Here is a 796,221-nt window from a genome sequence, read left to right on the forward strand (position 1 = left end):
CAAAGCATGAGTTGCGGGGCGGCATCGTCGAGCACCTGGTTGAGCCGTGCGCAGGGATAGGCCGGGTCGAGCGGCACATAGGCGCCGCCCGCTTTCAGGATCGCCAGCAGCCCCACCACCATCGCCGGGCTGCGCTCGACGCAGATCGCCACCGGCTGGTCGGGCTTCACCCCAAGCCCGATCAGATGATGGGCCAGACGGTTGGCCCGGGCGTTGAGCTCGCCATAGCTCAGCTCTTCATCCTCGAAGACCACCGCCACCGCGTCCGGCGCCCGGCGCACCTGCGCCTCGAACAGCTCGTGCACGCACAGGCCCGACGGATAGTCCGCTTCCGTCCGGTTCAGCTCCTCCAGCAGATAGCGGCGCTCGTCGGCCGGCAGGATGTCGATGCGGCCGACCGGCTGCCCGGCATCGGCAACCATCGCCCGCAGCAGGGCGAGCAGATAGCCGCGCTGCCGCTCGATCGTCGCCCGGTCGAACAGCGCCGTCGCATAGCCCAGAGTCCCGGCGATGACCTCGCCATCGTCGCGAAGGTCAAGCTCCAGATCGAACTTGACCTGATCGAGCCCCTCGCCTGCAGCCTCCACCCGCAGCTCCGGCAGGTCCAATGATCCGACGCTGTTGTTCTGCCAGGCCAACATCACCTGGAACAACGGCGTGTGATCGAGGGCGCGGGGCGGCCGGACGATCTCCACCACCTGCTCGAACGGCAGGTCCTGATGCTCCTGCGCGGCGAGTGCCGTGCGCCGCGTCCGCTCCAGAAGCTCCGACACGCTCGGCTCGCCGGACAGATCGATTCGAACCGCCAGGGTGTTGACGAAGAAGCCGATCAGCTCTTCGACCTCGCGGCGGCCGCGATTGGCGCTCGGCACGCCGATGACAAGGTCGTCCTGCCCCGACAGGCGCGACAGCACCGCCGCCCAGGCCGCCAGCACCGTCATGAACATGGTCGTGCCATGCTGGTGGCTCAGCCGCTTCAGCCCGCGCGTCAGATCCTGATCGATGACGACAGGCACGCTGGCTCCGGCAAACGACTGCTGCGCCGGCCGTGGCCGGTCGGTCGGCAGCGCCAGACGGGCCGGCGCACCAGACAGGCTGTCGCGCCAATACTGCGCCTGGGCCTGCAGCCGCTCGCCCGACAACCATTGCCGTTGCCAGGCGGCGTAGTCCGGATACTGGATGGTCAGCGGCGCCAGCGGGTTCTGCTGGCCAGAGGCAAACGCCCGGTAAAGCTGACTAAGCTCGCGCATCAGCACGCCCATCGACCAGCCGTCCGCGACGATGTGATGCTGCGTCAGCAGGAAGACGTGATCGTCATCCGCCAGCCGGATCAGGCGGCCGCGGATCAGCGGCCCGCGCGCCAGATCGAACGGTGTCCTTGCTTCTTCTGCGCACAGAGCCGAAAGCAAAACCTCGGCATCCGGCAGCCCTTGCAGATCGTGCTCTGTCACCGGCAGGCCGGCATCGGCCGGCAGCAGCTCGACCCGGGGCCGGCCCTCAGGGGCGACAAAGACACTGCGCAGCGCCTCGTGACGGGCAAACAGCTGATCAAGGCTGCGCCGCCATGCGACATGATCGAGCCTGCCCCGCAATCGCCAGCCCAGGGGAATGTTATAGTTCGTGCTGTCTTCGTCCAACTGCGACAAGAACCAGAGACGCTGCTGCGAATAGGACAGCGCAAGCGCACCATCACGGCTGATGTTCGGTATCAGTGTAGCTTTTAGGTCCCGGGCTCGATTTCGCTCTCTGGCCAGGGAAAGGAGCTTAGCTAAGCCGCCTGAATCCAGTTCTTCTAATTGGTCGATGACAAAATCGGTCATTTCAGAGTCCTAGGAAGAAAGCAGCTTCTGAAGTTCGTCGCGATCAAATTCTTGAGTGATCAAGCTGATGGAAGATTCCCGGGCTAGCTCAGCCAATGTCGGCGTGGCGAACAGGGTCGCCAGTGGCAGCTCCACTGCCAAGGCCTCTGTCAGCCTGGCAAGCAGGCGCACCGCCAGCAGCGAATGGCCGCCGAGCTCGAAGAAGTTGTCGTGGCGGCCGACCCGCTCGATGCCGAGCAGCTCTTCCCAGATCGCCGCCAGCAGCGTCTCGATCTCGCCGCGCGGCGCCTCATAGGCCCGGCGCGCATAGGCATCGTCAGCCGGCAAGGGCAGCGCCTTGCGGTCGAGCTTGCCGTTCGGCGTCAGCGGCAGTGCGTCCAGCCGCACGAAGGCCGACGGCACCATGTAGTCCGGCAGCAGGCCACCGAGATGGGCCCGCAACGACGCGGCAAGCTCGGCGCCACCGGCCTCGTCCGACCCGTCCGTCCTCTTTGCAACCACATAGGCGACGAGCCGCTTGTCGCCGGCGCGATCCTCCCGCGCCACCACCACCGCCTCGCCGACAAGCGCGTGCTCGCAGAGCCGGGCAGCGATCTCGCCCGGCTCGATGCGGAAGCCGCGGATCTTCACCTGCTCGTCGTTGCGGCCCAGGAACTCGAGATTGCCATCCGGCAGGTAGCGGGCCAGGTCGCCGGTCCGGTACATGCGTGCATCCGCCTTGCCGATGAACGGATCGGCCAGGAACCGCTCCGCCGTCAGCTCCGGGCGATTGAGGTAGCCGCGCGCTACCCCTGCCCCGCCGATATAGAGCTCGCCAACGGCCCCGAACGGCACAGGCTGACCATGGTCGTCAAGCAGATAGAGCCGCGTGTTCGCGATTGGGCGGCCGATCGGCACATTTGTCGATGCGGAAAGGTCTGCNGGGATGTCATGGAAAGCACAACCGACAACCGCTTCCGTCGGACCATACTCGTTGACCATTCTGGCAGCCGGCTGGATCTGACGCCATAGCTCGACCGTCGACGACGACAATGCCTCGCCGCCAATGACGAACAGCTCCACCTGACTGGCATCTCCAGCCGACTGCAGCTGCTGCCCCAGAACATCCAGATGACTGGGAGTGATTTTGACCAGCCTGCGGCCTAAGCCAAGCTCTGCCTTAAGGTTCTCGGTTTCATTTCCCTTGGATACGAGATGTTCATGCCCACCACAGATAAGAGGCGTAAACAGACTGGTAATCGTAGCATCGAAGGCGAGCGAAGAGGAGACGACGGAGGAGGATATGGGAGCGTAGATCTCACGAGCCCAGCTTAGATAATTGGTCATCCCGCGATGCTCGACCATGACGCCCTTGGGCGTTCCGGTGGAGGCGGAGGTGTAGATGACGTAGGCGAGATGGCTGGGGGTGAGGCCGAGCGCACGCGGGTCCGGCTCCGACGCCGGCAGTTCCGCCCAGGCCGGGGTGGCCGCATCCAGATCAATCACGCTGAGATCGGCGAGTGCCTCGGCGCCCAGCGCTTCGCGGCCGGCGGCATCGCAAAGCATGAGTTGCGGGGCGGCATCGTCGAGCACCTGGTTGAGCCGCGCGCAGGGATAGGCCGGGTCGAGCGGCACATAGGCGCCGCCGGCCTTGAGGATCGCCAGCAGCCCCACCACCATCGCCGGGCTGCGCTCGACGCAGATCGCAATGCGCGCGTCCGGTTTCACCCCAAGCCCGATCAGATGATGGGCGAGCCGGTTGGCCCGGACATTGAGGGCACCATAGGAGATCGACTGCCCTTCGAAGACCACCGCCACGGCGTCCGGCGCCCGGCGCACCTGGGCCTCGAACAGTTCGTGGACGCACAGCTCCGACGGATAATCCGCTTCCGTGCGGTTCAGTTCCTCCAGCAGATAGCGGCGCTCGTCGGCCGGCAGGATGTCGATGCGGCCGACCGGCTGCGCGGCATCGGCAACCATCGCCCGCAGCAGCGCCAGCAGGTAGCCGCGCTGCCGCTCGATCGTCGCCCGGTCGAACAGCGCCGTCGCATAACCCAGAGTCCCGGCGATGACCTCGCCCTGATCCCCCAGGTTCAGTTCCAGATCGAACTTCACCTGATCGAGCCCCTCCCCCGCGGCCTCCACCCGCAGCCCCGGCAGGTCCAATGACCCGCCGCTGTTGTTCTTCCAGGCCAACATCACCTGGAACAACGGCGTGTGATCAAGGGCCCGGGGCGGCTGGACGATCTCGACCACCTGCTCGAATGGCAGGTCCTGATGCTCCTGCGCGGCGAGCGCCGTGCGCCGCGTCTGCTCCAGCAGCTCCGACACGCTCGGTTCGCCGGACAGATCGATGCGAACNGCCAGGGTGTTGACGAAGAAGCCGATCAGCTCCTCGACCTCGCGCCGGCCGCGATTGGCGCTCGGCACGCCGATGACAAGGTCGTCCTGCCCGGACAGGCGCGACAGCACCGCCGCCCAGGCCGCCAATATCGTCATGAACAAGGTCGTGCCATGCTGCCGGCTCAGCCGCTTCAGCTGCCGCGTCAGATCCTGGTCGATGACGACAGGCACGCTGGCTCCGGCAAACGACTGCTGCTCCGGCCGCGGCCGGTCCGTCGGCAGCGCCAGACGTGCAGGAGCACCAGACAGGCTGTCGCGCCAATACTGCGCCTGGGCCTGCAGCCGTTCCCCCGACAGCCATTGCCGTTGCCAGGCGGCATAATCCGGATACTGGATCGCCAGCGGCGGCAAAGGATCGGCGCGCCCGGCCGCAAACGCCCGGTAAAGCTGACTGAGCTCACGCACCAGCACGCCCATCGACCAGCCATCCGAGACGATGTGATGCTGTGTCAGCAGGAAGACGTGGTCGTCATCGGCCAGCCGGATCAGCCGGCCGCGGATCAGCGGCCCGCGCGCCAGATCGAACGGCGTGCGCGCCTCATCATGGTAGAGATCCGCAAGCACGGCATCCGCATCCGGCAGCCCCTGCAGATCATGCTCCGTCACCGGCAGGCCGGCATCGGCCGGCAGCAGCTCGACCCGGGGCCGGCCCTCAGGGGCGACAAAGACACTGCGCGGCGCCTCGTGACGGGCAAACAGACGGTCAAGGCTGCGCCGCCAGGCGACGCGGTCGAGCGCTCCGCGCAGCCGCAAGCCCAACGGGATGTGATAGTTGGTGCTGCCCTCGTCGAGCTGCGCCAAAAACCACAGCCGCTGCTGCGCAAACGACAGCACCAGCGGCTCGTCGCGCGAGACGGCGTCAATCGCCGGCAGGTCTTGCGGACCGGCGCGGCGCAACTGTTCGGCGATGCTTTCCGCCAGATCGGCAAGCACCGGCCTGGCGAACAGGGTCGCCAGCGGCACCTCGACACCGACAGCCTGCGGCAACCGGCTCGAGAGCTGCACCGCCAGCAGCGAGTGGCCGCCGAGCTCGAAGAAGTTGTCGTGGCGGCCGATCCGCTCGATGCCGAGACGCTCTTGCCACATCGCCGCCAGTGCCGTCTCGATCTCGCCGCGCGGCGCCTCGAAAACCCGGCGCGCATAGGCATCGTCGGCAGGTGCCGGCAGCGCCTTGCGGTCGAGCTTGCCGTTGGCCGTCAGCGGCAGCACATCCAGCCGCACGAAGGCCGACGGCACCATGTAGGCCGGCAGCAGGCTACCGAGATGGGCCCGCAACGCCGCAGCAAGCTCGGCGCCATCCGCTTCATCCGACCCGTCTGCCGTCTTCGCAACCACATAGGCGACAAGCCGCTTGTCGCCGGTCGCATCCTGGCGCGCCACGACGGCCGCATCGCCGACAAGCTCATGCTCCAGCAGCCGGGCGGCGATCTCGCCCGGCTCGATGCGCAAGCCGCGGATCTTCACCTGCTCGTCGTTGCGGCCCAGAAACTCGATATTGCCATCCGGCAGATAGCGCGCCAGGTCGCCGGTCCGATAGAGACGATCGCCTTCGACAAAGACACTGGCGATGAACCGCTCCGCCGTCAGATCGGGCCGGTTGAGGTAGCCGCGCGCAACCACTGCCCCGCCGATATAGAGCTCGCCCACTGCCCCGAACGGAACAGGCTGACCATGATCGTCCAGCAGGTACACCCGCGCGTTCGCGATCGGACGGCCGATCGGGACGTTCGCGGATACAGCTGGCGCTGCCGGAACCTCATAAAAGAGACAGCCGACGATCGTTTCGGTGGGGCCGTACTCATTCACCATTCTGGCCGCAGGCTGGACCCTGCGCCACAATTCGACTGTCGAACCGAACAGCGCTTCACCGCCAATGATAAACAGGTCAACCTGGCTGGCGGCAGAGTCCGCCAGCATCTGTTGCCCAAGAGCGTCCAGATGGCTCGGGGTGATGTCGATGATCCCGCAATGCGAGCGGATCCTTTCCTTTACCCCCTCGACCTCGTCTCGCCTGACAAGCTGTGCATGGCCACCACACATCAAGGGCGCAAACAGGCTGGTAATAATGGCATCGAAGGCCAAGGACGAGGAGACCACCGAGGAAGACCTGGGCACGTAGGCCCCACAGGCAAAGTGCAAATAGTTCACCAATCCCCGATGCTCGACCATGACGCCCTTGGGCGTGCCGGTAGAGCCTGATGTGTAGATGATGTAGGCGAGGTGGCTGGAGCTCAGGCCGAGCGCATGCGGGTCGGGATCGTCAGCGGGCTGGTCGGCCCAGGGAAGCTCGCCGTCCGAAAAGTCGACCACGCTCAGGCTTGCAATCGCCTCGACGCCCAGCGCTTCGCGGCCGGCGGCATCGCAAAGCATGAGTTGCGGGGCGGCATCGTCGAGCACCTGCCGCAGCCGCGCGCTCGGATAGGCCGGGTCGAGCGGCAGATAGGCGCCGCCGGCTTTGAGGATCGCCAAGACCCCCACCACCATCGCCGGGCTGCGCTCGAGGCAGATCGCCACCGGCTGGTCGGGCTTCACCCCAAGCCCGATCAGATGATGGGCCAGCCGGTTGGCCTCGGCGTTGAGTTCGCCATAGGAGATCGACCGCCGTTCGAAGACCAGCGCCACCGCGTCGGGCGCCCGGCGCACCTGCGCCTCGAACAGCTCGTGGGCGCACAGATCCGACGGATAGTCCGCGTCCGTCAGGTTAAGCTCCTCCAGCAGATAGCGGCGCTCAGCGGCCGGCAGGATGTCGAGCTCGCGCACTGGTCTGTCGGGAGCCTGCTCCAATGCTTCCGCCAGCTGCTCGAGCGCCCGCTGCATGTAGCCGCAGATGCGATCGGGGGAGATCGGCTCGACCGCGTCCGCCGTGAGCCCCAGTGCCTCGCCAAAATCATCCACCGACAGGGTCACGGGATAATTGGTGCGTTCCTCGCTCCCCAGCCATTCCATGCCGGACAGCACGTCGCTTGTTCCCACGTCGGACATGGCCGGCGTGCTTTGGGCCGGCGTGTTGTGGGCCGGCGTGGCGTGGCGATAGTTCAGCAGCGCACTGAACAATGGCACTGGTGCGACAACGCCGCTGCAGCGTTGCGCCAATGCCAGCGGGGCATGCTCGTGTGAGAGCAGCTCGGCCAGACGGGCGTGGGCGATACGCACACTTTGCTCAACCCCGGTGCCATCCAGATCCAGTCGCAACGGCAGGGTATTCATAAACAGGCCCATGGCACGGTCGGCGCCGGCACCGGCATGCATGCGGCCGAACAGCATCGTGCCGAACACCACTTGCTCGCGGCCGCTGCTCCGCGCCACCACCTGGCCCCAGGCCAGATGGCAAAGGCTCGCCAGGCTGACCCCCAGCCGCCGCGCCTGGGCCCGCAGCCGATCGTTGAGCGCCGGCGGCAGCATCCGCTGCGCCTCGCGGGATCCGCGGCCATCGCCGCGAACCTCGCTCAGCCCGAACGGTGTGGTCGGCTCGTCGATGTCGGCGAGCATCTCCCGGAAGAACGCTTCATGCTCTTCGGACGAAACGCCGAGACGGGCCTGCGCCACCAGATTGCGGAACGGCTGCGGCGGCGCCAGCTCATGCGCGCGCCCCTCGAGCACGGCCCGGACCTCGGCATGCATCACTTCGGCCGTCGTGTGATCGCCGATCAGATGATGCCGCAACGCCAAAAGCAGCCAGCGCTCGCTGCCTGGCTCGCGCGCAATCACGAACCGCATCAGCGGCGCCTGGCCAAGGGCGAGACGGTAGTGGCGCGGATCGAACCGGCGCTTCAGCCGTTCGTGGCCGGGACCGCCATTCTCGTCCAGCTCGACCTCGCTCACCGCCAGCGGCGCCTTGCGCCACACAACCTGCGCCGGGCTCGACAGTCCCTGCCAGACAAAGGCGGTGCGCAGGATGTCATGGCGGTCGACCACCTGTTGAACCGCAGCCAGATAGCGGTCCAACAGGCCCCGATCGGCAAAGGCCATCTGCGAGACCAGCAGATAGGGATCGCCCTCGGTTGCCAGCAGATGGTGGAACAGAATGCCGTCCTGCAGCGGCGACAGGCCATAGATATCCTGGATGTTGCCGACGCCGTCGGGCACCGTCGACACGATCCAGTCGATCTCTTTCTGGGTCAGATCGATCAGCGGCAGCATCTCTGGCGTGATCGCCTCACTCTCTTCGGTGATCCGGTTGGCCGGCACCGCCACCTCGTGGTGGCTGCCAAGGCTTGCGGCGAGATCACAAAGCACCGGCTTGGCGAAGAGGGTGCGCACCTCCACCCCGAGCGACTGCCGCCGCAGCCGCTCCATCATTTGCACCGCCAGCAGCGAATGGCCGCCGAGCTCGAAGAAGTTATCGTGGCGGCCGACCCGCTCGATGCCGAGCAGCTCTTCCCAGATCCCGGCCAGCGCCGTTTCGACCGCGCCCTGCGGCGCTTCATAGGCTCGCCGCGCATAGGCCTCGTCGTCAGGAACCGGCAGTGCCTTGCGGTCGAGCTTGCCGTTCGGCGTCAGCGGCAGTGCGTCCAGCCGCACGAAGGCTGACGGCACCATGTAGTCCGGCAGCAGGTCGCCAAGATGGGCCCGCAACGCCGCCGCAAGCTCCGCGCCATCGGCCTCGTCCGACCCGTCCGCCGGCTTCGCAACCACATAGGCGACGAGCCGCTTGTCGCCGGTACGATCCTCGCGCGCCACGACGGACGCATCGGCGACAAGCTCATGCTCGCAGAGCCGGGCGGCGATCTCGCCCGGCTCGATGCGGAAGCCGCGGATCTTCACCTGGTCGTCGTTGCGGCCCAGAAACTCGAGATTGCCGTCCGGCAGATAGCGCGCCAGGTCGCCGGTCCGGTACATGCGGGCATCCGCCTCGCCGCTGAACGGATCGGTCAGGAACCGCTCCGCCGTCAGCTCCGGGCGATTGAGGTAGCCGCGCGCAACCCCTGCCCCGCCGATATAAAGCTCGCCCACAGCCCCGAACGGAACGGGCTGGCCATGGTCGTCAAGCACATAAAGCCGCGTGTTCGATATCGGACGCCCGATCGGGATTGACGTGAGGCCTTCGAGATCGCCCGTTATTTCGAATGAGGCACATCCAACGGTGGCCTCTGTCGGACCAAAATGGTTAATCAGGCGCACATTTGGAAAACGCCGCTGCCAAAATCGCATGTCGGCTGGAACTAGGGCTTCGCCGCCAACCATAAGTGCTTTTGTTGGAGCTTCTTCCTTCCCATCATGCATCGTTTTGTTAAGCATGCTCAGATGCGAGGGAGTAACCTTGACCAAATCGAAGGTTTGTCCATCCGTCGATTCAGCAAGAGAGTTAATTTGGACAGCCGGATCTAGAAGATGAAGTTTCGTTCCCGCCAGCAGCGGCCCGAATAGGGTCGTAACGATGCCATCAAAACTCATCGAATGCGTTACAGGCGAGCCATTCGAAGTTCTCTGGTAAAAGCTTCGATTTGACCACTGCAAATAGTTCGACAACTGTTGATGCTCGACCATGACGCCTTTTGGCGTTCCGCTAGAGCCTGATGTGTAGATGACATAGGCGAGATGGCGCGCTGTCAGGCCGAGGGCGTGCGGGTCGGGATCGTCAGCGGGCTGGTCGGCCCAGGAAAGCTCGCCGTCCGAGAAGTCGATCACGCTCAGATCGGCGAGTGCCTCGGCGCCCAGCGCTTCGCGGCCGGCGGCATCGCAAAGCATGAGCCGCGGGGCGGCATCGTCGAGCACCTGCCGCAGCCGCGCGGAGGGATAGGCCGGGTCGAGCGGCACATAGGCACCGCCCGCCTTGAGGATCGCCAGCAACCCCACCACCATCGCCGGGCTGCGCTCCAGGCAGATGGCCACCGGCTGGTCCGGCTTGACCCCAAGGTCGATCAGATGATGGGCCAGCCGGTTGGCCTGAGCATTCAGTTCGCCATAGGAGATCGACTGCGCTTCGAAGACCACCGCCACGGTGTCGGGCGCCCGGCGCACCTGCGCCTCGAACAGTTCATGGACGCAAAGCTCCGACGGATAGTCCACTTCCGTCCGGTTCAGATCTTCAAGAAGATAGCCCCGCTCCTCAGCTGAAAGCAGCTCGATCCGGCCGACCGGTTGCTGTGGATTGAGTGTAGCGACGCTTAGAAGATTCTCTAGATGCTGCGTAACATTGCCGATTTTCTCGGGCGCCCAGCGATTTTCATCAATGTGCCACCTAAAGCTCCCGTCGACCGCGTTGATTTCAAGCGTCAGTAAGCTGCCTGGCAGGATCATTTCCGACTCGGGATTGGACCCAAGTTCGTCAACTGAACGGCCGTGGCTCATCGTCGTCATCATAACGCCAATTGGCCACGGTTGACGCAATTGCAGCCCTTTGTCGCCCGACAGTGCCGGGCTACGTGCTATGAGATCGCGGGCAAAGCTAGTGTGTCTACGCAATAGAACACATTCAGCCGCGACCGTCGCGCGTAGCTCAGAAAAACCGTGATTGACGTCGATGGTAATTTCCATCGGCACGATAGACGCTATAAGCTTCTGCGCCAGACGCCCATCAATCTGCGTTTCATCGAGTGCTGGACGCCAACCTAGCTGAAGCTCTGCTTCACCTGCCGTGCGGACCAAATAAATCAACCAAGCACTCAACAAGCATTCCACGCGATCCGTCGGCGAGAGTTCTGCCAAGGCATCTATATTGCGCCAGGAACTCGTGTGCCATTTGGGCGGTTGTTCGCCCAGAAGAGACGAAACATAAGGTAGCTGCGATGGTTTGAATGTCTCAAGTCGCCGCAGCCAAAATCTCTCCCGTGGAGCCAACGCTTCACAGATAGTAGTTATGGACAATGCCTGGTCATCGCTCAAAATCGCGAGACGGTCACCTACATTCAGACAAGAGCGTTCTGCGAGTGCTATCGCATCGACGAACGGGCCATTGGGAGCACCAAACCAAAGATCAACGTCTTCTGTTTCCGTCGCGACACGCCAGTGGTCTGGATGTATTTCGAGCAGGGAGCCTGGCTGATAATCAGAAGACCGAGTGGATACCTCCAAGCGCCGAACCGGGATAGCATCTTCTCCGACGACAACCTTAGGCAAGCACAACGGATTCGGATGATAAGGGCCGAAGTCCAAACCACGAGCAATCGCTGATAATTCCTGCGCGGACTGGTTCCATCTTAGACAACCAGCGGCAATAGGCCGTTGCTTCCTCGGAAAATAGGTCCTGTTTGCCAGCTGCTGCGGGCGGCCCTGGAGATCGGCCCGCGCTATTTTCGCTAAAAGAGCGCGAAACCCTTCTATCGCGGCATCATAGCATTTAAGGTTGAGGGTCAATGCCGTATCGGTTGATGCAATGGGCACCGGGCACTGCACAACTACGTTGCCCGTGTCAATACCAGGATCCATGTGATGCCACGAAATGGCGTATTGGCTCTCTTGCGCCAGAATTGCCCAGCTTGTCGCGTGGGTCCCTGCGTAACGCGGCAGTGGGCTGTCGTGATAATTGAACGCACCTACACGTGCTTGCTCCAATAAATGAGCTGGCAAGATAACGGGATTAACGACGGAAAATATCAAATCGACATTCACATCGCATAGAAATTCATAGGTCTGGTCGACGTTATCGAAGCAATGGATGCCTAAATGAGTAGCCCAGGTACGGAACACATCATCTGTAGGTAGAACGGCGGGTACGGAACAGCCCATTTCCTTTGCCATCTGTGCACATCTAATACTAAGCGTGCCACCACCGACAAAGATAACTGATAGGGTTGATGTAGTGCTGGGGTCTCCCAGATCTTGGCCGCAGCCCTCATGGCTATTCGAGCTTTCCGGACGCGACAAATCGATCATTTTTGGTCCTCTTCAGCGATCTCGTGCTCACGCGTTATCAATAGTCCATCCAGCCGTTGCCAGCGGGCGCTATGAGAACATCGTCACCATCGCTGCCGAGGAGGCTGTTGTAACTTGGGCCACCATGGATTAGCACGGCAGCTAATCATGGTTTAACGCCTCAACATCATCTCCTTTACCGTTACCCCACATCGGCCCGTTGGCCTAATCGATTGATTTGATGGGAGCTATTCAAATATCGGCTTCATCGGCGCGCTTTACTTCACAGCTTCCAATGTATGGACCGACGCACCCCGTTCTGACTGTCCATCCGATTGGCGTTGGTGCGCGAGCTCTGCCGTCCACCAAAGACGGTCCCGGTTCTCGCCCAGTCTCTCGCTGTGGAACGGCTAGTTTCATCGGCGCCCGCGGTCTTCTGGCGACCACCGCATCCCAGGCGAGCCGCGTTGAGCGTGTCTACGGGAGGGGCAAATTTTGCAGAACAATGGGATGGCGCTCACGGGACCATTACGGTGTCCGACATTGGCGGCGAAGTTCTAACAACGCGCGTAACCCGTAGAGCCCGCCGCCGTTTACGCACTCTGCGCCTGCATATCCGCGATCGTGATGATGCGCACGCATCGGTTCGACGTGCGCCTTTCAAGAGCGCACTTCGAACTGTAGATTTGGAGGGTCGAACTCGGGAAAAGTAACGATTTACGAGCGCGCCCCTCGGCGCTGACCTTCCCTGCGTATGCTGGACTTAAGACCTGGCCGGAACGCGGGTGGATTTCCGCAGCAGGGGTGCTCCGCGGCTGCGGCCTTGCTTTAATTGGCAGATGCGGCTTCGTGGCGCCGACTGATCGGCATCTACGCGCCTGACGACGTGACGGGCGCGTAGCGAAGTTTGCCTGGTCCGGGCGCATCCAGATAGTTCCGCCGCACCGTGAGCTACAGCGCCCTGCGCCCAATCAGACGCGCAAAGGACGCTGCAGCACTTTGAATTGCTGCATGTATTTATCCTTAAATCGGGTACGTAAGGAAACATGCAGGAGTACGCTGCCGAATTTCGAGTCATTTTGATCTCAGCGTGCCCGCCAACGGCGGCAGACGCTATTTGTTCAAGGCGTCCTTGAGAGCTTTTGCCGGCGTGAAGGTCAGCTTCTTCGCAGCAGCAACCTTGATGGTGGCACCGGTTGCCGGATTACGCGCTTCCCGCTCCGGCGTGTCCTTTACCTTGAACTTGCCAAAGCCGGGGATCGACGTTTCGGAGCCAGCAGTTGCCGCGGCAGTGATCGCGCCGAAGACTGCTTCGACGATCGCCTTCCCTTGGGCCTTGGTGAGTTGATGGTCAGCGGCGATCTTGTCGGCAATTTCATTGGTGGTAGTCATGCATTCCCCTTCCTCAAAGAAGAAGAGCATTCACCGCAGAGCCAGCCCTGTCACGCGATTGTTTGCCATGTTGCCACGTGACTGGTGCATTTCCACAACTTCCGCACTCCCTATGCCCGTCTCTCTCTCTCTCTCTCTCTGACGCAGGCGGTTAAGGCGGCGGCTGACCGGCGGTCCAGTTGGCGATGCGAGGGCCGCGTCAATATGTCGGTTCCGCTACGGATGTCGGAGACGGGACATACATGGAGCGGTCTCCCCACGTTGTATTTGAAACTGTTTTCCTTTGGCACGATTACTGCATCGGACGGTTGGCAACCGTCGCGGTATGCAATCCCATATAAGGAGAGGTGAGCGCAATGCAGATGCGCGCGTTAACAGTCCACTGTGCCGTCACGGAGTGGCAGCCGCGAAGACGATCGAGCAGGGCCACCCCAGGTCCGACGGCGATGTTCAAGGAATACAGATCTGGCAGGCAGAACCCGAGCATATTGCATCGCTCTCCCGCGATCAGCTCGACGGGTGAACAGCGTCTCGCGCTGGTCATCGATACAGCCCACGAAATAAATCAGCCACCAGGACGGGAGCTACATCAACATGAACTCAAATATGAAATGTTTGGCCCAAGCAAGTACCATCGCCTTGCTCTGGACCGCTAGCGCTGCGTCGGCGCATGAAGGTATGTGGATGCCCGACCAGACTGCAGAAATCGGCGCGGCCATGCGCGCGGATGGGCTCAAGATTGATCCCGCCCAATTGAGCCGTCTCGACGCTGCCCCGCTCAACGCGATCGTCTCACTCGGCGGATGCTCCGCCTCATTCGTCAGTCCCGAAGGGCTGGTCGCGACCAATCACCACTGCGTAGTGGGATCCCTCCAGAACATCAGCAAGGAGGGCGAGGACCATCTCACAGACGGCTTTCTGGCGAGAAGCCTGAGTGAAGAATTGCCTGCGGCTCGCGGCAGCCGCATCTATGTTATCGAAGATCAACGGGAAGTGACCGCCGACATGCTCAAGGGGATCTCGGCCGACCTGACCGGTTTTGCCCGCCATGAGCAGCTCGACGCTAACCGCAAGGCCCTGATCGCCGCGTGTGAAGAACAGCCCAACCGCCGCTGCGACGTGCGGGCCTATTATGGCGGCGCCTCCTACTACCTTCATGAGAAGCTCGAAATTCAGGACGTGCGCCTCGTCTATGCGCCCGCACGTGGCATCGGCGAATTCGGCGGCGAAAAGGACAATTGGATGTGGCCACGCCACACAGGCGACTTCGGCTTTTATCGCGCCTATGTCGCTCCTGATGGGTCCTCCCGGCCTTATGCGCCTGACAATGTGCCGTACCGGCCGAAGAACTGGCTGCGCATCGCCCGCGAAGGCCTCAAAGAGGGCGATTTTGTGATGGTCGCTGGCTTTCCCGGTACTACCGATCGGTTTCGCACCGCTGGGGAAGTCCGGTTCAACTTTGCGAAGTACGAACCGCTATGGCAGCGTTGGCTCTCGAATTTTGCCGCCCAGATAAAGCAGGCCACGCTAGGCAACCGCACTGCGCAGATCCGCTACGCCTCCATCCTGCAAGGCGTGGAAAACTACGCGAAGAAGCTGGCGGGCGATCTCGCCGGCGCTGACGCGGTTGGGCTCAACGCTCGCAAGGTCACCGAGGAGACAGCTTATCGCAACTGGGTCGCTAGCGATCCCGCGCGGCAGGCGCGCTATGGCGCGGCGATCCTCGAGCTGGATGCCATAGTGGAGGAGAGCAGCCGGGCCTCGCTCCAGGGGCTGGGGGCGGCGCTGCTCGGCCAATCGCGGATCCTCTCATCCGCGCGCACGCTCTATCGTTGGGCGAAGGAGCACGAGAAACCAGATGCCATCCGCGAAAGCGGCTTTCAGGATCGCGACCGCAGCGAGACCATCGATCGACTGACGCAGGTCGAACGCGAGTATCTGCCCAACATCGATCGCAAGCTGTTCGAGGCCGCACTCGAGGAATATCACCGGCTGGACGCGAAGGACCGCGACACTGCGTTCGAGACCGCTCTGGGCCAAATCGGCCTTGATCGACTCTATGCAGAAACCAAACTCGCCGACACGGCTACGCGGCTCGGCTGGCTCGATAAACCGGCTGCTGCTTTCGAGGCATCGGACGATCCTTTCATCAAGCTGGCGGTTGCACTTTATCCCGGCGAGATAGCCGCGGAGCGCACGAACAAGGATCTCGCCGGCCGCACGCAGGCGGCGCGCGCGACTTATATGCAGGCTCTGCTTGCCTATAGGAAGGCGATCGGCCGGCCCGTGTATCCCGACGCAAATGGATCGCTGCGCCTCACCTGGGGCAAGGTGGCGAGGCGAACGCAAGACGGGCAGATCTGGACGCCCTTCACCACGGCCGAGGGACTGCTGGCCAAGCATACCGGAAAGGGTGAGTTCGACGCGCCCGAAGCCGCCATTGCCGCGATTCGCGCTAAGGACTATGGCCCCTATGTCGCGCCAGCGCTGGGCACGTTACCGGTCGACTTCCTGTCCACGGTCGACATTACCAGTGGCAATAGCGGCTCGGCGACGTTGAATGGGCGCGGCGAGCTCGTTGGTCTCGCCTTCGACGGCACGCTAGAGGGCGTGATTGGGGACTGGGCCTTTCCCGGAGATCGCAATCGCAGCATCCACGTCGACAGTCGTTTCATGCTCTGGACCATGGACAAGATCGACGCCGCGGACCGGTTGCTCAAGGAAATGGGAGTGCCGCCAGCGTCGGCTAGAAAACGGTTGTAATGATGATACTGCGCTCGATCGGCTCGTCAGAAACAGCACTAAGGCTTGCCCGCAGGTTGGTGGACCGTCACCTCCAACCAGCTGGCCGCGGTCTCCTTCTGCTGCTCCAAGGTGAATGAGGAAAAGCCCGCGGGGGCCTGGACACGCGCCTTGCAGTTACATTCAGATTATGTGCGCAGGACCTGCCGCGCCGCTATCCCGCGTGCTGCTCCTCAGCGGAGTCAGGTGCACAACCTGTTGTGAGTGCCCGTTCCGCACCCTAAAGCTGGCACTCATGCTCTTGCGACTATCGATCTTTCACCCCCCTCTCCTGCCTCGCCAACCGAAGGGAGACCAGCCGTGGACTACATTGAGAAATCAAGCGAGCGACAATACACAATAGTGGGGTGGAGCATCCCGGGGTTGCTCGTGAGGGGATCGGGTGACGTTCAACACCACCAGCCTGCCATGGCGCCGCCCCTCTCGGAGAATTAGCAGAATATTCAAGATACTATGGGTTCTTCTTTGCAAAGTGCTTTCGCAGTTGGAGCGCCGGGGCGCTGGCCCACGGATATTGGTTCGCACCACTCACTCAGTCGATCCATCACCTTGTCACGGCTCACCATTGAGCGCTCCATCAGGCGCCGATCGCGCGTAACTGGAGAACGCGAGGCTTTGAGCCGGGGCTAACGCTACCCCGCGATGAATACTGCAGTTAGTACTAGTCCATTTGCAATGCTGAAGCGGCCGCGGAGTTCCCAAGCACAATTGCGGGTCGGCATGAGCGTGTTCGGAAGCCGAGCAACAAACGTCCCGTCCGGAATGAAAGTGATCACCGCGTCCTCGAATCCCAACCATTCACGTGTGAGCGGAAACCACGCTTTGAAGATGCTCTCCTTGGCACTGAAGAGCAATCGGCCCCAATTGAGGCGCCTTGGTGCGTTGGCCAGCCACTCTCGCTCCTCGTTAACCGAGATGAGCTCCAACACGCCCGACGGCAGCTCCTCATCGACTTCTGCATCGATTCCGAGCGCAACGTAGTCCTCCTGCAGGGCCACAGCGGCGGCACAGAATCCAGCACAATGTGTTATGCTGCCGACTATGCCGGCTGGCCAAACTGGTGCCCGGTCAGGTCCACTTGGGATGGCGCACGGAGGAAAGCCAAGCTTGGCTAATGCCGATCTGGCACAGGCTCGTCCGACGGAGAATTCACGCCTCCTGCTTTCGATCGCCCCAGCCACGGCACTCGCTTCTTCGGGCATCACTTCTGGGCCTCTACTTGCCCGAGAGGTTTGCACGGCTATATTGGATGGAAGCAGCGTCTCTATCACTTGAGATTTCCTTTCGCTCGAGCACAATTGAGTACCGCATGGAACGTTGCGCTTACGGCTGGCTACGGTCGCCGGACGGTTTTTTCGAGCGGCTTAAGCACTACAGCGCCGCGCGTCTTATCAGACGCGCAAAGGTCGCTGTAGCACTTTGAATTGCTGCATGTTTTTGTCCTTAAAGTGGATACGATTTAAGGAAACATGCAGTAGCAGCCAAGGGTGCATGACCTCGGATTAGCGGTGCAGGAGCATTCCTTTGAGGTTGTTGAACTGCTTGACCGCTACAAAGATGGCAAGCAGTCCTGCCAGTAGCTCAGCAGCTGCCTGGCTGATCAATAATCCCGTGAATCCCCAAATACGAGGAAATAGTAGTATGGCTGGTACGAAGAGATATCCTTGCCTTGCGAAGGAAACGACGGCACTCAGGCGTGCTCTCCCGAACGACTGAAGCATGGTTATTACCACGTATTGGACGCCAAACAGCCCGAAAAAGAGATGGAACATAATACAGGTGGAGACAGCGATTTCAGTCACATCCTCGCTGTCGCTGAAAAGGCTGACGATTGGCCGGGCGAAAATCACAACCACAGCAGAAAAGCTGACTGAAAAGGCGCAGACTGTGGAAAGCATGAACGTCGCGGCCTTCTGCACCCGTGCAAAATCCTGTGCTCCCCAACTGAAACCAAGGACCGCCTGTGAGCCGATGCAAAAGCCAACGATCGGGAATGTCCCGATCGTTAGCAATCGTGCGGCTATACCCACAGCGGCAATTGAATTGTCGCCGAATGTGGCAGCAGCCCTGTACAAGAACATAAATGAAGCCGCTGTCAAAATACCGGTGATCGTCGCTGGGGCTCCAACGGCGGCTATCTGCTTTAATCGGTCGCCCCTCAAAGTGATGTAGGAAGCTCGGAAACGGACAATCCCGCGTTGCTTGGCGAAATATACGATGTACATGCTGGTGGCGACGATCTGGGACAACAGTGTTGCCAGCGCCGCGCCGCGAACTCCGAGATCCAGAGTGAAAATCAGAAGCGGATCGAGCAGGGCGTTCAACGTGAAAGCCGTAATCATCGTCCACATGCTGAACCGGGTGTTACCCTCAGCCCGTACGATGAACCCACTGACCATGTTCAACAGGATAAGAGTATAACCAACCAGGAGCGTCGAGGCATATTCGAGCGCGGCTGGCATTATCGTTGGACTGGCGCCGAGCAAAGTGAGTGCGTCGCGCAAGCCGAAAAGGATGGTGACAGTAAGCGTCGTTCCGATCGGAACTACGAGACCGAGTGCCAAGCTCGCACCACGACTCGCTTCCAATGAATTGCCAGCTCCAAGATTGCGGGACACGAATGATGCTGTACCGGCCCCGATCCCCTGCCCTACCGCAGACAGCAGCACCACCAACGGCAAAGCAATGCTCACGGCCGCGATGGCCTGGGGGCCAAGCGTACCGACAAAGATTGCATTCACCGCTTGCTGAATTCCATTGATCGACAAACCGATAATCGACGGAATGGAAAGGCGCATGATGAGGTGGGAAACCTTGCCGTCCAACAAACTAATGTGGTCTGCCGGCGATGCCATGCGTTCGTCTTTGCCTTTGATATGTAGCTCCAACGGCCTCATCTGTTGGCCTCTGCAAACGCATCGACAGTCCGTTGCAGCTCTTCGCGCAAACTTGTGCAGAGGCTGCGGGTGGATTCGTAGCCCACTTGTCTTGGATCGTATCTCACTTCAATTTGTAGTTTGCCCGACTGGTATCCGACACGAAACCAAAAGAGATAGTTCATAAGTGACTGATTCATATCTTCGCCGATCCACAGCGGGTGTGGATCTGTGGATAGCAGGCGGCGCGGATAATGACGTTGGAGTCTCGCTCGATAGTTCACTCCGATCCGGGGTAACGGCAGACGATCGATCCGCTCCCGCACATCGGGATGCCGATTCAAGAACTTCAAAGCCCGGAAACCTATGCCCTTGCGCGGCAGCGCGCTGCGTTGCTGATATATAGAGCGAGCCCGGTCTTGACGAGACTCCGTTCCGGCAACGTATAACGGCAGGGGTACCAGTTCACCGATGTAGCCAATCGTTTGCGACGGATCGATGTCGTCGAATAGACCTCCCCGGGTCGAAGTGAGACTGTCAATCCAGAGCGAGTAATTTCCGAAAGCGCGGCCAAATGCCCCCGAGATAGCCGCAAGCAATACATCAAAATCTTCGCAATGCGCAGACGTCGGCACAATCTTGAGAAGGCGCGTCGTCGTCTCCTCATCGAGCCTTAGACGGTATGTGGCCTGATCCTTCCATAGCGGCCTGCAGAATTTCTCATCGATTGGCCCATCGAAGCCTTCATAGTGGAGCCACCTCGCAGTTTCAGCCGAAAATCTTGCCGCACGTGACCCGGCGTCACTTACACGGATATCAAACAACTCATACCGCAGACTCTCCCAATGTTGGAGCTCGGCTGGTGCTTCGCCATTCGCGTAATCATTCAATCGGGCGAGCCATTGAGAAAGGGGCGTGGTCCCTGGATCTGCAGCGATTCGGCCTGCAGCAAGCGAGCTATAAGCTTTATCGAGCGCATTCAGGAACAGCCTGTATCCAACCCCGTCTGCTACAAAGTGATGCAGCAGAACAAGCAAATAGTAATCGCCGCTTTCTGATGTCCGGAAGGCTGAGACTTTGACAAGAGGCGTCCGGCCGTCAAATCGAAAACTGTGCTGACGCTCAGCACAGGCGCGCTCAATGACCGTGAGCTGTTCTGATGTGGCTACTCCGACAAGGTCTACTTCCTCTACAGGGCAATCTGCTATTGATCCGATTACCTGAGATAGACCCCTGTCCGTTTGGTTAATACGGAGCCTCAGTCCTTCCTCCCGCCCGATGACATGCACAAGGGCACGTTCAAGAATGGAAATATTCAACAGGCCGGCGGGCATGAAGAAAAGATCGCCAATGTTGTAGTGCTCGCCCAGTCCAACAATACTATTCCAATGTGTGACTGCAGGGGTTACCGGCAGCGATCCCTTGAGGGTCACACCTGTCGCCGCCGGCGCTTGGTGCGTTGCCAGTTGCCGGATCGTCGGTGTCCGGTGCAACTGACCGACCGTCAAGTTTACTCCCGCGTTACGCGCCAGTGTGACGCACCGCACACTCAGAAGCGAATTTCCGCCGACGTCAAAGAAGCTGTCATCAATGCCGATAGCTTTGGTGCCCAACAGCTCTTGCCAAATCGCGGCGAGGAGTTGCTCCCTTTCCGTGCGCGGTTCAGCCGATCTCGCTTTTCGGATCGGGCGGGATGAAATGGAAGACAGACGAGCCCGATCTATTTTCCCGCTGGGTGTGAGCGGCATACGTTCCACCATCCGAAAATCCGACGGCAGCATGTAAGACGGAAGTGCCTGCCGCAGATGAGTTAGAATGTCTCCTGAAGTCAGATTTTCGTGAGTTGGGGCCAGAAGGGAAACGAGCCGCCGATCGTCATCCGCGCCTTCTACCAGAACCGCGGCTCGCGCAACGCCAGGATAAGATTCAAGCGCCGCTTCAATTTCCTCCAGCTCAATTCTGAAACCCCGAAGCTGAATTTGGTTGTCCGCTCGACCGCAAATCTCCAGAAGGCCTTTGGGTGAAATGCGGGCGATATCGCCACTGCGATAAAGGACGCTGTACTGGCCTCCATCGTATGGGTTTGGCACGAAAGAGTGCTCAGTTCGCTCGGGGTCCTGCCAGTATCCTGCGCTCACACAGCGTCCTGCGAAGCAAAGTTCACCTGAGACTCCGACGGGAACCCGCTTCAACTCTGCATCAAGGACATAAACTTTCACATTATCGATCGGGCGCCCAACCGGAATAACTAACGAGCCATCGTCGGCATCCGATGTTCGGTACACCGCCGCATTAGATGCGCACTCCGTTGTGCCATAAAAATTCCATAGCGGCACATCTGGAAAGCACTCTCGCCAACGAATAGGAAGCGATGGCGGCATCGGTTCAGCACTGCTTGTAACCAGGCGCAAGCTGGTCGTTTTCGGCTGTCGCTTTTGAGAGGCGATTAACCCGGTCAAAATGGCCGGAGAGGCAAACAACCGCGTCACGTGATGCCTTGCTAATGCGCTCAACAAGAGGTCGGGGTCGAGCAACTGCTCATGCGTAAGGATCAGCGTCGGTACCCCCTTCAGGAGCCCTCCAAAATACTCCCACACCGCAGCAACAAGTACCGCTGACTTCTGAACAACCATCACGTCGGTACCATCGAAAGGAAAGCATCGCCACATCCAATTCAATCGATTGAGAATTGCATATTCCGGAATAAGAACGCCCTTCGCCTTACCGGTCGAGGATGAAGTATATATTAGGCTGGCTGCACCCTCCTCGAGTGGCTCGACAGCGCGCCGCGAGACCCGGCCAGGGTCGTATCGAGCCTGCAGCGTAGACAGATTAACGCACGGCACACCGAAAGTGGCCTCTTCATCCGCGACGGCGTGAACAAGGAGGTTTGCCCCACTGTCCCTTATAATGTGGCCGATCCGTTCCTTCGGGAAACTTGGCGATATAGGCACGACGATCGCCTGCAAGTTCCGGATCGCCAAAGTAGTGGCCGCTACATCTGGAGACTGGTCGACCAGTATGGCGACGCTGTCACCCGCGCCCACCCCGCAAGCTTGCAGAACGGACTGGATCGTAGCCACGCGTTTGCGCAACTGACCAAACGTGATTGTGCCGAACTCGCCGAAAAAAGCCACTTGATCGACAGTTGAAGCGCTCACTTGATTAAATGCTTCCACAAGCGAAGGCTCACCCTCACCTAACGGCTCATCGCCCTGTAGCGCGTCTAAAAAAGCGACTTCCGACGGACTGAGGCCGCTCAGCGCCACAATCGGCTCGTGTGGCCTCTCGACACAGGCAGCAATGAGATAGCGAAGATTGTCGGCCATGCGAGCGATCACATCGCTCGAAAAACTGTCTTTGGCATAGGCCAGTTGCAACGCAATTGCGTCGCCTTCGTCTTGCGCGTAAAGGGTGAGATCGAATTTCACATAGCCTGTGTCATATTCGCGAAATGTCAGCTCCAAATCACGTTTTGCTGGGGGCTCCGGAGGCTCGGAGTACATGTTAAACATGACTTGGAAAATAGGCGATTGACCAGGTTCGCGGTGGAATCGAGTATCCTGAACCATCCAGCTAAATGGATACGCCGAGTTCGCGATAGCATCGCTTATGAGGCTCTGCACGTTGGTCGCGTGCGTCACAAAGGATTTATTAACATCGATCGTAGTTCGGATTGGCAGCATGTTGAGGAAGAATCCCACGATCTTCTCGGTGCCTGGTTGACCACGCACCACATGCGGTATGCCAACGACGACATCGTCTTGCCCGCTATACATTCGCAACAACAGCTTGAAACAAGCCAAGAGGATCGTAGAAGTCGTGCATCTGTGCCGGCGTGCAAAGTCTCGCACGTGATCGGACAGTTCGCGCTCAAGGAAAAACGCATGCGAGCTCCCACGCCACGAGTTCTCTTCCGGCCGCGGTCGCCTGCTCCCCAGCGAAAGTACCGGAGGATTGTCGCCTATCTGCCGACGCCAATACCGCCGCTGATCATCGAGCGAGTTCGGTGTAATGTGTACACTTTCCCAATGAGCATAGGTCGAGAGGGATGTGCGTTCCGCTGGAGAGAACGCAGCGGCATTGGAGTATCTTGTCTGCAAGTCTCTGAGGAAGACAGAGATCGACCACGCATCGATGATGATTTCGTGCGCGCTTATCAATATGAGATGGTCATCCTCGCCGAGGCGGATCATCCGCGCACGAAACAAACGTCCTTGACTGAGGTCAAAGGTGTTGTTGAGCTCCGTGCGCCGCAGCTCCGCCACTAGTTCATCGGCCTCCGTTTGAGTCAGGTGAGTGGCGTCCACCAACTCTAGGTCGGAGCGCTGCGGATCATCAAAAATCTGAACCGGCCCGTCTTCGTCGCTGAAACGTGCTGAGAGCGCGTCATGCGCCTGAACAACATCGAACCAGGCTTCATTGAATGCGGCGAGATCGATGGCGCCTCGTATACGCAGCCCGCCCTGAATAATATAGTTCTTCGCAGCCGGATTGAGCTGCCAGAGAAACCAGAGGTGTTCTTGCACTTGCGTCAGGGGTGACCGTTTTAGCTTCCCGCTCGCAGGAAGCAAGTTCTGGGTTGTCTTGGATTGGCTTGATATCGCCGCCCCTAGAGATCTGATGGTCCCATTCAGAACAAGCCTGAAATCCACCTTTGCCGCGAGCTGCCTCTGTATCTGAGCCAATATAAGCATCGCCCGGAGCGAGTCGCCGCCAAGATCCAAGAATTGGTCGTTGGCGCCGATAACTTCGATCCCAAGAACGTTGGACCAAATCTCTCGCAGTGTGCTTTCGAGCTCCGTCTTTGGCTCCTCGAACGGGCTCAGCAGTTCGGGGCGAACGGTCGTCGGGTCCGGCAATGACGCGAGATCCACCTTGCCGTTTGAGGTGATCGGGAATCGGTCGACACGAATGATTCGTTCTGGAATCATGTATCGGGGAAGCACTTCGGCGACAAAGCTTCGGAGTTCCCTCTCTGTTAGTTCGGCAGGAGCCGACACATAGGCCACTATTCGTCTTCGTCTGGATTCGCGATTGGTACAGGTTATGTCGCGTGCGGTTAGTTTCACGCTCTCGTGGACGGGTGCGGTAGCCACTGCGGCAGTTACCAGAGGATGAGCGCATAGGTGAGACTCGATCTCTCCAAGTTCGATCCGGTGCCCCCGCAGCTTGATCTGACGATCTCGTCTACCTAGACATTCCAGAAGGCCGTCTGCCCTGATGCGTCCGAGATCGCCGGTCCTGTAGAGGTGTCGATAGGATGGGTCGTCGGAGAAAGGGTTTGGCACAAAGGCATCTCTGGTACGGTCGCTATCGTTGATGTATCCATCAGCGACACCGACTCCGCTGACATGGATCTCGCCGACTTCCCCCGCCTTGCACAGGCGCAAACCATTGGCGACATAAACCTCAAGATTGGAAATCGGCCTGCCGATGGGCACATAGGTGTCCGCTGCGCTGGGTGGGACCGATATCAAATGGTGCGTCACCCCGTCCGCACATTCTGTCGGGCCGTAGTGATTGAGAATGGGGACTTGAGGATAGAGCGTCAGCCAACTGCGCGCCAAGGCAGGTGTCAGCGGTTCGCCGACCGTAGATACCATGCGTAAGGCACCGAGGAGCCGCTCCGTGGCTGAGAGCGTCTGCAGGTGTTCAACGAATATGGCGAGCACCGATGGAACGAATTGGACGACTGCGACCCGATGTGCCTGCAGTGCTTTAAGAAGCGCCAAGGGAGATCTCAGCGTCGCATCATCTATGATCGCGACGCAACTGCCGACACACAATCCTGCCAAAAGCTGCCATAGGGAGATGTCAAAGCCATGAGAGGCAGTCTGTGCGACACAGTCCTGCTCACTTATTTCGAGCGCATTTATCTTGGCCATCAAATGGTTGTTTAGGCCCGCGCGCTGAACCATCACGCCCTTGGGCCGTCCCGTCGAACCGGACGTAAACAGAATGTAAGCGAGACGGGGTTCAGCCGAAGATGGCATTGCAGGAGAGAAACGGCTACCGAGTAGCGCCGTCTCCACCGTCATGAATTGTCTGGCGCCGTCGCAGTCTTTCTCAAAGAGACCAAGCGCCTCCGGTTTTTCTGGCCCGATAATCAGTGTGCATCCACTTTGCTTAATCATGAAGGAAATTCGGGAGGCTGGTAAGGATGGATCGAGCGGCAAATATGTTGAGCCGCTTTTCAGAATGGCGATTACTGTGGCTGCCCAATTAGAGTTCCGTTCGCCGCAATAGGCCACGACCGCGCCATCCGCGCAGCGCTCCCGTAGGGTGTTTGCGATGGTACCTGACAGCACCCGCAGCTCACCATATGTGAGCTCCTCCGAGCCATGCTGGATTGCAATCCTGTCGGGGGATGATGCCGCAATCTTGTCGATAGCCGCGACTACATCGATGAACTGGCTTCCGACAAATTCGGGCTTCGCAGGTCGAACTTCGTTAAGCATAAATCTCCTCTCAGGGCGCGATCACTAGGTCACGGTCGGGAGGCGTGACGCGTCGCGACGAGAGGTTTCAAAACTCGTGCCAATTACGCGAAGAGGCGCTCAGGCAAGAATGAAGCGCAATATCAACCGTTTAAATGAGGAGCAGGAAACCCGGTCGAACTATAGTTGTCACGGACGCTACAAACAGACGGCGGTGCCGGTTACGCACGTTTCTGAGGAATAGCGGTCAGGAGAGTGTGAACCCGGCAACATTTGGAGCAATTTTCGCTGTCTCGGATCCTGACGCGCCCAAGACCCAGCGCGGGCAAACGAGGTTACCGGCCCTTTGCACCATCGGTATCGATGCACTACCAGCACTCTGCCGCAGGACGCAAGGGAAGGAAGCAAGGGACGGAAGCAATGGCGGGATGGCAGGTCCGAGAGGCGAGCTTACAAGCAAGACTCACACGTGCGAGTCGGCTTGTTCTTGCTCGCCGCCATGCACTGGGTCGGTAGCTTCTATAGCGCGCCGCGTTACCTTTGCAGGGGTAATCTCCGAGCAAAAAGTGTTCAGTATATAGATAACATAAATGCGTTCTATCCAAACAATCTATTTTCCAAATCTTAGTCGATGGTGCATATAAAATGTACTTAACATACAAGTGATTTTCTATGAATTTTGCTCTCTATACCAGAATCCATGCATGTTCATTCCAGTTCAATCGTAATCCACTTAGCTCGCCATGCGAGATTCGAGAGGCGCAGCATTCGAAGTATGCCGACCAGTATTAACACGGCCTCGAGATCGAAACGTATAATGGAAGGAACCGGTGTGTCCGATCAACTCGTTGAAGACGTTATAGCTACAATCAGGAAGCGCGCCGGGGCAGCTACATCGGCGGATTGCGAAGAAATAACAGTCGCTACGGAACTAACCTCGCTCGGCCTTGATTCACTCGACCTGGCGGATCTTCTCTGGGACCTCGAGGAAGCCAATAACGTTGAGATCCACATGAACATAGCGGATGCCTGGTCAAATCTTCATACCGTCGGCGATTTGGTGGAAGCCCTGCGTACCTTAATGGCAAAGGTGTCTTGAATGGATAAACGCGTCGTCATTACCGGGGTCGGCGGGCTATGCGCCCTCGGCAGCAATGCGGCCTCCATTTGGCGAGGCATGTGTGCTGGCATTTCCGCCATCGGGCCGATCTCCAATGCCGAGCTTTATGAGCTAGACGGCATTATCGGTGCCGAGATCAAAGTACTGCCGGAGCACGACATCTGCAAAAAGCAACTCGCCTCCATGGATCGTTTCAGCCTACTTGCTGTGCTTGCTGCCCGTGAGGCGGTAGAGCAGGCGGGGCTTTCCTGTGACGAATGGAATGCCGATCGCTATGGTGCAACTGTTGGCGTCGGCATTTGTGGCTCCGAGGCAGTTGAGGAAAATTACCGCGCCCTGCTTTTGGACGGCGCCAAGCGGACCGGGATCCTCACTGTTCCGAGAGTGATGCCTGGTGCCGCTGCGGGCCAAGTTAGCATCCATCTGGGCTTGCGCGGGCCAGTTTTCGGCGTCACTGCCGCGTGCGCCTCCGCCAACAATGCAATCGCCTCGGCGGTGGACCTGATCAGGCTCGGCCGAGCCGACGTCATGATTGCCGGCGGTAGCGATGCACCGCTCGTATGGGGTGTACTAAAATCATGGGAAGCGTTGCGCGTTCTTGCACCGGACACTTGCCGCCCCTTCTCTGCAGACAGAAAGGGCGTGGTACTCGGAGAGGGTGCTGGTATGGCTGTGCTGGAAAGCTATCAACATGCAAAAGCGCGCGGTGCAACGATCCTGGCTGAGATCGCCGGCATTGGCCTTTCGGCGGACGCCTTCCATATTGTTGCACCGATTGCCGAAGGGCCAGAGGCTGCGATGCGTCAGTGCCTTCAAGACGCCGGGCTGAATGCCGATGATGTCGACTATCTCAACGCACACGGCACCGGCACCAAAGCGAATGATGAGGTTGAGACGGCGGCGATCAAGCGGGTTTTTGGGGATCATACTCGCTCGATGTCGGTCTCGTCCACCAAATCTATGCATGGACATTGTCTCGGTGCAGCAAGCGCGCTCGAAATGATTGCCTGTGTGATGGCTATCCGCGATGGGATTGTCCCGCCCACGGCAAACTACAACGAGCATGATCCAAAATGCGATCTCGACGTCACGCCAAATGTGCCCCGCGAACGAGAGGTACGAGTAGCGTTGAGCAACGCGTTCGCCATGGGAGGCACAAACGCGGTTCTGGCATTCAGACAGGTGTAGCAGCGGCGCGTCATGCCGTGTCCAGTTAACGGCTCCTGTTCTGCCTCGATCGTTAAAACGCGCTCCGGTCCGGTCCCATGACTCGACGCTTCAAAGCAACGCCGGCTGATCTCTGAACACAGCGGTGGGGTGAAGCTGACGCCCCGTGAGCTCTGGAGACCTGAATGTCTTTGCCGACCGTGCTACAAACGCAAAGAGGCTACCCATGGGCGACGGGACTCTCGCGACGCTGATCATGAGCGCCAAGCTTAACGACGTCGATCCGCAGGCATGGCTTGCCGACGTGCTCGCTCACACCGCCGACACCCCGATCACCAGGCTCGGGCAATTGCTCCCGTGGAATTGACAGGCAACAAAGTTCCTACAGCATCAGGCTGCCTAACCTGCGGCCCTGGCGACGTGGCTTGCGTGCATAGTATCCATGGAGGGGTGCGCGGGGGCGCGTTATTGGCGCGCTGTTGGCGAACGGCGGGATTTGTCGGCGCATCTGGTGCAGATTTTTTGGTTCCACCCGTCGTGCGCGCCCCAAGTCTCCGCCCTCGCCGCCGGCTTCATCTTGCTCAAATCGGCCCGCACGGCCTAAGGCTTATGGATTCATGTGTTGTCCATGAGCTTTTGAGACAGGTAGGTGTATTCGAGCGCGTAGCGGCGGGCTTGTTCCTGCAGGTTGGCGGCGCCGGCGTGACCGCCCTCAATATTTTCATAATAGTAGAAGGGCAGCCCCATATCTTCAAACAAGGCGGCCATCTTGCGCGCGTGCACCGGACCGACGCGGTCATCCTTTGTCGATGTCTCGAAGAACGGTTCGGGATAGGCCACGCCCGCCCTGACATTATGATAAGGCGAGATCGAGCGCAGGAAGGCGCCTTCGACTGGGTCGTCTGGATTGCCATATTCGCCCTGCCAGGAGGCTCCTGCCGACATGTGGGTGAAATTGACCATGTCGAGAAGCGGCACCTGGATCACGACCGCGTTCCATAGATCGGGGCGCTCGGTCAATTGCACGCCCATGAGCAGGCCGCCGTTCGAGCCGCCCATGATCCCGAGATGCGGTGTCGAGGTGACCTTCCTTGCGATCAGATCCTGCGCCACGGCCTGGAAGTCGTCAAAAGCGCGCCGACGATCGGTCTTCAAAGCAGCTTCGTGCCATTTCGGTCCGAATTCGCCGCCGCCGCGAATATTGGCCAGCGCGAAGGCACCGCCCTTTTCCAGCCATAGCTTGCCCAGCGCCGGCGAATAGTTGGGCAACACTGGAATTCCGAAACCGCCATAGGCGTAGAGGATGGTCGGGTTCGTGCCGTCCAGCTTGACATCCCTGCGCGCCACGAGGAAATACGGAACCTTCGTGGCATCCTTCGAGGTCGCAAAGAACTGCTGGACTTGCAGGCCTTCGGCATCGAAGCGTTCCGGGGCCGACCTGATCTTCTCGACTGTGCCGCTTGCAGCATCGGCGCGAAACAGGGTCGAAGGTTCGAGGAACCCTGTTGAGAAGACGAACAGCTGATCACTCTCATTGTCGCTGGACGTCACCGACAGGGTCGAATTTTCCGGCAGGGCCACCTTGAAGGACGACCAGCCGCCCTTACCGAAATCGAAGCTGCGCACCTCGCTGCTGACATTCGACAGGATCGACAGCACGAGACGGTTCTTGGTTTGAGTAATACTTTTGACAGACTGATGCTCGTTTGGCATGAACAGCACAAGCGGTTCGACGTGCGCTGGATCGGCGAGCGCCGCCTTGAGATCGAAAGCGATAATCGCGCCATTGTGGAAAACGGTGCCCTTGGCCGAGGTCCAGTCCGACTTCAACCGATAGATTGCCTGGCCCTTGTAGTAGCCGTCAAAAGTGGCCCTGGTCGGGAGGGGCAGGACCACCTTTTGGGTGTCGGTGTGGCCGTTCGGGTAGAACGCTCGCTCGGTATTGAAGAAGTCGAGGCCGCGATAGGAGGTGTCCATCACATAATTGCCGTCGAAGTCGCGCAGCACGCCGCGCCGAGCCGAGACGTCCTTCTTGTCGCCGCGGAAGATCTCGACCGCCTGATCCAGGCTCTGCCCTCGCTTCAGCACCTTGGTGACGTAGGCGTAGCCGGAAGCGGTCACTTCCCCCGGCGTCCATTCCCGGGTCACATAGATGGTGTTCTCGTCCACCCAGGTCACCCACTGCTTGCATTCGGGCAGGACGAAGCCGTCCTTAATGAATTCACCCTTGGCAACGTCGAATTCGCGCACCACATCCGCATCCTTGCCGCCATCGGACAGGCGGATCAGGCAGAGATTGTTGGCGGGGGGCAGGCAGTCCCCGCCTTTGAACACCCAGGTCTTTCCCTCGGCCTTGGACAGCGCATCGATATCGAGAATGGTGCGCCATTGCGGGTCGCCGGACCTGTAGGATTCCCAGGTCGTACGTCGCCACAGGCCCTGCACGTGCGTGCCGTCCCGCCAGAAGTTATCGATCATTCCGCCGTGCGCGAACCGGGGCGAAGCAATCCGATCGGTGGCCTGTAGGATGTTCAGAATGTCGGCCAGGTATTCGCTGTACCGAGGATCTTTCGACAGCTTGTCGACGGTTGACAGGTTACGCGTTTTGACCCAGGTCATCGCCCTGTCGCCGTCGATCTCGTTCAGATAGGCGCGAGGATCGGCGGCATGCTCGGGAGCCTGATTGGGGTTGGAATCGATCGCCTTGGCGACCGTGGTCATCTGGCCAGAAGCCCCCATGGTGGTCACCGTAGCAGGGTCATTGCCATCATCAAGCTGGTTCACAAATGTGGCTCGCATGTTTCGCCTTTCGAAAAGCCTCACGTGTCGAAGCGGTTAAAACCGGCTTCGCCCCTCTTCTCAGCAACAGGTGTGCCAGTCACATACGTTTAAAGGGAACATTGAATTTCAACGGCTTGTACGAGCCAGTGGGAAGTCGTGTAGGACAAGCCCCCTTGATGTCAGACAATGTCAGACATGCGACAGAGCGGTATTGAAGCCAAACACGCTAGTTTCAACTGGCACGGTATTTGTCTCGTTCTCCTTAAAAGTGTCATTGAAGGCTTTGCCGCATGTTGATCGGCAACGTCAGTATTGTGCGCCATCGCTTTTGCGGAACTCGTAGTCGCACTTGCGAACTTGGCGCTGCGGCGATGGCAGCTCACTAAGAGGAATATGATGGCCAGCCGCTCCTTCGCTCCTTCTCCTCACGAGACCAGAGCCGGCGACGCTCGACCGACGTAATCACCTCAACAAGCTGCTCTGTCATGGGAATATCCCAGATGTATTCGGCTTGCGCTGCAGCTGTGGAGGCTGAAGAGGCGCTACCGCTTCGAGCTGATGATAGAACGGGGTCTGCGAGAACAGCCACAAGCATCAGGAAAGGAAGCGCAGCATGAGCAGAAAATCGTGGCTCCTTGCCGGCTCTGATCGTGGTGCCGATCGTGCCGTCTTCATGGCGACGCTGATCATGAGCGCCAAGCTTAACGACGTCGATCCGCAGGCATGGCTTGCCGACGTGCTCGCTCGTATCGCCGACACCCAGATCACCAGGCTCGAGCAATTGCTCTGGAATTTGCAGCCAACGAAGTCCCTACAACATCAGGCTGCCTAACCTGCGGCCCTGGCCGGATGGTTTACGAGAGAACCTGGTTGACTGCTGTTGCAACTGCGGTCATCTCGCATGGTCTGTGATCCTCTTCCGACATCGTCAAGCATGCTGGCTCCGGAAGGCCTCCAGTCTGGCTTTCAAAGATGCGCTTCAGGATTCGATCGGAATAGTATCGCACCTTTTGTAGTTTTAGTGGTGGCTTTCCCTTGATAAGGACTATCTGGCATTCGTCATCCAGCAGGCGCACCTGTTCGGGTCGCAATAGCGGTGCCCCTTGACCTGAAATCTGAATATTGCGATCGAGGCCTCGACCGTGGGAAATTGAGCGTGCTTGAAACGTATAGTCACCGATAGCTTCCGAAATATAAGCCGGCGTCTCGTCATCGGCCGTGGCCATGAAGACCTGCACACCAGTATTGCTGAGGAAGTTTTGCTTGCCGGCCTCGTCGTATGTGCCCGTCAGTGCCGAAAGGCTCTGGATGATGAACATAAAGCGGCCCTTGTAGCCCGCGATGGTCGTAATGGCTGTCTCAATCGTCTCCAGCTTGCCCAAGTGCTTGAATTCATCGAGCAGGAATAGCACCTCGTGCTTCTCATCCTTGCCAGGCAGCGAGCGCTGTAAAACAGATACGATCTGCTGAAACAGTAGGCGCATCAGTGGCGCGAGCACCTCGAGATCGTTTGGACTGACGCAAAGATAAATGCAAGTTCTTCGACGGCGCAGATCATAGATTGAGAAGTCTGATCGGCTTGTCGCCGCTTTAACCAGCGGATCTGCCCACAGGTTGAGCCCTCCGTCGCCTAGCACTGAAGTGTAAGAGGTCAGGATTTTCGTGTCGTTGCCCGCCATGTTATCGAAGATTTGCTGAGCCTCTTTGTTCTGGGTTTCCGCCGCGAGCCGCGCGAAAAGCTTATATTTCTCCCCCGGCTGAGCATAAAGGTCGTAAACGGCTCCGATTGTTGGCGTGCCACGTTCAATGCAGGCCAGTACACCGGCGACAAAAAGATCTCGTGCGCCGTTGATGAAACCTTCCGCGCCCTCCCCCTTGGCCGTAATGAGGTTCGCCGCCAAGCGACGCGCCTCTATGAACTGCCGCTCTGGAGACAGGGTCATGATATCCAGGAGAGGATTGTAGCAGTTCGTCCGGCGCTCCGGGTCCAGCGGTGTGAATTTGAACACATGATCGCCACCGGCTTTACGTGCTCTGGAGGTGAGCTCAAATAGCTCCCCCTTAACATCCAGTGCGATCACCGATCCTCTGAACGTAAGTAGCGTTGGAATGACGACGCCCACGCCTTTGCCAGCGCGGGTCGGTGCAACAACGAGGCTGTGAGGCTGCTCCCCGTTGGTCAGGTAATATCCAGGCCAAGAAGGGCGGCTTGTCTTCCCAAATACCGGGCCGCTGATGCGACTGTATCGTTGGAGATAGCCCGCGCGCCGCATTTCGTCCAATCCAGCCCAGCGCGCCGTGCCGTAATGTTCGCGATCGGCCGGGCATACGGTTCGCTGGATTAGCAGAACGAGGCCAGACGTAACGACGACAACAGCCAAGCCTCGATAGAAGGCGGGGGTTGTGTAACCCAAATAGAAAGGCGTCTCGTACCAAAAGGCGAGAATGTCGAATGTCATCATCGCTTCACTGCTGAATCCGTGGCGAAATGTTGCGTACAGACTCGCCGTACAAAAACCTGCAGCCAGTGAACACATGATGCTTAGAATTATGCTTGAAGCCGCATTCTTGCCTGAAGTCATTGATCCACCGTATGGGTCGAGCGATTGCATGACGGGCCCCAATCCCAATCACGGCGCCTTTGTGAAGAGCAGAAGATTACGCTTAATGCAGGCTACCGCGTTTAAGGAAATATAATCAAGAACATATGTAAATAATTTTGTTACAAATGTAATTTTGTAGAGCAAGCTCGTAATTTAAAACTCATGTTTGCTCATCTGCTGTACTCGAGATAAACGCAAATAGAAAAGCGAGTTTGTTTTGTCTTAACTTCTGCGGAATGGAGGAAAATAAATTCATTGACCTGTTGTTCTATCCAGTGAGGAACAGGCAAGACGACATGCCACGGCGACGGCCCGCCATGAAATGTGAGCCTCTCACCGCGAAAGAGAACGCCGATCCGACATGTCTCCGGCGCGAATGGACCATCGACCTTCAGTATGGTTTGCAGTCGATCCCGGAGGCCGAAATCTGACTGCGCGTTCCCTACTCATGACCTCTTATCGCAGCACGTACTCAGTGATAGAAAATTTCGAAAGGACCCGAATTCTCTGGCCCGCGCATCGACGGAGAATCCAATAACCTGGAAGTTCCGGCTCGGGAGCCAACGCAATTTCAATTAAGGAAGTCGGTGCTTCGGCAGGCTCGTAGGTTTGGATTTGACGCCTCACGGAGAACTACAACTGTAACGCAATATCCGTTTAGCGGGTCACTCTTCGATGTTAGCCTTGGAGCTGTAGAAACAACGTCGGAGTGTGACCAATGGAACGCGAAAGACAGCGGAGACGTGTCGAGGGCAATTCAGTCCGAGATGGCGGCGGTGCCGAACGGAACACTCATTTTCCAAACGACCTGGTGGCCGAGGTAGCAAGCCGTCTACCTACCCACGATACAGCTGAAACGGCAAATAACCTAACGAACTTCGAGCTAACGAGCCGCTCAACAAGAGAGGCGGTTCAGGCAAGCCCAGTGGGACAGTTTCACGGGCGGATCAACCAGCTCGGCAGCGCAGCCAGGGCGTTGCACGACAGGGCCGTGGCCGATGTCGCGCTGGACGAAGGCCCGGCAGACCGTGTGTTCGCACAGGCTGTAGCTCCCGTAATTGCGCCAACATTCAAATTTCAGACTCCTGAGAGAAAAACAGCCGCCGTCGATCGCATTCTGGACATTGATCCCCCGAGAGTTCAAGCAATGGCGCTCTCCAAGGTAGGAGACTACCTAGGTGACCTGGACAGTGGAAATAGAGATCGTCTTGTTAATCGGGCAGTTCAGTTGGTCACAGATCCGCCAGACCTACCCACCCAGCACAATGCTGCCCGTGCCCTTTTAAAAGGGTACCACCACCTGAACGCAGAGCAACAGGCGCAACTGCCAGTCGACCACTTGCAGAGCGTCAGTGCGCTTCCCGGTGTAGAGCCGCTTGCACCGTCTGCAGCTCGACACGCGGCAGAGCCGTCGCTTTCAAATTTGGACCGTAGGATCGAGGAGGCTCGCGCTCAAGCTCTTGGGCACGCAGGAGGTCAGGGACCCATTTCTCGAGCGGAACTCAGCGAGATGCGTCCGACCGCAGAGCGCCTCAACAGGGCCGACAATGACGCACGTGCGGATCTAGCATCTTCGTCGAGAAGCAGAGAACGCTCAAACTGGGGGCGATGAGCTTTATAGCGGGTCACGTTCACCGTGTAGGCGCTATTTACGCGTAAAGCTCGTTCTTGCATGTCAAGCACCTCTGGCTGAAACAGAGCGAGAGGTGCCCAGATATTCAGCACCACAGAGGTGCAGATTCCCGTGGCGCCGAACGTCCGCTCGAATGTCCAAGGGAAATAGAGTGTCATTCGTCGCCAGATGCAATTCCTTCGAGCCCCAGTAAGGCGGGCAACTTTCCGTGGCCCCACCCGAACGTGCGGCGTTCGATGCCGCAAGGCTATGGCGTATCGTCGCGGGCACGCGATGTCTGCTGAATGGAGGCCACAGTGGCTTTCCTAACGCAGCAGTGGCCGTTCACCCACCAGATTGAAACTGAGCTGATCTTCGAGGCCCGGTGTTCGGAGAGGGGGAAAAACGCGGATGGTTATTCGCCGTCCCCAAGGGAGAAAAGACTCAGTGCCATCCTTGTCCTAATGTTGGTGCTTGTGACTTTGTTGTTTGCGGTGCTGGGGATAACACGCTGGCAGGACGAACAGACCAGCCAGACTATCCTAAGTGAGCTCGAGAAAATTCAGGTCAATTGTGCATTACTGCAACGTGACGTCCTCCGCGCCCGTGCCGGCACCCCGGGGGATTACCAACTTCTTCCCGCCACCATAGGGGCCCTGCGGAAGAGCGTGACAAAGCTAGAACCATTATTTGAAAGGGCGGCTCTTGAGAACGCCGGTGACCTCTCTCACCTGCTTAGTCAGGTAAAGTCTTCAGTCGAAAGGACTGATGCGGCCGTGGAAGCTATGGGCGCGCAAGACGTGATCTTGCAAGCTTCTCTCAGTAGCTTCGTCCAGTCGCTGAGCTTGCTTGCGAAATTGCCGTCGGAAACCGACGTTTCTGGTACTACACTGCCTTTCGAACTGGGCAACCTGATCCTGGGGTTTTCGCTGAGGCCGAGCTCGAGCCTTGCGTCACGGATCGATCAATATCTCGACCGGCTTCAGGCGACGACAGGCGAGGACGAAGCCATTAAACATTCGCTTGCTCGCCATGGGCGAGTTATCCTTTCCTTGCTGCCGCAGGTGAAGGACGCTGTAAACGCGATCGCGTCATCCGACACTATCGACAAAGCTGCAGAACTGGAGCGCGAATATCTGAAAGGCTACAGCTTGCTCAATGTGAGTGAGCAGCGGGCACATGTTTTCCTAGTGGCGATTTCTATAGGCCTTTGCTTCTGTATAATCGCGCTATTCTCCAGGCTGCGTCTGCAGACGGATCGATTGGCAAGGCGCTTGGAATTTCAAGCAGCAACCAGGGAGATTGGGGCTTGCTTCGAAGGTCGTGCGGCAACAGAGGCTTCGCTAACCGCCTCCACCCAAGGGGCACTGCAAGTTGTCCAGCGCTTTTTCAATGCTGATCAGTGCGCGCTCGCACTGGTGGACGTGAGTGCGGGGTGTGTTGCCGAGTGTTTTGCCGCCAATACTCCTGCGCCTACCTGGAATGATGCTTGGCTTCTTGAAGTCGCGCCTCTTGCCCAAGCGGAGGAGCGCAAGCCCGTGTTTCGCCTGTTTCCAGCGCAAAACGGTGGCTGCTTTGCTGAATGTACACCGGGGCTTTGTCAGTTGCTTGTCTTCAAGGTCTCAGATCCACTCATCGCGGTTTGTTGCCTTCTCTACGAGGGAGGCGGTTTCCAGCCCTCTTCTAGTGAGATCCAACTTCTTGAGTGCGCGACTGCCCGTGTCTGCAACTACCTGGATCTTCAACGTAGGCAGACCGAATGCAGCCTGCTGGAGAAGCGGTTGGAGCATGCGGAACGGCTGAAAGCCGTCGGCACACTTGCAGGTGGTATCGCGCATGAATTCAACAACATACTAGGGGCTATCCTCGGCTACGCCGAGATGGCCCACAGTCTTCTGCGTCGCCCCTCAAGAACTCGAGGTTACATCGACCAAATCATCTCGGCAGGCGACAGAGCGAGGCTGATTATCGACCAGATTTTGGCGCTGAGCCGAAACCGGGAACGTGTGATCAAGCCCTTCGACGTGTCCGAGGTAGTGATGGATCTAGCTCCGTTGCTGCGCGTAGCGCTTCGAGCGGATGTAAAGCTGAATTTCAAAATTGACGAGAAGCGAACAGTCATCGAAGGGAGCCCACTCGAGATACAGCAGATCCTGATGAATCTCTGCAAAAACGGCTCGGAGGCGTTCACCGATGAAGGCTGCATTGAGGTCAGCGTTTCTCGCGCTGTTGTCCGTCAATCGAAGATACTTGCTTATGGCGATCTGCCATCTGGGGACTATGTCCTCCTGTCCGTCGCAGACACAGGCGAAGGCATTGCTGAAGCCGTACTGCCACATATTTTTGAGCCCTTTTTCACCACGCGCTCTCGCATCGGCGGAACGGGACTCGGTCTCGCTGCGGTGCACGGTCATGTGAGCGCACTTGCGGGGTACATTGACGTTAGCTCAACTATTGGGCGCGGTACGCGCTTCGACATCTATCTACCAGCCTCCCCGAACGAGCCAGTCAGTCCTGCTAGTTTTTTTGGTGCTTCTAATACACCCCTTGGCAACGGAGAGATCATCGCCATAGTAGAGCCCGATCCAGCGGCGCTGGAGTTGTATGAGGACAGGATTGCCGCCTTGGGCTTTGAGCCAGTCGGGTTCAAGACATTTGAGAGTCTTTGCGACTGGATTTTGAGGGGGAAAATAGCCGATCTCATTGTGGCGGACCGTTCGTCTTTTCTTCTGCATCAATGCGTGGACGCCGTTCAAGCGGCTCTCAAGACAGTGCCCCTCATCCTGGTCGGAGGAGCTGACCTTAACATGCCACTCACGGGCGGCGATCAAGCCTGCGCTCTTGCGCTGCATAAGCCGGTGTCATCCAGGACCTTGGCGTATGCAATTCGCACGAGGATTAGAACGTGTTGTGGTTAGATGTGCACACCGGCTGCGGAGTAAGGATGGTGACGCACCTGGCCAAGGTCATGCGGGGGAGATGTGGGCTGGACCCAGCAGCGCCAGCTAGTGTCACTGGCCGCACCAGCGCTGGCGCGTGGAGCGGCAGCAAGTTCCCGAACGAAACGTGCGCGTCGCCGACGCTTGCTCAGAGTGCCGAACGGCGCAGGTGTCGACCAACCGGCCGTGCGACGGCGCGCCGGGATCGGTGGCTTCGCCCGGTGCTCTTCATGTGGCGGCACGTGCATCACGGATCGCCTCAGGTAGGACTTTGGCGATGATCGGCAACGCCGGCCGAGCCCACCCGCATCCATCGTCCTTGGCCTGCCGACCATAGTCCGGAGATCCTTCCATGCCCTTACTGAATATCGCCGCGCTGGCGGCCTTCACCATCAACGCTCAAACGGTCTTTGCCGGAGACCCGCTGCTGCTACCGCCCGACCCGGCGGCTCTATCGGTCGAGACCAAATCGGGCAAGCAACGCTTCTCGATAGAAGTGGCGGACGAGCCTGCAGAATGGCGGCGCGGATTGATGTTCCGCACGACGATGGCCGACGATCATGGCATGCTGTTCGTTTTTGAGGACAGCCAGCCACGCTGTTTCACGATGCAGAACACGGCCATTCCGCTCGATCTCATGTTTGTCGGCGAAGATGGAAAGATACGTGCGATCGAAAAGGGTCGACCCTTCTCTACGATGCCCATCTGCCCGCGGGTTGGCGCGCATTTTGTACTGGAGCTGAAAGCCGGAACCGCGCAGATCGCCGGGATCCAGATCGGCGAGCGGCTCCGCCACCCGCTCATTGACAGAGTCGCCAACCACAGCCGCCGAGGTTTTTAGCGGTTGGGACCACCGGCGCTTGCGATTGAAACCGCGGCAGTGAGCGGTGTCCGCTACGGGCATCTACGGGGTGAAGCCGCTGGGTTGCCGAGAGGAGCTACGTGAGGTCTGTCGAGCCAACCGGTGAAACGCGGGCACGTTGGAAAACCAGGGCGTCTGGCGCGAAACTGTCCGCAAGAATACGGGCGCGATCTTCAAAGTCCGTTCGCCGACGCCGCTCCGGTCCGGTCAGCAAAACTGCATCTTCCATTAACGCTGCTCTCGCGCTCTTATGTTCGATCTTGCGAGCGTGGATTCTCGGCAGCCTCACCTGAGCGGTTGAGGACTGGAGGGTATTCGCGCTGAGTGAGTGATCAAGTTCATCTCGTAAGCGAGCGCTCAACCAAAAAATTAAGCGCCAACCCATAAACGTTTGTTTTCGCAAGGTGTCTGGCGACCGGGCGACCGAGGCGGTTCACGGGCGCTCACATGGCGCGCGTCCCGGGTTTCGAGCGGCGAGGCAAGAGAAGCCAGCGCAAGTAGTGATGCGGCCTTTGAGGGAGCGGCGGGTGTCGGGCTGATCCGAGGAGCGCGAAGGCGGTCGTATGCGACCACGCGGACAAGACATAGCCTTGAAGAGCCCGCGCCAGGTGAAGGGAGCCAAGACAGCGGCGCGATTCAGGCAGGAGATCCCCCGCCTCGGATCGCGGCGCTGTTGGTCGTGAGCTTATGAGCTTACGATAAACACCCAGAGCGATCGCCTATCGCCCGCGCGCCAAAGCTGCCGATGACGTGTGCATCTATCGAACCGGTGCCGACGTTAGCCTGACGAGACAAATGGTCAAGGGCGACAAAAGCTTCATCAAATTGCTCAAAATCGAGACGATGGCATGGAAGGTCGCAGTCCCTGCAATGACGACAACGTGTGTTGGCCTACATTAATCACGCCACTTGAGTTGATTACAGCCGAATAACTTTGAAGCAAGCTGCCTGGCTTGGTCCGACTTGAGTTCCAGGACAGCCGCAGCAGGTCACTTTGGTGATGCTCCTGGATCGGGTACTCGCCTGACGCCCTGAACGGCATTTGCTTCAGATGAAACAGAAAGGAGCGACTCGAAAATCCAAGAGTAACAGACCCTTCCCATAATCGCGAACAACAGATGCCAATCACGGCCGACGGGTTGCGATAGAGGGGACAGGGGGAAATGTTGAATGTAGTTTGGCCAGTCTCGCTGGTCCTTTTGACGTCCATGTATCTCTCAAGCGAAGCAGCACCACTGTCCTTACGTGAGTTCGGCCAGCTCGCCCGCGAATGCTCGCCGTGGGTTTCTCCATCAACGCTTGCAGCGATTGCCAAAGTTGAAAGTGATTTTGAACCGCTTTCGGCACATGACAATACCACCGGTGAAACCCTTCACTGGAAAGATCCGATGGAAGCAACGCAGAGCGTCAAGGAGCGCCTCAAAGCGGGACATTCGATCGACGTCGGACTTATGCAGATCAATTCAACGAACTTTTCTGCGCTTGGTCTCACGCCCGAAAATGCATTTCAGCCCTGCATCTCACTCTCGGCTGCAGGGACCTTGCTTGAGAGCCGCTACGCGGGCGGCAAGACTGCCGCGGCAGAACAACGCGCGCTTCGTCGGGCAATCTCCGCCTACAATACTGGGGATCTGACGCGCGGGTTTGCGAACGGTTATGTGCGGAAGGTTGAGTTAGCCGCGCGAAAGATCGTGCCTCCGCTACTCCTCCCGCCGGAGAAAGGCAGCGAAAAGGCGAAGCCTGAAGAAACGTGGGATGTCTGGGGTCCCCATGGGCACCGTTCCGGCGGCGATTCATCAAATCCTCCAGAGATGCCGAATGACGGCAAATCAATGGAAGACAATCAACTCATATTCGATTGAACCACACAAAGGTGAAGTAATGACATTCCTCAAAAGGTGCCACGAGCATTTGAAGCGTTTTAGCCTTCTGGACACGGCGTTGCGCATGGCCGTTACCTATGCGCCCGCCGCTGGTGGGGCGGCCGGGTGGAGCTTTGTCTCCTCCGGGCCCGCTGCGGCCCAGGTGGGCTCAAGCGCCGACCCTGCCACAATGCTAAACAACATATGCACGTTTATCCTTGGTCCGTTCGGACAGTCACTGGCAGTTCTCGGCATCGTCGCCATCGGTCTATCCTGGATGTTCGGTCGTGCTTCACTCGGTCTAGTTGCCGGCGTTGTTGGGGGGATCGTCATCATGTTCGGAGCCAGCTTTCTCGGTAAAACGCTTATTGGGGCCGGCGGATGAATGCGCGTCTGGAAGAAAGCACCCTTTATGTGGCGGCCACCCGACCGGCATTGTTTCTGGGAGTGCCGCTGACCTTGGCCGGGTTGTTCATGATGTCAGCCGGGTTTCTGATCGTCATCTTCCAGAACCCCCTTTACGAACTTGTTCTCGTGCCACTCTGGTTCGGAGCGCGCGTTATCGTCGAGCGTGACTATAACGCCGTGAGCGTAGTGCTGCTTTTTCTGCAGAGTGCCGGCAGAAGCATTGACGGTCAGGTTTGGGGTGGGGCAAGTGTCAGCCCCAATCCAATAAAGGTGCCGCAGCGCGGAAGAGGAATGGTGTGATGCTCGGCACAAGCGGCACGACCGAGAGGTCTGGGGAAATTTATCTTCCCTATATCGGGCACCTTAGCGATCACGTGGTCCTTTTGGAAGACGGTTCGATCATGACTATGGCACATGTCAGAGGTTTGCCCTTTGAACTGGAAGATATTGAAATCCGCAATGCACGCTGCCGCGCGTTCAATACGCTCTTGCGCAACATCGCCGATGATAATGTGTCAATAAACGCTCATCTCGTGCGCCATAACCATGTGCCGTCGCCGCCAGCTCGGCAGTTCCGCAGCGTTTTTGCAAGTCGTCTGAGCGACGCTTTTGAGCAGCGTGTGCTCTCCGGCAAACTTTTTCGCAACGATCACTTCCTGACCTTGATTGTGTTTCCCCGCGCGCCCCTTGCGAAAATAAGCGGCCGGTTCACTAAGTTCCACAAAAGGAAAGAGAACGATCTTGCAAGCCAGATGCGCAATCTGGAAGATCTCTGGCACGTGCTTGCTGGCGGACTCGACGCGTATGGCCTGCGCCGGCTCGGTGTTCGCGAGAAAGATGACGTGCTTTTCTCGGAGATCGGCGAAGCCCTCCGCCTTATCATGACTTGCCGTTGGTCACCGGTTCCAGTCGTCAGCGGCTCACTTGGCGCTTCGATCTATACCGACCGAGTCATCTGCGGCAAGCGGGCGCTAGAGATTCGAACGCCGCAAGACAGTTACGTAGGCTCCATCTTTTCGTTCCGTGAATATCCGGCAAAGACGCGGCCGGGCATGCTCAACACGCTGTTGTCCACAGACTTCCCGCTTGTTTTAAGCCAAAGTTTCTCGTTCCTCACTCGTGCACAGGCTCATGCCAAGCTCAGCCTCAAGTCCAGTCAAATGATGAGTTCCGGTGACAAGGCCATCACCCAGATCGATGAACTCGCCCAGGCAGAGGACGCATTGGCAAGCAACGAATTCGTTATGGGTTCGCATCATTTAAGTCTTTGCGTCTATGCCGATAATCTTAACCACCTCGCCGATCGCGCTGCGCACGCCCGCACTCGGTTGACGGATGCAGGCGCAGTCATCGTCCAAGAAACTATCGGTATGGAGGCCGCTTACTGGTCGCAGCTTCCGGGGAACTTCAAGTGGCGCACGCGCCCCGGGGCGGTCACGTCGCGAAATTTTGCCGGCCTGGTTTCATTTGAGAATTTTCCTGGCGGCAATGTTGGAGGGCACTGGGGCAACGCAGTTGCGCGCTTTCGCACCAATGGTGGGACCCCTTTCGATTATGTCCCCCATGAGAACGACGTGGGCATGACCGCAATATTCGGCCCTATCGGTACGGGCAAAACGACGCTCATGACCTTTATCCTGGCCATGCTCGAGCAGAGCATGGCTCACCGCAATGGCGCGATCGTCTTTTTCGACAAGGACCGTGGTGGTGAGCTGTTGGTACGTGCAACGGGAGGAACATACCTGGCTTTACGCAGAGGAGTGCCGAGCGGCTTGGCGCCTCTGCGGGGCCTGCCCAATACATCGGCTTCGCGGGACTTTCTGCGCGAATGGATCGTGGCGCTGATCGAGAGCGACGGACGCGGCGGCATCACTCCAGAGGAGAATCGTCGCCTGGAGCGAGGTATTGTTCGGCAGCTTTCGTTTGAGCCGGGTATGCGCTCACTCGCAGGCCTTCGCGAATTCTTGTTGCACGGTCCATCCGAGGGCGCGGGTGCGCGACTACAGCGGTGGTGCAGAGGAAACGCGCTCGGTTGGGCTTTCGACGGCGAGGTCGATGAAGTAAGGCTGGATGCCTCGGTCACGGGCTTCGATATGACGCAACTCCTGGAGTATGAGGAGGTGTGTGCACCGGCCGCTGCATATCTTTTGCATCGAGTGGGCTCTGTCGTGGATGGCCGCCGATTTGTCATGAGCTGCGACGAGTTTCGTTTCTATCTGTTGAACCCGCAATTCTCCGCCGTTGTGGACAAATTCCTGCTCACCGTGCGCAAGAACAACGGCATGCTTATACTTGCAACACAGCAACCTGAGCACGTCTTGGAGTCGCGTCTAGGAGCCAGCCTCGTCGCGCAATGCATGACAAAAATCCTTTACCCATCACCTACGGCGGACCGATCTGCCTATATCGGCGGACTGAAATGTACCGAACGAGAATTTCAGGCGATCCGTGAGGATATGACAGTCGGGAGCCGCAAGTTTTTGCTTAAGCGCGAGAGCGGAAGCGTTGTCTGCGAATTCGATCTTCGGCAGATGCGCGAATATGTCGCCGTACTCTCGGGACGGGCGAATACCGTGCGCTTTGCCGATCAGCTGCGTCAGACATATGGCGAGGACCCTTCTGAGTGGCTCGACGAGTTCATAGCGCGTTACGACGAAGTACAAGACTGACGGAGGCAATGTTCATGAAAATAGCACAACTCACGGCAACGGCGCTTGCGGTTTGCGTCCTTCTGCAGGGCCCCGCCCGAGCGCAGTTTGTCGTCAGCGATCCTGCAACGGAATTCCAGTCGGGTCTAACTGCGGCAAACACTGCGCAAAACCTTGTTCACACAATCGCATTGCTCGAACAGACAGTACAAATGGTGCAGATGTTCACGACGTCCTTTGCGGTCACCGGGGTTTTAAGCTCACTCAACCAGCCGAACCGCTATCCGTCTACGGATCACCTTGAAAAGCAGATGTTTGCTGCTCGGGCGCCGGCATCGGCGACAGCGCGCGCGATCGCATCGGATGCCGAAAATGATGTGAAGTGGGGTAACGACGCGGAAGGGTCTCTCTTACGCGAGCAGATTGTAGGTTCTTCCAATGCAGCCGGGGCCGCAGCCAACAATCTGGATGCCATGGATCATCGCTTGAAGGAAAACGCCAGCACGCTGAATCAGCTTTCGCGTTCGCGGAACATTATGCAGGCGACCGTCACGAACGGTCTAATTCTCAAACAGATCCACGACGCGATTATTCAGAACACTCAGGCTACCAGCCTATTGACGATGACCACTGCACAGGCACGCCTTCAAGCAGCAGAGGAGGCAACGACACAGCGGCGTGAGCGCCAGGAAACTGCGACAATGTTCGGCCCGGCGCCGTAATTTTGTAGTTGGCTTTATCGCTCGGGTGGACGGGCATCCCGTCCCCCCGAAGGTGGAGAGAAGCATGTCAGGTTGGAGCGATGACTTTCAGAATTGCCGCGCCGTTTACGGCTATTCACATGATCTTCGATACGGCCTTTAACATCAAGCTGAACATGATACTGGAGAAGATCCAGAGCGCGGTCAGCGCGCCGCTGGTGGCGTGCGTCACACTTTGGATAATAGTTCAAGGCATTTTGGTCATGCGCGGTGAAATCGACACGCGTCGTGGCATTACGAAGGTCATCACGGTGTCCCTTGTTGTCGCCCTCGTGGTGGGGCAGGCGAACTACCATGATTACGTCGTGTCAGTCTTTGAGGACACGATTCCAAACTTCGTGGACCGGGTCAGTGGCAGTCACATTCCATTCGTTGAGATCCCAGTAAAGCTCGACATCATATTCGCTCAAAGCCAATTCCACTTTCAAAGGATAGCATCCGAAATCGGCCCAATGAACGGCCAAGATATTCTCGCCTTTGAAGGCGCGCAGTGGGTTTTTTACGGCGCGCTTTGGACTGCATTCGCAATCTACGATTCCGCTGGAATTCTCACGAAGGTGCTGGTGGCAATTGGACCGCTGATCCTTGTAGGCTACCTCTTTGATCGCACTCGAGACATGGCTGCGAAATGGGTAGGTCAACTCCTCTCCTACGGGATACTTTTGCTCCTGCTGAACATCGTGGCAACCATCGTTATCGCGATCGAAGCGGCCTCGCTTGCGATAATGCTGCGCGTGATCTCTTTATCGGGCACGACCGCAGCTAAGATCATCGGCCTTTACGAACTCGACATGTTCTTTCTCGCCGGCGACGCTCTGATCGTCGCGCTCCCGGTGATCGCCGGCAACATTGGAGGCGGGTTTTTGGGCGGAACACACCAGATTGGCAGCAGCCTTAATCGCCACCTCGCTCAATTGACGCGGGCCTAGCATTCAACTCACTCAACTTGGAAGATGGAATGAAGTATTGCCTGTTGCTTCTTACCCTTACTCTAGCCGCGTGCCAGACGACCGACAAGCTTGCGACCTGCAAGGGTCCAGTTTTCCCGCTGAACGTTGGACGGTGGCAACCGACTCCATCGGACCTTCAGGTCGCGGGAGAGCTTAATGAAGGGCCCTGAACACGCTCTGCTGGTGGAGAGAGAAGCATTGGCTGCCCACTATAAGGAAGTGGAAGCCTTTCAAACTGCACGTGCGAAGTCGGCACGGCGTCTCTCGAAGGCGCTGGTCGTCACCGCGGCGGTCGCTGTTCTTGGAAATGTCGCACAGGCTTTTACTATCGCCACCCTGGTTCCGCTAAATAAGCTTGTGCCTGTTTATCTTTGGGTACGCCCCGATGGTACAGTTGACAGTGAAGTGTCCGTCTCACGCCTGCCGGCGACGCAAGAGGAGGCAGTTGTGAATGCCTCACTCTGGCAATATGTGCGCCTGCGCGAGAGCTATACAGCGGACACGGCTCAGTATGCCTATGACCTCGTATCAAGTTTCAGCGCTCCGGCCGTGCGACAGGAATATCAAGAGTTCTTCAACTACCCCAATCCAGAATCGCCGCAAGTCGTAATTGGCAAGCGCGGCAGGCTGGAGGTCGAGCACATCGCCTCGAATGATATCACGCCGGGCGTGCAACAAATTCGCTACAAGCGTACGCTCGTCCTGGAGGGGCAGATGCCGGTGGTGAGTACTTGGACGGCAACAGTTCGCTACGAAAAAGTGACAAGCCTGCCCGGCCGATCGAGGCTGACCAATCCGGGGGGCTTACTTGTTACCTCCTATGAAACCTCGGAGGATTCCGTTTCGAACCTGGGGGGCAATCAACCATGAGGAAAGAAGCGTTTTTCACGCTGGCTTGTTTGCTTTTCATCACGGTGGGCGCGCGTGCGGAAGACACTCCTACGGCAGGCAAACTGGATCCCCGCATGCGCTATCTAGCCTACAACCCGGACGAGGTGGTGCGCCTGTCAACCGCTGTCGGGGCAACTATGGTTGTCACATTTGGGGCGAACGAGACCGTCACAGCCGTCGCCGTTTCCAACAGCAACGACCTCGCAGCCCTTCCGCGCGGCAACTATCTCTTCTTCAAGGCAAGTCGTGTCCTCCCCTCGCAGCCGGTCATCGTGCTGACAGCGAGCGACGCGGGTATGCGGCGCTATGTTTTCAGCATCTCTGCCAAGACCATGTCCGGGCTCGACAAAGAGCAGCCTGAACTCTACTACAGCGTACAATTCGCCTACCCTGTCGATGAAGCTGCGGCTCGGCGGAAGCAAGCGGAGCAGACGTCTGCCGCCTATCGCCTCCGAGCGGAAGCACTGTATCAACGCAGGGCTCAGGACTTATTAGATAAGCCGGCGAGCGACAGTCCGAGCGCCAACAATTGGCGTTATGTCGCCCAGGGGGATCGCTCGCTGATGCCCCTGGAAGTTTTTGACAACGGCATCACCACTGTATTCCGCTTTCCTGGCAATGTGCGCATACCGTCGATTTACACGATCAATCCAGACGGCAAGGAAGCCACAGCCAACTATTCGGTCAAAGGCGATTATGTCGAGATTCCCTCGGTCGCTCGTGGTTGGCGACTGAGAGATGGAGACACAGTGTTATGCATCTGGAATAGCGCGTACGATCCCATTGGCCGAGACCCGGGCACCGGCACGGTCAGGCCCGATGTTTGGCGCGTTCTAAAGGAGCCAAGGCGATGAACGACGCCAATCCGCAATCTGTGCACGATGTGGATGCGTCCGGATCCGTGGTTTATGACTCACCTCGCCGGCGACTTTCGGGATTGCAGAAGCTGATGGTCGCAGGTTTGATTCTGGCGTTATCCTTATGTCTCATCTGGCTGGGTGGACGCTCAAAGGCAGAAAACGACACTTCCCTGCCTCAAACAACGGTTCTCACCCACACCGAGCCCTTTCGACCGTCGCCGATCGATATTGCTCCCGATCCCCCAGCAACCCAGCAGCCTGCGCAGCCGCCAGCTCCTGCGGCAGAGATGAGCCAGCCTGAACGCGATGCCGAACAGCCTGAGAAAACGCCGATTTTTGCCTATAGCAGCGGTGATCAAGGCAACAGCAAGCCGGCCCAACGAGTGGACATTGGCCACGAACACGAAGACAAGGAGCAAGACTCCTCCTCACTTACGGGCGAAGCTCCTGTCGAGAATGATCTTTCAACGCGGATGAAGCCGACTGTGCTGCAGCCTAGCCGGGCAACACTCTTACCGCACCCTGACTTCATGATTACGCAAGGAACGACTATTCCCTGCATTCTGCAAACAGCGATCGATACCAACTTGGCCGGTTACGTGAAATGCGTACTACCCCAGGACGTCCGCGGAGCAACTGGCAACGTTGTCCTCCTGGATCGCGGCACAACCGTCGTTGGCGAAATCCAGCGTGGCCTACAGCAAGGGGATTCACGCGTGTTCGTGATCTGGAATCGCGCCGTTACACCCAATCATGCCGTAGTGTCGCTCGCGTCACCAGGCGCTGACGAACTCGGTCGCTCGGGCCTGCCTGGCACGGTCGACAATCACTTCTGGCAACGCGTTGGCGGGGCAATGCTCTTGAGCGCCGTCCAGGGTGCTTTCCAGGCGGCCAGTAGTTACGCTGGCAGCTCAGGTGCCGGCACCAGCATTAACGGTTTGCAGGGGAATGGAGAACAGACCGCCAACACGATGCTAAGAGCGTCGATCAACATTCCACCCACTCTGAAAAAAAATCAGGGGGATGCGGTATCCATTTTTGTCGCGCGGGACATCGACTTCTCGGATGTATACGAGCTTCGGACAGCCACTGGGGCGTCGAGAGCGCGAAATCGGCAACCCTCGTCCAGATAGTAAATCGGAGGCCTGAATGCAGACGGAGGCAGCTCCACAATTGCGTTTTCTCCTTGAACCAGTTTTGGGATGGCTTGAGGAGCCAAGGACCGAAGAAGTCGCGATTAATAGACCTGGAGAGGCTTTCGTTCGTCAGGCCGGCGGCTTCGCAAAATATCCGTTACCGCTCACCTACGATGATCTTGAAGACATCGCGATCTTGGCAGGAGCGTTAAGAAAGCAGGATGTCGGACCGCGAAGTCCTCTGTGCGCCACCGAACTGCCAAATGGAGAGCGGCTTCAAATCTGTTTACCGCCCGCTGTGCCATCGGGCACCGTCAGCCTGACAATTCGGCGCCCCGGGTCCCGTGTTCCGGAGCTCAAGGAAGTCGCGTCCCGGTATGATGCTTCGCGATGGAATCAATGGCGCTCGCGCAAGCAGCGCCAAGCTGAACAGGACGAACGGATTCTTGAGCACTACGACCGAGGTGATCTGGAGGGATTCCTGCATGCATGCGTGACTGCTCGGCTGACGATGCTGCTCTGCGGGCACACGGGTAGCGGCAAGACGACCATGAGCAAGACTTTGATCGGCGCCATCCCGCCGCAGGAGAGACTCATCACAATCGAAGACACGCTCGAGCTCGTAATTCCGCATGAGAACCATGTAAGGCTACTCTATTCGAAGGATGGAACAGGTTTAGGCGCGGTCACGGCAGAACAGCTGCTGCAGGCCAGCCTGCGCATGCGACCGGATCGAATTCTGCTCGGCGAGCTGCGCGACGATGCCGCTTGGGCTTATCTCAGCGAAGTCGTTTCTGGCCATCCAGGATCAATCTCCACCATACATGGGGCCGATCCTGTTCAGGCGTTCAAAAAGCTCTTTTCGCTCGTCAAGAGCAGCTCGCAGGGGGCTGCTCTTGAAGACCGCACGCTGATTGATATGCTTTCCGCCGCCATCGATGTCATTGTTCCGTTCCGTACCTACGGTGAGATCTATGAGGTCGGCGAGATTTGGCTTGCGGCCGACGCCCGCCGACGCGGAGAGACCGTGGCTGACCTTCTCAACCAGCATTAGGTTCATCATTGTTGGAGCTGCCGCTCAGCGGCTACGCGACCAGCCCCTCAAGTCCTCCAGTCGGTATTTGTACGAACCATATTCTCGTCGTAGGGGACCCAAACTGTTGGACCTGTCGCCACGCGGCAGCGCCGTCATCTCGTGCCCGCATGCTGACATTCGCCTAGCGGATTGGCAGTGGGGTAACTGTTGCGTGTACAGGTCCTGATAAAGCTGCGTGACAGTGGGTCTCGGCAGCCTGATCCGAGATTGAGAGGTGAGACGTTGAAACATGTTCTTGTCATCGATGACGATGTCGCCATGCGGCACCTCATTACCGAGTATCTCACAATGCACGCCTATAAGGTAACCGCAGTGACGGATAGTTGGCAGTTCAATCGCGTGCTCACATGCGATGCGGTCGATCTTGCTGTTGTTGATCTTAATCTAGGTCGTGAGGATGGGCTCGACATCGTCCGCAATTTGGCAACTAAATCCGATGTTCCCATAATTACCATCAGCGGCGATCGTGTCGAGGAGGCTGAGAAAGTTGTTGCACTGGAGCTTGGAGCAACTGATTTCGTAGCTAAGCCTTTTGGAATGCGAGAATTCTTAGCGCGCATCCGAGTAGCGTTGCGCGAGCGCCCGATCAGTCGCAGGACAAAGGATCGACGCTCGTTTCATTTCGCCGGTTGGACGCTCAATCTCAAGCAACGCCGGATGATCTCCGAACACAGCGGCGAGGTCAAGCTGACGTCTGGTGAGTTCAATCTCCTAATCGCCTTCCTGGAAAAACCACGCGACGTTTTATCCAGAGAACAGCTTCTGTTTGCGAGCCGGGTGCGTGGAGAAGAGGTATATGACCGAAGCGTTGATGTCTTTATCTTGCGGTTGCGCCGAAAACTGGAGGCTGATCCGGCTAACCCTCTTCTGATTAAAACATGCCGGGGTGCGGGTTATTTCTTCGACGCTGACGTGGAAATCAGCTACGGGGGCAACTGGACCCCCTGCTCCCTGGCCGCTGACGTTGCAAGCTCCGCGGCCATGACCCGGCAACCGGAGAAGCGAACCGGCCGGAGCATCCACTCGTTCCCAGACAGGTCGTAAGCCAGCCTTAAGTTCGCAATGCTCGCTTCACCATCCACCGCGACCGCCAGAGTGCAAGGCGCTCCTGGCGACGGCGCCGGAGATTCGCATCTAATGAGTGCGTGGCGCCGCGCAGCATTATGAGCTCTGCTCATCGGTCCATGAGAAAATACCATTTTCGATTCACCGGCCTCCATGTTAGTGGCGCCGCGATTTAAATATCGGACCGGTAGACCGGCCGGCGGTGAACTCAGCGAGCCATTTGCCGCTCAAACCAAGTCTAGGCGCGTGCCTGCTTCTGAACGACGGAGCGCTGAAAAGAGATAATTATGGACGCACAGGTTGAATTATCAGCAGCGCTTGGCCCCCGCGCCTGTCGCACTGGACGGGGATCGATTTCCTGTTGTCGAAGCTAGAGCAAACCCCGGCAGTCCGGATGATGAGACGGGCGCGCCCCGACGCGTATGAGTTCGGCCAGGGCCCATTACTCCCAATTGCGCCATCTATGGACTAGAAAATGCGTTTTAAGGGCCTGGATCTCAATCTCCTCGTAGCGCTCGACGCTCTGATGACCGAACGCAAGCTCACGGCCGCGGCGCGCCGGATCAACCTCAGTCAGCCGGCTATGAGCGCGGCCATCGGCCGCCTACGTACCTATTTCGGCGACGAGCTGTTTATAATGCAGGGCCGCGAGCTTATCCCAACACCACGTGCCGAAGCCCTTGCTCCGGCAATCCGCGACACCCTGCTGCACATCCAGGTTTCCATCATTTCCTGGGACGTGTTCAACCCGGCGACGTCGCAGCGCCGCTTCAGGATCATCCTGTCCGATTTCATGCTGCTTGTGTTCTTTGAGAAGGTTGTCGAGCGTGTGGCGCGGGACGCTCCCGGCGTCGGCTTCGAGCTGCTGGCTCTCGATGATGATCCCAATGACCTGCTGCGACGCGGTGAACTCGATTTTCTGATCATGCCGGAACTGTATATGTCGAACGAGCATCCCAAAGCGGATCTGTTCGAGGAGAGATTCGTATGCGTCGGCTGCCCTACGAACCAGCATCTAACCCGGCCGCTTTCCTTCGAAAAGTATATGTCGATGGGGCATGTTTCAGGCACGTTCGGGTGGACGCTGAAGCCCTCTCTCGAGGAATGGCTATTGCTTGAGCATCGTCTCAAGAGACGCGTCGAGGTCTCCGCGCCCGGCTTTAGCTTGCTACCGTCGTTGCTGACAGGCACGGAGCGTATAGCGACGATACCCTTGCGGCTCGCCCGTCATTTTGCAAAGACAATGCCGCTAATGATCGTCGAGCTTCCGCTACCACTTCCAGCATTCACTGAGGCGGTCCAGTGGCCCGGCCTCCACAACAGGGATCAGGCAAGCATGTGGATGCGGGAGATCATGCTACAGGAGGCTGCCCGGATCGAATCTCCATCCGAGACTTGCTAGCGCAGAAAATAGATCACCCGCCGCTTCTGGCGAACACTTCGATCTGCGGCACTGGTCGCCTCCTCAACGCAGGATTGGATTTGGCTCCCCTGCCGAGCGGACACTTCGGCCGAGCAGTTGCCGTGAGTGGTCGCTAAACGCCGCACGCAAGTTGCGGCGGTGCGCCTTGAGGTCCAGGGTGCCGCTTGGGTCGACCGGCGACTTGAATCGGACTCCGGCGCGGTGCGTGAGGATGGTGGATTTGAAGCGGCGTTTGGGCCTTGTCGCGCCATCCCTCCCTCGACGAGCTCATATTGGCAGCAAAAGATCAACCATACGTGAAGTCGGAGTTTCACACTCGCGTTGACTCTTTAGCTCTTTCAGTCCAAATCATAGGTGGTTAAGGGAGGAATCTACAGTGGCTGACGAGAGTAACACAGGACTAGTTGCCGCGTCTGAAGCGGCCGCCGAAACGAAAGCACCGACTGCTAAAAAACAGAGGTCGCCACGGCGTCAAAAAGCTACCGAACAGGTTAAGGATTCAAAGGCAACGGCTACGGCTGCTAAGGCTAAGAAGTACAGCGAGCAAGAAAGGTCCGATAAGCTCAAGCTCATCGAGACGGAAGTCGCCCAACGCGATAGCACGCTGAAGGACGCAATCAAGCGCGCCGGGATATCCGAGCAAACCTACTATCAGTGGAAACGAGCTGCAAAGCCTGTTGAGCAAAAGGCCGCGACGCCGGTGCCGGCTGGCGATGAGTTGGCAGACCTCGTTCAACTCGAAAAGGAAAACCAGAGGCTTCGCAACCTTCTGGCGGAGAAACTGCGTACGGAAAACGCCGAACTGCGCAAGAGACTTGGGCTGGATTAATCAAGATCGGAACTCCGCACAGGGCGTAATAGGCGCTCTGCCGGCTTGTGGAAAGTCACGCCACTGTCGGATTGCTGCTGTGAGCATCACCTTGCGTGGCGATCACTTGAAAAGAGCAGGAAGGGGCTGTATTTGTCCGCCCGACAGGAATCCGCCATCGGCACTGTGCGGTTGAGACTATGAAAGCACCACCACGCAAATTCATCGTAGAGTTCAAGTCGCCGCGGCGGCAGCAAAAGGGGCGCACGAACTCAATGTGGGGGGAAACCGACTTCAAGGCCTTGACCCGGGAAGTGGAAGAGATTGCGCCGCATCTGTTTAATTCAACAGAAGCAACCGCAACGCCTAAAGCAGATCACCACCCGCCAGTCGAGCCGAATGGAGGTATTGCCGTCGAAAACCTGGGAAGCGCAGAGGTTGGACGAGCGGCGACAAATTCGGCCGAAACTGTGGAGGTCGAAGTGTCGGAGCTGCAAGAGCGCCGTCGTCTGGCAGCCGACGCTGTTGTGCGATCGGAAGACGCCCCGCCAGTATCGCAGCCTCGAAGAAGCTCCAAAGGCGGCGTTTCACGAAAGCGCCCTGAACGTATTTCAGTGGACGTGCGTGAGGATGAGACAGGCCAAGCCAAGGCCGCAGAAGGCCCAATTTCCTTCGACGAACTGGCTGCCCTTGACTTAGAAAATCAGCGGCTCAAGGGGCTGCTCGCTCGACGGATTCATGCAGAGAACTTGCAGCTCAAGAAGATGCTTGAGCGGTTTAAAGTCACCTGAGGCGCGTCTGAAATGCCGCCAGCAGCGTTACGGGAGTTCAATTGCGCTCGCGCTGATCGCGGTCCAACATGGCCTCAATCCGGAGGTCTATCTGACAGACGTCCCAACCCGGATCCAACATCATTCCCACGAATCGCCTTGAATAACTGCTGCCGTGGCAGTGGACGCCGGCAAAAGACCTGCACGAGGCTGTCTGATGGCCCGCTCGAAGATTATCTACACGCTTAGACAGGTCGCTGACATGATCGGCGAGAACCTCGAACTGATCGAGGAAGTCACCAGCAACTCGGACAATATCGCCGAGGGCGAAATGGTCCACGTCCGTGACGGAAGCGAATACGGTACAAGAGGCTTGACTGGCGATGGCGTAGAGGGCCTCCAGGAGCTTCTCGCGGACATACGGACGTGGGACGGCGGGATCCGCCAGTTTCTCATTGACGAGCAATGCGATCCCGAAATGATCGAGCGCATTATGGCCGACGAGGTAAAGCGCAACCGCTAGCTAAACACCTACGCCTTGATCAAAAAATGCGCTCGCCGGACGCCCACACTGAAACGCGCGCCTTCATCCTAAAGAACTAAAGAACACGATGGCGGGTGCTCTAAGCTGCCGGTCTCTTCTTCGTCCACTGAAGGAAATCATCTCTATTCTGAGTGTCGTGCTTGCTCCTTCGCGTAGGCAGGGCGCTAATGTGCTGCAGGCCGAAGCGAGGATGCGGAAAAGCAATCCTAAGGTCCGGATCATCGGTCACATTAAACTTCCAGCATGATCTGAATCGAGGGCTCCGTTGTCGGCGTCTCGAAGACGGCCATGATTGATGCCAGCAACTTTCAGGCGTGCTCGCCCTCGACCGCGGCCAACTATCGGCTGCGTACTTCCAGAGCGTGGATGGGTTCCATCCACAAAAACGATTTTACGAATTTGTGGAGGCGCTGCATTAGTAAAGTGTGACTATTGACCAACGTCAAGTGGACCGACGGTGACCGCATTGAGGCACGCGTCGCAAGAAACAGAAAGAAATAGGAGGTCTTGCGTGCGCTCTCAGGTGCAATGGACGCTGCGCTGGGAAAGTGAATTGCAACTCGACGACCATGTCGAACTCGCAAGCTTCTTTCGCAACACTTATGGTCCGACTGGTGCTTTTAACGCAAAGCCATTCGAAGGCAGTAGGAGTTGGGCCGGAGCCAGACCTGAGCTTAGAGCAATCGGCCACGACTCAAACGGTATAGCGGCGCACATGGGCTTGCTTCGTCGGTTCATTAAGGTTGGTGAGGTCGATCTTCTGGTGGCTGAGTTGGGTCTATATGGAGTACGACCGGACCTTGAGGGCCTTGGAATCAGCCACTCACTTCGCGTCATGTATCCAGTATTGCAGCAACTTGGTGTCCCATTCGGTTTCGGTGCGGTTCGGCACGCGTTGCAAAGACACGTGGAAAGATTCGGCCGACACTTCCCGGCGGCCGTTCTGTCGGGGATTCGCGTGCGGTCTACGCTCCCAGACGCGCGTCTCGACCTGCCCCCCACGCGCATGGAAGACGTACTCGTGGTTGTTTTGCCGGTCGGATCGGCCATGTCTGATTGGCCGACCGCCACGCTTATTGATCGGAACGGGCCAGAGCTGTGACGCACTTTGACTATTTATCAAGAGTGCGCAGCACGTGCAGCGGCAGCACGGGTGGTCGCAACGTCTATCTGACCTTTGACGATGGTCCTAATCCACTTTTCACACCGGAAATCCTGGACGTGCTGGAAAAACACGGTGTGCCGGCGACCTTTTTCGTTATCGGCGCCTACGCGGCAGAACAGCCGCAACTGATCCGGCGAATGATTGCAGAAGGGCACGAAGTCGCTAACCACACGATGACTCATCCGGATCTGTCCAGATGCGGACCGAGCGATGTGCACCATGAAATACTTGAGGCGAATAAGGCCATCAGGACGGCCTGCCCCCAGGCATCCGTCCGGCACGTGCGCGCGCCCTATGGCATCTGGACCGAAGAGGTGCTTGCTACCTCAGCGGGCGCTGGACTGGCGCCCCTCCACTGGTCGGTAGATCCGCGGGACTGGTCTCGGCCCGGTGCCGACGCGATTGTCGATGCAGTGCTTGCCTCTGTCCAGCCGGGCGCAGTCGTGCTTTTGCACGATGGATGCCCCCCCGACGAGATCAGGCCGGGTGCTGAAGAGGGTCTGCGCGATCAAACCGTCATTGCGCTGGCCCGCCTTATTCCAGCGTTACGCGAGCGCGGATTTGGAATCTGCGCGCTTCCTCAACATCCCTGAACAAAGTGACATCCCATGGACCTGCTTAATACAATTGGCATTGGCGCTGTCTCCTGTTATGCGCTGCTCTCGACCGCTTATAAAAGCATGCAGACATTGTATGCTCGGCCGACAGACCTCTCATCGGCCTCGGAGGACTTCGTGTTCCACGCCCCTCTGCCGAGCGTGGATGTCATTGTCCCCTGCTACAACGAGGACCCGGGCACGTTCTCCGAGTGTCTGGCTTCCATTGCAAATCAGGATTACGCCGGAAAACTGCGTGTCTACGTGGTTGATGATGGTTCTGCTAATCGCGAGAAATTGGCACCTGTACACGACGCCTATGCGCGGGATCCGAGATTCAACTTCATTCTGCTTCGCGAGAATGTCGGAAAACGCAAGGCGCAGATCGCTGCGATACGCCGGTCATCTGGAGATTTGGTGCTCAACGTCGACTCGGATTCGACACTAGCGTCCGACGTCGTCACGAAGCTCGCGCTCAAGATGCAAAATCCAGAGATCGGCGCGGCCATGGGTCAATTGACCGCCAGCAATCGAAACGACACTTGGTTGACCCGGTTGATTGATATGGAGTACTGGCTCGCTTGCAATGAGGAGCGTGCGGCACAGGCTCGCTTCGGTGCCGTCATGTGCTGCTGCGGTCCATGTGCCATGTACCGCCGGTCTGCTCTCCTTTTGCTACTTGACCAGTACGAGTCGCAGTTTTTTTGGGGCAAGCCAAGCGACTTCGGTGAGGATCGCCACCTCACCATTCTGATGCTGAAAGCAGGTTTTCGAACCGAGTACGTTCCGGATGCGATAGCGGCAACCGTTGTCCCGGACAGGATGGGCCCGTATCTGCGCCAACAACTTCGCTGGGCACGGAGCACTTTCCGCGACACCTTCCTGGCGCTGCGATTACTGCCGGGGCTTGATCGCTACATCACGCTGGACGTGGTCGGACAAAATCTCGGACCGTTACTTCTCGCGTTCGCGGTCTTGGCAGGGGTCGCGCAAGTCGCGCTGACAGCTACAGTGCCTTTGTGGACAATCATGATGATTGCCGCCATGACCATGATCCGCTGCAGCGTGGCTGCCTTCCGTGCTCGCCAGCTTCGTTTTCTGGCGTTTTCTTTGCACACCCCCATCAACCTGTTTTTCTTACTCCCATTGAAGGCCTACGCTCTGTGCACTTTGACCAATAGCGATTGGCTGTCGCGCAGCGCCCCTCAAAACGTGACAGGCGCAGGTGGAGAAGGGGTTTTCGTTCCATGCCCGACGTGCGGATCCAGCGCTACAGGGGCGTCGGGAAATGCAACGACGCTTCGAAGGCTCAGTCTTGCGAGGGACTCTGCAACCGTGGCACCCGCCGGTGTCTGCAGCGACGACTGATCGTGCACGTTGTCTCGGAGGGCGAATTTTGACGCAGGTCGACAACTATCAGTTATTGCACCATGAGCTGGCGGCGGAGGATCCCTGGCGGCTCGACGGCAACAAGTTCGAGCAGGAGCGGCATGCGCACATGCTTCGGCTGTTGCTTTCCCAAGGTCCCATCACGAACGCACTCGAAGTCGGGTGCGCGGCCGGCGCATTCACGGAGAAACTTGCGCCTCATTGCAAGCAGCTCACAGTGATTGATGTTGTGCCGCAAGCCCTTGCTCGAACGCGGCAACGGCTGAAGGAGCCGTCGCACATCAGTTGGATAGTCGCTGACGTTCAACAGTTCTCGACTAGGAAGCTCTTCGATCTGATCGTCGTGGCCGAGGTTCTCTACTACCTTGAGGATATAGCCGCGATGCGCGGTGCCGTTTGTAACCTGGTGAACATGCTTGCGCCGGGTGGGCAGCTGGTTTTTGGATCGGCGCGCGACGCAAATTGCCGACGTTGGGGCCATGTTGCTGGTGCTGAGACCGTCATGGCGATCCTGAGCGAAACGCTGATTGAGGCGGAGCGGCTTGATTGCCGGGGTGAGTCGGCCAACGAAGACTGCTTGCTCGCCCGTTTTCAGAAACCCGGTTTCTAATAGATCCAACTTACATGGAGACACTATGCGCGTCTGTGGCATCAAGCTGACCCATGACGGGGCTATCGCTCTTGTTGAGAATGGAAAGCTCGTCTTCTGCATTGAGCAGGAGAAGCGGGATAACAATACGCGATATCAAACAATCGATAATCTCGATGCAGTTGTCGCCGTTTTGGCGGACCACGGTCTGAATGTGCGGGATATTGATCAGTTTGTCATCGATGGCTGGGACGGTGAGGTCGAGTCCCAGTTCCAGGTCCTCAGTGGGGTGACGCCTCTTACCCTCAGAGGGGCGCCTTACGTTGAACGCCATGCCGAGGGACTTCTCGACTGGCTCGACGGCTCCGACCTGACACTTGATGGGCGGGTTTTTAGCTATAGAAGCTATCCGCATGTGACGGGCCATGTGGCCTCTGCATACTGCACCAGCCCCTTTGCAAAGTCCGGACAACCTGCGTTTTGCTTAGTGTGGGACGGCTGTATATTTCCGCGCCTCTATTATGTGGAAGGCAAGACAGTCCGCTTCTTCAAAGCTCTGTTCCCGATGATAGGCCAGACCTACGCTGCCGCGGGCCATTACTTCGGGCCCTATAAGCAGGCGAGCCGAGGGGGGTGGGACCTGGGCGTGGCTGGCAAGCTGATGGCCTATATCGCGCTCGGCTCGGTTGATGAACGCATCGTCGCGGTGTTTCAGAAGCTCTACGAGGAGCACTTTGCCGGCGATACGGACCTTGCCCGTACCTATCGCGCCAACATCAACAACGCTGATGCCTCGCTTCAGGCCGTGCATGAATTTTTCGCAGCCAGCGCGCTCCTGTTGACGGCCGCGTCACCGGAAGATGTGCTCGCATCCTTTCATCTTTTCATCGAGCGCCTCGTTGTTAATGAGATGGCGATTGCCTTGCAGCACCATTCGTTTCCAGGGCCGCGCAACTTGTGCATAGCCGGCGGCTGCGGGCTCAATATCAAATGGAACAGTGCACTGCGTGAGGCGGGCCTGTTCGATGCAGTCTGGGTGCCGCCCTTTCCGAATGACAGCGGCTCTGCAATTGGTGCAGCTTGCGCCGAAATAGTGGCACAGCAAGGTTTCGTCCCGCTGGAATGGTCAGTCTACAGTGGCCCGAGCCTGCAAGCGGGCAATGTGCCGGCCGGATGGGACGCTACGCCGTGCAGCATCCCGGAACTTGCGGCCATCCTCGCCAGCAACAAACCCGTGGTTTTCCTGTCCGGGCGCGCCGAACTTGGACCGCGGGCATTGGGGGGAAGAAGCATTCTGGCAGCCGCCACCTCGCCGGAAATGAAAGACTATCTCAACGACATCAAATTTCGCGAACACTTCCGGCCAGTGGCGCCGATATGCCTCGAAGACCGAGCGCCGGATATATTCAGCCCCGGAACGCCGGATCCATACATGTTATTCGATCACCAGACGAGGCCGGAGTGGCGGGAGAAAGTTCCTGCTGTTGTGCACCTTGACGGATCTGCGCGGCTGCAAACGATTTCCAGGAGTTCTCACCACAAGGTTGCCGAGGTACTCGTCGAATACGAAAAGCTCACGGGCATCCCGCTGCTTTGCAACACGAGTGCTAATTACCACGGGCGTGGCTTCTTCCCAAGTGCAGCTGCAGCCTGCGAGTGGGGACGCGTTGAACACATATGGTGCGACGGCATGCTGTTCAGGCAAACGCATTCAACCGAGCAATCGCTGGTCGACACGACCTTCACGGCAAGCTGAACGTATGTCCAATATAGCAATCGATCTTACCGGCGTAAGCAAGAGTTATGACGACAAGGTCGTTGTTGACGGGCTGTCGTTCACTGTTGCGGCGGGGGAGTGTTTCGGCCTGCTGGGACCGAACGGTGCAGGCAAAAGCACGATTACGCGTATGCTTCTCGGCATGGCACCACCTGACGCCGGTAAGATCACCGTACTCGGCATGCCCGTACCAGCACGCGCTCGGTTAGCGCGCGGGCGCATCGGGGTGGTCCCGCAGTTCGACAATTTGGAGCACACATTCACGGTGCGCGAGAACCTGTTGGTGTTCGGGCGCTACTTCGGCATGAGCCGAAGCGAGATCGAAGTTGCTATCCCGCCGCTGCTTGAGTTCGCCCGACTTGAGAGCAAGGCGGATGCGCGCGTCAATACACTGTCGGGCGGGATGAAGCGGCGCCTGACGCTTGCGCGTGCGCTGATCAACGACCCGCAGCTGCTTGTATTGGACGAGCCGACCACCGGCCTCGATCCGCATGCGCGCCATCTGATCTGGGAGCGATTGCGCCTACTGCTCGCGCGCGGCAAGACAATAATTTTGACGACCCACTTTATGGAAGAGGCTGAACGGCTATGTGACCGCCTGTGCGTGCTCGATGGAGGGCGCATCATTGCCGAGGGCCGCCCACACGCGCTGATCGAGGAGCAGATCGGATGCCCCGTGCTTGAGATCTACGGCGGCAATCCGCGAGAGCTGCGCGCGCTCATTAATCCTTACGCGGAGCGTATCGAAGTGAGCGGCGAGACTGTCTTTTGCTATGCGAGCGATCCCGAACAGGTGCGCGTGCAACTGCGCGGGCGCGCGGATCTGCGCGTTTTGCAGCGTCCTCCGAATCTGGAGGATGTGTTCTTGCGGCTGACCGGGCGCGACATGGAGAATTGAGCAATGGTTGAAGGCTGGGCGGCGGCCATGCCCGCCAACGCGTGGAATTGGATCGCCGTATGGCGACGCAACTATCTCGCATGGAAAAAAATTGCGATTGCGGCAATACTCGGAAATCTCGCCGATCCTTTGATCTATCTGTTCGCCCTCGGCTTTGGCCTTGGAATAATGGTAGGTCCAGTCGACGGCGCTTCCTATATCGCTTTTCTAGCGGCCGGCATGGTTGCCGCAAGCGCGATGACCTCGGCGACTTTCGAAACCATTTATGCGGCATTCGGTCGAATGCATTCTCAACGGAGCTGGGAAGCAATTCTGTGCACGCAACTCACGCTCGGCGACATCATTCTCGGGGAACTGGCGTGGGCCGCCACGAAGGCTTTTCTAGCAGGCACGGCTATCATGATTGTTGCCAGCATCTTGGGCTATACAGCATGGCCATCCGCTCTCTATGCGCTGCCAGTCGTCGTTCTCACTGGCTTCGCCTTCGCGAGCCTGGCGATGGTCGTTATGGCCCTTGCGCCCAGTTACGACTATTTCATCTTTTACCAGACACTCGTCCTCACACCCATGTTGTTCCTGGGCGGCGCGGTCTTTCCAGTCTCGCACCTGCCTAGCGCTTTTCAACAGGTGGGGCGCTTCCTGCCGCTTGCGCATGCAGTGGATCTTCTTCGCCCGGCATTGCTTGGCCGACCGGGCGAGAGTGTCGGCCTGCATATCGGTGCACTGTGCATCTATACAGTATTGCCGTTCTTCCTGTCGGCGGCACTGTTACGTCGACGCCTCATGCCTTGAGGCCACTTACCACCATTTGAGGAGATACGTGATGCAGTATCTGTTCGATCCAGTAGAGAGCAGGCCCTTCTTATGACCTATCCCGCAGCGCCACCGGAGCCATTTGTAATACTTGGGATGCCAAGGACCGGCACGCATTACCTGGAAGCATTGTTAAACAAGCATCCGAGCGTCTTGAGCAACGGTGAGTTGCTCAATCAATACGATCCGAATTGGCCCGACAAGGATCGCCTTTTGCGCAGCGATCGCGAACTGCTCGAGCTTGCCTATCTGCGCCGTCCTGCACGCGAGGAGAAGGTGACGCACGTTGGCTGCAAAATCAACGAACCTCAATTCGAGGAGCGTCCAGGCTTTTTGCCCGAGCTTGCCCGTTGGCCGGGTCTCAAGGTCATCCTCTTGACTCGCAAAAACACATTGGAATCGCTGCGCTCGTTGATACAGGCGAGACGGTCTGGGCACTGGCTGAAGTTCAGCTCCGACAAAGATGTGGCTCCGCCACCACGCGTGAAACTGTCGATCGGTGAATGCGAGACTTACTTTAAGACTACCGAAGATTTCCACGCTCGGGTCAAGCGCTCCTTTGCGTCGAGCAACACGCTCACGATCGAGTACGAGGGTCTTCTTGGCGATCCGGCCGGATGCCTGGCAAGGATTTGTGATTTCCTAGGCGTTGCTCCGCTTCGACTTTCAGGTGACGTCGTACTCGAGCGACAGGAACAACGGCCACTGAATGAAACAGTCGAGAATTTCCATGAGTTGCGGGCTCATTTTGCCGGGGGGCCCTACGCGAGATTCTTTGAGGTCGCCGAGGTTCTCGAACAACAGCGGTAACTGATTATCTCATTGATCTTCGACGGCGGAATGCAGGATTCGTGCAACAGCACGAACGTCCTGCACGCCCGCTATGGTCTGTTTCACTGGAAAAGATCCCATTCGCTCGTCGCCTTGCAAGGCGTTTCGTTCTTTTCCTCCGACGGCAGCACAACGGTGTGGAGATGGAGCAAGATAGCGACGAACTCGTCCTGATGGACCCGACAGTCGGCGCCGACATGAACGCTTCCCAGCGACGCCGTCCCAAAAACGTCCGTTGGCATGGTTTTGACGTGAATAAAGCGGCCCGTAGTGCGATCAAGCATCAACGCCCCGCCATTCTTTGGTTCACCGGTTTATCCGGATCAGGCAAGTCAACGATCGCCAATGCGCTCGAGAGATCGCTGCATGCACGTGGCAAGCACACTTATGTGCTAGACGGCGACAATGTGCGTCACGGCCTCAATCGCGATCTTGGTTTTTCCGATGCAGATCGGGTTGAGAATATCCGCCGCGTCGCCGAGATGGCAAAGCTGATGGCCGATGCAGGATTGATCGTAATCGTATCCTTCATTTCGCCCTTCCGGGAAGAGAGGCGTATGGCGCGCGAGATGATGGACCAGGGTGAGTTCATTGAAATATTCGTGGACACGCCACTGGAGGAATGCGCGCGGCGCGATCCAAAGGGCCTTTATGAGAAGGCGCTCGCCGGAAAGATCGCCAATTTCACCGGCATCACATCTCCGTACGAGATGCCCCAAAGTCCTGAACTGCATCTCAAAACGGTTGGCTACCAGCCGGCCCAGCTGGCGCTGATAGTGGAGGAGTTTCTCGAGAGGCGAATAGCGGAGAAATGATGACGATTGCAGGAGACGAAATTCAGGGTAGAGCCGAAGACATGCCTACCCTCCCATACGTCGGTCAGCATTGATGCAGGTCGACCGAGCTCTTAAACTCCAACAGCGCCCACAGCCAGAGTCAACCGCCACGTCAGAATCGTTCGAGCGCGTGCCGATCGTGGATCTCGATCAATCGACCTCTTACCGTCACTCCCGACTGGCGTAGCGTCGAAAAGGCGCGCGAGAGGGCTTCCGGAGCGAGGCCGAGCTTGCCCGCGAGGATATTCTTCTGAAACGGCAGGCGGAAACTAGTCGAGTCCTTGGGACAATGACTGAGAATGAAGTTCGCGACGCGTTGCGTCGCGGTGAGCAAGCGATCTTCTGCGAGTAAATCCTCCGTCATCTTTCCGCGGTAGCAAAGGTGCTCGATCAATGCTTGCGCAACCTCGTGATCCGTCGCGGCGAGGTGTTGAAGCTTGCCGCCGTTCAGGCGCGCGATGACCGATCTTTTGGCAGCAACCGCGCTCGCCGTCGCCCGTTGCCTTAGAAGCATTGCAGTCTCTGCGAGCATCTCACCTTCCGAGAATAACGCTACATCCGCTTCGCGTCCGTCCTTTCCCATGCGACAAAGCCGAACCAGCCCGGAAAGCACGAAGAAGACATCGTCGATATCCTCGTCCTGCCGGAACAGGACGTCACGCTCTTCGCATGCAGATGCCGACGCACTGTTGAGAACGTCCTCGAAAGTAGACTGTGGCAGCCGCGCGAAGAAGCGGGAACGCATGAGGGTGGCCCTATCCGTCGACGTCAATTGCAGCGTGTTCATGTGCACAAGCCTCGACAAAAGTCACATCAGTCTAGCCGTTCGGAGGACAACGCTTGTTGACGCCGGTCAAACAAGTGAAGAGCCGTTAGGCGTGCGGCCTGCCATCACCGTCGTCGAGGACGCGCCAGGAAGCACCGTCCAGATCTTCATATTGCCCGCTCTTCAGTGCCCAGAGGAACGCGGCGAGCCCGAGGCCGCCGAGAACTAATGCGATCGGAATGAGATAGACAAGCGTGTTCATCGTCCGATCCCCAAGGGCCGCGGGCAGGCAACGGGCTCCATTCGATCAAATGCATTCGTCGATGCAGTGCTCGCCAGACGCAACGCGTTGGTGACAACGATCAGCGAGGAGGTGGACATCGCGACCGCTGCTACGAGCGGGGTGGCGTAGCCGAGGATGGCAATCGGCACGGCGATCAGGTTGTAGCCGATGGCCAGCGCGAAATTCTGGCGGATCAATCGACCCGCCCGGCGCGACGTCTCGATGGCGAAGGGAACCGCCGTCAATGGTTGATGCATGAAGACGAAATCCGCCGCCTGTCGTCCGACATCGGCAGCCGTAGCCGGCGCCATCGAGACATGCGCGGCGCGGAGAGCCGGCGCGTCGTTGATGCCGTCGCCGACCATCAGAGCCCTGTGGCTGCCGGCGGCGGCGGTGCAGGCCTCGACCTTGCCCCGCGGCGATAGCTCGGCCCGCCATGTTCCGATGCCGAGCCGGCGACCGATCTCCGCCACCACCGGGTGGCGATCACCGGAGAGGATGGCGGTCTCGAGCCCTCGGCTGTGCAGGGCCTTGATGCTCTCGCGGGCGGCAGGGCGGAGGCGGTCCTCGAAGCGCAGGCACGCAAGCTCCCGGCCGTCGAGCGACAGGATCGCCTCCGACTGGCCGTTCGTCGCCCCGTCGGCACCGCAGGCGAAGACTCGGCTGCCGAGCCGGTAGACACCATCCTTCGTTCGCGCCTCGATGCCGGCGCCCGGTATTTCGCGAATGTCGCCGGCGAGCGGCGGCGCGGCGGCGCTCGCCTTTTGCAGCGCCAACGCGATCGGATGGCGCGAATGGGCGGCAAGGGCGGCGGCGATCGCCAATGCCCTGGGCGCGATCTCGTGCGCATTGACGAGCCTTGGCTCGCCAACCGTCAGTGTGCCGGTCTTGTCGAAGAGCACCATGTCGATCTCCGCCAGGCGCTCCATCGCCGAGCCGTCCTTCACCATGACGCCGCCCTGGAAGAGCCGTCCGGCGGCAACGACCTGCACGACCGGCACGGCGAGGCCGAGCGCGCAGGGGCAGGTGATGATGAGGACGGCGACCGCGATCAGCATGGCATGGCGAACGTCGCCCTCCACAAGCATCCAGCCGATGAAAGTCAGAAGCGCGAGCAGATGGACGGCGGGCGAGTAATAGCTGGCGGCGCGGTCGGCGATGCGGCGGTAGCGCGCCCTGCCCCCTTCAGCCGCTTCCATCAATCCCATGATCTCCGCCAGGAAAGAATGGCGCGCGCTCGCCGTCGCCTCCAGGAGAAGCGGGCCGGTGAGATTCAAGGTGCCGGCCTGCACGCCGTCACCCGCCGCAACCGGCGCCGGCGCGCTCTCGCCATTGACGACGGAACGGTCGAGATCGCTGGCGCCCGAGAGCACGCGCCCGTCGACGGGGATGCGTTCGCCGGCGGCGATCATCAGCTGCTCACCGGCCTTGATCTCCTCGATCGCGCGGTACTCGCGCGAGCCGTCGGGATGGACGACGGTCGCGCCGCGTGGCGACAGACGCGCAAGACCGCTGATCGCCGAACGTGCGCGTCCCCGCATCATATGATCGAGTGTCCGGCCGGTAAGCAGGAAGAATAGCAAGGTCACCGACGCGTCGAACCAGGCATGCTCGCCATGGCCGATCGTCTCGTAGAGCGACATGCCGTAGGAGAGCGTGACCGCAAGCGCGATCGGCACATCCATGTTTGTTCGACCGTGACGAAGCGCGTTCCAGGCGGATTGGTAGAAGAAGCGGCCTGCATAGATCAGCGCCGGGCCCGCGATCAGGGCTGAAATCCAGTGGAAGAGATCGCGCGTCGCCGCATCCGCCCCCGACCAGACGGAGGCGGAGAGCAGCATGATATTCGCGGCGGCAAAGCCGGAAACGGCACAGGCGCGGATCAATTGCTTGAGCACCGCATCGCCCTCTTCCTCGCCGGGCGTGAAGAGATGCGTCTCGTAGCCCCGCTCGCCGATCGCGCGCACGAATGCGCCGGGATCGCTGCGCCTGCCGTCAACCTCTTCTTTCCAGACGATCGAAACGCGGCGCGAGGAGAGATTGACGCGCGCCCGCTCGATCTCCGGCCGCACGCGCAGCGCGCTTTCGATGGTGGTTATGCAGGCACCGCAGTGAACGCCCGGCACGCTGAGATCCGTCTGGCGCAACCCGTTCCCAAGCACTCGGCTTGCGAGCCACAGCTCTTCGGACGCAGTCTGCCGCTGCCCTGCACCGTCTTCTACCGAGGCGATTCCGATTGTTGCAGCACAGCAGCTCATTGGTCCTCTCCCTGCACGATGAAACGAATGGCCTGTCGGTAGACGAGCGCTCCGCCCGCCTTGGACGTCACGTCGGCGATCCACTGCCCCGGTTTGAGCCTCTGCGTCGAAACGAACACACCCTCACCGTCACGAACGAGCTCGATGCGAACGTCCTCATGAGCCTCGACGGGCCGTTTGAGCACGGCGATGACCTGATCGACCGCCCGCTCAGGCTCGCCTTTGCGGGTCAGCACGTAGCGGATGGTAGCCAGCTCGGACGTGAGTTCTCCCTTAATGCCGCTTGCCGCAAAGGCGCGGGTCGTAGCGAGCTTGACATTGAACTTTTGGCTGGCGACGAAGGCGTTCTCGACGACAAGGCCGCTCCAGCTCCGGCTGGCATTCCAGGCCATGAGGAGATTGACGGAGATGATGGTCCCGAAGAACAGCCCCATCACCGCCAGCATGTGCCATCCGGTAAATCGGGGCGGTTTACTGCCTTGCCTGATCATAAGCCGCTCACTTTGCTGTTCCGGGTTGAATAAAGTTGGTGCGGTAGACATCGCGTTCGTGGCTGGAAGGGTCTTCGGCTCTGAACGAGAAGCCTGATTGGGCCTCCACGAGGCTCTCTTTTGGCAGGGTCACGAAGATTTTGAAGGACGTGACTTTGTCCGGATCGACGGCAACTGAGAAGCTTTGACCGTCGCCCGGAGCCTGGCCGGCGATCCGCACCCGGGCGGATGGCATGCCATCCAGGCTTAGAGTGATCCGCCGCGGCTCCGGGATCATGTTCAGGAGTTTGATCACGTAGCCGTTGCGCACTGAGCCGTCGGACTCGACGACATATTGCGGGTTGCGATCGTGCAGCACGTTGAGTTCGAGCCTATCGCGGGAAACAAGCGCATAAAGCATGCCGAGACCGACGAGTGCCCAGATCCCGAAATAGAGAATCACGCGCCGCCGGAAGATTATCCGCCAATCGAAAACCCTGATACCTTGAACGAAGACGCCATTCCCGTCGCGTACTCGCCTCGGGTTGATCGGGATTGCGCCATTGTTGGTGGCGAGCGCCATGTTGGCGGAATAGTCTCTGAGCGTCGCATAGGAGATCAAACCGCGCTCGCGACCGAGCTTGTCCATGACGCCATCGCAGGCATCGATGCAGAGCGCGCAGGTGATGCATTCAAGCTGCTGACCGTCGCGGATGTCGATCCCCATGGGGCAGACCGCGACGCAGGCATTGCAGTCGACGCAATCGCCGACCACCTCGCCGAGAGCTGCCGCCCTCTTCGCGTGGCGTGCGCGTTGCTCGCCCCGCCAGTCGTTATAAGTAACGACCAAGGAATTCTCATCCAACATCGCGGCCTGGATGCGCGGCCAGGGACACATATAAGTGCAGACCTGCTCTCGCATGTGGCCACCGAAAATGTAGGTCGTGGCGGTGAGCGTCGCGACCGTCATGTAGGCGACCGGTTCAGCTTCGAGTGCGACGAAGCTCTTCATCAGCGTGGGAGCGTCGGCGAAGTAAAAGATCCAGGCGCCGCCGGTCGCAACACCGATCACCAACCAGATCGCATGCTTGGCAACGCGCTTGCAGACCTTGTCGAACGTCCATGAGCCGGCATCGAGGCGCATTCGGGCAAGGCGGTCGCCCTCAATAAAGCGCTCGACCACAAGGAAGAGATCGACCCAGACGGTTTGCGGACAGGCATAGCCGCACCAGGCGCGGCCGACCGCCGAGGTCACCAGGAAGAGCCCAAAGCCAGCCATAACGAGGAGCCCCGCCACGAAGAAGAATTCCTGCGGCCAGATCTCGATGAAGAAGAAATAAAACCGCCGTGCCGCCAAATCGACGAGGACGGCCTGGTCCGGCGCATGCGTGCTGCGATCCCAGCGAATCCAGGGGGTCAAGTAGTAAATGCTCAAGGTAACAAGCATCACCAGCCACTTGAACCGCCGGAAGCGGCCTTCCGCCCGTTTGGGAAAAATCTTCCGCCGCTTCTCGTAAAGCGGTCGGCCTACACGCGCGGCACTGATGGGCCTGGCTTCGAGCCTTTCCATGGAGCCAGCTTTTTGGGCGGGCTGATAATGCATATGGGCAGTCCCCACTAGAACTCTATGTAAGATGAGCCTTTGCGGCGCCAGAACGGCATCATGCTTCTTACTCGCCGCCGCCGAGCGAATGGACGAAGATCGCAAGGTCCTTGACCACGGGGTCACCTACGCGCTTCACCCAGCCTGGCATAACGCCATGTTTCGGCGACCTCATCTGGTCGGTGATCGCCTGCTCGCCCTCGCCCTTCAGCCAGATGGCGTCGGCGAGGTTGGGCGCGCCGAGTTCGCGGCTGCCCTTCGCATCCGCTCCATGGCAGGAGGCGCAATTATCGGCAAAGAGCTGCTTCCCGGGTTCCACAAGTGCCGGATTCGAAGGCATCGCGGTCAGACTCAGCACATAGGCTGCAGTCGCTCGCATTTCGTCGGGCGTCAGCATGTCGGCAAATACAGGCATTTCTGAAACACGTGTCTCCTCGTCTCCATCGTAACGGATGCCATGCGCGATCGTCTGGTAGATCTCCTTGGGATTTCCGCCCCAAAGCCAGTCGTTATCATTCAGGTTCGGGAAGCCCTTGCCTCCGGCCGCGCCCGACCCGTGACATGGCGCGCAATTCACCTTGAAGGCGGATGCTCCGGCCGAGATTGCGAACTGCTTCAGCTCCGGATCGGCCATGATGTCCTCGATTGGGCTTGAGGCGATGCGCTCAGCGTTGCCGGCCTGCACCGCCTTTGCATCAGCAAGCTCCGCACTGACCTCGGCTCGGCTGGAATAGCCGAGCACGCCCTTGGTCGCCTCCGTCAGCATCGGCCATGAAGGATAGGCGATTGCATATCCAACCGCCCAGATAATGGTCGCATAGAAGGTGTAGACCCACCAGCGCGGCATGGGATTGTTGAGTTCCCGAATCCCGTCCCATTCGTGCCCGGTGGTCTCCACCCCGCTGATATCGTCAACGTGCTTATGCTTGTCCGCCATGGATCAATCCTCCTTCAGCGGGATGGCAGAGGCCTCAACGGCGGCGTTCGTGGCGCCCGGCCGGAAAATGAAAACTACGACGCCGAGAAAGTAGAGGGTCATGGCAAGCAGTCCCCAACTGTCGGCGAAATGACGCATGGCCGTGTAGGTTTCCATGTGCGTTCCTCTCAGCGATATCCGGTTGTGTCGTCGTAGGTGGAGAAGTCGACGAGCGTGCCCAGCATCTGGAGGTAGGCGATGAGCGCGTCCATCTCCGTGAGCCTCTGCGGATCACCGTCGAAGTCGCCGAGCTTGGCCTTGGGATAGCGGGCCTCAACGCCGGACGTATCGGCATTCGGGTCGGCCTGGGCCTTCAGGTCCGCGGCCGCGTTGTCGATCATCTCGTCCGTATAGGGCACGCCGACCGACCTGTTGGCCTTGAGGTTCATGGCGACATTCTTCACCTCGAGCGGCGTCTCCTTGAGGAAGGCATAGCTCGGCATTACCGATTCCGGCACGACCGAGCGCGGTTCAGTCATGTGCTGGACATGCCATTCGTTCGAGTAGCGGTCGCCGACGCGGGCAAGGTCCGGCCCCGTCCGCTTCGACCCCCATTGGAACGGGTGATCGTACATCGACTCCGCCGCCAGCGAGTAGTGGCCGTATCGTTCGACCTCGTCGCGGAAGGGCCGGATCATCTGGCTGTGGCAAACGTAACAGCCTTCACGGATGTAGATGCCGCGGCCGGCAAGCTCCAGCGGCGAATAGGGCCGCATCCCCTCGACCTTCTCGATAGTGTTTTCCAGATAGAAGAGCGGAGCGATCTCCACGATACCGCCGATCGAAACGACGAGCAGCGAACCGACAAGGAGCAGCGTGGCATTGCGTTCAAGTAGTGCGTGTTTATCGAGAATGGACATGATCTGGCCTCCTATTCCGCGGCTGACAGCGGTTGAGCATCGAAAGCTGCCGCTTCCTTGCGCACGCGCCCCAGGATGGTCATTGTCACGTTGAAGGCCATGATGAGTGCTCCGGTGAGGAATAGGCCGCCGCCAGCGGCACGCATGACGTAGTAGGGGAACATCGCCGCGACCGACTCCGCGAAGGAGTAGACGAGGAATCCCTGGTCGTCGTATTCGCGCCACATCAGTCCCTGCTGGATGCCGGCCACCCACATGGCTGCGGCGTAGACGACGATCCCGAGGGTCGCGAGCCAGAAGTGCCAGTTGACCAGCTGCAAGCTGTATAGCCGGTTGCGGTGCCAGAGTTTGGGCACCAGATAATAGATGGCGCCGAAGGTGATGAGGCCGTTCCAGCCGAGCGCGCCGGAGTGCACATGACCGATCGTCCAGTCGGTGTAGTGGCTGAGCGAATTGACGGTCTTGATCGACATCATCGGCCCTTCGAAGGTCGCCATGCCGTAGAAGGCGACGGCCATGACCATCATGCGGACGACCGGGTCCGTGCGGATCTTGTCCCAGGCGCCCGACAGCGTCATCAAACCGTTGATCATGCCGCCCCACGAAGGCATCCAGAGCATGACGGAGAAGACCATGCCGAGCGTCTGCGCCCAGTCGGGAAGCGCCGTATAGTGCAGGTGGTGAGGACCCGCCCAGATATACATGAAGATCAGCGCCCAGAAGTGGATGATCGACAGGCGGTAGGAATAGACGGGGCGGTTCACCTGCTTGGGGATGAAGTAATACATCATTGCCAGGAAGCCGGCGGTGAGGAAGAAGCCGACGGCGTTGTGGCCGTACCACCACTGCGTCAGCGCATCCTGCACGCCTGAGAAGGCCGAATAGCTCTTCGAGCCGAGGAACGACACCGGCACCGCCAGGTTGTTGACGATGTGCAGCATGGCGATCGTGACAATGAATGCGACATAGAACCAGTTGGCCACATAGATATGCGGTTCCTTGCGCTTCAGGATCGTCCCGAGGAACGTCAATAGATAGGCGACCCATACGATCGTCAGCCAAAGGTCGACGTACCACTCCGGTTCCGCGTATTCACGCGCCTGCGTAATGCCGAGCAGGTACCCGGTCGCTGCAAGGACGATGAAGAGCTGATAGCCCCAGAAAACGAACCAGCCGAGATCGCCGCCGAAAAGACGCGCGCGGCTGGTGCGCTGGACCACATAGAAGGATGTCGCGATCAGTGCGTTGCCGCCGAATGCAAAGATGACGGCGGATGTGTGGAGTGGACGCATGCGGCCGAAGTTGAACCAGGGCTGGACATTTAGATCGGGAAAGGCGAGTTGCAGGGCGACGATGACGCCGACGAGAAAGCCGACCACGCCCCAGAACACAGTCGCGATGACGCCGTATTTCACGACCTCGTCGAAATATTCGGTCTGACGGCTCGGATGACCCGCGACAGCCGGACGGAAATCAACGCGGCGCATGAGCATCAAGGTGCCGGTGAGCAGAACGAAGAACAGCACCCACATATGCGCGCCGAACAGGCGGTCCTGGGCAAAGCCGGCTCCGGCCAGCGCCAGGAAGGCGCCGATCGCAAGCACGACGATCTCGACTGTATGTTTCATGGCTAGGCCTCACTCTTCTCTGATCGCTGACTGGCACACGCCTTCGCACGTATGCCACGGAGGTCTCCCCGAGAATTGTCAGAGTCGAGTGCTGGGCACTTTGATTCAAATCAAGTGCTCGCCATGCATATCTCGGGAGCTGACAACGTAGGCGGGCAGCAAGGCGTCAAGGCATGATGGCGGCAGCCTCACCTTTTACCCTGGTCACAGCGCGGTTACGGGAAATTCAGGCATCAAGAAGTTGCGAAGACGCGTGGCAGCGTCAGCCGGCCACCCTTCGTCTGCCCCTGCAAGCTCCCAGCCGATGAAATGGTGCAATCCCGGGGGCGGAGAGCATTGTATAGTTTTCCTTGGGATTGCCTGAACCCGGGCTTCTTGGGCGGAGACTAAACTCACCCTCGGCGGCTGCCCGGCCCGTCATCTCGTCTATCTCGCCGCAGAAGAAGGTGCGCAGACGCTCCTGAGATCTCTGGCGGTACAGTGGCCCCCCTGGTTCCCACCAGCTGGGTTCAAGCAGGACCAGGCGTGAATGCGTTCTTCGTGACGGCCGTCCGCCGCGGGCAGTTGGCGACATCGTCGGGTCGCAACCACGCTCTTCCATTGGCGATTGCCGGCAAATTCATCGATCTGGAGCGACATCTTGGGGTTGCTGCCATCCAATCGATCTTTAGCTGGGCGTGGAAAAACACGAAAGGCTATTGCCGAGTGCACGGTAGGTGATTGGAACAATTTAGAGGCTGGCCGTCCCTGCTAACCGCGCGAGATCGCCGGTAGCGACTTCCCTTGGTATTCCTCTCGAGACTTCCCCTCACAAACATGGCTCTTCCCTCCTCCCGTTGAACCACGCACCGTTGGACGCGGCAGAGAACCAGAGGGGCCTGCTGCGCGGCCCCGGCCAGCTCAGTTGCAAAGCGAACGGAGTGCGTCGGGTTTCACGATGTCGATCGTCCTTGCGTCCCTGAGCGCGATGACGCTGCGACCCTTCAGTTTGGTCACCACGCGCGACACGGTTTCGGTCGTGAGGCCGAGATAGTCGGCAATATCCTGCCGCGACATGGGCAAGCGCAGCTGCCTGCCTCCTCCCTGTCGTTCGCAAAGATCCATCAGGAATGCGGCAACCCGCTCCACGGCACATTGCCTGCCGATCACCAGAAGATGCTGCTGAGCCCGCGCCATCCCGGTCAGGGCCAGGGCGAGAAGCTCCCGCGAACGCTCCTGCATATGCCGGCGGCCGAAGACGGCCAGTTTCGTTTCCGTGATGGCTTCGGCAAAGAAAGAATGGTTGGACCCTGCTTCGAAACCGAACATTTCCCCCGGCAGATGAAAGGACACGACCTGTCGCCGTCCGTCCGGGAGCAGGTGGTAGACACTCACAGCTCCAGTTGAAACCTGATAGCACTTGTCGATCAAATCGCCCTCGGCATAAATCTCGCGACCAGCGTTGTAGGGAGCGACAAGATACGGCCCAGAAATTTGGGTCCGTTCTACGTGTTCGGCCTGTTGGAAGGAGGCTTGTGCAGCGGCGTACATGTCTTATCCCCTGTTCGGTTGGGGGTAAATTGGCAATTCACGTCGCTGCGAGAAATTCGGTTAGATCACTAAGGGAAACTACTTAGCCGCTTCGATCAGGTTGTTAATCGCGCCGAGCAGGTCGGGACCGGTGAACGGCTTCGTCAATACTGTGTTGTCGACGTACGCCTGGAGCGCCGACAAGCCGTCGGCCAGCAGGATGGCTCTTGCTCCAAGACTCTTGAGGAATTGCGTGGCGGCCTGCGGCTCAGATCTTAGTATCTCATCATCGAGGATCGCGCACAGAGCGCCACGGGAAGATTCTTCGGCCTTCTTCACGGTGTCGTAGGACTCGGTCGAGTATCCTTCGACTTCCAGCGCGAATGCCACGGACCGCCGGAGGCCTTGATCCGCTGCAACGACGACTATGCTTCTTCCAGCCAACAATTTGGATCCCGCTCATCTGACGTGCGTCTGCCCGCGGTGAGCCGGCATTAGACCGCTTGCGGCAATGCGACGCATTGCGCGAGATCAATTCGGCAAAATCAGGAGGGACCGAAACCTGAGGCGAGAGCCATTCGAACGAGATGGGGAAGGCTCTTCGCCCTCATCTTGGCCATCACGTTGGCGCGGTGCACCTCGACGGTGCGCGGGCTGATGTCCAGGTCGTAGGCGATCGACTTGTTGGGAAGGCCTGCTACCACCGCCGAGAGCACCTGGCGTTCTCTCTCGCTCAGCGTCTCGAGCCTCGCCTGGATGTCGCTGAGCGCGTCCGCATCCTGCGAAGCCATCAAATGTTCCGATGCCCTCTCGATCGCCTCGATGATCACGGAGTCCTCGAAAGGCTTCTCGATGAAATCCACGGCCCCCGCTTTCATGGCATCTACCGCCATGGGAACGTCGCCGTGACCGGTTATCACGATTGAAGGTATCTTGATCTTGCGCTCGCCGAGATTGCGGAGCAGGTCCACTCCGGACATCTCCGGCATTCTCAGATCCGTCACGAGAACCCCGTCTCTCACGTCCGGTGCGAAGGCGAGGAAGGCCTCGGCCGATGGATGCATTTTAACCGCAAAGCCACTCATCGTCAGCATGAAGGCCAGCGACTTCCTTACCGCCTCTTCGTCATCGACAATGTGCACCGTATAGTCAGTCATTGGCATGGATCCGTTCATCTACATAGGCGGGCAGCGTGAATCGGAAAGTAGCTCCACCGGCCGCATTTTTTGAGACAGTCATTTCACCGTCATGCGCTTCGACGATCCGCTTCGAAATGGAAAGTCCGATACCCATTCCGCTTGCCTTGGTAGTGACGAATGGCTTGAAGAGCTGACCGGCGATTTCCTCGGGAATTCCTCCGCCGGTGTCCTCAATGACAACGGATATCTCGCCCGGATCGGCCGGCATCGTGCGGATCGTCAGCTCTCGGCGCTCCACGTAGCGCATCGCCTCGATCGCGTTGCGCATGAGATTGATGAGGATCTGTTGGATCTGGATCCGGTCGACCATTACCATCTCGGCACCGGGCAAATACTCAAATACGGTCCGAACCCCTTGCTCCCGCGACCCGACCAACGCAAGCGCCGCGGCCTCCTCCACCAGTTTGCGAATGTCTTCAGGGGCCTTTTCCGTCTCGCCCTTCGTTACGAATTCCCTGAGATGTTTGATGATCTGGCCGGCCCGCAGTGACTGGCTCGCCACCTCCTCGAGCGCTTCGCGCATTCGTGTTGCGACGGTATCGTCTATGTCACGCAGCAGCCGCGTACAGCCATGCGAGTAGTTGGCGATCGCTGATAACGGCTGGTTCAGTTCGTGCGCAAGTGTCGAGGCCATCTCGCCCATCTCGTTGAGACGGGCAAGCCGCGCCAGTTCAGCCTGGATTTGCTCGAGCCTGGCGGCGGACTCCTCCCGCTCCGTCAGGTCTCGGATGAAGCCCGTGAAAAATCGCTCACCACCAGACTGCATCTCCCCGACTGCGAGCTTCATCGGAAACGTCGAGCCGTCTTTACGCCGCCCGGACACGACGCGATCAATACCGATGATGCGCTTTTCGCCGGTTCTGAGGTAACGCCGCATGTACCCATCATGGTCGTGTCGATAGGGTTCAGGCATCAATATGCGCAGGTTCTCGCCAATGACCTCTTCCTCCGCATAGCCAAACTGTCGGACCGCCGCGGCGTTGAAGGAGACGATAGTGCCATCGGTGGCACTCACCACTGTGGCGTCCGGCACTGTATCCAATATGGATCTTAGATGCGCATCGCGGGCCTTTACGACGTCCTCCGTGCTGTCCAGCGCCCGCCTCACTGCCGCAAGCAGTTCCGCTAATGCGATGATCAGAAGCGTCGCTACAGCGAAGAAGACCAACTCGACCGCGCTCATACCGGGGGCGTTCTCAAACTGCCGAAGAGTGATTGCTGCGGCAAGCGACAGCCCGGCTGCGAAGGTGACCGGGCCCGGCCCACCTCCTATGGCGACGAGGAGAATCGGCGGGGTGAAGGATAGGAGCATGGCGGTCCCACCCAAGAACTCCCACGACGCCACTCTCAACGCAACAACACTCAACACCGCCGCAGTCGCGAGAATGTAGGCGGAAGCGCGCTCGAATTGCCATCTGATGAGCGACCGCGCCAGCCGCGTCCCTTCGACGATGCCCTTTGATTGCATTCCCTAATCCACTGCAGGAACGAATAGCCGTCGTGCGCCAATCGCAAATTGTCGCTCCCTCTATAACCCAGGTTGGTGCCGGTCAGCCATCCGGCCAGACTGGAACAAATCGTCCCATGATCTCGTGGCCTCCGACGGCGTGATCTGAGGACTAAATCGAGCCAAGCGACGATCCCCTCCTCGATGCCTCTCGAAGAGGCGCTCGGGACAGAGTCTTCAAGCTGCACCCGGCCGTTGGAGAAGTCGTGCGTGGGGGGCGCAGGAGAAATGGATATGGTCTGCCTATTCCGCTCTCCATGCGCAAGGAGACGGACAGTCGAGGATGAGCTGGCAGGTCCGGACGAGAACAAGCCCTAGACAACAACGCTCCCTCCGGCAAGATCGGCCACGTGCCGAATGCCCCTTCTTTAAAAGTCGAGCGCAGCTCGAACACCAAAAAGCGAGACGCCAAGCAAACCAGCGGGACCGACCCGTCATCTGCCAGTTTCCCAATTATTCCTGGATGGCAGCCGCGATAGCGGCATGAAGGCGCTCCACTGCCTTTTTCGGCAGCTTGCCGGCCTTCACCTTTTCGACATTGGCAGGTGCATCGCCCACAATCACAACGCCGACCATGCCCATGCCCACATGCGGCGCGCATTTGACGGCGTAAAGGCCGGGGACATCGAACGTGACCTTATAAGTCTCGTTCGGCTTGCTTTTGAAAGGGCTGGCGCCGTCTGGGATCATGCCCTTGATCGTCTCGACGTTATGCCCCTTGTCATTTGGGATAAAGGTAACGCTGTCGCCGGGCTTCACCTTGACGAATGCCGGCTCAAACACCATCGGGCCCTCGATGCCCTTGTTGAGCATGTGAACCTCGAACTCGGCTGCGTTTGCGGTGCTGGCAAAAACGGCAAGGGTGGCGGCAGCGACAGCGGCTTTCGCAAATGTGCCCACGGAAATTCTCCTTTGGTTTCAGAGCCGGCTTGGCTCGCGATGCAAGGAGGTACAGTAGAGACGACGCGGTCACTTTGATCCTTATCAAACAATCGGGTGAAGCCCGCGTTTTTGAATGCGGTATTTGGAGGATGGTCGTCCCCACCTAGCCAACTGTCATTGAACTAACTCGCGCAGATCGCAGACGTGAGGTTTTGTCACAGGCCCTCAGTTCCAGCTCGTCGATTCGCCAATAGTCGTTGCTAGCCACCGTGAAGAATGGCGGCTCGCCCGCGACGAAACGGGAGCAGCCTTTCTGCGTGTCTTTGACATTGCTCAAAGAGTGGCGGCCGATGCCTCTCTAGGATGGCAGCCGAACGGTGCCTTCCTGGAACCACAAGGACGCCCATGCAACCAGATCTTCTCGCAAAATACCGCGAGGCAATGCTGCCCCGCTATACAAGCTATCCGACGGCTCCCCACTTTTCGTCCGCGATCAGTGCCGACACCTACGGCGACTGGCTCGAATCCCTTTCTGCGGAGAAGCCAGTATCGCTCTATCTGCATATCCCGTTCTGCAGATCGATGTGCTGGTATTGCGGCTGTCATACAACGATAACCAAGCGCGACGAACCGATCCTCGACTACTTGGCAGCGCTGCGTGAGGAGGTGTGCCTGGTCTCTGCGGCGGCGAAGAAACGGCTCAGCGTCGATCACGTGCATTTTGGAGGGGGGACGCCGACAATCATCCGGCCACGGAAATTTCTGGAGCTCTTCCAACTTCTACGTGACCGTTTCGACTTCGCGATTGCCGCGGAGATCGCCGTGGAAATCGACCCGCGTACGCTCCAAGAGGAGATGGTGATAGCTCTTGGCGAAGCAGGCGTGAACCGCGCCAGCCTCGGCGTTCAGAGCCTCGATCCGCTCGTGCAGAAGGCCATCAATCGGATCCAAACTGAGGAACGGACGGCGGAGGCCGTTGCAAAGCTGCGGGCGGCGGGCGTCGGCAGCATCAACTTGGATCTCATCTACGGCCTGCCGCACCAGACGGTACAATCTTGTGTCGAGACGGCCGAAGCGGCTATCACCATGGGCCCCAACCGCTTCGCCGTCTTTGGCTACGGACATGTCCCATTCTTTAAGAAACACCAGAAGCTGATTGACGAGGCCGCACTTGCCGATGCGGAAGGCCGTATCGCGCAGGCGGAGGCAATCGCCGAAACCCTAATGGCGGCAGGCTACCGCCGCATCGGCTTCGATCACTTCGCCAAAGCGGATGACAGCCTCGCCGTCGCTCAGGCCACAGGGAAATTGCATCGCAGTTTCCAGGGCTACACGACCGATGCCTGTGAAGCTCTGATAGGCTTTGGTGCATCGGCGATCGGCCGGACGTCGGAGGGCTATGTTCAAAACGAGGTGGCGCCCCGCCTCTATGCACAAACGGTTGCACGCGGCCATCTCGCCACAGTGAAAGGTTATCGTTTGACGGAGGAGGACCGGCTGCGGGCAGCCATCATTGAGCGGCTGATGTGCGACTTTTCCGCCGACGTTTCGGCTATTGCCGCCGCGCACGGTTTCGAATCCGGCATTGTGCTTGATGACAATGAGAGCCTCGCCATGCTCGAGAGGGATGGCGTCCTACAACGCGAGGGCGGCGTGATCCGCCTTCGTGAGGAACGACATTTCCTGATCCGCGCCGTGGCGGCAGCCTTCGACGCCTATCTGGAGCAGACGCGTCGCGTGCATAGCAGGGTGGCGTGAGGCCGCCTCTCGCCTCTGGGGGTCTCGCTTCCGCGGAGCGCTCCAGTGCGGGTCGATGCCGACCCCGTTCGCTCGGCCAAACACGGGCGGAATGCGGTCGAGGCAGCGCTTTGGCGCCCGTGTGGGCAGCGTGTACCTGAAGTCAGGGCCTTGCGCATCAAAGGTTCCGCTCTCGCTTCCCTGGTTGTGCTAGCCAAGGCGAGCGGCGAGATAAGCATCAAATGCGGCAGCAACAGCGCGGAGTATGAAGCGGTGCTCTTGCCTCACGCGAACAATACCTTTTTCGATGTCTACTATCTCGTCACTGGCCAGTATCGCCAAGCGTTCAGCTGAATCGAGGATCGGAATAGGGTCAAATCCGTGGGCGGCGCAGATTGCCGGCACGTCCGCCTCCAAATCGCACATGAGCCGCTCGATGACCGCGGCTCGTACGCGGTCTTCGTCGGTGAGACGATGGCCCTTTGACGTCGCGAGGTGGCCAACTCCGATCTGTCGAGTGTAGGAGCCGGTTGCAACCTCGTTCTGGACGTAGCCGTCGCCGAGACGGCCGATGGCGGAGGCGCCGAAGCCGATCAGCGTTTTACAGGTGTCGGCCGAGTAACCCAAGGAGTTACGCCGCAGGCGCCCGGCTTTCTGCGCCACCGCGAGTTCGTCGTCCGGTAGGGCGAAATGGTCGAGCCCGATCTCTCGGTAGCCGGCGGCAACCAGCGTCTTGGCCACGGCCGCAGCCTGTTCGGCACGAGCAGCGATGTCCGGCAGTGCTGGCTCTTCGATACGGCGCTGATTTCTTTTGAACGAAGGAATGTGCGCGTAACCAAAAACCGCAAGCCGATCAGGGCGCATGGCCACCGCCGTCGACGCGGTCTCAACGCACGACTCCACCGTCTGATGAGTGAGACCGTACATGAGGTCGAAGTTGACGCGACTTGTTCCATGCTGGCGCAGATTTTCGAGGGCAGCCGCGATCTGCGCCTCAGTCTGAACCCGGTTGACCGCTACTTGAACAACAGGATCGAAGCTCTGCACGCCAAGACTCGCGCGGGTCACACCGGCTTTTCCCAAGGCTTCGGCCATCTCCATCGTGAATGTGCGCGGGTCGATCTCAACCGCTACCGTAGCGGTTTTCGTGAATGCGAAGCGGCGACGCAGGACTTCTATCAGCGCGAGGAACTCCGCTGGCCCGATAAGGTTCGGCGTTCCGCCGCCAAAATGCACGTCACTCACGAGCAACGCTTGGGGAGCTTGCTCTGCGACCAAACGGATCTCCTCACGCAGCACCGCTAAGTAATTGAGGACCGGCGCCTCCCGGCGAGTGCTGGTGGTAGGGAAGCCGCAGTACCAACAGATCGAGCGGCAGAACGGCACGTGGAGATAGAGCGACACCGACTCGTTGGTCGGCAAGCTCCTCAGCCAGTTCTCACAAGCCTTGACGCCCACCGATGCGGAGAATTCCGGTACCGTCGGGTAAATGGTGTACCAAGGCAGGCGGGCGTCGCAATACTTTTCCAGGATTGGAGTCTGCAAAGGCTGGTGTCCCATGCTCACATCAGCATCACACTAGCGGGCGCGCTTTCCTCTTGTCTTTGCGCTATGTCAATCGGTCCGGTATTAGTCGCAAATCCAGGCGCTTGTGCGGAAATCAAAGTGCGATTTCTGCGTTACGCTAGTGCGGACATTCTAATATTGCCGCAACCGTCTCATACTCCTGCAGACAAGAAATCCAAAAGAAAACAAGTGCAGTGCGGGGGGTGGGCTTTGCCTATGACCCTACTCGGCAAATGCAAAATACCGGCCGCCACGATAAACCAATGAACCTCCGTTCCCGATGCAAATGCCGACCACGCGGCCGAGCACAATCACATGGCTGTGCCTTTCTATAGCCTCCTCAAGCTCGCAGTCGATGGCCGCCGCCGCATCCTGAAGGACGGGCGCCCCGCTGATGAGTTGAGTCCACTTGGCACCGCGGTAACGTTCCGCGCCCGTCAACCCGCCTAGGCCGGCGAATTGGCTCGCGAGTAACTCGTGAGCATGGCCCAGGATGTTCACGCAAAAATGGCCGAATCGCGCAACGGCAGGCCACGTTGAGGAAGTCCGATTGAGAGAAACGAGCATGCACGGAGGCTCGATAGAGAGGGCCGTCGCCGACGTAACGGTTGCTCCGGTACGTTCCTCGCCCTGCCCTGTGGTGATGACGCTGACGCCACCGCTCATTCTGCGCAAAGCACATTTCAGGCCGTCCGCGTTCACCGGAAGGTCTGCGCCATCGCTGTTCATTACGTCTGTGTGCACGTAAGGCTGGTCCGGCATCCGATCACTCCCTTCGTTTAGGAACTTCCCCATACTCGCATCATCCAACAGCTCAAGCAGCACAGGCGCGTTCGCACTTATCGCCGGCTGCCCCATGTCGTCGTCGAGCCGCCTCATCAACCAGCTGAACGAAACAGCCGCACACGAAAGCTGCTGTTGGCGTTTATGCAGCATTCGGCGACATTCGAGAAATCGGTTGTTTGTATGGCAACCATCGGCGCTGTGGATGCACCAAGCCCTGCGCCAGGTTGTCGTAACCATAGCAGATCTTGATGACGCCATCGCCAAGAGGGCCTTTGTGAAACCGCGTTTGGATCTTGTGCGAGATCGCGAGACCGGCAGCGGCCCTTGCAATTGCATAACAGCGTCGGCGTGCCGACTCGTGCAACTTCGGCTTTAAGTCCCTAGGGTGTTGGCGTGACTGGCTATGAGTCCCGGTCTGCGTGGGCTGGCGGCGGCAATGGATGGGGTACTCTTCCAGGGAAATCGCACCCGAGGCAGTTGCATCAGTTCTAAGGTGTGCTTCAGTCGCCTCATCATATTCATTGGCAGTCCATCATCGATTAATTGCACCAGTCTCAGTGCCATCTGACACCTCAAGCACACGGAAGCGCGCCCCGTTGAAGAACGCGCGAGAGTTTCAGATGGACCGGCCGATTAATTTCCTTGCTGCGGCGGTGCCGGTCTGACGTTAGAGAGCACCTTGCCTCCACACCGAGGAGGGCGATTATATATCACCACTCGTGCTCGCCAGAGACTTTAGCAGCATTACGATTCGGCAGCGTACATCATGGTCGCCCACGCGTGAAAAGGCTCTGATGAGATCGATCCCTTCCTCACTTGCAGCGAATTCAATCACTTCGGGCGGGATATTAACCTGGATCTCGGCGGACTGCCCGACCGATTGGACTTCGTCAGGATTACCTTCAAAGAAGTAGGAAGGCTGCACTTTCAGAGCCTTCGAAATCTGCTGGAGCCGGCCAGCGCCGACGCGGTTCACGCCCTTTTCATATTTTTGGACCTGTTGAAACGTCACCCCGATGGCTTCGCCGAGAGTCGCCTGCGACATGTTCTGCCATACACGCCGCTGGCGAATTCGCCGGCCGACATGGGCATCCACAGAGTTTGGCTTACCTCTATTTCTTTTAGAGTTAACACTCAACACAATCGTCTCCTCAGTCCGGGATCTTATTTGCTCTTCGGAAGCCATGATATGAGTCCCACATCTGTTGACACACTCCTTTGACATAGCTCAACTGAAAGTCAGCAACTCAATTGAGGCATCTGTGCGTCCGCGACGGCTACCCTAAGCACATTTGTATGACGCCTCAACCGGGCACGCGTTAGCGGGTTAGGTCCGTGAGTAACTCGTAGACCACTGCTAGGTCAAACACTGTCTTTGGCAGCATGTGTCCAGCGTCGCAGGAGCGGCCGCGCTCGAGTGCATCGCGCCGGTGGCGCCGGCACACTTGAGGCGCAGGCCCGTACCGCCGTTCCACAGGCAATTATCGTGAGTTAGGTCCTGATTGTGATCTTGACGTTACCCCAACGAAGAGCGTGAACGAACCCCTCCCGTGCGTGCGTGCATAGTCGCGTTATGCCAGAGAGAAATGAGTATCCCTCCGGTGGTGAGCACTGCTGAGATAGCGGCAAGTGCTGGAGACGACAAAGCCGTTGCTGAGTGAGCGGCTCGATGTCCACGCACTACGGCTAACGCGGGAACATGGGTGCGGACGCTGGCGCCGAGTGTGGACCGGGGTCGCCACGTGAAAACGATCCGGGCGAATCGGGGTGCCGAATTAATATCCGCCACTTTGGTAACGGCGCGTAAGTCGACCGAGCTTGCATACAGATCAAACGAGAGCATCAGACCTGCTATTCATCGCGGCTTGCATGGAGGCCGCCGGTGTCTGAGAGTTCAACGTATTGGCCAGGACGATAAGGAGCGGCAGTACCGGGAAAACCATAAAGCCGAGATTGGTCAGCGAAGGCGGTCCGCGTCGAGGAAACCTGCCGCACCCTTCGCGCTCACTCAGTCCACAATGACTAAGAAGCCCCAGATTGTCCCTCGGCGTCGGCCGCAAGGATAGCGCTGGTCGCAGCACGGCACGGAACATACGTGGGAAATGGCCCGCTTTGCCGGCAGCTGTCTGGGAATGTGAAGTGAACGGATCAGCGTCTCAAAAGGACGGTAGAGCAAATCTAAGACCGATATGGCGGTGTGCTCGCTGCTTTCATCGTTAACGTGACGACCCTCAATCCAAGGGTCGAATGGTCATGTCGGCTGGATAAGCTGGCGGGCCCCGTCGGCGGCGGTGGAAAGGTCGGCCCAGCCGCTACCAGCCGGGCCTCCACTAGAAGGTCAGCCTTTCGTTTCCTTGAGCGGCGGTCCGACGATCATGACCGTGGGGTCGGCGGAGAGCAGCCGTTTCGCGACTGCCCGGACGTCCTCCACAGTGACTGCCTGGATCAGTTGTTTGCGACGTTCGACATAGTTGATGCCACGGTCTTCCAGTTGGATGTCGACCAAAGTGGCGGCGATCGCACTAGATGAGTTCAGATTGTCGATCGCATAGCCGCCGATGAGCTTTTTCTTCGCCGCCTTGAGCTCGTCTTCGCTGACGCCCTCCTCCGACATTCGCCTGACCTCGGTGCGGATGAGGGAGAGCGTCTCTGCGGCCCGATCTGGCCGGGTCCCCGTATTGATGACGAGCGCCGAAGCATGATCGTTGTTCACGAGGGTGGTGTGGATGCCGTAAGCGAGGCCTCGCTTCTCGCGCACCTCATTCCAAAGCCTGGACGTGAACGAGTCTCCGCCGAGGATTTGGTTCATGAGATAGGCTGCGAAGAATTGCGGGTCTTTGCGGCTGATTCCCGGGTAAGCCAGGCTCAATTGCTCCTGAGGTAAGTCATACGGGACTCGAATTGCCCGCCCTAGCTTAGGCACCATGTCCGCAACCGGCGTCAGGGAGGAGGTAGCAGGCAGTCCGCCGAATATATGATCCAGATCGCGCTTGAGGGTGCCGGGATCGATCGCTCCCACCGCGGCAATGGTCAGATTGCTGCGCGCCAAAATCCGCTTATGAAGCGCCTTCAGATCGGAGGTCTTGACGGCGGCGAGTGTTTGCTCGGTACCCTCGGGCCGCCGCGAATACGGATGATCGCCATAGATCGCCTTCATCCATGCGACGTGTGCCGCCATTTCGGGATCATTGGCTTCCGCAATGATGCCGGAGACGATTTGGGCGCGAATGCGGTCCACTGGCGCCTGGTCGAAGCGCGGCTGTTCGATTGCTAACCGAAGAAGTTCGAACGCATCGTCCTTGCGGTCGGCAAGCACTCGAATATAGCCATGGACGGCATCGCGCCCGGCCTTGAAGAACATCTCGGCGCCAGCATCGTCCAGCCGCTCCTGGAAGGCATCGCTGTCAAGGTCACCGGCCCCTTCCTCGAACAACCCAGTCATCAGATTCACAAGGCCTTCCTTACCGGACGGATCCTGCGCGCTGCCGCCCCGGAATGCAAAACGAATGGTGATGATCGGTAGCGAATAATCCGGCACCAACCACGCCTTTATCCCGCTCGATGTCTTGACCTCCTCAATGGCCATGCCCGCGAGAGCTGGCATCGCGGCAAGGCCCACCATTAGGTATGCCATGACCACTATTAGTATGGCGCCGATTGGCTGTCGGTTGAACATGATCATCGGCTTTTATCTCCTGCGGCAGCGCTTTTCCGGGGCAGCAGATATGCCGCGACCGACCGGTCCGGGTTAAGGTATTTCCTGGCAACCGCCTGAACCTCTGCCGCCGCTACGGCGCGGATTCTTAACGGCCATTCGTCCACGTCGTACGCGGTATTACCGGTTGCAAGCGCCGCCCCGTAAATATTGGCCATTCCCAACTGGCTGTCGCGTGCGAAGACCATGGAGCGCACCAAGCGGTTTTTGGCCTTCTCGAGCTCGACATCGGTAACGCCGTACTCGATGATTTTCCGAACTTCAGCGTCGATCGCGTCCTCCACCGCCTCGATCTTCGCTTCGCCCCGCGGCGAGCCATAAAGCGTGAAGCTCGACGGATCGAGCGACCTTCCGTTGAAATAGGCGCCGCCCGAGGAGGCTATTCCCTGTTTAACCACCAATTGCTGATAGATCCGGCTGCGGTTTCCTCCGCCGAGAATCTCCGACAGGATATCGAGCGCTTCCGCTTCGCCCGGCTCGGCCGTTCCATAGGACGTCGTCACCCATGACTTTTCGTAGGTCGGCACGGTCACGCGCCGATCAGTGAGTACCACGGTCCGTTTAGTGTTCTGCTCCGGCTCCCGTGGCCTTACCCGCTCCGGAAGGTCTTGACCGCGCGGCAGGGCGCCGAAAGTCTTGTCAGCTAGCCGCCACACCGTCCCGGCGTCCACGTCGCCAGCCACGACCAAGACGGCGTTGTTCGGGGCATAGTAGCGATCGTAGAACGCCAGGGCGTCCCCGCAATTAAGCTGTTCCATTTCGTGCATCCAGCCGAGCGTCGGGATGCGGTAAGGATGGTTCTGATACAGGGTTGCCTGCATCTCCTCCTCCAGAAGCTGCTCCGGATTGTTCTCGACGCGCCAGCGCCGCTCCTCAAGAATGACATCGCGCTCGGGCAAGATCACTGCGTCGGTGAGTGCGAGATGGCGCATCCGGTCAGCTTCAAATTCCATCATTGTTCCGAGCGCTTCCGGCGTGACGGTCTGATAGTAGGCGGTGTAGTCGGATGACGTGAAGGCGTTCTCCTCACCGCCGATCTCCGCGACCTTTGCGCCAAACTCGCCTGGCGGATGCTTCTTCGTGCCCTTGAACATCAGATGCTCCAGGAAATGAGCGATGCCGGATTTGCCGGGTGGCTCATCGGCGCTGCCGACCTTGTACCAGACCATCTGCGTGACGATGGGCGCCCGGTGATCGGGTATGACGACCACCTCCATGCCGTTGGTCAGCATGAAATTTGCAATCTCGGCTTCGGGACGCGGGACCTCGACCGCCGCCACTTCCGAGGTCATCAGAGGTTGCAACGCGACCATACTCAGGGCAAATGCACGTATGCGCGAAACCAGTCGCGCATGGTTCATCCGCCACCAGGGCAAAAGCGCCTGTGCAGTCTTGGCTCGAACGTTGCTTCGCGAGTACCGCCTCTTCCTTCGTCTGCACCTGGAACGTGCTGCGGTAAGGTGGCCGGGCGCAGGCCTCTGCATAAAGCATTGTGCTGACATCTAGACATTCTCCGCACGATTATCGTCGTTGATAACGCGTCTGCAGAGCAACGTGCGTGCCGAACGAAAAACGGTTTAAATACAGGCTTATCGATCGAACCGGCCATGTAAGCATCCCGACATTGTCGTAGGTCGGACAATGGCAGCCAGTTTGAGCTGTTTCACACCTGGTTGCCAAAAGTGGGCCTAGCAGCGACGGGCTCGGCACCTAGACTCTCGAGTCAGCTTTCTGGATTGTAGCCGCCATGGCTGCGCTTCCTTTAGAACGGCCAGAAGTCACCCTGGCGGTGGGAGTTTTGACCGCCGCGGCCTCGGGACTAGTTGAGCATGACCACTAAACGCTTGAGAACCTACTATGCCTCCTGAGGCGAGTGGTACCGCACGCTGGTTTTTCTGCTGCAAAGCTGAGTCTGCGGGTTTTGCTGACATGTTCATAGTGGAGGTGGAAGACAAGCGCGTCCATGCGTTTTGAAGGCCTGAGTCCTGGCGAGCATTGAGTCATCGCCGATCCCACGTGACGCAGCGCGAGACTTCCCTGAGAGGTGCCTTTTTTCTGTTCAAATGATCTGGATCAAAGACGCGTGCGTATGGATGCGAAATCGTTGTCGTGTCAACTCCTTATCGCAGTTGCTGAGATCATGCCCGCGCCACATTCCCGTGAATCTGTTAGAATCGTCGTGAAGTGATGCCGCCTGTCGCCCTTACGCTCATCATCGTGCAGGACGCCTGGTGAGACGCTCAAAGACATAAACGATCTCAACTGAAACGGACGACCTGGAGACGACTGCAGCGCCCTGCGACGAATGCAGGAGATGGTGTCACCTAAGGAGCTTCTTGATGGATGCGAGCATTGATCGGGCACCACCGTTTCCGGTGACGAAGCACTCGACCGCCAAGGCATTCCTGGCCATGATCAAGAATCCGCTGGACGCACTGCCTCCGGCCGTGTTCAAGGAGCCCATTGTCTTTACCGGGCGGTTGGGCAATCTGCAGGTGTATCTGACCGACCCGGTCCTTATCCACGAGACGCTTGTGGAGAATGCGGACCGCCTTAGCAAGGGCGAGCATATTAGGCGCACGCTGGGGCCTGCGTTAGGCCGAGGTTTGCTAACTGGCGACGGTGCGCACTGGAAATGGCAGCGACAGTCGGTGGCCGCCGCTTTCCGGCACGAAAGGCTTCTTGAACTCCAGCCTGCGATGATCGCCGCCGCTGAAGAAACCAAAGCCCGCTGGCTTCGGCGGCGCGGCGAAGTTCTGGACGTGGGCCATGAGATGATGCGCACGACCTTCGGCATCATTGTCGATACGATGATGTCGGGCGGGCACGGCATCGATGTCGCTCGCGTCGAGCGGAGCGTAACGGATTTTCTTGAACCGAGTGGTTGGACATTCGCTTTTGGGATGATTGGCGCACCCGAGTGGCTGCCGTATCCAGGCCGCACGAAAGCACGCTCTGCCGTCGCTTTTCTCCGGGCGAGCCTAGCGGCGGTGATCGCGAAGCGCCGACAGCAACCGAATGAAAGGCATGACCTCGTCTCCATGATGTTGATGGCGTCTGACCCGGAATCCGGCCGTAGAATGAGCGACGAGGAGATCGTTGATAACCTGATGACCTTCATCACTGCGGGTCATGAGACGACAGCGCTCGGTCTGGCTTGGACACTTCACCTTCTCGGCCGGCATCCGGAAGATGAGGCGAAGGTCGTGAGGGAGATTACGCACGTTACTGGAGGCGGGCCAGTCCTCCCCGAACATCTGGCGCACCTCGTCTATACGAAGCAGGTGTTTTCGGAGGCCATGCGCCTCTTTCCGCCAGCGCCGATCATCACGCGGACGGCAATCGAAGATTTTCGGCTTGACCGGTACCTGATCCCCGAGGGTACGGTCTTTTTCATCCCCATCTATGCAGTGCACCGTAAACCTGACCTGTGGCGGGATCCAGAAAGCTTCGATCCTACGCGGTTCGAGCCGGAAAACGCCCGCACCCGCCACCGATATGCATATATGCCCTTTGGTGCGGGGCCACGCGTTTGCATTGGCAACGCCTTCGCTCTTATGGAAGCCGTTGCCGTGCTTGCTGTCCTGCTTCAGTCCTTCAAGTTGAATAACTGTACCGACACCCCGCCGCGGCGCGTGATGAAGGTCACGCTGCGGCCTCATCCAAACATCTTGATGTCGGTTCACCGGCGAAGGGAGTGATAAAGACGCATATGTCAGTAAGGATTGGATTTGTCGTCCCGATGAATGCCCCGGTCTTTGAAGGCTGGGGAGGATGATCAGGCTGCCGATTCGTGAGCCACGAACTGTTAAGGCTCAGGTAGCCGAGCGCCTGAATGAAGCCGTCATTTGTGTAGGCCTCCTAAAGGAAGTGGGGAAGGTGCTCCGTGATCTCTTCGAAGGTTTCGAAGGCTATCGGATAGGCTCCCTCGACCTTCTTCGTTCTCATGAAGCTTTTCGGCATTGGCGCAAGGATTGCCGCGGCGGATGTTCCTGTTCTTTGATAATCGTATCGAACGCCGCGGCGATCACGTCCCAACGCGGCGTCAGCCTTCGCGAAACGTATAGCTGTAGCCATTGATAGCTGGCGCACCACCGAGATGTGCGTAGAGAACCCGCGATCCTTCTGGGAAGAAGCCTTTCTTGATGAGATCGACCATTCCCTGCATCGATTTACCCTCGTAGACCGGATCAGTAATGATGCCCTCAAGCCGTGCACACAGGCGAATAGCCTCCTTCGTTTCCTCGGACGGAATGCCATAACACGGGTGTGCATACTCCTCGAGCAAGACCACATCGTCCTCAACGATTTCCATTCCTAGGTCGACCAGATTTGCTGTATGCCGGGCAATGCTTAGTACTTGCGCCTTGGTTTGGGCGGGAGTAGCCGAGGCATCGATACCAATCACGTTGCGCTGTCGGCCGTCTTTGGCGAATCCGACGAGCATGCCGGCATGGGTCGACCCGGTGACGGTGCATAATACAACGTAGTCGAAGGCAAACCCAAGTTGCTTCTCCTGAGCGCGCACCTCCTCCGCGAACCCTACGTAGCCGAGGCCGCCATAATTGTGAACGGAAGCCCCAGCAGGGATTGCATAAGGCGTGCCACCTCTTGATTTAACGTCCGCTAGCGCCTGTTCCCAACTGTGTCGGATACCAATGTCAAAGCCCCCGTCGACAAGGCGCACCTCTGCGCCCATGAGGCGGCTCAACAAAATGTTGCCGACCCGATCATAGACGGCGTCCTCATGCGGCACCCAGCTCTCCTGCACCAGGAGGCATTTCATGCCGATCTTGGCGGCGACGGCGGCAACCATCCGCGTGTGGTTCGACTGTACGCCGCCGATAGAAACGAGGGTGTCTGCCTTGGAGGCGATCGCCTCCGGAATGATATATTCGAGCTTGCGGAGCTTGTTTCCACCAAATGCAAGACCTGAGTTGCAGTCCTCGCGCTTGGCGTAGATCTCGACTTTATCTCCAAGGTGTTTACCGAGGCGATCAAGCTTTTCAATAGGCGTCGGTCCAAAGGTGAGCGGGTAGCGCTCAAATTTTTCTAGCATGTTCTCTCCAATCGAACCTAGTTTTGCGGCCCCTGCCCGTCGCGGCGATTCACCTTAGCGTCTTTCGTTGCTATGGCTCAAACCGCTTTCTTGTCGCAGCGGCGCGGTTCAGGATCAGCTTGCCAAATTAGATGTAGATGAAGTCCGAGGCGCTCAGCTGGGCCAGATCGGCTGCGCTGTGAAAGCTGGACACTTCCGCGAACTCGCTTAAGCTGTTCTCATCCGTGACGTAGGCCAGCTTGGCGCTTTCCGTCTCGCTTGTAATAGGCAATAATATCGCCGGTTGCCTCGCCCGAGATCGCAGTCGCAGCGTGAAGGCCAGAATCGAAACCGCGGTCGGTGATCACCATAACGTGCTCGCCTTTAGCACCCGCTGCCGGGCCGCTATAGAAGGTATCTACGACTGTGGCGCCGGGCTTGTTGTGAGCGATAAAGTTGCCTCCCTGGTGCGTCCCTGTAATGAAGGCGAAAGCATCTTCTGCCGGGTCGAAATCCACGACAGTGGCTTGGCCCGGCCCCCTGTCCCCTTTGGACTTCGGGTCATGCCATTGGAACTGGAACATATCGTCATCTCTGCCGCCGATCAGTCTATCCTTGCCGTCGCCGGCGACGAGGGTGTCGGTGCCGTCACCTCCATCGAGGAGGTCGTCGTCACCGGCCAAACGGATCGGACCCTGGCCCGTGTTGGACACCTGATCGATCTCTTGGTATCCAGAAAGGTAATCGTTCCCGACTCCGCCAAAAATTTTATCGTTGCCTTTGCCACGGTAAGCTTGATCATTGCCTTCGCGGCCACGAATGGTATCGAAGCCGCCTAAGCCGTAGATCCTTTCATTTTTCGTGGTGCCCGCGAGAAAGTTGTCGGCTGACGTACCGAAAACGGTCGTAGGAGACGCAGGAGGCGGAGGCGCGATGCCGGTCAATGGGCTGGGATCCCGCAGTGTCAAACCATCGTTAACGGGACGTGGTTCAAAAGTCGAAGTTTTGTTGAAGGCCATCTCTATCACGGATGGTGCTCTCCTTGTGCTATGGTCTCCCGATGCCACCCGGGCCTTTCTTTCATAGCCTCAGCCGGCGTAATCAGCGAAACGGTTTGTTTTGATGGAAGGCATCCATATGACGGATGCACTCACAATGTACGTCGCCCGTTGGTTCGGCGGTCTGATTGGATTGCCGCATCTGCGATGGAGGCGGGCAGGCATGTCGAATAGCTTTATCGATTGATTTTGGGGAGCTCGTCCTCACGGCGGTAGCTGCGGCAGCGAGATGTCGCGAAGCGGCATGCTTCGGTGTCAGTGCAGTCAGCGTGAGCCGCTGGCCAACACCCGAGTGTGGTGACGCCAGAGCTAAGGCGCTAGGGAGAGCCGGGCGGATGAGACCAGAGCCTACCGGATATCCTGAGGAACGTCAGGCCTGGTTGGATGTCCAGCCAGATCACCCCGCCTGATGGTCTTCATCGATGAAAATGTGCTGGAGAGGAATGGAGGAGTTCGTGGGAAGTAAGCTCTTTCTCAAGTGAGCGATCCTGTCCCGTGAAATGGTGTAGCAGCCGACATTGGTCGCCGTGCTCTCCGGCATGAGCCGGGATGATCAGCACTACGGCGGCAGGCGGATGTGCGGATCATCGCTTATTCGAATGACCGTGTGGCAGAAGAAGACATTCTCGCTGACCATTCCACTCGACACGGGGGTCGCGACCTCGCCACTCGCGGCCGTTCCTGGTTCTACAAGAGAGGATGGGTTAACCGCGAGAGAGCACAGAATCCGACCACACCGCGAGCGAAGCGGGCGAAGTGTGGACGAGCGCTCGGCTGGATTAAAGGTGCGATCCCGTCAATGAATGGCTCAGCCCTACGTCCAGGCAGAGACGTCTCGGGCACTCAGATCCTAACCACTAGCAACGGGTGCGCCCGCGGCCGAGGCACGCCCTCCTCACTCAGTCTCGGCCGCGTTTGATTTCGTGTTCGGCCGCTCCGGCCGGGCCCTTGCTGCCGCAGCTATTTCGTGGCGGAGCCAACGATGTTCCAGGTCGCGATGTGAACGCTCGTGCCAGATCAATGCAACGTCGTAGGGCGCCAGCTCCACGGGGGGATCGATAACCGTGAGCGGCAGCATGGCGGCGATCCGGCTTGCAACGCGATGCGGTACGACTAGCACTAAGTCGGTTGCCGCGATCACCACAGCCGCTGTCAGCAAATTGGAGACCACTATTGGATGGCGATCCGATAGTCCCAGCTTGATCAGCCCGTCATAGACCTGACCAAATCGGTCATTGGAGTCGGAGACGATGGAGGCGTGGCGCAACGCAGCAAAGGTCCCGATACTCCATTCTTGCTCCAGAGCTGGGTGGTCATGGCGAAGCAGGCAAGCAAAGCGGTCGGCGTAGAGCTTTCGCCGCAAGAAGCCGGGAGGTGCCGTACCGATCTGCCCGACAGCCAAATCGATGTCACCTTGCTCAAGTCGGCGCAGTGCACCCTCCAAGAGCGGATCGGTAACAATGTCTAGATGAGGCGCGCACTCGTGCAGACGCGGCAAAAGACGCGGCAGCACTATCAGCGCTTGATGATCGGGCATCGCGATTGTTGCCTTCCAGCGCGTGTCGCTCCGGGCAAAGCTGCGGGTTAGCATGTCGCGGATCGCCTTCAACACCGAGGGCAGCATTTTGGCCAAGCGTTCGGCCTGCGGCGTCCGAACCAAGCCGCTCGAGCCGCGAACCAAAAGATCGTCACCGAACATGCCACGCAGCCTTGACAACGCTCGGCTCATTGCCGGTTGACTTCGGCCGACATGTTGGGCCGCATGCGTGACGTTGCGGTACTGCAGTAGCGCTTCAAGCTCCACCAGCAGGTTTAGGTCGATTGATGCCAGGTTCGGCATCTGCCGTTGCTGCGCGGCATCATCTTCACCGATGATCGCAAGTGATCCCTTCCAAGCAGGTTGATCCATGATTTATTCTCCTCGGAGACTGATGTTCTAGGGCCAAATCCTAGGGCCCTCTGAGAGGGATGAAAGAACTTCCTTTGTCTCGTGTAGAATCACGAATTGCGAGTTGGATGGACGCGCTTTGGCCACTATGAGTGTTCAAGGGCGCCAGCGCGGCCCCGCCATTGCGCGGGCGTTCATCACAACCGTTCCTCCTGGAGCTGGCGTGTCTGAACTTCCACTTACGCCTGCGTATCACCAGTCCTTCTCTATCGAATTCCCCAAGAGTGGGAAAATTGACTTTTCGCATGGCTAGCATTCACGCCATGGATAGTACGCGTATCAATGCTCTAGTGATCAAATCTGCTCGTTTGCTCAACGGCAGGTGAGCAGCGCGTAAATAGCGCCTCACCTCTGATGTTGATAAACCTACATTGCCGTCATCCGGCTCGTGGCAGTCCGCAATTCGGCTTTGGTGACCACAGAGCGGGCGCCGCTTCGTTGCACTCCCTCGGAACGAGTTCCTCAACGATATCCGAAGCGCATGATGAGATACTCAGTTTGCATGGCGAGGAAAGGGCGGCGGGCAGTATTAGTTCCAATTCCTTCAACTATCGGAGAGATGCCATTGATGTCCGCGGCACGTCCAACCAAGATGATCCGACCCAGGCAGCACACTGCCGACGCGAAGGTGGCGGCGGCGCCACCGCGCTCTGCCGGCGAAGTGTGGATGCTTAGTGCGTTGTGCCCTCATCGCAGTTTGAACGGTGAAATGGTCGACGACAGGCGGCTGCTGCACGCAAAGTGGCGCGGTCACGTTGCGATCGATGCTCCCTGGTGCGCGCGGAAGCCGACCCGATGTCAAAGTCTGCGCGTCTCGGCATTTCGCAGTGTAGAGATCAGCTCAGTCGCGCATTGATGTCTACCGTTGTACATCATCTTGCCTGCCTCAGGCAGGGCAAGCGACCCATGGCCTGCTCTCTTTTGTCGTTGCATGGAGATCCGTGGCGGGCCCCGAGAACCCCAGCCGACGATGCCGATTCGGCAATGGAGTTTACTATTTGGATGTCAAACATCCGTACTGCGGATACATCGAAGCATGCGTTTTAAGGGCCTTGATCTCAATCTCCTTGTTGCGTTCGATGCTCTGACGACTAAACGAAGCGTCACCGAAGCGGCACGCAGCATCACTCTCAGTCAACCGGCCATGAGTTCCGCCCTCGCCCGGCTACGCGCCTTTTTCGGCGATGAGCTGTTTACAATGCGGGGCCGCGAACTTATCCCAACACCGCGTGCGGAAGCGCTTGCCCCTGCAGTTCGCGACGCACTCTCGCATATTCAGTTTTCCATCATTTCCTGGGACATCTTCAACCCGGCCATATCGCAGCGGCGTTTTAGGATCATTCTGTCCGATTTCATGACGCATATCTTCTTCGAGAAGGTTGTAGAGCGTGTGGCGCGGGAGGCTCCCGCCGTTGGCTTCGAATTGCTGTCTCCCGATGATGATCCCGATGAATTACTCCGACGTGGTGAAATCGATTTCCTCATCGTCCCGGAACTGTTTATGTCGAACGTGTATCCCCAAGCGACACTCTTCGACGAGACACTCGTCTGCGTGGGGTGCCCCACGAACCAGCAACTCTCGCAGCAACTTTCCTTCGAAAGATACATGTCGATGGGGCATGTTGTAGCCAAGTTCGGGAGCGCGCTGGCGCCCTCCATCGAAGAATCGTTATTGCTCAGGCACGTTATCGAGAAACGCATCGAGGTCGTCGCGCCAGCTTTTAGCTTGATCCCGCCGCTGCTATCGGGCACCAACCGAATAGCGACCATACCCTTGCGGCTCGCTCGCCATTTCGCAAAGACAATGCCCTTACGGATTGTGGAGCTTCCGCTGCCAGTTTCAGCATTCACCATGGCTGTCCAGTGGCCCGCCCTCCACGACAGGGATCAGGCAAGCATCTGGATGCGGGAAATCCTGCTACAGGAGGCTGCCCGCATAGCTGCTTCGAATAAGCCCGTCGGGACGCCCTGAATCCAAACGCATTCGAGGGTGCATTTTATCGATCGTGCCATGGGGCTGCGCGCTGTAAGGTGAATTACGCTACGGAAGGACACTCCTCGCCCGCCATCACACTAAATGGGTTCTTCGATTGATTCAGACTTGAACGATTGCACAGTACGCTGGTGCTAGGTCACCGCCGCTGGCGAGTTTCACTTCAATTGCGTTTAATGCAGGCAGTCACTACGCGGCGGAATGTCGACGTCGTCCCTTCACTAGGTCGAGGTAGGCCTGCGCGTCACTTTTCAATCCGACGCGGGACCTGGCGTAACTCGGCGCGCGCCAGCGTCAATCGACGTGATGTTCGATCTCCGGAATGCCTGGTCCGCGGAACAGGCTCGTAGTAGCGATCCGGAACTCCTCCTCCAGTCCAATACTCATGGTGCACACCGTATGGAACCGGCTTCACCGATAAAAACGTCCAAGTCGAGATCATTACGACACAGCGTGTCAATCAGATTGAGCACCCCCCCGGGCCAAGTGGAAATAACGCCGCAGTCTCTATGACCGTTGGTCGATGGCATTCATTAGAGTCCGATGAGTTGCTCGCTGATGCAGGCGCTCCGACGCGCCAGATGCCCTTTTCCATCCCCTTCTCCGTCGACTTTGGCCCATGCGGGCCGGGCTTGGGGGGTGACAATCCGCCAGGCCTTGCCTTTCTCTTTGCAGTCTTCAAATCAAGCATTCCAGTTCCCGCAGCAATCTGCGATTAACTGCTGCCGAGGTCGGGATGGCGCGTCGTTAAAAAGACCGAAAACGCTTAGTGCTTTGGACATCTCTGCGAGCGCAGATAAACAGACCAGAAAGAAGACGCTTCCGATATAAGCTATTTGCAGAAGCAGCGAATGAGCGAGCGTCACGACAAACAAGCTGCGAACAGGATGTGAGACCACATAGATAGCGAGAGCATTCGTGCACAGGAGCAAGCAAAAGATGTGAGGAAAGTTCCTGAACGGCACTGCGGTTCTCCTGGTTTTCTGCTGAATGGTCAGGTCGACAGGCCTAACTGACCGGACGTTTTTCTCGGCCGATGGCTATGATCTCGCTCTGGCCGGTCGGGAAAGGCATGGTTCGTGCGATTCCATCTTTGCGGTTCCAGCGTGCGACTGCAGCTTCGAACCGCATTCTTGAGGGTTTCATACTCTGCCGTGAACATAGGCTCCATTTACGCCCGTGCCACGTCCGGATAAGCTTCGATGACACGGGCCGCATCGTTGACCAGCTTCGCGCCCGTCTTAGCGAGTTTGCGAAGAGTACTGAAGCCAAATCGGTGAATGTCACGCAGGGTTTTCGACAGAACGACGAGCCGTCTGGTCGTAAAAAGCACGCGGCCGAAGCCGCCATGATTGATTTCCATGGTTCTCAATACCAGCAAGCCGGAGCGCTCTTCGATCGCGATACCGACGGCCCGGTAAAAGACATCGAGCCTCCACAGAACGCCCGGATCAGGATCGCCTATGATTGGAATGGTACAGCGCTTTTCCTCAGGGACGGTAAAGTAGGCGAGCAGGTCAGTGTCGCACTTTTCCTTCCATGACCCGTAGGAATCCTGAGCGCGAATTAACCGCACCAGGCATTTGATGAAAGGAGTGGCAACGGCCTTGTTGTCGCCCAGAACCGAAGTAACCGTGGGATCCGATAGTGTCGCCATCGTTCAGTCCTCATTCTTAAGGTACCTTTGCTCGCCTATCCATGTGTCCTTCGGGTGCCGTCCAATGCTAATGCGAGCTAACCGCCCCCAATCATGCAAAATGCGTTCCCAGCCATGCGCATCAGGAATGGTCAGAGTCACACCTTCTTTGCCTGGTCCTTTCGACAGCTCTCCGATTGCACCTAGCCCGCCAAACCAGAAAAAGTACGCTTCCGAAGTAGGCAACTTGAAGAAACAGCGAAGTACCGAATGTTGTAATGATTACTCTGCGCATCGAATGCGAGACGAAGTAGACCATTAGAGCGTTGGCGCACAGGACCAATCGCAGGACTCGAGAAAAGATTCTGAAGGGCAACGCCGTTCTCCCGGTTGGTCCGTCAGCTCAAGCAACAGTCTTGTCAGCCGCGACGTGGGTCTGGCAGTTTTTCGGGCAAACGCGGGCGCATGCTCCGCAGCCGATGCACCGTCCGGGCTGGTCGACGACCATGATCATACGACTGAGTTCGCCATCGAAGTCGTCGTCCTCTCCATCGCAGACACCGAGGATTTCACCGGATTCGTCGATGCCGTGCAAGTGCATGACCTGGCGCGAGCAGACCTTGAAGCAGCGGCCGCAACCAATGCAGGTCATGCCATCGATAGCCGTCAGATATTCCGGCATCCATGTGGAGCCGTCGCGGGTAAAGAAATGACTTGTCATCGTTAGTTCTCCAACGCAGGCGCTCTCTCTCCACACCGGTCACCCGCGAAAATCCTGGTATGTCTTCGAAGATCTGACATGACATCATCCGTCGAAACCGGTCTCGTCCGCCTGCCCCAGCTTATCGGGGGCGGTTGCTGATCATCGGTGGCCAATTGCAATAGCTTGCCGAGGTATTTTTCGAGCCTCGCCCTTTGGAACGGTCGCGGCAGCGGGACCGGTGGGGGCATGGGGGAGGAGTGGCCCCGCTGCCTGACGTCGGCCCCCGGGGACGGGGGGCCGGCGGTTCATCATAGGCTAGGTCGACCGTCACTCGCGCCACTTCGGGATACGCACGGATGGCGGTGATCGCATTGTCGACCAGTTTCGCACCGGTCTCCGGCGAGCTTCCGAGGCTTATGGAAGCCCAACCGGTGGACTCGCGCAGTATTTTCATGAATACGATCGGGTCCGGTCGTGAGAAGCGCGCACCCCGGATTCCGCGTGGGCCATAGGCGAAGCCACCAACCGGCGCGCGCTTCGATTGCCAGCGCGACAGCGGTGTAGCAGGTATTGAGCTTCCGCAGCACGTCCGGATCGGAATCGCCGGTGATCGGGATTGTCCAGCGCTGCCGCGCGGTCCTGCGCCTTTGGGTTCAGGATCAGGCGGCGGGGCTCGGCTCTCGCGTTGATCCCGAAGATATGGACCTTCGATCCGAGGCCGACGACGGCGACGAGCGTATGTTGGCTGTTGGTGCATGCGCCGATGCCCTCCTACCAGCAGAATGCGATCTGACAGAGATCTGCCATGGTACTTTCCTTCATTGGCACCCTACCGATCGGCAGCTTTCGCCGCCTCAGTGGAATGCCTTCAAGACTCGTGCCAGTTGGCTGCTCGAGCTAAAAAGGAAATTTGTTACCTACTGTCAGACATTTAGCCAGGGGCAAAAAGGGCTGGTCAACAAGCCTGTGTCGCTTGCCCGACAAAGGTGTCGAAGCGACTGTTTGAAACCCTACACATTGCTCTCGCGGCGGCTGCCGAGCTAGAGGCGCTGACGCCTATCAGTGGAGGGCGAAGGATCGTATCCCAGCGGCCCAAACTCAGTCAGGCGTTCCAATTGCCACCTCCGTGCCGTCTGGCAGCGAGGCATGTTCACATGCCACCTGCCGGAGAAGGCCTCAGGACACCAGTTTCCAGTCTTATTCCGGCATGTAAGCAGCAGCAGGGGGTCGAACACCGCCATGTTGCCAACTCGACACAGCCGACAGCGCCGCGTCCTGCCGTATCGAATAGGGTAGTCTCGAGTGGAATTTGTCGGCGCGCCGGGCAAATGTGCCTGGCAGCCGGAAGACGGCCAAGGAGATGGTCGGGCGACCCTTCACTATCCGAGGCTGGCACAGTGCTTGCTGGTGATCCTGGGCAGGCAAGCGGCAGGGCCTCAGTCAGGCTGCTCGCCCGACAACCGACATCTACAGATTCGGATGGAGCCCAGATGAGGAGCAGCAAGGAATGACGTGCATTGTCGGTCTAATCAGCAACGGGTCAGTGCACATCGGGGGCGATAGCGCTGGTGTGGACGGCCTCTCACTTACGGTCCGTGCCGATCGCAAAGTCTTCCGTAACCAAGACTTCATCTTCGGATTTACGACTTCATTTAGAGTGGGCCAACTGTTGGCGCACTCCTTCAAGCCGCCAAAGAGGCATCCGGAAAAGGATGTCTACGCTTTTATGGTGACAGAGTTCATCGATGCGCTCCGCCAGTGCCTGAAGGCTGGTGGCTGCGCACAGCGCTACTACGAAGTCGAACGTGGCGGCACCTTCCTCGTCGGCTACGCGGGACGCCTCTTCCAGATCCGCGGGGACTACCAGGTCGCGGAGCCGGTCGATGGTTTCGACGCCTGTGGATGCGGGAGCCAGATAGCACTGGGTGCGCTCTTCGCATCCTCAGATGCTCCGCCTCGCGAAAGGTTGGAGATAGCTCTCAATGCGGCTGAGCGTTTCTGTGCCGGCGTACGCGGCCCCTTTCATTTCGAGTCCCTTGCATCGCCCGAGTGAAGAAGGTCAATTTCTGCGATCCCTTGCGGCTGTCTGTTAAGGCAAATTCTAATGGTCTTCGTTAATGGCCCAGAGCCTTAGCGAGCGCTGTCGGCCGGCGTGATTGTGAGGCCGGGAGCTGCCGGAAAGAGAATTTGCCACCAACATGCAGGAGCCAGGGCGATCCTAAAACATGTCAAATTCAATTGAGCTCATGCGATTTGTTTAGAAGGAAAGCCCTCCGCCGGGGCGGCGGAACGCAGTTCCATACGTGTTTTGCGGATCAAACGAAGGTGAAGTCCCACGCGCTCAGGCCGAGCGCGGCAAGATCGGCCTGGCTATGGATACCGCCGATATGAGCGAAATCTTCCGCATGGTTTTCGGAGGTGACATACGCCAGATGCGCCGATTGGGTGCCCGGATTATAGTACACCATAATGTCGCCGGCGTGCTCACCGGAGATATCTCGCGCGACATCGGAGCCATTGAGGTAAGATTCGGTGATCACCACCACGTGCTCGCCGTTCGCACCTGAGGCCGCGCCGCTGTAGAACGTGTCCACGCCAGACCGCGAACTAGCGTGGCTGACGAAGTTCGCGCTGGAACCGTCGCTATAATAGCCCGCCGCATCGAAGGCGAAAGTATCCTGCGTCGGGTCGAAATCCACGATGGTGGTGTTGTCCGGGTTCGGACCGTACGATGGGTCAACCCCGGGGACCGGGTCGTGGAATTGAAACACAAAGGTGTCTTGGCCGTCGCCGCCGGTCAGCTGATCCCTGCCGTCACTGGCAAAGAGGACATCGTCGCCGGGACCGCCGTAGAGCTTGTCGTTGTCCTGACCGCCCACGCGCGGTCTGTCGCGGCCATTGTCTCCGTAAAGATAGTCGTTGCCCGCGTCGCCGAAGACATGGTCATTGCCTTCGCCACCAAAGACTCGGTCATTGCCTTCGCCCGCCGAGATGGAGTCGTTTCCGCGAGCACCGTCAATCCAGTCATTGCCGGAGGGCTCGATGAGCAGATCGTCACCATTGCTGCCGAGAAGGCTGTTGTCATGTGGACCACCTTGGATTAGCACTGCTGATACTCCTTGTGGGTTAACACCTCAACACCATCTCCTTTACCCCTTATCAGACCATTGGAGTAATCGATTGATTTGATCGGACCCATCCACATTTCGGATGTCTCAGTGCGTTTCACTCGCAGCTTCGAGGGATCGACGCGGCGCGACACGGGATCATGCATGCGGTGCCGCGAGCCGGTGGTGGTGGCGCAATAAACAGATGGGCAGGCGAGATCCTGCTTCCTCGATGAAAATTGCCGTATCATCCTTCATGGTTCGCCCTCGCTAAGCTCGGGGCCCGGCTCCGGGCCCGATCCAGAGGAAGCCCCGCGCGCAGCTTATTCCGGGGGCGAGCCACCTTCACGAGACGAACACACGGTCTAGTGTTTGCACTAGGACTTGCAGCCCTCAGCCTAACTCCGCAAGGCGGCCATTACCGGAGGGGCACGCCAGGCCCGCCTTTGGGCGACATGCATCAGCGAGTTCTTTGGCCGAAGACGAAGCCAAGCTTGCGAGTGGTGCTGGAGCACGCAGCGTCGCCACCTGCGGTTTTCTCAACAAGGCCAACCACGGCGGCGACAGGCGCCTGCCGTAGCGTACATACGACCGAAAGGTGGCGCTCACCAAGTCACTCGCGGCGGATCGAGATCGGGCTGACGATAGAGGTCGATTGCAGCAATTCAATCAGCACACGTTCGGCCTCTCCCTGTTCGGGCACAGCCTAGTCCGGAATGGCAAGTGCGCATCTGGAGGCGGCGATTGTGAGCCGCGTCGCTGCCGTCTCTCGCGCATGCATTAGTGCATCCCCAGTGGCCGTCCGCAAAGCATTGAATGATATGATCGCATCCGTAAAAAGCCGGTGCCGTTCGCCTCCAGCCCTCATGGTTGTTATCCAGCTTATCCGGGGCGATCTGCTAACCATCGGTGGCGCATCGCAGCATCTTACCGAGGCATGTCCGCCTCAGGTTTCGGGCGTGACGGCAGCGGGACCGGGGAGTGGATGGAGAGATCAGCCCCGCTGCCCACGTCGACCCTCAAGCGCAGAGAGGGCCGGCGATTCATCATTGCCGGATCGATCGTCAGGCCCGCGCCACTTCGGGATAGGCTTCGATCGCGGCGATCGCATCGTCCACTAGCTTTGCACCGGCCTCGGCGAGCTTCCGAAGCGTCGCGAAGCCGAATCGGTGGACGTCGCGCACTGTTTTTGAAAATACGACCAGCCGCCCGGTCGTGAGAAGCACTCGTCCGAAGCCTTCATGGCTGATCATCATGGTCGGAGACGCCACCAATCCGGTGCGCGCTTCGATTGTAAGCCCGACGGCGGTGTAAAAGATATTGAGCCTCAACATCACGTCCGGATCGGGATCGCCGATGATCGGGATTTCACGACGCTGCTGCTCGGTGACGATGAAGTGGGCCAACAGCTGCGCGTCCGATACGCCGTCCTGCGACCCATAGGTATCCTGAGCGCGGATCAGCCGCGCAAGGCATCTGACAAAGGGGGTCGCAAGGGCCGCCTCGTCCTCGCTGACAGCAGGCGTGCCCGCGGTGATCGACATTTTTCTCATGGTTCAGTCCTCGTCCTCGAACGGCTTTTTCTCGCCGACGCCTGCTTGCGCCAACACCTTTCGCAACCACGGCGGAGGAGTTGTCCTGAGCATTTGCTGGGTCCGCGAAAGTACGTCTTGAATGGGTTCGGCTTGCCCCACTTTTATCGGATGAATTTTCGCCGATATGACCTTGGCTGCGGAAGGTCCGCCGATAGCCCGACAAAAGAGGAGGTGACAGCCTCTCAACGCGTTCACCTTCGGGGTGATGCGGTCATCGCCCTCGGTCCGATGCTTCCCGGTCTCGCTGGAGACGTCATCGAAGCTCACCGCTTCCACGAAATCCCAACCGTCGGGAGTCACGTCGTAGACTGCAAAGTGCTTGGCCGATCCGAAATGGGCGTTAAGCGCTTTCATGTCCTGCGTCGCGATAGCTATGCGCAATGCGCCGGGACGCCGGGGGTGAATCTCGTCAGTGACGAGTGAGAGGCGACGAAGGGAAGTCATCCGGCATTTCTCCGCTTCCGCAATCCGTCGAGTATTTCAGGCGACGGCATGCGCTGGTTGGCCTGGAAGACATTGGCCGCCTCGAAGATCAGGTCGCGCGTTCCCTGATAGAGAACTGTAAGCTTGTGCTGACTGCCGAGACGGTCAAATACCGGGAAGCCGACGCGCAGGAGAGGAATGCCGAGGCGCTCCGCCACCTGGCGCCCGTGCGAATGGGTAACGACAAGGTCAGCGTCACTGGCTAGATCTTCGAAATCGCCAAGATCGCCGATCTGGATCGACGCGGCCGGCACTTTCTCGAGAATTTTTGACGCACCGGTAGTGGTAACGGCCGAAATGATCTCGGCGCCAAGCCCAATGAAGAAGGTGGCGAGCTGGTACAACTGGTCCGGCTCGGCGGCGATCGCAATCTTCTTGCCGGCGAAATGGAAATGTCCGTCGAGCAGTGCGTCCTGCAGCTGTGCGCGGCAACGGTGGATTTTCGGCGGTGCCACCACGCCGGAGATCTCGGAAAGAAGCGAGACGAACCGGTCGACGTTCTTCAATCCGGTTAGCGACTGGAATACGGCGTAAGGCACACCCGTTAACTTCTGCAGCAGTTCCGCAGGGCGCCGCATATGCTCGCCGACTCCGATGCACTGCACTGCCGTTCCCAACTCATGGATGTCCTCAACACTGGTGCCGCCATAGGTGGTAGGCATCCAGCGATCGGGTACCGTGCCGTCGAGCGAGCCGGAAACGTCCGGAAGGATCACCGGCTTGAGCCCGAAACTTTCCACCAACTCGCGCAAGTGCTCGATATCAGCGACCGTGAGATGCCAGCCGGGGAGAATTGCGACCTTCTTCCGCTTCCGCGGTTGCTCGCCAGGCTTTGTAATCCTCTCGATGATTGTTGCCTTTCTCGAGGGACGCGCCTGCTGGCCCCGCCGTGTAATGCGTTGGATCATCGCGGTGACAGCCTTGGCCCAGCCCTCCTCCAGGGCGCCATCGAAATCCGGCGTGTTTGCCAGTACGATCTCCGTGCCTGCAAGTTCCTCCGCGCGCATCATTTTGATGTTGGCGATTTGCCTTTCGAAATCTTCAGAACGGGTTTCCGCCAGTGCTGTCGTGCAGATGCCGATCAGCTTCGGGTTCGCGCGTTTCTTCAAGTTGAGGATCGCCTCTTCCAGGTGGCCTTCCCCCCCCATGACTGTTGCCAATTCGTCCATCGCCGTAGTCTGCAGAGGGACCGTTTCCTTGAAGTGGCGTACGCACAGCACTAGCGCGAAGCTGGTGCAGCCTTGGCTGCCGTGGAATAGCGGTACCGCACCATCCACCCCAAGAAAGGCTAACGCGGCACCCAGCGGCTGGGACGACTTGAGCGGATTGACCGCCGCTGATTTCGTTTGGGGATGGATGTGCACCATTGGCTTTCCTCAACATTCGGCGAAGTCGCCGGCGTCGAGCCGGCGAGTTTTTAAGGGCGCGACACTCACAGTCTCGGTGTGCGCGTGCGGACTGGACAGTTGTTCCTCCACAGCAGGATCATCTTCCCATGGTGCCGGCTCTCGCACGTCGGACCAGACAGGGTTGTGAATGGCGAGGTCGATCTGGCGCACGAGTTCCACCATGCCATCATAGCCGGCATAGGGATGGTGGCGCTCCTGGTTGATATCAAGCCAAGGTGTCTTGGCCTTCAACGCGATGAACTGGGTGCGCCCGCCCGATAGCATGATATCGGCCTTTTGTTCCGAGAGCATGGCGTACAGCTCTCGAGGCGCTATCGACTCGAACATATGGTGCTCTTCCTTCAGCACCTGCTTGATGCGCTCCTTGTCTTCGACTGTCGATTTCTTGACTGAGGTGCCAACGACCTCCATGCCGATCTCTATCAGCGCATGAACAAGCGACCAGGACTTCACGCCGCCGCTGTTGATGAGAACCCGCTTGCCTTTGAGCCGCGGGCGGTATGCTTCAAGCCTTTTCCACGCAATCGCCTCCTCCTCTGCGATGAGTTTATCGGTGCGGTCGAGGATCTCTGTGTTGGCACCTTTCTTTACGAGCAGCTCAGCAATCCGCCGGAGTGCTTCCGAGGTGGCGGTGATGCCGTAGAAGGACCCCTCGAAAAAGGGGATTTGCCAGCGCTCTTCCATTTTGCGGGCAAGCTTGATGAGTGCCGTCGAGCACACCAACATGGCTGCCCGTGCGCGGTGTGAGGAGGCAACATCCCGGTAGCGGGCGTCGCCCGGAATGCAGGCGCGAACACGGATGCCAAGCCTGTCCAAGAGTGGCTTTACCAACCAGAACTCGCCAGACAGGTTGAACTCTCCAAGGATATTGATGTCGTAAGGGCCGGCGTCATCAGGCTCCACCGTGCCGATGACATGATCCAGCAAAGCCTCGCCGGCGAGCTTGTTGCCAAGGTTCTTTGAACCGACGAAGCCCGGCGCATTGATCGGCACCACCGGTAAGCCGAATTTTTCCGCCGCGCGCTTGCAGACGGCCTGGATGTCGTCGCCGATGAGCGCCGTCACGCAAGTCGCATAGACAAAGATCGCCGGCGGCGCGTACGCTTCCTTGATCTGGCGGAGGGCGTGGAAGAGCCTCCGCTCGCTCTGCCCCATCATGATGTCGAGCTCGGTGAGATCTGTGGTGAAGCTGGTGCGCCACAGCATGGGACCGGACGACGCCGTACCTCGGTTGTCCCAGGAATTGCCTTCGCAGGCGAGTGGTGCGTGAACCAGATGTGCGACGTCGGTGATCGGCTGCAGCACGACCTTGGCACCATCGAAAGCGCAGCCGCCGGCTGCCGCACCTGGCGTCGGAGGTTTCGAACAGCCCTTTTTGCGGGTGCTGGCGTCCTTCCTGCGATTTCTCTCGCAGGCGGGTTCGACAAAGGCATCCTGGATTTTGGCAGCGAGCGAGGACACTTCCTTGACCTCCAACTTCTATAGGCAGGCCGGTCTTTGCCGGCAGTGGCATTTAACGCGTGAGGTCATATGAATAATCCGTCACACCAAGCTGCATCGACTCGCGATCGAGTTTGTCGAAGATCTTGTCGAGGATCGTTGTCAGGACACGCAGTCCGCCCTGGTAGCCCATGAGCGGAAAACGATGGTGATGGTGTCTGTCGAAGATCGGAAACATCAGCCGGACGAGTGGCGTGCCGGTATCGCGCTCGAGATACTTGCCGTAGGAATTGCCGATCAGCAGGTCCACCGGCTCGGTGAAGAGCAGCGAACGCATCGCCCACAGATCCTTTCCAGGCCAGACTTGGGCATCCTTGCCGAAGGGAGAAGCTGCAAGCAGTTCCTTCATCTCCGCTTCCCAGGCCGGCGTGCCGTTGGTGGCGAGGCAGTGGATCGGCTCGCCGCCGGTTTCCATGACAAAGCGGGCTACGGCGTAGACGAAGTCAGGATCGCCGTAAATCGCGTATTTCTTGCCGTGCAGCCAGGATTGGCTGTCGGCCATGGCGTCAATCAGCCGGCCGCGTTCCAGGCGGATTGTTTCGGGGATTTCTTTGCCGGATACCTCCGACACCTTCATCAGGAACTCGTCGGTTGCCTTGACCCCGAGCGGGTAGTGGAAGGAGGTGGTAGCCTGTTCGAACTCCCGGCAATACTCGAGCGTCTTGCGGGTATTGTAGTGCTGCAGCGACAGCGTCGCCTCCGCATTGAGTGCCGCTCTCACGTCTTTGATCTTCGTGCCTCCGTCGTACATGCGGAATTCGCCGTCGGACGGCGTATCGAACTGGTCGGAGGCATCCTGGATGAAGGTGTAGGACACGCCCATAAGGTTGAGCAGGCGCTTGAGCTCGCGATTGTTCCCGACGCAGAAGCCATCGAAGCCCGGGATGATGTTAATCGTGCCAGCCGCTTTCGTACGCTCCTTGCCTTTCCAGAAATGCTCCAGGATGCCTTTGACCATGGAGTCATAGCCGTCGACGTGGCTGCCGACGAAGGCGGGCGTGTGAGCAAATGGCACGTCAAATTCGGGAGGGACCGAGCCTTCGGTCCTGGCGTTCTCAATGAAACCATGCAGATCGTCACCGATGACCTCCGCCATACAGGTGGTAGAGACGGCAATCATCTTCGGATCGTAGAGCGCGTAAGTATTGGCGAGCCCGTCGACCATGTTCTTCAGACCGCCGAACACCGCCGCATCCTCCGTCATTGAGGACGAAACGGCCGATGACGGCTCTTTGAAATGCCGCGATAGGTGTGAACGGTAATATGCAACGCAGCCCTGGCTGCCATGGACGAAGGACATGGTCCGCTCGAATCCCGCCGCCGCGAACACGGCGCCGAGCGGCTGGCAGGCTTTGGCGGGGTTCACCACGAGCGCTTCGCGGGCAAGGTTCTTCTCGCGATATTCCCAGGTTTTGGTGTGTTCACTTTGCTCAGTGACGATCTGTTCGGCGTGGGGGCATTCGAAATTAAGCTTCTTCTCTGCGAGCATCTGCCTGTATTCCGGCTCGCGGAACAGGGGAGCATGGTCAAGAATTTTTTCGGCCGATTGCGGCATATTGGTCACCCTTTTTCATCTGGCCTCGTCGAACGGCGGCACAGAACACGTTCGAGACGTCTAGTCTCCCGCGGGTTCCTGCCCGCGGAAGACCAAGCTTTTATTCGGCTGCTAGCCGTTCCGCAGGCACTGTCGTTTTCTTCCAGGGCGCGTCGTAGAGGTCCCAGACCGGATTGTTGATGGCCAGATCCATGTCGCGGGCGAAGATGGCGAAGCCGTCATAGCCGTGGTATGGGCCGGAATAATCCCATGAGTGCATCTGGCGGAATGGTATGCCCATCTTCTGCACCGGGTACTTCTCCTTGATGCCGGAGCCGACAAGATCGGGACGAATCCTCTCGATGAACTTATCCAGTTCGTAACTGGTGGCGTCGTCATAGATCAGGGTGCCTTTCTTTGCGTAGTGGCCGGTGCGCTGATAGTCGTCGTTGTGGCCGAATTCGTAGCCGGTGCCCACGATCTGCATGCCGAGGTCTTCATAGGCGGTGATGACGTGACGGGGGCGCAAACCACCCACATAAAGCATCACTCTCTTGCCCTGGAGGCGCGGCCAATACTTCTCAACCACAGCATCGACCAATGGCTGGTACTTGGCGATGACCCTCTCGGCCCTTTCTTCAATTGTTGGGCCGAAATGCTTGGCTATCTTGCGCAGGGAATCTTCGATCTGGGATGGGCCGAAGAAATTATATTCCATCCAGGGGATGCCGTATTTTTCCTCCATGTGCCGGCAGATGTAGTTCATCGATCGGTAGCAATGGATGAGGTTGAGCTTGGCTTTCGGGGCACGTTCCATTTCCGCAAGCGTGGCATCTCCCGACCAGTTGCCGACGACGCGCAGCCCAATCTCCTCGAGCAGGATGCGCGAGGCCCAGGCGTCGCCGCCGATGTTATAGTCCCCGACGACGTTAACGTCGTAAGCGCCAGTTTCGAACTCGACTTCGTCCTTGTCGAAGACCCAGTCACGTATGGCATCATTGGCGATGTGGTGGCCGAGCGACTGCGAGACGCCACGGAAGCCTTCGCAGCGCACCGGCACGATTGTTTTTTTGTGCTCCTTGGCCTTCTTGCGAGACACCGCCTCGATGTCGTCACCAATGAGGCCGATCGGACATTCAGACTGAACGGTGATGCCCTTGCTCAGGGGAAACAGATCCTCGATCTCATCGATGATCTTTTCCAGCTTACCGTCGCCACCGAAGACGATGTCCTTCTCCTGAAAGTCGGAGGTGAACTGCATCGTCACGAATGTATCGACGCCTGTCGTGCCGACATAGTAGTTGCGCCGCTGCGACCAGGAATATTGACCGCAACCGACCGGTCCGTGCGAGACATGGACCATGTCCTTGACCGGGCCCCAGACCACGCCTTTCGAGCCGGCATAGGCGCAGCCGCGGATTGTCATCACGCCTGGAATGGACTTGATGTTCGACTTTACGTCGCATTCGGAGATCTGGCCTTCCTCGCCGACCTCCTCGCTGTCCGTTGCGACACTGAGGTGCTTCTGGCGACGCTTCGCCGCTTTGTTTGGGTACTGCGACAGCACTTGCGTGATAAGCTCCTCATGGAAAGCACTGTCATTCTCGTAATCGAGGCTCATTGGGCCTGCCCCCTTGTCGAGATTTGGGTGATGCCTCCAGGAAGAGGCACCGTTGGTGGAATATTGCGCCGGTTCAGTTCCGGACACTTCTGTGGCTGCAGTCACTGGGCAGCTGCTACCGCCGCTTCCTTGGCCTGGAGTTCTGCAAGCATCTGCTCGTCGGTCTTCATGATGCCGAAGTCGAGCAGCATGTCTTCCAATTCCTCCATGGTGATTGGGGTCGGGATGGTGCCTTGACCCGAATTGGCATGGATCTTCTCAGCTAGCGCGCGATACTCCGCCGCCTGTTTGGACTCCGGCGCATACTGGATAACCGTCATCTTCCTGAGCTCGGCATGCTGGACGATGTTGTCTCGTGGCACGAAGTGGATGAGCTTGGAATTGAGCTTGGCCGCCAGTGCCTCGGCGAGATCGAGTTCGCGGTCGGTCTGGCGCTCATTGCAAATCAGACCGCCGAGCCGCACGCCGCCCGAGTGGGCATATTTCAGGATCCCCTTGGCGATGTTGTTGGCGGCGTACAGTGCCATCATCTCACCGGACATTACGATGTAGATTTCCTGGGCCTTGTTTTCGCGGATCGGCATTGCGAAGCCGCCGCACACCACGTCGCCGAGCACGTCGTAGGAGACGTAGTCGACATCATCGTAGGCGCCGTTTTCTTCCAGGAAGTTGATCGACGTGATCACGCCGCGTCCGGCGCAACCGACGCCTGGCTCGGGGCCGCCGGACTCCACGCATTTGATGCCTTTGTATCCGACCTTCAGCACGTCCTCGACCTCGAGGTCTTCCACCGAACCTTCCTTTGCCGCGAGATGCAGTACCGTGTCCTGCGCCTTGGAGTTCAGGATGAGGCGGGTGGAGTCGGCCTTGGGGTCGCAGCCCACGATGAGGATCTTCTGCCCGAGGTCGACAAGAGCGGCGAGCGTATTTTGTGAGGTGGTGGACTTACCGATACCACCCTTCCCGTAAAATGCGATTTGACGCAGACCTGCCATGTTGCTTTCCTTCGCTGGTTCGAACCATTGCGGTTGCCCGCAACGTGATGCCGCCGGCAGCTTCCGCCGCCTGCGGAAGAATGGTTACAAAACCCGTGCCAACTCGGCGCAGTGGACAGAACAGAGGCTGGTTGTCCTTAGTTCTCAGCTGCTTAGATCGAAACGAGATCACCCTCATCACAAAGCAGATCTTGTCGCGGAACCGACAATTGTAGCCACAAATTGTCGTATAGCGTTGCCTCTCACACGTTGCGAACCCGACAAGATCATCCTGCCGACGGCTCTTCTCGGAGGCATTGTCAGCTCGAAGTGCCAGCCATCCGACAAGTCTGGTTCAGAGGGCTTTTTTTCGCCTGCACCAGATCAAGTATCGCGACTGATTTGGGCTGGCATCGGAGCTCACATGAGTATTGCCGCCTGAAGCCTGCTTGTCCGTCGTATTAATGTTATGCGAACTATGATGATCCACGAGCCAGCGCTTCACGAAGAGTTCAGCTGTAATGTGTGCCGACATCTGCGCCGCTGGCTTGAACTTGCCGGCACTCGGCGCCAGAGGGGAAGTGAGCTGACCTGAAAGTCAGGCACCATACACTTTCAAGCGTCCGCCTGCCCAAGAGACTTCTGGACTGCTGGGATGATCCTGTCTCCCCAGAGCTCTATCTGGCGCAGCATCGTCTTCTGGTCCAGATCCCCCAACTGGGTCTGAATTGCAATCTGGTCCGGCTTCAAGACGTCGATCTCCTCCAGAAGGCGATCAATCACGCGATTTATGCTGCCGATCGGCAGGTTCTTGCGCATGGTATCGAACGACAGATCCTGATGCGTCGGCGTCTCCTCCAACAGGTAGCCGTCCTGACTCTGTTGCCGACGCTGATGCAGTGCCTCGGACAGCCGGCGCTGGAAGCGGGCGTTATCGAGGTAGCTGTTGATTTCCGCGCTATCATCGCTGGCATAGCAGCAGCGCAGCAGCGATATCTTGGCGTCGCGGACCTTCTTGCCCTCGGATGCGGCAGCGGTCTCAATGATGCCGCGCAGCATGCCTAGAGTTTCCAAGCCGTCATGGAAGGCTGTGACGAAAAGGTTGTGTCCCTCACGATAGGCTCGGACGGCAGTTTTAGGGGACGCGGTAGCAATCCAGATCGGCGGCGTCGGCTTTTGCAGGGTGCGCACCGAAATCGCCGTTGGGGGTATCTGCATGTAGTGACCGCTGTGGGAGAATATCTTTTGCTTTAGACCCTTGAGCAAGATGTCGAGGTATTCTGAAAAGACGGCCGGCGCCTCATCTATATCGACGCCGAAGCGGTCGAATTCGAACTGCTGATATCCGGAACCAACGCCGAGTTCGAGTCGGCCGTTGGCAACGATGTCTGCAAAGCCGATTTCTGCTAGCAGGCGCTGCGGTTGATAGAGCGGCAGCACGCAGACTGCGGTGCCGAGGCGAATGGAACTCGTCAATCCGGCACAGTGGGCTACCATCAGCAAGGGCGACGGGACGAGGCTGTAGTTGTTGAAGTGGTGCTCGGCGAACCAAGCTGTGCTGAAACCAGCCTGCTCCGAAAGAGTGGTCTGCTCTATTGAGTTGCGGATGACGCTATCGGGAGATTGGTGATAGCCGCGCTGGGCGGCCAGAATAAAGGTTGCGAACTCCATGGTGTCTCCTTGTTTGCGGATAGGGACGTGCAGCTCGTGATTGGCCCGGGCGGTCAGTCCGCGCATCTAGTGCTTGGAACGGCCTCGATTCACGAGCATGCTCCCATCATCGACGAAACGACTGGTCGCCGGGTCTGATTGCGCCAGAGCGCCACAGCTGAAACGTGGAAATCCTCAGCTTCGAGTCGCCAAACCCAGTCGCCTCGCCGCTCGCCGACGCCACTTATTCTCCGCGGAAATCGTCCCATCGAGTTCGCTGGGGAACCCTGCGTCTCTGGACGCGGTCCAGCCTCCGTCCACGTGCAGGACCGAGCCGCTGATGTAGGAGGCATCAGACGAGGCCAGGAAGTAGGCAGCTTCGGCGACTTCTTCCGGGTCCCCGGCCCTACCCAAGGGGATCCCCTGTCCGAGCGATGTCTGGTCCATGCCGGTTGTCGTTTCCGACTGGATGCCGCCAGACGCGCGGATGTGGCCTGGAGCGACCGTGGCTGTCCGGATCCCAAGAGGCCCGAATTCGGCCGCCATGCACCGGGTAAGCATGTCTATGCCAGCATTGTATGCGCCGCGGGCATGACTCGTCGCGACAGGTAAGGGGCTGCAACTTGACCCGAGATTCAGGATTACGCTGCCAGGTCGCATCGATACCGCGGCCTCGCGCACGCAGGTGAAGGCACCAGTAAGATTGACATCGAGAATGTCTTTGAGGTCTCCCGGCGCCTCATCAATATCGGAGACGAGTGTGTCATTCATGCCAGCACCGTTGACGAAGACGTCGATGTGGCCGAAGCGCTCCCGCAATTCTTGGAAGAGCGCGACGACCTCGCTCTCGACTGTCCTGTCCACCCGTCTTGACAGGTGCCTGTCACCGAGCAAGTCAGCGAGCTTTGCCGCTGCACCACCGTCTCCATCAGCGATCACGACCGTGTCGCCGTTCGCGGCAAAGCGGTGAGCGATGGCCGCGCCTATGCCTTTAGCGCCGCCCATGACGACTACCGTTCGCGCATCGGTGCCTTCGATCGGGCGTGAGAGCTCTGCTCCGGGCGCCCCACCCCGCGCCGGGTACGCACCCCCCGGCTGGTTGAATGACATCCAGCCACCATCGACCACAAGCGTCGTTCCGGTGATGTAACCTGCCTGTTCGCTGGCCAGAAAACGCACAGCCCGCGCGATCTCGTCGGGACGAGCCAGTCGGCCTATTGGTACGCGGCGCCTTATTGCGCCGACGTCGACCTTGCCAGTTCGCTCTAGTTCCGCGACCATTGGCGTGCGAACGTAACCTGGCGCTACCGCTGTCACGCGGATGCCGCGCGAAGCCCATGCGCACGCCAGCGATTTCGTGATTGAGATCAGAGCCGCTTTCGAAGCGGCGTAGCCATTGCGCTTCGGGTTGCCAAGGAGGCCAGCCATCGAAGCAACATTGACGATGGCGGCGCCAGGTTTCATCAGCTTCGCGGCTTGGCACGCCATCGAATACGGCCCGATGAGGTTTACTGCTAGAGCGCGTTGAAAATCTTCGACACGAGTATCGGCGGTCGCAGCCATGGTAGGCCCTATCCCTGCATTATTGACAAGCACTCCAATGTGCGAGAATCGTTCTGCGAGAAGGGTATGGAATGCGACGACATCGTCCTCTCGCGACACGTCCAGCTCAAGGCCGAGGTGGGGCTGACCGAGATCACGGCCTAGTTCAATGACGCCGCTGCGCGGGAGGTCCACCGCGACGACAGTGTCTCCATTCGTAGCGAAAGTATCGACCAGCGCACGGCCGATACCCCCTGCGGCACCTGTGACGATGATGACCCGTCCCGACTGAACCGAGCAATCGTCAAGGCGCGTCCTCTCCGCACAAGCGCTGGCAGCAGGAAACGGAGCGTAGCGTCGTATCATGGTTCTTCTTCTCCACTGGCAATCGGGTTCTTTGGATGATTTTTCGGGGGAGTGCGCCGCTTCGAAAGTTCGTAGACGGGATCATTCGGATACGGTGCCCCAATCGGCTGGCGAAGACCGAACCGCTCTGTTTCCGAAGACGTCGGAGGCCTCTGTTCTTCGACCCAATCATAGACCACAGCGCGTTCGGCGATGCGCCACTCCCCTTCCCGTTTCTGAAACAGATCACAGTAGCGTCCGCACAGGAGCACCTGCTTCATCTCGCCTGACTCGTGGGGACCGCGCTGCAGCGCGGTGAAGTAGCTCTCGACGACGGCCTCTGCCGGGCCCAGGAACTCGATCATTATGTTTGCAAGCTGGTGGATGTTGCGCGGCTGGGTCTTGAAGTGGCTAAGCGCAAACTGAATGAACCCACCGGCAGAGCCGGAGTAACTCCCGTGATTGTCACGGGCATCGGGCCAATAGCAGCTGCGCAAAGCAGCCTCATCTGCCCGGTCGATTCCTCGACAGTAACGATAGAGACAGTCGCGGATTGCTTCTCGGTCGAAGAGTTGAGTTATGCTTGTTTGATTCATGGGCTCTATAGAGGTTCTGAACATCTATGAAGCGTGTCCACGGAGCAGGCTTTATCGGCAAGGATTCGCGCATCCGCCGCGCCATGCTCGCGCTCGGCCCGCAAGGATCGGAACACGGAGTCTTCGAGATTTCCCCAAAAGGGCTCTTCTACGGTCTTTCTCACCTTGTTCTTCCTTTCGTTTACGACGGTCCACTTTGAAGTGGCACTCGAACACTCGAGGCTGCAGGCGTGTGCTCACTGGCAACCTGCCGCCGCCGCCCAATGGGGCTAGTTCAAAGTTCATGCCAATTTGGCCGACAGGCCAGAACTGAACTTTATAGTTTCCTGTTCAGCTACTTAGCGCAAGGGCCCTAAACAAGCCTGTGTCGTAAGACCGACAAAGGCGACAGTCATCGTAAGGCCTTTCAAGCCGCTGTTAAGGGCACCGAGCGATGAGGCGTTCTGCGTGCTGGCCGGGGCCCGATCAGGCCCAAGTCAGAACGAGATCCTTGATCCCGAAGACATGACCGCCATGGGTAATCGGCGCAGTGCCTTCCTTGATGCGGAAAGCTGGGATGCGCGCCAACCATTCACGTAGGCCGATGACAATTTCTCGCCGTGCAAGGTGCGCTCCGAGGCAAAGGTGTGGACCATAGCCAAAGGCGGTGTGGTGGTTATCGTGTCGGGCCAGATCGATAGTGTTGGGGCACTCGAATTCATCGGGATCGCGATTACCAATCATCGTGGCGCAAGAAACATAATCACCCTTGCGGATCGGCACGCCTTCGAACTCGATGTCCTTCGTGGCCACGCGGATCATCTGAACGGTTGAATAGGCGCGCAGCAACTCTTCAGCGGCGAGCGCGACCCGATCCGGTTCATTCCGCAACAACTCCTGGTCCTTTGGATTGCGTGCAAGATAGGCCAAGTCAAAGGCTATGGCGGCTGCGACCGTGTCGAGTCCCGCGACCAAGAAAAGCACACCGATGCCACGGACTTCCTCTTCTGTTAAGGAGCGGCCCTCAATTTCCGCCTGCACGACGAAGGTCATGAAATCGACAGCTGGGGCCTTGCGGCGCCTCGCTGCAACTTCGTCAATGAAGGCAACGATCGATCGGGCTGCTGCCGTTCGCTTGTCCGCGTTGCCGTGGAGCAAATCGCTTACCCAGCCGACAAAGACTTCGGAGCGCCTCTGCGAAAGCCCCAGAAAGCTAAGGAAGACGCTGACCGTGAAGGGCACGGCAAAATCCTTCATGACGTCACAGCTGGTTTTCTCTGTCGCTATGCCGTCGATCAGCGCGCCTGCTCTGTCGCGGATAGTCGGCTCCAGTGCCACCACCCGCTTGGACGAGAACAGAGGTTCTAGCAGTGCACGAAACACGCCATGAGCCGGTGGATCCAGTTCGAGCGGGATGACCGGCCAGTGTTCGCCCAGTGCGGAGGCGAAGATGCTGCGATGGCTGGAAAAGGTCCCTGTATCCCGCAGCACCCGGCGCTGGTCTCTCGCGCGTGTGATGACCCAGGTGCCTCGTCCGTCGCGCGTGTTGTCAGGAGAGTAAAAGATAGGTGGGCCGTCATGAGCGCAAGCCACGGCAGCATGCGGATCCCCGTTAGGCGTCGGCGCCATGCCTGGCGAGGTGAAAAGACTGAAGTCCCGCACCAGTCCGGGCGGAACATGATCTGGAATGGGATTGGTCTTCACTCGCGTTCTCCTTCTGTCAAACACTCATCAACTGCGCCCGGACGCCGGCACGGTCTGGATCGTCGCCTTGCCTGCAAGGGCAGTTGCAAGCTGCGCTGGGGCAAGCTCGTTTTCCCATTTGGCCACCACAACCGTTGCAACCGCATTACCGATTAAGTTGGTGAGCGCCCGGCATTCGGACATGAAGCGGTCGATGCCGAGGATCAGCGCCATGCCGGCGACCGGTACCGACGGAACGACCGAGAGAGTGGCAGCCAGCGTGATGAAGCCGGCGCCGGTGATGCCGGCCGCACCCTTGGAGCTCAGCATGGCGACAAGCAAGAGCAGGATCTGGTCGCCGTAGGAGAGCGACGTATCGGTCGCTTGCGCGATGAAGAGCGCCGCAAGCGTCATGTAGATGTTGGTGCCGTCGAGGTTGAAGGAATAGCCGGTCGGGATGACGAGGCCGACCACCGAACGCTTGCAACCCGCCTTCTCCATCTTGTTCATGAGACCCGGCAGCGCGGCTTCGGAGGACGAGGTGCCGAGCACGAGCAGCAACTCCTCCTTGATGTAGCGGATGAGCGAGATGATCGAGAAGCCATTGTAGCGCGCCACCGCGCCGAGCACGACGAAGACGAACAGGAACGAGGTCAGGTAGAAGGTGCCGATCAGCATGGCCAGGTTGGCGATCGAGGCGATGCCGTACTTGCCGATGGTGAAAGCCATGGCGCCGAAGGCGCCGATCGGAGCGGCCTTCATGAGGATCGCGACGAGGCGGAAGATCGGCAGCGTCAGCGCCTGCAGGAAGTCGACGACGGGCTCGGCCTTCTTGCCGGCCGTGGCGAGCGAAATGCCGAAGAGCACTGAGATGAACAGCACCTGGAGGATGTCGCCTTCGGCGAAAGCACCGGCCAGCGTCGTCGGGATGACGTTTATCAAGAAGCCCGTAACCGACTGCTCATGGGCCTTCTCGGCATAGCTCGTGACCGCCTTCGCATCGAGCGAAGCCGGGTCGATATGCATGCCGGCGCCTGGCTGCACCACATTCGCGATCATCAGGCCGACGACGAGCGCCAGCGTCGAGAAGGTCAGAAAGTAGATCATCGCCTTGCCGGCGACGCGGCCGACCTTGGCGAGGTCGGTCATGCCGGCAATGCCGGTCGCGACCGTCAGGAAGATGACTGGCGCGATGATCATCTTGACGAGCTTGATGAAGGCGTCGCCGAGTGGCTTCAATTGGGTGCCGAGCTCGGGATAGAAATGCCCGAGCAGGATGCCCGCGGCGATCGCGGCCAGGACCTGGACATAGAGATGGCGATAAAAAGGTGTCTTGGCGCTGACCTCCGCGGAATGTTCTGCGATCAACATGATATCCTCCACATGGTGAATGCGTGTGTTGTCAACCGAGCATGATGAATTGGCGAAAAGGCCTCGCAGCGGTTACAGCCGGCGTAGGCGGCCCTATTTGACCTCCACGCGAACACTTTCGCCTTCCTCGGGGCAAAAGCAGCTCTCCAAGTCCTTGCATTCCCGGCAAGTGGGCGCCGTGCACAGCGAAAAGCCCTCAGCCTCACAGAGCTTGCGGTAAAGGTATCGCTTCCATCGCATGTTGTCGGTATTGCCGGCCGCAAGCGTTGGGAAATGTGTGGCGAGCAATCGGCTGAGTTCGACCCGATCGAAAAGACCAAGCTCCCTCCAGAGATGGTCGTGCCGCAGGGCACGGCGGGCTATGATCTTGGCGAAACGTACGCTTGCCGAATCGCCCGCTCGAGCATGCGCAAGCAGCAGATCCCGCAGAAGTTCCTCCTCCAGGCCGGGCTCCACATCGCTTACCTCTACCAAGCGAAATGCGTGAATAGTTGGGGCGGGGAAACTGCCGTTCAGAATGTCCCGCAGCTCGGCTTGCGTGAGGCCCGTTGCCTCTGTGGCAGTTGCCTCGCCGGCATCGATTTCCTCGAGTGCGCGCGAGAGGACACACGCAAGCACGTACTGATCGAAATCCATTTCGAGGTCTACAGGCGGCCAAGGCCCGAGGCCAAGCAGTTCAGATAATTGTCGCCAACCGGGCCGGTCGGACATTCTGACTCCGAGTGTTGCTCTGCCTTTCGGCAAAGTGCGGACTTCAGCTAGATTTGACATGTTCCGTTCCTTCCCTTTTCGTTCCACACACCGGAGCGCCCGCGAGGTGCTTGCCGCACGACAATTCTTGCCGCGTCGTGCCGGGGAAGTTTCAAAACTCGTGCCAATCGAGTCTGTTGAGGCAAAGAGTAACTTTGTGGTTGCCATTCAAGGACTAAATGAAGGTCTGCTAGGAGGCGCAGTTGAATGCGGCCGTGTCGGAAAGACGACAAGGACGATATGAGATGTCGGTTCCCTGCCAAAAGCAGCGGCCGGATTCTTTAACCGGACATCCTGAACCGTCGATCGGCAGTCTCCGGAAATTTCGGCTTTGCAGGCGGTAGCGTTGGTAGGTGCGAACGGCCGCGAGGCGATGGCGCGGCGGGTTGACGCCCTAGAAGGTGCGTATGCTGGGAGCTAATGCCAATGGCCGATACGCGCACACCAACATGGCGCGCGACAAAGCAGTCCTGTTGCAGCTTGGATGTCAAGTGGCACGGCGCTTGCTGTCCGCTCGTTGGCAGCCGACAAGCTGCCAATCAAGTAACGGTGTTTCGCAAGAGGATCCAGAGCCGGCGAATGCACCATTCTTGTGTAAGGAGCAATGCTGATGCCCATGGAAGAAGGAGCAATGCTGATGCACGTGAAAAAAAGAATCCCCTTCGTTGCCTTTCGCACGCGCGTTCGCGACGAGACAGTGGAGGGGCCAAATCCATACCGGTGGGAAGTCAAAACAACCGACGATTACTTCAGTGGCAAGCGCGTCGTTCTGTTTTCGCTTCCAGGTGCGTTCACCCCGACCTGCTCAACTCACCAATTGCCCGATTTTGAGAAGCTTTATGACGAATTCCGGAAGGCCGGAATCGAGTCGGTCTACTGCCTGTCAGTCAATGATGCCTTCGCGATGAATGCGTGGGGCAAGGCGTTGGGCGTAGAGAAGGTCAAGCTTATACCGGATGGTTCCGGCGAATTCACTCGCAAGATGGGCATGCTGGTCGCAAAGGACAATCTTGGCTTCGGGATGCGCTCTTGGCGCTACGCTGCCGTGATCAATGATGGCGTGGTGGAGCAATGGTTCGAAGAGGAGGGCTTCTCGGACAACTGCGAGTCTGATCCCTATGCGGTCTCTTCTCCGCAGAACATTCTTGAAACTCTGAGGACTCGCAATACCGCATCCGCCTCAAGCGGTCCTCGACAGGATTTTGATACTTCGGTGTGAACTTTCCAGCCCAACGTTCTGGAGCCCGGGCGCTGAGTTTGAGCCCCGCAGCTGGCGGGTCGCCACTAAACGGCCCTCGTCCATCGCACTCTCACTGATCCCCGCGTCGCGGGAAATCGGAGTTCTAGGGCCTCTGCAACCCGTCCCGGTTCGCCGCTCCTGGATACCTGCAACGGCACCCCGTCATCGTGTGGAGCTGCCCTGCCTCGCGGGGGCGGGAGACGCTCAACGCTCCCGCACGCCGTCATTTGAGAGACCATACCCAGACTACGGTAGTCGATAAACAAAAGTAGAGGTCAACAACCATGTACAAGATCGCCGCTTTAACGCTTGCGCTATGCATTCAAGGGGGAGCGGCACTCGCCCAGGCGCCGGTGAGCGAATCTGGCGCGGTGAATTCTCCGCTAGAGCCGGCCGATTTCGAGCGGGCGCTCACGATCGGCGATCGCTACGGCCGGCTCGCTGTCAATGTTCCCGATGGCCTTTTCTGGACAAACGAGGGCGAAGAGTTCATCTATCGCCGAACCACCCACGGCCGGCACGAGTTCATACTGGTCAATGCCGCCACGGGAGAGAAGCGGCCGGCCTTCGATCAGGTCCGCCTCGCGGCGGCGCTGAACAAGGCGAGCGGCCAGAGCTATGAGCCCGGCGATCTCCCGTTCACCCGTTTCGCCCTGACGGACGATGGTCGCAGGCTCGACTTCCTGATTAAACAGGGCCGTTGGAGCTGCAGCCTTGCGAGCTATGCCTGCACGTACACCAGCTTGGACCCAGCCGCTTCGCACTTTCGGCAGCTCAGGTACAACTACACGCCACCGGCACAGAATAATCCCGAGGAGAGGAGCCCGTCGCCCGACGGCAAATGGATCGCCTATATCAAGAACTACAATGTCTTCCTGCGCAGCAAGGATGGAACGCAGGATGTCCCGCTTAGCTGGGACGGGTCGGAGGGCGATTACTACGTCTTTTCGACGCTGAGCTGGTCTCCGGACTCTCGCCACATCGCGGCTTACCGCATTCGCCCGGGCTACAAGCGGGAGGTCAGCTATGTCAATTCGTCTACGACGAACCAACTCCAACCCGAGTATTCGTCAACAGTCTATCCCAAGGCAGGTGATGTCCTGCCGCTTCCGCAGCCGGTACTGTTCGACATTGCCAGCCGACGTCAGATCACGATCGACAATGCGTTATTTCCGAACCCTTTCCAGCTTTCCCCTCTCCGTTGGTGGGAGGATAGCCGCGGCTTCACCTTCGAATATAACCAGCGCGGCCATCAGCTCTATCGTCTGGTCGAGGTCGACGGCGCCACCGGTCGCGCGCGCTCCCTAATCGATGAGTCCAGCAAGACCTTCGTCGATTACCGGCCGCTGGTGAGGAACGAGCAGGATACCGGGAAGACCTTTCGTTACGATATCGGTGATGGGAAGGAGATCATCTGGGCGTCCGAGCGCGACGGTTACGAACATCTATACCTGTTCGACGGCCGGACGGGCGCGCTCGAGAATCAGATCACCCGCGGTGATTGGGTGGTCCGAGCAGTCGACTATGTCGATCCGATCAAGCGCGAGATCTGGTTCGAGGCGAGCGGGATGAACCCGGGGGAGGACCCCTATTTCGTCCACGCCTACCGAATCGGTTTTGACGGCAAGGGGTTGACCGAGGTGACACCTGAGCGCGGCAACCACAACATCGAGATGTCTCCCGACGGCCGCTATTATGTCGATCTCTGGTCACGCACCGATGTGCCTCCGCACATGGTGCTGTACCGCGCCAGCGACAATGCCAAACTGATGCAGGTCGAGACCGCCGATATTTCCGAGCTCCTTGCCGCTGGCTGGCATCCACCGGTCAGTTTCCATTCCAAGGGCCGGGACGACAAGACCGACATCTGGGGCGTCATTCACCTGCCAGCCGACTTCGATCCGAAGAAGAGGTACCCGGTGGTGGAGCACATCTATGCGGGGCCGACCGGCTCCTCCGTCCCCAAATCCTTCTCCACGTCGGTGGAGCCACTCACGCAACTAGGCTTCATAGTCGTTGAGATCGATGGCATGGGCACCAACAACCGCTCGCGCGCCTTCCACGATGTCACCTGGAAAAACCTGAAGGATGCGGGCTTTCCCGATCGCATCCTGTGGCACAAGGCGGCGGCGGCGAAGTTTCCGTGGTACGATATCTCCAATGTCGGAATTTTCGGCGCGTCCGCTGGGGGTCAAAATGCAGTTGGCGCGCTGCTTTTCCACCCCGAGTTCTACAAGGTCGCGGTCGCCAACAGCGGTTGCTACGACAACCGGATGAATCAAATGTGGTGGAACGAACTGTGGATGGGCTGGCCGGTCGGGATTGAATATCAGCAATCCTCCGACGTCGACAACGCCTACAGACTTCAAGGCAAGCTGATGCTTGTTGTCGGCGAAATGGACCAAAATGTCGATCCGTCCTCCACCTTTCAGCTTGCCGATCGACTCATCAAAGCGGGGAAAGATTTCGAAATGGTCTATGTGCCAGGTGCCGACCACGATGCTCCTGGCGCCTACAGCGAGCGAAAACTCCTGGACTTCTTCGTTCGCAACATTCTCGGGCAGAACCCACCCAACTGGAACGCTATACCGCTCGAACTGCCGAAGAACGAACCATGGCGACGCTGACAGCGACAGCTTCTGAGCGGAATGATCGGCAGAGCATGGGGCTTCTACTCACGCTGAAGCAAAACCGCCATGAAGCGTCTTAGAGGGTGCCGCTGGACAGCGCGAACGTCTCGTTCGCCACGCCAGCGGCACCATCCGTGCGCGTTGGTCGCAACTCCGCCCGAAAACGTGCGCCTTCCCCGGTTCACACACATCTGCGCTGTGACCGAACAAATCCGCGCCTCACAATCCGGCGCGGGATAATCGCCTCCCCATGCCGGCGACCACTGAGGGCCATACCCATCCGAATTTTCGCGATCACTCGCATACTGTCGGCTTTATCACTGGACCGAATAGCTTGACGCAGGGGATTGTCTCGGGGCGTATTGAGGTGGGACAATTTAGTCGATAGCGACCGGTAGCAGAACCCCGCTTCTCCCAACGTTCATCACGGGATCGAAGCTTGCGCGCGACTGAAAACCGGCTAGGCGGCCACCGAATACATAGCAGTCAATGCCATACGCCATTTTCTCGATCGACCGGCTTGGCGCGTGCAAAGCCGTAACGTCCCCCGGTCTGATGTACTCTTGAACAACGTACGGGTTGCGGGCGGCCCGGTCAATGTGTTCCTCCCATACATCGGAAGATGTGAAACGGCCAACCAAGACATCCTCGCCACGGCTCGCGTTAGAGGGCTTCAGAACAAGATTAGCCTTGTTCTGCCGGATGTAGCCGATGAGCTCGATCCTATCCCGTTCTGGGTCAGTCGTTGCTCCCGGTCTAACAACACGAGTCCATGGAACGTGTCGTGCAATCAGTTCGATCTGCTCGGCCGTAAAGTTCGAGCTGTAACGATCGTCGCTGAGTACAGCGAGGATCGCCTTGTCGGCTAACACCCACTGGGAGATCCAGGGGTTTATCGAAACCACATCTTGAGCCGCGCAGGCGTGTAGGTAATCGTCATGTTCCCTGGCTTCAATGAAGTCCCTGGCATCGAGTTTACTGTATATAAGCTCAATCACTTCGCCGTCCGGCCCGACAAGCCCACGAGGTGTTCGCTTGATCGCGCTAACATCCACCAACGCTGCTCTGGCGCCCGCGTGTCTTAGACCTCTCACAATCCAATCCACTTCATTTGCATATCGCCCGCGATAGTTGACTACGGCGGCAGTTCTGAGTTCGGTGCCGGTCACGGCTCGATAGGCAGACACCAACTCCTGGACAAAGCAGTTCGGATCCTTCGCGAAGGGCTGCTTGCTCACGTCCAGCGACAGACCACGTGTCAATGGATTGGGTATACGGCTCCAGATTTTTGCGGCCAGGCCGTTCTGAATAACGCCGCCAGGCGTCGTGGCATTCGTTTCAAGTATTTTATAGTAGCCGTCGCTGCCGAACAGGCCATCAAGTCGGCATATTGTTACAATGGGCCGATATTCCGGGAGACGAGTGATCCATTGCCGCAAATGTCTGTAGGCTGGGAATAGATCTTGAATGTCTTCATCACAGCAATAGAGCTCAGCGGCGACGTCGAGAAGCTTGACCAAGGCTTCAGCGGTAGCGCTGAGGTGATTTGCCAGATCGGAGGCTATCGCAAGCGGCCGGAGACATACGGGATACGCTCGGCCCTCAAGGTGGATGCCCGCCTCTGCAATAGCGTCGGAAAATTCATCCTGACCCCACCAGATCGAGCCTGGATCCGAAGTTGCGAGTTCGCAAACTCGGCGCTCTATTTGTGCATCCGCCTCGCTGATCGAGGGCAGTGTCGCAATTGTCATGATCAGCTCCTATGTGGTGGTCCGATCGGTATTTGAGTTTGCACGACCAGACAGATTGTTGGGCCAGCGCGAGTCTAGCTCTGCTAGCTATGCCGTCAGCCACTCAGCGAGCGGCCGCCGGCCGCCGACGAATCCATGTTCGTAGAGCGCCGCTGGTCGCGGCAGTTTCTGCCGTTTGTTGCTGACAGGACTTCCCTTGGCTTTGCACGCAGAAAATTGAAATCGCAGCCGTCTTCAGCTTGAAGCACTTCATCGAAATACAGCTTAGCGTATCCGCGCTCGACATGGGTGTGCGAAGGAGGCGTCCATTCGCAGCGGCGTCGCACGAGTTCGCTTTCATCGATCAACAATTCCAGCAGCCCCTCCTCTACATCAAGACGGATCAGGTCACCATTGCGAACAAGCGATAAGGGTCCACCCACGGCAGCTTCCGGAGACACGTGAAGAACAACTGTTCCAAAAGCTGTACCGCTCATGCGACCGTCCGAAATTCGCACCATGTCTTTGACGCCGGCGACGGCAAGTTTTCGAGGAATCGGCATACAGCCGACCTCAGGCATGCCGGGCCCGCCCTTTGGACCTGCATTTTGCAAAACGAGAATGTCGTCAGCGTTCACATCGAAGTCGGGTGCATCAATGCGGTCCGCCATGTCTTCAAGGGACGTGAAAACAACCGCGCGGCCGGTGTGCTTCAACAAGCCTGGAGTGGCTGCTGCCTGCTTGATGATCGCTCCTTTGGGGGCGAGGTTACCGCGCAGAACACGGATTCCGCCTCCGCGGTGAACCGGGTCTTCAATCGGGCGCACAACATCGTTCGGCCAGGAGGCAGGCTGCATTGCGATGTTTTCTCCGAGCGTTTTCCCGGTAACGGTTATGCATTCTTTATCGATGAGGTGATTGATTTCGCGCAATACGGCGGTCAGGCCGCCCGCCTTGAACAGATCCTCCATGTAGTGCTGACCTGAAGGTTTCAGGTCCACCAGTACTGGTATCTCTGCTCCGATTTGATCGAGTTCTTCGAGATTGAGATCGAAACCAAGACGTCCCGCAATAGCCGCGAGATGGATGACGCCATTCGTCGATCCGCCCAACGCCTGCAAAACCCGTAGAGCGTTTTCAAGGGAGTTTCTCGTCATGATCTGAGACGGCCGCAGTTTTGCCGATGCCAGCATGACGGCACGTTCTCCCGTTACCTCGGCATGGCGAAGACGATCGGCATGGACAGCGGGAATGGCCGCACCGCCGGGCAACATCATGCCCATGGCCTCGCTGACAAGGGCCATCGTGCTTGCGGTCCCCATAACCATGCACGTGCCGGGCCCAGGAGCAAGTTTGTTTCCGATCTCCTCTATCTCCAGCTCGTCGAAAACACCGGCACGATGTTGGCCCCAGAAGCGCCGACAATCCGTGCAGGCGCCGAGGCGCTCGCCCTTATGGCTTCCCGTGATCATTGGCCCCGCCACGGTAAGGATCGCGGGCAGGTCCACGCTGGCTGCCCCCATGAGCAAGGCGGGAACTGTCTTGTCGCACCCGCCGATCAGAACGACTGCGTCCATCGGTTGAGCGCGCACCAATTCTTCAACATCCATCGCCATGAGGTTGCGGAGATACATACTGGTGGGATGCGAGAAGGCCTCATGCACCGAAACAACGGGAAATTCGATCGGCAATCCGCCCGCCAGCATCACGCCACGTTTGACCGCCTCTATGATGGCGGGCACAGAGCGGTTGCACGCGTTATATCCGGAAAATGTGTTGGTGATGCCAATGACCGGCCGCTCAAGCGCTTTATCCGAATAGCCCATCGCCTTGATGAAAGCTTTTCGCAGGAACAGCGAGAAGCCGGCATCACCGTAATGTGTCAGTCCTTGCTTTAGGCCGTTGAGCGCGTCGGCCATCAGGTGAACCTTTCAGGTCTTGGTTCTTGTCGTGGCTCAGCCTCACGATTTGGCATCGTTGCCAAATGGCTTCTTCGCACTGCCAAACGGTATTCTCGCCAAACTGTAAACAGACCAGCTCCGACTACGATGGCTGCGCCGGCCGCCATGTTCCACGACACAGTTTCACCAAAAAAGACGGACGCCACAATCACGCTCAAGACGAGTTGGAGGTACGTGAGGGGCTGGACCTCGCCTGCGTTGAGAAGCCCGTAAGCCCTGATGAGAAAAAAGTGGCTGAGAGCACCGTAAACGCTCAATGCCGTCATTGCAGGCCAGTCCGCCATATGTATAGGCGTCCAATAGAACAGTCCCACAGATGTTGCCGCCAGAGCTCCTCCGATACCGGCATATAAGACACTTGTCACGGCGGAGTCATAGTGACTGACCGCACGCGTGGCGATCCCATAGAGCGCGTACAAAAGACTAGCAGCCAGGGGAAGCATGAACTGGGTACCGAAATGAGCGTTCACCGGGTTTAGAAGCACCAGAACTCCAGCCAAGCCGACAACGACAGCGACACCGCGACGCCAACCGACTTTTTCCCCGAGTAACGGCACCGACAGAACGGTGACTATCAGTGGTGTCGCTTGGTATATCGCCTGGCTCATCGCTAGCCCAGCAATCGTGTAAGCGTAGACGATGACAACGATGTTGCTTGCTAGAAGAACACCGCGGAGCAACTGCAGAATTGGTCGCGGCGTGAATAAGGCGCCTCGCAGGCCCCCCGGAGAGAATGCAGCAAGAACCGTCACAAACGCCGCAAACGCCCAAAAGCGGATCATTGTCACTATAATTGCCGGATACTTCTCAACGAGCAGCCTGGAAAAGCCGTCCTGACCGGCAAATAGTATCACCGCCAAAAGGACATAAAGGTAGCCTGGCCTTTTGTCTTGCATGATTGGACTCACTCGTAGGCAACCCGTCGACACCCGAACCTGTCACTTCGAAGGGACAACGGCCACGGTCGATGTCCTGCCTGCCGCGATCTGCGCGACCCAGAAGCATCGATGGACTGGCGGCACTGCGTCCAACGGAAGTTTCAAAGTTCATGCCACTTTCAGTGGCGGCAGCAGCAATTCAATTCGCGCGAATTTTCAGCTACTTAGGCATAAACATAAAAAAATTGGGTGAAGTAGCGCTGTGTCACCAAATCGGCAAAGCCGACATGAGTGTCGGATGGCATCGATGGTGCCGACCATGGACGGACCCACCTGCCCTTGACGATCGCGCGCCTGATTTGCTGCCGGAGAGAACGCACGGCCGGCTGATTTTGGCCGTGACTACTAGGTGACATGACCGCATTATATCTGGTCGCCCGCAGGTTCGGCTGTTCTCTTCCTATCAGTGCCGAGGTGCACCTTACCTCGACGACAGTGCGATCTGCCCCGAGAGGATGGAGAAGCGCAGGAGTTGTTCCACTAGGGATGGAGCAGAGCCGACTGGTGCCGCGTCGCTGTTTAAGCGAAGACCGGGAATAGACCTCGATGCGCGCGCATTCGGAGAGCCTCAAACGAACTCGGCTAGATCAACTTGCCAATGTCGCAACTGCGACTGTGTCGTACATACGACATAGCCGTTTTGAGCAAGTCATTGATACGGCGCGGTTTTCTCCTTGGCACACTAGGTGCATCGTCCGCAAGCAACTCGGAACCAGGAGAAACGAACCTATGATAACGCTCACCGACAGTGCCATTGCCGCAGTAAAGTTTGCGCTTTCCCAGGCTTCCGAGCCGGCGAATGGGTTGCGCATCAAAGTGCAAGCGGGCGGCTGCTCGGGTTTCAAATACCACCTAGGTTTGGAAAACGAATCACGCGACGGTGATGCTGTCATTGAGGCGGGTGGGGTTAAAGTATTCCTGGACCCAGACTCTCAACCTCATGTCGGCGGCATGACTGTGGATTTCACCACGGCTGTCAATTCCCCCGGATTCATCTTCGACAATCCCAACGCACGTGAGAACTGCGCCTGCGGGAAGTCTTTCGGCTGATCGCCGAAAACAGAGGGAACCAGAATGCGAGGTCATCACGAGAAGAATCAAGCAAGACGCTGCAATGCTCAGGTCTCAGCGGGGTTGCTGCGTAATTTCTTAGGCGGAGGGCGGCATCCTTGAAGCGCGTCTATCTCGACAACAACGCAACGACACGCGTCGATTCCGAAGTCCTCCAGGCGATGCTGCCGTTCTTTACGGATCACTTCGGCAATCCTTCGTCGATGCACGACCTTGGCGACGTTGCTAGCGCAGCGATGAAGACAGCCCGCCAGCAACTGCAAGCTCTGATCGGTGCCAAGTTCGACCATGAGATCATTTTCACGTCGGGCGGGACCGAAAGCAACAATACGGCGATTCTTTCGGCTCTGGGCGTGATGCCTGGGCGGACAGAGATCATCACGTCAGCGGTCGAACATCCGGCGGTGCTGACGCTCTGCGCGCACCTTGAGAAAACAAGTGGAATCAAGGTGCACAGGATTCCGGTGGATCAACATGGCCGGCTTGACCTTGACGCCTATCGGATAGCCCTCACCCACCGTGTGGCAATCGTCTCAGTTATGTGGGCGAACAACGAGACGGGAACGATCTTCCCTGTGGCTCACCTTGCTGAGGGGGCCAAGGAAGTGGGCGCAATTTTCCACACCGACGCAGTGCAGGCGGTCGGCAAGCTACCGATGGACCTGAAATCGACTGCGATCGACATGCTGTCGGTCTCCGGCCACAAGTTCCATGGGCCCAAAGGTGTCGGTGCCCTCTACATAAAAAGCGGCGTACCTTTTGACGCACTCCTCAAGGGGGGACACCAGGAGCGCGACCGACGGGCGGGCACAGAGAACACTCCCGGGATAGTAGGTTTAGGCAAGGCGGCTGAACTTGCTTTGGAGTGTATGGATGAAGAAAACACACGGGTAAAATCGCTTCGCGATCGATTGGAGAAAGGACTTCTCGAGCGTATCCCCAAAACCTCCGTCAATGGCGATCCGCTGGCGCGGTTACCAAATACCACAAGCGTCACCTTCGGTGGGACTGTCGGCGAAGCTATACAGTTGCTGCTCAACCGCATCGGCGTGGCTTGCTCCTCCGGCTCCGCCTGCAACTCCGGTTTCCAGATGCAGAGCCATGTTCTAGAGGCCATGAACATACCTCTCACTGCAGCACTCGGAGCAGTGCGCTTCTCCTTTTCACGATTCAACTGCGAGGAGGATGTTGATCAGGTACTTAAGGTTATACCCGGAATCGTGAAGAAATTGCAGGGCTCGTATCCGGCTCCTGTCTGGTGGGCGAAAAGCTGAGGATGAACAATCAGCGAGCCCGTCCGTCTATCTTTTCATAGACACAAATGGAGAAGGCCTGCCGGAACCACGGTCCAGCAAAAGCCGGGGCCAACTCGTAGTTTGGGATTATAGGAGAATGCAATGACTTGTGATCGCGAGGCCCTCTCCGGTGATGTCACCGACATTGTCGCACGGCTAAAGAGCTTGTCGGCTGCCGAGGATTTCTTCGAGACCCTTGGCGTTTCCTATGAGCCGAAGGTGCTCGATGTCTCAAGGCTCCACATCATGAAGCGCATGGGACAGTATCTGGCGGAGGAGGACATTTCCGGTCATAGCGCCCGTGCGGCCGTCGCCCGTGCGCGCGATGCGCTCGAGCGCGCCTACGCCGATTTTGCGACCTCTTCGCCGCTTTCACGTCGGGTGTTCAGGGTCCTTCAGCAACACGACCCCACTAGAACTGCCGCGCCAGGCCAGACCTTTGTGCCGTTGGATACCGTCCTGAAGTCATGAAAAAGCGACACGCTTGGCTGGGTTACGACACGATCGTGTCCCTTGTCCGACAAGATTGTCAGAGGTCCGATTATTCGGAAAACGAACAACCCTCAGAAATCCAGTGGTTACCAAAAATCATGAGGTTGGCATGGTTGGTGCTTTGAAGAGACAAAACCGCCATGCACAACATGCGATCGGAGCTAAAGAGACCCATGCACATCGTAGTTTGTATTAAGCAGGTACCGGACTCAGCGCAGATACGCGTCCATCCGGTGACGAACACGATCATGCGCCAGGGCGTGCCGACCATCATCAACCCTTACGACCTGTTTGCTCTCGAAGAGGCTCTCAAAGTGCGTGACTACCATGGCGGTGACGTCACGGTGCTCACCATGGGTCCGCCAATGGCAGAGGACGCACTGCGCAAGGCGCTCACTTATGGCGCAGACCGAGCGGTACTCCTGACTGACCGTCACTTTGCCGGCTCCGACACTTTGGCGACTTCGTTCGCTCTTTCGCAGGCAATAGCGCAGATCGGCAACAGCTTTGGCACGCCCGATATCGTCTTCACGGGCAAGCAGACGATCGACGGCGACACAGCCCAGGTCGGCCCTGGAATAGCCAAGCGCCTGAACTTGGTGCAACTGACCTATGTCGCAAAAATCGCTTCCATTGATCTCAGCGCGCGCACAATCACGGTCGAGCGTCGCTCGGAAGGCGGCACGCAGGTCCTGAAGAGCGAGTTGCCTTGCCTCATCACGATGCTAGAAGGCACCGCTGCCATCCGCCGCGGCTCACTTGAAGACGCCTTGCGCGCCGCGCGCAGCGAGATCGTCAAGTGGAATGCGGCGGAAGCCGGTATCGAAGACATCACCAAATGCGGGCTGCGTGGTTCACCGACAGTGGTTAAGCGGGTCTTCGCCCCTACTCCGCGAGCGGAAAAGGCGACGCAAATCGACACCGCCGAAAAGACGGTGCGCGACGTAGCTGATGAACTGGTCACTTCCATTTTCACCCACCAGCCGGCGCTGGAACACGAGCTCTCCTCTACTGGTAGCGCGTGAGCAGATAGGAGCAGATTATGGGAACTCAAAAAAGTAAGGCATCGCCTCCCGCCGGCGGCCGCGCCGATACGAAGAAAAAGCTGCCTGAGCGTTTCCGGGACTACCGGCACGTCTGGGTTTTTCTGGAGCTAGAGCGCGGTCAGGTCCATCCCGTCTCATTCGAGCTTCTTGGCGAAGGCCGCAGACTAGCTGACCAACTGGGCGTTCAGCTTGCAGGCGTTATTCTCGGGCCGCCGGGAGACTCTACCCAGCATGCCGTTTCTGAGGCCTTCGCCTATGATGCGGACCTGGTCTATCTCGTCGAGAAGCCGCTTCTCACCGATTATAGAAACGAGCCTTTCACCAAAGCACTGACAGATCTCGTCAATAAATATAAACCCGAGATTCTGCTTCTGGGGGCGACGACACTGGGAAGAGACCTCGCCGGTTCCGTCGCGACGACACTGCTGACGGGGCTCACAGCCGACTGCACTGGGCTTGATGTGGATGCGGACGGTTCGCTCGCAGCCACCCGGCCGACATTCGGCGGCTCGTTGCTCTGCACGATCTATACGCTCAACTGCCGTCCCCAGATGGCAACTGTGCGACCAAGGGTCATGCGCATGCCGCAGCGGTCAAACAAGCCGATCGGACGGGTAATCCGGCATGACTTGCGGATGTTGGAGGATGAGATCGTCACGAAAGTGATCGATTTCCTATCCGACGGCCAGTCGGAGAACGCCAACCTCGCCTATGCGGATGTGGTAGTTGCAGGGGGGCTTGGACTCGGCGCTCTTGAGAACCTGCAGCTGCTGAAGAACCTCGCGCAAACGATCGGAGGTGACTATGGCTGTTCTCGACCGCTAGTGCAAAAAGGATGGCTGGCGGCCGATCGGCAGATCGGCCAAACCGGCAAGACGATCAGGCCGCGGCTCTATATAGCGGCTGGAATATCAGGTGCAGTGCAACATCGCGTTGGCGTCGAAGGAGCTGATCTCATAGTCGCTATCAACACCGATCCGAACGCGCCGATCTTCGACTTCGCCAATGTCGGTGTTGTCGCCGATGCGATCAGTTTTCTGCCAGCGTTGACGGAAGTTTTCATCAAACGGTTGGCACCGCGCAATCCTATGAGACTCGTGAACTGAGGTAAGGCTATGACTGTGGAAAAGTTCGACGCCATTGTCGTCGGTGCCGGTATGTCTGGAAACGCAGCCGCTTACACGATGGCAAGCCGCGGCCTAAAGGTGTTGCAGTTGGAGCGCGGAGAGTACCCTGGCTCCAAGAACGTCCAAGGCGCCATCCTCTACGCCAATATGCTGGAGACAATCATTCCAGATTTCCGCGATGACGCACCTCTTGAGCGGCACCTGGTCGAGCAGCGATTTTGGGTAATGGACGACACGTCACACACCGGAATGCACTATCGGTCTGACGACTTCAATGAGCCGGCGCCAAACCGTTACACGATTATCCGAGCCCAGTTCGACAAGTGGTTTTCACGGAAAGTGCGCGCGGCTGGCGCGATAGTTTTGTGCGAGACGACGGCGACGGAGCTGGCTCTCGATGCTGACGGCAAGGTGATAGGCGTCCACACCGATCGAGAGGGCGGTATCATCCATGCGGAAGTGGTTGTTCTCGCCGAAGGCGTGAACGGCCTGCTCGGCACGAGAGCAGGATTTCGTAAGGTACCGAAACCCGAAGCCGTGGCACTCGCTGTCAAGGAAATGCATTTCCTGCCGGAAGAGGTCATCGCTGAGCGCTTCGGCCTTAGCGGCGATCAAGGCTGCGTTATTGAAGCGGCGGGGACAATCTCGCGCGGAATGGCCGGATTGGGATTCCTCTATACCAACAAGGAATCTATCTCGCTCGGGATCGGCTGTCTTGTATCCGATTTCGCAGCGACTATGGAAAGACCATACGCTCTTCTTGAGGCCTTCAAGGGCCATCCCTCAATCAGGCCGCTACTTGCAGGCTCGGAGATTAAGGAATATGCGGCGCACCTCATTCCGGAGGGTGGATTCAAGGCAATTCCGCAGCTCTTTGGGAACGGCTGGGTTGTGGTCGGCGACGCGGCGCAGCTCAACAACGCCGTGCATCGAGAGGGCTCGAACCTCGCGATGACGTCGGGTCGCATTGCCGGCGAAGCGATCGCCATGGTCAAAAGCCGAGGGCGCCCGATGACCAGCGAGAACCTCTCCCTTTACAAGGCCATGCTTGACAAATCCTTCGTCGTGAAAGACCTTAGAAAATACAAGGATATGCCCGCCCTAATCCATACGAATTCACGGAATTTTTTCATGACCTACCCTCAGCTGCTGTCGCAGGCGGCGCAAAATTTCGTTCGCGTCGACGGTACACCCAAGATCGAGAAGGAAAGAGCGACCACGGCCGCTTTTGTTAAGGCGCGTTCGCGATGGGGACTGGTCAGCGACGCGGTCCGCTTGGCACTGGCCTGGCGCTAAAGGGAGAAGTGGTATGACAACTTCACTCGTTCGCATCGAGGACAAGCTTTACCAGAACCGCTACCTGGTGGACACAGGGCGTCCGCACATCAAGGTGCGGCAGCATCAGTCTCCGAGCTCAAACCTGCTCGCGCTGACCCTTGTCTGCCCAGCGAATTGCTATGAGGTGAATGAAGACGGCGAAGTAGAGATTACTGCTGACGGATGCATGGAGTGCGGTACATGTAGAGTCCTGTGCGAAGAGAGCGGTGACATTGATTGGAGCTATCCGCGAGGTGGATTTGGTGTGCTCTTCAAATTTGGCTGAATGCCATCTTCTGTCTAACAAGACGGGTAGGTTCATGGAGTTCTCAAGTGCAAACGTAAGCACTTTATCATATTAGCATGGCGGCATTTTCTCGTTGGGAACCATAAGCCGTCCCGTATGACGCTTAGGGTGTTTCCCCGCAAGAATGGGCTCGATGAGTTATGCCTGAACCATCCGCTACAACCATGGACAAACGGGATTTGGGGACCAGCGGTCTCTACCGGATCTCGAAGGCCTTGATCACTTCAGCCAGCCTTGAGATCAAGCTTGCCAATGTGATGAACACCCTCCCCGCACTTCTGCCAATGCGGCGCGGAGCAATTGTCGCTCTGAACGCTGATGGAGAGCTCGAAACAACTGCAACGTTTGGGTTTGAGCAGGCATCATCAGGGGCTCGCTACCTTCCGGCGAAGGCTGCAATAGACAGAATCGTCGCAAAAGGTTCGCCGCTAGCCTTCCCGGACGCTTGCAAGTCGGACCTGTTCCAGGATGAGCTTCAAAGCCTGTTGAGCGGCACTGGCCAAGTCACCTTCATTGGTGTCCCGATGAAGGTTAATCAAGAAACGCTCGGAACGTTATGGATCGACCGCGCCAACGATGGCGGGACTCTTGAAAAAGAGGTGCGTTTCCTGTCCCTGGTCGCCAACCTTGTCGCGCAGGCGATTCAACTGGATCGCCACCAGAGCCGCGATGATCAGCCCATCATGGACGAGGAAGGAGCACGCAAGAAGAATTCAGGCGACAGGGAACTTCCCGAACCTGCGCGACAGCGGCCAGCAAAAATCGATTGGATTGTCGGGGAAAGCCCTGCGCTAAAGGAGGTGGTTGAAATTGTCGGAGTCGTTGCAAGAACCAATTCTGCGGTGCTTCTCAGGGGCGAAAGCGGCACTGGCAAGGAATTCTTTGCAAGAGCGATCCATGAGCTTTCACCTCGCAGAAAGAAGCCCTTCGTGAAGTTGAACTGCGCTGCACTGTCTGGAAGCGTCCTGGAATCGGAACTGTTTGGACATGAAAAGGGCTCCTTTACAGGAGCCATCTCTCAGCGCGCAGGCCGTTTCGAACTGGCGGATGGCGGAACGTTGCTGCTTGATGAGATCGGCGAGATTTCGCCGGCCTTTCAAGCGAAACTGTTGCGCGTCTTGCAGGAAGGTGAGCTCGAGCGGGTCGGCGGCACAAAAACGCTCAAAGTGGATGTTCGACTCATATGCGCCACCAACAAAAACCTGGAGACGGCAGTCGCGGATGGGGAATTCAGGGCCGACCTTTATTACCGAATCAATGTGGTGCCCATATTTTTGCCGCCTCTCCGGGAGCGAAAGGGGGATATTCCACGCCTTGCTAGGGTTTTCCTCGACCAATTCAACAAGGAAAACAATCGCGATCTCACTTTCTCGCCGGCTGCACTCGATCTTTTGTCAAAGTGCTACTTTCCCGGGAACGTCCGAGAGCTCGAAAACTGCGTCCGCAGGACCGCCACTCTCGCGCGCTCGAGGACAATCGAGCCATCAGATTTCTCCTGCCAGAATGGTCAGTGCGTATCTTCAATGCTCTGGACGGGCGCCAACCGTCCGCATGACGGGCATACGTTCAATGGGCTGGCCATGAGTAGAAGTTTGTCGGTCGAATCGCCGGTCAGCCTCGGTTACTCCAACGGTCCTGACGGCTTAGCGGCGACACCACACATAACGGACCGCGAGCTGCTAATCAGTGCGATGGAGAAGGCCGGCTGGGTTCAGGCGAAGGCAGCTCGGATCCTCGGCCTCACACCGCGGCAAGTCGGCTATGCTTTGCGCCGGCATCGTATACCGGTGAAGAAAATCTAAGGTCGGTGAGCCCACTTAACGTGGGCGTGGCGAACCCTCTTCCTCAGGGCACGCGGGTCTATTGTCCAATTTGGCCGCTTCCTGTCGCGACTTCGACAAAACTGCGTCGGAGCATTGGCCTAAATCGAACACGCAACGCCAACCCCTTGAAATTCCCCATTTTATTGAGTTGGCACAGCGCTTGCACTTCCGACAACGACCTTACTCACCAGTGGAGCTGTTCGATGAGTGCACCGATAATTTCGCTTGAAAGCCTGACCAACACGACATCCTCTGGGCAGTTGCTGACAACCGCGAAATCCGGTGGCTGCGCATCCTCCTCCTGCGGTTTGCCCTCGAGGCCAGCCGAGATGGATTCGGCCACCTGGGAGAAGATCAAGGATCACCCTTGCTTTTCGGAGGAGGCGCACCACTATTTCGCGCGTATGCACGTCGCAGTAGCGCCAGCGTGCAACATCCAATGCAATTACTGCAATCGCAAATATGACTGCGCCAACGAAAGTCGGCCTGGCGTCGTGTCGGAAAAGCTGACACCGGACCAGGCGCTGCGCAAGGTGATTGCGGTCGCCAACGAAGTGCCGCAGCTTTCCGTTCTCGGCATCGCAGGTCCGGGCGATGCTTGTTACGACTGGAAGAAGACAAGGGCGACTTTCGAACGTGTCGCTCGGGAGATCCCCGATATCAAGCTATGCATTTCCACCAATGGACTCGCCCTGCCGGAGCATGTCGACGAGTTGGCGGAAATGAACGTCAGCCACGTGACAATCACCATTAACATGGTCGACCCCGCAGTCGGCGAGAAGATCTATCCCTGGATCTTTTATGGTCATCGCCGCTACACCGGCATGGATGCTGCCAAAATCCTGCATGAGCAGCAGATGTTGGGACTTGAGATGCTGACCGAACGCGGCATCCTCACGAAGATCAATTCGGTGATGATCCCCGGCGTTAATGACCAGCACCTGATCGAAGTCAACAAATGGGTCACCGAGCGCGGCGCGTTTCTGCACAACGTCATGCCGCTGATTTCAGACCCAGCACACGGGACCTGGTTTGGCCTGACCGGACAGCGCGGCCCAAACGCGTTCGAACTGAAGGAGCTTCAGGATCGCCTCGAAGGCGGGGCTAAGCTGATGCGCCACTGTCGACAGTGCCGCGCAGATGCAGTCGGCCTGCTCGGCACTGATCGTGGCCAGGAGTTCACGCTTGACGAGATCCCGCTCGAAATTGCCTACAACGGTGGCAAGCGTCATGCCTATCGGGAGGTGGTCGCACGCATACGCGATGACCATGTAGCGGCCAAGAACCAGGCGATCACAACTCTTGGGTCAGTGAGCGCGCGCGGGACGCTTCAAGTGGCTGTTGCGACCAAGGGTGGCGGACGCATCAACGAACACTTCGGTCATGCGAAGGAGTTCCAGATTTATGAGGCATCGCAAGCAGGGATTAAGTTCGTGGGACACCGCAAAGTCGAGCCGTATTGCCATGGCGGCTGGGGCGAGGATGCGAACCTCGTTGGCATCATCGCTGCACTCGAAGGCATAGACATCGTGCTGTGCGCTAGGATCGGAGATTGCCCCAAGAATAAACTCATAGAAGCCGGGATCCGGGCAACGGAGGCCTTTGGCTATGATTACATCGAAACCGCGATCAGCGCTCTTTACGCCACTGAGTATGGCGACGACCTATCGCAGGCAACGGCTTGAGCTCGCCTATCCAGCCCCAATCAGGAGTTAATTAATGGCCTTCAAAATCATCGCATCTCAATGCACCCAATGCGGCGCCTGCGAGTTCGAATGCCCTTCCGGCGCCATCGAGTTCAAGGGCGAGAACTACGTGATCAACCCTGACAAGTGCACCGAATGCGAGGGAGTTTACGAGTTACAGCAATGCGCCTCTGTATGTCCGATGCCGAAGACCTGCGTACCGGCTTGAGTCCGGTTCGAAACCGGTCGCGTGCGCGGCCGGCATCGGTTTTCCCTGGTAACTCTAACAGTGGAGGGAATGGCGATGGGTGCTCGACGCGAAGAGGAGGTCGAAATCCACAATCCCCCACGATTTGTGCCGGGTGAGAGAGTTTATGCCACACGCCACATAAAAAATGACGGCACCTATCCGGGGAAGGAAATCGGAGAACGCCTCGTCAGGAAAGGCGACACGGGCTTTGTGCGCGATGTAGGCACGTTTCTCCAGCAGTTCTACATCTATGCCGTCGAATGGATTGATCGCGGCATCGTTGTTGGAATGCGTGAGCGTGAACTGAGGAGCCTCGATGAGGCCTCAACCTGGAAAACTAATGAATGCGCCACTGGCGTCAACGAAGGAAAAGCCAGATGAAAGTAACGATCCGCAGAAGCGGCAGCGGCTTGTCAGCGTATGTTCCCAAGAAAGATCTCGAAGAGCCGATCGTCAAGGTTGAGAACGAAGGCCTCTGGGGCGGTTTTGTGGTGCTCAGAAATGGCTGGCGGCTCTCACTGCCCGACCTTCCGGAAGACACCCGCCTACCCGTAACCGTCGAGGCAAGGAAGATCGTGAATGATGCCGCGCAAGAGGAAACATCATGAATACAACACTGGCTTGCGCGCGTGTTATCGTTCGGAACAGCCATGACGAACACGACTTGACCCGGCGCGGATGAACCTGTGGCCTTGAACGGTTCGACAGCACTGTTGACTCCGATCTCCTTGGCGCCTTGTTACCATCTTGCCTTGGAGCATCCGTTCCCCTTCGCCGCCGGTGCGCCATTCGCAAGCATAACGACCCGCCGCAGCGCGTCTGCCGGTCGAAGGGCCGCCAAAATCACCTCGGCGCAATCGGCCCCGCGGGAGCCTGCGCGACGCCCGAGCCCGCCAAGGAAGGAGCCCACCATGACTGCTGCAAAGGCAGGTATCCTGCGCACTGGGGAACTGAAGTCTGCGATCGGCGCGCCGATTGGCACACGCGAAGGTTCGACCAGCATGATCAAGGGCATCACCGTTTTCGGCCTTGGCGCTCCAATCGGGCTGCACAAGCGTAATTGCGACGATAACGTGATGGTTGCCGACGCCAAGCGATCGCAAACATCGGGGCCTTCTGGTTTGTTCCAAACGATGCGGCGGCGTCACTGCTCATCAAGCCGCTCGGCAATGCAATGGATGCGTTTTGGTCGCGCACCAAACGACAAACAATCCGAGGCCGTGACGACTATGGCCGATGATGCTTAAGAAGGGTGCGCCAGTTGCCAAATTTGCCGGGACACTCGCGCTGGGCGCGCTTGGCGGCTGGTTGATGCGGCATTTAGATATGCCGCTCGCCTGGCTCAACGGCGCGATCATCGCGACAGGCTTGGGTGCGCTGTTCAGGTTGCCGGTGGCGATTCCACCCTTCGCTCGAGCGCCAGTGACCGCTGCGATCGGTGCCATGCTCGGCACGTCGTTCTCGCCTGCGATGTTCGAGCATGCCGGTTCATGGCTGTTGTCGCTCAGTGGTCTGGCGGTGTTCATCGCGGCCGAGGGCGCACTGGTCTACATCTACTTCCGGCGCATCGCCGGGTTCGACCACCCCACGGCCTACTTTGCGGCAATGCCCGGAGGTCTCGTCGGCATGGCGACACTCGGCCTGGAACGTGGCGGCGACGAGAAGATGATCGCGCTCGCCCAGGCCGCCCGGATCATCTTAGTGACACTTGCCTTGCCGTTCCTGATTCGGAGCGTCACCGGAGTTGCGCCGGATCTTTCCGGGGCGGCCGCTTTCATTCCGCTCTCAAGCGTCCACACTAATGACGTTCTGTGGTTCTCCGTGGCTGTTTTGTTTGGCGTGGCTGCCGGGATATTGCTGCGCCTGCCAGCGCGCTACCTGCTCGGTCCCATGTCGGCAAGTGCCATCTTGCATCTCATGGGAATGACGCAATTCGTGCCGCCGACTGCCGCACGCGCCGTGGCGCAGGTCGTCATCGGAGCGACCATCGGCTGCCGTTTCGCAATGGCGCCGCCGAGAAAGATCGTGGAAGTGATCGGCCTGTCGTTCGGGTCTACAATCCTGCTTCTGTCGGTGACGCTAGCCTTCGCGGGCGCTATCTCCTTCCTCACAGGAGACCGGTTCACCGCTCTCATACTCGCCTACTCGCCGGGAAGTGTCGCAGAAATGAGCCTCATTGCTTTGTCGCTCGGGGTCGAGATCCCGTTCGTCGTAGTCCATCAGATCGTTCGTCTCTTTCTTGTCGTAGGAGGAGCGGCGGCCGTGTTTCGTTGGATGAAGCGCTAAAGACTTCGGCATTGCCTTGGTATCGCTATGTAGTTTCACGTGGTAGCTCAAATGGGCGGGCCGTGCGGATGGTGGATGGGTGACACCTTCGCCCGCGCCCTCCCCAATCCTGACGCGCGAGCAGACTTGGAGCGCTCACGGGCATAGCTCGGGGCGGCCGTCGGGTAATGGGCCATCACATCCGCGCTGTTTTCGTTCAGATAAGCCTCTCCTTGGGACACCCCTCGTGTCGTCAATTCGCTGCTTTAATGCGGCGTTCCGGCGGATCAGTTTTGATCTCATCCGTTCAAACAAGGATGCGAGAGTTGCGGTTGCCTTGGTCCAATCCAGCTCACTGCCGCAGCACGAGGCGGGTAGCGAAATACTTGATTTCGTCGGGCACCATGGCACTCAGCCAACCATTAATTCAGATTGAATGGTCATTGCGGTGTAGAGCGAAGCATCCAAAGGCAAATCCCCGAAGGCGACCTGACATAGGAGATAGTTGGCGCCCGCCTCTTCCAGCTGATCAAGCAGAGCTCGTCGCACAAAAGCCGCCGTTCCAACCACACACAATTCACTTTCGATTGCTGCATCGAAGGTCGGGGGCAGATTTGGTGGAACTGGAACCGCGTTGAGGTCGTACAGGAATTTGAAACTTTTAAGCCATCGTTCATATGCAGGAGCCGCAAGCGAGTAGGCATGAGTTGCAGACTGCCCGACCACAATCATGCGAAGCAAGCCGAGAAATGACGCTTGGTTGTTCGCGTCAGTGTTGTGTCCTTCCTCGGAGCGGAAAGCATCAGTAATCTTGCGAACAATCGAAGCGGGTCCCACACACGCGATATTTGCGCCGTTTGCAGCGGCCCAGCGCGCGGACTCGGATCGGCTGGTGGCGACCCAGATCGGCGGGTGCGGACGTTGATGAGGGCCCAAGGTCAAAGGGACATCGTTTAACTCAAAATGGTGGCCACTGTAGGAAAGAGTGCCGCCTCTCATCGCCTCCAGTAGGATTTCACTGGCTTCGAGATAACGTCCTTGCACCGCGTCCGCATCAACTCCGAAGTAACTTAGCTCGACCGGAAGAGAGCCGCGCCCTATGCCTAACTCGGCCCTGCCGCCGCTCAAATGGTCAAGCATGCAGATCTCCTCAAACGCACGCAGCGGATGACAAAGGCTAAGCAGCATGACAAGGGGACCAAGACGAAGTTGGCAGGTGCGCTGTGCGACGCTCGACAAGAACAGATTCGGCGATGGGCCTCTCCCATGCGGCGAACAATGGTGCTCCGCTAGGTGGTAAGCATAAAAGCCGAGCCGATCACACGCTTCCGCTAGGCTGAGGCGGTCTGCGTATTGCCGTGCAATGGCGCTACCGTCCTCGTCCAAATGGTCGAATATGCCGAAAGCTAGATTTGAAGGAAGGGCTTTTCTCATTCTACCGTCTCCGACTTTGTCCCGGGAGCCCGGACCTTGATCCAAGCGAAATAGGACTTGGGGCCTTTCTTGGCCGAACATCACGCCCCGCTGCCTTTGGGTGCCGCCGTCGAAAGCTTCAAGCTGACGACATTACGGGCACACTTCCTTGCATGATCGGCTATTGCTCAACACCTCTTCAGTACTCCTGCCGACGAAGACCTCCTGGCTCCAGCGGTCTTGGTCAGGTTGTGCAGTTTGAATGGAGGGACGCCTTGACCTCCGACTCGTGCAAGCGCCGGCTATGCAGCTTGGCTTGCTCCTCGAGGGAGTGGGTGGGCTGGTCAACGCTGTGAGGAGATTATTCTTGTAGTCGTTGCTCTCTGTCCTGTTGCCGCCGTCTTTTCGCACGCGCAAAAGAGCAAAGCCTGAAGCTGCTATACGGCCGATCTTCGAGACATCTCAGCTCCCGAAATGTCATCGACCGCCGCAAGGAACGCATCCATTTGTGATTTTGTCCCGATGCTAACGCGAATGCAATTTTCCAAACCTTTGTCAGGAAGGACAGCGACGAGTATCTTTTTCCGTCTCAGGCAAGTCTGCCACCAAGTGCCGTCTCGTCCTGCTGGCACACGCGCCAGTAAGAAGTTCGCATGAGAGGGAGTTACAGAGAACCCAAGCTGCGACAGCGCGAGGCGCACGCGCTCTCGCTCGTACTTGATATGTCTGTGGTTCTCATCGTAGGCAGCGCGGTTGGCAAGGATACTGACGCCGACCGCATGGCCGATCACATTCATGTTGAACAGGTTCTGCATATTGCGCAGCCTCCCTATAACCTCAGGATGACCGAAGCCGAAGCCAACGCGAATGCCGGCTGCCGCATAGCTCTTCGAAAGCGTTCTTAAGACCAGAAGGTTCGAATAGCGGTTAATCAGACGCAGAGCGCTGTCGGGCGCAAAGTCCACATAGGCTTCATCCAGTACGATCAACCGATCAGATTGTGCGACGAGGCCTTCAATATCCGCAACGGGGACAAATGTTCCGGTGGGGTTGTTCGGATTAGCCAGCAGAATGAACTTGGCCTCCTTTACAGGACCGAAAAGCAATTTGTTTATCGGCAACAAGCAGGATTCGCCCCATTTGATTTCTATCAATCGAGCGCCTTGCAGCAGAGCGAGCTTGCAGTTGTATGCAAAGCCAGGGGACAACATGGCGACGCTGTCACCCGGATCAAGGAATGCCTTATATATGAGCGAAAGAAGTTCGGACGATCCGTTACCGGCGATCACCTGATCCGTGGAAAGATTATATGACGCCGCAGCGGCTTCCCTCAAGCTGGTGTTGTCATCCTCTGGGTACAGATACTGTCGCTCGAGAGCCGCAAGAGCGCTCTGCATTACCGCTGCTGGCAATGCAAATGGATTCTCATTTGTGTTTAGCTTGACACACCCGGCATCTGGTGCCGGACTGGAGGGAAGCGAATTCAGCTGTCTGTGCACTGCCGAAAGTGAAGAAAGTACGCTTTGCAATTTTGCATCAGACATATTTTCTACCTTTCAGTCGCAGAGGGCAGTCGTGCTTTTCCTGGCGTAAACTTGATGGCGTTTCCTCTATTACAGTCCTATAGCTTAGTAAAATCGTTTGTTTGCATCGCAGCTATTGATGTCACGGATACGGAGATGAACGATTGGGACTACGATTACTCATATGGTGAGCTCGAAGCCGGCCGGGGGCTCTTCATGAGCGCGCCTGGGCCGAGCGCCCTAGTCTCGGAGTTATGGTCTCAAACGCCGACACCTAGGCTTTGGGTGGCGTGACTGGCTGACTTGTGGTGCACCCACGGGGAAACGATCTCATGGTAGTGCTTCTGGCCCCCTGCAGCGACGTGGCGCGCGGCCCCGACGTTCGCCATTGCCTTGCGGTCGCTACGCCGCTTTGCGGCGGCTTGTGATCACAAAATCGCGAAAGCCGCGTGGACGAATTGAATCAGGGTTTCGGCTTTTGGATCTTATTGAGCTTTGCCACGAACCAGAATGATCGGGTCGTTTTCATGATGCGCTGGTAGAGCGGCCGGCCGATGCGTTTCGGCGTTTTTAGATTAGCAAGAAGGACAGCGTATGGAGGCGCTTCGGCTGCCGGAGCAAGGCGGAGGTTTCTGAGGCCTGCTTCTAATCGCGCGTCGCTTTCCGGCTGGGCAATGTTCGTCCGGCGTCGGGTATCCACTTCTCCGTGAAGTTTTTTAGCCGGGTCGTTCAACCGCTGTCAGCAAGGACGGGATAATCGCCTTATGGAAGGGAATGGCAGCGGCAAGATAGAGCCAGCCCATGAAACTCCTGCAGCGCACCAGCGTGGTCATGCCGACAATCTGGCCATCAGCCGGCCCTTCACCGACCTCCACGACCAGGCGAAAAAGCAGGTGGCGGTCATCATAGCCGAATACTGTCTGGCGGTCGTCGCTGTGCATGAGCGGGAGGCTGGCGACCAGGTCGGAATGCCTCGTATCCGCGGTTGCGCTCAGGCCGAACAAAGGCACGAGGCGGTTTCGAAATCTCAGAAGGCTTCGCACCCAGCGGGGTGCACTTCCAAGCACTCGCCACGCCGCCTCAGCCGCTGTTATCCGTTCAGCCAAGACTAGGACTTCGTAGCGATCAGCCCAATCTGCTCCTGGGAGCCAAGAATTCGGCAGTCTTACGGCGGCCCTTCGTGGTCTCATGAGCGCTCACCTTTCGCCCTTCCGGTTCCGCCGATCAGGGCCGCTACTGTGCGTTTGACCTACCACATTTTTGCGCAGGAAGGCGGTGCGAGATAGCGGACCGCTCGCCGCAGTTCAGGGCCATTTGTCGCACAGGTGTGATGCGGACGGAAACAGCGACAGCAATCGTGGTCTGTACGTCCGGCGGCGGCTTCAAGGTGCTGAGCCGTGAAATGCAGTACGCAGGCTTAGTAGCGGCTGCGGTACAACTGAGACATGACGAGCGGGCACCTATCTGGGGCACCGGGGGCTCAAGTCCACTTTTGCTGAGCCGCGAGGAACTCGTGGCTCATCCACAGCGCGAATGCATGCCATTAAAACAATCGATTTTGCTTATCTCGCGGAATGGGATAGCCAAGCACCTGACTTGCACCAATCGCAGCTCGATCGGGTTGACCCGCGTGAGAGCGCTTCCACCGCGGGACGGAGTAAGATGGAGAATGTAGTTTACCTATTGGATCCGGAAACGGCGCTCTTTCGAGCTGTTGAGCTTGTCGGCGCCATCAGCGTTAAGCCGATCGGTGACTTGCTCGGTTGCAAGCTCACTCAAATGGTCCGCTTTGATGAGTCGCATTGGCTATTTGTAGATGCGGAAGGACTGCGGGAAGGGCTAACAGCCTTCACCATGTTTGGCCGATACCCACAGCCTCTTGGTGGGAAAATCGCTCTTGCCGGAACTGACGGAAGCGAGTCATATCATTCTCCATCGATAGATATTGGCGACGCTGCTGCACATTTCCAGTGCTGCCGACCGGTCATCGATCCGGTTTTTGTCACAGATGATAATGTGCAGTCGAAGGGCCTTATCCCTGCAGGCGCCTTGGAGGATTTAAAAGTACGAATTGAGAGGCGCCGCCCTATGCCCGTACATGGAAGCGCCTGAGATACGCGATCCCGGAGAATAGCACTCCAGCATCATCCCAGAGACGTTCGCCGCGAAGCTCGCGGCGAAGCAATCAGTATGAATTTCCAGGAAACGATTCATCTTAGAGGCGACAAGCTCCACCTCTTTTTGAGTTCCCGCGGCGTGCAGGAGCAGGATCGACACTGCCTTTACTTTAGTATCATCCGCAGTGCCCGGCACAGCGAGCCCGCGGATGACATGGACTGCAAACGAATTCACTGCTTCATCGAAACCCAAGACCCACCGGATTCGTGGCTGTCGGCACAAGCGTCGATGAACAGCATGCCTTTAAGCCCATCTTCCACTCCGGAAAGCTCCACGCAATCTTTCGGGAGAGCGTATCCTGCGCGGCGGGCGGCGATTGCAAGGCCAGCTTCTGCATAGAGGTTTGCCCATGCATCCACGGCCGCTTCGCCGTGCCCCCGCGGAAGATGTATCAGCCGTTCCGCCTCAGGCAGGATTCCATTGCCATGGCCGCGGAGGAAAATCTGCTCCTGCTCCCCTAAGGGCACATAACGCAACACCTCGGGCTTTTCCTGATCCCAATCTAGCCCACCCATGTCGCCCCACACACGAATGCGGAGCCCGCAATATTGGCCCGGCGCTGCCTGCGTCACCCAAAGAATGCCAGGCGCACCATTCTCCAGACGGAAATTGACATAGGCTGTGTCTTCCATCCGCTTTGGAGCTCCACAGTTGTGGAACTCAGCCCTGACGCTCGCTATACCCTGCCCGGTAATTGTATGCAGGAGATGATAGGCATGCGTACCGATGTCCCCAATCGTTGACGTGCGGCCGACCTTCTCGGGATCGTGTCGCCAAATCGCACCCTTGCCACGATCGGGAACTGGACTTGTTGCCCACTCTTGAACATACTCCACGTGTGCCTGCCGGATGGATCCAACGGCCCCATTTCGAATCATGTGCTTGGCCTGACGAACCATCGCGTGATGCGCATATGGGTAAGTCATGACCAGCACTCGACCAGTAGCTCTTTGAAGCTCCACGAGTTCTCGAGCATCGGAAACCGTCGTGGTCATGGGCTTGTCCAGTATTACGTCGATACCAGCCTTGAGGAATGCCGCCGCGATCCGATGGTGGGTCCAGTTTGGCGTGACGATGGAAACTGCTTCTATACCGTCGTCGCGCCCGGCTTCTGCTTCTGCCATTTCCTTCCAGTCGCCATACGAGCGGTCGGGTGCAATCATCCATTCTGCGGCTGAGTTGTGTGCGTTATCCGGATCTGATGATAGAGCTCCAGCAACGACTTGCCAGTGATTCGACAGCCTCGCCCCAGCGAAATGCCATTGCCCGACAAGTCCGCCTCTTCCGCCCCCGACGAATCCCAGTCGCAATCGCCGACCGAGAAGTGGATTTCGCAAACCGCATTTCCCGACAGAGGTCATCTAGTTTCTCCATAGTGATTCATTCTTCTACGAAATCAGCAGCGGCATGCGTCCTGCGCCACACAGGAAGCCCTCGCCACTCCCCTCCACAAGAATGCCGCTCTAGTTACTGGTTGCTTCCTTGATGCTGGCCTGGTGCCGCGTAGATCACCTCGGCGGTCCGTTTCGTGTCGTGTTCGCCTCAGGAGGGCGCTCCTTGGGTTGGCCGGTTTGATCTTCATTCGCTCCTGCTCAAATGCCTGCTAGTTTGCAGACTTGGAAGCACGCACCGTGCCAAAGGAGAAGATCCTTTCTAAACAATGAGCTAGCTCATTCCCGCCATGTCGCATGTCCGACATCGCCGGAGATCCGACATAACGCATGTCGAACGCAATCAAGCTGGCGCGGCTGAAGGTTATTCGTGGCGAGGGCGATCGAAAGGTTTCGGGGACGAGGTTCGGAAGGCATTACACCGCGCGGCGTGTGGCGAAACAAGGGCATGGAATTGGACGGGGAACATGCCGTTGCCGGCACTTCTATGTGGGCCCCTCTCCCGCTGGTATGGTCACAGGTGGGCCCGCGCTGACTATTCAAAGGCGCCGGTCTGCTGCAGTCGTGCGCCCTATCATGCTCGCGCAGGCATATGGCAATTGCGACAGGCGCCGAAGTATCGCATTGGATCGTCGGGCACTGCTTTTCTTACCTGTATTCAGGCCTTGCAGGGAGAAAGCAGACTGGCCACCGCTGGGGGACCATCGCCATGGTTGTCTTCATTGTGACGTACTCATGCCCATTTGTCGGATGACGGATATTCCGATACCTCAACACCTTCCCGGTAAGGCCGGGTCGACGCGCTTGAAACACATGGCATAATTTATGCAAATCGCGGATCGTTCCATGCGGATAGCCAATTTGACCACTCGTCCGTGATGTTAAAAAACTACAGCTGGCGTTTAGCGGGAGGAGCCTTCCGCGATGCGCCAGGACGTGCCTGGGCTGAAGTTGCTACCAGACAGTCATTGTTCAAGAATAAGCCTGCAGGATCGGACCATGAGCTCAACGACGGATTTTATTGCAGAGCTGATCAGGGCAGCAAACGGGATAGAGAAACTCACGCACTATGAGGTAAGCCGTCTATTAGACCTCTCAATTGATGCCATCCGCGACATGTGGAGGCAGACTGGCGTCGCAGGAATACACAGTGCCCGGGACGTTCTTATTGATCTCAGGTTATCGTCGGAGCGCGCCCGAGATCTGCCTCCGGAACAAGTAAGGGACGCTCTCATCGACGCAGCCGACGTCCTCAGATCATTAAAAATTGTACTGGATCGCAATGAGTGAGTTGGGTTTATGGCGGTTGCCCCTGAAGCCGATCGTGACGGCTGTATTTCGGTGCTTCAAGGCGGCAACAAGATCAGTCATGGCGCGGATCGCCAAGTGGTCTCTTGGCTCGGGGGCAAAATCGCTGGGAATTGAAAGTTCGTGCCGACCGGGTGATGGCAGCTCTAGTCTTGCTCGGAACACTCGAAACTCGTGCGAAACCTCCGGCTTAGAGAGAATCGTGCAGCGGCTGCCTAAAGAGCCCTTCGGTCCGGTGCCAAACTGGTTGTGGCGATGGTGCCAGACAGCAATCCCGGGAGCGGTGCGCATATCAACAGCAATCGCCGTCGCCTACGGCGATAAAGGCGACGCAGCGGAACAGCGACCACTGCTCAGCCAGCAATGTATAGACGCGGCCTCAAACTATCATGATCGGGAGATCCCTTTATGCTTTCCGGTCCAGTGTTGAAGGAGCATCGCTAACCCAGCGTGCTTTTCTTGCCAAATGGTGGACGTTTCGAGGGTCGCGCAGCCGTAATTTGCTCGACCTAGCGGCGGTGGGCGTCGTCCAGGCCACCCGAGGAGACGCGAGGCGAGGCGGAGGATCTAGCTTGCCGCGCGGCGCCACGGCTCGCCGGCTCGCGGCAACGCATGCATGATCCCGTGTCGGCGCCGCGTGGGTCTAAAAATTCAAAACTGCTTTGAAGTCAAGCGCACCGGATGCATCCGGAATGTGGATGTATCCCATCGAATCAATCGATTACTACAATGGTCTGATAAAGAGTAAAGGAGGTGGTGTTGAGGCGTTAAATCATAAGGAGGATGTGCAATGCTAATCCGTGGTGGTCCGAGTGACAACAGCCTCCTCGGCAGCGATGGTGACGATCTGCTTATCGATCCCACCGGCAATGACTGGATCGACGGCGCTTTCGGGAACGACTCCATCTCGTCCGGCGAAGGCAATGACCGAGTGTTCGGTGACGAAGGCAATGACCATATCTTCGGCGAAGAGGGCAACGACTATCTTTACGGCGACAGTGGCCGCGACAGACCACCCGTGGCCGGTCAGGACAATGACAAGCTCTACGGCGGTCCCGGCGACGATGTTCTCTTCGCCAGTGACGGCAGAGATCAGCTGACCGGCGGCGACGGCCAAGACACCTTTGTGTTCCAATCCCACAACCCGGTCCGCGACCCGGCGGGCTGGCCGGACCCGGGCTATTCGGTCATCTTGGATTTCGACCCGACCGAGGATAATTTCGCCTTCGACGCGGTGGGCTATTACAGCGACGGTACTAGCGCGAACTTCGTCAACCACGCCAGTTCGCGGCCTGGCCACCCGGTGGATACCTTCCACAGCGGTGCGGCTTCGGATGCGAACGGCGAGGACGTCGTGGTTGTCACCGACAAGAGTTTTTACTCCGGCGATGGCGCCGCGAATGCGATCGCCGGCGAGACCACCGGCGACATCATTGTCTACCATGACGACCTGACCAAAAGCGCAGTCCTGGCCTATGTCACCTCCGAAAACCATGCGGATGAGTTCGCTCGCCTAGGCAGTGTGCATAGTTTGGCCGATCTTGCCGGCCTGGGCCTGAGTGCGTGGGACTTCACCTTCGTCTGATCCGCAAAGGCCGTATGGAAAGCGCCCCCGCCGCCGCCCAGCGGGGCGCTCTCCTCGCAGCTACTTGCCGTGGCCACACGAGCGGACGGTGCTGAGCACGATCGATCAGCGCCTGCGACTAGAACCATCATCGCGTCATCGCCGGATGGTAAGGATGCGCCACGGTCGGACCGAATAGCTCCCGGTACACATTAGCGGCTCCGCCCTCTTGTAGCCCATGAGGCCCCACGCGCGGCAACCCGGCGGCAGACAACCGGGCCAGTGTGCGCGAAGGCGCGCCTCTGAGCGTCCCGCTTCTCTTGTCGCAGACGAGCGCGCCGTCGGCCCACCCCGTCCACAAGTCAAGACACACTTTCAGAACCTCCTCGGCGGGGTCGTAGCGTTCACTGCGCGGCAGGACCGCATCCTTGCCGAAATACTGCGCGTCCCGGTCGATTGCGGAAGTCACGATGTTCCAGGCGATGCCGCCTCCGGCTCAGCGCATCGAGCGAGGAAACAGTGTGGCGACGCCGCTCCTCGGGTGCCTTGTTGCGTTCATGGATGATCGATTTCGACGGTTTCGGCGCCGGTCAAGCGTCAAGAGGCGCTCCGCTTGCGTTTTCGCATGCTCTCGCCGCGGAGTTCGGTGCGATAGGCAATGTGTTCGAGCTGCTCAAGGATGCATGACCGACGGTTACCAGCGAGTTGCGTCCCCTATCTGTCGGCCACCGGCTACGGCGGTCTCTACGAGCGGAGGGCCATCTCCTTTCGCGGCTGCTGTCAGCGGCGATGCTTCAACCACAACCGTTACGCGCTTTAGCACTACTAGCTTTGGTAGCTTGCCCAAACCGGGTAGCGGGTGTTTGAGTTGGGTTGCACTAGGGCACCGATCGAGCGGCCCTCTGGAGGCGATTACAGGCTCAATATGGAGATCGACACATGAAACTTGCTTCTGGTTATAAGGCTTTTTGCGAGGCTGCTCAAAAAAACTACCCAGATCAAACAAAGCCAGGTGGAAATCTTGACTGGGCGATCGCACTAAGCAGCGTTGTGACTTCTGAGTCTTCTGACCGTTTTGCAAAGCCATCGGCACGAGGATGGGAGTCGTCTTTTCACGCAAAGCTTTTTCCCAGTTACTCCACTAAGGTCGGGGCCTTGGCGATGACGTACAAAGGGTTAATGAACGTCAAGACTCCTTTTGATCTGGCTCTGTATACGAGGCTTATTTGGGAACTTCAGCCGGGGACAATTCTAGAGCTCGGTTCGCTTCAGGGTGGCAGCGGACTGTGGTTTGCTGATCAAATGTCGGCACTTTGTGAGAATCCAGGTGAAGTTCACTCATTTGATTTGAATATCAAATGTATCCACGCAAGTGCAAAGCATCCCCTTCTGACTTTTCATCAGGTCGACCTTTCGGACGTTGCCACTTTCGATGAAAGTCTGCTAATGAGGCTCCCTCATCCTTGGCTTGTGATTGACGACGCGCACGTACAAATATTCTCGATATTTTCTTACCTGCGACGCTTTCTTGTATCAGGAGATTACTATGTGTTCGAAGACGATCCTTTGCGTGCAGATAAAGAGATTAATGACGGCTTGCAGTTGGTCGAGCAATCAGGATTTTTAGTTGACACTTATTACACCGACGCGTTTGGAACCAATTTAACTTGTGCTCCAAATGCATGGCTTCGAAAGTCGTAAGTTGGATCGGCGGGTTTCTTGGAGCACCGTCCTCTTCATATTTAGTCGGTAAGTGTGGCGTGGGCTGGGGCAGCATCTTGGGAAGTCGTGCAAGCCCGTAATGGTCAGTCTTGAATCGCAGGCGCGCTGTCAACCGCAGCTAGATGAACATAATTCGCTGCCGGGGTTCATGGTTTCTTTCCGCCGTGGTCTCTATTGGAACGCCGCATGAGGGCGTTCAACAGCGGTGCGCAGAGTTCGCAGGGACGACTTCGAGATTGCGAACACCTTCGTCCCGGTTGTAACGCTTATCCTGCTGAAAGCGGATCTGGACTAAAGCTGAATCTTGCGGTGCGCACCTCTGCCTGGAACTCGGTGCCCCCGGGCCAGATCCGTGTAGGATGACAGCCATTTGCGAGCGACGGCAACCTTGGCCTTCTTGGCGCGCCCAGCCCGGACGGTCACCATAAGAGCGCCCTGGACCGAAGGCGTCGTCCGCAGTCGCTGAATCTATTGCAAGCTGACAAACTTCTACGCCGGTATCGAGGTTGGCAGCAGACGTGTTATCGCTTGGCCCCGCCCCTCGACCGCTTCAAGGCCTATGTCCGGTTCAATAGTGATTTTGGATATGTCAATGTGGATCCCAGACCTGTCTAATTCGGTTGGCCCGCGATACAAGGCAATCATCGACGCGCTTGAGCAAGCCATTGCTTCGAAAAGCCTATGTCCGGGCGATCGTTTGCCGACACACCGCGAACTTGCAGAAAGGCTCGGCGTCAGCGTACAGACCGTAGCTCGCGCTTACGCCGAGGCGGAACGGAAAGGACTACTCTCGGGCGAAGTTGGTCGAGGAACGTTTGTTCAGTATTTCAAGCCGGAACAGTGTGCGCCGTATTTCCCTTATGGCAACGTGCCAAACGCACGGGACTTCTCAAACATCATGCCGGTGCTCTCTGAAATCCATATTGAGGCACTCGGGGAGGCGCTCGTCGAGTCAGCCAAGGACGGCACCATCCAGCGCATGCTCGAGTGTCGGCAAACCCAAGGCATAGTGCAGCATCGCGAGGCTGGCCTCCACTGGCTTGAGCGCAATGGGGTGAAGGCGAGTGCCGACAGCTTGATAGTAACGAACGGTGTCGCTCACGGGATCTGGACAGCAATGGCTAGCATAACCGAGCCTGGTGATGTGGTCGCCACCGAGGCACTTGTGGCAACGCCCATTACCGTTAATGCCTCAATCCTCAAGATCAGGCTCCGCGGCCTAGCTATCGATCAGAACGGTATTATTCCCGAATCCTTTGAAGAGGCCTGTGCGTACGAAAACATCAAGGCATTGTGCATAACGCCCTGCTACAGTGCTCCCACGGTGTCCCTCATGGATGAGGGGCGTCGCGAACGGATTGCCGAAATTGCGCGGCGGCATGACGTAGCGATCATCGAGGACGATGTATTCGGTCCTCTAATACCCAAGCGACCGAAGCCCATCTGGTGCTTCGCTCCCGAACGCACATACTACGCGACGAGCTTTACAAAGTGCGTGATGTCTTCTTTACGGACAGGATTTCTTGCAGGCCCGATCCCAGCAATACCTCGTCTAATTTCCCGCGTTCGCGCCACCGGATGGAGTGCAAACATTTGGACAGCTGACGTTGCTGCTCGGTGGCTGCAGGACGGGACGATTGATCGGCTGATCGAATGGCAACGACAGAAACTCAAGACAAGATATGAGATCTTGAACCACATCCTCGGGCCATTTAGCTATGAAGCGGAGCCATACGGGATGCATGCGTGGCTGAATCTGCCTGAACACTGGCGGTCGCGCCATTTTGTGGATCATGCGCGATCTCTGGGACTCCTTGTCAGTCCCCCGGATCCATTCATCATCGGACGAGCAGTCGAACCCCATGCAGTACTGTTGGCACTTGGCGACACCAATAGAAATGACCAGGATTTCAAAGAGGGTCTTGAGCGAATTGCGACCGTCCTGCGAGAGCATCCCGATCCAAGTACTTGTTACTGATCCAGACTGCTCTATTGGGGAAGGCAATCGTGGGTACACTGGAGAAGGCGTCGTTGAAAGATCGAGGCGCTAAGCTGGACAACCGAAAGACCAGTCAAGATACGGTACAAGGCAATGAGGAAATGGCCCGGGGGGCCTTCCTCGCTGCTTGGCGATGAGCAGGATCGATCCGGTATCGCCGGCGTCCTTCGAGTACGATATAGCTGGCGACCAGGGGCCCCTCGTCCAAGATGTGGATCTGATCGGCAAGCTGGTCAACGTCGACAACCCGTCGGGTGCGAATGGGAATGATGTAATGATTGCTGCCGATCGAGACGAGACCGTCATGGTTAATGCAGCGCTCCAACTTGACAAGCGGCTAAAGCTTCGAATGTCAGCAGCCGCCAAACCTGGATCCACGTCGTTCACCCGCAAGCAATCCCCCCATGATACCGGCTCTCGCTAACTATCTTATTGCAATGTTCAAGGAGACGCCTCCGCTTTCCGCAATTACGGTCCTTGAGCTGACGAGCCAAGCAAAAAGCGTTGCGAATAGCAGTTATCGCTACATCGACCCAATGACAACTGTCGGAATCTTTTTCCTCGTTATGAGTCTGATCTCTGTACTGCTTCTGCGATGGTTGGAAGAACGCCATGCGCAAGTGGAGGAACGATGAAAGCTTCTGAGATAAAACTCGCGTCGCGTGCGGCACGGCTGGATAAACGCCCCCTTCTCAAGCGCGTGGGTCTCATTATCCTCGCTACGGATCACACCACAGAAGTAGATTTTCAGCGCATTGTGGCCAGCGACACGATCGGCGTGTACAGTACGCGCATTCCTTACGCGAACCCAACGACACCTGATAATCTCCGGGCAATGCAGCCGTCGCTGACCGCGGCCGCTGCGCTCATCCTGCCTGACGAAGAGCTAGATGTTGTTATGTACTCATGCACCTCTGCTTCCGTTGTCATTGGCGATGATCAAGTGAAAGCAGCGATAAAGTTGGCGAAACCTTCTGCGGCTGTCGTAACGCCAACGGCCGCGTCCGCTGCTGCGCTAAAAGCGGTTCAGGCTAAACGCATATCCATTCTGACGCCTTACACGGTCGAGATCAGCCGGCCAATGGCAACCTACTTTCTCGATATCGGGTTTGACATAGATCGATTTACATGCATCGGGCTAAGTGACGACCGAGAAATGGCACGCATTTCGCCGGCTGACATTGTAGCGTTTGCTCGTGAAGCAATGGGTCCCGAAAGTGATGCGCTATTCATTTCTTGCACCGCTGTACGAGCGGCGTGCGTGGCCGCTGACATTGAACAAGCCATAGGCAAGCCAGTCGTAACGAGCAATCTTGCCACGGCTTGGGCATGCCTTCGCCTGTGCAACGTGGAACTTTCGCCGCCGCGTGGCCACCTTTTCACCCCGTCGTACCGATTACCTTCAAAAGCGTGAGGGGACGGGCGCGAAACTTGCCTGATCGGGAAACTTAAAGTCTAGCTTCAGTTCAACAAATCAAAGGCAGCGTGTCGCAGGCAATGCTAAGCGTCAGCGCCGTTGCCCAATGGGAAGGAAGAAAATGTCAGACTCAGCGTTGAAGTTCACGCCAGAAGAATAGACCCAACGACTAGAGTAGACCCGGGCAGCTATGGAGACGAAAGGGATCGATCTTCTTATTGTCTGCGATCCTTCGAACATGAATTGGCGCACCGGGTATGATGTAAATGCCGTTCGGCAGCTGCAGGACGGTGTCGTTGGGCCGGAACGCACGCCGCAATTGCCGTCGACACCCGCCTTTTCGAGACCATTGCGCATCATCTCGACATCCGCGGCGGCATAGCGGTGGGTGGTGGCGACCTGTGCGTGCCCGAGCCAGGCTTGAATCGTCAAGAGGTCCACGCCCGACTGGAGAAGCTTCATGGCAAGGGAGTGCCGGAAGATGTGCGACGATATGGGCTTGTCGGCCAAGGCCGGGCGATCCGTGGTCACGGTCGCGGGAGTGGCGTTGTGTTGTCTGGTCAAGCGTCGGCGAAAGTAGGATTCCAGGAGCGGCGCCAGCAGCAAGTGTTTGCTCATTCTGCACCTCCATCGAGAAAGGCGCGCTCGGCTGCAATGGAGAGAAGATTCGCTGATCCGGTGAGATAATAGGCTGTATCGCAGTAGTTGGCGTGGCCGAGGTATGTGGCGAGCGATGGGAGCAGCGCCTGAACGTCTGGGCACTGTTGATAGTGTTGAAAAAGTCCCGCTTGAAACAGTCCTGAAGCACTGATTCAGTCTTCTTATCGGAAGGAGATTGAGTCGATGATGGGCGAGCAAAGTGTGATGCAGGAGGAGCTGTTCTATGGCTTCAGTCTGGAACGGCATGTGCCGGCGGATCACCTTCTCAGGGCCATCGACCGCTTCGTTGACCTTTCCGGTGTCCGCCAGCACCTCGCGCCGTACTACAGCCCGATCGGCCGTCCCTCGATCGACCCCGAACTGCTGATCCGCATGCTGATTGTCGGCTACTGCTTCGGCATCCGCTCGGAGCGGCGGCTGTGCGAGGAAGTCCACCTGATCCTGGCCTATCGGTGGTTCTGCCGGCTTGGCCTCGAGGGCGATGTGCCGGACCATTCGACATTCTCAAAGACACGCCATGGCCGCTTCCGCGAAGTCGCGAATGTCGATCGGCATCGTTGCGCTGATCGCATCGATTGCGCGCCGGACGTCATCCCATGCAAGGCACGGCGGCAAATGCGCCAAACGCCAGTCCCGGCAAACTGGCTAAAGCGCGCGATCCGGCTCAGATAAATCTTGGCTAACGCTCGCTTGTAACCGAGCGTGAAGAAATGCTCCGCGAGACGATTCATCTCGTCACCTAGGGCGCCGCTACGCAGGCGCTTGAGCACCCCGGCATACGAAAAGTAGAACTCGAGCATATCGCCCCCTCCGAGATAGCGGCGCAGGGGGATCCCGCACTCACCCCAGAGGAACCAAAGATTTATGTGGCGCAGAATTCCAGCCTCGGCAGGCCCGGCTGGCGCCAGGACGGCTCCGTCACGTAATCTCTCCCGACACATAAAAACGGATCACTGCCCGAATCCCGCACCAGCGACAGCAGGCTGTCCGGCCCCTTGCGGAAGTCGACAATGGCTGGGCAGGAACACCTGGACGGGATCATGTCGACTGCACCGCCCGGACCATCCGCTGCAAGTGCGCCTCGTCTACGTCCGCACCGGCACGCACAACAACGTCGCCAATAACAACCTCGATCACGGCGCCTGCCGCCTGCGCCACGGCAACTTCGGCAGCGTGGTCGGACGCATTCAAGGCGCAGGTCGTGGCAGAGGCGCTGGAGCCCCGCGCAAGCATCTCGGCGATCGCCCATCGAGTTGGCATTCACCCGTCGCAGCTCTTCGCCTGGCGTCGTGACGCTCGGACCAATCTGCGCAGTACGTCACATCTGCCTCCATCGGAAGCCATTCACACCAACGCTATCGCCTCTGACCCTGCCGTGTGCATCAATGTCGCGAGTACACATCCATTGACATGCATCAAATTGAAGATTGCACTAGTGCATCTGCCGTTATATGAATTCGTTGCTTTGTTTGAAATTCTGTCTGATGGAGGGACACATGAAAGTATTGATTGGTTGGCATGCGACAGAGGAGGAAATGGCTCGCTTTCGGAAAGCTCTTCCCAACGCGAACATCGTCGGCCCGCGGCCCGCGCCCTATCTCTCCCGCTTTGATCTCACTCTCAAGTCCATAGCGGATTCTATTGTCGACGCTGACGCTATCGTCGGATGGGTAATGCCAGACGGCGCATTGGATTTGGCCAAGAAATTGAAGCTCATTTGCTGGATGCATGCCGGCTGTGACGAACTCGATTTGCCGCGGCTTAAGTCACTCGGCGTCCAAGTCACAAACTTACGTGGAGCGAACAGCATTGCCGTTGCAGAGCACGCAATGGCGATAATCTTGGGGCTTGCGAAACGATTGGTGGCAAAACATCAGGCCGTTGTATCCGCGCAGCCGTCACCGCTCTATGAGGATGGCTCGCGATCGGCGATGCTTCATGGACGGACACTAGGTATTATCGGCTTGGGACAGATTGGTTCCAATATCGCCCAGCGCGCCAAGGCTTTTGACATGAAAGTGCTGGGGGTACGGCTACACCCCGAACGTGGTGCTGGAGCCGCGGATGAAGTCTATGGCATCGACGGCATGCACGACGTTCTCAGCAAGAGCGACTATGTCGTGCTCTCAACGCCAATCACCCGCCAAACCGACTCATTCTTCGGGGCACGCGAGATTGACTCGATGAAGAGCGGGGCATACCTGTTAAATATTGCACGCGGTAACCTCATCCAAGAACACCCGCTTTATGATGCGCTCACATCTGGGAAGATTGCTGGTTACGGCGCGGATGTTTGGTGGACTTATAACAACGCTTTTCCTGCGACCTACCACTTCCCAGTGCCGTCTCGGACGGGCATCCAGCGCATGGCTAACGTGATCGCCACAGGCGACCAAGGAGCCAACGCAGATGATGTTGTCGACAGGAACATTAGCCGGTCGATCTTGGGCTTGCAAGAGTTCTCTGAAAGCAAGCCACTAACCTGGAAGATTGACCTCGATCTCGGGTACTGAGATCACTTCTTATCGAGTGCTTTGCTAGGGCGGCTACACATGCCGCCCAGCATTAGGACTGTCGATGGCCATAGCTTCTCGCCTGCGCGCTTTGCGTACGCGCCTCGCCGAAGGTCCTCGGTTAGACCACGTTGCTATTGAGGTCAATAAAAGCTAGTAATCCGCAATGTCGTTTTGGCTTCCAAGTATCCCTAAGTCATCGTTCCCCCGATACGCCGCAATCGCAGACGCGATTGAAGAAGCTATCAACCAAAAGCGCTTGCATCCCGGTCAACAGCTGCCCACCCATCGCGAGCTTGCACAGAAGTTGGGGTTCAGTGTTCAGACCGTAGCGCGGGCATACGCCGAAGCAGAGCGCCGAGGCCTGACTGCGGGAGAGGTCGGCCGCGGGACGTTTGTCCAATATGTCACGCCTGATGTTGGGCAAGGCTTTGTCGCCGAAACAAAGCAGTCGGGTGTTACAGACTTCTCCAACATTACGCCGCTTCGCGATGATATCCATGTCCAAGCATTCAAGAATGCGTTAGCGAACATGATGACAGGTGCGCCGCTGCAGCGCGCAATGGAATATCGGCCAAGCCAAGGGCTTGTTCAGCACCGTTTAGCCGCCGTCGGATGGTTACAGCGACACGGGATCTCCGTCGATGTTGAGAATGTTGTCATCACCAACGGGGCTACGCACGGAATATGGACCGCTATGGCCACTTTGTTGGAACCTGGCGACGTCATCGGTACTGAGGCTCTCACACAGACCGCAAATCTCATAAATGCTTCTGTGATGAAGTTGCGGCTTCGTGGCATCCCAGTCGACGCTCAAGGAATTATTCCGGAGGCCGTTGAAGAGGCATACAAGCGACAGCCCATCAAAGTATTGTCGCTGACGCCTTGTTACAACAATCCAACGGGCTCTCTAATGGGCGATAAAAGGCGTGTCGAAATTGCGGAGATCGCCAGAAAATATGATATTGCTATCATCGAGAATGATGTCTTCGGCCCTTTGATCCCGAATAGGCCGAAGCCGCTTTGGACCTATGCACCGGAACGCACGTACTATGTAACCAGCTTCTCCAAGGCCGTGATGCCTACTTTACGAACAGGATTTCTGTGTGGCCCCCCGGGCATGACTTCTCGGCTGATATCAAGGTTGCGCGGGACAGGCTACATGTCTAACACCTGGACTGCCGAGATCTTGGCGGCATGGATCTTCGATGGAACAGTCGAGCGACTTATCGAATGGCAACGCGATCAATTGAGCGAACGCTGCAGGCTGCTGAAAAAGACGTTAAGCGCCTACAAAGTTGTCGCCCATCCCTACGCACTCCATGCTTGGCTAACTTTACCGGAACCATGGAGGTCTCAGACATTCTTTGATCAAGCCCGTTCTCGTCGGCTGTTAGTTACTCCTCCTGATCCCTTTATCGTGGGACGTGGGGAGGATCCGCACGCAGTCCGTTTGGCCGTGGGAGATACAGTTCGTGACAAGCAGGATTTTGTAGGCGGCCTTAAACGTGTTGCGGCTCTACTAGCCGAAAGCCCGGAACCTCCTCCGCAAGCGTTTCAGGAGCTTGCGTAGGTGGCTTCCCGACTTCAACCAAGCTGCGCCCAATGGCGCGGCCGCTTATTACTAATATCCTAGATCGAGACTGACTTCATTTTCGACCGGTTGACCGGACATAAACTCAATCACATTTTTGGTACCGTAAGCGAGATTCCGCTCGCGCACGTCATCTGCGTTTGAAGCTTGGTCCCCCGAGCAAAGTACATTTGGTAGCTTATGTACTCCCAACCGGGACATCGTACCATTGTAGCATGTAGCTGGCATTGCATTCTCATACCACCACCAAACATCAGCGGCGAACCCGCGCAAGCGGCCGGAAATTAGGGCTTCATAAAGTGGCTTCTCAGAAACCAGCGTCCCACGGGCGATGTTGATAAGAAACGCAGATGGTTTCATCGCGTCGATTTCAGCCTTGCCGAAGAATTTTTCAGTGTCGCTGGTGAGTGGCATAGCCAGCACTACGTAATCACATTGAGCAAGCACCGAATGAAGCTCCTCAACGCCGTACATCGAATCGACATGGTCGACCGTGACATTCTTGTTTCGCCTGACACCCAATACCTGCATATTAAATGCCTTGGCACGTTTGGCAACGCGTGCCCCGATGTTTCCTACACCAATAATCCCGAGAGTCCGCCCGTCCAGCATGGCGGCTCGCGTACCGTCTTCCCACCAGGGAAACACCTGTTGTCCGCTTGTCGCAAGATTGTGCTTTAGAACGGTCATCTTCGCCAGCGAAAGCATGAACATCATAGCCTGCTCTGCAACCGCGACGGCATTGGATCCCCGAATGTTGGCGACTTTGATTTCCCGCGACTTTAGAAGGGCAAGATCCATCTCGTTGATGCCTGCATGAAGCCAACTGATGAACTTCAGTTTCTCCGCGATCTCAACGGTCCCTCTCGGTAGGGTGTAGCAAATGATAATATCAGCATCGACCACCAGGTCCTTAACCTCGTCGAAGTTCGTTTCAAACCGAGAAAAATAGTCGCCCCGTGGAGCAACAACGGATGTGCCCGGCGGCAACGCCCCCTTTACATACTCAAGTTCTTCGTCGGTAGCATGCCACAAGCAGGCAACTTTCATCTCTCAATCCCTCCTGATGAATCTTGGATTTCTGCCCGGCAACGGTCAGACCTCAGTTCATTGCAGGATACGACGTACAAAGAATTGATTCAATCTATACATTCAATCAGTTCAATTTTTTTCAAGGGAGCACGTCGAGCTCACATCATTCGATATTGCGGTGGCCCGAAAGTAAGCGTCTACTGGCGAAGCGGTGATCGAGGTTGTTATTTATTGGCGACGTGATCGTGCGTGCTCGCGCAGACGTCAGCGAGGCGCACTTGCAACGGGTGATCCGGGCGGTGCGGTCGGCATGATCCCCTCCGGCGTGAAGGATTTCCTCGCCAGTCAGGTCGACTTCCGCAAGGGCCCGGACAGCTTGCTGTCGCTGGTGCGGGATGCCGGCAGTGATCCGTTCAACGGTGCGCTTTACGTCTTCCGGGCCAAACGAGCGGATCGAGTGAAGATCGTCTGGTGGGACGGCTCCGGCGTCTGCCTTTACGCCAAGCGGTTGGAGAAATCGCAATTCTGCTGGCCCCGGATCGGTCATAATCGGGTCCAACTCAACCATGCTCAGCTTCTGGCGCTGATCGATGGCATGGATTGGAAGCGGGTTCGAGCCGTGCCGGTCAAGCCGCCGGAAATTGTTGGGTAAAGCCCTGCGGCGAAGTGAATCAGCGGCCTGAAAGGGCAGGAAAACCGAAGCAAAATGTGCTCTGGTCGAACCGATGACGCCGCCTGATCTCAAACTCCCGGATGACGTCGAAGCGCTGAAAGCCATGGTGCTTGCCATGCCGAAAAGGCGGCGCGCGCCGATGCCCTGGAGAGCGAGGTCGCCGATCTCAAGGCACGCAACGCCCCCGATGAGCGCATCGAGCGGCTGACGCAGATCCTGAAGGCTTCGATCGCGCCCGCTTCGGCCGGCGATCGGAGAAGCTCGGCTCTCCCACCGTGGACGACGAGCAGCAGGCCTTTGTCTTCGAGGAAATCGAGACTGGCATCGCTGCGATCAGGGCACAGGTCAGCAAGGGCCGCGAGCGTCCGGATGGCAAACGTCCGCTGCGTCCGCGCAAGGGCTTTGCGCCCCATCGTGAGCGGGTCGAAGTGGTGATAGAGCCGGAGGAGCTGCCGGAGCATGCCGGCAAGCAGAAGGTGCTGATCGGCGAGGACGTCTCGGAGCGACTTGATGTGGTGCCGGGCGCGGCCCACATCATCGAGAGCGGCATTCCGACGGAAGCGCTTCTGGCGCAGATCGCCGTCTCCAAATATGCCGATGGCCTGCCGCCGCTCTGCCGACAGGAGGCGATCTACGCCCGCGACAAGGTCGAGCTCGACCGCAAGCTGATGGCGCAATGGATCGGCAAGCTCGGCTTTGAGCTGGAGATCCTTGCCGACTACCTCTTTGAAGGGGGAGCGGATCTTCGCCGACGAAACCACCTTGCCGACGCTCGCTCCCAGCTCCGGATCGACGAAGACAGCCTTCTATGGGCCTATGCCAAGGATGACCGACCATTTGGCGGCAGCGGTCCGCCCATGGTCGTCTACCGCTTTGAGGACGGTCGGGGCCGGCGAGTGCGTCGCGGCATCTCAAGGGCTGCCGCGGCATCCGGCAAGTCGACGGCTATGCCGCCTATAACACGCTGATCCGCTCCGATGGCGGCAATGACGGCGTCACATTGGCGGGCTGCTGGTCACACAGTCGGCGCAAGTTCTACGAGCTGCATGTCGGCAAAAGGTCCGAGGTTGCAACGGCGACGGTCGAGCGGATGGCGAAACTGGCAGGTTGAGGAGACCATGCGCGGCAAAAGCCCTGAGGCCCGTGCGCGGCGCGTCAGCAAACCTCCGCCGCGATCGTCACCGAGCTCTTCGCCCTCTGGCAGAAGACCCTGCCACGGATCTCCGGCAAATCGAAGCTCGCCGAGGCGATCCGCTACGCCACCTCGCGTCGCGCCATCTTTGAGCGCTTCCTGACCGACGGTCGCATCGAGCTCGACTCCCACATCGTCGAGCGAGCAATCCGGCCCCAGGCCATTACAAGAAAGAACTCACTCTTCGCTGGCAGCGACAGCGGGGGACGGACTTGGGCAATCATCGCGACGCTGCTGCAGACAGCGACGATGAACGATCTCGATCCGCTTGCCTGGCTCAGCCAGACCCTCGAGCGCATCGCCAGCGGCTGGCCCAGCAGCGAAATCGACGCGCTGATGCCGTGGAACTACGCCCGCTGAACGGCCTCAGCTTGCCGCTCACGCCAGAAATCAACGATTAATATTTCTTTATCCGTAGCATTAGGTCGTGTGGACAATTATCTGATCCATAGCACGATAGCTGCGATGGTGACGACGGCGAGATAGTTTCTGGCAGTTTTCTCGAAGCGGGTGGCGACGCGCCGGAACTGCTTGAGCTTGGAGAAGCAGCATTCGATCGGATGCCGCTGGGCGTAGAGGTGCTTATCCAGCGGGTATTTTCGCGCCCTCGAGGGATTGTTGGGGATCACTGCCACGGCGCCCTTGTCGGCGATGGCGAGGCGCAGGCGATCGCTGTCATAGGCAGCGTCGGCCATGACGATGTCGGCGGGCAGGCCCTCGATCAGAGCGTCGGCTTGCGGTGCATCGCCCTTCTGGCCTGCAGTGAGCGTGAAGCGGACCGGGCAGCCGAGACCGCGCACGGCCATGTGGATCTTGGTGCTTAAGCCGCCGCGTGAGCGGCCAAGGGCCTGATCTTCAGCCCCTTTTTTGCGCCGGCGGCGTGCTGATGGGCGCGGACGATGGTGGAATCGACGATCAGGTATTCGAAGTCGGGGTCGTCCGACATCGTCGCGAAGATGCGCCACCAGATGCCCTTCTGGCTCCAGCGGCTGAAGCGACGGAATACGCTATTCCACTCGCCGAACACCTCCGGCAGATCGCGCCAGGGCGAACCGGTCCGCACGATCCACAGCACCGCTTCGACGAACATGCGGTTGTCGCGGCCAGACGAACCGCGCGTCCGCTCGTCGCCAATAACCTGCGGTGCTATCCGCTCCCACTGATCCGAAGCAGATGCTGCCCTTCTTCTCGAAGCTGCCACCCTGCCTCATCGGGGTGGAAGCGTGCGGAACGGCGCACTACTGGGCTCGCACGCTCGCCGCGATGGGGCACGAAATCAGGCTCATCCCCCCGTCCTATGTGAAGGCCTATGTCAAACGCGGTAAGAGCGATGCGCTGGATGCTGAAGCAATCTGCGAAGCCGTTCAGCGCCCGACGATGCGATTCGTGCCCATGAAGACGGTGGAACAGCAAGGCATTCTCATGACCCACCGCGCCCGAGCGCTGCTCGTTCGCCAGCGCACGATGATCGCCAATGCGTTGCGGGCGCATCTGGCAGAGTTCGGTCTTGTCGCCAATCCCGGTGTCGCCAATCTGGCGAAGCTGGCGCAGCAGGTCCTGTCTGACGGGGATGGCTTGCCGTCTTATGCCCGCACCGCGCTGGATATTCTGATCCGGCAGATCATGACGCTTAGCGATGAGATCACAGCGCTGGATCAGCAACTTCTCGCTTGGCATGCCGACAGCGAGGCCAGTCGCAGGCTTACCGCTATCCCCGGTCTCGGTGTGATCACGGCCACAGCTGTCGCCGCCACCGTCACCGATCCCGATCAATTCCGCTCGGGCAGGCAATTTGCCGCCTGGCTCGGCCTGACGCCGCAACAGCATTCGACCGGAGGCAAAACGCAGCTCGGCGGCATCTCCAAGCAAGGAGACCGATACTTGCGCAGATTGCTCGTTGTCGGCGCTACCGCCGTCATCCGGCACACGAAGGACAAGGCAACGCCCATGGCGAATTGGATCAGAAAGCTCTTGGAGAAAAAGCCGTTCAGGCTGGTCTCCGTCGCGCTCGCCAATAAGCTCGCGCGGATCGCATGGGCCGTTCTGACGCGGAAGGAAGCTTATAGGGCCCACGAGATGATCGCCTGAGTTCAATCCCAGACAACCCGAATTGGTAACGGCAGTCGATGATGTGTAACGATCGAGCCAATGGTAAGGCCAACCCGTCTGATTCAATGCGCTTCAATCGCGCGCCATCTTGATCAGGGACCTCACCGGCGGATTTCCATCAGGGCCAGCGGTCGAACTTCACACCGCACAAACAGGCCGGACATATGAAAGCAACCGATCAAACAATCCCGACAAAGGGCCCTTGCCATAGGGGGTGTCCACATATGAATCTGATTTGCTCAGCCTTGGGAATCCCAAGAGTCCACACGACCTAGAGCGATGCGTTCAGTTGACTTGAAAACAGGGAGTTGCGCGGGACGAACCGGTATGACAAGTGGCTCCTCCGCACCCATACGGAAGCTCGAAAAACAACCGGGTGCCCTGACATGGTAGGAGGCCAAAGCCCTACCTGTGGTTCACATATGTTCGCTTAGGACATCTCTGCGAAAACCAATGTAGGACCTGATTACTCAAGAGGTCGGCGGCAACAAGAATGCCACCGCCGAACTCCATCTTGCGTCCAACGCCATTCTCCTTCAAAAACAGCACAGAACGGCCTCTCCCTTCGGGGAAGGTTTTAGTTGGCGGCGCACAGCTTTTCGCGGCTTGTCGACATAGCCACATCCGCTGAGAAGCCGTAAGGTTCAATGATTTTCGCAAATTCGCCGGACTTCTTCATTTTCGCAAGTTCGACATCGTATGCGTCTCTCAAGGCCGTATCTGCCTTATTGAATGCAGTGCCATCGCAGCCGACAGGGGCGTCTGCAACGGGAGCTACCACTTCGATCGTTTCGTCTGCCGCCTTCTTTTTAAGATCGTTGAGTGAAAGCATCGGCAAAGCATAGAGATCAATGCGGCCATCCTGCAGCATTTTGAGACCACCTTGAGCGTCCGGTGCAACGATCACTCGGTCGCGAGGCACACCCGCGGCTAGAGCCATTTTTTCCTGTAATCCTCCGCCAGGGACGCCAACTGTGGCAGAGGAATCCTTCGCGATATCTTTGTAGGCCTTGAAGCCTTTAGGATTCCCCTTCTTCACCAGAAAGCCCTCCGCATCGCAGAGAATTGGTTCCGAATAAGCTACAGCGCCGCATCGCTCTGGCTTCATGAATAGGCCGGCTGTCACCGCATCAAAACGACGAGCTTGGATCCCTGGGATCATCGCACCATACTCCGACACCGAGGCAACGATGTCTGGCACACCAAGCTTTTTAAAGATTGCGCGCGCCACATCTGGCCCGGCCCCCGAAACTTTTCCGTCGGCCGAGACTGCGGTGTACGGTGGTTCATTTGCAATTGCCACTCGAGCAAATCCCTGGGACTTCAGTTGTTCAAGCTTGTCATCGTCGGCCAGCGCGGCGCTTGTAAAGCTCAGCGTGGAGACAAAAGCGAGGCCGGCGACGCCAGCCAGTATTTGATTTTTTTTCATCGTGCCCAACTCCTCCTATTTTCTCTTCTATTGCTTTCGCGGCTACATCGTTTCATCGCACCTTCAGCAATGATCTCCTACTTTTGCTTTTGGCTAAGGTTGCGGGGGTCTCTTCGCTCTCTCAATTCCTCGTGGAGAACGATGGCGTTCGATCGCTTGTGGGTTCGACGGAAGCGATTTAACCACCAAACAAACTTGCGATCTTAATCTAGAGATAATTTTTAGCTCGGTATTTGACCTGATACAAGAGGGATAATGGATCATCTCAATTCCAGCACTTTATAAGGCTTGATCCAGCGCAGCACCTGGAGAGATCCAAGATCTTTCCAGTATTGCTCAGGCCGAGCTTATCTGTTCCGCCTAACGCCGAGTTGCGCTAACATCCTTTGTTCTGGCGATTGGCAATCAGATCGTCGACGACAGCGGGATCGGCAAGCGTCGAGGTATCGCCGAGTGACTTCGCCGAGGCGACGATTGGAAAGGCGCCCACCCGGCTGACCTTAGCCGACCTTAATGCGCAGTTGATCCTGAGCTTCCTCGAGCACTTGGAGAAGGAGCGGAGCAACGGCGCCCGTACTCGCAACGCCCGCCTGGCGGCGCTTCGTTCTTTCCTTAAGAATGCCGCCCAATACGAACTGACCGCGCTCCCCGTCATCGATGGGTGCTGGCAATTCCGATGAAACGGTTCGACCGGCCGGTCCTGGGATTTTTGTCACGCTAGGAGATGCAGGCGATTCTTGAGGCGCCGGGTGCGCGGACATGGCAGGTGAGCGGGATCGCGCACTGTTCAGCCTCATGTACAACACCGGCGCCCGCCTGTCTGAAGCCATCGGCCTGCGCGTCGGCGAGGTCGCGTCGATGGCTCGGCGTTCGCGCACCTGCATGGAAAGGGGCGCCAAGACCGCAGCGCGCCACTCTGGCGTACGACCCGCCAACCTGATCCGCAACTGAAAGGGCCGGTTGGACCGCCCAGGCGAGGAGAACGTCCTGTTCCCGAACCGGAGCGGAGGATGCATGGCGCGTTCGGACGTCACCCAGCGCCTTGAACTTGCGGTCTCGGCCGCCGCGGAACGTCACCCGCAACTCGCACGTCGCTCGATTTCGCCTCACACCATCCGCCACACTACGGCGATGCATCTCCTGCAGTCCGGCGTCGACATCAGCGTCAGCGCCTATGACTGGGTCATGAGAGCCCCGCCACGACGCACATGTACCTTCCGGCGGATCTCGCCATGAAGGAGCGTACGCTCAACCGGCTGCAGCCCATGACGGCCAGTCAAGGTCGGTTTCGACCGCCGGACCAGCTCATGCAGTTCCTGTTGAGCCTTTAAAGATTATGCGCAGTTCACCAGCAGGAAATCGCTCGGGAAACCGATGGTTATTCGCTTCTATCCCCGTGAGCTGCGCATAATCATCGGGTGCGCATAATCGCGGACGTAGGTCCCGAGCCTGGCCTGCCTCGTTGCGCCCCGAGCCAGAAGCGGCACGGTGGTGTCATCCCATGAAGTCGTTCGGCTGCCAGAATATGGTTCGGATCAGATCATGGATTGGCTGTAGGGCGATCGCGCAAGCGCCGACCTGATGGGCCAGCGTGGAGAGGCTGAGATCGACGCCTTCCCTTGGCATAGCGCTCGGCCTGGCGATTCAGGGCGCTGGCCGAACTTCTCGCAGAGGATCGTGGGGAGCAGGTTCGGTCCTGCCCTTCGCGCGGTGTGGCGTCGTATGGTGCTGGTGCTGATGGCTGCGAAATCTTCCCGCGCACCGTCTGGATCACTTTCCACTGGCGAGGATCACCTCCAGCGTCTCCGTGATGTCTTCGCCCATCTTCACGATCCGGGCCGAACGCTGGCGCGCGCTTTCTTAAGGAAAGTCTGCGGCGACCGACGCGGCGCAGGCAAGCACTCCGCGTCAAGTTTAGCATCTTTGATTCCTTTTTCTTTTTGCTGAGATGTTCAAGCCTAAGCTCCGTAGTGCAGGTGCGAATGGCGGTGACTAGCTCTCCACATGCCAAAAAGCAGCTCCAACACCACACTTGTCCAGCAAGCCATTGCTTTACACCATGTCACGAGATGTTCTGAATCATATCAAATGCGTTCTCATCAAGCACATCTACCAGGAAGCTTGACGGCGCAGGGAATCCTGAAACCGAAGATTTTCAAGTGCTTGACGTATCCCGCAATGAACTCTTTGCGCGGACAATGCAGCGTGTTAAAACATTGACGGCGTTCCTGTTGCTTTTGCAGAAACGGCAACCGGTTCAATTACTGCGCTTTACCCTACGGTAGATATATCGATTAGTATTGTAAGCATAGGAGGAAGCGCATGGATCATTCAGGGCAATGGTAGGGAAATGAATTCGATCACGCGCGATATCAATCCGTGGCTTCCAGAACCAGGTTCACTAGAGCGTCCTGTTTACCTGTCTCTCGTTGAGCGAATAATCAGCGCCGTTGATAGTGGAGAATTGGTTGAACGCTCGCGACTTCCAACTCACCGTGAGTTGTCGGCTCACTTAGGCATCTCGGCGCAAACGGTCAGCCGGGCTTATGAGGAATTGGCCAGGCGGGGCATGATATCAAGTTCGGTGGGTCGCGGTACGTTTGTTGCTAAGTCCGGCTTGGACAAACCCGCTTACCCTCATATACCAGAACGATCAAAGGAAACCATTGATCTGTCGATCTTGAAACCGGCAAGCGATAGCCTCCATCTTGAGAAACTTCGCTCAGCGCTGATTAACTTAGCCGAAGATCTTCCCCTAACCTCTGCGTTCTCCTTTCGTCCAAACGTTGCTCTAGCGCAAAATCGGAGCGCCGGCGTTCGATGGCTCCGTTCCTACGGCGTCGAGGTCGAAGAGCATAACCTTCTGGTGACGAATGGTGCAACCCCGGGAATGACGTTAGCGCTTATGTCTGCTTTAACTCCTGGGTCGACGCTGCTCTCGGAGGCAATCGGACACCATACATTAAAGCCCCTCACCGCCTACTTAGGGGCCAACCTTAAGGCATTGAAAATCGACGCTGAAGGACTATGTCCGGATGCGTTGGAGCAAGCTTGTTCAGACGAAGGTGTTAAGGCTCTTTTCATCATGCCTGGGCCAATCAGTCCGACCGTGGCTGTTATGCAAAACGAGCGCAGATTGCGAATTGCAGAGATAGCGCGTCGAAAAGGAATATTTATCATAGAAAACGATCCTCTCGGAGCTCTAGTAGAGGGGGATCTGGTTCCTTTTGTTAACCTTGCTCCGGAGCGAACCTTCTACGTGACGTCATTTACCAAATCCATTATGCCCGGCCTGAGAATAGGTTACGTAGTCGCTCCGAGCAGTTTGCTTCCCGCGGCAACGAACCGCTCACTTGTCACCACGTGGATGGCGACGCCGTTGATGGCGGAAATTGCTTCACGTTGGATCTTCGACGGTACCGCGAAAATGTTTTTGGATTGGCAGAGGAAAGAACTGAACAAGCGTCATCAAATAGCGTCTGAGTGTCTGCAAGGAATACGATATTCGAGCCATCCACAGGGCCTTCATTTGTGGGTTCCATTGGAAGCCGGCCACACTGAAGATGCTTTCGTCTCAAACGTGCGCCTTCGGAACGTGGGTATCGCACGAGGAAGCGCGTTTATGTTGTCGGCTCAGCCCTGTCCTCCAGCGGTCCGAATTTCAGTCGGCGCAACGTCCCCTGATGACTTGCGCCTCGGGTTAGAGATTGTTGCTTCAGTATTAAAGGAAGTTCCAGAGCCGGTGCTACCTACCCTTTAGAGATTCTGCAAGTCTTATCGTGAGTTAGACCCTCGCTAGGAACTTGCGTGTCGTGACGTGCCCCTGGCCAAGCGCCGCGTACGCGAACTCGCAATTGCCGGGCTTTTGGCTTCACTGGTCGCGGTAGGGACACTGGTGTAACCGTCCGGTAAGCACCGCAGTCGCCGATCGTCATTCATCTCAGCGAACGGTCAGGCTCCGTTGCCGACAATGAGAGCACCGCTGCTGTCCTCCAAAGGAAACTCTCCGGACCTGCGCCATACCTTCATTTGCCGCCGTATCCAGCTCTGGCACAAGCATTGCGCCGATATCGACAACGCCATGGCGGCGCTCTCGACCACGGCAAGATCTCCGATACCTATTGATATCTGACCGGCGTCCCGGAACTCATGGCGGTCGCTGGCAAACGGTTCGAGCTGTTCGCGTCTACGGATGGAGGGGATCATCATGACTGATCCCAAGCTGACACCGTCCTTTCCCATCCTGCTTCAACGCTTTCGTCGAGCATCTGGGCAATCAGCGAGCCGTCAGTTCGCGCACCATCGCCGCCTGCCGCGATACATTGCGGATGCGCATCGCGCACCGCAAGCACCTCGGCCTCTACCGCCTCGTTACAACGCCTCGGGCTTATATGCGGACGGCGTGAGCGATCCGCCAACTCCCGGTCGCCGGCTCCCCAGCGCGCCAGCCATTTATAGCCGACATCCGGGCTGATCTGGAACCGCCGGCATAATTCCCGCCGGTTCACTCCCTCCTCAAGCGCAAATCGCATAAACTCCCGCCGCTCTCCCATAGTCGATACCACTCGCCACGGCGTGGGTCGGCGAGGATCATCACGTGCACGCTGGCAAGTTCGTCGGGGAACTGATCGGCCGCATCGTTCATGGCGGGATGGAATCATATTCGATCCCAGCGGTTTTGCTCATCCCGCCGACGTCGGACGCCAGGTGTTTTGCGGCATTCGCCAGTCTATGCTTTCGAGCAAATAGCCGAGCTGCGCGGGCGTGATAGCCACCGTGCCGTCGGCCGCCGCTGGCCAGATGAAGCGGCCGCGTTCGAGCTTCTTCGTGATGCTGCGGGCTTTGCACTACGAAACAGCCAGGTGCTTTTGAAGCGCGTGATAGTCTGACTCTGACCATCCGGGCAATGCCACGAGCATCGTTCCGGTCGGACTTGTTCACCTGCGCCTTCAGGAAAGCTTGGGCGTGCTGGGTCTCAACGCAGATCGCCGGCAGGCCGGCACGCCAAGGTCCATCGAACAGCCATTGCGACAACGGTCCTTCTTCAAGGCCCGACACGGGCCAGTTGCCAGACCGGGTCCATCAAGGCGCGCGCCAAATCCTCCGGATGGCTGGTGACCTTCAATTCCCGGCAGATATTGCCCGTCTCATCGACAATGCAGATCGAGCTCTCTTTTAGACGCGGGTCAATTCTCGGCGCAAATACCGGTCACTTCTCAGTCCAAATCAACAATCTGAGCGTGAAGCGGACCCGTTTGCGAGATTTGCGTCATAATGGCTGCCATAATTCAACCGAACGATCTCTCTGCAAACTGGAAATGTCGAACCCTCGGGAGCTTATGGTTGTGGACCTACTCGTCGGCCTTATGCTCTGCAAATCATCTTGGGCGTTTCCCGTTCCAATCGTGCCGAACGACTGAAGGCCGACGAAGACTCGCGGTCCTTGTCGCAAGGCCGAGGGTGCGGTACTGCTGGCAGCCATCCGCAGGCTGGTCGATACGCGGCCGACCTATGACCATCGGCGGATCGCCTCCCTCTGAATCGGGAAAGGCGAGTTGCCAAGAGAGTTCGCCTGCTGGAACAGTGAGATCAACCGGCTCGCCTTCATCATCGATGCCTTCGATCGTGGGATCATCGCCTGGGCGGTTGTCACCAAGGCCGAATATTCGAATCCGACATCCGTGACATGATCCTGCCGTCGAGAAACGCTTCAATGTGATCCGAGGGCCGCGTGCCATCGAGCATCTGTTTGATAATGGTTTGGCTTACACAGCGGGGCCGAGCTTGTTCGTCCAGGCTGTTAGTATGCGCCATGCTCCACACCCGTCACCAGCCGCAGTCGAACGGCATGTCCGAAGCCTTCGTCAAAACGCTGAAGCGGGTGTACGTCCGCATCTCAACACTTCCGGACGCCGAAACCGCGCTCCGGCAGATCTCACAGCGCCAATCCGAAAGTCGCCATAGTTCGCCAATACCGCCACAGCACGGAGACTCAAACGCCTACGAATTATTCGGGACGGACTGCCTATCAGGCCTAGTAGGTTTCATCATTGTCGGTTCTCAGGTTAGGTGAGTTGAGCCTTTCGGGACGCAGGCGCCGCAAACAGATGCATCGGCGTCCTGGTGACGAGGCGTTAGCTGCACTTAGTGCGTGAGGATAGTCCAATCGAACGGAGCTGCTGCATGCAACGCAATGAAGAAATGAAGCTCGGGCTATATCTCGTTCGGGCGGGATATCACGAAGGTGCATGGCGTGATCCGAGCGCGCCAGCTGATGGGCGAGCTGATATCGACCAATATGCCCGTCTGGCAGCACTCGCCGAAGATGCGGCGTTTCACTTCGTATTTCTCGCCGATCACCAAGGCGTTATAGCTGATCGCACAGCCATAGCTCGTGTAAATAGTATCGATGGGTTAGAGCCTATAACTCTCCTGTCGGCTCTTTCATCGAGAACACAGCACATTGGCCTTGTCGCTACAGCGACGACCACCTATTATGAGCCCTATCATCTTGCACGCATGTTAGCATCACTTGATCACTTGTCGCAGGGACGCGCAGCGTGGAACATAGTCACGTCGGCAAGTGACTTCGAAGCCCAAAATTTTGGTGAAAACGAACTTCCCGATCATGACACGCGCTACGCTCGAGCGAGGGAATTCGTAGAAGTTGTCAAGGGTCTCTGGGACTCGTGGCAGGACGACGCTTTCATTCGCGACAAGCAAAGTGGTATCTACACTGATACGACGAAGCTGCATTTACTTAACCATCAAGGGCACCACTTTTCAGTCAGAGGTCCACTGAATATCGCGAGGCCGCCGCAAGGTTACCCCGTGCTGGTTCAGGCTGGCGCATCCGACGTCGGAATCGCGTTCGCTGGAGAAGTAGGCGAGGTCGTGTTCACGGCCGAACCATCGTTACAGAACGGTCAGCGATACTACGCAACTCTCAAAGAGCAAGCGCGCGCACTTGGACGGGAGGACGATCAGGTGCTAGTGATGCCCGGCATTGTCCCAATCGTTGGGAGAACCAAGCAAGAAGCGTCAGAGAAACTCCAAAGATTGCAATCGTATACCCACATCGACGTTCTGATTGGGGCGGCCAATCTCTGGTTGGGGTCTGTCACCGATCTGAGTTCGATTAATCTTGACTCGTTGGTCCCCGAGGCTTTACCGCAGACAAATTTCATCCAGAGCCGTCAGAAATTGCTTCTTGACTTGGCTGCGCGCCAGAACTTCACCTGGAGACAACTAATCCGCTTCGTATCGGACAGCCGTGGCCATCTAATGGTTGTTGGCACGCCAGACGAAATTGCCGAAACTATGGTTGATGTATTTGATAAACGTGCGGCTGACGGATTCAATATACTGCCGGCGACCGTGCCTGGCGGACTCAGAGACTTTATTGATCTCGTTGTTCCCGAACTGCGCCGGCGCGGTAAATTCAGGTCCAGGTACTTCGGACAAACCCTCCGAGAGAATCTCGGCCTCAGGCGGCCACCCAACCGCTCACGCGGAAACGTGTAGGCCTTCGTCCGTGAAACCTGCTGAAGCCGTTCAATGGATATGATTCTCGATGATTGGGGGCCTAACTCTCAGGTTGTCGTCGGAGCGCGCTTGCGATCTGCCTCCGGAACAAGTCCGGGACGCTCTCATCGACACAGCCACCTTGGGGCCATGGTGCCAGCAGCAGTCCGGTGCCGGGACCGGTGCACCTATCCAGCAGCAAAAGCCGTCGCCAAGGGCGACTGAGGCGGTGCAGCGGTCCTATGATCAGCCACCAGCAATCCATGGAAGTCGGCCGGGAACTATCCATTATAGCAGACTTGCTCTGTGATTTTCGGGTGCCAGAGCGTACAGCATTGTAGCAACATCGCTCGGTCATCCCGCTTTTCATGCAAATTGCTGCCGCCGTGATTCGTTCGGCTGCGGCGACCCGAGGGGCGGGGATATTGAGGCGATGCGAGCGGCGGGACACCCGAGAGCAAGATCTGCTCCGGGAGGAGCTCCCCTGTTTAGTCTAGCGCCACCGCGCCGGTTCACGGGATCGCGCGCATGATCCCATGTACAGCGGGCGGCAAAAACAAAATCCAAGCAGTGAGGCGAAGTCAGCCTTGGTACATCCGCACGGCAAACCGGCGGCAGACAGCCGGGCCAGTGTGCGCGAAGGCGCGCCTCTGAGCTTTTTCGGAAGCTCGCAGAAAGACATCGGGCGGTGCCCACCCTCGACGGTCTTTGTGCGGGCCGCTTGGTAGAGAAGGTGCGGCGGAGTAACCAGATCATCCAGCTTCAACGCGTATGCGCTTGAAGATCGGATATGAAGAGAGGTGCAGCCGTTCCAACTGGTCTCCGGCTGCACCGATATCGCCTCCTTTCAGAGTCGCGCTGCCGATTTGCGTGCTAAAGCCGCTCCAACACCCGGCGAAGAAAAAAACGGAGATCTCATCACGAATGCGATGGGGCAAGGCGATTATTTTTTCGCCAAAGACTTCCTCATGCAGTTAGGTCTTATTGCCGAGCACTGGAGCCAAAACTGCAACCAGCACCGCGAACAGTCCGACCAAAAAAAAGCAGACGCGCATTGTGGTTGCTTCGGCGAGAATTCCAATTACAAAGGGGCCCAACGTCATAGCGCCATACGCGAAGATTGCGACCGATGCGATGCCTTTCCCGGCCGGCACCACACGATCGGCTGCTGCTCGACTGAAAGCTAAGGGTAGGACGGCTGCGTAGCCGACTCCCATCAGCACGAAGCCCACCACGACTAACGGCAAGGTGTCACCGCTAACAATTAGTAAGATGCCGAAGACGGCCGACAACCCGCTCAGCCGTGTAACAGTCGCTGATCCCAATCGCGTGACCAGAGAATCCGCATTGAGTCTCGCGATCACCATGGCGGCAGAAAAGCCAGTGTAGCCCAGGGTAGCATCCGACTGTGCGGTTCCGACTACATCATGCAAATATACCGCGCTCCAGTCGAGAGCTGTACCCTCGCCCAATCCCGATGCGAGAGCAATGATGCCCACAAGCAAAAGAGCGCTGTTAGGCACCGCCGATCGTGCTGCACCCCTCACATGCGTCCGGATAGTTGATTGCCAGTTGAGCAGAAGGAAAGGGGTAATGGTCCCGCCGGTCACCGCGGCAGTAACAAGGAAATGAATGTATACTGGGACCTGAAAGGCTGTGGCAACATAACCGCTTGCTGCGCCCAGAACAGCCCCCACACTCCACATGGCGTGAAACGACGACATCACAGACCGCCTCATGTGTTTCTCCACCTCGCTCGCCCAGCTGTTCATAGCTACGTCCATCGAGCCATGACACATGCCAAAGAGAAAAAGCGCGATCGCCAGCAGCGGTGTCGTCGGCGCAAGCCCTAAAAAGGCAATCGAAAGCAGGAACGGGATAGCGATCATTCGGGCGACCCGCACGGCACCCAAGCTATCGGACAAGCGGCCGGCAATCGGGAACGAAAACAATGCGCCGAGCCCTAGAAGCAGCAGCACCCCCCCGAAGCTCGCCTTGTCAAAAAGAAAGTGAGCCATTACGGCGGGAACGCGAGAGGCCCAAGTCCCCAACAGGACCCCGTTCAGCAGAAAGCCGGCGGCGACACTGCGCCAGGGAGTAAGCAACGCGCGCATTTTTTCTTCCAACGTCCCATGGGTTCCTGACGCCGGTTGATTTTAGGTCAGGTCGTATCCGGCCCCCTTGTGCAGATCCCGCGCAGCCGACTCCGATATCTACTATTGTCCGCCATCAGCGCCCTCTTGTTTCGGAGAAGGCGACAACTGGATTGTTTGCCGGCCGTCCTAGTCCTGTCTGCATGGAAGGGACTTAGCGCAGGAAGTGCTACCGCCAAGTGCGATCAAAATGTGAGGACTCGACGCGGTCCGATATATTCGGTTTTCAACCCGTTGGTTCTCGCATCATGAACGAGAATATTAACGCCGGTCCGGTTGGTTCTGATACGATTGCCATCGTTGTCGAAGAGGAATGAATCGGCATGCCTCTGGGCCCAATTATAGGCATGTTGTGAGAGGACTTCGATCTGCCATCCTGAACTCTTTGAATAGGTCACTCGGAGATCCGGCCTCAGTCCCGACTTGTCGTGCCGCCCTGTAAGGTGAAGACGATGCACTGCGTCAGCGACCATCACTCTCTCCCAATTCCAATTGTAGTGGGGTGGCTAAAGTCGCATGCAATCTAGCAAAAACGACATGCAGGTGAATTGATTCAGATCATGGACAGACTCGCGGAACTCGGGTCGGAAGAGTTATGTGGAACAGGCACGTATCACGTATGTGGGATGGCGTTCGAGCGGATCAGGGGTCGACTCCACATATGCGGACATTTGCGAAGCATACCAAGGAGCGGCATCGCCGAGAGATTACCGGAAAACACGGCGCCCGAAGTGACCCCGCAACGCTATTGAGCCACCACGGTGGACACTCTTGCGCTCCGCAGAACCCAACCATTTCAATCTAAACTGACCCCGAAGCCGTAATGGGCGGGGAACGCTTCGCCCTCGCTATGGAGTCCTCGTGTTGGCACTGCTCGCGCTTGCCAGTTCGCCAGGAGCGGAGTCGCTCGATGTCGCACCATATTTTCCCCAGGAAAGCCTGACACGGCATCTTCGTGAATTCCTTGCACAGGTCGAATCATGGGGAGTTCTATCGGGGAGAATGCAAAGGCCTCGCCACTGCTCCAATTTCCCTCCTCATCAATTGAGTACCTTGCGCTCCTCGTATCTTGACGGCAAAGTCGCACCCCTGGCCGGTCCGTGATTGAATGCGGCAGAAGTACGGTGCGTTTACCTTTTTAACTTTCTAACAGCAGTAGATTTCTTTATTGGGCTGACGCGAGCCAGTACGCGCAAAGCGCCGCTCGTTAGTGTCACCGCGCTCCGCAGTAAGCCAAAGGAGGCTGGTCGACTGGACGAGACGTGGCCCAAGCCGCGATGCTGCGAGTTTAACGCGCAGGACGCGCAGCGAAACAAAGGGGGGAAGATGAACTTCGACGAAGTGGACAATATCGTTCGCACTGCCCTCCAAGCAATGCGACAGGGCCGGATCGGCTTTTCTGTGCAGCAAGTGAATTATGTCGATGACCATCACGAGGTGTTATATTCTGAATGTCTGGCGGGACTCCTAAAACTCGATGGTTCCGTGATCACCGCCGGTGAATTTTTGCCCGCGCTAGAGGCATCGGCCTATGCGCCCGAATTGGATCGCTGCATTTTGGGCTTGGCCTTCGAATGGTTGTCCAATAGTGCGTGCGGATCGCTCGGATGCAACGTCTCCTCCTTGAACTTCTCCAGCGGAGAGCAACGGGCGATGCTCTACGACCAGCTCCATCGAAATCGGTCGCTTGCACCGCGACTGGTCTTGGAGATTACTGAGAGCGCGCCCATGATTGAGAAGTTCGGTGCTGCGGAATTGATTCAAGATTTTCGGAAGCTCGGCTATAGAGTTGCTATTGACGATTTCGGGACTGGTTTCTGGACCCCCGAAGCTATTTTTTCGGTGGCCGTAGACATCATCAAGATTGACGCGTTCTTCGTTCAGTTGGACGGTCGTCTGAACGCTGACCGCTTGTTGCACCACATGGTGGGGTTGGCTTCGTGCGTGGCACCGACCATCGTCGTCGAAGGGATCGAGACTTACGAGCAGCTTACCCTGGCAAGAGCGGCTGGCGCTACCCATGTCCAGGGATATCTCCTGTCAGAGCCTCCGCTGTTTCCGGTCTTTCGGGGATTGGCACATCACGCCGTTATGGGTAGCACAACCGCGAGTGTGTTGGAGGCTCCCGGCCTCACGAGGCTGTCGGCCTGAGAACCCTCGTGCTGACTTACTTCGGAGGTTGCTATTCAGCCCGCTCGCCATTGATGCGTCATGCGGCCTCTGAAGCACAGAACGTAATCCACATTAGACTCTCGCTGAAATGGCGCTTGAGTCTAATGCGAGAATCGGTAGATTCTCGTCTCTTCTTCGCTATTTGATGCAACTTCCGGCCTGGCCCATTTCGCTTCTAGGCCGCAAGGAGAGAACCTGGGGCTTTCTTGACCTGCATCGGGATTTCGGTGCGCTCGTCCGGGACGGTGGTCAGGTTGGCCCCTGCGGAGTGTTCGCAGGGGCCTGTTCACTCATTAGGCATATCTTATGAGTTTCCAGGTAACACCCTTATTGCCGAAGGGCGGCATACGGTTACCTTTCGCGATTGGGGCGGTGGTTGTCGGCGAGCCGACGACCTCCCAATTTCCACTCTCGGGGCAAATTTCGCCTGTTCGAGCCGTCGTTCCAATGGGCTTTTTCATTGCACTTACTCCCGCGACTGGTTGATGAAGCTGCCTTTAGGACAAAGATCCAACGCTCTGTTGACTCGGTAAAACTCCGCAAGGCCGACAAGTCTGAGGCGTCGCGAGCCAAACAGACCTATTGAGAGGCGGGGCCGTCGGCGCGGTCTCGCCCTTTTCTTTTGTGAGACAAAGTCCCGCTGTCAGAAAGGCCGCCGTTCTAAGGCGAGCAGTTTTCTGCCGCGGTCAGGATTCGATCGCCCGGGCTCACCGTTCGAAAGCGCTCCGACGGAAGGGGCAACGGTCACAATTCGGTGTAACGGTATCCAGAACCCCGAACAGTTTGAATGCAGTCCCCACTTTCCTCGCTTAGGTGCTTTAGTTTCTTTCGCAACCGGCTGACATAAACATCAAGAGTCTTGTCATGGGGATCGAATTCGCGAAAGAAGACGTTCTTGTACAGGAAAGACTTCGAGCAAATTCGGTTTCTGTTTTTGTAAAGCGCTTCAATAACACGCGCTTCCGCATCCGTTAGCCGCAGTTCACGCCCACTACATGCCAACACTCTTCTTTGGAGATCGCAGATTACGTGACCCAAAGACAGCAAGTCCCTTCGTTGCTGTACCGGCTGTTCAGACCTTTGCGTCACGAGCCTCCTCATTCGGGCGTGCAATTCCCGAACATGTAACGGCTTCATGACGTAATCGTCTGCTCCGAGGTCAATTGCATCGGCACGACTGTCACCGGTCCCCGCCCCGGAAATTAGAATAAGCGGGACATTCGTGTTACAACGAATTGCTTGCAATATCTCGATCCCGTTACCATCTGGCAGATTTACGTCGATGACTATCCCGTCAAAGTAGTCGATCTCAGAGCTGTGTACGATGTGTGCAGCCTGCTTGTAGGTCGACAGAAACCGAAGGCGATCGGAGGCTACCGGCCATGTTAGGCGTATCGTTTCGGCCATCAACGGGTCGTGTTGAATGACTAGTATATCCATTGGGCCTAGGTTACGTGCGATGGATACTAACTTGTGTGGGACAGGAGCCGGCATATTGACGCCCGGCCCGATCAGGCCGCGCTTGTTCAGCTCCTGCGTAAAGCGGCGGGTGGTGCGCTCGAGTTCCTGCGGGCTCCACTCTCGCGGATCAATCTTCAGCGCTCCCTTTGAGCCGTCAAAGGGGTCGTCGACTTGCGAGCATTTGAGCGTCATCAGTGCGGCAAGCGCTTCCACCTCTTCGGCATCGGCATTCAACGCGTAGCGGATTCCGCCCTTCACCGGTTCGCGGTGCTCGCTGTGGACCGACCGCCAGCCGATAAAGCTGTACATGCGGCCACGCAGTCGTACACCGAATCGAACCGTATAGGTCGAATTGCACTGGATGTTTGTCTCTGCCAATCCCCCTGGCAGATCAAGAAACGCCATGGCATAACAGAAATTCTGCTCGACATTTTCCGGAAGGCCAGCTGAGTTGGGCTGCATCATTGATCTCATGTCGCTCTCGCTGAACCGCGTAAATTGTCCGCAAGACGAACGCTGCGTATTAGAGGCATTCCGTCAGGCAATTCAGACTCTCCTTTACCGAAGGGGCAGTAATTGAACCATGCCAAGCGCTCATTTGAGGTGCGTCAAGGACCGCGTGCGCTCGAATTCTCGTCCAGCCGCTTCGGTCATAGGGACCCACACCCTCATGACACCGATAAGGAGCAGAAGATGGCGGCAATCGTGAACTCCGCTGGTCCACCGTGGGCACGACAATCGCCGACTCATGAGAGATCGCCAGTTTCTCCGACGCGGCGGCTGCCGATCGCTAGGACGGAAGATACTCTCCACCGTTGACGTCAATGATTGCGCCATTGATGAATTCTGCCTGGTCGGAGGCGAGGAACGCGACCAAAGCGGCGATATCCTCGGGCCGCCCCATTCGCCCTGAGGGAATCCTGGCAAGTGCGGCTTGTCCAGCTGAACTGTCCGGCGGGGCCATCATCTCCGTCAGTACATTCCCCGGCGCCACCGTATTGGTCGTGACGCCGTGAGAGGAATATTCGCTCACCAAGGACTTCGCCATTCCTGCCAAGGCTGCCTTGGAGGCCACATAACTTGCCCCCGCAATCCGCGGTATTGCCCGGCCAGCGATCGACCCGATGAAGATTATGCGCCCGAACCCTTTGGCGGCCATACCGGGTGCCACCAACTGGCAGCACAGCATGGCGCCGGTCAGGTTAATGGCGAGGACGTTATTCCACTCACTGAGTGGAATGGCATCAAATGCCAAGCGGTGATGGTTATGTTTTGGAGAGAACCCCGCGTTACACACCAGCACTCCAGGAGAGCTCCATGTCTTTTCGACTTGCTCGAAGAACGCCTTCAGCGCGTCGGGTTCTCGTAAATCTACCACTTCGGCGATGACCTTTTCCGCGCCAAATCTGCGTGAGAGGTCCTCGCGCGCTTTTTCGACACGGGCAGGCTGTGTGCTGAAGATCGCGACGCGGTGACCGATGGCAAGAAGATGTTCGGCACAAGCGAGGCCAATGCCAGCCGTGCCACCGGTGACGACCGCGACGCGGGCAGGTGATGCCGTATTCACGCTTCCTCCCCCAGCTTCTCAAACAACGAGATCGGCGGAAACGCGCCAGGATCCGTGATCATGTCGATCAAAAGCGGGCCCTGTCCGGAAAGTCCGCGGTCAAGTGCTGCCCCAAGCTCGTCTGCCCGAGCGATGCGTAGTGCCGGGCACCCGCAAGCTTCTGCAACTTTCGTGTGGTCGACTGCTCTGAAGTGGCAGGCGCTCGTGTAACCCTTAAACTTCACCGTCTCGGCGTGCTTCTGAAATCCGAGGATGCCATTGTTGAGGACAACCACGGTCAGCGCGATGTCCAACCGCACTAGTGTCTCCAGTTCGGCCCAGCTATGAGCGAATCCGCCGTCCCCCACAATGGCGACGACGGGATGATCCGGACGGGCAATTTTCGCCCCTATCGCAAGAGGAAGTCCCCATCCAAGTCCAGCAAGGCCGCGCGGCGTGATGAAGCGCATGCCCGCTTGAAGGCTGCGGAGCTGTCCGGTTACCCAGAATGACGAGTAACTGGCGTCGGTGACCATGGTCGTTTCGGGGGTTAGACGCGCCTGGAGTTCGCGCATGAGAAACTCAGGCCGGATTGGGCCTTCGTTACGATGCGCCACGGCGTGGCGGTCTTCTTCGAACGCCCGCCAAGCCGCTGCGATTCTCGCCTCGACGCTTGCTCTCGCTCGCTGGCGAACAGCCAAAGACTGCGACGCGATCGCTTCACGGAGCGCACGCAGTGTTTCAGCGGCCGTACCCACGAGCCGCAGAGCTTCATAGGTGCGCCCGATCTCACCTGGATCGATGTCGATATGCACGATCTTGGCTCCCTGTGGAACCAAGCGCCAGTTATCCGTTCCGTTCTGGTTGGTACGCGTTCCGACGAGCAAAACGAGGTCGGCCTCGTCGAGAAGGAGCCGACTGTGGCGACCAAGGGATCGGGGACCAACAAGAGATCCCAAGACACCCGCGGACAAAGGATGATGTTCGTCCACTGCGCCCTTGCCCATATTCGTCGTGAACACCGGTAGCGACGCCATTTCCTGCAACTGGGCGAGCTCCGCCGCGCCGCCGCCGGCGTGAACGCCGCCGCCTGCCAGAACCACGGGTGCGCGGGCCTCAGCTATGGCGCGCGCCGCTTCCGCGATCGTCGCGGCGTCCGGCTGCGAGCAATCTAGCGGCCAATGACCGAGGCTAGCGCGACGTTCGAATGTTGGAACGGATGCCTTTTCGCGCAAGAGGTCAGCGGGAAGCAGCAGCACCGCCGGCCCGGGCCGGCCGGAAGCGGCGGCTGTGAAGGCCGCGTCAATGTAATCATCAATGCGCTCAGCAACCACCACTCGACGGATCCATTTGGCGCAGGCCTGGAACAACGCAATGTGATCGAGTTCCTGAAACGCATTGCGGTCGGCCTGATCGCGTTCAACCTCCTGCACCAGAGCCACGACCGGCACACTGGCCTTGAACGCTTCAGCCAATGGCGGGACGAGCAAAGTTGCTGCCGGACCATTTTGAGCCGCGGCCACGGCAACTTTGCCAGAGCGACGCGCATAGCCGTCAGCCATAGCCCCGCCCATGTTTTCCTGCCGATAGGAGACTTGCCGAATACCGATCTTCTCGGCGGCCAGAATCACGGCCGACGGAAGGCTCTGGGCAAAGATGGCCTCCACGCCATGACGTTGAAGGGCATGAGCAACGCGCTCCGCCACGGTTACCTCAGCAGTGGCGATCATTTCTTTCAATTGGTCCGAAATGTTCATTTGCGTGCCTCCCCATTCGAAGACGGCGTGGTCGCTAGAAACCGCTCAAAAACATCGGCAATCTTGTCAATGTCGGCGTCGGTCATGGCCGTCGACAAGCAGGCCGCGGCGCCGGCGGGCAGAATAATACCTTCGTTGATAAAGAACCGGCTCATCGCTTTCACTGCGGCGGCTTCCTGCGGAGAAGGGTAGGATGCGCGGTAGTCGCGCGGCAGTGTCTGTTTTGGATGAATGCGAAAGAGCGAAGCCGCGCCGCTGATGACAAAATGCGCCTGGTGCCGGGCGATCGCAGCAGTAAGGGCGGCGCGCAACCGGTCCCCCATTGCCTCTAGGCGATCAAATGCCGCCTCAGTCATGGCCTCCATGCTGACCCGACCGGCCACCATGGACACCGGATTTGCGGAGAAGGTGCCGCCCTGGGCCACCTTGGCTCGGTCAGTGGATCCATCGAACACACTCATCACCCGGCGCGATCCGCCGATGGCGCCGACGGGGAATCCACCACCGATGATTTTCCCAGCGGCAATCAGATCCGGTTCAATGCCATAGCGTGCGGAAGATCCCCGATAGCTTTGGCGGAGATTAAGGACTTCATCGCACACGACAAGAATGCCATGCTGACGCGCCGTTTCTATAACAGCCGTGATAAACTCCGGATCCGGCGGAATAAGGCCACCGCGGCTTGGCATCGGGTCAAGCAAGATGCAGGCTAACCGATCAGCAGCAGCGGCAATCCGGCGGCGGGCGCCCTCAGCATCGTTGAAACGGAGAATGACGACCTCGTCAGCAACAGTTGGCGGTGTACCTACGTAGGACGGAACCGCGATGGGAGCTTCGGGCGAGCCCCAAGTGAATGGCGTACTTCCCTGCCCTGCTTCCGCCCAATCATACGAACCGTGATAAGCCCCTTCAATTTTGGCGATGCAAGAACGCCCGGTGAAGGCACGTGCCGCCTTCATGGCGAACATTACGGCTTCGGTACCGGTGTTGACGAAGCGGATCTGGTCGATCGCGGGAATGCGATCGATCAGGAGCTCCGCAAGATCGATCTCGTGAGCGGTCGGGTTGGAAAAGCAGGTGCCATCACGAAGGAGACGAGACACCGCATCCATCGCCGGCGCAAACCCGTGCCCGTGGATCAGGGTGGTGAAGTTGTTGTTGAGATCGAGAAAGCGCTGCCCGTCCACGTCAATCAAATACGCCCCCTCGCCTTTCATCACGTATCGCGGCGTCGGGTCACGCTCAACCGTGGCACGGGTCGTGCCGTCTGGGAAAACGCTCCGGCCGCGGGCGAATAGCAGCTCTGATTGGGCGTTAGGCAAGGCATTGCTGCGTGACGCCTTGATTTCGTGCAACATAAAAGGGATCTCCTTAAGATTAAAGACGGGATAGAGCCCGCCACGGGTCATTTGTTGCAACAAAAATAGCGAAAGCCGGCGTCAACGCAAGGGATTTTTTGAGCTCACGCTCCGAACTGCTCCTCGCGAGCACGGATTGCCTGCCTCAAGCGGCGATAACCGTCGCGAATGTCATTCTCAAAAGCCGCTCGGACGGCCTCATCGTCACCCTCCCGGAGGCCTTCGATAACGACCTCATGGTTGTGCACGCCGTATTTCTGAATAGCGAACTCCGGATAGAGATCGTGAAAGGATGGGCCGATTCGCAGCCACAGGGTTTCAATCGTCGACAACAGATGCGGCATGCCGCAGCACCGGTAGACAGCGAAGTGAAACTCCTTGTTTGTTCCGAGTACATCGGCGTATTGCCGTTTTTCGAGACCCTCGTTTATCTTCGCCTGCATCTCTTCAAGTGAGTCAGCCAATCCCGTAGGAGCCCGCGCGGCGCCGCGTTCTGCCGCCAATCCTTCCAAGACCAACCGCATAGCCGTAACTTCCTGAAGCGCTTCCATCGTTAGATGGGGCACAATGACCGTTTTCGGGCCCGAATACACCAGTGCACCTTCTGCGGCGAGACGGTTCAAGGCGTCGCGCGCCGGCGTGGAACTCACACCCAGCGCATCCGCCACCGCACGCACTGTCAGCTTGCGCCCGGGCTCGAAGACGCCGCGCACTAGCCGCTCTTTCATGGCCTCATAGGCCATGTCGCCTAGGCGAGCGTGCTTTTTTAGCGGCACAAGATTCATTCCTGGGGCCTCGTGCACCGCGCGACGGTCCTGCTCGGATCCAAAGATTTCGTCAGAATTTTGCATTTCAGTAATATTCCCCATTGACAGGTGTATTTTGTTGCATCAAATTACACATAAGCAGTGTATAGGAAAATCTCACTGTCCAAAAGAAAAAATGGGGAACGCTTGGAGGCCAAGTTTCACGGCCACTTAGGCACGAGATATTGAGGCGCCAACCCAATTGCGCGCCCATTTGCGCGCCCGCAACAGGGGTCGCAAATCCGCCCGCTCTCCATCGACAAAGCTGTGCCGACGGCACAATGGCTGTTCGTCGTCACTTGGCGACTGAGCGGCCCCACCAGACGTGAACGAGAGGATTAGTGATTTGAAAGGGCAGACTGTTGTCATTCGGGACGTTGTAAAACGCTACGGCAACTTCGAAGCGGTATCAAACGTATCGTTTGATATCCACGCTGGGGAGTTCGTATCGATCTTGGGATCGTCCGGCTCCGGCAAGACAACGTTATTGATGATGGTCGCGGGCTTCGAGACGCCCTCGGCAGGACGCATTCTCATTGGCGACCGCGACATCACCCATCTCAGCCCCAACCGCCGCGATGTCGGCATGGTATTCCAGAAGTACGCGCTGTTCCCGCATATGACCGTGGCGCAGAATGTCGCTTTCCCGCTGAAGATGCGGGGCCTGTCGAGCAGTGAGATTGCACCTCGGGTAGCCAACATGCTGGCGCTGGTCCAGCTTTCCGGATTTGAAAAGCGCTTACCCGGCCAGCTCTCCGGCGGGCAACAGCAACGCGTCGCCGTGGCGCGGGCGCTGATTTTCGAGCCACCGGTGCTTCTGATGGACGAACCCTTGGGTGCACTCGACAAGAAGCTTCGCGAGAGCATGCAGCTCGAAATAAAGCGCCTGCAGAACCGGCTGGGCGTGACCGTTATTTATGTGACTCATGATCAGGAAGAAGCCCTGACCATGTCGGACAGGGTCGCGGTCATGGAGGGGGGGCGCTTGGCACAGGTTGGCGCCCCGTCCGAACTCTATCTGTCCCCGAAAACGGCATTTGTGGCCGACTTCGTCGGCAAGATGAACTTTCTCGACGGGGATTATTTGGGAACGGGTCCGGAAGGTGCGGTCATCGCGCTGTCCGACAGCAGCCGCATCATCGCCCCATCGTGTCTCAACGGTTCCTCCGGCCTGATTTCCCAGGGAGATCGGGTACGGATCGCAGTACGTCCGGAACGTCTGCGGCTTACGCCAAAAGGACAAGGCGGCCCTCGGGCGTTGCCCGCCAAGGTGGAAGCAGCGATTTTTGTAGGGTCCTTCCACGTTTTCCTTGTCGGCCTGGAAGGGCATGGCGGCGCATGCGTGCAGGTGCAATTGCCAGCCAGTGGCGCGACGCTGCCGTTCCAGAACGGCGATGCCGTGGATTTGGTCATGGACCAAGAAGCCCTAAAACTATTTCCCGCAATGGAGGCATACCATGGCCATTAGCGGCTTGGAACAGTCATTCCAGCGTCCGAGATGGGCGAGGCTTACAGTATCGAGCTCCGCCCGCACGTATTCACCGCTCCTTTCGCTGACGCTGATCGCTCCATTGGTGCTTCTTCTTGTGTTCAGCTTTCTTTATCCCGTCGGGCGTTTGCTGGCCGGAAGCATGTTTCTGCCGGAGTTTAGTGTCCAACATTACGCCCGGTTGTTTGCCGAGCCGCTTTACCTACGCGTGCTGGGGCGAACCTTTCAGATCGCCTTCGTCGTGATGCTCGCAAGCATCGTGCTCGGCTATCCGGTCGCTTTTGCGATGGCCAAACTCAAAGGAAGAAGTGCGGCAATCGTGGCTGCATGCGTGCTCATTCCGCTTTGGACGTCCGCGCTGGTGCGCTCCTATGCCTGGATTGTGCTGTTGCAGAGAAATGGACTGGTCAACACCGCATTGCAGGAGACCGGGCTCATCACGGCGCCGCTTCGGCTGATCTACACCGAAGGGGCGGTCATCATGGCAATGACGCATGTGCTACTGCCCTACATGATCCTGCCGATTTTTACCGCCCTACGGACAATTCCCGACGACTTGGGGCGAGCGGCAAGGAACCTCGGTGCGGGCGGCTGGACCGTGTTCTTGCGCATAACGCTGCCGCTCAGCCTACCTGGCGTGTTCGCCGGTGCTTTGATGACCTTCATTATGTCGCTCGGCTTCTATGTCACGCCCGCTCTAATCGGTGGCCCGAGTACCCTGATGATGTCCACGCTCATCGGTCAGCAGGCAACGGAACTGCTCGACTGGCCTTTCGCCGGCGCTTTGTCTGCAATTCTCTTGGCGGCGACGCTCCTGCTCGTCGCTGTGTTCCGCAAGGCCCTCGCCTTCAACAAGGGAGTTTCCGTTGTTTGATTCATCGCTCGCGGAACGCGCCGCAAGAGAGCCGCGAACCGGCAACATCAACGACAATGGTCCTTGGACTTCCTATGATCGGCCGCTGCGCGTCGTCGGACTGATCTGCGGCATAGGCATCGTTGGCTTGCTGCTCTTCTTCCTCATCTTGCCCACGCTGCTCGTTATCCCGATGTCTTTGGGCACGGCCGATTATCTCGAATTTCCGCCCAAGGGCCTCACACTCAAGTGGTACGTAGCTCTCTTTAGCGATGCCGACTGGCTGGGCGCGACCTGGTTTTCTCTTCGAATTGCCGTGGCGACAACGCTTGGCGCAACCGTTGTCGGCACCCTGGCCGCGATCGCTCTCGTGCGCGGCGATCTGCCCGGCAAGGCTTGGCTGCAGGCGTTGACCCTAAGCCCGCTCATTGTGCCTCATATCATCATCGCCGTGGCAACCTACCTGCTGTTTGCACCTCTCAATCTTACCGGCAATTTCTTCGGTTTCGTCATCGCGCACACTATGCTGGCGGTACCCTATGTCGTGATTACGGTGACGGCGGCATTGCAACGGTTCGATGCCACGCTGGAACTTGCCGCACTAAATTGCGGCGCCAGCCGCGCGAGAGCGTTCTTCGCAGTGGTGCTGCCGGGTATCGCTCCGGGCGTGGCGGCCGGGGCAGTATTCGCCTTCATGGCATCATTCGATGAAGCGACGGTCGCCTTCTTCATCTCCGGCATCGAGGGCAAGACCCTGACGCGCAAGATGTTCGAGGACATCGATTTCAATCTCACGCCCGTTATCGCGGCCGTTTCCACCGTATTGGTTGTCGTCTCGCTCGCAGTGATGGGTGGCCTGCATCTACTGCAAAGCCGTGGAAAAAAAACATCATCAACGCAAGCCTAAGGAGATCATCCATGTGGTTCGAAATATCGTGCCAATTTACGAAACGTCTGCGAATGTTGGCTTTGGTTGCCGTAGCCGTCAGCTTTCTAGCGACCGGACAGTCTGTCCAAGCTGCCGAACAACTGGTCATTGCGACGACCGGCGGGACCTTTGAAAAGGAATTGCGCAAGTACTTCTTTGATCCATTTACCGCCGCGACCGGCATCGAAGTCAAGACGGTGTCTGCTTCCGGTGCTGATACGATAACCCGCGTCAAAGCGATGGTAGCAAGCGGCAATGTAGAGTGGGACCTCTATTTGGCCGGCGAAATCCAGTCTGCATCAGAGCTCCACAAAACTCTTAACGAGGATTTGACGGAGTTTTGCCGCCTCTATCAGAGTGACGCGGACCTTGTCCCGAATACATGCAACCATGCTGGTGTTCTGGCCGGATACGGGACAACCCTGCTTGTATACAATACAGAAGCATTTCCCGGCCGAGCGCTTCGCACTTGGGCCGACTTCTGGGATACCAAAACCTTCCCTGGTCCCCGCGCTTTGCCGAACTTCAGTGATCCGTGGCGCGTACTCGCTGCTGCACTTTTGGCGGACGGTGTTCCTCAGGATAAGTTGTTTCCGCTCGACGTCGAGCGGGCGCTTAGGAAGCTTGATGAACTCAAACCGAACATCGCTCTTTGGTGGAAATCTGGCGATCAAAGCACGCAAGGGTTCCGCAACGGTGAGTTTGTGGTCGGCCAAATGTGGCAGACCCGCGCAACAACACTAAAGCAGGAAGGCCAACCGATTGATTGGAGCCTAGAACAGGCGTTCCTAGTGGGTGACCGTTGGGCGTTGATAAAGGGTGCGCCGCATCGCGAAAATGCACTGAAATTCCTTAAGGCCTTCATTGATAACAAGGAGGGGCAAGCACGTTATTCCGAAGTTCAGATCGCCACTCCTGTTCGTTACTCCGCTATGGCGATGATGAGTCCAGCGGCAAGAAAGACAATCCCGACTACGCCGGAAGTGATGGCAAAACTCGTCGTCCCCGACGCCAAGTGGATCAACGCAAATAGCGCCGATCTGTTGGTGCGTTGGAACACCTGGATTCAACAACCTTAGTTGGATGGACCGCATTACCGACAAGAACTGCAAACTGGTGGTGAGTCGCGTTCGTGAGTCCAACAGGCTCAGCCCGTGCCTCACCACCCAAGATGTGGTCCAATTATGAGCGATGTAGCTGTTTCAAATCCAGTCGCATCGTGAACGGGATCAGCGGGCATCAAATTCTTCTCGATCCGTGTGCAAATTGTGCCGTGACCAAGGTCATTGGCGCGTGCCCATGATCGTTCGACCTTTCCTATATCTACCAAGGAGCAAGTTAAATGAATGGTCGCAAGATCCGGCTGCTGATTGGCCGAATGTCTCATGAGTCCAACTCCCTGCCGGATTTCAGGACGGATGGTTCGTGGTTTACTGAATATCGCGGCGAAGCGGTCATCGAACAAGCGAAGGGCACCGGAAGCACGCTTGGCGGCATCGTTAAGCGGGCTCAAGCAATGGGCTTCGAAACGATCGGTTCTATCGATGTTGTCGCTCCAGCCAGTGCTCTTGTAGACGATGGCTATTATGCACGAATCCGCGCGGAATTCGCTGAACGGGCCAAACGCCGTGATTTCGATGCCATCGCGCTCGATCTCCATGGGGCGATGGGGACCGACTCCATTCCCGATGCTGAAGGCGACCTGCTCGCGGCGCTTCGCGATGCCGTCGGACCCGGTATCCCGATCGGCGTAGGGTTGGATCTCCATGCGCACTTGACCCCCAAGATGTTGGAGAAAGCGGAGATCGTCATTGCCTGCAAGGAGAACCCGCATACCGATACAGTCGAATGCGGCGAAAAGGTCGTCGAACTCCTGGCTCAGATTCTTGCAGGCAGACTGGCACCGGTCAGTACGGTTGCGCGTGTGCCGATGATCCTGATGGGCAACGGCGACACTTTTGCTGGTCCCCTTCAACAGATTCATTCTCTTGCCCGTTCACTGGCAGAGGCCCATTGCGAGATCCACGACATTTCCATATACAATGTCAATCGCTTTACCGACGACTTCGACATGGGACAATGTGTAGTCGTTCTCAGCAATGGTCCCCTTCATCAGGCGGCTGAGATCGCAGAGAACATTGCCGCCGAGTTCTGGCATAGGCGGGAGGAATTCCGTGACCTGCTCATCACGGTCGATCAGGCCCTTGACCTCGCAGCAAACCCGCGGAAGGCCATCCCTGTAGCGTTGGCTGACATGGGTGATCGGGTAGCGGCGGGTGCGCCAGGCGATAGCCCCATAATTCTAAAAGCCGCGCTTGCACGGCCCGGGCTTCGTGGCGCCATACCGATTACCGACCCTGCGGCGGTTGCCAAAGCCAGGGCGGCTGGCGTGAGTGCCGACATCGTGGTGGATGTCGGGGGAACCATGACGCCGATATTCGATTCGGTCACGGTCCGCGGCAAAGTTCGAAATCTCTCCGATGGCGTTTTTATAGCGGCTGGTCCAATAGAAGGCGGCATTCGGAACGAGATGGGCGATACCGCTGTTCTCGATCTTGAGAATGGACTGCTGCTACTCCTGACGAGCAGACCGAATTACGCGATGGATCCTCAGACCTTTGAGAGCCAAGGTATATCGATCGCCGCACAAGATTTTCTGGTTGTGAAGAGTGGATATCATTTCAAGGTAAATTTCGACGGACTGGCAGAGCCACTTACCGTAGCGACACCGGGACTAGGATATCCATTTCCCGGCTACCATCCCGGAAAACGCGCCCGTTTTTATCCCGAACATGATGTGAGTGAACCCAATATCAAGGCCATCACCTTTACGCACCGGGAGCCGCAGTGAACTCGCCCTGCGCCACCGTGCAAGTGGGCGACAAGGATCTTGCCACGCCTCCGCTCGTCGGGATGTGCTGCAACGGCACCAATATGCACCAAATATCAACCGAGTGTCAGTAATGTCAGAGCCATACCGTGTTCTAGTTGCCCGTTTATACCACGAATCCAACAGGTTAAACCCTGAGTCGACCGGCGAAGCACGCTTTTTAATTCAGCGTGGTCAGAATATTCTTCGATCTCCGTCGGGGGTCCTCAAAGGGTTGACCGAAACGCTTGCTGCAGCGGGTCTAATGATTGAACCTATTTTCTCCGCCGGGGCCCCACCAAGCGGGCTTGTCGATCAAGATTTCTATCTCAGTTTACGCGAGGAGCTTTTGCAAGCGGTTCGCCGCGTCAACCCGGATGCCATCGGGCTAGAACTACATGGCGCGATGGGCACTGTAGATACCCCGGATGCAGAAGGCGATCTCCTCCAGGCTCTCCGTCACCTTGTCGGCCCGCTTGTACCGATTGGTATCGGTCTTGATCTCCATGCCCATGTCACGCGGCGCATGCTCGATAACACGGATATTTGCATCGCCTGCAAGAAAAACCCTCATTCGGACACCGTGGAATGCGGCCAGCGCGTTGCCGAACTTCTGATCCAACAGCTCGAAGGGCGACTCAGACCTGTTACCGTTTCAGCGTTTGTGCCCATGACCTTGCCGGGCGCGCAAGAAACCGCCTCCGGTCCGCTTGCCGAAATTCATCGAGTGGCTCGTGAGTATGCCGCGTTGCATCCCAACATCCAGGATATCTCCATCTTTAACGCGTTCCGCTTTGTTGACGACGAGGAAATGGGCCAGGTTGTGACCATACTAAGCAACGGTCCCGATAGTGACACGCCAGCTCTCGCGGTCGATCTTGCCAAACGCTTCTGGGCTGAACGCGAACGCTTTCACGATGACTTTCTGACAGTTGATGAGTTGTTCGCGCTCATCCGGAATTCACCGGAAAAGAGGCCGTTCGTCATCGCTGACATGGGAGACCGGGTTCTTGCCGGTGCGCCGGGCGATAGCACGATACTACTCTCTGCGGTCCTCGATCATTATCCCGGCCTTCGTGGAGCGTTGACTATAACTGATCCAGCCGCGACCGCTCGGGCAGCGGAGGCCGGTCTTGGAGCGACGATTAGGCTCCCCGTTGGCGCAGGGTTCACTCCTGGCTTCAAACCCAAGTTGATCACCGGACGCGTTGAGCACATAAGCGACGGGGACTTCGTGTTAGATGGTCCCTTCCATGAGGGCGAGCACAGCACTATGGGCCGGACAGTTGTTCTGCAAGTGGATGATCGCATCCATGTGCTGTTGACCAGCAAGCCAGCCTATAGCCATGACCCCGCCGCCTTCACGAGCCAAGGCATCAGACTTGAGAATCTCGACTTTGTGGTCGCGAAATCAGGCTATCACTTCACCTTAAACTTTGCCGGCCGCGCCACCCCTGTGCACGTCAACACTCCGGGCATTGGTTACTATCGCAAGGGCCAATTCAAGTACGAGAAATCGTGCTTCTGGCCCGAACATGTAATCCCTGCTCCGGTGATCTACGCACGTCAACATTCTGTCAACGCTCCACCATACCGGTAGCGAAAGTGTCGGAAATAAGAATCTACACGCTGCCCCCTTGGTGTGTTACCCTTCTTCGAAGGCGTCGACGAGTTTCACGCTGCGCCCCCTTGATGCTTGAGGCTGTTGAGAGACCTCGTTTTACCATCAGCCAGAAGCGTACCACAATCCACATCGGTTAACGATGAGGCGCAAAGCCGAAAACCCATTTAATCGCAGTCGTGGAGTCAACTATGTTATATGAGACGCGTGTGCCGGGGTTACAGGGTTGTCTTCGCCTCGGCAAGGCCGCCGCTTCATGGGCTTCGTTGGAAGAGCCTTCAATGTGGGCGACGCACTCAGCTTGGTCAGCGATGCAGCCCCATCAACGGAAAGGCTCAGCCTACGTCCCGGGAGTGACGTCTCAGGCGCTCAGATACTGAACGCGTCGATCAGCTTTCATGCCGCGATTTCTGCATTCGGATCGAAGAACTCGCCGGTCGTGAGCATTGCATGCATGATCACGGCCAGTTTGCGCGCGACAGCCACGGCGGTTCGTTTGAAGCCGAGCCTCTCCCGGAGTTGGAGACCCACGTTCGTAATGCGCTCTCTTTCTTGCTGCGGGCCACGATGACGGACGCAGCCTCACAGAGAAGTTCTCGCCAAGGATAGACATGAAAAGGCAGCAGGCCCCGCTCTCCTGTGCATCTCTGATAGACTTCCGAGGTAAGCGCACGGAGATGGTTATCACAATTCCGCTCTTTGCGACCTCGGCGGACGCCAGCATCGAAGTCGGCACAGGCCAAAACAAGTCAGGCTCGTGTGGGTGCCACCCAAGGAGTTAGTCGACCGGCATTGATTCTGATGGCCGATCGCAAAGGGGAACTATTTTCGACCGGACGTGGACCTCGCTCCAGGTCAGATCGCCATCGACTTGGTTTGCTGCGGGTGGTCCTCGATTGGTAGCCGCTTTCAACTTCTCTGAACGCGACTACTCAGAAAGTCCATAACCGACGGACCTCACGGTCCGTATAAGGTCCTGCCCGCCGGCCTTATTAAGTGCTGCGCGCAAGCGGCCGATGTGAACATCGATGGTGCGCGGGCCGACGTGAACAGCGCGCGGCCAAGCTGCATTCTGCAGTTCATCCCTAGAGTATACCCTATGTGGATGCTGCATGAACTGGTGCAGTAAGCGGAACTCGGTGGGACCGAGATGGATAGTGCGGCCGTTTCGCCGTACGCGATATCTGGCCATATCTAGTTCGAGGTCGCGAAAGGTCAGCAGCTCTAGTTGGAGCGCCGGGAGCCGGTTCGAAGAGCGCCAAATTGTATCGATGCTCCTCATCAGTGTCTCGGGTGAATACGGTCTGCTGAGATACTGGTCCGCACCGGATGAGAGAAACTCTTGCTGATTTGTCGAGTCATCTTCGGCCGCAAGGACGATGATCGACATGCCCCGCGTGCGACGATTAAGACGCAGGTGTGCACAGAGTGACTGCGTTTCAATGTTAGGGAGCAGCGATTCGAGGAGCAGTAGATCGGGAGTAAGTTCGTGAAGGCGATCGGTCAACCCTTTTCCGTCGCCAACCCCGGTGACAACAAGGTGCTTTCTCCTGACGGTGTATTCCAGAAAAGAGCGAAAGCTATCGTCTGCGGCAGCGATAAGGACGTTCGGCGGCGGCAGCGAAACTGGACCACTAGCGTCACTAATCATCATGCCAGACCTTCCTACTGGGACCGTCCTGCCGCGAAACTAAGTTTCGGACGTGGCGAGTGGTGCGGGAAGCTCTTCATGGCGTCGTTCAGATTTACTCGGCAATGGACAATCTTAAGGCGGATGACCGGCATACATGGAACGCTGGCGATCGGTCCCAATTTTCTGAGTTGTTGGCCTTGATTGCTGCAGATTGTCTTCAGCCGTGATGCTCGATCGCTCAACAACCTTTCGGCGCCACCTGCAAGAACGGCTTTCCGATTGGTCCGGATGACGCTAGCGGCGATGCGATACCGCCCGTTCGAGACGAAGTGGTAGAGATCGTGCGGCAGAGGCGCGCCCGACATCTGTCCGCCGGCGAGGGACGAAGTGGTCTTGCCAGTGCCGGCATTGTCGGAGAGGACGTTCATAGGCTGATTCCCGAGTCCAGGACGCATGCGCATTGGGCCTGCATAAGTCGTGCCAAAAGAGACTGCTTTTTAAACAATATCATAGGCCTGATATTCTGGGTCGGATGTCTAACCTTTGTTGCACATCCGGCAATGCGGGATGGTTGAAGGGGCATTAATTCGCCTTTCGCGCCGTTTCCTGCCAATGCCCTCGGATCGTCGTGCTGTGGATTGCTGCCAAGCGTCGGTCAGGGCCAGTTCCACGATCGTTTCCAGGAGAGCATCCCACACGCCTTGTTAGGCCAACGCCGGAACGTACATAGACGGAACTCCATTTACCCTAACGTTGATGCATATCACGCCACCGGCAGCCAACGCGCAGGACATGAGGCATGCCGTTCATGTATGGATGCCCACGTTCGTGCAAGGTTTTTTGCGATCGGCTGGATCGTGTGATCAGGTGCGGTCATGTATCAAACCTTTTAGATGCAGTCTGATATGTCCGCCTGGCCGGTATCGAGATGCGCGGACCTGGCGCAGAACAAGAAGGAAAAACTCGCGCTAGTTCCACGACAAGAAGCGGAAGCGACGTAGCGTGATCTTCAATCGCATCTGCAAGGTCCTTCACTAGGCCCACATAGGAACCACGCAGCGTGGCTGCTGTGCAAAGAAGCCTAAAACCTTTTCTCGTGCGAGGCTTTTGCAGAATGCCACACCGCCATTGGCTAAACCGCCGTGCGCCTAGAACGGCCGCTTTGCCAGATCGAGACCAATAATGCTAACTTCACCCATGGATGCTCCGTTTGTGGGACGCGAAAACATCGCCGCCTTGGCACATTGCCGTCGGTAGAGGGCATCCACTCCATCAAGAAAGTTCGACTATGAAAGGACGGGCGTGACTTGCGCCCGCGTGCTATCGCCATTAGCGGCCCGACAACGCGCCATTGTTCCTCGCTTAAATCGCCTCGTGCCAAAGTCGCCTCCTAAAAGGCAGCCAAGCTACCAACTCTTGAACATTGCAGAACACCTATTACCGTTCGGCGCGGGGACTCGCGTTGTCGCGGGCCAGCGTCAACGACACCAGCGTCTGGCGTAAGCGACAAGGTGGGGCCGTTCAGCCGGCGTAGTTCCACGGCATGAGTGCGTCCGAGTTCGATGCGGCCGTCGGTCAGGAAGCGCTCGAAGATGGCGCGACGCGAGATGGCATAGCGAAGCGCCTCAGCCAGTTTCGATTTGCCGGAGACCCGCGGCAGGGTCTTCTGCCAGAGAGCGAAGAGGTCGGCGACAACCACCGCAGAGATTTGCTGACGCGCCGCGACACGGGCGTCAGGGCTTTGTTGCGGATGGTCTCCTCAACCTGCCAGAGCTTGGCCATCCGCTCGACTGTCTCCGTTGCGACCTTCGAGCTTTCCGAGACATGCAGCTCATAGAACTTGCGCCGACTATGTGACCAGCAGCCAGCCAATGTGACGCCGTCATTGCCGCCATCGGAGCGGACCAGCCTGTTATAGGCGGCATAGCCGTCGACTTGCAGGATGCCACTGTAGCCCTTGAGATGCCGGGCGACGCACTCGCCGGCTCGACTGTCCTCGAAGCGGTAGGCCACCATCGGCGGACCGCTGCCCCCGAAGGTTCGGTCATCCCTGGCATAGGCCCAAAGCCATGCTGTCTTCGTCGATCCGGAGCCGGGAGCGAGGGTCGGCAAGGTGGTTTCGTCGGCGAAGATCCGCTCCCCCTTCTTGATCTCATCAAAGAGGTAGTCGGCGAGGATCTCCAGCTCGAACCCGAGCCTGCCCATCCATTGCGCATCAGCTTGCGGTCGAGCTCGACCTTGTCGCGGGCGTAGATCGCCTCCTGCCGGTAGAGCGGCAGTCCATCGGCATATTTGGAGACGGCGACCTGCGCCAGAAGTGCTTCCGTCGGAATGCCGCCTTCAATGATGCGTGCCGGCGCCGGCAAGCGGCGGATCGCGATGGGGGCAATCAAGAGCGGCGTGAAAGTGTGATCGGCAACAAGATTATCGCGTCACCGGTAGGCCATCGTAGCCGATCGAATAAACATTTGCGGTTGCTTATTCCTTCTTACAACACTCCGGCAGCGCCCGCCAGGAGAAATGGGTATCGCCTCCAGAAGGCGCAACCTTGTCGCCGCCGCGTCACAATAAGGCTCGAAACACCTCCAGCGGCGCCATTTGTTCCGTGATCTTCGCGGACATCGCCGACTTCCAAATCAGTAGACACTCCAGCCGATCAGACAATGGTGTTCGAGGAAACCCACAATGTAACGTGCGGCGATCCGTCCACACTCCCTAGTACTTGCGCTGTGTCGGTCATTCGTGTTCGCCAAGGATCGGAAATGGAGTAATCGACCAATCGATTAAGTCGACGGCCTGCTGAAGTATTGCCGCTGTCCTAGCGAGACTGGGTGAGGCGGCGATGACATGTCCGAGCCAGTCTCGGGAATCGCCCTTCCTGATGATCGGCGTTTTCGGCTGAAGGTACCATTTAACCTCGGCGACACCTGATACAGCAACTGCCCGAGCATCGTGATCGACCCTATCGAGGATGCCGTCACGGTCAGGGATTAGGAACCGCGCGGCCGCAGTTTGCGAATGTCTTCGGCGCAAGTCCCATTCGGTACCGATGACAAGCTTGATGTGCTCGGTGATGAGGTCAATACCGTAGGAGAGCTGAACCAGTTGAGGATCGGGCGTGCCAGCCAGACGCGGGTTCACTTCAATGACTACTGGGCCAAGCTTCGTCCACCGAAGTTCAATATTCGCAGGCCCCCAGCCGAGGCCGAGCGCTCGCAAACAGCCCAGCGAAACATCTGCAATACGCTCGTACTCGGCATCCGTCATCAGCGCCGGAAGGGTGAATTCACGAAAGACGAAATGCGGTGGGCGGTCGAAGTCAGCGGCGGCAATCCCAATGATCTCATTTCCCATTATGTTAACGGAATAATGAGGGCCCTGTGCGAATTCTTCGAGCAGGATACCCGGCGAAGAAACCCATATGTGCTTCCCGCCCAGCAGATAGTTCGTATGCTCGGCCAACTCACCCTCGTTTCTGCACAATCGGACACCACGGCTGCCACTGCCTATGACTGGCTTAACAATCACCGGCAGGCCGATTTCCGTGGCAGAGTTTTCTACGTCCGCTGGATTGGTTGCTACGCGATAGGCAGGTATTGGGATGCCGGCCTCCTCAAGGAGCTGACGCTGGGTGAACTTATCGCAGCACCGTTCGATCGATACCGGGTCGGGCCCCGGGAGCTCGAAATGGCGGCAGAGCTTGCCAACTGTTGCATAGAACTTGTCCCCAGCGCACGTAATGCCAGCAATGTCATAGGTCGTACCTAGACGAGCACACTCGCGGATCAGCGCATCAAGATTGTTTGTATCGACACGGACTGCCTCAATTCCTTCCGTGGCAAGATACTCATACTGAGCTGGATCAGCCGACAGGGTAATTGGATAAAGACCAAGACGCTGTGCCTTTTGGACGTATAGCGGACTATTAGCCCTTGTACCTTCAACAAGGATGAGCGCTCTTCTTGCCATTGACTGTTGACTCCCACGTTGCGTGCTATGTGGCCGGGCCGAGCGTAAAGCACGTCAGCTCTTTTGGTCTGCCAGCCCGTTGTTGCCGTTAGAAATTGACGGGAGCTTACCATCGCCCGTGCTTCTTTGTTGTAAAGATTATGTAAAGTTCATTTTAAGACGTTTGCTGACGGGTGTCTGAGCCCAGCATTGGATGGTGCGTTGTTTTCCCGGAATTGGAAGGGGTGGACTAAGGGGCTGGTCCTTCACGGCAGCGCCACGATCCAGGGCTTCGGTATCCCTGCGTACATCTGCAGATGCTGGAGTTCAGCGCGGATCGATTCAGCTCTTTATAACCATGACTATGCAACCACAGTTCGCGCCTTACCATTCGCAAATTCATCTTCCAAGCCCAAAAGTGACACCGAAGTATTGGAAAAGCTTGTCCCCTCACAGTCGCAAATGGTTAGGAGGCGCGTCTTGATAAGCGCGTCCTCCCGGTTTCGTTGCGGTTAGTGCCGCCGTCGTTTGATATCGACAATCAGGAGCGAAACCGGCGTGCCCGACCAGCCTGACCCTGAGACCATGCAGCCGCGAGCATGTATAGCTCCTATCGTTCCGAACGCGTTGGGTCAGACCTTGCTGCGGCCCAGATACAATTCACCAAAAGAGAAAAGTGCAATTGCCAGCAGAGTGAGAAACGCCGCATACAGAGCCGCGATCTTGTAGTCCCCTCCAAGAAAATCAACGAGAATGATAGCCGATGGAGTACCAAGAAGCGCGCCCGCGCGGGCCGTGTTCATGTAGAGCCCGGTTGCGAGGCCGACTCTCTTTTGCAGGGATGCCTGGAACCAGGCCATACCAACGGGCATTGTCGACGCGATAAAGACCGCGTTCAACAACTGCGCGGAGAGTAGTATAGGGAATGAACTGAACGTATACATCGAACAGTAGTAGAGAAAAGCGCACGCTGATCCGATTATTACGATCACTCTCGGTGCTCTCATTTGTCTGACACGCTCGAGAAGCAGCAGAAGAGGAATCTCCATCGCTGCAGTGCAAGAGAATAAGAGCCCCGCATACGTCACAGGTAACTTCAATGTCTTAGTCACGATAAGTGGGGTTGCCATGACCACCACCGAGTTGGCGGCTTGCAAAAGAAAGAAACCAATCACTAGGATTCCTAAGTTCAATGCATTTTGGGGCGCAGCCTTCGAGGGAGGAGAGGTCGAGATCGATATAGTTGGCGGCAGCATTGGCGCCAAGATAAGAACTGGCAAGCCACAAAACGCAATAGCCATTAACAGCCCGCCGAATCCTGCCGAAGCGATAAGGAATGAAGCTCCCGCTGAACCAGCGACGCATGCCGCGGAAAAAACCGCCCGCATGGAAACGACGCGGCCGCGCCCATGCTCGGTTGACAGCAAATATGAGAAATAGAGTCCAATCGAGCTGGCTGCGGGACCGAGCAAACCGGTCGCAACAATCAATGCTCCTGGAAACCCGTCTACAAAGTCCAACATCAAGGCCCCAGTCGAAGTCAGGCAGACCGAGCAGACCACTGGGGCCTTGCGCCAGCCCAATACGTCTGTGAAGTGGGGTATCGCCAAGTTGCAAAAGAGCGCACTAAGGTGAAAGGCGCCGAGAAAAGCCGCCGTCTGGCAATGGGTCATGCCAATTCGCATATTGGCAAAGAGGGCGAGATTTGGCGTAATAGCCGCATTTTGCAGACCTATAACGAGTGCGACCGCACCCATCAGCAACAGTAGCCTCGCAGGGCTCGAATTGGGTCCGGCCCCAGTTAGGCAGGATGTCTCCCCCTCCAAGCGTTGGTCATGTAGATCGTAGCCTTGCTGGTTCATCTTCATGCTCGGACCTCTGGAATGACGAGCCGCCGCAGTCGCTAAGTCAGGTCGGCTGCATCACTCGTCGATCAACTTCTCCAGGCTAGCAACCATCATCGACGGCACGCAGGTTCGTACTAATGCCCACGCATCGGACGCGTCATTGGAGCCTCTGCCAAATGCAGAGTCGTAGGACCATCAGCGGATGAGGGTTGCAAATGAGTTTTCAAGAAAGCCGTCCCTCTCGATCTGTGACGCGTTTACGGATAAACATGCATGTGCCGTGCCAACCGAGAAATCGTGAAAACAATCCATAGCTCGTATGCCGCTCTGTCGCATATTCGACATCATCGGACACTGAAAATCGGGAACGCAGGTTGGATGACGCGTGAATTCCGCCGCCCGCCTGTCCAATCTCCACATAGACGCGGTGAGGTGGGGGGATGTTAAGTTGCGTGCGGAGATCCTCAGACCGGGTTAAGGGACCGAGAATCAAGAACCAAGTAGGAGCTACCATGTACCCGAGTTCTAGGGGGAATCGACATTCATCCGAGCCAGATCATTGCGGCGGCGAGTAAGGCAAAGCCGTTGAAGTGGATTGTCCGCCGATCATAGCGGGTGGCAAAGCGGCGAAAATGTTTGAGGCGGTTGAAGCAGCGTTCGATCCGGTTGCGGTGCCGATACGCTTCGGCGTCATGCGGGATGGTGGCCTTGCGCGAGCGGTTTGAGGGGATGACCGCCTCGGCCCTCATGACGGCGATCGTCTCGCGCAGGGCATTGCTGTCATAGGCTTTGTCGGCGAGGACGGCGGCACCGGACCACCCCTTCAGCAAGGCTTCTGCCTGGGTGACGTCACCGACCTGACCGGCGGTGACGATCAGGCGCAGCGGGCGTCCGAGGGCATCGGCCAGCATGTGGATCTTGGTGGTCAGTCCCCCCTCGGGAACGCCCCAGCGCCTGATCCTTGGCCCCCCTTTTCCGCTCGCCGCCTGTTGATGGGCGCGCACAATGGTGCTGTCGAGCATCAGGTACTGGTTGTCGTGGTCGGCGGTCAGCACCGCGAATACCCGCTCCCACACGCCGGCATGGCACCAACGGCTGAAACGGCGATGCACGGTCTTCCACTTGCCATAGCGTTCCGGCAGGTCGCGCCAGTGCGCCCCGGAACGCAGCACCCATAAGCAGCCATTGACGAACAGCCGGTTATCGACGCCCCTCCGGCCAGGGTCACCGGCCTTGCCCGGCAACAACGCCGCTATCCGTGCCCACTGCGCCTCGCTCGTTCGTATCGCTTGATCGCCATCGCCCCGCTCCGCTTGGAAAATGCGGAACCCTATGAATCACAGCAAACGACCGATGGGAATCCTGAATGTCGATTGCACCTAGTCCCCGTTTAGGCATTTGCAATCAGCTTCGGAGCCGCTGCCTGATGTAATTGCGAACATTCCGGAAGCCGTGGAAGTCGGCGGCCGGATAAGTCGCTGATTGGATCACGGCTACTCGGCGTTGACACGCAGGCGCTCTCCACCGCGTCGCCGGACTGGTCAATGCCAAATATCGCGCTGCAGCCCAAAGGACGAAAGCAAGTCGACCAGCCGACCACGAGAGGTGCTGACCTCTCTAATGTCGAACTGGATGTGACGAGCGATCGCGAACGACAAAACTGCCGCGTGATCCATCTCGCTCCAACTCAGTTCGGCGTGTTGCACCATGTCATGAGGAAGCCGGCAAAGAGTACTCCAGAAGTGGACTGCTAAATGCAGCTTGGTCGTGGCAAAGAGGGCTCTCTTGGCGAAACTGCCGTTATCCTCGTCCAGGCCCGACTCTTAGTTGTCCTCACCAGCAAACCCGCCTTCAGTAACGATCCCGCAGTTCTTTCCAGTCAAGGCCTAGATATCTCCAGCTTGACTTTGTGGTCGTTAAATCAGGCGATCACTTTACTGAACCGCGGAGATCTTGGTGCGCCTCTCCTCGTGCCTACCCGGGAGTCGGCAACTATCGAAAAGGCATCCTCCGATATGAAAGAGGTCGCTTTTGGCCTGAACATACTATTGAACTTGGGGAGGTCATTACGACGACATTTGGTGTGGATGCCTAACGGACCAACTTTGGGCGCCAAAGCAGCAGCTTTGTTGAGCATCACTGAGCCGGACGTCGCAACTCGAAGAACTGGTAATTCGTTCCATCAACGAGAACCGGCCCAACGCAGGAAAAGCCCAGACCAGTTATCATCCTAAGAGACCGAGTATTCGTCGGGCGTATAAGAGAGACCAACCGGTCGACACGTTGGGTTGCAAAGGCGAACTCGATCACAGGCTTCTGGCTTTCCGGCCCGATCCTTTTACCGCAGTGGGCTCCAAACAAGAAGCATCCGATCTCAATGTCGTTTGCATCGAAGCGGCGCAGCCCGCACCGCCCCACGAAACGCAGGTCACCATTATTCTCTCGTTCATAGACCACCCAGAATCCAAACCCGCAGGTTTCCCACTCATGAAGATAGAGGGCCAGCCGTGCATCAGACAATTCCCGTGTTGGCGGAATCCCCTGCATAGTCAATTCGACTACCAGCGGATCACAGTGTAGGCGATGGAGGGCATCCGCGTCCCACGGACGCAACGGGCGCATGAATAGACGTTCTGTTTCCAAGTTCATATCAAACTCCATTCAATTGTAGAGATACGCGAGCAACAATCGCCGAACCTCCCTTGAAAATTGCACGATCCGGGTGTCGCATGCGCGAGCATCGCTTCGAAGCCTTCTTTGGCAGCAGATAACATTTCTCGACTTTTTTAGGCCCCGTTTGGCAAATTCGATTTGTCCCCGGAGCGGCCCAGGTGATTGGCCCCAGCATGTTCGGCAGGACTCACAACTGAGCAGGAACGCCTTTTGTAAGTGCCTCTCAGTGCGAAACAGCCCAACCCCTGCTCTCGCAAGTCGCGAAAAAATCTACAGTCCGCCTCAACCGGTGGAGATTCATTGCGTAGCCACTCGTCGGCCGCGGTGTCTCGATACGGCGCTCCGATCGGCGGCAACCTGGGGATCGGCCGTCATAATGTGCGATGACCATTGTATCAGGGTCGTAAAGTTGTTCTGTGCATCGAGACAATGGATGCCAATGGACGTCGGTGACATGAGCATCCTTCCCGCTCGCTACGCAGCTGGGCTTCGAAGGTATAACCTGGCGGGGCTCTGGCGAAGGCTTCGGCGGGTTGTCTCTCAGGTATCACGTAATGCTCCTCCCAGCGCTTAGGTTCGGTTCAGGATCTCCAACACGGCGCGTGCGACCCGGCCCACTTCGTCGTCCGAGTGGCTGGCGGTGAGGCAGATGCGCAAGCCTGCCTTTCCACGCGCAACCGTCGGAAAGAAGATTACCGACACATAATGGCCTGCCTCCAGGAGAATGCGCCCTGCGGAAATGGCCTGCTGCTCATCACCGATCTCGACCACGCGGATCGGCAGTTTCGTACCTTTATGAGCGGTGGGCAGGATAGAGTCGAACAACCGCACATTGTCCCAGAGCTTGCGTCGACGAGCGTCGGGTTCCGAGGTGCGGTGGAGTCGACTGGATCCTAAGGCGGCGCCTACAGCGGCTAGGTTGGGCGATGCTGAGAACGCATGCGCTACGGCAAAGCTTCGAAAAAGGGCTTCCTGATGCTCCGTGCCCAACATAATCAGTCCACCAGACGCCCCAAATCCTTTTCCAAGCGAGGCGGCAATTATCGTCCGGTCGCCGACCGCGCCGGCCAATTGAGATCGGGCATATCCCTCACCTTGGTGCCCAAAGAGCGAAATTCCATGAGCGTCATCGATGTAGAGGAACAGTCCATAGCGCGCTTGAAGTGTGCGTAGCGCATCAACTGGAGCCGCGCCCCCCATGGAGTAGACGCCATCGCAGATATAGGCGACGACATCGTTTTGCTGGCACAGCCGCTCCAGCGTGTCCAAGCCGTTGTGGGGGATCGTGACGACCCGAGTCTCTTCCGCGATCACCGGCTTGTGAAAGGCGAGAGTTGCGTGAGCGAGCCGATCGAAGACCATCAGCGGCTTTCGCTCTCCGGTGAGATGACCTGAGGCGATTAGGGGCAAAGCACCCATATTTGCCGCCAGTACTGAGGAGTAGGTGATAACCCTGGCGGCGAAGAGGTCGGACAAATCTTCTTCCAGATTACCGATTAGACCGAAGTTCAGCCTGGTTCGGGCACAGGACCAATGAAGCGAGCCGTATTGCTCGACGGCGGTAATCGCGCCTGCGATCACGTCAGGATGGTTGTCCAGACCAAGATATGAACACCTGACGAAATCAACGACAGCCTGACCGGCATAGTCGCCCTTTTCCAGAAGGATGGTCCTACCGTTCGTCGAACGACCGTAAACATCGATTAACCCTTGATCGCGTGCTTGTCGGAAATGCGGTTCCGCATACCCAATCACGGCCGGGGTATTGCGCACTGCACGGGTTAACGGCCCCGTCGTGCCAAGACGAGAAGCAGTACTCGGATCGGACCGAAGCTCCGAATCAGATTGAGACATAACCTTTTTCCTCTGCGACAGGGCTTGGAGAAGACCAAGCATGCACCGTGCCAACGGAGAAATCCTTTTCAAAACAATGTTATGGTTGCAAACAACTTTCTTGCGTGTTCGACAATTTGGAACGTTAACGACAAAAACGTAGAACACTGAGCGCACCCAGCGCTCAGCCTATCGAAGTTCTTACGCCCGTGCGGGAAGCTTGCGTTTGTTCGCCATCACCTCACTTTGCCTGACCATTTCGAGAGCCTGTTGGCTGTCTGCGGCTAGTAGCGCGATCCGTCCCTTAGGAAGATCGCTGCGCGCCCTGATGAATATCCGCTTGGAGAACAGGTCCTACTCAATCGAGCGCGCTCGAGGCGCTTCGGATTGATCGGGGTGTCCTGCTTCTTCGTCTTCCTGTGTGCTCGGATTGCGTTACCGATGTGCGTGCGTTGGCGAACCAGAAAATCCGAGTGCGGTGAAGAACCAGAACCGATGAGCAGGCTTCGCTCTTGATGGCGACAACCCGCATGGAGGGGCGCGTCACGGCTTCACAGATGGCGGCTGCGTCCGCACTATTCGTCTTCCCGCGCTTCACGTAAGGCTACACATAGGATGGCGGCATCAGCCGTACGTCATGCCCCATCTCCTGAAGCCTGCGTCCCAGTCGTGAGAACCGACGCAAACCTCATGCCGATCAGGCATGGCGGACCCTTTTGGAAAAATGCGAGCAATTGGCTGCGGCGAAGCTGGCGGCGGACGATAGGCATGAAATTCTTGCCTGCCGTGCCGGCATTGTTCCACATTCGCAGGATAGTTCGAGTATGCGTTACGCTGCATATCGGTGTGCCACCATGTTGTTTCGGAACCGATCCTCCGGTTTAGCACGATACAGACGGCCTCAGGGAAAGCCGCCATACGCCCATCGTTGATAACGGCGCCTGACTCGGTCGTGTAGCGCAGTGTGGGTGAACCCAAGAAAGTCGACCGTTTCAGGGCGGCGTTGCCTCCGGCGTGCACGGCGCTCGGCCGCTATGGTCCAAATTCCAGAATACGCCTCTTCTCCTCATACAGCGAGAGGCCGAACTTCACCATCCGCTCATGCAGTGCATTGAGAAAGCGCGAGCCCACGACGCTGTCGGCCGCTTAACAGACGACGATGACATCCCCATTGATCTGCTTCGCCACTGATGGGATCCAGAGAGCAAAGACGTAGTGCAGATAAGATTGGCGCGGAGCGGCGAGATCACCGCGGCTTGCGGCGTACCTAGCCCGCGCTACGCACTTCGATCCACTTTTGACAACGGCAGCTGTCAGCCACTAGCGTATCAAATCGCAAGATCGGTCTGCAATCCTGTGCTCGAGAAACCGCATCATGCTTATGGTGACGACGCGGCCGCGGTAGAAGGTGAGCGTCTCCTCGTTCGCCTCTCCGACCGTTGTATGCATGGCTCTCGCGCGTCAAGGTGTCGGATCGGGTTGGTGAACAGGTCGGTTGCGGCCATGTATACGGCGTCTGAATGTGCAACAACGCCGAGAGCAGGAGCCATCCACACCATCAATCGAGATGATGTTCGCCAAACTCCCTGCTGCGGAAGGCCGACGAGCGTAGCGTCGACACATGTAGGCGCCTCGGCGAAGTTCTCAAAGCGTTCAGCCCGCACGAATGCGGAACGCGTCGGGTTCTCGTAAATCTACCACTTCGGCGATGACCTTTTCCGCGCCAAATCTGCGTGAGAGGTCCTCGCGCGCTTTTTCGACACGGGCAGGCTGTGTGCTGAAGATCGCGACGCGGTGACCGATGGCAAGAAGATGTTCGGCACAAGCGAGGCCAATGCCAGCCGTGCCACCGGTGACGACCGCGACGCGGGCAGGTGATGCCGTATTCACGCTTCCTCCCCCAGCTTCTCAAACAACGAGATCGGCGGAAACGCGCCAGGATCCGTGATCATGTCGATCAAAAGCGGGCCCTGTCCGGAAAGTCCGCGGTCAAGTGCTGCCCCAAGCTCGTCTGCCCGAGCGATGCGTAGTGCCGGGCACCCGCAAGCTTCTGCAACTTTCGTGTGGTCGACTGCTCTGAAGTGGCAGGCGCTCGTGTAACCCTTAAACTTCACCGTCTCGGCGTGCTTCTGAAATCCGAGGATGCCATTGTTGAGGACAACCACGGTCAGCGCGATGTCCAACCGCACTAGTGTCTCCAGTTCGGCCCAGCTATGAGCGAATCCGCCGTCCCCCACAATGGCGACGACGGGATGATCCGGACGGGCAATTTTCGCCCCTATCGCAAGAGGAAGTCCCCATCCAAGTCCAGCAAGGCCGCGCGGCGTGATGAAGCGCATGCCCGCTTGAAGGCTGCGGAGCTGTCCGGTTACCCAGAATGACGAGTAACTGGCGTCGGTGACCATGGTCGTTTCGGGGGTTAGACGCGCCTGGAGTTCGCGCATGAGAAACTCAGGCCGGATTGGGCCTTCGTTACGATGCGCCACGGCGTGGCGGTCTTCTTCGAACGCCCGCCAAGCCGCTGCGATTCTCGCCTCGACGCTTGCTCTCGCTCGCTGGCGAACAGCCAAAGACTGCGACGCGATCGCTTCACGGAGCGCACGCAGTGTTTCAGCGGCCGTACCCACGAGCCGCAGAGCTTCATAGGTGCGCCCGATCTCACCTGGATCGATGTCGATATGCACGATCTTGGCTCCCTGTGGAACCAAGCGCCAGTTATCCGTTCCGTTCTGGTTGGTACGCGTTCCGACGAGCAAAACGAGGTCGGCCTCGTCGAGAAGGAGCCGACTGTGGCGACCAAGGGATCGGGGACCAACAAGAGATCCCAAGACACCCGCGGACAAAGGATGATGTTCGTCCACTGCGCCCTTGCCCATATTCGTCGTGAACACCGGTAGCGACGCCATTTCCTGCAACTGGGCGAGCTCCGCCGCGCCGCCGCCGGCGTGAACGCCGCCGCCTGCCAGAACCACGGGTGCGCGGGCCTCAGCTATGGCGCGCGCCGCTTCCGCGATCGTCGCGGCGTCCGGCTGCGAGCAATCTAGCGGCCAATGACCGAGGCTAGCGCGACGTTCGAATGTTGGAACGGATGCCTTTTCGCGCAAGAGGTCAGCGGGAAGCAGCAGCACCGCCGGCCCGGGCCGGCCGGAAGCGGCGGCTGTGAAGGCCGCGTCAATGTAATCATCAATGCGCTCAGCAACCACCACTCGACGGATCCATTTGGCGCAGGCCTGGAACAACGCAATGTGATCGAGTTCCTGAAACGCATTGCGGTCGGCCTGATCGCGTTCAACCTCCTGCACCAGAGCCACGACCGGCACACTGGCCTTGAACGCTTCAGCCAATGGCGGGACGAGCAAAGTTGCTGCCGGACCATTTTGAGCCGCGGCCACGGCAACTTTGCCAGAGCGACGCGCATAGCCGTCAGCCATAGCCCCGCCCATGTTTTCCTGCCGATAGGAGACCTGCCTGATACCAATCCTTTCCGCTGCAAGAATCACGGCCGAGGGAAGGCTCTGAGCAAAGATGGCCTCCACGCCATGGCGTTGGAGAACGCGAGCTACGCGTTCTGCTACGGTCATTTCAGAAGCGCCTATCGATTCGTTCCGTTGAGTAGAAGAATTCAATTTACCGAGCCCCCTCGTTCGTAGACGGCGTGGTCGCTAGGAACCGCTCAAAAACGTTTGCAATCTTATCAATCTCGGCATCAGACATTGCCGTCGACAAGCAAGCCGCAGCGCCGACAGGAAGGATGATGCCTTCATTGCTGAAGAAGCGGCTCATTGCCTTTATGGTGGCAGCTTCGTCCGGCGAAGGATAAGTTTCGCGGTAGTCGCGCGGCAGTGTCTGTTTTGGATGAATGCGAAAGAGCGAAGCCGCGCCGCTGATGACAAAATGCGCCTGGTGGCGGGCGATCGCAGCAGTAAGGGCGGCGCGCAACCGGTCCCCCATTGCCTCTAGGCGATCAAATGCTGCCTCAGTCATGGCCTCCATGCTGACCCGACCGGCCACCATGGACACCGGATTTGCGGAGAAGGTGCCGCCCTGGGCCACCTTGGCTCGGTCAGTGGATCCATCGAACACACTCATCACCCGGCGCGATCCGCCGATGGCGCCGACGGGGAATCCACCACCGATGATTTTCCCAGCGGCAATCAGATCCGGTTCAATGCCATAGCGTGCGGAAGATCCCCGATAGCTTTGGCGGAGATTAAGGACTTCATCGCACACGACAAGAATGCCATGCTGACGCGCCGTTTCTATAACAGCCGTGATAAACTCCGGATCCGGCGGAATAAGGCCACCGCGGCTTGGCATCGGGTCAAGCAAGATGCAGGCTAACCGATCAGCAGCAGCGGCAATCCGGCGGCGGGCGCCCTCAGCATCATTGCAGCGAAGAATGACGACCTCATCGGCGACCGATACTGGCGTGCCGACGTAGGCCGATACGGCAGCCGGCGCGCCCGGCGATCCCCATGTTGACGGCGTCCCACCTTGCCCTGCTTCCGCCCAATCATACGAACCGTGATAAGCCCCCTCAACCTTAGCAATGCAAGAACGCCCGGTGAAGGCACGCGCCGCCTTGATGGCGAACATTACGGCCTCGGTACCGGTATTGACGAAGCGGATCTGGTCGATCGCCGGAATACGATCAATCAGCACTTCGGCAAGATCGATCTCGTGCACAGTTGGATTGGAAAAACAGGTGCCATCACGGAGAAGACGAGACACCGCATCCATCACCGGCGCAAAACCGTGCCCGTGGATCAGGGTGGTGAAGTTGTTGTTGAGATCGAGAAAGCGCTGCCCGTCCACGTCAATCAGATACGCCCCCTCGCCTTTCAGCACGTATCGCGGCGTCGGATCACGCTCAACCGTGGCACGGGTCGTGCCGTCTGGGAAAACGCTCCGGCCGCGGGCGAATAATCGCTCTGATTGGGCGTTCGGCAAGGCATTGTCGGGTGACGTCGGATTCTCATGCAACATAAAAGGGATCTCCACCGGTGAATGTGCGAAACGTTGTCCGTTTCCGTCGCGTTGGTGCACCATAACTATCGAAGCGGGACAAAAGACCGGCGGCCCCTCGTAGTGCAGACGATGCGCATGCCAAATTCTTCGGGAACCTCCTTCATCACGTTGTGTCGCGGCCGAGTTCGGTCGGGCAAGAGTCGACGAAGGTGCGCACGCCATACGTTAGTGCGCAGTTGCACCTGCCGCCGGACTGCCCCGCCGATGAAATCCGCACATCAAATTTCGCAAGCGGATCGCGCCGGGAAAGGCAACGAACAGATGCCGCTACATCAGTGTGCGACGCGGGTGCTTGACAGGGATCGGTCGTGTCACCGTTTGCATCATCATGCGTCGAAACTCCACTTGTTGTTGCATGCTGCATTGAAGAGGGCCATGCAATTGCTGGATTGGCAACCCACTAAGTCTGGTAGTGCAATAATCACCAGCGGGACACCGCCGAACGATTACACCCAGCCGCTGATAAATAACTTATGTAGGACGCGATCCTAATGCGCTTTACCGACAGGACGTCGCAGAACTGTGGTTCGTTCGAGTCTCGATCGTAGGAGGCAACCGCTTTGCGGCGGCAGCTGCCGGCCTTGTGACGATCAGTCGCGCGGTTTACCGGGGCGCTCCGGCAGATTGCGTCTTCGTCTTTGGCCCCTTACCTTGCCGAGAGATAACCCCTTCGGGATCGAAGCCGGCAAAGGTAGTCAGCGTGGACTCGAGGAACAACAACATCTGCACGATCCGGGGGAAATTCCTGAAGTCGTCGACGATGAAGCCGAGGATGCCGATATAGCGGGTCTTCATAACGGGGGCCCTGGATGACGACGTCCCCATCCACAGCTCAGCCCCAGAGAGACCGGCAAGCATGACATTCATCGCGATCATTGTTGAGGAGAGAAGCGCGGCTCGATTGCAATATATCGAAGCCTCGATGTTCGCCTCGGCTCCGATGGGGAGCCGGCGAAGGGTGGCCATTGCTTGTTTGATCGAATACCCGCCTCGCAATGACGTTGAGTTGCTTGCCGTCTCGGCGGATGCAGCAAAAAAGGTGGTCGGCCGGTCAACTACAAAAGATGATAGTTGTCCTCTGCTGCCACAGGCTTGTACGTACCGTGAGGCTGAAACTAAGGCAGGCACTAAGCAATGGACAACTGCGTGACAAACCTCGAAGTATCGAATTACATCTGTTCGTTTTATGAAACAGCTCGCAAGGCGGGAATGCGTTTCAAGATGGGAGAAAACTTCGAAGAATATATTGCGATTACCAAAAACATAGTTGGGAAATCGCCCACTTTTCCGAACTTCCGGCCGGATTGTTCACAGCTTGAGCCTGGCCGTGCATTTTGGATTATCGGAGAAGATCAATCCGGCGAAGTAGCGCATGTTCAGGCACTTCGTGTAGACGACCTATCGGCGATCAGCTTGACTGAACACCTCGAATCGTTGAAAGCCTCCTACGCGGATCCAAAGAGCCAAGCCGGATCAGGCTCCTCATGTGTTTGCCGTGCACCGACCGCTCGGAACATAACCGGTATGGTAGCTTACCATGGCGACGTGTGGCTACGAGAGGATTTTAGGAAACAGGGGTTACCTCGAATCTTTGCGAGCGTTGCATTTGGGCTGGCGTGGGCGAAATGGTCGCCCGATTTCATTTATGCCCTTGTCCCTACTTGGTCAATCGAAAAGGGAGTCGCCGATCAGTATGGTTATCTGCATAAAGAAGCACACGGGTCGGTTTTAAGTTTACCTGATTTAGGTATCGAAGATGACGATTGGCTGGTTTGGTTAACGAGACGCGAATTGTCCCAGCTCATTAAACAGATGGTGGCTGAGATGCTGGAGCCGGGCCTATCTTGATCGCCGTTTCGCTTTCAGTTGGACCTGGGTAGAACGTGATCCCAGATTCACATGACGATACTGAGGTCAAGGGTTTCCCTAGGCATTGGCCGAAGCCAAGCCGGTCCACATACCAGGTTCTGGAAGCGGCGGAATTACTGTCTCACCATCTCCTGGATTTTGCTGCAATTGCCGGGGTGAGACCTCCTGCTGTTTGCTATTACTCAGTTTGCCGCTTCGCCTCAAGCTGCTTTCGCTGGCGATTCGGGCTCGTAGAAGGTGCTGTCCGAGAGGATAGCTCGCACGACCCAGGCATTCTTGTCGGCGATCGCGACAGCCGCGATATGTGGGATGCCGTCTTTGCCGCAGCTCACTGAGCCGTGGATTCGTGGATCGTGCTTGCCGGCTGGTTTGCCAAGTGCAGCGCGAGCGCCATGGATCATCAGTGTGCGCAGATAGCGATCGCCGCGTTTGCTGATGCCGAACAGGCGGGCTCGCCCTCCACTTGTTTCGGGACGAGGCCGAGCCAAGCTGCAAACTGACGTCCGTTAGCAGGTTCTATAGCCGACTGCGGCGATCAAGGCTGTTGCCGTCACGGAGCGGACGCTCTCGATCTTCCTAAGCCGCTGGCACTGCTCGCTTGTGCAGAAGATCTCCAGTATCCGCCGATCATGGATCGCAATGCCATCGTCGAGTTTGGCCATTGCCTCCTTCAATTACTTGGACTATTTCGCTGAGGCCGTCAGCGTCGTTCCCAAGCCAAAACTGCGGGATCGCAGATGGCCGTCGGCCCGAACGACGTCTGGGCCCCGGACTTAGTTCACGTCCGACTCGCCACCGGCAAGAAACTGCGGGTGCTCACGGTGGTGGACACCTGACCTCGTTACGTGCCGGTGCTCGATCCGTGCTACAGCTATCGCGGCGAGCATGTGGTGCAGACGCTGGAACGGGTGTGTCGGGAAGTTGGCTATCCGGAGACCATCCGCGTCCACCAAGGCAGGGAATTCGTCTCCCGCGACTCGATCTATGCGCCTACGCCAAAGGCGTCACCTTGGACTTCTCACGCCGGGGCAAGCCCACGGATAACGCCTTCATCGGTGCATTCAATGACCGCTTCCGAGCAGAATGCCTGAACCAGCACTGGTTCCTGACCATTGCGGATGCCCACGAAAAGAAGAAGGATTGGCGTAAATAATTAGATTCGGCCACGTGGTGCGACGGGAAAAACGTGCCGATTTCGCTGATCAATCTGGAAGCGCAATCAGCCCGCTGGGGCAGGGCTCATCCTCGTTAGCTTACATAGCTCAGGTACGGCCGGTACAAAGGAAACGTGATCGCTTCCGGTATGTTGCCGATAACCGCCAGCGCAGTGATGGCATTGTAAAAAAGAACCTCTTTTGGCATGGCCTTGTCTGACTGTGCTAGCGCATCTAACACGCTTCGGCTCGTATGAAAATCGATGTTGAAGGAAATCGAGGCCGATAAGCTGCGAACGTGGTGGAGCGTCCCCGGCGGCATATACAGGATGTCGCCAGCATTCACCGTGATTACGACGGGTGTCGCTCGCTTGTACTGCGGAAAGCGCGCATAGTCCGGTTGCTCGGGGTCCACATCGAACCAGCGCCAACCGCGGCGTCCGCAGTAGGTGGCTTGGCTAGGGGGGAGAATAGTGAACCGCTTCGTACCGAAAATCTGGAAGAACACGTTGTGGCTAAGTAGCGTGTCGAAGTGGAGGGGCGTAACGGTTCCCTTTGGCCCCATAAAAAACTGCGAGTAGCGCCACCAATACCGACGATAGGATGGACTAATAAAGTTAACCGGGAAGGGCTGACAGTCCTCTGCCAAACTCTCCACTAAGCCCAGTAGGGGAATGTCATGGCAGTATGGAGCCACTCTCGCGTTCGATGAAGAGACTTCATCCTCGCAACGTGGTGAGTCCATCACGAACCGGGCGTATTTTGCAAGCTCCCAAGGGGAGACTCTGATCTCGCTGCCGTCAAGCGTTTTGATGGGCACAGTAAGTGATCCGGCGACTTTTTCAAAGTACTCCGGCGACCAGCGCTGACACGCGCTCCAGGCGGCACAGCCGCCACGTAGAAGGACCGGCCGCATGGGATCTCGATAATTGGTCGCAAATTCCCAGTCAGATAGGTCTGTTACGGTAGGAACCGATGACCAGCCCGAGTCTTGTAGCGGCGACGATGAGCGATCATCTAAGGATTGCGAGGATGTTACTGCTTCGAGTTCAACCATTTTCGAACCTCCTTTCTTGCGTACTACCATGAGCGACTCCCCACCGCGAGCGTAGCAAACAGACTAGCCGGCAGCAGCAGCGGCGCATTCGCTTCTAGAGCGTCGCGCCCAGTTTACTTGTGGAGCGGCGAGCTAAAGTTGGACTTGGCACTAGCGGTCCCAACCACGTCCCATCCGCATGGCTTCCTCGGCTCGCGGCAGCCGCAGCGGATGGTATCGAGTGCATCGAACTCTGAGGAGCTGGTAAATCGCACGACATCACAAATCTAGCGTGCACATCCAGTTTCCCTTTAGTTTCGACGGGCAGGATATTCCGGCATTACCAGCCTCTCAACTATGAGCTTTGGTAGTTGTCGAAGTTCCGTCCGCCGGAGTAGTCTGCACCAAGTCAAGTTTAGAGAGTGATGGCGTCTGTGCTATCTCCTCTCAACCCAGCGGCAGCACGGTCAGCCTGCGACAACGGCTCTTGAGCGCACTGATGCTTTCGGCCCACAGCTCAAGCCCGCACCCGCGCCCACGGAGGAATTGAAAATCGATTCCGCGAGCTAGTAACCATTGCGCACATCAATTTGAACAGAATCATCACAGATCTGGGCTACGCGACAGTCGCATGCGCGCGCTTTAGGAGCTTCCATGCGGTCCTTCCTTGGAACGACGATGCGGAGTTGCGAGAGCGTCTCCCCAGGCTTACCATCAATGAACATCGAAGACCGCATGTCCTCCGCGGCGAGAGGTACTCGGCGCGCAACAAGAAGACGCGGCGCCCTATCGTACGCAAGGTTTTTCATTTGCCCGCGAAAGGGACGAAAGGAAGCAACGGGCACCCGTACACCGATGCTGACGATCGTGTCGCCGATGCGCTGGTCAATCGATTTTGTCCACCACCATTTTGCTCACGGCCGCCGGTTCCGCATCTTCAACGTGATTGCCGGTATTACCAGGAAATGCTGCTGCGGTCGCAAAATACCTAGCCGCGGCACACGCCGAATCTGTCGGCGAACCCCGACACATGATGGTCGATGCGTTCGCCGGATCACGCTTGGCCGCCATGCACCGAGCCAACGGTTGCTTTAGACACTTTCGTGTACAGACTTTTGCAGAATGTCTAGACCACGTTGAAGCGTTCGCCCGTCAATCGTCAAAGGAGGAAGAAGCTTGATAACTTGGTCTTCTGCGCCACATCGCTCCACCAGAAGGCCATCTTCAAAGGCCTTACGGATGATCATCTCGGCGAGCTTACTTGTGCCACAATCGAGCCCCAGCATCATGCCCCTTCCGCGGACAGAGAGCCTAAAAGCTCGGTTGGCTTGAGTCACCTGCCGAAGGCGCTCGCTCATGATGCGTCCTGTTTCCATGACACCCAGAGACAGCGCATCATTCATCCAATATTTCCGCAAAGCAGCGGCCCCCGTCACGAACGCAAGATTGTTGCCCCTGAAAGTCCCATTGTGTTCGCCCGGCCGCCAAACGTCTAGTTCGGGCTTCAGCAACAAAAGGGACAACGGCAGTCCACAGCCGCTTAAAGACTTCGATAAAAGAACAACGTCTGGCGACAAACCCGCAAACTCGAAACTGAAGAAATTGCCCGTTCGTCCGCAACCTGCCTGAATATCGTCAACAATCAGGAGGATGCCGTACTCTCTGCAAAGCCGCTCAATTGACTGCAGCCAGTCTTTTCGGGCGGGGTTGATGCCCCCTTCAGCTTGCACGGTTTCCAGAATGATTGCTGCCGGCAGATCGACACCACTGCTTGCATCAGCGAGCACCTTGTCCAGATACTCCGAAGAATCCTTATCGCCTCCCCAGTACCTATCGTAGGGCATGAACACCACGCCGGCCGGAGGAAGGCCTGCCGCGTCCCGGTAGTATCGGTTACCGGTCACTGCAAGCGCGCCCAAGCTCACCCCATGAAAGCCGTTTGTGAATGAAATTATACCGTGCCGTCCGGTGGCCTTGCGTGCGAGTTTCAAAGCAGCTTCGACGGCGTTGGCGCCTGTGGGGCCCGGGAACTGAAATCTGTATTTCAGACCGCGTGGATGCAGTATTATTGACTCAAAGCATTCCATAAAGTCCCTTTTGGCCGGCGTAGCCATGTCCAAGCCGTGTATTATTCCATTTGATCTCAGGTACTGCGTTGCTTCGTCGATGAAATGCGGATCGTTGTGGCCGTAGTTGAGGACGCCCGAGCCAGAGAGAAAATCGATAAACTCGCAGCCGTTCTCGTCGTGCAGAATGGCTCCTGCGGCTTTCGCGAACACAACGGGGAATGATCGCGAATAAAACCGCACGTTCGATTCAAGGCTCTCGAAGGCAGATAGTGAATTGGACTTACTCTCGTTTGACATGATTTCCTCAACCAGACGGTGGCCTCACGGGAGTGAGCCCATACACTCTTGAACCCGGTGCCACGAAAATCCCCGGATTGGCGCCACGCCAATGTCGAATCGGAACTCTCCGTGGCTCCGCGGTTTTACACGGCGACGTAGACCCACGCGCCTACCCAGGCTGGCAGTATCGTCGCTGGCACTTCTTCAGTATTCGCTGTTTGGCCCTCGTGCCTTTCGACATCCGATTTCAAACAATCTGAGTCGCACCACTTATTGCACACGCGAGACGGCATGTAGCCGCCATGCAGCCCAGATGCGGCTGCCACAATAAGACTTTGCGCCCCTTCAAGATCGGGTCCGAGCCGAGTTTGACGGTTTGCCACGACGCACGACCACGGTGCAGAGGCCGCGAACTCTGAATGCAGGTTCGACAAGAGTAGCAGCGTAGCCGATGTTCGAATAACCCGTACTCTCCTTTGAGAGTGCGCGAGCCTGCCCAACTGAACAGGACCGAGGCTAAGCCCGACATTATTTGGTCGCTTCTTACAATTCAATGATTCCGAGGCTTATTGCTTTAATGGCTGCGACGGTTCTGCTCGAAGTACCTAACTTTCGCATGACGTTCTTAATGTGGAAGTTAACAGTATTTTCGGAAATCCGCATAATGATCCCTATATCCCACGACGATTTCCCTCTTGCCACCCACGATAAACATTCCTTTTCTCTTGAAGAAAGGGCAGGAATATCTTGGACGACGTTCAAATTCGCGACTTTCGCGACTCTCAGATGGAAGTGGGTCGCGGCAAGTAGTAAGTAGGTGATTGTTCTGTCTTGGAATTCACGCTCGCAATGCCGAGCAAAGCTCATGATCGCGCAGCTGCCGCTAGGACCACGCAATGGAACAGTAATGCCGGACCTCAAGCCAAACATTGCTGCCTCGTCAAACATGCGCCGCTCGTGTTCAGTGGTGCTTGCGTCACTGTACATGTCGCTCCATCGAATTGGGCCAGCCCCCATTCGACTCTCCCTGATGATGGGGGCTATCCTGTCATAACCCATTTCGAGGCATCGCTCCTGCCAACCATCAGGATAATTCAGAATTTCCTCCGAGCCGCATCTCATTGGATTCAAAGCCTTCTGGTCGGTTGTAAGAGGACCATAGGCCATCCACGTGCAGCCAAATTTAAACGCAAAAGCCGACAAAAGGTCGAACAATTTTTTGGATTGGGCGACACCATCTGTCAGGTCGAGAAACCGGCCCAGCTCGACCGCAAATTTGTCCCTATCTGTGTTTGAAAAATGGATCGGTGTTCCCAAGGATATCTGATCGGATTCTCCGGTCGCCGGCCCGCGAACTCGAGGGAAATCGCAGTCATCGGCGAGCCTTCCACAGTCTCCGTTGAGTGACAAATCGCCCGCCATGTAGTCACCGGTGCACGACGCGGTGACCGATGAGGCACTGCGGCTATGCGCCGTCGACGGCCGGTATTGCAGGGCTCTCAATGCAGGTCGACGGAGATCTGACATCATGCTCTCCTCCTTCGTCCGTTAAGTATGCACATCGTCGACAACTCCTGCCCCCGTAGCTAATGAGGATTCAAAAGTCGTGCCAACTTCGAAGAATGGGGCGTCGACGAGATCTATTTTGTTTGTCAGTTATTTGACACGATGCAGCCAGCACTCAGCCAGATACCGCTACGTCGTGGTTCGACAAACGCGACAGTAGTGTCCGTTGGGCGGTTGCCTGTGAGGCCATGCCTTTACGCATCGGTCAATTCCGTACCGAGGAAAGCCGTTCGGCAATCCCAATGCGGGAGCCGCAGCGTGTTTGCCTCGTCTGCAAATTAACGAGTGCTATTGGGCCGGTCATCTGCGCGATTGAGCGGCAAGCTTGCAGAACGGCCGGCCTGCCTGTCGTTGGCGCTAATCGCGCCCGTTCGTTATGCAGCATCACTTGGAACCTGCCGCCACGTACCAGGAGTCTCCACAAGGCGCCATCTTCACAAGAAGGCGCCTCGGCAGGTTTTTCTACTGGTTTTCAGTGCCATGCGGTGCGTTCAGCCGTAGTGGCTGATCGGAACTGGTCCTGAACGCGAAATTGGCCGCCGCGAGGTCAACGGCATCGTTCACCATTCTAACACGTTGAGGTTCGGCACACATGATGTGGATCGAGTGTGCATGAATACTCAATGCGGTTTCAAAGAATTCGAGATCGTCATGTGTGCGATGCCGGCGGTTTCGAGCAATGGTCCGAACGAAAGCAGGGTCAAATTTATAAACGCCAACTAGATTCGAATCTGCAGAGGCGTGATTCTGACTTGGAGGGCGGTCCGGTAGGATTGCTGTAAGGCGCAGGCTATCGTTCGCTAGTACGCGCAGGGATCGTCTGCCTTGTGTTTTGCTGACTACGGCAATGTTGCGGTCTTGCGACCGCAATAGGCGCGCGACCAGCTCGAAGTCAATGACCACATTTTCGGTAAACAACAGAAACTCCCCTTTCATGTCGGCGATTTCCCTCGTCGTTGCTGCGTCCACGAGACGTCCGGCGTTCGGGCTGGGCAGAGCGCGCAGGCAGAGCTCCATTCCATCCAGCTCGTCACCGAAGTCGATGGCGATGTCGCCCAAAGTCCCCCGGGCCACGACTATCGTCCTCTGTACCCCAGCGTGTGCCAATTGAGATAATAGTCGTCGCAGAACCGACGTACCGCCAACCACACCGAGGGCTGCTGAAAAGTGCCTTGTCAAAGTCGAGATCCTCTGCCGCGGGTCGGTGACAACAATCGCCAACCGCTGAACTTCGCGCATCTTGTGGATCCTCGAACTGACAACGTTCTCAAGTTTAAACTGAGAGTCGGGCGCTTGATCCACTACTAGGTCAGACAGTTGATTGGTGGTAAGCGGCAAGCTGAGGCCGTTCAGCGGGCGTAATTCCATGGCAAGAGCGCGTCGATTTCGCTGTTTGGCCACCCATTGGCGATGCGCTCGAGGGTCTGGCTGAGCCAGGCAAGCGGATCGATATCGTTCATCTTCGCTGTCTGCAGCAGCGTCGCGATGGTTGCCCAGCCGCTGCCAGCGAACAGTGAGTTCTTTCTCCTACGATCGGTCGAAGTCGAAATGACGTTGGCAGCGTAAGCGCTCGTGAGTGAAGCAGCGCGGTGCGGCATGCGCGACCCCTCCGGGATCAAGGCAAGGTTATTCAGCGGTTTCAACTGCGGCCGGCTGCACCTCGACGGCAGCTTCCTCCTTCTTCCGCTTCTTCTCTCGGCCCTGTGTGGCCACGACCTGATCTGCAATGAAAATCACGTTCCCTGAACATCCATGGCGCTTGGCTGCACGGGGTATCGGTGCTTTTGAGCTTGTTTGGATCGAGGCTGTTCGAATGTCATGCTCATAGCTTGAATCAATCAGATTATGAGCAACATGGCCGAAAGACAGGGCGAAGTGCCTATCTCCGACCGGCAGGAAAACGAGGGCGCCTTTGTTTACTTGAGTAAGATTTTTCTCAATGCCGAATAGAGTCTCCACCAGGGCGGTCGCGGTTCGCTATCGAGCACGAACAGTGTTGCACCTTCAGGCAGGGCGGGTGCGCCGACATTGTCGGCGAGCACATGATCCTCGCGCAGGGCATTCGTTGCGTCGTATCCCTCCTTGAGAAGGTAAATTGAAAAGACCGGATCTTTGCCATGCTGCCCCCGACGTGAAGTATACTGAAACACTGGCGCGCCAGCGCTAAGCTTTTAGTAGTGACGACGATGCTTTGACCACCACTCTTGCAGGGATGGTTACTTGCGGATCGGCAATCTATGGTAACGCGAGTCGCGTAACGGCTCAGGCCCGAGTTCGCGGGACTCGGCCCGCCTGCAGCGAACTCAATTATGCCTTTAGTGCCGCATTTGATCTCTTGTTCCAAGACGTTGCTTATCACATGGAGCTTTCATGAAGCCGATCCCCTTCTCGTCGGCTCCAAGCAAAAACACCTGCTTGTCCGCAGAGCGCTGATACTGGTTCAGCTGCCGCGCATAAACGCGGCGAAATAGAAATATCCGAAGCACAATCATGAAAACAAAACACTGTTTCGCAGGATACCGCTGAATTTAGCGGATCAAGACACAGCCCTCTGGCGGCGCCTATCAAGCCAAGGCCACCCAGCCCGTTAGCGACAAGCGCCCCGGCGCAGCTCGAACCATGCACCATGCAGTTTGGCTCTACTTGCATAATATACTCGTCGGGCTGTGCGCCCGTTGTCGGCGCGACACCGGATGATACCTGCTCATCGGCCCCCGAGCAGCTGGCGATCTTGCTCAGTCCAGCGGTCGGCCTTCGTCTAACATTCAAGCGAGCGGCTGATATCGAGAACGCTGCGACTCCCAAGTTCCGGGACGAGGTCCTGCGCCCGGTCGCGGAGACCGGATCGATATAGCCGCGGTCGAGACTAGGTCCTGACCCTCGTCGGTGCGCCCACGCAGGATGACGTGGACACGCGGATCGTCCGTGTTCCAGTGATCGACAGCGATCCAGTCGAGCTTGGCGCCGGAATCCTATTCAGCTTTTTAGATGAGCTCGCGGGTGAAGAGTTCCAGCTTCCGGCGAATGGCGTCCTACAGCAAGCTCCCTCCGGCGTCGTTGACGCCGGCTCACGAAACGTCGAAACGCTCAAGCATTTATAGAATGGCTCGCCCACTCAGGCTCCTGCACAATGGCGCAGGTTCAATCGAGAAAGGGACGGGTCATGCAGATCGCATTATTGGGAATTGATCTCGGCAAGAATAGCTGCAGCGTCGCAGGCATCGATGCCAGCGGCGAAGTTCTTCTGCGCCGACGACTGCACCGCAACAGCATTCCCAAATTGGCTGCGCGGATTCCTGGATGCATCATTGCGATGGAAGCGTGCTGCGGCGCTCATCATCTCGGCCGGGTGTTGCGAAAGCAGGGTCACGTAGTTCGTCTCATGTCGCCGGAATACGTCCGCCCCTATGTGAAGGCGCAGAAGAATGACGATCGCGACGCTGAGGCAATTGCTGAAGCCGCGACCCGACCAACGATGCGGTTCGTCGCCCTCAAGAGCGAGGAGCAACTCGACCTGCAGAGCCTCCATCGCGCCAGAGATCGTTTGGTCGGTGAACGGACAGCCCTGATCAATCAACTGCGTGCAATTCTTCTGGAGCGCGGCATCACAATTCCGCAGGGCCGTCAGAAGCTCGAGAGCATGCTTCCGCAACTGATCGAAAACAGCGGCGATCTGTTGAGTGATCGGATCCGCCGTTTGCTCGAAGAGATGTGGCAAGAGCTTCGGGATCTCACCCGACGCATCAGATCGTTTGATGATGAGTTCACTGCCTTTGCCCGCAATGATGCCTCCTGTCAGCGACTGGAATCGATTCCCGGCATAGGATCATTGAACGCCACCGCCTTTGTCGCGGCGATCGACAAGGCGCAGGCCTTTGCTCGCGGCCGAGATCTTGCGGCCTGGCTGGGGCTGGTGCCGCGGCAGATGACCACCGGCGGAAAGCCTCGGCTGTTGGGCATCAGCAAACGGGGGAACGCATATCTGCGCCGCATGCTGATCCATGGTGCAAGGGCAGCCATGCCGCATCTGGCGCGAACCCAGACCGCAACCGGCTCGTGGCTGCGCCGACTGATCGCGCGCGCCCATCCGAATGTCGTCGTGGTCGCGTTGGCGGCAAAGATGGCCCGAATCATTTGGGCAGTTTTGCAGAAACGTGTTGCGTTCGAACACGCAGCCGCCGCTCTGTAATCGCGGCGTTGCGGCCTCGCGAATATCTGCGGGTGGAATGAAAAAGATGGCCTGACAGTTAGACGACGCCTTGAAAACCCGATCAAAAAGATGGCGGACCTCGCCGGAGCGTTTATGTGGATCAGGGCGTGCGGAGCTCCATCTTGGCCAAGGCGTGCCTTGAGACCGGATACGTTGGTGCAGATTGATCAGCCTCCTTCAGACCGCTTGCGGACGGGCGAGCCATACGTTTTTGAGCTGGACGTTCTGCAGATAAAGTTTTTGAGCCAGCCGTCGTCGCAGCTGTTTGGTTTCCTCGTCGAGGGTCGCCACTTCGTTGAAGAAAGGATCCCCGGAAGACGGGGGTTGAACGGTCTCAGCTGAATTTGTGGCGACAGCGCTCCGCGCAAGCAGCTGGGTGCGCGCTCTCTTCGGACGTTCTCGACGCTCGATTCGCGGTTTTCCTTGGGGCTTTTTGCTTTTCTCGCTTTTCGGCCCCAATGCGCCTCCCTCGGCCCCGACGGAGGTGCCAACTTGTTTTCCGCTTTGCTTTCGGGACGCTCGGGATCGGCGTCATGCGCGATCGAATTCTTTGCGCTTTCGCCGGCCGTCGCCGCGACGACAGTTCAGCAAGCATTTCCACGGTGATTTCATAGTGTTCCTACCTCGAAAACGTGGGCTGCGATCCCGCTGCAGCCGCGTACCTTCACACGTGGTTCGGCCAGGTACCTTGACGTCCGGTCGGCGAATCTCTCCCTTCTCAACATGGACTGAGAGTCATTATCTCTACAAGCGCCTTTCGATGATCGCGTGACGGTGTCCACGACCGGCTCTGCGGTATCGAAGGGCCGGCACCATCCTGGCGTCGAGAGCTTAGCGCCGGACCGCCGCAGGGAGCGCCTGAGGGGCGGTGCATTCTGCCGCTCGTTCGGAAGAGGCAAAACGCTAGTCCCTGTTTTACATTTAATTGGAATGGTTCACTTTTATCTAACGAAACGGAAATCCCCAGAAGGCCGGAACCGCAGCGAGCACCCGCAAGGGCCGGATTTCCGCCCTGCCGGTGGCGCGGTGGTTCTGCGCCGTCGTCTTCGTCGCGATGGCGTTCTGGGCTTTGTCGGCAAAATGGAACCGTGCATTGTGGCGATGGAAGCCGCTGCGGCGCGCATCACCTTGGGCGGGTACTTGGTGCCAGGGGTCACACGGTCCGGCTGATGTCGCCGGAATATGTGCGCCCTATGTGAAGGCGAACAAGAACGACGACCACGATGCCGAGGCGATCGGGGAAGCAGCAACGCGGCCGACGATGCGGTTTGTACCGGTGAAGAGTGAAGCGCAATCGGACATCCAGGCGCTGCATCGGGCGCGCTCGCGCCTGGTGACGGAGCGCACGGCGCTGATCAATCACCTGCGCGCATTGTTGCTGGAGCGCGGCATCGTCGTTGCTCAGGGCCGACGCAAGCTGAAAGATGCGCTTGGGGTTTTCGCCGATGAGGACGATTCCCGGCTGTCGTCTCGCATGCGCCTTCTGTTCGAGGACCTGCGCGCCGAATGGCGCAGTCTTGATGAACGGATTGCCGCCTTCGATGCTGAGTTCGTGCGCATGGCGCGTGACGACGACACGGCCCGTCGCCTTTCGACGATCCCCGGCATCGGGGTCGTCAACGCCACCGCGCTTGTTGCCGCAGTCGGCGATGCAGCAAGCTTCGGGAGCGGTCGTGACCTTGCCGCCTGGCTGGGCCTCACACCGCGGCAGGCGACCACCGGAGGCAAGCCCAGACTGCTGGGCATATCCAAGCGCGGCAACCGCTACCTGCGAGCAAACCTGATCCATGGCGCTCGCGCAGTCCTGCCGCGCATCATGGCTCAGGATACGCCGCTGGGCCGATGGGCCCGTAGTCTGTTGGGACGGGCGCACAAGAACATCGTCGTCGTCGCGCTGGCTGCCAAACTCGCGCGTATCGTCTGGGCAGTGCTGCGCAAGGAGGATAGCTTCGATCCGGCGATCGCGGCGGCGTAGAAATAGGAGATCATCGGATGCTGATCTGATGGTCGCGCGAATCTGCGGGTGGTGAAAGAAGATGGCCTGACAGTCGACCGGTAGCCTGGAAACCTGAACCATTGAACGGCCGATCGAGGCCGGTGTGATTTTGAGGACCAGACTGCGCGAATCTCCATCCTGGCCAGGGATATGATCCCGAGACCGGATACGTTGACGCAGACTGAGCAGAGCGATCTTGCAAATCACTCTCGCAGACGGGCGGGCCATACGTTCATAGGGTTCCGCATTTTCCAAGCGGAGCGGGGCGATGGGGATCAAGCGATACGAACGAGCGAGGCGCAGTGGGCACGGATAGCGGCGTTGTTGCCGGGCAAGGCCGGTGACCCTGGCCGGACGGGCGTCGACAACCGGCTGTTCGTCAACGGCTGCTTGTGGGTGCTGCGCTCCGGGGCGCACTGGCGCGACCTGCCGGAACGTTATGGCAAGTGGAAGACCGTGCATCGCCGTTTCAGCCGTTGGTGCCATGCCGGCGTGTGGGAGCGGGTGTTCGCGGTGCTGACCGCCGACCACGACAACCAATATCTGATGCTCGACAGCACCATCGTGCGCGCCCATCAACAGGCGGCGAGCGGAAAAGGGGAGCCAAGGATCAGGCGCTGGGACGTTCCCGAGGTGGACTGACCACCAAGATCCACATGCTGGCCGACGCCCTCGGACGCCCGCTGCGCCTGATCGTCACCGCCGGTCAGGTCGGTGACGTCACCCAGGCAGAAGCCTTGCTGAAGGGGTGGTCCGGTGCCGCCGTCGTCGCCGACAAGGCGTATGATAGCAATGCCCTGCGCGAGACGATCGCCGTCATGAGGGCCGAGGCGGTCATCCCCTCAAACCGCTCGCGCAAGGCCATTGTTCGTCATGATGCCGAAGCGTATCGGCACCGCAACCGGATCGAACGCTGCTTCAACCGCCTCAAACACTTTCGCCGCTTTGCCACCCGCTATGACCGGCGGACAATCCACTTCAACGGCTTTGCCTTACTCGCCGCCGCAATGATCTGGCTCCGATGAATGTCGATTCACCCTAGGCCCATCTCAGTCCGAATGTGAAAACTAGCTGGAATTAGCTTAACTCAGCGTCCGAAAAACCGGCAGCAGACCAGCTTACGGCTATTGAATATTGCCCAGCAGGGTCGCCATGGCAGCAGTCATGGCGCTAGGGTAATTTTCTAGATCCTTGACCTCGAACAGGAAGCGATTTGAGTCTGCACCGGCGCTCGACCACGTCGTCACCCCATTCGGATTGCACTTGATGTCGACGGGGCGGAAGCCAAAAATCGCATCATCTGCGTCGGACCCAGCAATGATCTTGCCCGCCTTGTCCACGGCTTGGGACACCATGTGGAAAAAGCCGGCGGTGCACCACATGAAGCGATCGGCATGGACGGTATACCAGCTCGATGTATCGCTCTGCGGTGCCAGCAGCGGCTGTAGGTAGCGCGCATCGGTTCGCGCCTCGAGGGAATAGGTGAAGTAGCTTTGCAGGACGGGCGACAATTTTGGCAGAACGTCGCTCTGGTTGAAACGGTAGAAAGTACCGAACCGCTCGACCTTTGGGTTGAAATCGCCGTCATCGGTCTCGAAGCATGGCATCCAGAAAATTGGGCACGGGATATCGAACGTGGCGGCGTAAGCGGCTGCATTGAGCATAACATTGTACTCTAGCTGCCCCTGCTTCGCGACATCGGGATGGCCCGCGCCCGCATTGAGGTAGATCCCCGCACATTTGTTACGGAAAAGATCTGGTTCAAGCTTGGCCGCGACGGCGAGATCGCGGCAGGAGCCGACGATGCTGATGTAGGCCGGCCCTGCGCTGTCGCGGAGATAGTCGAGGATGAACTCCGCGCCGGCGCGGTCGCGCCTAGGAAGGGCAGCAAGCGACGCCGGGTCATGCGTGTAGGGAACGGATGAGCCGACCGCCATGTGCGTTGGCAATCCCGTGAGGTAGCTTAGCTGCGCAATGCCGGTGACATCGGGACTGCGGCCTGGACGACTATCGGGCGGGAAGTCGACCAGTATGCCGCCGAGCTCAAGTTGGCCCGATGCGGCAAGAGCATAGACGCAAGCAAGATCCCAGTGATCGTCCGGATCGGCATAGGGACGAAACAGGTCGGTCTGATGAAGCAGTCTTATAACCATCGAATCCTCCTCATTATTCTTTCTCCCGACATCGCGACCGAGTCGGTGACCAAAACAAGCGTACGCTATGGGTATTATTGCAAGATTGCAATAACCTAATATTGCCAAACGTGAATACGCTGTGGTAGAAATGAAATCGGCTAGAGGAGGCCGCATGGTTAAGGTCCCCTTCATATTCAGCTCGCCTTGATGCGGACAAAGCGATGGCTCGAGAAGCGCGCGTTGAACATGTGCTCCGAAGTGCGCATGTTTGGCCACGGCGCGTAGCCATGCTCTCTCCAGGTGACATAGATGTGAAGCCAGTAATAACGTGCACGCTTGAATTCGAAGGCAGTGTCGAGAATTGAAATCGCCGCATCTCCACAATGGCGAAGTGGAGATGCAAATTGCTTTGCCGAAGGAGAGGAGATGCCAGTTGGCCCAGGTCACCGTTAGGAACATCGTCAAGCGCTACGGACGCGCCCAAGTCATCCATGGCGTGAATGTCGACATTGCAGATGGCGAGTTCGTCATCCTAGTCGGCCCATCCGGGTGTGGCAAATCCACCCTGTTACGCATGATTGCCGGTCTCGAATCGATATCGGGCGGTGAGATCCGCATCGGCGGCCGGGTGGTGAACGATCTTCTGCCAAACGACCGCGACATAGCGATGGTGTTCCAGAACTATGCCCTCTATCCGCACAAGAACGTCGCCGATAACATGGGCTTTTCGCTCAAAATCAAGGGCAGGCCGAAAGCCGAGATTGATGCCAAGGTGAAGAAGGCGGCTGAAATCCTGGATCTAGGTAAGCTGCTAGGCCGATTTCCGAAACAACTTTCGGGCGGACAGCGCCAGCGTGTGGCTATGGGACGCGCCATTGTGCGCGATCCGCAAGTCTTCCTGTTCGATGAGCCCCTTTCGAATCTCGACGCCAAACTTCGTGTCGCGATGCGCGTTGAAATCAAGGAATTGCATCAACGCCTCGGCACAACGATCGTCTATGTTACTCATGATCAGATCGAGGCGATGACTATGGCCGATAAGATCGTTGTGATGAGGGACGGCAAGGTGGAGCAGGTCGGCCCACCACTCGATCTTTACGACAATCCGGGGAATGTCTTCGTCGCTGGCTTCATCGGCTCTCCAGCCATGAACTTCATCAACGGCAGGATCGACTCAAAAGACGGCGAACAGATTTTCGTTTCCGATACCGGATCCGTGCTGCCCACTCGTGGGGTTAAGGCGCAGGCTGGTCAGCCGGTCGTCTATGGCATACGTCCCGAGCATATCGACATCGCGCCTGGCGGCTTGGTGGCAACGGTTTCTCTGTTGGAGCCGACCGGCTCTGAGACCCAGATTTTCGCAAGGGTCGGCAGAGACGCTGTTGACGCCATCGTCAAGGACAGGCTTACGGCCCGGCCTGGTGAAGAGGTGAGACTGAGGATCGATCCGCGCCGGGTCCACATCTTTGACAGGCAAAGCGGCGCACGCCTGTGAGCCTTCGCTATTGCGATTGTCATCTGCAGGTAAAGCGCGCAGGTGAAGTGACGTCATGACGTGGCAGGAGTTTCCGGAGGGTCGGCGCCGGCAAAGGCATTGGTCGCGCGGTCGCGCTGAGACTCACGTCGCGCGGCGCCGAGGCGGTGACACTCACCTCGATCTGAGGCGGATCTGAGAGTGCTCTACGCCGAGATCGGCAGCCACTGCATAATCCACAGGCCGGCGCGAGCGATCACTAGGGCCTCCAGCCCATCATCATTGGAGCGGTTGAAGAGCTTGTACCCGTTTTGCGCGAAAGGTAAATCGTCGGAATCCGGAGGGCTATTTGCGGTCGCTTCTGACGGTTCCACGCATTCACGCGACCTCACATAAGCCAGATTGAACTAAGGGAATTCCCTGCAGAGACCGATACGATCCCGTCGGTGGCTATCGGCGAGAAAGCGGAAGTGGCGCATGCGGTGGAAGCTCATCGGGGACACGTGCAGAAGAAAGCGCCAGATGAACTCGTGCGGGTCAAGGCGCATGATCTTCTCGCGATCGCGACCAATTGCGGCGATAATCCTTCCATCCGAAGGCAACGTGACCGTCATCGAACCTCGACGATGCGGCTGTTGGCGACGGCAAGAGCACCTGGTCCGGATCGCCGGACGGTGGCTTCGAATAAACCATCGATTCGACGCGGCGAGCACGTGCGAGATGGCGGGTGAAATACGATGGGTGTACCGGCAGAGATAGGATGGCGCGCAACGCTTATGATTCCGGCGGCGTCACCGCCAGTCGTAACCGATCGAGCGGACTGGTGCTTCGATGGCCTTTTCAGTTGGCAAGCCTTCCGAAGCCTCTTGCTCCGAATAAGTTCCATGCGCCGCCCTTTATGCGGGTGCGGCACCTTTCGTGGGGTGTTGGCGTCATTGTCTGTAGCCAGGGCGGGTCTGACACGTCTTTTACCCGAGGGCGTCCGTGAAGTACAAACGCCGGCACGTGCGCCGTCGACGAAGCGCTGTCCGCCAGATGTCGGTAGTATGGCTAGAAGTGACCAAACATCGTTTGAGCTGCATCTAGCGACGAGCGCTGGTTGATCGCTGGACATCGACGTCCCCTGTTGACAAGTGCCTCGTTCGACGACCGTTATCACGTAGCGAAAGTTCGAAGATCTATCGACAGATCTGGCAATTTCCGTTTTTAATGAATCGCCTCGAAGCGCTCGTGATTGAATTGGAGATTGACCTATCGGTTCCCTATTGGCGCCGGAAGGCACCGCCGAATCATCGCTTCAATGGAGGAGGCGTCGTCGCGACGCACCGCGCATCTCTAGACTTGCGCGCCAAAAGGCCAGTGGGCACTGGGGACGTTCGCTGCCTCCAACTACCTGGCTGCGCCGCAAACGCAGCCAGGATAACACGTGGGGATAGAGCTGATCGTTAGCTTCGCGGCAACGGCCGCCGCTACTGCTCCAAAAACCCGACCACTCACGGCGACAGTCAGAGCGGTGGAAAGGCTTCGAGTTGTGCAATGGGCAACCACTGGTTCGGCTTACGGCTATTGAATATTCCCCAGCAGGGTCGTCATGGCAACAGTCATGGCGCTAGCATAGCTGTCGAGATCCTTCACCTCAAACAGGAAACGATTTGAATCCACACCGGCGTTCGTCCACGTCGTCACCCCATTCGGATCGCACTTGACGTCGACGGGGCGGAAGCCGAAAACCGCATCGTCTGCGTTGGACCCAGCAATGATCTTGCCCACCTTGCCCACGGCTTGGGATACCATATGGAAAAAGCCGGCGGTACACCACATGCTGCGGTATTCCTGCATGGTGCGCCAGCTCGATGTATCGCTCCGCGGCGCCAGCAGCGGCTGTAGGTAGCGCGCATCCGTTCTGCACTCGAGGGAATAGGTGAAGTAGCTTTGCAGGACGGGCGACAACTTTGTCAGAACGTCGCCCTGCTTGAAGCGATAGAAGGTCCCGAACTGTTTGACCTTCCTGTCCAGGTACTCCTCAATTACCGTCTCGAAGCAGGGCATCCAGTAAATCGGGCACGGTATGTCGAACGTGGCGGCGTAAGCGGCCGCATTGAGCACAACATTGTATTCTGTCCCTCCCTGCTGCGCGACATCGGGATGGCCCGCGCCCGCGTTGAGGTAGATCCCCGCACATTTGTTACGGAACAGATCCGGATCAAGCTTGGCCGCGATTGCGAGATCGCGGCAGGAGCCGACGATGCTGATGTAGGCCGGCCCTGCGCTGTCGCGGAGATAGTCGAGGATGAACTCCGCGCCGGCGCGGTCGCGCCTAGGAAGGGCAGCAAGCGACGCCGGGTCATGCGTGTAGGGAACGGATGAGCCGACCGCCATGTGCATTGGCAATCCCGTGAGGTAGCTTAGCTGCGCAATGCCGGTGACATCGGGACTGCGGCCTGGAGCGTCATCGGGCGGGAAGTCGACCAGTACGCCGCCGAGCTCAAGTTGGCCCGATGCGGCAAGAGCGTAGACGCAAGCAAGGTCCCAGTGATCGTCCGGATCGAGACTGGGACGAAACAGGTCGGTCTGATGAAGCAGTCTTATAACCATGCGAATCCTCCCCATTATTCTTTCTCCCGACATCGCGACCGAGTCGGTGACCAAAACAAGCGTACGCTATGGGTATTATTGCAAGATTGCAATAACCTAATATTGCCAAACGTGAATACGCTGTGGTAGAAATGAAATCGGCTAGAGGAGGCCGCATGGTTAAGGTCCCCTTCATATTCAGCCCGCCTTGATGCGGACAAAGCGATGGCTCGAGAAGCGCGCGTTGAACATGTGCTCCGAAATGCGCATGTTTGGCCACGGCGCGTAGCCATGCTCTCTCCAGGTGACATAGATGTGAAGCCAGTAATAACGTGCACGCTTGAATTCGAAGGCAGTGTCGAGAATTGAAATCGCCGCATCTCCACAATGGCGAAGTGGAGATGCAAATTGCTTTGCCCAGGAGAGGAGATGCCAGTTGGCTCAGGTCACCGTTAGAGTTTGTCAGATTTAGGTTGAAGCATATCCTGCATGCCTCAGATAGGCGGCGCATTCGTGCGGGCTGAAGGCTTTGAGGACTTCGCCGACGCGCCTCCATGTCGCGTCGACGCTACGCTCGTCGGCCTTGCGCAGCAGGGTCTTGAGTTTGGCGAACATCATCTCGATCGGATTGAGGTCGGGGCTGTAGGGCGGCAGGAAGAACAGATGGGCGCCGGCGTCGCGGATGGCGTTGCGCGCCGGCTTGCCCTTGTGGCTGCCGAGATTGTCGAGGATGACGATATCGCCGGGACTGAGAGTTGGTGCCCAGGCATTGCTCGACCCAAGCGGTGAAGGCAACCCGTTGATCGGGCCATCGAGCACGAAGGGTGCGACGATGCGGTCGTGACGCAGCCCGGCGAGGAAGGTCAGCGTCTTCCAATGGCCATGCGGTATTCTGGCGAAAAGCGGCTGGCCGCGCTGACACCAGCCGCGGGTGCGCGTCATGTTGGTTTTGACCCAGGTTTCGTCGACGAACACCAGGCGGCGCGGATCAAGTCGATGTTGATGGTTCTTCCAACGGCTTCGGAAGCGCGCCACCTTCGGCCTGTCCTGCTCGCTGGCGATCAGCGTTTTTTTTAAATGTCTTGCCTTCGCGGCGCAGGAAACGCCAAACGGTGTCATGAGAGACATCGATCCCGGCCGCCTTAAGATCGGCGGCAAGCGCCCGCACCGTCCAATCGGTCTTGACCGCCAGCCGGCGGTGAACCGCATCGGCCGCCGCGCCCCGCAGCATCGGTTTGACATGGCCACCCATCTTGGCCGGCGCCAAACCGCGGCCGGACCGGTCGAGCTGGCCGATCCGCACCGCCGTCGCCGCCGATATCCCGAAGCGCAAGGCGGCCGCCCGCACCGTCATGCCTCCGGCCAGAGCGGCGGCGACGCGCTGGCGTAAATCCAGAGAAAGAGGTCGCGCCATCATTGCTGGCCTCCTCACCAGCAATGATCTTCATGATGTGGACGCCCCCGCACCGACCGTCTGCAGCTATGATTGCTGACGGGGCCTGCGCAGCGATAAGAGGAGCATTTACAGTGAAGATCACAACCATTGGACTCGACCTGGCCAAGAGCGTGTTTCAGGCGCATGGCATCGATGAGACAGGCAAAACCGTGCTGGTGAAACGGCTGCACCGGAAGCAGATGCTGCCCTTCTTCTCGAAGCTGCCACCCTGCCTCATCGGGGTGGAAGCGTGCGGAACGGCGCACTACTGGGCTCGCACGCTCGCCGCGATGGGGCACGAAATCAGGCTCATCCCCCGTCCTATGTGAAGGCCTATGTCAAACGCGGTAAGAGCGATGCGCTGGATGCTGAAGCAATCTGCGAAGCCGTTCAGCGCCCGACGATGCGATTCGTGCCCATGAAGACGGTGGAACAGCAAGGCATTCTCATGACCCACCGCGCCCGAGCGCTGCTCGTTCGCCAGCGCACGATGATCGCCAATGCGTTGCGGGCGCATCTGGCAGAGTTCGGTCTTGTCGCCAATCCCGGTGTCGCCAATCTGGCGAAGCTGGCGCAGCAGGTCCTGTCTGACGGGGATGGCTTGCCGTCTTATGCCCGCACCGCGCTGGATATTCTGATCCGGCAGATCATGACGCTTAGCGATGAGATCACAGCGCTGGATCAGCAACTTCTCGCTTGGCATGCCGACAGCGAGGCCAGTCGCAGGCTTACCGCTATCCCCGGTCTCGGTGTGATCACGGCCACAGCTGTCGCCGCCACCGTCACCGATCCCGATCAATTCCGCTCGGGCAGGCAATTTGCCGCCTGGCTCGGCCTGACGCCGCAACAGCATTCGACCGGAGGCAAAACGCAGCTCGGCGGCATCTCCAAGCAAGGAGACCGATACTTGCGCAGATTGCTCGTTGTCGGCGCTACCGCCGTCATCCGGCACACGAAGGACAAGGCAACGCCCATGGCGAATTGGATCAGAAAGCTCTTGGAGAAAAAGCCGTTCAGGCTGGTCTCCGTCGCGCTCGCCAATAAGCTCGCGCGGATCGCATGGGCCGTTCTGACGCGGAAGGAAGCTTATAGGGCCCACGAGATGATCGCCTGAGTTCAATCCCAGACAACCCGAATTGGTAACGGCAGTCGATGATGTGTAACGATCGAGCCAATGGTAAGGCCAACCCGTCTGATTCAATGCGCTTCAATCGCGCGCCATCTTGATCAGGGACCTCACCGGCGGATTTCCATCAGGGCCAGCGGTCGAACTTCACACCGCACAAACAGGCCGGACATATGAAAGCAACCGATCAAACAATCCCGACAAAGGGCCCTTGCCATAGGGGGTGTCCACATATGAACGTATGGCCCGCCCCATCCGCAAGGGTTTTTGAAAGTAGCTCTGTTCAGTCTGCGTCAACGTATCCGGTCTCGGGATCTTGTCCCGGCCAAGATGGAGATCCGCGCAGCCTGGTCCTCATAATCACACCGGCCTCGATCGGCCGTTCAATGGTTCAGGTTTCCAGGCTACCGTTCGACTGTCAGGCCATCTTCTTCTCACCACCCGCAGATTATCGCGACCATCAGATCAGCATCCGATGATCTCCTATTTCTACGCCGCAGCGATCGCCGGATCGAAGCTACGCTCCTTGCGCAGCATCGCCCAGACGATACGTGCGAGTTTGGCCGCCAGCGCGACGACGACGATGTTCTTGTGCGCCCGTTCCAGCAGACCACGGGCCCATCGGCCCAGCGGCGTATCCTGAGCCATGATGCGCGGCAGGACTGCGCGAGCACCATGGATCAGGTTTGCTCGCAGGTAGCGGTTGCCGCGCTTGGATATGCCGAGCAGCCGGGGCTTGCCTCCAGTGGTCGCCTGCCGGGGTGTGAGGCCGAGCCAGGCGGCAAGATCACGACCGCGCCCGAAGCTTGCCGCGTCGCCGACCGCGGCAACAAGTGCGGTGGCATTGATGACCCCGATACCGGGGATCGTCGAAAGGCGACGGGCCGCTTCGTCGTCACGCGCCATCCGCACGAACTCAGCATCGAAGGCGGCAATCCGTTCATCAAGGCTGCGCCACTCGGCGCGCAGGTCCTCGACCAGCAGCCGCATGCGCGACGACAGCCGGGAATCGTCCTCATCGGCGAAAAGCCCAAGCACATCTTCCAGCTTGCGCCGGCCCTGGGCAACGACGATGCCGCGCTCCAGCAACAATGCGCGTAGGTGGTTGATCAGCGCCGTGCGCTCCGCCACCAGGCGCGAGCGCGCCCGATGCAGCGCCTGGATGTCCGATTGCGCCTCGCTCTTCACCGGCACAAACCGCATCGTCGGCCGCGTTGCGGCTTCCGCGATCGCCTCGGCATCGTGGTCGTCGTTCTTGTTCGCCTTTACATAGGGCCGCACATATTCCGGCGCCATCAGCCGGATCGTGTGACCCCTGGCACCAAGTACCCGCCCAAGGTGATGTGCACCGCAGCAGGCTTCCATCGCCACAATGCAGGGCTCCATCTTGCCGACGAAGTCCGCAACACCATCACGCCGAAGGCGACGGCGCAGAACCACGGCGCCGGTCGCGTCGAGCCCGACGAGGCTGCAGACGTTCTTGCCAAGATCAATTCCGAGCACAAATATCGACATCGGTCCGTTCCTCTCTCGTTCCAAACAGAGCAATCCTAACGGATCGCGCTCCAGAGAGGGGCGGGCCATCCCATAATCACAATCGCTGCAAAAAGGGAATCCCGGTGCGATTCAGCTTAAAGCTGACCGACTCTAGGAACATCGTCAAGCGCTACGGAAGCGCCCAAGTCATCCATGGCGTGAATGTCGACATTGCAGATGGCGAGTTCGTCATCCTAGTCGGCCCATCCGGGTGTGGCAAATCCACCTTGTTACGCATGATTGCCGGTCTCGAATCGATATCGGGCGGTGAGATCCGCATCGGCGGCCGGTCGCGCCTGGGAAGGGCAGAAAGCGCCGCTCGGTCATGCGTGTAGGGGACGGAGGAACCGACCGCCATGTGGGTCGGCAACCCCGTGAGATAGCTTAGCTGCGCAATGCCGCTGGCGTCCGGACTACGACCTGGAGGGATCATCGGTCGGGAAGTCGACCAGTACGCCGCCGAGCTCGGGTTGACCCGATGCCGCAAGAGCATAGACGCAAGCAAGGTCCCAGTGATCGTCCGGATCGCTATAGGGACGGAACAGGTCGGTCTGGTGAACCAACCTTATGGTCATGCAAATCCTCCTCGTTATTCTTTGACGCCCGACATAGCGACCGAGTCGGTGAAGGAGCGTTGGAAGCCCAGCAGGATGACTGCAGGGATGAGGCTCAGAATGGTCGACGCCGCGAAGATCTGGCCATAGTCGCTGCTGTACTGCCCCACCATCAGACCGAGGGTAATCGGGGCGAGGAACATGTCTTCGCGCGTTGTGACCAGAAGCGGCCAGAGATAGGCCTGCCATTGCCCATTGAAGAGGATGAGCCCGGCGCCGATGAGAGCCGGCCGTGAAAGCGGCAGGAAAATCTGAAAGAAAATTCTTAGCCAGCCGGCGCCGTCGACTTGAGCCGCTTCAATCAACGAACGCGGTATGGCAAGGAAGAACTGCCGCAGTAGGAAGATGACTATGCCGTTTCCCACGAAGGGCACAATCAATGCTACGTAGGTGTTTTGCAGCCCGCCGCGCGCGAAGATGGCCGACAACGGGACAGCCACAACCTCCTCGGGAACTAAAAAACTGAAGACGATGAGTGCGAAGACGACTTCGCGACCGCGCCACTGCATTGCACTCAACGCGAAGGCTGCGGCTGCGCACACCAGCAATCCCACGACCACCGTACATGCCGCCACGATGATAGAGTTGATCAATCCAGTCCGGAACGTTCCGCCGAGCGCGCTCCCAAAATTTTCCAACGTTGGCCGTGGCGGGATAAAGGAGCCAATGGAAAGCGGATCGAGCGAGGTGAATATCTGACTACCGGGCCGGAGGCTACCTGCCACCAGCCAAGCGATCGGCAGCATAAAACCGGCGGCGACGGCGATACCGAACAGCAGCTGAACGATGCGCCTCGCTCGGGTCGAGTTTGTTTCTACGGCGCTCATTGTTGCTTCTCCCGCGATAGCAACCGAAACTGGATGAGGATGACGCCCATCATCACGACCATCAAGGTCAACCCCTCTGCAGCAGCCAGCGACAAATCATTAAAAAAGTAGGCCTGCTGATACACGTCGTACATGATGAGCTGTGTGCTGCCGTTAGGCCCCCCTCGGGTAAGTAGTGCTATCGGAGCGAACAGCAAAAATGCAGCCACCGTATCCGCGACGATTACGAAGGCCAACGGCCTCCGCATTAGCGGGACAGTGATGTGCCAAAGCGAAGAAAGCTTCCCAGCTCCGTCGATCGAAGCTGCCTCATGGAGGTCGCGAGGAATATCTTTTAGGCCACCGATGAGGAATATCATCCAGAAGCCGCAGCCGATCCAAGAGCTCATGACGGTGATCGACATTAGTGCCTGGTCTGGCGATGCGAGAAACGGTTGGGCACTCACCCCGACAGACCTCAAGAGCGCGTTTGCCAATCCTTGGGGGCGGTAGGCAGCGCCCCACAGTATGGCGGCGACGCTCGATGGGATCAAAACCGGCAGAAACACCAAGACTCGCAGGAGCGAGATAACCCGCGAGTTTTCGACAAACAGCAAGGCGAGGCCGAAAGCGACTACCGTCTGCAGTGGCACGGTCACTACGACAAAAGTCAGGGTGGCCTGCATGGTCTTGGCAAAGTTCGGCGACGCGAAGAGAAACTCGAAATTATCGAGCCCCGCGAATTCCCCGTCGGGGCCGGAGAAGCTTTGCTGAACGAGCCAGCCCGCTGGCAACAAGCGAAACGCGATGAGACCCACTAGAGCCGGCGCGAGGAAGAGGAGCGGCGCTATCGCCGCTCTCCATTTTGAAAGTCGACGAATTATGGGTGCAGCCCTCACAATCCGTTTCTCATAAGCCGTCACCATGGCCATCGCTGTTAGCGCCCGATCCGCTTGAAACTACGCTCTAGTTCGCTTTGAAGCTGCGTAAACGTCTGAACGGCATCACTTCCGTTGCGAATATCACTCCACGCACGCGTGACCAGCTCTTCCAACTGGAGATATCCCAAGGACCGGGGTCGACGGATAGCGGTGTTATTGGTTTCGTATTGGATCAAAGTATCGATGCCCTGAAGATTGGGATGTTGCTGGGCGACGCCTTTCAAGAACTCGGCCTCAGCGGCCATGTTCGCGCTGAGATTGCCTTCTCCCCTGGCGGAAGCTCGCGCACCTTCAGTGTTCAAGCAGGTGTATTCCAAAAACCTCAGAGCCAGGTCGGTATTGGCGCTGCCCGCCGCCACGCCCAGATGCCAACTCTCGGATGGCGTCACGGCTTTGCCACCGGCAAAGTACGGATGAGGCGCCACTCCATACTCAAGACCCTCGGCTGTGTCGAAATCGGCGATCAGCCAGGGACCTCCGACAAGGAAGGCAAGCCGGCCAGCTTTGAACAGGTCGGCCATCTCATTTCCTGTCGCAGCGCGCGAAGCCACTCCATCGGCATAGAGGCTTCCGTACCATTTTCCCGCCTGCAGCCAAGCATCGTTAGCCACGTCTACGGTCAGCAGGTCGTCACCCTTGACACCTGGCCCACCGCCAAGCGACTCCGGAAGGATCTGTAGCTGGTAGTAGCGATCGACTTGCTCGAAGGCGAAGCCCGTCTCGGCTCCCGCCGCCTGCGCCTTTTTAGCAAGGTCGATGACCTTGTCCCAGGTCATGCGTGCGTCAGGTGAGGAACCCGGCGCTTCAACACCCGATTTAGCCAAAAGCTGTTTGTTGAAGAACAGGAGCTGCGTCGACTCCCACATCGGCAATGAAAGCATCTTTCTGTTGTAGGTCGCACCCTCCACATCGCTGGGGAACAGCACGCCCTTGCTCTTTTCGGCGAAGGCACTCGTTAGGTCCTTCAAGATGCCTAGCTTGGCGAACGTCGGCACATAAGTCGGGTCTACCTGGAAGACATCGATCCCGGAGTTCCCCGTCCGAAAGCGTTGAACGACAGTGTTCTGATAATCGGGGAACGGAATGCCTTCGAATGAAGGCCTGACGCCGGATACCTTCTCGAAGGCTGCGAAGAGAAGCTGATAGCGTTTCCCATCTCCGGTCCCTAAGAATCTCAGCGGTTGGCCCTGCGCCACAGCCGGCAACGGCCCAAGCAGCGGCAGCGACGACACCCCCAACAAACCGGTCATGAAGCCGCGCCGACCCAAGCGATGTTCCATTATAGTCATTGTGTTTCCTCCCCTTTCGGCGCCCCTAACAATGGAGCCGCTAACGCACACGCTAGATGTTTTCTTGCAAGAATGCAATAAAGTAATATTGCCAAACGCGAAGACGGTGTAGTAACAATGACTAGGTTAAGGAGGCCGCATGATTCAGCCCGGTAGAACTCCACTTCATATTCAGCTCGCCGACATTATTCGGTCTCAGATCGAGAGCGGCGTCTTCAATCCTGGCGATCAACTCCCCACCGAGATGGAGTTGATGAAGCAGCACGAGCTCAGCAGCAGCACTGTGCGACAGGCGGTGCTCACCCTTGTCGGTGAAGGCTTGCTGTATCGACGCGCTGGCAAAGGGACTTTCGTTGCGAAGCGTCACATCGGTCGGGACCTGCTTACTTTTTCAGGATTTTCGGAAGAAGCGATAGCGCGGGGATTTCGGCCGGGTACCAGGCATATGACGGTCCACTGGCGTCCAGCTGATGCCGTGGCAGCCGCACTCAACGTGCCGGCCAACGAGAGCATCTTGACCATCGAGCGCGTGCGAACGATCGACGACGAGGTCGTGGCGGTTGAGACCGTTTCGTTCGTAGCAGCAATCGGTCGCCTCATCGAAAAGCTCGACCTTGCCGACACTTCTTTCACCGAGATTCTCGAAAAGCAACTTGGAGTGCCGCTTGCACGAGCCAAGCAGGAGATACGGGCCGGCATCGCGCGTGCAAAACTGGCAAAAGCACTCGACGTGTCCAGCGGCACCGCTGTGCTGCAAATCGACCGTACTGCCTTCGACGCGGGCGATCGAGTTATTTACTTCTCGTCTTCGTCCTATCGGGCGGACCGCTACATTTACAGCTGCTGGATCGAGCGAAACAGCAGCTCGATCGCTCAACCTCGTCGATTGATCGACCGGAGTAGATGAAATGCTTGGCTCTGAAGAAGTTTATGTAGTCGGCTCTTACGGAGTCGCGTTTTGGATTGTGGGCGAGGTGCCGGCGCCGGGTGAAACCTTGCTGGGGTCGGGGTTCGCCTTCGGAAATGGCGGCAAGGGCTCCAATCAGGCTATCGGAGCTGCGCGACTTGGCGCCAGATGCAGCCTGCTGGCAGGCGTTGGTGCCGACAAATTTGGTTTAGAAGCTCTGGAACTTTGGCGAGCCGAAGGCGTCAACTGCTCTGCAGTTAGGCAAATGGCCGAGACGCCCACAATGGCGGGAATCATCATTCTCGATGCCGTAGGCGAGAACCGCATCATCACAGATCCTGGCGCCAACGCGCGGCTCACGGCCAGCGATGTCGAAGGCTTCGCAGACACTTGGAAGAGCCCGGGCATCCTACTTACGCAGCTTGAGATCCCCATCGAGGCCGCAGCCCGCGCCCTAGCCATCGGCAAGGCGCGGGGGCTTACCACCATTCTTAATCCGGCACCTGCCCGCGCCCTGCCGAAGGAGATCCTTGCCGATGTTGACATCCTAACCCCGAACCAGTCCGAAGCGCGCATCCTGCTGGGGCTTGAGGCGGACGATCGGCAGGCGGACGCCGAAGTAGCGGCAAGACTACGCGGCCTGGGCGTTAGACACGTCGTAATGACCCTGGGAGCGGATGGTGCCCTGATTGCCGGGCCCGACGAAATGACCAAAATCGCAAGCTACCCGGTCGACGTCGTCGATACCACCGGGGCCGGAGATGCATTCAACGGGGCACTCGCTGCAGGACTGGCTAGCGGATTGACGCTCGCTGAGGCCGTTCGCCGCGGCACCGCAGCCGGCGCCATCGCAGTCACGAAAAAGCTCGTGGTTCCGGCATTGCCCGATGAGAGACAGATCTCAGAGTTAATGAAAACAGGAACCGCTCTCCGATGAAGATAAAGGTCGCTTTCCTTCCCACCAGCCCCCTGGCTATCGCCGGCGACGTATGTATCGTCGTCGATGTGATCCGCGCCACGACAGCTATTGTTACTCTTTTCGACGCCGGCAGCGATCGTGTGTTTGTGGGAGGATTTGGCTCGGACGTCACCAAAGCGCGCGCCGCGGTGGGCGAGACTGGAGTTATTTGCGCGGAGCGGGATGATGGATCACCGCCCCTCGGCTTCGATCATGAGCCCTCGCCGTCATTGCTGTCCGGACTCGATCTATCGGGCCGCTTTTCGATGCTGGCAACCGCCAATGGCACGCCAGCAATTCTCGCAGCAGTTCGAGAAGGTGCATCCTTGATACTGCTTGGTTCATTGCGAAACCTGGATGCGGTTGCCTGGCGCGCGCTCGCGGAAGCATCATCGCGCAATGCAGACATAACGATTATCTGCTCCGGCCAACTGCGCAATGCACGTATCGCGATTGAAGATAGCTATTGCGCCGGAATGATCGTTTCACAGTTTTGTGAATTTGCGAATGATGACGCTGTCGAACTCGACGACTCTGCGTCGCTCGCTCGCGGTTTCTCAATTTCACAAAATGGCGCCGTGCCGGTGTTGCTGAGTTCGATGACCGGGCGACGCTTCATTGGCAATTATCGACAGCACGATGTGGAGTTCTGTGCGCGCATCAACGAATCGACAATCGTTCCTGTCGTCACCGCGCAGCACGAAATTTACGATCATCCGGTATATGTCCTCGATGCACAGTAGCACAGCCGCAATAAAATTGGTTCATCGCCGACCTCGCGTCCTGGCCACAGCAGACCTCAGCCCAGAGGGTATTGCCTGCCTCCGCGAAATGAGCGAGCTTAAGTTGGTCGGCTGGGCAGCCGGCGATTGGTTCTGCGATCGCAAGCAACTGATGGACGCAATAGCTGATGCAGAGGTTGTATTAGCGGGATACGAGTGCTTTGACGAGGAACTGCTGGCTGCCGCACCTCATCTTCGCGCCATCCTGTCAGTGCGCTCGGCTCCGCAAGCGAACATCGATGTAGCGGCCGCCACGGCGCGAGGCATCGCCGTTTTTCACACTGTGGGAAGAACGGATCACGGCGTCGCAGAGTTCACGGTTGCGCTCGCGCTGGCGCTTATTCGACACCTTGTCCCTGCCAGTGCATGGATAAGGTCCCGGTCTCCTAACTTCGACCCCGGGGAGGATTTTTATCGTGGCACGGTATGGGGGCGCGGCGCGGATTCTCCCCAACTCGCATTCACGGGCATCGAGCTGCATGGTCGCACTCTCGGTATCATCGGCTTCGGGGCAATCGGACGTATCGTCGCCGAAAAGTTTTCCGGCTTTGGCATGAGAATTGTCGTCCACGATCCTTATGTCGATAGCGGCGAGTTGAAAACGCTCGGAGTCGAACCTGTCTCACTCGACGAACTTCTGGCACGCTCGGCAATCGTAACATTGCACGCGCGGCTCAGCACGCAAACACGCGGCATGATCGGTGCGAACGAGCTCGATCGGATGGGGCACGGAGCATATCTCATCAACACCGGTCGGGCAGGCCTGATAGACACTGACGCGCTGCTACGAGCTTTGGATCGCGGACAAATCGCTGGCGCCGCGCTAGACGTGTTTGACACGGAGCCGCCTTCGGCGACGGATCCGCTTGTTGCTCATCAGCGCGTCCTCGCGACCCCTCACCTGGCGGCGTGGACCGAAGAAATGCGCGTACGTCATACCCGCAGCATTGTGCAAAATCTGCAGCGGCTCTTGGGTGGCAAGGCCGAGCATCTATCGAACCCCGAAGTTCTCACTATGGCTGAGAGGACCTTGCCTTGAAAATCATCGATGTCGCCTCACGTCTCTATCACATCCCGCCGACGGTCTCCTGGGAGGATGCCACACACCGCGTGGCGAGCCTGGAATTCATCATCACCCGCGTGACCACAGACGCTGGGGTCGCAGGCGAGGGCTTTGCCTATACGACAGGGATCGGCGGAAGTGCCATCCTCTCCCTGATCGATGATTATTGCCGAACGATGCTTGTCGGACAAGATCCGCGACAGATCGAACGACTTTGGTCGTTCCTCTATGGCCAATTGCATCGCAGCGGCACCGGGGGCATCAACACCCTCGCATTGGGCGCGATCGACATCGCGCTTTGGGATATTTCGGCCAAGTGGTATAACGTTCCATTATACCGTCTGCTCGGCGCGCGGCGCGAAAGCATCCCCACCTATGGCAGTGGAATCGACCTCTTCCTCGCGAGCGACGCTCTACTCGATCAGGTAGATAAGTTCCTGACGCAGGGACACAGGGCGGTGAAGATAAAAATCGGTCGGGACAACGCGGAAGAAGATCTCGACCGTATCGTAGCCGTGAAGAAACTGATCGGCCCCACGCGACGACTGTTCGTCGATGCCAATCAGCGCTGGAATGTCGCTGACTGCATGTCCCGACTGCAGAAACTAGCCGCCTTCGACCTTGGCTGGATCGAAGAGCCTCTCCATGCGGAGGATATCCGTGGGCACGCCGACCTGCGCCGCTTTGTGTCGCAGCCCATTGCGGTCGGCGAGAGCCTATATACGCGGCATCAGTTTGCCGATTATCTACAGGCCAACGCCGTCGATGTCGTCCAAGCGGACGTGTGCCGCGTCGGAGGTATCAGCGAGTGGCTGAAGATCGCCAATCTGTCAGCGTCCTTCCACCGCACCATGGCGCCCCACTACATGTCCGAACTGTCCGTCGCGGTAATGTGTGCGATCGACAACGCGGACATCCTCGAATGCGTGCACGGCGGAAGCTTCTCCGAAATGGGTGTGCTTCAGACGGAACTTCGCCTTGAGAACGGAGTGGCCCTTCCATTTGAAACTCCCGGACATGGCGTGATGTTCAACGACGAAAAGCTCGAACCCTTCGCTGTCGATCCTGTTGAACTTCGGACCCGGAATATGCAGAGCGCAAAGTAATGCGGGTTTATCATGCGTACACAGCGTTCGATTGCCAAAACTTGCTAGGCGAAGGATGCAACTGGAATGCATTGGACCACAGCCTCTGGTGGACTGACATTGAAGCGAAGATCGTGTTCCGCTGGGACGACAACGGGAAAGTTGGGACTGTGCGGCAACTTCCCAATCGTGCGGCGTTCGTCTTTCCACGCGCGGGCGGTGGCTTCGTGCTCGGCTTGCCAAAGTCTATAGTCATTACGGACCCAACCTTCACACACTTCACACAAGTGGCCGAAATCGAGCCGCATCTTCCGCAAACCCGCGTCAACGACGCCGCGATCGATCCCTACGGTGGGATCGTCTTGGGCACATACAATGAACAAAGCCGTGAGCCAGTCGGGGGCGTCTATCGCATTGCGCCCAATGGCGAGGTCGTTAGGCTCTTCGGTGGCGTAGCGGCCGCCAACGGACTGGAATTTTCGCCCGACGGCCGGATCATGTACTTCACCGACACAACGGAAGGCACCATCCGGCGTTTCGCCCTGGCTCCGCAATTCGCGGGTCTTGCCGAGATAGGCCCTCTGGCAGGCCCGAACGTCGCCCCGGGATCGCCTGATGGCGCTACCATGGACATTGATGGGGGCTACTGGAGCGCTAGGCTACGAGGCGGCTGTGTCGTTCGCATCGACCGAAACGGTCACCTCACGGATCGCGTGGATATGCCGAGTATGGCGCCGACCTGTGTGGCACTTGGCGGCGAAGATCTGAGAACGCTGTTCATAACCTCACGGCGAACCAGGCAACCGTCTGATGAACTTCTTCGATTTCCCGAGTCCGGCAACCTCTTCCGCATTGAGGTCACTCAGGCTGGACGACCGCCGTTGAGTTGCAGAGTCTAGCTCTGGGCTGTTGAGCAGTCGAGTGTTCGACTGCCGCGAGGGATGCGACGTCACGTCGGCGTTGCGCAGATGAAGGTCATCGAGGTCGCTCGATTGAAGAAGTCCTGCCGGTGCTGCGAAAAGATGGTGCAGTTGCCGGCACCAAGCCGTCCGATACCGGCCAGCATGGCAGGTGGTGGCCTTCTAGCTTACATCCTCGTCTCGAAGTTGGACGACCACCTGCCACTGTAACGAGATCTTCGCCCGCATCGGCGCCGACATTCCCGACAGCACGCTGGTCGATTGGTGCGGTCGCGCCATGCAGGTGCTTCAGCCTTTGATCGAGCGGATCGAGAGTGCGATCATGGGACGCGACCTTCTCCATGCGACGACACCCCGAACCGGGTGCTCGATCGCTCTCTCCGAGACAAGGGGCTGGGCAAAGGCGTGAAGTAGGGCAGGATCTGGACGTATGTCCGCGATCAACGTCCCTGGGCGGGCGCGGCTCCACCGGGTGCGGTCTATTACTTCGCCCCGGACTGGAAGGAAGACCACGTCCATCATCACCTCAGACCGCGCGAGCGGCATCCTTCAAGCTGATGGCTACAAAGGCTACGGGAAGCTATGACCTTGGGGCGGATGGGACATCTCGCTTCCGAGAGGCGGCATGCTGAGCGCATTGGCGAGGCGACTTCCATGATATCTGGACCTCGAATAAAACCGAGATCGCACGCGAGGCTCTCGATGGTATCGGTGCGCTTTACGACATCGAGCGAGACATTACCGGTCAGCCTGCCAATGTCCGTTTTGCCACGCGTCAAAAGCACAGCAAGCCAAAAGTCGAAACATTCCGTGTCTGGGCCGAAGCGCAACTGACCCGCATTCCGGGTAAAGGCGATTTGGCGCAAGCCTGCCGTTATGGCCTGAGCCGCTGGCCCTCATTCTGCTTGTTCCTGGGAGATAGTAGTGTCGCCATCGACAACAATGCCGCCGAGCGAGCCCTGCCCCCAATTGGAATAGGGCGCAAGAACTGACTATTTGCTGGCGCTGACACCGGCGCGGAGACCCTGGCACGCGCCATGACGATCATCGAGACGGCCAAGATGAACGGCCTCGATCCACAGGCCTACCTGGCCGACGTGCTCGATCGCATTCACGATCACAAGATCAATGGGCTCGACGAATTGCTCCCTTGGAATTGGGAGCCTGTTCCCATGAGCTGCGCAGAGGCCGCCTGATGGCAACCGTGACCCATGTGTTCAGCATCGACTACGTCGCCAACTTGCTCAACGAAGATTCCGAGCTCCTTTAGGCGATTGTCAGCAACGAGGACAACCTGAGCTACGGGGCTACGGCAGCATCATCAGCGTCTGCACCGGGCCGGACGACGCAATAACTTCGCTTACCCGCGGCGGAATTGAAGAACTGGAGCAAATGCTTGCCCATGCTCGCCGCACCGCTGACGAATGGACCGACTTCCTCGAAGACTTCGTCGATGACCAGGAACTCAGGCTCGCATCAAAGCGAAATCTGCGCGGTAACAACCGGGCGGTTAGTATCTAATACCAATACGAATAATCTGTTTCACGGGCGGCCTCCCCCGATTGAGTACTCCAACGAACTCATTCTGGCACACTTGATGCCGTAGGGAGCCGTCCACACCAACAGACCTAGGCGCAGACATAGAAGCTCACATCGGCTCACAACGCGCGCTACGATATCCGGCCGCCACCCCTTCCGCCAGACGGGGTTCCCTTGCCGCTTACCGGTACAACAAAGGGGTATGCCCCCGGCCTCCGCTCATGACCTTTTTGCTGAAGTTGACGCACGCAACTAACTGGCTTGGCGAGAGCGCCCGCATATAAGGATATGAATAGTTCGCCAGTCGATCGTCGCCGCCGCGCACTCGCTATCCTTCAAATCCTTCGGAGCCAGTGAATCACCGCTGCGCAGGAGGCATGAATCTTCCTCCTTTATTGCGAGGCGGCCTCCGCAGTGGATCAGATGCCCTCGAAACCAATGGGCGGAAGATCACATGATAGTAATGAGGCATTTTGACCAGCTCCAAATCAACGGGACGTATTGTCGCGACACTTGCCTGTGAAAGGCACCGGTAAATCTCTCCCTCCCGGTTGATTTCTTCCAGATCGAGAGAGCTCGACACATTCCTACACACGTTTCTTGCATTATCCAACAGTTGTATATCTGCGATTTGCAGCCATTCATAATGCTCCCCCAGGAGCATTTTCACACTGGTGCCGCTTACATATGGAAGAATAATGGAGAAATATCCGTCATGCAGATGGTGTGCTCTAAGCAACACGACCTTGGACTCGTGTGTGCTCTCTATCGAGACTTTCAGAGGTGAAAAACGCACATTCATATCTTCTGGACCTAAATCAAGTTGAAATCTTCTTTGGACCAGGCCGCTGAATGTGAAGTCAAGCCCCAAGCTGCGCGTTTCATATGCACCCAGCCGATAAGGTGAGGGCAGGCACCTCACATTCTTCGAAGCACTTTCTAAGTGATAGATCGTCTTCTTGCGGTCTGGTCCCATAAACTTGTCGTGCTGGAAGTCCTTGAAATATTCCAACTCCGCTTCAATAGGCATGTAGGCATGGCGGAATAGAGCTGCATGGGCGGCCTGCTGCAAAATAGAATACTCGTGCGTCACACCAGCCTTGGTAAAAAACGTCCTCGCATCATTGATGAACCGCAAGCATTCAGCTTGAACATTGGCAACCTTCTCGTACTGCTTCTCACTAAGTTTGATCTCCCCCAGAACTGGCTCGCCGTGCAAATCATAGTCCACAACAGCTCCTTCCTTGAAAGTGCAGCATTGCTCAAATAAAGTGTGATTCCACCAGGGCGACCTAATGAGTGCTTTGCTGTTCGCCGCACGGCAAGGTTCGTCGGAGGCGACCAGATAGCGGCCCAGTATGTCGACTTTCAATTCTTCTTTGAAGGTGCGAACCAAACATTCCTGCGTTTTGCCGTTCCAGCTTGTGTCTGCCAAGATGATGGTATCGCCTTCCTCCAACTCCAATTCCTTCGACATATAGCGCATCAGGCGGGCACGCAAAGCAAAGGAGTTCTTGAATATCAGCTCCAACACATCGTCGTCATGCAGCAACTGATGGAACGCCGTTTTCGGATCGTCAGATTGATGGGCGATCCGTATGAGCAATTCCGTCACTTCAGGCGGAAGCAAAAGCTGTTTTGCAGTGGCATGAAAGTTGTCAAATTCGGGTTCGATTCCGCTGATGTAATAATCGACGTCGGCGCGGGTTTTGAAGGAGGCCGCAGTAGCAATGAAGTTGCGGATTCGTACCAGCTTGCCGACGGGCTTGCGCGCATAGGCTTCACACGCAGCTGAAAGAAGATAAGCATCACGCAACAGAAAGAAGACCCTTACTCGCTTGCCCTGCTGTTCAAGTGCCTCCACTTCGTCCATAAGAAAACGAGCATAGGCGTATAGCACCGGGCCAAACGACATGTAGCCGATCACTGTCTCAGGGGCGTACGGCTGCAGGTTTGCTACAGAAAAAACCGGCCGAAATGGACTATAGCGGGGCAGAATAACTGTTTCTGGTGCTGCCTGTTCGAGTACAATCAACGAAGATGCCGCGTTCTGTAGGCGCAAAAAGTCTGCGGCCTCGGGATCAAACGGCAGGAAATGCAGCGCACGTACGCCCAATTTCCGCGGCACTTGGGCATCGGATACGTCATTATCCCCGATGTGAAGTATTTGCGACGCAGGCACGCCACACTCTTTGATTACAACCTGAAAAAGGGCATGGCTCTTCGACGTCCCATAATCGACAGAGCAGTAAATCTTACTGATTGCCTGCATAACGTTTGCAGGCAAATGCCGAGCCAACAGGCGCCTTAACTCGTCTTCGCGCAAATACGTATCGCTCACGACGATAATTTTGATACCACGGGTGTGCGCCAGCCTGATCAGTTCTACGTACGGTGAGAATGCGAAGCAAACATTCACTTCGGTCTGGATTTCCGTCTCGGCCAAAAGCTCCCGTTCCTCACCAGAAAGCGAAGTAAAAGACCGATAAATATCACCGAGATCGATTTCCCCGGATCCGTTCTCTAAAGGCTTCGCTCGATAGGCACGCGCAGCAGCGCTAATGCGTTGGTAAGGAGTTATCCCCAATCTTTGCGCAACGGGATTATCGGCCAGAACGGCGAAAACGTCTTTAGGTGTCGCTGTCTTGCGCCATAGCAACGTATCGAAACAGTCAAGTGAGAGTACCTTTACGGAATTCCCAAACTTATCCAGAATATTTGGGATATCGTGGACCGTTATTTGTGCTTGACGGTTGGTATCACTCATGTCGTTCCAAAGCAGGCGATCCTCCGGTTTTTGCCGCTTGGTGATCCTTTCTGTTAGACCGCCCCCATCTGGAAACATTGCATCACCGTGACCGATAAATTGGTAGACGTCGTCCCTGGGAAGACGCGGCACGGTCTCGCCATAAAAGTCAGGGTCAGACATATGTTCATTAGGGAACCGTCCGAAAGACTGCTGACCAATATCGGCTTGCTTTATCTTGGCGGCCAAGCGCTCTAGAATAAGCTGCATATCTATTCTCCTTCACGCAAGCGCAATCTTTCTGGCTGAGAACTTCTCACTTCTCGTCCACTCTTGGGTCTAGGCCCTCGTCTTCGCCACCCGAACGACCACGTTCTGTATCAAGTCCTTAAGGAACGCCGTCAAATGGCGCTGACGTAGTCGGCAACATGTCCTTGCTGGAACCGGCGTTGCTCGTCATATCCACCTGCAACGCTGCGATCACACGCAAGCCTTGCTCACGATAGGTTCGGGGATATCATTGGATCCGCGAAGCCAACCTCCTCCGCGACCTATGCGACGAATTGCAGCGTCCTTTTTGGCCGGAAGCTGCTAACGAGGATGACGCGCAGCATTTCCGAAACAGCGGCAACGCCAGACGCATCATCGTCGGCACCGGGTGCCGCAGTCCCGTTCGCGGTGCTGACCGAGTAAGGTGGCCTCCGACCACGACGAGCCACTGCATTAGGTCAATCGCTCGAAGATAACGTTGATGTCAGTCATCGCAGCAAGCCGGTATGATCTGCATTCCATCAGATTGATGATCCGAGCCCTGTTGCCCTTTAGACGATGCTCACCTGGCTCGCATTGGATGACAGCAGGTCTGATGCGCTCGTAGTCAATGGCCTTAACGAGATCGTGATCCAGTCCTTCGCAATCAATCGATAAGAAATCGACCTTATTGGTATATGGGGTCAATAGTTCATTGATACCGATCGCGCTCACCTCAATATGTTCTCGGATACCTCCTATACCGTTGAAGTCGCCGAAACTTTCCACATGTGCTTTATCCACAGAGGAAAGCTCATGGGCGTTTCCGATGAAGAGCGTGGCAGTCGCTTGCGGAGCGGGCAAGACAACGGATTGCACGAGAACGTCTTCCGGGCGCGCAGTGCGGATCAGCGGTTCCAATTCAGGATTGGGTTCAACCAGAACACCTCGCGCGCCTCTTTGGTACATAAGATAGGTACTCGAGGTAGAGATGGGGTGATTAGCGCCGATCTCCACATAGAATACACTGGCCCAAGTTCTTTGGCTCCTGCAGAGTTTTGCTGCCAAGATTCCCTCTACAATAACGTCTTCTCCGGCTTGTGCATAACTGGCCGGCGCGAAGTGCTTGATTCGAGAGTTCGGCAGATGCAGCCTAGCGACCTCCTGGTTTATGGACTGGTTTTCAAACTGGGACAACATAGCTCGCTCTCCAATGTAATCTGCGATCTTGGGACGGGGCCGTTACGACCGGTTTGTCGCGGCGGCTCTCGCTCATCATCCCCTGCAATCGGCGTGCCACGTGCGGAATGCGGTGCTTCGCCTATATCTTTGCCGAAAGCCGCAGCGCTCGCGCGGTCGAGGGGCAATTGTCGTCGTTCGGTGGTGGTGCTTCAGGTCGACGTATATCGTGCCTATGAAACCATGGCCAAGCGCCGGGGGCAAAGTAATGCAGCACCGCTGCGGTTGGCTTTCTGCCTTGCCCACACGCGGCGCACGTTCGTCGATGTCGTCAAGCTGACCGGCTCCTCGAAAGCTCTGTCGATCCTTGCCAGGATTGCCGAGATCTATCGTATCGAAGCGAAACTGCGCGGCGAAACTGCCGCTATCTGCCGCATGTCGACAGTGAAGAGTATGCGAAGAAGAAGTTCAAGAGCTACCCGATCTATTGCTACAGAAGGCCAGCCTGCTCAGCCTCGCGGCGGAGATTTTGCCGCGGGCGCGCACCGATCTGTTGAATGACGAGCCCTGCCGCCAACGATCCCAAATCGCCGCAATCCTTGAGGCTGCGTCCGCTTGTGTAACCGTAGAGGAAGCCGGCAGCATAGAGGTCGCCGGCCCCCGTCGTGTCGACCAGTTCCTCGATGTTCGTCGCTCTTACGACTACGGTCTCGTTGCCGCACACGATCACGGATCCTCTGCCAGAGCGTGTGACCACGCCTATGTTGCAGTCCTTGCGAAAGGCGTCGAGCGCTTCCTCGAAGGAAACGGTCTGATAAAGTGATTTGATTTCGCCGCTGTTAGCAAAAACGAGGCTGACGGTGCCGGATCGCAGCAGCGTGAGAAACTCTTCGCGGTAGCGGTCGACGCATAAAGAATCCGAAAGTGTCATCGACACCTCCCGTCCGGCCGCGTGCGCCAGCATGGCAGTTCGCCGGATCGCCTCCTTCCCGCGCGTTGCATCCCACAGATAACCCTCGAAATAGGTGACCTTGGCCTCGTAAGCCTTGTCGGCCTCGACATCCTCTGGCCCGAGTTCGACACAGGCACCAAGATACGTGTTCATTGAGCGCTCGCCGTCAGGCGTGACGAAGATCATCGATCGTGCCGTCCGCGGCTCGTTCTTGAGCGGCTTTGTGTCGAACGCAACGCCCTGTTCACGCATGTCATGCGTGTAGATTTCGCCGAGCCGATCGCTGGACACCTTGCCGACGAAAGCGGCGCGTCCGCCGAAGCTCGCCACGCCCGCGGCCGTATTGCCGGCACTGCCGCCCGAGACTTCAATTGCTGGGCTCATGCGGCTGTAGAGCAGGTCGGCGCGCCTGGCGTCAATCAGGTCCATGGCGCCCTTAATAAGGCCGTTGGTCTCAAGGAATGCCTCGTCACACGGGGCGACAATGTCCACAATGGCATTGCCGATGCAAAGCACGTCGTAATAGGGCATCCATCTCTCCACCAAAATCAGTCAGCCATTGCCCGCGGTAGTTAGCAAGAGCTGTGCCAACTTGAGTGGCCCATTTCATTCCTATGCTGGTATCGGGCCGCTGATTGCTTGCAAACGATTATTGTCACGCTTCCGACAGCAACCCGGCGGGAAAGTTGTGCCTGAATTCAGTTGCTGCCGCTCATTTTGGCGCAAGCTTCGACAGACGAGGGAAAGCTGTTCAGTGAGGCGATGCTTGAGCGCGTGTGGGCTGAAGCCCAGATCGTCGACGTTCAAGGAGCAGCGAGCGGCATTCCGGAGAACGACTCGTCCTCTTCGTGCGGCACGAGCGTTTCCTGCTACTCCGTCCAGGTGTGCGCCAGTTGGCGCTGTTGCGTGAATTTGGAGCTGTCCCTGAGTTTGCTCTGAGTACATATATGTCCCGGCTGAACTTAACGTCTGACGCAGTCTCCGCGACGTCTCTTGCTCGCACTGCTCCAAAACGCAAGGGAGCCGTCTCAGCGCGAACAACAGAAGGAAGGCCCCGAAGCCAGGCTCGCGCTTCAATGTCTGAGGAGTCCGCCCAATCGAGAACGGCTGCGCGAAAAAATCCGAAAGAATAATTGACTGCACTTACGCCGCCGAAGCGCCGCGGAATCACCGCAGAAGTAGAATCTTCGGCCGCAGATCGTGTTCACGCATGACGCGGCGAATCTTTCTTGTTCACGATAAGGCCCTGCTGCCGCAGGCACCCGGCAGTAGCCGTAGAACTCGAACTCGTCGCAGATCGCGAACATGACTTCGACGATCGCGGTATCGTCGGTCGATCTCTCCGGGCGTCATAATAGGTGAAGAGCGCCACTCCCATCAGCCGGCATGCCGCGGTACGTTTTTGAGAGCCCCTTTAAACTCCAAGTCCAGCGCCTGCTTGCCGATCACTGCTCCAGCGCCGCGATCCGGGTCGTGCTCCTGGATGAGGTCGGCGGCCTACGCATCGTCGTCAAGAGCGCCTTGCTCGTACTTCTGAACCGCCAGATGCGGATAAGGTTGGGCAACACGTCGTGGCGCTTTGCCAGACAATGCGTTTCGCCGCCAAGGAATTCCTGCGCGACCTGACGTTTGAATTCGACGCTGTGACTGCGGTGTTTTGCCATGGCGTCTTCTTTCCGAAACCACGGTAGGCCGGTCTGTCCACCCCAGGGGGGCGCACTCCACGGGCGAGGCCAACATCGCGACGAGCGTAGCCAAAACGAACTGAACATTGTGGTTCTGGCGGATCGTTTCACGCGGAAGCTCGCAGCCTCTTGCCGGGATGGCGCCTTGCTGAGACCATGATTGAGCTCGACGACCAGCTACTCGTCGGTACTCTCATGACCAACATCGATCAGGATATGCTCATCGCGAGACTCGACCGGTTGAAGCTAACGGCAACCCGCGATCAGTTCGACTACTTTTGAACGAGGCGGCAAGGTTGAAGATGGATTTACGTGAGGCATTGAGTTGCTGCTGGCAAGCGCGGCCGCTCCAATGAAGGCACACTTCCGCGCACGCCTCAGACCGGCCGCCCTCTGCGATCGCCACCGCGTGCTTCTTCTGGCCACGTCAAACGCGACAAATGCTTCGTTATACTCCCCCATGGCTCGCCCTCCGTGCGTGAGGACCGGCCCGGCCCATCCGAGCAACCCTCGTCTTTCAATCGCACGAAAGGGCGGGCCACCGATCCGCCCCGGAACATGACGTCTAGTGGCGATCCTGATGGAGGTCGCGTCGATCGGCGCTTTGGTGCCACGGCCCCACACGATCGGCAAATACGAGGTCGTGCAGGGATGCACCCAGGCCCGATCGAATTCGTCCTGCCCGACAATATGCTCGTCGACACGCAGCACCTTCGACCCCACATCAGCCGGCTCAGAAAGAGCCTGAAGGCGGTCTCGCCCCAAAAAACGTAAAACCGAACCAGAACGCTCGGTCATATACCTTGAAGTGCATGGGCTTTGACGCCCGCCACCAGAAGCACTCGACAAAAGCCGGTGCGTCGTGGCGCGGTGGACGCTTAGATCGAGATGGTGCTCGAAATCTGTTGATCGATCGTGCGGCCGTTGTGAATCGGGTCGATCTCGTTGGGCAGCCCTTTTCTCACTGTGCTGGCACTCCTACCATCTAAAGTGCGAAGCAGCGAACGACGTGTTCGCCCGAAAGCAACTGTTTAAGTTTCTCCACCTGCGCCGAGGTCAGCCGCATCGAAACGTGGATGCCGCTCGCAATGAAGACCAGATGTCGAGCACCTGACACGTCCTTTCGCAAGTGAAGCGCCGCTGCGAGCACTTCATGTCTTTTGTGACCGAGAACGGGCGCACGCCGGTAAGCGGCGTAACAATAGGCCCATAGGTCAAGACGGAGCGACGCAGCATCTCTTCGGTACAGCCTCGGTCGACGCCGAGCTCACGAAACGTTGAAACGCTCAAGCATATTTTTGAGTTGGGCGTTCTGCAGATAAAGTTTTTGAGCCAGCAGTCGTCGCAGCTCTTTGATTTCCTCGTCGAGGATTGCCACTTCATTGAAGAAAGTATCCCCGGAATACGAGGGCTGTACGGTCTCAGCCTCATTTGTAGCGAAAGCGCTTCGCGCAACCACCTGGGACCGGGCTCTCTTCGGACGTTCTCGGCGCGCGATTCGCGGTTTTCCTTCGGGCTTTTTGCTCTTCTCGCTTTTCGGCCCCGGTGCCTTCCCCTCGGCACCCGAATGATTGGTTTCACTGGGCGCAGGGGTCTTAGCCTCTTGAATGTCAATCGGCTGGCTGATTGCATGCGTGAGATTGGGATCGCTTGTCGGGTTATCCGACAACATCGACACTTGATCAATCGGACCGCCCGCATCGTGATCAGGTGTGCCGGAAGCTTCTGTTGGCTTATCGGACGGAAGTGCCAACTTGTTTTCCGCTTCGCTTTCGAGACCCTCGGGATCGGCGCCATGCGCCATCGAATTCTCTTGCACTTTCGCTGGTCGTCGCCGCGACGACAATTGAACAAGAAATTTCCACGGTGATTTCATAGTGTTCCTACCTCAAAAAACGTGGGCTGCGATCCCGCTGCAGCCCTATACCTTCAAACGCCGTTCGGCCGGGCACCGTGACGTGCGGCCAGCGAATTTCTCCCTACCCAACATGAACTGAGGGTCACTGTCTCCACAAGAGCCTTTTCGACCCGAAGCGCTTGGTGACGTAGTCGCGGGCGCCGGCTTTGACTCGGGGCCCTGGTCAGCCTCATCAAGGTCGTCACCCCTGATGATGATGATCGGAAGATTTACCTTGGCGGCAAAATCCCTCACGAGCCGAAGACCATCTTCTCGGCCAAGGCTCAAATCATTTCTAGATCGATCGCTTCGGAAGCCATTTTTACCGACAGCCTGCTGGGCGTTTTCCACCGCTGGAAGCCCGCGCCCGCGCCTTGGATGCGATCGAGCCGTCCGGCACGCCTTTGCGAACTGCCGTTGCGCATCCTTCAGCACACGGTTTGGCGCATGTTGAATGGCAGTCCACTGGCAACCGGAAAGGAAACCCAGTTCGCTTGTCGCCCCGATCATCAGTTGCTGCCTTCTTGCTCGCTCGACCGCGCTTCAAGCTCTTTCAAAATCGAGTGCTGAATTTTGCCCAACGCTGTTCTCGGCAATTCGCTCGTGAAGATGAACTCCCTCGGAACCTTGAACCGCGCAACCTGCGACTGCACATGCACGGCCAGTGCTTCCGCTTCGATCCGTGCCCCTGCCCGCCTGACCACATAGGCAACCGGCACCTCGCCCCAGCGCGAATCCGGCCGTCCGACAACGGCGCATTGCTCGACATCGGGGTGCTCCCCGAGTACACGCTCGACTTCGGCTGGATAGATGTTTTCTCCCCCGGAAATGATGAGGTTCTTTTTGCGATCGCGGACCCAAAAATAGCCGTCGGCATCGCGGTGCCCGATGTCGCCAGTGCGATACCAGCCGTCACGCAATGCCTCGCGGGTCGCTTGTTGATCGCCCCAGTATTCACAGAAGACATTCGGGCCGCGCACTGCGATTTCGCCGAGGGCACCCGCCGGCAACTCGTTGCCAGCGTCATCGATGATCATCGCCTCGCAGCATAGGCCCGGCAGGCCAGTGGACTCGCCGCGCGAGAGATCACCCCCAAGTCTCGTATAGATGGCGATCGGACAAGTTTCTGTGGAGCCATAGACCTGCAGGACCGGTACCCCACGCGCGGAAACGCGTTCGATCAGGGCCAGAGACACGATCGTCGAGCCGGTTGAAACAGCTTTCAAGGAGGACAGGTCGGCCGTCGACCATCCGGCGAGGTCGGTCAAGGCTTGGATGGCTGTCGGTACCAATGCCGTCAGCGTTGGCCGATCGCGCTCGAATGCAGCAAGTGTCGCTCCTGCTGCAAATCGGGAATGGATAGTGACGGTCGCACCATGGTGCAAAGCCGGAGTGGTCTGAATGTTGAGCCCGCCCACGTGAAAGAAGGGCAATACCGACAACACATGATCTTCCGAGGTCAGAGCATGCATGTGCTGACTCATCACTCCGTTCCAGAGCAATGCTTCCTGGGTGAGGACCGCGCCTTTCGGTCGCCCGGTAGTGCCGGAAGTGTAGATGATCAAGAGCGGGCAGCTCAAGTCAGCATGTGAGTTGCGGCTATCGCCGCTGCCTTGGTCCAACAGGTTACCCCATTTGTTCCCGCGAGGGGGCGTGAAATCCAGACCGACGACTGAGGTGTCAGGCAGTGTGTGTGCCAGATGCGGCAGAAGGCTGTTAAACGCCTGCTCGATGACCAATACCTTTGCTTCGGCATTGGACAAAATGAAGATCTGCTCAGCCGCCGCGAGGCGCCAATTCAAAGGCAGCATAATCGCGCCAAGACGCGCACAGGCATAGAGAAGAACTAGATACTCGGGCCGGTTCAGGCTGAGGATGGCGACGCGGTCGCCTTTAGTGACTCCGAGCTTTTTGTTCAGGGCGCGCGCGGCTTGCTCGATGCGTCCGCGCAAAGCGGCGTAGCTCAAGGTCTCGCCCTCGAAATGAATTGCAGGCTTGTTTGGAGCAAACGCCGCATTGCGGTCAATCAGTGTGCACAGATCCATTGTCACCTATCCTTCTGTCTGGAGCCGCATGCGACTTTCCCGACGCGGTTAAGGCCACACAACCCTTGCGAGCCATTGAGGCACGGGTGGTTCTTCAGCTCGGCGAGGTTATCTTCAACTCCCGCAAAGCAAGCTGTTGGTACGCTCAATTGACATGCCAGATTCGAACACAAGACGTTTGTGGCCAGCCAGGCAATCGGGAGAGAAACAAAAGGAGGCTTAAGCATGCAAACGCCCTTTTTGTTCGGACCCACTTTAAGCATTCATGTTGTCCCCGAGGTCTTTTGCCGTCGCCTTCGTCCCCTGCCCCAGTTGAACTTGAAGGGTGGCAATCTCCCTTAATGCTGCGCTAAGTTCGAGGCGGCTGGGCCCACCCAGGCAAAGGCGAATGCCGCTTTGATCATTTCCGGCTGACAGAGAGACCGCGGGATCGGTGACCATTATCCCGCGTTCGCGGGCTGCGCTGGCGAGTGCGACTGCCGCAGAGTGGCGCATCGACAGAAACATGTGGAACCCGCTGCCGATCCACGCATCGCTTATTGAGGAGAAGATTGAAGCTGCTACCTTGTTGCGAACAGCCGCTTCCGCGCTTGTGGTTCTCGAGATATGTGATGCCACCCCATCCGCTATCCATTTGTGTACGATAAGCCTGGATATTGGAGAGTCAGTTGCACCTTGGGCGCGGAGCACGCGCACTAAGTTGTCCAGGTGATGAGACGGAGCAATCAGAACACCAAGGCGCAGCCCCGGTGTGAACAGCGTCGCGAAGCTGTTTATGTAGTAGGTTCGTTCAGGCGCTAGATCGAGAAAGCAAATGCGATCATGCGCAGCGAAGGATGCGTACACGTCGTCTTCGATTATCAATATGTCTCGGCGCTGGCAAATGACGGCAATGTCCTTGATCCGTGACCGCGACATCGTCCTGCCGGTTGGATTCTGCGCGGTTGGGTTAGTGAACAGCACGAGGCGCTTCTTCCTCGAAGCGACCTCGCATGCGATCCGCTCGAGGGCTTCTGGGAGAAGGCCTTCTGGATCAGTGTCAATTCCGACCAGCTCAATGCCGAGCAAATGTGAAATCCTCACGAGCCCGGGAAATGGCAACTCGTCAGTTGCTAAGCAAATGTCCGGAGCGACAAGTGCGGTCAGCACCGTCGAAAGAGCATGTTGACCGCCATTGCAAAAGATCATGCGTTCGGCGTCGGCCGAGGCGCAATAGTGCTGAAGCCATCCCGCAACCGCCATACGTTGATCGAGGGTTCCCTTTGGGAAGGTGCACGCTCCGTAGGTGTCAGCGTCAATGGTTGTGGCAAGCGAGGCCAACGTCCCGCTCAGCAGTTTCTCCGAGATGACGTTCGGAGGCACATTTAAGCTCAGATCGACCATTTTTCTGGTGGTCAGGATTTTGTTCGTCACGAACATTCCGCGTCCGTGGAACGATGAGGCAAGGCCTTGGCGCGCCAAGAGCCCGTAGGCCTTTGTCACGGTGCCCAGCCCCACTCCCAGTCGGTAGCTCAGGTCCCTCTGCGCCGGCAGGCGGGATCCGGGAGCGATTTTGCCATTGACCAGATCCTCCGCGATTGCGGCCGCCAGGCGCTGGTACACGGGCTCATCGCCGGGTGCGATCCAAGGCTCCCAAGGTGATTTCATCAGCATGCAGATACCCAAAAAAGTGTCACGCGACACAATAAGTGTGGCCTTACAGTGCCTTCCAGTGTAGCTTCCGCAGTTGGTTTACAAGTATAGGAGAGTATCATTGAGCTTATACACCGATAAATCAGACAGTCGTTTGTTGCAGATGGCAGAAAACGACTCAATTTCAGACGACACTACTAAGACATTGGTGTAAAGTGCAACCTATTTTCGGCTATTAGTCCACGCACGACTTTCTTCACGACGCGGATGCCGGAATTCGCTGAGGTTATACTAAATGGCTCAATGTCCCGAAGTGGTGATGGTGGAGTGAAATCAGGGGTGGGATCGGTATTCGACTCGTTCGATATGTCTCGGGTGCCAGCCCGATGGAGAGAAGGTTCATGCCAACAGGCGCAAGTGAAATACGCATGCGAAATGGCGCCCATGGAACAGGCGCGCTCCGTCTCTGCCGTCCACCTGCCCGCCAGAGAGGGCATTACACGAACCGCAAGTGTCGCGCCCAAGTGGGCTCGTTGCTTACGCTATTGAGGGATTGCCGCTGCTCAGCAATGGGCCGGCCGGCTTCGGTATGCTGCGGATTAGGCTACCCCTGCCATCAAAGGATCGACCACAAGGAGATTGTGACAACGCGGGATGAATTTCGAACCCGATCCATGGGAGATCTGCAGGCCATTATACGGAGATTGAGAGCACTACAACGGGCCCGGAAATCTAATCTCAGCCCTAAGCTAGACAAATAGGCGAATGCGAAAATTACCCTTCGATACAGTACTGATCGCCAATAGAGGCGAGATAGCCGTACGCATCATCAAGACCCTGCGCGAGCTGGGACTGCGCTCCGCAATTGTCTACCACGATCTCGATGCGGGAGCGCCGGCCGTCTCAATGGCCGATATGGCGATTGCCGTAAGCGGTCGCACGCCGGTCGCGGCCTATCTTGATACCGCACAAATCATCGCTGCCGCCCGCGAGGCGAACGTCGGGGCGATTCACCCGGGCTATGGATTCCTTGCAGAGAATGCGGAGTTCGCGCGGGCGGTGGTCGAGTCTGGGTTCGCCTTCGTCGGGCCCACTCCTGAGAGCATCCAATTGATGGGTGACAAAATCCGGGCCCGCAACTTCGTTGAGCGGAACGGATTTCCGGTCGTGCCTTCAGCGATCGAAGAAGATGACCCTGCCTCGTTCATTTTGAGGGCGCGATCCATTGGAGCGCCCCTGCTGGTAAAAGCATCAGCCGGCGGCGGCGGCAAGGGCATGCGGATCGTCCGCGACCTCGACAGTTTGGAAGACGCCATTGCGCAGGCACGCAGTGAGGCGCAGCGCTACTTCGGGGATGGCCGGCTCTACATCGAAAGATATATCGAAAAGCCACGGCATATCGAAGTGCAGGTGCTCGGCGACTCCTTCGGAAACGTCGTTCATTTGTTCGAGCGGGAATGCTCGGTCCAGCGCAGATTTCAAAAGGTCATAGAGGAGGCGCCCGCGTCGACGCTTTCCCCGGGGTTGCGCGAGAGAATCTGCGAAACTGCCGTGGGCATCGCTCGCGCCGCTAACTATCGAAATGCTGGCACTGTGGAATTCATCGTTCACGGAGGAGAGTTCTATTTCCTCGAGATGAATACACGCCTGCAGGTGGAGCATCCCGTCACCGAAATGATCACTGGCATCGATATTGTTGCCGAACAGCTCTATGTCGCCGGAGGCTACGAGCTTACATTTTCGCAGCCAGATATCGTGTCGACAGGACACGCAATCGAAGCGAGGGTGTGTGCTGAAGCTCCTGAACGCGGCTTTTCGCCCACGACGGGGAAGGTACTGGTGCTCGACTATCCCAGCGGTCCAGGCTTACGGATCGACGGTGGCGTCTCGCAAGGTCAGCAGATAACGACATCCTTCGATTCACTGCTGGCAAAGGTGATCGTACATTCACCGACGCGTAATAAGGCTGCGCTGACGGCCGAACGCGCGATGCGGGAGCTGGTGCTCCTCGGCTGCGAAACAAACGCGAGCCTTCTCGCGCGCGTCCTTGCCGATGAGCAATTTCTAAGGGGACAGGTTCATACTGGATATCTCGACGAAAATCCGCAGCTGACCGCTGGCGGCTCCGCGTCCAACTTGTCGACGTTCCTGGCAGCCGCCGCTCTCCTGACGAGACCGGTCCGAGATTCGGCAGATGCCGTACCTGAGCTTCACGCCTCCCTCGGCGGCTGGAGAAACGCGTGAACCACGTTTTCGAGCTTGAAGGTGTAGATTATCAATTGTGGCTTTCACGCTGGCAGCAGGGATATCGCCTCCATTTCGGCGATGAAGTACTTGCATCACTCGACCTCTCCCTTCACGGCGACGGCTGCGGCCTTCTTACCATAGCCGGCGCGAGCGAGCCGGTCAGGTTCGCCATCGATGGTGACACAATTCATCTGCATATTCGCGGCACAACGCGCATTCTGCGCTACCGAGACCCATTGTCCGCCCATGGCCTCGTGAACAAGGATGCGGGTCATCTCGTGGCGCGCGCGCCGATGCCAGGCGTCGTCGTTAAAACGTGCGTTTTGCCCGGCGACCAGATTTCCGCAGGTAGCGAGCTGATGGTGATCGAGAGCATGAAGCTGGAAAGCGTCATACGCTCCCCACAGGACGGGGTGGTCGACCGAATTCACTTCAACGAAGGCGAGAGCTTTGAGCATGGCGCGGCACTAATTACGATCACAGAGGAAGGGCATTGAGATGCAGCGCCTCGCTTCTTTCATTGACGTGAACTCGCAAGAATTTCGCCTCAACGAGCTCCACAACAGAAAGCTTGCGGCCGAATTAAAGGAGCGCCAGCGTGCGGTCCGTTTAGAGCGTCCCGAGCGCGATCGCGAGCGCCTGCGGCGACAAAACAAGCTTTTTGTTCGTGATCGGGTCGAGGCTCTGCTCGATCCAGAAACTCCTTTCCTCGAACTTTCGACACTGGCTGCGAACGAGGCTTACGACGGAGAGGTGCCATGCGCAGCGCAAGTCGTCGGCATCGGCATCGTCGCGGGACGCGAGGTGATTGTTCACGCTGATGACCCGAGCGTGAAGGCCGGAGCATGGTATCCGTTGTCGGTCAAGAAAATCGTCCGGTCGTTGGATATAGCAATCGAAAATCGTCTGCCCGTCGTTCATCTTTGCGATTGCGGCGGTGGATTTCTGCCTCTGCAGGCGGAGTTCTTCGCGGATCGCCACCACGCAGGCAGAATTTTCCGCAACCAATCCATTCTCTCGAAGATGGGCGTGCCGCAAATCGCCGTTGTGATGGGCCATTGCGTTGCGGGAGGGGCTTACGTTCCTGCGCTCAGCGAGTACAACGTTATCGTCCAGGGAAGCGGAGCGATATTTCTGGGCGGTCCATCGGTCGTGCAAGTTGCGACTGGCCAGCACGTGTCTGTCGACGAGCTCGGCGGTGCTGACATGCAAACCAGTATATCGGGAACGGCAGACTATCTCGCGGACTCGGAGATGCACGCGATCGCGATTGCCCGCGACATAGTTGCCCGTTTCAAACGTCCCGAGAAGGCCTCGATCGATCGAGTCGCTCCGGAGCCGCCCGCCTATGATGCGTCGGAACTATACGGCATCATTCCAAGAGACCCTCGAGTGCACTTCGATATGCGGGAGATTCTCGCGCGCCTGGTCGATGGCAGCAGGTTCCATGAATACCAGCCGCGCTACGGCCGATCTCTGGTGTGCGGATTCGCGCGCCTTCATGGATACCAAATCGGTGTTCTGGCGAACAATGGCGTGCTGTTCGACGACAGTGCGCTGAAGGGCGCTCATTTCATCCAGTTATGCGATATGAACCGGACGCCCCTCTTATTCCTGCAGAACATCACGGGGTTCATGGTCGGCAGCGAATACGAGCGGCGTGGCATTACCAAAAACGGCGCCAAGCTACTCATGGCCGTGTCTGGAGCAGCGGTGCCCAAATTCACCGTCATCTGTAACCATTCTCACGGTGCGGGAACGTTCGCTATGGCAGGGCGCGCGTTCGATCCGCGTTTTCTGTTCACATGGCCGCAGGCTCAGATTTCAGCCATGGGTGCCGATCAAGCGACGCGAGTGCTGACAGATGTCAAGGCAAAGCAACTGGCGGTCGATGATAGGCGCTTTTCGGCGGAGGATTACGAAGCCACCAGACAGTCGATTTTGGAAGAATATAGGGAGCGATCGAGCGCATACTACGCAACGTCTGAAATCTGGGACGACGGGATTCTTGATCCTGTCGACACCAGAACCGCGCTCGCAATCGCCGTGAGTGCTTCGCTCAATGCCCCCATCGAGACGCCACATTATGGGGTCTTTAGAATGTAGTGGTTACAATTGGTGAGCGTAGGCTGCGCCGATGGTACCAACAGGATGGGATCAAGCGCGATTATGCAACGAGAATGAAACTCGGCGGAACCAGCACGTCAAAAAAACACCGGAAATCTATCGGGAAGCATACGGCAACACGCATTTCGAGAATAGCAAAATCACTCGCGAGATGGTGAACCGTATCGCTGACGAAATGCCCCTCTCCGCTGGCATAGTTCCACGGCGTCAGCCGAAATGAGCGAGGAAGAAAGTCGTCATAGTGTGGCGAGTGACGCCTAAGACGATCCGCAGGCGACCGATCTCATCGAGGACTACGAGGCGCGGATCGCGGCGCTAGAGCGCCTCGTCGGCAAGCAGGCGCTGGAACTGGAGTTCCTCAAGGGGCGCTGAAAAACGTACCGCGGCCGGAAAACGAGACTACATCCGTGACCGGCCCTGCCGCATCTTATGTCTCCTTGCCGACCGCTTCTACGTCGCCATCATCCTGGATGCCTGGTCGCCGGTTGATCGTCGTACGCCATCGATCGATCGACGCACGGCTGACAGTGGCAGCTTTGAAGACCGGCCATTAAGAGCGCATTCGAGTAGTTACAAATCCGCGTTTAGGATGCAACCACGATTTATCAATCGCTCTAAAATATATCCCAAGATATATTCTATGTTTATACTTGATCTTTTGCTTATATCATTGGATTTTAGATTTGTAAGGGAGCGTGATAATGAACAAGGCAATATCATTTCCCACGGACGCCGAGGCATTCTCGGTGGGACATCAGCGGCAACCATTCGCGAACTCATTCTTTCCAATGACGCGCTTTGGCCGTGAGCGCCGAGCGTACGGACCTCAAAGGCCATGGATTCCAAGGGCATCGATCTCGTCGGCGATCGGTTATCGCGATGACAAGTGGTCGGCAGCAATATTCAGTGACGGCGACAACGGTTTCGACGAAGTTCGGTCGAGCACACGGGCGGCCGACCTTCTTCCCAAGGGTTCCACCGTTGTTAAGGTTGACGTGCTGTCCCACTTTACCTGAGTAGCGTGACTGTTCCAGCTCCTGACGACCGGATCGGATTGGGCACGACCATGATTTATACGGAAGAGCCCCTTAGTACATCTCGTCATAGCGCGTAGTCTCAAGTTTGGCCGCCGCCCCGTTTCGACGATGTCAACGGTACTGAATTGACAGCAGGGGGACTTGAAATCCGCAGAACGCATTTCCGTCGCCATCCCAATGCTGCCGCCGCTGAATGAGGAAGGAATGCCGATGCTTCGACTATTAGTAGATGTGCCGAATGCCATTACGGGACTTGGCCTTGTTCTCGCGTCTTCTAGCCTCTTCCTCACATTGTGGGGGAAGCTGGAGCTTGGAACTGCACTGATACTGTGGACCTGGATCGCAGATCATCTCGACGGCATACAAGCCCGGCGGCTGGCACATGTTCGTTCACGTGAGATGGCGGATTTTGGCAAGAGCTTTGACGGGTTCGTGGACATTATCCACGGCGTCATCTTTCCGGCAGTATTTCTTTCAACCGTAGGAGCAGGTCGCGCAAGCAGCTTTGTCGGCGTCTTCCTGCTCCTGGTGCTTGGCACGTATCGGCTTAGTTACTTTGCAGCCGTGGGACTCGTTGGCGGTAAATTTCGCGGCCTGCCGGTCTCATACAATGTACCTGCCGTCGCGGCGCTTTTGATTTGCCGCCCGTACGTCCCGGACCTCTATTTCCCGCCGATGGCCAACGCGGTTTTCGCGCTCATAGCTTTGCTTCACATCTCGCCGCTCACAGTTCCGCCGATCCGCGAACGGGCATTTCCTTACGTTAGCCTGCTAGCGGGCCTCGCTTCCTTCTGGTTCTTGGTGCGCGCCATGAACATAGGTTGAGGACTGTTTGGGATGACGGCGATCATAGGCAGGTACGAGCGCGGCGACTTCTCCATGGCCGGCGAATTAGACGGTGAACGTCATTACGACGCTAACAGTCTGCCAAATGACCTTTCGCTGTTCCGCCGTGGTGGTGTTAGTCTGTTGTTCGATGAAGTGGCTTATATTGCTGCGAAAACGCGTCAGCGCAGCGCATTTGATCCTGTTCGTTTCGTGGAGGATTATCGTTCACGCGGAGAAGATGCATTCGACGACCTTGATGGTCAATTTGCCATAGCCCTGCACGATGCCGCGAATGGCAAATTGTACCTCGCGCGGGACGCCTTTGGCACCCGTCCGCTATTCATCGCACAGCTTCCATATGGCTTTGCATTTTCAACGACCTACGGACCACTGTCCAAGCTTCCGGAACTTCACCCCGCCTTTAATGTCGCCGCCGTCCGCTCATTTATTGAGAGCGGATGGGTACCGGCTGGATTTACCTTCCATCGCGATATACGGACTGCGCGAGCCGGCTTTCTCGAAATATTCGACCGTCACTCGCACTGGATTCGTCGCCTGCCGCCTCGGCCAAATGAATATACTCCGCCCACAGATGCACTCTCCTCCGAAGAATTGCTGTCGCTTCTTCGTCGGACGGTGGCGGAATCACTTGAACGTTCGCACGGCGAGATTGGCGTTTCGCTCAGCGGCGGTATCGACTCCGCCGCGATCGCGGCGCTGCTGAAGAAAGCCGATCCGCGCCGCATCTTACGAAGCTTCACTGTTGGTTACGGCGAGGAGGACCCAGAGATCCAAGGTGGTCGAGCGACGGCTTCCCATCTTGGCTTGGAACATCACGAAATTATCATCGGCGCGCAAGACTTGGCTTCCCTCATGCAGGAAACCGTACAAGCCCTTGGCAATCCAGGCGGCTATGATGAGTTTGCCTGTCTTTTCGCTTTGTGGCGGGACGCGTCAAGGTCTGTGCAAACGCTTTTTTCAGGCAATCTCAGCGACACGCTTTTTGGCGGCATGCCCTATCACAGGGATCTTTGGCTAAGAATGCACGATGTCGATTCGCGCAAGGACCGGTCAGGATCGGCAGATGTCAGGCAAGCTGATCAGAAGGCTCCCAGAGACCTCCTTTTCGAAGATCTTCGCCAATCGCTCACCGACTGGGATGAACGTATCGGTGCACAGACCTTGCTCGCCTCCCGCGCGAACGTCGAGCTGATCATGCCGCTCTCGAGACGATCCTTGCTCGATTTGTCCCTGCGCCTCCCCGCTCGACAAAAGGTGACGGAGTGTCATGTCAAGTCTTTCTTCCGGGAAAGCATCGGCAATCTGTTTCCCCCTGAGATTGTCGAGCGCCCGAAGGGGATTCAACAACTGCGCTATGATGCCGATATGCGCGACGCCTTATTGGAGCTCTCGCGAATGTACCTGACGAAGGACCGCGTTGAACGACACGCAATCGTTTCACCTGCCGATGTGCAGGCCTGTGTATCCGCAAGCAAAGACCACTTCACGAGGGCGCAGTTCCAAACCCTTTGGAACATGCTCATATTCGAAATTTGGACCGACGCCTTTGCGAATGCACCGCCGCAGACAGCGCGTATCCGAGGAACGCATCGGAGATGATCCGGCTCAGATTTTCGGACATTTTGCACAGATCAGAAATGAAAAGGTCAATCGTGGTGTCACTTCGGCATCGCCAACGCGGAAACCGCCCTTCATCTTCTATGCGCTCGCCGATTTCGGTTTCCTCCGGGCACATGTTTGTGACAGCTATTTCATCCCGTTACGCCCGCATTCGCTAGGGCTTTGTAAATGAGCCGCTCAAGCATTCGGTAATCGTCCTGATCGTTGTACGCGTGACTTGATATCCGCACCCACAAGGCTTTCCCGTGCTGGAAAACTGGAGCGTCCGTCCCGAGACCAAGCAACCGAGAGCGCAAGTCGGCTGCCGTGAGTTGGTTTGACGACAGGGGAAGCCGAATCGTCGCCATTGCGCAAGCATGTTCTTTGTTTACACCGACTTCAGTGTCGAAAGACTGGGCCATCAAGGTCGCTGCCTGCCATGCGAGCGCCTTGTTCCGGTCTCGAAGGCGCTTGCCTCCCAGTTCAAGGTGAAAATCAATGGCAGCGGGAACACACAAAAATGGTGTAGGGTCTCGCGTGCCAGTCCAAGCAAATTCTGCAAGATATCCCCCAGGATACCCGTGAGATATCGTCGTAGGGTGCGTTACCGCCTGCTTCGAAGGATGCGTCCACAGAAAGGCGGATCCCTTGGGAGCCATCAGCCATTTGTGACAATTGCCGACATACCAGTCGGCCCCAAGCGACTCCAGGTCCAGATCAATGTGAGCCGGAGCATGTGCGCCGTCGACTAGAACGGGTATGCCGCGATCCCTGCAACTACGCATGATCTTCGCAATGGGCAAGTCCAAAGCTGTCGGCGAGGTAATATGATCGACAATCAGTAGACGTGTGCCCACTGGCAAGCACGCAATGATGCTTTCCCCGATGTTGACACCCGCCTCTAGCGGAAACGGGGTCTCGACCAATTGGACAGACGCACCTGACCGTGACGCATGAAAGTCAAGCGCCTTGCGCACCGCGCCATATGCATATTGCGTGGTCGCTATTACATCGGTCGGCTGCAGCGACAGAGAGTTGAGCACAGCGTTGATCCCTGTCGTCGCGTTGTCGATGAACACCAGATTCGCGTCATCGCCCCCGACAAAGGCTGCAAGACGCGTGCGACTTTTTTCAAGTGCATCTGGTAGAATGCATTGCATGAAATAGGTCGGTTGCTTCTCAAGGAGCCCACGCCACCGATCCTGCTCCGCAAGCACGGCATTCGGTACCGCTCCATAGGCGCCATGATTTACCGTGAGAAATCCTTCGGCCAGCGGCCACATCTTTCGAACGTGGGCCCCATAGTTGTCGATCTCCGTGTCAGCCATTTTTCGCTCAGCAATTCCCGCGCGTCGGAAACGCGGCTGTATTTTGAGAAGGCAGCCTTCATCTCGCGCTCTGGCGACTCAAATTTTGCGGTAGACTGAAACGTAGCGCCACGACGAACCGTCGAAGGGCTCGCGACGCCAGCCACCGAAGCGTTCCACCAAAGAAAATCCAGCGATGCGACACAGCAAATCCAGTTCCGCCGGGTAAACGTAGCGCAGGCGTGTCGGCAGCGTTTTCATCTTTCCTTCGGCGAGCCAGATATCCTGCGAGGTCGTGATCTGCTCGTTGCGCTCATGCCGCGTGAAGCGAACGACTATGTTGCCGTCATCGACGTGCATGACGGTCGTCTTCTGGTTGCCATATATTCCGGAACCGGAGAAATCGTTCGTCTGAGGATAATTGAGGTGAACGATGAATAGGCCGCCGCTTCGTAGGGCACGGGAAACTGCGGCGAGACATGTCAACTGATCTTCCTGTGACAGCATGAAGGAGAAAGACTGGTTGATGCAGTAGACGAGATCTGGCTCCACGGGCAATGTAAAGTCCCGCATATCGGCGACCGCGGCGTCAACACGGTCCGTCTTTTCTTTTAGGGAGGCGATCATCCGCGTGGAGTTATCAATCCCGAATACCTTCACCCCTCGCGCCGACAAGGGTATGGCAATATGCCCATTGCCAACGCCAAGCTCACAGGCAATGCCGCCAGGGGCATAGCTCCTAATAAATTCAACGACGAACGGGAGTTCGGCGGCTTTGTTCAGCAAAATCGCAAATTCGTCGTAAACGCTACTCCAGACATTGCCATAGTCACTGTTCGACGGATCCGTACCACGTTGGATTGCCATCTGATTTCTCCCTTTGTAGAAGATTGCGCTTTGAGAAACTTAAAGCTCTTGAACGCCGATGGTTTCGCTCAAGAAGCTTTGTCCGGAACTGGACGGACAGCCTCGCAGCTCATCCTTTGAACCTCCCAAAATATTGGCAAGTTTGTCAGTCGCAAGCAGGCTAAAAGCTTAGGAGGTGTTTCGACTGCAACGAGACACGTGATGAACCTGTACCGCGAACTATTCTGTTTGCAACGACGAAAAGCAGCGCGGAAGTCTGTAGGGTAGGATTCACGTCGACCGTCCCTCAGTGATGGAGTAACCCATCGCTCCGCTCCCCTGCACTAAAGTGGATGTTCGGTGGACGTGAAAAGCCGAGATTTTCGCGAAGGGTTTTTCCACAGTACTGCGTTCTGAAGAGGTCCCTGCGTCGTAGCTCAGGGATGACAAGATGGACAAAATCTTCGAGCCCAGAGGGGAACATTGCCGGCATTACGACAAATCCATCGGCCGCCTTTTGCTCGAAATACTCCTGCATCTGATCCACGACTCGGGCAGGTGATCCCACTGCAACGAGGTGACCGCGACCGACGCTGAGAAGTGCTGCAAGTTGCCTTATCGTGTAGTTTCTCGCCCTCGCCGTGTCCATTAGCAACTTCTGCCGACTCTTCATGTTGTTGGTTTCTATCAGGTCATCGGGGATACGCTCATCCAATCCGTGTTTGTCCAGATCGATCACATATCCGAGCAGTCTTCGTGCAAGCTCAAGTGCGAGATCTTCGTGAATAAGACTTTGAAGCTGCGCGAGTTTAGCCTCTGCTGCTTCATCCGTTTTTGCGACGATCGGCACGATACCGGGGAGGATGGCCAAAGCGTCGCGCGATCGGCCGAACTCAACCGCTTGACCCTTCACGAGATCGTAGAAGCGCTTGGCATCTTCGATAGTCTGCTGAGCAGTGAACACCAGTTCACCATGTCGTGCGGCGAGCCGCGCGCCAGGCTGGGAACTGCCCGCTTGTGCGAGCACAGGATATCCCTGTGGACAGCGAGAGATATTCAAAGGCCCGCGTACCTTAAAGTACTCACCCCTGTGGTCCAAAACGTTAATCCTTGCCGGATCCAAATACAGACCACGGTCGCGATTACGAATGAAGGCGTCGTCAGCAAAGCTATCCCATAGCCCCTTAGCAGTGGACACAAATTCCTCAGCCCGTGCATAACGCTCTTCATGCAGCGGCAGTTCTTGCAGGTTGAAATTCTCTGCCTCGAACGGGTTTGTCGATGTCACGATGTTCCAACCCGCGCGACCCCCGCTCAGGTGGTCAATTGACGCGAATTTCCTCGCAATGTGATAGGGCTCATTGAAGGTCGTCGAGGCGGTCGCAACCAGTCCGATACGATCTGTCGTCACAGAGAGCGCTGCCATCAATGTCAGGGGTTCGAAGCCATCGACCCTTGCTGAGCGAGACATTGAGGCCAAGGTCGATTCACGCACCCCGGCACTATCTGCAACGAACACGAAATGGATAGCGGCAGCCTCGGCCATCGCCGCATAGGATCTGTAGCGATCCAAAGTGAAGCCGGCGTCGGAATGGGAAGTTGGGTGCCTCCATCCGCCTTCATGGTGCCCCCCTTGGCGCATAAAGAGACCAAGAATCATCTTTTGCCTCTCTGCCACGATTGACCTCCTTCGCAAATACATCAAGACGATGGTCGAGATATTTCTTGCTTAGCATATTTCTTTCGGCGATTAATTGTCTCGCCATAAACTATATGGTCATGCTGTTTTCGACATCAAGACGTTTGTTTATTATATTTCTAAATATATTCCGGAACACATTTCAGTCTGCGCGAAGCTATACAGCCGACCTGATTCCTTTACTAAATTAAACGTCATGGATTGATACGTAGCTATCCTTCTTGGGCGGCGACGAACTCCGCGAGCGACGCTGTCTGGTGATGCCAGGACATTGATGATTTTCAGCTTGGAAATCGGCCAGCACGGTGCGTGATCCGTTGGCCACGACGACATCTCCCTTCGCCAGCCATTCATCAACGATGATCGGCAATCCGTAGGAGAGCCCATGCGCCTGCCAATGCAGAGAAAGAAGGCCTTCCGTGACTAGCCGCTGGAATATTTCCGCTGTTGCAAATCCGCTGTTCTCGCCACCTCCGGCTGGCCGGGTGATGATCCGCTGCACGAACCTGAAGCGTTCGTCGCCGGCGAGTTTTTCTTTTGCGAGATTCAACAGTGTCTCCTTGCCGGCGCCACTGGGGCCGACCACAAGGACCAATGTTCCTTCCCGACAAGAGCTATCGGTCATTCAGCATCGGCCTCCAATTGCATCTGAGCGAAACTCGAACCGGTAGGTAGCGATGAGATCGGCGTCGGGCCTTTCTTGTTCGAACAGAGTGATGGCATCGACGCGGAAGTCTTCATCGAGTAACGGTTCGAAACGGGCCTTCAGATGCTTCTCGACGGTCTCCCGCTTTTCCTGCTGAGATAGAGCGTCGTTTCGAGCGGCGCGAGCGCGAAGAACCGGCCCAGCTTTGTGACCTGCAAGGCGATCGGACAGGGCGGCCGACTTTGGACGTAACTTTGGATGGCGCTCCTCAATTCCTCGCAGCTTGTCCGCGGCGCCAGGCGGAACGGCGCCTTCAATGTCGCATGGAACCCATAGCGCCGCGGTTCGGCCCTCAGAGGAACATCGGCATTTGGTCGATCCACACGAGTGGCCCGTCTGGTTCGAAGGGATCCCGCCCCAACCAAAATGCCGCCGCCCGACTCAAGGGATGCGCCGGAGCCGGGGCATAGTAGAGCGCGTATCGCCGCTCACTGCTTTGCCTAGTCATTCCACGAGAACTCCGAGGGGCGCTTGGTTGGCGACTTTGGACGGAGACACGGCAGTTGGTTCGACGGCCCTTCCAACATTGAACAAACGGTCGGCGACGGCGCTGCGCGCCTCTTCGTCGTGGAAAATGCCGACGACGGCTGCGCCGCGTGCCTTGGCTTCGCGGATCAGTTCAACCACGCTCTGGCGGTTGGCTGCATCGAGGGCTGCAGTCGGTTCATCGAGAAGCAGGATCGGATAGTCGACGATGAAGCCGCGGGCGAGGTTGACACGCTGCTGTTCGCCGCCGGAGAAGGTGGCGGGCGCCAGCGACCAGAGGCGCTCTGGGATGCGCAGCCGTGTGAGCAGTTTTTTGGCGCGCGCCTTCGCTCTGTCAGTGGGCATTCCATTGGCGATCGCTGGTTCGGCAACAACGTCAAGAGCAGTGACGCGCGGTATGACACGAAGGAACTGGCTGACATAGCCGATCGTGGTACGGCGGATCTCAACGACCTCCCAGGGCTCGGCCGCCAGCAGATCGACTGTTTCGCCAAGGTGCTCGAGGAGGATCCGCCCGGCATCTGGCTTGTAGTTGGCGTAGAGCGAGCGCAGCAGCGTCGATTTGCCGGCGCCGGACGGCCCGTGCAGGCAAACGCATTCGCCAGCCCTTACCGTCAGTTCGATGTCGTCGAAGACGGGCAGGACGATGCCGCCCTGCGTATGGAGCGTGAAGGTCTTGGTGAGGCCTTTGGCATGAAGAGTCGGCTGATTGGATACGGGTTTCATTGCTTGTCCTCTTGAGCGAGAAGGAGACGCGAATTTCGATTTAGGTCAGAAGACTTGCCGGCCGTTGTTCCAATCTCTTCGAACGATAGGAATGTCCGTAATCTCCATCACCTAGCAGCGGTCGGCCCCTGCCCGATTCCAGTTCCAGGTGATACCAGGGCGGGACAGCGCGTGCTTTTCAAGATTGCCGGCATGAAGATAGACAAGTCCGGGCGTCAAATATCTGCCTTCCAGGTCAATCGCTGAGACGCTTTTTCCCGGACTGATGCCGTCGATGCTGACGTCCATGACGTGTATCGTGTCGTCATAGGTTTCACCGGGTAGAACGAGTCTTGCGCCGGTCAATGTCAACTCATTCATGGTGTGTTTCTGCGCTTCACCGTTAGAAGCGATCTTGCTGTCGACCAACATCAGAGCACCGAAGAGACGAGAAGTTGCGTGTAGGGATGGTGGGGATCGTCGAGAACCTGGTCTGTAAGCCCAGTCTCCACGATGTTTCCCCGCCGCATTACGATGATGCGGTGCGCCAACAGACGGGCGACGGAGAGGTCATGGGTGACCAACACCACTGCGACACCGATGTTCATAACGAGACCTCGCAGGAGGTCCAACAGGCGCGCCTGTACAGAAACGTCGAGACCACCCGTCGGCTCGTCCATGAAGACGAGCCGCGGCTTGGTCACCAGAATCCGCGCGATCTGCAGGCGTTGCTGCATTCCGCCGGAAAAGGTTTTGGGACGATGATCTGTCCTTGACAGATCGATTTCGACCTTGGTCAGCCACTCCTGCGCTTCTTTGCGTATGTGGCCATAGTGCCTTGCACCGATCCCCATCGGCCGCTCGCCGATGTTGCCGCCGGCGCTGACCTCCATTCTGAGACCGTCTCGAGGGCTTTGATGGACAAGTCCCCAGTCCGTCCGCATCAACTTCCGTCGTTCTGGCTCCGCCAGGGTCAGAACATCCGTGGGTCCCTTCTGATCCATGTCGTAAACGACCGAGCCGGTATCCGGCACCATCCGTCCGGACAGGCAGTTGAGCAACGTTGACTTCCCTGATCCCGATTCCCCAACAATGGCGATGATTTCGCCGGAAAATAGATCGAAGGAAATATTCTCGCAACCCAATGTCTTGCCATAGGATTTGGAAAGACGGCGGATGGACAACAGCGGTCGACGCCTAGCTCCTTGCATCCGTATTTCCTGTCTCATGGTTGCTGCCTACTCAAACAGCGATTTAGCAGCGAACGTGTCTTCGAGACCGAGCAGTCGGCCGAGAGTTGGTGCGAAGCGCTCCGCTTCGGCCGAGTTCAGGCCCACTTTCGGAACCGTATTTCCGGCAAAGATGCAGATGCGATCGTCGAGCGGCGAGCCAGGCCGGAAACCATGGGTCGAACGAAACTTTGGTTTGCCAGTGAGCTGATCCGCAGACGCGCCCTGCGGTGCTTCTTCGAAGTCATGGCCGGGAGGTGCGATGAAGGTGCAGATCTGATCCCGAACCGCATTGGGCACGTGGTCGGAGTTCCAGGGCTCGGCTCCGAATTCCGCAAGTCGTGCCGTGACGGCGGCTCGGTCGGCTTCGTTGGACACCACGATATGAAGTACAGCTCCTTCTGATGCCAATGTGTGCGCCGGAAAGACGCGATTGGCATAGATTGCCGTATGGATAGGGCCATGGCCGTGGTCGCTCGTGATGGCGATCACGTAGTCGGACAGGCGTCCTGCTTGGGAAAGTCTCGAGATGACCTGACCAACCAGAAGATCGGCGAAGGTCATGGAAGCATGTGCCTCTCGACTTTCATAACCGAAGTCATGTTGGTACGTGTCCGTCATGTTGACTTCAGTCAGGATGAGATCGGGAGGGCTGTCGGAGCAGGCCAATGCCGTCGCGGCCGAAACCATTAACTGATCACCCACAAAGAAGGTCGTAGCCCGGAACGCTGCACCCGTCGTAACAGCACCAGGTTCTTCCACGGCCAGCGGAAGACCTTCCAGCCTGCTTTTGGGATCCTTCACATTCAATAGGTAGGTGCTCAGGTCGGACTTCTTCAAGAATCCGGAACCCCTCAGCCAGCAGGGTGGAACGTATACAGAAGTGTGCTCGGGTCGGATGAGAGCGTGACCGACACATGCCACGTCGAGACCTGCCTCGGATGCACGCTGCGCGATTGTTCGGGTCATTACGTCCTGAGCCTGTGGCGGTTCGAACCGGCCGTCCACCAGAATTCGGTTGCCGAAAATGCCATGCGCCTCTGTGCAGTCACCGGTGACGATGGATGCTCGACCTGGCATCGACATCGCGGGCATAGGGGAGCTCAGGCGCTCCACCAGAAAACCTCTATCGGCCAGTGCCGACAGGTTTGGCAAGCTCTTGCGGTTACTTGCAAAGTAATCTGAGCTGATGCCATCGATCATGATCATAAAGACTTTTTTGCGCTGCATGTTCTTCTCCACTCCAACAATCGGCCGCGGTGAATTGGTTCGTCGTGCCGGGTTCAACTTTGCTAGGATCGTTCCGGGAGGTCAGTAAACCTGGCGTCCCTGGCACCAGACTCCGCGAACAATCGGTTTGCCGTCGGCGATAGCCACTCGGATCAGATCGCCCCGACGGCCAGCCTCGATTGCACCGCGATCATGCAGCCCAAGTGCGGTAGCGGGGTTCGTCGAGATGATGCGAACGGCAGCCGGGAGATCGAGTCCAATGGTGTCGACGAGCTGGAACGCTGCGGACAACAAGCTGCCCGGGACGTAATCCGAAGCGAGAATGTCCAGTAGGCCCTCGCGAGCAAGCTCTACTGCAGAGACATTCCCGGAGTGCGATCCGCCTCGAACGACGTTCGGACCGCCCATCAGGATCGACATGCCAGCCGCCCTTGCGGCTTGCGCGGCTCGTAAGGTCGTCGGGAACTCTGAGATCGAGACTCCGAGGGTTTTTGCCTCAGCGACATGCTCGACCGTTTCGTCGTCATGGCTTGCTGTGACGAGCTGGCGACGCAGTGCGTGTTCTGCGATGAACCTTCGGTGCCGTGGCCCAAGCTCTTCCGAGGCGGCGCGCCATTCGTCGATCTGCCGATCGAGATTTTCGGCGGTAAGGCCATAGTCGGCGAATTGCTCTCGACGGAACTTTACCAGATCCGCCGCCTGACGATGACCTGGCGCGTGATCCATGATCGAGATGAGCTTGACAAGCGGACTGTCGATCGAACCAGAGAAGTACTGCAGAACATCCCGGTCGGTCGTTTCGCAGCGCAGGTGCAGAAAGTGGTCTGCGCGAAGCAGGCCGTTGTTCTTGGCGGCGGATATGCCGGTGACACTCGGTTCGAGGAGCTTGTTCCTCTCCGGCTTTCGTACGGTCGAGCCGACGCAGAGCGCGTCGAGCACGGTCGTGATGCCACCCGCTACGACCAAGGCGTCGTGAGCGAGTAGGGCGAGTTGCACGTCCCACCTGACGCCCGGTCGTGGTGAAAGATGGCGCTCAAGGTTGTCGGTATGCAGATCCACGATCCCCGGTACCAAGTAATCGCCTTCCACGTCGATTGCATCACTGGCCAAACTCGGACCAGCGGAGACGTCGGAAATGAGCCCATGTGTTAAACTGACACTGCCGCTCACCATTTCGCCAGGAAGAACGATCCTGGCGTTCTTGAAAGAGATCTTGTCACTCATGTTGCCTCGGTATGTTTGAGCTCGCTGAAAGCGAGCTGCGTTCGGATGTAGAATCTTGCTGGCGGGAAGCTCCTTTGGAGGGCTTCGTTTTCTGCACCGTCGCTTATGAAGCTGGTCTTTCGTGCTGTCGGCTTGCGCAGTAGTCGGTGTCGGAGCAGACGAACATCCGCTGCCCCTTGTCATCCATGACGATCTCGTCGAGGTAGCTTTCAGTCGCCCCGCAAATTGAGCAGGATTGCGTCCATCGCTGCACACGGAAGGGGTGGTCCTTGAAATCGAGGCTGCGGACATCCGTATAGGGCGGAACGGCGTATATCCGCTTTTCGCGGCCGGCGCCGTAAAGCTGGATTGCAGGGCTGTTCGAGATCTTTGGATTGTCGAACTTCGGAATGGGCGATGGCGACATGAGATGCCGCCTATTCGTCATCACCGGGTAGCTGTTGGTCGTGGCGATATGGCCAAAACGGGCGATGTCCTCGTAAAGCTGAACGCTCATCAGACCGTATTCCGCGTAAGCATGCATTTTTCGTGTTTCGGATTCCCTCGGCTCCAATCGTCGCAACGCCTCGGGCGACGGCACCTGATAGACAAGGATCTGCCCTTCTTTCAGCGAGGTTTCGGGCACACGGTGGCGGGTCTGGATGATGGTGGCCGCACCGGTCTGTTCGGTCGTTGCGACGCCAGCAACGCGCTTGAAGAAGCGACGGATGGATACGGCGTTCGTCGCATCGTCCGCACCCTGGTCGATCACTTTAAGCGTGTCGTCGGGTCCGATGACACTTGCCGTCACCTGGATGCCTCCGGTACCCCACCCATAGGCCAGAGGCATCTCGCGGCTGCCAAACGGAACTTGGAGGCCAGGAACAGCGATCGCTTTCAGGATGCATCGACGGATCATCCGTTTGGACTGCTCGTCGAGATAGGCGAAATTATAGGCCTGTCGGCGGCCGGTCACGCTGTCACGACTTTCCGTCATTCTGCAGCCTCCTTTTTGCGGCCGCCGCTTTGCTCCTCACGCAACTGCCGTATGAATTGCAGGTCGCCTTGAAAATCGACGTAGTGCGGTAGCGTGAGATGTGAGACGAAGCCGCCGGCCTCCAGATTGTCGGTATGCGTTAGAACGAACTCTTCATGCTGGACGGGATAGCGTGCTTCCTCGCCATATTCGCGACAACGCAATGCTCGATCGACGATCGCCATCCCCATCGCCTTGCGCTCACTCTTCCCGAACGAAAGGCCATAACCACGGGTGAAGCGCGCAGGCTCGTCTTCCGAGCCTCCGAAGAGGTCCAGCATCTGGCATTCCGTGACCATGATGTCTCCGATGGAAACCGCAAAGCCGAGTTCCTCGGGGACTATTTCAACGGTGACTTCACCAACCCGGGTCTCCCCGACATAGGGATGCGCTGCGCCGTAACCCCGCAGGGCGGAATAGGCCAAACCGACCACGAAGCCCTCGTCGCCGCGGGCCAGGTTCTGTAAGCGCTGATCACGCCCGGCGGGCAGCGATTGAGGTTCTCGTGTGAGATCGAAAACCGGTGAGGATAGTTCTGGCTCGGGCAACTCCGCCTCGATCAGGCCCTCTTCGGAGATGCTGTCGAAGGCTCGAGGAACATCGCGGTCGAGAGGTTGCGCTGCGACGTTAGCTTTCAGTCCCGCGTCGTCAGCATTGTCGAGAAGGTCAAAATCAAGAAGCCGGTGGGTGTACTCGTAGGTTGAACCAAGCACCTGACCTGCGGGAATGTCCTTGAAAGTGGCAGAGATGCGCCGCTCGATCGCCATTTGCGCGGTGTCGAGCGGATTTGACACCGCAAAGCGCGCCAAGGTCGTGCGGTAGGCCCGGAGAAGAAAAATCGCCTCAACGGCGTCTCCTTGCGCCTGCTTCAAGGCAAGGGCTGCAAGCTCCCTGTCGTAGACGGAGCCCTCGCACATCACCCGGTCCACTGCCAGACCAAATTGCTCCGAGATTTGCCGAACCGTTAACTCGGGAACCGAAGGGTCTCCGCGCCGATCTTCGGCGATCAAACGATGCGAAGCTTCGATCGCTTGTTCGCCTCCCTTCACAGCAACGTATGCCATCTAACACTCCACTGAAATGCTGCGGGGCAGAGCCACCACCGCTCTGTCGGATGTGAACAAGACATCGACGCCGAGTGGATAGAGTTCGTGATTGCCCTGCCATTCCTCCCAGAACCAAGCCGGAAGGCCGTCGATCGTCATCGCGATGTCGTGCTGGATGCCTGGACCCGACCAGCGAACGGCAGGCCCGCCCGTGAACGACGGCACCTGGATGAGAACTGTTGTTGATCGCTGCGGCTCGAGTTCCGTTCCAACCCTGAAATGCGTCAAGCGTGGCATCCGCGCTGGATCGGTGACGACGGCGAACGCCGACGCCTCGACCGCTCCGGTAAATGGAACGCCACAGTGGAACCCGAGAAAGTCGCGAACGGACTTCTGGTCGGACGCGGGGTCGAGCCAGATCGGGGTGTCGAAATCTGCCAGCGTAAGGCAAACCGATATGGCGGCCGGTCCGAGCGGACCTATTGCCGGTGCTTCACAGGACAGCTGCTGGATCCGTCCGACATAGGCACAAGCATCCAGGATGCGCCGAAACGTATCCTGGCTGTCGAAAACGGGATTTGCAAAACCGGGCTCGATCCCGGCCTTGTCCATAACCTCGATCATTCCGGACTCATGCCTCGCGTCATTGCAAAGAAATTGACTTTTGTGGAAGCCGCCTTGCGGCTCTTGAGCTCACGTCGAGCCGCTTGCGCCTGTCCCATCTTGACGACGAACTGGAGAGCACTGGCGGCTTTCTCATCTGCCCTTCGCAGCACGGCATCGAAGATTGCGGCCAGTTCCGCACGACGCCGGTCACGACCAAGGATGAAAGCGAATCCGGTCGTTCCATCCGACATCTTGAGTGCGCATCGCGTCATCGTGACCTCGCCCAGATTGAACAGCGAGCCTGTTCCGCCAGCACGCCCGCGCACGAGAGCCAGACCGCTTTCCGGCATCCGCAACCATCTGAAATCCAAATCTACTGCGAGGTCGGCGTAAGCCAGCTCAAGTTCCTCGCGGCTCGCTCGTGCAAGAATGGCCATCCATCGCTGCCGTTGTTCAATTTCATGTCGCACTGTCGTTCACTGCCTCGATTTTCCGAAGTGAGTCACCTAGACATCTAGGTAACTCGGGCGTCATAAACTTCTATCGCAACAGTTTCATGACGATCTGCGGCTTTTGGGGGCGGGTTTCCCCCAAAAAGCTCGCGGCTAGCCTTCAGCTTCGATGAGATATTCGTATCTGTCGCTTCGGATGACGCTGAGCGCGTATTTTATCGGCAGGCCGTCTGGATTGACGTCGACATTTGTCTCAAAAAGGACTGGGCTGGACGACGATATCCGCAGCAGTTGAGCCTCCTGCGGCGTGGGCCTGCGCGCGGTTATCCGGGTCCATTTTCTTCTGTATTCGGTGACACCGCAGCGCTTTAGCGCGGCGGTGAAGGAGTTCAGCCCTTCGAACGCAGTCGCGAGACCCGGAACCCGATCGAGAGGGAAATACGAAGATCCTGTGGCCAAAGGCCAGTCATTGATAAACGAAATCGACCTGACTTCGGTGACCAGCGCGGAGGGCGCAACGCCCAAGTGCTTCGCAATATCCGCTTCGACGGAGCCATGGTTGATTGACAGGATTTCTCGCTTTACCGCCTTGTTCTGGCCGAGGAGTTTGTAAGTGAACCTCGGATCCTTATCCAACCGGTGAGAGATGAAATCCTCGGCAACGAAGGTCCCTACCCCATGCTGAACCCGAAGAGCCCCTTCGGATTCGAGCGCTTTGATCGCATTGCGCACTGTATGGCGGTTGACGCCAAAGCGCTCCGCCAGGACGAGATCGCCCGGCAGCCGCCCGTCCTCGAAGGCACCGGCATCGATGTCGCTGAGGATAGAAGAGCGAACCATTTCCCAACGCTTCATTGCTCACCACGTATCTGCTGGAATTCACTCACAAACTTTGTCCCGCTAATGACAGATAAATCATATGCAGGGATACCGAAAAGCGGCCGATCGGGAAATGGAGTACATGGATATTATCTCGACGAGAGTGAGTCTAACGGTGTATGCATGCGGTCCAGTGCCCTGGACCGACTTGCCGAAGGCTTGGCGCGATTTGTGAACATTCCGGGCTGGCGAGAGAGCATCGCGTTCTGAAGACGCAGCCGGAGGGAGGTGTAACAGCGCTTGGAATTTCGCCTTTAAGGACTGCCCGTGGTTTGCGAAGGCTTGGATGGCCGACGGGTAGCGCCGAAACAAGGGCTTCGGTGTAAGGATGAGCGGGCGCACTCCGAAACGTCGCGGGCGGAGCAACCTCAACGATCTTCCCGAGATACATGACGATTACGCGATCAGCGATATGGCTGATAACCCGCAGATCATGCGAGATGAACAGGATCGTAAGCGCTAGTTTATCCTTGAGATTAAGAAGCAGATTTACGATCTGAGCTTGCACCGACACGTCAAGAGCCGACACTGGTTCATCGGCGACGATGAAGTCTGGATCAGTGGCTAACGCTCTAGCGATGGCAATCCTCTGACGTTGCCCGCCACTGAATGCGTGCGGATGACGGAAGGCGTGTGCGCGAGATAGTCCGACTTGCTCCAAGAGTTCGCCGACCCGATCAGTCCGCGCCTGCTTTGTCAGATGACCATGATGGATGGACAGAGGTTCACCGACGGCTTCCCCGACAGTCATTCGGGGATTGAGGCTGCTAAAGGGATCCTGAAATATCATCTGCATGTGCCGCCGGAAGGAGCGCATTTCGGGCGGCGACAATGTAGCGAGGTCGACCCCGTTAAATCGTGTCTGGCCCGAACTCGGCTCCACAAGCCGCAGCAAGCTTCGACCCAAAGTCGTCTTGCCTGATCCGGACTCGCCCACCAGGCCGACGATTTCGCCGGCGGCGATCGAAAGTGATATCCCGTCAACGGCCTTTATGGTCCGTCTTGGACTGAACGGCGAGAAGGAGCGCAGCGGTAGATGCACGCGAAGATCTTTCACCTCGAGCAAAGAGGTTTCTGGAGCACGGCTCGACATTTCGTCGATTTCCCGGGTGCTAAGAAGGCTAACATGAGCATTCATACGAGAACCTCCGGCTTTGCAGTGGCAGCTTCGATCTGGCGCCATTGGAGACAACGAATCCTGTGTCCGCCAACGTCTTCAAGTTCCGGCATCCTGTTGAAGCAATCGCGGGCGGCATACCTGCATCGCGGATGAAATGAGCATCCACTGGCGAGGTTTGCGAGATCCGGAGGGCTGCCGGCTACGGCAGATAGCCGGCGCGACGATCCGGCGTCGGAATTCAGGCCGGGGCGCGCGCTCAGCAAGGCTCGCGTATAGGGCATGCGGGGGTTGTCGAATATCTCGGTCACTCCGCCTTCCTCGACGACCCTGCCGGCGTACATAACCAAAACCCGGTCAGCGATTTCTGCGACAACGCTGAGGTCGTGCGTGATGAACAGCAGCGCCATTCCTGTTTCCCTCTGCAGATCGTGAAGGAGACCGAGAATTTGTGATTGGACGGTTGCATCAAGCGCTGTGGTCGGTTCATCGGCAATGAGCAAACTGGGACGACAAGAAAGCGCGATCGCAATCATTGCTCTTTGCCGCATGCCGCCGGAGAGCTGATGCGGATAATCGTCGAGCCGCCGTTCGGCATCGGCAATGCCCACGCGATCAAGCAAGGCTTTCGCCTGCCGACGGGCTTCATGTGAACCGCATTTGGCATGGGCTCGCAGCACTTCTGCGATTTGCTCGCCAATCGTGTAGACCGGATTGAGCGCCGCCGCGGGTTCCTGGAATATCATGGCAATATCATAGCCCAGGATATTCCTTTGCCGTCGCGGCGGAGCCTGGAGAAGGTCCTCTCCCTTGAAGAGGACCTTCCCCGAGATCACGCGCCCGAGCGCCTTCGGAATGAGATTCAGGATGGAGAAGGCAGTCGCTGATTTGCCCGACCCGGACTCTCCGACAAGACAAACTGTGCTTCCTTGTTGAACCGAGAACGAAACATCCTCGACTGCCCTGACAGTGCGACCTTGCGCGTGGAAGTGGGTGCGCAGTTTTTCGACGCGGAGGAGTTCGCTCTCGTTCATCCTGGTCTCACCTGGTTGCCGGGGCTTCTGACGGTTCACTGCGCCAAGTGAACGTTGTCGGGACGGAAATCCATCGTGTACTCCGTGTTCGGGAGCCACTGGACACCGGACCTCACGCCGTAGAAATCCGGCGCACGGTAGAGATAGGTTCCCGGCGCGTCCTCCTCGAAGAGGTCGACCATCTTCTGGTAGACATCGTAACGGTTCTTTGCATCGAGACTCGTCTCACCCTGTTCGGCGAGTTCGTCGAAACGCGCCTCGTCCTTCCAGAGACGTTTTGACCAGGTCATAAAGAGGGTCACCGCGGGATCGGTCGGTACCACCCAGTCCGAGCCGTTCTTCACGGTGAGAACCGGATCCTCCTTCTTGAGTTTGCTCCACCCTTCATCAACTCTTACGCTGGCATTGACACCGATGGCCTTCCACATTTCTACGACTGCCTCGGCGACCGGGACACCGTTGGTGTAGTAGACGGGGTGTGTCACGTAGTTGATCGGTTCGCCATTGTATGACGACTCCTTCAGCAACTGACGAGCACGGTCGGGGTCGTAAGCTAGGGTCGGGCGATCGGGATTGTAAAGCTCGCGTCCCCATGCCTCATACTGCGCCGAATGCGGAATGGTGGCCTTGCCATCCCACAGGGCGTTCGCGAGCAATTGGCGATCGATTGCAAGATTGAGGGCCTGACGCAGTTTCTTGTCGGCCATCACCGGGTTGTAGGTGTTGTACTGGATGAAGTGATGGTTCGCCATGGTGCTGCGGATCTCGCAGCAACCAAGATTTTGGATAGCCGCAAGTTGGTCCGGCGGCAGGCTATTGATGATGTCCACTTCGCCATTCGCGAGAGCCGTTATTCGCGCCGAAACCTCGGGAATGGCCTTGAAGGTCAGTGTGGAGATGGTCGGGCGGCCGCGGAAATAGGCATCATTGGCCTTAAGCTCCATACTTTCGTCTGGCTGGAGTTTGACGAAAGCAAATGGACCCGTTCCGATCGGCTTCTGTCCGAAGCCCGCCTTGCCGACGGACTCGAAATAGGCCTTCGGCACGATATCGCTGGTGTGGTACGCCAGGAGATGAAGCAGGATGGGACTGGGGGCTTTCGTCATGATCCTCACGGTCAGGTCGTCGACAACGTCAACCCGTTCGATGACCTTGAGAAGATTCTTGGCGCTGACGTAGTCCGAAGCGGGATCGAGGATTCGGTCGAAAGTATATTTGACGTCGGCACTCGTAAAAGGCTGTCCGTTGTGAAATTGCACGCCCGGCCGAAGGGAGAACTCCATCGTCCGGTCATCGATCCGTTTCCAGCTCTGGGCGAGGCCGGGCACGAGCTCATATGCCGTGCGGTCCTCGCTTTTTGAAAAATCCCTCGCGACCAGCGTGTCGAACACGTTGTAGGTGATCGGAATGTCGACGTTTCCGAGCGCCAGGCCGGGATCGAAGTTAGCACGGACTGTGTTGACGCCGACGGTGAGTGGCGGCCTCGCATCTTCCTGGGCGGCCGCGAAAGTCGGCAGCAGAATAGCGATGGCTAAGAGCAGTTTTCGCATCTGTGTCTCCAAGAATGGTGAAGTTCAGAATTTCCTGCAGGAAGGTTTTTCAGCAGCGCGATCATGCACGGCTTCGGGGATCGAGGCTGTCGCGCAGCCAATCGCCAATCAGGGATGCTGCAAGTGTAATCGCGACGATGACAACACAGGGAAGGATCGCCAGCCATGGTGTGGTGATCAGATAGTTTCGCGCCTCGCCGAGCAGCGATCCAAGGGAAACGTTCGGGGGCTGAACACCAACGCCAAGAAACGATAGTGAAGATTCCAGAACGACGATCTCAGCGAAGCTCAAACTGGCCAGAACGATGACAGGAGAGAGCGTATTGGGAAGAATGTGACGTAGCGCGATGCGCCAGGGTGACGCTCCTGAGCATCGAGCGGCTTCGATGAAGCTTCGACTTTTCAGGGCGATCACCTGACCGCGGACGACGCGAGCATATTTGTAGTAATCGGCCAGACCGACGATCAGAATCAAAATCAGTGGCTGGGTCCCGACGAGAGCAACCGCAGTCAGAGCCACCAAGGTGACTGGCACAGCGGCCTGCGCGTCGACCACGGCCATGAAGGATTGATCGATCCATCCTCCAAGGGTTCCGGAGATCAATCCACTTATGGTCCCCGTAACGACACCGACTAGGACTCCGGCGCCAGCGATAAGCAGTGTGGTGCGCGTCGCAAAAAGTAGACGAGAAAGCACATCTCGCCCGAGGTGATCAGTGCCCAGGAGGTATTCGGTCGTGCCGCCAGAAAACACTGGTGCTCGCAATCGGCTTAAAAGGCTCTGGTCGGCGATACCGTATGGAGCAATCGCGGGAGCGGCAACTGCCAGGACCGCCACGACCCCCAGGAGAAAACAGGAGACGATTGCCGCCGAGTGCAGGCGGCCGTTCCGGACCAAAGCCGCAGGGCCTTCCATGGCTTCTTCGGCCATCGGCTGCGGCGCACGCACGTCGATACTCATCATTACCTCCCACGCACCCGCGGATCCAGCAAGCCGTAGGCCACATCTACGAGAAGATTGGCGACGATGATTGCTGCGGAGAAAACCAGGATTCCGAACTGAAGCATCGCGAAATCACGCTTCATGACAGCCTCGATCACGAGGCGCCCAGCGCCAGGCCAGGCGAACACAGATTCAGTAACGACGCCGCCCGCGACCAGACCGCCGATTTGGAGACCGAGAATAGTGAGCACGGGCAGGATCGCGTTCCTGAGGCCGTGCTTCAGCACGATGAGGGCTGGGCTTAGCCCTTTGCTTTGCGCATAACGCATATAATCCTGCGACAGGACCTCAAGCATGCTGCTGCGAACGAGGCGCGATATGTTTGCGCACGTGGCAACGGCAAGGGTGATTACCGGCAGAACAAGGTGTTTCCAAGTGCCCATTCCGCCGCTCGGCAGAAGCTTAAGGGAAAGGCTGAAGACCAGGATGGCGACGATGCCGACCACGAAATTTGGAATGGCCTGCAACACCACTGTCGCAGTTGTGAGCGAACGATCAAAAAATGCATTGTGATGCAGGGCGGCCCCAAGACCGGCGGCCAAACCGATCGTCACGGACAAAAGGAAAGCTGGCACGGTGAGAAGGAGGGTGTTGGGAACCCGTTCCATGAAAAGTTCGACGACGGGTCTATTGGAGAAAAAGCTCTGCCCGAAGTCTCCGCGGATAATGGCTTCGCCATACCGCAGATACTGCGTGGGAATCCCATCGTCCAAGCCGAGCTTCGCCCGAAGCTCAACGCGTTGCTCTTCGGGCATTTCCGGAGGAATGAGAAATGATGTGGGATCGCCTGTGATCCGGGTCGCAACAAAGACGACGGTCAGGATTGCCCATAAGGTAAAGGCGCTACGGAAGGCTCTTGATAAGAAAAACATCAAAATTCTCTCGCAGCAACAGGAGCGGGACAGAAACTATACTAAATAACCAGATGTCTAGGTCTCTCTTTAGGGCTCCTTTGTTACGCTTTCATGACAGGCTCCCACATTCAGCGCATTCCCTCGCTTTGCGCGGAAGGGGCAAATCACATCCACTTGTTTTGCGCAGTCGTGTCATTGCGTTTGTTGAGGAGGCATACCCACCCGCCGCGTCATCGCCGCGTTTCTCTCGTGAAGCTCAAACGCGCGACCGGGTCGCTGGCACCGCTGCGGCAGGGCAATGTATGACGGCAAGCTGAACACCATGGGAATTAGGATCCGCCAGCGCCTGGCGCACAACGGCGACTTGCCGATGGGCGAACTGTGCATGGAACTCGCCGGGCGCGCGGTCGCCGTGCATCGCTCCAATGTCTGCCGTCTTATCCACCGGCTCGGCTGAGCTGCAAAACAGTCTGCAGGCAAGCGATCTCTGAATCAGACGGCTCCGGCGCTTGGTCAACCAGCCATTGGCGCGACTGATCTTTGTTGACGAGACTTCGACCAATACGAGTGATCAAGCTCTCCGTCTGGTCACCAAGTGAGCGGCACTATGCGCCTACGCCCGATCGAAGCGCAACTCGCACCGAGCTGTCGCCCCCGGGCGTCGTCATTCTCGACGATGTCCGTTTCCACAAGAGCGAGCGAGCCGACAGCTTACAGATCTTCGGCGGGAGTGGAGGACGTTTAAGCTGCCACTTTGGACGTCGCTTGCCTATCGGCAGCAGGGGCGAAAAGCATTACCCCTTCTGCCAACACGTGCAACGCTCAGGATGCTTTCCGGAACACCGACATGTAACGCCAAGATGCGTTGTCAAACGGACGCCTCTGCCAATCTCCATAGCGTTCGAGGAGTTCGAGTCCGCTAATCCTTGCGAGTAAATCGAGCTCCGTTGGATAAAAATATCGCACCTTGATAGGCATAGTTCGGCTTTCGGTCGGTGTAATCCAAAGGTCTTGAGAGATAACAAGCTGCTGATTGCGGTCATGCCTGGCAAAGCGGACCATGGCGCGCCGCTCATCGATGTGGATGACTGTGGTTCGCTGGTCGCCATAGATGCCAGCACCTGAGAAATCAGCGGTGTATGGGTAGTTTAAATGTATGACGAACCGTCCGTTTGGCCGCAGAGACTTTACGATAGACGCCAAGCAACCGAGTTGTTGTTCCACAGTCACCATATGTGAAAAGGTGTTGTTGATGCAGTACACAAGGTCAAATTGCGTACCTAGATCGAACTGGGCCATGTCACCAAGGTGCGATGTGATTGCATCTCCACCGCTACTCGCGCGGAGTGAGGCGAGCATCTTCTCCGAATTATCGAGCCCGTGAACTGAAGCTCCTGTTTTGGAAAGCGGCAAGGCAATGTGACCATGTCCGACGCCAAGATCGAGCGCGGTTCCGCCCTTTGCTAACGGCGCAAGAAAACTCACTGCACGGTCCGTTTCGACGGACTTTTTGAGCGCCTCCGCATATTCGTCATATATGTCGCTCCATATTTCGCCATACGCACGATAGGCGTCATTCACGTGCCCATGATCATTCATTACGTTCTCCTCATTGTCCAAATCGTAAAGGGCACCTCGGTTCGTCCGGCTTACTCGCACCTATCGCCTGCGTACTGCCTCAGAGCATGCTACTCAGAGCTCGACCGAACCAACGTTCTCGATGTGCTATCGGGCGCTCGCTTGCGCTGTTCTCGTCCAAGGATATATGTGACTCCAGGTTTTGAATGGCGCTCCACGCATAGTGGAAGGGCCTCTTTTGTGAAATCTCGCTCGACATTTTCGAGCGAAGGCATCTGTCGTCCCGAGAAGCTGTTGCGCGCGTCAGCTTGACTTGTAACGGGCTGGGTCAACAACGAAAGGACGGAATCCCACATTAAGGTATCATATCGCACCTGGATCCTATCTTTGACTGTTGCGAGTCGCCGGGGATAAGCGGCTTCGCTGCGTCAGGGCCTACAATTTTGCCTCGGGTATGGGTGAGCCGTGGCAACAATGTATCCCAGCACGCATAGTCTGGTGATAATCCGCGCGCGCTCCAACTGCCTTCGTCAGTCCCGCCTCATTTACGCAGGCTGAACGCACATTGAAAGAAAAGCAATAGACGAACGACGTATATTTTTCGATATAATCACCTCTATTTTCGTATAAGCGATAAGTTTTTTCACAATGGCGCATCACGTTGCGCGGACACTATACAATACATTTGTAAATATATCGCACTTCATCTAGAATCATTTATGGTCATCGAGGCTCTGGCCGATCGCTTCTGGAAGGGCGGTGGTATTGCGCCACCACTGGTTGCTGCTTCTCGACTGCGATTTCGCGAGCCTGGTCTGGGCCGAATAGCCATCGACGGGCTGGTGCCGCCGAACGGACGATCTTGCGGCGGATACGTCCATTGCCAGACTTTCAATTTTTTGCCGGAACCGGGAACACACGGGTGCGGTACGTCGCATCTACCCGATACATACTGTCGGGTTTGTCGGGTCCGCGACACAGGCTGGCTTAGCCAATCGATCGGGTTTAGTGGCTGAAAAGCGGTCACAAGAATTATGTTAGGCTCAATCAGCCAGATTGGCACGATTGTTGAAGTTCTCCATAGCACAGCGGGAGCTGTGATCGGCATTCATGTGACAGGTATAGCGCCTGTGGCAGAAAATGGAGCAATTTCCTTGATCAATCTGTGGGAGCCTCAATGAGTTCATCGAGAACGCCGCGAGCAGCCAGTATTCTGAAGCCATTCGCATCATGATGGTCAATGCTCAACTTAGTAGAATGCTCGTTCAAGTGTCCGCCGGAGCACACGACAAAACTGCACACAACGGTCCACATGCCGTGCTCTTGCTTTACTCTATTATGAACATCAGTCGCAGAGCAGTAGACGTATACTGCCCGGTCAGGTCATCGCGCTTGTTCCTGCGCCTTTCTGTCAGCAAAAAGTTAAAGACGCGAGTCGAAGAAAGTGGACGGCAATGAAGCGTTGGGAAGTGGTTCGCTCGACGATCCTGAATGATATCGTTGCGGGCGCGTTCGAGGACGGGCGTCTGCCTGGTGATCTGGTCTTGGCAGAACGATTTGGCGTCAATCGCCACACGGTGCGCAATGCGATCAAGGTGCTGGAATCCGAGGGTGCATTGCGCGTCGAACATGGTGTGGGAACGTTTGTTGCTGATGATTTCGTTGCAGACAGATCGAGCAACGAGCGCAGGTTCACTTATAAACTGCTTGGTCAGAACAAATCCCTGAAGACGGAAATACTGTCGATCAACGAAGCACCTGTCGAGGCTGCTATCGCGAAGCATTTGAACATCGCCCCAACGGTACCGGTAACTGAGCTCAGATCGGTCTCGTTCATCAACGACTCGCCCTTAGCGACCGGAATGAGTTACTTCCCAATCGACCGAGCTCCGGGCCTTGCCGCTGCGTTCGAAGAGGTAGACTCCTTCACTGCAGCCCTAAAGCGCTGCGGAATCGCCGAGTACAAGCGAAAATGGACCCGGATAACTGCGCGCAGACCCACCCCACAGGAAGCACAGCGGCTGCGAATATCTTCGTCCAGCCCGGTACTATTTGAAACCAACGTCGATGTAATCCCGGATGGGTCACCGATCAAATGTTCTTTCAGCGTCATACGAAGCGATCGGTTCGAGTACCTTGTTGACGGCAATGAGGATGATGTCGGTGTCAGTTTACCACGGCGGGCAATCTGACTTGCCGGTGGTCATAGCTTGTCGCTTTCAGCATGCTACGCTTTGGAAGCAGCATTCGATCCCCACAATCGGTTAAGGACTTCGGGAAGGAAGAGCTTGGAGATGTGGCTCTGTGAAAAATTGCCCCAATGTCGTGGAATAGAAATGCCGAGCTTGGCTTGTGGGCCCACGACGAGCGGAAAAGCCGATGAAGCCTACGATGCACTCCTGCAGTTGCTCTACAGCTGCACTCACATGCCAGGGCAGCATCTTAATGAAAAGGAGCTAGCTTCCAAACTCAACATCGGTCGAACTCCAGTGCGCGAAGCACTGATCCGGCTCACTGCGGAGGGAAAGATCGTATCCGTTCCTCGAGAAGGCTACTTCACGCGGCCGTTGCTCGAGTGGGCTCTGCTGGATTCCTACGTTATAGCCCGCGAAATTCTCACCTTTGCACTAACACGTGTACAGCCCCAAGCATCGCACCATTCTTCGTCCTCCGACGGGTCATCTCCGTCGGGACTCGCTCGCCAGGCGGAAACGATATTCGCGGTGATAGCGCAAGGGTCGTCAAGCTGCGAGCTCTGCCAAATCATCGAGAAATTTTGTTTTGGCTCCCACCCTCTGCGGATGGCAATAGCCGCGTCTGAGCTCTCTCCTCGTTTCGAGGGGAGTCTCGCAAGGCTCACAGATGTCATGTCTCAGTTTGGCAAGACGCCGGACTTGGTGAAATCCGCATTGATAAACCACCTAGACTTTGAGCAAAGAGCAATACCCGCGGTTCTACAAGAGCTCAGCAGACGACGGCTGGCAAGCTTCCCGCTAATTGCATAGATCCTGGGAGCGAGGGCTGCGACGACGTAGTCCCCGTTCCACGCACCTTTGTTGATGCCATGGTTGATGGGCGGTATTGGACAGTCTAAACCAATCCGCAGGTATGGCAGTGAAGTGCGTCCGACGTGACGATTTGGCTTTCAGGCGAGCATTCCACCACCTTCACCGATCATCGTGTTCGGAATTCAAAAGCACCTGCACGTCGGCATAGAGACCATGATCGGCCGCCGCCGCGTGCTCCGTCTGGTGTAACAGCGGCGGTAATTCGGACGCTTGGATTACTCGGCAAAGCCTCTTGGAAATTGACGACACCAAATGGATACTTGGGCTGGCACAAGGTGCCTTCGCCATGCGCGTCGTTGAAATTACTTTTCCATGTGACAAATATATCTGCTAGTATATTTCTTAGTATAATGAATGCTTACTTGCCTTTTTCTGAGATGGGGCCCACTCTCCAGTCTCAGGAAGGAAGCATAACAATGAACAGGACAACTTCATCTCTGACCAGTGACGAAGGATTGTCAGCGACCATCTCATCGACAATTCTTCGTCAACTCGTTCTCTCGAGTGACCTTACATTTCTGATGGAAGCGCACGACGGGCTGTCGGCAGCTATCGCTGAACGCGCGGGGTTCAAGGGCCTGTGGGCTTCTGGCCTTTCGATCTCCTCGGTCCTTGGATATAGGGATGCCAGCGAAGCAAGTTGGACGCAGATCGTCGATATGGTCGAACGCATCGTCGATGCAACCGATATTCCGGTTCTCGTCGACGGCGACAGCGGTTTTGGTAACTTCAACAACGCTCGCATTGTCGCACGCAAGCTTGAACAACGCGGTGCCGCCGGGCTGTGCCTTGAAGACAAGCAGTTCCCAAAAGCGAACTCCTTCGTCGGCGACAGACATGCGCTAGCCGATGTCGACGAATTTTGCGGACGCCTCACGGCTATAAAGGACACGACCGGGCCTGAATTCGTCCTCGTCGCCCGCACCGAGGCGATGATCGCCGGTCACAGTCTCGACGAGGCAATCGTTCGAGCCGACGCTTATGCGGAAGCGGGTGCCGACGCCATCCTCATCCATTCCCGCAAGACCGTTGCTGACGAGATCCTGACCTTTGCCGAGGAATGGGACAACAAGTTGCCAGTCGTAATCGTGCCGACGAAATACTACAAGACGCCGGTTTCCGCCTATCGCGATGCCGGAATTTCGACCGTCATCTGGGCTAACCACACGATGCGAGCGGCCATTGCCGGCATGCGCCACATCTGCGGCCGAATTCACGCGGAACAAAGCGTGGCAGCTGTTGAGGACGAAATTGCCGGCCTTGATGAGCTGTTCAGGCTGATGGCCTATGACGAGCTGGCTGAGGCGGAAGAGCAGTATCTGCCGAAACACCGCGCGTAGCGCACCGAACGGGCGTGAACCCGTAGAAACGGTAGTGGTGGAGGGTGCACATGCTTGCGCAACGGGCAAACCTGATCCGTTCATCGGGAACGGCCACGGCGCGCGCGGCAGCAAAAGCAGCCGCCGAGGCCGGCAAGGAAGTCATCGATCTCACCGCCGGAGAAATATGGAGCAATCTCGCGCCTGGCATCCGTGATGGCGCGATCGAGGCCATCAATAGGGGCATCAACCGCTACACCGATACGATCGGCGTTATGGAGCTGCGGGAGGCGCTGGCAAGGAAGATTTCGCTCGATACCGGCCAAACGTGGAAGGCCGAAGAGGTGGCTGTGACGTCCGGCGCCAAGCAGGCTTTGTTCAACGCTGCGATGGTGCTCCTAAACCCTGGCGACGAGGTGATCATCCCGGCGCCCTACTGGACGACGTTTCCGGCGCAGGTGCTGATTGCCGGCGGGACTCCGGTCTTCGTCGATACGCGCCACAACGGCTATGTGCCTCGTGTTGCGGACATCAAAGCAGCGGTAACCGATCGGACGCGGGCTATTGTCATCAACACTCCAAACAATCCCACGGGTGCCGTTTATGACGTCCCGACGCTGCTCGGCGTCGCCGATTTCGCCGTCAACCGGAACCTCTGGATCATTTTCGATGAGTGCTACGGCGACTTCGTGCATGGACACCACACGCATCATCCGATCACCTCAATAATTCCGGAAGTGCGCTCGCGTACCCTCATCGTCAACGGGTTCAGCAAATCGCTCGCGCTGACCGGGTGGCGGATCGGCTACATTGCGGGTCTGAAAGAGGTGATCAATGCCGTTAATGCCTTTCAGTCGCACACTACGTCCAACCCCAATGTGATTGCGCAGCACGCCGTGCTCGCCCACTTGCAATGCGGGGATGGGGGCTATCAAAGCAGATTGCGATCGCAGCTCGCCAGTGCCAGGCAGATCGGCCTTAACGTCCTTTCCTCGCTAAAGCGCGTCCGTGTGCCGAAAGCTGCAGGCGGCTTCTATTTCTATCTCGATCTTTCCCATCTGCTGCAGCCGGCAACCGGAATCGGCGGCCTGACAACAACCGATGATATAGTCGATTCATTGCTCTCGGACGCCGGCGTCGCAGCCGTATCGGGTACTACATTCGGTGATCCTACCGGCCTTCGTCTCTCGTACGGGATTCCACCCGAAAAGCTTCGGATTGGCTTAAGCCGGCTCGTCGAGGTCCTCAACGGCTGGGAATGACACCGTCACTCGTACAACGAAGAAAGGGAATGCGATGCCCATCACTGGACCGAAAAAGGCCGTCATTCTCGCCGCCGGTTTGGGCTCACGTCTGCGTCCGTTGACCGATCTGCAACCGAAACCGCTCGTGGAGGTCAGCGGCACGCCGATTCTACATAATGCCTTGCGCAACCTCGAGGCGGTTGGCGTCCAAGAAGTGACGATCGTCGTCGGCTATCGCAAGGATGCCATTCAATACGCCTGCGGCAGGCGCTTCGGCGGACTTGAGATCAACTATGTTGAGTCATCCGTCTTCGATCGTACGGGCAGCGCCTATTCCCTTTGGCTGGCGCGGGACGCGTTGCTGTCCGACGACTGCTATCTTCTCGAAGGCGACGTTTTTTTCGAAGAGGATGCGCTGCGCTGCCTAATGACGGCCGATGCGCTGAATGCCGCGGCTGTCGCACCGTTCGATTCCTCGATGGAAGGCTCAGCCGTTTTGGTGTCTAAGGACGGCCTAATATCCGAAGTCCGGTTGAACCAAACGGCGGCCAACCTCCTAGCGAACGGCCCTTCGCTATTCAAGACGATGAATCTCATCCGCTTTTCCAGCATTGCGCTGAGGATGACGATCGTTCCCGCCCTGGATGAGCTCATCGGCTCCGGTGCGTCGACAGCCTACACGGAGGAAGTGCTTGCGTATCTCATCGAGAAGCGCGGGCTGCAACTCGCCGCCGCACGCTGCGACGACCAAAGGTGGTACGAGATCGACAGTGTAAGTGACTTGCGAGTCGCCGAACGCATCTTCGGCACGCAAGCACTTGCATAGAGGGCGTCGTTGCGGCCCGCGGCCGACATCAGGTCCCGCCAGCTCTCGACCGCGCCGACTGATGCACGCAAGCGGGGAAAAAAGCGCACAACGTGAAGCCTCGGTCGTGCAAATGGAGGTCCCTGCGCGACAAACGCAGTCACGCGAGAATGTCGCATCGGAACTACAATATCGCTTTTCATCAAGCGCCTTTCTACCCACCGGCGCCGGATTCTATGGGGTGCTCGCGAGCGCGCTTGTTTCAAGCCGGGACTCATGCGAGCCGATCAACATTCTATTGCCTCGCCAATGTGTGCTGCCCGCAAGCCAACTGCGAACCCATATTATCGGGAGCAACGTATCGCGCGTAACCATGGCGAGGAGCGACCATCGGGAAACGTACCAGTTCTTCCGATACACGAGAGCGAGTTCCGGCAAGTACGCAGCGCTTGCTACAAAACCGGACATGGCCAGCACACTGTGACCTGCAACAACAGCGGCGATCACCGACAGCAGAAGTGGCGGCATTAAGCCAGCCAGGATTTCCGGGAAGAAGAAGTGAGGAAAGGTCACGCGCCGCAACCTCGCCCAACGGCACTGTCGAGCCCAAATCTCCCGAAACGACCTGGTGCCAAGTGGCTGTTCGAACGGCGAGGCAACGAGGTGGACTTTCAAGCCGAGGCTTCTCACGAGTTTCGTTGCGGCCGCATCCTCGGCAATTTCCGACGCGAGTGCCTGAATGCCGCCGTGGGCATCCAGCATGCTCTTACGCCAGAGCATGCTTTTGCCCTGGGCAAACCCGAAACCAAGGGCTTCGACGGCATACTGCCAGCGCGCCTGGTGAGCATTGAGGAACGCACATTCAACCTCCGCCCAAAACCCAGATGGGCGTGAACCGAGTGGCGTCGAGCATACTAGCCCTGTCGACGGCTGCCACGCTGCCATCAGGCGGACGAGATAATCGGTTGGCATAAGAACGTTAGAGTCGGCGAGAACCACCCAACCATGCGAAGCTGCATTCCAGCCTTTCACGCAGTTGTTCAGCTTGGGATTGGCGCTGATCAGGTCGTCACCGACAAGAATTGTTGCCGGGATCGCTGGGTGGCGCTGACGCACTTCCCCGATTAACGGGATCACCGGATCCTTGGCGTCAGCCACGCAGAAGATGATCTCGTAGTCGGGCCAATCCAGGCGGAACGCGCTGTCGAGCGTTTCTTGGGAAAACTCCTCGATGCCGCAGAGCGGAACCACGACTGAGACAGGAGGCCGCTGCAGGGTCTGAGGCTGAGGGCCTATACGAGGCCGGATACGGCAGCCCGCAATAACCAGGCTCAGGGCATTGATGGCGAGGAAGAGACCGACGGAGACGAACAAAATCAGCATCGTTTACCCAGGCACGAGCCGCGCCACGATTGTGACGAACTTAGGCCCAGGATAAACATCACTGGAAGATGACATGCCTATGACACCTAGCACCTGAGACCCAAGCCAGGCGAAGTTACCAAATACTAGATGAAGGGCATTCACCGCAGGCCTTGTGGCTCGTCTTTTGTCGAGGTGGCTCCTTTGGTTTTAGCGCCTGTTCTGATGCCCTCGCCTCGAGGGCACTCCAGCTGTAGAGCCTCCACATGCCGTCCCGTTGAAACAGCTAGTCATGCACTTTGCGACGATCAAATGCACGGCAGCGTTTGATCGGTGGATCGCCTTCATCCCAGAGATAGATTGGGACACCACGTCGAACGTCGTGAGTGGGGCCGATTGCAGACTGTCTGGTCCGAGGCCGCAACTGAAAAATGCTGCCGTCAGAACTAAGCCACTTTCTGTCTTTGAATGGCTTGTACGTGGACCACGATTACGGATAAATCTACCGTTCAGAGGCCCTCCATACGACAGTTCCTGGCCGCCGCCGGAACGACCTGATCGTGCGGACCGCCTTTGTGACGTCGACAACTCCTGCGTCGCTTACAGTTGGATGACAGAATGCAGTCATTCCGGTGAATCGAAGCAGCAGCGTTTCGCCAGGGACGCATTTCTCACAACTTCCGTGGAGAAAGAGCAAACATGACGCCGCCGGCTCGGAAGGGGGGCCAAATCGTGGTGCTGGCCGAATCACTTTTCGCGCATTCCTCGCTCGCAAAGATTTACCGTTCCGGCGAGGGTCGAGTCAGCCACCGTGCCAAGAGCCTTAGACAAGTTCTCGTTTTGCTCCGAGATGATCTTGCCCGCCATGAAGGATGCAATCTCTGTTTGCTTTTCGTAGCCTTTCGGCGTGGACATGTCCTCGATATCGGACAGCCATGGCAACACAACCTTGATCGCGGCGACATGTGGTGCCGCGGTGTGCCAGGCTACACAGCACTGAAGCGCTGCGTTCCCCTCCACAGCGTTGTCCCACATCACCGTCTGTTTGTCCTTCGAGCAGAACTTCCAAATCTTGGAAAATCCGAACATGATCTGGAAGCCTTCGACAGCGCCCTGTCCCTTATCGAGCAGTCCCTGCACCTGATCCTCGCGGCCGATGATCTTCATAAGATCATCGCGACTCGTCGCCGAAGCGGGGTCTATGTTCGAGACCATCCCTACAATCACTGACGCTGCAATCAACGCGTGGTACTTTGGACGGTTCATTATTGCTCCTTGTACGGCAGCCCGACTGCAATCCATAAGTTTAGGTCGCAGCCCTGATGGTACGCCTAGAGCGCGATTGGAAGGGTAACTCGACGTGAGAAGAACACATTTTGGTTCACAGGGTTAAGGCTTTCACAGCGCAAGCTTGAGTTGATTTTTAAATCCCCCTCAGACAGGCTTTGTGCGTCGATTCCATACTGAGGAAAGCCGTGCATATCGAAACCGTCACCCTGCAGAACTTCCGCTGCTTCGGCGCAACGCCGGTCACGATCACCCTGAAGCCCGGCACGAGTGCTTTCGTAGGTGACAATGGATCGGGCAAGACCGCGGCGCTGGAAGGACTGAAGCGGCTCTTTTCGCCTGTCGCCGCAGAGAGGCAGATCCGTCTATCGGACGTTCATTTCGGTCCGAATGAGGACGTGCAGACCCTGAGGGGAATTGAGCGAGAGATCGTGATCGATGCCGTGTTCGGCTTTGCCACGGAGACCGAACCGATGGTCTTTAACGATCTCTTCTTCTCCGCCTCAGACAACACACTGAAGGTCAGGATCCGGCTCGAATGCAAGTTCTCGAGCAGCGACAGCGCAACCGATGACCTCGAGACCAAGATCTATTCTGTCAAGACGCTGGACCCCGTGCCATTCGGTCCTGACGATGAACGGAAGAGCCCGCTCCGCGGGCGGCCGACCCAGTATGCCGAAGTGATCTATATTCCCGCCCACAGGGACTCCCGTGGCGTCAGCCAGACTGCGTTGAGAAACCTGCTACATCGATTGGAATCGTCGGCCGATTGGAGCGACGATACGCGATTGAAATCGAAGGGATTTGCCGACGATTTGGAGGATAACCTCAATGCCACGGAGGCGATCAAGTATGTAAGCAAGACCCTCGATGGCTTCTGGAAGTCGCTGCACGACGGGCACTACAACGGCACGCCGCGCCTCGGCGTGGTGGCAACCGAATTTCAGAAGCTGATCCGCGATCTCACAATACGGTTCAGCAAGTCACCGGGCGGTGGCCAGAGGTATCTCGAAGAGCTTAGCGAAGGACAAACATCGCTTCTTTACTTCGCCTTGGCTGCCACCTATCAGACCCTGATTTGGGAAATGCAGAAGTCCTTGCCAAACGGCCTCAGCGGATTTCATCCTTCCGATTCCACATTCCCGGCGCTCACGATCTTCGCTCTCGAGGAACCGGAGAACCATCTCTCTCCGTTCTATCTTCCGCGGCGCGTCGCCCTCCTAGACAAGCTGAACGAAACTGGATCCGCACAGGCGATCGTGACCAGCCACGCGACCAGTATCCTGAGCCGGATCCCGCCTCGGAACGTTCGCTACTTCCGCAACTCTCCAGAAACCCTCACGAGCTCCGCGCTCGAGCTGCCGTTGCCCCAGGAAAGCAGCGAGGAAGACAAATTCATCCAACAGGTCATCCTAGCGAACCCCGAGGTCTACTTTGCGCGCCTGGTGATCATTGGCGAAGGCGATACCGAACGTGTCGTAATACCAAAGGTCGCGGAAGCATTCGAAGCCAGCCTCGACCCCTCCTTCACCGCGTACGTATCCATTGGGGGGCGACACGCGCAGCATCTATGGAAACTGTTGAACGGTCTAAAGGTCCCCCATTTGACCCTTCTTGATTTCGATCTCGGTCGCCATGGCGGCGGTACCGGGCGCCTGAAAAATGCCGTTGACTGGCGCACCGAGCTTGGGCCTGAATTCACTCCTACGTACGCTTCGGCCGCTAACAGCGACGTTCAAGTTCCCGCAACGGTCATTCCTGGCAATGAGGTCCTAGCAGGACAAGGATATCTGCCTGGGTGAATTGGCTCCGTAGGTGGGACATCTTCTACTCCGCCCCCGTTGATCTCGACATGATGATGATTCAAGCTTTTCTAAGCGCCTACAAGGCGAAGACGGCCTATGTCGCTGAAGATTACGATGAGAAAACGCGGAAGAAGCTGATGGAAGCCGTCTTCGGCGAAAGTGGCAAGGGTCTCCCAGAGATTGCTCCGACAGGGATCGAAATCTCGGAAGAACAAGTCCACATCTACCGGGCCCTGTTCAAGTCGTCCTCCAAACCCGGATCGCATCTGATGGCGTTCTCAAAGCTGACAAAAGAAGAGATACGGTCCGGTTGCCCTGAGCCGCTTCGAGCCCTCATTGAGAGAGCGAAGGAACTCGTGGCCAAAGCCAGTGCACACGTGGATATAATGTCATGAGCTACATCCTCCCCGAGGACTGGAAGCCATCGGATGGTGTCCTTCTCGACGAGCACTCCTTGAACATCGCTCGCGACGCCAACTCCCGATCCATCCTCGCAGGCCCTGGCGCGGGAAAGACCGAACTGCTTGCGCAGAGAGCAAACTTTCTTCTAACGACAGGAACTTGTCCGCATCCCAGGCGGATCCTCGCCTTGGCGTTCAAGGTCGACGCCGCGAGAAACCTTCAGGAACGCGTCGCAGCAAGATGCGCCCCCGCCCTTGCGTCAAGGTTCGAGTCCTTGACACTCCATGGATTTGCCAAGCGTGTCCTCGACCAGTTTCTTGAGGCCTTGCCACCTGAGATTCGCCCCACCCCCGACTATCGGATATTCTCGCCTAACAGGGACACCTGGAATGCGTTCCGGGCAGCCGTCTCAGACGAAATCCCGAGCGTAGGCAACTTCAACGATTCCCAGCTTTACAAGCTCGTGCACTCGACGCCGTCGGGCGATCTATTCGGGAATGTGACTGACGAGATCAGAACGCGGTGGTGGAAATACTGTGTGCGGGATAACCGCCGGTCTACGATAACGTTCGAGATGGTGATGCTGCTTGCGTTGAAGATCATCGAAACGCGAAAAATCATTGTGTCGGCACTACGGCAGACATACTCGCACGTATTCCTTGACGAGTTTCAGGATGTCACCGATCTGCAGTACAGGCTTTTCAAGGCGACCTTCCATGGCAGCGGTGCCGTCATCACGGCAGTGGGCGACACCAACCAGGCAATAATGGCGTGGGCAGGCGCGCTCCCCGATGTGTTCGAGAAGTTTAACTCCGACTTCTACGCGACGGGATCGAAGCTTCTATTGAACTTCCGCTCCAACCGCGCAGTCGTTCATCTCATCAATGCCGTTGCTTCAATGTTCGAAGCGAACCCCGTACTGACTCATTCAGCTCGGGAAAACGATCCCGTTCCTCCAGACGCTGTAGAGGGATGGGTGTTCAACAGCCGGGACGCCGAGGCCGACTTCCTGGCAAAGTTCATCAAGTCAGAGCTCGACAATGGGCGCACGCCGGAGGACTTCGTCATTTTGGCCAGGTTGCGTGTCGACCGCATCGAAGACCGATTGAGAGAACATTTCGCCAATGCAAATGTACCTCTGCGAAATGACTCCCGGAAGATTGGAAGTCTCGAAATCCAGGATCTGGGGAAAGAGCGAGCCTTTCAATTTATCATGTCGGCACTGAAAATGGCCGCGAACGTTCGCGTCGGCGATCCCTTTCAGGTGTGCAGGGACACTATTGCCGACCTTGAGGGGCTCGATATCGCGAGCGAACGAGGAAGCGCACAGAGCCTCAGGGCCGTGCAATCGCTGACGAGTGATCTTGGAGAGCTACTGCGCCAGCGGGATACATCAGCGGTCGGCGGTAAGGAGATCTTGCAAGTTGTGATGCCCGCCTCGAGACAGGAACAGTTCGGTAGAGCCTTCCCTGAGTACAAGGGCAACAGCCATCTGTCGGAGGTCTTGGTCGCATTCTCGGGTTTCTTTGACGAATGCGCACGTCAGAAGCCCGACTGGAAAGGATGCATCGATCTGATCGAAGGCCGCCGTGTTGTGAAACTCATGACCATCCACAAGTCCAAGGGCCTTGAATTCCAAACTGTGATCTTCGTTGAACTGAACGATGACGCGTTCTGGAAAAGCGCCGATGACGCCAACATTTTTCTGGTTGCTCTTTCGAGAGCAAGGGAGCGCATCAAGTTTTCGTTCGCGAAAGACAGCAAGGGTTTTACCAACGTGCGGGACTTTGTCGATCACCTGGAAAAGGCCGGAGTGCGGTTCGTCTCCAAACCGTAAGGGTTGACTGCGTCTTGGGCAGCGGCCCTCCACGGCATCACAGACGCGCGCGACTAAAATCGCCGGCGTTTGTCTTGCCCGCAGCGCTACTCCCTTCAGAGATTGCCGCTGCGACAATGTCCTATACAAGCTTAGTTCGATGTACCATAAGTCCTGGCGGTAGCCCTCTTCGAAGTACCGACCTTTCAACGAAAACAACGGAAATACTTCGCACACCAATCTGGCCGACCTTGCCATGCATTAAGGTTATAAATATACGTCAGGTTGAGTGGAATACTACGATGAGGCGAACCGAATGAGACGCATATACAGACGGGGGCCACCCGCTTTTCTCTCCTCTGAGGTAGTGCTCGCCGAAAAACAGCGCCTACTTGAATATCTGCGGCGCGATCCCGTTGAGAGGCGGTCGCGGCGCGATAACCTCAATGAGTCACTTTTCTTCGATCCTTCACTTACACGGGAGTTGTATGAGGCTTTCGACGGGACTTGTGCATTCTGCGAGAGAGCGGTTGAGGAATTCAAAGACGACGAAAGCATTCTTCGGGTAGCACACTTCAGACCGCTTCGGTTCGTGAGGGACAGTTTCGAAGTCGACGAGGATTATTACCTTTGGCTCGCTTTCGAATGGCCGAACCTGCATGCCGTGTGCGCCTATTGTGATAAGGCGAAAGGCAATAGGTTTCCTGTGGAGGGCAAGCGCGCCGACTTTCTGTCCACTTATGATTCTATCAATCGAAGAGAGCGACGTCTCTTGCTGGACCCCTGTGAGGACAATCCCAGCAAGCATTTGCTGTTCCGTTGTACCGGACTTGTCGAGCCGATCACTGCTCAGGGCAGCGCGACCATCGACATATTCGACCTCAATCGAGATCAACTCGTCCAAAGCCGTCGAACGGCCGTCAATACGATGTTCGATGAATTGGAGATTGCCTCGTCATCACCTGACGTTGAGTTTGCGCATCTAAAACCAGGATCGTCCCACGCGGGCGCATTGGGACAGATTTGGAGGCGCCTGGGGAGCGAAAGGCTTGCTCTGCCGCCGACACTGATTCGCTCAAAGCCCTCTCAATTTCCGTACAAGCTGCAATCATATATCCGAAGACTAAGCGCAATTGACAGGAAGCACCTTCTGGATGGATTGCGATCACTATCCGATAGCGACCAGGCAACGACTCCGCGAGCGATTGAATGGCATGCCTCGTCATACGACGACAGTTCGCTTGCCCGACCGAACCTGTTCTTCGCATCAAACCAGGAAATCCGTCAAATCACGGTGCTGGACTTCAAGATAATCGACGCGCTGAGACTGACGCTTCCTGCAAGCCGAGCGTACCGCGCTGGCGCACCCTGTCTGATGATACTCGGAGAAAACTCTACTGGAAAATCGAGCATTCTTTCAGCGATCGCACTCGCATTGATCGGGAGGAAGGAGAGCCGAAAGCTCGCAAAGTTCTTCCCAGCAGCCGTGAGGAGTGAGGAACGCGATCGCCTCGACCAGCTCGACCAGAAACCCATGGGCGTTCATGTTAGTTTCCACCACACACGTCAAACCTCCGGTTTCACATTCGACCCAAGCACGAATTTTGTCGGTGGGCAGGATCAAGCGACCATCGTTCTTGGTTACGGTCCAAGAAGATACTTTGATCCCAAAAAACGCGACTACCGAGGCGGCGCCGCAGCCCGCGTGAGAACGCTCTTCGATCCCTTGGCCACGATCCCATATCCAGACGAGTGGCTCAATTCCAGAACTCATGCCGAGTTTGAAAAGATCGCTGCGGCACTGCGCGTAGTTCTTGCGATGGACGATGACGACGAGCTTCTCAGGGAGGGCCAGACGATAAAGGTCAACGCGAATGGGCGTTCGACCTCTATCGAGGCTCTAAGCGAGGGCTATCGGTCCGTCTTCACGATGACAGTCGATATGCTTCGGGAATTTTCACAGTACTTCAACAACCTCGAGGAAGCGCAGGGAGTGGTACTGATCGATGAGATCGAAACGCACCTGCATCCGCGCTGGAAAATGCAGGTGATGACCTCGCTGCGACGCGTGCTGCCGAAGGTCCAGTTCATCGCTACGACCCATGACCCTCTATGTCTGCGAGGCATGGACGATGGAGAAGTTGTAGTGCTGCAGCGCAGTGGAGGCCGCGAGGTTAGACAACTTCGAGACCTTCCGAGCATTCGCGGCATGACAGCCGAGCAATTGCTGACTTCAGATTATTTCGGTCTCGCAAGCACGGCAGATCCGGGCCTAGAACTCCGACTTCTGAAGGAAGCCAACGATTATGCTCGTCGACGTCCGACAGGCGAGTTTAGCATCCAGGTCTCAGAGCAGACGAAGGCAATGCTAAAGCGCCTGTCATTGGGTGATACGCCTTCTGAGCAAATCATGCAGGCAGCGCTCGAACGCTATCTCGCCGAGCGAGAGAGTCCGGAGGGCAGATCTCGAACCGACTTACGAGCCGAGGCCGTCGAGGAAGTCGTCGCAGCGCTCAGGAAAATTCCCTGATGCGGCGCGTCAACCGTAATGCAGTTGCTGCGCCGGCATCTCTAACCAATCCTTCAGCAGCCGTTTCCACGGAGCGGAGTGAGGCCGTGGCGCACTACGCTGCCACCACATCGGCATCCTATGAATTCTCGAAATACAAAGAATTCGATGTGAAGTTTTCGCTCGACAAACTCTTTGACAACAAGTGCGCCTACTGCGAACACCAGCTTGGCGACGGTATGGAAGTCGAACACTTCCGGCCGAAAGGACGGGTCGATGGCGAACCCACACACCGTGGCTACTGGTGGCTTGCGCTGCAATGGGAGAATTTGCTGCCATCGTGTGCAGGGTGCAACCAGCGCCGCTGCCAGCATCTCGTCACCGTAACCACGACCGAAGCCGAGTATGCAGCCTTACAGGGAAAGAAGCCGCGAAAGACCGCTGGAAAAGGCAATCATTTTCCTATCTCAGGCGTCAGAGCTTTCGCACCTACCGACAGCCTGCCTGACGAAGATCACGATATTCTCGACCCGACAGTCGACGATCCCGGCCAGTACTTGACGTGGTCGACCAGCACGACGTTCTCGATCGCGCTTCCCTTAACGACGGATCCTGCTTTTGCGAAACGCGCGCTCGCGACGATCAATGTTTTCGCACTGAACCGTACAAAACTCGTCCAGTTGCGGACAGGCTTGCTTCGTGAGCTGCGCCTGAGGGCGGTCGAAATCGAGAATGACCTCGCCGAGGACGCCGCCAATGGCGGATCCCAGTTCGCTGTTCGAAACGCACTCAGGGGTGTCGATGCACTGAGGCGCTACTGCGAGCCTGACAAGCCGTTTTCGGCGATGGCCCGTGTATTCGTTGAGAACTTTGCGAACCGACTATCGGCTCGCGTGGCAGGCATGCAGGGCACTGAGGCCAACGAGTCAGCCGCCCGGCTCGCAGATCCATAAAGCGATTGGCTCACCTCAAGCCCATTGCGGCAATGTAATTGAGGAAACACTGTTCGTTGAGATTGCGCGTCCGCTAGAATCATTTCAGGTTGCAGACAGGCTTTGTGAGCATCTGGGGGAACGGGTCGATGGGAAGCTCCGGTTCGGGCAGTTTTACGGATTATAGTGGATCGAAGAGACCGGATGGTACAGGCGGCTCCAGTGGCAAGGATCCTTGTCGAACGGCTTTCTCGGCAAAGTTGGAGGAAGTGGGGCAATGCGATTTCTTCGTTACCAACAACACCGTCCCTGCCGCTGACACAGTCCTCTCAATCGTGTTTGAAGGCCGGATCTTCGCTGTGACAGAGAATGGCAAGAAGGTCGGAGCCTTGCCGACCAAGTTCAATTATCTGGCTGGCTGCCTCAAGGAGGGCATCACCTATGCCGGCATCGTGACGGATTCCGGCTTGCAGCCGTTCCCCTTCGTCGCAGCCGACTTCACGCCCCAATGACCGCGGCTGACGATCTGCCGCTCCTGGTGGTCGGCGAGATCGTCGTCGACTTTACGAGCGCCCGGACGGATGTCGCATGCAAACTTCGCCTTGGAGGCATCGTGCATGCCGCGCGCGGGCTCTGGGCCTGCGACTTACCGTATTCGGTAGCGGCCATATGCCCGAGTTATCTCGTCAGCCAGGCCCGAGCATATCTGGCGGCGCATGGATGTAATGACTTCGTCTGGCTGGGAGAAGTTTCGGGCGCGCCGAATGTCATGGTCATTGGTGACGCAACGGAAGTCTCCGATCAGGGATACGAGGATCTTCTGAGGACTGAGAAATCCGTTAGGATCCTCGATGTAGGCACGTCACTTTCAGGCTACCGGGATGTTCTCGTCTTTCCCGGCAGTTATGATCTTTCCGCGGTGCGCCCGTTCCTAGGTGATAATGCCCGCCTAAGCTTCGACATCGCCTACGACGCGGACGATTTCTCGATCTTGAATGACTTCTCAGGACACCTGGGCGCAATTATCATATCGACGTCGTCGCCACTTTTTGTGCGAACAGGATCCCTGTCGGTGGAGCCCATGCTCGACAGCGCAAGGAAACTCGGCGCCGAGGTATTCCTACTCAAGGAGAACCGCGGCGGAAGCCGTCTGTTCGATTTGCGTACGCATGCGGTCGAAGAAATCCCAGCAACGCTGTCCAATACGGTCAACTCCGTCGGTGTCGGCGATGTCTATTCCGCGGTTATGATCGGCTTTCACGCCCGTGGATGGGTAGAGGCAGGATGGCGCGGTGCGAAAGCCGCCACGGTCTACTCGCAGACCACCTTCCCCGACGATTTCCGGCGAGACACGAAGCGAGAACTCGCGCTTTCGCTCAAGGAGCTGCGCGATCTCGGCGGAACGATCCTGCCGTGGCATGATCGCCCGCAGTTTCAGATCTATCTTGCAGCCCCCGACTTCTCCTACCTTCACAAGCCTGAGATCGAGCGCGCGGTCGCGGCCCTCAGCTACCACAACTTCTCGGTCCGGCGCCCGGTCGTCGAGAACGGCGAGCTGCCGCTGGGAAGCTCGGAGGCCGTCCTCCTTAGGACCTATGCGGCTGATGTAGCGTTGCTTGAGGAATGCCAAGTCGTGTTCGCGATCCCGCTGGAACGCGACCCCGGCACTCTGATCGAAATGGGAATGGCGATGGCCGTGGAGAAGGCTGTCGTAACATTCGACCCCCGTCGACAGAATGAAAATACGATGGTCATCGGGGGAAGCGCTAGCTACTCAGATGATCTCGACACGAGTTTGAACGCTTTATTCATGGCGCTGTCGGATCTGCGGAAGAGGAAGTCATGAAAAAGGTCATTCTACTTGCGTCAGGTGGTCTGGATTCGACGACCGTTGCCTATTCGCTCGTCGCCGAGGGAGCGGACGTTTTCCCCATATTCTTCGACTACGGACAGCATTGCGTCGAGATGGAGTGGAACCGGGCGAACGAAGTTCTGCCCGCGGAGATGCGCAGGCCAGAACGCTGCGACGTTTCCGATCTCTTCCGTGGGTCGTCATCCCGTCTGATCAAGGAAGCGGATTTGTGGACCGAGGAAGTCGCAGACGATGACCTTTATGTACCCTACCGGACTATGCTGTTCTTTGCGGCCGCCGCAGCCCGTGCCCAAACGCTTGGAATCCTTGAAGTATACACGGGCTTCATCAACAGCAACCACGCCAAGGAAATCGACTGCACGGCCGAATTCATGAACAAGCTGGACGGCCTCGTCGAGAACGTCGGCCCGGTCCGTTTCCATTCGCCATTTCGGTACTCATCAAAGACGGAAGTAGCGCAGGCTGCAATCCGCCTGGGCGTGCCAATAGGACGGACCTATTCGTGCCAGGCGGCCAGTGATTTCCCCTGTGGCGCTTGTCCCAATTGTGTTGAGCGCATCCGTGCGCTAGAGGAGGCCGGTCTTGCGTATCGCAAAGCAAAGGTCGGGTAGCCATGCAATCGTCGGCAGTTCAAATGCTCGTCGCGGCTCGGCGCGTTGCCGACTACGCGAAGGAATTGGGAGCTGATTTACAGCGCTTCGAAATCCGGCCCGCTTACGACCACATGGGGGCGCTGCTCGCTGACTCGGTTCTGCAAGCCGGACTGAACTACAACTCCGTGGTTCGGCCGCGTATCCTGGCAATCCTGGCAGACTATCCTGAATTGAACCGCACGTCCGGCCTGCGTAGCTTGGTTGAGCGCGGGGAGACGCCTGCATTTCTCAATTGGACCCACCAGGAAAAGGTTGGCCGTTTCGACGCCCTTGTTCTGTTCCTCGACGACGCGGCCATTGAAAGCGTGGATGACCTAAAGGAGCGCCTGCAGGACAGCGACAGGTTCGCGACAGCTCTTCGAGGCGTAAGGGGCGTTGGCCCCAAGACCGTGGACTACATAGGCTGCCTGGTCGGGATCGACTCTGTCGCCGTAGACCGTCACGTCCGAACCTTTGCGAAGCGGGTCGGTGTCATGGAAGATGACTACGATTTCCTGAAGGCGGTTTTCTGCTACGCGGCCGATCTCTTGTCTGTCTCAAGAAGGGAGTTCGACGCATGGGTTTGGCAGCGCGAGTCGTCGTTGACTGCGCGGCAAATGGCGTTCGCGTTTTAGGCCAAACAGTATCGGCTTTTGGGCATCGAGAACAGAGACTTAGCGACCGGAACGGGGGCGCGAAGCGGTCGTTCGTGAACCGTGGCTGGAAAGTCGTTTTGGGGCCGACTGCGGACGACGATGTCATCTCGTCCCGGCTAGGGAAAAGCGCGAAAGGCGCTTGACCTCGACACGCCGATTAGAGAAGCGCCGCCCGAAGGGCGGAAACGGGGACCGACTGCCCCGGTAAGCGGTTCCGTTCCTCCTTATCTGACTTGACGTGCGGTCTGTTATTGCGGTTTATCGCAGCGCGCGAGGGTAGGCACTGAGACAAACACTAGCGATAGGCGGGGGCTCTATCGCTGAAAGTACATGGAGAAGTGCATGCTGAATCCTAGCCCCGACAGATCGAAGGGAAAGCCTGAACCGGTCGATATTCATGTCGGCCGTCGAATTCGGATGCGCCGAGTGTGGATGCACGTCACACAGATGGCTCTTGCGGAGGCTATCGGAGTGACGTTTCAGCAGGTACAAAAATACGAGAAAGGCACCAACCGCGTAGGTGCAAGCCGACTTCAGCAGATCGCACACGCGCTGGATGCGCCAGTTTCTTATTTCTTCGAGGATATGCCCGACGCAGCGGCAGTCGACGGCGGCGACCGCAGCGGCCAAAAGAGGCTGCAAACAGAAATCATGGAGTTCGCGTCAAGCCATGAAGGTCTTGCGCTCATTCGCGCCTTCTCCCGGATCACCGACCAAAAGGTGCGGAGCCGGACCCTCGGCCTCGTGAAAGCGCTCGCCGAACAGAATCCGGCATGAGTCTCGCGACCGATTTCATTTCTGAGTTAATACGCGCCGCAAACGAGCCCGAGAAGCCGTCGCTTATGAAGTCAGCGGTCTTTTCGATCGCTCGATCGATACGACACGCGACATGCGCGAGCAGACAGGAACCGCCCGCAGCCACGGCGCCAAGGACGTGCTGATAGAACCTTTGAGTAGCGTCTGAGCGCGCCCGCGACCTTTCCGCCACAGATATCAGAGATGCCCTGGTCGATGCCGCTGACGTTATCAAAGCATTGAAGATTGCGCTTGAAGGGAAGACCGAGCTCTAGTGCGGATGACCGTGGCTGCAATTGCGAGTGCCCGCGCGTGCGCGGCGCGGGCACCATAAAACAGGTTGGACCTGACGCCGCTTGAGGGACGGCGCAACGTGATAATTCGTCACGTATGTCTTTCTTCCGACTTTTCTGATGTGTACCTGCAAATCCTGCAACCATGGTCATCCGAACAGTCAATGCGACGTTTTCTGGGACTTGTGCGTTAATCCCCGCATGGCCAGGACATCTTCGAAGAAGCCGCCGGCTGAGCCGCCAGGCCCCGAAGCCCCCTCCGCGTCCATCCACGCCTGTCGATAAGGCGCTAGGGTGTGGCGCGACCCCTACCCGTACCAGCCGTACGATGCAAAAGACCCCGGGCCGGGAGGAGGCGCCGGGGTCCTTGAATTTTGATCGGCTCCTTGGGAGGAGGAGTGGAACCGATCGACGTCCTGCGCAATGGGAGGAGGTACTGCGCTGACAATCGCGAAGATAAACCATCCGCCATCATTGAATAGTACCTTAGGTTACAGGGCAGCATTGCTGAGAATGCATGGCACAGGCGCCTCATTCATGCGCGAGACGGGACCCGTAGACCGGCATCACACGGAAGCGATAATTGTGAGCTCTCTCTAATCAAGCTTATTGTGATACTTCTGTGACAGCCGTGTCGCCATATGCTGGGGTGACACGACCACCGAGCACCAACGTGCCCGCGGATGTCTGATAATGACCTGCACCAGTCTCGCTACGATGTTGATGACGTCAGCAAGGTCGCGGCGAGAACGCGCGAGCGGCGACCGCTGGTCGTTTCTCGGCCCTCCACCAGCGCGCGACGCCCCTTTTTGAAGCGGCCCTACCGCGCGTGGGACCTTGCGTTCCCCTTTCGAAAAACGATTGTCGTAGGGCTGCCGGTCGGGATGACTTGGCCTGTCGGAACAAGATTGCCGGGGTCACATTGTCTGAATTCGACAATGGTGTCGCTGTCTTCGTTAGCGACATAGAGGTGCTTTTCATCTGGCTCGAAAGCGAAAAACCTGGGCGTGGTGCCTTGGCTCGGCAGCCAGTATGGACTTGCCGGCTTTCCATTACTGCCTAGGCGGAAAACTGCGATCGAGTCGTGGCCTCGGTTCGAGGCATACAGGTAGTCGCCACCTTTTGATAATGCTATCTCCGATGCGCGGTTGTCGCCTGAATAGTCCCTGGGGAGGGACGATACGGTATCGATCGGGTGTAAGCTGCCGTTGTCATCGTCGAAGTCGTATGTGGTGACGGTCGAATCCAGTTCGTTCAGAACATAGGCCAGCGCCCTCACGGGGTGAAAGGCGAGGTGCCGTGGACCGCTTGCCTCCCGGCAGCGGCATCGCGCCGCTTCCTCCAACATTCCGTTTCCAGGATCGAGCTTGAAGGACACGATCTGGTCGAAACCTTTCTCCGGCACAAGGATCCACTTTCCCGACGGGCTAAAGGGGACTTGATGTGGTCTGCCGTAGTTCTGTTCATCGCGGTGAGGACCCAGCTTGCCGGCCATTGCCGCAAGATGGCTCACAGGCCCGAGATTACCGGTGGATGAGACTGGCAGGCTGACGATGCTGTCGGTGCGATAGTTCGCAATGATAAGCCATCCGTGCGTTGGATCGAGCGCAAGGTGAACCGGGTTCCGGCCGCGAGTACGTTGGCGGTCGATATTCCGCAGAAGACCGGTTTCAGGATTGATCGAGTAGGACGTCACGAGATCAAGATCGCCGTGGACGGAATAGAGAATGTCCAGCATCGGGTGCAGGGCGAGGAAAGACGGATTAGGTTCGGTTTCGAGGAGTTGCAGCAAGCTCCATTGCGAGCTCTGCCCGTCGATCCTGTAGACGCTGATGCCTCGGCCTCTTGCATTGCGTTCTTCGGTCGTGCGGCATCCGACATATGCGAACAAACTCACTTTTGCCTCCATTCGAGAGGTCTTCCGCCAGTAGGGCTTGCCGAGCCAACTGGCCGGACACTAAACCAGGGTACTGAGAGACCGTGACACTCGTGGACTTGATGAGGTCCGCCGAGCGCTGCTTCTCTAAGGCGATCAGATCGCCGACGTTACCCCGCCGCGCTCATCTGGGCTTTGGAACGTCCGCACCGAGACCATCCAAGGCCTTGCGAAACTCCGGGTCATACAGTGAGATAAGCGCGCACCGGGTCGGTGTGGATGAACTGGAAATCACCCGTCGTCTCGGCAAACTGTCGATCGTCTTCTGCGTCACGGTAATCAACTCGAAGACGCCGAGTTCCTTGCCGATCAGATCCTTAATATCGGAAAGTGAATTTCTTGCGACATGTACGTCCTGAAGAGGGACCCTCGGGCCGCTCGGGCAGGCTCTAGAAAGTGGGACGATTGACGTTAACCAACAGCTGTTCAATCGTGAGCTAACCACGGATCGACGGGAATGCGCCCACGCCATGAGCCATCGAGGGCTTGCCGGCAAGTGGAAGGAAGGCGGTGCGTAGCTGCGATTGATCACGGCGGTAAGCGCCTTCTCGATTTCATCGCGTCCTCCGGTCGCTCGGCTGTAGCGCTGGGCCCGTCATGAGTTGCTGGAAACGTGTTGCCTGCCAAAACGTCTAGCTCTCAAGAAATCAACTTTGGACGGACGGGAATGCTGCGCGTTGCGGCATCTTCCGGCACGAAGCTGGCGCGGCTCCACGAGACGCTAAGCTGGACCAAGAACCTTGCCCCCAATCTGACGGCGCACCGAAAAAACTCCTCTCTCCTACTACCTCATCTTTTTCTAATGCATGCCGTGACATTGAGAAAATTGATTTCTTGGATGACTCCCATTCGCAGTGTAGATGAACGAAGGTACGCCTTAGGGGCCGTGATCTCATCTCTTCGTTGCGCGCGACGCGCTGATGCCGGACGGAATCTCACGGCTGCTTCACGCCAGCATCAATCTCAGTCAGAGAGCCATGAGTACGGCCGTCGCCAGACTTTGCAACTTTCGCACCTATTTCCGACACGAGCTGTTATGATGCAGGGCCGCGAACTTCTGCCAACGCCGCGTGCTAAAGCACTCGCCTGCAGTTCGCGAGGCGCTGCTGCCGGACACGCGTTGCTCATTGTTCCTTTCGGGACCGGACTGTTTCGTTCAACTAAATCAGTCACCGCGACCGCACCGGCAGATTTTGCATGATGCATAAACCGGTGAATGATGCGGCCGGCCATACTCCAGATCATCATTACAATTTCGCCGGCATATTCCATTTTCTCGGCAAATCGTTGGAGAGCATCGACGGTCCTTGTGACCCACGACTTTTGATGAGTAGATGCAACAATTATCTTCCGAAGGCGAAAGGCCGCACCGATGAGAAGTCGACCTCGATCGCCTGTAAGCAATCGAGTTCGGACGGTCCGCGGTTAGCCGGCGGCCATCAAGTTCCGCGCGATCTTTGCCATATCCGCCAAGGCCTCTGATGGCCCTTTTTTGAGAGTGACGGCCGCAACGGCGTCGTCGTTGTGAGTACCGGATCAATACTCCCAAGTGGTGTCGTTTGAATGTTCCCAGGTTGAGCCGTAGCCGTTTCTCCGGGACGCGCCCCGGAGGACCGGCGGCGCGTCATCACCGATACTCTTTCCGATAGTCGGAGGGGGGACTTGGATGATTCAGCGGTTCCCCGAATGTGACCTTTGACAGCCACAGTATGGTCCAGCGATGCCGGATGCGGAGGCCAACCACCTCATCACGTCACATCCGGGTTACGACCCCTGGGGGCACCGTTCTTATTCTGCTTGTATCCAAACATTCCTTCGCGGGAGAAGCTTCGTTCAAGATATCGCTCATGCCGATATCCTAACAACCGCTTCGCCCGACAACGGCAGGCATCGGGCCTCTGGCCCGCGAGAACCGCGCAGCACGTGGAGGTAAGTCATGGGCAATAGATTCCCACTGTCCCAGCCTTCGAGTCGTGACTAGGTGTTGATGAGTGAAGAATGGTTCAATCCGCCTTCGCCGAGGATGAATCAGGCTTGGTGCGGTGTATCTGATCACCCTTTGGGAGGGCCATCATAAATATACCAAGTGGCATCAGCAGGTACCACATTCCTTGCCGTGCCCGTGGCGAGCCCTATACTCAGCGCCTTCTCGACGTCGGCAACAAGGTGAGTGTCTTCACTATAGGTAATCTTGTCTATCCTCTCATCGGAAAGGTTCGTGCAGCTACGGTATATTGTTTTCAACTCGGTGCGATACCTCACGGATATCTCTTGGTGATTAACTATGCGGTTCTCCGCTACTTCCCCTTCGATCCAGCTAGTTGGAGCATGCAGAAGAAATGACGTGTCGTCCAAGACAAGCCGTTTTTGACCAGCGCAGTAGAGCATGGTGGCCGCAGAAATAACCTCTGATAGATTTATGGTCGTCACGGGCACGACGGAGCTCCTGATGGCTTGATAGCCTACATTGCCGCTATCCACCTCCCCGCCCGGACTGCTGATATATAGATAAATGTCGTGCGCGAATTTGTACTTCAGATTAATTTCGTCGAGAGCGGATGCAAGGGCGGCGATCTTCTCTTGGTTCACTTCACCCGTGTAAACGATTTTGACCGTGCTCACTGACGGCGGAGAGGACGCGTCGTTCATCACCCGAAGTGTGGCAGCCTGAAGCGGCGTGCTGAAAGCCGACAGGGCAACGGTAGCGAGCAAGCATATTGACGTTCGTCTCATAGAGCATTCCTCTTGGTGTAGATTGGAGAATGGCATTCTTGGTATACAACCTCCTTGAATACGACTTTATACCACGAGTTTCTTTGCGGATTCTTGGCGATCAATCGTGTCTCGGATCACACCTATGTTGGTCTTATACTTTTGAATTCTGTAATATCCCTCGTGCAGACAGTTAAAATAAAGGCTCTTAAGGTATCTGGCGCTTCTGAACCTTAAAAAGTCGTGATATAGCTCGCTTGGATCTGCGGTGAGAATATATTTGATTTGGCGAGCGGTCATGTGATGACTTGGCTCCGCCACGATCTGATTCAGGTCCCTGATTGACTTAACTGCAGCAAAATTTATCTCGGACTCTATGTCGGGCCGATCGCCCGTGTATCGAGCAAAATATAGGAAGAATGTTTTATTCTTGAGCTGTTGCTCGTGCATGAGCTCGACTAACCTGTTTTCGTGAGTGCCAGTGATCTTCACGTCGTCGACAAACAGAAGACAACGACCTTCGAAATGTTGCGCGTTGAAGTAGAACCTGTCGCCCGCGATCAATGACTTACGATGTTCCCGTGACAGGAGTCCGTAGTCGTTCACGTAACTGATCTTTCGTGGAACAGTCGCATATTCCACGTGATTGCCTTTAGCATCAACAATGTAGCTGTTGAGGCGATTGAGCAAATGCATCGTCATTATAGTCGCTGCGTTCGGAACAAAGTTGTATGGAGACGAAACCATCAGGCAGCGACTGTCCAGTAGCGCGGGTGCGTTTTGTTCGAAGAACGCATCTGCAACCTCGTATCCCATCTTGCGCGCCGCTTCGTCGCAGCCGAATTTCAAACGTGAATATTGTTCCGGTCGAAAGGGTGCATCCTCGATCGACTGAAATTCATGGAGCGCAAACTCCTGAAATTGCTTCATGCACAACCTCTCGAATGTCTTCAGGCCTTCCCAGCAGAGCACCATGCATTCCAGCGCTCTGCGCACCTTGCAGATCGCAGATCGCGTGGTCACCCACGTGCAGGATGTTATTGGCCGCAACGTCACACGACTTGATGATTTTCTTAAAGAAGGCTTTCTTCGGTTTTGCATATCCAAGCAAATCAGAATAGATTCCGAACCGAAACACGGATCCAAACGAGCTCTCAAGAAAATCGTGCACCAATCGGCCGCTAATAAAGCTCGAGTTGCTGCCAAGTGACAGCGCATATCCGTCTTCGACCAACGCCTGGATTAGTCTTACGGTAGTATCCAATACAATTGGTTTGCAGTTCTCAAAAATGTTCTCGAACGCTTTTGCGATGAGGCTCGGATCTTTGTGAACATTGCAATGCATCATAAGCAGACGGATATTTTCGAACAGAGATGGAGCGTACCCAGTTTCGATCGCGTGTTGATTCACCCACCTCTTGACCTCGGCGTATGCATTCCTGACAGTTGCTTCTTCTGTATGAAAACAAGCCGCGAGAAACTTCGTCCTCGTCAGCGCATGGCGTGGGTTTGGCAGTACGAGAGTGTTCCAGACGTCGAAAGAAATGTGACTTATCAACTTGCCTTTCTGCCCGCCTTTAAAGCGCTCGGAGGGCAAGCATCTGCGGTTTGTCCGCAGCCGTCTCGGCGTCACGCGCATATGCGGCGCGGGTCCGAAACGGATCGGAGTACCCGCATCAACCACGGCGGTGTGCGTGCATCGGGAGAGATTGCCCTGCCGGTGCCGCTCTTCTCTGAAAGTGGGTTGTGGCGAACTAACATATTCCCTTTGCCTTTCATTAATTGTTCCTGACAGCGCTCGACACCTGAATGTCCCGGCGATATCCATCTGTTTATGGCTGAGAATGAGCAAACGTCGTGCCAACCGCGCTCGGGCGTCTCGGCGGTGGATTTTTGCTAGTTATGACAAAGGGTTCCCATGATGATTGGGATAGCGATGCCGCCGAACAAGGCTGCGTCGATAACCGCACAATTCGACAGGTGGTGTCGAATTTCGGACATGCCCCAAATGGGATACGACCTGCGGTGCGCATGAAACAAGCTCGTCGTCAGCCAAGGAAAATCATCTCCAGGTGCGCAGGATGCCAAGCAGCTGCCGGTCCAGCGTCACGCCGTAAAAGAACCGCAGCGCGCAAACCGTCTGGTTGAGCGCCGGCCAGGAGATGCCCTGCGACACCAGGTACACCCGGAAGGCGCGCACATCCTCCAGCCCCAGCCGCTCCGGCGAGCGGCCGAAATAACGGCTTTGTCACGGCATGCAGGTAGGATCGTTGCGTGGCCGGCGACAGGTTGCGGGAGCGTCATGTCGTCGATCATGCGGCGGCGCAGCGGGCTCACCGCTACCGGAGCGTCGGTCATCGGTCGGTCTCCTGGTCAGGGGTTGGTTCTCAACACCCCAACTCCCCATCAGGAGACCGCGCCTCCAAACACTCACCTCTCCCGCGTCAGCGGGTTAGTTCAATCCTGAATCCGAAAAATCGCGACGCGCTTCAGAGGCGGTAGGTGAGCATTTTTATGCCGAAGCCGATTAGCAACATTCCAGCAATTCGGTCAATCCAAGCTCCGGACTTCTTGTAAGCTGCTTGCGCAGGCGGAGACGACATGAGCATGGCCACAGATCCGTACCACACCATTTCCAACATAAAGCCGCCCAACAACACGATGAGCTTTACGGACATATCTGCATCGACCGGAATTGTAGCGGCATACAATCCCAGGAAAAACGTGATGCCTTTTGGATTGGTTAATTCAACCAAAGTTCCCAAGCGGAAACCGGACCACGACGTGCCGGTGGGTGGAGGCGGGGTGTTGTCTCCAGAAGAAGAGACAAGCCAACCGGAAAGGCCAAGATAGACGAGGTAAAGACCCCCAACGATCTGGATAGCGGTAGCAAACCAGTCCACACGTACAATCAGCACTGCGAGGCCAGTCATTGAAAGAACGGCATAGAACGTGGCGGCTAAAGACAGTCCAAGAGTTGCCCCCAAAGCTGATGGCAGAGCGCCCGATATCGCTAGTCGCGAAACCAAGGCAAAGTTTGGACCTGGGCTTATGATCACGATCGCATAGAGACCCAATGTCGTCAGAATGGTCCAAATATTGTCTTGCATCGGCGCCTATCCGGTCGACCTTCGACCGACTCCTTGTTAAACATGGGATCTCTGCGGCTTTCCAGCGAGCGCAGAATTCTTGAGAATGGCTGACAGCTTTTCTAAAGCTGTCTTGAGATCGGAAAGCTCGGGACCTCCCACACAGAGCCTGACGCCTCCGTCGTTGGCATCGGGATCGACCGCCGTAGCCGCGGGCGGGGTCACATGTATGCCGATGGCGCGGCTTGCCGCGGCGAAATTGTCGGCTTCACGACGTGCCATCGGCAGCCAGATATGAAAGCCTTCATGGTCAGGAAAAACTGCCACGTCGCCAAGCTGGGATCTCGCCAGATCTAATCTTCTTGAAGATTCAACCTTAATTGATTTGCGAAGGGTTTGGGCTATTCCGCTTGAAAGCCATTCGGCCATGACCGCACAGGAAAAAGGCGATACCATCGATGACGTTGCGGACAGCGCGACCTCGGCCTTATCGACATAATGATGTGGTGCAACCAGAGAACCAATACGCAAACCTGGACTGACTGTTTTGGATAGGCTGTTGACATAGAAGGTCCGCTCGGGCGCCAACATTGCGATTGGCGGAAAACCTGACGAACCGAGGGAATACACATCGTCCTCAATGATCAGGGCATCATGCTTTCGGCAGACATCCGCAATTTCATGCCGACGGCGTTCTCCCATGGTTGCCGTTGTCGGATTTTGCATTGTGGGCGTCACATAGACAACACCGCCGCTCGTCCGTCCCAAAGCCTCGTCGAGCGCTTCAGATTGCATACCTTCCCTATCTGTTTCCACGCCGACTAAGCGGTGAGAGGTATGACGCGTCAGCGAGATTACTCCGGGATAAGTTTGCGACTCTGTGATGATCGTTCCGCCCGGTTTACTTGCGACAGCGAGAGCGACCGACAACGCCTGTTGTGCTCCATTGCATAGAAGGAGTTGTTCCACCTTCATCTGCATACCGAGCCAGGCGAGCCATTGTGCCATCTGCCTGCGGTGCTCAAAGTACCCTCCGTCGGGCGGATACCGAGCAAACAGATCCGCATCGATGTTCCGTGAGATGTTCAAAAGCGTCCTTGCGAGCATTTGCTGGCCTACTATTCGCGGCGGCGCGTTCACACTGAGGTCAATGACAGCTTCTCTTGATCCCGGAAGTGCGGCCACAAACGTGCCTCGTCCTTTTTCGCTCCGTACCAATCCGCGGCGCTCGAGGATGGCATAAGCCTTTGTCGCCGTTCCGATTCCGATGCCCAAGCGATAGGCAACCTCACGGTGGGGCGGCAGGCGATCGTTTGCCGCGAGCCTTCCTTCGAGAATATCGTCTGCCAAGGCTCTCACGAGCCGTTCACTTGGTGGGGCGTTCATAACAACGAGATACGGCTCCCATGGGGATTTGAGAAGCATATCAACTCCAAAAATAGTGTCCCATGACACTTTTATCGTGGCGGGCGAAGTGTCTCATGCATTACTCATTTCGGCAACGAACTATCCCACAGTCGAGGAGATCGAATCTGAACTGCTGAACCTCTCGCGCCGAAAGACAGGAGATAAGGGATCTCCGATCGCATGTTGCTGGAAACACTGTCGTGTTTAACAGGAGTAATTCTATGCAGGAAACGTGTCTTTTCACTCCCGGGCCACTGAGCCTTTCCTCCGATGTGAAGGACGCCATGAGGGTGGATTTGGGGTCGAGAGATGAGACCTTTAAGCAAGTCACGCAACGGGTAAGAGACCGCCTGCTATACATTTCCGGCACTGATAAGTCTCACTCTGCCGTTCTGATGCAGGGTAGTGGTACTTTCGCGCTGGAGGCAGCGCTGGCCACCTTTCTCGGAGCCACAGACAAAGCCCTTGTCTGTATCAACGGGCTTTATGGCGAACGCATCGCAAGAATTCTTGAAAAGAGCGGCAAGAATTTTGAGACACTTCTGTGTTCCGCTGCGTTGCCGATAGATGTGGCTGCCGTGGAGCGCATCATTTGCCGCGATAAAGAGTTTACTCACCTCTGTTTCGTCCATTGCGAAACCACAACCGGACTCATCAACCCGGTAAAGAGCCTCTTGGAGATCGGTCGACGCAACGGTCTCGTCACGGTGGTGGATGCAATGAGTTCCTTCGGCGGGCTCCGACTTGATGACGACATCGACATTCTGGTTTCCTCGGGAAACAAATGCATAGAAGCGCCCGCTGGTGTTGCTTTCGCAATCGTCTCCAACCGGCTACTCGCCTCTGGGAAATCCAGTGCGCGATCGTTTTGCTTCGACATGATGGATCAGTGGCAGCACTTTGAACAGCACCGCGAGTGGCGCACGACTCCCCCGACCCATATCGTACAAGCTTTTGATAAAGCTCTCGAAAGGCTGATCGAGGAAGGCATCCCCGCGAGGAATGCGCGATATTCGAGAGTTCAGGAAAAACTCCTCAGGGGCATGACGGCGCTCGGGTTTAAAACCATCATCCCCCAGGAACATCAATCACCGATCTGCTTGGCTTTTTGCTCAACTGAACTGGTACCCGACGAGGCTGCATTCGGGGCCTACTATGGAGCACTCGCTCAGCAGGGCATCTACATCTACGCAAAGTTTCATGAGCCGACAACCACGTTCCGCATAGGATGCATCGGCCAAATTCAAGACTTTTGGATTGAGAAATTACTGGCGGTAACGGCCGCACATTTTCGTATTTCGCCTTCGATATTGGCCGCTTAGGTCAACTGCAGGAGAACCGCAATGCTCAAGAAGAACGACGCGCAAGGACACTCGGTCCACCCGGCGACCGCATCACTGCATGCAGGTTTCAGAAGTGACCCTACGACCAAGGCTGTCTGCGTGCCAATCTATCAGAACACAGCATACGAGCTTGACGGCGATCTCTCGAAAATTGCTGACATCTACAACGTAAAAGAAGACGGATACACTTACACCCGCATTATCAATCCGACGACGAGGGCACTCGAGACCCGGTTTGCTGCCGTAGACAACGCTGCCGACTGCTTGGCTGTCGCATCCGGTCAGGCCGCTACATTTATTGCCCTTGCCAACCTTTGCAGTGGTCAGCCAGGCGATAATATCGTCGCGGCTCCCTTCCTCTACGGAAACACATGGAATCTGCTTCATAACACTTTTCGCAGGTTCGGCATCGAGACCCGAACCGCCGCGAACTCCGAACCGGCCGAGTTCGAAAAGCACGTTGACGACCGCACTATTTGTCTTTTCGGCGAATGTGTTTCCAATCCGATCCTTGATCCGTTGCCAGTGCGTAGCTTGGCAGAGATCGGCCGGAAAAGAGGAATTCCGGTCGTCGTGGATAACACCACCACGCCGTTGGTCTGCCGACCTTCGAATCTTGGCGCAGCCATGGCGACCTACTCGGCAACGAAGTATATTTGCGGGCATGGCACCACTCTCGGTGGTTTGATTTCGGACTACGGAAGTTTTCCTTTCCAGCAATATCCCGATAGGTTTCCCTTGTTTTCGGCTCCCGATGAGGCGCATGGCGGAATCCTTTGGCACCAGGCCGTGCAGGAAGTCAACGATCTGGGAAAGAGCGCGGCGCTATTGAAGGCGCGAATGACTTGGCTTCGTGATACTGGGCCATGCGCCAGCCCGTTCAACAGCTTCCAGCTCTTGCAAGGACTTGAGACATTACACCTGCGCATGCGTCAGCATTGCGAGAATGCCGAAATTGTGGCCGACATGCTCAACAATCACCCAAAGGTTGTGCGCGTGACCCATCCGTCGCACTTTACGGGGAGGAAAAGGGAACTCGCGGACGATCTGTTCGACAAGCGTTATGGCTACGGCGCCATGCTCATGTTCGAAGTTAAAGATGCAGCAAGCGGGCGCGCGCTCATTGAGAACGTTGAGATGATCTATCACGTTTCGAATGTCGGCGACGCTCGCACTCTCATTACCCATCCCGTTTCGACAACCCATACGACGGTTCCCCGGGAAAAAAGAATGGCCGCTGGCATCAATGACGGAACGATACGTCTTTGTGTTGGCCTTGAGCATGCGGATGACATCATCCGCGATCTGGAACGAGCCCTTTCGGCTGTGAACTGATTCCCAAACGAACTCCGGAGTGAATCATGACTGATCGAGATGTTTGGCCTCTGAAGGATGGTCGATACGAAAGCGTACGCTTTCCTTCTGACGTGAAAAAGTCACTGGCAGCATTGCGCACGAACAACTTCACCGGCGCACTCTATATTGCGAAGGACTATGTAGTCATCAGCGCTTTCTCCATTCTAGCGTCGCAGGTTTCCTGGTGGTTCTATCCACTGGCCCTATTGTTTATAGGGGCGCACCAACGTGGTTTAACCACCATCGCGCACGATGCGGCGCACAAGACCCTCGCAAGGAACGCTAAACTAAATTATTTCCTCGGCATCGTGTTCGCGGCCTATCCGCTCTTCCAGCGGCATTGGGCCTACCGCGTCTCGCACGTTCATCTACACCATCCGCATTTGGGTGACCCGGAGAAAGATCCAGATCTGAAATTTTTTGTGGAGAATGGAATTTACGACGTGCGTCATCCCAACAAGTATCTCTGGGATATCGTTATTTTCCCGCTGATTGGGGGGGCGACGCTCGCCTACCTGAAATACATTTTTACCTACAGATTCAAGGTTGTAGCGACTGATGGCGATGAAGTCGACAAAACTGGCGTCCTTGTCGACCGGTGGGGTTTTGCAGCTTTTTGGCTGGCAGTAGTCAGTGGGTCAATCGCGTTCGGGTTTTTCGACGAACTAATATTGTTCTGGCTCATTCCCTATTTGACGACGTTTCAGATCATAGGATGGTTTACTGAGATCGCTGAGCATTCTCCCATGTGCGAAGTGGAAGATACGAACCTCTACCTAACAAGAAATAGGAAAGGCAATTTCATAGAGCGCATACTCTTCGGGGTAAATCTGGATGAGTATCACCTGGAACATCACCTCTCGCCGGGTATTCCTTTCTGGTTGCTCAAGAGGGCGCAAGAAATTCGGATGGCGGATCCCGAATATCGGAGGGTGGCAGCAACTTGGGGCGGTCTATTCTGCCGGGGGCCAGAGGGGCAGCCCAGCGTCATTTCGCAGCTGATCGCGCGTAATCGGCAGCTATATGAGACCGGGCGGCTGAGAGACGGTGCCGTTGCTGGAATCGTATAGAGGAGGAAATGATGCCTCTAGTTGGAGTTGCCGCAAATCGTCTCATCGACGATGGGGTCCATAGAGAATGGGTTCGTCGGCGATATATTGATGCACTTGAAGCATATGCAAACGTTGAGATCGTCATACTACCGACTCGCTCCACTGACGACATCGAGGGGAGCCGGCGAGTTGTTGCTCGCTTGGACGGACTTGTCCTAACCGGAGACGAATCGAACGTCAGCCCAGAGTACTTTCTTCACGCTAACACGCCGCGTCCGTCGCCGACTGAAAGCACCTACTATCGAGCGGAAACTGACCCCTACAGGGACATGATGGCGAGTTTGGTTCTGTCGGCCGCTCTAGAGAGAGGATTACCAATCCTCGGCATTTGCAGGGGGTTGCAGGAACTGAACGTCTTCTTCGGAGGCTCGCTCTATGAAGACATTTCCCTAGAGACGAACATGCTTACTCATAAAGAGGACATCTCTCTACCGCGCGATCGACAATACGACCCTGTCCATGAGGTCACCGTTCAAGACGGAGGGAAGCTGGCGCGGATTCTTGGCGGCAATGTACCGATAATCGTGAACTCCCTTCATAATCAGGGGATACGGATCTTAGCGCCTGGACTTCAGTGCGAAGCAGTTGCTGCCGATGGTTTGATAGAAGCTGCGAGCGTCTCTAGTACGGGAATCTTCCAGATGGGCGTCCAATGGCACCCGGAGTGGCATGCTGCCGATGACGTTGTCTCACGAAAGCTATTTGCAGCCTTTGGAAATGCATGTGCTGCTTTCGAAGGTAAGCGACAAGGAGACCCGTCTAGCAGCATAGGGGTTGGGTAAGGTATGGCGGACGGACGATTTCACAGAGTGTGAGCATCTATGTCTGCGCCTATAGCGAGCCCTAAAGCGCGTCGCGATTAAACTCATTCGTGCGCGATGCACTTTAGGTCCTTGTTTTTATGCATGTCGTTGCCCCAAAACCGCTGCACACTTTTGGGCGACATGCACTAATTTGTCGACCGTGAACAATGACTGTTGCTAAGCGGCGCGCGGGTTCGCTCCGGCGAGCAGCCAGGCGAGCAGCAGCCACAAAAGCTGCCTGAACCAGTTGAGGAGGAGCGAGAAGTTGTAGCCGGCGGCGGTCAGGGCGGCGTTGATGGCATCACCGTTTTTGCCGGCGAGATAGTTGCGGCCCACGCGGTGCTCGGCCTTGAGATGGCCGATGACCGGCTCGATCGCCGAGCGCCACCGCATCTCGCGCTTGATCGCCGGAAACACGGCCCGCAGCGTCTCGTCATCGCCGATCTGCCTGCGAATATCGCGGACGGTGCGGCCGAGATATGTCTTGAGGTTGCGCGGCGCCTTGCGCGCCCGCTTAAACTGCTTGGCGTGGGCATAACGCTGATGTTCGATCAGCGCCTGCTTGCCGACCCGCATATAGGATTGCCGCAGTTTCAGTCCGGTCTTCCTTGCCAGGTTCACCAGCCGCTCCCGCGCCCGATGGATCCTTCGCATCGGTCGGGAACATCACATTCTTCGGCTGCACGGTGGTGTTGGTCCTCGGACTTGATCCGGGGATCACCCCGCGCGTATCGGCGGGATGCATCGCCCCGGTCTTGATCGCGATGGCCAGGCTTTCCTGCAGCAGCGCGGTCAGCCGCGCCTCGCCCATGCGGCCCCGCCAGCGCGTCATCGACGAGCGGTCGAACGGCAGGTCGTGCGGAAAAATTCTTCGCCGCAGAGATATTGGAAATAGGGGTTTTCCACCCAGCGGGCGCACAGCTCCTCGTCCGAAAATCAAATTGCAAGAAAAGCGCACTCAATGAGCGCTTTTCTTGCAGCACTGCACCGCGGAAAAGCGGAAATTACACAGCGCTATTAAAGACGTGTGGATAGTTCACTGGCGACTATTTTAGTGATCCGAATGAACATCCATAAGATTGCGCGGCTCACGCCGCGCAGTAGAGCCATGATCGCGAACCCTTCGTTTTCGAGGGAACAGAGGCCGACGGCCGTAGCCGCCGCCTTCGGTGTCTGCATGAAGCCGTTTACAAATGGGTGAGGCGCTGTCGACGGGAGGGCGAGGCCTCTCTCCCTCTCCTGCCTACATTACGAAATCGTCCATTTAGAAACGGTAGGTCACGCCCGCGCCGATCAACAGTGGATCGATTTTTGCCTTGCCGCTCAGCGGGCCGAGATCGTCATGGTCAGCCTTCCAGTTGGTTTCGAGGAAGATCTTCTTCACATCGAAGTTCACGCCCCAATGGTCGTCGACCATGTAGTCGAAACCGACCTGCAGCGCGGCCCCCACATGATTATCGACGTGGAGGTTATGGAAACCGGGCTTTTCGCTCTGGTTGTAGAACAGCGAGTAGTTGATGCCCGCACCTACATAGGGCTTGAAAGCGCCGAAGTCGGTGAAATGGTACTGCAGCGTAAGCGTCGGCGGCAGCAACCAGGCCTTCCCGACCGGCACGCCGACCGCTCCATCTTCGTTGATGTTGGCGTAGGTCGTGCCAAGGATGAGTTCAGCGGCGATGTTGTCGGTGAAGAAGTAACTGATGTCGAGTTCCGGGATCAGCGAGTCCGAATAGGAAAGATCCGAGCCGGTCACGCCGTTGATCGAGCCACTGTCCTCAGTGATGACGCCCAAAGCGCGCACGCGGATCTGCCAGGGGCTTAGCCCACTCGTCACATCCTCTGCCACCGGGGCAACAGGCGGTGATGTCAGCTCCGCGGCGGCTGCCCCGCACGCAAAAAAAGCCGCACCCATGCCCGCGATCCATCTCAGATGCCGTGCGTCATTCATGTTCATTTGACGTCTCCTTGAACGTGCAATCATTGAATCAGCAATAACCGTTGCAAGGGAGACCGGTAGGCCGCGCGTGGCGGCGGCATGTTGATCGAGATCAACCGTGATTTGGAAAAACCGGTATATCGGACGGAGAAGTCAATTTGTCACATGAAGGCCATTCGACTCGAAGCTGCGATTTGGCCACGTCGAAGTACAGATAGGCTGGGCGAGGCGGCCTCGATGACCGATGTTGTCGGCCCCACCGCCCTCGCCCGTCGACGCCGCAGCATACCGCCAGGAGGCGTTGCGCGCGCCTGCATGTGACGGCCCGGCAATTCGCCCCGGAGACCAGTGTCTCGCCCGCCACGGTCAGGCCGCGTCCTTAAGCGTCCTGGCGTGGACAAACTCAAGGCCCTGGCGCCGGGGGTGCGCCGCTACGCACACGACAGGCCGGGCGAGCTCGTCTATATCGACATCAGTAACCCGGCAAGTTCAACCGAACCGGCCACCGCATCAACGGCCATCGCGCCAGGCAACGCAACGGCCACGGCGTCGGTTGGGAATACGTGCATCTGGCGATCGCCGACCACTCACGCCTGACCTATTGGGAAATTTTCCCGACGAGGCGTCGGTGCTCCTGATTGCGGTTTCTCGTCAACGCCTTGCGTCAAGGTCCATCGCGTACCGACAACGGCGCCAGTTTCCGCTCCCCATCCTTACGCCTGGGCGCTGCGGCGGCTCAGCATCAAGCACATCCGCACAAAGTCCTATACACCCAAGAACAATGGGAAGGCCGAGCGCCTCGTCCAGATCGCCCGTGCGAATGGGCCTATGCCAAGGCCTACGAAACATGGGATCAGAGGGGGCCACGACCTATCGATCTGGTCCCCTCGCTACAATTAGCGTCGCCCGCATGGCAGCCTAAAAAGCCACCCATCAGCCGACTCGGCCTAACCGAGGATAACCTGTTGAGGCTCCACTACTGGGCAGTCGTCGAAGCGAGTCTTGCTCGCATTCCTGTGCGGCAAGAGCCAGATTGCCCTTGAACTCACTCTTGTGCGTCCTGAAGCGATTGAGCATCTCGGAGAGATTAGACGATTCTTGAGCAAGCCCCGCCGACGCCGCATTCATCTCCTCGACCATCGCAGCGTTCTGCTGGGTCGCCTGATCCATATGATTGACCGCGGAGTTGACCTCCCCAAGGCCGACGGACTGCTGTTGAGCCGCAGATGCAATTGCGTCCATGTGCTGGTTGATCGTCTGCACCAAGACAGCAATCGAATGCAGCCCTTGGTCGGTATCGTTGACGAGTTTGACGCCTTCGCTTACCGCGACTTCCGAATTGCCAATCAAAGCCTTGATCTCCTTGGCAGCATTGGCGGAGCGCTGCGCCAACTCGCGTACCTCTTGGGCAACAACGGCAAAGCCCTTGCCGGCTTCCCCGGCGCGTGCTGCCTCGACGCCAGCGTTAAGTGCCAGGAGATTGGTCTGGAAGGCGATCTCGTCGATCACGCCGATGATTTGGCTGATCTGCTGGGATGCCGTCTCGATCCGCCCCATTGCCGCGACTGCATTGCCAACGACCACCCTCGCCCCCTCAGCGTGATCCTTGGCATTCCGGACCAGGTTTTGCGCTTCGCCCGTTCGCTTCGAGGTTGCCTGGACATTCGACGTGATTTCTTCGAGTGCAGCCGCTGTTTCTTCCAGCGAAGCGGCTTGCTTTTCGGTACGGTCGGCAAGGTTGCTGGAGGCACTGGAAATTTCACTTGATCCGCCTCTCACTGCACCAGCAGATTTTCCGACGGCCAGGAGAACTTGACGCAGCTGGGCGACCGACGCGTTAAAGTCATGGCGCAATGCTTCGAACTGAGGCGCAAACTGCTCTTCAATTTCGCAGAGCATGTCGCCAGCAGCAAGCTCGCGCAGGGCCGAGGCGAGCGAGCCCGTCGCTCTGTTGAGACGGTCTTCCGCCTCAGCTTCCGCGAGCCGCTGCACCTCCACACGCTCACGTTCGGCTCTCTGGCGATTTTCTTCCGCCTCCGTCTCAAGCTGGGCATTGCGAATAGCGGCCTGGCGAAACACTTCCACCGAATGCGCCATATCCCCAATCGCATCCTTGCGATCCACAAAGGGGATGGGGCTTTGTGTATCACCATCGGCCAGTTGCTGCATGCGACGTTCAATCGCGCGGATCATTCGGGAAACTTGGCGCAACACGAAAATGCAGATGCCGAAGACGACCAGCGACACCAGAACCGCTGTGATCGCGCCCCTGATGAATAGGCCGCGCAGTTCGGCGAGCGCGCCCTGAGCTTTAGCATTCAGCATGTTGCCCGCCTTCTCGAGCAGGTCGGCCATGATGCGGTTTTGGTTGCCCGTCTGGGATGACCAGCCCTCAAGGGCAGCCTTGTCCTCTCCCTTCGGCTCATTTTGGTACATGACAGCTCGAACTTCTGCCAGGAACTTGCCCTCTGCGCTGTCGGCAAAGTGATCGAACTCTTCGATCAACTCCTCGGGCAGATGTTCGCGCAACACCGGCGTGGAGTGATCGCGCAGTCCTTTGGCATATAGGAGAAAAGCATATTCAGGTGTCACCAGTTGACGACCGGCCAGAAATTTCTCGCCCAAGCGAATTTCGATTAGACCCGCATCGTTAACCTGCATCAGAGCATGATAGCCATCGATAAAGCGCGCCAGGTCTAGATCGGCAATCGTTGACGCGGAACGGCGCACCAACTCCAGGCCCGCAGCGGATGCGGGTTGCAGAACCAGAAGCGCCTCATTGCTATCGGCGGTTCCGGCGTCCACGTTTCTGCGATAATTGGGCAAAAGCTTCAGCTTGTCCTGGATTATGCGGTAGGCTCCGTCGATCGCCTGATCCGAATTACCCTGCCCCTTCCAGTCGCGATAAGCCTTGTCCAGAGCCGCGAAGGCGCGATCCACAGCGTCGCGCCGTTCGGCGAGATCGCTGCGCTTGGCAAAGGCTTCTGCCGGCAACACCTGCGCTATTTCTCCTCCCGCATGCGCGAGGCGTTGCACGATGAGCTGTTCTTCCAAGGCCCCATAGCGAATGTAACCGTCTAAAACAGCCGATCCACTCAGCCACAGAAAGGCCGATAACGGAGCCGCAGCAATCAAATAAAGCAGGCTTCGCAGAGAAAACATGAAGCGCTCCTTCCAGCGCAAATTCTACCGAATTCAGTTAATCACAGTCTATACGGATAACAGATTGATATTATCTTAATGTAGAAAACGTATAAAAGCGGGAATTGTGCTATTATCCCGGAACTGATCCCAGGCCTCTTCTTTTCGCATCTGCAAGTTGTCAGCCTCTATGCTCACACCATCGATCTGCGAGACATGACCTATTCTATTATGCGGCGACAGGACGCAGAACTTCGCTTGGTCCCGAAATCGCGCTCGGATCTCGCCTGCCGGTTCTCAGACATCCGCGGCCGGCCCTTCGGGTGAACTGGGTGACGGTCTGCCCAATACCGGTAAGGGCCGGCCTCCCCTCACTTCACTCTTCACCGTCGCGTCACAGGTAATCATCATCATGCCCGCACCGCGGAAGCAGCATAGCCAATGCTAAAGCGGCGGCGCACGCGTGCGCCGCTTTGACCGGCGCCATGAAGCGCCCGTTACCGAAGCGGTAATGATGCATCACGTCCTCGGCCACCAAAGCGTCAATTTCCCCATGTTGCTCCGGCATCACAAGACGATTGACCCGGCATCAGATACATTCGCTCTTGTCGTTCAATTGAAATCAATTTTCTCTAACGGCGTTCGGAAGATTGCCAAAATTCTTTGTTTGGATGGCATCAATCCACACCGTAGATGCATGCGTTCCAAGTCGGCTAGCGTTGATGACGTCGAGTTCCAGCGAAACGGCGTCTGAGAGACGAAGGGCGCGGAAGATGTCGAAATGGTCGCAGGGTTTTCCATACCTGTCGTCACCATTGGTCTTGATCTCGCAAAGGCAGTTTTTCAAGCTCGCCGCGTCGATGATGCCGGTCAAACCGTTCTTCGCCGATGCCTTGGATGAAGTGAGTTGCTGGCGTGCCAAGCTTCCGCCTTGTAAGGTCGCGATAGAGGCATGCTCGAGTACCCATCATTGGCTCGGGAACTGGTGAAGATTGTGTCCCGGTCGCCGATCGCATCCAACATGATGATTGCCGGAACCCGCTCACGAGCTTCGGCGAGGCCGCTCGCATCCAACTCGCCGATAGGCCCCTCGCCCGGCATTAGGCAACCGACGTGGCAAGATGGCAGCCGCTCGTAACGGCAATAATCGAGCAGACTGTGTGCTCCCCACTACCGGAGGGGTGTCGGTCTGAGCTTACCGTCCCGCCAATCACCGAGCTCGTTGGCGAGCTCTAAAATCCAGGCTTTCGCGGATGAATGTCTATTCGTCCTAGACCAGTGTGCTCCTCAGGCTTCGGGTGTTACGAACTGGGTGTTAATTATGGCTTCGACCAGCGTTATCCCGTTGGGAGTGAGGGTGACCACATCCCCGTCGGCAGTGACCAGCGCTTTATCGACCAGTGTCATGAGCGTGCGGCCGATAATCGGGTTGTCGAAAAAGCTTCTGCCTTCAAAACGTTGTCTGAACACGTTGTCATTCACCGGAATCAGTGTGGAAAGCGCCATTTTGAAGGCGTTGACTTCGCGTTGGAGCGAGGACACTCCCCGGCTTTCCTCAATGGGCAGACGGTTTTGATCGAGAGCTTCCTTGTACCTTTTGTAGCCAGTGATGTTGATAGCTTCGGCCCGGGTGCATTTCGAGCTACCACCGAGGCCAATTGCCACTTCCGGGTACTGCATATCAAGGTCGGTGATTAACCCTTTCCATTTTTCCGGACGCTGATTATTCCGGTGGAAATACATCGTCGGGTGTTCCAGATAACCCGGCAAGAGATACTGTTCGACCAACTCGCGCATCTGGTACTGCTTGCCCAGCCCCGGGAAGTTCATGTTGTTAAGACTAGTAAGCCCCTTTTTCTGCCACAGGCTTTCTCGCTCCCCGGAAACGCCGGTACGCTTTGTCATGAACTCTTCCATGTGCAACTTGGTGCAGACTACGTGAGAAAGTTCCAGCTCAAGGGTTTTCTCCATATCATATTTCACGTCATCCACGCTTTGGCCTAACATGCCGTAGATGAGGTCAACGCTGATCCACTCGAACCCGATTTCGCGCGCGTTATGCACGGTTTTCACACACTCTTCGGCAGAATGCATACGTCCGCAGGCGGTGATAATGCGGTCGTTGAAGGCCTGGGCACCGAAGCTGATTTTGGTAAAACCCAACTCTTTTAGCAGCCGCAGATAGTCTTTGGTCAGGGTTCCCGGCTCGCCTTCAAAGCGCATGGTGGCAGCAGAAAAGTTAAAATGGCTCTGGTAAAAATCCATCAGGCGCCGCAGCTCAGGTTCAGGAAGCAGTGATGGCGTGCCACCGAAGATGTTAAATTCGCCGACCACGGCCTGTGCAAGGCAGGGAACCACGTGAAGCCACATGGTGGCCTCTTTGATGTTGTAATCAACCAAATCCCGGAACACAGCCAGCGACGAAGTGGCCTCTGGGTTCAGAACAACCGTTGGGTATTGGCAGAAATGGCAACGGTAGCGGCAGGAGGGGATATACGACCACAGATGGATCTGTTTCGCCTGTTTGATTTCGCGGTCCATGTCATCGAAAAAAGCCTCGAGTGGATAACCGGAGATATCACCGGGGAAAACGTGGCAACCGAACGGATCTTTGAACACATACTCCAGAAATGCGCTGTTGTCCGGGCACGAGAGAAAATCGTATACGCGCGGCACCGGATAGTTCGTGTCGATATCGTTCAGTGAGCTCAGAGCTTCGCTGTTCATCAGAATACTCCGCCGTTTGCGAAGTAGTTATGAGCCTCACCGGACTCACGATCTTCACAGAAGTAGTAGACGAAGCGCTCGAAATCCTCCGGTTTGACCGCATCGAAGCACGCCGGTAACGGCGGCGGAAAACCGATATCTTCACCAACGGCGCGCCGCAGGGCACTGAAAATTTCGTTACGGAACTCAAAATAAAGGCGATATGCCGGGGTCTTGTAAGCATGGATCGCTTTGAAGTCGATAATGCGGGATTCGTGCTTAATTTCATGGATTCGCTGGTACAAACGGTCAGCCACCGGTTCGGTAAAGAATTCACGCACAGCGGGGTTTTCCAGCAAAATCTGCGGGTTGAGCAATGCAGGCAGCACGATATTTTTGGGAACGTAGTCCTTGATCGAGTAGAACCAGGCCTGCTGCGACTGCGCGGGATTGGTGTCGCACAGCGTTGGCTTTTGCCCTTCCACATCCGGGCGCACGTCTTTCATGGTGATGATACCGTCCTGTCCGTAGGCGATACCGGCGATCACCCCCTCGAGGAGGGCATCCACGCGCCGGCTGTTGATTTCCACTCGGGAATCCCGGGCGTAAACCGGCTTGCCGCCCCAGGCGATTACGCGGATCCCAAAGTCCCAGTCATCGGAGAGGTGTTCTACAAAGCGGCCATTGTTCAGCTGGTAGAAAATTTCGATACCGCCCACTTTGTCATAGAACGTGCGCTCAACGGCAAAACCTTTGCCGTCCGGAAAGCCGCCAAACAACGAAAACGACATGTCACGACAGCGCAGGGTCTTTTGAATTTCCTTGAAAAGGTTGGGACGATGGCGGAAGGATTCTTCGTTGTAATAGTAATTGCACGTGCCCAGATCACCATCTTCCTCCACCATTGTTTCAATCAACGCGTGCAACCAGTAAGGATCTACCGTGCAGTCCGCATCGGCGGAGACAATGTAATGTTTTTTTTGAACGCCCAGGCGGCTGTCACGGGCTTTTGAGCGTAAAGACGCGAAATCCATGCCACGTTTTCTGGCGGACGAGACGCCCTGAATGGTTTCTTTGACAATATGAATGTCCATGATTGGATTTTGAGCACTGAAGGCTTTAATTTTCTCAACGGAATCGTCTGTTGAATTATTATCCACAATGATCAACTCATAAGTTTCATGCGTAATCATACCGCAATGTGTTTTTTGATTAAACAGGGAGAGCAGTACTTCATTGATACGATCGCCTTCGTTATAAACCGGCAGCACAACCGATACGAAGACATTGTCTCTCATCTGTCTTTTAGAATAATCGAATTCCAGAATGTCAATTACATTATCAGAAAGTACCTGTTTTCCAATGTAGAAGTTCCTTTGGGCGACTTCGGTCATCAGTCGCTTATTCTTGAGAAACCGGTACACATCATTGATAAATGCTTCATCAGGCAAGCCGTCCCTCTCCTCCGAGATCGCCATAACGGGCGCCTCAAATCCATACTGACCATAGACTTCCCAGTAGTATTCGTAGCTGGTAGTGATGTAGCAGCGCTTGAAGCTAATCGCTTCGCCAATGGGATTCCCGTAACTGTCGTAGTCCCAAGAGGTAAGAAACGAGACCAGATCGCAAGAGTAATATAAATCCCAAATCGTCTTGGTATTCTTATGTGTTGCGCTACATTCGTGCTGAAGTGGACCAATAAACTTTACAAACGATCCGATGTTTAAATTTTTGGCCGAGGCTTTCAGCTCCTGGTAGAAAGCGTAATCTTCATGAGGATCGCCCGCCACGACCAGGAAAACTTTCCTGTCGACACTGTTCTGAAGAAAAAGCTGGTTGAGCCGCCGAACGAGATAAATATCTCTGTCGAGACGTTTTTGAGGAATAATTCGTGTTGTACGGGCAATCAGAATATCGTCGTCGCGGACGGACAGATTCTCTCTGATGTTTGTATAATTGCCCTGCCTGGTGAAATCATAGGTATTCTTCTTAACCTTGATTTCCACTTCGTGGCGGCACCACGCTTCAAGCTTCTTTTTTAAGTGATTATTGAGCGTGACGTATGTAATGTAGCTGGACTTGATAGGCTTGACAGCGTGAGGATACGGTGACGGCCCATATTTCATCACCGTTTTTTCACTATTCCACATTAAATCGTGATCGCGCCAGATAACGAAATTGCCCAGTCCATGATGTTTCCCGTAGGCGTCAATCGCCAGATACAGCGCTTTGGTGTAAATTATATTTTCTGGTAGTGTTCCATTCTCAACGATCACATAACTGATATTCAGCTTCTCCCATAGCTGAACAATTCTGCGGGCTAGATCTCGAGATGACTCGCTAACTGCAAGAATGATTTCTTCCTGTTCTTTGGAAGAAACCGTCGTTTTTCGACTTATCAGAATATTGTGCGCGCGCTCGATAAAATCGATATTGTAGTAGGGAACGGAGTCAATATCATCTACACGAACCAATTCAAATACATCTTTATAAATCTCTTGCTCATGATTGTAAGGTTTGTTAAATTTCCCTTTATCTATTTTTATGTCATAACCAAGGTCCAGATAGGATTTAATAGCATTTCTTGCTAGAAATTTAGCTACCTTTGATGCTTCAACAATAATTCCTGATACAGCAACAGCGTCAAATGATATAAACATAGCTCCAGGACGCATATTCATTCACATATCTCGTTTTCTTGTCCCACGCCGATTCCAACCGGAGGGCGGCTGCGCTTGCAGAGGTTACGCAGAGATCTCACGGTGACGCCTGCATGAGGTCGGCTGTTCATGGAGGTATCCTGCTCAATCAATGCCGTGCGGAGTTGTCCTGAGCGAAGCAAGTGCTGTGCCGACCCAGAAAAGCCGTTTAAAAACAGTGGGACCGCTCTGATAGCCAGTGCTTTGTGTCCGACGTAGTCAGAAAGCCGACAACGAGTGCATCGACGCGAGCTTCGCAACCGAGCCCAAGCCACCCCTCGTGCGCGGCGCCTGACCCCGAGAAGTTACCGGTGTCATAGTCATGCCGCGGATGGTGCGTGACGTTTCCCGGCGTCAGTCATTCATCTCGAACAGGTGGCGATACTGCCGCGGCTGGCATCGCAAATATTGATCGGGTGCCCGCACCCGTTCTCCGAAATGGGCAGCCGCATGCCACGGCCAGCGCGGATCGTAAAGTATGGCACGAGCAATCGCGATCAGATCCGCGTCACCCATGGTCAGTATAGCCTCTGCCTGCTCGAAATCCGTGATTAGTCCGACCGCGATGACGGGAACCCGCACCGCTTGCTTTACCGCTCGCGCGAAAGGCACTTGATAACTGGGACCGAGGGCTATCTGCTGGTGATTGGATAAGCCTCCGGACGAAACGTGGATGGCGGAGCAACCCCGCGCTTCAATTTCCTTGCAGAACTCGACCGTCTGATCGACGTCCCAGCCGCCCTCAGCCCAATCGGTTGCTGAAACCCGTACAGTGACGGGCTTTTCTGGAGAAAATGCATCACGGACTGCTTCGAAAACCTCCAAAGGGAAGCGCATCCTGTTTTCAAGGCTTCCACCGTACTCATCAGTGCGTAGATTGGATAGCGGTGAAAGAAACTGATGCAGAAGATAGCCATGAGCAGCATGGATCTGTATTGCATCCAAACCGATGGACGCGGCGCGTCGAGTGGCATCGGCGAAAGCGGCTCGGACCCTAACGAGTCCCGCACGGTCAAGGGCGTGCGGTGGATCGTAGGACTCTCGGAAAGGAACGGCACTCGGAGCTACGGTTTTCCATCCATTCGCCTGGTGAGGAGCGATTTGAAGGCGGCCTTTCCACGGCGCGTCTGTAGATGCTTTCCGCCCGGCATGCCCGAGTTGTATCGCAATCGGCGTGTCCGACCACCGCCGTAGGCTGGCAAGCACTCGCCCCATCGCAACTTGGCATGCGTCGGAATAGAGACCGAGATCGCGATAAGAGATACGACCTTCGGGCGATACGGCAGTGGCCTCGATTGTCACTACCGCGACACCTGATAATGCCAGGTTCCCGAGGTGGATTAGGTGCCAATCGTTCATCTCACCGTCTACCGCGGAAAACTGGCACATCGGTGCGGCTACGACCCGGTTCCTGAGTTCTAGGGATCCGATTTTGAACGGAGAGAACAGCTTAGTTCCACTCATTCTGCTTCTCCAACGTGTGGCTCTTCCCGTGACAATCGGGTCGCGTGCTCTGCGGTCGTTCACTCGGTGAAGCGTTCGGCTCGGCCATCTGTGTTGCTGGCCGGTGTTATCGAACTCCATCTTGCCAATGACGTTCGCCTTCGTGTTCACGCCTTCGTCAATCAAAACGAGCCCTTGAGCCCGAAGGAGATCGACATCGACTCGAAGTTTGCCCCGGCCTCATCCTTTGTCCGGGCGTAGCGTATGCCCTCCGCGGTGTCGTCTATTTGCATGTCACCGCGTTTGTGAAACACCCGCTCGAACGAACCGGACAGATAGAGCGAAGCACCTGGAGTCAACGCGTAGTTGACCGCAACGGTAGCGCCGATAGTCGGCGACGGATCCATGTCGTTATGGTAACGCAGATCGCGCAACCAGTGATCGTCGATCTCCTTGATACCGAAGCTCAAGCCGCCCTGAATGCCGCCGCTGATCGTAAGATCGCCCAGGACACGTTCGCCGCTCAGGCTGACGAAGCCAACCGGAATTTTTTGTCGGAAGCTGATGCCGCGTTCCCCGTCTGCCCATGCCACAGGTAAATTGCGGAAACCATCCTCGTTCGAATAGAGGCCCGACCCGCCGTAGGCCGTCCACTGGACGTCGGTGTAGCGGAAACCGGCGCCGACCGCGAAACTGCTGGTCTCATTGCCGTAAATGATCCGGTCCAATTCGATCGCTCCGTCGACATAGTGGTCAAGTTCGGTATCGGGAGAGATAGAGCGGTGGCTCCAGTCATCGTGCCCACGGCTCAGCCAATCGAAGTCAACCATGTGACCGTTGCCGTCGGTGCCGAAGTTGACGCTGCCCTTCAAGCTCCAGTCGTCGTCGATCTGCGCGTCAAAACCGAGGGTGAAAAGGGTCACCCCCTTGCTCTCCCAGTTCAGCTGGCTGCACTTGTGGCCCTTGCTGACCCAACCCGACTCTGTGCACGCGCTGGCGCCGGGATAGACAAATTCCTGGGCCTTGATGTTGGCAAGGCCAATTCCGCCAAAAACGATGAGATTGCCATCGTCCGAGGAAAACAGAACGTCGTCTGCGGCGGCGAATGACGGGGTGGCCATCAGAAAACAGGAAGTGACTACGGATCCGACAATGACGCACTTTGTAAGCTGACCGCGTAGTTCGTCCAGCGCCTCCGTGTTGGGCCTGAGCTTCCTCGCCTCAGCCGATTGTGGGGCATCTGACTTGCGCTCTGCCTGCGCCACCGGTGTTGATGGACCGGCTTCGCGCTGCTGTCGGGCGGCAGCGCGCGCCAGACCGTTCGGCGACTGCACATATGTTTGGAGCATGTTGTTGTCCTTTGCTGGGAAGCCCGAAGTTTCAGGACCGGGCAGGAGCGCGGCGTGGAGACGCTCGACGATCCGCTGAGCCGGTGGAAACTTCCAGGCGAGCGGTGAAAACGTCGGCCTACCGCCCGCACCTCAACGATTTCGCACCGCCAGTCGGTGTCAGAGGGCGGGGCGACCGGGCGGCTTGTTGCCAGCCCTCGGCCGCCGGAAGTTTTTGGCACGCCGCACATCAGGCAGTGTTTACCGCTACAAACTTAGCCATTCCGAGTCCAAGCGGAGGCGGGCTTTGCTTGACACTGATCTCCGGGCGGTGGCTGGCATGGCTGCATGGAGGAACTCCTGCTAAGTCGTGAGGTAGGGTTGTTGCCCATTGCCGAAGCAACTGCCGCGCCAACCAGAAAACCATTTCCAAACAACGGGATCACTCTTATAGCGCGGTGTCTCATGTCGGACATATTGTCAAAACGCCGACAAATGTGTGCAACTGCTGTCATGTCCCTGGCACCTTATCAGATCGTCCGATTTATCTGCCGGTAGCGATTTTTGCTCTCAGGAGCCTGAATGCGAAGCGGCGGCGCAGAATCCCATCCAGATTGCCGCCCTGGATCGGCGCGATACAGCTGATAGATGCGGTTTACGCGGACGGCTCTCCCTCCCGCCTGAGCAGCACGAATAGTCGCCCGTAGCCGATGCCCCGTCGCTCGTTGGCGAGATCGCGCAGCTTCTCTCGCAGTTCGGGCTCCGATGGTCGGCGTGACCGATAGCGCACCATCTTCCGGTCAGCGGATATAATCTGGCAGGCCCGCCGCTCCGAGAGATCCATGACGGACTTCAGATGCACGACGGCTTCACGCTTGGCGGCAGGCCCTACCATTAATGGGATGGTCCGCCCTCCGCCTCGCTCATCATGAGGCGGTCAATTCAATGGAGGAAGCAAATGGCTCATCGCAATCTGCCGCGGCCGGCGGCGGTCTATGGGATGTTGGGAACGGCGTGCGCCGATCATCATGGCTTGGCTGCAACCGCAGTTCACTCGCGAGAGGCCGGATACATTTACGCAACTGGAATCGTCATTACCGCGTCACGACCCCTTGCACGGACTCTCGATAACCGTCGGGCTTATCTCTTCCGGCTAATCATCCGTTGAGAGACACCGTTTCGCCGGAACCTGACGTCAGTCAACTTTACCGGACTTGAAAAGCATTTATCTACGCAGTGGATCATTGCCATCCAAACAAACCGTTTTGGCAATCTTCCGAACGCCGATAGAGAGAGAGTTGACTTCAACTGGAAGGCAATAGGGCGAACGTCGTTTGCGAGCGCTGTTAGAGGTGGTCTGAAGCCGGGAACGACCTTCGGTCTATCGGCTTATGACGCTCCCGGCGAAACACTGGGAATTTGTGCTTTGGCGGCCAAGGACGTGATTGCGCGGGAATTCCAATCATCGAAACCGACCCGCGGCGCGCGGCGGCAGAGACACTGCCGGAGCGATCGCGCATGGTTTCCTGTCGCTGCTTCCGCGACGAACGCCTGGCTTGCCTGCAAAAGTTCACAAAAGATCACGCCACGAGGTCCACAAGTCTGCAGTAAAGGATTTCATATCAATGGCCTTTTCATTCTCCACATTAATTCGAATCATCACCTTCACCGTCATAACCGCCATCGTGAGCGTGCAGCCTTCGACAGCGGATGATCTGTCCGCCCCGCAGCAGTGGCCGAGAACCCCCTTATCACGAGTAGAAGCCCTTGCGGTTCTTCAGACTCTGAACGCGAATCTCCTCAGCAATGCCAGTGCGACGCTGACGCTCGATCGCTGGTGTGCCGCGCATAAGCTTGCACCACCGGGCTCCAAGATCGTAGCAAAACGTGTACAGGGACACGACAAGCCAGCCAACGTTCATATTCGTGAATTGCTGCACGTCGGGCCGAACGAGCCGATCGTCTATCGCCATGTCCGCCTAGCATGCGGTGATCGCATCCTTTCGGAAGCAGAGAACTGGTATGTGCCTGCAAGACTGACAGCCGAAATGAACGAGGCGCTGAATACGACTGATATCTCGTTTGGTCGAGCCGTTCGGTCCTTGAACTTCACCCGAACCAACTTAACGGCCAAACTGCTTTGGTCCCCTCTCCCCGAAGGCTGGGACATGTCAGCCGAATTACCACTGCCGAGCTTAGGGTCTTTGACCCCACCGCCATTCCTTCTCGAGCATCATGCAGTGCTGAAGTTGCAAGATGGCACGCCTTTTGCTGCGTTGGTCGAAAGCTATAGGAAAGATGTGCTCGAATTTCCGGCTCCCCAGCTATTGCCGCAATAAACCTGATGGATTGGCTGCCGACTCGCCGTTAGCCCGGAGGTGAAAAGCCGGACGCCATTCGAAAAACACCGGACAGCTACTGTCATGTCCTTGGCACTTTATCGCAATGACCTCGTCGCAGAAGGCGTTCACGAGCTTTGCTCGGACGCAGAAATCAGGAAGAGACGATCGCATCGGGCGAAACTAGGGCTTCCATGAAACCGATCGAGTTGTCTATTTCCGCAAACCACTGGCCTGATTTCGTCCCACCACGCTTAGAGTGTCATTTCGACCTCAGCCGGAACCGACCCCTTTTAAGGAGTTGTTGGCATGCGCGTAGAAAACCATAATCGCGATGTGATCGGTGTGTCGGTCGCTCCCACGCACCTTGATAATCTGTCTTCTGCGATTCTGCAGCAGGGGGGGATGGCGCGAGTGTCGCTGCCAGGCGATGTGGTGACCTGGGCGGCAGGCGGTCACCAGACGCTCAGGCGGATACTTTCCGACCAGCGTTTCAACAGGGACTGGCGACAGTGGCGGGCGCTGCAGGACGGCGAGATTCCCGAGGATCATCCGCTAATCGGGATGTGCAAAGTGGACAACATGGTCACGGCGCATGGCGCCGATCACCGGCGCTTGCGCGGCCTGCTGTCCAGGAGCTTCCCGCCCAGTCGTATCGCCTTGCTGGCGCCACGGATCGAACAATGGGTCGATCGACTCCTGGCCGAGATGGCGCAGCGCGGCGGCAGTGCCGATCTGATGTGCGAGTTCGCCGTTCCGTTGCCCACCAACGTGATCGCCGAACTGTTCGGTTTGCCGGACGAACAGCGCGAGGAGATCGTCGCGCTCACCTACAGCCTGGCCAACACCTCCGCCACAGCCGCAGAGGTGCGACAGACGCGGCAGCGCATCCCGGAGTTCTTCCGTCGCCTCATCGCGCTCAAGCGGGGCCAGCTCGGCGACGATCTGGCTTCGGCCCTGATCGTCGCGCGCGACAACGGCGAGCTCGTTTCCGACACCGAGCTCATCGACATGCTGTTCATGGTGCTCTCTGCGGGCTTCGTGACCACCACCGGCGTCATCGGCAATGGCGTGCTGGCATTGTTGACGCATCCGCAGCAACTGCACCTGGTGCGCGCCGGCCAAGTTCCGTGGTCACAGGCGATCGAGGAGATCCTGCGCTGGGGCAGCTCAGTGGCCAATCTGCCGTTCCGCTATGCCACCGAGGACGTGGAGATCGACGGATGCATGGTCCGCCGCGGCGACGCCGTCCTGATGGCGTTCCATGCGGCGAACCGGGACGAAAAGGCCTTCGGTCCCGGCGCCGACAGGTTCGATGTCACCCGGCGGCACAACCCGCACCTGTCGTTCGGCGAGGGGCCGCATTTCTGCCTGGGGGCTGCGCTGGCGCGCCTGGAATTGCGCTGCGCCTTCCCCGCGCTGTTCGCGCGGCTGGAGGATCTGGCGCTGACCATCGCCGCGGAGGACGTCGTCTACATGCCGTCTTACGTCATTCGCTGCCCGCAGCGCCTGCCGGTCACCTTCCGCCCTTCCATCGCTTAGAGAGTGCGGCATTCACTCCGGATTCGGTGATGCTCGGTTCGCCGGGGTGGCTGGTCTCGCACGAGCGGGGCATGCCCGGTTACGCACGATCGTGGCGCCGGCCTTCAGCAACCGCAGGGTGAAGCTGCTCGCGCAGCAAGTCGAGGCGATCGCCGCGCAGTTGTTCGAGACGCTGGCGGCCCAGCCCCAGCCCGCCGACCTGCGGCGCCACCTCTCCTTTCCGCTTCCGGCCATGGTCATCAGCGCGCTGATGGGCGAATGCGCAAAGCACCGAGCTGCTGAGCGAAGCCGAGCGGGAACGACTACTGGGATTCCCGGCGGACCGTAACGACTTGGCCCGACTTTACACCTTTGAGCCCGGCGACCTCGATCTGATCTGGCGTCGCCAAGAGGACCGCAATCGCCTCGACGTAGCCCTTCAGCTTGCGCTGTTTCGCCACCCATGAAGCCGATCGAGTTGTCTATTTCCGCACCCCACTGGCCTGATTTCGTCCCACCACGCTTAGAGTGTCATTTCGCCCTCAGCCAGAACCGACCAAACCTACTGTCGAGTTTGTCGCGTCCGCGACATGGTGATGTTCGGCCCGGGCGTGCCCGCGCTCGGTTAAGACATTGAAGGATGTGCAGAGCAGCTTATCTGAGGCGCTCCCTGCGTAGTTGGTATGATCCTTGCTGCCCTAGTTGTACGGCGGCACACGCCGGCATGCCCTTCCATCGCTTAGAGAGTGGAATGCCACCATGTCCGAACAACCCTTGCCGACGCTGCCGATGTGGCGCGTCGATCACATGGAGCCCTCGCCCGAGATGTTGGCGCTACGCGCCAACGGTCCGATCCACCGCGTGCGCTTCCCGTCCGGGCACGAAGGCTGGTGGGTGACAGGCTATGACGAGGCCAAGGCGGTGCTGTCCGACGCGGCGTTCCGACCCGCGGGAATGCCGCCGGCGGCATTCACCCCTGATTGTGTGATTCTCGGTTCGCCGGGGTGGCTGGTCTCGCACGAGGGGGACGAGCATGCCCGGTTACGTACGATCGTGGCGCCGGCCTTCAGCGACCGCAGGGTGAAGCTGCTCGCGCAGCAAGTCGAGACGATCGCCGCGCAGTTGTTCGAGACGCTGGCGGCCCAGCCCCAGCCCGCCGACCTGCGGCGCCACCTCTCCTTTCCGCTTCCGGCCATGGTCATCAGCGCGCTGATGGGCGTGCTCTACGAGGATCACGCCTTTTTCGCCAGGCTCTCCGACGAGGTGATGACGCACCAGCATGAGAGCGGCCCGCGCAGCGCGTCCCGTCTGGCCTGGGAACAACTGCGCGCCTACATTCGCGGCAAGATGCGGGAAAAGCGCCAGGATCCGGGTGACAACCTGCTGACGGATCTGCTCGCGGCGGTCGACCGGGGCAAGGCGACCGAGGAAGAGGCGATCGGCCTGGCGGCGGGCATGCTGGTGGCGGGGCACGAGAGCACCGTCGCGCAGATCGAATTCGGCCTGCTGGCCATGTTCCGCCATCCGCAACAGCGCGAACGCCTGGTCGGCGATCCATCCCTGGTGGACAAGGCGGTGGAGGAAATCCTGCGCATGTACCCGCCGGGCGCTGGCTGGGACGGCATCATGCGTTATCCGAGGACCGACGTGACCATCGCGGGCGTGCATATTCCCGCGGAGAGCAAGGTGCTGGTCGGCCTGCCGGCGACGTCGTTCGATCCGCGCCATTTCGACGACCCGGAAATCTTCGACATCGGACGCGAAGAAAAGCCGCACCTGGCGTTCTCCTACGGGCCGCACTACTGCATCGGCATGGCGCTGGCCAGACTGGAACTCAAGGTGGTGTTCGGTTCGATCTTCCAGCGCTTTCCCGCGCTGCGCCTGGCCGTGGCGCCCGAAGAACTGAAGTTGCGCAAGGAGATCATCACTGGCGGGTTCGAGGAGTTGCCGGTGCTCTGGTGATGCGCGGACGCCGCCGGGAATCGCGATCTTCTCGGCAATTTGCCGGCGCGCCTGGCGCGTGCCGGTCAGATCAGCCAGCCAACAGGTAACCAAGATGGACGTCCAAGAAACCACGGCAGCATGCCGGGACGCCTTCGCCGAACTGGCGTCGCCAGCGTGCATCCACGACCCGTATCCGTTCATGCGGTGGTTGCGCGAGCACGATCCGGTGCATCGCGCGGCGTCGGGCCTCTTTCTGTTGAGCCGCCACGCCGACATCTACTGGGCGCTCCAGGCCACGGGCGATACGTTTCGGGGACCGGCGCCGGGCGAACTGGCGCGCTATTTCCCGCGTGCGGCGACCAGCCTGTCGCTCAATCTGCTGGCGTCCACGCTAGCGATGAAGGACCCACCGACGCATACGCGTCTGCGCCGGCTGATCTCGCGCGATTTCACCATGTGCCAGATCGACAACCTGCGGCCTAGCATCGCGCGCATCGTCGCAGCGCGCCTGGACGGCATGGCGCCCGCGCTGGAGCGCGGGGAGGCAGTGGACCTGCATCGGGAATTCGCGCTGGCCTTGCCCATGCTGGTCTTCGCCGAACTGTTCGGCATGCCCCAGGACGACATGTTCGGGCTCGCCGCCGGGATCGGCGCCATTATGGAAGGCCTGGGCCCGCACGCCAGCGATCCCCAGCTCGCAGCGGCGGACGCGGCCAGCGCCAGGGTGCAGGCCTACTTTGGCGACCTCATACAGCGCAAGCGCACCGATCCCCGCCAGGACATCGTGTCGATGCTGGTCGGCGCACACGACGACGATGCTGACACGCTGTCGGATGCGGAGTTGATCAGCATGCTGTGGGGCATGCTGCTGGGCGGCTTCGCCACCACTGCTGCGACCATCGACCATGCGGTCCTGACGATGCTGGCGTATCCCGAACAGCGGCACTGGCTGCAGGGAGACGCCGTGGGGGTGAAGGCATTCGTCGAAGAAGTCCTGCGCTGCGACGCGCCCGCCATGTTCAGCTCCATTCCGCGTATCGCCCAGCGCGACATCGAACTGGGCGGCGTGGTGATCCCGAAGAACGCGGACGTGCGCGTGCTGATCGCGGCCGGCAATCGCGACCCGGACGCCTTCGCCGATCCCGACCGCTTCGATCCCGCGCGGTTCTATGGCACCAGTCCTGGCATGTCGACCGACGGGAAGATCATGCTGAGCTTCGGCCACGGCATCCATTTCTGCCTAGGCGCGCAACTGGCCCGGGTGCAGTTGGCCGAGAGCCTGCCTCGGATCCAGGCGCGCTTCCCCACGCTGACATTGGCCGAGCAGCCGACCCGGGAGCCTTCCGCGTTCCTTAGGACGTTCCGCGCGCTGCCGGTGCGGCTGCATGCGCAGGGGGAGCTGAGATGCGCGTCGTGATCGACCAGGATCTGTGCGGAACCACCGGGCAGTGCGTGCTGACGCTGCCGGGCACCTTTCGCCAGCGCGAACCGGACGGCGTGGCCGAAGTGTGCGTGGCGACGGTCCCGCAGGCGCTGCACGCCGTCGTGCGGCTCGCGGCGAGCCAGTGCCCGGTCGCCGCCATTCGGGTCATCGAAAGCGACGCTGGCGATGACGCGCGCGCCAGCGCCGACCCTGCGCGTTGTCCGGCGGAGGCCGAGCGGCATGCCGCGAAAGACCAAAGCAATCCAGGAGGACACGATGGGACGGTTTGAAGGCAAGGTGGCCGTGGTGACCGGCGCCGGCGCCGGCATCGGCAAGGCATGCGCCCTCGCCATCGCGCGCGAGGGCGGCAGAGTGGTGGTGGCCGACATTGATGGCTCGGCGGCCATCGCCTGCACGGAGCAGATCGCGGCCGAAGCGGGCCACGCGCTGGCCCTGGCCATGGACATCGCCGATGCGCAGGCGGTGGCAGCGCTGTTCGAGACGGCGGAGCGGCACTTCGGTGGGCTGGACCTGCTGGTGAACAACGCGAGCGCCATGCATCTGACCCCGCGCGACCGCACGATCCTCGACCTGGACCTGGCGGTCTGGGATCAGACCATGGCGACCAATCTGCGCGGCACGCTGCTCTGCTGCCGGCAGGCCATCCCACGGATGATCGCCCGCGGCGGTGGCGCGATCGTCAACATGTCGTCGTGCCAGGGACTCAGCGGTGACACCGCGCAGACGTCCTACGCCGCGTCGAAGGCGGCGATGAACATGCTGTCGGCCTCGCTCGCCACCCAGTACGGTCATGCGCAGATCCGCTGCAACGCGGTTGCGCCGGGTCTCATCATGACCGAGCGTCTCCTTGCCAAGCTGGACGAGTGCATGCAACGGCATCTGCGCCGGCACCAACTCCTGCCGCGCGTTGGCCGCCCCGAGGACGTGGCCGCGCTGGTGGCGTTCCTGCTCTCCGACGATGCTGCGTTCATCACCGGCCAGGTCGTGTGCATCGACGGCGGCATGCTGGCGCATGTGCCGACGTACGCCGACGGTGGCAACAGCCCCGCCGCGCGGCCTGCCGGCGACACCGCCGAAGCGGAGCGCTGCTGATGGACATGCTGCTCAACCCGCTGGACCGTCGGCACCGACTGCGGCACGGCATCCCGGTCGTGCCCGGCGCTTTCCCCCTTGTCGGGCATCTTCCCGCCATCGTCTGCGACCTGCCGCGCCTGCTGCAGCGCGCGGAACGGATGCTGGGCAGCCATTTCTGGCTGGATTTCGGCCCTGCCGGACACCAGATGACCTGCATGGATCCGGATGCGTTCGCACTGCTCCGGCACAAGGATATGTCCTCGGCGCTGATCGAAGAGATCGCGCCCGAATTGCTTGGCGGAACGTTGGTCGCCCAGGACGGCCGCGCGCACCGGCAGGCGCGCGATGCGATCAAGACGGCGTTTTTGCCCAAGGGGCTGACCCAGGCCGGCATCGGCGACCTGTTCGCGCCCGTCATCCGGGCGCGGGTGCAGGCGTGGCGCGACCGCGGCGACGTAACCATCCTGCGCGAGACCGGGGACCTGATGCTGAAGCTCATCTTCAGCCTCATGGGGATCCCCGCGCAGGACCTGCCGGGATGGCACCGCAAGTACCGGCAACTGCTGCAGTTGATCGTTGCGCCCCGGATCGACCTGCCCGGACTGCCCTTGCGGCGCGGCCGCGCCGCCCGCGACTGGATCGACGCGCAGTTGCACCAGTTCGTCCGCGACGCGCGCGCGCATGCCGCGCGCACCGGGTTGATCAACGACATGGTGAGCGCCTTCGATCGCAGCGACGATGCGCTCTCCGATGACGTCCTGGTCGCCAATATCCGCGTGCTGCTGCTTGCCGGTCACGACACCACCGCCTCGACGATGGCCTGGATGGTAATCGAGCTGGCGCGGCAGCCTGTGCTGTGGGACGCCCTGGTCGAGGAGGCGCAACGTGTGGGCGCGGTGCCGACCCAACACGCGGACCTGGCGCAGTGTCCGGTCGCGGAGGCGCTGTTCCGCGAGACGCTGCGCATGCATCCGTCGGTCACGCTCCTGCCGCGTCGCGCGCTGCAGGAATTGCAACTCGGCCAACGGCGCATTCCCGCGGGCACCGATCTGTGCATCCCGCTGCTGCATTTCTCGACCTCGGCGCTGCTGCACGAGGCGCCTGGTCAGTTCCGCCTGGAGCGGTGGCTGCAACGAACGGAGCCGATCCGGCCGGTGGACATGCTGCAGTTCGGTTCCGGCCCACACGTCTGCATCGGCTACCACCTGGTATGGCTGGAACTGGTGCAGTTCTGCATCGCCTTGGCGCTGACCATGCACAAGGCCGGGGTGCGGCCGCGGTTGCTGAGCGGCGTCGAAAAAGGCCGGCGCTATTACCCGACCGCACATCCGTCCATGACAATCCGCATCGGATTCTCATGAGCAGGCGTCGCATGCCCCGTGTGGCTAGGCAGCGGCACCGGCGGCGCGCGGCATTGCTGCACTCGGCGCGCGCGCTCGGTGCGACGCCGGCAACACCGCGGCGGCTCGCCGCTCGTCGTGGCCGTCTCCTGTCAGGTACAAGGACATGAACAACGTGCAGACCGGTATCACGCCCCACGACGACCGAACTGACGTTTCCGCCCTCGGCGGAATGGGCGCGCGGGCGCGCGGCGCATCCGGCAGGCTGCTGACGGAGATCTGGATGCAGGACGGCGCAAAGCGGGTCGAACAGGCGCTGGCGCGTCTTCTCTGCGCCGAAGACGACGGTGAGACCGAGCTGATGGCGGCGATGCGCTACGCCACCTTGCATGGCGCGAAGCGCACCCGCGCCTTGCTCTGTCTGGCTGCCGGCACGCTGGCCGACACGCCGGCGCACATGCTCGACGACGTCGGCGCCGCCATCGAGATGATGCACGCTTGTACCCTGGTCCACGACGACCTGCCCGCGATGGACGACGACGTGCTTCGCCGCGGCCTTCCGACCGTGCACGTCAAGTTCGGCGAAGCCACTGCGATCCTGGTCGGCGATGCGCTGCAGGCGCACGCCTTCCTGACCCTGGCGAGCCTGGATGCGCCGGGCGACAATCGTATCGCGCTCGTGCGCGAACTGGCGCAGGCGGTGTCCGCCGAGGGTGCTGCGGGCGGGCAGGCCATGGATCTGTCGCTGGTCGGAAAGCACGTCGAGCTGGACAGGATCGTGGCGATGCACCGGATGAAGAGCGGAGCGCTGGTGCGCGCGTCCGTTCGCATGGGCGCGCTATGCGCCGTCGCGGAGGATGCCGCGCACGCTGCGCTGTACTGTGCGCTCGATCGCTACGGCGCCTGTTTCGGCCTGGCGTTGCAGGTGGTCGACGACATTCTAGACGCGACAGCGGATACCGTGACGCTGGGCAAGACCTCCGGCAAGGACGCGGCGGCGCAGAAGCCGACCTGCGCGTCGATCATGGGGGTGCAGGCAGCGCGCCAGTTCGCGCTGGATCTGTTGCGCGACGCCGGGGAGGCCCTCGCCCCGCTGGGGCCGCGTGCGGAACGGTTGGCGCAGATGCTGCAGCGGGCCAACGCGTATCTGTTCAAGCACGCGCCATGCGCATGAGCGCGCCCGTCCGCATGGTCCCAGTGCCGCTGCGACCGGCCAGCGGCAGCGGTGCATGCTGCACTGTGTCCGAGTCCGCGCCGACGTGCGTCGGCGTCTGCCTGATCCTGGTTCTCGTCAACCGTCTGCAGAAGGAACATCCCGCGTGAACGCGCTGTCCGAACAGATCCTTTCCGAATTGCGCCACCTGCTGAGCGGGATGAGCGACGGCGGCAGCGTCGGTCCGTCCGTCTACGACACGGCGCGAACTCTGCAGTTCCACGGCAACGTCACCGGTCGGCAGGACGCATACGCGTGGCTGATCGCACAGCAACAGGCCGATGGCGGGTGGGGAAGCGCGGACTTCCCGCTGTTCCGCCATGCGCCCACGTGGGCGGCGTTGCTGGCATTGCAGCGTGCCGACCCTCTTCCCGGCGCTGCCGACGCAGTCCAGGCTGCAACCCGGTTCCTCGAGCGCCAGCCCGATCCCTACGCGCATGCGGTGCCGGAAGACGCGCCGATCGGCGCGGAGCTGATCCTGCCGCAGTTGTGCGGCGAGGCCGCATCCTTGCCGGGCGGCGTGGCGTTTCCGCGCCACCCGGCGCTGTTGCCGTTGCGGCAAGCGTGCCTGGTCAAGCTGGGGGCGGTGGCGACGTTGCCGAGCGGCCATCCGTTGCTGCACTCCTGGGAAGCCTGGGGGACGTCGCCGACCACCGCGTGTCCGGATGACGACGGCAGCATCGGCATCAGTCCGGCGGCCACCGCCGCGTGGCGTGCGCACGCCGTGAGAAAGGGGAGCACACCGCAGCTCGGGCGCGCCGACGCGTATCTGCAGGCGGCATCGCGGGCGACGCGCAGCGGCATCGAAGGTGTCGTTCCCAACGTCTGGCCAATCAATGTGTTCGAGCCATGCTGGTCGCTGTACACCCTGCATCTGGCCGGGCTGTTCGCGCATCCCGCGCTCGCCGAGGCGGTGCGCGTGATCGTCGCGCAGCTCGATGCCCGCCTGGGCGTGCGCGGTCTGGGCCCGGCCTTGCACTTCGCGGCCGATGGGGACGACACCGCCGTCGCGTTATGCGTCCTGCGCCTCGCGGGCCGCGAACCGGCGGTCGATGCGTTGCGCCATTTCGAAATCGGCGAGCTGTTCGTCACCTTCCCCGGCGAGCGCAACGCGTCGGTGTCGACCAACATCCATGCCCTGCATGCGTTGCGACTGTTGGGAAAGCCCCGCCGCTGGCACCAGCGCCTACGTCGAGGCCAATCGCAACCCGCACGGTCTATGGGACAACGAAAAATGGCACGTTTCGTGGCTGTATCCCACCGCGCATGCGGTCGCTGCGCTGGCACAAGGCAAGCCCCAGTGGCGCGACGAGCGCGCGCTGGCGGCGCTGCTGCAGGCGCAGCGCGACGACGGCGGCTGGGGCGCCGGTCGCGCGTCCACATTCGAGGAAACCGCCTATGCGCTGTTCGCGTTGCACGTGATGGACGGGAGCGAAGAGCCGACGGGGCGCCGGCGCATCGCGCAGGCGGTGGCGCGTGCGCTGGAGTGGATGCTCGCCCGCCATGCCGCGCATGCATTGCCGCAGATGCCGCTGTGGATCGGCAAGGAACTGTATTGCCCCACCCGGGTCGTGCGCGTGGCCGAACTCGCCGGGTTGTGGCTGGCGCTTCATTGGGGGCGGCGCGTTCTGGCCGAGGGAGCAGGAGCGGCGCCATGATCCAGACCGAGCGCGCGCTGCAGCAGGTGCTGGAGTGGGGGCGTTCCCTGACCGGGTTCGCCGACGAGCATGCCGTGGAAGCGGTCAGGGGCGGCCAGTACATCCTGCAGCGCATCCACCGGAGCCTGCGCGACACCAGCGCCCGCACCGGCCGCGATCCGCAGGACGAAACGCTGATCGTGGCGTTCTATCGCGAACTGGCGCTGCTGTTCTGGCTCGACGATTGCAACGACCTTGGCCTGATCGCGCCGGAGCAGCTTGCCGCGGTGGAGCAGGCGCTGGGACAGGGCGTGCCGTGCGCTCTCCCCGGATTCGAGGGCTGCGCTGTGCTGCGCGCTTCGCTCGCCGCGCTCGCCTACGATCGTCGCGAGTATGATCAGCTTCTCGACGATACCCGGTGCTATTGCGCGGCGCTGCGCGCCGGACACGCGCAGGCGGCAGGGGCGGAACGCTGGTCCTACGCCGAGTATCTGCACAACGGCGTCGATTCGATCGCCTACGCGAACGTGTTCTGTTGCCTGTCGTTGCTGTGGGGGCTGGGCATGGCGACCTTGCGTGCGCGTCCGGCGTTTCGCCAGGTCCTGCGGCTCATCTCCGCGATAGGGCGCCTGCAGAACGATCTGCATGGACGCGACAAGGACAGGTCGGCCGGCGAGGCCGACAACGCTGCGATCCTGCTGCTGCAGCGCTATCCGGCTATGCCTGTGGTGGAGTTCCTCAACGACGAGCTGGCCGGCCATACGCGCATGCTGCACCGGGTGATGGCGGAAGAACGATTTCCCGCGCCGTGGGGATCCTTGATCGAGGCCATGGCCGCCATCCGCGCGCAGTACTACCAGACCTCGACCAGCCGCTACCGCAGCGACGCTGCGGGGGAAGGCCAGCGTGCGCCGGCCTGAACGCGCGGGAGGCGGCGGGCGCACGCTGCCATCGGTCCGATCCGACGCAACGGCGCCCGATGCGACGGATGGAGCGAGCATGAGCGACATCGCCCTGAGCCGGCGCAAGGACGACCATCTGGACATCGTGCTGGATCGGCGAACGGCGCCCGCCACGGTCGCCGCCGGCTGGGAGTACATCCGTTTCGAACACTGCGCATGCCCGACCTGACGCAGATCGACCTGTGCGCCTAGCTGCTGGGCAAGACCGTGCGCGCGCCGCTGCTGATCAGCTCCATGACCGGCCGTATGCCACGCGCCGAGGCCATCAACCGGCATCTGAGCGAGGCAGCGCAAGCCTTGGGGATCGCCCTGTGCGTCGGTCCGCAGCGAGGGTATCGCGGCTTCGGAGACGTCACCGTCATCTCGGACTAAGCCGAAGCCTCAAGCGGCGGCCTCAAGCGATGCCGAAGGCGACAGCCCACATTATTCGGTTCACATCGCCATGAAGACTCAGCCATGCAGCAGATCGCACCTTGATCCGCTTCCATCTCTAACCGTGACGAGGAACTGCTTACGATGGGTTGGGACTCAGAGCCTGCCGAATTCGAAGAATTCAGGAGCCAACCTTGTATAAAGTTTACCGTTCGGGAATTTATTTGCCCAAGATATCACCCCGCCGCGTTAATTTTCCCGTTCGGGAAAATTGATCTCGACAGAGCCCCAAGTATGCTGCTATTTTCCCGAGCGGGAAATACTAATGGCGAAACGGGTACAAACTCCATCTGATATCGGCGCCCTGGTCCGAAGTGCACGCAAGGAGCAAAACTTGCGGCAGGACGAACTTGCCGGCGTTGCTGGCGTCGGGCTCCGGTTCATTGTCGATCTCGAGGCGGGCAAGCCGACAGCTCAGATAGGAAAAGTCTTGCAGGTTCTGCAAACGCTCGGCTGTTCGATCGATATTCTGGCCCCTGGTGAACGCAGACAATGACGGCAAGGGTTCTCAACGTCTGGTGGGATGGTCGAATTGTCGGGCAATTCACCCAGGATCGCCACGGCGATATCGGCTTCGCCTACGCTGAAGCCTGGATTGATGATGAAAGCACACTTCCGCTTTCAGCCTCCCTCCCGAAGCGCCCGGAGCGTTTTTCGCGTCGTGAATGCAGACCATTTTTTGGCGGCCTGCTGCCCGAAGAAAGCCAGCGCCTGGTTGCAGCGCAAGCATTGGGCGTCTCACCTGCAAATGATTTCGCGCTACTCGATCGCTTGGGCGGCGATGTTGCCGGCGCTCTTCAACTCTTGCCGCACGATCAGGAACCCATAGAGACAGGACCGATTGCGGACCAGCAGCCGATGCCTCTGGACGACGCAGGAATCGTTCGCGTGCTAGACGCACTTCCTAGGCGGCCGCTACTGGCCGGCGAGGAAGGCTTGAGACTATCGTTGGCCGGCGCGCAATCGAAAGTGCCAGTTGTTCTGATTGACGGGCGGATCGCGCTTCCGCTTCCCGGCCAGGCGACCACGCACATACTTAAGCCGCCGATCGCGCGCTTCCCAGGGACGACCGAAAACGAAGCCTTCGTTATGAAGCTCGGCGCCACAATCGGGCTAGACGTCGCCCCCGTCAAACCGCGGTCTGCGGAAGGACGCTCGTTTCTTCTGGTCGAAAGATATGACCGTGTCCGCGATGCCAGCGGCGTCGTGCGCCGCATACACCAGGAAGATTTTTGCCAGGCGCTAGGCGTGCCTCCTGAAACGAAATACGCCAGCGAAGGCGGGCCGACATTCAAGGACTGTTTTGAGCTGTTGCGGCGAGTATCAGCGCGCCCCGCTACAGATGTGTTGAAGCTGTTGGACGCCGCAATCTTCAACCTGGTTGTCGGAAACGCCGACGCCCACGGCAAGAATTTCTCGATCCTCTACGACGATCATGGACCGAGATTGGCTCCGCTGTACGATCTGCTTTCTACGGTCGCCTATCCAGACCTTTCACCGAAGATGGCCATGAGGATCGGGAAACGTGCCACGCTTGCCGAGATGGACGCGGATGGATGGCAGGCTTTTGCAAAGGAAGCCGGAGTTGGTTTACCTTTGGTACGCCGCCGAATTACAGACTTGGTCGACTCCACTGCTGAAGCAGTAGCGAGAGTATTGCAAGACCTCCCAAACCTCTGCATCGATTCCGCTGCGATAAATCACTTTGCGGACTTGATCGCCGGCCGCACCAAACTCGTCGGGTTGTCGATTTAGCAGAACTGCGGAGTGCAACCCTAAAAGGCGTTGTTTCACTACCAACCGAATTCCGCGATCAGATTAGCTATACATCCAACACTTCGGCAGCGCATCCCCGCCCGACCTCTGCGTCGTCCGTACTGCCGGCCCAAGCATTTGATGAACCAGCCGCTGTCTTCCACGTTGGGATCGGGCACAAAAATAGGCCACGCCTTTCCGGAGGCCAGATCGGGATGCCGCGTCTCATCTTCGGTGCGCCGCTTTCGTCGCGGACGCGGTCGATTTCGCGAGGCACGCGCGCGGCGGAGTCGCGAGAACCGCCATCCTCCATCGTCGCTAAGGGCTTCCGCCGAAGTTCGGTCGCTGCAACGGGAGGCACGACGAACGCACCGCGCCAGTGTTCGGATGGAATATGGTCCGTGAGGGCGTATCTCCTCGTTACAGCTCTCGTAGCGTGCGCTGACCGAGTCGAATCGCCGGCTCCGCACCGCGTCGCCCAGACTGTCGGGTTTGTCGTGTCTGCGACACGCTGTTGTTGGCCGGGCCGACCGCCGCATTCTCATTGAAGCCGTTAAATATCATGCCAGGACGGCTCTTGCTGTGCAGTTGGCATGCTTCTTGAACCTCTCTCTTCGCGCGGCGTCAGAGCAGCTACCGACGAGCGCACTGCTGATCGTTTCAGCGCTAAACAGGAGCCAAAAATGAAAACCAAGAGATAGCCTATGGGGTGACCGAACTGACTCCCGAAGACGCATCTAGAACTTCAGGAGGACTGCTGGGATCATGTCGCAGCGGATCGCCCTGACGATCTTAGTCACCTGCGACTTCAATCCCGCCAACTAGTTGATGAGGGTGAAGGTGTGTGTGGTCGGGGTTCGCCGGATGAGGAAACAATCGGCGGAGCAACATCTGGAACTCCGGCGCGACGGTCGCGTCGACAGGTTGCAGACAAGTTCGCGCTATCTCGACATGCTGCGCAACCTCAACCGCATCAACACCCATATCGTCTCCGTCACACACACTCGACGAGAGGCGTTTGCTGATCGAAAGCAGGAGGCGTGATGCCGACTGATAACACGACCCGTTCCGCTCCGTCCGAGCTGATGAAGGTACCTGACCAGCGCTTGAAGGATAAGGTCATCGCCCAATACGGCGCGGTGTGCGTGAGGCCGAATCCGAAGGCAGAGAACGACATTCAAGTTCTGCTTATCACCAGCCGAGGCAGTCGCCGGTGGGTCATCCCCAAAGGTTGCCGTATGCCCAGGAAAAAGCCGCATGAGGTTGCCCGACAAGAAGCGTGGGAAGAAGCCGGGGTTCGGGGGCAGGTGAAAAAGAAACCTGTCGGGCACTACACCTATGTCAAGAAACTGAGGGGACCAGGAGCAGCGCCCGCCCTCGTCCAGGTTCACTTGCTAAATGTCTCAGAGCTCGAACAAGACTATCCGGAGATGGGGCAACGCGAGCTTCAGTGGTTCTCGCCAGAGGAGGCAGCCTGCGCAGTCGACGAACCCGAACTCAAGAGGCTTCTTCGAGGGATCCGGAAGCTTTACAAAAAGGCCTGAAGGCCGCGCTTGCATGATGTTCCTACCGCTAGAGAGACTAAACATCTCCAGATTTTGTTGACGATGTTCGTCGCACGCGCGGTCTCAGGACTATTGACGAAATTCAACAGCTGACGACGCGAGGCAATGGTCTTCGACCGTCTTCGCAGCTGATGCCGCCAGTGTGCGACTTGGAACAGGAAACGTCATCCTCCTTGATCGGCGACAACAATATCGACAACCGCCGAGGCTCTAATCGCCGTTATTTAACGGCTTCAATGAGAATGCGGCGGCACAGTCCGCCGAACATCGCCGTGTTGCGGACCCGACAAATCCGACAGTCTGGCGCGTGGTCGCGGAGAGAGCTGTAACGAGGAGATAGGGTAATTAAGGGTACCGCTCCACGAAGTCTCTCGGCTCCTCCAACCATTTGGGACACGGATGGGTCTCATCCAAACAACTGATTTTACCGATCTGCGAAAATGCCGCATAGCACATCCTCGCGGTGCGCCGCTGTGCCGTCGGAATGATCACCGTCACTGAAAGGAAATTCCATCACGCGGCTATATGCAACTCATGGCTTCTGCGAGGACACCGACCCGATGCCGACCCGAATTTTATCGCGCCGCGCTGGAGATTCATAACAATGGGACTCGCCCTCCTGACGAAGACGACCACGTTGATGAGAGTCACTCCGACTTCAGGTTGGAGCATTTGAACGTTTTGCCGGAGCAAACAAATGCACGTTCTCGATGTTAATCAGATGATCCAGCTCTTCGTGAACGCGTTTGAGCTGGTTGTGATCTTCGCTACCCTTTGCGCCGCGCTGGAGCTAACCTTTCCGGCCTATCGATACAGTTTTGCCTCATACGTTCGCGGTGTGCGGAATTGGATTATTCGCCTCGGATTCGGAGCGTTTGTCTGGCACCTCTTCGCTGTGAGCTTGGGCTGGCTAGGGGTACAGCCGCTCGTAACGATCAATTTCGGTACGTTGCTTCACTCTGACAACGCAATCATCAATACTGGATTGGCTGTCCTTTCAGGCGTTCTAGTCGCGATTGTCGGCGACTTCTTTTACTACTGGATGCACCGCGCACAGCATGCTGTTCCGCTCCTCTGGCGCATGCACGCTACTCACCACTCGATCCGCGAATTGACGGCATGGAATTGCCATCATCACATTTCCGAGCCACTCGTTTACGCAGCGTTGGTAGCACTACCACTCAGGCTGTTCCACTTCGAATCTGGCGTAGTGCCCGTTGTTGCCATGACACTGATCACCTTTCAGGCCCATCTTTCGCACTCCAGCACCCGCATCAATCTTGGGCCGCTTCGATACATCATTGGCGACAATAAGTTCCACCGCATCCACCACTCGTTGGAAGCGCACCACCGGCGCCGGAACTATGGGTTTTTTACAACCATCTGGGACACCGTTTTTCGAACGGCATACTGGCCAAGTAAGAATGAGTGGCCGGAAGTTGGCCTCCGAGACCAGCCCGAGCCGCTCACCGCGCGCGATTACGTTATGTTCCCATTTGATCGACGTCGCTGGCAGAGACCTAAAGTTGGAAGTGGTGTAGAGGCTGGCGATTGAACGAGTGGAGGTTTACGCTTCGTCGAGGTCGGAAGACCATCAAGACAAGCATCCGTATGGAACAGCTCCCTCATACGCCGGGCAAGCCTCTCACTTAAAATAGCGGATAGGCAGGACTGTGGTGGTGCAACACAAGCAGAAAAGTTTCCGTCGGCGGCACACTACATGCTCGCTTTGGAGCGGACTCTCTAACGCTGGCACAGCCGACACCGTCAAGTTGATGGTGCAGCGTGCGCCGAAACTCTCACGCCTCGGCCGGTTCGTCCACGCGTGCCCGACTGCATGTGGAGGTTATGGTCAGGACCGACGCTAGCCGCCATGAAGCGCGGGATTGCAGGGCACGGCACTTCAAACGGGCAATCCGCATAGTTCAGGATGACCCTTCGGTACTGGACCGGGCCCAAGAGGTTCTCAGGCGGACTCACGCAGGCTCTTGGCGGCCGCCGACGCCGCGCCCCGTCGACTGCGGGCGAACTGTTTGAAGCAAACCCATCGCTTCCAACCGATAGACATTCGGACAGTAATTCTCCCAGCTAACAGCTTTGCCGGCTGCGTAGAGAAGATCACGTTCGCACCTCACCTTGTCTTGACAATAGTCACAAACGTGGGCCAGCACGCGAAAGTCGGCTGGCATCAAGGCTTTGACTCGGGTGGGATTGAGCTGGAGCGCCTCCATCCGCATCAGCAAAAGATGGGGTTCTCCCGGCTCACTCCCGGCCGGCCGTGGATCATCTCTTAGCCCGGTGGCTTGCGGTGCCGCCTTCGCCGGATCGCCGGGCGAAACAGCAGGTTTCAGTGCTCGATCAAGAGCTGCTGCGAATGCGGACCTCCAATTTTGGGGGCGTGTCATGGCGTTCCTCCTTTGCGCCAACTCTTCGAATCTCAGCTACACTCTCTGAACGCGCATTGATCTGGCGCAATTCCCGCCACCTTTTCGTCGATGCGACAAAGCAAACAGCGTCGTTGATGGTTAAGAATGCCGAAGTGACCGTGAGGCCGGTCACGTTTCAACATAGGTAGTTCGATCCGTACCGCTGCGTCGTTCGGCTGAAGTTGCAACTTAGTCTCTTCGTGCCGTGCAACGGGCGATCAGTCGTTCACTGTAGAATTCTCGATCCTGTCGGATACTGGACAAAGCGCCATCGAATTGATCGCGTTGTTATTAAACAGTTTTCCCATTTGGCACGCAATGTGCCTGGAAATCCTCAGAACTCGATTGCAGCACGGTGCCGGCGGTCTCGAAGTGATAGTGACAGATTTCGTCGGCAAACAGCGACTTTGGTTGTTACGCCGACCCAGGGAGTTCAAGAAAATGCACGATGCGGGAATTATCGGTGCTGCGCGCGTCATTTCCACGACGCTGGGAAACAGTGTCGGTGACGCCGAAAGCTCGGCCGAGCAGCGGAGTATCGAATGCTCCGGGATTACAACACAGACCATCACGCAAATTCAGGTAACGGAGCGAACATGAACAAGTATATTTGCGAATTCGTCGGAACCTTCGCACTCGTTTTCTTCGGCTGCGGCACGATGCTCTTCATGCGTTCGGAGGTGGGGCTGGTGGGCATCGCTCTCGCTTTCGGCTTGTCGGTTGTGGCGATGGCCTATACGGTCGGCCCAATCTCCGGCGCGCATCTCAACCCAGCCGTCAGCCTCGGTTTCCTCGTGTCACGGCGACTTGGACCGGGTGACTTCGTCGTCTACGTCGCTGCCCAGTGCGTCGGAGCGATCGCGGCGGCAGGCGTGCTTTACCTCATAGCAACGGATAAAGTCGGTGGCTTCGATATCGCCGTAAACGGTTTCGCTCAGAACGGCTGGGCAGCCTACGGGGTGTCCTCTGCGTTCCTGTTCGAGTTCGTTGCCACGTTCCTGTTCGTGACCGTAGTGCTCAGCAGCACGGCAGAGGGCGGCGCTGGCGCGCTTGCCGGGTTGGCGATCGGCCTTACCCTGGTCGCGATCCATCTTGCCGGCATCACGGTTTCCGGTTCTTCCGTGAACCCGGCCCGCTCTCTCGGTCCGGCGCTCTTCGCAGGAGAAGCCGCAGTCGATCAACTCTGGCTCTATATCCTCGCTCCCATGCTTGGCGGCGCTGCGGCGGGTCTCCTTCAGTTGAGTGGAGCCCTCGCCCCTGGACTGTCACGCCGCCCACGCAAGCTCAATTGCACTGCCCACCATGTCGCTGTCCCAACCAAGTAAGGCTTGTCCACAAACTTTTGTCGTTAAACCGGTTATTGATGTTTTCCGGGTGAAACGGCACTCCATTTCCCCCGATCTAGAAACGGTTGATCTGGCCTTCCGCCTGGCCGTTGCTGCACGGCAGTTCGACGGCACATCGCGGACGGCATCAAGATCGCGGAACAGAACACGTGCGAACGTTCGATTTGCGACCAAACCCGGCATCGTTAATCCAACCGTCCGGCTTGCCCGGTTCGCGAGTGCGAAAAACTGGACGTAGGTTTCCAGCCTGCCCTGCATCGTCCGGTCCCACGTCTAATGTCAACCATTTGGCAACTGGCCGACGCCAGGTGCGGCGAGCGATCCTCGGAACAGAAGAGTTCTTCCTTGTACAAGGCGTGAACGGTATCGGACACCGTCTGCCGGGACTGTCGATGAGCGTGTCGTGCCGGCGCTCGTGTGTTTCGTCAGCCTCGCCGGTGTCTTTTTCTACCGAGCCGGCTACCGGTACGCCGGATGACCTTTGCGCATATCGCGCAATCATCGCGGCGCCTGATCGCTGCGGGGCCGCTGCAGTCCTGCTCAACCTGTTATCCACGTGGCCACGAACGAAGCCCATCCTTCGCAGTCAGCTTCTCGGCCGGCGCATCATCTCTCGGATGTGCGTCCTGTCCGCTACAGCACATAGCGGACAGGACCTCCCCTGCCCCGTTCTATCATGGCGCTCATAGGAGAACGACTCATCGACGAAGAAGCCGGGCGCCGAATCCGGACCTGGACGCCGCCGGCATGTCTAAGGATGAGCGGCAAGCGATCCGGCGCCTCCTTTTCTTGGCACGCCAGACGCGAGCGTGCGGGCCGCCACCGCACCCCTTGAGCCTCTAAAGTAAATGCCTATCTCGCCGGCGAGGGCTGCGCAGACGAGATCCTGCAGCATACCTCATACCGATGAAGTCAGGGGATGCGAGGCGACCACGACGGAAAGCCGGAGCCGCTGTCGAGGCCCGAACCGTTTCGCCATCGCAAACGAGAACAGAGGACCGCAAAAGCTGTCGATAATCAGCATCTTTCTCTCATCCCGCCTTCCTTCCGACCGAAATACCTGCTCTTTACATGGATCAATTACAATTAGTGACATGCTTCGGAGAAGATCATTGACGGAAATGCGCCCAGATATAACGGAACGGAGACTTGAGCTCACCAGCCGCATCGTGTCCGCCTATTTGAGCCGCAATGTCATTTCCGCCGCCGAGCTCCCCGATCTTATTCAGCAAACCTACGACTCGCTGGATGGGGGTTATCGACCATCCAAAACCGAGCCCTCCGCCGAAGAGCAACGCCCCGCAGTCCCGATCAAGAAATCCGTGACAGACGATTTCATCATCTGCCTGGAGGATGGCAAGAAATTCAAATCTCTCAGGCGACACCTGATGGCAAAGTTCGGTCTGACGCCGGAGCAGTATCGCCAAAAGTGGAAGCTTCCAGCCGACTACCCGATGACAGCTCCGAACTATACTCGACAGCGCTCGGAACTCGCACGCGCGACGGGGCTGGGAAGGAAACCCGCATCGATGCCCGCTGTTCGCAAGAAGAAGGGCCTGAAGTTCGGCTGATGAAGGTGCCCGAGCTTGGCGGATCGCAAAAGAGAGCATGCCGGCGAAGAAAGGACAGCTAATGATCGAATGGCGAGATCTGACTGAAGAAGATGCTATCGACGCAGCGATGGCTGAGCACGGCAAAGACGCCACCACCTCGGTCGCCTACCGCGCTCTCGAAGCGTACCGCGGCGTGGACACGCCAGAGTACCGCTTCTGGTTTGGACTTTTCCTGAAGCTGGCGAAGCGCAAGCACTTGGGTTGGGCTTGACATTCGACTGCCCAGTTGTTGGGCGAGTGCTCGGCGAGCCACGGGCCGATTGCCCGAATGCTCGCACTCACACACTATGTAGATAAGTCGCTCTTTGACCGCGCGATAGACACTATCCGCGACTCGCGCGAACAAGCGGGCGCTGTAGAGGCTCATCGTGCACGAGACGCTCTGATCCGATCTCCGGATACCTTCGGAATGCGCTCGCGACCTTTCGGCCGAAGAGGTCAGGGACTCCCTGGTGGGCGCGGCCGATGTCATCAGGACACTGAAAATCCTCTTGGAACGTCCCGGCATCATCGGACGGGTGGCCATCTGTGAGAGCTGGAATAGATGGGCCGACCGCCATTCCACACGGCGGAGACAGTGACCTACTCAGCCAGTGCGCCAACAGGATTGCACAAACGTCCCGTCATTCGCCCGACAGCATTCACCCACCAGCACTGGGCCGGCGCGACCGCGGATAGCGCCAAAACAAGCGCGTCGGATAGCACCATAAGGCGTGGGGTGCGCGCCTGGGCGCGAGAGGATCATTTTCCAACGTGTTTCAATCGAGATCTCCATTTCGAAATTAACGATGCTTCCATCTGGATGTTGCACCATCTTCACGACTTCTAACATTTGGTGTGCAAGTGCGTGTGAATAGGGTAACAGTCGTAAGGGAGGAGCCGCCGTCATGTCGGGGAAAACGACTGCAGACGGACACGACGTAAACAACAGACGGTCTCTGCCGCTGTGGTCGAAGCGGCCCGAAGGCGAACTGCGCTCGACCCGCGAATTCCTGGACACGGTCATCGAAAGCCTACCGGTACCTTGTCGGACGGCTCAATCCGATCGAGATGTATGGGCTCGCACATCGATCTCGACGCCGATGTAAGGATCGCCGACATGAAGCCGCCAAAGCTTGATGGCTGGAGGCCCTAACCTGCAGATGAACTTGGTGTGATCGCGATGGTACAACCCACCATAATAACTCATGATAACCGCAGCGCCCCGCAACAAAGTGAATCATACTACGTACAGCTATTCGATTCTCACCCACAACCCATGTGGGTATACGATACCGAAACCTTCCGTTTCCTGATGGTAAACAACGCTGCCGTTGCCCGCTACGGGTACTCTCGGGAGGATCTTCTTAAGATGACCATCAGGGACATTCTTCCACCCGAAGATGTGCCCGCCTTGTTAGAAAGTGTAACCAACGGGCGCCACGATCTCGAGCAGCCAAGCATCTGGCGGCATCGCCTCAAGGGCGGCCGGATCATCTTCGCAGAGATATCGTCCCATGCCTTCGACTTCGAAGGCCGAAGTGCGAGGCTGATTATGGCCTTGGATGTCACCGAGCGTCTGGCTGCTGAACAGAAGATGCGTGAAAGCGAGGAGTTGTTCCGCGCAGTCTCAAACGTAACTGCGGACGTGATTTGGGATTGGAACGTTGTTACCAATACTATCTGGTGGAGCGAAGGCCTCAAGGCAGTATTCGGCCACTCTCCCGAAGAAAGCCGTCGCAATCTTGAATTTTGGAAGACGCACACTCATCCGGACGATCTAGAGCGTGTATTACGTTCCACTCAAGCGGCGATGGATTCCATGGAACAAACATGGGAGGATCAATACAGGTTCTTTCGTGGCGATGGCTCGATTGCATACGTCGAGGATACTGCACACATCATCTACGACCGCCATGGAAAGCCGGTCCGATGCGTAGGTGGTATGAGTGATGTTTCAGCACGCAAGGCAGCGGAAGATAAGCTTGCGCAACAGGCGGCGCTTCTCGACATGGCTCGGGATGCGATTATCGTGCATGACATCGACCATAGAATTCTGTTCTGGAATAAGGGCGCAGAGCGGATCTACGGGTGGACGGCGGAAGAAGCAGTCGGGAAATCGCTTGGACAACTGCTTTACAGCGATGAATCCAATCCCCTCGCTTACGTCGCCGTTGTCGTGGCGACTGGGGAATGGAGCGGCGAGATCGTGCAACGGCGCAGGGACGAAAGCCGCATTACCGTAGAGGCTCGCTGCTCGTTGATGGGTGACAGTGCTGCTGGTCCGCAATCCATCCTCTCGATCAACTCGGACATAACGAGGCGCCTGGCGATTGAGGAGCAATTGAGGCAGGCTCAAAAGCTTGAGGCCGTGGGGCAGCTGACGGGCGGCGTAGCGCATGACTTCAATAATCTTCTAACGGTCATCTTGGGCAACGCGGAGGTTCTCGCCGAACGGCTGAGCGAGGACAAGAGCCTTCGCCGCCTTGCGGAAATGACCTCAGCTGCCGCTCAACGAGGTGCTGACCTCGTACATCGGCTGCTCGCCTTCGCGCGCCGGCAGGCTCTCGAGCCGCAAGTGGTCGATCTCAATTCGCTACTGAAGGATATGGACGGTCTGCTGCGGCGAGCACTTTCCGAAGACATAGAAATCGAATTCATCCAGTCAGCCGGCCTCTGGAATGCGTTTGTTGATGCGTCCGAGCTTGAGGCTGCGATCCTGAACCTTTGCCTTAATGCGCGCGACGCGATGCCGCGCGGCGGACGTTTGACGATTGAAACCGGAAATCTTTCTCTCGATCAACACTATGCGGATTGGAACTCGGACATTGCTCCCGGTCAATACGTGGTAGTAGCCATCTCTGACACAGGGACTGGGATGGAACCCCACATCCTCGCGCGCGTCTTCGAGCCATTCTTTACAACCAAGGAGACTGGGAAGGGGAGCGGCCTCGGCCTCAGCATGGTCTTTGGTTTCACCAAACAGTCGAACGGGCATGTCAAGATCTACTCGGAGCCCGGCCAAGGAACGACAGTCAAGGTTTACCTTCCGAGAGCCGTTCGGGGCGAGAAAGAGACGAGATCGAGTCCGGAGAAGGCCGCACTGCCCCAAGGCACGGAGAAGATTCTTCTAGTAGAGGACAATGAGCTGGTCCTGAACTATGTAGCGGCGCAGCTCGAAAATCTTGGTTACCAGGTCATTTCCGCTAGAAACGGTCAAGAGGCTCTGGACATTCTGCGAGACATCGCTGACATCGACCTTCTGTTCACCGACGTAATCATGCCAGGTGGTCTGAATGGAGGTCAGCTGGCGGAGGAAGCTCGCAGGATTCGACCAAAAATACCTGTATTGTTTACTTCCGGATACACAGACAACGCCATAATTCATCAAGGTGGGCTCGATCCTGGGCTCCACTTTTTAAGCAAGCCTTACCGACCAAGGGAATTGGCTGCAAAGGTGCGCCTGATGCTTGAAGGCAAGAGAGTGCAAGGTTGTTTGTGAACGCGGTTCGGACTTGTGCTCCCCAATATCACGGGGAGCAGATTGCACAGATTAAGGATTTGCGTGGAGACTGCACTACGATTTTGTCTTGTAACGGGCTTCAATGGGGGATCGAACGTATGCCGCAAATTCCTCCAGAGGCAATGCGGGTGCAAAGAGATAACCTTGCGCGATGTCACACCCAATCTCGGCAAGAACGGCGGCATCCTCCTGAGTCTCGACGCCTTCAGCAACTGCGAGTGCGTCAAAGCCGTGGGCCAACTGGATGGTCGCAACGCAGATATTTCTCAAAGCGCGGTCGCCTGAACATCCAGCTACGACAGATCGATCCAACTTGAGTTCAGAGAAGGGTGTACGCCGCAGCCGTTCAAAGGTGGCGTAACCGCAACCGAAATCATCGATTGAAATCTTGAAGCCATGCAAGACAGCGCGTGTTGCAAATGCTTGGCAGACCGAACTATCACCACCAAGGTCGCTTTCGGTGATCTCCAAGATCAGGTCAACGGGCCTAACCGCGCCATCACGAACCTTTTTGAGTTGCAAAATCAATGCCGGCTGCATGCTTCGGGTGGAAACATTTATCGAGAAACGGAGCGGCACACCGTCCCCTAAATCGAGTGATGCGGCTTTTGCCGCGGCCTCCGCGGCCCTGACGGTGAGTTCATGAAGATCGTCGTCGTCAGCCGAGGGCAAGAACTGACCGGGAAAGAGCAGACCTGCGCTGGGGTGCCTAATTCGAGCCAGGCACTCTGCCCCCCTGAGGCATCCAGTCTTGAGCTCAACCTTCGGCTGAAACCCGAATTCGAGCCAATTCTTCCGAATCCCCTCGCGTAAGAGCCCCTCGGGACATGGTTTCAAAACGCGCGGGAAATTCGCCGATGGGCCCCTGCTCGCCTCGTCTAGAACACGTCTCAAATCTTGCAGCCGGAATGGCTTTTTCAGTGGCGCCTTTGCATCCAGCCCGAGGCGAAGGGCAACATCCCTCGCGTGACGAAGCACGCTTTCAGGATGACCGCTGACTATGACGAGAGCCCCCATAAAGCGGATGTCCCGGAGAATATGGAAAACATCAACTCCATCGGCTTCACCGAGAGACATGTCGACAAACACAATATCGGGGCTCTCCTGCTTCACAGCATCGAGCACGTCGCTAGCTTTTGTAACTGCACGGGCCTCAACTCCGAGGTGCTGCAGTTGGAATTGCAGAAGCTCGCAGATCTCCTGGTCGTCATCAACAATTACCGCCTTCACCTTGAACCTCATTCTTTGGATTTCGGCGTGTTTGACGTAGCAGTCGTCCCCATTGACGTAAGTAAACGATATCCGACTCCACGAACCGTCTGCACATACTCCACACTGTTCGAATCCAACTCACCGATCTTTCTTCTCAATCTTGCGATGTACACATCCAGCGTCTTGTCGCGCGGGTCATACTCCCGGAAGCAAGCATGCTTGGAAAGCTGCGATTTGCTGCAGGCCCGTCCGAGGTTTCTGTTGAGTTCTGACAGCAAACGGGTTTCGAGATCGGTAAGGGGCAGGGTTTTGCCGCGGCAGATTAGGGCCCTCGTAGTCAAGTCGCAACAAACGCTTCCAATCGCCAACTCGCCCGGAGGAACCGCGAAGCGCTTGCTCCCCGATTTTGCCACAACGCGGGTGAGGCGAGCCTGGAGTTCACGAACCGAAAACGGCTTCATTACATAATCGTCGGCGCCCGCATCCAACGCGGTTGCCCGACTCTCTGGGCTTCCTATGCCTGAAATCAAGATCAGAGGGATATCCGAGTGCCTCCTGACCGTGCGGAGTATCTCCAGCCCGTTCCCGTCCGGCAAATTTACGTCAACGATCGCACCGTCAAAGAAATTAATCTCCGCGCTGTGTATCGTCCGCAGGCACCGCTTATAGCTTGAAAGCAAATGGATATTGTCTCCCGGCACTGGCCAGGAGTGGATGATCGTTTTTGCGACCAGATCATCGTCTTCAACCAATAGGATGTCCAACGCATCAGACTCCCGCGACCTAGCCGAAACTCACAAACCCCACACTCTCCGAAATGCTCCCTCCCGCGAGGAAGCATCAGCCGCGTCCTCGGCGCGGCAATATCGGCTGAAGGTCACGACAAGCGGTACTGGTCGGCCTCAAGAACGCTCTTCAGATCATGAATAGTCGCGAGTGGAAACTGGACACGCGAAAGAACGTTAACAAAACGAGAAGGCTGCGGTTTGATGAACTCCACCTCAATTTCATCCTTTGAGCGGTGAAATACAGTTGCTCCCATAAAGTATTCGTAGTTTCCGAGCACGACATAAAAGTGATCTGGAACTGCAGAATAGCTTGTCCTTATTCGGGCACCGCTTTCAGATATCTGCACAACGACCGCCTTAATCATTGTCAGATTCCGCAAGGCCCTCGCCGGATAGACCAGCCGTACTATGAAACGACAACTTCTCTTTAGTTGCACACGTGTTCTGACTTCGGCCGCCACGCGAGATAGATAGGTAGAGTGAAGGCGGCTCCGGGGAGCGGTAACAATCATGAGCGATGACCCGTTTTGGAGACAGTCGCTGATCTCAGACGCCGATTGCGAGAGAGAAGAGCTAGCCCGTTAGTGTCATCCGCGCGGTTAACTCGGGACTTCGAAACCGTTAAAAAGGGTAAAAGAGGTGCATTGGACATTGACGCTGAGAGGCGCGCTGGATTCCGGCGCGGCCATCCCGCCTTCGCGGGTGAGGGTGGAGACTATTCGACGCCATGCCCGAAGATCAGCCTTTTGCGCTTTGAACTCCTCGACACGCTTTGCAACTTCGGGATCGTTCGCAGGACCGACTTAGCGACATCATGCGACCGCCTTCGCCGTCAGGCTGGTCGAAGTACCAGTACCGTCGCTGCTTCACCGTGACAGGAGTGAAGCGACCATCCGGGGGAAAGTGGACGGACCATGCCGCGTCGAGCGAACGCTGTCCCAGCTCCGCGAGCATCGTCTGATACATGAGATCGATCGGCTTCAGCATGACTGCGTCGTTATACCTTTTTTGAAGAAAGGTATAACCAGCCCGGAAATTTTCGGAGGTACAGGAGGAAAGTAGGCCTCGGGATTCAGAACTGGCCCGCTTCTTGCTGCGAACATTCCTGACAGACTCCCCCGATGTCCATCCGGGCGGTGTGATGGGGATTGGATTGCTAGAGGAGCAACATGGCAGCTGCCGAGACCTTTTATGACGTCATTCGTCGCCAGGGGATTACCCGGCGCAGTTTTACCAAGTTCTGCAGCTTGACGGCCGCGAGCCTCGGCTTCGGGTCGGGAGCGGCGAGGGCAATGGCGATGGCGCTGGAGACCAAGGAACGCGTGCCCGTCATCTGGATGCACGGCCTCGAATGCACATGCTGTTCGGAGAGCTTCATCCGCTCGGCCCATCCGTTGGTCAAGGACGTGGTCCTGTCGATGATCTCGCTCGACTATGATGATACGATCATGGCGGCCGCCGGCCATCAGGCCGAGGCGATCCTCGAAGAGACCAAGGAGAAGTACAAGGGCAAGTTCGTCCTCGCCGTCGAGGGCAATCCGCCGCTCAACGAGGACGGCATGTTCTGCATCGACGGCGGACGGCCCTTCGTCGAGAAGCTGAAATGGATGGCCGAGGACGCGTTTGCCATCATCGCCTGGGGTACCTGCGCCTCCTGGGGCTGCGTGCAGGCCGCCAAACCCAATCCGACCCAGGCAACGCCGATCGACAAGGTCATTCTCGACAAGCCGATCATCAAAGTTCCCGGCTGTCCGCCGATCGCTGAGGTTATGACCGGCGTCGTCACCTTCATCACCACCTTCGGAAAGCTGCCGGAACTCGACCGGCAGGGGCGACCGAAGATGTTCTATTCGCAGCGCATTCACGACAAGTGCTACCGGCGCCCGCATTTCGACGCCGGCCAGTTCGTCGAGGAGTGGGACGACGAGGGTGCGCGCAAGGGGTACTGCCTCTACAGGATGGGCTGCAAGGGTCCGACAACCTACAATGCCTGTTCCACTGTCCGCTGGAACGGTGGCGTCTCGTTCCCGATCCAGTCGGGCCACGGCTGCATCGGCTGTTCGGAAGACGGCTTCTGGGACAATGGCAGCTTCTATGACCGGCTGACCAACCTCCATCAGTTCGGGATCGAGGCGAATGCCGACAAGGTCGGGTTGACCGCGGCGGGCATCGTGGGCGGCGCGATCGCCGCGCATGCCGCCGTGTCTGCCGTCAAGCGCGTCGCCAGCAAGCGCGAAAAAGCCGGCGCCTAATCCTCAGGGGAGGAACACCAACGTGACAAGTCAAACTCCGAACGGCTTTACGCTCGACAATTCCGGCAGGCGCATCGTCGTCGATCCGGTCACCCGCATCGAGGGTCATATGCGGATCGAGGTGAATGTCGACGAAAACAACATCATCCGCAACGCCGTGTCGACCGGCACGATGTGGCGGGGCATCGAGGTTATCCTCAAGAACCGAGATCCGCGCGACGCTTGGGCCTTTACCGAACGTATCTGCGGTGTGTGCACCGGCACACATGCCCTGACGTCGGTGCGCGCCGTGGAAAATGCGCTCGGTATCGCCATTCCGGACAATGCGAACTCTATTCGCAACCTGATGCAGCTGGCGCTCCAGGTGCATGACCACATCGTACATTTCTATCATCTCCACGCACTCGACTGGGTGGATGTGGTCTCGGCGCTTTCGGCCGATCCCAAGGCGACCTCGGCGCTGGCGCAATCAGTCTCCGACTGGCCGCTTTCCTCGCCAGGCTATTTCAAGGACATCCAGACCCGGCTCAAGAAGTTCGTCGAATCTGGCCAGCTCGGCCCCTTCAAGAACGGCTATTGGGGCAATGCTTCCTACAAGCTGCCGCCTGAGGCCAATCTGATGGCGGTGGCGCATTATCTGGAGGCGCTCGACTTCCAGAAGGAGATCGTCAAGATCCACACGATCTTCGGCGGCAAGAACCCGCATCCCAACTGGCTCGTCGGCGGCGTGCCCTGCGCGATAAATCTCGACGGCACAGGCGCCGTCGGCGCGATCAATATGGAACGGCTGAACTTGGTGACCTCGATCATCGATCAGATCATTGAGTTCAATAACAAGGTCTATGTCCCCGATATCATGGCCATCGGATCCTTCTACAAGGAATGGCTCTATGGTGGTGGGCTATCGGGCAAAAACATTCTGGCATATGGCGACTTGCCGGAACATGCCAACGACTATTCCGACGCCAGCCTTAAGCTGCCCCGTGGCGCGATCATCAACGGCAATCTCGCGGAAGTCCATCCGGTCGACCATGCGGACCCCGAACAGATCCAGGAATTCGTGACCCACTCCTGGTACAAATATCCCGACGAGACCAAGGGCCTCCATCCCTGGGACGGCGTCACCGAGCCTCACTATGAACTGGGCCTCAATGCCAAGGGCACCAGGACGAATATCGAGCAGCTTGACGAGGCTGCGAAATATTCATGGATCAAGGCGCCGCGCTGGCGCGGCCATGCCATGGAGGTCGGCCCCCTCGCCCGCTGGGTGATCGGTTATGCGCAGAACAAGGCGGAGTTCAAGGATCCGGTCGACAGGGTGCTCACGGATCTCGGCCTGCCGGTCTCGGCGCTCTTTTCGACGCTGGGCCGTACTGCGGCGCGCGCACTCGAATCGAGCTGGGCTGGCCACCAGATGCGCTATTTCCAGAACAAGCTGATCGCCAACATCAAGGCCGGTGACTCTTCGACTGCCCATATCGACAAGTGGAAACCGGAAACTTGGCCCAAGGAGGTCAAGGGCGTCGGCTTTTCCGAGGCGCCCCGCGGCGCGCTCGCGCACTGGATCAAGATCAAGGACGGCAGGATCGACAATTATCAGTGCGTCGTTCCCACAACATGGAACGGCAGCCCGCGCGACCTTAAAGGCAATATCGGCGCCTTCGAGGCATCGCTCATCGATACCCCGATGTCCGATCCGGCCCAGCCCCTCGAAATTCTCCGGACCATCCATTCCTTCGATCCATGCCTGGCGTGTTCGACGCACGTCATGAGCCCGCATGGTCAGGAAATGGCCAGGGTCCAGGTCCGGTGAGGAGGCTCGATCATGACCATCCATGAATCTATCGCCGCCGATGGCGAAGACGCCGTCCAGGGTCAGAACGTCTATGTCTATGAAGCTCCAGTGCGCATCTGGCACTGGGTCAACGCCTTTTCGATCCTGACGCTCGCCCTCACCGGATATTTCATCGGTTCGCCGCTGCCGTCCGTGCCCGGCGAGGCGAGTGCCAACTTCCTTATGGGCTACATCCGCTTCATGCACTTCGCGGCGGGGCAGGTCCTCGCCGTGTTCCTGATCCTCCGCCTCTACTGGGCCTTTGTCGGCAATGTCCACGCGCGGCAGATCTTCTATGTGCCGTTCTGGAGCGGCCGCTTCTGGAAGGAATGGCTGCACGAGGTGCGGTGGTACACATTCCTGGCGCGCCAGCCGAAGAAATATGTCGGCCATAATCCGTTGGCGCAGCTCGCCATGCTCCCGATGTTCACCTTGCCCCTCTTCTTCATGGTGATCACCGGCTTTGCGCTTTATAGCGAGGGCGCGGGCCGCGACAGCTTAGAATATGCACTGTTTGGCTGGGTGTTCTCGATCTGGCCGAACAGCCAGGACATCCACACCTTCCATCATCTCGGCATGTGGGTGATCCTCGTCTTCGTGATGGTCCACATCTATGTGGCGGTGCGCGAGGACATTATGTGCCGGCAGAGCATCATCTCTTCGATGATCTCGGGCGAGCGGCTGTTCAAGGACCGGGAGGACTAGATGGCGGCTCCCTATCCTCTGATATCCGCGCCGACACCTCGCATTCTCGTGCTCGGCATCGGCAACATCCTCTGGGCCGACGAGGGCTTTGGCGTCCGGGCGGTGGAGCATTTCCACAAAACCTATGAAGTCCCTGATAACGTCACCATCCTCGACGGCGGCACGCAGGGGCTCTACCTCGTCCAGTTCGTCAACGAGCACGATCGGCTGATCGTCTTCGACGCCATCGACTATGGACTTGAGCCGGGCACGATGAAGGTAGTGGAAGACAACGAAGTGCCGAAGTTCACGGGCGCCAAGAAAATGAGCCTGCACCAGACCGGCTTCCAGGAGGTGCTGAGCGCTGCAGATTTCATGGGCCACTATCCCGAGCGGCTGGCGTTGATCGGCTGTCAGCCGCTCCATCTTGAGGACTGGGGCGGACCGCTTACAGAGCCCGTCAAGGCCGTCTTACCTGCCGCGGTCAAGACGGCGGTCCGGATATTGCGTGACTGGGGCGTTCCGGTGACCGCACGGCCCGAGGACGCGGTAGTGCCGCCGCTCCTCGAAAACGATATCGACTTCGACAATTACGAACGCCGTACCGAAGCGGCCGCCCTGAATTTCTGAGGAGAACATCCATGACATACCACAGGATCGGGGCGACACTCGCCGCCTTGGGGGTATCCGGCGTCGCCCATGCCGATGTCCGCCTGCATACGATGGAGCTGGTCTTGGCCACCCGTTCAGCGGCCTCGACCACATCCTGGCGATGGTCGCGGTCGGCTTCTGGGCGTCGACGGTGGGCGGCAAGGCTCGCCGGATAGTTCCCTCCGCCTTCGTGTGGTTGATGGCTGTCGGCGGCGTGATGGGGAGCACCGGGGTCCCGCTTCCCATGGTGGAGACGTCGACCGCACTAGCGGTGGCTGTGCTTGGCCTACTTGTGGCCTTTGAGGTGAAGGTTCCGGCGCATGTGGCGGCGGCCGTGGTTGGCGTCTCGGCGCTGTTCCATGGCCACGCCCAGGGAATCGAGCTTCCGGCAATGGCGTACGCTGGGGGTTATGTGGCCGGCTTCCTTGCCGCGACAACCGCCCTACACGCCGTGGGCATCGGTCTGGCCTCGCTCAGGTTCGGTAAAGCCGGGCATGCCGCGATGCGCATGGCCCGGTCGGGCGGCTCTGCTTGCCGGCTGAACCATATCCCAGGGCGCCTGCTCCCGATCTTCTTTGTCGAGAATTGAGGAAAGCATCATGTGCATAGGCATTCCCATGCGGGTCGTTGCCGGCAACGAGTTCGCAGCCCAGTGCGAGCGCCACGGTAAGACAACCACGATCTCTCTGATGCTGGTCGGCCCGCAGCCGCCGGGCACTCATATCCTCACCCATCTCGGCTCAGCCATCCGCGTGCTCGAAGCTGAAGAAGCGCGCGCGATCGACGATGCGCTTGCGAGTCTGGCCGAAGCGGTCGAAGGACGAGAATAATGGGTTTCGAATGGCTGCCAAGCCCCAACACTGGAAAGAGCGCAACGGGCGTTATTCGGCCCGTCTCGTCATCCCGCCTAATCTTCGGCCCTATCTCGACAACAAGACGGAACTGGAAATCCAGCTAGGCGGCGACCGGCGCACGGCCCTCCGCAACACGCCGCCGCCGTCGCTTCAATCCAGCGTCAAATCGGCATCGCTCGGCAGAAGCATGAGGCCGCGACCGGCAAGCAGGCAAGTGCGCCCGCCTACCCTCTCACGGTCCAGCAGATCGCTCTTCGCGATCATCAGAGCCAAATCGACTTTGATGCGCAGCTACGCGCGACCGACCACCGATATGCACAGTTCGAAATCGACTTTGACCACGCCCGGCGCTTCCGTGATGGCTTCGCCGGGAAGCTGACCGATGGCGAACTGGAGGAACTAGTCGGCGCTCGCCTTGAGCGCGCCCGGCTGGCCGGAATACCGATGCGGTCAAGGGCACAACCGCACCGTGAAGGCGATGCTTCAGAACCTTCGCACGGTCCTGAATTGGGGAAGGCAGAACGATCCGGCGAACTTCTTCCCGGCTGGCGACCCGCTCAACGGCATCAAGGCCCCTGACTACACGACCTACCCTCTTACCTTCGCGCCTTCACGATGGACGAGGCTAAGCTTGTGCTTAAAGCCGCCCGGAAAGAGGATAAGGCAATGTTCCGGTGGATACCCTGGCTATGTGCCTATTCGGGCATGCGCGTCAGCGAAGCCGGAAGCCTTCGCAAGGAGACTTCTTTGAGGTAAGTGGCCGGTGGTTCTGGAAAGTGACGACCGCTGGCAACCGTGCCTTGAAGAAGGCCAGGAGTGAACGCCGTATCCCTGTCCATAAAGCACTTGCCGACGAAGGCTTGCTGGACTTCATCAGGGGCGCAAAGGCTGGCCGTCTGTTCACGGGCGAGACGAAGGACGAAGTTTCGGTCCAGCCGCGTATCAGCACATGGGTTCGCGGGCTGATACCTTTCGACAAACGCCCGGAGCTTTCCCCTAATCACGGCTGGCGTCACCTGTTCGAAGATCTCTGCCGTCGCGACGGCGTGCCGGAGGACGCCCGCCACTACATGACGGGGCGCACTGACGGCGGCTCCCAGGAGCTTTACGGTCGCAGCGAAGTTATGCTTCCTGGCCTTGCCGCAGCAATGGATCGAATTAAAGCCATCCCAATTGATCAACAATGACGCAGCGAAACGGCTTTCTTGCGCAAGGGATGCTTGAGCAACGTGGAACTGGTCGACGCAATAGCCTACCCCGATTTAAAGCTAGATCACCTTCGCGATAAGCACGAACCCCACAATGTGCAGATCGCTATGAGTTGAATGAGATGCCTACTTACTATGTGATTTCTGGGATTCTTCCGCCAAGGCCGCTTTCGGCTAGCCCTCCATACTAGCATCTCAACGGTATCGTGATAGAATTTGCGGCGTAGTGTTATTACATAACATTTCGCCTGCGAAATGATTTTGGCTATGACAGAATCCGCCTCAAGTTGGTCGCTAAAATAACAGGAATTCGACCATCCTGCATTGGCGGTATCTCGGCTTCGCCAGCCGCACGCAACCCCTCAGCAGCTGCTGAAAGTGCGCCGTCTTTCACGGTGAGATTCCAATGTTGGAGACGCGAATGCGCATCACCATCATTATCGAACATCGCATGCTTCTGGCGCTTTTCGTCGCCGCAAGCGCGTTGTTCTTCTGACTTTCGATGTCGTGCCCGCCGGTGAAGATCGGCGGGCATTGTATTGGTATCTGTTGACGGCGTTCGCAGGCTGACTTTTAACAGTTGAGGACAACCAAAAGGTGGCATCATGGCTTTCTTAATCGTCTATCTGATTTTGGCCGTCGTTTTCGCTGTGATTGGCTCAGAAATGGCAAAGTCGAGAAATCGCGATGCGGCAGCGTGGGCGCTCGTATGTGCGCTGCTTCCCTTGTTAGGGATTATTGCACTAGCAGTCGCCGGGCGTGCCAATGCGCCGACGCCGTATTCCCCGACCATACGGAATGAGCAACCCCTCCACATGTCCCCGGTGAAGGTCGAGGTAGAATCGAAGAATTACGACGAAGGGAAGTGGCTGGCGCTTCTTGACGTTGATGATGACATAGCGGCCGCGGCGAAGGACATCGAAAGCTATGGCGCGGGCTACATTGATGAGTTCGCGCAAAAATACCTTGCCCTAGGTGACAAGAGCTACCTTGAATCTCTGAAGGCAAAAATCATTGCAAGAGCGGTGAAAGATCAAGAGAGAAAAATCGAGCAACAGAAGCAGGATGAGCTAGACAGTACCAACGAGGCCAACAAAATTTACTTCGAATATCTGGAAAAACTAAAACAGAATGGCGGAATAGACCCCGATTATCACTCCAAAGTAGTGAGCGTCGAAAAGTATTCAGGCACGGCCAAAGCCTTCAGGAACGGCGTGGAAGTGCAATTCGAAGACGGCACTTTTGCCCTCAAGGGTGGTTTCTTAATGAGGCGCTTCAACAGCAAGGCCGAGTTGGACGAATGGAGATAGCCCGCACGATTCAGACTGTGGATAACCCCTGTCCGCGTCACAAAACTAAGACCATCAAAACGTCACAAAACTTCTTATTAGTCGTAACTAATTATCTTTTAAAAACAATTTGCCGCATTGCGATGAGCGATTTGAGTTTTCGAGTCTCTCATCGCCCACCATTCTATCCATTTGAAATCTTTGGAAGCCCTTGCGCCATAAGGCTTTTAGCCCATATTGGCGTCGCAAAATGGTTTCAAATGGCTGGCAATCTCCGGCACTGGAAAGAACGCAACGGGCGCTACTCTGTTCGTATCGTCATTCCGAAGCACCTTCGCCCCTATCTCGCCCGGTCTTCACCGGCGGGCTTTTCGTTGCTCGTATCTCGTCTATTTTGGACCGCATATCATGAATCATAGGGCACACCATGGCATTTGATGAAGACCAGAGGGCAGAGGCGATAGCGGCGCAATGGGGTGTTGATGTTAGTCTGTTAGAAGAGACGGACTGGGAAGTTGAGATAATCGACGGCAACGATGGTGAAATCTACGGCTATCTTGTTCGCTTCGATGATGAAACAGACCCGGACATTTTAACCGAGCTAGGGCTTCGACCCGGCGAATTCACACGGCAGCTTAGCATCAATGCCTTCGACGAGGCGGACTATGATCGGGATGACTTTGAGTCTCGGCATTATACACGGCGCGGTCGAGACAACGGCTATGTTGAGGATCGCTATGTAGAAGACGGCTATGTTGGCCACGACGAGCCGCCAGTTGTCCCGTCGTCTGACTCGTTCGCCGCGTTTGCTGGCGAGTCTTTTGCCGAGCAGGCTTTCGCCGTGCGTAGAGCTTCATCCGCTTTCGTCACGGCGGACAGTGGCGATATCACTGCCGATAATGGAGTGGAACCGGAAGTGGTCACTTTTCGAGGGGAGCCGGTCACACATCAGGGCGAACCGGTGACATATACGCCAAGGAAAGCTGACGACGGCATTTACTCCATGGAAGAGCCCTTGCCGGATATCTCTGAAGTCACTGACGACAGTGAGGAGTTTCCGGACTTGCCTCCCGGCCAAACCTATCTAATGGATGGAAATCACCGCATTCTCGCGGTCGAACGCGGTCGCGGCTTAATGGTAGACGCGCCGGAACCCTCTGGCGCCGTCGGTGCTGCCCCGCTGAATGAACACGTCGTAAATGGCTCGGCCTATGCCGGGGCATCCTTCGCCGGATCATCTTTCGCAAGGGGGCCTGAATCTCCAAATCAGGCTGGAGATATTGGAGCCCTTCGCCGAGAAATGCTTGGCCGCCTTGACGAGCTGGAGGTGGTCATTCTGAGAAACGCAAGCGTCGCGCCGAACAGAGGGCATAATCATCCGCCGGAACTGCTTGAGATCGAGCGCTCTGTTACCCAGGAGCAATTTCAAGAAGTCATGGCGGCAATTAAAGAATTGAGGCGCGAAAGCGAAAGCCCGACGCCTGACACCGCCAATGTCGCCGCCCAGGTCTCGACTTTTCGGCGAATCGCCCGGTGGCTCGGCTTGGGTGCGCTTGGCGTCGCTGCCATAATAGTTGAAGGCGTGATCCAACAGGAAACGGGCGGAGCCTACACAGCACACAAGCAGCAGATTGTTGACTCGCTTATTGGCGCGGCCAACGCTGTGATGGCGTGGGTTCAGCATTTGCCATCAGCATTTTGAGTCTCGCAATTACACAGATCATCCGCTCGCGACTTCGCCTGTGGATAACCCCGCCCCGCCTCACAAATTTTCGCCCGTCACAACGTCACAAAATGTCATTTCGGACTTACCTGCCGATCTTTTAAAAACAATGCTTTAATTCCCATTACGATGAGAGATTTGAGTTTTCGAATGTCTGTTCGCAGATATGATCTCCCGCGAGCCGGAACTGCCGTCGCATCTGCGCGGCTGAAAAGAATAGGACCACGTTGGAAATTGACCTTCCGTCCAGTCTTCATCGGGACGGGTCTGAGGCGAATATTCCCTTACAGATCACCGGAAACCAACTTTCCTCAGTCTGGCACGCCGTTTGCAGATCATCATTCGGAACGTTTCGCATGGTGATTTGTGGAGGTAAAATGACATCTGCTCTGGTCCGCGCATTAAGCGAGCGGTCGCGCCTGCCTCTCGTCGATGAGACGAACATCGACGCTTTCCTCGCTTCGACGGCGAGCGAGAATGCTTTGCTGTTCTTTACAGGCGACCCGGCAAAGCAGCCTGAGGCCATTGACGTCGCCGTGATTCTTCCTGAACTCCTGCTGTTCTTCTGCGGTCGTCTGCGCGGTGCGGTAGTCCGCCATACGGCCGAGGATAAGCTCAAGGCCCGCTTCAACGTTATTGTGATGCCAAGCCTGGTTGTCACGCGCCGGGATAAGCCCGTGGGCGTCCTCGGCAAAATACGCGACTGGTCGGAATATGTCGAAAAGGTCGGCGCCTGGTTGGCGCCCGATGCGCCCGTCATGATGCCCCCGAGCGGGCCAAAGATCGAGATCACGCGTGACGGTACTGTGATCGTCCGATGAAGGCCGATTTCTGGGTCGGCACCGAGCGCGAAGACGCGGCGATGGCTGTCATGCCGATCGGCTGCCAGCCGCCGCTCCGTGCGCGCAAGCTCAATTTTCTTGCCACCAGCAGCGCCGAGGAGATGATCCGCCGATGTCGGCGGACAGCGATGCTCCTGCCGGAGCTCGCCGAGGCGCTCGCTCTCCAGAGGGCCGACCAAAAGGGCCGTCTGTTCGACATCACGGATTATCCGGATGATGAAAAGGAACTGATCACCCACGCCCTCGGCGAGGGGGAAGTCGCGGGCGTCGCAGCGCTTTCGAACGGCATCACCGCACGGATGCAGGAAACGGTTATGGCCGGCGTCTGGCGCATCCGCTTCACCGACGGCGACGGCCGGCTCGTCGCCGACTATGTCGAGGTGGCAAGCATTCCCGCCGTCGTCAGGCAAGTGTGTTCGGCGCTGCCATCAACGATCAGCCATGGACCGGCGCCTGCTGGCGCGATGAACGTCATGCCCGTGCTGACCGAGATCAGAGACAGGATCGGCCGCTACCGGGATGGCGAGCCGGCACATGTCATCGCTTTCTCCCTCTTTCCGATGAGCCCGGAAGACATGACGTTTTTGCAGGAGACGCTGGGCGCGGGGCCTGTGCAGCTCACCTCGCGCGGCTACGGCACCTGCCGCGCAGTGGCGACCGGCGCACGCAATGTCTGGTCGGTTCAGTTCTACAACGCCATGGACACGATCATTCTCGACACGCTCGAGATCTGCGACATCCCCTCCGTCGCGATCGCGGCCGAGGAGGACTTCCGGGACTCCGAGGCGCGGATGCGTGAAATCGAGGAGGCTTATTTCAGATGAGCGCCTTCGAGAATTTGGACAAACGCGAGGTCGTGTCGGACGACGACCCAATGGAAAGCGGCATCTGCTGGCACGTCTACGATCCGGCTGAAGGCGACCCCGTCGGGCAGATCGAGCCCGGTACATCCTTTGCCGATCTTCCGCAGGATTGGCGCTGCCCTAATTGCGATGCGCTCCAAACGCAGTTCATCAGGCTACGTCATGAACGCTAACCCGGCCGATTCTGACCTTGCCTTGGCAATCGGGCAGCGGCTCGAGGCTCGCTACCGCCACATTCACGCTGCAATGGCCGACCTGTCGATCTGCAACTCCGTGCTCAGCGTCGCCGCTACCGGCTTTCGCGCCTTTGGCGGCCGCGAATTCGGGATTGTTACGACGCCCTGGTCCATGAACCTTGTGGCGCTCGATTTTCCGGACGCGCCGCAGGCCGCGCCCGCCGCGGTGGGCACGACAGCGCGGATCAACTTGCCTGCGGGCGAAGTGGATTTCATCGCCGGCGAGCTCGACACCATTGGCCGTGTCGATTCCTGCTCGCTGCTTTCCCCGGTCTTCGAATTCGCCACCATGGAGGCGGCGCCGGAAACCGCCGAGGGGGCCATTCGGGCCTTCTTCGATCCGTCCGCCCTCGAACCGCCCCCGGCCCCCGCGGCTCCCCTCAATCGGCGCGACCTGTTGTACGGCAAATTCCGCAAGCACGAGGAGGCGATGACGGAATGACCTATCTCCTCAGTGCAGGCACGATCCGGATCGACGTGACGGTGTCGCGTGGACTCGCCTGTTCGGTCGCCGTGAAGGCGAACCGGCCGCAGGGGCTCGCCCGCATGTTCGTTGGCCGCCGGGCGGAGGAGGCGCCCGCACTGGCGGGACAGGTCTTTTCGCTTTGCGGTTTCGCGCAATCGCTTGCATGCAGGATTGCTGTCCTCAATGCGACGGACACGCCGATGGGCGACGAGGAGCGTGTGGCCGCCGGCGCCGGCCTGCTGGCCGAGCGAATCTTCGAGACCCTCCGCCCTCTGATCTTGCACTGGCCGACGCCGCTCCCGGAGAAAATGGCGCTCGGTGTGGGCCGGCAGTTGCGTGAAGCGCTCGCCGCCTCGCACGTGATTGTATCGCAGGGGCGGAGCGGACAAATCGCCAAAGACAGCCTGGCGGCCGATGCGGCGCGGCTTACCGCTGCCGCCCATGCCTTGGGGACTCCCCGCGATGGCGATGAACCGGTGGTAGGTTCGGTCCTCGCTGCGATGCTGCAGGAACTCGGCGATGCTGCTGACTTCGCGCAGCGGACCCCAGAACCCCTGACTGCGGATGACGACGCCGAGGTCATCGCCCGTCTCCCAGATGAACCGGATTTCGCCCGCATGCCGCACCTTCCAGGCCGCGTCGTCGAAACGGGCGCCTATGCCCGCCGCAGTGGCGCCATTTTTTCCCGCAAGCCGCATCTGGCGCGGCGCCTACTTGCACGCATCGGCGATATCCAGGATTGCCTGGCGCAGCTCGCGCGCCTCGCGACAAGCGGCGATCAAGACTGGTCATCGCTTGCCGCCGGCGGACCGACGCCGGGCGCGGGCGGCTACGGCGCGGTGGAATGCGCGCGCGGGCGGCTCTATCACCACGCCGAGGTCGGCAGCGACGGCCGGCTCGGCGCCTATCGCATCCTCGCGCCGACCGAGTGGAATTTTCACCCGGTGGGCCCTTTCGTCGAGAGGCTGCTGTTGTCGCGGATCGGGACAGGTGAGAGCGCAGCGCGATCCGTCTCCCTGCTTGCCTTGCTTTTCGACCCCTGCGTCCCCTTCGACATCGGCATTCGTGAGGCCGCCCATGCATGAGCTGTCATTGATGGAGAGCGTGATCGCCATTGTCTGCGAGACGGCCCGGCAGCATGGCGCAACTCGCGTCAAGTCGGTCCGCCTCGACGTCGGCGTGCTGAGCCACGCCGACCCCGACGCGCTGCTGTTCTGCTACCAAGCGGTGCGTCATGGCACGATTGCGCAAGCCGCCACGCTCGAAATCAATCGGGTTCCCGGGAAAGGCTGGTGCCTGGATTGCGCGAAGACGGTGGCGCTCGCCGAACGCTTCGGTGGCTGTCCGGATTGCGGCAGGCATCGGGTTCAGATGACGGCGGGCGACGAATTGAAGATCAGGGACATGGAGGTGATCTGATGTGTTCGGCATGCGGCTGCGGGACGTCGACCATCGAGGGCCATAAGCACCAGAGCGCGGACCACGCCCATGCGCATGGCCACAATCATCAAATCAACGATGATGGGCAAGGACAAGAGCACCAACATGATCATGACCACGATCACCACCTCCTTGGCGATCACGACCATCACCACACCGAGAACGGCAGCGTCCACTATGGCCGCGGTATCGCCGGCGTCCATGTCCCGGGCATGAGCCAGGAGCGGATCATCCAGGTCGAGCGCCGCATTCTCTCCAAGAACGACGCGCATGCCGCCGAGAACCGGCGCCATTTCGAGCGCAATGGCATCTTCGCGCTTAACTTCGTCTCCAGCCCCGGCTCGGGCAAGACAAGCCTGCTCGTGCGCACCATCTACGACCTCAAGGACCGCCTGGCCATCAGTGTCATCGAGGGTGACCAGCAGACCTCAAACGACGCCGCCCGCATTCGCGCGACCGGCGCCCGCGCGATTCAGATCAATACCGGGAAGGGCTGCCACCTCGATGCCCATATGGTTGGGCATGCGGCGGAGGATCTCGCGCCCGAGGCGGGTTCCGCGCTTTTCATTGAGAACGTCGGCAACCTCGTCTGTCCCGCCGCCTTCGATCTCGGCGAGGCGCACAAGGTGGTGGTCCTGTCCATCACCGAAGGCGAGGACAAGCCGCTGAAATACCCTGATATGTTCGCTGCCGCCGACCTGATGATCCTCAACAAGGCCGACCTGCTGCCGTATCTCGATTTCAATGTCGGGCTCTGCATCGCCAATGCGCTGCGGGTCAATCCAAGGCTGCAGACGCTGACCGTGTCTGCCCGCACGGGTGAGGGTATGGAGGCCTTCTATGCCTGGCTTGAAGCCTCGGCAGCCAGTCGCGCCGCACGGTCCAAGGAGGCCTGAGCCATGGCCCGAGCGCTTGCCCGATCGACCGTAAGCCCCATCCGGCGACTGAGGCTCCGGGTGCGCGGCGCCGTGCAGGGCGTCGGCTTCCGGCCATTTGCCTACAGGTTGGCGCGGAACATGGGATTTTCAGGCTTCGTATTGAACGACAGCGCCGGCGTGCTGATCGAGATCGAGGGTCCGGACGCGGATCGCTTCCCCGACGTGGTCCGGAACGAGGCCCCGCCCCTCGCCCGCATCGACTCGATCGACGTGCTTGAACTCGCTCCCTCCGCCCGCGAAGGCTTCGAGATTCTCGAAAGCCTGAGTGGCCGGAGCGCGACCCGGATCGGCGCCGACGCCGCGACTTGCGCCGAGTGCCGGCGCGAACTGACAGACCCATCAAGCCGGTTCTTCGGCTACCCCTTCGTCAATTGCACCCATTGCGGCCCGCGCTTCACGATCACCCGCGCGTTGCCCTATGACCGGCGGCAGACATCGATGGCTTCGTTTCCGATGTGCGCGGCCTGCGCCGCTGACTACACCGACCCCGAAAACCGGCGCTTCCATGCCGAGCCCGTCGCGTGCCCGGATTGCGGGCCGGGGCTTAGCCACCCGATAACTGAGGTCGCTGCGAAGATTGCGGAAGGCGGCATCGTCGCGCTCAAGGGGATCGGCGGTTTCCATCTGCTTTGCGACGCTCGAAATGATGCGGCGATCGATCTCCTCCGGCTGCGCAAGACGCGTGACCACAAGCCGTTCGCAGTCATGGTGCGCGACATCGACGCGGCGCGAGAGCTTGCGAGGCTGTCCGAGGCGGAAGAGGTGTTGCTGGGATCGGCCGCCAGCCCGATCGTCCTGGTGGAGCCCCGCGCTTGCGAACTCTCCAATCTGATCGCGCCGGGACTCGCACGGATAGGGGTCATGGTGGCCTATGCCCCGCTGCACAACCTGCTGTTCGATGCGCTGGCGGAGCGCCGGCACCATCCTCCCGCGCTGGTCGCGACCAGCGCCAATCCCGGCGGAGAGCCGCTCGTCGCAGACAATGCGGATGCAGAACGCCGCCTCGCCGCGATTGCCGATCTGATCGTTACGCATGACCGCGACGTCGCCATCCGGGCGGACGACTCCGTCATGCAGGTGATCTGTGGCGCGCCGTCTTTCATCCGCCGCGCGCGCGGTTTTGTGCCTGAGCCGATCGATCTGGGCATTGACGGCCCGTCAGTGATCGCGACCGGCGCCGATCTCAAGAATACGATCTGCGTCACGCGCGGCCGCGAGGCGTTTCTGTCCCAGCATGTCGGCGGCCTCGACAACGCGCAGGCGATCCGCTTTCAACGAGAGGCGCTCAGTCACCTCTGTTCGATCCTCGATGTGAAGCCGGAATTCGCAGCATGCGACCTGCATCCGGACTTCCACTCGGTGCGCATCGCGCAGGGCCTGAATTTGCCTGTCGTGCCGGTCCAGCATCATCTCGCCCATGTGGCGGCGGTGGCAGCGGAGCATCAGCTTTCCGGGCTGGTTCTCGGTCTTGCGCTCGACGGGCACGGCTTTGGCACCGACGGCACCAGCTGGGGCGGCGAGATGCTGGCTCTCGACGGTCATCACTGGAACCGCACGGGTTCGCTCACGTCGCTGCCGCTGCAGGGCGGCGACCGTGCCGCGCGCGAGCCATGGCGCATGGGCGTCGCGGCTCTGCAGGCGGCTGGATATATCGATCTCGCACCACGGCTCTGGCCGGGCCATAGCGGCGTTGCGCAGCTCACGGCGATGTTCGAGCGTGGCATGCAGCCGCCCTGGACTTCGAGTCTCGGGCGGCTTTTCGATGCCGCGGCGGCGATAGCCGGCGTCCGCCTCGTCCAGAGTTACGAGGGACAGGCGGCGATGGAGTTCGAGGCGCAGGTTCGCAATCCTGTTGAATTGGAGGGTGGCTTCGCGATCCGCGACGGCAGGCTCGATTTTCGCCCGCTGATCCTGCATCTCGCGCAACGCAATCTTGGTGCTCCCGCCGCAGCCGACCTTTTCCACGGCACCTTGATCGCAGGCCTCGCGGACTGGGCGAAAGATGGAGCCCGCAGTCTCGGCGCGAGGCGGATCGCGCTTGGCGGTGGCTGCATGGTGAACCGTGTCCTTGCGACGGGGCTGATCCAAGCGCTCCGTGAGCGCGGTCTCGATCCCTATCTGCCGCGACTCGCGCCGGCCAATGACGGCGGCATCGCGCTCGGCCAGGCGGCTTATGCGCGCCAGGTCATCATGAACGAATACGTATCAATGGAGGAGGACCGGACGTGTGCCTAGCGATTCCGGTCCAGGTCAAGGAGGTTCTGCCCGACGACATGGCGAAGGTCACGCTCGGCGGCGTCTCGAAGATCATCTCGACCGCGCTCGTCGACGATGTGAAAGTCGGCGGCTATGTCGTTCTCCATGTCGGTTACGCGCTGGCGAAAATCGATCCGGAAGAGGCGGAAAGAACACTCGCGCTGATCCGGGAAGCTGCCATCGGAGATGCGGCATGAAGTATATCGACGAATACCGCGACGGAAGACTCGCCATGGATATCGCGCGGCAGATCGTTGCGACCGCCGACCTGGTGCGCTCCTATCACTTTATGGAGTTTTGCGGCGGCCACACGCATGCCATCTCCCGCTATGGCCTCGAGGACCTGTTGCCGCCGAATGTGCGGATGATTCATGGACCGGGCTGTCCCGTCTGCGTGCTGCCGATCGGCAGGATCGACGCGGCGATCGCGCTCGCCATGCGGCCGGAGGTCACGCTCTGCACTTATGGCGACCTGATGAGAGTGCCGGGCTCCGACGGATCGAACCTGCTCAAGGCGAAAGCGGCCGGCGCCGATATCCGCATGGTCTATTCAACGCTCGATGCGCTACGGATCGCGGAAGCTGAACCCAATCGCGACGTGGTGTTCTTCGCCATAGGCTTCGAAACCACAACGCCGCCGACTGCACTTGCGCTCAAGGCGGCGATCGCCAAGGGACTCGGCAATTTCTCGATCTTCTGCAACCACGTGCTGACGCCGGCGGCGATCCAGAACATTCTCGAGAGCCCCGACGTCCGCAAGCTCGGCACCATCAAGATCGACGGCTTCATCGGTCCTGCCCATGTGTCGACCGTGATCGGCACCGAGCCTTACGAGTTCTTTGCCGAGGAGTTTCAGAAGCCGGTCGTGGTGGCTGGCTTCGAGCCGCTGGACGTCATCCAGGCGATCCTGATGCTCGTCCGGCAGGTCAATGACGGCAGACATGAGGTCGAGAACCAATATATCCGCGCCGTCACCGTGTTCGGCAACGAGAAGGCCCAGGCCGAGGTGGCCAACTTCTTCGAGCTTCGCGAGAGCTTCGAATGGCGAGGCCTCGGAGAGGTGCCCTATGGCGCACTCAGGCTCAGGCCGCAATATGCGACCTACGATGCCGAGAAACGGTTCTCCATGGTAACGCCGGCGGCCAAGGACAATCCCGCTTGCGAATGCGGCGCCATCCTGCGCGGTGCCAGGAATCCGGCCGACTGCAAGCTCTTTGGTACGGTCTGCACCCCGGACACACCGATGGGATCCTGTATGGTGTCGTCGGAGGGCGCCTGCGCCGCCCACTGGACCTATGGCCGCCTCCGCGAGAAGGCAAGACAGGCGGACGCGGGGAGAGCCGTCGCATGAACAAGATGGGAGTGAAGGCTTACACGTGGAAGCTCGACATCGCCAACGGCCGGGTCGATCTCTCGCACGGCGCAGGCGGACGCGCCATGGGGCAACTGATCGAGGACATTTTCCACAAGGCCCTCGACAATGATTGGCTGCGGGCCGGCAACGACCAGTCAACCTTTGCGGTGCCTTCCGGGCGCATGGTTATGACCACGGATGGGTACGTCGTTTCGCCGCTGTTCTTCCCGGGTGGCAATATCGGCACGCTCGCGGTGCATGGCACGATCAACGACATCGCCATGGCGGGTGCGGTGCCGCTTTATCTTTCGGCGTGTTTCATCATCGAGGAAGGCTTTCCGCTTGCCGATCTTGAATGCATCGCCCAAAGCATGGGTGACGCCTCGCGCGAGACCGGTGTGCCGATCATCACCGGTGACACCAAGGTAGTGGAGCGCGGCAAGGCCGACGGCGTCTTCATCTCAACTGCCGGCGTTGGAAGGGTGCCGGACGGACTCGACCTGCGGGCGGACGCGGCCCAACCGGGTGATGCGGTGATCATATCCGGCTCAATCGGCGATCACGGCGTTGCTGTCATGTCGAAGCGCGAGAACCTCGAATTTGATACCGCGATCATCTCCGACAGCGCGGCACTGCATGGACTGGTGGCGGCGATGGTGGCGGCCGGCGGCAAGCACATCCGCCTGATGCGCGACCCGACGCGCGGCGGCATAGCCGCGACACTCAACGAGATCGCCAACCAATCAAAGATCGGCTTCCATATCGATGAGGAAGCGATCCCGCTGAAGCCGGAGGTTGCCGCAGCCTGCGAGTTCCTCGGCCTCGATCCACTCAACGTCGCCAACGAAGGCAAGCTGGTCGCCGTGGTTGCGCCGGATGGCGCCGACGTCGTGCTCGCGGCGATGCAGGCCCACCCGCTGGGAGCCGAGGCGATGCTCATCGGCCATGCTGTCGCGGACGAAAATTGCTTCGTGCAGATGGCGACGTCGTTCGGTGGCGGCCGCATCGTCGACTGGTTGTCGGGCGAGCAACTACCCCGGATCTGCTGAGCGAGGCCGATGCGCATTCTGCTTCTCTGCCACAGCTTCAATTCGCTCTCCCAGCGCCTGCATGTCGACCTGAGGCAGGCGGGACACGACGTGTCCGTCGAACTCGACATCCATGACGACGTTACCCGCGAAGCGGTTGCGCTGTTCGGCCCCGACCTCATGATCGCACCCTTTCTCAAGCGGCCGATCCCTGCCGACGTCTGGCGCCAGACGCTCTGCCTGATCGTCCATCCCGGCATCCGTGGCGACCGTGGACCGAACTCGCTTGACTGGGCGATCCTCGATGGCGAAACGACCTGGGGCGTGACGCTGATTGAAGCGCGGGAGGAACTGGATGCCGGTCCGGTCTGGGCCTGGGCAGAGTTCCCGATGCGGGCTACCCGGAAATCGAGCATCTATCGGCACGAGGTGACCGAGGCTGCAACTGCTTGCGTGTTCAAGGCGATTGAGCGGATCGAGCGCAGGCAGGGGCCGGTCATGCCAGCGAACTGGGGCAGAGGCCGCGAGCGCCCTGCCTGCCGAAAGTCGAATCGGGCTCTAGATCCCGCGCTGCAGTCGCCGGAAGAAGCGCTCCGCATTATTCATGCATCGGACGGCGATCCCGGAGCATCACTGACAATCAGCGGGCAACCCTTCCTCGTGTTCGATGCAGAACTGGCGGCGGGAGTGTCGGGACCCCCCGGCGCACTAGTCGCGCGATCGCGGCAGGAGGTGGCCGTTGCATTCCGAGAAGGTGCCCTTTGGATCGGCCAACTCCGTCGGCCGGAACCTCGCAGCCTGAAGCTGCCGGCGCTTTACCTTCTTGGCGCGGATGCGGCGGCGCTAACCGCCATCAACGGTCCCGAACCTTGCCGTTATCAAGAGGAGGGCAGTGTCGGCTTTCTCCACTTCCGCTTCCACAACGGCGCGATGTCGTCCGAGGATTGCGATCTCCTCCGGGAGGCTATTGTGGCTGCTAAGGCGCGCGCGCTCCCCATTCTCGTGCTGCGCGGCGACGGGGATTGCTGGTCAAACGGCATCCATCTCGGCATCATCGAAAGCACCGACAGCGCAGCCGATGAATCCTGGCGCAACATCAATGCCATGAACGAACTCGTGCGTGAGATCATTGAAACCGACGACCGACTGGTGATCGCGGGGGTGCTCGGCAATGCGGGGGCCGGTGGCGTCTTCCTGTCACTCGCTGCCGATGAGGTCTGGATGCGGGAGGGCGCCATCCTCAACCCGCACTACAAGGACATGGGCAATCTCTACGGCTCGGAATACTGGACGTACCTCCTGCCGGCCCGCGTCGGCGAAGATCGCGGCCGCCGCGTCACGCGGGCAAGGCTGCCGATGGGGATCGACGAAGCGTTCGAACTCGGGCTCGCAACTCGGCGACTACGGGGGAATGTCGACGTCGCCGACCAGGAACTGCGCCGCGCCGCCGCCGAACTCGCAGCGTCCTCCGAGCTTGCCGGGCGTGTTGCAGAAAAGCGAGCCCGGCGCGCCCGCGACGAAGCTGCAAAGCCGCTTGCCGCCTATCGGGAAGAGGAATTGCGCCGATTGCGGCGCAATTTCTACGGCTTCGATCCGAGCTATCACGTGGCGCGCTACAATTTCACCCGGAAGACGCCCAAGTCCCGCACCCCGGTCAGCATCGCTGTCCATCGCGCCGGCGGCAACGAGGCGGAGCGCAGGAGACCATGCGATGACTGATTCGCATGCCACCGTTCTCGTTGTTGACGACCAGGTGCGACATGCCGGCTTGGCAGCGATCCTGAAGGGCATTCGCCGGACCGTCGGCACAGCGGCCCGCCAGAAGGCGCCAGCCACCGTGGACGTTATCCACGCCCTGATCGCCCGTATCGACCAGAGACGCTCCAGGGCAAGCGTGACAGGTCTCTGCTGCTACTCGGCTTCGCTGGCGCCTTCCGCCGCTCCGAACTCATCGCGATCACCGTCGAGGACCTCCAACAAGAGCGTGGACGTGTTTCTCCCCAAGTCAAACCGGATCAGGAGGCGAAAAGTCAGTCGGTGGCCGTGCTGAATGGAAAGGCACTCAGGTCCGCTGACAGGCTCAGGGACTGGCTCGAGGCGGCGGGTATAACATCGGGGCCGATCTTCCGCCGGATCAATCGTGGCGACCATCTGACGACCGATGCTCTCACGTCGCAATCAGTCGCCTTGGTCGTAAAGCGATATGCGAATGCGGCCGGCCTCGATGTCGAGCGGCTATCCAGTCATTCCCTCCTAGCTGGTTTTGTACCTCGGCCGCCGAGAACAGGGCGAGCATCTCGCGGATCATGGAGGTAACGCGCCATCGGGACCCACAAACCGTTGAGACATACGTCCGCCGTACCGATCGGCTCAAGGACCATGCCGGAGACGGGTTCCTTCGACATCATCCTGGCGCAGGATTCAGGACCATAACATCACCCGTGAAGATCGTTAACCGGGTTGCTGGTAAGCTTTTGAAGGAATATGCAGGGCTGACATGCGTGACAGGGATGTAAGAGAAAGCGTTTGGCGATGGTTGGAAGAAGCCCATGCGGGCGAATCCGACACGTTGATGCTCGACGAGCTGGGGCTCCTCAATGGAGCGACCCGCGTTGATATCGCTGTCATAAACGGCCAGATAGAGGGGTTCGAACTCAAGAGCGAGCGTGACACACTTGAGCGGCTGCCTCAGCAGCGGGACCTCTATAACAAGGTCCTGGATCGCATCAGTCTGGTTGTTGCGGAGAACCACCGCAAGGCAGCTGAGGAGATGATACCAGAGTGGTGGGGACTCGCTATCGCGAGCAAGTGCGGCGGGGGCGTGGTCGTGACGCGTGAGCGGCTACCAGAAATCAATCGTGGGCTTGACGCGCCGACACTGGCTTCTCTCCTGTGGCGTGATGAAGCGCTTGCCACCCTCGAGCGTTACGGCGCCGCGGCCGGTGTGAGGAGTAAGCCACGGGAAGCGCTCTATGGTCGCCTTTCCGTGGCACTCGATATCGATACACTTCGAGCTGAAGTGCGCTCAGCCCTTAAAGCTAGGGCAGGATGGCGAGTTGACCGACGATCTCGGCAATGTGGTGGTTTACCCCAATCGTAACCCACGTCTCAAGATTTCCTGCACGGTCTTCGCGACGGTGTATACGCGCTATACGCTCATCCCCATACGAAAACGCCTCACCTCGATACTCTGGCCGCCGAACGAGGGAATCGGCATGCGTCTGAAATTGCATAAAACCCGGGCCGCCGCGATTCCGCGTCCCTTCGCCTCGCAGCAACAACCAGTTGCCCTCGTAGGTATACCTAACCGATGCGCTCGGGTTCATGGTCCGGGGGTCAAGACCCTCTTCAACGGGGATCGGATGGATTGTCGTGTAATCACCGTACAAAACAGGTATCTCGGTGGCCGCACGGACGGCTTGCCAGACTTCCCACTCGATACGCTGCACGAGGTGGCTACCCACTGCATATTGCGAGAGGTTCTCCGGAAACGATCCACTTGCCAGCGTCACCGAGTCCCACTGCTCTAGATAGGGCACGGCATTAAGGGCACCCTGCGCCGTGATTGTCGATCGGCCGGGGGTGGCGATGTAGCTCAGGTCCACGACCAGATCGCAATCGCCAGGCGCAGCGCCGCATGCTTCTAACTGGCTATCGATAATTCCAGCTATCGCCGGATCAGCGAGGTCATCAGGGGTAAGGCGGATAGTCGGCGGAACGTCAAATCCTGCGACAGCCTCTATGAAGCGAGGGTCACTGGTGGCTCGGAGGACGGGGCGAGCATCTACTTCCCCGGCGAGTCCATCAAAGAAGCGGTGAATCGGCTGGCAACCACCCTCGCATTCAGCATCCGGATCTATTGCGTCGAAATCGACGGAAATTCGATGGCCCGCCCAGGCAGTACGTAGCCGTTCCGCATCCTGCGCGATCCGGGCATCGAAAGCTGCGTCCACGGTCGCGCCTGATGCCGGGTTATAACTGTGGCCAGTCAATGTAAGGAGGGGAAGAGTTTCGCGCTTCAGTTGAGGTGAGAGATTCGCGACAGCGCTCTGCTCACCACGTTTCCATCGCAATAATGGTCTGTATGTCATCGCATGCTCCGCTTGAGGACACAACTTCGTTGGTTGCATCAGCAGGAGATCAACTATCGGGGGAGTCGGCAATTCGTAGATTGCGACTTCCGCGTTCGACCCCGTTATCCACAGAAAGCCGTCTTGCCGGAAACGCTTAACCGGATTTTAGTTGACATGCCCTTTTTTCGTCAGATCCGAGCCTCTGAACTGTCGCTCAATCGGCACCGCCGACACCTGACCGAAGGCAGCGGGCGATGACGATGATGCGCGGCGTCCAGTCGCCAATTTTGCGACTTGGCGAACACCCTTACCGCGCCACGATCGTCAACACCCGTTTGATCGCATCCGCGAAGGTCACCCCAACACCGTCCCCCCGATGCCGATTACCGTCAGGGCGCCGATGCCCATCCTCTTCCAACGCTGTACATGGTCGGTCATCGGCTTCATTTCGGCAATGTCGCCCCGCATTGCCGTCGTCGAGCCTGCCAGCTCTCCGACCCGCTGCACCATCTCATCGAGTCGCCGATAAATCGACGCACGACTGACATCCGATTTGTTTTCCGACCTTAGAATGTTGCCACCGCAATGGCGGTCAGCAGGAGCGCCGGTATATGTCCTCGGCCTCTTCCCCGCTCATCGCCTTCACTTGATCGGCCGTAACCGCCTTCACGCCGCCAGCGTTGTGTGCGTCACTCCGTGTTTCGTCGGACCGCCGCGGTCAGACTTGCGATTCGAAATAGCCGCCCTCATCCCCGAACATGAGTTCGAGGGCAACTGGAAGGGTTCCCGAGCCATAGAGTTTTCCTTTTCTTAGGGAGAATTAGGTCAATATCCGAGATACGGCATGAAGCCGTTCGGAGGGCTGATGGGCTACGATTGGACCGGCAAGAGGACACGCCGGATGAAGATATTGAGGCTGGCGGCTATAGGCGTGCTGGCTTCCTCATTCGCCGCCTTCGTTTGGCAGGCGATGCCATAAGAAAAAGGCCCCTTCTCTCTCAACGAAAGAAGAGGCCCGGCGTCTGAGCGTTCGAATTCACAGACGCGGCCATCTTTGCGCGAATTGGCGCCCTGGCAAGATTCGATTGCCGGCTGAAGGGCAGTTATCCACCGCTCTGATCTCTCAATAGGCGCGCCGCCTGGACATCAGATCGATATCTTGAACCCGCCGTATGATCTCTTCCGACGGCATGCTCTCGAAAACGTGCTCTCGCATGCCTCAACCCACATCATCGCAGAGGCAAACTGGCCCGAGCGCGAGAAAACGCCCATACCGAAGGACGATAGGCTGCTGAGGAGGCCAGACCCACCGCCGCCGGCGCCCGAGGAGAGCACCTGTCCGAAGGGACCGAGGCCATTGCCAAGTTGACCGAGATCTTGCGTCGCCTTCCTGGGCTGTTCCGCCGAACTTCGCCAAGGCTTCTTCGGCACCATTGAGCCTGCCGACGAAGTTGGGGACTTATGGGCCATTTCAAGTTTCGTCTAGACAATCCTCTTTTTCAGAGAACTCAAACCGCACTCGGAATAGCTGAGATTCTGCAGGTGCAAGATTGATATTATATCCCCGGTCTTCAAATGCAGTGTGCGTCCCCTCTAAGTCGCCATGACCCGTACACGGTTCTAACGCGAGGAATTGTTGATCTGGAAGAGACCATATAATCCAGTGCCGTGCATCTGGTGCGTCCACGTGGACTGTTGCACCTTCCCCGATGAGCGACAGCCTCCGACTTCTGGCATTCAAAAAACAAAGGGCTTCGTCTTGAAAAAGACCGTCATGCAAATATAGGAGGCGCCCACGCAATGGAACTTTCCTCTGATCAGCTTTAATCAATCCTTGCGAAGATATGCATGGAACAAGCGGCGACTCCGCCTTCTCAAACTGCAATCTCCAGCCACTTTTGTCAGATGAGTTCCGCGACCATCTAAATCCTGGATGCAGGCCAATAGAATACGGCAGTATCGACATTGCGGATCTATTTTTTACGCAGATATCTATGCTCAACATACAATCAGATATCTTGAATTTAACTTCGAAAAGAAACTCGTATGGGAACATCGTACTCGTAAATTTCGTATCAGACGACCGAAGCGTTACCTCGCTCTCCGAGCTAGAAACAACCTCAAAATCGAGCATTCCGATAAAGCCGTGAACAGGCATTGGATAACATTCGCCGTTTATTTCGACGGTCGAAGAGGCGCTCCAACCGCATGAAGGAAACATCAAGGGACAACTCTGATTCCAGGATGAGGGGTTGCCTGGCCACAAAAGATCGTTAGCGCCAACCCGCCAGCTAAGAAGCTGAGCTCCCTGAAGGCTGATGACTGCTCGCGCGGCGCCACAATGAATCGTGACAGCACTTTGCATGCGATACTCCCTGGAGGTGAAAGGTTTTTCGTCAGCCCGATCTTATCTTCGATACCGATTGAGGAAGTATAACCATGCCGCGCTCAACTCATCCCGCAGCTGCGGTCCAGGACCCGAACCTTGGCCGCTTAGCCGGAAAACGATATATATCATCCTGGGGCTTTATCGGTCAGCGACCATAGCGTTCTCGGCCTCTACCTGCTAGAGCCTACCGCTTGCAGTCGACCTCGTATGCCGACGCATTGAAGTAGTTGCGAAGGTCAGCGATCCGGGAAGAAGCCAGTTGGTGCCTATGCCGCTGTTTCGCTGCACGGCGGGCATGGCGATCTCGTGGACCGTAATCGTCGAACCGCGTCGGCAGTAGATTACTTTGAGATCGGTCAGGAGTTCGCCTTGGAGCGCCAGTCCGAGCTGACCACTGGCGGCCAGCAAGGAATCAAAGCCGAAGCTTCAACAGGGACACAACGTCGAGATCCGCCGGCGGCGCGCGGTTGAGGCCATTTCCGGCGGCTGCACCGCACCCGAGACTGATCACCCACGGTATTGCCGATCAGCCCGAATTCAAACACCCGAGTGATCGCGGGATAGACGAAAGCCGAGCGTTGCAGGATGCGACGCCTGGGTCTCTCCTGAGAAACGCACTCCGAACCGATAACTCTATTAAAAGTATCTATTTTGTTAAGAGTGTTCTGGGTGTTAACATTTGGTGGTCGTTTCGAACATTGAGGAGACGTTCGCATGAACGTACCTGATGCCCAAAGACTGCTTCGCCTCTCGCAACGCGGTGCTGATCAACGGACATTTCAAGGTGCAGAAAATCACTGGGATGGCGATGGCGATAGTAATGTGAATCGTCAGGCACATTCGGAACAACTTGTTGGTTGGCCCGATCATGCCACCCAATCCACGTCCGTTTCCCCTCTTCTCACCCTGCCGTCTAACCCTATTCTACTCGGCGGCGAGAACCGGTCCGGCACGACACTGCTCAGCGTGCTGCTCGACTCTCATCCCGACCTCGTTGTCGGCCCGGAGATCGATTTCACCGAACCCGTCAACCTCGGTCCGCATATCCTGACTGTGTGCGACATGATAGACGTCCGCGACGCACGGCTCGTCGGCGCGACGAAGGACACCATCGATCCTGAGTGGTATGACGGCGCGCATTTCGTCGTGCAGTGCGAGCGTTTCGGACTCGGCCGTGACGACGTGCGGAGGCTGGTGCGCAGCCTCAAGGCCAAGCGCGGCACCGATTTATCCGCCCTGGAGGACCGTTGCCTGCTCATCGACTCCATTGGCGAATTTCGACGTGAACAGACGGGAGCCGCACGGTGGGGCCTCAAGCTTCAGCGAAAGATCCAAGATATCGGTACGTATGCGGCGATCTGGCCAAAAGCCGATTTCATCCACATCATCCGCGACGGCCGTGACGTGGCTGCCTCCCACCTAAAGACCGTCCCCGAGTGGGGCTACCGGACTGTTACGGAGGCTGCGCACGGCTGGATGGAGGTCGTTACCCGACCCCGTCAGGCTGAGCCTTATGGCCGCTATCTGGAAGTGCGGTATGAGGATCTGGTCACCTGCCCTCGCGAGACCATCGAGCGGATGGTGGACTTCCTCGACCTACCATGGGACGAGGCGCTCATGCACCATGCGGAGCAGAAACACGCGCTCTTCGACAAGCCTTGGGGCCATCCCGCAGCGGGAGCCGCTGCCAAACCGCTATTTGCCGGGCGCAATGGACGGTACCTGCAGGATCTCACGGCCGCAGAGATCGAGGAGTTCGAACGGATCGCGGGGAAGGAACTGGCGCACCTGGGCTACTGCCGATCGGTGCCGGGCCCCGGGAACGCTCAGTGACACAGGAGGCGCACGAAATGCCCCGACGCCACCTGCCCCACAACTCTAACCTCCTCTCGCTGACCAAACGGCTCCCTCATCATGATCACTGTTTTCGTTCCTCGCGGTTAAGGCGCGCGCCGTATTATGAAATTCACTGACCTGCCAGCACTCAGTCTGTTTCCGGGGCGTCTCACCGTGTGGCGATGCGCCCCGCGTATGCGCGAAACGACCTGGGTAGCCGATCCACGGAGAGCTTCCCACGTCCAGGAAGCACACATCACGCACGCACTCGAGATGGCAGCCGGGGGTTCCCTGCTGCCATCCTGGCTGGGCTCCGTATTCGGTCTGCCCGCCCAGCTGAATGCGCATGCGTTCACCACGGCCTTGCGCCAGTGGACGGACCGCCACGAAATCTTGCGCAGCCATCTCACTTTCTCACCTGGCACCAAATCGGGCGGCCATCTGCAGCGGAGGACGCTGCCGCCCGGAGCCGTGAGTATTCACCCCAGTGCGGCGGGGGATTTCACCGACGGCCGGCAGCTGGCTCGATATCTCGAGGAATTGTTTAACGGCGAAATCAGTCCCCTCGGCTGGCCCGCATATATGTGCGTCACCATCGACCGCCCAGAGGCCACAACCGTCTGTCTGGCCGCCGATCACGTGCTGATGGACGGTTACTCCATTCTCGCAACCGCACATGAGATCCAGACCCTGTACGCTGCAGCACTCGCGGCACGCGGCGGCAAGCCTGCGCCACCTCTCCTTCCCCCCACTGCCAGTTACGTCGATTTCGCCGAAGCCGAACGGACCGAAGCCGATGCGCTGACCGTCGACCATGAGTCCATCGTCAGCTGGCGGCATTTCCTTGCCGAAGCGGACGGCCGGCTGCCGGAGTTTCCTGTGCCGGTTGGTGACGTGAGCGGCAACGCGGCTGCTCAGCCAAGTCGATACGTCCAGCTTCTCGACGCATCCGCTGCGCAAGCGTTCGCGCAACACTGCCGTGAGCCCGGAGGCAATATCTTATCCGGACTGCTCGCCTGTCTCGCGAAGGTCGGCTACGAAATCTCCGGTTCGGGAGAATTTCGAACGATGGTCCCCTTCCACAAACGGACCGGCCCGTGGCGTTCTTCCATTGGCTGGTACGTGGGTATGGGCCCGGTGGCCTTCCCGTTCAGCAAAACCGATTCCTTTCCTGAGGCCGTATGTCGGGCGGTCTCCAGTGTGGATCAGGCGAAGGAGCTGGCTCGGGTACCCATCCCCCGAGTGGCCGAACTCCTCGGGCAACCGCTCCGAGACCCCTTCATGGTCTCGTACATGGACCTTCGTCGTACCCCCGGCGCCCGCAGCTGGAAAGCTTGGCAAGTCATCACCCTCCGCAGCCGGAGCACCGATCCTGACGAGGTATGCCTCTGGGTCGTGCGGACTTATGACGGCCTCGTCGTCAACTACCGCCACCCCGCCACGGGTCTGGCAGCCGTCGCGGTCCCCGACTACGTCGCCCGCGCAAGGCACGTCCTGGCCTGCGTCGCGAATACGGGTTGCTGGCCCGCCATCGTAGAACCCGCCGGAGAATATTGCGCATGACGGACATTAGACATATTGCAGCGGCCTCTCGTGACTACACAGCTTTCGATGCAGTTATAGTGGGCTCCGGGCCATCTGGATCGATTGTCGCGCGAACGCTTGCGGAGAGGGGCTGCCAGGTGGCCGTCCTCGAATATGGAGGCTTGGTTTCCCCCGGCGCCTTCCACGGGCCTCATCAATTGGCCTACAGCCGGGCACTCACCTCCAGTGGTTCCGCAGACGGTAACCCTTGGACAGCATGCTGCGTCGGCGGCGGAATGCAGTTCTATGATGGAATCACGTTCAGATACAGACAAGCAGATCTGTCGGCTTCTCAATATCTTACGACTGACATGGAGGTTGATTGGCCTATTACCATCCAGGATCTCGAGCCCCACTACTCTGAGATCGAGCATTTGCTGGAGATCAGTGGCACTAGTGGGTTCCCATCCTATCCAGCCAGCCTGCGTGGAGTGAAGTTATCCAATGCGATGCAGGAACTCGGCATAAAGCCAAAAAATATCCCACTGGCAATTCGGCCGCCAGGAACGAGCAACGGATGCAACCAGTGTTCATCTTGCGATGAGCTGATGTGTCCAACGGATGCGAAAGCATCCGTGCTTACAAGAAACGTTTTGGATGACTCCGCCCTATCGGGAAAGATTTCAGTACTATACGGCTGTTTCGTCAACAGGATCGATACTCGCAGCGACGGTCGGGCTGACGCACTGGAATGCTATCTGCCGCTCTCATCGGAACTGATCCGGATTCCAGTCGAGAGGGTCATCGTTTGCGCAAGCGCGATTCAATCAGCGGCATTGATGCTTCGCTCGAAGAGCGGGCATGCACCGAAGGGGATAGGAAATGGATCTGATCTTGTTGGGCGGGGCCTCTCATTCAAGATCAGCGGCTACTCCACAGGCTACATGGAGTCCGATGATTGCGGCTCCGGTGTATTGGTTCCGCACTGGGGGCCGCATGCGACCGTATATACGGACGAGTTCTACGAGCATAGCGACGTGCCATGTGGATTTGGCGGCCTCATTTATGAGGCGAACTTCCTCTCGCCAAATGAGAACGCCGGTCGCGTGAGGCTGCACTACATAGCTGGGGAAGAGCCATGGTCGCACAATCGCGTTGTACTTACCGAGGCCGTTGATCGGCACGGCATCCCCTACATCCGTTTCCATTATACAAACTCGGACAATGACCATGCGCGATTAGGCTTTCTCGCCGACCGCGCGGAAGACATACTGCGCCGTCTTGGCACATCCCGCATCGAGCGCGAACCATTATCCCATGCAAAAGGCAGTTCCCATCTGCATGGCACCATGCCTGCCGGACGTGACCCCAGGAAGTCGGTCGTCGACAACTGCGGCAGGATTCATGGGTCCACCAACATCTATGTCATGGACGGCTCGGTTATGAATTTTCCGGGCAACAGCAATCCGACACACACAATCATGGCCAACGCGCGGCGAATGGCCCTGTTACTCGAGTAGAAGGATAATTTAGATGCTCGATGCCGGCGCTATCGGACATTTGGCTGAATGGGAGCGTGAAACCCGGTCCTCCATAATATTCCGTTCCGCCAACGGTGCGACGGCGGAGGATATCAACGGCAAGATCTATCTGGATATGACATCCTGCAGCGGGGCTTCGCCCCTGGGCAGCAATAACACGTTGTTCAAGAGCAGGCTTGCACAGGCCATGAAGCACGAGCCTGACATTCTGCCATCGCCGGTGAGTGAACAACGCCGGATACTTGCCGCGAAAATCATGGAAATGCTCCCAAGCAATCCTAGAGTATTCTTCTTGAGGACGGGATCTTGCGCGACCGAGGCGGCGGTTCGGATCGCCCGGCACCGAACCGGCCGGCCGGTTATCCTGACGGCTGGCTTTCACGGGTGGCACGATATCTTTCAACAAAGTCCCTGGTCGGACAACCCGCCAGCCAACGATCGACACGTCCAGGACTTCCAATATGACCTTGATATTCTGGAGCAGCAGCTTTCCGAGAACGAGGGGGAGGTGGCAGGCATTTTCTTTACGCCCGAGCCCACGGCCTTCTCTCCGGAACTTCTTCAGGAAATCTCCAGAATGGCAAGACTGCACGGCGTGTTGCTGATGGTTGACGAGGTGCTGTGCGGACTTCGTTACGCCAAGGGCGGCTACTGCCGAAAGCACGGTGTGGAAGCCGATCTCATCACATTGGCCAAAGGGATAGCACAAGGCGTCGGACTTTCCGTTGTTGCCGGCACCGCCGATGCCATGGCGGGAGCCGACAGGGCTTATCTCGGAAATACCTACCTACGCGAGAACCGGGCCTTCGTGGCCGGCAACCTGACGCAGGATATTTTTGAGGAAGCAGAAATCGTCGCTCGCCTCGCCGAGATTGGCTCGGCGCTCAAGACACAGTTCCAAACCTCCTTCGAGCGCAGCGGAATACCTGCGCGAATTCTCGGAAGCGATACTATGTTTGATATCGTTCTGCCCTCGCAAAGGCACGGAAGAGCGTTCGCTCAGAGGTGTCTACAGCACGGTATCTATACGGGATACCCAGGAAAATACATGAGCAATGCGTCCATGGACGACATTTTTTTCAGCGCTTTGCTGCCGGCACTGGAGCGAGCACTGGCTGACTACCGCAAGGACGAGGACATGGCTGCGCAGATCACTGACGCATCCATCGTCGAATACTTCGCGCAGGCGTTCCGCGCCACCGAGAAAGCATGCCTCTCCAACAAGCATCATTGGGCGTGATACAGGCAGAAAACCCGGCGTTTGGCGTACCGTTGCTGAGTGGTGGATGGACAGCGGCCCGGAATTCATCGTTCGTCTCGATCTCGGACTTCTCGCCGCGGCGCCCCCGGCCGCGATCACTGCTTGTAGATCGCTCCACCGGACGTCGATTTCAGGCAGGAGGACTCCGTCGCGGACGGCGGCGCCGAAAGCGCCTGCAGCAGCGCCTGCCAACGCTGCCGGTGCGAGGGCACGTCCTCGCGCGTCCAGCCAAGACCTGGGTCGTCACGGGGCTCATGCGGTAGGACATGCGTGGATGGGCACTCCGCGAGGTTCGTCGTGAAGGTCGCCAACCAGAGGAGAGGAAATCTGACGTTAGACTTCAGCCAGCTGTTGCCCTGGTGGACGAAGATCCGGGAACTTTGGAGTGCGAGAAACTAACGAAACCTATGAGTTCGCGGAACAATATCGAGCGCCTCACAAGTCGTGTTGCCCTCCGCATCCGTCACTAAACCTTGCCCCCCACTCAACCATCAGCTACCCAGACCGGGAGCACGGCATCTGCTCCGCTCCGAAACCCTATTGCCGCACGGCAGAACCGACAGTTGATGTCGATCAACGCGCGAATTGCACCCGGTGGATTTCAACGCGCATTACGCAAAGCGAGGACGCTCAGGCCGATGCATAAAATGCCCACGATTGCCTACACGCTTTGCCAATGACTCGCGGCGTACCCGTCTCGCGTCGAGTAGGACTGCAAGGAATTCACAATGCGACAGACACATGATGTCCCTGGCAGTGTGGGCCACGCCATGAGTCACCTATCCGCCAGGTTGGCGGTGTTGCTCACTTCGAACTATCCGGCTGAAGCCGTCGTCAAGACCATGATGATAGAGGCGTCCCCGCTTTTTCCGGGCCTGACGGAACAAGACCTGGTCACGTTGATCGATTGCCTCGTCGAACGATCTCTCGAGCAACATTTCCCGGGGCACACCGCAGGAGCCGCCTGCCGCTACGGCAGAAATCGTACTGTATCCACTGCACCGCTGGGGCACGCCCGCATTCGATCGCGATCACTGAACCCGATATGAAGCGCCAATCACGATGCCTTTCGCCCGGTCGAGGCATTCGCCCGCATCAGCGCCATCAACATCGGCCCGAGCGAAAACTCTCCGCGCTCAGCCTTTCGCGTCAGATCACGCAAATCAGCCACGTCCATGCCGCCGAATTTGGCCTTCCACTTGTAGATGCTGGCATCGCTGACGCCGTGCTTGCGGCAAGGCTTCGAGACCGGCGTGCCCGCCTTGTGCTCCTTCAGAATGCCTATGATCTGTTCGTCCGTGAAACGGTTGCGCTTCATTCCCTGGTCCTCTCAATGGGCCAGAGCTTACTTCAAAATGGTTTATTTCAGCGGGGCAAGGTCACCTTCACCGGGCGTAAGGGGAGAAGCTCACCACTCCCCGGCCTCGCTGAATATTGCCTAAATTCCTGGGTTGCTCGGGATTGCGGCCGGAATCGCCGCCTTGTCGTGAGGGGCCTTCTTCGCTCCGTTGTCTATCGCGAGAATGCTTACGACGAGAGAGATGAGCACGAGTATCAGTGCCAGAAATGCGATGCCTGCCTTATCCATCCCCCATCATGGTTGGGTGAATGGGAGCAAAGTGAGGCACCATCGGCTAAGAGCATCAACAATGGCTGCCATGAGGCGAATAGCGTCATCCGGTTTTCGCATGGAGCGCGAATTGCCCTGATCGGGCCATTGGCGGAATCGCACTTGGAGATAAGGAACGGCGACTTGAGCTCACCAGTCGAATCGTGTCCGCCTATTTGAGCCGCAATGTCATTCCCGTCGGCGAGCTTCCACATCTTATCCAGCAAACCTACGCCTCGCTGGGTGGGGGCTCCCGACCAGCGTGACCTTTGTTTCGTAGTGGACCTTCTCCAGGCCATGATCTGCCGGCACGGCTCGCCGGGCCCGCTCACCTACGTGCACGAGATCTCGATAAGACAAAGCTGTCGCCTATCCGACAAATTCTACCCCGGTCGAACCATCCGAACTTGAGACATACAAGGATGCCCGTGTACCCGCTTGAAAAAAAAACCAGGAAAATCCGGACATTCACGGCGTGGAGCCGCACTTGCGCCGACACGGCATGACGCTTGCTTCTCGTGACTTGCAAGCCTTTTGGCACATTTCAACGAAGGAGATTGACTAATGGCCGACCACCAAACCTTGGGATACTTGCATACACCAGATACCCTAAAGATCTTGGCTGCGCAGCTTCGTGCAGAGGCTCTTCGAACAGAGACACGGGCGCTACCCGTGCAAGGGGCAGCCGAAATCGCCGTCCGCCGGCCGGACTGGCCGGGCTGCTGGAATACCAAGTCTATCTCCGTCAACTGCACTGAACATTGATGGTCCATCGACGTCATTGGCTGACGGAACTCAAATCCGGATCGGCACTTTGTCAGCGCCGGCCTCTTTTGGGGTGCAGAGCGGGGCAAGGTGGAGGGTTTGAGGAGTGCCGCTCGCGCTCGCGAGCGGCTTTTGGAGTGGCCCGGGCCCCTCCTCAGAGCGATGGAGCTGGCTGCGCTCGTGGCCAGCTGCCCTTCTTGTAATCGAGTAGACGTACCTTGATCGGAAATCTGGATAAGCGACCATGGACGATACCAAGTTGTTCCCCCAGCTCAAGGAAACGGTTTGCCTAAAGCCGATGGCGGGGTACGCCTTGGCTCATGGTCACCACCCTTCCCAGATCCAAATGCTTGACCCTTCTCACGCGTTCTTTCTGTCGCTGTGCGACAAAGGTCTCCTCCCACCCCAAATCGCCTTTATCTATGGCCAAACCTTCGGCCTTAAGGATGTTGATGCTCACTCACAAATTGATCAGTTGTTGAGCAAGTATCGGCATTTTCTTAATTTCGACACGACGCCAGTCCCAAGAGAGCGATTTAGTCCGCAAGAATTCCTCTACCGGGCTGATCCTTCCGCGCTTGACCTCGCAACTTTTGGCAAATGGCCCGTTCCTGCGGGGATCAGCATCACTCTTACGTTCAGTTGCAACTTCAGGTGCTCCTATTGCTATCAAGATAATCGCCAGAGGAGCGACCGGCGCTGGAGCTTGAGCAAGTGCCTTGAATTGCTGGATGAGGCGGCGGACTGGGGCGTGGTGTTTGCAGGATTCACTGGTGGCGAACCGACCATCTTTAATGGCTGGCTTGAGTTGCTAGAGCGCACCCTCACACGGGGTATGATCCCGGTCTTCACTAGCAACGGAACGGTAATCGGGACTGATCCTGACATTGCCCTTCGGTTGAAAGATGCAGGCATGGAAGAAGTGACGATCAGTTTGGACGTCTGCTCGCCTGAACTGCATGATCAGGTGACCAGGACCAGCGGACATTTTCCCAAGGTAGTCGATGCGATTCGTTTTTTACGCGCGGCCGGAATCCGAGTGCTTATCAAGAGCGTGCTGACGCCGATGACTCAGCATGCGGTGCAGGAAACGATAGACTTCCTGGTTGATTTGGGAGTTGGAGGTATCGGCATTTCCTATATGGAGAGCGGAGCCATCAACTCCGCCGCCAATTGTGCTCCCAACGTTACTCCTGAAGAACTGTCACGTGTCCGAGATCGGATCGAACAAAAGCGTGAACAGTACTCACACCTCTGTAATATTGAACCGCCCGAGGATGCCAACAAATTGTGGACAGAGACGGACTGGTATCCCTGTGGCGGCATGATCTCCGGAATGTCGATATTTCCGAGCGGCGACGTATCCGTGTGTGACAAGATGCACGGGGTTAAGGCTTTTACTTTGGGCAATGTGTTCGATGCTGGCCTTAAAGAAATTTGGAACAGCGATGCGTTCGCACGACTTTGTGAGCGAGCGACAGATCCAGAGGTCGTCGATTCCGACTGCGCCATCTGCAGCAAGCTGCACCTTTGCCGGACGTCCTGTTTTGTCGATTCTTTCAACGTGACGGGCAGCTACTTCGGCAAAGATCCGTCTTGCGGCGGTCCGTTCTTGAACTAGCTAACTAGCGCAGGTCAGGGATTCGTCAGTTGCAGGGGAAGATGCTGGAGCGCGCACAATTGTGCAAGACTGACGCTCGGCACGCTAGTTCTGACGGGTAGGTCTCGTCGGCGCAGCTCAAGGAGCTCCGCTCTGAAGCGTCGAAGTCGTTCAGGCGGCGGCGGCACCGTATTCCAAATCGGCGCTTCCTCGTTGCATGGGAGACGGATTATGACAGGAGCCGACCGGAGCGAATGCGCCCAGCAGACCAGGCACCCACTGGTCCCGTGCTGAATCGGATATCGGCGCTGGAAAAGATGGCTCGACGTTCAGTTCGGTCATGCAGGGTCGGCGCTCTGAAAATCGAGACTGAGGAACCTCCTCTCAAAGGTCGCCTTCCGCCAGCGATTGCTCGACGCCGCACGTCACACGATCCCCCGTTATCCGTCAGTTGAATAGTGACATGCAAAAACTCGATTTCCCTAGTGTGGAGAAAAGAGGGTATCACCGTCAGTGTCGTCGCGCAGGCCCGAGATCTTTGTTCTCGCAACAGAAGGAGAGCCTTATGTATTCCAATCGGATAGATGGTACCGGATCGTTGGCCTTCCCGCCGGGGTATGTCGACACACAGGATGATAAACCGTTCAGGCAAGCTGTGAATGGAGCTAACTCACCGACTGCGGCGCTTCTATCGACAAACGCTCCGATTTGGAGCTCGAGCGCTCAATACGGAGACTTTTCACACGGTGGCTATTCTTGGAACAACGACATATATGGGGGTAAGGCCGCTGGGCCTCAGACGATTTCGGTTCATGCAGACAACCAGTGGAGCGTGTGGTCGAACCAGCCTAATACTGATGGCATCAAGAGCTACCCCCACCAGGCTTTCAATGTCGGGAAACCACTCAGTTCAATCAACACTCTGACGTCGAGCTTCAATCAGGATGTTCCTGCTGGCGGCGCGTGGAACACCGCCTACGACATCTGGGACAGCTCACATCAGAATGAGATAATGCTCTGGACAAACTACACCGGAAATCCAGACGGCAGCGGCAATGTTAAGCCCATCTCATATCATTATGACGCTTCCGGGGCGGCGATTCCGATCCACCGCAATGTCAATGTAGGCGGAGCGACTTGGAACGTGTTCGAAGGCTATAATGGTCACAAGGTCATCTCACTGGTGCTCACTTCCAAGACCGATAACGGGACGGTGGACATCAAGAGTATCCTGGATTGGCTCAAGTCGAATGGCCACCTTGGCGACATAAACGTCGGCAGCGTTCAGTACGGCGTCGAGATTACCGCGTCCCCAGGCGGGAAGAACTTCAACTTCAAAAACTGCTCCGTTAGCTCGACGTGACACACGGCCGCATAGCCAGTTCCTCTTATTTCGGGAACGTCGTCTAAGTCGAGTTCACTGGGCCCGACCCGGGAAAGCAAGCGCACACGACACTCTCTGTATAACGGGACGTGTTGGTCAAGAGGCCAATCAGGCGAGAGGGAGAAGAAATGGCGATTGATGCCGTGGGTAGCCATCCAAGTGTATTCTCACATGTCGTCGACGGAGGCAGTGCCGCGAGAGGAGCGGGCGAGCGAGGGACAAACCCCGCAAAGAAGGTCGATCCTAACAGCGACGAGCAGGTGTTGTCGGCGGCGATAGAGGCCTACCTGCCCAGCATGGTGTCCAACACACTGATGCTGAACAATTCGCTATTCAACTTTACCAAGGAAGCCATCGACGAAGGCGACGAGGGCTGAAGGTTCCTCAACGGCCGACGCATTCGGCCCAGTAGCGACTGGAGGATTTCTCGATGAGCCAAGAAGGTTTCTCCGAGCGCGGGTTTTTGGCGGCCGTCCAGACCTTATCGACGGGGGCAACGCTTCGAACAGCCGACGTGGTTGCGCAGCGGATCAGCGGCGAACATACTTCTCTCGCGCCTGTTTCAGATGTCCAGAAGCTGACCTTTACCGGTTTGAGGAAGATATCGCCGCAGGCGGACCCGGAGAACCTGCCCATCTCCCTGCCTCCCGCGAGCGAGAAAGCGCCAGCCCTTCTTGATCGACTTGTCTCTTTGTTCAAGCTGGAGAGCGATCATGGCCCCCAACCATCAGCGGTGCGCTTCGCCAAGGCTTCCGAACAGGTTGAGCAGGCGGCGACGGGGGTTCATACCCTGACCCAGTCGATAGATCGACTTCAGGCATCGCAGCAATTCGCCACAGGTATGACGCTCCTGTCGTCGCTCACCCAATCCGTCATGTCGTCTTCCAAGCGACTGACTCAAGGGCAGTAAGGCGCCCCATCATGGCTGTCTTCCCGCATAGTCACGCGACGCCTTGGTCGCGCGCCGGCAAACTCTCAGCCGCCATCCTTCTTTGCGTTCTACTTTCCTCCTGCAGCGAAGACGTGCTGACGGCGCTGGACCAGCGTGACGCCCGCGACGCGCAGGTTGTGCTGGAGCGGGCCGGAATCCACGCGGAGGTCCTGGCGGGTGAGGATTCGACCTTTTCCATTTCCGTAGACAGCCGCGATCGCACCAGGGCGATCGAACTTCTCGCCGAGGCAGGTCTGCCGCGCCAACCGCGCAGCACCGTCGCCGATCTCTTTCCGGGTGACGGCTTTCTGGTGACCCCCTTCGAGCAGAAGGCACGCATGGCCTACGCGGTCGAACAACAGCTTGCCGATACCTTGTCGGCGCTCGATGGCGTCGCAGCGGCTCGCGTGCACGTCGTTCTGCCGGAAGACAACGGCCGCGGCCTCATCAAGGAGAAGGCGCGCGCTTCGGCGCTGCTGCAGTATCGACCGGGCGCAGACCTGGCGGACATCGAGCTGAAAAGCCGCTCCATAATGCTGAACAGCATTCGGGGACTGGCCTATGAGGACGTCTCCGTCATCACCAGCCCATGGTCGGAAGTCGGTCTGACGGCGTCGACAGCGGGTCCGGCGGTAACGTCCGCAACCACCGAGCCTGCTGCCACCGACGAGTTCGTCAGCCTCGGACCACTGCTTGGCTATCGCAGCCTCTCGATCGTAGCGGCCGTCATTCTCGCGGCCGCAGCGAGCCTGCTTCTGATCGCCCCGCGTCGGAAGGAAAGCCGATGAGGTCGGCGATCCGGCAGGACGGAGCAAAGGCGCTCGAGGATGCGCACATTCGCCGGTCGGTTCTCGTTGCCGCAAAGGCGGAGGACATGGCCATGGCCCGCGGAGCGGACTGGCTTGATGCGACGCTCTGCCGGCGAATGGCGGCTCTGCCCCGCATGCAGACGCGGCTCTTCGAGTGGATTGCGCAGGCGGTCGGCGATCCCGCCTCCTGCAGCGACAGCCTGCGACGATTTCTCCTCCTGCCTTCGGATGCGAGGAAGGAGGCGGCATTGCGCGCAGGCCTGACCTACCATTTGAACGCATTTGGAACGGCGTTTGCCCGCGAGATCGTCGCAGCGCTTTCTGGCGTCTTCGGCAGTGAGGCAGTTCGTTTCGCGTTTGCCCATGCCGTGCTTTCCCCCGCCTCAGCGGCTCCGCTCGACCCGTCCCAGGACGAAAGCCGCCGGCTCGTCCTTGCCGATGGCGGTCGAATCCTCGCTCTATGGTTCAAGAGCGAGGGCCTGGCCGGTGCCTGGCAGCCCGACTGGGGGGATCTCGATGCCGGGTCCGTGACGCTCATTCGGCCGGCCGCCTGCGCCATCGGCGCTGCCGCGGCCGCCGCGACGATAGCAGAAAGGGACGGCGCCGATGACAGAGCTTAGGCGCCGCAGCCGCGTCATCCCGGCTCGGGAGTTCGGTTTGGTAAGCGAAGCTGCGGCCTTGGCCGCGGCCGCACGGGAGGCCGCGGCCATTGAAACCGCAAAGGCCTCGGAGGTACGCGAGGCGGCACGGGAGGACGGCTACCGCGCAGGCTATGCCGAAGGGCTGCGCAGGGCGACGGAGGGATTTGCCGCCGCAGCCGCCAAGGCGGAAAAGGCGCTCTTCAATATCGAAAGCCTAGTCACACCGATTGTGCTCAGGTCTGTCGCCAGAATAGTTGGTAGTCTCGATGCAGACGAGCGGGTTCGTCGCCTTGTCACCCAGGCGATCGCCGAAACGGCCGAGACCCAGCGCGTGACGTTGCGCGTTGCCGCCGGCGAGGCGGCGGTGGTCCGCAAGGCGATCGAAGGGCTCGATCAGCGCATCGATGTGGTCGCTGACCAGTTCCTTTCGGCCGGCGAAATCGTGATGGAGACTCCTGCGAGCCGGGCGCATATCGGCGTTCGGGAACAGATCGCCGCGCTCATGGAGGCGGCCGAGCGTGGTTGAAGCGCTGCTGCGGCTCGAAAGAGACATGGCTCGGGCGGAGACGCGTCGGCCTAGCGGCCGTGTCATCGGCGTTTCGGGGCTACTGGTGCGCGCGCATCTTCCGGCAGTGCGGATCGGCGAGCTTTGCGAACTGCGCGAACCGGGTCAGGGACGGCTGGGGTTCGCCGATGTCGTCGGCGTCGACGGCGAAACCGCTCTTCTTTCGCTGCATGGGGATACCCGCGGCATATCAGTGCGCACGGAAGTCGTTCCGTCCGGCCGTGAGCCTTCGGTTACGACGGGCGATTTCCTGATCGGCGCCATCATCGATGCCCACGGAAACATCCTTCGCAAGGCGGAGGGCCAGACGGGCCAGACGGCGCGCTTTTCGCAGCCGCTTCACGCGGCGCCGGCCGACATGCTGTCGCGGCGCCCGATCGACCGTCGTTTCCCGGTCGGCATTCCCGCGATCGATGGCCTGCTGACCTGCGGGGAAGGTCAGCGGATCGGCATCTTCGGCTCCCCCGGGGTCGGAAAATCGACTTTGATCGGCGACATCATCAAAAACAGCGAGGCTGATCTCGTCGTCTGTGCGCTCGTCGGCGAGCGCGGACGCGAGGTCGGGGAATTCGTCAACCGCGTCATGCCGGCGGGCAAGCCGTCGAACACGGTGCTCGTCGTCGCCACATCCGACCGGCCCGCGCTCGAGCGTTACAAGGCCGTGCTGACGGCAACCACCGTCGCCGAGCATTTCCGCGACCGGGGCAAGCGTGTGCTTCTCATCGTCGACAGCGTCACGCGCATGGCACGGGCGCTGCGCGAGGTGGGTCTTGCCGCCGGCGAGCCGCCGGTGCGCCGCGGCTTTCCCCCTTCCGTCTTTGCCGCGCTGCCCCAGGTTTTCGAACGGGCCGGCAACAGCGCAAGCGGAACGATGACGGCGTTCTACACGGTGCTGGTCGAGGGGGCGGAACAGGACGACCCGATCGCCGAGGAGACCCGCGCGCTTCTCGACGGACATATCGTGCTGTCCGATCGTATCGCCCAGAGCGGGCATTTCCCCGCCATCGACGTGCTCGCCAGCAGGAGCCGCACGATGAATGCCGTCGTCGATGAGAGCCACAACAAGGCGGCAAACCATCTGCGGTCATTGCTCGCTCTCTACAAGGAGGTTGAGCTCCTCATCCGCGTCGGCGAATATCGGCAGGGGCAGGATGCGGCCGCCGACGAGGCGGTGCGCAAGCGCGACAGGATCAACAGCTTTCTGTATGGCGCTAAAGGCTGTCGCACCTTCGATGAAACGGTCGCAGCGCTTCGCGAGCTCGCCCGATGACCGTCGCGACAATCCGTACAATCGAAGCCGTAACCAACATGCGCGCAGATGCCCCCCGCATCGGTGCCCGAAAGCCGTGGCGAATCCCGCTGGGAGACGGCACCGTGGCGGTTCGCCCTTTAGCGCCGGAGATCGCCATCGGCAGGATCGGCGACCCGGTGGCCGTCCGCCTCGAGATCGCCGGCCGCGCCGCCGAACTGTGGGTGCCCGAGGGGACGTTGAGACTGTTCGTGGAACGGTTCGAGCCGCTGACCCGGTGGGACCTGCTGCCGCCAGCAACGAAGGCCAACCTGCTCGAGTGCCTGGTTGCCGATGCGCTCGGCGCCATCGAGAATGAGGCCGGCGGACAGATCGCGCTCACCGAACTCGACGAGCCGACCGTCGATCGCGCGGCGCTGAATTTCGCCTTCGATGTGAGCTGGGACGGCCTCGCCTGCACGATTTGCGGCAAATTCGATCCGGAGACGCTTGCCGGACTTGTCCGCTGGGCGGCCCGGTTGCCCCGGCGCAGCCTGAGCGGGCTCACGACGAGCGTTGCGTTCAGGCGCGGCTTTGCCCTTCTTACGGCCGGCGAGATTCAAAATCTCGCGCCGGGCGACGCGATCGTCATCGATCCGGCAATGCCAGAAACCGCCGTCGCGGTCACGGGGGAGCGCTATCTCGCCCGCTGCACCCGCACGCAACGCGGCTTCACGCTCGACGAGCCTTTGCTGACCCGCCCCAGGAACCCGATGAGGCATCTCATGACGAACGAAGACGTGGACCAGGATCTGCAAGGGCCGCCGCAGCCTTCGGCTATCTCCGATATCCCGATCAAGCTCGTTTTCGAAGCCGGGCGCGTCGAATTGCCGCTCGGCGAGCTCGAAGCGCTCGGCGAAGGGCATGTCTTCACGCTCGACCGCACATTACCGGAAGCGGTCGATATCGTCGCGCAAGGCCGCATCATCGGTCGCGGCGAGATCGTCGCGCTGGACGGCTTCGCAGCGGTCCGCATCACGGCGCTTCACGACTGATGGAAAGCAGTTTTCCCCTTGCCCAAAGTCTCGCCGCCATGGCGGCGATCTCGGCGCTCCCCGTCATCGCGGTCGTGGCGACCTCCTTCACCAAGATTTCCGTCGTGCTGCTGATCGTCCGCAATGCCATCGGCATCCAGCAGACGCCGCCGAACCTCCTGGTTTTCGCCGTCGCCATCGTGCTTTCCGCATTCGTCATGAACCCGGTGCTCCAGGAATCGTGGCGGATCCTCGCGACGAGCGGCCAGGATTTCGGCACGATCGGCGGAATGGCGGCGGGCATTGCCGAGCTCTCGGCGCCGCTGAAGGCTTTCATGCTGAAATTCTCCGACGAGGAGGTTCGCGGTTTCTTCGTCCAATCGTCGCAGCAGGTCTGGTCTGGCGCACAGGGAACACCCGCCGACCCGGACGACATCACAATTCTCACGCCGAGTTTCCTGGTCTCCGAATTGACCCGGGCCTTCCAGATCGGCTTCCTGATCTATCTGCCCTTTCTGATGATCGACTTCGCGGTTTCCGCGATCCTCGTTGCGCTCGGGATGCAAATGATGTCGCCGACTGTCGTGTCGACTCCGCTCAAGCTGCTGCTCTTCGTCGCCGTCGATGGCTGGCGGCGGCTTCTCGAAGGACTTGTGCTTTCCTATGCGGGATGATCATGGTTGAGGAACAGATCGCCACCGAGATCAGTACGTCCATCGTCGCTACTTTCGCGTTGGCGGGACCGATCCTCGCGTTCGCCGCCGTTCTTGGGCTGGTGATCGCGATCTTCCAGGCGGCGACGCAGATCCAGGAACAGACGATCGCGCAGATCGTCAAGATCTTCTCGATCTCTTTCCTGCTGCTCGTTTTCGGACGGGCGCTGGCGACGCCGCTGATCGAGCATTCGATCCACATCCTCAACGATTTCCCGACCATGATACGGTGAGCGCCGATGGCACTCGCGGCTGCGTCCCTCGTCAACGAGCAGACGGCGGTGCCGGCCGCCGCGCTGCTGGGCGCCGCGCGTGCCCTCGGTATCACGGTCATTTTTCCCTTGTTTTCGCTCTTCAGCATCGTCGGCATCTTGCGCTTCGGCCTCGCCATCGGACTTTCGGCCCCATCGGTTTTCCATGCCTATTCGGTGCTTGCCGCGGGGAAGACCTCGTATTTCGACCTCGCGGCCCTGTCGTTGAAGGAAATGGCGTTCGGCGGTCTCCTTGGCATGGGCCTTGGCATTCCCTTCTGGGCGGCGCAGTCGGCGGGAGACATGACCGACGTCTATCGCGGCGCGAATGCCGCCAATCTCTTCGATCAGGTGAATGCGCTCGAGACGACACCGCTCGGTTCGCTGCTGATGTCGGTCGCGCTTGCGGTATTCGTTGCGGCGGGCGGTGTAATCGACCTCGTGGCGATCTTCTACAATTCCTTCGGGCTTTGGCCGCTTTTTGCCCTGAGCCCGGTCGCGACCGATAATTGGCTGATGATTATCCTCGAAAGCTTCGCCCGACTGTTTCGCGTCGGCGCGGTGCTTGCCGCTCCTTTCGTCATCGTCATGTGCGTGGTCGAGCTGTCGCTGGCCTTCGTCGGGCGCTCGGCGAAACAGTTCCCGTTGAACGACAGCGGCGCTACATTCAAGAACCTCGCCGTCCTCGTCGTGCTCGTCGTCTATTCGTCTTTCGTCACCAGCTATTTCGGCACGCTATGGACAGAGTCCTTCGCCGAGATCAAGGCCTTCCTGGAAGTCGGCCATGGCGAAAAATGACGATACCGAGGAAAAGTCCCTTCCCCCGAGCCGGGTAAAGCTCGACAGGCTCCGGCGGGAGGGTCAGGTCCCTCGATCGCGCGAGTTGCCGGTGGCGCTTTCGGTGCTGGCGATCGCGACCTATCTCGCCTGGGGCCTCGGCAGCATCATCGGCGATTTCGTTCACCTCTTCGACGCCGTGCTGCAGCTGGTCGGCAAGCCCACTGAGGTCCCGGCGCTTGCGTCGGTGCTGACTAAGATGGGCGCAGCGCTCCTCAGCATCGTCTGGCCTCCACTCCTCCTCGGATTGGTAGTCGTCCTTGCGGCATCGATCATCGATGCGCAGGGCTTTCCCGTATCGATGAAACAAATGGGCTTCGATCTCGGCCGTCTCAATCCGATGGAAGGTCTGAAAAAAGTCGTTTCCCTCGACAGCCTCACGGAGTTCCTCAAGGGACTCGCGAAACTGGCTCTTCTTTCCGTCGCCGGCGCCGGCACCCTTCTTTATTTCCTGAACGGGATCTTCTGGTCGCCGCTATGCGGCGAAGCCTGCGTCCTGGGCGTTGCGGTTCACCTTGTCGGCACGATCGCCGTCATCTCGGCCGCCATCATGATCGTCGCTGCGTTCTTCGACCTGCACATCTCACGCGCACTCTTCCGACGGGAACACCGGATGACCAAGACCGAAGCCCGGCGCGAGCACAAGGAGACCCAGGGCGACCCGCATGTGAAATCGGCACGCCGGCAGATTGGCGCGGAGATGCGAAATTCACCGCCGCGCAAGCAAGGCTAATGCATGTCGCCCAAAAGTGTGCAGCGGTTTTGGGCCAACGACATGCATAAAAACAGGAATCTAAAGCGCAATCCTCTATTCGCGCCGCGGTTCTTCGTACAGCCCTGAACTTCAGCTATCCGGAGACGCCAGTGCATCCATCCGGGCCGCCTTGCGCCGCGCAAGCGCAAGCTCGGTCCTGCATTCCTTCAGCATCCGGGAGAGGCCGGCGCGTTCCGCATCGAGTTCTTCGACGCGCGCCTGCGCCAAGGAGCGCTCTCGACCGATCAGTTCAAGCTTCTGCGAGGCAAGAAGCAAAGCTCGTCCCGTGACGAGCTTGCCGGGCGACATTTTCCGGATCGGCGAAGCCTCGTCTTCCCGCCGACTGATGTCGTTCAGCAATCTTTCCGCGGAAGTCTTCTCCCGTTCGATCCGTTCGAACCGCTCCTCGAGTTCCTTCAGCCGTCGCGCAAGCCTGGTCTCCCGGGCACTCCTCAGTCGAACGAGCTGGCCGATGGCGGCCGCATCGGCCGCCGGTATGGCCCTCGGCATCAGTTGGGCGCCGAGGTGCGTTGTACGGTCACGACTTCCGGCACGCCCTCTTTGAACACCTGGACCGTTTTTTCCATGGACCGGTTAAGCACGCTCTCGACGGCGGAGACGAAGATCGGGGGACCGCGGACAATCAGGACATCGCTTGTCGGATCGTATTGGATCGCCGTTTCGGGATATATCGGAAACAGCGCCCGCACCGCGTTGCGCGCCACATCCCAGCTTCGCGTCCGTTGCTCCAGGACGACAGTGTTGATCTCGCTCTTGGGCGAAATGACCATCCGGCTTCCGTCGAAGGCGACGAACAGGTTCGCTGCTTCGCCAAGCGCCCGGAACGCCTCCACCCCGCTGCCGTCCACGGTCCAGTTCTCGACCGTCCCGTTCAAGGTCCCGACGGGCGTCACCGGGATGCCGGTCATGAACTCCAGGGTTTCGACGACCTGAGACACCGGCTGGGAAATGACCTTGAGGCGCACGTTGCGCACATCAGCGGTCGCAATTGATGCGAGTGCGAGCCAAACGGCTGTAGCGACAAGGAACATGCAGCCTCTCACGATGGTGCCTCCGCCTTCGTAATTCGTTTGGAAGCTCTTAGCACTGTCTTGCGGACTCAGATAGAACTTTCTCGCGTATCTCAATGTAGAACTAACGCGGAGAGCCGTACATTGAGATTGTCAACATGTTAAACTCCGTTCACTTTACGTTCAAACCGATATCCATGAAACAAATACAACTCATTTAAGCCACAAATTAAAGACTGATTTGTTATCCCTGAATCGCACGATATTCAAAAATAAAAATTGATTGTCGCTTTGATTACGGTAGGCTGAGTATCGTTCAACAAGGAGACAAGAAATGGCTAGTACCAGTCCTACATCTACCCTGGAAGGGGGAATCAGTTCTGCAATTTCCAGTTTCAAGGCTGCGCAGAACGAAGCAACGGCACAGAGCCTGCAGGTCGCGACCGAAATCACCAAAATCAATGGCGTCGCCAACGCCACCAAGAAGATCGGTCCGGCTTGATATGACCGGGGCGAAGCCGATTCGGCTTCGCCGCCCTCTTCCGCATTGCGCTCTTCACTTCACAACGCCATGCCAAGTTGAGGAGTGCGCCAGCAGCAGAAACGATTGGAGTGATCCATGCGTGCGGGACCTGCTTTGCCTTCAATCGCCGCCTCGTCGACTGGAAAGGGTTCGCCGGCAGAGCGAGCCGGTGCTCGGGCAGCCGCCGGCGAGCCGTCGTTGCGGGTTACGCGTGGTGGCCGCACCTCCGTACTTGTGCCCGGCAAGGGCACACACTTGGTCGGCGGCGGTGCGGAATGCGACCTCGTCGTCGTTGGCCTGAAGGCTGAGCCGGCGTTCCGTCTTGAGCTCTGGGGTGATGGCAGCCAGGCGGGCGCCGCCGTCGAGGCAATCGGCACAGGCATCAAAGTCGGCACACGCGACCTGCGCCAGGGCGAACGCGCGATCCTCGCAAATGGCGCGGTCATTCACATTGCGGATGTCGAATGCGTCATCGAGGGCCTCCCGCAGAATTCGACGTTCGTTGCGCGTTCTTCGCGCCGGCGTATCGCCGCCGCCGGACTTTTGGCCATAGCGGCCCTGCTTCTCGTCGCCAGCCTCAGTTTCGAAGGCGCTCCGGCCCCTTCGGAATGGCCCTCCCGCCGAGCCTCGGCGGAGCCGCGCCCAACGGCCGCCTCCATCGCCGCCGAGCTTAGTGAGGCAACCCGGCTCGCAGGGCTCAACCTGCTGGCCGAGGTCACGCCGGACAGGAAGGCAATTCTGGTCGGAGAAAACGCTTCGCCCCTCGATCTCGCAAGTCAAAGACGGCTTGCATCAATCCTGTCCTCTATTGGCGGGCGCAGCCCCGTTCCCTTGGTCGATCGGACCAGACTTGCCTCCGGACTCGAGGGCTTCGTCGCGGCGGCAGGCTATTCGCCGGTCAAGTTCATTGTCGGGCGAGATGGACGTCGTTACCGGGAAGGCGACGCGATCTCGGGGGAATGGCGGATCGAGGAAATTCGGCCGGGACAACTCGTAATCGCTCATGGGGGCAAGAGGGATACCGTCGATTTCGAGCAGCCGGAGCCGCGCCTGAAACTGAACCTCGCCAATGTCGATTCGACGGAAACCGGGCAATGATGGCCGGCTCGTCGGTCCTTTCCGGCCTCTGGCGCAGAACGGATATATTATTCGCCGCCTTCTTCGCATTGGTAGTCGCCATGATGGTGGTGCCGCTACCAACAGTACTCGTTGACGCGATGATTGCCTTCAATCTTGCCTTCGCCTTCATCGTCCTTGTCACGACGATCTACCTACGCAACATTCTCGACATCTCCACATTCCCCGCCGTGATCCTGGTCGGCACGGTCTTCCGGCTGTCGCTGACCATTTCGACGACCCGGCTGGTGCTGGCAGAAGGCGACGCCGGCGAGATCATTCACGCCTTCGGCTCCTTCGTGGTCGCCGGCAACGTTCTCGTCGGCCTCGTGGTCTTCCTGATCGTGGCGCTCGTGCAGTTCATCGTCGTCACCAAGGGTGCCGAGCGCATCGCTGAGGTCGGAGCCCGCTTCACCCTCGATGCCATGCCCGGCAAGCAGCTCGCCATCGACAGCGACCTGCGCAACGGCCATATGTCGGCCGAAGCGGCGCAGACACGCCGTGCCAGGCTCGAGCGCGAGAGCCAGTTCTTCGGCGCTATGGATGGTGCCATGCGCTTCGTCAAAGGCGACGCCATCGCCGGCCTCGCGATCGTTGCTGTCAACCTGCTCGGCGGTCTCGCCATCGGCATTTTCCAGCGGGGCTTGAGCTTCTCGGAATCCGCCCACCTCTATTCGCTGCTTTCGGTCGGCGACGGCTTGGTGTCGCAGATCCCGTCGATGTTGATGGCCGTCGCAGCCGGCACGGTCGTCACGCGGGTCAACGACGATAGCAGCAGCAGCCTCGGAACGGACATCAGCCGTCAGTTGGCGCGAGAGCCCCGTGCACTGGGTGTCGGAGCCGCCATGACCGCGCTGATGAGTTTCGTACCCGGCTTCCCGGATGCGGTCCTCTGGCCGATCTCCGGCATGCTCGCATTCATCGCGTTCACAATGTGGCGCCGGAGGCAGGCAGGGACGTCCGGCAGCGCGGCTCGGGGATCGGAGGAACATGCGGCCGTTTCCCTCGACAGGACAAAGTACGGCGACCCCATTATCGCAACGGTCTCGGCGGCGACCATGGCGCGCTTGGCGGCCGAAGGCTTGGGGACGCAGCTCGACGGCCGCATCGGCGTCTTGGCCAGGGCCGTGGGCGTGGCCATCACGGTACCGACATTCAATGCCGATCCCCGCATGGGCGATGATCTCATGCACATCCAGGTCGAGAACGTGCCGGCAGGCCTCGTAGAGTGTCCGCCGAACCGACCGGCGGAGCAGATTGCCAACGACATTGCGCGTATCGTCCGCCGCCACATCGGATCGATCTTCAGCGTCGACGACGCGACGCAATGGCTCATGAGCCTCGAGCCGAGGCTGGGCAAGCTCGCAAGCGATGTGCGGGCGCAGGTACCGCCCATGCTGCTCGTCGCCGTCATACGCCGCCTGCTCGATTCCGGCGTCACCGTGTCTCAGCCACGTGGTCTTCTCGAGGCCCTGCTCACCTCCCATCATACGGAGGCGCCGGAGGATATGGCAGAGCGCGCGCGACAGGCGCTCGGCCCTCAGATCGCATTCGGCCTCCTGGACCAAAGAGGGTTACTCCCCGTCATCACGCTCGGCCCGGAATGGGAGCGCAGCGTGCGCGCCTTCAAAGAAAGCTCGGGAGAAGCGGAGGCCGAGGCCTGCGAGAACCTGCGCCGGTTGGTAGAGGACGCCAAGCAAAAGCTTTCCGCAGCGAATGCCGAGGATCGCGACCCGGTTGCTATCGTGGAGAGCGACATCCGGCTTTTGTCGCAAGCGCTGCTGATTCGCCACGGTTGCCGTATGCCGGTGCTCTCACCTGATGACATCTGTGAGGAAATCACCTGCGACGTGATCGCCGCGGTTGGAGCCTGACAATAATAAAGAGGGAACGGAGAATGGTCGAAGCCGTCAACAACCAGAACACTTCATCGCCGATCCGGAATGAGATGGACCGGCTGAACAATTCCAGCCTGCGGAAAGAAATCTACAAGGGGATTTTCGAGGGTTACAAGGATGACAAGCGCGACTTCCAAAGTATCGACGTTGCACTGAACCCGGACAAGTACACCGCAGAGCAGAAGTTGATTACGCTGCTCGATCTGCTTGAAGCACGCGAGGATTACGATCACTACGACGACCTGCCCAAGCGTTTCGGCGAAAAGCCGCTCAATCAGGATGAGATCTGGAAAGACCTGAACAACGCCATTGCCATTCTTGAGGCCGACCCGGAAGTGCAGTCCCTGCTTACAAAAAGGGTGTTCGAAGGCTTCAAGCACATCCTCACTACCGGCAACCGGGTGGCTCCTGACACGGAGACGGATGCGGCCAAGATCATCGACAACACCATCAAGCGTGATGAGGAAGTGAAGGACCTGCGCCTAACGCTGACCAGGAATTTTGAGAGCGAAATCGTCAATGGCGGCATACTCAACGATGGCCTGAGGTCGGGCAAGGACATCCAGACCATCCTGCAGGAGTACAACAACGCCCTTGCCTTCTATATGTCGGTGCTGCCGGAAGCCACGGTGACCGCCAATTCGGATAAGATCGAGGCTGCCTACAAAGAGTTCTACAACAAGGAGGTATTGCCGCGCCTGCCCGAATTCGCCGATGCCCTGGATGGTCTCACCGGCGCCAAGGGACTTGGATCGGTCACGCCGCAGATACAGGATAACCTCATCGCCAGCGAAGTCTTCGGCGAGGGATTGTTCGACTCCGATCTGATGAAGCAGATGGGCGATTTCGCCAATGGTAACGAGCGGACCGTCGGTGGACGGGCCATTCCAGAGGTCTCGAAGCTGGATACGCTGTTCCAGTCGGGCATTTATGACATCGCCTCCATGCGACGCCTGCTTACGGAAAAGCATCTGACGCGGGGTGACAAGCCCATTCCAAGCCTCGAGTCCGTCGCAGGCGAGACCATCGACCTTATCGCCAGCAACTATTCCGGGGCGGGCAAGGAGACATATAGAGCCGAACTCACCGCCCTCTTCCGCGAGCTCTGGGGTGATTTCGTGGAACTCGACGGCGGCGATGTGCGGGGCCTCGATGGAGCCATCGACCGCTACCTGCAACGCAACGGCATTTCCGGCGAGAAGGCCAATGCGCTCCGTGACGGCGCGAAGATGCTGTTCAACGGCGCGGCGCTTGCCTCGACCGCGGCGCGCAACAAGAACATGAGTACGGTGGAACTCTCCGCGCTGATGGTCATGAGCACGAAGCTCGCCGGTGACCATATGGGCGAGACTGGCGTCACCTCCGGTCAGCGCGGCGATGCCTCGCAGCCGGCGACCGATTTCAATCTGGCCTCCTGGGATGCTGTCGTCCGTAAGAACCACGACGTGACTGCTCTCAACAACGCCGGCGATATTCTCAGCGACTTCATCAAGCAAACCGATCCTCAAGCAATCGTCTTCGGTCCGGTACTTGAGCCGGGTGGGGTGACAAGCCTGTTTTCCGACGCCACCTCGATCATGGCGGAGAACCTGTTCGGCGGGGGAAACGAAAAGGCGTTCGCGCGCCAGACCTTCTCCAGCGACGTGCTGAACATTGTGGAAGGCCTGTGGGAGAAATTCACCAAAGGCGAGATTTCGGCACAGGAGCTGCCCGGCCATTTGGGCCGGCTGACACTTCAGATGAAGGCGCCGCAAGGCTCCGGGATAGGCGCCGGCGAATATCGCGAGGCGGTGGCGCAGGCGGTGACAGCGCTTCTGGACGCGGGCGCGCTGGTCTCGCGGGTGCAGCCGAAGACACTTGGTCAGGATCTCGTTTACCGCGACGCGAACGGGAAGTTCCATCGCAGTAGCGGCATCAATACCTACACGCCGCAGGAAATCAGCGCGTTGATCAGCATTGCCACCGGCTTGGCCGGGCGCGGCATAGCCAGCGGCGGCGGAACGCATTCCCTGGTCCGCGGCGACCGCCCGAGCCTCAACTCCTCACAGATTGCCGAAAAGCTGTTCGGAACCAAGGAACACGGCTGGAGTATCTCGGTGCTTGGGCGTTACGGGATGAACATCGTGGAGCAGATGGCGGGCAAGATAACCGACCTCGCCAAGGAACGTGCCCCCGATCTCGTTATCGGAGATCCCACGGCGTTTTCCAGCGCCAACACCGATCTCGAAGATCTCTTCGGCGATACCATCACCTCCATGGGCCGTTCCCTCTTCGGTGACAACGTCGACGCAGCGGGGCTCTTCAAAGGCAATGTGATGAGCATCATCTATTATGTTTGGTCGCTCAGCCGCCCCGGTGGTCAGGCCCAGACAGTAACGGACGCATTGCTCAAGAAGGTGGTGGACGAACGGGTGACGGAAGCCCCAAGCGGCACGTCACTGACAGAGTACAGGGAAACTATCGTCCGCTCGGTCAACGCCCTCATGTACGGCGCCCGCACGGTCTATGCCGGATTCAACTTGAAGTCGGGGGACAATGTCGGTCTCTCTGCCCTCATCCTCTATGCCGCCTCGACGGGCGTGAACATCCTGCAGGCGGTCGGCGATGGGCTCAAAGAGTCGGCGAAGGTCTCCAACAGCAAATTGAGCGACTGGGCGAAGGCCGCGCGGCGAGACTCCGCGGGACTGCTCAAGGCCGGCGTTAACGTCGCCAATGCCCTTATTTTTTCCGCCTGGCTACCGCTTGAGGCGCTTTGGCTGATCGCCGACGTCAAGAGGGGCGATCCGGTCAATATCAGCCTGATTTCGGTAGGCCTTGCTGCCGACACCATTATTGCCGGGGAAGCCATCACCAACATGGGAATTCAAATCGGCAACCTGATCAACCAGGTGAAGACTGGTGGAACGATCGGTCTGGGATCCGGCGGCACCCTTGCCCTTGCGCGCGGTTGGACGCTGGCCTTCGGCATGGCCAATCTGGTCTCCACCGCTGCCTGGATGGGCTATACAATTTACCAGGGCATCAAGGACAACAAGGCCTTCCAGAAACAGACGGAAGAGATGGAATCAACCCTGCGACGGCTGGTAGATGACCCGATCAAGTTCGCCCGCGGTGTTGAGATCGGGCCGATCAAAATCGGGGATGTAGAGAAGCACGAGGCGACGCCCATCGATTGGGAGTCCGTCATCGCACGCCAGATAGGGCGCACGCCCGCCTAACAGAAAAGCTTCTGGAGAACGCCGCGAACGAGTTCGGCTCGTCGAGACCGGCGCGGATTGTTCGCGCCAGCAGATGCAGTCTGGCAAGAAAATCGCGTCGCCGGAATTTTCGGGATGGTAGGCGACCTCATGTATCCTCCCTGAGGCGCAGCTTTCGATCCTGCTTTCTGGATTGAAAGCGCCGCCGGCGCGGCGCCCGCAAAGCCGGCGACGGCCTGAAATTAAAGCACGGTCGGCACGCACGCCATGACCGTTCCCTTCACAAAGCTCTGAGGACCGCGCACTACGCGATTGGCGATGTCGCAAGCGACGTTCTCGACTCGCCCTAATTGAGGAGAAAAGTGAGTTTGGCAGTGCTCTCGGCTGCCGGTCGCGATTTCGGCATGGAAGGCGCGCCTCTTGAGGAGACCTACAGGCGAGCCGCCCGGCCTTGGGTTTGGAGCGTGCAGCCGGTATGCGGGCCGGCAGATCAGAGAACTCCTGCACATGGCCATGAAGGTGGTCAGCCGAGATGAGTATTGTTCTCGCTCCTCATCGAGGGCCAACGCGTGTCGAGCGTCCCGATCGCGGCCCGCTTTAGGTTGCATAGAAGCCGCACCGGTGTTCGCGCCATTACAGACCCAGTCCCAAATAAAAAGACCGAGGCTCAGTTGGCTGAGGCACCGCCATTTCCTTTCCCGGCCCATTCCGAGATCTTCCGCCCAGCCGTGTTCTTTGTCAGGCGCCGTTTCGCTACGTCATTCAACGATACCCGACTTGAAACACATCCCATCCACAGCGCGGATCGTTGCCATTCAAACAAACAATTTTGGCAATCTTCCGAACGGCGATAAAGAAGGTTGTCTTTAATTGAAAGATAGAGGGCGAATGTCTTTCGCGAGCTCTTTTAGAGGGCGCGTGCTTTCTACGAAGCTGGGGCACCGCGTCGTGACGCCGAAGTTCGGCCGACCGGCGGAGTCTCCAATGCTGCGGATTACAACACTGTCCGAATGTCTATCCGTTGAGATCGATGGGTTTGCTTGAAACGGTCCACCGGCGGTCGACGGGGCATAGCGGCGGCGGCCGCCAAGGACCGGCAAATGGTTAGCTGCACGGTGCGCCGTCCACAGCCTCGCCTCCGCGGAACGAATTCGAGTTGGGGAGGCTGCCATGAAGTCCCTCCGGATCATTGTTCGCCGTCATGGTGGGTCAGAGGTCTTAGAAGCCACAGAGGAAGAGGCGCCAGAGCCCGGGCGAGCCTTGCATCGTCATCTTTTGAACTTATATTGCACTGCAACAATAGAGTAGGCCTGCTTTTCCAAGGCTGCATGCTCCCTTCACGCGAGGAGCACGCGCTCCCTGCGCAATGACCGAAGGATCATCTCATGACGAATTCAATACACCACAGAGACGCTTTCGACACGCGCGTGGGTCACGTTGATATAGGTGACACTGTCCGGCGATTCCGCGAAGCGGTAGGATATAGCATCGAGGACCTGGCCTTAACCTGCGGTCTGACTGGCGCCGAAATTACAAGGATCGAACAAGGTGCTGATGTCGATCCGGGCAGGCTCAGGCGCATTGCCGCTGCACTTCAAATGCCAACCTCCATGTTCCTGCTGAACTAGCGGAAAGGCCAGGGACTCCTTAGAGCCGGCATGCTACCCCTCAACCAACTGCACATGGAAGAACCTGATTAAGTGGCCAACAAACCACCGGATTCTGGCTTTACCTATGCTCCCGACTTGCCTCCAATTGAACAGGCTGCCCAGATCGAGCCCCGGGTACCCCGGATCATAGGGCAGCCGCAGCCCTCTTGCCGCACGCGCGTGATGAGCGTGCCTTTCGCTGTTTCCAGAGCCTCCTCCATCTCGGCTTCGGGCACTCCCGCATAACGGCGCGCCTCGCCTGGCCCAGCCCATCGGCGTTCGACGCAAGATGGTAACAAGAACAACTTCACTGTTGCACAATCCACGCCTTCACCGAGACCAGTTCCTGTTCGGTTGGCGCCCGCGGTAGGGAACTCCCGGCGTCGAGCATATCCGCAAAGATTTCCAGCCGGGAGCCGTCGATGTAGCGGCCGGAAAGCGATAACTGGAATACCAGCTGTTTGTCAGGATCGGTCCTGCCGAATGGAATGGCAGAACCGATCACGTGGCCTGAGGCGGTTCGAAAGCGGATTTCCGCGCCGAGCGGTAACGGGCCGGTGACGATATTGAGCCCCACGGTTTCGTCCGGCCGCGGCGCTCGCGGCAGGTTGATCACAATTCTGCGTTGTTGATCGGCCATCTCCGCTAAAATCCCGCAGCAGGCGCGCTGCCGTTATCCCTTTGCCAGCATTGCAAAAACACCGCGAGCGTGTCTGCGATCAACGGCATGACCCAAAACCGTGGGTCCGCTGCCTCGAGCGGCTCGGCTCAGAACGACCCCACCTGAATGTCGGTCAGTTGTGCCTTAGCCGGCATGCTGCCTTCGAGACGTTTGCCCGCTTCCGCGACCACAACGGCGAAGTCGATCGGTTCGCCCGCTTTGAGCCTACCATCGTCGATCAGCCTGTCGAGCGTCTTGTCGATTGGTATGGTGAAACTGACGGTGTCGGTATGATGATGACGGACACCGAAGAACTCGAAACTGCCGGCAAAATCCGGTCCGTCCGGGTTGAGATCAGGCGTCGTTCCCTCGGGGAAGATGAAAACGAGGAAATTCAGTCCGCCAACGTCCATCGGGGGCTTGATGCTGACCTTCGCGAATTGGCGCGACTGTTCCGAAGGCTTGGCGGCAACATCCACCAGTTCCTGCGAAACGGTAAGCTTGGCGGTCGCCGGTTCGTTTATGGCCACGGCCGCGGAGGCAGGCACGGCTGCTTCCAACGCCGGAATGGGGCTCGAGCGGCCGGCGATTGCAACCGGGATAACCTCTTCGCCGCTGCCAGCCTCATAATCATAGTCAAAGGCGCCGATTGCGAGATAATCAGCGGCCCTGGTCTTGTCAGTCACGGGGCTGCCGTCAGCGTTGACATAAAAGAGATAGGGTTCCGGATCGTACTGCCCCTGTTGGTCAGCGGTTGGCCCGACGGGCAGGCCCATCGCCTGCTGCTTGCGGGTCCAGACATCCCATAGCCGGTCGATGTTGCAATGATGCAGAAAGAAGATCGGGTCGATCGGCGACAGGTTCTGTGACATCAGCCCGTAGGGAGCGCTCTGGCCGCCCACGCTCATATGCACGCGGTTATGCGGCTGGCCTTCGAGAATAGAGAAGCCGACCGGTGCCACCTGGTGGCTGGACGATACCGGACTGTTGAAAGCGAGACCCGGAGCGCCCGCGTCATTGGCGAATTTTGTCGGCGCCAGCGACGCCTTGATGGTGTCGATGTCGACCGCAGTTTGGGTGGCGGGATTGAGTTTCGGATTCTGCGCCGTCAGGAAGCGGGCGTTCGGCTGATTGGCGAAGCTCGCCATCGCGTCGCTCCACAGCGCATCGAAATTGGGGTACCCGCGCAGGTTCTGCTGCTGCAGTTGGGCAGGGCTGAGACTGTCCCAATAGGCCTTGATCGGCGCCTGCATGATCTCCTGGAAGCGGTTGTGGTCGGGAATGTAGGCGGAGCTGTTGACGGGATCGAGAATCGTGCCAAACAGCGGCGGCAGGACCTCGGGATTGGCCGTCCAGTCCCAATATGGCAAGGCGAAATCCGGATTGCCGCTCAATTCGCGGCAAGTCTCCTCGAAATAGCCCAGATAGCCGCGGTGCCAGCTGGTGAACCACCAGTCGCCATGGGGGCAATCCATCAGGTGGATGAAGCCATTGCGGTACCAGTTGCGCGGGTCCGAAGGTGGAAGCTTCATCATCGCAGTGACGGCATCCATATAACTTTGCAGGTCCTTCTGCCCGCCGGCGCTGGTCATGTTCTTGCGCCTATGCTTGGTCGCCGCTCGCAGAATGCTCGGCGCGAAAAGGCCTGTACCGGCAGCAACGGCTGCACCTTTGACGAAAGAGCGGCGTGAAACCGTCAGAAATCGCGTGCGTGTCATCGAGATTATCTCCTGATGAGGTGTTAGTCCGAATGTCTTGCAGCTACGGCAAGGGGTGGAGCATCACTGCCGCACGGCATACCAGGAGGCGACGTAGCCGGCCGCAGCAGTCCCGTGCGAATGCGGAACGTCGCGGACGATGCTGCCGACAATGGCATCTCTCTGGTCGACGCCGTTCGGCCAGTTCGGCACGACGTAGCCGCGATAGCTGTAGATCCAGGTCTCCCCGGCCACCTCGCCCTTTCCGGTAAATTTGAGTTCGACCGGGTCGCCCATCCGCGCTGCGCCGGTCAGTTCCAACGACCAGCCGGGGCCGCCGATGGTTCCGCCAATCCTGCCGGGCGCCACCTCGGTCAGCACCAGCGTTCCCTGACCAAATTCCAGGGTGCTGAAATCGGCCGAAAGGTCGGGATTGTTGATCAGGCTCCGATAACTCCAAGTGCCGACGAAGCTCATATTTCCTCCCACATGGCGATCAGCTGACCTAATGATGGCCGGAAACGGTGCCGCCATTGCCGTCCGGCAGGGTAATCCTGACGTTCTGCATCATCCCCTGGTCCTCATGATCGAGGATGTGGCAATGCAAAACGAACTCGCCGATGTAGCGCTGGTAGCGCGTCCGCACCGTGATCGTGTAACGCGTCGACGGGTCGGTGCCGGGATTCTTGATCCACAGCGTGTCCTTCCAGACATTCTTCAGTCCCGGATATTGCGGGTCGCCGTCGTCGTCGGCACCAAGGGCGCTGACATCATTGCCGGCCGCATCGACGATCTTGATGATCTGGAACGGGTTGACATGGATATGGAAAGGATGGCTGACGAAATCCGACCGGAGCGTCCACTCATCCACGCCGTTCAGCGGCAGCGTCCGGTCGATGCGGTTGGCATCATAGGGCTGGCCGTCAATCTCGAAGAAGGTGCCGCCCGGCTGCTTCACATCGATATTGAACACCAGTTGCTGCTCGCCGGTGACCTCGCCCGGTTCGATGTCCGGATGCGGAACAAAGCTTGAAAGCCGCATATCGTTCTTGAGGTCGTCGATGACCTTGCCGGCAACATCCGGCGCCATCGTGCGCTCAGCCGCCGAAATCAGCCAATCCTGCAGATAGGTGCTGATCTCGCCATTGACGGTTTCGCCTTCCACTGCGGTGACAATGCCGAGAAGGCGGCGGCTCGGAGCAAGCTGGTTGACGCTCGCCGCTGCCGGCGCGGCGGCGTCGACGAGGCAGTAGTCACCCGCTTGCGGCAGCACCACTAAGGCATCAACCCTGTAGCCCGGCTGCAGCACCGCCTGCTGCCGCATCTGCACCTGCGCCATTGTCAGGCCGTCCTGGGCCACCACGCCATACGGAATGGGATCCTCGCCGCAATTCTGGTCAATCCATCTATCGGTGTCCGCCGCGGTAAGCGCGCGCAACGCGGCCGAGCCGGTCTTCCGGCGGATCTCGAAATTGATGGTGTCGCGAACTCCCGCATGGATCATCCGCCAGCGCTCGACCGACCCAGCCACCGCCGGCGCCAACTGGCCCAGCACCTGACCGTTGATGCTGGTAAAGCGGCCCGAGGCCGGCCAAGTGCCAGGTCCGAACTGGTCGTAGCTTTCGATGCCCCCCACCTGCCCTGGCTGGCAATCATAAGTGATGCCGCCGTCGCTGTCGGTGCAGGCATATTGGATCTGCTGTAGCACCAGGACCCGCTCGGCGATATCGGAGCCGTCTGGCTGCTTCAGCAGGCGGTCGATATCGCCGGTCTCCGTCGGGGTCGGCATGCGATCGCCACGGATGATCAGCGCTCCGGACATGCCGCTCGACACCTGCAATGCGGTCGAGCCGTGCAGGTGCGGGTGATACCAGAAGGTGCCCGCCGGATGGTCGGCGGGGATGTTGTATTCATACTGGAACGCAATGCCAGGGCGGATCGAAACCAGCACATTGTCGCCATTGCCCGACGGGTTTACCCAGAGACCGTGAGAATGCAGGTTCGTACCATTGAAGCAATGGGGGGTATTGGCACTGCCCCCGCCGATGCCGCAGGTCGAATCCTGAGGGAGCATGTTGTTCAGTGTGATCCGCACCGTCTCTCCCGGGCGCACATCGATGGTGGGCCCGACCAGCGGCGTGTCGACACCGGATGGGCTGGCTTGGCGGGTGTCCTGGTAGCCGCGAAGCCTCACTCGGTCATAGCGCGCGGTGGCCGGATTGTAGATCTGACGGTCGAGGTATGTGACGTTCATATCGAGCAGAACCTCGCCCGGAAAAGTCGCCCGGTCCTGCGCGAAGGTTTCCAGCTTCGCCCGCGCTTTGGCGACCGGCTCCAATATGTAGGCCGGTGGGTTGCTCACGGCCCTCGTCTCTTGAGCGGCAGCCGGTAGCCCATGGGTGGTGGCCGAAAGAATGCCCGCCACACCGAAAAGCGCAATTTTGTGAGATGCAAACAAACAAACCTCCCAAGCCTCTGCCTATAGTGCAAGAGCGAGACGGGCCGCATTGTCCATGACGTCAGTGATACAAACAGACTCTTAGCTTGAAGTCTGAATATCACTTTGTCTGTGCATGTTTATAGAAGGAGTTGCCCCACCTATCTTCTCACCACGGAGAAAATTACCCTCACAACCATGGACGGTTACAGGTGCATTACTTTTCAGCCTCGAAAACTATATAGCGCAAAGCGGTGTCTCGCACATCCCTGTAAAACTACTGGTTGCGCTAAAATCCGGGCTACAATGTTTTCGGATGCAAAATCCGCTAGCTCTCATGTTCCCTGTCAAGGCTGAAGGCGAGCGGCATCGGCCACTTGGCGCGAGCGTGCGAAGCAGTCCGATTGCTGAGGCTGCACAGGGCCGGGGGTGGAGCTCAGAGACGACGGTTGATCAGACTCTCATCCGCGGGTTGGGTACCGCCTTCCGTGTCTTCGTCTCGGGGCTGTCCTCAGTCTAGAGGGCGGGCGTCGAGCGGATTGGTCGGCCACAAACCAGCGACGGGAGTTCCCCACCGTGGCCCACCCCCGGCCCTGTGCAGCGGGCTGGGTCGAAACTCGGCTATGACGGTGCGACCTCCTGCCCGATAGCCCACAGGAAGGCGGCCATTGTTCCTCACATCCTTGATCGACCGCCCCTTCGCGTCGAACACGTCATCTGCGTCAAGACCTTGCGTCTTGACGAACAGAAGTTCGGATTTCGTCAGCACATCAACACTCCTGCAGGCGCAACCCGTCGGACTACCTTCCGCAGGCATGCCACTCCATTTGATAACCCGCTTCCCCGTCGCGCCCGTAGCACCAGCCTACTGCCTGGAGCTTCGCTCCGATGGCCTCTCGACGATCGCAGGCATGCCACGTCTCGCCAGCGTCGCCCGAACCGCCCCTGCAATCACCGTTCTGGTCATGCCATTGAGAAATTATCCTGGCTGGTTCGCGCGCCTTCCTGTCCGTCGTCAGAACTTTGCCGGTCTCCGACATGATCCTGCTTGTCGCGGGGTCCCAAATCAGCGAGAAGTCGGCTACTCCCGAAGAAGACTTCGCGCGCCTCGGGCTATGCGCGAACCATTCGACAACACCGCTGACGGTACACGTCGAGGCGCAGACCACCCGCTCTGAGCCATACTTCACACTGTAAGCCCGTTTCGGCCAGCGCTCCGCGAATGCAGCCTTTCCTTCAGGACCTCATCTCGTGAGACCGTCTTGCCGTAAAAGCTCACGCTGTCAGCGTACGCCGTGCTCATGAAACCCATTGCCTCGGGGTTGGCCCGCGACCACGCATCGTGATAGTCGGCAATAAACCGAAGTGCGCGGGCTTCCTCGGAGGGCGCGGCGATTGTCGGCCCCTGCTTAATTGGCGGGCTGTTTCCGGCGGCTGCCGTGACGGTCTGATTTGTGGCTGATACGGATGTCGTCACCCCAAACTGCGTCATCTCGCCGGCCGTCAGGTACCGGATGTCCGAACTGGGGATCGAAAGGCTCAGCTGCAGGAGCTTCGGATCGACCCCCATCTCGATGAGATATGTCATGATCTCCGCGGTCATGGCCTGAACAGCCGCGACCGCCTCGTGGCCGTCAAGCGCTGCGTCGCCCGAGAACGAGGATTGATGGACCCCGATGGAACCCGGTTCTGCTGTTCGCCTGGCACCACCCACGAACGCAAGCGCACACGCGGAGGCGCACTCCGCTGCCCGCAACTGGACAGTCTCAAGTCCGAGCACCCGGATCGTCCGCCCGAAGGCCATGGCCGCATGGACGTTTCCGCCATTGCTGTTGAAGGTCACGACTCGCGCGCCAGATTGAGCGACCGCGGCACTCAGCGCTTCAGGCCTGTCTCCGAACTCGAACTCGCCTCGAACCACAAGTACGGTCTCGCCGCCTTGGATTTGTAGCTCCTCGATTGAGACAGCCGCGTGCGTGTGTGGAATAACTACCATCAACCCGGCGAACAAACTCAAGACGCCCAGCCCAATACGCATGCCTCGCCCCCGAACACTCTTCCCGTTCTAGGAGAATATCGATGTCTTAGGCAACTGCAATTACCTTGTCTTGGGTGGCGATGCCACGGACGCGTGTTCTTGCAGGCGCGCCTGGAGACAATGCAGCTTGTAGCGCTACAGGCGGAAAATCCAGCCGGCGATCTGGGGCAGCGTCCTTGTTCCGCTCGCTGGACGTCGAGCGCGCAACGCGCGCCCTCGATTGGGCTCGCGAAATTCTGCGGGGACTCCGTCCCCCACCGTCTTGAAGCTTCGACCGCTGGCCGGGGCGACTATTCAGCCTAATCAATAACCTGGATCAGGCGCAGCTTCTCGCATGAAGCCGATTGATCGGAACGGGAGCGTCGTCCCCTGGGAAGCCGCGTCATTGAAGTCTGCACTTTCTTGGTAGAGCGCAACCTATGACAGAAATGGTGCCCCTGGCATCTGAAAGGATGTCTCAAGTTCCCAGTTCTCTTGCCAATCAAGACCGATTTCGAGGCCGACGCATTTCACCGCAAAGCCGGTTGCTTGTGACCATTCAAGGATGGCGTAGTTGCCGACATTGAGATTTCGGAACTGTTCGAAATGATCGCCGCGCGAAAATTCCTTGGGCCTTATGAGACGGCGTATATCGAGCGCAGAGACATTGACATGCTTCGCTCCCTGAAACGTGGTTTCGGCAAAACCGTGTCGGTGACCAAACAGAAAAATTGGCACACCTGGAAAATCGATTTGCGTTTTGAATAGCCGGTCATGGGTCACGACAACTGCTCGCTCTCTCGCCGTATCGAGCTGCTCCAAGACTTCGCTAAGTGCGCGACGATTTCGAACCAGCGCTTCTCCTGAAACGGCTGATCGTTGATGCACGTACAAGCTATAGGCGTCCGTGCTTTTCACTTCTTCAACCGCCTTGGAAAGCGCGGCGAGTTTCCGGCGGCGATCTGCGTCCAGCGCCTTGAGCTTCCTCTGAGAGGGCGGCCGCCGGCTTGCGGCCGTCAATGCGTCAACCGCAGCGGTGTACTCGGCCTCGACGAGGGACTTCCCCCGTCGTTCGCCGTTTTTTGCCTCGCTGAGAGAACGGATGATTTGCGAGTTGGCGTCGTCTACTTCTTGAAACAGACGCCGCGCCTCGGGGTTCTGTCCCCAATGGGCCGTACATCCGCTGAAGCCGACAAAGGCTATGGGACCAGATTCGAACGGGGACAGATGCAGATGGTGGCAAGCGTCGCCGAAGGAAGCGTCGTAGGCGAGTTTGTAATCCCAGTTTCCATAGACGTACAGCACCGGGCATCTGAAAGTAGCCAAGACATCGAATATCTGCTGGGCGGTATGCGAACCGATGTCTCCAGCAACGACGAGCGCGTCAAAGCTATTGGATTCCTGTGCTCGCATCTGCTGGACCGCCAGAAGGTTGTCGTGAATGTCTGAGAGAAGCAGGAACCTCATGGGAAGCCCGAATTGACGCGTGTGGTGGAATTAACTCGACGACGCAGCCGTAGCCGTCGCGCTTCCTATCTAAGTGGCTTGCCCTCGATCTCCAAGAAGAACAAACCGACGCATGCCCGATAGCGTCTGGGCGTCGGCGCAGACCGAAAAAGTAGCGCTGCATCAAAGCTCGGCTGTCAGTGTAGCCTGATAGGATGCCATCGCCCGACTTCCATTCGGGACCGGACATACTTCGCGTAGGATGCCGCGTCTTTCGGCCGTTTCGCGAGGTGTCGAGTCCTGTTGCAGTGGTGGCAAGCAGCGACGACGTTTCGCTCGACATCGGCCCCGCCTCTGCCTCTTTCATGAAGATGCTCCGCGGTGCAGCGGTATCGCAGCGCTTCCCTTGACGATACCGAGAAGCGCTCAATAAATGCCGTTGGGTCTCCGTCCCACATGGGTTCTCGGCAGTAGTAGCAACGCTCGTTTTGACCTTGGGCGGCTTTGTTCCTGAGCTTTTTTATCTTGCGGCTGTTTCTCATGAGGCCACGTCCTTTGCTTCATCTCTGAAGCGGACGTGCAGCGAACCTTAGAAAGCCCGCCCCTCAGTTGGGAGGAGAATCCTCGCTAAATGCGCCACTCCGCAGTCTTTGAACGGTGTGAGCGCCATATTGGTCAACTCACTGGCGAGCCTTGATCAGCCCCAAGCAAGCTTAGGCTTGCTTCCGCTGTTTCAAGCTAGACAAAGCGTTGTGATTGTCAACTGCCGCGCTTTCGCTTCGGCCGGATCGCCGTGTCTGAAAGAGATTCTACCTGACCCGGCATTCTTGACGCGTATTTCCGCCCGTTCGACAGCTGCAATAGCAAGGTCAGACCCTCCTTGTTAAGAATCACCGCAGTTGAGGTTGAACTTCCCCCAGTTCTCGCGATGACGAAAATCGCCTTGTCTGGCAGATACGGCCTCGCAATCTATAGAGCGGTCAGCGCGATGTGGGCCCCGAGAACGAAAGGACTTGCGGCGCCGATCATGTCGCCGACTTTCAACGGGGTGAGGCACACCGCTGCGCGGCGCTCTATGCCTGCGGCAGGGATCCAGGTTTCATCAGTTTCGGCCGATTTCCGGTAACGATCGGCTTACAGGACTGCCCTGACGGTCATCAGCATGACTGCCGCTAGGTACGCCCTAACCCTTGCGCTTGATGTATATCCCCGCTACTATATTCGAATATTCTGCGCTGCATATCGCGAGGAAAAGTCATGGCTCTCTACATCCGCGACGACGATGTTGATGCGCTGGCAAAGAAGGTCCAGCAGGTCACTAAGGCCCCGACGAAGACCGAAGCGGTCCGGCGCGCCCTGCAAAACGAACTGGCGCGAGCGGAACAAGCTGTACCACTGAAAGAGCGAGTCAAAAAGATTCAGGACAGTGTGCGAGCCAAGATGGGACCCAACACGCCAGATTTCGACATGAAGAAGTTCACAGACGAGATGTGGGAAGTTTGATGTTCTTGGACGCATCAGCAATCGTTGCCATCCTGGCTGGCGAAGAAGATGCTGGTTACCTTCTCGCCAAAATCGAAATGTCAGAAAAGCCTAAATTTTATTCGCCGATCTCGATGTTCGAGGCCGTGATCAGTTTAGCCCGGATAATCTCGATCTCACATTTTGGCGATCAGGCCCCTACCCCGCCCGAGTTGATCGATCGGGTTCAAGAGGACGTAGGAAAGTTCATGGAAACTATCGGCGCCCGCGAAATGTCGATGAACGGCTCCTTGCATGGCAAGGCTATTGAAGCGGCTCGCAACTATGGCCGCTTTGTCGCCCATCCGGCACGGCTGAATTTTGGTGATTGCTTCTCCTATGCCTGCGCCAAGGAGTACCGCCTCCCCCTACTCTACAAAGGAAATGACTTTTCACAGACTGATATAGAAGCAGCTTAGGTCGTGCCCACGTTGGGTTGGGACGGGGGACGGCTCCCCTTTCGCAAGCCCTTCCTACTGCCCCTAACGAAAACCCCTCATGCTGCCGAATTGACATCCCGGCTCACTACCATAAGTGATGAGTGCGGATAACGCATGAAACCTGCGGTGTCTGCCGCGTGTTCTGTGGCCTGCCGCAATGAACGAGTCGGGGGGATTATGTCAAAGAGAACTGCCGCCCTTCTGACACTCACGATTTTAGCGGCGTGCCAAGCAGCCGCACCACAACAAGCCCCGGTTCCATCGTCCGCGTGGGCCGAAGAAAAGTGGTCGACAGGATGCCAAGATGACCAAAGGGATCCGTATGGCAAGCTTATCGAGCGCGAAAAGTGCTGGGCGATGGTGAGCTACCACCAAACGACAGACTTCGGTCTACCCATCGGCGTCGCGACGATCTTTGAAATCGATCATCGTGGCCCGCGTCTCACGCAAAATTCTGAGTTCGACGCAGATATTTGCGACGAAAAACCCATACGCGTTGCAGTGGACGGACGACGCATCGACCAACTGCCAATGCAGCAACGGATCGAAGCTGTACTGGCCGGACAGCGACTCGTGCGGGAGGCAGACCGCGAATGGCCCCATTGCAACGTGTACGATGAGACCACGACTGTTTCGGGTGCGAGACAGGCCTACGATGAAATGACGCGGCTATGGGTTGCCCGGAAGTAAGGCGTTATCCGTGCATAAGGTCGGCCTGCACGCTCAGTCCAGGCGGGCGCGTCGTTGCGCGCTGCTGAATGAAGAATCGAAAGGAGCCGTACACACCCGGTCCATTTGCCGCTTACGATGCAAGGTCAATTTCTACCGGCAGTTGCGGGATTTAGAATGATCGATTGATTCGCATGAATTAACATGCCGCAACGCTTTGCGAATGGAGGAGGCGATTTTGGATCCTGAAGCTTTGGCTGCCGCGAACACTATGTTCGACTTCCTATCGGAAACGGCAGGGGCAAAGAGCACGGACGATATCCTGGCGCCGCTGGATAGAGCCGCACGCCATTTTGGCTTCAACTGCTTTGCGATCTCCGGCATACCATTGCCCAATGAGCGCATCGACTCCTACTTCATGTTGAATGGCTGGCCGGCCGGGTGGTTCGAGCATTATCTAGCGAACAACTATGTTCATGCCGACCCGGTCATTCATCTTAGCAAGATGCAGGACAACGCATTCGTATGGTCGGAGGCATTGCGCGATCAAGAGCTCGGGCGTCACGCACGGCGCGTCATGAACGAAGCGACAGAGTTCCACATGAATAACGGATATAGCGTGCCACTGCATGCTGCCGGCGGGTTTCAGGCGATTGTGACTTTTGGTGCGGAGAAATTGGATCTCTCGAGTGCCGCGCGAGGGGCCTTGCACATCATCTCGATTTACGCTCACAACTCCCTACGCAGTCTGATGATGCAGAAAGCGAGTTCGATGGATCGAAGCCTGCTGAGGATTACGGCCAGAGAGCGTGAGATCATTCAGTGGTGTGCGGCAGGAAAAACGGCTTTCGAGATCGGAGAGATTCTCGGGCGCTCGCACCGAACCATTCAAAACGAGATCATGAATGTCCATCGCAAGCTCAACGTCGTCAATTCCGCGCAAATGATAGCCGAGAGCTTCCGGTTGGGAATTCTCCGATAACTGAGTAAAATTACTCATTTAAGCGATAGAGGAACTATCGCATTCTGCCCCGGAACGAGGGGTGGAAATGATAAAGCTTTGTATCGGTCGATCGGCTTCCAACCGCGACGTAATGGAGAAAATCTGGCGGTTTCGGCACGAGCAATTCGTGGAAAGACTCGGCTGGGAGGCCATTTGCAGGGACGACGGTCGAGAAATCGACGAGTTCGATGGCGACGGGACACTGCACCTTGCACTTTTTTGCGAGGACCGGGTCGTCGGTTACTCGCGATTGCTCCCTACCTTGGAGCCACATCTTCTTTCTGATGTGTATCCTGAGATCATGAACGGGGGGGCCTGGCCGCGCTCACCGGAGATTTATGAGTGGACGCGCTGTGTCGTGGCTGAAGGCGAGATCCTCATCAATCAGATACCGGCTTCGCACGTGTTGATGACCGGGGTGATGGAATTCTGCCTGGTTGCGGGCATCGCTTCGCTGATCGTCGAAACCCATCCGAAATTGGTCAATCTCCTGATTTCGACGGGGTGGCAAGTCACCACGCTTGCTTTGCCTTCGCTGCGCGACGACGGGTTGGTTGTACCAATCCAGGCAAGACCCACCGCGTATGGCCTGATGCGACACCATCGTCTTTATGCCCTGCAGGGCAGCACGCTCCTCTTGGAACCTGAGGTAAGAAATCCGCTTAAACCCGATCGTTCCCTAACGCACTTGCCCTATCTGGCCCCGGGCAGAATTCGCCCAACCAAAGCCATACTTGAGGAGAGCGCCGATGCGTCCAATTGAGGAAATTTCGGATGAGGATAAATCCGAATACATCAAGGCGCTGGTAGGGGCGGAGGCAGAGAACTTGATGCAAATAGTCATTTGCCTAACGAGAACCAATCGTTCCCAAGATTTTGAGTTGCTGCTCTACGTCCTCGGCGTTCTCCGGCTGGCATGCAAGGACCCGGCCGCGGTTGACGAGCAGCTTTCCGGACGCCCATTGGTTTGAGGTGTGGCTGCTCCTGCAATCGCAGAAAGGCCAGTGCCACGGCGGTCGCATGTGTTCTGATTGCTAAGCAGGATCCGACGCCTCCGCATAAGCGCGGGGTTTGGCACGATACATCACGAAGGGGCACTATGTTCGACGCGCGCGAAAAGATCGGACTCTTCATCGATGGAGCGAATTCTATGCGACCCCAACGGCTTGGTTTCGACATCGATTATTGGTTGGTGACGGCCTTCCAGAAACGCGCCTATGGAGGGTAGGCCATGTCTTGCGTAAAGGTCGAGTGACCGCTTTCACCCCCCGAGACGATCGATCAACGATCGATGCGACCGCCGCCAGTCCGCCTTGAAGGGATACGAACCGAAACCTCATGATTTATGGAAGGCGGCATAAGGCTCAATTATGGACTATGCTACCGACGCGTCATGATCCAGATTGCCGCGGGGACAAAAGTGTACCTGGGTTGCCGGCCGGTCGTTATGCGCCGTGGGTTCGATGGTCTCTCGGCGGAGGTCGTCAACACATTGAATGAAGGCGGCGACACTCGGAAGTGCCGGGCCGCGGCCCGGTGGCTGTGACCTTTCTCGACAAATACAATGACACGACTAGCGGATGTGGCTTGCCGATGGTGTCCCTCGCGTCAAAGCGAGGGAACCACAGAAAACCCCGATTCGTGAATCTGAAATCCTAAAAATCGCGACCCGCTTTAGGTGGTCGAAGCCGCACCGGTGTTCGCGCCATTACAGACCTAGTTCCAAACAAAAAGACCGAGGCTCAGTTGACTGAGGCACCGCCAATTCCTTTCCCGGGCCATTCCGAGATCTTCCGCCCAACCGTGTCCTCTGTCAGGCGCCGTTTCGCTACATCATTCAACGATACCTGACTTGAAACACATCCCATCCACAGCGTGGATCGTTGCCATTCAAACAAACCGTTTTGGCAATCTTCCGAACGGCGCTAGAGAAAGTTGTCTTCAACTGAAAGATAGAGGGCGAATGTCTTTCGCGAGCTCTTTTAGAGGGCGCGTGCTTTCTACGAAGCTGGGGCACCGCGTCGTGACGCCGAAGTTCGGCCGACCGGCGGAGTCTCCAATGCTGCGGATTGCAACAGGAAATCCGTCAGGCAAATTCAGTCAACGGAGCGGAACATGAGCAAATATGCTTGCGAATTCGTCGGAACCTTCGCACTGATTTTCCTCGGCTGCAGCACGATTGTCTTTATGCATTCGGAGGTGGGCCCCCTGGGCATCGCTCTCGCCTTCGGCTTGTCGGTTGTGGCGATGGCCTATACGGTCGGCCCAATCTCCGGCGCGCATCTCAACCCGGCCGTCAGCCTCGGTTTCCTCGTGTCACGGCGACTTGGACCGGGTGACTTCGTCGCCTACGTCGCCGCCCAGTGCGTCGGAGCGATCGCGGCGGCAGGCGTGCTTTACCTTATAGCAACGGATAAAGTCGGCGGCTTCGATATCGCCGTAAACGGTTTCGCTCAGAACGGCTGGGCAGCCTACGGGGTGTCCTCTGCGTTCCTGTTTGAGTTCGTTGCCACGTTCCTGTTCGTGACCGTAGTGCTCAGCTGTACAGCAGAGGCCGGCGCTGGCGCGCTTGCCGGGTTGGCGATCGGCCTTACCCTGGTCGCGATCCATCTTGCCGGCATCGCGGTATCGGGTTCTTCCGTGAACCCGGCCCGCTCTCTCGGTCCGGCGCTCTTCGCAGGAGAAGCCGCAGTCGATCAACTCTGGCTCTATATCCTCGCCCCTATGCTAGGGGGCGCTGCGGCGGGCCTCCTTCAGTTGAGTGGGGCCCTCGCCCCTGGATTGTCACATCGCCCACGCAAGCTCAATTGCACTGCCCACCATCCCGCTGCTCAATCCAATTAGGGGCTTGTCCGCAAACTTTTGTCGCTAACCGGGCCATGATTTCTTCCGGAAAAATCGGCGATGCGATTTGTTGGAGTAGGGTTCATGCCCCCCAAATACGACTGCCGAAAAGATGAGGCGTCAGTCAAAGGATGATTGTAGCGGAAGTGTTCCAAAGGCTAGCGCATCAAAGCCGAACTAAGGCGAGCCCTGTTTCAAGGCATCGACCTTTCTCGCCTGCCTGATCGTCAGCATGCTTGTGGTTGCGGGCAACGTGCCGCAGCAAACATCGGTGCGTGATGTGGCGCTCGCCGGATCACGTATTGGGAGGGAACGGGATCGCAGTTTGCTGCCTTGTCACGACCGGTCGCCGCATTACGCCAACCCGCCTTTCGGCGCGTCAGCACTTTGCGAGCAGCAGTAAAGATTTGACAAGCTGCCCCCGATAGCGCGTGCCAGGACATCGTGAATGAGATGCCGCCCGCAGCGATTGCCATCTCTCGAATACACGGTGAGAACCGCCTCGAGGTACAAAGTGTCAACGTGGCCCTGCATCGGCTCGGTGGTCGCTTCGAAGATCAATCAGCTGGGGACGCTGCGCCGGCCAAAACAGATGTGGCGAGCGTTTTCGGCGTGTGAGGCATGAACGGTGTCGAACACCATCTACCCGAACTGTTGATGAGCGGTATTGAATGATTGGAAACCACTGATCGGAGCGAGGAACAATGGTAACGATTCTTCGGGGTGATGGTGCGGAAATTTATGAGACGAAGGGCGGGATCACCGTCACCCGGCAGCGCCGGCCGACGCCGTATGCGGATGCGGTTTCGTCCTATATCGACAAGCTCGATGAGCGCCGCGGCGCGGTCTTCTCGTCAAATTACGAATATCCCGGCCGCTACACCCGCTGGGATACCGCCATCGTCGATCCGCCGCTCGGTCTGTCCTGTTTCGGTCGCGATGTATGGATCGAGGCCTACAACGAGCGCGGCGAGGTCATTCTCGGTTTCATCGCGGAAAAGCTGAAGACGGTTTCCGAATTGGTGCTTGGCGCTTCCACGGCCCGCCGCCTCGACCTGACTGTGAAGACGCCGGATCGCCTCTTTGCCGAGGAAGAACGTTCGAAGGCGCCGACGGTCTTTACCGTGCTGCGGGCAGTGACCGATCTCTTCTACTCGCAGCCCGATACCAGCATCGGCTTCTACGGCGCCTTCGGCTACGATCTCGCCTTCCAGTTCGAGGCGATCGATCTGAAGCTCAAGCGTCCCGCCGATCAGCGCGACATGGTGCTTTATCTGCCCGATGAAATCCTTGTGGTCGACAACTACGCCGCCAAGGCCTGGGTCGATCGTTACGATTTCGCCAAGGGCGGCGTCTCCACCGAAGGCAAGTCGGGCGAGATCGCCGCCGAGCCCTTCCGCCAGACGGACGCCATTCCGCCGAAGAGCGATCATTGGCCCGGGGAATATGCCGAGCTGGTGGTCAAGGCGAAGGAGAGCTTCCGCAAGGGCGATCTCTTCGAAGTCGTTCCCGGCCAGAAGTTCATGGAGCGCTGCGAGAGCAAGCCTTCCGATATTTCCAAACGCTTAAAGGCGACGAATCCCTCGCCCTACTCATTCTTCATCAATCTCGGCAATCAGGAATATCTCGTCGGCGCTTCGCCGGAAATGTTTGTCCGCGTTTCCGGCTGCCGCATCGAAACCTGCCCGATTTCGGGCACAATCAAGCGCGGCGACGATCCGATCGCCGACAGCGAGCAGATCCTGAAGCTTCTGAACTCCAAGAAGGACGAATCCGAGCTCACCATGTGCTCGGACGTCGACCGCAACGACAAGAGCCGCGTCTGTGTGCCGGGCTCGGTCAAGGTCATCGGCCGCCGCCAGATCGAAATGTATTCGCGGCTGATCCATACGGTCGACCATATCGAAGGGCGGCTCCGCGACGACATGGACGCCTTCGACGGGTTCCTGAGCCACGCCTGGGCGGTGACCGTCACCGGCGCGCCGAAGCTCTGGGCGATGCGCTTCATCGAGAACCATGAAAAGAGCCCGCGCGCCTGGTATGGTGGAGCCATCGGCATGGTCGGCTTCAACGGTGACATGAACACCGGACTGACGCTGCGTACGATCCGCATCAAGGACGGGATCGCCGAGGTGAGGGCGGGCGCGACCCTGCTCTATGATTCCAATCCCGAAGAAGAAGAAGCCGAAACCGAATTGAAGGCCTCAGCCATGCTTGCAGCCATTCGCGATGCCAAAGCCGCCAACAGCGCCCGGGCGGCGCGCGATGGCGCGCCCGTCGGCGCCGGGGTCAACATCCTGCTCGTCGATCACGAGGACAGCTTCGTCCACACGCTGGCGAATTATTTCCGCCAGACCGGTGCGACGGTCACTACCGTGCGCACGCCGGCGCCGGAAGAGGTCTTTGATCGTCTGGACCCCGATCTGGTGGTGCTGTCGCCCGGCCCCGGCAATCCGAAGACCTTCGACTGCAGGGCGACGATCAAGAAGGCGCGGGCGCGCGACCTGCCGATCTTCGGCGTCTGCCTGGGCCTGCAGGCGCTCGCCGAGGCCTATGGCGGTGACCTCAGGCAGCTGGCCGTGCCAATGCATGGGAAGCCGTCGTGCATCCGCGTTCTAGAGCCCGGCGTCGTCTTTTCCGGCCTCGGCAAGGAAGTGACGGTCGGCCGTTATCACTCGATCTTTGCCGATCCCTCCAATCTGCCGCGCGAGTTCACGATTACGGCCGAAAGCGAGGACGGTACGATCATGGGCATCGAGCACGTGAAGGAGCCGGTGGCGGCCGTGCAGTTCCACCCGGAATCCATCATGACGCTCGGCGGCGATGCCGGCATGCGTATGATCGAGAATGTTGTCGCGCATCTGGCGCGGCGGGCGTAAACGAAGGCCCCGTGACGCAAAATCATAGCCACTGCTGCTTGGATAATGCCCATGCACCAGAAAAAAGAGGGCTTCCTCCCTTTGTGTGGTGGTCGGCATTTTTCGATCGGCATCATCCGTGCCGGCGCCGTTGATGCCCATGATGCACCAGCGTTCGCGCCTACGTACCGTGAGTCGAGGCCGTGATAAATCGTCCGACTGCCTTAGGCCTTGTGGACATTCTTGAGGTTGACGACGTCTTCGCCGGAGCGTAAAGCCGGCAGGAATTCAAAGGCAACCGCCTAGCGGCGGCGCGGCGGCTCGACGCGCGGTCGATCTTTTCGAGCTTCTTAACTCGCCTTTGACCTTGCAAGGCGTGAGAGGCGCGCGCTCGCGCAGCTCCGCCGCCACGGCGCTGACCGGTCCTGCCCCTTCCATCACTTCAGCGACGGCCGAATGTCCAGCCATTTCGCCGACATCCTGATCGAAATAGCCGATCGTCATGCCCTTCTCGACCGAAACCTGCCCCTCGTCGGGCAGTTCCTCGCTGGTGGTCATCCGAAAGTTCGTCGTCTTTCCCACCCCCCTTCGGGCCGACAAGACCAATCTTCTCGCCACGGTTCAACGCTGCTCAGGCTTCAATGTAGAGGATGCGGTGGCTGTTGGACTGCTGATATTATCGAACGGATCCTGGGGAAGACGGCCTGGTTGATTGCCGGCACCCCTAGCCACGGGCTGGTTGCAATTGTCACGCAAACCGGCGCATTCTTCTCGATTCCTGAGCGTATGGACCGGGTGGCTGCCCTCCTGCCCTGAGCCGAAAATGAAAAGCCTGCTGCGGGAGGAGGTGCGGCAGGCTTTCCGAAAAGAGCTGAACAGCAATTGGGAGGAGGAGTGGGCCGCGTGAAACACCGAAACTCTGCGCGAGGAGGTGCATTACTTCGACGAAGACAATCATAAGTCATGAAATAAATTCATGGTTGTGTGCCGCTCAGTCGGCGGACCCCTTGAAACGCCGGCAGTGCGCCCCTTTGAGCAGGGCGAGGAGGCCGGCAGCTTCCGGCGGGCGGCCATCACATTTGAACACCGCACGGCCGGCAGCGTCGAGGACCAGCACTTCAATCCGGTGGCGGTTCACTGTCGATGGACCGTAGCCAACAGCGAGGTCGAGCGCCGCGCGCAGTCCATTCCAGTCGCAGGTTGCCCTGAGCAGCGCCACATCCGGCGTAAACGCCATGCCTCGGTCGACGCCGTAGCGGCGTAGCCGAGCCGGGGTGTCCCATGATGGGTCGTAAGTCATGCCAAAGATGCCGACCGCCAATCCTTCGGCTGCAGCGAGCTGCGCTGTCGCAGCCAGGACCGAGACGGTGCGCGAGCATTTCAGCGGATTCATACAGCGCGTGTAGAAGAACGCCAGCACTGAAGGGCGTCCGAGCAGTCGCGCGCCTAAGGTCGCCTCGCCGCCGTCTTGATCCTCTATCGGAGCCGCCCAGATTTCGGCAGGAAGAATCTTGGCCGGCGCGTGACCTAGCTCCGCCGCATCGCAACAGCTGGATGCGGCGCCGATGATGGCCCCATTGCGCAGGGCTTGGGCAAGGCGACCACTTGCAGCCTCCGTCGCAGAGAGCGATGGTGGTGCAGTCGCCGCCTCATCATCGCAGCAGCAGGCCTTTTTCATCGTGGGGCCCTCACTCTCGCCGGCGGCAAGTCCTTCCCTCACAGCACGAGCAAAACCCTCCGGCGCGGCCGCTATCCGTTCCGCGCAGTCCGCCGCACCGAGCCCGTTCTTCCGCGCCACCATGAGGAAAGCACGGGCAAGCTCAGTCATCGCCGTCTCCGAAATGTCGGGGCGGGTGCCGGCCGCGATTCGATCGAACCAGACCTTCTGGTCACGACCCCGAAGGCGCTGGGCGGCGGCGGCTAGCACATCAAGCCAGACGCGATCCGGCGCGTCGAGTGCGGCGACGAGGCGCGCAGCGGCTGCGACTGGGCCGGGCGCATTCCCAGTCCCGATCTCCTCTCGCGCTGCGGCAAGGCCAAATTCCGGCGCCGTGCGCGCCAACGCGGCAAATGCATAAGCCCTCACCCGATCGACATCGGCAGAACCTAAGCCAGCGTAGATTGGGTCGCTGTCGCGAAAGTACCGCGTCAAATCCTCACCAGGAGAGCGACCCGCTGCGGCGCGATCAATCTCCCTCGCAAGCGCCTGTAGCTCGAGCGCTACCATGAACGTTACTCCGATCTGCGCTGCGTCGAAAAATAACGCTGGGCCGCATCTTTCAAACGTTTCGACTTCGTTCGGCGCTGGGCAGTATCGATCGCACCTTCGAGATTATGTGCTGGGCTTATTGTCTGGGCCATGCCGACGAGGGCGGCCTTCAAAGTTGCGCTGTCGCTGCGGTCGGTTAGCACGTCGCGCGCCGTCTGGGCGAATTGTTCGGCGTCCAGAGCTTTCAGTCCAGCGGCGGTAATCCGGCGCAACTTCTCGCCGACTGTCTTGTCGTGGACAAGCTGCGATAGCAGCGGCGCACTTTTCGGATCAGTCCCGAGGATACGAACAGCTTCCTCGCGAGCGGGCGGCGATAACTGGTCAAACTGATTGCGCACGAGGTTGGCGGCATTGGTATGATCGTCAAGGCCGAGAAGCTGTACCGCCTTTGCCTGGCTGACGGGTGCCTTCTCAGGAGTAACCAGAGCCCCGGTCAAGATGTCGCGGGCGTAATCATCGCTCTCCTGCGCCAGATATTCCAGCGCCTTCTGACGCAGCCCCGGCGATTTGTCATCGGCCAGCGCGCGAATGGCGTCGATCACCTGGGGGCGGAAGTCGGCAAACGCGCGGCCGACGAATTCCGCCGTTGCCAGCATGTCCAGCGCGGCACTGCGCACCGCGACAGTCTCGCTCTTGCGACCAATCAGCTCGAGCAGATAGTGTATGCGTTCGGCGAGGTTGCGAGAGTTTAGCTCTATCTTGCAGACGGCCTCAGCTCTTGCATCGGCGCCCGCCTTACCCTTGCCTGGTATGTCGGCGGGCGCGGCGTAGACGTAACCAGCCTCCCTCGCCTTCGCGACTTGATCCTGCTGCTGTCTGCGATAGTCCTTGATATCCATGGTCGCAGCCTCAAACGATTCCGGCGGGGAGTTCGAAGGGCACGTCGTCGTAGTCGAAGCCCAAGGGATCGCCGCCCAATATGCCTTGGTAATCTATCATGTCACTCACCATCGGTGAGGGTCCCGGCCGCGCGACGACGGGTGAAGGCGCTAAAGTTCCACCTGGTACAGTAGCTGGCCGAGGGTCACCGGTGACCTGGTTCCACGGCCACATTGTGTCGCCGAGCTGGTGCCCGATCCGCCCGCTGTCCGAGGGGCTGAAAGCCTCGGCCTCCGCCGGATCGAATAGTTCGTTGAGCCACTGCCACTTAGCCCAGATCCGATCCACATTGCAATGCAGCATGAAGAACAACGGATCTCGGGCGGCGAGTGGGATACGTCTAATGAAGCTCGATCCCGGAAAACTGGTGTGCGCCCTGCCGTGAGGGTTGCCTTCCATGGCTGCAAAGTTGCGGTATTGCGTGACGCCCGGAAACGGGGCGAGAGCCAGGGTGTCCGCCTCGCTCAGTACCGAGGAAGGACGCGCCCCGGCAGAGAAACCCATGCTGCGGATTATGCCGATCTGGTTGTCGGTAACCCAGCTCTCCAATGGGTGGCCGGCAGTGAAGAGAAGACGGCCGTTCGCGTTCGGCACCCCCATAAAGGCTGTGGTGAAGATACTCGGCGCCGGCTCGTCAAAGCGCCAGTAGGGCAGCGCCACGGACGGGTCGATCGCCTGCAACTCCCGTTCGAGATCAAGTAGATAACACCGATGCCACGGAAGGAAGCCGACATCGAAATGCGCCTCGTCGGAGGCAGGGCTGTCCACATGCATATCGCGGAAATCACGGAACCGCCCGCTGCCGGCTGCATTGAGCGTGCCCATCGCCGTTAGGAAACGATCGCGCTCACCATCGGTGAGCCCGTTGGCGTTCTTGCGCACACGCACCATAGCGGGCTGGTTCGCCAGCTGTGCGCCGCTGGACACGTCCTCGATGGTATAGCCGCTGTCGCCGTCTTGAGTACTGGCGGTGCCGAACAGGCCGGCGACCCAGACGTCGACCGGACTGCCATCCAGAGGCAGGTCGACTTCCAGCGTGTGCTGCATCGGCCCTGCTCGCGTGACTGAGAACCGCAATTCCACCGCCGTGCGGCTTGCAAAACGCACACGCGCTGCGTTTGCAGCCTGAGCGTCAACGAGTCGGACGGAGAGCTTGCGCGGGGTCCAATTGAGATAGGCTATGCCATTGGCATGCATAGATGCAAAGTCGACATCGATAATCATTGCGAGTTGCCTTGATTACTGGCGCTGCCTAGCCCACCTGCAGTAGTCACTCGACCGAGTACCCGGCCAACGCGGACGGGCTGTTTTCAGCCAATACGGCCCGCTGCTCTTTAGTGCCACGATGATCCGCTTCGGCACGTCGAGCTCGCCACCCGGTCGATCAATCTCAACCAGCCGAGAAGAGATTGCGTTGCGTGAACTATGCACTTGATGCTAGAATGATTCAATTCTAATTTAGCAAGAATTCAGTGCCGCTCGTCCAGTGCGCGCCACCTTCGAGGATTCGGGGCAATCTACGGCAGTAGGAGACGGGGGACTCGTCGAAACCATGGTGGAGGTTGCGTGAACTGTGTCACCAGCAGACCGCTGGCAAACCCGACGAGAACTCGCTTCTGCCAGACCGTTCTCGCAGCGGCACTCAGCCGCTCTGTCGGATAGCAAACTCGAACTTACTAGAAGCGCGGCTCCTTGGGAGTGGAATATGAGTAGAGCCTCCGGTCGGAATATTGTGAAGCAACAGCTCACTCTGGAGACGCGCAAGAAACTCTACTCGACCCGCCGACTCCTGCCGCTCAGCAAATCCCTTCAGTTCTACTGGTTTGAAAAAAACGGCCAGCGAATTTACACCTGTCATTCCAGCGACATCGTCAATCACGAATTCGGGCATGCCGTACTCGACGGGCTGAGGCCTTATTATTTCGAGTCCATTCTTTCCCAAACAGCCGGATTTCACGAGTTCCTCGGAGACCTGACGGCGATCCTGATGGCGTTCCGCAATAATGGCTTTCGCGAGAGCGTCATCGTCGAAAGCGCCGGCGACCTCGCTTCAGGCTCATTGTTGTCATCGCTTGCCCAACAATTCGGAGATGCCGTGGTCGGACAGCCCTACCTCAGATCCGCGCGCAATCAGCTGACAATGAAAGACGTCGCACGCGAAACTGCGACCGCATCTGGTTCCCAGGTTCTGACTGGCGCGATGTTCGACATCATCATTGCTCTCCTCGGAAAATATAAGCAACGGCAGGAGGATCGACTAAAGGCCGATCCCACTGCCAAGACCTCGTCACTCGCACAAATGTTCTGGTTCACGATCCAGCGTATGCAGATGATGGCGATCCAACCTCTCGATCTACTGCCTCCCTGCGACGTCACGTTTCGTGACTATGCTCTGGCGGTATTGAGAGCAGAGCAGGTGGTCAACCCGACGGATCCGAACGGATGCCGAGCTATGATGCTCGACGTGTTTATCAAGCGCGGCATCCTCGACGAGGCCGAACGCGCGCCTGTGCTTGCCGCTGCGGCCGTTTTCGACCGCCCGCAACTGACTATTCTTCACAGCATAGATTCGATCGGTGCCTCACGCGGGGGCGCCTACCGCTTCGTCGACGACAACCGCAGCGACCTTTTCATTCCAGCTACAGCGGACGTGGTCGTCGCCGAAATTGCCCGCGCGAACAAGCACACGACTAAGGCCCGGCAAATGCCCGACCAGATCGTGGTGCAATACATGGGGTGAGACAGGTCGACAGTCGATAGGGGTGTTGTCGGCCCTTTGTAAGTGCCGTGGCAGAACAAACAAAGCATTCAGGAGCTTCGCGATGAACCCGTTTCTCGTTTTCCCGGTGCCACCAGAACTTCCTCGCATGCCGGACCGCCTCTACGCGAAATTGGACGACGTGATGGAAGACGTTAAGAGAGGCAGGAACGAGTTGCTGCTCGGCGCCGTCGATGCCGACTGGTTTGATCGACCGGGCAACTTCGGTCTCCTGGGTAGAGGCGACACCCGCCTGCGTGCGATCGATTTGGCACCCATTTTCTTTCTCGAGATCGATATATTCGGTCAGGCAGGCGGCCCTTGGGTAGTCGCGACTGGCGAGCGGATCGGAGACCAGTGGATCGAGATCATCATTGCTCCGAGCGGCGATTCGAGGCTTTACCGGAATTTGTTCGGCGACCCGGAGCCAGTGACGGTCCTGTCCGCCCATGTGGTTTCGACCCAAACATCCGACGCTCTGGACGAAATGCACAGTCTGGATGAATGGACAATATCGGACGACGACCTGACCGCCCATGTCGCAAACCTCAAACATCCGAAAATCGAACGATTGGCCGTCTACGACGTCGGCCAAGGTTCGGCCAACGGCTTCAGCGAAGCCATCTGCATTCCGAGGCTCTACTTTGATTTCGGAGGCGGGAGCAGGTCGCACACGAAAACGAGACCGCACGCCATTCCTCACTTCTGCCTCAGCGCCCCGCCTCTCATGGTCTTGTCCCACTGGCATGATGATCACTGGTCGTCCGGCCCGATCGTCACGCGATCGCTGTCACTGACCTGGATCGCCCCTTTCCAGTCCGTGACCTCACCACATCTCGCCTTCGCCGCGTCGATCGTGTCCGCTGGCGGACGTTTGCTGGTGACCAGCGTCGCTTCGTTCTCGTTCGGAAACGCGCTCTTTCACCGCGCGACTGGTACGAGCAGAAACGATTCCGGCTATTGGGTCCAGGTCGACCCTCCCGGCGCGGGCGAACCGTTCTTTTTCCCAGCCGACGCGTCGTATCAACACATTGGGCCGCGGGCCCCCCTGACCGTGCAAGGGATCGCAGCGACCCATCACGGAGGAGACTGGAAGAACGCGATGCTGCCACCAAGTGCGGGAGCGGCGTCGCTGTGTCGCTCGATCTTCAGCTACGGCCTTTTCCCTACTGGGGCGTCGAATACCTATGGACATCCGACGACCAGGTCTACTGCGGACCATAACAAGGTGGGGTTCGTACAACTGGACACTCCTCTGAGGACAGGGGGCAGAAGCGGCAACGGGACTGGGCACGTGCATCTCGACTGGGCAGGGTCTGCCATCCCCAGTGCACCCTGTGGGAACAGCGCGTGCTACCAGAACCTCGATCAGGCTTAGGCCCACTCACAAATCTCAATCTTAGGTCTTCAGCATGCATGAACTGTTATCTTGAAAAGCCCAGCGCACTTCTAGCGCCTGCAATAAAAGCGGCGGTCTCCGATGCGGCTCAGACAGACGAGCAAGTGCAGCGAGACCGACCACCGCCGACCTGTAATGGCGAATACAAAGGGAGACGCACGTGCTCACGATTTCTAGGCGGCCGGGAAGGCCACCCAGTAACATTTTCATGCCGTAGCTGCGGTTGATCTCGGGATCGTAGAAGCTGGAATACGCAGTAGCCTATTATCCTATTATCTGACCAATCCGTCATTGCTCTTGATAGGCCCTGGCCATGCGGACATTTCAACGTGGGCGCCACACCGCACACCCTCATCCGCGCGCAAGTCGATGCCAGGGGCGGTCAGGGCATGACCCAGTTCCTGGATGGCTGAGGCCGGCCTGTGGCTGTCGCGCTAGCCCAGAGCTGCATTCCGCTTGCGCAAGCAGCCTCGATTACCGAGAACACGCGGTTTTCTAATGTGCTCAAGGACCCCCAAGCGCATTTTCCTTTGAAGGCCTTTCCCAGGAAAGTCATGTATTTCTTACAAAGATCCGACGTTCGGGATCACGCCCGTCGTCGAAGGTCTTGATGGCTGCCGCTCGTGCCTCGTCTGATTTTGTAAACAGGGCGGCCAGTCCGCGGCCAACGCGGTGGCCTCAGGGGAGGCATCGGGAGCCGCATTGAGCAGAATATCCTTGTCGACCTTGATCATGTGTTTGTCTCCCCCGTTTCGGACGAGGCAACTGCGACGCGCTCCTTCATGAAGTGCGGATCTTGTCGAGATCGATCTCCTCGATATCCGTTACCGGTCGGGCTCCAGCATAGCCGTAAGGTTTCAGCTCGATTTCGAGTTCCCGACGCTCTCTGACCTCGCTTTCATCAGGATCGGCACGACCGATGACCGATGAGCTCTGCGTGACGCTTGATGCGCTCTGCGATTTTCAGGTTCCGATCAGATTCAAGTCCGAAAACCGGACTGGTGAGGATGGCTTGCGGCCGTTGACCGTAGAGATCGATCCGAACATCAAGCGGAGCGACCGACATCGTTGTCGGGTCAAATTCGTCCTCCTGTTATGAGGATCGGCCCGGCCTGTCTAAGCAGTCCTCGGAAGAACCGCTTAGGAGAGCTACCTACTCCCGAAGGAGGACATACGGTCTTACCCTTTCGTGACGCGTTATCTCTTATTTTTGGGCGTTCGCGCTTTCAGAGCGGCCATCTGGCTCTCGCCGTAGTGCCCCTCCTTCGGCTGCTGTTTCGGCGGCTTCCGCTTCTGCGCGGCCCTTCCCTCAGGCGACTTTGAGGACGAAGTATTGGTTGGCTGAGACTTCTTTATCATTGGATCTTCCCCAGACAGTACAGACGAAGAACGAGGCATGTAGGACGACACCCAAGAGCAGTGCATAACGGGCCAGACTCAACCATTCGGCCTTGCCGTCATTCACAGCAGAATTTCTGTGATAGGCAGCTGTGTAATCGATGATACGTGCATCGAAGAACTCTTCGTTCGTCGGCGGAGTAGGGCCGAGTTTGGCAATAATTTCCTCCGGATCGGTCAGGGCTTCATAGGTCGCAATGTTTGTCACCAGCAGTGACAGGAAAAATGAAGCGGCCATCGCACCGAGAGCAACCGCGAACAGCGTGAAGCCCATGGCACTAAGCCCGTCTGCCTGCTTTTCAAGCACGAACAATGCGAAGCCGGAATACAGGGTGACCAGCGTCACATTGCTCCTGCTGTGCTCAAGCAGGGTCGCCGTGCGCTTCTCCTCCTCCTCGTAAACGGATTTGAAGAAGTCCATCTGTTCTTTTGTCGCCATGACCGCTCCATGCATCGGGCGGCGGCGCTGCCGCCACCCGCCAGTTAGATCCACCGGTCATTCACCCTAGAAATGGTTCAAAGAAATCTAGGTGCGCTCGAGTTTCATATCCAACGCGTTATCTCGAGCTGGCATGTTCCCGCGGCGGTCCGCTCTCCGGCTCGCCTAATTCAATATGATACCAAATTCCCCTCTCTTGCCTCGAGCAATTGTAGGCGCTTCGCATCCGATTTCAAACACAAAGAGCGTAAATCTGAGCATTGGGGCCCGAGTAGTCTTGCTCATTACCTACGGCGATGCGCCACAAGGGGATCCCTTTTTTCGGTCAAGCTGATCGAACCAGTCCGCATTAACGCAGTCGAACAGTATGACAGTTTCAGACTCTTGTATATCCAACGGCTCGACTTGGTCCACTCTAGCGAATAGCCTTGTCGGTCTTGGAGAATCAAAGGACGGTCGATTCTGAGTAAAGAAAGAACATCGCGGACCACCTTTGTAACTTGTACGGTTACGTCACTGATACCAGCTGTCATGGATTTCGTATTCGAAGTAATGGTCCTTAGTTTTCGTCCGTTTCGAAAAGTTAGCCCACTCCGCCTCTGATACATCGTCTGGTCGGATCGGCGCACCCTTGTCGCTCTGTAGAACCCTCCCACGCGCTTTCTTTTGAAGCGCGTTATAGATCGCTTTCAGCGGGTGGCGCCATGGCACCGGCTTCAGGTCCAGAGCCCAAGGTTCGTTCGCCGGAATCATGGCGGTAAATTCTTCGCGAAACTCGTCTTGTGCCATCCATGACAGGTTCGCATAGTCATCAGATGCGGCCCCGTTCAGCGTGGCATTGTGGCTGCCGTGGTGTCCCACCTTGTAAAGAACGCACCTGGAGAGGAGGTCCCGCGCCGTAATAGCGTTTGCCGGAGCATCGGGCCGCCAACTCAATTTGCTCCAGGAGACCCAGCTTCCACGTTGTGCATCACCGGCGAAGAGCAGCACTTTACCAGTATTCGGCAGCTCGAAAGCAAGCACGAGGCTCGTGTTGTTGACCTCGCTATTCAAGCGCAGCGCTAGCTCATCAGCGGTGCCCAACCAGTCATCGTCAATTCTGCGCCAATCATTGGGGTGCGGCGCGCGCGGCAGGTGACGGCGCCCGCTCCTCCGCATTGAGGGAGTTGCTTTCAATCCATAGTGCGAGATGAAAAACTGCGAAGCTTCGTCGGAAGCGGCACCGGCAATTTCGGATATCTGCAACCCATACCGTCTGCCAAATGGCCGGTCGGTCGTTGAATCCTCTTCATAGGCAGCGAGCAGCGTCCGACTTTCGCGGTCGCTAACCATACCCATCCTGAACTCTTCAGCACCTTGAGGATCCAAAGAAAGTAGGAGTGCTGCGTCGCGTGGTGGACCCAAAGCGAATACGCGGAGACCACTCACTCCAGGAACTTCATAAGGCCCTTTGTCCGGCCTCAGGAAATTAACACCTTTCTCAGCATGGTCCCGGATGAACTTTATCGCTTTTTTATTGCTGACACCTGCGATGGCCATCTGTTGTGCCTCACGTAGTGACAGGTTCGGATCAGTGGACTGCAATTGCGCAGCTCTTATGGTGACCTCTATGCCGACATCTTCTTCACCAGTGTGAAACGCGAGAGCTTCTCCGATGAACCCCAAGCCGCTCCGAAGCGCATTTCCGCTTGGGTCGCCTGTAAGGCCAATCAGCGCAAGAAGCGTGTCCTCGAATCGTTTTCGCAATTGGTTCGCCAATTCATCATTGCGGTCTTCTGTCCAAGCAAGCCACACCTCGTCGATGACAATGCTGTCCCAAGCCTTGGCCGTCGGGTCGTCTACCGAACGCGCTAGGAAACCACTAACATGATCCTCATGCTCATGCGTGACCACGACGACATGGATATGATTGTCGGTCGCTTCACCAATATCTTTGATAATCTTCTCGATCGGCCAATCGGCATTGATCTCGGATTTTTTCTTCAGGCCGCAGTCGATCAAGACATACCGGGGCGCGCCGTCGTCGCCTGGAAACGCCATAAGGAAGCAGTCTCCATGGCCCTGGCGATACATCCTTACGAGAATACTGCCAGCCGACGGGGTCAATCTTGCCATGACGCGTCCTCCTCTGAGACATGTCTATGCAACATCGCAAACGCCTCGTACTTACCTGCGTCCGAGACTACGTGGAAAGCGTCCAATGGCCGCGATCTACTCCTGGCAAGAAATTTGCGTACTTGTTCCAGTTGAGTGTTATTCGTGACGTCGCCGCGAGTGCGAATGACGCGTCGCACGCGAAAACTGCGCGCATCAATCAGCAGTGTGCAGCCCCTCCTGAAACGAAAGTCTATCTGCTCTTTCTCGTCGCCCCAAAAAGGTTCTGGCCGCCGATCCATTTCTTGTTGTTTGGTGAGGTCGAGAAACCCTGCCCGCCTTTGGACCAGTTCTACGACATATTCTCGCTCGACTTGGCCGCGAGTGCCGCGTCTGTTCGACATCCGGACGGAGTGAACCTGGATGGCAGGAAGCCGGGTAGCTCTGCTCCGATACACGGTAGAGGGCGCCTCCGCATCACGCGTAAGGCCTAACAGGCCCAGCAATTTTGCGTTGTCCGGATCGGTCAAGAGGCCCCAAAACAACTGGCCGTAGAAATTTTGAGCATGCCAAGTGATCTCTCGGTCGGCCGCCAAACCCAGTTCGAGTAGATTCTGTGACAGAATAGAGCTGGCAGAATGGGGCGGTCCGGACTCGATTTCATATTTTCCTGTTACCTTTGAAAGCTCGCGGTCAGGAACTTTTGGATCGCGCTTACCGGCAAGCCGCGCCATCATCTCACTGTTCATCAGCGCCGAAATCTGTTCGGCCATTCGGTCTAATCGATCGTTTATGTTGGTTGATACATCTGGTCGATTTTTTAACTTCTTGCGGATTGCAGACGCGTCCGCAATTAACACGCCAAGCTCGGATTCAAGTTCTTGACTGTGCTGGCTCACTCCCATGTCTGCTGCGACTTCGCGAAGAGTGGGCCAAAGGAGTGTCGACTGCGAGACTGTTTGCATGCCATGCGGCACGATCCCCCATTCAACAAAGGCTTCAAGAATGGCGACCCTGTAGTTGTGTTCGTCCTCTGGGTAGAGATCAGTGTCTGCAGTGATGATCGCTCTCAGGTAATCCCCAAACGTTATGTCGACCGGCGGGCAATAATCCAGACCGCGAATACAGATTTCAAGCAGATGGGTCGCGCTTTTGGCAGCGGCTTCAGCCAGCCTGTTCACCAAATCGGGATGAATGTCTCCGGGTGGGAGAACACCCGTGCCTTGCGTCGCAATTCTGAAAAGGTCTGCCGTTCGCGACTCATACATGTTCAGAAACGCTCGAAACACAGCTGCTACCAGAATGGCGCCTCGAGCATGTGGTCCTTTTGCTCGCGACAGTGCGGCACGATCCGGTTTCCGCAACTGCCATGTACCATTGCTATCAGGACCGCCAATGGCATCGCGTAGCGCACCACCCCGACCGAGAGCTAGTCCAAACTCCTGCGCCAATTGACCGAGCAGATGGTCGCTCCTCAAATTGCCGCGGGTTTTTGCGATCTGGCTGGTTAAGACCTGAGGGTAGGAGAAGTGCAGGAAGAGCGCGACAATATCAGCAAACCCCTCATGCAGGGCGAGCATGTCAGGATTGGTCACCTCAGACATTCGCGGATGCAAGCCGTCTAAGAGAGCGTGAGTGGTCTCATGTGCAATGACATCGTGCGAAAGACATGAGAATATGAGGCTTCCGGGGACAACGCTAGGGTGATCAGCCTCGGCCTCAAAATATCCAAACAAGAGCGCTTTCTTACTGGGGCTGTAGTAGGCGTTAGCCTCACGTAGAGCATGGGGATATATTCTTAGGCGCCTGACGAATTCATCAGATACGAACTTGCCTTGATCGTCTCTCTTCTCACGTGGCGCCCAAAGGGCAATGCGTCCAAGCGCTTTCTCAAAGGCCGCGATTGTCGACATTGCAACCGCGTACACCATCTGCTGATGAAACTGCGGATTGGATTCAGTTGGTGCCAACCCATTGCCGACGAGGAGCTTGGGATCATCCAGATTGACCGGCGGATAAAACAAGCCGCTGGCGGGATCGACGTCTATTACTTCCAAATATTCGCCGACCGGACCGGAGAAATGACCTGGCTCCGTACGGGCCTCCATTTCACCCGGTATCGTCACAACCAGTTCATTCATCTGATATGTGGAAAGTCTACGCGCAAAGCTGGGGTCAAACGCGAATACGCGTAGCTTGCGGTCAGACGACGAAGACTCTCGTGCCATTTTAGTTAACCCCCCCTTGGGCACACGCAGCCGCGACTTGTTCGATCCGTACCTATTGGCGATGCGCTCGCAAATTGGGCTATGCCTCGGGAGGGTCACCGTCTGGAGCGTCCGGTGGTCCACCCGCCGCAGGTCCAAAATATGTCCTCAGTCGCGACGCGGCGTGCGCATAGCCAGCTTTGAGCAGTAGGGTTTGCGTCCGCTTGGGCATTCGCCAGAGTCGAGTTGAAATACTCCTCGCCTCGTCAAATTCAGTTTCGGTAAGCAAAGGTGGCCGCTGGCTCTTATCATCAACGCCGGTACTCAATTGCCACATCGCGCCTTGTCTGGCGCCTGTTTTGTAAGCATGGGAGAGAATCCGCTCGCGCAAATTCTGAGACTGATCCATTGCAATATCGAGCACTCGAAGAGATTGTTGGAGCCAGTTCTGCTTTGGCTCGTCTTCGAAACTAAAAGGGTGGCCGGCATCACTCACAAGCACGGTTCGGCAACGTCGCCAGACTGTCTCGGTGCCCAAGTTGTCGTAGACGCCACCATCCGTAAGTATAGCTTTCTCGGTGTAGGGCGCGGTCGCCATTTTACCCTTCGTGTGCGCCTCTATCGTTCCCGGTGAAAGATTGACTATTGCAGGCGAGAGAAACGGTGGAAACGCCGCTGAGGCTGCAACAACATCTGCCAGTCTCAGGTCCAGCCCCGTGAACTGGCCAATCTTGTAATCCGCAATATATGCGCGCTGAAAACGAAATGCGCTCCCTGTCATCAGATTGGTCGCATTGAAAACAAAACGCGGCTTCACTGGGAGTTGAGACAGCGTCGAACCGTGCGTCAGATTTCGATCGTAGCTCCTAGCAGCTTCCTCGGCTGCCGACGTGAACGGATTCAACCCTGCAAAACCTGATGCAATGTCGATGGAGTCATCCGCTTGGGAGAGCACCGGTTCCAGAAACGTCTCGCGCAAATTGGTTACGCGGCCGTTTGGATCGAAAGAAAATTTGCCATAGGCTACTGCGAGTGCGGCTGCGGCCATTGAGCCGCCGGAAACGCTAGACACTCGATCGAGTTTGTTTAACAAGCCTAATTCATTCAGTCGAAAAATTGCGCCGGCATGGAAGAGCAGCGCACGGTATCCCCCACCAGACAGGCAGAGGCCGATTGCATCTTCCAGTTTTTCACCGTCGATCAGTGAAGTTACGTTGCTCTGATCGGAGTCAAGATCGGTTGCCTCATCGTCTGCCATAATGCGCCTCCACTGTCATCCTGAAAGCCAAAAGCGACATGCAACGCGTAGTAGCAGGGGTCTAAGATAAAAAGTGGTACTGTTTAATTGCGTCTGACCAGCCACTAATTTGGTTTGTGAGATCAAGACTTGCGTACGCTCCATCATAAATAGGTTTTGTTGGGAAGTAGACCGAGAGCCCCGTTGGCTTCTGTCGTTCACGTCCAAATAAGAACTCTGAACTAATAACGGAGTGTTGAAGTGCGTTTAAGAAATTCTCGATGCGTTGATCATTCTTATGGTCCTTGAGTATTGTCGCAAAGTGTCCTAGGTCCAGAAAATCAGTGTCATAAAAACGAGTGGCGTTCTTTTCGCTTTTTGCTAGTAAGATGTACTCTGGTGCGATCATCTCAGAAATGAGTTCGCCAAGTGAGCCAAGTGCCATTGCGAGACCTTCAATTTGCTCCATGTCTATAGCAGACTGGGTAACCAGCCGTATTCGATAATCCCGCATTCCTTCTATGTAGGAAGCGACCATAGCACTGGACAAATCCCGCGCGCTGATGTTTCCATCGGCAGCCGCAATGGAGTTCACGAGCAGGTCGTAACGCCAACCGATCGCTGGCTCAATTTCTTCGGAAGCAACAACAAACGACGATAAATTTCTAACTTGGAAGGCGACCTCCAGTCCCGCCATCAGGCACGCATCAAAGCCCAGAATGTCGAACTTGAAGGGTGTGCCCCTGCTCTGGGCGATATGATTAATTGCTCCAACCAAAGCGTTCTTTAGTTCGATACTGTCCAGGGCGTCGTGCTGGGACGTCTCGTCAAGACCAATAGCTCGATCAACCAGCAACTCTAGCTCGCGATCCAGCTCATTCCGATCCCTTTCCCGCAGAGACAACATCGGAGGTCGCGCCGATGAGCGCTGCAGCGATGTTAGCAGAGCATCCCTGCCGACCAGGAATCGGCGCTCAGGTGCGGCGATAAGCGGCACGAGAGTACGTCCAATGAAGTCGGTCACAACTTCCTTAGCATTTTTTCGAAATAGAATTCGTTGAAGACGTCGTTTGTAGCGGTCCGCAAGATCAACATGGCGCATCGCCCGCGCCAAGCGCTCACCGGCAACTTCCTCTGCCTGCTCGTATATAAACTCCGGCTTCCAGCCGCTTCCATGGTTCCAGATAACCAGAGCATATCGTTCGGCAGGGTGGTTCAATACACCCCATTCGATGAACGCTTGGAGAACAGACGGATCACCGGTGTTAGTTTCACCGATTTCATTCAAGGGCGAAATGAACCTGAAATCATAGGGCTGCCAGTTCGGGTCTTTTATGATCGGCCCCCGCAGCGCCGGTCCTCTTGTGCCGTCGCCGTATCGGTCAACCTGAACAATTAAATCGACCTGGTCAGTAGATCCAACTAACTCCATTTCGTGAAGATCTTTGACAGCAAAGCGGTCAAGATCGTTATCAGCAGCCATGAATAATAGTATAGTCCACCGTTTCATGTTCACCCCCGTCATGCGGCAGAAACGCCGATGATCTGTGGAAGTACGAATGTTCCAAAGAGTCTCTAATTTCTGTCTTTAGGGGCGCTCTTTCGAATCCAGGCTGGCGAAGAGCCAGCGACAATACATCTTGGCCCTCACGAAGGAGCAAATGCAGGCTAAGTAGTTCCTCGATCGTCTCGGAAGCGACCGATGCCCCAAATTCTCGGCCAAGTTTGTCGCGGATTCCTTGCACTCCCTGGATTTCAGCCGCGAAAGCAAGTGCTCGCGTGGCAGGACGAGTGAGCCGAAGCAAATTGTTGCCAGTTCCAACTCGACAGTCACGGACAACCGCCTCTCCATCGTTGTTTTCCCGAAGCGAAAGCGCTGATGTCGCGGCGTGGGCGTCCCATCTCTCCAAAGCCGTGTGAAGTTCCTGATGGATTGGCTCGAAATGGTGGTCATCAGGCTTTTCGATGTCAAAATGATATGCCAGCTTCTGAATGGATGAGCCAACCGAGCTATAAATATGTGCGTAGGCGGGTAATGGTCGAATCGAAATGTTAAATGCGGACGGTTCATTGAAGTACGGGCTAAAGCGGTCGGCCCGGACGCGGGTAACGCCACTGGGGGGGGACAAGTGGGTGAGAAACGGGATCAAACCCAACACGCAACGATAATCATCTATGGTCTCACCGGGAAATCCATACAAGTGACCCCATTCAACATAAATGCCTGCCTCAGCAGCAAGCTTTAGGGTTTGGACGTTTCGCAGCATGGTAGTGCCCTTTCGCATGAGGCGAAGGACGTTTGTGCTAAACGATTCTATGCCTGGCTGAATTTTCCGAACGCCGGCGCGAGCGAGAACTGACAGCTGAGATGCTCGTAGGTTTGCTTTTACCTCATAGTGCATGAGCAGTGGGGGTAACGTTCTGGCGAGACGCGGCAAAAAATGGTTGAAGTATTTTGTATTTAGAATGTTATCTACGACAAGAATCTCTCGTCCGTATCGATTGGCTATGCCGAGAAGCTCTGAATAGGCTCGCTCTTGACTCTTGCTTCGGTACGTCATTCCCAAAGCGTTGAGACCACAGAATGTGCAGTGATGCTTCTGGCCCCACCAACATCCCCGTGCGCTTTCAAAAAGAGGCACGGCATCAAAGGACTTTGAAACATTAGGGGCTCGATGGCGATCAGCGTAGAAGTCGTCGTAATCCACAAACGGTAAGTCATCGAGATCGACTATCGGGAGTGATGGACCTTGGGCATGGATTGCCTTCTCACTATCCCTTACTGTCACACCGGGTAACCCGGCTAGATTCTCCCGGTTGAGGTACCTCTTGACGAGTTCTGGAAAAGTTATTTCGGCCTCGCCACCTACGACAGCATCAATCACAGGATACAGACGATGGAGCTCAGTCCCCATTTCGTCTTCACAGTTGGCTCCCCCAAAAACAATAAACTTATTCGGGTATCTCTCCTTAATACGTTTGGCGAGCGCTAATGAGGCCATCGTCTGCTGAAATGACGACGAAAACCCGACGACCGCGTATGCTTCCCAGTCTATCGCAGCCATGCAATGGTCGAGAAATCCAGATATCTTCTTCCGGGATTCTAAGATGTTCAACACCTTACGAGCATCAACAAGATGCCTGTACTCGCCGCATAGAATACGTGAGATGTAACCTATGTCGTCTGTTGAGACGTCACCGTGCGCGGCCGCTGAAAATAGCCATTCACCGACAAGTGCGAGAAAATATCGGTCATCATTGATGTCGCAGTATGCCGCCGGGCCCACATATTCAGCGAAATCCAAGAAAAAATGTCGGATCGCAGCGTGATAGCCGTTTCGGCGAAGCGCGCTCTTTAAAAGAGAGAGGCCGATCGTGGGATGATTCAAGGATGCCATTGGCATCGAGAGTAGAATGACGTCGCCACGCTGGGAGCGCGGCTGCTGGTATATGTAAGTTGAGGCTTGGTCCTCATGGCGCATCGGTCGATACCAATTCTGTCCATATGAGCGAAGCTTGTTCTCTCAACCGCGCGGTGACCCGAACCGCAACTTGTGCTCCAGCTGGATCTCGGAAGAGACGATGGCAGACAACACAATCGTGCAAAGCGCCAGGCACGAGCCCCAGTTTAACTTTCTCTGCTTCCGTCATGCGTTCGACAAAGAACTGAGGACCTTGTGATGCTAAAACAATCCAAAAAAGGTCGCGATCCCTCCGTGTAAGCAAGGACTTTATAGATTCGTCGGGGTATCGACCTAAGCGAATTCCGTCCGTAAATCCTCCCACGGCGCAGCATGGGAAAACGTCGCCGTTGGGCGTCAGAGACATTGTGTCAAAGTCTGCCCTACAAGCGCGCTTCAGATCCGTCGGAGCAGGCGGCAACAGGTCTCCGGGTTTGACCTTTCTTTCAGCCCGCCCCACCGGAAGACACTTGACTTGTGTTATCGGCAATTCGAACGCTTCGTCACCGAGAAGTTCCAACGCTGATGACAGGCTTGACACCTTACTAACCACTGCCGTCAACCGAACGCTCACGCCGTACTTGCGGCAGGCACAAATTGCATTGCGAATCCGCGCGGGATCTATGAACCTCGAGTGGTACTGGTCCCAGCTCAAACTAATTGCTTCGATTCCTATTGATGCTAGTGATCCTATGGCTCGCTCGGCAGTAACCCGGTCCACAGCGAAGGAGCCGTTGGTCACGACCCTGAAAAGCAAGCCACACGAGTGCGTAACTCGCGCAATCGAAGTTAGATAATCAAAGTCGAGGAACGCCTCTCCCCCAGACAGGGTTATGCGCTTCACAGTCGACACTGCAGCTACCTCCTTGATAGCCTCAGTGATGTCATCTAGGCTCAGCCGCTCATTTATGGAAGGCGCAGAACTGAAGACGCAGTGATGACAGACAACATCACACTTCCAGCTTGGCATAATCGCCAGCGTTTCCAGCGGGTGCTTATATCCTGCGCCCATCGCTGCCCCGTTTCTGCTAGCGTCAGATATCCGAAAGCGGCAAATTATCGGTGAGCGGGGCTCTTAGAGCCACGCCCCTATCACTGGGCGCCCGCCCAGACGATTTTCGACAGTATTCGCGGCAGCTAAGAATGTTTGGTCATTCAGCGCCCGGAAGAAGTTTATCGAATCCTGAGACATGTTCAGCCCAAGTACCATGAAGGCCGCTTCTGGATCCTTGAGCAAAGCCTCACGAAATTCGGCATCGACCAAGGCTCGGCCAAGGATTTCTTGGACGTCTTCAAGCGTAATATCGCGTGCAGTCGCTGGCATTTCGACCTCCAAAGTATAACTGTGAAGTCAATTGCAAAAGCATTATGCCGAATGATGTTTTGCGCATTAGCTTCGCTTGGACTCTGCATGGCGTCCAAAGCGTTCGTTGCCCCCGGGTAGGAAAGCATAAGCCGTCAACTAGCAATTGCTAAAATAGCAGGATGCGTTCTAAGGTCAATCCCCCGGTCCTGGAATTTTGTAGTAGGGCGTTGGGGCCTAGGGTATATACAATAGCATTTCCGCAGCCAGGCAGAGCTGGTATTTTGTCGCTACCACGAGCAGTTGCTAAACGCCCCTGAATACAAGGCCGCCGCAAGATCCCCTAAGGAGCGCCTCAGCCAATTTCAATGTGACGGAGACCGGTGGCAGGGTTGACTGTCAGAGGGCGAAGAGGTCGGTGACGATCGCCGCGGAGGCCTCCTGACGCGCTGCGACACGAGCATCCAGGGCTTTGCCCGCGCACGGTCTTCCGATCTGCCAGAGCTTCACCATACGCTCGACCGTCTCAATTGCGACCTTCGAGCTTTCCGCGACATGCAGCTCATAAAACCTCCGCCGGCTTTGCAACCAGCAGCCAGCCAATGTGATGCCGTCATTGCCGCGATCGGAGCGGACCAGCTTGTGGTAGGCGGCATAGCCGGTGGAGTGGACGCCCCCCGACGGCATCAAATGTGCCAAAGTGCGGGTGTGTTAGGACCTGCAAGGAGGACGTCCATGAACGAGATTACCATCGTTGGTTTGGATCTGGCAAAGAACGTATTCCATATCCACGGCGCAGGCCCCGATGGAGCGGCGGTCCTACGCAAGAAGCTGAGCCGCGGAAGGTTGCTTGAGTTTTTAGCCAAGCTCCCGATCTGCGTAGTCGCGATGGAAGCCTGCGCCAGCGCCCATTATTGGGACGGGAGATTGGCAAGCTGGGGCATGAGATCAGACTGATCAATCCTTCCTATGTGAAGCCTTTTGTCAAACGCCAGAAGAACGATGCTGCTGACGCTGAGGCAATCGCGGAAGCGGCATCGCGTCCCACGATGAGATTTGTAACGGTGAAGAGCGCAGAGAAGCAGGCTTCATCCATGGCATTCAAGGTTCGGAACCTGTTGGTGCGACAGCGCACACATACAGTCAACGCACTACGCGGACATCTCATGGAGTACGGGTTGATTGTGCCGCAGGGTATCAAACACCTTCCCAACTTGAGGGAACTCGTCGCAACTCACCCCGACCTGCCTGAGGCTGCGCGGATCCTTTGCGACGGCTTGCTGGAGCAGGTTGCATTTCTTTCAGAGAAGATTGCCGTGGTAGAGGCAGATCTCCGGACGCGCGCTAGACAAGACGATGTCGCTTCCCGTTTGATGACCATTCCAGGCATCGGTGCTATTTGCGCGACCGCTATGGAAGCCTTAGCTCCATCAGTCGAGATCTTCAGCAAGGGTCGTGATTTTGCGGCTTGGATTGGCCTCACGCCTAAGCAGAATTCGTCCGGAGGCAAGGACAGGCTCGGTAAAGTATCCAAAATGGGCAACGAGATCTTCGACGTATTCTTGTTCTTGGCGCTACCGCCGTGGTGCGTTGGGCAAGACGATATGGAGCGCCTGCCGGCTCCTGGCTAGCAAGAGTGCTTTTGAAGAAGCCGCCGAAGCTTGTCGCGGTAGCGTTGGCGAATAAACTGGCGCGCACCGCTTGGGCTCTGATGGCCCGTGGTGGCGTCTATCAAGCTCCGACATCTGCCGCTGCATAAGGCAGAACCGGGGCCGCGAGACGTCGGGAGTGTGGTGAGGTCTACGGAGGATTGCGCCATCAGCTTGCGGTCGAGCTCGACCTTGTCGCGAGCGTAGATCGCCTCCTGCTGGTAGAGCGGCAGGCCATCGGCTTTGGAGACAGCGATCTGGGCCAGCAGCGCTTCCGTCGGAATGCCGCCTTCGATGATGTGCGCCGGCGCCGGTGCCCTGGATGACGCCGTCCTCATTTTTGAAGACATACTTGGGGCGGCGCGTGACGATGACGCGCAACTCCGCCGGCACCACATCAAGTGATGAGTCCAGCTTAACGAACCTTCCGAAACTGAGGGATCACCGCGAGCCGATCATTGAATTCCTCTGTCGCCCATGTCATCGCCACTGCGCAGTTGAGCGCAAGCTGTTGGTGAAAGCATTCGGCGCCAGTGTGAGCTTCGCGGTGATCCGCCGGCGCACGGCGATGGGCTGCGAGCGCATGCAAACGCCGGAGGGTGACAAATGCGGCGCGCACTTCCCATGTTTGGCTGAGGGAGCTGATGGAAGCTAGGCGATGACAAACGACGAAGGCAACGAGCGCCCGCGCAAGATCATACATGTGGACATGGATGCCTTCTATGCATCAGTCGAACAGCGCGACAATCCGGAACTCAGGGGCCTGCCGGTTGCCGTCGGCTATCCTGCTGCCCGCGGCGTGGTGGCGGCCGCCAACTACGAGGCACGCAAGTTCGGCGTTCATTCGGCGATGCCTTCGGTGACCGCTCAACGGAAATGCCCCGACCTCATCTTCGTCAGACCGCGCTTTGACGTCTACAAGGCCGTCTCGTTGCAGATCCGCGCGATCTTCGCCGAATACACGCCGATGATCGAGCCACTCTCGCTCGACGAGGCCTACCTCGACGTCACCGAAAACCTGAAGGACATGGAGATCGCCACCGAGATTGCCGCGGAGATCCGGGCGAAGATCAAGCAGGTCACTGGCCTCAATGCGTCGGCCGGGATTTCCTACAACAAGTTCCTCGCCAAGATGGCATCCGACCTGAACAAGCCCAATGGTCAGGCTGTCATCACGCCGAAGAACGGCCAAGCCTTCGTCGAGGCGCTCCCCGTCAAGAAATTCCATGGCGTAGGTCCCACAACGGCCGAGAAGATGCACCGGCTGGGGATCGAGACGGGCGCAGACCTCAAGGACAAGACACTCGAGTTTCTGGTCGAGCATTTCGGGAAGTCGGGACCCTATTTCTATGGGATCGCCCGCGGCATCGATAATCGCCAGGTCAAGCCGGACCGGGTGCGGAAATCCGTCGGCGCGGAGGACACGTTCTCCGAGGACATCCAGTCCTACGGCCCGGCGCGCGAAGGTCTTCAGCCGCTGATCGAGAAGGTATGGGGCTATTGCGAGGCCAACGAGATCGGCGCCAAGACGGTGAAGCTCAAGGTCAAGTATGCCGACTTCAGCCAGATCACCCGGAGCAAGACGGTTCCGGCACCTCTGCAAACGATCGGCGATCTCGAGGAGGTGGTCGGCCTGCTTCTCGCGCCGATCTTCCCGCCACGCAGAGGAATCCGCCTGCTCGGCGTCACGTTGTCATCGCTGGAACGGCGGACGTTTGGGGTGGCGCCGCAGTTGCGGCTGGCGCTTTAGACGGCCAGCATCGGCTGGGCTGGATCGATCGAATGGCGCTTGACCCGGAATGTCCCTGCCGGCAGCGGACGGAGGATTTCGTCCTCAGGCACAAATCCGTCGAGCCAGGCCAGGCGTTGATCGCGTGTCAGCACCGCCAACTGCCGGTCGTGAAACGGCGCGAGATCGGCATTCGCCTCGATCGTCAGGATGGCATAGGACGCCGGCCAGTCTTCTATCGCCGGCCGCCAGATCGCCGCGAAGTAGAACCAGTCGCCATTTACGAGCGAGAAGCTGAAGCTCCTATGGCGAAACTCCAAGGCCGGCACCAGGCAGCGGTGCGGTGGGAAACGTCCTCCCTTCCGACCGAACGACGTTCACGGCGCGCAGACCGCCGTCGCGGGGCCGCAGGCCCCATGGCAGTTCAACCATCTCCACATCGCCGTCATGGCGCCTTATGATCACGCGGCGCTCATCAAGCGGGGCGTCGGACTGGAAAACGGTCGCACTCATCATAGATGGAACATATCAGGAACGACATTCCCACAAAACCAAACCCTGAGACGGAGGACACATGTGCAATGATTATCGGCTGATGGTGGATGTCGCCTCTATCGTCGAGGACTTCGCCGAGCTCAAGATCAAGATTCGCTTAGGCGAAGGCGCGCCGAACCTGCAGCCACGCGAGGACATCAAGATCACCGATATCGGTCCAATCGTCAGAACGATCGACGGGACCCGGGATGAGGCCGAGCTCGTGCAGCGGCGCTGGAGCTGGCCGGGGCCGAACAAGCGTCCGGTGTATAATTTCCGGTCGGAAGGACGCGAGTTCAGTTCCAATCGCTGCCTGATCACCGCCGACGGCTTCTACGAGTTCGCCGAGCCGAAGGACCCGAAGAAGAAGCGCAAGGACAAATGGCTGTTCACGAAGAAGGATGAGCCGATCTTCTGCATCGCCGGCATATGGCGCGACACGCCGGATGTCGGACAGGCCTTCACCATGCGACGATGGAGCCCGGGCCGGACATCGCGCCATACCAGGACCGGCAGATCGTTATCCTGGAGCGTGACTCATGGGCCGCGTGGCTCAATCCGGCGGTTTCCGCGAAATCGCTGATCAGGTCGCTTCCGGCGGGCGCGCTGGTGGTGGAACAGGTCGGCTGATCGCCAGTTCCGTACCGGCGTTCAAAGGACAAATTCAGCGCAGGTCGGCGGCCTGTGAACGAAACCACTTCAAAAGCCTCTATATCAGTCCACCTAGATGGCGGTATTGATTGCATTTTATTGATATATAACGTACTGGTAGCTGCCTCAGTAGGTGGCGTTTCATCTTTAAGCTTTACTCAACTGAGATTTTCCGTGTCGATAGTCGATCAAGTCAAGAAGTATGAGGATTGGCTCGCGACGCAGTGCGACGTCGTGGAGGCGGGGCTTGATGAAAAGCACGAACGGATGGCGCGCGATCCGTTCAAGTTCTTTCGCGCGACATGCTTCCGTTTCGCTCGCAAGCTGTTTGACTGGCTGCCCGAATTGGGTGGCGGGCCTTTGGTGATGAACGTCGGCGACGCTCATATCGAAAACTGGGGCACATGGCGGGACGAGGAAGGACGCCTGGTTTGGGGCGTCAACGACTTCGACGAGGCCGCCACGCTCCCGTACGTCTGCGATCTCGTGCGTCTTGCAACAAGTGCTCGCCTTGCCCCGGATTTACCGGGCAGTGAGAAGGCTCGGGTTGAAGCTATCGTCGAGGGTTATCGGCGCGGCCTTGAAGCGCCCGGCCCATTTTTCATTGATGACAGGGTTCCTTGGATGCAGGCGCTGGTAAACCGACCTGCAACTAAGATCGACTCCTTTCGGACCGAGTTGAGTGGGGCTGCCGCAGTGGTGCCGCCGCCCCAGACTTCCGACTTGTTGAGGGAGCAGCTTCCCGCCGGCACCCGCGACATTATCTTCCGAACCTGGCAGCGCGGCGGCGGTTCACTTGGACGTCCGCGCTACCTTGCGATCGGCACCTGGAATGGCGGAAGCGTCGTGCGTGAGGCAAAAGCACTGGTTCCGTCGGCTTGGGAGTGGGCGAATGGAAAGATCGGCCCCGTCGGACTGTTTCAGGTCGTCTCAACCGGGCGCTATCGCTCACCGGACCCGTTCCTGAAAGTTCGTTCTGACTTCGTCGTCCGCCGTATTGCATCGGATTCGCAAAAGATCGACCTCAGTAAAGTAGACGCTTGGGCCTATGGGCCGGACCTTTTGGCAGCAATGGGAGCAGATCTGGCAGCGATCCATCTTGCGGGAAAAGTAAGCGCCAACGACATCAACAGCGACCTCGCCAGACGCGAGTCGAATTGGCTGCACAACGCCTCGAAGGCTGCGGAAGAATTCGTGATGAAGGACTTCGAAAAGTGGAAGCGCTTTCAGCAGGGGGACGCATGAAACAGGCAGTCGTCGTGATCCATGGCATGGGTGAGCAAATTCCGATGGACACGCTCATGAGTTTCTCGGAGTCAGTGTGGGCTACTGACTCTGACCTCATTGATGCTAATCGTCCTGATTCTTCTACGGGCGCGAAACGAACGACGAACGCGATCTGGTTCAAGCCGGACGAGTATAGCCGTTCCTACGAGCTTCGACGTCTGGCAACAGAGAGCCTTCCGGGACGTGGTTCCACCCACTTCTACGAATTCTATTGGGCCCATCTCATGGAGGGAACCTCGTTCGAGCATTTTCGAGCCTGGATGAAAGATCTTCTCTGGCGCTCACCGCGTCGGGTGCCGCAAGGGCTCGGCCTCGCTTGGACTGTTCTTTGGATCATCACAATCGCTGCGGTCACCTGCTTCCTCCTGTCGCTTCTACCGTCCGAAGGCAAGGCCTGGTACTGGGCGGTGTTGGGAGGCGTTGCAAGCCTTTCCGTCGGCGGTCTCGTGAACACGTTCCTGCTAAAATACTTTGGTGACGTTGCCCGCTACGTGAAGGCGAGTCCACCAAATGTCGCTCGCCGCCAGGAAATTCGCGAGAAGGGAGTGCAGCTCCTAGAATCGCTGATGGGTATCAAGCCCGACGGGACAACAGTCACGTCCGAGTACGATCGGATCGTGGTCGCGGCGCACTCGTTGGGAACGATCGTGGCTTACGACATCCTCACTCATAGTTTCGCGCGCCTAAACACGAGAATGACCGCGGCAGAAGACCAGCCGGAGCTCGCGAAGATGGAGGTTCTCATTCGCCGGGCGACTGGATTGGAACCGCAATTGGCTGATGCGCGTCAGCAACAAGACGTGGATCTCGATGCATATCAGGCGCAGCAGGCGCTCTGCAGAAAAGAGTTGAACGCGCAAGGGAATCCCTGGATCGTTTCGGATTTCGTAACACTTGGGTCACCACTGGCGCACGCGGAGTTCCTCCTTGCCTACGACAAGCCGGCTCTCAGGAAGGCCCAGGAACGGCGCATCCTGCCGACCTGCCCCCCAACACTGGAATATGATGCGACCACCAAGAAGCGGCACATGTCCTATCGGACCGATGATGATGCCGCTGCCCCGCGCCTGCCCCACCACGCGGCTCTATTCGCATTTACACGATGGACAAACATCTACTCCCGTCACAGAGCTATCCTCTGGGGGGACATCATTTCCGGTCCAGTCGGCAAACAGTTCGACCTGGCCGTGAACGGCAGGACGTTTTCCGGCATTCGCGATATCGCTGTAATGCCAGAACCAAAAGACGGAACGGTCGGCTGGAAGTTCTGGCCTCCATTCTTCACTCACACAAAGTACTGGACGCTTCCCCGGAGATGGTCCGCTGGTGCGGCCGTGCCGCACCACATCTCCGAGCTTCGTAAGGCGCTGAAGCTGAAGGAAAGGTGAGGTTCGGGAGACCGGTCAGGTGTCAGTGTTGGACGGTTGGGCAGAGGACTCCGTCAGCGTCGCATCGATTTATTCAAGCTCGTGCCAAAGGCATTTTATTGTACAATTCAGAAGAGAAATGATAGTTCCAGCAGTACAATACTTACCCTCTTGGAGTGATAGGCAAATTGAGTGTATCTGTGAAGGATATCTTCTCCGACCGTCATCCTGAATGATTATGGAAAGTGACGTATATTCTGTCTAGCTACGGCGCAACGCAAGGGTGTAATATCTTTAGGGCGCACAAAACAGGGGGGCAAGACATTGGCGAACCAGGAAGCTGTAGAGGATTTGATTCAACGGCACGCAGCGATATTCGATTCGGTTGAAACGATTACAGTGCGCGCCGCTCCGACAATGGTCCACGGGCGTCCGGACCACAGCAATTATCATATTGAGGTGATCGCGCGGCGGCCCGCCGCGCTGGACCTACCTCCGCAGATCGACGGTATCGTGGTCCTCAAGATTGCCGCGACGATGGAAGAACAGGCGTTGCGATACAACGGCCTCACCATAAATGACGCGGACGCGCTGTCGCGCGAATGGCGAACAGGCCTCCTGCGCGGCGCAGATGAGGCGCCACGCGACTATAGCCTGCTCACCTACAAACCGCTCAACCCGTCAAAGCTCGTCGAAGTGAATGAAGATTGCGAGCTTACGTTGCATGTGAGCCCGGACGCCGGATGGGCGGTCCTGTGCGAGTATCTTACGGACCCCTCCGATCTCAATATCGGGATGTATGATTTGACGGCGCCACACATTGTGAATGCGCTTGAGGCAATCGGGCAGCAAGGCGGCAAGCTTGGCCTATGCCTTGGACCCAAAGCATCGCTGGGCAGCGGGACCAAAGCGGAGGACATTCCTGAAGCCGACGTGAAAGCCCGGCTGGAAGCGGCGTTTGGCGAGCGCTTCCGCTTCGCCTGGGCTTCAGTGGGTGGGCGAAAGCAGTTTCCATCGGCCTATCACATCAAGGTTGCGGTCCGAGACGCTAAGCAGTTCTGGCTGTCAAGTGGCAATTGGCAGAGTTCGAACCAACCAAAGCGTCGGTTCGCAGGTGATGCGGCCGGCACTCCCGCAGATGGCGCCGACATGGCGCGCTACAATCGTGAATGGCATATTGTCGTCAAAAGCTCGAAGCTTGCGGAGATCTTCAAAGCCTATCTCGACAAAGATCGCGAAACCTCTGAATTTGACGAGAGCAGTCCCGAAGCAGGCAACCTCACTCCGCTTCCCGCCTCCCCGGTGCGATGGCCAAGCGATGACGAATTCACATTAGAGTTCCGTGTCCCTGATGGGCCCGACGCGGCGCTCCCCGAGGCGCCGCGTCCGTACCACAAGGCCTTTCCGCCAAAGAAACTAGCGAGGCGCAAGCGGCGTATCATGCCACTGCTCACGCCCGACAATTTCGGAGAAGAGGTACTGGCCCTAATTGAGTCGGCAACGACAAAACTGTGGTTTCAAAACCAGTCCCTTTCGATCAACGTGACACCTTCGCCCTTGTATCGTAGGCTGGTGACCGCTCTGCGAGAGAAGGCTTGGGCTATCGAGAACACCCGAATATTCTTCCGCGATTTCATCCAGGAGGATACGAAGGACGCGCTCCGCGCGCTGGATCGCGATGGCTTCCCGATGCACAAGGTGCGAGTCATGAAGAATGTGCACACCAAGGCTATTCTGGTGGATGATCGTCTCACGCTTATCGGCAGCCATAACTGGACCAACGAGGGTACGAACTACAACCGCGACGCCAGCCTGATCATCGATGACAAGGATGTGAACGGTTGGTATGCCGGGGTGCTCGACCATGACTGGAACCATCTCGCCTATCAGTTAGCTTACGATCTGGAGGTGCCGAGTGCAGTCCTTCCGCTCGGCGGCGAGGAAATCGCCGGCATCCCCAAACGGCTAGATCCACGCATGGACGTGGTCAAGCGAGATTAGCCGCCGGCTTCGGCCTGCCCCGCGGTCTCCCAGATAAACGGCCTGAGAAAGCGGCTGGCACGGTTGCGCTTGTAGCCACCCTCGGCCATACCGCCCCAGTGCATGCCGATTACCGTGCCAGTTTCGACATCCAGCACCGGAGCTCCGCCGCTGCCGCCAACGGTTGACGCGTCGTGGTCAAAGGTCTCGCCCTCGTCAACGGCGGCTAGTATGAAGCCAGGGAGCAGAAACTTACGCACTACGCTGCTTTTGAGATCCACGTTATAGCCAAGCACACAGATAGCACGGCCCGGTTTGCCGTGATCCAGTTCAGAAACTGGAAGCACGAAGGTGGAGTTGAGGGGCTCCATGAGGCGAAGAAGGGCGACGCGCGCTTCAGGGTAAATCGCCAGGCATTCGCAAAGGATCCCATCGCCTGGGGCACCGCCGGTGACCCGGCATTCGTCGGCTCTGGAGAAATAGACCCGCGCCGTCTCAGTCGCCTGCCCGACAACGTGGTTTGCGGTCACCACCAGGTCTGGCGCCACAAGAAATCCGGTTCCCGCGCCCTGAGTGCCTTTGTCCCCGACTACGGTAACCAGCCCGCATCCCGTTAGAAAGCGTTCGATTCGAGGACGTTCGATCTCAAGCTGGCGCCACTGAACGGGGGGAGGCTCAAAGCGGCCATTTTGCACGGCAAGTTGTGGCTCGCGAGAAAGCCAGGAAGAATAGGCGGTGCCGATCGAAAGTGTGCGCCGCGCGCGATCAAATTCGGAAGGGTACCGATCGAGCGCCTTGCCGAAATAATCTATCAACACTCGAAATCCGTCGGCAAAAACGGGGAGACCGCATTCGAGCGCCTTGGAGAAATAGCTATGCCGGTCTTCAGGCGCGCAGAGCCCTGCAAGGATGTGCGTGTCGCAAAGATTACCGAAATGATTGAGCATGTTCTGCATTGCCGAGTATTCGTTCCAACTGGTGTCGCCTTTCCGAAAGTCGCCGCGAAATTGCTCGCGCCTGCCATCGCGGACGAGTGCGTAGCCGGCGAGGCACGCGGTGAGCGGATCGGTCATCTTGGCGTCGAGCAGCGCATCGATGATCGAGGCGGGCACCGGTCGGCCGGCCACGAAAAATCGCTGCGCTTTCTCGATCAACGGCAAATCGGTTTCTTCAAGGTCACCGCCGCCCAGTTTAAAAAGGTATTGCAGGACCTCAAGATTTCCGTCGTCGGCAACGCCGATCACAAGGGTCGAGACTCGCCCTGCCATGCCGTTCATCGCAAAGCGGGTCGGCGGTATGCCGGGCAAAGACACTTCGACGGAGTAGCTGCCGAGCGGGCAGCGTGCAGTCAAGTAAGCTGTTCCTGGGAGATTGACAATGGGGCGCAGGCGTTGATCGCCGCCGCCGGGCGAACCACCTGGCAACAAGGCTTGCACATTTCTCAGAAACGCCTTGACGCTTGCTCCCTTGAGCGGTTCGTATCCGGTTACCCCAACGAGGATGGTGACCCAGGCTTCCTGGGACTTGCGGTTGATCGCCTTGAGCTTGATTGCCCGGAGACGGCGCATAACGTCAGAACGGGCAGAATATGCGGCGTAGGCGCCAAAGGCGAGAAGCGAGGTTAGCCTGAATTCTGCCTGGCGCCCCAAACTCTCAGCGGGCTCGACACCGTCCTCGCTCGTGGTCATGCCGAGGTCGCGGACCGCCGCGGCGCTTACGCCGGTCAGTAAGGACGGCGCCACGTCTAAAGTGATGTAGTCTCCGCATTCAGGAAACGCGAACGGCCGCAACTCGAGCGGCCGATCAGCGCTCAGTACGGCGGCGCGATAGTGGCCGGCTTTGGGATCGTTGAAATGGACAACACCAAGAGCCGTGACGGGATTATTGTCGGGGTCGAAGGCGACGATGGGCATGGTGCGATCGCTTGTCGCGAACGATAGACTGGTGGGGACCGCGTGGGCCTGCGGAGGTTTAAGCTCCAGGTCGATGATCCCGTCATACGGTACGGCGATCGTCACCTGGTTGGAAGTGAGGCCAGGCGCGCGTGCTCGGACGTCATAAAAACTAGGTTTTAGAAACAACTGATTGGTCGCCTTGAGCGGCGGGCCATACTGCGGCTTGAGACGCTGCCGCTCGTAGAAAAGCTCAATTCAGCCCTCATTGATTTTGTCACCTGGGGTAACTCGGACATGCAGGGGTTGTGGCGGCACGCGAGCCGCGTCAATCGTTGCGATCTCGAACTCGGGCTGGCGGGCATCCGGGTCGATTTCGGGGGCCTGGACATAACGATACGGCGTATCGAGGAGAAAACGGCGGATCCGCGTCTCGACCATCTTGCGTACATAAGCGGCGAGGCGCGCGAAGGTCAGCTGATAGTCGGTCTGGCCCGCAAGCCGCTGAAGTGCTGCCGGATGCCCGTTCAGGCCCTCAAGCAGCGCGGTCGCGAATACCCCGTATCCCGAACCGAGCTCGAGCGATCGCTCACCAGGCGCGGTTGCGTAGAGAATATTCTGCGCGCATCCCGCATCGTCGAGGACGGGACGGAGATAGCGACCGACCGACGCGCCGGCGGTTGAAGCATAATCAGCAAGGGCAAAGTCGCGACAGGCATCGATGAAGATCAATTGATTTCTGGGACCATATGCGCGAAGGGGACTCAATATGTCCTCAAATCCCAGTAGAAGATTGCTGTCGATTGGAAGCTCCTTCACATCGAGCGGGAAGAGCACGGGCTCGGGGCGTTGGCCCCTCGCCCATTCATGCGAGCAGCCATGGCCGGCAAAGTAGAAGTAAAGCCGATCGCTGGCGCCCCAATTTCGCTTGCGGATTTCCGTGAGCAGCAGTGCCATGATCGCCTTGCGTGTTGGCGCAACGTTGGCAACGCGCACCCCGCTGTCCGGTAAATCGACCTTAGCCGGCGCGCCGCCCGGTGGCGCCACCATCATGCGCAGATTTGACGGGTCGACGCCTCCCGAACCGATCGCCCAGTCAGCAAAGCGGATCGCGTCGGCGGCACAGGCGCCGAGCTTCCAGGCCGGGCTCTTATAGGCGTCGATTCCGATCGCGATGCAATGGCACGTCATTGACTGCTCACTGAAAGTTCAGCCCGTAGCCGGAAAGGGTCTCCTTAAGGCGCCAGATCTGGAGGGCATAGTTTGAACGCTTGTAGAGTCCACGGAAATGAAGACCGATGACCTTGCCCGCCTGGAGATCGACGACACAGGAACCGCTATTTCCACCTAATGTCGAACAATCATGCGAGAAAGCGAGAAAATCGTCGAACGCCGCTCCATATTCACCGGGCTGCAGCCGTTTCGCCTGGTAGATGTCGTTAAAAATCGCCTGCATAATTTCGGGCGGCACGACATTCTCGTTATCGGTCCAGGGATAGCCCACGAGATAAAGGTCTTTGTCGTCGTCGTCGCTTGGCGCCGCACTGCTCAGCGCAACAGGTTTCGGCAGGAAAACGCCAGCAGGAGCGAACGAAAGCCGCTCGACCCGCAGAAGTGCGAGATCCAGGCTTTTCATCCTCTCCGCCTCGAAGCGATTGTGACCGAGTACCACATCGGTGATCTTAAATTGCTTGCGGGTTGGAATGTCATGCTCTGCTTTGAAATCGACCGTTGGCAAGGCGCCGTGGCGGATCACCCAGCGGCTATAATCTGGCGCGGGGTCGGCGAACAATTCAACCACGTGCATGTTGGTCATAATGAGATCTTCGCTGACGACAAAGGCCGTGCCAAGCATCGTGCGCGTGTTGCCGGTGGCCATATCCACACGGCCGACCAGAGGGAGTAACCGCTCGACATCCGACCGATATGGCGAATCCAGCCGCGCCCAACGCTGCGGCGGCAACGCAAAGCTGTCGTTTTTTACAAGCAGCGCAGGTCGCTCGGTCAATCGAATGACTGCCTCTTGTCCAAGTATTTCGGCAGGGTCTAGTTCGACGCCAGGGTCATTGATCGACTTGAGGGTGGCGGAAATGCCGGCCTCAACCAACGCCTCACTCGCCGCTGCGGCCGCATCGTTGACTGGCAATCCAGCGACGATTGAGCGCAGACGAAGATTGGACTTGAGGTTTGATCTGATGGTGTCGGGGTCAAAGCCGGGGGTAGTGAGGTCCGGCAGATATTGCGAGAAGTCGATTAAGTCCAGCGGCAGCTTATCATCAAATGCTCGCACTTCAAGCCTCCAAAGAACTTCCTAGGTTGCATAGTAACTGAAAACCCTTATGAGGCGATAGTATTCATTTCGGATCGGTCCGAATATTCATCAGGACGTCTTCGCCGCTGATTTACTCCGTCTTCGCCTCGCGATTTATATTGATGACTTCAAAAATAATGCGGACAAGCTGCACATGAATCCGCGCAGTTGAAGGGATCTGAACCTGTGACCGGCAGATCTGAAGACACTAAGTCACTGAATAAATTGAAGACGGCTGTTGCCCATTGTCGACTTGGTTAATGACAGTGTTGGGAGCGAGCGAGTCCGCCATCCCGCCGCCTCATCGAGATCCCCGTTATCCAAACTTAGCGATAACCGCCGTTCCCTGACCTACGGTTGTGGATACTCGGCTAGCAGAGCCGTAAGCTTGAGTACCGACCATGCCTCATAGGAGGTTCGGACAGACTGGCAATTCGACGACTCGCCGTTAGTGCGCGAGCTTTACGGCCTCCAGCCGAGGAAGCCTCGGCATCAGCGTCAGAACGCCAGGTTTCTGTGACACTTCGAGCCTGACGAGACTGCCACCACGCTGCAGTGATGCGCCTACTGGTACGGCTTTCTTGGCCCCACCGGGTAATTTTCAATGTATTCTTCAAGAAGCCCATAGTGCTCAAGTATCCTAAAGGGATTGTTCATGGCGGCGGCCATCCGGTGAGCGTCATCGACCGAACACCACGGACAGAGACCTCCCTTGTCCCTTAGTGGCTCGGTACATTCAGCGCATTCCGCGATCGGAGGTGATATCTCCGAGTCCGAAAACACTCTGCTACTCCCCGCGTCTGTGATGAGGTAAGGCATCGGATAGCTGCGACCTATTCTCCCGATATAGAAGTCGGCGCCGAGCTCTTGCGCTACCTCCTGAAGAGCATCTCTCGTCTGCGAGGAAGACTTGGCACCGGAGACTATCGCCGCGACACATTGCTTGGGGACATAGAGAATCTTATTGCCGCTCACGTTCTCGACATATTCGTCGATATTGACGGCGCGCACTTCCTGCTCGTAGCTCCATTCCAGATACTTCGAAAAGTAAGCTTGATAAAGTACAGCGTTCCGAAGGGCCATGGCGTCCCTTGGCTTCTTCCGGTGAGCTGCCATCTCCGCGAACGAAATCAGCGTCTCACTTGGTCGGTCTCGGTACGAAATCTCGCGGACCAGAAGATCTTGGAAGACCTCTTGCAGCTCGGCAACGTCGAACCCGATCACGAATCCTTTGTGATTGTTTCCGTAGTGTGCCCACATTGGGGTCACGACGGGTGATTTCGAGAAGCAGGTGGTCAACAGCGACGGAATTTCCTGGACCACCTCGCTGTAAGTCGCCAGCAGGTCGGAGCCTTGTTCAAGGTCTACGCCTAGGAAAAGTTCGAACGGATCGTTGTAATCCTTTGGCAGGCTGCACTTGAAGCCGACATGGCCATCACGAACAAAAACGCGTTCAACAACGCTCTCTGAAAAGTACTTGAAGATCAATTTCATTTGGTAGGTCGCCCCATGTTCCGCAGCATTGATACCCTAGGCGACGCCGCTGCAAAAGAGGTCGCCAGAGCGCCCAGAAAATTCCTGTTTATTGTTCGTGCGAAACCAGCCGCAATGCTTGATACAGCAGATAATCCATATCATCGTTCTCGCTACCAATAATCGCATCGACGACCCACAACTCAAAGGCGCCCTGCACGCGATTTCAGCCCACTTTGCGGTCGGAATACAATTCGAACCCGCTACCGTCGTCCTTCCAACGGGTACTGGCAAGACTGAGACGATGCTTGCAACGCTCGTCTATCGTCGCCTCGGTCGCACACTGGTTCTCGTGCCAAGCGATGCGCTTCGGAGCCAGATCGCCCGCAAATTCATAGGTCTCGGCGTTCTGCCCGATGCACAGGTGATAGGCCACGACCTTGCCAAGCCACGTGTTGCAGTGATCACCACGGGCATCCGATCCATGGAAGATCTGGATTTGATTGTTCGTAATGCGAACGTCATCGTAGCCCTGCCGAACGTCCTGGAAGCCTCAGACCCGGCCGTAGTCCGCCGACTTGCGGAGGCATGCTCTGATCTAATTGTTGACGAGGCCCACCACATCACTGCGAAAACGTGGAATGGCGTCCGCGAGCATTTCTCGGGAAAGAGAATTCTTCAATTCACAGCCACGCCGTTTCGTCGAGACGGCAAGCGCATCGATGGCAAGATCATCTTCAACTACAAGCTCGGGGACGCGCAAGCCGCCGACTACTATCGGCCCATCAATCTTAGGACGATCGAAGAATATGGTGACGAAGAGGCGCACGACATCGCTATCGCCAAGGAAGCGATCGCCGCGCTCCGACACGATCGGGACGACCTGAAGCTCGATCATCTGATGATGGCGCGAACATCCTCCAAGGATCGCGCGGAAGCCGTTGGCCGCATCTACCAACGTCTTGCACCGGATCTGAAACCAGTGATCGTTTACTCCGGTCCCGGACGCACAGTCGCTAATCGCGAGGCCATGAACCAGCTATTCGATCGCGGAGCCGCCGGCGCGAGGATCGTGATCTGCGTAGACATGCTGGGGGAAGGATTCGACCTGCCTTACCTGAAGGTCGCAGCACTCCACGACACACATAAGTCACTCGCCGTGACCCTGCAGTTCATCGGTCGCTTCACCCGCAAAGGCCCCAAGGAGGCGATTGGGGAGGCCTCGGTTGTGATAAACATCGCCGATCCCGATGCGGAGGCGAAGCTCGCTGACCTCTATGCGGAAGGCGCCGACTGGGATCACATCATCAAGCGGTTGAGCGAGGACAGGATTGATCAGGAGCTGCGGCTCCAGGACGTCGTTCTAGCGCTCAAGGAAACGGGTAACCTCCATTCCAATCTTTCGCTCTGGAATCTCCGGCCAGCACTTTCGGCGCAGCTCTTCCGGACGAAATGCGTTGAATGGAGTCCATTGGCCTTCGAGTCAGTGCTCCCGAAAGGGTCCGAAACCTGGTACGCATTAAGTGAGCACGACAATGTACTGGTTGCCGTCGTTTGCCGTTCAAGCGATGTCTCCTGGGGCAACTACCAGAATGTGTTCGACACGATATATGACCTGCTAATTGTCAGGTGGGATAAGGTTGCAGGATCTCTCTGCCTGTTCGCAAGCGATTACGATGCACTGCGATCCGAGAAGCTTGCCAAGGCAATTACGGACAACGACACAACCCTGGTTTCAGGAACCCCGATCTTCAACATCCTCAACAATGTTGAACTCCCGTTGGTGAAGAGCCTGGGTTCATCACGCATTGGCGCGATCAGCTTCACCTCGTATTTTGGTCCCAACGTCACGGAAGGGCTCGCCAGCATTGAGAAGGCCGAATCTACCCTAAACAACCTTGCCTGTCTCGGATACGAGGACGGTGAGCGCGTTCTTTGGGGAGGAACCCAGCGGCGTGGCAAAGTCTGGCAGCAGAAGGCCGGATCGATATCCGACTGGATCGAATGGACCTCGGCAACGTGGGCAAAGGTTACATCTGACGTCGAGAGCGACAGCAACATCGTCCGCGATTTCTTGCGTCCGGAAAGAATGACGAAATCACACGCGGCGTGGCCGATAGCAGCCCAATGGGGTGAACAGGCGCAAACTCGCTTCAACGACAAACAGTATGTCGTCTTCGGGTCCTTGGAGGTCCCGGTCTTCGCTGTAGACTTGAAGCTAGGCGATGTCGGCCCGTATGGCGAGATAGTCTTTCGCATCGAGTGTGACGAGGCAACCTCCGAATACAGGCTCGTCATCAGCGACGAAATCCCCGGTGGCTACCGCCACGATCACCTCTCTGGCCCGACCGTCTTTTTCCGATACGGTACGCAGCCAGCAATTGCGTTAGACGAATACCTCCAGAAGGATCCGTTCATCGTTCGCTATTCGGACGGCACCTATTCCTACAACTGCTACCACATTCCCGTGAAGCTCGACGCAGGGCTTTACCAGCGGGAGAAGCTCGAAGCCTGGAACTGGGATGGCATCGAACTGAACAAGGAGTCTATGCACAAGATTGGAGATCAGCAGACAATCCAATTCCGGACGTTCGAGCAGATCAAGGGTGAATTCGACGTTATCTTCAACGACGACGGCGCGGGCGAAGCTGCTGACCTTGTTTGCCTCAAGGATGTCGATGAGACCACTGTCCGATTAAGCCTCGTCCACTGCAAGGGCGCCCACGAGGGTCGTGTGTCCCAGGACATCCGGAATTTCTATGTCGTCTGCGGTCAGGCCCAGAAAAGCATAACCGCAAAGCACGCTGGGCTTCCGACGCTTTATCAAGATCTGAAGAGACGTCACGAAATCTGGGGACGCGAAGGCTATAGCCGCTTTCTCAAAGGCAATATAAAGGACCTCTCGTACTTCAAGGAGAAGTCGCGCCGCGCGAAACTCGATTTCGAGATGTTGCTCGTGCAGCCGGGAGGCTCGGTTGCTTCGATCACGGATGACGCTCTACGGCTCTTGGCAACGACCGAACTCTATTTGCTGAAGACCACCCAGGCGAAATTCCGCGTCGTGCTATCACCCTGATTCCGAACTGCACGATCCGGGTATCCGAATTCTGATAATGCCCGAGCGGCGTCCTCATAACGATTTTCGGTTGTTTGGATAGAAGATCGCTGCCGCAAGCAACGCACAAAAATATATCGTTTAAATATCGCGGGAGGGCATTTTCTGCTCTGGCAATTTTTGCGGAAATCAAATTACCCTACGCAATAAGGTTTTCTGGGGAGAGACGCTTGGGAGAGGCCAACCAGTTTAATGCATCCGGCTCGCTTGCTGGCTACCTTTATCAATGCAGATTAGCTTTGCTTCTTGCGATCCGCGAAATGAAGGTGAAGCCGAATTGCCATATCTCGATCGAGAGGTTCGACGATATAACCTTCCATGAAGAAGATCTGGCGCATTGCGTGGTTCAGGCCAAGCATCATATTGGCTCAAAGGACGTCACCGATAACAGTGTCGATGTCTGGAAAACCCTCCGCATCTGGATTTCACAACTGAAAGCAGGCTCCTTCTCGAATGCCGACACGCGGCGGTTTCTTATTACGACCGCGACGGCTCCTGATGATGGAGCACTAGCCATGCTACGCGCTGAATGCGGTTCCTCCGAGCGTAAGACGGCAAAAGAGCGGCTGGCAACGGCGGCGCGCGCTTCGACCAACAAGACATCGAAGGCGGGCCGTAACGACTTCCTGGCGTTGACCGAGGAGGAAGCCGACGTATTGCTCGCGTCAATTACTGTGGTGGATGGCGCGCCAAATCTGCACAATGTTGTCGACGAAGTCGAAGGGGAACTTCGCATCCTGTCGGCCAGTTCAGCCGACAGGGTTGCGCAATCGCTCGAAGGCTGGTGGCTCGGGGCCGTTGCAAAGCGTCTCGTTGGTGTCGAGACATCGGACATCCCCGTACAGCACATTGCGATCAAGGCACAAGAATTCGCGGCTCTCTACGGGCCACTTGGCCTTCCCGTGAGCGATCCCAGCGAATTCGGTGAGCGTCCCTACTCGATTGAGGATGAAGGCGAGACCTACGTCAAGCAGATGCGCCTGATCCAGCTGCCTGACAGGGCGATTAAACGTGGGATTCAGGACTATTACCGATCGAATACGCAAAGATCAAAATGGGCGCGAGAGAACCTCCTCCTCGACGGTGACGTTGCGCGATATGAGGCAAAGCTCCAAGATTCTTGGGAACGTAAATTCGACGAGGAATGCGGTGACGCCCATACCGCCGACGACGCTTCGAAGAACGCAATGGGCCGAAAGGTCTTCCACTGGGCAAGCCAGCAGCAGATCGAATTCCGGAATGTGATTGAGACCTGGATCACGGCAGGATCGTTCCACGGGTTGGCGGATCGAGTGAAGTTGGGTTGGCATCCGAATTACCTGGATCATCTTTCGGTTGGAGCTGATGATGCCGCGGCTTGATCCCTGGACCCGGCGCCCACCTGAAGAAGCGAACCTCTTCGGCCCCTCGTTTCTGTGCGCGCTGTCGCATGAATTTCTGCGCGATTTCACTAAGGACGGCCGCGATGGGGCGTCGCTCTTTTTGCTGATCCTCGCACTGTCGACGGCCTTGCACCGAAACAGCCGGGAGCGACTGCCTTATTCAACGGTCACCTCGCTTTATGCCTGGGTGCAGGAAAACGAGGATCTGCTCATCGGATTTGCGTCGAGAGCCCGGAACCTCACGCCCTACCTGAAGGAGGCCGTGCTGTTCGGGCTTGCTACAAAAACGATCGCGGTAGATGACGCGGGAAATCTTCGGACCGGAGATCGCCGTGCAACCTTCCCAAAGTCTTTCTTGGACGACACCACCGCAGAAACCAAAGAAATCATAGATAGATCGAAGTTCATGGGTAGATGGCTTGCAAAATCTGGATCTGAAACGTCGGTCGCCGCGGCGTTGGGAGTACGTCCATGAGTTTCATCATTAAGGCAATCGTCGTCTACAGCCACACCGGCGAACAGCAGATCGTGCCATTTCGTGAGACTGGTCTGAACATCATTACCGGCAAATCTAAGACCGGCAAATCGGCGATCATTGACATTGTCGACTACTGCCTTGGTCGCGGCAGCTACAATGTCGCCGAGGGAGCGATCCGCAAGAAGGTATCATGGTTCGGTCTACACATTGCTAAGGGCGAGGACGAAGTGTTCATCGCTCGTGACAATCCAGGTCCGGGTGCCGGCACGGGCTCCAAGGTGTTTTTCCGCCGCGGTCGGAACCTCACCTATCCCTCCCTCGACGAGATCACGAAGAACACCACCGAGGAAAGCCTCAAGGAGTTCGTGACGCGTTTTGCGGGGATCCAGGAGAACGAGCACCGACCGATCTCAGGCACCCGTCCGCCATTGGAAGCAGATATCGGGCACGCGCTTTTCCTCTGCTTCCAGAAACAAAATACCATCGCCAGCCAAGACCAGCTCTTCCACCGGATGAACGAGCAGTTCCTGCCTCAAGCGATGAAGGATACCCTTCCCTACTTTCTTGGGGCGGTGGATGAAGATCATTTCCGGCTGTTCGGGGAGCTGGACGAACTTCAAAAGAAGCTGAGGATTCTGGAAGCTCAACAGGCCAAGCATGTGCAGGCGGTCGATGTCAGCCGGTCCCGTTTAACGAGAATCCTCAACGAGGGAAGGAAGGTCGGGCTTATACGCCAGGACTATCAGGCCGTGGACGATAGTGTTTTCGCCTTCCTCGCAAGGATCGGGGAAGGCGCTATCGATCAACCTGACCTCACTTCCGATTTCGGCGAAACCATCGCGCGCCTCCGCGGCGAGCAGAGCACGCTGCAAGAGCGTCTGGGAGACCTTAATCAGGACGTTCGGGCCGCGCGTGCCTTCTTCTCCGACCAGACCGACTATTCCCGCGAAGTCAGCGAGCAGCGATCGCGCCTGAAGAGCATCGAGCTGTTCAAGACCGACATTGAAGCGCCGAAACAATGCCCCTTCTGCGATTCGCATCTGGAGTCCCCTATTCCACGCGTTACGCAGGTGAGAGACTCGTTGAAGCGGGTCAGCGCCCAGCTTGATGGCCTCTACCGCGATAACCCCCATATCCAACGGCATATTGCGGAACTCGAAAGCAAGATTGGCGAAGCTACCGACAATCTGAAGCTAGTTCAGAGAGAGCTACAGCGCGCCGTTCTCGATGATGAGGCCGCCAAAGCCCGTCAGGACCTGATGGTTTCGCGCGGCCGCTTTCTGGGCCGGCTCGCGGAATTTCTTGAATCGATGGCGCCGGATCGGGACGACCTGGAGCTTGCCGCGGAAATTGAGCAGGTCAAGGGTCTGATTGCTGCGGTTCGCTCCCGCATCAACAGCGACGATATAGAATCGCGACTGCAGACAATCCTCAGCTTCATCAGTCAGAAGATGACGGACTATTCCGGTCAGCTTGATCTAGAACATAGCGGCAGCTCGCTGCGATTGGACGTCAAGAAACTTACGGTGGTCGCCAATACGGTCGATGGCCCGATCCCACTGAACCGTATGGGAAGCGGCGAGAACTGGGTAGGCTATCACGTGCTCAGCCACCTCGCGATCCACTGGTGGCTTCGCGAACGGGATCGCCCCGTTCCGGCCTTCCTGATTTTCGACCAGCCGACACAGGCTTACTATCCGCCAGACATTTCCGAAGGTGGGCTTGAACAGATCGAAAAGGATGCCGATCGGGCCGCTGTTAAGGCCTTGTTTAAGCTGATGGCCCACGCTTGCCAAGAGATCAAGCCGGACTTCCAGGTGATCGTTCTCGATCACGCGCATCTCACCGACGATTGGTTTGAGGACGCTATCGTCAGGGAGTGGCGAGGAGATAGCGCGCTTGTGCCATACCAATGGCCGGAAGGATAAGCGATGCCGGAAATTCCTTTGAACTTCACTCTTGCACTATCCGACGATGATGCTGTCGCACTGGCAGACACGCTTGGCTGCACCCCAGAAGATGTCGGCGAGAACCTGCAACTCTATGCGCCGGCGGCGCTAAGAGAATATGTAGAAATGTTTGCTGGCCAAGCAATGATGAGTGTTTCGGACATGCGCGAGCGTCGACTTCTGGCAATACTGCTCGCATTGCCCGCCGCAAACTTTCCAACCGATGAGCGCATCGCTCGTCTGTTCAATCTGACCAGCCTACAGGGCCGAGCGCTGCTGCGCGCCACGCTTTCGCGACACCGCGCACGTCTCAAGGGAACGATGGAGGCTGCGGCCCGCCGTTTCATCGGGGCATGCCAAGGCGAAGCTGGCGCGGAGCGAGAGGCTCGGTTTCCAAACGCTGTCGTGATCGAAATGCTCAATGCTCAACTATCTGCGGCGAACGCGCCACGCAGCCCGATCCGGCGGAAGCCGGGAACATTCGACACATATCTTGTCGCCAATGGCGCGTTCATCGAACTTCAAAACCTTTACCCATGAGCACTTCTGAACAACTACCTGACGCGATTTCCGCAGCGAGCTTGGTGCTTGCCGTCCTCGCAGCTCTCTACACACTCTGGCTTCCGACTGTGACAGCAGCGCTTGACGCAACACCTCCTGCCGATCCTGACGATCGCGGTTCCCTACGAACGCAAGTTACGGGTGCTCTTGTCACAAAGGCAGTACCGCTCGCCTTCGCCACCATAGCGTCAACGGCAATTCTTTTGCCGCGCGGCATGGCGATATTGTGGGAAGTATGGACGCACCACGCTGAATGGGCGTACGATGACGTCAAGGCGTTCTTCGTCCTTACGCTACTGCTTATGCTGTTGCTCGCGGCCGTTTCGATCGTACAACTCGTCAGGCTTGTCGTAAAACGTGTCCGGCTCTGATACGCCAAGTAGGCAAGATGGTCGCGGAGAGACCACCCACGCTTAAGCCACATACAGTTATCACACCCTGCTTTCAAAGCACCCCCCATGCCCGAAACCTCCCCCTCCCCGTCATCTCCCGAAGACCGAGCTCACCAACGATCCGCCGCGCCGCCTGCGGCGTGACACCGAGCGTCGCGGCGACCATGCCGGCCGACACCAGCGGCCGCTCCATGACCAGATCGATCAGCTCCGGCAGTTTTGACGAGGCGCGCCGGCCATCTAGTTTTCTTTCCATCATGGTCCGTGCGAGCGCCAGCCGGTCATGCTCCTTCAGTCCGAGATCGCCGGCTGCGGTCAGTCCGTGGGCGATGGCGACGAGCCGGGTTTCGCGATTGCGATGCCGACGCCGATCAACAGGCACGGTCTTGAGGCCGAGGTTGATGGCGGCGAGATGGGCGCCGGTGGTGACGCCGGCTTGGCGGAGGATGGATGCAGCAAAAAGCCGGCCGAGCCAGGGCGCGTGCTGCAGCACCGCCAACTCGTTCCAGGCATCCAGGGCGACGATCGCCTGCAGCACCGCCGGCAGATCTTGCGCCAGCCGAACGACGCCACGCCATTCCTCCAGGCGTTCGTCCTCGTTCCAGTCGAGATCGTAGACCAGCGGATCCTTTTCCCTTGCCCGAGCCGGGCCGGGCTTCTTTGCTTGTTCGATGGCAGCCTCCGATCGGGCCAGCACCGCATCGATGGCAGCGAATTCTTCCGCAAGCGGACCGGCGTCATCGTCCTCCTCCCCCTCCCCTCCTCCGACCGTGCCAACATCCGGCGCGACGGCGTCGATCGCGACAGTGCCGTCGGCGCCATGCGACGCAGGCGGTGCCTGCCCGCGGAGGCTGCGGAGGCCTTCAGGGCTGAGCGCCCAACCGGGTGGCTGCGCCGCGATGCGCCGGCGGGTTTTCAAAACATCGCGGGCGATGGTCAATTCATGGGTGGGCGTGCGAATATCCTTTGTGGCGTCGTGGAGGACGAGGTCTTCGAGATGCACGAGCTCACCGTCGATCCACAGTGAAGCGCAGGCATCGGTGAAATGCATGCGCTCGATCCACCCCGCGCCGACGGCTGAGCGGGCAACGCGCTCGTCGAGGCGGGCAAGTGCTACGCCGGCGTCCGACATCGGTCGCAGCAGGCTCTGGATGGGCAATTTGGCGAGATCGTAACGCATTGAATTCATGGTAAATGATTTGCTAAACGAACTCTAGTTGTGCGTTAGCATTCGTCACCGGATGATATCGCAAAGACGAAGTCTCACTTCCGATAAGTACTGCTTACCGCAAGTGATTGCGGAAACCGCTAAAATCAGCGATGTCCGTCGCCCTAGATGGGCGGGTTCGCCTGGAAATCCGGCATTTCGGTCCTTTTATCACACTTATTCCAGCGGACTCATTTGCCTGATGGAGCGGACTGGACCTCTCCCGAGCGGCCGATTGCGGAGCTGTCCCCCGTCCATTTCTCCATCTCCGCCCGTCTGAAGCGAAAGGGCGGCAATCGGTCCCTTTCAAAACAGCAGATTTATCGCGTTTCAGCCACACGAGGCCACTGACGCGGTTTCGCAACGTTCGACGGCCGACGCTTGTCGCAGACCAGATTTCGCGCTGTACGGCCTTCCGTTTCGGGCATAAACCACGCTTGCAAAGGAGCAATTTCTCGCGCATTTCTTATCTGTACAAATCACCTCGAAACGAGGCCGTTAAAAGCGCGATGGCGAAGCCACAAAGAGTTAACGTTCAACAGCCTCTAAAGCGGCTGATAGGCTATGCCCGCGTGTCGACGGACGACCAGGTCCACGATGCCCAGATGGACGAGCTGCGGGCCGCCGGCTGCGATCGGATCTATCAGGAGCATGGCTCCGGGGCATCGCGCGCCAGGCCAGTCTTGACGCGGCTGCTCGGAGAGCTCACTGCGGGAGACGTCCTCGTCGTTGTCCGCCTCGATCGATTGGCCCGATCGGTGAGTCATCTCTTGGCAGTGATCGAGGATCTCGAGCAACGCGGGATTCATTTTCGATCGATCCGCGATCCGATCGATACCTCAACCCCGCAGGGCATGTTCTCCCTCCAGGTTCTCGGTGCGGTCGCGCAGCTCGAGAGAGCGCTGATCGCCGAACGCACCAAAGCCGGCATAAAGGCGGCGAAGGCGCGCGGCAAGCTTCCTGGAAACCCCGGCCTGCGAGAACGACGACCGGAGGCAATCAAAGCAGTCTCAAAAGCACGCGAGAAACTTTATCTCGACGAGCTCATTGCGTCCGCGCAGATGTGGCTGCCGATGGTGCGGCAACTCCGGCCTCAGCACAGTTGGGACAATGTCGTGCGGGTGCTCAATCGCCGCGGCCACGACTGGACCGTCGAGCGCCTTCGTCGCGCCGTTCATCGCTTGGTCCGGGAAAAGCTCGCGGAAAAAGAGCTTCTCGCCCGGTCCCCTCGCCGCGCTCCCGAGAACCATCTGATGAAGCTGGTGGCGGCGATCGCCATTGCCGATCCCGATCTGTCGCTTCGCGACATTGCCGCTCAACTGGACCAGATGGGAGAACGCCCTGCGCGAGGCGGCAAGAAATGGCAGCCCTCCTCCGTCCGGGACCTGCTGGACGAAGCACACCGGTTTGGACTTATCCGCCGCTGAGGGCACAGTTTATCAGGCGACCGATCACGCGGTTCTTCTTCCTGCCGCTGCTCGCCGGCATGGTCTTCCAAGCTTGGCTATTGAAATCTGCAGCGCCAGGCGACGGTAATCGCCATCGGTCCGAAGTTTTAGCACAGCGCTTTCCTCCTGGGACGCGGCGGCGGGGTCTCCCGGCGCCTGCTCTCCCTCCCCTCTCCGGATCGTCCTGAAGGCCTCATGCACGAAGGTCGGGACGGTTCCGACACCACGACACTGGACCAGACCTGCAAGCTCTGCCATGGCATCGATAGAGGCGGCCTGCCAGGCGAGAGGCCGCGTGGATAGCGGCGCAGATGCCCTTGGCCGCAATCGGCTGGTCGACCTGCGTGACCAGGCGCTGCTGCTGACCGCATTTGCCTCAGGCGGCCGTCGCCGCTCGGAAGTGGCGGGGCTTCGCATCGAGGACCTCATCGACAAGGAACCGGTGCACGCCGATCCGGTCGACAAGTCCTCTCCTGCCCTGCCCTGTCCTGTCTCAGTATTCATCTCGGTCGCATGAAGACCAGCGAAGCGATGGCGACGCCCATGTGATTCTGTTCGGCCGGCCCGTGACCTCCTTGAGGCGATGGCTGACGGAAACCGTGTCACGGAGGGGCCGGTATTCCGGCGCATCGATCAGTGGGGCAATGTCGACCGGCGGGCGCTCACGCCGCAATCGGTCAACCTGATCCTGAAGCGGCGCTGTAGGCAGGCCGGCCTCGATCCGATGCTGTTTTCGGCGCATGAATTGATGTCCGGCTACCTGACTAAGGCCACAAACCGCGGTGTTTCCCTGCCAGAACCGATGCAGCAGTCGCTGCACAAATCGTTGAGCCAAGCGGCCAGCCATTACAACAACGCGGAACGAAAGAATGGACGAGCGGCTCGGCTGATCGTCTAAGCGTGACTATGCGCCGAAGAATGCCTCGGCTCGCCTCTCAAACGATTGCCATTCTTCCAGTTCCGGTTCCGCCTCCAATCTATCGTGCTGGTCAGCATCCGATGCTGCACTGCCCCAGGCTTCAGCACGCTGCATCAGCGACGCCATCTCTCCCCTCAAGCAATGCGAGCGTTGCAGGTCGGCGGCGTGCTCGGCGTTCTGGCGGGGATCGTAGAACACGCCGATCGCCTTGCCGGCTGTTTGTCGTGCCGCCTCCAATTGTATTCTCAAGCTCTCCAACTCGGCTTTGGCCGCAAAATACTGTCTCATCACCGCGATAAGTTCGCGGTCACTGGCGCTGACTTCCACGATCCCTGCTCCTTGGAATTCCTCGTTGCGGGAACTGATCGCTAACAATGGCAAAATCGGGATAGAGTTCCTACGCTGGAGGAAAGAGGATGGGGCTTCCGGATCGCCGCCTCGCCTGAAGCGATTGAGCAACTGGGCGGTGCCCCGGAGGGTGCGCCAGGGACCGACAAGGGTGACGAGAGGGCCGCGCCTAACAGTGAAGCAGACCAGCGGTCCTCGGGGAAGCCATGCATGAACGCTCTCTCCCTTGCGACGGCGCCGGTCCTCCCGCAGTCGAAGGGGCCATGGGCGCGATAACGCTGCCCGCCGGTCTCGACCGGTTGAAGAGCGGTCGGAGTCCCACAATAGAGATTGCTCCGATGCCTTGAGGAGGGAAAACCCTGACAGCTGTCAGGATTTTTGATCTCCGGGCGCTGATGATTGCTGGCCTGCATGCCTAATCGCACTGCGCGCTCAGGTTAGCACCGCAGAAATGACTTTGCCGCCGCGGCGACGGCCATTCGGCCGCGTTTGAGCTTCATCAGTTTGTTCACGAAGCGAGGCGACACCCGAAACGCCTAGCCGCTTCCCATGACCATCCTCGACAACCTCAATGACTCAAGCGCGGCATTTTCCGATGTGATCTGCCTGCCATCTGTGCGCCCCTGCCAAGGCGGGGAATAGCAGGCGATCCAATCCGGGAATGCAGCATCCGGAGGTCGTGGTGGCGTTCGGTTGTTGGAAGCGACTAATCCAAGAATCTTGCTGAAAATGTAATGGAAAGATCAACCGACTGATTACCGCGCTGCCACAACGGAGGCGAGCCTGAGATCAAAAACCCTGACAGCTGTCAGGGTTTTCCCTCATCAAGAAGGACATTTGCATCAAAAGGGGAGAACGGAAACGTTCGCTCATGATCCACCCGTGACAGGATCCCTCCCGCAGTCAATGAGAAAGCAGTCAGCTTTGGTTTCGGCGAGCAAGAGACACCCAGGAGCTTTCGGCAGGCCTGCCGCACGTTCGTATACGCCGCAAACTTGCTGCTGACTGCACGACCGACAAGGCACTTCAGCCGGTGAGCGCGGGCGTCGACGCTCATCAAGAAGGTGCTCTCGCAGCAGGGAACTGAGGATGGTTGAGTGAATCGCGGCACTGTGGGCATCAGTATTCGCTTGAAGCTACAAGAAAAAACTGCTGACGTTTTCGAAGCACGCGTGGTGCTTAGCCTCCCCGTCAGATGCGCATTGGGCTTTACTGCCGCCCGACATCATCCACCACCTCAGTCGAAAAAGAGCCATTTACCATGGAGACCGCCGACGAAGAACTGATTAGGGACCGGCTATACGCTCTGGGAGAGAGCAGGGCGGCTAGACCGTGACAGTGCTGGTGCTGGTTTCAAGCAGCGAAGGACATTCAGCCAACAGGAATATATGGCGTCGAGGTATTGCAGACTGCGGCGGTTCTTGGCGATCCCGACAAACCTGCCATCAGGGCAGAGAAGGCGCCGAAATCCGCAGTGAGGAAGGCGCCAGATTGCGTGAAGCTGCTGAAGAGGAGCATCGTTTCCAAGAGCCGGCGCCAGCGGGTTAGCGTGGATCAGGAGGCCGGCCGCCGCAGCATGCCCGGCAACTGCAGGCCGTCGGCCTTGAACAGCTTCTCCGCACACAATTCAGCCTCGACCTCCGCGGGCATGCCGTGGGTCGGATCCTCGCTGCGCATGACCAATCCGTGAGATGATGGGCAACGAACTTCAAGAGCAGCGATCTCGTCGCAGGGCAGGGGAGGGGAGGGACGGTAGGACGTCGAGTTCCTCGGCCGGTGATGCATCGCTTGGCTGCTCCGATCTGCCGCGCGAGGGTTGTTGATCATGCGTGCAGCCCCCAGTGCCTCGTGCAATAGTTCCGAAAAACCCGTTCTGCTTGTTTGACGTCGACAGTGACCGTCGCTGCGGATTCAAAGAATTCCGAGTCTATCAGGACGCCGCTTTGCACGAGAGTGTGATCATCAGAAAAGACGGCGGGAGGCACCGTGCCCATCGCCTATGGATTATCTGCGCCTGTCGGGGTGTGATCGCCGCATCGAGGTTGAGCGGCGCCTGCCGCTGTCGAACAGGCCCAAATGGAGCCCGTCTCATCATCTCAATGCCGAACGCTGACGGACAAGAATGCTGCCGACTGGAGTCAAGTTCGGCCACTTCTTCACCATGCCGCCTCTATGTCTGTAGGTGAGAAGCCGTTACGCTTGAATAGCAGCGGTTCACCGTGCCTCTTTGCCAGCGCATTAGAAGAAGCAGTCGCCATAATTCAGACCTGCGGGAAGTCGCCCTTTGGCCGTCGCTGCGCCAGGCTCGCCGCCACGAGGAACTGCTCCGCGCGACGATTTCGACGCCCTTATCGAGGCACAGATCAAGCTCTGCGGTCGCTGCCTCGCCGAGGCAGGCCTCGATGACGATTGTGAGTTCCAGGAGTGTTGCGGCCCAGATGAAGCGTCGTGGAGCGTCGACGACCTTTTTGCTCGAAGGTTTCCGGTTCGGGCTCCTCGAAGGCGACGCGACGATGGCGGAGGCGTCGATGACCATCAGTTGGGATCCCGTTCTCGTCATACTCCAAGATCTCATCTGCAGAGCGGTTGTCCAGCACCGGCAGCTTCGCCCATCGTCGACGACTGGCAGCAAGTTCTTCGAGAAGAAACGCAATACCTTGCCTTTGGGAGATGCCGCAGCCGCTCGTCCAGCGCGCGCCGAGTGGCCTTCGTAATCGTTCGTCAGTCGTTTCGGCCAGTGCCTTTGCCAGGCGTTTCCGTCAGGGCCATTGGCTGGTTTCTTGGTTCCTATTTGTCTACTTTCTACCTAGACTCTAGGCGCAAGCGGAGAATCAAGGTCTCGAACGCGGCGAGAACAAGGGGCACTTGGCGAAAAGCGCATCGCCTTCGCCGCAAAGTCGCACAATCAATACTTGGTCCCTATCGTAGTGAGCACGCGAAGAAATCGGCGTCCGGGTGACGGAAAGATAAGGCAGGTTGGTTTCCGTTTCCACGATTCAAGATGTTAATTCACATGGTTAATAAATCGTCATTGCTGCCGCAGAACGATTGAGGAGGATGCTGGCCTCGATCCACCAGTCATCTTGCTCGAGGGGTGTTATTGCGGCACCAGATTCTGTAAGAGCGTGCGATCAGACTCCAACCAGGTAAACTTTCGTATGGCGCTGCACAAAGACGAGATTCTGAACTCCCTTGCTGCTACTGCTAATGTCGCGCAGTTTGTGGCCTTCCGCCCTTTGGGAGGGCGCCTGGTTCAGAGTTATTGCAGGATTACCGGTTTTGAAGAAAACCACCGATTTCAGGACTCCAAGCAAGCGGTGGAAGCCCTCCTAGGTCGCAGTTCCGACCGAATGGTCAACGTTCGGAGCTACGAGCCGAACAGCCCCCGCAGCAGAGAGTTTGTATATGGCTTACGAACGGTCGAAGAGACTTTGGCAGTCCTCGATCGCTTGGCGGCGGAGGATCTCCACCTAATTGTAAATGAGACCATAGACATTCATGACGGCGGCGTATCCGGGGTTGTACAGGGCCAACTGATTGAATTTGCTCCAGACGACACGCCACGCTGTGTGGAAAAACCAGGGGCTGCATCGTTGCCTCTCGCGATTGGACTGAACATCCTCAACACAGTTTATGGGCTTTCCGCAGAACTCTCGTTTGCGCAAGGCTCCCGCGTTGAATTCAGCATCCATCCTAAGCCGCGTGGTTACCATCAACGCCATACAATTGTATGGGAACTTGAACGCGATGCGCCGAGTTTCCTTCCCGCTGCACTAACCTGGCCGAACCGGTTTAGTCGCCATTTAGGGGACAAGGTCTTTGGCCTGCTCGTCGCCAACGCATTGGGAGTTCCCGTGCCCCGAACGACGGTGATTGGCAGGCGTACGGCCCCCTTCACTTTCGGAAGAGACACGGGATCGTCAGAAGTCTGGACGCGGACTGCGCCCACCGAGCCGCAGCCAGGGCTCTACACGACCGTCAAGGGATGGTTGGATCCGTTCGCACTACTGTCATCGGAGGATCCCGACGGGTCAAATATTCGTTCGGTGATTTGCCAGTCGGCTGTACGAGCCGAGTTTTCCGGCGCGGCGGTAACCGGCCCGAATGGCCAAATCATCATCGAGGGGCGCCGAGGGGAGGGGGACCGATTCATGCTTGGTCTCCAATTGCCGGAAACGCTGCCGTCCTTCGTCGTTGAGAATGTTTCAGCCATATATGCTGTTCTAGCAAGCCGCCTCGGTCCTGTGCGGTTTGAATGGGTGCACGATGGCGATGTCGTTTGGATCGTTCAACTGCATTGTGGCGGGACGGGTACGACCGCGGACGTCATCGTTCCTGGCGACGCCGACACGTGGGTAGAATTCGAAAGCTCTGCCGGATTGGACAAGTTGCGCAGTTTGTTGGCATCCCTGCCCCCAGGGGAGGGCATTCTGGTAGTCGGCCGTGTTGGACTTACAAGCCACGTTGCGGACTTGCTTCGGAAGGCAAATCGGCCATCCAAGCTGAAAGGCGTCTAACCGCTCCGGCATGTAGGAGAGGCGACTGGTTCTCAGGAGCATCTCGTTAACGTTGGCTCATTGTTTTTTACGTGGAAGACAAAAAACATGGGTGGCATTGGCGCGTGGGGTCGCATAGCAAACTCCTATTGCTGCTTGCGGTTTTGCCCCACCCATCTGAATATCCCGCTCAGATAGCAGTACGGAAATGATTCGCCCTAGGATGTGTCGATGAACGTTCAAGTCGCTGTCAAGATGAACTCAGGGCCGAGCATCATGCTTGCAAGCGGTACCTGGTTCGATCTCCTTGATCCGTGGCATAGCCACTTCACCATACAAGACATCGCTCAGGGCCTTTCAAACATATGTCGCTACGCCGGTCAGTGTAGGGATTTCTATTCGGTCGCAGAACATTCCTTGCATGTCTGTGATACGATAGGGGAGTTCAAACTCGAGGCATTGCTGCATGATGCTGCGGAAGCGTTCATTGGCGATATTACCAGGCCGCTCAAACAACTCCTTCCGGAGTATAAAGCCATCGAAGCTAACGTCGAAGCCGCGATTTACAGCCGTTTTAGCCTCAATCAGATGGCTACACCTCACGTTAAGCTGGCAGATCTGCGCGTGCTGGCGGCCGAGCAAGCGCAACTCATGCCTGTCGGAACTGACTACTGGGCCGCGCAGTCCGATGTTCGTCCTGCACCCGTCGCCGTAGAGTTTCTCTCCCCCTCCATCGCGCGCGAACGCTTTCTCGCCAAATTTCATGAGTTAACGTGTTGAGGGCGCTGCACGAGCCCATGTTCGTGCAGCTTTGCACCTCATCGTGATGATTTACTCGTGCGGCCCGTCATCGAGGTCCGCTCCTGGGCGGCGCCACAGTTCAATTAATTGTCCGTTCGCAAAGCGGTGAGCTGATATCAAATGGTCCATGATATCGTGGACACCATATGGCACCGTCAATTCCACTAGTGTGTCTTCGACCGCGCGCGTTTTCCGCCGCTCGCCGAAGGGGTAATCTGCGATCGGAAGGAATGTACCCCGGCCGCGAGGCTGAGGGTTCATAATGGTCGAACCGCTGTTGATCGGGCTGAGCAAGATGTTGTTCTGGTGCGAAGCCACAAGCGAGGCGGTATCCACTGTAAGGATGGTTTGCGGATAGTCGCGGTACGCCTTGGCCTTCAGCAACCTCCACAAACGCTTCTTGTGAAGCCAGAAGAATGTTTTCTCGTTGAGCGTGCGATACCATTGTTCTGGCCTCAGCCCGTCCTGTAGGCACTTTTCTAGAGCGCTGTCCGTCATGGGCTTGTTGTCGCGGATTACCGCATTTGGCAGACCGTTTTTTGAAATTGTCACGCTTTCAGGGCGGCGCTGGGCTTCGATTTCCAAGCGTCGCGCGCCGTTGATTTCGTAGAGATCAAGGAGCGCCGTGGCGCTCAATAGGCCACGCTCCTGTATAGAGGGAAATGCGCCATCCTCGGCCATATGGAAGAGCCGCGGGTACATCTGCAGTAGAAGGTCAATTTCCATCTTCAGTCTTTGCTTTCTCGCCGGTCGATCACGATGGCATTTGGCCCGAAATCTTTTGTAATCCAAGTGACCCTGGCACCAGTGACACGCTCGAGGTTCTGAACAAATGACTTGGTCTCGGCAGTCAGCCCGGCATACTCCGCCACGGTCTTGTTTGAAGCGTCAATGTAATCAGCGAACGTAAGCGCGATATCGGTTGCTCCATTCAGGACTGCGGACCGTCGTGCTTGCTCCCAATCGAACTCTCCGATGCGCCTCTTTTTGCCTGACACGGTGCCCACTTCTGTTCCGGTGATATCCTCTTCCGGAACGCCGCTTCGCTTAGCGATGGTCGCAAAGTTAATTTCGTTCATCATCGGGCCAGAATTTCCACCCACGCGAATAGGATACGTTCTAGTTACCATGATCACGCGGCGCACCCTTGATGGAGCGATGCCGGCGTCCGCCAAGCATCCTGACGCGGTCGTTTCCCTGGATGTGACATACGGGTAATGACCATGATGGATGCTCAGGTCTGTCCCCTGAGTCCCTTCGAGCAGAATGCGGTCGCCGCGCCGGTAGGCCTTCTCGAGCTCGACCTTCGTGCATCGGACAAACTGTTTGAATTCCGGTATATCTTGAGCGAGGCGAACCGGAGCATCGAAGTGAACCTTGTCGCCACGCCCGAGGATCTTCCTCGCAGTTGCAACACCGACCCCCTTCTTCGTTGAGCCGATTGCCTCAAGGCTTCCCATTTCGACCTTGACGTCCTCGTCTTCGATAACAATGGCCTGGGGGTCGATCGACAGTCGGTCTCCGGTAAGGCTCAGATCGGTGATCTCCTTCAGGACCTGTTTAACAGAAAGTGTGGCGCCTGCACCAATCAGGAGCTTCGCCTCGGGATTTGATTGCGTTCCTGAAGGAAGCTGAATGTAGTCGTATTTTGGGAAGGAAACTTTGTGCCCGGCGTTCGGTCCACCGACCCGCATGAGAACTTGATACTCTTTTGCGATATGGGCACAGATGTTGCCTTTCCCTTCGCTGCCGAATTGTGCACCAACGAGAACATCAACGAGTGGTGGGATACCCTCCGGGAAGAGCTTTAGTCCGCTTGCCGCAAGGGCCAGGAGGGAAGCGGCACTATTTTTGTGCGCATCCAGAACACGATCGGCTTTTGTCGCGAGTTCTTCAATGCTTCTTTCCGTCCCGTGAAGACGCGCTTCGTCGTAGCTTGCAAATTCCTGCAATTCCGCGGGGCGTTCCAGGTAGCGTTTTCGGAGAATGCCAATCGGAGCTGTGAGGTGAATATGAATAAGCTGATTTTCGAATCTCGTACGAAAATGCTGTATTTGCTGCACAGTTCTAACGGCGTCGATCAACCAAATGGATCTTTCTAGATTGCCACCCGCGAGCGATAGGAACTCGTCAAGTACCCAGCGGCCCGATGTCTCCTCGTCGAGGTCCAATCCCAACTGAATGAGAGCTTCGCGACCGGCGTCAGGGGTCCGCTGCAGCAAGAGCTGTCGCGTGGATACCTTGCGAGCGCCGAAACGCGCTTCGAATTCCTTAACTAGAGCTGATTTTCCAACCGAGATGGGGCCAGAGATCAAAATTACATTGCACATAAAAACTCCCCTGACAGTTGAACAAATGCCATTCCCTAAGCGACGATTAGTAAATCGTGATTCGTGCAGAAGTTGAAGAGCTTGCAGTCGTGGGAATGGTTCGCGGCGTTACCTATTCAGAAGGTCCTACAAAGGGCAGGAACTCGGTCGTTAGGTTAATATGCGCTCGCTTTCCGGGCTTGTCGGGTGCACAGTTCTCATGGAGTGGGTCGTCGGGTCGCATCCGCCGTAGGATGCTGCCAACTCGCATGGCCTAGCGTTGAATTAGCAGATTGGGGCTGCGTATGAACAGATCTGTGAGTATATCCATTCTTTCCATAGGGTTTTCGGCGTGACCTTGCCCCCAAGTTTTATCCAGTTTTGAGTTCGCTCCAGCGGTTTTGGGTTGCTGCAGTTGCGGCGGTAGCGGCGGGTTGCGGTGCGGAGCCATTTCGGCTGCGCAGCACCGCATCACGTCGCGGGCTGATGGTCTGAGCGAACTCGGCAGGTGTCAGCCAGCCGAGGCCAGAGTGTGGTCGGTTATCGTTGTAATCGCTTCGCCAGTTTAAAAGCGCTGATCGGGCATGGGTCAGTGACGAGAAGAGAGTCTCATTCAAGAACTCGTCTCGCAGACGCCCATTGAAGCTTTCGATGAAGGCGTTTTGGATCGGTTTGCCTGGCGCGATGTAGTGCCACTCCACCTTGGCTCGGTCCACCCATTGCAGGATCGCGTTGCTCGTGAATTCGCTGCCGTTGTCGCTGACGATCATCTTCGGTTTGCCGCGCTCCTCGATGATCCGATCCAGCTCACGGGCAACCCTCAGACCGGAAAGCGATGTATCGGCGACAAGTGCCAGGCATTCCCTGGTGCAATCGTCGACGACCGTCAGAACCCGGAACCTGCGTCCATCGGTGAGCTGATCCGATACGAAGTCCAGCGACCAACGATCATTGGCTGCCATCGGGATCAGCATCGGCGCTCGCGTGCCTATCGCTCGCTTGCGGCCGCCGCGCTTGCGCACTGTCAGCTTCTCTTCCCGATAGAGCCGGAAGAGCCGCTTGTGGTTCACACGGTGACCCTCACGCCTGAGCAGCACATGAAGGCGTCGATATCCAAAGCGGCGGCGTTCATGCGCCAGCGCCTTCATCCGCTCGCGAAGGTCATGGTCATCGCTGCGCCTGGTTTCATAACGGATCGTCATCCGGCAAAAGCCGATGGCTTTACACGCCCGCCGTTCGCTCATCTGGTGGCGATCCATCAGATGCGCGACAGCGTTCCGCCTTGCTGCGGGCGTCACCACTTCTTTCCCAAAAGGTCTTTCAAAGCGGCATTGTCGAGCATCGCATCCGCCAGGAGCCGCTTCAGCTTTGTGTTCTCGTCCTCCAGCGCCTTCAGCCGCTTGGCCTCGGATACGTCCATGCCGCCGAACTTGGCCTTCCACTTGTAGATGCTGGCGTCGCTGACACCATGCTTGCGGCAAAGCTCCGACACCGGCGTGCCCGCCTCGTGCTCCTTCAGAATGCCGATAATCTGTTCGTCCGTGAAACGGTTGCGCTTCATTCCCTGGTCCTCTCAATGGGCCAGAGCTTACTTCAAAATGGATTATTTCAACGGGGCAAGGTCAGGCGGAATAAATTAACATCTGTACTGACGTTTATAGAGAGAAAAGATAAATATATCGTCTGCGTCCTATAATCTTTATGTTAGATCGCAAATATTATCGAGGGAGCATACAACAATGGTCCTGTTTTGTTAATGATTTCAGATGAACTGAAAAGCTGAGGCCCAGCCCAGCTTTGCATGGGCGGCGCTCAAATTAGTCACTGGTGAGGACGCATCATCACAAAATACTGCATCAGATATTAGCTGCATACCTGCAAGTTTTAGATACTCGTTTATAGAGCTTTGCCGATGCTTGAACGTCGCGGCCATGACGCTCCCATCCGCCGTTGGCAGCTTTGTAAGTTCATAGGGATGGGATGCATCGACATTTGAGATGAGGAGTAGACCTTTTGGCTTGAGCATTTGCATCATCATTCTCAAGGATATCCTATAGTCTTCGAGATGAGAAAGGACGCGCGTACACAGCACAACGTCAAACCGTGTGTTCGATCGGAACTCGGCGCTATCGGCGTGAATGAATTCAGATAAAGGGGCGCGAGCGCGGGCAATGGAGAGCATTCCTTGGCTTACATCGATGCCAACCGAAGACCTAAAGTAAGGCTGTAGCTCTTTTAAATAAAATCCTGTCCCGCAACCCACGTCAAGAAGACTATCGCGTTCTGCATCGGTGTGTCTACCTATGGTGTTCAGTACAAATGGTGCCTCAGTTGAGCGCCAGAAGGCTTGCCATTTCCACTCATCATAGCGTACGGATGCCGCATCGTAGGCATCTGCGGGAGTTAGGACATCCTTTCTGGAGTCGAGATGGGTTGGGGACGTGTGAATCATGGTTTCTTCTCTAAGGCTCCCAGGCGCGCGTCTATTTTAGACAGTCGCTCCAGAATCGCGTTCACATCGTTCGAGTTGGCAGTTCCGCTGACTGTGATACGCTGCTTTATCGCTTCATCCGCTTCAGAGCGAGCCACTTCTTTCACGTCGGGAAAGAGCTCGCCTTTGACATAGTCCGTTATTAAGGAAACACCCGCCAAGAAGGCAAACGCACCAAGTGCCCAACCGAACGAGCTTCGGATCGCAGCCGGAAGGTCCCTTTTGAACTCATGGACAGCCTCCTCCTTGGCTGCGGTGAGTTCATGTCGAACGGAAGTCTTGATTTCATCGCCGATGCTGTTGATCTGACGGATCGCGGTTTGCCTTTCAGTTGCAATTTCCGTCGAAAGCTCGGCAACTTTCAAGAATGTCTTCGGTTGGTCAACTGCCAGCTGACGCAGCGCGGCATCGTACTGTTGACGAGTAATTTGACTTGCATACGGTGACAGTACGCGTCCCCGAAGCTCGGTAAACACCATCTTGGCGATAGGGGTTTCACTCGTAATCACGACTGTAGACTTAGCAAAATTTACAAACAGGCACGCTAAATCACCTTCGTAGCCCGGCTCCACCATGCTCATGTTCACGAGCATCAGACCCTTCCTCGAAAGCGTGTTTGTTTGCCACCAAAAACCAACCAGATTGTTCGGGATACTAACTCGCTCTCGAGTCCTTATCCAGATCATTTGGCCCGGACTTACAATGACCTCTCCATTTTGGCCGTCTTGAAATTCGATGGGGACGGATGTCTCTCCTGGGATGAAGGCAGAGCCGCACACAAATGAATAGGAGCATTCTTGCGCTCGTTTAGGATCTCCATTCTTCACCAATTCGCCGCGGTCGATGCAAAACCTAATTTCTTCGTCAGACAGTACTGCCACAGAAAATCTCCAGAATCAGATTTCCAGCTTACACTAGGAGTGTGATGGATTTTGTGAAGGCCCTTTAAGCCTGCGTTCGCGGGAAAGCGCGGTGATGAAGAGAGGTGAGGCAGATCAGCAGCGAGCTGGTGACCGAGCATGTGCCTAACCCCTACACATGGAGCATCGGCCCACTAAACCGCTGCGCGGACGATGTTCAATGTGGCAGCCCGCGAGGAACATCAATATTCGAAAGGGTTCGAACGAAACGTTCGACCGAGGAATGGCAGATCCGTTGCTGGTCTGCCGGCGGTCCGGCTTAGATGGCTCCAACTCTTAACCCTTTTCCGGTCCCAATGGTACCCAAACACAACATATTTGATGTGTCATTGACCACAACAAAAAAGTTGTCTAAAAGAGAATCATGAACGGAATTGTGCTGAATGAGAAAGAACTGCGGGATGCGCGAGCGCGGGTAGCAAAACTATCAGACGCGTTGTCGGCAGAAAGCGGCATCGTGCAGCTCGCTTCAAATCTCCCACCCGAAGTCGTGACGCAGGTCACAAAAATGATGAAGGCGGAGCGTCTTCGGCTACTTTCGGCGATAGAGGCATTCGAATACGCAAGAGAGGCTGGTGATGCATCTTCCCTTCTCAAGCAATCTGGGACGGATCCTGGCGTAACACTCATCGTGGCGAGGATCGCGAAGGGCTATTCCCAAAAAGATCTTGCTTGGCGTCTGGGAGTGAAAGAACAGCAGATCCAGCGATATGAGGCTGATCGCTACAGCTCTATTAGTCTGAAAAACTATGCTCGTGTAGCAGCGCTGCTCGGTGTCCAATTGAGCGCAACTATCACAGAGAATCCGAACTTCCGTGGTTTGGATGCTGTCATCGCAGACGTAACTCGGGAGGACATCCGAAAAATCCTGAAGCATGGTCGCTCGCGCGGCTGGTTCGCAACGGACATGAGCGAAGCGCAACTTCGCCAATACGTCGCAGAAAATCGCATCGAGTTCGGTAGCCCTTCGTTATTGCGGACCGGCCTAAACGTGACCGACCATAGCGAGGATGTACTCCTTCACGCGTGGCGAGCACGCGTGGCTACCCGGGCTCGTGAGGAACTTTCGCAGCAGGCGATGACCTTCGATCCGGCGGATATACTTTGGCTGGCTGGACTCGTTCGGCTGAGTGCCCATCCCGATGGACCAAGGCGGGCCCGGGAAACGCTCAAAGAAAAAGGGATTCTGCTCATCGCGGAGCCTCAGATACCCGGTCTTGCAATTGATGGGGCGGCATTCCTCGAAGGCAACATTCCAGTTATCGCCTTGACCATTAGGAAGGACACTATTGACAATTTCTGGTTCACGCTGCTGCATGAAATCGGTCATGCAGTCCTGCACTATCGGACAGGACTGGCTACTGGTTTCTTCGATCAGCTTGAGACAGTATCTACTGATGAACAGGAGGCGGAAGCTGATTCCTTCGCTTCCAACATTCTCATACCCGAAGAAAAATGGCGGAGATCGACTGCTAGAATAGCCAACTCTCCTGTTGTCGTGGAGAGTTTCGCTAAGGAGCTTGGCATCCACCCAGCGATTGTCTTCGGTCGCATACGGAAAGAACGGAATAACTACTCAATATTTTCGAACAAAATAGGCGCCAACACTGTGCGCGAACAGCTGATCGGCCCGAGCTAAGGAGATCTCATGCTTCCGTATCATCCAGCTCTTCGGTTTAAGCAGGGGGAATATCTCGCCACCGGGAAAGTTGCGCGGGATATCCAAAAACATATTCAGCCGCGCTTCATTCTCGCCCCTCCTAAAGAAAAGGACCCTGAGAAAGGCAAGCCCCTGACGGAGGAGGAGATCGCTGTTCTCACTGGAGAGCGCATTGCGAAACATTGGCCGCTTTATCCGGCCTATCTCGATGCCCAGTATGTTGCCCCGTTTTTGGGGGACGGGGGACTTAAGCAGTTATTCCGAATTGCGCAGCGTCGAAACGAGCAGTTGGCCGTCGTCGCCACCGTCAAGGATCTTTTCAATCCAATTTACCGCGATTTCCTTCGGTCCTCTGCCCCGCGAATTGGTATTTACCTTCCATACGAAGATGTAGACGTCGACTCGCTCTTGAAAGGCGTGAAGGCGATTGGTTGCGAAACGACTGAGTGCGCTCTGTTCGTTGATTTCACGAAGGCGCCTTTGAGTGTCGAAGGCGTGTCTGGATCAGTTGCAGGAGTCTTTGACATGCTTGGCACGGCGGCGCAGTGGGCACGCATAATTTTCCAAGGCTCGAACTTTCCCACCAAAAACCCGGCCGAAAACGACAGCCAGTGCTCCATACCTCGGAGTGAATGGCAGGTCTTTCTTGCCGCTTTGAACGAATGCTCGGTGCCTCCGAATGTTATTGGCTACGGTGATTTCGGCGCAGACCACGGCGAGATCAAGTTCCGACGTAAAGGAGGAGGGTCTGCGCCTATTCGGCATATTCGCTACACTGGAAAGAAGGCGACATTCGTCTTTAGGGGCAGGGAGTCCGGAAAGCAGGGCGAGGTCATGAGGGCAGTGTGTGAAAGAGTTCTGAGCAGCGGTGAGTTTGCCGGCCAGGGCTATTCTTACGCCGACGACATTATTTGGCGGGTCGCTAAGGGCATGTCGGCCGCTGGAACTCCATCGATGTGGCGAGAATGGAATATGGCTCATCATATGACGCGTGTGGTGCGAGATCTTGGATCAATGGCCGGAGTGACCTTCGCGGACGGTCCGGTCAGCCATGTAGCGGAACAGCACTCTCTATTCACCGAATAGAGCGGCAGCGAGCGTCGCAGTTCGACCTCGGAGGAGCAGTTGACGTCTCATGCACCGGACGGCGCAAATGGGTGGAGTTCGGATCGTGCCGAACTCGTTTATGGGGAGCGTCCGTCCGGAGAAATCGTTCACATTTCGTCGGTCGAGCGTGGTCTCAAGTGTGATTGTGTCTGTCCGGGTTGCCGTCGACCCTTAGTGGCCAAGACGAAGGCCGAGAAACAAGTGGCTCATTTTGCGCACTCGGGGCCGGCGTGTGGCGGGGGACCGGAAACAGCCCTTCACAAACTAGCGAAGCAGATAATCGCTACAGAACTTAGTCTGCTGCTGCCGGAGCGAGTAGTCGTTTTCGGAGAAAAGCGGAGACTGCTTTCGGAAACAATGGAGATGAGGTTTGATCGCGCTCAAGTCGAGTACTACGATCTTCGCGACGTGGTCCCTGACCTTTACCTCGTCCGTCAGGGACGTCCACTTTTCGTTGAGGTAGCGGTTACCCATACATGCGACGAGCTCAAGATCGAGCGCTTACGCAATAGGGGTATTTCGTCAGTCGAAATTGACCTCTCACGAACGCCTCGAGATGCATGCTTAGAGGATGTGCGGGATGCTGTGCTGAGAACGGCACCTAGGTCCTGGATATTCAACAAGGGGATTGATGAAGGCCTCGAGTCGATGCGTGTGGAGGCCGCTCGGGAAGAGGAAGAGCAGCAACGGGAGCTTGAAGAGCGGGCGAAGAAGCTCGCGGAGATCTATAGGGCGGCAAAAAGTGCGGTATCCGGCGGCTTCAAGCGTGATAGAAATTGGCAGCTTCTCGAGCGCGTTGGAGGCACGGATCTTGTAGGTGTCGAATTCGACGGGAACGCCGTTTTCGCGGTTTCGTCAATCCAATGGCAGATCACGATACTGATCGATGTCCTACTTCATAGGAAGTTAGGACGAAACCTGCAGACGCCGGTTTCCGTTTGCCAGTACCTGCAGCGCCTCAATCTCATTCGCCGGGATTTCCTCTATCTGCGGGAGACGGTTGAGCAGAAAATAACTCAACACCAAGAGGATTTTCGGGCACCTTGGCGCGTGGTTTGCGCCTACCTTGATTTCCTCACGGAGAAGGGCATCGCCGCCCACCTGATGAAGGGCTATACCATTGCACCTGCGGTTGGCTCTCTTTGGATAGAAGCATCGATGGAGATCGAGGCGGCGCGGCTTCGCGTCGATACTGCCGCGGAGCAAGTCAAGCGGATTTTGAACGAAGCAGACCCTACTCGGCGGTCAGCCGTGACGGTTGGCGGATGGTTCTCGTCGGTGGATCCACAGTCTAATCTCACATTTCGGGAGGCTCTCGAATCGAGTGAACATCATGTCCGTATCGAGCGCGAATTGCGGGCGATCGAAGCAATGCTGGATGGCCGATCAGCTATTCCCAGTGATGCATTAGCGCTGCCCATCGACGACCTTATTGCGGCCGCTGAGGAGCAACAGGCGATGCTAGAACTGGCGCGTGACAGCGTGCTGAAGCGCGCAACCAGCGCATCGCAGATCTGAAAAGTATGGCAGGGCCTCTTTTCGCCGCAGAGGAATTGGAAGTCTGGCTGACAACACCGCGCATCGAATTGTCCGGACTATCTCCAGCCGCAGCAGCGGAGACTGGTGGGTTCAGTTCCGCAAGAGCGAAAGACATCTTGGTGTCTATCAAGCAACAAAAGGAATGGGCGGACGCGGAGATGGCAAGAATTGCAGAATACCGGAAGCTCTTGAAAACGGAAGCATACGCGCTTCTGGGTGAGGGTGAGGCGACCGAATTCCTCCGGGGCCGTGACGAAGAGCTCGGCGGAGTCCCCCCCGGGATCTATTGCAAGGATGCGAGTTCCCTTGAGCAATGTCGGGGGAGGTTACGCCAATGGGGCGCTTTCTTGCGAGAAATTAAAGGCGGTAGTTGATGGCCAATTTTCTGTGATACTGGAAAAAAGAACGACGAGATGAGCGCAGTACCTCTTGATGAAAGCGCAAGTTAATCACGGCTACGGTTTGTTGAGAAACACGACTCCCGCCTTTTCGAGCCGTTCCAGAAAGTCCTGAACGTTTTTGAAGCCGCGACTGTCTTGTGCGAAAGTAAACTTGATGCGCTCTCTTGCCCTCGAAAGAGCGACGAGGAAAACATTTGCGTCATCGCCGCTCTTCCAGAACGCGTCGTCGTTCAACTCTATGAATGTGACGGTATGGAACTCCAATCCCTTAGACTTGTGGATTGTCATGAGTTTGACGACGCCGCGGCCCTCGATCAGGTCGATGCAGTCCTTCCATTCGGTGTGCTGGCTGGCACTTTCGTCGAAGAGCAGCCGAAAAGCATCGAGGACCTCGGCAATGCGAGTTGAACCCCGATACTCATTATATGCGCGTGAGAACTGGTCCCGTCTCGACTGCGGCATCACCAAGTCTACGATCTCGTGACCGCTGATGTCGGCGGCGCGTTTGCCGACCAAAGCATTGCCGAGGTCGCTGACAAGCCTCTGGACCGCCTGCAGACTGCTGGAGCTTCCTCGCTCGGTGGAGATGTCGTGTCCGTCGAGATCGGCAAGCGTGTCTCGGCAGACCTGAAACGGATCGCCTTGTCGCACGCTGACCGCCATCTTGAGGGCGGCCATGATGAACCGAAACACTTGCTCCTTCATCAAATCCTGTATTTCGAGTTCGCCCACTTTTCGCGACTCGTTGCGCAGGCGCAGCCCGGCCTTAACAAAGTGGGGCTTGAGACGCTGCTCAATATTATCGACGCGAACCCGCGCAAGCAGCACAAAATCATCAGGCCTCCTCGCCGGATCTACTCCCAGCTCTTCCCGTATGAAGCTTGCAATGTATCGCCCCTCAGCCTCTCGATCTTCGAATACCCATCCTTCGATCGCGTCGGGAGGAACCGGATCGTCCTTCCTTGCCGCCTGCGTCATCACCGGATTGGTTTCGAACATTGAAGCGATGCTATTGATCAGGTCTACAATTGCTTGATTGGAGCGGAAATTGAACAACAGCTTCGATGGCACTGCGGCGAAGTCGTCGTTGAAGCGGTTGAAGATGTCCGGAAGCGCACCCGCCCAGGCCATGATAGCCTGGTTCGTGTCTCCCACGGCAGTGACGACTGCGTCACTGCCGTGGAACGCGGCCTTGATCAGTCTGTACTGCAGGTCGTTGACGTCCTGAAATTCGTCCAGGAACACGTGGGAGTAGGTCTGTCTGAGGGCGGAAACGATCGAATTCTGAGTTTCAAGGATTCGAAGGGCCAGCAGCATCACCATTTCGAACGTGATCGTGGATCGCCGTATGGAATATGCCCACCAGGCGCTGCGAATGCCGTCGGCAGCATTGCCAAACAGATCTCCGGAAGGAACCGAATGGACGAGTTTATAGAGGTCTCGGTCGTTATAATTCATGACCGAAGGAAACTGGAGGGAGACCGAGTTTCTGAAGTCATCCCATATGCCTCGATTTGGAGAAAAGATTCGGTAACCGGGGGGCGGTCTTACCTCTTTAGGCAACGCTTCGAGGAACTGGTCGAGCAGCCTCTTGGCGAAGCTGTGCAGAGTGAGGGATTCGAATCTAGTCGACAGGTTTGGGTCGCATCTCGCCGCCACTCGGTCCTGAAGATTCCGCGCCGCGTCGACTTTGAACGCAACTGCAAGGATTCGTCTAGGGTGTGGGCAGGCGCCTGTTGTGAGCAGGAAGTTGGCTCGCTGCGCAAGCAGCTCAGTTTTTCCGGCGCCCGGCCCTGCCAGAATGGAGCGGGAATTCGTAGAGCGTGCAATATCCAGCGCGTCGCCTTCCAGGGAGACGCCCTTGGATGGCTTCCAATGTTCAGGGTTCACGTAGGTCACCGCACCACCTCAGTCTGTGCATTGCCCGCCGACACGAGAGACCTCGCCTTTTCGATGAGCGCTTGCAAGGGTTCTGGGCAGCCAGTCTCCAACCGTTCCTTGGAGAGCTTCGAAAATGCCAGGAGATGTGAACCAGGCTTTGACGATGACTTGAAGAGCTCTCGATAGATGTGCACCTGCTGCTCTGCGATCTTATTTCCCGTTGCCTCTATCTCGGGCAGTCCCTTGCCGGACGCGCCGAACACGGCCTCCATCAGCTTCCTTCTTGTCTCGTCGTTGTAGTTTTCCGGCGCGTAGGGCTTCTCTGCAATGTAGGCTTCGGGAAATGCCTGGATCATCATCATATCGAGATCCACCGGGGCCGAGTAATATATTCCCCACCTCCGCAGCCACTTCACCCAGCCATCGTAGTTTTGGGGGGTGAGCCCTTCGTTCGTAGGTATGCCATTAACGTTAGCAGGAATTTGCACGCCCGGCTGGTCTGTGCTGGCTGCATAGGTGGGGACGAACTCCGGACCTAGTGCAGTCAGCCAGGCAACGGCATTCTTCAGTCGTCCGGTGCCTCCACCGTACCGGCCCAAGTCGAAGTCAAGAAGCGTGAGGTGGGGTATTTCCAGCCCGTTCAAGAGTTTCCAGAGATGGTGGGCGTGACGACCACCGATGGAAACATATGCAATGAAAGACGGATCCAGGCTGGCCCCACGTGCTTCGGCGAGTTTGGGAATGACGATCCGCTCGGTGTCGCCTTCGCCGATGATAACGAGACGCGCAAAATAAATCTCCGGATTGGCGAGGATCACTTGCTGGATGAATTTGTCCTCTTCCGTCCTCTCCGGCGGCAACGGCAGCGACAATACCGTGCTCGTTAGGGTCTGAGGCGAATTTCGGAAATACCGGACGTTCTTCGGAGGCACACGGCTGAGGATGCTGGTGGCATGGCTGGTCACAATGGCCTGCGCCGATCCCGTCTTGTTCAGGCTGTCCAGGAGAGCCACCAGACGAGGCAGATAGAACGGCGAGAGATGGTTCTCCGGCTCCTCAAGCGCGAAGATAGTCAGGGCGGGCATCGTGAAATCGGATGGACGGAAGCCGACCAGATTGGGGCGCGCCTTCTGCATGTCCCACATGAGAGTTTGGTATGTCGCAGCCAGGGCGAAGTACAGCAGCGATGTTTGCCCCTCGCTGAGCTCGTCGAGGTATCGTTGGCCGCCACCGGGCGACTTGGTGAACCTAAGAGTCAGATCCTTGATGAGTTTCTGAAACTCGGTGGCAACCACCCCAAGCTGAGGAGTGCCGTCATAATGGCCGTCATGGAGAGACTTCCAGAAACCGTCGAGAGTTGCGCTGACGTATTTCATCGCATCCGTGGAATTTAGATTCTGCTCGAGATCGGCAGCGAACCCTTTCGATTTCGAACGGGTGTCGTCACTCCAGTCCGCAGCACTTTCGAGGCGGCTGAGAAGGTTTCTCAGCGCTGTCTGGCTTACGCCCCGAGCGTCACGGTGCGCGGGGATGTAGATCACTTCAGCGTACTGCGTCGGGCGTCCGCGGAGAGGGGTTTTCCGTTCGTCGTCCGGCCCGAATGGAACGGTATCAAGCGTCTTCACGGAGTAGATTTTTGTTTCGAGATCGTCCGTAAGAGCGTCGGAGCTCGAGTACTTGCATTCAAGACGAATTCTAACCCGGAGCTTGCTGTCAGCTGCCGAAAAGAATAGATCGCTGAAGACCATGGGATACGCCGTTGGATCCTCAAATCCGAATACAGCATCGATCACAATTTCTCTCTCGAGCGCTTTCAGCATTTGAAGATCTTCAGTGGGTCCGAAATGGACGTCCGTCTTCCGGATTTGACGTTCGGCCGAGATTGGCGAAAACAGCCTTTTCAGAGCCTCGAGAGCTGCGGTCTTTCCGGAACCGTTGTTGCCGACGAAGGCGTTTATGCCGGACTTGAAGGTGATGGCTACGGGCTTCTGGCCGAAGCAGCGGAAATTTTGAAGGGTCAATGTTTCTAAATGCACAGCAATGCTCGGTCACGGAATCGATGATCACGATTTTGGCATAGGCAAACGCAAAAGCAACTTGAGCTTGTGCAGGGATAGGGTCACCCACGGCCATATCCTCAATATTTAAAGCCGCGGTATTGGCCGCTTCGTGGCCGCGATGCGGTCGTTGGTGTCGTTTTCGGCTAGCACCGGATATCCCGGCCGATGTTAATGAGCCGCCGCGACGGGGACTAAGGGGGCCGTTTTCCACGAGCCCTGTGCACGGCTTGTTGCGAGGATGTTCACGTTCTGGGCTAAAAAATCGCATAATGTATCGTCCGGAACTGACCCTCACGCATGGCGACAGTGAGCGGCTCCGCAGGACACCTGAACCACAGCGATCGCGATGCCATTGTTGCTTTCAGACGCTAACTGCCAACTATGAGGTATCGGAGTTGCGCATTGCTCTTTCCGGTCATCCGGTTCTTTTGTCACCTTGCCCATGAGCTCTGAGAAGCGCCATTAAAACAGGCCCAAGTGAAAATACACCGCGCTTCGTCTTAGACGTCAGATCTCGCAGATAGCCGCCTGCCGAGTTGATGTGTCCCGCCCGCTCGAGAATGCAAGCAATCGTCACGGCCGCATTTTCCGAGCCCATGGCCTCGCATGCTTCCTGATAAGCCGATGGGCTGACCCCTAGCATGGATCGCACAGTGACGGCAGCAGTCATCAGGTCTCGCCAGTTGCTTATGACGCCGTTCGGACCGTATGACGAAATCTCCGGACATGCCCTTAACACGGTTCCCAACGGAAACACCTTCAACGCCTCATTCGTACGGTCCTGTTTCCGGCTCGCCTTCGCACCCAGCTCGTTTCTAGAGCGAGGTTCAGATTCATGAATGGATTCGGTATGTGAATTCTGTTTGTGATGCTCATTGTGAGCATCATTGGTGCTATAATTTTCTGCATTTTGCTGAGACTTCAACGTGTTAAGGATTTCCTCCCGCAGCGTCGTCATTTCATGGAGAAGCCCCAACAGCTCGGAAGGGCTTGGAGTGCGCGGTATGCGGCGGACTAGCTCGACGTACTTGGAGTTAATCTTCTCCCAATCCCCGTCTGCGCCCTCTTCGATCGCCGCAGTGATGAGCTTACGGACGTCCCGGCGGCATATTGTCAAATTTTCCTTGGCTCTCCTGAAGGCCGCCCGAGCCGCCGCGACCCGCTGCGCCATTTGAGCAAGCTCTTCGGCACGGGTGAGCAGGGGGGAGAGATCGAAGCCAAACGCACTTTCGATCTCGCCTGACCTATGCCTTCGGGCGTATCGCTTTCCATTCGCACTGTCCTTACGCACGATAAGACCTGCCTCTACCAGAAGGGCTAGGTGTCTACGAAGCGTGGCGCCAGTAATGCCATGAGCGCGGAGTGTCAGCTGCGCATTGGATGGGAAGACTATGAGCTGCGCGTCTTGACGGAGTTCATTGTCAGGATAAAAACTCAACAGGGCGTCAAGGACCGCGAGGCTTCGGTCCTGAAGTCCCAGCAATTCTCTCGCCTCGGAAGCGTCTCGAAAGACCTTCCATTTGTCAGCCGACTTGCCGGGCTGAATGACGGTCGCGGCAACTTGTTGCCGAACCTGGGCAAGCGTCATCGGCCGCCGCCCGAAAGGCGTCGTCACACTTCCACTCTGCATTTTTTCCTTCACCTTCTAAGAGGCAAAAGAAAGCTGCTCACCAAAATCGGTGCCAAAGACTCTTGACGGGGATTCGGGGAAATGCGATTCTCTAGTTGTCACACACAGAGAGAGGCTTCCACGACGGCAACGTTTGGGGGGCCTTTTTCTTTTGCAGCGCTTCCTTTCCTGAACAAGATACAAACCCTGACAGCTGTCAGGGCTTTTCGTGGTTTCGCTGAAGGGCAAACTGCGCAGCAAGGTTTGGCAGTTCCGCCTCAACAAACTTCAAGAACTCGATGCCGAGCGAGCCCTCGGCCGAGATTCGAACCTCTTTCGGGGACATCACCAACGCGGCAAGCTTTGTACCGCTACCATCCGAAATCGGAGTCGGACCTAAGCCCTTTTTGGTGGCTGGCTTGATCGCACTCAGGACGCGCTGGAACCGTTTGTCGGAAGTTTCAACGGGGTCCACCTTGGCCAACGTAGTGCGAATAGAATCGAGAGTGTCCGGATCGCCGGCAACAGCCTTGGCAAGGTCGAGCCATCGCGGCCGGCCAATCTTTGGTGCCCGTCCAATAGCCTCGATGATATCCGCCGGCACGACGCGATAGACATTTCGCATACGAGCCAGTTCAGTGTCCTCGATCGAAAGCGCTGCGTAGATATGGCGCGGCTTGATTCCCGCATCATCCATGCGCGACGCAAACAGCGCCCGCTCGATCCAGGTCAGGTCCTGGCGGCTTGCATTCTCGATCCCCTGCGCGAGAACAAGATCGAGGTCAGAAATTTCCACCTCGATGGCTCGAAGGGCCTTGCCGAGCTGCTTGGTAGCAAGCCAGCGCCGGTGACCGTACACGATCTGATAGCGACCGGGCGACGAGGGGTGTTTCCGGACCTGGACAGGAACCTTTTGGCCCTCGGTCTCAATGGAACGTTTGAATGCCTCGAAGCTTGCCTCGTCATCATCCGGCAGTCTGTCCGGGTACGGGGAGGGGTCGATGAGGGAAGGATCCAGCTCGCGGATCGCCCCCCCGCCCGACTCGACGAGAGCCTTCAACCGATCTCGCTCTGATCGAATGTCGTCGATCGCACGGTGGGCTGCGCCTATGACACCAGCCCCAACACGATTGCCCACGGATGGAACAGGGGGCGCTGGCTGCTGATCGCTGGCCAGCTTGTTCTCCAGCTCTGCTGACAGCAGTCCGAAGCTGGCGACAATCGACTTACGAGGAGATTTGCTCATGTCCGCCCCCAGCTATCGTTGATAAGGCGAACAATGGCCTCGTTTACGGCGTCTACGGCCTCGCGGGCGCGCTTTTGGGTGTCCCGTCCGATTTGCCCCATTTCGAGCTCGTACACGGAGCGCTTCGCGAGGCCAGCGGCTTCAACGGCAGTGCTCTCGATGGCAGTCGGCAACAGGACATCTGTACCGAACATATGGCGGAGCATCGCGACAACTTGCGATTGCGGCGCGTCATTGGGGTCATGTCGTGTTACCAGGTATCGAATGAAGTCCTGGTCCAACTGAGCGCCGCTCTCATTAAGAACACTAATTAGATCGCCCATCATCAGCAGGAACTGGCTCATCGATGCAACGTCTAGCATTGCCGGATGCACCGTGATGATCATGCTGGTCGCAGCGTATATCGCGCTTAATGTCAGAAAGCCGAGCGACGGCGGTGTGTCCAGGATTACGACGTCGTAGTCTGCTTCAACTTCTGAAAGGGCGAGCTTCAATCGCTCGAAGAAGATCGCGCCGGAACTCGACTTGTTCGCCAAAACGCGAGGAGTTTCGTGTTCATACTCCATCACTTCCAGATTACCTGGAATGAGGTCGATGCCTTCGAAGTATGTCTTGCGGATGATATCGCGGATTGGACGACGGTCGTTTTCGTCGTAGCGCAAAGCGGCGTAGATCGTTTCATTCGAGCCGACGTCAATCTCTGGCTGGGCGCCGAACATAGCCGACAAGGATGCTTGGGGGTCCAGATCGAGTGCGAGTACGCGATAGCCGTGGAGGGCTAGGTAGTGCGAGAGGTGCACGCAGGTCGTTGTCTTTGCGCTGCCCCCCTTGAAGTTGGCGATTGCAAGAACCTGAAGGTGCTCGCCGGGCCGACGGCGAGGAAGGAATCGCAGGGCCTCCGACGGCTTCTGCTTCGCGAACAATTCGCGCAGTTCGTTGATCTGGGCAAGCGTGTAGACGCGATGATTATTCTCCAATCTGCTGGGAACTGGTCCGCGTCCTTCGGTCGACATGAGCTTTAAGGTCGAATCGGGTATTGACGTCAGCTTCGACACTTCATTGGTCAAGAACGAACGTAAGGTCTTTTCCGATCTTGGCGGATACATGCGAGTTCTGAGCTGCTGCAATTGCCCGGACAGAAGCCCTGCGTGGCGCATGATCTTGCTGCCAGCATCTTCCCTCGAGCACACAACTGATTCCACTCGTTCTGCTATCGCCATCTTTTCCTCTTAGCGGCCTTCCGCCGGTTTACCGACCATTGCCCGCCAAAGATAGAACACGATTCTCCTAACCCGTCCAGAAGTTTAGGGTTAACAGATGGTTAAGGTCCGGAGAGAAATCCCAAGAGGACTCTTGAATTTTTGGTTTCCGTTCCGTGGCTTAGCCCGACGCTTCCACTAGCTTGATCCCAAACTGTTCCTGTGAGCCCTGCAGTCGGGCAGGGACACGCCAACCGTCGTTCACTCAACCTACTGCCCGAATCACCACCAGCACAACCCTGTTGGATTCTACAACTGCACAGCGATTCGGATCCGTGCTTACCTCCGCGTCGATTTTTAACGACGGAGAAATTCATGCAGGTTCTCGCGATCTCAAAGCCCCGGAATGTCGAAGAAGCCCGACTTCTCCAAAGCCATTATCAGCTGCGCGCCCGCGTCTTTTCCGGTCGGTTGGGTTGGGAAGTCAACGCTGCAGGAGGCTATGAGTCGGATGCTTTCGACGATCTTCAACCAACCTACATTTTAGCCATCGCCAAGTTGGGCCGGTTGGCCGGATGTGCCCGCCTTCTTCCAGCACTCGGCCCCACGATGGTGACGAACGTCTTCCCCTCGCTCCTTTCTGCAGGTCACCTTAATGCTCATTCCTCCATGGTCGAGAGCTCGCGCTTTTGCGTGGACACCTCCCTCGCTGAGGGTAGGGGAGCTGGTTCCGTTCATGAGGCGACGCTCACCATGTTTGCGGGGATTATCGAATGGTCTCTGGCAAACCGTTTCACCGAAATAGTCACGGTGACTGATATTCGGTTTGAACGGATCCTCGCCCGTGTCGGTTGGCCGCTTCAGCGCCTTGGCGAGCCGAGACGGATCGGGACGACCATGGCCGTGGCCGGCACTCTGACGGCTAATGCGGGCACTTTTCGGAAGCTCCGCCCCGTCGACTACCGCTCTCAGATCATCGGCCGACTTGGCCAAGCAGCATGAGGAGAAGTCCGTGACACAGCTTCGCTCCCATGCTCGTCTCGTCCGCAAGCTTCAGAACGCCCTCGGCGACCAGCTTTGCGTCGCATTGGATGATGGCAACGTCGTCGAGATCATGCTGAACCCCGATGGAAAGCTGTTCATCGAACGGCTTGGGCATGGCGTTGCGCCGGCCGGAGAGATGTCGTCAGCTGCGGCGGAAATGGTGATCGGCACCGTTGCGCATGCGCTTCAGTCGACGGTCGACACGGAACAGCCGATCATCTCCGGAGAACTGCCGATCGGCGGCCACCGATTTGAAGGTCTCTTGCCGCCGGTGGTCGCCAAGCCCGCGTTCACGATTCGCTGTCGTGCTTCGCGTCTTATCCCGCTGGACGACTACGTGTGCTCCGGCATGATGACGGAGAATCAGGCTGCGACCATCCGCAGCGCGATGGCTTCACGCCTGAACATTGTCATTTCCGGTGGAACTGGCTCTGGCAAGACGACCCTCGCAAACGCAGTGATCGGCGAGATCGTGAAGAGCGCGCCGGAAGACCGGCTCGTCGTTCTGGAGGACACCGCCGAGATCCAGTGCGCAGCCGACAACGCAGTTCTTCTTCATACCAGCGATACCGTCGACATGGCGCGGCTCCTCAAAAGCGCGATGCGCCTGCGTCCCGACAGGATCGTCGTGGGCGAGGTCCGCGACGGAGCCGCGCTCACGTTGCTCAAGGCATGGAACACCGGCCATCCGGGTGGCGTGGCAACTATTCACTCCAATACCGCCATGTCGGCACTGCGCAGGCTCGAGCAACTCACCGCGGAGGCCAGTCAGCAGCCCATGCACGAGGTGATTGGCGAAGCGGTCGATCTCGTCATCTCGATTGAAAGAACGCCGAGCGGACGGCGCGTTCGCGATGTCATCCAGGTCGAGCGGTACGTCAACGGCCAATACGAAATCGAAACCGACCAGCTCACCGAAGAACAGGAGGCGCGCCATGTCGCGTAAGAATGCATTAGTCGCCATTGCGCTGCTTGCAGCTCCCTTGGTTTTTGCCTCTGTCGCACCGGCCCTCGCGAGTTCCGGCGGCGGCCTTCCCTGGGAAGGGCCGCTTCAGCAAATCCAGGAGTCGATCACCGGTCCCGTCGCTGGTGCGATCGCGCTGGCAGCGGTTGCCATCGCGGGCGGCATGCTGGTCTTCGGGGGTGAGCTCAACGATTTCGCGCGGAGGCTCATGTATATCGTTCTCGTCACCGGCATCCTGCTTGGCGCCACCAACATCGTCGGCCTGTTCGGTGCGACCGGCGCCTCGATCGGACTGGCAGACGAGTCGATTACTCCAAGCGGGCAGAGCGGAGAAGGGGAGGGGACTCATGGCTGAGTCCTTGTCCGGCCTTCAGCGCAATCGCATCCACCGTGCACTCTCGCGTCCGAATCTGTTGATGGGTGCCGACCGGGAACTGGTCCTGCTCACGGGTATCGCCGCGGTCATCCTGATCTTCGTCGTGTTGACCCTTTACTCGGCTCTTTTCGGCGCCGCCGTTTGGATCGTCATTGTCGGGTTGCTGCGAATGATGGCCAAGTCCGACCCGCTGATGCGAAACGTCTATATCCGGCACATCTCCTACAGATCCTATTATCGGGCGACGACCTCGCCCTGGCGCCGCCACTGAGGAGCGGATCATGGTTGCTCTCAAGCTTTTCCGCGCGACAGGTCCGTCGTTCGCCGATCTCGTGCCCTATGCCGGCCTGGTCGACAACGGCGTCCTTCTGTTGAAAGACGGAAGCCTGATGGCTGGTTGGTATTTTGCCGGGCCAGATTCCGAAAGCGCCACCGACCTCGAGCGCAACGAACTTTCGCGGCAGATCAACGCAATCCTGTCGCGGCTCGGAAGCGGATGGATGATCCAGGTAGAGGCCGTGCGTATTCCGACGATCGACTATCCCCCGGAAGACCACTGCCATTTCCCTGATGCTGTCACGCGGGCGATCGACGCGGAGCGGCGGGCGCATTTCACGCGTGAGCGGGGACATTTCGAGAGCAAGCATGCACTGGTCCTCACCTACCGACCGTTGGAGTCCAAAAGGACGGCTCTCAGCAAATACATCTATTCCGATGAGGAGAGCCGCAAGAAGACCTATGCCGACACGGTGCTTTTCATCTTCAAGAACGCCGTCCGTGAGATCGAGCAATATTTCGCGAGCACGCTTTCGATCCGGCGTATGCAGACGCGCGAGGTTGCCGAGAGGGGAGGGGAGCGCGTTGCCCGCTACGACGAATTGCTCCAATTCGTCCGCTTCTGCATTACCGGCGAGAACCACCCGATCCGACTTCCCGATGCTCCTATGTATCTCGACTGGATCGCGACCGCTGAACTCGAGCATGGCCTGACCCCGAAACTCGAAAACCGGTTTCTCGGCGTTGTGGCGATCGACGGGCTGCCGGCGGAGAGCTGGCCGGGGATCCTCAACAGTCTCGACCTGATGCCGCTCACCTATCGGTGGTCGTCGCGCTTCGTCTTCCTTGACGCGGAAGAGGCGCGTCAAAAGTTGGAGCGGACCCGTAAGAAGTGGCAACAGAAAGTTCGTCCGTTCTTCGACCAGCTATTCCAGACGCAAAGCCGGTCGGTCGATCAGGACGCCATGATGATGGTGGCAGAGACCGAGGATGCGATCGCGCACGCGTCCTCGCAAGTTGTTGCCTACGGCCACTACACGCCCGTCATCATTCTCTTCGACGGTGATCGGGAAGCCTTGCAGGAAAAAGCCGAGGCGATCCGACGGCTGATCCAAGCCGAAGGATTTGGTGCGCGCATCGAATCGCTCAACGCCACTGACGCCTACCTCGGCAGCTTGCCGGGCAACTGGTATTGCAACGTGCGTGATCCAATGATCAATACCAGCAATCTCGCCGACTTAGTCCCGCTCAATTCGGTCTGGTCGGGAAACCCGATCGCACCTTGCCCCTTCTATCCTCTGAATTCTCCGCCGCTGATGCAGGTCGCGAGCGGCTCGACGCCGTTCCGGCTGAATCTGCACGTCGATGACGTCGGCCACACGCTGATCTTCGGACCAACCGGCTCGGGCAAGTCGACACTTGTCGCACTGATCGCGGCACAGTTCAGACGCTATGACCGTGCCCAGATCTTCGCCTTCGACAAAGGCAGCTCGCTCCTGCCGCTGACGCTGGCTGCCGGGGGCGACCATTACGAGATCGGCGGCGACAATGCGGAGGAGGGGAAGGCATTGGCCTTTTGCCCCCTGTCTAACCTTGAAAGTGACGGCGATCGGGCCTGGGCCGCGGAATGGATCGAGATGCTGGTCGCGCTGCAGGGTGTCACCATCACGCCCGATCATCGCAACGCCATCTCGCGGGAAGTCGGTTTGATGGCGAGAGCACCTGGTCGATCGTTGTCGGATTTCGTGAGCGGCGTTCAGATGCGCGAGATCAAGGACGCGCTGCATCACTATACAGTTGACGGGCCGATGGGTCAGCTTCTCGACGCAGAGGAGGACGGGTTGGCGCTCGGCGCCTTCCAGACCTTCGAGATCGAGCACCTCATGAACATGGGCGAGCGCAATCTCGTGCCCGTGCTTACCTATCTGTTCCGATGGATTGAAAAGCGCCTCGATGGCTCGCCCAGTCTGATCGTGCTGGACGAGGCCTGGCTGATGCTCGGGCACCCGGTGTTCAGAAGTAAGATCCGCGAGTGGCTGAAGGTGCTCCGCAAGGCGAACTGCGCGGTCGTGCTGGCTACCCAGTCTATCTCGGATGCCGAGCGCTCCGGGATCATCGACGTGCTGAAGGAATCCTGCCCGACGAAGATCTGCCTACCGAACGGCGCCGCACGCGAGCCCGGGACGCGCGAGTTCTACGAACGGATCGGATTCAACGAGCGGCAGATCGAGATCGTTTCGAACGCGATTCCCAAGCGCCAATACTATGTCGTCACACCCGAAGGCCGGCGGCTCTTCGATATGGCGCTCGGTCCCGTGGCGCTCAGCTTCGTCGGCGCATCCGGCAAGGAAGACTTAAAGCGCATTCGCGCGCTCAGTTCCGAACACGGCCCCAATTGGCCAATCCTATGGCTTCAAATGAGAGGAGTTCACGATGCCGCATCGCTGCTCGACGTCGAATGAATTGCTTGCCGGTCTGGCAGCCGTCGCCCTGACGATCGTCGCAGTAACACCGGCAAATGCCGGCACTGCTACAGGTGCGGCGACCGAGTGGACACAGGTGCTCAACAATGGTGAGCTCGTAGCGCTGGTCGGGAAATCTGGCGAGCAGATCCAGAACCAGCTCACCCAGATCAGCCAGCTCGCGCAACAGATCGAGACGCAGCTGAACATCTATCAGAACCTGCTCCAGAACACCGCGACGCTCCCATCGCACATGTGGGGGCAGGTCGAGAGCGATCTCAATCAGCTCCGCAGCATCGTCGATCAGGGCCAGAGCATCGCTTTTTCCATGGGCAACGCTGACGATGTGCTGCAGCAGCGATTCCAGAGCTATGCCACCTTCAAGGCCAACCTGCCGAGCAATGGGACATTCTCCTCGATCTATCAAACCTGGTCGGACACCAACCGCGATACGATTGCCAGCACGCTGAACGCAGCAAGCCTCACGGCCGATCAGTTCGACAACGAGGAAACCACAATGTCCTCTTTACGGTCGATGTCAGAGACAGCCGACGGGCAGATGAAGGCATTGCAGGTCGGCCATCAGATCGCCGCGCAGCAAGTCGCGCAAATGCAGAAGCTCCGCGGCCTCGTCTCACAGCAGATGACGATGATGGGTACCTGGCTTCAGACCGAGCAGACCGACAAGGACCTCGCTCAGGCACGGCGGGAGAAGTTCTTCGGAGCGACCGCGCCATCCACTTCCGGCGGTGAAAAAATGAAGGTGCAATGGTGAGAGCGAAACTGATCCTCATCGCAATGGCGGCGACGATCGGCAGTGCCGGCGTCTGGTTCATCATCTCCGAGAAGCAAGCAGCACAAGAGCGCCGTGCGACGTTCTTCGGCTCGTCGAGAGAGTACCCCACGTTGGGCGGCCAGATGAAAGTCGAATGGTGAATCTATGAACGCGAACCAACTCCGAGCTCTTGCCGTCGCCATACTGTTTGCCGGTTTCGCCGCCTTGGCCGCGCAGCCCGCATTGGCCCAGGAGGGCTCGGTACTGACGTCCCTTCAAAACCAGATCACGACTGCTGCGAAAGGGTGGGAAACCACCGTCATGGACGCCGCGAAGTCATTGTTCTGGATTCTTGCTACCATCGAGATCGGCATCGCAGCGGTCTGGCTTGCCCTTCAGGCTGCGGCCCTCGACAGCTGGTTTGCCGAGCTCGTCCGGCGCATCATGTTCGTCGGCTTCTTCGCTTTCGTGCTGGCGCAGGGGCCGACCTTCGCCAAGGCCGTGGTCGACAGTCTCTTCCAGATTGGCGCCGGAGGCGGCACCGCCTCGCCGGCGGACGTCTTCAACGCCGGGCTCGCTGTTGCAACCAAGATGTCCGAAAAAATTCAGTTCGGCCTTTTTGAGGATAATGCACTCGCTATCTCGGCCGCTTTCGCGATGGTGGTCGTGGTCATCTCGTTCTCTCTTGTCGCGGCAATCTTCGTCTCCGTCATGGTTGAGATGTATCTCGGCCTGCTTGCCGGAATGATCATGCTTGGCCTTGGAGGGTCGTCGTTCACCAAAGACTTCGCCGTCCGCTATCTGGTTTACGCCTTCTCAGTGGGCATGAAGCTCATGGCATTGGTCATGATTTCCCGCATTGGATCGGAAGTCCTCATCGGATTGGCGAATGAGCCCCAAGTCGGCGACCGGTTCCAGACCGCACTTGCCATTGCCGGGATCGCCGTGGTCGTCTTCCTCATTGCGATCTACGTGCCGAATATCATTCAGGGCGTTGTCCAAGGTGCATCAGTGACCGGGGGCATGGAAACGATCCGTCACGGCGGGCAAGCAGCATCCTTTTCCGCAGGCGCAGGGTTCCTCGCGGCAGGCGTGGCAGGAGCCGGTTTTGCGGCAGGTCAGGCCGCCAGAGCGGCTGGCTCATCGTTTCCTGGTGCAGCTCTTCGAGGAATCGGCGCCGGGTTTGGATCGGCAGGCAAAGCTGCCGGTTCCGCGGCAAAAGAGAAGGCGATCGGCTCGCCCGGCGCTTATGCAGGTTCCATTCTAGGACTTGCCAACGCCAAGCTCGATGAAAGTCGCGGTGGTTACAGCGGGCACAAGCCTCGCCCCGAACGCAAAGACTAACAGCAATGAGAAAGTGATGGATCGATGGCAGCGAATCGCGTCCCCGAAAACCCCTATCTCGCCGCGCGGCAGGAATGGACGGAACGTTACGGATCCTATGTGCGAGCCGCCGCGGCATGGCGTTTCGTCGGCATTCTGGGCCTGACCATGGCCGTGATCGGCTTCGGATATGCCATGTATCTCAGTACCCAGGTGAAGCTCGTGCCCTACATCGTCGAGGTGGACAAACTCGGAACGTCGGTGACAGCCGGCTTCCCTGAACAGATCGAATATGCGGATGTGCGCGTGGTACGTGCGACTCTCGGCAATTTCGTAACCAGCTTCCGTTCGATCACGCCCGATGCCGTCGTCCAGAAACAATATATCGACCGCACATATGCTCTTCTTCGAACGTCCGAGCCATCGACGGAGAAGATCAACGCGTGGTTTCGGGGCAATTCGCCTTTCGAGAAGGCCAAGACCGCAACGGTCGCCATCGAGGTAAACAACATCGTGGCGCTCTCGAACCAGACCTATCAGATCGACTGGACTGAGTACGAGCGGGATCGAAAGGGCAAGGAAACTGGCACACGCCGGTTTCGTGGGATCGTAACGGTCGCGCTGACCGCGCCGCAGGACGAGGCAACCATCCGCCTCAATCCGATCGGTCTCTACGTCCGGGATTTCGACTGGACGGCACAACTTTAAGGACAGGGGATTCGGCAATGCACAGAAATGGATTGATCGCAGCGGCCGGATGCATGGCCGGACTCGTCTTTGCGGCGGGCGCTCACGCACAAAGCATGACCACAAACGAGGTGCGGGGCACCAAACTGTCAAGCAAATGGCGTGGAACGCCAGGCCTCGTCACCACGGGGCCGGATGGAAAGGTCATTTTCCTATACGGGGAAACGCAGCCGTCCGTCGTCTGCTCTCCGCTGCAGGTCTGTGATATCGAGCTGCAGGGCGGAGAAATCGTCCGCGACGTACTGGTTGGCGACACCGTTCGTTGGAAGGTCGAACCGGCGACATCAGGCGCGACCGGTGGACAAGCGGTCCATCTGATTGTCAAGCCCTCGGAACCTGGTCTCGTCACTTCCATGGTGGTTACGACATCGCGTCGCACATACCACATTCAGCTCAAATCCCACCCGAGCCAATACATGGCACGCGTAGGGTTCGAATATCCCGAGGATGTTTCAACAAAGCTCGCCGACATCAATGCGCGCCTCGAAACAGGAGGTATTCCCGGAACCGCGCCGGATAAGCTCAACTTCTCCTACTCCGTGAGTGGAAACGCGCCGTGGAGACCGAAGCGGGTCTATTCGGACGGGGTGAAAACCTACATTCAGTTTCCGAGGTCCATTTCTGGCCAGGATGCCCCCGTGCTGTTCGTCGTCTCCGGCGGGCAGGATCGCATCGTCAACTATCGCATGAAGAACGACATGATGATCGTCGACTATGCCGTCGACAAGGCGATCCTCGTTTCCGGTGTTGGCTGGCGCCAGCAGAAGATTACCATCCGGCGGGGAGGTTGAACGATGCGGATACTTTTCCTTTTACTTCTCGTTACTGTTCTTCTTTCCGGTTGCCAAAGCGACGACGTGGGCTTGACCGCCAAGGCTACCCCTATGCCGGCGACCGGGCCCGCTGCGAGCGCCATCGCCGGTGACATGGCAAGCCGGCTTGCCGAGCAAATCGGCCCCGCCGGCACGACAACCATCAAGATGAGCAAGGACACGTCAGAGTTCGCGATGGCGCTCGAGGCGGCCCTGAAGGGCTGGGGCTACACGGTCATTACCGACGGGAAAGTCGGACGAGACGTCAAGCCGATCGAACTCGCCTACTCGATCGATGGCGTCGAGGGTCAGGTGCTCGCAAGACTTTCGACGCCGTCAATTGCTCTTGGCAGGGCCTATACGGCGACGTCCGATGGCGCCATACCAGCAAGCCCGCTTTCGATCATGCAACGGAGCTGACGGGAGGAGACACATGGTGCAGTCGCTGCAACTCGGCGCGTCAAGCCAGGCAGACGATCAGAAGGGCATGCGTCGCCTCAATCGCGTGCCGATCATTGTCGCCATCATCGTCATCGTTTTCTTCGTCGGTATCATCGTGATCGGCCTCTCATGGCGGGGTCTCGTCTTCAATCGAAGCAATGATATCGAAAGCGCGTCGGACCCGCCCGCGACCAGTTTCGGCGACCAACTCAAACGCGGTGTAACGGACGGCATTATCGGCGAGCCGGTCGAACGCGAGACCTTCCAGCCGACGCCTGTCACCGAGCAGAAGGTCGGGAAACAGGAGCCGGTTGTCGATCGCCGGCCGGCGGCGCGCGAAGAACGACGCCCCGGGTTGGAGTCCGAAGAGGAATGGAAGGCCCGACTGAAGCGCGAGCAGCACGAGCAGTATATTCGCGAGGCTCAGCGCCAGCGGATGGCGCGCCTACTGGCGCGCGCCACGGCACTCGAATCGCCCTTGAAGGTCGATATCTCCGACGTCGAGAAGGCGGCAAATGCTGCGGACGCCAGTCAGCAGAATACACCGGCGACAGCAAACAGCGCCTCGGACCTCTATGCCGCTGCGATGAATTCCGGGCTCATGGGGCAGAATGTCGATCAAAACGGCCAGATGTCCAAGGAGGATTTCTTCAATCAGGATATCAAGGATCTCGGTTATCTTCCGAACAAGATCGTGCCTCAAATGTCGCCCTATGAGCTAAAGCGCGGCTCGGTCATTCCAGCCACGTTGATCACCGGCCTCAACTCCGACCTGCCCGGGCGCATTTCTGCGCAGGTCAGCCAGAACGTCTACGACAGCGCGACCGGCTATCGGGTCCTCATCCCGCAAGGCGCCAAGCTGTTCGGCCGATATGACTCGAAGATTTCATTCGGACAGGATCGGGTGCTGGTCGTCTGGACAGATCTCATTTTTCCAAACGGATCGACTCTGCAAATCGGCGGCATGGCGGGTACGGACGCCGAAGGCTATGGCGGCTTTGCTGACAAGGTCGACCGGCATCTCTGGCGGACTTTCGGATCGGCCGCGTTGACCGCGCTGATCGGGACAGGGATCGACATGTCGATGCCTCAGAGTTCGACGCGTAGCACGCAGGAGACAGCGTCAGACGCCGCGAGGCGGAATTTCGCGGATGGTTTCGGCCAAGTGGTAGAACAGACAATCTCGAAAAATCTGAATGTGCAGCCGACCATCCGTATTCGGCCGGGCTACAAGTTCAATGTCCTCGTCGACCAGGACATCATATTTCCGTCCGGCTATCGTGCAAATTAGCGGCGCACTGCCAGAGATCTGGGTCCTCCCATCTGCCGCTGGTTGACGCGGGTGAGCATTGCAGGGGACCAGTGTTTGACTCGATCGCGCACGATCTCCGGTCCGCTTGAGTTGCGGCTTCCCTCGACAGATCGCGCGCGAAGCGCCATTCGGAAACATACCGTCATCGGATATGCTTGTGGACCGTCGTTCGAGAGAGCCTGAGCAAACGTGCAGTTTCAGACGCATTGTTTCCGGTCTGCCGATAAGTGGTGCGGATTTCGGAGCATCGCCGCCTGCTGAGGGTATTGTCCAGACAGCTCATGCAGCAATCGATTACAGCATCCTCATCCGATTCATCGAATGAATCCTCATCGAGATAGTCCGTCTGCCGTCGAATGAGCGCCCGCTGGAGAGCCGCGTTCAGTTCGCGGATGTTACCGGGCCAGGCGCGCCGCGCGAGGCGAGCAATAGCCGCGTCCGTGATTGCCGTCTGAGGCGCAAGCCTCTTCATCAAGTGCTGCACGACGAGCGGGAAATCGGATCGTTCGCTTAGGACGGGCAGCTTTATCGTGATGGCGTTGAGCCGGTAGAGCAGATCGGCACGGAACGCCCGGTCCTTCACCATGTCATGCAGGTTCCGATTTGTGGCCGAAACGATCTGAACGTCGACCTTGTGGACCTTTTGTCCGCCCACGGCGCGCACTTCCATCGAGTCGAGAAAGCGCAGTAGTGCTGTCTGGGAGGCAAGCGGAATGTCTGCAACCTCATCAAGAAACAGGGTGCCGCCATCGGCGGCGCGCGCGAGCCCCGGCGCACCGTCGTCACGAGCATTCGTGTAGGCGCCGCGCTCGTGACCGAAAATCTCCGCGATAAACAGGGGCTCCGGCACGGCGCCGCAATTGAGGGCGACGAATTCACCCTTTCGCCGGCTCACCTTATGCAGATGGCGGGCCATCAACTCCTTGCCAGTCCCGGTCTCCCCGAAAATATGGACCGGCATGCGAAGCGCTGCCGCTTCGGTCAATTCGGCCATGGCGCGCTTGAGCAACCGATCCTCGCAAACAAAGTCCGGCTCTTCGGGGTGGCTGATGAGGGTCGGAAGGGAAGGGGCCGCCCGTGTCTTGGAGCGCATCGCCATGCCCTCACCGATTTGGCGGCAGACCATGAACACGCCGCTGCCGGCCCGGTCGCGAACGCGGATGATCCCGCCGCCCAGCAGCCCATCCATAGCCGCGCCGAAGCCGGCCTCGAACAGACGGTCGAAATGCACGCCGTGCGCTGCCGGCAGCCCGGCAAGAAGCGCCATGCCCGGTCGGTTCACCAACACTACGGTGCCGTCGCCCGAGACGGCGAGAAGGCCTGCGGACAGGGTATCGAGATATTCCGCGCGCGGATGGAAGGCGAAGATGAAATTGCCGGGTTTCTCGCGAAAGATGAGCCCATTCTCGATCTGCGCGGCCGCCATACGCACGAGCGCGTGCGTATGCTGCTGACGTGCTTCGTTCGAGCAGGAGGCATCCAGCAGGCCAAGGACCTCGCCGTTGGTATCCAGGATCGGGGCGGCCATGCAGCTCAGGTGCCCATGGCAGTTGAAGTAGTGCTCGCGTCCATAGACGGCGACCGGCTGACGTTCCCGCGCGACGAGGCCGAGCGCGTTGGTCCCGCGCTCGCTTTCCCCCCACATGCTGCCGGGAATGATGGAACGTCCGACAGAGCTCTCGGCAAAATGCGCGTCACTGATCGTGTCGAGCACGACACCGTCGGCGTCCGCAAGCGCGATCATGAAATTCGAACCTGCGATCTGCGTGTGGAGGAGCTGCATTTCTGCAAGCGCCAAGGATCTCAGCACCGCATTCGCATCCCGTCTGTGGCGCACGTCGCCGAAGGGAATGACGACGTCGCGTGGAATACCCGAGGGATCGAGGCCGAGGTCTCGACACCGTTGCCAGCTTTCGGCAACGAGCGGTGTCACTGCGGCGGCTGGGATCCGGCCACCCTGTTCGAGAGCGGCGCGTGCCCGCTCGAGTCCGGAAACATGCTGCATGGCTTTCCTCCTCTCGTAACCGCGCTAAGGCTGCCGGCGAGTGCCCTGCGCTCTTAACCAGAAACTGAACAGGCGACGCGGGCGCTGTTCAGTGGGTGGACGCGTTGCGCGATGCGAAGGCCACGCAAATCCTTGAATCCCCGCGTCAAAGGCGAATGGCACGACGCTTGCTCATTCCCCCTTGCAGCCGGAGGGCTTTGCCCGGCAAGGAGGAGACAGTGATGAAGGCTCAAGTGCTCAACCGATACGACGACGACCTGAAAACGGACCAGTGGGTCTCGCTCGAGGAGGTCGCCGATCCCAAAATCAACAAATCGACGGACGTCATCGTGCGCATAGGTGGCGCAGGCGTCTGCCGCACGGACCTGCACATAATCGAGGGCGTCTGGCGACCGCACATGGACCCGGGCGGCGACCAGCTCCTTCCGCTCATCATGGGACATGAGAATGCCGGATGGGTCGAAGAGGTCGGCAAGGAAGTCGAGGGCATCAAGGTCGGTGATCCGGTCATCGTCCATCCGAAGATTTCCGGAGGAACCTGCCTTGCCTGCCGACGCGGATTTGACATGCACGGCCCGGGAAAATTTCCGGGTCTCGATTGCAATGGCGGCTACGCCGAATATCTCTGCACCTCGGAGCGCAACATCGTGCCGCTTCCGCGGACGCTGGCGCCGAAGGATGTCGCGCCGTATTCCGACGCCGGGCTGACCGCCTATCGCGCGGTGAAGAAGGCAACGCGCCATCTTCTGCCGGGAGAAAGCTGCGTCGTGATCGGCGCCGGTGGCCTCGGCCATATCGGCATCCAGTGCCTGAAGGCAATGTGTGCCGCCGATGTCATCGTCGTCGACAAATCGGATGACTCCCTGGCGCTCGCCGGCAAGATCGGGGCCGACAAACTCGTCAAGGCTGATGGGAACGAGGTCGAGGCCGTGCTCGCAATGACCGGTGGGCAGGGTGCCGAAGCCGTCATCGATTTTGTCGGCGAGAGAGGCACGACGACCAAAGGGCTCGCCATGACGCGGCCGATGGGCAGCTACTACGTCGTGGGCTACGGCGAGGACATTCGCGTCCCGACCGTCGACATGGTCATCACCGAGAAGAACATCATTGGCAACCTGGTCGGCACGTGGGCCGAACTGGTTGAGTTGATGGCGCTCGCCGATCGGGGCCTCGTCGAATTGACAACGGTCGAATACCGTCTCGCCGACGCAAATCGGGCGCTCCAGGATCTGAACAACGGTCGCATCCATGGGCGGGCCGTTCTCATCCCTTGAGCCGCACTGTGCAGGCGGAAGAGCGCTCGGCCTTCCGCCTGCACCTTTGACGTCCGGGCGGCGGTCGCTTTTTGGACCAAAGGTCGGTCGGCCGCTGTTGAATCCCGAAGGAAATAGCATGTGCAAAACCCTTACTGCGAGGGGCCCGCAGCCTTTCCGGAAAATCAGCCGGCCGCTGAGGATTGCGGGTCATTCGACGAGCATCTGTCTGGAGGCCGCCTTCTGGCAGGTGCTCGATGCGATGGCGGTCGCCGAGGGCGTGACAACGCCGAAGCTCATTTCTGTCCTGCACGAGGAAGCCGCCCACATGTACGAGGACCTGCCGAATTTTGCCTCAGTGCTTAGAACCCTCTGTCTTCTGCATGAGAGCGGACGGTGAAGTGCGGCAAGCGGCGCCGGTTGGCTTCGCGCCGGCGCGCTCGACGTCAGACGAAGGCCAGCCTTGCTTAGGATGTCTTGTTCGCGGCTGTCCGGCCCTCCGCGATCCAGCGTGCCGCCAGCACCAGCGCGCCCATGCTGAACTCCTTGCCGTGCTTTGCGATCATTTCTTCCGAAAGGCTGGCGAGGCGTGCAAAAAACTCGTCCTTGCTCTTGTCCTCAGGGGTCAGTTCGGTCTGCATGGTTTCCTCCTCATGATTTGAAGATTTGCGGCGGGAAGGTGACAATTGCCGCAGTCCCGTCCGCCGTACCGATGGCGAGATGGCTTCCGTTGGCCGACCACTCGAGCGCGGTGACCGCTTCTCCGGCGTGGCGAACCACCAATTCGTCCGCGCCGCCAATGCGGGCGACGACGATCTGGCCACTGGCATAGCTGGCGGCGACCAGATTTCTCGTGGGATGGGCGGCCACGCGGTCGACGGCGACGAGCCCCGATCGGCCGGCAATCAGCGCGCCCGACCTGCTGTCGGCCAGCGGGGGCGCTTCCATCGTCCAGGCCGCGATGCGGAATGCTCCTGAGGCGATCAACGCATTGGACGGCCCGCTCCAGCAGCTCGACTCCACGGGCACGGGAAAATCATGCAGGACCGCCGTCCGTTTCGTGGCGACTTCGACGAGTCCAATGCCCTGCCGCCCGAGAGGACAGGCCAGCCAGCGGCCGTCGCCGCTCCATCTTATCGCGATCGGTCGAGCGGGAAGGTGGATGCTCTGCGGATCCGTCGCCTCCGAGGTTTCCCAAAGGAGCAGCCCGTTTGCCGTGCCGGCCGCAACGTGAAGTCCGTCCGGCGACAGCGCAATCGCGGCGATCCCGCAATTCTCCGGTTCCAGCCGAACGGGTGGGCTGCGGTGGTGCGAAAGAAAAAGGTCCACGCCGTCGCTCATGGCGGTAATTCCGTTTGCCGCCCGGTGGTCAAGCGCCATGACGGGGCCGCCCACCCGTATTCCGGCGCTTTCGATCTCGCCGCTGGCGTCAACAAACAGGAGTTCGCCCGCGCCGCTCGCGACGATGAAACGATCCGCCGGCCCCGCGGCAAGAGGAAGTGTGCGATCGTCAAGGGTCGCCGTCTCGATCAACGGCGGCGGTGGCGCCTTGCGGGGCCGGATCGTCGCCCGGCCGAAATCGGCGCTGACGCGAATGCGCTTCTCGGGCGCTTCCGCGTCGGCAAGCGGGGCGATCGCCAAACTGCCGTCAGCGCCGGCGAAGGCGACCGCCGTGCCGGCGGCGTTGAAACGCAAGTCCATAACGGTTGCTCGTCGTTGCCAGCTTCGCGCGAACAGATCGAACATTGTGAGATTGCGGGCACTCTCCTGGTTCATTTCGCTCCTCCCTCAGCCGCCTGCGGTCTGCTCCAGCAGGCGGTCGATTTCTGCCGTGGCCTCCTCGGCGTTGGCGATGTGCTCTTCGCAGGTCCTCAGTCGCGCTCTCATCGCCGACGCCCTCTCTTGCTCGTCATGCAAGTTCTGCACCAGTTGTGGCTCCGCGCCCTTGGCGTCGGCTTCGAGCTCGAGGCGCAGCAGCTCCATTTCGGTCCCTGCCAGCGCCTGTGTCAGCTTCAGCTGTTCGGCGTTGAGACCCGCAAGCTCGGCCACGAGCGCCAGGCGCCGATGCAGCAAATTGGAAGATGATGGCTCTTGCTTGCTCACCCGAACCTCCTATCGTTAGTGCCGTGCCCCGACAGTTGAGGCAAAAGGTGGACCAGATGTTCGAAACGGCAGGAAAGACATTCTTCGCGGCATTGAGAGATGCCGTTGCGAGGCGCCTGGGTCCGGACCATGCCTGTTTTCAGGTGATGGCGCGAGCGGCGGACGTCGGAGATGCCGATGCGACGGCGGCGGCGCAGGATGCGCTCAATGCGCTCGGCGGCGAGGTGGCGGCGGTCCTGATGGCCGATGTGCACAAGGCGCTTCGCGAGCATCCCGCTGGCGTTCTCGGGGCTTGGCAGCCCTTCGGCAATAGACACTGAGGTCTCGGTCATGACTTTGCGCCCGGCGCTGTCCCAGGCTTTTCCCAGGTAGAAAGCTTTTCCGGCAGGTCGGAAAGCTGGCTTTGGAACTGCCTTTCCGCGATCTCGATATGGCTCCTGAGCTGATCCCAAAGATCCACGCGCAGGAGGTTCGCCTTGTCACCGAGCAATCGCTCGATTTCCTCCAGGCGGAACTGGTGGGACAGAGACACACCCGCGAAGACAAAGTCCCGCAGAAGCGTGGCATGGGTTTCGATGAATGACCCGATCATCGGGTGTGTTTCCGGCGTCAGGCCGCGGGCGGCCATCTCCGATTCCATGAACGCCTGGAAATAGCGCTGCAGCAGATATTGGCTCTCGCCGAGGAAGCGTATCTGGAAGACCAGGTCGCGAGGCATCAGCCGCACCAGGTCACCGGTTACGTTGCTATTGTAGCCGGTCACCGGCCCAAAGCCCTGCCGGTCTTTGCCCTCTTTCGACATCACAGATCCTCCCATTCGGCAATTTCAATCCGCAAAGAATTATGGGAGAGAAATTTAAGTTTTCAACTTTGATTCATTGTGAGTTACAAAGTATTCTGTCCAAAGTATCAGGGGTTGTGTAACGCTTTACATATGTAAATTACATTTGTAACGCGGTTATTTACACATCATCGGGAACTTCTGCCGAAGATCTCCTAGGTTCTATGTTGTCACGCGGATTTTTCGACTTGGCACGACCCTTGCTTCATCCTTTCGTATAAGAAGCCCACCGCCCCGACGCGGTGCCACAAGAACGAAGGAGTGGGGAAAGGGAGTTCAGACGCCAGCCGTCGCGTGGCCAGCGCCCGCGCTTTGGCGACATCCCACCCACGAGCACCTTTGCCGCGAACCACTACGGCGGAACGGTTGCGCTGAGGAGGCGTGCCGCTGTGTCCGCTTGAACTCAAACCGCGGCGATGTGCCGCTTCCGCCCAGGCCAAGGGGTCTGCGGCGCAAATCGTGGAGGCTTTGCATCATGACGTCGTTGACGCTCAACAAGATAACCTCGCAGCGCGGAATATCCGTCGGTGAGGCGACGAAGAAGATATCCGATCTCGGCTGGAATCCGACCTATGTCCAGGAAGCGATGACCTTCCCGACGGATTACAAGATCACCAAGGCGCCTCGCGATCCGATGAAGCAGGTGCTCAGATCCTATTTCCCGATGCAGGAGGAAAAGGATAACCGCGTCTATGGCGCGCTCGACGCAGCGTTGCGTGGCGACATGTTCCGCAATGTCGAGCCGCGCTGGGTGGAGTGGATGAAGCTCTTCCTGGCGATCATTCCCTTCCCGGAAATTTCCGCCGCGCGCTCCATGGCGATGGTGGCCCGTCTTGCCCCCGGTGAGGATCTCAGAACCGGCTTCACCATGCAGATGGTCGACGAGTTTCGCCATTCCACCATCCAGATGAATCTGAAGAAGTGGTACATGGAGAACTATATTGATCCCGCAGGCTTCGACATCACCGAGGAAGCCTTCGGCAAGTGCTACGCGACGACGATCGGCCGGCAGTTCGGCGAGGGCTTCATCACCGGCGACACGATGACGGCCGCCTGTATGTATCTCACCGTCGTCGCCGAGACCGCATTCACCAACACGCTCTTCGTCGCGATGCCGTCGGAAGCGGCCCGCAACGGTGACTACGCCTTGCCGACCGTGTTCCTCTCCGTGCAATCCGACGAGAGCCGGCACATCGGCAACGGTCACTCGCTGCTGATGGCGGCACTGAAGGAACCGGACAACCATCTGCTCCTCGAGCGCGACATGCGCTACGCCTTCTGGCAGAACCACGCGATCGTCGACGCCGCCATCGGCACCTTCATCGAATACGGTACCACCAACCGCGACAAGTCGAAGGAATCCTATGCGGAGATGTGGCATCGCTGGATCTTCGAGGACTACTACCGCACCTACATGCTGCCGCTCGAGAAATACGGCATCAAGATCCACCACGACGACGTCCAGACTGCGTGGAAACGCATCACCGAGAAGTTCTACGTCCACAAGATCGCGCAGTTCTTCGCAGTCGGCTGGCCGGTCAATTTCTGGCGCATCGAAGCCCAGCGCGAGCAGGACTTCGAGTGGTTCGAGCATAAGTACCCGGGCTGGTATGCCCAGTTCGGCGACTTCTGGAAGTGGTACGACAAGCTCAGCCATCGCGGCGAGAAGGTCATCACCTTCAACGAGGATGTCGGCTACGTCTATCCGCATCGCTGCTGGTCGAGCCTGGTGCCATGCGTCGTGCGCGAGGACATCGTCACCGACGTGATCGACGGGCAACTCCACACCTTCGCACACGAGATCGATCGCTGGACGGCGGTGGAGGCCTTCTCCGACGAGTACCAGGGGCGTCCGACCCCGGCCATGGGCCGCTTCAGCGGCAAGCGCGAGTGGGAGACCCTCTATCACGGTTGGGATCTCGCCGATGCGATCAAGGATCTCAATTTCGTCCGCTCCGACGGCAAGACGCTCGTTCCGCAACCGCATCTGCGGTTCGACGACAAGGAGATGTGGACCCTCGACGACGTTCGTGGCCACACGCTGCAGTCGCCTTTGACCCTGCTGCGCGAAATGACCCCGGACGCCCGCGAGAAGCATCTCGCCGAATACCGTGCCGGCTTCCAGGTGCGGCCCTTCAATTGATTGGCAGGCGGGCCGGCTTCGGCCGGCCCGCACAAAGGCTGGTGGCCTCAAATGTCACGCGCTCGCTACATCTTGCCCATCGCCGTTGCGCTCTGGGCAGCCATTGCCGCGACCGTCTTCATCGTCACCGGGGCAAACGCGCCGGCCGACGACTGGAAGAATGCCACGGCCGGCTACCGGGGCGCGCTCGGCCAGAAGCAGGAAATACGAGTGAAGGTATTCGCAATCGGGAGGCTAATAACATGAGTGACGCTCACACAGTGCGTCTGGAGCCGGTCGGCGTCGAATTCGAGGTCGAGAGCGGCGAGACGGTTCTGAATGCGGCATTTCGCCAGGGCATCGCGCTGCCGCACGGCTGCAAGGAAGGACAGTGTTCGGCCTGCAAATGCGTGCTGCTGGACGGCGAGGTCGACATGCTCAGATATTCGACTTTCGCACTTAACGACATGGAGAAGGACACCGGCCACATACTCCTGTGCCGGACGCTCGCCTACTCCGACATGGCAGTGGAACTGCTCAACTATGATGAGGAGGTCCTCTCAAAGTCGATCGCGGTGAAGACCTATTACGGACGGATCGTCCATATCGAGCGGCTGACACACGACATCCGCGGGATTGAGATCGAACTCGACTCGTCGATCAAGTTCTGGGCCGGTCAATATGTCGACATCACAGTCACAACGGAAAAAGGGGAGACGATTACGCGCTCGTTCTCCATGGCAAATACGCCGGACGAAGCCGAAAAGCTCTCCTTCATCATCAAGAAATACCCCGAAGGAAAATTCTCGGGAGAGCTCGATTCCGGAGGAATCCGGGTCGGAGCCGAAGTCACCATAGTCGGACCCTACGGCACTTGCTTCCGGCGTGAGGGGCGGGATGGACCACTCGTGCTCGTTGGCGCCGGTTCCGGGATGTCGCCGATCTGGTCGATCCTGAACGACCACCTGAAGAGCGGCGAGGAACGGCCGGTCTATTTCTTCTACGGCGCCCGGACGCGCGAGGATCTCTTTCATCTCGATCGGATCGCCGATCTGACGGCGCGCCACCCCAGCGTGAATTTCATCCCCGTGCTGTCGCATGCCAACGGCGACGCCTCCTGGGAGGGATCGCGGGGCTTCGTGCATGAAAGCGTCGATGCCACGCTGAAGGAACTGGGGGTGGACGGGCAGGGCGATGTCTATGCCTGCGGTCCGCCGCCGATGATCGACGCGCTGCAACCTGTCCTGTTCATGAACGGGTTCGAAGCGGAGCGGATCTTCTTCGACAAGTTCACCACGTCGTCCAGCGCCACACCAGGCCATTGAGGAGTGCCCGTGGCGGGACATTCAGCAACTGCAACAAGGGAGTGAGAAATTATGCCAGCGATTTCGAGTTCAGTCGGTTCAGGAGCGGCCGGCGCCGCCGTATTCGCGGATTCCGACAGCCGCAAGTACCGTTACTACGATCCACGCGGCCAGCGCGCCACCCACTATGAGGACGTCACAGTCGACGTCCAGCCTGATCCCGAGCGGTACCTGATCCAGAACTGGATCATCAATTTCTCGAACGGCAAGGGCGCCTACGTGAAGGACAACACGGCCGCGCTCAGCTCGAATTGGCACGCCTTCCGTGCCCCCGACCAGGAATGGGAACGCACCCATTATCAGCGGCAGTCGAAGATCGAGACGATGGTGCAGAGCGTCATCGCCAACGGCCGGAAGTCCGGTGCGCCGAAGACCTATGACAAGGTTTGGGTGAAGATCCTGCAGTCGCATCTGGGCGCCTGGAAGCACGCGGAATTCGGCCTCGGCACCTCGCTGATGCAGGCGCAACGCTATGGTTACACCCAGATGATCAACAATGCCACGTTGACCAACTCTTCCTACAAGCTGCGGCTTGCCCAGGACATCACGCTTTATCTCGCCGAAATCGGAATGGACATCCCGGGATGGGACGACGCGCTCGGCAAAAAGGCCTGGCTCGAGGACGGGATCTGGCAGGGCACGCGCGAGGCGGTCGAGACGATCATGGGCTCGGCGGACTATCTCGAGCAGTACTTCGCGATCAACATCGTTTTCGAGCCGCTGGTCGGCGAACTGTTCCGCTCCGGCTTCCTGATGCAGTCGGCGGCAGCCAACCACGACTTCATCACCCCGCCGGTGATCTCCGCGGCTGAGGCCGACTACGACCGCAACCTCGCGAATACCATCGACCTCATCTACCTGCTCGCCCATGACGAGGTGCACGGCGCCCATAACCGGCAGCTCTTCCTGAGCTGGCTCTCCAAGCATCGGGCGCTGGCCGACAAGGCCGCTCTCGGCCTGCAGCCGATCTGGTCGATGCCGCATTCCAAGCCGATCTCGTTTGACGACATCCGGGCACAATCCCAGGAGCGGATCGGGCAAATCCTCGGCGAACTCGGTCTCAACAGCTGACATCAGGGAGAACGCACATGTCAACAGCAGCACGTGACGCTTCGAATTCCAATATCTTCAAATCGATGAAGGACATCACCTTCGAGCAGACGATCTCGCATCAGTGTGGGGTCACCATGAACGATTCCGTCGAGGCGCGCGCCATCGCCGAGTTCATGGGCCAGAAGCCGGGCGTCATCGTCACCTACCAGCCGGCGATGATCCGCATCGACGGCAACGGCAAGCTAATCTTCAAGATGGACGAGATCAGCGAGTTTCTCGGCCGCGAGATGACGGCGGAGATCTTCGAGGTGAACACGTCCACCCACTACGGGCGGATGGTCCGCATCGACGACAATACGGTGATCCTGTTCGGCGATATGGACGAGGTCTTCGAGTACATCTGACCAGGACCGCGAGAAAACGGTGCGCCGCCGGCGCACCGTTACGATCACACATGAACTGAGGAGGAAGTCATGTACAAAGCACCGGACGGCACAGAGATTTTCGTGGTCGATGGGCACACCCACTTCTGGGACGGAAGCCCCGAAAACCAGCGCAATATTCATGGCAAGCAGTTCGTGGACTGCTTCTACGCTTACCACACGGCGCTGAGCCCCGCAGAACAGCTCTGGCCAAAGGAAAAATTCGAGAAATACACGGCCGACGACCTCTATCGCGACCTGTTCATCGAGGGTCCCGACGACGTCGCGATCGTGCAGTCCACCTACCTCAAGGACTTCTACAAGAACGGCTTCAACACCATCGAGCGAAACGCCGAGATGGCCAAGCTCTACCCCGACCGCTTCATCGTAAATGGTTCCTTCGATCCACGGGACGGGGAGAAGGCGCTGGAGTACATCCACTTCATGAAGGAGACGTACGACGTCAAGGGCGTGAAGATGTACACGGCCGAATGGAACGGCGCCTCCAGGGGATGGAAGCTCACCGACCCCCAAGCCTACAAGTGCTTCGAGCTGTGCGAGAAGCTCGGCATCAAAAACATCCATGTCCACAAGGGCCCGACGATCATTCCGCTGAGCAAGGATGCCTTCGACGTCCACGACGTCGACTATGCGGCCACGGACTTCCAGAACCTCAACTGGATCATTGAGCATTGCGGGCTGCCGCGGCTCGACGATTTCTGTTGGATTGCGGTGCAGGAGACGAATGTTTATGGCGGGCTCGCGGTTGCGATGCCGTTCATTCATTCGAGGCCGCGCTACTTCGCCGAGGTGATGGCGGAACTTTTGTTCTGGCTTGGACCTGACAAGCTCCTCTTCGGCTCGGATTACGCCATCTGGAAGCCGCGCTGGCTGGTCGAGAAGTTCTGGGCCTTCGACCTGCCTGAGGATATTGCCCGCGAACGCGGCCTGGAACTGACGCCGGAGATCAAGGAAAAAATCCTCGGTCTGAACGCGGCGCGACTTTACGACATCGACGTCGCCTCCAGGAAGGCAGCGCTTGCCGCGTCGCCGTTCAGCGTGGCCGCGGAGTAGGGGCCATGAGCACGGCCCTCTCTGCCAACAACCGCCGAGGCGAGCTTTGGGCTCGCCTCACACGGGTCAATGATCCGGAGCTGGACGAGCCCGTGACCGATATGGGTTTCGTCGAGCGCGCCGAGGTGATGCAGAACGGATCGGTGGAGGTGGATTTCCGGTTGCCCACCTACTGGTGCTCGCCGAGCTTCGCCTTTCTGATGCTTGACGGCATCCGGCAGGCGCTCGACGGGCTCTCCTGGGCGCCTGCCTATACGATCCGGCTTCACGACCACATGTTCGCCGACGAGGTCAATCGCGGCATAGCGGCAGGCAAGCCGTTCAGCCTGATTTTCGACGAGCTGTCGAGCGACCAGGACATCGATGCACTGCGCGAGACTTTCCGCGTGAAGGCGTTCAAGCGGCGGCAGGAGGCGGTTCTGCTCGCCCTTCGAAAACAGGGACTGACCGACAGCGAAATCCTCGGCATGGACCTGTCGTCCTTCGATGCCGCAACGGTTGGCGGCGACGAAGCGGAGGCCATGAAGTCGCGATACCGCGAGGCACTGATCGAGCGTTGGCCCGGGCGAAAAGGTTGCGAACCGGCGTTCGTCACCTGGGACAACCGGGAGATTCCCCCGGATGCCTTCGGCGCCTATCTCGCCGAACTCAGGGCAGTGCGCATCAACATGGAATTCAACGGCGCACTGTGCCGGGGGCTCAAGGCAACCCGCTACAAGGAAATGGACGTCGTCGACGGAGAACCGACCTTGGTGGATTTCATGCTCGACCGCGTCCCGCCGCGCAACTGTACCGGCAGGCACGTGCAGCGCTGATACGACAACCTCGCCAGGCGAGACAATGATGGAGGAGCCGCCCTCGGGGCGGAAGGAGGAACTATGCCCAAACTTTTGATCCACAATTCTGAGGCCCGGCGCGCACTTGCCCGCGGCGTTTATCAGCTGGCTGCAGCCGTCGAGCCCACACTCGGGCCGAAAGGCATGAATGCCATGATCGACCGGCCGATCGGCACACCGATGGTCACACGCGACGGCGTCAGCATTGCATCCGAGATCGAACTGCACGACCGCTTCGAAAACATGGGCGCGCAGATTGTCCGCGAGGTGTCCATGCAGACGAACGAGATCGCTGGCGACGGCACCACAACGGCAATCGTCCTTGCCAACGCTCTCGTCCAGAAAGGGATCGAGGCGAACGAGCGTGGTGCAAAGTCCGTCGATCTCTGCAAGGGGATCGATCTTGCGGTCTCCAGTGTCATCGAGGCGCTGAAGGCGTCAGCCAAGCCGGCCGTGAACGGCAGTCTTGCCGCCGTTGCCAATATCGCCGCGACGGACCCGAAGCTCGGCGCGCTTGTCGCCGAAGCCTATGAAAGGGTGGGTGTCGAGGGTGTCATTACCACCGATTTCAGCGTGACGACCGACACGACCCTCAATGTCGTCGAGGGTATGTCCTTCGACCGCGGCTATCTCTCCCATCACATGGTCACGGACCAGGAGAAGATGGAGGTCGTGCTTGAACGGCCGTTCATCCTGATGACGGATCTGAAGATCCGCGAACCACAAGCGCTCGACACGGTTCGCGCGCTCGCAGAGAAGGCTGGCCGGCCGCTTCTTATCATTGCCGAGGAAGTGTCGCCGGAAGTGGTCGTTACCCTGCTTGGACGGGAGGGCCCGGGAAAATACCTCGTTGTGCACCCCCCGGAATACGGCCATTGGCGCAAGGCAATGCTGGAGGACCTTGCAATCCTTTGCGGGGGTCGGGTCATTGCCCGTGACCTCGGCGGAAGGTTGGAGGACGTCACCGACGACGATCTCGGAACCGCCGAGCGCGTACGCACCAGCGCCACGCAAACATCGGTGATCGGCGGCGGCGGCGACGCGTCGAAGATCGCCGCACGGCGCGCGCAGGTGCAGCGGCAATATGAAGTGGCTCCGCCCAACATAGAGCAGGACAAATTGCGTGAGCGGCTGGCCAAACTGTCCGGCGGCACGGCGGTTCTCTATGCGGGCGGTGTCACGCCCGTCGAGCAGAAGCGGACGATACAACTTATCGAGGATTCGCTGCACGCGGTCAGGGCGGCTGTCGAGGATGGCGTCGTCGCAGGCGGCGGCACGGCACTCGCGCAGGTCGCGCCGGTTCTGGATGCCGTCTTTGCAAAGGCGTCAGGTGATGTCGCCGAGGGCGTCCGGCTGGTGAAATCAGTGCTGTCGCGACCGCTCTGGCGGATTGTCGAAAATGCCGGCGGCGACCCTGAAGCCGTCGTGGCCAGGGTCTCCGGCGTCAACGGCGGCTTCGGCTACAATGCTGCGCTCGGAGAATATCAGAACATGTACGAGGCCGGCATCATCGATCCGGTGCGGGTTACCTGCACGGCGCTGAAGAATGCAGCCTCGGTAGCCAAGCTCATTCTGACGACGGAAACGCTGGTCGGCGACCTTGCGGAGGATGAGGACCCGACAGCCGGACCGGCCCTCGGCGGCGGAGCGGAGAAACTCGGCCGTCCGTAGGCGCAATGGGCGCGTCCCGCTCAGGGGCGGCCCGGGATAAGAACTCATGCGCGCTTCGTCTGATGAGCGCGTTCTCGAAATCACGCTGGAGGGAAATATGGATACAAAGGTGAACACCATGGGCAAATGTCCGATCGCGCACGCACACGCGACGCTGGGGGGTATGTCGAACCGGGACTGGTGGCCGAACCAGTTGAACCTCAAAATCCTCCACCAGAATTCCTCCCTGTCCGATCCGATAGGGCAGGCATTCAACTACGCCGAAGCCTTCGAGAGACTCGACCTGGACGCCGTCAAGCAGGACCTCTATGCCCTGATGACGGACTCGCAAGACTGGTGGCCGGCTGATTTCGGTCATTACGGCCCGCTCTTCATCCGCATGGCATGGCATAGCGCCGGAAGCTACCGTACCGGCGATGGCCGCGGCGGCGCTTGCTCCGGCACACAGCGATTTGCGCCCCTTAACAGCTGGCCGGATAACGCCAACCTCGATAAGGCGCGCCGGCTGCTCTGGCCGATCAAGCAGAAATACGGCAACGGGATCTCCTGGGCCGATCTGATGATCCTTGCCGGAAACTGCGCGCTAGAATCCATGGGCTTCAAGACCTTCGGCTTCGGCGGCGGCCGCGAGGATGTCTGGGAGCCGGAGGAGGATATCTATTGGGGCGCCGAGGACACCTGGCTCGGCGAAAGGCGCTACACGGGCGAACGAGGCCTCGAAAGTCCTCTCGCTGCCGTGCAGATGGGTCTGATCTACGTGAACCCGGAGGGGCCGAACGGCAATCCTGATCCCGTCGCGGCCGCCGCGGATATCCGCGAGACCTTCGGCCGTATGGGCATGAACGACGAAGAGACCGTCGCCCTCATCGCCGGGGGACATTCCTTCGGCAAGACCCATGGCGCGGGCGATCCCTCGCTGGTCGGTCCGGAACCCGAGGGCGCCGGCCTCGCGGAGCAAGGTTTTGGCTGGAAGAGCAGCTTTGGCAGCGGCAAGGCTGGTGATACCATTACCAGCGGCCTCGAGGTCACATGGACCACGACGCCGACGAAGTGGAGCAACGGCTTCTTCTCGAACCTGTTCGGTTATGAGTGGGAGCTGACGAGAAGTCCGGCCGGCGCTCATCAGTGGAAGCCGAAACATGGTGCAGGCGCCGGTTCGGTGCCGGATGCCCACGACCCGGCGAAGCGGCACGCGCCATCGATGCTGACCACCGACCTCGCTTTGCGGTTCGATCCTGCCTACGAGAAGATCTCGCGCCGCTTCTTCGAAAACCCGGACCAGTTCGCGGATGCCTTTGCCCGGGCGTGGTTCAAGCTGACGCACCGCGACATGGGTCCGCGCTCGCGGTATCTCGGCCCCGAAGTTCCCTCAGAGGAGCTCATCTGGCAGGATCCGGTCCCGGACGTCGATCATGAGTTGGTTGACGCGCAGGACATCGCCACCCTCAAAGGCATGATCCTTGAATCGGGTCTGTCTATTTCTGAGCTGGTCTCGACCGCCTGGGCGTCGGCCTCGACCTTCCGCGGCTCCGACAAGCGCGGCGGCGCCAACGGCGCACGCATACGCCTCGCGCCGCAGAAGGAATGGCCGGTCAACCAGCCGGCCCAGCTAGCCGTGGTGCTCGAAACCCTCGAAGGCATCCAGAAGGCGTTCAATGACCGGCAATCGGGCGGCAAGAGAGTGTCGCTCGCCGACCTGATCGTGCTCGGCGGTTGCGCGGCCGTCGAGCGGGCGGCGCGGGACGCCGGCTATCACGTGGACGTTCCCTTCTCGCCCGGTCGTACGGACGCTTCCCAGGAGCAGACCGATGTCGACTCCTTTGCCGTTCTTGAGCCGATCGCCGACGGGTTCCGCAACTACCAGAAGGCCGAATTCACCGTCTCGGCCGAGGAACTGCTGATCGACAAGGCGCAACTCCTGACGCTGACCGCGCCCGAGATGACCGTCCTCGTCGGCGGCATGCGCGTCTTGAACACGAATGTCGGACAGTCCCAATACGGCGTCTTTACCAAGCGCCCGGAGACACTCTCCACCGACTTCTTCGTGAACCTGCTCGACATGGGCACGGTCTGGAAGGCGGCCTCTGAGGCTGAAGAGGTTTTCGAGGGCTTCGACCGCGCGACCGGCGAGCGGAAGTGGACCGGCACGCGCGTCGACCTGGTCTTCGGTTCGAACTCCCAGCTTCGGGCGATTGCCGAAGTCTACGCACAAGCGGATTCGGGCGCGAAGTTCGTGGTAGACTTCATAGCGGCCTGGAATAAGGTAATGAACGCTGATCGGTTTGATTGGCGCTAAGGAGGGTTTCCCGCCTTATCACGCTTGCGCTTCCCGGCCACATGAGGTCTCGCGATTACGAATCGCAGCCTACGGGTCCGGACTCCTCCGGACCCGTTGTTTCGACGACGACGCTCTGATCACGCGTGGGTCTCTTCACTGAAGTTAAGTGAAGCTGCGACGGATGCCGTACTGCTCGAGCTTACGGTAGAGGGTCGGCCGCGAAATTCCTAGCCTCTGGGCAACCCGGCTCAGATTGCCATGCTCGGCCTCGAGAGCGTCTCGGAGGAACTTCTCATCCGCATTCGCGATACGACAGTGCATTTCACTTCCGGATTCGCCCTCTGGCGAGGCGGTCCAGGCCGCAGCACGCTCCGTGATCTCCCTCGGCAGATCGGCCAAGCTGACTTGTTGGCCTCCCGCCAGGACATGAAGCCTTTCCACCAGGTTTTTCAACTCGCGCACGTTTCCTGGCCAAGAGTAGTCGAGAAGCCTGTCGAACGCCTCGGCAGCGAAATCAAGCGGCGGGGCGCCGGTCCGCTCGGCAATGTTGCGGTTGAAATGATCGAGCAGGAGGGCGATGTCGCCATCCCGTTCGCGCAACGGCGGCACGTTGATAACAACGGTGCTTATCCGGTAGTACAGATCACGCCGGAACCGCCCCGCTGCCACCTCTTGCTTCAGGTCGCGGTTCGTCGAGGCGATCAGATGTACATCGACCGGCCGGCCACGGTTGTCTCCGAGGCGATAGACGACACGCTCTTCCAGAACGCGCAGCAGGAAAGGTTGAATATCCAGCGGCATCTCGCCGATCTCGTCGAGACAGAGAACCCCTCCGTTGGCCAATTCGAACGCCCCCGCCTTTCCCTCACGGCTTGCCCCCGTAAATGCACCGGCGACGTGGCCGAAAAGCTCGCTGCCGAACAACTCCCGCGTGATTGCCCCGCAGTTGAGGGCGATAAATGGCGAACTATCCGAGCGCCGGCTGACGAGATGAACCAGCCGGGCGAAAAGCTCTTTGCCGACGCCCGTTTCACCCTCGATCAGCAGTGAGGTGACTTCGCTCGATTGGGCGACCCTGCAAGCCACATCGATAGCGGCATGCATCGCTTCGCTTTGACCGACGATCAGCTTGGCCACTTCGGGCGTCGGGCATCGTGGGCGCCGGGGGGAAGGAATGGCTACTTGGCGGGCTTCGGCCGGAAACACGAGGGCCGCGCCCTGAAAATCACCGTCCACGGTGAGGGGGCTCACGTGGCAAGAGCGCAGCCGGTCGGGAAGCGCAGCAGCGAGTTCGGCAATTGTGCGAGGCCCCGCCGCAGGCAGCAACCGCCGGCCGCGCCCTGTCGAAAGCGGCTCGGGAAATTCCGCCAGCCTGTTGGCGGGAACGTTGTTGCAATAGACGGCCCGTCCAAGATGGTCGATGATTATCAGACCGTCGGTGCGTCTGTAGCAAGGTGCTTCGGCGATGAAGGCTTCAAGCAGGCGGGTGCGTTGGGTGTTCTGGTGGTCGGCCAGGGCCTTCTCGATCTCCCGCGCAGCGGCCGCGACCAGCACGGTGTTGTGCGGCCGGAAGATGTCCGGGTGCCCGGACAGGTCAACCACGCCGATGATCCGTCCGTCGAACGGGTCGCGGATCGGTGCGCCGGCGCAGGTCCACGACTTTATGCCGGCGCAGAAATGTTCCGCAGCATGCACGAAGACGGGTTCTCCGGCCCAAAGCGCGGTGCCGATTCCGTTGGTGCCGACAACGTCCTCGGTCCACTTGCCGCCAATGGCGAGATGGATATCCATTCCATCGTGAATTGTGCGCTTGTCACCGATCGCGTCAATCAACACACCATTTTCGTCGGCCAACACGAGCATTGCTCCGGTGCCGTCGAGAAGGTTTCCGACGACCGCAAAGGAGCGGCGCGCCGCAGTCAACAACTCGCTGCTATTGCGGGTCAGGCATTCGAGGTCATCCTTGCTGTTGCTGAGGGGGGCTTCGTGTTGCTGAGCGTCGATGCCGCCAGAAATGCAACGCCCCCAGGAATCATGGATGATCCCGCGTACCGGACGCTCGCGACGGGCCTTTCCGGCTTCTCCGGACAATAGGTTTTCCCAGGCGGACATCGTCGCATATTCGTCGTAATCACCCGCCAGCATTAGCGGTGCTCTGACCTTTCCTTCTGACGACATCCTGGTGCGCTTGGTCCTTTCTTCTGGGTCGGCTTATGTCTCTGCTTGAGATACTATATTTCGTGCGATGATGACGAATAAAGGGGCCGGGCTGAGCTGCGCCATAGCTACGTGGTGATCCCAAGAGCCGAGCTGATTTCTTCTGCGAGTTTCTCTTCGGTGTATTTCGACTCAAGGGTCCTGCCGTCGAAATCCGAAAGCGCGTCAGTGAAGGTCTCGTCCAACGGGGAGATGAAGCCGTTCTCCTTCGTGGCGAGCACAAAGACCTCCACACCATTTTTCCGTCGGATTTCACCGAGATAGTGGATTTGGCGCCCGGTGTTCCTGTCCACCACAACCACCCGGCCATTCAAGCTGATCCGGATGTAGGGCAACGCCTCCGCGGAGGACGCTGATCCGGAACCTACGTGATGGATAATGAGGCCTTCAGCCTTTTGTGTTGGCGGATTTGCCGTCTTGTTGGCTGAATAGGCGCCGCCGCTGATGTGATCGGCAATGCGCGTTATGACGGACCGGTTGCGCTCGATCAATTGCTTGATCTCAGCGTCCTCGCGTCGCGGGCCGTCGCGCCTCGAAATGATTTCGACCATCGAACCTCCTCCCAAGGATCTCGTTGGTCGGAGCGTCTGCCGAACACTCCTCAAGTCTGGCAGCTTAGCAAATTGCACGGTTTATTGGTAGTAATGGGCTGCTACGCTCGGATGTTGGTGGATGATGGCTTGCCGACGGTTTCTGTGGGTTGCGGTCGGCGGGTGATTGCGCTCGCGAATGTTCGGCCTGACCATTGGGGGGAACGGAGATCGAGGATGCACGGGATCCACTTTGACGGCTTGGGTGAAGCCGAGCTGATCACGCGGCTGCAGCTTCTGCACCAGCAAAGACAAGCTGTGCCTCGTCGAGCTGCTGCGCACTGCGCTGGCCCGCCCTGCTAACCCCAAGTGGGTTGCAGGTCATTCTCCTCAGCCACGGCACCATGCTGGAAAACCTCTTCAACAAGCATGCAGGCAGTGGATTCTGGTGGCATCAGCGTCTGGAGGGCGTGCCTCAGTTCAGGGTCAAGCCGCAGACCGGCGCGGTCAACAAGGTCAAGGATCAGACCATGGCCATGTTGTAGGCCGGCCCGCTTCGGCGTTCCTTGCCAAGCCCCCGGCGGTAATATTGGCGGAACCGACGAACAGCCTGCCCGAGCGCCGGCCGATCTGAAGCTCAACCTTTGGGTGAAACAACCCCTTCGCGACCGGAGGCGAAAACAGCTCGTAGTCACGGCCCAACTGCATCGGAAGTTCAGAGCCGTCGGACAGTAGAGCGACCCCATCCGTTCATCCGAGACGAGAAGGAGATTGCTGGCCCCGCTCGCCATCAGGTGGGGAAGCATGAGCTCTTCGAAGGCGCCAAACTCGATCGCGAAGGTCGTGGAGATCACAGTATGGAATGGGCGGGATCCTCGCCGCCCTATGCGCTCTAGGTATTTCACGCGTTAGCTCCGAGGATGGCACGAGCTCCGAGGATGGCACGACCCCGTGCAGCCGGTCCCTGATCGAAGATAACGGGGGCTCGCGACGGGTTTGTTGACCCGGGAATGACGGGATTCTTACAAAAAGGTCAAATCAGATGGGTCCACAGGCCAGCGGCCGTTGCGGAAATTCTAAAAAAATAATCCAGGCAATATATTTACCATTTGGCATGCCTCTTGCTTGGCGCATGCAGATCTTAGCAGTGTGCATCCTCATTAAAGGATGCAGAGCCGCGAGGTAGTAGCCTTGAAGTCCAGAGATGTGCGTGCCCAAGCCTATTCGATGCCGCTGACAAGCCCCGCCTGCCCAAGGGGACCACATCGCTTCGTCGATCGCGAGTACCTTATCATTACCTACCGGACGGACCCCGACCGGTTGCGCGGCGTGGTCCCTCAGCCTCTCGAATTCCATGATCCCTTAGTACAGTTTGAGTTTATTCGAATGCCCGACTCTGCGGGTTTCGGGAGCTACATTGAATCTGGCCAGGTCATTCCCGTTCGGTTTAACGACGTGACAGGCGGCTATTCGCACGCAATGTATTTGGACGACGGACCGCCAATTCTTGGTGGCCGTGAGTTGTGGGGGTTCCCGAAGAAATACGCGCATCCTGCCGTCGAGGTCTATAGGGACACACTGGTGGGCACCCTCGACTACGGCCCGGTCCGGATCGCAACAGGCACCATGGGCTTTAAACATTGGGCACTCGACCACACCGAGGTGCTGGCCTCGCTGTGCAAGCCGACGTTCCTGCTGAAGATTATCCCGCATGTCGATGGCAGTCTGCGCGTGTGCGAACTCGTAAGCCTTAAGATGGAGGACGTGATATTGAAGGGCGCATGGGGCGGTCCCGCAAGCCTGGACTTACGGCCACACGCGCTCGCGCCCGTTGCCGATCTACCGGTTCTGGAGGTCGTTTCAGCTGCCCATTTCATTGCGGATCTGACGCTCGACCTCGGCACAGTTGTTCACGACTACCTGGCGGAACCGCACACCGCGTGAACCGCGATCAAAGTGTCGACACGCGAGAGCCGAGGCAATCCCATGTCCGACCAAGTGAAACTGAAAAAAAGCGTAGATCTGGCGCTTCAGGGTGGCGGGTCCCACGGTGCTTTGACCTGGGGAGTGCTGGATCGGCTGTTGGAAGATAATCGCATCCGCATCTGCAGTATCAGCGGGACGAGCGCCGGCGCAATGAATGCGGTCGTGCTTGCGGACGGCCTGGAGAAAGGCGGGGCGGAAGGTGGACGCGAGGCGTTGGCAGGATTCTGGAAGGCAGTCAGCGACGCTGCGCGTTGGTCGCCGCTGCAGCGCACCCTTTGGGATCGCATGTCGAACAATTACAGTCTCGACCACTCCGCGGCCTATATCTGGTTCGAACAGTTTACGCGGCTGTTCTCTCCCTATCAACTGAACCCGTTCGACATCAATCCTCTGCGCGACCTGATCGCCGGCACAAACGATTTCGACGCCGTCAATCGGTGCTCCAGCCTGAAGGTGTTCGTCACGGCTACCAACGTGCGCACGGGCCGGGCCAAGGTGTTCACGCAACCCGATCTCTCGGTCGACACCGTCATGGCGTCCGCCTGCCTGCCGTTCATGTTCAAGGCGGTCGAGATCGACGGCGAAGCCTATTGGGATGGTGGCTATATCGGCAATCCCGCTCTCTATCCGCTTGTCGACGATCGCGCCACCCGAGACATCGTGATCGTCCAGATCAACCCGCTTATCCGCGAGGAATTGCCGACGACCGGCCGGGCAATCATCAACCGGCTGAACGAAGTGACCTTCAATGCAGCGCTCCTGAACGAGTTGCGTTCCATCCACCTCCTGCACGAGTTGATCGAGGCGGAAGGGCTGGAGTCCGAGCGATATCGGGACAGCTACGTTCATCTGATCCATGCCCACGAGGAGGTCCAGGACCTTAGCGCCTCAAGCAAATTCGCGCCCGAATGGAGCTATCTCCTCTATCTCAAGGAGCGCGGACGGACCTGGGCCGAAAGCTTTATCGACCAGCATTTCGATGACCTTGGCGTCCGCTCGACGCTCGATCTCGGTCAGCTGTTCAGCGACAGTTTCAGGTTGCCCCAGATCGACGACGCGCCATCCAACAGCCCCGCGACGGAGTGACCGATGATCGGAATCCTGATCATTTTCACGGCCCTTGGTGCACCCCTCTCGCTATCGAGGTGTTAGCCTTCTCATCCTAGCACGGGGACCGGCCATTCTTTCCGTAGGCGCGATTTGAGAGAGGTGTTGTCTAGGGCATAGACTCATAACCACCTGATCCAGATGCGTGTCGCAGCCAGCTTGATTGCAGCGAGAAAGTTGCGTGGGTCTTTGTCGTATCCGGCACGCGTCAGTGGTGACATGTTACCACCACAAAGCAGCGCCCAGGTCTTATTGTCCCGAGCGCACTAAACGGCGAAGCAAGGCTTCGAGGCCGTTGGCGACGAATTGACATCATCGGAGAAAAAATGATGGCCCCTGCGGCGGCAACAAAACGACCATGCGTACCGCTCCGCCGCCAGCTTGAGGAGATCGTTGGAGCTAGATTTGTTCTGTGCTCTCCTCAGCGACAGCGGCGCTTCACACGCGGCTACCGCTTCGGCGAAGGAGAGGCGGTCGCAGTTGTCCTGCCGGGGACGCTTGTGCAGTTCTGGAGAGTGCTCGAGACCTGCGTGAATGGCGGGAACGCCGTTATCGCTCAGGCGGCGAATACAGGGCTGACCGGAGGCTCAACGCCTCACGGTGTTGGGTATGACCGCGACGTGGTCGTCATCAACACAATGCGGATCAAGTCCCTTCATCTCCTGGCAGAGGGTCGGCAGGTTGTCGCGTTTCCTGGAACGACCTTGGACGAACTCGAAAAGGCGCTGAAGCCGCTCGGACGCGAGCCGCATTCCGTTATTGGATCATCCTGCCTTGGCGCCTCCGTGATCGGCGGGATCTGCAATAACTCCGGCGGATCCCTCATCCAAAGAGGCCCGGCCTACACCGAACTCGCGCTGTACGCCCGAGTTGATGCGGACGGAAGGCTAAGTCTGGTCAATCACCTTGGTATTGACCTCGGAGATAACCCGGAGGAAATGCTTTCCCGCCTGGACCGAAAGGGGTACCGGCCCGACCAAGTCATGTGGGATGGCAGCAAGGCTGCATCAGATCGCGAATACGCCGATCACGTCCGCAACATTGATGCTCCCACGCCCGCTCGGTTCAATGCGGATCCAAGGCGGCTGTTCGAAGTCTCCGGGTCAGCGGGCAAGGTCATCGTCTTCGCGGTGCGGCTCGACACATTCGAAGCGGTCAGGGATGCACGGGTCTTCTACATCGGCACGAATGATCCCGACGAACTCACGCGTATCAGGCGCGCCATGCTTTCGTCCTTTTCCATGCTACCTGTAGCGGCGGAGTACATTCATCGTGATGCCTTCGACATCGCGGAGTGCTATGGCAAGGATACCTTTCTTCTCATCAAGACGTTGGGGCCTGGACACCTGCCGAAGCTCTTTGCCGCGAAGAGCCGGTTCGACGCGCTTGCGGAACGGCTTTCATTCCTGCCGGCGAACTTGAGTGATCGGGTCATGCAGGCTTTCAGCCGTCCTTTTCCGTCTCACCTTCCTCCACGGCTCAAGCAATTCCGCAACCGGTTCCAGCATCATCTGATGATCAAGACAGCAGGCTCAGCGGTGAACGAAACGAGCAGCCTTCTTGCGTCCCTTTTCCGTTCCGAAGCCAGCGATTTCTTCGAATGCACCCCGCAGGAGGGATTGGCCGCGTTCCTCCACCGTTTCGCGGTTGCCGGGGCAGCCGTGCGCTACCGCGCTATCCACGGAGCGACGACCGGGGGCATCGTCGCTCTCGACGTCGCGTTGCCAAGGAATGAGACCGATTGGATCGAAAGGCTTCCTGACGAGGTCGAGCAACTGATCCTGAAAAAGCTCTACTATGGACACTTCTTCTGCCACGTCTTCCATCAGGATTATATCGTCAAGAAGGAAGTCGACTGGCTGGAAACTGAACACAAGATCCTCGAACTGCTGGACCGGCGAAATGCGCGCTACCCGGCCGAGCACAACGTCGGGCATCTCTACAAAGCCGAGGATGCCGTGGTGGCCCACTATCGCGAACTCGACCCGTGCAACTGCTTCAACCCGGGTATTGGCCGGACCTCGAAACGGTTGCGCTGGTGCTGAACGGACGAAGCCATAGCAGGCAGGCTTTGCGGCAGGAACAGGGAAGCCTATTCGGCGGCGACCCGAAATGTCTGTGACTGCGCCTTGTCACCATTCATCAGGTAGATCAGACAGCTCGTGCGAAGCAGCGAACTGAAATTCGATATCGAACCGTTGATCTCCAACGCTTCGTCATAGAGGGTCGACAGAAACCGGGCAGTCGAAAAGCCTTGTTTTTCGGCAATTTCGTCGATTAGCACCCAGAAGGCGGCTTCGAGCTGAATGCTCGTCGAATGGCCGCCAATGCGAACGGAACGGTTAATCGGGCGGTATCGCTCAGGGTTCTGACCCGCATAGATCTCGCACATGCTTCCCCCCTCTATTCCTGTGATTTCCAGTATGCCTCCCCGGCGTTTGATGTCAAACATCGGCCGTGGGCGAACTCACCCGCTCTCGCCCTGACACCGCATTTTGGCGGTCTTTTTTGCCTGCGGTAATCCGCTGCTACCAATGCGTCTCGATCGCGAGCTAGCGTCTCCTCATGTGGGGAGGCACGACGTTGGCAAAAGCAATCCATTCGATGATTCGCGTTCTCGACGAAGCGCGTTCGATTGATTTCTATGACAAGGCCTTCGGACTCAAAGTGGCCGATCGGCTGGATTTCGACACCTTCACGCTTATCTACATGAGCAATGATGAGAGCGAATTCGAGGTCGAACTTACCATCAACAAAGGCCGTACCGAGGCCTATACCCTTGGCGACGGCTACGGCCATCTCGCAGTTTCAGTGGATGATCTCGATAGCGTGCATGCGCGCGTCGCGGCTGCCGGCCTGAACCCCAATAAGATCGTCGAATTCAACCGCGAAGGCGCTCTCTTCGCCCGCTTCTTCTTCATCACCGATCCGGACGGCTACAAGATCGAGGTTTTGCAGCGTCATGGTCGATTCAAATAGTGGCGTGGCCCCTGGACGAGGGCGCCGCCTGAGATGCCTGGCTCGCAGGCGATTGCAAAAGGGAGGATGGCCAATGGCGACTATCTACGACAACCGGCGCGGCATCTCGCGCCGTGAATTGCTGAAACGCGGAACGGTCGGCGCGGCCCTGATTGTTTCCGGTCGAGCGGTCATCAGTCCCGAGAACGCCTGGGGCCTTGAGGCGACAGCGCTCAGGCCCGAAACTGTTGCGACCCTGATCCTGCTCGCCCGCGACATCTATCCGCACGACCAGCTCGCCGACCGCTTCTATGCCATCGCGGTCAAGGGGCAGGACACCAGAGCCGCGCAGCACGCCGCACACAAGGCGCTCATGGAGGACGGCGTCGCCGATCTCGACAAGCGCGCCGGCAGCGTCGGCTATCGCGGTCTGTCGTGGGAGGACGATCGGGTCGCGATCCTGCGCGAGATTGAGACGACACCCTTCTTCCAGGCGGTACGCGGGGACCTCATCGTAAGCCTCTACAATCAAAAGGAGCTTTGGCCAATCTTCGGCTACGAAGGCGAATCCTACTCTGAGGGCGGCTACATCAACCGCGGTTTCAACGACATCGAGTGGCTTTGAGCGAATGCGCCCGCGCCCGAGGAGGCGGCGGGCAGACGGACGCTTTGCACCGCAGAGGCACATTTCGGGAGGATAATCATGGCAGCTCCATATGATCTCAAGGATGACGGTGTGGTCGTCATCATCGGGTCCGGCGCCGGCGGCGGCACGCTCGGCAACGAACTTGCGCAAAAGGGCATCGACGTTGTTATTCTCGAGGCGGGTGGCCGCATCGAGTACGAGGACTTCATCAACGACGAATGGGAGAGTTTCGCCCAGCTTGCGTGGCTCGATCATCGCACGACCGGCGGCGGCTGGCGCGTTTCAAAGGATTTCCCCAACTTGCCCGCCTGGATCGTCAAGGCAGTCGGCGGCACAACGACCCATTGGGCCGGTGCATCACTGCGCTTCCAGGAGCACGAGTTCAAGACCCTCACGCACTACGGAGGGATAGAGGGCGCCAACCTCAACGACTGGCCGCTGACGCTTGCCGAACTCGAGCCCTACTACACCAAGGCCGAGGACAAGATGGGTGTGACCCGCACCAACGACATCGAAGGTCTTCCGGGCAACAACAACTTCATGGTCTTCAAGGCCGGTGCCGACAAGCTCGGCTACAAGGAATGTCACACCGGCCGGATGGCCATCAACTCGGCCGATCGGGACGACCGGATGAGCTGTCAGCAGACCGGATTCTGCTTCCAGGGATGCAAGTGGGGCGCCAAATGGTCGACGCTTTACACGGAGATCCCGAAGGGCGAGGCAACCGGCAAGCTAGAGGTTCGACCAAACGCGCATGTGGTCAAGATCGAGCACGACAAGACCGGCAAGGTGACGGGCGTCGTCTATGCCGACAAGGAGGGACAACTGCATGAGCAGAAGGCCAGGATCGTCTGTCTTGCCGGAAACTCGATCGAAAGCCCGCGCCTGCTGCTCAATTCACACTCGGCTAAATTCCCCGACGGTCTGGCGAATTCCTCAGGTCAGGTTGGCAAGAACTACATGCGGCACACCACTGGCTCGGTCTACGCTGTCTTCGAAAAGCCCGTGCATATGTACCGCGGCACCACGATGGCAGGTATCATTCGAGACGAGGCGCGGCACGACCCGTCTCGTGGTTTCGCCGGGGGCTACGAGATGGAAACCCTGTCGCTGGGCCTCCCCTTCCTGGCCGCCTTTCTCGATCCGGGAGCTTGGGGGAGATCCTTCACCTCCGCGCTCGACAACTATGCCAACATGGCGGGCATGTGGATCGTCGGCGAGGACATGCCGCAGGAGCAGAATGCGGTGAAGCTGCATCGCGAGCTCAAGGATCAGTACGGCATGCCGATCCCGGATGTCTGGTTCACCGACCATCCGAACGACGAGGCGATGCGCAACCATGCCTACAAGCAAGGGATGGCCCTCTACTCGGCCATTGGAGCGATCCGCACCTTCCCGACGCCGCCTTATCCTTCAACCCACAACCTCGGAACCAACCGCATGAGCGACAAGGCTTCTGACGGTGTGGTCAACAAATGGGGCCAGACGCACGACGTCAAGAATCTCTTCATATCCGACGGGAGCCAGTTCACCACGGGCGGAGCAGAAAACCCGACACTGACGATCGTTGCACTGGCTATCCGCCAGGCGGACCATATTGCCAAGGAAATGGCCGCCGGAACCATTTGACGTGCAGCTTGCCGGGCGCTGCTGACTCTGCGGCCGGTCCTTCCGTGCGGCCAATCGCAGCCGTGATCGATGGCCCAACCGGCTTAAGGTCGTATCACATCGGGCTGAGCGCCATCGTTAATGAACGAACTCGCCGGGTCAAGAAGATAGGAGAAATGTCAGTGGACCCGAACCTTCGATCGCTAATCGATATGTTGGAAGCCGCGCACGACGAGTACATGATCAAAAGTGCGCTCAGAAACTTCGCGCACTCCCACGGGTATGACCGGTTTGCTTATCTGCAAACAGAAGGCCTCGACATCAGGACATTCAATTCCTATCCCAAGTCCTGGCAAGGTATCTACCTCGGCGGCAAATATTCGCGCATCGATCCCGTGGTGACTGAAGCAAAGCGCAGACGCGAAATCTTCTTCTGGACCGCCGACGACTGGCCCACCCGTGGATCTTCTCCTCTTCGGCGGTTTCGCGACGAGGCGGTCGACCACGGCATTCGTTGCGGCGTCACCATTCCGGTCGAGGGAAGTTTCGGATCCACGATGATGCTGACCTTCGCATCGCGCGAAAGAGAGGTGGATATTTCTGGCCTGCTAAATGCCAAAAAGGCGGTTCAAGTGGTGATGGCCCTCCACTATCAGCTTAAGATCATTGCGGCAACGACCGCAGTCAGCCCCAAGCGAATGCTGTCGCCGCGCGAAATGACGTGCGTCATGTGGGCGATAAGGGGAAAGAACGCGCTGGAAACCGCGATGCTCATCGGGATTACTACCAGAACCGTGCAGCACCATTTAGATAATGCTCGTAAAAAGTTCAATGCAAAGACGGTCCCGCAACTCGTTGCCCTCGCCAAGGATCGTGGCCTGGTCTGAGCTCTAGTTCGAGTTCTCATCCTCCACAGGCACGACGGGAATGAAGCCGAGTGCATCCAGAATTTCCGAGAGTTCCTCCTGTTGAGCCTCGGAGATCTTTTGGCGCGCGATGTATTCGTCTTGGAGCGTCTGAAGCACGGAACCAGAGATCGACGGATCGTCGTTTGCGCGCGACCACTCTTCGTAGACGGCCTGATCGGCCGCGAGAAGTCGGCGGTGTTTGCGAACCGCAGAGACTGCCAGTGCTTCAAGCTCCGACTTGTTCATCGCACTGTAGCGCGCCTCTTTCCCCCTTCTTGCGTCGTTCACCTCGGATGAGCCAATATCGTTCATCCGCTTCTCCCTGATTTCACTGCCCAGAACCAAATTTCCGCATATCGCTCAACCGCTCCATCCCCGTGTCGAGCCAAGGCAGTTGAATCAAAACTCAACATTTTAAGCTGCTGCCGTGGATCGAAAGGCATTTCGATGCTAACGCGTTTACATACTTTAGTTGATAAACTTAGAGTGTGTAAACGACGATCTTTTGGCGCATGGATATGCGCAAACTGGTCGGCTCGAATTTCGCCCGCCTGCGTCGGGAGAAAGGCCTGACACAGGAAGAGGTCGAGGCTCGTTCCGGCTTCAGCCAGCAATATCTGAGTGGCCTTGAGCGCGGGCGGCGCAACCCTACCGTGATTACTCTTTACGAGCTGGCTCAAGCCTTGGGTGTTAGCCACGTTGAGCTGGTGATCCCAACTGAAGAACGCCAGTTTGCACGCGAGGCATAAAATCCTGACGACTGCAGGTTCAAATCGAGCAGGTGATAACTACCTAGTGCTCGTCCATAAACAGCAAGCTTTTGGAATTATCGCGGAAATCGCGCTTTTTGTGCGGGCAAGGCCCGGCGGTTTTGCACTTTAGCCCAGCCCCTGATTCTGAAGACAAACCCGCAGCCGCCGGAGCCTTCCTGCGGCGGGCGACACGGCGGTTGGCATAAATGGTAGAGCCCTCTGGCAGATCGCCCGATACGCGCGGCCGCCCGCGTAGCGGGTTTGCCTCAGCGTAGATCACGGCGAGGCGAACCATCTCAGCATCAAGGCTTGGCCAGGTGTCGAGAATACGCTCGACGGGATGCCCGGCTGCCACAGATGCTGCGACATCGTAGACAGGAACACGAGTGCCTCTGATGACCGGCGTTCCGCCTAAAGCGTCTGGCGAGGTTGAAACGACCTCACGCGCTGCTGCCAGATCGTCCAGCCGTTCGCTGGTACCGTTGACGAAGGGCAAAAGATCGATGGTGAGGAATTCGTCGCGCACGGTCCAGTCCTGACGCAGCAGCGCAGCCCACTCGAGGGCGCGGAGCGCGTCAAGTCGGGCGCCGGCGGTCTTGATGGCGAACAGGCGCTCTTCTGAAGTGAGGCGCCTCATTTGAGGCGCATTCTTCCTAACATCAGCGGCTATGGGCAAGGGCGCCGCGGGCCGGAAGATGCGTTACGCTTTCGCCCCAACCATGGAGGCCGCGCCATGTATCCTTTCCGAGATTTCGACTGCATCATCCGTCCGGATGACCTTAATTTCCTCCAACGTCTGTTCGAGAACGAACTCGCCAGGACGAAGCTGAAGTCCGATGCGCCGGAAGCTGAAGAACTCGCAAAGAGGCTGATCGCGCTGTACCAGGAAGGCATCAGGAACCCGGCTGATCTGCTTGAAAGAGTCAAAGTCCGCTAGGGCAAAAACGAGCCCGCCCGGACACAGCAGCGCGATAGGCGGGCCTGAATGGGTGACCACGGGCACAGAATCATTGTAGTGTACGAACAGGATGGACTAGCGGTGCTGAGTACGACCTTTGAGGAGGTCCGAAAATGAAGGAAGTGCCCTGGCGTGGACCGTTGTGGGTAACGCTCCAAAACGGCATGAGACGCCAGTTCTGCGGGCCCTATGATGCCCTTGATTTCCTGGAGAATGAATGGCCGAGCCATGGACCGCTGCACGCACGTGCCGTCCGAGCCTGTCGTGCAGCATTGCATCACGCTGAATATGCGAGTTCGGCACGGAATTGCTTCATGGCGGCATGCGTCGAGGCGTCATTTGCATGCAGCGAAGCTGGCAATCCGCGCTCGCGCGCTGAAGCGAAGATGGTGAGCCGGTACCGCTGACGGGCTGAAAGAGCTGCTCCCTTAAGACATCAGAGTATTTGCGCGCCCTGGTTTCTGCGGCCGTCTTGAGAGATCGATAGTCGCCACGCTGGCGCCGGTCAGGAAGTTTCATTTGGCGACATGACTCGGATGTTGCGCTTTTCGTGACAGCATGGCTCCCGCCGCGAGACCCAGTGCCAGCGCAGCATAGGTCATTCCGATCGATCTCTTCGAGAGAACGGTCTCCCAACCAGGTGTCAGCCGCTTCGGGACGAGGTGGTAGTCGACCAGGTAGGCAACTGCGGCGGTCAGCGCCGCCTTCCGCAGTACGACGGTCGGTTCCCTGGAGCGGTCGGCCGCCAGCCATGCTTCGAAGGGCAGAGCCCAGAAGATCGCCGACAGATGATGAGTGCAGTAGCCGAGCAACGTGTGCTTCGCGTCTGCGATCCTGATGCGGCCGGCATTCTCGCCATGAAGCCAATGGCTCGTGGCATTGGTTGGCTGAAAGACGCTCCGTCGCTCCAATCCGGCGAATAGGGCCAGTGCCGCCGTCGTCACTAGGCTTGCGATGGTGCCGCTGGCGACAGCCGACGTGAACGGGCTGCTCCGACTTTGCGGTGACCGACGTTCAGGGCCTGGCGCACTGATCCGCTGGTTGGAGGAGAAGGTGCTATCTGGAACAGGATCGCGCGCAATGGCCGACATTCGATTGCCTCCCGGTTTGTACACCAAATCGCTGCGACGCCGCGATGTTCCGCGCGAGCTCGTCCTTCGGCGGGGCGTTCTGAAACGCGAAGCGCGACCGCTTTTGCTATGTTGCGCGCATGGATCACCTTGCCCTCATTGAGGAGCACTTGGCAGCGGCGGAAAAGCCAAGGAAAAGGGCCCGAGGTCCACAAATGCGCGTCACCGCAATGGCTGATCCCGCCTTGGATACAGCCGCTCTGGTTGAACGAGCTGAGGTCCGCAACGGATCGCTCTTTCCGGTTTCATCCGTCGGGAGAGGGTGGGACTTTGGTCCGGAAATCATCGGCCGGAACGGCGTGATTGCGGACTTTCACGACGTTCGGATTGGCGGCTGGTAGGGACGAGTTCCACCCATGCTGTGAGGCGCCGACGGGACCCGGAATTTCCGGTGCCGGCCCGAATCCGGACGTTCGCGGGACTGTGTAGCGACCGACATCAGGAGACTTAGAATCATTCAGGGATGCCGGCCTTGCGGAGCCCTTCGATCCACAGGTCCATCATCCAAGGCAGGCCGAACGGTCGCTTCAGGGTGTAAGAAATTGACATTCCCGGAACCGCAGCCATCAGCCTCTCACCCGCGCGTCGGGCCGCTTCCAATTGGCCGTCATGGGCCAGGGAGATAGTTAAAGACCGCAAAGCGACTGCATAATTCGGCGACAATTCGATCGCCCGCTCCGCCCAATGCACAGCTTCCGAAAAGCGTCGTGCGAAGATGTGGCAGTTCGCGATACCTGCGAAGATTGTGTAAGCCCGCAAGTCGAGCGGGCTGAATCGGCGGGCGATCTCAAGATTCTGAAGGGCCTTTTCGATCTGCCCGCTAAACAGGAAGGCGAAGGAGGAGTGCATCCGCACGTAAGCCGAGTTCGGGTGGACGCGCAGCGCTTCGTCTCCGAGTTCAGCACCTCGCTCGGCATCGTCTCCAACGACTGCCAGCGCCCACGCGGCCATTGCCAGCGCGGGGCCGTTCTCGGGGTCCAGGTCGACGGCGCGCAACGCCGTCTCGCATACCCGCGTCTTGCCTTCTTCGACAGGCTCCAGCCAGCCGCTGATCAATAATCTGCCTAGGCAGTCAGCCAAGGCCGTCCAAGCATCGGTAAAGGACGGATCGATAGCCAACGCATCTTCCAATACCCGTTCTGCGCGAAGGAAACCCTCGCGCGTATAGGCCTGGAACTCCGGCAGGGCTCTCAGGTACAGGTCATAGGCAGTGATGTGTTCGGGGCGTTTTCTCCGAGCCCGTTCGATCTCAACCTTTTGCACCCTTGGCTCGATCGCACTGACTACGCTCTCGGTGACGCGATCTTGCAGGGCGAACACGTCGACGATGTCGCCATCGAAGCGATCTGCCCAGACGTGGGTTTCAGTATCCGCCTCGATTAGCTGGCCCGTGATGCGGACGCGGTTCCCCGCCTTGCGGATCGAGCCTTCGAGGACATAGCGGACGCCGAGTTCGCGCCCGACACGTCGAATGTCAACTGTCTTTCCCTTGTAGGTGAAGCTGGAGTTCCTGGCGATAACGAACAGCCAGCGGATCCGGGAGAGCGCGGTGATGATGTCCTCGACCACGCCGTCCGCAAAATACTCCTGCTCGGGGTCGCCGCTCATGTTCGTGAAGGGCAGGACGGCTATGGAGGGCTTGTCGGGAAACAAAAGCGGTTTCGCGTCCCCTGCTGTTGCGCCCTGCAGCCGGCGGGCAAAACCAAGAGCGACGGCATAGGCTCTTACGGGTTCCTCAACGTTCTTGACGCTTTGCGGTCCGAGGTCCTCGACGCTGGCCTTCACCTTCCTTCGGACGTGGTTGTAAGCGTCGCCTGAGAGGCAAATCCCGCCGGGCTCGGCCAACCCCTGGAGCCTGGCTGCGATATTGACGCCGTCGCCGAGGAGATCGCCAGCGCGAACCATCACGTCGCCGACGTGGACACCGATGCGGAACTGGAGACGATCCTCGCCGGATTGCCCCTCGTTTTCCCGCCAAAGTGCCTCCTGGACCGCGATGGCGCACTGGACGGCATCGACGACGCTTGGGAACTCAGCCAGCACACTGTCGCCGGCCGTGTTTGCGATCCTGCCGCCGTGCTCGACAATAAAGGCGTCCATGATCTCGCGATGGGACATGAGCGTCCGAAGCGTCTGAACTTCGTTGAGGCCCATTAGGCGGGTGTATCCCGCCACATCGGCTGCGAAGATCGCCGCCAGCCGCCGTTCGATTCGATCCGCCGCCGACACGAATGCACCACAAGAGTTTGCCTACGCGAGTTTCGCATCTTCCTTTCCGGACGGCAACTCGGCTTTGAGGGGAAACTCCCCGGAGTTGCTCGGTGTATGCAGTCGGGGCGGCTTTCGACTCGTTTCAGGCTGCGCGACGACACTGTCACCACCAGCATTCGATCCAATCGAGATCGGCGTTATTCCGCGGAGTGAACTGGATTAGGAGTGCATCAGGGTGCCATTCTCTAAAGTCAGCTTCGGCGCGAAGCCGCCGTCCGGCGTCTGCGCATTGGGTTTCCGCTCACCTGACACCTTTGCCGCTGGCGGCGAGACCTGGAAGGACCGGATTGGGCTCAATCGAGCCATTCCCGGTCCTCGTCCCCTACGGCCGCAAGGGGCTCAAACGAGCCATTCCCGCCCCACGCCCGCAAAGGAGCCGGAAAGCGAAGTTGCGGGCCCTCATACTGCGGAAAAACAGAGAACAGCTTGAAGGCGTTCACACTTCATCTTACGCCGATGCGGGAAAGATCGATCCGCATCTCCGCCGATCCAACGGCATCGTTTTCAGGGCTTTCTGATTTGGGATCTGGAGCAGTGCCAGTGTCGCTGTCTTCCTTTTCGGAAGGCCGCACATAGTTTGGCGGCACGCTGCCACCAGGATCAGAAGCCTGAAACACGCCCACGCTTTCGAACTCACCCGTCTGCCAAGCGTAGACAGCATCCTCGAAAATCTGCGGCAAGACATCTTCGCTCGTCGGGTTTCCGTACCACTTGGCGACGATCCGCAAAATTTTGGCAAACATCGACGTTCCCTTGCGAAGGTTTTCGCAGGCATCGACGAGGGCCGGCTGAAGGTCCGCTGCGTTCTTCACGCCGACGCCCGCCGGAAACTGTGTCAGGCCGACGCGCACTACCGCCTGACCCACATATTGCCTCACGATGGCCATCGCCTCGTCGGCCGAAGTGGCCTTTGGCACCAGGATCAACCGTCCCCCCGACGATCGCGGGCTTCAGGGTGGGATCGGCGCACTCTTTGATTAGGGCAGCGTCCAACACAGCGTCTCCTGGGCTTCAGGTGTTGAAGGAAATAACAAGTGGTTTTGCAAAGAGCTTCGCCCATGCGACGGCACTCGCGCGCTGAATCGCGACGATGGAAGTCCCCTTGGTCCACCATCCGTTTCCAACTGCAATGATCAGGTCTGGGTCGTGGAGCATCGATTGCAGTACCGGCCAGACGACGAACTGCTCGTAACAGATGAGTGGCGCAACCTGACGATCCCCCACAGTCGCAACTGGATTGGCGAAGAAATGCGCTCGGGCGCCGCCACGTGTCCCCAGCCAGGACCGCCATGGTTGCCACATGGAGCCCGGCACCGGCACTCGCTGGCGATAGAGGACCCTGCCGCCGTTATCGGACAGCGTGACGAGCACATTGTCGTATCCAGCCGCATCGACCATGGCGGCGCCAGCGATCACGGAAATATCCGTGCTTTGCAGAGCCCTGACCCAGAGCCGTTCGACCGTCGGTGTCCAGAAGCTCAGGGCGCTTTCCGGCAGAACGATATTTCTGATGCCGTCTGATGCACGGTCCGTCAACGTGGCAATCAGATCACGGTGCCGCTGAATACTGGCGTCGCGGCCGAGCGATGACCCCATTTGCAGATCGACGCCCTGCCAGCCCTCAGGTAGTTTCGGATCGGTCCAGAAGGCGGCGGACCAGAGCCAAAGGCCTGCGAAGGCGATGGCAACAGCCGGCCACATGCGGGTTACGAGGCCCATGAGGCCGGCTGTCATCGCCACCAGTCCTGGCCATCCCCATCCGGGAAACAAAACGCCGCCCGCCGTGACAGGATGTGACCAGCCCGTGATGCCCATTGGCGGTACAGCCATAAGCGCAGCGACCAAGAGATAGCGAAACGGTCGACGGTCAGGGCGCTTCGTCCAGAGCACGGTATGCACGGCAACAAAGCTCCCCGAGGCGCACAGCCATAGCAATAAGCCCGGCCAAAGATCGGAGGCGTAGAAAGACGCGACGCCCTGCGGCAGACCACGGGATGCCGCCAGATAATATCCGGCCGAAACAATCGCCGCCACGTATCTCGCTCGCGCATGCCCCCAGAGAATCGGGAAAACCAGCGCCGCCGGAAGGAGCAGGACATTCCCGCTCCACCCAACCATTCCGGCAAGAACAGACGCGACGGTCAGCACTGCCGGCTGTAGGTAATCACGGCGCATAGGTCAGTACCTCTTGCGCCAGGCCGAGAATGCCTGCAGCCGGGATCGGACCGAAATAGCGGGAGTCGTAGGAGCCGGCGAAAGCCGAGTGCAGGAACACGCAATCGGCCGGCACGATCCCGCCCGAGAACGGCGTCATTGGCCGACCCCACGCGTCTCGCTGCGCTATGGTGGCGGAGGGAACCAGACGGCCGTTCACGGAGACGCTAGTACCAACTTCGACGCGCTGTCCTTCAACGGCCACGACCGACTTGATGAGCGGCGCAACGCCGGCCGGGCACAGGCCGGAGCGCAGGTAACCGCGTATACGTGCCTCCCGCATCGCTGCCGTTTGCGGCGGGCAAATGAAGACCAGGTCGCCAGCGGCGACCGGTCTGTCGAGCTTGACGATACGCCAGAGACCGAGAGATTCGCTCGGCGTGAGATTGATCCGGTAGCCGCCGAACCAGGCGACCGAGATCGTTCCCAGCAACGCCATTGTGATGGTGGCGAAGCCAAGCAGGAGCGCTTTATCGCGTCGCCTCCTCAACGCCGTTGCAATGAAAGGAATAGTCATTTCAGCGATAGCCCCTGGCTCTTCGTCTGCCGCAGCGTCTCGGCCTGCTTGAGGGCTTCGGTGGTCCGCTGGTGTGAACTGAGTTTCTGCACTGCGCGCATCAGGCCCCAGGCAGACTCGACCTCCGCCTTCTGACCGGCGCTCATGCCGGCGGTGATCGTCTTGAAGGTCTCGCCATTCGCATCCTTGGCGGCCAAGGGCAGGAAGGTCCGCTCGCCGAAACGCTCAGCGACAGCTTTGGCAAATCCGTCCAGTTCCGCCTTCACCATTTTGTCGGCAAGCGCGAACTCGAGCGCCGACGGAAGGTCGTTGCGGTCGATGGCGTCCCGCACGCGCTCGAGCGTCTGGCGTGCATTGGGAGAGAGTGCCGGGATGTCAATCAACACCTTGCGGCGGACCGCCACTTCCTCCGCCTGATGGCGTTGTTCGGCCTGACTGCGCTGGCGCAGGTAATCGCCGAGACTTTGAGCAAGAGCGGGAACGTTGCGTTCCGCCCTCTCGCGATCCTGCTTATCGGCGCGGCTTGCGAGCAGGCCGGATTTCCCCTTGAGTGCACCAAAACTTTCCGGCTGGCCAGCGATCTTCGCAAGCGTCGATTTGGCGACGGTCTCATCCTTCAGCATGGCATCGACATTGACGGCCTTGAAGGCGGCTTCCGGCTGCGCATAGACGAGATGGAAGCGGGTAGAGACATCTTCCCATTGCTTCTTCAGACTGGGATCGGATTCGAGCTTATCGGCAACCGCCTGCTCGACCGATTTCGGGAATGTTGCGATGCCGGCAACCATGGGGCTGGCCTCCTTGCTGCTTTGCGAGTGGGTCGGTTTGGTGCTGGTGCCGAAGCCGAGCTTGGCGCCGATGGCGAGGAGCCGGTGGGCAAGATCGGCCAGTTTCTGCTTCTGGCGGACCGTCCATTCGAGCCGGTCGCGGGCTATCGTGCGGGCGACGTTGACGAGATGCAGCCCGCGCGCTTCGGCAAAACGCAGTGCCTGGCGGTAGAAGGTGGCCCTCTCGTAATCGAGCGTGGTTTCCTTGGCATTCTTGCGCGACAGGATCTTGATCAGGCCGCCGGCAAACGCGAAGGATCGAGAGCCGTAATAGACGCGGAGATCCTCACGATGACGCGTCATCGCCACATAGGTCAGATGCCGATCGAGGGAGAGCGAAGCGAGCACCTTCACCCGGTCGACGGTGGCGCCTTGGCTCTTATGGATCGTGGTGGCATAGCCGTGGTCGAGATTGTTGTAGAACCGCTGCTCGACTGTGACCTGCCGGCGGTGCTCACCTTCGCCGATCTCTGCGACGATGCGGTTTTGCGCGGCTTCAACGACCTTGCCGAGCATGCCGTTCTTGACGCCGAGCGAGCCTTCGTTCTTCAGGAAAACGATCTGATCGCCGGGTGCGAAATTGCGGTGTCCGTCCTCCGCCCGGAAAGCAAAACCGTCGCCAATAATGCCACGCTCGACGAGCTCGGCGCGCCCCATCTCGTTGAGCATTCGCACATCGCGCCTGAGATGGGCGAGGATCAGTGTCGTCTTCGCCGGATCGTAGTCGCGGCTCCAATCGGCGATGAGCGTATCGACTGCCTCGTTCTTCAGCCTCAAACCTATCATTCGACCCTGTGCGGTATAGGCATCGACAGCCTTGCGAACGTTGCCGCGCGCGAGATCGAGCGAAGCGTCGCGCATCCATTGTTCGCGCTGACGATAGATGGTTTCGAGTTCGGCATAACCGATGCGATCAGCAATCGCACGGAACGCGGCGCCGGCTTCGATCGGCTGTAGCTGTTCCGGATCGCCGACCAGGACAAGCTTGGCGCCGGCCTTGGTCACCGTCTCAACCAGGTGCGCCATCTGCCGTGACGACACCATGCCGGCCTCGTCGAGAACGAAGACAGTCTTCGCGTCGAGCTGGTTTCGGCCCTCGTTCCACCGAAGCTCCCATGACGAAAGCGTGCGCGAGGCTATTCCTGCTTCCTTCTCCAAACCCTCCGCGGCCTTGCCGGCAAGCGCGCCACCGACGACACGGTATCCGCCTGCTTCCCACGCCGCGCGCGCGGCTTTCATCATCGTCGTCTTGCCGGCGCCGGCGCGGCCGATGACGGCTGCGATCCGCTCGGGTCCCGCGATATGTTCGATCGCTGTCCTCTGCTCCTCCGACAAGCGCGAATGGCGCTCGAACGTCGCCTCGAGCACCGCTTCCCGAACGCCATGCGAGGATCGCCTCGAGAGCCAGATCGCGCGGTTGGCCATCTCCGCTTCGAGCCGGATCAGCTCGCGCGTCGTGTACTTGGCCGGCAACCGGGCTCCGGTCGCAAATGCGATCCGCTCGCGCTCGAGACGGAGCGCTTCGGGGCTTTGGAGGACGCGAACCATCAGGCTCTGGAAGAGGGCGGCATCGTCGATATAGCGATGCAGGATCTTCGCAACGTCCCGCTCATCGAAAACGCTCTTCTCCCGCGTGATCAGTTCGAGGACGATTTCCGGCCGGCGCTGGATGCGACGTGCGTTCTCGCTTCGCCGCGCCTCCTGCAGCTCGATCCGTTCGAGCTTTGGTGACCCTGCCGACGACTGCGTCCTCGCCTGCTCCGCATTGCGGCCGATGGCCGTTGCACCAACACCAATATGGATGGTCGGCTCCACTTCGATGCCCTGTTTTTCGAAGGACCGGCCATCGATCCGGATATCGAGACCGGCGAGTGCCAGATGCCGGTTCTGGCAGGCAAACCAGCCGTCGCGAAAGGCATTGAAGTCGTCGAGGCTTCCGGCCCAGAGTTCATAAACGATCTTGCCGGCGTCGTTGCGGATCGGATTGCCGTCCGGCCCGAGAACCGCAACTTTTTTGGCGCCGAATCCGTCTTCGGTGAGTGGTCGAAGGGTCGTCATCAGATGCACATGCGGATTGCCCGGTGCATCGTGATAAACCCAATCCGCCACCATTCCCTTGGCGGTCACATGCCGTTCGACGAAGTCGCGGACAAGCGCGATGTTCTGCTCGGCCGTCAATTTGATCGGGAGCGCAATCGTGATGTCCTTGGCAAGCTGGGCGTCGGAGCGCTTCTCGAAGTCTTCGACCTTATTCCAGAAGGCTTCGGAAGCGCCGGAGGCCGAGCGATCGGCAATCATCAACCGCAACCATTCGGGTGAATCGGCCGGGATGACGAACTCCTCGTGCAGCAAACCCTGCTTGCGGGTGTAGTCGATCGTCCGGGCTTCCCGCTCGTACTCCATTTTGGCGCAGTGCCGATAGGCTGCCGACAGCACGGCGCTGCGACCGGAGCCACGGCCAACGACGCTGACGGAGAAATGAGGAACGGCCACGGCGGTCTGAGCTCCCAGCTTGCGGAACGAATTCAACGGGTTCTTCAGGAGCAGCGGCCCCGTCAGGGCACTCAGAGCAAGACGTCGTGACAGCGACGTATAATTGCGCCCTTGGAAGCCGCTCCTTCGGAACGGCCGGGATCATTCACCAAGGCATCGCCCTTGGCGATTGTAGGATTCACAGTAGTGCGTTCCGCACTCCGTTCGGAAAAACTGGCCCTCGAAAGACAAGCTTTCTCAGCCAGGGAGACGGACGGAATGAGGAAACCCTCCTCGAAAATTCGCGATGAAATCGCCAAGCTCCAGGAACAACTCAAGATCGCGGAAACGCGAGAAGCCGAGCGGATCGGCCGGATTGCGCTCAAGGCAGGACTTGGCGAAATCGCGATCGAGGAAGCCGAGCTTCAGGCGGCTTTCGAGAGTCTGGCGAAACGCTTTCGCGGAGGGCAGGGCGCATCGACCGGAGGGAAAAAGGGGGATGGCGACGTCAGCGCCGGCGCGTCGTCCGCGGCGGTCGCGTCTGGCGCGGCTCAGGGCGGCAATGGCGAGGCTTGAGCGGATGGCGAGAACAATGACATCCGATGCCCGCAAAAAGGACACGCGGGAGAAGATCGAGCTCGGCGGGCTGATCGTGAAGGCGGGCTTGCGATACGAGAAGCGCGCGCTCCTGCTCGGGGCGTTGGTCGAACTCAGCCACCGGCTGAAGTCCGACGAAGGTGAGCGGGCGCGGTTGATCGCAATCGGCGCGGAGGCATTCGGCAATGACGGCGAATAGGCTTGCTCTCGTCGCTGTCCCTGCCGTGCTGATGACCTTTGCCGTCATCGGCATGACCGGGACCGAGCAGTGGCTATCGAACTTCGGCAAGACGGAATCGGCGAGGCTGACGCTGGGCCGCGTCGGAATCGCCGCGCCCTATGTCAGCGCCGCGGCGATTGGCGTGATCTTTCTGTTCGCGAGCGCCGGCTCCGCGAACATCAAATTCGCCGGCTGCAGCGCTCTGGCCGGAGCCGCAGCAACGATCCTGATTGCGGCGATACGCGAGGCGGGACGTCTTGCCGCATTCGCCGGAAAGGTGCCGGCGGGCAACTCCATCACCTCGTATCTCGACCCTGCAACGATGATCGGCGCAGCTGCCGCGCTGGTGGCGGGATGTTTCGCGCTACGCGTCGCGCTGATCGGCAACGCTGCCTTCGCACGCGCCGAGCCGAAACGCATCCGGGGACAAAGGGCGCTGCATGGGGAGACCGACTGGATGAAGATGCAGGACGCGGCAAAGCTCTTTCCCGATACCGGCGGCATCGTCATTGGCGAGCGCTACCGCGTCGACAAGGACAGCACGGCAGCGCGTTCGTTTCGTGCGGATGATCCCGAAACCTGGGGCGTCGGCGGCAAGTCACCGCTGCTCTGCTTCGACGGCTCGTTCGGATCCTCGCACGGCATCGTGTTCGCCGGTTCCGGCGGCTTTAAGACGACGTCGGTGACGATCCCGACGGCACTCAAATGGGGCGGTGCGCTTGTCGTCCTCGACCCTTCGAACGAAGTGGCGCCGATGGTTCACCAGCATCGGAAGAATGCAGCGCGTTTCATTCGCATTCTCGATCCGAAGGCGCCGGAAACGGGCTTCAACGCTCTCGACTGGATCGGCCGCTTCGGCGGAACCAAGGAGGAAGACATCGCCTCCGTCGCGTCGTGGATCATGAGTGATAGCGGCGGCCCGCGCGGCGTGCGCGACGACTTCTTCCGGGCATCGGCGCTGCAGCTTCTGACCGCGCTGATCGCCGACGTCTGCCTGTCCGGCCATACCGACAGTGAGTTCCAGACCTTGCGGCAGGTTCGGGCCAATCTTTCTGAGCCGGAACCGAAACTGCGTGAGCGACTGCAATCCATCTACGACAATTCGAACTCGGACTTCGTGAAGGAGAATGTCGCCGCCTTCGTCAACATGACGCCGGAGACCTTCTCCGGTGTCTACGCCAATGCGGTCAAGGAAACACACTGGTTGTCCTATCCGAACTATGCCGCACTCGTATCGGGTTCGACCTTCTCAACCGACGCGCTTGCGGCCGGCAAGACCGACGTATTCATCAACATCGACCTGAAGACACTGGAGACGCATTCCGGTCTTGCCCGGGTGATCATCGGCTCGCTCATTAACGCCATCTACAATCGCGACGGCGAGGTGAAGGACAGGGCCCTCTTCCTTCTCGATGAGGTCGCGCGTCTCGGCTACATGCGCATCCTGGAAACCGCGCGTGACGCTGGCCGCAAGTATGGCATCACATTGACGATGATCTACCAGTCGATTGGCCAGATGCGGGAGACCTATGGCGGCCGCGATGCGGCGAGCAAATGGTTCGAGAGCGCGAGCTGGATCTCTTTCGCCGCGATCAACGATCCGGATACCGCAGACTACATCTCGAAGCGCTGCGGCATGACCACGGTCGAGATCGACCAGGTCAGCCGCAGTTTCCAATCTAGGGGATCATCGCGGACTCGATCGAAGCAGCTGGCGGCGCGGCCGCTGATCCAGGCGCATGAGGTTCTTCGCATGCGGGCAGACGAGCAGATCGTCTTCACCGCCGGCAACCCGCCGCTTCGCTGCGGCAGGGCGATCTGGTTCCGGCGTGAAGACATGAAGGCCTGCGTCGGCACGAACAGGTTTCACAAGGTCGGAAAGACGGCTGTCGGAAGCTTGGCACTCTTCCACGCGCGGGGGTCTCGCTAGGCGCTGGGACGGTGAGAGACACGGATGGTGTGACTGAGGGGTCGCGAGAGGATCGTCACCCGACGGGGCGGAGACCGCGGGCGGGCTCCGTGAGCGCAGCGAGTAGAGCCGTGCGCCGCAGGCGTCTCGCCCAAGCCCTTCGCATATCATCACCGATGTGAATCGATCCATGCCCATCGATTCATAAGTGTCGTTGGACGCGACTCCCCGGATCAGCGATCCTGACGTCATGATCTCTCAACCCTACCGCCTCTACGTCGAACGCTCGGATCCCGCGAGGAATATGGCCCGCTACTATGCCATGTCGATCGAACCGAACCTGTTCGGGGACATCTGCCTGCTTCGGAAGTGGGGCCGCATTGGAACCAGGGGACAGATGATGGTCCATCATTTCCGCCGGGAAGAGGAAGCGGTCCGGCTGTTTCTCGATGTGCTCCGACGGAAACGAAAACGCGGTTATCGTCCGCGCGCTTCTATGCCCATATGAAAAAATCCGCCGAAGCGGTGCTCTACGGCGCCTCAGCGGCGCCGGTTCCGGTCGGTCTCGAACGACACCTCGACCTCGACGAAGAATAGGATCGTGATGGCCAGCTAAGGCCTAGTCTAGCTTTCCGTTGCGGAAGAAATTGCTGATCACCTTGCCGAGGGTGCGAAGCCGGCGGTAGGTGGCGGCGAAGAATTGAGGGAACTGCTATATGATTTCTCTCCTTTCGAAATGCGGTCATCGCGGGGGGGGGGGCAGGCGGCGGGTCGAAAAGGAGGGACACACCAATCGCTATCGCTGCAATGGCAGGGCTACTCGCCATGGCATGGCGATCTGGTTCCGTCAGTCAATGTTCGGCGCCATTGAAACCAGGTGCGTGGGAGAGGACGTTCGCCCGAGAGTGCGTGCGCAGTCCTCAATTGAGACTGCGCCAAGGATCCCGATCAGGATCCCGCGCACCGAGCGTAGGTGGCACGCGCCGCATGTACGGCGATCCCGGTTTCTCGCGCAATATCCTTGATGATCGGTGCCAGCGAGCCGAGTTCTTCTTCGGTAAGCGCAACCAGCTCTGGATAGTTGATTTCGACGCCGGTGTAGTCCGCTGTCAAAGCAATGGCCCAATCGCCGCCATTGACTCGATACTCATGGGTGTCGAAATCGATTTCGAGATCGTCCAGCAGATTGATGGCAAAGCGCCCGAAAATCTCGGTTTCGCCGTCCAACTGATATTTGGCGAATTCGTCCTCTCCGGTGAGAACGTTCCGCTCCAACGCCATGATGGTCCGGACGCGCGCGGTGGCGGCATCCAGTCCTTCGATCAGGCGATCATGGAGCTCTCGCGAGAAGTCGGTATCGCAGCCGAAGCGGTTGGCGAGAACGAGGAGCCGGAAACCGGAGAGCGCGGCGACGAGGGTAAGGTTCTGATCAGTTGTCATGTGTGATCTCCTTCATCTTTATGACGGAGATCGGCCACTCCGTGGCAAAGAGGGGTCAGGGATCGCGGAACGCGACTTGCAAGCGGGGGAACCGATTTTTCTGAAGCGCAGTGCAACGCAGCGGCGGAAAAATTGGGGAGACCGCGCCGTCCTTGACGCCGGATTTGCTGGAGTAAAATAGGAGGTCAGAGAGAGAAGAGCCCCGCGTACCCGAAGGGAACGCGACCGTTCCCGGCGCGAGCCGACGGGGAGCGTCGAGGGGTGAAATCCCTGACAGCCGGGCGGCCGGTCGATCCGGCCGGGCCAAGCTCACGGGATGGAGGTAAGCCTCGATCAGAACGGAGGCTCGGCGCTTACACGGCCGTCCTGCTCGGCCGAGATCACTTCGCGTTCGGCCTGGGCGAGTTCAAGTTCGGCCTCGATCTGCCGACGCTCGTTAGCGTCGACGGCGTTACGCAGCTCGGCGCGCAGTTCTTCGATGTGCTGTTCGATGGTCATCGTCATCTCCTGTAGTTTGAGAAGGATGACGACCGCGGGCGTGGCGACAGGGCAGGGTCAAGGAGCGCGAAGCGACCGCACCGCGGCGGGTGGGGGAGCCGAAATGCGACAGCATTTTGGAGGAACCGCGAAGTCCTTGAGGCGGCCCTTTCCCCACGGCAAAATGGCACTGTCTGAGCAGACCCTACCTCTCGTTTGGCACCGAAAAGCCAGAAACGGGCTCAATGCCTGTTTCCGGCTTCTGCGATGAGGATTGGCCCTGCTTGGCGAGCGGGGGCCGGTAGCTCCTCCGTCCCGGTTTGGGCCGCCCCTTAGCGGCCCCAGCGGCAAAGACCGGGACGATCCGGCCGCATCTCACAAGGCCGGAACAGCCGCGGCCCGCCGCTTCTCCATGGCCGGAACTTCAGCCGCGAAGCGAGCCAGCTCGGGCTGCTTGGTGGTGATCGGGAAAAACAGAACCAGGTCGCCGTCAGGTCGGGCAAGCCTCACGCCGACGGCGACTGGCCGATCCTTTTGCCCCTCTGTCTCGCCTTTCGGGCTTGCCGCGCCCATAAACAGCGATAACGGATGACCGTCGCGGTCTGGATGTCATCATAGCTGCTCATCGGTTGGTCTCGTCGGTCCCCGCATAGGCGTCCACCGCCGCCTCGAATTCGTTAAGCAGCTCACTCGGCATGGTTTCGAGTGTGCCGACTGAACGGGCATCGGATTGCCGCATCAGCCGTTCGTAGTCATCGATGTTAAGAAGGACGAGGCGCGGCTTGTTGCGTTGGGTGATCGTGACCGGATGGCGCAACGCCTCGGCGATGATATCGCCGGACTTCCGGGAAAGATCGCTTGTCGAATAAGTACCACCGGTGCGGGGCATGCTGATCTCCAGATGTGTTTGCCGACCGCACTATAACTTCGGAACCAGCACAAACCCGGCATTTACAGCATTGTTGTAAATACTGTGCATTTCGGCGGTTAAGGCCCCGCCTAGGCGGCGAGGCCTTAACCAATAATATCAATCCCGGTTCGGACGCGACCAGATGAGTTGGAAGCCATCTTCGCCTTCGACATCCGTCAGTGTCGCGTAGATCGGAGCCGGGAAGCTCGGGTCGTCGAGCTTGACCGAGAGGTAGTCGCGATCCGTCTGTTCGGAGCGCTTCTGCCAGGCAGCGCCCAGTTCGACGGCGCCCGCGTAGATGCGGAAGTGCGGGCCTTTGTCCGAGGGATTTTCGATGCGGGCGATGCGAGCCTTGACGTTGAGGGCGAGAGTGCGGATCGAGCCGGTGAAGCCGTTTTCGTTTGCGGTGAAGGTGCCGATGGTAGCCATTGTCATGTTCCTTTCCTTGTTTCGGGCCGCGCCCTTCGCGGCCTCGATGGCTGTCGCAAAGACCGGGGACGATCGGACCGCACCTGAAAGGCCGGAACACTGTGGAGGGCGGCCGGAAGAACTTTGTTGTTCCGCGAGGAATGGCGGCACAGCCGTCAGGGGGAGAAAGTTCTGGAGGCCCGTTGCGGGAAGCCGATCGAGGCGAAGCCGTTCTTCGGTCAGACATGCCTCATCGAGCCCGCAGAAGGGAGCGCTGGCAACTATGAGGAGAAGGAGCATGGCAACGGCGACTTGCAGCGTACCATCGCATTTGTTCGAACGGCTCACAGGTGAAACCGCTCCGGATGCCAGGTCGTTGCGGTGAACATCTCCGCATCGATCTCGGCAGACCCGCCGGTTGCGTTGGTCCATACACGGGAAATCGTTGCGGCGCGATTCGTTCTGCCGAAGAGGACCCATGCGCAAGCAGACAAAGCCGTTCACCGTCAAAATCAATCCGTCTCGCAAGCCGAAATCCGGCACACAGAAGACGTCGATCTGGGGAAAGTTGGACCTGCGAACGGATGAAGATCTGCAGGTGACGACCGAGCCGGTAGCGGAGTTTACCACCGCCGCTGGCGGCGGGCAGTCCTAATCCACGCAAGACCGGGAGCTGCATTAACCTATTCAAGCCGCCTGTCGGTCTTGGCCACGCCCAGGCTGAAGATCGTGAAGATAGGCAACGGCACGCTGGGCATGCGCCGCGGCGTGGAAGATCGCCCGTTTGTCTCCGGACAGGACGGTGAGCCAGGACTGAAGGTAGGACGCGTGATCCGGCCGCGGCTCGAGTTCCGGCGCGATGCCGAGATCAGCGCAGAGGAAGCAGCTGCCAAGCTCGGCAACATATCCTGAAAGTCAAGCCGTCAGCAGCGTTGTTCAGCCGGCACAGCACGACAGCCTGGCGACGTCCTTGTCGAAGGCCAGTGCCGCGAGCTTCAAGCCCTCGACGGTCGTGAGGTATGGAAAAATCGCCTCCGCGAGATCGTTGACGGTGAGGCCCTGCCGGATTGCCAGCGTCGCGGTCTGGATGCTGTCGGCGCCTTCCGGCGCGAGGATATGGGCGCCAAGCAGACGACCGCTGCCGGCGTCGGCAACAAGCTTGATAAGCCCGCGGGTATCGCGGGCCGCAAGCGCGCGGGGCACCTGGTCGAGACCGATCGTCGAGATGCGGACGGCATGCGTGGCGGCGCGCGCCGCGGCCTCGGTCAATCCGACGCTCGCCACCTGCGGATCGGTGAAGACGATGGCCGGCATGGCGCTGTTGTCGTAGCGTCGACTGTCGCCGTTGAGGGCGTTGCTGGCGGCGAGCTTGGCGCCGTAGGCGGCCATGTAGACGAACTGGTCGCGGCCGGTGACGTCCCCGGCGGCATAGACACCAGCCTTGGTCGTGCGCATGCGGTCGTCGACGATGATGCCGCCTTTCGGCGAGATGGCGATTCCATACTCGGCGAGGCCGAGACCTTCGATGTTGGGCGTGCGGCCGGTTGCGATCAGCACCCGATCCGCGTCGATCGCCATATCCTGGCCGTTACGCATAACGGTCAGCGAAACGCCGCCCTCGGTCTTGCGGATTGCGCGGTAGGCAATGCCGGAGACGACGGTGATCCCTTCCCCCTCAAAATACCCCCTCAGCGCCGCGCCGATCTCCGGCTCGGCCTCCGGCAGCAGGCGCGACCGGCAGACGAGGGTCACCTTTACCCCGGCGCGAGCGAACATCTGGGCGAGTTCGGCGCCGATATAGCCGCCGCCGATGACGAGCAGCGAGTGCGGCAGTTCCTCGAGGTCAAGCGCCGTCGTGCTGGTCAGGTACGGCACGGTCTCGATACCGGGGATCGCGGGTACGGCCGGCCGCGCACCGGTGGCGATGATGATCTTGCCGGCGGGAATGCGCGTGCCGCCGACCTCGACACCGCCGTCGACGAGGCGCGCCGGCCCGTCGCGAAAGGCGATGCCGTTGTAGGCAGGGAGCAGGTCGACATACTTCGCTTGGCGTAACTCAGAAACGAGCGCGTCCTTCTGGCGAATGGTCCCGCCCCAGTCGGTCACTTCGGCCTCCGCCGTGATACCGGCAAAGCGGGCGGTGGCGCGCGCATTGTGCAGCGTCTCGGCGGCACGGATCAGCGTCTTCGACGGCACGCAACCGACATTGACGCAGGTGCCGCCGATGGTGCCGCTGCCGATGAGTGCGACCTGGGCACCCTGATCGGCGGCGGTGATCGCGGCCGAGAAGCCGGCCGAGCCGGCGCCAATCACGACGAGGTCGTGAGCGCCTCCATTGCCAAGCTTGGCTCGGAGAGGGCGACTTGCGACCGTCGTATTGAGACCGGCGAGGCTCGGGCCGAACAGAGCGCGTCCGGCCTCCAGCCCTTCCGCGATCGTCAGCCGAAACCCGGGTCCGTCGGCCGAACGTCCGTTTCGCCAGGCGGAAAGATGCTCGTCCGAGCAGAGAAACGCGGTCGTCGCGCAGAGCGAGCTCGCAGCGCAGCCGCCTTCATAGCGGACGCTCAGCCACAGGACGGCCGCCCGCGGCGCGACGTCGGCCAGCGCCCTTCCTCGCTCCCGCGTCGTGATCCGGATCGGCGCGCCGCAATGACGGCAGGCCGAGGCGATCGCGATATCGCGATCGGTCATGGCGCCGATGCCGAGCGCATCAACCGCGCACATGGTGTTGAGCACGCGTCCGTCCAGCGTCACCCGATGGCCCGTGTCGCGGTCGGTGAAGGGATAGGCACCGACGATCCGCTCGCCATCGAGAACGACGAGGTCGCGTCGGCGCAGATCTGCGAGCAGAGGCCGGATGGCGGCCTCGCTGAGTTCCGCACGCTCGGCCAGCGCGCTCCTCTTCGGAGCTCGTCCGTCTTCGACATAGAGCTGGAGCAGCGCGGCGCGCACGCGGTCCGCGGCGGGATCATAACCGCTCCAGCGATTGAGCACGTGGTCGGAGCCGACCATGGCCTTGAGCGCATCGCGGACTGCCGGCGATTTGACGACCGACCAGTCAGGAAACATCACGCCCGGCCGCACGGCAAAGCTCGGCGCTGTCGCTGGCGTCGAAATGACAGCCTTGCCCGGGGAGGGGGAGGATGCGCAGCAGTCGTTCATGGCTTCATGCCCTTCTTGTGGTTCGTTGTCTCGCAGCCCGCAGGCCTTGCCGGCAATGATGGAGGTTCATGCGACAAGACCGAGGCCGGTGGCCATCAGCGGCAGCACCACCAGACCCGCGCCAGCGAGCCAGACGCCAAGGCCAGCCAGCGGCAGGCTCAGGGCGACGAGTGGCGCTGCGCAGCAGATCGCGACAAGGACCGCGCCGGCCACGCCTGCGCGGATTGCAGTGCGGTCGGTCATCTTAGCTGCCCTGTTGCGTCGGACGGGCCGGATAGCCGGCATTCATGCTGGCGGCCGCGATCGCGTCGGCGTTCGTCTTCGTATCGTCGAAGGTGACCGTCGCGGTCTTCGCCTCGAAGGAGACGGTCACATTGGCAACGCCGGGGACGGCCGCCATGGTGGTCTTCACGATGTAGGGGCACGAGGCGCAGGTCATGTTGTCGACGGCGAAGGTGACCGTGCGCTCGCCGGCCCAGGCGGCCGGGGCCAGCATCAGCGCGCCGATCACGGTGCAAATACTGAAACTCTTCATGAGGTGGGTCTCCTCTCTCGGCGTCAGGCGGAAAGCAGTAGCGGGGCGACATAGTCGAAGGCGAAGGCGGCGATGACGAGGACTGTTGCGATCCAGAGCGCGAACTGGACGAGGCGACTGCGGGCTGGGCGCGCGCAGGCGGCATCGTCGGCGCACGCACGCCACGGCTTCCGGTAGACGAGGTAGAAGCCATAGCCGAGAACGCCCGTCGTCCCGGCGACGAAGTAGGACTTGTAGGGCGCGAGTGCCGTCAGGTTGCTGATCCAAGCGCCGCCGATGCCAAGGCTGAAGAGGACGAGCGGAATGATGCAGCAGGAGGAGGCCGCGAGCGCGCCGAGGATGCCTCCGGCTGCGACCAGGCGCTGGCGGCCGGTCTCGCTCATCGGCGCAATGTCTGCCGTTCCGTGTGGCGATGCATTCATCTCGGGTCTCGCTTTCCTTGCTGAACTCCTATCAAGGCGCTAGTGTGCAGTCTGTAGCAACTACAGGGTCAAGAGGGTGTTTGCGATGGGCGACCGCGCCGGGGTGACAGGTATGCAGCGGGCCGAGCTTGCCCGGCGGACGGGCTGCAATCTGGAGACGGTGCGCTATTATGAGAAGGTTGGCCTTCTGCCCGAGCCGCCCCGCACTGCGAGCGGCTATCGCAGCTACGACAGCACGCACGAGCGGCGCCTTCGCTTCGTCTTGCGAGCCCGCGAGCTCGGCTTCTCGCTGGACGAAATCCGCGAGCTCCTGTGTCTCGTTGACGAGCGTGACCGGCCCTGCGCCGAAGTACGAGACGTCGCGGCCGTCCACCTTGCTGTCGTCCGAGCGAAGATCGCCGACCTCAAGCGCATGGAACGAGTGCTGAAGGACGTCGTTGCCCAGTGCGGCGACGGCACGCTCCCGGAATGTCCGCTGATCGAGACGCTGTTCCAGGAGCGCAACGCTATCTGATCGAGCTGGGGGCGCCTATGCGGCGCCCCGGACCTCGTGCTGGCGAGCGCCGGCCTGCTGCGCGTGCATCCAATCGGCGATCTGCTGCGCCTTGCTGGCGGCAGTGAAGATGGCGCGCTTGTCGGAGCGCAGCACCTCGAGCCAGGAAGCGATGTAGCGGGCATGATCGGGCCGCGGTTCGACGCTGAGACTGAGATCGGCGCAGATCATCGCGCTCAAGAGCTCGACTGTGCATTCCTCCATCGCATAGGCGGCCGAGCCGAAGCGTCCGGAGAGATCGCGGTCGAGGCGGTGGCTGGCGCCGGAAGCGTGGCCGCATTCGTGAAGCAGCACGGCATAATAGGCGAGGGCATCACGGAAGCAGGCGAACTCCGGCATCTGCACGTGATCCGTAGATGGGCGGTAATAGGCCTGCGAGCCGCCGTGGCGGATGTCGATGTCGAGCGCCGCACAGAAGCGTTCGGCCCGCTCGATTCGCTCGGCCTCGGGCAGCACCGGCATTGCGGGTGGCGTGTAGCCGTCGACCTGCGCGCAGTTGAACACGGTATAGCCGCGGGCGAACATGCGCCGGCCGGGCTCGTCGCGATCCGCTTCGCCGTCCTGATCGTCCGCCTCGCCGCGATCGGTGGTCTTCCAGAACACGACAAGGTGGCCGCGTTCGCCCTTGCGAACCTGGGCGCCGAGCGCCTGCCATTGGCGGTAGGTCCCCCAGATGCCGGCGGGATAGCCGGCCGCGTGCGCGGCAGCCCAGAGTGCGATGACGTTGACGCCGCGATAGGCCTTGCTTGAGGCGATGTTGACGGGCGTGGTGATGGCCGATCCGTCGTGATGCCAGGGCATCCGGTATTCGCCGGCGCCGGCCTCGATGGCGGCGATGATCTGGCTGGTGACGCGCTCGTAGACATCGGTCGGGGTCTGGGGGGTGCGATCTGTGGTCATTGCTGCCTCCTTAAGCTCGCCCTCTCCGTCGAGGGCGAGGCGGCAGGGGCAGACGCGGGAGGCCGGCCCGTCACACCCTGTTCTCGGTGCTGGTGCGGAACAGGGTTGATGGGCTGGCAGCGTCTGCCACACCCGAGCCCTGCCTCGACGGGCGAGCTTAAGGAGGCGCAGACCATGACCGGCGCGCCCGGAACAAAACGGTTGGATGATACGCGGCTCTCAGCCGGCGTCGTCTCGCGGCGAGGGCTGCAAGGCGACATCCCTGGGGTCAACGGATCGGGCGGCGACAGCACAGCTCAATAAGCTGAGCATCAGGAGCCAGACGCAGTCCGAACCTCGTCTATGCTGATCAGGACCGCCATCATTCGCTCGAGGTCCCGCTGGAGGATACTCCGCTGAAGATGGGACAGCCGCTTCTCCTTCAACAGGCTCCTGAACGGGCCCAGGCGGGCCGATGTCTTGCGGTGATGCAGGCATTGGGACAAAGGGTCGGCTGGCACAAGGCTGTCAGCGGGCCTTTGGCATCAGTTGCCTGCTTCAGGCAGGGAGCCAGCATCAACGAAGGCGTTCAACTTGCCCGGCGCTATCCAGGCCGGCCTCCGCCAGCTATGTGGGAGCGCTGCGGCCGGCCTGGATAGCGCCTCCGTCAGTCCTGTTGCATCGACGCCAGCAGGACACTGAGAGTCGGTGCAGACTGTCAAGATAAGGCAATCAGTTCCTCGCGTGCGCGCTCGCTTCTATCCTTGGCATAGCGGGAGAGATCACGGCCGACGCGGCTGGCGGGCGCAGTCCAATGGACGTTATGCCGATATCGGCATAAGTCGCATTATGCCGGGTTCCGGATTATGCCGCGCCACGGTTTAGGGGCGAGAGAGAAGCATGATTTCAGTAAAGGAGCTCGGCATAAAACGCTTGCGGTCTGTCCCGGACGTCGATTCAGTCAGAGCTAAAATTCGTAGAGGGGTGGGAGGCAGACGCGTGTGTTCAACCGATTGCGAATGTGATTATTTCGGGAGAATCGTGGCATAAGTCTACTTCATCAAAGTCGCCGAATTGCTGTTCGATCTGCGGGCCCGATTCTTCCAGCATGTTCCGCAAGGTGTCGATGTCGAGAAACCATAAGGTGCTCTGACTCACCTGCGGCACGCTTTGGTGCTCTGCGTTTCGAAAGCAAAACAGCCGCCGCATGCAAGGGCGCGTCGAACAACTACGAGAAAATCCCGCAGTTCTTCATCGTTTACAATGGTTTGGAATGCATGCCCAGTCATGACGATGAGATCAAAGTCGGCTGTGAATCTGGCCGACTGAAGGCTCCCCAGGACCCAGTCAATGTCCGTACGCCTTCGTGCGCGGTTTGGCATGGTGTTTGACGTTGCTTTCGCAAGCTCTCGCCGGACAGTTCGATGCGGTAGGCGTTGTGGACAAGGCGGTCGAGGATGGCATCGGCGATCGTTGGATTGCCGATCATGTCATACCAGTGATCGACGGGCACCTGGCTGGTGACGATGGTGGATCGTTTCTCGTAGCGGTCCTCGATGATCTCCAGGAGATCGCGCCGCTGCTCGTCGTTGAGCTTCTCGGGACCCCAGTCGTCCAGTAATGTTGTGCTGCACATTACTCGATTAACGTGCACTGCGCAGAGATGTGGAGCTGATACCGCAAGAGCCCGCAGACGCGCGACTTCCCACGATACGGCTCCACATAACTGAGCGTCTACAAGCGGCGCAGCCAGCCTAACATCCCGCCATCATAAACGATGATCGCCTGATCTTTTGCCGATGACCACCGCTTTCCCGCCGAGATCATTGCGCACGCAGTATGGCTCTACTTTCGCTTTCCGCTCAGCCTGCGCATGGTTGAGGAATGGCTCGCGCTCCGTACGTGCGGGCGGGCCACCGATCTCCGCCTCGGAACATGACGTCTAGTGCTGATCTGCTTAACGGTAGCCACTGAGACTCAACGCCCCGCGTCAGATCGCTCTCTGCTTCTGAAGGAAGCCATTAGCTCGGCTCGGGCCTGATCGGAGGCTTGGCTGATGGGCAGCGCGACTCCTGTAACAGCCCCATGACCGAGTCGGTGTTGGAGTGCCTGCCGATCGATGACGAGGTTGTCGAGGTGCAGCCTGGCTGGCTGCGGCCTTTGCCCCAGTCGTCCGACCAGCGCCCTCGTGCCGTCAAGCACAAAGACGCCGCAATCATAGTCGTTCTGCTGCTGGGTTATGCGGACCGGCTCCTGGCGGGCTCCCAGCCGTTGTGCGAGCTGTGCCGCGGGCTGGTCGTTGAGCCGCCCGGCGGAGTCGTAATGATAGGCAACCGGCCTTTCCCGCTCGCTTCGATCAACCAGCAGCAGCGACCAATGGGTGCCGCGGCGTTGAGGATCGGTAGCGCTGGCATCGTTGACAGGCAGGAACAGGAAGTCGGCTGTATCATTGCCATTGCGATCATAGACGATGCGCTGGAAAGCCCTGAGGGCGGCATTATCGGAGCCCAGGCGCAGATGGTAATGGGCTATCAGCGGGTCGACGAGCCGCGTTCGGGCGGCAAGATCTGGATTGTCCCTCTGCAGCTCCTGCGCCAGCAGCTCGTAGTCTCTCTGGATGTGCCGATCCCCCAGCCATTCCGTGGCGTCGAGCGCCAGCCTGCTGCGGCCGTGAGACGAGGCTTGCGGATCGAGCGCCTTAACCTGAGCGTCGGAGGCTGTACCTAGAGGCGGGGCATAATGGGCATCATCACGTAGCTCGGCCGGTGTGGACGGCAAATCGACCAGGGAATCAAGACCGCGGTAGATATCAGACGAGCGAGCTGACGCGGACCGCCGAGCTGGCCCCATGTCCTGACCCGACTGCGGCGACGGCCCTGACCAGGGGCGGTCCCAACCGGCAGGTCTTTGCCTTCCGGCTTGGTCCACCTCCTGCCAAAGTTGCGACTGATTGTAACTTTCCTGCGAGGCGGCGGGCCTTACCCCCCAATCGGCCTGCTCCCGCGAGCCAAACTGTGGCCCGAGGTCCGGGAGCCTGCCATGCGCAGCGCTCAACGCCGCGGAACCTTCGCCAGGCACGCTCGATGACGGCGATGGCCCGGCAATCGATCTCGACCTGGCAGCGTCCGACCGCGGCGCGGAGCCGGCATCGTCCTGCAAGTCGACGATGTCATCAAGACCGGCATAGATCTGCGATGATCTACGTGACGAGCCGGGCTGGGCAATTGCCGAGCCGGCAACTGCGGTCCAATGGCCCGAGCCGCCAATGTCAGCATCCTCAGCCAGTTGCCCGGGCGGGAGCGCATTCAGATCAAAATCCGGACGCCGATAAGGTGTGGGCGACAGCGGCGCAAGGGCGGCGAAGGTCGAGGACGAGCCGGCACTTTGAGCAGGCGAGGATGGGGCCGGCACGGGGGCCAACTGTGGCGGGAGCAATGTCGTCTGATGGAACTGCGGCACATTGGTAGTCGTTGGCGGACCAGGCTGTGCGGCCTCTTTTTCATGGAAGGCTCGCAGCGCGTCCCAAGCCGAGGCCGCTTGCCCATGGGCTGCCAAGCCCAGCGCATTGTTGGCTGCGACCATTTGCCGATATCTCTGCAGAAAGTTCCAAGCTGTGCCGAAACCGGGGCCTGCGTTCTTCTCGTACTCTTCAACTGCCCGGCTCAGCACCGCGGGTTCAATCTGGGCAATGCCCTTGCCGAAGTTCTGACTAAGCCAGCTGTTGAAACGACCCAAAGTACTCCGATAGTTATTTAGCGTGCTTTTTCCGTACCCGCTTGCAGCTGCCTTACATGCATCTTCGATCACCTGGTTCTCTTCGCGGACCGAGCGCGATCTGGCTGTTGTGACAGTCTGTCCGGCATAGGCTTGCCGGAGCCTTCGCAACGCCACGTTGGTGTCGCCCAGTAGTACGGCATCGTTGCCCGCAAAGTCCTTCGCCAGACCGTCCAGCTGCTCGTCCTCAATCCGACCGTCGATTTGGCTCTGGTGGTTCTCGTCAAGCCATTTGCTGAACTTGCGCAGCGCCGTTATATCGCCAGCAATCGAGCTTTCACTCACCTTGGCTGTTTTAGCCGCCTCGGCACGGTAGGCGGCAAAAAGCGCCTCGTCCGGGTGCTCGCGGCCGCGCTTTCGGCTGCGCGTTTGCTGAACGACGGAAGCCTGGTGCGGTGCCTCGGCCGGCATCGTATGGCGCGCGCCGGTCAAATCGCCTCCCATGGTTCTTTCTTTGAGGCCGGCAGCCTGGGCAAAGAGTTCCTCATCATCCTTGGTGCCAGGTCGAACATTCGAAGCAGCCGTCACAGGCTGTACGACAGCAGCTTCCCGGAGCCTCTTCAGCGCCGGATTGATACGCGCGCTCTCGCGCTCCGCGAAGTCCTTCGCCAGCGCGTCCAACCCCGGGTCCTCAATCCGGCCGGCGATCTGCGTCCGGTGGTTCTCGTCAAGCCATTTGCTGAACTTGCGCAGCGCCGCTAGATCGCTCCTCACGGTTGGTTCTTTGACCACGGCTTTTGCCCGGTATTGGGCGAAGAGTTCCTCATCGTCCTTCGTGCCGGGCGGAACAGTCGAAGCCGTCACAGGCTGTCCGGCAAAATGCTGCCGGAGCCTTCCCAACGCCACTTTGGTGTCGCTCAGTAGTACGGCATTGTTGCCCGCAAAGTCCTTCGCCAGGCCGTCNAGCTGCTCGTCCTCAATCCGACCGTCGATTTGGCTCTGGTGGTTCTCGTCAAGCCATTTGCTGAACTTGCGCAGCGCCGTTATATCGCCAGCAATCGAGCTTTCACTCACCTTGGCTGTTTTANCCGCCTCGGCACGGTAGGCGGCAAAAAGCGCCTCGTCCGGGTGCTCGCGGCCGCGCTTTCGGCTGCGCGTTTGCTGAACGACGGNAGCCTGGTGCGGCGCCTCGGCCGGCATTGTATGGCGCGCGCCGGTCAAATCGCCCTGTTGATTGGCCGCAGGCCGATATGCGTCCGCGACGACGTGAGGGAGGTTCACGCCATCGGGTGCGCTTCCAAATCCCGTGGCGGGCAGGTTGACCCGCGGCGGCGGGATGGAACTCAAAGCTTCGTAACCGCCCCCAATCGCTGCGCGGCTCCGCGGCTGATCGACACTTTGCGCGGGTGAGTGGACCACCCGCTCCGCATCCTGCCAGAACTGCGCCGAAGCGAAACTTGCAGCCGGCAACGGCCCGGCGCGGTCGGCGGCGGCAAAGAGCTCGTCCTGGTCAAAACTCTGCGCAGGTGAGTGAGCTGGTGGAACAAAGGGCAAGTGCGAACCGCCTTCCCCGGCGTCCTCCTCTTGCAGCATCCTCGGTCCAACCGCATCTGCATGTGAGCCGGTCCGCCTGGCAAGACGGCTGTTTGGAACGGCTTGCCGATGCTGGCCCGGCTGCAACGCGTTCAGATGCTCCTGAAAACGCGCCTGGTCGGTCTGCTGCTGTTGCGAGCCTGCATCGTCTGTGCGGGCGAGATCTGAGACGCGGGATGGATTGCCGTTGTTAAAGGGATCCATGCTATGTCCTTTGCCTGTTTCGAGCAGCTCATGACGGCCTGGCGGCTGGAAACTGTTCTATGGTTTGGCCAGGCCCGCCGGCGTTGTTGACGAAGTTTGCGCCGAAACCGTCGCTATAGAAGCCCACAGCATCGAAGGCGAGGGTGTCCTCTGCCGGATCGAAATCCACGATGGTCGTGTTATCCGGATTCGGACCGTACTTTGTGTCTACCCCAGGGGTCGGGTTGTGGAACAGAAACACAAGGTGTCGTGGCCATCACCGCCGGTCAGTTGATCTCTTCCGTCGCCGGCGAAGAGGGTATCGGCACCCGGACCGCCGTAGAGCTTGTCAATTGGTCATTGCCCGCGCCGCCGAAGACACTATCGTCACCCGTGCCGCCTTGGATAGCCATCGAGATACTCCTTTGTTGCAGCCACAGACGCCACCTGACACTTGCATATTCTTTTTTGGGCGATTTGAATAATCTATTGAGGCAATAGAAGCCATTTAGATAACGGATGCGCGCACGTTGACTCGCCTCACTGCTTGGATCTAGGAGGCTCCCGCTGGAGATACTTGGGGACGTACATACTGAGGTAACAATGTGGCCAGCGCCGCGATAATATCGTGGTCGAGCGAAAGGAATTCTCAGGTGATAAAGACGTTGCTTCCATCCAATATCGCGGTGCAAACCTCTCGAGTAAGTAGAAGCATCGACGTAATGCCCGAAGAAGAGAGTGCCGTGGCAGGGGCGATCGAAAGTAGAAGGCGTGAATTTTCCACCGGACGGTCCTGGCGGAAAGGGGTGATGGCACCGGCATGGCCGGAACGGACGTGGAGGACGGCGAAGCCGTTGGCCGAACACCACGCTCCGCCAGGACCGAAGGCCGGACGGGGTTGCGGCAGGCCAATTTCGGCGTCACTGCTTCAGCAGGTTCAAGGAACGGTTTCGAGGTCGGTCGACCTGAACTCGTCGGCCGTGGCGAGGATCGGCACGCCATGGAATTTTGCGCAGGCGTAATGAAGGCAATCGCCGAGGTTCAGACCATGGCGGCCGCTGCGATATCGGTGCGCGGCGACGAGGGCGAGCCGCGTCGTCTCAGAGGCCGGCGGAAGATCGCGAACTTCGATTTCACGCGCCTCGAGGAACTCCATTACGATCGTTTCGACTGCGGGCACCGGAAGATTGAACTTGTCGGGCCGGGCAAGGCCGAGGACAGTCTCGAGAATGGCAACAGGTGATGTGAACGGATGTCTGGCCGAAGCAAAGGCGTCGGAAACGCGCGCCGCTTCTGGCTCATCAGAGAGAAGCGCGATGATCGCACAGGCATCGACGAACATCACCGATCACCCCACATGTCGTCGAAGGCCTCACGGGGAAGAGGCTTGCGGATGTCGTCACTCATGGCGACCCCATGTTTTTCCCGCAAACGTGCCGCAGTCTGCAATGGCGTCTCCGCGCGATTGCGACGCTCGATCGCCTCCCGCATGGCGATGACGATGGCGTCGGTGATGCCGACGCCGGCCATTTCGGCGAACTTGCGCGTCAGCGCGTCCGCTTCCGGATTGTTGACGTTGATCGGCATGGGTTATCTCCATGTAGATAATTCTCCAAAAGAATGTAGATCACTGCGCGGTCTTTTCCAAGGCTGCCGGGAGGCTTGATTCCCGTCACAACACGGCGGGGCCGGAGCCCCGCCGTGCGAGCGCTCAGTCGAAGGCCGACATCTGTGCTTGGGCCGCCTTGCGATCGAGGGAATGACCTGGGTTGTCGACGGGCCGATCGAAGGGCTTCCAGGTCTCGCCGACGACTTGCTTGTATGCTGCAACGGCGCCCTCGGCAGCCATCCTGAGCGCGTGTGCCTGCGCGCCCATGTCGGCGGCAAACTCGCGCTTGCGTTGGGCAGCACTATCGTAGCCGACGGGTCCGTCAAGGTCCTCGTCGCGACTGTCGTTAGCGGCCTTGGCCGTGGCGTCGCGCGCCTCGGTGACCGCGCGGCTGTAGAACTGTCCCGCGCCGTGCGCGGAACCGACGAAGGCGCCGACGATCCGCTGCAGGTGGATCTGCATGGCCTTCTCACCGAGCCCCTCGCTCAGAGCATCAGCCGTCTCGGAGATGAGGCGCTCGTGGAGGTCACGAATTCCGTCGCTGTCGACGATCGCGGTTCCGAAGCTCTCGGCGATCTTCAGCGCCTGGGCGCTATCAGGGCATGTGAGCCGGACCATTTCGACGGTGGCGCCCTTGCGCAGCTGTACGACGCGGGCGGATTGACGAGAGGCGGTAGCGGGCTTTGCCATGGTTTCTTCCTTTCCAATCTCGAAGTGGCTCCGGCCCCGTGCCGGCGTGCCCTTCGGTGCGGTCGCCCCGAACCGGCGGAAGACGGTCGCTTCAAGGTCCGAAGACGACAGGCAGAGCGGAGCCGGTTTGCGGGCAAGCGGGTCATCCTGCCTTGCGAAGCCAAGCGAGCCTGCTCCGTGAAGAACGGCGTCTTCGGCCGCGCCGCGGCGCGAAGCGGCCTTGAAGCGAACGGCCGCTGGGTCAGACCGCAGCAAAACCGAAAGGGCAAACCGGCACGGGTCCGGCCCAACCACATGTGGACAGGGAATTGGCTGCCAAACCGCTGCACTTCGTCGCCTGCCAGGCTGGGCTCACGCTCGACAGACGCGATGACCGTCTTGGCCGGGGCCGTTCACTTGGGCAGCCGATAGAGTTGCAGCCGTCGGACCGGGGCGGCCCGTCCATTCGGCGTGGGATCTGGCGATCGATCAGTTTCAGCTGGCGCTCCGTCTGCCGCCGCGCTTCTTATGCGCGAGAGTTGCGCGTTGCGGGTTGGCGTTGGAGCCATCACGCAGCCCTCCCGCGCCAGCTTACAAAACTGGAAGCCCCCTCTTAGGGAGCGTGACGGCCAGGATCGATGACGAGGCCGAAGGGGCCACGCGCTGCGTATTCGGCGCGGGCACGAGGAAACGCATCTCCTCGGCGTGGCCGTTGCGCCGGCCGCCGCGGGTTGCGATTACTTCCGTCATATCCGGGTGATGATCGGACTGGATCGCCGAGACGGCGATCCAGTCGTCGGCATGGGCTCGATCGAAAGCGGTCCTGTCTTTGGCCCACGACTCGCCGGGGGCAAGTTCGCCTCCGTAGGTTCTCTCCCAGACATCCGGCCAACTGTTCCGGATAGTCTCGTCGGCGCATTTGCGCTCGTGGGACGTGAAGAGGTCAGGAAACGTGATCGCGACGATCGCCACTCGGCATCTTGCTCATACCAGCCACCATCCGCGCGAAGCGCCACATTGACGCGTTTGTTTCGGTCGGAAGACAGATGAATGCCCCTATGAGTGGCGGTGCTATGCGACGCCACGCCCTCGGCATAGATCATAGCAAGCTGCGACATGCCCCATGGTGTGCTCGCGGACATCCGGGTCTGGACCCGACGAAGCGCCGCCAGCTCGCGTTTATGCTGAGCTGTCTCCAGCACGCGGCGCGAAAAGCCGCCTCACTCTCAAGGCGGCCGTTGCGACCGTAGAAGTCCTCACGCTCCAGGTCCGAGAGCGGCCGGGAAAGCCGCCAGGCGCTCGCAAGGAAGCCGGATCGATCGCAACCGATGACCATGGCGAGCAGCAATTCGCCGATGCGGGCGACAGGAAATCCATCTGCGCTGATGCCGAACTCCACCCCCTGCATACGAGTTGGCGTAATCGTTTGGAAGATCGGGCAGGGTCATGCCGCCCTCCCTTCGACATCGGCGGCGGCCACTTCATCGGCCGTCACTTCTTCCATAACAGCGCCAGGATAGCGGTGGGCCTTCAACCAGGTTTCGGCGGAGGTCTGGTTTTCGGCCAGGAGGAGCAGCTCGCGGGCTTCGCCGGCGCGGCCGAAGATGCGGACCGCGCGCCCACTGGTGGACGCTCGAGCACCTTGAAAGTGAGATCGGAATCCAGCGCGAAGGTCCGGTGGATGTTCACGATGATGGTGGTTTTGCTGCCGATGTCACCCTGGCAAAGGGTGAAGTATCCCGGCGACGTGTAGCTACGGAGCTTGCGCGGCCCCTCCTTGCGGATCAGCCGGCCATCGACAGCGGCGGCGGGAGGACCGTTCTGCGAAAGGTTTCCTCTTCTCCCCTTTCATTCCTCTCGGCTCATCACACAACTATCACTTGAGTTTCTCCTTTCTCCGCAACATACTTCGGTCGGGATCGGGAGGAACGTCATGAAGACTCTTGCAGCGCTCGTTGTGAGCGGTTTTCTCGCGGCAACGTCCGCGTCGGCTGAGACCATTCGGATCGCGACCTGGAACATCAACAATCTGAACGACAAGTCAGGTGTCGCTCTTCGTGATCGCGCTCCCATCCGGGAGGACAACGATTACATTCTGCTACAGAAATACGCGGCCGAGCTCGGTGCTGACGTAATTGCCCTTCAGGAGATGGGAAACCCCGCGGCACTGCGCCGAGTGTTCCCGGAGAGTGAATGGGATATGGTGTTCGAAAGCCGCTACAAGCCCGGAAACGATCCCGACATCTTTACTGCGGTCGTCGTGAAAAAAGGTCGGGCTACGATTGTGGAAGGCAAGGACTACGAGCCGCTCGGCGTGATCAATCCCGGTGATGGCCGCCCGGTCCGCCGCGGCATACAGGTCCTCGTCGAGGCGGACGAGAAACGCTTCTGGCTTCTCGGTGTGCATCTGAAGTCGGCCTGTTTTGCAAAATCCCTCACGCAACCGGTTTCGGACGATTGCAAGACCTTGGCCATGCAGATGAAGCCGCTCGAAGACTGGATCGACGAGAAGGAAGCGACGGGCTTGCCCGTGGTGATCGCTGGAGACTTTAACCGCAAGTTTGATGTACACGGTCAGAACGATCATCTTTGGGCCGAGATAGATGATGCCGATCCCGCATCGCTGGATCTGATCAGAACTCCATTCAGGGAGGCCTCCCGATGCCCGACAACAAGGGAATCGGATCGCCCCGAGCCGATCGATTTCATCGTCACAAACAAGCTTGCGACGGAGGCCATTATCGATCAGAGCTTTGTTGAGCTTCTCTACGATGAAACCGAAGCAGCCGAACTCGGAAATCGCCTCAGCGATCATTGCGCGAAGTCGATCGACTTCAAGTTCTAAAGCCAGTTCGCTGAGCGTCAAGCCGCCTCCTTGGTGGCAGCGAGTTCGGCACTGACTTCGGCCAGCTTGCGCCGCTTTTCCGCGAGTTCCTCAGCGAAGGCGAACTTGCCGCCCTCACGCGAGCGACACGAGGCGAGCCGCCAACGCGCCTCTTCGAGACGCTGGCGATAACGCTCCCGCTCGTCCTCGAAGCCGTTGAGCGCATGTTCAAGCCGGGCGATGGCGCCCAGCGGCGTGACGGTGACGGCGAGATCGATCTCGTACGTCGCCCCAGTGCGCTGTAGCAACGTCTGGTAATTATAGTTGTCGCCCTTGCCGAAGCGCCCTCCCTCAAAGATGAAATCGAAGCCGCCGATCGATGCGATGGGGACTGTGCCTTCCTTCTGAAGCTTACAACCTCTCCATCCTCTTCAGTCCTTCTTGACACCTCCAGGGCCGCCGCGATCGCGCATCGGTGGGTCAAGGGCCGGCTTTGCGGGGCGAAGCTTCACCGTTGACGCGCCGATCGGGCATGCGGCACGTGTCCACCTTCCTCTTTCCGCTTTGTCGTTCTCCTGCTGCTTCAGCACGTCATTCCAGTCGTCCGCTGATGGCCGCAAGCGCAGCCAATCGCAGCCCACTTCTTCGGCTACGGCCCGAAGTCGTTGAGCATACGCGTCGCCCTGCGAATTGGCGTCCGTGGCAGCAACGAGCTGAACTTCGGTATCGGCTGCAAGCGCGCGGAGGGCGGCGTCCGTCGCCGGCGACCAGCCACCGCCCGTACTGAGATAAAGCGTGCCCTCTCGCATTCCTTCCATGGCAGCAAGGCTCATCGCGTCGATCGCAGCCTCCGTCACGCACAGCCGTGAAGCAGGGGAGGAACCAAGGCGAAAAAGAACCTTGGCTCCACCTGTTGCGAAGCCGCGCCAGTTCGCGCTCCGTTCTTCCCAACCGGTCACCGCGCCTGTTTCGTTGGTATGTGCAGCCCACATGCTGCCGCAAGGCCCCTCGCGCAGAACACCCTGTCTGATCGCCGTCTGAATGATCGCGGCAGGCAATGAGCGTTCCCATCTCAAGTACCGCCACACCCCCGAACCTGGGACAGGGCTTTCGCGCGGTGCCCACCGATCGGCGATTGACGTAACAGTCGTCCGGTGCGGCGGCAGCTTGCGCCAGGTGGGTAGCGACGGCTGAAAGCCGACAAGCGCGGCGATCCGCTCAAGACCTTCGACAAACCCGACGCCATCGAGGTGCGCAACGAGCGAAAAGATGTCGCCCTTGCTGTCCGTGAGCGGATCGAACCAGCCACGACCTTCGTGCGTCACGATGACAATTTCGGAACCGCGGCGAAACTTCACGGCCCGGCGCGTGCTTTCCTTGACGTCGACAGCAAAGCCTGACGTCTCCAGCACTGCGGAGCAACAGACACGCTGTCGCAACTGCTCGATATCTTCCCTTGTCATATTTTCTCCCGATCGCTCACGATCGGCCTCTCACCTTTTTTCTTCCCCGGAGCATCGCGGGACCACTCCTGGCCGCCGCGAAGAGCAAAGGCTGCAAGGGCGTGGCTGGCAATTGTCGGATTCAACAGTGCATGCCTCCCCAGCCACGGCGCAGCCTCCCTTGCGGCAGCCGGCTCGCAAGCGGCAGCCGGTACGGCCCAGAGAACGAACAAGGAGCGGCTCAATCAGCCGCCTAGGGAAAGAACTCATGCAGGAGTTCAAGGTCGTCGGAGGCGTCGATCTCGCTTGGCGGCAGACGCCGTCCACTTCGAAGACGGTGAGCGGGACCATCAGGTCGCGGGCTAGGGCCGGAGCTGGGCGCGATCATCGCAAAGGCGAAAGCCCCGAGCGGCCGCAACTTTTTAGCGGCCCCCTTGCGGGTTGATCGTGGCAGATCCGGAACCGAGCCAGGACACTATTACAAGACAACGGGAATGGCTTGCTTCATCTGGGCCTCAGACATGCGCCACGATTGCCACCGATTCAATTGTTGGCTTCCGGCGGAAGAAAATCGACTTCGTGTTCGGCCGAGGCGCGAATGACCGCTTCGACGTCGGACATGTTATGCAAGACCTTGAACAGATCGTGGAGGTTGCGAGCAGGGGACGCCCAGAAAAGTGCCCTGGCTGGCCTGTCCGACTTGTTGAAGTAACCATGGGGAACGCCGCGTGGCATGCGCACCAAGTCACCGGATCTCGCCGTTTGCCATTCTCCGTCGAGCTTCAGGTCCAGCTCACCCTCCGGTACCACAGGTTCGGAGTTGGTCTCGAACGCGAATGTCGAATCGCAGTCTGCCTTGTGAAGATATCTCTGGCCAAGAATATTCCACTCCACGTGTTCGAACGCCTTGGAGTCGCGTGTGATGCCTCCTCCTAGTGATTCCACTGTCATGTATTGCTCCTGACGTAGGGGGAGGTAGCTTCCAAGCTTGGCCATGCGCCGCCATGACATGCACCAACGCACCGGGTGCCGCGCCGCAGAATATTGGCTTTGGACATGATCAAGCCTCCTCTCGCTTGCCGCTGAAGCTCTGCTCCGCCGACGGGCCGTCGTATTGGAAACCGAACCGGAAGCGCATCGGCTTCTCCCGTGCGAGCTCCTCAAGCACATGGGCCGCAATACCCGCGGTCCTCCCCAGAATGAACACCATGCGTGCAACGGGGGGCGCCAATCCCATGTCGGTCAGGGTCGCCGCGATCGCCCCGTCCACATTGACGGGCATTGGCCGTCCGACCGCTTCACTGAGTTCTGTCGCGATTTCTCTCATCAGGGCGATGCCGTCGCCGGACAGCCCGAACGACTGCGACAGGGACCAAAGCCGGTCGGTCCGCGGATCGACGACATGGAAACGATGCCCGAGGCCCGCCATACGGCGCCCCGCTCTTTTGTAATTCCGGACGATCTCCTTGGCCGAAAGCCGCAAGCTTCCGCCCGACCGTCGCGCCAGGGACAAGCCCTCCTGGAGAAAAACCATAGCCTCCTCACCGGCGCCGCCGTGCGCATCACCGATTGCAAGAATGCCGCCTCCGACCGCCGCTTCCGGCGCGCGGCGGTTTCCGCTGGCTATGACCCTCGCGGCAAACGTTGAAGGCGATGTCGGACCGTGATCGGACGATGCGATCATGATCGCGTTCCACACGGCGGATTCTGCCAGTGTGGGCTGCCGACCGGTCAGCAGGAGAAAGGCGACGGCGCCGAAATCTCGAGCCTCCATCAAATCCACGACATTCCTACCGCGGATAAGGATCTGATCTTCGTCGAAGGCAGTAATCGCAGTCGGCCAGAGATGGGAATTGGTGAACGGCCCGGTGGTCATTGGCCGACGACTCCTTCTCTGGCGAGCGACAAGATTTCCTGCGGCGTTAAACCAAGACTCTCCTCCAGAATTGCAGCACTGTGCTCTCCAAGCCGTGGGCCCTGCGCGCGAATCCGGCCCGGCGTCGCGCTCATGCGCGGAAGCGGCGCGTGCATCCTGTAAGCCCCGAGTTCTGGATCGTCGAACTCGGCCAGAATGCCTCGGGCCTTCACATGCGGATCCGTCACGAAATCCGGGACTTCATAGACCGGCGCGCCCGCAACGCCCGCCTCGTCAAACCGGCGCATCAGTTCGTCCAACGTGAACTTGCCGAGTGCCTCGGCGACGATCCGATCGGTTTCGTCGCCATTACGGACGCGGGCTTCATTGGTTGCAAAGCGCTCGTCATCAAGAAGATCACCAAGCCCTGTCAGTTGAAAAAGCTTCTCCGCCATTTTCGGTGTCGACGCGGAAAGCGCGATCCATTTCCCGTCCGATGTCGCATAGGTGTTGCGAGGTGACGAGTTGGTAGAGCGGTTTCCGTTCCTCTTCGGATAGCGGCCCGTTCTTTCGTACTCTGCGGCCACCGGCCCAAGGACCGAATAGATGGCCTCAAGAAGGGAAAGATCAATTATCTGGCCTTCGCCGGTCGCGTCGCGGTGCCGTAGAGCGGTAAGGGCTGAAAATGCACCGTAAATTCCGGTGATCATGTCAGCCATCGGAATAGGGGGTAGCGTGGGTGGACCATCAGCGAAACCGAGCATGGATGCAAGACCGCTCGTCGCTTCGACGAGCGTGCCGAACCCCGGACGATTACGATAGGGACCATCCTGCCCCCACGCACTGATGCTCAGGATAACAAGCCGGGAGTTTTCGATGAGAAAGCGGCAATGCGGCAAGCCGAGCTCCTCCAGTTTGCCGGGAACAAAGTTCTCCACGAGAATGTCGGCCCGCCTGACCAGTGACAGAAGCAGTTCCTGCCCGCGCTGCGTTTTGATATTTAGTGCGAGGCTTCTCTTGTTTCGCCCGTATTCGCGCCACCAGAGATCGAGATTGCCTTTTCGCCATTGACGCAGCGGGTCTCCGACCTTCGGCTGTTCCACCTTGATGACATCGGCACCGAAATCAGCCAGCTGCAACGTCGCCATATTGCCGGCGACGAGCCGCGACAAGTCGAGTACCTTCACACCTGTAAGTGCCGCACGCGTCACTTAGCTCTTCCTTCTTGCACCCCTTTCGGGAGGTCGTGGACTTGCCGGCCTGCCTGTGCGTAGGGAGTCTGAAGCGGATATGACATGTCATTTCCTCGCTTTGTCCAATCCTCGGCGCTAGCTGCGACCTAACTGCAGCTCGGCAGCTCCCGCCGCCTCTACAAAAGACACTCAAGATTCGTGCCAATTCCGCTCGCGGACTGATGAACAGCCTTAACGGTTACTTGTCAGCAAGTTAGCCTGAAGAAAAATAGGTGATTGGCTAAAGGACTCTGTGTAGCGGGCCCGACAAAGCCGGACAGAAGGTGTGAGGTGCCGTACCTCGAACTGCACACACCTCGGCTGCTTTCGGAGGCTTCGGCCATTTCCGTCGTAAAGGTGCGCGGATCGATCTCGATCGCGACCGTAGCTGCGTTCTTGAACGTGAGGCGGCAGCGCAGGAGTTCCATTAGGGGGGCGAAACTCCGCTGTTGGTATGGCCGGCGTTCAGCCACCGAAATGCACGTCGTCCATTGCGGCGCTTGCTCCAAAACAAAACGGATTTCCTTGCGTGGCACCGCCAGGCGACCCATCGCATCAAATTGTCGAAACACGTTGCTAGTGAATCCATGCCTTGGATGGATGTGATCCAAAGAATCAATTTTTCCAGCCGGTTGAGTGCTATTAGAAAGCGCTGAAGTGTCTCACGGTACGTCGATTCTCGGCACGAAAGTTCGACCAACAGGTGGCGCCCGTCGAAGAAATTATTGGCGTCTGAAGCCATGCGGGAGCTGCTGATGTAGCCCTGGTCAGGTGCGGGTTTGAGTACGGCGCGATCGGCATGGAAGGAGCGCGAAAGGCGATATGTGCGGTATTGTTGGCATCGTCGGCAACCAGCCGGTGTCGGAGCGGCTCGTCAATGCGCTGAGGCGCTTGGAGTACCGTGGCTACGATTCGGCCGGCGTCGCAACGATTGAGGGCGGAGCACTACGTCGCAGGCGCGCCGAGGGCAAGCTTGTCAATCTTGAGACCAAGCTGAAGGAGGAGCCTCTCCCTGGCGCCATCGGCATCGCCCATACACGCTGGGCAACCCATGGAGCGCCGACCGAACGCAATGCGCATCCGCATTTCACCGACGGCGTTGCAGTGGTCCACAACGGCATCATCGAGAATTTCGCGGAGATCAAGGATGAGTTGATCGCCACGGGTGCCGAGTTTCAGACCGAGACCGACACGGAGGTTGTGGCACAGCTCGTCGCCAAGTATCGGCGGGACGGCATGGGCCGATGGCAGGCCATGCATGCGATGCTGAAGCGCGTGCGGGGCGCCTATGCTCTGGCTGTCCTCTTCGAGGACGACCCTTCGACCATCATGGCAGCGCGCAACGGACCGCCGCTCGCGATCGGTCACGGCAATGGAGAGATGTTCCTGGGATCGGACGCGATCGCGCTGGCACCGTTCACCAATGAAATCACCTATCTGATCGATGGCGATTGGGCGGTGATCGGCACGACCGGCGTGCACATCTTCGACATCGACGGCAATATCGCCACGCGTCCGCGGCAGGTTTCGATGGCGGCGGCCTATCTGGTCGATAAGGGCAACCATCGCCATTTCATGGAGAAGGAGATCTACGAACAGCCGGAGGTCGTGGCCCACGCTCTCGGCCAATACGTCAACTTCATCGACAACCTGGTCGCGCCGAGTTCCAACATCGATTTCGCCAAGCTGCCGAGCCTCGCGATCTCCGCCTGCGGTACGGCCTATCTGGCTGGCCTGATCGGCAAATACTGGTTCGAGCGCTATGCCCGTCTGCCGGTCGAAATCGACGTCGCCTCCGAGTTCCGCTACCGGGAAATTCCGCTGTCGCCGCAATCGGCCGCCCTCTTCATCTCGCAATCCGGCGAGACGGCCGACACGCTGGCGTCGCTTCGATATTGCAAGGAACATGGGCTGAAGATCGGCGCCGTCGTCAACGCCCGCGAATCGACCATTGCGCGAGAGTCCGATGCCGTGTTCCCGATCCTGGCCGGGCCGGAGATCGGCGTTGCCTCGACCAAGGCCTTCACCTGCCAGCTCGCCGTGCTCGCCGCGCTCGCGATTGGCGCCGGCAGGGCGCGCGGAACGGTCAATGAGGAGGAGGAGCAGGTGCTCGTCCAAAGCCTCGCCGAAATGCCGCGTATCATGGGTGAGGTGTTGAACAGCATCCAGCCGAAGATCGAGCTCCTTTCGCGCGAGCTGTCGAAATGCCGCGACGTGCTCTACCTCGGCCGTGGCACCAGCTTCCCGCTGGCCATGGAAGGCGCGCTGAAGCTCAAGGAGATTTCCTACATCCATGCGGAGGGCTATGCCGCCGGCGAGCTGAAGCACGGACCGATCGCGCTGATCGACGAAAACATGCCGGTCATCGTGATCGCGCCCCATGACCGCTTCTTCGACAAGACGGTCTCGAACATGCAGGAGGTGGCGGCACGAGGCGGCCGGATCATCCTCATCACCGACGGAAAGGGTGCGGCGGTGTCGAAGCTCAATACGATGCACACGATCGTGCTGCCCGACGTCGACGAGATCATCGCTCCGATGATCTTCTCGCTGCCGGTGCAGCTCCTTGCCTATCACACGGCAGTTCTCTTGGGCACGGACGTGGATCAGCCGCGCAATCTGGCAAAATCGGTCACTGTCGAATGATCGTCACGCCGGAAACGGGACGAAGTCGGGAGTCCATGGCAGCTGTGACGGCCGCCTTGTACCCAGTTGGGCCGAAATCCCGGAATGCGAGCAAAACCGTGGGTCTGCGGCTGAGCCCGTGCAACTCGGCGGCCCCTGGACGACTGTCAGGCTGCGCTGGCCGAATCTTCTGGATCAGTTCAAGACGATATATTCCTCCCGCGGCGAAACTCCTGGGACGACGTTTTCTTCGATAGGCCCCGCTTTCCGGAGTGGGACTACCATCCGACCGGCCAGCTCTCGTTTGAGTTCGAGCAGGTATGTGTTTACCGAGGCTCCGCGCCGCGCCGGAGCTTCCGCGACGCCAAAGTCCAGCGACTCGAGAATATGGCCAGTGACATCGCTGTCGGCCTTGCGGTGCTTGCTGCAGCGAAAACTGAAGATCGGCTCAGGCGAGAAGCAGAGCAGCGAAAGATCGAGGAAGAGCGTCGTCGCCGCGAACTGGTAGCGCGTATCAAACATGTTGAGGATCGCCGTACCGCCGGACTGGCGGCGATTCTCTCCGAACTTGACGAACTGGAACGGCTCCGTCGTCTCATCTCCATGCTCACCGAGAAGGTTCCGGCCGAACCGAGCCCCAGATTGTCAGCGTTTCTGCCTTGGACCAGAGAGCACTTGGCGCAGCGCGAGGCTCGCCTGTCCCCGCAGGCGATCGAGGGTCGCTTTGAGGCGGAGCAGCTATTTGGTGACGATGACGATCACGGCTTCCCGCCCTCGCGGTGGTAGGTGGTGAGGGTGTGGAAGTCCCAATAGATTAATGGCGGCGCAGGCGAGAACCCGTACCTTCGCCGGTCGGCAGGTTGTCTGGCGCCTTGTCGCGCTGCGGGGGCGCCAAAACTTGACGCAACGCGTGATATCGCCTCGCGATTTCCTCCTGCTGGGCCGGTGGAAGATCGGCTACGACTGCGTTAATGGTCCGGGTTATGCTGTTTGCTCTCACCGATGTACGATAGACGGACACGAATTAGCCCGGTGATTTTTTTGGGGTCGGAGGCACGCGGATATGTCCGTTCCTCCTGGAAGTCGCCATTGACCTTCTGAATTTTCACCGATCCGCCGGCCTTGCCGACAGCCTTCTCGAGCGCGGCACCTTGGTGGCCTCGGCTTTGGTGGCGAAGGTCGTCGTGGGACGGCTGGCGCCGTCTTTGGTCAGGTCCCACCGATCCTTCTTCTCATTGTGCGTAAGCGTGAATTTCGGCAGCTTGGCCATTTCCTCCTCCAGGCCTGTTGTGTCTTGGTGGTTTGAATATTGCGCTTTTATGCCTACCATTGATGGGTCGAAAATGCGAATTCCCGAACTTGTCCCGCGGTTTGGACTCGTGCTATTTTCACCCACTAATGGTAGGTCAAAAGAACGAAAAGATAAACCAACTTCGTCGCCTGCTCCCCGAGGGGCTGGTGGTTGACACCGCTTGGCTGGAAAAACACGGCTACCGTCGGCAGTGGCGCGAAAAGTACGTGGCGCAGGGCTGGCTCGAAGGTGTCGTTCGTGGCGTCTATCAGCGACCGACAGGCAACGTTGATCAGGCGATAGCCTGGCAGCGCGTGATCATCTCGCTCCAGCGACTTCTGGACAAATCCGTGCACGTCGGCGGCCGCAGTGCCCTCGAGCTACAAGGCTTGACGCACTACCTCCGCTTTTCTGGCAAGCCAGAAATACACCTCTATGCCTATGGAAGTCTGCCTGGCTGGGTCCAGCGGATACCGACCGACGCTCAGTTCGTCGAACATAAGGCAGACAAGCTCTTCGATGCCGACGCACCTGGAAGGACGCGCATGGCATGGGGACATTGGGGATGGGAGCTCGACGTCTCCGCGCCGGAGCGAGCATTTTGCGAGCTTCTTGACCTTCTCCCTTCCCAGGAGACCTTCCATCAAGCGGATGTTCTAATGGAGTCGGTTCGCATTCTAAGTCCGAAGCGGGTTCAGGCCGTGCTGGAAGCGTGCCGCAGCGTGAAGGTGAAGAGGCTGTTTCTCTGGTTCGCCGAGCGACACGCCCATCCATGGTTCGGCCGGCTCGATCTCAAACGTATCGACCTCGGTCGTGGTAAGCGCCAGATCGTGGTCGGCGGTCGGCTGGACAGCAAGTATCAGATCACTGTGCCGGAGACACTCGATGCCGGCGTCTGAAGCTTATCGCGCGCAAGTCAGCCTCCTCGTTCGAGTTCTGCCGCTCGTTGCAGAGGAGAATGTCTTTGCATTGAAGGGTGGCACGGCCATCAATCTTTTCGTTAGAGACCTTCCACGCCTGTCGGTCGATATCGATCTGACCTATCTGCCGGTCGAGGATCGCGCGACTTCTCTCGCCAACATTGACGCTGCCATACGACGGATTGCTGCTCGAATAGGGGAGAATGTACCGCGCAGCCGCACCCAGGTCGTGCCGCTGCACAGCGAAGGCGCTGCAACAAAGGTGCTGGTTACCTCCGACGGTGTGCAGATCAAGATCGAGGTGACACCTGTCATTCGTGGCTGCGTCTACTCTCCCGAGACACGGGCAGTTTGCGACCGGGTCGAAGAGCTCTTCGGCTATGCCGAGGTGCCTGTTGTGTCCTTCCCGGACCTCTACGCCGGCAAGATCGTCGCCGCCTTGGATCGGCAGCACCCGCGAGATCTGTTCGATGTCAGATATCTGCTCGCGAATGAGGGTATATCCGATGAGCTACGGCGCGCCTTCATTGTATACATGCTGAGCCACAATAGGCCGATGGCGGAGGTTTTGGCGCCGACGCGCAAAGACCTGCGGCAGGAGTTCGAGGCTGGGTTTGCCGGAATGACGGAAGAGCCCGTGACCCTGGAGGCGTTGTACGATGCTCGTGAAGCTTTAATCGCCGAGGTCGTTGGCAAGATGCCTGCCGAGCACCGGCGCTTTCTTCTCTCCTTCAAGGCCGGCGAGCCAGAGTGGGACTTGCTAGGAGTGCCTGGAGCCGCGGACTTGCCGGCGGTGCGCTGGAAGGTCGACAACTTGGCCGAACTTTCGGAGGGCCGACGAGAAAAGCTGTTGTCGGATCTCAGGCGGGTGCTCGCGACATGAGACACGGTGGACGCGTGAGGAACGCCGAAGTGAAAAGGAACAAGACGACGACGATCTGCAAGCTATGCTCCGCAGTAGTTGGCTCTCGGGCTGTGGCGCTGGCAATGTGGATTGCCAGAACGTCGGCGCTTCAAAACACAGCCGAGCTGAGAGGCTAGGCCATGGTTCGCCTCTTCGTCGGCGTTACGGACAAGGCCTGGTTCGATCAGTTGAGCGCCTCTGTTCCTCATGACGAAGTCAATTTTTGGCAACCCAGCGGGACGACGCAGTTTCGCGCGCTTCAGCCCGGCGAACTATTCCTCTTCAAGCTGCATGCGCCAAACAACTTCATCGTTGGCGGCGGCATTTTCGGTCACGCGTCAATCGCGCCACTGTCTCTGGCCTGGGAAGCCTTTGGCCTTAAGAACGGCGTTTCCAGTCGCTCTGAAATGCGGGCGCGAATTGCGAGCTATCGCCGCGATCCGATTGCCCTGGACGATCGACAGGATCCCGTCATCGGTTGTCGGATACTGACCCAGCCGTTCTTTTGGCCGAAAGAACTCTGGCTGCCTATTCCAGCTAGCTGGTCGCCAAACATCGTGACCGGCAAGGGATTCAGCGCGGAGGAAGGGGATGGGCAATATCTATGGTCCGCAGTCACAGAGCGATTGAACTCGGTTCCTGAGATTCGACATACAGAGCCGGTCATAGCTGAGCGCTTCGGCAAGCCGACGCTGATCAAGCCGAGATTAGGGCAGGGCGCGTTTCGCCTGACGATCACCGATAGCTATGAACGCCGTTGTGCTGTCTCGGGTGAAAAGACCCTGCCGATTTTGGATGCCGCCCACATCCGTGCTTTCGAGGCCGGTGGAGAGCACGCGGCTTCGAACGGTTTGCTCCTTCGCACTGACATCCACCGGCTTTTTGACCTGGGATACGTCACAGTCTCGCCGGATGGTCGGTTCGAGGTCAGTGGCCGTCTGAAAGCTGACTTCGATAACGGTCGACACTACTATGATCTTCAGGGAACGCCCATTCGCCCTCCCAAGAACCGACATGCTGCGCCATCAGTCGACGCGTTGTCGTGGCATCGAGAGCATCGGTATCTGGGATGAACGCTTCTCTCATAACCGGGCTTTTGCTGCCGACTGGACGACGCCATGAGTGAAGCTCCGATAGATACGCGCATTCGATTGGCAGCCGTCGAACATATCAAACGTGCGAGCGCTGGTGGGGTAATCACAGCAGACGATTTACGGGCGGGATTCCTTATAGACGGGCAGCGAGTTCCGCTGATCAACCCCCAGCGAGGAATATTCAAGCCGGCTTCCATGAGACATTTGCTCAGTGTCCGGACCGTCTATCCGCGAACTGGCGCGCGCGTCTGGTATGACGATCAACGTACGGTTCATGCACAAATCTCAAGAGGGCGTGGTTGTTGACTGGCACGAATGGAAGCTGTTCTGGTACTGCGACAATTGTGACGGCGAGTTCGGCCTTGGACACGTCCTCAGAAGGACGTACGCCCGGGTTGCCTCTAGTGTGCCGTTCGACTTGCACAAGTGACTAGCTCCGCCGCGATCTCAGGCACAGGAATGGCATGCGGTTTGCCATTCTTCGTCGTCGACCAATCTGTGATGCGTTCCTTGGCATCCCATTGATCGAAATGTAGGCGCGCGATCTCCTCGACGCGCTGTCCAGTCAGCATGAGAATTCTGACGGCGCGCGTGTAAGGCGGATGGACGGGCGTGTGGGGCATTCGAGCCAGCGATAGAGCAAGTCCGATAAGTACGGTCAGACCACGCGCAAAATCAGAAATTTTCAGGTTGGTACGGTGCTTGCTTGTTCACGGCTTCATCCGATCGCTTGCGAGAGCGAGACGATAGTTTGACACCATTGAGCAAAGAGGAAATTTGCTATGCCGCGAACTGACGTAGAGCGATTCGTCAACGATTTAGGAAAAGAAGGCAGTCTGCTTGAAGACCTCAAACCAAGGGCTACAGGCCTTGCATCGATTGTAGCGATAGGAAAGAGCCTGAACTACAACATCACGCTCGACGAGGTTCAAAGTTACATCCGTTTGAACAGCCGACAGAAGTCACCTAGCAAGAAGCTCGACGCGATCGCGGGTCGCAAGCGTGGTTCGAGCCGTGCGGCATTGACCAGCCTTGTACAGACTAATGCCTTGGCCAATAACGCTACCGATGTACCCACGAGCCTTGTGCAAGTCGCGGAAAAGGGCACTAGCTTCGCCGCGGTCGTCCTACTTGTTGTAGTTGTTGTTGTGGTCGCGACCTGACGGAATTTCCTAGCTCTGACCGCATTGGCCGGGACGGTCCGGTGCGAAGAGAACATGAAAGCAAACCTCGTCGGATGAGATCATGCCATCAGGCCTACAAGATGCGGCTACAAGGACTCACCTGCACTCTCAGGACGAACATTGGCGACAGATCTTTGAGCGGCGCACGCCGGAGCAACGGCGCACGTTGTCACACGTAAAGCGCTTCATGGAGCGGCTGGCTGGTGACATGAAGTTCCGTACGGCTCTTTCAGAGAACGTCGACGCCCCTCGGGCGGTAACAGAGCGCTACGGCATCGAAGTTGATCCAGCGGAGATGCTACCGCTCTGGCGTGGTGACTACCTGAAATACCGCTTCACGCCGGAGTCGGCCCCGTGGCCGCTGGCTATGATGTGGGACGATTATATGCGCGCAGTGTTGCGCCATCGCGACCTCCTGCGAGACCAAGGCGAAATGTCAATCATCAGCCCTCGCTTTCATGCCTGGCGCGAACGCCAAATCCGGCGCTGTAACGACGAATTGGGCGGATCGGCGCCGTCGATCACGCACCCCATCCTCGCTTTCGAGCTGAGCGAAGGCTGCAGCGTCGGTTGCTGGTTCTGTGGCCTCTCGGCCGATCGCTTCAAAGGCTATTATGACTACAGCAAAGAGCATGCAGAGCTTTGGCGGGGCGTGGTTGGTGTCGCGAGCGAGATGTTTGGTTCGGCAGCCCGTACTGGCTTCTGCTACTGGGCCACAGAGCCTATGGACAACCCACACTACGACCACTTTCTGTTCGACTATTATCAGATCACGGGCGCATTGCCGCAAACAACGACGGCCGCACCGCTCAAGGATAAGGCACTCACCAGGCGCGTGCTCGGGCTCTTCGACCTTTATGGCACTACGACGAATCGTTTCTCAGTGCTGAGCACGGAACATCTCAATCAGATTCACATGGCGTTTTCGCCTGAGGAGCTGATGGGGGTCGAACTGATCCTGCAGGGCAAAGAGGGGCCGACGGCAAAGGCTTTCACCGGGCGCGCGCGCGGGCGGAAGAAGAAGCTCGGGGTCGCTTTGCCGGAAGGCTCTCCGTCGACGATCGCCTGTGTTTCCGGCTTCCTCGTAAATATACCGAAGGGACGTATTCAACTGGTGACGCCGGTACCGGGTAGCGAACGCTGGCCTCTCGGGTACCGCATCGTGGGTCAATGTTTCTTCAGGACGCGTGACGAGTTCCGTGAAGGACTACAGAGCATGATCGATCAGCACATGCTCGAGAGCCCCGCCCCCGACCTGCCGCTCCGCTTCCGCAGGGACCTGCAATACAAAGCAGGGAACCGGTACTTCGATCTCCGCTCACGCAGCAGGGAACACCGAGTGCTCGACGACGTCGCTCCGATTTCCATTGGCGATCTGATCGCATGTGGTAACTGCACAGCCTCCGAGCTGGTTATGCGGGTCACGACGGACGGAACCAGCGTGCTCGCAGTCGCCGACCTCCTCGATCAGTTATACGCGGCCGGGGTGATCGAAGAGGACCTCGACGACCGCTTTGCTTGGCAGACAAGCAACGAGATGACGGGCAGCATCGAATGGGTCTGATATCCCTGGAGCTCCGCGCGATCTCAAAAATGGGCGAGCGCACGCTCAGGCGTCTGCACCCCCAGGTGTGCCTCAAGTCTCAAAGCGAGGAATGTTCCCGTCTGTGCGCAAAAGTCCATCGCCGGGAACCCGTCCTGGGGCGGACAACTGCCTCTTTGTGCGCACCACCGCGCCAGGGCACTGCCATAGAAACTTTGTGTGCCCCCATCAATTGAGCCGTCGTGTAACTATCCCAGTCGCTTCGTTTGATCGTTGGCCTAATCGGCCACCGATCTGAATGGTCATCTGGAAGATGGCTCGAAAGCGATGAGTGGGTGGGAACGGGATGGATCTGGAAACGATCAGAACGCTTATTGAATTTGTCGGCCGTTCGCGCGTTTCCGAATTGATGGTGAGCGAGGACGGTGTCACCATTCGGATATCGAGTGGCTCGTTCAAAAGAAACTCATCAAACCCAATTCCGAAAGGCAGCCGCCAAGCAGAGGCGATCGCTGCTGACAAGGACGATAGGCGGCAAAATCGGACGTCCGACGGCCAAATTGTCGTGGCGCCCGTATTTGGCGTCCTGCATCGATCGCCCAATCCCGGCGCGCCCGCCTTCGTCGAGTTGGGAGACGTCGTCGAGGTGGGGCAGAGCCTCTGCATCGTCGAGGCGATGAAGGTCTTCAACACCGTATCTGCGCACAGGGCCGGGCCGATTACCCGCATTTTCGCGAACGATGGTGAGGACGTGGAAGCGGGACAGCCGCTGATGGAGATCGGATGATGTCACCCGTTCAGATGCGGTGCCATGGGGAAAGCGGACTTCGGTTCGAGAGGGTGCTGATCGCCAATCGCGGCGAGATCGCGATGCGTGTTCAACGCGCATGCCGTGAGCTGGGCCTGCGTACTGTCATGATCTGTTCCGACGCCGATCGGGACGCGCCCTATCGGAAGACGGCCGACGATTTTGTTTGCATCGGGCCCGCTGCTCCAGGTCAAAGTTATCTCAACCAGGCTGCGGTCCTGCTTGCCGCGCGGGCGACCGGCGCCGGCGCTATTCACCCGGGCTACGGATTTCTTTCGGAGAACGCGGCTTTCGCCGAAGCCGTCGAGCGCGCGGGTCTCATCTTCATAGGACCACCCGCCTCGGCGATCCGCACGATGGGCGACAAGATCGCTGCCAAAAGGGCAATGATCGAAGCGGGTGTTCCGTGCGTGCCCGGTCCGGATGCGGTTCTTCCAGAAGACATCAGATCGATCGAGACCATTGCCGACGCCATAGGATATCCGGTGATCGTGAAGGCGGCGGGCGGCGGTGGCGGCAGGGGCATGCGCGTCGTGCACAATCCCTCGGCGCTCAGCGATGCCGTGTCGGTCACCCGGGAGGAGGCTCGAAGGGCATTCGGCAGGCCGGAGCTCTACATGGAGAAATTCCTCGAGCATCCACGCCACATCGAAATTCAGGTGCTTTGCGACGAGCACGGCAATGCCGTGTGGCTCGGCCACCGAGACTGCTCGATGCAACGACGCCACCAGAAAGTGGTCGAGGAGGCACCTGCACCCGGCATCCCCGCGGAAATCGTCGCTGCGGTGGGTGAACGTTGCGCCAATGCGTGCCGCCAGATCGGTTATCGGGGGGCTGGTACCTTCGAGTTTCTATATGAGGACGGCGAGTTCTACTTCATCGAAATGAACACGCGCCTTCAGGTCGAGCACCCGGTAACGGAGATGACTTCGGGCATTGATATCGTGCGTGAACAGCTTCGCGTTGCCCAGGGGCTGCCATTGACGATTTCACAAGTCGATGTGGCAGCACATGGCCATTCCTTCGAATGCCGGATCAATGCTGAAGATCCGTTCACCTTCGCACCGTCACCCGGCCGGATCACCGCCGCTGAGTTTTCGGGAGGTCCTGGCGTCCGCGTCGATAGCCATGTGACGACGGGCTACAAGGTGTCGCCGCACTACGATTCCCTGATCGCCAAACTGATCGTCCACGCGCCGACGCGAGATCAGGCCATTCGCCGCATGCGGGTGGCGTTGGCGGACACCAGAATCGACGGGATCTCGACCAATCTTCGGCTCCATCAGGAGCTTTTCGAGGACCCTGCGTTCTGCGCTGGCGAGACCGATATCCATTATCTTGAGAAGTGGTTGGGCGAGCGAAAAAAATGACGAAGGCTCGTAAGCGAAAGAGCGGATCGCTCGCCGAGCAAGTACTGGATCCGGCGACGCTGGAGGAGATCGCGCTCTGGCTCGAAAACGCCGGTGTGAGATCGATCGAGATCGAGACGGAAGGCGGCCGGCTCGTCCGGATCGTGGCCGGGGAGGACGCCGCCTCGCATGGCGCCGGCATGGATCGGCCTGTGTTGGGTCCGACGGAGCCTCCCAGTGTGAGCCCCGCCAAGGCACCGATCGCAGGGCACTTCCTCTCCGTGCATCCGGCGCGCCATGCCGCCGAAGCGGCCATCGGTGCTTCCGTCCGGCCAGAGCAAATCCTCGGCTTCGTCAGCGTTGGGCCGCTCATCATGCCGATCCACGCCGAAGAGGCGGGGACACTGGGGGCCTGCACAGTCGAGTCCGGCGACCTCGTCGGATATGGCGACACCGTTTTTCTGATTGAGCCCGCACAATGAGTTTCATGCAAGGCAAAGCTCTCCCGACGCCCGCAACGATCTCGGCGGTCACCGCCGACGAGCCGAAGATCTCCATGATCGGCACGGGCGCCTACCTCATAGAGGCGCCGGGGGGGTTCGACCTCCCGACACAAAGGCGCATCTGGGCCCTGTCGCATGCGGTCGAGACCTGGCCCGAGGTTCGGGAAATCGTTCCCGGAGTCACGAACCTGCTCGTGATCCTCAAGCAGACGCCTGAGGAACCGGAGCAATTGCAGGCTCGTCTGAGGCACGAATGGAATTGCGCGCGCAGTGTCGACCTGACCGGAAAGACGGTCGAAATCCCAGTCACCTACGGCGGCGAGCATGCAACGGACCTTGCGGCCGTTTGCGATTATTCGGGACTGAGCGATCGAGAGATCGTGCGGCTGCACTGGCAGGGCAACTACACGGTTGTCGCACTGGGAAGCGCGCCCGGCTTTGGATACCTGCACGGGCTCGATCCACGTATCTACATGCCGCGCAAGACCGTGCCGTCCCTCAGGATGCTCAAGGGAACGGTCACGATCGGCGGCATGCAGACGGGCGTCTCGGTTCTGACGGGACCAAACGGTTGGAATTCGATCGGCTTCGCCGAAATGCAACTGTTCGACCCGGCGAAGACGCCGCCGGCGCTGCTCGCTCCCGGTGATCGGGTCCGCTTCCTTCCCGAGAGGATCGAACTGTGATCGAAGTTCTTCAAACCGGTCCCCTGAACACGGTGCAGGACCTCGGCCGTTTCGGTTTCCGCAACGCGGGCGTGACCTCAAGCGGCGCGATGGACCGGCTTGCCCTGATGGTGGGCAACCTGCTTGTCGGCAACGATGAAGGGGAGGCCGTTGTCGAAGTCCAGACCTTTCCGTTTCGCCTTCGATTCGAGAGGGACATGACAGTCGCGATTACCGGCGCGGATTGCGATGCGCGCGTGGATGGACGGCGGCTCCCGCCCTGGTGGGCACTTCCCGTTTCAAGCGGACAGGTGCTTGAACTCGAGGCGCCACGGCGCTCCGCACGCGCCTACCTGAGCTTTGCCGGCGGGATCGACGTCGAGCCGGTGATGGGATCGCGTAGCACGTCTCTTCGCGGCGGGTTCGGCGGGCTCGAGGGCCGCTTCCTAGCGGCGAATGACCGACTGGCAATTGGCGGTGCGCTTGCATGTGCTGTACCGCCGGGCGGCTTCGGGGCCCTGCCGCCGGCGGCCGCGCTTGCCGAACACTTTCCGGCTTCAGAGGACGGCACGCTTCTGGTGCGAGCCATTCCCGCCGGGGAATACGTTCTCTTCGGTGCCGAGGCCGAACGCTTCTGGTCGCAGACGTGGAAGATCTCCTCGCAAAGCGACCGTACAGGGTACCGGCTCTCGGGGGAGCCCATCAGGCTTGCCTCTCCCGTTGAGTTGCGTTCGCACGGCGTTGTTCCCGGAGTCGTGCAAATGCCGCCGTCGGGCGAGCCGATCATCCAGATGAGCGATGCCAACACCGCCGGGGGCTATCCCAAAATAGCGGGCGTTATCGACGTCGACCTTTGGCGGCTGGGCCAGGCGCGGATCGGCAGCCGCATCCGGTTTGTCCAATCGAGCGTCGCCGAGGCGCGCGGCGCAGAGCGGGCGGTACAGGCCTATCTCGACGATATTCGTCGCACGCTGCCCATGCTCACCCAGGCATTGGCGGCGATGTCACGCCGATAGTTCGTGCGCTGAGAAAGCCAAGACAGAAGAGGCAAGGATGAAGATCGACCTGAATTCGGACATGGGGGAGGGCTTCGGACCCTACCGGCTCTGCGACGACGAAGCGCTCATGGACGTGGTATCGTCGGCGAACATCGCATGCGGTTTTCACGCCGGCGACCCGGATACGATGGCGCGGATGGTGAGGCTGGCAAAGGCCCGCGGGGTCGGCGTCGGCGCTCATCCGGGTTTCCCCGACCGGCTCGGTTTCGGGCGCAGGGAAATGCCTGTCGAGGCGGATGAGATGCGCCAGCAGGTCCTTTACCAGCTAGGGGCGTTGACCGCGATCGCCAAGGCCGAAGGAGTCCCGGTCGCGCATATCGGGTTCCACGCGGCGATGGGCAACATGATCAACCGCGATGCCGCGCTTGCCGACCTGATCATGCAAGCCATCAGATCGGTGGACCCCGAGCTCATCGTCTTCTCCATGCCCGATACCGAAATAGAAAGAGCGGCCACCCGTGCCGGGTTGAGAACCCTCACGCTCTTCCTGGCAGACCGGGCCTATGATTCCAATGGACAGCTCGTTTCGCGCAAATTGCCGAACGCCGTCCTGAAAGAAGAGGCAGCGGTTCGTGCTCGGGTGCGGCAGTTCCTCGAAAGTGGGACGGTAACCACGATCGACAACCAGGTGATTACGGTTCGCGCCCGCTCGATCCTCGTCCACAGCGATACGCCGGGTTCGCTCGAGCTTGCCCGCATCGTCCGCAGTGAGATCGAGGCTGCCGGAGCGACGATCGCGCCCGCCCGTGAAGTCCTCGCGTCAAATCCACGCTGACTTTTCGGCGTGAGGAAATCTGACATCGTCAACGAAGCTGAAAGACGAGAAATCCATGCCGACTCTTGCTGACCGTCTCAAGAATGTCTCCGTATCCGCGTCTGCCGCGATGACGCAGCGTGCCCGTGACCTCGCGTCGCGGGGCATCGACGTCGTTTCTCTGTCCTCAGGCGAACCGGATTTCGCGACGCCGCCGCATGCAATCGAGGCCGCCCATGCCGCGGCCTTGGCGGGAGACACCAAATATCCGCCGCTCGACGGTACGCCGGCCCTCAAGGCGGCCATCGCCCGCAAATTCAAGCGCGACAACAATCTCGATTACGAGCCCAGCCAGATTCTCGTCTCCGGTGGCGGCAAGCAGGTGATCTTCAATGCGGTCCTTGCAACCTGCAATCCGGGGGACGAGGTCGTCATTCCGTCCCCGGCATGGATCAGCTATGCCGACATCGTTCGTTTCGCAGGGGGCGTGCCGGTTTCCGTCGCATGCGGCCAGGAGAACGGCTTCAAGCTCAGCGCCGATGACCTGGAAGCGGCCATTACCCCGCGGACGAAATGGCTGTTCCTCAACTTTCCCAACAATCCGACCGGCGCCGCCTGCTCCCGCAAGGAGATGGTGGCGATTGCCGAGGTCATGCTGCGTCATCCTGACGTGTGGATCATGACCGACGACATGTACGAGCATCTCGTCTATGACGACTTCGAGTTCTGCACGATCGCCGAGGTGGAGCCGCGGCTCTACGACCGAGTCCTCACGGTCAATGGTGCCTCCAAAGCTTACGCGATGACGGGCTGGCGGCTGGGATTCTGTGGCGGGCCGAAGTTTCTCATTTCCGGAATAAGCAACGTCAACGGCCAAAACAGCGGCGGCACCTCGACGATCACCCAGGCCGCGGCGGTGGCAGTGCTCGACGGACCGCAGGATCTCTTGAAGGAGCGCGCCGCGATCTATCGCCGGCGACGTGATTTCGTGCTCGACAGGCTCGCCGGCATCGAGGGCCTGACCTGCCATAGGCCGGAGGGCGCTTTCTATCTCTTTCCGAGCATCGCGGGGCTGATCGGCAGGACGAGCAAGTCGGGGCGCAGGATCGAAACCGACACGGACTTCGTCATGGCGCTCATCGATGAGCAGCACGTCGCGACCGTGCAGGGCGCAGCCTACGGCATGAGCCCGTTCTTCCGCATATCCTACGCGACCAGCATGGAGAAACTTGCGGACGGCTGCGATCGGATCGCGCAGTTCTGCAGTGATCTTAGGTAAGATGTGGGAGCTTGAGCGGTTCCGGCGCTTACTGCTTCAGCCGCTCCGTCAGTTCGCGCAGCAACGCCTGCACCGCTATGGCGGGCTCCGACAGCGGTGCGTATTCCGACACGCACAGAGAGAGTGTCTCTTCGATTTTCGGTGAGATGCTCCGGCAGATGGTCGGGCCCGCCCCTTCCGCGACAATACGATCCGCCACGGCCTTCGGCATGACCGTCGCACCGAGACCACTCCCCACCGCTCGCGTCAGCGTCCGGATAACCTCGACCTCCCCGATCACCGTCAAATCCGCCCGGCTTCTCGCGAAAGCGGTCTCCACCGCGCGTCGCACGAAGTTGTAGGCCGGCGGCATCAAAAAAGGCAGCGGTTCGAGCGCCGAAATCGGAACAGGTGTATCGCCGGCCTCGATACCGAACTTCTGGTGCGCGACGAGGTAGAAATCCTCCCTGAGAAGCGGTTCGAACCGCAGGCCCTTCATCGGACCGGCACCGTGGATCAATGCGATTTCTAGTCGATTGTTCATCAGCATCTGGCTGTAGGTCTGCCCGACGCTCTCGGTGAGGTGAAGCACGATGCCGGGATAACGCCGCCTTGTTTCCGCAAGAAGTTCGAACGACAGGGTCGCTGCGCTGCTGAATGGCGTCAGTCCAACGGAAACGCGGCCGGCAAGGTGTTTTCCCGCAGCCGCGACGTCGGCATGCGCCTGCTCCATCTGCCGCAGGATGATCTGAGCGTGGCGATAGACCTGAGCGCCCGCGTCCGTCATGACGACACCCTGCTGGCTTCTCGTGAGCAGCTTCGTCCCGAAGTGCTCCTCCAAGGCGGCTAGCTGCTGGCTGAGCGCAGGCTGTGCGATGTGGAGGATATCCGCGGCTCTCGTAATGCTGCCCGTATCGACGATCACGACAAACGATTTGAAACGCCTGATATCCATTGATGAAATTGCGCTCACTGTTGCTGTAGTGGATCCGAATACTACAACCTGGCTGTTAGCTTGTAACGCCTTCTTTCCCAAGCCAAACTTGGGGGAGAAATGCGAGGCTCAGGTCGAAGGAAGCTGGTCCGCCGTGCGGCGACGATACAAATTACCCGAGTGAAATCAATCCGATAGAAGGCAGTCGTCGCCTTCATAAGATAGGCTTATCCCTCCAAAGATAATCGGAATTATCGCGCGCTCGAAAGGTCAGCTAATGTTCCCGAAACAAAAGGGGATCGCTGATGCCATTTTCCGATTACAGAACCGCCCTTGTCACCGGTGCTTCCTCTGGAATTGGAGCCGCAGTCGTCGAGCGCTTTTGCGCCGAAGGGCTTGAAGTGCACGCAATCGCGCGCAGTGCGGAGCCGTTGCGCAAGCTCGCGGAGCGCACCGGTTGTGTGGCGCATGGGATCGACGTCACGGATAGGGCGGCGCTTGCGGATCTCACGAGTCGCGTCGAGTTCGACATTCTCGTCAACAATGCCGGCGTCGACCGCCCTAAGAAGTTCCTCGAAGCGGAGGATGGCGACATCGATCTCCTCATCGATGTCAATCTTCGGGCGGTTCTTCACCTTTGCAGGATGGTGGTCCCCGGAATGGTTGCGCGTGATCGCGGCCATGTCGTCAACATCTCCTCGATCGCGGGCGCCTACAATTTCGGGGGAAATTCTACCTATCACGCGACGAAAGCCGGCGTGCGCATGCTCTCAAACCAGTTGCGCATCGATGCCTTCGGCAAGCGCGTGCGTGTTACGGAAATCTGCCCCGGGCGGGTGGCAACCGATATATTCGCGCATGTCCATGGCGACAGCCCGGAGATCCGCGAACGCTTCATCGATGGCTTTGAGCTCCCCGAAGCAAAGGACATCGCCAATGCCATAGCCTTTGCGATCGCTGCGCCGGTCGCCGTCAACATAGGTCATATGGAGATCACGCCGACACTTCAGGTGATGGGCGGCCTGCAGACGGCAAAACCGCAGTCTCCGGAGCGGGGATCAAGGCGTGAGTAGCTTCGACCTCTCTGAGATCCTGGGCAATCCCGAATACGTGTCGATGCTGCTCCTGGGCATCAAGATGACCTTCATCGTGGCGATCGGCTCCTGGGTTCTCGCAATGACACTTGCACTGCTTCTGCTCGGCCTCCGCTACGCGCCCGGTCCGGTCGGCAATGCGTTCGTCACGGCTTACGTCTCCTATCACCGCAACGTCCCGACGCTGGTGCAGCTCCTGCTCTGGTATTTCGGCATCTTCACGCTGATGCCGGACCCGGTCACCTTCTGGCTGAACGACCACAATGCAGAGGCGATCTTCGCAGTGATCGCGCTAGGCCTCTGCCAGGCGGCCTATTTCAGCGAGGACCTTCGCTCCGGCATGCGGGCGGTGAGCCCCGGCCAGATGGAGGCGGCCCGCGCTCTCGGCCACAGCTACGTTTCGGCCATGCGCTTCGTGATGGTACCGCAAGGGAGCCGAAACGCGCTGCCGGCGCTGATCAACCACAGCGTCTCTCTCTTCAAGAACAGCAGCCTTGCCGTCGCGATCGGCGTGGCGGAGCTTACCTACGCGGTCAAGGAGATCGAGAACTTAAGCTTCCGCACCTTCGAGAGCTACCTGCTTGTCACCGTCCTCTACCTCGTCTTCTCGCTGATGATCATGGCGCTCGGCGCCTATACCGCCCGCAGAGCGGACCCAGTCAGGAGCGGCCGAGCATGATCAGCGACATCATCGCCATCATCCGCGACTATTGGCTGCTGCTGCTCATCGGGCAGTATCCGAACGGACCGCTCGGAGGGCTCGCGGCAACGTTGCTGCTTTCGGTCCTGGCGATCGCCTTCGCCTTTCCGGTGAGCATTGCGCTCGCGCTTGCCCGGCTTTCAAAGTCGCCATTCCTGAACTGGCCCGTAACCGCGCTCGTCTACTTCACACGCGGCGTGCCGCTGCTGATGTTGATCCTCTGGGGATATTTCCTCGTGCCGCTCGTCACGGGGGCCAATGTCCCGAGCTTCCTGACGATGCTGGTGACGCTCGTCGTCTATCAGGGAGCATTCCTGAGCGAGGTGGTGCGCGGGGGGATCGTGGCACTTGGGCACGGCCAGATGGAGGCGGCGCGGGCGCTTGGCCACAGCTATCTCGGTGCCATGCGCTTCGTCATCCTGCCTCAAGCGCTCTACAACGTGATCCCGAGCATCATTTCGGTATTCGTTGCGACGATCAAGGACACGACGCTCGGCTACGTGATCAACGTGCCGGACCTGACCTTCGCCGCCAGCCAGATCAACAATCAACTGCTGACCCAGCCGTTCCAGGTCTTCTTCATCCTCGCTGCGGTCTACTACGTGATCTGCTGGTCACTGAGCCGGGTGGCCGTGCTCACGGAGCGCCGGATCACCCGCAAACGCGCTGGCACCGCGCCGCAGCCAACGGCAAAATCCCTCAAACTCGCAGCTCTCACGGATCAGCCATCATGAACACGACCGTGTCCTCGAACAACTCGCCCATGATTCAGCTCAAAGGCGTCCGCAAGAGCTACGGTATCTACGAGGTTCTCAAGGGGATCGATGCCGACGTGGCTCGTGGCGAGGTCGTGGTGATCTGCGGCCCGTCCGGCTCAGGCAAGTCGACATTGATCCGAACCGTAAACCGGCTGGAGGAAATCGGAAGCGGCTCGATCATCTGCGACGGCAACAATATCCATCGGCCGATGCCTGCCAAGGAGCTCAACCGGTTGCGCAGCCGCATCGGCTTCGTTTTCCAGAGCTTCAACCTCTTTCCTCACCTGTCGGCCATCGACAACATCGCGATGTCGCCGATCCGGGTGAAAGGCGTTCCGCGCGACGTTGCCTATGCCAAGGCTACGCAACTTCTGGAGCGCGTAGGTCTGGCCGACAAGGCCCATGCCTATCCCGCTCAGTTGTCGGGCGGTCAGCAGCAGCGGGTCGCCATCGCGCGGGCACTGGCGATGGAGCCCCCAGTGATGCTGTTCGACGAGCCGACAAGCGCACTCGACCCGGAAATGGTCGGCGAGGTCCTCGCCGTGATGAAGGGATTGGCGGCCGACGGCATGACTATGATGTGCGTCACGCACGAGATGGGGTTTGCCCGTGATGTCGCGGATCGCGTCTGGTTCATCGATCAGGGACAGATCGTCGAGTCCGCCCCGCCCGAAGAATTCTTCTCTCGCCCCCAAACGACGCGAGCGCAGCGCTTCCTGAGCGATCTGCGGCATTAACCAAAAACCAACTCCAGAGGAGAACGAGCAATGAAATTGAAGTCATGGACCCTGGGCGTCGCGCTCGTGGTGACCGCGATCGCTGGTCCGGCAAAGGCAGACAAGCTTGCGGAGATCACCGCGGCCAAGGTGATCCGTTGCGGAACCTTTTCCGACGTGCCGCCTTTCGCTGCCCCGGATCCGAAAACGCGCGAGATGGCGGGTTTCGACGTCGATCTCTGCAACGCGATTGCCCGCGAGCTCGGCGTCAAGGCCGAGATCAAGCCGCTCTCGGTCGAAGCACGCGTTCCCGAGGTGAAGCTTGGGCATGTTGATATCGCCGTGGCCAATCTTGCCTACACTCTGAGCCGCGCAGAGCAGATCGAGTTCAGCCATCCCTATTATCTTGCCAAGGAGATGCTGATCGTGAAGGCGGATGACCCTGGCAAGAAGAAGGCCGATTTTGCCGGTGTCCGGCTTGCCTCGACAAAGGGCTCGACGTCCGAACTAGCCATCCGCAAGAACGAGTCCAAGCCGCTGACGTTCCAGGACACCGGTTCTGCATATCTCGCCGTTCAGCAGGGGAAGGCTCGGGGACTGGTCGCCAACACGATGACGACGACCAAGATCGTCAACGAGTCGAAGACCAAGGGCGCCGAGATGCGCATGATCGAAGAGCCCATGCTCTACCAGCCGATCGGCATCGGCATGAAGAAGGACGAGCCGGCATTGACCGCGAAGATCAACGAAATCCTGGTCTCGCTCGACAAGTCGGGCGAGATCAACAAGATCTGGGACAAATGGCTCGGACCGAACACCGAGTACAAGATGACCCGCACGGACAAGGTCGTCCCGATCACCGAACTGAAGTTCGAGCCGATCCCGTAATCACTGAATGGCGATGAACATCGCTTTCCCAAGATGCGGCCCGAGCTTGGGCCGCGTCATCGAGCAATCGTGCGCGCGCCCCGCATGCGGGCGCTGCACGCAGCGTTGATCAAAAATAATGCCGGCAGCCGCCGGCGGCCCCAGGAGAGTTTCAATGATCAGACTGAAGCAACGGTTTGAACGTCCGAGCAAGGACGAGATCGCGGCCATCGCCAAGTTTTCGCCGGCGACCCTTCACGAAGCGCAGGGTCGCAGAGGCGCGCTGTCTTCCCGGTTGAAGCCGATCGACTACCGAATGAAACTCTGCGGCCCTGCCTTCACGGTCAAATGCGCGCCGCGCGACAACATCATGCTCCAGGTCGCGATCAACTACGCTCAGCCGGGAGACATCATCGTCGTTTCCGCCGGCGAGTATGAAGAGGCCGGATCTTTCGGCGACGTCCTCGCCAACGCCTGCCTAGCGAAGGGCATCGGCGGCCTCGTAACCGACACGGGCGTTCGAGACACGCTTCAATTGCGCGAGCTTGGCTTCCCGGTCTTTTCCTTGAGCGTCTGCATCAAGGGCACTGTCAAGGAGACGCTCGGCGCCACCAACGAGCCAATCCTGATCGGCGACGAAATCGTGCATCCGGGCGACATCATCGTCGGCGACGCGGACGGGCTGGTCGTCGTGCGGCGGTCGGAGGCACGCGATGTGGCGAAGCTGGCGCAGGCCAGGGAGGATGCCGAGGCCGAATACATCGCCGCATACAAAGCCGGCAAGTCGGTCGTCGAGGTCAGCAAATTGGAAGCGGTGCTGAAGGCAAAGGGTCTCGTCGTCGAAGACTGACATGTGGCCTGCTTCGCCTCGACGATGGCACGCTGCATACGCCGTCAGGCGCGACGGCACAGGAGAATATGAAGTTATGGCTTTTCCACTTTTTGACCTCACAGGCAGGCGGGCTCTCGTCACCGGTTCGTCGCAAGGCATTGGCTATGCGCTGGCGTGCGGGCTGGCCGAGCACGGGGCGGCCATCGTTCTCAACGGCCGCGATCGTTCGAAGCTGGCCTCGGCTGCGAGCTCTCTCAAAGAGGCCGATCATGACGTTGCGGTCTCGGATTTCGACGTGACCGACCCCGATGCGGTGAAGCGCGGGGTCGACGCGATCGAGAGGGATATCGGGCCGATCGACATCCTGATCAACAATGCCGGCATGCAGTTCCGCACGCCGCTCGAGGACTTCCCGGCCGAGCGCTGGGAGCAATTGTTGAGGACGAACGTCTCCAGCGTCTTCTATGTCGGCCAGGCCGTCGCCCGACATATGATTGCGCGCGGCGGCGGCAAGATCATCAATATCGCCTCGGTTCAGAGTGAACTCGCGCGCCCGGGCATCGCCCCCTATACGGCGAGCAAGGGCGCGGTCAGGAACCTGACCCGCGGCATGTGCACCGACTGGGCGAAGTATGGCTTGCAGGTGAACGCCATCGCGCCGGGCTATTTCAAGACGCCGCTGAATCAGGCGCTGGTCGACAGCCAGGAATTCACGTCGTGGCTGGAAAAGCGGACGCCTGCGGCCCGCTGGGGAGAGGTCGAGGAACTGGTCGGCTCGGCGGTCTTCCTGGCGAGCCGCGCTTCCTCCTTTGTCAACGGACACACGCTCTATGTCGACGGCGGCATCACCACAAGCCTCTGATGCCGGTCGCAGCTTCGGGCCGGTCGTCGTCATGGGCGCATCGGGTTGCGGCAAATCGACGATTGGCGAACGGCTTGCGGATTATCTCGGCTGTCCGTTCGTCGAAGGAGATAGTCTGCATTCGCCGGCGAATGTCGGCAAGATGCGGCGCGGCATTCCGCTCGAGGATGCCGACCGCTGGCCCTGGCTCGACGAGATCGGCGGGCTCTTGGCGCGCCGACCGCCCGTCGTCGTGTCCTGCTCCGCATTGAAGCGCTCCTACCGGGAGCGGCTGCGCGCCGTCGCCGGACGGCCGATCACCTTTGTCTTCCTGCAGGGCAGCCGGGCGACGCTCGCCCGGCGCATGGGCGGGCGCGAGGACCATTATATGCCGCCGTCGCTGCTCGACAGCCAGCTCGCCACGCTCGAATTGCCTTCGGGCGAGACGGACGTCGTGACGATCGAAATCGATCAGTCGCCGGAACGCGTCGTGGCGCTGGCGATGAGCAACCTGGCGATCCGCTGGGGTCGCTCGACCACCGAAGAAATCACGGGAGGAGTATGATGGCGAAACCGAAAATCTTGCTCATGGGGCCGTATCCGGACTGGGACCTTGTCGACCTCGAAAACCGTTACGCGGTCCACAAGATCTATGAGGCCTCGGATCGGCACGCCTACATCAGCGAGCATGGGCCCAACATCCGCGCCATTGCAACCCGGGGCGAGCTCGGCGCGTCGGCGGCGTTGATCCAAAATCTGCCGAAGCTCGAAATTATCTCCGTTTACGGGGTTGGATACGACGCCGTCGATCTGGCTTCCTGCCGGGAAAGAGGCATCCGCGTCACCAATACACCCGATGTGCTGACCAACGACGTCGCCGATCTGGGTGTTGCCATGATGCTTTGCCAGTCGCGCGGCATGATCGGCGCCGAACGTTGGGTAACGGACGGAAGCTGGGCGGCGAAGGGCCTCTATCCGCTGAAACGGCGCGTCTGGGGCCGCAGGGCGGGCGTGCTCGGGCTCGGCCGCATCGGTTTTGAGGTTGCGAAGCGCCTTCGCGGTTTCGACATGGACATCGCGTACAGCGATGTTGCCGAGAAGCCCCATGCGGAAGGCATGACCTTCGTTGCCGATCCGGTTGCACTGGCCGAGAGGTCGGATTTCCTGTTCGTTACGCTGGCGGCCTCCGCCGCCACGAGGCATATCGTTTCGCGCGACGTCATCGCGGCGCTCGGACCGGAGGGAATGTTGATCAATATTTCGCGGGCCTCCAACATCGACGAGGAAGCTCTGCTCGATGCCCTGGGAAGCGGAGTGTTGGGGGCAGCAGCGCTCGACGTCTTCGAGGGCGAACCGAAGCTGAATCCGCGGTTCCTCGCGCTCGACAATGTCCTGCTGCAGCCGCATCACGCATCCGGAACCGTCGAGACGCGCAAGGCCATGGGACAGCTTGTCCGTGACAATCTTGCCGCCCATTTCGCCGGCGCTCCGCTCATCACGCCTGTTATTTGAGGTTCGCCCATGAAGGCTGTCGTCATTCACGCCGCCAAGGATTTGCGGATCGAGGAGCGAGAAGAGCTGGCTCCGGGCTCTGGTCAGGTCGAGGTCCAGATCGAAGCTGGCGGCATCTGCGGATCCGATCTGCACTACTACAATCATGGCGGCTTCGGCACGGTGCGCCTGCGTGAACCGATGATTTTGGGGCACGAGGTCGCAGGTACGATCAAGGCGCTCGGCGGAGGCGTTTCCAGGTTCGCCGTCGGCGACCGGGTGGCAGTGTCGCCCAGCCGGCCCTGCGGATCATGCGCTTTTTGCCAGTGCGGTCAACAGAACCATTGCCTGAACATGCGCTTCTACGGCAGCGCCATGCCCATGCCGCATATCCAGGGGGCGTTCAGCCAGCGTCTAGTCGCGGAGGAGTGGCAGTGCCACAAGATCGCTGACCGCGTCTCGGTCAACGAAGCGGCGCTTGCCGAGCCGTTTGCCGTCACCTTGCATGCCGTGGCACGGGCAGGCTCGCTGCTCGGCAAACGGGTTCTTGTCACTGGCTGTGGCCCGATCGGGGCCCTGGCGATCATTGCCGCTCGCGTTCATGGTGCTCGGGAGGTCGTTGCGACCGACGTGATGGATGGCGTTCTCGAAAAGGCGCAGTCGATTGGCGCGGATCGCGTGATCAACGTCGCCGAGAACGCCGATCGACTTACCGCCTACGCCGCAAACAAGGGGCATTTCGACGTCCAGTTCGAAGCCTCGGGCAATGCCCTGGCGGTCCGTTCCGGTCTCGAAGTTCTCAAGCCGCGATCGGTGCTCGTACAACTCGGCCTCGGCGGTGATGTTTCCATTCCGCAGAACCTGGTGGTGGCGAAGGAGATCGAGATGCGAGGCACATTCCGGTTCCATGAGGAATTCGGGCTGGCCGTCGATATCATCAATGCAGGACGTGTCGATCTGAAGCCGCTTCTGACCGGCGTCTTCCCGCTGGAGGAGGCGGTTGCAGCCTTCGAGACGGCCGGCGACCGCAACCGTTCGATGAAGGTCCAGTTGAGCTTCTGAAGCGACGAAAGAGGTTTGGAGACCCGCAATGTCACAGGCGGAAATCGGCCTAATCGGCCTCGGCGTCATGGGAGCCAACCTCGCGCTCAGATCGCGGAGAAGGGCTACAGGATCGCCGTTTTCAACCGCACCACCGCGGCGACGCGCAATTTCTACGCCGATGCCGGCGCGCTCAAGGAGCAGATCGTCCCCCGCGAGACGATCGAGGACTGCGCCCGCGCGACGGCGATGCGCGCGCCGTGAACGTCGTCCGGTCGGAGGGAAGGACGTTTCCAACCCACCGTTGCCTGGTGCCCGCTTCCGAGTTTCGCCACAGGAGCTTCAGCTTTTCGCTCGCCAATGGCGACTGGTTCTATTTCGCGGGGGTCTGGCGGCCGGCGATCGAGGACTGGCCGGAGGCTTACGCCATCCTGACAATCGAGGCGAATGCCGATCTCGCGCCGTTTCACGACCGGCAGATGGCGGTACTGACACGAGATCAACGCCTGGCGTGGCTCGACGGACTTCTCCCCGAAGCCGAAATCCTTCGCTCGCTGCCGGCAGGGACATTCCGGGTCAAACGCCATTCGATCGATCCTGTCCAGGCAACGCTGGCGGTCTAAAGCGCCAGCCGCAACTGCGGTGCCATTTCAGAGATCTGCCGTTCCAATGATGACAGCGTGACGCCGAGCAGGCGGATTCCCCTGCGCGGCGGAAAGATCGGCGCGAGAAGCAGGCCGACCACCTCCTCGAGGTCGCCGATCGTTTGCAGAGGTGCCGCAACCGTCTTGCTGCGGGTGATCTGGCTGAAATCGGCATATTTGACCTTGAGCGTGACGGTCTTGGCGCCGATCTCATTGGCCTCGCAATAGCCCCACACCTTCTCGATTAGCGGCTGAAGACCGTCGCGCGCCGGTCCGTAGGAGTGGATGTCCTCGGAGAACGTGTCTTCGGCGCCGACGGATCTCCGCACGCGGTCCGGCTTGACCTGGCGATTGTCGATGCCCCGGGCAATTCCATAGAAATAGGCCCCCGACTTCCCGAAATGTTCTACCAGGAACTCGAGGGTCTTGTCCTTGAGGTCTGCGCCTGTCTCGATCCCCAGCCGGTGCATCTTTTCGGCAGTCGCCGGTCCGACGCCGTGAAACTTCTTGATGGGAAGCTGCTCGACGAAGGCCGGGCCGTTCTTCGGCGTGATGACAGCCTGACCATTGGGCTTGTTCAGGTCGGATGCCATCTTGGCCAGGAACTTGTTGTAGGAAATTCCGGCCGACGCATTGAGACCGGTGACCTGCTTGATCTTCGCCCGGATCGTCGCGGCAATCTCGGTGGCGATCTCCATCCCCTTCAGGTTTTCGGTGACGTCGAGATAGGCCTCGTCGAGCGAGAGTGGCTCGATCATCGGCGTGTATTCGGCGAAGATCGCACGGATCTGCAACGAGACGGCCTTGTAGACGTCAAAGCGCGGTCTGACGAAGATGAGGTCGGGGCATTTGCGCTTCGCGGACACCGAAGGCATCGCCGAATGAACGCCGAACTTGCGTGCCTCGTAGCTGGCGGCCGCCACGACGCCGCGGGCAGCAGGATAGCCGACCGCAACCGGCAGGCCCCTGAGTTCCGGATTGTCGCGCTGTTCGACGGATGCGTAGAACGCATCCATGTCGATGTGAACGATCTTGCGCGGACGCTGGCTGTTTTCGTCGTTTGTCATCGCCTAGCTTCCATCAGGACTATCTCGCTCGTCCAGAAATGGGAAGTGCGCGCCGCATTTGTCACCCTCCGGCGTTTGCATGCGCTCGCAGCCCATCGCCGTGCGCCGGCGGATCACCGCGAAGCTCACACTGGCGCCGAATGCTTTCACCAACAGCTTGCGCTCAACTGCGCAGTGGCGATGACATGGGCGACAGAGGAATTCAATGATCGGCTCACGGTGATCCCTCAGTCTCGGATCCAGATCGTTCACAGGCTCCGGTCGCGCCATGCGAAAAAATTCCCATTCCTGCCATCGAATTGAATCCCTTCATGGATTTCTTCGATGGGCACTCTCGCGCAACTTCCACGCGCCACATGCGCATTGACTCATGTTCGCTTTGAGAACAAATACAGAACATATTTCATCATCTCAAGCCGAAAACGGGTTGCCGTATAGGAGATCATGACCGCAGCTGTCGCCACTTCGAATGCCGTCCTCGACGAGCTGCGCGAGAAAATCGCCAGCCTGGAAGGGGCGGGCTCACGCCAACGAAGCGTCTTGCCGTTCGGTGTCCCGAGATCGATGCGCAGCTGCCGGGCGGAGGATTGGCCTATGGCGCGCTGCACGAAGTGGCCAGCGGCGGCAACGGCGCGGTCGACGGCGCGGCCGCGGCACTCTTCATCGGCGGCATCGCGGCGCGCACGACCGGCAAGGTGGTCTGGTGCCTGACGCGCTTCGATCTTTTCTTTCCGGCGCTCGCCCAGGTCGGGCTTCATCCCGACCGCGTCATCTTCGTCGAGTGCGACAAGGAAGAGACGGTGCTCGCAAGCTTCGAGGAGGCGTTGCGCTATGGCGGCCTCGGCGCGGTGGTCGCCGAGCTGGTGCGCCTGCCGATGACGGCATCCCGCCGGCTGCAGCTGGCGGCGGAAAAGTCGGGCACGTTGGGTCTGGTCATCCGCCGCTGGCGGCGCCAGACAGAAGCTTCCGACTTCGGGATGCCGACGGCCGCGGCAACCCGCTGGCGGATCTCGGTGCTGCCGTCCGAGCCGCTCCCTGTGCCGGGCGTCGGCAGGGTGCGCTGGCTGGCGGAGCTCATGCGGGTCAGGGCAGGGGAGGGAGGAGAATTTATTATCGGAGCATGCGATGGCCAGGGTCGTATCTGTCTTTCTTCCGACACTGCCGACCGACCGGATCAGGCGCGCCAATCCTTCGCTGTCTCCTGACACGCCCCTTGTTGTGATCGCCAGGAGCGGCTCGAAGCGATGGGTTGTGGCGGCTGATCGGGCAACGCTCAAGCTCGGGCTTCGCGTCGGCATGCCGGCCGCGAAGGCGCAGGCGCTGGTCCAAGGTCTCACGATGATCAATGCCGATCCGGTCGCCGACCTCGCTACGCTGGAGCGGCTGACACTCTGGGCCTTGTCGCAATACTCCCCCCGTCGTCGCGATGGATCCTCCGGATGGCATCGTCATGGATACGGAAGGCGCCGATCATCTCCAGGGCGGCGAGGAACTGATGCTCTCCGGTCTCGTCAATCGCTTCCGCGGCCGAGGTCTCGCTGCCCATGCGGCGATCGCCGATACCTGGGGGGCCGCGCATGCGCTTGCCCGTGCCACCAGCTGTGAGACGGTTATTGTCGGCCGCGGCGAGACCGCCAAGGCTGTGAACCGGCTGCCGTTGTCATCGCTGCGATTGCCGGTCGATACCGTTGCAGGTCTCCGCACGCTCGGCTTCGCCACTGTCGGCGAACTCGCCGCCACGCCGCGGGCGCCGCTGACGCTCCGCTTCGGTCCCGAGGTCGCACGGCGTCTCGACCAGCTGTTCGGCCGCGTCGCCGAGCCGATCGACCCGATCCGGCCCGCGGATCTCGTCGAAGTCCAAAAATCTTTCGCCGAGCCGATCGGCGCACCGGAAACCATTGAGAAATACGTGAGCCGTCTGGTGCGGCAGCTCTGTCTGGAGCTCGAGAAGCGCGGACTTGGCGTGCGGCGAGCCGACCTCATCATCCACCGCGTCGACAACACGCTTCAGTCGCTCCGGGCAGGCACGGCGAAGCCAGTCCGCGATATCGCCTGGCTGACAAAACTCTTCCGCGATCGGATCGAGAAGATCGAACCCGGCTTCGGCATCGAGAAGCTCAGCCTGGCCGCCATTATCGCCGAGCCACTCATTGACGTGCAGTCAGCCTCTTCGCTGATCGAAGAGCAGGTTACCGATGTGACGCCGCTCATCGATGTGCTTTGCAATCGTGGCGGCCAGCGGATTTTCCGCGTCGCGCCGGTTGCAAGCGACGTCCCGGAGCGCAGCGTCCATCGGATCGTGCCGACGGCCGATGAGGACGGCGCCACCTGGCCGATGCACTGGCCGAGGCCGACACGGCTTCTAACGCGTCCAGAACTGATCGAGGTGATTGCACTCTTGCCCGATCATCCGCCGGTGTCCTTCACCTGGCGCGGCAAGCGGCGTCGCGTGAAGCGCGCCGACGGTCCGGAACGGATTTTTGGGGAGTGGTGGAAACGCGGCTCCGAATGGACTGCGGTTCGCGACTACTTCGTGATTGAGGATGACAGTGGCGAACGTTTCTGGATCTTTCGATCGGGCGACGGCGTCGATGTGGAAACCGGATCGCACAAATGGTTCCTGCACGGGGTGTTCGCCTGATGCGCTATGCCGAACTCCAGGTCACCACGCATTTCTCCTTCCTCCGCGGCGCAAGCTCGGCGGAGGAACTGTTCGCCACCGCAAAGCTCATGGGAATCGAGGCGCTCGGCATTGTCGACCGCAACAGCCTTGCCGGTATCGTCCGGGCGCTGGAAGCGTCACGCGCCACCGGCTTGCGGCTGGTCGTCGGCTGCCGGCTCGATCTGCAGGACGGCATGTCGATCCTCGTCTATCCCACCGATCGCGCCGCCTATTCCCGGCTGACCCGGCTTCTGACGCTGGGCAAGGGACGAGGCGGGAAAGCCAACTGCATCCTGCATCTCGACGACGTCGCGCTCTATGCCGAAGGGCTGATCGGTATCCTGGTGCCGGACTTGGCCGATGAGACCTGTGCCGTGCAGCTCAGGAAGATGGCCGATGTATTCGGCGACCGCGCCTATGTCTCGCTCTGCCTGCGCCGTCGTCCGAACGATCAGCTTCGCCTGCATGAGCTGTGGAACCTGGCGATAAAGCACCGGGTGAAGACCGTCGTCACCAATGACGTGCTGTTTCACGAGCCCGGCCGCCGGCAGCTCCAAGATGTCGTCACCTGCATCCGCACCGGCACCACCATCGATGATGTCGGCTTCGAGCGTGAGCGGCATGCCGATCGCTACCTGAAGCCGCCGGACGAAATGGCGCGTCTCTTTCCCTGCTACCCGGAAGCCCTCGCACGCACGATGGAGATCGTCGAGCACTGCAGGTTTTCGCTCGAGGAACTGGTCTATCAGTATCCTGAAGAGGCGCTGATCCCGGGCATGACCGCACAGCAGTCGCTCGAGCACTACACCTGGCAGGGCATCGGAACGCGCTATCCCGAGGGGCTGCCGGCGCATGTCGAAAAGACGATCCGCCACGAACTGACGCTGATCGAGACGATGAAGTACGCGCCTTACTTCCTCACCGTCTTCTCGATCGTCCGGTATGCCCGGTCACAAGGCATTCTCTGCCAGGGCAGGGGATCGGCGGCCAATTCCGCCGTCTGCTATGTGCTCGGTATCACCTCGATCGATCCCGACACGAACGACCTTTTGTTCGAACGGTTCGTCAGCCAGGAACGCGACGAGCCGCCCGACATCGATGTCGACTTCGAACACGAACGGCGCGAAGAGGTGATCCAGTGGATTTACAAGACCTATGGCCATGACAAGGCCGCACTCTGCTCGACGGTGACCCGCTATCGCGCCAAAGGCGCCATCCGCGATGTCGGCAAGGCGTTGGGCCTGCCCGAGGACCTGATCAACGCATTGTCATCGGGGATCTGGTCGTGGTCGGAGACGGTCGGTGAGCGGCAGGTCAAGGAACTGGGCCTTAATCCGGGAGATCGCCGCCTCGCTTTGACCCTGAGTCTTGCCCAGCAGCTGATGGGCGCGCCGCGGCATCTCGGTCAGCATCCCGGCGGCTTCGTTCTGACCCATGACAGGTTGGATCATCTCGTGCCGATCGAGCCGGCGGCGATGGTTGACCGCCAGGTGATCGAATGGGACAAAGATGACGTCGAGGCGCTCAAAATGATGAAGGTCGACGTGCTGGCGCTTGGCATGCTGACCTGTATGGCGAAGGCTTTCGCGCTGATCAGCGAGCACAAGCATGCAACCCTCGACCTTGCCACCATCCCGCAGGAGGATCCGGCCACTTATGCGATGATCCGTAAGGCCGATACGCTCGGCACCTTCCAGATCGAATCCCGTGCGCAGATGTCCATGCTGCCGCGCATGAGGCCGCGGACCTTCTACGACCTCGTCATCCAGGTGGCGATCGTTCGCCCCGGGCCGATCCAGGGCGATATGGTACATCCCTATCTGCGCCGGCGCGAAGGCAAGGAGAAGGTCGAATATCCGACGCCGGAGTTGGAGGCGGTCCTCCACAAGACATTGGGTGTTCCGCTGTTCCAGGAGTCGGCGATGAAGGTCGCGATGGTCTGCGCTGGATTTACCGGCGGCGAAGCCGACCAGCTCCGGAAATCCATGGCGACCTTCAAGTTCACCGGCGGCGTCTCACGGTTCAAGGACAAGCTCGTCTCCGGCATGGTCCGGAACGGTTATTCGCCGGAATTCGCTGAAAAGACATTCTCGCAGCTCGAAGGTTTTGGTTCCTATGGCTTCCCCGAAAGCCATGCCGCCTCCTTCGCGCTGATCGCCTATGCCTCCAACTATGTAAAATGCCATTTCCCTGATGTGTTCTGTGCGGCACTGCTGAACTCCCAGCCGATGGGCTTTTATGCTCCTGCCCAGATTGTCCGTGATGCCCGCGGGCACGGTGTCGAGGTCCGCCCGATCTGCATCAACCAATCGCGCTGGGACTGCACGCTCGAGCCAGTCGAAGGCACGGGCCGGCATGCGGTGCGGCTCGGCATGCGCCTGGTGCGCGGATTGGCCACGGCAGATGCAGCACGCATCGTTGCAGCCCGCGCCGAAGAACCCTTTGCCTCCGTCGACGACATGTGGCGGCGGTCGGGTGTGCCGGTCGCCTCGCTCGTGGAGTTGGCCGAAGCCGATGCCTTCCTGCCGTCTCTCCATCTCGAGCGACGGGATGCACTTTGGGCGATCAAGGCGTTGCGCGACGAACCGCTTCCGCTCTTCACGGCCGCGGCGGAACGGGAAGTCCGGGCGATTGCCGAGCAGCAGGAGCCGACAGTCGAGCTAAGACAGATGACCGACGGCCATAACGTCGTCGAGGACTATAGCCACACCGGCCTGACGCTCCGGCAGCATCCGTTGCGTTTCATGCGGGACGATCTTGCGAAGCGCCGAATCGTCACCTGTGCCGAGGCAATGACGGCGCGGGACGGGCAATGGCTGATGGCGGCCGGCCTGGTGCTGGTGCGTCAACGCCCTGGTTCGGCCAAAGGCGTGATGTTCATCACCATCGAGGATGAAACCGGCATTGCCAATGTCGTCGTCTGGCCAAGGCTTTTCGAGCGATCGAGGCGTGTGGTGCTCGGCGCCAGCATGATGGCGATCAACGGCAGGATCCAGCGGGAAGGCGAGGTGGTTCGCCTGGTCGCCCAGCAACTGTTCGATCTCTCGGCCGATCTGTCGAGCCTTGCCGAGCGCGATGGCGAATTCCGGCCGGCGACCGGCCGTGGCGATGAGTTCGCTCACGGCTCCCCTGGAAGTCCGGATTCCCGCGAAAAAGCGCCTCCGGGCGTTCGGGCGAGGGACATGTTCGTGCCTGATCTTCATATCGATACGCTGAAGATCAAGAGCCGGAATTTTCAGTGATGCTGAATGTGGATGATTTGGCTTAGTTTTCCCTTCATCCGAAAACCCGCTGGCGCTGACGATAGCCCTGCATGTGAACGGCGGTTTGATCTGATGGCCCATACTGGCCGTATCCGGCAGGATTGCGAGACTCGCGAAGCGATCACATCGATCTGGCCGAACAGCCCGCGTTGACGACGGAAATGGTCGAGCCTCACGCGCTTGGCCGCAGTCAATCCAAGACTCGATGAGGACCGTATTCATCAGTGTCCTGTCGTCGGTCCATCTGATACGCCGTGACTTGAGGCAAGCTCACGCATAGGTCCGCCAACGTCGGGTGCTACACGCTAAGTGGGAACGCCGAGCCCCACCTTGATGCGATCCATGGCAACGAAGGTGCGGAAGCGCTTGACGTTGTTGTTTCCGAAGAAGAGGCGGCGCGTGAGGGCTTCATACTCGGCCATGGACGGCACGACAATGACGAGCACGAAATCTGCCTCGCCAGTGACGTAATAGCACTGCTGAATCTGCGGTTCGGCGGCGAATTGGCGCTTCGCTTCTTCGATCTGTTCTGCGGTCTCGCTGATAACCTCTATCTCCACGAAGATCGTAATCGCATGGCCGACGGCAGCGGGATCGACCACGGCGACATTTGCGCGGATGACCCCTTCCTCCGTCATGCGCTTGATGCGGCGCTGCACGGCCGGCGCGGAAAGATTAACGGCCTCGCCGATCGTCCTCTGCGGGGTCGTGTTGTCGCGCTGCAGAATGTCGAGGATTTTGCGGTCGAATCCATCGAGCCGCGGGGTAGAAGAGGGTGGCAAGAGCGACTCCGCGAAACAAACTTGCAAAAACACCTCCAAGTATCAGCGCCTTTTTCGCCTCCCCTGCAATATGTTTCTGCAGGACAGCCAAGGAGGCCCGCATGTTTCTCCGCAACGCCCATTCCGATCACCGACGTGCGCTCGAGCCTGCCGATGCTGATATGCTCGCTCTCGAAGCGGCGGCAGACGTGGAGCATCATCTGCAATACCGTGACCATCACGCGGAGACGCCGCTCGTTTCTCTGCCCGGTCTCGCCGCGGCAACCGGCGTCGGGGCGATCCACGTCAAGGACGAGGGGCAGCGGCTGGGGCTCGGCAGCTTCAAGGCACTTGGCGGCGCCTACGCTGTCATCCGCCTCGTCTTGGAGGAAGCTTCAGTGCGACAGGGACGGACGATAGATATGGCAGCGCTGCATTCTTCGGACGTTCGGCAGATCGCAGAAAGCATGACCTTCGCCTGCGCCACCGATGGCAATCACGGCCGCTCGGTTGCCCAGGGTGCCCAGCTCGTTGGCGCGCGCTCGGCTATCTTCGTGCATTCCGGCGTCAGCGATGCGCGCGTGCGGGCGATCGCCCGGTTTGGTGCGGAGATGATTCGCGTTGAGGGCAGCTACGACGATTCCGTGCAGGAGGCCGCTCGCGTTGCCGAGGAGCGCAACTGGACGATCGTCTCAGACACCTCATGGCCCGGCTATGAGCGCATTCCGGGGCTGGTGATGCAGGGTTACACCGCGCTCGTACGCGAGGCGCTGCGCCAGATCCCGGCACCGCCCACCCACGTGTTCATCCAAGCCGGCGTCGGCGGCATCGCGGCGGCCGTCGCCGGACATTTGGCGATCGTGCTCGGCGATGAGCGGCCGGTCTTCACCGTCGTCGATCCAGCGCGCGCTGCCTGCCTGTTCGAGACGGCGCGTGCCGGCCATCCGGTGAAGGTGCCGCATGGCGAGCCAACAGTTATGGCGATGCTCGAATGCTACGAACCGTCGCGCGTTGCCTGGCGCATCCTCTCGCGCGCCGCCGATGCCTTCCTGACGGTCGATGAGGAGGATGCCCTCTCGGTGATGCGGCGTCTTGCCAATCCTGTCGCGGGTGATCCGGCGGTCGTCTCCGGCGAAAGCGGCGGCGTGGGCCTCGCAGGCTTCCTGAAGGCGGTTGCTGATCCCGAAGTCAAGGCCGCCCTTTCCATCGGTAAAGAATCCCGCGTCTTCGTGGTCAATACAGAGGGTGCGACCGATCCCGGTCGCTATCAGGAGATCGTCGGAGCTTCGCCCGCTGAGGTCCTATCGCGGGGTGCCGCATGACGGCGCCTTCCATCGACGCCGTCCGGCTGCTCGGCCGTTTGCGTGAACTCGGCGCTATCGGCCGAAATGGCGAGGGCCGGCTGACACGGCTTGCCGCGTCCGACAGCGAACGGGACGGCCGTAACCGCCTGGTCTCCTGGCTGGAAGCGGCGGGGCTTGAGATCGCGGTCGACCGTATCGGCAACATCTTCGGCATCTGGGCAGAGGACACGGCGGATCGTCCGCCGCTGATGCTCGGCTCGCATATCGACACCGTCATCAATGCCGGCATCTATGACGGATGCTACGGCGTGCTTGCGGGACTGGAGGTCATCGAGACGCTAAAGTCTTCTGGCTTCGTGCCGGTGCGGCCCATCGTCGTTGTCGCCTTCACCAATGAGGAGGGCGTGCGGTACACGCCCGACATGATGGGCTCACTCGTCTATGCCGGCGGGCTGGATGTCGAGACGGCGCTGGCGACGGTCGGGACTGACGGATCTGTGCTCGGCGACGAGCTTCGCCGCATCGGCTATGCGGGCGACCGCGAGCCGGGCTTTCTGAAACCGTGTGCCTATATGGAATTGCATATCGAGCAGGGCCCAGTGCTGGAGCGCGAGGGCGTTGCGATCGGGGCAGTGGAAAACCTGCAGGGCATTTCCTGGCAGAAGGTGAGTGTCGAGGGTGATGCAAACCATGCCGGTACGACCCCGATCTCCATGCGCCGCGATGCCGGCTATGCTGCCGCCCGCGTCATCACATTCCTGCGTGATCGCGCCAAGGCCTCGAACACGCCGACGGTGGCGACGGTTGGCTGCATGGCCTTCGAGCCCAACGCGATCAACGTCATTCCCTCTCGGGTGACCTTCACGGTCGATCTGCGCGATCCGGATGAAGAGCGGCTGAAGCAGGAGGAGGCGGCTCTTGCCGATTTCCTCAAGATGCTCTCGGGGGAGGAGGGTGTGGCCATCAGCGTCGAGCGGTTGGCCCGCTTCGAGCCGGTGACCTTCGATGCCGGCATCGTCGCGGGCATCGAGGCGGCTGCCAGGGCACGGGGGCTCTCCTGGCGGCGCATGACCTCCGGTGCTGGCCATGATGCGCAAATGATCGCGCGCATGGCGCCGGCGGCCATGATTTTTGTGCCGAGCAAGGGCGGCATCAGTCACAATCCCAAGGAATTCACCGGAGACGACGAACTGGTCGCGGGTGCCAATGTCCTGCTCGACGTCGTCCGCAAGCTCGTGGGAGGGGAATAGATGGACATCGATCAACTGGTTTCTGACATGCGCGCCTGGCGTCACCACCTTCACGCTCACCCCGAATTTGGCTTCGAAGAGAAGCGGACATCGGCTTTCGTCGCCGCAAAGCTTCGGGAATTCGGTTTCGATGAGGTCGTCGAGGGGATTGGCGGCACTGGCGTTGTAGGCACATTGAAGCGGGGAAGCGGTAATCGCTCGGTCGCGCTGCGTGCCGATATGGATGCGCTTCGCATTCCCGAACAGGGCAACCTGCCCTATGCCTCGAAGAATGCTGGTGTCATGCATGCCTGCGGGCACGACGGCCATACGGCGATGTTGCTGGGTGCTGCAAAGATGCTCGCCGAAGAGGGTGGCTTCGATGGCACGGTTCGCTTCGTCTTCCAACCCGCCGAAGAATGGGGCAGGGGCGCGCTGGCGATGATCGAGGATGGCATCATGCACCGCTTCCCCTTCGACGAGATCTACGGCATCCATAACATGCCGGGTCTTCCAGTCGGGCATTTCGAGACGCGTCCCGGCGCGATCATGTCGGCCGAGGACAATTTCGAGATCGTGCTGCGTGGCATCGGCGGTCACGCGGCGCGGCCGCATGGCGGAAACGAGGTGCTGGTGGCGGCCTGCGCACTTGTCACGAATCTCCAGACGATCGTCTCGCGCCGGCTGAACCCGACTGATATCAGCGTCGTCTCAGTCACCGAGCTTGTCACCGACGGCACGCGCAATGCCCTGCCGGGGCTGGCGCGCATTCTGGGTGACGCTCGAAGCTTCCGGCCGGAGGTGAGCGCCGAGATCGAGAAGCAGATGCGCGTGATCGCCAAAGGCACGGCGCTGACCTACAATGTCTCGGCCGAGGTCAGCTATACCAGGGAATTCGTGCCGCTCCTGAACGACGCCGCGCTGACCAACGAGGCATTCGCAGCCGCCGCAGATGTTTTCGAGCCGAATAACGTCGCCGTGCGTCGGGAGCCGATGACCGGCTCGGAGGATTTCGCCCGTTTCCTCGACTTCGTACCTGGGTGCTTCGTCTTCCTCGGCAATGGCACACACTCTGCCCCGTTGCACAATCCGACCTACGATTTTAACGACGAGGCGCTCATCTATGGCGCACAATTCCACGCGAGCATCGTCCGCAGGCGGCTTTGATCGGGCCGGCAACCAGACCAGGGCTTCTTGCGTGGCCCAGTTCGTCGGCCCGTTCGACATCCTGCGCGATCGCTTCGAGCATCAGTTCGTCCTGCAGCAACACGTCAATCAGACGATGGCCGATCGAGGCGTGCGCTGGACGGCTTGGAAGTGAACGCTAACCGGTTTGGCTTAAGCAGCTTGGAGAGGGTTGGATGACGTCTCGCCCGCGATCACCAAGAGGGCAGTCGCTCCAGCTGTCTCGGCGAGAACTCTTGCATAAAGTGCCTCCAGGTAGTTGGTTATTTGGAGAATCTCACTGCGGCCACGTTCGAGGATTTCCAAGACAGCGACATCCATTTGGCCAGTGATCTCGGCTTCTTGCGAGCGGTTCTGGTTGTCAGGTGTAAATACAGCAGTATGGGACATTTGTTCTTCTCACTTCGTTTTTTGTCGATGAACGCAGCGTCGACCGCGAGCTTGCGCCTGCGTTTGCTGGCGATCGGTCAGGCTGCCGCAGTCTCATCGAGATTGGCGAACATGTTGTCGAGGTCGAGGAAGCAAACCATGCCGCGTTCAAGCGGGATGATGCCGTGCGAATAGCTGGCGTTGAAGGTCATGCCGAGATCGGGCACCGGCTGAATCTGGTCGCCGCGGATCGAAAGAATATCGGAGACCTGATCGACCACAAGGCCGACGATGTTGTTTCCCACTTCTGCAACGACGATGGCGGCACGGCTTGTGTCGATCGTGCTGCGGACGCCGAGACGCGCAGCCAGATCGATAATGGGGATGACCGAGCCGCGCAGATTCATCACGCCGAGCACATGCGGCGGCGCGTGGGGCAGCGGTGTTGACGCTGCCCATCCTCGGATTTCCCGGATCGAGGTGGTCTCGACGCAGAATTGCTGGTCGCCGAGATGAAAGGCGATGATTTCCAACGGCGTACCCGGGCTGCGTTTGCTGTCCCAAGTCATCAGAAATCCTCCCATCCTGCCGCCGCAGTCGCGGTTCGGCCTCCACCGAACGCGCCGGCGACCTTTAGCCCGAGTGCACGCGCCGGCGAGGCGGCGGGGCGGGCGTCGTGGGCGACGATACGCGGACCCGATGTCGAGCCATCCACCCTGAAGCGGGCGATCAGCCGTGAGAGATTGGACGCCTCGTCGGCGAGCCGATTGGTCGCCGCCGTCGATTCCTCGACCATCGCCGCATTCTGTTGTGTCACCTGATCCATGTGGTTGACGGCGGTCGAGACCTCCGACAAGCCTGTCGATTGCTCCTTGGCGGCTCTCGCGATCGAATGCACATGCTCGTTGATCTTGACCACATGTCCCTGGATCAGGGTGAGGGCTTCGCCGGTCGCAGTCACAAGCTTTACGCCGGATTGGACCTCGCCGCTCGAACGCGAGATCAGCGCCTTGATGTCCTTGGCCGCCCCGGCTGAGCGCTGGGCAAGCTCGCGCACTTCCTGGGCAACGACGGCGAAACCCTTGCCCGCATCTCCCGCACGCGCTGCTTCGACGCCGGCGTTCAATGCCAGAAGATTGGTCTGGAAGGCGATCTCGTCGATGACGTTGATGATCTGACCGATCTCGCCGGAGGCCTGCTCGATTCTTCCCATGGCCGAGACCGCGTCCGTCACGACGGCGCTCGACTGCTCGGTGCTCCTGCGGGCTTCGTCGACCATATGGCTGGCTTCCGTCGCCCGCTCTGTAGAGCTTCTAACCGCGACGGTGATTTCCTCGAGCGCCGAGGAGGTTTCCTCCAGCGAGGCCGCCTGTTGCTCCGTGCGCTTCGACAGATCACCGGAGGCGCTTCGCATCTCGGTCGCACCGCTGTTGATGGTCTCCACCGCGGAACGGACTTCGCCGAGCACCGCGCGGAGATTGGCCATCGTCGCATTGACGTTTTGCTGCAGTTCGCCAAAGGCTCCCTGGAACTCCCCGCGCATGCTCTCGGTCAGATCGCCCGCAGCCAAAGCCGACACCACCCTGCGTGTTTCAGCGATACCTGTATCGACCGATGTCACCAGGTCGTTGACTTGGGCGGCAAACCGATTGAGATCGGCGTTGTCATAGTCCTTGGAGATGCGCTGTGTGAAATCGCCGGCGACGGCCGCCGCCACCACCTGGCCGATGCTCGACTGAAGGTCGGCGCTCTTGGCCTGCAGCGCTGCTTCCTGGTCGCTCATCTCACGCACCTTGATGCCGTTCTGCTTGAACACCTCGACAGCGCGCGCCATATCGCCAAGCTCATTCCTGAGATCGGTAAAAGGAATTTCGACCGCGAGGTCTCCATCGGCGAGCTTGCGCATGACGCCCGTCGTGCTGGCGATCGGAGCTGCAATACCACGATAGAGGGCGAAACCGGCAAGCACCGCAAATGCCGCCATCACCGCCATTCCTCCCATGGCGGTCCAGTCCGACGAGTCTACGGCCGCGCGTCCAGCGGCGTTGCGCTCGATCATGAGAGCGCGTTCTTCGGCCTGGATCTCTGCAACAAGCTTTCGGATGCCATCCATGGATTGTTTTCCGGCCCCGCTCGCCTCCATTTTCCGGGCGACCTCTATTTGGTCGGACTTCTTGATGAGGGCGATCTCCTCGTCGGCGACATTTGCGCGCCACGCTCTTGCCAGCACATCCAGATCGTCGAGGCGTTTTTGCTGCGTCGGATTATCCGCCGTCAACTCTTTCGCCTGCGCCAGCGATTCTTCGTAGAGTTGCTGTCCCTCTCTGAAGGGGCCCAGGAATGATTCGTCGCCGGAGATGAGATAGCCGCGAACCCCTGTCTCTTGGTTGACCATCCCAAGAAGCAGTCGGTTCGTAGCCCTGAGGACCTCATTGGTATGCTGGACCCACCCGCTCGTCTGATCGACGAAGTGAAGGCTGCGATAGTTGAAGACGCTTATCGTACAGGCTACGACAAGAAGGATGGCGAAGATGGTCGCGATCTTAGATGATGTTCTCAGATGCTTGATGTGTGGCATGGCAAAAATCGTCCAGTTTGGGCTGAATATGCTTCAGTGATGCATAGCGCTGACTTTCAGCTGCTTGCGCTATACGCGGGAAGAGGCAATGACATGGTTCGCAGGATGCGCGTTCTCCGGTTCATGAGGACAGGAGGGCGTCATGCTTCCACGTCGTTTTGAGCGAAACCACCTTTCAAATCATTCGAAAAGGCGTCGGACGGAATTGCCTGCTGCGCAATAGCAAGTGGCCCTGCCCGCTCCCGTGCAGACGTTTCCGCCGCGGACCGGATGGGCGCCCCATGAATTTATTGTAAAGCTTAACAGGTCCTAAAGTTCGCTACCCTGAGCTGTGTCACGGTGCGGAAGGCGGACAAAACTTCCAAGATTGGACAAGGGAACTCTGTTTAAGCGCTTGTCGCTCGCCTTTTTGTATCGGATGGCTTCTCTCCGTATGCCTCTCGATACGCAGTGGAAAAACGGCCGAAATGAAAGAAGCCCCATTTGAGGGATATCTCTTTGATGGATTGTTGATTCGCAGGATCAAGAAGGTCGGCATGCGCAGCGCGGAGCCGGATAGCGCGCAGATAGGCCGAAGGTGTCGTTTCCTTGAACGTCCGAAAGCCGTTCTCAAGAGCGCGTATCGAAACACCCACCGTTTCAGCGACCGCAGCCATCGTAATTGGCCGATCGGTATTCGCGCGCATGAAATCAATGGCCCGATGCACATGCCACGGGGCAATCATCGCAGCATTCTTGTCCAGGAGATATGAGAGCCGATGAGGCACCGATCGCACCACCAGTTCCGCCAGTGCACTGGTCAAATTCGACATCGCAACAGGCGCGTGAAGGAGCGGCCCATCGTTTCGCATGCCGGTCACGATCGCTTCCAGTAAATTTTGCATGACTTTTCCTTCGACAGAAGAGAGGTCGATCGGGGGATGTAAGTCCAGCGTCCCAGTCAATGGCACGTCAAGGACTCCGGAGACCGCCTTCGCGATGAGGGTCCAGTCCAAACGCAAGACATCGGACACGTGTGGAGCGCCGCGCACGACGAAGCGATCAGCCTGATGATTGTTGACCAGAAGCAGTTTTCCAGGCAGTCCTTCAAAGGCACGGTGACCGACAGTCACATCGATAGCGCCCTCGCGTGGCAGGAGAATTGATAGCCATTCGGCCATTTCGGGTTCGGCGCGCACCTGCCACCCGGTTAAATACTGACCGGCGACCAACGTCGTGGTGCCACTGCTCCAAAAATCGGCATTCCATTGGAACTTTTGCGAAGGGCCGGTGGGGGATGCTTCCAACGGGCCGAAATGGCGCGTGAAGGTATCGACCATCTCTTCAAAATCAGTGCCAGAAAAGCGCGAAACGAGCTTGGAAGGATTGTTATGCGGCATGTTGCTGCAAGTGGGTCAAGTGACGGCTGCGAAGGATATTGGCCAAAAAATTGCTGACGCTTAGATCAACAGGTGACCTAAGGTCAGCTCAGGAAACCCTCAACATATGGCTCCTGGTCATCAATCAAGTGAGTGGATGCGCCTGTTATGTAGGCGTTCCCTTCGACGCTTGGAATGATTGCAGGCATGCCTGCCGCCAGGGTTACGTGCCGCTCGATCCGGCCCTTGAACGTTGATCCTATCAAGCTCTCATGGATGAAGACATCGCCGATTTCCTGCTCTCCTCGGGCTGCCCTGAGCGCTACACGCGCCGACGTGCCTGTACCGCAGGGTGAGCGATCGATGATCTTCGGAGTGGCGATCACGACAGCACGTGCATCGCCGCCGTTCGTGGGTGCGCCGCACCACATTGTATGATGCGCGCCTCGAATACTGGGGTTATCCGGGTGGACAACGTCAATGACGCCGGGCAGCATTTTCACGAGAACCTGCGCCATTCGCCGCAACTCTTCAGGCGAATAGTCGGCGCAGTCCCTGAAGTTTTTCTGGCTCTCGACGATGGGATAGAAATTGCCCCCGTAAGCTATGTCGAAAACGATGGGACCGAGGTCGGGGTGGTTCAATTCTACGCTCCGGGCAAGAACAAACGAGGGTACGTTGCTGAACCGAACCCCACTGACTTTGTCGCCGGTCTTTTCGTATTTTGCCTCTACAACCCCGGCAGGGGTGTCTAGCCGCACAACTCCTGGCGTAGTCGGTTCGAGTAACGCCTTTTCGATGATGAATGTCACCAATCCTATCGTGGCATGACCGCACATCGGAATACATCCTGATGTCTCAAGGTAGAGTACGCCTGTATCGCAGTCTTCCCGTGTCGAGGGAACCAGCATTGCCCCCGACATCATCTCATGGCCCCTCGGTTCACACATCAGTCCACTGCGGATCCAATCGTACCTTGTGATAAAATCCAGTCGCCTCTCGCTCTGTGTCTCGCCTACGAGCTCTGGCTGCCCAGAGACAATTAGGCGAACGGGCATGCCGGCCGTATGGCCCTCAATGCAGTCGAACGTGTAGCGGGTCATACCAATCACTTCCGTTGAGTGTTGAACACAGCGCCCATGAGGGGCAGGTAGCGATATGTTGCAGATTGTCGTGCAAATGTCGACAGAAACATCGATCGAACAGCCGTTTTCAAATGAGCCGGTTGACAGAAGGTTTGTGTCGACATTAGATCGACGCCTTTAAGCCTTGCCGAGAAAGGGAGCGGTGATATGAGCGCAAGCGCCGGCAGCCAGACGCTACGGGCGGTAGTGACGGGTGGAGCAAGTGGAATCGGTGAGGCGACGGTGCGGAAGTTTGCCTCCTCGGGGTGGAAAGTCATTATCGCCGATATCAATGCTGACCGCGGCCGAGAGATAGCTGGCGAGCTAAGCGTTCGGGGCTTCGACGTGCAGTCTGTTTATCTCGATGTTACAGACGAGGCGGCAGTCCAATCATTTTCAGAGCAGGTGTTTTCTCTAGAAGGCGGAGTTGCAGCTCTGATCAATTCGGGTGGCATACTTCAAAACGCCACGCGGTTGACATCGATGCGCATCGAGGATTTCGACAGAATTCTCGATGTTAATCTGCGTGGAAGCGTTTTGACCGGCAAAGCCTTTGGGAAAAAAATGGCTGAGTCAGGCCATGGTGCGATTATCAACCTGTGCTCATTGACGACGTTTCATGCGCTGCCGCAGCCCGCATATGCGATGAGCAAGGCGGCTCTGAAAACTCTAACGGAAGTGATGGCAGCCGAATTGGGCCCGCAGGGGGTAAGGGTAAATGCCGTGGCCCCGGGATACACCCTTACTCCGGCGATGAAGGACAGGATCGATAGGGGAGAACGCGATCCATCGAAGGTTATCTCCAAGTCGGCTCTCGGCAGGTTTGTCGAGCCGAGCGAAATTGGAGAAGCGATCTTCTTCCTTTGTTCGCCTGCAGCCGCTGCCATCACAGGTGTGACATTGCCAGTGGACTGCGGTTGGCTGGTCTACTCGGTTTACACTAACGCAGCTGCCCAGCCGGCGTAGACGAATAACGTAGCCCCGAACGGGTACATGGTGTCGAGAAGCACGTCAATCAGCGACGCTAGCAGCAATCATCGGGGTATTGAGCGATGAATGGAGAATGTCTTGTCGCCGGCATAGGAGCGGGTGAGCTTCTGTTTTCCAACGTCGGCCTCAGTTTCATGGGAGGCGTGCATCCCAAGACCGGAGTCGTGATCGACACGCACCATCCACTGCATGGACAAAGCGTTTGCGGGAAGATCCTCGCAATCCCCAGCGGGCGGGGTTCCTGCGCAGGAAGTCTGGCCATCTTCGAACTTATCATGAACGGCCATGCTCCGAGCGCGCTCGTCTTGCAGCACAAGGAGACGATCTTGACCTTGGGCGTGCTCATTGCGAAGGAGCTGTTCCGGAAGAGCATTCCGGTCGTCCGTCTGTCCGCGGAGGACTTTGCCTCACTTGCCGAGGCTCGGCATGCGGTCGTCCACGATGGCCAGGTAGATCTCCACGCAGCCGCTCCCGCCTTCATGGCCGATGACGGCGATTCTATCACCGTCGATCTCGAAGGTTTCGAACTGACCGAGACTGACCAGCGGTTTCTCGACGGTGAATTCGGCGAGGCGGCACGGGTCGCCATGCGCATCATCATTAGAACCGCGCAGATCGAAGGGGCCCACAGCCTTATCGATGTCGATATGGCGCATATCGACGGATGCTTTTACCACGGGTCGGGCGTTCTTCAATTTGCCAGGAGACTGTTCGAACTGGGTGGCCGCGTTCGCATACGCTCGACCATGAATTCGCTTTGCGTCGATCGGCGCCTGTGGCAAGGCCTCGGCGTCGATCCGGGTCTTGGCAGGCCGTCCGATGAGCTGGCCGATACCTATAGGGCCATGGGCGTCGAGCCGACCTATACATGTGCGCCCTATCTACTCGATGGAGCGCCTGCATTCGGCCAGCGGATCGCCTGGGCGGAATCAAATGCCGTGGTGTTTGCCAACGCGGTGCTGGGTGCGCGCACGATGAAATATCCGGACTATCTCGATATTCTTGTGGCCATAACCGGGCGCGCGCCGAATGCCGATTGTTACCTTCCCGAGAAGCGTCTCGCCACGCTCCAGATAAATGTTCCGCGTCCTGATGTGCTCGACGATTCCTTCTGGCCGGCATTGGGATATCACGTGGGCAAGATCGCAACGAACGATATTCCCGTTCTTACCGGACTGGAGGAGCTACCGATCTCCCTCGATGATCTCAAGGCTTTCGGCGCGGCTTTTGCCACGACGTCGGCTGTGGCGATGTTCCACATTGTTGGCGCAACACCGGAGGCAAGGACCGTCGAAGAGGCGACGGGCGGCTCGCATGGGGTGGGCCGTCACACGATTACGATCGAGGCGTTGATCGAGACGTGGCGCGAGCTCAACAATGCCGGCTCCGCGGATGTCGATCTCGTATCGCTGGGCAACCCGCATTTCTCGCTGACGGAATGCGAACGGCTCGCGGCACTTTGTACTGGCAGGATGAAGTCGGATAAGGTCGACATGATCGTGACCTGCGGAAGGGACGTTTTCGAGAAAGCCAAGAAGGAAGGCTTTGTCGATGTGATCTCGAGGTTCGGCGGCCGGTTCCTCAACGATACCTGCTGGTGCCTGATCTCTGAGCCTGTCATTGCCCCCCGCGTCAGATATATCATGACCAATTCCGGCAAATATGCGCATTACGGTCCCGCCGCCGTGGGCAGGGAGTTCCATTTCGGAAGCCTACAACGCTGCGTCGACGCTGCCTGCAGCGGCTTTGCCGAGACCGCGCTTCCCGGATGGCTGACGGCAGGCTCTATTTCGTGATACGCAACAGCACCCGATCGAGTGCGTCGACCAGAGCGCGCGTTCCGCCGTTCTGGTCGAAATCCGTCCAGACCTGTTCGTTCAGGCCTCCCTTGGTGGCGTATTCCCGCGACAGCCTGTGAAGGGAGGTGTCGGACCGACGGCTCGCGACCTTCGCAAGGGTTTGAAAATGAGCCGAGAGGTACGCGCGACCGCTGTCCTCGGGTAGACCCTGCGCTTCAAGCCAATCGACGGCGCGTGCCATCAGGCCAAAATAAAGCGACATGGTCGCGCTGGCGGCAGCCAACAGGTCGTATTCCGTGCGCGTCTCGCATTCCACGGCCGTCCCGATCCTGTTGAAGAGATCTGCGACGCGAGGGCTGCGTGGAAAAATGGCGGTCACACCCTCGCGGTCCTCGACAAAGGGCAGGGGTATGGCCTGTACGAGCTCGACATCGGACTTGATCCATTCGTGCAAAGTCTCGCGCTCCGTGGCGGCGATCAGACTGATGACGAGTTGGCCGTCACGAAATCCGATTTGCGGAATGACGTCTGATGCGATTTGCGGCCGCACGGCCAGAAAGACCACCTCGGAGCTGTTTGAAACAGCCTGATTGTCTTCGGCGATCGTGACCTGCGGATAGGTGGCCGCGAGATCCGTCGCGATCTCGGCGTTGCGGGGCGCGACAATAATCGGGTTTGCGAATTCAGGGTCGGCAAGCAGACCCGTGATGATCGCCCTGGTGATCGTTCCCGTTCCGAGAAAGCCAATCGGACCGGTCATGACATGGCTCATTCTGCGGCGTTCAATGGCATGAGAGGAGCTTCGGTTGTGTAGTTCTCGCGCATGAAATTGATGAAGTTGTCTTGGAACTGGCGGGTATGGGCGTGGGCGAGTTCGTCCGCCCGCTCCACATCGCGGTTGCGGATCGCTTCCAGCATCAGGTTGTGCTCGTCGGTGAGGAGATAGCCCTCATGCGTCCTCTCGAGATATTCGAAATGCAGGTGCAGCATGCGCTGGCCTTGTCCCAGAAGCCGTTCATAGAACGAAGCAAGAAAAGGATTTTTTCCGGCATCCGCAATGGCCATGTGGAAACGCTTGTTGGCTTCCGACATCGAGAGATGAACGCCGGTCTTGACCGCCGCCTCGAACTCCTTCTGGCGCTTGGCGATGATCTTGAGATCGGCGTCGGTACGCAGTGTCGCCGCAAGGCGAGTGTTCATACGCTGAGCGATATCCAGCGCCTCGACATATTTGGGGAACGTCCCGATTTCGATCGGCGCGACGATAGTACTGCGATTGGACAGAGTGACCACCAGACCTTCGCCCGCCAGGCGGATCAGCGCCTCACGGACGGGGGAGCGCGACATGTCGAAACGCTCGGCAAGCGTCGTCTCGTCGAGAAGCTGGCCGGGCTGCAACCTCAGCCCCAGGATCTCGGCTCGCAGCGTGTCGTAGACGCTTTTCCAGCCGGTGCCACGGATGCGCCTAGATTCCTGTTCTTCCACTTCAAATTCCTTCCCGCCTGTATGCCTTGACCATAGATTCATAAGGACACCGTGTCGACAAGGAACTTTCAGCTTGACTTTGTCGACATTAAGACGACATAACATCGGCAGGCAGAGGATGGATGCAGGTGCCGCTGGACGGCGCAAATGAACTGCCAAGACCCTCGGATCGAAACAGTCACTTCTAAATTCTTGTCAAATGGAGCCTCGCGATGAAACTCACCGGCGTCATGCCCGCCCTCGTCACCCCCTTCGACAAAAACAACAAGATCGATTTCAAGTCCTTTGAAAAGCTTTTGGCCCATCTCCGCGAGGCCGGGGTGACCGGCTGGGTACCGAACGGTTCGACGGGTGAATATTTCAGCCAGACCACCGAGGAGCGCCGCGACGTCCTGCAGTTCGTCAAGGACTTCGCCAAGCCGGGCGAAATCCTGATCGCCGGCACGAATGCGCCGGCCACGCGCGAGGTTATCGAGCAGACCGAGCTCGCCAGGAAGATCGGCTATGACACGGTTTTGCTCGCGCCGCCCTTCTACACCCGCCCGACCCAGGAAGAGCTGATCAAGCACTATGAAACCGTGCTGGCTGCGGTCGACGTCAACCTGGTGCTCTACAGCTACCCGGCAAAGGACGGCTCCGATATCAGCTTCGAATTGATGGACCACTTTGCCGACAATCCGCGTGTCATTGGCATCAAAGAAAGCTCGGGCGTGCTGCAGCGGGCGATCGATATCGCCAGCCGCTACGAGGGCAAGATCCAATTGGTCAGCGGTTCCGACGATATTGCGCTCGACTTCATGTTCTGGGGTGCGGAAAGCTGGATTTGCGGACCGTCGAACTGCATGGCGAAAGCGTGCTGCGATCTCGACCGCACCTACAAGTCAGGCGATATCGCCAAGGCGCGCGACATGATGAAGACCCTTTATCGTGCGATGAACATCCTCGAATCCGGAAAATTCGTACAGAAGATCAAGTATGGCTGCGAGCTGCAGGGCTTGCCCGTCGGCGAGTGCCGCGCGCCGCTCGGCCCCCTGACCGATGCCGAGAAGGCCGAGTTCAAGGCCGCCATGCAGCCGATCCTCAACTGGTAAGTTTCGAGCCGGTGGCGCCCGGTTGCGTCGGGCGCCCTTATTGCTTCTTGGGTTCAGGGATCGGGGTCATGCGGTTCAAAAAGGTGCTCTCCGTCGTCGAATGCCATGCGGAAGGCGAGAGCGGCAAGGTCATCGTCGGCGGCGTCGGACAGGTGCCGGGTAAGACAATGTTCGACAAGAAACTTCATCTTGAAAACTACATGGACGACATCCGCAAAATGGTGCTGTTCGAGCCGCGCGGCGCCGTCTGGCACAATGCCAATATCGTGCTGCCGTCCAACCATCCTGACGCGGATATGGGCTATGTGATCCTGGAGACCACCGAGTATCCTGCGATGTCCGGGTCGAACACCATGTGCGTTGCGACCGTGCTGCTCGAGACGGGCATCCTGCCGATGCAGGAACCCGTTACAAACCTGACGCTCGAGTCGCCGGCGGGTCTCATCCGTGTACGCTGCGAGTGCCGCGATGGGAAGGTGACCAGCGTCCGCCTCGTGAACCAGCCTGCCTTTTGCTATCACGTCGACAGCAAGATCGAGGTCGCCGGCCTGGGTACGGTCGGGGTCGACATCGTCTATGGCGGTATGACCTATGTGATGGTCGACGCCGCAGCACTCGGCTTTTCAGTCGACCCGTCCGAAGCACGGGAACTGTGCGAGGTCGGTCAGAGGCTGAAAACCGCCGCCGTGGAGCAGCTTGCGGTGGAACATCCCGAAAACCCTGCCATTCCGGGCATCACCAACACGGAATTCATGGGTCCGCTACGCCGCGAGAACGGCCAACTGGTATCGAGAAATTGCGTCGTCGTTTCCCCGGGGCGTTGCGATCGTTCGCCCTGCGGCACGGGTTCGTCGGCCCGCTTGGCCCTGCTTCATGCCAAAGGTCTGATCGCGCCCGGCGAAACGCTAGTGCATGAATCCATCACCGGCAGCCGCTTTTTGTGCTCGATTGACGGTCTGGCCAAGGTCGGCCGATACGATGCCGTCATTCCCGCCATATCAGGCCAGGCCTGGATCACCGGTTTTCACCAGATGGGCATGGATCCGACCGATCCGTATCCGAATGGCTTCACCGTGGCCGACACCTGGATGGCAACCGTTTGATCCGGCAGACAGCAACATGAACACTTCATCCACGATCGCAATTGTCGGCGCCGGCATTATCGGCACCACGCTTGCCTATGATCTGCAACGCCGCGGGCATGCCGTCCGGCTAATCGAGCGGGATGGTCCGGGCACCGGCGCAAGCTTCGGCAATATGGCAAGCATCGCGGTGACCGAGTTCATGCCGGCCTCGCGACCGGCAATCTGGAAACAGATGCCGAAATGGCTTCTCGATCCGGAAGGCCCGGTGCGCGTCCGGCCGTCCTATATGCCGCGACTTATCCCCTGGTTCCTGCGTTTTCTGGCAGCAAGCCGTCCCTCGAAGCTTCGCGAACTCGAGGCAGCAGGCGCGGTGCTCTGCCACCGCGTGCAGGAGGACCTTGATGCGCTCTTGAAAGAGACCGGTCTGACTCACATGCTGAGTGCGGAAGGCTGCCTCAGCCTTTATGCCGACGAGGCCGAGTTCAAGGCCGATCGCGATCATATCGAAATCCTCGAGCGCTTCGGTTTTCGTCACGAGATTTTGGGCGGTAATGCGATCCGCGACCTTGAACCGGCACTGACGACCAAGATCACCAAGGCGGTGCTCTTTCCCGACAACCGGTCGGTGGCAGACCCATACAAACTCGTCACGGCGCTTGCCGAACGCTTCCAGGCCCTAGGCGGTACGATCGTCCGCGGCGACGTCGGCGGCTTTGAGACGGGCGAGGGCGGGATCAAGGCTGTCCGCCTAAAGGATGGTCGTGCGATCAAAGCCGAAAAGACCGTGCTCGCGGCGGGGGGTTTTTACCGCCCGCATGGCCCGGGATCTCGGAGAGCCGATTCCGCTTGAAACCGAACGCGGCTATCACACCCAGATCATGGATCCCGGTATTTCCATGCGCCATTCGATCATCTGGCCGGCCAAGGCCTTCATGGTGACGCCGACGGCAGGCGGCATCCGGATCGGCGGCACGGTGGAAATGGCGGGCATTGACGCTGCACCGGACTATCGCCGCGCCAAGATCACGGTCAAGCGCGCGCTCGAAGCGCTGCCCGATCTGAAAGTGCGTCAGACGAGTGAATGGATGGGCCACCGTCCGGCCTTCCCAGACACGGTGCCTGTCATGAGCGCCTCTGCCAAGCATCGCGATCTCTATTATGCGACCGGCCATGGCCATCTCGGGCTCACCTATGCCGCGACCAATGCGCGGCTGATGGGGGACCTGATTTCCGGTGTCACGCCGCCCGTCGATCTTACCCCCTTTCGCGCCGACCGGTTCTGAGCCGGGTTGCCAATGGAGTATCTCATGCAGGACAAACTCTACATCGATGGAAAATGGGTTGCCCCCGCAAAGGGCGGCACGGCCGATGTCATCAATCCCGCGACAGAAGAGGTGATCCGGCAGATTGCGCTGGCAACCGAGGAGGATGTCGATCTCGCCGTGAAGGCAGCGCGACGCGCCTTCGACAAGGATGGTTGGCCGAAACTCGCCGGCGCCGAGCGCGCCAGATATCTGCGCGCCATCGCCGCCGGCATTCGCGCCCGGCAGGCCGATATCGCCCGGCTTGAAGTGCTCGACAATGGCAAGCCTTTCCCGGAAGCGGACTGGGACATCGCCGACGCTGCCGGCTGCTTCGATTTTTATGCCGGACTGGCTGAGGAATTCGATACGAAATCCGTCGAGCCTGTCCTGCTCGGCGATGCCCGCTTCACCTCCAAGGCGGTCAAGGAGCCGATGGGCGTCGTGGGAGCGATTGTCCCCTGGAACTATCCGTTGCTGATGGCATCGTGGAAGGTGGCGCCGGCGCTTGCGGCGGGTTGCACAGTCGTGCTGAAACCGGCTGAACTCACCTCGCTGACCGCGCTTGAACTGGCCGCCATCGCCGATGAGGTCGGATTGCCTGCCGGCGTACTGAACGTTGTGACAGGCGCGGGTTCGATCGCCGGACAGGCGATCGTCGACCATCCCCTGGTTGACAAGCTCGCCTTCACCGGCTCCGGCCCGGTCGGTTCGAAGATGATGGCGCAGGCGGCGCGGGACGTAAAGCGCATCAGCCTCGAGCTTGGCGGCAAGTCGCCTTTCGTCGTTTTCGATGACGCCGATATCGAACAGGCCGTCGAATGGATCATGTTCGGTATTTTCTGGAATCAGGGCCAAGTCTGCTCGGCCACCTCCCGCGTTCTGGTGCAGCAGGGCATCTACGAGAGGCTGCTTGCCCGCCTGATCGAGGAAACCAGGAAGATCACCATCGGCAATGGCCTCGATGACGGGATCCTGCTCGGACCGCTCGTTTCTGCGCGGCAATATTCCAATGTCATGCGCGATATAGAAAAAGCAAAGGCAGCCGGCGCGACCGTTGCTTGTGGCGGCAACCGGCCGGAAGGCCTTGACAAGGGCTATTATCTTGAGCCGACCATCTTGACTGACGTGCCGCTCGACAGCGAGGCTTGGACGGAGGAAATCTTCGGGCCGGTGGTTTGCATCCGCCCATTCGCTACGGAAGAAGAAGCGATCCAACTCGCCAATGACAGCCGCTTCGGGCTTGCCGCTGCCGTCATGTCGAAGGACGATGCGCGCACCGAACGCGTTGCCGCGGCCTTCCGCGCCGGCATCGTCTGGATCAACTGCTCGCAGCCGACCTTCACCGAAGCGCCGTGGGGCGGTTACAAGCAGTCCGGCATCGGCCGCGAACTTGGCCGCTGGGGTTTTGAAAACTATCTCGAAACCAAGCAGATCACCCGATTTGCCACCGATGACCCCTGGGGTTGGTATATCAAGCCGGGGGCAGGTCAATGAACAAGCCTCTTTCCGGCCAGACAATCCTGGTGACCGGCGCATCGGGCGAGATTGGCCGCGCCATCATCAAGGCTTTGGCAGAGGACGGGGCCCGACCAATTATCCATTATGGCCGCAACCGAGCCGGCGCGGAAAGCCTGAATGCCGAGATCGACGGGAAAGGCATCATCGTGTCAGCCGATTTGTCGGCACCGGATGGCGCTTTCGCGCTCTGGCAGCGCTCGCTCGACGCGGCGGGTCGCATCCATGGGCTGGTCAACAATGCCGGAATCCTGAGCCGCATTGCGATCGCCGCCGAACCCGATCAATGGCGCTCAGTTTGGCAAAAGGATTTCCAGGTCAATTTCTTTGCCGCCGCCGATCTCGCGAAAGAAGCAATCCGGCATTTCAAGGCAAACGGTGGCGGACGTATCATCAACATGGCGAGCCGGGCCGGCCAGCGGGGCTATGCGGCGGACGCGATGCCCTATGGCGCGACAAAGGCGGCGCTTGTCAATTTGACCAAATCGATCGCCCGCAGCTTCGGCGCCGATGGTGTGACCGCGATTGCGATCGCACCCGGATGGGTGCGTACTCGCATGGCTGAGGAATTCGTTGCCAAGAACGGCAAGCAGGCGGCTGTCGGAGAAATTCCAATTGGCGAAATGGCGGAACCGGAAGCGGTTGCTGAATTGGTTGCCTTCTCCCTTCGCGCCTCCCAGGCATCGCTGAACGGCGCGACACTCGACGTCAATGGCGGCAGCTACATCCGTTAGGGAGAGATCGAATGCAACGCTTCGAAGGCAAAGTCGCGGTGGTCACCGGCGCTGGCGGCGGAATAGGCTCGGCGATTGCCAAGCGCCTCGCCTCTGAAGGCGCGTTGGTCGTTGTAACTGACGCCAATGCAGAGGCTGCCAAGACGGTGACGGCAGATATCCGCACCGCTGGCTGGCAGGCCGAAATGATTACGGCAAACATCGCGGAGAAAGGCGAATGCGCTTCGCTGATTTCCGACAGCTTTGCACTGCGTGGCCGCCTCGACGTGCTGGTCAACAATGCCGGCATCAACCGGCGCGGCAACCTGCTGTCGCTCTCCGACGAGGACTGGTCGATCAGCTTTGCCGTCAACCTTGATGCGATGTTTCACCTTTGCCGCGCGGCGCTGCCACTGATGATCAAGGCCGGCGGCGGCGCAATCGTCAACACCGCGTCGCAATGGGGTCTTTATCCCGCACCAAACCACATCGCCTACAACACGACCAAGGCCGCCGTTGCCGCTTTTACCCAGAATCTCGCGCGCGACTATGCGCCGGACAAGATCCGCGTGAATGCCGTATGTCCCGGCGAGATCCACACGCCGATGCTGGAAGCGGGGGTCAAGCGCTCCGGCCGCACCATTGCCGACCTCGACAAGCTGGTCCCTTTCGGTCGTATCGGCAAGCCCGAGGAAGTCGCCGCTCTCGTCGCCTTCCTCGCCTCGGACGAAGCGCGATTCATCTGCGGCTCGCTGGTGGAAATCACCGGCGCGCAAGCGGTGGCGTAAGGAAGTAGCGCATGGCGCACGGCAGCAGCGGCGACAGCATCAAGATTTCCTTTGAGGATCTTCGTGCCCTGTTGAAGCGGATATTCCTGAAGGCGGGTGCGGCGCAAACGGTCGCAGATATTCTGGCCGACAATTGCGCGGCCTGCGAACGGGATGGGTGCCACAGCCATGGCATTTTCCGCATGCCCGGCTATGTGACAAACCTGGAAACCGGATGGGTGGATGGCAGGGCCGTGCCGACTGCCCAGGAGGTTGGCCCATCCTTCCTGCGCATCGATGCCCGGAACGGCTTCGCACAGCCATCCTTTGAGGCATTCCGGCCGCAGATCGGCCAGATAATCGAGGCGACCGGCGTTGCGGTGGTCGCGATCAACAACTCGCATCACTTCAGCGCACTCTGGCCGGAACTTGAGCCCTTCGCCCAGGTGGGCTTTGTTGGTATTAGCGTTGTTACGGGTGGGTGCGTGGTCGTTCCCCCAGGCGGGCGCAAGCGTGTCCTTGGAACTAATCCCATCGCTTTCGCGACACCGGTCGGCGGTTCCGATCCTCTGATTTTCGACTTTGCCACAAGCAACATGTCCCATGGCGATCTCACCATTGCTGCCGGCGCGGGCCGAAAGGTGCCATATGGAACGGGTGTGGATCGCCACGGGCGGCTAAGCGACGATCCCGTTGTGATCAATGACGGTGGCGGCATCCTGCCTTTTGGCGGCCACAAGGGTGCGGCGCTCTCGCTGATGGTCGAGGTTCTGGCCTCGGCGCTGACCGGCGGAAAGTTCGCGGCGGAAGTGGATTTCACAGGCTACCCTGAGGCCAACGCACCGAAGACTGGCCAACTTTTGATTTTCATTGATCCCAGGAGAGGCGGCAATGTTGGATTCAGCAATCGCGTTCGGGATTTGCTGGAAATGCTGCGCCATGCCGGACAGGAGCGGTTTCCATCGCAGCAGCGATACCAGCGTCGTGCCGCGGCAATGAAGGATGGCATCCCCATCCGCGCCGCCGATTTCGAGAATCTGGAAGCTCTTGCAATTGGAGGGAGCCCGGCCCGATAGGATCGCCGTTGGGGAACTGGGCTCCTCGCATGGCAAGAGCCTTTGTCTAATCCATGTCGGCGAGGGGCCGACAGCCGTTTGACGAACCGCCGGTTCAATCCGTACTCGTCCGAATGCCGCTCGTAAGCTCGGCAAGAAGAGACATTGTCATGAGCCTCTCCAACTCTCTCGTCCAGCAGGACCTGTCATCACATATCCATCCCTTCACCAATCTCGCGCGGCACAAGGAAGTCGGGCCGACGGTCATCGAAAAAGGTGACGGCGTCTACGTCATCGACAACAACGGCCGGTCGTATATCGAAGCGATGTCGGGTCTGTGGAGTGTAGCCTTGGGTTTTAGCGAGGATCGCCTCGTCAAAGCCGCGACCCAGCAGATGGAAACGCTGCCCTACTATCACAGCTTTACCCACAAGACGCATGCACCTGCGATCAAGCTGGCTGCAAAGCTCGCCGAGCTGGCTCCCGGCGACCTCAATCATGTTCATTTCACCAATTCCGGCTCGGAGGCCAACGACACCGTCATCAAGTTGGTCTGGTACATGAACAATGCCCTGGGGCGACCGCAGAAGAAGAAATTCCTCGCCAGGCAGCAGGGCTATCATGGCTCGACCATCGCTTCGGCGAGCCTGACTGGCCTTCCCCGTAGCCATAGGGATTTCGACCTACCGGCCATTCCGGTCCGGCACCTCACCGCTCCCTATTTCTACCGCTTCGGGCTTTCAGGCGAGACGGAAGCCGAGTTCGTCGAGCGTCTTGCCCAGGAACTCGAGACCGTCATTGACGAGGAAGGGCCGGAGACGATTGCGGCTTTCATCGGAGAGCCGGTGATTGCCGCGGGTGGCGTGATCCCTGCGCCGGAAGGTTATTGGCAACGGGTCGAAGCGATTTGCCGGCAACATGACATTGTCCTGATCGCCGATGAGATCATTACCGCCTTCGGCCGGTTGGGCACAATGTTCGGCTGCCAATATTACGGCTTCCAACCGGATATCATGGTGCTGTCGAAGCAACTCACTTCGTCCTATCAGCCGCTCGCGGCGATCGTGATCTCCGACGCAATCAGCGAGGTTCTCACCGAAAACAGCGGTAGGATCGGCAGTTTCGCCCATGGCTTTACCACGACCGGCCACCCCGTCGCGACCGCCGTTGCGCTCGAAAATCTCAACATCATCGAGGAGCGGCAATTGGTCGACCACGCGAAAGTCGTCGGCGCGCGCCTGCAGGCGGGCTTGAACGGTCTGGCTTCGCATCCGCTTGTCGGCGACGTCCGTACGGTCGGACTCATGGGCGGTGTGGAACTGGTTGCCGACAAGGAGACCAGGCGCATGTTCGATCCGCGTGGTGCGCTGGGCGGCTACATCTTCCGGCAGGCGCATGAGCATGGTCTAATTGTCCGCAATATCTACGACACGATTGCCTTCTGCCCGCCGCTGATCATCTCCGAAAAGCACGTGTCTACGGTAATTGACGCATTTGCCGGCACCCTGGACGACGCAGCAAAGTGGGTTCGAGCCGAAGACTTGAAGTAACGCGTTGATATTGGGGTCAGACAAAGATCCGGCCTCGATCCGATTCTCCACGGCAATCTCAGCCGATAAAGCTGACGCGGTCCTTCGACGTTCTTGGCCACGTGTCGTACCGTTGTCCACATTGCCGCGACGGATCTCTCGAGTGCGGGCATGTTCTGCTATTGATCGGCCGGCGTTTGATCAGGGAGAAGGCTTGGAATCCCTGTCGGCGAGGCGTTTGGTGGCTGCGCCCCGCCAAACCCTCGGTGGGGCCGCGCTCGACAGATTTGCCGAATGAGGGTTAGCGGCGTGCCATGTAACGATGTTCGGGGGATACCTGATCGGCGCTCATTGTCCAAGAGGTCAGTGATCAGGCGACGTCTTTAAATGCCGCTGTTGCGTGCCCCACATCATCAAGTTGAAACTGGCTAATGAGGTGCAGGAGGTGGGTGGCTTCGCCGGCCAGAGACTTGCAGGCGGCGGTCGATTCTTCTGCAAGCGCCGCCGTCTGCTGAGTGGACAGGTCGATTTCCCTAATCGTCGAGCTGAACTCTCCGAGATGTGCCGCCTGATTGGAGGCGGTTGAGGCGATGTTGGACACAACAGATCGGATGAGATCGATTTGGTTGGCAATCTTCTTCAACAGTTCGCTGGTGGAACTGACAAGCTGTGTCCCCCGCTCGACACGCCGCGATGAGGTGTTGATCAATTCTTTGATTTCCTTAGCAGCGTCTGCCGATCGCTGCGCCAGGGCACGAACTTCGGAGGCCACGACGGCAAAGCCCTTTCCGGCATCGCCGGCTCTTGATGCCTCGACACCCGCGTTCAAGGCGAGAAGATTGGTCTGAAAGGCGATTTCGTCGATGACACCGACGATATTGGCAATTTGCAACGAAGATTCCTCAATCTCGCCCATGCCGGAAATCGCCTGAGACACGATCTCGTCTGAGGACGCAGCCGTTGCGTGCACTTCGGCTACGATAGTATTGGCCTTGCTTGCCGCCTCGGCAGTGCGATTGACATCCGTTGAGACGGCGCCCAGCGTATTGACAGCACCTTCCAAGACGATGGCCTGGTGCTCCGTGCGCGTGGCGAGTGAATCCATTGCGCTGCTCATTTCGCTGGCAATGGAAGAAATCGAGTTTGCCTGGGTGGCAAATGTGATGACCGTGTCCTTCAGTTGAGCGACAGCGTCATTGAAGTCGTCTTTCAGCTGTTGGTAATCAGCTGGAAAGTCCTTGACGATCTTGTGAGACAGAATGCCGTTGGCAAGCGCAGAGAGACTATTGCCAATTTCGGTGACGACCCCAGCCTGGACGCGCAGCCGCTCAAGCCGATCGCTTTCCATAAGCCTGCGCTCGTTGTCAGCTGCCGCCTCGGTTCTTCGAGCGTCTTCTTCTGCCAGCCTTTTGGCGATGGCATTGTCTCTGAAAACGACTACTGCACGTGACATATCTCCGACTTCGTCGGCGCGGGTGGTTCCGAACACCTCACCGTTAGTGTCTCCGGACGCCAACCTTTTCATTTCGGACACCAGCCGCACGATCGGCCGGGAAATGGAACGGGACGCGACGACTGACAAAAGAAGCGCGGCCAGAGCGGTTAGGACCGATATTGTGAGGATTTTCCAAAGCATGTCGACAGCCGGGGCGAAAATCGACGCGGTCGGTTCGACGGCAATGATGGACCAGTTCTGTCCACCCCACGACAGGGGCTCGGAAGCCGCCATTACGTCCCGGTTGCCATACGAGTTGAAAGAGATTCCCGGCTTTAGCAAACTCTTGTCGACCGACAAGGACGCGACCCTGCTTTCGGAGAAACGCGATGTCGAGCGCGCCAAGCCATCCGTGCCGCCAACAATGGCTTCGCCCTCGGCACTAAAGCCGGAGCTGTCATGCATGATCGCGTCTATGGCAGAAGAAGTCATGGCGACGAGCAGCGTACCGCCCCGCTCATCGGGGATTAGTGCATTGGCGACGGCAACCGCGAAATAGGCAATCCCGGGCCCTGAGCTGGACGGTGGGCTGAAATCGGTCATCACAGCGACCGCTTGGTTCTCGGATAGTTTAATTGCCTTGGTAAGAGGACCGTCTGGCTGAAGCGCACCGAGACGATCCTGCCCGGTACTGTAGATAAGCTCACCTTCGGCGTTGACGAAAATAATGTTTGCATAGCCGTGTTCATTGGCAAGAGCTTTCAGCCAAGGGTCAACGGTTTTGTAAGCCCCGAGATAAAACTGCGCCTTTGCAGTGTTTCCGGCCTCTAGATCCTTGCTTGTGGCCTTCAGTCCCGACAACGCCGTCATCTGATCGGTCGGCAGTATCTTGTAGCCCGTGACCATATTGTCGAACGCTTTTACGAGCGCTGGGTTGGCGGCCAAGGCCTCGACGTCGAGCTTTGTTGTATTCAGCTTCGTAGCCAATATGTCTCGTTTTGTGCTCGCAATATATTCGAGATGAGTTCCAATCAGATATTTGGTCGTCGAAAACGAGGTGAAGCTCGCATAACCGGCGACGGTACCGCAGGCAAGGATCGTCACACCAAGCACCAAAGCAGGGACTTTCCGGCTTATCCTCCAGTTCAACTTGGCAGCCAGATTGGTGCGCAGCTTCATCGTCGCTTCTCCGTCAATCGAAGCCAAATATCGCACAACTCAGTTAAACATCGGTTAGTGTCGACATTCGGTCGTCAGATTCGGTAGATCGCTGTGCTAAGATGCGACCACTGACTTGGAAGAGCCGCGGGTTGTGATCTCGCTGCCTCACGGTCGATAAGACATGACGCGGCGCCCAGGGATCGACGAGCGCTAAAACGGATTCGATCCCTTCCGCTACCTCGCTATTCTGCAGTCATCGACTATGCAGGCAGACGCGATCGGCTCGACGATTCGCGCAGGTCGCTCGAGGTGATGCCATCTGAACCTGCCGGACGAATTGCGCCCGGCAGGTGATCCCACTTTGCCGGTTACGCCTGACTCGGCTTTTCCCAAAGGTTCAGCGACTGACCGATGCCGTTCTTGAGCGCAGTCTGGTAGCACTCATAGCCCCAGCTGATGTCGAAGACGGCCATGCCGCATGCGATGAAGATCACGCGATCCTTGGGCGTTTCGCGCCCGGGCTTCTTGCCGTTGACCACGTCGCCCAGGCCAGTCGAGTCATGTAGTGCCGGCAGCTTTCCGGCATCGATCAGCCGGAAGAAGGGACCGCCGATGACGCCGCTGTAATAGGCGTCCTTGTTGCCCGAGGCGACGGCGTCCTCAACATAGGCTTCCTGCAGCGCGGTGTGGTCGTAGACGATCTTGGCGGTGGTGAGGAAGCTTTCCTCGGTGTTGAACGGGCCGGAGACAAGGATGGTGGCGCCTTCCTTGATCCATTCATCGTTGAAGAAAAGCGGCTTCAGACGTGAGGCGGCGACGGTAACGACGTCCGCGCCGCGGAAGCCAGCCTCGGCATCATCCACACCCATGGCTTCGACATTATAGGTCTCCTTGACCCAGGCCGCGAACTCGTTGGCCTTGTCGAGGAAGATATCGAAGCAGACGACCTTCTCGACCGCCTTGAGCTGGGTCATAATCGCAGAGAAGCAGGCCTTGTTGATCGGTCCACAGCCGATCACGGAGACGACCTTCGAGTCAGCATTGGCGAGATGCTTGGCGGCGACGCCCGGCACTCCTCCGGTGCGCGCCGCGCTCAGTAGATTGGCCGACATCAGGGCGAGCGGCGCGCCGGTATCCTTGTCATTCAGCATCATCGTCAGCACAGAACGCGGCAGGCCCTTCGATGCATTGGCATGATTGGAACCGTACCATTTGTTGCCGCAGACGTCGAAGCGACCGCCGAGATAACCCGGCATGGCAGCGAAGCGCCGATCCGGTCCGGCGACCGGCATGTTGGGGAACTTCGTTTCCTTAGGGAACACGATGTTCAGGCCGTGACTGTTGTGATTTGCGCCGCCCATCAGGTAGTCGCCTTCGCCCAGCAGACTGAAGGTTTCCTCGCAGACAGTGACGCAGCGCTCGGCGTCCAACACGCCGGCTGCGATCATGTCGGGTTCGGAGAGGTAGAGAAAATCGATCCGCGGGTACATGGCGTTGCCTTTCAAGAGGTATGGAGGGAGATCAGCAGGGGTGGTATTTGGTTCAGAAGCGCAGAAGCGGTTTGATGTCATACAGCCGGCAGCCTGGGCTGCGGGCATTGGCGCGCATCAGAAAGTTCAATTTCTCAATGCGCTCGCCGGAGCGCGGGGCGCCGTTCTTTTGAAACGGCACCTGCAGGCCCACCGAAAAATCCATGACGACATCGTCGACAACGCCGCCGGAACGGCCCGACGGTACGGCGATCATTCCGTGCTCTGCAGCGAACCGATAGGCGTCCATCGCTTCTGTGATGGTGCCAACCTGATTTGGTTTTAGGACGAAGCCGTCGACGGCATGTTCATCGAGGGCGCGGCGCAACAGCGGAAGACTGGTGACTGTGAGATCGTCGCCGAGGATGATCGTCCGGGGCAGCTCCTGCACGGCCTTGCGATAGCCATCCCAGTCGTTCTCGTCGAGAAGGTCCTCGATAAAGACGAAGTCAAAGGTCTCAGTGAGCTTGCGAACGTAAGCGATCAATGCGCTGGAGGTGACGCGCTCGCCTTTGAGAAGATAGGTCTTGGTCGTCGCGTCATACATCTCGCTCGAAGCACAATCGAGCGCGAATGAAATCCTGCCGCGGTAGCCGCATTCGTCGATCGCCCGACGCATCATCGAGAGAACGACCATCGGATCGTCGGAGGGTGCGGCATAGCCGTAAGAGCTGGCGACCTGCGGCTTGTGGCCGAGATAGGCGGTCAGGACGGAGCCGAGGTGATTGAATACCGCAACGGCCATTTCAACGGCTTCGTCGATACTGTCCGTCCCGTGCGGGACAATCAGGAATTCGTTGAAGGATTGCGTAAAATTGTCGTAGCGGCCGCCGTTGATCACATTGAAGCAGGGCACCGGCACGGTCTTGATGTCGCCGCCCGCAATGTGATTGTAAAGCGGAATGCGCCGTGAAGCGGCGGCAGCGCGAAAGGCCGCTATCGACGCCGAATAGATGGTGTTGCCGCCGAGATTGCGTTTGTCCGGTGTGCCGTCGAGCCCGATCATCTTTTCGTCTATTGCCCTTTGATCGAACACATTCATGCCGATCAGGGCGGGGCCGATGATGTTGACGGCCTTGTTCACCGCCTTGTGAACACTCAAGCCCTTGTAACTCGAAGGGTCGCCGTCGCGCAGCACGAATGCCTCGTACATGCCGACGGAGGTGCCGGTCGGCGCAGCACCGAGGCCGATAGCGCCGCTTTCAGTGCGGATCTCCACCTCAACGGCGGGGCGGCACTTGCAGTCGATGATCTGCTGGGCGCGAAGGGAAACGATCTTGTCCTGCATCTCACGCGCCTCGCTGAAGTTCAGGGACGTACATAATTGTGAGGTCGCAGAGATTGGTGCCGGTGTTGCCGGTGAAGATGGCCGATGACACGGCCTCCAGTGCCTCGTAGCAACTGTGGTCGCGTAGCGCCTGGTAGAGATTGATCCCCTTGTCGGCCGCAGCCCTTGCGGTGGAGGAATCGGTGATGCCGCCGGCCACCCGCGTCGTCCCGTCAGTTCCCTCGGTGTCGACCGAAAGCAGGCAGGCGCCCGACGTCTTGGCTGCCGTGATGGCAAAGCTGACGGCCATTTCCTGGCCCGGCCCGCCATGACCGCGGATGACGCTGTTGTCCTCAATGAGTGTCGTCACCTCACCGGAGCTCAACAGTACGCAAGGTGCCTTGACGGGATTGCCATAGGTCTGGATTTCGCGTGCCATCGAGGCGAAGAAGGTGCCGGCGTCCCGTGCTTCGCCCTCGAGGAAAGAGGACACGATCATGGCCGGAATCCCCATCTCCTCGCAGATTTCCTTGGCATAGATGCAGGAGTCCGGCAGGGTGTTCAGCAGGAAATAAGTGTTATCCGGAAATGCCTTCGGCGTTTCGCCCTCAGGGCCGGCATTCATCAGGTAGTCGACCACCGTTTTCGGCAGGCGGTCGGCGACATTGCGGTTGATAATGGTCGCCCGCGCATCGTCCAGCGTCGTCGCGTCAGGGCCGATCGGCGTACTCTTGTAAGCAGCGTAGGGCACGGAAATATCACCGGTCGCGGGATTGCCGACGGCGTCGCTGATGCCGAAGCCGATGAGTTCGGCACCGATATCCTGAATACGTTTGGCCAGCATGCCACCGTTGAGCGCGGAAATGTGTCGCCGGACGGCGTTGATCTCATAGATGCCTGCGCCGGATTTCAAGAGGACGTCGGTCGTGTCGATCTCGTCCTGGAGGCTGATCCCGTCGATCGGGCATGACATCAGCGCCGAGCTTCCGCCGCTGATAACGCAGATGAAGAGGTCGTCCGGACCCGACTGATCCACGATCTCGATGATCTTCTTTGAGGCCCGGTGACCTTCCTCATTGGGAAGAGGGTGGCCGCCGATGAAGACCTCGGTCCTGTTGAACCTATCTGTCTCCTCAAGCACCTTGACGATGGCGATCCCCTTGGTGAGGCGTTCGCCGAGCACGTGATCCACGGCCATGGCCATGTGATTGCACGCTTTTCCAGCCCCGAAGAGATAGACGTTGCGCTTGTTCGACAGATCCCAGGAGCGGGTGCCGATATGGAGGACACTGCCTTCCATGCGCATGATGCCGCGCATGCGTCGGTAGCTATCCAATCGGTCGAGCGTCCTATCTGCGATCTCGAGCACGATCTGCCGGGAAGATCGATCGCCTGCGGACAGGATTTCATCTCCGTTACGTATCTTTTTCATCTGGACACTCGATTGCTGCAGGCGCGGTCCGGCACGAGCAAGGGCGCAACATGTCGCCCGCCCGGCAGGCAGCCCCGGCGGTTGAAGTCTTGGGTGAATTTCGCTTGCAGCGACGTCTCAGGCCGCGAGCCGAGGCCACAATACGCAAAAGGGCTATTGTCGACAATAGCCCTTTGAGATATTTTTTGACGTGCTGTTCTTGTTCTCAATCAGCTCAAGAGGATAAACAGGCAGAAACGCAGCCGAAGAGGCCCCGTGATGGATCGAGCGAAGCTTCCTAAGATTGAGAAAATGCCGGCGGATGTGCGCGCACTGGGCGTCTTGCGGGGCAGGATCATCGATGGTTCGATTCCCGCTGGGTCCCGGCTGACCGAGGTGCAGATTTCAGACGAGATGGGGCTTTCGCGCGCCACCGTGCGCACCGCGCTTCATCAACTGGCCCAAGAAGGCCTAGTCAGTCTGGTGCCCTACACGGGGTGGACGGTGGTCAAGCTGTCGCGTCAGGATATCTGGGAGCTCTATACGCTGCGTGGCGCCGTCGAGCGGCTGGCGGCGAGTTTGACGGCTGCCAGTGCTGAGCCGGCCCAGATGGCTGAGGTCCAGCAAGCCTTCGATGCGCTTGAAATCGCATGCGAGCGCAAAAATCCCAATGAGATCGCTGAGGCGGATTTCGGATTTCACAAGGCGGTCGTCGACGCCTCCGGTCATTCCCGGCTACGCGCACAATACGGGCTGATCGAACACCAGATTAGGGTCTATATCCGCTCGAGCGACGCGCTCATTGCTGATTCCAAGGAAATCCTGGATCAGCACCGGCCTATCCTTGAGGCGATCCTGTCGCGGAACTCCACCTTGGCCGGCGAACTCTCCGAAGACCATAATCTTCGGGAGGGTCAGAAGCTCACCGTTTCGGTGCCGCTCGCCTAAATCGCCCCTATCGGTCTGTTATCAGCTGGCGACCTTCTGCGGCGCGAAGGACCTTTGTCGTTACGCCCGTGCCATAGCGATTCTTCTGTCCATGTTGACACATATATGACAAGTGATATAATATGAATGCTACGGCACTGAGAGCAAATGGATTTTTGCGCTTGACGGTGTCGACACTAAGACGACATTATAGCTGTCGATACGGCGTCGACATGAAGGCAAAAATTACCGCTTGACATTGTCGACATTAGAACGACTAATAATAAAGTCGACATTAGAACGACAAGAATAGATTGGCTCAGCCAACATCGGGAACCGCGCCGCAGGGCGCCAATGGTGGGAATCAGAAGCAGCCCTTTTTGAAACGAGCTTGCAGCCGTGCTTATGGCCCGCGTGGCTCGCATTGGAAGGCGGCTATTCGGATGCGCTGGCACCGGGTCGAGGGTTCGCGTTTTGGTGGCGCCAGACTGTAGGCCGGGCGGGAGGAGAGGGGCTCGAAGAGTTCGGAACGGTGCTCCCCGGAAAAGACGAAGTGACTCAAAACCAACAGAGGATGGAATGCCATGAGAAATGCCTTGAAGCTTGCATTAGCGCTTCTTTCACTTTCGGCGGCAGTGCCGCCCGCTGCGATGGCCGCCCCGGGCGATACGCTCAAGGCAGTCCAGGCACGCGGTGCACTCAACTGCACGTCCAGCGATGGCAACTTCGAAGGTTTTGCCGAAGTTGACGCACAGGGCAACTGGCACGGCCTCGACATCGACTATTGCCGCGCCGTCGCAACGGCCATTTTCGGTAGCGACGACAAGCTCAAGTTGATCCCGATCAGCTGGGCACAGCGCTTCCCTTCGCTGCAGTCGGGCGAAATCGACCTGGTCATCAAGGCTTCGGGTTGGCTGTTCAGCCGTGATACCGAACTCGGCCTGCAGTTCTCTATGCCCTACTTCATTGGCGTCACGACCTTCATGGCGCATAAAGACCTTGCCGCCAAATCCTTGGCTGATCTTGCTGGCGGGACCGTTTGCGTCGCCGGTGGCACGTCGACCGAGAAGCTCGTCAGCGACTACATCAAGGAAAAGAAATACGAGGTCAAGGTCGTGACCTTCGAGAAGAACACCGAAGCCACCGCCGCGTATTTCGCCAACCGATGCGATGCATATGCCGAATGGGGGCCCATCGTTGCTGCGACCCGCGCCACCTCGGGCGATCCGGAAAGCCATGACATTCTGTCCGACGCGCTGGCCCTGGAAGGGGAAGCCATTGTCATGCGCCAGGGCGACGACAACTGGGTCGATATCGCGAACTGGGTCATCGCCGCGCAGCGCATCGCCGAAGAAAATGGCGTGACCTCGAAGAACATCGATGAGATGAAGGCCAACCCGCCGAACACTGTTGTCGGCAAGCTGCTCGGTGTCACGCCGGGCATCGGCACTCGTCTCGGCCTCAAGGACGACTGGGCCTACAACGTGATCAAGAAGGTCGGCAATTCCGAGGAAATGTACAACCGCAACTTCGGAACCGAGTCGCGCTATAAGCTGCCACGGGCCCTGAATTCGCTCTGGAACAAGGGTGGCGTCTTCTACGCCCCGGTCCTCGACTAAAAAAATGCCATCCTCCGCCGGGCCGGGTCCCGGCGGAGGTTCATTTCATTTTAGGCCTCCTTCTGAGGCAAGGTGGACATGGGCCCATGACCTTTTCGTTCGGAAACCGAAAGCAGCGCGATATCCTGTTGCAGGCTGTATTCCTCGCCGTCATCCTGACCATGCTGCTCATCGCCGTGATGACGACGCGACGAAACCTCGAAATCCAGGGCTTGAGTGTCGGATGGAGTTTTCTGAACTATGCGACAGGCTCTTCGATCGTCTTCTCCTTGATCGATTACGATCTTGATTCAAGCTTTGCCCGAGCGCTGCTGGTCGGCTTCATCAACACGCTGTTTCTTGGGACGATCTCGGTCTCGCTGGCGGTCCTCCTCGGCACGGTCATCGGCACGGCGCGGCTCTCCAGTCACAAGCTGGTCAAGTCCATCGCCGGCGTCTATGTGCAAATCTTCCGCAACATTCCGCTGATCCTCCAGGCCTTCTTCTGGTATGCGATCTTCGTGAATTTCCCCTCGCCACGCCAAGCGATCGCTGTGCAGGGCGGTTTCTTCATTTCCAACCGCGGTATCTTCTTTCCGATGTTCAACATCGAGGCTTGGTATCTGCTGGCCGCGATCGCACTCTTTATCATCGGCTCTGTCATTTCCGTCACCGTTGCGCGCCGCACGGGCCGCGGCTCGTCGCTGGTCGGGATTTTGATCTCGCTGGCCCTCGCCTGCATCATCGGCTATGCCGGACGCCTTGCCGACACGCCGTTGTTCGATATGCCCCAGCCCAAGGGCCTGCGCTTTCTCGGCGGCGGCACGATGACGCCGGAGCTTGGATCCGCCATCGTTGCGATCGCGCTGTTTGGTGCATCCTATGTCGCCGAAATCGTCCGCGCCGGCTTTCTTTCCATCCCAGCCGGATTGATCGAAGCCGCGCATGCGCTCGGCCTCGGCAATTGGCACATCTTCTGGCGCATCCGCTTGCCACTGATGATACGGCGCATCCTGCCGACGATGACCAACCAGATCATCTGGCTAATGAAAGCCACCACGATCGGCATTGCCATCGGGTTTCCGGATTATTTCGGCGTGGTCGCCAATTCAATCAACCATTCCGGGCAGACGATCTCGCTGATTTTCCTGCTGATCATCGGCTTCTGGGCAATCAACATGACCATCTCCTTCACCATGAACGCGATCAATCGGGCGCTTGCCCTGCCGGGACATAAGAAATGAGAGCGGAAACGATGACGGCCACCACCGAGATCCAGGCGCCGGCGTTGAACGACAGCCTCCTCGACAGCGTAAGGCGCGACTACTTCTCCTCGGTCGGACGCACGATCCTCACCTTGGTCTGCCTGGCGTTGATCCTCTCAGCGCTGTGGTTTCTCGTAAACTGGGGACTGGTCAATGCCGTCTGGTTCGGCACGCCCGAGGACTGCCACAAGGCTGCCGGCGCCTGCTGGGCCGTCATCACCGACCGCTATCGCCTGATCTTCTTCGGCCTTTATCCCTATGAGGAGCAGTGGCGTTCGGCGCTTGCGTGCCTCGCCATTCTTGCGACCGTCATTCTGTCGTGCGTTCCATTCTTCTGGTCCGCGAAACGGCTGCCGGTGCTATGGGCCTTGGGCTACGGCCTCTTCTATTTTCTCATGAAAGGCGGCGTATTTGGCATGCCCGTCGTGCTCGAAACCCAGTGGGGCGGGCTTGCGCTGACAGTCTTCGTCTTCTCGTCCACCGTTGTCATCGGCATGCCGCTTGCCATTGTTCTTGCGCTCTTGCGACGCTCCAGGCTGCCGGTGGTCTCGACCGTCACGGCACTTTTCATCGATGGCATTCGTTCGCTGCCGCTTCTCTCGATTCTGTTCACCGCCGCTATCATCCTGCCTTTGACGCTGCCGGGTTTCCTGGTTGGCGACAAGCTGTACCGCGTCATTATCGGCGCCGCCGTCTTCTTTGCGGTCTATCAGGCGGAAATCATTCGCAGCGGTATCCAGTCCTTGCCCGCCGGGCAAGAGGAAGCGGCAACCGCACTTGGCCTTAATTACTGGCAGACGATCTCGCGCATCGTCCTGCCGCAGGCTTTCCGCTTTGCGCTCCCGCCGACGATCAATCAGGTGGTGATCGCCTTCATGGAAACGGCGCTGATCGTCATTCTGGGCTTCTTCGAGATCACGGCGTCCGGCAATGCGGCATTTTCGACAGGCGGATGGAAGCCCTTCCATACCGAGGTCTATAGCTTTGTCGCTCTGATCTATTTCGTCTTCACTTACTCGCTGTCGATGTATGGCAGCTATCTCGAACGGTCCATGAAATTGGGCTTGCGGTAGCACGAGAGCGGCAAGCATGTGTCGGGCCTCGGATCCGACATGACGGGCATTCCCGCGCTCTTCGGCGCGACGGCAGGATTTTGGGAGTAATGCAAATGACCACAAGCGCTCTGGCGATCGAAGTCGACGGTCTGTGCAAATATTACGGCGCCCATCAAGTTCTTCACGGAGTGAACTTGACGGTGAAACCGGGTGAAAAGATCGTCGTCTGCGGTCCATCTGGTTCGGGCAAGTCGACCCTGATCCGCTGCCTCAACAAGCTCGAGGAACACCAACAGGGCAGGATCCGCGTGCTTGGCACCGAACTCAACGACGAGATCGACAATATCAACGAGATCCGTCGCGAAGTCGGCATGGTGTTCCAGCATTTCAATCTCTTCCCGCATCTGACGGTGCTGGAAAATTGCGTGCTGGCACCGATGCTGGTCCGTAAGATTGATCGCAAGACCGCCGAGGAACAGGCTATGACCTATCTCGAGCGCGTCAAGATCCCGCAGAAAGCAAAGAACTATCCCGGGGAACTGTCCGGCGGCCAGCAGCAGCGGGTGGCGATTGCCCGGGCCCTGTGCATGAAGCCGGAAATCATGCTGTTCGATGAGCCGACCTCGGCGCTCGATCCGGAAATGATTTCGGAAGTACTCGACGTAATGATCCAACTTGCCCAGGGCGGCATGACCATGGTGTGCGTAACGCACGAAATGGGCTTTGCCCGCAAGGTCGCCGACCGTGTGATCTTCATGGATCAGGGAAAGATCGTCGAGGATGCGCCGCCGGCAGACTTCTTCGACAACCCGCAGCATGAGCGGTCGAAACTCTTCCTCAGCCAGATTCTCGGACACTGAGAGGGCGTGGGCGTGCAATCGGTTTCCGAAAAGCCGAATATTCTGCTCGTCATGGCCGATCAGATGACCGCGATTGCCCTGTCCATCTATGGCAATCGGGTATGCAAGACGCCCAATATCGACCGGCTTGCCGGACAGGGTTCGGTGTTTGACAATGCCTATTGCAATTATCCGCTGTGCGCGCCGTCCCGATTTGCCTTGATGACCGGCCGGTTGCCGTCGCGAATCGGCGCGTTCGACAACGCCTCGGAATTCCCTGCGGCCGTGCCGACGCTTGCGCATTACCTGCGCGATGCCGGTTATTACACCTGCATATCGGGAAAGATGCACTTCGTCGGACCCGACCAGCATCACGGCTACGAGGACCGTCTGACGACAGAAATTTATCCGGCCGATTTCAGCTGGGTTCCGCCGAAGACCTATGATGAGCTGGAGGCGGAAGAACTCAAGACCAAGGGCGAGGTCCCCTTCGGCGTCTCCAGTGTCGAGACGATCGCCGATGCCGGGCCGCTCGCGCGGTCGCAGCAGATTGACTACGATGACGAGGTCGCCCGCCGCGCGACCCAGCATATCTATGACTGGCGACGCTATGGCGATGGGCGCCCGCTGTTCATGACCGTGTCCTTCACCCAGCCGCACGATCCCTATGTAACCACGCGCGACTACTGGGATCTCTACACGGACGAAGCGATCGATCCACCACGGACACCAGCGATCCCGCTGGAGGAAATGGATCCGCACAGCCGTTCGCTCTATCTCCACTACAGTCTCGACAAGTTCGAGGTGACTGATGCCATCTACCGCCGGGCTCGCCGCGGCTATTATGGCATGATCAGCTATGTGGATCGCAAGCTCGGCGAACTCAGGCAAACGCTGGAAGATGCCGGCATTGCCGACAATACGGTGATCATCTTCACCTCCGACCACGGCGACATGATCGGTGAGCGCGGCCTGTGGTTCAAAAAGAACCTCTTCGATCCGGCGATCCGCGTACCACTGGTGCTCTATGATCCGCGGCGGCAGGGCCTGAAGCGCGTCGCCGCGCCGGTTTCGCTGGTCGATATCATGCCGACATTGGTGGAGCTCGCCACCGGTTCGCTTGATGTGATTATCACCGACCACGAGGGCGACAGCCTTTTGCCCCTGATGAGCGAGGACAGGTCGGACCGGACGGTCTACGCCGAGCATCTTGACGGAGGCACCAATGCGCCACGCGTGATGCTGCGGCGCGGCCCACATAAACTCGTCGTCTCCGAAGCCTATCCGATGCAGCTTTACGACCTCGCGAGCGATCCGGGTGAGATGCGCAATCTGGCGGACGAGACTGAATGGAGCGAAACGGTCGAGGCGCTAATGGCCGGGGTGCGAGAAATCTGGGACCTGGCGGGTCTGAAGCTGGATGTCATGCGCAGCCAGCGCGTCCGCCAATTCGTCAATCGCGCCATGCAGAAAGGCAAGCTGCGCGACTGGGAGCACTATCCCGATCCGATCCGCGAGCACACCAAATTTGTCCGCACAGGCGAACGCTTCCCCGAGGTGGAGAGACGATCCTATCTGCCTTACGGTGATTGAGGACGGACCTCCTGAAGGACAGTAGAATAGTACAGTCGGGCCGCGTGCCCGCAATGAGAGGCCTCCATGATATCCGACCAAAAGCTTGAGATTCTCCAGGTTCATTGCGAGGGAGAAATCGGCAATGTTCTCGTCGCCGGCGCACCGGAAATTCCCGGTGCAACCGCGTTGGACAAGATGAACTACATCAACAATGTCGACGACAGCCTCCGCCGTTTCGTGACGTTCGAGCCGCGCGCGAATGTCGCCATGACCGTCAATTTGCTGCTGGAACCCACCCGTCCCGACGCGGATGCCGGCTTCATCGTGCTCCAGGCCGACCGTGCGCATGCAATGTCGGGCTCGAACTGCATCTGCGTCGTAACCGCGCTTCTCGAGAGCGGCCGGGTGGCCATGGTTGAGCCCGAAACGATTGTGCGTCTCGATATGCCGGCAGGTCTGGTCACAGCGCGGGCGCGCTGCGAAAATGGCCGTTGCCTTTCCGTCAGCGTCGACAATGTCCCGGCCTTTGCGGAAGCTCTCGACCAGGAGGTCGAGACGCCGCGCTGGGGTCGCATAAAGGCCGATATCTGCTTCGGCGGTGTCTATTACGGTCTGGTTGATGTCGAGCAGGTCGGGCTTACCATTGAACCGAAGAATGCGCGTGCACTGGCGGAGGCCGGTATCGAACTCAAGGCGCTTCTGGCAGAGCAGGTCAAAGTCCGACATCCGACATTGCCGGGTGTGGATGAGATCGCCTATGTGATGTTCCGTTCTCAGGAGCCGGATGGCGCGGTGCGCACCTGCACGACGCTGAAACCCGGCCGCGTCGACCGCTCTCCTTGCGGTACCGGCAGCTCGGCCAATCTTGCAAGCCTTCATGCACGTGGTCTGATCGCGGTCGGAGACACGAAGGTCTCTCGCTCGATCATCGGCGGGGAATTTCATGTCCAGGCGCTGGAGGAAACCGAAGTGGGCGGACGCAAGGCGGTCATCCCACGGATCACCGGCCAGGGTTTCGTCTATGGCAAGCAGGAATTACGCCTCGTCGCCGATGATCCCTTCGTCAAGGGCTTTGCCCTTTCCGACACCTGGGGTCCGCAGGTGCATCTTCTGGATTGATTGGCTCCCAAGGCCTAGGCTCCATGCCTCCGGGCATGGAGCCATTTTTTTGGCCGGCGCTAGCCGGAGGTCTGCGGTTTACGGAGATAAACGATCGTCATTTTCGACGGTTCGCCCCAGCAAGGAGGCGGAAATCTACCTTTTCAGATATGCCAATATGATGCTGACTGTCTGGTCACGCTGTTTGGCGACTTCAACGCTACTCTCCAGTTTTTCATCCAGCACGATCGATAGCGTGTGGATGTTGGAGAAGTAGAAGTAGCCCAGAGCCGATATGGACACGTACAGGTGTTTCAAGTCGACATCTGCTCTGAAGATGCCCTTGTCCTGGCCACTGCGGATCACCCGCGACAGTTTGGCGAGAAGGGGGGTGTAGAGGTTCTTGATGCCGAGCGCCTGTTTCAGAAAACGGGCATTCTGAACATTTTCATGGGTCAGCATTCGAACAATGCGGGGATTGTTGGCGAACGTGTCGAAGGTTGACTGAACGAGCGTCCTGACTGCGCCCACCGGGTCATTTTCATCGAGGTCAATCTCATGCTGGGAAGCGCGCAGCTTCTCATAGGTGTTCGAAAGGCTGGCTATATACAGCTCTTCCTTGCTGTTGAAGTATTTGTAGATCAGGCTTTTGTTTGTCTGGGATTGCTCGGCGATCGCATCTATCCGCGCGCCATCAAACCCGCGTTCCGTGAACTCGTCAATCGACGTGTCGATGATCCTCTGCTTCGTCCGTTCAGGGTCGCGGATCCGCTTCTTTTTGTCCGGGCCGCTTTTTTCAAGTTCCATTCTCTGGTCCATCAACACGCCCTTGGGCCTTAAACATTGAAGTTTATCGTAGCAGCCTCTGCTTAGCATTTTCCATGCTCACGGCAAACTCTAGCGCCGCGGAAACAGACCGTTTTCGCGTTCGAAAAGATGTTGCCGTGTCGCGCTAACTCATTGAATTGTCGGCATAATAAAATACTCCGGCTTTTGGTTTTTGCGCGATTGACAGACAGTCGGAAACAGGTTAGCTCTGTCCTTAATAAACTAAATAGTTCTATAAGAGCAAGAGGGGTTCTGAAAATGAGCAACCGGATGTCCAAGTTCCAAACGACTCGACGCGCGTTTCTTGCTGGCGGTATTGCCGCCCTGGCTATGCCGTCCTTGGTACGTGCTCAAGGCCTTCAGGCGCTGTCGGCCCGCATGGATTTTGCGCCTTGGGGTGTTCAAGCGGCCATGCATCTCGCCCAGGTGAAAGGGTGGTTTAAAGATGTCGGCCTGGACATTGATGTGCAGGATGGCCGTGGCTCTGCGAACACCCTGCAGCTTGTGAATGCGGGCCAGGTTGATGTTGGCCAGGTGCAGCTCGGTCTCGTCCCCCAGGCGCGTATGAAGAGTGCGACCGTGCGCTCCTTCGCTGGTTTCGCTCGCGCTACGGATCTCGCGGCAGTCGTCGACCGCGACTCGGACTACAAGACGGTTGCCGATCTGAAGGGCAAGAGCATCGTCTGTTTCGCGGCGAGCCCATGGGCGCCCTTCATCGACTATTGGCTCGCGCAGGGCGGGCTTGACCGCTCTACTGTGGAGCTGCTCCTGGTCGACCCGGCAGCCCTCTGGAGCACCTATACCACGCGCCGGGCGGATGCGATCCTGTCCACCGGCCCCTCGATCATCCCGCCTGCCGAAGCCGTTCGTCCTTCGCGCGGCATCCTCGCCAGCGACGCTGGCGTCAATTTCCCGAGCTACGGCCTCATCGCCAGTGACGAGACCATCGAAAAACGTGGTGATGCCCTGAAGGCCCTCGTGGCCTCTCAGCAGAAAGCGTGGGCCTATCTGCGTGACGGCAATGCGGGCGAGGGCGCTGAGGCCATGATCCAGCAACGGCCAACTATAAAGCTGACGAAGGAAGTTCTGACCAGGCAGATCGAATTGACGATCGAAACCTTCGAGACCCCGGCGACGGCGGGAAAACCGATCGGCTGGCAGGCTGACGCGGATTGGAACGCCGCGCTGGCGTCGATGGAAAAAGCCAATGCAATTCCGTCCGGATTGACGCTTTCCGATATTTTCACCAACGACTTCATTGGGTGAGGTCGAGATGTTGGACCAGGTCAAGGACAGCTATATCAGGGTCTCCGGCGTCGATAAGCGCTACGGCGGCAGTGATGCGTCGCTTGTTCTTCAAGACATCAATCTGGACATCAGGAAGGGCGAGTTCGTCAGCATTCTCGGTCCGAGCGGCTGCGGCAAGAGCACGCTTTTGAAATGCATCGCCGGGCTTGAGGATGTTTCCAACGGGAGCGTCACGACCCGCGGGCTTATGGTCGACGGTCCACCGGAGGGCCTCGGCATGGTCTTCCAGCGTGACATGCTGCTCGACTGGCGGACGATCCTTGAAAACGTCCTGTTTACCGTCGAGCTCCAAGGCAAGGTCAGTGCGGAGATGCGGGCAAGGGCGAGCGCGCAGCTCGCGCGTTTCGGCCTCGGCGGCTATGAGAACCGGCGCCCGTGGGAGCTGTCGGGCGGGATGCGGCAGAGGGCGTCGATCTGCCGGGCGCTTTTGACCGATCCCGACATCCTGCTTATGGATGAGCCGTTCGGGGCGCTCGACGCCATGACGCGCGATGACCTCAATGTCGAGGTCGCGCGCATCTCCCACGAGGCGCACAAGACGATCATTTTCATCACCCACAGCATCAGCGAAGCGGTCTTCCTTTCGGATCGTGTCGTGATCCTCGACCGCCATCCCGGAAGGATCGTCGAAATCCTTGATATCGACCTTCCCCGTCCGCGGCAGCTCTCCGTCCGCGAGACACCGAAATTCGGACATTACAGCAGCCATATCCGCCAGGTGTTCACGAAACTCGGGATATTCAAGAATGCGTAACATGCCGTCCATGACCACACGCTTTCTGCCCGGCCTGATAACGCTGGTTTCGGCGGTGGCGCTTTGGGAAATCGGCGTCAGGCTTTTCCAGATTTCCCCGATCCTCCTCCCGTCGCCGTCGGCGGTCTGGGTCGAGTTCTGGAAAATGCCGGCCTTCTTCCTCTACAACGCCGGGGTCACTCTGGTTGTGACGCTTGCCGGATTTTTTCTGGCCGCGGTCTTCGGCATCCTGCTGGCAGTCGTCATCGTGTCGTCGAAGACGCTCGAGCGCCCTGTATTCTCGGCGCTGGTCGCCCTGAACTCGGTCCCCAAGGTCGCTCTGGCGCCGCTCTTCGTGGTCTGGATGGGCATTGGGCCGGAACCCAAGATCGCCATTGCGGTCATGCTCGCCATTTTCGCCATCGTCATCGATACGGTCCTAGGGCTACGGTCCGTCGATCCGGACATGATCAATCTGGCGCGTGTCGGGCGGGCAAGCGCTTGGCAGATTCTCACGAAGGTCCGGCTCCCCTGCGCCCTTCCGAGCATCTTCGCCGGCTTGAAGGTTGCCATCTCGCTGGCCCTGATCGGTGCGATTATCGGCGAATTCGTCGGCAGCTCCTCGGGCCTCGGATTTGCGATTTTGACTGCGCAGGGACAGTTCGACACCCCCGGTCTCTTTGTCAGTTTGGTCCTTCTGATCGCGATGGGATCGCTCCTCTTCAACCTCATGGAAGGCATAGAGCGGCTGTCGATCCCCTGGCACACGTCGGTCCGCTCTCACTAACCACGAAACACGCAACGCATGAATGACCCCCGCGGGCGAGATCAACTCGGCCGACGGGAGAACTCGACCCAAAAAAGCGCTGATGCGCAGGAGGCATACGATGAACAACGCACGCATTGGCGTTGATATTGGCGGAACGTTCACCGACCTGGTTCTCTTCGGCGACGGCGGCGAGACCTTCTTCACAAAGGTGCCATCCACGCCCGCCAGGCCCGAGGAAGCGGTGCTGACCGGCATTCGCCAGATCACCGAGACGGCACGCATTTCCGTGTCCAGGGTGGCCGAAGTGGTCCATGGCACGACCGTGGGTTCGAACACGCTGCTACAGAAGGTCGGCGCCAAGACCGGCCTGATCACCACCAAGGGCTTTCGCGACGTGCTGGAGATCGGGCGCGTCCGCACCCCGACCATGTTCGACCTTAGCTGGGAAAAGGCCGTACCGCTGATCGCCCGCCGTTACCGCATGGAAGTGGACGAGCGGTCGACAGCCGACGGGCGCATCCTCAAGGGGGTGAACGAGCAGGAAGTGATCGATATTGGGCGCTTCTTCGAAGCAGAAGGCGTTGAATCCGTCGCGGTGTGCTTCATCAATTCCTACCGCAATCCGGAGAACGAGACCCGGGTGCTGGAAATCATGCGCGAGCATTTTCCCGACATGTGGGTGACCGCCTCGGTCTCGGTGCTGCCCGAGATCCGCGAATATGAGCGGACTTCGACCACCGCCGTGAACGCCTATGTGCTGCCGTCGCTGCGCGCTTACTTCGAGCGCCTCGAAAACGGCCTGCGCGAAATCGGCGTCTCCGCACCGCTCCTGATCAGCAATTCCAACGGCGGCCTCTCCAGCGCCCGCATGGCACAGGAGAAGCCCGTCTTCTTCATCTCCTCCGGCCGTTCGGCCGGCGTAGTCGGTGCGGGCAGACTGGGTGAAGCTGCAGGCGAGAAGGATCTGGTCGTATTCGACATGGGCGGCACGACGGCTTCCGCCTCGCTCATCCACAAGGGCGAGCTGTCGCGCGCCAACGAATATGAATTCCGCGCCGGCATTTCCACGCCGAGCCGCTTCATCAAGGCGGGCGGCTACCTGATGCGGGTCCCTACGGTAGACGTGGCGGAGGTTGGCAGCGGCGCCGGCTCCATCGCCCGCATCGATGAGGGCGGCCTATTACATGTTGGGCCGCTGTCGGCCGGCGCTGATCCAGGACCGGTCTGCTACGGCATCGGCGGCAATTCGCCGACCGTCACAGACGCCAATGTGGTGCTCGGCTTTCTGCCGGCAGCGCTGGCTGGCGGCAGTATGAAGCTCGACGTCGAGGGCGCCCGCGCCGCGATAAAGCGCGATCTTGCCGATCCGCTGAAGCTTTCGATCGAAGACGCCGCCTTCGGCATTCGCGAAGTAGTGAACATCAACATGGCCCGCACCATCAAGGCTGTCACGGTGGAGCGTGGCGTCGACCCGCGCGACTTCGCCATCCTCGCCTTCGGCGGCTCAGGCCCGGTGCACGCCTGCGATCTCGCACGCACGCTCGGCATTTCCCGCGTCATCTTCCCGCGCTCGCCCGGCGTCTTCACCGCGACCGGCATGCTTGCTGCCAAGGTCGAGCGCTATCTCCTGCGCAGCCTCCACGGCAGGCTCGACCAGTTGCCGGTCGCCGAGGTCAATGCGCTGCTCAAGGACATGCGCGCTGACGCCCATGCTTCGCTCGCCGAGGAAGGCTATAGCGATGACCAGATCGAATGCACCTTCGAAGCCGACCTGCGCTTCAAGGGCCAGGATTTCGAGATTCCGGTTGCACTTCCTGAAACAGTGACGGAGGCCGACCGCGAAAACTTGCGCGCATCGTTCCGCGAAGCCTACAAGGCGATCTACGGCTATGCCTCCGACGACAGCGTCGAGATTGTCAACATCAGGCTCAATGCCGGCGGCAATAGCGGCAACCGCCTCGCCTTCACCGCCCACAAGCCTGAGGACGGTCCGGCTGATGTCACCACGCGAAAAGTCTATTTCTCGCGCAAGGACGGTTGGATCGACACGCCGATCCACCAGCGCGCCACCTTCCGCGGCGGCGCCGTCGGGCCGCTGATCATCCAGAGCCCCGATACAACCATCGTCGTTCCACCCGGCGCCAAGGCAGATCTCGATGCCTTCGGCAACGTCGTCGCCACGCTTGCCTGAGACTCGTTGGCCTGACCCCATTCAAGGAGCTGTTCCCATGGCCCAGAAAACAAATGACCCCATTACATTCGCCGTCATCAAGAACGCGCTGGACACAATCGTCGATGACATGGCCTTTGCCGTCATGCGCACTGCGCGCTCGCCGATCGTGCGTGACGTGCTCGATTACTCGGTGACGCTCTGCGACAAGCACGGCCGCATCCTGTCGCAGGCGAAAACCGTCGCGCTGCATCTTGGCGCCGTGCCGGATGCCATGGCTGTGATCATGGAAGAGTATGCGGACGATCTCGCCGAAGGCGACGTCATCATCTTCAACGATCCCTATGAAGGCGGCATGCATCTGCCGGACATCTTCATGATCCGGCCGATCTTCCACAGCGATAACAGCCTGCGCGGTTTCTCCGTGGTCATCGCCCACCATTGCGATGTCGGCGGACGCGTGCCCGGTTCCAATGCGGCCGATTCCACCGAAATCTACCAGGAAGGCCTGCGGATCGCGCCCATGAAGCTCTACAGCAAGGGCGTGCGCAACGACACGCTGATGCGCATCATCGAAAAGAACGTCCGACTGCCGGAACTGGTCTTCGGCGATCTCGAAGCCCAGTTCGCCACCTGCAATCTCGGCGAACGCGAGCTCCTGCGCCTGATCGAGCGCTATGGCGCTGATGAACTCGACAGCTATTTCGACGACCTGATCGACTATGGCGAACAGCTCACACGTGCGGCGATCCGCTCCTGGCCGGATGGCGAATACAGCTTCGAGGATTTCATCGACGGTGACGGCTTCTCAACGGACGCGATTCCGATCCGCGTCAAACTGACGGTTGAGGGCGATCATCTCAACGTGGACTTCGCGGGCTCGTCGCCGCAGGTCAAGGGCGCGATCAATTCAACGCTCTCGTTCGTAAAGTCGGCGACTTATCTCTCGGTACGCTGCGCGCTCGATGCCGAAGTGCCGAACAATGCTGGCGTCTACCGTTGCATCACCATCACCGCGCCCGAAGGTTCGATTCTCAACCCGCAGATGCCTGCAGCGGTCGCAGCGAGAGCGCTCACTGGCTATCGCGTTGTCGATACCGTGCTCGGCGCATTGTCGCAGATAGCTCCGAAGAAGGTGATGGCGGCGGGCGAGGGCGGCAACACGGTTCTTGCCTTCGGCGGCTGGGACAAGGAAACCCGCGAGCCGTTCGTTCTCGTCGATATGATCAACGGCGCCTGGGGCGGCCGCTGGAACAAGGATGGGGTTGAGGGTGTCACCAATCCCTCGCAGAACATGTCCAACCTGCCGGTCGAGACGCTGGAAGTTCGCTATCCGATGATGATGGACGAATATAGCCTGCGGCCCGATTCCTGCGGCGCCGGCGAATTCCGGGGTGGCCTCGGTCTCATCCGCCAATATCGCCTGCTGGCCGAGGAAGCCGTGCTGCAGATCCGCGCCGATCGGCACGATCATGCGCCCTATGGCCTCTTCGGCGGCAAGCCGGCTGCAAAATGCGTCAATATTCTTGATCCCGATGGCCAGAACATCGTTCTGCCAGCCAAGATCACCCGCACGATCGGCAAGAATGTCGTTGTCCGTCACGAACAGGCTGGCGGCGGCGGTTATGGCGATCCGCTGAAGCGTCCCCTCGATCTCATCCGTGACGACCTCACCAATGGCAAGATCAGCGCTGCCTATGCCGAGGCCAACCACGGAGTGGTTTTCACCGCGGATGGAACGTCCATTGACGAAGCAAAAACGGCGGCTCGCCGCCAGGAGGTCGCATAATGTCCGCTTACGATCTGTCACGTTTTGCCATCAACCAGATTACCACGCCGAAATGGTCGATGCCGCAAGCCATTGAAGGCTATGTCTCGCAAGGCATTCCCGGCATTGCGGTCTGGCGCCATTTCCTCGACGATTACGGCGTCGAGGCGACTGCCAAACATCTGCGCGATGCCGGGATGTGGGTCGCCTCCCTGTGCACCAGTGCCTGGGTGAATGAAACCGATCCAGTGCGGCTGCGAGCGGCGATCGACACCAACAAGCGGATTCTCGACCAGGCCGCAGCAATCGGTGCTCCCTGCGTGGTCATGGTAGTCGGCGGCCTGCCTGTGGGCGACAAGGACCTCGGCGCCCAGAGGCAGCGAATTCGCGATGCGCTCGTCGAACTCGCACCCTATGCGCGCTCGGTTGGGGTCAAGCTCGGGCTCGAGCCGCTGCACCCGATGTATTGCGGCGACCGCAGCGCGATGAACCTGATCACCGATTGCAACGACATGATCGATGAACTGGGCGATGAGGCGACCAGCCTCGTCGCTGACGTCTATCATTGCTGGTGGGATCCGGCATTCGAGCGGGAATTGCGCCGGGCAGGGCCGAAGCGCATCCAAACCTTCCACTATTGCGACTGGCTTGTTCCGACCCGGAACCTGCGTGACCGCGGCATGGTGGGCGATGGTGTCATAGACCTGCCTCGCATTCGCGGCTGGCTGGACGATATCGGCTATGAGGGCCCGTTCGAACTGGAATTGTTCTCCGAACTCGATTGGTGGGAACGCGATCCGGCCGAAACAGTGCGTATCGCAATCGAGCGTTGCGGTCCTCTGATCGCGCCGCGCAAATAGCGGCTACTTGCCTTCGACGACGGCGGCAGCCCGATCAGTAGGGAGGGTATCGAATAGGATCGTTGCCCTCTTCCGACTTGGCAACATTCGACTTCCACCAGAACCGTGTTGCCCGGTATGGAGCGAGGTCCAAAGTCGGCCTGCGATCTGCGACGAGATCGGCAACCAATCTTCCGGTCGTCGCTCCGAGCGTCATACCGACTTGGCCATGCCCGAATGCCATGACGACATTATCGTGATGAGGCGCCTTATCGATGACCGGCATGGTATCAGGCATAAAGGGGCGGGGTCCCATCCACTGCTTGCCGCCGGAAGTGTCCAATCCAGGAAGAACGGATTTCGCCTTCTCGGCAATGATATTGGCGCGTTCGAAATTAGGCTTTGGATTAAGCCCGGCGACCTCGATCGTGCCGCCGATTCGCAATCCGGTTTCCATGGGTGTCAGCACGAAGCCGCCATTGGCATAGAGCACAGCGTGATTGACGGTCACATTCGGATTGGGCAGCTGATGATGGTAGCCTTGCAAGGCCGCCAGGGGCACCCGTACGCCGATGTCGCGCGCAAGCTTGCCGCTCCAGGCGCCGGCTGCCAGAACGACCCGTTTCACACTGACCTGATCGCCGCTCGAAAGGCGAATTGCGATCACCTTGCCGGCCTTGGCGACGAGACCGGACACAGAGGCGGTTCTCAGCGTGCCGCCGCGCGAAAGGAAGAATTCCGCCAGCTTGTTACGCACGATGCCGGGATCGGAGAATTGCAGCCACTGCTCGAGAAGCAGACCGCAGGTGATCGGTCCCGAAAGCGCTGGCTCAATTGCCTGAAGGTCCTTCTTATCGAGGAAGCGGTGGCGGAAACCCTTCTGAGTCCTGAGATTCCAAGTGAAGCTGTCGCCCTCGATATCGGCCTTCGAATTGAAGGCCATGATATTCGGCTTGTTTACAAGCTTGTCGGAAAGACCGGCAGCGTCGAGCAGGGCACGATAGTCCTGTTCGGCCCGCGACAGGAGCGGGGTCATGCCTGCGACGATGTCCAGCACCTTGGCTCGCCTGCCAGACCAGAGAAAGCGCAGGAGCCAGGGCATCTGGGTGATCATGTCCTTGGGCCGCACGAACAGCGGGCTTTTCGGATCCGACAGCCACTTGGGGACCTTCGGCAGGATGCCAGGCTTAGAAATCGGCACGATTTCGCCCACTGCCAGCAGGCCGCAATTGCCGTAGCTTGCCGCCTCGGTTTCAAGGCCTCGATCCACCAACTCGACGCTGTAGCCTTCATCCTGCAGCGCAATGGCCGAACATACGCCGACGATGCCGCCGCCGACTATCGTTATGTCACTCACCGATAAGCCTTCCCAATCTGGTCACTTCGCTCGGGTTTTCGCGTCGATCATGACGCCGTTCTTCGCCCAACTGCTGCGTTCGTATTCGTTAAAGACGATCTGCACGTCGTCCTCCGCGCATTTGGCGATCCGCGCGAGCTCTCGCGTGAAGACGTCCGCGATTTCGGCCTTCTGCTCATATGTGCGGCCCGCAAGCATGTCGACGTGTACAACAGGCATGAAAAACTCCCTGGTCGGATATGTTCTTGAGATGTCGCAGCAAATATTGCATATCTAATGTCGACATTCCATAGACAGTATGCAAAAAAGTTGGCTGGGGAAACGTCCACGCGTTCGCGGCAGATTTGAGAGGCACATCGATGATGATTTCCGGTACCACGAAGATCTTTTACATGCTGGCGCACCCGATCGGCCATGTCCGCACGCCGGAGGTCATCAATCCACTTTTTGCCGAGCGCGGCATCGACGCCGTCATGGTGCCTGTGCACTTCATGCCCGAAGACTTCGCGACCGGCTGGGAGGCTATCAAAAGAACGCGCAATCTTGGCGGTCTCGTCGTCAGCGTCCCGCACAAGGAGCAGGCGTATGCGCTTTCAGAGGAGGTCGAGGCCGCGGCCGAGGAACTGGGCGCTGCGAATGTCATCCGGCGTGACCCGGATGGCCGGATGATTGCCACCAATATGGACGGCCTCGGATTTCTGCGTGGAGTGCTGAACAACGGGCAGGACGCCAGGGACCGCGACGTGCTGCTCGTCGGGGCCGGCGGCGCCGGCAAGGCGATCGCCTTCGCCCTCGCGCGAAGCGGCTGCAAGTCCATCCGGATCAGCGATGTCGATCTCGGTCGAGCCGAGCTGCTGGCTGAGGATGTGGCAGCCCGCTACCGCGGCCTGTCGGTCACTGCTTCCGATGCTGATCTTGACGGTGCCGACATGCTCGTCAACGCCACGCCGTGCGGCTTGCATCCCGAGACCGATCCGCTGCCGGTCGACATTTCCCAATTGCGGCCGGACATTCTCGTCGCCGACATTATCATGAAGCCCCGCGAGACACCGTTGTTGAAGGCGGCAATCGCTCGTGGCTGCCAGGTCCGGTATGGCGCAGGCATGCTTGATTCGCAGATCGCGTTGATGGTGTCCTACTTCGGCTACTAGCGATTAGCCTGCTTGTGCCGCGTAGTTGAGCGTAAGCTTGGCTGTGAGATTCCTGTTCAAGAAATCCATGAAGCGGCCCCTAAACTGGACTGCATGCAGATGGGCCTCATGTTCGGCCCGGTCGGCGTCGCGCTTCTCAATCGCATCGATCATTGCGCGATGCGCCGCGGCCATGTCGTCCAGTGTCAGGTTGGGGTCCAGAGATTGATACTGGAAATGGAAGAACAGCAACCGTCTGCCTTCCTGCAGCAGTCGACGGTAGGAATCCGCGAAATAGGAGTTCCGGCAGGCTGCAGCAATCGCCATATGAAACTCGAAGTTCTTTTCGATCATGCCGATGGAATCGCCTGTGCGTATGGCATTGCTCGCTTCCTGCTCGTATCCTTTTTGGGCGTTCTGAATCTTAATGAGATCGGCAGGCGTGCGGTGAAGCGCGGCAAACCGCGTCACCACCCGCTGCATCAAGTCCAGCGCGTCGAGGAACTCCGGCATCTTATCGAACTCCATAGGTGTCACGATGATGCTGCGGTTTGGTAGGATTTGCACCAGCCCCTCGGTGGAGAGCCGCACGAGCGCCTCTCGAATAGGTGAGCGGGAAAGCTTGAATCGCTGGCTAAGGCTGACTTCATCGAGCGAAGTTCCTGGGGCGATGAGGACGCGAAGAATGTCGTCTCGAAGCTTCTTATAAACGCGTGCACTGCCGGTTTCCTTCACACCGCTCACATTTTCAACTTTCTGCGCTTTTTCCAATTCATTTTCCCAGGATTATATAGAAGTGGGGGTCAGGACGCCTTGTTCTCTGACGTTGACGAATGGCCGTACCGTCTCAAAAGACGCCGCTGACAATATTGCCTGTTGTATGAACAATTGTCGACAGGGAATTACGCGCCCGTCCAAACGTTTAGGACGATAGCTCGAACGTCAAAGGCCGCGCACCGCTAGGCCGATTTGCCGCGAGGCTCAAGCCCCCGCGGCAATCGTGCGCATCCGCAATTCAGAAGATGTTTCAGCGGTGCAAAGCAGCTAATTCGGTCGCGACAACAACATCATTATCAATCCCGCCGAACCTGGAAAAACAGGGGGTAATGCCGATGCGATGCAGGTTCGATTGTTGCCGCCGAGCTGATTGAACTCGATCCAAAGTGCATCGAGGACAGCGCGGATAGATGCAGGCCTGGATTCGACTCGTGGAGCATCGACATCCGACAATGATTCTGCCGCCATTTGAACGCTCCTATCCGTCCAAGCTAAAGCTGGCTATTTGTCTTGTCCATGGATGCTAGTCGGCGCTTTCCACGATTTGCGGCTCGTCCAGCATCGCCCGATACCTGTTGAGGCTCTCTTCAAGATGGGCCGCCAAAGCATTCTTCGCGGCCTTGGGGTCGCCCTGGGTGATGGCTGCGAAAATCGCGGCATGCTCCTTATTAATCTTTTTTAGATAGGTCTGGTAAGTCCGCGCCGATTGGCGATGCTTCATCACGAGATCGAAGCTGATTTCACTGAACACCGCCTGGAGAAATTGCGGGAAGTGCGGATTGCGCGTTGCCCGGGCGATGGCCAGGTGAAATTCGAAATCGGCCCGCGCCTCCAACTCGACGTCATCGCTCTCCAGATTATCGAGATAGTCGAACGCCCGAGCGATATCGGCGAGCGCCTCCGGGGTGCGCCGCGCGGCGGCGAGCGCCACGGATTGCATCTCCACACCGAGGCGCAGTTCCAAAATCTCCATTGCCGAACGGATATCCTCGATCCGGCTGATCTCGAAATTGAGCGCCTTGGAATCGCGCTCCGTAACGTAGACGCCGTCACCCTGGCGAGACGTGACCCTGCCAGCGACCCTGAGTGAGGTGAGAGCTTCCCGGATCACAGTCCGGCTTACGCCAAACTCTTCGCATAGCTGCGCGCTCGAAGGTATCTTCTCACCGGGTGGGTAAATCCCGGAATCTATGCGGCTCGTGAGCTGGGCTACGACAATTTCGGCGAGGTTGCCGCGTTGAGTTATGACCGACACGAATTCTCCTATGACACCCATACGAATTCAACACATATCACATATCATTCCACACGGCCACGGTCGTTGCAGATGCGAGATCGTTCAGGAGCCACCGAATGACGAAGGCGCCGACCGGCAAACTTCTGGGTTTGAGACCGGCACGTAATGTCGCGAGCGGTTAGGCGTCGTCGTCGCGGCTCATTTCGTCTGGCAACTCATCGTGTGGACCCGTCTGCACAGCTCAAGGCACACAAAGGCTGGGGCCACGCGGAGGCCCTGAAAAGGCCTGCCACCGGTCCCTCGCCGAGGCGACGGTTGTCCGCGCCGTGCAATGAAGGAAGAAGCCGCGCTCGTGTGTTGGGCCTGTTGGATGGCCAATCCATGTCTAGGACGAGCGGCGTTAGCCATTCTTGCGGACGAAAAAACGCTTGTTTCGCTGAAAGAATTTATCATATAAGTGATAACATACCAATTTAAATCACATGCAATCCGGTAGCGCGAGGTCAGACATGCAGCAACAGACCGTTATTATTGTCGGTGGAGCTTCGGGGCTGGGGATGACGACAGCCAAACTGATGGCGCAGCGCGGTGCGGCCAAGATCGGCCTGATCGACCGCAACGAGGCGCTTCTGGCAAATTCATCCGCCACTATCAGGGAGCTCGGCGTCGAGGTGGCGACAGCCGTTGCGGATATCTCCCGAGCCGAGACCGCGCATCGCGGCTTCGACGACATTGTGAGCAAGCTCGGCCGGATTCATGCGCTCGTGAACAGTGCGGCCATCTATCCGCGCAGGCCGATCCTCGAAATCACCGACGAAGAGTGGGACCTCGAGAACGCCATCAACGTGAAGGGGACCTATCACATGATGGTAGCGGCGGTTCGGCACATGCGCGGTTTCGTGAACCCGCCCGAAATCGCCGGCCGCATCGTCAATGTCACCTCCGTGGATGCGTTCAAGGCGCATCCGCAGAACGCCCACTACGCAGCCACCAAGGCCGCGGTCGTGAGCCTGACCAAGTCCTTCGCGCAGGAATGCGCTGCCGACGGCATTCTGGTGAACTCCGTGGCGCCGGCCGGCTTTGCCACCGACCGCGCCAAAGAGCTCGGCTTCCTTCCCGAGCTTGCCAAGGCAAGCGCCCTGGGCCGCGCGGCCGAACCGGTCGAGATGGCCGAGTGGATCGTCATGATGGCGAGCAGCCGCAATACCTACGCCACCGGCGAGAACGTGGTGATCAGCGGAGGCTACATCTATGTCTGACGGCATGGCTTACAGAACGGCCGTCGTCACCGGGGCGACGAGCGGAATAGGCCGCGCGACCGTGCTCAAGCTCCGGCAGATGGGGCTTGATGTCTACGCGATCGGCCGCGATGTCGCCGCGCTCCAGGAGCTGGCTTCATCATCCGGCGCGAAAGCCGTCCAGGCGGATGTGCGCGACAAGGCTGCGCTGGCTGCCAGGTTTGCGGATATCGAGGTAGACATACTCATAAACAATGCCGGCATCCTGTCGACCCGCGCCCTGTTCCACGAGATCGATCCCGCCGAAATCGATGCGATGATCGATGTCAATCTCAAGGCTCCTATGCATCTCACCCGCGCCGTCCTTCCCGGGATGGTCGCTCGCAAAAAGGGACACTTGATCTTCATCGGTTCGACCGGCGGCCAGGCGCCTTATCCTTCCATGAGCGCCTATGGGGCGTCCAAGGCCGGGCTCAGCCTGTTTTGCGACGATCTACGCTGCGATCTCCTCGGCACGTCGATACGGGTGACGGAGATCGTGCCCGGTCGCGTGCAGACGGATCTCTACCGCACGGCCATTGCCGATAATCAGGCGCAGGCCGTTCTCTATGACGGTTACAGGCCTATCCAGCCGGAGCACATCGCGACCGTCATCGCTAACGCCATAGAGCTGCCGGTTTTTGTCGACGTCGCTCGGGTCGAGGTCTTGCCGACCGACCAGGCCGCGGGTGGCGGTCAGATGGTCAAGTTCGAACAATAGTCGCTGACGCCGTCGGCCCCCGGGCCTACTTGGGACATATTTGTCTTCCGGTGCCGACGCGTCTAGAGAGACCAAGGAAACCAGTATGAAACGGAATGGAGGAACGCTCCTCGTCGATAGCTTGATCGGGCTCGGTGCGACGAAGAGTTTCGGTGTGCCAGGCGAAAGCTATCTCGCGGTCCTAGATGCACTGCACGACACACGCGGGCGCCTCGACTATGTTCTGTGCCGCAACGAAGGCGGGGCGGCGTTCATGGCGGCGGCCTATGGCAAGTTGACGGGGCAGCCCGGTATCTGCTTCGTCACGCGCGGGCCGGGCGCCACCAATGCCTCGATAGGTGTGCACACCGCCATGCAGGACTCAGTTCCGATGCTGCTGTTCGTAGGCCAGGTCGGACGCGACATGCGGGGCCGTGAAGCCTTCCAGGAGGTCGACTACCGGGCGGCTTTCGGCACGGTTGCGAAATGGGCCGTCGAGATCGATAATGCCGACCGGATTCCCGAGATCCTGTCCCGTGCCTGGACCATGGCCGTCACCGGACGTCCCGGACCTGTCGTCATTGCCCTGCCGGAAGACATGCTCACTTCAGTGACCGATGCCGAGCCTCTCTCGGGTCCGCTCGACATATCGGAGCCGGCGCCATCGGCCGTCGCGATGGCGCGGCTTCGCGAAATGCTCGGCAGTGCCGAGCGCCCCGTAATCCTCTACGGTGGCTGCAACTGGAAACCGGGTGCGATGGCGCTCGTGCAGCAATTCGCCGAGGCCTCCGATATTCCCGTGGTCGCGGTGTTCCGCTACCAGGACCAATATGACAACAATTCACCGACCTTTTGCGGCGAAGCCGGTGTCGGCATGGTCGAGTCCGTCAAGAGGATTCTCAAAGATGCCGATGTCATTCTCGCGATCAACAATCGGTTCGGCGAAAATTCCACGGACGGCTACACTCTCTTCGACGTGCCAAGCCCGAAGCAGGCCATCATCCATGTCCACGGTTCTGACCTCGAGATCGGCAAGGTCTATCGTCCTTCACTCGGCATCCAGGCCGGGCCGAACGCCTTTGCCGAGGCATTGGGCGATCTGGCGCCAGTCACGGGGGCGTGGTCGGAATGGCGCAAGCGTGGCCGCGATGCTTATGTGAACGGTTTCGAACTCGGCGATCTGCCGTCACCCGTCGACATGGGCAAGGTCACCGTGCTGCTCAACGACGTCCTGCCGGACGACGTGGTTCTCACCAACGGCGCGGGCAATTTCACCGTCTGGCCGAACAAGTTCTTCAAGTTCGGCCGGAACGCGCGCCTGCTGGCGCCGCAGTCCGGCGCCATGGGCTATGGTGTTCCTGCGGCGATTGCCGCCAAGGTGGCGCATCCCGACCGCACGGTCGTCTGCTTCGCCGGCGACGGTGACTTTCAGATGAACTGCCAGGAGCTCGCGACCGCGCTGCAGGCCAATGCGCAGCCGATCATCCTGCTCCTTAACAACGGCATCTATGGCACCATCCGTGCGCACCAGGAGCGGCACTACCCGGCGCGTGTCTCCGGCACGACCATGGTCAATCCCGATTTCGTGGCGCTCGCGAAAGCCTATGGCTTCCATGCCGAGCGTGTCGAAAGCACCGCGGATTTCGCCGCGGCATTCGAGCGTGCCCGTGTCTCTAGGACCGGAGCCCTGCTCGACCTCGCCATCTCTCCGGAGGCACTGACGCCACGCCGGACGCTCAGCCAGATGCGTCAGGCCGCTCTCGCTGCAAAGGAACCCGCATGACATCGCGTCACCAAATCCGTCTGGGCGCCGATATCGGTGGCACCTTTACCGACATCGCACTCGACGTCAGAGGTAAGCTCTATTCAACAAAAGTGCTGACCAATTATGCCGCGCCGGAGCAGGCCATCCTCGACGGCATCGAGATTGTTGTCGGGGATGCCGGCATTGCACCGGGTGACATCGACATCGTCATCCATGGCACCACGCTTGCGACCAATGCGCTGATCGAGCGTCGTGGCGCCCGGACGGCGCTGGTCACCACAGAGGGCTTCCGGGACGTGCTCGAAATGCGGACAGAGAACCGCTTCGAGCAATACGACCTCGGCCTCGTGCTGCCCCGGCCCCTCATCCCGCGAGAGGACCGTTTCGTCGTCAAGGGTCGCATCGACGCGCAGGGGCGAGAACTCCAGCCGCTCGATGAGGCTGCGCTCGAAGCGATCGCCGACACTATTTCCGGAGGCAGTTTCGGCGCCATCGCCATCGGCTTCATTCACTCCTACATGAACCCGGCACATGAGCAGCGGGCGCGGGAAATCCTGTCGCGCAAACTCTCCATGCCGATTTCGATCTCGTCGGAAGTGTCGCCGCAGATGCGGGAGTTCGAGCGGTTCAATACGGTTTGCGCCAACGCCTATGTGCGGCCGCAGATGGCCGACTATCTTTCACGCCTGCAAGTGCGGCTCAAGGAGATGGGCGCGCAATGCCCAGTCTTCATGATTCATTCCGGTGGCGGCCTCATTTCGGTCGAGACCGCGGCCGAGTTCCCGGTGCGGCTTGTCGAATCTGGCCCCGCTGGTGGCGCGATCTTCGCCGCCGACATCGCCCGCCGCTTTGACCTGAACCGCGTCGTGTCCTACGACATGGGTGGCACAACGGCGAAAGTCTGCCTCATCGAGGATTTCGAGCCGCAGACCGCGCGAACCTTCGAGGTTGCCCGCACATATCGCTTCTGCAAGGGGTCGGGGATGCCGATATCGATTCCCGTCATCGAGATGATCGAGATCGGCGCCGGCGGCGGTTCGATCGCCTGGGTGGATGCCATGGGACGCATTCAAGCGGGGCCGGAATCGGCCGCTTCCGAGCCGGGTCCGGCCTGCTACCAGCGTGGCGGCGAACATCCGGCCATTACCGATGCCGACCTGGTGCTCGGCAAGCTCGATCCGGACAATTTCGCCGGCGGCAAGATCAAGCTCTCGGTCGACAATGCCAAGGCTGCGATCTCGCGCGACGTCGGCGACAAGCTCAAGCTCGCACCACAGGCGGCGGCCTTCGGTATCGTCGAGGTCGTCGACGAGAACATGGCCAATGCCGCACGCGTACATGCGGTCGAGCATGGCAAGAACATTTCTGACAATACGATGATCGCCTTCGGCGGCGCAGCTCCGCTGCATGCTGCGCGCCTGTGCGAAAAGCTCGGCGTCGATCGCTGCCTTATCCCGCAGGGCGCCGGCGTCGGCTCGGCGATCGGCTTTCTCAAAGCGCCGTTCGGCTACGAAGCGCTTGCCTCCAAGATTGTCAGCTTGTCGAAATTCGACGCGGCGTCGATCAACACGATGCTCGACCAGCTGAAGGCAACCGCCGAAGGCTTCGTGCAGGCGGGCACCGAGGGTGTGTTCACCCGCGAAGTGACGGCCTTCATGCGCTATGCCGGTCAGGGCTGGGAAATCCCGGTTCCGATGCCCGATGGCGCTTTCGTCGACGCCGATAAGGCCGCGATCAAGAAGGCATTCAAAGAGCGCTACGCACTGTTCTTCGGCCGCGCGGTGGAGGGTCCGGAAGTGGAATTCGTGACTTGGTCGGTCAAGGCGCAGGATATTCGTCCCGAAGGCGAGAAGTTCGCTCTCGAGGCCAGCGGCCGGCCCGCATCCGGTCACGCCACGCGCAGCGTCTTTGATCCGGCCTCCGGCAAGGAGCTGGAAACTGCGATCGTACCGCGCGACACGCTCGCAGCCGGCGACCGGATCTCCGGTCCCGCCGTCATCGTCGAGAGCGAAACCTCAACCGTCGTCACTTCGCCATTCGATGCAGTGATCCAGGCGGACGGCACCATCCTGCTCGTGCGGAAAGGGCTCTGATCCATGGGCGACATCAATGAAATCCGCATGCAGGTCATGTGGAACCGCCTGATCTCGGTGGTCGAGGAACAGGCCTTGACCCTGCTCAGGACCGCCTTCTCCACCTCGGTGCGTGAGGCGGGCGATCTGTCAGCCGGCGTCTACAACGCCAAGGGCGAAATGCTGGCCCAGGCTGTGACTGGCACACCGGGCCACGTCAACACCATGGCAGAGGCCGTGCTGCATTTCATCGCCGAGATTCCACGCGAAGAAATGTACCCGGGCGATACCTATGTGACCAACGACCCTTGGAAAGGCACCGGTCATCTCCATGACATCACCATGGTCTCGCCGTCCTTCAAGGGCGACGAGCTGATCGGCTTCTTTGCCTGCACCGCCCATGTCGTAGATGTCGGCGGGCGCGGCTTCGGCGCCGACGGCAAGTCGGTTTATGAGGAAGGCATCCAGATCCCGATCATGAAATTCGCCGAACGCGGCGTGGTGAACAAGGATCTGTTGAAGATCCTCCGTCTCAACGTGCGCGAACCCGACCAGGTCATCGGCGACTTCTTCTCGCTTGCCGCCTGCAACGACGTCGGCCATCGCCGCCTGATCGAGATGCTGAACGAAGTCGGCTATGACAATCTCGACACGCTGGGCGATTTCATTCTGTCGCGCACCCATGCCGCGACCATGGAGCGCATCGCAGGATTGCCGAAGGGGTCGTGGTCGAACGAGATGCTGACCGATGGTTATGACGAGCCGGTCAAGCTCGCTGCAAAGGTCACGATCACCAATGACGGCGTCAATGTCGATTTCGCCGGCAGCGCGGCGGTAAGCCGCTGGGGCATAAACGTACCTCTGATCTATACCAAGGCCTATGCCTGCTATGCACTGAAATGCGTCGTCGCGCCTGACATCCCAAACAATGCGGCTTCGCTCGCTGTATTCAATGTGTCCTCGCCCAGCAATATCCTCAATGCCGGGCGTCCGGCGCCGGTCTCCGTGCGCCATGTCATCGGCCACATGGTTCCGGACGTTGTCCTCGGCGCCCTGGCCAAGGCGCTTCCCGGTCAGATCCTTGCGGAAGGCGCGGCCGCGCTCTGGAACGTGCATATTTCCGTGCGTCCGGTCACCGGTGAACCCGGCGGCCGAGCCGAGGTGCTGATGTTCAATTCGGGCGGCATGGGCGCGCGACCCGATCTCGACGGCCTGTCATCGACCGCGTTCCCCTCGGGCGTCCACACGATGCCGATCGAGGCAACGGAACATACCGGCCCGATCGTTATCTGGCGCAAGGAGCTTCGCCCGGATTCCGGCGGTGACGGCAAGTATCGCGGTGGCCTCGGCCAGGTGATCGAAATCGCCCCCGCCGAGGGCCACGAATTCGATTTCTCGGCCATGTTCGACCGCATCTCCACGCCGGCACGAGGTCGTGCCGGCGGTAGGGATGGCGCACCGGGCTCGGCCACGCTCGACGACGGCACCAAGCTGCGTCCCAAGGGGTGGCAGCACGTGCCCGCAGGCCGCAGGGTGAAGCTCGAACTGCCGGGCGGTGGCGGCTTCGGCGATCCGGCCGAACGCGCGCCCGAAGCCCGGGCCGAAGATCTGTCCAAGGGATATGTTACGGAGAAGAAGTCGTGACCTATATTGCTAGCCGACTGTCGGCGGTGAAGCCGTCGGCCTCCATGGCCGTTTCCCAGGCAGCGAAGGAGCTTGCCGCGACCGGTATCGATGTCATCGATCTCGGGCTTGGCGAGCCGGATTTTGCCGCACCCGCCCATATCACCAAGGCTGCGTTCGAGGCCGCCAGCCGGGAGCGTATGCTCTACACGGCGTCGCTGGGAACGCCGGATCTGCGCAAGGCGATTGCGGCCAAGTTCAAGCGCGAAAACGGCCTCGATTATGCGCTCGACCAGATCGCCGTGGCCAATGGCGCCAAGCAGATCATCTTCAATGCGCTGATGGCGACAGTGGAGGAGGGCGACGAGATCCTGCTTCCCGCGCCCTATTTCGTGTCCTATCCCGAAATGGCGAAGTTGTTCGGGGGCGTCCCGGTGACGCCGGAATGCCTGGCTGAGGCGGGCTTCCGGCTGACGCCAGAGGTCCTCGAAGCAGCGATCACCGGCAAAACGCGCTGGCTTTTCCTCAACATGCCTGGCAATCCCTCGGGTGCGGTCTATTCCAAGGAACAGCTCCAAGCGCTCGGCGCGGTGCTGGCGAAACACCCGCAGGTCCTGATCCTGTCCGACGAGATCTACGAGCACATCATCTTCGACGGCCGGACATTCGTCTCCTTCGGCGCGGCCTGCCCGGAACTGCTCGAACGCACACTGGTGGTCAACGGCGTTTCAAAAGCTTATGCCATGACCGGATGGCGCGTCGGCTATGCCGCCGGCCCGAAGGACCTCATCAAGGCGATGGCGACTATCCAGAGCCAGTCCTGCACATCCGTAAGCGCGCCCGCCCAAATCGCTGCCAAAGCTGCGCTCGAAGGGCCGCAGGACGAGGTATCGACGTTCTGCGCCGCCTTCGAACGCCGCCGAAATCTTGTCGTCGAGGGCATATCGAGGATCGATGCGCTCACACTCGATCCCCCGGAAGGTGCGTTCTACGCGTATATAGGTTGTGCTGCGCTGATCGGTGCCGTCACCTCCTCCGGCCAAACACTTGCCGACGACGTCGCGGTGGCCAAGTATCTTCTCGATGAAGGTCATGTGGCGGCGGTGCCGGGCACAGCCTATGGCCTCTCGCCGTTCTTCCGCATTTCCACGGCAACATCGGAAGAGGTTTTGATCGAGGCAGTGACGCGCATCGGCCGCGCCGTTGCCAAGCTCAAGAAGTGATGGACACGACAATGGCCAAGGATTTCAACAGCATTCTAATCACGGGCGCCGCCGGCCGCCTGGGAACCCAGCTCCGCAACGGGTTGGCGCATCTTGCCAGCGAGGTCCGCGTCGCCGACCGGGTCGAGATCTCCGATTTGGCGCCGCATGAACAAGATTTCGTCTTCGATCTCGCGGATGCCAAAGCGGTCGAATATGCAGTAAAAGGCGTCGACGCCATCGTCCATTTCGGTGGGGCGCCGCTCGAAACGGCGTGGAAGACGATCCTCGCGTCCAATATCGAGGGCAGCTACAATATCTACGAGGCGGCGCGTCGCCACGGCGTCAAGCGAGTCGTTTACGCCTCCTCCGTCCATGCCATCGGCTACCACAAGCTGACGGACAATATCGACGAGGCTGCCCCGGTGCGCCCGGACAGCCTTTACGGCGTCTCGAAATGTTTTGTCGAAGCGCTGGCGCAGTTCTATTGGGACAAGTTCGGTCTGGAAAGCGCCTGTCTGCGCATCTTCTCATCCTTCCCCGAACCGCCGGAGCGTCGCATGCTGTGGTCCTGGCTGTCGTTCGACGATTGCGTTCGGCTGGTGGAGGCGGCGCTGACTGCGCCGCATATCGGCTGCACCATCGCCTTCGGCCTGTCCGACAACAAGGTCTGCCCGGTCGACAATACCAATTGGGGCAGGCTGGGCTATCATCCCAGGGACAATACCGAATTCGCGCGCCAGAAAGTCGAGGCCGCCGTGCCGCGCCTCGACCCGCACGCGCCCGCAAGCCAGCATCTAGGCGGCTGGTTCGTCGACCTGCCGCACCCCGACGACGAGGCATCCAAATGAAGAATTCCTACGATGTCGTAGTCGTCGGCGGCGCTGTCATCGGCTCGGCCGTCGCCTATTATCTCTCCGCCAATCCGGATTTCGACGGCTCGATTCTCGTGGTCGAGAAGGACCCGACCTATGCGAAGGCGTCGACTTCCCTGTCGTCGTCTTCAATCCGGACGCAATTCTCCAATCCGATCAATGTCAGGATCAGCCAGTATGGTTCCGAGGTCATTCGCAACTTCGCCGACATGATGCAGGTGGGCGACGATCGCCCGGATCTCGGTTTTCAACCTGGCGGCTATCTCTTTCTTGCCAACAGGCCGCAGCAAGTGCAGACGCTCCGCGAAAACCATGCGGCGCAGATATCCTGTGGCGCCGACGTTTTGCTTCTCAACCGGGATGAACTCGCCAACGCGTTTCCGCATCTCAATGTCGCCGATATCGAGCTCGCATCCTACGGCCGGTCCGGCGAGGGCTGGTTCAACAATACCGGCCTGATGTACGGCTTCCGCAACAAGGCGCGTTCGCTCGGTGTGGACTATATTACCGATGAGGTCGTAGGCGTGGGGCGCCGAGGAAACCGCGTGACCTCCGTTGCCCTGAAGTCGGGTACGACCGTCGGTGCCGGCACGATCGTGAACTGCTCAGGTCCGCGCGCGGCATTGACGGCGCGCATGGCGGGCCTCGATATCCCGGTGGAGCCGCGCAAGCGCACATTGTTTGTCTTCGATTGCGCCGATACACCGGAAGGCACGGCCAACATCAACGATGGCCGACTGCCGCTGATGATCGACCCGAGCGGTGTATTCTGCCGCCCGGAAGGCCGCTTTTTCCTGACGGGCTGCCCACCCGTCGAGGACCCAACTGCAGACTGGGACGATTTCGAACCGCGCTATGAAGAATTCGAAGAGATCATCTGGCCGGCACTCGCCGAACGCTCGCCGAAATTCGAGGCGATCAAGGTCGTCAATCAATGGGCAGGTCATTACGATTACAACACTCTTGACCAAAATCTGGTCGTCGGCCGCCATCCTGACGTGCGCAACTTCGTCTTCGCAAATGGCTTTTCGGGCCACGGTTTGCAGCAGGGACCGGCCACCGGCCGAGGTGTGTCCGAACTTATCATTTATGACGAGTATCGAACCCTCGATTTGACGGACGTCGGGTACGAGAGAGTCCTCAGCAATCGACCTTTTATCGAAAGGGCCGTCATATAATGCCAGCGGCGCCGGATGCGGCCAGCCGAATGTGGGGGTGCGGTAATTCTCTTGATAGTCGGCTACGGTACCCATGGTGATGCGCTCATGAGCTCATTGCGCGGCCGGTGCCGCGTCAGTCGACAGGAGCTACGGCACTAGCTTGATTGTCATATCCGACAGGATTCCTTCTGAGCTGCGTCCTACTCTTCTACAGTCGACAGCGATTACCGAAGCAGTTGCATTCCCAGTGCCGCAGCTCTTCTTTGGTAGAAAGACGCTACAATGTGATAAACGCAATTCAAAAGACAATGACATGCACATCGACCTGATCGAGGCGTCGGAGGCCGACCTGACGACGCTCCAGAATCTTATGCAGCTGTATACTCATGATTTTTCGGAATTCTGGGCGGGCACGCAGCGTGGAGAACTTTGTGGCGACGGGCGGTTCCCTGACTATCCGATTCATCGGTATTTCGAACGTGCCGATTGGCGTGCATACCTGTTCAAGACGGCCGACGTCCTCGTCGGCTTCGCACTTGTTAACGACGAGACCCATTCAACTTTGCATGCCGATCATTCAATCGCAGAGTTCTTCGTAGTGCGAAAGCATCGGGGGCATGGCCTGGGTCGATTGGCGGCGCAACGATTGTTTGAGCAACAGTGCGGATCATGGGAAGTGGCTGTTGCTCGCAAGAATACGCTTGCATTAAGATTTTGGCGGGCAGCGATTTTCGGATGCAAATCTGTATTGAACGTATCCGAACTCGATTCGCGCACGCCCAATTGGGACGGTCCAATCATCCGTTTTGAGGTACTTGATGCAGCGATAGAATGCCGGTGAGCCGTCTTGCTTTCGGAAAAAAGGTCCTCGGCCGACGACCAATGAGCTCTTGTCCGACACCGTGTAGTTTTTGGACTTGGCCTACGCTGCCAAGTTACGATCGAGAATAAGCGGAATCATCCCTCCCCTTAGAAGCGTTTCCGCTTCCTGCTCCGTTTCCACTGCTGCACGCCCGGTCAGTTCCGCGGTTGCGGCAGCGACATAGCGTAGCAAAATCCTGACGTCGCAGCGCGGACGGATGCGCGTGGCCTCAATTTCGATGAGATCCAGTGCCGAGAGCGAGGGCATCGAGTTTTCGATCACGATCGGTAAAATGCCCATGCCGATCAGATTGGTGCGATGGATGCGCTCGAAGCTTCTCGCAATGACGGCGCGCACGCCCAGCAATGCGACGCCTTTGGCTGCCCAATCGCGTGATGAACCGGCTCCATATCGCTCTCCGGCCACGATGACGACGGACCGGCCTTCCTGCCGGTAGCGTTGGGCGACCTCCCATAGCGGACCTTCCTCCATTGAAGGCGCATGCACGGTCCTTGAGGCTGGTTCCCCGCCAAGCAGGAGGTTGGCGGCAGTCCGATTGTCGAAGAGACCGCGAACCATGGCCTGCCAATTCCCTCGCCGGGCCGCGTAGACATTGAGATCGTTTGGCCGGTCGCCGGCAGCAACAAGATGACGCCCGGCATAGCTTTCGGCACTGATCTGGCCGGCGGGAGAGATGTGATCGGTAGTCATGTCGTCGCCAAGCACGAGCAGCGGATGGGCCGCATAGGTTCCGAGTCGATTGGCTGAGCTCACGGCAGCGAAAGGCGGGCGCCGGATATAGGTCGAGTTTTCATCCCACGGGAAGGTTGGAGATGAGGACGCATCGAGGGCCAGCCATGCCTCGTTCTTCGCCGCATCGTCAAAGGCTTGGCCAAAATCTTCGCGCTTTGAGAAGTCTCGCAAACTAGCATCGATCTCCTCATCGGACGGGAGGAGATCGCGAAGGCGGACGGCAGATCCGTCCGCGGTGTCCGCGACTTTCAAACTTAGCGGATCTCGACAGAATTTTCCGATCATCGAGAGGGCGACGACGTGCGGCGGCGAGGCGAGAAAGCCGAACTGCAAGCTCGGATGCACCCGCCCTGGAAAGTTGCGATTGCCCGAGAGGAGGGCGGCGGCAACCGTGCCGTTGGCGATTGCCTCGGCCATGTCCGGCTGGAGTGGCCCCGAGTTGCCGATGCAGGTGGTGCAGCCGTGACCCACGATGCCGAAGCCGATGGCCTCCAGGTCCACCAGCAGACCGCTCCGTTTCAGGAAGAGTTCGGCGGATGGCGAGCCCGGCGCCAATGATGTCTTGACCCATGAAGGCGGGCGAAGACCGAGCCCGTTTGCCTTACGGGCGACAAGACCGGCGGCGGCCAGGAGACGCTGGTCGGAGGTGTTGGTGCAGCTTGTAATGGCCGCAATCGCAATCGCGCCGTCCGGAATGCCTTTGAAACCTTCGCCAAGCGGCCTGCCAACTGCCGCCTCCAAGGCAGATACAGCTTCAGTCAGCCCCAGCTTGTCTTGCGGGCGCTGCGGCCCGGCTAAAAGGGCACGCACATTGCCGAGATCGAGTTCGATGACCCCGGTGTAGCGAGGCTCGGCTTCCGGATCGAACCAGAGGCCCATCACACGCGCGGCACGTTCGACCAGCGAGCAATGTTCAGCCGCTCGACCTGTTTGCCGCAGATATTCGATCGTCCGACCGTCGATTGGAAAATAACCGGTTGATGCGCCATATTCGGGCGCCATGTTGGCTACGACGGCGCGGTCTCCGCCTGAGAGCGTTGCGACACCCGGCCCGAAGAATTCGACGAACTCTCCTGAGACGTTGTGACGCCGCAGGAGGTGCGTAACTTCCAGCGCCAAGTCCGTTGACAGCACGCCGGGAGGAAGCCGTCCGGTCAGGCGCACACCGACGACATCCGGAAGCCGTATCGTGACGGGGAAACCAAAGAAGACGCTTTCCGCCTCCAGACCGCCCACACCCCAGCCAAGAACGCCGATACCGTTTATCATTGGCGTGTGGCTGTCGGTTCCGATAAGTGTGTCCGGCGTGGCCCAGGTCTCGCCGTTCCGGTCTTCGAGGCGGATGACGGTCGCCAATTGCTCGAGATTGAGCGTGTGCATGATCCCGGTGCCCGGTGGATGCACGGTCACACCCGGAAGAGCGGTCGTCGCCCATTTCATCAGGCGATAGCGCTCGCTGTTGCGCTCCATCTCGCGCTGCATGTTGAAGGCACGAGAGCGGGGCTGTCCATGCATGTCGACGCCGATACTGTGATCGACGGATACGTCAACCGGCAGAACCGGCGTGAGGCTCTTGGGATCGCCGCCGGCTTCGGCGATGGCGTCGCGCATGGCAGCAATGTCGACCAATGCGGGCACGCAGGTCGTGTCATGCATGAGGACACGCGAGGGATGGAAGGCGATCTCGGTCTCGCTCGTGCCGCTGACAAGCCAGCCCCGCAAGGCAGTAATCATGGACGGCAGGCGATCGGCGTCTCTTCTGGCGACGTTTTCCAGCAGGATTCGATGGATGTAGGGGAGGCTCGCGAAATCGCCGCCGAAGATACCGGAGAGATCGAGCGCTTTGACGATTCCGTATGGGGTCGCTAGCTGAAGAAAGCTCATGTGTTCTCCATAGAATGAATTTTAATATTCAAAAAGCCAAAAATGGCGCGGTGTCAATGGAGGTTATGCCGCTTTTTGGCTTTTCTAGCAGTCAGATATGCAAATTGTTTCGCTCGAATTGTTCCCTTTGTCGCCGTCATGGATTAACCTGCGGCGACATCGTTGTTTCATACGGGGTTGATCGAGATGCGCTCCAGCCAACTGGCACAAACCATTGCCAATGAAATCACCCTGCTCGTCACTTCGGGAGAGTTGTCGGTCGGCGACCACCTGAAGACGCAACAGCTTGCAGACCGCTTTGGCGTCTCCCGCTCGCCAGTGCGGGAAGCGATGGACATGCTGGCTGCGCAAGGTCTTCTCGAGCAGAAGGAAAACAGGGGCTTCTTTGTCAAGGAGGTCACCGACAGCATCGCCGAACGCGTTCGCGAGGATGCGGAGCCATTCGAGGTGGCCAATGACTACCAGCGTCTTGCAGAAGACTGGCTCACCGACCGGATACCGGCCGAAGTTACCGAGCAGATGCTGAGAGAGCGCTACGATCTGACGAAATCGCAGGTCAATGATGTCCTGATGCGTGCGTCTCGTGAGGGATGGGCCGAGCGCAAGCAGGGTTACGGCTGGCGCTTCCTGCCGGTCGCCAAGACGCCCGAGGCTTTCGAGCAGATCTACCGCTTCCGTATGCTGATCGAGCCGGCCGCGATGCTGGAACCCGAGTTCCGGCTGGATCGGAAGATCATCGAGGAGCAACGCCGCATTCAGTTGCGCATGCTGGAGACCGATATTGAACGGCTGCCGGCGGAACGGCTTCTCCACAACGGCGCGCTCTTCCATGAAGAGCTGATCAAGATGTCGAACAATCCGTTTTTCCACCTCTCGCTCGTGCGCGTGAACCGGATGCGGCGTCTGCTCGAATATCGCTCCCGTGTCGACCGCAGCCGCACTGTGCGGCAGTGCCAGGAACATCTCGAAATTCTTGATCTTCTCGAGCGCGGCGAGGTCGTCGAGGCTTCTTACGCCATGCGCCGGCACCTCGGCGGTGCCCTCTCCAAGAAATCGCCGGTGACCTGGTCCTGGTCGCACCAGGCGCATGAAAAAGAGCTGCTCGGAAAATAGCCATTGCATTTTCAGATTTAAAAAGCCAATAATCTGCCCGTGACGTTGCGCGGCCTGTCGGTCGTTGCCTCATGGGAGATTTGTCAGATGAAAATATTCGTGACGCCGTGTGATGGGATCGGTCCCGAAATCACCGCGGCAACAATGGAGGTCATGAAGGCCACGGACGCGGCTTTCGATCTGGGCCTCGAATACCATTTCGAGGACACGGGCTTCACGAGCCTGGAAAAACATGGTTCGACTCTCCGGGACGAGACGATCGAGCTTGCCCGCACCTTCGACGGCATCATTCTCGGTCCCCAGTCGCACATGGACTATCCGCCCCGTGACAAGGGCGGCGTGAACGTCTCGGCCGGCTTCCGTGTCAAGCTCGATCTCTACGCCAATGTCCGCCCGGCACGCTCCCGTCCGTTCCTGAACGACGCCAAGAAGATGGACCTCGTCATCATGCGCGAGGCGACCGAGGGCTTTTACCCCGACCGCAACATGTATGCCGGCACGGGTGAATTCATGCCGACGCCGGACGTCGCGCTGTCTGTCCGGAAGATCACGGCTTCGGCTTGTGAGCGTATCGCCCGCCAGGCCTTTCTCCTTGCCATGAAGCGCAACAAGAAGGTGACCGCGGTCCACAAGGCGAACAATTTCATCCTGACGGACGGCCTGTTCCTCAAGCAGGTGCGCAAGGTCGCAGCCGAATTCCCCGAGGTCACACTCAACGAGTTCATCATCGACGCCATGGCGGCGCATCTGGTGCGCGACCCCTCGCGCTTCGACGTGATCGTCGCCACCAATTTCTATTCCGACATCCTTTCCGACCTCGCCAGCGAGCTCTCGGGAAGCTTGGGTCTTGCCGGCTCGATCAATGCCAATGCCGAAACCGGCCTTGTCTGCGCCCAAGCCCAGCACGGCTCGGCGCCGGACATCCAGAATAAAAATATCGCCAACCCGACATCGCTCATCCTCTCGGCGGCGATGATGCTGAGCTGGCTCGGCGAGCAGCGCGGCTTGCCACAATTCGAGGCAGCCGGCGCGGAAATCGAGCGCGCGGTCGACGAGGTGCTGGCGAATCCGGCGACGCGCACGCGCGATCTCGGTGGCACCACCAATACCGATGCCTTCGGCGCGGCTGTCGCCAAGGCAGTTCGAAACCGCGGCGGCGACCGGAAGGCGGCCAACGCCTAAGCCTTTGCACTTTGGGTATTATAAATCCAAAGTGCAAAATTGCAGGATGTGAGGGCGCGAGCCCTCGCGCACATGCCCGGAGGAGCAATGGAGCCGGGCGCATTTTGGGAGATCAGAAATGAACAGGCACATTACCGTCCGGTCGACAGCCTTCGCAGTCACCACGGCCATCATCACAGCATTTGCAGTCCCTGCACTGGCGCAGGACGTCCCTGCCGGCTACCCGGCCGATTATGCCGACTTGATCGCCAAGGCGAAGGAAGAGGGCACCGTCTCAGTCTACACGTCGACGGATGCAGCGCAGTCGCAAAAACTGCAGGACGGCTTCACCAAGAAATACGGGATCAAGATCGCCTATAACGATCTTGGGACCAACGGCACATATAATCAGGTGATTTCCGAAGCGGCGGCCGGGCAAACCACGGCCGACGTCGTCTGGAGCTCGGCGATGGATCTGCAGATGACTCTGGTCCAGGACGGTTATGGGGTCGAATATGCTTCGCCTGAAGCAGCGAAGTTGCCCGCCTGGGCGAACTACAAGAACACGCTTTATGCCACGACCGTAGAGCCGATCGGCGTGATCTACAACACCAAGGCGCTGTCGGAGGACAAGCTGCCGAAGACCTATGCTGAGATGATCACCTTCCTGAGGGACAACAAGGCGATGCTGCAGGGCAAGGTGGCGACTTTCGATCCTGAAAAGAGCGGCTCCGGCTTCCTTCATCACTCCAATGACGCGCGCAACCGCAAGGACTTTTGGGACCTCGCCAAGGCCATGGGCGAGGACGGTGCCAAGATCTATTCGAGTTCAGGCGGCATGAAGGAAACGGTCGTGTCCGGCGAGAACGTCATCGCGATCAACATCATCGGTTCCTACGCGCTCGATTGGGTAAAGGAGAGCCCGAACCTCGGTGTCCATTTCGCTAAGGATTATACGCCGGCTTTCTCGCGTCTGGCCTTGATCACCAAGGATGCTCCGCATTCGAACGCCGCAAAGCTCTTTGTCGACTACATGCTGTCGGCCGAGGGACAGGCGCTCCTGGCGGAAGGTGGCCTGCCGTCCGTCCGCGAAGACGTGACCGCCGGTCTCAACATCAAGACGCTCAATGAGCGTGTCGGTGGGGGCCTGAAGCCGATCGCCGTCGATGAAGGCGTGCTCGAATACATGGATCAGATGAAGCGCGTCCAGTTCCTCAACGACTGGAAGGCAGCGCTCGGCCGCTGATGCATCGCCGTCCGCGGCGCGATATCGCGCCGCGGCTCTGCTCCTTCATGCGAGAGGCAAGGAATGTCTACCCACGCTCAAGCACCGGCCGCAGTCGAGCTTTCAAAAGCCGCAGCCGAAAAGAAATATCCGGCGAGAATGCCCCGCCATGGCAATGCAAGCCTCTATAGGCGCATCGTTATCGGTCTGCTTGCAATCGCCGTTCTGGCGCCCGTCTGCCTGATCATATACCAGAGTTTCCTGACCGCCGCCTTTTTCAGCCCGCGTGCCAGGTTTGGTCTCGACGCCTATCGCTATGTCTTCTTCGACAAGAATTTTTATAAGGCGCTCGGCACGACGGCGATCTTCTCCTTCGGTATGGTCGCGATCGCCGTGCCGCTCGGTGGCCTGCTTGCCTTCCTGATCACCCGCACTGACATCAAGGCCAAGCGCCTGCTCGAAATCCTCGTGCTGGTGCCGATGTTCATTTCTTCCATCGTGCTCGCCTTCGGCTACACCGTTTCGGTCGGCCCGACGGGTTTCGTTTCACTTTTCATCCGTGATATCATCGGCGTCGTTCCCTGGAACATCTACAGCCTGCCCGGCATGATCCTGATCGCCGGCCTGAGCCATGTGCCGCATGTCTATCTCTATGTCTCCGCGGCGATGCGCAATCTTCCCTCCGATCTCGAGGAGGCCGCGCGCACGACCGGTGCCTCCGTCTGGCAGGTTTCGCGCGACGTGACCCTTCCCATGGTGCTGCCGGCTCTGATCTTCGCGGCGGCACTCAACGTCCTGCTCGGCTTCGAGACCTTCGGCATTCCGCTGGTGCTCGGCGACCCGAACGGCATCATGGTTCTCACCACCTATATCTATAAGCTCACCACCTTGTTCGGCACGCCGACCTATCAGCTGATGGCCGTAGTCGCCGTGGTGTTGGTGCTGATCACGCTTCCGCTCGTCTGGATGCAGCGCAAGCTGCTGCGCAATGCCCGCAAATATGCGGCGATGGGCGGAAAGGGTGCGCGCGTCTCCACTCTCAAGCTCGGCAAGAGCGGCCAGATCATCGCCCTTTCGATTATCGGGCTTTGGCTCTTCGTCTCCGTCGCCCTGCCGATCGGCGGCATCACGGTGCGTGCCTTCGTCGATGCCTGGGGTGAGGGCGTGAGCCTTTTCGACCAGCTGACGCTCGCAAATTTCAGCCGTATGCTGGAAGTCCCGAGCCTCTACAACGGCATCGTCAACACGATCCTTTTGTCGGTTGTCGGCGGCGCGGTCGCGGTTGCGATCTATCTGGCAGTCGGCCTTGCCGGCCATCGCAATTGGGGCATGTCGAACACGATCCTCGATTACATCGTGCTCTTGCCACGCGCTCTACCGGGCCTGGTCGTCGGTCTTGCCTTCTTCTGGGTCTTCTTGTTCGTGCCGTTCCTCACGCCGCTGCGGCCGACCCTGGTCAGCCTCTTCGTGGCCTACTTGGTCGTCGGCCTCTCCTATGGCCTCAGGTTGCTGCAAGGCACGCTCATACAGGTCGCGCCGGAACTTGAAGAGTCGGCGCGGACGACCGGGGCCACGATCGGCCGCACCTGGAAGGACGTGGTGATCCCGATCGTCCGTCCCGGCCTCGCCGGCGCCTGGGCGCTCATCATGATCATCTTCCTTCGCGAATATGCGACGGGTGTCTACCTCATGGGCGCCGGCACCGAGGTGATCGGCTCGCTGATGGTCTCGCTCCTGCAGACCGGCGCGATGAACACCATCGCCGCGCTCGCCCTCATCAGCATCGTATTGACGGGCGCAGGCCTCGCACTCGCCCTCCGTTTGGGAGCAAAAATCCATGACTGAACTCGTTGTCAGCAATGTCCAGAAATGGCTCGGCGGCCTGCAGATCCTCAAAGGCGCCTCGTTTACCGCCCAGCGCGGCTCGATCGTGGCGCTGCTCGGGGCGTCGGGCAGCGGCAAGACCACGCTTCTGCGCTGTGTCGCCGGGCTTGAACAGCCGGAAGTCGGTCAGATCGTCATCGGCGGCAAGACCGTTCTCGACGGCGAGAAGAAACTGGCGCTTCCGCCGGAGCAGCGCAATATCGGCCTCGTCTTCCAGTCCTATGCACTCTGGCCGCATCGGACCGTCAAGGAGAATGTCGGCTACGGGCTGAAACTGCGAAGCGTCGCGCCGGCCGACATCGAAAAGCGGGTGCAGGCGATCCTCGATCGCATGGGCCTCGGTCATCTGGCCGACCGTTTCCCGTCGCAGCTCTCCGGCGGGCAACAGCAGCGCGTCGCGATCTGCCGCGCGCTCGTCTATGAGCCGCGCGTACTGCTGCTCGACGAGCCGCTTTCCAACCTCGATGCCAAGCTGCGCGAGGAGGCACGCTACTGGATCCGCAAGCTCATTCTGGATCTTGAAATCTGTGCGATCCTCGTTACCCACGACCAAAGTGAGGCGCTGGCCGCCGCTGACAATATTCTCCTGCTGCAGGACGGTCGCATCGTCCAGCAAGGCGGACCGCAGGAGATCTATTCCAACCCGAACAGCTTTTATTCGGCCGACTTCCTCGGGGCCAACAATATCGTCAAGGCGAAGGTGAAGACGATCGATGGCAAGTGCGCCGTTATCGGCGGCGACAATTGGAGCCTCGATGGCACCATACGCGAGGCGTCCGGCTTGGCCGCCTCGCAGGATGCGCGGGCGGTCATCCGCGTGGAGCAGATCAGCGTCAGCGACCAGCCGCAATCAGGCGGGCTCGAGATGAATCTCGACGACAGCATCTATCTCGGGGACAGGTGGGAATATCGTCTGCGCCGTGGAGATTTTGTCGCCAAGGCGCACGGGGCCAAGCAACTGCAATCGGGAACCGTCTGGGCGCGCATTCCACCTGAAAGCGTCTGGGTGTTTTCGGCGGGCCAGCAGTAGCAAGGTCTCAAGCGGCGGCCGCCCTTCCTCCCGGGCGGCCGCCACCTCCTAACCAGGATAGTCAAGATGACGTCACGAAAAAGGATCGCGCTTGTTCACGCGACGCCGATCGCAATCGATCCGATCGGGATCGCCTTCGAGGCCGGCTGGCCTGAGGCCGAGCGGGTGAACATCCTCGAAGATAGCCTTTCTCCAGACAGAGCGAGAGACGGCGCTATCACTGACCAAATGTCCGATCGTATCGTGGCGCTGGCCAGGTACGCCCGCATGATCGGCTCCGACGCGGTCCTCTTCACCTGTTCGTCCTTCGGCACCGCTATCCAGCGGGCGGCGAGCACACTGGATATTCCCGTTCTCAAGCCCAACGAAGCAATGTTCGAAGCCGCGATCCGCAAGGGTGGCCGTACGGCCATGCTCTACACCTTCCCGCCGGCGCGGGAGGGGATGGAAGCCGAGTTCCGTGAAGAGGCTTCGCGAGTGAGCCCTTCAGCCGAAATCGAAAGCTTTCTCGTCGACGGAGCCATTGACGCGGTCCGCGCTGGCGACGAGGCGACCCACAACCGTTTGGTAGCCGAGACCGCAGCCACGATCGAGGGCTTCGACGCGATCACGCTGGCGCATTTCTCGACAGCGCGGGCGCTTGAGGCCGTGCAGGCGGCCACGCCTATCCCGGTTCTGACCAGCCCGGATGCGGCGGTTGCCAAGCTTCGCCGCCTGCTGACCTAGGCGGAAAGCGGGCATCTTCAGACGAGCAGTTCAAACTGGAGGAGACTTGAATGAGCAGTGCAGATCTGACACGCAGGCAAATGTTGCAAGGGATGGCGGTGGCGGCTGCTGCGGTCCTTTCACCGGCCAATGCTTTTGCGCAGGAAGTTCCCTTCTCGGCGGGGAGTGCCCATCCGAAGTTCAAGGCGCCACCGAAGACCTGCGACGCGCATTTCCACATCTACAACAGCAAGTTTCCCGCGGCCGCCAATGCGAGCCTCGTTCCTCAGGATGCGAGCGTAAGCGATTATCACCGTCTCAAGGAGCGGCTTGGCTTCGAACGCAGCGTCATCGTTCAGCCCTCCACCTATGGAACGGATAATTCCTGCCTGCTCGAAGCCTTGGCCGAGCTCGGGGATGCGGCGCGAGGAATAGCCGTGGTCGACACGTCCGTAACCGACGGTGAACTCAAGCGGCTCGACGCCGCCGGCGTTCGTGGCATTCGCTTCAATCTCGCGAGAGCCGGCGCCACGACCGTGGACATGATCGAGCCGCTTGCGAAACGCGTTGCGGATCTCGGCTGGCATATCCAAGTTCATATCAAGGGCGACAGCATCGCAGAACATGCCGGGCTGTTCCAGAACCTTCCGGTCATCACGGTCTTCGACCATCTCGGCCGAATCCCGCAACCAGCCGGCAAAGAGCATCCGGCCTTCAAGGTCGTGGCCGACCTGCTCGAAAAGGGCAAGGCCTACACCAAGCTCTCCAGCATCTATCAGGACACGCTGGTCGGGCCGCCGACCTACGCGGACATGGGTGGTTTGGCGAAGGCCTATCTGGCGTTAGCACCTGACCGCGTGCTCTGGGCCACCGATTGGCCCCATCCTTCACCCGGCAAGTCCGGCAAGCCGGATGATGCGCTGCTGATGGACCTTTGCGCCGAGTGGGCGGGAGATGATCCGACCCGAAGCAAGATCTTTGTCGAGAATGCCGCCGGCCTTTACGGCTTTTGAGCGTGGGCCGACGAACGGAAAGAGAAACAAGAATGCTACTCGGGGTCATTGCCGACGATTTTACCGGCGCGAGCGATATCGCCAATACGATTGTCAAGGGGCTGCCTGGGCAGGGTGGTCTTCGCACGGTGCAATATCTCGGTGTCCCGAGTGCAGCTTCCGACCCGGAGGTCGAGGCCGGCGTGGTCGCGCTGAAAAGCCGCTCGATCGATGCTGGACTGGCCGTCAGGCAATCGATCGATGCGCTGCAATGGCTGCTCGAACAGGGTTGCCAGCAGATCGTCTTCAAATATTGCTCGACCTTCGATTCGACGCCGGCAGGCAATATCGGTCCGGTCGCCGAGGCGCTTGCCGAAGCGCTCGGCGTCAAGGGTGTCGTCGCCTGCCCGGCATTCCCAGGGGCGGGACGCACGGTCTATCAGGGGCATCTCTTCGTGAAGGACCGGCTCTTGAACGAGTCCGGTCTTCAGAACCACCCGCTCAATCCGATGACCGATGCCGATATCCGGCGCTGGTTGCGGCTGCAGACGGTCTCGGATGTCGGCCATGTCGACATCTCGGCCGTTCAGGCTGGCCCCACGGCGATCGAGGCGGCCTTGCGCAGACATGGTGAGGAAAACCATGTCCTCGTCATCGTCGACGCGGTCACCGATGACGACCTCGTCGCGATCGGCAAGGCGGTCGCGGATCACCGGCTTGTTACGGGGGGATCGGGGATAGCCATTGGCCTGTCGGCAAACTTCATTGCCCGGGGGCTGGCCAAGGGCGAGGGTTCCGCGACAGTCGGCATCGACGGACCGGAGGCGATCCTCGCCGGCAGTTGCTCCGGCGCCACGCGGCAACAGGTCGAAATCCATAAGAAGGATCATCCGACCCTAGCCATCGATGTGGCAGGCGTGATGAGCGGAAAGGTCGCAACCTCGGACCTGACCTCGTTCCTGCTCGCCAACCTGGGGAGAGCGCCGCTCGTCTATTCCTCCGGCACCCCCGACGAGGTTCAGGCGATCCAGGCGCGCTTTGGCCGTGAGAAGGTTGCCCATACCCTCGACACTCTCTTTGCCGACACTGCCCGGCAATTGATCGATGCCGGAATCCGCCGGCTCGTTGTCGCCGGAGGCGAGACATCGGGTGCAGTGGTTTCGGCGCTCGATATCGGGGCGCTGGCGATCGGGCCCGAGATCGATCCCGGCGTTCCGGTTCTTTTCTCGAACGGAGATGAACCCGTAGCGCTAGCGCTCAAGTCCGGCAATTTCGGAGCGCCGGATTTCTTCGCCAAGGCGCTGGAAAGGCTTGCAGGACGATGACCGCTGAAGGCAAATTGCGCGAGGACATCGTTCGCCTGTCGAAGTCGCTGTTCGACCGCGGATTTTCGGTGGGGTCGGCCGGCAATATCAGTGCCGCAGTCGACGACGGCATTCTCATGACGCCGACGAACTCCTGCCTTGGATTTCTGGATCCGGCACGGCTTTCGAAACTTGACCGTAATGGCAATCACATCTCAGGCGACAAGCCTTCGAAGGAAGTGTTCCTCCATCGGGCTTTCTACGAGACCCGACCGCAAACCGGAGCAGTCGTCCATCTCCATTCGACTTTTGCGACGGCACTGTCGTGCCTGACCGGCATCGATCCCAGTGACTGCATTCCGCCATTGACGCCCTACGTCGTCATGCGGGTCGGCGCGGTGAAGCTGCTGTCTTACGTCAAGCCGGGCGATGAGAAGATGGGCGACATGATCCGCGAGCTCGCCGGCCGCTACGCCGCCGTGCTGCTTGCCAATCACGGCCCGGTCGTCACCGGCAGGGACATAGCCACGGCGGTCTACGCTGCCGAGGAGCTCGAAGAGACGGCGAAGCTCCTCATCCTGCTGAAGGAAGCGCCGAAGCGAATGCTATCGGACGAAAACGTTCACGAACTCAAAGCCGTGTTCGGCGCATATTGAAGGAGACATTTGGATGAAGACCGCGGATCTGGTCGATGCCCATGGCGACGATGTTCAATTCTGCAATCTTCCTTTTCTGAAGCTCGGGAAGAGGAAATCCTTTTCCGGCCCGATCGTGACGGTGAAATGCTTCGAGGATAACGCGCTCCTGAAATCCGAGCTGCAAAAGCCGGGCGAGGGAAGGGTGATGGTCGTCGATGGCGGCGCGTCGAGCCGCGTTGCGCTCCTCGGCGACCAGATCGCGATGATCCTCCGCGACAACGGCTGGGCCGGCATCATCATCAACGGTTCCATCCGAGACAGTGCCGAGATCGACGACATGGACGTTGGCGTCTTCTGCCTTTCCATGACCCCAAAGAAGTCCGTGAAGGACGGAGCCGGCAAGGCTGGCGTCCCTGTCCAGTTCGGCGGGGTGACCTTTGCCCCTGGCGCCTACGCCTATGTCGATGCCGATGGCGTGCTGACGAGCAGCCGCGACCTGCGTTGACGCCGCGAAATGGCCGCGCGCTGCGAGGCCTCACTCAAGCAAAACGAATGTAGGAGAATGGCGATGATCGTCACCACCAACCCGGCCACCGGCGAGGAACTCGCCCGATACGAACTCCACGACGACGCTTATGTCGATGCAGCGCTTTCGGCCGCTGCCAAGGCGCAAAAGGCGTGGCGCAAGAAGCCCGTCGAAGAGCGGGTTCGACTGCTTGCCGCGATGGCCAGGGTGCTGCGTGCCGGCAAGTCGCGCTATGCCGAGATGATCACCCGCGAGATGGGCAAGCCGATCGTCGAGTCCGAGGCGGAAATCGAAAAATGCGCCTATAACTGCGACTTCTATGCCGAGCACGCGGCGCAACACCTCGCCGACGAGGCAATCGCCTCGAACGCGACCGAGTGCGCCGTCGTCTTCGACCCGCTTGGTGTCGTGCTCGCCATCATGCCCTGGAACTATCCGTTCTGGCAATTTTTCCGTTTCGCCGCGCCGGCCTTTGCCGCCGGGAACGGCGCCGTGCTGAAGCACGCGAACAACGTGCCGGAATGTGCGCTCGCCATCGAGGAGATCATGCGCCAGGCAGGCTGCCCCGAGGGCCTTTTTGCCACCCTGCTGATCGAGCCGGCCAAGGTTGCCGGCATCATTGCCGACGATAGGATTGCAGCCGTCACGTTGACGGGGTCCACGGAAGTGGGCGCCATCGTCGCGTCGCAGGCCGGCAAGGCGCTGAAAAAGCAGGTACTGGAACTCGGCGGCTCCGATCCCTTCATCGTGCTTGCCGATGCCGATCTCGAAGAGGCGACGAGCGTCGCGGTTAAGGCACGCTACATCAATGTCGGGCAGTCATGCGTCAACGCCAAGCGCTTCATCGTGGAGGAAAGCATCGCCGACCGTTTCGTCGCGCTGTTCTGCGAGAAGGTTGCAAACCTGAAGGTGGGGAACCCCACAGAGGGAGATACAAATATCGGTCCGATGGCGCGGGAAAACCTGATGACAGGCCTGCATGCACAGGTCGAAAAGACGATTGCCGCGGGTGCTGAACTCAAGCTCGGCGGCGCGCCGCTGGACCGGCCGGGCTATTTCTATCCTCCGACCGTGCTCGACCATGTACGTCCGGAGATGGCCGCGTTCTGTGAGGAGACCTTCGGTCCCGTCGCCGCCGTCATCCGCGTCAAGGATGCCGACGAAGCGGTTCGGCTGGCCAACCAGACCGAATACGGTCTCGGCTCGGCGATCTGGACCGGGGACGTGGAGCGCGCCCGCCGGCTTGCGCACGACATCGACGCGGGCGCCGTCTTCATCAACGGCATGGTCGCCTCCGACCCCAGATACCCCTTCGGCGGGATCAAGCGTTCAGGCTATGGCCGCGAGCTCGGTGTCTACGGCATCCGCGAGTTCGTCAACATCAAGACGGTCTGGATCGGCCCGGCCAAAGCAGCCCAGCCTGTCGCCAAAGCGCCCGAGTGAGGAGCACCGCATGACCCAGCCAGCAATCCTCCGCCCTAAGGAGCTCAAGAGCAACGATCGTGGCAACGGCGCCCGCACGACGCCGCTCGTGACGCGCAGATGCGGCTCGACGAGCATGATCAACGGGATTACCGCCTTTGACCCGGGGGCTTCGATCGGCCTCCACAAGCACAATTGCGAAGAGAGCGTGATGATCCTCGACGGTCAGGCGATCGCCGAGATCGACGGCGTCCGCTACCCGCTCGGACCCAACGACACGACCTGGATCCCGGCAAACGTGCCCCATCGGTTCATCAATGCGTCCCAGACCGAGCCGATGCGCATCTTCTGGATCTATGCCTCGATCGATGCGACGCGGACGATGATGGCGACCGGGGAGGAGCGCCCCATCGACGCGGAACATCACCAGCAGGGAACACAATCATGATTGTTGAAGCCGCGGAAATTACGGTCAAGCCCGGCAGCGAGGCGCATTTCGAAGCGGGCGTGTCCCAGGCCGCGCCCCTGTTCTTGAGAGCGAAAGGCTGCCACGGCGTGGCTCTGCATCGGGTGGTGGAGACACCGCGCGTTTATCGTCTGCTGGTGAAATGGGAGACGGTCGACGACCACATGGTCGGCTTCCGCAACTCCGAGGATTTCCAGGCGTGGCGGCGCCTCGTCAGCTCCTGTTTCGATGGCGCCCCAAAGGTGACCCATTCCGAAGCCGTGGCTTTGTCAAACAACGATTAAGGAGAGATGAGTATGAAAGGCCGTTAACTGCTGTCGTGTTGCTCTCGGATTGCAAGCAGCATGATGTCGGACGGTGTCGGCTGTCTCACCTATGAGGGGCTCAGCACAATTCGGTCATATCCCTTCGCTCGATAGATCACCGTCGAGATGATCCAACTCGCAATGAATATGCATACGACCGCGAAGCCGAGATTTCCGAGACTATCGTTGAAAGTGGCGATGGCCTGCCACGCCTTGCCCTGAAGATTCAGCTTCTCCGAGATCAGCGCGAGGCCTTCGAGGCCGCCTATGAAGAAGGCAACGATCACAGAGGCGGCCGTGATCGTCAGATTGTACCAGAGCTTGCGAACCGGATTGATCAGGGCCCAGCCATAGGCGCCGCTCATCAACGTACTGTCCGCGGTATCCATTAGCGACATTCCCGCAGTGAACAATGCAGGGAAGATCAGGATCGTCCAGAAAGCCGCTCCCTGGGATGCCTGTGCCGCCGAAATGCCGAGCAGGCCGATCTCGGTTGCGGTGTCGAAGCCGAGGCCGAAGAGGAAGCCAACCGGATACATGTGCCAGGAGCGCGAAACGATCCTGAAGGTGCGGCGAAAGAAGCGCGCCAACAGGCCTCGCCCTGTAAGCAGGGCATCGAGGTCCTCATCGACAATCCGTTCCCCGCGTCGTGCGCGAGAGAATGCCGCCCAGATGTTCTTCAGGATGATCAGATTGACGAGACCGAGCGCCAGCAGGAACAGCGCAGATACGGAAGTTCCGATGATGCCTCCCACAGTCCCAAATGCATCAAGCTCACCCTGCATGGCAGTGGCCGTGGCAGCGATGGCGAGGGACGCCAGCACGACGACCGAGGAATGACCGAGCGAGAAGAAGAGACCCACCGAAAACGGCTGCTTTCCCTCCTGCGTCAGCTTGCGGACGACATTGTCGATTGCGGCGATATGGTCCGCATCGAAAGCGTGACGAATGCCGAGCATATAGGCTACGAATGCTATGCCGAGCAAGGCAGGCTTGTCGGCGAAAGCCGTCCAGGCCCAAGTCCAGGCCGCGATATTGGCGACGATCAGGAGACCAAAGACGATCGCGATCTTGGATCCTACGTCATTGGTTCGGTCATCGAAAATGCGACGCATTCCGCGATCTCCTGCACAAAACCGTTTGAATGCACTGGACCCAGCCTTGCTCAGTCATGTGCAGTTCGAGCCCTGCGGATCATGTTGAGAGCTCTGAACGCGGCGCAGGCGGCACCGTAGCCGTTGTCGATATTGACCACCGCGAGGCCCGGCGCGCAGGATGCAAGTGCTGCGTGAAGAGCGGTTTGCCCGCCGTTCGACACGCCATAGCCCGTCGATGTCGGCAGGCAGATGATGACGCCGGGGACGAGCCCGCCCAGGACGCTCGGAAGCGCGCCGTCCATGCCTGCCACGGTGATGATCACAGGAAAGGTTTTCAACTCCTCCACGCGCTCGAGCAGTCGCCAGAGACCCGCCACGCCGATATCGATGAACTGCTTTGCCGGCGCGCCGAAATAGGCCAGCGTGCGAATGGCTTCCGCGGCCTGTGGCATGTCGGAGCTGCCGGCGGACACGACGGCAATTTGCGCAGACTCAGTATCGAGGGGTGGCGTCCAATTCAAGTAGGCAGTCCGTGAAACCGGATCATAGTCGAGCTTCTCCAGGTAGTTGGGCGCAATCCGGGCAAAAACGTCCGGCTCGAGTCGTGTCAGCAGGCTTCGTCCGTTGCGTTCGAGGACCCGTTCCATGATGACGGCGAGCTGGGCATCGGATTTGCGGGCGCAGAGGATGGCTTCATCGAAGCCGATGCGCTCAGGACGCTGGAAATCCAGCTGGATCTCGTCGCTCATTACGTCTGCTCCCGCAGAAAGGCGCTTCCGCGCTTGTAGGTTTCGAAATGGACGGGGCGGTCTTCTCCGAATGCAGACCGGATCTGATCTGTCAGTTGCACACGCTGGCTGGCGGAAAGACGGGACAAGGCTTCGCCGTCCAGCTCGACCACCACGCCCGCCTGACGGACGCGGCAGCGCACGGTTTCCGGCGAGAGCTCCGTCCTGAGACGAGTTTCAACCTGATCGATCGCGCGCAGCAGGTGAGATTCAATGCGCAGGGCCGTTTCCATGCGGCTCGAAAGACAGGGCGCCGAAGGCAGTTCGGCAAGGTCGGCAAGGCCATGGTAGGCTGCCAGCGCGCGGACATCGGCCTTGGCCATTCCCGCCTCGACGAAGGGATGACGGACGCGGTTGGCCTCAGCCGCCTTCAGGCCCGGCCTCCAGTCGCCGAGATCGTCGGTATTGGTGCCGGAGAAGAGCTGCGCATCGGTCAGCGATGCCAAGGTCCCATAGAGATTGGACTTACAGAAGAAGCAGCGGTTCGAGGGATTGGCAAGATAACGTTCATCGGCAAATTCCCCCGCGTCGACGATGCGAAGGCTCCAGCCATGCCGATCGGCATAGGCCTTCACCCGTTCGGTGGCGTTTAACGGAACTGCAGCCGATGCGGCATGGAACATGGTCACGTCCTGGCCCATCCGCCGATGTGCGACATAGGCGAGCGTCATGCTGTCGACGCCGCCGGAGAGGGCCACGGCGGCCGGCCGGGCGCTGTCGAATACGGCATTGAGGCGACCTATGAATGCTTCGCTCGCGATCATTTCTTCGCCTCCAATGCCTGTTCTTCGGCGTCTCGGCGCAGTTCGGCGCGGGCCTTGTGGCTGTCGTCGAGGGATCGGACGTCATCCATCTCGGCCTTTGCCGTGGGTCCGCCGGGGCGTTCGGCGATTTTAACCCGCACGCCATTTTCCGTTTTCACCGCCTGCCGGGGCAGGATGACGCGTGTTTCGACGCGGCTTCGCAAGCCGAGCGTCGTTGTCTGCCTGAAGCATTGAGCGGTGATGGCATCCATGGCCTCGGGACGGGTCAACACTTGGATAGCGGTCATCATCCGACCCTTCTTTCCGAAGGTCGGGGTTTGCGTCACGTCGATAACGCCCTCGGTGGTGCGAATCCGGTCGATTCCGACGGCCAGTTCCTCGCCCGTCTGATCATCGATTTCGAACTGGATGATCCCGACCTGATCCTGTTCGGCGGCTTCAGGGGTAAAAGCCAGCACGCGCAGGACATTGCTCATTGCGGGAAACCGGCGCGTGCCGAACCCGGTCCCGGTGCGATCCAGCACCTGCGGCCTGTGTCCGATGCTGGTCGCCGGTTTCAGAAAGCGCAGGATCGCAGCTCCCGTCGGCGTGATCCGCTCGCCGTGCCGGCCATCATCGTGGAAGGCAAAGCCACGGAGGAGCAGCGTGGTGGCCGGCGCCGGTACCGGCAGGCGGCCATGGGCGGTTTCGACGAAGCCGCGGCCGAGCGGAAGAGAGCCCACCGACCAGCTTTCAGGATGGACCGCGTCGATCATGGTGGCCGCCGCAACGATATCGGCAATCGAGTCCCAGTTGCCGACCTCATGAAAGGCAACATCCTCGACCTTCTTTCCGTGGACCGCAGCCTCGGCCTCCGCCAGTTCCTGAAAGATGCCGATGGCGGTGCTTTTCACGTTTTCAGGAATCCCGCTTGCTGCGAGCTTGGCGCGCAGCTCCCGCCAATGGGTGTGGTCGTGACCGTGCCTGTCATGGCGATGGTCATGATCTTGGCTATGGACGTGATGATGATGGCCATGGTCATGGTGATGGTGATCATGCTCGTGTGCATGATGATCACGACTATGTTCGGAACGACGATCATCGGCGTCGCCGACAGGTTCAGACGTCGATTTCGTCACATCGAACCGGTGGCCGGTCAACACGCCGTCGTCATGCGGCAGCATCTCGGCCCGGACATCGCTTTCGAGACCGGCAATGCGCAGATTTTCCTGCACCGTACCTGCGAATTCGGGCCAGGCGTCCAGCATGGCGGCGACGAACATGTCACCGGCAATTCCGCCCACCGCGTCAAGATGGATATGCATGGCCGCCTTCCTTCGTCATTGCTCTCGAAGCCAGCCGGCAATATCGACGCAAAGCGTTTCGCCCGGTTCTCCTGCTCCGAGGGCAGTTTCTATCGCAGCCTTCAGCACGGCCACCGAAACTCGAAATTCCGGCTGCATCTCTTCCGAGATCGCAACGAGATCATCATGCTCGGCTTTCGCCCGCATGAAGACGCCTTCATTTAGGATTCGTTTCACGCGGAGCGGAAAACGGCGGACGCCTCCCCGCCATTGCAGCTCGAGCGTGGTCCTGTAGCGAAGTATTTCGAAATGCTTGTGCCGGGACTCCAGGACACGATAGCCCCAGATGCCGAGATCGCCGACCAGGAGGGCGGCCAAATCGGGTTCGTCCTCCGCCTTGATATCGACAAGGAGCACATAGGAGGGGCGGCCCTTCTTGCCGAGGCTCGGGAGCAGTTGCACGTTCTTGGCTCCCATCTCGGTCATCTGCTCGATGACATGGCCGAGCAATTCGCCCGGCGCGTCGTCGATCTGGGCCATGATGAGGATGACGTCGCTAGCCATCAGAGTCCCATCGTATCAATGGCGACCCGTGCCGCGGCTTCCGCCTTGGCTTTCGTGCCGGGGATGCCCGCTGAAATCAGCCCGGCCGCCTGCGCCTCGCTTGCTGCATCGGATGCGCTCATCTTTCCCATGGCCGCCGCAACGACGGCCGGCACGGTCACGTTCATGATGACATTGCCTGCGAGCAGCAATTCGCTGGCGATCGGCGCCAGCGCAGTCAGGAACGGCGCACGCTCCTTGCCTACACCCTGGGCGACCTCCGGGATGACCGCGTTGATGATGCCTTCCATGTGGATCGTCTCCTCGCCCACCGTCACTTCGGCATCGAGCGCGGGGTCGAAGGCGAGCCAGCGCGCCGCCATCTTGCTGGATCGGCGGGCGCCCTTGCTGATTTTGGTGAAATGCACCTTGATTGTCTTGCCCTTGGCCTTGGTCAGGAATTCGGAGCCTCGCGTTTCGACGAGCAACTGTCGCTCCTCGTCCATGGCGCGGACGATCTCGCCGACAGTCTTTCCGGCTTCGAGATCGTCATAGCTGCGCGCGGCGCGCGCATAGAGTGCCTTGGTGACCATCGGAGTTGAAGACATGATCAGGGCATCGGTGACCGGCCCATTGCAGATCTGCGTCGCCTTGCGCGCGACGATGTTCATCGCCACCATGGCCGTCTCCGGATCGAAGCTGAAACCGAGCCGCCGTTCCCTCAGGGCCTGAGCGACACTCTGTTCGGTCGAGCCGTCCTCAAGCAGGCACATCAAGGCAATGACAGCGTCGCCGCAGATATGGCCGAGGGGGGGATTGACCGGCCCGGCGCCGCCACCGCAAATGCCTTCCTCGAAAACGGAAATGATCTCGTCGAGCGCCATAATGCCGATGACCGTCGGCCCACCGATATCCTTGAGGATCAGGCCAAGGTCGCCGATCAGCCTGGCGGTCTCGATCTCCTTGCCGGTGATGCGGACATGGAGCTTGTCCGGCAGTCCCGCTGTGCGCGCTGCGGCGCGACCGGCGACGAAGGCGCTTGTCACCTTGCCATAGGGGCCATATTCCTCCGCGACATCGGCATCCGGGTGAATGATTTCGAGGATCGCGGCAGCGCCAAACAGTGCGCAGAGGAATTTCTGGCTCGGCATTCCTGCACCTGACATGGCGTCCATCATCGCCTTGGTGCCGATGGTCGCTCCCCGTTCCGCCATGCCGGGAAAAATAATGTCTTCGCCCAGCGCGCCATGGCCGACCATGACGCCGCCGCCGACGCCTTCGGGAATATCGCGGCCCTGGACCGGCGAAAGCTCGCCCTTCATCATCGCCTCATAGACGGCGGCGACCGCGGCAAAGCCCGAGATCTTGTTGTTCATCTTGGCGGTGGGCACGGCGGCAAGGCCAGAACGGCTGACGCCGGCGATCATGCGCGCCGAGGAGCCGAGCTTTCGGTTGCCGGCCGGGATGCCGACCTGTGCATTTGCACCGCAGAGGTAGAGCAGGGCTGCCGCGATGAGCGCGGCGTTTGCGCCATCGGCACCCCCCGCCTTGGCGACTGCTACGGTCTTGGCGAGCAGATCATCGATCGGCTGGTGGACGGCGTCCGCAAATTTGACCTCTGGACTGACACCCCGGCGCAGCTCGGTGGCAATGACGTTGCAGACGGCGACGACCGGGATGTTGAGCATGCCGTGCCCGCCGGTCAGCGCCTCGACGCGATCGCTGGTTAGCCAGCCGGGATTCGCGTTCGCCGCCATGATGGAGGCAAGAATAACCTTCTCCCGTTGCGCGGTTGCGTCCGTCATTGTTTCTCTCCATCTCCCGTTACCTCGCATCGTCGCTCGAGGTTGAACCGGCCAAGCAGCGTCGTTTCTTCGCTGCGTCCTGTTCCGTGATTTTCCAGCGCGAGCAGACGGCGCCAAGACGGATCAGGACGTAAGCCGGGAGGGATATCACGGGATTTCTATGCCAATAAGCGGCATTTTTTCATGGATGCATGAGTACAGTTCATAATGCTCGGCAAATTCCCGCGGATCCCTAATTCAGCGCCCAAGGATTTGGCCAAGAAACTTTCGCGTGCGCTCGGACGCCGGAGCACTGAAGAATGCCTTCGGTTCGTTTTGCTCCACGATCTGGCCTTGATCCATGAAGATCACCCGGTCGGCGACGGCCTGGGCAAATCCCATCTCATGCGTCACGCAGAGCATCGTCATGCCGTCTTCGGCCAATGCGATCATCGTGTCGAGCACCTCCTTGATCATCTCCGGATCGAGCGCCGAGGTCGGCTCGTCGAACAGCATGATCTTCGGCTTCATGCAGAGCGAGCGCGCGATCGCCACCCGCTGCTGCTGGCCGCCCGAAAGCTGGCCCGGATATTTCTGCGCTTGATCCGGTATTTTCACCTTCTCGAGGAAATGCATGGCCAGTTCCCTCGCTTGCTTTTCCGGCACCTTGCGGACCCAGACCGGGGCGAGCATGCAGTTCTGCAGGATTGTCAGGTGCGGAAAGAGATTGAAGTGCTGGAACACCATGCCGACTTCGCGGCGCACTTCGTCGATCTTCTTAAGGTCGCTGGTCAGTTCGATGCCGTCAACGACGATCTTGCCGGATTGATGTTCCTCGAGGCGGTTGATGCAGCGGATCATCGTCGACTTACCCGAGCCGGAGGGACCGCAGATAACGATGCGTTCGCCGCGCCGCACCTTGAGATTGATGTCGCGCAGCACGTGGAACTCACCGTACCACTTGTTCATTCCTGTGATCTCGACGGCGACGTCTTGAAGCATGAACCGGTAGTTCTGCGAGGATGCCTGGCTCATCAGTGTCTTGGTCATGCGAATTCCTCCTAACGGTGGTCGGTCTTCAGTCGGCGCTCGAGATGGATCGAGTAACGCGACATGCCGAAGCAGAAGACGAAAAACACCGCCCCGATGAAGATGAAGAGTTCCCAATAGATTCCCTGCCAATCGGTGTTGGCGCGGATGGCCGCGGCAAGGGCGATTGGATCGAGCAAGCCGATGAACATGACGAGCGTCGTGTCCTTGAAGAGACCGATAAAGGAATTGACGATCCCGGGAATGGAGATCTTCAGGGCCTGCGGCAGAATCACCAGACGCTGCGCCTTCCAGTAGTCGAGTCCCAAAGCCTCCGCTGCCTCGTATTGGCCGCGTGGCAGAGCGGCGAGACCGCCGCGAATGACTTCGGCCATGTAGGCGCTGGCAAACAGCGTCACCATGATGACCACCCGCAGGATGAGGTCGAAATTCGTTCCCGGCGGCAGGAAATAGTTGAGCAGCAGAGAGGCGGTGAACAGCAGCGTGATCAGGGGAACACCGCGAATGAACTCAATGAAGGTGACGCTCAGGAGATGAATGAGGGGCAGGCTCGACCGACGACCGAGCGCGAGCAAAATCCCGAGCGGCAATGACAGGGCAATACCTGTCACCCCGATGATGATCGAGAGCAGGAATCCTCCGATCTCCCGCGAGGCGACAGGAGTAAGCGCGATCGGCAACACGTCGTCTGCAAGTGCCGAGACAAGCTGCACCGCATAGGTCCACCATAGAGCCGCGCCAACGGTTGCACTCGCGACAGCGAGACCACGGCTAACCCGGGCCGTCAGATAGAGGAGCCCGGCTGCGACCACGACGCCGCAATAGACCGCGACCGGGAACCACAGGCTGCCGCCCCAGATCAGCCAATAGGCGAAGCCGGGATAGACGGCGCTGAACCAGAGGGCCCGTTGCGGAATTGCGCGGAACAAGATCGGCGCGAGCGCTGCGATCAGCAGCGCGAATGTCAGAACGGGCCGCCAATAGAGGTGCGGCGGATAGAAGCCGAAGAGAAGCTGCGGCCAGCGGTCCCGAATGACGCCCCAGCAGGCGCCGGACGCGCCATCGAGGATCTGGCGACATTCGGCAAGCGAGTTCGCCCGCCAGATGGAGTTTGAAAGCCAGGGCGCAAGCGCCATTGCCATCCACACGACTATAGTCACGGACGCGACGGTCAAAAGCGTGCTGAGCCAGCCGTTGAAGAGGTTTTTTCTGGCCCATTCAGCGACGCCGCCCTGGGCGGCCGGTCGTGGCGATGCGGCTATTATGTCCTGGCGGACCCAGGAGGCATTGTGGATGTTCATCTCAACGCTCCTTCAGCCTGACGCGATTGTTGTAGATGTTCATGGCGCCGGAGATCGTGAGGCTGATCGCGACATAGATCAGCATCATCATGAGCATGCCCTCGAGCTCGCGGCCGGTCTGGTTGATGGTGATGCCGCCGAGCGTGGAGCGCAGGTCCATGTAGCCGACGGCGAGGCCCAGCGAGGTGTTCTTGGTGATGTTGAGATATTGCGATATCAGCGGCGGAACGATGATCCTGAGTGCCTGCGGCAGGATCACCAGACGCATGGTGCGGCCGGACGAGAGCCCCAGAGCGTGCGCGGCTTCCGATTGCCCGCGGGAGATCGCCAGAATGCCGGAGCGGACATTTTCGGCGATGAACGCGCCGGTATAGACACTGAGACCGATCCAGAGCGCGATGAAGGAATTGCGCAACTGCAGACCGCCTGTGAAGTTCAGGCCCTTCAGCGCGGGATAGTCGAGGTGAAAGCCGATCGCATAAAGCAGCACTACGACTGGCGCGATCAAGATGCACAAGCTCTTCCACCAGGTCACGGGTCGCTCGCCGGTCGCACTCTGGATCTGCTGCGCGTGCTTCAACAAAGCCCAACGTGCCAGAAGCGAAAGCGCGAGCACGGCGAGGATTGCCGCGTAGTTGAGGTCGAAGGATCCAAGGGCACCGGGCGCTTGGCCGAGGCTTCGTGAGAAATCCGGCACGGGCAGATAGATGCCGCGATTGGTAACGGCAATACTGTCCCATAACAGCATGGAGGCCGTCGGGCTTTCGCCGCGAAACGCGTTCGGCGCCGGCATGGCCTCCGACATGACCGCAGCCACGACGATGATCCAGAGGAGCGTCGGGATGTTGCGGAAGCACTCGACATAGACCGTCATCAGCCGGGCAACGATCCAATTGTCGGAAAGCCGGAGAACGCCGGCGAGCACGCCGAGAAATGTGGCCATGACGCAAGCCATCGCTGCAACGATCAGCGTGTTGAGGAGGCCGACCAGGGCCGCGCGGCCATGGGTGCTCGTACTCGAATAGTCAATAGCATGCGGTGCGATGTCGTACCCGGCCTTGCTCCACAGAAAGCTGAACGAGAAGTCTTTTCCGAGAGCCGCGAGATTGCGGATCGTGTTGTCGACGAGCCAGGCTGCGGAAAGAACGAGGATGCAAAATGCTATGACCTGGACTGTCCGGCCTCTGTAGCGGGCATCGTTGAAGAGCATGTTGAGGCGAAGCGGTTGGCGCGGAGCGCCGCTATTCGTGGCCATGCGTAATCTCCCTGAAGAGCCGCTCGGCGACCTTCGGCACGAAATCGGATGCGGTAGAGGTGAACGGGACGAAAAGGAAAGGCGCGGGACTGGCCCGCGCCCGATGGTCACCTCAGCGAAGCGGCAGACCGTACATCAGTCCGCCGTCAGTCCAGACCGCATTGAGGCCGCGAGGCAGTGCAATCGGCGTCTTGTCGCCGAGGTTCCTCGCAAAGATCTCTCCGTAGTTGCCCTCGGCTGCGATTGCACGCTTTGCCCACTCGGCGTCGAGGCCCAGCATCTCGCCCAGCTTGTCTTCCTTGCCCAGCAGGCGATTGACGTCCGGATTGTCGGAGCCGGCGGAAAGTTTCTCGACGTTCTCAGCGGTGATTCCGAGTTCTTCGGCTGATATCAACGCGTTCAGGGTCCAGCGCGCGACGTCTGCCCACTGATCGTCGCCCTGGCGCACCAGCGGACCCAAAGGTTCCTTCGAGATCACTTCCGGAAGGATGATGTGATGCTCAGGGTTCTTGAAGCTCGAACGGGTGGAAGCGAGGTCGGAGCCGTCGGACGTATAGACGTCACAGCCGCCGGCGAGATATTTCTGCTGGACGTCGGCATTGTTTTCGACCGGCACCGGTTCGTACTTCATGTTGTTCTTGCGGAAATATTCCGCGAGATTGAGCTCGGTGGTCGTGCCGGTCTGAATGCAGACCGTAGCGCCATCGAGATCCTTTGCGCTCTTGATGCCGAGCGATTTCGGCACCATGAACGCCTGGCCGTCATAGTAGTTTACGCCGGCGAAGGTGAATTTGAGGTCGACGTCACGAGAGAAGGTCCACGTCGTGGTGCGCGAGAGAATGTCGATTTCACCGGAGGCAAGCGCGGTGAAACGCGTTTGCCCCGTCGTCGGAATGAAATTGACCGCGTTCGGATCCTTCAACACCGCTGCGGCGATCGCCCGGCAGTAGTCGACATCCATGCCATGCCACACGCCGGAGGCGTCGGGCGCCGAGAAACCGGCCTGACCGCCGGTAACACCACAGTTCAGCTTGCCGCGCGCCTGTATGTCGGCCATCGTTCCGGCCGTCGCGATGCCTGATGTCAGCGTCGCCGCCGCCACGGCGGCAAGTGCAATCGTCAATTTCATATGCATTCTCCCTGTTTGTGATCCGGCGGCGGTGGCTTTTGCCTTTTCCCGCCAACCGGATCGGTTGAGTTCCCGAATAGACGTGACCGTCGGCGACGCCGCCGACAGTCACGATTAGTGAGCGATCTCGATGATCGCTTCGATCTCGACCGGTGCATTCATCGGCAGCGCCGCCACCCCAACGGCGGAACGAGCATGCTTGCCGTTGTCGCCAAGGGCTGCGACCAGCAGGTCCGAAGCGCCGTTGGCGACGAGGTGTTGCTCCGTGAACTCCTGAGCCGAGGCCACGAAGACCGTGATCTTGACGACCCTTGCAATCCTCTCGAGGCTGCCGAGATGAGCTTCGGCCTGAGCAAGAATGTTCAAGGCGCATTGCCTGGCAGCGAGCGCTCCCGCGGCGACGTCGAGATCCCGTCCAAGCAGCCCCGTGGCGGTCAACTTGCCGTCGGCGAGCGGCAGCTGGCCGGAGGTCAGGACGAGGTTTCCGCTCGCCATGACCGGCAGATAATTGGCGACTGATTTGGCCGCCGCCGGCAGCTCGAGATTGAGTTCAGCCAGGCGGCCCCGGATCGTCTGTGACATCGGTTCCTCCTCTTAGATTTCTGCGACGGCGGAGGTGATGCGCCGGATTGCCTCATCGACTGTCGCGCGCGGGCAGCCGAGATTCACGCGCATGAAGCCATGGCCTTCGATCCCGAACTTCTGTCCCTTGTCGAGCCAGACGCGGGCCTTGGTCAGCATGAACTTGTTGAGCGCTTCGGCATCCATGCCGAGAGCGCGGCAGTCCATCCATGCGAGATAGAGGGAGTCCGTCGGCAGGACCTTCAGGCGCGGATCGGCTTCGTTGACCGTCCTGGCAAAATGCGCGTGATTTGCCCTGAGATAATCGAGCATCTCCTCGAGCCACGGCTCGCCATGCGCATATGCCGCTTCTGCCGCGACCATCCCCAGCACGTTGACCAGTTCGAAGACGTTGCGCTCATACTGGCGGCGCAACTCCTCCCTGAGCTTCTTGTTCGGCACGAAGACATTGGCGCTCTGCAGACCGGGCAAATTGAAGGTCTTGCTAGGCGCGGTGCAGGTGATGCTGTTCTGAGCGAATTCTTCGCCGAGCGACGCGAAGGGGATGTGCTTCTTCTGCGGATTGAGGATCAGATCCTCGTGGATCTCGTCGGAAATCACGAGCACGCCGTGGCGGGCGCAGATTTCGCCCATTGTCCGCAACTCGTCCTCCGACCAGACATTGCCGGTCGGATTATGCGGGTGGCTGAGGATAAAGATCTTCGTGTTGGGACGAATGGCCTCCTCAAAGGCCTTCTCGTTGAACAGGTAACCGTCGCCTGTGAATTCCAGAGGCGCGCAGGCGAGGTGCCGGCCGTTCAGCAGCACGTCGTTGTGGAAATGTGCATAGACCGGCGGCTGGATCAGGACGCTGTCACCCGGCGCGGAAAAAGCCTGCACCGCCGTCTTCAGCGTCGTGATGATGCCCGAGGTCTGGAGGATCCACTCCTTGGCAACGTCCCAGCCGAAACGCCGCTGCTGCCAGCCGACGACAGCATCGAGGTAGGATGATGTTGCGCCGCCCGGATAACCGAACACACCGTGATCTACGGCCTCGTGAAGCGCATCGATGACGGCTTGCGGCGCCTTGAAGTCGGTATCGGCGACCCACATCGGCAAGGGATCGGCGGCTGCTTCGTCGGGCGACAGCAGTTTTTCGGCATAGGCCCACTTCATCGAATTGCTGTTCTTGCGGTCGATGACCTCGTCGAAGATCGAAGAGTCCGGGGCATCGTCGGCTTGCCGATGGTGGGCAGTTGCGAGCTTCGTCACTGCGATATCCTTTCGTCCGTCCAGGCTCTCCAGCCTGCTTGTTGACGAAAAGCTTAGCGGCGCTGCATTATGAGCGGAAATGGTATGTTTTCATCCATTCATGAGGCTGGGTCATAATGATCGATCGACAACATCTGGCAATTCTGCGGGAGGTCAGCCGTCGCGGCAGCGTCACGGCCGCCGCCGAGAAACTGAACGTCACGCAATCGGCGCTCAGCCATACCGTTGCGAAGTTTGAAGAACGGCACGGGATCAAGATCTGGATGAAAACCGGCCGCGGCCTGCGCCTGACGCAGACCGGCGAGTATCTGCTTAGCGTTGCCGAGCGGGTCCTGCCGCAGATGGAGCACGCGGAGCGGGTGCTGAACGACTTCGCTGTCGGCCGGCGGGGAGCGCTGCGCGTCGGCATGGAATGCCATCCCTGCCAACGCTGGCTGTCGCGCATTGCTACACCCTATTTGACCCGTTGGCCGGATGTCGACTTCGACGTTCGGACAGCCTTTCGCTTCGATGGTGTCGAAGCGCTTCTGGGCTATGAGATCGACCTCCTCATCACCCCGGATCCAGTGGAAGCGACGGACCTCATCTTCACGCCGGTCTTCGACTACGAGCTTGTCCTGATGGTGCATGAGTCGCATCCCCTCGCCAGTCGAGCGAGCGTGCAGCCTCAGGATCTCATCGACGAGGAACTGATCACCGTGCCGGTCACTCTGGAACGCCTGGACATCTACACACAGTTTCTCGTCCCCGCACATTGTCGGCCACGCCAGCATCGCACCGCCGAAACCATCGACCTCATGCTGCAACTCGTTTGCGCGGGCAGGGGCGTGACGGTGCTCCCGGACTGGCTGCTCAATGAGGATGCCGCCGGTTTGCCAATCCGGGCCCTGCGGCTCGGCGAGGCCGGCATTGAGAAGAGCATCAATCTCGGCGTGCGACGAGGCGAGGAGGCGATCTCCTACATCGACGGCTTTCTGAAGCTCGCGAGCGAGATGGGACGTTCGCCGCTGCCCTGATGGCAAAGCTAGTCTGCGAGCGTGGCCCTGAGCCCCCAGGCAAATCCCGGCCTCACGGAGCTGATGTGATCCTTTCCAGGGATCACGGTCGAGACGATTTCGAGACCCTTGTACCGACGTGAGCGAAGCCGCTCCTCAAACTTCTGCATGCCGGCAATCATGTCGCGGGTTTTTCCCTTGCGTGCAGGGTCGTAGCGGGATGTCTCAAGGCCGCCGGCGTAGAGGAGTACCGTCGCATTAAGCTGGCGTTGGCGCTGAGCGATACCTGCTTCGAGGCCGAAAATCGCCTCGTCGCCAAACCAGAAGGAGGGGCTGCCGAGAATGTAGGTCTGAAAGAGGGACGGCTCTGTGAAAAGAATGTGAGCGCCCAACAGTCCTCCATAAGAATGGCCCCAGAAGATGCGCTTGTCGGGCGCGATGCGGTAATGCTCCTCGACATAGCGGATGACAACACCCCGCACATATCGCTGATAGCCAGCAGCCCCTCCATACACCTTGCCGCTCCCGGAAAGAGGCGAGGGCGTGTAATCCCGCTGCCGGCTGTCCTCTAAGTTTTCACCGAGTGCGTAGGAGAGACCCACGACGACCACTGGGCCGATGGCCTTGTTCTCTTGTAGCATTCGGGCGTCGCAGCTCAGCTTCGGAAAAGCACGGCCGCCATCGGCGATTATTATGAGCGGATAGCTCGTTAGAGTATCCACCGAGTAGCCAGCTGGCAGGCTGACATAGATCTCATATCGCCTGCCCGATACCGGATCGGGCAACTCTATGGTCATGCGCTTGTCTTGCGAGCAAGCGGATCTGGCCTCAGTCCGCGACGAGAGCATTAGGAAAGAAGCGGCCATCAAGATGGTTACGCCAACTCGGGCAATGCGCAGCATGCGTGAGCAACCTCGCTTCGATGAGTATTGAGTTTTCAGAAAGTCAGACGGCTGGTGCGCCATATCGGTGGAGACAGCAGGTCCGAAGACCTTCCAGCACCTTCGAAATGCGTCCACGGTGGCTCGAACAAACTATCCGTAAGCGCCCGCAGATGACCGGCTATCTGGCCGCTTCTCCTCATGCGGTTCTCGGCAAAGTGGCTGCCCGCCACACAAGGGGAACGAGGATGAAAGCCGCGGCCGGGAGCACAAGCCAGTTGACCGTCGTCCACCCGGAACCGTGCAATAGCGATCCGGCGAAGAAGGATGCGCAGGCAACCGTGCCAAAGACCAGGAAGTCGTTCGCGCCCTGAGCCTTGCTGCGCTCGGCCGGCGAGTGGCAGTCTGCGACCATCGCGGTTGCGCCGATGAAGCCGAAATTCCAGCCGACGCCCAAGAGGATCAGCGCGCCCCAGAAATGCGCGAAATCCAGACCGCCGAGCGCGATCAGCGCCGATGCCCCGATCAGAATAAGGCCTACCGCGGCAACCCGCTCCTTGCCGAAGCGCGCCATCAGCCGACCGGTCATAAAGCTCGGCCCGAACATGGACAGCACGTGCCACTGGATTCCGAGCGCGGCCGAGTCGACCGAATGGCCATGTCCGACCATCGGTGCGGCCGTCATGACGAAGGTCATGAGCCCGTAGGAGACGACGCCGGTAGCGACCGCCAGGAGGTAACGGGGCGAGCGAAGAATTTCCCAAAGCGTCCGCCCGCCGGCGATCTCCGAATGACTGTTTGCAGAAGGCCGCGGTCGGCGCAGGCAGAGCAGGATCGGGATCGCGAGCGCGGCAAGAGCTGCCTGGCTTAAGAAACTCCCTGCGAAGGCGTGTGCGGGGAGTGCCTCGCGCGTCCAGATGACCAGTTGCGGGCCGATGATCGCCGCGATAAGGCCGCCCACCATCACGCGGGAAATAGCTCGGTCGCGGTCAGCTCCTTCAAGGCCGTCCGTCACGGCGAAACGGTAGCTCTGTACGTAAGCCGTGTAGAAGCCCGCAAGGAAGGTGCCGATACAGAAGACGAGGAAGCTCGCCTGGACTATTCCCGTGGTTGCGATGAGCCCGGCGGCGACGCCGAGCGTGGCACCCACGACATAGCCGGTCCGACGGACGAAGCGGCGCATCATGGCCGCAGCAGGCAGGGTGCCCACCGCAAGTCCGAGGTTCAGCAGGCTGACCGGCAAGGTGGCGGCTTGAGGATCGGACGCCAGTTGTTGACCGACGAGCCCGCCCAGCGAGATGATGATCGGCGAGTTTGCTCCACCGAGAGACTGGGCTGCCGTCAACACCCAAACATTCCTCGCGGCGATTTCATGCGATTCCGGCACAACTGTCCCGTTGCGGAGCGTCGGGTCGACAATCCCCATAATTCGAGCGTCCTTTCACCTTCCTGGAAATGCAAGTGGATCAGGCTGGCATCTGCAGCACGTCGGGGTGCTGGAGCGGCGCATCCTTGATCCAGATCTCGGCACCCGCCGGCCCTGTCACCGCCTCGAACCGCTCCCGTTGAGGCAATCGAAGCCAGCTCTGGGGCTCCAATGTCTCGCCCCGAACCGTCAGATTGCCGGCAAGGACGAGAATCTCCAGGCCGCGCGGGTTTCCCACAGTGACAGTGGAACCCGGGCGCCAGCTTTCGATCGAAACGCGTTCCTGTCCGTCGTCGAACAAAATACGCGCGGCTTCGACCCCTTCACGCAGTGCAGCGGCCTCACCCTCGCCGGGCTGGCGGACGATTTGCGTTTCGTCACCCTCGCGAAACTGCCAGAGACGCACGAAGATCGTGCAGCCGTCTTTCGACGCGGGAACATGCGAGGTGCCGGGTGGATTGCGAAAATAGGTCCCTGCTGGATAGTCGCCGTGCTCGTCCTGGAAGGTGCCTTCGAGTACGAGAACTTCCTCGCCGCCGGAATGGACATGGCGGGGGAAGGCACTTCCGGGCGCGTAGCGCACGATCGAGGTGGCGCGCGCCACTTCGCCGCCGATGCGGTAGAGCATCCGGCGATCAACGCCGGCCGACGGGCTCGGAATCCAGTCGAGTTTTGCCGAGTGAACGATCACGGGTTTGGTCAGGTCTTCATTGATACGCATTGGTCTGGTCTCCCATCGTCAGCACGACCCGGAAGTTCGCCTCGCCGGATCTCATCTTTTGAACAGCTTCCTGGGCGCGTTCCAGCGGCATGGTTTCGATCCGCGGCCGCACGCCCGTGAGCACGCTGAAGTCCAACGTCTTCTCGTTCTCGAACGGAGAGCCGGTGATCGAGCCGATCACAGCGCGTTCGGCCCCCACTAGGTAGCCGGTCGATACCGGCAGCGGATCCTTGCCGACGCCGAGCACGATCAGTCGACCTCCCGGCGCAAGCGCGGGCATCAGAGCGGTGACGGCCATCGGATTGGCGGTCGTGGTCAGGATCGCTTTAGCGCCGCCCATCGCGTTGATTGCATCCGCTGGGTTTTCCCTGATCGTGTCGATGTAGCGATGCGCTCCGAGCCTTGTCGCTTCCTCGGCGATGTCCTCACCACGGCCGACCGCCACGACACGAAATCCCATCTTGCGGGCATATTGCAGGGCCATATGGCCGAGGCCGCCAATGCCGAGAATGGCGACCGTGTCGCCTGCCTCGGCGCCCGACTTCTTCAGCGCATTGAATGTGGCAATGCCGGCGCAGAGGATCGGTGCGGCCTCCGCGGACGAGAGTTCGTCCGGAATGGAGACGAGGCCGGTGGCGCGCGCGATCATCATCTCGGCATAGCCGCCGTCGCAGGAGGATCCGACAACCGGCTGATTGCGGCAGAGATTGAAACGGCCGCGGCGGCATTCGCTGCATTCGTTGCAGTGGCCTCCGAGACGGCCGACGCCGACGCGCTGTCCGATCTTCCAGGTCGACGGCGCGTTTGCACCAACGGCAACCACGCGGCCGACCACTTCGTGGCCGGGAACGCGCGGCGGCTGCAGCGTCGGATCGGCCCTATCTATGTCACTCGCATCCGCGCCACAGATGCCGCAGGCCTCGATGGCAATCAGCACTTCACCCGCGTTTGGTTCAGGCGTTTGCCGCTCAACCAGCTCAAGGTTGCCCGCCGTCGTCACCTGCATGGCTCGATAGGTGGTCTTCATGATGCTTCAATCCCTATGTCCGGGTGTCTTCGGATCGGGCGGCGAACGGGCGCCCTTCGGACCTGTTCAGCTTGCTGATGATTTCGTTCGCGGTTCGGGTGGCAGCTTCGACTGCGCCGGCCAGATAGCCGGGTTCACTGAGGCTGGTTTCGCTGCCCGCCAATGAAATGTAGTCCCGCCATTTTCCATTGACCCATGGCCGTGAGTCGGGACTTATATGGCCACCCGCTTGCCTGTCATCGGCCGTCGCGGTCATCGGGTCGTCCGACCAGTCCTTGAACAACGTCGCCCGCAGTGTAGCGGCCTCTGGCCCGAACAAATGAGCGAGCTGTTGAACCGTAGCCGACACGATCGCATCGCGTCCAGCGGCTGCGCGCCCATCGGCCGGAATGCCGATGAAGCCAAACAGGGCGGCTCGGCCGGAGGCGGTTGTCGCATCGTGGATCTCGACCAACGGCCCCACCATGCTTTGCGCCGTGCCCGAAAGGCCGGCGTCGCGCCAGAACGGGCGATCGTAGAGCGCGAAGAACTTTGCATGTGGCGCCATCCAGGTCGGGGTCCGCCGCCATCGCTCGGATGTCGCGAAGTCGAGCGCGGGCGAAAACAAGACTTTTGCCTCGAGCAGACGCGGCGGCAGTGCGAACAGAACATGCGACGCCCGGTGCTTATGGGATGTTCCGCTCGCGTCGACGTACCGCACAACGACGTCTTGGCCCTCGAGCGAGAAATGCGTCACCCGCGCACTGAGTTGAATGCTTTGTGCGGGCAGGCTGTCGGCAAGCGCCGTTATGATCGCACTCGTGCCACCGACGAGCCGCATTGACTGTGGTTCCTGTCGCATCCCGCGATAGCGCTGAGGAGCTTCGCGGGACATCCGATGAATGATCACGTCGCCGTCGCCGTTCTGCTCGAAGTAGTGAAGCCCGAGATGATGGACGAAGTCGCTGAGCGCTGGCTGCATGTCGGGCCAGAACCACGACGCACCAAGATCGAAGCCGTCACCCGATGGTTCACCGGTGGCGTCGACCGACAGAATTCGGCCGCCCAGGCGTTCGCGGGCCTCAAGAAGCTTGAATTCGACACCGGCTCGATGGAGGAGACGAGCGGCGGTCAGGCCAGCTAGCCCGCCGCCAACGATCAGAATGGTTTGTGACGCGGATGTGCTCATCGTGAAGACCAGGGACCGGCGGTCCGGTCCTTCCCCTGTAGCTTAGGCCACGGCGTAGATGCGGATTTCCGGTGCAACTGCCAAAAGCGGCTTGAGCCCGGCCAAAACATTCTCGGTGAACAGCGCGCTCTCGAGATAGGCTTTTGCGTCCTCGACGCTGTTGAAGCCGTGGAGCACCTGGACGTCATCGTCCCGCACGAGAAGCTCCTTGGATATTGCGCCGGCGATCTGGGAGAGGAACGGCTGCTTGTACTTTTGATAGACGCCTACCGCAGCACGGCGGTTTTCGGGGGCAATCTGCAGCGTGATTTCCAGATAGGCCATGATCGTCCTCTTGAGCGTAGCTTCGTGTTCGATGCGCCGGATTGCCGGCGGATCATCCCTAACGAGCGCGTCCGGGATGGTTATCGAAGCGCCAGTTACGGTGATTGAGTGCCGCTTGAGGGACGTTCTGACAAATGAGAGTTTCTTGGGTGCGGCGAAGAAAGTCTTTGCCGTCCTGGCCTATGTCGCCTGCTGCATGGCAGAATCGCTCGAGCCCTGTCAGGCTTGGAGCGCCTCTTCCATCAGCCAATCCCGGAAGGTCCGAAGCTTGGGAAGCGACGAATATTCTTCCCGATAGACCACATAATAAGCCAGTCGCGACGAGACCTGAATCTCGGGAAAGAGCCGCTGCAGCCGACCCGCCGCCAGATCGTCGTGCGCCAGGATGCTGCGGGCCAGCGCCACGCCGCGCCCTTCGATCGCGGCCTGGAGCACCGCCGCCGAATTGTCGATTCTCATGCCCCTTTGTGCCTGGCCCTCGCGCACCCCGGCTGCGCGCAGCCACATGTCCCAGGTGATGAAACCAATTGCTGGATCGACGGAGAGGTCGTGGATGAGTGTGGTCCGCGTCAGATCGGCCGGTTCGGCAAAACTGCTCGAATCGGTGAAACTGGGGGAGCAGACCGGGAAGATCTCCTCTTCCATCAGTTTTTCCGAAACAAGGCCCGGCCAGGTGCCGTCGCCATACCGCACGCCGACATCGATGCCATGGGCCTTGTAGTCGACGAGCCTCAAACTCGTCTCGAGCCGAATGTCGGTGTCCGGACATCTGGTTTGAAAGCGATCGATGCGCGGTAGCAGCCATTTGGCGGCGAAAGCGGGGCTGACGGTCACGTTGAGGATGCCGCCGGTCGCGGACTCGCGAAGCCGATCCAGGCCCATGCCCAGCCGGTCCAAGCCTGCACGGATGTCCGGCAACGCGCGCTCCGCGTTTTCCGTCAGGGTGAGGCGGGCTTTGCCGGTGGTGCTGCGATTAAACAGCGGCATGCCCAGCCATTCTTCAAGTCCACGCACCATCTGCCCTACGGCAGCGGCGGTGACATTGAGCTCTTCGCCTGCGCCCGAAAAACTCCCGTGGCGCGCACTCGCTTCAAAAGCACGAAGGGCGTTGAGATAGACTGGCGATTTTCTATTCAAGGCAGCATTCTCTTACGGGAAGCGAGGAGGATGGAGTGCAACAACACTAAATAAGCTACCCGCTTCTTGTCATCCAGCAGATTGGTCCGGAGAGCACGAGATATGTATCCAAAGGGCTCTTAGCGTCGGCGGTGGTTAAACGAGACACTTGTCTCGCGGGCTTCGGCTTGGACTTGGACGCTGGCTCCCTCGCACGCATCGAGCCGTTCCCAATGATGAGGCAGATCAGGCGACAGGAAGCGGTGGACCTGAAGCGCGTCGCCATCGTCAGCATCGATGTTCATGTTGCCAGCACACGATCAGCTTCCATGTCGGTTTACGAATGGTCGGCAATGCCAGGAGCGGCCCGCACAAACTCTCTATTCGAGACTTGATCAAAAAGAAACTTCGCCAGATGTCCCCTGGACAGCTTCATGCCGAGCTTTGTCCTTCCGTAGGAACCAACCGCTAAGCCGCCGTCGACGGGACCTTCCTTCAGGAACGGAATGCGCACCAGAGTCCAGTCGAGGCCGGAGCCTGCAATCAATTCGCCGGTCGCCTTGATGTCGTCGTAGGAACTCCGTGCGATCACCTTGAACAGCATCACCAAAGCCTTCGATTTCAAGTCGAAGCCATCTTTTGGATCGCGGTAGCTTGCGGTCGAGACCTGAATAAGTCGCCGGATATTCAGCTCGTCCATGACCGAAATCACGTTGCGCAGACCATTCATGACGGGCCGTGGCTCTTGCGTCTTGGCACCGTTCGGGCCAAGGGCGCTGATCACGGCATCGGAACCGGTGATGGTTCTCCTGATCGCCTCCCGATTCTTGAGGTCGCCGGTGATGATCTCAATCTTGCTGGCATAGTCCGACAGCTTGGCCGCCTCGCGGGTGTAGGCAGAGAGTTCGTATCCCCGCCGAAGACCTTCTTCGATGATGTATTTTCCGGTGGGTCCTGTTGACCCGAAAAGTGCAATCTTCATCTTGACGCCTCCGGAAACAATCAGGCGGCGCGTTCCAGCGCAGCTCGGATCGTTGCTTCGGTGGAGGCAATGGCAGCCATGGCTCGGTCCGGGCTCATGAGCGTTCCTTCCACCCGGATCACTTCGATATCCCTCAGTCCGATGAAACCGAGAAGGTGAGTGAGGTAGCCGGTCTGGAAATCGAATGGGGCATTCCTGCCTTCCGAAAAGACGCCGCCGGTTGCCGTCACGAGATAAACTTTCTTGCTAGGTAGCAGTCCCATCGGGCCAGTTGCGTCGTAGCGGAAGGTAACGCCGGGCCAGGTGATATAATCGAACCAGGCCTTGAGCTGCGTCGGCGGGCCGAAGTTGATCATGCCCCAGCCAATGACGATCACATCGGCGGCTTGAATCTCGTCGACGAGGCTTTGGGCGAGATCGACGGCTTCGATCTGTTCGGGGGTGCGTGCCTCGGGCGGCGCAATACGGCCATCGATGTAGGCCGCCGTGACATGCGGCAGCGGTACTGCGCCAAGATCGCGTTCGATTATTGCGCCGCCAGATCGAGCGCTGAGACTCTCAGCAATGTCACGGGCAAATCGGGTGGAAAGGCTTTGAGGTCCGCGTGGGCTCGAGGTGATGAGGAGGATGTTGGTCATGTTTGCTCCTTGGGAGAATAGGGTGGTATCAATTTGTGACCAACACTATTAATGTTCCCGACGAGCAATCCGCAAGAAGGCACTTTCATGACACTCAGTAACATGGATTTTCCTACCCCCAGCAAAGACGCCGACTGCCGTGTCGTGCGGGAAATCCTCGATCGCATCGCCGATAAGTGGAGTCTGTACATCTTCGTGGCGCTCAGGGATGGGCCGGTCCGCTTCAATGAATTGCGACGGCAGATCGACGGCATCTCGCAGCGGATGCTCACGATCACGCTTCGTCAGTTGGAGCGGGACGGTTTGATCAGTCGAACCCTTTTTCCGACAATCCCGCCGCGCGTGGATTACGAACTGACCGCTGTCGGAAGAACGCTCCTCGCGCCGGTTATGGCCTTGGTAACCTGGGCAGATTCAAATCGGGATGTGATCGAGAAGGCGCGCCAACGATACGACGCAAGTTAAATCGAGCCGGCCACTCGAAGGTGAACGTCTGCACGACACACGCAATCGCGCCATTCGCTGCGTTGGACGTCAAGGACCGCAGCGGGCTCGAAGCAGTCTTTGCCTATTGCATCTCAAAACGGCTGCACAGGGTCTCGACGTCCCCTGATCTAGAGAGACTAGATACCCGCCGCTGTTATGAGCAGATGCCGGACCGGCTCGCGCTCGACGAATTCCACCTTCACGTGCCTGAGTACATGGCGCTGCCCCGCAAACGGAACCATGGTCAATGCTTCCTCGAACGAAACCCAGCGAAACTCGCTGTGCTCGTGGTTGATGACAACGATCGCCTAGGAATCCACAAAGCCGACGAAGACCGGCAGCAAGGTGATCGCGTCGCAGTCAGCTTCATAAAACTGCTCGCAAATGTCGGCAGAGTACAATCTATTGCATGCCAGTCCGATCTCTTCCTTCACCTCGCGGAGAGCAGCCTCCCATGCCTTCTCGCCATCCTCGATGGCTCCTGCAACTTGGCACCACTCGCCGACCAGCGTGTGATTCCTGCGAAGAAGCAGGACCTCCGGCTGAGCGTCGACGACGCGCAGGAGTACAACGGACACAACAAAACAACGTGCGGGGATGTCAGCCATTTGTCGCCTCAGGTCTCAAGTGGGAGATATCAGCCAGGGCCATGACAGAACGGCTCATCCAGAAGTCGTCCTGACGCAGGTGCGTGATGTTTCCCTGTTGCGCCGCGAAACTCACATATCCGGCGGCATTCGAGAGGCATCTTGATCCATGCTGGGATGACGAACGCCAACGTAAAGGCACGCGTCACGAGGATCTGCCTTTCGCACGGGCGCTCGCGTCAGCATTCCAACAAACGGGCTCAGTCGCTCCCAGCTACTTGCCTGTCCCAGAGCTCACGATAGAGAGTGCTGGACTCGAGCAGACTCTCGTGGCTACCGATTGCCGAGACACGCCCTGCCTCCAAAAGAACAATTTTGTCAAAGCCACGCACTGTGGAAAGACGATGAGCAATCGCGATCACGGTTGCTTCCCTAGAGTAGGAAGCGATCGCGTCCTGAACGACGCTTTCGCTTTTTGAATCGAGAGCGGACGTGGCTTCGTCGAGGATTAGGACTGGCCGCCTTCGCAGAAAAGCACGTGCCAACAAGATCCGTTGTTGTTGTCCCCCGGACAGCTTTGCGCCACGGTCACCAACTATAGTGTCGTAGCCGTTTTCGAGATTCAAACTCTCGATGAATGCGTGCGCGTCCGCCATTCTCGCCGCACTAACGATTTGTTCGTCGTCGGTGCGTTCGGCGGCAAACGCGATGTTATCTCGAATGGATCGGTGAAACAGCGCATCGCTTTGGGAAACGACGGCGAAGTTCCTTCTCAGGGTTCCGACGGGAAGGGACTTGATGTCGACCCCGTCAAAGGTGATCACGCCCGCCGTCACATCGTAGAGACGAAGCAACAAATCAATGAGTGTAGACTTGCCGGCACCCGACGGACCGACAATGCCAACCCGCTCGCCTGGTTGAATCTCAAGCGTAACGTTCCTGAGAATAGCTCGCGCAGGGTCGTAGCCAAAGCCGACTTGGTCGAATTTGATGAGAGGAACTTTGGCAATTGGCGCATCGGAGCCGCAAGGCGCGGACGTCTGCGATCCGGCGCTTATGGTCGATCGAGCGTCGCCGATCGTTCCGAGGGTCTGTGTCAAACCCTCCCAAATCGACACGAACCATCCGGCATCCGCTGCCATGCCACCCGCCAGCGTCACCGCAGCAACGAACTCGCCCGGCGTAACACTCTGGGCATTCAGGCCGTAGAGACCCAACAACAGGACCGCCGCCATGAGTCCCGTATTCAGGAGGCGGATGGAAAGGCCGGTGAACGTAGTCAGCCGATTGATCCTCAGGCTGTTGCTGTTCTGCCGTTCGATCGCGCCCAGAACTAGGGCATTTTCCTCTTCGTGGGCAAAGGAGGTTTTTATCGCGCGAATGTTCGAGAAGAACTCTGTGATGGAACCATTGACGATGCTCGCTGTCTCCGAGATCTTTCGCGCCTGCGAATTTACCTTCGGTGCAAGCCACACAGCGAAGACACCATTCAATGCGATCCACGCCAGAACGGGCACGACGAAGATCGGCGCCAGGTAAAGGATCAGGGCGGCCGACCCGATAAACCGTATCAGGCCAATCGGAAATCGCCCGGCCAACAGCTCCGCGCCTGATTGTACCGCAGTTGAAACTTGGGCGATGCGTCCGGCAACCTGGCCGGCATGGACGCTGTTGAAGTACATCATCTCGTGGCGTCCCGCTGCCCGGTGAGACTGCCACAAAGAAGAGGCCTTCGTTTGACTTTTCAGCGCCTGCATACGCAGAGCGTAGTTCACGAACCAGACAGCCGGATCGAGCAGGGCGTAGGCAAGAACGAGGAGGGCGAAGGTCAGCAGGGTTTCGGCCGATAGCCGAAGATCCCCGGAGTAAGTGACGACGTCGACAAGGTGTGCAATCGCCCAAAGCCGGGCAAGATCAAACGTTGTCAGGAGCATTCCGCTGGCAACGGATGCGGCAATCGTCCAACGAAACGGTCTCAGGAAGCGCAGCAGAACCTGAAAGGCGCCCGCATCGACGGGCAAGTACAAATCATGCTCTCGAATCGAGATGAGGTTTTCGAACTTCTTAAATACCCTATCAAGCATCAATCGCTTCGCCTAGTTTGCGAGGATTTCTCCCATAACCCGCCCGGATAGGGAAGCGCTCCGCAGATAGCATCGGGTGACCGACGCCTCTTTGAATGGCTCTTCGAAAACATCGCGCGCGTGGAAACCGGCGGCGTTGTTGAGAATGATCATTCTCCGCGATTCCTGAGGCACAGCATAGCGAAAAGGGTTGTTTGCGATTGCTTGCTGAAATTCTGCCAAGCGACGAGTTGCGCTTCCCCCAGTGTCCGATTCCCGTCCAAGGAAAGTGCCATTCATGAAAGTCACGACACGCCCATACTCGTCCTCTTGGAAAACCGAGGTTCTTGCACGGTGTGGAGATATGAATTTTACCCCGGATTCGCTGTTGCTGTAGACCGATGGGGTCAGGTCGAAAAGATAATCATTGTTGCAGCCGAGGTTGCTGACATAACCGTGCATGGAGGGAATAGACGTGGAGGGGACCCAATAGAAATTTCCTCTTTTCGCGTAATTGATGAAGACGTTGTAGAGCGCTATGTGATCCGGCACAGCCAGCGTATTGCCCCGGATCGTTCCGTCTGAATGAAATTCCAGAACGTCAACTGGAGATATGTTTTTGATGCCGAGCTCATTCAGAGCGGCATTGTTCTCTTCTGACGCGTTGAACATGGAGAACGGGGTTCTGTTCTCTCGGTCGAGGACACTCGGCATGATGTGTTGCGAAATGGACAAAGCGACCAGGGCACCGGTTATGGCATCCTTGGTCACGTCCTCGTAAATGACGGGAACGTCTATGGCAGCTATGCCAACGTCGGCATTGGATATCTCCGTTCTAATCCGCCTGATCTCCTCAAAAAAGACCTCTCCCGCCAGGGCGCTCAATCTAGCAACCAGATTGGCGTCGCTCGTCGCCACAAGAGGTATCGGCGAGTCGTTTTCCAGGAGAGTGGTTTCACAAAACTCCCTGACTGCGTTCTCATCTAGGGTAACAATTGGCGCGGCGTCAAAAGCTGGCATATCCCTGGTTTCCTCAACTCTGGCAACGAACAAGGGGCGCGCAGCGCCCCTTGGATTGGCACGTCGATCAGGCGTTAGCGGGCTTGACCCCGCCACGGCTCCAGCCGCCGCCGATACCGCCGCCGCCACCCACATCATGACCACCATCCGTGCATTCCGGGCGCGTCAGCCCAACCGACAGGCCTTGCGCAAAGGTCTCCATTACAACAGTCTTGGCGGCATCAGTTTTCGTGGCCTCGTTCATAGTAAATCCTTCTTCGTTTGAACAACCTACGCAGAGATAAGCCGTTTCTAATGTAGTTTTACGTGGTGGAAACAGATGTATCCACCAACAATTGTTTCTTATAGTCACAATGATCGGCGGCAACACCCCCAAACTCCATTGAAAGCCGATTTATTTTCACGGCGCTGGTTATCTATTGTAATAAGCTGGTTATCTATTGTAATAATTTTGTAATAATTTGCCAAGTCGCCGGCTTTTTGTCAGCCTTCGCACCGGCTGAGCCGATGACGCGATCGACCCGGCGAAAACGTAAAAACCCGCCGGACAAAGGTGTGGAGAACAGAACAAAACGCGAATTCGCTATCGCGCCGACTCGGTTGTTGCCATATGAAGACGGGTCAATGCTTGAGGTATCCAATTGGCCTATCGCTTCCTGCATACCGCCGACGTTCATCTCGACTCGCCTCTGAAGACGCTCGCTCTGCGCAATCCGGAACTCTCCGAACTGCTCGGTCTGGCAACGAGGCGGGCCTTCATCCGCGTGGTCGATCTTTGCCTGGAAGAGCAGGTGGACGCGCTTGTTCTTGCTGGCGATCTTTACGATGGCGATCAGACGTCGATGAAAACGGCCCGGTTCATCGCCGAGCAGCTTCGCCGTCTTCATGAGGCGGGCATTCGAACCTTCATCATCCGCGGCAATCACGACGCCCTGTCGAAGATCACGACGGAGCTTGTGATGCCGGACACGGTGAAGGTGTTCGGGGCGAGCGCCGAAGCGGTGGTGATCGACGGTGCCGGCTACTCTCCCATTGCGATCCATGGCCTCAGCTTCGCGAAGCCGCACGCCCCGCAGAGCCTGCTTCGGCACTACGCGCTTCCAGTCCCGGACGCGGTCAACATCGGCATTATGCATACCAGCCTCGGCGGATCGGAGAAGCATGACCTCTATGCTCCGTGCAGTGTCGCGGACCTACAGCAGAGCGGCTTCCGCTACTGGGCTCTCGGTCACATCCACAAGCGGTCGGTGGTCGAAGACGCCGCCTCGGTCATCGTTATGCCGGGCATGCCTCAGGGGAGGGACATCAATGAAGACGGGCCTAAGTCGATCTCGCTGGTCACGATCAGGGACGACCGGTCGATCGTGGTCGAGGAACGACCGACGGCGGTAGCGCAATTTGAGCGCCTTGCCGTTGACGTGTCGGGGGCAACCGACTGGAAGGGCATGATCGGCGAAGTCTCGTCTGGCCTCCACAAACTGCGTGCGTCCGTCACCGCGGAACACCTAGTGGCACGCGTCCAGATAACCGGAACCAGCGACCTGGCTTGGCGGCTGCGTCGCGATCTCGACCTCGTCCGCACCGAGCTGGAGACCCGCGGGACGCTCATCGGAAACCTCTGGATCGACAAGGTGCAATCCGTCTGCCTGCCTCCTGGCAGCGTCAACAGTCGGTCGGGAGCGGCAGGGGAGTTGGCTGCCATCATGGAAGACGAAGTGACTCGGTCGGAAGGCTACCGGCAGGAGCTCAGAGCCATCGCCGAGGAACTGCGCGCGCAGCTTCCAGCCGAGCTTCGCGAGATGTTCGGCTCCGACGAGGTATCGTTCGAGGAGAATCTCGCCGACGTTGCCAGGGACGGGTCCGCCGAAGTCTTGGCGCGTCTTCGCCGGGAGAAGGTTGACTGATGCGCATCAACCGGCTTGACCTGACGCGTTATGGCAAATTCACGGATGGCGTCATCGATTTCGGATCTTGTCCCGTCGGCTCGCCCGATCTTCATATCATCTATGGGCCGAACGAAGCCGGAAAGTCGACGACCTCCGACGCCATCCTGGACCTGATCTTCGGCATCGGCACCACGAGCAAATACGGCTTCCTGCATCCGTATGCGTCGATGCGGATAGGCGCGAACATCCGCGTCGCCGGAGAGGATCGAGAATTCGTCCGAATCAAGCGTCCGCAGAACAGCCTCCTTGACGACGAAGAGCGGATTCTGTCCGACGCTCTGATCAGGGCCGATCTTGGTGGCATCGACCGGAACGCCTTCACGACGATGTTCTCTCTTGACGACGACACGCTTGAGAGAGGCGGGCAAAGCATTCTTGCAAGCAAAGGCGACCTCGGCGAGCTGCTTTTCTCCGCAAGCGCAGGGCTGTCGGACCTCAGCCGCCAGCTCATGGAAATCCGCGGCGAGACCGACGCCTTCTACAGGTACCGTGCACGCAGCGGCGCCCTGGGCGACCTAAAGGCGAGGCTGCAGGATCTAAAGCAGCAGCGGGAGGCAATCGATCTGCAGGCGAGCGACTTCCAGCGGCTGGTGGCCGAGAGGGATCGATTCAGCCGGCTTTACGACAGCGCCATCGCGGAAAGGACGCAAACGCAGAAGCGGATCGATGAAATTAGGCGCATTCTGCAGGCCATTCCTCCCATGGGACGGCTGTCGGGGCTACGGCAGAAGCTGGCCGACCTGGAGGTGGTTCCGGAGCCGCCGGAATCCTGGCGACAGGAACTACCTCAGCTAAAGAGCAAGGAGATCGAACACCGCGTCAAGCTGGAGGACCTTTCCCGTTCGTCGACCTCGTTGCAAGAGGAGATCGCGAGCCTCGAAGCCGATCCCGTCGCGCTCAAGCTGGCCGCCAGTATGGAGGAATTTTCTGAGCTCAAGGCCAGATACCTCACGGCCGAGAAGGACATACCAAAGCTTTCGGCGCGCGCAGCCGAGCTTTCGATCGAAAGCATCCTTCTGCTTTTAGGACGACCGGGTGAAGCCTCGCCGAGCAGGCTTATCCTCGACGCTGCTACCGTCGGAACACTCAGAGCGCTGATCGCCTCGAAGTCCGGCGTAGACGCTCGGAAGGCCGGGGCCGCGGACGAACTCGCGAAGGCGGAGCACGGCCTGGCGGAGGAAAGCGTCGGCTTTCGGGAGGCCGATGCGCTCCAGTCAGCGGAAAGGACGAAGGCGTTCGACCTGCTTGCCGCGACTTTGAAGGCGCAGCCCCGGGCGGAAGATGAGCTCGTGCTTCGGTCGCTCGCTCGGCGGCGCGACGCCGCTTCCGGTGCGTTGTCGGAAGCGATGTCCCGTCTTCTTCCCTGGCGCGGCGCCGTTTCCGAACTCGGTACGATGGCGTGCCCTTCGGCCGCGACAATCGCAAGCTGGAAGAAGCTGTTCAAGAGCAGCGAAGAAGACTTGAGGTCCGCGCGCGCGGACCTGGAGCGGCTCGAGCCCGAGGCGCGGCGGTTAGAGGCCGAGATAGAAGCGCTGCGTAGTCAGGCCGGGGATATCGATGAGGCTACCGCCACGGCAAGTCGCATGTCCCGTGACAGGGCGTGGGTGGAACATCGTCAGACGATGGACGCCGCGTCGGCGGACCTGTTCGAGGCAGCGATGATGGCCGACGATCGTCTTCTCTCTCAACGCCTGCTGCATTATGCGGAGCTAGGTAAGCTCAAGCAGCTTCTGCAGCGCCGCGCAACAGTGCGATCGGACATCCAAACGGTTCTTGAGTCCCATAAGCGCGCCGAGGGCGAACTCGAGAAGCTCAGATCAGAGGTCGCTGAGAAGGTGAGCACGATCTCTCCCGACCTTCGGCTCGCCGCCGATCCGCAGGAATTGGAAGAATGGCTTTGTAATCGAGATGCGGCTCTCAAGGCGCGGGATGATCTTGCCGCCGTCGAGCAGGACATGGCCGATGTCCGGGATCGACTAGCTCAAGCGAGACGTTTGCTAACGCAGGCGCTGAGTGGTGCCGAAGTGCGCTTCCATCCGGACGCCGATCTAGCGGGACTGGCGTCCGCTGCAGACGAAGCGCTGCAAGCGTACAACGAAGCGCTGTCTCATGCGAGACGGATGGAGCGTCTCAGGAAGGATGTCCTGGAGCGCCGAAACACGCTCCACGTGGCGGAGGGGGCGGCGGAAGAATGGGCGCTGGCCTGGAAGACGACCTGCGAAGCATGCTGGCTTGGCGAGCTGAATGGCCTTCCCAGCGTCGACGCGGTCACGGAGATCCTATCGACGCTGGAAAAGCTTGCATCAGCCATAGAGACCAAGGACACATTGATCGACCGCATTCAAAAGATGGAGAAGGACAAAGCGCAGTTTCAGGCGAGGGTGCTTGAGCTCTGCAGCATGCTCTCGATCCCGCCCGACGGATCACCGGGCGAGCTCGCCCAAGCGGTGGTCGAGAAGGTCCGAGGGGCGGGACTTAATCAGGAGCGCCTCGAAAAACTGGAGCGCGATCTCGATACAGCCCGGAAGGAGGAACACGGCCTGAGGCTGGAGCAGCAGCTTCTGGAAGCACGGGCGCGCAAGATGATCGAGTTCTTCGGAGTAGATACGCTGGACGAGGTTGAGGCATATTGCGACCTCGCAGGCAGGCGTCGGGAACTGTCGCGATCGATCTTTGAGCTGGAGCAGGAGCTTATCGAAAGCAGCGGCGCGAGCGACATCGCAGGCGTCGAGACACTGGTCGGCGTCGCAGACAAGATGGAACTCGAAGAGGAGCTTGCCCGGCTTACGCCAGTCCTGGAGGATCAGGACCTCAGGTGCAGCGAAGTGTTCAGAGACCGTTCTAGGGCGCAGGACGCCATCGATGCCATCGGGGGCGATTCAATGGTCGCGCAGATCGAGGAGCAGCGGCGAACGACCATTCTGGAAATAGAGGACGGCGCTCGCCGTTACATGGAGCTGCGCGCGGGAATTGCGGCGGCGGAGCACGGTCTCCGGCTATACAGGGATCGTCATCGCAGCGGCATGATGGCTCGGGCGTCGGCAGCCTTTAGGACGATAAGCCGCGGAGCCTACCAAGGCGTCGCCGCCCAGCCTGGCAAGGATGGAGACGTCCTGATCGCGGTAACGGCGGCTGGCGGTTCGAAGGCTGCAGACGAACTGTCCAAGGGCGCTCGCTTCCAGTTGTACCTAGCCCTCCGGGTGGCCGGATATCACGAATTCGTCGGCAATCGGGTGTCGGTGCCGTTCATCGCCGACGATATCATGGAAACGTTCGACGACTTCCGCGCGGAGGAAGCTTTCAAGCTGTTTGCGGAGATGGCGCAGCGTGGCCAGGTCATCTACCTGACGCACCACCGGCACCTTACAGACATCGCGCGGAAGGTCTGCCCCGGAGTCCGGCTCCACGATCTTGATAAGGTCGGGGCGACCAGGCTCGAGATCGTCGCGGCCGAATAGAAGACGCGTGATCAGGATACGAGACCTGCAACTTTCGCGGACGAAAGCGAAAAACACCCCATGGCAAACGACATTCCTTCGACGCTCGCGCTCCTGATCGACGGCGACAACGCCTCGCCGAAGATCATTGCCGGCCTGCTCGCTGAAATCGCCAACTACGGCACTGCCAGCGTCAAGCGTGTCTATGGCGATTGGACCAAACCCGATCTCAATGGCTGGAAGGAATGCCTGCTTGAGCATTCGCTCCAGCCGGTCCAGCAGTTCTCCTATACATCCGGCAAGAACGCTACCGATGGTGCGATGATCATCGATGCGATGGACCTGCTCTATACGGGCCGCTTCTCTGGTTTTTGCGTTGTGTCGAGCGACAGCGATTTCGCAAGGCTCGCGGCACGGATCCGCGAACAGGGCGTAACGGTATACGGGTTTGGCGAGCGGAAGACGCCTCGCCCGTTCATCACGGCCTGCGACAAGTTCGTCTACTTCGACGTGCTGAAAGCGCCGGGAGAAGAAGTGCTGGCAACCCCTGCTGCGCAGCAAGAGGCGAAGGCAAAGGCGACGAAAAACGCCAGGGATAAGACGCTGCTCTCCATGCTCCGGAACGCCGTGGTTGCCGTTTCCGATGAGACCGGCTGGGCCAATCTCGCCGCCGTCGGCAGTCACGTGGCAAAACAAAAGCCGGATTTCGACTGCCGGAACTATGGTTTTGCTCGGCTGAGCGATCTCGTCGAAGCGACGGCAAAGTTCGAGCTGGACCGATCCGGCAAAGCACAAAAAGGCATTCTCGTCCGGCTTTTGCGCCCAAACTGAACAAAGGAAGGCGCCGAGTCGAGACAATGGCACATAGCAGTCTTGGGCCAGAATACGCGGGCCTTCCGCTACAAAGCTCTTGAACTCCGCGCTTCCAGATCAGACGAAATGCGCAAGGGCCGGCCGCTGCACGTCACCGCTCGCCTTCCCTGCGCGAGAATTCGTTGGCCCGTTCGGGGTCGTCTGCAGCAATGGCCTTCAAGAACCAGCACCGCGGACTCGTCTACCACTGAAAGGACCATGGTGTTGAGCTCGGGAAACAGAGGAGCCTACTTGCTGCGGCCCTCTTCGGCATTCCAGGCAACGGGAGCTCTCGGACTGATCCGTTCGATCGAACCGCCGGCTCCTCGGTGCGGACGTCTTTTTGGGGCCGGAGAGACTTTACAGCAAATCCTAGACGCAGCGTCCTCCGGAGGAGCGACGATGATCGCGACGAACTCGCCTAGCCAAAGACTGACGTCAGATGATCCGGCAGCGATTCCTGGCGGGGGTTGAGGCCCGCGCACCGATCGCAGCAATATCTGAAGCGCTGAGGCTTGCTCTCTTTGGCAAAAACCGAGGTTAAAATGCCCCGTCCAAGTCCTTGGCGCGCGGTCACTTTCGGGCCCTCGAAATACTCGACGAGCACCTTGCGGAAGCAGTCCTTCGACCCAAGCAGGGCGGCGAGGTCGTCTATTTGAGAGAACCGCCGCAGCAACATCGCCCGCGCCGTGACCTCGTCGAGTCCCGAACCACTCGCGGTCTTTTCGGCCATGAACCGAAGAAGTCCGACATCACGGCCGGCACGGCGACCGGTTTCAGTGAACGTAACGGCGACGGACTGCTTGCCGTCGCGACCAGCTCGGCCGAACTCCTGCAGATAGTCCTCCACCGATGCTGGCTGCTGCCAATGGATCACCAAACGGACGTCTGGAACATCTAAACCCATGCCGAACGCGCTGGTGCAGATGATGTGGTTGACGAGCGGACGGCTTTCTCCTTGAAACCTCTTCAGCAGTTCCTGCCGATCCCACTCAGTTCCAAGTTTCGAATGATAGAAGGGAATGTCCAGGCCATCGCTGCTGAGATTACTCTGCAATTCCTGCCCGATCCGCGCGGTCGGTACGAAGATCATCGCCTTGCGACTGGCAAACATTGGAAGCCGTAGCAGTTTGGTGATCTCGCGGTGACGAGCTGAGGCCGGAGCGCTCCACCGGATCAGCGCTATGTTTGGACGGTCGACGCCGCGGACGAACACTGTCGCGTCCTCGATGCCTAGCGACGAAAGGATTCGCTTCTGCATGGCCTGTCCCGCAGTCGCAGTGAAGGCAAGGATCGGAGGCGGGGTGACAAGGTTCGAGAGCGCGTCGGAGCCGCCCATCGATCTCGGAAGGAGATGATGGACATCGGCGTTGCTCGAACTCAGCTTCGTGGAACACGAGACGCACTGGTATCCGTCTCGCTCAAGAACCAAGCGTCGCGTCTCTTACCAGTTCCTCACCAGACCGAACTCGTCACACGTTTGCCTCGCTCGCGAAGATGCCGGAAACTCGCTGATAAAAAGTAACTGCTAGGCGCCGCTCTCGCGCTCGTTCGGTGAACTGAGCGTTGTTGACGGAGGCACCCGGCCGCTCGCCTCCTTTGATAGGGGAAGTCTGACCCGTGCGCGGTTTGCTGCACGGGCGTCGCCAAAGAGCCGCAGGGCAGCGTTCCCATACCCGTTCGAGCCGCTCCTCGTCTTGTATCGTGCGAGCGGCTGCGAGTGTGCCCGCAAGACGCGGCGGATGCACGCCCTCGTGGAAGCGCTGAAGAATTCGATCGGCCGATCGGCTCGTCCTTCGAGACAAGGTATTCAAAGACGACGCGCCCAGGCAGCTATGCCGCGCTCTGGGTCATGCTGGGTCCGTCTTGACTAGGGTTTACCAAGCGGCGATGCTTCCTCACGGACGAGGAGCAGCCATGATGACTTACGACTGGCAAGACACTCTCTTGGGCGAAGGGGACCTGGCAAGACGCGCGGCGGCAATGGTGCCCAGGATGCTAGCGCACCCAGCGGTCACTCTCGACCAGGTCTCGCAACTTCGAGGTCACATCGACGACTGCATCGGCAGGCTCGGAACCCTGCTCGTCGAAATGGAGAATGCCGGAGCCGATCAGGTCTTCGTCGGGGCCGCGCGCACGATACGTGATGCATGGCAGAGCCTTGCCCATAAAGCCGCTGAGAGGTCGCGATTGTTCGAAATTGGCTTCGTTGACGTCCGCCCCACGCTGACGGACACCAAGGATCAGGGCGTGGCCACGCACTAGTTGATCAGCCGAATGCTGGTGATCCGCTGTTACCGCGAGACCATGCGGCCTAGTGCAATCCCTAAGTTTCAGCTTGCGACCCGTCTCAGCACCTCAGCAAGGCGGCCGCCACCGCTGGGGACCATGGGCCCATGCGAAACTACGACGCGGATCATGTCCGTCGACATCCTGCGGCCGCACTCCGCGGGTGCTTGCCGACCTGCCTCAGCGAGACAGGAATATGGGAGCAATTCTCGGCTACGCGCGCGTATTGACCGGTGATCAGGATGTCGCTGGCCAGACGATGCGGCTCGAACAGGCCGGCGCCACCAGGGTTTTCACCGACATCAGATCAGGCAAGAGCATGGACCGTCCCGGCCTAGCCGAGCTGCTGACCCGCCCCGGCGACACGCCGTCGTGCGGCTCGATCGGCTCGGACGGTCACTGGCGGAGCTTTTGGAAACGATGAAGATACTGCGAGAGCGACAGATCGACCTTCTCAGTCTCGAGGAGAAGATCGGCACATCCTCGGCCGCCGGTGAGTTGATCTTCCACGTGTTCGGCGTCATTGCGCATTTCGAGCGGCGGCTGATTAGGATTTCATGGCAGCCGGTACGGCAAAGTTTTTCAACCAGGATAAGGGCTTCGGCTTCATCACGCCTGACAATGGTGCGGCAGATGTGTTCGTCCATGTGTCGGCGGTGCAGGGCTCCGCGCTTCTTCGAGACGGACAGAAGGTCAGCTACGAGCTGGGCCAGGACCGCAAGACCGGAAAGTCGAAGGCGGAAAACGTCAGATCAATTTGACCGTCACCTTCATCAAAGTTTCGCGACTTGCGTCGCCGCCTTATTCTTTCTCGACACAGCTTCGATCACTTGAGGATGCTCGACTGCACGCGCCTTTATCCCGCGAACGACCGGTTGTTCGGCCGGTCCTTACCCGCTACGGGAGTCTGTGAAAATTAGCGTCCGACGGACCTTTCCTCCCCAGCGGATCGCCTATTTGTTTGTTGTTTCTTCGAGTGCCGCGATTGTCGTAAGTATCTCGTCGAACGATGGCGGCCTGTCATCGAACATCATGGGGGCCATCGCCCTGTAGTCGGCGCGGAGGTCCTTGATCCGGTTTTTGTCCGGCAGGAGCCGTAGCGTACCAGGACGGGCGGTGTCGTAACTAGCCCAGCCGGAACGGAAGAAGGTAGCCTTGTGCTTGGCCACCTGCGCGAGAAGCTCGAAATCGGTCGCGGCGGCTTTGCCTTCGTGCGTGGCAAGCAGCATGGCGAGATCGTAATAGTGCCGCGAGAAATATTGTGGCGTGGGGGACTCTGCAGGGCGGTGCGCCTCGGCATGCAACGCAGTCGCCTTCTCCCAGAAGGTGCGGTGGGCAGAGAGGACGATGACGGTGGTGTCGGGGTTATCGAAGAAGCCGGGATAGTCGTCCGCCGCATAGGGTCGGATTATCCGTTTCTCTATCGGCCAAGGGTCTCCGCGGGCGCCAAGTTCGAGCTTCACCCGTGGTGTGATGTATCCCATGCTCTCGTATTCGGTCGCGGCGAGCGCGTTGGGATAGTGGAAGTTCACCGTCTGCGCGTCGGTGGCATCTATCTCCAGCGACCACTCGCCTTTCGTCGGCTCCCCGAGTTGCTCGACGATCGCCGACCGAAGAGCCGGAAGCAGCTTCTCGGCAATATGCTCCTCGATATCGCTCACAAGGGCTTCAATGAGTTTGTTCGCCTGTTTCTTGCTGATGCCTTCTTTCTCGGGATCGCGGTCACCCGTGTAACCGAGATCCGCTCGATCGAAAGAGAGATCGATATCTTCGGAAAACCGGCGTATCGCACCAAACGCCTTGGAGAGGGAGGTGCCACCCTTGAAGACAAGGGTGGCCGCGTCTTTCTCCTGCAGTCCGAAAAGCCGCTTCAATGTCCAGCAGACCCAGAAGTCCTTTTCGATGATCGTATTGGCGACGCCTCGGCCAGCACCCGTTTCGCCAAACAGGGCCGCCCGATCGCGATCTGAAAGAAGAGCGACCTTATCCATCGACCTCACCCGACGCTGCGTTGGCGATCGAGACGAGCGTCGGCCGCATCCAGGCAGGCGCTTGGACAGCAGTGGATGCGAGTGTCTTCTTGTCGCTGGCCGACAGACGACGCGCCGCGATCTGCGCAACGTCACAGGCACGTACCGCCCCCACGTGACGAAGGGCCTGAACGACCGTCCCTGCAGCGCTTCCCGGAGCGATGAGATGCTTGGGCGAGGCGTGACGCAGATCAACCACGCGCTTGCCCAATGCGACACGCCGCGAGGGACCATCGGTTAGATAGGTGCTCTTTGCCGGAACTTGCGTCGAAAGACCGAGCGCGTTTGCTGCACGCGCACCCGTAATCTGTACGTGGGATCCAGTCTCACGCGCTAATGCCTGCGCGACATCATCGGGGGCTGGCGAAAGGGGACCAAGTTGCGGATGGACTTTCGGGAAGTCGTAGAGGCCTCGCGCCAAACGCCGGAGCTTGCCACCCTTGACCAGACGGGAAAGCGCCTGGTCGACTGCCGCTCGTGCGGCGATGTCCAGGAAATCACTGGGCGTGAAAACGCCACCGCGGCCGCCAGCGCGGGCGCGCCCCATGATCCGATCCGGTACCGACGTCACAGAGTTGCTCATGCGTCAGAAAATAGTGCATATTTTTCTGACATTCAAGGCGGGGGAAATGCTCGACGAGAGGCTTCTACTATACCTCTATGCTGGCGGCGCCAGTTTGGTGGACTCGCGCCGGTCTGTCTCTATCCGTTATGTTATACAATTACATTGTGGCATAATATGTATTATGGAACTGCGCCACTGTTATTTTGCGCTTCCAGAGAAGACGCCCGCAAGTACACCATTGTCTACAAGACGGCGCAGAGGTCCGCAAGGTTGTGGCTCAGATTCCCGACTCAAGCTTACCAAAGTGTTAGATGAACATTATCTCAACCACCCCATTTCTCGCTTCGACCGTCGATACGATGGCCCCCGCCGTCTCGAAGAACTGGACCCGGAGCTTGATCTAGAGGGCGACTTCGAGCACTGGGACGTTGCGTCGGAAGATCACCCATTTTAAGCAGTGAAATCCCGGCAGGAGCGTAGCATCGCCACAAGCTCCAGCTGGGAAAGCCTGCAACCCAATGGATGGCCCGGCGGAACTGAGCTGCGGCGTCAGCGAGCTTTTCGATCACGATCGCGTCTGACGGCCATAAATGCTATCGTGATCATGCGCGGAATAGACCTCGATTTTCGCATTGCCGTGCAACAGGATTTTGATCACGGCATTAATGTCATTTTCTTCGGTCGTAATGATGACTTTGTTGCCGTCCTGCTTTGCGTTGAACTCATAGATAAGCTGTTCAGGGTCTGTGTAACCCAGTGACAGCTGGGTTCGACGGTAAAGATCCATCATTGCATCGGAAAACTCCCTCTTCTGCGCCGCATTGTTGTATTTTCCGGAATCGTAATCGCTCTGGGCCACCTTTATCGCTTCATTAAAAAGGGCAAGATTGTCGCGTGCTGCAGATGCGTCGGCGAATTTCCCGATGATTACGAGATTGGCAGAATGCTCACTGCCGTAACCGTTCCAAATTTTCATTAAGCGTACTCCTCCATTTGACTTTGTTTGCTACGTGTTTCTTGGATCGCAGCCACAATCGATGTGCCAACCGTGAGGCTGATCCCCTCGCCCGCAAAGGCCGAAATCTTGAGAGTGCCCGTCGCATCGACGTGCATGAAATCATAGGTCTGATATTCAGGCTTGCTGGTCATCAGCATCGGGGCATCGATCTCCTCACCTCCATGCGCCGAAGTTGCAAGACGACAGCGCTCGTAGTTATCGCTGACCCAGTTCTTGAGGCGCCGCAATGTCTCCGGTGCCATCGCGAGCTTGCCATCTGTTCCGGTTTGGGGAAGCAGCAGGAATTCCTCCGCCCCCTCACCAAAGACAAGAGCAGCCGCTTCCGGCAGGTCCTCAATAGTCTCGTCGTTGACAACAAAGTTGACGCCAAAGCGCGCCGTTGACCTGACCAGCGCAAGCTTTTCCAGGAAAGAAGGAAAGGAACGGCCTCTTAAGCGCTCATACGTTTCTCCAACGCCATCCATCGATAGGCGGATAAAGTTTACGTGGCCGCTGAGTTTGTCTGAGAGTTCGTCACTGAACCGGTGTCCGTGCGTCGTCATGGTGACGGCGAGATTCGTTTCCAGGGCAACGTCCCGACAGAGTTCGGCAAACCTCGGATACAGCGTTGGCTCGCCGCCGCCAAACCCGACACCAAAACATCCTGCCGCATCAAGGTCCTTGGCCCAACGCAGGATATCCTCGAACCGTTGTCGAGCCGGAATCTTAGACGCGTAGCAATAGGGGCAGGCAAGCTCACAGGCATTGGTGAGCGCAAACGACATGTAACGCGGCGCTAGAGACCATTGAGATGGGTCGACATGTACCTCATCAAGGAGAATATTGAGCCCCGTTTGGCGGTCAAACCCATGAATGCCTGCATATCCATATCGTGTTTTCATGGGTTTACCTTAGCGAACAAACTCAACCCTTGCTAGTATGTGGCAATCTGGAAAAGCACCGAACTTAGACAGAGGACTCTCCACAACGCCAAAAAGTGTCAACGAATCTGCCGATATCATCCGCGAAGAACGCGACGAGAAGAGACACAGCGCCGTTGGCTAGTTTGCCATCATGCTGATGACGATTTTGTCACCGACTGCCAGATGCAGGTAACTTCAGCCACAAACGCCTTGACGCTGTCCCACGACATGCGAATGTACGACCTAGAGTCGCGCGGAGGGTGTAATGCAGTTCAGAGACGTACCTTGGAAGAGAAATCTCAGGAAAGTGCCTGAGGAAATAATTTCAAAGATTCAGCAGCTTACTACCGATGCCTTCATAGTTGGTACGGTAAAGACACTTTCAGCCGCGGATGTAGCCGGCCGGTTCAGCCATCTAGCTCCACCTAGCGAATTGGATGAACCATCGGAGCTACTGCCTCCCAGAGATATGGGAATGTATTCCACGCGCAATGTTGATGGCTGGGAGGTAAAGCGCACCGACCTCCCGAAGATCAAGAAGACATTTTACTGGGAAACACCGAACTTCGGCGACGCAGCCACGTACGGGACGCATCTGCATTTTCATGAGAGGGAAGTTTATCGTCGCGAATTCCACGAGCCTCGATTTTATACGATTTCGACCAAGCTCCTGAAGATGGCGACCGGCGCTGGCGGCGGCGGGATTTACCAGCTCGCGATCAACCAGCCTCTTCTTCGCACCCAGAACGGCTATGAAGAAGAACTCTTCTTCATGCTAAATCTCCTCCAGGAGAATTGTGAGTCTGTGGGAATATACAGTGCGGATGCCTCACCCGAAGAGATTATTTCGACCCTATCGCTGGATTGGGAGATTTTCCCGCCCGGCTCTAACGATGAAATCGTTCGCCGACTGACCGCAGGGCGCAAACAAGATGCCCGCAAGACTGGCGTGGTCGCAGAGAGGGTCAAGCTCTTCTCTCTCCTTAAGCCCAATGCCTTCCTGCGTGGAAACGGTGCCTTCGGCAGCTACATTGGCGCCCGCTACGCTGATGATCTCGTTGTCTTTGAGAACATGGAATACGGAAACGCCCTCTATGTCCTCTATGATAATTGGCAGGAGGTTTCTAAAAGGTCGCGCCTGGACCTTATCCGGGGCACTGACGCTGAATACGACCGGCTACCTCATACGTATGGGTGGGAACAGGCTTTCGGCAAGATTATGCGCCGGGAGAAGAAAAAGCGCGGGCTGGTTTAAGCAGCCCTCGTGTGAATGCCGTGAACGTTGGGCGTACCCGTCTATACACACCTCAATCACATTGCACCATTTCGAGGGGAATCGTTTTATGCGTGCATTGCTGTGCCTTATGCTCATCCCTCTGGCCCTGACCTCCTGCGCCGGAGTGCAGGTCAAGCGCGTTACATCCCACAATCAGCAAGGCATCCGGTATTGGCGGCCTGCACCCTACCTAGCTCTTGTCGAAACCAGGACGGAAAAGACTGTCACATGCGATGTGAGGCCATTCTATCTGCCCGACAAAACAGAGGAATATGCCATAACGATTTCTGCCGGTATGGGCGCAGTCAAGGCAACACCCACCCTCAATGATGGCTGGAACCTCACCAGCCTCAGCACCGATGTAGACAGCAAAGCCAATGAGAACATCACAGCGATCACAGGCTTGCTAAAGGAAACCTTGGCAGCCACGCGCGGATTTACCAGCGACAATGGGGCTCCAGCGCCCATGAAGTGCCAAGGCGTCTTCAAGGTCGAATATGACCCATCAGGCAACTTCGCAGGCTTTAGGAAAGTAAACTTGGCCATCAACTGACGGTAGGCTGCGTCTAAGATGGCATTTCAGAGCGGCATCCTATAGCTTGGGACCTCGGCAAAGCGGGTGCCAGCCGCATTCGCTTTGTCGAAAATGGGAAGCAGCTCACCGCTGCTCAGATCAACAATCCGGTAGGCACCATTGGAGTTGATGTAGATGTGGTGCCCAATCAGCCGAAGAGCCGTGCCTCCGTCTCCATAGGGACGGGAGCTGGAAGCATTCAACGCAGGAATCGTCCAGGACGTTCCGGAGCTATCGACAGCGTCCACCTGCTGCAGGACATCCGAGATGGTGTCCCAGGCTTCTTGTTGGGATCTCGCGGGAGCACTCTGCTGCAGACTATGCAATACACGCTCCAACTGTCCTTGCCTTTGTTTTGGTTGTTTCATATCCCCCATCTCAACTCTGCCGCGTTCGTAAACGGCAAAAACTCGGCTGCTGCCACTTTAAGATGGCCGTAACTCGGCTAAGAGAGGGGGCCAAACCACACCTCGAAATGATTCGGACGGATGCGAGTTGAGTTCTGGTAGGTCGCGCTAAGGTTCTTGAGCGCTGCGGGCACCTTGTTCGTTTTGAGGAATTCTAGCAGTCTGTTGCCCAGGAGATCACATTCTTCTTTCTTAAAGCAACGCACTTCAGTTTGTGGTTTCGGTGCGTCGATAAACTGGATTCCGGGAACAATAACTGGTTGTGAACTGAACGAAGGCCCCGAGTCCTCCAGGAGTGTCTCGATTTCCTTTGCTTTGGCCCGGTCGACTTCTCGGCTAATGTGGAAATACACACGGATGGGCAGAGCGTCGAGAGCCTGCGTAACCTGCTTTGCAACTGCCTCATTTCTTTGTGCAAGAGAATCGGCACCCACATTTGCGGTTTCGCGGAGATTGGCATTGTTGCCGACATTTGCTGAAGCAACAATCGAAGCGTAAAGCTCCGGCGGGATACGCTCCAACTCGGCATACTTGCCCGCCAGGACAACACCAGCCGTGGCAGTACGAGGTTCGCTGGCAAATGCCAGCTCGACGACTAGCTTCACATCCTCATTTTGTTGCTTAAACGCACTAAACTGGTAGCTGACATAAGCAGCAATCGCAGCAAGGGCGAGCTTGAAAAGAACATCGGCGCCAGAAACGATACCCATTTACGCCCCCCGGTAGGCTTTCATCGCCCGTTTTGCCCAAATCAGACGATTGGACAGATGAGGAACACCGGGCCGCTCAAAACTTTCCATGAAAATCTTTGTTGCCTCTTCCAAGCTGCCAGCCTTCTTGAGAGAAACCAGAGCGTTCTTCTCGGAAGAGTTCAGCTCATGAGCCAAGAAGCCGTAGTTGGCTTCGTCTGAGTCGAAAGCAAATTTTCGCTCTGATGCCCATGCTTCAAATGCCCTGCGACGCGGCCCTGTCCACTGGCACCAGCCCCAACCACCGTTTGGCGCCGGTACTCCGATTTCCTGAAAATGGCGAAAACCATCGCATTCGTGGCCGACGTTACCCAACACTCCGCAAGCCTGAAAATCCGTCATCGCAAAATCCGCCATAAGCTCCTCGATGATGCCTGCAGCCTTACGATCGAAGAGCTCACCCAGACCTGAAGCGGTTGCAGCACCTCTTTCCCCGGCCCTCGCTGCAGTTCCTCGTGCATGACCCCCTTCGGCCGATCCAGACGGACCTCGGCCTTCTTCCCTCTGAACCGCTCGCTCAGCCAGGATTGCTGTATTCACGTCCTTTTGTTTCGATCCCGCAGATGAACCGAAATGAAAACCGATCACAGTGGCAAAGGCCGTGGAAAGTGCGCCGAGGGCAATGTTGAAGACTTGGTTGTCCTTTGTCTCAGCGGGAGGGCTGAACAGCAGCAGATATACGATCGCCAGGAAACCAAATGTGATTACAACCGAAAGCGCCGGATTGACCCAAGCAACGGCGCTACCCGAACGCGCGATGTCACTATAGAAGGCCCTGGCAGCCTGGATGCTCTGCATTTCCTCCCGAAAACGCGCCATGGAGTCTTCTCGCTCGCGTGCTGCTTCGGAAAACTTTTCCTTCAAGGTCTCAAGCTCGATACCGCGCTTCGCTTCCTCGGCTCGGTTCTGTTCCTTAGTCTCATTCAACGCAATGTCGGCAAGCTCCTTCTGGAGTTGCGCCTTCAACGCGGGATCAGCATCAACTTTAGCCTGCGCCGCCTTGTCATCGCTGGTCGCGGTCACCGTTTTGACGGCATTGGTTACCTTCTCGGAAAACGCCCCGGCTTTGTCTCCAGCAAGCAATCTGACGAGGTCAGGAACCAATGCAATCGCAATTCCAAGCAAGGGATTCATTCAAACGCCCTCAAAAAACCCCCGAAACTTAGGGCATATGTGCATTAAAACAATAAGTTGTCAAATGGGATGTACGCGTCTTTTGCGGGAAGCGAAACGTTGAAGGAGACAACGACGGCACGGCTCGTCTCGCGTGACGGTGAAATAGACCTTTGTTAAAGTGGCGGAAGAGGATGGGTTGCAAAAAATCACCCTAAGTTCAGCCATTTGGGCATCCGCGATATCGTGCTCTCGCTTACTCCAAAAGCCGTTGCAATTTGCGAACATGGCTCACCGAGCGCCCGGCGGCCAGCAATCTCTTCCCTTTCACGCGGTCCAAGTTTGGGCTTCCGTCCGAATTTCACCCCGCGTTGACGCGCCAGCTCACGGCCATGCGCCGTGTTCTCTAGTATTCTCTTGCGATGCCACCGGGCCGCCCAGCCGACGATGAACAGAATCAGGTCGGACATTTCAGACGTGGTGTCGATGAACGGCTCGTCCAGAAGCCTCATGCCGGCACCGGATGCCTTCACCGCATCGAGAATATTCAGCAGGTCCAACGGATCGCGGGCAACTCGGTCGGTCGTCGTCGCCAGCACAACATCGCCAGGCTTCAAACTATCCAGCATCCGGCGTAATTCCACCGACATGGAAGATTTCGTGGGTGGGAGCCTTAGGTGTGTTGGTATTCGCCATTGGTGTTTTCCTCTGCGGCCGGTCGCCGAATGTCAGGGCTGATCACCACGGGGCGCGGGCAATGGCGTTCTCGGGAAACCGCTTGCGGCGGAAGGTCCATTGAGCGCGGCACGGATTAGCCCAGTTTGGCGACCAATCCGGCCAGCAGGGGTACGGGTATCGACCAGGGCGGGAAACACGGCGAGACCCATCCTAAGCTCCAGAACAAATTCCATGACGGGTAAGAACAAGCCTTCGATCGACGATCGAGTGAGCCGCCGGCGACCGGCGGATTTCTCGGCAATTCGCCTTCCCCTCAGGCAAGCCGTGTTCTGCGTCAGGAAGCACAGGAGAGAGGCGGAATACCGGCCAAGGCAGTTGGCAGGACCTGTTCCTGCGGCACGCCATAAAGAAGTAGGCAACCGTTCCGCGACGATGGTAAGGTGAGTCATGAAAAAAGATTTGAAAACAGCCCGCTCGGCCGTGACAGGCAAGTTCGTGACGCAGCCCATTGGCGGCAAGAAGGCCGCGAAATTCGCCCAGGTCGAAGGCTTGAAGATGAATGCCGCGTCAAAGGCGCTTTCGGAGAAGCTGACCGCGAGCGGCCTCAAGGGTGACGCCTACCGTAGCGAGATCGTCAAGGCCTTTAAGAAGGGCTGACGGGTGGTCCGTTACAATGCCGTCGAAGATCCGCTGTGCTATCCCGGCACCCATGTGCTGCGCAACAGGGCGGATATTCAGGATCAGAACGAGCTGGATGAGTTCGAGCAACTAATGTTCGATTCCCGTGCGCGGGAAGCGCTTCCGGACGGCAATCTGGATTTCGCCCACTATCGCGCGTTACACCGACACTTCTTCCAGGACGTTTATGAATGGGCCGGGCAAACACGGACTATCCGCACCGGCAAGGGTGAGAACTGGTTTTGCTATCCGGAATATATTGAAGGGGAAGCCAATCGCCTATTTGCCGAACTGGCCGCTCGCGACCACCTTGCCAGGACGGAAAGCAAGGATGCCTTCGCCGAAGGCGCAAGCTGGTTTCTCGCGGAGATCAACGCGATTCATCCATTTCGCGAAGGCAACGGCCGCATCCAACTGGTCTTCCTGACGATGCTCACCCGCAATGCGGGGTACGAGCTCGACGAGAGCAAGCTGGAGCCGAAGCGGTTTCTGGACGCCATGATCCGGAGCTTCAGCGGCGACCTGGCGCCGTTGGGCGCCGAAATCAGGCGGATGATTTAGCGGCTTCACCCTCGTCGGATTTTTGCCAGAGCACCCGCTTCGTCGGACCCTCCCCGATGACGATCTGCCACTTCGTGAACCCCGCGCCAAGATCTCCGGCCGATGCCAGCTCGTCGTGAAGCGTAACGGCGGATGATCCGCCGAGGGAATGCTCGCTCTTTACCCGTATGGCAAGACGCGTACCGGTTCGGATAGCCGCGCCCAAGGGAGCCGAGGTTTGGCCCGGATCGAAGACACTGGTCTCGTCCACCTCTACACGGACACCCGGAATAATAAGGCCTCGCCAACTGTCGTTTGCCGTACTCGGAAAGTATCGGAAAGCAAACTCTCCTGAAAGAAAGACAGCCGCAGGCGCTTTGTCGACATGGCCGACCAGCATGGTCGCCTCGTATTTCGTTCGTGGCAGGATAAGGCTGAGAGGCGCGGCGCTCCCCAGCGTGCCGATCGTGAATTCATTCGGTGACAGCATATGCTTTCCCTTAATAGCGCGTCCCCTGAAGAGGGGCGATAAGGATCGCCCATAGCAGTTCGGCGGCCCCTTCTTGTGAAAGTTTCTGATCGCGATCCCGCCCAAACGACGCCATGCCCATACTTGTCAAGTAGAGCGTCTGATCGTCGGCCTCGACGTTCAGGGACTCATTCGAGCTATTGCTGCTGGTCGTCTCACCGTGAACGTAATTGATGCCTCGTCCCCACGTCTCCCCACCCAGATAGACGGTGCCCCGTGCCACATCCTTGCCGTCGCGGTAGATGGTGGCGAAGAACCTGTTCGCGTCAACCCGTCGGAAAACGCCCTCGAAACCGGCGTTTCGCTCGCCAAGCTCCTTAAGGGAGTTCTCGAAAAAACGGGCAATGTATTCGAACGTGTCGTGTTTGAACTGGTCCTTGTCCCTTTGAGTGAAGCTCTTCGCGAGCCGCAGATTGCTCGACCGCGGGCCGAGGGATTGAGGAGCTGGCGACGCCGCAGGCGTAGCAGCCGCAGCGGCCCGTGCAGGCGGAGCCGAGACCGTTCGGGTTACCCGCCCAGCTGCTTCGCGCACGGCCTTGGCGACTTGCAGGAAGGCCTCGTCGATATCGGGCCATTGTGTGATCGGTTTGCCGTCCCGAGGAACCGCATTCAGCTTTCCAAACGGCGCGTGGTGCCAGTCGCATGCCCGAAGAATGACGGGAATGACAATGGCTTCACCGCTGTGGTGGCGCTCCATCGCACGCTGCATTTCGATGTCGTAACAGTAATCCGAGGCTATGAAGTCGGCGCTGACGAGCAGCAGGATGATGTCGTCCGTATTGATGTGATCGTCAATCGCACGATGGATATCTTCGCCGGCGCCGATGCGGCGGTCGTGCCAGGTCTCAATCACGCCCTGTCGTTTGAGCATGGACAACTGCTTTTCGAGTTGATCCCTCAGCCCCTCATCTGCGTGCGAATATGAAAAAAAGACGGTCGGCATGTCTCCCCCTTTGCTGCGCGGACTATGGGACGCTTCGCATCTGCATGACAAGATCTCTGTTTGTGTTTTTCCCGCTCCCCGTTCGGTCGCTTCAACACGCATTTACAGCTGACGCCTCCGGTTTCGGAGGCTGTGACCGGTTTGCGTCAGCCGTGGATACGGCTGTCGTCTTGTTCATGCCCACCGCGCGTGTTCACGCGTGAGCGGTGTTCATGGCAGCCTCGATGCATGGCGGTTCCGCCCTTATGCATTTGGCTGCCTTGCGGTAGCGTTCACCGCCTGTGCGTTGAAATCCCGTTGATTTTCTAGGTTGCTATTCTCGCCATAGTTGAGCTGGGGCAAGAGTGTGACTAATAAGTTTGATCCGTTCGGTGATCTCGAACGCGATTTCTCAAGCGCGCTAAAATGGGGACAATGGGGTCTCAAGGCGGGACGACACCTGATGGCCCGCTCGGCGAGGAGTCGGGCCGAGAAACTCTACGGTCCCGAGGTCGCCGATGCCGTCGAAGCGGCAGTCCGTGCCGGCCGCGATCCACGACCCATTATCGAGCGGACCAAGCGTGATCTTGCCGACCGCCGGGAGCGCGAGCGCCAGCTTATAGATCCGCCGCCGCTTTACGGCTCGGCCAAATGGCCGTCTTCGTCGGATCTCCAGCCATACCTTCGGAACAGGGATGCATTTTGACAGTCCACGGTCCCTCCTGCTTGGAACGTTCAGCGACGACGCCGAGGCCACCCCAGCCGGCTTTGTCCATTGGGATGGTGACGGTCATCTCCTGACCATCGCCCCGACACGATCGGGAAAGGGCAAAACCACGATCATACCCAACCTGCTGCGCTATCAGGGCAGCTGCGTTGTGTTGGACCCCAAGGGAGAGCTGTTCGAGGCCACCTCGCAACGGCGGAGCAGGTTGGGGCCGGTGTACTGGATCGCTCCCCTGGACGAAGGTTCAGGCAAGCCCGTCCATCGCTTTGATCCCGTCAGTCGGGTGCGCCGGGAGGCAGATGCGCGCTCCATCGCGCAGCAAATGTTCCCGCGTGATCCGAAGTCGCCGTCGTTTTTTGCCGAAGACGCGGTCGGCTTCATGACGGCGGTCATCATGTTCGTACGCTACAAGGCGCCGCGGCACCGCCGGACACTGGCAACTGTCTGCCAAATGGCATCCCTGAAGGGTGCCAATCTTTCCCTGAAGGGTGCCAATCTTCTTAAAATCGCGAGGGAGATGGAAGCCTTTCCGCCATCTGCCGACGCGGCGCGCGCCATCCTTGAGAAGGATGCGCAGCGTGGACTGAAGGTCCTGCAGGAGACCCTGAGCAGCAAGCTGTATGAATGGAAGGCCTATGCTATCGGCGCTCATGCCAACAGCGCCCTTGTCGTGATCGGCCAGCCACTGATCGATTCCCTGAGTGAGGCCGAAGTGAATGCGATTATCGGCCACGAATTGGGGCATATCGCCAACAATGATATGCGCCGCATGGGATTGGCCCGATCATTCCAGAGCTCGCTGGTCTGGTATCTTGGCTTCTCCAATACCCTTCAGCGTTGGGGTCGTTGGACCCTAACCTGGCTGTCGGAACTCTTCGTGCTGCGCCTCTCGCGCAAACGCGAATACTGGGCCGACGCCATCGGCGCTACCCTTAGGAGTAAGGAACTCATGATCGCCGCACTGGAAAGACGGCATAACGGCCCGGAAATGAGCGCCTTCGAACGTCAACACGCTCGCCTCATGTTCCGTGGCCGAGCCTCCGGCTCGCTCTTTTCTACGCATCCGACGCTGGAGGAGCGACGGTCGGCTCTCGAAGCGGAGACCTATCTCAAACGCATTCCGCTGCTACCGAGGCGGGACGACGTGCCCTTAGGGCGAACGATGGTGCAGCCGAAGGCAGGCGACATTGCGTACGCTACGAAAGATATCCGGCTCTGAGCAAAGCTTCGTGGCTCTAACGCTTCCACCAATCAAGATAGTCTTCCGGTCCCGGTCTTCGCGGTGCATTTCCGTTAGCATCCGCTCTTCACCTTCATAATGGTGGTGACGATCGCCCTGATCCTGCTCCTGAGGTGTGTCCGGTGCATCAAGGATCGGCCGCAGCCAGTCGAGATGATCCTCCCGAGCCGATGGCACGTCCGTCTGCCAGGCCTGCACGGCTTGGCGCTCTGCATCACGCTCGTCTTGCTCCCGAATACGGTTCTCAAGGTCTGCGATCTGCGCTTCCAGCTTGCCGAGGTCGTACATAAACCCGGACTGGCGATTTTGCCTCTCGCGCAGGAAGGACATGGCTTGGCCGGTGTCGGTTGTGCCGGCTGCGACGGTATGGACCGTTCGCTCGATTTCATAATCGAGGTCTTTGATGGCTTCCTCCAGGGACAGCGCTCGATCGTAAAGGAGCGCAAACTTTTCCTTGTCATCCATGGCGGACTCCGGCGTAGCCACTCTCAGTGGGCGTGGTGATATGCGGGCAGGTGCTCCGGTTGGTCCTGGAGCTCGGCAACGAGATAGGCGCGCAAGCGCTCCCCTGAATTCACCAGGTCCTGGGCACGGGCATGAAAGTGAAATGCGCTCTGCCGCAATTCCTCACGGATACCGGGCATGGTTTCGGCCTGAGCCTTGCGCTGGCGAACAAGATCCGTTTCAAGCCAGACCAGTTCCTCGCGTGTGGCGGCGCGTTGCTCTTCCGTCAGTTCGCGGATTCCGAATACAGAGCCTGTGTAAACCTTTGTCATGGAAGCATGATGGGACGGGGGAGACGATCCTGCAAGTGCTACTTGCGGCTGCGCTCGGGCTCGTGCCAGACGCCGTCCTCCGCAGGTGACGCGGGCTGGCGCTGATCAAGCTCCAGCCAGTCGAGGTGATTTTCCCAGCGTTCGAGAACCTTCAGATCAGCCGCATCGTCCGGCATCGCCGACGCGCCTAGCCAGTCGAGCATATGTTCCGGCGCCAGGCGGTAGGCGGCCGCCTCATCTTCACTCATCTCCCGAGTGTTTTGGCGCTCGACCGTCGCACGCGCGAGCTCAGGGTTGCCGTCCTGACTGCCTTGAACGACTTGCACATGGCGATGCATTTCATCCTGCATCCGTGCTTCCGCTACTTCCAATTCGCGCGGATGAATCGGAGAACCATCAGGATCAGGATCAGGATCAGGAACGGGCAGGTCACTGTCAGAGTCTCCGGGTCTCATCTGCTCTCTCTCCTTGCGTGCGCGGACACGACGCATCCGCCGTTCCTCCGGGTTCGGTCCGCGATGCCGACTCGGCGTCCGATCCAAATTGCGTTTGGCATAGCTGCGACTCGATGCTGACGGAAACCCCCGCCTTTCTCAGCGCCTCGTTGGCACACGCTCCCAAAGACTCCGCGCATCCGCCACGAACTGACGCCCATCCGCACTGCGGATCTTCGGCCCAAATCCATCAGCCGTGATCACACGCGTCGTCATGAGAAGGTGAACATGCGGATTATGCCGGGTGCCGTCCTCGTGAATTGCCAGATCGACAGCAAACTCTTGAGCTGCATAGGCATCGGCCATGATGCGAGCGACAGTCAACCATGCGGAAGGTGGCAATTCGACCGGGAGCGCGAACTTCACCTCTTTGGCTAGACGCGCGTCCTTGCGTATTTCGGCGGTCTCGACCGCGTTCCAGAGCTGCGCGCGATCGGCCATCCAGCGCGGCGCATTTTCGGGAAGCCGGATTTCGTTGGCGACAACGTCACGCCTCCCGCCGAATTCCGAACGGCGTTCTTCGGCTTCGTTCGGCAGCGTCTCTCCCGCCCGGTAGGCTGCCGCCGCGACGATCGAGCGTCCATCGCCCCGGCTGATGTTCTTCACATTCAGGTGGTAGATAGCCACCAGCCACTCCTCGGCACGGACGGGGTCCAGGGGTTTCCCCTGGCGCACTTGCCGGCTTTCTCCGGACGCTGTGCGGACGGTTAGAAAGCCGTGCAACGCATCGCCTCTCTAGCCAATGCGTACACATTGGGCGATGCGTAGGTGCGCTGTACGCATTCATACACTCTGGCGTTGACTCTTTTCAAGATGACTACACCCACAGGCGTCACAGCGCGCTACAGGCTTTGTCACCTAACCGCGTGAATATGGTTGAGAATACTGGCTCTCTTTGCTAGCAGAGGGAAACCACGCGGACGTGGTGGAATTGGTAGACACAAGGGACTTAGACGCAATTTGAGTGCACCGGCGGAAACGCTGGCTGTAGAACTGCTCAAAGTCGGGGAAACCTGTCAGATGGCGATCCCGAGCCAAGCCTCGTCAGGGGAAGGTGTAGAGACTAGACGGGCAGCACCTAAGGCGAAAGCTAAGGTGAAGGTATAGTCCAGACCACAAACGCCGGAAGGCGGCGGCGAAAGCCGTAGCTGGTAAGAAAATCCCTCGCCCTTGGCTGTGCGGGTTCGAGTCCCGCCGTCCGCACCACTATCAAAAGGGATGCTTAGAAGGCCTATTCGGGGCACAGGTGATTGTGCTGCGGCTACGCTTGACCGTAGGGAGGGTCTACCATGGCACCGTCGAACTTATCCGCAAGGCCCCAGAAACGGGAGCATGCGGTGGCGTAGCGGACGACATCGTCAGGCTCCAATAGCAGCTTCTCACTTTCATCCCCGTTCGGGGGAAGGAGGTCTACGTAGCGTGACTGCTCGTAAATCCAGAGCTCGGGTGACTGTTCGCGCAAATCAGCCACTGACGGCCCGTCGCCGTGACGGAACACGTTCCCCACCAGAAACATTTCAACCAGGGTCCGGCCAACGCGTCTGTGTCAAGATCCACGTCAAATCCTCGGGCACAATCTGTGACGAGGCTCCGGAATTTCTCCTTACTCGCCTTCTCGCGCAGCGGGGCGCTGCTACTTCTCGCCCATATCCGTAATTGCCGCTCGAACAGTCCAGCCAACACCAGCGTGTAGGCCTTCGCGCCCTCGCTGGCGGTGTAGTTGTCGACCTGAGCCTCGGCTTTCATCAGGAGGTCATTCATCGATGAAGCTTCCTCAGCGCACAGTTCGGTAGGGACTGGGAGCGCGTGCAGCCCAGGCAGGATCACGCGCTGAAAGAGACGGTCGATGTTGGCTTGGAAAATCCGCGGAAGGTAGTCGGGCGTTGTCATCACTTCCCCTCAGACTAACTCGCTTGACTGCCGGTGCGCATTCCGCTTGGCGTGTTCGATAATCTGCTTCTTGGATTTGGCTTTGCGTCTCACATTCACCGCCGCAGCACTGATGCTGGTCGAGATATGCGACGCATAGTACTTCTCGATCATCTCCACGCTCGTCCGGCAATTCTTGGCGATCTGGTAGATATCCGCGCCTTCCATGAGCCGGAGGCATATGTAGGTGTGGCGTAGGCTATAAGCCGTACGGCGACTGCCCTCTCGATCAAATTTCAGACCTTCTTCCTCCAAAATCTTGTTGAACATCATCATGTGATTGTCAGCGAAAATCGGGTCATCCGGCTTCGGCTCATTCCGCTTGAGAAGCCGCTCGAAGGGAAAAACGGCGTTGGTCGTGCTCTTGCAATAACCCACACCACGTTTGCCGCGCACCTGGATGAGGAGGATGGTTTCACCCGTTTCCTCATCCTCGACGATTTCGACGTCCCGATACTGGAGCCGTTTAGCTTCATCGGGACGTAGGCCAGTGTTGGTCATAAAGAGAACGTAGTCGTGCAGCTGTTCAGAATGCCAGGCGAACCGCTTGGTATTCCTCTAAATACCGTTTGGCCGCCTCCTTGAAGGTCTTCTCGTCCTTCAGTCCGCCGCCTTTCTCCTTTGCCTTCATCCGGGAAAACCAGTCCTCCGCGAATTCCTTCGCGAGGGCGAGACTTTCCTCGCCCGTGCTCGTCCGCCAATTCTTGCCGTTGATACGGGTCGAGCACTGCCACTTTTTACTGTTCTCGCGGCGATAGACGAGGACCTTGCCTCCCAAAATCTCATGACTGGCCATTCTTTTAAACCCACCCTTGCGTTCCGAAAGCGGCGCCAGACTGTGTATGAGATGTGTACGCCGAAATGGCGGAGAAATTACGGCATTAAAAAAGTAACTATTTGTTTTCACATCAGAAAAATTCTAGAAAGCTACCGTACAGCCTAAGCCAGAGGGATTTAAAGCCTACAACCGGGTAACTCAGTGAGCCCAAATGCGCTCGTGGCCGGACTCAGCGGTTTTTGGGGACGTCTGTGATCTGTGGTGTGTAGACCGCTGTGTCGGTGTTATTCTCCGACCAAGCCCCGCCGATTGCCAAGTAGGCGAGAATGACGGCCATGGAGAGTAAGATGACGCCGATCGGGAAAGCCGTTGAGGCGTTCCGTTCTGGCGGGTCATGATAATCCCGGAGATTCATTTTCGCACTCCCGTGAGATGTTGAGGAGAGCGAGCGGTTCGGCGACCTACCTACCACCAATAATATCCGAAGACCGGTCGAGCATGGCGCTTACACTTGATCTCTTCCTTATACTCGTCATCGTCCCACTTGCGCTCGATCTTGCAGCGGCCGCGACGGTATTCTTCTTTGTAGGCTCTGCGCTCGTATCGGGGTTCATCATAGTAGTAGCGGTAAGAATGCCAGCGCCCATGGCCGCTTTCGTCCTTCCAAGGATCGGCCACTGCATTCCCGGCGAGAACCGCGATCCGCGTCGGCTTCCCGATCTGGAACCGCAATCTTCATCGGCGCAGGGCGCCGCCGTGGTCGGTGTCTTCGCATCTTCTCCGAGGGATCGATGAACAGCACCAACACAACCGCTGCCGCCACAAGTATGTATCCCGGAATGCCTGTCTTTGCGCTCGCGAAAGCGGCAATCAACATGGCGGCTGCTATGTAGATTGCCGTTGACCCGGGACCGGATGTGACGCCCCAAACGAGATCGGAAATTCGATTTTTCCATCTACTTTCCAACATCGCCATAACCAATAACCCCGATAGAACTGGCTTGGACTGGTGAGAAGCAACAGTCCGTCCGTGTTTTCGATTACCTCCGATTGTGTGTCGGAAAAGCTATTTTGCAACCGGCTTCAGACCTTTGGCACCGGGCGCGGGACTAAGGTCCTAACGCCCAATAAGGCTCTGCGGGTGGAACTACCCTCAATCGACGGTTGCTTGCCAATGGCGCTGCCGTCACGGGAAGATGCCTATGCTTCACCCTCCAAGATAGGAGTTGGTGCGATGAGCCCTTCCCGCGACGATTGGTCCAAAATAGTCTCCCGGGGACTCTAGAGCGTCGCGTCAAGAGGTGGGGGCGAGACCATTAGAGCAGAGATCGGCCCAGATCGTGGCGCGAAATCATGGCTTTAGCACTCCATGTGGTGGAGTGCTAAAAAATTTCGTCGCCCTCTTGAAACTCGAAAAGCCAGAAACCAGATCGATTGGCGCGATGCCAAAACATCGTGCGTCCCGCGTCGGATTCGCATCGGATGCGGCGCCGAGGATCCTCTAAAAATGTGTTTGTCAACGAGGAGAGCAACATGACGTTCCGTCCCTTACATGACCGCATCCTGGTGCGCCGCATTGAAGCCGAGGAAAAGACGGCCGGGGGCATCATCATACCCGACACGGCGAAGGAAAAGCCGCAGGAAGGCGAGGTCATCGCCGTTGGCCCGGGGGCGCGCGATGACAGCGGCAAGCTCGTCGAGCTCGACGTCAAAGCCGGCGACCGCATTCTGTTCGGCAAATGGGCCGGCACAGAAATCAAGCTCAATGGTGAGGAGCTTCTGATCATGAAGGAATCCGATGTGATGGGCGTGATCGAGATCGACGCCGCAGCGAGAAACGCAGCCTAGTGCCGATCCGGACCCATGCCAGACAAGAAATGCTGACCCAGGAAGGAGTACAATAATGGCTGCCAAGGAAGTGAGATTCCATACCGAAGCCCGCGAGAAGATGCTGCGCGGCGTCGACATTCTCGCCAATGCGGTGAAGGTGACGTTGGGCCCAAAGGGTCGCAACGTGGTACTCGATAAGTCGTTCGGCGCTCCGCGGATCACGAAGGACGGCGTCACTGTCGCCAAGGAGATCGAGCTCGAGGACAAGTTCGAGAACATGGGCGCCCAGATGGTGCGCGAAGTGGCGTCGAAGACCAGTGATATCGCCGGTGACGGCACCACCACGGCAACGGTTCTCGCGCAGGCGATCGTCAGAGAAGGAGCGAAAGCGGTCGCCTCCGGCATGAACCCAATGGACCTCAAGCGTGGCGTCGACAAGGCGGTGGATGCTGTGGTCGAGGAGCTGCGGAGGAACGCCCGCAAAGTCACCAGAAACGATGAGATCGCCCAAGTAGGCACCATCTCGGCCAATGGTGACACGGAGGTCGGCCGCTTCCTGGCAGAGGCGATGGAAAGGGTCGGCAATGAAGGCGTGATCACGGTCGAGGAAGCTAAGACCGCGGTCACGGAGCTCGAGGTCGTGGAAGGCATGCAGTTCGACCGCGGTTACCTCTCCCCTTATTTCGTGACCAATCCCGACAAGATGCGCGTCGAACTGGAGGAGCCCTATGTGCTCATCCACGAGAAGAAGCTGTCCAATCTGCAGGCGCTGCTTCCAGTTCTCGAATTGGTTGTTCAATCCGGCAAACCGCTGCTGATTATCGCCGAGGACGTCGAGGGTGAAGCGCTCGCCACCCTCGTCGTCAACAAGCTGCGTGGCGGCCTGAAGGTGGCTGCCGTCAAAGCTCCTGGTTTTGGCGACCGCCGTAAGGCCATGCTCGAAGACATCGCCATCCTGACGGGAGGCACAGCAATCTCCGAGGACCTCGGAATCAAGCTTGAGAACGTCACGCTCGAGATGCTCGGCCGGGCCAAGAAGGTGGTTGTCGAAAAGGAAAATACGACGATTGTCGACGGCGCTGGTTCGAAGACGGAAATTCAGGGCCGCGTCGCCCAGATCAAGGCGCAAATCGAGGAGACCACCTCGGACTATGATCGCGAGAAGCTGCAGGAGCGTCTCGCCAAGCTCGCCGGCGGTGTTGCGGTGATCCGCGTCGGTGGCTCGACCGAGGTCGAAGTCAAGGAACGCAAGGACCGCGTCGATGACGCGATGCATGCAACGCGGGCGGCCGTCGAGGAGGGCGTGCTGCCTGGCGGTGGCGTCGCTTTCCTGCGAGCCGTCAAGGCTCTGGACAGCGTTGAGACCGAGAACCCCGACCAGAGGCACGGCATCGAGATCGTCCGCCGCGCGATCGAAGCGCCAGTGCGCCAGATCGCCGAGAACGCGGGTGCCGAAGGCTCGATCATCGTCGGTAAGCTGCGCGAGAAGTCCGAATTTGGCTATGGCTGGAACGCCCAGACGAACGAGTTCGGTGACCTTTATGAGCAGGGCGTGATCGACCCGGTCAAGGTCGTCCGCACCGCGCTGCAGGACGCCGCCTCGATCGCCGGACTGCTGATAACCACCGAGGCAATGGTCGCCGAGAAGCCGAAGAAGGAAGCGCCGGTTCCACCGATGCCGTCTGGAGGCATGGACTTCTGACCGAAGCAACCGGGGTCCGCGCCGACGGCGCGGACCCGCCTGGTAGAGTTGTGAACTGATGCCTCGCCCCTTGCTGGGAAGGCATTCGACATCGATTTGGAGCAGGTTGGCAGGTGCCCGAGACGTGGCTTCGACGAGCCTGAGGCCGCCAGTCCGCTCCGAAGGAGGATCTGAAGAAATCGGGGCCAAAAATGACCACGCGTCGTCGAAATATGTTGGCGTATTCGCGCACTCGTCCATTCCGGGCTAACCCGGGTCAGTAACCGAGTTCGAGGTCGATCCTGTTGGACAAAGGCTGGCCTCTTGCGACTTGACCGCAGAGATTGGCGACCTAGTCGATCCCAGAATCCACCGAGAAACTCGCGACATGAGGTGTGATGGTCACCTTGAGATAATTCCACAGCGGCGACGAGGCCTCCAGCGGTTCACGCTGGAACACGTCCGTAATCGCCGGCGTCGACGCGAAGGCGGCTCTTTGCCTCCGTCGCCGTGGCGAATGCGGTAGCTTTGACAACGTTGGTTGGATCGCGCTGACGACCCGAAAAGATCAATTCGCCGCCATCCGTCCGGTCGCGAACCCCTATTCCGAGCCGTTTTTTACCGAGGTCGACGTACCTTCCCACTGAGCGCAGATAGGCCACAATCTCCAACTTGAGGAAATCACGATCGCCGTAGACATCCTCGATATCGCCAAGCCTGTGTTTTATTTTCTCATAGGCAGCCGGCGAGAGGTCCGCGTCTCCAATAACGTATTTGTCGTGCCCGACCGCGCGGATATCACAGCCAGTTTCAAGGATTTCATCGACGAAGGCGGGAATTTCGCTCGCCTTCATCAACCTTCGTTTAGTACTCTGCGCCATTGAAGAAGCGCTACCTCCGTAAATTGCAAAAGTGCAAACCCCGATCGCCCCGTTTCGTTCCCGGACGCTGCCCCTTTTCGCCGACCTCCTTGCGACGGCCGCATGAACACGGTGGACCAGCATCACCGAAGCTGGCATCCGCTCGGTAGCGCGTGGCTATGGTGGTTCGCGGATATCGACCCAGACAGGGGGCACTTTCCTCGAACTGACAAATCCAAGAATGGCTTCCCCTACGGACCTGCCTTCCGAGCCGATTGCGACGACATCGGCTTCGAGACTCAGCTGGGCGAGAAACTCGCTCGCCGTGTGCCGCCAGCTGCCCTCCGGCTTATAAGGTGGTCAGCTACTACCAGCCAACGTCTCGCCGCGATCACGGCGTCGCGCGCATGGGCATGCGGCTTCGAGCCAATCACAATGTGCTTGAGCAGACTGCCAGAGTACCTGGCTTCGCCAGCTTCCATTTGCAATGGACTCTGCAGGCATTGAGCCGAACCGCTTCGTCGACGAAGCTGATGAGCCTATTCAACGCCGTTTGAGCGAAGGAGTAGATTCGTGGGGTATTCGATTGCCTTCATTGGTCCCGGACTTGGCGGAATGCTGAGCCACGGGGTCAACCAGTCGGCCGCGTTGCTATTTGGCTTCGGATTCCCTACGGAACGCTGAATGTGAATATCGTCGGTTCAGTGGTCATGGGAGTCTTGGCCGAATATTTCGCATTCCACGGCGGCTTCGCGCAGGACACTCGATTATTTCTCCCGACTGGTATCTCGGGGGCTTCACCACCTTCTCTACCTTTCCCCTCGACACAGTCAGCCTCTGGCAGCGGGGCCAGTGGTCGGCCGCGGCCGCCTATGTTGTGTTCGTGAAGGCGGCAGCTCGCTCAACGGGATGGCCGCAGCTTGCGTCTCACGCACTCCCCTCCGTCTCGCTACCCTCGTCCAACTCATGGAAAGGCAGAAAGCCGTACTGCTCCAGCCATTCGCGAATGATGAGGCGGATTAGCTCTTGTCGCTTCATCTCAAGTTCTTCACCGGCGCGAGCGAGCGCCATCTCAACGTCGTCGTCGAAGGTCATCGGAGCTTGACTCTCAGCGTGTTAGTGGCCGTTCCCGTGGGCCACTACTCGAGATGACACCCTTGCTTACGAGCCACGCCTCGAAGCTTCCCGGGCACCCCTCGTGAGTCCACATCCCGCGATACGAGAAACCAAGACTATGGAGGCCGAGCCCAATGGCGTTGAAGCCTTCCTCGGTAACGGACGCGGTTCCATTTGGTGTTTGGACGCTTCCGGGATACTTCTTCTTCGCCCTTCTGATTTTCATTGCCTGCCTCCTACGCACTACAACCGAGAGGTCTTAGGGTCGCACAGCGCAAGTTGCAGTCAAGAATTAGGGGCGCCGCCCGAATGGGCTACGGACGCCGTCTGCTTGGAGGTCGATCATTCCTTCCCTGCTTTCTCCACATACTGTAACCGCTGGAGGAGAACCCTTATTTTCTTGGGCAGTTTTGGCAGGACTTTGGATAATACTGGAAGGGATCGGAGGAAATCGACATTGTAATCAGTTGCCATTTCCCGCCGGATTCGCAGGTCCCTGTAGGGCTTCTTCATGTCGCCGCTCCTAGTGAGAAAACACCGCGGCTGAGAGAATGTTCCGCATTTGCGATCGCGCCACTCGCAGGGCGGGGTGAACTGCTCAAACAGATTGAGCCTTCTAAGCCAGCCCCGAGCGAAGCCGCTGCGGAATGCGCCATCACGCGGGCGATCAATCAAAGTCCAGCGTCTTTCAGGCTGACCTGATCGCCGGGCTCGACTAGCTTGGACCTTGCGGCGACGGAAACGGTTCCGGGTCCGCGCAGCCCCCGCCGTCGCTGCGGCCTGCGGCGGTCACTGTCACCGCCGCTGCGGTCACGATTGTCGTCGCCGCGGCGGATGACGCGATTCGGATTTAGGTCCCTGGAGCCCGCGAGACTAAACGATGACTTGCTCGCCCAACTCGACGACTCGGTTTGCGGGGAGATGGAAGTAGTCGGTTGGATCGATCGCCGAGTCCGCCATCGCGATGAATAGCTTGTCCTGCCAGTGCGGCATGCCCGACAGCGGGTCTGCGACCAGCTTGCGGCGGCCGAGATAGAACGACGTCGTCATAATTTCGAACTTGAAGCCCTCCTTGCGACAACGAGCGAGCGCCCGCGAGACGTTCTGGTCGTCCATGAAGCCGAAGCGCAGTTCAAGTTTGCTGAACCGGTCGGAGAGTTTTGTCAGCGTGTAGCGGTCCTGCTCCTGGACAAAAGGTATCCTGGCGGTCTTGATCGTCAGGATGACGTTGTGCTCGTGCAATACGTGATTGTGCTTGATGTTGTGCAACAGAACGGCCGGGGTCATATCGGGAAGATTGCGGTTCCCGGTACCACGACGGGAGCGTGTTCGGACTTTCGCTCGACCGCGGCAATGAACGTGTCGAGCGGAACATCCTGGCGGGCCGTCTTTTCACGCAGGATCCGAACGCCTTTGCGCCAGGTCCACATCAGCGTCATCACAAGGCCGGCGAAGAGGATGGGCACGTAGCCGCCGTCATGGATCTTGAAGAGGTTGGCACCGAGAAAGGTAAGCTCCAGCAGGAACAGGGGCAGCAGGACCGCAGTCGCGATCCATATGGGCCAGTTCCACTGATGGCGGACGAATTCGAAGGCGAGAATGGTCGTCACGACCATGGCGCCAGTGACCGAGACACCATAGGCGGTAGCAAGAGACTCGGAACTGCCGAACACGAACATGAGAGCGAGCACGCCGATCAACAGCGCGGTGTTGACCAAAGGCAGGTAAATCTGTCCCGTCTGCGTTTCCGAAGTGTAGCAGATCTCAAACCTCGGCAGGAATCCGAGGTGAATCGCTTGCCGCACCAGTGAAAACGCTCCGGTGATCACTGCCTGGCTGGCGATGATAGTTGCTGCGGTTGCCAGAATCACGATCGGCAACAGAGCCCAGCTTGGAAACATCAGAAAAAATGGATCAGAGATCGCTTCGGGATGCGACAGCACCAGGGCGCCTTGTCCGACATAATTCAAGGCCAGTGCCGGAAACACGATCGCAAACCAAGCCGCCTGGATTGGCTGGCGACCGAAGTGTCCAAGATCGGCATAGAGCGCCTCGGCTCCTGTCACCGTTAGGAAGACGGCGCCGAGGACGATGAAGCCGACGAGACCGCCGTTCCATAGAAAGGTCACAGCGTGAACGGGATTGACGGCCGCCAGAATCCCTAAATCGTCGCCGATGTGGGCAATGCCGGCCGCCCCCATGGCGAGAAACCAAACGAGCGTGATCGGTCCGAACAGGTTCGACACGGCTCCCGTGCCGCGGGACTGGATGGCAAACAACAGCACTATGATCGCCACAGCGAGCGGTAGCACGTAATCCTGAAACGCTGGCGTGACGAGCTTGAGCCCCTCCACCGCCGAAAGGACGGAAAGCGCCGGCGTGATCATCGCATCGCCGATAAAGAGGGCGGCACCCAAGATTCCAGCCATAAGCATGATCGTCGTCTGGCGGGGTGCCTTCTTCATCAACAGGGCCAGCAGCGCCAGCATCCCACCCTCACCGTCGTTGTCGGCGCGCAGCAGAAACAGCACGTATTTGCAGGTCACGATGATCGTCAGCGCCCAGAGCATCAGCGAAATGAGGCCGATGACCTCGCCGCGCTCGACCCCTCCTGCGGCAAAGGGACGGAGTGCCTCGCGGAAGGCATACAGTGGGCTCGTCCCAATATCGCCGTAGACGACGCCAACCGAGCCAAGGGTGAGCACCAAAAATTGGCGCAGGTTGTTTGCCTGCGCGGGCGTATGGTTCATGGACGCTGTCATCGGCTCTCCGAAAATGCCTCGCTCTGCGATTATCCGCAAAGCCCGATTGCGAGGCGGTCAGGATCTTGTGCCAGCATCGCTGTACCGAATGGGCCTTATATGCGTTTGCAGACGGCTTTGCGTCTACCTTACGTCCGTACGAGGTCTGGATTCGATTGGGGATTTCGGTTGCGCGCGTAAAGATTTCATAAAGAGCGAGCCCTTTCCTTCCAGAAACACGAGCTCAGAAAGGGCCGATAAGGATGGTACCGTCACGCGCTAACCCGACGCGGCGGGCGGTGCTCGTCCAGTCCCTGCAGCCCTATCTCATGACGGCTCGACGTCCTCGCCGGGCGGGCGCCCCTCGAGGCCGCCACGCGCGACCGTTGGTCGTCCTGGCGGCCGCAACAGGTCACCGTTGATGGGAAGGCAAGATGCTGACGATACCCGCTCAAATCGACTTGAGCTTGACCCGCTGATCTAGCTTCTCTGCCTCTTGCTTGCGTTCGCTGTATCGGTCGACGAGATAGGCCGACGCGTCGCGAGTGAGCAGCGTGAACTTCACGAGTTCCTCGCAGACATCGACCACCCGGTCGTAATAGGGCGACGGCTTCATGCGTCCGTTCGCATCGAACTCCTGGTACGCCTTGGCGACCGAGGACTGGTTCGGAATCGTGATCATGCGCATCCAGCGGCCGAGCAGGCGGAGCGTGTTGACCGCGTTGAAGGATTGCGACCCGCCCGACACCTGCATGACGGCGAGAGTCTTGCCCTGCGTTGGGCGGATCGACCCGATTGACAGCGGTACCCAGTCGATCTGCGCCTTCATGATGCCGGTGATCGCTCCATGCCGCTCCGGGCTCACCCAGACCTGGCCTTCGGACCACTCGGAGAGTTCCCGGAGTTCCTGCACCTTCGGGTGGCTGGCGGGCGCATCGTCCGGAAGCGGCAGCCCCGAAGGATTAAAGAAGCGAACCTCGGCCCCGAAGTGCTCCAGCAGCCGGCCGGCCTCTTCGGCAAGCAGCCGGGAATAGGAGACCTGCCGCAGCGATCCGTAGAGAATGAGAATGCGCGGCGGATGGGTCGAGAACGGCGGCCGAAGCGCCTCGGTATCAGGCTTGCGGAGGTGGCGCGGATCGGCGGCTGGCAGATCAGACAAGACGGCGACCCTTCTCGTCCAGAACTGCTTCCCCGTCTTCCTTGACGAAAGGCCCCTTGAAGGCATCGGCGGGGAGGATGTCGAGAACGGCCTCGGATGGCCGCGCCAAGCGTGTGCCGATCGAGGTGATCACGAACGGCCTATTGATGAGGATCGGATGCTCGAGCATTGCTCTCAGAAGCTGGTCGTCGGACATTGCCGGATCGTCGAGACCGAGCTCCGCATAGGGCGTTCCTTTTTCACGGATTGCCTCGCGAACCGAGAGGCCGGCGTCGCGGATCATTTGGGGAAGCTCCTCCCGGCTTGGCGGCGTCTTGAGATATTCAATCACCGTCGGTTCGATGCCGGCGTGGCGGATCAGCGCCAATGTATTGCGCGAAGTGCCGCACGAGGGATTGTGATAGATGGTAACGTCCATGGTCATTCGATTTCCTTGACGCTTAATCGCGAAGCTGAGGTGTTTCGTTCGGCGAGCATCCAGCCAACGACGGCAGTGGCGATGAGCGCCCCGGTGACCTCCGCGACGATGAATGCCGGCACATCCGTCGGGCGGATGCCCGCGAAGGTGTTGGAGAAGGCACGGGCGACGGCGACGGCAGGATTCGCGAACGACGTCGAGGCCGTGAACCAATAAGCGGCCGTGATGTAGAGGCCGACGAGCCATGGAATTGCCTCGCCGCGGAAGCGCAATCCGGCAAGGATCGTGAGGACGAGCCCGAAGGTGGCGACCGCCTCGGCGACCCACTGACCCGTGCCCGTCCGGACCGTTTCGGAGACCTGGAACAGCGGCAGGTCGAACATCGCATGTGCGATCAGCGTTCCGGCGATGCCGCCCGCGACCTGCGCAAGGACATAGAGCGCTGCCGCGAATGCTTCGATCTCTCGTCGGGCCGCGAACACCATGGTGACCGCAGGATTGAAGTGCGCGCCGGATATCGGCCCGAGAATGCTGATCAGGACGACGAGGATCGCCCCTGTCGGTATCGTGTTGCCGAGCAGCGAGACCGCTACGTCGTCGGAGAGGCGGTCAGCCATGATCCCGGAACCGACGACGGTGGCAACCAGGATGGCGGTGCCCATCGCCTCCGCGGCGAGGCGGCGCGTTAAGTCGAAGGCCATGCTTCAGCCCGCTTGGTCTTGGGTGTTCTGCGACGTGCCACTGTCCATGTGGCGGATATCGAGTGGAGCGCCGTTGTCATGCGAAGTCGGATCCGATCGACGTGGTCCCTTCCATCCGACCGATCTCGTGGAGCTTCGACGTCAGGCTCATCCGCTCGAGGCTCTCGACAGGCAGGGCCGCAAAGGCTGCGATGCGGAGCTTCATGTAGCGGAGCGTCGTTGCGAAGGCGACCCGCTTCTCGGCGTCCGTCCCCTCGACGGCGGCCGGGTCCTCGACGCCCCAGTGCGCCGTCATCGGGTGGCCGGGCCATACCGGGCAGGCTTCACCGGCTGCGCTGTCGCAGACGGTGAAGATGAAATCCATCTCGGGCGCATCGCGGCCTGCGAACTCCTCCCAGCTCTTCGAGCGCAGATCCTCGACCGGGTAGTGATGGCCGGCGAGGGTCTCGATCGCGAGGGGGTTCACCTCCCCCTTTGGCTGACTTCCGGCGGAATAGGCGTTGAACTTGCCGCCGCCATCCTTTCTCAGGACGCTCTCGGCAATGATCGAGCGGGCCGAGTTTCCCGTACACAGGAACATCACGTTAAATTTTCTGGTCACCGAGAGACCTCCTCCTTTGCACAACAGGGTTCGAGCTCCTCGATCAGCGGCGCACAGAGGCTGGCGTTCCCGCCGCAGCAATCCTTGAGGAGAAACAGGGTCAGCTCCCGCAAGCGCGGCATTTCCGCTCGATAGACGATGAGGCGGCTGCGCCGTTCGGACGAAACCAGGCGAGCGCGGGCAAGAATGTTCAGATGCGTCGACATCGTGTTGTGGGGTATCGCCAGCGCGCGGGCGATGTCGCCTGCCGGCAGCCCCTCGGGCTCATGCCGGACAAGCAACCGGAAGGTTTCCAGGCGGGTCGACTGGGCGAGTGCCGCGAGGGCCAGGATGGCTTCTTCTTGTTCCATATGTCGAGAATACCGGAAATATAGACATAGTCAATCCGCGCTGGCTCCCCCCGCTAGAGGTCCCTCGAAACACACCTCCTATGGGTGTATAGTTGCATTACGATCAAATCTCGCGTTGTATCGTGGGAAGTGGATTTCCTATCTGCCCTTTCAATTGGGCGCATGCCCTGTGGGAGGAAGCACCTATGATGAAGCCCGCCGCCGTGACTGGGTCGCTCATTCTCGCCGGAGGGAGTTATCGGGATGCATCGAGAGTCGCCCGCAAACTCCGCGAAAATGGGTATTCGTGCGTTTGCTCTCCAGACTACCGGACGTTCGAGCAACATACGCGATGGCTAAAGCCGGACCTCCTATTGCTGGACATCGGCATCTACGAGGAGTTCTTTGGTGATGCAAAGCGTCGTGAACAGGTCCAATCTATTCCGGCAATTCATCTCGTCTCGACAGCCGCTGACAGAACACGCGCGTTTGCTGCGGGCGCGGTGGACTACATTATCAAACCAGTGCTGACCGAAGAGTTGCTGTTGCGGGTGAGAGCCCAAATCGAGCTGCTGCAGACGCAGAAACAGCTTGCTCAGCGGAATATGCAGTTCGCCACGACACTGGAAAACATCGGCCAGGGTGTCTGCTTCTTCGATTCGGACCAGCGGCTCATACTATCCAATCGGCGTTATGCGGAAGTATATGGGCTGCCTCCGGAGTTGGTCCGGCCCGGCATGACTTTAAGTGAGATTACCCAGCTGCGTTATTCCGTCGGCGCTTGTCCAGTCGTGGCGCACGATGAATATCTGGCCTGGTGCGACTCGATCAACTCCAAGTCTTCGCCGCAAGACTGGACGATGGAGCTGAAGTCGGGCAAGGTCGTTCGCGTGCACCACGAGAGAACAGCCAATGGCGGATGGGTTTCGACGCACGAGGACGTCACCGAGCACCGAAACGCCGAACGGCAAATAGCCCATCTCGCATTGCATGATCCACTCACCGATCTACCCAACCGCGCCGCACTGAAGCAGAAACTCGAGGCACTGCTCGAGCAGCACCGCACGCAAGGATCACAGTTTGCGGTGCTGTGCCTCGACCTGGACCGGTTCAAGGAGGTCAACGATCTCTTCGGTCATAGTGTTGGGGATATGGTTCTGGGCCTGGCCGCCAAACGTCTGTGCGCGGCTGCGGTGGGTGCATTCGTCGCCCGCCTCGGCGGTGACGAGTTCATGGTTTTGGCAGAAGCCGATGCCAGCTCTGCGGCGCAGCTCGCCGACCTGACTATCACCGTTTTAAGTGAGGACGCAGAGATCGACGGCACCCGGATCCGAATGGGTACGAGCATCGGCGTAGCAATCTTTCCCGCGGACGGGGACAATGCCGCTGAACTTACCAGCAATGCCGATGCGGCTCTCTATCGCGCCAAGGCCGACGGGCGTGGTACGGCTCGGTTTTTCGAACCTCAAATGGATAAGTGGTTGCGGGAGCGGCGAGCGTTACAACGTGATTTGCAAGCTGCGATCTCCGAACAGCAGCTGTCTATTGTCTATCAGCCACAGGCTAATATCGGTGGGGATGTCACTGGCTTTGAGGCCTTGCTGCGGTGGAACCACCCGACGCGCGGCAATGTCCCTCCGACCGTATTTATTCCGATTGCCGAGGAGAGCAGTCTGATAATCGAGATCGGAGAGTGGGTATTGCGGGAGGCTTGTCGGGAGGCAGCCTCTTGGTCGCGGAAACTGTCAGTAGCCGTAAACCTCTCTCCCGTGCAATTCAAGCATGGGGATCTTTCCGGGCTCGTCAAGTCAGCCCTGATCGAAACGGGACTGGAGCCTGCACGCCTAGAGCTCGAAATCACGGAAGGCGTTTTGATCGATAATCTTGAACGTGCCATCTCGACGTTGGGGCACCTAAAGGCGCTTGGCGTCCGGATCGCTATGGACGATTTCGGGACCGGCTATTCCTCCCTGTCGTATCTGCAGTCTTTCCCTTTCGACAAGATCAAGATTGATCAGTCGTTCGTCCGCAATATCGGGCTTGCACAGTCTTCAGCGATCATTCGCGCCGTGATTGGACTTGGACGCGGACTCGATCTGCCCATCATCGCTGAAGGTGTGGAATCGACGGACCAGCTTGCATTTTTGACTCGGGAGTCATGCGATCAAGTGCAAGGCTATCTCGTGGGCCGGCCACGTCCTATCTCGCACTATGCCAAATACGTTGGCCGGGCGGAGGAAAACGAGCAGCTCGAGCGCGGCCGATCGGCCGTCGCTGTCCGGCCAGAGCAAAGCCATGTTGCCAATCCACGGCGAAACAGTGGGAATGCGGAGGCCACCAGCTAGTGGTCTCAATGCCGTACTCGGCCGACGAAGCTGATGAAGTTCGAAGAAAATCAGTGTGATCACCGGCCGCCGACTATCGCGAGCACAGTTTCTTGCTGCTGCCAAAGCATGGCGGCTCCGCTCAGCGCCATGAACCCGACCACAATTGTGCGGAACTTCGTCTCACTCATATCCCTGAGCAGACGCTTTGCGACCCAAGTGGACACCAGCGCGCCAGCTCCCGCGGCAAGCCCAAGCAGCCAGAGATGTCCAGCCATGGCGCCGAGTGTGGTGTAGGTGCCGATCTTCACCAGGTGCGTCGGCAGCGACACTGCGGTCTTGGTGCCGATCATGCGCTCCTTGGTGATGCCGGCGTTCAGATACAGCGTGTTCAATGAATAGGCTTTAATATAGTCGATCTTCATTTCTGATCCGTCGACAAGTCCGTCGCTCGGCGTGCCGGCCATCCCTCCGACCGCAAGGTTCACGAGCATGTACATTGGATCGTGCATGAACGAGGGGGTGTCCGCGCGTGCAATCGCGGCGTCATCGAAGTACCAGACGATCGCGTCTTCCGTCCAAAGCACGCCGTATTTGTGGAACCCGCTTGTATCGCCAACCTTCACCCCGTCTTGGCTCATGGTGTGCGATCCGGTTGCATTGGAATGATTATGCTGTGGAACTGCCGCTGTGATAAAGCGGCTGGCCCAGGGCGTTCATGACAGTTCTGCTCATCGAGAAGTCTCCCTGCTAATTGCTTGCCCCTTCCCGATGAGCACCCCCAGCATTCGGAAACCGTGACCTGTCGCACACACCCGGCACTCTGGAGCTCGGGCGCGCGCTCGCGAACCAAACGCCCCGGCTTCGAGATGTCTCCCCACGGCTCTGATCACCGGGAGGAGCCCTTCATTTTTTAAACGCTCCTGCAGATCCGCGCAGAAAGGCGTATGCTGTTTCACCGTTGGCCTGCCGCAGGGGCGCGGCCATGACGGGGAGATGGATTTGCTCTCGTCCCCAAGCGAAGGAATGGCGTCATGGAGCGCCGCGACTACCAATCCAAGTCGATAAGTCCTGACGAAGTTGAGATGCTCAGCAACGTCTTCGAGCAGTTGTTGCACGACTATCAGATTCCGCGAGATGGGCAGGAAGCTGAAGACCTCGCAGCGAGGTTGGTGGCGGTCTATCAGTCCGGAGTTCGCGACGTTGAAATGCTCAAGAAGTTATCTTTGCGCGCGTGAGGGTGGTCCCCTGCCTCGGCTCATTGCTGCCGAGTAGCGCACGCTCAGGAGGATGGCGAAGGGTCGGAACGGGCGAACAAGGGAGTGCACTCAAATGGATGGCCATGAACACAACAGAGAGGAGCGGGTCCGCGAGGGTGCCTATGAGATCTGGGAGCGCGAAGGCCGCAAGCATGGCGACCACGAGCGCCATTGGGAGGAGGCTGAAGCGGAACTGAAAAACGAAGAATCCGGAACAGATTCCCCCAGGCGCTCATCTGGTCCGAGCGACGGCCGAGAAACCGCAGAAAACATGAGCGAACCCGTCTCTCCTTCAGGAGCCGGCAAGCAAAAATCAAATAATAAGAATGCAGCTTAGCCGATCCCATTTGATTGGGGTCGGTCGACTGCCCTTGCCGGCCCTTATCCGGCAAGGGCGCAACTCGTGGAGGGGCCATGCAGGATATTCTCTGGGAGCAGCCAGTGAAGCCTGACTATGCCGGAGGCAGCGAGCGCTGCGTTAACGGACCCCGAGAGGCGCCCAGTGCCTTTCGGAGTGGCCGAGCGGCGGTGGCTGGTTCTACGAACGGGCTAAGATACGCTGCCACGCTGCATTGGAAGCGAACGGTGATCTCGCGTTTTCTCGCCAGGCGTTTATTGCCGCCTCAATCGAGTGTGACTGAGTCAACCTCCCGAGATACCGAGGTCGCTCATACGACCATGCAGCAGATTGGGCATAAGCAGAATTCGACGGCCAAGGTTCGACGCACCAGGCCCTCTTCTCGACGACGGATGACGAGGGCGACATTTCTCAGGTGCTGCCTGCAACCCTGTTTCTTTCTCTGATCAGGCGGTCGCGCTCGCGAATATGCGACGCGAGGCTCAGCTCAAAAGTGACCAATAATTTGCGAGCCGTTGTGGCGTCTCGGTCGGCCCTCTCGAGCTTGGCAACGAGTTCGCGTTGAACGGTTGCGCGCCTGGTAGCATCTTCCACGTCGCGCTCCGCCGCTGCCAGATACTTCTCAATCAGAGACAGTTCATTCATGCCAGAGAATAGCACGGATCCTCGATCTTGCAGCCGTTAACGCACGGCCGCGTTCGCGATTGGGAACAGGGCCGATCCAATATCGACGCGCCGTCCCGTATCCTTCTCATGTTCGAGAAGGAGCCGGAAGCGGTGCAGCGGGCGTTCTCGCAGCCTAAAATGCGCGGCTATGACAATCGCCTGAAGATGAGGCGCCAAGCCGAACCCCATCTGATCATTAGGTTCGGCGCGTCATATCGGTTTGGAGAGCGTGCTATTTTGCAGCGGTCGGTATGAACCACCATGTGATCGAGACGGCAGCCAGGGCCCACAGCGCGACTATGAAAATTGCGCCACCCCGATTGAAGGGCTTTTTTGGGGCGGCGGCAGCAGTCGCCCGATGCTCCGCCATGATCTCTGCCGGCACCAACCGAATTGCTAGCAAAATTGCCAGAGGCAGGAGGATCACCTCGTCGAGATATCCGAGGACGGGAATAAAGTCGGCAATCAGATCGATGGGCGAGAGCGCATAGGCAGCTATGGCGAAGGCGAACGCCTTCGCATACCAGGGCATACGAGGATCGCGGGCCGCGAGCCACAGAGCATGCACGTCCCGTTTGATTGCCCTCGCCCAGTCTTTGAGCCGCATCATCGATCAGAGTGCGCGAAGATTGTCCGCGGAAGTCTTGCCCGAGCGACGATCCTGGGTAACTTCGAAGCTTACTTTTTGACCCTCCTTGAGAGTGGAGAGCCCAGCACGCTCTACTGCCGAAATATGCACGAAGACATCCGCCGAGCCGTCGTCGGGCTGAATGAAGCCGAAGCCTTTGGTGCTGTTGAACCACTTTACCGTTCCTGAAGCCACGAGTGTGCCCCTTTCATCGTGAGAGAGTTTGGCGATTGCGAAACGAATCTTGTCAGGACGTCGTGACACGCGCAACCGCAGAACCATCTATCGTCGCTGAACCTTAGATGAGGATCGCCTCCTCGTCCCGTTCAAGCGGCTGCAGCATCATAGCATCCGAAGGGAATGGCCTCTGCAGTTCCTTGGCTTCCTTCCACTCCGCGGTGAGCCACAGCTCGATTTCCGCGGGCTCTGTCAGAATGACAGGCATGGCCTTCGGGTGGATCGGCCTCACAATCTCATTGGCCTCGCAAGTCAGGGGCTCATGATCAGCGGCGCGCCTACTGGACAACTTCCGCCGTTCTGTCACGATGAGGATAGCCACATTATGGCCTTAAACTGAGCCCGCCCTACTGTCCCCCTCCGAGCAGGCTTTCTTTTGCCCTAGTGAATTTGGATCATATCAATCAGGTTAACCGGGTCTCTGATGCCTTCTTGGTATAGCGCGATCAGCCGCTTTGCGAGTGCCTCAGCTTCCGGCGTATCGATGTTCAGCTTCGTCCTCGCGAGCTCGTTCTCGAACACCCGTTGTAGGAGATTGATGTCGTCCGGGCGGATGACGCAGTCGGAATCGCGGAAAGGATACATAACGCGGCCTCCCTAGTTAGGGCGAAAGCATAAGTATCGGCCAGCGGCGCCCTTGCCCATAGCCGCTGATGGCAGGAAGAATGCGCCTGAAATGAGGTATTTGAAAGGGCGCTCAGTGGAAGGCTGTTCACCTCCGGTTCGGGCTTCGAGCTATATCCATTTCCACCAACTTCTCGCGGATCACCGCGTCTCGTTGCCGGCCCAGCCGCTGGAATGGCTAATCGCACCAATTCCGAGTAGATGGTGAACGTTGCGCAAGCGTTGCACTGCTTTTCGCCTCAACGTTCATGGGAATGCATCAATTTCGCTGTGAGGCTCAGGCCGGGGTGCCGCCGCGTTGTGAGCTAGCCTGACGGATGTTCACGATTTAAGGAGAATAAGTTGCGTCATCGGTCCGCTCTCGGATGCCCTTAAACGAAGGGTGACGGAGTTTTCCGTCTTCCGTCCAGGCGCGATATTCAACGTTTATGGATGCGAACCATCATGGTCTTCGTGACCGTGTACCCCGAGCGTGCTCAGCAGCCATAACCCAAGGAGGTTGGTCAAGCTGAGGACGATTGCAATGTTTGCGCGACCGAGTCCCACCGCCACCCCGATGGCGCCGGCATTCCAGATGCTGGCGGCGGTCACCAATCCTTTGACGGTGCTACCTTGCTTGACGATGGCACCGCCGCCAATGAAGCCAATTCCGGTGATGACACCTTGGAGAACACGGGCCCTAGCTTCATTGGTGGTCGGCGAGCTCGTGTCGATAATCAGGGCAAAGCCGCATGCCGCCATTGCCACTATCGGAAGCGTTCGAAAGCCTATGCTGCGCCTACCATGCCTGCGCTCCCAACCAATTGGCAGCGCTAGGGCAAATGCCAACAGAACCCTCGCTATTTCGCTAAGGATCGTTTGGAAGTCGAAGCCGAGATCAGGCATGGTCCTTTCCGTCCATGATAGTGATTGAGGGCCGGACCACAGGCCTCGCCGCATTACGGTCATTTCCGGCACGTTGCTGCCACGTCGTGCCAGCGATCACCTGTGGGGACATCCGACGTTATACAGATCGGCGGCACAGGCGAAGCAGGAATTTAAACTAGGGCTTCGATGAAACCTCACCGCCTTGATGATGCTGGGCCATTCGGGAGCTGCGCGACAGGCCCGCATGGCCATGGCTCGGCCATTTCATGCCGTTTGCAGCGTCATTGAAAGTGGAACGCGCCATGGCATTTCTTTCATATTCGGGCCTCCTGAAAGGTCGTATGTTGAACCGCCAACCCATCTGCTTCGTTCCCACGATAAAATGTTTCTGAGTTCTTGGTCACACTTGCTGAAGGATGCCTTCAGAGTAGACGACCGTTGTCGTGCGGTCGCGGCCATCGCAGATCGAACGGGACGGCTTGCGAGGCCTTTGGGCTGTCTTACATTAGAAAAATGGTGCCGAGATGCGGCTCCGAGAAAATCGGCGCCCGCTCGGCCGCGAATTTCGGCTTGTCATGCACCTCGCTGTAACCGACGCGCATCATCTTTGCAGTGCGTCACCCGCGATCGACTCGACCGGATTGAAAAGCCGATCGGGAGTAACCGGCAGCGATCTGATACGGAGAGCAAAGTCGTGAGTGAGGATCCTTATGACATTCTAGGGATAAAGCGCGATGCGGCCCAAGGCGAGGTCCAAAATGCGTTCCGCAAGCTTGCCAAGAAGCTGCACCCGGATCTCCATCCAGGTGACAAGAGCGCTGAAGACCGTTTCAAGCAGATTTCGGCGGCCTACCAGCTTTTGAGCGACGAAGAGAAACGGGCGCGTTTCGACCGAGGCGAAATCGACATGGCCGGAGCCGAGCAGGCTCCACGCGATTTTTATCGGCAATATGCATCAGCCGGCGGCCCAAACGATCCATATCATAGCGGCGCAGGTTTCGCGGACTTCGGGGAAGCGGATGATTTGTTCTCACGCTTTTTTTCGCAACGGAGCGCGAGGGGAGCATTCCGGTCCCGCGGCGCAGATCGCCGTTTCACAATGGACATCGATTTTCTTCTGGCAGTGAATGGCGGCAAAAGCCACGTCCGTTTACCGGATGGGAGCTCGCTGGAAGTAACCGTGCCACCTGGAGCACATGACGGTCAGATGCTGCGATTGCGTGGGAAGGGCGAACCTGGATATGGCGGCGGCGCGCCCGGGGATGCACTGATCGAGGTACACATCAGGCCGCATCCGTTCTTCATTAGAGATAATGACGATATTCACATAGATCTGCCGATTTCTCTGAGCGAAGCCGTACTCGGCGGGAAGGTTCGCGTGCCGACGCCATCGGGCGCCGTACAACTGACCATTCCGCCCAATTTGAGCAGCGGCAAGAGATTGCGCATCAAGGGTAAAGGCGTGCCGAAGCGCAGTGGCGGCGCCGGCGACATTTACGTCACGCTGAAAATCGTCCTGCCTGAGGTTGCCGACCCGGATCTTACCGCATTCGTGAAGGGTTGGAAGGCGGGCCAGGCGCAAAATCCGCGCAGGCATCTGGAGGGCGAACAATGAACGATCTGGAGTTTTGCAATTGCTTGAAGATCGACACCGTAGTTCTCAGCGAGTGGATCGAAGAAGGCTGGATTGCGCCCGCATATGTGGACGGCAGGCCGGAATTTCGCGACGCCGATATTGCCCGGGCGAATTTAATTCTCGATCTGATGGATGCTTTCGGCGTCAATGCCGCAGGGATTGACATAGCCATGGACCTGATCGACCAGGTTCACGGGCTGCGGGCCATTCTACGAGACCTGATGACGGCAATTGAACATCAGGATCGCGAAATCCAAACCGACATCCTGCGTGAGTTGGACAGGATCGCTTCTTCTTAAGACGCATCGAGCTGCCGAGCGTTGGAATAAACGGCGCTTACCTTCAATAGTCCTCGCCGCAATCAGGCGCCTGGCAGTATGCGTGCTGCCCTTTCTGGCAGGCAGGCGGCGGAGGCCGGAAGCGTCGGTTTTTTTCGTGGAACAATTCCGCGTCCACGGGGTTCTGGTCGCGCCGCTGCACTATCGGTCTCCTCCTTGGTGGCAACAAAGCAGCGTCCGCTATTGGTCGGGCGCTGTTTTACCCCCATCTGACGGAGATCTGGTGAGTGATCGAGACGTCCGTTGTTCGGCTTCGATCGACTCGGGCCGACAACGAGCGGCACGTTTCGCGATCTGTCCGTAGACGGCATTGTGACCGCAAGCCTGCGCGAGCGGGCAGCCGTTCCCTCACCACACGGCCCTCTCCCTGCATGGCACTGCGAACCGTCCAACAAAGGGAGTTCCATCATGGCCCAAGCTGCTCGAAAACAACCCGTAAAGGTCGAAACGTCTGCTCCTGAACGGCGCGAGCCGCTTTCGCTGTTCGAAAGCCTCCGCCGCGAAATCGATCAACTGTTCGATGATATCAATCCGCTGGGCTGGCGGTCCTTCCCGGCACGTATGCGTGAACGCGATCGGCCGTGGTCCGAAAAAGGAACGTGGCGAATGTCTCCGGTGGTCGACTGCGTGGACGCGGAGCAGGAATACAAGATCACCGCTGAAATGCCCGGTATGGATGCGAACGAGGTCGAGGTGAAGGTCGCAAACGGCATGCTCACGATCAGCGGGGAAAAGAAGGAGGAAAAGGAAGAGCGCGAAAAAGACCGCTTCCTGTCCGAACGGCGCTATGGTGCCTTCCAGCGCAGCTTCCGGCTGCCGCCCGGTGTCGATGCCGATAAGATCGACGCAGTCTTTGCGAAGGGTGTGTTAACGGTGCGGCTGCCGAAGACGGACGAAGCCCTGAGTAGCGAAAAGAAGATCGCGATCAAAGCGGCATAAGCTTTAACCGGCGCCTGAATGACGGCGTGCGGAGGAATCATGCGGATCAACGGACTGACGCCCGCACGGCCGAAGGTGCCCCGCGTAGCTCCGAGCGATCGCGTGAGGATCGTTGGGGGCGGGAGTGATCGTTTGCTCTCCACGCGCCCTGCGATGCAGGATGCGGCTTTCCGCCGTCGCCCGCGTGCCCCGATCGCAACGTGCTCTTCCATGGCGACCGTCCATATGACGAAGGGCGCATGAACCATCAACTAGAAAAAGAAGATAGGCATTTAGTTGCCTCGTTTTGCGAGTTTGCCATTGCCGGAACGCGCGGCGCGGTTGTCCAGTTCCTCGGGCGAATCCATCCGGCTGAGACGTGACCTAAACGAGAGGGTAGCCAGTCTGCGGCACGGAGAATTGATGACTCGGCCGTCTTGCTACAGGCGAGGTCCTGAATCGGATAATGCGATTTGAAACTAAGCTGTTGCGATTGTTAAGAAAAAGTCGCAGATCAGAGCGTTACGGCCGCCACCTCGATCTTAAGCTCACCGATCACGAAAAGGGTGAGCTGATCGAGTATCTCAAATCAATCTGACGCAGGTCGGAAGTAAGGACGAGCGCCACTCGCGGGGAAGACGGTAAAGCCAGTTCTCAATTGCCCATAAAGCATCTAGAGGCAGCTGAGCACTAGGCCCGGCGTGAATGTTCGGGCGATCGTTTCACAGCCAATGCACCGAATAGCGCCACGAACGCCGCGAGCCCGACCCAGCCGATGATTTGGCGCGTGCGGTCGTGGTTTTCCGGCATCTCGAGGCGCTCCACTTTCGGCCACATGACGTGGATGTAGCCATCCGGTTCGGCGGCCAAGCTCTTGTCTTCGGCGGCGATCTCCAGCATCACGCCCTGCATCGGCCCGTCGGTGAGGACCATGACATGGGCGGGTGCCGCTCGCGCGATCACCTCGCCGTTGCGACTTATTTCCGCCCAGCCCCAAAGCGCGATCTTCGGCCGCATCCGCGGCAGCTTGTTGGTGCCTATGCCCGTGTCGCCATGCATCTCATGCTCGAGCACGGCGCCCGACCATGTTGTGTAGAGCCCGAGCGGATGTCGCGGCATCGGCCTGTCGATCTTGACATCATAGGTGGCCTCGCCGCCCGTGAATCGGGCGGTGACCGTCATCGCATCGGTGTTTTGCACGTGCGACCAGCGATTTCCCATCTCCACCGCCTGGATAGTGATCGTGCCGGTCACCGGTTGGGTGCTGTTCATGTTCATCGGATCTGCCCCCACCACCCGGACACCCGCGCCCGAAGCACGCGCCGAAGCCGCCAGGCCATCGCTGCCTCTGCCCTGCGCGTACAGCGGGTCGGCGGGCAGGCTCATCATGATTCCCGCGACGACGACGCTTGAGACAGGGATCATCCGCCGGTTCTTCATGGCCCATCCGCCGACCCACCAGCCGATCACCGCGGAGACGAAGCCACCCGGGAACGAGTACCACCACAGGTCCCAATAGCCGGAATAATAGGGCTGCTCAAACGGTAGCCCGCGCGGCCCGAGGTACATGCTATAGGTCGTCCAGACGAGCGCGAGCATCAGCGCCCCCAAAGCCACACCGGTGCGCCCGGCGCCGGCATATGCCGTCCAGACGCAAACGAAAACGAAACTGATCAGCAGGCGTTGGACGAAGAAGGTGATGCCGGGGAAGTCCTGCAGAAGCAGAAGTTGGGTAAAGATTCCGTCGGTGGCCACAATGATTACGGACGTGACCAGCCCATAGACGACGAAACGCCATGTCTCACCCCGCTCAGCCTCGAGCACCGGATGATTGCGGCGCCACAGCCAGAGCGCCAATGCGTATCCGCCAAGGATGGCAAGGAAATGCACCGGCAGGCCGGTGACCCAGAGGTGATTGAAGTCAAGCCATTCCGGTTCCTGCGGCAAGCCGACCGGCGCCAGCCACTGATAGTAGATTTCGAGGATCAGCGTATGCACCGCCGTCAGGACCAGGCCGGGCACGATGCCTATTCCGATGAACGCAGTGCCGAACAGGAATACCGTGGTGATCAGGAAGGTTTTGGTCACCCAATAGGTCCAGTAGGGATCGTTCTCCCATAGTAGTCCGTGGGCGATGGAGGCATCGACGAAGATCGCCGCAAGTCCGACAAGAATGCTGAACTTGATTGTGTCTTTTGCGACCAGAAACATGAGCCGCTCCCGCATAACGCGATTCTTGCATCAAATCGCGAAATTCCGGGAATGTTCCTCCATCGTCGCGAGACCACAATCTCGGCGCGGTATGGCGTCAGTTCGCTTAGTGTTTCGCCGTCAGCCCTTGCTGATCGCGCTCGAGGAACTTGCGCGTGATCGCGGCGGCGTGTTCGTCGAGCCATTGCGCCATCGCGACTTCCTGCTGCAGGATGGTTTCGCAGACGCGCTTGGTTTCCTGGTCGCCCACATACTCGGCCGCAGCAATCAAGATCTTATAGCTGGCGATCTCCATCTGCTCAAATGTATAACTCGCGAGCGAGCCCTTCACGACCTCGTCGTCGACGAAGAGGCCACTTAGCCCCTGACCGAACGCCACCATCTTTGCAGCAATGTCTTTGATACCGGAGGTGCCGCCGCTGACCCGTTCCAGGCAGCGCTCCAACATTGCCGCCTGATCGCGGGTCTCCTGGAGGTGCTTATCGATCTGCGTCTTCAGTTCCGGGTAATTTTCCAAGCGCGCCGATTGGCTCGTCAGCATGGTGATCGCCTGCTCTTCCATCGCATGCGCATCCCTGAGCCATGCATGGAGATGCTCCCTGGGATCAGACATAGTGTTCTCCTTTCTTCACATTGGCTGAGTGCCAGGGTCCCGGACCTCCGCCTTAAACCCGTTTGTCAGGCCCGATCCGCGGCCTCGCTCAATGCTGCCGCTTGGCAGCCGGCTTTGCAGACGTGTCGGAAACGCCGGCGGCGTGTGCGTCGCTAAGCGACAAAGACGCCTCGGCGCAAGCCGCGGCAAACGATGCTCTTGCAACCTCGGCGGCGACGATCCCCGAAAGGGCGGCGCGGCAGTCGCGAATAGCGCGGTGGTGCCACTTGCCGTGGCTCGGCCACTCGTATTCGAGGAAATCGAGAGCGTCGTAAGGTCCGCGGAATAGGCGAGGCATGCCGTTCTGAAGAGTTACCGAAACGGGTACGCGCCAGAGAGCTTCCTTCATTGGGACCTCCCGAATCTTTCCAATCGGAATAACCCGCCGGAAGCTCAACTCGTTCCATTGCGAAAACCTTGGAAGGGTGATTTCCTGCCCTCTGTAGCGACGGCCGGGTTTGAGGCGAACTTACCGTCAGCGACGCCGTTTCGGACGCGTTCACAGGACCGGCTTGCCTGGTCTGGACCCCGCTGTGGCGGCAAATATTGACTGATGCCAAGGAGCCCGCCTGAGTTCTTCGTTGAAATCGGAGGGACGGCAGCCTGGAGCACTGCTATTCTGCCGCCGAGAGCTCCTGAGTCTGACGGAGCACTGTCGTACCCGCCTTTTTCCTGCTCGACCGTATCAATCTACAAAGGAGGAAATGATGCCTGATCGCAAAAAACGGAACGAAGATCCGGTCGAGGGCTCCAGGGAGACGATTGAACGCGAACTGGAGAGGCCCAACCAGACTGGCACCGAGCCGTCGGATAAAAGCACCGACGAAAAGCAAGAGCGCATTCGGAGGCGCGCCTACGAAATCTGGGAGCGCGAGGGACGACCTGACGGAGGGCATGAGCGCCACTGGCACGAAGCGGAAAAGCAGCTCGACGAAGAAGAAGGACGCACGTCTGGCCACGGCGAGAGCGCGGGCCGATAACGTGCGTCTCGCGCGGCCGTGCAGAATGGCCGCTTGAACGGCGGGGCTTCTGCGGCACGAGCTTAAGCGCCCGCGGATTTATGCTGACGGTGTTTGCAAGCCTTCGCCAGCCTGAACGCCGGCGCGAGATCTCGCGCTGTTACGTCCCTGCCGGCCTCGCGCGATTGCGTTACCCGCGCCTAAGGGGAACCTACGATGCGCGATGCCGTTTTTGATGCGTCCACAAAATGGAGGACGCAGATGCCCGATGCTAAGAAGTCCGTCGGCCGCGATCGCCGACGCGTTGCCGCCGAGCAGGCCTATGAGCTGAGCTATTTCAAGCGAAAGCACAAACTCACAGAGGAGCAGGCTCGCAAGATCATCAAGGAAGCGGGGAACTCCCGCGAAAAGGCGAACGCCTTGGCGGAGAAGGTGAAGAAGGCTTAACCGCTCTTGGCGCCGGTATTGAGGGTGGAGCCGTTTGGCAAGAGATGCGCCCCTGCAGGACCATCGCTAAAGCTGTGGTTTAAGGGCGCGATCGCGGAGTCTCGCTTTGGAGATTGAAGCACTTGGCGGAAGGCCAGGGAAATGCGCAAGGAACTGACGGCAGCCGCCGTCCTTATTCCCCTAATGGAAATCGATCCGGCGATGCGTCAGAACCTCCTGGGCAGCCAAGAGCGAGAATTCGCCACCGCGATGGCAATCCATGTCTACCTGCGGCTGCGACGGCATTTCCGTTTCTGTCGCTATGGGGTTGAAGCTTCCCTGAAGGAGGTCGTTGAGCAAATCGGCGATACAATCTGGACAGCTCCCGACCAAATCATCACGGCCTTTGCGTCCACGGACGCCGCAGATTCCGCAGCCGCGTCTAATTATCTCGCCCAAGAAATCCTCAGATCCATTTCCGTCATCTTTGAGACCATCAAAGTGAGCCAAGATTATGGGTGATGCACCGCCAGGCATACGACACCCTGATGATCGGCTCTCGTGCCCCATCTTTCGCTCGTCATGAGATCACCTGCGGCATACGTCCAAACCGGGAGTATTTGCCTCTATCAGTGGTTGGTTGCCAGCACGTGCCGATGACGGGAAGATGATTTTTCGCTTCGCTCTCCAATAGAGGAGGTACCGTGATGGACGCCCACCATCGCTGTCTGCCGATCTCCCCCGAAGAGCTCAATGATCTACAGGCCATCCTCGAGGACGTTCTGCGAGAACTAAAGCTATCTCGGGAGAGTGAAGAAGCCGAAGCAGTCGCGAGGAGGCTAATTCAGCTCTACGAAAGCGGCGTGCGCGACGCCGCCTCGCTCCACATCGCCTTAAATACGCCGGACGGTCAGACATGATCAGTTCCGACTAGGAGTGCCGACGTGCAGATTCTGCTGTCATAGCTCGACGGTATTAGTTGGCTTCGTTTTGTTCTCGAACCGTTTTGCCGCCGTTCATGCTTATTTCAGCCATTTATTCACGGCCCTTGCATTTGGCGTTCAGGATCGATCCCGAAACTAAGCCGTTGCAGTCGTCCAGCGAAATTTCTCGCGGAGCGGCTTCGGCTCCTCTCCACTCATTGAAAGCGCTCGACGCGCACGAGACGCCCGCGCGGTGAGCCCTCCTTCAGGGTCGCGCAACATTTGCAAATTCATCTCCTCAGGCGCGGCGATCATCGCCACGCTCAGCGATGATCAAGAAAGGGGGTGCCGTCTGGAACTCGCTCCCTCTTGGTTGGCAGACCGATTACCAACTCGATTACACCTAGCTGATTTGGTCTTGATTCAGGTCAAGGTCCCACGCGACGCAGTATCTCATCCTTCGAGCACGGAAGACGACTGAAAGAGGACCGAAAGGACCGGAGTGTATGATCGCGCGGGTCAAGCTTGCGCCCTCACAGGACCGGCCACCAGCCGTAGCCGCCGCCGATCGGCTGGCTCTGATGGCAGGGTCTCACCATAATCAACTGACACTTTGTGACCATCTCGAGGCCATTGCGGACAGCCTTCCGCACGGAGTCGACCGTGGTATGTGCGCTTACGCCGCAAAGATGCTTGGGCCGCTCCTACGGGATCTTCACGTGAGGGAAGAAGGCGTTGTTTTCGCATGGACCGAGGAGAGGTTCGGGGACGATCCATTAGTGCTAACTACACTGGAATTGCTCAAGAATGAACATTTCGAAGACGAATGCTTCGCCGACGAATTGGCGGAGATGCTGGGTCAGCTGGGACGGCAGATGCTACTGTGAACCCGGAGACAGCGGGCTACATGCTCCGCGGGTTCTTCACCAATCTGCGTTGGCATGTGCGCTTCGAACAGCAGTGCTTACGCAGCCTAGCCGCCGATCACTCAGGCTGCTGACAAGAGATGGGGCGCGACTGGTCACGTGCAGAAAATCTCGCTCGATGTCGACACCGTCGGAGCCGGCAGCCGACCGAGAGGGACGGACTGCCCTTAGTCTCCTTGGCCGTGTTAGCCGAGCGCTGCGCTGGCTCACGTACCTCTTGGGCAATGACGGCAAGCCCTTACCAGCCTCCCCGGCGCGAGCGCTGCCCTCCGGTCGTCATTGAGGATGCGAGGTGGCACCGCCGCGATGACATGGAGAGTCTGCACTCTCTCTTCTTGTCCATCAGCAAGCCGCACGAACAGTTCAACACCGTCTTCGGTGAGACGCATGTCAGTGACTTCGGCGCCGCAGCGAAGCCGTCGTTCCGCGACAGCATAACCGCGTCGGAACAACAGGAGGGGCCTCGCCAAACGGCTGGGTTCTGACGGCAGCACAGTCGCTCGGTGGCGTCAGTTCTCCGATCATCGTCTCGCCCGGCGGCCTCGTCGGCCAGCAACTGGCCTTCGATCCCGCCGCCGCAATCTTGCCGGTCAGTATGCTCAATCTGGCCTCACCCTTGGAACATTGCCGGCTGCGGTCATCATGCGGCGGTTCGGCCTACGCTCGGGCTATCTTCTGGGCACCACGACCGGCATGACAGCAGGTCTAGTCGCGACGCGCGGCCTACAACGGTCTCCAAATCTCCTCGCCCGTGCTTCCTGGAAAGGATCACATCAGCTCCGTCAGGCCCGGTTTTGCCTAGGGTATCAAATCCGCACTAGCCGACTAACCCTGCCATCAGACCGCAGGCGAGCCTCCAATTTCGCTTGCAAGCTTCAGGAAACCGTCGATGTAGGAGATCGCCTCTTCGCCGCGACGCACGCCGAGATTGATGCTCTTCTGGATGCCCGCATCACCGAGACGCAGGGCCCGGATCGGCAGACCAGCGGCATCCTCATTGAGCAGCCAGTCCGGAAGCACGGTCACCCCCCTGCCCGCGCAGACGAGCTGCAGCATGAGATCGATGGTTTCGGCGGTGCGATGCTCACGCGGCCGGCAATGCGCGGGAACGAGAAACCGCGTGTAGATGTCCAGCCGCTCCAGAGTTACTGGCACGGTGATCAGTTCCTCGTCGATCAGATCCTGGGGCTGCACGATCGCGCGCCTAGCGAGAGGGTGAGCTTCATGCACCATCAGAACAAGTTCGTAATCGAAGGCAGGCGTGAAGATGAGGTCCGGCGCGTCGATCGGATCTGGTGTGATGAGCAGGTCGATTTCATAGCCCAGAAGCGCTCCGACGCCGTCGAAGCGGAAGGCAGTCCGGACATCGAAGTCGACGTCGGGCCACCGGTTCAAATAGGGTGTGACAATGCGCGTCAGCCAACGTTGACAGGGATGGCATTCCATGCCGACGCGCAACGTTCCCCGCCGACCGACCGCGAAGTCGTTCAGCACCCGCTCCGCGTGCTCCATCTGTGGCAATACCCGTTCGGCAACACTGAGCAGGTACTCGCCAGTCTGCGTCAGTCGCAGGCCGCGGCCAGTTTTCATCCAGATCTTGATGCCATGCCGTTCCTCGAACTTGGCAACCATATGGCTTAGAGCGGACTGCGTGACGTTCAGTTTCTCGGCGGCCGCGGTGACGCTGCCGCGCCGGCTGACTTCCCTCAGGATTGCCAGATGCTGTCTGTCGATCATTATGACGGCTTCTCATGATTAGGTGAAATCCGCTCATAAATGAGCACGGCTAAGCTTTTCGTCAATTGGTGTCCAATCGAAGTCTCGGATCGAAGAGAGGAAATTGCCGTGGCGACGCTGGCGAGGTCGTCGACCGCAAGAACAGCACTCCATGAAATGTGCCTATGCAGAAAAACTGTTGGCACTCGACGAAGCGGCCGCCGATCCGCTGCCGATGTGGGTCGCCGAGACCGATTGCAAGAAGCCGCAGGCCGTTATCGATGCGCTTCATTCGGCAGTCGACCATGGAAATGGCTGACCAGTTTGAGAAAGGCGCTGTCCGTCGGGTTACGGACCAAACAGGCGACGGTTCCAGTAAACCGGTTGATGCAGGCTCGCCGCGAGATGCGGGAATTGCGGATGCGCAGGATTGATCAGAATATTGTTTTCTGGTCTCGCGACGACGCTTGGCACGAGCAGGATGGTACTGCGCCTTTGCAGGCACCATTCCTCGCCAAAAGCCTTGCTGACGGTCGCGGGCATCGAATCCCAGCCCGGCAATGCCGGTTGCGGCAGCACCTCATAGCTCGTTCCGCTTGGGATCGTGATTTCCACGTAATGCTGGTTCGGCGGCAGCCGTCCGCTGCCGTGGACCAGCTTTTCGAGCAGCGCGGTCGAGTAATGCTCCGATGTGTAGATCAGCGGACTGCCGGGCGTATTCCATCGCCCCGGCGCAATTGTTGACCCCGTCGCATCGAAGATCGGATACGTTCCCGCTGGATCCCCTATTCGATAGCACGTCAGCGTTCGATCGAGAATCTGCGCCGTCACGCAGCGCTGCCGTATTTGAGGGCGCTCAGAATATCGAGCACCATTTCGGCGCCAAACTCGCTTTGAATGACGACGTCGATCGGCCGCCTATCCTCGATCATCGGATGAGCGTGAAACAGGAAATCGCGCGCTTCGTTGGGATCTCGCCAAACCTCCAGCGCCAAGCTCCAGACACGGGCAATGCGTGCAAGCCGGGTCCCCTCCTCCGGCGACAATATCTTTGCGCTCTTGCGCCGCTCATAGGTCGCCCGCGGCACCAAGCGATACTTGAATTGCGTGTCAGACGGCGCGACGAGATTGGACATTCGCTCGACAGTGCCAATCGGCAATCCCTGCTCGATTTGGGTAATCAAGCCGATCGGCGATTGGGGCACAGCCTTTGAGGGAAGACCAAGCACCTCGGCAACGCTGGAAAAAGCTAGCATGAACACTCCTGTTCACTTGAGACAAAATGTAGTATCAACTGAGGCGAACGTCAAGTCAGCGAAGGCGGGGGGTTATGACAATATTGCCGTGACGATACGGCCCGTTGCACCTGAGGATTGGAAAGCCGGCATTGGCGACAAGACATCAAGCCTTCCCCAGCTTTCGATCGCCTTGCTCACCGGGCGTTCGCCTAGGCTCTCATCGGACAGTTCGCCCATGACCAGCGCAACATCCGTCCCGCCCTTTCTTACCTGACGCGTAAGCTGCTCCAAAGCGTCTGCCGACTTGGGCTTCGAAGAGATCCATGACGAGGCCGCAGTCGGCAAGCTGGAAGATCAGTGCCTCCTCGTCCTTGTTGATCGATACGATGACCTTCGAGTCCTTCATGACGGCAAGGTGCTGGATGGCGCCCGAAATGCCACAGGCGATGTAGAGGTCGGGGGCGACCACCTTTCCGGTCTGGCCGACCTGCCAGTTGTTCGGCGCATGGCCGGCGTCGACGGCAGCGCGCGAGGCGCCGACGGCGGCGCCGAGCTTATGGGCGACCGGCAGGATGACCTCCTTGAACTTCTCCGAAGAGCCTAGCGCGCGGCCGCGGGAGATAATGATCTTCGCCGAGGTCAGTTCCGGACGGTCGGAGGACGAGAGCTTGTCCTTGATGAATGTAGACAAAGAAAAAGTGGCCGCCGCCGGGACCTGTTCGACGGCAGCCGAGTTGCTGCCCTGGGAGGCAGACGGGAAGACTGTAGTTCGCGCGGTGATGACCCGCTTTGGCTCGCTTACCTCGGATTGGATTCCCAACCGCCGACCGCGAGGAAGTAGGTTTCAGCCCAATGGCAGAAAGAATGCTTCCTATCCAGTGCTGCGCGATGGGAAGGGCGATCACCAGCCGCCCTCCCCCTTAGACCCATCTTAGATGTCGGTAGTCATCGTTGGCAGTGGCCGCGTCAGGACACGGGTCTTCCCCAGAAGATAAACCAATCCTAACCCAAGCCAGCCGAATCCCAATCCGATGGCCACACGATCAAGGCTGAGAAAGAGGCTGGCGCAGAACAAAGCTCCCGCAACAGAAACCAGCATCAGCAGAGCGCGGCCGCTTCGCTCTTCCGGTTGTTTCAAAAGGTAGCCAATGACGCAGATATTGACGGCGAAGAACGCTGTGAACGCGCCAAAGTTGATGAAGGAGGTCGATGTCGTGATATCGAACTTGATTGCGCCGAGCATCACCACACCGACCAGGATGATGTTCACAACAGGCGTCTTCAGACGAGGATTGATGTAGCCAAACGGGGCGCTGGGAATAACGTTATCGCGGCCCATCACCAGGAGGAGCCGAGATGCGCTCGCATGCGCGCACAGTCCGGCGGCGAAGAAGGCAATGGCGACCACCAGCGTAAAGATGGTCTTGAACGTTTCGCCGCCCACTTGACCGACGATCTCGTAGGCCGCGGTATCGACGCTGTCGAACGTCAACGACGGATGCACCACCATCATCAGGTAGGTGGCGACGATGAAGATCCCGCCGCCAAAAACTGTCGCGATCATGATCGCGCGCGGAATCGACTGACGCGGATTGACCGTCTCCTCGGAAAGGGTCGAAATCGCGTCAAAGCCGAGGAACGAGTAGCATGCGACCGCGGCGCCAGCCATGATCATCGACCAGTTGGTCTGATCGTTGGTGAAGGGCTTTGCCGAGAACAACTCACCGTCAGGAAGGTGGCTGACGGCCACGACGCACAGATATGCCAGCATCGCTACCATCAGGAGTTGGGTGGCCATGATGATCAGATTGATACGGTCTGTAAGCTTGATGCCAAGGGTGTTGACTATCGTCGACAATACCGCGACGCCAACGACCCAAAAAGGGAACGGCACCGCGGGGGCGAGCGTAGACAGACTGGTCGCCGTCAAGAGGCATATGACCATCGGAATAAAGAAATAGTCCAGGAGAAGCACCCATCCGACGATAAAGCCGGAAATTGGCCCAAATACTTTCGAGGTGTAGGTGTAAGCCGAGCCCGCAACAGGGTTGCGTGAAGCCATGAAGCCGTAGCTGGCCGCGGTTGCGAGCATTGCCAGGGTTGCTACGACGTAGGCAGTGGCAACAGCTCCGCCGGTCTTGACTGCGATAGCGCCGAAGGTCGCGATAACGACGAGCGGCGACATGTAGGAAAGGCCAAACATCGCGGCCGATGTTGTGCTGAGCCTCCTGTCGAGTTTTACGTGTTCATTTGACACTGTTATGTTCTCCTCTGTGGTTCTGGGCTAACCACCGGACATCAGCCGGAGGTTTTCACTACTGCTTCTTTGGGGTCAGCATTCCTTTCAAGATGCGATGAAAACGGTCTGCCCAACCCGTTTCACCCTCTTTGTCGGAGATGAGATCGTTCCGGATCTCGATCATGGCGCCCGCGAAACCGAACGGGGCAGTGTGTCGCTCGATCGTGTGATACACACCATCGGTTGGCGCATATGGTTCGTTGTCGCCTACGACCAGATCGGGGTCCTGTCTCAGAGCGCTGAGAAGTTGTTGGGAAAGCCTGGTATCGTCGTTGTGAAGGATGCCCACATGCCAAGGTCTTTTGGCACCCTTGTAGACTGGGGTGTAGCTGTGGATCGAAATGAGCCATGGTGAACGCTGGTTGCGCCCATCAATGATCCGATCAACCGCGGCATGGAACGGCTCGTAGACCTCGGCGCAGCGGGTCGATCGCTCGACATCCGACAAGGCGGCGTTTCCGGGAATCTCCGTCGTCTCGCTCAGCTTGATGATTGATCCCGGATGGTCGGGCTCCCGATTGATATCGAGCACCAATCTCGACACGTTCGCATAAACGAGTGGCGCGTCGAGAAGGTCAGAAAGCTTCTCGGCAACGCCGAGCGCACCGGGATCCCAAGCGATATGTTCTGTGAGTTTCTCCGGCGGAAGTCCCAACCCATCAAGATGGGGCGGGACGTAGTTGGACGCGTGCTCGCAGATCAAAACGATCTGCGAGTTGCCATCCTCATTCCGGACACTGACGGGCGTCCGATCAGCGAGGAATGGTTCGACCCCCATGGTTACGCCACCTCGCCCTTCACCGTGCCGTAAACGACGTCGAGAACTTCCTTGAGCACGGCGAGAAGTTCCTCGATCTGACCGTGTGTGGAGATGAAAGGCGGAGCAAGAACGACCGATGAACCCAATGGACGGATGATAAATCCCCGATCGCGGGCTTCTTTCGAAATCCGCTCGCCGATGCGCAAATCACCGGAGAACGATTGCTTCGTCTTCTTATCAGCAACCGTCTCGAGCGCGCCCATCAGGCCCATTCCCCGCGCTTCTCCGATCATCGGATGATCCGCCAGCGCGCGGAGGCCGGATTGGAACGTCTCGCTCACGGATTTCACATTCTCGAAAACGCCCTCTTCAGTGATGATCCGAATTGCCTCAAGCGAAATCGCACATCCAACCGGATGGCCGCCGGTGGTGAACCCATGCGGAAACTCTTCCCAAACCTCACTTGCTGCTGTCGCCCGCTTGTCGATGTCAGCCGAGAGCATGACGGCGCCCATCGGGAAGTAACCGGCAGACATACTCTTCGAAGCAACGATGATGTCCGGCTGTTGTCCGACTGCCAGCGTCCCCCAGAGGCTGCCGGTGCGGCCAAAGCCGCAGATCACTTCGTCTGCGATCAACGGAATGCCATACCTTTGGAGGACCGGCTGGATCTTCGCAAAGTAGGTCGCCGGCGGAACAATGACGCCACCTGCGCCCATCACTGGCTCGGCGAACATGCCGGCGATCGTCTCGGGGCCTTCCTGAAGGATTCGTGTCTCCAGGTTGGCAGCAAGACGAGCAGCGAATTCATCGTCGCCCTCGCCGGGCAGTGCGAAACGCCAAGCGTGGGGGCAATCGAGTGTGACGATTTCCGGGCCCGGAAGCCCGAAGGCCTTAACGTAGTCCTTGCCGGTCAGCGCCGAGGCCATGACCGTGGCGCCATGATATGCATTCTTGCGAGTCAGAAGTTTGCGGCGCTCAGGCCTGCCTTCGGCAGCCCACATCATCCAGAGCAGCTTGACAATGGATTCGTTGGCTTCCGATCCGGAGTTGGTGAAGAACACGCGGCTCATCGGCGCAGGTGCGAGCTTGAGCATCCGTTCCGCCAGTTCAACGGTCGGCTTCGAGTTGCGGCCGAAGAACGTGTGATAGCCGGGGAACTCCTGATACTGCTTGAGTGCTGCATCGCTAAGGCGCCGCTCGGAGAAGCCGAGCGTCATGTTCCACAGACCGGAATTCCCTTCAAAGTACCGGCGGCCGACAGTGTCAATGATATAGGGACCTTCTCCGTGATCAATGATTACGGGGCCATCCGTTTTTAGCGAAGGAAGATCAGTGAACGTGTGGAAGAAGCTAGTCGCTTCGCGGCGCTCCCAAGACTGGGCTGCAATATTCATGAGGTCTCCTCCGATTAGGGACGACAGATTCTGTTCTTGGCATTAATTGCGTTTTGATGAGGCAAAACACTAAGCGTGATCGAACACCATCTTGCGGATTTTGTCAATTCATGTTCAAAGTGCTTTTTGCGAGACAGGGGCAAACGAGCCGCGTCTCGGCCGGAGGACATCGCAAAATGGCGCTTCTACGGGATGTTTTCCGCATCCGAATCTATTTGCCGGTGTTTTCAAAGGCCGAGAAATCTCGGGAGCTCGGCTAAAGGTGTGCCAGATGCGCGGGTGACGGAGTGTGCGCTTAGCCTGCGTAAGATGCAATTGACGTTTTTTTGGTGGCTGACCCAGCTGTAGGGCCGGCCTGCTTCGGAGGAGAAGAGATTGAACTACGAGTTTTTTCCACGCCGCGACGCGGTTCGTTCGACCGAGATCGACGGCACCTTGGGACTGAGAAGGGAGTCACCCGCGGGTCGGTTGACGCTCGACGAGTTGAGGGATGCGGTTTCCAAGGGGGAAATTGACACCGTCATTGTTGCTATGACCGACATGCAGGGCCGTCTCATCGGCAAACGCCTCACCGCCCGCTTTTTCCTTGAAACGAATGTGTCGCCGCAGCTTTTCTGCGACTATTTCCTTGCTACCGATATGGAGATGACGCTCGTTCCCGGATACGAGTCATCCTCCTGGGCAAAAGGTTACGGTGACTTCGCTTTGGTCCCGGATATCTCGACGTTGCGGGCGATACCATGGTTGCCGAAAACCGCCCTTGTTCTATCGGATGTCACGACATCTGGCGGTGTGCCCTTGAACCATTCTCCGCGCCAGGTCCTTCGGCGACAGCTCGATCGACTGGCAAAGTGCGGTTTTGCCGCGGACATGGCAGCAGAGCTCGAGTTCTATCTCTTCAATCAAACGTTCGAGGAGGCCCGTTCGGGGAAATACGACAATCTGAAGTTCTCAAGCTGGTATCCTGAAGACGGCCACATTTTCCAAACTTCCAAAGACGAGCCCTACATTCGCTCGATCCGCAACCTGATGGAGCTCGCGGATATCCCTATCGAAGGTTCAAAAGCCGAGTGCAGCCCGGGCCAGCAGGAAATCAACCTCCAATACGCCGAGGCTCTGGAAACCTGCGATCGTCTCGTCCTCTACAAGAACGGGTGCAAGGAAATTGCCTATCAGATGGGTAAGTCAGTGAGCTTTATGGCAAAGCTGAGCGAAACCCTTTCCGGTAATTCGTGCCACATCCACCTTTCACTTCGCAATCTGGAAACGGGAGCATCCGGCTTCTTCGATCCATCGCGCGAAGACGGTATGTCCGACGTTTTCAAGCAGTTTCTGGCCGGCGCAATCAAACACGCGCCGGCTGCCACTTACTTTTATGCTCCGAACATCAACTCCTATAAGCGCTTCACCGCTGGGACTTTTGCGCCGACGCGGCTGGCTTGGTCGGTTGACAACCGAACCACCGCCTATCGCGTCCTGGGCCAAGGTAAGTCCTTGCGGTTCGAATGCCGCGTTCCAGGCGCCGATGCCAACCCATACTTGGCATTCGCGGCACTGATCGCCAGCGGCTTGCAGGGAATTGAGGAGGAGTTGGTACTCCAGGATGCGTTCGCTGGCGACGCTTACGAAGCAGACAATGTGCCTCGGATACCTGGCGCGCTGTATCGATCTCTTGATCAACTCGAAGCTTCTTGCGCGTTTGAGAAAGCGCTCGGAGAAGACGTCGTCAGACATTACCTCCATTGCGGCCGTTGGGAACTCGGCGCTTTCGAAGGCGCTGTGACGGACTGGGAAAAGCTCCGGCTGTTCGAGCGTTGCTGATCTGGGAACATAAGAGGTCTATAAAATGGCATCGTTTGAAACGATAACCCCGGTTGACGGTTCCGTATTGCTGGTGCGGGAACGCCCCACGGCTCGGGAGGTGGACGCAGCGCTTTCCAGGGCAGCTAACGGCTTTAGAGCATGGCGTGACTGGTCGCTGGAACGCCGAATTGAGCTTCTCGAACGCGCGGTTGCGGCATTCGTAGGCGATAAGGAAGCCATTGCCGAAGAAATCACGAGGCAAATCGGCCGTCCAATCGCCTACAGCGGCGGCGAGGTGAACGGGTTTGAGGCGCGCGCTCGGACTATGCTGCGGCTGGCTCCAGAAGCACTCTCCCCTCATGTTCCGCCCGCGATCGACGGCTTCGAGCGCGATATTCAGCGCGCTCCGCTCGGGATAGTCGCTGTTCTGGCTCCGTGGAACTATCCGTTTCTTGCCGCCGTCAACGCGGTAATGCCTGCACTTGCAGCCGGAAACGTGGTCGTCTTGAAGCACTCCGACCAGACACCCCTGGCGGCAGAGCGGATGGATCAGGCATTCCGCTACGCCGGCTTGCCCGACGGTGTTTTCCAGTATCTCCACATTGACCATGACCAGGTCGCTGAGATGATCGCTGATCCCCGTGTTGCCTATGTTTGCTTCACCGGATCCGTGACCGGAGGCCATGCCGTTCAGCGTGCTCTCGCGAGATCCTTCACTTCCGCGGGACTCGAGTTAGGCGGCAAAGATCCGGCTTATGTTCGCGAAGACGCCAACATCGATTACGCTATCGCGAACATAGCGGAGGGAATCTTCTTCAACTCGGGGCAAAGCTGCTGCGGCATCGAACGCGTTTACGTGCATGAGCGGCATTTCAATACTGTGGTTGATGGGCTCGTCGCCTACGCGGAGCAGCTGAAGCTCGGCGATCCGAGAGACCACAGCACGACCCTCGGTCCCATGGTGAAAACCTCAGCGGCGAACTCTGTCCGCGACCAAATCAACAAAGCTTTAGCTCAAGGGGCGCGTTCCCTCGTTGATGCGAGGAAATTTGCTGCAGATACTGGCCGCACAGCCTATCTTGCACCGCAGATTATTATCAACTGCGATCATTCGATGTCGATCATGAGCGAAGAAACGTTTGGTCCGGTGGCAGGCGTGATGGCTGTCAGATCCGACCGGGAGGCGGTGCGCCTTATGAACGACAGCCGCTACGGGCTCACCGCATCGATCTGGACTTCGGATCGTGACGCAGCGCGCGCAATTGGTGATCAGCTTGAAACCGGCACTGTGTTCATGAACCGCTGCGATTACCTCGATCCCGAGCTTGCCTGGACCGGCGTAAAGGATTCAGGTCGAGGAGCGACATTGTCGCGGCTGGGCTTCGACTATCTCACACGCCCAAAGTCCTACCATTTCAAGCTGAGCGTTTGAGGTGCCGACATGTCGAGATACTCGCTTCAAGAGGAAGACAAGCAATACATCGACGAGTTTATGAAAAAACCGATCGGCTATCACAGCCCGGGACTCCAGCGCGTGCTGAACGTCATGCGCGGCGGAGATGTCAATGGGAAATACGTCTTAGTCATCCTCGAGCCGTATCGCAGATGGGCGCTCGGTCGGCTTCCTGCTCGCCGTGGCGAGCCAATCTCGCTGGTGGAGGGTGTGGAATATACCTGCCAACTGCAAGCTGAACGCGACGTGTTCATTCGCCGGTGGAGGGATCTGACCGGCGAAGACATCAGCGATGCATTAAACAGGGAGGGTTCCGCAAATGCTTAAGATCACCGCATATTCGAGCAGGATCAGCTACCGACCAGGTGACGAGGTAGATGTCAAGGTGAGCGCCGTCGGCATGAAATCTTTCAGTGCCGCTCTGAAGCGCATCGTTCAGGGCGACATCAACCCGGACGGCCCGGGTTACAGAGAAGACGCTGTACCCTGTGACATTGGTGGGCCATTCACGGCTCGGGAACAGAAGATTCTTACCGGATCATATGGCCGCGTGCAGACATCCGCTGGGTTTGCGGTAGCGGGCAGCGTAACGGTTGCAGCGTTGATCTGGCCGACCCTGCCGGGAGTTGCAAGGCAAGCGATCGTGTCGGTGGGCTCGGAGTCAGGCCTCCGTCTCGGTCTTGATGAGAAAGGTCGCGCAACTTTCGAGGCCGTAAGTGGTGGCCGGCGTGTTGGCCATGCAACCACCACAGCGGCCTGCCGCATGAAGGCATGGTATGCAATTATCGGAACATTCCGTCCCGAGACGAGTGAACTTGAAATCGAGCAGGTCCCGCTGCAGCGTTTTCGAGGTATAGAGGACAGCGGCTGCGCGAAAGCGACGATATCTGAATCCATCGATGTCGATTGGAGCGAAATCCTTTTCGCCGCCGAGCGCGGGTCCGATGGCGCTCCCGCTTCTTTTTATAACGGAAAGATTGAAGCTCCATTTATCTGTAGTGGACAGCCTGGCCCCGACGACGTCACTGACCATTTGAAAGGTGCGAAGAAACTCGAAGCCGTAATCGCTGATTGGGATTTCAGTCACGACATTGCACACGATACCTTCGCCGACTGCGGGCCGCATTCTTTGTGTGGCAAACTTTTCAATCTTCCCCACCGTGCCGTATCCGGTTTCGCATGGGACGGGTCGACCTACAGGTGGGATGAACGGCCTGAGCACTACGGTGCCGTCCACTTCCACGATGATGACCTCTATGACGCGATGTGGGAAAATGACTTCACCTTCCGCCTACCAGAGGGTTTGAAGAGTGGCGTCTATGCCGTTCATCTGACCTCGGATGACGAAGCAAGCGAATATTACGTCGTCTTCGGCGTGAAAGCCGCCAAGAATGCCAAGAAGAGCCCCGTCGTCTTCGTCATGCCGACGGCAAGCTATATCGCTTACGCCAACCATCGCCTTGGCCTCGATGTTTCCGAGACCGAAATCGGTGCTGGTCAGCTCCTGCAAATCGACAAGCACCATTCGTTCTTGCAGGAGAACCCGCAGTACGGCCTGTCTCTGTACGAGGTGCACTCAGACGGTTCCGGCGTTTTCTACTCCTCCCGTCTGCGTCCGGTCGTCGACATCCAGCCAAAGGTGCAAGGCTTTATTGGCGGTCTTGGTTCGAACATCTGGCAGTTCAATGCCGACACACATATCCTTGGTTTTTTCGAAGATCGCGGCCTGGACTACGACGTTCTGACAGACGAAGATCTTGAGGCCGATGGAGTTGAAGCCCTGGCCGACTATCAAGTCCTTGTCACCGGAAGTCACCCCGAGTACACGAGCACCCGCATGCTCGATGCGTACCGAGACTATTCTGAACGTGGCGGCCGGATCATGTATCTGGGCGGGAACGGCTTCTACTGGCGGATCACCTACAACAGCAAATTGCCAGGCGTGATCGAGTGCCGGCGTTCAGAGAGCGGCATTCGCGGTTGGGAACCGGGGACCGGCAACTACTACCATCAGTTCACCGGTGAGCTGGGCGGACTGTGGAGGCGAATTGGTCGCGCGCCACAGCAGGTCTTCGGTGTCGGAATGACCGCCCAGGGTTTTGACCTGTCATCGCCATATGTCAAAACGGATCACGCGAAAGATCCAAGGGCAGCTTTCATTTTCGAAGGTGTGGCTGGCGACGTCATCGGCGATTTCGGTCTGAACGGCGGCGCCGCCGCGGGCAACGAGATCGACAGGGCGGACTTCGCGCTCGGCACACCACCGAATGCCCTCATCGTTGCCTCGTCGCGTGTCCATACGGATATCTACCTGATGACTCCGGAGGATCTCCTAGATCCGACGCCGACTTGGTCTGGCACCCAAAGCGACCTCATTCGGTCCGACATGACATTCTTCGAGACTTCCACAGGTGGGGCGGTCTTCTCGACCGGCTCAATCGCTTGGGCGGCCTCGATGGCCTGGAATAAATATGACAACGAGGTGGCCAGAATCACCGAAAACGTCGTCAGGCGCTTCTCGAACCCAGCAAAGTTCTGAGGGCAAGAAGGCCGGCACGATCGCCGGCCTTCTTGCTTGCGACGGTCTCAATTAGCCTGCAAAGAGCCGGCGACCGCCTCTCCCAACAGTTCGGCCGTCGCGCACGACAAGGTCCATCCCAGGTGCCCGTGACCTGTGTTGTAGAAGACGTGTGGCTGACGACCTTTCCCCACGCGCGGAAGCATGTTCGGCATCATGGGGCGCAGACCGCTCCAAGGGACTACCTGGCTCGTGTTCACCTGCGGGAAATGGTGACGAGTCCAGCGGACAAGAGGTGTGATCCGATCAGCGCGGATATCGTAGTTCACGCCGTTGATTTCCGCCGTGCCTGCCACACGGAAGCGGTCCCTGCCAAGACGGCTTGTGACGATCTTCGCCGCGTCATCGAGCAAGCTGACCCAGGGTGCCCCCTCCTGGCTGCGCTCATCATCCAGATGAATCGTGATGGAGTATCCTTTCACCGGATAAATGTTGACGCGGTCACCAAGCATGCCAGCGAAGTGTCGGCTTGCCACGCCCGCGCAAATGACCAGGCCGTCGAACGCCTGCTCATTCGGCTGACCGCTAGCGATCTCTGCTGTCGCGTTGACAGGTTTCCATTGGACCGCCAGTCCGATTCGCTGCCGTTGAAAGCCTATGACGTTGGCCTCCAGCTGAAAGCTCGCTCCTTTTCGGATGCACGCATCCGCAAGGCCTCGGGTAAATTTATGGATGTCGCCTGTCGCGTCGGACGGGGTGTAGAATCCGCCGTAGAAGTCCCCTGTGAGCGTCGGTTCGATGGTCCGGATTTCAGACGGCGTAACAGATCGGCGATCAAGCCCAGCGGCTTTAAGAAGCGCGTTTACCTCGCTCGCGTGTCGGTAGCTTTTTTCGTCGCGATAGAAATGCAGGATGCCTCGGCGTTCGAAATCGAATTCGATCCCTTCGCGCATCGCGATATCGAACATGTACTGGCGTGCCTGAATTGCAAGTCTCGCGGTATTGACAGTATTGGCCTTGTAGTTGGGGATGGCCGTAACAAACTCAGCCAGCCAAGAGTATTTGGACCAGGATGGTTTTGGATTGATGAGAAGGGGCGCGTCTTTCGTAAGCATCCATTTCACGCCTTTGAGGAGGGTCGACCAGTGGTTCCACACCTCCGCATTGCTCGCCGACAGCTGGCCGCCATTGGCAAATGACGTCTCCATCGCGGGATACGCGTGTCGATCGAAGACCGTGACTTTGTAGCCACGGCTAAGCAGCGAATAGGCCGTCGTAATTCCGGTAACACCGGCACCAATAATTGCGAGGTGGGGCATTTTGTTCTCCAAAGGACAGTTGTACGAGGGTCACGCTGACCCGGCCAATTCCCCATCTGTCCTTGGTACCTGAGAGCTTCCCGCAGGTGCGGTATCCCCTTCGGTGGGCATTGCTGCCACTCTCCAGATTTTCCAGCTATGCGGTCCTTTTGCCTGAGAGATTCTGGGGAATTGCTCCATCGGCGTCGCTTGGCGATCTCTCCCGCACACCCTTTCGGAAACTCTATTTATTGCGTCTTGCGCCCTCCACCGTCCTCGGCCTCATCTGTCTCGGAAAGCCGAACCTTGCCTCCTCGCAGGAGCTCGAGATCATGGTCCATGTGGGCGAACGTTTCGTCGCGGGATATCTGCAAGTGAATATGCATCAACGAGGCAGCCAACTGGCGGTTGCCTTCCAGCAGGGCAGCAATTATTCCTCTGTGCTCAATCATTGACTGGCGCAGACGTTCTATCCGGATGAATCCTATATATTCTGTGACTCGGCGAATGTTGTTTTGGCGCTCGATCGCACTCACCAGCTCTGCTGTCTGGGCGCCTTGCGCTACCACTTTGTGAAATCGAGCATCGAGATCGAACAGCCGCCGGCGATCCATGCGATGGACATTCTCTATTGCATCGGCATGATCTTCATCAAGATCTCGAAACGCCGCAGCGTCTACCTTGTAGCTATCGGCCAGAATGCCTGCTGGCTCGATGATTTGTCGAAACCGGTAGCTGTCTTCCATCGCGCGCGGACTGACATCGGCAAAAATCCAACCGCGACCGGGTGAAGGCTCGACGAGATGATCTCGCGTCAGGCGCCGCAGCGTTGAAGCGAGAACGCCATTGGGAACCGAGTAACGCTGCATCAAGGCGCGTTCACTGAAAACAGTGTTGAGCTCGCCAATCGCCATGTCGCGCATCACGCGTTCGTCGAGCAACTCGTCGGTTTGATTGTCGCCATTGAGCAGCGACGCTGGATCTTTGAGAATGAACCCGCGGCGCGGCTCGAAATCGAGTACACCTTCGGACTGCAGCTTTTGCAAGACCCGGCGAATTGGCGTCCGTGACACACCCAACTGATCGGCAACTTCCGCCTCGTTGATGCGATCACCGCACTGGAGGTCGTCGCTTAGCTGCAAGCGCAACTGTTCCAGGATGCGAGCTTGAAGTGGTGTCTGCATTCTTGATCTCGATGTTGCCTAAATTGCGTTTTACCTACTCAAAACACTTTTGTCCAGCATTATGAGTTCCGTTGGGGGTGCGCGCATTCACCTCTCGCCTCATTACCCTTCTTTGACCGGAATAGAACCCGCGATACCCACGTTGGCTACGCGTAACGAACCTGTAACTCAACCGAAGCCTTCCAGCTGGCAGGATGTCTTCTTGGCGAACTCCGGCGAGTAGCCGTTCCGGACCATCCGCGAGACAAGATTGTACTTGAAGCGTGTCCGTGATTGAAGGTCGCCATGGATTTCGGAGCTGGTCCGCTTCGCCGCCCGTGAACCCCCACAGACAATCGCCACATTCATGGCCGACTCCTGAAACAGTGGCACGCCCAGCGACTCATCGGGGACCGCCTGCAATTCCGGTGTCGGGTACTCGACCTTCGCCTTGCCCTCGCGCCGCCGCAGACAGCGATGCACCATGTCGCCTTGGATCGGGCCGCCTGGTGCTTCAGGCGTTCGGGACGCCATCTCCCCTCAAGGGAAGCAAGTTCGTGGATGCCGTATCGCCACCCGAGCTGCATGGGAGCCGGTAGTGGTAGGCGGGTTCGTTTCGCGCTCGCTGAGCTCGATCGCTATCCGACAATTCTGTCGCCTTTGCCGATTTGGCGACATGAGCCTTGTTCAACCAGCTTGTTTGGATGTTTGATTAAGTAGCTGAAAAGAAGCATGAAGCTCATTCTTTAGCGCCTTCGTCCAATTGGCATGAAATTTGAAATCATCTGTTGAGAAACGGCTGGGCTGCTTGCCGGCAGACACGGCCAAACTCGATCTCGGCCAGCAATCGTTCCCTGGATCTGCGCGACCGAGAAGCATCCACAACCAGCGCGGACCAAAGGGGGAGATTTGGATGTCATTGGCACGGATGAGCAAGCGCGGCGTTGGCCGCTCCAGAGCTGAACCCTTTTGTGGAGCATGGGGCCAGGATCGCCGTTTTGGACATAGATACTGATGCCACCCCGGTCATATCGCCGCCAAGCTCATCAAATGTCTGGCTGCGCGCGGGCCTGAAGGTCACGAGGCAACTCAATCAACCAAGTAAGCTCAACCATGAACAATAAAGCGTCGGGCTATGTTTATGTCCTGTTGGCCGTGACACTTTTCGCTGCCCGGGATGGTTTTTCCAAGTTACTTGGTGAGAAGTATCCACCGGTCATGGTGACAATGCTGCGACTTTGGGCGTTTGCGCTGTTTGTGACGGTTCTTGCAGCATCCTCTCCAGTAGGGCTGCGTGGCGCCTTATTCACTCAACGTCCAATTCTGCAGACATTCCGAGGTTTTCTCCTGGTGAGCCAGATCGTTGTGGTCATCCTCGCCTTCACGACTGCTGGGCTGGCCATGAGTCAGGCGATACTTGGAGCAACACCTCTGGTGGTTACCATACTGTCGGTGCCAATACTCGGCGAAACGGTGGGTCGGCGTCGTGCCATTCCTGTGGTCATTGGCTTGCTTGGCGTTCTAGTGCTTCTAAACCCTGTTAACGCTCATTTCGATATGCGCCTGCTGTTTCCTATAGCTGCTAGTCTTATATATGCCATGTATTCCATCGCCACCCGCGCGGTCAGTCGGGACGACTCCGCCGTGACAAGCGTCTTGTATGCAGGGGTCCCGGGAGCCGTGGCCATAACGTTCGTCGGGCCATTCTACTGGACACCTATACATATGGCCGATTGGCCCGCAATGACCGCGCTGTGTGTTTGCGGGGCGCTTAGCCAATATTTTCTCATCAAGGCGTATGGACTGCTCAGTGCCGTTGAGGTTCAACCTCTCACATACGTCCACCTCGTTTTGAGCGGTGCTGTTGCGACGGTCTTTTTTGGTGAGACTGTGACGTGGAACATGCTAGCCGGCGCGGTGATCGTGGTCGGCGCCGGTCTGTTTACCGTTTGGAGGGAATACTGGCTGGAAGTGCGACGAACGAAGTCGATTTGAAGGATGGCAAATTGTGCGCCTTCAATAACGCAGGTCTGAACCAGGTAACCTCTAAGCTCCATGCCTCCGCTAAGTGCATTCGGCAACAAGAAGGTTGGGCGGCAGTTTGAAATCTTCAGAACTCTATCGGCGCCGACCGGGCCCGATGTTCCGGCCAAGCCTCCATATGACCTTATATGAGACCTGCCCCCGGGTGAAAAATCCCTGGCGCAGCGTCTTTGCATTTGCCTTTAACGGCGTCCCAAGGGGACAGGGCGTCTCGCACACCAGCCATTATAGCCCGCTTTGCTCTCAGCAAGGCGGGTTTCGGAGTCCTGTTGCTGCTTCTGGAACTGGGCGCATTGGTTTCGTTCCGCGTTGCGGCCGGCTGTCAGATGGTTTCGGCGCTGTACGGAGCGCACGGGCGATTGCGGGCACCTTTCTTGTCTCTGTTATCCTCCTGGCCTTGCGCCTACACTGGCGGGCCTCGCGCTTTCCCAGCGAAAGCAAGGAAAGTTCCCGCTGGGAGACGCCGGCTCGACGCGCCGCGATCGCTTGCGATTCCCATCACGGCCAGCTAGCCTCATCGGGCCTGTTTACTTGCAATTGCAGGCGTTGTTGGTGAGCGGTTTAAGGCAGTTGATAGCCATCGGGCCAGAACTCGGCGATTTTCCGGAACACTCATCATCGTCATGTGGCCGCCTGGGATCGGAGTGGCATGAACACGCTCCGCACCTACTATCTGTTCCCAACCCCGCATGGGCGAGCTTGCCTCTTGACCTTTCGCATTCTTTTCAGCTCGTGCACAGCGACTGACGACAGGCTCAGAGGCATAAAACTGATGTATTTCGATTGGCAGGGGTGGAATTTGATACGACTGCACCGCCCGTTGGAACCGTACGATTCTCTCATACATAGAAGCGTCGACTTGGAGTGTCTCATCGTCCACGGCTTCGAGAGCTTCCTGCACCGCTTCTCGTGCCACTTGGGGGGACTGTGCGCCTGATTGATTTACAGGTAGCGTAACATCAATGAAGCCCATGAATGACACGGTTTGATGGAGACTCAGGAGGCGCTCGGCAATTGCATAAGCCAGGATTGCGCCTGAAGAGTAACCAGCAAGGCGATACGGTCCTTGCCGCTGGATTTCTTTGATCGCCAGGATTACCTCCGCGGCTATTTTTTCAAGTGCCGGTGCACCACCTTCATCAAAAAACGGCCATGGCAATGCATAGACGGGACAATCCACGTCCATGTCCATTACCAACTTAGCTACATAGGAACAGTCACCCAAACCCGTAGGAACAAAGAAGAGCGGCGGCTGCAATCCCTTTGCGCGAACGCAGAGCGCCCCCAGCTTGTTGGCCTGTACCTCCAAATCAACCTTTGACGCCACATCCTTTAGAACAGGAGCTTGGAAGATATCGGCGGTGCTAAACTTCAGGCCAAGATGGAGCGCTTGACTGAGCAGCTGCACCACCAGCAGCGAATGGCCGCCGAGTTCGAAGAAGTTGTCGTGACGCCCGACCCGCTCGATGCCGAGCAGCTCTTCCCAGATCGCCGCCAGCAGCGTCTCGACCGCGCCCTGCGGCGCCTCGTAGCCCCGACGCGCATAGGCATCGTCGTCGGGAACCGGCAGCGCCTTGCGATCGAGCTTGCCGTTCGGCGTCAGCGGCAGTGCGTCCAGCCGCACAAAGGCGGCCGGCACCATGTATTCCGGCAGCAGGCCACCGAGATGGGCGCGCAACGCCGCCGCAAGCTCGGCGCCATCGGCCTCGTCCGACCCGTCCGCCGTCTTCGCAACCACATAGGCGACAAGCCGCTTGCCGCCCGTCGCATCCGCGCGCGCCACGACGGCCGCATCGGCGACAAGCGCGTGCTCGCAGAGCCGGGCGGCGATCTCGCCCGGCTCGATGCGGAAGCCGCGGATCTTCACCTGCTCGTCGTTGCGGCCCAGAAACTCGAGATTGCCGTCCGGCAGATAGCGGGCCAGGTCGCCGGTGCGGTACATGCGACCATCCGCCTCGCCGCTGAACGGATCGGCCAGGAACCGCTCGGCCGTCAGCGCCTGGCGGTTGAGGTAGCCGCGCGCTACCCCTGCCCCGCCGATATAAAGCTCGCCCACCGCCCCGAACGGAACGGGTTGACCATGATCGTCGAGCAGGTACGCCCGCGTGTTCGATATCGGACGCCCGATCGGGACAATCGCCGCTTTAAACCCAGCGGGATGAATCCAAGATGTCGCGTCGATTGTTGCCTCGGTAGGCCCATAGAGGTTAACAAGTCCGCGTCCTGCGAGTTGCAGCCATTTATTGGCTAACTCGCTTGTTATGAGCTCTCCGCCACAGAACACGTATCGTAAATTCTCAATTCCTTTTTTCCCAACGTCAGTGGCCTCAAGCAATGCTGAAAGAAGCGACGGAACCACTTGCAAAACCGTCACTCGGCGCCTGCTTAGTAGGCCCAGGATTGTTCGGATATCTAATTGCCCGTCGAGAAAAGGAAGAATTGAATGTGCGCCAATCGAAAAGGCGGTCCATAGCTCCCAACCGGCGGCATCAAAAGAGATGGAGGTTCGCTGCAAGAAAACGTCGTGGGCCGCAAGCTGGAAGTGATTCGCGTGCCAGATCGAATGGTTCACCAGACTTCGATGCTCGACCATGACGCCCTTAGGCGTTCCGGTGGAGCCGGAGGTGTAGATGACATAGGCGAGATGCCGGGAGTTCAGGCCGAGGGAATGCGGGTCGGGATCGTCAGCGGACTGGTCGGCCCAGGCGGGGGTGGCGGTGTCGAGATCGACCACGCTCAGGCTTGCGATGGCCTCGGCGCCCAGCGCCTCGCGGCCGGCGGCATCGCACAGCAGCAGCCGCGGTGCGGCATCGTCGAGCACCTGGTTGAGCCGCGCGCAGGGATAGGCCGGATCGAGCGGCAGATAGGCGCCGCCCGCTTTCAGGATCGCCAGCAGTCCCACCACCATCGCCGGGCTGCGCTCGAGGCAGATCGCCACCGGCTGGTCCGGCTTCACCCCAAGCGCGATCAGATGATGGGCCAGACGGTTGGCCTCGGCGTTGAGTTCGCCATAGCTCAGCTCTTCATCCTCATGCACCAGCGCCACCGCGGCGGGCGCCCGGCGCACCTGGGCCTCGAACAGTTCGTGGACGCAAAGCTCCGACGGATAGTCCGCTTCCGTGCGGTTCAGCTCCTCCAGCAAATAGCGGCGCTCGTCNGCCGGCAGGATGTCGATGCGGCCAACCGGCTGCCCGGCATCGGCAACCATCGCCCGCAGCAGCGCCAGCAGATAGCCGCGCTGCCGCTCGATCGTCGCCCGGTCGAACAGCGCCGTGGCATAGCCAAACGTTCCGGCGATCACCTCGCCATCTTCGCGAAGGTCGAGCTCCAGATCGAACTTGACCTGATCGAGCCCCTCGCCTGCAGCCTCCACCCGCAGTCCCGGCAGGTCCAATGACCCGACGCTGTTATTCTGCCAGGCCAACATCACCTGGAACAACGGCGTGTGATCGAGGGCGCGGGGCGGCTGGACGATCTCCACCACCTGCTCGAACGGCAGGTCCTGATGCTCCTGCGCGGCGAGCGCCGTGCGCCGCGTCCGCTCCAGCAGATCCGACACGCTCGGCTCACCGGACAGATCGATGCGAACCGCCAGGGTGTTGACGAAGAAGCCGATCAGCTCCTCGACCTCGCGCCGGCCGCGATTGGCGCTCGGCACGCCGATGACAAGGTCGTCCTGCCCGGACAGGCGCGACAGCACCGCCGCCCAGGCCGCCAATATCGTCATGAACAAGGTCGTGCCATGCTGCCGGCTCAGCCGCTTCAGCCCGCGCGTCAGATCCTGGTCGATGACGACCGGCACGCTCGCCCCGGCAAACGACTGCTGCGCCGGCCGCGGCCGGTCGGTCGGCAGCGCCAGACGGGCCGGCGCACCAGACAGGCTGTCGCGCCAATACTGCGCCTGGGCCTGCAGCCGCTCGCCGGACAGCCATTGCCGTTGCCAGGCGGCATAGTCCGGATACTGGATTGCCAGCGGCGGCAAAGGATCGGCGCGCCCGGCCGTAAACGCCCGGTAAAGCTGACTAAGCTCGCGCATCAGCACGCCCATCGACCAGCCGTCGGCGACGATATGGTGTTGCGTCAGCAGAAAGACGTGGTCGTCATCGGCCAGCCGGATCAGGCGGCCGCGGATCAGGGGCCCGCGCGCCAGATCGAACGGCGTGCGCGCCTCATCATGGNAGAGATCCGCAAGCANGGCATCCGCATCCGGCAGCCCNTGCAGATCNTGCTCNGTCACCGGCAGGCCGGCATCGGCCGGCAGCAGCTCGACCCGGGGCCGGCCCTCAGGGGCGACAAAGACACTGCGCAGCGCCTCGTGACGGGCAAACAGNNGNTCAAGGCTGCGCCGCCANGCGGCATGATCGAGCCTGCCNCGCAATCGCCAGCCCAGGGGAATGTTATAGTTCGTGCTGTCTTCGTCCAACTGTGACAAGAACCAGAGACGCTGCTGCGAATAGGACAGTGGCAGCGCACCATCACGTCCAACTGGCATGATGGCCGGTGCTGCCTGCGCACCAGAACCATTCAGCACCTCGCCAACACTTAGCGCCAAATCGGCCAGTGTCGGCTTGGCGAACAGAGTCGCCAGCGGCAGCTCCACTGCCAAGGCCTGTGTCAGCCGGGCAAGCAGGCGCACCGCCAGCANCGAGTGGCCGCCGAGCTCGAAGAAGTTGTCGTGGCGGCCGACCCGCTCGATGCCGAGAAGCTCTTCCCAGATTCCGGCCAGCAGCGTCTCGATCTCGCCGCGTGGTGCCTCGAAAGCCCGGCGCGCATAGGCCTCGTCGTCAGGTGCCGGCAGCGCCTTGCGGTCGAGCTTGCCGTTCGGTGTCAGCGGCAGTGCGTCCAGCCGCACGAAGGCCGACGGCACCATGTAGTCGGGCAGGAGGCCAACCAGATGGGCCCGCAACGCCGCGGCAAGCTCGCTATCGGCCTCGTCCGACCCATCCGGCGTCTTCGCAACCACATAGGCGACGAGCCGCTTGTCGCCGGTCGCATCCTGGCGCGCCACCACGGCCGCATCTCCGACAAGCGCATGCTCCAGCAGCCGGGCGGCGATCTCGCCCGGCTCGATGCGGAAGCCGCGGATCTTCACCTGCTCGTCGTTGCGGCCCAGAAACTCGAGATTGCCGTCCGGCAGATAGCGCGCCAGGTCGCCGGTCCGGTAGAGACGATCGCCTTCGACAAAGGCACTGGCGATGAACCGCTCGGCCGTCAGCTCCGGGCGGTTCAGGTAGCCGCGCGCTACCCCTGCCCCGCCGATATAGAGCTCGCCCACCGCCCCGAACGGAACAGGCGCACCATGAGCGTCCAGCAGGTAGATCCGCGTGTTCGCAATCGGACGGCCGATCGTCTCGACGACAGCCTGCCCTCTTGGCATGCAAATCCATGTCGAATAGGTCGTCGTCTCCGAGGGACCATAGAGATTGCAGATCGTCTGTGTAGACGTATTCTCAAAGAGCCTCTCGATCAGCGGGAGCTTCAAGGGTTCGCCCGCCAAATTAATAGCCTTTGCCGATTGCGGCACTGCCTGCTTGTCGAGGAGAGAGGCGATCGCCGACGGGACCGTGTTGATCAAGGAGACATCCACGGGCGTTTGAGCCAGCGTCAGGGCATTCTCGACGAGATAGAGCGTGCCCCCGCGAGAAAGTGGCACGAAGCATTCGTAGACAGACAGATCAAAATTGATCGAAGTCGAAAACAGCATCCGGCTGGTTTCCGATCCGGCAAAAACGCTGTCGTTCCAATGCAGCAGGTTGACGGTATTTGCATGCTCGACCATGACACCCTTGGGCGTTCCGGTGGAGCCCGAGGTGTAGATGACATAGGCGAGATGGCTGGAGGTCAGGCCGAGGGCATGCGGGTCGGGATCGTCAGCGGACTGGCCGGCCCAGGAAAGCTCGCCGTCCGAGAGATCGATCACCGTCAGGCTTGCGATCGCCTCGGCGCCGAGGGCTTCGCGGCCGGCGGCATCGCAAAGCATGAGCCGCGGGGCGGCATCGTCGAGCACCTGCCGTAGCCGCGCGCAGGGATAGGCCGGGTCAAGCGGCAGATAGGCGCCGCCCGCTTTCAGGATCGCCAGCAGCCCCACCACCATCGCCGGGCTGCGCTCCACGCAGATCGCAATGCGCTCGTCGGGCTTGACCCCAAGCCCGATCAGATGATGGGCGAGCCGGTTGGCCTCAGCGTTCAGCGCGCCATAGCTCAGCTCTTCATCCTCGAAGACCAGCGCCACCGCGTCCGGCGCCCGGCGCACCTGCGCCTCGAACAGCTCGTGGACGCACAGCTCCGACGGATAGTCCGCTTCCGTCCGGTTCAGCTCCTCCAGCAGATAGCGGCGCTCGTCGGCCGGCAGGATGTCGATGCGGCCGACCGGCTGCCCGGCATCGGCAACCATCGCCCGCAGCAGGGCGAGCAGATAGCCGCGCTGCCGCTCGATCGTCGCCCGGTCGAACAACGCCGTCGCATAACCCAGAATCCCGGCGATCACCTCGCCCTGATCCCCCAGGTTCAGTTCCAGATCGAACTTCACCTGATCGAGCCCATGGCCTGCGGCCTTCACGCTCAATCCGGGAAGATCGAAGGTCTCAGCGGCATCGTTCTGCCAGGCCAGTCCCACCTGGAACAGTGGCGTGTGATCGAGGGCGCGGGGCGGCTGGACGATCTCGACCACCTGCTCGAACGGCAGGTCCTGATGCTCCTGCGCGGCGAGCGCCGTGCGCCGCGTCCGCTCCAGCAGATCCGACACGCTCGGCTCACCCGACAGATCGATGCGAACCGCCAGGGTGTTGACGAAGAACCCGATCAGCTCTTCGACCTCGCGGCGGCCGCGATTGGCCGTCGGTACACCGATCACGATATCGGCCTGCCCGGACAGGCGCGCCAGCACCGCCGCCCAGGCCGCCAGCACCGTCATGAACAAGGTCGTGCCATGTTGATGGCTCAGCTGCTTCAGCCCGCGCGTCAGATCCTGGTCGATGACGACAGGCACGCTGGCTCCGGCAAACGACTGCTGCGCCGGCCGCGGCCGGTCGGCCGGAAGTGTCAGACGCGCAGGAGCGCCAGACAGACTGTCGCGCCAATACTGCGCCTGGGCCTGCAGCCGCTCCCCCGACAGCCATTGCCGTTGCCACACGGCATAATCCGGATACTGGATCGCCAGCGGCGGCAAAGGATCGTCGCGCCCGGCCGCAAACGCCCGGTAAAGCTGACTGAGTTCGCGCATCAGCACGCCCATCGACCAGCCGTCGGCGACGATGTGGTGTTGCGTCAGCAGAAAGACGTGGTCGTCATCGGCCAGCCGGATCAGCCGGCCGCGGATCAGCGGGCCGCGCGCAAGATCGAACGGTGTCCTTGCTTCTTCTTCGCACAGGGCCGAAAGCAAGACCTCGGCATCCGGTTCACCCCGAAGGTCGTCTTCGACCACCGGCAATCGCGTGTCCGCTGATAAAATCTCAACCTGCGGGTCATCCTCTCCGGCGACGAACGTCGAGCGCAGCGCCTCGTGACGGGCAAACAGACGGTCAAGGCTGCGCCGCCAGGCGACGCGGTCGAGCGCTCCGCGCAATCGCCAGCCGAGGGGAATGTTATAGTTCGTGCTGTCTTCGTCCAGCTGTGCCAAGAACCAGAGACGCTGCTGCGAATAGGACAGTGGCAGCGCACCAGCACGTCCAACTGGAATGATGGCCGGTGCTGCCTGTGCACCAGAACCGTTCAGCACTTCGCCAACACTTAGCGCCAAATCGGCCAATGTCGGCTTGGCGAACAGGGTCGCCAACGGCAGCTCCACTGCCAAGGCCTGTGTCAGCCTGGCAAGCAGGCGCACCGCCAGCAGCGAATGGCCGCCGAGCTCGAAGAAGTTGTCGTGGCGGCCGATCCGCTCGATGCCGAGCAGCTCTTCCCAGATCCCGGCCAGCAGCATCTCGATCTCGCCGCGCGGCGCCTCGTAGGCCCGGCGCGCATAGGCATCGTCAGCCGGCAAGGGCAGCGCCTTGCGGTCGAGCTTGCCGTTCGGCGTCAGCGGCAGCACATCCAGCCGCACGAAGGTGGACGGTACCATGTAGT

Annotated in this window: 661 protein-coding genes, 78 pseudogenes and 1 riboswitch; of the genes and pseudogenes, 388 read left to right on the forward strand and 351 right to left on the reverse strand. The window is 58.8% G+C overall.

The genetic code is table 11. The features are described from left to right. From SINAR_RS01000000133980 to SINAR_RS0128940, 3 genes and pseudogenes are all read right to left on the reverse strand, one after another. Nucleotides 1-10,328 (reverse strand): annotated as a pseudogene (locus tag SINAR_RS01000000133980) (non-ribosomal peptide synthetase); the annotation flags it as partial. A gap of 1,143 nt (nt 10,329-11,471) precedes the next feature. Further along, a pseudogene (locus SINAR_RS1000000138530) lies at nt 11,472-12,017 on the reverse strand (formyltransferase family protein); the annotation flags it as partial. Between the two features lie 1,092 nt (nt 12,018-13,109). Next, nucleotides 13,110-13,388: an HU family DNA-binding protein gene (locus tag SINAR_RS0128940; RefSeq protein WP_028002333.1), complete on the reverse strand. Its 279-nt coding sequence runs from the start codon at nt 13,386-13,388 to the stop codon at nt 13,110-13,112. Nucleotides 13,389-13,750: 362 nt separating this feature from the next. On the opposite strand from SINAR_RS0128940, the gene SINAR_RS1000000138535 reads away from it, so the two are divergent. Further along, nucleotides 13,751-14,044: a DUF1826 domain-containing protein gene (locus tag SINAR_RS1000000138535; RefSeq protein WP_419761340.1), complete on the forward strand. Its 294-nt coding sequence runs from the start codon at nt 13,751-13,753 to the stop codon at nt 14,042-14,044. Further along, nucleotides 13,995-16,151 carry a S46 family peptidase gene (locus SINAR_RS0128950; RefSeq protein ID WP_272913711.1) on the forward strand — a complete coding sequence of 719 codons (2,157 nt, stop codon included), beginning with the start codon at nt 13,995-13,997 and terminating at the stop codon, nt 16,149-16,151. Before SINAR_RS1000000138535 ends, SINAR_RS0128950 begins: the two co-directional genes overlap by 50 nt. Nucleotides 16,152-16,822: 671 nt before the next feature. On the opposite strand, the gene SINAR_RS1000000137910 is transcribed toward SINAR_RS0128950, so the two are convergent. From SINAR_RS1000000137910 to SINAR_RS0128965, 4 genes and pseudogenes are all read right to left on the reverse strand, one after another. Beyond that, on the reverse strand, nt 16,823-17,188 hold the full coding sequence (locus SINAR_RS1000000137910) for a 4'-phosphopantetheinyl transferase family protein (protein WP_234710715.1): 366 nt from the start codon (nt 17,186-17,188) through the stop codon (nt 16,823-16,825). Nucleotides 17,189-17,194: 6 nt separating this feature from the next. Continuing rightward, a pseudogene (locus SINAR_RS1000000137915) lies at nt 17,195-17,392 on the reverse strand (4'-phosphopantetheinyl transferase family protein); the annotation flags it as partial. Nucleotides 17,393-17,692: 300 nt separating this feature from the next. After that, nucleotides 17,693-19,078, reverse strand: coding sequence for an MATE family efflux transporter (locus tag SINAR_RS0128960; RefSeq protein WP_336884860.1), 1,386 nt, complete (start codon nt 19,076-19,078; stop codon nt 17,693-17,695). Nucleotides 19,079-19,083: 5 nt separating this feature from the next. Next, nucleotides 19,084-25,527, reverse strand: coding sequence for a non-ribosomal peptide synthetase (locus tag SINAR_RS0128965; RefSeq protein WP_028002338.1), 6,444 nt, complete (start codon nt 25,525-25,527; stop codon nt 19,084-19,086). Between the two features lie 796 nt (nt 25,528-26,323). Here SINAR_RS0128965 and SINAR_RS0128970 point away from each other — a divergent pair. The 3 genes and pseudogenes from SINAR_RS0128970 to SINAR_RS1000000135890 all read left to right on the forward strand — a co-directional run. Further along, the gene (locus tag SINAR_RS0128970; protein WP_419761335.1) at nt 26,324-26,605 is read left to right on the forward strand and encodes a phosphopantetheine-binding protein; all 282 of its coding nucleotides are present in this window, start codon (nt 26,324-26,326) and stop codon (nt 26,603-26,605) included. After that, on the forward strand, nt 26,606-27,814 hold the full coding sequence (locus SINAR_RS0128975; RefSeq protein ID WP_028002340.1) for a beta-ketoacyl-[acyl-carrier-protein] synthase family protein: 1,209 nt from the start codon (nt 26,606-26,608) through the stop codon (nt 27,812-27,814). A gap of 226 nt (nt 27,815-28,040) precedes the next feature. After that, nucleotides 28,041-28,160 (forward strand): annotated as a pseudogene (locus tag SINAR_RS1000000135890) (transposase domain-containing protein); the annotation flags it as partial. Between the two features lie 248 nt (nt 28,161-28,408). Here SINAR_RS1000000135890 and SINAR_RS0128985 read toward each other — a convergent pair. Continuing rightward, nucleotides 28,409-30,592, reverse strand: a complete 2,184-nt coding sequence (locus SINAR_RS0128985; protein WP_028002341.1) for a prolyl oligopeptidase family serine peptidase — start codon at nt 30,590-30,592, stop codon at nt 28,409-28,411. 601 nt (nt 30,593-31,193) lie between these two features. Between SINAR_RS0128985 and SINAR_RS01000000133985 the strand changes: the two are divergent. After that, nucleotides 31,194-31,406: pseudogene (locus tag SINAR_RS01000000133985) on the forward strand (transposase domain-containing protein); the annotation flags it as partial. A gap of 22 nt (nt 31,407-31,428) precedes the next feature. On the opposite strand, the gene virD4 reads toward SINAR_RS01000000133985, so the two are convergent. Then, a complete protein-coding gene (virD4, locus tag SINAR_RS01000000133990) occupies nt 31,429-33,156 on the reverse strand; it encodes a type IV secretion system ATPase VirD4 (protein WP_050577590.1) in 1,728 nt (575 codons plus the stop codon). A gap of 1,950 nt (nt 33,157-35,106) precedes the next feature. Here virD4 and SINAR_RS0129005 point away from each other — a divergent pair. The 27 genes and pseudogenes from SINAR_RS0129005 to nodQ form a co-directional block, all read left to right on the forward strand. After that, nucleotides 35,107-37,707 (forward strand): two-component system VirA-like sensor kinase, encoded by a 2,601-nt coding sequence (locus SINAR_RS0129005; RefSeq protein WP_028002343.1) that lies wholly within the window; start codon nt 35,107-35,109, stop codon nt 37,705-37,707. A gap of 373 nt (nt 37,708-38,080) precedes the next feature. Then, entirely contained in the window at nt 38,081-38,569 is a 489-nt protein-coding gene (locus SINAR_RS01000000133995) for a DUF192 domain-containing protein (RefSeq protein WP_033058206.1), read from the forward strand. Nucleotides 38,570-39,753: 1,184 nt separating this feature from the next. Then, entirely contained in the window at nt 39,754-40,452 is a 699-nt protein-coding gene (locus SINAR_RS0129025; RefSeq protein ID WP_028002344.1) for a type IV secretion system lytic transglycosylase VirB1, read from the forward strand. A gap of 19 nt (nt 40,453-40,471) precedes the next feature. Next, nucleotides 40,472-40,837 (forward strand): pilin major subunit VirB2, encoded by a 366-nt coding sequence (gene virB2 / locus SINAR_RS0129030; protein ID WP_050577591.1) that lies wholly within the window; start codon nt 40,472-40,474, stop codon nt 40,835-40,837. Then, nucleotides 40,834-41,160 carry a type IV secretion system protein VirB3 gene (locus SINAR_RS0129035; RefSeq protein WP_028002346.1) on the forward strand — a complete coding sequence of 109 codons (327 nt, stop codon included), beginning with the start codon at nt 40,834-40,836 and terminating at the stop codon, nt 41,158-41,160. Before virB2 ends, SINAR_RS0129035 begins: the two co-directional genes overlap by 4 nt. Further along, nucleotides 41,160-43,529 carry a type IV secretion/conjugal transfer ATPase VirB4 gene (gene virB4, locus SINAR_RS0129040; RefSeq protein ID WP_028002347.1) on the forward strand — a complete coding sequence of 790 codons (2,370 nt, stop codon included), beginning with the start codon at nt 41,160-41,162 and terminating at the stop codon, nt 43,527-43,529. The genes SINAR_RS0129035 and virB4 overlap by 1 nt, the downstream gene beginning before the upstream one ends. Nucleotides 43,530-43,543: 14 nt before the next feature. Next, entirely contained in the window at nt 43,544-44,230 is a 687-nt protein-coding gene (locus SINAR_RS0129045) for a TrbJ/VirB5 family protein (protein ID WP_028002348.1), read from the forward strand. 80 nt (nt 44,231-44,310) lie between these two features. Beyond that, nucleotides 44,311-45,198, forward strand: a complete 888-nt coding sequence (locus tag SINAR_RS0129050) for a type IV secretion system protein (RefSeq protein ID WP_028002349.1) — start codon at nt 44,311-44,313, stop codon at nt 45,196-45,198. A gap of 29 nt (nt 45,199-45,227) precedes the next feature. Then, nucleotides 45,228-45,389: a type IV secretion system lipoprotein VirB7 gene (locus tag SINAR_RS0129055; protein WP_028002350.1), complete on the forward strand. Its 162-nt coding sequence runs from the start codon at nt 45,228-45,230 to the stop codon at nt 45,387-45,389. Further along, complete coding sequence (locus SINAR_RS0129060; protein ID WP_028002351.1) at nt 45,376-46,089, forward strand: type IV secretion system protein VirB8; 714 nt, start codon at nt 45,376-45,378, stop codon at nt 46,087-46,089. The genes SINAR_RS0129055 and SINAR_RS0129060 overlap by 14 nt, the downstream gene beginning before the upstream one ends. Then, complete coding sequence (gene virB9, locus SINAR_RS0129065; RefSeq protein ID WP_028002352.1) at nt 46,086-46,964, forward strand: P-type conjugative transfer protein VirB9; 879 nt, start codon at nt 46,086-46,088, stop codon at nt 46,962-46,964. The genes SINAR_RS0129060 and virB9 overlap by 4 nt, the downstream gene beginning before the upstream one ends. Beyond that, nucleotides 46,961-48,103, forward strand: coding sequence for a type IV secretion system protein VirB10 (virB10, locus tag SINAR_RS0129070; RefSeq protein ID WP_028002353.1), 1,143 nt, complete (start codon nt 46,961-46,963; stop codon nt 48,101-48,103). The genes virB9 and virB10 overlap by 4 nt, the downstream gene beginning before the upstream one ends. 16 nt (nt 48,104-48,119) lie before the next feature. Next, complete coding sequence (virB11, locus tag SINAR_RS0129075) at nt 48,120-49,160, forward strand: P-type DNA transfer ATPase VirB11 (protein WP_028002354.1); 1,041 nt, start codon at nt 48,120-48,122, stop codon at nt 49,158-49,160. A 264-nt stretch (nt 49,161-49,424) separates the two neighbouring features. Beyond that, nucleotides 49,425-50,246, forward strand: a complete 822-nt coding sequence (locus SINAR_RS01000000134000) for a response regulator (RefSeq protein ID WP_084617805.1) — start codon at nt 49,425-49,427, stop codon at nt 50,244-50,246. 496 nt (nt 50,247-50,742) lie between these two features. Further along, complete coding sequence (locus SINAR_RS0129085) at nt 50,743-51,669, forward strand: LysR family transcriptional regulator (protein ID WP_028002355.1); 927 nt, start codon at nt 50,743-50,745, stop codon at nt 51,667-51,669. 397 nt (nt 51,670-52,066) lie between these two features. Beyond that, complete coding sequence (locus tag SINAR_RS0129090; protein WP_028002356.1) at nt 52,067-52,519, forward strand: transposase; 453 nt, start codon at nt 52,067-52,069, stop codon at nt 52,517-52,519. A gap of 179 nt (nt 52,520-52,698) precedes the next feature. Further along, complete coding sequence (locus SINAR_RS1000000135900) at nt 52,699-53,289, forward strand: hypothetical protein (RefSeq protein ID WP_033058209.1); 591 nt, start codon at nt 52,699-52,701, stop codon at nt 53,287-53,289. Nucleotides 53,290-53,485: 196 nt separating this feature from the next. Next, nucleotides 53,486-53,791 (forward strand): hypothetical protein, encoded by a 306-nt coding sequence (locus tag SINAR_RS1000000138355; RefSeq protein ID WP_028002357.1) that lies wholly within the window; start codon nt 53,486-53,488, stop codon nt 53,789-53,791. Between the two features lie 532 nt (nt 53,792-54,323). Beyond that, entirely contained in the window at nt 54,324-54,914 is a 591-nt protein-coding gene (locus SINAR_RS0129110; protein ID WP_028002358.1) for a NodA family N-acyltransferase, read from the forward strand. After that, nucleotides 54,911-55,570, forward strand: a complete 660-nt coding sequence (gene nodB / locus SINAR_RS0129115; protein ID WP_028002359.1) for a chitooligosaccharide deacetylase NodB — start codon at nt 54,911-54,913, stop codon at nt 55,568-55,570. The genes SINAR_RS0129110 and nodB overlap by 4 nt, the downstream gene beginning before the upstream one ends. 15 nt (nt 55,571-55,585) lie before the next feature. Continuing rightward, nucleotides 55,586-56,941 carry a chitooligosaccharide synthase NodC gene (nodC, locus tag SINAR_RS0129120; protein WP_028002360.1) on the forward strand — a complete coding sequence of 452 codons (1,356 nt, stop codon included), beginning with the start codon at nt 55,586-55,588 and terminating at the stop codon, nt 56,939-56,941. Further along, nucleotides 56,862-57,572 carry a nodulation methyltransferase NodS gene (nodS, locus tag SINAR_RS0129125; protein ID WP_033058211.1) on the forward strand — a complete coding sequence of 237 codons (711 nt, stop codon included), beginning with the start codon at nt 56,862-56,864 and terminating at the stop codon, nt 57,570-57,572. Before nodC ends, nodS begins: the two co-directional genes overlap by 80 nt. A 25-nt stretch (nt 57,573-57,597) precedes the next feature. Further along, nucleotides 57,598-59,307 (forward strand): nodulation protein NodU, encoded by a 1,710-nt coding sequence (gene nodU, locus SINAR_RS0129130; protein ID WP_028002362.1) that lies wholly within the window; start codon nt 57,598-57,600, stop codon nt 59,305-59,307. A 4-nt stretch (nt 59,308-59,311) separates the two neighbouring features. Next, a complete protein-coding gene (gene nodI / locus SINAR_RS0129135; RefSeq protein ID WP_028002363.1) occupies nt 59,312-60,226 on the forward strand; it encodes a nodulation factor ABC transporter ATP-binding protein NodI in 915 nt (304 codons plus the stop codon). A gap of 3 nt (nt 60,227-60,229) precedes the next feature. Continuing rightward, nucleotides 60,230-61,018 (forward strand): ABC transporter permease, encoded by a 789-nt coding sequence (locus SINAR_RS0129140; protein ID WP_028002364.1) that lies wholly within the window; start codon nt 60,230-60,232, stop codon nt 61,016-61,018. 72 nt (nt 61,019-61,090) lie between these two features. Further along, the gene (locus SINAR_RS0129145; RefSeq protein WP_028002365.1) at nt 61,091-61,849 is read left to right on the forward strand and encodes a sulfotransferase; all 759 of its coding nucleotides are present in this window, start codon (nt 61,091-61,093) and stop codon (nt 61,847-61,849) included. Nucleotides 61,850-62,052: 203 nt separating this feature from the next. After that, nucleotides 62,053-62,685, forward strand: a pseudogene (gene nodQ, locus SINAR_RS0129155) (bifunctional sulfate adenylyltransferase/adenylyl-sulfate kinase NodQ); the annotation flags it as partial. A gap of 133 nt (nt 62,686-62,818) precedes the next feature. Here the strand turns inward: nodQ and SINAR_RS0129160 are convergent. The 14 genes from SINAR_RS0129160 to SINAR_RS0129225 form a co-directional block, all read right to left on the reverse strand. After that, complete coding sequence (locus SINAR_RS0129160; protein WP_028002368.1) at nt 62,819-63,493, reverse strand: Crp/Fnr family transcriptional regulator; 675 nt, start codon at nt 63,491-63,493, stop codon at nt 62,819-62,821. An 85-nt stretch (nt 63,494-63,578) separates the two neighbouring features. After that, nucleotides 63,579-63,734, reverse strand: a complete 156-nt coding sequence (gene ccoS, locus SINAR_RS0129165; RefSeq protein ID WP_028002369.1) for a cbb3-type cytochrome oxidase assembly protein CcoS — start codon at nt 63,732-63,734, stop codon at nt 63,579-63,581. Beyond that, nucleotides 63,731-66,013, reverse strand: a complete 2,283-nt coding sequence (locus tag SINAR_RS0129170; RefSeq protein ID WP_028002370.1) for a cation-translocating P-type ATPase — start codon at nt 66,011-66,013, stop codon at nt 63,731-63,733. The genes ccoS and SINAR_RS0129170 overlap by 4 nt, the downstream gene beginning before the upstream one ends. After that, the gene (locus SINAR_RS0129175) at nt 66,010-66,504 is read right to left on the reverse strand and encodes a FixH family protein (RefSeq protein WP_028002371.1); all 495 of its coding nucleotides are present in this window, start codon (nt 66,502-66,504) and stop codon (nt 66,010-66,012) included. Before SINAR_RS0129175 ends, SINAR_RS0129170 begins: the two co-directional genes overlap by 4 nt. 7 nt (nt 66,505-66,511) lie before the next feature. Beyond that, the gene (ccoG, locus tag SINAR_RS0129180; RefSeq protein WP_028002372.1) at nt 66,512-68,086 is read right to left on the reverse strand and encodes a cytochrome c oxidase accessory protein CcoG; all 1,575 of its coding nucleotides are present in this window, start codon (nt 68,084-68,086) and stop codon (nt 66,512-66,514) included. Nucleotides 68,087-68,153: 67 nt separating this feature from the next. Then, nucleotides 68,154-69,023, reverse strand: coding sequence for a cytochrome-c oxidase, cbb3-type subunit III (ccoP, locus tag SINAR_RS0129185; protein WP_028002373.1), 870 nt, complete (start codon nt 69,021-69,023; stop codon nt 68,154-68,156). A 3-nt stretch (nt 69,024-69,026) separates the two neighbouring features. Beyond that, complete coding sequence (locus tag SINAR_RS0129190; protein WP_028002374.1) at nt 69,027-69,179, reverse strand: CcoQ/FixQ family Cbb3-type cytochrome c oxidase assembly chaperone; 153 nt, start codon at nt 69,177-69,179, stop codon at nt 69,027-69,029. 11 nt (nt 69,180-69,190) lie between these two features. Beyond that, nucleotides 69,191-69,922 carry a cytochrome-c oxidase, cbb3-type subunit II gene (gene ccoO, locus SINAR_RS0129195; RefSeq protein ID WP_028002375.1) on the reverse strand — a complete coding sequence of 244 codons (732 nt, stop codon included), beginning with the start codon at nt 69,920-69,922 and terminating at the stop codon, nt 69,191-69,193. 11 nt (nt 69,923-69,933) lie between these two features. After that, nucleotides 69,934-71,550 (reverse strand): cytochrome-c oxidase, cbb3-type subunit I, encoded by a 1,617-nt coding sequence (gene ccoN / locus SINAR_RS0129200; protein ID WP_028002376.1) that lies wholly within the window; start codon nt 71,548-71,550, stop codon nt 69,934-69,936. A gap of 900 nt (nt 71,551-72,450) precedes the next feature. Beyond that, complete coding sequence (locus SINAR_RS0129205) at nt 72,451-73,080, reverse strand: helix-turn-helix domain-containing protein (RefSeq protein ID WP_028002377.1); 630 nt, start codon at nt 73,078-73,080, stop codon at nt 72,451-72,453. 78 nt (nt 73,081-73,158) lie between these two features. Continuing rightward, nucleotides 73,159-73,506 carry a response regulator transcription factor gene (locus SINAR_RS0129210; RefSeq protein ID WP_028002378.1) on the reverse strand — a complete coding sequence of 116 codons (348 nt, stop codon included), beginning with the start codon at nt 73,504-73,506 and terminating at the stop codon, nt 73,159-73,161. Nucleotides 73,507-73,604: 98 nt separating this feature from the next. Next, on the reverse strand, nt 73,605-74,216 hold the full coding sequence (fixJ, locus tag SINAR_RS0129215; RefSeq protein WP_028002379.1) for a response regulator FixJ: 612 nt from the start codon (nt 74,214-74,216) through the stop codon (nt 73,605-73,607). Then, nucleotides 74,209-75,726, reverse strand: a complete 1,518-nt coding sequence (gene fixL / locus SINAR_RS0129220; protein WP_028002380.1) for a PAS domain S-box protein — start codon at nt 75,724-75,726, stop codon at nt 74,209-74,211. The genes fixJ and fixL overlap by 8 nt, the downstream gene beginning before the upstream one ends. 492 nt (nt 75,727-76,218) lie before the next feature. Beyond that, nucleotides 76,219-76,578, reverse strand: a complete 360-nt coding sequence (locus tag SINAR_RS0129225) for a pseudoazurin (protein WP_084617856.1) — start codon at nt 76,576-76,578, stop codon at nt 76,219-76,221. Nucleotides 76,579-77,052: 474 nt separating this feature from the next. On the opposite strand from SINAR_RS0129225, the gene hemN (SINAR_RS0129230) reads away from it, so the two are divergent. Continuing rightward, nucleotides 77,053-78,405, forward strand: a complete 1,353-nt coding sequence (hemN, locus tag SINAR_RS0129230) for an oxygen-independent coproporphyrinogen III oxidase (RefSeq protein WP_028002382.1) — start codon at nt 77,053-77,055, stop codon at nt 78,403-78,405. A gap of 189 nt (nt 78,406-78,594) precedes the next feature. Here hemN (SINAR_RS0129230) and hemN (SINAR_RS0129235) read toward each other — a convergent pair whose 3' ends face one another. From hemN (SINAR_RS0129235) to SINAR_RS0129255, 5 genes are all read right to left on the reverse strand, one after another. Continuing rightward, complete coding sequence (gene hemN / locus SINAR_RS0129235) at nt 78,595-79,944, reverse strand: oxygen-independent coproporphyrinogen III oxidase (protein WP_150852037.1); 1,350 nt, start codon at nt 79,942-79,944, stop codon at nt 78,595-78,597. 228 nt (nt 79,945-80,172) lie between these two features. Then, nucleotides 80,173-80,679 carry a flavin reductase family protein gene (locus SINAR_RS0129240; protein WP_234710717.1) on the reverse strand — a complete coding sequence of 169 codons (507 nt, stop codon included), beginning with the start codon at nt 80,677-80,679 and terminating at the stop codon, nt 80,173-80,175. Between the two features lie 760 nt (nt 80,680-81,439). Then, nucleotides 81,440-81,877, reverse strand: a complete 438-nt coding sequence (locus tag SINAR_RS0129245) for a helix-turn-helix domain-containing protein (RefSeq protein WP_028002385.1) — start codon at nt 81,875-81,877, stop codon at nt 81,440-81,442. Nucleotides 81,878-83,074: 1,197 nt separating this feature from the next. After that, nucleotides 83,075-84,418 carry a M16 family metallopeptidase gene (locus SINAR_RS0129250; RefSeq protein WP_028002386.1) on the reverse strand — a complete coding sequence of 448 codons (1,344 nt, stop codon included), beginning with the start codon at nt 84,416-84,418 and terminating at the stop codon, nt 83,075-83,077. Next, entirely contained in the window at nt 84,415-85,743 is a 1,329-nt protein-coding gene (locus SINAR_RS0129255; RefSeq protein ID WP_234710670.1) for a M16 family metallopeptidase, read from the reverse strand. The genes SINAR_RS0129250 and SINAR_RS0129255 overlap by 4 nt, the downstream gene beginning before the upstream one ends. 1,047 nt (nt 85,744-86,790) lie before the next feature. Between SINAR_RS0129255 and SINAR_RS0129260 the strand changes: the two genes are divergently transcribed. After that, the gene (locus SINAR_RS0129260; protein WP_028002388.1) at nt 86,791-88,152 is read left to right on the forward strand and encodes a cytochrome P450; all 1,362 of its coding nucleotides are present in this window, start codon (nt 86,791-86,793) and stop codon (nt 88,150-88,152) included. 344 nt (nt 88,153-88,496) lie between these two features. On the opposite strand, the gene SINAR_RS0129270 is transcribed toward SINAR_RS0129260, so the two are convergent. From SINAR_RS0129270 to SINAR_RS0129280, 3 genes are all read right to left on the reverse strand, one after another. After that, nucleotides 88,497-89,510, reverse strand: coding sequence for a 1-aminocyclopropane-1-carboxylate deaminase (locus tag SINAR_RS0129270; RefSeq protein WP_028002389.1), 1,014 nt, complete (start codon nt 89,508-89,510; stop codon nt 88,497-88,499). A gap of 218 nt (nt 89,511-89,728) precedes the next feature. After that, complete coding sequence (locus tag SINAR_RS1000000135910; protein WP_234710718.1) at nt 89,729-90,508, reverse strand: calcium-binding protein; 780 nt, start codon at nt 90,506-90,508, stop codon at nt 89,729-89,731. Between the two features lie 934 nt (nt 90,509-91,442). Next, nucleotides 91,443-92,456, reverse strand: a complete 1,014-nt coding sequence (locus SINAR_RS0129280; protein ID WP_028002390.1) for a LysR family transcriptional regulator — start codon at nt 92,454-92,456, stop codon at nt 91,443-91,445. Nucleotides 92,457-93,531: 1,075 nt separating this feature from the next. Here SINAR_RS0129280 and SINAR_RS0129285 point away from each other — a divergent pair. Beyond that, nucleotides 93,532-94,467: a LysR family transcriptional regulator gene (locus SINAR_RS0129285; RefSeq protein WP_028002391.1), complete on the forward strand. Its 936-nt coding sequence runs from the start codon at nt 93,532-93,534 to the stop codon at nt 94,465-94,467. A gap of 704 nt (nt 94,468-95,171) precedes the next feature. Here SINAR_RS0129285 and SINAR_RS1000000138540 read toward each other — a convergent pair. From SINAR_RS1000000138540 to SINAR_RS1000000138545, 5 genes are all read right to left on the reverse strand, one after another. After that, on the reverse strand, nt 95,172-95,453 hold the full coding sequence (locus tag SINAR_RS1000000138540; RefSeq protein WP_084617807.1) for an exopolysaccharide production repressor protein: 282 nt from the start codon (nt 95,451-95,453) through the stop codon (nt 95,172-95,174). A gap of 206 nt (nt 95,454-95,659) precedes the next feature. Continuing rightward, nucleotides 95,660-96,145 (reverse strand): NifX-associated nitrogen fixation protein, encoded by a 486-nt coding sequence (locus tag SINAR_RS0129295; RefSeq protein WP_028002392.1) that lies wholly within the window; start codon nt 96,143-96,145, stop codon nt 95,660-95,662. A 121-nt stretch (nt 96,146-96,266) separates the two neighbouring features. After that, nucleotides 96,267-96,443 (reverse strand): exopolysaccharide production repressor protein, encoded by a 177-nt coding sequence (locus tag SINAR_RS1000000135925; protein WP_272913712.1) that lies wholly within the window; start codon nt 96,441-96,443, stop codon nt 96,267-96,269. An 84-nt stretch (nt 96,444-96,527) separates the two neighbouring features. Then, nucleotides 96,528-96,845 carry a ferredoxin III, nif-specific gene (gene fdxB / locus SINAR_RS0129300; protein ID WP_028002393.1) on the reverse strand — a complete coding sequence of 106 codons (318 nt, stop codon included), beginning with the start codon at nt 96,843-96,845 and terminating at the stop codon, nt 96,528-96,530. Nucleotides 96,846-97,135: 290 nt separating this feature from the next. Further along, nucleotides 97,136-97,414, reverse strand: a complete 279-nt coding sequence (locus tag SINAR_RS1000000138545) for a hypothetical protein (protein WP_419761336.1) — start codon at nt 97,412-97,414, stop codon at nt 97,136-97,138. Between the two features lie 19 nt (nt 97,415-97,433). Between SINAR_RS1000000138545 and SINAR_RS0129305 the strand changes: the two genes are divergently transcribed. Further along, nucleotides 97,434-97,871, forward strand: coding sequence for a hypothetical protein (locus SINAR_RS0129305; RefSeq protein ID WP_028002394.1), 438 nt, complete (start codon nt 97,434-97,436; stop codon nt 97,869-97,871). A gap of 682 nt (nt 97,872-98,553) precedes the next feature. After that, a complete protein-coding gene (locus tag SINAR_RS1000000137930; RefSeq protein WP_234710671.1) occupies nt 98,554-98,880 on the forward strand; it encodes a hypothetical protein in 327 nt (108 codons plus the stop codon). A gap of 262 nt (nt 98,881-99,142) precedes the next feature. On the opposite strand, the gene SINAR_RS0129315 is transcribed toward SINAR_RS1000000137930, so the two are convergent. The 14 genes from SINAR_RS0129315 to SINAR_RS1000000135930 form a co-directional block, all read right to left on the reverse strand. After that, nucleotides 99,143-99,934, reverse strand: coding sequence for a calcium-binding protein (locus tag SINAR_RS0129315; protein WP_028002396.1), 792 nt, complete (start codon nt 99,932-99,934; stop codon nt 99,143-99,145). A 1,064-nt stretch (nt 99,935-100,998) separates the two neighbouring features. Continuing rightward, the gene (locus tag SINAR_RS0129320) at nt 100,999-101,487 is read right to left on the reverse strand and encodes a NifX-associated nitrogen fixation protein (protein WP_150852039.1); all 489 of its coding nucleotides are present in this window, start codon (nt 101,485-101,487) and stop codon (nt 100,999-101,001) included. 3 nt (nt 101,488-101,490) lie between these two features. Next, entirely contained in the window at nt 101,491-101,973 is a 483-nt protein-coding gene (gene nifX, locus SINAR_RS0129325) for a nitrogen fixation protein NifX (protein ID WP_028002398.1), read from the reverse strand. Beyond that, nucleotides 101,970-103,379, reverse strand: coding sequence for a nitrogenase iron-molybdenum cofactor biosynthesis protein NifN (gene nifN / locus SINAR_RS0129330; protein ID WP_028002399.1), 1,410 nt, complete (start codon nt 103,377-103,379; stop codon nt 101,970-101,972). The genes nifX and nifN overlap by 4 nt, the downstream gene beginning before the upstream one ends. 9 nt (nt 103,380-103,388) lie before the next feature. Then, a complete protein-coding gene (nifE, locus tag SINAR_RS0129335) occupies nt 103,389-104,882 on the reverse strand; it encodes a nitrogenase iron-molybdenum cofactor biosynthesis protein NifE (RefSeq protein ID WP_028002400.1) in 1,494 nt (497 codons plus the stop codon). Nucleotides 104,883-104,934: 52 nt separating this feature from the next. Then, a complete protein-coding gene (nifK, locus tag SINAR_RS0129340) occupies nt 104,935-106,476 on the reverse strand; it encodes a nitrogenase molybdenum-iron protein subunit beta (RefSeq protein WP_028002401.1) in 1,542 nt (513 codons plus the stop codon). Nucleotides 106,477-106,576: 100 nt separating this feature from the next. Beyond that, the gene (nifD, locus tag SINAR_RS0129345; RefSeq protein WP_028002402.1) at nt 106,577-108,076 is read right to left on the reverse strand and encodes a nitrogenase molybdenum-iron protein alpha chain; all 1,500 of its coding nucleotides are present in this window, start codon (nt 108,074-108,076) and stop codon (nt 106,577-106,579) included. Between the two features lie 101 nt (nt 108,077-108,177). Beyond that, entirely contained in the window at nt 108,178-109,071 is an 894-nt protein-coding gene (nifH, locus tag SINAR_RS0129350; protein WP_028002403.1) for a nitrogenase iron protein, read from the reverse strand. A gap of 594 nt (nt 109,072-109,665) precedes the next feature. Continuing rightward, nucleotides 109,666-110,721 carry an LLM class flavin-dependent oxidoreductase gene (locus SINAR_RS0129355; RefSeq protein ID WP_028002404.1) on the reverse strand — a complete coding sequence of 352 codons (1,056 nt, stop codon included), beginning with the start codon at nt 110,719-110,721 and terminating at the stop codon, nt 109,666-109,668. 174 nt (nt 110,722-110,895) lie between these two features. Beyond that, entirely contained in the window at nt 110,896-112,608 is a 1,713-nt protein-coding gene (locus SINAR_RS0129360) for an SDR family oxidoreductase (protein WP_050577594.1), read from the reverse strand. Beyond that, the gene (locus SINAR_RS0129365; RefSeq protein WP_028002406.1) at nt 112,605-113,183 is read right to left on the reverse strand and encodes a nuclear transport factor 2 family protein; all 579 of its coding nucleotides are present in this window, start codon (nt 113,181-113,183) and stop codon (nt 112,605-112,607) included. The genes SINAR_RS0129360 and SINAR_RS0129365 overlap by 4 nt, the downstream gene beginning before the upstream one ends. Nucleotides 113,184-113,648: 465 nt before the next feature. Continuing rightward, a complete protein-coding gene (locus SINAR_RS0129375) occupies nt 113,649-114,866 on the reverse strand; it encodes a cytochrome P450 (protein ID WP_028002407.1) in 1,218 nt (405 codons plus the stop codon). A 27-nt stretch (nt 114,867-114,893) separates the two neighbouring features. Further along, a complete protein-coding gene (locus SINAR_RS0129380) occupies nt 114,894-116,216 on the reverse strand; it encodes a dicarboxylate/amino acid:cation symporter (protein ID WP_050577595.1) in 1,323 nt (440 codons plus the stop codon). A 93-nt stretch (nt 116,217-116,309) separates the two neighbouring features. After that, nucleotides 116,310-116,987 (reverse strand): nitrogen fixation protein NifQ, encoded by a 678-nt coding sequence (locus tag SINAR_RS1000000135930; protein ID WP_084617809.1) that lies wholly within the window; start codon nt 116,985-116,987, stop codon nt 116,310-116,312. 616 nt (nt 116,988-117,603) lie between these two features. Between SINAR_RS1000000135930 and SINAR_RS01000000134015 the strand changes: the two genes are divergently transcribed. Both SINAR_RS01000000134015 and SINAR_RS0129395 read left to right on the forward strand, forming a co-directional pair. Then, nucleotides 117,604-118,185: a peroxiredoxin gene (locus SINAR_RS01000000134015; RefSeq protein WP_050577659.1), complete on the forward strand. Its 582-nt coding sequence runs from the start codon at nt 117,604-117,606 to the stop codon at nt 118,183-118,185. Between the two features lie 305 nt (nt 118,186-118,490). Continuing rightward, entirely contained in the window at nt 118,491-120,833 is a 2,343-nt protein-coding gene (locus SINAR_RS0129395) for a S9 family peptidase (protein ID WP_028002410.1), read from the forward strand. 380 nt (nt 120,834-121,213) lie between these two features. On the opposite strand, the gene SINAR_RS0129400 is transcribed toward SINAR_RS0129395, so the two are convergent. From SINAR_RS0129400 to SINAR_RS01000000134025, 3 genes are all read right to left on the reverse strand, one after another. Then, the gene (locus SINAR_RS0129400; protein ID WP_028002411.1) at nt 121,214-122,587 is read right to left on the reverse strand and encodes a glutathionylspermidine synthase family protein; all 1,374 of its coding nucleotides are present in this window, start codon (nt 122,585-122,587) and stop codon (nt 121,214-121,216) included. Nucleotides 122,588-122,682: 95 nt separating this feature from the next. Then, a complete protein-coding gene (locus SINAR_RS01000000134020; RefSeq protein WP_084617810.1) occupies nt 122,683-124,485 on the reverse strand; it encodes an IlvD/Edd family dehydratase in 1,803 nt (600 codons plus the stop codon). Next, nucleotides 124,485-125,423 (reverse strand): DMT family transporter, encoded by a 939-nt coding sequence (locus SINAR_RS01000000134025; RefSeq protein ID WP_084617811.1) that lies wholly within the window; start codon nt 125,421-125,423, stop codon nt 124,485-124,487. The genes SINAR_RS01000000134020 and SINAR_RS01000000134025 overlap by 1 nt, the downstream gene beginning before the upstream one ends. Before the next feature lie 771 nt (nt 125,424-126,194). On the opposite strand from SINAR_RS01000000134025, the gene SINAR_RS0129415 reads away from it, so the two are divergent. The 14 genes from SINAR_RS0129415 (at nt 126,195) to SINAR_RS0129480 (ending at nt 138,164) form a co-directional block, all read left to right on the forward strand. Then, nucleotides 126,195-126,515 carry an iron-sulfur cluster assembly accessory protein gene (locus SINAR_RS0129415; protein WP_028002412.1) on the forward strand — a complete coding sequence of 107 codons (321 nt, stop codon included), beginning with the start codon at nt 126,195-126,197 and terminating at the stop codon, nt 126,513-126,515. A 119-nt stretch (nt 126,516-126,634) separates the two neighbouring features. Continuing rightward, entirely contained in the window at nt 126,635-127,810 is a 1,176-nt protein-coding gene (gene nifS, locus SINAR_RS0129420; protein WP_028002413.1) for a cysteine desulfurase NifS, read from the forward strand. Nucleotides 127,811-127,933: 123 nt separating this feature from the next. Continuing rightward, the gene (gene nifW / locus SINAR_RS0129425; RefSeq protein ID WP_028002414.1) at nt 127,934-128,302 is read left to right on the forward strand and encodes a nitrogenase stabilizing/protective protein NifW; all 369 of its coding nucleotides are present in this window, start codon (nt 127,934-127,936) and stop codon (nt 128,300-128,302) included. Between the two features lie 194 nt (nt 128,303-128,496). Then, nucleotides 128,497-129,348 (forward strand): electron transfer flavoprotein subunit beta/FixA family protein, encoded by an 852-nt coding sequence (locus SINAR_RS0129430; RefSeq protein ID WP_028002415.1) that lies wholly within the window; start codon nt 128,497-128,499, stop codon nt 129,346-129,348. Between the two features lie 17 nt (nt 129,349-129,365). Next, a complete protein-coding gene (locus tag SINAR_RS0129435) occupies nt 129,366-130,475 on the forward strand; it encodes an electron transfer flavoprotein subunit alpha/FixB family protein (protein ID WP_028002416.1) in 1,110 nt (369 codons plus the stop codon). A gap of 9 nt (nt 130,476-130,484) precedes the next feature. Continuing rightward, nucleotides 130,485-131,792, forward strand: coding sequence for an FAD-binding protein (locus SINAR_RS0129440; protein ID WP_028002417.1), 1,308 nt, complete (start codon nt 130,485-130,487; stop codon nt 131,790-131,792). Between the two features lie 13 nt (nt 131,793-131,805). After that, the gene (locus tag SINAR_RS0129445) at nt 131,806-132,099 is read left to right on the forward strand and encodes a ferredoxin family protein (RefSeq protein WP_028002418.1); all 294 of its coding nucleotides are present in this window, start codon (nt 131,806-131,808) and stop codon (nt 132,097-132,099) included. Between the two features lie 185 nt (nt 132,100-132,284). Further along, a complete protein-coding gene (gene nifA, locus SINAR_RS0129450) occupies nt 132,285-133,922 on the forward strand; it encodes a nif-specific transcriptional activator NifA (RefSeq protein ID WP_028002419.1) in 1,638 nt (545 codons plus the stop codon). A gap of 224 nt (nt 133,923-134,146) precedes the next feature. Then, the gene (gene nifB, locus SINAR_RS0129455; RefSeq protein ID WP_028002420.1) at nt 134,147-135,628 is read left to right on the forward strand and encodes a nitrogenase cofactor biosynthesis protein NifB; all 1,482 of its coding nucleotides are present in this window, start codon (nt 134,147-134,149) and stop codon (nt 135,626-135,628) included. A gap of 34 nt (nt 135,629-135,662) precedes the next feature. Next, entirely contained in the window at nt 135,663-135,857 is a 195-nt protein-coding gene (locus tag SINAR_RS0129460; protein WP_028002421.1) for a 4Fe-4S binding protein, read from the forward strand. Between the two features lie 75 nt (nt 135,858-135,932). Next, nucleotides 135,933-136,259, forward strand: coding sequence for a nitrogen fixation protein NifZ (locus SINAR_RS0129465; RefSeq protein WP_028002422.1), 327 nt, complete (start codon nt 135,933-135,935; stop codon nt 136,257-136,259). Continuing rightward, nucleotides 136,256-136,486, forward strand: coding sequence for a putative nitrogen fixation protein NifT (nifT, locus tag SINAR_RS0129470; protein ID WP_028002423.1), 231 nt, complete (start codon nt 136,256-136,258; stop codon nt 136,484-136,486). Before SINAR_RS0129465 ends, nifT begins: the two co-directional genes overlap by 4 nt. Nucleotides 136,487-136,789: 303 nt before the next feature. Then, nucleotides 136,790-137,125: a hypothetical protein gene (locus SINAR_RS1000000136920; RefSeq protein WP_150852042.1), complete on the forward strand. Its 336-nt coding sequence runs from the start codon at nt 136,790-136,792 to the stop codon at nt 137,123-137,125. Beyond that, the gene (locus SINAR_RS0129480; protein ID WP_084617812.1) at nt 137,115-138,164 is read left to right on the forward strand and encodes an AbrB family transcriptional regulator; all 1,050 of its coding nucleotides are present in this window, start codon (nt 137,115-137,117) and stop codon (nt 138,162-138,164) included. Before SINAR_RS1000000136920 ends, SINAR_RS0129480 begins: the two co-directional genes overlap by 11 nt. Nucleotides 138,165-138,554: 390 nt before the next feature. Here the strand turns inward: SINAR_RS0129480 and SINAR_RS0129485 are convergent, their stop codons facing one another. From SINAR_RS0129485 to SINAR_RS0129500, 3 genes are all read right to left on the reverse strand, one after another. After that, complete coding sequence (locus SINAR_RS0129485) at nt 138,555-139,577, reverse strand: LLM class flavin-dependent oxidoreductase (protein ID WP_028002426.1); 1,023 nt, start codon at nt 139,575-139,577, stop codon at nt 138,555-138,557. Between the two features lie 416 nt (nt 139,578-139,993). After that, complete coding sequence (gene hisC / locus SINAR_RS0129490; RefSeq protein WP_028002427.1) at nt 139,994-141,100, reverse strand: histidinol-phosphate transaminase; 1,107 nt, start codon at nt 141,098-141,100, stop codon at nt 139,994-139,996. Between the two features lie 695 nt (nt 141,101-141,795). Continuing rightward, the gene (locus tag SINAR_RS0129500; RefSeq protein ID WP_028002428.1) at nt 141,796-142,269 is read right to left on the reverse strand and encodes a DUF2867 domain-containing protein; all 474 of its coding nucleotides are present in this window, start codon (nt 142,267-142,269) and stop codon (nt 141,796-141,798) included. A gap of 472 nt (nt 142,270-142,741) precedes the next feature. On the opposite strand from SINAR_RS0129500, the gene SINAR_RS0129505 reads away from it, so the two are divergent. Then, complete coding sequence (locus tag SINAR_RS0129505; protein WP_028002429.1) at nt 142,742-143,191, forward strand: hypothetical protein; 450 nt, start codon at nt 142,742-142,744, stop codon at nt 143,189-143,191. A 236-nt stretch (nt 143,192-143,427) separates the two neighbouring features. On the opposite strand, the gene SINAR_RS0129510 is transcribed toward SINAR_RS0129505, so the two are convergent. Continuing rightward, on the reverse strand, nt 143,428-144,618 hold the full coding sequence (locus tag SINAR_RS0129510) for a Gfo/Idh/MocA family protein (RefSeq protein ID WP_028002430.1): 1,191 nt from the start codon (nt 144,616-144,618) through the stop codon (nt 143,428-143,430). A 1,029-nt stretch (nt 144,619-145,647) separates the two neighbouring features. Between SINAR_RS0129510 and SINAR_RS0129515 the strand changes: the two genes are divergently transcribed. The 4 genes from SINAR_RS0129515 to ehuR (SINAR_RS0129540) all read left to right on the forward strand — a co-directional run bounded on the left by SINAR_RS0129515 (nt 145,648) and on the right by ehuR (SINAR_RS0129540) (nt 151,220). Beyond that, nucleotides 145,648-145,938, forward strand: coding sequence for a hypothetical protein (locus SINAR_RS0129515; protein WP_028002431.1), 291 nt, complete (start codon nt 145,648-145,650; stop codon nt 145,936-145,938). A gap of 808 nt (nt 145,939-146,746) precedes the next feature. Beyond that, on the forward strand, nt 146,747-147,541 hold the full coding sequence (locus SINAR_RS0129520) for a calcium-binding protein (protein ID WP_033058215.1): 795 nt from the start codon (nt 146,747-146,749) through the stop codon (nt 147,539-147,541). A 918-nt stretch (nt 147,542-148,459) separates the two neighbouring features. Next, a complete protein-coding gene (locus SINAR_RS0129535) occupies nt 148,460-149,221 on the forward strand; it encodes a CmcI family methyltransferase (RefSeq protein WP_028002434.1) in 762 nt (253 codons plus the stop codon). Nucleotides 149,222-149,834: 613 nt separating this feature from the next. Further along, the gene (gene ehuR, locus SINAR_RS0129540; protein WP_050577596.1) at nt 149,835-151,220 is read left to right on the forward strand and encodes a MocR-like ectoine utilization transcription factor EhuR; all 1,386 of its coding nucleotides are present in this window, start codon (nt 149,835-149,837) and stop codon (nt 151,218-151,220) included. Nucleotides 151,221-151,347: 127 nt separating this feature from the next. On the opposite strand, the pseudogene SINAR_RS1000000138550 reads toward ehuR (SINAR_RS0129540), so the two are convergent. After that, a pseudogene (locus tag SINAR_RS1000000138550) lies at nt 151,348-151,575 on the reverse strand (Mu transposase domain-containing protein); the annotation flags it as partial. On the opposite strand from SINAR_RS1000000138550, the pseudogene SINAR_RS01000000134030 reads away from it, so the two are divergent. The 3 genes and pseudogenes from SINAR_RS01000000134030 to SINAR_RS1000000138555 all read left to right on the forward strand — a co-directional run. Then, nucleotides 151,572-151,876, forward strand: a pseudogene (locus tag SINAR_RS01000000134030) (ABC transporter permease subunit); the annotation flags it as partial. The pseudogenes SINAR_RS1000000138550 and SINAR_RS01000000134030 sit on opposite strands and share 4 nt — an antisense overlap. After that, a complete protein-coding gene (gene eutA / locus SINAR_RS0129555) occupies nt 151,873-152,655 on the forward strand; it encodes an ectoine utilization protein EutA (protein ID WP_028002438.1) in 783 nt (260 codons plus the stop codon). The pseudogene SINAR_RS01000000134030 and the gene eutA, both read left to right, overlap by 4 nt. Nucleotides 152,656-152,836: 181 nt before the next feature. Further along, nucleotides 152,837-152,924: pseudogene (locus SINAR_RS1000000138555) on the forward strand (aminopeptidase P family N-terminal domain-containing protein); the annotation flags it as partial. Nucleotides 152,925-153,081: 157 nt separating this feature from the next. On the opposite strand, the pseudogene SINAR_RS1000000138360 reads toward SINAR_RS1000000138555, so the two are convergent. Then, nucleotides 153,082-153,564: pseudogene (locus tag SINAR_RS1000000138360) on the reverse strand (hypothetical protein); the annotation flags it as partial. Between SINAR_RS1000000138360 and SINAR_RS01000000134040 the strand changes: the two are divergent. After that, a pseudogene (locus SINAR_RS01000000134040) lies at nt 153,502-153,852 on the forward strand (transposase); the annotation flags it as partial. The pseudogenes SINAR_RS1000000138360 and SINAR_RS01000000134040 sit on opposite strands and share 63 nt — an antisense overlap. 504 nt (nt 153,853-154,356) lie before the next feature. Here SINAR_RS01000000134040 and SINAR_RS1000000137440 read toward each other — a convergent pair. Then, nucleotides 154,357-154,578, reverse strand: coding sequence for a hypothetical protein (locus SINAR_RS1000000137440; protein WP_028002439.1), 222 nt, complete (start codon nt 154,576-154,578; stop codon nt 154,357-154,359). Between SINAR_RS1000000137440 and SINAR_RS1000000138560 the strand changes: the two genes are divergently transcribed. The 3 genes from SINAR_RS1000000138560 to ehuR (SINAR_RS0129580) all read left to right on the forward strand — a co-directional run bounded on the left by SINAR_RS1000000138560 (nt 154,520) and on the right by ehuR (SINAR_RS0129580) (nt 157,404). Continuing rightward, complete coding sequence (locus SINAR_RS1000000138560) at nt 154,520-154,930, forward strand: transposase (protein WP_084617814.1); 411 nt, start codon at nt 154,520-154,522, stop codon at nt 154,928-154,930. The genes SINAR_RS1000000137440 and SINAR_RS1000000138560 overlap by 59 nt on opposite strands. After that, a complete protein-coding gene (locus SINAR_RS0129575) occupies nt 154,815-155,831 on the forward strand; it encodes a 2-hydroxyacid dehydrogenase (RefSeq protein WP_028002440.1) in 1,017 nt (338 codons plus the stop codon). The genes SINAR_RS1000000138560 and SINAR_RS0129575 overlap by 116 nt, the downstream gene beginning before the upstream one ends. Nucleotides 155,832-155,997: 166 nt before the next feature. Beyond that, nucleotides 155,998-157,404 (forward strand): MocR-like ectoine utilization transcription factor EhuR, encoded by a 1,407-nt coding sequence (gene ehuR / locus SINAR_RS0129580; RefSeq protein ID WP_028002441.1) that lies wholly within the window; start codon nt 155,998-156,000, stop codon nt 157,402-157,404. A 51-nt stretch (nt 157,405-157,455) separates the two neighbouring features. Here ehuR (SINAR_RS0129580) and SINAR_RS0129585 read toward each other — a convergent pair whose 3' ends face one another. Beyond that, nucleotides 157,456-158,475, reverse strand: a complete 1,020-nt coding sequence (locus tag SINAR_RS0129585) for an NAD(P)-dependent oxidoreductase (protein ID WP_028002442.1) — start codon at nt 158,473-158,475, stop codon at nt 157,456-157,458. A 292-nt stretch (nt 158,476-158,767) separates the two neighbouring features. Here SINAR_RS0129585 and tnpB (SINAR_RS0129590) point away from each other — a divergent pair, with 292 nt between their 5' ends. From tnpB (SINAR_RS0129590) to SINAR_RS1000000137950, 4 genes and pseudogenes are all read left to right on the forward strand, one after another. Then, nucleotides 158,768-159,109: an IS66 family insertion sequence element accessory protein TnpB gene (gene tnpB / locus SINAR_RS0129590; RefSeq protein ID WP_028002443.1), complete on the forward strand. Its 342-nt coding sequence runs from the start codon at nt 158,768-158,770 to the stop codon at nt 159,107-159,109. Nucleotides 159,110-159,405: 296 nt separating this feature from the next. Then, nucleotides 159,406-160,098, forward strand: a complete 693-nt coding sequence (locus SINAR_RS1000000137940) for an IS66 family transposase (protein WP_234710672.1) — start codon at nt 159,406-159,408, stop codon at nt 160,096-160,098. After that, nucleotides 160,059-160,472 (forward strand): annotated as a pseudogene (locus SINAR_RS1000000137945) (IS66 family transposase); the annotation flags it as partial. The gene SINAR_RS1000000137940 and the pseudogene SINAR_RS1000000137945, both read left to right, overlap by 40 nt. An 84-nt stretch (nt 160,473-160,556) precedes the next feature. Further along, nucleotides 160,557-160,682, forward strand: a complete 126-nt coding sequence (locus tag SINAR_RS1000000137950) for a transposase domain-containing protein (protein WP_272913713.1) — start codon at nt 160,557-160,559, stop codon at nt 160,680-160,682. Nucleotides 160,683-160,759: 77 nt separating this feature from the next. Here SINAR_RS1000000137950 and SINAR_RS1000000135955 read toward each other — a convergent pair. Next, nucleotides 160,760-161,523, reverse strand: a protein-coding gene (locus SINAR_RS1000000135955) for an IS5 family transposase (protein WP_209439317.1) whose coding sequence is annotated in 2 segments (ribosomal slippage) — nt 160,760-161,187 and nt 161,187-161,523 — 765 coding nt in all. Because the reading frame shifts where the segments join, the coding sequence is not laid out codon by codon here. Between SINAR_RS1000000135955 and SINAR_RS01000000134055 the strand changes: the two are divergent. After that, a pseudogene (locus SINAR_RS01000000134055) lies at nt 161,490-162,410 on the forward strand (IS110 family RNA-guided transposase); the annotation flags it as partial. The gene SINAR_RS1000000135955 and the pseudogene SINAR_RS01000000134055 overlap by 34 nt on opposite strands. 598 nt (nt 162,411-163,008) lie before the next feature. Here SINAR_RS01000000134055 and ehuB read toward each other — a convergent pair. Then, complete coding sequence (gene ehuB, locus SINAR_RS0129615; protein WP_028002445.1) at nt 163,009-163,860, reverse strand: ectoine/hydroxyectoine ABC transporter substrate-binding protein EhuB; 852 nt, start codon at nt 163,858-163,860, stop codon at nt 163,009-163,011. A 795-nt stretch (nt 163,861-164,655) separates the two neighbouring features. Between ehuB and SINAR_RS1000000137955 the strand changes: the two are divergent. After that, nucleotides 164,656-165,096, forward strand: a pseudogene (locus tag SINAR_RS1000000137955) (tyrosine-type recombinase/integrase). Nucleotides 165,097-165,287: 191 nt separating this feature from the next. On the opposite strand, the pseudogene SINAR_RS1000000135965 reads toward SINAR_RS1000000137955, so the two are convergent. After that, nucleotides 165,288-165,702: pseudogene (locus tag SINAR_RS1000000135965) on the reverse strand (IS66 family transposase); the annotation flags it as partial. Between the two features lie 529 nt (nt 165,703-166,231). On the opposite strand from SINAR_RS1000000135965, the gene ehuR (SINAR_RS1000000135970) reads away from it, so the two are divergent. Beyond that, on the forward strand, nt 166,232-167,620 hold the full coding sequence (gene ehuR / locus SINAR_RS1000000135970) for a MocR-like ectoine utilization transcription factor EhuR (protein ID WP_084617860.1): 1,389 nt from the start codon (nt 166,232-166,234) through the stop codon (nt 167,618-167,620). Between the two features lie 565 nt (nt 167,621-168,185). Here ehuR (SINAR_RS1000000135970) and SINAR_RS01000000134065 read toward each other — a convergent pair. The 3 genes and pseudogenes from SINAR_RS01000000134065 to SINAR_RS1000000137965 form a co-directional block, all read right to left on the reverse strand. Continuing rightward, a pseudogene (locus tag SINAR_RS01000000134065) lies at nt 168,186-168,413 on the reverse strand (helix-turn-helix domain-containing protein); the annotation flags it as partial. Nucleotides 168,414-168,542: 129 nt separating this feature from the next. After that, nucleotides 168,543-168,692: an IS66 family insertion sequence element accessory protein TnpB gene (tnpB, locus tag SINAR_RS1000000138565; RefSeq protein ID WP_150852084.1), complete on the reverse strand. Its 150-nt coding sequence runs from the start codon at nt 168,690-168,692 to the stop codon at nt 168,543-168,545. A 43-nt stretch (nt 168,693-168,735) separates the two neighbouring features. Then, nucleotides 168,736-169,051: pseudogene (locus SINAR_RS1000000137965) on the reverse strand (IS110 family RNA-guided transposase); the annotation flags it as partial. Nucleotides 169,052-169,243: 192 nt separating this feature from the next. Here SINAR_RS1000000137965 and SINAR_RS1000000137970 point away from each other — a divergent pair. Continuing rightward, nucleotides 169,244-169,795, forward strand: a pseudogene (locus SINAR_RS1000000137970) (transposase); the annotation flags it as partial. Between the two features lie 248 nt (nt 169,796-170,043). After that, complete coding sequence (locus SINAR_RS0129655; protein ID WP_028002449.1) at nt 170,044-171,384, forward strand: LLM class flavin-dependent oxidoreductase; 1,341 nt, start codon at nt 170,044-170,046, stop codon at nt 171,382-171,384. A 974-nt stretch (nt 171,385-172,358) separates the two neighbouring features. On the opposite strand, the gene SINAR_RS0129660 is transcribed toward SINAR_RS0129655, so the two are convergent. Beyond that, nucleotides 172,359-173,510, reverse strand: a complete 1,152-nt coding sequence (locus SINAR_RS0129660; RefSeq protein WP_234710675.1) for an MFS transporter — start codon at nt 173,508-173,510, stop codon at nt 172,359-172,361. 1,353 nt (nt 173,511-174,863) lie between these two features. Here SINAR_RS0129660 and SINAR_RS01000000134075 point away from each other — a divergent pair. Next, on the forward strand, nt 174,864-175,688 hold the full coding sequence (locus SINAR_RS01000000134075; protein WP_150852044.1) for an EAL domain-containing protein: 825 nt from the start codon (nt 174,864-174,866) through the stop codon (nt 175,686-175,688). Between the two features lie 765 nt (nt 175,689-176,453). Here the strand turns inward: SINAR_RS01000000134075 and SINAR_RS0129675 are convergent. The 5 genes from SINAR_RS0129675 to SINAR_RS0129695 all read right to left on the reverse strand — a co-directional run bounded on the left by SINAR_RS0129675 (nt 176,454) and on the right by SINAR_RS0129695 (nt 182,616). Beyond that, a complete protein-coding gene (locus tag SINAR_RS0129675; protein ID WP_234710722.1) occupies nt 176,454-177,575 on the reverse strand; it encodes a Glu/Leu/Phe/Val dehydrogenase dimerization domain-containing protein in 1,122 nt (373 codons plus the stop codon). Between the two features lie 385 nt (nt 177,576-177,960). Beyond that, complete coding sequence (locus SINAR_RS0129680; protein ID WP_028002453.1) at nt 177,961-178,737, reverse strand: SDR family oxidoreductase; 777 nt, start codon at nt 178,735-178,737, stop codon at nt 177,961-177,963. Further along, nucleotides 178,734-180,473: an acetolactate synthase catalytic subunit gene (locus tag SINAR_RS0129685; protein WP_234710676.1), complete on the reverse strand. Its 1,740-nt coding sequence runs from the start codon at nt 180,471-180,473 to the stop codon at nt 178,734-178,736. Before SINAR_RS0129685 ends, SINAR_RS0129680 begins: the two co-directional genes overlap by 4 nt. Continuing rightward, complete coding sequence (locus SINAR_RS0129690; protein ID WP_050577599.1) at nt 180,470-181,831, reverse strand: aspartate aminotransferase family protein; 1,362 nt, start codon at nt 181,829-181,831, stop codon at nt 180,470-180,472. The genes SINAR_RS0129685 and SINAR_RS0129690 overlap by 4 nt, the downstream gene beginning before the upstream one ends. A gap of 104 nt (nt 181,832-181,935) precedes the next feature. Beyond that, on the reverse strand, nt 181,936-182,616 hold the full coding sequence (locus tag SINAR_RS0129695; protein WP_028002456.1) for a GntR family transcriptional regulator: 681 nt from the start codon (nt 182,614-182,616) through the stop codon (nt 181,936-181,938). A gap of 367 nt (nt 182,617-182,983) precedes the next feature. Here SINAR_RS0129695 and SINAR_RS0129700 point away from each other — a divergent pair, with 367 nt between their 5' ends. The 6 genes from SINAR_RS0129700 to SINAR_RS1000000135985 all read left to right on the forward strand — a co-directional run bounded on the left by SINAR_RS0129700 (nt 182,984) and on the right by SINAR_RS1000000135985 (nt 190,376). Further along, nucleotides 182,984-184,105: an ABC transporter ATP-binding protein gene (locus SINAR_RS0129700; RefSeq protein ID WP_028002457.1), complete on the forward strand. Its 1,122-nt coding sequence runs from the start codon at nt 182,984-182,986 to the stop codon at nt 184,103-184,105. Further along, nucleotides 184,095-185,000 carry an ABC transporter permease gene (locus tag SINAR_RS0129705; RefSeq protein WP_033058218.1) on the forward strand — a complete coding sequence of 302 codons (906 nt, stop codon included), beginning with the start codon at nt 184,095-184,097 and terminating at the stop codon, nt 184,998-185,000. Before SINAR_RS0129700 ends, SINAR_RS0129705 begins: the two co-directional genes overlap by 11 nt. 85 nt (nt 185,001-185,085) lie before the next feature. Then, nucleotides 185,086-185,886 carry an ABC transporter permease gene (locus tag SINAR_RS0129710; RefSeq protein WP_234710723.1) on the forward strand — a complete coding sequence of 267 codons (801 nt, stop codon included), beginning with the start codon at nt 185,086-185,088 and terminating at the stop codon, nt 185,884-185,886. An 11-nt stretch (nt 185,887-185,897) separates the two neighbouring features. Continuing rightward, nucleotides 185,898-186,986, forward strand: coding sequence for an ABC transporter substrate-binding protein (locus SINAR_RS0129715; RefSeq protein WP_167333619.1), 1,089 nt, complete (start codon nt 185,898-185,900; stop codon nt 186,984-186,986). Between the two features lie 263 nt (nt 186,987-187,249). Next, nucleotides 187,250-188,758 (forward strand): M81 family metallopeptidase, encoded by a 1,509-nt coding sequence (locus SINAR_RS0129720; protein WP_028002461.1) that lies wholly within the window; start codon nt 187,250-187,252, stop codon nt 188,756-188,758. Between the two features lie 112 nt (nt 188,759-188,870). Next, a complete protein-coding gene (locus SINAR_RS1000000135985; protein ID WP_084617815.1) occupies nt 188,871-190,376 on the forward strand; it encodes a M81 family metallopeptidase in 1,506 nt (501 codons plus the stop codon). Nucleotides 190,377-190,793: 417 nt separating this feature from the next. Here SINAR_RS1000000135985 and SINAR_RS1000000137975 read toward each other — a convergent pair. The 14 genes and pseudogenes from SINAR_RS1000000137975 to SINAR_RS1000000136945 all read right to left on the reverse strand — a co-directional run. Further along, nucleotides 190,794-190,996 (reverse strand): annotated as a pseudogene (locus SINAR_RS1000000137975) (IS110 family transposase); the annotation flags it as partial. Between the two features lie 329 nt (nt 190,997-191,325). Beyond that, nucleotides 191,326-192,051, reverse strand: coding sequence for a winged helix-turn-helix domain-containing protein (locus SINAR_RS0129740; protein WP_234710677.1), 726 nt, complete (start codon nt 192,049-192,051; stop codon nt 191,326-191,328). An 11-nt stretch (nt 192,052-192,062) separates the two neighbouring features. Then, a complete protein-coding gene (locus tag SINAR_RS01000000134085) occupies nt 192,063-192,458 on the reverse strand; it encodes a hypothetical protein (RefSeq protein ID WP_033058221.1) in 396 nt (131 codons plus the stop codon). A 1,127-nt stretch (nt 192,459-193,585) separates the two neighbouring features. After that, nucleotides 193,586-194,390 (reverse strand): annotated as a pseudogene (gene tnpC / locus SINAR_RS01000000134090) (IS66 family transposase); the annotation flags it as partial. Between the two features lie 376 nt (nt 194,391-194,766). After that, entirely contained in the window at nt 194,767-195,999 is a 1,233-nt protein-coding gene (locus tag SINAR_RS0129750; protein ID WP_028002465.1) for an ATP-grasp domain-containing protein, read from the reverse strand. Between the two features lie 611 nt (nt 196,000-196,610). Further along, nucleotides 196,611-197,846, reverse strand: a complete 1,236-nt coding sequence (locus SINAR_RS0129755; RefSeq protein WP_084617816.1) for an MFS transporter — start codon at nt 197,844-197,846, stop codon at nt 196,611-196,613. Nucleotides 197,847-198,367: 521 nt separating this feature from the next. Next, nucleotides 198,368-199,119 (reverse strand): IS5 family transposase gene (locus SINAR_RS1000000136000; RefSeq protein WP_419761341.1). Its coding sequence is split into 2 segments (ribosomal slippage): nt 198,368-199,095 and nt 199,095-199,119, totalling 753 coding nucleotides; the frame shifts between segments, so codons are not numbered across the junction. Between the two features lie 842 nt (nt 199,120-199,961). Continuing rightward, nucleotides 199,962-200,474 carry a GNAT family N-acetyltransferase gene (locus SINAR_RS0129770; RefSeq protein ID WP_028002468.1) on the reverse strand — a complete coding sequence of 171 codons (513 nt, stop codon included), beginning with the start codon at nt 200,472-200,474 and terminating at the stop codon, nt 199,962-199,964. A 594-nt stretch (nt 200,475-201,068) separates the two neighbouring features. Further along, nucleotides 201,069-202,352 carry an aminotransferase class I/II-fold pyridoxal phosphate-dependent enzyme gene (locus SINAR_RS01000000134100; RefSeq protein WP_084617863.1) on the reverse strand — a complete coding sequence of 428 codons (1,284 nt, stop codon included), beginning with the start codon at nt 202,350-202,352 and terminating at the stop codon, nt 201,069-201,071. A gap of 398 nt (nt 202,353-202,750) precedes the next feature. Beyond that, nucleotides 202,751-203,098: pseudogene (locus SINAR_RS1000000136005) on the reverse strand (IS110 family transposase); the annotation flags it as partial. Nucleotides 203,099-203,984: 886 nt separating this feature from the next. Continuing rightward, nucleotides 203,985-204,221 (reverse strand): SDR family NAD(P)-dependent oxidoreductase, encoded by a 237-nt coding sequence (locus tag SINAR_RS0129785; RefSeq protein ID WP_028002469.1) that lies wholly within the window; start codon nt 204,219-204,221, stop codon nt 203,985-203,987. Continuing rightward, nucleotides 204,218-205,912 (reverse strand): acetolactate synthase catalytic subunit, encoded by a 1,695-nt coding sequence (locus SINAR_RS0129790; RefSeq protein WP_033058224.1) that lies wholly within the window; start codon nt 205,910-205,912, stop codon nt 204,218-204,220. The genes SINAR_RS0129785 and SINAR_RS0129790 overlap by 4 nt, the downstream gene beginning before the upstream one ends. Nucleotides 205,913-205,958: 46 nt before the next feature. Continuing rightward, complete coding sequence (locus SINAR_RS01000000134105) at nt 205,959-207,317, reverse strand: aspartate aminotransferase family protein (RefSeq protein WP_033058226.1); 1,359 nt, start codon at nt 207,315-207,317, stop codon at nt 205,959-205,961. A gap of 645 nt (nt 207,318-207,962) precedes the next feature. Further along, nucleotides 207,963-208,154, reverse strand: coding sequence for a hypothetical protein (locus tag SINAR_RS1000000136945; protein ID WP_150852047.1), 192 nt, complete (start codon nt 208,152-208,154; stop codon nt 207,963-207,965). Between the two features lie 61 nt (nt 208,155-208,215). Between SINAR_RS1000000136945 and SINAR_RS1000000136950 the strand changes: the two genes are divergently transcribed. Next, nucleotides 208,216-208,509 (forward strand): hypothetical protein, encoded by a 294-nt coding sequence (locus SINAR_RS1000000136950; RefSeq protein WP_150852048.1) that lies wholly within the window; start codon nt 208,216-208,218, stop codon nt 208,507-208,509. Then, complete coding sequence (locus SINAR_RS01000000134110) at nt 208,506-209,207, forward strand: hypothetical protein (RefSeq protein ID WP_234710678.1); 702 nt, start codon at nt 208,506-208,508, stop codon at nt 209,205-209,207. The genes SINAR_RS1000000136950 and SINAR_RS01000000134110 overlap by 4 nt, the downstream gene beginning before the upstream one ends. A 221-nt stretch (nt 209,208-209,428) precedes the next feature. Here the strand turns inward: SINAR_RS01000000134110 and SINAR_RS1000000138570 are convergent, their stop codons facing one another. After that, nucleotides 209,429-209,716, reverse strand: coding sequence for a transposase (locus SINAR_RS1000000138570; protein WP_084617817.1), 288 nt, complete (start codon nt 209,714-209,716; stop codon nt 209,429-209,431). 18 nt (nt 209,717-209,734) lie between these two features. Then, nucleotides 209,735-209,890: a hypothetical protein gene (locus tag SINAR_RS1000000137235; RefSeq protein WP_158500207.1), complete on the reverse strand. Its 156-nt coding sequence runs from the start codon at nt 209,888-209,890 to the stop codon at nt 209,735-209,737. 39 nt (nt 209,891-209,929) lie between these two features. Between SINAR_RS1000000137235 and SINAR_RS1000000136010 the strand changes: the two are divergent. Then, a pseudogene (locus SINAR_RS1000000136010) lies at nt 209,930-210,378 on the forward strand (DDE-type integrase/transposase/recombinase); the annotation flags it as partial. Between the two features lie 98 nt (nt 210,379-210,476). On the opposite strand, the gene SINAR_RS01000000134120 reads toward SINAR_RS1000000136010, so the two are convergent. The 6 genes and pseudogenes from SINAR_RS01000000134120 to SINAR_RS1000000136955 form a co-directional block, all read right to left on the reverse strand. Then, on the reverse strand, nt 210,477-211,469 hold the full coding sequence (locus SINAR_RS01000000134120) for a cupin-like domain-containing protein (protein ID WP_234710679.1): 993 nt from the start codon (nt 211,467-211,469) through the stop codon (nt 210,477-210,479). A gap of 1,040 nt (nt 211,470-212,509) precedes the next feature. Next, on the reverse strand, nt 212,510-213,784 hold the full coding sequence (gene ectB, locus SINAR_RS0129830; RefSeq protein WP_028002474.1) for a diaminobutyrate--2-oxoglutarate transaminase: 1,275 nt from the start codon (nt 213,782-213,784) through the stop codon (nt 212,510-212,512). Between the two features lie 525 nt (nt 213,785-214,309). Further along, complete coding sequence (locus tag SINAR_RS0129835; protein ID WP_234710680.1) at nt 214,310-215,296, reverse strand: helix-turn-helix transcriptional regulator; 987 nt, start codon at nt 215,294-215,296, stop codon at nt 214,310-214,312. 498 nt (nt 215,297-215,794) lie between these two features. After that, a complete protein-coding gene (locus SINAR_RS01000000134125; RefSeq protein WP_050577661.1) occupies nt 215,795-216,571 on the reverse strand; it encodes a glycosyltransferase family protein in 777 nt (258 codons plus the stop codon). Between the two features lie 110 nt (nt 216,572-216,681). Further along, a pseudogene (locus tag SINAR_RS0129845) lies at nt 216,682-216,858 on the reverse strand (transposase domain-containing protein); the annotation flags it as partial. A gap of 100 nt (nt 216,859-216,958) precedes the next feature. Next, complete coding sequence (locus SINAR_RS1000000136955; RefSeq protein ID WP_150852049.1) at nt 216,959-217,291, reverse strand: DUF6119 family protein; 333 nt, start codon at nt 217,289-217,291, stop codon at nt 216,959-216,961. Between the two features lie 947 nt (nt 217,292-218,238). On the opposite strand from SINAR_RS1000000136955, the gene SINAR_RS0129865 reads away from it, so the two are divergent. Next, nucleotides 218,239-218,433 (forward strand): hypothetical protein, encoded by a 195-nt coding sequence (locus tag SINAR_RS0129865; RefSeq protein ID WP_028002477.1) that lies wholly within the window; start codon nt 218,239-218,241, stop codon nt 218,431-218,433. A 62-nt stretch (nt 218,434-218,495) separates the two neighbouring features. Next, complete coding sequence (locus SINAR_RS0129870; protein WP_028002478.1) at nt 218,496-219,521, forward strand: IS110 family RNA-guided transposase; 1,026 nt, start codon at nt 218,496-218,498, stop codon at nt 219,519-219,521. Nucleotides 219,522-219,719: 198 nt separating this feature from the next. On the opposite strand, the gene SINAR_RS1000000136960 is transcribed toward SINAR_RS0129870, so the two are convergent. Next, nucleotides 219,720-220,001, reverse strand: a complete 282-nt coding sequence (locus tag SINAR_RS1000000136960) for a hypothetical protein (RefSeq protein ID WP_150852050.1) — start codon at nt 219,999-220,001, stop codon at nt 219,720-219,722. 471 nt (nt 220,002-220,472) lie between these two features. Here SINAR_RS1000000136960 and SINAR_RS01000000134130 point away from each other — a divergent pair. Further along, nucleotides 220,473-221,517: pseudogene (locus SINAR_RS01000000134130) on the forward strand (IS110 family RNA-guided transposase). Nucleotides 221,518-221,688: 171 nt separating this feature from the next. Then, a pseudogene (locus SINAR_RS1000000136015) lies at nt 221,689-222,563 on the forward strand (IS5 family transposase). Nucleotides 222,564-222,662: 99 nt separating this feature from the next. Here SINAR_RS1000000136015 and SINAR_RS0129895 read toward each other — a convergent pair. Then, nucleotides 222,663-223,691 (reverse strand): hypothetical protein, encoded by a 1,029-nt coding sequence (locus SINAR_RS0129895; protein ID WP_028002481.1) that lies wholly within the window; start codon nt 223,689-223,691, stop codon nt 222,663-222,665. A 415-nt stretch (nt 223,692-224,106) separates the two neighbouring features. On the opposite strand from SINAR_RS0129895, the gene SINAR_RS0129900 reads away from it, so the two are divergent. After that, complete coding sequence (locus SINAR_RS0129900) at nt 224,107-225,168, forward strand: ABC transporter ATP-binding protein (RefSeq protein WP_028002482.1); 1,062 nt, start codon at nt 224,107-224,109, stop codon at nt 225,166-225,168. Between the two features lie 386 nt (nt 225,169-225,554). On the opposite strand, the gene SINAR_RS1000000136020 is transcribed toward SINAR_RS0129900, so the two are convergent. The 3 genes from SINAR_RS1000000136020 to SINAR_RS1000000136025 all read right to left on the reverse strand — a co-directional run bounded on the left by SINAR_RS1000000136020 (nt 225,555) and on the right by SINAR_RS1000000136025 (nt 229,135). Further along, entirely contained in the window at nt 225,555-225,881 is a 327-nt protein-coding gene (locus tag SINAR_RS1000000136020; RefSeq protein WP_084617819.1) for a transposase, read from the reverse strand. 829 nt (nt 225,882-226,710) lie between these two features. Continuing rightward, the gene (locus SINAR_RS0129910) at nt 226,711-227,742 is read right to left on the reverse strand and encodes a hypothetical protein (RefSeq protein WP_028002484.1); all 1,032 of its coding nucleotides are present in this window, start codon (nt 227,740-227,742) and stop codon (nt 226,711-226,713) included. A gap of 447 nt (nt 227,743-228,189) precedes the next feature. Beyond that, nucleotides 228,190-229,135 (reverse strand): IS630 family transposase gene (locus tag SINAR_RS1000000136025; RefSeq protein ID WP_150852085.1). Its coding sequence is split into 2 segments (ribosomal slippage): nt 228,190-228,795 and nt 228,797-229,135, totalling 945 coding nucleotides; the frame shifts between segments, so codons are not numbered across the junction. Between the two features lie 113 nt (nt 229,136-229,248). Between SINAR_RS1000000136025 and SINAR_RS01000000134140 the strand changes: the two are divergent. Beyond that, nucleotides 229,249-230,270: pseudogene (locus SINAR_RS01000000134140) on the forward strand (IS110 family RNA-guided transposase). 501 nt (nt 230,271-230,771) lie between these two features. Here SINAR_RS01000000134140 and SINAR_RS0129930 read toward each other — a convergent pair. Continuing rightward, nucleotides 230,772-231,797 carry an IS110 family RNA-guided transposase gene (locus tag SINAR_RS0129930; RefSeq protein ID WP_027997995.1) on the reverse strand — a complete coding sequence of 342 codons (1,026 nt, stop codon included), beginning with the start codon at nt 231,795-231,797 and terminating at the stop codon, nt 230,772-230,774. A 104-nt stretch (nt 231,798-231,901) separates the two neighbouring features. Here SINAR_RS0129930 and SINAR_RS0129935 point away from each other — a divergent pair. Then, nucleotides 231,902-232,108 (forward strand): annotated as a pseudogene (locus SINAR_RS0129935) (ATP-binding cassette domain-containing protein); the annotation flags it as partial. A gap of 123 nt (nt 232,109-232,231) precedes the next feature. Here SINAR_RS0129935 and SINAR_RS1000000137240 read toward each other — a convergent pair. The 4 genes from SINAR_RS1000000137240 to SINAR_RS0129955 are packed head-to-tail and all read right to left on the reverse strand — an operon-like array spanning nt 232,232 to nt 235,468. Next, complete coding sequence (locus SINAR_RS1000000137240) at nt 232,232-232,393, reverse strand: hypothetical protein (protein ID WP_158500208.1); 162 nt, start codon at nt 232,391-232,393, stop codon at nt 232,232-232,234. Between the two features lie 14 nt (nt 232,394-232,407). Further along, nucleotides 232,408-233,259: a carbohydrate ABC transporter permease gene (locus SINAR_RS01000000134145; RefSeq protein WP_050577602.1), complete on the reverse strand. Its 852-nt coding sequence runs from the start codon at nt 233,257-233,259 to the stop codon at nt 232,408-232,410. Then, nucleotides 233,256-234,170 (reverse strand): carbohydrate ABC transporter permease, encoded by a 915-nt coding sequence (locus SINAR_RS0129950; RefSeq protein WP_050577603.1) that lies wholly within the window; start codon nt 234,168-234,170, stop codon nt 233,256-233,258. Before SINAR_RS0129950 ends, SINAR_RS01000000134145 begins: the two co-directional genes overlap by 4 nt. Before the next feature lie 5 nt (nt 234,171-234,175). After that, nucleotides 234,176-235,468, reverse strand: a complete 1,293-nt coding sequence (locus SINAR_RS0129955) for an ABC transporter substrate-binding protein (RefSeq protein ID WP_028002489.1) — start codon at nt 235,466-235,468, stop codon at nt 234,176-234,178. 139 nt (nt 235,469-235,607) lie between these two features. On the opposite strand from SINAR_RS0129955, the gene SINAR_RS0129960 reads away from it, so the two are divergent. The 8 genes and pseudogenes from SINAR_RS0129960 (at nt 235,608) to SINAR_RS1000000137980 (ending at nt 242,682) form a co-directional block, all read left to right on the forward strand. Beyond that, a complete protein-coding gene (locus SINAR_RS0129960) occupies nt 235,608-236,375 on the forward strand; it encodes a GntR family transcriptional regulator (protein WP_028002490.1) in 768 nt (255 codons plus the stop codon). 1 nt (nt 236,376) lies between these two features. Then, on the forward strand, nt 236,377-237,312 hold the full coding sequence (locus SINAR_RS01000000134150) for a ribokinase (RefSeq protein ID WP_033058230.1): 936 nt from the start codon (nt 236,377-236,379) through the stop codon (nt 237,310-237,312). After that, nucleotides 237,309-238,076, forward strand: a complete 768-nt coding sequence (locus SINAR_RS0129970) for a 2-phosphosulfolactate phosphatase (protein ID WP_028002491.1) — start codon at nt 237,309-237,311, stop codon at nt 238,074-238,076. Before SINAR_RS01000000134150 ends, SINAR_RS0129970 begins: the two co-directional genes overlap by 4 nt. Continuing rightward, nucleotides 238,066-239,154, forward strand: coding sequence for an NAD(P)-dependent oxidoreductase (locus tag SINAR_RS01000000134155; RefSeq protein WP_050577604.1), 1,089 nt, complete (start codon nt 238,066-238,068; stop codon nt 239,152-239,154). Before SINAR_RS0129970 ends, SINAR_RS01000000134155 begins: the two co-directional genes overlap by 11 nt. Continuing rightward, on the forward strand, nt 239,151-240,284 hold the full coding sequence (locus SINAR_RS01000000134160; RefSeq protein ID WP_050577605.1) for a mandelate racemase/muconate lactonizing enzyme family protein: 1,134 nt from the start codon (nt 239,151-239,153) through the stop codon (nt 240,282-240,284). Before SINAR_RS01000000134155 ends, SINAR_RS01000000134160 begins: the two co-directional genes overlap by 4 nt. Beyond that, on the forward strand, nt 240,284-241,162 hold the full coding sequence (locus tag SINAR_RS1000000134790; protein ID WP_050577606.1) for an SMP-30/gluconolactonase/LRE family protein: 879 nt from the start codon (nt 240,284-240,286) through the stop codon (nt 241,160-241,162). Before SINAR_RS01000000134160 ends, SINAR_RS1000000134790 begins: the two co-directional genes overlap by 1 nt. A gap of 63 nt (nt 241,163-241,225) precedes the next feature. After that, nucleotides 241,226-242,379 (forward strand): annotated as a pseudogene (gene tnpC / locus SINAR_RS1000000136030) (IS66 family transposase); the annotation flags it as partial. Further along, nucleotides 242,379-242,682, forward strand: a pseudogene (locus SINAR_RS1000000137980) (hypothetical protein). The pseudogenes tnpC (SINAR_RS1000000136030) and SINAR_RS1000000137980, both read left to right, overlap by 1 nt. 398 nt (nt 242,683-243,080) lie before the next feature. On the opposite strand, the gene SINAR_RS0130010 reads toward SINAR_RS1000000137980, so the two are convergent. From SINAR_RS0130010 to SINAR_RS0130015, 3 genes are all read right to left on the reverse strand, one after another. Next, on the reverse strand, nt 243,081-245,738 hold the full coding sequence (locus SINAR_RS0130010; protein WP_028002493.1) for an HAD family hydrolase: 2,658 nt from the start codon (nt 245,736-245,738) through the stop codon (nt 243,081-243,083). Between the two features lie 281 nt (nt 245,739-246,019). Then, the gene (locus SINAR_RS1000000138575; protein ID WP_084617822.1) at nt 246,020-246,187 is read right to left on the reverse strand and encodes a M28 family peptidase; all 168 of its coding nucleotides are present in this window, start codon (nt 246,185-246,187) and stop codon (nt 246,020-246,022) included. A 4-nt stretch (nt 246,188-246,191) separates the two neighbouring features. After that, complete coding sequence (locus SINAR_RS0130015; RefSeq protein ID WP_028002494.1) at nt 246,192-246,917, reverse strand: FkbM family methyltransferase; 726 nt, start codon at nt 246,915-246,917, stop codon at nt 246,192-246,194. A 119-nt stretch (nt 246,918-247,036) separates the two neighbouring features. On the opposite strand from SINAR_RS0130015, the pseudogene SINAR_RS1000000136040 reads away from it, so the two are divergent. Continuing rightward, a pseudogene (locus tag SINAR_RS1000000136040) lies at nt 247,037-247,319 on the forward strand (IS66 family transposase); the annotation flags it as partial. A 67-nt stretch (nt 247,320-247,386) separates the two neighbouring features. On the opposite strand, the gene SINAR_RS0130020 reads toward SINAR_RS1000000136040, so the two are convergent. Together SINAR_RS0130020 and SINAR_RS1000000136045 are read right to left on the reverse strand one after the other, a co-directional pair. Beyond that, entirely contained in the window at nt 247,387-248,379 is a 993-nt protein-coding gene (locus SINAR_RS0130020) for an adenosine kinase (RefSeq protein WP_028002495.1), read from the reverse strand. Nucleotides 248,380-249,293: 914 nt separating this feature from the next. Continuing rightward, the gene (locus SINAR_RS1000000136045; RefSeq protein ID WP_234710682.1) at nt 249,294-249,512 is read right to left on the reverse strand and encodes a hypothetical protein; all 219 of its coding nucleotides are present in this window, start codon (nt 249,510-249,512) and stop codon (nt 249,294-249,296) included. Between the two features lie 150 nt (nt 249,513-249,662). On the opposite strand from SINAR_RS1000000136045, the gene SINAR_RS1000000138220 reads away from it, so the two are divergent. Next, nucleotides 249,663-249,815, forward strand: coding sequence for a hypothetical protein (locus tag SINAR_RS1000000138220; protein ID WP_272913707.1), 153 nt, complete (start codon nt 249,663-249,665; stop codon nt 249,813-249,815). 985 nt (nt 249,816-250,800) lie between these two features. Here SINAR_RS1000000138220 and SINAR_RS0130050 read toward each other — a convergent pair. From SINAR_RS0130050 to SINAR_RS0130065, 3 genes are all read right to left on the reverse strand, one after another. Beyond that, on the reverse strand, nt 250,801-251,337 hold the full coding sequence (locus tag SINAR_RS0130050; RefSeq protein WP_234710683.1) for a hypothetical protein: 537 nt from the start codon (nt 251,335-251,337) through the stop codon (nt 250,801-250,803). 602 nt (nt 251,338-251,939) lie between these two features. Next, complete coding sequence (locus SINAR_RS0130060) at nt 251,940-253,475, reverse strand: class I adenylate-forming enzyme family protein (protein ID WP_028002498.1); 1,536 nt, start codon at nt 253,473-253,475, stop codon at nt 251,940-251,942. A gap of 255 nt (nt 253,476-253,730) precedes the next feature. Further along, a complete protein-coding gene (locus SINAR_RS0130065; RefSeq protein ID WP_150824057.1) occupies nt 253,731-255,128 on the reverse strand; it encodes an aminotransferase-like domain-containing protein in 1,398 nt (465 codons plus the stop codon). 744 nt (nt 255,129-255,872) lie between these two features. Here SINAR_RS0130065 and SINAR_RS0130070 point away from each other — a divergent pair. The 6 genes from SINAR_RS0130070 to SINAR_RS0130090 all read left to right on the forward strand — a co-directional run bounded on the left by SINAR_RS0130070 (nt 255,873) and on the right by SINAR_RS0130090 (nt 262,966). Beyond that, nucleotides 255,873-257,351, forward strand: coding sequence for an acetyl-CoA carboxylase biotin carboxylase subunit (locus tag SINAR_RS0130070; protein ID WP_028002500.1), 1,479 nt, complete (start codon nt 255,873-255,875; stop codon nt 257,349-257,351). Next, nucleotides 257,348-257,851: an acyl-CoA carboxylase biotin carboxyl carrier protein subunit gene (locus SINAR_RS01000000134190; protein ID WP_033058232.1), complete on the forward strand. Its 504-nt coding sequence runs from the start codon at nt 257,348-257,350 to the stop codon at nt 257,849-257,851. Before SINAR_RS0130070 ends, SINAR_RS01000000134190 begins: the two co-directional genes overlap by 4 nt. A 1-nt stretch (nt 257,852) precedes the next feature. Continuing rightward, a complete protein-coding gene (locus tag SINAR_RS0130080) occupies nt 257,853-259,460 on the forward strand; it encodes an acyl-CoA carboxylase subunit beta (RefSeq protein ID WP_028002501.1) in 1,608 nt (535 codons plus the stop codon). Nucleotides 259,461-260,182: 722 nt separating this feature from the next. Next, on the forward strand, nt 260,183-260,497 hold the full coding sequence (locus SINAR_RS1000000136985; RefSeq protein ID WP_150824056.1) for a hypothetical protein: 315 nt from the start codon (nt 260,183-260,185) through the stop codon (nt 260,495-260,497). 162 nt (nt 260,498-260,659) lie between these two features. Further along, nucleotides 260,660-261,343 (forward strand): CDP-alcohol phosphatidyltransferase family protein, encoded by a 684-nt coding sequence (locus tag SINAR_RS01000000134195; protein WP_150824055.1) that lies wholly within the window; start codon nt 260,660-260,662, stop codon nt 261,341-261,343. Between the two features lie 12 nt (nt 261,344-261,355). Then, nucleotides 261,356-262,966, forward strand: a complete 1,611-nt coding sequence (locus SINAR_RS0130090) for an asparagine synthase-related protein (protein WP_028002502.1) — start codon at nt 261,356-261,358, stop codon at nt 262,964-262,966. 152 nt (nt 262,967-263,118) lie between these two features. Here the strand turns inward: SINAR_RS0130090 and SINAR_RS01000000134200 are convergent, their stop codons facing one another. The 20 genes from SINAR_RS01000000134200 to SINAR_RS0130190 all read right to left on the reverse strand — a co-directional run bounded on the left by SINAR_RS01000000134200 (nt 263,119) and on the right by SINAR_RS0130190 (nt 281,972). Continuing rightward, nucleotides 263,119-264,294 carry an aminotransferase class V-fold PLP-dependent enzyme gene (locus SINAR_RS01000000134200; protein ID WP_033058234.1) on the reverse strand — a complete coding sequence of 392 codons (1,176 nt, stop codon included), beginning with the start codon at nt 264,292-264,294 and terminating at the stop codon, nt 263,119-263,121. Nucleotides 264,295-264,372: 78 nt separating this feature from the next. Further along, complete coding sequence (locus tag SINAR_RS0130100; protein WP_028002503.1) at nt 264,373-265,140, reverse strand: class I SAM-dependent methyltransferase; 768 nt, start codon at nt 265,138-265,140, stop codon at nt 264,373-264,375. A 286-nt stretch (nt 265,141-265,426) separates the two neighbouring features. Beyond that, a complete protein-coding gene (locus SINAR_RS0130105) occupies nt 265,427-266,797 on the reverse strand; it encodes an NtaA/DmoA family FMN-dependent monooxygenase (protein ID WP_028002504.1) in 1,371 nt (456 codons plus the stop codon). A 208-nt stretch (nt 266,798-267,005) separates the two neighbouring features. Beyond that, nucleotides 267,006-267,368, reverse strand: coding sequence for a nucleoside/nucleotide kinase family protein (locus tag SINAR_RS01000000134205; RefSeq protein WP_150852051.1), 363 nt, complete (start codon nt 267,366-267,368; stop codon nt 267,006-267,008). A gap of 215 nt (nt 267,369-267,583) precedes the next feature. Then, entirely contained in the window at nt 267,584-267,847 is a 264-nt protein-coding gene (locus SINAR_RS1000000136055; protein WP_234710684.1) for a DUF1045 domain-containing protein, read from the reverse strand. Between the two features lie 121 nt (nt 267,848-267,968). After that, a complete protein-coding gene (phnL, locus tag SINAR_RS01000000134210; protein WP_050577610.1) occupies nt 267,969-268,736 on the reverse strand; it encodes a phosphonate C-P lyase system protein PhnL in 768 nt (255 codons plus the stop codon). Nucleotides 268,737-268,847: 111 nt separating this feature from the next. Further along, nucleotides 268,848-269,147 carry a hypothetical protein gene (locus SINAR_RS0130125; protein WP_028002506.1) on the reverse strand — a complete coding sequence of 100 codons (300 nt, stop codon included), beginning with the start codon at nt 269,145-269,147 and terminating at the stop codon, nt 268,848-268,850. Next, nucleotides 269,147-269,926 carry a phosphonate C-P lyase system protein PhnK gene (phnK, locus tag SINAR_RS0130130; protein ID WP_028002507.1) on the reverse strand — a complete coding sequence of 260 codons (780 nt, stop codon included), beginning with the start codon at nt 269,924-269,926 and terminating at the stop codon, nt 269,147-269,149. Before phnK ends, SINAR_RS0130125 begins: the two co-directional genes overlap by 1 nt. A gap of 27 nt (nt 269,927-269,953) precedes the next feature. Further along, entirely contained in the window at nt 269,954-271,174 is a 1,221-nt protein-coding gene (locus SINAR_RS0130135) for an alkaline phosphatase family protein (RefSeq protein ID WP_050577611.1), read from the reverse strand. 81 nt (nt 271,175-271,255) lie between these two features. Continuing rightward, nucleotides 271,256-272,398 carry an alpha-D-ribose 1-methylphosphonate 5-triphosphate diphosphatase gene (locus SINAR_RS0130140; RefSeq protein ID WP_028002509.1) on the reverse strand — a complete coding sequence of 381 codons (1,143 nt, stop codon included), beginning with the start codon at nt 272,396-272,398 and terminating at the stop codon, nt 271,256-271,258. Between the two features lie 103 nt (nt 272,399-272,501). Next, on the reverse strand, nt 272,502-273,374 hold the full coding sequence (locus SINAR_RS0130145; RefSeq protein ID WP_050577612.1) for an alpha-D-ribose 1-methylphosphonate 5-phosphate C-P-lyase PhnJ: 873 nt from the start codon (nt 273,372-273,374) through the stop codon (nt 272,502-272,504). Further along, on the reverse strand, nt 273,371-274,477 hold the full coding sequence (locus tag SINAR_RS0130150) for a carbon-phosphorus lyase complex subunit (RefSeq protein ID WP_028002511.1): 1,107 nt from the start codon (nt 274,475-274,477) through the stop codon (nt 273,371-273,373). The genes SINAR_RS0130145 and SINAR_RS0130150 overlap by 4 nt, the downstream gene beginning before the upstream one ends. Continuing rightward, a complete protein-coding gene (gene phnH, locus SINAR_RS0130155; RefSeq protein WP_028002512.1) occupies nt 274,478-275,083 on the reverse strand; it encodes a phosphonate C-P lyase system protein PhnH in 606 nt (201 codons plus the stop codon). After that, nucleotides 275,080-275,535: a phosphonate C-P lyase system protein PhnG gene (gene phnG, locus SINAR_RS0130160; RefSeq protein ID WP_028002513.1), complete on the reverse strand. Its 456-nt coding sequence runs from the start codon at nt 275,533-275,535 to the stop codon at nt 275,080-275,082. The genes phnH and phnG overlap by 4 nt, the downstream gene beginning before the upstream one ends. A 135-nt stretch (nt 275,536-275,670) precedes the next feature. Beyond that, a complete protein-coding gene (gene phnF / locus SINAR_RS0130165) occupies nt 275,671-276,372 on the reverse strand; it encodes a phosphonate metabolism transcriptional regulator PhnF (RefSeq protein ID WP_033058236.1) in 702 nt (233 codons plus the stop codon). Nucleotides 276,373-276,505: 133 nt separating this feature from the next. Beyond that, nucleotides 276,506-277,489 carry an ABC transporter ATP-binding protein gene (locus SINAR_RS0130170; RefSeq protein WP_028002515.1) on the reverse strand — a complete coding sequence of 328 codons (984 nt, stop codon included), beginning with the start codon at nt 277,487-277,489 and terminating at the stop codon, nt 276,506-276,508. A gap of 41 nt (nt 277,490-277,530) precedes the next feature. After that, nucleotides 277,531-278,547: an ABC transporter ATP-binding protein gene (locus SINAR_RS0130175; RefSeq protein WP_028002516.1), complete on the reverse strand. Its 1,017-nt coding sequence runs from the start codon at nt 278,545-278,547 to the stop codon at nt 277,531-277,533. Nucleotides 278,548-278,582: 35 nt separating this feature from the next. Continuing rightward, complete coding sequence (locus SINAR_RS0130180) at nt 278,583-280,097, reverse strand: ABC transporter substrate-binding protein (protein WP_234710686.1); 1,515 nt, start codon at nt 280,095-280,097, stop codon at nt 278,583-278,585. 61 nt (nt 280,098-280,158) lie between these two features. Next, a complete protein-coding gene (locus SINAR_RS0130185) occupies nt 280,159-281,058 on the reverse strand; it encodes an ABC transporter permease (RefSeq protein ID WP_028002518.1) in 900 nt (299 codons plus the stop codon). Nucleotides 281,059-281,060: 2 nt separating this feature from the next. Continuing rightward, on the reverse strand, nt 281,061-281,972 hold the full coding sequence (locus tag SINAR_RS0130190; protein WP_033058238.1) for an ABC transporter permease: 912 nt from the start codon (nt 281,970-281,972) through the stop codon (nt 281,061-281,063). A 280-nt stretch (nt 281,973-282,252) separates the two neighbouring features. On the opposite strand from SINAR_RS0130190, the gene SINAR_RS1000000137450 reads away from it, so the two are divergent. Further along, nucleotides 282,253-282,411: a hypothetical protein gene (locus SINAR_RS1000000137450; protein WP_167333620.1), complete on the forward strand. Its 159-nt coding sequence runs from the start codon at nt 282,253-282,255 to the stop codon at nt 282,409-282,411. A gap of 365 nt (nt 282,412-282,776) precedes the next feature. On the opposite strand, the gene SINAR_RS0130200 is transcribed toward SINAR_RS1000000137450, so the two are convergent. After that, nucleotides 282,777-283,553, reverse strand: coding sequence for a class I SAM-dependent methyltransferase (locus SINAR_RS0130200; RefSeq protein WP_028002520.1), 777 nt, complete (start codon nt 283,551-283,553; stop codon nt 282,777-282,779). Nucleotides 283,554-284,986: 1,433 nt separating this feature from the next. On the opposite strand from SINAR_RS0130200, the gene phnF (SINAR_RS01000000134220) reads away from it, so the two are divergent. The 5 genes from phnF (SINAR_RS01000000134220) to SINAR_RS0130230 all read left to right on the forward strand — a co-directional run bounded on the left by phnF (SINAR_RS01000000134220) (nt 284,987) and on the right by SINAR_RS0130230 (nt 289,989). After that, the gene (gene phnF, locus SINAR_RS01000000134220) at nt 284,987-285,724 is read left to right on the forward strand and encodes a phosphonate metabolism transcriptional regulator PhnF (protein ID WP_050577614.1); all 738 of its coding nucleotides are present in this window, start codon (nt 284,987-284,989) and stop codon (nt 285,722-285,724) included. A gap of 144 nt (nt 285,725-285,868) precedes the next feature. Continuing rightward, on the forward strand, nt 285,869-286,537 hold the full coding sequence (locus tag SINAR_RS0130215; RefSeq protein WP_272913708.1) for a GntR family transcriptional regulator: 669 nt from the start codon (nt 285,869-285,871) through the stop codon (nt 286,535-286,537). 413 nt (nt 286,538-286,950) lie between these two features. Continuing rightward, nucleotides 286,951-287,940, forward strand: coding sequence for a phosphoenolpyruvate mutase (gene aepX, locus SINAR_RS0130220; RefSeq protein ID WP_234710687.1), 990 nt, complete (start codon nt 286,951-286,953; stop codon nt 287,938-287,940). Nucleotides 287,941-287,990: 50 nt separating this feature from the next. Then, complete coding sequence (locus tag SINAR_RS0130225; protein ID WP_028002523.1) at nt 287,991-289,181, forward strand: aminotransferase class I/II-fold pyridoxal phosphate-dependent enzyme; 1,191 nt, start codon at nt 287,991-287,993, stop codon at nt 289,179-289,181. 34 nt (nt 289,182-289,215) lie between these two features. After that, nucleotides 289,216-289,989: a phosphocholine cytidylyltransferase family protein gene (locus tag SINAR_RS0130230; RefSeq protein WP_028002524.1), complete on the forward strand. Its 774-nt coding sequence runs from the start codon at nt 289,216-289,218 to the stop codon at nt 289,987-289,989. A gap of 213 nt (nt 289,990-290,202) precedes the next feature. Here the strand turns inward: SINAR_RS0130230 and SINAR_RS0130235 are convergent, their stop codons facing one another. After that, nucleotides 290,203-291,351: a ceramide glucosyltransferase gene (locus SINAR_RS0130235; RefSeq protein WP_028002525.1), complete on the reverse strand. Its 1,149-nt coding sequence runs from the start codon at nt 291,349-291,351 to the stop codon at nt 290,203-290,205. Between the two features lie 726 nt (nt 291,352-292,077). Further along, complete coding sequence (locus tag SINAR_RS0130240) at nt 292,078-292,596, reverse strand: hypothetical protein (RefSeq protein WP_028002526.1); 519 nt, start codon at nt 292,594-292,596, stop codon at nt 292,078-292,080. A 209-nt stretch (nt 292,597-292,805) separates the two neighbouring features. On the opposite strand from SINAR_RS0130240, the gene SINAR_RS1000000134805 reads away from it, so the two are divergent. The 10 genes from SINAR_RS1000000134805 (at nt 292,806) to SINAR_RS0130290 (ending at nt 304,019) form a co-directional block, all read left to right on the forward strand. After that, on the forward strand, nt 292,806-294,419 hold the full coding sequence (locus SINAR_RS1000000134805; protein WP_028002527.1) for an ATP-dependent nuclease: 1,614 nt from the start codon (nt 292,806-292,808) through the stop codon (nt 294,417-294,419). Then, on the forward strand, nt 294,416-294,817 hold the full coding sequence (locus SINAR_RS0130250) for a hypothetical protein (RefSeq protein ID WP_028002528.1): 402 nt from the start codon (nt 294,416-294,418) through the stop codon (nt 294,815-294,817). The genes SINAR_RS1000000134805 and SINAR_RS0130250 overlap by 4 nt, the downstream gene beginning before the upstream one ends. Continuing rightward, on the forward strand, nt 294,814-296,661 hold the full coding sequence (locus tag SINAR_RS0130255) for a UvrD-helicase domain-containing protein (protein WP_028002529.1): 1,848 nt from the start codon (nt 294,814-294,816) through the stop codon (nt 296,659-296,661). The genes SINAR_RS0130250 and SINAR_RS0130255 overlap by 4 nt, the downstream gene beginning before the upstream one ends. A gap of 295 nt (nt 296,662-296,956) precedes the next feature. Continuing rightward, nucleotides 296,957-299,170 (forward strand): AAA family ATPase, encoded by a 2,214-nt coding sequence (locus tag SINAR_RS1000000134810; protein ID WP_050577615.1) that lies wholly within the window; start codon nt 296,957-296,959, stop codon nt 299,168-299,170. Continuing rightward, nucleotides 299,170-300,102: an HNH endonuclease family protein gene (locus tag SINAR_RS0130265; RefSeq protein WP_028002530.1), complete on the forward strand. Its 933-nt coding sequence runs from the start codon at nt 299,170-299,172 to the stop codon at nt 300,100-300,102. Before SINAR_RS1000000134810 ends, SINAR_RS0130265 begins: the two co-directional genes overlap by 1 nt. Before the next feature lie 128 nt (nt 300,103-300,230). Then, nucleotides 300,231-300,593 (forward strand): hypothetical protein, encoded by a 363-nt coding sequence (locus SINAR_RS0130270; RefSeq protein ID WP_028002531.1) that lies wholly within the window; start codon nt 300,231-300,233, stop codon nt 300,591-300,593. Then, nucleotides 300,590-301,927, forward strand: a complete 1,338-nt coding sequence (locus SINAR_RS0130275; RefSeq protein WP_150824051.1) for a nucleoside 2-deoxyribosyltransferase — start codon at nt 300,590-300,592, stop codon at nt 301,925-301,927. The genes SINAR_RS0130270 and SINAR_RS0130275 overlap by 4 nt, the downstream gene beginning before the upstream one ends. After that, nucleotides 301,924-302,565, forward strand: a complete 642-nt coding sequence (locus SINAR_RS0130280) for a 7-cyano-7-deazaguanine synthase (RefSeq protein ID WP_028002533.1) — start codon at nt 301,924-301,926, stop codon at nt 302,563-302,565. Before SINAR_RS0130275 ends, SINAR_RS0130280 begins: the two co-directional genes overlap by 4 nt. A 23-nt stretch (nt 302,566-302,588) precedes the next feature. Beyond that, nucleotides 302,589-303,221: a DUF8548 family protein gene (locus SINAR_RS0130285; protein WP_209439318.1), complete on the forward strand. Its 633-nt coding sequence runs from the start codon at nt 302,589-302,591 to the stop codon at nt 303,219-303,221. A gap of 363 nt (nt 303,222-303,584) precedes the next feature. After that, nucleotides 303,585-304,019, forward strand: a complete 435-nt coding sequence (locus SINAR_RS0130290; RefSeq protein WP_028002535.1) for a helix-turn-helix domain-containing protein — start codon at nt 303,585-303,587, stop codon at nt 304,017-304,019. A gap of 1,131 nt (nt 304,020-305,150) precedes the next feature. Here SINAR_RS0130290 and SINAR_RS0130295 read toward each other — a convergent pair. Then, nucleotides 305,151-306,239, reverse strand: a complete 1,089-nt coding sequence (locus SINAR_RS0130295; RefSeq protein ID WP_050577617.1) for a lactonase family protein — start codon at nt 306,237-306,239, stop codon at nt 305,151-305,153. A gap of 224 nt (nt 306,240-306,463) precedes the next feature. Further along, nucleotides 306,464-306,588: pseudogene (locus tag SINAR_RS1000000137985) on the reverse strand (MaoC/PaaZ C-terminal domain-containing protein); the annotation flags it as partial. Between the two features lie 875 nt (nt 306,589-307,463). Here SINAR_RS1000000137985 and SINAR_RS0130300 point away from each other — a divergent pair. After that, nucleotides 307,464-307,748 carry a hypothetical protein gene (locus SINAR_RS0130300; protein ID WP_028002537.1) on the forward strand — a complete coding sequence of 95 codons (285 nt, stop codon included), beginning with the start codon at nt 307,464-307,466 and terminating at the stop codon, nt 307,746-307,748. Between the two features lie 570 nt (nt 307,749-308,318). Here SINAR_RS0130300 and SINAR_RS0130305 read toward each other — a convergent pair. From SINAR_RS0130305 to SINAR_RS0130330, 6 genes and pseudogenes are all read right to left on the reverse strand, one after another. Beyond that, on the reverse strand, nt 308,319-308,999 hold the full coding sequence (locus SINAR_RS0130305) for a ClpP family protease (protein WP_028002538.1): 681 nt from the start codon (nt 308,997-308,999) through the stop codon (nt 308,319-308,321). Between the two features lie 66 nt (nt 309,000-309,065). Further along, nucleotides 309,066-309,908 (reverse strand): phosphoribosyltransferase family protein, encoded by an 843-nt coding sequence (locus tag SINAR_RS0130310; RefSeq protein WP_028002539.1) that lies wholly within the window; start codon nt 309,906-309,908, stop codon nt 309,066-309,068. Beyond that, nucleotides 309,877-310,830: an HAD family hydrolase gene (locus SINAR_RS0130315; protein WP_234710688.1), complete on the reverse strand. Its 954-nt coding sequence runs from the start codon at nt 310,828-310,830 to the stop codon at nt 309,877-309,879. The genes SINAR_RS0130310 and SINAR_RS0130315 overlap by 32 nt, the downstream gene beginning before the upstream one ends. A 249-nt stretch (nt 310,831-311,079) precedes the next feature. After that, nucleotides 311,080-311,336: pseudogene (locus SINAR_RS1000000136070) on the reverse strand (phage integrase N-terminal SAM-like domain-containing protein); the annotation flags it as partial. A gap of 131 nt (nt 311,337-311,467) precedes the next feature. Further along, nucleotides 311,468-312,088, reverse strand: a complete 621-nt coding sequence (locus SINAR_RS0130325; protein WP_028002541.1) for a LysE family translocator — start codon at nt 312,086-312,088, stop codon at nt 311,468-311,470. A gap of 36 nt (nt 312,089-312,124) precedes the next feature. After that, nucleotides 312,125-313,492, reverse strand: a complete 1,368-nt coding sequence (locus SINAR_RS0130330) for an aminotransferase-like domain-containing protein (RefSeq protein ID WP_028002542.1) — start codon at nt 313,490-313,492, stop codon at nt 312,125-312,127. A gap of 203 nt (nt 313,493-313,695) precedes the next feature. Between SINAR_RS0130330 and SINAR_RS01000000134235 the strand changes: the two genes are divergently transcribed. From SINAR_RS01000000134235 to SINAR_RS1000000136075, 4 genes are read left to right on the forward strand one after another with little or no spacing between them, the layout of a single operon-like run. Next, nucleotides 313,696-314,796, forward strand: a complete 1,101-nt coding sequence (locus SINAR_RS01000000134235; RefSeq protein WP_033058241.1) for a 2-aminoethylphosphonate aminotransferase — start codon at nt 313,696-313,698, stop codon at nt 314,794-314,796. Nucleotides 314,797-314,817: 21 nt separating this feature from the next. Continuing rightward, complete coding sequence (locus SINAR_RS0130340; protein WP_028002543.1) at nt 314,818-316,152, forward strand: O-acetylhomoserine aminocarboxypropyltransferase/cysteine synthase family protein; 1,335 nt, start codon at nt 314,818-314,820, stop codon at nt 316,150-316,152. 26 nt (nt 316,153-316,178) lie between these two features. Beyond that, entirely contained in the window at nt 316,179-317,243 is a 1,065-nt protein-coding gene (locus tag SINAR_RS0130345; protein WP_028002544.1) for a fatty acid desaturase family protein, read from the forward strand. A gap of 11 nt (nt 317,244-317,254) precedes the next feature. Next, entirely contained in the window at nt 317,255-318,067 is an 813-nt protein-coding gene (locus tag SINAR_RS1000000136075; RefSeq protein ID WP_209439319.1) for a gamma-glutamyl-gamma-aminobutyrate hydrolase family protein, read from the forward strand. Nucleotides 318,068-318,265: 198 nt separating this feature from the next. On the opposite strand, the pseudogene SINAR_RS1000000136080 reads toward SINAR_RS1000000136075, so the two are convergent. After that, nucleotides 318,266-319,021 (reverse strand): annotated as a pseudogene (locus tag SINAR_RS1000000136080) (transposase); the annotation flags it as partial. 331 nt (nt 319,022-319,352) lie between these two features. Continuing rightward, complete coding sequence (locus tag SINAR_RS0130360; protein ID WP_050577666.1) at nt 319,353-320,000, reverse strand: OmpW/AlkL family protein; 648 nt, start codon at nt 319,998-320,000, stop codon at nt 319,353-319,355. A 704-nt stretch (nt 320,001-320,704) separates the two neighbouring features. Between SINAR_RS0130360 and SINAR_RS1000000138650 the strand changes: the two are divergent. Next, a pseudogene (locus tag SINAR_RS1000000138650) lies at nt 320,705-321,001 on the forward strand (integrase core domain-containing protein); the annotation flags it as partial. Here SINAR_RS1000000138650 and SINAR_RS01000000134255 read toward each other — a convergent pair. From SINAR_RS01000000134255 to SINAR_RS0130405, 7 genes and pseudogenes are all read right to left on the reverse strand, one after another. After that, nucleotides 320,958-323,186, reverse strand: a complete 2,229-nt coding sequence (locus SINAR_RS01000000134255; protein ID WP_050577618.1) for a methyl-accepting chemotaxis protein — start codon at nt 323,184-323,186, stop codon at nt 320,958-320,960. The pseudogene SINAR_RS1000000138650 and the gene SINAR_RS01000000134255 sit on opposite strands and share 44 nt — an antisense overlap. Nucleotides 323,187-323,787: 601 nt before the next feature. After that, on the reverse strand, nt 323,788-324,087 hold the full coding sequence (locus tag SINAR_RS1000000137245; protein ID WP_158500209.1) for a hypothetical protein: 300 nt from the start codon (nt 324,085-324,087) through the stop codon (nt 323,788-323,790). Between the two features lie 365 nt (nt 324,088-324,452). Continuing rightward, nucleotides 324,453-325,892, reverse strand: coding sequence for a radical SAM protein (locus tag SINAR_RS0130385; protein ID WP_028002548.1), 1,440 nt, complete (start codon nt 325,890-325,892; stop codon nt 324,453-324,455). Then, nucleotides 325,892-328,552 carry a glycosyltransferase gene (locus tag SINAR_RS0130390; protein WP_050577619.1) on the reverse strand — a complete coding sequence of 887 codons (2,661 nt, stop codon included), beginning with the start codon at nt 328,550-328,552 and terminating at the stop codon, nt 325,892-325,894. Before SINAR_RS0130390 ends, SINAR_RS0130385 begins: the two co-directional genes overlap by 1 nt. A 372-nt stretch (nt 328,553-328,924) precedes the next feature. Then, a complete protein-coding gene (locus tag SINAR_RS0130395; RefSeq protein WP_028002550.1) occupies nt 328,925-330,034 on the reverse strand; it encodes an NADH:flavin oxidoreductase/NADH oxidase in 1,110 nt (369 codons plus the stop codon). Nucleotides 330,035-330,195: 161 nt separating this feature from the next. Beyond that, on the reverse strand, nt 330,196-331,362 hold the full coding sequence (locus tag SINAR_RS0130400) for an omptin family outer membrane protease (RefSeq protein WP_234710689.1): 1,167 nt from the start codon (nt 331,360-331,362) through the stop codon (nt 330,196-330,198). A gap of 605 nt (nt 331,363-331,967) precedes the next feature. Continuing rightward, nucleotides 331,968-332,236: pseudogene (locus tag SINAR_RS0130405) on the reverse strand (IS3 family transposase); the annotation flags it as partial. A gap of 730 nt (nt 332,237-332,966) precedes the next feature. On the opposite strand from SINAR_RS0130405, the gene SINAR_RS1000000136090 reads away from it, so the two are divergent. The 15 genes and pseudogenes from SINAR_RS1000000136090 (at nt 332,967) to SINAR_RS0130505 (ending at nt 347,002) form a co-directional block, all read left to right on the forward strand. Next, nucleotides 332,967-333,680, forward strand: a complete 714-nt coding sequence (locus tag SINAR_RS1000000136090) for a DNA-binding transcriptional response regulator (protein WP_084617827.1) — start codon at nt 332,967-332,969, stop codon at nt 333,678-333,680. 309 nt (nt 333,681-333,989) lie between these two features. Then, a complete protein-coding gene (locus SINAR_RS0130420) occupies nt 333,990-335,222 on the forward strand; it encodes a cytochrome P450 family protein (protein WP_028002554.1) in 1,233 nt (410 codons plus the stop codon). Further along, nucleotides 335,189-335,478: pseudogene (locus SINAR_RS1000000136095) on the forward strand (cytochrome P450); the annotation flags it as partial. The gene SINAR_RS0130420 and the pseudogene SINAR_RS1000000136095, both read left to right, overlap by 34 nt. A gap of 76 nt (nt 335,479-335,554) precedes the next feature. Next, nucleotides 335,555-335,668 carry a DUF4158 domain-containing protein gene (locus SINAR_RS1000000138580; protein WP_419761337.1) on the forward strand — a complete coding sequence of 38 codons (114 nt, stop codon included), beginning with the start codon at nt 335,555-335,557 and terminating at the stop codon, nt 335,666-335,668. Between the two features lie 292 nt (nt 335,669-335,960). Continuing rightward, nucleotides 335,961-337,163 carry a cytochrome P450 gene (locus SINAR_RS0130435; RefSeq protein ID WP_028002555.1) on the forward strand — a complete coding sequence of 401 codons (1,203 nt, stop codon included), beginning with the start codon at nt 335,961-335,963 and terminating at the stop codon, nt 337,161-337,163. A 94-nt stretch (nt 337,164-337,257) separates the two neighbouring features. Then, nucleotides 337,258-338,562, forward strand: a complete 1,305-nt coding sequence (locus tag SINAR_RS0130440; RefSeq protein ID WP_028002556.1) for a cytochrome P450 — start codon at nt 337,258-337,260, stop codon at nt 338,560-338,562. Continuing rightward, a complete protein-coding gene (locus tag SINAR_RS0130445) occupies nt 338,550-338,858 on the forward strand; it encodes a ferredoxin (protein ID WP_028002557.1) in 309 nt (102 codons plus the stop codon). The genes SINAR_RS0130440 and SINAR_RS0130445 overlap by 13 nt, the downstream gene beginning before the upstream one ends. Further along, nucleotides 338,845-339,681, forward strand: coding sequence for an SDR family oxidoreductase (locus tag SINAR_RS0130450; protein ID WP_028002558.1), 837 nt, complete (start codon nt 338,845-338,847; stop codon nt 339,679-339,681). The genes SINAR_RS0130445 and SINAR_RS0130450 overlap by 14 nt, the downstream gene beginning before the upstream one ends. Continuing rightward, a complete protein-coding gene (locus SINAR_RS0130455; RefSeq protein WP_028002559.1) occupies nt 339,681-341,024 on the forward strand; it encodes a cytochrome P450 in 1,344 nt (447 codons plus the stop codon). Before SINAR_RS0130450 ends, SINAR_RS0130455 begins: the two co-directional genes overlap by 1 nt. Before the next feature lie 145 nt (nt 341,025-341,169). After that, nucleotides 341,170-342,177 carry a polyprenyl synthetase family protein gene (locus SINAR_RS0130460; protein ID WP_209439320.1) on the forward strand — a complete coding sequence of 336 codons (1,008 nt, stop codon included), beginning with the start codon at nt 341,170-341,172 and terminating at the stop codon, nt 342,175-342,177. A gap of 145 nt (nt 342,178-342,322) precedes the next feature. After that, nucleotides 342,323-343,874: pseudogene (locus SINAR_RS01000000134260) on the forward strand (hypothetical protein). Continuing rightward, nucleotides 343,871-344,773 carry a terpene synthase family protein gene (locus SINAR_RS0130485; RefSeq protein ID WP_028002564.1) on the forward strand — a complete coding sequence of 301 codons (903 nt, stop codon included), beginning with the start codon at nt 343,871-343,873 and terminating at the stop codon, nt 344,771-344,773. Before SINAR_RS01000000134260 ends, SINAR_RS0130485 begins: the two are co-directional and overlap by 4 nt. A 79-nt stretch (nt 344,774-344,852) precedes the next feature. Continuing rightward, a pseudogene (locus SINAR_RS1000000136105) lies at nt 344,853-345,222 on the forward strand (type 2 isopentenyl-diphosphate Delta-isomerase); the annotation flags it as partial. A gap of 290 nt (nt 345,223-345,512) precedes the next feature. Continuing rightward, on the forward strand, nt 345,513-345,743 hold the full coding sequence (locus SINAR_RS0130500; protein WP_028002566.1) for a helix-turn-helix transcriptional regulator: 231 nt from the start codon (nt 345,513-345,515) through the stop codon (nt 345,741-345,743). After that, nucleotides 345,740-347,002 (forward strand): type II toxin-antitoxin system HipA family toxin, encoded by a 1,263-nt coding sequence (locus tag SINAR_RS0130505; RefSeq protein WP_028002567.1) that lies wholly within the window; start codon nt 345,740-345,742, stop codon nt 347,000-347,002. The genes SINAR_RS0130500 and SINAR_RS0130505 overlap by 4 nt, the downstream gene beginning before the upstream one ends. A 67-nt stretch (nt 347,003-347,069) precedes the next feature. Here the strand turns inward: SINAR_RS0130505 and SINAR_RS1000000138585 are convergent. Beyond that, a pseudogene (locus tag SINAR_RS1000000138585) lies at nt 347,070-347,402 on the reverse strand (hypothetical protein); the annotation flags it as partial. A 374-nt stretch (nt 347,403-347,776) separates the two neighbouring features. On the opposite strand from SINAR_RS1000000138585, the pseudogene SINAR_RS1000000137995 reads away from it, so the two are divergent. The 3 genes and pseudogenes from SINAR_RS1000000137995 to SINAR_RS0130520 all read left to right on the forward strand — a co-directional run. Further along, a pseudogene (locus SINAR_RS1000000137995) lies at nt 347,777-348,056 on the forward strand (Na/Pi cotransporter family protein); the annotation flags it as partial. After that, complete coding sequence (locus SINAR_RS0130515) at nt 348,046-348,546, forward strand: NUDIX hydrolase (protein WP_028002569.1); 501 nt, start codon at nt 348,046-348,048, stop codon at nt 348,544-348,546. The pseudogene SINAR_RS1000000137995 and the gene SINAR_RS0130515, both read left to right, overlap by 11 nt. 718 nt (nt 348,547-349,264) lie before the next feature. Further along, the gene (locus tag SINAR_RS0130520; protein WP_028002570.1) at nt 349,265-350,122 is read left to right on the forward strand and encodes a sterol desaturase family protein; all 858 of its coding nucleotides are present in this window, start codon (nt 349,265-349,267) and stop codon (nt 350,120-350,122) included. A 421-nt stretch (nt 350,123-350,543) separates the two neighbouring features. On the opposite strand, the gene SINAR_RS1000000136995 is transcribed toward SINAR_RS0130520, so the two are convergent. Next, a complete protein-coding gene (locus SINAR_RS1000000136995) occupies nt 350,544-350,972 on the reverse strand; it encodes a hypothetical protein (RefSeq protein ID WP_150824049.1) in 429 nt (142 codons plus the stop codon). A 399-nt stretch (nt 350,973-351,371) separates the two neighbouring features. On the opposite strand from SINAR_RS1000000136995, the gene SINAR_RS0130530 reads away from it, so the two are divergent. The 5 genes from SINAR_RS0130530 to SINAR_RS01000000134270 all read left to right on the forward strand — a co-directional run bounded on the left by SINAR_RS0130530 (nt 351,372) and on the right by SINAR_RS01000000134270 (nt 357,433). Further along, a complete protein-coding gene (locus SINAR_RS0130530) occupies nt 351,372-351,593 on the forward strand; it encodes a hypothetical protein (RefSeq protein ID WP_150852052.1) in 222 nt (73 codons plus the stop codon). Next, nucleotides 351,590-352,318, forward strand: a complete 729-nt coding sequence (locus tag SINAR_RS01000000134265) for an MIP family channel protein (RefSeq protein WP_050577620.1) — start codon at nt 351,590-351,592, stop codon at nt 352,316-352,318. Before SINAR_RS0130530 ends, SINAR_RS01000000134265 begins: the two co-directional genes overlap by 4 nt. A gap of 1,133 nt (nt 352,319-353,451) precedes the next feature. Beyond that, nucleotides 353,452-353,910, forward strand: a complete 459-nt coding sequence (locus SINAR_RS0130545) for a Ros/MucR family transcriptional regulator (RefSeq protein WP_028002573.1) — start codon at nt 353,452-353,454, stop codon at nt 353,908-353,910. A gap of 61 nt (nt 353,911-353,971) precedes the next feature. Next, the gene (locus SINAR_RS0130550) at nt 353,972-354,163 is read left to right on the forward strand and encodes a Y4oE-related protein (RefSeq protein ID WP_028002574.1); all 192 of its coding nucleotides are present in this window, start codon (nt 353,972-353,974) and stop codon (nt 354,161-354,163) included. Nucleotides 354,164-355,114: 951 nt separating this feature from the next. Beyond that, on the forward strand, nt 355,115-357,433 hold the full coding sequence (locus tag SINAR_RS01000000134270; protein ID WP_050577621.1) for a PAS domain-containing hybrid sensor histidine kinase/response regulator: 2,319 nt from the start codon (nt 355,115-355,117) through the stop codon (nt 357,431-357,433). A 75-nt stretch (nt 357,434-357,508) separates the two neighbouring features. Here the strand turns inward: SINAR_RS01000000134270 and SINAR_RS0130565 are convergent, their stop codons facing one another. The 4 genes and pseudogenes from SINAR_RS0130565 to SINAR_RS1000000138000 all read right to left on the reverse strand — a co-directional run. Beyond that, nucleotides 357,509-358,696, reverse strand: a complete 1,188-nt coding sequence (locus tag SINAR_RS0130565) for an EAL domain-containing response regulator (protein WP_028002575.1) — start codon at nt 358,694-358,696, stop codon at nt 357,509-357,511. Continuing rightward, the gene (locus tag SINAR_RS0130570) at nt 358,693-359,430 is read right to left on the reverse strand and encodes a response regulator transcription factor (RefSeq protein ID WP_028002576.1); all 738 of its coding nucleotides are present in this window, start codon (nt 359,428-359,430) and stop codon (nt 358,693-358,695) included. Before SINAR_RS0130570 ends, SINAR_RS0130565 begins: the two co-directional genes overlap by 4 nt. A 113-nt stretch (nt 359,431-359,543) precedes the next feature. Further along, entirely contained in the window at nt 359,544-359,819 is a 276-nt protein-coding gene (locus SINAR_RS0130575) for a hypothetical protein (protein WP_028002577.1), read from the reverse strand. 306 nt (nt 359,820-360,125) lie between these two features. Further along, nucleotides 360,126-360,438 (reverse strand): annotated as a pseudogene (locus SINAR_RS1000000138000) (nucleotidyltransferase family protein); the annotation flags it as partial. A gap of 185 nt (nt 360,439-360,623) precedes the next feature. Here SINAR_RS1000000138000 and SINAR_RS0130580 point away from each other — a divergent pair. The 7 genes from SINAR_RS0130580 (at nt 360,624) to SINAR_RS1000000138005 (ending at nt 366,916) form a co-directional block, all read left to right on the forward strand. Then, nucleotides 360,624-361,706, forward strand: coding sequence for a hydrogenase small subunit (locus SINAR_RS0130580; RefSeq protein ID WP_028002578.1), 1,083 nt, complete (start codon nt 360,624-360,626; stop codon nt 361,704-361,706). 22 nt (nt 361,707-361,728) lie between these two features. Then, nucleotides 361,729-363,519, forward strand: a complete 1,791-nt coding sequence (locus SINAR_RS0130585; RefSeq protein ID WP_028002579.1) for a nickel-dependent hydrogenase large subunit — start codon at nt 361,729-361,731, stop codon at nt 363,517-363,519. Nucleotides 363,520-363,531: 12 nt separating this feature from the next. Next, nucleotides 363,532-364,245 (forward strand): Ni/Fe-hydrogenase, b-type cytochrome subunit, encoded by a 714-nt coding sequence (gene cybH / locus SINAR_RS0130590; RefSeq protein WP_028002580.1) that lies wholly within the window; start codon nt 363,532-363,534, stop codon nt 364,243-364,245. Then, nucleotides 364,246-364,854 (forward strand): HyaD/HybD family hydrogenase maturation endopeptidase, encoded by a 609-nt coding sequence (locus SINAR_RS0130595; protein ID WP_050577622.1) that lies wholly within the window; start codon nt 364,246-364,248, stop codon nt 364,852-364,854. A gap of 142 nt (nt 364,855-364,996) precedes the next feature. Beyond that, nucleotides 364,997-365,464, forward strand: coding sequence for a HupE/UreJ family protein (locus SINAR_RS01000000134275; RefSeq protein WP_234710691.1), 468 nt, complete (start codon nt 364,997-364,999; stop codon nt 365,462-365,464). Nucleotides 365,465-365,474: 10 nt separating this feature from the next. Further along, nucleotides 365,475-365,705 (forward strand): HypC/HybG/HupF family hydrogenase formation chaperone, encoded by a 231-nt coding sequence (locus SINAR_RS01000000134280; RefSeq protein ID WP_084617830.1) that lies wholly within the window; start codon nt 365,475-365,477, stop codon nt 365,703-365,705. 824 nt (nt 365,706-366,529) lie between these two features. After that, the gene (locus SINAR_RS1000000138005) at nt 366,530-366,916 is read left to right on the forward strand and encodes a site-specific integrase (RefSeq protein WP_234710692.1); all 387 of its coding nucleotides are present in this window, start codon (nt 366,530-366,532) and stop codon (nt 366,914-366,916) included. A 286-nt stretch (nt 366,917-367,202) separates the two neighbouring features. Here the strand turns inward: SINAR_RS1000000138005 and SINAR_RS1000000137000 are convergent, their stop codons facing one another. Then, the gene (locus SINAR_RS1000000137000) at nt 367,203-367,544 is read right to left on the reverse strand and encodes a hypothetical protein (protein ID WP_158500210.1); all 342 of its coding nucleotides are present in this window, start codon (nt 367,542-367,544) and stop codon (nt 367,203-367,205) included. Here SINAR_RS1000000137000 and SINAR_RS0130625 point away from each other — a divergent pair. The 16 genes from SINAR_RS0130625 to SINAR_RS1000000136125 all read left to right on the forward strand — a co-directional run bounded on the left by SINAR_RS0130625 (nt 367,543) and on the right by SINAR_RS1000000136125 (nt 382,472). Further along, nucleotides 367,543-368,247 (forward strand): PLD nuclease N-terminal domain-containing protein, encoded by a 705-nt coding sequence (locus tag SINAR_RS0130625; protein WP_028002584.1) that lies wholly within the window; start codon nt 367,543-367,545, stop codon nt 368,245-368,247. The genes SINAR_RS1000000137000 and SINAR_RS0130625 overlap by 2 nt on opposite strands. Before the next feature lie 406 nt (nt 368,248-368,653). Beyond that, nucleotides 368,654-369,928, forward strand: coding sequence for a hypothetical protein (locus tag SINAR_RS0130630; RefSeq protein ID WP_028002585.1), 1,275 nt, complete (start codon nt 368,654-368,656; stop codon nt 369,926-369,928). Between the two features lie 377 nt (nt 369,929-370,305). Further along, nucleotides 370,306-370,770, forward strand: coding sequence for a thioredoxin domain-containing protein (locus SINAR_RS0130635; RefSeq protein WP_336884861.1), 465 nt, complete (start codon nt 370,306-370,308; stop codon nt 370,768-370,770). Then, nucleotides 370,767-371,615: a hydrogenase expression/formation protein gene (locus SINAR_RS0130640; RefSeq protein ID WP_028002587.1), complete on the forward strand. Its 849-nt coding sequence runs from the start codon at nt 370,767-370,769 to the stop codon at nt 371,613-371,615. The genes SINAR_RS0130635 and SINAR_RS0130640 overlap by 4 nt, the downstream gene beginning before the upstream one ends. Continuing rightward, nucleotides 371,612-371,827: a rubredoxin gene (locus SINAR_RS0130645; protein ID WP_028002588.1), complete on the forward strand. Its 216-nt coding sequence runs from the start codon at nt 371,612-371,614 to the stop codon at nt 371,825-371,827. The genes SINAR_RS0130640 and SINAR_RS0130645 overlap by 4 nt, the downstream gene beginning before the upstream one ends. After that, nucleotides 371,784-372,332, forward strand: a complete 549-nt coding sequence (hybE, locus tag SINAR_RS0130650) for a [NiFe]-hydrogenase assembly chaperone HybE (RefSeq protein ID WP_234710693.1) — start codon at nt 371,784-371,786, stop codon at nt 372,330-372,332. The genes SINAR_RS0130645 and hybE overlap by 44 nt, the downstream gene beginning before the upstream one ends. Continuing rightward, nucleotides 372,329-373,441: a hydrogenase assembly protein HupF gene (locus tag SINAR_RS0130655; RefSeq protein ID WP_028002590.1), complete on the forward strand. Its 1,113-nt coding sequence runs from the start codon at nt 372,329-372,331 to the stop codon at nt 373,439-373,441. The genes hybE and SINAR_RS0130655 overlap by 4 nt, the downstream gene beginning before the upstream one ends. Continuing rightward, complete coding sequence (hypA, locus tag SINAR_RS0130660; protein ID WP_028002591.1) at nt 373,434-373,775, forward strand: hydrogenase maturation nickel metallochaperone HypA; 342 nt, start codon at nt 373,434-373,436, stop codon at nt 373,773-373,775. The genes SINAR_RS0130655 and hypA overlap by 8 nt, the downstream gene beginning before the upstream one ends. After that, complete coding sequence (gene hypB / locus SINAR_RS0130665; RefSeq protein WP_028002592.1) at nt 373,775-374,692, forward strand: hydrogenase nickel incorporation protein HypB; 918 nt, start codon at nt 373,775-373,777, stop codon at nt 374,690-374,692. The genes hypA and hypB overlap by 1 nt, the downstream gene beginning before the upstream one ends. Nucleotides 374,693-374,695: 3 nt before the next feature. Continuing rightward, on the forward strand, nt 374,696-376,969 hold the full coding sequence (hypF, locus tag SINAR_RS0130670; RefSeq protein ID WP_028002593.1) for a carbamoyltransferase HypF: 2,274 nt from the start codon (nt 374,696-374,698) through the stop codon (nt 376,967-376,969). Continuing rightward, a complete protein-coding gene (locus SINAR_RS0130675; RefSeq protein WP_028002594.1) occupies nt 376,960-377,187 on the forward strand; it encodes a HypC/HybG/HupF family hydrogenase formation chaperone in 228 nt (75 codons plus the stop codon). Before hypF ends, SINAR_RS0130675 begins: the two co-directional genes overlap by 10 nt. Continuing rightward, nucleotides 377,184-378,341: a hydrogenase formation protein HypD gene (gene hypD / locus SINAR_RS0130680; protein ID WP_028002595.1), complete on the forward strand. Its 1,158-nt coding sequence runs from the start codon at nt 377,184-377,186 to the stop codon at nt 378,339-378,341. Before SINAR_RS0130675 ends, hypD begins: the two co-directional genes overlap by 4 nt. Then, complete coding sequence (hypE, locus tag SINAR_RS0130685; RefSeq protein ID WP_033058249.1) at nt 378,338-379,393, forward strand: hydrogenase expression/formation protein HypE; 1,056 nt, start codon at nt 378,338-378,340, stop codon at nt 379,391-379,393. The genes hypD and hypE overlap by 4 nt, the downstream gene beginning before the upstream one ends. A 9-nt stretch (nt 379,394-379,402) precedes the next feature. Further along, the gene (locus SINAR_RS0130690) at nt 379,403-381,091 is read left to right on the forward strand and encodes an enoyl-CoA hydratase-related protein (RefSeq protein WP_028002597.1); all 1,689 of its coding nucleotides are present in this window, start codon (nt 379,403-379,405) and stop codon (nt 381,089-381,091) included. Nucleotides 381,092-381,280: 189 nt separating this feature from the next. Then, complete coding sequence (locus SINAR_RS1000000136120; protein ID WP_234710729.1) at nt 381,281-381,688, forward strand: site-specific integrase; 408 nt, start codon at nt 381,281-381,283, stop codon at nt 381,686-381,688. A gap of 181 nt (nt 381,689-381,869) precedes the next feature. Next, complete coding sequence (locus SINAR_RS1000000136125) at nt 381,870-382,472, forward strand: sce7726 family protein (protein WP_084617831.1); 603 nt, start codon at nt 381,870-381,872, stop codon at nt 382,470-382,472. On the opposite strand, the gene SINAR_RS0130705 is transcribed toward SINAR_RS1000000136125, so the two are convergent. Next, on the reverse strand, nt 382,411-383,463 hold the full coding sequence (locus tag SINAR_RS0130705; RefSeq protein WP_028002600.1) for a beta family protein: 1,053 nt from the start codon (nt 383,461-383,463) through the stop codon (nt 382,411-382,413). The genes SINAR_RS1000000136125 and SINAR_RS0130705 overlap by 62 nt on opposite strands. Nucleotides 383,464-383,799: 336 nt before the next feature. Next, complete coding sequence (locus tag SINAR_RS01000000134285) at nt 383,800-384,018, reverse strand: DUF1515 family protein (protein WP_328243441.1); 219 nt, start codon at nt 384,016-384,018, stop codon at nt 383,800-383,802. A 271-nt stretch (nt 384,019-384,289) separates the two neighbouring features. Here SINAR_RS01000000134285 and SINAR_RS1000000138225 point away from each other — a divergent pair, with 271 nt between their 5' ends. Beyond that, on the forward strand, nt 384,290-384,424 hold the full coding sequence (locus SINAR_RS1000000138225) for a hypothetical protein (RefSeq protein ID WP_268828480.1): 135 nt from the start codon (nt 384,290-384,292) through the stop codon (nt 384,422-384,424). 492 nt (nt 384,425-384,916) lie between these two features. On the opposite strand, the gene SINAR_RS1000000138590 is transcribed toward SINAR_RS1000000138225, so the two are convergent. Beyond that, nucleotides 384,917-385,810 carry an aldose epimerase family protein gene (locus SINAR_RS1000000138590; protein ID WP_084617834.1) on the reverse strand — a complete coding sequence of 298 codons (894 nt, stop codon included), beginning with the start codon at nt 385,808-385,810 and terminating at the stop codon, nt 384,917-384,919. A 738-nt stretch (nt 385,811-386,548) separates the two neighbouring features. Between SINAR_RS1000000138590 and SINAR_RS0130730 the strand changes: the two genes are divergently transcribed. The 4 genes from SINAR_RS0130730 (at nt 386,549) to SINAR_RS0130745 (ending at nt 391,975) form a co-directional block, all read left to right on the forward strand. Continuing rightward, on the forward strand, nt 386,549-387,667 hold the full coding sequence (locus SINAR_RS0130730) for a sulfotransferase family protein (protein ID WP_234710694.1): 1,119 nt from the start codon (nt 386,549-386,551) through the stop codon (nt 387,665-387,667). Nucleotides 387,668-387,865: 198 nt separating this feature from the next. Continuing rightward, nucleotides 387,866-389,233: a condensation domain-containing protein gene (locus SINAR_RS0130735; protein WP_033058251.1), complete on the forward strand. Its 1,368-nt coding sequence runs from the start codon at nt 387,866-387,868 to the stop codon at nt 389,231-389,233. Nucleotides 389,234-389,490: 257 nt separating this feature from the next. Beyond that, complete coding sequence (locus SINAR_RS0130740; protein WP_234710695.1) at nt 389,491-390,714, forward strand: GMC oxidoreductase; 1,224 nt, start codon at nt 389,491-389,493, stop codon at nt 390,712-390,714. 13 nt (nt 390,715-390,727) lie between these two features. Beyond that, nucleotides 390,728-391,975, forward strand: coding sequence for an aminotransferase class III-fold pyridoxal phosphate-dependent enzyme (locus SINAR_RS0130745; RefSeq protein ID WP_028002605.1), 1,248 nt, complete (start codon nt 390,728-390,730; stop codon nt 391,973-391,975). A gap of 1,186 nt (nt 391,976-393,161) precedes the next feature. Here the strand turns inward: SINAR_RS0130745 and SINAR_RS1000000137570 are convergent. Further along, nucleotides 393,162-393,314 (reverse strand): annotated as a pseudogene (locus tag SINAR_RS1000000137570) (transposase); the annotation flags it as partial. Nucleotides 393,315-393,721: 407 nt separating this feature from the next. On the opposite strand from SINAR_RS1000000137570, the pseudogene SINAR_RS1000000136145 reads away from it, so the two are divergent. The 14 genes and pseudogenes from SINAR_RS1000000136145 to SINAR_RS0130820 form a co-directional block, all read left to right on the forward strand. Next, nucleotides 393,722-393,868: pseudogene (locus SINAR_RS1000000136145) on the forward strand (MucR family transcriptional regulator); the annotation flags it as partial. A 746-nt stretch (nt 393,869-394,614) separates the two neighbouring features. Next, nucleotides 394,615-395,991 carry a radical SAM/SPASM domain-containing protein gene (locus SINAR_RS0130760; RefSeq protein WP_028002606.1) on the forward strand — a complete coding sequence of 459 codons (1,377 nt, stop codon included), beginning with the start codon at nt 394,615-394,617 and terminating at the stop codon, nt 395,989-395,991. A gap of 544 nt (nt 395,992-396,535) precedes the next feature. Next, a complete protein-coding gene (locus SINAR_RS0130765) occupies nt 396,536-397,333 on the forward strand; it encodes a GH12 family glycosyl hydrolase domain-containing protein (RefSeq protein ID WP_028002607.1) in 798 nt (265 codons plus the stop codon). A 149-nt stretch (nt 397,334-397,482) separates the two neighbouring features. Further along, nucleotides 397,483-397,731, forward strand: a complete 249-nt coding sequence (locus SINAR_RS0130770) for a hypothetical protein (protein ID WP_028002608.1) — start codon at nt 397,483-397,485, stop codon at nt 397,729-397,731. A 53-nt stretch (nt 397,732-397,784) separates the two neighbouring features. Continuing rightward, nucleotides 397,785-398,264, forward strand: coding sequence for a hypothetical protein (locus SINAR_RS0130775; RefSeq protein ID WP_028002609.1), 480 nt, complete (start codon nt 397,785-397,787; stop codon nt 398,262-398,264). Between the two features lie 11 nt (nt 398,265-398,275). Beyond that, complete coding sequence (gene sctJ, locus SINAR_RS0130780; protein ID WP_033058253.1) at nt 398,276-399,073, forward strand: type III secretion system inner membrane ring lipoprotein SctJ; 798 nt, start codon at nt 398,276-398,278, stop codon at nt 399,071-399,073. Next, nucleotides 399,070-399,714: a hypothetical protein gene (locus SINAR_RS0130785; RefSeq protein WP_028002611.1), complete on the forward strand. Its 645-nt coding sequence runs from the start codon at nt 399,070-399,072 to the stop codon at nt 399,712-399,714. Before sctJ ends, SINAR_RS0130785 begins: the two co-directional genes overlap by 4 nt. Then, on the forward strand, nt 399,701-400,261 hold the full coding sequence (gene sctL / locus SINAR_RS0130790) for a type III secretion system stator protein SctL (protein ID WP_028002612.1): 561 nt from the start codon (nt 399,701-399,703) through the stop codon (nt 400,259-400,261). Before SINAR_RS0130785 ends, sctL begins: the two co-directional genes overlap by 14 nt. Next, nucleotides 400,254-401,570, forward strand: a complete 1,317-nt coding sequence (locus tag SINAR_RS0130795; RefSeq protein ID WP_028002613.1) for a FliI/YscN family ATPase — start codon at nt 400,254-400,256, stop codon at nt 401,568-401,570. The genes sctL and SINAR_RS0130795 overlap by 8 nt, the downstream gene beginning before the upstream one ends. Next, nucleotides 401,567-402,583: a type III secretion system cytoplasmic ring protein SctQ gene (gene sctQ / locus SINAR_RS0130800; protein ID WP_050577623.1), complete on the forward strand. Its 1,017-nt coding sequence runs from the start codon at nt 401,567-401,569 to the stop codon at nt 402,581-402,583. The genes SINAR_RS0130795 and sctQ overlap by 4 nt, the downstream gene beginning before the upstream one ends. Further along, a complete protein-coding gene (gene sctR / locus SINAR_RS0130805) occupies nt 402,583-403,236 on the forward strand; it encodes a type III secretion system export apparatus subunit SctR (protein ID WP_028002615.1) in 654 nt (217 codons plus the stop codon). Before sctQ ends, sctR begins: the two co-directional genes overlap by 1 nt. 2 nt (nt 403,237-403,238) lie before the next feature. After that, nucleotides 403,239-403,508, forward strand: coding sequence for a flagellar biosynthetic protein FliQ (locus SINAR_RS0130810; protein ID WP_028002616.1), 270 nt, complete (start codon nt 403,239-403,241; stop codon nt 403,506-403,508). Between the two features lie 6 nt (nt 403,509-403,514). Beyond that, nucleotides 403,515-404,324, forward strand: a complete 810-nt coding sequence (locus SINAR_RS0130815) for an EscT/YscT/HrcT family type III secretion system export apparatus protein (protein WP_028002617.1) — start codon at nt 403,515-403,517, stop codon at nt 404,322-404,324. Beyond that, complete coding sequence (locus SINAR_RS0130820) at nt 404,311-405,096, forward strand: EscU/YscU/HrcU family type III secretion system export apparatus switch protein (RefSeq protein ID WP_028002618.1); 786 nt, start codon at nt 404,311-404,313, stop codon at nt 405,094-405,096. Before SINAR_RS0130815 ends, SINAR_RS0130820 begins: the two co-directional genes overlap by 14 nt. Nucleotides 405,097-405,207: 111 nt before the next feature. On the opposite strand, the gene SINAR_RS0130825 is transcribed toward SINAR_RS0130820, so the two are convergent. Beyond that, on the reverse strand, nt 405,208-405,627 hold the full coding sequence (locus SINAR_RS0130825; RefSeq protein WP_028002619.1) for a hypothetical protein: 420 nt from the start codon (nt 405,625-405,627) through the stop codon (nt 405,208-405,210). Next, complete coding sequence (locus SINAR_RS0130830) at nt 405,627-406,169, reverse strand: hypothetical protein (protein WP_150852056.1); 543 nt, start codon at nt 406,167-406,169, stop codon at nt 405,627-405,629. Before SINAR_RS0130830 ends, SINAR_RS0130825 begins: the two co-directional genes overlap by 1 nt. 313 nt (nt 406,170-406,482) lie before the next feature. Between SINAR_RS0130830 and SINAR_RS1000000137455 the strand changes: the two genes are divergently transcribed. The 5 genes from SINAR_RS1000000137455 (at nt 406,483) to SINAR_RS0130860 (ending at nt 414,510) form a co-directional block, all read left to right on the forward strand. Then, complete coding sequence (locus SINAR_RS1000000137455) at nt 406,483-406,650, forward strand: hypothetical protein (protein ID WP_167333621.1); 168 nt, start codon at nt 406,483-406,485, stop codon at nt 406,648-406,650. Nucleotides 406,651-406,767: 117 nt separating this feature from the next. After that, nucleotides 406,768-407,769 (forward strand): hypothetical protein, encoded by a 1,002-nt coding sequence (locus SINAR_RS0130840; RefSeq protein ID WP_150852057.1) that lies wholly within the window; start codon nt 406,768-406,770, stop codon nt 407,767-407,769. Further along, complete coding sequence (locus tag SINAR_RS0130845; RefSeq protein ID WP_028002622.1) at nt 407,766-409,661, forward strand: flagellar biosynthesis protein FlhA; 1,896 nt, start codon at nt 407,766-407,768, stop codon at nt 409,659-409,661. Before SINAR_RS0130840 ends, SINAR_RS0130845 begins: the two co-directional genes overlap by 4 nt. Before the next feature lie 23 nt (nt 409,662-409,684). Continuing rightward, the gene (locus SINAR_RS0130850) at nt 409,685-412,903 is read left to right on the forward strand and encodes a hypothetical protein (RefSeq protein ID WP_028002623.1); all 3,219 of its coding nucleotides are present in this window, start codon (nt 409,685-409,687) and stop codon (nt 412,901-412,903) included. Between the two features lie 1,364 nt (nt 412,904-414,267). Continuing rightward, nucleotides 414,268-414,510 carry a helix-turn-helix domain-containing protein gene (locus SINAR_RS0130860; protein WP_028002625.1) on the forward strand — a complete coding sequence of 81 codons (243 nt, stop codon included), beginning with the start codon at nt 414,268-414,270 and terminating at the stop codon, nt 414,508-414,510. Nucleotides 414,511-414,838: 328 nt separating this feature from the next. Here SINAR_RS0130860 and SINAR_RS0130865 read toward each other — a convergent pair whose 3' ends face one another. The 7 genes from SINAR_RS0130865 to SINAR_RS1000000138595 form a co-directional block, all read right to left on the reverse strand. Continuing rightward, a complete protein-coding gene (locus tag SINAR_RS0130865; protein WP_028002626.1) occupies nt 414,839-415,171 on the reverse strand; it encodes a hypothetical protein in 333 nt (110 codons plus the stop codon). A gap of 128 nt (nt 415,172-415,299) precedes the next feature. Beyond that, nucleotides 415,300-416,910, reverse strand: a complete 1,611-nt coding sequence (locus SINAR_RS0130870; RefSeq protein ID WP_028002627.1) for a tyrosinase family protein — start codon at nt 416,908-416,910, stop codon at nt 415,300-415,302. A gap of 63 nt (nt 416,911-416,973) precedes the next feature. Continuing rightward, nucleotides 416,974-417,366 carry a hypothetical protein gene (locus tag SINAR_RS0130875; protein ID WP_028002628.1) on the reverse strand — a complete coding sequence of 131 codons (393 nt, stop codon included), beginning with the start codon at nt 417,364-417,366 and terminating at the stop codon, nt 416,974-416,976. 28 nt (nt 417,367-417,394) lie between these two features. Beyond that, entirely contained in the window at nt 417,395-419,347 is a 1,953-nt protein-coding gene (locus SINAR_RS0130880) for a multicopper oxidase family protein (RefSeq protein WP_028002629.1), read from the reverse strand. Between the two features lie 1,165 nt (nt 419,348-420,512). Continuing rightward, the gene (locus SINAR_RS1000000138010) at nt 420,513-421,364 is read right to left on the reverse strand and encodes a COG3904 family protein (protein ID WP_234710696.1); all 852 of its coding nucleotides are present in this window, start codon (nt 421,362-421,364) and stop codon (nt 420,513-420,515) included. 417 nt (nt 421,365-421,781) lie between these two features. After that, nucleotides 421,782-422,810 carry a metallophosphoesterase family protein gene (locus SINAR_RS0130890; RefSeq protein WP_028002630.1) on the reverse strand — a complete coding sequence of 343 codons (1,029 nt, stop codon included), beginning with the start codon at nt 422,808-422,810 and terminating at the stop codon, nt 421,782-421,784. A gap of 176 nt (nt 422,811-422,986) precedes the next feature. Continuing rightward, nucleotides 422,987-423,331, reverse strand: coding sequence for an HNH endonuclease (locus SINAR_RS1000000138595; protein WP_150852058.1), 345 nt, complete (start codon nt 423,329-423,331; stop codon nt 422,987-422,989). 715 nt (nt 423,332-424,046) lie between these two features. Here SINAR_RS1000000138595 and SINAR_RS0130895 point away from each other — a divergent pair. The 9 genes and pseudogenes from SINAR_RS0130895 to SINAR_RS0130940 all read left to right on the forward strand — a co-directional run bounded on the left by SINAR_RS0130895 (nt 424,047) and on the right by SINAR_RS0130940 (nt 432,145). Further along, a complete protein-coding gene (locus SINAR_RS0130895) occupies nt 424,047-424,292 on the forward strand; it encodes a type II toxin-antitoxin system VapB family antitoxin (RefSeq protein WP_028002631.1) in 246 nt (81 codons plus the stop codon). After that, nucleotides 424,292-424,729 (forward strand): type II toxin-antitoxin system VapC family toxin, encoded by a 438-nt coding sequence (locus tag SINAR_RS0130900; protein ID WP_050577625.1) that lies wholly within the window; start codon nt 424,292-424,294, stop codon nt 424,727-424,729. The genes SINAR_RS0130895 and SINAR_RS0130900 overlap by 1 nt, the downstream gene beginning before the upstream one ends. 135 nt (nt 424,730-424,864) lie before the next feature. After that, a complete protein-coding gene (locus tag SINAR_RS1000000137020; RefSeq protein ID WP_150852059.1) occupies nt 424,865-425,440 on the forward strand; it encodes a hypothetical protein in 576 nt (191 codons plus the stop codon). Between the two features lie 217 nt (nt 425,441-425,657). Beyond that, on the forward strand, nt 425,658-426,401 hold the full coding sequence (locus SINAR_RS0130910; RefSeq protein ID WP_028002634.1) for a helix-turn-helix transcriptional regulator: 744 nt from the start codon (nt 425,658-425,660) through the stop codon (nt 426,399-426,401). Nucleotides 426,402-426,468: 67 nt separating this feature from the next. Beyond that, a complete protein-coding gene (locus SINAR_RS01000000134300) occupies nt 426,469-427,185 on the forward strand; it encodes an acyl-homoserine-lactone synthase (RefSeq protein WP_167333626.1) in 717 nt (238 codons plus the stop codon). Continuing rightward, on the forward strand, nt 427,172-427,393 hold the full coding sequence (locus tag SINAR_RS0130920) for a hypothetical protein (protein WP_028002635.1): 222 nt from the start codon (nt 427,172-427,174) through the stop codon (nt 427,391-427,393). Before SINAR_RS01000000134300 ends, SINAR_RS0130920 begins: the two co-directional genes overlap by 14 nt. Nucleotides 427,394-427,521: 128 nt before the next feature. Next, nucleotides 427,522-427,641: pseudogene (locus tag SINAR_RS1000000138015) on the forward strand (LabA-like NYN domain-containing protein); the annotation flags it as partial. Between the two features lie 896 nt (nt 427,642-428,537). Beyond that, complete coding sequence (locus SINAR_RS01000000134305) at nt 428,538-429,266, forward strand: MIP family channel protein (RefSeq protein WP_050577626.1); 729 nt, start codon at nt 428,538-428,540, stop codon at nt 429,264-429,266. Between the two features lie 704 nt (nt 429,267-429,970). Then, a complete protein-coding gene (locus tag SINAR_RS0130940) occupies nt 429,971-432,145 on the forward strand; it encodes an anthranilate synthase (protein ID WP_028002637.1) in 2,175 nt (724 codons plus the stop codon). 120 nt (nt 432,146-432,265) lie between these two features. Here the strand turns inward: SINAR_RS0130940 and SINAR_RS1000000137030 are convergent. The 4 genes and pseudogenes from SINAR_RS1000000137030 to SINAR_RS0130965 form a co-directional block, all read right to left on the reverse strand. Continuing rightward, a pseudogene (locus SINAR_RS1000000137030) lies at nt 432,266-432,776 on the reverse strand (ATP-binding cassette domain-containing protein); the annotation flags it as partial. A gap of 339 nt (nt 432,777-433,115) precedes the next feature. Further along, nucleotides 433,116-434,351 carry an SCO family protein gene (locus tag SINAR_RS0130955; RefSeq protein ID WP_028002639.1) on the reverse strand — a complete coding sequence of 412 codons (1,236 nt, stop codon included), beginning with the start codon at nt 434,349-434,351 and terminating at the stop codon, nt 433,116-433,118. Nucleotides 434,352-434,356: 5 nt separating this feature from the next. After that, entirely contained in the window at nt 434,357-435,232 is an 876-nt protein-coding gene (locus SINAR_RS0130960; protein ID WP_028002640.1) for a HEAT repeat domain-containing protein, read from the reverse strand. 10 nt (nt 435,233-435,242) lie between these two features. Continuing rightward, nucleotides 435,243-436,496: a tyrosinase family protein gene (locus SINAR_RS0130965; RefSeq protein WP_028002641.1), complete on the reverse strand. Its 1,254-nt coding sequence runs from the start codon at nt 436,494-436,496 to the stop codon at nt 435,243-435,245. 481 nt (nt 436,497-436,977) lie between these two features. Here SINAR_RS0130965 and SINAR_RS01000000134315 point away from each other — a divergent pair, with 481 nt between their 5' ends. After that, entirely contained in the window at nt 436,978-438,012 is a 1,035-nt protein-coding gene (locus SINAR_RS01000000134315; RefSeq protein WP_150824048.1) for a gluzincin family metallopeptidase, read from the forward strand. A gap of 82 nt (nt 438,013-438,094) precedes the next feature. Continuing rightward, the gene (locus SINAR_RS1000000134835; RefSeq protein WP_028002642.1) at nt 438,095-439,408 is read left to right on the forward strand and encodes a hypothetical protein; all 1,314 of its coding nucleotides are present in this window, start codon (nt 438,095-438,097) and stop codon (nt 439,406-439,408) included. Between the two features lie 584 nt (nt 439,409-439,992). Here the strand turns inward: SINAR_RS1000000134835 and SINAR_RS1000000137250 are convergent. The 10 genes and pseudogenes from SINAR_RS1000000137250 to SINAR_RS0131030 all read right to left on the reverse strand — a co-directional run. Then, entirely contained in the window at nt 439,993-440,163 is a 171-nt protein-coding gene (locus SINAR_RS1000000137250; RefSeq protein WP_158500211.1) for a hypothetical protein, read from the reverse strand. Between the two features lie 575 nt (nt 440,164-440,738). Continuing rightward, complete coding sequence (locus SINAR_RS0130990; protein WP_028002644.1) at nt 440,739-441,266, reverse strand: hypothetical protein; 528 nt, start codon at nt 441,264-441,266, stop codon at nt 440,739-440,741. Nucleotides 441,267-441,779: 513 nt separating this feature from the next. Beyond that, complete coding sequence (locus tag SINAR_RS0130995; RefSeq protein ID WP_028002645.1) at nt 441,780-443,381, reverse strand: ComEC/Rec2 family competence protein; 1,602 nt, start codon at nt 443,379-443,381, stop codon at nt 441,780-441,782. After that, nucleotides 443,369-445,501: a gluzincin family metallopeptidase gene (locus tag SINAR_RS1000000134840; RefSeq protein ID WP_150824047.1), complete on the reverse strand. Its 2,133-nt coding sequence runs from the start codon at nt 445,499-445,501 to the stop codon at nt 443,369-443,371. The genes SINAR_RS0130995 and SINAR_RS1000000134840 overlap by 13 nt, the downstream gene beginning before the upstream one ends. Before the next feature lie 166 nt (nt 445,502-445,667). After that, nucleotides 445,668-446,825: a patatin-like phospholipase family protein gene (locus tag SINAR_RS01000000134330; protein ID WP_050577629.1), complete on the reverse strand. Its 1,158-nt coding sequence runs from the start codon at nt 446,823-446,825 to the stop codon at nt 445,668-445,670. Between the two features lie 61 nt (nt 446,826-446,886). Next, nucleotides 446,887-448,287 (reverse strand): clostripain-related cysteine peptidase, encoded by a 1,401-nt coding sequence (locus tag SINAR_RS0131010; RefSeq protein ID WP_028002646.1) that lies wholly within the window; start codon nt 448,285-448,287, stop codon nt 446,887-446,889. Next, nucleotides 448,277-450,286: a RiPP maturation radical SAM C-methyltransferase gene (locus tag SINAR_RS01000000134335; RefSeq protein ID WP_050577630.1), complete on the reverse strand. Its 2,010-nt coding sequence runs from the start codon at nt 450,284-450,286 to the stop codon at nt 448,277-448,279. Before SINAR_RS01000000134335 ends, SINAR_RS0131010 begins: the two co-directional genes overlap by 11 nt. Then, nucleotides 450,276-451,277 carry a radical SAM/SPASM domain-containing protein gene (locus SINAR_RS1000000138600; protein ID WP_150824046.1) on the reverse strand — a complete coding sequence of 334 codons (1,002 nt, stop codon included), beginning with the start codon at nt 451,275-451,277 and terminating at the stop codon, nt 450,276-450,278. Before SINAR_RS1000000138600 ends, SINAR_RS01000000134335 begins: the two co-directional genes overlap by 11 nt. Nucleotides 451,278-451,340: 63 nt before the next feature. Further along, the gene (locus SINAR_RS0131025; RefSeq protein WP_028002647.1) at nt 451,341-451,589 is read right to left on the reverse strand and encodes an Os1348 family NHLP clan protein; all 249 of its coding nucleotides are present in this window, start codon (nt 451,587-451,589) and stop codon (nt 451,341-451,343) included. Between the two features lie 381 nt (nt 451,590-451,970). Beyond that, nucleotides 451,971-452,267, reverse strand: a pseudogene (locus SINAR_RS0131030) (IS66 family transposase); the annotation flags it as partial. A gap of 36 nt (nt 452,268-452,303) precedes the next feature. On the opposite strand from SINAR_RS0131030, the pseudogene SINAR_RS01000000134340 reads away from it, so the two are divergent. Further along, a pseudogene (locus SINAR_RS01000000134340) lies at nt 452,304-453,327 on the forward strand (IS110 family RNA-guided transposase). 51 nt (nt 453,328-453,378) lie between these two features. Here the strand turns inward: SINAR_RS01000000134340 and SINAR_RS1000000136165 are convergent. Beyond that, a pseudogene (locus SINAR_RS1000000136165) lies at nt 453,379-453,619 on the reverse strand (IS66 family transposase); the annotation flags it as partial. Here SINAR_RS1000000136165 and SINAR_RS1000000138020 point away from each other — a divergent pair. Together SINAR_RS1000000138020 and dinB (SINAR_RS1000000137460) are read left to right on the forward strand one after the other, a co-directional pair. After that, complete coding sequence (locus tag SINAR_RS1000000138020; RefSeq protein ID WP_084617838.1) at nt 453,588-453,872, forward strand: hypothetical protein; 285 nt, start codon at nt 453,588-453,590, stop codon at nt 453,870-453,872. The pseudogene SINAR_RS1000000136165 and the gene SINAR_RS1000000138020 overlap by 32 nt on opposite strands. Before the next feature lie 3 nt (nt 453,873-453,875). Beyond that, nucleotides 453,876-454,967: a DNA polymerase IV gene (dinB, locus tag SINAR_RS1000000137460; protein ID WP_028002649.1), complete on the forward strand. Its 1,092-nt coding sequence runs from the start codon at nt 453,876-453,878 to the stop codon at nt 454,965-454,967. Here dinB (SINAR_RS1000000137460) and SINAR_RS01000000134345 read toward each other — a convergent pair. Then, nucleotides 454,964-455,462, reverse strand: a pseudogene (locus SINAR_RS01000000134345) (SOS response-associated peptidase family protein). The gene dinB (SINAR_RS1000000137460) and the pseudogene SINAR_RS01000000134345 overlap by 4 nt on opposite strands. Nucleotides 455,463-455,520: 58 nt before the next feature. On the opposite strand from SINAR_RS01000000134345, the pseudogene SINAR_RS01000000134350 reads away from it, so the two are divergent. The 4 genes and pseudogenes from SINAR_RS01000000134350 to SINAR_RS0131070 all read left to right on the forward strand — a co-directional run bounded on the left by SINAR_RS01000000134350 (nt 455,521) and on the right by SINAR_RS0131070 (nt 460,786). Beyond that, nucleotides 455,521-456,110 (forward strand): annotated as a pseudogene (locus SINAR_RS01000000134350) (SOS response-associated peptidase family protein). Between the two features lie 195 nt (nt 456,111-456,305). After that, a complete protein-coding gene (locus SINAR_RS0131060) occupies nt 456,306-457,376 on the forward strand; it encodes a DUF2252 family protein (protein WP_028002650.1) in 1,071 nt (356 codons plus the stop codon). Then, nucleotides 457,373-458,806 (forward strand): hypothetical protein, encoded by a 1,434-nt coding sequence (locus SINAR_RS01000000134355; protein WP_033058259.1) that lies wholly within the window; start codon nt 457,373-457,375, stop codon nt 458,804-458,806. Before SINAR_RS0131060 ends, SINAR_RS01000000134355 begins: the two co-directional genes overlap by 4 nt. Before the next feature lie 303 nt (nt 458,807-459,109). Further along, nucleotides 459,110-460,786, forward strand: coding sequence for a phospholipase D-like domain-containing protein (locus SINAR_RS0131070; RefSeq protein ID WP_150852060.1), 1,677 nt, complete (start codon nt 459,110-459,112; stop codon nt 460,784-460,786). Here SINAR_RS0131070 and SINAR_RS0131075 read toward each other — a convergent pair. The 4 genes from SINAR_RS0131075 to SINAR_RS0131090 all read right to left on the reverse strand — a co-directional run bounded on the left by SINAR_RS0131075 (nt 460,783) and on the right by SINAR_RS0131090 (nt 466,462). Continuing rightward, nucleotides 460,783-462,846 (reverse strand): trypsin-like serine peptidase, encoded by a 2,064-nt coding sequence (locus tag SINAR_RS0131075; protein WP_150852061.1) that lies wholly within the window; start codon nt 462,844-462,846, stop codon nt 460,783-460,785. The genes SINAR_RS0131070 and SINAR_RS0131075 overlap by 4 nt on opposite strands. Before the next feature lie 69 nt (nt 462,847-462,915). Next, nucleotides 462,916-463,848 (reverse strand): caspase family protein, encoded by a 933-nt coding sequence (locus tag SINAR_RS0131080; protein WP_028002653.1) that lies wholly within the window; start codon nt 463,846-463,848, stop codon nt 462,916-462,918. A gap of 7 nt (nt 463,849-463,855) precedes the next feature. Continuing rightward, nucleotides 463,856-464,947, reverse strand: a complete 1,092-nt coding sequence (locus tag SINAR_RS01000000134360) for a trypsin-like serine peptidase (RefSeq protein WP_050577631.1) — start codon at nt 464,945-464,947, stop codon at nt 463,856-463,858. 585 nt (nt 464,948-465,532) lie between these two features. Then, nucleotides 465,533-466,462 carry a DUF2971 domain-containing protein gene (locus SINAR_RS0131090; RefSeq protein ID WP_028002654.1) on the reverse strand — a complete coding sequence of 310 codons (930 nt, stop codon included), beginning with the start codon at nt 466,460-466,462 and terminating at the stop codon, nt 465,533-465,535. Nucleotides 466,463-466,580: 118 nt separating this feature from the next. Between SINAR_RS0131090 and SINAR_RS01000000134365 the strand changes: the two genes are divergently transcribed. From SINAR_RS01000000134365 to SINAR_RS0131115, 5 genes are all read left to right on the forward strand, one after another. After that, nucleotides 466,581-469,517: a DEAD/DEAH box helicase gene (locus SINAR_RS01000000134365; RefSeq protein ID WP_234710697.1), complete on the forward strand. Its 2,937-nt coding sequence runs from the start codon at nt 466,581-466,583 to the stop codon at nt 469,515-469,517. 209 nt (nt 469,518-469,726) lie between these two features. Then, nucleotides 469,727-470,917, forward strand: coding sequence for an ABC-three component system protein (locus SINAR_RS0131100; RefSeq protein WP_150852062.1), 1,191 nt, complete (start codon nt 469,727-469,729; stop codon nt 470,915-470,917). After that, complete coding sequence (locus SINAR_RS0131105) at nt 470,904-471,413, forward strand: three component ABC system middle component (protein WP_028002656.1); 510 nt, start codon at nt 470,904-470,906, stop codon at nt 471,411-471,413. Before SINAR_RS0131100 ends, SINAR_RS0131105 begins: the two co-directional genes overlap by 14 nt. Continuing rightward, on the forward strand, nt 471,410-473,344 hold the full coding sequence (locus SINAR_RS0131110) for a DUF3732 domain-containing protein (RefSeq protein ID WP_028002657.1): 1,935 nt from the start codon (nt 471,410-471,412) through the stop codon (nt 473,342-473,344). The genes SINAR_RS0131105 and SINAR_RS0131110 overlap by 4 nt, the downstream gene beginning before the upstream one ends. A gap of 3 nt (nt 473,345-473,347) precedes the next feature. Continuing rightward, nucleotides 473,348-473,905, forward strand: a complete 558-nt coding sequence (locus SINAR_RS0131115; RefSeq protein ID WP_028002658.1) for a hypothetical protein — start codon at nt 473,348-473,350, stop codon at nt 473,903-473,905. A 465-nt stretch (nt 473,906-474,370) separates the two neighbouring features. On the opposite strand, the gene SINAR_RS0131125 is transcribed toward SINAR_RS0131115, so the two are convergent. Next, the gene (locus SINAR_RS0131125; protein WP_028002660.1) at nt 474,371-475,507 is read right to left on the reverse strand and encodes an RHE_PE00001 family protein; all 1,137 of its coding nucleotides are present in this window, start codon (nt 475,505-475,507) and stop codon (nt 474,371-474,373) included. Between the two features lie 527 nt (nt 475,508-476,034). Here SINAR_RS0131125 and SINAR_RS0131130 point away from each other — a divergent pair. Together SINAR_RS0131130 and SINAR_RS01000000134370 are read left to right on the forward strand one after the other, a co-directional pair. Beyond that, nucleotides 476,035-476,952, forward strand: a complete 918-nt coding sequence (locus tag SINAR_RS0131130) for a recombinase family protein (protein ID WP_028002661.1) — start codon at nt 476,035-476,037, stop codon at nt 476,950-476,952. A 334-nt stretch (nt 476,953-477,286) separates the two neighbouring features. Then, nucleotides 477,287-477,871, forward strand: a pseudogene (locus tag SINAR_RS01000000134370) (site-specific integrase); the annotation flags it as partial. Between the two features lie 6 nt (nt 477,872-477,877). On the opposite strand, the gene SINAR_RS0131145 reads toward SINAR_RS01000000134370, so the two are convergent. Together SINAR_RS0131145 and SINAR_RS1000000138025 are read right to left on the reverse strand one after the other, a co-directional pair. Continuing rightward, on the reverse strand, nt 477,878-478,219 hold the full coding sequence (locus SINAR_RS0131145; RefSeq protein WP_028002664.1) for a hypothetical protein: 342 nt from the start codon (nt 478,217-478,219) through the stop codon (nt 477,878-477,880). Between the two features lie 1,578 nt (nt 478,220-479,797). After that, nucleotides 479,798-479,994, reverse strand: a pseudogene (locus SINAR_RS1000000138025) (integrase); the annotation flags it as partial. A gap of 684 nt (nt 479,995-480,678) precedes the next feature. Here SINAR_RS1000000138025 and SINAR_RS1000000138370 point away from each other — a divergent pair. The 3 genes from SINAR_RS1000000138370 to SINAR_RS0131165 all read left to right on the forward strand — a co-directional run bounded on the left by SINAR_RS1000000138370 (nt 480,679) and on the right by SINAR_RS0131165 (nt 483,516). Beyond that, nucleotides 480,679-480,954, forward strand: coding sequence for a hypothetical protein (locus SINAR_RS1000000138370; protein WP_028002666.1), 276 nt, complete (start codon nt 480,679-480,681; stop codon nt 480,952-480,954). Between the two features lie 444 nt (nt 480,955-481,398). After that, nucleotides 481,399-482,757: a hypothetical protein gene (locus SINAR_RS0131160; RefSeq protein WP_028002667.1), complete on the forward strand. Its 1,359-nt coding sequence runs from the start codon at nt 481,399-481,401 to the stop codon at nt 482,755-482,757. Between the two features lie 210 nt (nt 482,758-482,967). Further along, the gene (locus tag SINAR_RS0131165; RefSeq protein WP_028002668.1) at nt 482,968-483,516 is read left to right on the forward strand and encodes a hypothetical protein; all 549 of its coding nucleotides are present in this window, start codon (nt 482,968-482,970) and stop codon (nt 483,514-483,516) included. Between the two features lie 51 nt (nt 483,517-483,567). On the opposite strand, the gene SINAR_RS0131170 is transcribed toward SINAR_RS0131165, so the two are convergent. The 5 genes from SINAR_RS0131170 to SINAR_RS0131195 form a co-directional block, all read right to left on the reverse strand. Next, nucleotides 483,568-484,263: a DUF7002 family protein gene (locus SINAR_RS0131170; protein WP_028002669.1), complete on the reverse strand. Its 696-nt coding sequence runs from the start codon at nt 484,261-484,263 to the stop codon at nt 483,568-483,570. Between the two features lie 2 nt (nt 484,264-484,265). Next, nucleotides 484,266-485,867: an adenylosuccinate synthetase gene (locus SINAR_RS0131175; RefSeq protein WP_028002670.1), complete on the reverse strand. Its 1,602-nt coding sequence runs from the start codon at nt 485,865-485,867 to the stop codon at nt 484,266-484,268. A 350-nt stretch (nt 485,868-486,217) separates the two neighbouring features. Further along, nucleotides 486,218-487,407, reverse strand: a protein-coding gene (locus tag SINAR_RS0131180) for an IS3 family transposase (RefSeq protein WP_150852063.1) whose coding sequence is annotated in 2 segments (ribosomal slippage) — nt 486,218-487,158 and nt 487,158-487,407 — 1,191 coding nt in all. Because the reading frame shifts where the segments join, the coding sequence is not laid out codon by codon here. Nucleotides 487,408-487,608: 201 nt separating this feature from the next. Beyond that, complete coding sequence (locus tag SINAR_RS1000000136185; RefSeq protein ID WP_084617839.1) at nt 487,609-488,298, reverse strand: class I SAM-dependent DNA methyltransferase; 690 nt, start codon at nt 488,296-488,298, stop codon at nt 487,609-487,611. Then, nucleotides 488,295-489,218, reverse strand: a complete 924-nt coding sequence (locus SINAR_RS0131195) for a dCTP deaminase (protein WP_150852064.1) — start codon at nt 489,216-489,218, stop codon at nt 488,295-488,297. The genes SINAR_RS1000000136185 and SINAR_RS0131195 overlap by 4 nt, the downstream gene beginning before the upstream one ends. Before the next feature lie 403 nt (nt 489,219-489,621). Here SINAR_RS0131195 and SINAR_RS0131200 point away from each other — a divergent pair, with 403 nt between their 5' ends. The 3 genes from SINAR_RS0131200 to SINAR_RS1000000134845 all read left to right on the forward strand — a co-directional run bounded on the left by SINAR_RS0131200 (nt 489,622) and on the right by SINAR_RS1000000134845 (nt 493,542). Continuing rightward, nucleotides 489,622-490,896: an XRE family transcriptional regulator gene (locus tag SINAR_RS0131200; RefSeq protein ID WP_150852065.1), complete on the forward strand. Its 1,275-nt coding sequence runs from the start codon at nt 489,622-489,624 to the stop codon at nt 490,894-490,896. A gap of 9 nt (nt 490,897-490,905) precedes the next feature. Then, nucleotides 490,906-492,003, forward strand: a complete 1,098-nt coding sequence (locus SINAR_RS1000000136190; protein WP_084617841.1) for a beta family protein — start codon at nt 490,906-490,908, stop codon at nt 492,001-492,003. A gap of 606 nt (nt 492,004-492,609) precedes the next feature. Then, nucleotides 492,610-493,542: a hypothetical protein gene (locus tag SINAR_RS1000000134845; protein ID WP_150852066.1), complete on the forward strand. Its 933-nt coding sequence runs from the start codon at nt 492,610-492,612 to the stop codon at nt 493,540-493,542. 476 nt (nt 493,543-494,018) lie between these two features. On the opposite strand, the gene SINAR_RS0131220 is transcribed toward SINAR_RS1000000134845, so the two are convergent. The 5 genes from SINAR_RS0131220 to repA all read right to left on the reverse strand — a co-directional run bounded on the left by SINAR_RS0131220 (nt 494,019) and on the right by repA (nt 501,980). Then, the gene (locus SINAR_RS0131220; RefSeq protein ID WP_084617842.1) at nt 494,019-495,863 is read right to left on the reverse strand and encodes a UvrD-helicase domain-containing protein; all 1,845 of its coding nucleotides are present in this window, start codon (nt 495,861-495,863) and stop codon (nt 494,019-494,021) included. Continuing rightward, complete coding sequence (locus SINAR_RS0131225) at nt 495,860-497,881, reverse strand: ATP-dependent nuclease (protein ID WP_158500212.1); 2,022 nt, start codon at nt 497,879-497,881, stop codon at nt 495,860-495,862. The genes SINAR_RS0131220 and SINAR_RS0131225 overlap by 4 nt, the downstream gene beginning before the upstream one ends. 439 nt (nt 497,882-498,320) lie before the next feature. Further along, nucleotides 498,321-499,535: a plasmid replication protein RepC gene (gene repC, locus SINAR_RS0131240; protein WP_028002681.1), complete on the reverse strand. Its 1,215-nt coding sequence runs from the start codon at nt 499,533-499,535 to the stop codon at nt 498,321-498,323. Between the two features lie 196 nt (nt 499,536-499,731). Further along, nucleotides 499,732-500,760 carry a plasmid partitioning protein RepB gene (gene repB, locus SINAR_RS0131245; protein WP_028002682.1) on the reverse strand — a complete coding sequence of 343 codons (1,029 nt, stop codon included), beginning with the start codon at nt 500,758-500,760 and terminating at the stop codon, nt 499,732-499,734. Beyond that, a complete protein-coding gene (repA, locus tag SINAR_RS0131250; protein WP_028002683.1) occupies nt 500,757-501,980 on the reverse strand; it encodes a plasmid partitioning protein RepA in 1,224 nt (407 codons plus the stop codon). Before repA ends, repB begins: the two co-directional genes overlap by 4 nt. Nucleotides 501,981-502,334: 354 nt before the next feature. Here repA and traI point away from each other — a divergent pair, with 354 nt between their 5' ends. Genes traI through trbI form a run of 12 tightly spaced genes read left to right on the forward strand, consistent with a single transcriptional unit; the run spans nt 502,335 to nt 512,470 of the window. Beyond that, nucleotides 502,335-502,961, forward strand: a complete 627-nt coding sequence (traI, locus tag SINAR_RS0131255) for an acyl-homoserine-lactone synthase (RefSeq protein ID WP_028002684.1) — start codon at nt 502,335-502,337, stop codon at nt 502,959-502,961. Between the two features lie 10 nt (nt 502,962-502,971). Next, on the forward strand, nt 502,972-503,949 hold the full coding sequence (gene trbB, locus SINAR_RS0131260; RefSeq protein WP_028002685.1) for a P-type conjugative transfer ATPase TrbB: 978 nt from the start codon (nt 502,972-502,974) through the stop codon (nt 503,947-503,949). Beyond that, nucleotides 503,939-504,322: a TrbC/VirB2 family protein gene (locus SINAR_RS0131265; protein ID WP_028002686.1), complete on the forward strand. Its 384-nt coding sequence runs from the start codon at nt 503,939-503,941 to the stop codon at nt 504,320-504,322. Before trbB ends, SINAR_RS0131265 begins: the two co-directional genes overlap by 11 nt. Further along, nucleotides 504,315-504,614: a conjugal transfer protein TrbD gene (locus tag SINAR_RS0131270; protein WP_028002687.1), complete on the forward strand. Its 300-nt coding sequence runs from the start codon at nt 504,315-504,317 to the stop codon at nt 504,612-504,614. Before SINAR_RS0131265 ends, SINAR_RS0131270 begins: the two co-directional genes overlap by 8 nt. A gap of 10 nt (nt 504,615-504,624) precedes the next feature. Continuing rightward, entirely contained in the window at nt 504,625-507,081 is a 2,457-nt protein-coding gene (locus tag SINAR_RS0131275; protein ID WP_028002688.1) for a conjugal transfer protein TrbE, read from the forward strand. After that, nucleotides 507,053-507,856 (forward strand): P-type conjugative transfer protein TrbJ, encoded by an 804-nt coding sequence (trbJ, locus tag SINAR_RS0131280; protein WP_028002689.1) that lies wholly within the window; start codon nt 507,053-507,055, stop codon nt 507,854-507,856. The genes SINAR_RS0131275 and trbJ overlap by 29 nt, the downstream gene beginning before the upstream one ends. After that, nucleotides 507,850-508,017 carry a DUF2749 domain-containing protein gene (locus SINAR_RS0131285; RefSeq protein WP_028002690.1) on the forward strand — a complete coding sequence of 56 codons (168 nt, stop codon included), beginning with the start codon at nt 507,850-507,852 and terminating at the stop codon, nt 508,015-508,017. Before trbJ ends, SINAR_RS0131285 begins: the two co-directional genes overlap by 7 nt. 4 nt (nt 508,018-508,021) lie before the next feature. Beyond that, nucleotides 508,022-509,200: a P-type conjugative transfer protein TrbL gene (trbL, locus tag SINAR_RS0131290; RefSeq protein WP_028002691.1), complete on the forward strand. Its 1,179-nt coding sequence runs from the start codon at nt 508,022-508,024 to the stop codon at nt 509,198-509,200. 24 nt (nt 509,201-509,224) lie between these two features. Continuing rightward, entirely contained in the window at nt 509,225-509,887 is a 663-nt protein-coding gene (locus tag SINAR_RS0131295) for a conjugal transfer protein TrbF (RefSeq protein ID WP_028002692.1), read from the forward strand. A 17-nt stretch (nt 509,888-509,904) separates the two neighbouring features. Further along, a complete protein-coding gene (trbG, locus tag SINAR_RS0131300) occupies nt 509,905-510,717 on the forward strand; it encodes a P-type conjugative transfer protein TrbG (protein WP_028002693.1) in 813 nt (270 codons plus the stop codon). A gap of 3 nt (nt 510,718-510,720) precedes the next feature. Then, nucleotides 510,721-511,158, forward strand: a complete 438-nt coding sequence (gene trbH, locus SINAR_RS0131305) for a conjugal transfer protein TrbH (RefSeq protein ID WP_028002694.1) — start codon at nt 510,721-510,723, stop codon at nt 511,156-511,158. Between the two features lie 13 nt (nt 511,159-511,171). Further along, nucleotides 511,172-512,470, forward strand: a complete 1,299-nt coding sequence (trbI, locus tag SINAR_RS0131310; protein WP_028002695.1) for an IncP-type conjugal transfer protein TrbI — start codon at nt 511,172-511,174, stop codon at nt 512,468-512,470. 163 nt (nt 512,471-512,633) lie between these two features. On the opposite strand, the gene SINAR_RS01000000134380 is transcribed toward trbI, so the two are convergent. Beyond that, nucleotides 512,634-514,496 (reverse strand): sigma-54-dependent Fis family transcriptional regulator, encoded by a 1,863-nt coding sequence (locus tag SINAR_RS01000000134380; protein ID WP_050577633.1) that lies wholly within the window; start codon nt 514,494-514,496, stop codon nt 512,634-512,636. A 221-nt stretch (nt 514,497-514,717) separates the two neighbouring features. Here SINAR_RS01000000134380 and SINAR_RS0131320 point away from each other — a divergent pair, with 221 nt between their 5' ends. Next, a complete protein-coding gene (locus SINAR_RS0131320) occupies nt 514,718-515,770 on the forward strand; it encodes an NAD(P)-dependent alcohol dehydrogenase (RefSeq protein WP_028002696.1) in 1,053 nt (350 codons plus the stop codon). 118 nt (nt 515,771-515,888) lie between these two features. Continuing rightward, a complete protein-coding gene (locus tag SINAR_RS0131325) occupies nt 515,889-516,149 on the forward strand; it encodes a ribbon-helix-helix domain-containing protein (protein ID WP_028002697.1) in 261 nt (86 codons plus the stop codon). 67 nt (nt 516,150-516,216) lie between these two features. Here the strand turns inward: SINAR_RS0131325 and SINAR_RS1000000137465 are convergent, their stop codons facing one another. The 3 genes from SINAR_RS1000000137465 to SINAR_RS0131340 are packed head-to-tail and all read right to left on the reverse strand — an operon-like array spanning nt 516,217 to nt 517,852. Next, entirely contained in the window at nt 516,217-516,390 is a 174-nt protein-coding gene (locus SINAR_RS1000000137465; RefSeq protein ID WP_167333622.1) for a hypothetical protein, read from the reverse strand. 10 nt (nt 516,391-516,400) lie between these two features. Beyond that, entirely contained in the window at nt 516,401-517,525 is a 1,125-nt protein-coding gene (locus tag SINAR_RS0131335) for a WD40 repeat domain-containing protein (RefSeq protein ID WP_028002698.1), read from the reverse strand. A gap of 12 nt (nt 517,526-517,537) precedes the next feature. Then, nucleotides 517,538-517,852, reverse strand: a complete 315-nt coding sequence (locus SINAR_RS0131340) for a hypothetical protein (protein ID WP_150852068.1) — start codon at nt 517,850-517,852, stop codon at nt 517,538-517,540. A gap of 56 nt (nt 517,853-517,908) precedes the next feature. Between SINAR_RS0131340 and SINAR_RS0131345 the strand changes: the two genes are divergently transcribed. Beyond that, entirely contained in the window at nt 517,909-518,172 is a 264-nt protein-coding gene (locus tag SINAR_RS0131345) for a hypothetical protein (RefSeq protein ID WP_028002700.1), read from the forward strand. 8 nt (nt 518,173-518,180) lie between these two features. Here SINAR_RS0131345 and SINAR_RS0131350 read toward each other — a convergent pair whose 3' ends face one another. Beyond that, nucleotides 518,181-518,654, reverse strand: coding sequence for a hypothetical protein (locus tag SINAR_RS0131350; RefSeq protein ID WP_028002701.1), 474 nt, complete (start codon nt 518,652-518,654; stop codon nt 518,181-518,183). A 511-nt stretch (nt 518,655-519,165) separates the two neighbouring features. On the opposite strand from SINAR_RS0131350, the gene SINAR_RS0131355 reads away from it, so the two are divergent. The 9 genes from SINAR_RS0131355 (at nt 519,166) to katG (ending at nt 529,531) form a co-directional block, all read left to right on the forward strand. After that, nucleotides 519,166-520,836 carry an aromatic/alkene/methane monooxygenase hydroxylase/oxygenase subunit alpha gene (locus SINAR_RS0131355; protein ID WP_209439326.1) on the forward strand — a complete coding sequence of 557 codons (1,671 nt, stop codon included), beginning with the start codon at nt 519,166-519,168 and terminating at the stop codon, nt 520,834-520,836. Nucleotides 520,837-520,887: 51 nt separating this feature from the next. Continuing rightward, nucleotides 520,888-521,082 carry a hypothetical protein gene (locus SINAR_RS0131360; protein WP_150852069.1) on the forward strand — a complete coding sequence of 65 codons (195 nt, stop codon included), beginning with the start codon at nt 520,888-520,890 and terminating at the stop codon, nt 521,080-521,082. Continuing rightward, a complete protein-coding gene (locus SINAR_RS0131365) occupies nt 521,079-522,140 on the forward strand; it encodes an NADH:ubiquinone reductase (Na(+)-transporting) subunit F (RefSeq protein ID WP_028002704.1) in 1,062 nt (353 codons plus the stop codon). The genes SINAR_RS0131360 and SINAR_RS0131365 overlap by 4 nt, the downstream gene beginning before the upstream one ends. A 51-nt stretch (nt 522,141-522,191) precedes the next feature. Further along, complete coding sequence (locus SINAR_RS0131370; RefSeq protein ID WP_028002705.1) at nt 522,192-523,250, forward strand: aromatic/alkene monooxygenase hydroxylase subunit beta; 1,059 nt, start codon at nt 522,192-522,194, stop codon at nt 523,248-523,250. Nucleotides 523,251-523,267: 17 nt separating this feature from the next. Beyond that, nucleotides 523,268-523,636 (forward strand): MmoB/DmpM family protein, encoded by a 369-nt coding sequence (locus tag SINAR_RS0131375; RefSeq protein ID WP_028002706.1) that lies wholly within the window; start codon nt 523,268-523,270, stop codon nt 523,634-523,636. A gap of 69 nt (nt 523,637-523,705) precedes the next feature. Continuing rightward, on the forward strand, nt 523,706-524,728 hold the full coding sequence (locus SINAR_RS0131380; protein WP_028002707.1) for an amidohydrolase family protein: 1,023 nt from the start codon (nt 523,706-523,708) through the stop codon (nt 524,726-524,728). 5 nt (nt 524,729-524,733) lie between these two features. Further along, complete coding sequence (locus SINAR_RS01000000134385) at nt 524,734-525,543, forward strand: iron-sulfur cluster assembly protein (protein ID WP_050577634.1); 810 nt, start codon at nt 524,734-524,736, stop codon at nt 525,541-525,543. A gap of 63 nt (nt 525,544-525,606) precedes the next feature. Further along, nucleotides 525,607-527,235: a molecular chaperone GroEL gene (locus tag SINAR_RS0131390; RefSeq protein ID WP_028002708.1), complete on the forward strand. Its 1,629-nt coding sequence runs from the start codon at nt 525,607-525,609 to the stop codon at nt 527,233-527,235. Nucleotides 527,236-527,332: 97 nt separating this feature from the next. Continuing rightward, complete coding sequence (katG, locus tag SINAR_RS0131395) at nt 527,333-529,531, forward strand: catalase/peroxidase HPI (protein WP_028002709.1); 2,199 nt, start codon at nt 527,333-527,335, stop codon at nt 529,529-529,531. A 144-nt stretch (nt 529,532-529,675) separates the two neighbouring features. On the opposite strand, the gene SINAR_RS0131400 is transcribed toward katG, so the two are convergent. Then, nucleotides 529,676-531,658 (reverse strand): sigma-54-dependent Fis family transcriptional regulator, encoded by a 1,983-nt coding sequence (locus SINAR_RS0131400; protein ID WP_028002710.1) that lies wholly within the window; start codon nt 531,656-531,658, stop codon nt 529,676-529,678. 140 nt (nt 531,659-531,798) lie between these two features. Then, nucleotides 531,799-532,221 (reverse strand): hypothetical protein, encoded by a 423-nt coding sequence (locus SINAR_RS0131405; protein ID WP_234710698.1) that lies wholly within the window; start codon nt 532,219-532,221, stop codon nt 531,799-531,801. A 413-nt stretch (nt 532,222-532,634) separates the two neighbouring features. Between SINAR_RS0131405 and SINAR_RS1000000137260 the strand changes: the two genes are divergently transcribed. The 4 genes from SINAR_RS1000000137260 (at nt 532,635) to dld (ending at nt 537,398) form a co-directional block, all read left to right on the forward strand. Beyond that, nucleotides 532,635-532,805 (forward strand): hypothetical protein, encoded by a 171-nt coding sequence (locus SINAR_RS1000000137260; RefSeq protein ID WP_158500213.1) that lies wholly within the window; start codon nt 532,635-532,637, stop codon nt 532,803-532,805. Nucleotides 532,806-533,451: 646 nt separating this feature from the next. After that, a complete protein-coding gene (locus tag SINAR_RS0131415; RefSeq protein WP_028002712.1) occupies nt 533,452-534,204 on the forward strand; it encodes an acetoacetate decarboxylase in 753 nt (250 codons plus the stop codon). Nucleotides 534,205-534,246: 42 nt separating this feature from the next. Further along, a complete protein-coding gene (locus SINAR_RS0131420; RefSeq protein ID WP_028002713.1) occupies nt 534,247-535,332 on the forward strand; it encodes a patatin-like phospholipase family protein in 1,086 nt (361 codons plus the stop codon). 350 nt (nt 535,333-535,682) lie between these two features. Continuing rightward, the gene (gene dld, locus SINAR_RS0131425; protein ID WP_028002714.1) at nt 535,683-537,398 is read left to right on the forward strand and encodes a D-lactate dehydrogenase; all 1,716 of its coding nucleotides are present in this window, start codon (nt 535,683-535,685) and stop codon (nt 537,396-537,398) included. A 47-nt stretch (nt 537,399-537,445) separates the two neighbouring features. On the opposite strand, the gene SINAR_RS0131430 is transcribed toward dld, so the two are convergent. Beyond that, nucleotides 537,446-537,745: a ribbon-helix-helix domain-containing protein gene (locus SINAR_RS0131430; RefSeq protein ID WP_028002715.1), complete on the reverse strand. Its 300-nt coding sequence runs from the start codon at nt 537,743-537,745 to the stop codon at nt 537,446-537,448. Nucleotides 537,746-537,936: 191 nt separating this feature from the next. Between SINAR_RS0131430 and SINAR_RS0131435 the strand changes: the two genes are divergently transcribed. The 4 genes from SINAR_RS0131435 to SINAR_RS0131450 all read left to right on the forward strand — a co-directional run bounded on the left by SINAR_RS0131435 (nt 537,937) and on the right by SINAR_RS0131450 (nt 541,452). Beyond that, on the forward strand, nt 537,937-538,332 hold the full coding sequence (locus SINAR_RS0131435) for a VOC family protein (protein ID WP_028002716.1): 396 nt from the start codon (nt 537,937-537,939) through the stop codon (nt 538,330-538,332). A gap of 73 nt (nt 538,333-538,405) precedes the next feature. Next, nucleotides 538,406-538,936, forward strand: coding sequence for a hypothetical protein (locus SINAR_RS0131440; protein ID WP_028002717.1), 531 nt, complete (start codon nt 538,406-538,408; stop codon nt 538,934-538,936). Between the two features lie 78 nt (nt 538,937-539,014). Then, a complete protein-coding gene (locus tag SINAR_RS0131445) occupies nt 539,015-540,586 on the forward strand; it encodes a GMC family oxidoreductase (protein WP_028002718.1) in 1,572 nt (523 codons plus the stop codon). 161 nt (nt 540,587-540,747) lie between these two features. Further along, nucleotides 540,748-541,452, forward strand: a complete 705-nt coding sequence (locus tag SINAR_RS0131450) for an autoinducer binding domain-containing protein (RefSeq protein WP_028002719.1) — start codon at nt 540,748-540,750, stop codon at nt 541,450-541,452. 3 nt (nt 541,453-541,455) lie between these two features. Here SINAR_RS0131450 and SINAR_RS0131455 read toward each other — a convergent pair whose 3' ends face one another. Continuing rightward, the gene (locus SINAR_RS0131455; protein ID WP_028002720.1) at nt 541,456-541,785 is read right to left on the reverse strand and encodes a transcriptional repressor TraM; all 330 of its coding nucleotides are present in this window, start codon (nt 541,783-541,785) and stop codon (nt 541,456-541,458) included. 200 nt (nt 541,786-541,985) lie between these two features. On the opposite strand from SINAR_RS0131455, the gene SINAR_RS0131460 reads away from it, so the two are divergent. Then, the gene (locus SINAR_RS0131460) at nt 541,986-542,222 is read left to right on the forward strand and encodes a helix-turn-helix domain-containing protein (protein ID WP_028002721.1); all 237 of its coding nucleotides are present in this window, start codon (nt 541,986-541,988) and stop codon (nt 542,220-542,222) included. 175 nt (nt 542,223-542,397) lie between these two features. Here the strand turns inward: SINAR_RS0131460 and SINAR_RS01000000134390 are convergent. Then, nucleotides 542,398-542,859, reverse strand: a pseudogene (locus SINAR_RS01000000134390) (DUF433 domain-containing protein); the annotation flags it as partial. Nucleotides 542,860-542,958: 99 nt separating this feature from the next. On the opposite strand from SINAR_RS01000000134390, the gene SINAR_RS0131470 reads away from it, so the two are divergent. Both SINAR_RS0131470 and SINAR_RS1000000136200 read left to right on the forward strand, forming a co-directional pair. Continuing rightward, nucleotides 542,959-543,162 (forward strand): hypothetical protein, encoded by a 204-nt coding sequence (locus SINAR_RS0131470; RefSeq protein WP_028002722.1) that lies wholly within the window; start codon nt 542,959-542,961, stop codon nt 543,160-543,162. Between the two features lie 134 nt (nt 543,163-543,296). Further along, nucleotides 543,297-543,590 carry a DUF982 domain-containing protein gene (locus SINAR_RS1000000136200; protein ID WP_084617846.1) on the forward strand — a complete coding sequence of 98 codons (294 nt, stop codon included), beginning with the start codon at nt 543,297-543,299 and terminating at the stop codon, nt 543,588-543,590. A gap of 108 nt (nt 543,591-543,698) precedes the next feature. On the opposite strand, the gene SINAR_RS01000000134395 is transcribed toward SINAR_RS1000000136200, so the two are convergent. The 6 genes and pseudogenes from SINAR_RS01000000134395 to traA all read right to left on the reverse strand — a co-directional run bounded on the left by SINAR_RS01000000134395 (nt 543,699) and on the right by traA (nt 552,635). Further along, a complete protein-coding gene (locus SINAR_RS01000000134395; RefSeq protein ID WP_234710699.1) occupies nt 543,699-544,274 on the reverse strand; it encodes a hypothetical protein in 576 nt (191 codons plus the stop codon). 492 nt (nt 544,275-544,766) lie between these two features. Beyond that, nucleotides 544,767-546,542 (reverse strand): adenylate/guanylate cyclase domain-containing protein, encoded by a 1,776-nt coding sequence (locus SINAR_RS0131485; protein ID WP_033058269.1) that lies wholly within the window; start codon nt 546,540-546,542, stop codon nt 544,767-544,769. Nucleotides 546,543-547,027: 485 nt separating this feature from the next. Further along, nucleotides 547,028-547,580 (reverse strand): annotated as a pseudogene (locus SINAR_RS01000000134400) (lysozyme family protein). Between the two features lie 15 nt (nt 547,581-547,595). Next, nucleotides 547,596-548,759: a conjugal transfer protein TraB gene (locus SINAR_RS0131495; protein ID WP_028002725.1), complete on the reverse strand. Its 1,164-nt coding sequence runs from the start codon at nt 548,757-548,759 to the stop codon at nt 547,596-547,598. Next, the gene (gene traF / locus SINAR_RS0131500) at nt 548,749-549,315 is read right to left on the reverse strand and encodes a conjugative transfer signal peptidase TraF (protein ID WP_028002726.1); all 567 of its coding nucleotides are present in this window, start codon (nt 549,313-549,315) and stop codon (nt 548,749-548,751) included. The genes SINAR_RS0131495 and traF overlap by 11 nt, the downstream gene beginning before the upstream one ends. Continuing rightward, nucleotides 549,312-552,635 (reverse strand): Ti-type conjugative transfer relaxase TraA, encoded by a 3,324-nt coding sequence (gene traA, locus SINAR_RS0131505; protein ID WP_028002727.1) that lies wholly within the window; start codon nt 552,633-552,635, stop codon nt 549,312-549,314. Before traA ends, traF begins: the two co-directional genes overlap by 4 nt. Before the next feature lie 258 nt (nt 552,636-552,893). On the opposite strand from traA, the gene traC reads away from it, so the two are divergent. The 4 genes from traC (at nt 552,894) to SINAR_RS0131525 (ending at nt 555,848) form a co-directional block, all read left to right on the forward strand. Continuing rightward, a complete protein-coding gene (traC, locus tag SINAR_RS0131510; protein WP_028002728.1) occupies nt 552,894-553,190 on the forward strand; it encodes a conjugal transfer protein TraC in 297 nt (98 codons plus the stop codon). Nucleotides 553,191-553,194: 4 nt separating this feature from the next. Continuing rightward, a complete protein-coding gene (gene traD / locus SINAR_RS0131515; RefSeq protein WP_028002729.1) occupies nt 553,195-553,410 on the forward strand; it encodes a type IV conjugative transfer system coupling protein TraD in 216 nt (71 codons plus the stop codon). Further along, complete coding sequence (gene traG / locus SINAR_RS0131520; RefSeq protein WP_028002730.1) at nt 553,397-555,361, forward strand: Ti-type conjugative transfer system protein TraG; 1,965 nt, start codon at nt 553,397-553,399, stop codon at nt 555,359-555,361. Before traD ends, traG begins: the two co-directional genes overlap by 14 nt. Nucleotides 555,362-555,590: 229 nt before the next feature. After that, nucleotides 555,591-555,848, forward strand: a complete 258-nt coding sequence (locus SINAR_RS0131525; RefSeq protein ID WP_028002731.1) for a WGR domain-containing protein — start codon at nt 555,591-555,593, stop codon at nt 555,846-555,848. Between the two features lie 440 nt (nt 555,849-556,288). Here the strand turns inward: SINAR_RS0131525 and SINAR_RS0131535 are convergent, their stop codons facing one another. The 5 genes and pseudogenes from SINAR_RS0131535 to SINAR_RS0131555 form a co-directional block, all read right to left on the reverse strand. Continuing rightward, nucleotides 556,289-556,780, reverse strand: coding sequence for a hypothetical protein (locus SINAR_RS0131535; protein WP_028002732.1), 492 nt, complete (start codon nt 556,778-556,780; stop codon nt 556,289-556,291). Between the two features lie 333 nt (nt 556,781-557,113). Then, nucleotides 557,114-557,278: a hypothetical protein gene (locus SINAR_RS1000000137470; RefSeq protein ID WP_167333623.1), complete on the reverse strand. Its 165-nt coding sequence runs from the start codon at nt 557,276-557,278 to the stop codon at nt 557,114-557,116. Nucleotides 557,279-557,653: 375 nt separating this feature from the next. Further along, nucleotides 557,654-557,883: pseudogene (locus SINAR_RS1000000138375) on the reverse strand (hypothetical protein); the annotation flags it as partial. Further along, complete coding sequence (locus SINAR_RS0131550) at nt 557,880-558,146, reverse strand: type II toxin-antitoxin system prevent-host-death family antitoxin (protein WP_028002733.1); 267 nt, start codon at nt 558,144-558,146, stop codon at nt 557,880-557,882. The gene SINAR_RS0131550 and the pseudogene SINAR_RS1000000138375, both read right to left, overlap by 4 nt. A gap of 138 nt (nt 558,147-558,284) precedes the next feature. Continuing rightward, complete coding sequence (locus SINAR_RS0131555; RefSeq protein WP_028002734.1) at nt 558,285-558,596, reverse strand: DUF736 domain-containing protein; 312 nt, start codon at nt 558,594-558,596, stop codon at nt 558,285-558,287. A 457-nt stretch (nt 558,597-559,053) separates the two neighbouring features. Between SINAR_RS0131555 and SINAR_RS1000000137485 the strand changes: the two genes are divergently transcribed. Beyond that, nucleotides 559,054-559,230: a hypothetical protein gene (locus SINAR_RS1000000137485; protein WP_167333624.1), complete on the forward strand. Its 177-nt coding sequence runs from the start codon at nt 559,054-559,056 to the stop codon at nt 559,228-559,230. Between the two features lie 32 nt (nt 559,231-559,262). Here the strand turns inward: SINAR_RS1000000137485 and SINAR_RS1000000136215 are convergent. From SINAR_RS1000000136215 to SINAR_RS0131590, 5 genes and pseudogenes are all read right to left on the reverse strand, one after another. Beyond that, nucleotides 559,263-559,478, reverse strand: a pseudogene (locus SINAR_RS1000000136215) (zincin-like metallopeptidase domain-containing protein); the annotation flags it as partial. Between the two features lie 33 nt (nt 559,479-559,511). Continuing rightward, complete coding sequence (merBA, locus tag SINAR_RS0131575) at nt 559,512-561,737, reverse strand: bifunctional organomercurial lyase/mercury(II) reductase MerBA (RefSeq protein WP_028002737.1); 2,226 nt, start codon at nt 561,735-561,737, stop codon at nt 559,512-559,514. Nucleotides 561,738-561,803: 66 nt separating this feature from the next. Then, nucleotides 561,804-561,980 (reverse strand): mercury transport protein, encoded by a 177-nt coding sequence (locus tag SINAR_RS01000000134410; RefSeq protein WP_234710700.1) that lies wholly within the window; start codon nt 561,978-561,980, stop codon nt 561,804-561,806. A 1-nt stretch (nt 561,981) separates the two neighbouring features. Next, complete coding sequence (locus tag SINAR_RS0131585) at nt 561,982-562,272, reverse strand: heavy-metal-associated domain-containing protein (RefSeq protein WP_033058277.1); 291 nt, start codon at nt 562,270-562,272, stop codon at nt 561,982-561,984. 23 nt (nt 562,273-562,295) lie between these two features. Then, nucleotides 562,296-562,694 (reverse strand): mercuric transporter MerT family protein, encoded by a 399-nt coding sequence (locus SINAR_RS0131590; protein WP_028002739.1) that lies wholly within the window; start codon nt 562,692-562,694, stop codon nt 562,296-562,298. An 85-nt stretch (nt 562,695-562,779) separates the two neighbouring features. Here SINAR_RS0131590 and SINAR_RS0131595 point away from each other — a divergent pair, with 85 nt between their 5' ends. After that, entirely contained in the window at nt 562,780-563,208 is a 429-nt protein-coding gene (locus SINAR_RS0131595) for a MerR family transcriptional regulator (RefSeq protein ID WP_028002740.1), read from the forward strand. Between the two features lie 15 nt (nt 563,209-563,223). Here SINAR_RS0131595 and SINAR_RS0131600 read toward each other — a convergent pair whose 3' ends face one another. From SINAR_RS0131600 to SINAR_RS1000000136220, 3 genes and pseudogenes are all read right to left on the reverse strand, one after another. Then, nucleotides 563,224-564,147 (reverse strand): ArdC family protein, encoded by a 924-nt coding sequence (locus SINAR_RS0131600; RefSeq protein ID WP_028002741.1) that lies wholly within the window; start codon nt 564,145-564,147, stop codon nt 563,224-563,226. A 697-nt stretch (nt 564,148-564,844) separates the two neighbouring features. After that, nucleotides 564,845-564,946: pseudogene (locus SINAR_RS1000000138045) on the reverse strand (ArdC family protein); the annotation flags it as partial. A 573-nt stretch (nt 564,947-565,519) separates the two neighbouring features. Further along, nucleotides 565,520-565,747, reverse strand: a pseudogene (locus tag SINAR_RS1000000136220) (ATP-binding protein); the annotation flags it as partial. A 201-nt stretch (nt 565,748-565,948) separates the two neighbouring features. On the opposite strand from SINAR_RS1000000136220, the pseudogene SINAR_RS1000000137055 reads away from it, so the two are divergent. Then, nucleotides 565,949-566,026 (forward strand): annotated as a pseudogene (locus tag SINAR_RS1000000137055) (IS6 family transposase); the annotation flags it as partial. Between the two features lie 77 nt (nt 566,027-566,103). Here the strand turns inward: SINAR_RS1000000137055 and SINAR_RS1000000138655 are convergent. The 8 genes and pseudogenes from SINAR_RS1000000138655 to SINAR_RS1000000138685 all read right to left on the reverse strand — a co-directional run. After that, nucleotides 566,104-566,958, reverse strand: a pseudogene (locus tag SINAR_RS1000000138655) (Ulp1 family isopeptidase); the annotation flags it as partial. A 2,886-nt stretch (nt 566,959-569,844) separates the two neighbouring features. Further along, on the reverse strand, nt 569,845-569,907 hold the full coding sequence (locus tag SINAR_RS1000000138605) for a hypothetical protein (protein ID WP_408022037.1): 63 nt from the start codon (nt 569,905-569,907) through the stop codon (nt 569,845-569,847). Next, on the reverse strand, nt 569,904-570,029 hold the full coding sequence (locus tag SINAR_RS1000000138610; RefSeq protein WP_268828461.1) for a hypothetical protein: 126 nt from the start codon (nt 570,027-570,029) through the stop codon (nt 569,904-569,906). Before SINAR_RS1000000138610 ends, SINAR_RS1000000138605 begins: the two co-directional genes overlap by 4 nt. A 524-nt stretch (nt 570,030-570,553) precedes the next feature. After that, the gene (locus SINAR_RS0131645; RefSeq protein WP_028002746.1) at nt 570,554-570,958 is read right to left on the reverse strand and encodes a type II toxin-antitoxin system VapC family toxin; all 405 of its coding nucleotides are present in this window, start codon (nt 570,956-570,958) and stop codon (nt 570,554-570,556) included. Next, nucleotides 570,958-571,203 (reverse strand): type II toxin-antitoxin system VapB family antitoxin, encoded by a 246-nt coding sequence (locus SINAR_RS0131650; RefSeq protein WP_028002747.1) that lies wholly within the window; start codon nt 571,201-571,203, stop codon nt 570,958-570,960. Before SINAR_RS0131650 ends, SINAR_RS0131645 begins: the two co-directional genes overlap by 1 nt. A gap of 124 nt (nt 571,204-571,327) precedes the next feature. Beyond that, entirely contained in the window at nt 571,328-571,915 is a 588-nt protein-coding gene (locus tag SINAR_RS0131655) for a hypothetical protein (protein WP_028002748.1), read from the reverse strand. 592 nt (nt 571,916-572,507) lie between these two features. Continuing rightward, a pseudogene (locus SINAR_RS01000000134425) lies at nt 572,508-573,302 on the reverse strand (DUF7007 domain-containing protein). 122 nt (nt 573,303-573,424) lie between these two features. Next, on the reverse strand, nt 573,425-573,682 hold the full coding sequence (locus SINAR_RS1000000138685) for a UCP036055 family protein (RefSeq protein WP_502362167.1): 258 nt from the start codon (nt 573,680-573,682) through the stop codon (nt 573,425-573,427). Here SINAR_RS1000000138685 and SINAR_RS01000000134435 point away from each other — a divergent pair. Next, the gene (locus SINAR_RS01000000134435; RefSeq protein WP_150852071.1) at nt 573,657-574,739 is read left to right on the forward strand and encodes an endonuclease/exonuclease/phosphatase family protein; all 1,083 of its coding nucleotides are present in this window, start codon (nt 573,657-573,659) and stop codon (nt 574,737-574,739) included. The two genes, SINAR_RS1000000138685 and SINAR_RS01000000134435, sit on opposite strands and share 26 nt — an antisense overlap. Before the next feature lie 17 nt (nt 574,740-574,756). Here the strand turns inward: SINAR_RS01000000134435 and SINAR_RS0131675 are convergent. The 5 genes and pseudogenes from SINAR_RS0131675 to SINAR_RS0131700 form a co-directional block, all read right to left on the reverse strand. Further along, nucleotides 574,757-575,131 (reverse strand): annotated as a pseudogene (locus tag SINAR_RS0131675) (hypothetical protein); the annotation flags it as partial. Between the two features lie 18 nt (nt 575,132-575,149). After that, nucleotides 575,150-576,181 carry a DUF3991 and toprim domain-containing protein gene (locus SINAR_RS0131680; RefSeq protein ID WP_028002752.1) on the reverse strand — a complete coding sequence of 344 codons (1,032 nt, stop codon included), beginning with the start codon at nt 576,179-576,181 and terminating at the stop codon, nt 575,150-575,152. Nucleotides 576,182-576,703: 522 nt separating this feature from the next. Continuing rightward, the gene (locus SINAR_RS0131690) at nt 576,704-577,105 is read right to left on the reverse strand and encodes a cupin domain-containing protein (RefSeq protein ID WP_028002753.1); all 402 of its coding nucleotides are present in this window, start codon (nt 577,103-577,105) and stop codon (nt 576,704-576,706) included. A gap of 115 nt (nt 577,106-577,220) precedes the next feature. After that, nucleotides 577,221-578,036: a citrate/2-methylcitrate synthase gene (locus SINAR_RS0131695; RefSeq protein ID WP_028002754.1), complete on the reverse strand. Its 816-nt coding sequence runs from the start codon at nt 578,034-578,036 to the stop codon at nt 577,221-577,223. Further along, the gene (locus SINAR_RS0131700; RefSeq protein ID WP_028002755.1) at nt 578,033-579,226 is read right to left on the reverse strand and encodes a CaiB/BaiF CoA transferase family protein; all 1,194 of its coding nucleotides are present in this window, start codon (nt 579,224-579,226) and stop codon (nt 578,033-578,035) included. The genes SINAR_RS0131695 and SINAR_RS0131700 overlap by 4 nt, the downstream gene beginning before the upstream one ends. An 843-nt stretch (nt 579,227-580,069) precedes the next feature. Here SINAR_RS0131700 and glmS point away from each other — a divergent pair. Both glmS and SINAR_RS1000000137065 read left to right on the forward strand, forming a co-directional pair. Continuing rightward, nucleotides 580,070-581,893 carry a glutamine--fructose-6-phosphate transaminase (isomerizing) gene (gene glmS / locus SINAR_RS0131710; RefSeq protein WP_028002757.1) on the forward strand — a complete coding sequence of 608 codons (1,824 nt, stop codon included), beginning with the start codon at nt 580,070-580,072 and terminating at the stop codon, nt 581,891-581,893. A 366-nt stretch (nt 581,894-582,259) separates the two neighbouring features. Beyond that, nucleotides 582,260-582,658 carry a hypothetical protein gene (locus SINAR_RS1000000137065; protein WP_209439323.1) on the forward strand — a complete coding sequence of 133 codons (399 nt, stop codon included), beginning with the start codon at nt 582,260-582,262 and terminating at the stop codon, nt 582,656-582,658. Nucleotides 582,659-582,977: 319 nt separating this feature from the next. On the opposite strand, the gene SINAR_RS1000000137575 is transcribed toward SINAR_RS1000000137065, so the two are convergent. After that, entirely contained in the window at nt 582,978-583,142 is a 165-nt protein-coding gene (locus SINAR_RS1000000137575; protein ID WP_209439324.1) for a DUF2188 domain-containing protein, read from the reverse strand. Between the two features lie 128 nt (nt 583,143-583,270). On the opposite strand from SINAR_RS1000000137575, the gene SINAR_RS0131730 reads away from it, so the two are divergent. The 3 genes from SINAR_RS0131730 (at nt 583,271) to SINAR_RS0131740 (ending at nt 586,060) form a co-directional block, all read left to right on the forward strand. After that, nucleotides 583,271-584,062: a type IV toxin-antitoxin system AbiEi family antitoxin gene (locus tag SINAR_RS0131730; RefSeq protein ID WP_028002760.1), complete on the forward strand. Its 792-nt coding sequence runs from the start codon at nt 583,271-583,273 to the stop codon at nt 584,060-584,062. Beyond that, the gene (locus SINAR_RS0131735) at nt 584,049-584,966 is read left to right on the forward strand and encodes a nucleotidyl transferase AbiEii/AbiGii toxin family protein (protein ID WP_028002761.1); all 918 of its coding nucleotides are present in this window, start codon (nt 584,049-584,051) and stop codon (nt 584,964-584,966) included. The genes SINAR_RS0131730 and SINAR_RS0131735 overlap by 14 nt, the downstream gene beginning before the upstream one ends. Nucleotides 584,967-585,127: 161 nt before the next feature. Continuing rightward, entirely contained in the window at nt 585,128-586,060 is a 933-nt protein-coding gene (locus tag SINAR_RS0131740; RefSeq protein ID WP_028002762.1) for an HNH endonuclease, read from the forward strand. A 449-nt stretch (nt 586,061-586,509) separates the two neighbouring features. Here the strand turns inward: SINAR_RS0131740 and SINAR_RS1000000138055 are convergent. Next, nucleotides 586,510-586,721: pseudogene (locus tag SINAR_RS1000000138055) on the reverse strand (site-specific integrase); the annotation flags it as partial. A 142-nt stretch (nt 586,722-586,863) separates the two neighbouring features. Between SINAR_RS1000000138055 and SINAR_RS0131750 the strand changes: the two are divergent. From SINAR_RS0131750 to SINAR_RS0131790, 9 genes are all read left to right on the forward strand, one after another. Beyond that, a complete protein-coding gene (locus tag SINAR_RS0131750) occupies nt 586,864-587,244 on the forward strand; it encodes a hypothetical protein (protein ID WP_028002763.1) in 381 nt (126 codons plus the stop codon). Between the two features lie 82 nt (nt 587,245-587,326). Then, a complete protein-coding gene (locus tag SINAR_RS0131755) occupies nt 587,327-588,829 on the forward strand; it encodes a radical SAM family RiPP maturation amino acid epimerase (RefSeq protein WP_050577636.1) in 1,503 nt (500 codons plus the stop codon). A gap of 325 nt (nt 588,830-589,154) precedes the next feature. Then, nucleotides 589,155-589,595, forward strand: coding sequence for an acetyl-CoA carboxylase biotin carboxyl carrier protein (locus tag SINAR_RS0131760; protein ID WP_028002765.1), 441 nt, complete (start codon nt 589,155-589,157; stop codon nt 589,593-589,595). Further along, nucleotides 589,592-590,986 carry an acetyl-CoA carboxylase biotin carboxylase subunit gene (gene accC, locus SINAR_RS0131765; RefSeq protein ID WP_050577637.1) on the forward strand — a complete coding sequence of 465 codons (1,395 nt, stop codon included), beginning with the start codon at nt 589,592-589,594 and terminating at the stop codon, nt 590,984-590,986. The genes SINAR_RS0131760 and accC overlap by 4 nt, the downstream gene beginning before the upstream one ends. Continuing rightward, a complete protein-coding gene (locus SINAR_RS0131770; protein WP_028002767.1) occupies nt 590,983-591,447 on the forward strand; it encodes a biotin/lipoyl attachment domain-containing protein in 465 nt (154 codons plus the stop codon). The genes accC and SINAR_RS0131770 overlap by 4 nt, the downstream gene beginning before the upstream one ends. After that, nucleotides 591,444-592,154 (forward strand): 5-oxoprolinase subunit PxpB, encoded by a 711-nt coding sequence (pxpB, locus tag SINAR_RS0131775; RefSeq protein ID WP_028002768.1) that lies wholly within the window; start codon nt 591,444-591,446, stop codon nt 592,152-592,154. Before SINAR_RS0131770 ends, pxpB begins: the two co-directional genes overlap by 4 nt. Continuing rightward, nucleotides 592,151-593,149, forward strand: coding sequence for a 5-oxoprolinase subunit C family protein (locus tag SINAR_RS0131780; RefSeq protein ID WP_028002769.1), 999 nt, complete (start codon nt 592,151-592,153; stop codon nt 593,147-593,149). Before pxpB ends, SINAR_RS0131780 begins: the two co-directional genes overlap by 4 nt. 37 nt (nt 593,150-593,186) lie before the next feature. After that, nucleotides 593,187-593,966 carry a 5-oxoprolinase subunit PxpA gene (locus tag SINAR_RS0131785; protein ID WP_028002770.1) on the forward strand — a complete coding sequence of 260 codons (780 nt, stop codon included), beginning with the start codon at nt 593,187-593,189 and terminating at the stop codon, nt 593,964-593,966. A 55-nt stretch (nt 593,967-594,021) separates the two neighbouring features. Next, nucleotides 594,022-595,224, forward strand: a complete 1,203-nt coding sequence (locus SINAR_RS0131790; protein ID WP_028002771.1) for a pyridoxal phosphate-dependent aminotransferase — start codon at nt 594,022-594,024, stop codon at nt 595,222-595,224. Nucleotides 595,225-595,252: 28 nt separating this feature from the next. Here the strand turns inward: SINAR_RS0131790 and SINAR_RS0131795 are convergent, their stop codons facing one another. Then, on the reverse strand, nt 595,253-596,158 hold the full coding sequence (locus tag SINAR_RS0131795) for a LysR substrate-binding domain-containing protein (protein ID WP_028002772.1): 906 nt from the start codon (nt 596,156-596,158) through the stop codon (nt 595,253-595,255). A gap of 284 nt (nt 596,159-596,442) precedes the next feature. Between SINAR_RS0131795 and SINAR_RS0131800 the strand changes: the two genes are divergently transcribed. The 12 genes and pseudogenes from SINAR_RS0131800 to SINAR_RS01000000134450 all read left to right on the forward strand — a co-directional run. Next, a complete protein-coding gene (locus SINAR_RS0131800; protein WP_028002773.1) occupies nt 596,443-597,210 on the forward strand; it encodes an SDR family oxidoreductase in 768 nt (255 codons plus the stop codon). Beyond that, nucleotides 597,203-597,910 carry an amino acid ABC transporter permease gene (locus SINAR_RS0131805; RefSeq protein ID WP_028002774.1) on the forward strand — a complete coding sequence of 236 codons (708 nt, stop codon included), beginning with the start codon at nt 597,203-597,205 and terminating at the stop codon, nt 597,908-597,910. The genes SINAR_RS0131800 and SINAR_RS0131805 overlap by 8 nt, the downstream gene beginning before the upstream one ends. Then, nucleotides 597,907-598,665: an amino acid ABC transporter permease gene (locus tag SINAR_RS0131810; protein ID WP_028002775.1), complete on the forward strand. Its 759-nt coding sequence runs from the start codon at nt 597,907-597,909 to the stop codon at nt 598,663-598,665. Before SINAR_RS0131805 ends, SINAR_RS0131810 begins: the two co-directional genes overlap by 4 nt. Continuing rightward, nucleotides 598,662-599,426 (forward strand): amino acid ABC transporter ATP-binding protein, encoded by a 765-nt coding sequence (locus SINAR_RS0131815; protein ID WP_028002776.1) that lies wholly within the window; start codon nt 598,662-598,664, stop codon nt 599,424-599,426. Before SINAR_RS0131810 ends, SINAR_RS0131815 begins: the two co-directional genes overlap by 4 nt. 30 nt (nt 599,427-599,456) lie before the next feature. Continuing rightward, nucleotides 599,457-600,293: an ABC transporter substrate-binding protein gene (locus SINAR_RS0131820; RefSeq protein WP_028002777.1), complete on the forward strand. Its 837-nt coding sequence runs from the start codon at nt 599,457-599,459 to the stop codon at nt 600,291-600,293. A 154-nt stretch (nt 600,294-600,447) separates the two neighbouring features. Next, a complete protein-coding gene (locus SINAR_RS0131825; RefSeq protein WP_028002778.1) occupies nt 600,448-601,122 on the forward strand; it encodes a 4-carboxy-4-hydroxy-2-oxoadipate aldolase/oxaloacetate decarboxylase in 675 nt (224 codons plus the stop codon). A 76-nt stretch (nt 601,123-601,198) separates the two neighbouring features. Beyond that, complete coding sequence (locus SINAR_RS0131830; protein WP_028002779.1) at nt 601,199-601,966, forward strand: SDR family oxidoreductase; 768 nt, start codon at nt 601,199-601,201, stop codon at nt 601,964-601,966. Then, complete coding sequence (locus SINAR_RS01000000134445) at nt 601,935-602,510, forward strand: gluconokinase (protein ID WP_050577638.1); 576 nt, start codon at nt 601,935-601,937, stop codon at nt 602,508-602,510. The genes SINAR_RS0131830 and SINAR_RS01000000134445 overlap by 32 nt, the downstream gene beginning before the upstream one ends. Next, entirely contained in the window at nt 602,510-603,457 is a 948-nt protein-coding gene (locus SINAR_RS0131840; protein ID WP_028002780.1) for a 2-hydroxyacid dehydrogenase, read from the forward strand. The genes SINAR_RS01000000134445 and SINAR_RS0131840 overlap by 1 nt, the downstream gene beginning before the upstream one ends. 9 nt (nt 603,458-603,466) lie before the next feature. Next, complete coding sequence (locus SINAR_RS0131845) at nt 603,467-604,498, forward strand: L-idonate 5-dehydrogenase (RefSeq protein ID WP_028002781.1); 1,032 nt, start codon at nt 603,467-603,469, stop codon at nt 604,496-604,498. A 28-nt stretch (nt 604,499-604,526) separates the two neighbouring features. After that, nucleotides 604,527-604,720 (forward strand): annotated as a pseudogene (locus tag SINAR_RS0131850) (NAD(P)-binding domain-containing protein); the annotation flags it as partial. Then, a pseudogene (locus SINAR_RS01000000134450) lies at nt 604,705-605,100 on the forward strand (SOS response-associated peptidase family protein); the annotation flags it as partial. The pseudogenes SINAR_RS0131850 and SINAR_RS01000000134450, both read left to right, overlap by 16 nt. On the opposite strand, the gene dinB (SINAR_RS1000000137490) reads toward SINAR_RS01000000134450, so the two are convergent. Continuing rightward, nucleotides 605,097-606,188, reverse strand: a complete 1,092-nt coding sequence (gene dinB, locus SINAR_RS1000000137490) for a DNA polymerase IV (RefSeq protein ID WP_028002783.1) — start codon at nt 606,186-606,188, stop codon at nt 605,097-605,099. The pseudogene SINAR_RS01000000134450 and the gene dinB (SINAR_RS1000000137490) overlap by 4 nt on opposite strands. Nucleotides 606,189-606,191: 3 nt before the next feature. Then, on the reverse strand, nt 606,192-606,458 hold the full coding sequence (locus tag SINAR_RS1000000138060; RefSeq protein ID WP_028002784.1) for a hypothetical protein: 267 nt from the start codon (nt 606,456-606,458) through the stop codon (nt 606,192-606,194). 174 nt (nt 606,459-606,632) lie between these two features. On the opposite strand from SINAR_RS1000000138060, the pseudogene SINAR_RS01000000134455 reads away from it, so the two are divergent. From SINAR_RS01000000134455 to SINAR_RS0131880, 3 genes and pseudogenes are all read left to right on the forward strand, one after another. Beyond that, nucleotides 606,633-607,393, forward strand: a pseudogene (locus tag SINAR_RS01000000134455) (ImuA family protein). Beyond that, nucleotides 607,314-608,829 (forward strand): annotated as a pseudogene (locus SINAR_RS01000000134460) (Y-family DNA polymerase). The pseudogenes SINAR_RS01000000134455 and SINAR_RS01000000134460 overlap by 80 nt, the downstream one beginning before the upstream one ends. After that, nucleotides 608,829-612,092: an error-prone DNA polymerase gene (locus SINAR_RS0131880; protein ID WP_028002785.1), complete on the forward strand. Its 3,264-nt coding sequence runs from the start codon at nt 608,829-608,831 to the stop codon at nt 612,090-612,092. Before SINAR_RS01000000134460 ends, SINAR_RS0131880 begins: the two are co-directional and overlap by 1 nt. A 326-nt stretch (nt 612,093-612,418) precedes the next feature. On the opposite strand, the gene SINAR_RS0131885 is transcribed toward SINAR_RS0131880, so the two are convergent. Beyond that, entirely contained in the window at nt 612,419-612,895 is a 477-nt protein-coding gene (locus tag SINAR_RS0131885) for an Lrp/AsnC family transcriptional regulator (protein WP_028002786.1), read from the reverse strand. 101 nt (nt 612,896-612,996) lie between these two features. On the opposite strand from SINAR_RS0131885, the gene SINAR_RS0131890 reads away from it, so the two are divergent. The 4 genes from SINAR_RS0131890 to SINAR_RS1000000138235 are packed head-to-tail and all read left to right on the forward strand — an operon-like array spanning nt 612,997 to nt 616,728. Beyond that, the gene (locus SINAR_RS0131890) at nt 612,997-614,196 is read left to right on the forward strand and encodes a diaminopropionate ammonia-lyase (RefSeq protein WP_028002787.1); all 1,200 of its coding nucleotides are present in this window, start codon (nt 612,997-612,999) and stop codon (nt 614,194-614,196) included. Continuing rightward, nucleotides 614,193-615,428, forward strand: a complete 1,236-nt coding sequence (locus SINAR_RS0131895) for a Zn-dependent hydrolase (RefSeq protein ID WP_028002788.1) — start codon at nt 614,193-614,195, stop codon at nt 615,426-615,428. The genes SINAR_RS0131890 and SINAR_RS0131895 overlap by 4 nt, the downstream gene beginning before the upstream one ends. Beyond that, entirely contained in the window at nt 615,429-616,574 is a 1,146-nt protein-coding gene (locus SINAR_RS0131900) for a M20 aminoacylase family protein (RefSeq protein ID WP_028002789.1), read from the forward strand. It abuts the gene before it with no gap. A 31-nt stretch (nt 616,575-616,605) separates the two neighbouring features. After that, on the forward strand, nt 616,606-616,728 hold the full coding sequence (locus SINAR_RS1000000138235) for a hypothetical protein (protein ID WP_268828466.1): 123 nt from the start codon (nt 616,606-616,608) through the stop codon (nt 616,726-616,728). 17 nt (nt 616,729-616,745) lie between these two features. Here SINAR_RS1000000138235 and SINAR_RS0131910 read toward each other — a convergent pair whose 3' ends face one another. The 5 genes from SINAR_RS0131910 to SINAR_RS0131930 form a co-directional block, all read right to left on the reverse strand. Continuing rightward, the gene (locus SINAR_RS0131910) at nt 616,746-616,982 is read right to left on the reverse strand and encodes an S-adenosylmethionine synthetase N-terminal domain-containing protein (RefSeq protein WP_028002790.1); all 237 of its coding nucleotides are present in this window, start codon (nt 616,980-616,982) and stop codon (nt 616,746-616,748) included. Nucleotides 616,983-617,059: 77 nt separating this feature from the next. Beyond that, nucleotides 617,060-617,530, reverse strand: coding sequence for a chemotaxis protein CheW (locus tag SINAR_RS0131915; RefSeq protein ID WP_028002791.1), 471 nt, complete (start codon nt 617,528-617,530; stop codon nt 617,060-617,062). Then, nucleotides 617,530-619,539, reverse strand: coding sequence for a methyl-accepting chemotaxis protein (locus tag SINAR_RS0131920; RefSeq protein ID WP_084617849.1), 2,010 nt, complete (start codon nt 619,537-619,539; stop codon nt 617,530-617,532). Before SINAR_RS0131920 ends, SINAR_RS0131915 begins: the two co-directional genes overlap by 1 nt. A gap of 386 nt (nt 619,540-619,925) precedes the next feature. Next, nucleotides 619,926-620,918, reverse strand: a complete 993-nt coding sequence (locus SINAR_RS0131925) for a helix-turn-helix transcriptional regulator (protein ID WP_028002793.1) — start codon at nt 620,916-620,918, stop codon at nt 619,926-619,928. An 83-nt stretch (nt 620,919-621,001) separates the two neighbouring features. Beyond that, on the reverse strand, nt 621,002-622,000 hold the full coding sequence (locus SINAR_RS0131930) for a 4-hydroxyproline epimerase (RefSeq protein WP_028002794.1): 999 nt from the start codon (nt 621,998-622,000) through the stop codon (nt 621,002-621,004). A 189-nt stretch (nt 622,001-622,189) separates the two neighbouring features. Here SINAR_RS0131930 and SINAR_RS0131935 point away from each other — a divergent pair, with 189 nt between their 5' ends. Then, the gene (locus tag SINAR_RS0131935) at nt 622,190-622,987 is read left to right on the forward strand and encodes an SDR family NAD(P)-dependent oxidoreductase (RefSeq protein WP_028002795.1); all 798 of its coding nucleotides are present in this window, start codon (nt 622,190-622,192) and stop codon (nt 622,985-622,987) included. 86 nt (nt 622,988-623,073) lie between these two features. After that, nucleotides 623,074-624,807, forward strand: coding sequence for a cis-3-hydroxy-L-proline dehydratase (gene lhpI / locus SINAR_RS0131940; RefSeq protein WP_028002796.1), 1,734 nt, complete (start codon nt 623,074-623,076; stop codon nt 624,805-624,807). Here lhpI and SINAR_RS0131945 read toward each other — a convergent pair. Then, entirely contained in the window at nt 624,797-625,570 is a 774-nt protein-coding gene (locus SINAR_RS0131945; RefSeq protein ID WP_033058494.1) for a pyrroline-5-carboxylate reductase, read from the reverse strand. The two genes, lhpI and SINAR_RS0131945, sit on opposite strands and share 11 nt — an antisense overlap. Before the next feature lie 8 nt (nt 625,571-625,578). Continuing rightward, the gene (locus tag SINAR_RS0131950) at nt 625,579-626,337 is read right to left on the reverse strand and encodes a GntR family transcriptional regulator (RefSeq protein ID WP_050577639.1); all 759 of its coding nucleotides are present in this window, start codon (nt 626,335-626,337) and stop codon (nt 625,579-625,581) included. Between the two features lie 170 nt (nt 626,338-626,507). Here SINAR_RS0131950 and dapA point away from each other — a divergent pair, with 170 nt between their 5' ends. The 8 genes and pseudogenes from dapA to SINAR_RS0131990 all read left to right on the forward strand — a co-directional run bounded on the left by dapA (nt 626,508) and on the right by SINAR_RS0131990 (nt 635,375). Further along, the gene (dapA, locus tag SINAR_RS0131955) at nt 626,508-627,386 is read left to right on the forward strand and encodes a 4-hydroxy-tetrahydrodipicolinate synthase (RefSeq protein ID WP_028002799.1); all 879 of its coding nucleotides are present in this window, start codon (nt 626,508-626,510) and stop codon (nt 627,384-627,386) included. Nucleotides 627,387-627,454: 68 nt separating this feature from the next. Then, a complete protein-coding gene (locus tag SINAR_RS0131960; protein WP_028002800.1) occupies nt 627,455-628,489 on the forward strand; it encodes a proline racemase family protein in 1,035 nt (344 codons plus the stop codon). A 16-nt stretch (nt 628,490-628,505) separates the two neighbouring features. Then, nucleotides 628,506-629,754, forward strand: a pseudogene (locus SINAR_RS01000000134465) (NAD(P)/FAD-dependent oxidoreductase). A gap of 24 nt (nt 629,755-629,778) precedes the next feature. After that, nucleotides 629,779-631,269: an aldehyde dehydrogenase family protein gene (locus tag SINAR_RS0131970; RefSeq protein ID WP_028002801.1), complete on the forward strand. Its 1,491-nt coding sequence runs from the start codon at nt 629,779-629,781 to the stop codon at nt 631,267-631,269. Next, a complete protein-coding gene (locus SINAR_RS0131975) occupies nt 631,266-632,024 on the forward strand; it encodes an SDR family NAD(P)-dependent oxidoreductase (protein ID WP_028002802.1) in 759 nt (252 codons plus the stop codon). The genes SINAR_RS0131970 and SINAR_RS0131975 overlap by 4 nt, the downstream gene beginning before the upstream one ends. An 11-nt stretch (nt 632,025-632,035) precedes the next feature. Then, nucleotides 632,036-632,791 carry an SDR family NAD(P)-dependent oxidoreductase gene (locus tag SINAR_RS0131980; RefSeq protein WP_028002803.1) on the forward strand — a complete coding sequence of 252 codons (756 nt, stop codon included), beginning with the start codon at nt 632,036-632,038 and terminating at the stop codon, nt 632,789-632,791. 11 nt (nt 632,792-632,802) lie between these two features. Beyond that, a complete protein-coding gene (locus SINAR_RS0131985) occupies nt 632,803-633,846 on the forward strand; it encodes an Ldh family oxidoreductase (RefSeq protein WP_028002804.1) in 1,044 nt (347 codons plus the stop codon). 149 nt (nt 633,847-633,995) lie between these two features. Continuing rightward, nucleotides 633,996-635,375 (forward strand): aspartate aminotransferase family protein, encoded by a 1,380-nt coding sequence (locus tag SINAR_RS0131990; protein WP_028002805.1) that lies wholly within the window; start codon nt 633,996-633,998, stop codon nt 635,373-635,375. A 349-nt stretch (nt 635,376-635,724) separates the two neighbouring features. Here the strand turns inward: SINAR_RS0131990 and SINAR_RS01000000134470 are convergent, their stop codons facing one another. The 4 genes from SINAR_RS01000000134470 to SINAR_RS0132010 all read right to left on the reverse strand — a co-directional run bounded on the left by SINAR_RS01000000134470 (nt 635,725) and on the right by SINAR_RS0132010 (nt 642,178). Beyond that, the gene (locus SINAR_RS01000000134470; RefSeq protein WP_033058291.1) at nt 635,725-637,968 is read right to left on the reverse strand and encodes a methyl-accepting chemotaxis protein; all 2,244 of its coding nucleotides are present in this window, start codon (nt 637,966-637,968) and stop codon (nt 635,725-635,727) included. A gap of 350 nt (nt 637,969-638,318) precedes the next feature. Next, on the reverse strand, nt 638,319-639,440 hold the full coding sequence (locus tag SINAR_RS0132000) for a tyramine oxidase subunit B (RefSeq protein ID WP_028002806.1): 1,122 nt from the start codon (nt 639,438-639,440) through the stop codon (nt 638,319-638,321). Between the two features lie 52 nt (nt 639,441-639,492). Then, the gene (gene eno / locus SINAR_RS0132005) at nt 639,493-640,767 is read right to left on the reverse strand and encodes a phosphopyruvate hydratase (RefSeq protein ID WP_028002807.1); all 1,275 of its coding nucleotides are present in this window, start codon (nt 640,765-640,767) and stop codon (nt 639,493-639,495) included. A 1-nt stretch (nt 640,768) separates the two neighbouring features. Beyond that, complete coding sequence (locus SINAR_RS0132010; RefSeq protein WP_028002808.1) at nt 640,769-642,178, reverse strand: glycerate kinase type-2 family protein; 1,410 nt, start codon at nt 642,176-642,178, stop codon at nt 640,769-640,771. A 258-nt stretch (nt 642,179-642,436) separates the two neighbouring features. Here SINAR_RS0132010 and SINAR_RS0132015 point away from each other — a divergent pair, with 258 nt between their 5' ends. From SINAR_RS0132015 to SINAR_RS0132045, 7 genes are all read left to right on the forward strand, one after another. Next, nucleotides 642,437-643,105 carry a GntR family transcriptional regulator gene (locus SINAR_RS0132015; RefSeq protein ID WP_028002809.1) on the forward strand — a complete coding sequence of 223 codons (669 nt, stop codon included), beginning with the start codon at nt 642,437-642,439 and terminating at the stop codon, nt 643,103-643,105. A gap of 563 nt (nt 643,106-643,668) precedes the next feature. Continuing rightward, nucleotides 643,669-644,703, forward strand: coding sequence for an amino acid ABC transporter substrate-binding protein (locus SINAR_RS0132020; protein WP_028002810.1), 1,035 nt, complete (start codon nt 643,669-643,671; stop codon nt 644,701-644,703). A gap of 86 nt (nt 644,704-644,789) precedes the next feature. Further along, on the forward strand, nt 644,790-645,926 hold the full coding sequence (locus SINAR_RS0132025) for an ABC transporter permease subunit (protein ID WP_028002811.1): 1,137 nt from the start codon (nt 644,790-644,792) through the stop codon (nt 645,924-645,926). After that, a complete protein-coding gene (locus SINAR_RS0132030; protein ID WP_234710703.1) occupies nt 645,923-647,020 on the forward strand; it encodes an amino acid ABC transporter permease in 1,098 nt (365 codons plus the stop codon). Before SINAR_RS0132025 ends, SINAR_RS0132030 begins: the two co-directional genes overlap by 4 nt. 95 nt (nt 647,021-647,115) lie before the next feature. Beyond that, nucleotides 647,116-647,862: an amino acid ABC transporter ATP-binding protein gene (locus SINAR_RS0132035; RefSeq protein WP_408022034.1), complete on the forward strand. Its 747-nt coding sequence runs from the start codon at nt 647,116-647,118 to the stop codon at nt 647,860-647,862. Between the two features lie 12 nt (nt 647,863-647,874). After that, a complete protein-coding gene (gene betC / locus SINAR_RS01000000134475) occupies nt 647,875-649,434 on the forward strand; it encodes a choline-sulfatase (protein ID WP_150852073.1) in 1,560 nt (519 codons plus the stop codon). Between the two features lie 66 nt (nt 649,435-649,500). Beyond that, nucleotides 649,501-650,535 carry a proline racemase family protein gene (locus SINAR_RS0132045; protein ID WP_028002814.1) on the forward strand — a complete coding sequence of 345 codons (1,035 nt, stop codon included), beginning with the start codon at nt 649,501-649,503 and terminating at the stop codon, nt 650,533-650,535. 135 nt (nt 650,536-650,670) lie between these two features. Here SINAR_RS0132045 and SINAR_RS0132050 read toward each other — a convergent pair whose 3' ends face one another. Further along, the gene (locus SINAR_RS0132050) at nt 650,671-651,321 is read right to left on the reverse strand and encodes a TetR/AcrR family transcriptional regulator (RefSeq protein ID WP_028002815.1); all 651 of its coding nucleotides are present in this window, start codon (nt 651,319-651,321) and stop codon (nt 650,671-650,673) included. Between the two features lie 279 nt (nt 651,322-651,600). Here SINAR_RS0132050 and SINAR_RS01000000134480 point away from each other — a divergent pair, with 279 nt between their 5' ends. The 6 genes from SINAR_RS01000000134480 (at nt 651,601) to SINAR_RS0132080 (ending at nt 658,950) form a co-directional block, all read left to right on the forward strand. Further along, the gene (locus tag SINAR_RS01000000134480; protein ID WP_150852074.1) at nt 651,601-652,608 is read left to right on the forward strand and encodes an ABC transporter substrate-binding protein; all 1,008 of its coding nucleotides are present in this window, start codon (nt 651,601-651,603) and stop codon (nt 652,606-652,608) included. 7 nt (nt 652,609-652,615) lie between these two features. Further along, nucleotides 652,616-653,404 carry an ABC transporter ATP-binding protein gene (locus SINAR_RS0132060; protein WP_028002816.1) on the forward strand — a complete coding sequence of 263 codons (789 nt, stop codon included), beginning with the start codon at nt 652,616-652,618 and terminating at the stop codon, nt 653,402-653,404. Continuing rightward, entirely contained in the window at nt 653,397-654,170 is a 774-nt protein-coding gene (locus tag SINAR_RS0132065; protein ID WP_028002817.1) for an ABC transporter permease, read from the forward strand. Before SINAR_RS0132060 ends, SINAR_RS0132065 begins: the two co-directional genes overlap by 8 nt. A gap of 100 nt (nt 654,171-654,270) precedes the next feature. After that, on the forward strand, nt 654,271-656,343 hold the full coding sequence (locus SINAR_RS0132070; protein ID WP_028002818.1) for a hydantoinase/oxoprolinase family protein: 2,073 nt from the start codon (nt 654,271-654,273) through the stop codon (nt 656,341-656,343). Between the two features lie 37 nt (nt 656,344-656,380). Continuing rightward, nucleotides 656,381-658,111, forward strand: coding sequence for a hydantoinase B/oxoprolinase family protein (locus SINAR_RS0132075; RefSeq protein ID WP_028002819.1), 1,731 nt, complete (start codon nt 656,381-656,383; stop codon nt 658,109-658,111). Beyond that, nucleotides 658,111-658,950 (forward strand): sugar phosphate isomerase/epimerase family protein, encoded by an 840-nt coding sequence (locus SINAR_RS0132080; RefSeq protein ID WP_028002820.1) that lies wholly within the window; start codon nt 658,111-658,113, stop codon nt 658,948-658,950. Before SINAR_RS0132075 ends, SINAR_RS0132080 begins: the two co-directional genes overlap by 1 nt. A gap of 34 nt (nt 658,951-658,984) precedes the next feature. Here the strand turns inward: SINAR_RS0132080 and SINAR_RS01000000134485 are convergent, their stop codons facing one another. Beyond that, the gene (locus SINAR_RS01000000134485; protein ID WP_084617851.1) at nt 658,985-660,286 is read right to left on the reverse strand and encodes an NAD(P)/FAD-dependent oxidoreductase; all 1,302 of its coding nucleotides are present in this window, start codon (nt 660,284-660,286) and stop codon (nt 658,985-658,987) included. 21 nt (nt 660,287-660,307) lie between these two features. Then, nucleotides 660,308-660,505: a tautomerase family protein gene (locus SINAR_RS0132090; protein WP_028002821.1), complete on the reverse strand. Its 198-nt coding sequence runs from the start codon at nt 660,503-660,505 to the stop codon at nt 660,308-660,310. Between the two features lie 140 nt (nt 660,506-660,645). Here SINAR_RS0132090 and SINAR_RS0132095 point away from each other — a divergent pair, with 140 nt between their 5' ends. Next, complete coding sequence (locus SINAR_RS0132095; RefSeq protein ID WP_033058299.1) at nt 660,646-661,437, forward strand: shikimate dehydrogenase family protein; 792 nt, start codon at nt 660,646-660,648, stop codon at nt 661,435-661,437. Nucleotides 661,438-661,440: 3 nt separating this feature from the next. Here SINAR_RS0132095 and SINAR_RS0132100 read toward each other — a convergent pair whose 3' ends face one another. Both SINAR_RS0132100 and SINAR_RS1000000138380 read right to left on the reverse strand, forming a co-directional pair. Continuing rightward, nucleotides 661,441-662,187 (reverse strand): GntR family transcriptional regulator, encoded by a 747-nt coding sequence (locus SINAR_RS0132100; RefSeq protein ID WP_028002823.1) that lies wholly within the window; start codon nt 662,185-662,187, stop codon nt 661,441-661,443. Between the two features lie 529 nt (nt 662,188-662,716). Beyond that, a complete protein-coding gene (locus SINAR_RS1000000138380) occupies nt 662,717-663,448 on the reverse strand; it encodes a FadR/GntR family transcriptional regulator (RefSeq protein ID WP_028002824.1) in 732 nt (243 codons plus the stop codon). A 491-nt stretch (nt 663,449-663,939) separates the two neighbouring features. On the opposite strand from SINAR_RS1000000138380, the gene SINAR_RS0132110 reads away from it, so the two are divergent. The 9 genes from SINAR_RS0132110 (at nt 663,940) to SINAR_RS1000000136260 (ending at nt 674,945) form a co-directional block, all read left to right on the forward strand. Beyond that, nucleotides 663,940-664,689, forward strand: coding sequence for an SDR family NAD(P)-dependent oxidoreductase (locus SINAR_RS0132110; RefSeq protein WP_028002825.1), 750 nt, complete (start codon nt 663,940-663,942; stop codon nt 664,687-664,689). After that, nucleotides 664,682-665,428, forward strand: coding sequence for an SDR family oxidoreductase (locus tag SINAR_RS0132115; protein WP_028002826.1), 747 nt, complete (start codon nt 664,682-664,684; stop codon nt 665,426-665,428). Before SINAR_RS0132110 ends, SINAR_RS0132115 begins: the two co-directional genes overlap by 8 nt. 85 nt (nt 665,429-665,513) lie before the next feature. Continuing rightward, nucleotides 665,514-667,190, forward strand: a complete 1,677-nt coding sequence (locus SINAR_RS0132120) for a thiamine pyrophosphate-binding protein (RefSeq protein ID WP_028002827.1) — start codon at nt 665,514-665,516, stop codon at nt 667,188-667,190. Beyond that, complete coding sequence (locus tag SINAR_RS0132125; protein WP_028002828.1) at nt 667,187-669,265, forward strand: hydantoinase/oxoprolinase family protein; 2,079 nt, start codon at nt 667,187-667,189, stop codon at nt 669,263-669,265. Before SINAR_RS0132120 ends, SINAR_RS0132125 begins: the two co-directional genes overlap by 4 nt. Before the next feature lie 3 nt (nt 669,266-669,268). After that, nucleotides 669,269-670,888, forward strand: coding sequence for a hydantoinase B/oxoprolinase family protein (locus SINAR_RS0132130; RefSeq protein ID WP_028002829.1), 1,620 nt, complete (start codon nt 669,269-669,271; stop codon nt 670,886-670,888). After that, nucleotides 670,885-672,090: a pyridoxal phosphate-dependent aminotransferase gene (locus SINAR_RS0132135; RefSeq protein WP_028002830.1), complete on the forward strand. Its 1,206-nt coding sequence runs from the start codon at nt 670,885-670,887 to the stop codon at nt 672,088-672,090. Before SINAR_RS0132130 ends, SINAR_RS0132135 begins: the two co-directional genes overlap by 4 nt. A gap of 11 nt (nt 672,091-672,101) precedes the next feature. After that, a complete protein-coding gene (locus tag SINAR_RS0132140) occupies nt 672,102-672,920 on the forward strand; it encodes an NAD-dependent epimerase/dehydratase family protein (RefSeq protein WP_028002831.1) in 819 nt (272 codons plus the stop codon). Continuing rightward, entirely contained in the window at nt 672,917-674,122 is a 1,206-nt protein-coding gene (locus tag SINAR_RS0132145) for an NAD(P)/FAD-dependent oxidoreductase (protein WP_033058303.1), read from the forward strand. Before SINAR_RS0132140 ends, SINAR_RS0132145 begins: the two co-directional genes overlap by 4 nt. Nucleotides 674,123-674,417: 295 nt before the next feature. Next, the gene (locus SINAR_RS1000000136260; protein ID WP_084617852.1) at nt 674,418-674,945 is read left to right on the forward strand and encodes a GNAT family N-acetyltransferase; all 528 of its coding nucleotides are present in this window, start codon (nt 674,418-674,420) and stop codon (nt 674,943-674,945) included. An 81-nt stretch (nt 674,946-675,026) separates the two neighbouring features. Here the strand turns inward: SINAR_RS1000000136260 and acnA are convergent, their stop codons facing one another. Next, nucleotides 675,027-677,603 (reverse strand): aconitate hydratase AcnA, encoded by a 2,577-nt coding sequence (gene acnA, locus SINAR_RS0132155; protein ID WP_028002834.1) that lies wholly within the window; start codon nt 677,601-677,603, stop codon nt 675,027-675,029. Between the two features lie 186 nt (nt 677,604-677,789). Here acnA and SINAR_RS0132160 point away from each other — a divergent pair, with 186 nt between their 5' ends. The 13 genes from SINAR_RS0132160 (at nt 677,790) to SINAR_RS0132220 (ending at nt 690,353) form a co-directional block, all read left to right on the forward strand. Further along, entirely contained in the window at nt 677,790-678,716 is a 927-nt protein-coding gene (locus SINAR_RS0132160; RefSeq protein ID WP_028002835.1) for a GntR family transcriptional regulator, read from the forward strand. An 87-nt stretch (nt 678,717-678,803) separates the two neighbouring features. Then, a complete protein-coding gene (locus tag SINAR_RS0132165) occupies nt 678,804-679,898 on the forward strand; it encodes an isocitrate/isopropylmalate dehydrogenase family protein (protein ID WP_028002836.1) in 1,095 nt (364 codons plus the stop codon). Between the two features lie 118 nt (nt 679,899-680,016). After that, nucleotides 680,017-681,123, forward strand: a complete 1,107-nt coding sequence (locus SINAR_RS0132170) for an ABC transporter substrate-binding protein (RefSeq protein ID WP_028002837.1) — start codon at nt 680,017-680,019, stop codon at nt 681,121-681,123. Nucleotides 681,124-681,186: 63 nt separating this feature from the next. Next, nucleotides 681,187-682,947, forward strand: coding sequence for an ABC transporter permease (locus SINAR_RS0132175; RefSeq protein WP_028002838.1), 1,761 nt, complete (start codon nt 681,187-681,189; stop codon nt 682,945-682,947). Next, nucleotides 682,940-684,016 (forward strand): ABC transporter ATP-binding protein, encoded by a 1,077-nt coding sequence (locus tag SINAR_RS0132180; protein ID WP_028002839.1) that lies wholly within the window; start codon nt 682,940-682,942, stop codon nt 684,014-684,016. The genes SINAR_RS0132175 and SINAR_RS0132180 overlap by 8 nt, the downstream gene beginning before the upstream one ends. Nucleotides 684,017-684,082: 66 nt before the next feature. Then, a complete protein-coding gene (locus SINAR_RS0132185) occupies nt 684,083-684,742 on the forward strand; it encodes an aspartate/glutamate racemase family protein (protein WP_028002840.1) in 660 nt (219 codons plus the stop codon). A gap of 50 nt (nt 684,743-684,792) precedes the next feature. After that, nucleotides 684,793-685,734, forward strand: coding sequence for an amidohydrolase family protein (locus SINAR_RS0132190; RefSeq protein WP_028002841.1), 942 nt, complete (start codon nt 684,793-684,795; stop codon nt 685,732-685,734). A gap of 32 nt (nt 685,735-685,766) precedes the next feature. After that, a complete protein-coding gene (gene otnK / locus SINAR_RS0132195) occupies nt 685,767-687,038 on the forward strand; it encodes a 3-oxo-tetronate kinase (RefSeq protein WP_028002842.1) in 1,272 nt (423 codons plus the stop codon). After that, nucleotides 687,035-687,673 (forward strand): 3-oxo-tetronate 4-phosphate decarboxylase, encoded by a 639-nt coding sequence (otnC, locus tag SINAR_RS0132200; RefSeq protein ID WP_028002843.1) that lies wholly within the window; start codon nt 687,035-687,037, stop codon nt 687,671-687,673. The genes otnK and otnC overlap by 4 nt, the downstream gene beginning before the upstream one ends. A gap of 13 nt (nt 687,674-687,686) precedes the next feature. Then, nucleotides 687,687-688,160 carry a ribonuclease E activity regulator RraA gene (gene rraA / locus SINAR_RS0132205; RefSeq protein ID WP_028002844.1) on the forward strand — a complete coding sequence of 158 codons (474 nt, stop codon included), beginning with the start codon at nt 687,687-687,689 and terminating at the stop codon, nt 688,158-688,160. A gap of 63 nt (nt 688,161-688,223) precedes the next feature. Continuing rightward, complete coding sequence (locus tag SINAR_RS0132210; RefSeq protein ID WP_028002845.1) at nt 688,224-689,624, forward strand: NAD-dependent succinate-semialdehyde dehydrogenase; 1,401 nt, start codon at nt 688,224-688,226, stop codon at nt 689,622-689,624. Between the two features lie 10 nt (nt 689,625-689,634). Further along, entirely contained in the window at nt 689,635-690,051 is a 417-nt protein-coding gene (locus tag SINAR_RS0132215; protein ID WP_028002846.1) for a cupin domain-containing protein, read from the forward strand. Next, nucleotides 690,048-690,353, forward strand: coding sequence for an antibiotic biosynthesis monooxygenase family protein (locus tag SINAR_RS0132220; protein ID WP_028002847.1), 306 nt, complete (start codon nt 690,048-690,050; stop codon nt 690,351-690,353). Before SINAR_RS0132215 ends, SINAR_RS0132220 begins: the two co-directional genes overlap by 4 nt. 89 nt (nt 690,354-690,442) lie before the next feature. Here SINAR_RS0132220 and SINAR_RS0132225 read toward each other — a convergent pair whose 3' ends face one another. From SINAR_RS0132225 to SINAR_RS0132280, 12 genes are all read right to left on the reverse strand, one after another. Next, the gene (locus SINAR_RS0132225; RefSeq protein ID WP_028002848.1) at nt 690,443-691,489 is read right to left on the reverse strand and encodes a HoxN/HupN/NixA family nickel/cobalt transporter; all 1,047 of its coding nucleotides are present in this window, start codon (nt 691,487-691,489) and stop codon (nt 690,443-690,445) included. Between the two features lie 50 nt (nt 691,490-691,539). Next, nucleotides 691,540-692,220, reverse strand: coding sequence for a nickel pincer cofactor biosynthesis protein LarB (gene larB / locus SINAR_RS0132230; RefSeq protein ID WP_028002849.1), 681 nt, complete (start codon nt 692,218-692,220; stop codon nt 691,540-691,542). Then, complete coding sequence (larE, locus tag SINAR_RS0132235) at nt 692,220-693,023, reverse strand: ATP-dependent sacrificial sulfur transferase LarE (protein WP_050577642.1); 804 nt, start codon at nt 693,021-693,023, stop codon at nt 692,220-692,222. The genes larB and larE overlap by 1 nt, the downstream gene beginning before the upstream one ends. Further along, nucleotides 693,020-694,327: a nickel pincer cofactor biosynthesis protein LarC gene (gene larC, locus SINAR_RS0132240; RefSeq protein WP_028002851.1), complete on the reverse strand. Its 1,308-nt coding sequence runs from the start codon at nt 694,325-694,327 to the stop codon at nt 693,020-693,022. Before larC ends, larE begins: the two co-directional genes overlap by 4 nt. A 15-nt stretch (nt 694,328-694,342) precedes the next feature. Further along, a complete protein-coding gene (larC2, locus tag SINAR_RS0132245; protein WP_028002852.1) occupies nt 694,343-694,870 on the reverse strand; it encodes a nickel pincer cofactor biosynthesis protein LarC2 in 528 nt (175 codons plus the stop codon). Beyond that, nucleotides 694,870-696,654, reverse strand: a complete 1,785-nt coding sequence (locus SINAR_RS0132250; RefSeq protein WP_028002853.1) for a hypothetical protein — start codon at nt 696,652-696,654, stop codon at nt 694,870-694,872. The genes larC2 and SINAR_RS0132250 overlap by 1 nt, the downstream gene beginning before the upstream one ends. 237 nt (nt 696,655-696,891) lie before the next feature. Continuing rightward, nucleotides 696,892-697,668 (reverse strand): amino acid ABC transporter ATP-binding protein, encoded by a 777-nt coding sequence (locus SINAR_RS0132255; RefSeq protein ID WP_028002854.1) that lies wholly within the window; start codon nt 697,666-697,668, stop codon nt 696,892-696,894. Nucleotides 697,669-697,694: 26 nt separating this feature from the next. Next, nucleotides 697,695-698,984, reverse strand: a complete 1,290-nt coding sequence (locus SINAR_RS0132260) for an amino acid ABC transporter permease (protein ID WP_033058307.1) — start codon at nt 698,982-698,984, stop codon at nt 697,695-697,697. Nucleotide 698,985: 1 nt separating this feature from the next. Next, a complete protein-coding gene (locus SINAR_RS0132265; RefSeq protein ID WP_028002856.1) occupies nt 698,986-700,239 on the reverse strand; it encodes an amino acid ABC transporter permease in 1,254 nt (417 codons plus the stop codon). A gap of 112 nt (nt 700,240-700,351) precedes the next feature. Then, complete coding sequence (locus tag SINAR_RS0132270; RefSeq protein ID WP_028002857.1) at nt 700,352-701,368, reverse strand: amino acid ABC transporter substrate-binding protein; 1,017 nt, start codon at nt 701,366-701,368, stop codon at nt 700,352-700,354. A 114-nt stretch (nt 701,369-701,482) separates the two neighbouring features. Then, complete coding sequence (locus tag SINAR_RS0132275) at nt 701,483-701,950, reverse strand: RidA family protein (protein WP_028002858.1); 468 nt, start codon at nt 701,948-701,950, stop codon at nt 701,483-701,485. 12 nt (nt 701,951-701,962) lie between these two features. Continuing rightward, nucleotides 701,963-703,201: a MalY/PatB family protein gene (locus tag SINAR_RS0132280; RefSeq protein WP_028002859.1), complete on the reverse strand. Its 1,239-nt coding sequence runs from the start codon at nt 703,199-703,201 to the stop codon at nt 701,963-701,965. A gap of 116 nt (nt 703,202-703,317) precedes the next feature. Between SINAR_RS0132280 and SINAR_RS0132285 the strand changes: the two genes are divergently transcribed. Beyond that, nucleotides 703,318-704,217 carry a LysR family transcriptional regulator gene (locus SINAR_RS0132285; protein ID WP_028002860.1) on the forward strand — a complete coding sequence of 300 codons (900 nt, stop codon included), beginning with the start codon at nt 703,318-703,320 and terminating at the stop codon, nt 704,215-704,217. Between the two features lie 8 nt (nt 704,218-704,225). Here SINAR_RS0132285 and SINAR_RS01000000134490 read toward each other — a convergent pair whose 3' ends face one another. The 9 genes from SINAR_RS01000000134490 to SINAR_RS0132330 all read right to left on the reverse strand — a co-directional run bounded on the left by SINAR_RS01000000134490 (nt 704,226) and on the right by SINAR_RS0132330 (nt 712,479). Then, nucleotides 704,226-704,993 (reverse strand): alpha/beta hydrolase, encoded by a 768-nt coding sequence (locus SINAR_RS01000000134490; RefSeq protein ID WP_158500214.1) that lies wholly within the window; start codon nt 704,991-704,993, stop codon nt 704,226-704,228. A 283-nt stretch (nt 704,994-705,276) separates the two neighbouring features. Further along, nucleotides 705,277-706,503: an MFS transporter gene (locus SINAR_RS0132295; protein WP_050577645.1), complete on the reverse strand. Its 1,227-nt coding sequence runs from the start codon at nt 706,501-706,503 to the stop codon at nt 705,277-705,279. A 40-nt stretch (nt 706,504-706,543) separates the two neighbouring features. Continuing rightward, a complete protein-coding gene (locus tag SINAR_RS0132300) occupies nt 706,544-707,224 on the reverse strand; it encodes a cupin domain-containing protein (protein WP_028002862.1) in 681 nt (226 codons plus the stop codon). Continuing rightward, nucleotides 707,211-708,251 (reverse strand): alcohol dehydrogenase catalytic domain-containing protein, encoded by a 1,041-nt coding sequence (locus SINAR_RS0132305; protein ID WP_028002863.1) that lies wholly within the window; start codon nt 708,249-708,251, stop codon nt 707,211-707,213. The genes SINAR_RS0132300 and SINAR_RS0132305 overlap by 14 nt, the downstream gene beginning before the upstream one ends. 13 nt (nt 708,252-708,264) lie before the next feature. Beyond that, nucleotides 708,265-709,419, reverse strand: a complete 1,155-nt coding sequence (locus SINAR_RS0132310; RefSeq protein WP_028002864.1) for a flavin monoamine oxidase family protein — start codon at nt 709,417-709,419, stop codon at nt 708,265-708,267. 42 nt (nt 709,420-709,461) lie between these two features. Then, the gene (locus SINAR_RS0132315; protein WP_028002865.1) at nt 709,462-709,743 is read right to left on the reverse strand and encodes a hypothetical protein; all 282 of its coding nucleotides are present in this window, start codon (nt 709,741-709,743) and stop codon (nt 709,462-709,464) included. A 219-nt stretch (nt 709,744-709,962) separates the two neighbouring features. Further along, the gene (gcvA, locus tag SINAR_RS0132320; protein ID WP_028002866.1) at nt 709,963-710,880 is read right to left on the reverse strand and encodes a transcriptional regulator GcvA; all 918 of its coding nucleotides are present in this window, start codon (nt 710,878-710,880) and stop codon (nt 709,963-709,965) included. Nucleotides 710,881-711,196: 316 nt separating this feature from the next. After that, nucleotides 711,197-711,841 carry an SDR family oxidoreductase gene (locus tag SINAR_RS0132325; protein WP_028002867.1) on the reverse strand — a complete coding sequence of 215 codons (645 nt, stop codon included), beginning with the start codon at nt 711,839-711,841 and terminating at the stop codon, nt 711,197-711,199. Between the two features lie 20 nt (nt 711,842-711,861). Beyond that, a complete protein-coding gene (locus SINAR_RS0132330; protein ID WP_028002868.1) occupies nt 711,862-712,479 on the reverse strand; it encodes an FMN-dependent NADH-azoreductase in 618 nt (205 codons plus the stop codon). Between the two features lie 87 nt (nt 712,480-712,566). Here SINAR_RS0132330 and SINAR_RS0132335 point away from each other — a divergent pair, with 87 nt between their 5' ends. Beyond that, nucleotides 712,567-712,944: a winged helix-turn-helix transcriptional regulator gene (locus SINAR_RS0132335; protein ID WP_028002869.1), complete on the forward strand. Its 378-nt coding sequence runs from the start codon at nt 712,567-712,569 to the stop codon at nt 712,942-712,944. A 158-nt stretch (nt 712,945-713,102) separates the two neighbouring features. On the opposite strand, the pseudogene SINAR_RS1000000138385 reads toward SINAR_RS0132335, so the two are convergent. From SINAR_RS1000000138385 to SINAR_RS1000000137075, 5 genes and pseudogenes are all read right to left on the reverse strand, one after another. Next, nucleotides 713,103-713,573: pseudogene (locus SINAR_RS1000000138385) on the reverse strand (NUDIX hydrolase). A gap of 239 nt (nt 713,574-713,812) precedes the next feature. Continuing rightward, on the reverse strand, nt 713,813-715,636 hold the full coding sequence (locus SINAR_RS0132345) for an ABC transporter ATP-binding protein (protein ID WP_028002870.1): 1,824 nt from the start codon (nt 715,634-715,636) through the stop codon (nt 713,813-713,815). Nucleotides 715,637-715,648: 12 nt separating this feature from the next. Further along, nucleotides 715,649-716,635: a hypothetical protein gene (locus SINAR_RS0132350; protein ID WP_028002871.1), complete on the reverse strand. Its 987-nt coding sequence runs from the start codon at nt 716,633-716,635 to the stop codon at nt 715,649-715,651. 67 nt (nt 716,636-716,702) lie between these two features. After that, nucleotides 716,703-717,005, reverse strand: coding sequence for a hypothetical protein (locus SINAR_RS1000000137070; RefSeq protein WP_150852077.1), 303 nt, complete (start codon nt 717,003-717,005; stop codon nt 716,703-716,705). 67 nt (nt 717,006-717,072) lie between these two features. Further along, nucleotides 717,073-717,312: a hypothetical protein gene (locus tag SINAR_RS1000000137075; RefSeq protein ID WP_150852078.1), complete on the reverse strand. Its 240-nt coding sequence runs from the start codon at nt 717,310-717,312 to the stop codon at nt 717,073-717,075. On the opposite strand from SINAR_RS1000000137075, the gene SINAR_RS0132360 reads away from it, so the two are divergent. From SINAR_RS0132360 to SINAR_RS0132370, 3 genes are read left to right on the forward strand one after another with little or no spacing between them, the layout of a single operon-like run. Then, entirely contained in the window at nt 717,277-718,539 is a 1,263-nt protein-coding gene (locus SINAR_RS0132360; protein ID WP_028002872.1) for a metallophosphoesterase family protein, read from the forward strand. The two genes, SINAR_RS1000000137075 and SINAR_RS0132360, sit on opposite strands and share 36 nt — an antisense overlap. After that, entirely contained in the window at nt 718,539-722,039 is a 3,501-nt protein-coding gene (locus SINAR_RS0132365; protein ID WP_028002873.1) for an AAA family ATPase, read from the forward strand. The genes SINAR_RS0132360 and SINAR_RS0132365 overlap by 1 nt, the downstream gene beginning before the upstream one ends. Before the next feature lie 60 nt (nt 722,040-722,099). Continuing rightward, entirely contained in the window at nt 722,100-722,849 is a 750-nt protein-coding gene (locus SINAR_RS0132370) for an NYN domain-containing protein (protein WP_028002874.1), read from the forward strand. Between the two features lie 442 nt (nt 722,850-723,291). Here SINAR_RS0132370 and SINAR_RS01000000134500 read toward each other — a convergent pair whose 3' ends face one another. After that, nucleotides 723,292-724,131 carry a helicase-related protein gene (locus SINAR_RS01000000134500; RefSeq protein WP_234710705.1) on the reverse strand — a complete coding sequence of 280 codons (840 nt, stop codon included), beginning with the start codon at nt 724,129-724,131 and terminating at the stop codon, nt 723,292-723,294. Between the two features lie 656 nt (nt 724,132-724,787). Here SINAR_RS01000000134500 and SINAR_RS0132385 point away from each other — a divergent pair. The 4 genes and pseudogenes from SINAR_RS0132385 to SINAR_RS0132400 all read left to right on the forward strand — a co-directional run bounded on the left by SINAR_RS0132385 (nt 724,788) and on the right by SINAR_RS0132400 (nt 725,920). Continuing rightward, nucleotides 724,788-725,135, forward strand: a complete 348-nt coding sequence (locus SINAR_RS0132385) for a hypothetical protein (protein WP_028002875.1) — start codon at nt 724,788-724,790, stop codon at nt 725,133-725,135. A gap of 220 nt (nt 725,136-725,355) precedes the next feature. Continuing rightward, a complete protein-coding gene (locus SINAR_RS1000000138660) occupies nt 725,356-725,583 on the forward strand; it encodes a recombinase family protein (RefSeq protein ID WP_028002876.1) in 228 nt (75 codons plus the stop codon). Next, nucleotides 725,580-725,651 (forward strand): annotated as a pseudogene (locus SINAR_RS1000000138665) (recombinase family protein); the annotation flags it as partial. The gene SINAR_RS1000000138660 and the pseudogene SINAR_RS1000000138665, both read left to right, overlap by 4 nt. Nucleotides 725,652-725,716: 65 nt before the next feature. Continuing rightward, a complete protein-coding gene (locus SINAR_RS0132400) occupies nt 725,717-725,920 on the forward strand; it encodes a cold-shock protein (protein WP_028002877.1) in 204 nt (67 codons plus the stop codon). A gap of 192 nt (nt 725,921-726,112) precedes the next feature. On the opposite strand, the gene SINAR_RS0132405 is transcribed toward SINAR_RS0132400, so the two are convergent. The 4 genes from SINAR_RS0132405 to SINAR_RS0132425 form a co-directional block, all read right to left on the reverse strand. Further along, nucleotides 726,113-727,150 (reverse strand): nucleotidyl transferase AbiEii/AbiGii toxin family protein, encoded by a 1,038-nt coding sequence (locus SINAR_RS0132405; protein ID WP_028002878.1) that lies wholly within the window; start codon nt 727,148-727,150, stop codon nt 726,113-726,115. After that, nucleotides 727,143-727,736, reverse strand: a complete 594-nt coding sequence (locus tag SINAR_RS0132410) for a DUF6088 family protein (RefSeq protein ID WP_028002879.1) — start codon at nt 727,734-727,736, stop codon at nt 727,143-727,145. The genes SINAR_RS0132405 and SINAR_RS0132410 overlap by 8 nt, the downstream gene beginning before the upstream one ends. A gap of 583 nt (nt 727,737-728,319) precedes the next feature. Continuing rightward, complete coding sequence (locus SINAR_RS0132420) at nt 728,320-728,730, reverse strand: DUF6375 family protein (RefSeq protein WP_028002881.1); 411 nt, start codon at nt 728,728-728,730, stop codon at nt 728,320-728,322. Further along, complete coding sequence (locus SINAR_RS0132425; protein WP_028002882.1) at nt 728,730-729,653, reverse strand: radical SAM protein; 924 nt, start codon at nt 729,651-729,653, stop codon at nt 728,730-728,732. The genes SINAR_RS0132420 and SINAR_RS0132425 overlap by 1 nt, the downstream gene beginning before the upstream one ends. A gap of 286 nt (nt 729,654-729,939) precedes the next feature. Here SINAR_RS0132425 and SINAR_RS0132430 point away from each other — a divergent pair, with 286 nt between their 5' ends. Both SINAR_RS0132430 and SINAR_RS0132435 read left to right on the forward strand, forming a co-directional pair. Continuing rightward, nucleotides 729,940-730,929, forward strand: coding sequence for a hypothetical protein (locus SINAR_RS0132430; protein WP_028002883.1), 990 nt, complete (start codon nt 729,940-729,942; stop codon nt 730,927-730,929). Nucleotides 730,930-731,017: 88 nt separating this feature from the next. Then, nucleotides 731,018-731,503 (forward strand): hypothetical protein, encoded by a 486-nt coding sequence (locus SINAR_RS0132435; RefSeq protein ID WP_028002884.1) that lies wholly within the window; start codon nt 731,018-731,020, stop codon nt 731,501-731,503. A gap of 26 nt (nt 731,504-731,529) precedes the next feature. On the opposite strand, the gene SINAR_RS0132440 is transcribed toward SINAR_RS0132435, so the two are convergent. From SINAR_RS0132440 to SINAR_RS01000000134515, 4 genes are all read right to left on the reverse strand, one after another. Further along, nucleotides 731,530-731,892, reverse strand: a complete 363-nt coding sequence (locus tag SINAR_RS0132440) for a hypothetical protein (RefSeq protein ID WP_150852079.1) — start codon at nt 731,890-731,892, stop codon at nt 731,530-731,532. 77 nt (nt 731,893-731,969) lie between these two features. Continuing rightward, nucleotides 731,970-732,641, reverse strand: a complete 672-nt coding sequence (locus tag SINAR_RS0132445; RefSeq protein ID WP_028002886.1) for a hypothetical protein — start codon at nt 732,639-732,641, stop codon at nt 731,970-731,972. Then, complete coding sequence (locus tag SINAR_RS1000000134860) at nt 732,642-733,814, reverse strand: phage tail tip lysozyme (RefSeq protein WP_050577647.1); 1,173 nt, start codon at nt 733,812-733,814, stop codon at nt 732,642-732,644. A 188-nt stretch (nt 733,815-734,002) separates the two neighbouring features. After that, the gene (locus SINAR_RS01000000134515) at nt 734,003-734,443 is read right to left on the reverse strand and encodes a recombinase family protein (protein WP_084617854.1); all 441 of its coding nucleotides are present in this window, start codon (nt 734,441-734,443) and stop codon (nt 734,003-734,005) included. Between the two features lie 475 nt (nt 734,444-734,918). Here SINAR_RS01000000134515 and SINAR_RS0132460 point away from each other — a divergent pair, with 475 nt between their 5' ends. Beyond that, entirely contained in the window at nt 734,919-735,128 is a 210-nt protein-coding gene (locus SINAR_RS0132460; protein WP_028002887.1) for a hypothetical protein, read from the forward strand. Between the two features lie 3 nt (nt 735,129-735,131). After that, complete coding sequence (locus SINAR_RS0132465) at nt 735,132-735,710, forward strand: Fic/DOC family protein (RefSeq protein WP_028002888.1); 579 nt, start codon at nt 735,132-735,134, stop codon at nt 735,708-735,710. On the opposite strand, the gene SINAR_RS0132470 is transcribed toward SINAR_RS0132465, so the two are convergent. Together SINAR_RS0132470 and SINAR_RS0132475 are read right to left on the reverse strand one after the other, a co-directional pair. Continuing rightward, nucleotides 735,694-736,179: a hypothetical protein gene (locus tag SINAR_RS0132470; RefSeq protein ID WP_028002889.1), complete on the reverse strand. Its 486-nt coding sequence runs from the start codon at nt 736,177-736,179 to the stop codon at nt 735,694-735,696. The genes SINAR_RS0132465 and SINAR_RS0132470 overlap by 17 nt on opposite strands. A gap of 10 nt (nt 736,180-736,189) precedes the next feature. Then, a complete protein-coding gene (locus tag SINAR_RS0132475) occupies nt 736,190-737,161 on the reverse strand; it encodes a TIR domain-containing protein (RefSeq protein WP_028002890.1) in 972 nt (323 codons plus the stop codon). A gap of 346 nt (nt 737,162-737,507) precedes the next feature. Here SINAR_RS0132475 and SINAR_RS1000000138080 point away from each other — a divergent pair, with 346 nt between their 5' ends. Continuing rightward, nucleotides 737,508-737,846, forward strand: coding sequence for a hypothetical protein (locus SINAR_RS1000000138080; protein WP_234710706.1), 339 nt, complete (start codon nt 737,508-737,510; stop codon nt 737,844-737,846). Beyond that, entirely contained in the window at nt 737,836-739,086 is a 1,251-nt protein-coding gene (locus SINAR_RS1000000138085) for a M48 family metalloprotease (RefSeq protein WP_234710707.1), read from the forward strand. The genes SINAR_RS1000000138080 and SINAR_RS1000000138085 overlap by 11 nt, the downstream gene beginning before the upstream one ends. Here SINAR_RS1000000138085 and SINAR_RS1000000136270 read toward each other — a convergent pair. The 9 genes from SINAR_RS1000000136270 to SINAR_RS0132520 all read right to left on the reverse strand — a co-directional run bounded on the left by SINAR_RS1000000136270 (nt 739,018) and on the right by SINAR_RS0132520 (nt 743,816). Beyond that, on the reverse strand, nt 739,018-739,572 hold the full coding sequence (locus SINAR_RS1000000136270; protein WP_234710708.1) for a hypothetical protein: 555 nt from the start codon (nt 739,570-739,572) through the stop codon (nt 739,018-739,020). The genes SINAR_RS1000000138085 and SINAR_RS1000000136270 overlap by 69 nt on opposite strands. A 23-nt stretch (nt 739,573-739,595) precedes the next feature. Then, the gene (locus SINAR_RS0132495; protein ID WP_028002892.1) at nt 739,596-739,883 is read right to left on the reverse strand and encodes a hypothetical protein; all 288 of its coding nucleotides are present in this window, start codon (nt 739,881-739,883) and stop codon (nt 739,596-739,598) included. Between the two features lie 38 nt (nt 739,884-739,921). Next, nucleotides 739,922-740,338 (reverse strand): hypothetical protein, encoded by a 417-nt coding sequence (locus SINAR_RS1000000138090; RefSeq protein WP_234710709.1) that lies wholly within the window; start codon nt 740,336-740,338, stop codon nt 739,922-739,924. A 138-nt stretch (nt 740,339-740,476) separates the two neighbouring features. Continuing rightward, nucleotides 740,477-741,004 (reverse strand): MobA/MobL family protein, encoded by a 528-nt coding sequence (locus SINAR_RS1000000138095; protein ID WP_234710710.1) that lies wholly within the window; start codon nt 741,002-741,004, stop codon nt 740,477-740,479. A gap of 783 nt (nt 741,005-741,787) precedes the next feature. Beyond that, nucleotides 741,788-742,267: a hypothetical protein gene (locus tag SINAR_RS01000000134535; RefSeq protein WP_050577649.1), complete on the reverse strand. Its 480-nt coding sequence runs from the start codon at nt 742,265-742,267 to the stop codon at nt 741,788-741,790. 9 nt (nt 742,268-742,276) lie between these two features. Then, nucleotides 742,277-742,807, reverse strand: coding sequence for a site-specific integrase (locus SINAR_RS1000000138100; protein WP_050577650.1), 531 nt, complete (start codon nt 742,805-742,807; stop codon nt 742,277-742,279). 25 nt (nt 742,808-742,832) lie between these two features. Beyond that, entirely contained in the window at nt 742,833-743,213 is a 381-nt protein-coding gene (locus tag SINAR_RS1000000138105; protein ID WP_234710711.1) for a hypothetical protein, read from the reverse strand. A gap of 100 nt (nt 743,214-743,313) precedes the next feature. Beyond that, nucleotides 743,314-743,499, reverse strand: a complete 186-nt coding sequence (locus tag SINAR_RS0132515) for a hypothetical protein (protein WP_028002893.1) — start codon at nt 743,497-743,499, stop codon at nt 743,314-743,316. A gap of 50 nt (nt 743,500-743,549) precedes the next feature. Continuing rightward, nucleotides 743,550-743,816, reverse strand: a complete 267-nt coding sequence (locus SINAR_RS0132520; protein ID WP_050577653.1) for a hypothetical protein — start codon at nt 743,814-743,816, stop codon at nt 743,550-743,552. Between the two features lie 801 nt (nt 743,817-744,617). On the opposite strand from SINAR_RS0132520, the gene groES reads away from it, so the two are divergent. Continuing rightward, nucleotides 744,618-744,932 (forward strand): co-chaperone GroES, encoded by a 315-nt coding sequence (groES, locus tag SINAR_RS0132525; RefSeq protein WP_028002895.1) that lies wholly within the window; start codon nt 744,618-744,620, stop codon nt 744,930-744,932. Nucleotides 744,933-744,987: 55 nt separating this feature from the next. Beyond that, nucleotides 744,988-746,616 (forward strand): chaperonin GroEL, encoded by a 1,629-nt coding sequence (gene groL / locus SINAR_RS0132530; RefSeq protein ID WP_028002896.1) that lies wholly within the window; start codon nt 744,988-744,990, stop codon nt 746,614-746,616. Between the two features lie 331 nt (nt 746,617-746,947). Here the strand turns inward: groL and SINAR_RS1000000138110 are convergent, their stop codons facing one another. The 10 genes and pseudogenes from SINAR_RS1000000138110 to SINAR_RS0132575 form a co-directional block, all read right to left on the reverse strand. Next, nucleotides 746,948-747,055, reverse strand: coding sequence for a hypothetical protein (locus SINAR_RS1000000138110; protein ID WP_419761338.1), 108 nt, complete (start codon nt 747,053-747,055; stop codon nt 746,948-746,950). A gap of 145 nt (nt 747,056-747,200) precedes the next feature. Next, nucleotides 747,201-747,476: pseudogene (locus tag SINAR_RS01000000134545) on the reverse strand (Y4lK-related protein); the annotation flags it as partial. Between the two features lie 906 nt (nt 747,477-748,382). After that, nucleotides 748,383-748,550, reverse strand: coding sequence for a hypothetical protein (locus tag SINAR_RS1000000137090; protein ID WP_150852081.1), 168 nt, complete (start codon nt 748,548-748,550; stop codon nt 748,383-748,385). A 363-nt stretch (nt 748,551-748,913) separates the two neighbouring features. Continuing rightward, nucleotides 748,914-749,084 carry a hypothetical protein gene (locus tag SINAR_RS1000000137270; protein WP_158500215.1) on the reverse strand — a complete coding sequence of 57 codons (171 nt, stop codon included), beginning with the start codon at nt 749,082-749,084 and terminating at the stop codon, nt 748,914-748,916. A gap of 360 nt (nt 749,085-749,444) precedes the next feature. Next, nucleotides 749,445-751,333, reverse strand: a pseudogene (locus tag SINAR_RS01000000134550) (potassium transporter Kup). A gap of 430 nt (nt 751,334-751,763) precedes the next feature. Next, nucleotides 751,764-752,537, reverse strand: a complete 774-nt coding sequence (arsH, locus tag SINAR_RS0132555; protein WP_050577654.1) for an arsenical resistance protein ArsH — start codon at nt 752,535-752,537, stop codon at nt 751,764-751,766. Continuing rightward, the gene (gene arsC / locus SINAR_RS0132560) at nt 752,464-752,895 is read right to left on the reverse strand and encodes an arsenate reductase (glutaredoxin) (protein WP_033058313.1); all 432 of its coding nucleotides are present in this window, start codon (nt 752,893-752,895) and stop codon (nt 752,464-752,466) included. Before arsC ends, arsH begins: the two co-directional genes overlap by 74 nt. Then, entirely contained in the window at nt 752,892-753,590 is a 699-nt protein-coding gene (locus SINAR_RS01000000134555) for an aquaporin (protein ID WP_050577655.1), read from the reverse strand. The genes arsC and SINAR_RS01000000134555 overlap by 4 nt, the downstream gene beginning before the upstream one ends. A gap of 76 nt (nt 753,591-753,666) precedes the next feature. After that, nucleotides 753,667-754,170, reverse strand: coding sequence for an arsenate reductase ArsC (locus SINAR_RS0132570; protein WP_050577656.1), 504 nt, complete (start codon nt 754,168-754,170; stop codon nt 753,667-753,669). 17 nt (nt 754,171-754,187) lie between these two features. After that, on the reverse strand, nt 754,188-754,541 hold the full coding sequence (locus SINAR_RS0132575; protein WP_028002900.1) for an ArsR/SmtB family transcription factor: 354 nt from the start codon (nt 754,539-754,541) through the stop codon (nt 754,188-754,190). 506 nt (nt 754,542-755,047) lie between these two features. Here SINAR_RS0132575 and SINAR_RS0132580 point away from each other — a divergent pair. After that, nucleotides 755,048-756,865, forward strand: a complete 1,818-nt coding sequence (locus SINAR_RS0132580; protein WP_028002901.1) for a putative bifunctional diguanylate cyclase/phosphodiesterase — start codon at nt 755,048-755,050, stop codon at nt 756,863-756,865. Nucleotides 756,866-756,924: 59 nt separating this feature from the next. On the opposite strand, the gene SINAR_RS01000000134560 is transcribed toward SINAR_RS0132580, so the two are convergent. After that, nucleotides 756,925-757,239: a TSUP family transporter gene (locus SINAR_RS01000000134560; protein WP_272913719.1), complete on the reverse strand. Its 315-nt coding sequence runs from the start codon at nt 757,237-757,239 to the stop codon at nt 756,925-756,927. Continuing rightward, nucleotides 757,234-757,512 (reverse strand): annotated as a pseudogene (locus SINAR_RS1000000138120) (family 16 glycosylhydrolase); the annotation flags it as partial. The gene SINAR_RS01000000134560 and the pseudogene SINAR_RS1000000138120, both read right to left, overlap by 6 nt. Before the next feature lie 366 nt (nt 757,513-757,878). On the opposite strand from SINAR_RS1000000138120, the gene SINAR_RS0132590 reads away from it, so the two are divergent. The 3 genes and pseudogenes from SINAR_RS0132590 to SINAR_RS1000000138615 all read left to right on the forward strand — a co-directional run. After that, nucleotides 757,879-758,082, forward strand: a complete 204-nt coding sequence (locus SINAR_RS0132590; protein WP_028002902.1) for a hypothetical protein — start codon at nt 757,879-757,881, stop codon at nt 758,080-758,082. A 94-nt stretch (nt 758,083-758,176) separates the two neighbouring features. Further along, nucleotides 758,177-758,440 (forward strand): DUF2934 domain-containing protein, encoded by a 264-nt coding sequence (locus tag SINAR_RS01000000134565; RefSeq protein WP_033058316.1) that lies wholly within the window; start codon nt 758,177-758,179, stop codon nt 758,438-758,440. Between the two features lie 169 nt (nt 758,441-758,609). Then, a pseudogene (locus SINAR_RS1000000138615) lies at nt 758,610-758,744 on the forward strand (DUF982 domain-containing protein); the annotation flags it as partial. 128 nt (nt 758,745-758,872) lie between these two features. Here SINAR_RS1000000138615 and SINAR_RS0132600 read toward each other — a convergent pair. The 7 genes and pseudogenes from SINAR_RS0132600 to SINAR_RS0132630 all read right to left on the reverse strand — a co-directional run bounded on the left by SINAR_RS0132600 (nt 758,873) and on the right by SINAR_RS0132630 (nt 761,501). Beyond that, nucleotides 758,873-759,106 carry a hypothetical protein gene (locus tag SINAR_RS0132600; protein ID WP_028002903.1) on the reverse strand — a complete coding sequence of 78 codons (234 nt, stop codon included), beginning with the start codon at nt 759,104-759,106 and terminating at the stop codon, nt 758,873-758,875. A 253-nt stretch (nt 759,107-759,359) separates the two neighbouring features. Continuing rightward, the gene (locus tag SINAR_RS0132610) at nt 759,360-759,737 is read right to left on the reverse strand and encodes a YkvA family protein (protein ID WP_028002904.1); all 378 of its coding nucleotides are present in this window, start codon (nt 759,735-759,737) and stop codon (nt 759,360-759,362) included. 3 nt (nt 759,738-759,740) lie between these two features. After that, entirely contained in the window at nt 759,741-759,950 is a 210-nt protein-coding gene (locus SINAR_RS0132615) for a cold-shock protein (RefSeq protein ID WP_028002905.1), read from the reverse strand. Nucleotides 759,951-760,053: 103 nt separating this feature from the next. Next, nucleotides 760,054-760,314 carry an SOS response-associated peptidase family protein gene (locus SINAR_RS1000000138690; RefSeq protein ID WP_028002906.1) on the reverse strand — a complete coding sequence of 87 codons (261 nt, stop codon included), beginning with the start codon at nt 760,312-760,314 and terminating at the stop codon, nt 760,054-760,056. A 59-nt stretch (nt 760,315-760,373) separates the two neighbouring features. Beyond that, on the reverse strand, nt 760,374-760,577 hold the full coding sequence (locus SINAR_RS0132625; protein WP_028002907.1) for a hypothetical protein: 204 nt from the start codon (nt 760,575-760,577) through the stop codon (nt 760,374-760,376). 367 nt (nt 760,578-760,944) lie between these two features. Next, nucleotides 760,945-761,040 (reverse strand): annotated as a pseudogene (locus SINAR_RS1000000138395) (hypothetical protein); the annotation flags it as partial. A 2-nt stretch (nt 761,041-761,042) separates the two neighbouring features. After that, the gene (locus tag SINAR_RS0132630; protein WP_028002908.1) at nt 761,043-761,501 is read right to left on the reverse strand and encodes an MgtC/SapB family protein; all 459 of its coding nucleotides are present in this window, start codon (nt 761,499-761,501) and stop codon (nt 761,043-761,045) included. A 676-nt stretch (nt 761,502-762,177) separates the two neighbouring features. Here SINAR_RS0132630 and SINAR_RS0132640 point away from each other — a divergent pair. From SINAR_RS0132640 to SINAR_RS0132650, 3 genes are all read left to right on the forward strand, one after another. Next, complete coding sequence (locus SINAR_RS0132640) at nt 762,178-763,098, forward strand: DnaJ C-terminal domain-containing protein (protein WP_028002909.1); 921 nt, start codon at nt 762,178-762,180, stop codon at nt 763,096-763,098. Then, a complete protein-coding gene (locus SINAR_RS0132645; RefSeq protein WP_028002910.1) occupies nt 763,095-763,418 on the forward strand; it encodes a chaperone modulator CbpM in 324 nt (107 codons plus the stop codon). Before SINAR_RS0132640 ends, SINAR_RS0132645 begins: the two co-directional genes overlap by 4 nt. 447 nt (nt 763,419-763,865) lie before the next feature. After that, nucleotides 763,866-764,396, forward strand: a complete 531-nt coding sequence (locus tag SINAR_RS0132650; RefSeq protein WP_028002911.1) for an Hsp20/alpha crystallin family protein — start codon at nt 763,866-763,868, stop codon at nt 764,394-764,396. Nucleotides 764,397-765,065: 669 nt separating this feature from the next. Here SINAR_RS0132650 and SINAR_RS0132655 read toward each other — a convergent pair. The 3 genes from SINAR_RS0132655 to SINAR_RS0132665 all read right to left on the reverse strand — a co-directional run bounded on the left by SINAR_RS0132655 (nt 765,066) and on the right by SINAR_RS0132665 (nt 767,587). Further along, entirely contained in the window at nt 765,066-766,586 is a 1,521-nt protein-coding gene (locus tag SINAR_RS0132655) for a hypothetical protein (protein WP_028002912.1), read from the reverse strand. 106 nt (nt 766,587-766,692) lie between these two features. Further along, nucleotides 766,693-767,199 (reverse strand): ferritin-like domain-containing protein, encoded by a 507-nt coding sequence (locus SINAR_RS0132660; RefSeq protein ID WP_028002913.1) that lies wholly within the window; start codon nt 767,197-767,199, stop codon nt 766,693-766,695. 88 nt (nt 767,200-767,287) lie between these two features. Beyond that, a complete protein-coding gene (locus tag SINAR_RS0132665; protein ID WP_028002914.1) occupies nt 767,288-767,587 on the reverse strand; it encodes a DUF982 domain-containing protein in 300 nt (99 codons plus the stop codon). Between the two features lie 358 nt (nt 767,588-767,945). Between SINAR_RS0132665 and SINAR_RS0132670 the strand changes: the two genes are divergently transcribed. The 5 genes from SINAR_RS0132670 (at nt 767,946) to SINAR_RS1000000137095 (ending at nt 770,433) form a co-directional block, all read left to right on the forward strand. Next, entirely contained in the window at nt 767,946-768,218 is a 273-nt protein-coding gene (locus SINAR_RS0132670; protein ID WP_028002915.1) for a DUF2934 domain-containing protein, read from the forward strand. 240 nt (nt 768,219-768,458) lie between these two features. Next, a complete protein-coding gene (locus SINAR_RS0132675) occupies nt 768,459-768,644 on the forward strand; it encodes a DUF3606 domain-containing protein (protein WP_027997132.1) in 186 nt (61 codons plus the stop codon). Nucleotides 768,645-768,785: 141 nt separating this feature from the next. Further along, the gene (locus tag SINAR_RS0132680; RefSeq protein WP_028002916.1) at nt 768,786-769,145 is read left to right on the forward strand and encodes a hypothetical protein; all 360 of its coding nucleotides are present in this window, start codon (nt 768,786-768,788) and stop codon (nt 769,143-769,145) included. 185 nt (nt 769,146-769,330) lie between these two features. Further along, entirely contained in the window at nt 769,331-769,543 is a 213-nt protein-coding gene (locus tag SINAR_RS01000000134570; protein WP_033058327.1) for a hypothetical protein, read from the forward strand. Nucleotides 769,544-770,052: 509 nt separating this feature from the next. Beyond that, a complete protein-coding gene (locus SINAR_RS1000000137095) occupies nt 770,053-770,433 on the forward strand; it encodes a hemerythrin domain-containing protein (protein ID WP_234710712.1) in 381 nt (126 codons plus the stop codon). 205 nt (nt 770,434-770,638) lie between these two features. Here SINAR_RS1000000137095 and SINAR_RS1000000138620 read toward each other — a convergent pair. Continuing rightward, nucleotides 770,639-770,736: pseudogene (locus SINAR_RS1000000138620) on the reverse strand (methyl-accepting chemotaxis protein); the annotation flags it as partial. 573 nt (nt 770,737-771,309) lie between these two features. After that, the gene (locus tag SINAR_RS0132700) at nt 771,310-772,209 is read right to left on the reverse strand and encodes a LysR family transcriptional regulator (protein WP_028002917.1); all 900 of its coding nucleotides are present in this window, start codon (nt 772,207-772,209) and stop codon (nt 771,310-771,312) included. Between the two features lie 151 nt (nt 772,210-772,360). Here SINAR_RS0132700 and SINAR_RS1000000136300 point away from each other — a divergent pair, with 151 nt between their 5' ends. Next, nucleotides 772,361-772,507 (forward strand): hypothetical protein, encoded by a 147-nt coding sequence (locus SINAR_RS1000000136300; protein WP_234710713.1) that lies wholly within the window; start codon nt 772,361-772,363, stop codon nt 772,505-772,507. Nucleotides 772,508-772,536: 29 nt separating this feature from the next. Here the strand turns inward: SINAR_RS1000000136300 and SINAR_RS0132710 are convergent, their stop codons facing one another. From SINAR_RS0132710 to SINAR_RS0132735, 6 genes and pseudogenes are all read right to left on the reverse strand, one after another. Beyond that, nucleotides 772,537-773,019 (reverse strand): RES family NAD+ phosphorylase, encoded by a 483-nt coding sequence (locus SINAR_RS0132710; protein WP_028002918.1) that lies wholly within the window; start codon nt 773,017-773,019, stop codon nt 772,537-772,539. Next, nucleotides 773,016-773,444 carry an antitoxin Xre-like helix-turn-helix domain-containing protein gene (locus tag SINAR_RS0132715; protein WP_028002919.1) on the reverse strand — a complete coding sequence of 143 codons (429 nt, stop codon included), beginning with the start codon at nt 773,442-773,444 and terminating at the stop codon, nt 773,016-773,018. Before SINAR_RS0132715 ends, SINAR_RS0132710 begins: the two co-directional genes overlap by 4 nt. 289 nt (nt 773,445-773,733) lie before the next feature. Continuing rightward, nucleotides 773,734-774,219 (reverse strand): annotated as a pseudogene (locus SINAR_RS01000000134580) (electron transfer flavoprotein subunit alpha/FixB family protein); the annotation flags it as partial. A 138-nt stretch (nt 774,220-774,357) separates the two neighbouring features. Continuing rightward, nucleotides 774,358-775,683 carry an APC family permease gene (locus SINAR_RS0132725; RefSeq protein WP_033058331.1) on the reverse strand — a complete coding sequence of 442 codons (1,326 nt, stop codon included), beginning with the start codon at nt 775,681-775,683 and terminating at the stop codon, nt 774,358-774,360. Nucleotides 775,684-775,741: 58 nt separating this feature from the next. Continuing rightward, nucleotides 775,742-776,428 (reverse strand): N-formylglutamate amidohydrolase, encoded by a 687-nt coding sequence (locus SINAR_RS0132730; RefSeq protein ID WP_234710714.1) that lies wholly within the window; start codon nt 776,426-776,428, stop codon nt 775,742-775,744. A gap of 77 nt (nt 776,429-776,505) precedes the next feature. Then, on the reverse strand, nt 776,506-777,882 hold the full coding sequence (locus SINAR_RS0132735; RefSeq protein ID WP_028002922.1) for an aminotransferase: 1,377 nt from the start codon (nt 777,880-777,882) through the stop codon (nt 776,506-776,508). Nucleotides 777,883-778,323: 441 nt separating this feature from the next. On the opposite strand from SINAR_RS0132735, the gene SINAR_RS0132745 reads away from it, so the two are divergent. The 4 genes from SINAR_RS0132745 to SINAR_RS0132760 are packed head-to-tail and all read left to right on the forward strand — an operon-like array spanning nt 778,324 to nt 783,677. Continuing rightward, a complete protein-coding gene (locus SINAR_RS0132745; protein ID WP_028002923.1) occupies nt 778,324-779,703 on the forward strand; it encodes a glutamine synthetase family protein in 1,380 nt (459 codons plus the stop codon). Between the two features lie 25 nt (nt 779,704-779,728). Further along, the gene (locus tag SINAR_RS0132750) at nt 779,729-781,117 is read left to right on the forward strand and encodes an aldehyde dehydrogenase family protein (RefSeq protein WP_028002924.1); all 1,389 of its coding nucleotides are present in this window, start codon (nt 779,729-779,731) and stop codon (nt 781,115-781,117) included. 9 nt (nt 781,118-781,126) lie between these two features. Further along, nucleotides 781,127-781,465: a N,N-dimethylformamidase alpha subunit family protein gene (locus SINAR_RS0132755; protein WP_028002925.1), complete on the forward strand. Its 339-nt coding sequence runs from the start codon at nt 781,127-781,129 to the stop codon at nt 781,463-781,465. Further along, nucleotides 781,458-783,677 (forward strand): N,N-dimethylformamidase beta subunit family domain-containing protein, encoded by a 2,220-nt coding sequence (locus SINAR_RS0132760; RefSeq protein WP_028002926.1) that lies wholly within the window; start codon nt 781,458-781,460, stop codon nt 783,675-783,677. The genes SINAR_RS0132755 and SINAR_RS0132760 overlap by 8 nt, the downstream gene beginning before the upstream one ends. 47 nt (nt 783,678-783,724) lie before the next feature. Here the strand turns inward: SINAR_RS0132760 and SINAR_RS0132765 are convergent, their stop codons facing one another. The 3 genes and pseudogenes from SINAR_RS0132765 to dnaE2 form a co-directional block, all read right to left on the reverse strand. Then, entirely contained in the window at nt 783,725-784,975 is a 1,251-nt protein-coding gene (locus SINAR_RS0132765; RefSeq protein WP_028002927.1) for a D-amino acid dehydrogenase, read from the reverse strand. A 131-nt stretch (nt 784,976-785,106) separates the two neighbouring features. Beyond that, nucleotides 785,107-785,190, reverse strand: a riboswitch (glycine riboswitch). Between the two features lie 12 nt (nt 785,191-785,202). After that, nucleotides 785,203-786,138 carry a GntR family transcriptional regulator gene (locus SINAR_RS0132770; protein WP_028002928.1) on the reverse strand — a complete coding sequence of 312 codons (936 nt, stop codon included), beginning with the start codon at nt 786,136-786,138 and terminating at the stop codon, nt 785,203-785,205. A 171-nt stretch (nt 786,139-786,309) separates the two neighbouring features. Further along, nucleotides 786,310-786,621: pseudogene (gene dnaE2 / locus SINAR_RS0132775) on the reverse strand (error-prone DNA polymerase); the annotation flags it as partial. Between the two features lie 609 nt (nt 786,622-787,230). Between dnaE2 and SINAR_RS0132780 the strand changes: the two are divergent. Next, on the forward strand, nt 787,231-788,112 hold the full coding sequence (locus tag SINAR_RS0132780; protein ID WP_028002930.1) for a DMT family transporter: 882 nt from the start codon (nt 787,231-787,233) through the stop codon (nt 788,110-788,112). A 562-nt stretch (nt 788,113-788,674) separates the two neighbouring features. On the opposite strand, the gene SINAR_RS0132785 is transcribed toward SINAR_RS0132780, so the two are convergent. Next, nucleotides 788,675-796,221, reverse strand: a 7,547-nt coding sequence (locus tag SINAR_RS0132785) for a non-ribosomal peptide synthetase (RefSeq protein WP_209439325.1), incomplete at its 5' end; no start/stop codon positions are given.

Origin of the sequence: Sinorhizobium arboris LMG 14919 (genome assembly GCF_000427465.1) — a bacterium.
Classification (GTDB): Bacteria; Pseudomonadota; Alphaproteobacteria; order Rhizobiales; family Rhizobiaceae; genus Sinorhizobium; species Sinorhizobium arboris.

What these genes read in the sequence shown, in the direction of transcription:
- SINAR_RS0128940 (WP_028002333.1), bottom strand. Translation starts at nt 13,388, where the DNA reads ATGACTACCACCAATGAAATTGCCGACAAGATCGCCGCTGACCATCAA.
- SINAR_RS1000000138535 (WP_419761340.1), top strand. Translation starts at nt 13,751, where the DNA reads ATGCGCGCGTTAACAGTCCACTGTGCCGTCACGGAGTGGCAGCCGCGA.
- SINAR_RS0128950 (WP_272913711.1), top strand. Translation starts at nt 13,995, where the DNA reads ATGAAATGTTTGGCCCAAGCAAGTACCATCGCCTTGCTCTGGACCGCT.
- SINAR_RS0128965 (WP_028002338.1), bottom strand. Translation starts at nt 25,527, where the DNA reads ATGCTTAACGAAGTTCGACCTGCGAAGCCCGAATTTGTCGGAAGCCAG.
- SINAR_RS0128970 (WP_419761335.1), top strand. Translation starts at nt 26,324, where the DNA reads ATGGAAGGAACCGGTGTGTCCGATCAACTCGTTGAAGACGTTATAGCT.
- SINAR_RS0128975 (WP_028002340.1), top strand. Translation starts at nt 26,606, where the DNA reads ATGGATAAACGCGTCGTCATTACCGGGGTCGGCGGGCTATGCGCCCTC.
- SINAR_RS0128985 (WP_028002341.1), bottom strand. Translation starts at nt 30,592, where the DNA reads ATGCGAGCCACATTTGTGAACCAGCTTGATGATGGCAATGACCCTGCT.
- virD4 (WP_050577590.1), bottom strand. Translation starts at nt 33,156, where the DNA reads ATGACTTCAGGCAAGAATGCGGCTTCAAGCATAATTCTAAGCATCATG.
- SINAR_RS01000000133995 (WP_033058206.1), top strand. Translation starts at nt 38,081, where the DNA reads ATGCCCTTACTGAATATCGCCGCGCTGGCGGCCTTCACCATCAACGCT.
- SINAR_RS0129025 (WP_028002344.1), top strand. Translation starts at nt 39,754, where the DNA reads ATGTTGAATGTAGTTTGGCCAGTCTCGCTGGTCCTTTTGACGTCCATG.
- virB2 (WP_050577591.1), top strand. Translation starts at nt 40,472, where the DNA reads ATGACATTCCTCAAAAGGTGCCACGAGCATTTGAAGCGTTTTAGCCTT.
- SINAR_RS0129035 (WP_028002346.1), top strand. Translation starts at nt 40,834, where the DNA reads ATGAATGCGCGTCTGGAAGAAAGCACCCTTTATGTGGCGGCCACCCGA.
- virB4 (WP_028002347.1), top strand. Translation starts at nt 41,160, where the DNA reads ATGCTCGGCACAAGCGGCACGACCGAGAGGTCTGGGGAAATTTATCTT.
- SINAR_RS0129045 (WP_028002348.1), top strand. Translation starts at nt 43,544, where the DNA reads ATGAAAATAGCACAACTCACGGCAACGGCGCTTGCGGTTTGCGTCCTT.
- SINAR_RS0129050 (WP_028002349.1), top strand. Translation starts at nt 44,311, where the DNA reads ATGACTTTCAGAATTGCCGCGCCGTTTACGGCTATTCACATGATCTTC.
- SINAR_RS0129055 (WP_028002350.1), top strand. Translation starts at nt 45,228, where the DNA reads ATGAAGTATTGCCTGTTGCTTCTTACCCTTACTCTAGCCGCGTGCCAG.
- SINAR_RS0129060 (WP_028002351.1), top strand. Translation starts at nt 45,376, where the DNA reads ATGAAGGGCCCTGAACACGCTCTGCTGGTGGAGAGAGAAGCATTGGCT.
- virB9 (WP_028002352.1), top strand. Translation starts at nt 46,086, where the DNA reads ATGAGGAAAGAAGCGTTTTTCACGCTGGCTTGTTTGCTTTTCATCACG.
- virB10 (WP_028002353.1), top strand. Translation starts at nt 46,961, where the DNA reads ATGAACGACGCCAATCCGCAATCTGTGCACGATGTGGATGCGTCCGGA.
- virB11 (WP_028002354.1), top strand. Translation starts at nt 48,120, where the DNA reads ATGCAGACGGAGGCAGCTCCACAATTGCGTTTTCTCCTTGAACCAGTT.
- SINAR_RS0129085 (WP_028002355.1), top strand. Translation starts at nt 50,743, where the DNA reads ATGCGTTTTAAGGGCCTGGATCTCAATCTCCTCGTAGCGCTCGACGCT.
- SINAR_RS1000000135900 (WP_033058209.1), top strand. Translation starts at nt 52,699, where the DNA reads ATGAAAGCACCACCACGCAAATTCATCGTAGAGTTCAAGTCGCCGCGG.
- SINAR_RS1000000138355 (WP_028002357.1), top strand. Translation starts at nt 53,486, where the DNA reads ATGGCCCGCTCGAAGATTATCTACACGCTTAGACAGGTCGCTGACATG.
- nodC (WP_028002360.1), top strand. Translation starts at nt 55,586, where the DNA reads ATGGACCTGCTTAATACAATTGGCATTGGCGCTGTCTCCTGTTATGCG.
- nodS (WP_033058211.1), top strand. Translation starts at nt 56,862, where the DNA reads ATGCAACGACGCTTCGAAGGCTCAGTCTTGCGAGGGACTCTGCAACCG.
- nodU (WP_028002362.1), top strand. Translation starts at nt 57,598, where the DNA reads ATGCGCGTCTGTGGCATCAAGCTGACCCATGACGGGGCTATCGCTCTT.
- nodI (WP_028002363.1), top strand. Translation starts at nt 59,312, where the DNA reads ATGTCCAATATAGCAATCGATCTTACCGGCGTAAGCAAGAGTTATGAC.
- SINAR_RS0129140 (WP_028002364.1), top strand. Translation starts at nt 60,230, where the DNA reads ATGGTTGAAGGCTGGGCGGCGGCCATGCCCGCCAACGCGTGGAATTGG.
- SINAR_RS0129145 (WP_028002365.1), top strand. Translation starts at nt 61,091, where the DNA reads ATGACCTATCCCGCAGCGCCACCGGAGCCATTTGTAATACTTGGGATG.
- SINAR_RS0129160 (WP_028002368.1), bottom strand. Translation starts at nt 63,493, where the DNA reads ATGAACACGCTGCAATTGACGTCGACGGATAGGGCCACCCTCATGCGT.
- ccoS (WP_028002369.1), bottom strand. Translation starts at nt 63,734, where the DNA reads ATGAACACGCTTGTCTATCTCATTCCGATCGCATTAGTTCTCGGCGGC.
- SINAR_RS0129170 (WP_028002370.1), bottom strand. Translation starts at nt 66,013, where the DNA reads ATGAGCTGCTGTGCTGCAACAATCGGAATCGCCTCGGTAGAAGACGGT.
- SINAR_RS0129175 (WP_028002371.1), bottom strand. Translation starts at nt 66,504, where the DNA reads ATGATCAGGCAAGGCAGTAAACCGCCCCGATTTACCGGATGGCACATG.
- ccoG (WP_028002372.1), bottom strand. Translation starts at nt 68,086, where the DNA reads ATGCATTATCAGCCCGCCCAAAAAGCTGGCTCCATGGAAAGGCTCGAA.
- ccoP (WP_028002373.1), bottom strand. Translation starts at nt 69,023, where the DNA reads ATGGCGGACAAGCATAAGCACGTTGACGATATCAGCGGGGTGGAGACC.
- SINAR_RS0129190 (WP_028002374.1), bottom strand. Translation starts at nt 69,179, where the DNA reads ATGGAAACCTACACGGCCATGCGTCATTTCGCCGACAGTTGGGGACTG.
- ccoO (WP_028002375.1), bottom strand. Translation starts at nt 69,922, where the DNA reads ATGTCCATTCTCGATAAACACGCACTACTTGAACGCAATGCCACGCTG.
- ccoN (WP_028002376.1), bottom strand. Translation starts at nt 71,550, where the DNA reads ATGAAACATACAGTCGAGATCGTCGTGCTTGCGATCGGCGCCTTCCTG.
- SINAR_RS0129205 (WP_028002377.1), bottom strand. Translation starts at nt 73,080, where the DNA reads ATGTACGCCGCTGCACAAGCCTCCTTCCAACAGGCCGAACACGTAGAA.
- fixJ (WP_028002379.1), bottom strand. Translation starts at nt 74,216, where the DNA reads ATGACTGACTATACGGTGCACATTGTCGATGACGAAGAGGCGGTAAGG.
- fixL (WP_028002380.1), bottom strand. Translation starts at nt 75,726, where the DNA reads ATGCAATCAAAGGGCATCGTCGAAGGGACGCGGCTGGCGCGGTCGCTC.
- SINAR_RS0129225 (WP_084617856.1), bottom strand. Translation starts at nt 76,578, where the DNA reads ATGCTCAACAAGGGCATCGAGGGCCCGATGGTGTTTGAGCCGGCATTC.
- hemN (WP_028002382.1), top strand. Translation starts at nt 77,053, where the DNA reads ATGCAACCAGATCTTCTCGCAAAATACCGCGAGGCAATGCTGCCCCGC.
- hemN (WP_150852037.1), bottom strand. Translation starts at nt 79,944, where the DNA reads ATGGGACACCAGCCTTTGCAGACTCCAATCCTGGAAAAGTATTGCGAC.
- SINAR_RS0129240 (WP_234710717.1), bottom strand. Translation starts at nt 80,679, where the DNA reads ATGAACAGCGATGGCGCAGACCTTCCGGTGAACGCGGACGGCCTGAAA.
- SINAR_RS0129250 (WP_028002386.1), bottom strand. Translation starts at nt 84,418, where the DNA reads ATGATCATGTTCAACCGACAGCCAATCGGCGCCATACTAATAGTGGTC.
- SINAR_RS0129255 (WP_234710670.1), bottom strand. Translation starts at nt 85,743, where the DNA reads ATGACCTCGGAAGTGGCGGCGGTCGAGGTCCCGCGTCCCGAAGCCGAG.
- SINAR_RS0129260 (WP_028002388.1), top strand. Translation starts at nt 86,791, where the DNA reads ATGGATGCGAGCATTGATCGGGCACCACCGTTTCCGGTGACGAAGCAC.
- SINAR_RS0129270 (WP_028002389.1), bottom strand. Translation starts at nt 89,510, where the DNA reads ATGCTAGAAAAATTTGAGCGCTACCCGCTCACCTTTGGACCGACGCCT.
- SINAR_RS1000000135910 (WP_234710718.1), bottom strand. Translation starts at nt 90,508, where the DNA reads ATGGCCTTCAACAAAACTTCGACTTTTGAACCACGTCCCGTTAACGAT.
- SINAR_RS0129280 (WP_028002390.1), bottom strand. Translation starts at nt 92,456, where the DNA reads ATGGATCAACCTGCTTGGAAGGGATCACTTGCGATCATCGGTGAAGAT.
- SINAR_RS0129285 (WP_028002391.1), top strand. Translation starts at nt 93,532, where the DNA reads ATGCGTTTTAAGGGCCTTGATCTCAATCTCCTTGTTGCGTTCGATGCT.
- SINAR_RS0129295 (WP_028002392.1), bottom strand. Translation starts at nt 96,145, where the DNA reads ATGGCGACACTATCGGATCCCACGGTTACTTCGGTTCTGGGCGACAAC.
- SINAR_RS1000000135925 (WP_272913712.1), bottom strand. Translation starts at nt 96,443, where the DNA reads ATGGTCTACTTCGTCTCGCATTCGATGCGCAGAGTAATCATTACAACA.
- fdxB (WP_028002393.1), bottom strand. Translation starts at nt 96,845, where the DNA reads ATGACAAGTCATTTCTTTACCCGCGACGGCTCCACATGGATGCCGGAA.
- SINAR_RS1000000137930 (WP_234710671.1), top strand. Translation starts at nt 98,554, where the DNA reads ATGGTGACAGAGTTCATCGATGCGCTCCGCCAGTGCCTGAAGGCTGGT.
- SINAR_RS0129320 (WP_150852039.1), bottom strand. Translation starts at nt 101,487, where the DNA reads ATGAGAAAAATGTCGATCACCGCGGGCACGCCTGCTGTCAGCGAGGAC.
- nifX (WP_028002398.1), bottom strand. Translation starts at nt 101,973, where the DNA reads ATGACTTCCCTTCGTCGCCTCTCACTCGTCACTGACGAGATTCACCCC.
- nifN (WP_028002399.1), bottom strand. Translation starts at nt 103,379, where the DNA reads ATGGTGCACATCCATCCCCAAACGAAATCAGCGGCGGTCAATCCGCTC.
- nifK (WP_028002401.1), bottom strand. Translation starts at nt 106,476, where the DNA reads ATGCCGCAATCGGCCGAAAAAATTCTTGACCATGCTCCCCTGTTCCGC.
- nifD (WP_028002402.1), bottom strand. Translation starts at nt 108,076, where the DNA reads ATGAGCCTCGATTACGAGAATGACAGTGCTTTCCATGAGGAGCTTATC.
- nifH (WP_028002403.1), bottom strand. Translation starts at nt 109,071, where the DNA reads ATGGCAGGTCTGCGTCAAATCGCATTTTACGGGAAGGGTGGTATCGGT.
- SINAR_RS0129355 (WP_028002404.1), bottom strand. Translation starts at nt 110,721, where the DNA reads ATGGAGTTCGCAACCTTTATTCTGGCCGCCCAGCGCGGCTATCACCAA.
- SINAR_RS0129360 (WP_050577594.1), bottom strand. Translation starts at nt 112,608, where the DNA reads ATGATACGACGCTACGCTCCGTTTCCTGCTGCCAGCGCTTGTGCGGAG.
- SINAR_RS0129365 (WP_028002406.1), bottom strand. Translation starts at nt 113,183, where the DNA reads ATGAATCAAACAAGCATAACTCAACTCTTCGACCGAGAAGCAATCCGC.
- SINAR_RS0129380 (WP_050577595.1), bottom strand. Translation starts at nt 116,216, where the DNA reads ATGTTGATCGCAGAACATTCCGCGGAGGTCAGCGCCAAGACACCTTTT.
- SINAR_RS1000000135930 (WP_084617809.1), bottom strand. Translation starts at nt 116,987, where the DNA reads ATGTCAAATCTAGCTGAAGTCCGCACTTTGCCGAAAGGCAGAGCAACA.
- SINAR_RS01000000134015 (WP_050577659.1), top strand. Translation starts at nt 117,604, where the DNA reads ATGCACGTGAAAAAAAGAATCCCCTTCGTTGCCTTTCGCACGCGCGTT.
- SINAR_RS0129395 (WP_028002410.1), top strand. Translation starts at nt 118,491, where the DNA reads ATGTACAAGATCGCCGCTTTAACGCTTGCGCTATGCATTCAAGGGGGA.
- SINAR_RS0129400 (WP_028002411.1), bottom strand. Translation starts at nt 122,587, where the DNA reads ATGACAATTGCGACACTGCCCTCGATCAGCGAGGCGGATGCACAAATA.
- SINAR_RS01000000134020 (WP_084617810.1), bottom strand. Translation starts at nt 124,485, where the DNA reads ATGGCCGACGCGCTCAACGGCCTAAAGCAAGGACTGACACATTACGGT.
- SINAR_RS01000000134025 (WP_084617811.1), bottom strand. Translation starts at nt 125,423, where the DNA reads ATGCAAGACAAAAGGCCAGGCTACCTTTATGTCCTTTTGGCGGTGATA.
- SINAR_RS0129415 (WP_028002412.1), top strand. Translation starts at nt 126,195, where the DNA reads ATGATAACGCTCACCGACAGTGCCATTGCCGCAGTAAAGTTTGCGCTT.
- nifW (WP_028002414.1), top strand. Translation starts at nt 127,934, where the DNA reads ATGACTTGTGATCGCGAGGCCCTCTCCGGTGATGTCACCGACATTGTC.
- SINAR_RS0129430 (WP_028002415.1), top strand. Translation starts at nt 128,497, where the DNA reads ATGCACATCGTAGTTTGTATTAAGCAGGTACCGGACTCAGCGCAGATA.
- SINAR_RS0129435 (WP_028002416.1), top strand. Translation starts at nt 129,366, where the DNA reads ATGGGAACTCAAAAAAGTAAGGCATCGCCTCCCGCCGGCGGCCGCGCC.
- SINAR_RS0129440 (WP_028002417.1), top strand. Translation starts at nt 130,485, where the DNA reads ATGACTGTGGAAAAGTTCGACGCCATTGTCGTCGGTGCCGGTATGTCT.
- SINAR_RS0129445 (WP_028002418.1), top strand. Translation starts at nt 131,806, where the DNA reads ATGACAACTTCACTCGTTCGCATCGAGGACAAGCTTTACCAGAACCGC.
- nifA (WP_028002419.1), top strand. Translation starts at nt 132,285, where the DNA reads ATGGACAAACGGGATTTGGGGACCAGCGGTCTCTACCGGATCTCGAAG.
- nifB (WP_028002420.1), top strand. Translation starts at nt 134,147, where the DNA reads ATGAGTGCACCGATAATTTCGCTTGAAAGCCTGACCAACACGACATCC.
- SINAR_RS0129460 (WP_028002421.1), top strand. Translation starts at nt 135,663, where the DNA reads ATGGCCTTCAAAATCATCGCATCTCAATGCACCCAATGCGGCGCCTGC.
- SINAR_RS0129465 (WP_028002422.1), top strand. Translation starts at nt 135,933, where the DNA reads ATGGGTGCTCGACGCGAAGAGGAGGTCGAAATCCACAATCCCCCACGA.
- nifT (WP_028002423.1), top strand. Translation starts at nt 136,256, where the DNA reads ATGAAAGTAACGATCCGCAGAAGCGGCAGCGGCTTGTCAGCGTATGTT.
- SINAR_RS1000000136920 (WP_150852042.1), top strand. Translation starts at nt 136,790, where the DNA reads ATGACTGCTGCAAAGGCAGGTATCCTGCGCACTGGGGAACTGAAGTCT.
- SINAR_RS0129480 (WP_084617812.1), top strand. Translation starts at nt 137,115, where the DNA reads ATGATGCTTAAGAAGGGTGCGCCAGTTGCCAAATTTGCCGGGACACTC.
- SINAR_RS0129485 (WP_028002426.1), bottom strand. Translation starts at nt 139,577, where the DNA reads ATGAGAAAAGCCCTTCCTTCAAATCTAGCTTTCGGCATATTCGACCAT.
- hisC (WP_028002427.1), bottom strand. Translation starts at nt 141,100, where the DNA reads ATGTCTGATGCAAAATTGCAAAGCGTACTTTCTTCACTTTCGGCAGTG.
- SINAR_RS0129500 (WP_028002428.1), bottom strand. Translation starts at nt 142,269, where the DNA reads ATGAGACCACGAAGGGCCGCCGTAAGACTGCCGAATTCTTGGCTCCCA.
- SINAR_RS0129505 (WP_028002429.1), top strand. Translation starts at nt 142,742, where the DNA reads ATGGAGAATGTAGTTTACCTATTGGATCCGGAAACGGCGCTCTTTCGA.
- SINAR_RS0129510 (WP_028002430.1), bottom strand. Translation starts at nt 144,618, where the DNA reads ATGACCTCTGTCGGGAAATGCGGTTTGCGAAATCCACTTCTCGGTCGG.
- SINAR_RS0129515 (WP_028002431.1), top strand. Translation starts at nt 145,648, where the DNA reads ATGAGCTCAACGACGGATTTTATTGCAGAGCTGATCAGGGCAGCAAAC.
- SINAR_RS0129520 (WP_033058215.1), top strand. Translation starts at nt 146,747, where the DNA reads ATGCTAATCCGTGGTGGTCCGAGTGACAACAGCCTCCTCGGCAGCGAT.
- SINAR_RS0129535 (WP_028002434.1), top strand. Translation starts at nt 148,460, where the DNA reads ATGAAACTTGCTTCTGGTTATAAGGCTTTTTGCGAGGCTGCTCAAAAA.
- ehuR (WP_050577596.1), top strand. Translation starts at nt 149,835, where the DNA reads ATGTGGATCCCAGACCTGTCTAATTCGGTTGGCCCGCGATACAAGGCA.
- eutA (WP_028002438.1), top strand. Translation starts at nt 151,873, where the DNA reads ATGAAAGCTTCTGAGATAAAACTCGCGTCGCGTGCGGCACGGCTGGAT.
- SINAR_RS1000000137440 (WP_028002439.1), bottom strand. Translation starts at nt 154,578, where the DNA reads ATGCCAACTCGATGGGCGATCGCCGAGATGCTTGCGCGGGGCTCCAGC.
- SINAR_RS0129575 (WP_028002440.1), top strand. Translation starts at nt 154,815, where the DNA reads ATGAAAGTATTGATTGGTTGGCATGCGACAGAGGAGGAAATGGCTCGC.
- ehuR (WP_028002441.1), top strand. Translation starts at nt 155,998, where the DNA reads ATGTCGTTTTGGCTTCCAAGTATCCCTAAGTCATCGTTCCCCCGATAC.
- SINAR_RS0129585 (WP_028002442.1), bottom strand. Translation starts at nt 158,475, where the DNA reads ATGAAAGTTGCCTGCTTGTGGCATGCTACCGACGAAGAACTTGAGTAT.
- tnpB (WP_028002443.1), top strand. Translation starts at nt 158,768, where the DNA reads ATGATCCCCTCCGGCGTGAAGGATTTCCTCGCCAGTCAGGTCGACTTC.
- ehuB (WP_028002445.1), bottom strand. Translation starts at nt 163,860, where the DNA reads ATGAAAAAAAATCAAATACTGGCTGGCGTCGCCGGCCTCGCTTTTGTC.
- SINAR_RS0129655 (WP_028002449.1), top strand. Translation starts at nt 170,044, where the DNA reads ATGCAACGCAATGAAGAAATGAAGCTCGGGCTATATCTCGTTCGGGCG.
- SINAR_RS01000000134075 (WP_150852044.1), top strand. Translation starts at nt 174,864, where the DNA reads ATGAACTTCGACGAAGTGGACAATATCGTTCGCACTGCCCTCCAAGCA.
- SINAR_RS0129675 (WP_234710722.1), bottom strand. Translation starts at nt 177,575, where the DNA reads ATGGCGTTTCTTGATCTGCCAGGGGGATTGGCAGAGACAAACATCCAG.
- SINAR_RS0129685 (WP_234710676.1), bottom strand. Translation starts at nt 180,473, where the DNA reads ATGAACATTTCGGACCAATTGAAAGAAATGATCGCCACTGCTGAGGTA.
- SINAR_RS0129690 (WP_050577599.1), bottom strand. Translation starts at nt 181,831, where the DNA reads ATGTTGCACGAAATCAAGGCGTCACGCAGCAATGCCTTGCCTAACGCC.
- SINAR_RS0129695 (WP_028002456.1), bottom strand. Translation starts at nt 182,616, where the DNA reads ATGAATCTTGTGCCGCTAAAAAAGCACGCTCGCCTAGGCGACATGGCC.
- SINAR_RS0129705 (WP_033058218.1), top strand. Translation starts at nt 184,095, where the DNA reads ATGGCCATTAGCGGCTTGGAACAGTCATTCCAGCGTCCGAGATGGGCG.
- SINAR_RS0129715 (WP_167333619.1), top strand. Translation starts at nt 185,898, where the DNA reads ATGTGGTTCGAAATATCGTGCCAATTTACGAAACGTCTGCGAATGTTG.
- SINAR_RS0129720 (WP_028002461.1), top strand. Translation starts at nt 187,250, where the DNA reads ATGAATGGTCGCAAGATCCGGCTGCTGATTGGCCGAATGTCTCATGAG.
- SINAR_RS1000000135985 (WP_084617815.1), top strand. Translation starts at nt 188,871, where the DNA reads ATGTCAGAGCCATACCGTGTTCTAGTTGCCCGTTTATACCACGAATCC.
- SINAR_RS0129740 (WP_234710677.1), bottom strand. Translation starts at nt 192,051, where the DNA reads ATGATGATTAGTGACGCTAGTGGTCCAGTTTCGCTGCCGCCGCCGAAC.
- SINAR_RS01000000134085 (WP_033058221.1), bottom strand. Translation starts at nt 192,458, where the DNA reads ATGAACGTCCTCTCCGACAATGCCGGCACTGGCAAGACCACTTCGTCC.
- SINAR_RS0129750 (WP_028002465.1), bottom strand. Translation starts at nt 195,999, where the DNA reads ATGGCAAGAAGAGCGCTCATCCTTGTTGAAGGTACAAGGGCTAATAGT.
- SINAR_RS0129755 (WP_084617816.1), bottom strand. Translation starts at nt 197,846, where the DNA reads ATGAAGATGAACCAGCAAGGCTACGATCTACATGACCAACGCTTGGAG.
- SINAR_RS0129770 (WP_028002468.1), bottom strand. Translation starts at nt 200,474, where the DNA reads ATGAACTTGGAAACAGAACGTCTATTCATGCGCCCGTTGCGTCCGTGG.
- SINAR_RS01000000134100 (WP_084617863.1), bottom strand. Translation starts at nt 202,352, where the DNA reads ATGTCTCAATCTGATTCGGAGCTTCGGTCCGATCCGAGTACTGCTTCT.
- SINAR_RS0129790 (WP_033058224.1), bottom strand. Translation starts at nt 205,912, where the DNA reads ATGACCGTAGCAGAACGCGTAGCTCGCGTTCTCCAACGCCATGGCGTG.
- SINAR_RS01000000134105 (WP_033058226.1), bottom strand. Translation starts at nt 207,317, where the DNA reads ATGTTGCATGAGAATCCGACGTCACCCGACAATGCCTTGCCGAACGCC.
- SINAR_RS1000000136945 (WP_150852047.1), bottom strand. Translation starts at nt 208,154, where the DNA reads ATGAAGACCCGCTATATCGGCATCCTCGGCTTCATCGTCGACGACTTC.
- SINAR_RS1000000136950 (WP_150852048.1), top strand. Translation starts at nt 208,216, where the DNA reads ATGACATTCATCGCGATCATTGTTGAGGAGAGAAGCGCGGCTCGATTG.
- SINAR_RS1000000137235 (WP_158500207.1), bottom strand. Translation starts at nt 209,890, where the DNA reads ATGGCCAAACTCGACGATGGCATTGCGATCCATGATCGGCGGATACTG.
- SINAR_RS01000000134120 (WP_234710679.1), bottom strand. Translation starts at nt 211,469, where the DNA reads ATGGTAGTACGCAAGAAAGGAGGTTCGAAAATGGTTGAACTCGAAGCA.
- ectB (WP_028002474.1), bottom strand. Translation starts at nt 213,784, where the DNA reads ATGTCAAACGAGAGTAAGTCCAATTCACTATCTGCCTTCGAGAGCCTT.
- SINAR_RS0129835 (WP_234710680.1), bottom strand. Translation starts at nt 215,296, where the DNA reads ATGATGTCAGATCTCCGTCGACCTGCATTGAGAGCCCTGCAATACCGG.
- SINAR_RS01000000134125 (WP_050577661.1), bottom strand. Translation starts at nt 216,571, where the DNA reads ATGCGCGAAGTTCAGCGGTTGGCGATTGTTGTCACCGACCCGCGGCAG.
- SINAR_RS0129870 (WP_028002478.1), top strand. Translation starts at nt 218,496, where the DNA reads ATGCAGATCGCATTATTGGGAATTGATCTCGGCAAGAATAGCTGCAGC.
- SINAR_RS0129895 (WP_028002481.1), bottom strand. Translation starts at nt 223,691, where the DNA reads ATGGTTATAAGACTGCTTCATCAGACCGACCTGTTTCGTCCCTATGCC.
- SINAR_RS0129910 (WP_028002484.1), bottom strand. Translation starts at nt 227,742, where the DNA reads ATGGTTATAAGACTGCTTCATCAGACCGACCTGTTTCGTCCCAGTCTC.
- SINAR_RS0129930 (WP_027997995.1), bottom strand. Translation starts at nt 231,797, where the DNA reads ATGTCGATATTTGTGCTCGGAATTGATCTTGGCAAGAACGTCTGCAGC.
- SINAR_RS1000000137240 (WP_158500208.1), bottom strand. Translation starts at nt 232,393, where the DNA reads ATGACCATAAGGTTGGTTCACCAGACCGACCTGTTCCGTCCCTATAGC.
- SINAR_RS01000000134145 (WP_050577602.1), bottom strand. Translation starts at nt 233,259, where the DNA reads ATGAGCGCCGTAGAAACAAACTCGACCCGAGCGAGGCGCATCGTTCAG.
- SINAR_RS0129950 (WP_050577603.1), bottom strand. Translation starts at nt 234,170, where the DNA reads ATGGCCATGGTGACGGCTTATGAGAAACGGATTGTGAGGGCTGCACCC.
- SINAR_RS0129955 (WP_028002489.1), bottom strand. Translation starts at nt 235,468, where the DNA reads ATGACTATAATGGAACATCGCTTGGGTCGGCGCGGCTTCATGACCGGT.
- SINAR_RS0129960 (WP_028002490.1), top strand. Translation starts at nt 235,608, where the DNA reads ATGATTCAGCCCGGTAGAACTCCACTTCATATTCAGCTCGCCGACATT.
- SINAR_RS01000000134150 (WP_033058230.1), top strand. Translation starts at nt 236,377, where the DNA reads ATGCTTGGCTCTGAAGAAGTTTATGTAGTCGGCTCTTACGGAGTCGCG.
- SINAR_RS0129970 (WP_028002491.1), top strand. Translation starts at nt 237,309, where the DNA reads ATGAAGATAAAGGTCGCTTTCCTTCCCACCAGCCCCCTGGCTATCGCC.
- SINAR_RS01000000134155 (WP_050577604.1), top strand. Translation starts at nt 238,066, where the DNA reads ATGCACAGTAGCACAGCCGCAATAAAATTGGTTCATCGCCGACCTCGC.
- SINAR_RS1000000134790 (WP_050577606.1), top strand. Translation starts at nt 240,284, where the DNA reads ATGCGGGTTTATCATGCGTACACAGCGTTCGATTGCCAAAACTTGCTA.
- SINAR_RS0130010 (WP_028002493.1), bottom strand. Translation starts at nt 245,738, where the DNA reads ATGCAGCTTATTCTAGAGCGCTTGGCCGCCAAGATAAAGCAAGCCGAT.
- SINAR_RS0130015 (WP_028002494.1), bottom strand. Translation starts at nt 246,917, where the DNA reads ATGTTGTCCCAGTTTGAAAACCAGTCCATAAACCAGGAGGTCGCTAGG.
- SINAR_RS0130020 (WP_028002495.1), bottom strand. Translation starts at nt 248,379, where the DNA reads ATGCCCTATTACGACGTGCTTTGCATCGGCAATGCCATTGTGGACATT.
- SINAR_RS1000000136045 (WP_234710682.1), bottom strand. Translation starts at nt 249,512, where the DNA reads ATGGCAAAACACCGCAGTCACAGCGTCGAATTCAAACGTCAGGTCGCG.
- SINAR_RS0130050 (WP_234710683.1), bottom strand. Translation starts at nt 251,337, where the DNA reads ATGGCGCATGGCGCCGATCCCGAGGGTCTCGAAAGCGAAGCGGAAAAC.
- SINAR_RS0130060 (WP_028002498.1), bottom strand. Translation starts at nt 253,475, where the DNA reads ATGGATCTGTGCACACTGATTGACCGCAATGCGGCGTTTGCTCCAAAC.
- SINAR_RS0130065 (WP_150824057.1), bottom strand. Translation starts at nt 255,128, where the DNA reads ATGCTGATGAAATCACCTTGGGAGCCTTGGATCGCACCCGGCGATGAG.
- SINAR_RS0130070 (WP_028002500.1), top strand. Translation starts at nt 255,873, where the DNA reads ATGCGAAAATTACCCTTCGATACAGTACTGATCGCCAATAGAGGCGAG.
- SINAR_RS0130080 (WP_028002501.1), top strand. Translation starts at nt 257,853, where the DNA reads ATGCAGCGCCTCGCTTCTTTCATTGACGTGAACTCGCAAGAATTTCGC.
- SINAR_RS1000000136985 (WP_150824056.1), top strand. Translation starts at nt 260,183, where the DNA reads ATGAACAAGGCAATATCATTTCCCACGGACGCCGAGGCATTCTCGGTG.
- SINAR_RS0130090 (WP_028002502.1), top strand. Translation starts at nt 261,356, where the DNA reads ATGACGGCGATCATAGGCAGGTACGAGCGCGGCGACTTCTCCATGGCC.
- SINAR_RS01000000134200 (WP_033058234.1), bottom strand. Translation starts at nt 264,294, where the DNA reads ATGGCTGACACGGAGATCGACAACTATGGGGCCCACGTTCGAAAGATG.
- SINAR_RS0130100 (WP_028002503.1), bottom strand. Translation starts at nt 265,140, where the DNA reads ATGGCAATCCAACGTGGTACGGATCCGTCGAACAGTGACTATGGCAAT.
- phnL (WP_050577610.1), bottom strand. Translation starts at nt 268,736, where the DNA reads ATGAAACCCGTATCCAATCAGCCGACTCTTCATGCCAAAGGCCTCACC.
- SINAR_RS0130125 (WP_028002506.1), bottom strand. Translation starts at nt 269,147, where the DNA reads ATGTTGGTCGACAGCAAGATCGCTTCTAACGGTGAAGCGCAGAAACAC.
- phnK (WP_028002507.1), bottom strand. Translation starts at nt 269,926, where the DNA reads ATGCAAGGAGCTAGGCGTCGACCGCTGTTGTCCATCCGCCGTCTTTCC.
- SINAR_RS0130135 (WP_050577611.1), bottom strand. Translation starts at nt 271,174, where the DNA reads ATGCAGCGCAAAAAAGTCTTTATGATCATGATCGATGGCATCAGCTCA.
- SINAR_RS0130140 (WP_028002509.1), bottom strand. Translation starts at nt 272,398, where the DNA reads ATGAGTGACAAGATCTCTTTCAAGAACGCCAGGATCGTTCTTCCTGGC.
- SINAR_RS0130145 (WP_050577612.1), bottom strand. Translation starts at nt 273,374, where the DNA reads ATGACGGAAAGTCGTGACAGCGTGACCGGCCGCCGACAGGCCTATAAT.
- SINAR_RS0130150 (WP_028002511.1), bottom strand. Translation starts at nt 274,477, where the DNA reads ATGGCATACGTTGCTGTGAAGGGAGGCGAACAAGCGATCGAAGCTTCG.
- phnH (WP_028002512.1), bottom strand. Translation starts at nt 275,083, where the DNA reads ATGATCGAGGTTATGGACAAGGCCGGGATCGAGCCCGGTTTTGCAAAT.
- phnF (WP_033058236.1), bottom strand. Translation starts at nt 276,372, where the DNA reads ATGAAGCGTTGGGAAATGGTTCGCTCTTCTATCCTCAGCGACATCGAT.
- SINAR_RS0130170 (WP_028002515.1), bottom strand. Translation starts at nt 277,489, where the DNA reads ATGTCGAGCCGTGCTCCAGAAACCTCTTTGCTCGAGGTGAAAGATCTT.
- SINAR_RS0130175 (WP_028002516.1), bottom strand. Translation starts at nt 278,547, where the DNA reads ATGAACGAGAGCGAACTCCTCCGCGTCGAAAAACTGCGCACCCACTTC.
- SINAR_RS0130180 (WP_234710686.1), bottom strand. Translation starts at nt 280,097, where the DNA reads ATGCGAAAACTGCTCTTAGCCATCGCTATTCTGCTGCCGACTTTCGCG.
- SINAR_RS0130185 (WP_028002518.1), bottom strand. Translation starts at nt 281,058, where the DNA reads ATGAGTATCGACGTGCGTGCGCCGCAGCCGATGGCCGAAGAAGCCATG.
- SINAR_RS0130190 (WP_033058238.1), bottom strand. Translation starts at nt 281,972, where the DNA reads ATGTTTTTCTTATCAAGAGCCTTCCGTAGCGCCTTTACCTTATGGGCA.
- SINAR_RS1000000137450 (WP_167333620.1), top strand. Translation starts at nt 282,253, where the DNA reads ATGTATGACGGCAAGCTGAACACCATGGGAATTAGGATCCGCCAGCGC.
- SINAR_RS0130200 (WP_028002520.1), bottom strand. Translation starts at nt 283,553, where the DNA reads ATGAATGATCATGGGCACGTGAATGACGCCTATCGTGCGTATGGCGAA.
- phnF (WP_050577614.1), top strand. Translation starts at nt 284,987, where the DNA reads ATGAAGCGTTGGGAAGTGGTTCGCTCGACGATCCTGAATGATATCGTT.
- SINAR_RS0130215 (WP_272913708.1), top strand. Translation starts at nt 285,869, where the DNA reads ATGCCGAGCTTGGCTTGTGGGCCCACGACGAGCGGAAAAGCCGATGAA.
- aepX (WP_234710687.1), top strand. Translation starts at nt 286,951, where the DNA reads ATGAATGCTTACTTGCCTTTTTCTGAGATGGGGCCCACTCTCCAGTCT.
- SINAR_RS0130225 (WP_028002523.1), top strand. Translation starts at nt 287,991, where the DNA reads ATGCTTGCGCAACGGGCAAACCTGATCCGTTCATCGGGAACGGCCACG.
- SINAR_RS0130230 (WP_028002524.1), top strand. Translation starts at nt 289,216, where the DNA reads ATGCCCATCACTGGACCGAAAAAGGCCGTCATTCTCGCCGCCGGTTTG.
- SINAR_RS0130235 (WP_028002525.1), bottom strand. Translation starts at nt 291,351, where the DNA reads ATGCTGATTTTGTTCGTCTCCGTCGGTCTCTTCCTCGCCATCAATGCC.
- SINAR_RS0130240 (WP_028002526.1), bottom strand. Translation starts at nt 292,596, where the DNA reads ATGAACCGTCCAAAGTACCACGCGTTGATTGCAGCGTCAGTGATTGTA.
- SINAR_RS0130255 (WP_028002529.1), top strand. Translation starts at nt 294,814, where the DNA reads ATGAGCTACATCCTCCCCGAGGACTGGAAGCCATCGGATGGTGTCCTT.
- SINAR_RS1000000134810 (WP_050577615.1), top strand. Translation starts at nt 296,957, where the DNA reads ATGAGACGCATATACAGACGGGGGCCACCCGCTTTTCTCTCCTCTGAG.
- SINAR_RS0130265 (WP_028002530.1), top strand. Translation starts at nt 299,170, where the DNA reads ATGCGGCGCGTCAACCGTAATGCAGTTGCTGCGCCGGCATCTCTAACC.
- SINAR_RS0130270 (WP_028002531.1), top strand. Translation starts at nt 300,231, where the DNA reads ATGGGAAGCTCCGGTTCGGGCAGTTTTACGGATTATAGTGGATCGAAG.
- SINAR_RS0130275 (WP_150824051.1), top strand. Translation starts at nt 300,590, where the DNA reads ATGACCGCGGCTGACGATCTGCCGCTCCTGGTGGTCGGCGAGATCGTC.
- SINAR_RS0130280 (WP_028002533.1), top strand. Translation starts at nt 301,924, where the DNA reads ATGAAAAAGGTCATTCTACTTGCGTCAGGTGGTCTGGATTCGACGACC.
- SINAR_RS0130285 (WP_209439318.1), top strand. Translation starts at nt 302,589, where the DNA reads ATGCTCGTCGCGGCTCGGCGCGTTGCCGACTACGCGAAGGAATTGGGA.
- SINAR_RS0130290 (WP_028002535.1), top strand. Translation starts at nt 303,585, where the DNA reads ATGCTGAATCCTAGCCCCGACAGATCGAAGGGAAAGCCTGAACCGGTC.
- SINAR_RS0130295 (WP_050577617.1), bottom strand. Translation starts at nt 306,239, where the DNA reads ATGGAGGCAAAAGTGAGTTTGTTCGCATATGTCGGATGCCGCACGACC.
- SINAR_RS0130300 (WP_028002537.1), top strand. Translation starts at nt 307,464, where the DNA reads ATGATGCATAAACCGGTGAATGATGCGGCCGGCCATACTCCAGATCAT.
- SINAR_RS0130305 (WP_028002538.1), bottom strand. Translation starts at nt 308,999, where the DNA reads ATGAGACGAACGTCAATATGCTTGCTCGCTACCGTTGCCCTGTCGGCT.
- SINAR_RS0130310 (WP_028002539.1), bottom strand. Translation starts at nt 309,908, where the DNA reads ATGAAGCAATTTCAGGAGTTTGCGCTCCATGAATTTCAGTCGATCGAG.
- SINAR_RS0130325 (WP_028002541.1), bottom strand. Translation starts at nt 312,088, where the DNA reads ATGCAAGACAATATTTGGACCATTCTGACGACATTGGGTCTCTATGCG.
- SINAR_RS0130330 (WP_028002542.1), bottom strand. Translation starts at nt 313,492, where the DNA reads ATGCTTCTCAAATCCCCATGGGAGCCGTATCTCGTTGTTATGAACGCC.
- SINAR_RS01000000134235 (WP_033058241.1), top strand. Translation starts at nt 313,696, where the DNA reads ATGCAGGAAACGTGTCTTTTCACTCCCGGGCCACTGAGCCTTTCCTCC.
- SINAR_RS0130340 (WP_028002543.1), top strand. Translation starts at nt 314,818, where the DNA reads ATGCTCAAGAAGAACGACGCGCAAGGACACTCGGTCCACCCGGCGACC.
- SINAR_RS0130345 (WP_028002544.1), top strand. Translation starts at nt 316,179, where the DNA reads ATGACTGATCGAGATGTTTGGCCTCTGAAGGATGGTCGATACGAAAGC.
- SINAR_RS1000000136075 (WP_209439319.1), top strand. Translation starts at nt 317,255, where the DNA reads ATGCCTCTAGTTGGAGTTGCCGCAAATCGTCTCATCGACGATGGGGTC.
- SINAR_RS0130360 (WP_050577666.1), bottom strand. Translation starts at nt 320,000, where the DNA reads ATGGGTGCGGCTTTTTTTGCGTGCGGGGCAGCCGCCGCGGAGCTGACA.
- SINAR_RS01000000134255 (WP_050577618.1), bottom strand. Translation starts at nt 323,186, where the DNA reads ATGTTTTCTCTGCGAAGCCTGCTTTATTTGATTGCTGCGGCTCCGTTA.
- SINAR_RS0130385 (WP_028002548.1), bottom strand. Translation starts at nt 325,892, where the DNA reads ATGAACAGCGAAGCTCTGAGCTCACTGAACGATATCGACACGAACTAT.
- SINAR_RS0130390 (WP_050577619.1), bottom strand. Translation starts at nt 328,552, where the DNA reads ATGAATATGCGTCCTGGAGCTATGTTTATATCATTTGACGCTGTTGCT.
- SINAR_RS0130395 (WP_028002550.1), bottom strand. Translation starts at nt 330,034, where the DNA reads ATGAGTGGAACTAAGCTGTTCTCTCCGTTCAAAATCGGATCCCTAGAA.
- SINAR_RS0130400 (WP_234710689.1), bottom strand. Translation starts at nt 331,362, where the DNA reads ATGCTCCAAACATATGTGCAGTCGCCGAACGGTCTGGCGCGCGCTGCC.
- SINAR_RS1000000136090 (WP_084617827.1), top strand. Translation starts at nt 332,967, where the DNA reads ATGGCCTTTTCATTCTCCACATTAATTCGAATCATCACCTTCACCGTC.
- SINAR_RS0130420 (WP_028002554.1), top strand. Translation starts at nt 333,990, where the DNA reads ATGCGCGTAGAAAACCATAATCGCGATGTGATCGGTGTGTCGGTCGCT.
- SINAR_RS0130435 (WP_028002555.1), top strand. Translation starts at nt 335,961, where the DNA reads ATGTCCGAACAACCCTTGCCGACGCTGCCGATGTGGCGCGTCGATCAC.
- SINAR_RS0130440 (WP_028002556.1), top strand. Translation starts at nt 337,258, where the DNA reads ATGGACGTCCAAGAAACCACGGCAGCATGCCGGGACGCCTTCGCCGAA.
- SINAR_RS0130445 (WP_028002557.1), top strand. Translation starts at nt 338,550, where the DNA reads ATGCGCGTCGTGATCGACCAGGATCTGTGCGGAACCACCGGGCAGTGC.
- SINAR_RS0130450 (WP_028002558.1), top strand. Translation starts at nt 338,845, where the DNA reads ATGGGACGGTTTGAAGGCAAGGTGGCCGTGGTGACCGGCGCCGGCGCC.
- SINAR_RS0130455 (WP_028002559.1), top strand. Translation starts at nt 339,681, where the DNA reads ATGGACATGCTGCTCAACCCGCTGGACCGTCGGCACCGACTGCGGCAC.
- SINAR_RS0130460 (WP_209439320.1), top strand. Translation starts at nt 341,170, where the DNA reads ATGAACAACGTGCAGACCGGTATCACGCCCCACGACGACCGAACTGAC.
- SINAR_RS0130485 (WP_028002564.1), top strand. Translation starts at nt 343,871, where the DNA reads ATGATCCAGACCGAGCGCGCGCTGCAGCAGGTGCTGGAGTGGGGGCGT.
- SINAR_RS0130500 (WP_028002566.1), top strand. Translation starts at nt 345,513, where the DNA reads ATGGCGAAACGGGTACAAACTCCATCTGATATCGGCGCCCTGGTCCGA.
- SINAR_RS0130505 (WP_028002567.1), top strand. Translation starts at nt 345,740, where the DNA reads ATGACGGCAAGGGTTCTCAACGTCTGGTGGGATGGTCGAATTGTCGGG.
- SINAR_RS0130515 (WP_028002569.1), top strand. Translation starts at nt 348,046, where the DNA reads ATGCCGACTGATAACACGACCCGTTCCGCTCCGTCCGAGCTGATGAAG.
- SINAR_RS0130520 (WP_028002570.1), top strand. Translation starts at nt 349,265, where the DNA reads ATGCACGTTCTCGATGTTAATCAGATGATCCAGCTCTTCGTGAACGCG.
- SINAR_RS1000000136995 (WP_150824049.1), bottom strand. Translation starts at nt 350,972, where the DNA reads ATGACACGCCCCCAAAATTGGAGGTCCGCATTCGCAGCAGCTCTTGAT.
- SINAR_RS01000000134265 (WP_050577620.1), top strand. Translation starts at nt 351,590, where the DNA reads ATGAACAAGTATATTTGCGAATTCGTCGGAACCTTCGCACTCGTTTTC.
- SINAR_RS0130550 (WP_028002574.1), top strand. Translation starts at nt 353,972, where the DNA reads ATGATCGAATGGCGAGATCTGACTGAAGAAGATGCTATCGACGCAGCG.
- SINAR_RS01000000134270 (WP_050577621.1), top strand. Translation starts at nt 355,115, where the DNA reads ATGGTACAACCCACCATAATAACTCATGATAACCGCAGCGCCCCGCAA.
- SINAR_RS0130565 (WP_028002575.1), bottom strand. Translation starts at nt 358,696, where the DNA reads ATGAGGTTCAAGGTGAAGGCGGTAATTGTTGATGACGACCAGGAGATC.
- SINAR_RS0130575 (WP_028002577.1), bottom strand. Translation starts at nt 359,819, where the DNA reads ATGATTAAGGCGGTCGTTGTGCAGATATCTGAAAGCGGTGCCCGAATA.
- SINAR_RS0130580 (WP_028002578.1), top strand. Translation starts at nt 360,624, where the DNA reads ATGGCAGCTGCCGAGACCTTTTATGACGTCATTCGTCGCCAGGGGATT.
- cybH (WP_028002580.1), top strand. Translation starts at nt 363,532, where the DNA reads ATGACCATCCATGAATCTATCGCCGCCGATGGCGAAGACGCCGTCCAG.
- SINAR_RS0130595 (WP_050577622.1), top strand. Translation starts at nt 364,246, where the DNA reads ATGGCGGCTCCCTATCCTCTGATATCCGCGCCGACACCTCGCATTCTC.
- SINAR_RS01000000134275 (WP_234710691.1), top strand. Translation starts at nt 364,997, where the DNA reads ATGGTCGCGGTCGGCTTCTGGGCGTCGACGGTGGGCGGCAAGGCTCGC.
- SINAR_RS01000000134280 (WP_084617830.1), top strand. Translation starts at nt 365,475, where the DNA reads ATGTGCATAGGCATTCCCATGCGGGTCGTTGCCGGCAACGAGTTCGCA.
- SINAR_RS0130625 (WP_028002584.1), top strand. Translation starts at nt 367,543, where the DNA reads ATGGCTTTCTTAATCGTCTATCTGATTTTGGCCGTCGTTTTCGCTGTG.
- SINAR_RS1000000137000 (WP_158500210.1), bottom strand. Translation starts at nt 367,544, where the DNA reads ATGATGCCACCTTTTGGTTGTCCTCAACTGTTAAAAGTCAGCCTGCGA.
- SINAR_RS0130630 (WP_028002585.1), top strand. Translation starts at nt 368,654, where the DNA reads ATGGCATTTGATGAAGACCAGAGGGCAGAGGCGATAGCGGCGCAATGG.
- SINAR_RS0130635 (WP_336884861.1), top strand. Translation starts at nt 370,306, where the DNA reads ATGGTGATTTGTGGAGGTAAAATGACATCTGCTCTGGTCCGCGCATTA.
- SINAR_RS0130640 (WP_028002587.1), top strand. Translation starts at nt 370,767, where the DNA reads ATGAAGGCCGATTTCTGGGTCGGCACCGAGCGCGAAGACGCGGCGATG.
- SINAR_RS0130645 (WP_028002588.1), top strand. Translation starts at nt 371,612, where the DNA reads ATGAGCGCCTTCGAGAATTTGGACAAACGCGAGGTCGTGTCGGACGAC.
- hybE (WP_234710693.1), top strand. Translation starts at nt 371,784, where the DNA reads ATGCGCTCCAAACGCAGTTCATCAGGCTACGTCATGAACGCTAACCCG.
- SINAR_RS0130655 (WP_028002590.1), top strand. Translation starts at nt 372,329, where the DNA reads ATGACCTATCTCCTCAGTGCAGGCACGATCCGGATCGACGTGACGGTG.
- hypA (WP_028002591.1), top strand. Translation starts at nt 373,434, where the DNA reads ATGCATGAGCTGTCATTGATGGAGAGCGTGATCGCCATTGTCTGCGAG.
- hypB (WP_028002592.1), top strand. Translation starts at nt 373,775, where the DNA reads ATGTGTTCGGCATGCGGCTGCGGGACGTCGACCATCGAGGGCCATAAG.
- hypF (WP_028002593.1), top strand. Translation starts at nt 374,696, where the DNA reads ATGGCCCGAGCGCTTGCCCGATCGACCGTAAGCCCCATCCGGCGACTG.
- hypD (WP_028002595.1), top strand. Translation starts at nt 377,184, where the DNA reads ATGAAGTATATCGACGAATACCGCGACGGAAGACTCGCCATGGATATC.
- hypE (WP_033058249.1), top strand. Translation starts at nt 378,338, where the DNA reads ATGAACAAGATGGGAGTGAAGGCTTACACGTGGAAGCTCGACATCGCC.
- SINAR_RS0130690 (WP_028002597.1), top strand. Translation starts at nt 379,403, where the DNA reads ATGCGCATTCTGCTTCTCTGCCACAGCTTCAATTCGCTCTCCCAGCGC.
- SINAR_RS1000000136125 (WP_084617831.1), top strand. Translation starts at nt 381,870, where the DNA reads ATGCGTGACAGGGATGTAAGAGAAAGCGTTTGGCGATGGTTGGAAGAA.
- SINAR_RS0130705 (WP_028002600.1), bottom strand. Translation starts at nt 383,463, where the DNA reads ATGACATACAGACCATTATTGCGATGGAAACGTGGTGAGCAGAGCGCT.
- SINAR_RS1000000138225 (WP_268828480.1), top strand. Translation starts at nt 384,290, where the DNA reads ATGAAGCCGTTCGGAGGGCTGATGGGCTACGATTGGACCGGCAAGAGG.
- SINAR_RS1000000138590 (WP_084617834.1), bottom strand. Translation starts at nt 385,810, where the DNA reads ATGCAAAGTGCTGTCACGATTCATTGTGGCGCCGCGCGAGCAGTCATC.
- SINAR_RS0130730 (WP_234710694.1), top strand. Translation starts at nt 386,549, where the DNA reads ATGAACGTACCTGATGCCCAAAGACTGCTTCGCCTCTCGCAACGCGGT.
- SINAR_RS0130735 (WP_033058251.1), top strand. Translation starts at nt 387,866, where the DNA reads ATGCGCGAAACGACCTGGGTAGCCGATCCACGGAGAGCTTCCCACGTC.
- SINAR_RS0130740 (WP_234710695.1), top strand. Translation starts at nt 389,491, where the DNA reads ATGCAGTTCTATGATGGAATCACGTTCAGATACAGACAAGCAGATCTG.
- SINAR_RS0130745 (WP_028002605.1), top strand. Translation starts at nt 390,728, where the DNA reads ATGCTCGATGCCGGCGCTATCGGACATTTGGCTGAATGGGAGCGTGAA.
- SINAR_RS0130760 (WP_028002606.1), top strand. Translation starts at nt 394,615, where the DNA reads ATGGACGATACCAAGTTGTTCCCCCAGCTCAAGGAAACGGTTTGCCTA.
- SINAR_RS0130765 (WP_028002607.1), top strand. Translation starts at nt 396,536, where the DNA reads ATGTATTCCAATCGGATAGATGGTACCGGATCGTTGGCCTTCCCGCCG.
- SINAR_RS0130770 (WP_028002608.1), top strand. Translation starts at nt 397,483, where the DNA reads ATGGCGATTGATGCCGTGGGTAGCCATCCAAGTGTATTCTCACATGTC.
- SINAR_RS0130775 (WP_028002609.1), top strand. Translation starts at nt 397,785, where the DNA reads ATGAGCCAAGAAGGTTTCTCCGAGCGCGGGTTTTTGGCGGCCGTCCAG.
- sctJ (WP_033058253.1), top strand. Translation starts at nt 398,276, where the DNA reads ATGGCTGTCTTCCCGCATAGTCACGCGACGCCTTGGTCGCGCGCCGGC.
- SINAR_RS0130785 (WP_028002611.1), top strand. Translation starts at nt 399,070, where the DNA reads ATGAGGTCGGCGATCCGGCAGGACGGAGCAAAGGCGCTCGAGGATGCG.
- sctL (WP_028002612.1), top strand. Translation starts at nt 399,701, where the DNA reads ATGACAGAGCTTAGGCGCCGCAGCCGCGTCATCCCGGCTCGGGAGTTC.
- sctQ (WP_050577623.1), top strand. Translation starts at nt 401,567, where the DNA reads ATGACCGTCGCGACAATCCGTACAATCGAAGCCGTAACCAACATGCGC.
- sctR (WP_028002615.1), top strand. Translation starts at nt 402,583, where the DNA reads ATGGAAAGCAGTTTTCCCCTTGCCCAAAGTCTCGCCGCCATGGCGGCG.
- SINAR_RS0130810 (WP_028002616.1), top strand. Translation starts at nt 403,239, where the DNA reads ATGGTTGAGGAACAGATCGCCACCGAGATCAGTACGTCCATCGTCGCT.
- SINAR_RS0130815 (WP_028002617.1), top strand. Translation starts at nt 403,515, where the DNA reads ATGGCACTCGCGGCTGCGTCCCTCGTCAACGAGCAGACGGCGGTGCCG.
- SINAR_RS0130820 (WP_028002618.1), top strand. Translation starts at nt 404,311, where the DNA reads ATGGCGAAAAATGACGATACCGAGGAAAAGTCCCTTCCCCCGAGCCGG.
- SINAR_RS0130825 (WP_028002619.1), bottom strand. Translation starts at nt 405,627, where the DNA reads ATGCCGAGGGCCATACCGGCGGCCGATGCGGCCGCCATCGGCCAGCTC.
- SINAR_RS0130830 (WP_150852056.1), bottom strand. Translation starts at nt 406,169, where the DNA reads ATGTTCCTTGTCGCTACAGCCGTTTGGCTCGCACTCGCATCAATTGCG.
- SINAR_RS1000000137455 (WP_167333621.1), top strand. Translation starts at nt 406,483, where the DNA reads ATGGCTAGTACCAGTCCTACATCTACCCTGGAAGGGGGAATCAGTTCT.
- SINAR_RS0130840 (WP_150852057.1), top strand. Translation starts at nt 406,768, where the DNA reads ATGCGTGCGGGACCTGCTTTGCCTTCAATCGCCGCCTCGTCGACTGGA.
- SINAR_RS0130845 (WP_028002622.1), top strand. Translation starts at nt 407,766, where the DNA reads ATGATGGCCGGCTCGTCGGTCCTTTCCGGCCTCTGGCGCAGAACGGAT.
- SINAR_RS0130850 (WP_028002623.1), top strand. Translation starts at nt 409,685, where the DNA reads ATGGTCGAAGCCGTCAACAACCAGAACACTTCATCGCCGATCCGGAAT.
- SINAR_RS0130860 (WP_028002625.1), top strand. Translation starts at nt 414,268, where the DNA reads ATGACGAATTCAATACACCACAGAGACGCTTTCGACACGCGCGTGGGT.
- SINAR_RS0130865 (WP_028002626.1), bottom strand. Translation starts at nt 415,171, where the DNA reads ATGGCCGATCAACAACGCAGAATTGTGATCAACCTGCCGCGAGCGCCG.
- SINAR_RS0130870 (WP_028002627.1), bottom strand. Translation starts at nt 416,910, where the DNA reads ATGACACGCACGCGATTTCTGACGGTTTCACGCCGCTCTTTCGTCAAA.
- SINAR_RS0130875 (WP_028002628.1), bottom strand. Translation starts at nt 417,366, where the DNA reads ATGAGCTTCGTCGGCACTTGGAGTTATCGGAGCCTGATCAACAATCCC.
- SINAR_RS1000000138010 (WP_234710696.1), bottom strand. Translation starts at nt 421,364, where the DNA reads ATGCGTATTGGGCTGGGCGTCTTGAGTTTGTTCGCCGGGTTGATGGTA.
- SINAR_RS0130890 (WP_028002630.1), bottom strand. Translation starts at nt 422,810, where the DNA reads ATGAGGTTCCTGCTTCTCTCAGACATTCACGACAACCTTCTGGCGGTC.
- SINAR_RS1000000138595 (WP_150852058.1), bottom strand. Translation starts at nt 423,331, where the DNA reads ATGAGAAACAGCCGCAAGATAAAAAAGCTCAGGAACAAAGCCGCCCAA.
- SINAR_RS0130895 (WP_028002631.1), top strand. Translation starts at nt 424,047, where the DNA reads ATGGCTCTCTACATCCGCGACGACGATGTTGATGCGCTGGCAAAGAAG.
- SINAR_RS0130900 (WP_050577625.1), top strand. Translation starts at nt 424,292, where the DNA reads ATGTTCTTGGACGCATCAGCAATCGTTGCCATCCTGGCTGGCGAAGAA.
- SINAR_RS1000000137020 (WP_150852059.1), top strand. Translation starts at nt 424,865, where the DNA reads ATGAAACCTGCGGTGTCTGCCGCGTGTTCTGTGGCCTGCCGCAATGAA.
- SINAR_RS01000000134300 (WP_167333626.1), top strand. Translation starts at nt 426,469, where the DNA reads ATGATAAAGCTTTGTATCGGTCGATCGGCTTCCAACCGCGACGTAATG.
- SINAR_RS0130920 (WP_028002635.1), top strand. Translation starts at nt 427,172, where the DNA reads ATGCGTCCAATTGAGGAAATTTCGGATGAGGATAAATCCGAATACATC.
- SINAR_RS01000000134305 (WP_050577626.1), top strand. Translation starts at nt 428,538, where the DNA reads ATGAGCAAATATGCTTGCGAATTCGTCGGAACCTTCGCACTGATTTTC.
- SINAR_RS0130940 (WP_028002637.1), top strand. Translation starts at nt 429,971, where the DNA reads ATGGTAACGATTCTTCGGGGTGATGGTGCGGAAATTTATGAGACGAAG.
- SINAR_RS0130955 (WP_028002639.1), bottom strand. Translation starts at nt 434,351, where the DNA reads ATGGTAGCGCTCGAGCTACAGGCGCTTGCGAGGGAGATTGATCGCGCC.
- SINAR_RS0130960 (WP_028002640.1), bottom strand. Translation starts at nt 435,232, where the DNA reads ATGGATATCAAGGACTATCGCAGACAGCAGCAGGATCAAGTCGCGAAG.
- SINAR_RS0130965 (WP_028002641.1), bottom strand. Translation starts at nt 436,496, where the DNA reads ATGATTATCGATGTCGACTTTGCATCTATGCATGCCAATGGCATAGCC.
- SINAR_RS01000000134315 (WP_150824048.1), top strand. Translation starts at nt 436,978, where the DNA reads ATGAGTAGAGCCTCCGGTCGGAATATTGTGAAGCAACAGCTCACTCTG.
- SINAR_RS1000000134835 (WP_028002642.1), top strand. Translation starts at nt 438,095, where the DNA reads ATGAACCCGTTTCTCGTTTTCCCGGTGCCACCAGAACTTCCTCGCATG.
- SINAR_RS1000000137250 (WP_158500211.1), bottom strand. Translation starts at nt 440,163, where the DNA reads ATGATCAAGGTCGACAAGGATATTCTGCTCAATGCGGCTCCCGATGCC.
- SINAR_RS0130990 (WP_028002644.1), bottom strand. Translation starts at nt 441,266, where the DNA reads ATGGCGACAAAAGAACAGATGGACTTCTTCAAATCCGTTTACGAGGAG.
- SINAR_RS0130995 (WP_028002645.1), bottom strand. Translation starts at nt 443,381, where the DNA reads ATGGCAAGATTGACCCCGTCGGCTGGCAGTATTCTCGTAAGGATGTAT.
- SINAR_RS1000000134840 (WP_150824047.1), bottom strand. Translation starts at nt 445,501, where the DNA reads ATGAATGAACTGGTTGTGACGATACCGGGTGAAATGGAGGCCCGTACG.
- SINAR_RS01000000134330 (WP_050577629.1), bottom strand. Translation starts at nt 446,825, where the DNA reads ATGGCAGACGATGAGGCAACCGATCTTGACTCCGATCAGAGCAACGTA.
- SINAR_RS0131010 (WP_028002646.1), bottom strand. Translation starts at nt 448,287, where the DNA reads ATGGCTGCTGATAACGATCTTGACCGCTTTGCTGTCAAAGATCTTCAC.
- SINAR_RS01000000134335 (WP_050577630.1), bottom strand. Translation starts at nt 450,286, where the DNA reads ATGCGCCATGAGGACCAAGCCTCAACTTACATATACCAGCAGCCGCGC.
- SINAR_RS1000000138600 (WP_150824046.1), bottom strand. Translation starts at nt 451,277, where the DNA reads ATGGGCGCAGGATATAAGCACCCGCTGGAAACGCTGGCGATTATGCCA.
- SINAR_RS0131025 (WP_028002647.1), bottom strand. Translation starts at nt 451,589, where the DNA reads ATGCCAGCGACTGCACGCGATATTACGCTTGAAGACGTCCAAGAAATC.
- SINAR_RS1000000138020 (WP_084617838.1), top strand. Translation starts at nt 453,588, where the DNA reads ATGACGCGCAACTCCGCCGGCACCACATCAAGTGATGAGTCCAGCTTA.
- dinB (WP_028002649.1), top strand. Translation starts at nt 453,876, where the DNA reads ATGACAAACGACGAAGGCAACGAGCGCCCGCGCAAGATCATACATGTG.
- SINAR_RS01000000134355 (WP_033058259.1), top strand. Translation starts at nt 457,373, where the DNA reads ATGAAACAGGCAGTCGTCGTGATCCATGGCATGGGTGAGCAAATTCCG.
- SINAR_RS0131080 (WP_028002653.1), bottom strand. Translation starts at nt 463,848, where the DNA reads ATGACGTGCCATTGCATCGCGATCGGAATCGACGCCTATAAGAGCCCG.
- SINAR_RS0131090 (WP_028002654.1), bottom strand. Translation starts at nt 466,462, where the DNA reads ATGAAATTGATCTTCAAGTACTTTTCAGAGAGCGTTGTTGAACGCGTT.
- SINAR_RS0131105 (WP_028002656.1), top strand. Translation starts at nt 470,904, where the DNA reads ATGCCGCGGCTTGATCCCTGGACCCGGCGCCCACCTGAAGAAGCGAAC.
- SINAR_RS0131110 (WP_028002657.1), top strand. Translation starts at nt 471,410, where the DNA reads ATGAGTTTCATCATTAAGGCAATCGTCGTCTACAGCCACACCGGCGAA.
- SINAR_RS0131115 (WP_028002658.1), top strand. Translation starts at nt 473,348, where the DNA reads ATGCCGGAAATTCCTTTGAACTTCACTCTTGCACTATCCGACGATGAT.
- SINAR_RS0131125 (WP_028002660.1), bottom strand. Translation starts at nt 475,507, where the DNA reads ATGAATTCAATGCGTTACGATCTCGCCAAATTGCCCATCCAGAGCCTG.
- SINAR_RS0131130 (WP_028002661.1), top strand. Translation starts at nt 476,035, where the DNA reads ATGGCGAAGCCACAAAGAGTTAACGTTCAACAGCCTCTAAAGCGGCTG.
- SINAR_RS1000000138370 (WP_028002666.1), top strand. Translation starts at nt 480,679, where the DNA reads ATGAAGCGTCGTGGAGCGTCGACGACCTTTTTGCTCGAAGGTTTCCGG.
- SINAR_RS0131160 (WP_028002667.1), top strand. Translation starts at nt 481,399, where the DNA reads ATGGCGCTGCACAAAGACGAGATTCTGAACTCCCTTGCTGCTACTGCT.
- SINAR_RS0131165 (WP_028002668.1), top strand. Translation starts at nt 482,968, where the DNA reads ATGAACGTTCAAGTCGCTGTCAAGATGAACTCAGGGCCGAGCATCATG.
- SINAR_RS0131170 (WP_028002669.1), bottom strand. Translation starts at nt 484,263, where the DNA reads ATGGAAATTGACCTTCTACTGCAGATGTACCCGCGGCTCTTCCATATG.
- SINAR_RS0131175 (WP_028002670.1), bottom strand. Translation starts at nt 485,867, where the DNA reads ATGTGCAATGTAATTTTGATCTCTGGCCCCATCTCGGTTGGAAAATCA.
- SINAR_RS1000000136185 (WP_084617839.1), bottom strand. Translation starts at nt 488,298, where the DNA reads ATGATTCACACGTCCCCAACCCATCTCGACTCCAGAAAGGATGTCCTA.
- SINAR_RS0131200 (WP_150852065.1), top strand. Translation starts at nt 489,622, where the DNA reads ATGAACGGAATTGTGCTGAATGAGAAAGAACTGCGGGATGCGCGAGCG.
- SINAR_RS1000000136190 (WP_084617841.1), top strand. Translation starts at nt 490,906, where the DNA reads ATGCTTCCGTATCATCCAGCTCTTCGGTTTAAGCAGGGGGAATATCTC.
- repC (WP_028002681.1), bottom strand. Translation starts at nt 499,535, where the DNA reads ATGCAGAGTGGAAGTGTGACGACGCCTTTCGGGCGGCGGCCGATGACG.
- repB (WP_028002682.1), bottom strand. Translation starts at nt 500,760, where the DNA reads ATGAGCAAATCTCCTCGTAAGTCGATTGTCGCCAGCTTCGGACTGCTG.
- repA (WP_028002683.1), bottom strand. Translation starts at nt 501,980, where the DNA reads ATGGCGATAGCAGAACGAGTGGAATCAGTTGTGTGCTCGAGGGAAGAT.
- traI (WP_028002684.1), top strand. Translation starts at nt 502,335, where the DNA reads ATGCAGGTTCTCGCGATCTCAAAGCCCCGGAATGTCGAAGAAGCCCGA.
- SINAR_RS0131265 (WP_028002686.1), top strand. Translation starts at nt 503,939, where the DNA reads ATGTCGCGTAAGAATGCATTAGTCGCCATTGCGCTGCTTGCAGCTCCC.
- SINAR_RS0131270 (WP_028002687.1), top strand. Translation starts at nt 504,315, where the DNA reads ATGGCTGAGTCCTTGTCCGGCCTTCAGCGCAATCGCATCCACCGTGCA.
- SINAR_RS0131275 (WP_028002688.1), top strand. Translation starts at nt 504,625, where the DNA reads ATGGTTGCTCTCAAGCTTTTCCGCGCGACAGGTCCGTCGTTCGCCGAT.
- trbJ (WP_028002689.1), top strand. Translation starts at nt 507,053, where the DNA reads ATGCCGCATCGCTGCTCGACGTCGAATGAATTGCTTGCCGGTCTGGCA.
- SINAR_RS0131285 (WP_028002690.1), top strand. Translation starts at nt 507,850, where the DNA reads ATGGTGAGAGCGAAACTGATCCTCATCGCAATGGCGGCGACGATCGGC.
- trbL (WP_028002691.1), top strand. Translation starts at nt 508,022, where the DNA reads ATGAACGCGAACCAACTCCGAGCTCTTGCCGTCGCCATACTGTTTGCC.
- SINAR_RS0131295 (WP_028002692.1), top strand. Translation starts at nt 509,225, where the DNA reads ATGGCAGCGAATCGCGTCCCCGAAAACCCCTATCTCGCCGCGCGGCAG.
- trbG (WP_028002693.1), top strand. Translation starts at nt 509,905, where the DNA reads ATGCACAGAAATGGATTGATCGCAGCGGCCGGATGCATGGCCGGACTC.
- trbH (WP_028002694.1), top strand. Translation starts at nt 510,721, where the DNA reads ATGCGGATACTTTTCCTTTTACTTCTCGTTACTGTTCTTCTTTCCGGT.
- trbI (WP_028002695.1), top strand. Translation starts at nt 511,172, where the DNA reads ATGGTGCAGTCGCTGCAACTCGGCGCGTCAAGCCAGGCAGACGATCAG.
- SINAR_RS01000000134380 (WP_050577633.1), bottom strand. Translation starts at nt 514,496, where the DNA reads ATGCAGCATGTTTCCGGACTCGAGCGGGCACGCGCCGCTCTCGAACAG.
- SINAR_RS0131320 (WP_028002696.1), top strand. Translation starts at nt 514,718, where the DNA reads ATGAAGGCTCAAGTGCTCAACCGATACGACGACGACCTGAAAACGGAC.
- SINAR_RS0131325 (WP_028002697.1), top strand. Translation starts at nt 515,889, where the DNA reads ATGTGCAAAACCCTTACTGCGAGGGGCCCGCAGCCTTTCCGGAAAATC.
- SINAR_RS1000000137465 (WP_167333622.1), bottom strand. Translation starts at nt 516,390, where the DNA reads ATGCAGACCGAACTGACCCCTGAGGACAAGAGCAAGGACGAGTTTTTT.
- SINAR_RS0131335 (WP_028002698.1), bottom strand. Translation starts at nt 517,525, where the DNA reads ATGAACCAGGAGAGTGCCCGCAATCTCACAATGTTCGATCTGTTCGCG.
- SINAR_RS0131345 (WP_028002700.1), top strand. Translation starts at nt 517,909, where the DNA reads ATGTTCGAAACGGCAGGAAAGACATTCTTCGCGGCATTGAGAGATGCC.
- SINAR_RS0131350 (WP_028002701.1), bottom strand. Translation starts at nt 518,654, where the DNA reads ATGTCGAAAGAGGGCAAAGACCGGCAGGGCTTTGGGCCGGTGACCGGC.
- SINAR_RS0131360 (WP_150852069.1), top strand. Translation starts at nt 520,888, where the DNA reads ATGTCACGCGCTCGCTACATCTTGCCCATCGCCGTTGCGCTCTGGGCA.
- SINAR_RS0131365 (WP_028002704.1), top strand. Translation starts at nt 521,079, where the DNA reads ATGAGTGACGCTCACACAGTGCGTCTGGAGCCGGTCGGCGTCGAATTC.
- SINAR_RS0131370 (WP_028002705.1), top strand. Translation starts at nt 522,192, where the DNA reads ATGCCAGCGATTTCGAGTTCAGTCGGTTCAGGAGCGGCCGGCGCCGCC.
- SINAR_RS0131375 (WP_028002706.1), top strand. Translation starts at nt 523,268, where the DNA reads ATGTCAACAGCAGCACGTGACGCTTCGAATTCCAATATCTTCAAATCG.
- SINAR_RS0131380 (WP_028002707.1), top strand. Translation starts at nt 523,706, where the DNA reads ATGTACAAAGCACCGGACGGCACAGAGATTTTCGTGGTCGATGGGCAC.
- SINAR_RS01000000134385 (WP_050577634.1), top strand. Translation starts at nt 524,734, where the DNA reads ATGAGCACGGCCCTCTCTGCCAACAACCGCCGAGGCGAGCTTTGGGCT.
- SINAR_RS0131390 (WP_028002708.1), top strand. Translation starts at nt 525,607, where the DNA reads ATGCCCAAACTTTTGATCCACAATTCTGAGGCCCGGCGCGCACTTGCC.
- katG (WP_028002709.1), top strand. Translation starts at nt 527,333, where the DNA reads ATGGATACAAAGGTGAACACCATGGGCAAATGTCCGATCGCGCACGCA.
- SINAR_RS0131400 (WP_028002710.1), bottom strand. Translation starts at nt 531,658, where the DNA reads ATGCTGGCGGGTGATTACGACGAATATGCGACGATGTCCGCCTGGGAA.
- SINAR_RS0131420 (WP_028002713.1), top strand. Translation starts at nt 534,247, where the DNA reads ATGTCCGACCAAGTGAAACTGAAAAAAAGCGTAGATCTGGCGCTTCAG.
- dld (WP_028002714.1), top strand. Translation starts at nt 535,683, where the DNA reads ATGGCCCCTGCGGCGGCAACAAAACGACCATGCGTACCGCTCCGCCGC.
- SINAR_RS0131430 (WP_028002715.1), bottom strand. Translation starts at nt 537,745, where the DNA reads ATGTGCGAGATCTATGCGGGTCAGAACCCTGAGCGATACCGCCCGATT.
- SINAR_RS0131440 (WP_028002717.1), top strand. Translation starts at nt 538,406, where the DNA reads ATGGCGACTATCTACGACAACCGGCGCGGCATCTCGCGCCGTGAATTG.
- SINAR_RS0131445 (WP_028002718.1), top strand. Translation starts at nt 539,015, where the DNA reads ATGGCAGCTCCATATGATCTCAAGGATGACGGTGTGGTCGTCATCATC.
- SINAR_RS0131455 (WP_028002720.1), bottom strand. Translation starts at nt 541,785, where the DNA reads ATGAACGATATTGGCTCATCCGAGGTGAACGACGCAAGAAGGGGGAAA.
- SINAR_RS0131460 (WP_028002721.1), top strand. Translation starts at nt 541,986, where the DNA reads ATGGATATGCGCAAACTGGTCGGCTCGAATTTCGCCCGCCTGCGTCGG.
- SINAR_RS0131470 (WP_028002722.1), top strand. Translation starts at nt 542,959, where the DNA reads ATGTATCCTTTCCGAGATTTCGACTGCATCATCCGTCCGGATGACCTT.
- SINAR_RS1000000136200 (WP_084617846.1), top strand. Translation starts at nt 543,297, where the DNA reads ATGAAGGAAGTGCCCTGGCGTGGACCGTTGTGGGTAACGCTCCAAAAC.
- SINAR_RS01000000134395 (WP_234710699.1), bottom strand. Translation starts at nt 544,274, where the DNA reads ATGTCGGCCATTGCGCGCGATCCTGTTCCAGATAGCACCTTCTCCTCC.
- SINAR_RS0131495 (WP_028002725.1), bottom strand. Translation starts at nt 548,759, where the DNA reads ATGCGCCGTGATTACCTACAGCCGGCAGTGCTGACCGTCGCGTCTGTT.
- traF (WP_028002726.1), bottom strand. Translation starts at nt 549,315, where the DNA reads ATGACTATTCCTTTCATTGCAACGGCGTTGAGGAGGCGACGCGATAAA.
- traC (WP_028002728.1), top strand. Translation starts at nt 552,894, where the DNA reads ATGAGGAAACCCTCCTCGAAAATTCGCGATGAAATCGCCAAGCTCCAG.
- traD (WP_028002729.1), top strand. Translation starts at nt 553,195, where the DNA reads ATGGCGAGAACAATGACATCCGATGCCCGCAAAAAGGACACGCGGGAG.
- traG (WP_028002730.1), top strand. Translation starts at nt 553,397, where the DNA reads ATGACGGCGAATAGGCTTGCTCTCGTCGCTGTCCCTGCCGTGCTGATG.
- SINAR_RS0131525 (WP_028002731.1), top strand. Translation starts at nt 555,591, where the DNA reads ATGATCTCTCAACCCTACCGCCTCTACGTCGAACGCTCGGATCCCGCG.
- SINAR_RS0131535 (WP_028002732.1), bottom strand. Translation starts at nt 556,780, where the DNA reads ATGACAACTGATCAGAACCTTACCCTCGTCGCCGCGCTCTCCGGTTTC.
- SINAR_RS1000000137470 (WP_167333623.1), bottom strand. Translation starts at nt 557,278, where the DNA reads ATGACCATCGAACAGCACATCGAAGAACTGCGCGCCGAGCTGCGTAAC.
- SINAR_RS0131550 (WP_028002733.1), bottom strand. Translation starts at nt 558,146, where the DNA reads ATGCCCCGCACCGGTGGTACTTATTCGACAAGCGATCTTTCCCGGAAG.
- SINAR_RS0131555 (WP_028002734.1), bottom strand. Translation starts at nt 558,596, where the DNA reads ATGGCTACCATCGGCACCTTCACCGCAAACGAAAACGGCTTCACCGGC.
- SINAR_RS1000000137485 (WP_167333624.1), top strand. Translation starts at nt 559,054, where the DNA reads ATGCGCAAGCAGACAAAGCCGTTCACCGTCAAAATCAATCCGTCTCGC.
- merBA (WP_028002737.1), bottom strand. Translation starts at nt 561,737, where the DNA reads ATGAACGACTGCTGCGCATCCTCCCCCTCCCCGGGCAAGGCTGTCATT.
- SINAR_RS01000000134410 (WP_234710700.1), bottom strand. Translation starts at nt 561,980, where the DNA reads ATGACCGACCGCACTGCAATCCGCGCAGGCGTGGCCGGCGCGGTCCTT.
- SINAR_RS0131585 (WP_033058277.1), bottom strand. Translation starts at nt 562,272, where the DNA reads ATGAAGAGTTTCAGTATTTGCACCGTGATCGGCGCGCTGATGCTGGCC.
- SINAR_RS0131590 (WP_028002739.1), bottom strand. Translation starts at nt 562,694, where the DNA reads ATGAATGCATCGCCACACGGAACGGCAGACATTGCGCCGATGAGCGAG.
- SINAR_RS0131595 (WP_028002740.1), top strand. Translation starts at nt 562,780, where the DNA reads ATGGGCGACCGCGCCGGGGTGACAGGTATGCAGCGGGCCGAGCTTGCC.
- SINAR_RS0131600 (WP_028002741.1), bottom strand. Translation starts at nt 564,147, where the DNA reads ATGACCACAGATCGCACCCCCCAGACCCCGACCGATGTCTACGAGCGC.
- SINAR_RS1000000138610 (WP_268828461.1), bottom strand. Translation starts at nt 570,029, where the DNA reads ATGGCTATCCAAGGCGGCACGGGTGACGATAGTGTCTTCGGCGGCGCG.
- SINAR_RS0131645 (WP_028002746.1), bottom strand. Translation starts at nt 570,958, where the DNA reads ATGTTCGTCGATGCCTGTGCGATCATCGCGCTTCTCTCTGATGAGCCA.
- SINAR_RS0131650 (WP_028002747.1), bottom strand. Translation starts at nt 571,203, where the DNA reads ATGCCGATCAACGTCAACAATCCGGAAGCGGACGCGCTGACGCGCAAG.
- SINAR_RS0131655 (WP_028002748.1), bottom strand. Translation starts at nt 571,915, where the DNA reads ATGGCAAAGCCCGCTACCGCCTCTCGTCAATCCGCCCGCGTCGTACAG.
- SINAR_RS0131680 (WP_028002752.1), bottom strand. Translation starts at nt 576,181, where the DNA reads ATGACAAGGGAAGATATCGAGCAGTTGCGACAGCGTGTCTGTTGCTCC.
- SINAR_RS0131695 (WP_028002754.1), bottom strand. Translation starts at nt 578,036, where the DNA reads ATGACCACCGGGCCGTTCACCAATTCCCATCTCTGGCCGACTGCGATT.
- glmS (WP_028002757.1), top strand. Translation starts at nt 580,070, where the DNA reads ATGTGCGGTATTGTTGGCATCGTCGGCAACCAGCCGGTGTCGGAGCGG.
- SINAR_RS1000000137065 (WP_209439323.1), top strand. Translation starts at nt 582,260, where the DNA reads ATGGCCAGTGACATCGCTGTCGGCCTTGCGGTGCTTGCTGCAGCGAAA.
- SINAR_RS1000000137575 (WP_209439324.1), bottom strand. Translation starts at nt 583,142, where the DNA reads ATGGCCAAGCTGCCGAAATTCACGCTTACGCACAATGAGAAGAAGGAT.
- SINAR_RS0131730 (WP_028002760.1), top strand. Translation starts at nt 583,271, where the DNA reads ATGGTAGGTCAAAAGAACGAAAAGATAAACCAACTTCGTCGCCTGCTC.
- SINAR_RS0131735 (WP_028002761.1), top strand. Translation starts at nt 584,049, where the DNA reads ATGCCGGCGTCTGAAGCTTATCGCGCGCAAGTCAGCCTCCTCGTTCGA.
- SINAR_RS0131740 (WP_028002762.1), top strand. Translation starts at nt 585,128, where the DNA reads ATGGTTCGCCTCTTCGTCGGCGTTACGGACAAGGCCTGGTTCGATCAG.
- SINAR_RS0131750 (WP_028002763.1), top strand. Translation starts at nt 586,864, where the DNA reads ATGCCGCGAACTGACGTAGAGCGATTCGTCAACGATTTAGGAAAAGAA.
- SINAR_RS0131755 (WP_050577636.1), top strand. Translation starts at nt 587,327, where the DNA reads ATGCCATCAGGCCTACAAGATGCGGCTACAAGGACTCACCTGCACTCT.
- SINAR_RS0131760 (WP_028002765.1), top strand. Translation starts at nt 589,155, where the DNA reads ATGGATCTGGAAACGATCAGAACGCTTATTGAATTTGTCGGCCGTTCG.
- accC (WP_050577637.1), top strand. Translation starts at nt 589,592, where the DNA reads ATGATGTCACCCGTTCAGATGCGGTGCCATGGGGAAAGCGGACTTCGG.
- SINAR_RS0131770 (WP_028002767.1), top strand. Translation starts at nt 590,983, where the DNA reads ATGACGAAGGCTCGTAAGCGAAAGAGCGGATCGCTCGCCGAGCAAGTA.
- pxpB (WP_028002768.1), top strand. Translation starts at nt 591,444, where the DNA reads ATGAGTTTCATGCAAGGCAAAGCTCTCCCGACGCCCGCAACGATCTCG.
- SINAR_RS0131785 (WP_028002770.1), top strand. Translation starts at nt 593,187, where the DNA reads ATGAAGATCGACCTGAATTCGGACATGGGGGAGGGCTTCGGACCCTAC.
- SINAR_RS0131790 (WP_028002771.1), top strand. Translation starts at nt 594,022, where the DNA reads ATGCCGACTCTTGCTGACCGTCTCAAGAATGTCTCCGTATCCGCGTCT.
- SINAR_RS0131795 (WP_028002772.1), bottom strand. Translation starts at nt 596,158, where the DNA reads ATGGATATCAGGCGTTTCAAATCGTTTGTCGTGATCGTCGATACGGGC.
- SINAR_RS0131800 (WP_028002773.1), top strand. Translation starts at nt 596,443, where the DNA reads ATGCCATTTTCCGATTACAGAACCGCCCTTGTCACCGGTGCTTCCTCT.
- SINAR_RS0131810 (WP_028002775.1), top strand. Translation starts at nt 597,907, where the DNA reads ATGATCAGCGACATCATCGCCATCATCCGCGACTATTGGCTGCTGCTG.
- SINAR_RS0131815 (WP_028002776.1), top strand. Translation starts at nt 598,662, where the DNA reads ATGAACACGACCGTGTCCTCGAACAACTCGCCCATGATTCAGCTCAAA.
- SINAR_RS0131820 (WP_028002777.1), top strand. Translation starts at nt 599,457, where the DNA reads ATGAAATTGAAGTCATGGACCCTGGGCGTCGCGCTCGTGGTGACCGCG.
- SINAR_RS0131825 (WP_028002778.1), top strand. Translation starts at nt 600,448, where the DNA reads ATGATCAGACTGAAGCAACGGTTTGAACGTCCGAGCAAGGACGAGATC.
- SINAR_RS0131830 (WP_028002779.1), top strand. Translation starts at nt 601,199, where the DNA reads ATGGCTTTTCCACTTTTTGACCTCACAGGCAGGCGGGCTCTCGTCACC.
- SINAR_RS01000000134445 (WP_050577638.1), top strand. Translation starts at nt 601,935, where the DNA reads ATGTCGACGGCGGCATCACCACAAGCCTCTGATGCCGGTCGCAGCTTC.
- SINAR_RS0131840 (WP_028002780.1), top strand. Translation starts at nt 602,510, where the DNA reads ATGGCGAAACCGAAAATCTTGCTCATGGGGCCGTATCCGGACTGGGAC.
- SINAR_RS0131845 (WP_028002781.1), top strand. Translation starts at nt 603,467, where the DNA reads ATGAAGGCTGTCGTCATTCACGCCGCCAAGGATTTGCGGATCGAGGAG.
- dinB (WP_028002783.1), bottom strand. Translation starts at nt 606,188, where the DNA reads ATGACAAACGACGAAAACAGCCAGCGTCCGCGCAAGATCGTTCACATC.
- SINAR_RS1000000138060 (WP_028002784.1), bottom strand. Translation starts at nt 606,458, where the DNA reads ATGGCGCGACCGGAGCCTGTGAACGATCTGGATCCGAGACTGAGGGAT.
- SINAR_RS0131880 (WP_028002785.1), top strand. Translation starts at nt 608,829, where the DNA reads ATGCGCTATGCCGAACTCCAGGTCACCACGCATTTCTCCTTCCTCCGC.
- SINAR_RS0131890 (WP_028002787.1), top strand. Translation starts at nt 612,997, where the DNA reads ATGTTTCTCCGCAACGCCCATTCCGATCACCGACGTGCGCTCGAGCCT.
- SINAR_RS0131895 (WP_028002788.1), top strand. Translation starts at nt 614,193, where the DNA reads ATGACGGCGCCTTCCATCGACGCCGTCCGGCTGCTCGGCCGTTTGCGT.
- SINAR_RS0131900 (WP_028002789.1), top strand. Translation starts at nt 615,429, where the DNA reads ATGGACATCGATCAACTGGTTTCTGACATGCGCGCCTGGCGTCACCAC.
- SINAR_RS0131910 (WP_028002790.1), bottom strand. Translation starts at nt 616,982, where the DNA reads ATGTCCCATACTGCTGTATTTACACCTGACAACCAGAACCGCTCGCAA.
- SINAR_RS0131915 (WP_028002791.1), bottom strand. Translation starts at nt 617,530, where the DNA reads ATGACTTGGGACAGCAAACGCAGCCCGGGTACGCCGTTGGAAATCATC.
- SINAR_RS0131920 (WP_084617849.1), bottom strand. Translation starts at nt 619,539, where the DNA reads ATGCCACACATCAAGCATCTGAGAACATCATCTAAGATCGCGACCATC.
- SINAR_RS0131925 (WP_028002793.1), bottom strand. Translation starts at nt 620,918, where the DNA reads ATGCCGCATAACAATCCTTCCAAGCTCGTTTCGCGCTTTTCTGGCACT.
- SINAR_RS0131930 (WP_028002794.1), bottom strand. Translation starts at nt 622,000, where the DNA reads ATGACCCGCTACACGTTCGACTGCATTGAGGGCCATACGGCCGGCATG.
- SINAR_RS0131935 (WP_028002795.1), top strand. Translation starts at nt 622,190, where the DNA reads ATGAGCGCAAGCGCCGGCAGCCAGACGCTACGGGCGGTAGTGACGGGT.
- lhpI (WP_028002796.1), top strand. Translation starts at nt 623,074, where the DNA reads ATGAATGGAGAATGTCTTGTCGCCGGCATAGGAGCGGGTGAGCTTCTG.
- SINAR_RS0131945 (WP_033058494.1), bottom strand. Translation starts at nt 625,570, where the DNA reads ATGACCGGTCCGATTGGCTTTCTCGGAACGGGAACGATCACCAGGGCG.
- SINAR_RS0131950 (WP_050577639.1), bottom strand. Translation starts at nt 626,337, where the DNA reads ATGAATCTATGGTCAAGGCATACAGGCGGGAAGGAATTTGAAGTGGAA.
- dapA (WP_028002799.1), top strand. Translation starts at nt 626,508, where the DNA reads ATGAAACTCACCGGCGTCATGCCCGCCCTCGTCACCCCCTTCGACAAA.
- SINAR_RS0131960 (WP_028002800.1), top strand. Translation starts at nt 627,455, where the DNA reads ATGCGGTTCAAAAAGGTGCTCTCCGTCGTCGAATGCCATGCGGAAGGC.
- SINAR_RS0131970 (WP_028002801.1), top strand. Translation starts at nt 629,779, where the DNA reads ATGCAGGACAAACTCTACATCGATGGAAAATGGGTTGCCCCCGCAAAG.
- SINAR_RS0131975 (WP_028002802.1), top strand. Translation starts at nt 631,266, where the DNA reads ATGAACAAGCCTCTTTCCGGCCAGACAATCCTGGTGACCGGCGCATCG.
- SINAR_RS0131980 (WP_028002803.1), top strand. Translation starts at nt 632,036, where the DNA reads ATGCAACGCTTCGAAGGCAAAGTCGCGGTGGTCACCGGCGCTGGCGGC.
- SINAR_RS0131985 (WP_028002804.1), top strand. Translation starts at nt 632,803, where the DNA reads ATGGCGCACGGCAGCAGCGGCGACAGCATCAAGATTTCCTTTGAGGAT.
- SINAR_RS0131990 (WP_028002805.1), top strand. Translation starts at nt 633,996, where the DNA reads ATGAGCCTCTCCAACTCTCTCGTCCAGCAGGACCTGTCATCACATATC.
- SINAR_RS01000000134470 (WP_033058291.1), bottom strand. Translation starts at nt 637,968, where the DNA reads ATGAAGCTGCGCACCAATCTGGCTGCCAAGTTGAACTGGAGGATAAGC.
- SINAR_RS0132000 (WP_028002806.1), bottom strand. Translation starts at nt 639,440, where the DNA reads ATGTACCCGCGGATCGATTTTCTCTACCTCTCCGAACCCGACATGATC.
- eno (WP_028002807.1), bottom strand. Translation starts at nt 640,767, where the DNA reads ATGCAGGACAAGATCGTTTCCCTTCGCGCCCAGCAGATCATCGACTGC.
- SINAR_RS0132010 (WP_028002808.1), bottom strand. Translation starts at nt 642,178, where the DNA reads ATGAAAAAGATACGTAACGGAGATGAAATCCTGTCCGCAGGCGATCGA.
- SINAR_RS0132015 (WP_028002809.1), top strand. Translation starts at nt 642,437, where the DNA reads ATGGATCGAGCGAAGCTTCCTAAGATTGAGAAAATGCCGGCGGATGTG.
- SINAR_RS0132020 (WP_028002810.1), top strand. Translation starts at nt 643,669, where the DNA reads ATGAGAAATGCCTTGAAGCTTGCATTAGCGCTTCTTTCACTTTCGGCG.
- SINAR_RS0132025 (WP_028002811.1), top strand. Translation starts at nt 644,790, where the DNA reads ATGACCTTTTCGTTCGGAAACCGAAAGCAGCGCGATATCCTGTTGCAG.
- SINAR_RS0132030 (WP_234710703.1), top strand. Translation starts at nt 645,923, where the DNA reads ATGAGAGCGGAAACGATGACGGCCACCACCGAGATCCAGGCGCCGGCG.
- SINAR_RS0132035 (WP_408022034.1), top strand. Translation starts at nt 647,116, where the DNA reads ATGACCACAAGCGCTCTGGCGATCGAAGTCGACGGTCTGTGCAAATAT.
- SINAR_RS0132045 (WP_028002814.1), top strand. Translation starts at nt 649,501, where the DNA reads ATGATATCCGACCAAAAGCTTGAGATTCTCCAGGTTCATTGCGAGGGA.
- SINAR_RS0132050 (WP_028002815.1), bottom strand. Translation starts at nt 651,321, where the DNA reads ATGGAACTTGAAAAAAGCGGCCCGGACAAAAAGAAGCGGATCCGCGAC.
- SINAR_RS01000000134480 (WP_150852074.1), top strand. Translation starts at nt 651,601, where the DNA reads ATGAGCAACCGGATGTCCAAGTTCCAAACGACTCGACGCGCGTTTCTT.
- SINAR_RS0132060 (WP_028002816.1), top strand. Translation starts at nt 652,616, where the DNA reads ATGTTGGACCAGGTCAAGGACAGCTATATCAGGGTCTCCGGCGTCGAT.
- SINAR_RS0132065 (WP_028002817.1), top strand. Translation starts at nt 653,397, where the DNA reads ATGCGTAACATGCCGTCCATGACCACACGCTTTCTGCCCGGCCTGATA.
- SINAR_RS0132070 (WP_028002818.1), top strand. Translation starts at nt 654,271, where the DNA reads ATGAACAACGCACGCATTGGCGTTGATATTGGCGGAACGTTCACCGAC.
- SINAR_RS0132075 (WP_028002819.1), top strand. Translation starts at nt 656,381, where the DNA reads ATGGCCCAGAAAACAAATGACCCCATTACATTCGCCGTCATCAAGAAC.
- SINAR_RS0132080 (WP_028002820.1), top strand. Translation starts at nt 658,111, where the DNA reads ATGTCCGCTTACGATCTGTCACGTTTTGCCATCAACCAGATTACCACG.
- SINAR_RS0132090 (WP_028002821.1), bottom strand. Translation starts at nt 660,505, where the DNA reads ATGCCTGTTGTACACGTCGACATGCTTGCGGGCCGCACATATGAGCAG.
- SINAR_RS0132095 (WP_033058299.1), top strand. Translation starts at nt 660,646, where the DNA reads ATGATGATTTCCGGTACCACGAAGATCTTTTACATGCTGGCGCACCCG.
- SINAR_RS0132110 (WP_028002825.1), top strand. Translation starts at nt 663,940, where the DNA reads ATGCAGCAACAGACCGTTATTATTGTCGGTGGAGCTTCGGGGCTGGGG.
- SINAR_RS0132115 (WP_028002826.1), top strand. Translation starts at nt 664,682, where the DNA reads ATGTCTGACGGCATGGCTTACAGAACGGCCGTCGTCACCGGGGCGACG.
- SINAR_RS0132120 (WP_028002827.1), top strand. Translation starts at nt 665,514, where the DNA reads ATGAAACGGAATGGAGGAACGCTCCTCGTCGATAGCTTGATCGGGCTC.
- SINAR_RS0132125 (WP_028002828.1), top strand. Translation starts at nt 667,187, where the DNA reads ATGACATCGCGTCACCAAATCCGTCTGGGCGCCGATATCGGTGGCACC.
- SINAR_RS0132130 (WP_028002829.1), top strand. Translation starts at nt 669,269, where the DNA reads ATGGGCGACATCAATGAAATCCGCATGCAGGTCATGTGGAACCGCCTG.
- SINAR_RS0132140 (WP_028002831.1), top strand. Translation starts at nt 672,102, where the DNA reads ATGGCCAAGGATTTCAACAGCATTCTAATCACGGGCGCCGCCGGCCGC.
- SINAR_RS0132145 (WP_033058303.1), top strand. Translation starts at nt 672,917, where the DNA reads ATGAAGAATTCCTACGATGTCGTAGTCGTCGGCGGCGCTGTCATCGGC.
- SINAR_RS1000000136260 (WP_084617852.1), top strand. Translation starts at nt 674,418, where the DNA reads ATGCACATCGACCTGATCGAGGCGTCGGAGGCCGACCTGACGACGCTC.
- acnA (WP_028002834.1), bottom strand. Translation starts at nt 677,603, where the DNA reads ATGAGCTTTCTTCAGCTAGCGACCCCATACGGAATCGTCAAAGCGCTC.
- SINAR_RS0132160 (WP_028002835.1), top strand. Translation starts at nt 677,790, where the DNA reads ATGCGCTCCAGCCAACTGGCACAAACCATTGCCAATGAAATCACCCTG.
- SINAR_RS0132165 (WP_028002836.1), top strand. Translation starts at nt 678,804, where the DNA reads ATGAAAATATTCGTGACGCCGTGTGATGGGATCGGTCCCGAAATCACC.
- SINAR_RS0132170 (WP_028002837.1), top strand. Translation starts at nt 680,017, where the DNA reads ATGAACAGGCACATTACCGTCCGGTCGACAGCCTTCGCAGTCACCACG.
- SINAR_RS0132175 (WP_028002838.1), top strand. Translation starts at nt 681,187, where the DNA reads ATGTCTACCCACGCTCAAGCACCGGCCGCAGTCGAGCTTTCAAAAGCC.
- SINAR_RS0132180 (WP_028002839.1), top strand. Translation starts at nt 682,940, where the DNA reads ATGACTGAACTCGTTGTCAGCAATGTCCAGAAATGGCTCGGCGGCCTG.
- SINAR_RS0132185 (WP_028002840.1), top strand. Translation starts at nt 684,083, where the DNA reads ATGACGTCACGAAAAAGGATCGCGCTTGTTCACGCGACGCCGATCGCA.
- SINAR_RS0132190 (WP_028002841.1), top strand. Translation starts at nt 684,793, where the DNA reads ATGAGCAGTGCAGATCTGACACGCAGGCAAATGTTGCAAGGGATGGCG.
- otnK (WP_028002842.1), top strand. Translation starts at nt 685,767, where the DNA reads ATGCTACTCGGGGTCATTGCCGACGATTTTACCGGCGCGAGCGATATC.
- otnC (WP_028002843.1), top strand. Translation starts at nt 687,035, where the DNA reads ATGACCGCTGAAGGCAAATTGCGCGAGGACATCGTTCGCCTGTCGAAG.
- rraA (WP_028002844.1), top strand. Translation starts at nt 687,687, where the DNA reads ATGAAGACCGCGGATCTGGTCGATGCCCATGGCGACGATGTTCAATTC.
- SINAR_RS0132210 (WP_028002845.1), top strand. Translation starts at nt 688,224, where the DNA reads ATGATCGTCACCACCAACCCGGCCACCGGCGAGGAACTCGCCCGATAC.
- SINAR_RS0132215 (WP_028002846.1), top strand. Translation starts at nt 689,635, where the DNA reads ATGACCCAGCCAGCAATCCTCCGCCCTAAGGAGCTCAAGAGCAACGAT.
- SINAR_RS0132220 (WP_028002847.1), top strand. Translation starts at nt 690,048, where the DNA reads ATGATTGTTGAAGCCGCGGAAATTACGGTCAAGCCCGGCAGCGAGGCG.
- SINAR_RS0132225 (WP_028002848.1), bottom strand. Translation starts at nt 691,489, where the DNA reads ATGCGTCGCATTTTCGATGACCGAACCAATGACGTAGGATCCAAGATC.
- larB (WP_028002849.1), bottom strand. Translation starts at nt 692,220, where the DNA reads ATGAGCGACGAGATCCAGCTGGATTTCCAGCGTCCTGAGCGCATCGGC.
- larE (WP_050577642.1), bottom strand. Translation starts at nt 693,023, where the DNA reads ATGATCGCGAGCGAAGCATTCATAGGTCGCCTCAATGCCGTATTCGAC.
- larC (WP_028002851.1), bottom strand. Translation starts at nt 694,327, where the DNA reads ATGCATATCCATCTTGACGCGGTGGGCGGAATTGCCGGTGACATGTTC.
- larC2 (WP_028002852.1), bottom strand. Translation starts at nt 694,870, where the DNA reads ATGGCTAGCGACGTCATCCTCATCATGGCCCAGATCGACGACGCGCCG.
- SINAR_RS0132250 (WP_028002853.1), bottom strand. Translation starts at nt 696,654, where the DNA reads ATGACGGACGCAACCGCGCAACGGGAGAAGGTTATTCTTGCCTCCATC.
- SINAR_RS0132255 (WP_028002854.1), bottom strand. Translation starts at nt 697,668, where the DNA reads ATGAGCCAGGCATCCTCGCAGAACTACCGGTTCATGCTTCAAGACGTC.
- SINAR_RS0132260 (WP_033058307.1), bottom strand. Translation starts at nt 698,984, where the DNA reads ATGAACATCCACAATGCCTCCTGGGTCCGCCAGGACATAATAGCCGCA.
- SINAR_RS0132265 (WP_028002856.1), bottom strand. Translation starts at nt 700,239, where the DNA reads ATGGCCACGAATAGCGGCGCTCCGCGCCAACCGCTTCGCCTCAACATG.
- SINAR_RS0132270 (WP_028002857.1), bottom strand. Translation starts at nt 701,368, where the DNA reads ATGAAATTGACGATTGCACTTGCCGCCGTGGCGGCGGCGACGCTGACA.
- SINAR_RS0132275 (WP_028002858.1), bottom strand. Translation starts at nt 701,950, where the DNA reads ATGTCACAGACGATCCGGGGCCGCCTGGCTGAACTCAATCTCGAGCTG.
- SINAR_RS0132285 (WP_028002860.1), top strand. Translation starts at nt 703,318, where the DNA reads ATGATCGATCGACAACATCTGGCAATTCTGCGGGAGGTCAGCCGTCGC.
- SINAR_RS01000000134490 (WP_158500214.1), bottom strand. Translation starts at nt 704,993, where the DNA reads ATGACCATAGAGTTGCCCGATCCGGTATCGGGCAGGCGATATGAGATC.
- SINAR_RS0132295 (WP_050577645.1), bottom strand. Translation starts at nt 706,503, where the DNA reads ATGGGGATTGTCGACCCGACGCTCCGCAACGGGACAGTTGTGCCGGAA.
- SINAR_RS0132300 (WP_028002862.1), bottom strand. Translation starts at nt 707,224, where the DNA reads ATGCGTATCAATGAAGACCTGACCAAACCCGTGATCGTTCACTCGGCA.
- SINAR_RS0132305 (WP_028002863.1), bottom strand. Translation starts at nt 708,251, where the DNA reads ATGAAGACCACCTATCGAGCCATGCAGGTGACGACGGCGGGCAACCTT.
- SINAR_RS0132310 (WP_028002864.1), bottom strand. Translation starts at nt 709,419, where the DNA reads ATGAGCACATCCGCGTCACAAACCATTCTGATCGTTGGCGGCGGGCTA.
- SINAR_RS0132315 (WP_028002865.1), bottom strand. Translation starts at nt 709,743, where the DNA reads ATGGCCTATCTGGAAATCACGCTGCAGATTGCCCCCGAAAACCGCCGT.
- SINAR_RS0132325 (WP_028002867.1), bottom strand. Translation starts at nt 711,841, where the DNA reads ATGAAGATTGCACTTTTCGGGTCAACAGGACCCACCGGAAAATACATC.
- SINAR_RS0132330 (WP_028002868.1), bottom strand. Translation starts at nt 712,479, where the DNA reads ATGACCAACATCCTCCTCATCACCTCGAGCCCACGCGGACCTCAAAGC.
- SINAR_RS0132335 (WP_028002869.1), top strand. Translation starts at nt 712,567, where the DNA reads ATGACACTCAGTAACATGGATTTTCCTACCCCCAGCAAAGACGCCGAC.
- SINAR_RS0132345 (WP_028002870.1), bottom strand. Translation starts at nt 715,636, where the DNA reads ATGCTTGATAGGGTATTTAAGAAGTTCGAAAACCTCATCTCGATTCGA.
- SINAR_RS0132350 (WP_028002871.1), bottom strand. Translation starts at nt 716,635, where the DNA reads ATGCCAGCTTTTGACGCCGCGCCAATTGTTACCCTAGATGAGAACGCA.
- SINAR_RS1000000137075 (WP_150852078.1), bottom strand. Translation starts at nt 717,312, where the DNA reads ATGAACGTCGGCGGTATGCAGGAAGCGATAGGCCAATTGGATACCTCA.
- SINAR_RS0132365 (WP_028002873.1), top strand. Translation starts at nt 718,539, where the DNA reads ATGCGCATCAACCGGCTTGACCTGACGCGTTATGGCAAATTCACGGAT.
- SINAR_RS0132370 (WP_028002874.1), top strand. Translation starts at nt 722,100, where the DNA reads ATGGCAAACGACATTCCTTCGACGCTCGCGCTCCTGATCGACGGCGAC.
- SINAR_RS01000000134500 (WP_234710705.1), bottom strand. Translation starts at nt 724,131, where the DNA reads ATGCAGAAGCGAATCCTTTCGTCGCTAGGCATCGAGGACGCGACAGTG.
- SINAR_RS0132385 (WP_028002875.1), top strand. Translation starts at nt 724,788, where the DNA reads ATGATGACTTACGACTGGCAAGACACTCTCTTGGGCGAAGGGGACCTG.
- SINAR_RS1000000138660 (WP_028002876.1), top strand. Translation starts at nt 725,356, where the DNA reads ATGGGAGCAATTCTCGGCTACGCGCGCGTATTGACCGGTGATCAGGAT.
- SINAR_RS0132400 (WP_028002877.1), top strand. Translation starts at nt 725,717, where the DNA reads ATGGCAGCCGGTACGGCAAAGTTTTTCAACCAGGATAAGGGCTTCGGC.
- SINAR_RS0132405 (WP_028002878.1), bottom strand. Translation starts at nt 727,150, where the DNA reads ATGGATAAGGTCGCTCTTCTTTCAGATCGCGATCGGGCGGCCCTGTTT.
- SINAR_RS0132410 (WP_028002879.1), bottom strand. Translation starts at nt 727,736, where the DNA reads ATGGGGCGCGCCCGCGCTGGCGGCCGCGGTGGCGTTTTCACGCCCAGT.
- SINAR_RS0132420 (WP_028002881.1), bottom strand. Translation starts at nt 728,730, where the DNA reads ATGAAAATTTGGAACGGTTACGGCAGTGAGCATTCTGCCAATCTCGTA.
- SINAR_RS0132425 (WP_028002882.1), bottom strand. Translation starts at nt 729,653, where the DNA reads ATGAAAACACGATATGGATATGCAGGCATTCATGGGTTTGACCGCCAA.
- SINAR_RS0132430 (WP_028002883.1), top strand. Translation starts at nt 729,940, where the DNA reads ATGCAGTTCAGAGACGTACCTTGGAAGAGAAATCTCAGGAAAGTGCCT.
- SINAR_RS0132435 (WP_028002884.1), top strand. Translation starts at nt 731,018, where the DNA reads ATGCGTGCATTGCTGTGCCTTATGCTCATCCCTCTGGCCCTGACCTCC.
- SINAR_RS0132440 (WP_150852079.1), bottom strand. Translation starts at nt 731,892, where the DNA reads ATGAAACAACCAAAACAAAGGCAAGGACAGTTGGAGCGTGTATTGCAT.
- SINAR_RS0132445 (WP_028002886.1), bottom strand. Translation starts at nt 732,641, where the DNA reads ATGGGTATCGTTTCTGGCGCCGATGTTCTTTTCAAGCTCGCCCTTGCT.
- SINAR_RS1000000134860 (WP_050577647.1), bottom strand. Translation starts at nt 733,814, where the DNA reads ATGAATCCCTTGCTTGGAATTGCGATTGCATTGGTTCCTGACCTCGTC.
- SINAR_RS01000000134515 (WP_084617854.1), bottom strand. Translation starts at nt 734,443, where the DNA reads ATGTCGGTGGAATTACGCCGGATGCTGGATAGTTTGAAGCCTGGCGAT.
- SINAR_RS0132460 (WP_028002887.1), top strand. Translation starts at nt 734,919, where the DNA reads ATGAAAAAAGATTTGAAAACAGCCCGCTCGGCCGTGACAGGCAAGTTC.
- SINAR_RS0132470 (WP_028002889.1), bottom strand. Translation starts at nt 736,179, where the DNA reads ATGCTGTCACCGAATGAATTCACGATCGGCACGCTGGGGAGCGCCGCG.
- SINAR_RS0132475 (WP_028002890.1), bottom strand. Translation starts at nt 737,161, where the DNA reads ATGCCGACCGTCTTTTTTTCATATTCGCACGCAGATGAGGGGCTGAGG.
- SINAR_RS1000000138085 (WP_234710707.1), top strand. Translation starts at nt 737,836, where the DNA reads ATGCATTTTGACAGTCCACGGTCCCTCCTGCTTGGAACGTTCAGCGAC.
- SINAR_RS1000000136270 (WP_234710708.1), bottom strand. Translation starts at nt 739,572, where the DNA reads ATGGATGACAAGGAAAAGTTTGCGCTCCTTTACGATCGAGCGCTGTCC.
- SINAR_RS0132495 (WP_028002892.1), bottom strand. Translation starts at nt 739,883, where the DNA reads ATGACAAAGGTTTACACAGGCTCTGTATTCGGAATCCGCGAACTGACG.
- SINAR_RS1000000138090 (WP_234710709.1), bottom strand. Translation starts at nt 740,338, where the DNA reads ATGAGACCCGGAGACTCTGACAGTGACCTGCCCGTTCCTGATCCTGAT.
- SINAR_RS01000000134535 (WP_050577649.1), bottom strand. Translation starts at nt 742,267, where the DNA reads ATGACAACGCCCGACTACCTTCCGCGGATTTTCCAAGCCAACATCGAC.
- SINAR_RS1000000138100 (WP_050577650.1), bottom strand. Translation starts at nt 742,807, where the DNA reads ATGACCAACACTGGCCTACGTCCCGATGAAGCTAAACGGCTCCAGTAT.
- SINAR_RS0132515 (WP_028002893.1), bottom strand. Translation starts at nt 743,499, where the DNA reads ATGAATCTCCGGGATTATCATGACCCGCCAGAACGGAACGCCTCAACG.
- groES (WP_028002895.1), top strand. Translation starts at nt 744,618, where the DNA reads ATGACGTTCCGTCCCTTACATGACCGCATCCTGGTGCGCCGCATTGAA.
- groL (WP_028002896.1), top strand. Translation starts at nt 744,988, where the DNA reads ATGGCTGCCAAGGAAGTGAGATTCCATACCGAAGCCCGCGAGAAGATG.
- SINAR_RS1000000137090 (WP_150852081.1), bottom strand. Translation starts at nt 748,550, where the DNA reads ATGACCTTCGACGACGACGTTGAGATGGCGCTCGCTCGCGCCGGTGAA.
- SINAR_RS1000000137270 (WP_158500215.1), bottom strand. Translation starts at nt 749,084, where the DNA reads ATGAAGAAGCCCTACAGGGACCTGCGAATCCGGCGGGAAATGGCAACT.
- arsH (WP_050577654.1), bottom strand. Translation starts at nt 752,537, where the DNA reads ATGCCTTCAAGGGGCCTTTCGTCAAGGAAGACGGGGAAGCAGTTCTGG.
- arsC (WP_033058313.1), bottom strand. Translation starts at nt 752,895, where the DNA reads ATGACCATGGACGTTACCATCTATCACAATCCCTCGTGCGGCACTTCG.
- SINAR_RS01000000134555 (WP_050577655.1), bottom strand. Translation starts at nt 753,590, where the DNA reads ATGGCCTTCGACTTAACGCGCCGCCTCGCCGCGGAGGCGATGGGCACC.
- SINAR_RS0132570 (WP_050577656.1), bottom strand. Translation starts at nt 754,170, where the DNA reads ATGTTCCTGTGTACGGGAAACTCGGCCCGCTCGATCATTGCCGAGAGC.
- SINAR_RS0132575 (WP_028002900.1), bottom strand. Translation starts at nt 754,541, where the DNA reads ATGGAACAAGAAGAAGCCATCCTGGCCCTCGCGGCACTCGCCCAGTCG.
- SINAR_RS0132590 (WP_028002902.1), top strand. Translation starts at nt 757,879, where the DNA reads ATGGAGCGCCGCGACTACCAATCCAAGTCGATAAGTCCTGACGAAGTT.
- SINAR_RS01000000134565 (WP_033058316.1), top strand. Translation starts at nt 758,177, where the DNA reads ATGGATGGCCATGAACACAACAGAGAGGAGCGGGTCCGCGAGGGTGCC.
- SINAR_RS0132600 (WP_028002903.1), bottom strand. Translation starts at nt 759,106, where the DNA reads ATGAATGAACTGTCTCTGATTGAGAAGTATCTGGCAGCGGCGGAGCGC.
- SINAR_RS0132610 (WP_028002904.1), bottom strand. Translation starts at nt 759,737, where the DNA reads ATGATGCGGCTCAAAGACTGGGCGAGGGCAATCAAACGGGACGTGCAT.
- SINAR_RS0132625 (WP_028002907.1), bottom strand. Translation starts at nt 760,577, where the DNA reads ATGTATCCTTTCCGCGATTCCGACTGCGTCATCCGCCCGGACGACATC.
- SINAR_RS0132630 (WP_028002908.1), bottom strand. Translation starts at nt 761,501, where the DNA reads ATGCCTGATCTCGGCTTCGACTTCCAAACGATCCTTAGCGAAATAGCG.
- SINAR_RS0132645 (WP_028002910.1), top strand. Translation starts at nt 763,095, where the DNA reads ATGAACGATCTGGAGTTTTGCAATTGCTTGAAGATCGACACCGTAGTT.
- SINAR_RS0132650 (WP_028002911.1), top strand. Translation starts at nt 763,866, where the DNA reads ATGGCCCAAGCTGCTCGAAAACAACCCGTAAAGGTCGAAACGTCTGCT.
- SINAR_RS0132655 (WP_028002912.1), bottom strand. Translation starts at nt 766,586, where the DNA reads ATGTTTCTGGTCGCAAAAGACACAATCAAGTTCAGCATTCTTGTCGGA.
- SINAR_RS0132660 (WP_028002913.1), bottom strand. Translation starts at nt 767,199, where the DNA reads ATGTCTGATCCCAGGGAGCATCTCCATGCATGGCTCAGGGATGCGCAT.
- SINAR_RS0132665 (WP_028002914.1), bottom strand. Translation starts at nt 767,587, where the DNA reads ATGAAGGAAGCTCTCTGGCGCGTACCCGTTTCGGTAACTCTTCAGAAC.
- SINAR_RS0132670 (WP_028002915.1), top strand. Translation starts at nt 767,946, where the DNA reads ATGCCTGATCGCAAAAAACGGAACGAAGATCCGGTCGAGGGCTCCAGG.
- SINAR_RS0132675 (WP_027997132.1), top strand. Translation starts at nt 768,459, where the DNA reads ATGCCCGATGCTAAGAAGTCCGTCGGCCGCGATCGCCGACGCGTTGCC.
- SINAR_RS0132680 (WP_028002916.1), top strand. Translation starts at nt 768,786, where the DNA reads ATGCGCAAGGAACTGACGGCAGCCGCCGTCCTTATTCCCCTAATGGAA.
- SINAR_RS01000000134570 (WP_033058327.1), top strand. Translation starts at nt 769,331, where the DNA reads ATGGACGCCCACCATCGCTGTCTGCCGATCTCCCCCGAAGAGCTCAAT.
- SINAR_RS1000000137095 (WP_234710712.1), top strand. Translation starts at nt 770,053, where the DNA reads ATGATCGCGCGGGTCAAGCTTGCGCCCTCACAGGACCGGCCACCAGCC.
- SINAR_RS0132700 (WP_028002917.1), bottom strand. Translation starts at nt 772,209, where the DNA reads ATGATCGACAGACAGCATCTGGCAATCCTGAGGGAAGTCAGCCGGCGC.
- SINAR_RS1000000136300 (WP_234710713.1), top strand. Translation starts at nt 772,361, where the DNA reads ATGAAATGTGCCTATGCAGAAAAACTGTTGGCACTCGACGAAGCGGCC.
- SINAR_RS0132715 (WP_028002919.1), bottom strand. Translation starts at nt 773,444, where the DNA reads ATGCTAGCTTTTTCCAGCGTTGCCGAGGTGCTTGGTCTTCCCTCAAAG.
- SINAR_RS0132735 (WP_028002922.1), bottom strand. Translation starts at nt 777,882, where the DNA reads ATGAATATTGCAGCCCAGTCTTGGGAGCGCCGCGAAGCGACTAGCTTC.
- SINAR_RS0132750 (WP_028002924.1), top strand. Translation starts at nt 779,729, where the DNA reads ATGGCATCGTTTGAAACGATAACCCCGGTTGACGGTTCCGTATTGCTG.
- SINAR_RS0132755 (WP_028002925.1), top strand. Translation starts at nt 781,127, where the DNA reads ATGTCGAGATACTCGCTTCAAGAGGAAGACAAGCAATACATCGACGAG.
- SINAR_RS0132760 (WP_028002926.1), top strand. Translation starts at nt 781,458, where the DNA reads ATGCTTAAGATCACCGCATATTCGAGCAGGATCAGCTACCGACCAGGT.
- SINAR_RS0132765 (WP_028002927.1), bottom strand. Translation starts at nt 784,975, where the DNA reads ATGCCCCACCTCGCAATTATTGGTGCCGGTGTTACCGGAATTACGACG.
- SINAR_RS0132770 (WP_028002928.1), bottom strand. Translation starts at nt 786,138, where the DNA reads ATGCAGACACCACTTCAAGCTCGCATCCTGGAACAGTTGCGCTTGCAG.
- SINAR_RS0132780 (WP_028002930.1), top strand. Translation starts at nt 787,231, where the DNA reads ATGAACAATAAAGCGTCGGGCTATGTTTATGTCCTGTTGGCCGTGACA.